This is a genomic window from Bacillus sp. FSL K6-1005 (assembly GCF_038000225.1).
Lineage (GTDB): Bacteria > Bacillota > Bacilli > Bacillales > Bacillaceae > Bacillus > Bacillus mojavensis.
The window spans coordinates 403,700-1,326,445 of the sequence record NZ_JBBOBP010000001.1; the positions used below are offsets into that span (position 1 = coordinate 403,700).

Annotated in this window: 934 protein-coding genes, 24 tRNA genes, 3 rRNA genes, 2 other RNA genes, 31 pseudogenes, 7 riboswitches and 8 other annotated features (2 of these 1009 only partly in view); of the genes and pseudogenes, 769 read left to right on the forward strand and 225 right to left on the reverse strand. The window is 43.6% G+C overall.

Annotation, left to right across the window (positions count from 1 at the left end):
• The 3 genes from thrC to NST16_RS02005 all read left to right on the forward strand — a co-directional run.
• Window positions 1-493, forward strand: the final stretch of a protein-coding gene (thrC, locus tag NST16_RS01995; protein WP_106019930.1) for a threonine synthase. The gene continues 566 nt to the left of window position 1, outside the view; the window shows 493 of its 1,059 coding nt (coding positions 567-1,059); its start codon lies beyond the left edge, outside the window; it ends in the stop codon at window positions 491-493.
• The gene (gene thrB / locus NST16_RS02000) at window positions 490-1,419 is read left to right on the forward strand and encodes a homoserine kinase (protein ID WP_268448406.1); all 930 of its coding nucleotides are present in this window, start codon (window positions 490-492) and stop codon (window positions 1,417-1,419) included. The genes thrC and thrB overlap by 4 nt, the downstream gene beginning before the upstream one ends.
• 110 nt (window positions 1,420-1,529) lie before the next feature.
• Window positions 1,530-3,506, forward strand: a complete 1,977-nt coding sequence (locus tag NST16_RS02005; protein WP_340883711.1) for a S9 family peptidase — start codon at window positions 1,530-1,532, stop codon at window positions 3,504-3,506.
• Between the two features lie 39 nt (window positions 3,507-3,545).
• Here the strand turns inward: NST16_RS02005 and NST16_RS02010 are convergent, their stop codons facing one another.
• The gene (locus tag NST16_RS02010; protein WP_173400510.1) at window positions 3,546-3,881 is read right to left on the reverse strand and encodes a NifU family protein; all 336 of its coding nucleotides are present in this window, start codon (window positions 3,879-3,881) and stop codon (window positions 3,546-3,548) included.
• 101 nt (window positions 3,882-3,982) lie between these two features.
• On the opposite strand from NST16_RS02010, the gene NST16_RS02015 reads away from it, so the two are divergent.
• Window positions 3,983-4,309 (forward strand): YuzD family protein, encoded by a 327-nt coding sequence (locus tag NST16_RS02015; RefSeq protein WP_010331738.1) that lies wholly within the window; start codon window positions 3,983-3,985, stop codon window positions 4,307-4,309.
• A gap of 20 nt (window positions 4,310-4,329) precedes the next feature.
• On the opposite strand, the gene NST16_RS02020 is transcribed toward NST16_RS02015, so the two are convergent.
• Window positions 4,330-5,397 (reverse strand): NAD(P)/FAD-dependent oxidoreductase, encoded by a 1,068-nt coding sequence (locus NST16_RS02020; protein WP_010331737.1) that lies wholly within the window; start codon window positions 5,395-5,397, stop codon window positions 4,330-4,332.
• A 263-nt stretch (window positions 5,398-5,660) separates the two neighbouring features.
• On the opposite strand from NST16_RS02020, the gene NST16_RS02025 reads away from it, so the two are divergent.
• From NST16_RS02025 to NST16_RS02040, 4 genes are all read left to right on the forward strand, one after another.
• Window positions 5,661-5,897, forward strand: a complete 237-nt coding sequence (locus NST16_RS02025) for a YuzB family protein (RefSeq protein ID WP_010331736.1) — start codon at window positions 5,661-5,663, stop codon at window positions 5,895-5,897.
• Between the two features lie 136 nt (window positions 5,898-6,033).
• A complete protein-coding gene (locus NST16_RS02030; protein ID WP_010331735.1) occupies window positions 6,034-7,248 on the forward strand; it encodes a NupC/NupG family nucleoside CNT transporter in 1,215 nt (404 codons plus the stop codon).
• Between the two features lie 123 nt (window positions 7,249-7,371).
• Complete coding sequence (gene dapF, locus NST16_RS02035) at window positions 7,372-8,226, forward strand: diaminopimelate epimerase (RefSeq protein ID WP_010331734.1); 855 nt, start codon at window positions 7,372-7,374, stop codon at window positions 8,224-8,226.
• 78 nt (window positions 8,227-8,304) lie between these two features.
• Window positions 8,305-8,667: a HesB/IscA family protein gene (locus NST16_RS02040; RefSeq protein WP_010331733.1), complete on the forward strand. Its 363-nt coding sequence runs from the start codon at window positions 8,305-8,307 to the stop codon at window positions 8,665-8,667.
• Between the two features lie 52 nt (window positions 8,668-8,719).
• Here the strand turns inward: NST16_RS02040 and guaC are convergent, their stop codons facing one another.
• On the reverse strand, window positions 8,720-9,700 hold the full coding sequence (gene guaC / locus NST16_RS02045; protein WP_010331732.1) for a GMP reductase: 981 nt from the start codon (window positions 9,698-9,700) through the stop codon (window positions 8,720-8,722).
• A gap of 277 nt (window positions 9,701-9,977) precedes the next feature.
• On the opposite strand from guaC, the gene NST16_RS02050 reads away from it, so the two are divergent.
• The gene (locus NST16_RS02050; protein ID WP_010331731.1) at window positions 9,978-10,118 is read left to right on the forward strand and encodes a hypothetical protein; all 141 of its coding nucleotides are present in this window, start codon (window positions 9,978-9,980) and stop codon (window positions 10,116-10,118) included.
• 40 nt (window positions 10,119-10,158) lie between these two features.
• Here NST16_RS02050 and yumC read toward each other — a convergent pair whose 3' ends face one another.
• The gene (yumC, locus tag NST16_RS02055) at window positions 10,159-11,157 is read right to left on the reverse strand and encodes a ferredoxin--NADP reductase 2 (RefSeq protein ID WP_010331730.1); all 999 of its coding nucleotides are present in this window, start codon (window positions 11,155-11,157) and stop codon (window positions 10,159-10,161) included.
• A 330-nt stretch (window positions 11,158-11,487) separates the two neighbouring features.
• On the opposite strand from yumC, the gene NST16_RS02060 reads away from it, so the two are divergent.
• From NST16_RS02060 to NST16_RS02075, 4 genes are all read left to right on the forward strand, one after another.
• Window positions 11,488-12,708 (forward strand): NAD(P)/FAD-dependent oxidoreductase, encoded by a 1,221-nt coding sequence (locus NST16_RS02060; protein ID WP_029441137.1) that lies wholly within the window; start codon window positions 11,488-11,490, stop codon window positions 12,706-12,708.
• A gap of 174 nt (window positions 12,709-12,882) precedes the next feature.
• A complete protein-coding gene (locus NST16_RS02065; protein ID WP_024122716.1) occupies window positions 12,883-13,026 on the forward strand; it encodes a YuiA family protein in 144 nt (47 codons plus the stop codon).
• Window positions 13,027-13,076: 50 nt separating this feature from the next.
• Entirely contained in the window at window positions 13,077-13,397 is a 321-nt protein-coding gene (locus NST16_RS02070) for a YuiB family protein (RefSeq protein ID WP_010331727.1), read from the forward strand.
• A 103-nt stretch (window positions 13,398-13,500) separates the two neighbouring features.
• Window positions 13,501-14,160 (forward strand): 3D domain-containing protein, encoded by a 660-nt coding sequence (locus NST16_RS02075; protein ID WP_340888256.1) that lies wholly within the window; start codon window positions 13,501-13,503, stop codon window positions 14,158-14,160.
• Window positions 14,161-14,193: 33 nt separating this feature from the next.
• Here NST16_RS02075 and NST16_RS02080 read toward each other — a convergent pair whose 3' ends face one another.
• Window positions 14,194-14,670 carry a divergent PAP2 family protein gene (locus NST16_RS02080; RefSeq protein WP_044158979.1) on the reverse strand — a complete coding sequence of 159 codons (477 nt, stop codon included), beginning with the start codon at window positions 14,668-14,670 and terminating at the stop codon, window positions 14,194-14,196.
• Window positions 14,671-14,825: 155 nt separating this feature from the next.
• On the opposite strand from NST16_RS02080, the gene NST16_RS02085 reads away from it, so the two are divergent.
• Entirely contained in the window at window positions 14,826-16,328 is a 1,503-nt protein-coding gene (locus NST16_RS02085) for a leucyl aminopeptidase (protein ID WP_268448417.1), read from the forward strand.
• Between the two features lie 144 nt (window positions 16,329-16,472).
• Entirely contained in the window at window positions 16,473-17,801 is a 1,329-nt protein-coding gene (locus NST16_RS02090; RefSeq protein WP_010331723.1) for a Na+/H+ antiporter family protein, read from the forward strand.
• A gap of 71 nt (window positions 17,802-17,872) precedes the next feature.
• Here the strand turns inward: NST16_RS02090 and NST16_RS02095 are convergent, their stop codons facing one another.
• A complete protein-coding gene (locus tag NST16_RS02095) occupies window positions 17,873-18,475 on the reverse strand; it encodes a biotin transporter BioY (protein WP_168748657.1) in 603 nt (200 codons plus the stop codon).
• Window positions 18,476-18,575: 100 nt separating this feature from the next.
• Between NST16_RS02095 and NST16_RS02100 the strand changes: the two genes are divergently transcribed.
• The 8 genes from NST16_RS02100 to NST16_RS02135 all read left to right on the forward strand — a co-directional run bounded on the left by NST16_RS02100 (window position 18,576) and on the right by NST16_RS02135 (window position 32,439).
• Window positions 18,576-19,172, forward strand: a complete 597-nt coding sequence (locus tag NST16_RS02100) for a sulfite oxidase-like oxidoreductase (RefSeq protein WP_268447257.1) — start codon at window positions 18,576-18,578, stop codon at window positions 19,170-19,172.
• A gap of 212 nt (window positions 19,173-19,384) precedes the next feature.
• Window positions 19,385-20,254: a ferri-bacillibactin esterase BesA gene (gene besA / locus NST16_RS02105; protein ID WP_340883715.1), complete on the forward strand. Its 870-nt coding sequence runs from the start codon at window positions 19,385-19,387 to the stop codon at window positions 20,252-20,254.
• Window positions 20,255-20,441: 187 nt separating this feature from the next.
• Window positions 20,442-21,227: a 2,3-dihydro-2,3-dihydroxybenzoate dehydrogenase gene (locus NST16_RS02110; protein WP_229149108.1), complete on the forward strand. Its 786-nt coding sequence runs from the start codon at window positions 20,442-20,444 to the stop codon at window positions 21,225-21,227.
• 25 nt (window positions 21,228-21,252) lie between these two features.
• Complete coding sequence (dhbC, locus tag NST16_RS02115; protein WP_268504707.1) at window positions 21,253-22,449, forward strand: isochorismate synthase DhbC; 1,197 nt, start codon at window positions 21,253-21,255, stop codon at window positions 22,447-22,449.
• A gap of 28 nt (window positions 22,450-22,477) precedes the next feature.
• Complete coding sequence (locus NST16_RS02120) at window positions 22,478-24,097, forward strand: (2,3-dihydroxybenzoyl)adenylate synthase (RefSeq protein WP_168748652.1); 1,620 nt, start codon at window positions 22,478-22,480, stop codon at window positions 24,095-24,097.
• Window positions 24,098-24,122: 25 nt separating this feature from the next.
• The gene (locus NST16_RS02125; protein WP_168748651.1) at window positions 24,123-25,058 is read left to right on the forward strand and encodes an isochorismatase; all 936 of its coding nucleotides are present in this window, start codon (window positions 24,123-24,125) and stop codon (window positions 25,056-25,058) included.
• 18 nt (window positions 25,059-25,076) lie between these two features.
• Window positions 25,077-32,216: an amino acid adenylation domain-containing protein gene (locus tag NST16_RS02130; RefSeq protein ID WP_340883718.1), complete on the forward strand. Its 7,140-nt coding sequence runs from the start codon at window positions 25,077-25,079 to the stop codon at window positions 32,214-32,216.
• 13 nt (window positions 32,217-32,229) lie between these two features.
• A complete protein-coding gene (locus NST16_RS02135; protein ID WP_010331714.1) occupies window positions 32,230-32,439 on the forward strand; it encodes an MbtH family protein in 210 nt (69 codons plus the stop codon).
• Window positions 32,440-32,491: 52 nt separating this feature from the next.
• On the opposite strand, the gene NST16_RS02140 is transcribed toward NST16_RS02135, so the two are convergent.
• The 3 genes from NST16_RS02140 to NST16_RS02150 all read right to left on the reverse strand — a co-directional run bounded on the left by NST16_RS02140 (window position 32,492) and on the right by NST16_RS02150 (window position 35,744).
• The gene (locus NST16_RS02140) at window positions 32,492-33,169 is read right to left on the reverse strand and encodes a YukJ family protein (RefSeq protein WP_340883719.1); all 678 of its coding nucleotides are present in this window, start codon (window positions 33,167-33,169) and stop codon (window positions 32,492-32,494) included.
• 113 nt (window positions 33,170-33,282) lie between these two features.
• On the reverse strand, window positions 33,283-34,419 hold the full coding sequence (gene ald / locus NST16_RS02145; RefSeq protein ID WP_010331712.1) for an alanine dehydrogenase: 1,137 nt from the start codon (window positions 34,417-34,419) through the stop codon (window positions 33,283-33,285).
• A gap of 101 nt (window positions 34,420-34,520) precedes the next feature.
• Complete coding sequence (locus NST16_RS02150; RefSeq protein WP_168749498.1) at window positions 34,521-35,744, reverse strand: PucR family transcriptional regulator; 1,224 nt, start codon at window positions 35,742-35,744, stop codon at window positions 34,521-34,523.
• Window positions 35,745-36,242: 498 nt separating this feature from the next.
• On the opposite strand from NST16_RS02150, the gene NST16_RS02155 reads away from it, so the two are divergent.
• The 16 genes from NST16_RS02155 (at window position 36,243) to NST16_RS02230 (ending at window position 54,354) form a co-directional block, all read left to right on the forward strand.
• On the forward strand, window positions 36,243-36,536 hold the full coding sequence (locus NST16_RS02155; protein ID WP_003220661.1) for a WXG100 family type VII secretion target: 294 nt from the start codon (window positions 36,243-36,245) through the stop codon (window positions 36,534-36,536).
• Between the two features lie 69 nt (window positions 36,537-36,605).
• Entirely contained in the window at window positions 36,606-36,845 is a 240-nt protein-coding gene (gene yukD, locus NST16_RS02160) for an ESX secretion system protein YukD (RefSeq protein WP_010331710.1), read from the forward strand.
• A gap of 14 nt (window positions 36,846-36,859) precedes the next feature.
• Entirely contained in the window at window positions 36,860-38,215 is a 1,356-nt protein-coding gene (gene essB / locus NST16_RS02165; protein WP_340883721.1) for a type VII secretion protein EssB, read from the forward strand.
• 60 nt (window positions 38,216-38,275) lie between these two features.
• Entirely contained in the window at window positions 38,276-42,763 is a 4,488-nt protein-coding gene (gene essC / locus NST16_RS02170) for a type VII secretion protein EssC (protein ID WP_340883724.1), read from the forward strand.
• Complete coding sequence (gene esaA, locus NST16_RS02175; RefSeq protein WP_340883725.1) at window positions 42,760-45,987, forward strand: type VII secretion protein EsaA; 3,228 nt, start codon at window positions 42,760-42,762, stop codon at window positions 45,985-45,987. The genes essC and esaA overlap by 4 nt, the downstream gene beginning before the upstream one ends.
• Before the next feature lie 31 nt (window positions 45,988-46,018).
• On the forward strand, window positions 46,019-46,471 hold the full coding sequence (essA, locus tag NST16_RS02180) for a type VII secretion protein EssA (RefSeq protein ID WP_340888258.1): 453 nt from the start codon (window positions 46,019-46,021) through the stop codon (window positions 46,469-46,471).
• Window positions 46,472-46,534: 63 nt separating this feature from the next.
• Window positions 46,535-47,266: a (S)-benzoin forming benzil reductase gene (locus NST16_RS02185; RefSeq protein ID WP_286058041.1), complete on the forward strand. Its 732-nt coding sequence runs from the start codon at window positions 46,535-46,537 to the stop codon at window positions 47,264-47,266.
• Between the two features lie 197 nt (window positions 47,267-47,463).
• The gene (locus NST16_RS02190) at window positions 47,464-47,994 is read left to right on the forward strand and encodes an HD domain-containing protein (RefSeq protein WP_010331704.1); all 531 of its coding nucleotides are present in this window, start codon (window positions 47,464-47,466) and stop codon (window positions 47,992-47,994) included.
• A gap of 184 nt (window positions 47,995-48,178) precedes the next feature.
• The gene (locus NST16_RS02195) at window positions 48,179-48,415 is read left to right on the forward strand and encodes a YuzF family protein (RefSeq protein ID WP_010331703.1); all 237 of its coding nucleotides are present in this window, start codon (window positions 48,179-48,181) and stop codon (window positions 48,413-48,415) included.
• A gap of 259 nt (window positions 48,416-48,674) precedes the next feature.
• On the forward strand, window positions 48,675-49,784 hold the full coding sequence (locus NST16_RS02200; protein WP_229149095.1) for an AI-2E family transporter: 1,110 nt from the start codon (window positions 48,675-48,677) through the stop codon (window positions 49,782-49,784).
• A 59-nt stretch (window positions 49,785-49,843) separates the two neighbouring features.
• Window positions 49,844-50,065 (forward strand): spore germination protein, encoded by a 222-nt coding sequence (locus NST16_RS02205; RefSeq protein ID WP_010331701.1) that lies wholly within the window; start codon window positions 49,844-49,846, stop codon window positions 50,063-50,065.
• A gap of 73 nt (window positions 50,066-50,138) precedes the next feature.
• Entirely contained in the window at window positions 50,139-50,387 is a 249-nt protein-coding gene (locus tag NST16_RS02210) for a YueH family protein (protein ID WP_010331700.1), read from the forward strand.
• Window positions 50,388-50,457: 70 nt separating this feature from the next.
• On the forward strand, window positions 50,458-50,856 hold the full coding sequence (locus tag NST16_RS02215) for a YueI family protein (protein WP_168748645.1): 399 nt from the start codon (window positions 50,458-50,460) through the stop codon (window positions 50,854-50,856).
• Between the two features lie 96 nt (window positions 50,857-50,952).
• Window positions 50,953-51,504 carry a cysteine hydrolase family protein gene (locus NST16_RS02220; protein WP_268447268.1) on the forward strand — a complete coding sequence of 184 codons (552 nt, stop codon included), beginning with the start codon at window positions 50,953-50,955 and terminating at the stop codon, window positions 51,502-51,504.
• Window positions 51,505-51,519: 15 nt separating this feature from the next.
• Window positions 51,520-52,989 carry a nicotinate phosphoribosyltransferase gene (locus NST16_RS02225; protein ID WP_010331697.1) on the forward strand — a complete coding sequence of 490 codons (1,470 nt, stop codon included), beginning with the start codon at window positions 51,520-51,522 and terminating at the stop codon, window positions 52,987-52,989.
• 135 nt (window positions 52,990-53,124) lie between these two features.
• Window positions 53,125-54,354 (forward strand): EAL and HDOD domain-containing protein, encoded by a 1,230-nt coding sequence (locus NST16_RS02230; RefSeq protein ID WP_010331696.1) that lies wholly within the window; start codon window positions 53,125-53,127, stop codon window positions 54,352-54,354.
• Here NST16_RS02230 and NST16_RS02235 read toward each other — a convergent pair.
• A complete protein-coding gene (locus tag NST16_RS02235) occupies window positions 54,330-54,698 on the reverse strand; it encodes a hypothetical protein (protein WP_010331695.1) in 369 nt (122 codons plus the stop codon). The two genes, NST16_RS02230 and NST16_RS02235, sit on opposite strands and share 25 nt — an antisense overlap.
• Before the next feature lie 460 nt (window positions 54,699-55,158).
• Between NST16_RS02235 and degQ the strand changes: the two genes are divergently transcribed.
• From degQ to NST16_RS02265, 6 genes and pseudogenes are all read left to right on the forward strand, one after another.
• Entirely contained in the window at window positions 55,159-55,299 is a 141-nt protein-coding gene (gene degQ / locus NST16_RS02240) for a degradation enzyme regulation protein DegQ (RefSeq protein ID WP_010331694.1), read from the forward strand.
• Window positions 55,300-55,506: 207 nt separating this feature from the next.
• Window positions 55,507-56,364 carry a polyprenyl synthetase family protein gene (locus tag NST16_RS02245; protein WP_340883728.1) on the forward strand — a complete coding sequence of 286 codons (858 nt, stop codon included), beginning with the start codon at window positions 55,507-55,509 and terminating at the stop codon, window positions 56,362-56,364.
• On the forward strand, window positions 56,333-56,506 hold the full coding sequence (comX, locus tag NST16_RS02250) for a competence pheromone ComX (protein WP_326130752.1): 174 nt from the start codon (window positions 56,333-56,335) through the stop codon (window positions 56,504-56,506). The genes NST16_RS02245 and comX overlap by 32 nt, the downstream gene beginning before the upstream one ends.
• Before the next feature lie 13 nt (window positions 56,507-56,519).
• Window positions 56,520-58,823, forward strand: a complete 2,304-nt coding sequence (locus tag NST16_RS02255; protein WP_340883729.1) for a histidine kinase — start codon at window positions 56,520-56,522, stop codon at window positions 58,821-58,823.
• Between the two features lie 80 nt (window positions 58,824-58,903).
• A pseudogene (comA, locus tag NST16_RS02260) lies at window positions 58,904-59,549 on the forward strand (two-component system response regulator ComA).
• 17 nt (window positions 59,550-59,566) lie between these two features.
• Window positions 59,567-59,947 (forward strand): hotdog fold thioesterase, encoded by a 381-nt coding sequence (locus NST16_RS02265; RefSeq protein WP_339177933.1) that lies wholly within the window; start codon window positions 59,567-59,569, stop codon window positions 59,945-59,947.
• Window positions 59,948-59,985: 38 nt separating this feature from the next.
• On the opposite strand, the gene mnhG is transcribed toward NST16_RS02265, so the two are convergent.
• The 7 genes from mnhG to NST16_RS02300 are packed head-to-tail and all read right to left on the reverse strand — an operon-like array spanning window position 59,986 to window position 65,754.
• Window positions 59,986-60,360 carry a monovalent cation/H(+) antiporter subunit G gene (mnhG, locus tag NST16_RS02270; RefSeq protein ID WP_010331688.1) on the reverse strand — a complete coding sequence of 125 codons (375 nt, stop codon included), beginning with the start codon at window positions 60,358-60,360 and terminating at the stop codon, window positions 59,986-59,988.
• The gene (locus NST16_RS02275; RefSeq protein WP_024122677.1) at window positions 60,344-60,628 is read right to left on the reverse strand and encodes a Na(+)/H(+) antiporter subunit F1; all 285 of its coding nucleotides are present in this window, start codon (window positions 60,626-60,628) and stop codon (window positions 60,344-60,346) included. The genes mnhG and NST16_RS02275 overlap by 17 nt, the downstream gene beginning before the upstream one ends.
• Window positions 60,628-61,104 (reverse strand): Na+/H+ antiporter subunit E, encoded by a 477-nt coding sequence (locus tag NST16_RS02280; RefSeq protein ID WP_010331686.1) that lies wholly within the window; start codon window positions 61,102-61,104, stop codon window positions 60,628-60,630. Before NST16_RS02280 ends, NST16_RS02275 begins: the two co-directional genes overlap by 1 nt.
• A gap of 5 nt (window positions 61,105-61,109) precedes the next feature.
• On the reverse strand, window positions 61,110-62,591 hold the full coding sequence (locus NST16_RS02285) for a Na+/H+ antiporter subunit D (RefSeq protein WP_340883732.1): 1,482 nt from the start codon (window positions 62,589-62,591) through the stop codon (window positions 61,110-61,112).
• Entirely contained in the window at window positions 62,584-62,925 is a 342-nt protein-coding gene (locus tag NST16_RS02290; protein WP_010331684.1) for a Na(+)/H(+) antiporter subunit C, read from the reverse strand. The genes NST16_RS02285 and NST16_RS02290 overlap by 8 nt, the downstream gene beginning before the upstream one ends.
• Window positions 62,925-63,356 carry a Na(+)/H(+) antiporter subunit B gene (locus NST16_RS02295; RefSeq protein ID WP_024122673.1) on the reverse strand — a complete coding sequence of 144 codons (432 nt, stop codon included), beginning with the start codon at window positions 63,354-63,356 and terminating at the stop codon, window positions 62,925-62,927. Before NST16_RS02295 ends, NST16_RS02290 begins: the two co-directional genes overlap by 1 nt.
• Window positions 63,349-65,754, reverse strand: a complete 2,406-nt coding sequence (locus NST16_RS02300; protein ID WP_340883734.1) for a Na+/H+ antiporter subunit A — start codon at window positions 65,752-65,754, stop codon at window positions 63,349-63,351. Before NST16_RS02300 ends, NST16_RS02295 begins: the two co-directional genes overlap by 8 nt.
• A gap of 233 nt (window positions 65,755-65,987) precedes the next feature.
• Between NST16_RS02300 and NST16_RS02305 the strand changes: the two genes are divergently transcribed.
• The gene (locus NST16_RS02305) at window positions 65,988-66,203 is read left to right on the forward strand and encodes a hypothetical protein (protein WP_229149084.1); all 216 of its coding nucleotides are present in this window, start codon (window positions 65,988-65,990) and stop codon (window positions 66,201-66,203) included.
• Window positions 66,204-66,239: 36 nt separating this feature from the next.
• Here the strand turns inward: NST16_RS02305 and maeN are convergent, their stop codons facing one another.
• The 7 genes and pseudogenes from maeN to maeL all read right to left on the reverse strand — a co-directional run bounded on the left by maeN (window position 66,240) and on the right by maeL (window position 75,252).
• Window positions 66,240-67,586, reverse strand: coding sequence for a sodium/malate symporter MaeN (gene maeN / locus NST16_RS02310; RefSeq protein ID WP_340883736.1), 1,347 nt, complete (start codon window positions 67,584-67,586; stop codon window positions 66,240-66,242).
• A 153-nt stretch (window positions 67,587-67,739) separates the two neighbouring features.
• Window positions 67,740-68,699: pseudogene (gene nupQ / locus NST16_RS02315) on the reverse strand (guanosine ABC transporter permease NupQ).
• Window positions 68,700-69,746 (reverse strand): ABC transporter permease, encoded by a 1,047-nt coding sequence (locus NST16_RS02320; RefSeq protein WP_340883738.1) that lies wholly within the window; start codon window positions 69,744-69,746, stop codon window positions 68,700-68,702.
• On the reverse strand, window positions 69,739-71,271 hold the full coding sequence (locus NST16_RS02325; RefSeq protein WP_340883739.1) for an ABC transporter ATP-binding protein: 1,533 nt from the start codon (window positions 71,269-71,271) through the stop codon (window positions 69,739-69,741). The genes NST16_RS02320 and NST16_RS02325 overlap by 8 nt, the downstream gene beginning before the upstream one ends.
• 130 nt (window positions 71,272-71,401) lie before the next feature.
• The gene (gene nupN, locus NST16_RS02330) at window positions 71,402-72,481 is read right to left on the reverse strand and encodes a guanosine ABC transporter substrate-binding protein NupN (protein WP_168748636.1); all 1,080 of its coding nucleotides are present in this window, start codon (window positions 72,479-72,481) and stop codon (window positions 71,402-71,404) included.
• Between the two features lie 469 nt (window positions 72,482-72,950).
• A complete protein-coding gene (gene maeM, locus NST16_RS02335; protein ID WP_024122665.1) occupies window positions 72,951-73,658 on the reverse strand; it encodes a two-component system response regulator MaeM in 708 nt (235 codons plus the stop codon).
• Window positions 73,651-75,252: a two-component system sensor histidine kinase MaeL gene (maeL, locus tag NST16_RS02340; protein WP_029441167.1), complete on the reverse strand. Its 1,602-nt coding sequence runs from the start codon at window positions 75,250-75,252 to the stop codon at window positions 73,651-73,653. The genes maeM and maeL overlap by 8 nt, the downstream gene beginning before the upstream one ends.
• A 177-nt stretch (window positions 75,253-75,429) precedes the next feature.
• Here maeL and NST16_RS02345 point away from each other — a divergent pair, with 177 nt between their 5' ends.
• Window positions 75,430-75,987 carry a YufK family protein gene (locus NST16_RS02345; RefSeq protein WP_010331673.1) on the forward strand — a complete coding sequence of 186 codons (558 nt, stop codon included), beginning with the start codon at window positions 75,430-75,432 and terminating at the stop codon, window positions 75,985-75,987.
• Between the two features lie 17 nt (window positions 75,988-76,004).
• Here NST16_RS02345 and NST16_RS02350 read toward each other — a convergent pair whose 3' ends face one another.
• The 3 genes from NST16_RS02350 to NST16_RS02360 all read right to left on the reverse strand — a co-directional run bounded on the left by NST16_RS02350 (window position 76,005) and on the right by NST16_RS02360 (window position 79,612).
• On the reverse strand, window positions 76,005-76,418 hold the full coding sequence (locus tag NST16_RS02350; protein ID WP_268448452.1) for a thiol-disulfide oxidoreductase DCC family protein: 414 nt from the start codon (window positions 76,416-76,418) through the stop codon (window positions 76,005-76,007).
• An 18-nt stretch (window positions 76,419-76,436) separates the two neighbouring features.
• Entirely contained in the window at window positions 76,437-78,311 is a 1,875-nt protein-coding gene (locus tag NST16_RS02355; protein ID WP_168748634.1) for a transglycosylase domain-containing protein, read from the reverse strand.
• A gap of 92 nt (window positions 78,312-78,403) precedes the next feature.
• On the reverse strand, window positions 78,404-79,612 hold the full coding sequence (locus NST16_RS02360) for a multidrug efflux MFS transporter (RefSeq protein ID WP_411809969.1): 1,209 nt from the start codon (window positions 79,610-79,612) through the stop codon (window positions 78,404-78,406).
• Here NST16_RS02360 and NST16_RS02365 point away from each other — a divergent pair.
• Together NST16_RS02365 and kapD are read left to right on the forward strand one after the other, a co-directional pair.
• Complete coding sequence (locus NST16_RS02365) at window positions 79,515-79,718, forward strand: hypothetical protein (RefSeq protein ID WP_026014598.1); 204 nt, start codon at window positions 79,515-79,517, stop codon at window positions 79,716-79,718. The two genes, NST16_RS02360 and NST16_RS02365, sit on opposite strands and share 98 nt — an antisense overlap.
• A 77-nt stretch (window positions 79,719-79,795) precedes the next feature.
• Window positions 79,796-80,413, forward strand: coding sequence for a 3'-5' exonuclease KapD (kapD, locus tag NST16_RS02370; RefSeq protein WP_010331666.1), 618 nt, complete (start codon window positions 79,796-79,798; stop codon window positions 80,411-80,413).
• Window positions 80,414-80,439: 26 nt separating this feature from the next.
• On the opposite strand, the gene NST16_RS02375 is transcribed toward kapD, so the two are convergent.
• The 3 genes from NST16_RS02375 to NST16_RS02385 all read right to left on the reverse strand — a co-directional run bounded on the left by NST16_RS02375 (window position 80,440) and on the right by NST16_RS02385 (window position 83,447).
• Complete coding sequence (locus NST16_RS02375; protein ID WP_268448457.1) at window positions 80,440-80,826, reverse strand: kinase-associated lipoprotein B; 387 nt, start codon at window positions 80,824-80,826, stop codon at window positions 80,440-80,442.
• A gap of 45 nt (window positions 80,827-80,871) precedes the next feature.
• Complete coding sequence (locus NST16_RS02380) at window positions 80,872-82,158, reverse strand: sensor histidine kinase (protein ID WP_010331664.1); 1,287 nt, start codon at window positions 82,156-82,158, stop codon at window positions 80,872-80,874.
• A 125-nt stretch (window positions 82,159-82,283) separates the two neighbouring features.
• The gene (locus NST16_RS02385; protein WP_340883744.1) at window positions 82,284-83,447 is read right to left on the reverse strand and encodes a MalY/PatB family protein; all 1,164 of its coding nucleotides are present in this window, start codon (window positions 83,445-83,447) and stop codon (window positions 82,284-82,286) included.
• 88 nt (window positions 83,448-83,535) lie between these two features.
• Here NST16_RS02385 and NST16_RS02390 point away from each other — a divergent pair, with 88 nt between their 5' ends.
• Window positions 83,536-83,796 (forward strand): YugE family protein, encoded by a 261-nt coding sequence (locus tag NST16_RS02390; protein WP_010331662.1) that lies wholly within the window; start codon window positions 83,536-83,538, stop codon window positions 83,794-83,796.
• A gap of 25 nt (window positions 83,797-83,821) precedes the next feature.
• On the opposite strand, the gene NST16_RS02395 is transcribed toward NST16_RS02390, so the two are convergent.
• Complete coding sequence (locus NST16_RS02395; protein ID WP_268448463.1) at window positions 83,822-84,646, reverse strand: alpha/beta fold hydrolase; 825 nt, start codon at window positions 84,644-84,646, stop codon at window positions 83,822-83,824.
• Between the two features lie 150 nt (window positions 84,647-84,796).
• On the opposite strand from NST16_RS02395, the gene NST16_RS02400 reads away from it, so the two are divergent.
• The 3 genes from NST16_RS02400 to yugI all read left to right on the forward strand — a co-directional run bounded on the left by NST16_RS02400 (window position 84,797) and on the right by yugI (window position 87,051).
• Window positions 84,797-85,297 carry an Lrp/AsnC family transcriptional regulator gene (locus NST16_RS02400; protein WP_010331660.1) on the forward strand — a complete coding sequence of 167 codons (501 nt, stop codon included), beginning with the start codon at window positions 84,797-84,799 and terminating at the stop codon, window positions 85,295-85,297.
• On the forward strand, window positions 85,298-86,458 hold the full coding sequence (locus NST16_RS02405; protein WP_340883748.1) for an aminotransferase: 1,161 nt from the start codon (window positions 85,298-85,300) through the stop codon (window positions 86,456-86,458). It abuts the gene before it with no gap.
• A gap of 200 nt (window positions 86,459-86,658) precedes the next feature.
• On the forward strand, window positions 86,659-87,051 hold the full coding sequence (yugI, locus tag NST16_RS02410; protein ID WP_010331658.1) for a S1 domain-containing post-transcriptional regulator GSP13: 393 nt from the start codon (window positions 86,659-86,661) through the stop codon (window positions 87,049-87,051).
• A gap of 45 nt (window positions 87,052-87,096) precedes the next feature.
• On the opposite strand, the gene NST16_RS02415 is transcribed toward yugI, so the two are convergent.
• Window positions 87,097-87,333: a DUF378 domain-containing protein gene (locus tag NST16_RS02415; protein ID WP_010331657.1), complete on the reverse strand. Its 237-nt coding sequence runs from the start codon at window positions 87,331-87,333 to the stop codon at window positions 87,097-87,099.
• A 240-nt stretch (window positions 87,334-87,573) separates the two neighbouring features.
• Between NST16_RS02415 and NST16_RS02420 the strand changes: the two genes are divergently transcribed.
• From NST16_RS02420 to NST16_RS02440, 5 genes are all read left to right on the forward strand, one after another.
• A complete protein-coding gene (locus NST16_RS02420) occupies window positions 87,574-88,737 on the forward strand; it encodes an iron-containing alcohol dehydrogenase (RefSeq protein ID WP_010331656.1) in 1,164 nt (387 codons plus the stop codon).
• 101 nt (window positions 88,738-88,838) lie between these two features.
• Window positions 88,839-90,011, forward strand: coding sequence for an iron-containing alcohol dehydrogenase (locus tag NST16_RS02425; protein ID WP_268471502.1), 1,173 nt, complete (start codon window positions 88,839-88,841; stop codon window positions 90,009-90,011).
• Window positions 90,012-90,122: 111 nt separating this feature from the next.
• Window positions 90,123-91,475, forward strand: a complete 1,353-nt coding sequence (locus tag NST16_RS02430) for a glucose-6-phosphate isomerase (protein ID WP_010331654.1) — start codon at window positions 90,123-90,125, stop codon at window positions 91,473-91,475.
• Between the two features lie 58 nt (window positions 91,476-91,533).
• Window positions 91,534-91,905, forward strand: a complete 372-nt coding sequence (locus NST16_RS02435) for a hypothetical protein (RefSeq protein ID WP_340888259.1) — start codon at window positions 91,534-91,536, stop codon at window positions 91,903-91,905.
• Between the two features lie 60 nt (window positions 91,906-91,965).
• Entirely contained in the window at window positions 91,966-92,370 is a 405-nt protein-coding gene (locus tag NST16_RS02440; protein ID WP_268448467.1) for a YugN-like family protein, read from the forward strand.
• Here NST16_RS02440 and NST16_RS02445 read toward each other — a convergent pair.
• Together NST16_RS02445 and NST16_RS02450 are read right to left on the reverse strand one after the other, a co-directional pair.
• Window positions 92,367-93,353, reverse strand: a complete 987-nt coding sequence (locus NST16_RS02445; RefSeq protein WP_010331651.1) for a potassium channel family protein — start codon at window positions 93,351-93,353, stop codon at window positions 92,367-92,369. The two genes, NST16_RS02440 and NST16_RS02445, sit on opposite strands and share 4 nt — an antisense overlap.
• Entirely contained in the window at window positions 93,350-93,604 is a 255-nt protein-coding gene (locus tag NST16_RS02450; RefSeq protein WP_024122645.1) for a protein mistic, read from the reverse strand. The genes NST16_RS02445 and NST16_RS02450 overlap by 4 nt, the downstream gene beginning before the upstream one ends.
• A gap of 132 nt (window positions 93,605-93,736) precedes the next feature.
• Between NST16_RS02450 and NST16_RS02455 the strand changes: the two genes are divergently transcribed.
• The 7 genes from NST16_RS02455 (at window position 93,737) to NST16_RS02485 (ending at window position 99,740) form a co-directional block, all read left to right on the forward strand.
• Window positions 93,737-94,000, forward strand: a complete 264-nt coding sequence (locus NST16_RS02455; protein WP_123373899.1) for a hypothetical protein — start codon at window positions 93,737-93,739, stop codon at window positions 93,998-94,000.
• Between the two features lie 44 nt (window positions 94,001-94,044).
• The gene (locus tag NST16_RS02460; protein WP_010331648.1) at window positions 94,045-94,722 is read left to right on the forward strand and encodes a zinc metallopeptidase; all 678 of its coding nucleotides are present in this window, start codon (window positions 94,045-94,047) and stop codon (window positions 94,720-94,722) included.
• A gap of 43 nt (window positions 94,723-94,765) precedes the next feature.
• Window positions 94,766-96,055: a hemolysin family protein gene (locus NST16_RS02465; protein ID WP_168748626.1), complete on the forward strand. Its 1,290-nt coding sequence runs from the start codon at window positions 94,766-94,768 to the stop codon at window positions 96,053-96,055.
• A gap of 179 nt (window positions 96,056-96,234) precedes the next feature.
• Entirely contained in the window at window positions 96,235-97,899 is a 1,665-nt protein-coding gene (locus NST16_RS02470; RefSeq protein ID WP_340883758.1) for a glycoside hydrolase family 13 protein, read from the forward strand.
• Between the two features lie 117 nt (window positions 97,900-98,016).
• Complete coding sequence (locus NST16_RS02475; protein ID WP_340883759.1) at window positions 98,017-98,415, forward strand: secondary thiamine-phosphate synthase enzyme YjbQ; 399 nt, start codon at window positions 98,017-98,019, stop codon at window positions 98,413-98,415.
• 14 nt (window positions 98,416-98,429) lie between these two features.
• On the forward strand, window positions 98,430-99,461 hold the full coding sequence (locus tag NST16_RS02480; protein ID WP_268471497.1) for a nitronate monooxygenase: 1,032 nt from the start codon (window positions 98,430-98,432) through the stop codon (window positions 99,459-99,461).
• Between the two features lie 24 nt (window positions 99,462-99,485).
• A complete protein-coding gene (locus NST16_RS02485) occupies window positions 99,486-99,740 on the forward strand; it encodes a hypothetical protein (protein ID WP_168748622.1) in 255 nt (84 codons plus the stop codon).
• Window positions 99,741-99,752: 12 nt separating this feature from the next.
• Here NST16_RS02485 and NST16_RS02490 read toward each other — a convergent pair whose 3' ends face one another.
• Window positions 99,753-100,490: a protein-glutamine gamma-glutamyltransferase gene (locus tag NST16_RS02490; protein ID WP_010331642.1), complete on the reverse strand. Its 738-nt coding sequence runs from the start codon at window positions 100,488-100,490 to the stop codon at window positions 99,753-99,755.
• Between the two features lie 159 nt (window positions 100,491-100,649).
• On the opposite strand from NST16_RS02490, the gene tlpB (NST16_RS02495) reads away from it, so the two are divergent.
• The 9 genes from tlpB (NST16_RS02495) (at window position 100,650) to rhaA (ending at window position 115,142) form a co-directional block, all read left to right on the forward strand.
• Window positions 100,650-102,638, forward strand: coding sequence for a methyl-accepting chemotaxis protein TlpB (gene tlpB, locus NST16_RS02495; protein ID WP_268448473.1), 1,989 nt, complete (start codon window positions 100,650-100,652; stop codon window positions 102,636-102,638).
• A 173-nt stretch (window positions 102,639-102,811) separates the two neighbouring features.
• On the forward strand, window positions 102,812-104,800 hold the full coding sequence (tlpB, locus tag NST16_RS02500; protein ID WP_340883762.1) for a methyl-accepting chemotaxis protein TlpB: 1,989 nt from the start codon (window positions 102,812-102,814) through the stop codon (window positions 104,798-104,800).
• Window positions 104,801-104,926: 126 nt separating this feature from the next.
• Window positions 104,927-106,912, forward strand: a complete 1,986-nt coding sequence (gene mcpA, locus NST16_RS02505) for a methyl-accepting chemotaxis protein (protein WP_340883763.1) — start codon at window positions 104,927-104,929, stop codon at window positions 106,910-106,912.
• Between the two features lie 112 nt (window positions 106,913-107,024).
• Window positions 107,025-109,013, forward strand: coding sequence for a methyl-accepting chemotaxis protein TlpB (gene tlpB / locus NST16_RS02510; protein ID WP_326192704.1), 1,989 nt, complete (start codon window positions 107,025-107,027; stop codon window positions 109,011-109,013).
• 142 nt (window positions 109,014-109,155) lie between these two features.
• Window positions 109,156-111,225 (forward strand): bifunctional aldolase/short-chain dehydrogenase, encoded by a 2,070-nt coding sequence (locus tag NST16_RS02515; protein WP_340883766.1) that lies wholly within the window; start codon window positions 109,156-109,158, stop codon window positions 111,223-111,225.
• Window positions 111,226-111,282: 57 nt separating this feature from the next.
• On the forward strand, window positions 111,283-112,068 hold the full coding sequence (locus NST16_RS02520; RefSeq protein ID WP_340883768.1) for a DeoR/GlpR family DNA-binding transcription regulator: 786 nt from the start codon (window positions 111,283-111,285) through the stop codon (window positions 112,066-112,068).
• Window positions 112,065-113,522 carry a rhamnulokinase gene (gene rhaB, locus NST16_RS02525; RefSeq protein ID WP_340883770.1) on the forward strand — a complete coding sequence of 486 codons (1,458 nt, stop codon included), beginning with the start codon at window positions 112,065-112,067 and terminating at the stop codon, window positions 113,520-113,522. The genes NST16_RS02520 and rhaB overlap by 4 nt, the downstream gene beginning before the upstream one ends.
• A 15-nt stretch (window positions 113,523-113,537) precedes the next feature.
• Window positions 113,538-113,852: an L-rhamnose mutarotase gene (gene rhaM / locus NST16_RS02530; RefSeq protein ID WP_268447298.1), complete on the forward strand. Its 315-nt coding sequence runs from the start codon at window positions 113,538-113,540 to the stop codon at window positions 113,850-113,852.
• Between the two features lie 15 nt (window positions 113,853-113,867).
• Complete coding sequence (gene rhaA / locus NST16_RS02535) at window positions 113,868-115,142, forward strand: L-rhamnose isomerase (RefSeq protein WP_286058061.1); 1,275 nt, start codon at window positions 113,868-113,870, stop codon at window positions 115,140-115,142.
• Between the two features lie 37 nt (window positions 115,143-115,179).
• On the opposite strand, the gene NST16_RS02540 is transcribed toward rhaA, so the two are convergent.
• The gene (locus NST16_RS02540; RefSeq protein ID WP_268448483.1) at window positions 115,180-116,166 is read right to left on the reverse strand and encodes a Gfo/Idh/MocA family protein; all 987 of its coding nucleotides are present in this window, start codon (window positions 116,164-116,166) and stop codon (window positions 115,180-115,182) included.
• A gap of 181 nt (window positions 116,167-116,347) precedes the next feature.
• Between NST16_RS02540 and NST16_RS02545 the strand changes: the two genes are divergently transcribed.
• The 3 genes from NST16_RS02545 to NST16_RS02555 all read left to right on the forward strand — a co-directional run bounded on the left by NST16_RS02545 (window position 116,348) and on the right by NST16_RS02555 (window position 118,616).
• On the forward strand, window positions 116,348-117,514 hold the full coding sequence (locus NST16_RS02545) for an AI-2E family transporter (protein ID WP_010331631.1): 1,167 nt from the start codon (window positions 116,348-116,350) through the stop codon (window positions 117,512-117,514).
• A 91-nt stretch (window positions 117,515-117,605) separates the two neighbouring features.
• The gene (locus NST16_RS02550) at window positions 117,606-118,436 is read left to right on the forward strand and encodes an undecaprenyl-diphosphate phosphatase (protein WP_010331630.1); all 831 of its coding nucleotides are present in this window, start codon (window positions 117,606-117,608) and stop codon (window positions 118,434-118,436) included.
• 107 nt (window positions 118,437-118,543) lie between these two features.
• Window positions 118,544-118,616: transfer RNA gene (locus NST16_RS02555), tRNA-Ala, on the forward strand.
• 231 nt (window positions 118,617-118,847) lie between these two features.
• Here NST16_RS02555 and NST16_RS02560 read toward each other — a convergent pair.
• On the reverse strand, window positions 118,848-119,333 hold the full coding sequence (locus NST16_RS02560; protein ID WP_268504732.1) for a cysteine dioxygenase: 486 nt from the start codon (window positions 119,331-119,333) through the stop codon (window positions 118,848-118,850).
• 531 nt (window positions 119,334-119,864) lie between these two features.
• On the opposite strand from NST16_RS02560, the gene NST16_RS02565 reads away from it, so the two are divergent.
• The 3 genes from NST16_RS02565 to NST16_RS02575 all read left to right on the forward strand — a co-directional run bounded on the left by NST16_RS02565 (window position 119,865) and on the right by NST16_RS02575 (window position 122,781).
• On the forward strand, window positions 119,865-121,412 hold the full coding sequence (locus tag NST16_RS02565) for an MFS transporter (protein WP_340883771.1): 1,548 nt from the start codon (window positions 119,865-119,867) through the stop codon (window positions 121,410-121,412).
• A gap of 149 nt (window positions 121,413-121,561) precedes the next feature.
• On the forward strand, window positions 121,562-122,410 hold the full coding sequence (locus NST16_RS02570) for a glucosaminidase domain-containing protein (RefSeq protein ID WP_010331627.1): 849 nt from the start codon (window positions 121,562-121,564) through the stop codon (window positions 122,408-122,410).
• A 107-nt stretch (window positions 122,411-122,517) separates the two neighbouring features.
• Complete coding sequence (locus NST16_RS02575; RefSeq protein ID WP_010331626.1) at window positions 122,518-122,781, forward strand: YiaA/YiaB family inner membrane protein; 264 nt, start codon at window positions 122,518-122,520, stop codon at window positions 122,779-122,781.
• Window positions 122,782-122,815: 34 nt separating this feature from the next.
• On the opposite strand, the gene NST16_RS02580 is transcribed toward NST16_RS02575, so the two are convergent.
• The 4 genes from NST16_RS02580 to cudC all read right to left on the reverse strand — a co-directional run bounded on the left by NST16_RS02580 (window position 122,816) and on the right by cudC (window position 126,502).
• A complete protein-coding gene (locus tag NST16_RS02580) occupies window positions 122,816-124,153 on the reverse strand; it encodes a TrkH family potassium uptake protein (RefSeq protein ID WP_340883773.1) in 1,338 nt (445 codons plus the stop codon).
• Window positions 124,154-124,159: 6 nt separating this feature from the next.
• Window positions 124,160-124,828 (reverse strand): potassium channel family protein, encoded by a 669-nt coding sequence (locus NST16_RS02585; protein ID WP_340883775.1) that lies wholly within the window; start codon window positions 124,826-124,828, stop codon window positions 124,160-124,162.
• Between the two features lie 71 nt (window positions 124,829-124,899).
• A riboswitch (cyclic di-AMP (ydaO/yuaA leader) is annotated at window positions 124,900-125,049 on the reverse strand.
• Window positions 125,050-125,205: 156 nt separating this feature from the next.
• Window positions 125,206-125,751 carry a biofilm surface layer hydrophobin BslA gene (gene bslA / locus NST16_RS02590; RefSeq protein ID WP_268447305.1) on the reverse strand — a complete coding sequence of 182 codons (546 nt, stop codon included), beginning with the start codon at window positions 125,749-125,751 and terminating at the stop codon, window positions 125,206-125,208.
• Between the two features lie 208 nt (window positions 125,752-125,959).
• Window positions 125,960-126,502, reverse strand: a complete 543-nt coding sequence (gene cudC, locus NST16_RS02595; protein ID WP_010331622.1) for a choline uptake/conversion transcriptional regulator CudC — start codon at window positions 126,500-126,502, stop codon at window positions 125,960-125,962.
• Window positions 126,503-126,702: 200 nt separating this feature from the next.
• On the opposite strand from cudC, the gene betB reads away from it, so the two are divergent.
• From betB to NST16_RS02610, 3 genes are all read left to right on the forward strand, one after another.
• Complete coding sequence (betB, locus tag NST16_RS02600; RefSeq protein ID WP_340883777.1) at window positions 126,703-128,175, forward strand: betaine-aldehyde dehydrogenase; 1,473 nt, start codon at window positions 126,703-126,705, stop codon at window positions 128,173-128,175.
• 16 nt (window positions 128,176-128,191) lie between these two features.
• Complete coding sequence (gene gbsB / locus NST16_RS02605) at window positions 128,192-129,400, forward strand: choline dehydrogenase (protein ID WP_340883778.1); 1,209 nt, start codon at window positions 128,192-128,194, stop codon at window positions 129,398-129,400.
• 89 nt (window positions 129,401-129,489) lie between these two features.
• Window positions 129,490-130,068, forward strand: coding sequence for an MOSC domain-containing protein (locus NST16_RS02610; RefSeq protein ID WP_268448493.1), 579 nt, complete (start codon window positions 129,490-129,492; stop codon window positions 130,066-130,068).
• Between the two features lie 5 nt (window positions 130,069-130,073).
• On the opposite strand, the gene NST16_RS02615 is transcribed toward NST16_RS02610, so the two are convergent.
• Window positions 130,074-130,562 carry a DinB family protein gene (locus tag NST16_RS02615; protein ID WP_268448494.1) on the reverse strand — a complete coding sequence of 163 codons (489 nt, stop codon included), beginning with the start codon at window positions 130,560-130,562 and terminating at the stop codon, window positions 130,074-130,076.
• A 167-nt stretch (window positions 130,563-130,729) separates the two neighbouring features.
• Here NST16_RS02615 and NST16_RS02620 point away from each other — a divergent pair, with 167 nt between their 5' ends.
• From NST16_RS02620 to NST16_RS02630, 3 genes are read left to right on the forward strand one after another with little or no spacing between them, the layout of a single operon-like run.
• Window positions 130,730-131,254: a hypothetical protein gene (locus NST16_RS02620; protein ID WP_268448496.1), complete on the forward strand. Its 525-nt coding sequence runs from the start codon at window positions 130,730-130,732 to the stop codon at window positions 131,252-131,254.
• An 18-nt stretch (window positions 131,255-131,272) separates the two neighbouring features.
• The gene (gene floT, locus NST16_RS02625) at window positions 131,273-132,802 is read left to right on the forward strand and encodes a flotillin lipid rafts scaffold protein FloT (protein ID WP_010331616.1); all 1,530 of its coding nucleotides are present in this window, start codon (window positions 131,273-131,275) and stop codon (window positions 132,800-132,802) included.
• A 26-nt stretch (window positions 132,803-132,828) separates the two neighbouring features.
• Entirely contained in the window at window positions 132,829-133,353 is a 525-nt protein-coding gene (locus NST16_RS02630; RefSeq protein WP_268447311.1) for a GNAT family N-acetyltransferase, read from the forward strand.
• A 40-nt stretch (window positions 133,354-133,393) separates the two neighbouring features.
• Here the strand turns inward: NST16_RS02630 and thiT are convergent, their stop codons facing one another.
• A complete protein-coding gene (thiT, locus tag NST16_RS02635) occupies window positions 133,394-133,972 on the reverse strand; it encodes an energy-coupled thiamine transporter ThiT (protein ID WP_010331614.1) in 579 nt (192 codons plus the stop codon).
• A 99-nt stretch (window positions 133,973-134,071) separates the two neighbouring features.
• Window positions 134,072-134,173, reverse strand: a riboswitch (TPP riboswitch).
• A gap of 470 nt (window positions 134,174-134,643) precedes the next feature.
• On the opposite strand from thiT, the gene NST16_RS02640 reads away from it, so the two are divergent.
• From NST16_RS02640 to glgP, 29 genes are all read left to right on the forward strand, one after another.
• Window positions 134,644-136,193 (forward strand): 16S ribosomal RNA (locus NST16_RS02640).
• Window positions 136,194-136,362: 169 nt separating this feature from the next.
• Window positions 136,363-139,290 (forward strand): 23S ribosomal RNA (locus NST16_RS02645).
• Between the two features lie 53 nt (window positions 139,291-139,343).
• A 5S ribosomal RNA gene (rrf, locus tag NST16_RS02650) occupies window positions 139,344-139,459 on the forward strand.
• Together the 16S, 23S and 5S rRNA genes with 21 tRNA genes alongside form the textbook arrangement of a ribosomal RNA operon.
• A gap of 22 nt (window positions 139,460-139,481) precedes the next feature.
• Window positions 139,482-139,557: transfer RNA gene (locus NST16_RS02655), tRNA-Val, on the forward strand.
• 31 nt (window positions 139,558-139,588) lie between these two features.
• Window positions 139,589-139,664: transfer RNA gene (locus NST16_RS02660), tRNA-Thr, on the forward strand.
• A 37-nt stretch (window positions 139,665-139,701) separates the two neighbouring features.
• Window positions 139,702-139,777: transfer RNA gene (locus NST16_RS02665), tRNA-Lys, on the forward strand.
• Between the two features lie 10 nt (window positions 139,778-139,787).
• Window positions 139,788-139,874, forward strand: a tRNA-Leu gene (locus NST16_RS02670).
• Between the two features lie 5 nt (window positions 139,875-139,879).
• Window positions 139,880-139,954 (forward strand) — tRNA-Gly (locus NST16_RS02675).
• Between the two features lie 14 nt (window positions 139,955-139,968).
• A tRNA-Leu gene (locus NST16_RS02680) sits at window positions 139,969-140,054 on the forward strand.
• Between the two features lie 9 nt (window positions 140,055-140,063).
• Window positions 140,064-140,140, forward strand: a tRNA-Arg gene (locus NST16_RS02685).
• Between the two features lie 15 nt (window positions 140,141-140,155).
• Window positions 140,156-140,232, forward strand: a tRNA-Pro gene (locus tag NST16_RS02690).
• A 5-nt stretch (window positions 140,233-140,237) separates the two neighbouring features.
• A tRNA-Ala gene (locus NST16_RS02695) sits at window positions 140,238-140,310 on the forward strand.
• A 21-nt stretch (window positions 140,311-140,331) separates the two neighbouring features.
• Window positions 140,332-140,408, forward strand: a tRNA-Met gene (locus NST16_RS02700).
• A gap of 2 nt (window positions 140,409-140,410) precedes the next feature.
• Window positions 140,411-140,487, forward strand: a tRNA-Ile gene (locus tag NST16_RS02705).
• A gap of 6 nt (window positions 140,488-140,493) precedes the next feature.
• Window positions 140,494-140,586, forward strand: a tRNA-Ser gene (locus NST16_RS02710).
• Between the two features lie 23 nt (window positions 140,587-140,609).
• A tRNA-Met gene (locus NST16_RS02715) sits at window positions 140,610-140,686 on the forward strand.
• A gap of 59 nt (window positions 140,687-140,745) precedes the next feature.
• A tRNA-Asp gene (locus tag NST16_RS02720) sits at window positions 140,746-140,822 on the forward strand.
• Between the two features lie 12 nt (window positions 140,823-140,834).
• Window positions 140,835-140,910: transfer RNA gene (locus NST16_RS02725), tRNA-Phe, on the forward strand.
• Window positions 140,911-140,929: 19 nt separating this feature from the next.
• Window positions 140,930-141,005 (forward strand) — tRNA-His (locus NST16_RS02730).
• Window positions 141,006-141,014: 9 nt separating this feature from the next.
• Window positions 141,015-141,088 (forward strand) — tRNA-Gly (locus NST16_RS02735).
• Between the two features lie 15 nt (window positions 141,089-141,103).
• A tRNA-Ile gene (locus tag NST16_RS02740) sits at window positions 141,104-141,180 on the forward strand.
• 17 nt (window positions 141,181-141,197) lie between these two features.
• A tRNA-Asn gene (locus NST16_RS02745) sits at window positions 141,198-141,272 on the forward strand.
• Between the two features lie 3 nt (window positions 141,273-141,275).
• Window positions 141,276-141,366 (forward strand) — tRNA-Ser (locus NST16_RS02750).
• A 4-nt stretch (window positions 141,367-141,370) separates the two neighbouring features.
• Window positions 141,371-141,442 (forward strand) — tRNA-Glu (locus NST16_RS02755).
• A 239-nt stretch (window positions 141,443-141,681) separates the two neighbouring features.
• Window positions 141,682-143,562 (forward strand): 1,4-alpha-glucan branching enzyme, encoded by a 1,881-nt coding sequence (gene glgB / locus NST16_RS02760; protein ID WP_340883786.1) that lies wholly within the window; start codon window positions 141,682-141,684, stop codon window positions 143,560-143,562.
• Window positions 143,562-144,704, forward strand: coding sequence for a glucose-1-phosphate adenylyltransferase (locus NST16_RS02765; protein WP_326196386.1), 1,143 nt, complete (start codon window positions 143,562-143,564; stop codon window positions 144,702-144,704). The genes glgB and NST16_RS02765 overlap by 1 nt, the downstream gene beginning before the upstream one ends.
• 24 nt (window positions 144,705-144,728) lie before the next feature.
• Complete coding sequence (gene glgD, locus NST16_RS02770; protein WP_010331611.1) at window positions 144,729-145,760, forward strand: glucose-1-phosphate adenylyltransferase subunit GlgD; 1,032 nt, start codon at window positions 144,729-144,731, stop codon at window positions 145,758-145,760.
• Window positions 145,757-147,211, forward strand: a complete 1,455-nt coding sequence (gene glgA, locus NST16_RS02775; RefSeq protein WP_340883788.1) for a glycogen synthase GlgA — start codon at window positions 145,757-145,759, stop codon at window positions 147,209-147,211. Before glgD ends, glgA begins: the two co-directional genes overlap by 4 nt.
• On the forward strand, window positions 147,198-149,594 hold the full coding sequence (gene glgP / locus NST16_RS02780) for a glycogen phosphorylase GlgP (RefSeq protein WP_340883789.1): 2,397 nt from the start codon (window positions 147,198-147,200) through the stop codon (window positions 149,592-149,594). Before glgA ends, glgP begins: the two co-directional genes overlap by 14 nt.
• A 30-nt stretch (window positions 149,595-149,624) precedes the next feature.
• Here glgP and NST16_RS02785 read toward each other — a convergent pair.
• Window positions 149,625-150,091: pseudogene (locus NST16_RS02785) on the reverse strand (TspO/MBR family protein).
• Window positions 150,092-150,239: 148 nt separating this feature from the next.
• Window positions 150,240-150,959, reverse strand: a complete 720-nt coding sequence (locus NST16_RS02790) for a yteA family sporulation protein (RefSeq protein WP_340883790.1) — start codon at window positions 150,957-150,959, stop codon at window positions 150,240-150,242.
• A gap of 291 nt (window positions 150,960-151,250) precedes the next feature.
• Between NST16_RS02790 and NST16_RS02795 the strand changes: the two genes are divergently transcribed.
• The 10 genes from NST16_RS02795 to NST16_RS02840 all read left to right on the forward strand — a co-directional run bounded on the left by NST16_RS02795 (window position 151,251) and on the right by NST16_RS02840 (window position 162,896).
• Window positions 151,251-152,666, forward strand: a complete 1,416-nt coding sequence (locus NST16_RS02795) for an isochorismate synthase (RefSeq protein WP_340883792.1) — start codon at window positions 151,251-151,253, stop codon at window positions 152,664-152,666.
• Complete coding sequence (gene menD / locus NST16_RS02800; RefSeq protein ID WP_229146395.1) at window positions 152,663-154,405, forward strand: 2-succinyl-5-enolpyruvyl-6-hydroxy-3-cyclohexene-1-carboxylic-acid synthase; 1,743 nt, start codon at window positions 152,663-152,665, stop codon at window positions 154,403-154,405. The genes NST16_RS02795 and menD overlap by 4 nt, the downstream gene beginning before the upstream one ends.
• Window positions 154,393-155,217 (forward strand): 2-succinyl-6-hydroxy-2,4-cyclohexadiene-1-carboxylate synthase, encoded by an 825-nt coding sequence (gene menH, locus NST16_RS02805; protein WP_229146396.1) that lies wholly within the window; start codon window positions 154,393-154,395, stop codon window positions 155,215-155,217. Before menD ends, menH begins: the two co-directional genes overlap by 13 nt.
• Before the next feature lie 33 nt (window positions 155,218-155,250).
• A complete protein-coding gene (gene menB / locus NST16_RS02810; protein ID WP_010331603.1) occupies window positions 155,251-156,069 on the forward strand; it encodes a 1,4-dihydroxy-2-naphthoyl-CoA synthase in 819 nt (272 codons plus the stop codon).
• A gap of 93 nt (window positions 156,070-156,162) precedes the next feature.
• Window positions 156,163-157,623 (forward strand): o-succinylbenzoate--CoA ligase, encoded by a 1,461-nt coding sequence (locus tag NST16_RS02815; protein ID WP_340883798.1) that lies wholly within the window; start codon window positions 156,163-156,165, stop codon window positions 157,621-157,623.
• The gene (gene menC / locus NST16_RS02820; protein ID WP_326218200.1) at window positions 157,620-158,735 is read left to right on the forward strand and encodes an o-succinylbenzoate synthase; all 1,116 of its coding nucleotides are present in this window, start codon (window positions 157,620-157,622) and stop codon (window positions 158,733-158,735) included. The genes NST16_RS02815 and menC overlap by 4 nt, the downstream gene beginning before the upstream one ends.
• A 276-nt stretch (window positions 158,736-159,011) precedes the next feature.
• Window positions 159,012-159,935, forward strand: coding sequence for a metal ABC transporter solute-binding protein, Zn/Mn family (locus NST16_RS02825; RefSeq protein ID WP_229146398.1), 924 nt, complete (start codon window positions 159,012-159,014; stop codon window positions 159,933-159,935).
• An 18-nt stretch (window positions 159,936-159,953) separates the two neighbouring features.
• A complete protein-coding gene (locus NST16_RS02830; protein WP_010331599.1) occupies window positions 159,954-160,706 on the forward strand; it encodes a metal ABC transporter ATP-binding protein in 753 nt (250 codons plus the stop codon).
• Between the two features lie 5 nt (window positions 160,707-160,711).
• Complete coding sequence (locus NST16_RS02835; RefSeq protein ID WP_340883801.1) at window positions 160,712-162,019, forward strand: metal ABC transporter permease; 1,308 nt, start codon at window positions 160,712-160,714, stop codon at window positions 162,017-162,019.
• Complete coding sequence (locus NST16_RS02840; RefSeq protein ID WP_340883802.1) at window positions 162,009-162,896, forward strand: metal ABC transporter permease; 888 nt, start codon at window positions 162,009-162,011, stop codon at window positions 162,894-162,896. The genes NST16_RS02835 and NST16_RS02840 overlap by 11 nt, the downstream gene beginning before the upstream one ends.
• Window positions 162,897-162,917: 21 nt before the next feature.
• On the opposite strand, the gene NST16_RS02845 is transcribed toward NST16_RS02840, so the two are convergent.
• The 3 genes from NST16_RS02845 to NST16_RS02855 are packed head-to-tail and all read right to left on the reverse strand — an operon-like array spanning window position 162,918 to window position 165,547.
• Window positions 162,918-163,076, reverse strand: coding sequence for a DUF1540 domain-containing protein (locus NST16_RS02845; protein WP_010331596.1), 159 nt, complete (start codon window positions 163,074-163,076; stop codon window positions 162,918-162,920).
• A 53-nt stretch (window positions 163,077-163,129) separates the two neighbouring features.
• A complete protein-coding gene (locus NST16_RS02850) occupies window positions 163,130-164,173 on the reverse strand; it encodes a cytochrome d ubiquinol oxidase subunit II (protein ID WP_340883803.1) in 1,044 nt (347 codons plus the stop codon).
• 42 nt (window positions 164,174-164,215) lie between these two features.
• Entirely contained in the window at window positions 164,216-165,547 is a 1,332-nt protein-coding gene (locus NST16_RS02855) for a cytochrome ubiquinol oxidase subunit I (protein ID WP_010331594.1), read from the reverse strand.
• 201 nt (window positions 165,548-165,748) lie between these two features.
• Here NST16_RS02855 and NST16_RS02860 point away from each other — a divergent pair, with 201 nt between their 5' ends.
• Window positions 165,749-165,997: a type B 50S ribosomal protein L31 gene (locus NST16_RS02860; protein ID WP_010331593.1), complete on the forward strand. Its 249-nt coding sequence runs from the start codon at window positions 165,749-165,751 to the stop codon at window positions 165,995-165,997.
• Window positions 165,998-166,107: 110 nt separating this feature from the next.
• Window positions 166,108-166,671, forward strand: a complete 564-nt coding sequence (locus NST16_RS02865) for a beta-class carbonic anhydrase (protein WP_010331592.1) — start codon at window positions 166,108-166,110, stop codon at window positions 166,669-166,671.
• Here the strand turns inward: NST16_RS02865 and yidD are convergent.
• On the reverse strand, window positions 166,668-166,895 hold the full coding sequence (gene yidD / locus NST16_RS02870; RefSeq protein WP_010331591.1) for a membrane protein insertion efficiency factor YidD: 228 nt from the start codon (window positions 166,893-166,895) through the stop codon (window positions 166,668-166,670). The two genes, NST16_RS02865 and yidD, sit on opposite strands and share 4 nt — an antisense overlap.
• A 127-nt stretch (window positions 166,896-167,022) precedes the next feature.
• Here yidD and NST16_RS02875 point away from each other — a divergent pair, with 127 nt between their 5' ends.
• Entirely contained in the window at window positions 167,023-167,496 is a 474-nt protein-coding gene (locus NST16_RS02875) for an S-ribosylhomocysteine lyase (RefSeq protein WP_010331590.1), read from the forward strand.
• A 120-nt stretch (window positions 167,497-167,616) separates the two neighbouring features.
• Complete coding sequence (locus NST16_RS02880; RefSeq protein ID WP_340883806.1) at window positions 167,617-168,060, forward strand: FixH family protein; 444 nt, start codon at window positions 167,617-167,619, stop codon at window positions 168,058-168,060.
• On the opposite strand, the gene ytzI is transcribed toward NST16_RS02880, so the two are convergent.
• Window positions 168,054-168,203: a YtzI protein gene (gene ytzI / locus NST16_RS02885; protein ID WP_044153683.1), complete on the reverse strand. Its 150-nt coding sequence runs from the start codon at window positions 168,201-168,203 to the stop codon at window positions 168,054-168,056. The genes NST16_RS02880 and ytzI overlap by 7 nt on opposite strands.
• Before the next feature lie 124 nt (window positions 168,204-168,327).
• On the opposite strand from ytzI, the gene NST16_RS02890 reads away from it, so the two are divergent.
• The 3 genes from NST16_RS02890 (at window position 168,328) to ytkD (ending at window position 170,019) form a co-directional block, all read left to right on the forward strand.
• Complete coding sequence (locus tag NST16_RS02890) at window positions 168,328-168,765, forward strand: Dps family protein (protein ID WP_010331587.1); 438 nt, start codon at window positions 168,328-168,330, stop codon at window positions 168,763-168,765.
• 158 nt (window positions 168,766-168,923) lie between these two features.
• The gene (locus NST16_RS02895; RefSeq protein WP_010331586.1) at window positions 168,924-169,328 is read left to right on the forward strand and encodes a phage holin family protein; all 405 of its coding nucleotides are present in this window, start codon (window positions 168,924-168,926) and stop codon (window positions 169,326-169,328) included.
• A 214-nt stretch (window positions 169,329-169,542) separates the two neighbouring features.
• On the forward strand, window positions 169,543-170,019 hold the full coding sequence (gene ytkD, locus NST16_RS02900) for an RNA deprotection pyrophosphohydrolase (protein ID WP_340883811.1): 477 nt from the start codon (window positions 169,543-169,545) through the stop codon (window positions 170,017-170,019).
• A gap of 24 nt (window positions 170,020-170,043) precedes the next feature.
• Here the strand turns inward: ytkD and NST16_RS02905 are convergent, their stop codons facing one another.
• The 3 genes from NST16_RS02905 to NST16_RS02915 are packed head-to-tail and all read right to left on the reverse strand — an operon-like array spanning window position 170,044 to window position 172,630.
• Window positions 170,044-170,856: an ABC transporter permease gene (locus NST16_RS02905; protein WP_010331584.1), complete on the reverse strand. Its 813-nt coding sequence runs from the start codon at window positions 170,854-170,856 to the stop codon at window positions 170,044-170,046.
• Window positions 170,831-171,613, reverse strand: a complete 783-nt coding sequence (locus NST16_RS02910; RefSeq protein WP_010331583.1) for an ABC transporter ATP-binding protein — start codon at window positions 171,611-171,613, stop codon at window positions 170,831-170,833. Before NST16_RS02910 ends, NST16_RS02905 begins: the two co-directional genes overlap by 26 nt.
• Window positions 171,614-171,625: 12 nt before the next feature.
• A complete protein-coding gene (locus tag NST16_RS02915) occupies window positions 171,626-172,630 on the reverse strand; it encodes an ABC transporter substrate-binding protein (RefSeq protein ID WP_010331582.1) in 1,005 nt (334 codons plus the stop codon).
• A 149-nt stretch (window positions 172,631-172,779) separates the two neighbouring features.
• Here NST16_RS02915 and NST16_RS02920 point away from each other — a divergent pair, with 149 nt between their 5' ends.
• Together NST16_RS02920 and NST16_RS02925 are read left to right on the forward strand one after the other, a co-directional pair.
• On the forward strand, window positions 172,780-173,553 hold the full coding sequence (locus tag NST16_RS02920; RefSeq protein WP_340883817.1) for an alpha/beta hydrolase family protein: 774 nt from the start codon (window positions 172,780-172,782) through the stop codon (window positions 173,551-173,553).
• A 51-nt stretch (window positions 173,554-173,604) separates the two neighbouring features.
• Window positions 173,605-173,847 carry a DUF2584 domain-containing protein gene (locus NST16_RS02925; RefSeq protein ID WP_024122585.1) on the forward strand — a complete coding sequence of 81 codons (243 nt, stop codon included), beginning with the start codon at window positions 173,605-173,607 and terminating at the stop codon, window positions 173,845-173,847.
• A 38-nt stretch (window positions 173,848-173,885) separates the two neighbouring features.
• On the opposite strand, the gene pckA is transcribed toward NST16_RS02925, so the two are convergent.
• Entirely contained in the window at window positions 173,886-175,469 is a 1,584-nt protein-coding gene (gene pckA, locus NST16_RS02930; RefSeq protein WP_340883819.1) for a phosphoenolpyruvate carboxykinase (ATP), read from the reverse strand.
• A gap of 197 nt (window positions 175,470-175,666) precedes the next feature.
• Window positions 175,667-175,806, forward strand: a riboswitch (SAM riboswitch).
• 168 nt (window positions 175,807-175,974) lie between these two features.
• On the opposite strand from pckA, the gene metK reads away from it, so the two are divergent.
• The 3 genes from metK to alaP all read left to right on the forward strand — a co-directional run bounded on the left by metK (window position 175,975) and on the right by alaP (window position 180,753).
• Window positions 175,975-177,177, forward strand: coding sequence for a methionine adenosyltransferase (gene metK / locus NST16_RS02935; protein WP_010331578.1), 1,203 nt, complete (start codon window positions 175,975-175,977; stop codon window positions 177,175-177,177).
• A 149-nt stretch (window positions 177,178-177,326) separates the two neighbouring features.
• Complete coding sequence (asnB, locus tag NST16_RS02940; RefSeq protein WP_168748586.1) at window positions 177,327-179,225, forward strand: asparagine synthase (glutamine-hydrolyzing); 1,899 nt, start codon at window positions 177,327-177,329, stop codon at window positions 179,223-179,225.
• Between the two features lie 136 nt (window positions 179,226-179,361).
• Window positions 179,362-180,753 (forward strand): alanine permease AlaP, encoded by a 1,392-nt coding sequence (gene alaP / locus NST16_RS02945; RefSeq protein ID WP_339177787.1) that lies wholly within the window; start codon window positions 179,362-179,364, stop codon window positions 180,751-180,753.
• A 255-nt stretch (window positions 180,754-181,008) separates the two neighbouring features.
• Here the strand turns inward: alaP and NST16_RS02950 are convergent, their stop codons facing one another.
• On the reverse strand, window positions 181,009-181,524 hold the full coding sequence (locus NST16_RS02950) for a gamma carbonic anhydrase (protein WP_168748585.1): 516 nt from the start codon (window positions 181,522-181,524) through the stop codon (window positions 181,009-181,011).
• A 50-nt stretch (window positions 181,525-181,574) separates the two neighbouring features.
• Between NST16_RS02950 and NST16_RS02955 the strand changes: the two genes are divergently transcribed.
• Together NST16_RS02955 and tbcS are read left to right on the forward strand one after the other, a co-directional pair.
• On the forward strand, window positions 181,575-182,354 hold the full coding sequence (locus tag NST16_RS02955) for an alpha/beta hydrolase (RefSeq protein ID WP_168748584.1): 780 nt from the start codon (window positions 181,575-181,577) through the stop codon (window positions 182,352-182,354).
• Window positions 182,355-182,371: 17 nt separating this feature from the next.
• A complete protein-coding gene (gene tbcS, locus NST16_RS02960; RefSeq protein WP_340883824.1) occupies window positions 182,372-183,475 on the forward strand; it encodes a tetraprenyl-beta-curcumene synthase in 1,104 nt (367 codons plus the stop codon).
• Here tbcS and NST16_RS02965 read toward each other — a convergent pair.
• A complete protein-coding gene (locus tag NST16_RS02965) occupies window positions 183,465-184,049 on the reverse strand; it encodes a class I SAM-dependent methyltransferase (protein ID WP_010331572.1) in 585 nt (194 codons plus the stop codon). The two genes, tbcS and NST16_RS02965, sit on opposite strands and share 11 nt — an antisense overlap.
• The gene (locus NST16_RS02970; RefSeq protein WP_340883828.1) at window positions 184,046-185,014 is read right to left on the reverse strand and encodes a TIGR01212 family radical SAM protein; all 969 of its coding nucleotides are present in this window, start codon (window positions 185,012-185,014) and stop codon (window positions 184,046-184,048) included. The genes NST16_RS02965 and NST16_RS02970 overlap by 4 nt, the downstream gene beginning before the upstream one ends.
• A gap of 161 nt (window positions 185,015-185,175) precedes the next feature.
• Here NST16_RS02970 and NST16_RS02975 point away from each other — a divergent pair, with 161 nt between their 5' ends.
• The 12 genes from NST16_RS02975 (at window position 185,176) to NST16_RS03030 (ending at window position 195,624) form a co-directional block, all read left to right on the forward strand.
• The gene (locus NST16_RS02975; protein ID WP_010331570.1) at window positions 185,176-185,448 is read left to right on the forward strand and encodes a YtzC family protein; all 273 of its coding nucleotides are present in this window, start codon (window positions 185,176-185,178) and stop codon (window positions 185,446-185,448) included.
• Between the two features lie 152 nt (window positions 185,449-185,600).
• Entirely contained in the window at window positions 185,601-185,738 is a 138-nt protein-coding gene (locus NST16_RS02980) for a hypothetical protein (RefSeq protein ID WP_010331569.1), read from the forward strand.
• 33 nt (window positions 185,739-185,771) lie between these two features.
• Window positions 185,772-186,164 carry a GntR family transcriptional regulator YtrA gene (gene ytrA, locus NST16_RS02985; RefSeq protein ID WP_168748581.1) on the forward strand — a complete coding sequence of 131 codons (393 nt, stop codon included), beginning with the start codon at window positions 185,772-185,774 and terminating at the stop codon, window positions 186,162-186,164.
• Complete coding sequence (ytrB, locus tag NST16_RS02990) at window positions 186,157-187,035, forward strand: ABC transporter ATP-binding protein YtrB (protein ID WP_326218193.1); 879 nt, start codon at window positions 186,157-186,159, stop codon at window positions 187,033-187,035. The genes ytrA and ytrB overlap by 8 nt, the downstream gene beginning before the upstream one ends.
• Complete coding sequence (locus NST16_RS02995) at window positions 187,029-188,015, forward strand: ABC transporter permease subunit (RefSeq protein ID WP_340883832.1); 987 nt, start codon at window positions 187,029-187,031, stop codon at window positions 188,013-188,015. The genes ytrB and NST16_RS02995 overlap by 7 nt, the downstream gene beginning before the upstream one ends.
• Before the next feature lie 31 nt (window positions 188,016-188,046).
• Window positions 188,047-189,027: an ABC transporter permease YtrD gene (gene ytrD, locus NST16_RS03000; protein WP_340883834.1), complete on the forward strand. Its 981-nt coding sequence runs from the start codon at window positions 188,047-188,049 to the stop codon at window positions 189,025-189,027.
• Between the two features lie 14 nt (window positions 189,028-189,041).
• Window positions 189,042-189,737: an ABC transporter ATP-binding protein YtrE gene (ytrE, locus tag NST16_RS03005; RefSeq protein WP_340883836.1), complete on the forward strand. Its 696-nt coding sequence runs from the start codon at window positions 189,042-189,044 to the stop codon at window positions 189,735-189,737.
• Window positions 189,727-191,037, forward strand: a complete 1,311-nt coding sequence (gene ytrF, locus NST16_RS03010) for an ABC transporter permease YtrF (RefSeq protein ID WP_339177771.1) — start codon at window positions 189,727-189,729, stop codon at window positions 191,035-191,037. Before ytrE ends, ytrF begins: the two co-directional genes overlap by 11 nt.
• A 101-nt stretch (window positions 191,038-191,138) precedes the next feature.
• Entirely contained in the window at window positions 191,139-191,834 is a 696-nt protein-coding gene (locus tag NST16_RS03015; RefSeq protein WP_010331562.1) for a response regulator transcription factor, read from the forward strand.
• Window positions 191,827-192,831 (forward strand): sensor histidine kinase, encoded by a 1,005-nt coding sequence (locus NST16_RS03020; RefSeq protein ID WP_010331561.1) that lies wholly within the window; start codon window positions 191,827-191,829, stop codon window positions 192,829-192,831. The genes NST16_RS03015 and NST16_RS03020 overlap by 8 nt, the downstream gene beginning before the upstream one ends.
• 101 nt (window positions 192,832-192,932) lie before the next feature.
• Entirely contained in the window at window positions 192,933-193,694 is a 762-nt protein-coding gene (gene bceA / locus NST16_RS03025) for a bacitracin ABC transporter ATP-binding protein BceA (RefSeq protein ID WP_168748575.1), read from the forward strand.
• Window positions 193,684-195,624 (forward strand): FtsX-like permease family protein, encoded by a 1,941-nt coding sequence (locus NST16_RS03030; RefSeq protein ID WP_340883837.1) that lies wholly within the window; start codon window positions 193,684-193,686, stop codon window positions 195,622-195,624. The genes bceA and NST16_RS03030 overlap by 11 nt, the downstream gene beginning before the upstream one ends.
• A gap of 38 nt (window positions 195,625-195,662) precedes the next feature.
• Here NST16_RS03030 and NST16_RS03035 read toward each other — a convergent pair whose 3' ends face one another.
• Window positions 195,663-196,409, reverse strand: a complete 747-nt coding sequence (locus NST16_RS03035; RefSeq protein ID WP_340883838.1) for an LMBR1 domain-containing protein — start codon at window positions 196,407-196,409, stop codon at window positions 195,663-195,665.
• Between the two features lie 189 nt (window positions 196,410-196,598).
• Between NST16_RS03035 and NST16_RS03040 the strand changes: the two genes are divergently transcribed.
• A complete protein-coding gene (locus tag NST16_RS03040; protein ID WP_340883839.1) occupies window positions 196,599-197,792 on the forward strand; it encodes an MDR family MFS transporter in 1,194 nt (397 codons plus the stop codon).
• 30 nt (window positions 197,793-197,822) lie between these two features.
• On the opposite strand, the gene NST16_RS03045 is transcribed toward NST16_RS03040, so the two are convergent.
• Window positions 197,823-198,608 carry a blue-light photoreceptor gene (locus NST16_RS03045; RefSeq protein ID WP_010331556.1) on the reverse strand — a complete coding sequence of 262 codons (786 nt, stop codon included), beginning with the start codon at window positions 198,606-198,608 and terminating at the stop codon, window positions 197,823-197,825.
• A gap of 402 nt (window positions 198,609-199,010) precedes the next feature.
• On the opposite strand from NST16_RS03045, the gene NST16_RS03050 reads away from it, so the two are divergent.
• From NST16_RS03050 to NST16_RS03060, 3 genes are all read left to right on the forward strand, one after another.
• The gene (locus tag NST16_RS03050) at window positions 199,011-199,346 is read left to right on the forward strand and encodes a DUF4257 domain-containing protein (protein WP_003223352.1); all 336 of its coding nucleotides are present in this window, start codon (window positions 199,011-199,013) and stop codon (window positions 199,344-199,346) included.
• A 103-nt stretch (window positions 199,347-199,449) separates the two neighbouring features.
• Window positions 199,450-199,664, forward strand: a binding site (T-box leader).
• A gap of 108 nt (window positions 199,665-199,772) precedes the next feature.
• Window positions 199,773-202,187, forward strand: coding sequence for a leucine--tRNA ligase (gene leuS / locus NST16_RS03055; RefSeq protein WP_340883840.1), 2,415 nt, complete (start codon window positions 199,773-199,775; stop codon window positions 202,185-202,187).
• A gap of 116 nt (window positions 202,188-202,303) precedes the next feature.
• On the forward strand, window positions 202,304-202,615 hold the full coding sequence (locus NST16_RS03060) for a rhodanese-like domain-containing protein (protein ID WP_229146448.1): 312 nt from the start codon (window positions 202,304-202,306) through the stop codon (window positions 202,613-202,615).
• Window positions 202,616-202,638: 23 nt separating this feature from the next.
• Here the strand turns inward: NST16_RS03060 and melA are convergent, their stop codons facing one another.
• Genes melA through NST16_RS03085 form a run of 5 tightly spaced genes read right to left on the reverse strand, consistent with a single transcriptional unit; the run spans window position 202,639 to window position 208,036 of the window.
• Window positions 202,639-203,937, reverse strand: coding sequence for an alpha-galactosidase MelA (gene melA, locus NST16_RS03065; RefSeq protein WP_339177757.1), 1,299 nt, complete (start codon window positions 203,935-203,937; stop codon window positions 202,639-202,641).
• A 21-nt stretch (window positions 203,938-203,958) separates the two neighbouring features.
• On the reverse strand, window positions 203,959-204,789 hold the full coding sequence (locus tag NST16_RS03070; RefSeq protein WP_268472169.1) for a carbohydrate ABC transporter permease: 831 nt from the start codon (window positions 204,787-204,789) through the stop codon (window positions 203,959-203,961).
• Window positions 204,786-205,697, reverse strand: a complete 912-nt coding sequence (locus NST16_RS03075; RefSeq protein ID WP_010331551.1) for a carbohydrate ABC transporter permease — start codon at window positions 205,695-205,697, stop codon at window positions 204,786-204,788. Before NST16_RS03075 ends, NST16_RS03070 begins: the two co-directional genes overlap by 4 nt.
• Window positions 205,690-206,967: an ABC transporter substrate-binding protein gene (locus NST16_RS03080; RefSeq protein ID WP_340883843.1), complete on the reverse strand. Its 1,278-nt coding sequence runs from the start codon at window positions 206,965-206,967 to the stop codon at window positions 205,690-205,692. The genes NST16_RS03075 and NST16_RS03080 overlap by 8 nt, the downstream gene beginning before the upstream one ends.
• Before the next feature lie 10 nt (window positions 206,968-206,977).
• The gene (locus NST16_RS03085) at window positions 206,978-208,036 is read right to left on the reverse strand and encodes a LacI family DNA-binding transcriptional regulator (RefSeq protein ID WP_340883845.1); all 1,059 of its coding nucleotides are present in this window, start codon (window positions 208,034-208,036) and stop codon (window positions 206,978-206,980) included.
• Window positions 208,037-208,281: 245 nt separating this feature from the next.
• On the opposite strand from NST16_RS03085, the gene NST16_RS03090 reads away from it, so the two are divergent.
• From NST16_RS03090 to NST16_RS03135, 10 genes are all read left to right on the forward strand, one after another.
• On the forward strand, window positions 208,282-209,181 hold the full coding sequence (locus NST16_RS03090) for a dienelactone hydrolase family protein (protein WP_340883847.1): 900 nt from the start codon (window positions 208,282-208,284) through the stop codon (window positions 209,179-209,181).
• A gap of 259 nt (window positions 209,182-209,440) precedes the next feature.
• Entirely contained in the window at window positions 209,441-210,235 is a 795-nt protein-coding gene (bioW, locus tag NST16_RS03095) for a 6-carboxyhexanoate--CoA ligase (protein WP_340883848.1), read from the forward strand.
• Window positions 210,207-211,553: an adenosylmethionine--8-amino-7-oxononanoate transaminase gene (gene bioA, locus NST16_RS03100; RefSeq protein WP_268505320.1), complete on the forward strand. Its 1,347-nt coding sequence runs from the start codon at window positions 210,207-210,209 to the stop codon at window positions 211,551-211,553. Before bioW ends, bioA begins: the two co-directional genes overlap by 29 nt.
• Window positions 211,543-212,715 carry an 8-amino-7-oxononanoate synthase gene (gene bioF, locus NST16_RS03105; RefSeq protein ID WP_340883850.1) on the forward strand — a complete coding sequence of 391 codons (1,173 nt, stop codon included), beginning with the start codon at window positions 211,543-211,545 and terminating at the stop codon, window positions 212,713-212,715. The genes bioA and bioF overlap by 11 nt, the downstream gene beginning before the upstream one ends.
• Complete coding sequence (gene bioD, locus NST16_RS03110; protein WP_340883853.1) at window positions 212,712-213,413, forward strand: dethiobiotin synthase; 702 nt, start codon at window positions 212,712-212,714, stop codon at window positions 213,411-213,413. Before bioF ends, bioD begins: the two co-directional genes overlap by 4 nt.
• Window positions 213,410-214,417: a biotin synthase BioB gene (bioB, locus tag NST16_RS03115; RefSeq protein WP_268447714.1), complete on the forward strand. Its 1,008-nt coding sequence runs from the start codon at window positions 213,410-213,412 to the stop codon at window positions 214,415-214,417. Before bioD ends, bioB begins: the two co-directional genes overlap by 4 nt.
• Window positions 214,418-214,506: 89 nt before the next feature.
• Entirely contained in the window at window positions 214,507-215,691 is a 1,185-nt protein-coding gene (locus NST16_RS03120) for a cytochrome P450 (RefSeq protein ID WP_340883857.1), read from the forward strand.
• An 83-nt stretch (window positions 215,692-215,774) separates the two neighbouring features.
• Window positions 215,775-216,548, forward strand: coding sequence for an NAD-dependent epimerase/dehydratase family protein (locus NST16_RS03125; RefSeq protein WP_340883859.1), 774 nt, complete (start codon window positions 215,775-215,777; stop codon window positions 216,546-216,548).
• A 204-nt stretch (window positions 216,549-216,752) separates the two neighbouring features.
• Complete coding sequence (locus NST16_RS03130) at window positions 216,753-217,613, forward strand: carbohydrate ABC transporter permease (protein ID WP_026014595.1); 861 nt, start codon at window positions 216,753-216,755, stop codon at window positions 217,611-217,613.
• Window positions 217,614-217,635: 22 nt separating this feature from the next.
• Window positions 217,636-219,132, forward strand: coding sequence for an extracellular solute-binding protein (locus NST16_RS03135; protein WP_340883860.1), 1,497 nt, complete (start codon window positions 217,636-217,638; stop codon window positions 219,130-219,132).
• Between the two features lie 38 nt (window positions 219,133-219,170).
• On the opposite strand, the gene NST16_RS03140 is transcribed toward NST16_RS03135, so the two are convergent.
• The gene (locus tag NST16_RS03140; protein WP_340883862.1) at window positions 219,171-221,486 is read right to left on the reverse strand and encodes a helix-turn-helix domain-containing protein; all 2,316 of its coding nucleotides are present in this window, start codon (window positions 221,484-221,486) and stop codon (window positions 219,171-219,173) included.
• Between the two features lie 206 nt (window positions 221,487-221,692).
• Between NST16_RS03140 and rmgP the strand changes: the two genes are divergently transcribed.
• From rmgP to NST16_RS03170, 6 genes are all read left to right on the forward strand, one after another.
• The gene (rmgP, locus tag NST16_RS03145) at window positions 221,693-222,658 is read left to right on the forward strand and encodes a polygalacturonan/rhamnogalacturonan ABC transporter permease (protein WP_168748557.1); all 966 of its coding nucleotides are present in this window, start codon (window positions 221,693-221,695) and stop codon (window positions 222,656-222,658) included.
• Window positions 222,659-222,665: 7 nt separating this feature from the next.
• Entirely contained in the window at window positions 222,666-223,787 is a 1,122-nt protein-coding gene (rmgQ, locus tag NST16_RS03150; RefSeq protein WP_168748556.1) for an unsaturated rhamnogalacturonyl hydrolase, read from the forward strand.
• On the forward strand, window positions 223,784-224,287 hold the full coding sequence (locus NST16_RS03155; protein WP_340883867.1) for a lipoprotein YteS: 504 nt from the start codon (window positions 223,784-223,786) through the stop codon (window positions 224,285-224,287). The genes rmgQ and NST16_RS03155 overlap by 4 nt, the downstream gene beginning before the upstream one ends.
• 12 nt (window positions 224,288-224,299) lie before the next feature.
• Window positions 224,300-225,589, forward strand: coding sequence for a Gfo/Idh/MocA family protein (locus NST16_RS03160; protein ID WP_010331534.1), 1,290 nt, complete (start codon window positions 224,300-224,302; stop codon window positions 225,587-225,589).
• 21 nt (window positions 225,590-225,610) lie between these two features.
• Complete coding sequence (locus tag NST16_RS03165) at window positions 225,611-226,279, forward strand: YesL family protein (protein ID WP_340883870.1); 669 nt, start codon at window positions 225,611-225,613, stop codon at window positions 226,277-226,279.
• Window positions 226,280-226,342: 63 nt separating this feature from the next.
• The gene (locus tag NST16_RS03170; RefSeq protein ID WP_003325003.1) at window positions 226,343-226,525 is read left to right on the forward strand and encodes a sporulation protein Cse60; all 183 of its coding nucleotides are present in this window, start codon (window positions 226,343-226,345) and stop codon (window positions 226,523-226,525) included.
• Window positions 226,526-226,566: 41 nt separating this feature from the next.
• Here the strand turns inward: NST16_RS03170 and opuD are convergent, their stop codons facing one another.
• Both opuD and NST16_RS03180 read right to left on the reverse strand, forming a co-directional pair.
• Entirely contained in the window at window positions 226,567-228,099 is a 1,533-nt protein-coding gene (opuD, locus tag NST16_RS03175; RefSeq protein WP_229146468.1) for a glycine betaine transporter OpuD, read from the reverse strand.
• Between the two features lie 193 nt (window positions 228,100-228,292).
• Window positions 228,293-229,555 carry a BaiN/RdsA family NAD(P)/FAD-dependent oxidoreductase gene (locus tag NST16_RS03180; RefSeq protein ID WP_010331531.1) on the reverse strand — a complete coding sequence of 421 codons (1,263 nt, stop codon included), beginning with the start codon at window positions 229,553-229,555 and terminating at the stop codon, window positions 228,293-228,295.
• Window positions 229,556-229,760: 205 nt separating this feature from the next.
• Here NST16_RS03180 and NST16_RS03185 point away from each other — a divergent pair, with 205 nt between their 5' ends.
• Both NST16_RS03185 and NST16_RS03190 read left to right on the forward strand, forming a co-directional pair.
• Window positions 229,761-231,398 (forward strand): putative polysaccharide biosynthesis protein, encoded by a 1,638-nt coding sequence (locus NST16_RS03185; protein WP_340883874.1) that lies wholly within the window; start codon window positions 229,761-229,763, stop codon window positions 231,396-231,398.
• 68 nt (window positions 231,399-231,466) lie between these two features.
• On the forward strand, window positions 231,467-232,186 hold the full coding sequence (locus tag NST16_RS03190; protein ID WP_268445368.1) for a pseudouridine synthase: 720 nt from the start codon (window positions 231,467-231,469) through the stop codon (window positions 232,184-232,186).
• A 122-nt stretch (window positions 232,187-232,308) separates the two neighbouring features.
• On the opposite strand, the gene NST16_RS03195 is transcribed toward NST16_RS03190, so the two are convergent.
• Window positions 232,309-232,530, reverse strand: coding sequence for a DeoR family transcriptional regulator (locus tag NST16_RS03195; protein WP_003152337.1), 222 nt, complete (start codon window positions 232,528-232,530; stop codon window positions 232,309-232,311).
• Between the two features lie 285 nt (window positions 232,531-232,815).
• Between NST16_RS03195 and NST16_RS03200 the strand changes: the two genes are divergently transcribed.
• Window positions 232,816-233,526 carry an ABC transporter ATP-binding protein gene (locus NST16_RS03200; RefSeq protein ID WP_168748550.1) on the forward strand — a complete coding sequence of 237 codons (711 nt, stop codon included), beginning with the start codon at window positions 232,816-232,818 and terminating at the stop codon, window positions 233,524-233,526.
• On the forward strand, window positions 233,523-234,680 hold the full coding sequence (locus NST16_RS03205) for an ABC transporter permease (protein WP_340883878.1): 1,158 nt from the start codon (window positions 233,523-233,525) through the stop codon (window positions 234,678-234,680). The genes NST16_RS03200 and NST16_RS03205 overlap by 4 nt, the downstream gene beginning before the upstream one ends.
• Window positions 234,681-234,715: 35 nt before the next feature.
• On the opposite strand, the gene pbuO is transcribed toward NST16_RS03205, so the two are convergent.
• Window positions 234,716-236,014, reverse strand: coding sequence for a hypoxanthine/guanine permease PbuO (pbuO, locus tag NST16_RS03210; RefSeq protein ID WP_268445377.1), 1,299 nt, complete (start codon window positions 236,012-236,014; stop codon window positions 234,716-234,718).
• A gap of 96 nt (window positions 236,015-236,110) precedes the next feature.
• Here pbuO and pepV point away from each other — a divergent pair, with 96 nt between their 5' ends.
• Complete coding sequence (gene pepV, locus NST16_RS03215) at window positions 236,111-237,502, forward strand: dipeptidase PepV (protein ID WP_340883881.1); 1,392 nt, start codon at window positions 236,111-236,113, stop codon at window positions 237,500-237,502.
• A gap of 33 nt (window positions 237,503-237,535) precedes the next feature.
• Here pepV and cysK read toward each other — a convergent pair whose 3' ends face one another.
• Window positions 237,536-238,471: a cysteine synthase A gene (gene cysK, locus NST16_RS03220; protein ID WP_029441392.1), complete on the reverse strand. Its 936-nt coding sequence runs from the start codon at window positions 238,469-238,471 to the stop codon at window positions 237,536-237,538.
• A 148-nt stretch (window positions 238,472-238,619) separates the two neighbouring features.
• On the opposite strand from cysK, the gene thpR reads away from it, so the two are divergent.
• The 5 genes from thpR (at window position 238,620) to NST16_RS03245 (ending at window position 244,247) form a co-directional block, all read left to right on the forward strand.
• A complete protein-coding gene (gene thpR / locus NST16_RS03225; RefSeq protein ID WP_340883884.1) occupies window positions 238,620-239,171 on the forward strand; it encodes an RNA 2',3'-cyclic phosphodiesterase in 552 nt (183 codons plus the stop codon).
• 23 nt (window positions 239,172-239,194) lie between these two features.
• A complete protein-coding gene (locus NST16_RS03230) occupies window positions 239,195-240,109 on the forward strand; it encodes a hypothetical protein (protein ID WP_229146475.1) in 915 nt (304 codons plus the stop codon).
• Window positions 240,110-240,157: 48 nt separating this feature from the next.
• Window positions 240,158-241,087, forward strand: a complete 930-nt coding sequence (locus tag NST16_RS03235) for a YegS/Rv2252/BmrU family lipid kinase (RefSeq protein WP_268450742.1) — start codon at window positions 240,158-240,160, stop codon at window positions 241,085-241,087.
• Window positions 241,088-241,112: 25 nt separating this feature from the next.
• A complete protein-coding gene (gene pulA, locus NST16_RS03240; protein ID WP_268472207.1) occupies window positions 241,113-243,248 on the forward strand; it encodes a type I pullulanase in 2,136 nt (711 codons plus the stop codon).
• A gap of 201 nt (window positions 243,249-243,449) precedes the next feature.
• Window positions 243,450-244,247: a phosphotransferase family protein gene (locus NST16_RS03245; protein WP_010331521.1), complete on the forward strand. Its 798-nt coding sequence runs from the start codon at window positions 243,450-243,452 to the stop codon at window positions 244,245-244,247.
• On the opposite strand, the gene NST16_RS03250 is transcribed toward NST16_RS03245, so the two are convergent.
• On the reverse strand, window positions 244,248-244,526 hold the full coding sequence (locus NST16_RS03250) for a YtzH-like family protein (protein WP_010331520.1): 279 nt from the start codon (window positions 244,524-244,526) through the stop codon (window positions 244,248-244,250).
• A 196-nt stretch (window positions 244,527-244,722) separates the two neighbouring features.
• On the opposite strand from NST16_RS03250, the gene trmB reads away from it, so the two are divergent.
• The 3 genes from trmB (at window position 244,723) to NST16_RS03265 (ending at window position 248,063) form a co-directional block, all read left to right on the forward strand.
• The gene (gene trmB, locus NST16_RS03255) at window positions 244,723-245,364 is read left to right on the forward strand and encodes a tRNA (guanosine(46)-N7)-methyltransferase TrmB (RefSeq protein WP_032731296.1); all 642 of its coding nucleotides are present in this window, start codon (window positions 244,723-244,725) and stop codon (window positions 245,362-245,364) included.
• 70 nt (window positions 245,365-245,434) lie between these two features.
• Window positions 245,435-246,280 (forward strand): YtnP family quorum-quenching lactonase, encoded by an 846-nt coding sequence (locus tag NST16_RS03260; RefSeq protein ID WP_268445393.1) that lies wholly within the window; start codon window positions 245,435-245,437, stop codon window positions 246,278-246,280.
• A gap of 82 nt (window positions 246,281-246,362) precedes the next feature.
• Window positions 246,363-248,063, forward strand: coding sequence for an NAD-dependent malic enzyme (locus NST16_RS03265; protein ID WP_268450736.1), 1,701 nt, complete (start codon window positions 246,363-246,365; stop codon window positions 248,061-248,063).
• Window positions 248,064-248,116: 53 nt separating this feature from the next.
• On the opposite strand, the gene NST16_RS03270 is transcribed toward NST16_RS03265, so the two are convergent.
• Window positions 248,117-248,434: a PepSY domain-containing protein gene (locus NST16_RS03270; RefSeq protein WP_010331516.1), complete on the reverse strand. Its 318-nt coding sequence runs from the start codon at window positions 248,432-248,434 to the stop codon at window positions 248,117-248,119.
• A 157-nt stretch (window positions 248,435-248,591) separates the two neighbouring features.
• Here NST16_RS03270 and NST16_RS03275 point away from each other — a divergent pair, with 157 nt between their 5' ends.
• A complete protein-coding gene (locus tag NST16_RS03275; RefSeq protein ID WP_168748539.1) occupies window positions 248,592-249,665 on the forward strand; it encodes a M42 family metallopeptidase in 1,074 nt (357 codons plus the stop codon).
• A gap of 58 nt (window positions 249,666-249,723) precedes the next feature.
• Here NST16_RS03275 and NST16_RS03280 read toward each other — a convergent pair whose 3' ends face one another.
• Window positions 249,724-250,140, reverse strand: coding sequence for a YtoQ family protein (locus NST16_RS03280; RefSeq protein WP_340888262.1), 417 nt, complete (start codon window positions 250,138-250,140; stop codon window positions 249,724-249,726).
• A gap of 107 nt (window positions 250,141-250,247) precedes the next feature.
• Between NST16_RS03280 and NST16_RS03285 the strand changes: the two genes are divergently transcribed.
• From NST16_RS03285 to motS, 13 genes are all read left to right on the forward strand, one after another.
• Complete coding sequence (locus NST16_RS03285) at window positions 250,248-250,364, forward strand: hypothetical protein (RefSeq protein WP_125825412.1); 117 nt, start codon at window positions 250,248-250,250, stop codon at window positions 250,362-250,364.
• Between the two features lie 39 nt (window positions 250,365-250,403).
• Window positions 250,404-250,727 carry a thioredoxin family protein gene (locus tag NST16_RS03290; protein WP_010331513.1) on the forward strand — a complete coding sequence of 108 codons (324 nt, stop codon included), beginning with the start codon at window positions 250,404-250,406 and terminating at the stop codon, window positions 250,725-250,727.
• 15 nt (window positions 250,728-250,742) lie between these two features.
• On the forward strand, window positions 250,743-251,552 hold the full coding sequence (locus NST16_RS03295) for a DUF1444 domain-containing protein (RefSeq protein ID WP_026014592.1): 810 nt from the start codon (window positions 250,743-250,745) through the stop codon (window positions 251,550-251,552).
• A 16-nt stretch (window positions 251,553-251,568) separates the two neighbouring features.
• Window positions 251,569-252,174, forward strand: a complete 606-nt coding sequence (gene ytpR, locus NST16_RS03300; RefSeq protein ID WP_268450729.1) for a YtpR family tRNA-binding protein — start codon at window positions 251,569-251,571, stop codon at window positions 252,172-252,174.
• A 160-nt stretch (window positions 252,175-252,334) separates the two neighbouring features.
• Window positions 252,335-255,214, forward strand: a complete 2,880-nt coding sequence (locus tag NST16_RS03305; protein WP_340883896.1) for a DNA translocase FtsK — start codon at window positions 252,335-252,337, stop codon at window positions 255,212-255,214.
• 245 nt (window positions 255,215-255,459) lie between these two features.
• Window positions 255,460-256,758 carry a UDP-N-acetylmuramate--L-alanine ligase gene (gene murC, locus NST16_RS03310; RefSeq protein ID WP_010331509.1) on the forward strand — a complete coding sequence of 433 codons (1,299 nt, stop codon included), beginning with the start codon at window positions 255,460-255,462 and terminating at the stop codon, window positions 256,756-256,758.
• 161 nt (window positions 256,759-256,919) lie between these two features.
• The gene (locus NST16_RS03315; protein WP_148962358.1) at window positions 256,920-257,342 is read left to right on the forward strand and encodes a DUF948 domain-containing protein; all 423 of its coding nucleotides are present in this window, start codon (window positions 256,920-256,922) and stop codon (window positions 257,340-257,342) included.
• Between the two features lie 30 nt (window positions 257,343-257,372).
• Window positions 257,373-257,828 carry a YtxH domain-containing protein gene (locus NST16_RS03320; protein WP_010331507.1) on the forward strand — a complete coding sequence of 152 codons (456 nt, stop codon included), beginning with the start codon at window positions 257,373-257,375 and terminating at the stop codon, window positions 257,826-257,828.
• A gap of 24 nt (window positions 257,829-257,852) precedes the next feature.
• Window positions 257,853-258,179, forward strand: coding sequence for a bacillithiol system redox-active protein YtxJ (gene ytxJ, locus NST16_RS03325; protein WP_010331506.1), 327 nt, complete (start codon window positions 257,853-257,855; stop codon window positions 258,177-258,179).
• 235 nt (window positions 258,180-258,414) lie between these two features.
• Window positions 258,415-259,491 carry a bifunctional 3-deoxy-7-phosphoheptulonate synthase/chorismate mutase gene (locus tag NST16_RS03330; protein ID WP_024122514.1) on the forward strand — a complete coding sequence of 359 codons (1,077 nt, stop codon included), beginning with the start codon at window positions 258,415-258,417 and terminating at the stop codon, window positions 259,489-259,491.
• Between the two features lie 281 nt (window positions 259,492-259,772).
• A complete protein-coding gene (gene ccpA, locus NST16_RS03335) occupies window positions 259,773-260,777 on the forward strand; it encodes a catabolite control protein A (protein WP_024122513.1) in 1,005 nt (334 codons plus the stop codon).
• A gap of 69 nt (window positions 260,778-260,846) precedes the next feature.
• Window positions 260,847-261,665 (forward strand): flagellar motor protein MotP, encoded by an 819-nt coding sequence (gene motP, locus NST16_RS03340; protein WP_168748534.1) that lies wholly within the window; start codon window positions 260,847-260,849, stop codon window positions 261,663-261,665.
• Window positions 261,655-262,365 carry a flagellar motor protein MotS gene (motS, locus tag NST16_RS03345; RefSeq protein ID WP_268448342.1) on the forward strand — a complete coding sequence of 237 codons (711 nt, stop codon included), beginning with the start codon at window positions 261,655-261,657 and terminating at the stop codon, window positions 262,363-262,365. Before motP ends, motS begins: the two co-directional genes overlap by 11 nt.
• 29 nt (window positions 262,366-262,394) lie before the next feature.
• On the opposite strand, the gene NST16_RS03350 is transcribed toward motS, so the two are convergent.
• From NST16_RS03350 to acuA, 3 genes and pseudogenes are all read right to left on the reverse strand, one after another.
• A complete protein-coding gene (locus tag NST16_RS03350; protein WP_268448341.1) occupies window positions 262,395-263,561 on the reverse strand; it encodes an acetoin utilization protein AcuC in 1,167 nt (388 codons plus the stop codon).
• Window positions 263,558-264,201, reverse strand: a pseudogene (locus NST16_RS03355) (acetoin utilization AcuB family protein). The gene NST16_RS03350 and the pseudogene NST16_RS03355 overlap by 4 nt, the downstream one beginning before the upstream one ends.
• 26 nt (window positions 264,202-264,227) lie before the next feature.
• The gene (acuA, locus tag NST16_RS03360) at window positions 264,228-264,860 is read right to left on the reverse strand and encodes an acetoin utilization protein acetyltransferase AcuA (protein ID WP_340883905.1); all 633 of its coding nucleotides are present in this window, start codon (window positions 264,858-264,860) and stop codon (window positions 264,228-264,230) included.
• 160 nt (window positions 264,861-265,020) lie between these two features.
• Here acuA and acsA point away from each other — a divergent pair, with 160 nt between their 5' ends.
• The 3 genes from acsA to sr7p all read left to right on the forward strand — a co-directional run bounded on the left by acsA (window position 265,021) and on the right by sr7p (window position 268,615).
• The gene (gene acsA / locus NST16_RS03365; RefSeq protein WP_268448338.1) at window positions 265,021-266,742 is read left to right on the forward strand and encodes an acetate--CoA ligase; all 1,722 of its coding nucleotides are present in this window, start codon (window positions 265,021-265,023) and stop codon (window positions 266,740-266,742) included.
• Between the two features lie 54 nt (window positions 266,743-266,796).
• Window positions 266,797-267,038 (forward strand) — a binding site (T-box leader).
• Between the two features lie 48 nt (window positions 267,039-267,086).
• Entirely contained in the window at window positions 267,087-268,355 is a 1,269-nt protein-coding gene (tyrS, locus tag NST16_RS03370; protein WP_340883908.1) for a tyrosine--tRNA ligase, read from the forward strand.
• Window positions 268,356-268,486: 131 nt separating this feature from the next.
• Complete coding sequence (gene sr7p, locus NST16_RS03375) at window positions 268,487-268,615, forward strand: small protein SR7P (protein ID WP_268448336.1); 129 nt, start codon at window positions 268,487-268,489, stop codon at window positions 268,613-268,615.
• 21 nt (window positions 268,616-268,636) lie between these two features.
• Here sr7p and rpsD read toward each other — a convergent pair whose 3' ends face one another.
• Window positions 268,637-269,239, reverse strand: a complete 603-nt coding sequence (gene rpsD, locus NST16_RS03380; RefSeq protein WP_010335313.1) for a 30S ribosomal protein S4 — start codon at window positions 269,237-269,239, stop codon at window positions 268,637-268,639.
• 292 nt (window positions 269,240-269,531) lie between these two features.
• Between rpsD and NST16_RS03385 the strand changes: the two genes are divergently transcribed.
• Window positions 269,532-271,277: a diguanylate cyclase domain-containing protein gene (locus tag NST16_RS03385; protein ID WP_340883914.1), complete on the forward strand. Its 1,746-nt coding sequence runs from the start codon at window positions 269,532-269,534 to the stop codon at window positions 271,275-271,277.
• Window positions 271,278-271,321: 44 nt separating this feature from the next.
• Here NST16_RS03385 and NST16_RS03390 read toward each other — a convergent pair whose 3' ends face one another.
• Window positions 271,322-271,810, reverse strand: coding sequence for a GAF domain-containing protein (locus NST16_RS03390; RefSeq protein ID WP_168748526.1), 489 nt, complete (start codon window positions 271,808-271,810; stop codon window positions 271,322-271,324).
• 129 nt (window positions 271,811-271,939) lie between these two features.
• On the opposite strand from NST16_RS03390, the gene refZ reads away from it, so the two are divergent.
• Window positions 271,940-272,575 carry a transcriptional regulator RefZ gene (gene refZ / locus NST16_RS03395; RefSeq protein WP_010335311.1) on the forward strand — a complete coding sequence of 212 codons (636 nt, stop codon included), beginning with the start codon at window positions 271,940-271,942 and terminating at the stop codon, window positions 272,573-272,575.
• On the opposite strand, the gene hisJ is transcribed toward refZ, so the two are convergent.
• The gene (hisJ, locus tag NST16_RS03400) at window positions 272,559-273,365 is read right to left on the reverse strand and encodes a histidinol-phosphatase HisJ (RefSeq protein ID WP_229146489.1); all 807 of its coding nucleotides are present in this window, start codon (window positions 273,363-273,365) and stop codon (window positions 272,559-272,561) included. The two genes, refZ and hisJ, sit on opposite strands and share 17 nt — an antisense overlap.
• Window positions 273,366-273,561: 196 nt before the next feature.
• On the opposite strand from hisJ, the gene ezrA reads away from it, so the two are divergent.
• Window positions 273,562-275,250: a septation ring formation regulator EzrA gene (ezrA, locus tag NST16_RS03405; RefSeq protein ID WP_010335309.1), complete on the forward strand. Its 1,689-nt coding sequence runs from the start codon at window positions 273,562-273,564 to the stop codon at window positions 275,248-275,250.
• 89 nt (window positions 275,251-275,339) lie between these two features.
• Here the strand turns inward: ezrA and brnQ are convergent, their stop codons facing one another.
• Window positions 275,340-276,680: a branched-chain amino acid transport system II carrier protein gene (gene brnQ / locus NST16_RS03410; RefSeq protein WP_010335308.1), complete on the reverse strand. Its 1,341-nt coding sequence runs from the start codon at window positions 276,678-276,680 to the stop codon at window positions 275,340-275,342.
• A gap of 192 nt (window positions 276,681-276,872) precedes the next feature.
• Here brnQ and NST16_RS03415 point away from each other — a divergent pair, with 192 nt between their 5' ends.
• From NST16_RS03415 to NST16_RS03435, 5 genes are all read left to right on the forward strand, one after another.
• On the forward strand, window positions 276,873-278,018 hold the full coding sequence (locus NST16_RS03415) for a cysteine desulfurase family protein (protein ID WP_268472230.1): 1,146 nt from the start codon (window positions 276,873-276,875) through the stop codon (window positions 278,016-278,018).
• A gap of 3 nt (window positions 278,019-278,021) precedes the next feature.
• Window positions 278,022-279,227 (forward strand): tRNA uracil 4-sulfurtransferase ThiI, encoded by a 1,206-nt coding sequence (gene thiI / locus NST16_RS03420; RefSeq protein WP_010335307.1) that lies wholly within the window; start codon window positions 278,022-278,024, stop codon window positions 279,225-279,227.
• Between the two features lie 92 nt (window positions 279,228-279,319).
• Entirely contained in the window at window positions 279,320-279,535 is a 216-nt protein-coding gene (locus NST16_RS03425) for an alpha/beta-type small acid-soluble spore protein (protein WP_010335306.1), read from the forward strand.
• Between the two features lie 177 nt (window positions 279,536-279,712).
• Window positions 279,713-281,302 carry an acyl-CoA synthetase MbcS gene (gene mbcS / locus NST16_RS03430; RefSeq protein WP_168748520.1) on the forward strand — a complete coding sequence of 530 codons (1,590 nt, stop codon included), beginning with the start codon at window positions 279,713-279,715 and terminating at the stop codon, window positions 281,300-281,302.
• Window positions 281,303-281,321: 19 nt separating this feature from the next.
• The gene (locus NST16_RS03435; RefSeq protein ID WP_340883925.1) at window positions 281,322-282,914 is read left to right on the forward strand and encodes an amidohydrolase; all 1,593 of its coding nucleotides are present in this window, start codon (window positions 281,322-281,324) and stop codon (window positions 282,912-282,914) included.
• A 35-nt stretch (window positions 282,915-282,949) separates the two neighbouring features.
• Here NST16_RS03435 and NST16_RS03440 read toward each other — a convergent pair whose 3' ends face one another.
• Window positions 282,950-283,753, reverse strand: a complete 804-nt coding sequence (locus NST16_RS03440; RefSeq protein WP_010335303.1) for an NAD kinase — start codon at window positions 283,751-283,753, stop codon at window positions 282,950-282,952.
• A 184-nt stretch (window positions 283,754-283,937) separates the two neighbouring features.
• Here NST16_RS03440 and sppA point away from each other — a divergent pair, with 184 nt between their 5' ends.
• The 14 genes from sppA (at window position 283,938) to NST16_RS03510 (ending at window position 296,502) form a co-directional block, all read left to right on the forward strand.
• Window positions 283,938-284,945 (forward strand): signal peptide peptidase SppA, encoded by a 1,008-nt coding sequence (gene sppA / locus NST16_RS03445; RefSeq protein WP_268448330.1) that lies wholly within the window; start codon window positions 283,938-283,940, stop codon window positions 284,943-284,945.
• Between the two features lie 12 nt (window positions 284,946-284,957).
• Window positions 284,958-285,452 (forward strand): RDD family protein, encoded by a 495-nt coding sequence (locus NST16_RS03450; RefSeq protein WP_340883928.1) that lies wholly within the window; start codon window positions 284,958-284,960, stop codon window positions 285,450-285,452.
• A gap of 75 nt (window positions 285,453-285,527) precedes the next feature.
• Entirely contained in the window at window positions 285,528-286,208 is a 681-nt protein-coding gene (locus tag NST16_RS03455) for a DUF2953 domain-containing protein (RefSeq protein WP_268505258.1), read from the forward strand.
• Window positions 286,209-286,221: 13 nt separating this feature from the next.
• Window positions 286,222-286,677 carry a GerW family sporulation protein gene (gene ytfJ, locus NST16_RS03460; protein ID WP_168748516.1) on the forward strand — a complete coding sequence of 152 codons (456 nt, stop codon included), beginning with the start codon at window positions 286,222-286,224 and terminating at the stop codon, window positions 286,675-286,677.
• Between the two features lie 109 nt (window positions 286,678-286,786).
• Complete coding sequence (gene tpx / locus NST16_RS03465) at window positions 286,787-287,290, forward strand: thiol peroxidase (protein WP_229146499.1); 504 nt, start codon at window positions 286,787-286,789, stop codon at window positions 287,288-287,290.
• A 61-nt stretch (window positions 287,291-287,351) separates the two neighbouring features.
• Complete coding sequence (locus NST16_RS03470; protein WP_029441388.1) at window positions 287,352-288,338, forward strand: class I SAM-dependent methyltransferase; 987 nt, start codon at window positions 287,352-287,354, stop codon at window positions 288,336-288,338.
• 345 nt (window positions 288,339-288,683) lie between these two features.
• Window positions 288,684-289,871: an acetate kinase gene (locus tag NST16_RS03475; RefSeq protein ID WP_010335295.1), complete on the forward strand. Its 1,188-nt coding sequence runs from the start codon at window positions 288,684-288,686 to the stop codon at window positions 289,869-289,871.
• 81 nt (window positions 289,872-289,952) lie between these two features.
• Window positions 289,953-290,465, forward strand: coding sequence for a MogA/MoaB family molybdenum cofactor biosynthesis protein (locus tag NST16_RS03480; protein ID WP_340883932.1), 513 nt, complete (start codon window positions 289,953-289,955; stop codon window positions 290,463-290,465).
• 167 nt (window positions 290,466-290,632) lie between these two features.
• A complete protein-coding gene (locus NST16_RS03485; protein WP_333512101.1) occupies window positions 290,633-291,844 on the forward strand; it encodes an argininosuccinate synthase in 1,212 nt (403 codons plus the stop codon).
• A complete protein-coding gene (argH, locus tag NST16_RS03490; protein ID WP_340883936.1) occupies window positions 291,841-293,226 on the forward strand; it encodes an argininosuccinate lyase in 1,386 nt (461 codons plus the stop codon). The genes NST16_RS03485 and argH overlap by 4 nt, the downstream gene beginning before the upstream one ends.
• Before the next feature lie 64 nt (window positions 293,227-293,290).
• Complete coding sequence (locus NST16_RS03495) at window positions 293,291-293,422, forward strand: hypothetical protein (protein WP_010335290.1); 132 nt, start codon at window positions 293,291-293,293, stop codon at window positions 293,420-293,422.
• A 128-nt stretch (window positions 293,423-293,550) separates the two neighbouring features.
• Window positions 293,551-294,318 (forward strand): SDR family oxidoreductase, encoded by a 768-nt coding sequence (locus NST16_RS03500; RefSeq protein ID WP_010335289.1) that lies wholly within the window; start codon window positions 293,551-293,553, stop codon window positions 294,316-294,318.
• 63 nt (window positions 294,319-294,381) lie between these two features.
• Window positions 294,382-295,065: a metal-dependent hydrolase gene (locus tag NST16_RS03505; RefSeq protein WP_010335288.1), complete on the forward strand. Its 684-nt coding sequence runs from the start codon at window positions 294,382-294,384 to the stop codon at window positions 295,063-295,065.
• Between the two features lie 117 nt (window positions 295,066-295,182).
• Window positions 295,183-296,502: a CBS domain-containing protein gene (locus NST16_RS03510; protein WP_168748513.1), complete on the forward strand. Its 1,320-nt coding sequence runs from the start codon at window positions 295,183-295,185 to the stop codon at window positions 296,500-296,502.
• A gap of 19 nt (window positions 296,503-296,521) precedes the next feature.
• Here the strand turns inward: NST16_RS03510 and NST16_RS03515 are convergent, their stop codons facing one another.
• The gene (locus tag NST16_RS03515) at window positions 296,522-296,824 is read right to left on the reverse strand and encodes a YtpI family protein (protein ID WP_010335286.1); all 303 of its coding nucleotides are present in this window, start codon (window positions 296,822-296,824) and stop codon (window positions 296,522-296,524) included.
• 130 nt (window positions 296,825-296,954) lie between these two features.
• Here NST16_RS03515 and nrnA point away from each other — a divergent pair, with 130 nt between their 5' ends.
• The gene (nrnA, locus tag NST16_RS03520; RefSeq protein ID WP_340883944.1) at window positions 296,955-297,896 is read left to right on the forward strand and encodes a bifunctional oligoribonuclease/PAP phosphatase NrnA; all 942 of its coding nucleotides are present in this window, start codon (window positions 296,955-296,957) and stop codon (window positions 297,894-297,896) included.
• 17 nt (window positions 297,897-297,913) lie between these two features.
• Here the strand turns inward: nrnA and NST16_RS03525 are convergent, their stop codons facing one another.
• The 3 genes from NST16_RS03525 to ytrH form a co-directional block, all read right to left on the reverse strand.
• Window positions 297,914-298,105 (reverse strand): hypothetical protein, encoded by a 192-nt coding sequence (locus tag NST16_RS03525; RefSeq protein ID WP_010335284.1) that lies wholly within the window; start codon window positions 298,103-298,105, stop codon window positions 297,914-297,916.
• Window positions 298,106-298,205: 100 nt separating this feature from the next.
• Window positions 298,206-298,709 (reverse strand): sporulation membrane protein YtrI, encoded by a 504-nt coding sequence (ytrI, locus tag NST16_RS03530; RefSeq protein WP_010335283.1) that lies wholly within the window; start codon window positions 298,707-298,709, stop codon window positions 298,206-298,208.
• Entirely contained in the window at window positions 298,706-299,047 is a 342-nt protein-coding gene (ytrH, locus tag NST16_RS03535) for a sporulation membrane protein YtrH (protein WP_010335282.1), read from the reverse strand. Before ytrH ends, ytrI begins: the two co-directional genes overlap by 4 nt.
• Window positions 299,048-299,187: 140 nt before the next feature.
• Between ytrH and dnaE the strand changes: the two genes are divergently transcribed.
• The 7 genes from dnaE (at window position 299,188) to NST16_RS03570 (ending at window position 309,498) form a co-directional block, all read left to right on the forward strand.
• Window positions 299,188-302,535 (forward strand): DNA polymerase III subunit alpha, encoded by a 3,348-nt coding sequence (gene dnaE, locus NST16_RS03540; RefSeq protein ID WP_340883951.1) that lies wholly within the window; start codon window positions 299,188-299,190, stop codon window positions 302,533-302,535.
• A 136-nt stretch (window positions 302,536-302,671) separates the two neighbouring features.
• Window positions 302,672-303,904: an NADP-dependent malic enzyme gene (gene maeB / locus NST16_RS03545; RefSeq protein ID WP_168748510.1), complete on the forward strand. Its 1,233-nt coding sequence runs from the start codon at window positions 302,672-302,674 to the stop codon at window positions 303,902-303,904.
• A gap of 333 nt (window positions 303,905-304,237) precedes the next feature.
• Window positions 304,238-305,110, forward strand: a complete 873-nt coding sequence (gene accD, locus NST16_RS03550; RefSeq protein WP_010335280.1) for an acetyl-CoA carboxylase, carboxyltransferase subunit beta — start codon at window positions 304,238-304,240, stop codon at window positions 305,108-305,110.
• Window positions 305,095-306,072 (forward strand): acetyl-CoA carboxylase carboxyl transferase subunit alpha, encoded by a 978-nt coding sequence (gene accA, locus NST16_RS03555; RefSeq protein WP_010335279.1) that lies wholly within the window; start codon window positions 305,095-305,097, stop codon window positions 306,070-306,072. Before accD ends, accA begins: the two co-directional genes overlap by 16 nt.
• A 185-nt stretch (window positions 306,073-306,257) precedes the next feature.
• Window positions 306,258-307,217, forward strand: coding sequence for a 6-phosphofructokinase (gene pfkA, locus NST16_RS03560; protein ID WP_010335278.1), 960 nt, complete (start codon window positions 306,258-306,260; stop codon window positions 307,215-307,217).
• 43 nt (window positions 307,218-307,260) lie between these two features.
• Window positions 307,261-309,018 carry a pyruvate kinase gene (gene pyk, locus NST16_RS03565; RefSeq protein ID WP_010335277.1) on the forward strand — a complete coding sequence of 586 codons (1,758 nt, stop codon included), beginning with the start codon at window positions 307,261-307,263 and terminating at the stop codon, window positions 309,016-309,018.
• Window positions 309,019-309,114: 96 nt separating this feature from the next.
• Window positions 309,115-309,498 carry an FxsA family protein gene (locus tag NST16_RS03570; RefSeq protein WP_024122457.1) on the forward strand — a complete coding sequence of 128 codons (384 nt, stop codon included), beginning with the start codon at window positions 309,115-309,117 and terminating at the stop codon, window positions 309,496-309,498.
• 31 nt (window positions 309,499-309,529) lie between these two features.
• Here the strand turns inward: NST16_RS03570 and ytvI are convergent, their stop codons facing one another.
• Window positions 309,530-310,645: a sporulation integral membrane protein YtvI gene (gene ytvI / locus NST16_RS03575; RefSeq protein WP_340883960.1), complete on the reverse strand. Its 1,116-nt coding sequence runs from the start codon at window positions 310,643-310,645 to the stop codon at window positions 309,530-309,532.
• A 95-nt stretch (window positions 310,646-310,740) separates the two neighbouring features.
• On the opposite strand from ytvI, the gene NST16_RS03580 reads away from it, so the two are divergent.
• The 10 genes and pseudogenes from NST16_RS03580 to coaE all read left to right on the forward strand — a co-directional run bounded on the left by NST16_RS03580 (window position 310,741) and on the right by coaE (window position 322,905).
• The gene (locus tag NST16_RS03580) at window positions 310,741-311,205 is read left to right on the forward strand and encodes a DUF441 domain-containing protein (protein ID WP_010335274.1); all 465 of its coding nucleotides are present in this window, start codon (window positions 310,741-310,743) and stop codon (window positions 311,203-311,205) included.
• Between the two features lie 330 nt (window positions 311,206-311,535).
• Window positions 311,536-312,654: a citrate synthase gene (gene citZ, locus NST16_RS03585; RefSeq protein ID WP_010335272.1), complete on the forward strand. Its 1,119-nt coding sequence runs from the start codon at window positions 311,536-311,538 to the stop codon at window positions 312,652-312,654.
• Window positions 312,655-312,814: 160 nt separating this feature from the next.
• The gene (gene icd, locus NST16_RS03590; protein WP_340883965.1) at window positions 312,815-314,086 is read left to right on the forward strand and encodes an NADP-dependent isocitrate dehydrogenase; all 1,272 of its coding nucleotides are present in this window, start codon (window positions 312,815-312,817) and stop codon (window positions 314,084-314,086) included.
• 43 nt (window positions 314,087-314,129) lie between these two features.
• The gene (gene mdh, locus NST16_RS03595) at window positions 314,130-315,068 is read left to right on the forward strand and encodes a malate dehydrogenase (protein WP_010335270.1); all 939 of its coding nucleotides are present in this window, start codon (window positions 314,130-314,132) and stop codon (window positions 315,066-315,068) included.
• Window positions 315,069-315,293: 225 nt separating this feature from the next.
• A complete protein-coding gene (gene phoP, locus NST16_RS03600; RefSeq protein ID WP_010335269.1) occupies window positions 315,294-316,016 on the forward strand; it encodes a two-component system response regulator PhoP in 723 nt (240 codons plus the stop codon).
• On the forward strand, window positions 316,009-317,748 hold the full coding sequence (gene pnpS, locus NST16_RS03605; RefSeq protein WP_229146509.1) for a two-component system histidine kinase PnpS: 1,740 nt from the start codon (window positions 316,009-316,011) through the stop codon (window positions 317,746-317,748). The genes phoP and pnpS overlap by 8 nt, the downstream gene beginning before the upstream one ends.
• Window positions 317,749-317,997: 249 nt before the next feature.
• Window positions 317,998-320,640 (forward strand): DNA polymerase I, encoded by a 2,643-nt coding sequence (polA, locus tag NST16_RS03610; RefSeq protein ID WP_277852269.1) that lies wholly within the window; start codon window positions 317,998-318,000, stop codon window positions 320,638-320,640.
• 24 nt (window positions 320,641-320,664) lie between these two features.
• On the forward strand, window positions 320,665-321,492 hold the full coding sequence (mutM, locus tag NST16_RS03615; protein ID WP_340883976.1) for a DNA-formamidopyrimidine glycosylase: 828 nt from the start codon (window positions 320,665-320,667) through the stop codon (window positions 321,490-321,492).
• Window positions 321,493-321,645: 153 nt separating this feature from the next.
• Window positions 321,646-322,296: pseudogene (ytaF, locus tag NST16_RS03620) on the forward strand (sporulation membrane protein YtaF); the annotation flags it as partial.
• A 15-nt stretch (window positions 322,297-322,311) separates the two neighbouring features.
• Window positions 322,312-322,905, forward strand: a complete 594-nt coding sequence (gene coaE, locus NST16_RS03625; protein ID WP_268505236.1) for a dephospho-CoA kinase — start codon at window positions 322,312-322,314, stop codon at window positions 322,903-322,905.
• Between the two features lie 36 nt (window positions 322,906-322,941).
• On the opposite strand, the gene NST16_RS03630 is transcribed toward coaE, so the two are convergent.
• Window positions 322,942-323,784, reverse strand: coding sequence for an aldo/keto reductase (locus NST16_RS03630; RefSeq protein ID WP_326203220.1), 843 nt, complete (start codon window positions 323,782-323,784; stop codon window positions 322,942-322,944).
• Window positions 323,785-323,808: 24 nt separating this feature from the next.
• Window positions 323,809-324,999 (reverse strand): MFS transporter, encoded by a 1,191-nt coding sequence (locus tag NST16_RS03635; RefSeq protein ID WP_340883987.1) that lies wholly within the window; start codon window positions 324,997-324,999, stop codon window positions 323,809-323,811.
• Window positions 325,000-325,182: 183 nt separating this feature from the next.
• Here NST16_RS03635 and NST16_RS03640 point away from each other — a divergent pair, with 183 nt between their 5' ends.
• The 9 genes from NST16_RS03640 to thrS all read left to right on the forward strand — a co-directional run bounded on the left by NST16_RS03640 (window position 325,183) and on the right by thrS (window position 334,568).
• Window positions 325,183-325,563, forward strand: coding sequence for a winged helix-turn-helix transcriptional regulator (locus NST16_RS03640; RefSeq protein WP_029441386.1), 381 nt, complete (start codon window positions 325,183-325,185; stop codon window positions 325,561-325,563).
• 206 nt (window positions 325,564-325,769) lie between these two features.
• Window positions 325,770-326,792 (forward strand): glyceraldehyde-3-phosphate dehydrogenase, encoded by a 1,023-nt coding sequence (locus tag NST16_RS03645; RefSeq protein WP_010335261.1) that lies wholly within the window; start codon window positions 325,770-325,772, stop codon window positions 326,790-326,792.
• 237 nt (window positions 326,793-327,029) lie between these two features.
• On the forward strand, window positions 327,030-327,410 hold the full coding sequence (gene speD, locus NST16_RS03650) for an adenosylmethionine decarboxylase (protein ID WP_003223584.1): 381 nt from the start codon (window positions 327,030-327,032) through the stop codon (window positions 327,408-327,410).
• 275 nt (window positions 327,411-327,685) lie between these two features.
• The gene (gene nrdR / locus NST16_RS03655; protein ID WP_010335260.1) at window positions 327,686-328,144 is read left to right on the forward strand and encodes a transcriptional regulator NrdR; all 459 of its coding nucleotides are present in this window, start codon (window positions 327,686-327,688) and stop codon (window positions 328,142-328,144) included.
• Between the two features lie 112 nt (window positions 328,145-328,256).
• Window positions 328,257-329,678 (forward strand): replication initiation membrane attachment protein DnaB, encoded by a 1,422-nt coding sequence (gene dnaB / locus NST16_RS03660; RefSeq protein WP_340883992.1) that lies wholly within the window; start codon window positions 328,257-328,259, stop codon window positions 329,676-329,678.
• Window positions 329,679-329,705: 27 nt separating this feature from the next.
• Window positions 329,706-330,638, forward strand: a complete 933-nt coding sequence (dnaI, locus tag NST16_RS03665) for a primosomal protein DnaI (RefSeq protein WP_024122442.1) — start codon at window positions 329,706-329,708, stop codon at window positions 330,636-330,638.
• 38 nt (window positions 330,639-330,676) lie between these two features.
• On the forward strand, window positions 330,677-331,318 hold the full coding sequence (locus tag NST16_RS03670; RefSeq protein WP_168748501.1) for a TVP38/TMEM64 family protein: 642 nt from the start codon (window positions 330,677-330,679) through the stop codon (window positions 331,316-331,318).
• 78 nt (window positions 331,319-331,396) lie between these two features.
• Entirely contained in the window at window positions 331,397-332,242 is an 846-nt protein-coding gene (gene ytxC, locus NST16_RS03675; protein ID WP_340884000.1) for a putative sporulation protein YtxC, read from the forward strand.
• Between the two features lie 394 nt (window positions 332,243-332,636).
• Complete coding sequence (gene thrS / locus NST16_RS03680; protein ID WP_010335257.1) at window positions 332,637-334,568, forward strand: threonine--tRNA ligase; 1,932 nt, start codon at window positions 332,637-332,639, stop codon at window positions 334,566-334,568.
• A 38-nt stretch (window positions 334,569-334,606) separates the two neighbouring features.
• Here the strand turns inward: thrS and NST16_RS03685 are convergent, their stop codons facing one another.
• Window positions 334,607-335,392, reverse strand: a complete 786-nt coding sequence (locus tag NST16_RS03685) for an HAD family hydrolase (protein WP_010335256.1) — start codon at window positions 335,390-335,392, stop codon at window positions 334,607-334,609.
• A 172-nt stretch (window positions 335,393-335,564) separates the two neighbouring features.
• Here NST16_RS03685 and lytS point away from each other — a divergent pair, with 172 nt between their 5' ends.
• The 4 genes from lytS (at window position 335,565) to lrgB (ending at window position 339,341) form a co-directional block, all read left to right on the forward strand.
• A complete protein-coding gene (gene lytS, locus NST16_RS03690; RefSeq protein WP_010335255.1) occupies window positions 335,565-337,346 on the forward strand; it encodes a two-component system sensor histidine kinase LytS in 1,782 nt (593 codons plus the stop codon).
• Window positions 337,324-338,049, forward strand: coding sequence for a LytR/AlgR family response regulator transcription factor (locus tag NST16_RS03695; protein ID WP_340884005.1), 726 nt, complete (start codon window positions 337,324-337,326; stop codon window positions 338,047-338,049). Before lytS ends, NST16_RS03695 begins: the two co-directional genes overlap by 23 nt.
• 134 nt (window positions 338,050-338,183) lie before the next feature.
• Window positions 338,184-338,624 carry an antiholin-like murein hydrolase modulator LrgA gene (lrgA, locus tag NST16_RS03700; RefSeq protein WP_010335253.1) on the forward strand — a complete coding sequence of 147 codons (441 nt, stop codon included), beginning with the start codon at window positions 338,184-338,186 and terminating at the stop codon, window positions 338,622-338,624.
• A 21-nt stretch (window positions 338,625-338,645) separates the two neighbouring features.
• Complete coding sequence (gene lrgB / locus NST16_RS03705) at window positions 338,646-339,341, forward strand: antiholin-like protein LrgB (protein WP_010335252.1); 696 nt, start codon at window positions 338,646-338,648, stop codon at window positions 339,339-339,341.
• Between the two features lie 31 nt (window positions 339,342-339,372).
• On the opposite strand, the gene NST16_RS03710 is transcribed toward lrgB, so the two are convergent.
• Window positions 339,373-340,005, reverse strand: a complete 633-nt coding sequence (locus NST16_RS03710) for a hypothetical protein (protein ID WP_229146527.1) — start codon at window positions 340,003-340,005, stop codon at window positions 339,373-339,375.
• A 124-nt stretch (window positions 340,006-340,129) separates the two neighbouring features.
• Here NST16_RS03710 and NST16_RS03715 point away from each other — a divergent pair, with 124 nt between their 5' ends.
• From NST16_RS03715 to NST16_RS03735, 5 genes are all read left to right on the forward strand, one after another.
• On the forward strand, window positions 340,130-340,288 hold the full coding sequence (locus NST16_RS03715; RefSeq protein WP_326218140.1) for a hypothetical protein: 159 nt from the start codon (window positions 340,130-340,132) through the stop codon (window positions 340,286-340,288).
• Between the two features lie 181 nt (window positions 340,289-340,469).
• Window positions 340,470-340,600, forward strand: a sequence feature (ribosomal protein L20 leader region).
• A 56-nt stretch (window positions 340,601-340,656) separates the two neighbouring features.
• Window positions 340,657-341,178, forward strand: coding sequence for a translation initiation factor IF-3 (infC, locus tag NST16_RS03720; RefSeq protein ID WP_071543361.1), 522 nt, complete (start codon window positions 340,657-340,659; stop codon window positions 341,176-341,178).
• 12 nt (window positions 341,179-341,190) lie between these two features.
• Window positions 341,191-341,391: a 50S ribosomal protein L35 gene (gene rpmI, locus NST16_RS03725; RefSeq protein ID WP_003222418.1), complete on the forward strand. Its 201-nt coding sequence runs from the start codon at window positions 341,191-341,193 to the stop codon at window positions 341,389-341,391.
• Window positions 341,392-341,422: 31 nt separating this feature from the next.
• A complete protein-coding gene (rplT, locus tag NST16_RS03730; protein WP_003222420.1) occupies window positions 341,423-341,782 on the forward strand; it encodes a 50S ribosomal protein L20 in 360 nt (119 codons plus the stop codon).
• Window positions 341,783-341,835: 53 nt separating this feature from the next.
• Complete coding sequence (locus NST16_RS03735; protein WP_168748495.1) at window positions 341,836-342,105, forward strand: DUF1294 domain-containing protein; 270 nt, start codon at window positions 341,836-341,838, stop codon at window positions 342,103-342,105.
• 16 nt (window positions 342,106-342,121) lie between these two features.
• Here NST16_RS03735 and ysdB read toward each other — a convergent pair whose 3' ends face one another.
• On the reverse strand, window positions 342,122-342,514 hold the full coding sequence (gene ysdB, locus NST16_RS03740) for a sigma W pathway protein YsdB (RefSeq protein ID WP_168748494.1): 393 nt from the start codon (window positions 342,512-342,514) through the stop codon (window positions 342,122-342,124).
• A gap of 187 nt (window positions 342,515-342,701) precedes the next feature.
• Here ysdB and NST16_RS03745 point away from each other — a divergent pair, with 187 nt between their 5' ends.
• From NST16_RS03745 to NST16_RS03820, 16 genes are all read left to right on the forward strand, one after another.
• On the forward strand, window positions 342,702-343,787 hold the full coding sequence (locus tag NST16_RS03745) for a M42 family metallopeptidase (protein WP_340884016.1): 1,086 nt from the start codon (window positions 342,702-342,704) through the stop codon (window positions 343,785-343,787).
• Window positions 343,788-343,942: 155 nt separating this feature from the next.
• Window positions 343,943-344,911 (forward strand): glycoside hydrolase family 43 protein, encoded by a 969-nt coding sequence (locus tag NST16_RS03750; RefSeq protein WP_340888267.1) that lies wholly within the window; start codon window positions 343,943-343,945, stop codon window positions 344,909-344,911.
• A 326-nt stretch (window positions 344,912-345,237) separates the two neighbouring features.
• Window positions 345,238-346,728: an L-arabinose isomerase gene (araA, locus tag NST16_RS03755; RefSeq protein ID WP_340884019.1), complete on the forward strand. Its 1,491-nt coding sequence runs from the start codon at window positions 345,238-345,240 to the stop codon at window positions 346,726-346,728.
• 15 nt (window positions 346,729-346,743) lie between these two features.
• The gene (gene araB, locus NST16_RS03760) at window positions 346,744-348,429 is read left to right on the forward strand and encodes a ribulokinase (protein WP_010335244.1); all 1,686 of its coding nucleotides are present in this window, start codon (window positions 346,744-346,746) and stop codon (window positions 348,427-348,429) included.
• A 12-nt stretch (window positions 348,430-348,441) separates the two neighbouring features.
• Window positions 348,442-349,131: an L-ribulose-5-phosphate 4-epimerase gene (gene araD, locus NST16_RS03765; protein ID WP_326128780.1), complete on the forward strand. Its 690-nt coding sequence runs from the start codon at window positions 348,442-348,444 to the stop codon at window positions 349,129-349,131.
• Window positions 349,109-349,927, forward strand: a complete 819-nt coding sequence (locus NST16_RS03770; protein WP_340884027.1) for an HAD-IIA family hydrolase — start codon at window positions 349,109-349,111, stop codon at window positions 349,925-349,927. Before araD ends, NST16_RS03770 begins: the two co-directional genes overlap by 23 nt.
• Window positions 349,924-351,108, forward strand: a complete 1,185-nt coding sequence (gene egsA / locus NST16_RS03775) for a sn-glycerol-1-phosphate dehydrogenase (RefSeq protein ID WP_340884031.1) — start codon at window positions 349,924-349,926, stop codon at window positions 351,106-351,108. The genes NST16_RS03770 and egsA overlap by 4 nt, the downstream gene beginning before the upstream one ends.
• Window positions 351,109-351,138: 30 nt before the next feature.
• Window positions 351,139-352,440 carry an ABC transporter substrate-binding protein gene (locus NST16_RS03780; protein WP_168748489.1) on the forward strand — a complete coding sequence of 434 codons (1,302 nt, stop codon included), beginning with the start codon at window positions 351,139-351,141 and terminating at the stop codon, window positions 352,438-352,440.
• A 35-nt stretch (window positions 352,441-352,475) separates the two neighbouring features.
• On the forward strand, window positions 352,476-353,417 hold the full coding sequence (locus tag NST16_RS03785; RefSeq protein ID WP_010335239.1) for a carbohydrate ABC transporter permease: 942 nt from the start codon (window positions 352,476-352,478) through the stop codon (window positions 353,415-353,417).
• Window positions 353,418-354,263 (forward strand): arabinose ABC transporter permease AraQ, encoded by an 846-nt coding sequence (gene araQ / locus NST16_RS03790; RefSeq protein WP_026014752.1) that lies wholly within the window; start codon window positions 353,418-353,420, stop codon window positions 354,261-354,263.
• A gap of 18 nt (window positions 354,264-354,281) precedes the next feature.
• Window positions 354,282-355,784, forward strand: a complete 1,503-nt coding sequence (gene abfA, locus NST16_RS03795; RefSeq protein ID WP_340884038.1) for an alpha-L-arabinofuranosidase AbfA — start codon at window positions 354,282-354,284, stop codon at window positions 355,782-355,784.
• Window positions 355,785-355,936: 152 nt separating this feature from the next.
• Complete coding sequence (locus NST16_RS03800) at window positions 355,937-356,263, forward strand: PadR family transcriptional regulator (protein ID WP_003222447.1); 327 nt, start codon at window positions 355,937-355,939, stop codon at window positions 356,261-356,263.
• Complete coding sequence (locus NST16_RS03805) at window positions 356,260-356,814, forward strand: HAAS signaling domain-containing protein (protein WP_010335236.1); 555 nt, start codon at window positions 356,260-356,262, stop codon at window positions 356,812-356,814. Before NST16_RS03800 ends, NST16_RS03805 begins: the two co-directional genes overlap by 4 nt.
• Window positions 356,811-357,704, forward strand: a complete 894-nt coding sequence (locus NST16_RS03810; protein ID WP_340884041.1) for a DUF4097 family beta strand repeat-containing protein — start codon at window positions 356,811-356,813, stop codon at window positions 357,702-357,704. The genes NST16_RS03805 and NST16_RS03810 overlap by 4 nt, the downstream gene beginning before the upstream one ends.
• A gap of 109 nt (window positions 357,705-357,813) precedes the next feature.
• Window positions 357,814-359,610: a carbon starvation protein CstA gene (gene cstA / locus NST16_RS03815; protein WP_168748487.1), complete on the forward strand. Its 1,797-nt coding sequence runs from the start codon at window positions 357,814-357,816 to the stop codon at window positions 359,608-359,610.
• 33 nt (window positions 359,611-359,643) lie between these two features.
• Window positions 359,644-360,027 (forward strand): VOC family protein, encoded by a 384-nt coding sequence (locus tag NST16_RS03820; protein ID WP_340884044.1) that lies wholly within the window; start codon window positions 359,644-359,646, stop codon window positions 360,025-360,027.
• 37 nt (window positions 360,028-360,064) lie between these two features.
• On the opposite strand, the gene NST16_RS03825 is transcribed toward NST16_RS03820, so the two are convergent.
• The 4 genes from NST16_RS03825 to sspI form a co-directional block, all read right to left on the reverse strand.
• Window positions 360,065-361,399, reverse strand: coding sequence for a (Fe-S)-binding protein (locus tag NST16_RS03825; protein ID WP_340884047.1), 1,335 nt, complete (start codon window positions 361,397-361,399; stop codon window positions 360,065-360,067).
• Window positions 361,396-362,808: a glycolate oxidase subunit GlcD gene (gene glcD / locus NST16_RS03830; protein WP_340884050.1), complete on the reverse strand. Its 1,413-nt coding sequence runs from the start codon at window positions 362,806-362,808 to the stop codon at window positions 361,396-361,398. The genes NST16_RS03825 and glcD overlap by 4 nt, the downstream gene beginning before the upstream one ends.
• A gap of 104 nt (window positions 362,809-362,912) precedes the next feature.
• The gene (locus NST16_RS03835) at window positions 362,913-364,019 is read right to left on the reverse strand and encodes a CdaR family transcriptional regulator (RefSeq protein WP_340884054.1); all 1,107 of its coding nucleotides are present in this window, start codon (window positions 364,017-364,019) and stop codon (window positions 362,913-362,915) included.
• A gap of 68 nt (window positions 364,020-364,087) precedes the next feature.
• Complete coding sequence (gene sspI, locus NST16_RS03840; RefSeq protein WP_010335228.1) at window positions 364,088-364,303, reverse strand: small acid-soluble spore protein SspI; 216 nt, start codon at window positions 364,301-364,303, stop codon at window positions 364,088-364,090.
• Between the two features lie 120 nt (window positions 364,304-364,423).
• Here sspI and NST16_RS03845 point away from each other — a divergent pair, with 120 nt between their 5' ends.
• Window positions 364,424-365,170 carry a TrmH family RNA methyltransferase gene (locus tag NST16_RS03845; RefSeq protein ID WP_326227470.1) on the forward strand — a complete coding sequence of 249 codons (747 nt, stop codon included), beginning with the start codon at window positions 364,424-364,426 and terminating at the stop codon, window positions 365,168-365,170.
• Between the two features lie 24 nt (window positions 365,171-365,194).
• On the opposite strand, the gene NST16_RS03850 is transcribed toward NST16_RS03845, so the two are convergent.
• Complete coding sequence (locus tag NST16_RS03850; RefSeq protein WP_081720845.1) at window positions 365,195-365,443, reverse strand: hypothetical protein; 249 nt, start codon at window positions 365,441-365,443, stop codon at window positions 365,195-365,197.
• An 83-nt stretch (window positions 365,444-365,526) separates the two neighbouring features.
• Between NST16_RS03850 and pheS the strand changes: the two genes are divergently transcribed.
• Window positions 365,527-366,561, forward strand: a complete 1,035-nt coding sequence (pheS, locus tag NST16_RS03855) for a phenylalanine--tRNA ligase subunit alpha (protein ID WP_326203201.1) — start codon at window positions 365,527-365,529, stop codon at window positions 366,559-366,561.
• A 15-nt stretch (window positions 366,562-366,576) separates the two neighbouring features.
• The gene (pheT, locus tag NST16_RS03860) at window positions 366,577-368,991 is read left to right on the forward strand and encodes a phenylalanine--tRNA ligase subunit beta (RefSeq protein WP_340884071.1); all 2,415 of its coding nucleotides are present in this window, start codon (window positions 366,577-366,579) and stop codon (window positions 368,989-368,991) included.
• 36 nt (window positions 368,992-369,027) lie between these two features.
• Here the strand turns inward: pheT and rnhC are convergent, their stop codons facing one another.
• Window positions 369,028-369,969 carry a ribonuclease HIII gene (rnhC, locus tag NST16_RS03865; protein WP_340884074.1) on the reverse strand — a complete coding sequence of 314 codons (942 nt, stop codon included), beginning with the start codon at window positions 369,967-369,969 and terminating at the stop codon, window positions 369,028-369,030.
• 133 nt (window positions 369,970-370,102) lie between these two features.
• Here rnhC and zapA point away from each other — a divergent pair, with 133 nt between their 5' ends.
• The 14 genes from zapA to NST16_RS03935 all read left to right on the forward strand — a co-directional run bounded on the left by zapA (window position 370,103) and on the right by NST16_RS03935 (window position 386,477).
• On the forward strand, window positions 370,103-370,360 hold the full coding sequence (gene zapA / locus NST16_RS03870; protein ID WP_010335221.1) for a cell division protein ZapA: 258 nt from the start codon (window positions 370,103-370,105) through the stop codon (window positions 370,358-370,360).
• A 6-nt stretch (window positions 370,361-370,366) separates the two neighbouring features.
• A complete protein-coding gene (locus NST16_RS03875; protein ID WP_010335220.1) occupies window positions 370,367-370,900 on the forward strand; it encodes a CvpA family protein in 534 nt (177 codons plus the stop codon).
• 72 nt (window positions 370,901-370,972) lie between these two features.
• Window positions 370,973-372,685 (forward strand): DNA polymerase/3'-5' exonuclease PolX, encoded by a 1,713-nt coding sequence (gene polX, locus NST16_RS03880; RefSeq protein WP_340884079.1) that lies wholly within the window; start codon window positions 370,973-370,975, stop codon window positions 372,683-372,685.
• A gap of 20 nt (window positions 372,686-372,705) precedes the next feature.
• Window positions 372,706-375,063 (forward strand): endonuclease MutS2, encoded by a 2,358-nt coding sequence (locus NST16_RS03885; protein ID WP_340884082.1) that lies wholly within the window; start codon window positions 372,706-372,708, stop codon window positions 375,061-375,063.
• A gap of 14 nt (window positions 375,064-375,077) precedes the next feature.
• Window positions 375,078-375,482, forward strand: a complete 405-nt coding sequence (locus NST16_RS03890; protein ID WP_010335217.1) for a DUF350 domain-containing protein — start codon at window positions 375,078-375,080, stop codon at window positions 375,480-375,482.
• A gap of 187 nt (window positions 375,483-375,669) precedes the next feature.
• Complete coding sequence (locus NST16_RS03895) at window positions 375,670-377,352, forward strand: AMP-binding protein (protein ID WP_340884085.1); 1,683 nt, start codon at window positions 375,670-375,672, stop codon at window positions 377,350-377,352.
• Window positions 377,353-377,470: 118 nt separating this feature from the next.
• Window positions 377,471-378,055, forward strand: a complete 585-nt coding sequence (gene fadR, locus NST16_RS03900) for a fatty acid metabolism transcriptional regulator FadR (protein ID WP_010335215.1) — start codon at window positions 377,471-377,473, stop codon at window positions 378,053-378,055.
• A 14-nt stretch (window positions 378,056-378,069) separates the two neighbouring features.
• Window positions 378,070-378,846 carry an enoyl-CoA hydratase gene (locus NST16_RS03905; protein WP_340884090.1) on the forward strand — a complete coding sequence of 259 codons (777 nt, stop codon included), beginning with the start codon at window positions 378,070-378,072 and terminating at the stop codon, window positions 378,844-378,846.
• 14 nt (window positions 378,847-378,860) lie between these two features.
• Complete coding sequence (gene etfB / locus NST16_RS03910; RefSeq protein WP_168748476.1) at window positions 378,861-379,634, forward strand: electron transfer flavoprotein subunit beta; 774 nt, start codon at window positions 378,861-378,863, stop codon at window positions 379,632-379,634.
• 35 nt (window positions 379,635-379,669) lie between these two features.
• Entirely contained in the window at window positions 379,670-380,647 is a 978-nt protein-coding gene (locus tag NST16_RS03915; protein WP_340884094.1) for an electron transfer flavoprotein subunit alpha/FixB family protein, read from the forward strand.
• Between the two features lie 205 nt (window positions 380,648-380,852).
• A complete protein-coding gene (locus tag NST16_RS03920; protein ID WP_168748474.1) occupies window positions 380,853-382,340 on the forward strand; it encodes an alpha-N-arabinofuranosidase in 1,488 nt (495 codons plus the stop codon).
• 313 nt (window positions 382,341-382,653) lie between these two features.
• Window positions 382,654-382,968, forward strand: a complete 315-nt coding sequence (gene trxA / locus NST16_RS03925; RefSeq protein ID WP_003222500.1) for a thioredoxin — start codon at window positions 382,654-382,656, stop codon at window positions 382,966-382,968.
• A 135-nt stretch (window positions 382,969-383,103) separates the two neighbouring features.
• Window positions 383,104-384,876, forward strand: coding sequence for an excinuclease ABC subunit UvrC (gene uvrC, locus NST16_RS03930; protein ID WP_326190975.1), 1,773 nt, complete (start codon window positions 383,104-383,106; stop codon window positions 384,874-384,876).
• A 64-nt stretch (window positions 384,877-384,940) separates the two neighbouring features.
• A riboswitch (Lysine riboswitch) is annotated at window positions 384,941-385,120 on the forward strand.
• A gap of 124 nt (window positions 385,121-385,244) precedes the next feature.
• The gene (locus NST16_RS03935; protein WP_010335209.1) at window positions 385,245-386,477 is read left to right on the forward strand and encodes an aspartate kinase; all 1,233 of its coding nucleotides are present in this window, start codon (window positions 385,245-385,247) and stop codon (window positions 386,475-386,477) included.
• A gap of 41 nt (window positions 386,478-386,518) precedes the next feature.
• On the opposite strand, the gene NST16_RS03940 is transcribed toward NST16_RS03935, so the two are convergent.
• Window positions 386,519-386,965, reverse strand: a complete 447-nt coding sequence (locus tag NST16_RS03940; protein ID WP_010335208.1) for a YslB family protein — start codon at window positions 386,963-386,965, stop codon at window positions 386,519-386,521.
• Between the two features lie 292 nt (window positions 386,966-387,257).
• On the opposite strand from NST16_RS03940, the gene sdhC reads away from it, so the two are divergent.
• The 12 genes from sdhC (at window position 387,258) to NST16_RS04000 (ending at window position 396,175) form a co-directional block, all read left to right on the forward strand.
• Window positions 387,258-387,866, forward strand: a complete 609-nt coding sequence (gene sdhC / locus NST16_RS03945; RefSeq protein ID WP_029441380.1) for a succinate dehydrogenase cytochrome B558 — start codon at window positions 387,258-387,260, stop codon at window positions 387,864-387,866.
• Between the two features lie 35 nt (window positions 387,867-387,901).
• Window positions 387,902-389,662 (forward strand): succinate dehydrogenase flavoprotein subunit, encoded by a 1,761-nt coding sequence (gene sdhA / locus NST16_RS03950; RefSeq protein WP_010335204.1) that lies wholly within the window; start codon window positions 387,902-387,904, stop codon window positions 389,660-389,662.
• A 2-nt stretch (window positions 389,663-389,664) separates the two neighbouring features.
• Window positions 389,665-390,426: a succinate dehydrogenase iron-sulfur subunit gene (sdhB, locus tag NST16_RS03955; RefSeq protein ID WP_010335203.1), complete on the forward strand. Its 762-nt coding sequence runs from the start codon at window positions 389,665-389,667 to the stop codon at window positions 390,424-390,426.
• Window positions 390,427-390,484: 58 nt separating this feature from the next.
• Window positions 390,485-390,928: an acyl-CoA thioesterase gene (locus NST16_RS03960; protein ID WP_340884106.1), complete on the forward strand. Its 444-nt coding sequence runs from the start codon at window positions 390,485-390,487 to the stop codon at window positions 390,926-390,928.
• Between the two features lie 115 nt (window positions 390,929-391,043).
• On the forward strand, window positions 391,044-391,268 hold the full coding sequence (gene gerE / locus NST16_RS03965) for a spore germination transcription factor GerE (RefSeq protein ID WP_003184172.1): 225 nt from the start codon (window positions 391,044-391,046) through the stop codon (window positions 391,266-391,268).
• A gap of 238 nt (window positions 391,269-391,506) precedes the next feature.
• Window positions 391,507-391,947 (forward strand): MarR family winged helix-turn-helix transcriptional regulator, encoded by a 441-nt coding sequence (locus tag NST16_RS03970; protein WP_010335201.1) that lies wholly within the window; start codon window positions 391,507-391,509, stop codon window positions 391,945-391,947.
• A gap of 7 nt (window positions 391,948-391,954) precedes the next feature.
• Window positions 391,955-392,773 (forward strand): glutamate racemase, encoded by an 819-nt coding sequence (gene racE / locus NST16_RS03975; RefSeq protein ID WP_268505200.1) that lies wholly within the window; start codon window positions 391,955-391,957, stop codon window positions 392,771-392,773.
• 116 nt (window positions 392,774-392,889) lie between these two features.
• A complete protein-coding gene (gene gerM, locus NST16_RS03980; RefSeq protein ID WP_029441379.1) occupies window positions 392,890-393,990 on the forward strand; it encodes a spore germination protein GerM in 1,101 nt (366 codons plus the stop codon).
• Between the two features lie 110 nt (window positions 393,991-394,100).
• Window positions 394,101-394,838, forward strand: coding sequence for a ribonuclease PH (gene rph / locus NST16_RS03985; protein ID WP_010335199.1), 738 nt, complete (start codon window positions 394,101-394,103; stop codon window positions 394,836-394,838).
• Between the two features lie 12 nt (window positions 394,839-394,850).
• A complete protein-coding gene (locus NST16_RS03990) occupies window positions 394,851-395,447 on the forward strand; it encodes an XTP/dITP diphosphatase (RefSeq protein ID WP_168748466.1) in 597 nt (198 codons plus the stop codon).
• A gap of 14 nt (window positions 395,448-395,461) precedes the next feature.
• A complete protein-coding gene (locus NST16_RS03995; RefSeq protein ID WP_340884116.1) occupies window positions 395,462-395,971 on the forward strand; it encodes a YfcE family phosphodiesterase in 510 nt (169 codons plus the stop codon).
• A gap of 130 nt (window positions 395,972-396,101) precedes the next feature.
• Window positions 396,102-396,175: transfer RNA gene (locus NST16_RS04000), tRNA-Arg, on the forward strand.
• Between the two features lie 53 nt (window positions 396,176-396,228).
• Here NST16_RS04000 and NST16_RS04005 read toward each other — a convergent pair.
• The gene (locus NST16_RS04005; protein ID WP_340884117.1) at window positions 396,229-397,059 is read right to left on the reverse strand and encodes a YsnF/AvaK domain-containing protein; all 831 of its coding nucleotides are present in this window, start codon (window positions 397,057-397,059) and stop codon (window positions 396,229-396,231) included.
• Between the two features lie 217 nt (window positions 397,060-397,276).
• Between NST16_RS04005 and NST16_RS04010 the strand changes: the two genes are divergently transcribed.
• The gene (locus tag NST16_RS04010) at window positions 397,277-398,533 is read left to right on the forward strand and encodes a Kelch repeat-containing protein (protein ID WP_340884119.1); all 1,257 of its coding nucleotides are present in this window, start codon (window positions 397,277-397,279) and stop codon (window positions 398,531-398,533) included.
• Window positions 398,534-398,724: 191 nt separating this feature from the next.
• Here the strand turns inward: NST16_RS04010 and NST16_RS04015 are convergent, their stop codons facing one another.
• Together NST16_RS04015 and cotQ are read right to left on the reverse strand one after the other, a co-directional pair.
• Window positions 398,725-399,180 carry a GNAT family N-acetyltransferase gene (locus NST16_RS04015; protein ID WP_268505195.1) on the reverse strand — a complete coding sequence of 152 codons (456 nt, stop codon included), beginning with the start codon at window positions 399,178-399,180 and terminating at the stop codon, window positions 398,725-398,727.
• Window positions 399,181-399,350: 170 nt separating this feature from the next.
• The gene (gene cotQ / locus NST16_RS04020; protein ID WP_326190983.1) at window positions 399,351-399,677 is read right to left on the reverse strand and encodes an inner spore coat protein CotQ; all 327 of its coding nucleotides are present in this window, start codon (window positions 399,675-399,677) and stop codon (window positions 399,351-399,353) included.
• A gap of 447 nt (window positions 399,678-400,124) precedes the next feature.
• Window positions 400,125-400,374, forward strand: a binding site (T-box leader).
• A 121-nt stretch (window positions 400,375-400,495) separates the two neighbouring features.
• Here cotQ and ilvB point away from each other — a divergent pair.
• From ilvB to yihA, 13 genes are all read left to right on the forward strand, one after another.
• Window positions 400,496-402,220 (forward strand): acetolactate synthase large subunit, encoded by a 1,725-nt coding sequence (ilvB, locus tag NST16_RS04025; protein WP_340884124.1) that lies wholly within the window; start codon window positions 400,496-400,498, stop codon window positions 402,218-402,220.
• Window positions 402,217-402,735 carry an acetolactate synthase small subunit gene (gene ilvN / locus NST16_RS04030; RefSeq protein WP_010335192.1) on the forward strand — a complete coding sequence of 173 codons (519 nt, stop codon included), beginning with the start codon at window positions 402,217-402,219 and terminating at the stop codon, window positions 402,733-402,735. The genes ilvB and ilvN overlap by 4 nt, the downstream gene beginning before the upstream one ends.
• A 23-nt stretch (window positions 402,736-402,758) precedes the next feature.
• Window positions 402,759-403,787: a ketol-acid reductoisomerase gene (gene ilvC, locus NST16_RS04035; protein ID WP_010335191.1), complete on the forward strand. Its 1,029-nt coding sequence runs from the start codon at window positions 402,759-402,761 to the stop codon at window positions 403,785-403,787.
• Window positions 403,774-405,330, forward strand: a complete 1,557-nt coding sequence (locus NST16_RS04040) for a 2-isopropylmalate synthase (RefSeq protein WP_168748383.1) — start codon at window positions 403,774-403,776, stop codon at window positions 405,328-405,330. The genes ilvC and NST16_RS04040 overlap by 14 nt, the downstream gene beginning before the upstream one ends.
• 20 nt (window positions 405,331-405,350) lie before the next feature.
• Window positions 405,351-406,448, forward strand: coding sequence for a 3-isopropylmalate dehydrogenase (leuB, locus tag NST16_RS04045; protein ID WP_340884132.1), 1,098 nt, complete (start codon window positions 405,351-405,353; stop codon window positions 406,446-406,448).
• Between the two features lie 51 nt (window positions 406,449-406,499).
• The gene (gene leuC / locus NST16_RS04050; protein ID WP_340884136.1) at window positions 406,500-407,918 is read left to right on the forward strand and encodes a 3-isopropylmalate dehydratase large subunit; all 1,419 of its coding nucleotides are present in this window, start codon (window positions 406,500-406,502) and stop codon (window positions 407,916-407,918) included.
• 12 nt (window positions 407,919-407,930) lie between these two features.
• Window positions 407,931-408,530: a 3-isopropylmalate dehydratase small subunit gene (gene leuD / locus NST16_RS04055; RefSeq protein WP_010335187.1), complete on the forward strand. Its 600-nt coding sequence runs from the start codon at window positions 407,931-407,933 to the stop codon at window positions 408,528-408,530.
• 122 nt (window positions 408,531-408,652) lie between these two features.
• Entirely contained in the window at window positions 408,653-409,657 is a 1,005-nt protein-coding gene (gene ddcA, locus NST16_RS04060) for a DNA damage checkpoint antagonist DdcA (RefSeq protein ID WP_268445589.1), read from the forward strand.
• Window positions 409,658-409,884: 227 nt separating this feature from the next.
• Window positions 409,885-411,159, forward strand: a complete 1,275-nt coding sequence (tig, locus tag NST16_RS04065) for a trigger factor (protein ID WP_340884143.1) — start codon at window positions 409,885-409,887, stop codon at window positions 411,157-411,159.
• A gap of 271 nt (window positions 411,160-411,430) precedes the next feature.
• Complete coding sequence (gene clpX / locus NST16_RS04070) at window positions 411,431-412,693, forward strand: ATP-dependent protease ATP-binding subunit ClpX (RefSeq protein WP_010335184.1); 1,263 nt, start codon at window positions 411,431-411,433, stop codon at window positions 412,691-412,693.
• 152 nt (window positions 412,694-412,845) lie between these two features.
• Complete coding sequence (lonB, locus tag NST16_RS04075; RefSeq protein WP_340884146.1) at window positions 412,846-414,504, forward strand: ATP-dependent protease LonB; 1,659 nt, start codon at window positions 412,846-412,848, stop codon at window positions 414,502-414,504.
• Window positions 414,505-414,684: 180 nt separating this feature from the next.
• The gene (gene lon / locus NST16_RS04080) at window positions 414,685-417,009 is read left to right on the forward strand and encodes an endopeptidase La (protein ID WP_340884148.1); all 2,325 of its coding nucleotides are present in this window, start codon (window positions 414,685-414,687) and stop codon (window positions 417,007-417,009) included.
• Window positions 417,006-417,593, forward strand: a complete 588-nt coding sequence (gene yihA, locus NST16_RS04085) for a ribosome biogenesis GTP-binding protein YihA/YsxC (protein ID WP_010335181.1) — start codon at window positions 417,006-417,008, stop codon at window positions 417,591-417,593. Before lon ends, yihA begins: the two co-directional genes overlap by 4 nt.
• A 25-nt stretch (window positions 417,594-417,618) precedes the next feature.
• Here the strand turns inward: yihA and NST16_RS04090 are convergent, their stop codons facing one another.
• On the reverse strand, window positions 417,619-418,116 hold the full coding sequence (locus NST16_RS04090; RefSeq protein ID WP_229146585.1) for a hypothetical protein: 498 nt from the start codon (window positions 418,114-418,116) through the stop codon (window positions 417,619-417,621).
• A 229-nt stretch (window positions 418,117-418,345) separates the two neighbouring features.
• On the opposite strand from NST16_RS04090, the gene hemA reads away from it, so the two are divergent.
• The 8 genes from hemA (at window position 418,346) to cotN (ending at window position 427,857) form a co-directional block, all read left to right on the forward strand.
• Window positions 418,346-419,713 (forward strand): glutamyl-tRNA reductase, encoded by a 1,368-nt coding sequence (hemA, locus tag NST16_RS04095; RefSeq protein WP_010335179.1) that lies wholly within the window; start codon window positions 418,346-418,348, stop codon window positions 419,711-419,713.
• Window positions 419,714-419,720: 7 nt separating this feature from the next.
• Window positions 419,721-420,551 (forward strand): cytochrome c biogenesis protein, encoded by an 831-nt coding sequence (locus NST16_RS04100; protein WP_340884157.1) that lies wholly within the window; start codon window positions 419,721-419,723, stop codon window positions 420,549-420,551.
• A gap of 36 nt (window positions 420,552-420,587) precedes the next feature.
• Window positions 420,588-421,529, forward strand: coding sequence for a hydroxymethylbilane synthase (gene hemC, locus NST16_RS04105; RefSeq protein ID WP_010335177.1), 942 nt, complete (start codon window positions 420,588-420,590; stop codon window positions 421,527-421,529).
• Window positions 421,519-422,307 (forward strand): uroporphyrinogen-III synthase, encoded by a 789-nt coding sequence (gene hemD, locus NST16_RS04110; protein WP_340884161.1) that lies wholly within the window; start codon window positions 421,519-421,521, stop codon window positions 422,305-422,307. The genes hemC and hemD overlap by 11 nt, the downstream gene beginning before the upstream one ends.
• On the forward strand, window positions 422,304-423,278 hold the full coding sequence (gene hemB, locus NST16_RS04115) for a porphobilinogen synthase (RefSeq protein ID WP_010335175.1): 975 nt from the start codon (window positions 422,304-422,306) through the stop codon (window positions 423,276-423,278). The genes hemD and hemB overlap by 4 nt, the downstream gene beginning before the upstream one ends.
• A 29-nt stretch (window positions 423,279-423,307) precedes the next feature.
• Window positions 423,308-424,600, forward strand: coding sequence for a glutamate-1-semialdehyde 2,1-aminomutase (gene hemL / locus NST16_RS04120; protein WP_340884164.1), 1,293 nt, complete (start codon window positions 423,308-423,310; stop codon window positions 424,598-424,600).
• A 135-nt stretch (window positions 424,601-424,735) separates the two neighbouring features.
• Complete coding sequence (locus NST16_RS04125) at window positions 424,736-426,799, forward strand: LysM peptidoglycan-binding domain-containing protein (protein ID WP_340884166.1); 2,064 nt, start codon at window positions 424,736-424,738, stop codon at window positions 426,797-426,799.
• A gap of 32 nt (window positions 426,800-426,831) precedes the next feature.
• Window positions 426,832-427,857, forward strand: coding sequence for a spore coat protein CotN (gene cotN / locus NST16_RS04130; RefSeq protein WP_340884170.1), 1,026 nt, complete (start codon window positions 426,832-426,834; stop codon window positions 427,855-427,857).
• Window positions 427,858-427,876: 19 nt separating this feature from the next.
• On the opposite strand, the gene NST16_RS04135 is transcribed toward cotN, so the two are convergent.
• Complete coding sequence (locus tag NST16_RS04135) at window positions 427,877-428,068, reverse strand: hypothetical protein (protein WP_010335171.1); 192 nt, start codon at window positions 428,066-428,068, stop codon at window positions 427,877-427,879.
• Window positions 428,069-428,234: 166 nt separating this feature from the next.
• Window positions 428,235-428,456: a binding site (T-box leader), on the forward strand.
• A 59-nt stretch (window positions 428,457-428,515) separates the two neighbouring features.
• Here NST16_RS04135 and valS point away from each other — a divergent pair.
• From valS to rpmA, 16 genes are all read left to right on the forward strand, one after another.
• Entirely contained in the window at window positions 428,516-431,158 is a 2,643-nt protein-coding gene (valS, locus tag NST16_RS04140) for a valine--tRNA ligase (protein ID WP_010335170.1), read from the forward strand.
• Between the two features lie 59 nt (window positions 431,159-431,217).
• Entirely contained in the window at window positions 431,218-432,510 is a 1,293-nt protein-coding gene (locus tag NST16_RS04145; protein ID WP_340884174.1) for a bifunctional folylpolyglutamate synthase/dihydrofolate synthase, read from the forward strand.
• Window positions 432,511-432,650: 140 nt separating this feature from the next.
• On the forward strand, window positions 432,651-433,397 hold the full coding sequence (locus tag NST16_RS04150; protein ID WP_286058229.1) for a prepilin peptidase: 747 nt from the start codon (window positions 432,651-432,653) through the stop codon (window positions 433,395-433,397).
• Between the two features lie 132 nt (window positions 433,398-433,529).
• Window positions 433,530-434,528, forward strand: a complete 999-nt coding sequence (locus tag NST16_RS04155; RefSeq protein WP_340884182.1) for an SPOR domain-containing protein — start codon at window positions 433,530-433,532, stop codon at window positions 434,526-434,528.
• Window positions 434,529-434,678: 150 nt separating this feature from the next.
• Entirely contained in the window at window positions 434,679-435,248 is a 570-nt protein-coding gene (locus NST16_RS04160; protein WP_340884185.1) for a Maf family nucleotide pyrophosphatase, read from the forward strand.
• A gap of 36 nt (window positions 435,249-435,284) precedes the next feature.
• Window positions 435,285-435,980, forward strand: a complete 696-nt coding sequence (radC, locus tag NST16_RS04165; protein WP_168748368.1) for a RadC family protein — start codon at window positions 435,285-435,287, stop codon at window positions 435,978-435,980.
• Between the two features lie 91 nt (window positions 435,981-436,071).
• Complete coding sequence (gene mreB / locus NST16_RS04170; protein ID WP_010335164.1) at window positions 436,072-437,085, forward strand: cell shape-determining protein MreB; 1,014 nt, start codon at window positions 436,072-436,074, stop codon at window positions 437,083-437,085.
• A gap of 30 nt (window positions 437,086-437,115) precedes the next feature.
• Window positions 437,116-437,988: a rod shape-determining protein MreC gene (mreC, locus tag NST16_RS04175; protein WP_010335163.1), complete on the forward strand. Its 873-nt coding sequence runs from the start codon at window positions 437,116-437,118 to the stop codon at window positions 437,986-437,988.
• Complete coding sequence (gene mreD, locus NST16_RS04180) at window positions 437,985-438,503, forward strand: rod shape-determining protein MreD (protein WP_340884194.1); 519 nt, start codon at window positions 437,985-437,987, stop codon at window positions 438,501-438,503. Before mreC ends, mreD begins: the two co-directional genes overlap by 4 nt.
• A 52-nt stretch (window positions 438,504-438,555) precedes the next feature.
• Window positions 438,556-439,236 (forward strand): septum site-determining protein MinC, encoded by a 681-nt coding sequence (gene minC, locus NST16_RS04185; RefSeq protein ID WP_168748367.1) that lies wholly within the window; start codon window positions 438,556-438,558, stop codon window positions 439,234-439,236.
• 1 nt (window position 439,237) lies between these two features.
• Complete coding sequence (minD, locus tag NST16_RS04190) at window positions 439,238-440,044, forward strand: septum site-determining protein MinD (RefSeq protein WP_010335160.1); 807 nt, start codon at window positions 439,238-439,240, stop codon at window positions 440,042-440,044.
• A gap of 149 nt (window positions 440,045-440,193) precedes the next feature.
• The gene (locus NST16_RS04195; protein WP_168748366.1) at window positions 440,194-440,988 is read left to right on the forward strand and encodes a M23 family metallopeptidase; all 795 of its coding nucleotides are present in this window, start codon (window positions 440,194-440,196) and stop codon (window positions 440,986-440,988) included.
• Window positions 440,981-441,847 (forward strand): M50 family metallopeptidase, encoded by an 867-nt coding sequence (locus NST16_RS04200; protein WP_010335158.1) that lies wholly within the window; start codon window positions 440,981-440,983, stop codon window positions 441,845-441,847. The genes NST16_RS04195 and NST16_RS04200 overlap by 8 nt, the downstream gene beginning before the upstream one ends.
• Before the next feature lie 57 nt (window positions 441,848-441,904).
• Window positions 441,905-441,982, forward strand: a sequence feature (ribosomal protein L21 leader region).
• Window positions 441,983-441,995: 13 nt separating this feature from the next.
• Complete coding sequence (gene rplU, locus NST16_RS04205) at window positions 441,996-442,304, forward strand: 50S ribosomal protein L21 (RefSeq protein WP_003222620.1); 309 nt, start codon at window positions 441,996-441,998, stop codon at window positions 442,302-442,304.
• Between the two features lie 3 nt (window positions 442,305-442,307).
• Window positions 442,308-442,649 carry a ribosomal-processing cysteine protease Prp gene (locus NST16_RS04210; RefSeq protein WP_026014751.1) on the forward strand — a complete coding sequence of 114 codons (342 nt, stop codon included), beginning with the start codon at window positions 442,308-442,310 and terminating at the stop codon, window positions 442,647-442,649.
• A 12-nt stretch (window positions 442,650-442,661) separates the two neighbouring features.
• Window positions 442,662-442,946, forward strand: coding sequence for a 50S ribosomal protein L27 (gene rpmA / locus NST16_RS04215; protein ID WP_003222623.1), 285 nt, complete (start codon window positions 442,662-442,664; stop codon window positions 442,944-442,946).
• A gap of 119 nt (window positions 442,947-443,065) precedes the next feature.
• Here rpmA and NST16_RS04220 read toward each other — a convergent pair.
• Window positions 443,066-443,188 (reverse strand): annotated as a pseudogene (locus NST16_RS04220) (hypothetical protein).
• Window positions 443,189-443,265: 77 nt separating this feature from the next.
• Between NST16_RS04220 and NST16_RS04225 the strand changes: the two are divergent.
• From NST16_RS04225 to pheA, 4 genes are read left to right on the forward strand one after another with little or no spacing between them, the layout of a single operon-like run.
• Window positions 443,266-443,844, forward strand: a complete 579-nt coding sequence (locus tag NST16_RS04225) for a sporulation initiation phosphotransferase B (protein ID WP_168748364.1) — start codon at window positions 443,266-443,268, stop codon at window positions 443,842-443,844.
• Between the two features lie 34 nt (window positions 443,845-443,878).
• A complete protein-coding gene (gene obgE, locus NST16_RS04230; RefSeq protein ID WP_010335154.1) occupies window positions 443,879-445,165 on the forward strand; it encodes a GTPase ObgE in 1,287 nt (428 codons plus the stop codon).
• Window positions 445,166-445,219: 54 nt separating this feature from the next.
• A complete protein-coding gene (gene thrR / locus NST16_RS04235; RefSeq protein WP_010335153.1) occupies window positions 445,220-445,663 on the forward strand; it encodes a transcriptional regulator ThrR in 444 nt (147 codons plus the stop codon).
• A 17-nt stretch (window positions 445,664-445,680) separates the two neighbouring features.
• Window positions 445,681-446,538 carry a prephenate dehydratase gene (gene pheA, locus NST16_RS04240; RefSeq protein ID WP_010335152.1) on the forward strand — a complete coding sequence of 286 codons (858 nt, stop codon included), beginning with the start codon at window positions 445,681-445,683 and terminating at the stop codon, window positions 446,536-446,538.
• Between the two features lie 21 nt (window positions 446,539-446,559).
• On the opposite strand, the gene NST16_RS04245 is transcribed toward pheA, so the two are convergent.
• Window positions 446,560-447,102, reverse strand: a complete 543-nt coding sequence (locus NST16_RS04245) for a transcription repressor NadR (protein ID WP_340884210.1) — start codon at window positions 447,100-447,102, stop codon at window positions 446,560-446,562.
• The gene (locus NST16_RS04250) at window positions 447,068-448,249 is read right to left on the reverse strand and encodes an IscS subfamily cysteine desulfurase (RefSeq protein WP_168748362.1); all 1,182 of its coding nucleotides are present in this window, start codon (window positions 448,247-448,249) and stop codon (window positions 447,068-447,070) included. The genes NST16_RS04245 and NST16_RS04250 overlap by 35 nt, the downstream gene beginning before the upstream one ends.
• 102 nt (window positions 448,250-448,351) lie before the next feature.
• Here NST16_RS04250 and nadB point away from each other — a divergent pair, with 102 nt between their 5' ends.
• The 6 genes from nadB to NST16_RS04280 all read left to right on the forward strand — a co-directional run bounded on the left by nadB (window position 448,352) and on the right by NST16_RS04280 (window position 454,724).
• Entirely contained in the window at window positions 448,352-449,947 is a 1,596-nt protein-coding gene (nadB, locus tag NST16_RS04255) for an L-aspartate oxidase (RefSeq protein ID WP_340884215.1), read from the forward strand.
• Window positions 449,901-450,770: a carboxylating nicotinate-nucleotide diphosphorylase gene (nadC, locus tag NST16_RS04260; protein WP_268445638.1), complete on the forward strand. Its 870-nt coding sequence runs from the start codon at window positions 449,901-449,903 to the stop codon at window positions 450,768-450,770. Before nadB ends, nadC begins: the two co-directional genes overlap by 47 nt.
• On the forward strand, window positions 450,757-451,860 hold the full coding sequence (gene nadA, locus NST16_RS04265; protein ID WP_340884220.1) for a quinolinate synthase NadA: 1,104 nt from the start codon (window positions 450,757-450,759) through the stop codon (window positions 451,858-451,860). Before nadC ends, nadA begins: the two co-directional genes overlap by 14 nt.
• Before the next feature lie 117 nt (window positions 451,861-451,977).
• Window positions 451,978-453,141, forward strand: a complete 1,164-nt coding sequence (safA, locus tag NST16_RS04270) for a spore coat assembly protein SafA (protein WP_010335146.1) — start codon at window positions 451,978-451,980, stop codon at window positions 453,139-453,141.
• A gap of 148 nt (window positions 453,142-453,289) precedes the next feature.
• Window positions 453,290-453,901: a YhcN/YlaJ family sporulation lipoprotein gene (locus NST16_RS04275; RefSeq protein WP_010335145.1), complete on the forward strand. Its 612-nt coding sequence runs from the start codon at window positions 453,290-453,292 to the stop codon at window positions 453,899-453,901.
• 103 nt (window positions 453,902-454,004) lie between these two features.
• On the forward strand, window positions 454,005-454,724 hold the full coding sequence (locus NST16_RS04280) for a YebC/PmpR family DNA-binding transcriptional regulator (RefSeq protein WP_340884225.1): 720 nt from the start codon (window positions 454,005-454,007) through the stop codon (window positions 454,722-454,724).
• Window positions 454,725-454,770: 46 nt separating this feature from the next.
• Here NST16_RS04280 and NST16_RS04285 read toward each other — a convergent pair whose 3' ends face one another.
• Both NST16_RS04285 and NST16_RS04290 read right to left on the reverse strand, forming a co-directional pair.
• Window positions 454,771-456,225 carry an alanine/glycine:cation symporter family protein gene (locus NST16_RS04285; protein ID WP_340884228.1) on the reverse strand — a complete coding sequence of 485 codons (1,455 nt, stop codon included), beginning with the start codon at window positions 456,223-456,225 and terminating at the stop codon, window positions 454,771-454,773.
• 266 nt (window positions 456,226-456,491) lie between these two features.
• Window positions 456,492-456,915: pseudogene (locus NST16_RS04290) on the reverse strand (DUF5412 family protein).
• A 105-nt stretch (window positions 456,916-457,020) separates the two neighbouring features.
• Between NST16_RS04290 and NST16_RS04295 the strand changes: the two are divergent.
• Window positions 457,021-457,143, forward strand: coding sequence for a hypothetical protein (locus NST16_RS04295; RefSeq protein WP_339177470.1), 123 nt, complete (start codon window positions 457,021-457,023; stop codon window positions 457,141-457,143).
• A gap of 41 nt (window positions 457,144-457,184) precedes the next feature.
• Here NST16_RS04295 and NST16_RS04300 read toward each other — a convergent pair whose 3' ends face one another.
• Entirely contained in the window at window positions 457,185-457,835 is a 651-nt protein-coding gene (locus NST16_RS04300; RefSeq protein ID WP_268544363.1) for a phosphotransferase, read from the reverse strand.
• A 237-nt stretch (window positions 457,836-458,072) separates the two neighbouring features.
• Between NST16_RS04300 and iolG the strand changes: the two genes are divergently transcribed.
• The 9 genes from iolG (at window position 458,073) to yajC (ending at window position 465,540) form a co-directional block, all read left to right on the forward strand.
• On the forward strand, window positions 458,073-459,098 hold the full coding sequence (gene iolG / locus NST16_RS04305; RefSeq protein WP_010335139.1) for an inositol 2-dehydrogenase: 1,026 nt from the start codon (window positions 458,073-458,075) through the stop codon (window positions 459,096-459,098).
• Between the two features lie 84 nt (window positions 459,099-459,182).
• Complete coding sequence (locus NST16_RS04310; RefSeq protein ID WP_340884236.1) at window positions 459,183-460,490, forward strand: MFS transporter; 1,308 nt, start codon at window positions 459,183-459,185, stop codon at window positions 460,488-460,490.
• Between the two features lie 47 nt (window positions 460,491-460,537).
• The gene (locus NST16_RS04315; RefSeq protein ID WP_340884239.1) at window positions 460,538-461,047 is read left to right on the forward strand and encodes an intercompartmental signaling factor BofC; all 510 of its coding nucleotides are present in this window, start codon (window positions 460,538-460,540) and stop codon (window positions 461,045-461,047) included.
• Between the two features lie 138 nt (window positions 461,048-461,185).
• Window positions 461,186-461,791, forward strand: a complete 606-nt coding sequence (ruvA, locus tag NST16_RS04320; protein ID WP_010335136.1) for a Holliday junction branch migration protein RuvA — start codon at window positions 461,186-461,188, stop codon at window positions 461,789-461,791.
• 10 nt (window positions 461,792-461,801) lie between these two features.
• On the forward strand, window positions 461,802-462,806 hold the full coding sequence (gene ruvB / locus NST16_RS04325) for a Holliday junction branch migration DNA helicase RuvB (protein ID WP_010335135.1): 1,005 nt from the start codon (window positions 461,802-461,804) through the stop codon (window positions 462,804-462,806).
• Window positions 462,799-462,999, forward strand: coding sequence for a DUF2905 domain-containing protein (locus NST16_RS04330; protein WP_010335134.1), 201 nt, complete (start codon window positions 462,799-462,801; stop codon window positions 462,997-462,999). Before ruvB ends, NST16_RS04330 begins: the two co-directional genes overlap by 8 nt.
• Before the next feature lie 26 nt (window positions 463,000-463,025).
• Window positions 463,026-464,054, forward strand: a complete 1,029-nt coding sequence (gene queA / locus NST16_RS04335; protein ID WP_010335133.1) for a tRNA preQ1(34) S-adenosylmethionine ribosyltransferase-isomerase QueA — start codon at window positions 463,026-463,028, stop codon at window positions 464,052-464,054.
• A gap of 26 nt (window positions 464,055-464,080) precedes the next feature.
• Window positions 464,081-465,226, forward strand: coding sequence for a tRNA guanosine(34) transglycosylase Tgt (gene tgt / locus NST16_RS04340; protein ID WP_168748352.1), 1,146 nt, complete (start codon window positions 464,081-464,083; stop codon window positions 465,224-465,226).
• A gap of 47 nt (window positions 465,227-465,273) precedes the next feature.
• Window positions 465,274-465,540, forward strand: a complete 267-nt coding sequence (gene yajC / locus NST16_RS04345) for a preprotein translocase subunit YajC (RefSeq protein WP_010335130.1) — start codon at window positions 465,274-465,276, stop codon at window positions 465,538-465,540.
• Window positions 465,541-465,595: 55 nt separating this feature from the next.
• Here the strand turns inward: yajC and NST16_RS04350 are convergent, their stop codons facing one another.
• Window positions 465,596-465,985, reverse strand: a complete 390-nt coding sequence (locus tag NST16_RS04350; protein WP_229146619.1) for a TIGR04086 family membrane protein — start codon at window positions 465,983-465,985, stop codon at window positions 465,596-465,598.
• A 196-nt stretch (window positions 465,986-466,181) separates the two neighbouring features.
• Between NST16_RS04350 and NST16_RS04355 the strand changes: the two genes are divergently transcribed.
• Window positions 466,182-466,838 carry a DUF421 domain-containing protein gene (locus tag NST16_RS04355; protein WP_010335128.1) on the forward strand — a complete coding sequence of 219 codons (657 nt, stop codon included), beginning with the start codon at window positions 466,182-466,184 and terminating at the stop codon, window positions 466,836-466,838.
• Window positions 466,839-466,841: 3 nt separating this feature from the next.
• Here the strand turns inward: NST16_RS04355 and spoVB are convergent, their stop codons facing one another.
• Window positions 466,842-468,398 carry a stage V sporulation protein B gene (spoVB, locus tag NST16_RS04360; RefSeq protein WP_268445671.1) on the reverse strand — a complete coding sequence of 519 codons (1,557 nt, stop codon included), beginning with the start codon at window positions 468,396-468,398 and terminating at the stop codon, window positions 466,842-466,844.
• 115 nt (window positions 468,399-468,513) lie between these two features.
• On the opposite strand from spoVB, the gene NST16_RS04365 reads away from it, so the two are divergent.
• The 8 genes from NST16_RS04365 to dtd all read left to right on the forward strand — a co-directional run bounded on the left by NST16_RS04365 (window position 468,514) and on the right by dtd (window position 477,902).
• Window positions 468,514-468,810, forward strand: a complete 297-nt coding sequence (locus NST16_RS04365) for a post-transcriptional regulator (protein WP_010335127.1) — start codon at window positions 468,514-468,516, stop codon at window positions 468,808-468,810.
• Window positions 468,811-468,847: 37 nt separating this feature from the next.
• Entirely contained in the window at window positions 468,848-471,061 is a 2,214-nt protein-coding gene (secDF, locus tag NST16_RS04370) for a protein translocase subunit SecDF (RefSeq protein WP_340884253.1), read from the forward strand.
• Window positions 471,062-471,221: 160 nt separating this feature from the next.
• Entirely contained in the window at window positions 471,222-471,719 is a 498-nt protein-coding gene (locus NST16_RS04375; RefSeq protein ID WP_229146630.1) for a cation:proton antiporter regulatory subunit, read from the forward strand.
• Between the two features lie 77 nt (window positions 471,720-471,796).
• Window positions 471,797-472,132 (forward strand): LapA family protein, encoded by a 336-nt coding sequence (locus NST16_RS04380; protein ID WP_010335125.1) that lies wholly within the window; start codon window positions 471,797-471,799, stop codon window positions 472,130-472,132.
• A gap of 66 nt (window positions 472,133-472,198) precedes the next feature.
• On the forward strand, window positions 472,199-474,559 hold the full coding sequence (recJ, locus tag NST16_RS04385; RefSeq protein ID WP_340884259.1) for a single-stranded-DNA-specific exonuclease RecJ: 2,361 nt from the start codon (window positions 472,199-472,201) through the stop codon (window positions 474,557-474,559).
• Window positions 474,560-474,564: 5 nt separating this feature from the next.
• Complete coding sequence (locus tag NST16_RS04390) at window positions 474,565-475,077, forward strand: adenine phosphoribosyltransferase (RefSeq protein ID WP_010335123.1); 513 nt, start codon at window positions 474,565-474,567, stop codon at window positions 475,075-475,077.
• A 167-nt stretch (window positions 475,078-475,244) separates the two neighbouring features.
• A complete protein-coding gene (gene relA, locus NST16_RS04395) occupies window positions 475,245-477,449 on the forward strand; it encodes a GTP diphosphokinase (RefSeq protein ID WP_010335122.1) in 2,205 nt (734 codons plus the stop codon).
• A 12-nt stretch (window positions 477,450-477,461) separates the two neighbouring features.
• Entirely contained in the window at window positions 477,462-477,902 is a 441-nt protein-coding gene (gene dtd / locus NST16_RS04400) for a D-aminoacyl-tRNA deacylase (RefSeq protein WP_229146639.1), read from the forward strand.
• Window positions 477,903-477,928: 26 nt separating this feature from the next.
• Here dtd and NST16_RS04405 read toward each other — a convergent pair whose 3' ends face one another.
• Entirely contained in the window at window positions 477,929-479,482 is a 1,554-nt protein-coding gene (locus NST16_RS04405) for an SH3 domain-containing protein (RefSeq protein ID WP_340884270.1), read from the reverse strand.
• Window positions 479,483-479,614: 132 nt separating this feature from the next.
• On the opposite strand from NST16_RS04405, the gene NST16_RS04410 reads away from it, so the two are divergent.
• The 5 genes from NST16_RS04410 (at window position 479,615) to NST16_RS04430 (ending at window position 484,329) form a co-directional block, all read left to right on the forward strand.
• Window positions 479,615-479,785, forward strand: coding sequence for a YrzK family protein (locus NST16_RS04410; protein WP_340884273.1), 171 nt, complete (start codon window positions 479,615-479,617; stop codon window positions 479,783-479,785).
• Window positions 479,786-479,841: 56 nt separating this feature from the next.
• Window positions 479,842-480,072, forward strand: a binding site (T-box leader).
• Window positions 480,073-480,161: 89 nt separating this feature from the next.
• Entirely contained in the window at window positions 480,162-481,436 is a 1,275-nt protein-coding gene (gene hisS, locus NST16_RS04415) for a histidine--tRNA ligase (protein WP_326191013.1), read from the forward strand.
• 13 nt (window positions 481,437-481,449) lie between these two features.
• Window positions 481,450-483,228: an aspartate--tRNA ligase gene (gene aspS / locus NST16_RS04420; RefSeq protein WP_340884276.1), complete on the forward strand. Its 1,779-nt coding sequence runs from the start codon at window positions 481,450-481,452 to the stop codon at window positions 483,226-483,228.
• 60 nt (window positions 483,229-483,288) lie between these two features.
• Window positions 483,289-483,481, forward strand: a non-coding RNA gene (gene ssrS, locus NST16_RS04425) — 6S RNA.
• An 83-nt stretch (window positions 483,482-483,564) separates the two neighbouring features.
• A complete protein-coding gene (locus NST16_RS04430) occupies window positions 483,565-484,329 on the forward strand; it encodes a tRNA threonylcarbamoyladenosine dehydratase (RefSeq protein WP_340884279.1) in 765 nt (254 codons plus the stop codon).
• 42 nt (window positions 484,330-484,371) lie between these two features.
• Here the strand turns inward: NST16_RS04430 and NST16_RS04435 are convergent, their stop codons facing one another.
• On the reverse strand, window positions 484,372-485,637 hold the full coding sequence (locus NST16_RS04435) for a replication-associated recombination protein A (protein ID WP_010335115.1): 1,266 nt from the start codon (window positions 485,635-485,637) through the stop codon (window positions 484,372-484,374).
• 201 nt (window positions 485,638-485,838) lie between these two features.
• On the opposite strand from NST16_RS04435, the gene cymR reads away from it, so the two are divergent.
• From cymR to NST16_RS04540, 21 genes are all read left to right on the forward strand, one after another.
• Window positions 485,839-486,255, forward strand: a complete 417-nt coding sequence (gene cymR / locus NST16_RS04440; protein ID WP_003225879.1) for a cysteine metabolism transcriptional regulator CymR — start codon at window positions 485,839-485,841, stop codon at window positions 486,253-486,255.
• 19 nt (window positions 486,256-486,274) lie between these two features.
• The gene (locus NST16_RS04445) at window positions 486,275-487,417 is read left to right on the forward strand and encodes a cysteine desulfurase family protein (RefSeq protein ID WP_168748342.1); all 1,143 of its coding nucleotides are present in this window, start codon (window positions 486,275-486,277) and stop codon (window positions 487,415-487,417) included.
• Window positions 487,418-487,445: 28 nt separating this feature from the next.
• Window positions 487,446-488,561, forward strand: coding sequence for a tRNA 2-thiouridine(34) synthase MnmA (mnmA, locus tag NST16_RS04450; RefSeq protein WP_340884282.1), 1,116 nt, complete (start codon window positions 487,446-487,448; stop codon window positions 488,559-488,561).
• A gap of 84 nt (window positions 488,562-488,645) precedes the next feature.
• The gene (locus NST16_RS04455) at window positions 488,646-489,266 is read left to right on the forward strand and encodes a tetratricopeptide repeat protein (protein ID WP_238933066.1); all 621 of its coding nucleotides are present in this window, start codon (window positions 488,646-488,648) and stop codon (window positions 489,264-489,266) included.
• A gap of 24 nt (window positions 489,267-489,290) precedes the next feature.
• Complete coding sequence (recD2, locus tag NST16_RS04460; RefSeq protein ID WP_326333910.1) at window positions 489,291-491,687, forward strand: SF1B family DNA helicase RecD2; 2,397 nt, start codon at window positions 489,291-489,293, stop codon at window positions 491,685-491,687.
• 118 nt (window positions 491,688-491,805) lie between these two features.
• Window positions 491,806-492,270: a PRC-barrel domain-containing protein gene (locus tag NST16_RS04465; RefSeq protein WP_010335111.1), complete on the forward strand. Its 465-nt coding sequence runs from the start codon at window positions 491,806-491,808 to the stop codon at window positions 492,268-492,270.
• Between the two features lie 10 nt (window positions 492,271-492,280).
• Entirely contained in the window at window positions 492,281-492,472 is a 192-nt protein-coding gene (locus NST16_RS04470; RefSeq protein WP_010335110.1) for a hypothetical protein, read from the forward strand.
• A gap of 21 nt (window positions 492,473-492,493) precedes the next feature.
• Window positions 492,494-492,628, forward strand: a complete 135-nt coding sequence (locus NST16_RS04475; protein ID WP_010335109.1) for a YrzQ family protein — start codon at window positions 492,494-492,496, stop codon at window positions 492,626-492,628.
• 113 nt (window positions 492,629-492,741) lie between these two features.
• A complete protein-coding gene (locus NST16_RS04480; protein WP_024122303.1) occupies window positions 492,742-493,803 on the forward strand; it encodes an AI-2E family transporter in 1,062 nt (353 codons plus the stop codon).
• Between the two features lie 333 nt (window positions 493,804-494,136).
• Window positions 494,137-496,773 (forward strand): alanine--tRNA ligase, encoded by a 2,637-nt coding sequence (gene alaS / locus NST16_RS04485; protein ID WP_268451151.1) that lies wholly within the window; start codon window positions 494,137-494,139, stop codon window positions 496,771-496,773.
• An 84-nt stretch (window positions 496,774-496,857) separates the two neighbouring features.
• Entirely contained in the window at window positions 496,858-497,124 is a 267-nt protein-coding gene (locus NST16_RS04490) for an IreB family regulatory phosphoprotein (RefSeq protein ID WP_003225903.1), read from the forward strand.
• A gap of 7 nt (window positions 497,125-497,131) precedes the next feature.
• Window positions 497,132-497,548: a Holliday junction resolvase RuvX gene (gene ruvX / locus NST16_RS04495; protein WP_229146671.1), complete on the forward strand. Its 417-nt coding sequence runs from the start codon at window positions 497,132-497,134 to the stop codon at window positions 497,546-497,548.
• Window positions 497,549-497,565: 17 nt separating this feature from the next.
• Complete coding sequence (locus NST16_RS04500) at window positions 497,566-497,847, forward strand: DUF1292 domain-containing protein (RefSeq protein ID WP_010335105.1); 282 nt, start codon at window positions 497,566-497,568, stop codon at window positions 497,845-497,847.
• A gap of 126 nt (window positions 497,848-497,973) precedes the next feature.
• Window positions 497,974-499,056, forward strand: coding sequence for an endolytic transglycosylase MltG (mltG, locus tag NST16_RS04505; RefSeq protein ID WP_340884294.1), 1,083 nt, complete (start codon window positions 497,974-497,976; stop codon window positions 499,054-499,056).
• Window positions 499,057-499,207: 151 nt separating this feature from the next.
• The gene (locus NST16_RS04510) at window positions 499,208-499,861 is read left to right on the forward strand and encodes an O-methyltransferase (protein ID WP_168748337.1); all 654 of its coding nucleotides are present in this window, start codon (window positions 499,208-499,210) and stop codon (window positions 499,859-499,861) included.
• A 5-nt stretch (window positions 499,862-499,866) separates the two neighbouring features.
• Window positions 499,867-500,796: a peptidase U32 family protein gene (locus NST16_RS04515; RefSeq protein ID WP_268451153.1), complete on the forward strand. Its 930-nt coding sequence runs from the start codon at window positions 499,867-499,869 to the stop codon at window positions 500,794-500,796.
• Window positions 500,797-500,814: 18 nt separating this feature from the next.
• Window positions 500,815-502,083 (forward strand): peptidase U32 family protein, encoded by a 1,269-nt coding sequence (locus NST16_RS04520; protein ID WP_326191020.1) that lies wholly within the window; start codon window positions 500,815-500,817, stop codon window positions 502,081-502,083.
• 6 nt (window positions 502,084-502,089) lie between these two features.
• A complete protein-coding gene (gene udk / locus NST16_RS04525; protein WP_010335100.1) occupies window positions 502,090-502,725 on the forward strand; it encodes a uridine kinase in 636 nt (211 codons plus the stop codon).
• Window positions 502,726-502,973: 248 nt separating this feature from the next.
• Window positions 502,974-503,447 carry a transcription elongation factor GreA gene (gene greA / locus NST16_RS04530; protein ID WP_010335099.1) on the forward strand — a complete coding sequence of 158 codons (474 nt, stop codon included), beginning with the start codon at window positions 502,974-502,976 and terminating at the stop codon, window positions 503,445-503,447.
• Between the two features lie 53 nt (window positions 503,448-503,500).
• Window positions 503,501-505,255, forward strand: a complete 1,755-nt coding sequence (locus NST16_RS04535) for a peptidoglycan D,D-transpeptidase FtsI family protein (protein WP_340884301.1) — start codon at window positions 503,501-503,503, stop codon at window positions 505,253-505,255.
• Window positions 505,256-505,319: 64 nt separating this feature from the next.
• Complete coding sequence (locus NST16_RS04540; RefSeq protein ID WP_340884305.1) at window positions 505,320-506,024, forward strand: YrrS family protein; 705 nt, start codon at window positions 505,320-505,322, stop codon at window positions 506,022-506,024.
• Between the two features lie 34 nt (window positions 506,025-506,058).
• Here NST16_RS04540 and NST16_RS04545 read toward each other — a convergent pair whose 3' ends face one another.
• The gene (locus tag NST16_RS04545; RefSeq protein ID WP_010335096.1) at window positions 506,059-506,262 is read right to left on the reverse strand and encodes a YrzA family protein; all 204 of its coding nucleotides are present in this window, start codon (window positions 506,260-506,262) and stop codon (window positions 506,059-506,061) included.
• 192 nt (window positions 506,263-506,454) lie between these two features.
• On the opposite strand from NST16_RS04545, the gene NST16_RS04550 reads away from it, so the two are divergent.
• The 5 genes from NST16_RS04550 (at window position 506,455) to NST16_RS04570 (ending at window position 510,254) form a co-directional block, all read left to right on the forward strand.
• Window positions 506,455-507,096, forward strand: a complete 642-nt coding sequence (locus tag NST16_RS04550; RefSeq protein WP_340884308.1) for a class I SAM-dependent methyltransferase — start codon at window positions 506,455-506,457, stop codon at window positions 507,094-507,096.
• Window positions 507,097-507,116: 20 nt separating this feature from the next.
• Window positions 507,117-507,812 (forward strand): 5'-methylthioadenosine/S-adenosylhomocysteine nucleosidase, encoded by a 696-nt coding sequence (gene mtnN, locus NST16_RS04555; protein ID WP_168748332.1) that lies wholly within the window; start codon window positions 507,117-507,119, stop codon window positions 507,810-507,812.
• Between the two features lie 62 nt (window positions 507,813-507,874).
• Window positions 507,875-508,798 (forward strand): O-acetylserine dependent cystathionine beta-synthase, encoded by a 924-nt coding sequence (locus NST16_RS04560; protein ID WP_168748331.1) that lies wholly within the window; start codon window positions 507,875-507,877, stop codon window positions 508,796-508,798.
• A gap of 1 nt (window position 508,799) precedes the next feature.
• Window positions 508,800-509,939 (forward strand): bifunctional cystathionine gamma-lyase/homocysteine desulfhydrase, encoded by a 1,140-nt coding sequence (locus tag NST16_RS04565; RefSeq protein ID WP_340884311.1) that lies wholly within the window; start codon window positions 508,800-508,802, stop codon window positions 509,937-509,939.
• 84 nt (window positions 509,940-510,023) lie between these two features.
• The gene (locus NST16_RS04570) at window positions 510,024-510,254 is read left to right on the forward strand and encodes a YrhC family protein (RefSeq protein ID WP_010335091.1); all 231 of its coding nucleotides are present in this window, start codon (window positions 510,024-510,026) and stop codon (window positions 510,252-510,254) included.
• A 32-nt stretch (window positions 510,255-510,286) separates the two neighbouring features.
• Here NST16_RS04570 and NST16_RS04575 read toward each other — a convergent pair whose 3' ends face one another.
• Both NST16_RS04575 and fdhF read right to left on the reverse strand, forming a co-directional pair.
• Window positions 510,287-510,769 carry a DUF1641 domain-containing protein gene (locus NST16_RS04575; RefSeq protein WP_010335090.1) on the reverse strand — a complete coding sequence of 161 codons (483 nt, stop codon included), beginning with the start codon at window positions 510,767-510,769 and terminating at the stop codon, window positions 510,287-510,289.
• Window positions 510,770-510,788: 19 nt separating this feature from the next.
• Complete coding sequence (gene fdhF, locus NST16_RS04580; RefSeq protein WP_340884316.1) at window positions 510,789-513,731, reverse strand: formate dehydrogenase subunit alpha; 2,943 nt, start codon at window positions 513,729-513,731, stop codon at window positions 510,789-510,791.
• 317 nt (window positions 513,732-514,048) lie between these two features.
• Here fdhF and NST16_RS04585 point away from each other — a divergent pair, with 317 nt between their 5' ends.
• The 7 genes from NST16_RS04585 (at window position 514,049) to cypB (ending at window position 521,080) form a co-directional block, all read left to right on the forward strand.
• A complete protein-coding gene (locus NST16_RS04585) occupies window positions 514,049-514,417 on the forward strand; it encodes a DUF2294 domain-containing protein (RefSeq protein ID WP_010335088.1) in 369 nt (122 codons plus the stop codon).
• 263 nt (window positions 514,418-514,680) lie between these two features.
• Window positions 514,681-515,481: a formate/nitrite transporter family protein gene (locus NST16_RS04590; RefSeq protein ID WP_010335087.1), complete on the forward strand. Its 801-nt coding sequence runs from the start codon at window positions 514,681-514,683 to the stop codon at window positions 515,479-515,481.
• A 396-nt stretch (window positions 515,482-515,877) separates the two neighbouring features.
• Window positions 515,878-516,027, forward strand: a complete 150-nt coding sequence (locus NST16_RS04595; protein WP_003237348.1) for a YrzI family small protein — start codon at window positions 515,878-515,880, stop codon at window positions 516,025-516,027.
• A gap of 166 nt (window positions 516,028-516,193) precedes the next feature.
• Complete coding sequence (locus NST16_RS04600) at window positions 516,194-516,352, forward strand: hypothetical protein (RefSeq protein ID WP_229146692.1); 159 nt, start codon at window positions 516,194-516,196, stop codon at window positions 516,350-516,352.
• A gap of 176 nt (window positions 516,353-516,528) precedes the next feature.
• Entirely contained in the window at window positions 516,529-517,086 is a 558-nt protein-coding gene (locus NST16_RS04605) for a class I SAM-dependent methyltransferase (RefSeq protein WP_326196267.1), read from the forward strand.
• Between the two features lie 222 nt (window positions 517,087-517,308).
• Entirely contained in the window at window positions 517,309-517,899 is a 591-nt protein-coding gene (locus tag NST16_RS04610) for a TetR/AcrR family transcriptional regulator (protein WP_168748327.1), read from the forward strand.
• A gap of 16 nt (window positions 517,900-517,915) precedes the next feature.
• Window positions 517,916-521,080: a bifunctional cytochrome P450/NADPH--P450 reductase CypB gene (cypB, locus tag NST16_RS04615; RefSeq protein WP_340884324.1), complete on the forward strand. Its 3,165-nt coding sequence runs from the start codon at window positions 517,916-517,918 to the stop codon at window positions 521,078-521,080.
• 325 nt (window positions 521,081-521,405) lie between these two features.
• On the opposite strand, the gene NST16_RS04620 is transcribed toward cypB, so the two are convergent.
• The 5 genes from NST16_RS04620 to NST16_RS04640 all read right to left on the reverse strand — a co-directional run bounded on the left by NST16_RS04620 (window position 521,406) and on the right by NST16_RS04640 (window position 526,614).
• Complete coding sequence (locus NST16_RS04620) at window positions 521,406-521,669, reverse strand: YrhK family protein (protein ID WP_445684605.1); 264 nt, start codon at window positions 521,667-521,669, stop codon at window positions 521,406-521,408.
• Window positions 521,670-522,143: 474 nt separating this feature from the next.
• Window positions 522,144-524,051, reverse strand: coding sequence for an acyltransferase family protein (locus tag NST16_RS04625; protein WP_340884329.1), 1,908 nt, complete (start codon window positions 524,049-524,051; stop codon window positions 522,144-522,146).
• A gap of 129 nt (window positions 524,052-524,180) precedes the next feature.
• Complete coding sequence (gene rsiV / locus NST16_RS04630; RefSeq protein ID WP_168748324.1) at window positions 524,181-525,038, reverse strand: anti-sigma-V factor RsiV; 858 nt, start codon at window positions 525,036-525,038, stop codon at window positions 524,181-524,183.
• The gene (sigV, locus tag NST16_RS04635; RefSeq protein ID WP_340884334.1) at window positions 525,038-525,538 is read right to left on the reverse strand and encodes an RNA polymerase sigma factor SigV; all 501 of its coding nucleotides are present in this window, start codon (window positions 525,536-525,538) and stop codon (window positions 525,038-525,040) included. Before sigV ends, rsiV begins: the two co-directional genes overlap by 1 nt.
• A 248-nt stretch (window positions 525,539-525,786) precedes the next feature.
• Complete coding sequence (locus tag NST16_RS04640; RefSeq protein WP_010335078.1) at window positions 525,787-526,614, reverse strand: TrmB family transcriptional regulator; 828 nt, start codon at window positions 526,612-526,614, stop codon at window positions 525,787-525,789.
• A 152-nt stretch (window positions 526,615-526,766) separates the two neighbouring features.
• Here NST16_RS04640 and NST16_RS04645 point away from each other — a divergent pair, with 152 nt between their 5' ends.
• Window positions 526,767-527,399, forward strand: coding sequence for a LysE family transporter (locus tag NST16_RS04645; RefSeq protein ID WP_010335077.1), 633 nt, complete (start codon window positions 526,767-526,769; stop codon window positions 527,397-527,399).
• Between the two features lie 280 nt (window positions 527,400-527,679).
• Here the strand turns inward: NST16_RS04645 and NST16_RS04650 are convergent, their stop codons facing one another.
• Entirely contained in the window at window positions 527,680-529,053 is a 1,374-nt protein-coding gene (locus NST16_RS04650) for an amino acid permease (protein WP_340884339.1), read from the reverse strand.
• Window positions 529,054-529,733: 680 nt separating this feature from the next.
• Here NST16_RS04650 and NST16_RS04655 point away from each other — a divergent pair.
• From NST16_RS04655 to NST16_RS04680, 6 genes are all read left to right on the forward strand, one after another.
• A complete protein-coding gene (locus NST16_RS04655; protein WP_340884342.1) occupies window positions 529,734-532,544 on the forward strand; it encodes a sigma 54-interacting transcriptional regulator in 2,811 nt (936 codons plus the stop codon).
• A 191-nt stretch (window positions 532,545-532,735) separates the two neighbouring features.
• A complete protein-coding gene (gene levD / locus NST16_RS04660; protein WP_010335074.1) occupies window positions 532,736-533,176 on the forward strand; it encodes a PTS fructose transporter subunit IIA in 441 nt (146 codons plus the stop codon).
• Window positions 533,176-533,676 (forward strand): mannose/fructose/sorbose PTS transporter subunit IIB, encoded by a 501-nt coding sequence (locus tag NST16_RS04665; RefSeq protein WP_326191030.1) that lies wholly within the window; start codon window positions 533,176-533,178, stop codon window positions 533,674-533,676. Before levD ends, NST16_RS04665 begins: the two co-directional genes overlap by 1 nt.
• A 4-nt stretch (window positions 533,677-533,680) precedes the next feature.
• Window positions 533,681-534,484 carry a PTS fructose transporter subunit IIC gene (levF, locus tag NST16_RS04670; protein ID WP_229146705.1) on the forward strand — a complete coding sequence of 268 codons (804 nt, stop codon included), beginning with the start codon at window positions 533,681-533,683 and terminating at the stop codon, window positions 534,482-534,484.
• 20 nt (window positions 534,485-534,504) lie between these two features.
• Window positions 534,505-535,332 (forward strand): PTS fructose transporter subunit IID, encoded by an 828-nt coding sequence (levG, locus tag NST16_RS04675; RefSeq protein WP_326218063.1) that lies wholly within the window; start codon window positions 534,505-534,507, stop codon window positions 535,330-535,332.
• Between the two features lie 140 nt (window positions 535,333-535,472).
• Window positions 535,473-537,521 (forward strand): glycoside hydrolase family 32 protein, encoded by a 2,049-nt coding sequence (locus NST16_RS04680; RefSeq protein WP_340884351.1) that lies wholly within the window; start codon window positions 535,473-535,475, stop codon window positions 537,519-537,521.
• A 105-nt stretch (window positions 537,522-537,626) separates the two neighbouring features.
• On the opposite strand, the gene yraA is transcribed toward NST16_RS04680, so the two are convergent.
• Together yraA and NST16_RS04690 are read right to left on the reverse strand one after the other, a co-directional pair.
• Entirely contained in the window at window positions 537,627-538,136 is a 510-nt protein-coding gene (gene yraA, locus NST16_RS04685) for a cysteine protease YraA (RefSeq protein WP_010335069.1), read from the reverse strand.
• A gap of 291 nt (window positions 538,137-538,427) precedes the next feature.
• Window positions 538,428-539,477: pseudogene (locus NST16_RS04690) on the reverse strand (NAD(P)-dependent alcohol dehydrogenase).
• Window positions 539,478-539,866: 389 nt separating this feature from the next.
• Between NST16_RS04690 and NST16_RS04695 the strand changes: the two are divergent.
• The 3 genes and pseudogenes from NST16_RS04695 to NST16_RS04705 all read left to right on the forward strand — a co-directional run bounded on the left by NST16_RS04695 (window position 539,867) and on the right by NST16_RS04705 (window position 540,950).
• Window positions 539,867-540,272, forward strand: a pseudogene (locus NST16_RS04695) (MerR family transcriptional regulator).
• 55 nt (window positions 540,273-540,327) lie between these two features.
• Window positions 540,328-540,536 (forward strand): annotated as a pseudogene (locus NST16_RS04700) (aldo/keto reductase); the annotation flags it as partial.
• Window positions 540,537-540,671: 135 nt separating this feature from the next.
• Window positions 540,672-540,950, forward strand: coding sequence for an HPr family phosphocarrier protein (locus NST16_RS04705; RefSeq protein ID WP_340884356.1), 279 nt, complete (start codon window positions 540,672-540,674; stop codon window positions 540,948-540,950).
• 198 nt (window positions 540,951-541,148) lie between these two features.
• Here NST16_RS04705 and NST16_RS04710 read toward each other — a convergent pair whose 3' ends face one another.
• Window positions 541,149-541,478, reverse strand: coding sequence for a CotD family spore coat protein (locus tag NST16_RS04710; protein WP_340884359.1), 330 nt, complete (start codon window positions 541,476-541,478; stop codon window positions 541,149-541,151).
• Window positions 541,479-541,798: 320 nt separating this feature from the next.
• Here NST16_RS04710 and NST16_RS04715 point away from each other — a divergent pair, with 320 nt between their 5' ends.
• The 4 genes from NST16_RS04715 (at window position 541,799) to NST16_RS04730 (ending at window position 544,691) form a co-directional block, all read left to right on the forward strand.
• Complete coding sequence (locus tag NST16_RS04715) at window positions 541,799-542,497, forward strand: aspartate/glutamate racemase family protein (RefSeq protein ID WP_095713405.1); 699 nt, start codon at window positions 541,799-541,801, stop codon at window positions 542,495-542,497.
• 525 nt (window positions 542,498-543,022) lie between these two features.
• On the forward strand, window positions 543,023-543,676 hold the full coding sequence (locus tag NST16_RS04720) for a VOC family protein (protein ID WP_010335062.1): 654 nt from the start codon (window positions 543,023-543,025) through the stop codon (window positions 543,674-543,676).
• Window positions 543,677-543,926: 250 nt separating this feature from the next.
• Window positions 543,927-544,286 carry an SH3 domain-containing protein gene (locus tag NST16_RS04725; protein WP_268450277.1) on the forward strand — a complete coding sequence of 120 codons (360 nt, stop codon included), beginning with the start codon at window positions 543,927-543,929 and terminating at the stop codon, window positions 544,284-544,286.
• 48 nt (window positions 544,287-544,334) lie between these two features.
• On the forward strand, window positions 544,335-544,691 hold the full coding sequence (locus tag NST16_RS04730) for an SH3 domain-containing protein (RefSeq protein WP_340884375.1): 357 nt from the start codon (window positions 544,335-544,337) through the stop codon (window positions 544,689-544,691).
• 99 nt (window positions 544,692-544,790) lie between these two features.
• Here NST16_RS04730 and NST16_RS04735 read toward each other — a convergent pair.
• A pseudogene (locus NST16_RS04735) lies at window positions 544,791-544,909 on the reverse strand (aldo/keto reductase); the annotation flags it as partial.
• A gap of 201 nt (window positions 544,910-545,110) precedes the next feature.
• Here NST16_RS04735 and NST16_RS04740 point away from each other — a divergent pair.
• The gene (locus tag NST16_RS04740) at window positions 545,111-545,875 is read left to right on the forward strand and encodes a metal-binding protein ZinT (RefSeq protein WP_340884377.1); all 765 of its coding nucleotides are present in this window, start codon (window positions 545,111-545,113) and stop codon (window positions 545,873-545,875) included.
• A gap of 642 nt (window positions 545,876-546,517) precedes the next feature.
• On the opposite strand, the gene nikE is transcribed toward NST16_RS04740, so the two are convergent.
• The 7 genes from nikE to NST16_RS04775 all read right to left on the reverse strand — a co-directional run bounded on the left by nikE (window position 546,518) and on the right by NST16_RS04775 (window position 552,843).
• The gene (gene nikE / locus NST16_RS04745) at window positions 546,518-547,354 is read right to left on the reverse strand and encodes a nickel import ATP-binding protein NikE (protein WP_340884380.1); all 837 of its coding nucleotides are present in this window, start codon (window positions 547,352-547,354) and stop codon (window positions 546,518-546,520) included.
• Window positions 547,355-547,385: 31 nt separating this feature from the next.
• A complete protein-coding gene (gene nikD, locus NST16_RS04750) occupies window positions 547,386-548,213 on the reverse strand; it encodes a nickel import ATP-binding protein NikD (RefSeq protein WP_340884384.1) in 828 nt (275 codons plus the stop codon).
• A gap of 18 nt (window positions 548,214-548,231) precedes the next feature.
• A complete protein-coding gene (gene nikC, locus NST16_RS04755) occupies window positions 548,232-549,062 on the reverse strand; it encodes a nickel ABC transporter permease subunit NikC (RefSeq protein ID WP_340884387.1) in 831 nt (276 codons plus the stop codon).
• Complete coding sequence (gene nikB, locus NST16_RS04760; protein WP_340884389.1) at window positions 549,059-550,003, reverse strand: nickel ABC transporter permease subunit NikB; 945 nt, start codon at window positions 550,001-550,003, stop codon at window positions 549,059-549,061. Before nikB ends, nikC begins: the two co-directional genes overlap by 4 nt.
• A gap of 9 nt (window positions 550,004-550,012) precedes the next feature.
• A complete protein-coding gene (nikA, locus tag NST16_RS04765) occupies window positions 550,013-551,629 on the reverse strand; it encodes a nickel ABC transporter substrate-binding protein (protein WP_340884391.1) in 1,617 nt (538 codons plus the stop codon).
• Between the two features lie 837 nt (window positions 551,630-552,466).
• On the reverse strand, window positions 552,467-552,556 hold the full coding sequence (locus NST16_RS04770) for a YjcZ family sporulation protein (protein WP_024122253.1): 90 nt from the start codon (window positions 552,554-552,556) through the stop codon (window positions 552,467-552,469).
• A 170-nt stretch (window positions 552,557-552,726) separates the two neighbouring features.
• Window positions 552,727-552,843 carry a YjcZ family sporulation protein gene (locus tag NST16_RS04775; RefSeq protein ID WP_010335054.1) on the reverse strand — a complete coding sequence of 39 codons (117 nt, stop codon included), beginning with the start codon at window positions 552,841-552,843 and terminating at the stop codon, window positions 552,727-552,729.
• A 797-nt stretch (window positions 552,844-553,640) separates the two neighbouring features.
• Here NST16_RS04775 and NST16_RS04780 point away from each other — a divergent pair.
• From NST16_RS04780 to NST16_RS04790, 3 genes are read left to right on the forward strand one after another with little or no spacing between them, the layout of a single operon-like run.
• A complete protein-coding gene (locus tag NST16_RS04780; protein WP_010335052.1) occupies window positions 553,641-554,018 on the forward strand; it encodes a GntR family transcriptional regulator in 378 nt (125 codons plus the stop codon).
• Window positions 554,018-554,878: an ABC transporter ATP-binding protein gene (locus tag NST16_RS04785; RefSeq protein WP_286058278.1), complete on the forward strand. Its 861-nt coding sequence runs from the start codon at window positions 554,018-554,020 to the stop codon at window positions 554,876-554,878. The genes NST16_RS04780 and NST16_RS04785 overlap by 1 nt, the downstream gene beginning before the upstream one ends.
• A gap of 1 nt (window position 554,879) precedes the next feature.
• Window positions 554,880-555,488, forward strand: coding sequence for an ABC-2 transporter permease (locus tag NST16_RS04790; RefSeq protein WP_326227305.1), 609 nt, complete (start codon window positions 554,880-554,882; stop codon window positions 555,486-555,488).
• A 142-nt stretch (window positions 555,489-555,630) separates the two neighbouring features.
• On the opposite strand, the pseudogene NST16_RS04795 reads toward NST16_RS04790, so the two are convergent.
• Window positions 555,631-555,723 (reverse strand): annotated as a pseudogene (locus tag NST16_RS04795) (ImmA/IrrE family metallo-endopeptidase); the annotation flags it as partial.
• Here NST16_RS04795 and NST16_RS04800 point away from each other — a divergent pair.
• A pseudogene (locus tag NST16_RS04800) lies at window positions 555,713-555,850 on the forward strand (XtrA/YqaO family protein); the annotation flags it as partial. The pseudogenes NST16_RS04795 and NST16_RS04800 sit on opposite strands and share 11 nt — an antisense overlap.
• Window positions 555,851-555,861: 11 nt before the next feature.
• On the opposite strand, the gene NST16_RS04805 reads toward NST16_RS04800, so the two are convergent.
• Window positions 555,862-556,128: a hypothetical protein gene (locus tag NST16_RS04805; RefSeq protein WP_168748304.1), complete on the reverse strand. Its 267-nt coding sequence runs from the start codon at window positions 556,126-556,128 to the stop codon at window positions 555,862-555,864.
• A 263-nt stretch (window positions 556,129-556,391) separates the two neighbouring features.
• Between NST16_RS04805 and NST16_RS04810 the strand changes: the two genes are divergently transcribed.
• Window positions 556,392-556,628, forward strand: coding sequence for a ribonuclease domain-containing protein (locus NST16_RS04810; RefSeq protein WP_445684606.1), 237 nt, complete (start codon window positions 556,392-556,394; stop codon window positions 556,626-556,628).
• The gene (locus tag NST16_RS04815) at window positions 556,594-556,869 is read left to right on the forward strand and encodes a barstar family protein (RefSeq protein ID WP_340884405.1); all 276 of its coding nucleotides are present in this window, start codon (window positions 556,594-556,596) and stop codon (window positions 556,867-556,869) included. Before NST16_RS04810 ends, NST16_RS04815 begins: the two co-directional genes overlap by 35 nt.
• A 46-nt stretch (window positions 556,870-556,915) precedes the next feature.
• On the opposite strand, the pseudogene NST16_RS04820 reads toward NST16_RS04815, so the two are convergent.
• Window positions 556,916-557,174, reverse strand: a pseudogene (locus NST16_RS04820) (ImmA/IrrE family metallo-endopeptidase); the annotation flags it as partial.
• 239 nt (window positions 557,175-557,413) lie between these two features.
• Here NST16_RS04820 and ant(6) point away from each other — a divergent pair.
• Window positions 557,414-558,268, forward strand: a complete 855-nt coding sequence (gene ant(6), locus NST16_RS04825; RefSeq protein WP_340884408.1) for an aminoglycoside 6-adenylyltransferase — start codon at window positions 557,414-557,416, stop codon at window positions 558,266-558,268.
• A 94-nt stretch (window positions 558,269-558,362) separates the two neighbouring features.
• Here the strand turns inward: ant(6) and NST16_RS04830 are convergent, their stop codons facing one another.
• From NST16_RS04830 to NST16_RS04840, 3 genes are all read right to left on the reverse strand, one after another.
• Window positions 558,363-558,677, reverse strand: coding sequence for a hypothetical protein (locus NST16_RS04830; RefSeq protein WP_326227301.1), 315 nt, complete (start codon window positions 558,675-558,677; stop codon window positions 558,363-558,365).
• A 338-nt stretch (window positions 558,678-559,015) separates the two neighbouring features.
• Window positions 559,016-559,543 (reverse strand): PadR family transcriptional regulator, encoded by a 528-nt coding sequence (locus NST16_RS04835; protein ID WP_003237203.1) that lies wholly within the window; start codon window positions 559,541-559,543, stop codon window positions 559,016-559,018.
• Window positions 559,540-560,382, reverse strand: a complete 843-nt coding sequence (locus tag NST16_RS04840) for a sialate O-acetylesterase (RefSeq protein WP_340888274.1) — start codon at window positions 560,380-560,382, stop codon at window positions 559,540-559,542. The genes NST16_RS04835 and NST16_RS04840 overlap by 4 nt, the downstream gene beginning before the upstream one ends.
• A 456-nt stretch (window positions 560,383-560,838) precedes the next feature.
• On the opposite strand from NST16_RS04840, the gene NST16_RS04845 reads away from it, so the two are divergent.
• On the forward strand, window positions 560,839-561,240 hold the full coding sequence (locus NST16_RS04845; RefSeq protein WP_340884412.1) for a hypothetical protein: 402 nt from the start codon (window positions 560,839-560,841) through the stop codon (window positions 561,238-561,240).
• Window positions 561,241-561,307: 67 nt separating this feature from the next.
• Here NST16_RS04845 and NST16_RS04850 read toward each other — a convergent pair whose 3' ends face one another.
• Window positions 561,308-561,667: a hypothetical protein gene (locus tag NST16_RS04850; protein ID WP_340884415.1), complete on the reverse strand. Its 360-nt coding sequence runs from the start codon at window positions 561,665-561,667 to the stop codon at window positions 561,308-561,310.
• A 59-nt stretch (window positions 561,668-561,726) separates the two neighbouring features.
• On the opposite strand from NST16_RS04850, the pseudogene NST16_RS04855 reads away from it, so the two are divergent.
• Window positions 561,727-561,944: pseudogene (locus tag NST16_RS04855) on the forward strand (hypothetical protein); the annotation flags it as partial.
• Between the two features lie 144 nt (window positions 561,945-562,088).
• On the opposite strand, the gene NST16_RS04860 reads toward NST16_RS04855, so the two are convergent.
• The 3 genes from NST16_RS04860 to NST16_RS04870 form a co-directional block, all read right to left on the reverse strand.
• Entirely contained in the window at window positions 562,089-562,541 is a 453-nt protein-coding gene (locus tag NST16_RS04860; RefSeq protein ID WP_340884418.1) for an SMI1/KNR4 family protein, read from the reverse strand.
• A gap of 11 nt (window positions 562,542-562,552) precedes the next feature.
• Complete coding sequence (locus NST16_RS04865) at window positions 562,553-562,753, reverse strand: HNH endonuclease (RefSeq protein WP_326326536.1); 201 nt, start codon at window positions 562,751-562,753, stop codon at window positions 562,553-562,555.
• Window positions 562,754-562,820: 67 nt separating this feature from the next.
• A complete protein-coding gene (locus NST16_RS04870; protein WP_340884420.1) occupies window positions 562,821-564,407 on the reverse strand; it encodes a ribonuclease YeeF family protein in 1,587 nt (528 codons plus the stop codon).
• A 185-nt stretch (window positions 564,408-564,592) separates the two neighbouring features.
• On the opposite strand from NST16_RS04870, the gene NST16_RS04875 reads away from it, so the two are divergent.
• Complete coding sequence (locus NST16_RS04875; protein WP_010335040.1) at window positions 564,593-565,720, forward strand: response regulator aspartate phosphatase; 1,128 nt, start codon at window positions 564,593-564,595, stop codon at window positions 565,718-565,720.
• Window positions 565,721-566,453: 733 nt separating this feature from the next.
• Here the strand turns inward: NST16_RS04875 and NST16_RS04880 are convergent.
• Window positions 566,454-566,849, reverse strand: a complete 396-nt coding sequence (locus NST16_RS04880) for a VOC family protein (RefSeq protein WP_340884423.1) — start codon at window positions 566,847-566,849, stop codon at window positions 566,454-566,456.
• 711 nt (window positions 566,850-567,560) lie between these two features.
• On the opposite strand from NST16_RS04880, the gene NST16_RS04885 reads away from it, so the two are divergent.
• Window positions 567,561-567,986, forward strand: coding sequence for a MarR family winged helix-turn-helix transcriptional regulator (locus tag NST16_RS04885; protein WP_268377226.1), 426 nt, complete (start codon window positions 567,561-567,563; stop codon window positions 567,984-567,986).
• Window positions 567,987-568,157: 171 nt separating this feature from the next.
• Complete coding sequence (locus NST16_RS04890; protein ID WP_010335037.1) at window positions 568,158-569,117, forward strand: NAD(P)H-dependent flavin oxidoreductase; 960 nt, start codon at window positions 568,158-568,160, stop codon at window positions 569,115-569,117.
• Window positions 569,118-569,793: 676 nt separating this feature from the next.
• Here the strand turns inward: NST16_RS04890 and NST16_RS04895 are convergent.
• Window positions 569,794-570,684 (reverse strand): LysR family transcriptional regulator, encoded by an 891-nt coding sequence (locus tag NST16_RS04895; RefSeq protein WP_326333940.1) that lies wholly within the window; start codon window positions 570,682-570,684, stop codon window positions 569,794-569,796.
• A 166-nt stretch (window positions 570,685-570,850) separates the two neighbouring features.
• Here NST16_RS04895 and fumC point away from each other — a divergent pair, with 166 nt between their 5' ends.
• Window positions 570,851-572,239, forward strand: a complete 1,389-nt coding sequence (fumC, locus tag NST16_RS04900) for a class II fumarate hydratase (protein ID WP_326330887.1) — start codon at window positions 570,851-570,853, stop codon at window positions 572,237-572,239.
• A gap of 25 nt (window positions 572,240-572,264) precedes the next feature.
• On the opposite strand, the pseudogene NST16_RS04905 reads toward fumC, so the two are convergent.
• A pseudogene (locus tag NST16_RS04905) lies at window positions 572,265-572,774 on the reverse strand (ImmA/IrrE family metallo-endopeptidase).
• 170 nt (window positions 572,775-572,944) lie between these two features.
• Here NST16_RS04905 and NST16_RS04910 point away from each other — a divergent pair.
• Both NST16_RS04910 and NST16_RS04915 read left to right on the forward strand, forming a co-directional pair.
• Window positions 572,945-573,433: a GNAT family N-acetyltransferase gene (locus NST16_RS04910; protein ID WP_445684607.1), complete on the forward strand. Its 489-nt coding sequence runs from the start codon at window positions 572,945-572,947 to the stop codon at window positions 573,431-573,433.
• Between the two features lie 529 nt (window positions 573,434-573,962).
• A pseudogene (locus NST16_RS04915) lies at window positions 573,963-574,148 on the forward strand (peptidoglycan-binding domain-containing protein); the annotation flags it as partial.
• A gap of 45 nt (window positions 574,149-574,193) precedes the next feature.
• Here NST16_RS04915 and NST16_RS04920 read toward each other — a convergent pair.
• The 8 genes and pseudogenes from NST16_RS04920 to rapE all read right to left on the reverse strand — a co-directional run.
• On the reverse strand, window positions 574,194-574,484 hold the full coding sequence (locus tag NST16_RS04920; protein WP_042976553.1) for a contact-dependent growth inhibition system immunity protein: 291 nt from the start codon (window positions 574,482-574,484) through the stop codon (window positions 574,194-574,196).
• Between the two features lie 109 nt (window positions 574,485-574,593).
• Window positions 574,594-575,171, reverse strand: a pseudogene (locus NST16_RS04925) (suppressor of fused domain protein).
• A 349-nt stretch (window positions 575,172-575,520) separates the two neighbouring features.
• Window positions 575,521-575,880 carry a ribonuclease toxin immunity protein CdiI gene (cdiI, locus tag NST16_RS04930; RefSeq protein ID WP_326333936.1) on the reverse strand — a complete coding sequence of 120 codons (360 nt, stop codon included), beginning with the start codon at window positions 575,878-575,880 and terminating at the stop codon, window positions 575,521-575,523.
• 21 nt (window positions 575,881-575,901) lie between these two features.
• Window positions 575,902-577,743: a T7SS effector LXG polymorphic toxin gene (locus tag NST16_RS04935; protein ID WP_340884445.1), complete on the reverse strand. Its 1,842-nt coding sequence runs from the start codon at window positions 577,741-577,743 to the stop codon at window positions 575,902-575,904.
• A gap of 114 nt (window positions 577,744-577,857) precedes the next feature.
• Window positions 577,858-578,148 (reverse strand): CDI toxin immunity protein, encoded by a 291-nt coding sequence (locus NST16_RS20795; RefSeq protein ID WP_445684608.1) that lies wholly within the window; start codon window positions 578,146-578,148, stop codon window positions 577,858-577,860.
• Window positions 578,112-578,270 (reverse strand): annotated as a pseudogene (locus tag NST16_RS04940) (hypothetical protein). The gene NST16_RS20795 and the pseudogene NST16_RS04940 overlap by 37 nt, the downstream one beginning before the upstream one ends.
• Before the next feature lie 109 nt (window positions 578,271-578,379).
• The gene (phrE, locus tag NST16_RS04945; protein WP_014114495.1) at window positions 578,380-578,514 is read right to left on the reverse strand and encodes a phosphatase RapE inhibitor PhrE; all 135 of its coding nucleotides are present in this window, start codon (window positions 578,512-578,514) and stop codon (window positions 578,380-578,382) included.
• Window positions 578,504-579,269 (reverse strand): annotated as a pseudogene (rapE, locus tag NST16_RS04950) (response regulator aspartate phosphatase RapE); the annotation flags it as partial. The gene phrE and the pseudogene rapE, both read right to left, overlap by 11 nt.
• Here rapE and NST16_RS04955 point away from each other — a divergent pair.
• Window positions 579,270-579,653: pseudogene (locus NST16_RS04955) on the forward strand (aminomethyltransferase beta-barrel domain-containing protein); the annotation flags it as partial.
• A gap of 529 nt (window positions 579,654-580,182) precedes the next feature.
• Here NST16_RS04955 and NST16_RS04960 read toward each other — a convergent pair.
• Complete coding sequence (locus NST16_RS04960; protein ID WP_340884449.1) at window positions 580,183-580,749, reverse strand: cysteine hydrolase family protein; 567 nt, start codon at window positions 580,747-580,749, stop codon at window positions 580,183-580,185.
• A 119-nt stretch (window positions 580,750-580,868) separates the two neighbouring features.
• Between NST16_RS04960 and NST16_RS04965 the strand changes: the two genes are divergently transcribed.
• From NST16_RS04965 to NST16_RS05005, 10 genes and pseudogenes are all read left to right on the forward strand, one after another.
• On the forward strand, window positions 580,869-581,312 hold the full coding sequence (locus NST16_RS04965) for an Lrp/AsnC family transcriptional regulator (RefSeq protein ID WP_340884451.1): 444 nt from the start codon (window positions 580,869-580,871) through the stop codon (window positions 581,310-581,312).
• 257 nt (window positions 581,313-581,569) lie between these two features.
• Window positions 581,570-581,872: pseudogene (locus NST16_RS20800) on the forward strand (sulfurtransferase).
• A 28-nt stretch (window positions 581,873-581,900) separates the two neighbouring features.
• The gene (locus tag NST16_RS04970; RefSeq protein ID WP_340884454.1) at window positions 581,901-582,161 is read left to right on the forward strand and encodes a metal-sensitive transcriptional regulator; all 261 of its coding nucleotides are present in this window, start codon (window positions 581,901-581,903) and stop codon (window positions 582,159-582,161) included.
• A 166-nt stretch (window positions 582,162-582,327) separates the two neighbouring features.
• Window positions 582,328-582,810, forward strand: coding sequence for a DsrE/DsrF/DrsH-like family protein (locus NST16_RS04975; protein WP_340884457.1), 483 nt, complete (start codon window positions 582,328-582,330; stop codon window positions 582,808-582,810).
• Between the two features lie 43 nt (window positions 582,811-582,853).
• Window positions 582,854-583,222: a rhodanese-like domain-containing protein gene (locus tag NST16_RS04980; protein WP_268506338.1), complete on the forward strand. Its 369-nt coding sequence runs from the start codon at window positions 582,854-582,856 to the stop codon at window positions 583,220-583,222.
• A 64-nt stretch (window positions 583,223-583,286) separates the two neighbouring features.
• Window positions 583,287-583,844: a sulfurtransferase TusA family protein gene (locus tag NST16_RS04985; protein ID WP_168748292.1), complete on the forward strand. Its 558-nt coding sequence runs from the start codon at window positions 583,287-583,289 to the stop codon at window positions 583,842-583,844.
• 21 nt (window positions 583,845-583,865) lie between these two features.
• Window positions 583,866-584,261: a DsrE/DsrF/DrsH-like family protein gene (locus tag NST16_RS04990; RefSeq protein WP_014114508.1), complete on the forward strand. Its 396-nt coding sequence runs from the start codon at window positions 583,866-583,868 to the stop codon at window positions 584,259-584,261.
• Window positions 584,262-584,293: 32 nt separating this feature from the next.
• A pseudogene (locus NST16_RS04995) lies at window positions 584,294-585,428 on the forward strand (MBL fold metallo-hydrolase).
• Between the two features lie 34 nt (window positions 585,429-585,462).
• Window positions 585,463-585,690: a sulfurtransferase TusA family protein gene (locus NST16_RS05000; RefSeq protein WP_340884467.1), complete on the forward strand. Its 228-nt coding sequence runs from the start codon at window positions 585,463-585,465 to the stop codon at window positions 585,688-585,690.
• 61 nt (window positions 585,691-585,751) lie between these two features.
• A complete protein-coding gene (locus NST16_RS05005; RefSeq protein WP_340884468.1) occupies window positions 585,752-586,528 on the forward strand; it encodes a sulfite exporter TauE/SafE family protein in 777 nt (258 codons plus the stop codon).
• 270 nt (window positions 586,529-586,798) lie between these two features.
• Here NST16_RS05005 and NST16_RS05010 read toward each other — a convergent pair whose 3' ends face one another.
• The 4 genes from NST16_RS05010 to NST16_RS05025 are packed head-to-tail and all read right to left on the reverse strand — an operon-like array spanning window position 586,799 to window position 588,615.
• Complete coding sequence (locus NST16_RS05010) at window positions 586,799-587,365, reverse strand: OsmC family protein (RefSeq protein ID WP_268506329.1); 567 nt, start codon at window positions 587,363-587,365, stop codon at window positions 586,799-586,801.
• 29 nt (window positions 587,366-587,394) lie between these two features.
• Window positions 587,395-587,616: an ester cyclase gene (locus tag NST16_RS05015; protein WP_340884471.1), complete on the reverse strand. Its 222-nt coding sequence runs from the start codon at window positions 587,614-587,616 to the stop codon at window positions 587,395-587,397.
• Complete coding sequence (locus NST16_RS05020; RefSeq protein ID WP_340884474.1) at window positions 587,595-587,807, reverse strand: hypothetical protein; 213 nt, start codon at window positions 587,805-587,807, stop codon at window positions 587,595-587,597. The genes NST16_RS05015 and NST16_RS05020 overlap by 22 nt, the downstream gene beginning before the upstream one ends.
• Before the next feature lie 46 nt (window positions 587,808-587,853).
• Complete coding sequence (locus NST16_RS05025) at window positions 587,854-588,615, reverse strand: MBL fold metallo-hydrolase (RefSeq protein ID WP_286058292.1); 762 nt, start codon at window positions 588,613-588,615, stop codon at window positions 587,854-587,856.
• Window positions 588,616-589,212: 597 nt separating this feature from the next.
• Between NST16_RS05025 and NST16_RS05030 the strand changes: the two are divergent.
• Window positions 589,213-589,349: pseudogene (locus NST16_RS05030) on the forward strand (hypothetical protein).
• Window positions 589,350-589,471: 122 nt separating this feature from the next.
• On the opposite strand, the pseudogene NST16_RS20805 reads toward NST16_RS05030, so the two are convergent.
• Window positions 589,472-589,538 (reverse strand): annotated as a pseudogene (locus NST16_RS20805) (hypothetical protein); the annotation flags it as partial.
• A 65-nt stretch (window positions 589,539-589,603) separates the two neighbouring features.
• Window positions 589,604-590,332, reverse strand: coding sequence for an RNA polymerase sporulation sigma factor SigK (sigK, locus tag NST16_RS05040; RefSeq protein ID WP_174754429.1), 729 nt, complete (start codon window positions 590,330-590,332; stop codon window positions 589,604-589,606).
• A 176-nt stretch (window positions 590,333-590,508) separates the two neighbouring features.
• Here sigK and NST16_RS05045 point away from each other — a divergent pair, with 176 nt between their 5' ends.
• Window positions 590,509-590,934, forward strand: a complete 426-nt coding sequence (locus NST16_RS05045; protein ID WP_268445810.1) for a NucA/NucB deoxyribonuclease domain-containing protein — start codon at window positions 590,509-590,511, stop codon at window positions 590,932-590,934.
• Between the two features lie 33 nt (window positions 590,935-590,967).
• On the opposite strand, the gene NST16_RS05050 is transcribed toward NST16_RS05045, so the two are convergent.
• On the reverse strand, window positions 590,968-591,696 hold the full coding sequence (locus NST16_RS05050; protein ID WP_340884490.1) for a YqeB family protein: 729 nt from the start codon (window positions 591,694-591,696) through the stop codon (window positions 590,968-590,970).
• A 297-nt stretch (window positions 591,697-591,993) separates the two neighbouring features.
• Between NST16_RS05050 and gnd the strand changes: the two genes are divergently transcribed.
• Window positions 591,994-592,887 (forward strand): phosphogluconate dehydrogenase (NAD(+)-dependent, decarboxylating), encoded by an 894-nt coding sequence (gene gnd / locus NST16_RS05055; protein WP_340884492.1) that lies wholly within the window; start codon window positions 591,994-591,996, stop codon window positions 592,885-592,887.
• Window positions 592,888-592,907: 20 nt separating this feature from the next.
• On the opposite strand, the gene NST16_RS05060 is transcribed toward gnd, so the two are convergent.
• Window positions 592,908-593,534 (reverse strand): TVP38/TMEM64 family protein, encoded by a 627-nt coding sequence (locus NST16_RS05060; RefSeq protein ID WP_340884494.1) that lies wholly within the window; start codon window positions 593,532-593,534, stop codon window positions 592,908-592,910.
• Window positions 593,535-593,728: 194 nt separating this feature from the next.
• Here NST16_RS05060 and NST16_RS05065 point away from each other — a divergent pair, with 194 nt between their 5' ends.
• The 3 genes from NST16_RS05065 (at window position 593,729) to NST16_RS05075 (ending at window position 595,668) form a co-directional block, all read left to right on the forward strand.
• Window positions 593,729-594,481 carry a peptidoglycan recognition protein family protein gene (locus NST16_RS05065; RefSeq protein WP_168748283.1) on the forward strand — a complete coding sequence of 251 codons (753 nt, stop codon included), beginning with the start codon at window positions 593,729-593,731 and terminating at the stop codon, window positions 594,479-594,481.
• 246 nt (window positions 594,482-594,727) lie between these two features.
• Entirely contained in the window at window positions 594,728-595,456 is a 729-nt protein-coding gene (locus NST16_RS05070) for an SGNH/GDSL hydrolase family protein (protein WP_010335020.1), read from the forward strand.
• A 77-nt stretch (window positions 595,457-595,533) separates the two neighbouring features.
• Entirely contained in the window at window positions 595,534-595,668 is a 135-nt protein-coding gene (locus NST16_RS05075; RefSeq protein ID WP_340884499.1) for a hypothetical protein, read from the forward strand.
• Window positions 595,669-595,805: 137 nt separating this feature from the next.
• On the opposite strand, the gene NST16_RS05080 is transcribed toward NST16_RS05075, so the two are convergent.
• Window positions 595,806-595,946: a sporulation histidine kinase inhibitor Sda gene (locus NST16_RS05080; RefSeq protein WP_003226124.1), complete on the reverse strand. Its 141-nt coding sequence runs from the start codon at window positions 595,944-595,946 to the stop codon at window positions 595,806-595,808.
• 361 nt (window positions 595,947-596,307) lie between these two features.
• Here NST16_RS05080 and NST16_RS05085 point away from each other — a divergent pair, with 361 nt between their 5' ends.
• Genes NST16_RS05085 through NST16_RS05120 form a run of 8 tightly spaced genes read left to right on the forward strand, consistent with a single transcriptional unit; the run spans window position 596,308 to window position 601,318 of the window.
• Window positions 596,308-596,826 carry a YqeG family HAD IIIA-type phosphatase gene (locus tag NST16_RS05085; RefSeq protein ID WP_010335018.1) on the forward strand — a complete coding sequence of 173 codons (519 nt, stop codon included), beginning with the start codon at window positions 596,308-596,310 and terminating at the stop codon, window positions 596,824-596,826.
• Between the two features lie 2 nt (window positions 596,827-596,828).
• Window positions 596,829-597,929 carry a ribosome biogenesis GTPase YqeH gene (yqeH, locus tag NST16_RS05090; RefSeq protein WP_010335017.1) on the forward strand — a complete coding sequence of 367 codons (1,101 nt, stop codon included), beginning with the start codon at window positions 596,829-596,831 and terminating at the stop codon, window positions 597,927-597,929.
• Window positions 597,930-597,947: 18 nt separating this feature from the next.
• A complete protein-coding gene (gene aroE, locus NST16_RS05095) occupies window positions 597,948-598,784 on the forward strand; it encodes a shikimate dehydrogenase (protein ID WP_340884503.1) in 837 nt (278 codons plus the stop codon).
• Complete coding sequence (gene yhbY, locus NST16_RS05100; RefSeq protein WP_340884506.1) at window positions 598,784-599,074, forward strand: ribosome assembly RNA-binding protein YhbY; 291 nt, start codon at window positions 598,784-598,786, stop codon at window positions 599,072-599,074. Before aroE ends, yhbY begins: the two co-directional genes overlap by 1 nt.
• A gap of 10 nt (window positions 599,075-599,084) precedes the next feature.
• Window positions 599,085-599,654 carry a nicotinate-nucleotide adenylyltransferase gene (locus NST16_RS05105; protein ID WP_010335014.1) on the forward strand — a complete coding sequence of 190 codons (570 nt, stop codon included), beginning with the start codon at window positions 599,085-599,087 and terminating at the stop codon, window positions 599,652-599,654.
• Window positions 599,644-600,204, forward strand: a complete 561-nt coding sequence (gene yqeK, locus NST16_RS05110) for a bis(5'-nucleosyl)-tetraphosphatase (symmetrical) YqeK (protein ID WP_340884510.1) — start codon at window positions 599,644-599,646, stop codon at window positions 600,202-600,204. Before NST16_RS05105 ends, yqeK begins: the two co-directional genes overlap by 11 nt.
• Window positions 600,205-600,221: 17 nt before the next feature.
• Window positions 600,222-600,578 (forward strand): ribosome silencing factor, encoded by a 357-nt coding sequence (gene rsfS / locus NST16_RS05115; RefSeq protein ID WP_010335011.1) that lies wholly within the window; start codon window positions 600,222-600,224, stop codon window positions 600,576-600,578.
• Window positions 600,575-601,318 carry a class I SAM-dependent DNA methyltransferase gene (locus NST16_RS05120; RefSeq protein WP_010335010.1) on the forward strand — a complete coding sequence of 248 codons (744 nt, stop codon included), beginning with the start codon at window positions 600,575-600,577 and terminating at the stop codon, window positions 601,316-601,318. Before rsfS ends, NST16_RS05120 begins: the two co-directional genes overlap by 4 nt.
• 64 nt (window positions 601,319-601,382) lie before the next feature.
• Here the strand turns inward: NST16_RS05120 and comER are convergent, their stop codons facing one another.
• The gene (gene comER, locus NST16_RS05125; protein WP_326331607.1) at window positions 601,383-602,204 is read right to left on the reverse strand and encodes a late competence protein ComER; all 822 of its coding nucleotides are present in this window, start codon (window positions 602,202-602,204) and stop codon (window positions 601,383-601,385) included.
• An 83-nt stretch (window positions 602,205-602,287) separates the two neighbouring features.
• Between comER and NST16_RS05130 the strand changes: the two are divergent.
• From NST16_RS05130 to NST16_RS05140, 3 genes and pseudogenes are all read left to right on the forward strand, one after another.
• Window positions 602,288-602,904 (forward strand): annotated as a pseudogene (locus NST16_RS05130) (helix-hairpin-helix domain-containing protein).
• Between the two features lie 66 nt (window positions 602,905-602,970).
• On the forward strand, window positions 602,971-603,540 hold the full coding sequence (locus NST16_RS05135) for a ComE operon protein 2 (RefSeq protein ID WP_010335007.1): 570 nt from the start codon (window positions 602,971-602,973) through the stop codon (window positions 603,538-603,540).
• A gap of 3 nt (window positions 603,541-603,543) precedes the next feature.
• Window positions 603,544-605,874 (forward strand): DNA internalization-related competence protein ComEC/Rec2, encoded by a 2,331-nt coding sequence (locus tag NST16_RS05140; RefSeq protein ID WP_340888282.1) that lies wholly within the window; start codon window positions 603,544-603,546, stop codon window positions 605,872-605,874.
• 38 nt (window positions 605,875-605,912) lie between these two features.
• Here NST16_RS05140 and NST16_RS05145 read toward each other — a convergent pair whose 3' ends face one another.
• Window positions 605,913-606,047, reverse strand: coding sequence for a YqzM family protein (locus NST16_RS05145; RefSeq protein WP_010335005.1), 135 nt, complete (start codon window positions 606,045-606,047; stop codon window positions 605,913-605,915).
• Window positions 606,048-606,087: 40 nt separating this feature from the next.
• Between NST16_RS05145 and NST16_RS05150 the strand changes: the two genes are divergently transcribed.
• Entirely contained in the window at window positions 606,088-606,237 is a 150-nt protein-coding gene (locus NST16_RS05150; protein WP_003229985.1) for a hypothetical protein, read from the forward strand.
• A 39-nt stretch (window positions 606,238-606,276) separates the two neighbouring features.
• Window positions 606,277-607,320 carry a DNA polymerase III subunit delta gene (gene holA, locus NST16_RS05155; protein ID WP_168748275.1) on the forward strand — a complete coding sequence of 348 codons (1,044 nt, stop codon included), beginning with the start codon at window positions 606,277-606,279 and terminating at the stop codon, window positions 607,318-607,320.
• A 14-nt stretch (window positions 607,321-607,334) separates the two neighbouring features.
• On the opposite strand, the gene rpsT is transcribed toward holA, so the two are convergent.
• Window positions 607,335-607,601: a 30S ribosomal protein S20 gene (gene rpsT / locus NST16_RS05160; RefSeq protein WP_010335003.1), complete on the reverse strand. Its 267-nt coding sequence runs from the start codon at window positions 607,599-607,601 to the stop codon at window positions 607,335-607,337.
• Window positions 607,602-607,805: 204 nt separating this feature from the next.
• Between rpsT and gpr the strand changes: the two genes are divergently transcribed.
• The 12 genes from gpr to mtaB all read left to right on the forward strand — a co-directional run bounded on the left by gpr (window position 607,806) and on the right by mtaB (window position 621,739).
• Window positions 607,806-608,912: a GPR endopeptidase gene (gene gpr, locus NST16_RS05165; protein ID WP_010335002.1), complete on the forward strand. Its 1,107-nt coding sequence runs from the start codon at window positions 607,806-607,808 to the stop codon at window positions 608,910-608,912.
• A 62-nt stretch (window positions 608,913-608,974) separates the two neighbouring features.
• Window positions 608,975-610,180 (forward strand): spore autolysin SpoIIP, encoded by a 1,206-nt coding sequence (gene spoIIP, locus NST16_RS05170; protein WP_340884524.1) that lies wholly within the window; start codon window positions 608,975-608,977, stop codon window positions 610,178-610,180.
• A 16-nt stretch (window positions 610,181-610,196) separates the two neighbouring features.
• Window positions 610,197-610,535 carry a YqxA family protein gene (locus NST16_RS05175; protein ID WP_029441371.1) on the forward strand — a complete coding sequence of 113 codons (339 nt, stop codon included), beginning with the start codon at window positions 610,197-610,199 and terminating at the stop codon, window positions 610,533-610,535.
• A gap of 133 nt (window positions 610,536-610,668) precedes the next feature.
• Entirely contained in the window at window positions 610,669-612,504 is a 1,836-nt protein-coding gene (gene lepA / locus NST16_RS05180) for a translation elongation factor 4 (RefSeq protein ID WP_010334999.1), read from the forward strand.
• A gap of 55 nt (window positions 612,505-612,559) precedes the next feature.
• On the forward strand, window positions 612,560-613,699 hold the full coding sequence (hemW, locus tag NST16_RS05185) for a radical SAM family heme chaperone HemW (protein ID WP_340884530.1): 1,140 nt from the start codon (window positions 612,560-612,562) through the stop codon (window positions 613,697-613,699).
• Window positions 613,700-613,779: 80 nt separating this feature from the next.
• Window positions 613,780-614,811 (forward strand): heat-inducible transcriptional repressor HrcA, encoded by a 1,032-nt coding sequence (gene hrcA / locus NST16_RS05190; RefSeq protein ID WP_010334997.1) that lies wholly within the window; start codon window positions 613,780-613,782, stop codon window positions 614,809-614,811.
• 72 nt (window positions 614,812-614,883) lie between these two features.
• Window positions 614,884-615,447: a nucleotide exchange factor GrpE gene (gene grpE, locus NST16_RS05195; RefSeq protein WP_010334996.1), complete on the forward strand. Its 564-nt coding sequence runs from the start codon at window positions 614,884-614,886 to the stop codon at window positions 615,445-615,447.
• A 23-nt stretch (window positions 615,448-615,470) separates the two neighbouring features.
• The gene (gene dnaK / locus NST16_RS05200) at window positions 615,471-617,306 is read left to right on the forward strand and encodes a molecular chaperone DnaK (RefSeq protein ID WP_010334995.1); all 1,836 of its coding nucleotides are present in this window, start codon (window positions 615,471-615,473) and stop codon (window positions 617,304-617,306) included.
• 197 nt (window positions 617,307-617,503) lie between these two features.
• Window positions 617,504-618,631: a molecular chaperone DnaJ gene (gene dnaJ, locus NST16_RS05205; protein ID WP_010334994.1), complete on the forward strand. Its 1,128-nt coding sequence runs from the start codon at window positions 617,504-617,506 to the stop codon at window positions 618,629-618,631.
• A gap of 24 nt (window positions 618,632-618,655) precedes the next feature.
• A complete protein-coding gene (prmA, locus tag NST16_RS05210) occupies window positions 618,656-619,591 on the forward strand; it encodes a 50S ribosomal protein L11 methyltransferase (protein ID WP_168748270.1) in 936 nt (311 codons plus the stop codon).
• Window positions 619,592-619,613: 22 nt separating this feature from the next.
• Complete coding sequence (locus NST16_RS05215; RefSeq protein WP_010334992.1) at window positions 619,614-620,384, forward strand: 16S rRNA (uracil(1498)-N(3))-methyltransferase; 771 nt, start codon at window positions 619,614-619,616, stop codon at window positions 620,382-620,384.
• Entirely contained in the window at window positions 620,384-621,739 is a 1,356-nt protein-coding gene (mtaB, locus tag NST16_RS05220) for a tRNA (N(6)-L-threonylcarbamoyladenosine(37)-C(2))-methylthiotransferase MtaB (protein WP_010334991.1), read from the forward strand. Before NST16_RS05215 ends, mtaB begins: the two co-directional genes overlap by 1 nt.
• Window positions 621,740-621,781: 42 nt before the next feature.
• Here mtaB and NST16_RS05225 read toward each other — a convergent pair whose 3' ends face one another.
• Window positions 621,782-622,708 carry a Na/Pi symporter gene (locus NST16_RS05225; RefSeq protein WP_340888285.1) on the reverse strand — a complete coding sequence of 309 codons (927 nt, stop codon included), beginning with the start codon at window positions 622,706-622,708 and terminating at the stop codon, window positions 621,782-621,784.
• Between the two features lie 172 nt (window positions 622,709-622,880).
• Here NST16_RS05225 and rpsU point away from each other — a divergent pair, with 172 nt between their 5' ends.
• From rpsU to NST16_RS05350, 25 genes are all read left to right on the forward strand, one after another.
• Window positions 622,881-623,054 carry a 30S ribosomal protein S21 gene (rpsU, locus tag NST16_RS05230; protein ID WP_003152957.1) on the forward strand — a complete coding sequence of 58 codons (174 nt, stop codon included), beginning with the start codon at window positions 622,881-622,883 and terminating at the stop codon, window positions 623,052-623,054.
• A gap of 14 nt (window positions 623,055-623,068) precedes the next feature.
• Window positions 623,069-623,515 carry a GatB/YqeY domain-containing protein gene (locus NST16_RS05235; protein WP_010334989.1) on the forward strand — a complete coding sequence of 149 codons (447 nt, stop codon included), beginning with the start codon at window positions 623,069-623,071 and terminating at the stop codon, window positions 623,513-623,515.
• 130 nt (window positions 623,516-623,645) lie between these two features.
• On the forward strand, window positions 623,646-624,959 hold the full coding sequence (locus NST16_RS05240; protein ID WP_340884544.1) for an NfeD family protein: 1,314 nt from the start codon (window positions 623,646-623,648) through the stop codon (window positions 624,957-624,959).
• Between the two features lie 21 nt (window positions 624,960-624,980).
• Window positions 624,981-625,976 (forward strand): flotillin-like protein FloA, encoded by a 996-nt coding sequence (gene floA, locus NST16_RS05245; RefSeq protein WP_268445838.1) that lies wholly within the window; start codon window positions 624,981-624,983, stop codon window positions 625,974-625,976.
• Between the two features lie 27 nt (window positions 625,977-626,003).
• Window positions 626,004-626,429 carry a hypothetical protein gene (locus tag NST16_RS05250; RefSeq protein ID WP_340884548.1) on the forward strand — a complete coding sequence of 142 codons (426 nt, stop codon included), beginning with the start codon at window positions 626,004-626,006 and terminating at the stop codon, window positions 626,427-626,429.
• Window positions 626,430-626,484: 55 nt separating this feature from the next.
• The gene (yqfC, locus tag NST16_RS05255; RefSeq protein WP_010334985.1) at window positions 626,485-626,766 is read left to right on the forward strand and encodes a sporulation protein YqfC; all 282 of its coding nucleotides are present in this window, start codon (window positions 626,485-626,487) and stop codon (window positions 626,764-626,766) included.
• 18 nt (window positions 626,767-626,784) lie between these two features.
• On the forward strand, window positions 626,785-627,981 hold the full coding sequence (gene yqfD / locus NST16_RS05260) for a sporulation protein YqfD (protein ID WP_029441370.1): 1,197 nt from the start codon (window positions 626,785-626,787) through the stop codon (window positions 627,979-627,981).
• Window positions 627,978-628,937: a PhoH family protein gene (locus tag NST16_RS05265; protein WP_268445842.1), complete on the forward strand. Its 960-nt coding sequence runs from the start codon at window positions 627,978-627,980 to the stop codon at window positions 628,935-628,937. The genes yqfD and NST16_RS05265 overlap by 4 nt, the downstream gene beginning before the upstream one ends.
• A 71-nt stretch (window positions 628,938-629,008) precedes the next feature.
• Window positions 629,009-631,144, forward strand: coding sequence for a cyclic-di-AMP phosphodiesterase PgpH (gene pgpH, locus NST16_RS05270; protein WP_081720840.1), 2,136 nt, complete (start codon window positions 629,009-629,011; stop codon window positions 631,142-631,144).
• The gene (gene ybeY / locus NST16_RS05275; protein ID WP_010334982.1) at window positions 631,145-631,618 is read left to right on the forward strand and encodes an rRNA maturation RNase YbeY; all 474 of its coding nucleotides are present in this window, start codon (window positions 631,145-631,147) and stop codon (window positions 631,616-631,618) included.
• Window positions 631,599-631,970 (forward strand): diacylglycerol kinase family protein, encoded by a 372-nt coding sequence (locus NST16_RS05280; RefSeq protein WP_229146823.1) that lies wholly within the window; start codon window positions 631,599-631,601, stop codon window positions 631,968-631,970. The genes ybeY and NST16_RS05280 overlap by 20 nt, the downstream gene beginning before the upstream one ends.
• Window positions 631,971-632,090: 120 nt before the next feature.
• A complete protein-coding gene (locus NST16_RS05285) occupies window positions 632,091-632,501 on the forward strand; it encodes a cytidine deaminase (RefSeq protein ID WP_010334980.1) in 411 nt (136 codons plus the stop codon).
• Window positions 632,482-633,387: a GTPase Era gene (gene era, locus NST16_RS05290; protein ID WP_010334979.1), complete on the forward strand. Its 906-nt coding sequence runs from the start codon at window positions 632,482-632,484 to the stop codon at window positions 633,385-633,387. Before NST16_RS05285 ends, era begins: the two co-directional genes overlap by 20 nt.
• Window positions 633,388-633,530: 143 nt before the next feature.
• Window positions 633,531-633,674 carry a YqzL family protein gene (locus NST16_RS05295; protein WP_024122087.1) on the forward strand — a complete coding sequence of 48 codons (144 nt, stop codon included), beginning with the start codon at window positions 633,531-633,533 and terminating at the stop codon, window positions 633,672-633,674.
• A gap of 36 nt (window positions 633,675-633,710) precedes the next feature.
• Window positions 633,711-634,478 (forward strand): DNA repair protein RecO, encoded by a 768-nt coding sequence (recO, locus tag NST16_RS05300; RefSeq protein ID WP_010334977.1) that lies wholly within the window; start codon window positions 633,711-633,713, stop codon window positions 634,476-634,478.
• A gap of 39 nt (window positions 634,479-634,517) precedes the next feature.
• Window positions 634,518-634,692, forward strand: a binding site (T-box leader).
• 82 nt (window positions 634,693-634,774) lie between these two features.
• Window positions 634,775-635,662 carry a glycine--tRNA ligase subunit alpha gene (gene glyQ, locus NST16_RS05305; protein WP_010334976.1) on the forward strand — a complete coding sequence of 296 codons (888 nt, stop codon included), beginning with the start codon at window positions 634,775-634,777 and terminating at the stop codon, window positions 635,660-635,662.
• On the forward strand, window positions 635,655-637,694 hold the full coding sequence (glyS, locus tag NST16_RS05310) for a glycine--tRNA ligase subunit beta (RefSeq protein ID WP_340884568.1): 2,040 nt from the start codon (window positions 635,655-635,657) through the stop codon (window positions 637,692-637,694). Before glyQ ends, glyS begins: the two co-directional genes overlap by 8 nt.
• 134 nt (window positions 637,695-637,828) lie before the next feature.
• Complete coding sequence (gene ccpN / locus NST16_RS05315) at window positions 637,829-638,467, forward strand: transcriptional regulator CcpN (protein WP_024122084.1); 639 nt, start codon at window positions 637,829-637,831, stop codon at window positions 638,465-638,467.
• 25 nt (window positions 638,468-638,492) lie between these two features.
• Window positions 638,493-639,305 (forward strand): pyruvate, water dikinase regulatory protein, encoded by an 813-nt coding sequence (locus NST16_RS05320; protein ID WP_003237056.1) that lies wholly within the window; start codon window positions 638,493-638,495, stop codon window positions 639,303-639,305.
• Between the two features lie 253 nt (window positions 639,306-639,558).
• Entirely contained in the window at window positions 639,559-640,053 is a 495-nt protein-coding gene (locus NST16_RS05325; RefSeq protein ID WP_168748261.1) for a YaiI/YqxD family protein, read from the forward strand.
• Between the two features lie 33 nt (window positions 640,054-640,086).
• On the forward strand, window positions 640,087-641,898 hold the full coding sequence (gene dnaG / locus NST16_RS05330; protein ID WP_340884575.1) for a DNA primase: 1,812 nt from the start codon (window positions 640,087-640,089) through the stop codon (window positions 641,896-641,898).
• 199 nt (window positions 641,899-642,097) lie between these two features.
• Window positions 642,098-643,213, forward strand: coding sequence for an RNA polymerase sigma factor RpoD (gene rpoD, locus NST16_RS05335; protein ID WP_003226225.1), 1,116 nt, complete (start codon window positions 642,098-642,100; stop codon window positions 643,211-643,213).
• A 328-nt stretch (window positions 643,214-643,541) separates the two neighbouring features.
• Window positions 643,542-643,904 (forward strand): cytochrome c550, encoded by a 363-nt coding sequence (cccA, locus tag NST16_RS05340; RefSeq protein ID WP_010334972.1) that lies wholly within the window; start codon window positions 643,542-643,544, stop codon window positions 643,902-643,904.
• A gap of 241 nt (window positions 643,905-644,145) precedes the next feature.
• Complete coding sequence (gene trmK / locus NST16_RS05345; protein ID WP_026014744.1) at window positions 644,146-644,814, forward strand: tRNA (adenine(22)-N(1))-methyltransferase TrmK; 669 nt, start codon at window positions 644,146-644,148, stop codon at window positions 644,812-644,814.
• Complete coding sequence (locus NST16_RS05350) at window positions 644,807-645,928, forward strand: Nif3-like dinuclear metal center hexameric protein (protein WP_168748258.1); 1,122 nt, start codon at window positions 644,807-644,809, stop codon at window positions 645,926-645,928. Before trmK ends, NST16_RS05350 begins: the two co-directional genes overlap by 8 nt.
• Window positions 645,929-645,950: 22 nt before the next feature.
• Here the strand turns inward: NST16_RS05350 and NST16_RS05355 are convergent, their stop codons facing one another.
• Window positions 645,951-646,895, reverse strand: a complete 945-nt coding sequence (locus NST16_RS05355) for a 4-hydroxy-3-methylbut-2-enyl diphosphate reductase (RefSeq protein WP_010334969.1) — start codon at window positions 646,893-646,895, stop codon at window positions 645,951-645,953.
• Between the two features lie 123 nt (window positions 646,896-647,018).
• Entirely contained in the window at window positions 647,019-647,726 is a 708-nt protein-coding gene (vrrA, locus tag NST16_RS05360) for a VrrA/YqfQ family protein (protein WP_168748257.1), read from the reverse strand.
• Window positions 647,727-647,894: 168 nt separating this feature from the next.
• On the opposite strand from vrrA, the gene cshB reads away from it, so the two are divergent.
• Window positions 647,895-649,211: a DEAD-box ATP-dependent RNA helicase CshB gene (gene cshB, locus NST16_RS05365; protein ID WP_010334967.1), complete on the forward strand. Its 1,317-nt coding sequence runs from the start codon at window positions 647,895-647,897 to the stop codon at window positions 649,209-649,211.
• A gap of 9 nt (window positions 649,212-649,220) precedes the next feature.
• Window positions 649,221-650,114 (forward strand): deoxyribonuclease IV, encoded by an 894-nt coding sequence (locus tag NST16_RS05370; RefSeq protein WP_024122077.1) that lies wholly within the window; start codon window positions 649,221-649,223, stop codon window positions 650,112-650,114.
• 31 nt (window positions 650,115-650,145) lie between these two features.
• Here NST16_RS05370 and NST16_RS05375 read toward each other — a convergent pair whose 3' ends face one another.
• Window positions 650,146-650,400: a DUF2624 domain-containing protein gene (locus tag NST16_RS05375; RefSeq protein ID WP_168748255.1), complete on the reverse strand. Its 255-nt coding sequence runs from the start codon at window positions 650,398-650,400 to the stop codon at window positions 650,146-650,148.
• A 116-nt stretch (window positions 650,401-650,516) separates the two neighbouring features.
• Between NST16_RS05375 and NST16_RS05380 the strand changes: the two genes are divergently transcribed.
• Together NST16_RS05380 and NST16_RS05385 are read left to right on the forward strand one after the other, a co-directional pair.
• Window positions 650,517-651,398, forward strand: coding sequence for a YitT family protein (locus NST16_RS05380; protein ID WP_010334965.1), 882 nt, complete (start codon window positions 650,517-650,519; stop codon window positions 651,396-651,398).
• Between the two features lie 141 nt (window positions 651,399-651,539).
• Entirely contained in the window at window positions 651,540-651,977 is a 438-nt protein-coding gene (locus NST16_RS05385; RefSeq protein ID WP_010334964.1) for a Fur family transcriptional regulator, read from the forward strand.
• A 43-nt stretch (window positions 651,978-652,020) separates the two neighbouring features.
• On the opposite strand, the gene NST16_RS05390 is transcribed toward NST16_RS05385, so the two are convergent.
• Window positions 652,021-652,602 (reverse strand): nucleotidase, encoded by a 582-nt coding sequence (locus NST16_RS05390; RefSeq protein ID WP_010334963.1) that lies wholly within the window; start codon window positions 652,600-652,602, stop codon window positions 652,021-652,023.
• 131 nt (window positions 652,603-652,733) lie between these two features.
• On the opposite strand from NST16_RS05390, the gene NST16_RS05395 reads away from it, so the two are divergent.
• Window positions 652,734-653,123 (forward strand): DUF308 domain-containing protein, encoded by a 390-nt coding sequence (locus tag NST16_RS05395; protein WP_081720839.1) that lies wholly within the window; start codon window positions 652,734-652,736, stop codon window positions 653,121-653,123.
• Window positions 653,124-653,148: 25 nt separating this feature from the next.
• On the opposite strand, the gene ispG is transcribed toward NST16_RS05395, so the two are convergent.
• Both ispG and NST16_RS05405 read right to left on the reverse strand, forming a co-directional pair.
• A complete protein-coding gene (gene ispG, locus NST16_RS05400; protein WP_340888286.1) occupies window positions 653,149-654,267 on the reverse strand; it encodes a flavodoxin-dependent (E)-4-hydroxy-3-methylbut-2-enyl-diphosphate synthase in 1,119 nt (372 codons plus the stop codon).
• A 137-nt stretch (window positions 654,268-654,404) separates the two neighbouring features.
• On the reverse strand, window positions 654,405-654,704 hold the full coding sequence (locus NST16_RS05405) for a LysM peptidoglycan-binding domain-containing protein (protein ID WP_010334960.1): 300 nt from the start codon (window positions 654,702-654,704) through the stop codon (window positions 654,405-654,407).
• A 189-nt stretch (window positions 654,705-654,893) separates the two neighbouring features.
• Here NST16_RS05405 and NST16_RS05410 point away from each other — a divergent pair.
• The 3 genes and pseudogenes from NST16_RS05410 to NST16_RS05420 form a co-directional block, all read left to right on the forward strand.
• Window positions 654,894-655,035 (forward strand): annotated as a pseudogene (locus tag NST16_RS05410) (IS200/IS605 family transposase); the annotation flags it as partial.
• A gap of 625 nt (window positions 655,036-655,660) precedes the next feature.
• Entirely contained in the window at window positions 655,661-656,089 is a 429-nt protein-coding gene (yqgA, locus tag NST16_RS05415) for a cell wall-binding protein YqgA (protein WP_010334959.1), read from the forward strand.
• Window positions 656,090-656,307: 218 nt separating this feature from the next.
• Window positions 656,308-657,254 (forward strand): annotated as a pseudogene (locus NST16_RS05420) (IS3 family transposase); the annotation flags it as partial.
• A gap of 495 nt (window positions 657,255-657,749) precedes the next feature.
• Here NST16_RS05420 and NST16_RS05425 read toward each other — a convergent pair.
• Window positions 657,750-658,517, reverse strand: a complete 768-nt coding sequence (locus tag NST16_RS05425) for a DUF1189 domain-containing protein (RefSeq protein WP_340884586.1) — start codon at window positions 658,515-658,517, stop codon at window positions 657,750-657,752.
• Between the two features lie 129 nt (window positions 658,518-658,646).
• Between NST16_RS05425 and NST16_RS05430 the strand changes: the two genes are divergently transcribed.
• The 9 genes from NST16_RS05430 to pstB (NST16_RS05470) all read left to right on the forward strand — a co-directional run bounded on the left by NST16_RS05430 (window position 658,647) and on the right by pstB (NST16_RS05470) (window position 668,140).
• Window positions 658,647-659,129 carry a DUF456 domain-containing protein gene (locus NST16_RS05430; RefSeq protein WP_010334953.1) on the forward strand — a complete coding sequence of 161 codons (483 nt, stop codon included), beginning with the start codon at window positions 658,647-658,649 and terminating at the stop codon, window positions 659,127-659,129.
• 177 nt (window positions 659,130-659,306) lie between these two features.
• Entirely contained in the window at window positions 659,307-659,915 is a 609-nt protein-coding gene (sodA, locus tag NST16_RS05435; RefSeq protein ID WP_010334952.1) for a superoxide dismutase SodA, read from the forward strand.
• 107 nt (window positions 659,916-660,022) lie between these two features.
• The gene (locus tag NST16_RS05440) at window positions 660,023-661,315 is read left to right on the forward strand and encodes an MFS transporter (protein ID WP_340884591.1); all 1,293 of its coding nucleotides are present in this window, start codon (window positions 660,023-660,025) and stop codon (window positions 661,313-661,315) included.
• Window positions 661,316-661,427: 112 nt separating this feature from the next.
• The gene (pbpA, locus tag NST16_RS05445) at window positions 661,428-663,578 is read left to right on the forward strand and encodes a penicillin-binding protein 2A (RefSeq protein WP_010334950.1); all 2,151 of its coding nucleotides are present in this window, start codon (window positions 661,428-661,430) and stop codon (window positions 663,576-663,578) included.
• 154 nt (window positions 663,579-663,732) lie between these two features.
• Complete coding sequence (locus tag NST16_RS05450) at window positions 663,733-664,635, forward strand: phosphate ABC transporter substrate-binding protein (protein WP_010334949.1); 903 nt, start codon at window positions 663,733-663,735, stop codon at window positions 664,633-664,635.
• A 68-nt stretch (window positions 664,636-664,703) separates the two neighbouring features.
• Window positions 664,704-665,633 carry a phosphate ABC transporter permease subunit PstC gene (gene pstC, locus NST16_RS05455; protein ID WP_010334948.1) on the forward strand — a complete coding sequence of 310 codons (930 nt, stop codon included), beginning with the start codon at window positions 664,704-664,706 and terminating at the stop codon, window positions 665,631-665,633.
• Window positions 665,633-666,517 carry a phosphate ABC transporter permease PstA gene (gene pstA / locus NST16_RS05460; protein WP_168748249.1) on the forward strand — a complete coding sequence of 295 codons (885 nt, stop codon included), beginning with the start codon at window positions 665,633-665,635 and terminating at the stop codon, window positions 666,515-666,517. The genes pstC and pstA overlap by 1 nt, the downstream gene beginning before the upstream one ends.
• A gap of 20 nt (window positions 666,518-666,537) precedes the next feature.
• The gene (gene pstB, locus NST16_RS05465; protein WP_340884601.1) at window positions 666,538-667,347 is read left to right on the forward strand and encodes a phosphate ABC transporter ATP-binding protein PstB; all 810 of its coding nucleotides are present in this window, start codon (window positions 666,538-666,540) and stop codon (window positions 667,345-667,347) included.
• A gap of 10 nt (window positions 667,348-667,357) precedes the next feature.
• Window positions 667,358-668,140 (forward strand): phosphate ABC transporter ATP-binding protein PstB, encoded by a 783-nt coding sequence (gene pstB / locus NST16_RS05470; protein WP_229146846.1) that lies wholly within the window; start codon window positions 667,358-667,360, stop codon window positions 668,138-668,140.
• A 31-nt stretch (window positions 668,141-668,171) separates the two neighbouring features.
• Here pstB (NST16_RS05470) and NST16_RS05475 read toward each other — a convergent pair whose 3' ends face one another.
• Window positions 668,172-668,636, reverse strand: a complete 465-nt coding sequence (locus NST16_RS05475) for an endolytic transglycosylase MltG (RefSeq protein WP_010334944.1) — start codon at window positions 668,634-668,636, stop codon at window positions 668,172-668,174.
• On the reverse strand, window positions 668,633-668,986 hold the full coding sequence (locus NST16_RS05480; RefSeq protein ID WP_010334943.1) for a hypothetical protein: 354 nt from the start codon (window positions 668,984-668,986) through the stop codon (window positions 668,633-668,635). Before NST16_RS05480 ends, NST16_RS05475 begins: the two co-directional genes overlap by 4 nt.
• 179 nt (window positions 668,987-669,165) lie before the next feature.
• On the opposite strand from NST16_RS05480, the gene NST16_RS05485 reads away from it, so the two are divergent.
• The 12 genes and pseudogenes from NST16_RS05485 (at window position 669,166) to NST16_RS05540 (ending at window position 679,455) form a co-directional block, all read left to right on the forward strand.
• The gene (locus tag NST16_RS05485) at window positions 669,166-669,636 is read left to right on the forward strand and encodes a hypothetical protein (protein WP_340884607.1); all 471 of its coding nucleotides are present in this window, start codon (window positions 669,166-669,168) and stop codon (window positions 669,634-669,636) included.
• Complete coding sequence (locus tag NST16_RS05490; RefSeq protein WP_340884609.1) at window positions 669,633-670,709, forward strand: glycosyltransferase family 4 protein; 1,077 nt, start codon at window positions 669,633-669,635, stop codon at window positions 670,707-670,709. Before NST16_RS05485 ends, NST16_RS05490 begins: the two co-directional genes overlap by 4 nt.
• 93 nt (window positions 670,710-670,802) lie before the next feature.
• Window positions 670,803-670,952, forward strand: coding sequence for a 50S ribosomal protein L33 (gene rpmG, locus NST16_RS05495; protein ID WP_003153056.1), 150 nt, complete (start codon window positions 670,803-670,805; stop codon window positions 670,950-670,952).
• An 82-nt stretch (window positions 670,953-671,034) separates the two neighbouring features.
• Entirely contained in the window at window positions 671,035-671,598 is a 564-nt protein-coding gene (locus tag NST16_RS05500) for a 5-formyltetrahydrofolate cyclo-ligase (RefSeq protein ID WP_340884612.1), read from the forward strand.
• A gap of 62 nt (window positions 671,599-671,660) precedes the next feature.
• Window positions 671,661-671,834: a hypothetical protein gene (locus NST16_RS05505; RefSeq protein WP_032731265.1), complete on the forward strand. Its 174-nt coding sequence runs from the start codon at window positions 671,661-671,663 to the stop codon at window positions 671,832-671,834.
• Window positions 671,835-671,922: 88 nt separating this feature from the next.
• A complete protein-coding gene (gene yqgP / locus NST16_RS05510; protein ID WP_340884615.1) occupies window positions 671,923-673,443 on the forward strand; it encodes a rhomboid protease YqgP in 1,521 nt (506 codons plus the stop codon).
• Window positions 673,444-673,573: 130 nt separating this feature from the next.
• Window positions 673,574-673,790, forward strand: a pseudogene (locus tag NST16_RS05515) (YqgQ family protein).
• Between the two features lie 10 nt (window positions 673,791-673,800).
• A complete protein-coding gene (gene glcK, locus NST16_RS05520) occupies window positions 673,801-674,766 on the forward strand; it encodes a glucose kinase GlcK (RefSeq protein WP_340884622.1) in 966 nt (321 codons plus the stop codon).
• A gap of 116 nt (window positions 674,767-674,882) precedes the next feature.
• Window positions 674,883-676,799: an LTA synthase family protein gene (locus tag NST16_RS05525; RefSeq protein ID WP_010334938.1), complete on the forward strand. Its 1,917-nt coding sequence runs from the start codon at window positions 674,883-674,885 to the stop codon at window positions 676,797-676,799.
• An 81-nt stretch (window positions 676,800-676,880) separates the two neighbouring features.
• Window positions 676,881-678,011: a M14 family metallopeptidase gene (locus tag NST16_RS05530; RefSeq protein ID WP_326332546.1), complete on the forward strand. Its 1,131-nt coding sequence runs from the start codon at window positions 676,881-676,883 to the stop codon at window positions 678,009-678,011.
• A gap of 67 nt (window positions 678,012-678,078) precedes the next feature.
• A complete protein-coding gene (locus NST16_RS05535) occupies window positions 678,079-679,137 on the forward strand; it encodes a YqgU-like beta propeller domain-containing protein (protein ID WP_340884625.1) in 1,059 nt (352 codons plus the stop codon).
• A 3-nt stretch (window positions 679,138-679,140) separates the two neighbouring features.
• Entirely contained in the window at window positions 679,141-679,455 is a 315-nt protein-coding gene (locus NST16_RS05540) for an MTH1187 family thiamine-binding protein (protein ID WP_340884628.1), read from the forward strand.
• 32 nt (window positions 679,456-679,487) lie between these two features.
• Here the strand turns inward: NST16_RS05540 and NST16_RS05545 are convergent, their stop codons facing one another.
• Complete coding sequence (locus tag NST16_RS05545) at window positions 679,488-679,661, reverse strand: DUF2759 domain-containing protein (RefSeq protein ID WP_010334935.1); 174 nt, start codon at window positions 679,659-679,661, stop codon at window positions 679,488-679,490.
• Window positions 679,662-679,817: 156 nt separating this feature from the next.
• Between NST16_RS05545 and NST16_RS05550 the strand changes: the two genes are divergently transcribed.
• Window positions 679,818-680,453, forward strand: coding sequence for an MBL fold metallo-hydrolase (locus tag NST16_RS05550; RefSeq protein ID WP_326227265.1), 636 nt, complete (start codon window positions 679,818-679,820; stop codon window positions 680,451-680,453).
• A gap of 39 nt (window positions 680,454-680,492) precedes the next feature.
• Here NST16_RS05550 and NST16_RS05555 read toward each other — a convergent pair whose 3' ends face one another.
• A complete protein-coding gene (locus tag NST16_RS05555; RefSeq protein ID WP_003226300.1) occupies window positions 680,493-680,738 on the reverse strand; it encodes a DUF2626 domain-containing protein in 246 nt (81 codons plus the stop codon).
• Between the two features lie 232 nt (window positions 680,739-680,970).
• On the opposite strand from NST16_RS05555, the gene mgsR reads away from it, so the two are divergent.
• Window positions 680,971-681,351, forward strand: a complete 381-nt coding sequence (gene mgsR, locus NST16_RS05560) for a transcriptional regulator MgsR (RefSeq protein ID WP_026014741.1) — start codon at window positions 680,971-680,973, stop codon at window positions 681,349-681,351.
• Between the two features lie 65 nt (window positions 681,352-681,416).
• Here the strand turns inward: mgsR and NST16_RS05565 are convergent.
• Window positions 681,417-681,487: transfer RNA gene (locus tag NST16_RS05565), tRNA-Gln, on the reverse strand.
• 96 nt (window positions 681,488-681,583) lie between these two features.
• Between NST16_RS05565 and NST16_RS05570 the strand changes: the two genes are divergently transcribed.
• Entirely contained in the window at window positions 681,584-682,423 is an 840-nt protein-coding gene (locus tag NST16_RS05570) for an STAS domain-containing protein (protein WP_340884636.1), read from the forward strand.
• A 79-nt stretch (window positions 682,424-682,502) separates the two neighbouring features.
• Here NST16_RS05570 and NST16_RS05575 read toward each other — a convergent pair.
• Window positions 682,503-683,832 (reverse strand): annotated as a pseudogene (locus tag NST16_RS05575) (hemolysin family protein).
• Between the two features lie 143 nt (window positions 683,833-683,975).
• Between NST16_RS05575 and NST16_RS05580 the strand changes: the two are divergent.
• The 10 genes from NST16_RS05580 to NST16_RS05625 all read left to right on the forward strand — a co-directional run bounded on the left by NST16_RS05580 (window position 683,976) and on the right by NST16_RS05625 (window position 689,871).
• Window positions 683,976-684,926: a magnesium transporter CorA family protein gene (locus tag NST16_RS05580; protein WP_340884639.1), complete on the forward strand. Its 951-nt coding sequence runs from the start codon at window positions 683,976-683,978 to the stop codon at window positions 684,924-684,926.
• A gap of 230 nt (window positions 684,927-685,156) precedes the next feature.
• A complete protein-coding gene (locus NST16_RS05585) occupies window positions 685,157-685,327 on the forward strand; it encodes a CBS domain-containing protein (protein ID WP_340884642.1) in 171 nt (56 codons plus the stop codon).
• A gap of 352 nt (window positions 685,328-685,679) precedes the next feature.
• Window positions 685,680-686,750: a competence protein ComGA gene (comGA, locus tag NST16_RS05590; protein WP_168748237.1), complete on the forward strand. Its 1,071-nt coding sequence runs from the start codon at window positions 685,680-685,682 to the stop codon at window positions 686,748-686,750.
• Window positions 686,737-687,774 (forward strand): competence type IV pilus assembly protein ComGB, encoded by a 1,038-nt coding sequence (gene comGB / locus NST16_RS05595; protein ID WP_340884646.1) that lies wholly within the window; start codon window positions 686,737-686,739, stop codon window positions 687,772-687,774. The genes comGA and comGB overlap by 14 nt, the downstream gene beginning before the upstream one ends.
• 13 nt (window positions 687,775-687,787) lie before the next feature.
• Window positions 687,788-688,084 carry a competence type IV pilus major pilin ComGC gene (gene comGC, locus NST16_RS05600; protein ID WP_168748235.1) on the forward strand — a complete coding sequence of 99 codons (297 nt, stop codon included), beginning with the start codon at window positions 687,788-687,790 and terminating at the stop codon, window positions 688,082-688,084.
• Window positions 688,074-688,505, forward strand: a complete 432-nt coding sequence (gene comGD / locus NST16_RS05605) for a competence type IV pilus minor pilin ComGD (protein ID WP_168748234.1) — start codon at window positions 688,074-688,076, stop codon at window positions 688,503-688,505. The genes comGC and comGD overlap by 11 nt, the downstream gene beginning before the upstream one ends.
• Window positions 688,489-688,836, forward strand: coding sequence for a competence type IV pilus minor pilin ComGE (gene comGE / locus NST16_RS05610; RefSeq protein ID WP_168748233.1), 348 nt, complete (start codon window positions 688,489-688,491; stop codon window positions 688,834-688,836). The genes comGD and comGE overlap by 17 nt, the downstream gene beginning before the upstream one ends.
• A gap of 25 nt (window positions 688,837-688,861) precedes the next feature.
• On the forward strand, window positions 688,862-689,245 hold the full coding sequence (gene comGF, locus NST16_RS05615; RefSeq protein ID WP_026014740.1) for a competence type IV pilus minor pilin ComGF: 384 nt from the start codon (window positions 688,862-688,864) through the stop codon (window positions 689,243-689,245).
• A complete protein-coding gene (comGG, locus tag NST16_RS05620; RefSeq protein ID WP_268451135.1) occupies window positions 689,246-689,620 on the forward strand; it encodes a competence type IV pilus minor pilin ComGG in 375 nt (124 codons plus the stop codon).
• 71 nt (window positions 689,621-689,691) lie between these two features.
• Window positions 689,692-689,871 (forward strand): YqzE family protein, encoded by a 180-nt coding sequence (locus NST16_RS05625; RefSeq protein WP_003236949.1) that lies wholly within the window; start codon window positions 689,692-689,694, stop codon window positions 689,869-689,871.
• A gap of 42 nt (window positions 689,872-689,913) precedes the next feature.
• Here NST16_RS05625 and NST16_RS05630 read toward each other — a convergent pair whose 3' ends face one another.
• Window positions 689,914-690,237, reverse strand: a complete 324-nt coding sequence (locus NST16_RS05630) for a YqzG/YhdC family protein (RefSeq protein WP_340884656.1) — start codon at window positions 690,235-690,237, stop codon at window positions 689,914-689,916.
• Between the two features lie 276 nt (window positions 690,238-690,513).
• Between NST16_RS05630 and tapA the strand changes: the two genes are divergently transcribed.
• From tapA to tasA, 3 genes are all read left to right on the forward strand, one after another.
• Window positions 690,514-691,275, forward strand: coding sequence for an amyloid fiber anchoring/assembly protein TapA (gene tapA / locus NST16_RS05635; protein WP_340884659.1), 762 nt, complete (start codon window positions 690,514-690,516; stop codon window positions 691,273-691,275).
• On the forward strand, window positions 691,247-691,831 hold the full coding sequence (gene sipW / locus NST16_RS05640; RefSeq protein ID WP_340884661.1) for a signal peptidase I SipW: 585 nt from the start codon (window positions 691,247-691,249) through the stop codon (window positions 691,829-691,831). Before tapA ends, sipW begins: the two co-directional genes overlap by 29 nt.
• 64 nt (window positions 691,832-691,895) lie before the next feature.
• Window positions 691,896-692,681 carry a biofilm matrix protein TasA gene (tasA, locus tag NST16_RS05645; protein WP_340884662.1) on the forward strand — a complete coding sequence of 262 codons (786 nt, stop codon included), beginning with the start codon at window positions 691,896-691,898 and terminating at the stop codon, window positions 692,679-692,681.
• Window positions 692,682-692,768: 87 nt separating this feature from the next.
• Here the strand turns inward: tasA and sinR are convergent, their stop codons facing one another.
• The 4 genes from sinR to NST16_RS05665 all read right to left on the reverse strand — a co-directional run bounded on the left by sinR (window position 692,769) and on the right by NST16_RS05665 (window position 695,979).
• The gene (sinR, locus tag NST16_RS05650) at window positions 692,769-693,104 is read right to left on the reverse strand and encodes a transcriptional regulator SinR (RefSeq protein ID WP_003226345.1); all 336 of its coding nucleotides are present in this window, start codon (window positions 693,102-693,104) and stop codon (window positions 692,769-692,771) included.
• Window positions 693,105-693,137: 33 nt separating this feature from the next.
• Window positions 693,138-693,311, reverse strand: coding sequence for an anti-repressor SinI (gene sinI / locus NST16_RS05655; protein WP_339190978.1), 174 nt, complete (start codon window positions 693,309-693,311; stop codon window positions 693,138-693,140).
• 179 nt (window positions 693,312-693,490) lie between these two features.
• Entirely contained in the window at window positions 693,491-694,285 is a 795-nt protein-coding gene (locus NST16_RS05660; protein WP_168748226.1) for a YqhG family protein, read from the reverse strand.
• 20 nt (window positions 694,286-694,305) lie between these two features.
• Window positions 694,306-695,979: a DEAD/DEAH box helicase gene (locus NST16_RS05665; protein ID WP_340884668.1), complete on the reverse strand. Its 1,674-nt coding sequence runs from the start codon at window positions 695,977-695,979 to the stop codon at window positions 694,306-694,308.
• A gap of 168 nt (window positions 695,980-696,147) precedes the next feature.
• A riboswitch (glycine riboswitch) is annotated at window positions 696,148-696,249 on the forward strand.
• Between the two features lie 174 nt (window positions 696,250-696,423).
• On the opposite strand from NST16_RS05665, the gene gcvT reads away from it, so the two are divergent.
• From gcvT to gcvPB, 3 genes are read left to right on the forward strand one after another with little or no spacing between them, the layout of a single operon-like run.
• A complete protein-coding gene (gene gcvT / locus NST16_RS05670; protein ID WP_340884671.1) occupies window positions 696,424-697,512 on the forward strand; it encodes a glycine cleavage system aminomethyltransferase GcvT in 1,089 nt (362 codons plus the stop codon).
• Between the two features lie 27 nt (window positions 697,513-697,539).
• On the forward strand, window positions 697,540-698,886 hold the full coding sequence (gene gcvPA / locus NST16_RS05675) for an aminomethyl-transferring glycine dehydrogenase subunit GcvPA (RefSeq protein ID WP_340884673.1): 1,347 nt from the start codon (window positions 697,540-697,542) through the stop codon (window positions 698,884-698,886).
• Window positions 698,879-700,360, forward strand: coding sequence for an aminomethyl-transferring glycine dehydrogenase subunit GcvPB (gcvPB, locus tag NST16_RS05680; protein WP_326332407.1), 1,482 nt, complete (start codon window positions 698,879-698,881; stop codon window positions 700,358-700,360). Before gcvPA ends, gcvPB begins: the two co-directional genes overlap by 8 nt.
• A gap of 32 nt (window positions 700,361-700,392) precedes the next feature.
• On the opposite strand, the gene NST16_RS05685 is transcribed toward gcvPB, so the two are convergent.
• Window positions 700,393-700,773: a rhodanese-like domain-containing protein gene (locus NST16_RS05685; RefSeq protein WP_010334910.1), complete on the reverse strand. Its 381-nt coding sequence runs from the start codon at window positions 700,771-700,773 to the stop codon at window positions 700,393-700,395.
• Between the two features lie 188 nt (window positions 700,774-700,961).
• On the opposite strand from NST16_RS05685, the gene lipM reads away from it, so the two are divergent.
• The 3 genes from lipM to NST16_RS05700 all read left to right on the forward strand — a co-directional run bounded on the left by lipM (window position 700,962) and on the right by NST16_RS05700 (window position 703,329).
• Window positions 700,962-701,798 carry a lipoate--protein ligase family protein gene (lipM, locus tag NST16_RS05690; protein ID WP_229146878.1) on the forward strand — a complete coding sequence of 279 codons (837 nt, stop codon included), beginning with the start codon at window positions 700,962-700,964 and terminating at the stop codon, window positions 701,796-701,798.
• A gap of 100 nt (window positions 701,799-701,898) precedes the next feature.
• Complete coding sequence (mntR, locus tag NST16_RS05695; RefSeq protein WP_010334908.1) at window positions 701,899-702,327, forward strand: transcriptional regulator MntR; 429 nt, start codon at window positions 701,899-701,901, stop codon at window positions 702,325-702,327.
• Window positions 702,328-702,453: 126 nt separating this feature from the next.
• Window positions 702,454-703,329 (forward strand): patatin-like phospholipase family protein, encoded by an 876-nt coding sequence (locus NST16_RS05700; RefSeq protein WP_268445903.1) that lies wholly within the window; start codon window positions 702,454-702,456, stop codon window positions 703,327-703,329.
• Here NST16_RS05700 and NST16_RS05705 read toward each other — a convergent pair.
• The gene (locus NST16_RS05705; protein WP_326191111.1) at window positions 703,326-703,721 is read right to left on the reverse strand and encodes an SA1362 family protein; all 396 of its coding nucleotides are present in this window, start codon (window positions 703,719-703,721) and stop codon (window positions 703,326-703,328) included. The two genes, NST16_RS05700 and NST16_RS05705, sit on opposite strands and share 4 nt — an antisense overlap.
• A 39-nt stretch (window positions 703,722-703,760) precedes the next feature.
• Window positions 703,761-704,714, reverse strand: coding sequence for a DUF1385 domain-containing protein (locus NST16_RS05710; protein WP_340884692.1), 954 nt, complete (start codon window positions 704,712-704,714; stop codon window positions 703,761-703,763).
• Window positions 704,715-704,944: 230 nt separating this feature from the next.
• On the opposite strand from NST16_RS05710, the gene NST16_RS05715 reads away from it, so the two are divergent.
• From NST16_RS05715 to spo0A, 27 genes are all read left to right on the forward strand, one after another.
• The gene (locus NST16_RS05715) at window positions 704,945-705,478 is read left to right on the forward strand and encodes a YqhR family membrane protein (protein ID WP_168748219.1); all 534 of its coding nucleotides are present in this window, start codon (window positions 704,945-704,947) and stop codon (window positions 705,476-705,478) included.
• Between the two features lie 87 nt (window positions 705,479-705,565).
• Complete coding sequence (gene aroQ / locus NST16_RS05720) at window positions 705,566-706,006, forward strand: type II 3-dehydroquinate dehydratase (protein ID WP_010334903.1); 441 nt, start codon at window positions 705,566-705,568, stop codon at window positions 706,004-706,006.
• 2 nt (window positions 706,007-706,008) lie between these two features.
• A complete protein-coding gene (gene papA, locus NST16_RS05725) occupies window positions 706,009-707,070 on the forward strand; it encodes an aminopeptidase PapA (protein ID WP_340884696.1) in 1,062 nt (353 codons plus the stop codon).
• Window positions 707,071-707,094: 24 nt separating this feature from the next.
• Window positions 707,095-707,652 carry an elongation factor P gene (gene efp / locus NST16_RS05730; RefSeq protein ID WP_024122022.1) on the forward strand — a complete coding sequence of 186 codons (558 nt, stop codon included), beginning with the start codon at window positions 707,095-707,097 and terminating at the stop codon, window positions 707,650-707,652.
• Between the two features lie 143 nt (window positions 707,653-707,795).
• A complete protein-coding gene (locus tag NST16_RS05735) occupies window positions 707,796-708,077 on the forward strand; it encodes a YqhV family protein (protein WP_340884704.1) in 282 nt (93 codons plus the stop codon).
• Between the two features lie 75 nt (window positions 708,078-708,152).
• On the forward strand, window positions 708,153-709,076 hold the full coding sequence (gene spoIIIAA, locus NST16_RS05740) for a stage III sporulation protein AA (protein WP_340884706.1): 924 nt from the start codon (window positions 708,153-708,155) through the stop codon (window positions 709,074-709,076).
• Window positions 709,070-709,585 carry a stage III sporulation protein SpoIIIAB gene (spoIIIAB, locus tag NST16_RS05745; RefSeq protein ID WP_340884709.1) on the forward strand — a complete coding sequence of 172 codons (516 nt, stop codon included), beginning with the start codon at window positions 709,070-709,072 and terminating at the stop codon, window positions 709,583-709,585. The genes spoIIIAA and spoIIIAB overlap by 7 nt, the downstream gene beginning before the upstream one ends.
• A gap of 22 nt (window positions 709,586-709,607) precedes the next feature.
• On the forward strand, window positions 709,608-709,814 hold the full coding sequence (spoIIIAC, locus tag NST16_RS05750; protein WP_003153142.1) for a stage III sporulation protein AC: 207 nt from the start codon (window positions 709,608-709,610) through the stop codon (window positions 709,812-709,814).
• A 6-nt stretch (window positions 709,815-709,820) separates the two neighbouring features.
• On the forward strand, window positions 709,821-710,222 hold the full coding sequence (gene spoIIIAD / locus NST16_RS05755) for a stage III sporulation protein AD (RefSeq protein ID WP_010334898.1): 402 nt from the start codon (window positions 709,821-709,823) through the stop codon (window positions 710,220-710,222).
• Window positions 710,223-710,240: 18 nt separating this feature from the next.
• Window positions 710,241-711,440, forward strand: coding sequence for a stage III sporulation protein AE (gene spoIIIAE, locus NST16_RS05760; RefSeq protein WP_010334897.1), 1,200 nt, complete (start codon window positions 710,241-710,243; stop codon window positions 711,438-711,440).
• Between the two features lie 13 nt (window positions 711,441-711,453).
• Window positions 711,454-712,074 (forward strand): stage III sporulation protein AF, encoded by a 621-nt coding sequence (spoIIIAF, locus tag NST16_RS05765; RefSeq protein ID WP_010334896.1) that lies wholly within the window; start codon window positions 711,454-711,456, stop codon window positions 712,072-712,074.
• A complete protein-coding gene (gene spoIIIAG / locus NST16_RS05770; protein ID WP_010334895.1) occupies window positions 712,067-712,756 on the forward strand; it encodes a stage III sporulation protein AG in 690 nt (229 codons plus the stop codon). Before spoIIIAF ends, spoIIIAG begins: the two co-directional genes overlap by 8 nt.
• Window positions 712,757-713,407 carry a stage III sporulation ratchet engulfment protein SpoIIIAH gene (gene spoIIIAH, locus NST16_RS05775; RefSeq protein ID WP_268449561.1) on the forward strand — a complete coding sequence of 217 codons (651 nt, stop codon included), beginning with the start codon at window positions 712,757-712,759 and terminating at the stop codon, window positions 713,405-713,407.
• 151 nt (window positions 713,408-713,558) lie between these two features.
• Entirely contained in the window at window positions 713,559-714,026 is a 468-nt protein-coding gene (gene accB / locus NST16_RS05780) for an acetyl-CoA carboxylase biotin carboxyl carrier protein (protein ID WP_268445911.1), read from the forward strand.
• An 11-nt stretch (window positions 714,027-714,037) separates the two neighbouring features.
• On the forward strand, window positions 714,038-715,390 hold the full coding sequence (gene accC / locus NST16_RS05785; RefSeq protein ID WP_340884721.1) for an acetyl-CoA carboxylase biotin carboxylase subunit: 1,353 nt from the start codon (window positions 714,038-714,040) through the stop codon (window positions 715,388-715,390).
• A gap of 20 nt (window positions 715,391-715,410) precedes the next feature.
• Window positions 715,411-715,818, forward strand: a complete 408-nt coding sequence (yqhY, locus tag NST16_RS05790) for a fatty acid biosynthesis protein YqhY (RefSeq protein ID WP_010334891.1) — start codon at window positions 715,411-715,413, stop codon at window positions 715,816-715,818.
• Window positions 715,819-716,083: 265 nt separating this feature from the next.
• On the forward strand, window positions 716,084-716,479 hold the full coding sequence (nusB, locus tag NST16_RS05795) for a transcription antitermination factor NusB (protein WP_010334890.1): 396 nt from the start codon (window positions 716,084-716,086) through the stop codon (window positions 716,477-716,479).
• An 11-nt stretch (window positions 716,480-716,490) separates the two neighbouring features.
• Window positions 716,491-717,342, forward strand: coding sequence for a bifunctional methylenetetrahydrofolate dehydrogenase/methenyltetrahydrofolate cyclohydrolase FolD (folD, locus tag NST16_RS05800; protein ID WP_010334889.1), 852 nt, complete (start codon window positions 716,491-716,493; stop codon window positions 717,340-717,342).
• Window positions 717,343-717,480: 138 nt separating this feature from the next.
• Window positions 717,481-718,824 (forward strand): exodeoxyribonuclease VII large subunit, encoded by a 1,344-nt coding sequence (gene xseA / locus NST16_RS05805; RefSeq protein ID WP_268504998.1) that lies wholly within the window; start codon window positions 717,481-717,483, stop codon window positions 718,822-718,824.
• A complete protein-coding gene (locus tag NST16_RS05810) occupies window positions 718,824-719,078 on the forward strand; it encodes an exodeoxyribonuclease VII small subunit (protein WP_340884730.1) in 255 nt (84 codons plus the stop codon). Before xseA ends, NST16_RS05810 begins: the two co-directional genes overlap by 1 nt.
• On the forward strand, window positions 719,068-719,958 hold the full coding sequence (locus tag NST16_RS05815) for a polyprenyl synthetase family protein (protein ID WP_010334886.1): 891 nt from the start codon (window positions 719,068-719,070) through the stop codon (window positions 719,956-719,958). Before NST16_RS05810 ends, NST16_RS05815 begins: the two co-directional genes overlap by 11 nt.
• Before the next feature lie 178 nt (window positions 719,959-720,136).
• Window positions 720,137-722,038, forward strand: coding sequence for a 1-deoxy-D-xylulose-5-phosphate synthase (dxs, locus tag NST16_RS05820; protein WP_010334885.1), 1,902 nt, complete (start codon window positions 720,137-720,139; stop codon window positions 722,036-722,038).
• Entirely contained in the window at window positions 722,035-722,880 is an 846-nt protein-coding gene (locus NST16_RS05825; protein WP_168748214.1) for a TlyA family RNA methyltransferase, read from the forward strand. Before dxs ends, NST16_RS05825 begins: the two co-directional genes overlap by 4 nt.
• A gap of 96 nt (window positions 722,881-722,976) precedes the next feature.
• Window positions 722,977-723,426 (forward strand): arginine repressor ArgR, encoded by a 450-nt coding sequence (gene argR / locus NST16_RS05830; protein ID WP_010334883.1) that lies wholly within the window; start codon window positions 722,977-722,979, stop codon window positions 723,424-723,426.
• 35 nt (window positions 723,427-723,461) lie between these two features.
• Window positions 723,462-725,192: a DNA repair protein RecN gene (recN, locus tag NST16_RS05835; RefSeq protein ID WP_340884735.1), complete on the forward strand. Its 1,731-nt coding sequence runs from the start codon at window positions 723,462-723,464 to the stop codon at window positions 725,190-725,192.
• Window positions 725,193-725,552: 360 nt separating this feature from the next.
• Entirely contained in the window at window positions 725,553-726,830 is a 1,278-nt protein-coding gene (gene spoIVB / locus NST16_RS05840; protein WP_340884736.1) for a SpoIVB peptidase, read from the forward strand.
• A gap of 275 nt (window positions 726,831-727,105) precedes the next feature.
• On the forward strand, window positions 727,106-727,909 hold the full coding sequence (spo0A, locus tag NST16_RS05845; RefSeq protein WP_010334880.1) for a sporulation transcription factor Spo0A: 804 nt from the start codon (window positions 727,106-727,108) through the stop codon (window positions 727,907-727,909).
• A gap of 566 nt (window positions 727,910-728,475) precedes the next feature.
• On the opposite strand, the gene NST16_RS05850 is transcribed toward spo0A, so the two are convergent.
• Together NST16_RS05850 and NST16_RS05855 are read right to left on the reverse strand one after the other, a co-directional pair.
• Complete coding sequence (locus tag NST16_RS05850) at window positions 728,476-729,594, reverse strand: NADH-dependent flavin oxidoreductase (protein WP_340884739.1); 1,119 nt, start codon at window positions 729,592-729,594, stop codon at window positions 728,476-728,478.
• Window positions 729,595-729,666: 72 nt separating this feature from the next.
• Window positions 729,667-729,801 (reverse strand): hypothetical protein, encoded by a 135-nt coding sequence (locus tag NST16_RS05855; RefSeq protein ID WP_168748207.1) that lies wholly within the window; start codon window positions 729,799-729,801, stop codon window positions 729,667-729,669.
• 326 nt (window positions 729,802-730,127) lie between these two features.
• Here NST16_RS05855 and NST16_RS05860 point away from each other — a divergent pair, with 326 nt between their 5' ends.
• The 9 genes from NST16_RS05860 (at window position 730,128) to prpB (ending at window position 738,772) form a co-directional block, all read left to right on the forward strand.
• Entirely contained in the window at window positions 730,128-730,421 is a 294-nt protein-coding gene (locus NST16_RS05860) for a hypothetical protein (RefSeq protein WP_032731307.1), read from the forward strand.
• A 22-nt stretch (window positions 730,422-730,443) separates the two neighbouring features.
• Entirely contained in the window at window positions 730,444-731,064 is a 621-nt protein-coding gene (locus tag NST16_RS05865) for an N-acetylmuramoyl-L-alanine amidase family protein (RefSeq protein WP_168748206.1), read from the forward strand.
• 89 nt (window positions 731,065-731,153) lie between these two features.
• Window positions 731,154-731,897: a glycerophosphodiester phosphodiesterase gene (locus tag NST16_RS05870; protein WP_340884748.1), complete on the forward strand. Its 744-nt coding sequence runs from the start codon at window positions 731,154-731,156 to the stop codon at window positions 731,895-731,897.
• A 122-nt stretch (window positions 731,898-732,019) separates the two neighbouring features.
• The gene (locus NST16_RS05875) at window positions 732,020-733,201 is read left to right on the forward strand and encodes an acetyl-CoA C-acetyltransferase (protein WP_340884751.1); all 1,182 of its coding nucleotides are present in this window, start codon (window positions 732,020-732,022) and stop codon (window positions 733,199-733,201) included.
• A 25-nt stretch (window positions 733,202-733,226) separates the two neighbouring features.
• A complete protein-coding gene (locus tag NST16_RS05880; protein ID WP_340884754.1) occupies window positions 733,227-734,093 on the forward strand; it encodes a 3-hydroxybutyryl-CoA dehydrogenase in 867 nt (288 codons plus the stop codon).
• A gap of 28 nt (window positions 734,094-734,121) precedes the next feature.
• Window positions 734,122-735,261 (forward strand): acyl-CoA dehydrogenase, encoded by a 1,140-nt coding sequence (locus tag NST16_RS05885; RefSeq protein ID WP_010334872.1) that lies wholly within the window; start codon window positions 734,122-734,124, stop codon window positions 735,259-735,261.
• A 31-nt stretch (window positions 735,262-735,292) separates the two neighbouring features.
• Window positions 735,293-736,417, forward strand: coding sequence for a citrate synthase (mmgD, locus tag NST16_RS05890; RefSeq protein WP_340884758.1), 1,125 nt, complete (start codon window positions 735,293-735,295; stop codon window positions 736,415-736,417).
• Between the two features lie 14 nt (window positions 736,418-736,431).
• Window positions 736,432-737,850 carry a bifunctional 2-methylcitrate dehydratase/aconitate hydratase gene (locus NST16_RS05895; RefSeq protein ID WP_340884763.1) on the forward strand — a complete coding sequence of 473 codons (1,419 nt, stop codon included), beginning with the start codon at window positions 736,432-736,434 and terminating at the stop codon, window positions 737,848-737,850.
• A 16-nt stretch (window positions 737,851-737,866) separates the two neighbouring features.
• Complete coding sequence (gene prpB / locus NST16_RS05900; RefSeq protein ID WP_340884765.1) at window positions 737,867-738,772, forward strand: methylisocitrate lyase; 906 nt, start codon at window positions 737,867-737,869, stop codon at window positions 738,770-738,772.
• A 35-nt stretch (window positions 738,773-738,807) separates the two neighbouring features.
• Here the strand turns inward: prpB and NST16_RS05905 are convergent, their stop codons facing one another.
• The gene (locus NST16_RS05905) at window positions 738,808-739,050 is read right to left on the reverse strand and encodes a DUF2627 domain-containing protein (RefSeq protein WP_010334868.1); all 243 of its coding nucleotides are present in this window, start codon (window positions 739,048-739,050) and stop codon (window positions 738,808-738,810) included.
• Between the two features lie 151 nt (window positions 739,051-739,201).
• Between NST16_RS05905 and NST16_RS05910 the strand changes: the two genes are divergently transcribed.
• The 8 genes from NST16_RS05910 (at window position 739,202) to NST16_RS05945 (ending at window position 749,257) form a co-directional block, all read left to right on the forward strand.
• Complete coding sequence (locus NST16_RS05910; RefSeq protein ID WP_229146919.1) at window positions 739,202-741,280, forward strand: sigma-54 interaction domain-containing protein; 2,079 nt, start codon at window positions 739,202-739,204, stop codon at window positions 741,278-741,280.
• A 124-nt stretch (window positions 741,281-741,404) separates the two neighbouring features.
• On the forward strand, window positions 741,405-742,304 hold the full coding sequence (yqiS, locus tag NST16_RS05915) for a phosphate butyryltransferase (RefSeq protein WP_229146920.1): 900 nt from the start codon (window positions 741,405-741,407) through the stop codon (window positions 742,302-742,304).
• A gap of 11 nt (window positions 742,305-742,315) precedes the next feature.
• Window positions 742,316-743,410, forward strand: coding sequence for a branched-chain amino acid dehydrogenase (gene bcd, locus NST16_RS05920; RefSeq protein WP_010334865.1), 1,095 nt, complete (start codon window positions 742,316-742,318; stop codon window positions 743,408-743,410).
• 23 nt (window positions 743,411-743,433) lie between these two features.
• Complete coding sequence (gene buk, locus NST16_RS05925; RefSeq protein ID WP_340884773.1) at window positions 743,434-744,519, forward strand: butyrate kinase; 1,086 nt, start codon at window positions 743,434-743,436, stop codon at window positions 744,517-744,519.
• 15 nt (window positions 744,520-744,534) lie between these two features.
• Complete coding sequence (gene lpdA / locus NST16_RS05930) at window positions 744,535-745,959, forward strand: dihydrolipoyl dehydrogenase (protein WP_229146923.1); 1,425 nt, start codon at window positions 744,535-744,537, stop codon at window positions 745,957-745,959.
• Window positions 745,960-745,980: 21 nt separating this feature from the next.
• On the forward strand, window positions 745,981-746,973 hold the full coding sequence (gene bfmBAA, locus NST16_RS05935) for a 3-methyl-2-oxobutanoate dehydrogenase subunit alpha (RefSeq protein WP_340884778.1): 993 nt from the start codon (window positions 745,981-745,983) through the stop codon (window positions 746,971-746,973).
• A gap of 13 nt (window positions 746,974-746,986) precedes the next feature.
• Entirely contained in the window at window positions 746,987-747,970 is a 984-nt protein-coding gene (gene bfmBAB / locus NST16_RS05940) for a 3-methyl-2-oxobutanoate dehydrogenase subunit beta (protein ID WP_326195959.1), read from the forward strand.
• A 21-nt stretch (window positions 747,971-747,991) separates the two neighbouring features.
• On the forward strand, window positions 747,992-749,257 hold the full coding sequence (locus NST16_RS05945) for a dihydrolipoamide acetyltransferase family protein (protein ID WP_340884784.1): 1,266 nt from the start codon (window positions 747,992-747,994) through the stop codon (window positions 749,255-749,257).
• Window positions 749,258-749,318: 61 nt separating this feature from the next.
• Here NST16_RS05945 and NST16_RS05950 read toward each other — a convergent pair whose 3' ends face one another.
• The 3 genes from NST16_RS05950 to NST16_RS05960 all read right to left on the reverse strand — a co-directional run bounded on the left by NST16_RS05950 (window position 749,319) and on the right by NST16_RS05960 (window position 752,410).
• Complete coding sequence (locus tag NST16_RS05950) at window positions 749,319-750,155, reverse strand: MerR family transcriptional regulator (RefSeq protein ID WP_029441362.1); 837 nt, start codon at window positions 750,153-750,155, stop codon at window positions 749,319-749,321.
• A 69-nt stretch (window positions 750,156-750,224) separates the two neighbouring features.
• Window positions 750,225-751,394, reverse strand: a complete 1,170-nt coding sequence (bmr, locus tag NST16_RS05955; RefSeq protein ID WP_010334860.1) for a multidrug efflux MFS transporter Bmr — start codon at window positions 751,392-751,394, stop codon at window positions 750,225-750,227.
• Window positions 751,395-751,516: 122 nt separating this feature from the next.
• Window positions 751,517-752,410 (reverse strand): YegS/Rv2252/BmrU family lipid kinase, encoded by an 894-nt coding sequence (locus NST16_RS05960; RefSeq protein ID WP_340884788.1) that lies wholly within the window; start codon window positions 752,408-752,410, stop codon window positions 751,517-751,519.
• Between the two features lie 161 nt (window positions 752,411-752,571).
• Between NST16_RS05960 and brxB the strand changes: the two genes are divergently transcribed.
• The 6 genes from brxB (at window position 752,572) to NST16_RS05990 (ending at window position 757,119) form a co-directional block, all read left to right on the forward strand.
• Complete coding sequence (gene brxB / locus NST16_RS05965) at window positions 752,572-753,009, forward strand: bacilliredoxin BrxB (RefSeq protein WP_340884791.1); 438 nt, start codon at window positions 752,572-752,574, stop codon at window positions 753,007-753,009.
• A gap of 265 nt (window positions 753,010-753,274) precedes the next feature.
• Complete coding sequence (gene artP / locus NST16_RS05970) at window positions 753,275-754,042, forward strand: arginine ABC transporter substrate-binding protein ArtP (protein ID WP_010334857.1); 768 nt, start codon at window positions 753,275-753,277, stop codon at window positions 754,040-754,042.
• 80 nt (window positions 754,043-754,122) lie between these two features.
• Window positions 754,123-754,782 carry an arginine ABC transporter permease ArtQ gene (gene artQ / locus NST16_RS05975; protein ID WP_010334856.1) on the forward strand — a complete coding sequence of 220 codons (660 nt, stop codon included), beginning with the start codon at window positions 754,123-754,125 and terminating at the stop codon, window positions 754,780-754,782.
• Window positions 754,775-755,497 (forward strand): arginine ABC transporter ATP-binding protein ArtR, encoded by a 723-nt coding sequence (gene artR, locus NST16_RS05980; protein WP_268445937.1) that lies wholly within the window; start codon window positions 754,775-754,777, stop codon window positions 755,495-755,497. Before artQ ends, artR begins: the two co-directional genes overlap by 8 nt.
• A gap of 71 nt (window positions 755,498-755,568) precedes the next feature.
• Window positions 755,569-756,537, forward strand: coding sequence for an aromatic acid exporter family protein (locus NST16_RS05985; protein ID WP_010334854.1), 969 nt, complete (start codon window positions 755,569-755,571; stop codon window positions 756,535-756,537).
• Between the two features lie 51 nt (window positions 756,538-756,588).
• Window positions 756,589-757,119, forward strand: coding sequence for a L,D-transpeptidase (locus tag NST16_RS05990; RefSeq protein WP_340884801.1), 531 nt, complete (start codon window positions 756,589-756,591; stop codon window positions 757,117-757,119).
• Between the two features lie 19 nt (window positions 757,120-757,138).
• Here NST16_RS05990 and prli42 read toward each other — a convergent pair whose 3' ends face one another.
• On the reverse strand, window positions 757,139-757,231 hold the full coding sequence (prli42, locus tag NST16_RS05995) for a stressosome-associated protein Prli42 (RefSeq protein ID WP_003226489.1): 93 nt from the start codon (window positions 757,229-757,231) through the stop codon (window positions 757,139-757,141).
• Between the two features lie 89 nt (window positions 757,232-757,320).
• Here prli42 and mce point away from each other — a divergent pair, with 89 nt between their 5' ends.
• The 3 genes from mce to NST16_RS06010 are packed head-to-tail and all read left to right on the forward strand — an operon-like array spanning window position 757,321 to window position 760,394.
• Window positions 757,321-757,743: a methylmalonyl-CoA epimerase gene (gene mce, locus NST16_RS06000; protein WP_339177066.1), complete on the forward strand. Its 423-nt coding sequence runs from the start codon at window positions 757,321-757,323 to the stop codon at window positions 757,741-757,743.
• Window positions 757,736-759,259 (forward strand): acyl-CoA carboxylase subunit beta, encoded by a 1,524-nt coding sequence (locus tag NST16_RS06005; protein ID WP_340888290.1) that lies wholly within the window; start codon window positions 757,736-757,738, stop codon window positions 759,257-759,259. Before mce ends, NST16_RS06005 begins: the two co-directional genes overlap by 8 nt.
• Window positions 759,260-759,278: 19 nt before the next feature.
• Complete coding sequence (locus tag NST16_RS06010) at window positions 759,279-760,394, forward strand: tripeptidase T (RefSeq protein ID WP_268449527.1); 1,116 nt, start codon at window positions 759,279-759,281, stop codon at window positions 760,392-760,394.
• A 49-nt stretch (window positions 760,395-760,443) separates the two neighbouring features.
• Here the strand turns inward: NST16_RS06010 and NST16_RS06015 are convergent, their stop codons facing one another.
• The 3 genes from NST16_RS06015 to mifM all read right to left on the reverse strand — a co-directional run bounded on the left by NST16_RS06015 (window position 760,444) and on the right by mifM (window position 762,443).
• Window positions 760,444-761,172: a YqjF family protein gene (locus NST16_RS06015; protein ID WP_268449526.1), complete on the reverse strand. Its 729-nt coding sequence runs from the start codon at window positions 761,170-761,172 to the stop codon at window positions 760,444-760,446.
• 126 nt (window positions 761,173-761,298) lie between these two features.
• A complete protein-coding gene (locus NST16_RS06020) occupies window positions 761,299-762,126 on the reverse strand; it encodes a membrane protein insertase YidC (protein WP_268449525.1) in 828 nt (275 codons plus the stop codon).
• Between the two features lie 29 nt (window positions 762,127-762,155).
• Window positions 762,156-762,443, reverse strand: a complete 288-nt coding sequence (gene mifM / locus NST16_RS06025; RefSeq protein WP_081638334.1) for a membrane protein insertion/folding monitor MifM — start codon at window positions 762,441-762,443, stop codon at window positions 762,156-762,158.
• A gap of 72 nt (window positions 762,444-762,515) precedes the next feature.
• On the opposite strand from mifM, the gene NST16_RS06030 reads away from it, so the two are divergent.
• From NST16_RS06030 to NST16_RS06040, 3 genes are all read left to right on the forward strand, one after another.
• On the forward strand, window positions 762,516-763,760 hold the full coding sequence (locus NST16_RS06030; RefSeq protein WP_168748184.1) for a DNA polymerase IV: 1,245 nt from the start codon (window positions 762,516-762,518) through the stop codon (window positions 763,758-763,760).
• Between the two features lie 109 nt (window positions 763,761-763,869).
• A complete protein-coding gene (gene gndA, locus NST16_RS06035; protein WP_268449524.1) occupies window positions 763,870-765,279 on the forward strand; it encodes an NADP-dependent phosphogluconate dehydrogenase in 1,410 nt (469 codons plus the stop codon).
• Window positions 765,280-765,347: 68 nt separating this feature from the next.
• Window positions 765,348-766,022: a DUF3885 domain-containing protein gene (locus NST16_RS06040; protein ID WP_340884815.1), complete on the forward strand. Its 675-nt coding sequence runs from the start codon at window positions 765,348-765,350 to the stop codon at window positions 766,020-766,022.
• A 32-nt stretch (window positions 766,023-766,054) separates the two neighbouring features.
• Here the strand turns inward: NST16_RS06040 and zwf are convergent, their stop codons facing one another.
• Window positions 766,055-767,524 (reverse strand): glucose-6-phosphate dehydrogenase, encoded by a 1,470-nt coding sequence (zwf, locus tag NST16_RS06045; RefSeq protein ID WP_340884818.1) that lies wholly within the window; start codon window positions 767,522-767,524, stop codon window positions 766,055-766,057.
• A gap of 224 nt (window positions 767,525-767,748) precedes the next feature.
• On the opposite strand from zwf, the gene rnz reads away from it, so the two are divergent.
• Window positions 767,749-768,672, forward strand: a complete 924-nt coding sequence (gene rnz, locus NST16_RS06050; RefSeq protein ID WP_095713232.1) for a ribonuclease Z — start codon at window positions 767,749-767,751, stop codon at window positions 768,670-768,672.
• A 74-nt stretch (window positions 768,673-768,746) separates the two neighbouring features.
• The gene (rpmG, locus tag NST16_RS06055) at window positions 768,747-768,896 is read left to right on the forward strand and encodes a 50S ribosomal protein L33 (protein ID WP_229146950.1); all 150 of its coding nucleotides are present in this window, start codon (window positions 768,747-768,749) and stop codon (window positions 768,894-768,896) included.
• Window positions 768,897-768,930: 34 nt separating this feature from the next.
• Here rpmG (NST16_RS06055) and NST16_RS06060 read toward each other — a convergent pair whose 3' ends face one another.
• Together NST16_RS06060 and namA are read right to left on the reverse strand one after the other, a co-directional pair.
• Window positions 768,931-769,701, reverse strand: coding sequence for an alpha/beta fold hydrolase (locus NST16_RS06060; RefSeq protein ID WP_340884832.1), 771 nt, complete (start codon window positions 769,699-769,701; stop codon window positions 768,931-768,933).
• A gap of 119 nt (window positions 769,702-769,820) precedes the next feature.
• Window positions 769,821-770,837 carry an NADPH dehydrogenase NamA gene (gene namA, locus NST16_RS06065; protein WP_168748180.1) on the reverse strand — a complete coding sequence of 339 codons (1,017 nt, stop codon included), beginning with the start codon at window positions 770,835-770,837 and terminating at the stop codon, window positions 769,821-769,823.
• A 170-nt stretch (window positions 770,838-771,007) separates the two neighbouring features.
• Between namA and NST16_RS06070 the strand changes: the two genes are divergently transcribed.
• Entirely contained in the window at window positions 771,008-772,639 is a 1,632-nt protein-coding gene (locus tag NST16_RS06070; RefSeq protein ID WP_340888292.1) for a M20/M25/M40 family metallo-hydrolase, read from the forward strand.
• Window positions 772,640-772,685: 46 nt separating this feature from the next.
• On the opposite strand, the gene proC is transcribed toward NST16_RS06070, so the two are convergent.
• Window positions 772,686-773,522 carry a pyrroline-5-carboxylate reductase gene (gene proC / locus NST16_RS06075; RefSeq protein WP_340884835.1) on the reverse strand — a complete coding sequence of 279 codons (837 nt, stop codon included), beginning with the start codon at window positions 773,520-773,522 and terminating at the stop codon, window positions 772,686-772,688.
• A gap of 402 nt (window positions 773,523-773,924) precedes the next feature.
• Between proC and NST16_RS06080 the strand changes: the two genes are divergently transcribed.
• From NST16_RS06080 to NST16_RS06100, 5 genes are all read left to right on the forward strand, one after another.
• Window positions 773,925-774,884, forward strand: a complete 960-nt coding sequence (locus tag NST16_RS06080; RefSeq protein WP_340884837.1) for an MBL fold metallo-hydrolase — start codon at window positions 773,925-773,927, stop codon at window positions 774,882-774,884.
• Between the two features lie 5 nt (window positions 774,885-774,889).
• Window positions 774,890-775,669: an SDR family NAD(P)-dependent oxidoreductase gene (locus tag NST16_RS06085; protein ID WP_010334830.1), complete on the forward strand. Its 780-nt coding sequence runs from the start codon at window positions 774,890-774,892 to the stop codon at window positions 775,667-775,669.
• Window positions 775,670-775,761: 92 nt separating this feature from the next.
• The gene (gene dsdA / locus NST16_RS06090; RefSeq protein ID WP_340884841.1) at window positions 775,762-777,114 is read left to right on the forward strand and encodes a D-serine ammonia-lyase; all 1,353 of its coding nucleotides are present in this window, start codon (window positions 775,762-775,764) and stop codon (window positions 777,112-777,114) included.
• 83 nt (window positions 777,115-777,197) lie between these two features.
• On the forward strand, window positions 777,198-778,157 hold the full coding sequence (gene coaA, locus NST16_RS06095) for a type I pantothenate kinase (protein ID WP_024121956.1): 960 nt from the start codon (window positions 777,198-777,200) through the stop codon (window positions 778,155-778,157).
• A 5-nt stretch (window positions 778,158-778,162) separates the two neighbouring features.
• Window positions 778,163-778,549 (forward strand): VOC family protein, encoded by a 387-nt coding sequence (locus NST16_RS06100; RefSeq protein ID WP_340888293.1) that lies wholly within the window; start codon window positions 778,163-778,165, stop codon window positions 778,547-778,549.
• Here the strand turns inward: NST16_RS06100 and NST16_RS06105 are convergent.
• The 3 genes from NST16_RS06105 to NST16_RS06115 form a co-directional block, all read right to left on the reverse strand.
• Complete coding sequence (locus NST16_RS06105; protein ID WP_340884848.1) at window positions 778,546-778,707, reverse strand: hypothetical protein; 162 nt, start codon at window positions 778,705-778,707, stop codon at window positions 778,546-778,548. The two genes, NST16_RS06100 and NST16_RS06105, sit on opposite strands and share 4 nt — an antisense overlap.
• Window positions 778,708-778,760: 53 nt before the next feature.
• The gene (locus NST16_RS06110) at window positions 778,761-779,990 is read right to left on the reverse strand and encodes an MDR family MFS transporter (protein ID WP_340884851.1); all 1,230 of its coding nucleotides are present in this window, start codon (window positions 779,988-779,990) and stop codon (window positions 778,761-778,763) included.
• Between the two features lie 516 nt (window positions 779,991-780,506).
• A complete protein-coding gene (locus NST16_RS06115; protein WP_010334838.1) occupies window positions 780,507-780,713 on the reverse strand; it encodes a YqzH family protein in 207 nt (68 codons plus the stop codon).
• Between the two features lie 167 nt (window positions 780,714-780,880).
• Here NST16_RS06115 and NST16_RS06120 point away from each other — a divergent pair, with 167 nt between their 5' ends.
• From NST16_RS06120 to NST16_RS06150, 7 genes and pseudogenes are all read left to right on the forward strand, one after another.
• Entirely contained in the window at window positions 780,881-782,119 is a 1,239-nt protein-coding gene (locus NST16_RS06120) for a DNA polymerase IV (protein ID WP_229146973.1), read from the forward strand.
• Window positions 782,116-782,454 (forward strand): YolD-like family protein, encoded by a 339-nt coding sequence (locus NST16_RS06125; RefSeq protein WP_340884855.1) that lies wholly within the window; start codon window positions 782,116-782,118, stop codon window positions 782,452-782,454. Before NST16_RS06120 ends, NST16_RS06125 begins: the two co-directional genes overlap by 4 nt.
• A 187-nt stretch (window positions 782,455-782,641) precedes the next feature.
• Entirely contained in the window at window positions 782,642-783,112 is a 471-nt protein-coding gene (locus tag NST16_RS06130; RefSeq protein WP_010334826.1) for a GNAT family N-acetyltransferase, read from the forward strand.
• Between the two features lie 12 nt (window positions 783,113-783,124).
• Window positions 783,125-783,482 (forward strand): annotated as a pseudogene (locus tag NST16_RS06135) (antibiotic biosynthesis monooxygenase family protein).
• On the forward strand, window positions 783,460-784,491 hold the full coding sequence (locus NST16_RS06140) for a bifunctional GNAT family N-acetyltransferase/GrpB family protein (RefSeq protein WP_340884862.1): 1,032 nt from the start codon (window positions 783,460-783,462) through the stop codon (window positions 784,489-784,491). The pseudogene NST16_RS06135 and the gene NST16_RS06140 overlap by 23 nt, the downstream one beginning before the upstream one ends.
• A complete protein-coding gene (locus NST16_RS06145) occupies window positions 784,488-784,811 on the forward strand; it encodes an iron-sulfur cluster biosynthesis family protein (RefSeq protein WP_010334823.1) in 324 nt (107 codons plus the stop codon). The genes NST16_RS06140 and NST16_RS06145 overlap by 4 nt, the downstream gene beginning before the upstream one ends.
• A gap of 13 nt (window positions 784,812-784,824) precedes the next feature.
• On the forward strand, window positions 784,825-785,064 hold the full coding sequence (locus tag NST16_RS06150; protein ID WP_010334822.1) for a YqkC family protein: 240 nt from the start codon (window positions 784,825-784,827) through the stop codon (window positions 785,062-785,064).
• A 33-nt stretch (window positions 785,065-785,097) separates the two neighbouring features.
• On the opposite strand, the gene NST16_RS06155 is transcribed toward NST16_RS06150, so the two are convergent.
• Entirely contained in the window at window positions 785,098-786,003 is a 906-nt protein-coding gene (locus NST16_RS06155; RefSeq protein ID WP_268445955.1) for an alpha/beta hydrolase, read from the reverse strand.
• 171 nt (window positions 786,004-786,174) lie between these two features.
• Here NST16_RS06155 and NST16_RS06160 point away from each other — a divergent pair, with 171 nt between their 5' ends.
• Window positions 786,175-786,399 (forward strand): YqkE family protein, encoded by a 225-nt coding sequence (locus tag NST16_RS06160; RefSeq protein ID WP_010334821.1) that lies wholly within the window; start codon window positions 786,175-786,177, stop codon window positions 786,397-786,399.
• Between the two features lie 29 nt (window positions 786,400-786,428).
• Here NST16_RS06160 and NST16_RS06165 read toward each other — a convergent pair whose 3' ends face one another.
• Entirely contained in the window at window positions 786,429-787,349 is a 921-nt protein-coding gene (locus tag NST16_RS06165) for an aldo/keto reductase (protein WP_340884867.1), read from the reverse strand.
• A 62-nt stretch (window positions 787,350-787,411) separates the two neighbouring features.
• A complete protein-coding gene (gene mciZ / locus NST16_RS06170; RefSeq protein WP_168748167.1) occupies window positions 787,412-787,534 on the reverse strand; it encodes a Z-ring formation inhibitor MciZ in 123 nt (40 codons plus the stop codon).
• A 73-nt stretch (window positions 787,535-787,607) separates the two neighbouring features.
• On the opposite strand from mciZ, the gene nudF reads away from it, so the two are divergent.
• Window positions 787,608-788,159, forward strand: coding sequence for an ADP-ribose pyrophosphatase (gene nudF, locus NST16_RS06175; protein ID WP_340884871.1), 552 nt, complete (start codon window positions 787,608-787,610; stop codon window positions 788,157-788,159).
• 2 nt (window positions 788,160-788,161) lie between these two features.
• Window positions 788,162-789,325: a TIGR00375 family protein gene (locus NST16_RS06180; RefSeq protein WP_340884873.1), complete on the forward strand. Its 1,164-nt coding sequence runs from the start codon at window positions 788,162-788,164 to the stop codon at window positions 789,323-789,325.
• Window positions 789,326-789,332: 7 nt separating this feature from the next.
• Here the strand turns inward: NST16_RS06180 and NST16_RS06185 are convergent, their stop codons facing one another.
• Window positions 789,333-789,677, reverse strand: coding sequence for a helix-turn-helix domain-containing protein (locus NST16_RS06185; RefSeq protein ID WP_229146985.1), 345 nt, complete (start codon window positions 789,675-789,677; stop codon window positions 789,333-789,335).
• Window positions 789,678-789,859: 182 nt separating this feature from the next.
• On the opposite strand from NST16_RS06185, the gene ansA reads away from it, so the two are divergent.
• The 23 genes from ansA (at window position 789,860) to lysA (ending at window position 809,752) form a co-directional block, all read left to right on the forward strand.
• Window positions 789,860-790,849 carry an asparaginase gene (gene ansA / locus NST16_RS06190; protein ID WP_229146986.1) on the forward strand — a complete coding sequence of 330 codons (990 nt, stop codon included), beginning with the start codon at window positions 789,860-789,862 and terminating at the stop codon, window positions 790,847-790,849.
• 46 nt (window positions 790,850-790,895) lie between these two features.
• On the forward strand, window positions 790,896-792,323 hold the full coding sequence (aspA, locus tag NST16_RS06195) for an aspartate ammonia-lyase (protein WP_010334814.1): 1,428 nt from the start codon (window positions 790,896-790,898) through the stop codon (window positions 792,321-792,323).
• A gap of 141 nt (window positions 792,324-792,464) precedes the next feature.
• Complete coding sequence (gene mleN, locus NST16_RS06200; protein ID WP_340884880.1) at window positions 792,465-793,871, forward strand: malate-H+/Na+-lactate antiporter MleN; 1,407 nt, start codon at window positions 792,465-792,467, stop codon at window positions 793,869-793,871.
• A gap of 15 nt (window positions 793,872-793,886) precedes the next feature.
• Window positions 793,887-795,209, forward strand: coding sequence for an NAD-dependent malic enzyme (locus NST16_RS06205; protein ID WP_229146989.1), 1,323 nt, complete (start codon window positions 793,887-793,889; stop codon window positions 795,207-795,209).
• Window positions 795,210-795,321: 112 nt separating this feature from the next.
• On the forward strand, window positions 795,322-795,543 hold the full coding sequence (locus NST16_RS06210) for a hypothetical protein (RefSeq protein WP_168748162.1): 222 nt from the start codon (window positions 795,322-795,324) through the stop codon (window positions 795,541-795,543).
• Between the two features lie 97 nt (window positions 795,544-795,640).
• Window positions 795,641-796,285: a stage II sporulation protein M gene (gene spoIIM, locus NST16_RS06215; RefSeq protein ID WP_010334810.1), complete on the forward strand. Its 645-nt coding sequence runs from the start codon at window positions 795,641-795,643 to the stop codon at window positions 796,283-796,285.
• Window positions 796,286-796,397: 112 nt separating this feature from the next.
• Complete coding sequence (gene fur / locus NST16_RS06220) at window positions 796,398-796,847, forward strand: ferric iron uptake transcriptional regulator (RefSeq protein WP_010334809.1); 450 nt, start codon at window positions 796,398-796,400, stop codon at window positions 796,845-796,847.
• Window positions 796,848-796,971: 124 nt separating this feature from the next.
• Window positions 796,972-797,199 carry a YqzK family protein gene (locus NST16_RS06225; protein WP_010334808.1) on the forward strand — a complete coding sequence of 76 codons (228 nt, stop codon included), beginning with the start codon at window positions 796,972-796,974 and terminating at the stop codon, window positions 797,197-797,199.
• Between the two features lie 7 nt (window positions 797,200-797,206).
• The gene (xerD, locus tag NST16_RS06230) at window positions 797,207-798,097 is read left to right on the forward strand and encodes a site-specific tyrosine recombinase XerD (protein WP_340884890.1); all 891 of its coding nucleotides are present in this window, start codon (window positions 797,207-797,209) and stop codon (window positions 798,095-798,097) included.
• A 160-nt stretch (window positions 798,098-798,257) separates the two neighbouring features.
• Window positions 798,258-799,442, forward strand: a complete 1,185-nt coding sequence (gene deoB / locus NST16_RS06235) for a phosphopentomutase (RefSeq protein ID WP_340884894.1) — start codon at window positions 798,258-798,260, stop codon at window positions 799,440-799,442.
• A gap of 12 nt (window positions 799,443-799,454) precedes the next feature.
• Window positions 799,455-800,270, forward strand: a complete 816-nt coding sequence (locus NST16_RS06240) for a purine nucleoside phosphorylase I, inosine and guanosine-specific (RefSeq protein ID WP_229146999.1) — start codon at window positions 799,455-799,457, stop codon at window positions 800,268-800,270.
• A 156-nt stretch (window positions 800,271-800,426) separates the two neighbouring features.
• Window positions 800,427-801,596 carry a D-alanyl-D-alanine carboxypeptidase family protein gene (locus tag NST16_RS06245; RefSeq protein WP_010334805.1) on the forward strand — a complete coding sequence of 390 codons (1,170 nt, stop codon included), beginning with the start codon at window positions 800,427-800,429 and terminating at the stop codon, window positions 801,594-801,596.
• A gap of 95 nt (window positions 801,597-801,691) precedes the next feature.
• Window positions 801,692-802,045, forward strand: a complete 354-nt coding sequence (spoIIAA, locus tag NST16_RS06250; RefSeq protein ID WP_010334804.1) for an anti-sigma F factor antagonist — start codon at window positions 801,692-801,694, stop codon at window positions 802,043-802,045.
• Window positions 802,042-802,482 carry an anti-sigma F factor gene (gene spoIIAB, locus NST16_RS06255; RefSeq protein WP_010334803.1) on the forward strand — a complete coding sequence of 147 codons (441 nt, stop codon included), beginning with the start codon at window positions 802,042-802,044 and terminating at the stop codon, window positions 802,480-802,482. The genes spoIIAA and spoIIAB overlap by 4 nt, the downstream gene beginning before the upstream one ends.
• 11 nt (window positions 802,483-802,493) lie before the next feature.
• Window positions 802,494-803,261, forward strand: coding sequence for an RNA polymerase sporulation sigma factor SigF (sigF, locus tag NST16_RS06260; RefSeq protein ID WP_010334802.1), 768 nt, complete (start codon window positions 802,494-802,496; stop codon window positions 803,259-803,261).
• A 127-nt stretch (window positions 803,262-803,388) separates the two neighbouring features.
• A complete protein-coding gene (gene spoVAA, locus NST16_RS06265; RefSeq protein WP_229147001.1) occupies window positions 803,389-804,009 on the forward strand; it encodes a stage V sporulation protein SpoVAA in 621 nt (206 codons plus the stop codon).
• Window positions 803,999-804,424 (forward strand): stage V sporulation protein SpoVAB, encoded by a 426-nt coding sequence (gene spoVAB, locus NST16_RS06270; RefSeq protein ID WP_010334800.1) that lies wholly within the window; start codon window positions 803,999-804,001, stop codon window positions 804,422-804,424. The genes spoVAA and spoVAB overlap by 11 nt, the downstream gene beginning before the upstream one ends.
• Before the next feature lie 12 nt (window positions 804,425-804,436).
• Window positions 804,437-804,889, forward strand: coding sequence for a stage V sporulation protein AC (spoVAC, locus tag NST16_RS06275; protein ID WP_010334799.1), 453 nt, complete (start codon window positions 804,437-804,439; stop codon window positions 804,887-804,889).
• Between the two features lie 12 nt (window positions 804,890-804,901).
• Window positions 804,902-805,918: a stage V sporulation protein AD gene (spoVAD, locus tag NST16_RS06280; RefSeq protein ID WP_010334798.1), complete on the forward strand. Its 1,017-nt coding sequence runs from the start codon at window positions 804,902-804,904 to the stop codon at window positions 805,916-805,918.
• Complete coding sequence (gene spoVAE / locus NST16_RS06285) at window positions 805,919-806,269, forward strand: stage V sporulation protein AE (RefSeq protein ID WP_003230467.1); 351 nt, start codon at window positions 805,919-805,921, stop codon at window positions 806,267-806,269.
• Window positions 806,270-806,276: 7 nt separating this feature from the next.
• Entirely contained in the window at window positions 806,277-806,894 is a 618-nt protein-coding gene (spoVAEA, locus tag NST16_RS06290; protein ID WP_010334797.1) for a stage V sporulation protein SpoVABEA, read from the forward strand.
• Window positions 806,839-808,326: a spore germination protein SpoVAF gene (spoVAF, locus tag NST16_RS06295; protein WP_340884905.1), complete on the forward strand. Its 1,488-nt coding sequence runs from the start codon at window positions 806,839-806,841 to the stop codon at window positions 808,324-808,326. Before spoVAEA ends, spoVAF begins: the two co-directional genes overlap by 56 nt.
• 106 nt (window positions 808,327-808,432) lie before the next feature.
• Window positions 808,433-809,752 carry a diaminopimelate decarboxylase gene (gene lysA, locus NST16_RS06300; protein ID WP_340888295.1) on the forward strand — a complete coding sequence of 440 codons (1,320 nt, stop codon included), beginning with the start codon at window positions 808,433-808,435 and terminating at the stop codon, window positions 809,750-809,752.
• 28 nt (window positions 809,753-809,780) lie between these two features.
• On the opposite strand, the gene NST16_RS06305 is transcribed toward lysA, so the two are convergent.
• Complete coding sequence (locus NST16_RS06305) at window positions 809,781-810,653, reverse strand: DUF1002 domain-containing protein (protein WP_059336647.1); 873 nt, start codon at window positions 810,651-810,653, stop codon at window positions 809,781-809,783.
• A gap of 259 nt (window positions 810,654-810,912) precedes the next feature.
• On the opposite strand from NST16_RS06305, the gene NST16_RS06310 reads away from it, so the two are divergent.
• The 9 genes from NST16_RS06310 to ribT all read left to right on the forward strand — a co-directional run bounded on the left by NST16_RS06310 (window position 810,913) and on the right by ribT (window position 817,481).
• Window positions 810,913-811,344 (forward strand): peptidylprolyl isomerase, encoded by a 432-nt coding sequence (locus NST16_RS06310; RefSeq protein ID WP_003223931.1) that lies wholly within the window; start codon window positions 810,913-810,915, stop codon window positions 811,342-811,344.
• Window positions 811,345-811,650: 306 nt separating this feature from the next.
• Window positions 811,651-811,857, forward strand: a complete 207-nt coding sequence (locus tag NST16_RS06315; RefSeq protein ID WP_010334793.1) for a zinc ribbon domain-containing protein — start codon at window positions 811,651-811,653, stop codon at window positions 811,855-811,857.
• Window positions 811,858-812,012: 155 nt separating this feature from the next.
• Window positions 812,013-812,567, forward strand: a complete 555-nt coding sequence (gene sipS, locus NST16_RS06320; RefSeq protein WP_268505030.1) for a signal peptidase I sipS — start codon at window positions 812,013-812,015, stop codon at window positions 812,565-812,567.
• Between the two features lie 237 nt (window positions 812,568-812,804).
• Window positions 812,805-813,149: a hypothetical protein gene (locus tag NST16_RS06325; RefSeq protein ID WP_168748154.1), complete on the forward strand. Its 345-nt coding sequence runs from the start codon at window positions 812,805-812,807 to the stop codon at window positions 813,147-813,149.
• A 120-nt stretch (window positions 813,150-813,269) separates the two neighbouring features.
• A riboswitch (FMN riboswitch) is annotated at window positions 813,270-813,415 on the forward strand.
• A 129-nt stretch (window positions 813,416-813,544) separates the two neighbouring features.
• Window positions 813,545-814,630 (forward strand): bifunctional diaminohydroxyphosphoribosylaminopyrimidine deaminase/5-amino-6-(5-phosphoribosylamino)uracil reductase RibD, encoded by a 1,086-nt coding sequence (ribD, locus tag NST16_RS06330; protein ID WP_339177014.1) that lies wholly within the window; start codon window positions 813,545-813,547, stop codon window positions 814,628-814,630.
• 10 nt (window positions 814,631-814,640) lie between these two features.
• Window positions 814,641-815,288 carry a riboflavin synthase subunit alpha gene (gene ribE, locus NST16_RS06335; RefSeq protein ID WP_339177013.1) on the forward strand — a complete coding sequence of 216 codons (648 nt, stop codon included), beginning with the start codon at window positions 814,641-814,643 and terminating at the stop codon, window positions 815,286-815,288.
• 14 nt (window positions 815,289-815,302) lie between these two features.
• Window positions 815,303-816,499, forward strand: a complete 1,197-nt coding sequence (locus NST16_RS06340; protein WP_339177011.1) for a bifunctional 3,4-dihydroxy-2-butanone-4-phosphate synthase/GTP cyclohydrolase II — start codon at window positions 815,303-815,305, stop codon at window positions 816,497-816,499.
• A gap of 32 nt (window positions 816,500-816,531) precedes the next feature.
• Complete coding sequence (gene ribH / locus NST16_RS06345; protein WP_003223915.1) at window positions 816,532-816,996, forward strand: 6,7-dimethyl-8-ribityllumazine synthase; 465 nt, start codon at window positions 816,532-816,534, stop codon at window positions 816,994-816,996.
• Between the two features lie 110 nt (window positions 816,997-817,106).
• A complete protein-coding gene (gene ribT, locus NST16_RS06350) occupies window positions 817,107-817,481 on the forward strand; it encodes a GNAT family N-acetyltransferase RibT (protein ID WP_003223910.1) in 375 nt (124 codons plus the stop codon).
• 13 nt (window positions 817,482-817,494) lie between these two features.
• Here the strand turns inward: ribT and NST16_RS06355 are convergent, their stop codons facing one another.
• Window positions 817,495-818,019: a DUF309 domain-containing protein gene (locus tag NST16_RS06355; RefSeq protein WP_286058363.1), complete on the reverse strand. Its 525-nt coding sequence runs from the start codon at window positions 818,017-818,019 to the stop codon at window positions 817,495-817,497.
• Between the two features lie 87 nt (window positions 818,020-818,106).
• A complete protein-coding gene (locus NST16_RS06360; RefSeq protein ID WP_032731254.1) occupies window positions 818,107-818,196 on the reverse strand; it encodes a YjcZ family sporulation protein in 90 nt (29 codons plus the stop codon).
• A 216-nt stretch (window positions 818,197-818,412) separates the two neighbouring features.
• On the opposite strand from NST16_RS06360, the gene scpA reads away from it, so the two are divergent.
• The 15 genes from scpA to aroD all read left to right on the forward strand — a co-directional run bounded on the left by scpA (window position 818,413) and on the right by aroD (window position 832,255).
• On the forward strand, window positions 818,413-819,168 hold the full coding sequence (gene scpA / locus NST16_RS06365; RefSeq protein ID WP_010334786.1) for a segregation/condensation protein A: 756 nt from the start codon (window positions 818,413-818,415) through the stop codon (window positions 819,166-819,168).
• The gene (scpB, locus tag NST16_RS06370; RefSeq protein ID WP_010334785.1) at window positions 819,158-819,751 is read left to right on the forward strand and encodes an SMC-Scp complex subunit ScpB; all 594 of its coding nucleotides are present in this window, start codon (window positions 819,158-819,160) and stop codon (window positions 819,749-819,751) included. The genes scpA and scpB overlap by 11 nt, the downstream gene beginning before the upstream one ends.
• A gap of 57 nt (window positions 819,752-819,808) precedes the next feature.
• Window positions 819,809-820,348: a YpuI family protein gene (locus tag NST16_RS06375; RefSeq protein WP_010334784.1), complete on the forward strand. Its 540-nt coding sequence runs from the start codon at window positions 819,809-819,811 to the stop codon at window positions 820,346-820,348.
• A 120-nt stretch (window positions 820,349-820,468) separates the two neighbouring features.
• Window positions 820,469-821,617: a D-alanyl-D-alanine carboxypeptidase family protein gene (locus tag NST16_RS06380; protein WP_010334783.1), complete on the forward strand. Its 1,149-nt coding sequence runs from the start codon at window positions 820,469-820,471 to the stop codon at window positions 821,615-821,617.
• Window positions 821,605-822,195 (forward strand): spore maturation protein SpmA, encoded by a 591-nt coding sequence (gene spmA / locus NST16_RS06385; protein WP_024121904.1) that lies wholly within the window; start codon window positions 821,605-821,607, stop codon window positions 822,193-822,195. The genes NST16_RS06380 and spmA overlap by 13 nt, the downstream gene beginning before the upstream one ends.
• Before the next feature lie 4 nt (window positions 822,196-822,199).
• Window positions 822,200-822,736 carry a spore maturation protein SpmB gene (gene spmB, locus NST16_RS06390; RefSeq protein ID WP_010334782.1) on the forward strand — a complete coding sequence of 179 codons (537 nt, stop codon included), beginning with the start codon at window positions 822,200-822,202 and terminating at the stop codon, window positions 822,734-822,736.
• Between the two features lie 91 nt (window positions 822,737-822,827).
• Window positions 822,828-823,562: a 23S rRNA pseudouridine(2605) synthase RluB gene (rluB, locus tag NST16_RS06395; protein ID WP_010334781.1), complete on the forward strand. Its 735-nt coding sequence runs from the start codon at window positions 822,828-822,830 to the stop codon at window positions 823,560-823,562.
• Between the two features lie 93 nt (window positions 823,563-823,655).
• Window positions 823,656-824,195, forward strand: coding sequence for a thiol-disulfide oxidoreductase ResA (gene resA, locus NST16_RS06400; protein ID WP_010334780.1), 540 nt, complete (start codon window positions 823,656-823,658; stop codon window positions 824,193-824,195).
• Complete coding sequence (resB, locus tag NST16_RS06405) at window positions 824,192-825,820, forward strand: cytochrome c biogenesis protein ResB (protein WP_168748148.1); 1,629 nt, start codon at window positions 824,192-824,194, stop codon at window positions 825,818-825,820. Before resA ends, resB begins: the two co-directional genes overlap by 4 nt.
• Window positions 825,821-825,839: 19 nt before the next feature.
• Window positions 825,840-827,015, forward strand: a complete 1,176-nt coding sequence (gene ccsB / locus NST16_RS06410) for a c-type cytochrome biogenesis protein CcsB (protein WP_010334778.1) — start codon at window positions 825,840-825,842, stop codon at window positions 827,013-827,015.
• An 82-nt stretch (window positions 827,016-827,097) separates the two neighbouring features.
• Window positions 827,098-827,820: a DNA-binding response regulator ResD gene (gene resD / locus NST16_RS06415; protein ID WP_010334777.1), complete on the forward strand. Its 723-nt coding sequence runs from the start codon at window positions 827,098-827,100 to the stop codon at window positions 827,818-827,820.
• Window positions 827,817-829,583: a sensor histidine kinase ResE gene (gene resE / locus NST16_RS06420; protein WP_010334776.1), complete on the forward strand. Its 1,767-nt coding sequence runs from the start codon at window positions 827,817-827,819 to the stop codon at window positions 829,581-829,583. Before resD ends, resE begins: the two co-directional genes overlap by 4 nt.
• Window positions 829,584-829,773: 190 nt before the next feature.
• Complete coding sequence (gene sigX / locus NST16_RS06425; protein ID WP_340884939.1) at window positions 829,774-830,358, forward strand: RNA polymerase sigma factor SigX; 585 nt, start codon at window positions 829,774-829,776, stop codon at window positions 830,356-830,358.
• Complete coding sequence (locus NST16_RS06430) at window positions 830,294-831,391, forward strand: sigma-X negative effector (RefSeq protein ID WP_326217950.1); 1,098 nt, start codon at window positions 830,294-830,296, stop codon at window positions 831,389-831,391. The genes sigX and NST16_RS06430 overlap by 65 nt, the downstream gene beginning before the upstream one ends.
• Window positions 831,392-831,493: 102 nt before the next feature.
• Entirely contained in the window at window positions 831,494-832,255 is a 762-nt protein-coding gene (gene aroD / locus NST16_RS06435; RefSeq protein ID WP_340884946.1) for a type I 3-dehydroquinate dehydratase, read from the forward strand.
• Between the two features lie 54 nt (window positions 832,256-832,309).
• Here aroD and serA read toward each other — a convergent pair whose 3' ends face one another.
• Window positions 832,310-833,887 carry a phosphoglycerate dehydrogenase gene (serA, locus tag NST16_RS06440; protein WP_010334772.1) on the reverse strand — a complete coding sequence of 526 codons (1,578 nt, stop codon included), beginning with the start codon at window positions 833,885-833,887 and terminating at the stop codon, window positions 832,310-832,312.
• Between the two features lie 206 nt (window positions 833,888-834,093).
• Window positions 834,094-834,229, forward strand: a riboswitch (FMN riboswitch).
• A 155-nt stretch (window positions 834,230-834,384) separates the two neighbouring features.
• Between serA and fmnP the strand changes: the two genes are divergently transcribed.
• A complete protein-coding gene (gene fmnP, locus NST16_RS06445) occupies window positions 834,385-834,957 on the forward strand; it encodes a riboflavin transporter FmnP (protein WP_340884951.1) in 573 nt (190 codons plus the stop codon).
• Window positions 834,958-834,996: 39 nt separating this feature from the next.
• Here fmnP and NST16_RS06450 read toward each other — a convergent pair whose 3' ends face one another.
• Entirely contained in the window at window positions 834,997-835,245 is a 249-nt protein-coding gene (locus NST16_RS06450) for a ferredoxin (RefSeq protein ID WP_003225461.1), read from the reverse strand.
• A gap of 266 nt (window positions 835,246-835,511) precedes the next feature.
• Between NST16_RS06450 and NST16_RS06455 the strand changes: the two genes are divergently transcribed.
• From NST16_RS06455 to fni, 17 genes are all read left to right on the forward strand, one after another.
• Window positions 835,512-836,570 carry a helix-turn-helix domain-containing protein gene (locus NST16_RS06455; protein WP_340888297.1) on the forward strand — a complete coding sequence of 353 codons (1,059 nt, stop codon included), beginning with the start codon at window positions 835,512-835,514 and terminating at the stop codon, window positions 836,568-836,570.
• Entirely contained in the window at window positions 836,563-838,053 is a 1,491-nt protein-coding gene (locus NST16_RS06460; protein WP_340884954.1) for a RecQ family ATP-dependent DNA helicase, read from the forward strand. Before NST16_RS06455 ends, NST16_RS06460 begins: the two co-directional genes overlap by 8 nt.
• Before the next feature lie 14 nt (window positions 838,054-838,067).
• Window positions 838,068-838,649, forward strand: a complete 582-nt coding sequence (locus tag NST16_RS06465) for a CPBP family intramembrane glutamic endopeptidase (RefSeq protein ID WP_326192673.1) — start codon at window positions 838,068-838,070, stop codon at window positions 838,647-838,649.
• Entirely contained in the window at window positions 838,633-839,373 is a 741-nt protein-coding gene (locus tag NST16_RS06470) for a LysM peptidoglycan-binding domain-containing protein (RefSeq protein ID WP_340884960.1), read from the forward strand. The genes NST16_RS06465 and NST16_RS06470 overlap by 17 nt, the downstream gene beginning before the upstream one ends.
• Before the next feature lie 64 nt (window positions 839,374-839,437).
• A complete protein-coding gene (locus tag NST16_RS06475) occupies window positions 839,438-839,881 on the forward strand; it encodes a YpbF family protein (protein WP_340884963.1) in 444 nt (147 codons plus the stop codon).
• An 85-nt stretch (window positions 839,882-839,966) separates the two neighbouring features.
• Complete coding sequence (locus NST16_RS06480; protein ID WP_229147041.1) at window positions 839,967-840,746, forward strand: metallophosphoesterase; 780 nt, start codon at window positions 839,967-839,969, stop codon at window positions 840,744-840,746.
• A gap of 151 nt (window positions 840,747-840,897) precedes the next feature.
• The gene (locus NST16_RS06485; RefSeq protein WP_010334765.1) at window positions 840,898-841,482 is read left to right on the forward strand and encodes a genetic competence negative regulator; all 585 of its coding nucleotides are present in this window, start codon (window positions 840,898-840,900) and stop codon (window positions 841,480-841,482) included.
• Window positions 841,483-841,638: 156 nt separating this feature from the next.
• Window positions 841,639-842,913, forward strand: coding sequence for an NAD-specific glutamate dehydrogenase (gene gudB, locus NST16_RS06490; protein ID WP_010334764.1), 1,275 nt, complete (start codon window positions 841,639-841,641; stop codon window positions 842,911-842,913).
• Between the two features lie 109 nt (window positions 842,914-843,022).
• On the forward strand, window positions 843,023-843,997 hold the full coding sequence (locus NST16_RS06495; RefSeq protein WP_340888298.1) for a YpdA family putative bacillithiol disulfide reductase: 975 nt from the start codon (window positions 843,023-843,025) through the stop codon (window positions 843,995-843,997).
• Between the two features lie 120 nt (window positions 843,998-844,117).
• Entirely contained in the window at window positions 844,118-844,774 is a 657-nt protein-coding gene (gene prsW / locus NST16_RS06500; protein ID WP_339176986.1) for a glutamic-type intramembrane protease PrsW, read from the forward strand.
• Window positions 844,775-844,917: 143 nt separating this feature from the next.
• Window positions 844,918-845,829 (forward strand): spore cortex-lytic enzyme, encoded by a 912-nt coding sequence (gene sleB / locus NST16_RS06505; protein WP_268449440.1) that lies wholly within the window; start codon window positions 844,918-844,920, stop codon window positions 845,827-845,829.
• Between the two features lie 36 nt (window positions 845,830-845,865).
• Entirely contained in the window at window positions 845,866-847,218 is a 1,353-nt protein-coding gene (gene ypeB / locus NST16_RS06510; RefSeq protein ID WP_029441349.1) for a germination protein YpeB, read from the forward strand.
• A 93-nt stretch (window positions 847,219-847,311) separates the two neighbouring features.
• Complete coding sequence (locus NST16_RS06515; RefSeq protein WP_229147046.1) at window positions 847,312-847,968, forward strand: flagellar brake protein; 657 nt, start codon at window positions 847,312-847,314, stop codon at window positions 847,966-847,968.
• 46 nt (window positions 847,969-848,014) lie between these two features.
• Window positions 848,015-848,191: a YpfB family protein gene (locus tag NST16_RS06520; RefSeq protein WP_010334758.1), complete on the forward strand. Its 177-nt coding sequence runs from the start codon at window positions 848,015-848,017 to the stop codon at window positions 848,189-848,191.
• Window positions 848,192-848,269: 78 nt separating this feature from the next.
• Window positions 848,270-848,944, forward strand: coding sequence for a (d)CMP kinase (gene cmk, locus NST16_RS06525; RefSeq protein ID WP_340884977.1), 675 nt, complete (start codon window positions 848,270-848,272; stop codon window positions 848,942-848,944).
• Between the two features lie 235 nt (window positions 848,945-849,179).
• Window positions 849,180-850,328 (forward strand): 30S ribosomal protein S1, encoded by a 1,149-nt coding sequence (gene rpsA, locus NST16_RS06530; RefSeq protein WP_010334756.1) that lies wholly within the window; start codon window positions 849,180-849,182, stop codon window positions 850,326-850,328.
• A gap of 12 nt (window positions 850,329-850,340) precedes the next feature.
• Window positions 850,341-851,390, forward strand: coding sequence for a type 2 isopentenyl-diphosphate Delta-isomerase (fni, locus tag NST16_RS06535; protein ID WP_340884980.1), 1,050 nt, complete (start codon window positions 850,341-850,343; stop codon window positions 851,388-851,390).
• 49 nt (window positions 851,391-851,439) lie between these two features.
• Here fni and NST16_RS06540 read toward each other — a convergent pair whose 3' ends face one another.
• A complete protein-coding gene (locus NST16_RS06540) occupies window positions 851,440-851,571 on the reverse strand; it encodes a YpzI family protein (RefSeq protein ID WP_010334754.1) in 132 nt (43 codons plus the stop codon).
• Between the two features lie 77 nt (window positions 851,572-851,648).
• Between NST16_RS06540 and NST16_RS06545 the strand changes: the two genes are divergently transcribed.
• The 36 genes from NST16_RS06545 (at window position 851,649) to ypjB (ending at window position 883,458) form a co-directional block, all read left to right on the forward strand.
• On the forward strand, window positions 851,649-852,251 hold the full coding sequence (locus NST16_RS06545) for a YphA family membrane protein (RefSeq protein WP_229147050.1): 603 nt from the start codon (window positions 851,649-851,651) through the stop codon (window positions 852,249-852,251).
• Window positions 852,248-853,141: a YIEGIA family protein gene (locus tag NST16_RS06550; RefSeq protein ID WP_010334752.1), complete on the forward strand. Its 894-nt coding sequence runs from the start codon at window positions 852,248-852,250 to the stop codon at window positions 853,139-853,141. The genes NST16_RS06545 and NST16_RS06550 overlap by 4 nt, the downstream gene beginning before the upstream one ends.
• Entirely contained in the window at window positions 853,138-853,332 is a 195-nt protein-coding gene (locus NST16_RS06555) for a capping complex subunit for YIEGIA (protein ID WP_010334751.1), read from the forward strand. Before NST16_RS06550 ends, NST16_RS06555 begins: the two co-directional genes overlap by 4 nt.
• Window positions 853,333-853,485: 153 nt before the next feature.
• Window positions 853,486-854,796, forward strand: a complete 1,311-nt coding sequence (der, locus tag NST16_RS06560) for a ribosome biogenesis GTPase Der (protein ID WP_010334750.1) — start codon at window positions 853,486-853,488, stop codon at window positions 854,794-854,796.
• 16 nt (window positions 854,797-854,812) lie between these two features.
• Complete coding sequence (locus NST16_RS06565) at window positions 854,813-855,850, forward strand: NAD(P)H-dependent glycerol-3-phosphate dehydrogenase (RefSeq protein ID WP_326202857.1); 1,038 nt, start codon at window positions 854,813-854,815, stop codon at window positions 855,848-855,850.
• A 336-nt stretch (window positions 855,851-856,186) separates the two neighbouring features.
• The gene (locus NST16_RS06570) at window positions 856,187-856,390 is read left to right on the forward strand and encodes a DUF2768 domain-containing protein (RefSeq protein WP_024121873.1); all 204 of its coding nucleotides are present in this window, start codon (window positions 856,187-856,189) and stop codon (window positions 856,388-856,390) included.
• 21 nt (window positions 856,391-856,411) lie between these two features.
• Window positions 856,412-857,146 (forward strand): hypothetical protein, encoded by a 735-nt coding sequence (locus NST16_RS06575; protein ID WP_168748136.1) that lies wholly within the window; start codon window positions 856,412-856,414, stop codon window positions 857,144-857,146.
• A 182-nt stretch (window positions 857,147-857,328) separates the two neighbouring features.
• Window positions 857,329-858,807 carry a stage IV sporulation protein A gene (gene spoIVA, locus NST16_RS06580; protein WP_010334746.1) on the forward strand — a complete coding sequence of 493 codons (1,479 nt, stop codon included), beginning with the start codon at window positions 857,329-857,331 and terminating at the stop codon, window positions 858,805-858,807.
• Window positions 858,808-859,177: 370 nt separating this feature from the next.
• Window positions 859,178-859,456, forward strand: coding sequence for a non-specific DNA-binding protein Hbs (gene hbs / locus NST16_RS06585; RefSeq protein WP_003153447.1), 279 nt, complete (start codon window positions 859,178-859,180; stop codon window positions 859,454-859,456).
• 174 nt (window positions 859,457-859,630) lie between these two features.
• Window positions 859,631-860,203, forward strand: a complete 573-nt coding sequence (folE, locus tag NST16_RS06590; RefSeq protein WP_010334745.1) for a GTP cyclohydrolase I FolE — start codon at window positions 859,631-859,633, stop codon at window positions 860,201-860,203.
• Between the two features lie 21 nt (window positions 860,204-860,224).
• The gene (gene mtrB, locus NST16_RS06595) at window positions 860,225-860,452 is read left to right on the forward strand and encodes a trp RNA-binding attenuation protein MtrB (RefSeq protein ID WP_024121871.1); all 228 of its coding nucleotides are present in this window, start codon (window positions 860,225-860,227) and stop codon (window positions 860,450-860,452) included.
• 164 nt (window positions 860,453-860,616) lie between these two features.
• Complete coding sequence (gene hepS, locus NST16_RS06600; protein WP_010334743.1) at window positions 860,617-861,372, forward strand: heptaprenyl diphosphate synthase component 1; 756 nt, start codon at window positions 860,617-860,619, stop codon at window positions 861,370-861,372.
• Between the two features lie 5 nt (window positions 861,373-861,377).
• A complete protein-coding gene (gene menG / locus NST16_RS06605; protein ID WP_029441346.1) occupies window positions 861,378-862,079 on the forward strand; it encodes a demethylmenaquinone methyltransferase in 702 nt (233 codons plus the stop codon).
• A 24-nt stretch (window positions 862,080-862,103) separates the two neighbouring features.
• Entirely contained in the window at window positions 862,104-863,066 is a 963-nt protein-coding gene (gene hepT, locus NST16_RS06610; RefSeq protein WP_024121868.1) for a heptaprenyl diphosphate synthase component II, read from the forward strand.
• Window positions 863,067-863,181: 115 nt separating this feature from the next.
• On the forward strand, window positions 863,182-863,631 hold the full coding sequence (gene ndk / locus NST16_RS06615; RefSeq protein WP_340885002.1) for a nucleoside-diphosphate kinase: 450 nt from the start codon (window positions 863,182-863,184) through the stop codon (window positions 863,629-863,631).
• Between the two features lie 227 nt (window positions 863,632-863,858).
• The gene (gene cheR, locus NST16_RS06620) at window positions 863,859-864,629 is read left to right on the forward strand and encodes a protein-glutamate O-methyltransferase CheR (RefSeq protein ID WP_340885006.1); all 771 of its coding nucleotides are present in this window, start codon (window positions 863,859-863,861) and stop codon (window positions 864,627-864,629) included.
• A gap of 74 nt (window positions 864,630-864,703) precedes the next feature.
• Complete coding sequence (gene aroC, locus NST16_RS06625; RefSeq protein WP_268449433.1) at window positions 864,704-865,876, forward strand: chorismate synthase; 1,173 nt, start codon at window positions 864,704-864,706, stop codon at window positions 865,874-865,876.
• A complete protein-coding gene (gene aroB, locus NST16_RS06630; RefSeq protein ID WP_340885010.1) occupies window positions 865,876-866,964 on the forward strand; it encodes a 3-dehydroquinate synthase in 1,089 nt (362 codons plus the stop codon). Before aroC ends, aroB begins: the two co-directional genes overlap by 1 nt.
• Window positions 866,961-867,344, forward strand: a complete 384-nt coding sequence (gene aroH / locus NST16_RS06635) for a chorismate mutase (RefSeq protein WP_029441343.1) — start codon at window positions 866,961-866,963, stop codon at window positions 867,342-867,344. The genes aroB and aroH overlap by 4 nt, the downstream gene beginning before the upstream one ends.
• 216 nt (window positions 867,345-867,560) lie before the next feature.
• The gene (gene trpE / locus NST16_RS06640; RefSeq protein WP_340885015.1) at window positions 867,561-869,108 is read left to right on the forward strand and encodes an anthranilate synthase component I; all 1,548 of its coding nucleotides are present in this window, start codon (window positions 867,561-867,563) and stop codon (window positions 869,106-869,108) included.
• Window positions 869,080-870,096 carry an anthranilate phosphoribosyltransferase gene (gene trpD, locus NST16_RS06645; protein ID WP_268449427.1) on the forward strand — a complete coding sequence of 339 codons (1,017 nt, stop codon included), beginning with the start codon at window positions 869,080-869,082 and terminating at the stop codon, window positions 870,094-870,096. Before trpE ends, trpD begins: the two co-directional genes overlap by 29 nt.
• Window positions 870,089-870,841, forward strand: coding sequence for an indole-3-glycerol phosphate synthase TrpC (trpC, locus tag NST16_RS06650; RefSeq protein ID WP_268449425.1), 753 nt, complete (start codon window positions 870,089-870,091; stop codon window positions 870,839-870,841). The genes trpD and trpC overlap by 8 nt, the downstream gene beginning before the upstream one ends.
• Before the next feature lie 4 nt (window positions 870,842-870,845).
• Window positions 870,846-871,499, forward strand: a complete 654-nt coding sequence (locus tag NST16_RS06655) for a phosphoribosylanthranilate isomerase (RefSeq protein WP_340885020.1) — start codon at window positions 870,846-870,848, stop codon at window positions 871,497-871,499.
• The gene (gene trpB / locus NST16_RS06660) at window positions 871,480-872,682 is read left to right on the forward strand and encodes a tryptophan synthase subunit beta (RefSeq protein ID WP_340885024.1); all 1,203 of its coding nucleotides are present in this window, start codon (window positions 871,480-871,482) and stop codon (window positions 872,680-872,682) included. Before NST16_RS06655 ends, trpB begins: the two co-directional genes overlap by 20 nt.
• Window positions 872,675-873,478, forward strand: coding sequence for a tryptophan synthase subunit alpha (gene trpA / locus NST16_RS06665; protein WP_168748126.1), 804 nt, complete (start codon window positions 872,675-872,677; stop codon window positions 873,476-873,478). Before trpB ends, trpA begins: the two co-directional genes overlap by 8 nt.
• A gap of 11 nt (window positions 873,479-873,489) precedes the next feature.
• Window positions 873,490-874,572: a histidinol-phosphate transaminase gene (gene hisC, locus NST16_RS06670; RefSeq protein WP_340885027.1), complete on the forward strand. Its 1,083-nt coding sequence runs from the start codon at window positions 873,490-873,492 to the stop codon at window positions 874,570-874,572.
• Between the two features lie 47 nt (window positions 874,573-874,619).
• Window positions 874,620-875,735 carry a prephenate dehydrogenase gene (locus NST16_RS06675; protein ID WP_029441341.1) on the forward strand — a complete coding sequence of 372 codons (1,116 nt, stop codon included), beginning with the start codon at window positions 874,620-874,622 and terminating at the stop codon, window positions 875,733-875,735.
• Window positions 875,736-875,746: 11 nt separating this feature from the next.
• Window positions 875,747-877,033 carry a 3-phosphoshikimate 1-carboxyvinyltransferase gene (gene aroA / locus NST16_RS06680; protein WP_326330196.1) on the forward strand — a complete coding sequence of 429 codons (1,287 nt, stop codon included), beginning with the start codon at window positions 875,747-875,749 and terminating at the stop codon, window positions 877,031-877,033.
• Window positions 877,034-877,384: 351 nt separating this feature from the next.
• Window positions 877,385-878,656, forward strand: a complete 1,272-nt coding sequence (locus tag NST16_RS06685; RefSeq protein ID WP_340885037.1) for a tetratricopeptide repeat protein — start codon at window positions 877,385-877,387, stop codon at window positions 878,654-878,656.
• 69 nt (window positions 878,657-878,725) lie between these two features.
• Window positions 878,726-879,265 carry a ReoY family proteolytic degradation factor gene (locus NST16_RS06690; protein ID WP_003225551.1) on the forward strand — a complete coding sequence of 180 codons (540 nt, stop codon included), beginning with the start codon at window positions 878,726-878,728 and terminating at the stop codon, window positions 879,263-879,265.
• 58 nt (window positions 879,266-879,323) lie between these two features.
• Window positions 879,324-879,770, forward strand: a complete 447-nt coding sequence (locus tag NST16_RS06695; protein ID WP_010334726.1) for a YpiF family protein — start codon at window positions 879,324-879,326, stop codon at window positions 879,768-879,770.
• Window positions 879,771-879,911: 141 nt separating this feature from the next.
• The gene (locus tag NST16_RS06700) at window positions 879,912-880,415 is read left to right on the forward strand and encodes a ubiquinol-cytochrome c reductase iron-sulfur subunit (RefSeq protein WP_010334725.1); all 504 of its coding nucleotides are present in this window, start codon (window positions 879,912-879,914) and stop codon (window positions 880,413-880,415) included.
• Window position 880,416: 1 nt separating this feature from the next.
• The gene (gene qcrB / locus NST16_RS06705) at window positions 880,417-881,091 is read left to right on the forward strand and encodes a menaquinol-cytochrome c reductase cytochrome b subunit (protein ID WP_003225560.1); all 675 of its coding nucleotides are present in this window, start codon (window positions 880,417-880,419) and stop codon (window positions 881,089-881,091) included.
• Between the two features lie 32 nt (window positions 881,092-881,123).
• Window positions 881,124-881,891, forward strand: coding sequence for a menaquinol-cytochrome c reductase cytochrome b/c subunit (locus NST16_RS06710; RefSeq protein ID WP_010334724.1), 768 nt, complete (start codon window positions 881,124-881,126; stop codon window positions 881,889-881,891).
• Between the two features lie 110 nt (window positions 881,892-882,001).
• Entirely contained in the window at window positions 882,002-882,595 is a 594-nt protein-coding gene (locus NST16_RS06715; protein WP_010334723.1) for a DUF1405 domain-containing protein, read from the forward strand.
• Between the two features lie 68 nt (window positions 882,596-882,663).
• On the forward strand, window positions 882,664-883,458 hold the full coding sequence (gene ypjB, locus NST16_RS06720) for a sporulation protein YpjB (protein ID WP_340885044.1): 795 nt from the start codon (window positions 882,664-882,666) through the stop codon (window positions 883,456-883,458).
• Between the two features lie 43 nt (window positions 883,459-883,501).
• Here the strand turns inward: ypjB and NST16_RS06725 are convergent, their stop codons facing one another.
• Window positions 883,502-884,371: a YitT family protein gene (locus tag NST16_RS06725; RefSeq protein ID WP_340885047.1), complete on the reverse strand. Its 870-nt coding sequence runs from the start codon at window positions 884,369-884,371 to the stop codon at window positions 883,502-883,504.
• Window positions 884,372-884,510: 139 nt separating this feature from the next.
• Between NST16_RS06725 and NST16_RS06730 the strand changes: the two genes are divergently transcribed.
• From NST16_RS06730 to NST16_RS06815, 18 genes are all read left to right on the forward strand, one after another.
• Window positions 884,511-884,846, forward strand: coding sequence for a nucleotide pyrophosphohydrolase (locus NST16_RS06730; protein WP_004398044.1), 336 nt, complete (start codon window positions 884,511-884,513; stop codon window positions 884,844-884,846).
• Between the two features lie 11 nt (window positions 884,847-884,857).
• The gene (gene dapB, locus NST16_RS06735) at window positions 884,858-885,661 is read left to right on the forward strand and encodes a 4-hydroxy-tetrahydrodipicolinate reductase (protein ID WP_168748117.1); all 804 of its coding nucleotides are present in this window, start codon (window positions 884,858-884,860) and stop codon (window positions 885,659-885,661) included.
• Window positions 885,662-885,676: 15 nt separating this feature from the next.
• Window positions 885,677-886,090 carry a methylglyoxal synthase gene (gene mgsA / locus NST16_RS06740; RefSeq protein WP_010334719.1) on the forward strand — a complete coding sequence of 138 codons (414 nt, stop codon included), beginning with the start codon at window positions 885,677-885,679 and terminating at the stop codon, window positions 886,088-886,090.
• Entirely contained in the window at window positions 886,083-886,793 is a 711-nt protein-coding gene (gene bshB1, locus NST16_RS06745; RefSeq protein WP_168748116.1) for a bacillithiol biosynthesis deacetylase BshB1, read from the forward strand. The genes mgsA and bshB1 overlap by 8 nt, the downstream gene beginning before the upstream one ends.
• Entirely contained in the window at window positions 886,790-887,923 is a 1,134-nt protein-coding gene (gene bshA, locus NST16_RS06750; protein WP_340885052.1) for an N-acetyl-alpha-D-glucosaminyl L-malate synthase BshA, read from the forward strand. The genes bshB1 and bshA overlap by 4 nt, the downstream gene beginning before the upstream one ends.
• A gap of 4 nt (window positions 887,924-887,927) precedes the next feature.
• Complete coding sequence (locus tag NST16_RS06755) at window positions 887,928-889,121, forward strand: CCA tRNA nucleotidyltransferase (RefSeq protein WP_268449413.1); 1,194 nt, start codon at window positions 887,928-887,930, stop codon at window positions 889,119-889,121.
• The gene (locus NST16_RS06760; protein ID WP_029441338.1) at window positions 889,106-890,089 is read left to right on the forward strand and encodes a bifunctional biotin--[acetyl-CoA-carboxylase] synthetase/biotin operon repressor; all 984 of its coding nucleotides are present in this window, start codon (window positions 889,106-889,108) and stop codon (window positions 890,087-890,089) included. The genes NST16_RS06755 and NST16_RS06760 overlap by 16 nt, the downstream gene beginning before the upstream one ends.
• A gap of 240 nt (window positions 890,090-890,329) precedes the next feature.
• A complete protein-coding gene (gene panB / locus NST16_RS06765) occupies window positions 890,330-891,163 on the forward strand; it encodes a 3-methyl-2-oxobutanoate hydroxymethyltransferase (protein ID WP_010334716.1) in 834 nt (277 codons plus the stop codon).
• 1 nt (window position 891,164) lies between these two features.
• Window positions 891,165-892,025 carry a pantoate--beta-alanine ligase gene (gene panC / locus NST16_RS06770; protein ID WP_268445997.1) on the forward strand — a complete coding sequence of 287 codons (861 nt, stop codon included), beginning with the start codon at window positions 891,165-891,167 and terminating at the stop codon, window positions 892,023-892,025.
• 2 nt (window positions 892,026-892,027) lie between these two features.
• Entirely contained in the window at window positions 892,028-892,411 is a 384-nt protein-coding gene (panD, locus tag NST16_RS06775) for an aspartate 1-decarboxylase (protein ID WP_168749453.1), read from the forward strand.
• Window positions 892,412-892,536: 125 nt separating this feature from the next.
• Window positions 892,537-895,332: an ATP-dependent DNA helicase DinG gene (gene dinG, locus NST16_RS06780; protein WP_340885061.1), complete on the forward strand. Its 2,796-nt coding sequence runs from the start codon at window positions 892,537-892,539 to the stop codon at window positions 895,330-895,332.
• A gap of 141 nt (window positions 895,333-895,473) precedes the next feature.
• Entirely contained in the window at window positions 895,474-895,644 is a 171-nt protein-coding gene (locus tag NST16_RS06785; RefSeq protein WP_003225588.1) for a YpmA family protein, read from the forward strand.
• An 8-nt stretch (window positions 895,645-895,652) separates the two neighbouring features.
• The gene (tseB, locus tag NST16_RS06790) at window positions 895,653-896,138 is read left to right on the forward strand and encodes a cell wall elongation/penicillin-binding protein regulator TseB (RefSeq protein ID WP_010334712.1); all 486 of its coding nucleotides are present in this window, start codon (window positions 895,653-895,655) and stop codon (window positions 896,136-896,138) included.
• A gap of 22 nt (window positions 896,139-896,160) precedes the next feature.
• Window positions 896,161-897,342 (forward strand): aspartate transaminase AspB, encoded by a 1,182-nt coding sequence (gene aspB / locus NST16_RS06795; RefSeq protein ID WP_010334711.1) that lies wholly within the window; start codon window positions 896,161-896,163, stop codon window positions 897,340-897,342.
• 140 nt (window positions 897,343-897,482) lie between these two features.
• Window positions 897,483-898,775, forward strand: coding sequence for an asparagine--tRNA ligase (asnS, locus tag NST16_RS06800; RefSeq protein WP_229147101.1), 1,293 nt, complete (start codon window positions 897,483-897,485; stop codon window positions 898,773-898,775).
• 96 nt (window positions 898,776-898,871) lie between these two features.
• On the forward strand, window positions 898,872-899,570 hold the full coding sequence (dnaD, locus tag NST16_RS06805; RefSeq protein ID WP_168748110.1) for a DNA replication protein DnaD: 699 nt from the start codon (window positions 898,872-898,874) through the stop codon (window positions 899,568-899,570).
• 18 nt (window positions 899,571-899,588) lie between these two features.
• Window positions 899,589-900,248 (forward strand): endonuclease III, encoded by a 660-nt coding sequence (gene nth, locus NST16_RS06810; protein ID WP_010334708.1) that lies wholly within the window; start codon window positions 899,589-899,591, stop codon window positions 900,246-900,248.
• Complete coding sequence (locus NST16_RS06815) at window positions 900,245-900,739, forward strand: YpoC family protein (protein WP_340885073.1); 495 nt, start codon at window positions 900,245-900,247, stop codon at window positions 900,737-900,739. The genes nth and NST16_RS06815 overlap by 4 nt, the downstream gene beginning before the upstream one ends.
• 72 nt (window positions 900,740-900,811) lie before the next feature.
• Here NST16_RS06815 and NST16_RS06820 read toward each other — a convergent pair whose 3' ends face one another.
• Together NST16_RS06820 and recU are read right to left on the reverse strand one after the other, a co-directional pair.
• Window positions 900,812-903,559 carry a PBP1A family penicillin-binding protein gene (locus NST16_RS06820; RefSeq protein ID WP_340885075.1) on the reverse strand — a complete coding sequence of 916 codons (2,748 nt, stop codon included), beginning with the start codon at window positions 903,557-903,559 and terminating at the stop codon, window positions 900,812-900,814.
• Window positions 903,560-903,580: 21 nt separating this feature from the next.
• A complete protein-coding gene (recU, locus tag NST16_RS06825) occupies window positions 903,581-904,201 on the reverse strand; it encodes a Holliday junction resolvase RecU (RefSeq protein WP_010334705.1) in 621 nt (206 codons plus the stop codon).
• Window positions 904,202-904,241: 40 nt separating this feature from the next.
• Here recU and NST16_RS06830 point away from each other — a divergent pair, with 40 nt between their 5' ends.
• Entirely contained in the window at window positions 904,242-905,204 is a 963-nt protein-coding gene (locus NST16_RS06830) for a DUF2515 domain-containing protein (RefSeq protein WP_340885078.1), read from the forward strand.
• A 25-nt stretch (window positions 905,205-905,229) separates the two neighbouring features.
• Here NST16_RS06830 and sspM read toward each other — a convergent pair whose 3' ends face one another.
• On the reverse strand, window positions 905,230-905,334 hold the full coding sequence (gene sspM, locus NST16_RS06835) for an acid-soluble spore protein SspM (protein ID WP_340885081.1): 105 nt from the start codon (window positions 905,332-905,334) through the stop codon (window positions 905,230-905,232).
• A gap of 197 nt (window positions 905,335-905,531) precedes the next feature.
• Here sspM and NST16_RS06840 point away from each other — a divergent pair, with 197 nt between their 5' ends.
• Together NST16_RS06840 and NST16_RS06845 are read left to right on the forward strand one after the other, a co-directional pair.
• Window positions 905,532-905,777: a DUF5446 family protein gene (locus NST16_RS06840; protein WP_268449406.1), complete on the forward strand. Its 246-nt coding sequence runs from the start codon at window positions 905,532-905,534 to the stop codon at window positions 905,775-905,777.
• A 45-nt stretch (window positions 905,778-905,822) separates the two neighbouring features.
• Window positions 905,823-906,194 carry a YppE family protein gene (locus NST16_RS06845; protein ID WP_340888302.1) on the forward strand — a complete coding sequence of 124 codons (372 nt, stop codon included), beginning with the start codon at window positions 905,823-905,825 and terminating at the stop codon, window positions 906,192-906,194.
• A 35-nt stretch (window positions 906,195-906,229) separates the two neighbouring features.
• Here NST16_RS06845 and NST16_RS06850 read toward each other — a convergent pair whose 3' ends face one another.
• Window positions 906,230-906,418 (reverse strand): YppF family protein, encoded by a 189-nt coding sequence (locus tag NST16_RS06850; protein WP_010334700.1) that lies wholly within the window; start codon window positions 906,416-906,418, stop codon window positions 906,230-906,232.
• Between the two features lie 187 nt (window positions 906,419-906,605).
• Between NST16_RS06850 and NST16_RS06855 the strand changes: the two genes are divergently transcribed.
• The gene (locus tag NST16_RS06855) at window positions 906,606-906,980 is read left to right on the forward strand and encodes a YppG family protein (protein WP_268449402.1); all 375 of its coding nucleotides are present in this window, start codon (window positions 906,606-906,608) and stop codon (window positions 906,978-906,980) included.
• Window positions 906,981-907,001: 21 nt separating this feature from the next.
• Here NST16_RS06855 and NST16_RS06860 read toward each other — a convergent pair whose 3' ends face one another.
• A complete protein-coding gene (locus NST16_RS06860) occupies window positions 907,002-907,421 on the reverse strand; it encodes an Hsp20/alpha crystallin family protein (protein ID WP_340885092.1) in 420 nt (139 codons plus the stop codon).
• Window positions 907,422-907,557: 136 nt separating this feature from the next.
• On the opposite strand from NST16_RS06860, the gene NST16_RS06865 reads away from it, so the two are divergent.
• The 10 genes from NST16_RS06865 (at window position 907,558) to NST16_RS06910 (ending at window position 915,705) form a co-directional block, all read left to right on the forward strand.
• Complete coding sequence (locus NST16_RS06865; RefSeq protein ID WP_029441333.1) at window positions 907,558-908,064, forward strand: PTS sugar transporter subunit IIA; 507 nt, start codon at window positions 907,558-907,560, stop codon at window positions 908,062-908,064.
• A gap of 104 nt (window positions 908,065-908,168) precedes the next feature.
• On the forward strand, window positions 908,169-910,418 hold the full coding sequence (gene mrfA / locus NST16_RS06870) for an ATP-dependent helicase MrfA (protein WP_340885095.1): 2,250 nt from the start codon (window positions 908,169-908,171) through the stop codon (window positions 910,416-910,418).
• Window positions 910,419-910,434: 16 nt separating this feature from the next.
• Window positions 910,435-911,676, forward strand: a complete 1,242-nt coding sequence (locus tag NST16_RS06875) for a ribonuclease H-like domain-containing protein (RefSeq protein WP_340885097.1) — start codon at window positions 910,435-910,437, stop codon at window positions 911,674-911,676.
• Between the two features lie 100 nt (window positions 911,677-911,776).
• Window positions 911,777-911,905, forward strand: coding sequence for a hypothetical protein (locus tag NST16_RS06880; RefSeq protein WP_003230707.1), 129 nt, complete (start codon window positions 911,777-911,779; stop codon window positions 911,903-911,905).
• A gap of 84 nt (window positions 911,906-911,989) precedes the next feature.
• The gene (gene cotD / locus NST16_RS06885) at window positions 911,990-912,217 is read left to right on the forward strand and encodes a spore coat protein CotD (protein WP_010334694.1); all 228 of its coding nucleotides are present in this window, start codon (window positions 911,990-911,992) and stop codon (window positions 912,215-912,217) included.
• An 87-nt stretch (window positions 912,218-912,304) separates the two neighbouring features.
• Complete coding sequence (locus tag NST16_RS06890) at window positions 912,305-912,850, forward strand: DUF1273 domain-containing protein (RefSeq protein ID WP_010334693.1); 546 nt, start codon at window positions 912,305-912,307, stop codon at window positions 912,848-912,850.
• Between the two features lie 78 nt (window positions 912,851-912,928).
• A complete protein-coding gene (gene gpsB, locus NST16_RS06895) occupies window positions 912,929-913,225 on the forward strand; it encodes a cell division regulator GpsB (protein ID WP_010334692.1) in 297 nt (98 codons plus the stop codon).
• Between the two features lie 66 nt (window positions 913,226-913,291).
• Window positions 913,292-913,673: RNase P RNA component class B (gene rnpB / locus NST16_RS06900), an RNA gene on the forward strand.
• Window positions 913,674-913,769: 96 nt separating this feature from the next.
• Window positions 913,770-914,918: a THUMP domain-containing class I SAM-dependent RNA methyltransferase gene (locus NST16_RS06905; RefSeq protein ID WP_340885103.1), complete on the forward strand. Its 1,149-nt coding sequence runs from the start codon at window positions 913,770-913,772 to the stop codon at window positions 914,916-914,918.
• A 340-nt stretch (window positions 914,919-915,258) separates the two neighbouring features.
• Window positions 915,259-915,705, forward strand: coding sequence for a hypothetical protein (locus tag NST16_RS06910; protein ID WP_340885106.1), 447 nt, complete (start codon window positions 915,259-915,261; stop codon window positions 915,703-915,705).
• An 82-nt stretch (window positions 915,706-915,787) separates the two neighbouring features.
• Here the strand turns inward: NST16_RS06910 and NST16_RS06915 are convergent, their stop codons facing one another.
• Window positions 915,788-915,940, reverse strand: coding sequence for a YpzG family protein (locus tag NST16_RS06915; protein WP_003153548.1), 153 nt, complete (start codon window positions 915,938-915,940; stop codon window positions 915,788-915,790).
• Window positions 915,941-916,106: 166 nt separating this feature from the next.
• Between NST16_RS06915 and NST16_RS06920 the strand changes: the two genes are divergently transcribed.
• Both NST16_RS06920 and NST16_RS06925 read left to right on the forward strand, forming a co-directional pair.
• On the forward strand, window positions 916,107-916,295 hold the full coding sequence (locus NST16_RS06920; RefSeq protein ID WP_229042794.1) for a hypothetical protein: 189 nt from the start codon (window positions 916,107-916,109) through the stop codon (window positions 916,293-916,295).
• A 102-nt stretch (window positions 916,296-916,397) separates the two neighbouring features.
• Entirely contained in the window at window positions 916,398-918,323 is a 1,926-nt protein-coding gene (locus tag NST16_RS06925; RefSeq protein WP_340885117.1) for an ATP-dependent DNA helicase, read from the forward strand.
• Between the two features lie 45 nt (window positions 918,324-918,368).
• On the opposite strand, the gene kduD is transcribed toward NST16_RS06925, so the two are convergent.
• Window positions 918,369-919,133, reverse strand: a complete 765-nt coding sequence (kduD, locus tag NST16_RS06930) for a 2-dehydro-3-deoxy-D-gluconate 5-dehydrogenase KduD (protein WP_340885120.1) — start codon at window positions 919,131-919,133, stop codon at window positions 918,369-918,371.
• Window position 919,134: 1 nt separating this feature from the next.
• On the reverse strand, window positions 919,135-919,962 hold the full coding sequence (kduI, locus tag NST16_RS06935; protein ID WP_340885123.1) for a 5-dehydro-4-deoxy-D-glucuronate isomerase: 828 nt from the start codon (window positions 919,960-919,962) through the stop codon (window positions 919,135-919,137).
• 223 nt (window positions 919,963-920,185) lie between these two features.
• Between kduI and NST16_RS06940 the strand changes: the two genes are divergently transcribed.
• The 3 genes in view from NST16_RS06940 to eda are tightly spaced (at most 34 nt apart) and all read left to right on the forward strand, a layout consistent with a single transcriptional unit that may run on beyond the window.
• Window positions 920,186-921,205 (forward strand): LacI family DNA-binding transcriptional regulator, encoded by a 1,020-nt coding sequence (locus tag NST16_RS06940; protein WP_340885126.1) that lies wholly within the window; start codon window positions 920,186-920,188, stop codon window positions 921,203-921,205.
• 34 nt (window positions 921,206-921,239) lie between these two features.
• Window positions 921,240-922,214 (forward strand): 2-dehydro-3-deoxygluconokinase, encoded by a 975-nt coding sequence (gene kdgK / locus NST16_RS06945; RefSeq protein WP_340885129.1) that lies wholly within the window; start codon window positions 921,240-921,242, stop codon window positions 922,212-922,214.
• Window positions 922,215-922,216: 2 nt separating this feature from the next.
• Window positions 922,217-922,746, forward strand: partial view of a bifunctional 4-hydroxy-2-oxoglutarate aldolase/2-dehydro-3-deoxy-phosphogluconate aldolase gene (gene eda, locus NST16_RS06950; protein ID WP_340885132.1) — the 5' portion only. Its footprint extends 61 nt past the window's final position; 530 of the gene's 591 nt are visible here — the first part of the coding sequence; the start codon lies at window positions 922,217-922,219; its stop codon lies beyond the right edge, outside the window.

Below are 922,746 nucleotides of genomic sequence, written 5' to 3' on the forward strand. Positions count from 1 at the left end.
CATCACAGCGTACTGGAAGGGCTTCAAAGAATATCATGAGAAAAACGGCACTGGCCTTCCGAAAATGCGCGGTTTTGAAGCGGAAGGGGCAGCTGCGATCGTCCGCAACGAAGTCATTGAAAATCCGGAAACCGTGGCAACAGCGATTCGTATCGGAAACCCAGCAAGCTGGGATAAAGCTGTAAAAGCGGCTGAGGAGTCCAATGGAAAAATTGACGAAGTCACTGACGATGAAATTCTTCATGCGTATCAGCTGATTGCCCGTGAAGAAGGCGTGTTTGCAGAACCGGGCTCCTGCGCATCTATTGCAGGTGTGCTGAAACAAGTAAAATCCGGAGAAATTCCGAAAGGCAGCAAGGTTGTGGCTGTGTTAACAGGAAACGGGCTGAAAGACCCGAACACAGCGGTCGACATTTCTGAAATGAAGCCGGTCACCCTGCCGACTGATGAAGACAGCATCCTCGAATACTTAAAAGGAGCGGCTCGTGTATGAATGATGCCGACATGCTGTTCTCTGTCACTGTTCCCGGAAGCACAGCTAACCTAGGCCCCGGCTTTGATTCAGTCGGAATGGCGCTCAGCAGATATTTAAAGCTGACCGTCTATGAAAGCGATCAATGGTCTTTTGAAGCTGAAACAGAAACAGTCGCCGGAATACCGGCGGGTACAGATAATATGATCTATCAAGTGGCTAAACGGACGGCAGATATGTACGGAAAAGAAATGCCACCTGTACATGTGAAAGTGTGGAGCGACATCCCGCTTGCACGTGGTCTTGGCAGCAGTGCTGCGGCCATAGTGGCGGCTATAGAACTGGCTGACGAATTATGCGGGTTAAAGCTCTCCGAAGAGGACAAGCTGCATTTAGCCAGCCTTGAAGAAGGACATCCGGACAATGCAGGCGCTTCTCTCGTCGGCGGGCTTGTGATCGGGCTGCATGAAGACGACGAGACACAAATGATCCGCGTGCCGGATGCCGACATTGATGTTGTGGTTGTCATTCCTTTTTACGAGGTGCTGACAAGAGACGCGCGAGACGTGCTTCCTACAGAGTTTCTCTATGCGGACGCTGTAAAAGCCAGTGCTGTCAGCAACATTCTCATCGCGGCGATCATGTCAAAGGATTGGCCGCTCGTCGGAAAAATCATGAAGAAGGATATGTTCCATCAGCCGTACCGGGCAATGCTTGTCCCTGAGTTGTCAAAAGTAGAACACGTCGCCGAGATGAAAGGCGCTTATGGAACTGCTCTCAGCGGAGCGGGCCCGACGATTCTCGTCATGACCGAAAAAGGAAAAGGGGACGCGCTGAAAGAGCAGCTCGCACTTCACTTCCCGCATTGTGAAGTCGACGCTTTGACCGTTCCGAAAGAGGGAAGTATAATAGAGCGAAATCCTTTCTATCAAATGAAAAGTGTATAGAGCATTCTAAGCGTTCCTCAGCGTCAGCAGAGGAACGCTTTTTTTCTTCATGATATAAAAGGGATTTTTATTTAGAAAAACGAAATACATGTAAAAAGGAGGAGATTGATATGAAAAAGCTGATGACCGCCGAAGATATGATAGCTATTGTCTCGGTGACGGACCCTCAATACGCCCCGGACGGCAAGCGTGTGGCTTATGTGAAGTCACAAGCAAACAAAGAGAAAGATTCATATACTTCAAATATATGGGTATATGATGCGGATAGCGGGACGTCCGCCCCTTGGACATACGGAGAAAAGCGGAGCGCTGATCCTAGATGGTCTCCAGACGGACGCCAGATTGCATTTGTTTCTGACCGTGATGGCGATGTGTCTCAGCTTTATATAATGAGCGCTGAAGGCGGTGAGGCAAAAAAACTGACTGATATTCCGTATGGCGTCTCTCAGCCGGTATGGTCTCCGGATGGCGAGTCAGTGCTTGTCACGGTCAGTCTTGGAGATGGTGAAAGTGTTTATGATCAAGAGAAAACGGAACCCGACAGCTTTGAACCGGTTGAAGTGCATGGTTTAGCCTATAAACGGGACGGAAAAGGGCTGACGAGAGGCGCGTATGCACAGCTTGTGCTTGTCAGCGTGAAGTCTGGAGAGGTCAAACAGCTGACTAACGAAAAAGCTGACCACTTCGACCCGGCTTTTTCTCCTGACGGCAAATCTCTCGTTTTTTCGGCTAATATGACTGAAACGGATGATGCCAGAAAACCTCATGATGTTTGCATGTTGTCGCTGGAGACTGAAGATCTCAAGCTGATTACCTCTCATCGCGGCTCATTCGGACCAAGCTCATTTTCACCGGACGGAAGGTATCTTGCTTTGCTTGGACATGAACAGGAATATCGGAATGCAACGCTCGAAAAGGCGTGGCTTTATGATCTAGAACAAGACCGCCTGTCGTGTCTCACTGATATGCTGGACGTTCACTTAGCCGATGCGCTGATTGGGGATTCATTGATCGGAGGTGCTGAACAGCGTCCGGTTTGGACGAAAGACAGCCAAGGGTTTTATGTCATCGGTACAGAACAAGGCAGCACGGGAATCTATTATGTTTCTATAGAAGGACTCGTATACCCGATTCGGTTAGAAAAAGAATATATCAACAGCTTTTCCATGCATCCTGACGAACAAAGCTTTATTGCCAGTGTGACAAAGCCCGACAGACCTAGTGAGCTATACAGCATTCCTCTTGGACAGGAAGAAAAACGGCTGACTGATGCGAATGACAAGTTTGTTGACGAGCACCTCATTTCGTTACCTGAAGACATTCAATATGTGACAGAAGACGGGATGACGGTGAACGGCTGGCTGATGAAACCTGCTCAGGCTGCAGAGGGCAAACAATATCCGCTTATTCTCAATATACATGGCGGTCCGCATATGATGTACGGGCATACATATTTTCACGAATTACAGGTGCTGGCGGCGAAAGGATATGCAGTGGTTTATGTAAATCCAAGAGGAAGTCATGGCTACGGACAGGAATTTGTGAATGCAGTCAGAGGGGATTACGGAGGAAAAGACTATCTGGATGTGATGCAGGCAGTGGATGAGGCGATTAAAAGAGACCCGCAGATTGATGCCGAGCGGATAGGCGTCACAGGCGGAAGCTACGGAGGCTTTATGACCAACTGGATCGTGGGGCATACAAATCGTTTTAAAGCAGCTGTCACCCAGCGTTCGATTTCAAACTGGCTCAGCTTTCACGGCGTTAGTGATATCGGCTATTTTTTCACGGACTGGCAGCTTGAGCATGACATGTTTACCGATACAGAAAAGCTGTGGGACCGATCCCCTTTAAAATATGCGGCAAACGTGGAGACGCCTCTTTTAATTCTTCATGGCGAACGTGATGACCGGTGTCCGATTGAACAGGCTGAACAGCTTTTTATTGCCTTGAAAAAAATGGACAAGGAAACTGTGCTGGTTCGTTTTCCGAAAGCGACGCATAATCTGTCACGCAGCGGACACCCGGGACAGCGGATCAAGCGCCTGACCTATATAAGCTCATGGTTTGACCAATATCTCTCATAAAAAAAGCCAGGCTGATCAAATATCAGCCTGGCTGCTTTATTAAAAGACTTGTTCTACTTCAATTACACCCGGCACTTCTTCAAGAAGAGCGCGTTCAATTCCGGCTTTTAGCGTAATTGTTGAACTTGGGCAGCTGCCGCACGCGCCTAGAAGACGAAGCTTAACAATACCTTCATCAACGTCTACAAGCTCACAGTCACCGCCGTCACGAAGTAAAAACGGACGAAGTTTGTCCAGTACTTCCTGCACCTGTTCTTTCATTTCAACTTCAGTCATGACATTCGCTCCTTTCATCGTCATAAAACCATTATATTCAGTGTAACAATAAAAATCTATTGTTTGGTTTGCAGAATTGCTCCCATTATTATAGCACATTCAGACTTGAACACAAAAACGGTTTTTTTCTATAAAAACGTCTTTTGTCTCTGTATACTTAATAGAAAGAATGTAACACAGAGAAATGGGGGCACTTATCAATGACAAAAACAGTCATGCTCAGCGTATACGGGGCAGAAACCGTTTGTGCAAGCTGTGTCAATATGCCGACAGCTAAAGATACATATGAATGGCTTGAGGCTGCGCTGAAAAGAAAATATCCGAATCAGCCTTTTGAAATGCAATACATCGACATTTACGAGCCGCCAGATGTCGAAAACGTAAAACAGCTTGCGGAAAAAATCAGAAATGACGAATATTTTTATCCGCTCGTCCTCGTAGAGAATAAAATTGTTGGAGAAGGCAACCCAAAGTTGAAGGATGTATATGAGGAAATGGAGAGATACGGTTACACAGAAAACCGCTGACTTCATCAGCGGTTCTGCTATTATCCGTTATGGTGTTTGTACATCCACAGCAAGCCGGATTTCAGCAAACGCGGAACACGGCCGATCAGCGGACGGTCAGCAACAAGTCCGAAGCCGGCTTTTTTCCCGAGTGAACCTAAAACGCCTTTCAGCTTAAATTGAGGCATCGATTCAGGAAGGGCTTCACCATTCCAGCGTTTTTGCAATATTTGGACAATCTGTTCTGCTTGAGCTTCTGCCAGCTGGGCACTCGGTGCGTGAGGAAGGCTGGCACAATCTCCGACAACATACAGATGTTCATCACCCGGGACATTGTGATGAGGCGTTAACACGACACGGCCTTGTGCGTCCTTTTCCACATCCAAGTCTCTGACGACTTTATTCGGCTGTATGCCGGCTGTCCATACGATGGCGTCTGCGGAAATTGCGTCATCGTGGTTATATACAACGCCTTCTTCTACTCTTGTGATATTTGCCCTGTTAATAATGCGGACACCGTGCTCTTCGAACCATTTTTGCACATATTTGCTCAAACGCTCGGGAAAGCTTGATAAAATGAGATCTCCGCGGTCAAACAAAATAATGTTCAGATCGTCACGGCTTTCTCTTAACTCACTTGCAAGTTCAACGCCGCTTAGGCCTGCTCCGACAATGGCAACAGTCGCTTCGGCGCTTAAGTTGTTCAGCTTTTGATAGGTTTCGCGGGACTGATCGATGGTTTGAATGCTGTAGGTGAATTCAGGCGCTCCCGGCACGTTATGATATTTATCCTCGCAGCCGAGCCCGATCACTGCGTCATCGTAAGAAATCGGTTCGCGGTCATGGAACAGCACTTGTTTTTGTGCAATATCAATTGAAGAAATATCGCCGTACTCGACATCCAGGCGAGGGTGCTCTGGGAACGTCACTCTGATATGGTGGTCAGAAATTGTGCCTGCGGCAAGGGCATAATATTCTGTTTTTAAGCAGTGATAAGGATTTCTGTCAATTAACGTGATTGAAACATCATGAGGCAGCTGGTTGGGCAATAAGCGATGAAGAACACGCATGTTTCCGTAACCTCCGCCGATCAAGACCAATTTTTTCATTTGAATTCCCCTTTAACCCGAAGAGTATGATAGATACATTGATGGAAAATACGAACTTTGTAAAATAACATCTAGAATTATATCGAATTTGATCTAAAATCACAATATTAGTTTCAAAATAACCTACAAATTGGCCTTAAAACGCAAATTAGTAAAACGTTATTGAAGGAATGATATGTTACGATAATAAATTTTGAAGTGTTCGTTGTCTTTGACGAATAGTGAAAAATTCGCGATAATGTTCATATGTGAGGTGAAATCGCATGAATCCAATGATTGAATTTTGTGTCAGCAATCTGGCTCACGGCTCTCAGGAAGCCCGAGCGATTTTAGAGAAAGATCCGAATCTGGATGTTCTTGAATACGGCTGTTTAAGCTATTGCGGGAAATGTATGGAATCACTATTCGCTTTAGTAAACGGAGAAGTCGTTACGGGTGAAACACCTGCTGAGCTTGTTGAGAATATATATACATTTATTGAAGAAAACCCAATGTTTTGAAGAAAAGGGCCTGAGACAGGCCCTTTTTTATTTTGCTGTACAAAAGGACTGAAAAAATGTGTAGACATCAAAAAATATTATTGTTATCGTATAAAAGATTTGTTTTAAATAAATTTTAAGAGGTGTAGGTGTATTCATGAATGTTCTGTGGGGACTGCTTGGCGCAGTTGGAATAATCGCCATCGCGTTTTTATTTTCAGAAAAGAAAAGCAATATTAGAATAAGAACCGTCATCGTTGGTTTATGTATACAGGTGGCGTTTGGATACATCGTGTTGAAATGGGAAGCGGGACGCGCTGTTTTTTTATGGTTTTCAAGCCGTGTACAGCTTCTGATTGATTATGCGAATGAAGGCATCAGTTTCATATTTGGGCCGCTTTTAAAAGTCGGCGACAGCCCGGCGTTTGCTTTAAGTGTACTGCCTGTCATCATCTTTTTCTCAGCATTGATCGCAGTTTTATATCATTTAAAAATCATGCAGCTCATTTTCCGTGTGATCGGCGGCGGATTGTCGAAGCTTCTTGGGACAAGCAAGACGGAATCTCTTGCGGCTGCTGCTAATATTTTTGTAGGGCAATCGGAATCTCCTTTGGTGATCAGGCCCCTCATTGCAGGGCTGACGCGCTCTGAACTGTTTACAATTATGACGAGCGGTCTATCGGCTGTTGCGGGTTCAACTTTGTTTGGCTACGCCCTTCTCGGTATTCCGATTGAATACTTGCTTGCGGCGAGCTTCATGGCTGCTCCCGCGGGTCTGGTTTTCGGGAAATTAATCATTCCTGAAACGGAAACGCCGCAAACAGTAAAAGGCGATTTCAAAATGGATGAAGGCGAAGGAGCGGCCAATGTAATTGACGCGGCTGCAAAGGGTGCGTCAACAGGTCTGCAAATTGCGCTGAACGTTGGTGCGATGTTGCTAGCATTTGTCGCATTAATCGCCGTGGTCAACGGTATTCTCGGCGGTGTTTTCGGCTTGTTCGGTTTAAAAGATGTCACATTAGAATCTCTTCTCGGCTATGTGTTTTCTCCAATCGCCTTTTTGATTGGTGTGCCATGGCATGAAGCGTTGCATGCTGGAAGCTTTATCGGCCAGAAATTGGTGCTGAATGAGTTTGTCGCTTATTCTAACTTCGGTCCGCACATCGGCGAGTTTTCTAAAAAAACAGCTACGATTATCAGCTTTGCGTTATGCGGATTCGCAAATTTCTCCTCGATTGCGATTATGCTCGGTACGCTTGGCGGTTTAGCGCCAAGCCGCCGCTCAGATATCGCACGCCTTGGGTTGAAGGCGGTTCTAGCGGGAACATTAGCCAATCTGCTGAGCGCGGCTATTGCCGGCATGTTCATATAAAAGATAAAAGCTCCTTGCGTCAATTGCAAGGAGCTTTTATGTATGAAAAACGGGGGATAATTGTATTGTGTCCGTTTATAATAGCTTTTATACTAAGAAAAAGAGAAAAAGTTGGAGGCATCTATGAACTCATTTCGATTTACCAAAATGCACGGTCTTGGAAACAGCTATATATACGTGAATCAATTTGAAGAACAACTGCCGGAAGAACAACTGTCTGAAATAGCGATTCAGGTGTCTTCCGTTTATACAGGGATCGGCTCCGACGGAATGATCCTCATATGCCCTTCAGATCAAGCGCCTGTCAAAATGCGGATTTTTAATAATGACGGATCTGAAGGGAAAAACTGCGGCAACGGCCTGCGCTGCGTTGCAAAATACGCGTATGAGCATAAGCTGGTTGAGGAAACATCATTTCTGATTGAAACCCTCTCCGGACTTGTGAAAGCGGAGGTTCAAGTTGAAAACGGAAAGGTGAATGTTGTCACTGTCGATATGGGTGAACCTCGTCTGACAAAAGCCGATCTTCCGATGCTTGGCGGCGGTGAGGAGCAAACCATTAATGAAGCAATGACATTTGGCGAAGCTGAACTAAAAGGCACCGCGGTTTCAATGGGCAATCCGCATATCGTTTTTCCGATTGCCGATATTGAACAGGCACCGCTGACGACACTGGGGCCGGTGATTGAGAAAGATCCTAGATTTCCGGAAGGTGTGAATGTCGAGTTTGTGGAAACCGTGAATGAACATGAACTGCACTTCCGCGTGTGGGAACGGGGATCAGGCATCACACAGGCATGCGGTACAGGCGCATGTGCAGCAGCTGTCGCATCTGTTTTAAACGGTGTATCAAAACAAAATGAAGACATTACGGTTCATTTGGCGGGCGGAGATCTGGTCATTAACTGGAAAGAGAATGGCCATGTGATGATGACAGGTCCGGCGGAGACTGTTTGTGAGGGCGTCTATTTTTTATAAAACAGCTAGTTTGAGAAATGAGCCCATCAAGTTTATAATATAAGACAACATCCGGTTTTTAAAAGGAGGTTCACCATAATGAGCAACCCTGTAACAATTACAGAAGCAGCAGCTTTGCATATAAAAGATATGATGAAAGAGCATGAAGAAGAAAACGCGTTTCTGCGCGTTGGCGTTAAAGGCGGCGGCTGCAGCGGCCTTTCATACGGAATGGGCTTTGAGCATGAAAAAAGCGAAGCAGACAGTATGTTTGAGGAGCACGGCATTACTGTTCTCGTTGACAAAGAAAGCCTTGATATCATGAACGGCACTATTATAGACTTTAAGCAATCCATGCTTGGCGGCGGCTTTACCATCGATAATCCAAACGCCATCGCCTCATGCGGCTGCGGTTCTTCTTTCAGAACAGCGACGAATGCAGGTAAACCAGAAGAGTGCTAATAATAGAAAAAAGCCAAGTCAAGCGGCGAACCGCTGACTTGGCTTTTTTGTTTTAATACTTATCTCCATTAAAAATCGAATTCTTCACAATGACATAATCCACATTGCGGATAGCCTCCAGCTTAGTTCCGCCAGCATAAGAAATAGAAGATTGAAGATCCTGTTCCATTTCAGTCAGCGTATCCATGATTGCGCCTTTATGCTCCACATGCATTTTTTTGCCTTCGACATTTTTCTTTTCGCCTTTTTGATATTCAGAGGCTGAGCCAAAGTATTCTTTGTAGAGCTTTCCGTCTTTTTCAATGGTTTGTCCCGGTGATTCCTCGTGTCCGGCAAATAGTGAGCCGATCATGACCATGGTGGCGCCGAATCGGATTGATTTTGCGATGTCGCCATGGGTGCGGATTCCGCCATCAGCAATAATTGGTTTGCTGGCGGCTTTTGCGCACCAGCGCAGCGCGGCTAATTGCCATCCGCCTGTGCCGAAGCCGGTTTTAATTTTCGTTATACATACTTTTCCCGGTCCGATACCGACTTTTGTGGCATCCGCTCCGGCATTTTCGAGCTCTCTTACCGCTTCCGGTGTTCCGACATTTCCCGCGATGACAAAGCTGTCCGGAAGATGCTTTTTAAGGTGCTGAATCATCTCAATGACGGCATTGGAATGTCCGTGAGCGATGTCGATGGTCACGTATTCAGGTACCAGATTTTCTTCTGCCAGGTGACGGACAAATTCATACTCCTCATCTTTGACCCCAACACTGATAGAAGAGAATAGTCCACGTGCGTTCATGTCCTTTATAAAGTCAATCCGTTTTTCAGGTTCAAAGCGGTGCATCACATAAAAGTAGCCGTTTTCGGCTAATGAAACCGCAAGTTTCTCATCTATAATCGTCTGCATATTGGCAGGAACGACGGGCAATTTAAATGTACGTCCGCCTAACCGTACGGATGTGTCACACTCAGAACGGCTGTTCACAATGCATTTTGCAGGAATTAGCTGAATATCTTCGTAATCAAACACGTTTTCCATAGAATCCACTCCTAAATACGAATATTTATAATAAAAATATATCAAATGTTCGCCTTGTATAATGTACTCTGTTTTATTTAGGATGTCAAACGTTTTATTCGCTTACAGGTGAGTGCAAGTGCCGAAGCTTGTCATGCACTGTGAGTTTGGGTATGATAGTTTTAATTGAATGGACTTAGAATGCGGATAAAAACGAAATTATATACGTTCAGCAAAGCTTGGTCCTTCAGCACCAGGCTTTCTTTATGACATGGACATGTGAAAGGAGCGAATGGAGATGACTCAAAGTGAAGAAAAACCACCGAAGTCCCAAAAGATCCAAGACCGCATTATCATGACTACGATCTGGATTGTAGCAGCTCTTGTGATTGCGCTGGTTATTGGAACTGCGATGAATTATATCAATATCTTCAAATAAAAAAGGAGCTGTGTCACCTTGACACAAACTCCTTTTTTTATTACTTATTTTCAAAAAGACTTGTAGAGTGCAGCGGCTGTACGCGAGCTTTTGGATCCATATAAGCTTTCGCGTTGTTAACAGCTGTCGGTGCTTCGCCGAAGCCGCTTGCGATCAGATTGACTTTTCCTTCGTATGTGCAAATGTCACCTGCGGCGAAGAAGCCTTCGATGTTTGTTTCCATTGTAGATTTGACAACAATGGAGTTTTTCTCAATTTCAAGTCCCCAGTTTTTGATCGGTCCAAGAGATGATACGAAGCCGTAGTTGACGATTAAGTCGTCAATTTCTAAAATCTCTTTGCGCTCGCCTTTCACTTCCTCAAGCACAAGCTGCTCGATTTTGTCTTCTCCGATGAGCTCCGCCGGAACAAATGGAGTCAGGACATTCACCTTAGATGCGTGAAGGTTTTCCACACTGTGCTCATGCGCGCGGAATTTATCGCGGCGGTGAACGATGGAAACTTCTTTTGCAATTGGCTCAAGCATAAGTGCCCAGTCAACCGCTGAATCTCCTCCGCCCAGAATCGCAACGCGTCGGCCGGCGAATTTTTGTAAATCATCAACGAAGTAGTGAAGGTTTTTGCCTTCGTATTGTTCAGCTGTTTCAAGCTCGAGCTTTCTTGGTTTGAATGCGCCGTTTCCTGCAGTGATGATGACCGTTTTAGAGTAATGGGTTTCTTCGTTTGTCACAAGCTTAAACACGCCGTCTGCTTGTTTTTCAACAGATTCAACCGCCTGCTCTAAACAAATGGTTTGGTCGAATTTCGCCATTTGCTCTTTTAAGTTGTTCACTAGCTCTTGGGCGCGGATTTTCGGGAATCCTGCTACGTCATATATATATTTCTCAGGGTACAGGGCGCTAAGCTGTCCGCCAAGCTGAGGCAGGCTTTCGATAATTTTGACGCTTGCCTGTCTCATGCCTCCGTAAAAAGCGGTGAATAAGCCGACCGGTCCCCCGCCTATAATGGTAATATCATAAACCTTTGTATCCTCTCGCATACGAAAATTGCCTCCTAAATGAAAATTGTTATTAATTATACCATATTGCTCTTAAAATTGACGAGTCAGCAGAAAAATTCGCGGTACATTGTATGCGCATTCATTCTTGATCATATGCCCGCAGGCCGATACGATAAGAAAAAAATGAATTCATCTTTTTTCTGAATGTTTCATGAACCAGCCGGATAAACATGATAGTAGTGCTATGGGTGTGGACTTCACAAAAAAACTTTTCAATATATTTCATAAAATCCTGCCAATAAGCTGAAGATAACACAAATGATGATTTTTATATGCGTCTAACAGCAAAAAAAAGAGAAGGTGGATGTGATGGCATTGAATAAGCCCAAAATCGTGATTTTAGGTGCAGGTTATGGCGGATTGATGACAGTGACAAGGCTAACGAAGCATGTCGGTCCGAATGATGCTGATATTACGCTTGTGAATAAACACAATTATCATTATGAAACAACATGGATGCACGAAGCGAGCGCCGGCACGCTCCATCATGACCGTTGCCGTTATCAGATAAAAGATGTAATTAACCAGTCACGTGTCAATTTTGTACAGGATACCGTGAAGGCAATCAAAATAGACGAGAAGAAAGTGGTGCTTGCCAATGGAGAGCTGCAGTACGATTATTTAGTTATCGGCCTCGGAGCGGTACCTGAAACGTTCGGCATTAAAGGCTTAAAAGAATTTGCGTTTCCGATCGCCAATATCAATACATCTCGTGTGCTTCGGGAACATATTGAGCTGCAATTTGCGACTTACAACATTGAAGCTGAAAAACGGCCGGACAGGTTAACAATCGTTGTCGGAGGAGCCGGATTTACGGGTATTGAATTCCTTGGCGAACTGGCTGCCCGTGTGCCGGAGCTCTGCAAGGAGTATGACGTTGACAGAAGTCTTGTACGCATTATTTGTGTAGAAGCAGCGCCGACCGTATTGCCGGGCTTTGATCCCGAGCTTGTCGATTATGCTGTTCACTATCTTGAGGAGAATGGCGTTGAGTTTAAAATCGGCACGGCGGTTCAAGAGTGTACTGCAGAAGGAGTCACAGTCGGCAAAAAAGATGAGGAGCCAGAGCAAATCAAATCGCAAACAGTGGTGTGGGCAGCAGGTGTCCGCGGACATCCGATTGTTGAAGAAGCCGGCTTTGAAAATATGCGCGGCCGGGTGAAAGTCAATCCTGATCTTCGCGCGCCCGGACATGACAACGTGTTTATTCTCGGCGACAGCTCGCTGTTTATCAATGAAGACACTGACCGTCCTTATCCGCCGACCGCCCAAATCGCGATGCAGCAGGGAACTACGGTCGCTAAAAACATTGCAAAACTCATTAAGGGCGGCGAGCTTGAAGAATTCAAACCTGACATAAAAGGAACGGTGGCTTCTCTCGGCGAGCATAATGCGGTCGGAGTCGTGTACGGAAGAAAACTGAAAGGCACCCCGGCTTCTTTTATGAAAAAAGTCATCGATAACCGTTCGCTGTTTTTAATCGGCGGACTCGGACTCACACTGAAAAAAGGCAAATTTAAGTTTTTCTAAAAACCCGCGCTCCGCGGGTTTTGTTTTATTAAAAAACGCCAAAATAAAAAGAGAACAAGAGCAAAATAAAAATGTTTCCGCTTACATCAAAAGATTTGTCACATGATCTGACTTTATCATTGACAGCTTGATATGGTATTATTATCTGAAAATTAAGAAAAAGGTGATGCTAAGATGAAAACCGCAACGACAACCGCTTCACAGGCATGCCCGTTTTGCTCAGGGAAAGGGTATTTTCAATTAATCCTCGGCGGTTCAGAAACTTGTCCGTCATGTCAGGGGACAGGTAAAGACAGTCATTCATTTTCCAGCCGTTGACTTTTTAAAAGCCCCCGCGGTACACTAAAAGTAACGCAGGGGGTGGGGTTTTGATTAGTCTGCCAGTCGTTATCATCTCAATTGTTTTATTTTTTGTTTTGTTTTTTGGAATCGGTTTCTTATTAAACATGCTGCTGAGAATGTCCTGGATTATGGCTGTGATTTATCCGATTGTATGCCTTTTCATTATCAGTAAGGAAAAGCTGATCAGCTATATTCAATCACCAGGCGAATCTTTTGCCGGCCTGTTTCAGAGAGTCGTATCGTTAGCTGCTGCAGATGTATTGATTTTAGCCAGCGGTCTGGCCGGCGCGATTGTATCAGGCATAGCGATCAACATGCTCAGAAAAAGAGGATATCAGATGTTTTAATGCCGCTTTCTTTCTAAAGAAAGCTTTTTTTGTGCCTTCAGCACATTCACCATTTTGAATATTGTTCCTGCTATGTGGGAACAATGATTCGGAGGAGAGGTGAATAATGTTGAAAATGATCAGACGTTTGCTGATGACCTGTTTATTTCTGCTCGCGTTTGCCACGACATATTTAGCCGTATCAGGAGTAGAGGCGAAGGACTTATCAAAATGGGTGCAAGAAAATAATGAGAAGCACTCGAAGAATACTGGACTGACGTTAAAAGCATTGCAGCAGAAACACGAAAAAACGATGTCCACTGCAGACAAAGCAAAAGACAAACCATTGGAAGAAGCCTTTGACTGGGACGAGTATCCGGCACGGAAAGTAACGGCTACAGGCTACACAGCGGGAGTCGAATCGACGGGTAAAAAGCCTGGAGATCCATTATATGGGCTTACATATTCAGGTGTTAAAGTGAAAAGAGATTTATACTCTACGGTTGCCGCCGATCCATCCGTTTTTCCGATCGGCACCATTTTATTCATCCCGAACTACGGTTTGGGCGTCGTTGCGGACACAGGATCGGCCATCAAGGGAAATCGCATTGATTTGTACTTTGAAACCGTTCATGATGTCTACAATGAATGGGGCAAAAAAACCCTAGATGTGTATGTAATTAAGAAGGGCACCGGAAAAGTCACTGAGGATGAACTGGTAAAGCTTAATGAAACAAAATCATTGCAGGTGTTCAGAAATCAATACAAAACAGTGAAAGAATAAAACGCTCCAGCAGCTGCTGAAGCGTTGTTTTTTTTACAGAAAAAAATATGCCAGTGCCAGTGTTAATAAAATTCCTGTCAATCCGCCAAAAAAGACCTCGATTGGCTGATGGCCGAGAAGCTCTTTCAGCTTTTTTTGTTTTTCCTTCTCTTCAGCTTTCGGGAAATCTTTTGCTTCATTCACAAAACGGTTAAAATCAATCACAAGCTTATTAATGACTGTTGCCTGCTCGCCGGCATGACGTCTGACGCCGGTTGCGTCAAACATGGTAATGACGGCAAAAATGGCTGAAACCGCAAAGAGAGAGGAACCTAATCCATGCTCTAAGGCTACGCCTGTAGAAAGCGCCGTCACAGCCGCGGAATGGGAACTCGGCATGCCGCCTGTACTTGTCACCAGCGACCAGTCCAGTTTTCTGGATACGATAAATTGTATCGGCACTTTAATGACTTGTGCAAAGATGATGGCAGCAAGGCTTGATAATAAAGGAAAATTCATAAAAAGTTCCATAGGCGACATCCTTTCTATATGAAAATCTTTCGTGTTACAAAAGAAAAAAGCAGGTCTTCGTCTGTTGTTTGATAAAATAAATGTAAGGAAAGAATGTATTTCCTATTATACCATTGTTCATTACAAATACCCATTACGTTAGGAGTGTAAGCCTTATGTTTTATGCGGTTCAACAATTAGAGCATACTGAAACCCTAGTGGTCGGACTTTTTCAAAAAAGCCAGCTGACAGGCAAAGCAAAGGAAATTGATGAAAAACTGGAAGGCCATCTGACTCAGCTTCTGAAAGACGGTGATGTCTCTGCCAAACGGAATCAAGTATCAAAAGTATTCCCTCCGTCCTCCGCTGGTATGAAACGTATTTATTTTGTCGGTTTGGGAAGGGAGGCGAATTATTCATTTGAAGAGGCGAAGGAAAGCTTTGCCCATGTTTTTCAAGCCATTCATAAAGACAGGAAACAAGAGGCTGCCGTACTGCTTGACACATTTATTTGTGAAGAAGTGCCCGCAGCGGATGCCGCTCACGCATTAGCTGAGAGCTGCCTGCTTGCTTCTTATGAGGTGCAGGATTATAAGCACAAATCAAATGAGCCGGATAAACAGCTTGAATCCATCTATGCCGTCACAGATGAAGATACACAAGAAGTGCAGGCCGGGCTTCTTGTCGGCCAGGCATACGGGCAGGGCACAAATTCGGCAAGAACGCTTGTGAATATGCCGGGAAATATGCTGACAGCAACTGACCTGGCTTCATATGCGTCCGAGCTTGCGGCGAAATATGATTTTGAGTGTGAAATATTGGAGAAATCGGATATGGAAGAGCTCGGTATGGGCGGAATCCTTGCGGTAAACCAAGGCTCTGCCGAACCGCCCAAAATGATTGTCTTGAAGTATCAGGGCAAAAAGGAATGGGAAAATGTTATCGGACTTGTCGGAAAAGGAATTACCTTTGACACAGGCGGTTACTCTATTAAAACCAAAACAGGAATTGTCGGCATGAAATCCGATATGGGAGGAGCGGCAGCGGTCCTTGGTGCTATGGAAACGATCGGCGAACTTCGTCCAGAGCAAAATGTGCTGGCTGTCATTCCGTCAACCGACAACATGATTTCAGGCGGGGCGATGAAGCCTGACGATGTCATCGTGTCATTAAGCGGAAAAACGATTGAAATCCTTAATACGGATGCAGAAGGAAGGCTTGTGCTTGCAGACGGCCTTACATATGCGAAACAGCATGGCGCGTCTGTTCTTGTTGATGTGGCAACACTCACTGGCGGCGTTGTTGTGGCATTGGGCACAGAAACAACTGGCGCCATGACAAATAACGAGAGCTTTTATCAGCAGGTGGCTGAAGCTGCGGAAGAGTGCGGTGAGGCCATCTGGCAGCTGCCGATTACAGAAAAGGATAAAAAACGTGTGAAAAACAGCCAAATGGCGGATTTAAACAATTCACCGGGACGGGAAGGCCATGCGATTATGGCAGGAACGTTTCTTGGTGAGTTTGCTGAAACGACACCTTGGGTTCATCTTGATATTGCAGGCACAGCAACTTCAAGTAAAACAAGCTGCTTCGGTCCGTCCGGTGCAACCGGCGTCATGGCAAGGACACTGGCTACGCTGGCAGAGAGATTTACAGCGGAAGAACACACAAAAGCATAACAAATACAGCCCTGCTGCGATTTCGCGGCAGGGTTTTTCTCCTCCAAAATCTTTAGTTGACTAAAGTGTTATGATATGATACGATACGTTCGTACTTTATTTATCTACTACATTAGCAAACTAAAGGATTTTTGGAGGGGTATCATGAATGCAGTCGTCATCGCAGTACTGCTTATGCTTGTCTTAAGCCTTCTGCGTGTCAATATAGTTATTGCTTTAATCATAGGTGCCTTGGCCGGCGGCTTAACAGGAGGACTCGGCCTTGGTGAAACGGTTAAAGCCTTTACAGAGGGGCTCGGCGGAAATGCCACCGTTGCAGTCAGCTACGCTATGCTAGGTGCGTTTGCTGCGGCTTTAACGAAAACAGGTCTTCCGGATGCTATGGTGGAAGCTTCTGTGAAATTAATTGGAAATAAAGAAGACACACGAAAAAAGGCACTGTCTAAAGTGCTCATTGTACTGATTATTTTAATCGTAGCTTGTTTTTCGCAAAACGTGGTACCGGTTCACATCGCATTTATTCCTGTGCTGATACCGCCGCTTTTGAAAATTTTTAATGAGCTTGAAATGGACCGCAGGCTGATTGCATGTGTGATTACGTTCGGCTTAACGGCTCCTTATATTTTGCTGCCTGTCGGCTTCGGCCAGATTTTCCAAGGCATGCTGAAGGACAACATGGCTGATGCGGGTTTAAACGTTCCGCTTGGCGATATTCCGTACGCGCTGATCATACCGGTTGCAGGCATGGTTGTCGGTTTGATTTTATCAGTAATCGTTTATCGCAAACCAAAAGTGTATGAAACAAAAGAAATCTCAGGTGTGAAACCATCTCCATATACGAAAAAAAGTCTGGGAATCGCGGTTCTCGCCATTGTAGTGTCACTCGGCGTCCAGCTTTATTTATCGCAGACCTTGGGAGTAGAAGGGATGATTATGGGGGCGCTGGCCGGCCTGATTATCCTGTTTGTCAGCGGTGTAATGAAACGTGACGAGGCGGATTCATTGATTACTGACGGTATGGTATTAATGGCCTTTATCGGATTTGTTATGCTTGTTGCAGCCGGATTCTCAAATGTCTTGACAAAAACCGGAGATGTCGAGTCATTGGTCAAAACATCAGCTGGTATTATTGGGCACAGCCAGTCAATGGGCGCATTGCTGATGCTGATTGTCGGATTGCTGATTACTATGGGAATCGGCTCATCTTTTGCAACGATTCCGGTGATCACAACGATCTTTGTGCCTCTATGTATGCAGCTCGGATTCAGCCCGATGGCAACGATTGCGATTATCGGAGCGGCTGCCGCGCTTGGTGATGCCGGTTCACCTGCCAGCGACAGTACACTTGGGCCGACTTCAGGTCTGAGTGCGGACGGACAGCATCACCACATTTGGGACACTTGTGTGCCGACATTTATCTTTTATAACATTCCGCTTGTTATTTTTGGCTGGATTGCGGCGCTTGTCTTATAGAAAAAAGGCTCTCCTTAACGGGAGAGCCTTTTTCGTTTATCATTTTAAAAAACCGCTCATTGGAACGGTTTTTAAGTGGACGATATTTGATGTCTGTTAAAGCCGGTTGCTTTATGTATAGAGCGGTAGATCGCAGGTGCGATAAACGTCAGCAGCACAGCCAGTACCGTGTCTTTTACCATAAACCAAGTCATAAAGCCCCAAACCGTGCTGTAGCTCACCGGTGTATGAATCCACAGCTTCAGCGCAAGATACATATAGGTGGTGCCGATGATATACATAATGGCCGTTCCGGTAAGAGAAGCAATCAGAAAACGGATCTTACTTGGCTGGATTTTGCGTTCTACTAACCATCCAGCTGCAAATGCTGCCGGAATGTATGAGATAATGAAGCCGCCGCTTTTACCTGCAAATGGTGCGAAGCCCGCGGAAAACTGAGCGAACACTGGTGCCCCGGCCAATCCGACAAGCGCATATACAAGCATTGCGATAGCAGCGCGTTTGCTGCCGAGAAGCAGAGCCGCCAAGAGGCAGAAAAACGGCTGCATCGACAGCGGAATGCCGGCAACTTGCAAAAAGGGCGCGACTGATGTAATGTTGGCGCCGACAGCCATAAGTGCGGCGAACATGCCGATCAGCGCCATATCACCCGCACGAAGTTTATGTTGTTTCATCGTTGTTCCCCCTTAGGTTTACATACACAATCATAGAGTAATAAAGATCCGAACGATTGTCAACATGAATATCATTTAGGTTAACAAAAGGAGGGTTTACGTGTATTTCGGAAGAATAAAACAGGCCGATCAGTCAGGAAGAGTGCCGCCCAATCAAAATGTGACGACTTCGTTTCCTGTGCTTCATACGGGAAACGTTCCGTATTATGAGGATATGACGAAGTGGAATTTGCAAGTATACGGATTGGTTGATCATCCGATGCTTTTAAGCTTTGAAGATATAAAAGCCTTTCCTCAGTGCGAATCGGAAAATGACATCCATTGCGTAACAGGCTGGTCACGGCTTGATAACGTTTGGCAGGGTGTGCGGGCACGGGATATCGCGGAGAAAGCCGGAGTAAAAGAAGAGGCGGGCTATGTCATTTTACACGCGGAAGAGGGCTGGACGACAAATCTGCCGCTCGATGACTTTTTGGCTGAAACATCACTGCTCGCTTATGCGCATAACGGCGAACCTTTAACGCCTGAACACGGCTTCCCGCTGCGGGGAGTGTTTCCTCATTTGTATTTTTGGAAAAGCGCTAAGTGGCTGCGCGGCATCCAATTTACGAAAGAAAATCATCCCGGTTTTTGGGAGCAGAACGGCTATCATATGAGAGGCGACCCTTGGCAGAATCAGAGATTTACATGGGATTAAGGTTCTAGTGAACGTAGGATAATCAGCACCTTTTTCAGGTTTTTATTTCCATATTGCTAGTCATCAGGTACCTTATTTAGAGAAGGTGCCTTTTTTATTAAGGAAAAAGTTGACTTTGTTTGCCAGAAAACCTATTATTTGAGTTGTCTAGTTGATAGTGAAAATCATTATCATAAATGCAGCCAGTTTTAAAGAGAGGAATGTCATACTGCATGATTGAGAAAAATACAGATGGGGCTAAAGACGGGACCTACAACGCATTTACCATTCCGGGAACGGAAGTGCGTAAAATGTCTTCACGCAATGGCAGCCGCGGCTATCAAATCTTTATCTTAAAACCGAGCACGGAGCCGCCGCCTTCCGGTTATCCGGTTATTTATCTGCTCGACGCCAATTCTATCTTCGGTACAATGTCGGAAGCTGTTCGGGTACAGGGGCGCCGTCCTGAGAAAACAGGGGTAATTCCCGCTGTGATTGTCGGTATTGGCTATGACACAACAGAACCGTTTTCTTCTGCGCGCCACCGGGATTTTACAATGCCTACGTCTTACACGGAGCTGCCGGTAAGGCCTGACGGCAAAGAATGGCCGGAGCATGGAGGAGCGGGGGACTTTTTAAGATTTATTGAAGAGGACCTCAAACCAGAGATTGAACAAGATTATGAGATTGACAGAAACAGACAAACAATCTTTGGCCACTCTCTTGGCGGGCTCTTCGTTTTGCAGGTGCTCTTAACGAAACCGGATGCATTTCAAACGTATATCGCAGGCAGTCCGTCCATTCATTGGAACAAACCATTTATTGAAAAGGAAGCTGAGCGTTTCGCTTCCTGTTTAAAGAAAAACGAGCAGCCTGTCAATATTCTGCTAGCGGCAGGAGAATTGGAAAAGCATCATAAATGCCGAATGAACGATAACGCGAAGGAGCTTTACAAGCGGCTGTCCGCTTTGGCTGAAAAAGGCGTACGGACAGAATTTTGCGAGTTTTCAGGAGAAGGACATATTTCGGTTCTTCCTGTTTTGGTCAGCAGGGCTTTACGTTTCGCGCTTCACCCTGACGGCCCGCACATTTCAATGAGCTGAGAATTGCCTCAGCTCCCATATTTGTCACAAAAATTATATTTGACTGTCGGATGACATTTGGATATGATTATTTTTATAATTGATAATGATAATCATTATCAATAAATTGCGTTTAATAGTAAGGTGAAGCAGTCTTTTTCGCAACATGCCCTTTTTGGCGTTAAAAGCGAAGAAAGGAAATGATGAAATGAAGGTAAGAGGTATAGAAGGCAAGATCGCATTGATTACAGGGGCCGCCCAAGGAATAGGTGAAGCTGTAGCGCGGACGCTTGCCGGTCAAGGGGCACACATCGCTGCGGTTGATTACAATCCAGAAAAGCTTGAAAAAGTCGTGAACAGCCTCAAAGCGGAGGGATGCCGTGCCGAAGCCTTTCCGGCGGATGTGAGAGACAGTGCGGCAATTGACGATATCACGGCTCGAATCGAACGTGACATGGGCCCGATTGACATATTGGTGAACGTAGCGGGCGTGCTTCGGCCCGGGCTGATTCATTCTCTCAGTGATGAGGAATGGGAGGCCACTTTCTCAGTGAATTCGACTGGTGTTTTTAACGCGTCACGCTCAGTCAGCAAATATATGATGAACCGCAGATCCGGTTCAATTGTTACGGTAGGATCAAATGCAGCCGGTGTGCCAAGGACATCTATGGCGGCATACGCCTCATCAAAGGCAGCGGCCGTGATGTTTACAAAGTGCCTTGGCCTTGAGCTTGCAGAATACAACATTCGCTGCAATATTGTTTCTCCCGGATCAACGGAAACAGACATGCAGTGGTCTTTATGGGCTGATGAAAATGGAGCAGAACAAGTCATCAAAGGATCGCTTGATACATTTAAAACGGGAATTCCGCTCAAAAAACTGGCCCAGCCTTCGGATATTGCGGATGCCGTGCTCTTTTTGGTTTCTGAGCAGGCAGGCCATATTACGATGCATAATTTATGTGTAGATGGCGGCGCGACCTTAGGCGTATAAGTTAACTCAAAGGAGGTTTATGAAGATGTTGGAACAAAACGTTATATCTGAAACGAAGGCGGAGCATTTGCTTCATGAGTATCAGCCGGGCGCTTTTTTCTTGGCTTCCCCTCATCGTGTGCTGCTTGGAAAAGGAATAAGTGAAGCCGTGCCGGATGCAGACGGACAAAACCAATTAGAAACCTTACCCGGCCGCATTGCTGAGGCGCTAAACAAAGCAAAGCAATTGGGGCAAAGCCGTCCGGTTGTTGTGGGAGCTGTTCCATTTGATTATTTAAAACCGCCCCGGCTCGTCGTTCCGGAGGAGGTACGGTGGTCGGGACCGCTTCAATTCGGTGATGCCAAGATTGAACAGCAGCCGGAACATACATATCACATACAGCCTGTTCCTGCACCGGAGGACTATAAAAAAGGTGTAGAACAAGGATTGGCAAGCATTGCTGACGGCACACTCAGCAAAATCGTCCTGTCCAGATCGCTGCATCTGACATCACCTGAAGCGATACAAACGGGTGAACTGCTTCACCATCTGGCGCGGCATAATACACATGGTTATACTTTTGCAGCCGAGGTATCAGGCCCAGATGACTCATCTTCCCATCGGACATTACTCGGAGCAAGTCCCGAGCTTCTCGTTTCAAGAATGGGAACTCAGGTGGTATCCAATCCGTTAGCGGGATCTAGACCTCGCAGTGATGATCCTGTTGAGGACCAGCGCCGGGCCGATGAATTGCTTTCTTCCGCAAAGGATCTTCATGAGCATGCTGTTGTGGCTGATGCGGTTGCCGCCGGGCTGCGGCCTTTTTGCCGGTCGCTGGACGTTCCGGAAAAGCCTTCGCTGATCCAAACGGAGACGATGTGGCATTTGTCCAGTGTCATTAAAGGAGAGCTTTCTGATCCGACTGTAACCTCGCTGGAACTAGCCGCCGCGCTTCATCCTACGCCGGCAGTCTGCGGAACACCGACTGACCTTGCAAGAGAAGCCATCCGTGAAATTGAACCTTTTGACCGCGGTTTCTTCACCGGCATGGTAGGCTGGTGTGACGATGCAGGCGATGGCGAATGGATCGTTACGATTCGGTGTGCAGAGGCTGAAGAACGCTCACTTCGTCTTTTTGCAGGGGCCGGTGTTGTAGCCGGATCAAAAGCAGAGGACGAGCTTCAGGAGACATCCGCAAAGTTTCGGACGATGCTTCGCGCAATGGGTGTCAATCACATATGATCAGAAATAATTGCAGGAGGGAAACAGCATGCTGAATGGATTTACGCCGTGGCCTAAGGAGTTTGCGGAAAAGTACCGGGAGAACGGTTGCTGGGCCGGTGAGACTTTTGGAGACATGTTAAGAGACCGGGCTGCCAAACATGGCGATCGAATCGCGATTACATGCGGGGACACCCATTGGAGCTATCAAGAGCTTGACACAAGGGCTGACCGTCTGGCAGCCGGATTGCAAAAGCTCGGTATTAAACCAATGGATCGTGTAGTCGTGCAGCTGCCGAATATCGCGGAGTTTTTTGAAGTCATCTTTGCACTTTTTCGGCTGGGAGCGCTCCCGGTCTTTGCACTGCCTTCTCATCGAAGCAGTGAGATTACATATTTTTGCGAGTTTGCTGAAGCGGAGGCTTATATTATCCCCGATTCCCATTCGGGATTTGACTACCGTACACTTGCCAGACAGGTTCGAAGCAAGCTGCCGTCCTTGAAACACGTCATTGTCGCAGGTGAGGCGGAGGAATTCCAGCCGCTTGAGGCACTGCATACAGAACCTGGCGAGCTGCCTGAAGTAAAATCTTCGGATGTGGCGTTCCTACAGCTTTCTGGCGGAAGCACCGGCTTATCGAAACTGATACCGCGAACCCACGATGATTACATATACAGCCTGCGGATGAGCGCGGAGGTTTGCTGGCTTGATCACAGCACTGTGTACTTGGCCGCATTGCCGATGGCGCACAATTACCCGCTGAGCTCACCCGGGGTGCTAGGCGTATTATACGCTGGAGGAAAAGTGGTTTTATCTCCTTCTCCGAGTCCGGACGACTCGTTCCCTTTGATTGAACGGGAACAGGTGACAATCACAGCTCTTGTCCCGCCGCTTGCAATGGTATGGATGGACGCTGCTGCCTCACGAGATGACGATTTATCAAGCCTTCAAGTGCTGCAGGTAGGCGGCGCGAAATTCAGCGCTGAAGCCGCGCGCAAAGTGAAATCTGTATTCGGCTGCACCTTGCAGCAGGTCTTCGGAATGGCAGAAGGGCTCGTTAATTATACAAGGCTTGATGACCCCGAGGAAGTTATTGTCAATACCCAAGGTAAGCCGATGTCTTCTTACGATGAAATACGTGTGTGGGATGATCAGGACCATGACGTGAAACCTGGTGAAACGGGGCACCTGCTGACACGGGGACCGTATACGATCCGGGGATACTATAAGGCTGATGAGCACAATGCGGCTTCGTTTACCGAGGACGGGTTTTACCGCACTGGCGATCTAGTGAGACTGACATCCGACGGTTATGTTGTCGTGGAAGGACGGGCAAAGGATCAAATCAACCGCGGCGGGGAAAAAGTGGCGGCTGAAGAGGTTGAAAATCATCTTCTGGCACATCCGGCTGTGCATGATGCGGCAATGGTCTCAATGCCAGACCAATTTCTTGGTGAAAGATCATGTGTTTTCATTATTCCCCGGGATCAAGCGCCGAAAGCCGCAGAGCTCAAAGCTTTTCTAAGAGAACGCGGGCTTGCAGCGTATAAAATTCCAGACCGGATCGAATTTGTTGAGTCCTTCCCGCAGACAGGGGTAGGAAAGGTAAGCAAAAAGGCGCTTCGCGAAGCGATCGCCGAAAAACTTCTTGCAGGTTCAAAAAAATAGAAACGATTTGAAAGGGAGTGTTCAAATGGCTATTCCTGCCATTCAGCCGTATCAAATGCCGACAGCGTCTGATATGCCAACAAACAAAGTATCATGGGTGCCTGATCCAAATCGGGCAGTCTTCTTAATACACGATATGCAGAACTATTTTGTCGACGCGTTTACAGCTGGAGCGTCTCCGGTAATAGAGCTTTCAGCAAATATACGCAAACTGAAGGATCAATGTGTTCAGCTCGGGATACCTGTTGTCTACACAGCGCAGCCCGGCAGTCAAAACCCGGAGGACCGGGCATTGCTGACTGATTTTTGGGGACCTGGATTAAGCAGCGGCCCTTATGAGGAAAAAATTGTGGCCGAGCTTGCACCGGTAGACAATGATCTCGTATTGACAAAATGGAGATACAGCGCATTTAAGAGAACGAATCTGCTTGAGATCATGCGTGAACAGGGGCGTGATCAGCTGATCATCTCCGGGATTTATGCTCATATTGGCTGTCTCGTTACAGCATGTGAAGCGTTTATGGAGGATATAGAAGCATTTTTTGTTGCTGATGCAGTTGCTGACTTTTCTCGGGACAAGCATAAAATGGCGCTTGATTATGCGGCTGGGCGCTGTGCGTTTACGCTGATGACCGACAGCTTGCTTGATCAGCTGAAACATACGCCTTCTGCGGCTCAAAAGCCATCAGAAAAAGCTGAAAAACATATATTTACCTGCGAGAGTATCCGCACACAAATTGCTGAGCTTCTCCAAGAATCTCCTGATGACATTGCAGATAATGAGGACTTACTGAATAGGGGACTTGATTCTGTAAGGATCATGACATTAGTGGAACAATGGCGCCGTGAAGGAGCCGAGGTGACATTCGTCGAACTGGCTGAACGGCCGACGATAGAAGAATGGCAGAAATTGCTTTCAATCCGCATTGAGAGAGTGTTGCCAAACGCGGACTATTTATAAAAGGAGGTAAAAAGACGGATGCCTGATACAAAAGATCTTCAATATTCTTTAACCGGAGCGCAAAGCGGTATTTGGTTTGCTCAGCAGCTTGATCCGGACAATCCAATCTACAATACAGCCGAATATATAGAAATCAACGGCCCAATCGATATTTCTCTTTTTGAAGAAGCTTTACGGCACGTAATAAAACAAGCGGAATCACTTCATGTCCGCTTTGGTGAAGATATGGACGGGCCTTGGCAGATGATGAATCCATCACCGGATGTACAGCTCCAAGTCATTGACGTCAGCTCTGAACCTAATCCGGAAAAGACCGCTTTAAACTGGATGAAAGCTGACTTGGCAAAGCCGGTCGATTTACAGCATGACCCGTTGTTCCGCGAAGCTTTGTTTAAAGCCGGGCCTCAGCGTTTCTTTTGGTATCAGCGCATTCACCATATTGCGATCGACGGCTTTGGATTTTCTCTGATCGCCCAGCGGGTTGCACAGGCCTATACTGCACTTGCAGGAGGGCGGTCCGCTGATGATCGTTCCTTCGGCTCTTTGCAGGATATTTTGGCGGAGGACGCAGAGTACCGCTCGTCTGATACATATGAAGAGGATCGTCAATTCTGGCTGAATCGTTTTGCGGACAGGCCTGAAGTTGTCAGTTTGGCAGAACGGGCGCCGAGAACCTCAAAAAGCTTTCTGCGCCAGACTGTTTATTTGCCGCCATCAGATGTAAACGCATTGAAAGAAGCGGCGCGCTATTATGCCGGAAGCTGGCATGAAGTCGTGATTGCGGTATCAGCTGCTTATGTACACCGCATGACCGGCTCTGAGGATGTTGTGCTCGGACTGCCCATGATGGGACGGATGGGATCGGCATCCTTGAATGTTCCGGCTATGGTGATGAATCTTCTCCCGCTGAGGCTGTCTGTGAGTCCTTCGATGAGCTTTTCGGAGCTTGTGCTGCAGATTTCCCGGGAAATCCGCAGTATCCGGCAGCATCATAAATACCGCCATGAGGAACTGCGGCGGGATCTGAAACTAATAGGAGAAAATCATAGATTATTTGGCCCGCAAATTAATTTGATGCCTTTTGATTACGGTCTCGACTTTGCCGGAGCCCGTGGGACCACGCACAATCTTTCAGCCGGTCCTGTTGATGATTTGTCGATAAATGTCTATGACAGAACAGACGGAAGCGGGCTGCGAATTGATGTGGATGCCAATCCTGAAGTGTACAGCGAGTCAGAAATAAAGGTGCATCAGCAGCGGATCTTACAGCTTTTACAAACGGCATCAGCCGGTGAGGACATGCTGATTGGGCAAATGGAATTTCTTTTGCCGGCAGAAAAAGCACGGGTCATAAGCGAATGGAATGAGACAGCAAAACCCGAGCAGCTGCTCAGCCTTCCGGATATGTTTGAGGAGCAGGCAAAACGTTCGCCTGAACGTATCGCCCTGATTTGCGATCACATTCAATTAAGCTATCAAGAGCTGAATGAACAAGCAAACCGCCTTGCGCATCTTTTGATAGAAAAAGGTCTTGGCCCGGAGCAGTTTGTCGCCTTGGCTCTGCCGCGGTCTTCCGAGATGGTAGCTGCAATGCTTGCCGTACTAAAGACTGGCGCTGCTTATCTTCCGCTTGATCCGGAGTTTCCAGCCGACAGAATTTCATACATGCTGAAGGATGCGAAGCCATCATGCATGATAACGACTGAGGAAATTGCAGCCACTTTGCCTGATGATATAACGGCACCGCAGCTTGTGCTGGATCAGCCTGTGACAAAAGAAATTGTGAAGCGTTATTCTGCCGACAATCCAAATGTACATGTATCTCTTGTTTATCCGGCGTATATCATCTATACATCAGGATCAACAGGAAGGCCAAAGGGTGTTGTTGCCACGCTGAAAAGTTTAAGTAATTTTCTGCTGTCTATGCAGGAGACATTTTCTCTCAATGAACAAGACAGGCTGCTGGCTGTGACGACCGTCGCTTTTGATATTTCTGCTTTGGAATTGTTCCTCCCGCTTATCAGCGGAGCGAGTATTGTTGTTGCTCAAAAAGAAACAATCCGTGAGCCGCAGGCATTAGCTAAAATGATTGAATATTTTGATATAACGATTATGCAGGCCACGCCGACCCTGTGGCATGCGTTGGTCACAAACGAACCTGAGAAACTTCGGGAGCTCAGGGTGCTTGTCGGGGGAGAGGCCCTGCCGAGCGGACTTTTGCAGGCCTTGCAGGCACTTGATTGTCCAGTAACTAATTTATACGGCCCTACTGAAACAACCATTTGGTCTGCGGCAGCTTTTCTCGAAAAAGGTGTGCAGGGTGTGCCTCCGATCGGAAAGCCGATTTGGAATACGCAGGTATATGTGCTCGATAATAGTTTGCAGCCCGTTCCGCCAGGCATTGTTGGGGAGCTCTATATTGCCGGAACCGGCTTGGCCCGCGGATATTTAGGACGCCCTGATTTAACGGCGGAGCGCTTTGTTGCTGATCCGTACGGACCGCCGGGCACACGGATGTACCGGACCGGAGATCAGGCCCGCTGGCGTGCGGATGGGTCTCTGGATTACATTGGGCGGGCCGATCATCAAATCAAGATTCGCGGTTTCCGCATTGAGCTTGGAGAAATTGATGCCGTGCTTGCTAAACATCCGCAAATTGAACAGGCTGCGGTTGTCGTTCGAGAGGATCAGCCGGGAGATAGACGATTAGTGGCGTATCTGGTTGTTTCTTCAGCTCTAGATATTGCTGAGCTTCGCCGTTATGTTGGTGCCAGTCTGCCTGATTATATGGTGCCTGCGGCATTTGTGGAGATCGATGAACTGCCATTAACACCTAATGGAAAGCTAGACCGGAAGGCATTGCCGGCACCCGATTTTAGCGCATCTGTCACTGACCGGGGACCTCGAACGCCTCAAGAAGAGATACTGTGTGATCTGTTTGCAGAGGTTCTAGGTCTTGCACGCGTAGGTATTGATGACAGTTTCTTCGAGCTGGGCGGCCATTCTCTCCTTGCCGCCCGTTTGATGAGCCGAATTCGTGAGACGATGGGAGCTGAGCTGGGCATCGCCAAGCTCTTTGACGAACCGACAGTTGCCGGACTTGCTGCACATCTTGACCAGGCGCAGAGTGTCCGTCCCGCTTTGCAAAGAGCTGAACGTCCCGAGAACATTCCGCTTTCTTTTGCACAGCGCCGACTATGGTTCCTACATTGTCTGGAAGGGCCAAGTCCTACTTATAATATCCCGGTTGCCGTCCGTCTTTCAGGTGAACTGAACCAAGGAGCGCTGCAAGCGGCACTGTATGATCTCATCAGCCGCCATGAAAGCCTTCGGACCATTTTCCCTGAATCACAGGGGACATCTTATCAGCATATTTTAGACGCCGATCAAGCCCGTCCTGTTTTATATGTTACAGAAGTGAAGAAGGAGGAGCTTTCTAAGAGGCTTGCCGATGCTGCTCGCTACAGCTTTGACCTTGCAGCTGAGCCTGCTTTCCGTGCCGAGCTTTTTGTTATCGGTCCCGATGAGTACGTGCTGCTGCTGCTCGTGCACCATATTGTCGGAGACGGATGGTCATTGACCCCTCTGACTCGTGATCTGGCTGCTGCTTATACCGCCCGTTGTCACGGGAGAGCCCCCGAATGGACACCGCTTGCTGTGCAGTATGCGGATTATGCGCTCTGGCAGCAAAGTCTGCTCGGAAGCGAGCATGATCCAGACAGTTTGATTGCCGGTCAGCTAGCTTTCTGGAAAGAAAGACTGGAAGACCTGCCCGATCAGCTCGAACTGCCAACTGATTATTCACGTCCGGCTGAGCCGAGTCATCAGGGAGATACAATCCATTTCCGTATAGACTCAGAGCTTCACAGCCGCTTGCTGGAGCTGGCGCGTGCCAATAGAGTAAGTCTGTTTATGGTGCTTCAATCAGGGCTTGCCGCCTTGCTGACGAGGCTCGGAGCTGGAACGGATATTCCGATTGGAAGCCCGATCGCGGGGCGGAATGACGATGCGCTTGGTGATCTTGTGGGACTGTTTATCAATACATTGGTGCTCAGAACAGACACCGCTGGTGATCCGAGTTTCCGTGAGCTTCTGGACAGAGTGCGGGAAGTGAATCTGGCAGCCTATGAAAATCAGGATCTGCCGTTTGAGAGACTTGTAGAGGTGCTCAATCCTGTTCGCTCCCGGGCGACGCATCCATTATTCCAAGTCATGCTCGCGTTCCAGAATACGCCTGACGCAGAACTGAACCTGCCTGGTACAGAAAGCAGCCTGCACATTCATAGCGTAGGATCTGCCAAATTTGATGTAACGTTAGAAATCAGTGAAAGCCGTCTTGATGACGGGACACCAAATGGACTGGAAGGATTGCTTGAGTACAGCACCGATCTTTTTAAACGTGAGACTGTTCAAGCTCTTGCTGATCGCCTTCTGCGGCTGCTTGAGGCTGCCGAGGCTGCTCCTGACCAGAAAATCGGAAGCCTGGATATTCTAGCACCAGAGGAGCGCAGCATCACGGCGACGGATTGGCAAAGTGTTTCTGAAAAGATTCCGCAAGCGTGTCTCCCGGAGCTGTTTGAGAAACAAGCTGCGTTGAGCCCTGATTCCATTGCTGTCGTGTATAAAGATAAGGCGATGAGCTATACGGAGCTGAATGAGAGGGCGAACCGGCTTGCCCGGCTGCTGATTAGCAAAGGCGTCGGATCGGAGCAATTTGTGGCATTAGCATTGCCTCGCTCTTTGGATATGACTGTCGGACTGTTAGCGGTACTGAAAGCGGGAGCTGCATACCTGCCGCTTGATCCGGACTATCCGGCCGACCGAATCGCTTTTATGCTGAACGATGCCCGGCCTGCGATTATCATCACGAGCTCACAGGTGGAAAATCAAATCCCGCCTGCAGAAAATGTGCCGAAAATTGTACTGGATGATCCGAAATTATGCGAGAAACTAAAAACATATAGTCCTTTGAATCCTGATCATTCGGACAGGATTCGCCCGCTGTCACCTTTCAACACGGCTTATGTTATTTATACATCCGGTTCAACAGGCGTTCCAAAAGGCGTCATGATTCCTCACCAAAATGTGACGAGGTTGTTTGGAGCGACCGATCACTGGTTCCGTTTCGGTTCAGACGATGTGTGGACAATGTTCCATTCCTACGCGTTTGACTTCTCTGTTTGGGAGATTTGGGGACCTTTGCTGCACGGCGGACGGCTTGTTATCGTGCCTCATGACATCAGCAGATCTCCGGAAGCGTTTCTGCGTCTGCTGGTAAAAGAGGGTGTGACCATTTTGAACCAGACACCATCAGCGTTCTATCAGTTTATGCAGGCGGAAAGGGAGCAGCCTGATCTCGGACAGGCGCTCAGCCTTCGATATGTTGTTTTTGGCGGAGAAGCGCTTGAACTCAGCCGTTTAGAGGATTGGTATCATCGCCATCCTGAACAGATGCCAAAACTGATCAATATGTATGGTATTACTGAAACAACAGTGCATGTCAGCTATATCGAATTAGACCGGAATATTGCAGCTATAAGAGCAAACAGCCTGATCGGCTGCGGAATTCCCGATCTAGGCGTGTATGTGCTGGATGAGCGTTTACAGCCCGTTCCGCCGGGTGTGGCTGGAGAACTGTATGTGTCAGGAGCCGGATTGGCCCGAGGCTATTTAGGACGGCCCGGTTTAACGGCGGAACGCTTCATCGCTGACCCATTCGGACCACCGGGCACACGGATGTACCGCACGGGAGATGTAGCCCGCAGGCGTGCTGACGGCTCTCTCGATTATGTCGGCCGTGCCGATCATCAAGTGAAAATTCGGGGCTTCCGAATTGAACTGGGAGAAATTGAAGCCGCGCTTGTTCAGCATCCACAGCTGGAAGATGCGGCAGTGATCGTTCGTGAGGATCAGCCGGGAGATAAACGGTTGGCAGCTTATGTCATACCTTCCTCGGAAGAAACGTTTGATACGGCGGAACTGCGGAGGTATGCTGCCGAGAGACTGCCGGATTACATGGTGCCTTCAGCCTTTATGACGATGAAAGAATTGCCGCTGACGCCGAATGGAAAGCTTGACCGTAAAGCGCTGCCTGCTCCAGATTTTGCTGCTGCGGTGACAGGTCGCGGGCCGAGAACCCCGCAGGAAGAAATCCTTTGTGACTTGTTTATGGAAGTGCTTCATTTGCCGCGTGTCGGTATTGATGACCGTTTCTTCGATTTGGGCGGACATTCCCTGCTCGCAGTTCAGCTGATGAGCCGCATACGTGAAGCACTCGGGGTTGAACTCAGCATTGGCAATCTATTTGAAGCGCCGACTGTGGCAGGGCTTGCCGAAAGACTGGAGATGGGTTCAAGCCAAAGCGCTCTTGATGTTTTGCTGCCGCTCCGAACAAGCGGAGACCGGCTTCCGTTGTTTTGCGTACATCCGGCGGGGGGACTTAGCTGGTGTTATGCAGGATTGATGACATCATTAGGAACGGATTACCCCATCTATGGACTGCAAGCGCGGGGAATTGGACAGCAGGAGGCGCTTCCGAAAACGCTCGATGACATGGCTGCCGACTATATAGAACAGATTCGGACGATCCAGCCGAAAGGGCCGTACCATTTGCTTGGCTGGTCCTTAGGCGGAAATGTCGTTCAAGCAATGGCAACACAGCTGCAAAAGCAAGGGGAAGACGTTTCTCTATTGGTTATGCTGGACGCCTATCCAAACCACTTCCTTCCTATAAAAGAGGCACCGGATGATGAAGAAGCGCTTATTGCCCTTCTCGCGTTAGGCGGGTATGACCCAGACAGCTTAGGAGACAAGCCGCTTGATTTTGAAACAGCTATTGAGATTCTGCGGCGAGATGGCAGCGCGCTTGCGAGCCTGGATGAATCGGTCATTTTAAACCTAAAGAATACGTACGTTAATTCTGTCGGCATTTTAGGCTCATATAAGCCGAAAACCTTCCGCGGAAATGTTCTGTTTTTCAGATCAACTATCATTCCTGAATGGTTTGACCCGATTGAACCTGATTCGTGGAAGCCTTATATTGATGGACAAATTGAACAAATCGACATTGACTGCCGCCATAAAGATCTCTGTCAGCCGGAACCGCTCGCAGTCATTGGCCGGGTTCTGGCAGCTAAATTGGAAGAAATGAATCAATGAAGGAGGAAAAGCAATGGCAAATCCTTTTGAAAATGCGGATGGCGTATACCTTGTTCTCATCAATGAAGAGGGCCAATATTCCTTGTGGCCCGGCTTTATCGATGTGCCGAGCGGCTGGACAGTCGTTCATGAACAAAAAGGGCGTGAGGCTTGTCTGGACTACATCCAATCGCATTGGAGCGATATGAGGCCGAACAGCTTAAAGCCTGTCGAAAATGTCTAAATGCATTGACGGTAAAAAAAAGAGACTGCAGCAGGCAGTCTCTTTTTCTATCTTACGCAGACGTTTGGGTATGATCGCAATCTCTGACAGGGTTCCCGTTTTCATCCGTACACCATGACTGGGATAAAAACGCTAAAAACACAGCGGCCCACTGATCGGCAAATTGAATCAGAATGCCTCCGTCATGCCAAGAGCCGTTGTCTTTTTTCCAGCGGGTATCCAGCGCATTGCCTTGATTCATGTGGATGTTGTGCATACCGTTTGTCGGGGTAAAGCCGAATATTTTATCTGCCGCCTGTTCAGGTCCAAATTTTGACCCGAATATATAAACCGGCGCTTTCTCTTCTTTCGCTTTCTTCATATACGTTTCAATAAAGTCATTTAAATCATTATCAGGCCCCGTGATTTCATGAGGCAAAGGCTTCATTTCCCGTGAATCAAAAAGATTGCCCTGCACATAATCCAGTGCTACTTCACGGTTTTCGTCATTGATCTTCGTATATCCATACGGCATGTTCGGAAGGATGGTAATGGAGCTCGAATCAAACTGATCGTCTGCCAAATACAATACTTCAGATTCCTCGGAACTGGACATGACATTGATGGCGCACCTGTAATACGTATTCTCTTCACCGAGCATCTTGACTTGGAAATGAGGACTGTCATCATCTGTTTCCCGCTTCATATCTAAGACAACGCCTTTTAACACGCCATATTGCTGAACAGCCATATGAATCCTCCTTTATGATCAAGTTCTTCGTTTTAATTCGAGACATCATTTCCTTTTTCCTTTTTAAAAGATAAAAAAAGCCTGCAGAAATTTTTCTGCAAGCTCAATATGAATTAAGCGCCGGCCACAGATGATTCATCCTGTAAGGCTTTCTCGGCAGGGACATATTCGTATCCTAAATCTTTGGCAACAGCCTCATAAGTCACGTGGCCGTTTGCTGTGTTTAATCCCGCTCTTAGTGCCGCATTGTCTTCGAGTGCTTTTGCTGCCCCTTTGTTTGCGATTTGCAGTGCATATGGAACCGTAACGTTCGTTAACGCAATTGTTGAAGTGCGAGGCACAGCGCCCGGCATGTTCGCAACAGCATAGTGAACGACGCCGTGTTTTTCATATGTCGGCTGATCGTGTGTCGTAATGTGGTCTACAGTTTCAACGATGCCGCCTTGGTCAATTGCAACATCCACAATCACTGAACCAGGCTTCATTTGTTTCACCATTTCCTCTGTGACAAGCGTCGGCGCTTTAGCACCAGGAATTAACACGGCGCATATGAGAAGGTCCGCTTCGGCTACCGAATCGGCGATATTGACAGGGTTAGAAATTAACGTTTTAATTTGATGGCCGAATATATCATCAAGCTGACGCAGGCGATCCGCGTTTAAGTCGATGATCGTCACATCTGCACCTAGGCCGACAGCCATTTTTGCCGCATTGGTTCCGACTACGCCCCCACCGATAATGGTTACTTTTCCTCGGGCAACGCCAGGCACTCCGGCAAGGAGGATTCCTTTTCCGCCTTTAGGTTTCTCTAGGAACTGGGCTCCGATCTGCGCTGCCATTCTGCCTGCAACCTCGGACATCGGTGTAAGCAGAGGCAATGCCCGTCCCTCACTTACCGTTTCATACGCGATCGCTGTGACGCCTTTATCCTTCAGTGCCTGTGCAAGCTCCGGTTCAGCCGCTAAGTGGAGGTAAGTAAACAGTACAAGCCCTTTTCGGAAGTATGCATATTCTTCCGGAAGCGGTTCTTTGACCTTCATGACCATTTCAGCGTCCCAGACCTGTTTCGGATCAGCAATGATTTCCGCTCCTGCTGACTCATAGGCTTCATTTTCAAAGCCGCTTCCAAGGCCTGCGCCTGATTCAACTAGCACGCGGTGACCGTTTGAAACGAGCTGTGAAACGCCCCCAGGCGTCAATGCGACACGGTTTTCATTGTTTTTTATCTCTTTAGGAACCCCAATGATCATATCTATTTCCTCCCGTATATGTGATATGTTTAGTGTAGCTTGATTTTTTGGAAAATTCTTTGTTTGAAACAGAAAATAAAAAAACATGGGTTTGTGAAATTTCACAAACCCATGTTTCGAAGTTTGATATCCAAATATATAGTAAACTTTTGATTCACATTTTTTAAATCGATCTCAGCGATCTGGCTGATTCGCTTCAGCCGGTAATTCAATGTATTAACGTGAATATTCAAGATCTTAGAGGCGGTATTCACATTGCTGTCGGCTTCAATAAAACGTTCGAGCGTTTCGACCATATTGGACTGGTGATCCCGGTCGTACTGCTCGAGTTTTGAAAGGGAGTAGTTGAAATATCCCGTTTGCTTCCGTTTCTCATCTAACACGTCCAAGTATTGATAAATGCCTAATTCTGAAAAACTGAAGAGATGCTTGGTTTCTTCAGCAAACCGTTCCTTTGCTTTCAATACGGACAGTGCTTCCTGATATGAACGGCAGACAAACGAAATCGAGTTGTATATTCCGCCAAATGCAATAGAAGCATCTTCTATTTTATAACGTTCCCTCAGCTGTCTTTGCGTGCTGAAAGCGAACTGTTTTAAATCTTGAAAAGGACGATCCGTTTTTGGCGCGGTTAAAATGATAAGTTCATTGGAATCAACGGTCGTCAGCAGAGCATGAACCTGCTGGGTCGTTTCCTGCAGATAATGAAGCTGCTGTTCTGTTTTTTCGGTCAGCTCGCCGTTTACCCGGATGATCATCACGGAAAATTCAGAGGGAACGACCATTCCAAGCTTGTTAAACCCATCCGTCATGTCCTGTTCTTGATAGATGTGTCCAGTCAGCATTTTCCAGAAAAACTCTTGGCTGCGTTCCTCATTTTTCGTTTTTCTGATTTGGAGCTTAAGCAGCTTATTTCTTACTGCATTAGCCGCCATTTTTAATGTCAGCAAATCATCATCCGACAATGTTTTTTGAATTTCAAGCGCCCAAATAAACCCCAGCACTTGGTTGTTCTTCCAAATCGAAATCGCGACGCGGTTGCTTAGTCCGACTTCGTCAATTTCCTTCACTCTGATCGGCTGGTCTGTTTTTAGCAGCGCGGGAATCGTCCCGTCTTTCCACAATTTATTAATAACCTTCTCCGGCACTCTTCTGCCAATGATCGTAGACGTCCGGGCAGGGTCAGTACAATCGCTGTGGGTGCTGTAGGCTAGCAGTTTGTGGTTCACATCTTCAATGGTGATCGGACATTGCAGCACTTCACTGATATGATCAGCCACATCTTCCAGTCTGTCAAAACTGTATTTAAACGGATCCTTTGGCATAGTCATCATTATCCCTACTTTTCCATCCTTGTATTCTTTGTTCTCTTTGACATCAAATCGTCTTGCTTTTATTATGATTGTTCTTGTTTGTGAAAATCAACAACAAAGAATACAGTTTAATAGAAGTGTACAAAGCCAAAAAACACTTTTTAAATATAATGAGATACATGTTCTGTGATGAGTGTTTCAGAAAAACTGAACCTTTTCAGAGATGGTGCTGTAGCATCAAATTTTCTGAAAGGTTTTTTTTGGGAGTTAGAGAATCATTTGGGTCTTTTGGATTATTCCAAGAAGGCGACGTGGATTGAGAAAATAAACCTATTTGTTTAACAAAATATGTAATTTTTAAGAGGTGAGAGGTAAACCATTGGACTCATTTTGTAAAATTAAAACATATTTGTTTGACTGTACCGAAAAACTGTTTTTATAATAATTACGTTCTAAAAATAAGTGAATTAGCCCATATTTAGGCTGATGGCACAGGAGGTAATGAGGAATATGGCAGGATTAATTCGTGTCACACCCGAAGAGCTAAGAGCGATGGCGAAGCAATATGGCGTTGAAAGCCAAGAAGTATTAAATCAGGTTGATCGTTTAAACCGAATGATTTCTGATTTAAAAAGCATGTGGGAAGGTGCTTCTAGCGAAGCGTTCGCAGATCAATACGAGCAGCTCAAACCTTCATTTATCAAAATGTCAGATTTGCTTCAAGATGTTAACCAGCAGCTTGATCAAACAGCAAATACTCTTGAGTCTACTGACCAAGACATCGCAAATCAAATCCGCGGATAACAGTATGAAAGGGAAGGAGCGCCTGATTCACCAGAAGACGGCGCTCTTTCTATGTAAGGGTGAATAAACATGTATATTGATATTACGATAGATTTGAAACATTATAACGGAAGTGTCTTCGATCTCAGATTGTCAGATTACCACCCGGTGAAAAAAGTCATTGACATCGCTTGGCAGGCCCAAAGCGTTTCCATACCTCCGCGCGAAGGGCACTGGATCAGAGTGGTCAATAAGGATACGGTGTTTTCCGGAGAATGCAAGCTATCTGATTGCGGCATTACAAGCGGAGACCGGCTTGAAATATTATGAAAGGATCTGGTTGAATGTCAGGTGAACAAACATCATATTTAGAAAACCAATTAGAAGCTGCTGCTAAGAAAACGGAAGACGGCTTTACATTTACCTTTCAACGGGAAAAAATAAAGCTTCTGGACGGTCTCGAAGCGAACGTGATCAAGGATGTAAATCCATTTTTTCATAAAGAGATCGATGTGACGGAAGACGAAGTGATCATCACAATCCAACCTCCTCCCTCCTATAAAGAATTTCGCTTGATAAAAGCTAAAGATAAAAAAAGCAAATGGCAGTTTGCCTATCAGCTTGTTCAGGCTGTACAGCAGCACAAGTTATCAAGGCTGCATTTGATTGTGGCCCCGGAAAACATTGTATTCGATAAAGGGCTGACCCCATATTTTCTTCATTACGGCGTAAAAGAAAGCATTCCTCCTTACGAGCATGATGAGGAGAGAGTCTGGCAGGAACTGAAAGCTGCAGCGGCTTTGGCAGTTGACGGCGCTTTTGCATTTGAGGACTACTTGAAATTCAATGAAACGCTGACATTCTCTCCGGAGACAAAAGCGATATTGCATGCAAAGTCCTATGATGAACTGCTCGAGCTGATTCAGACACATATCGATGAGCTCGAAGCCAAAGCCAAAACATACATACATATCCCGAAAAAGAAATGGAACATCCAAAGATATATTGGCCTGGGACTCATTGTGTTGCTTGTGCCGGCTCTGATTTATTCGATGTATGCTTTATTTTTCGCGCAGCCAAAGCATCAGGCGATTGTGGAAAGCAACCGTGCTTTCTTAAACAAGCAGTACAGTGAGGTTATCAGCACGCTGGCTAAATATGATGCGGAAAGCCTGCCTGATTCAGTGCAGTATCAGCTTGCAATGTCTTATGTTGAGGTTGAAAAATTAGGCGACACTCAAAAGAAACAAATTGAAAATAATTTGGTCACGCTCCAATCAGACCCACAGCACTTTCTTTATTGGATAGATATAGGGAGAGGCGAGAATAAAGAAGCCGTTAGTATCGGAAGAAAGCTGGAGTATAACCCGTACATAGGGCTGGGGCTGATTCGATATAAGGCTGAAATATTAGCAGATGACAGTATGAAAGATGATGAAAAGCAAAAAGAACTGGATACGGTACAAAGCGAGATCGATCAAATTACCAAACAAATGAAAGAACAAAAAGAAGAAGCGATAACAGACACGGCAGAAACTGATACAGCCAGCCAAGCCACTGAAGAACAATCAGACAAAGAAAAGCAGCAAGCTGAAGAGAAAGCGGCAGAAGAAAAGGCTGCAGCCGAGGAAAAAGCGAAAAAAGAAGAACAAGAGAAAAAAGAGAAAGAAAAGAAAGATGAGAAAAAAGATGACAAATAAAGTGAAACATGAAGTTCAGGTCATCGCACGCCGTATTTCGGCCGTTAGGGGGTTCGCCATTTGAGTCTATTATGGGTTTTCTACCAGCAAAACGTCCAAAAACTAAAACTGTCTGACCTCCCTGCGTCCCAGCCGGTGACCATAGGGCCAGATGTGAAGGATTCCATTACCATCGGCACCATTCCGTTTGAGAACGGAGTAATTTCTCTTCAGAGGAAGGAATCCGGCAGCCAGTACGATGTTTTCCTGGGAAATGATTGCCTAGGCAGTCTTGAAACTGATGCATCATTTTCTCTTCAAACGGACAAGCAGGATATCCGTCTGTTTTTAATTGCCGGCAAGCCTGAAAAATCCGTTTATTTTACAGGAAACAGAGACGAGATGACATGTTCCTCAGAAAAGACAGCAGCAGATATCTACTTGAACGCGAATGATTTTGCTTTTGCGGAGCAAAGCACATTTTCGTTACTGCATATCGGCAAGAAATGGTCGATTCTCCCAGAAAGCGGGAATGTGTTCTTGAACGGAGAGAAGGTAATAAGTGCTGCACCGCTCAAACCGGGAGATGAAATATTCTGGAATTTTACGCTAATGAGAGTAACTGAACAAGACCTCTTAGAAATCGTTCATTACACACCGCTTGAAACAGTGTTAACCAAAACGGTCAAACCAAGCACAGAAATGCAGAAAAAATATCCGCAGTACAGAAGAACGCCGCGGATGGTGTACGATTTGCCAGATGACCGTGTGTCCTTCAGTTTTCCCTCTCAGGAGAGCGATCAAACCAATAGAGGGCTGTGGCTCGTCATCCTGCCTCCGCTTGTGATGCTGATTGTGATGGGCGTTGTCGCCATCATCCAGCCGCGCGGCATATTTATACTCGTTTCTTTGGCGATGTTTATGATGACCCTTATTACCTCGACCGTTCAATATTTCCGGGATAAAAACCAGCGGAAAAAACGCGAGGAAAAGCGGGAACGCGTGTATAAGCTTTACTTAGATAATAAGAGAAAAGAGCTTCAGGCACTTGCTGAAAAGCAAAAGCAGGTTCTTGACTTTCATTTTCCTTCTTTTGAACAAATGAAATACTTAACAAGTGAAATCAGTGACCGAATTTGGGAAAAATCACTCGAAAGCAAGGATTATCTCCAGATTCGGCTCGGGACCGGAACAGTTCCTGCAAGCTATGAAATCAATATGAGCGGCGGAGACCTGGCGAACCGTGATATTGATGACCTTATGGAGAAATCGCAGCACATGCAGCGTGTCTATAAGGACATCCGCAATGCGCCGGTTACGGTGGATTTGGCGGAGGGGCCGATGGGCCTTGTCGGGAAATCTCAGATTGTTAAGAATGAGATTCACCAGCTGATCGGCCAGCTGTCGTTCTTTAACAGCTATCACGATTTGCGTTTCGTTTTTATTTTTCATGAAGAAGAGTATAAAGACTGGGAGTGGATGAAGTGGCTTCCGCAATTTCAAATGACCCATATTTATGCAAAAGGCTTTATTTATAATGAACAGACCCGTGACCAGCTCCTGTCTTCTCTTTACGAATTGATAAGAGAACGTGACTTGGAAGAGGACAAAGAAAAAGTGCAGTTTAAACCGCATTTTGTTTTTGTCATTACAAATCAGCAGCTGATTTCAGAGCACGTCATTCTTGAATATCTGGAAGGACAGCATGAGCATCTGGGTATCTCTACCATTGTCGCTGCGGACACAAAGGAAAGTTTATCAGAAAACATTACGACCCTTGTCCGCTATATCAACGAAAATGAAGGCGACATTTTAATACAAAAGAAAAAAGCGGTAAGAATCCCGTTCAGGCTCGATCAACATCAGCGCGAGGACAACGAACGGTTTTCACGCACGCTTCGCACGCTGAACCACCAGGTGGGCATTACGAACTCCATTCCGGAAATGGTCTCGTTCCTAGAGCTTTTCCATGCGAAGGAAGTAAAAGAAATCGGAATCCAGCAAAGATGGCTGACGAGTGAATCGTCGAAGTCGCTGTCGGTGCCGATCGGCTATAAAGGGAAGGATGACATTGTACATCTGAACCTTCACGAAAAAGCCCACGGGCCGCACGGTTTGCTCGCGGGGACAACAGGTTCGGGGAAAAGTGAATTTCTCCAGACCTATATCTTGTCACTTGCTGTGCACTTTCACCCGCATGAGGCGGCTTTCTTATTAATTGACTATAAAGGCGGAGGAATGGCGCAGCCGTTCCGCAATATTCCCCACCTGCTCGGCACAATCACCAATATTGAAGGCAGCCAAAACTTCAGTATGCGTGCGCTTGCTTCGATTAAAAGCGAGCTGAAAAAAAGGCAGCGTCTGTTTGATCAATATCAAGTCAATCACATCAATGACTATACAAAGCTGTACAAGCAGGGGAAAGCAGAAGTAGCAATGCCGCACTTATTCTTAATTTCCGATGAGTTTGCAGAGCTGAAAAGCGAAGAGCCTGATTTTATCAGAGAGCTTGTCAGTGCCGCACGTATCGGCCGAAGCCTCGGTGTACATTTGATTTTGGCTACACAGAAGCCGGGCGGTATCATAGACGACCAAATCTGGAGTAACTCGCGCTTTAAAGTAGCGCTTAAAGTTCAGGATGCTACTGATAGTAAAGAGATTTTGAAAAACAGCGATGCCGCGAACATCACTGTTACCGGACGCGGTTATTTGCAGGTCGGAAACAATGAAGTGTACGAGCTGTTCCAATCCGCCTGGAGCGGGGCCCCTTACTTAGAGGAAGTTTACGGAACAGAGGATGAAATCGCAATTGTCACCGATACCGGCCTGATCCCGCTTTCTGAGGTCGACACCGAAGAAATGGCGAAAAAAGAAGTTCAATCAGAAATCGAAGCAGTGGTTGACGAAATCGAACGCATTCAAGAGGAAATGGGAATCGAGAAGCTGCCGAGTCCTTGGCTGCCGCCGCTTGCGGAACGTATCCCGCGCACCCTTTTCCCATCAGAAGAAAAGGACCATTTCCACTTTGCTTATGTTGATGAACCTGATCTGCAAAGACAGGCACCGATTGCTTATAAAATGATGGAAGACGGAAATATCGGCATTTTCGGCTCCTCAGGCTATGGAAAATCGATTGCAGCGGCAACATTCCTGATGAGTTTTGCAGACGTCTACACGCCTGAAGAGCTTCATGTCTATATCTTTGATTTCGGGAACGGAACGCTTCTGCCATTAGCGAAGCTGCCGCACACGGCGGATTACTTCCTGATGGATCAGTCGAGAAAAATTGAAAAGTTCATGATCCGGATCAAAGAGGAAATTGACCGCCGAAAACGTCTGTTCCGTGAAAAAGAAATCAGCCATATCAAAATGTACAATGCGCTGAGCGAAGAAGAGCTTCCATTCATTTTCATCACAATCGACAACTTTGATATCGTCAAGGATGAGATGCATGAGCTTGAATCGGAATTTGTCCAGCTTTCCAGAGACGGACAAAGCTTGGGGATTTACTTCATGCTGACGGCGACGCGCGTAAATGCTGTCCGCCAGTCGCTCTTGAACAACCTGAAAACAAAGGTTGTCCATTACCTGATGGATCAATCCGAGGGATATTCCATTTACGGACGGCCGAAGTTCAGCCTTGAGCCGATCCCGGGGCGCGTGATCATTCAAAAAGAAGAGCTTTATTTCGCCCAAATGTTCCTGCCTGTTGAAGCAGAGGATGATATTGGCATGTTCAACGAGCTGAAAGCAGAAGTGCAGGTTCTTCAGGATCGCTACGCTTCACTTCAACAGCCGGCTCCGATTCCGATGCTGCCGGAAAGCCTGTCGACGAGAGAGTTTTCTCTCCGCTTCAAGCTGGAACGCAAGCCTTTATCTGTGCCGATCGGGCTTCATGAAGAAACCGTCAGCCCGGTGTACTTTGACTTGGCTAAGCACAAGCATTGCCTGATATTAGGGCAGACACAGCGAGGAAAAACAAACGTCTTAAAAGTGATGCTCGAGCATCTGCTTGATGATGAAACGGAAATGATCGGTTTGTTTGACTCGATCGACCGCGGTTTATCCAAATATGCAAAAGAAACAGATGTCGCATATCTGGAAACAAAAGATGATATTGAGCAGTGGATTGAAACAGCAGAAGACATTTTTAAAACAAGAGAAGCAATGTATGTAGAAGCCGTTCGCCAGGGAGACGCACAAAGCTTGCGATTCTCTCAAGTGGTTCTAATGATTGACGGAATTACGAGATTCCAGCAGACGATTGATACGAGAATTCAAGACCGTTTGGCGAACTTTATGAAATCTTACGCGCATCTTGGCTTCAGCTTTATTCCGGCAGGCAATCACAGTGAGTTCTCCAAAGGCTATGATTCCCTGACGACTGAGATGAAGCAAATCAGACACGCTATCCTGCTGATGAAAAAATCTGAACAAAATGTCATTCCTCTTCCGTACCAAAGACAGGAGCCGGAGATTCAGCCGGGCTTCGGATATGTTGTGGAAAACGGGAAGGAGCAAAAAGTTCAAATTCCTTTATGTTCTGCTGAAAGGGAGAGTGCTAGATGACAGAACAACGAAAAAACTTAATCAAGTTAATATCCGCCGTCATCATTATTTTGCTGCTGCCGGTTTTGTTTTTCCGATTTATCGGGGAAGATCCGACGAAAAAAGCAGCCAATTCCACGCGGCAAATCGCAGTGGTGAATGAAGACACAGGCGTATTGAGTGATGAGGTGAAAGCGGACGATGAAGATGATCAATCCGCCCAGTTCGGTAAGGAAGTAGCTGCCGTTCTGGGGGAACGTCCTGATTATTCTTGGACGGTCGTGAACCGAAGTGCAGCGGAAACAGGCCTGAAATCGAAAAAATACGATGCGATCGTCTACATTCCCTCAGATTTCTCAAAAAATATTTTGAGCTACGACAAAGAGCGTCCTCAAAAAGCCACGCTTGAGTTCAGCATTCAAGATAACCTGAATGCGGTCAACAAAGAAAAAGTGCAGCGTGAGCTTGAAGATGCCCAAAAAACAATGAACAAAAAAATGTCGGCCTTATATTGGAACTTTGTCTCACAAAAAGTGGACAATATCAGAGGAGAGTTTGACAAAATCGTCAATAAAGAATCTGAATTCCAAAATGTCATGTACAATTTCTACAAACCAAGCTCTAACGATTTAGCAGGTGAAATCAAACGCCAGAAAGACCTAATCGATGAGCTGAAGAAATCAATGAATGAAGCCCAAGGCACGACAAAAGAAAAAGCTTCGACAGCGGAGGAAGCAAAAAACACCCTGAAAGACTTCGTTGATACTGTGGAACGATACAAAGAATATCAAGAAAATCAAAAGAAGCTGCTATTGGCAGCCCAGGATTCAACTCAGCAGCAAATCCAGACAGGATTGGATGCCATTTCAGCACAGCAAAAGGCCAATCAGTTCAGCGAGCAGATGAGCGGCCTGTCAACAGGTATCAGCCAAGTGAAAACAAAGCTTGGACAAACCAGCACAGTTCTGGCAGCCGCCCAGCAAATCAGGGAAGGCCAAGTGCCTCAGCAGGAACTTGGTATGGCGAAGATACAAAGCGATTTAATTAACCAATACCAGACCGCTTCAAGACAGGCAGCTTTAAACCAAGTATACGGACTGCTTGTTGAAGCGCGCGAGGCGCTCACTGTTGCGAAAGCTGACCCGCAGCCTGATGGAGATGATGGTTCAGATGATGAAGATAAAGACCCGAACGAAGAAAATCCTGAAGAACTGAAAATCGATCTTGAAAAACAGCGTGAAGAATTGAAAAACATTGCCGCTGACATTCAAGATATTTCAGACAATCTGAAGGAGCCTGAAAAAGAGGATCCGACACCGGAGGACCCGGGAACTGAAAAACCGGGAACAGACGAGCCGTCCACTGACAAGCCGGATCATCCAGATGACGGAGGCAGCACCATTCCCGATGATACACAGGGAGACACCGGAAACGATGATAACAGCAGTGATACCGGGAATGACGGGCAAACGGACGGCAATACTCAGGATCAAGACCAGCAGCAGGGAACAGACGGTCAGGAGCAGAACGGAGATGCCTCCAATGGTAAGTCAGACAGCGGACAAACCGAAACGGGCACATCTGCCGAACAGACTGCTTCATCTGACTCAGCCCTTCAATTTATCCAGCTGGCAAATGAAGACGGAACCGGAAGCGACGGAGACACAACAGAGCCCGGAAATGAAGATCAACCAGGAAATGACGACATTTCTGATATCGCAAAAGCAAAAGAACAGCTCAGCAAAGCGTCTGAGCGAATCAAGCAAATTGAAGAAGAGCTCAAAGAAAAAGAAACTGCCCATAATGAAGAGCTGAAAAAGAAATTAGAAGAACTAAAAGAGCAAATGGATGGTCTTAATGATGAAATTGATGACTTGAAAGACCAAGTAAAAAAGCTAGAAGGTAAACTTGAAAATCTTGAAGCGAAACGGAAGAGGGAGTTCGAAGGGATTTACAGAGCGATTCGCGAGCTGGAGAATAAAGATCAGCTTCAATTCCCGGGGGAAATCAACACAGAAAGCATCTCCGATTTAATGAGATACTATAAATATTTATCTGTGTATGACTCTGTATTATCCGGAACGATAGACAGCACTGCAAAAAACTATGCCATTGACGGCCAGCAGGGCAACGTCAAATCAGTCCTAGCCATCAAACCGGAAGAATCAGCAAGCTGGGAAGATCTCAAAAACAACACGATGCAAACCGATGAAGACATCGACAATTTCATCAATGGCATGACCGAGTTTGCAGACAACTACGGCAGCTATATCCGTGATTCTCAAGCCGGTGTTCTCGATGAACTGACGAAAATCTCTGAAAGTGCGTCTAAAGCGTCAGAACAGCTTGTAACCGGTGCAGCGCAGGAATCTGCAACGTTCAATAATGATGGTCTGTCAGGCACAATGGCACTGAGCGTGCAAGATACGGTCGGCCAGGAAGTGCTGCAAATGTCAGACGTGATGGGCTCATTATCTGAACGCCAGTCAGGCATTATTGATTACACAACCAACATGCAGCAAAGCGTAAATGATGTACAGACGAAAGCTGACACATTAAATAACAACTGGGGTAAAAATGTTGCCTCCACGAAGCTTGTACGCAGTGACGTATACGGCATTCTGGGCAATACATTAGTAGATGGCCAAAACAACGGCTATGTATATGATTACTTGGCAAACCCGCTTAAAATCAGCGGTCAGGTTCCGGAAGAAAAAATTCAGACGGTGCCGCCGGTTGTCATCCTGGTTATTATTTTGATCAGCAGTCTGTTAATCGGATATTTCAGCTCGTATTACCAGAATGCGCCGCTGCTCGTCAAAGGAGCGCTCTTCGGAATTCTGAATATCCTTGTCGGATTGATGATCAGCTTGTTCGGTTTGAATATTTATTCACTGCCGGACGATCAGACGATTAAGTGGTCTGTGTTTACGATTTTATTGCTGGTCGCGAGCTCTGCCTTTATTCGGGCGGCATTCCGATTCGGATCAATTCCTGGATGGGTTGCTTCAGCGGCAATGATTTTATTCTATGTTGCGCCGCTTATTGACTTGATTATGCCCAACTTCACATTTGAGGATCCGGTGTCGAAGGTATATATCGACATCCAGTACGGAACAGGGCATTTGTTTACAATGGGAATATCGGTTCTGCTGATCATTACGTTGATTGCAGCGGCTCTGCCGCTTGTCATTCGCTTGATAGCAGAAAAAACAGCGGAAAGCGATGAAACGTATGAAGCGTAATCGCAGCTTGGAAAAGGGGATCATGATATGTATGCTCTCCTTTTCCCTTTTCATACCCTCTGCCGCTGCTGCCGAAACCGAAGAAAATACGGATGTCGCGCCAAACCAATATGAGAAGAAAGACATTGAAATCGATACAAATTATTTGCATGAAGATTCTTCCTATGAGGAGAAAACAGAACTGCCTGAGGAACAAAAGGATATCACCTTTGAAAAACCGAAGGATCGGGACGCCGAGCTGATAAAGGATTTGTTTACAACAACAGATGCCGAGGGCTCCAACACCATCGCGGCTCAATCTAAACAGCTGGGGATTACATTTTCCGAGAAACCGATCACAAAAGCGTCATCAACGGAAATGGAAGAAAAAGAATCATCTTCACTCGTGCTTCCGATCATCTATATTGTGCTGATTCTGCTGGGAATCGCAGGCATTGTTTTTCTCATACCAAAGGTTATCGTGCAGGATAATAAAAAGGCGTAAGCGCCCGCGCTTGTTTTGCTTAAAAGCGGTCCGTACAATAAGAATGGAAGGAGGAGGTTTCCAATGGAACTTTATATCATCACCGGGGCGTCAAAAGGACTGGGGAAAGCCATTGCATTACAGGCTTTAGAAAAAGGCCATGAAGTCCATGCCCTGTCCAGAACAACAACAGATGTTTCGCATGAGAAACTGACACAGCATCAGATTGACCTGATCAATCTCACAGAGGCTGAACAGCAATTCAAAACATTGCTTTCATCCATCAATCCAGCTGATTATTCAGCCATCACACTGATCAATAACGCCGGAATGGTAACGCCGATCAAACGCGCCGGAGAAGCGTCTCTAGAAGAGCTGCAGCACCATTATCAGCTTAATCTGACCGCGCCCGTGCTCCTAAGCCAGCTGTTTACAAAACAGTTTGCTCTGTACAGCGGCAGAAAAACAATCGTCAATATTACCTCTGGCGCGGCCAAAAACCCATACAAGGGGTGGAGCGCGTATTGCAGCTCAAAAGCCGGACTTGATATGTTTACGAGAACGTTCGGATTTGAACAGGAGGACGAAGAACGGCCGATGAACATGATTTCTTTCTCACCGGGTGTCATGGACACTGACATGCAGGCCGTCATCCGTGCATCATCGAAAAAGGATTTTCACGACATCGAGCGGTTCCGGAAATTGAATGAAACAGGAAGCCTTCGCAGTCCGGCCTTTATTGCCAGCACGCTGCTTTCTTTATTAGAGACAGGCGCGGAAAACGGGCGCATATATGATATAAAAGAGTTTTTATAGAGCAGAGTGAATCTGCTCTTTTTTTATATAGAAAGGCGATAGCTTAAGCGTTCTGGAGTCCGGCTGCATATACTGACTGAAACTCTGCTTTTAGGGTATAACAAACATGAAAACGAAACGAAAATGATATGACATAAGAATTGAGTTTCTCCTCAAATTATGTTAGGATTCTAAAAATATCTAAAGGAGGGGTTTCCATGAGAAAGGTTACATTAATGGATGTCTTCACCCATCCAATTGCACAAAAATATTTACAGCGTTCAGGCGTGGCTCATGCGATTGCCTGCGCCTATCATGCATACAGGCTGTCTGTAAAGGCTGATATCAGCCCTGATTTAGCCACAAAAGCGGCATTGCTGCATGACATCGGCCATTATGAATGGTATACAGACGGAAAGTGGGATTATGAAAAATACAGAAGAAATGACATCCATGCCATTAAAGGGGCGGAACGGGCGCATAAGCTCTTGATTCGTCTTGGTGAAGAACCGAAAGCAGCAAAAGAGATTGCCCTTGCCATTTTGCTTCATACCGATTCCTATCTGCCTGAAGGTGAACTCGATAAAAATACGCTGCAGCAGATTGTCAAAAAAGCGGACGAACTTGATGAAGAACCTGGCGGCCATCACCATTACCGACAAATTGACGAAGCAATCGCACTAAAAAAAATAGAAAAGCTGGACCGCTTAATCGACCAAGCCCAGTCTTCTATCAAAAAGCCTGTATAGATCCCGCCTGTATTCGGAACAGCGTCTGTTTTCTTCGCTGTCTCCGTTTCATTACCTTTCCTTACACCCGCGTGAATCACACTCCCCAATCGTCTCCGCATCCCCTGGTGTTATCCGGTAAGCCTGTGTCATTATCCTTACCCGTGGCATAAGCTGAGATAAAACATATAAAGGGGATTGAAGTATGGCCAACCAAGGTAGTCCGCAACTGGTCTCATTAGTCGATCCTTATGTCTATCAGACCATTAAAAAGCTCATCGGCTCAAAATTCATTATTCAAACAGTACGAGACACGGTCAGAGGCAGACTGATTGATGTAAAACCGGACCATATCATCATTGAAGCAGCCCGAAATTCGGTTTTTTTAATCAGTATCCAGCACATGGTTTCCGTCACGCCAGATTACAGTGAACGGGTGTAACAGTGCTTGCGTTTGAAAAATAGGCGTACACCGGGACGTCCTATTTTTCAGTTAAGCGCTGTAAAAACGCCCCGTCATAGTTGAAAACAGAGACACCTTATGTACATAAGTCAGTCCGGCGTCCCTGCCGTATGTCACAGTCTGCATAATCAACAGTCCATTCACTGATTAAAAGTTCTGATATCAGTTCATTTTTGTTACAATAATGGGGTGCAAGTTCTTTTATCTGTAAGACAAAGAAAAACTAGGAGGAACAAGCTTGTTGAAATCAAAAGTCCATTTTTGGACATTGCAAATTTTATTTGTTTTGCTGATTATTTTCGTAGCAACAAAAGTTTCATTTGTGTTTCAGCCGTTTATCGTGTTTATCACGACATTGTTTTTCCCGATGCTGATCGCAGGAATTCTGTATTTTATTTTTAATCCGGTCGTCCGCCTGCTTGAGAAAAAAATGCCGCGGACATTATCGATTCTGCTCATCTATTTAGTATTTATCGGTTTGCTTGCCTTTGTTTCTGCGGCAGTCGGGCCTGTCATTACATCGCAGGTGACTGGGCTGTTTAACAATCTTCCTGAATATATAAAACAGATTCAGGCATTGACAAAGGATTTATCTCACTCTCAATGGTTTACCTGGATGATGACACAGGATTATGTATCCATATCAAAAATTGAACAGTCTCTGACAAGCTTTCTCCAAAACCTGCCGCAAAATATTACATCCAGTTTATCCGCGGTGTTTGGTGTCGTGACTAATATCACACTTGTCATTATCACTGTTCCGTTTATCCTCTTTTATATGCTGAAGGATGGACACCGCTTTCCGCACCTGGCAGTCAAAATACTTCCGGCTTCATACCGGACAGAAGGTCTAAAAATCTTTAAAGATTTAACCGACACACTTGCTGCATATTTTCAGGGACAGCTGTTAATCTGTCTTTTTGTAGGGACAGCGTGCTTTATCGGATACTTGATAACAGGGCTGCCATATGCGCTGATTCTTGGAATTGTCATGGCCATTACAAATATCATTCCATATGTCGGACCTTTTCTCGGCGCTGCGCCGGCTGTCATTATCGGCTTTATGGATTCACCGGCCAAAGCGCTTTTTGCGATCATCGTGGTTGTGATCGTTCAGCAGCTCGACGGAAATCTGCTTTCTCCGCTCGTTATCGGAAAACGTTTGAATACGCACCCGCTTACCATCATTTTGCTGTTGATCGGAGCCGGAAGCTTCGGCGGCATTCTCGGCATGATTTTAGCTGTGCCGGTGTATGCGGTAGTCAAGGCGTTTTTCTTGAATATCGTGCGGCTAATCAAGCTGCGCCAGCGGTCACGCCTTGAAGAAAACGAACGTCCCGCTGAATAGGCGGGCACCATTGGCTCCTTTCCGCATATGATGCTGTAAATCAGTGCGGAGGTGGGGAAATGCCTGCGATTGTAGGGCCAATATATATTATGTCTATATCAGGTGATGCTGCAGCCAGCTTTGGAGATGTGTTTGCGATTGCGCCGAAAAGCGTTGATCACACAGGTGCTGGGTCTGGCACATTTCAGCTTGGGGATTTTGTGAAGATCAATAACGAATATAGTAAAACAAATTTTAACGATGCCGATATCATTGATGATACCGTTTCGTTTAACGGGTAACAGCCTTTTCTAGAGAGGCTGTTGCTTTTTTATTGTATAATATGGATAGTCTTTTAAATAGCGAGGTCATGTTATGAAAATCAGAAAAGCAAATATCAGCACACAAACAGGAATGATCACTGATGTATATCTGCATGAAAACAGAAAAGAGCTGCATACGCTCGTAGCCGTTCCGCAGCTGGAGTGGAGCACGATAATTTCATACGAGGAAGAAAAATCATCGCTGCCAGAACGGCTGGAGGCTTCTTTGCGCCGGCATACAGAGGAAGAGCCTGCTGGTGAGCTGGCAAAAAAAATCATTCACTGGGTAACGGAAATGTAACAGCCCTTGAAAGTTTAGCCCCCGCAGGATCAGGCGATAATGAAGACAAACAAGACGGGAGGACGAGCTTTTGAGTGATGAAACGCTGGATCTCTATTTACAGCAAGGAATGTACGGGCCGCTGGAAACAAAACCTGACGAGCGCCACTTGTTTTTAGGCTCATTGCGGGAAAGAGTGCTTTTGGCACTGACAAAAGGGCAGGTGCTCAGAAGCAAACCATATGACGAAGCGGAGCAGGCGTTTAAACGTAATAAACATATATCTCTTCTGATCAATGGAGAGCTTCAGTATCAGTCTTATTCCCCTTATGTAAAAATGGCGAACCGAAATGGAGTGCCTTTTAAGGTCGTATCTGATCTTCAGTTTCAGACGCCTTTAGGCCTTGTCATTGCGGCGGACAGTGCGGTAAATCATGAATCTATATATATTCAGGACGACATTTTTAATCGGTCGGTGCTGAAATCTTAAGAGACAAACGGACCGTTTGTCTTTTTATTCATGGCAATTCCCTTACAACGGGAGATAAGATATAATGTTCTCATACTGATGGCGGGGAGGCCGGCTATGAAAAAAGCACTTATTTGTATTGATTATACAAATGATTTTGTGGCGAGTGACGGAAAATTGACCTGCGGGGAGCCCGGCAGAATGATTGAAGAGGCGATCGTCAATTTGACAGAACACTTTATCACAAACGGTGATTACGTCGTATTTGCAGTAGATTCTCACAATGAAGGGGATCAATATCACCCTGAAACCCGTCTGTTTCCACCGCATAATATCAAGGGTACGGAAGGAAAAGACCTGTACGGAAAGCTTTTGCCTCTATATCAGAAACATGCACATGATCATAATGTATATTACATGGAAAAAACGAGATATTCTGCTTTTGCGGGTACTGATTTAGAGCTGAAACTCAGAGAGCGGCAGATTGACGAGCTGCATTTAGCCGGCGTCTGCACAGATATCTGTGTCTTGCATACAGCAGTTGATGCATACAACAAAGGTTTCCGGATTGTTGTGCATAAACAGACTGTTGCCAGCTTTAATCAGGAGGGGCATACGTGGGCTCTTTCCCATTTTGCAAACAGCATCGGAGCGCAAGTGGCAGAGTAAGGAAGGGGAAAAACAGTGTTAGAGTACGGTTTTAAAGATGACAGCCTGTCATTACATACAGACCTTTATCAAATCAATATGGCGGAAACTTACTGGAGAGACGGCATTCATGAAAAGAAAGCGATTTTTGAGCTTTTTTTCAGAAAGCTTCCGTTTGAGAATGGCTATGCGGTTTTTGCGGGCTTGGAAAAAGCCATTGAATATCTGGAAAACTTCAAGTTTACCGATAGTGACCTGACTTATTTACGAGATGAGCTTGGTTATCATGAAGATTTTATTGATTATTTGAGCGGTTTATCTTTTACAGGTTCTCTTTATTCCATGAAAGAAGGAGAGCTGGTTTTTAACAATGAGCCGATTATGAGGGTGGAAGCTCCCCTTGTAGAAGCGCAGCTTATTGAAACAGCTTTGCTTAACATTGTGAATTACCAAACATTAATCGCGACAAAAGCGGCGCGCATCAAGGGCGTCATTGGCGACGAAATTGCACTTGAATTCGGAACAAGACGGGCGCATGAAATGGATGCGGCTATGTGGGGAGCGAGAGCAGCCTTAATCGGCGGCTTCAGCGCGACAAGCAATGTAAGAGCCGGAAAGCGCTTTAATATCCCGGTATCAGGCACACATGCACATGCGCTTGTGCAGGCCTACCGCGATGAATATACAGCGTTCAAAAAATACGCGGAAACGCATAAGGATTGCGTCTTCTTAGTCGACACGTATGATACGCTCCGTTCAGGCATGCCGAATGCGATTAAAGTGGCCAAGGAATTCGGAGACCGGATCAACTTCATTGGCATCCGCCTGGATAGCGGCGATTTGGCGTACCTGTCAAAAAAAGCCCGGAAAATGCTTGATGAAGCAGGGTTTACAGACGCGAAAGTCATTGCATCGAGTGACTTGGATGAGCATACCATTATGAATTTAAAGGCTCAGGGAGCACGCATAGATGTCTGGGGTGTCGGCACGAAGTTGATTACAGCCTATGACCAGCCTGCTCTCGGTGCAGTTTATAAGCTCGTCGCCATTGAAGAAGACGGAGAAATGGTCGACACGATCAAAATTTCATCCAACCCTGACAAAGTGACGACACCTGGCAGAAAGAAAGTGTATCGAATTATTAATCAGTTAAATCATCATTCTGAAGGTGATTACATTGCGCTTTATGACGAGCAGGTGAATGACCAGAAGCGGCTGAGAATGTTCCACCCGGTTCATACCTTCATCAGCAAATTCGTCACGAATTTCTATGCGAAGGATCTTCACGAGCTGATTTTTGAAAAAGGCATCCTATGCTACCAGAACCCTGAGATTTCTGACATTCAGCAATACGTACAAGACAACCTCAGCCTTCTGTGGGAGGAATATAAGAGAATCAGCAAACCTGAAGAATACCCGGTTGATTTAAGCGAGGACTGCTGGAGCAACAAAATGCAGCGGATCCATGAAGTGAAAAGCAGACTTGAAGAAGAGCTCGAAGAATAAAGCAAACTGGCCTTTCGTTCGCGAAGAGGCCAGTTTTTTTGTGGGAATAATATTTTTCATGTTTAGACAAATTTCGTCAAATTATTTGATATACTTAGGGTGGAAAGCCGCGTGTTTTGTAAGGAGGATAAATCAATGAGGGTGTTTGTTGCAAGACAGCCTATATTTAATCGAAAAGAACAGGTTGTCGCTTATGAACTTTTATATAGAGAGAGCGAAGAGAATGTGTATTCCGCTGCAGACGGCGATCAGGCTACAACAGATTTGGTGATTAACAGCTTTTTAAACATCGGAATCGAGAAGCTGACGGAAGGAAAACGCTGTTTTGTCAATTTCACTGAAAGCCTGATGTTTTCGGATCTCCCCACCTCCTTCAATCCAAAACAGCTTGTGATTGAAATCCTTGAAGATATACCGATCACTCCGGCTCTCGTCTCAAGGTGCAGAGAGCTGAAAAAAATGGGGTATACGCTGGCACTCGATGATTTTTACGCGATAAACCCGAAAAATGAAAAATTATTGGAAAAGCTCATGAGCTATATTGATATATTGAAAATTGATTTTCTTAAAACCACCCGAATGGAACGCCGAAACATTTTGCAAACCTACAGCAGTTGCGGCCTGATTTTTTTAGCTGAGAAAGTAGAAACACGCAAAGAATATGAACAGGCGGTGCAAGATGGCTTTCAGTTATTTCAAGGCTACTTTTTCAGCGAACCGCGTATCATCAGCGGCCATGATCTGTCGACCCATTTTTATTCTTACTATGAATTGCTCAACGAATTAAGCAAAGAGCAGCCTAACATCCAGCGTGTAACTGAGTACATAGAACGTGATTTATCACTGTCATATCAAATTTTAAAATTCTTAAACTCTTCTCATAACCGCTTAACCCAAAAGATCGACAGCATTAAGCAGGCTATCATGCTTCTTGGGTTTAACGAAATCAAACGGTGGATATACATCTTATCCTTTAAGGATTTAAGCAGAAAAGGGAATTCCAGCAAACACGAAATCATAAAAATTTCTTTAATGAGAGCAAAACTATGTGAACTGTTGGCAAGAAAAACAGCGCGCCCGCAGCCGGCCTCGTATATGCTGATCGGGATGTTTTCTCTCATAGACACCCTTTTGCACAGAGAAATAGAAGAGATTATTCAAGAATTGCCTTTAATAGATGAAGTAGGTCAAGCATTATTAGGTCATCAAAATGACTATTACCAAATGCTTGAGCTTGTGAAGTTAATCGAAACCAACAATTGGGACACTTGCGGAGAATTAGCAAAAGAATTGGACAAGGAAGAAGCGTACGACTGTTATTTGGAAGCCTTGGAGTGGTGTCATAAGCTCATGGGCGAAAAGTAATTGCGGTCTTCTGACCACCGCAACGCCACGATGATTCGGCTTTGCGTGCTGATTAGGCTGATGTATATGCCATCGGGATTAAAGACCGAATCCACATCATGCCGGACGCCTGTCTGTTTGATCAGACGTTTTACTGTCTGTTTATCTGACTGCTCCGCTGCGGTCATGATGCGGCGCGAAAGCTCCTGTGACCCCGCAATGCGCCTAAGTACAAGCTGAGCATCAGCAAGCAGCCCGGCGGCATCCTGTGCGGAACGGATAAAGGTCGCTGTATTGGCGGCAGGAGCGGGCGGGCGGCGTATGTCGTACGGATAGACGTAGAGCCAAGGATAAGGATATCTCATGGAAGCACCTCGCAAAAAGGGGATATGTCTATATGTATAGATCACTCAGGTGCCGAATATGACAAAGCGAAAAGGCCACAACTTTGCGTTGCGGTCTTTTCGGTGTTTGTCGGTCACGATACGCCAAGAATCGCGTATTAAACTTTGAAAAAGCAGCAAGGGGGACTATAGTCTTACTTGGTGAAACAGTTAAATACAATAAAATCAAAGGAATTAAGAATCTTTCTCAATTCCATCCGAAATCACCGTTTTCACACGTAGAAAAATAGTCCTGTTCTCATTGTGATTCCTTTAAGCACAAAGACCTATTGATATTTGCGGTGTCACGCAGGATCTTTTTGTATACTTTTCGGTGAAAAATAACTCGAAACCAGATACACTATTAGTAACAGATCAAATACCTAGGACTCGTTCACCATACACAATTCATTGATCTTTCAAAAAAAGGAGTGTGGAAACGATGGAAAAGAAACTTGAAGAAGTAAAACAATTGTTATTCCGACTCGAACTTGATATTAAAGAAACGACAGATTCATTACGAAACATTAACAAAAGCATTGATCAGCTCGATAAATTCACATACGCAATGAAAATTTCGTAAAAAAGACTTGGAAACAAGTCTTTTTTTTCGTTCTACCCATACAATAAATGGATAAAGTATTATATGATTGTTAAAAAACGAAAAACCTGCTGTCCTTGAACAAAAGGGTTTAGTAAAATAAAGTGAGGGATTCATATAGCTAAGAAAATAACTCTAAAAGCAGAAAATGTAAAGGTTACAATAAACCATATTCTTAAAAAAAATGGTGTGAATAAAGAATTAAGTAAATATGTTTTAAATTTTGCTGATACAAAAAATAACTTTCCATTCGCCGAGCTAGCTTTAGATCATTACTTGGCTTTTGGAGGGAATGATTTTGAAGAAATATTAGATTTAGGAACAGGGATTGAACTCCTTATCTTAGCGGCAGATATTTTTGATGATATACAAGATAAGGATCGCCCAAATGCAGAATGGATGAAGGTTGATCATGCTGTATCTTTAAATATTGCAACCTTGATTTATACGTTAGCTCTCCAAGTCATATCCTCTAGAGATACGGAAGGGTTACTACTCAAGACAGCTCTAAAATATATCGTCCAAGCCATGGAAGGTCAACACATTGATTTGCTGGATAATACACTAACTGAAAAACAATGTATTGCAATGATAAAGAAAAAATCAGGAGCGTTGACTGCTTTAGCGAGTATGCTGGGTGCTGTACTCGCAACTAAACATCATCAGCCAGATGTAGAACAGTATGCTTTCTATATAGGCATTGCGGCACAATTAAAAAATGATTTATTTGAAATAATGTATATGAATAATATAGATACTCTTTTCAAAAAGACAAACTTGGCAATTCAATTCTTAGAGAAAAAGTTCAATACAGCATCAGTTGAATTGTTAAGAAATAACTTTCGGCAGTCGGAATTAAAACAACTTCTCTTGGAATCTGGAGTTATACATTATATGTCAGTAATGATTAATATATATAATTTGAAAGTTGAAAATGGACTCAAAAAGTCAAATTTAACTTTAGAAAACAAAAACTATTTAATTAACAAAATTTGTGATAAGAGGGTGGATGAAAATGCAGGAAATAGTAAATTATTTAGTTCGTAATCCCGAAATTGTTCAAAAATTGATGAGAGAAGAAGTCAGTATTATAGGTTTAGATAAAGAAGAGGTGAAAGGAGTACTGCTTGGATTTGATCAATTGATCTCAATGAGTTCTAAAGACGAAATATACTGGAAACCGTATTGAAACAGGAGAGAATATGAAATTATCTAAAAATACGTATTCCATTATATTAATTTTACTCAGCATGTCTTATATTTTCTATTTAACTTATATTAATGTAAATAATCTATTTGTAGGAGCCACCGCAAATGTTAATAACAAAGGTCAAATAGAAATTACCAGAGTGTCAGATTACACAATGGCTTATTATGCAGGTGTCAAAAAAGGCGACATTGTAATTAAAATTAATCAGAATCAGAATGTTGAACCAAAAGATTTAAAACAGAATACATTAAAAAACGTTAGATCTATGACAGTTATAAGATCTGGTGAAATAGTTGAAATCAAAAACTTAAGTTTAATAAGTGAAGACAACTTATTTGTTTATTTAATACCTGTTATTTTCTTCTTCGTATGCCTTAGTTGTATTATCCTTATTTTAAAAATTAATAAGGAAAAAAATTTAGTTTCAGCTTTTATATTGAACATCTTTTTACTCACTACTGGTATGGCATATGTAAGTGCGGGAGGTTCGTCAAAAGGAGATCTAATAAGTCGATATGTAAATGTTATAACTTTAATATCCGTACCTGTAAATTATCTCTTGTTTATCTACCAATATATTAAGGAATTTGGATACAAGATTTTTAATGGGAAAATTTTTGTTGTTTTATATACAGTCCCTGTTATTAATATAATATTAGAGTTGTTTAGAAATTGCTTTGATAGAGGAGTTTTGGGAAAGGTTAATTTAGTTTCAATATCTCTTCTTTATTTAATAGCTTTATTTTTCATTGCTGTAGGCTTAATAAAGCACAAAAAAACAGAGCAAGCAAATATTCTTAAGACTTTTCTTTTGATTAATATTTTTGCTTTCTCACCATTTGTATTCTTGTTTGTGGCACCTTACATTATTTTTGATGACTATTATGTTTCTTCTTTTTTGGTTGCGCCTTTTCTTTTATTAATTCCGTTTTCTTTAGTTTATCAATTTATGACTAATAAAATCTATGAAATTGATTTTATCATCGGGCGGTTGAAATATTATAGTCTTTTAGCTGTCACTCCTACTCTGCTTATTATTACAATTTATGACCTTGTACAAGAGCCAAATTCAGAATTTTATACGTTTAAACTAACTTTGCTTACGTATATTATTATGCTGGCTGTGTTTTATTCCAAAGAGCTCTTAGATTTTCGTTTCCGTTTAAAGCGTTTTTCTGAAAAACATAATTATCAGGATAGTATATTCAAGTTTACTCAAATAATTAAAGGAGCTTCATCGTTAAAACAAGTATTCACTGAACTTGAATCTACTCTTCTTGAAGTTTTGATGATTAGTAAAGTATGTGTTTTAGAAGTCGAAGGAGACTTAAATGTAAGATACTTTTTTAATGATAATGAGAAAAAATTATGGGAGCCGTATTCTCATCAATTAGCCGAAACGACCAGAGAAATCGGCAAAATAGTTCAGGTGGATAAAGGTTTTTTTATGAAAATAGGGGAACGGGGCAGTAAATCATACATTGTTTTATGTTTATCATTCATGAATACTCCCAAGCTGACTTGGGATGAGATTTCTTGGTTAAAAACCTTATCATTCTACACAAGCATTACGATGGAGAACGTGCTTAAAATCGAAGAACTTATGAATCATCTCGAAGATTTAAAGAAACAGGAGACAAACCCGGTCTGGCTCAAAAAGCTGATGTTTACCATCGAAGAAAAACAACGTTCCGATCTCGCCCGCGATCTCCACGATTCAGTTCTTCAGGATTTGATTTCATTAAAGCGGCAGTGTGAGCTGTTTTTGGCTGATTTTAAGAAGGATGATGATCCATGCCGTGAAGAGGTGCAGGACAAGCTCGTGCAGATGAATGAGCAGATGTCTGATGTAATTTCGATGACGAGGGAGACGTGTCATGAATTGCGGCCGCAGCTTTTGTATGATTTGGGACTGGTGAAGGCGCTGTCCAAGCTGGTGGCGCAGCAGCAGGAGCGGGTTCCGTTTCATATTCGCTTAAATACCGGCAGATTTACGGCGTCGCTTGATTTGGATTCGCAGCTGAATTTGTACCGGATCATTCAAGAGTTTTTATCGAATGCAGTGAAACACTCTCAGGCGACGGAAGTGCTTATTATGCTGATCAGCATTCAAAACAAAATTGTTCTTCATTATGAGGACGATGGTGTGGGATTTGATCAAGAGAAAACCAACGAACATTCCATGAGTATGGGTCTTTCTGGCATTAAGGAGCGAGTCAGGGCTTTAGATGGACGCCTCCGAATCGAAACAAGTGAAGGAAAGGGCTTTAAGGCCGATATTGAAATGGAATTGTAATGGTTTTATAACGGAAACGACTTGGCATAAGCCAAGTCTTTTTTATAAAATGGAAATGAGTGAGTAAAAGGGAGGAAAACATGAAAAAGATACTAGTGATTGATGACCATCCGGCTGTCATGGAAGGCACCAAGACAATTTTGGAAACGGATTCGAATTTGTCTGTTGATTGTCTCAGTCCTGAACCCAGCGAACAGTTCATACGCCAGCATGATTTCTCATCATATGATCTCATTTTAATGGATTTGAACTTAGGCGGCGATGTCAATGGGATGGAGCTTTCTAAACAGATTTTACAAGAGAATCCTCATTGTAAAATTATCGTATATACCGGTTATGAGGTCGAGGATTATTTTGAGGAAGCGATTCGTGCGGGTCTGCACGGCGCCATCAGCAAAACCGAATCAAAGGAAAAGATCACCCAATACATATATCACGTGCTCAACGGAGAAATTTTAGTCGATTTCACTTACTTTAAACAGCTGATGACTCAGCAAAAAACAAAGCCGGCCCCCTTCCTCTCAAAAAGAACAAGATGTGCTCACACCAAGAGAATGCCTGATTCTTCAAGAAGTTGAAAAAGGTTTTACCAACCAAGAAATTGCAGATGCGCTTCATTTAAGCAAGCGGTCCATTGAATACAGCCTGACGTCGATTTTCAACAAGCTTAATGTCGGTTCCCGGACGGAAGCGGTGTTGATTGCAAAATCAGACGGTGTGCTTTAAATAAGGGAGTGTAAACTATGGATATGAAACATACATTGCTTGGCGCGCTGGGAATAGAAATTGTAGAAAGCACAGCGGAACGCTGCGTGGCAGTGATGCCGGTGGATCACCGGACAGTCCAGCCCTTTGGTTATTTGCATGGAGGCGCTTCAGTGGCTCTTGCGGAAACTGCGGCGAGCGTGGGTGCGCAGCATCTAATCGATTCTAGTACACAAGTATGTGTCGGTTTGGAGATCAACGCCAATCATCTGAAATCTGTCAAGGAAGGAACGGTAAAGGCCGTAGCCGAGCCCGTTCATAAAGGCAGAACGACCATTGTGTATCAGGTTCACATTTATGACGAGCAAGAAAGGCTGATCTGTATATCCAGATGCACGCTGGCTGTCATCACAAAATAAAAAAACAGCCGGAACTCTGCCTGTCCGGCTGCTCATTTTTATAGGTAAGAATCCTCTTTTCGTTTAATCACAAAGTTTCTGATTCCGTTATAGTCATCCTGTACACTTCTTTCATCCAGCTTGACGCCAGAGTTGTACGCAGCTCGGCAGATCAAGTGTCCCCCGACCGGCGACGTAATAAAGATAAAGAAAATCCCGAGCAGAATTTTTGCCGATATCTCTCCTGTTATAAACCACAAAAAGAAGAAGACACCGAGCAGAATCATATTGACGCCTAACGTTGAGCCTTTAGAAGCAGCGTGAGAGCGTGTGTACATATCGGGAAGGCGAAGCGTCCCGAAGGAAGCCACAAGACAAATTAGCGCCCCCATTAGGATCAATATTGCCACTGCTATTTTAGCGATCACGATCATTTTCGATAATCTCTCCTTTCTCTAAGAATTTAGAAAACGCAATGGTTCCGATAAAAGACAAAATACCCAGCAATAATATGATATCAAGAAAAATACTCGTATTCAGCAGGATGGAGACAAGCGCTGTCATCGCTATCAGATTAATGCCGATTGCATCCAGAGCCACAACGCGGTCAGGAACAGTCGGCCCTTTGATGACGCGAACGACATACAACAGGGTGGACACCGCCATAATGCCGAGCGCGATTTGAAGGATTAACGTAAACATCAGCGGCTCACCTCCTGTATGGCTTTTTCAAATGACTCACGAATATCAAAAATCGCTTTTTCCGCATCCTCAATATCCATCGCGTGAATATAGAGAATGGTCCGGTCATCGGAAATATCCATTACCAATGTTCCCGGTGTTAATGTAATAAGAAGTGAAAGCAGGGTAATTTCCCAATCCGTTGTCAGTTCTGTTTTAAATGCGAATATGCCTGGTTTGATATCCAGTTTTGGCGATAGGACTGTTTTCAGCACACTGACGTTGGCAAGGTATAATTCCCTTATAAAGATCAAAAAAAGTTTGATAATCGAAAACATTTTCCAGAGATAAAACGGATGAGCAAGGAAGCGCCGGAAGAAAAAGAGGGAGATCATTCCCAGGATAAAGCCTGTAATGAATCCGGCGGCGCTTCCATCATTGCTCAGGAACATCCAGCAAAAAGCAAGAAACACATTTAATAAAATTTGAAATGCCATGCGATCTACTCCTTCAAAACAGCTTCAATATATTTTTCCGGATTCAGCAAAGTCTCGGCCGCTTGATCAACGTACGGTGACACCCATCCTGTACCCAATCCGAAGAGAAGAGACAGGAAGAGAAAAATAGCTGCCGGATATAGAAGTCCTTTAGCTGTTCTAAGATTTTGCTTTGGTGTTTCTTTTTCTTCGCCCCAAAACGCATGAATAAAGATCCTCAACACGGAATACAGGACGAGCAGGCTTGAAAGCAGGATCAGCATGGAAATCGTAAATTCACCCTCAGCGAAGCCGCCTTCCGCAATTTTAAATTTGCCTACAAATCCGCTGAGAGGCGGGATGCCGGCAAGAGATATAGCCGAAATGAAGAACATCCATCCAAGAATGGGGTATCGCTTGATCAGCCCGCCCATTCGTTGAAGGCTTGCTGTTCCAGTCAAAGCAATCAGCGTGCCTGCCAGCATAAATAATGCGCCTTTAATCAGCATGTCGTGAATCAGATAGTAAATCGCACCTTGAATGGATGCAGGCGTATGAACTGCAACACCGAACAAAATAACGCCGACAGCGGTAATAATGTTATAGATCACGATTTTCATGACATTTTGATAGGCAAGTGAACCGATGACACCGAAGATGACAGTGAGAGCCGCGAGCCATATCATCAGCTGGTGGGTAAACGCTGTATCGTGAATGAAAATCAGTGTGAACACTCTTGTGATCGCATATAATCCGACCTTTGTCAGCAATGCGCCGAACAATGCGGAGATGGCTGCCGGAGGAGCGTAATAAGAGCCGGGAAGCCAAAAGTAGAGAGGGAAGATCCCGCCCTTCATACCAAACACGATGAGTAACAGGACGCCGATTACAGTAATCAGCCCAGTTTGGCCGGATTCGCTGATTCTCACACTTAAATCCGCCATGTTTAAGGTACCGGTCACAGCGTATAAAAAGCCTACGCCGATGACAAACAATGCTGATGACACGATATTAAACACAATGTATTTAATCGATTCCCGCAGCTGAATTTTTGTGCCGCCTAATACAATCAGCATATAAGAAGCGATAAGCAGAAGCTCGAAAAATACGTACATATTAAATAAATCGCCTGTTAAAAACGCTCCGCTTACCCCGGCCAGCAAAAACTGCACGCCGGAGTAATAAAAGGCTTTTTCCCGTTTCTCACCGATAGAACGGAAGGAATAAAGCACAACCAATAAGCCGATAACTGCCGTTGTGAGAACGAGCAGGCTGGCAAATTGATCTGCAACAAGCACAATTCCGTAGGGGGCTTTCCAGCCGCCCAAATTCAGTGTCTGAATGCCGTTTGTAAAAATGGTCTGTACGAGTAAAACGCTGATCATAATCCCGAGTGCGGATGCAGCAGTGCTGAAGATCCGCATGAGCATGATGTGTTTGTTCATGAAAATCAGCAGAATGGCCGACAAGAGCGGGATCAGGATTGGCAATATAACAAAATTATTCATGTTGATCATTTCCCCTCATTTGATCCATATTGTCCGATTTCAATTCCTGATAGGCCCGAAACGCCATGACGAGGATGAAGGATGTAACCCCAAAAGAAATGACAATAGCGGTCAAAATCAGGGCTTGCGGAAGCGGATCGACAAATGACTTGGCATGCTCGCTCAAAATCGGAGCGGCGCCTTTTTTTAATCCTCCCATAGTTAAAAGCATTAAATGAACGCCGTGGCTTAACAGCGCTGTTCCGATAATGACCCGAAGCAGGCTTTTAGACAGCAGCAAATAGGTAGCAGCCATAAATATAATACCGGCCGTAACAGCCATTAAGATTTCCATTATTCTTCCTCTCCAATCGTTTGAATAATGGTCATCGTAATGCCTACGACTACTAGATAAACGCCTAGATCAAAAAGCGTCGCCGTGGCAAGCTCCGTTTTCCCTAAAATCGGCAGATGAAAGTAACCGAATGTGTGGGTTAAGAAGGGCGCCCCGAAGACAAAGGAGCCAACTCCTGTTAAGACAGCGAGCAGAAGACCGGCTCCCGCGACGTAAATGAAATTAACGGGCAAAATGGAACGCACGGTTTTTAAATCATAAGCCAGCAGCAGCAAAACAATGGAAGAGGATGTGATCAGCCCGCCGACAAACCCTCCTCCAGGCGCGTTATGGCCTGATAAAAATAAATAGAAAGAGAAAAGCAAAATGATAAAGGATACAAGCTTTGTAACGGTCTGCAAAATAAGGTCATTTGTTTTTTGTTCATTCACCGCTTTTCCCCTCCTCTTTTACTTTTGTTTTAATCATGCTGAAGATGCCGAGAGCGGCAATCGTTAATACCGTAATTTCAAACATTGTATCAAAACCCCTGAAATCAACGAGAATGACATTGACGACATTATCTCCTCCGCCTAGATCATGGCTGTGCTTTGTAAAGTAGGAGGCGATACTGTCTTTTGTCCGCTGGCTTGAGGATGCGATACCGAGCAGGGTGACAATCATGCCGACTCCTAAAGCGATGATAAAGTTTGTCATTCGGAACGTTCTCGTTTTCTTTTTCAGCCGCAGTTTCGGCAAATGATAGAAACAAAGCAGAAACAGGGCGACGGAAATCGTCTCAATGACCAGCTGGGTCAAAGCCAAATCGGGCGCTCTGAAAATAACAAAAAACAATGCAAGTGTATAACCGACAACACCAAGTGAAATAATCGCCGTCAGTCTGGATCTGGCAAATACAGTCGCCGCTGTCGCGCTGATCATCACAAGTGTCAGAATCATTTCGAATATGCCGATTTTCGCCATACCCTCAGTTGTAAAGGAAAATCCGCCTTTCAAAACGAGAGCCCCGCTCATCAGAATGATAAATCCAGCGAAGATATACAGAAGATAATCCCGTAAAAATCCGGTCATATATTGTTTTGTCACTCGATAAGAGCCTTTTTCCATGATGGTCAGGAGCTTCTCATATAACCGATTGAGCGTGAGTTTCGATGGAAATAGCTTATAGATCGCTTTCCACCTATTCATCGTCAAGTAACCGATCGTACCGACAACGATAATGCCCAGTGTCATCAGGACTTCGGCTGTAAACCCATGCCACTGCGAAATATGAACATGAAACTTCTCATGGCTGTCCAGCAGTGTCGGATAGATCGAATTCATCGCAGGCTCTATCAAGCTGTAGGACAATATATTCGGGAAAAAGAAGAGACTGACAGCGAGCGCAACAAGAATGACAGGTGATACGAGCATTCCAATCGGCGCTTCATGAGCCTGTTTTTCGAGTTTTTCAGGCTGGTAATTGCCTTTAAATGTTTTAAACAGCAGTTTCATGCTGTAGATAAATGTAAACACACTTCCTGCCCAAGCGAGGACAGGGAACAGCGCTCCCCACGTCTGGACGTTGAACAAATCGACATGTGTCACACGAAGCATGCTGGTGAAAAACATTTCTTTACTCAAAAATCCGTTAAACGGCGGGAGACCAGCCATTGAGAATGTGCCGATCAAGGAGATCGTAAATGTAATCGGCATAATCGCCATCAGTCCGCCGAGTTTTCTGACATCCCGCGTGCCTGTTTCATGATCAATGATGCCGACTGCCATAAACAAGCTTCCTTTAAAGGTAGCATGATTGATGAGATGGAAAATGGCAGCCATGGCGGCAACTGTGTAATACTCTGTATGGCCGTAATGCAGGGCTGCAGCACTGACACCAAGCATCGAGATGATCATGCCGAGCTGGCTGACCGTTGAAAACGCCAAAATGGATTTTAAGTCGGTTTGTTTGACGGCATGGAATGAACCCCAAACCATGGTAAAAATCCCGACGAGAGAAACAATCCAAAACCACTGAGCTGAAAAGGCGAAAATCGGACTGAATCGTGCAATCACATAAATTCCCGCTTTGACCATCGTGGCTGAATGGAGATACGCGCTGACAGGCGTCGGCGCTTCCATGGCATCAGGCAGCCAAATGTAAAAAGGAAACTGGGCGGACTTTGTAAATGCGCCTAGTAAAATCAAAATCATCGCCGGAATAAATAAATCATGGCCGGCAATCAACTGAACCTGATTGATCATTTCTCTGATACTGAATGAATCTGTGATCAGATAAAGGAGAATGAATCCTCCCAGCATACACAGTCCGCCGCTTACCGTAATCAAGAGCGATTTTGCTGCGCCGTAGCGAGATTTTTCACGCTTGTACCAATATCCAATCAGCAAAAAGGACGAAAGGCTGGTAAGCTCCCAAAACATGTAGAGAACCATGATGTTGTCAACAAGAACAACACCGAGCATGGCGCCCATGAACATTAATAAATAGACATAAAAAGGCCCAAGCTGTTCTTTTTCTTTCGATAAATAAAAGATACTGTAAAGAGTGACCAACGAGCCGATCCCTGTTATCAATAAGGCGAATAGCAGTCCGAGACCGTCTACATAAACGGTAAAGTTAATGCCTAATGAAGGAATCCACTCCAATACCGATCGTAATGTTTCTCCCGATTGAGTCATTCTGATCATTGGAAGAAAGTATATAAACAGCAAGACGGGCAGGATTAGAACAAACCAGCCCGTATGCACTCTTTTTGCGTATTTTGCCAGAAAGGGAATGATAAAAGCAAATACAAAAGGCGATAAAATAGCAAAATGTAAGAGCTGCAAAGACAAGACCTCCTTTTCTCTAATTGAAACCTGTTCTATGTATAAATAATTAGAATATACGGTCAAACGACCCAGTCCAAATTATATCGCACTTTTTTGGAAGCCGCCATGCTTCAACCTTCCGCGATTGAATTTTACGAGTTCTTTTGACCTCGAAATAAGTTTAACAAAAATCAGATCATTTGTATATTTAAAATTGCTCCTGATCAAGCTGTATGTAAGGAGCTGATCATGTGAAGAGAAAGGTCCTTATGTGCTCAGGTTTATTCTGCTCGATATTTGCAGGGGCATTCATGCTGAATCAGTATGACGGCCGTGCCCGTGTGGCAGACAATGAGGATTGGGAACTGTATTTATTGGAGCACCACCTGTCAACTAACATGAGTGAGGCGGAATCTAAGGATAGGCCGTTTGGGTCCAGAGAGTATATGCGGATTGTGAACAAATAAAAAAGAGTTCCGTCTAAAACGGAACTCTTTTTCTGATTATGAAGTGAAAAAGCGAAGTAAAATTGTCGCGCAAATGACAGTTCCTGCTCCGCCGAGGCGGGTAGAAATTTGGGCGAATGGCATAAGGTCCATTCTTCCTGAAGCGGACAAAATGGCGACATCTCCCGTTCCGCCGAGACCGCTGTGACAGCAGGTCACGATTGCGGATTCAACAGGGTACATGTTCATCAGTTTGCCTACAAAATATCCGGAAGAAATCATGGCAACGACAACTGAAATACAAATGATGACAAACGGTATAGAAATCACAGATGCCACGTCATCTAAAGGGATAAAGAGAATCCCGAGGCCTACCATAAGCGGCCATGTAAAGCTTGATGAAATAAACTTATAAAGCTGATACGCGCCTTCCTCCATTTTTTTCGGAAGGATATTTGCATATTTGATTGCGGCTGCTGAAATAATCATTAAAATAGCGCCTGGGATGAAGATAAATTTCTCCAGTAAACCGCCGAAAATAAAGAACGTACAGGCGAGCAGTACTCCGGCTCCCATCAGTTTAAAGTCAATTTTAGCTTCAGCCTCTTTTTGATTGAAAATATCGTTTGCTTTCTTAGATTTAACGAGACGCCCATTGCCGTTTAGATCAGGACGTTTTTCGCCCAGTTTTTTCATTAAAGCGGCACAGATAATAGCGAAAACGTTTCCAATGATAGCGGCAGGAACCAGCTGCGACACATACACATCAGCGGAAGACCCCAATATTTGCGAATAAGCAATGGAGAGAGGCAAAATTCCTTCACCTATTCCCCCGGCAATAATCGGCACAACAACAAAGAAAAAGGAATCATAGGCACTGTAGCCGAAGATGAATCCGACGAGCACGCCAGCCGCAACCGCCGCAATTGTGCCCGCTACTAAAGGAACGAACATTCTGATGAATCCCTGTATTAAAACAGTTCTGTTCATTCCAAGAATGCTTCCTACAACAAGACAAGCGATATAGAAATAAAGAAAGTTAGATGTTTTCATTAAATTGGTAACAGCATCTATTGATGATGGATTCAACACATTATAAAAAACTAAAAAAGATGGCACAAACAAAGATAGAATAGCAGGACCGCCAATATCCTTCAAAATCGGGATCCGCTGGCCGATATCGCCAAGAAAGACACCTAAAATCATAATGATGGCAAACCCGCCCAGCATGTTTGCGGGCAGCTCGTTGTAATAAGCCGAAAGAATAATAATGACAGCTAATGCTGTATATAATGGGAGAGGAATCACGCCGATTTCCCAGGTCCATATTTTTTTAAACAGGCTTTTCTCCTGTGTGTCTTTGTGCTCAGGTAAAACTTCCTCTGTTTTGTGAATTGCTCCCATTGTCGTACACCCCCATGTATTGTTTGTTACAGTCTACAAGAAAGCGCTAACAAAGGATATTTTTTTAAGTTAAATAATTAATAAACAATTAAATTAAGAGGGTATTTTGGATCAGAAAAAATCCCTGAGAAGCCGCTTCCCAGGGAGATATGCTTACCGTTTTCCTTTGATATAAGGCACACCGTTTGCTTTTGGCGCATCTGCGCGTCCGATAAAGCCGGTTAAGGCCAGAATGGTTAATACGTAAGGGGCAATCAGCATATATACATTCGGTATGTCCTTAAAAAGAGGGAGCAGAGAGCCGATGATGCTTAAGCTTTGGGCGAATCCGAAAAACAGGGCGGCGCCGAGTGCGCCGATCGGATGCCATTTTCCGAATACAAGTGCCGCGAGTGCGATAAACCCTTGCCCGGAAATGGTAGAATGCGTAAAGTCGAGCGCAATGGTTGACGCATATACGCCGCCCCCGAGGCCGCCGAACAATCCGCTGATCATCACGCCGATATAGCGCATTTTGTAGACATTGATCCCCATAGTATCGGCCGCCATCGGATGTTCTCCGACGGAACGAATACGGAGGCCGAACGGCGTTTTAAACAAGATAAACCACGAAATAAAGGCCAGGACAATTGCGAGAATAGACGTATAATAGACATCTGAAAAGAAGATTTTTCCCAATACAGGGATGTCGCTCAAGCCGGGAATACTCGTTTTATAAAAAGGCTCGGGAATTTTGTCTGTTTGCGCTTTTCCGTAAATCAGCTTTACGATAAATAAAGTAGCCCCAAGCGCCAGCATATTAATGGCGACGCCGCTGACTGTCTGATCTGCGCGAAACGATATCGCCGCTGCCGCGTGAATCAGTGAAAACAGCGCGCCGGCTGCCATGGCGGCAACGAGTGAGAGCTATGGCGCCGCGGCTCCCAATTCAGGGCCTAAAAATAAATTGAATAAAACACTGGTGAATGCTCCGATAATCATGAGGCCTTCGAGACCGATATTGACAACGCCTGATCTCTCGGAAAATACGCCGCCGAGAGCAGTTAAAATAAGCGGGGCAGCGTATACGAGTGTGGCCGGGACAATGATTGATAAAATCTGCAGAACGTCCACTTAGTTCGCCCCCTTTTTCTTCAACTTATTCGCGACAAAACGAATGGCATAGCTTGAAGCAACAAACAGAATGATAATGGCAATCACAATATCGACAACCTCAGAAGGTACGCCTGATTCAATTGGCATATTTAACGCTCCGATTTTGAGGCCGCCAAGCAAAGCTGCCGCAAGCACAACACCGGCTGCAGTGTTCCCACCCAGGAGAGCGACAGCAATACCGTCAAAGCCGACGCCGGTAAATGCGCCTTTGACAGCTGCGTATTCAAACGTTCCCAGACCTTCCATGGCACCTGCAAGGCCTGCAAAAGCTCCTGAAATGAGCATGGAGGTCATAATATTCTTCCGCACGCTCATACCGGCGTACTGAGACGCGTGCTGATTGAATCCGACTGCCCGAAGCTCAAAGCCTTTCGTTGTTTTGGTAATCATAAACCACATAACAACAGCTGCGAGAAGGGCGATGACGATCCCCCAGTGAAGCCTTGAATAATCCGTAATCTGCTCAAGAAACGGCGAGCGAAGTGAGGCGGATTCGTGAATTTTTTCCGTCTTATCCTGATTGTCTGTCATGACTTTTGAAATCAAATAATTGGTCATATGCAGTGCGATATAATTCATCATAATAGTGACAATGACCTCGTGAACATAGAACCGTGCTTTTAAAAAGCCGGGAATAAATCCCCATAAACCGCCTGCTGCAGCCGCTGTGAGCAGTGCAAGCGGCATATGAATATAAGCAGGTCCGTCAAACGCCGTTCCGACCCAAACGGCAGCTGTCCAGCCCACTAGCAGCTGTCCCTCTACCCCGATATTGAACAGTCCGGTTCGGAATGCGAAAGCAACAGCTAATCCGGATAAAATATAAGGTGTAATCTGCCGGACGGTTTCCCCGATGTAATAGATTTCTCCAAATATCCCATTCCATAAAGCGGAATAGCCGCTGATCACACTGTATCCGCTCGCAAGCATAATAAGTGCGCCGGCCAGCAAGCCGAGCATGATCGCAATGAGCGGCACGAGTAAATGAGAGAGTCGTTTAGCCATTTGCTTTCCCCGCTTCCCTTTGCGTGCTTCCCGCCATCAAGAGGCCGAGCTCTTGCTCAGTTGTATCCAGCGGATTAACGCTGGATATAATGCTGCCTTCAAAAATGACGGCGATTCTGTCACTGAGATTCATGATTTCATCAAGCTCAAACGATAAAAGAAGAACGGCTTTTCCGGCATCACGCTGTTCAATGAGTTTTTTATGGACAAATTCAATCGCTCCAACATCAAGGCCGCGAGTCGGCTGGGCTGCGATTAACAAGTCAGGATTTCGGTCAATTTCCCTTCCGATAATTGCTTTTTGCTGGTTTCCGCCTGACAATGCCCGCGCGTGAGTATATTCATCTGGGGTTCTGACATCGTACTCGCTGATCACGCTGCGGGCTTTCTTATACATTTCGCCTTTATGTAAAACACCGAATGCTGAATAAGGCTTTTTGTAATAGCTTTGGAGCACGATATTTTCACCGATTGGAAAATCCAGGACGAGACCGTGTTTGTGGCGGTCCTGCGGAATATGCCCGATTCCTGACTCCGTTACGTTTCTCGGCGTCAGGTTTTGTATCTGTTTTCCGTTTAGGGAAATGGTTCCAGACTCCGTTTTTCGGAGTCCTGTAATCGCTTCAATCAGCTCTGACTGTCCGTTTCCGTCAACGCCGGCTATGCCGACAATTTCTCCGGCATTGACAGAGAGCGACAAATCCTTTACAGCTTCTACTCCGCGAGTATCTTTTACGGTGATTCTGTCAATCGACAGCACTGCTGATCCCGGCTGAGCCGCTTTTTTTTCTGTTTTGAACGATACCTCGCGGCCGACCATCAGACTGGCGAGCTCGTCTTGATGTGTATCCCGGACATCCAGTGTTTTGATGCCTTTTCCTTTGCGGATAATGGTAACGCGGTCACAAACCTCCATGATTTCTTTCAGTTTATGGGTGATTAAAATAATTGATTTTCCCTCATTGACGAGGTTCTTCATGATTTGAATGAGCTCTTTGATTTCATGAGGCGTCAACACAGCTGTCGGTTCATCAAAAATCAGGATGTCAGCCCCGCGGTAGAGGGTTTTTAATATTTCTGCACGCTGCTGCATGCCGACGGATATGTCTGCTACCTTTGCCTCGGGATTAATTTGAAGTCCGTATCGGTCGGAAATGTCCTGAACCTCTCGGACAGCCCGTTTTCGGTCAATCCGCCCGAGCTTGTTCGGCTCCTTCCCGAGAATAATATTTTCAGCAACTGTAAATGTATCGACAAGCATAAAATGCTGATGCACCATGCCGATTCCGAGATCATTCGCTTTGTTCGGGCTGTTGATGTGCACCTTCTCACCGCGGACCCGAATTTCTCCCTTTTCTGGCTGATACAGCCCGAACAGGACGTTCATCAAAGTTGATTTGCCCGCTCCGTTTTCACCGAGCAGCGCGTGGATTTCGCCTTTTTTGACCTGAAGATTAATGTTGTCATTTGCGACGATACCGGGAAACTCCTTGCGTATATTGAGCATTTCAATGACATATTCCACAGAATTGACCGCTCCTTTTTTTCATGCTATTAAATTAGAGACTGGCAATAGAAAAGCCGCAAGGAAATGTGCAGCTTTGCTCTGAAAGAAAAACAAGGGATAAGGGCTCTTCTCCTTATCCCCGCGATTCTTATTCAGCTTTGAAATTTTTCAGCTCTTTCTCTGTTCCCGGCACTTCTAGTCCGTCGATAATTTTTTTCTTCCAATCATCAACCGCTTTGATTACATCATCCGATAGGTTTTGTTTAGAGGAAGAAATGCCGACTCCGTCTTGATCAAGCCCGTATGTAAGCGTTTCTCCGCCGGGGAATTTGCCTTCGCTTGCTTTCTTCGTTAAATCTTCAACTGCTGTATCAACCTTTTTGACCATGGAAGTAAGGGTGACGTTATCGTCTGTTCCTTCTACTTGGCCTTCTGCGTATTGATCTTTATCGACTCCTATCACCCAAACATCACGCTTCGGGTCTTCTTTTTTCAGGTTCTTGGCTTCTGTAAAGACACCTGTGCCGGTGGCGCCTGCGGAGTGGTAAATCACATCAACGCCTGACTTATACATGCTCTCGGCGGTTGCTTTTCCAACGTCCGCTTTATCGAATCCGCCCGCATACTTCACCTGGACAGTTGCGTCAGGTTTTACGGCCTGAACCCCTGCACGGAAGCCGACTTCGAATTTTTTGATTAACTCGGATTCCATGCCGCCCACAAATCCGATTTTTCCTGATTTGCTTGTTAAGGCTGCGGCTACTCCGACAAGAAATGACCCTTCCTGCTCTTTAAACGTAATGCTTGCGACGTTGTCTTTATCGACGACTGCGTCAATAATCGCAAAGTTTGTATTTTTGCGCTGATCGGCGATTTCACTGATTGAATCTTCCATCAAATAGCCGACGCCATAGATCAAGTCAAAATGCTCACGCGCTAATTTATTTAAGTTTGTTGTATAATCTGCATCTGATTTAGATTGCAGGTAGTCGTATCCGTTTTTCCCTTTTTCCAGACCATTATCTTTACCGAAGGCTTGGATGCCTTCCCATGCTGATTGGTTAAAAGATTTGTCATCCACCCCGCCAATGTCGGTAACCATCGCCACACTGAATTTGTTTTTGCCCTCACTGTTACCGCTGCTTTTTTCGCTGTTTCCGCACGCTCCTAAAATGGTGCCCGCTGCGATGACAAGTGACATCGCCAATCCGATTTTGCGTTTCTTCAAGATATAACCCCCCAGAAAAATTTGGCCTGAGCTGATCCGGTCAGTCATGGGATGGATGCCTCACTCAATTCTTAGAATCGATAAAATTTTCAGATAATAACAATTAGAATGAGCTGAGACAGTTCTGATCTTCCCTTAGTAAGTGTGATGTGGGTGTTTCCTTCGAAAGGCGGGGAAGAGAAGGATGCGGAAGGTGTTCCGGGCGGAAAACCGTGACATCTCTTTCTGAAGTGTGACTTATGACTTAGTCTAGGGATCAACTAACCAATCATAATTTATCATTTTACATACAAGAAATAAATAGAATTACGCATAATTTTTTAAAATATATGTATTTTTAGAATTGTATTTCAAATATGCCGAAAAGCCCTTTATTATTTTTGTATAGCTTATTGGCGAAAGGTTCAAGCAGCTTGGCAAAAGATGTGACAGAGAAAAACGCACTGCTCGATATGAACAGTGCGTTTTTTTATAAATATTGCTTAATTCCGTTAAGGTTGCCTGTATTGACATTGTACTGAAACACCGGTCTCCCGATCGTTCCGTACGCCATTTCGACATTCAGAACCTGTATATCCTCAAGAAATTTTAAGTATTTTCGGATGGATACTTGAGATATTTCAGTATGATTCGCCAGGTCTTCTGTCGTAAAGGATTCGTTTTCAAAGGATTGTATGCTGGACCAAATCAGCTTCAGCGTGCTTTTTGTCAGCCCTTTTGGCAGATGCACTTTTTCTGTCGCTTCCTTCTTATGAAACAGTTCCGCGTCCAATTCTTTTTGGCTCATGTTTCGGTGGGTGGAATAGACTTTTTGTTTTCGTCTGTAATCAGAAAGGGCAGTCTGAAAACGTTCAAATTCAAACGGTTTGATTAAGTAATCCACAGCTCCGTAACGAAGTGTTTTTTTGATGACGTCCAGCTCGCTTGCCGCAGAGATGACAATCACGTCAACCGCTTCATTTTGCGCTCTTAATTCCGTCAGCAGCTCAAGCCCGTTTTTACCCGGCATGTAAATATCAAGCAAAATGAGGTCGATGTGATGCTCGCCTAAAATATGCAGAGCGCTTTGAAAGGAAGAGGCGATTCCTTTCAGCTGAAAGCCTTCTATTTGGCTTAAATATCGTTTATTTAATTCACCCACCATGGGGTCATCTTCAACTATTAGTACATTAATCATGGTTTTCCTCCTTCGGTTCGTACGGGATTCGAAGACTGAATGTGGTTCCTTCATTTTTTTCGCTGGTGATAATCATTTGACCCTTCAAATTCTCCATGCTTTGCTGGGTGAAATAAAGGCCGAATCCCCGGTTTTTGCCCTTTGTTGAATAGCCTTGTTCGAATACCTTGACTTGGTCTTCTTCAGACATGCCGGCTCCTGTATCGGTAATTTCGATGTCCAATATTTTGTCATGAAATCGCATGGACATCGTGATTTGTTTTTTCGGCATATTGGCAACAGCATCTAAGGCATTGTTGATCAGATTTCCGATAATCGTAATCAGTTCATGAATGACTGAAGGATCTGCTGCATTTGGAATAACCCCGCTGCATTCAATATCGAGATTTGCGCCTTGCTCTCGTATGTAACTCTGTTTTCCCAACAGAAAACCGGCCAGTACGGAGCTTTTGACATCATTTATGATTTCACTTGTTTCTGATTTTTGCTGAATGGCAATATCTTTAATATAATCTCCAAGATCGTCATACTCTTTCAGCTGGACGAGACCTAATATCACATGCAGTTTGTTCATAAATTCATGAGACTGCGCTCTCAGTGCGTTTGCATACATTTTAACACCGGAAAGCTGTTCAGCTAAATGTTTTACCTCGGTTTTGTCCCGGAATGTCGCAATCGCTCCGACGGTTTGTCCTTTCAGCTGGATGGGCACTTCATTAAATACAAGCTCTAATCCGTTAATGCGCACATCTCTGTCTTGAAGTGGTTTTCTGGTCTCAATGACATTTTTCAGGCGGCTTTTTGGCAGGATGTCATTGACATCCTGATCGACGGGATTTGTTTCTATGCCCATTTTAATGAAAAGACGCTTCGCTTCCGCATTGGCAAGCTTGATTTTGCCGTGCTCATCGACAGCGAGTATGCCTTCTTTCGTTGATTCAAGCATAGCGCTCCGTTCTTGAAGAAGTGTCGCGATTTCATATGGTTCAAGTCCGTACATGATATTTTTCACCGTACGTGCGACGATAACAGCCCCGATGACGCCGACGAATATACTGACACAAATAATAAAATAGAGCGGCCGTAAGCTGTGGCTGATGACTTCGTCAATTTCATTCACTGTAATGCCGACCGCAACGGCTCCGACTTGTTTTCCATTCTTGGCGTAGACAGGCACAAACGCTCTCTGCGATTTCCCAAGCGTGCCTGAGGCGGTGCTGATATGGACATGTCCTTTTAATACTTCGGCTTCATCCCCGCCGCTGAACTTTTTTCCGATTTTGCTGCGGTCCGGATGGGTTCTGCGAATGCCGTTCATATCCATAACGACGACAAATTCTGTGCCGGTAATTTTCTGGACGTCCAGCGTATAGCTGAGCAGTTCCTTCTGTTTTTTTCCGCTCTCCAAAGCGGAAGCAGTGATCGGTGCGTCGGCAACCATTTCAGCAGTTTGGAGCGCTGTGTCTCTTTCCTGATCACGTATCCTTTTGGAGGTTTGGGCACCAACGGTAAAAAAGGTGATGAGCAGTGCGATTAACACAACGATACAGACAAATATGGTGAGTCTGGTTTGCAGTTTTAATGTTTTTTTCATATAAAACTTCCTTACGTTTTATGATTCCTGCGTACTACTTTACTCTCAAAATGGTGCTTTGTGAAGATTTGGGACCGTAATTCGTAAAAAGGAGAAAAAATGGAATAATTTATCTTGTCAATGTGTTTTAAGTCCTCCATAATAAATGAGGTAGATTATAGAAAGGGACTTTTTTATATGAAAAATACTTATTTGACAGGATACTTTCCGCTGATTGCGATCCTGCTTTTTAGTTCGTCTTTATCCATTTCAACCTCACTCTATGCATTGAAGATGCTTTCTTCATTTGGAATGTACGATGGAATGCTCGATTACTTCTCAGAGAAAGGAATCAGACTAGCGTTATTTGCGGCTTTTGCGCTTTTATATTTTATGGTTCTGTCCGCTCTGAAATTAATTGCGAATACCGTGACTGAGCTGTCACTGCTGTTTTTCGCAAATGATCCTGAAGGAAACAACCTGAAAACAATCAGAATGGGCTCTATCATTTATTTAGGCGGCGGGATCGTATCCTTTGTGCTATTGCAAAATGTCTTCTGGATTGTGATCTGGTTTGCAGTTGTTACACTTGCTTACTTTGTGTTCGTTGTTTACAGGATTTATTCAACACTTTCTATCATGTCATTGGTCGGATTCATTCTAATGGAACTGCTGTTTTGGTTTACCTTTGTTATCGGTATTCTGTTCATATTTATCAAGCTTTATAATAGCATAATGGCTAGCTTACCTGTGTAAGCTAGCCATTTTTTCGTTTATGGTAAAAATCTATTTTTTATAGAAGGGGAGGGGAGCATACATTCATTTTTTTTGCCGAACCACTTATAGCGGTTTTTGGCGATAAAAGAATAGAGCATATCTCTGACAGGTTTCGGCACTGCAAGAAACAGGACAAAGAGCCGCCATGGGCCCCGCAGATGCCTGAAAACCTTTATGGCTGCAGTTGACTTAGTGTAAACCTGGCCGTCTTCAATAAAGACAAAGCTGTCAAAATGCTCAGTCGGAAGCCCGCTTTTTTTCAGCAGGCTCTGTCCTGTTTCCGATTGAAGCGATGCAAATGAAATTAAACCGTTTGGATCACGTTTTATGATAAATTGAACGGCCCCGTTGCATAAATTGCACACACCGTCAAACAGTAATACGCGATTTGGAATTTGTTCTGATGTCACTGCAGATCCCCTCCGATTTTAATAAGCCGCTTGCAGCGTTCCTTTCCAGATGGAAAGCTGAGGGCTGATACTGTGAAGGTATTCAACGCTGCTCGGTGTATCTTTTCCAACCCAGACACCCATTGTGTACGTATCTGTCAGGCCGACGAACCACATATCATGATAATCATTTGAGGTTCCCGTTTTTCCGCCGATATAAGGCGCATTAAAATATGCTTTTTTCCCTGTCCCGCTTTTGACAACGGAAGACATCAGTTTTTTCAGCTGCATGTTTGTGCGGACGCTGAATATTTGTGTCGCTTTGTCATTCCATTTATAAATCGTTTTTCCTTTTAAATCCGTCACTTTTGTAATCGCGTGGCTCGGCGTGTAGCTGCCGCTGTTGCCGAATGTTGTATACGCCTTTGTCATCTCGAGAGGCGTCATGCCGTGTGTAAATCCGCCAAGCGCCGCCGGCAGCAGATAGTCGCTGTTGACAAGCTTTGAAAAATGATACGGTTCAATATAGCTGAAAGCTTTTTGGATGCCTACACGGTCCAGCATTCTGATGGCCGGTGTATTATACGAGTTTTTAAACGCTGTATCAAGCGTCACTGTGCCGTATGTGCGGTTATTGTAGTTTTGCGGACAGTAATCCCTGCTGCAAAATTTGCCGGCATCAATTGTGCTGCTTGCTGTCGCACCTGTCTGTTCAATATAAGGTCCGTAATCGAGAAGCGGTTTAATGGATGACCCCGGCTGTCTGTATGCTTGGTAGGCACGGTTAAAATCATACTTATGATAGTTTTTTCCGCCGGATAGAGCGACAACTTGATGCGTCTGGTGATTAATAACAGCCGCTCCGCCCTGTACGCCCGCATACGGCAGCTTCGAATTCATCTGTGCAACGACTTGATTTTGCATGTACGGATCAAGTGCGGTATAAATTTTTACGCCGTCTTTCAGAAGTGTGCTGACTCTAGCGGACAGCTCGTTTTCTATTTTGTCTTTTTGTTTTCCTGATGCTTTTTGAAGACGCTTATCATAACCTTCAGATTCAGACACGAGTTGAGTGAATTCATCATTTACGTAGGAAACGTAGTCCGGAAATTTGTCTTCTTTCTCCTCGACATCCAGTTTGATTTTTTGTTTTACGGCTTTCTTCAGCTCTTTGTCCGTTATAACCCCGGCATTTTTTAACCCTTTAAGCAAGCGTTCTTGACGGCTTTTCGTGTAGTCAAAATGCTTGAGAGGATCATATAATGTAGGGTTATTAGGTATAGCGCAAATAAAAGCCATTTCTCCCAGTGTGAGAGATTTCAGCGGTTTGCTGAAATAAAATTCAGCAGCTGATCCGACGCCATAAACGCCGTTATTAAAATAAATCGTATTTAAGTAGGCTTCAAGAATCTCATTTTTTGTATACTTTTTCTCAAGCTGATAGGAGTACGCGAGCTCAGTCAGTTTGCGGCTGAAAGAGCGCTCGTGGCTCAAATACAAGTTTCTTGTAAGCTGCTGTGTGATGGTGCTGGCCCCTTGGTCAATCTTTTTGTCCTTCACGTTGGAAGCGGCCGCCCGCACCATCCCCATAAAGTCAAAGCCTTTATGTTCGTAAAAATGGCGGTCCTCGGAAGTTAAAAATATCTGTTTGACTTCTTCGGGAATCTTGTTGAAGGGAACCAGCACCCGGTTCTCATCATCGCTGACGATTTCCGAGACCAGAGACCCGTCCCTGTCGTACATGTAGCTGTTTTGAACAAGGCTGATCTCTTTCAAATCAATATTCTTATCAAGCACCTGATCCAGGGACTTCATTTGTTTTACTTCTTTTCCGGAAGCGATAACTGTAAATGCAAACAATGGGATTATGCAAAGGAGCAAAATCCATCCGATAATTTTTCGTAACATGGTCACTCTCTTTTCTCCTAAATTCTAGCCATATCGTACCATTCTTTTGAGTTTACGAGAAGGTTAAATTTAGAAGACTCTTCAATTTTTGCTGAAAATCAGCTTGCTTTGGCATACGATTCTTTTTGGAATTTCTTCATGATCCAAAGCAGGCAGGCACCCGCGAAAAAGAGAAATGCTGTGACATAAAAGGCTGCAGAGATATTGAAGTGACTCGATATAATACCGCCGAGAAGAGGTCCGAGAACGTTTCCTAAAAAGCGAAAGCTGACATTGTAGCCGAGGACTTCTCCTTGGATGGAGCCGGGAGCCTGAACGCGGATTGCCGCTGTGATGCATGGAAGAAGGCCGCCCATCGCCATCCCGAATAAAAACCTGAAAACAAGAAGCACACTGAATGAAGACGCGAGTGCCTGCGGAATAAAAAATAAAGAGGCGGCGATTAAAAGCCCGATTAGAATGCGGCGGTGGCCGTAGCGGTCTCCTAAATCTCCCCATTTTCTTGCCAGTAGCAAACTGCCGAGTCCGGTTGCCGAAAATGCCATGCCGGAGAAAAAGGCCAGATTGGCAGGTCCGTGCAGCTCGTTTACATATAAAGCGAGCAACGGCTGGATACTGAAATTTCCTGTTTGAATCAGCATGGTTAACAGCATCATGACCCAAAGCGCGGGCTGGTGAAAAATATAGGAGAGCACTTCTTTTCTCGTATAAGACTGACGTTTATTCATCTTCTCTGTGAGCGGCTGTTCTTTGACCCCGAATAACACGAGAAGAACGGCCAAGAAAATCACAAAGGATGTGATAAAAAAGGTATACGTAAAGCCGAAGTGGTCAGCAAGCACGCCTCCCAAAAGCGGGCCGAACAAGCTTCCGGACACTTGCCCCATTTGGAGCGTGCCAAGCGTTTTGCCGGCTGAGCTTTTAGGCGTCTGCGCGGAAATCATTGCAAGGGATGTCGGAATAAATCCGGTTACAAGCCCCATAGCCATACGCAGAAAAAACAATTGATAAACCGATGTGACAAAGCCCATTAATAAAATGCTGACGGCAATGCCGATTCCGGTTGTCAAAAGGATTTTCTTGTAACCGCGTTTGTCTCCGAACCGCCCCCAGAACGGGGATACCAAAAAAGCCATTAAAAATGTAATGCCGAACACATAACCGCTCCACCTTTGCACAAAGCCGTTGGAAAAGGTGCTGAGCGTCTCAATATACAAGGAGAGAAAAGGAATGATCATTGTGGTGCTGGCTGATACAAAGAAATTCGCCAGCCACACAATGACAAAGTTTTTCTTGCGGATAGAAATAACATCACCTTCTTATTATTTCGGGTTCCTTACTAATTATAAAGAAACAGTGCACCATTTAAAAGAAACAATGCGGCTGGGAAATTTCATTATTTTTAGAAAATGAAGAAATGAAGAGAAGGAGAATCGATATACTATAAAGATAGCATTCTTCTGATCGGAGGAAAGGTAGGTGTAAAAATAGTGGAGGCAGGCAACTTACTCATTATTGATTTCGAATTTACGATGCCCGAAGGAAAATACAGTCCGCAAAATTTTTTTCCGGAAATCATAGAAGCAGGAATTGTAAAGTCGGTTAATGGTGAAGTAGTTGAGACGTTTTCGAGTTATATTAGGCCGAAAAAATTCCCCAAGCTGACGAAGCGCTGCAAATCATTTTTAAACATTACGCAAAACCAAGTAGATGAGGGGATGAGGTTCGAGGACTTTATCCGTAAACTAAATGAGCTTGACCCTGAAAAAAATTGCACGATCATCACGTGGGGAAACATGGATATGAAAGTGCTGAAGCAAAATTGTATGTTTAACCATATTCCTTTCCCGTTTAAAGGGGAGATGAGAGATTTATCGCTTGAATATAAAAACTTTTTTGGAGACCGGACACTGACTGGCTTGTGGAAGGCTGCGGAAGAGTACGGAGATAAGGGAACCGGCACCCATCATAAGGCGCTTGACGATGCTCTTACAGCCTATAAGCTTTTTAAGCTTGTCGAGCAGGATAAGCAGTACCTCGAAAAACCAAAACCGCCGACAATCGGCGAGAGGATTGATTTATCTGAACTATTCCGGCGCGCAACATAAAAAACCCAATCTTTCGTCAGACTGGGTTATGGCCGGGTAAAGTATTCTTTTTCTAAAACGTCCAGATTGTTCAGGGATCGCTTTGCCCATTGTGAATCATCTCCGGCCAGTTTGGCTCTCAGCTGTGCAACCGCTTCCCGCAAAGACTCGTTATAATCCGGCACTTCACTGTCATAGGGCTTCACCATGTGATGGGGGATATTAGTCTGTTCGCCGAAAGCAAGCGCTCTTCTTTCATGGAAAAACGGCACATCTGCCTGTTTTGGATGGTGAAGGTCTCCTTGAGCGGGATGGGTGAGAACCGCCTTAATTTTGACTAAATAATGCTGCGGTCTGCAATCTGTAATTTCTCCTATGTATACACCTGTTTTGTAAAATCCTTTTACGATAGAGCCTTTCTCAAATGTACTCATCTGTTATCACCTCGCATTCATTCTATAAAAGTTCCAATTGATTTGCTAGTGAGGAAGGTCGGCGGGGAGCTTGATCGTCACAATGGTTCCTCTTTGAAAGCTGCTGCTGAACGAAATGGTTCCGTGGTGATGTTCAATGATGGAAAACGTCACAGTCAGGCCAAGTCCCGTTCCATTCGTTTTTAAAGAATAATAAGGTTCACCCAGCTTCTGCATTTGGTGATCCGTCATGCCCACACCGTTATCTGAGATTTTGATTACAATTATATGGCCGATTTTTTTCGCTGAAACTTGGATGACCCCTTTACCCGTAGGAACGGCTTCAATGCTGTTTTTCATGAGGTTGATCACAGCCTGCTTCAGCTTTGTTGCATCCCCGTATACCAAAAGGTCCGGCTCGGCGTCCGCCTCTACTGTCACAGATTTATAATTGGCATACGAAATCATAAGGGAGCTCGTCTCTTTGATAAGAGAAGATAGATCAAAAATCTCTTTTTCGTACAATTGCTGTTTGGCGATATCAAGATAATTTGTAATAATTCCCTGAGCCCGGTCAAGCTCTGACAGCACAAGCTTTTGATAATCCGCACTGGATTTGTTTTGAAGGGATTCATCATTAAAAAGCAGCTGGACAAATCCCCGGACAACTGTCAGCGGATTTCTTACTTCATGAGCCACACTTGCCGCAAGTTCACTCACAATTTCCATTTTTTCCGAATGGATTAGCTGGGAACGCAGGGCGATATTTTCTGCGATGCTTTCTATCAGATAAATGCTTAAAAGAAGAACGGTGCAGCGGAACAGACCTGAGACAGCTGCCTCATAATATATCATTTCTGAATTTTGAAAATTTAAAATATTCACGGCAGAAAAAACCAAGATGGAGGCGAAAAATAAGAAGATCTCCAAGCAACCGATGAATAAAGACAGCAGCAGTTTTCTCGCTTTGGACATGAATGGCCACTTTTTTTGAAGTAGAGTTGGAATGATGATATGAAAAGGCAGCAAAGCGTATACAAAAATGGCGGAAGGCTCAAAAAACAGCAGTTCAAAACATAAGACGGATGCGGCGACTGTTAGCCCGGAAGCAGTGTTTATATACAATAAACAAATGATGACAGGAATGATTTGAAGGCCATATTGGATGTAGTCCATTTCCTGTATAGGGAATATAATGCATAAAACTGAGGCGCCGCATGCAAATATCGTGACTAATACGTTGTTGATTTTTGGTACAATGATCGACGGTTTTCCAAGCCAAAACACTTGGTAAAGAAGAATAGGAAACAAAATAAAGCAGATATGTAGGAGATAGTCTTTTAGAATTTCCATTCGAGTGAAATCCTTTCGTATAAAATATGAATCTATTATAACACTTATCATTAGAAGTAAAATACAAAATTTCTTAATAAAGAACGCCTTTACGATTGATACGTAAAGGCGTTTGTGACGAATATTTACTCTAACGCTGTTTTTATTCGGCGCAGTCCGTCCTGCAAGGTTGCCAGAGGGCATCCTGCATTCAAACGCATAAATCCTTCTCCGCCAGGGCCGTATTTCGTGCCGGGCTCCAAAATAATTTTCCCTTTGTGCAGCATCTTTTGCTGCAGCTCTGCATCAGACAAGCCATATGCGCGGAAATCGAGCCAGATCAGGTAAGACGCATCAGGCTTCATCATCTTGACATTCGGGAGCTCGCTGGTCAAAAAGGCTGCAGCCTCGTCCATGTTTTTCTCAAGATAAGAAATCAGTTCATCGAGCCACGGCCCGCCTTTTGAGTAAGCGGCTTCGATTGCGCTCACGGCAAACGCGTTTAATCCGCCTAAACCGTTCCGCTGCAGGCTGGCTGAAAATTTGGCGCGCTTCAGCCGGTCTGGAATAATGATTGCAGACGCCTGCAAACCCGCGATATTAAACGTTTTGCTAGGTGCCGCGCAAGTCACAGAAATCTCAGCGAATTCATCAGAAAGAGAGGCAAACGGCGTATGGTCATTTCCGTACAGCATCAAATCGGAATGAATTTCATCTGACACGACTGTAACGCCGTGTTCAAGGCATAATTCGCCGAGCTTCAATAAATCTTCCCGGCCCCATGCCCGCCCTGAAGGATTATGCGGATTGCATAAAATAAACAATTTTACGCTCGGATCACTGATTTTTGTTTTCAAATCTTCAAAATCCATTACATAAGTTCCGTCTTTTTCTTTAAGCGGATTATGTAAAATACGCCGGCCGTTTTTCTCAATCATATGGTAAAAAGGCGTGTAAACAGGGGATTGGACAATCACTTGATCCTTTGGTTCTGTAAAAGCCTGAACCGCCATGCTTAAAGCTGTGACCACCCCGGGACTGAATGTAATGCTTTCCGGGTTCACCTTCCAGCTGTGCCGGTTATGCATCCATGCACACACTGCATCTTTTGTTCTCTGATCTGGCGCTGTATATCCGAAAATCCCTTGTTCTAGGCGCTGTTTTAATGCTTCTGTTATGGCTTCAGGCGCACGAAAATCCATATCCGCCACCCACATCGGGAGTGCGTCTGTCACACCGAATAATTCGCCTGTCTTGTCCCATTTGAGGGATTGGGTGCCGAGGCGCTGTTCTTGTTTATCAAAGTTCATTCTGTTTCCACCTCTTATGTATGTTTATTTTTCTTAGCGTAACTATGATAAAATAGATCTGCAAATTTTATTATAAGCGGTGATGAAAATGGAAGAAAGTCAAGCGGTCAGGGAAATGATCAATGTCATTGCCAAATGGGACCCGTTTAAATATGGTGAAGATTTTTATGAAACGGAGGCTGTTGATGTCGTTCAGGCCGTCTATGATGAAGACGATCCTAAAGTGTTAGCGAAAAGCATACAGCATATTTTCGAAGCTTCTTTTGAACAAACACTTCCGATCGACAGCTGCCTGAATGTGGCTGGACAGCTGCTGTTCATTAAAGACAGCAGCTCTTGCACGCCTTGAAAAACCGGTATACAAACCGGTTTTTTTATTCTGTGATAAACTCTGCAATTCGTTCGGAAACGAATTCTGGGCGTTCCTCCGGCACCAAATGGCCTGTTTCCCGCAATGAATACAGTTTGGAATCCGGCAGGTCATGGTGCAGACGTTCGCCGATTTTCACCGGAACCACCTTGTCTTCTTCGCCCCAAATCAATAAGGCGGGTTTGTTCATTTTTTTCAATTCCTCAGACTGTAAATCTCCTTCCCTGTGCCGGATGAACTTTGTCATAGCTTTGAAAATCTGTTCATCTTGAAAAGGTTTGCCGTAGCCGTCAATCATCTCCTCGTCAATCAGCGATTTGTTGTGGACGACATTTAATAAGTTTTTCATCACGCCTTCTTTGGAAAGCCAGCGTTTGATATAAAGATGAAAATATGGGAGGTGAGTCCCGAAGATAATCGTCGGGTGTGAGCGTTTTAAATAACCTGAACTGCAAAGAAGCACAATCTTCGAGAAGAGCTCAGGCTTTAATAGAGCAGCCGACAGCGATATCTGCCCTCCCATCGAATGCCCGACAAGCGCCGCCTGTTTGACTTGCAAGTGCTCCAGGAGTCCGATGATAAGCATAGCGAGGTTTTGATAGGTATATCTAAATGTCCTTGATTTTTCTGATTGGCCGAAAGGAGGCAAATCGAGCGCGATGATGTCATACTGGTCCCGAAGCAATGGGATTAATTTTCTGAAGCTGAAAGCAGAAGATAAAAAACCGTGTACGCAGACAATTGTTTGTTTGCCCGGGTTTTGATAGTGCTCATAATATACATTTACGCCTCCGACTTTAATACGCCTTATTGGTGTAACCGCCTCCATTTTGCCGTCACTCCCTTCATAGGATGTACTGTATTATGCCCTGAAATTGTCAGTTCTAGCGGAAGTTTCTCCTCGTTTTTTCTTAGCATTCGTCAAAAAACGTGATATAATGTCATGAAGATTTCTTGACATTGCAAAGGTGTGAAATGAATGAAATTGACCGATAAAGAAACAGAAATATTAGAAATTTTAGACGAAAACAGCCGCGCCGACCTGGAAACAATCGCAAAAATGGCCGGTATCCCTGTAAATGAAGTAAAAGCGATCATTGACAAATTGGAAAAAGAAAAGGTTATTATTGATTATTCCGCTATGATCGACTGGCGGAAAGTGGACGGCCATGAAGGCGTGACTGCCATGATTGATGTTAAAGTCACTCCAAAGCGCGGAGTCGGTTTTGACGAAGTGGCGGAGCGGATTTACCGATTCCAAGAGGTAGAATCAGTCTACCTGATGTCAGGCGTATACGACCTGTCTGTCGTGATTCGCGGCAATTCAATGTCTGACGTTGCGCGTTTTGTATCTGATAAACTGTCAACTCTTGATTCAGTTGTGTCTACGACAACACATTTTATCCTGAAAAAATACAAGCACGACGGCAAAGTATTTGAAACGGGAGACGACGACAAAAGAATCGTGGTGTCACCGTAAATGACTTCTTATTTATCCGATTATGTACAACAAATAAAACCATCCGGCATCCGCAGATTCTTTGATTTGGCGGCAACGATGGAAGGGGTTATTTCTTTAGGAGTCGGAGAACCTGACTTTGTAACGGCTTGGAATGTTCGTGAAGCAAGCATTCTTTCCCTTGAACAAGGGTATACGTCATATACCGCTAATGCCGGTTTATACTCATTGCGAGAGGAAATCAGCCGTTATGTAAGCAGCCGGTTTGGTCTTACATACTCACCTGACGATGAATTGATTGTGACGGTAGGGGCGAGCCAGGCTTTGGATATTGCAATCCGCGCCATTGTAAATCCGAGTGAGGAACTGATTATTCCAGAACCGTGTTTTGTGGCGTATGAATCGCTTGTCTCTTTGACAGGCGGCGTTCCGGTTCATGTCCATACGACGGCTGATAAAGGATTTAAAGCGACGGCTGAGGATTTTGAAGCGGCAGTGACCGAAAAGACAAAGGCTATTCTCATTTGTTCGCCTTCGAATCCGACCGGCTCGGTTTACTCAAAGAAAGAGTTGCATGAAATTGCTGAGTTTGCCAAAAAACATGATTTAATCGTACTGGCCGACGAGATTTATGCGGAACTGACATACGATGAGGAATTCACGAGCATAGCAGCATTACCGGGGATGAAAGAGCGGACGGTTGTCATTTCAGGATTTTCAAAGGCGTTTGCCATGACAGGCTGGAGACTCGGTTTTGCCGCGGCGCCTTCAGAAATTCGCAACGCGATGCTTAAAATCCATCAGTATGCGATGATGTGCGCGCCTGCAATGGCGCAATACGCAGCGCTTGAAGGGTTAAAAAACGGAATAGAAGATGTAGAAAAGATGAAAAAGAGCTACCGAAGAAGACGTAATTTGTTTGTCGAAACGCTTAATGAAATCGGTCTCAGCTGCCACCATCCGAGCGGTGCTTTTTATGCTTTCCCATCCATCAAAAGCACTGGGATGAGCTCAGAACAGTTTGCCGAGGAGCTCTTGCTGCAGGAAAAAGTAGCCGTTGTTCCGGGTAATGTATTTGGGCCGAGCGGAGAAGGATATATCCGCTGTTCATATGCGACATCAATTGAACAGCTGCAAGAAGCATTGGTTAGAATGAAACGCTTCTTACACAAAACAACATAAAAAAAGATACGAACTTTTTGTTCGCATCCAATAAAAGGGGGAATACTAGAAAGCCTTTGGTATTTGCAGTATACCCTCTTTTTGATATGCTTAAACCTGATATCATATAAAAAAGTTTTCTTTGCGGAAATGAGACATGTATGATATAATTTTAAATTGCGTATAAACTGATATTTAATTTAACTTAGGAGTTGTTATGAATGGCAGCAAAATTTGAAGTGGGCAGTGTTTACACTGGCAAAGTTACAGGATTACAAGCGTATGGTGCGTTTGTTGCATTAGATGAAGAGACTCAAGGTCTGGTACACATTTCTGAAGTAACTCATGGTTTCGTAAAAGACATCAACGAGCACCTTTCTGTTGGTGACGAAGTACAAGTAAAAGTACTAGCTGTTGACGAAGAAAAAGGAAAAATCAGCCTTTCTATTCGTGCGACACAAGCTGCGCCTGAGAAAAAAGAAAGCAAACCAAGAAAACCTAAATCAGCACAAGTGAGCGAAGAAGCTTCTGCACCACAAGGTTTCAACACATTAAAAGATAAGCTTGAAGAGTGGATCGAAATGTCCAACCGCAAAGATCTTATCAAAAAGTAAGCATGAAAAAGCACCGGACAGGAATGTTCGGTGCTTTTTTTTATCCTATCGCATTTCAGGCTTCGCTGCTTCTTCTCGTGAAGCTTCTTCGTTTGGCTTAAACAGCAGACCGAGGTTGATTAAGCCGGCGATTCCGACAAGTCCGTAAATGATACGGGAAAGGGCTGACCCTTGGCCGCCAAAGATGGCTGCTACTAAATCAAATTGGAAAAATCCGATCAGTCCCCAGTTAATAGCGCCAATGATCGTTAATACAAGACAAATTCTCTGAATAGTACTCATGTTTACAACCTCCTCCATGAATTATTAAAACAGTTATAGATTGTGACATATTGGAGAATCTATACATGCATTCTCCATATTGTGAGAAGCCGGACGAAACGGCTCAAACTCAGCTTGTATCTGTTCCATTCCCAGCATCTTGCAAATGAAAACTGTCTGATACGCTGAAAACAGAACGAGCTGATTGCTTTACATGGAGCGCAGGCATTCTGCATAATAAAAATCTAAGGAGGAGATGTCATGCAAAACTTTACATATTGGAACCCGACGAAATTAATTTTCGGCCGCGGCGAAGTTGAAAAACTCCCGGAGGAACTGAAACCTTACGGAAAAAATGTATTGTTAGTCTACGGAGGCGGAAGCATTAAACGCAGCGGCCTTTATGACCAAGTGATGGAACAGCTGAATAAAGCCGGTGTCACGGTACATGAATTAGCAGGCGTAGAGCCGAACCCGCGTGTGTCGACTGTTAATAAAGGTGTTGCGATCTGCAAAGAAAACAACATTGATTTCTTATTGGCTGTCGGCGGCGGCAGTGTCATCGACTGTGCAAAGGCGATTGCTGCAGGGGCAAAGTATGATGGTGACGCGTGGGATATCGTAACGAAAAAACACCAGCCGAAGGAAGCTTTACCGTTTGGAACTGTTTTGACTCTCGCCGCAACTGGCTCTGAAATGAACTCAGGTTCAGTTATCACAAACTGGGAAACAAAAGAGAAATATGGCTGGGGAAGCCCGCTCGTGTTCCCTAAGTTCTCCATTTTGGATCCAGTGAACACGTTTACTGTTCCTAAAAATCACACGATCTACGGAATGGTTGATATGATGAGCCACGTGTTTGAGCAATACTTCCACCATGTATCAAACACACCTTACCAGGATCGCATGTGCGAATCGCTCTTACGCACAGTCATCGAAACAGCGCCTAAGCTGATCAATGATCTTGAAAATTATGAACTGCGTGAAACGATTCTTTACACAGGGACAATCGCTTTAAACGGCATGCTGTCAATGGGTGCAAGAGGGGATTGGGCAACTCATAATATAGAACATGCGGTTTCAGCCGTTTACGATATTCCGCATGCCGGCGGACTCGCAATACTCTTCCCGAACTGGATGAGACATACATTGTCAGAAAACCCGGCTCGCATGAAGCAGCTGGCGGTTCGTGTGTTTGGTGTGGAGGAAGCTGGAAAATCAGATGAGGAAATCGCGCTGGAAGGTATCGACAAGCTGTCTGCTTTCTGGACAAGCCTAGGCGCTCCGAATCGACTGGCTGATTACGATATCAATGACGAACAGCTCGACACAATTGCAGACAAGGCAATGGCCAACGGTACGTTCGGCCAGTTTAAATCACTACACAAAGAAGATGTGCTTGCTATCTTAAAAGCATCTCTATAACAAAAGGGGAAACAGCCGATCAGGCTGCTTCCCTTTTTCTTTGAACTTATGTTACAATTGTTAACCTGTTTTTTGATACAACAATATATGGAGGTTTTACAATGGAGAATTTCACTTATTATAACCCGACGAAACTGATCTTCGGAAAAGGTCAGCTTGAACAATTAAGAAAAGAATTAAAGCAATACGGTAAAAATGTTCTGCTTGTCTACGGAGGCGGAAGCATTAAACGTAATGGCCTTTATGACCAAGTAACAGACATATTAAAAGAAGAAGGCGCGGCTGTCCATGAACTGTCAGGGGTCGAGCCGAACCCGCGTCTTGCGACTGTGGAAAAAGGCATTGACCTATGCAGACAGCATGATATTGATTTTCTGCTTGCTGTGGGTGGCGGAAGTGTCATTGACTGCACAAAAGCGATCGCTGCGGGAGTGAAATACGACGGAGACGCTTGGGACATTTTCAGCAAGAAAGTAACAGCCGAGGATGCACTGCCGTTTGGTACAGTTCTAACCCTTGCTGCCACAGGTTCTGAAATGAACCCTGACTCTGTGATTACAAACTGGGAAACAAATGAGAAATTTGTATGGGGAAGCAATGTAACTCATCCGCGGTTCTCGATTTTAGACCCTGAAAATACGTTCACAGTGCCTGAAAATCAAACGGTTTACGGCATGGTTGACATGATGAGCCACGTGTTTGAACAATACTTCCATAATGTCGAAAACACACCGCTGCAAGACAGAATGTGCTTTGCCGTTCTGCAGACGGTAATCGAAACAGCTCCAAAACTATTGGAGGATCTGGAAAATTATAAACATCGTGAGACGATTCTATATGCAGGCACTATCGCTCTGAATGGCACGCTTCAAATGGGCTACTTCGGCGACTGGGCTTCTCACACAATGGAGCATGCCGTATCAGCTGTATATGATATTCCGCATGCCGGCGGACTTGCGATCCTGTTCCCGAACTGGATGAGATACACGCTTGATACGAATGTCGGCCGCTTTAAAAACCTCATGCTCAATATGTTTGACATTGATACTGAGGGCAAAACGGATAAAGAAATTGCGCTTGAAGGTATCGACAAGCTGTCTGCGTTCTGGACAAGTCTGGGTGCGCCTTCCCGTCTATCCGACTATGAGATCGGAGAAGAAAAACTGGAACTGATTGCTGATATCGCAGCCAAAGAAATGGAGCACGGCGGCTTCGGCAACTTCCAAAAACTGAACAAAGATGACGTGCTTGCCATCCTTCGCGCGTCACTCTAATGTCAAAGGACGGAATGCAGTCATTCCGTCCTTTCTTCTTGACTTGATTTCACAGATAAGTTCATATAAAGTGAAAGATGAAAACATTATACCGTTATGGAGGGACAAGCAATGACGCATGTACGCTTTGACTACTCAAAAGCGTTGACTTTTTTCAACGAACATGAACTTACATATTTGCGCGACTTTGTAAAAACAGCACACCATAATATTCATGAAAAAACAGGCGCGGGCAGCGATTTTCTAGGCTGGGTGGACCTCCCTGAACATTATGATAAAGAAGAATTTGCGCGTATTAAAAAAAGCGCGGAAAAAATCAAATCTGACTCTGATGTATTGCTTGTTGTCGGTATCGGCGGTTCTTACCTCGGCGCGCGGGCAGCGATTGAAGCACTTAATCACGCGTTTTACAATACACTGCCAAAAGCAAAACGAGGCAATCCGCAAGTCATTTTCATCGGAAACAACATCAGTTCATCATATATGAGAGATGTCATGGATCTTCTCGAAGATGTTGACTTCTCCATTAACGTCATCTCTAAATCAGGTACAACAACTGAGCCTGCAATCGCTTTCCGTATTTTCCGCAAGCTTCTGGAAGAAAAATACGGCAAGGAAGAAGCGAAAGCGCGGATTTACGCGACAACTGATAAAGAGCGCGGCGCGTTAAAAACACTTTCTAACGAAGAAGGCTTCGAATCATTTGTCATTCCTGATGATGTCGGCGGACGATATTCTGTCTTAACAGCTGTTGGTCTCCTTCCGATTGCTGTCAGCGGCGTCAACATTGACGACATGATGAAAGGCGCATTTGATGCGAGCAAGGATTTTGCCACATCAGAATTGGAAGAAAACCCTGCATACCAGTATGCGGTCGTTCGCAATGTGCTTTACAATAAAGGCAAAACGATTGAAATGCTTATCAACTATGAGCCGGCGCTTCAATATTTTGCGGAGTGGTGGAAGCAGCTGTTCGGCGAAAGTGAAGGCAAAGACGAGAAGGGCATTTATCCTTCTTCTGCCAACTATTCAACAGACCTTCACTCATTAGGACAGTACGTACAGGAAGGCCGCAGAGACTTGTTCGAAACGGTGCTGAATGTCGAAAAACCTAAACACGAGCTGACAATCGAAGAAGCGGATAGCGATCTTGACGGCTTAAACTATTTAGCCGGAAAAACGGTAGACTTCGTTAACAAAAAAGCATTCCAAGGTACAATGCTGGCTCATACAGACGGAAACGTTCCAAACTTAATCGTCAACATTCCTGAGCTGAATGCATATACTTTTGGATATCTTGTTTATTTCTTCGAAAAAGCCTGTGCGATGAGCGGATATCTCCTCGGCGTCAATCCTTTTGACCAGCCTGGAGTAGAAGCATATAAAGTCAATATGTTTGCATTGCTTGGCAAACCTGGCTTTGAAGAGAAAAAAGCTGAGCTTGAAAAACGTCTCGAAGATTAATGTAAGAAAGCTGACTGGCATTAGCCGGTCGGCTTTTTATCAAATCAGAAAGGTGCTGATGTTCATGAAACAAATGGTCAAACATCTCATCATTGCGGGCTTATCGGCAGCTGTTTTCGTTATCCTCATATCCTTTGATGCCGTGAATACAGAGTTTTCTTCCCACCTTGGCGGCACACTCTCACACTTTTTTATCCACACCTTTCTTCTGATCGGGCTTCCGCTTGCCATTTTTACTGATGCAGTGCATCAGATTTTGCAATTGAAGCAATCTCACACCCTTTTAACAAAGTTAGGACTCTATGCGGCTGTTGTATATGTTTCATGGGAATCTGCGACGGGGATTGCTGCAGCGATAACTGTTTACTTCTTAATTGAATGCGCTTTCTTTTCGGTTGGTTGGGCAAAGGAAAAAACAATTTCCATGTAATCAGCCTCTGAATGAAGTCTTGTTCGGCAGGACAGGATAAATGAAAAAAGGGGCAGTTTGATGATTACAATACCTTCCGCGATAGATGGGCAGCCTTTTTTGCTTCAGGAGCTGGAACAAGTCATGAAGCCGCTCGGTTATGTGATAAACGGCGGCTGGGAGTACGATCACGGCTATTTTGATTATAAAATTGATGATAAAGACGGATATTTGTTTTTAAGAATTCCCGTCAATGCCATACAAGGCAGTCTCGATGAACGCGGGGCAGCTGTCCGTATCGGAACTCCGTTTATGCTGAGGCAGGTGTTCCAGGCAGGCCTTGATGATCATGCTGAAGGAGGGCCGTTTCAATCGCTGTTTAATCAATTTTCTGAACCCGAAAGACGGGACGCGGAAATTGATCCGGCGTATTTGGATATCGGCGCCTCCCTTGTCAAAGAGCTGGAGGATGTTCTGCTGGGTTAAAGCGCAAGGAACTGATCTGTTTCAAGCACTTTATATGAAAGAGGAGGGGTAATCATAGGCCCTTCCTCTTTTTGTATGCCGATAATGGTGGTGTTGTGATCTAGAAAATAGAGGACGCATGTTTTATAAGCGGCGCCCTGCAGCTCAGAAGGAACCGAAATCAGCCGCACTTTTTTATCGAGTGTCAGCTCAATTAAGCTTTGCGGTTTAGACAGCTGCAATTTGACTCGGTAATGTTCCAGCATCACGCGGCTTAAGAGCTGAGATGTCCCGATAATTTTATTAGCGCCTGCCCGTTCTGCATTGGTGACAAAGCGGTCAGTCAGAATTTCGACAATACAGTAAGCCAGCGGATTCAATCCTTTGACTGATAAAAGAATCAGCACCGACAGCATGTCCGCCTCTGCTTCACTTTTATATTGGTCGGCGGTGACCATAACTGTGTCCGCCTCAGTAATATTGGCTCGTTTCAGCGTTTCATCATCTGCGGCGTGTCCGCGTATGAAATGGACATTTTCAATGAGCGGCCCTTCTTTTAACGTTTCATCAATCAGAACAACTGTCTTGGAGGGCGCCGCCAGCTGAAGCTCTCTCAAAAGGCGATTTGATTTTTCATTCCAGCCGATAATAATGACATGACCCCGTCCTTTGTAAGCGACCTTACCCTCTATGTAGCGGTGCTGTTTACTGAAAGCGGCAGCGGATAAGGTGGCAAAGTAAGCAGTGACAAAGCTTGCTCCGATTAATATCAGCAGCATTCCGGCTACTTGACCAAGCGGCGTGTGCGGCACATAATCCCCGTAGCCTACTGTTGAGACGGTAACCACGGCCCACCAAATACCTTCGAAGACAGAAGTAAACTGCTTGGGCTCAAGTAAGTAAATGATTTGCCCGAACAAAAGAACTAGAAAAAGAATGATCAGCCCGATTCGTATAAATAACGGCCACCTCAGCCATGAGATAAAGATCCGATTTGACTTCATTCTTTTTCTCCTTCTTCAGATAATGAAATAGATAAAATCTGTTTGATAATTGTGTTCAGCTTCTCATTTAGCTTTTCCTGGCCGTACAGGTCGCGGGCCTGCTTCATGAGATCAGCTGTATCGTCTTCCAGCTGAATAAGGGGTTCATCGATTTCAGATTCATTATAAAACTGGATAAATACGTCCAGTCCTTCATTCATTCGGTCAATCGCTGTACTCAGCTGTTCCTTTTCCTCACTCGTCACTTTCATGTTCATCACACCCGTGCTCTTTTTATAACAGTATGTCCTACTTCCGGCGTTGTTTTTCAAAAAATGAACTAAAACATATAAAACCGGTTTTCTCCATAAACTAAAACAAATCAGCGAAAAAAGGTGAAACAGATGACGATCATTCAGAGAACCGTTGTGGTTTTGATCGGTACGCAGCTTGCGGCATCCGCAGTGATTTTGTTTATTTTCGACTTGAATTCTTATAATCACTTTTCCGATAGCTTCTCATGGCATCATTTTTTGAATAAGCTGATTGGAGGCTTTTCTTTTTATTTGTTTTCGGCCGGCTTGTTCCTTTTGCTTATCGGAATGTGTGCACCGAGACGGAAGAAAAAGCGCATTTCTGTACACGAGAAAGAAAACTCATTAAAATAATCGTAATAAAGAAACATACGATCTTTAAAAAAGGATGATGGAACATGCTGTTTATATTTTTAACAATAGCCGCATTGGGATTGTCGTTTTGGGCACAATTTAAAGTAAAGAGCAACTTTGAAAAATATTCAAAAGTGGAAGCCTCAAGCGGTCGAACAGGGGCAGAAACCGCAAGACGGATTTTAGATATAAACGGTCTTTACGACGTGCCGGTTGAACCGGTAAGAGGCGCTTTAACAGACCATTACGACCCGACAAGACGGGTGGTGCGTTTATCTGAGCCGGTTTATTACGGCCGCTCAATTTCCGCCATATCCGTTGCTTCCCATGAAGTCGGACATGCCTTGCAGCATCAGGAATCATATGGTGCGCTTGTGCTGAGACATAAAATGTTCCCCGTTGTGAATTTTGCATCCGGAGTGGCTCCTTTGCTTTTCTTGGGGGGCATGCTTCTTGGCAGTCTGAACCTCATCGGGCTCGGCATCATTCTGTTTTCAGCCGCTGTCTTTTTCCAGCTGATCACACTGCCTGTTGAATTCAATGCAAGTTCACGCGCGAAGCAAATTATTGTGTCTGAAGGATTCATTCGAAACAACGAAGAACACGGTGTAAATAAAGTGCTGAGTGCCGCTGCATTGACGTATGTGGCCGCCGCGCTGGTTTCCCTGTTTGAACTTCTTCGGTTTGTGATGATCTTCTTAAACGGTCGTAATGAGAATTAACGTTAAGGAGGTGGCCCCTTACCATTTACGGTAAGGGCTTTTTTTGCTTATTCTACAATTGGTAGCCATTTTTGTTTTGATTGGCATTACGGCTGTTTTTGTTGCAGCGGAATTTGCGATTGTTAAGATTCGGGGTTCGAAAATCAATCAGCTCATGGAAAGCGGTGACAGCCGTGCGCTTGCCGTACACAAAATCATTTCTAATCTAGACGAGTATTTATCAGCCTGCCAGCTCGGGATTACGATCACGGCGCTCGGCCTCGGGTGGCTCGGTGAACCAACATTGGAGCACATCCTTCATCCCTTATTTACAATGACGGGTATGCCGGAACCCATCAATCACATCGTCACCTTTATTGTTGCATTTATTATCGTCACTTTTTTGCATGTGGTGATGGGAGAGCTTGCGCCGAAGACGGTTTCGATTCAAAAGGCGGAGGCCGTCAGTTTATGGATCGCAAAGCCGCTGATCTGGTTTTATAAAATCATGTATCCGTTTATCAAAGCTTTGAACGGCTCTGCGAGTTTTCTTGTGAAGCTGTTTGGGTTTCATTCAGTAAAGGAGCATGAGGTTGTCATCAGTGAGGAAGAACTGAGGCTGATCCTGTCAGAAAGCTATGAAAAAGGGGAAATCAACCAGTCCGAATTTCGTTATGTGAATAAGATTTTTGAATTCGACAACCGCGTGGCGAGAGAAATTATGATTCCGCGAACAGAAATCGCTGTCATTTCTCTGGAGCAGTCGCTTGAAGAGGCGATTCATCTCATCATTAACGAACGGTATACACGGTATCCTGTCATCAAAGAAGATAAGGATCATATTTTAGGGATTATCAACAGCAAAGATATGTTTAAAGCGTATTTTCTAGGCCAGCCGATTAAACTGAAGCAAATTATGAGACCTGTCATCAGGGTCATTGAAAGCATTCCTGTTCAGGAGCTTTTAATCCGCATGCAGAAGGAACGGATTCATATGGCCATTCTCGTAGATGAATACGGGGGTACGGCGGGGCTTGTCACTGTCGAGGATATTATCGAAGAAATCGTCGGGGAAATCCGTGATGAATATGACCAGGATGAAACGCCGCATATTTTGAAAAAAGGCGAGCACCATTATGTGATGGATGGAAAAGCGCTAATAGATGAAGTGAATGACCTGCTCGACATTGCCATTGAGAATGAAGAAATTGATACGATTGCAGGCTGGCTTCTGACGCAAAAAATGGAGCTGAAAGCAGGAGATGTGATACAGGCGGAGGGCTGCGAGTTTAAAATCCTCGATGCTGAAGACCATCATATTCGATTTGTCGAAATCAAAAAAACAGAGTTTTAATCAAAAACAGCCGGCTAGACGCGGCTGTTTTTTTGAGCATTCAAAGAAAAACCGGACCAAAGGCTTCTGAAACATTGATCAGTCTTTTGTCATCGGCAAGAGGTTTTTTTCTGAAAAAATGAATGCTTCAATGGCCTTTTTCTACATAAGATATAAAACACACAGGAAGGAGTGGCTGTATGAAAAAGGCTTGGTGGAAGGAAGCGGTGGTCTACCAAATTTATCCCCGAAGCTTCAAAGATTCAAACAGCGATGGAATCGGGGATATACAAGGAATCAGGTCCAAGCTTCCGTACATAAAAGAACTAGGCGCCAATGTGATTTGGATTTGCCCCTTGTACGACTCACCCAATGCGGATAACGGGTATGATATTAGAGATTACAAAAACATATTGAGCGATTTCGGCACAATGGCAGATTTTGATCAGCTGCTTCATGATACTCATGAGCTTGGCATGAAGCTCATTATGGATCTTGTCGTGAATCATACAAGTGATGAACATCCATGGTTCATTGAATCACGTGCCTCTTTACAATCCCAAAAACGCGACTGGTATATTTGGAAGGATGGGAAAGACGGGAAAGAGCCGAACAATTGGGAAAGCATTTTCGGCGGATCGGCTTGGGAGTTTGATCAACAGACAAGCCAGTACTATCTCCATCTTTTTGATAAAAAGCAGCCTGATCTGAACTGGGAAAATGTAGAGGTAAGAAACACCGTTTATGACATGATCAATTGGTGGCTTGATAAAGGCATAGACGGATTTCGGGTGGATGCCATTTCTCATATTAAGAAAAAAGAAGGGCTGCCTGATCTGCCGAATCTGAAAGGGCTGTCCTATGTTCCATCCTTTCCTTATCATATGAATGCAGAGGGTATTTTAGATTTTTTAACAGAGCTGAAGGAAAACACATTTTCCCGCTATCCGATCATGACGGTCGGAGAGGCAAACGGTGTCGCGGCAAAGGAGGCGGCTGAGTGGGTGGGAGAGGAATCCGGCATTTTCAGCATGATTTTTCAATTTGAACATCTCGGTCTGTGGGATATAGAGATAAATGAAACCATCGATATCGCTGCTTTCAAACGAATTTTAACAGAGTGGCAGAACAGTTTGGAGGGAATCGGCTGGAACGCTTTGTTCATGGAAAACCATGATCAGCCTCGTTCTGTTTCTGTATGGGGAAACGACGGGAATTTCTTAAAGGAAAGTGCAAAAGCGCTCGCCGCTGTTTATTTTCTGATGAAAGGCACGCCGTTTATTTATCAGGGACAGGAAATCGGCATGACCAATGTGGCGTTTCCTTCCATTGAGGATTATGATGATGTCGCGATGAAGCGGCTGTATGACATTGAGACTGCAAAAGGCGCTTCTCATGAGGAAGTAATGAAGATTGTCTGGAAAAAGGGAAGAGATAATTCACGAACCCCCATGCAATGGAATGCTTCTCCTCACGCTGGGTTTTCTGATGCCAAGCCATGGCTTGGGGTAAATGACAATTACACATGGCTGAACGCCGAGGCGCAACTAAACGATAACACATCTGTCTATCACTTTTACAAAAGCTTGATCAAACTCCGCCAAACATATGATGTATTTATTTATGGCCAATACGAGCTGATTCTGCCGGAAGATCAGCAAATCTTTGCATACCTTCGCAAAAACGAGAGCCAAACGGCACTGATTGCGGCAAATCTGACGGGTTCGCCGGCGTTCTGCAGATATCCCGCATTGCCGTTATCCACTGACAAACTCCTCCTGTCAAATGTGGAAACAGAACCGCACAAGCATACGACATCACTGCTGTTAAAACCTTATGAAGCCAGAGTATACCTATGGCAATAAAACTCCGGCAAAAAGCTGGAGTTTTTGTTTTCTTCAGGTTTATGAGCCTGATGTAACAGGAAAAAAAGAAAACAGAACGAATATGCAAAGAGAAGGGGAATTGAAAGGAGAAACGATATGCTGAAAACACTGCAAATCAAAACAAGCAAAAGAGATGAAATGATTGAAATCACTCACGAGGTGGAAGCGTTTCTCCAAGAAACAGGGGTGGCAAACGGGGCAGCGCTGATTTACTGTCCGCATACGACGGCAGGCATTACAATTAATGAAAATGCCGATCCCGATGTGAAAAGAGATATGCTCCGAAGATTTGATGAGATTTATCCATGGGACCATGAGCTGGACCGCCATATAGAAGGCAATACAGCTGCACATATGAAGTCCAGTACGGTAGGCGCTTCACAGCATGTCATAATTGAAAATGGGCGGCTCATTCTCGGGACGTGGCAAGGTATTTATTTCTGCGAATTTGACGGCCCGCGTCACCGAACATGCCATATCAAAATGATGGATTAACAGGAGGTGCTTCTATGACTCAATGGATGAAAGCATTATCATTATCAAAGCCTGTCATTCAGGCGCCGATGGCAGGCGGCCTGGTCACACCCCGGCTGGCAGCCGCTGTGTCGAATGAAGGCGCACTCGGAAGTCTCGCTTCCGGATATCTCAGTCCGGGTACGCTTGAAAAACAAATCATCGAGATGCAGGAATTGACCAGCAGCGCTTTTCAGGTAAATGTGTTCGTGCCGGAAAAAAGGAAGGCACCGGACGATAAAACGGTTCACACATGGAAAAAGAACATTCCGTTTGCCGAACAGGCGGCTGCTTTTCCTTCAGAAGAGGAAGAGTGGGAGGATTTTCATCAAAAAATAAATCTGATTCTTACATACAATGTAAGAGCCTGTTCATTTACGTTCGGCATCCCGCCTGATGAAAGCATTCATGTATTAAAGGAAAATGGGTGCTGTCTTATCGGAACGGCTACTTCGCCGCAAGAAGCCGTCCTGCTGGAAGAGCGCGGAATGGATATCATCGTGCTGCAAGGCAGTGAAGCAGGCGGCCACCGCGGTTCTTTTCTGCCGGTCAGCGGAGAGTCTTCTATTGGCTTAATGTCACTGGTTCCCCAAGCTGCAGACGCTGTTTCAGTACCCGTGATTGCGGCAGGCGGAATTGCAGACCGCCGCGGCGTCCGAGCAGCTCACTGTCTCGGAGCCCAAGGTGTACAGGTCGGAACTCCATTTCTTATGTGTGAGGAAAGCGAAGCCTCTGAAGCGTACAGACAGGAATTAAAAGAAGCACATGGAACAGACACACGCCTTACCGCATTGTTTTCGGGAAAGCCTGCAAGGGGTATAGTCAACCAATGGATGAAAGAGCAACAAGCTGAAGAGGCAAATACACTTCCTTATCCATTGCAAAACACGTTAACAAAACCAATGAGAAAACATGCCGCCGCAGCCAAAGATTCCGGTCACATGTCTCTGTGGGCGGGGCAATCAGTCGGAATGCTCAATAGATCCGCTGACGTGAGAACGCTGATAGCTGAGCTTTGCCAATCGTAACGTAACCAACAGAGGTGACAGACGATGAACATTCTTCAATACTCTTATAAAAAGAAAGGGAAAATTGAGTTTGTATTTGAAGACTGGCCTCATTCAAAAGTTACAATGGCTCCCATCCAAGGGTATTATTTTGTCCGATGTATCAAGTGGAGCAGCCAAGATCCCATCGTGACGAGAACTGACCTTGAAAAAATGGAATGGGCTGCGAACCAGTATGTCGGCACAGCCCCTTTCTATCGAAAGCGAAAAGCATTTGAAACCCCATCGTCCCCAAAATAGACGGTGGGGTTTTTAGCGGGTGATGGGATAGAGAGACGGAATATCAAGCCTGGTCGCTTGTGAAAGGAGATAAGCGGACTGTACGGCTCCTTTTCTTCTGAAGGAATTCAGCTTATCAATAATTTGCTGAGCGTTTAAAATCCCCAAGCCGTGAGCGAAATATTTGTCCTTTTCTAATAAAATCACATTTTCGCCTCTCCACTGCGCTTTCTGCGGATCAAATTCAGGATTTTTAAAATACAAACAGTCTCCAAGAAAAAAGTGATGTCCCGTTTCTGTATATATCGGCAATTTCTCATAATGCCAGTCATACAAAATAATTCTGTCAAAGGCTGCGTCGAATTTTTCTTCTCCGATGGTTTTAAGCAAAGCCAAGTAATAAATCACAACAATTGCCGTCGCGCATTCAAACGCGTAAAACGGGCCGTTTTCTACAATATCCCGAATCGCCTTTGAAGGCGGCATTTTATACTTAAGCTCCAGAGCCCCTTCCGGTGAAACCCGCCAATACGCTGTATTCCCGTATGTTTTTACAAAGGTGGCGAACTTCGCTCCGCTTTTATGCAGCGCTTTTGCCGATTCAACGATATTCATGCGCAAATGAAGCTCAAACATCAGTTCAGCGATCGAATGATAATCAAACTGAACGGGTGTTTCAATCAATTCTTTTAGCAGCGGGTTCAGGTTCTTGTCAATTTGCCAGTTTTCAATGTCTTGGGGACGGAGCCATTGTCCGGATATAATAATCATCTGAAGCCCCCCTTGTTTTTTATAAACTATGCACAAGGCTCGGGCAATGAAAGTTAAAAAACAGAGAAAAAGCCGGAAAGGAAATTTCTTGCGTCTGATTTTAAAAACTTTTTAAAGCAGCCGATATATAGTGTATCAAACCTGAAGGAGAAACTGGATATGAAGACTTTTATCAATTGGCTCACAAAACCGTCAATTTCTAGAAAGCTAATGATTTCATTTGTTGTGATTTTAATTATTCCGATTCTTATATTGGAGTTCAGTTCTTACCGCTCAGCAAGCGGAAAACTGGATCAGGAAATCATGGGAAATGCGAAAAATAGTGTCGATTCATTTAATACAACAGTTACAAATGATTTAGGAGCAAAAGCGAAAGGCATCAGCTTTTTCAGTGAATCACTGAAAAGCTCTGCGTTTAAAGGAAAATCCAAACAGGAAGAGCTTAAAGCCAAGTTTTCGCAATATGTTTCTATTAACCAAGACGTAGCCAGAATCTACGCTGGGGCAGAAAACGGCACATATGTACAGGCACCGAAAGAAAAATTGCCGGATGGCTACGATCCGAGAAAACGAGCTTGGTACCAGGATGCTATGAAAGCCGGCGGTGACATCATAGTGACCGATCCTTATGTGGCAGCCAATGACGGAAGCATGGTCATAACGATTGCTCAGGAATTGAAGGATGGTTCAGGTGTCGTTGCCATGGATATCACAATTGATAAGCTGTTGGAACAGATGAAACAGATTAAAGTCGGAAAAGAGGGCTATGTTTTCATCGCCACGAAAAACAAAACATATGTCGCCCATCAAAACCATAAGGCTGGTGAAAAGCTGTCAGGCGACTGGGTTGCCAAAATGTATGACAAGGACAGCGGCGAGCTGCAGTATACCCTGAATCATGAAGATAAAAAGATGACGTATACGACAAATCAGCTGACTGGCTGGAAAATTGCCGGCACCATGTATATGAGTGAAATCAAAGATGCCTCAAAATCTGTTCTCACAACAGGCATGATTGTGCTGATTGCTTCAATACTTATAGGCGGAATATTAATCCTGTTTATCGTTGGTTCGATCACAAAACCGTTAAAACGTCTGGTTCAGTCATCAAAAATGATTAGCAGCGGGGATTTGACAGAAACCATCGAAATCCGGTCGAAAGATGAACTGGGAGAGCTTGGCGAAAGCTTCAACGAAATGGGACAATCCTTGCGTTCGCTTATCAGCGCCATTCAAGACTCGGTTAATAATGTTGCCGCATCATCCGAACAGCTGACTGCATCCGCCGGACAAACGAGCAAGGCGACGGAGCATATCACAATGGCAATTGAGCAGTTCTCAAACGGAAACGAAGAGCAAAGCGAAAAAGTGGAATCCAGCTCTCATCAGCTGAACATGATGAATGAAGGGCTCCAGCAAGTCTCACAAACATCATCAGACATTACGAAGGCATCTATTCAATCAACGGAAATCGCGGGTACAGGCGAGAAGTTTGTCCAGCAGACAGTCGGGCAGATGAATTCAATTAATGAGTCTGTTCAGCAGGCTGAAGCAGTGGTGAAAGGCTTAGAAGGAAAATCAAAAGATATCACGAGTATTTTACGAGTCATCAACGGGATTGCTGACCAAACAAACCTGCTGGCATTAAATGCAGCCATTGAAGCGGCGCGGGCCGGGGAATCAGGGAGAGGCTTCTCTGTTGTAGCGGAGGAAGTGCGTAAACTGGCCGTTCAATCTGCAGACTCATCTAAAGAAATCGAGAAACTAATCCAGGAGATCGTAGCAGAAATCGAAACTTCTCTTCACATGTTTAAAGCCGTTAATCAAGAAGTGCAATCGGGACTGGTTGTCACAGACAATACAAAGGAAAGCTTCCAAAGTATTTTCACCATGACAAATGAGATTGCAGACAAATTGCAGACGATGAATACAACCGTAGAACAGCTGTCAGGCCGATCAGAGCATGTATCGGCAGCGGTGAGCGGAATTGCCGATGTTTCAAGAGAAAGCTCGGCAAGCATTCAAGACATTGCCGCATCGGCCGAGGAGCAGCTTGCTTCTATGGAAGAAATCAGTTCATCAGCCACGACCCTGGCGCAGATGGCAGAAGAGCTTCGTGATCTGACAAAAAAATTTAAAATTGAATAAGAGCAAAAAACAGCGCGTATGAAGCGCTGTTTTTTGTATAAGAAATAATAAAAAAGACCTGTCTAAAACGGTGAGTTTAGAACTATTTTTCATTTTTTCCTTCATTTTCAATGTAAGATAAAGGAATATCAGCCGATATAATTTGTAAATTATTGAAAGAAGGTTCAAGAGGAATGAAAAAAACACTCACCACCATTCGCAGATCATCAATTGCCAGGAGACTCATTATTTCTTTCCTGCTGATCTTAATTGTCCCCATTGCGGCACTATCGGTAAGCGCTTATCAATCAGCCGTTGCATCTCTTGACATACAGATGACGCAAAGCGCAAAGGAAAACGTTCAAATATTAGATAACATTATTGACGGTAAGATCAAAACGACTGAAAAAAGCCTCGCGTTTTTCAGCGACTGGGCGACAGCAGACAAGTTGAAAGACAAGAAAAAAACGGAACTCAAACAAGAATTTAAACAATTTATTCAAATGAATGACAATGTCGCTGCGGTGTTTTCAAGCAGTAAAGACGGGACATTCACACGCTATCCCCACGCAGACATGCCGAGTGACTTTAATGCTTTAGAACGTGACTGGTACACAGAAGCCATGGCTAATAAAGGAAAGACAATTGTGACCGAACCTTACGAATCCATTTCATCAGGAAAAATGGTTGTCACCATTGCACGCCAGACAAAGGACGGATCAGGCGTTGTCGCCATGGATATGAAAATCGATGACCTTGTGGAAACCGCAAAAGAAATCAGTATTGGCAAAGAAGGCTATGCCTTTATCCTCAGCCAAAATAAAGAAGTCATCGCCTACTCCGGTGAAAAAGCGGGAACGCAGTTAGAAGGGGAGTGGATAGACAAACTTTACAAAGACAAAAGTGGTGACTTTGAATATACGCACAAAGGAAAGAAGAAGAAAATGGCGTTCGCCACAAGCGAAACAACAGGCTGGAAAATTAGCGGCACGATGTTTGCTGACGAGATCCATGATGCCGCAAGCAAGGTTCTTGTTATGGCATCAGTTGTTCTGGCCATTGCCATTGCAGCCGGAATCACGGCGACCTATTTTGTCATTCGGTCGATTACAAGGCCTTTGAAACGCATCGTTGCGTCAGCTGAAAAAATCAGTAAAGGCGATTTAACAGAAACGATAGAAATCACATCAAAAGACGAACTCGGGGTTCTGAGCCAAAGCTTCAACAATATGGCGCACTCTCTCCGTTCGCTGATCTACGGCATCAAAGATTCTGTAGAACATGTCGCCTCATCGTCAGAAGAGCTGACAGCTTCCGCAGATCAGACAAGCAAGGCCACTGAACACATTACAAAGGCAATCGAACAATTTTCAAACGGAAGCGAAAACCAGAGCGACAGAATCGAGACAACAACAGAACAAATTAACGAAATGAACGACGGACTGGCAGAGCTGGCTCGGGCGGCGGCAGTCATTACAGAAACCTCTGCAGATTCCACCGAAGTGTCAAGCGCAGGGGAAACACTCGTTCAGAGAACAGCCGGCCAAATGAATACGATTGATCATTCTGTGAAAGAAGCGGAGCAAGTGGTCAAAGGCCTGGAAATTAAATCAAAGGATATCACAAATATTTTACGTGTTATCAACGGCATCGCAGATCAAACCAATCTTTTAGCATTAAATGCCGCCATTGAAGCGGCAAGAGCAGGCGAGTACGGACGAGGCTTTTCTGTGGTCGCTGAAGAAGTGAGAAAACTTGCGGTACAGTCGGCAGATTCAGCTAAGGAAATTGAATCGCTGATCAGCGAAATCGTAAAAGAGATCCATACATCATTAAACGTGCTTCAATCTGTGAATAAAGAAGTGGAAACAGGCCTGGTCATGACAGACGAAACAAAACAAAGCTTTAACCATATATCAAAAATGACGAATCAAATTGCCGCAGAACTGCAAAACATGAATGCGACGGTTGAACAGCTGTCGGCGGGTTCTCAGGAAATATCCGCTGCTTCTATAGATATCGCCGCTATCTCTAAAGCAAGTTCGGACGGCATTCAAGATATCGCCGCTTCAGCCGAGGAGCAACTTGCCTCCATGGAAGAAATCAGCTCATCGGCACAGACGCTTGAAAAAATGTCTGAAGAGCTGCGAGATTTGACAAAACGATTTAAATTGGATGATTAATAGGTCTAAATTACTATTTTTTAATAGGGATTTAGTTAGTTTTCTTGAATTTCTCCTTTTTTAATGTATATATTTACCCATTTTCAGCCGATATGAAGGGTAGCATAAAAAAGGAGAAATGAACTGATGAAAAAAATACTCCAACTTATCAAACAGAGATCTATTACACGGAAGCTTCTTGTTTCCTTTCTATCGATTCTCATCATACCGGTTGCCATATTAGCGGCGATTGCTTATGGATCTGCCAGCAGCTCGCTCGACAGACAAATGATGGGAAGCGCATTAGAAAATGTACAGCAACTAAACGAAATCATTAACACCAGCATCGGAGAAAAAGAAAACAGCGCCGAATACTTCAGCGAATGGCTGACACAAAAGAAATATAAAGCAAAGAGCAATGCCAGCATTGAAGAGAAATTCTCACAATATATTAAAATTAATAAAGACGTAGAATCTATTTACACAAGTGACAAAGACGGGCGCTTTACCCGTTACCCAGATCTGCCGATGCCAAGCGATTATAATCCCGTTGAACGGGACTGGTACAAAAAAGCGGTTGCCAATAATGGCAAAGTCGTCATAACAGATCCATACAAAACAGCATCTACGAACACAATGGTTGTGACAATTGCCCAGCAGACAAAAGACGGATCAGGCGTTATCGCAATCAACATGACGATTGATAACCTGCTGAAAACGACGAAACAAGTGAACATCGGCAAAGAAGGCTATGCTTTTATTATGACGAAAGACAAAAAGGTCGTTGCGCATCCTAATGAGACTTCAGGAACCGAATTGAAAGGCGACTGGCTTGAACAGATGCTGTCTGCCGATAAAGGCGATTTTCAATACAGCATGAACGGCGATAAGAAAAAAATGGCCTTTGATACGAACAAGCTAACGGGATGGAAGATAGGCGGAACGATGTATCTGGACGAGATTCATGATGCGGCTAAGCCTGTACTTCACCTCGCAACAATTGTCCTGATTGCAGCCATTCTCGTCGGTATCATCATAATGACATTGGTTATTCGATCGATCACGACGCCGCTGAAACAGCTTGTTGGATCTTCAAAACGGATCAGTGAAGGAGATTTAACGGAAACGATTGATATCCGTTCAAAAGATGAACTGGGCGAACTGGGCAAAAGCTTTAACAATATGGCGTCTTCACTTCGCTCTCTCATACACGCCATTCAGGATTCGGTAGACAATGTTGCCGCTTCCTCTGAGGAATTGACGGCATCAGCCGCGCAAACAAGCAAGGCGACCGAGCATATCACATTGGCGATTGAACAATTTTCAAATGGCAATGAAAAACAAAATGAAAACATCGAAACAGCGGCAGAGCATATTTATCAGATGAATGACGGATTGACGAATATGGCTCAAGCCTCTGAAGTCATTACAGATTCATCTGTTCAATCGACAGAAATCGCGAGTGCGGGCGGACAGCTTGTTCATCAGACTGTCGGCCAAATGAACGTGATAGACAAGTCCGTAAAAGAGGCGGAACAAGTTGTTCGCGGATTGGAAACCAAATCAAAAGACATCACAAACATTCTGCGCGTGATTAACGGTATTGCTGACCAGACGAACCTGCTTGCATTAAACGCTGCCATTGAAGCGGCGCGCGCAGGCGAATACGGGCGCGGCTTCTCCGTCGTAGCGGAAGAAGTCAGAAAACTGGCTGTACAGTCCGCTGATTCAGCTAAAGAAATTGAAGCACTCATCATTGAAATTGTGAAAGAAATCAACACATCTCTCGGCATGTTCCAGTCTGTAAACCAAGAGGTGCAAACAGGCCTTGACATCACAGATCAAACAGAGACAAGCTTTAAACGAATCTCTGAAATGACAAACCAGATAGCCGGAGAACTGCAAAACATGAGTGCCACGGTGCAGCAGCTTTCTGCCAGCTCTGAAGAGGTATCGGGAGCGTCTGAGCATATTGCATCGATTTCAAAAGAGAGCTCAGCCCACATTCAAGATATCGCGGCATCAGCCGAAGAGCAGCTTGCTTCTATGGAAGAAATCAGCTCATCAGCAGAAACACTTTCAAGCATGGCTGAAGAGCTTCGCGATATGACAAAACGATTCAAAATCGAATAATTAGTCGAAACACCCAGGCTTCTGCACCTGGGTGTTTTTTTTAGTTTTTTTATTAAAGCTTTTGTCCTAGCTTGACGATATTATTTTTAGCTTAAAGGAGGAATTATCGAGAATGGGAAAATTCATACATTGGATCAAACAGCCATCAATCAGCAAACCGCTTATCGCTGCGTTTCTGACAGTGCTTATTTTGCCGATTGGGGTATTAGCATATTTCAGTTATCAATCAGCTTGGAACGCGCTGGACAGGGAACTTACGAATAGTGCAATAGGAAACGTTGAAGAACTCAACAGCACACTTGAAAACAAATTGAATCATAAAGTAAAAGCTATTGATTATTACAGTGAGACGATTGATAAAGACATATTGCAAGGCAAAAACAAAACCTTACTGAATGAAAAATTTAAGCAGTACACGACACTAAATGCCGATGTAGGAGCAATCTATGCGGCTTCAGAAAATAAAAAGCTCTACAAATATCCGGAAAGCGGCGTTCCTAAAGGTTTCGATCCGACAGAACGTGATTGGTACAAACAAGCCGTTGCGAAAAAAGGACAGGCTGTTTTTTCAGACCCGTATACTGACGAAGCGACAGGAGATATCGTGGTTACGATTTCCAAACAATTAAAAGATGGATCAGGGGTCATAGCGCTTGATTTAAATCTGGATGAAGTGCTGGCAGCTTCACAGAGAATAAAAATCGGTACAAACGGCTTTGCATTTATTACATCAGGCGATAAAAAATATATCGCCCATCCGACGATTAAGCCTGGAACAACTGGATCCGGCGACTGGACAAAAGAGGTATATTCCAAAGCAGACGGCTCATTTGAATATACCTTCGAAGGCAAAGAAAAGAAAATGGCATTTACGACAAATAAACTGACGGGATGGAAAATTGCGGGTACGTACTTTGTCAGTGAATTGCAAGATGCTTCAAGTCCGGTACTGAACACTGCCGTTATCATTCTATGTGTGTCCATTGTTATCGGCGGCATACTCATTCTCTTTATTATACGCGCCATCACCAAACCGTTAAGAAAATTGGTTTCAACCTCTGCGAAAATCAGCAGCGGAGATTTAACGGAAGTGATTGATATTCAGTCGAAAAATGAGTTTGGCCAGCTAGGAGAAAGCTTTAACGAAATGTCTGAATCATTGCGTTCTGTCATCGGTGTTATTCAAACGTCTGTAGAAAATGTGGCATCATCTTCCGAAGAACTGACGGCAAGTGCAGCCCAAACGAGTAAGGCGACTGAACACATTACGCTGGCAATCGAACAGTTTTCAAATGGCAACGAGGCGCAAAGTGAGAAATTGGAAACAAGCTCAGATCATCTTTCTCAAATGAACCATGGCATATCAAAAGTGGCTCAGGCTTCATCAACCATTACGAAGTCTTCGATCCAGTCCTCTGAGGCAGCCGGAAGCGGAGAAAAACTGGTAGAGCACACAGTCGGTCAAATGAAGACAATCGATGAATCCGTACAAAAAGCGGAAGCGGTTGTCAAAGGGCTTGAAACAAAATCTCAGGACATTACCAGCATCTTAAATGTCATTAACGGCATTGCAGATCAAACGAACTTGTTGGCTCTAAATGCAGCAATTGAGGCAGCCAGAGCCGGAGAATACGGCAGAGGTTTCTCTGTTGTAGCAGAAGAGGTCAGAAAACTTGCTGTGCAATCAGCACATTCTGCGAAGGAAATTGAAGGATTAATTCAAGAGATTGTCAGAGAAATCAGCACATCACTCTCTATGTTCCAATCCGTGAATCATGAAGTTAAAGAAGGCTTGCAAATTACAGACCAAACAGCTGAAAGCTTTAAGCAAATCTACGAGATGACATCGCAAATATCCGGTGAATTGCAAAATCTGAATGCAACGGTTGAACAGCTGTCAGTCGGATCACAGGAAGTATCAAGTGCGGTTGAGGAAATTTCCGAAGTAGCGAAAGAAAGCTCAGCGGGTATTCAAGATATCGCGGCTTCGGCGGAAGAACAGCTTGCGTCTATGGAGGAAATCAGCTCTTCAGCTGAAACATTGGCGAACATGGCGGAAGAACTTCAAGACATTACGAAAAAATTTAAAATTGAATCTTAATAGAAAAAGAAAGCGGCATATCTTTGCTGCTTTCTTTTTTGTTTCTTAATAAAAACAAAAATAAACAAAAGGTATTCAAAAACAAACAAACATGATATATAATGAAAGCGGATACAAGTAAAAGGGACGGAGGAAGATGAAAATGGTGAAACATGTATGGGATTCAGAACATGCCGCCCAGCTATCAAAGGGTGTTGAAGAATTGGTGTATCGGTCCAATTTAATCGGAGCAGACCGCACTGTATGCAACTGGGGCGGCGGCAATACGTCGATGAAAACAACGGAGAAGGATTTCAGAGGCCGCGAAATAGAAGTGATGTGGGTAAAAGGAAGCGGCTCAGACTTGGCAACAATGAAAGCGCATAACTTTACCGGTCTGAGATTAGATGACATCCGTCCCCTGATCGAAAGAGATCAGATGTCTGATGAAGAAATGGTAGATTACTTGTCTCATTGTATGATAGACAGCAAACATCCCCGCCCTTCCATTGAAACACTCTTACACGCATTTTTGCCATACAATCATGTTGACCATACCCATCCGGATGCGATTATCAGCATTTGCTGCGCTGATAATGGAAAACAAATTGCCGAAGACATTTACGGCAGCCGGTTTGTGTGGGTGCCATACGTTCGCCCGGGATTTACTCTGTCTAAAATGATCGCAGACGGCGTGGCAAACAATCCAAATGCTGAGCTTGTCTTAATGGAAAAACACGGCTTAGTCACTTGGGGAGATACGTCAGAGAAGTGTTATGAGAAAACGATCTCCATTATTCAAGAAGCCGAGCAGTACATTCATGAACGCATCAACCAAAAACAGCGATTCGGCGGAAGGCGATACGAGTCACTGCCAGCATATAAGCGGAAACAAATTCTGGCGGGTATCATGCCAGTTATCCGAGGAGCTGTAAGCGATGAAAAGCAAATGATCCTCTCCTATGACGATCATGAAGAGGTATTAGAATTTGTAAACAGCGTGCAAGCGCCGGAGCTTTCTCAAATCGGCGCTGCGTGTCCGGATCACCTCGTTCATACAAAGCGTGTCCCGCTGTACATTGAATGGAATCCGGAAACGCAAGATGCACAGGAGCTGGAGGATCTGCTGAAGTCAGGGATCGAGCGCTTCAAAGCAGAGTATCAAGCTTACTTTGCACGCAATCAGCAGGAAGGCGATCAAATCTTTGAATCAGCGCCGCGTGTCATCTTGATTCCTGGCATTGGAATGGTCAATACGGGAAAAAGCCTTGCCATGTCAAAAGTAAGCGGTGCTTTATATCAGAGAGCTATTGCTGTAATGAAAGGCTCTACCTCACTCGGACAATTTGTTTCACTAAACGAAAATGAATCCTATCATGTTGAATACTGGCCGCTGGAATTATATAAACTCACGCTGGCCCCGCCGGAAGCAGAATTTTCTCGAAAAGTAGCATTGGTAACAGGTGGAGCCGGCGGAATCGGAAGTGCAGCCTGCCGACGCTTTGCCGCTGAAGGCGGACACGTAATTGCGGCTGACTTGAATATAGAAGGCGCACAAAAAATTGCCGAGGAAATAAACGAAACGTACGGAGAAGGACGCGCAATGGCTGTCAAAATGGATGTGACAAACGAAGAAGAGGTACAGTCTGCCTTTGAACAAGCAGCGCTTACCTACGGCGGAATTGACATTGTCGTTAATAATGCCGGGCTGGCAACATCAAGCCCTTTTGACGAAACTAGTCTAAAAGAATGGAATCTCAATATCAATGTATTGGGAACAGGCTATTTCCTCGTGGCCCGCGAAGCGTTTAAGCAAATGAAACAGCAAAACATAGGCGGAAGCATGGTGTTTGTAGGATCAAAAAACGCAGTCTATGCGGGAAAAAACGCTTCAGCCTACAGTTCGGTAAAAGCGCTTGAAACCCATCTGGCACGATGTATTGCGGCAGAAGGAGGAGAATACGGCATTCGAGTAAACTCAGTTTTGCCTGACGCGGTTCTCCAAGGCTCAGCCATTTGGGGATCAAGCTGGCGGGAGGAACGGGCTGCGGCATATGGAATAGAGCCAGATCAGCTAGAGGAACATTATCGGAAACGCACGACGCTTTTGGTTAATATTTACCCGCAGGATATTGCCGAATCAATCGCGTTCCTGGCTTCTTCTAAAGCCGAAAAGACGACAGGATGTATGGTTACAGTAGACGGCGGCGTCCCGGCAGCTTTTACGCGTTAGAAGTATGCTATGATATGGGAACCACAAGACGGATATTATTGAGGAAGGACGTTACCGATGTTAGTAGCAGAACGGCAGAAAAAAATAGTTGAACTAGTGAATAAGCGTTTAAGCATCCGCGTATCCGAACTGAGTGACATATTTTCTGTCACAGAAGAAACGATTCGGCGTGATCTTGAGAAGCTTGAGAAAGAGCATAAGCTGAGCCGCAGCCATGGGGGTGCGGTCAGCATTCAGCAGCAGGAGTCAGAAATTCATTTTTCTGAACGTGAAATTACAAATGTAAAAGAGAAAAAAGCCATTGCTCATGAAGCGGCCAAATATGTAAAAAGCGGTGACCGAATCATTCTCGATGCAAGCACCACTGCATGGTACATGGCGAAAATACTCCCTGATATTGAGCTCACCGTCATTACAAACTCAATGAAGGCAGCCATTGAACTGAGCAAAAAACAAAAGATATCAGTTATTTCAACCGGCGGTATCTTGCTGACAAAATCATTATCATTTGCGGGACCGTTAGCTGAGCGTTCACTTGAAACCTATCATGTAAATAAAACCTTTCTGTCCTGCCAAGGGTTTGATATGGAACATGGAATGAGCGACTCAAATGAGTGGCAGGCACTGCTCAAAATACGGATGATTGAAAGGTCTGACCAGACCATTCTGATGGCCGATTCAAGCAAATGGGGGAACCGCGAGTTTTCACATATCGCCTCTTTGCGAGATGTCAGCTGCATCATTACTGATTCTGGACTTGATCCGGTATCGGTAAAAGCCCTTGAAGAAAAGAATGTGAAAGTGACAGCCGTCCCCCTTCCTAAAGAAAGGGTGAAAGGATGATATATGCTGCTGTTGATATAGGGGCATCAAGCGGGAGAGTCATCATAGGCGAACTCCAGGAAGGAAAGCTTGCGGTACAAGAGATTCACCGATTCGCAAACGGCTTCATGCAAAGAAACGGACATTGCTATTGGGATATTGATCACTTGTTAGAGCAAATCCTGCAAGGGCTGCAAAAGGTGAAAGCCCTTGGCTATGACTGCTGCACCGTCGGCATTGATACATGGGCCGTTGATTACGTCTTGCTGGATGAGAAAGGCAGCCGCTTACGAGAAGTCATATCATACCGGGATAAAAGAACAGAGAACACAATGGAAAAGCTTACGCAAACGGTATCAAAAGAAACAATCTATCAAAAAACAGGCATTCAATTTCTGCCTTTTAACACGATCTATCAATTATATGAAGAAGACCAAGAGCTGCTGAGAAAAACAGCGCAGATTTTAATGGTGCCGGATTATTTAGGCTATTGCTTAACCGGCAAAGCAGCAGCAGAAATCACAAATGTGTCCACGACACAGCTCTTAAACCCCTCAACAGGAAAGTTTGATCCCGAATTGCTCAAAGCCGTGTCTGTTAAGGCACAGCAATTTCCGCCGCTGACTGAACCGGGACAGGAGCTCGGCATGATAAGAAATGAATGGTTTCCAGCCTATGATCTGCCGGCTTGCAGGGTGATTACCGTCGCAACGCATGATACTGCTTCAGCTGTCCTCGCCGCACCAGGTATAAACAATGATTGGGCGTATATCAGCAGCGGAACATGGTCGCTAATCGGAATGGAGAACGAAACGCCGATTATAAATAAACTCGCATTAAAAAACAATTATACAAATGAACGCGGCGCAAACAACACCATTCGTTTCTTGAAAAACATCATTGGCATGTGGGTGATACAAGAAATTCGAAGACAATTACGAGAAGATTACAATTTTCAGCAACTGGCAGAAGAAGCCGGAAAAACAAAACCGTTTCAGCAGTTTATCAACTTAAATGATGATCGTTTTCTGAATCCGGATGACATGATAAAGGAAATACAACATTATTGCAGAGAAACCTTCCAACAGATTCCTCACACAGCAGGCGAGCTTGCCTGCTGTATCTACAGCAATTTAGCCATCATCTATGCGATAGCCATCTCAGAACTAGAAACCATTACAGGGAAAAACATTCAACAGCTTCATATTATCGGAGGAGGCGCCCAAAACGACTTCTTAAATCAATTAACCGCTGATATGAGCGGAAAAACGGTATACGCCGGACCTGCTGAGGCGACAGCCATCGGAAATCTGCTGATGCAAATGATTGCCGCCAAAGAAATAAAGGACGTAAACCAGGCCCGCAAGATCGTCAGGAACTCCTTTCCCATTAAAGTGTTTCTGCCTAAAGATACTGACAGAAGCGCCATCATTCAGTCCTATCATCAAACTGTTTTGAAAGCGCTATCTAAATGAAAAGAGGTGATCAGCTTGAAAAGAAAAGCGAGTATCATGTTCGTTCATAAAGATAAATTCAAGGAATACAAACAGCGGCATGATGACATTTGGCCAGAAATGGCAGAAGTGCTTAAAGCCCATGGGGCGCATCACTATTCTATTTTTTTAGACGAAGAGACAGGCCGGTTATTTGCTTATTTAGAGATAGAGGATGAGGAAAAGTGGAAGAAGATGGCGGACACAGAGGTGTGCCGCAGATGGTGGAAATCAATGGCGCCATTAATGAAAACAAACGCCGATGACAGTCCCGTTTCAATCGATCTGAAGGAAGTCTTTTATTTCGAATAAAAGGGAGAGAGCCGTATGACGATAAAAGCGAATTATGACAGCGCAAAACAAGAATATGAAAAATGGGGAATTGATGTTGAAGCTGTGTTCAGGCAATTGCAGCAAGTTCCGATCTCAATCCACTGCTGGCAAGGTGACGACATTGAAGGGTTTGAAGTTAATAAGGGTGAGCTTTCCGGCGGAATTGACGTGACAGGCAATTATCCCGGAAAAGCGCAAACCCCGGAAGAACTAAGAAGAGATCTGGAGAAAGCGCTATCTCTCATCCCGGGAAAGCATCGGGTCAACCTGCACGCAATATACGCAGAAACAAACGGAGAAGTTGTAGAACGTGATCAGCTGAAGCCGCATCACTTTGAAAATTGGGTGAAGTGGGCGAAGGGTCTTGGTATCGGATTAGATTTCAATCCGACACTGTTTTCACATGAGAAAGCGGATGACGGGCTTACACTCGCACACCCTGATCCCTCCATCCGGGAGTTTTGGATTCATCACTGCATCGCGTGCCGCCGCATCGGAGCGTATTTCGGCAAAGAATTAGGCACGCCTTGCTTGACGAATATTTGGATTCCGGACGGCTATAAGGATATTCCGAGTGACAGGCTGACGCCGCGCAAAAGATTAAAAGAATCATTGGATCGGATATTCCGCGAGGAAATCAGTGAAGATTACAATGTTGATTCGGTCGAGAGCAAGCTGTTCGGACTTGGATCAGAATCATATGTCGTCGGGTCTCATGAGTTTTATTTAGCCTATGCTTTAACGAACCATAAGTTATGCTTGCTCGATACGGGACATTTCCACCCGACAGAAACGGTATCAAACAAGATCTCGGCGATGCTGCTTTACACAGACAAACTTGCCTTGCACGTATCCCGGCCCGTTCGCTGGGACAGTGACCATGTCGTGATGTTAGACGATGAATTGAGAGAAATCGCCCTTGAAATCGTCCGTAATCAGGCATTAGAGAAAGTCGCCATCGGTCTGGACTTTTTCGATGCCAGCATTAACCGTGTCGCTGCCTGGACTATTGGAACGAGAAATATGATAAAAGCTTTAATGTACGCTTTGCTTCTCCCGAATGACCATTTAAAACAATTGCAAGAAGAGGGGCGCTTTACAGAAAGGCTGGCGCTGATGGAGGAATTTAAAACCTATCCTTTCGGTGCCATCTGGGATTATTACTGTGAGCAAATGGGAGTGCCGGTAAAAGAGGCTTGGCTCAATGATATCAAAGAATATGAACAAAACGTGCTTTTCAAAAGGCAGGCATCCTCACCGATTATTTAAAAAAACCGCCCGCGTGCAACATGCCGCGGGCGGTTTTTTAGGCTTGATCAGCAGGGTAGACAATCCCCATTTGTTTTCTTGCTTCTTCCATGATTTTCGCAGTGATCAAGGAGCGTTCATATGTATTTTCTTCAGATTCCTGCTTCTTCTCTTTCACGAGTGAAACAAATTCAGCCGCTTCGTAAAACATTGCCGGTTTAGGATCAGAGAGCGAAATGTTTTCCAGACGGCCGTCGCGATAGCGAATTTCCACTCGTTCAGGACGATGGATCGTATCCAACACAATTGTCCCGTCCTCTCCTTGGATTTCAGCAGGCGCGTAGGAAGTTGAGATTTTAGAATGCATCAGTACGGCCTCAAACCCGTCATATGAGAGAATGACGGTGCCTTCTCCATCAACGCCGGAAGATAAAGTGTAGCCGTTCGCTTTCACGGCTTTCGGCTCTCCAAACAGCACAACGGCAGGGTAAATACAATAGATGCCGATATCCATCAATGAGCCGTTAGACAGCTCAGGCTGAAACGCGTTCAAAACAGTTCCGTTTCTATACGCATCATATCTTGAAGAGTACTGACAGTAGCTTGCGGTAAATCTGCGGATTGAGCCGATTTTATGGAAGTGTTTTTTCAGCTCTTTAAAATTAGGCAGGAATGTGGTCTTCATTGCTTCCATGAGGACAACTCCATTCGCTTTAGCGGCTGAAATCATCTCTTCTGTTTCTCTGGCATTTGAAGCAAGCGGTTTCTCGCATAGCACATGTTTGCCATGATTCATAAAGAGGATCGCCTGCTCCTTGTGAAGAGCATTCGGGCTGGCGAGATATACAGCATCAAAGTCATCGCTTGCCGCCATTTTCTGGAGATCTGAGAAGGCATGTGCAGCCCCATGCCGAGCAGCAAACTCAGCAGCGCGCTCAGGCGTTCTTGAATAAACGGCTGTAAGATGAAAATCTTCAATTTCTGAAGCTGCTTCTAGAAAGCGGTCTGTAATCCAGTTGGTTCCTACTATTGCAAATCGTATCACGCATATCGCTCCTTTTGTATGATATAGCTAAATTATAGCTTAAAAAGGAGTAACCCACATGATAGATTACATCATATTTTTTTAGATAAGGAAGTTTTTCCAGCAATTAGCGGTTTTTATTTTTCATTATAGGTACGATAGTGTACAATTTACTTAAACTATGTATGACGGAGGAACGATAGTGGAGACGTTGCAAACATGGAGCGGCAGATTCAAGCGATTCTTCTTGGACAACAAGTTTGTTCTATTTCTGCTTGTGCTGCTGCTGATTGGTTTAAATATTCTCGTATTTACAAAAACATCATTTATTTTCACCCCGATCATTGTTCTGCTCAAAACGATATCGCTTCCGATTATTTTAACAGGCATTGTTTTCTATCTGTTAAACCCTGTCGTTGATTTCCTTGAGAGAAGAAGAATCAGAAGAGTCTATTCCATTGTGCTGTTATATCTGTTGATTATCGGGCTGATCACGATTACGATTGTATCCATCATCCCCTTTTTAAAAGAACAAATTATGAGCTTGATTGACAACATCCCGAGATATGTGGATGTTGTTGAGAATCAGACAAAAGAGCTGATCGGAAGTAACTTTGTGAATCAGGCGCAGCAAACGATGAACATTAATATATCTGATCTCGCGACAAAGGTGTCAGATCAGGCAGCGACGATTGTAAACAGCACCTTTACCGGCGTTGGGAATTTTATCGGCGCCCTAACTGAGATTATCATTTCGATCGTGACAGTTCCATTTATTCTTTTCTATCTGTTAAAGGACGGAAAGAAATTGCCGATCTACATACTGAAGTTTGTACCGACACAATTAAAAGAACAAACATACACGGTATTAAGCGAAATGAATCATCGGCTGAGTTCTTATATCAGAGGACAGGTCATTGTCAGCTTCTGCATTGGATTTTTGCTGTTTATCGGCTATTTGATCATCGGACTGGATTACGCTTCATTACTTGCCGTTATTGCGGCTTGTACAAGCATCGTGCCGTATTTAGGACCGACAATCGCCATTACGCCTGCGATTATTATCGCTATTGTGACATCGCCTCTGATGCTGCTCAAGCTCGTGATCGTTTGGACGATTGTTCAGCTTATTGAAGGGAAACTGATCTCCCCGCAAATTATGGGGAAAAACCTTCATATCCACCCAATCACCATTATTTTTCTGCTGTTAACTGCCGGCAAGCTGTTTGGTGTTATTGGAATTATTCTTGCCATTCCGGGTTATGCGGTTACCAAAGTCATTACGACACATTTATTTGACTGGTTTAAAATGCAGTCGCATCTATACGATGAAGAAAAAAATGAAAATGCAAAGAGTCATAAAGCATAAATTTCATTTATAGTTATATAAGACGGGCTTTCCATTTATGGAAGGCTCCCGTTATGTAAAAAATAAATGTCTAATGGGGAGAATTAAAATCATGACTCTATGGGAATTGTTTGTAGCTGCCATTTTAGGAATCGTAGAAGGATTAACAGAGTACGCGCCGGTTTCTTCGACAGGACATATGATTATAGTGGACGATATCTGGCTTAAATCAGGCAGTCTCATGTCTGAGGAAGCTGCCAACTCATTTAAAGTTGTCATTCAGCTTGGCTCTATTTTAGCGGTTGCTATCGTGTTTAAAGACAGGATTTTAAATTTGCTTGGCTTGAAAAAAAATATCACGAGTGACCAAGAGCATGGTCACAAATTAAGCATTGCCCAAATCGCAGTAGGGCTTGTGCCTGCCGCGGTTCTCGGCTTTTTGTTTGAGGATTATATTGATGAATATTTATTTTCAGTCCGCACCGTGGCCATCGGCCTCATTGCCGGGGCAGTTTTAATGCTTGCGGCCGATTGGATTAATAAACGGAAAGAAACGACAGACACCCTAGACCGTATTTCATATAAGCAGGCCATCGGCGTCGGTTTATTCCAATGTCTTGCCCTTTGGCCGGGTTTCTCACGCTCCGGCTCAACCATTTCCGGCGGCGTTATTCTCGGATTGAATCACCGTGCGGCAGCCGATTTCACATTTATTATGGCAATGCCGATTATGATGGGAGCCAGCACCTTAAGCCTAGTGAAGCATTGGGACAGCTTAAGCTCAGATTTGATGCCATTTTTTATCGTCGGCTTTATCTGTGCCTTTGTTGTCGCGCTGTTTGTGGTCCGTTTCTTCCTAAGACTGATTAACAAAATCAAACTTGTTCCGTTTGCAATCTACCGAATCATTCTCGGCGTCATTTTGCTTTTGTTTATGATGTGAATCGAAAAATAAGGCTCTGGAAAGGGCCTTATTTTTTTCTGTTAATTAGAAAGGAACAGCTTGTTTTTCAAAAAAAAATCATCTATAATAAACATGACGTTACATACGGGGCCATAGCTCAGCTGGGAGAGCGCTACGCTGGCAGCGTAGAGGTCAGGGGTTCGAGCCCCCTTGGCTCCATACCTGTAAACCCTTATTCTATAGGGGTTTTTTTGTTTTTAATGGAAAGGTTTCATTCTGAACTCTTCTGTTGATCCAAATTCAAATATCCCCAGAAGCATTTCATTTTTAGTATATAAGGGGCGTATACATCTCTAACGATAAAGTCAGGTATTTCCTTCGTTAGGCTCCTGGGTTTGTTTTGAAAAATGACTGATAACAACTAATCAAGTAAAGCAGTTCACCTGTAAATCATGAATTTTCCAATACACCACTTTGTTCTTTAAAGACCGTCATGTCTTCCAAAGGGGGTGAGTACACATGAAGAGACACCATCCGTTCGGAAGTAGGATTGGACATTTTGTGAATTAACCCTTTCGTTGAAATAAGACATTCTCCTTTGTGGACAAAATATGAATTGGAGAGTTCTGCATGATCGCCGGTTGAGCGATAAATAGAATTGAGAAGTTTTCCCTCTAACACCATTGCACAACCAATGGATTGGCCATGATCGTGGACTGCTGTCTCCTTGTTTGGGGGAATGTGAATCAAGATCATTTCCAATTCATTGTTTCTATAAATGGCATTTCGGCCGTAAGCGTACTGGTCTGGCTCCTTTATATATCGTTGACTCAATTCTGCCGCGTTTGGAATTTGTTTTAAAGAAGCTGCCAAATCTTTAACCGACGGATTTTTCAAGCCGCTAAACATTTCTTCGATATACTCATACAGTTCCATTCGTTTTTACCTCCCGGATCATTTAGAATTGACTAGCATTGGTATTTCGCAGATTAGTTCATGGTATTTACCCATATGCAATTTAGAGGCGGCAAACGCCTAGTGAACAAAGAAAATTGTGCGGTCCATCTTATTCGAGTTTATTAGTTGGAATTTTGATAAAAACAGTGAATTGAAAGGTGCCGTCATGACCTAAGACGCAGACTGGAAGGGTTTTCTGGTGAGCTTTTAAAACGGCCTACTTTGAATCGCTTGAGGGAGCAAGCAGGGACTCATAAGTCACGATACCGTGCAAAAGGTGTTCAGGCTTTTGTTTTGTGCTTGAAATATGCGCCATTGACAAAACACAATCGATTTGGAATAATGTTTGAGTATATGCTCATTTTTTCACATATTATCATAAAATCATATCTTTTCCCGTGATAGGGAGAGAACCAGAATAAAAGCTAATGGCATTCCAAAATCTATTAGCTTCTTTTGTATTCAAAAAAAGAAGTGTTCTTATGTATTCATACAGGAAGGAATGACAACATGAAGACAAAACACTATTGGGTGATTTCTTTGCTCGCTGTTTTAGCGGTCGGGCCGGGATTGATGTCTAACACGGCATTGTCGTCAGTTCAAGGCCTTGTTCAGAAGACGGTTGGAACAAGTGCCTTCACATCTGTAAATCCAATATTGATCGGCAATATGGCCTTCGCTTTATTAGTTCCGGCAGGGCCGCTGCTAAGGAAAAAATTCGGCGCCCGTCCGATCTATCTGGCTTCATTACCCGTTTTTATACTTGGCTCACTGCTCTTCGCATTTTCAAGCGATATTGCATGGATGGCGGCAGGACGCTTTTTACAGGGAGCGGCTACAGGTGTCATGCTGATGATTATGATTCCGATGCTTGTTCTGTCATTTCCGATTGAACGGCGGAATTACGCATTACTGGTGCTTATCGGCGGGTTCTATGGCTCTGTTATTATCGGTTCGATTTTAGGAACGATCGCGTTGAGCTACGGCCACTGGAGATGGCTGTTTTTTACCTTTGGCACACTGTCTTTGATCGGCATCGCAGTGAGTTATTTCTTTCTCTATGATGAGCATCATGGGGTAGTAGAAAAGGAACAGTCATCACTCGACAGAGCAGGAATCATTTTATCTGTATGTGTGGCTGCAGCTTCAGCGTTTACATTCATATTTCTGCAAAAATGGGGCTTGTCATCAGGTTATGTGCGGGCTGGTTTTGGGGTTGCTTTATGTTTGCTCATCATTCTGTTCATTGTAGAATATAAGGTGAAAAACCCTTTCATCTCTATTAAACAGATGCTGCTGCCTAAACCTGTGCTCGGTTTATTTATCATAGCGGCAGGAACGATTACGGTAGCTGTCAGCCTGGCAGCTTTTCAAGGCTTGCTTCGTCAAATGTATGATATTTCCCGAGATCATCTCATTCTTTTAAACATGACTCTATTGATCGGAGTGGCCATCGCGGCTATTGCGAGTGCTCTGTTATATGATAAAGTCGGACCAGGGATACTGGGGATTATAGGTTCTCTCATTCTCGTTTTTGTGAATGTTCAATGGCTTCATATGCAGTATCAATCATCTCTCTATGTGTTTGCGGCGCTGTTCATTATGCTGGCAGCAGGAACCGGTCTGACGGTCGCAGCAGGACTAATGGGAGCCGCAATGGGCGGCCCGCTTCCTGATTTGGTCAAAAGAATGACAGCTGTTCAGTTTTTAAGATTGTTTATCTATATGGGTGTGCCTATCCTGATCGGCTATTTCACGAAAAAAGATGCTGCCAGACAAAATGGATCCATGCAGGATGCGATGATGACTGCCTATCATGATCTCTTTTTGATTTCTTTTATCCTGAGCGTACTGCTCGTTTGTTTATCGTTTTGTATGAACGCCACAGGGATGGGACACAAGCTGGCTCATAAGCCCCATGATAAAGGAAAACCAGCTGTTTCCGCACATGGATTGACAAAGGCTGCCGTAAAATCTCCTAAAGTCATACATGATCAAGAATATCGTGATGCGCTCAGACATTTTAAACAGCACGGTCTTACAAAAATAGATTCTTAATCACTGCCTTTCCCTTGATGGGGAAGGCTTTTTGTGTATTCTCTCTCAAACTTTATCCCTAAAGAATTGAAAAATATTAGAAGTACAAGTAAAATTCTTAAAGGTAGATACTTTATACTCGTAATCTTTTAAATCGAAGGAAGGTTTTCATGGCCCGTAAAAAACTGAAAAAACGTAGACTCTTGATCTCTCTATTTTTCGTTGTATCGATTCCGCTAGCCTTGTTTGTTTTAGCGACAACTCTTTCAAAGCCAATTGAAACAGCCAAAGAACCGGAAGAAATTGATGAACAGCAAGTATTTATTGACAGCCTTTCCGGACATGCTCAAATTTTATATGAAAAATATCATGTTCTTCCCAGCATAACGATTGCTCAGGCCATACTCGAATCTGACTGGGGAAACAGCGAGCTTGCCTCTAAAGCCAACAACCTGTTTGGTGTAAAAGGAAATTATAAAGGACATCACGTCACCATGGAAACAGATGAATTTGAAAAAGGGGAAAGAAAAACGATCCGCGCGAAATTCCGCAAATACAGCACGTTTTTTGAATCAATGGATGATCACGCCAAATTATTTGTCCAAGGCACATCGTGGAATAAAAAGAAGTATAAGCCGGTGCTTGAAGCTGAGGATTATAAAGAAGCGGCAGGCGCTCTTCAAACATCAGGTTATGCCACAGACCCGGACTATGCTGGCAAAATCAGTGCCATTGTGGAAAAGTATGATTTAGATAAATACGATGAGGTGAATCCATCTCTGAAAGCTGTGGATTTAAAAGGGGCCATCAAAGACAGCGCCGTTCAAGATGTATGGTCTAAGCCTTCTACTGATGAACAATCCATTAAGCTGACCTCTGCGCAATCTTACGTTGGTAAAGATATAAAAGTTGTATCTAAAAAACAGAAAGGCCAGTCCGTATGGTACCAATTCCAAGTCAATAATAAACTGGTCGGCTGGATTGATGACTCAGCTGTTGAAATAAAGGAAGCAACCTGAGCCGTTTTTCCTGGTATTTTTATTTTTTTGTTCCATTCAGGGGAATTTGAGGTATAATATTCCACGGAAGTTATCACTTAATAACTATGCTTCAGGAGGGAACAAAGGTGCAGAAATATAGACGGAGAAACACGGTTGCCTTTACTGTATTAGCTTATTTCACTTTTTTTGCGGGAGTATTTTTGTTTTGTATCGGACTCTATAACGCTGATAATCTCGAACTCAATGAAAAAGGCTACTACATTGCAGTGATGATCCTTGTTGCGGTCGGCGCGATCCTTACGCAAAAAGTGACGCGTGATAACGCGGAAGATAATGATATCATCGCGGAGCAGGAAAAAAGACAAAATCAATCTCATATTGAATCATAAAAAATCCGGCATGTAATATGCCGGATTTTTTACATTACCCAGTAAACACCTCGCCGTCAGGGTAACGAATATTTGATTTTTCTGTTTTCGCAAATGAAAAAACAAACGTCAACGGACCGATTCTTCCGATGAACATAATCGCAATAATGATGCATTTCCCCGCTGTTGTCAGTTCGGGAGTCAGCCCCATTGTCAGTCCGACCGTTCCGAAGGCGGAAAAGGTTTCAAAAACAATCTGGATAAACGGCGCTTGTTCTGTAATGGTCAGGACAAAAATGCCTATAAAGACGATGAACAAGCTGATAACACTGACTGCTAAGGCCTTAATGATGATCGGATATTTTATGGTCCGGCGGAAAATAACAGTTTCTTTCTGCCCTCTTAAATAAGCGATGACAGACATTAAAATCACAATGAAAGTAGTGAGCTTAATACCGCTCGCCGTTGAGGCGCTTCCTGCTCCAATAAACATCAACAACAGGACAAATACAATGGTGCCTTCTCTCATGCTGCCAAAGTCCACAGAGTTGAAGCCCGCGGTTCTCGGCGTCACTGCCTGAAAATACGAAGCCCACAGTTTATCTGGTAAATGCAAGGAACCAAGCGTGCCGGGGTTGCTGTACTCTAAAATAAAGATGATCAGCGTAGCAGCAATATTTAAAATGAACGTTCCCGCAAGCATCAGTTTCGTATGTAATGAAAAGGCTTTGAAACGCCGATTTTTCAGGATGTCAAAAAGCACCGTAAACCCGATTCCCCCTGTGATAAATAAGAAAGTAATGACAAGATTGACTGTAGGATCACCAACGTAGCTCATTAAATTATCCGGCCACAAAGAAAAACCGGCATTGTTAAAAGCGGATATCGCGTGAAACAGACTGGCAAACAATCCCGACGCCCAGCCATACTGGGGCACAAGCCGGATGGATAAGATCAGTGCGGCGATCAATTCGATACTGATTGAAAACAGAAACAGGACTTTGACAAGGCCTATCACGCCGCCGATTGTCGGCTGGTTTAAGGCCTCCCGGATCAGCATTCGTTCTTTCAATCCGATTTTTTTTCCTAAAATCATGACGATCAGAACAGCAAATGTCATAAAGCCAAGCCCGCCGACTTGAATCAGACCCATGATGACAGTTTGCCCGAACACCGTAAATTCTGTCCCAGTGTCAACAACTGCAAGCCCGGTAACAGTTGTGGCAGAAGCCGCTGTAAAAAGAGCATCTATCCATGACAACGGCTTCGCAGTAGAAATCGGGAGCTTTAACAAAAGAGAGCCGATAATAATAGTAAGAAAAAAACCAATCGCAAGCACTTGCGGGGGAGAAAAACGAACCCACTTGATTACAGTTTCCTTATGAAGTCTCACCTTTGTCTACATCCCTTCGTTTTCGAAGCGTTTAATATCCAGTTTATGACCCATCATCACCAGGCAGTCTTGTTCGTAAATCATCTCTTCCGGTGCAGGAGAAAGGCGAACATCTCCATTATGTTTAATTGCCAGGATGGTACATCCGTATTTCGCTCTAACATTCAGATCATGAATGGATTTGGAATTCAGTTTTCGTGTTGCCAGCAGCTCAACAATACTGTAATCATCGGATAAGTCGATATAATTCAAGACATTTTCATCAGAGAGACTTTGTGCGATTTTAACGCCCATATCCTTTTCCGGATGAATAATGCGGTCGGCGCCGATTTTTTCCAGCACCTTATGGTGATAATAATTTTGAGCCTTCACCCAAATATTTGGAATGTGAAGCTCTTTCAATAGCAAAGTGGTCAGCGTGCTCGCTTGAATATTCGCCCCAATAGCAACAACGACATATTCGAAATTACGAATTCCCAGTGAAAGCAATTCGTTTTCTTCAGTGGCATTGGCAATGACCGCATGGGTTGCGTAGGAAGCGAAGGCATTGACCTTTTCTTCATTAATATCAATGGCAAGGACCTCATGGCCCATTCTGTGAAGCTCTTTGCAAATGCTTCCCCCGAACCGTCCAAGCCCGATTACAGCAAATTGCTTGTTTTTTATTCTTCCCAATGTTCAAGACTCCCTTAATAAAATTAGCGTTTTGAAGTAAAAAAGACCATTACAAAGAATGGTCACAATAGACCTCCTCTCTGTATACGCCTACGAGGTTAGCTGTCGGATTAGGGATTCAGAGTACCCCTTCTTACTACGTAAGATTCACCCCAAGGCCGTTTTGTGAAACAGCCAATCATTGGTTTCCCCGTTCGTTTTTGATTAAGCGGTAAAAGAGACTTTATGAAATTGAACACTCAAGAATTTACTCCTGTTTCTAGTGTTTGTCAATTTAAATTTAAAACAAGTGAAAAGATAGCTGGAAATAGAGGGAAAAGCGGGAGAAAGAAGTCAATAAACGTAAAAAAGACCGGCACAAAGCCGGCCCTCTGGGATTACTTACAGCCGCATGGCTGAGTCGGAGGTGTGCTGCGCTTAGCCACATCGATGCTGGCTTCCGCGTAAAATTTATTTCCGATGCTCAGTGATTTGTTTTCTGCACGGAAAGTATATGTACCAGCGGCAGGAAGTGTTTTGTTATTCAGTTTTAACTTAAATTCACCAGCGCCTAATAAATCAAGAGCCAGAGGTACTCTTACTGTTTTACCGTTATTGAGGATTTGTGTTTCGCGCAATGCATTTCCGTTCATCGTATCTTTTGTATTAGCTGTAAATCCGCTTGGTAATGTAAATTCCATTACGCCAAGGCTGAGAAGCGTGTTTGGACGGTATGTCAATTCGATATCAGAGAAAGACCATTCTGTTTTGCTCGTTCCTGTAATTGTTGCAAACAATGAAGCTGTTGATTGAGTTCTCATCGTAGACTCAGTATGAGCAGAAGATGACTTAGATTCAGCTGCAAATGAAGCTGAAGGTGCAGAAACGAGTAAACCGAGACTTAATACACTGATAGCTAAAGAAGATAATAACTTGCGTTTCATAACAAAAATTCCCCCTAATAAGTGATAAAGATTAAAGGCCTGCCTCTGCTTTCCACCTCCTCTTAAAAGGCCAAATACAAATTTTACCTACATAAAATTACCATCAAATAAAATGGAAGTAAATGGGGTGTTTTTCCCGTATTTTTAAAATTTGTAGTAATTAAAGTGAAAAAACAAAAAAACGTCCGGTTTTCCAGACGTTTCTTGATTATTTTGTTTCAATTGGTATAAATTTAAAAATCTCTCCGCTCTGCACTGATTCAGCAAGACGTTTCAGCCAATCGTAGTAGGCTTTAGAACTTTCCAGCTGCTCGTATAAACGCTGCGCTTCATTCTTCATTTCCTCACTGAGCGTTTCCTTTTGCAATACCTCTTGTAAATCAGCCTGAGCCTCTTCAATTGCTGATACATTCACCTGAACTTCCCGTTCCCATTTTGGCGGAAAGAAATTTGTGAAAAATTTAAAGAAATCTTTTTCGGCTACAAAAGTGTGCTTGCGGATGCCTCGGTGAAATGTCTTTTTCACGACATTTAAATCCTGCAGCTTTTTGACACCTGTACTCATGCTGGGCTTGCTCATTTGCAGCTCCTCCCGCATTTCGTCAAGCGTCATCTCGTCCCGCATGTACATCGTTCCATATAATATCCCGACACTTCGGGTAATTCCGTAAAGATCCATTGTTTCAGCAATGGAGTCAATAACAAGATCCCGTGCCTGTTCTATAGCTGCAAATTCTGGATTTTCATCCATACTGACCCTCTTTTCCTTTAGAAAATTAAATTTGTTAAGTCATTTCTTTATGTTCTTTATCTTATCGAAACCTAGAGAAAAGTCAAAACGAAAAATCACAATGAGGGCTTTGACAGTTTAAAAACCATATGTTAGATTAAGGTTGTTAAAAACATTAAATTTTTATTTAACAAACTTTATTTTCGTCAAGGAGGACTTAGATGAGTCAAACATTATACATTGACGGTGAATGGATCAGTGCCGAAAAAGGGCAGGTCCGCAGTATTATTAATCCATTTAATCAAGAAGAAATTGCAACAGTTAGCGAGGGCGGACGTGAGGATGCCGTGAAAGCAATTGCTGCCGCACGAAAAGCTTTTGACGCAGGAGAATGGCCTTCTCTTTCAGGGCTTGAACGCGGAAAAACAGTTCTGAAAATTGCGGAATTAATCAGGCGCGATCTAGACGAGCTGGCCGAGCTCGAATCCCTTGATACGGGAAAAACACTTGAGGAAAGCAAAGCCGATATGGACGATATCGCCAATGTTTTTCAGTATTATGCTGGTCTGGCAGATAAAGATGGAGGAGAGATCATCTCATCTCCAATCCCTGATTCAGAAAGCAAAATCATCAGGGAGCCAATTGGCGTATGCGGACAAATCACGCCGTGGAATTATCCGCTTCTGCAAGCAAGCTGGAAAATCGCCCCGGCTTTAGCGGCAGGCAATACAATTGTCATGAAGCCGAGTGAGATCACACCGCTGACGACAATGAAAGTCTTTAAGCTGATGGAGGAAGCCGGAGTTCCAAAAGGTGTCGCAAACCTTGTGTTGGGACCGGGCGCCACAGTGGGTGATGAGCTTGCTGTAAACAAAGACGTTGACTTAATTTCGTTTACAGGCGGAATTGAAACAGGCAAAAAAATCATGCGGGCGGCAAGCGGCAACGTCAAAAAAATCGCGCTTGAGCTTGGAGGGAAAAATCCAAATATCGTTTTCAAAGACGCAGACCTGGAAGTCGCGGTTGATCAGGCGCTAAACGCTGTATTTTTCCACGCCGGCCAAGTATGCTCCGCCGGGTCCCGATTGCTTGTAGAAGAAGACATTCATGATCAATTTTTAGCAGAGCTTGTCAAACGGGCGAAACGCATTAAACTCGGAAACGGTTTTCACGAAGAGACAGAAAGCGGTCCGCTCATTTCCGCGGAGCACAGAGCAAAGGTTGAAAAATATGTAGAGATCGGACTGCAAGAAGGTGCAAAATTGGAGACTGGCGGCAAACGTCCGGAAGATCCAGCACTTCAAAATGGTTTTTTCTATGAACCTACCATTTTCTCAAACTGTACATCTGACATGAGAATTGTTCAGGAAGAAGTATTCGGGCCAGTATTAACAGTCGAGAGATTCAGTTCTGAAGAAGCAGTAATCTCACTGGCGAATGATACGATTTACGGATTGGCCGGAGCTGTATGGTCGAAAGATATTGAAAAGTGCGAACGTGTAGCAGCCCGTTTGAGAATGGGGACGGTTTGGATTAATGATTTCCATCCGTACTTTGCACAGGCGCCATGGGGCGGCTATAAGCAATCCGGATTCGGACGGGAACTTGGAAAAATAGGGCTTGAAGAGTATACAGAAGTCAAACATGTATATCGCAACACAAAACCGGCAGCGGTTAATTGGTTCAATTCATAAAAGGGGGAGATTGATTATGACATTAAATATGAAAGTAGAAAGCATGCATAAATTTCACACATTTGAAATTCCGACTGTGATTAAGCACGGAATTGGCGCCATCAATCACGCAGGAAAAGAAGTAGCTGGACTGGGGGTTTCAAAAGCATTGCTTGTTACAGACCCGGGAATTTATAAAGCGGGCGTTGTAGATCCTGTGATCGAGTCATTAAAAGAGGCAGGCATTGAAGTGGTGCTCTTTAATAAAGTTGAGCCAAACCCTCCTGTACGGCTTGTAAATGAAGGTTCCGAGCTTTACAAAAAAGAGAACTGCAACGGCTTGGTGGCAGTCGGAGGCGGGAGCTCCATGGACACAGCGAAGGCCATTGGAGTAGAAGCGACTCACGAGGGAAGCGTACTTGATTATGAAGCAGCTGAAGGAAAGAAACCGCTGGAAAACCGCATTCCTCCGCTAACGACAATTCCGACAACCGCTGGAACAGGCTCAGAGGTAACGCAATGGGCGGTTATTACAGATGAAGAAAGAGAATTCAAATTTAACACAGGCGGTCCGCTGATTGCCGCGCATTTGACTGTGATTGACCCAGAGCTTCACGTCTCAATGCCGCCGCACGTAACAGCGATGACGGGGATTGATGCTCTTGCTCACGCCATTGAGTGCTACACAATGAAATTTGCGCAGCCGATTACAGACGCAGTGGCTTTGATGGCGATTGAATATGCCGCTCACTACATTAAGAGAGCATTTGCTGACGGAGAAGATCTCGAAGCTAGATACGGAATGGCGCAGGCTGCTATGCTTGCCGGTCTTTCTTACGGCAGTGAATCAGCGGGTGCTGCCCACGCCATGAGCCAAACACTCGGCGGTATTATCCCGGTCGCTCACGGCCAATGTGTGGCGGCAATGATGGGCCCTGTTATGGAATACAACTGGAAGGGCTATCCAGAGAAATTCGCCCGCATCGCAAAAGCGTTCGGTATTGATACAAGCCAGATGACAACAGAAGAAGCTGCAAAAGCATCTGTCAACTGGATGTACGATATTGTGAAAGAGTTAGAAGTACCGACTTTAGAAGAACAAGGGGTATCACCTGACATGATCGAGCGCTTGTCAAAAGAAGCGATGAAAGATCCGCAAACCTTCGGAAATCCTAGAGATTTAAATGAGAAAGCATATAACTGGATCTACAAACGCTGCTTTAATCTTACGCCAAAAACTGTATAATGCGTTAATCCCGCTCCTTTACAGAGCGGGATTTTTTTGGATAATTGAACATAAGTGACAATCCTAAAGACAAAGGACGGTGCAAGCTTATGTGGAAACGCATGACTGCAAAAACGGAAGGCTTATATGTTGCAGATACAGAAAGCTTTGTAACAAAACAAATGGACAAGCTCGATTTTGATTATGGCGGCATTCCCGGTGACTTGCATTTCGGCCTGACAAAAAAAGCTGGGGCCCGAGAGCCGATGTTTTCAAGAGGAACAGAGATTTTTAATCGCAGGCAAATCTCAATTGTTTCAACAGAAGAATGTGACGAAATTGCTTTGAAAATGGGCGTCCCGAGTATTTTTCCAGAATGGCTCGGTGCGAATGTTGCAATCAGCGGTATACCTGATTTCACAACATTAAAAGAAGGAAGCCGGCTTATATTTCCGAGCGGCGCCGCTTTACTGTGTGAGGGAGAAAATGATCCGTGTATCCAGCCGGGTGAAGTCATCCAGTCTTATTATCCGGACAAGCCAAAGCTTGCACCGGCTTTTGTCCGCCATGCGTTGGGGATAAGAGGTATTGTATGTATTGTCGAGAGACCCGGTACCGTGTATGCAGGTGACGAAATAATCGTTCATTCCTATCAGCGGAACATTAAACAAAAAGCAGAAAGAGTCTGATTAAATCAGACTCTTTCTATTTTCTCTTTAATTTCTTTGATCTGGCTAAGGTGGCGTTTTTCATGATGGCCGATAAAATCGATCCATTGTCTGACGGTCAGCTCTTGAAACAAGGGATGCGGCAATACTCTTTCGAAATCTTCTTCTTTAAGAGATGCAATAACAGCTGTTAACTGCTCCCTTACAACATCAAGCTCCCGTTTCATTTGGCTGCCTGAAATAAAATCATGATCTGGTTCAAGATGGGCGGGCGCTTTCCGTTTATTGCTTCTATCCTGTGCAGCCGTAAGCGGTTTTTCCCCAATTTCCTTAATAGGCGCTTCCTTTACTCGTTCTTTCAGCATGTTTTGGGCGGTCATATCAATTTTCTTCAAATGATCAAGAACTTCCCGTATACTCCATTCATCAGAAGAAGGCTTTTGATTCAGCTTTTCATCGGAAAGTCCTTTGACTTCATTCCATGTTTCTAATCTGGCTTCATTAAAGATACTCATCATATCTCCTCCTGAAAAAACATTACCATATATAAGGGCATTTATCATGTATAAAGCACTGTGTCGGGAGCATTTATCAAAAAATTTTGAAACCTTTCCTTGTGTGTCTCGTATAAAAGGTAACGACGGCCGTCGGTTAAAGTAGCAGCTTAGAAAGGATGAGAAAATTGGAGTTATACGGTGTTCCTGTCCAAACGATTTACCTTTACACCCTTATCATAGCCGGAAGCCTTACGCTGCTATTTTTATTTTTCGGAGATGTGTTTGAAGGGCTGTTAGAAGGTATTCCATTTTTAAACCCGACATTGGTGCTCTCATTTTTCACATTTTTCTCCGCATCTGGATGTATAGGCGAAACAGTTTTCCCCCTCTCCAGCCTGATTATTGCTCTATTATCCTGTCTTCTTTCAGTGTTGCTGGTGATAATGCTCCATTTATTTGTGCTTGTCCCTTTATCATCGGCAGAAGAATCATTGACTTATCGGGAAGATGATCTTAGAGGAAGACTCGGAAAAGTCATAACCGCTGTACCGGTTGATGGATTTGGAGAAGTGCTGATTGAAGGGATAGGCGGTACGATCTCAAAATCGGCGATCAGCTTTGAAAATGAACAGATCAGTTACGGAACAGTCGTCTTAGTTGTGGATGTCAAAAACGGAGTTCTTTCAGTCACTCCGCATGAACCTTTATAAAACAAGGAGGAATGTCATATGACAATGCCGATTATCATCGTCATCGGAGTTGTATTTTTTTTACTCATTGCACTTATAGCGGTATTTATTACAAAATATCGTACGGCAGGGCCTGATGAAGCGTTAATTGTTACAGGAAGCTATCTTGGAAATAAAAATGTTCATGTTGATGAGGGAGGCAACCGCCTGAAGATTGTTCGCGGAGGAGGAACCTTTGTTCTTCCGGTTTTTCAGCAGGCTGAGCCGTTAAGTCTGTTATCAAGCAAACTCGATGTATCGACTCCTGAAGTTTATACAGAGCAAGGTGTGCCTGTAATGGCGGACGGAACTGCAATTATTAAAATCGGCGGATCGATCGGAGAAATCGCCACAGCAGCCGAACAATTTTTAGGAAAGTCAAAAGAAGACCGAGAGCAGGAGGCGCGTGAAGTACTGGAGGGCCACCTTCGCTCCATTCTCGGGTCTATGACAGTAGAAGAAATTTATAAAAACCGCGAAAAATTCTCCCAAGAAGTGCAGCGTGTCGCTTCACAGGATCTCGCTAAGATGGGTCTTGTGATTGTCTCCTTTACCATTAAAGATGTCCGTGATAAAAACGGCTATCTTGAATCACTAGGTAAACCTAGAATTGCGCAGGTAAAACGTGATGCTGACATTGCAACCGCAGAGGCTGATAAAGAAACAAGAATTAAGCGGGCGGAAGCCGATAAAGAAGCCAAAAAATCAGAGCTTGAACGAGCGACGGAAATTGCGGAAGCTGAAAAAATCAATCAGCTTAAAATGGCTGAATACCGGCGAGATCAAGATACAGCAAAAGCCAACGCTGACCAGGCATACGATTTGGAAACAGCTAAAGCACGCCAGCAGGTCACAGAGCAGGAAATGCAGGTCAAGATTATAGAACGGCAAAAACAAATTGAATTAGAAGAAAAAGAAATACTTCGCCGTGAACGCCAGTATGATTCTGAAGTGAAGAAAAAAGCCGATGCAGACCGCTATTCAGTTGAGCAATCTGCCGCTGCTGAAAAAGCCAAACAGCTCGCCCAAGCCGATGCCAAGAAATACAGCATAGAAGCGATGGCGAAGGCTGAAGCTGAAAGGGTCAGAATTGACGGTCTTGCAAAAGCTGAAGCGGAAAAAGCAAAAGGTGAGACAGAGGCCGAGGTTATTCGCTTAAAAGGTCTTGCTGAAGCGGAAGCGAAAGAAAAAATTGCCGCTGCCTTTGAGCAGTACGGTCAGGCTGCAATTTTCGATATGATTGTCAAAATGCTTCCGGAATACGCGAAACAGGTATCAGCACCGCTTTCAAATATTGATAAGATCACCGTCGTTGATACAGGAGGCAGCGGTGATTCAAGCGGCGCCAACAAAGTCACAAGCTATGCGACAAACTTAATGTCCAGCTTACAAGAAAGCTTAAAAGCGTCTTCGGGAATCGACGTAAAGGAAATGATTGAGAACTTTTCAGGAAAAGGCAACATCAAACAGAGCATCAACGAACTGACAAATGAATTAAAAGAAACAAAACCTGTTCAAAAATCTGAATAACCATTGCGGAAAGGAATAGAGAATGAATGGTGACTATAAGAGAAGCACGAATAGATGATATAAAGGCCATCGCAAAAGTGCACGTTGACAGCTGGATGACAACATACAGCGGCATTGTCTCGGCTGAATACTTAAATGGTTTAAACTACAACGATTTTGAAGCCAAATGGAAAACCCGTTCATTAAAGGGGGTTTTTGTGGCAGAAGATGATAAAGGTTCAGTATTCGGCTTTGCATCTTTTGGTCCTATTCGTACAGAGCAGAAAGGCTATGACGGTGAGTTATATGCCATTTACCTTTTAGAAGAAAAACAGCGGCAAGGTGCAGGCAGAGCACTTTTGACAAAGGGAGCAGATTTTTTGCTTGATCATGGCTTTACGAGCATGTTTGTTTGGGTCGTAGAAGAGAATCCTTCGATTACATTTTATCAGTCGTTTTCACCTGAAAGAGCAGCCGAGGATAGTTTTGAAATCGCAGGAGAAAGCTTGAAAGAAATAGGATTCGGATGGCCAGATCTTGCTTCATTAAAAAATCAGCTTAACAGGATATAGAAAACAACCCCCAGCGGAATGGCCGCTGGGGGTTGTTAGATTAAGCTTTTTCAGTTTTCAGCAAGCGCGGAGCTGTCATGAACAATAAACAAAGGACAATCGCACAGATGATGAATGATGGAATCATATAAGTAGCATTATAAGTTAATGAGTAAATCCATACCGGCGTTCCTTTTGGTGCAAAGCTGCCGAAAAATACCGCCCCTGAAATCACATGTGCAGCATAACGCAGAAAACTGCCGATAAAAACTGCGCAAATCACTGATACAATCAATTTTCCTTTTGCTTTTGATAAAGCTGATTTGCGGACAGCGGAAGCGAAAAAGCCGCTTATTCCAACAGCGGCGAACGCTGCAATGTAATCAAGCAATAGCTGGACAGGGTGCTGAAGAAATAGATTTCCAATCGCAATTTGAACAAGACCTGTCAATAGACCGGTGGTAAGACCTGCTTTAACTCCCCAGCGAAATGAAATCAAAAAAATCGGAATCATCATGATGGATACCGATCCTCCTTGAGGCATACGGAGGAACATTCCGGAAACGATGTCTAAAATGACAGCAGCAGCAGTCATGATTGCAATTTCAATAAGACGAACCAGTTGTCTTGGTTGAGCCATAAAAATCCCCTTCCATTGATAGACAATCCAAAAGGACAACAAAAAAGCAGCACGCGGAAGGATAGGAAAGTTCCACGCACTGCTTTACAATCTGCAATTCATTTGACTTTGCCACATCCCTACGCCAGCGTTAACTAACAGGTTCAAAGGGTCAGAACGGAACCGCTCACTCTCAGCTTTTATGCTCCCCTTGTGGTTATCGGATATTTAGTTCGTTTCTACTATACAAGAAAAAGGTTAAAACAACAAGATGATATTGCCTGTGGCAAATGTTCATTAATAGATATGTTTTAAAAAGCATTACAAGTTAGATAGAATTAAAAAAGATTACAGTTTTATTGTTTTATAGATTTTTATAAAAAAACTATTGCAATAAATGATTATAGGTGTTATATTATTAAACGTCGCTGATGAACAGCAGACAAAACAAGAAGCCTCAAAACACTTTGAAAAAAAGTTGTTGACAATCAGAGAGCTGAATGTTATATTAGTAAAGCTGCTTCATCGAGAGCGGTGATGATCTTTGAAAACTAAACAAGACAAAACGTACCTGTTAATTCAAGTTTTAAATAAATCGCACAGCAATGTGCGTAGTCAGTCAAACTAAGGCCTGCACGATGCAGGTCACGCAGATGTTGCCACAGGATGTGGCGAACTTAATCTGTGATCCATTATCGGAGAGTTTGATCCTGGCTCAGGACGAACGCTGGCGGCGTGCCTAATACATGCAAGTCGAGCGGACATCAGGGAGCTTGCTCCCTGATGTTAGCGGCGGACGGGTGAGTAACACGTGGGTAACCTGCCTGTAAGACTGGGATAACTCCGGGAAACCGGGGCTAATACCGGATGCTTGTTTGAACCGCATGGTTCAAACATAAAAGGTGGCTTCGGCTACCACTTACAGATGGACCCGCGGCGCATTAGCTAGTTGGTGAGGTAACGGCTCACCAAGGCAACGATGCGTAGCCGACCTGAGAGGGTGATCGGCCACACTGGGACTGAGACACGGCCCAGACTCCTACGGGAGGCAGCAGTAGGGAATCTTCCGCAATGGACGAAAGTCTGACGGAGCAACGCCGCGTGAGTGATGAAGGTTTTCGGATCGTAAAGCTCTGTTGTTAGGGAAGAACAAGTACCGTTCGAATAGGGCGGTACCTTGACGGTACCTAACCAGAAAGCCACGGCTAACTACGTGCCAGCAGCCGCGGTAATACGTAGGTGGCAAGCGTTGTCCGGAATTATTGGGCGTAAAGGGCTCGCAGGCGGTTCCTTAAGTCTGATGTGAAAGCCCCCGGCTCAACCGGGGAGGGTCATTGGAAACTGGGGAACTTGAGTGCAGAAGAGGAGAGTGGAATTCCACGTGTAGCGGTGAAATGCGTAGAGATGTGGAGGAACACCAGTGGCGAAGGCGACTCTCTGGTCTGTAACTGACGCTGAGGAGCGAAAGCGTGGGGAGCGAACAGGATTAGATACCCTGGTAGTCCACGCCGTAAACGATGAGTGCTAAGTGTTAGGGGGTTTCCGCCCCTTAGTGCTGCAGCTAACGCATTAAGCACTCCGCCTGGGGAGTACGGTCGCAAGACTGAAACTCAAAGGAATTGACGGGGGCCCGCACAAGCGGTGGAGCATGTGGTTTAATTCGAAGCAACGCGAAGAACCTTACCAGGTCTTGACATCCTCTGACAATCCTAGAGATAGGACGTCCCCTTCGGGGGCAGAGTGACAGGTGGTGCATGGTTGTCGTCAGCTCGTGTCGTGAGATGTTGGGTTAAGTCCCGCAACGAGCGCAACCCTTGATCTTAGTTGCCAGCATTCAGTTGGGCACTCTAAGGTGACTGCCGGTGACAAACCGGAGGAAGGTGGGGATGACGTCAAATCATCATGCCCCTTATGACCTGGGCTACACACGTGCTACAATGGACAGAACAAAGGGCAGCAAAACCGCGAGGTTAAGCCAATCCCACAAATCTGTTCTCAGTTCGGATCGCAGTCTGCAACTCGACTGCGTGAAGCTGGAATCGCTAGTAATCGCGGATCAGCATGCCGCGGTGAATACGTTCCCGGGCCTTGTACACACCGCCCGTCACACCACGAGAGTTTGTAACACCCGAAGTCGGTGAGGTAACCTTTATGGAGCCAGCCGCCGAAGGTGGGACAGATGATTGGGGTGAAGTCGTAACAAGGTAGCCGTATCGGAAGGTGCGGCTGGATCACCTCCTTTCTAAGGATATTTACGGAATATAAGACCTTGGGTCTTATAAACAGAACGTTCCCTGTCTTGTTTAGTTTTGAAGGATCATTCCTTCGAAACGTGTTCTTTGAAAACTAGATAACAGTAGACATCACATTCAATTAGTAACACAAGATATCACATAGTGATTCTTTTTAACGGTTAAGTTAGAAAGGGCGCACGGTGGATGCCTTGGCACTAGGAGCCGATGAAGGACGGGACGAACACCGATATGCTTCGGGGAGCTGTAAGCAAGCTTTGATCCGGAGATTTCCGAATGGGGAAACCCACCACTCGTAATGGAGTGGTATCCATATCTGAATTCATAGGATATGAGAAGGCAGACCCGGGGAACTGAAACATCTAAGTACCCGGAGGAAGAGAAAGCAAATGCGATTCCCTGAGTAGCGGCGAGCGAAACGGGATTAGCCCAAACCAAGAGGCTTGCCTCTTGGGGTTGTAGGACACTCTATACGGAGTTACAAAGGAACGAGGTAGATGAAGAGGTCTGGAAAGGCCCGCCATAGAAGGTAACAGCCCTGTAGTCAAAACTTCGTTCTCTCCAGAGTGGATCCTGAGTACGGCGGAACACGTGAAATTCCGTCGGAATCCGGGAGGACCATCTCCCAAGGCTAAATACTCCCTAGTGACCGATAGTGAACCAGTACCGTGAGGGAAAGGTGAAAAGCACCCCGGAAGGGGAGTGAAAGAGATCCTGAAACCGTGTGCCTACAAGTAGTCAGAGCCCGTTAACGGGTGATGGCGTGCCTTTTGTAGAATGAACCGGCGAGTTACGATCCCGTGCAAGGTTAAGCAGAAGATGCGGAGCCGCAGCGAAAGCGAGTCTGAATAGGGCGCATGAGTACGTGGTCGTAGACCCGAAACCAGGTGATCTACCCATGTCCAGGGTGAAGTTCAGGTAACACTGAATGGAGGCCCGAACCCACGCACGTTGAAAAGTGCGGGGATGAGGTGTGGGTAGGGGTGAAATGCCAATCGAACCTGGAGATAGCTGGTTCTCTCCGAAATAGCTTTAGGGCTAGCCTCAAGGTAAGAGTCTTGGAGGTAGAGCACTGATTGGACTAGGGGCCCCTACCGGGTTACCGAATTCAGTCAAACTCCGAATGCCAATGACTTATCCTTGGGAGTCAGACTGCGAGTGATAAGATCCGTAGTCGAAAGGGAAACAGCCCAGACCGCCAGCTAAGGTCCCAAAGTATACGTTAAGTGGAAAAGGATGTGGAGTTGCTTAGACAACCAGGATGTTGGCTTAGAAGCAGCCACCATTTAAAGAGTGCGTAATAGCTCACTGGTCGAGTGACTCTGCGCCGAAAATGTACCGGGGCTAAACGTATCACCGAAGCTGCGGACTGTTCTTCGAACAGTGGTAGGAGAGCGTTCTAAGGGCTGTGAAGCCAGACCGGAAGGACTGGTGGAGCGCTTAGAAGTGAGAATGCCGGTATGAGTAGCGAAAGAGGGGTGAGAATCCCCTCCACCGAATGCCTAAGGTTTCCTGAGGAAGGCTCGTCCGCTCAGGGTTAGTCGGGACCTAAGCCGAGGCCGAAAGGCGTAGGCGATGGACAACAGGTTGATATTCCTGTACCACCTCCTCACCATTTGAGCAATGGGGGGACGCAGGAGGATAGGGTAAGCGCGGTATTGGATATCCGCGTCCAAGCAGTTAGGCTGGGAAATAGGCAAATCCGTTTCCCATAAGGCTGAGCTGTGATGGCGAGCGAAATTTAGTAGCGAAGTTCCTGATTCCACACTGCCAAGAAAAGCCTCTAGCGAGGTGAGAGGTGCCCGTACCGCAAACCGACACAGGTAGGCGAGGAGAGAATCCTAAGGTGATCGAGAGAACTCTCGTTAAGGAACTCGGCAAAATGACCCCGTAACTTCGGGAGAAGGGGTGCTCTGTTAGGGTGCAAGCCCGAGAGAGCCGCAGTGAATAGGCCCAGGCGACTGTTTAGCAAAAACACAGGTCTCTGCGAAGCCGTAAGGCGAAGTATAGGGGCTGACGCCTGCCCGGTGCTGGAAGGTTAAGAGGAGCGCTTAGCGTAAGCGAAGGTGCGAATTGAAGCCCCAGTAAACGGCGGCCGTAACTATAACGGTCCTAAGGTAGCGAAATTCCTTGTCGGGTAAGTTCCGACCCGCACGAAAGGCGCAACGATCTGGGCACTGTCTCAACGAGAGACTCGGTGAAATTATAGTACCTGTGAAGATGCAGGTTACCCGCGACAGGACGGAAAGACCCCGTGGAGCTTTACTGCAGCCTGATATTGAATGTTGGTACAGCTTGTACAGGATAGGTAGGAGCCTTGGAAACCGGAGCGCCAGCTTCGGTGGAGGCATCGGTGGGATACTACCCTGGCTGTATTGACCTTCTAACCCGCCGCCCTTATCGGGCGGGGAGACAGTGTCAGGTGGGCAGTTTGACTGGGGCGGTCGCCTCCTAAAAGGTAACGGAGGCGCCCAAAGGTTCCCTCAGAATGGTTGGAAATCATTCGCAGAGTGTAAAGGCACAAGGGAGCTTGACTGCGAGACCTACAAGTCGAGCAGGGACGAAAGTCGGGCTTAGTGATCCGGTGGTTCCGCATGGAAGGGCCATCGCTCAACGGATAAAAGCTACCCCGGGGATAACAGGCTTATCTCCCCCAAGAGTCCACATCGACGGGGAGGTTTGGCACCTCGATGTCGGCTCATCGCATCCTGGGGCTGTAGTCGGTCCCAAGGGTTGGGCTGTTCGCCCATTAAAGCGGTACGCGAGCTGGGTTCAGAACGTCGTGAGACAGTTCGGTCCCTATCCGTCGCGGGCGCAGGAAATTTGAGAGGAGCTGTCCTTAGTACGAGAGGACCGGGATGGACGCACCGCTGGTGTACCAGTTGTTCTGCCAAGGGCATCGCTGGGTAGCTATGTGCGGACGGGATAAGTGCTGAAAGCATCTAAGCATGAAGCCCCCCTCAAGATGAGATTTCCCATTCCGCAAGGAAGTAAGATCCCTGAAAGATGATCAGGTTGATAGGTCTGAGGTGGAAGTGTGGCGACACATGGAGCTGACAGATACTAATCGATCGAGGACTTAACCTAATTTCTAATGATGTCACACCTGTTATCTAGTTTTGAGAGAACACTCTCAATTGTTTGGTGGCGATAGCGAAGAGGTCACACCCGTTCCCATGCCGAACACGGAAGTTAAGCTCTTCAGCGCCGATGGTAGTCGGGGGTTTCCCCCTGTGAGAGTAGGACGCCGCCAAGCAATTGCACGTTAGTGCAATTATGGAGGATTAGCTCAGCTGGGAGAGCATCTGCCTTACAAGCAGAGGGTCGGCGGTTCGAGCCCGTCATCCTCCACCATTCTTACTATACATAATATGTTTACATATGAGCCGGTGTAGCTCAATTGGTAGAGCAACTGACTTGTAATCAGTAGGTTGGGGGTTCAAGTCCTCTTGCCGGCACCACTTTTATATGATATAATATTCAAGTCTCTTGTAAGAAGAGCCATTAGCTCAGTTGGTAGAGCATCTGACTTTTAATCAGAGGGTCGAAGGTTCGAGTCCTTCATGGCTCACCATTTATATGTTGCGGATGTGGCGGAATTGGCAGACGCGCTAGAATCAGGCTCTAGTGTCTTTACAGACGTGGGGGTTCAAGTCCCTTCATCCGCACCATTTCTGCGGAAGTAGTTCAGTGGTAGAACACCACCTTGCCAAGGTGGGGGTCGCGGGTTCGAATCCCGTCTTCCGCTCCAACTATACCATCCACGCCGGGGTGGTGGAATTGGCAGACACACAGGACTTAAAATCCTGCGGTAGGTGACTACCGTGCCGGTTCAAGTCCGGCCCTCGGCATTATCATTTGCGCCCGTAGCTCAATTGGATAGAGCGTTTGACTACGGATCAAAAGGTTAGGGGTTCGACTCCTCTCGGGCGCGCCATGATTTACATGAAATCGGGAAGTAGCTCAGCTTGGTAGAGCACATGGTTTGGGACCATGGGGTCGCAGGTTCGAATCCTGTCTTCCCGACCATTCTTGGGGCCTTAGCTCAGCTGGGAGAGCGCCTGCTTTGCACGCAGGAGGTCAGCGGTTCGATCCCGCTAGGCTCCACTTGGTTTCAATATATGATTTGGCGGTGTAGCTCAGCTGGCTAGAGCGTACGGTTCATACCCGTGAGGTCGGGGGTTCGATCCCCTCCGCCGCTACCAAAGGACCTTTAGCTCAGTTGGTTAGAGCAGACGGCTCATAACCGTCCGGTCGTAGGTTCGAGTCCTACAAGGTCCACCACAATACGGAGGAATACCCAAGTCTGGCTGAAGGGATCGGTCTTGAAAACCGACAGGGGTGTCAAAGCCCGCGGGGGTTCGAATCCCTCTTCCTCCGCCATATATATCCTTACATTTTATCATCGCGGGGTGGAGCAGTTCGGTAGCTCGTCGGGCTCATAACCCGAAGGTCGCAGGTTCAAATCCTGCCCCCGCAACCAAAAAATATATTCTTTTAAATAAGGAGCGCCCGAAGGGTGCAACCAATTAAAATCAAAATGGTCCGGTAGTTCAGTTGGTTAGAATGCCTGCCTGTCACGCAGGAGGTCGCGGGTTCGAGTCCCGTCCGGACCGCCATTTAAATCATAAGGCTCGGTAGCTCAGTTGGTAGAGCAACGGACTGAAAATCCGTGTGTCGGCGGTTCGATTCCGTCCCGAGCCACCATTTACAAATATATATTTTGGCGGTTGTGGCGAAGTGGTTAACGCACCAGATTGTGGCTCTGGCATTCGTGGGTTCGATTCCCATCAATCGCCCCAAATAAAATCGCGGGTGTAGTTTAGTGGTAAAACCTCAGCCTTCCAAGCTGATGTCGTGGGTTCGATTCCCATCACCCGCTCCATTTCTATATCGTCATGGGCCTGTAGCTCAGCTGGTTAGAGCGCACGCCTGATAAGCGTGAGGTCGATGGTTCGAGTCCATTCAGGCCCACCATACCATGACATTTACATTCCACAGTAGCTCAGTGGTAGAGCTATCGGCTGTTAACCGATCGGTCGCAGGTTCGAATCCTGCCTGTGGAGCCATATGGAGAAGTACTCAAGTGGCTGAAGAGGCGCCCCTGCTAAGGGTGTAGGTCGTGTAAGCGGCGCGAGGGTTCAAATCCCTCCTTCTCCGCCATGACGGCCCGTTGGTCAAGCGGTTAAGACACCGCCCTTTCACGGCGGTAACACGGGTTCGAATCCCGTACGGGTCATCCTGAAACCTTGCATATCCTGCAAGGTTTTTTTATTTTCCTAAAACGATATAATATACATCTGATTTTGTTTTTTATTTTTATATCAGATTTACAACAAAAAACTCCATATCTCTTGTTTTTCTTCAGAAAATGAAGTTTTATGTCAATAAATATAAGCGCTTTCTAGAAAGGGCTTTTTTTTATTTCTCCGAATAAATAATATAAATGAAAACTATGATGTCAGAAAGGATGATTACATGGCCGCTGCCAGCCCAACAGCACATGATGTTTATCTTTTTCACGAAGGCAGTCTGTTTAAAAGCTATCAGCTGTTTGGCTCGCATTATCGCGAGCTGAATGGCCAAACCGGGTATGAGTTTTGTGTGTGGGCGCCTCATGCGTCAGAAGTTCGAGTGGCTGGGGATTTTAACAGTTGGTCAGGTGAGCTTCATGTGATGCAAAAAGTTAATGATAACGGCATTTGGACATTATTTGTTCCAGGTCTGAAAGAAAAGGAACGATATAAGTATGAAATCGTGACAAATAGCGGGGAGACTATGCTGAAGGCAGACCCGTATGCTTTTTATTCAGAAGTAAGACCGAATACGGCGTCTCTTACTTACGATCTTGCAGGGTACAGCTGGCATGATCAAAAGTGGCAAAAGAAGCAGAAAGATAAAACGATATATGAAAAGCCGGTTTTTATTTATGAGCTTCACCTTGGTTCATGGAAGAAGCATTCCGATGGCACGCTTTACTCCTATGAAGAATTAGGCCAGTCTCTTATTCCTTATATCAAAGAGCAGGGGTTTACCCATATCGAGCTGCTGCCCGTTTATGAACATCCTTATGATCGCTCTTGGGGTTATCAAGCAACGGGGTATTACAGCCCGACAAGCCGATTTGGCACGCCTCATGATTTGATGAGGTTTGTGGATGAATGCCATCAGGCAAACATCGGCGTCATACTTGATTGGGTCCCCGGACATTTTTGTAAAGATTCGCATGGGCTTTATATGTTTGATGGAGCGCCTCTTTACGAATATCAAGAAGAGCGTGACCGGGAGAACTGGCTGTGGGGCACCGCTAACTTTGATTTAGGAAAACCGGAAGTTCAAAGTTTTTTAATTTCTAATGCGTTGTACTGGGCGGAATTCTATCATATAGATGGTTTTAGGGTCGATGCCGTGGCCAATATGCTGTATTGGCCAAATCAGGCTGAACGCCATATGAATCCATATGCAGTTGCATTTTTAAAGAAGCTGAATCAAACAATGCGGGAGGCATATCCGCATGTCATGATGATAGCGGAAGATTCCACCGAATGGCCTCAAGTAACAGGTTCTGTTGAGGAAGGGGGACTTGGCTTTCATTTTAAATGGAACATGGGCTGGATGAATGATGTGCTGAGATACATGGAGACGCCTTTTGAACAAAGGCGGCACTGCCATCAGCTCGTGTCTTTTTCCTTGCTTTATGCGTTTAGTGAACATTTTGTATTGCCATTTTCTCATGATGAAGTCGTGTATGGGAAAAAATCACTTCTTCATAAAATGCCTGGCGACTATTGGCAGAAATTTGCCCAATATCGGCTTTTACTCGGTTATATGACCGCTCATCCCGGTAAAAAACTCATTTTTATGGGTTCGGAATTTGCTCAATTCGATGAATGGAAAGATACAGAACAGCTTGATTGGTTTTTGAACACCTTCCCCATGCATCAGAAAGCAAGTGTTTTTACTCAAGATCTTCTCCGCTTTTATCAAAAAAGCAAAATCCTTTATGAAAATGACCATCGTGCTCAATCATTCGAATGGATTGATGTCCACAATGAGGAGCAATCAATTTTCTCTTTTATTCGGTACGGCAGACGGCACGGTGAGGCGCTTATCATCTTATGTAATTTTACACCCTCGGTCTATCATCAATACGATGTAGGCGTTCCCTTTCTTACCCAATATATCGAAGTGTTGAACAGTGACAATGAAAAATATGGGGGCTCAGGTCAATTGAATAAAAAGCCGTTAGCAGCCAAATCTGGAGCTGTTCATCAAAAACCGTACTATATCACGATGACAATCCCCCCTTATGGCATTTCGATAATGCGGGCGGTGAAAAAAAGAGGAGAGATAAAATAATGAAAAAACAATGTGTGGCTATGCTCCTTGCCGGCGGGAAGGGCAGCCGTCTCAGCGGATTAACAAAAAACATGGCAAAACCGGCCGTATCTTTTGGAGGAAAATACCGGATTATTGATTTTACGCTCAGCAACTGCTCGAATTCAGGCATAGACACAGTAGGCATCTTAACACAATATCAGCCATTGGAGCTGAATTCCTATATTGGCATTGGCAGTGCATGGGACCTTGACAGGCATAATGGCGGAGTTACAGTATTGCCTCCTTATGCTGAGTCATCCGAAGTGAAATGGTATAAAGGGACGGCAAGCGCAATTTATGAAAATCTCAATTACCTGAACCAATATGATCCCGAGTATGTGCTGATCTTATCAGGCGATCACATTTATAAAATGGACTACGGCAAAATGCTTGATTTTCATATTGAAAAGAAAGCGGATGTGACCATCTCCGTGATTGAAGTGGGATGGGAAGAAGCAAGCCGATTCGGCATCATGAAAGCAAATGAAGACGGGGTCATCACACATTTTGATGAAAAGCCTAAATTCCCAAAGAGCAATTTGGCATCCATGGGTATTTATATTTTCAATTGGCCGCTCTTGAAGCAATATCTTGAGATAGATGACCGGAATCCGTATTCAAGCCATGACTTCGGCAAAGATATCATTCCTCTGCTTTTGGAGGAGAAAAAGAAGCTTTCCGCTTATCCGTTTAAAGGATATTGGAAGGATGTCGGAACGGTGCAGAGCTTATGGGAGGCTAATATGGATTTGCTGAAAGACCAGTCTGAGCTGGGGCTGTTTGAACGCAATTGGAAGATTTACTCTGTCAATCCGAATCAGCCTCCGCAATTTATTTCGCCTGAGGCGCAGGTTCATGACTCACTTGTGAATGAGGGGTGTGTTGTTTATGGGAATGTGTCTCACTCCGTTCTTTTTCAAGGGGTCACCGTCGGTAAGCACGCAACGGTCAAGCGTTCAGTGATTATGCCGGATGTGACAATCGGTGAGCATGTCGTGATTGAGAATGCCATCGTGCCTAAGGGATTGGTGCTTCCAGATGGCGCTGTGATTAAATCTGAAACAGACATTCAGGAGGTGCTGCTTGTATCGGAGGAATTTGTAGAGAAAGAATTGATTTAATGACTGAAGAGGAGGCAGAATCAGTTGATCAATAATCAAATGTTAGGTGTTATAGATGAAACCACATATAAGCATTCTCTTCAGGATTTAACCGCACAGCGGTCACTTGGTGCGATTCCTTTTGCTGGCAGGTACCGTTTGATAGATTTTATGCTGTCCAATATGGTGAATGCGAATATTAGGAGTGTAGCGATTTTTCCGAAGTATCGCTACCGGTCTCTTATGGATCATCTTGGAGCAGGGAAGGAATGGGATTTGCACCGAAAAAAGGACGGTCTCTTTTTTTTCCCGTCACCGCATTTGCATGATGAGTATGATGAATTCGGTTCATTCCGCCAGTTTTCTGATCATCTCGATTACTTTCATAGAAGTACACAGCAATATGCCATCATCACCAACAGCCATACTGTATGCAACATTCAATTTCAATATGTGTTAAAAAGACATCAGGAGGTGGGCTGTGACATTACCGAGGTCTTTCAGGACGGTCAGTCGCTCCAAATCTATATCATGTCTTCTAAACTCTTGAAAGAATTGATCTACGGACATGTTGAAAAAGGATATAGAACCATTCAAGAAGTTGTTGAAAAAGAAGCTTCCGCATTGACCATTTGCCCATACGAATATTCGGGGTATGCGGCCGTTATTGATTCTGTAGAAAAGTATTATACCCATAGCATGGAGCTTATTCAGCCGCGTTTTTGGCAGCAGGTGTTTTTGCCACAGCAGCCGATTTATACAAAAGTGAAGGATGAGCCCCCAACAAAATACGGGAAGTACAATACCGTTAGAAATTCTTTAGTGGCAAACGGCTGTGTGCTTGAGGGAGAGGTCGAAAACTGCATCTTGTTCAGGGCGGTGCATGTCGGGAAAGGCACGAAGCTGAAAAATTGCATTATTATGCAAAAAACGCAGATTGGTGAGAATTGTTTGCTGGAGCAGGTGATTGCTGATAAGGATGTCAAAATCGGCAATGCAACTGAAGTCTCGGGAACGGAGGAGCAGCCGCTCGTATTAAAAAAAGGATTGGTGCAAGGAGAGCTGATGAATTCTTGAAGGTGTTATTTGCTGTCTCAGAATGTACCCCGTTTGTAAAATCAGGAGGCTTGGCCGATGTGGCCGGCGCGCTGCCCAAAGTGCTTTCTCGTCTTGGGAACGACGTAGCGGTGATCATGCCGAAATACAGTCAAATCCCTGAAGCCTGGCAAAAACGTATGAAGAAAACAGCTGAATGTACAGTTGCTGTTGGCTGGCGTCAGCAATATTGCGGAATTGAACATTTGGCTGAAGATGGTGTGAATTATTATTTTATCGACAATAAATATTATTTTTCAAGGGATTCCCTGTACGGGCATTTTGACGACGGAGAGCGGTTTGCTTATTTTTCAAGAGCTGTGCTGGAAGCGGCAGAAGCAGTAAATTTTCAAGCTCATATCGTTCATACTCATGACTGGCATACAGCTATGGTCAATTACTTGTTGAAAGAGGAATACAGCAAGCACCCCTTTTATGAGCAGATGAAAAGTGTGCTCACGATCCATAACTTGCAGTTTCAAGGTGTTTTCCCGCCAGAGGTGACACATGACTTGCTCGGGCTGGACATGAGTCATTTTCATTATGAAAGATTAGAATGCAATGGATTTGTTAATTTTATGAAAGCGGGGATTATTGCTGCTGATCATGTAACAACGGTGAGCCCGACTTATAGAAATGAAATCTTAACGCCTTATTACGGCGAGCAGCTTGAGCCAGTTTTGCAGTATAGGGAAAAGGATTTAACAGGGATCTTAAACGGTATTGACGACTCTTTCTATCAGACAGAGAGCAATCCGTATATTGAAGTGCATTACGATCCTGAACATCTTGATTTAAAGGAAGAAAATAAAACGAAGCTCCAGCAGCGGATGGGCCTTCCGGTACGGGAAGATATTCCGCTGATCAGTATGGTAACAAGGCTGACCAAACAGAAGGGGCTTGATCTTGTTAAGAGAATGATGCACGAGCTGCTGGAGGAGAGAGATATACAGCTGATTGTGCTCGGTACAGGGGAACGGGAATTTGAGGACTACTTCCGGTACATTGAATTTGCATTTCACGATAAATGCAGGGCGTATATTGGGTTTGATGAGCCGCTCGCCCATCAGATTTATGCGGGCTCAGATTTGTTTTTGATGCCCTCGAAATTTGAGCCGTGCGGTCTGGGGCAGATGATTGCGCTTCAATATGGCACTATTCCGATTGTCAGAGAAACGGGCGGGCTTTATGATACAGTCCGTTCCTACCGGGAGGAAGAGGGAACAGGCAACGGTTTTACGTTCTCAGCCTTTAATGCTCATGATCTGAAATTTACGATCGAGAGGGCGCTGTCGTTTTATCGCCAAAAGGATGTATGGAAGAGCATCATGAAAACTGCAATGAATACAGATTACAGCTGGAAACAATCAGCAAAACAATATCAGCGCATTTTCGAGCATGTGACAAGGAGTGGACGGGATGTTCTCGAGTAAAGAACGCTTTGCAGCCTTATTTTTAAAGCGTCTAGAAATGACGTGCGGGAAAAGCTTTCAAGAATCTTCCAAGCTTGATCAATATAAAACCTTAGGCAATATGATCAGAGAGTACATCAGCGCTGATTGGATTCAGACAAATGAAAGAAGCAGGTCCAATTCCGGAAAGCAGACATATTATTTGTCGATTGAATTTCTTCTCGGGCAGCTCCTTGAACAGAATTTAATGAATCTCGGTATTCGGGATGTAGTGGAAGCGGGTCTGAAAGAGATCGGCATCAGTCTAGACGAGATCCTTTATATGGAGAGCGATGCGGGGTTGGGGAATGGCGGTCTCGGGCGATTGGCTGCTTGCTTCTTAGATTCTCTGGCTTCGTTAAATTTGCCTGGGCATGGGATGGGTATTCGGTATAAGCATGGCTTATTTGAACAAAAGATTGTTGACGGGCATCAAGTTGAGCTGCCTGAGCAATGGCTGAAAAACGGAAATGTATGGGAAGTAAGAAATGCTGATCAGGCGGTTGACGTGCCGTTTTGGGGCGAGGTGCATATGACTGAAAAAAACGGCTGTCTGCATTTTCGTCATGAACAAGCAACAATCATTACCGCCGTTCCTTACGATATCCCGATCATCGGATATGATACGGGCACAGTCAACACGTTAAGACTTTGGAACGCCGAGCCTTATGCGCATTATCACGGCGGCAATATTTTGTCTTATAAACGGGAAACAGAAGCTGTATCTGAATTTTTGTACCCTGATGACACGCATGACGAGGGTAAGATATTACGGCTGAAGCAGCAGTACTTTCTAGTGTGTGCAAGTTTAAAAAGCATAGTGAACAATTACCGTAAAACGAATCAATCATTATATAGCCTGCATAAAAAAGTAAGCATTCATATTAATGACACCCATCCTGCACTTGCTGTGCCAGAGCTGATGCGGATTTTGCTTGATGAAGAGAACATGAGCTGGGAAGATGCCTGGCATATCACGGTACATACAATTTCCTATACGAATCATACGACACTGTCAGAAGCGCTTGAAAAATGGCCGATTCATTTATTTAAGCCGTTACTCCCGCGAATGTATATGATTATTGAAGAGATTAATGAGAGGTTTTGCAGAGCGGTTTGGGAGAAGTATCCCGGTGACTGGAAAAGGATAGAGGATATGGCGATTACGGCGCACGGAGTTGTCAAAATGGCTCACCTCGCAATAGTGGGAAGCTACAGTGTCAACGGAGTTGCCAAAATTCATTCCGACATATTAAAGGAACGGGAAATGCGTAATTTTCATTTGATGTTTCCGAATCGGTTTAACAATAAAACAAATGGAATTGCCCATAGACGCTGGCTGTTAAAAGCCAACCCCGGCTTGTCCGCCATGATAACAGATGCGATAGGCAATGAATGGATAAAACATCCGGAATCCCTGATTCAGCTCGAACCGTACGCTACTGACCCCGCTTTTATTGAGCAGTTCCAAAATAACAAAAGCAGAAAAAAGCAAGAGCTTGCTGATCTGATTTTTTGCACTGCCGGAGTGGCAGTGAATCCGGACAGCATATTTGACGTGCAGGTGAAACGGCTTCATGCGTATAAACGGCAGCTGCTGAATGTTCTTCATATTATGTATTTGTATAACCGCCTGAAGGAGGATTCGGGATTTTCAATTTATCCGCAAACCTTTATTTTCGGAGCAAAGGCTTCACCAAGCTATCATTACGCGAAGAAAATCATTAAACTGATTCATTCCGTTGCGGAGAAGGTAAATTATGATCCGGCGGTGAGGCAGCTGCTCAAGGTCGTTTTTTTAGAAAATTACAGGGTTTCTATGGCGGAGCAGATTTTTCCGGCATCAGATGTAAGTGAACAAATCTCGACTGCAAGCAAGGAAGCGTCCGGTACAGGAAATATGAAGTTTATGATGAATGGCGCGCTGACAATCGGCACGCATGACGGGGCAAATATTGAAATTCTGCAACGCGTCGGAGCTGATTGTGTTTACACATTTGGTTTGAAGGCGGATGACGTCCTTTCCTACCAGGAAAACGGAGGCTACAGATCAAGGGAATATTATCAGCATGACCGCAGAATCAGGCAGGTTGCCGATCAGCTGATCAACGGCTTTTTTGAAGGTGAACCTGATGAATTTGAATCCATCTATGATTCGCTGCTGCCGCATAATGACGAGTATTTTGTGTTGAAGGATTTCAGCTCATACGCGGATGCTCAGGAGCGTGTTCAAGCTGATTATCAAGATCGGCGAAAATGGTCAGAGCGTTCAATCTTAAACATTGCCCATTCAGGCTATTTTTCAAGCGACCGGACAATTCATGAATATGCGAAACACATTTGGAAAATTAACCCGATGGTGTAAAAAAGCCGCTGTTTGAGCGGCTTTTTTTGTTCAAAGATTCATTGAATAGATCGTAAAGGATAAGACTGTTGCAAAGGCACTCCATAAAAAATAAGGCACAAGAAGCCAGCTTGAGGCCCTGCTGTATTTTTTTGCAATGATGATCACAACCAGCGCTGTTATGGTGACAAGCAGGCAGTCAATGGATGCGGCAAGGAGATTCTTTTGCGTAAACTGAAAATAACTGAATGCCTGATTCAGCACAAATTGATCAAAAACGCCAGCCAAAAGCTTTTCGCTTGTCTAAATGACCTTTTGGCATAAACAATGGCAGCTGAAAGAGAAATCAGTGCAAACAGGATGGCCCAGATGATGCCGATCGTTGGCCCGCTTGGCGTCCAGTCTGGCTTTTTCAGTGAATGATACCAATTTTTGTCGATCGGAAATAGATAGTCTGCGGCTGAAAACAGCGCGTATGTAAGGATAAAAACCACGATTGCGCCGATCATCTTTTTCATGTGTTTCCTCCGGTATGTATTTATTTTACATGTACTTTCCCTTTATCTTGGATAGATCACCCCCGCGGTATGCGGGGGTGATGATGTAGATGAGCTGCAGTTATACGGTTTGTATACAAATGCAGACATTAACTTTTTCCCGGGGGTGTCAATCTGCATGGAGGTCGCCAAAAGTCGTCATGATGCCTTCTTCATCCAGCTCTTCCTCATAACGTTCATGTGCCCTGCTTGGATACACCGTAATTTCTTTGCCTGTAATATCTGTGGCAATGAAATTCTCATATGATTCTGTATTGCCGATATTTTCTTCGGCATTCATTGTCATATCATCATAGCTGAGCGGTGGATTTTCCATGTCCTGCGGTGTTTCTGAGTTTCCGTATTTTTCAACGTCCTGGTAGGAGTCTTCACTGTCATAAGGCGCTCTGATTTCTTCATCATCGTCAAATTCAAATTGACCGAAGGGTGTTTCTTCCTCAATCGGACGGTCTTTGGAAACGACATCCTGTGATGAATACTCTGCGAGCGTCGTGGCAGTCGGAAGCGCTTCAAGACGTTCATAAGGGATTTCTTTTCCGCTGACCTCACAAATCCCGTACGTGCCGTTTTCTATCGCCTTCAATGAATGCTCAATGTCCCGGAGATGCTCCCGTTCATGCAAATCAAGAGCAATGTCTTTTTCACGCTCATAAAGCTCTGTCGCCTGATCGCCTGGGTGGTTGTCATAAGCAGAAAGCTCACCCCATGAATCATACGGAAAGGCGGAATTGAGCTGAAAGTGGTCATTGTCTTTGAAGCGGTTCAATATATCTTCCTTCGTTTCTTCAAGTTCTTTTTTAAAATGCTGAAGCTGTTCGTTTGTAAGCAATATAATCGCCTCGTTTCTCTGTAATGCATACCTTTAGTATGGACAGATCGCCTGAGAACTTTCATAAATCCCTTGTGGAGGAATATAGGAGATTTTCCTTATATGGTAAGCGGATACAACCTTTGCTATCAGTGGAGAAAGAAATTTAAGGTTTGTTTCTTTTTCATTTCTGGAATTAGGTTTATAATAGGTAAGGCGGGCCATTTGGACTGCATGATCTGTGTATTTGACACAATGTAGACACAGGTGTATGGTATTAAAAGCATTTTAAGAATTATGGAGGAATGTCTCATGGTGACAACGGTGCAGCGTACGTTCCGAAAGGAAGTTCTACATGCATTATATAAAGCCAAAGAAGTCAACCATGCTGTCTTAATAAGCTATTCGAGACAAATTGAGTCTCTTGACCCTCTATCATTTTTCAATTACGGAGCAAAAAAATATACAGGCAATCGATTTTTTTGGTCAGAACCTGAAAGTGAATTGACAATAGTCGGTCTTGGCAAAGAAGCTGTTTTCCATACGAATCAAAAAAACGACGAGCGGTATCGTGAGGTTTTTGAACAATGGGAGCGCTTTAAAAAGACGGCTTTTCATATTTATGAAGAAGAAAAGCTGCAGCACTCTGCAGTGGGACCTGTTTTATTCGGAGGCTTTTCCTTCGACCCTTACGAAGAAAGAGGTACTGAATGGGACCATTTCTCGGAAGGGGATTTCTTTGTGCCTTCGCTTATGCTGACGATAACTGCTGAAGGCCCATTCCTGACAGTTAACAGATGGGTAAGCGGAGAAGATGATGCAGAAGCTGTTTTGGAAGGCTTAAAATCTTTTGCAGCGGAATTTATGATCCCTGATTTCAATCAAGAAGATCAGGCTGTGATGACAGCATCTCAGGAGCTGGATAAGTCTGATTGGCTGAAAGCAATCGAAACGGCAACAAGCCAAATTAAAGAGAAACAATATGATAAAGTGGTTCTTGCCAGAGAGCTGCTGCTCACGTTTGATGGTCCGGTCAAAATTGAACCGGTGCTTGAAACGCTATTGACCGATCAGCAGACAAGCTATGTTTTTGCAATCGAACAAGAAGGCAAAACCTTTGTCGGCGCTTCTCCGGAAAGACTGATTAAAAGAGACGGGAACACTGTCATGTCTACTTGTCTGGCAGGTTCTATAAAGCGCGGCTCCGATGAAGAAGAAGACCGCCGCATCGGCCTTGAATTATTAAACGATGAGAAAAATCTGCTGGAGCATGATATTGTTGTAGGCATGATTCATAACGCTTTTGTATCAAGCTGTTCGGACGTTGAAAAGCCTGACAAACCTGTATTGTACAAAACGAAAAGCGTCCAGCACTTATTTACGCCGATTGTCGGGCAGCTTCGTGATTCAGCTTCGCTATTTGACTTAATAGAGAAATTGCATCCTACTCCGGCGCTTGGGGGAGCACCTCAGAAAAAAGCGGTAGAAGTGATTAGAGAGATCGAACCGATGTCCCGCGGCTGGTATGCGGCTCCTGTCGGCTGGATTGACAGTCAGGATAACGGAGAATTTGCTGTTGCCATCCGTTCAGGGCTGATTGAAGGCAGCACAGCACGCCTGTTTGCCGGGTGCGGCATTGTGGAAGACTCTGAACCGCAATCGGAATACGAAGAAACACAGATGAAATTAAAGCCGATGATCTCTGCACTGGGAGGTGAGAGACGTTGACAGTGAACCCGATTACTCATTACATCGGAAGTTTTATTGATGAATTCGCCCTTTCCGGAATTACGGACGCTGTCGTTTGTCCAGGCTCAAGATCCACACCGCTGGCAATTCTTGCAGCCGCGCATCCGGATATCAACGTCCATATCCAAATTGATGAAAGATCTGCCGGGTTCTTTGCATTGGGGCTGGCAAAAGCACAGCAGCGTCCCGTGCTTCTGATTTGCACATCAGGAACGGCCGCGGCCAACTTTTATCCGGCTGTGATTGAAGCCCATTATTCAAGAGTACCGATTATAGTGTTAACTGCTGATCGGCCGCACGAGCTGCGTGAAGTAGGCGCACCGCAGGCCATTAATCAGCACTTCTTATTCGGTAACTTTGTTAAGTTTTTCACAGACTCTGCTCTTCCCGAAGAGTCGCCGCATATGCTGAGATATATCCGAACGCTGGCAGGACGTGCCGCCGGGGAAGCACAAAAGCGTCCAATGGGTCCTGTGCACGTGAATGTACCGCTTCGTGAGCCGCTGATGCCTGATCTTTCTGATCAGCCGTTTGAAAGAATGAGAACTGGGCGTCACGTGTCAGTGAAAACGGGTACGCAATCGGTGGACCGGAACTCTCTGTCTGACGTGGCTGCAATGCTGAAAGAGGCCGAAAAAGGCATGATCGTCTGCGGAGAACTTCACAGTGATGCTGATAAACAAAACATTGTGAAGCTGTCAAAAGCGCTGCATTATCCAATTTTAGCTGACCCGCTGTCTAACCTGCGGAACGGCGTCCATGATAAAAGCACCGTTATTGATGCGTATGACTCATTTTTAAAAGATGATGAGCTGAAGTCAGCACTGCGGCCTGATGTCGTGATCCGTTTCGGACCGATGCCTGTTTCAAAGCCGGTTTTCTTGTGGCTGAAGGATGACCCAGCCATTCAGCAGATTGTGATTGATGAGGATGGCGGCTGGAGAGACCCGACACAGGCAAGCGCACATATGATTCACTGCAGCCCGTCTAGTTTTGCCGAGGCGATCATGGCTGAACAGACTGGAGTGGACCGAACTTTGGAATGGCTGGAAAAATGGCAGATTGTGAACCAGCGTTTCCGTGAGCATTTGCAAACGGTCAGCAATGAAGAGGTTTCATTTGAGGGCAACCTCTACCGAATCCTCCAGCATCTTGTGCCCGAAAATAGCTCGCTCTTTGTCGGAAACAGCATGCCAATCAGGGATGTTGATACGTTTTTCGAAAATCAGGACCGCAATTTCCGTATCTATTCAAACCGTGGCGCAAATGGGATTGATGGTGTCGTCTCTTCTGCCATGGGTGTTTGTGAAGGAACAAAAGCGCCTGTGACACTCGTGATCGGGGATTTGTCTTTTTATCATGATTTAAACGGGCTGCTGGCGGCTAAAAAATTGGACATTCCGCTTACTGTGATCCTCGTGAACAATGACGGCGGAGGGATTTTTTCATTTTTACCGCAAGCATCTGAAAAGACACACTTTGAAGATTTGTTCGGCACGCCGACCGGGCTCGATTTCAAGCATGCTGCTGAGCTTTACGGAGGCACGTATTCATGCCCGGCTTCGTGGGATGAATTTAGAGCATCATACGCACCGCAGGCTGACAAGCCCGGCCTTCACATTATAGAAATCAAAACGGATCGCCAATCAAGAGTTCAGCTTCATCGTAATATGCTGAATGAGGCTGTGCGGGAAGTGAAAAAACAATGGGAACTGTAAACATAACTGTTGCAGACGGCGTCCGATATGCTGTGACAGACGATCGGCCCAGTGCTTCTGATGCCGTCGTCTGTCTGCACGGGTTTACCGGCAGCAAAGAATCCTGGGCCTTTCTCGACCAGTTGCTGCCTAATTCTCGTGTCATCAAAATTGATTGCTTAGGGCACGGAGAAAGTGATGCCCCGCTGAATGGAAAAAGATATAGCACGAGCCGGCAAGTTTCAGACCTTGCCGAGATATTTGATCATTTAAAACTTCACAAAGTGAAACTTATTGGTTATTCTATGGGGGGAAGGCTTGCTTATTCCTTTGCCGTGACATACCCCGAACGGATATCAGCGCTTGTGCTCGAAAGCACGACGCCCGGCCTTAAAACCCTCGGGGAACGGAAAGAACGAATCTTGCGGGATCGGAAGCTTGCGGATTTTATTTTGCGTGACGGGATCAAAGCCTTTGTGGACTATTGGGAAGGCATCCCTTTGTTTTCGACGCAGCAGCGGCTTGCTGATGAGGTTCGGCAAAGGATACGATTGGGCCGTCTGAGAAACAATAACATTGGGCTGGCCAACAGTTTAATCGGTATGGGCACCGGTTCACAGCCTTCCTGGTGGGGCCGGTTAAAAGATGTTGCGGCGCCTGTGCTTCTCATCTGCGGAGAATGGGACAAAAAGTTTTGCGCCATTAATCAAGAGGTGCATAAGAAGCTTCCATCTAGTAGAATAGAGATTGTTCCTGAAGCAGGCCATACAGTGCATGTGGAACAGCCGCATTTTTTTGGTAAAATAGTGAGTGAGTTTTTAACAAATGTATAACTCGGTACATGGAAAAATAGAGGAGGTCATATCATGGCTGTAGAATGGAAAACTGAACGTACATATGATGAAATATTGTATGAAACGTATAATGGTATTGCAAAAATAACAATCAACCGCCCTGAGGTACATAACGCCTTTACACCTAAAACGGTTGCTGAAATGATTGATGCATTTGCTCGCGCGAGAGATGATCAAAACATCGGCGTTATCGTGCTTGCCGGTGCCGGAGACAAAGCGTTTTGTTCTGGCGGAGACCAAAAAGTGCGCGGACACGGCGGTTATGTAGGCGACGACCAAATTCCGCGTTTAAACGTACTGGATCTTCAGCGTTTAATTCGTGTCATTCCGAAACCTGTTGTTGCGATGGTATCCGGATATGCGATTGGCGGAGGACACGTGCTTCACATCGTATGTGACTTGACAATCGCTGCCGACAATGCGATTTTCGGACAAACCGGCCCTAAAGTGGGAAGCTTTGACGCAGGTTACGGTTCAGGCTACCTGGCTCGCATCGTAGGACATAAAAAAGCCCGTGAAATCTGGTACCTTTGCCGTCAGTACAACGCGCAGGAAGCGCTGGATATGGGACTTGTCAACACAGTTGTTCCTTTGGAACAGCTTGAAGAAGAAACGATTAAATGGTGTGAAGAAATGCTTGAGAAAAGCCCGACCGCACTTCGTTTTCTTAAAGCTGCGTTTAACGCGGACACAGACGGACTTGCTGGAATTCAGCAGTTTGCAGGGGATGCAACCCTTCTTTACTACACTACTGATGAAGCGAAAGAAGGCCGTGATTCCTTTAAGGAGAAACGCAAACCGGATTTCGGCCAATTCCCGCGTTTTCCGTGATCAGCAGATACGTATGAAACTAACAGCTTGAGCCATTGCGGTCCAAGCTGTTTTCTCTTTTAAATCAAGTAATTTCACCTCGGAGATGATGACATGCTGACAGAACAGCCCAACTGGCTCCTGCAACGGGCACAGCTAACACCTGATAGAATCGCTCTCATTTATGGAGATCAAACCGTGACATTTGCTGAATTATTTGCCGCATCCAAACGAATGGCGTCACAGCTTTCAGCTCATTCTTTTCGAAAAGGGGACACCGCAGCTCTTCTGCTCGGAAACCGGGCGGAGATGGTATATGCTGTTCACGCTTGCTTTTTGCTCGGCGTAAAAGCGGTCTTGCTGAATACAAAGCTGTCTAAACATGAAAGGCTGTTCCAGCTGGAGGATTCCGGCGCCCGCTTTTTACTGACGGACGAAAGTTTTGACATGCAGGATTATGAGCAAATGGCTGAAACCATTAATGTCGATGAACTGGTAAAAGAAGAGGCACAGGATATTGAAATTGAGCCATATATGCAAATGGACGCAACGGCGACGCTCATGTATACCTCCGGGACAACCGGCAAGCCCAAGGGAGTTCAGCAAACGTTTGGAAATCATTATTTCAGTGCGGTGTCTTCTGCTCTTAATTTGGGTATAACAGAAAAAGACCGCTGGCTTATCGCGCTGCCGCTCTTTCATATCAGCGGACTGTCAGCGTTATTTAAATCTGTGATTTACGGAATGACGGTCGTGCTTCACCAGCGTTTTTCAGTAAGTGATGTATTGGATTCTATCGACAGGCATCAAGTTACGATTATTTCTGCGGTGCAGACAATGCTGGCAAGTCTTTTGGCAGAAACAAACCGCTGCCCGTCATCCATCAGATGCATCCTGCTCGGCGGAGGTCCTGCGCCGCTTCCTTTGCTAGAAGAATGCCGAGAGAAAGACTTCCCCGTTTTTCAATCATATGGAATGACGGAGACATGCTCACAAATCGTTACTCTCTCGCCGGAATTCAGTATGGAAAAGCTCGGATCAGCAGGAAAACCGCTGTTTTCATGCGAAATCAAAATTGAGCGGGACGGAAAAGCGTGTGAGCCGTTTGAACACGGTGAAATTATGGTGAAAGGCCCGAATGTCATGAAGAGCTATTTCAACCGGGAAAGCGCAAATAAAGCATCCTTTCAAAATGGCTGGCTGAAAACAGGCGATCTCGGTTATTTGGACGGTGAAGGATTTTTATATGTATTGGACAGGCGATCAGATCTTATCATTTCAGGCGGAGAAAATATTTATCCCGCTGAAGTGGAGTCTGTGCTGCTTTCTCATCCGGCTGTTGCAGAAGCCGGCGTTGCAGGCGCGGAGGACATAAAATGGGGAAAAGTGCCTCATGCTTATCTTGTGCTCCAGCAGCCTGTCAGAGCTGAAGAACTGACCGCATTTTGCAAAGAACGATTGGCGAAATATAAAGTTCCGGCAAAATTCTTTGTATTAGGCCGCCTGCCGCGCAATGCGTCGAATAAGCTATTGCGAAATCAGCTGAAGGATGCGCGTAAAGGAGAACTGTTATGATCGAAATAGAAAAAATTACGCTTTATCATTTGAGCATGAATCTAAAAAAACCGTTTAAAAACAGTATTGAGACACTTCAGGAGCGCAAATTTTTGATCGTGGAAGCCATCGATATATCCGGAGTTACAGGATGGGGGGAAGTATCTGCGTTCTCCTCACCGTGGTACACCGAGGAAACGATTGGTACTTGTCTGCATATGCTGAAGGATTTTTTTATTCCTAATGTCGTCGGACGTGAATTTAGCCACCCATCTGAAGTGCCGGACAGCTTGGCGCGCTACAAAGGTAATAGGATGGCAAAAGCGGGGCTTGAATCAGCTGTTTGGGATATTTATGCAAAAAAGAAGGGAATTCCTCTTGCGGAGGCATTAGGTGGGACAAGAGACAAAGTCCCTGCCGGGGTTGTTGTCAGCTTAGCGCCTCTTGAGGATATGCTGAAAGAAATTGAGGCTTATCAAAAAGAAGGCTATCAAAGAATTAAAATTAAAATTCAGCCAGGACAAGATGTGGAACTGGTAAAAGCCATCCGCTGCCGCTTCCCTGGCATCCCGCTGATGGCTGATGCGAATTCCTCTTATGAACTCAAGGATATCAGCCGCTTAAAGGAGCTTGATGAATATCATTTAATGATGATTGAACAGCCGCTCCAAGCTGACGATATTGTTGATCACCGCCACTTGCAGAAGCATATGAAAACGGCGATTTGCCTTGATGAAAGCATTTGCTCAGCTGATGACGCGAGACGGGCGATTGAGCTGGGAAGCTGTAAAGTAATTAATATCAAGCCTTCTCGCGTCGGCGGATTGACGGAAGCTCTAAAAATCCATGATCTGTGCAAAGAGCACAATATGCCGGTTTGGTGCGGAGGAATGCTGGAGACTGGCATTTCAAGAGCGCAAAACGTGGCGCTGGCTTCCTTGCCTCAATTTACAATACCGGGCGATATTTCGTCATCTTCAAGGTATTGGGATGAGGATATTGTGACCCCTGATATCCGTATCGATAACGGATTTATTTCTGTGTCGAAACAGCCTGGTTTAGGGGTTGAAGTAAATCAGGAAATAATGAGAAAATATGTGACCAAAATGGATGTTTTCACACAGCATGGATGAGAAAAAGACATTTTATCAATTTGAGAGAATGTGAGTGTGCTGTTATAGTAAAAGCGTTGAATACATCCCTTCTCGTTTGGACCGGCTGCTGAACCAGCCGGTTTTTTTATGTGAAAATGTCTTGACAGAAATGGACAAACGCGATAATTTTGCGCTAAGGAAACTTTTTGTCCTATATAAACAAAACATGCTTATGTCTAATTAAATGTCACATGTCTAAGAAAACACATCATATGATAAAACAACAGGACATCGATGGCAAAGAGGAGGGAACAAATGAAAAAACGAGGGCTGATAGCGGCATTGATCCTTGCATGCCTTGCGTTATCGGGCTGTGGATCAGAGTCTTCCGGTAAAAGCTTTGATCAGGGACTGCAAGTGACGGCAACGACATCTCAGATTGCGGACGCTGCTGAAAAAATCGGCGGAACGCATGTTAAGGTCACTTCTTTAATGGGACCGGGAGTAGACCCCCATCTTTACAAAGCGTCACAAGGTGATACGAGAAAATTAACATCAGCAGACGTTGTGCTTTACAGCGGCTTGCATCTCGAAGGGAAGATGGAAGACATTCTCCGTAAAATCGGTGAACAAAAACAAGCTGCAGCGGTCGCCGAAGCGATTCCGAAAAGCAAGCTTATTTCTGCGGGGAAAGGGAAGATGTATGACCCTCACGTCTGGTTCAGCATCCCATTATGGATTTACGCAATTGATGAAATCGAAAAGCAATTCAGCAAAGCGATGCCTGAGCATGCAGATGACTTTAAGAAGAACGCAAAAGAGTACAAAGATAATTTGCAAAATTTAGATAAATGGGCGCGTCAGGAGATTGCGAATATTCCGGAGAAAAGCCGTGTCCTTGTAACCGCCCACGATGCGTTTGCGTATTTTGGGAAAGAGTATGGATTTAAAGTAGAAGGCCTGCAGGGACTCAGCACAGATTCAGATTATGGCTTAAAGGATGTACAGGACCTGGTTGAGCTTTTGGCAGAAAAACAAATTAAGGCTGTTTTTGTAGAGAGCAGCGTGTCTGAAAAATCAATTAATGCTGTGGTGGAAGGAGCTAAAGAAAAAGGCCATTCGGTGTCAATCGGCGGTCAGCTCTATTCAGATGCAATGGGTGAAAAGGGGACAAAAGAAGGCACATACGAAGGCATGTTCCGCCATAATATCAACACGATTACGGAAGCGCTTAAATAAGGAATAGAGGTGAAAAAAATGTTTCCTGTTGAGCTGGAAAATGTAACAGTCGCTTATGATAAAAAGCCCGTTCTGCAAGAGATCTCGCTACAGGTGCCGGAGGGGAAATTAATCGGTATTATCGGCCCAAACGGCGCTGGAAAGTCCACCTTGATCAAAACGATTCTTGGTCTTGTGCCCCGTGCCTCAGGAGACATCTCCATTTACGGCGAAACTTATAAACAACAGCGGACAAGAATCGGATATGTGCCGCAGCGAGGTTCGGTTGATTGGGATTTTCCTACCAGCGCTCTCGATGTCGTGCTGATGGGAAGGTACGGACGAATCGGCCTGCTGAAAAGACCGAAAAAGGCAGATGTGGAAATGGCTGAATCGGCTTTAGAAAAAGTCGGCATGCTCGATTATGCGAAAAGGCAGATCAGCCAGCTGTCAGGGGGGCAGCAGCAGCGGGTATTTCTTGCCCGGGCACTTTGTCAGGACGCCGACATTTACTTTATGGATGAACCGTTTGCCGGCGTGGATGCAGCGACGGAGCGGGCAATTATGACTCTTTTGGCGGAGCTTAAGGATAAAGGCAAAACCGTACTTGTCGTCCACCACGACCTGCAAACCGCCGAAGACTATTTCGATTGGATATTGCTGCTTCATTTAAGGAAAATCGCCTTTGGACCGGCAGAGGACGTGTTTTCGATTGAAAACCTTCAAAAAACGTATGGAGGAAGGCTGACATTTCTAAAAGATAAAGTGCTGGCAGAAGGTAATAAGGGGTGAGCGCATTGATAGAAAGTTTGTGGCTGCAGCTCCAGCATCCGAATACACAGTGGGTGTTGGCTGGGACGCTTTTGCTCGGCGCAGCAAGCGGCGTGTTGGGGAGCTTTGTGCTGCTTAGAAAACAAAGTTTAATCGGAGATGCGATGGCCCATTCTGCCCTGCCGGGTGTGTGTCTCGCTTTTCTGTTCACCGGAGAAAAATCGCTCCCTTTCTTTTTGCTCGGTGCGGCGCTTGCAGGGCTTCTCGGAACGTGGATGATTCAGCTGATACCGCGGCTTTCAAAAACAAAAGAGGACTCGGCAATCGGGATCGTTCTCTCTGTGTTCTTTGGCGTCGGCATTATACTGCTGACATATATTCAGCAGCTGGGCTCGGGAAGCCAAAGCGGACTTGATTCCTTTCTGTTCGGCCAGGCTGCTTCATTAGTCAGACAGGATATCATTCTTATTGCGGGAGTATCCGCCGTTTTATTGCTGCTTTGTACGGTCTTTTTTAAGGAATTTAAAATCATTACCTTTGATATCGCATTTGCAAAGGGATTGGGATTGCCGGTGCGTTTTTTAAACGGACTATTGGCCTGTCTTATTGTCTGCGCTGTTGTGATAGGGCTTCAAACTGTAGGTGTCATCTTAATGGCAGCTATGCTCATTACTCCTGCGATTGCCGCAAGATATTGGACCGAGCGTTTAACGGGCATGATCATAATTGCCGGGATGGCAGGCGGGATGAGCGGCATGTCCGGAACGTTGCTGAGCACAACAATGGAGGGCATGGCGACAGGGCCTTTGATGATTTTATCGGCGACGATCATTTTTCTTTTTTCAATGATTTGCGCACCTAAGCGGGGATTGGCTGCTAAAGGGATAAGGTTAATAAGGCTGCGAAGAAAAACAAACCGGGAGCAGGTGCTTCTGACGATTTTTGAGCAGTATGAACATAGTGAAATATATGTAAAAGAGGAAAGTGTACGAAAGAAGAGGCGGCTTTCACCTTCATTATGTCATAAAGTTTTGGAAGATTTGGAAAAAGAGAGGTGCGTCGTGCGGATTGGAAACGGGATTTGGCAAGTGACACAGGCTGGGATAGAAAAAGGTTATCTTACAGCTTTAAAATATCGGATGTATGAAATGTACCTCATGCATGAAATGGATATGGAAAATGCAGATGCGGATCAGGATGATTTTGTGCCGGACCGGTTGCCGGAGGCCACAAGAGATAGACTTCTTTCACTTTTGAAGCTGCATGGCAGGATGCCTGAGCTCCGTCAGCCATACCCTGAAATCGAAAAGGGGAAGATTGCCAATGAGCTTTGAAGCGTGGATTATAGCGACGGGCATACTAGTCGGTGTCAGCTGTGCGTTGATCGGAACTTTTCTTGTATTAAGGAGAATGGCAATGCTGGCCGATGCCATCAGCCATACTGTTTTGCTTGGAATTGTTGGTGCTTTTCTTGTGACAAAAAGCCTGGACGGGATTCCTATGTTCATCGGTGCAGCCGTGTCGGGACTGTTAACAGCATTTTTGGTACAGCTTCTTCACAGCAAAGGGGTTCAATCAGATGCCGCCATAGGAGTTGTTTTTACCTCCTTATTTGCAGTTGGTGTCATTTTGTTATCAGTATATGGAGCGAATGTCCATCTCGATATTGAACATTCGCTAATGGGAGAAATCGCTTTTGTGCCATGGAATACGGTCACGATATTCGGAGTGGACATCGGGCCAAAAGCGTTTTGGATGCTGGTTGCTGTGCTGCTTATCAACATAACGATGGTCAGTGTGTGTTATAAGGAGTTTAAAATTGCTTCGTTTGATCCGCAAATGGCTTTGGCCATCGGGATACCGGTTATGCTGATTCATTACCTCCAGATGGGTATGCTGTCGCTAACGACCGTTGCCTCCTTTGATTCGGTCGGCGCCATATTGGTTGTGGCGATGCTGATTGTACCGCCTGCTGCTGCCCATCTATTAACGGACCGGCTGCTTTATATGCTGATTATCAGCGCGGTCATCGGAGGGCTGTCAGCTCTATTGGGCTATATCTGCGCAACATGGCTCAATGTTTCCATTTCCGGAGCGATGGCGTCAATGACAGGGGTTTTTTATGCTGGTGCCTTTTTATTTTCGCCATCAAACGGAGTGATGACGAAAAAGATGAGAACGCTCAAAACACAAAAAGAAAGAGCTGTCTGATGCCAGCTCTTTCTTTTATTTTTACAAATCTTGTGGTTTAAACGTTTTGCAGTCTGTTTCCCGGCTGTTTTCGGCAGTCTCGCCAGTATGGCTGACAACATAAATGGCATCGGCTGTGCATCTGTTGCCTTTGTCCCAATAAGAACAGTTGTTGACCTCGCATAGGATTTTCTGGTCCATGCCATCCCCTCCTTATAAAGGTTCAAGCTTAGTATAGCCGGTGGGCTTGGGCCCTATTCCTCCTGCTGGCGGATATACCGTTTATCCTTCATAAACAGCTTCCAGAAGAAATAGAAGCCCGGGAAGAGGATAATGAATGCAACGATATATGTCATAAACAGCGCTCTGAACGTGGCGGGCTCGGTGAAACCGGACATGATCGTCACGTCAGGATAAATCATATAAGGGAGGTGGGCGCGGCCGTACGCGTAGCTTGCCAGAAAATACTGTATCGCAATCGCGACAAGCGCCAGTCTGGGTTTCCCAATCTTTTTGCCGAAGCTTTTGTTAGGCAGAAAAAGAGCTATGCCTGCGATGATGAATGTAATAAACGAAGCAATAATCCAGGAAAAATCATTCATCATTCCAGTATAAAGCCAGTTTGCTTCATTCCGCATCGTTAGCATAATGCATATGGCAGATAGGAGCGAAATCGGACCGGTGATTAAGGCGCTTTTTCTGTATGCCGTGTAGGCGTCCTGTTCCTCAGCCACATTCGAAACATCCGCCAGCAGCAGAGAGGATAAAAATAAAGTGCTTAAAATCGCAAACCCTATGAATGAATAGGCGTTTGGGCTTGTCAAAATGGTAGACATATTCAAGCTGTATACCCCGTCTGTGCTTTCGATAAATCCACCATGTGTCACCGGAAGAACCAAAATCAGAACAGCGGGAATAATAAAACCCGAGATGCCGGAAATATATCTGAGCAATTTCCTTTCCTTCGCTGTGTTTGAAAAAACGAGAAAACCGCTTCGGATTGCTAAAAGCAATAAAATAATGCTGCCGGGAATTAATAAAACAGTTCCGAGCACAAACGTTGCACCTGGAAAAAAGCTGAAAAGCGCAACGACGATGGCCACGATAAAGACGTTAGTGACCTCCCAAGTCGGCGACAGAAAGCGATTCGCGATATCAGTCGCCTTCATATGCTCCTTGTTTAAGTAGATCATAGACCAAAATCCTGCTCCAAAATCCATTGTGGCCATGACGGCATAAATAAACACAAAACCCCAAATAATTGAGATGGCGATCAGAGCGTCCGTTGAAATGTCCATTTGTCGATCTTCCTTCCATTTAGTTTCCTGCTTGCGAAGCTATTAAGACTCCGCCGTATTTAAATCCTCATCCACAGGGTGCTTTTTGAAATAGTAAAGCAGTACATAAACGACAGCTGCGCCCAACACGGCGTAAACGAAGGTGAAAAACAGGAAAAGCACTCCGATCGAGCCTGTCGTCGTGACAACATCTGATGTCTTCAGCAGATGATAGATCACCCACGGCTGTCTCCCTGTACAAGCGAAAATCCAGCCGAATTCAATTCCAATCATGCTGAGAGGACCGGCTGTCATGAATATCACCAGCAGCCAGGTCGGAAAACGATCTTTCTTTAATACTTTTCTCCAGACGACACCGATAATGGAATAAAGAATAAGCAGCATTCCGACACCGACCATCGCATTAAATAACGTGTGGATAAAAAGCGGCGGCCATTCGTCTCTCGGAAACGCATTTAATCCTTTTACAACAGTGTCAAAACTGTTGGCTGCCAAAAAGCTTAATGCCCACGGAATCTCGATTGCCCATTTCACTTTTTCCTCCTCCGGATCGGTAAATCCTCCGATTGCAAGCGGGGCATGGGATCTTGTTTCAAAAAGGCCCTCTGCTCCGGCGAGCTTTTCCGGCTGATATTCATGCAGCATTTGTGCTGATTCGTGCCCGTTTAAGGCAGTTATCAATGAAAAGATACCGCCGACCGTCAGCGCGAGCAGCAGGGCTTTCCGGTGAAAGCGATAGACGTTTTCTTTTTTTCTGGACCGGATCATTTTGTATGCGGCAACAGAAGCAACGATAAAGGCTCCTGTCATGAACGCAGACAGAACGACATGGCCGGCGGTTACAAAAAAGCTTGGGTTAAAAAACGCGGCCCACGGATCAACATCAGTTATCTTTCCGTTTGTCATTTTAAATCCGGCTGGTGTTCCTTCAAAGGCATGGACATTCGTGATCAGAATGGCGGACGCCGCGGCTCCGATCAGCACAAAAACAACAGCGATAATCCTCATGACCGGCGATAAACGGTCTGCGGCATATACATAAATCGACATAAAAAGGGCTTCGATAAAAAAAGCGTAGATTTCAATTTGGAATGGCAGGGACATGACCCGGCCGACGACTTCCATAAAACCCGGCCATAAAAGCGCGAGCTGAGTACCGGCAATGGTTCCGGTCGGAATGGCGACCCCCAGCAAAACAGCCTGTGCTTTCGTCCATCTCTTCGCCATGATGGCATAATGGTCATCCTTCGTTTTTTGATAGATCAATTCAGCTATTAAAATCATGAGCGGCAGACCGACTCCCAAGGTTGCGAAAATGATATGAAAGCCCATTGTCGTACCAAAAAGACTCCTAGCCAAAACTAAATCATCCACAATAATAAACCACCTTTCACAAAACGATCTGTATGTAATATGGGTTTATTATTTGCTTCCTCGGTTAGATTATTCTTCCTGTTCTTAAAAGCTTGAGGTTTATGAAGCGAAAGATCGGGAAACATGTAAGGAGATTAACAAAATGTTTGTTAGGTTATAAAATAAAACGTAATTATTACGATTTATTAAGGAGAGATAGACATGAAGGAAGGAATTCATCCAAAGAATCACAAAGTAATATTTCAGGATGTAAACAGCGGATACCGCTTTTTGAGCAGGTCTACCAAAACATCGGAAGAAACAGCGGAGTGGGAAGATGGAAACACATATCCGGTTATTAAAGTAGAGGTAAGCTCAGATACTCATCCGTTTTATACAGGCCGCCAGAAATTCAATGAAAAAGGCGGAAGAGTCGAGCAGTTCAACAAAAGATACAACATGGGAAAATGAGGCAGCCGCAGGGCATGCCTTTTTTTCTGGTCTCAACATCATGCCGGTAGGATGACGAAAGGCAGTGGCTGTGATATATTGGAGAAAAAAGACCGGAAAGGAATACCGCTATGAGTCTTCTCAATGATATTCTTGAATTTAATAAAACTTTTATTGAACATAAAGATTATGAAAAGTATCAAACATCAAAATTCCCAGATAAAAAAATGGCGATTCTTTCTTGCATGGACACTCGTTTGGTTGAATTGCTGCCGCATGCGATGAATATGCGAAATGGTGACATCAAAATTATAAAAAGTGCCGGTGCGCTTGTCACTCACCCGTTCGGAAGCATTATGAGAAGTTTACTGGTAGCAGTGTACGAACTGAACGCCGATGAAGTCTGTGTAATCGGACACCATGATTGCGGCATGAGCAAAATCAGCAGCGAAAGCATGCTCAATAAAATAAAGGAAAGAGGAATACCGGAAGAACGCATCGAAACACTGAAGTACTCCGGAGTCGACTTTGATCAATGGTTTAAAAGCTTCGATTCAGTAGAAGCGAGCGTAAAAGACAGTGTGGACGTCATCAAACATCATCCGCTGTTCCCGGAAACTGTGCCTGTCCATGGTTTAGTCATTAATCCTGAGACAGGAAAACTGGATGTTGTCGTAAATGGCTATAACGATTAATCTTTGCGCTTTTTTTCTGGGACGGGGTCGACACCGCCCGGATGAAATGGATGGCATTTTAAAATCCGTATGAGAGTCAGCCATCCGCCTTTAAGGGCGCCGTGCGTTTTAATGGCTTCGATTCCATATTGTGAACAAGTCGGATAAAAGCGGCATGTTGGCGGCGTCAGCGGCGAGATGAATTTTTGGTACCCTCTGATCAAAGCAATAAATATGGTTTTCATGGGTCTTCAGCAACCTTTCTGATCCAAGTATAAAAAAAATAACGCGGTTTGAAAAGTTATTCGATAATTCTTATCGGAAAGGTATGTTATAATAAATATACATTTTTAAAAAAGGGAGAGTGCCATTATGCCTTCAGTAGAAAGTTTTGAACTTGATCATAATGCTGTTGTTGCCCCATACGTAAGACATTGCGGTGTGCATAAAGTAGGAACAGACGGCGTTGTAAATAAATTTGATATTCGTTTTTGCCAGCCGAATAAACAGGCAATGAAGCCTGATACAATCCATACCCTCGAGCATTTGCTTGCGTTTACGATTCGCACTCATGCTGAGAAATATGATCATTTTGATATTATTGATATTTCACCAATGGGCTGCCAAACCGGATACTATCTTGTTGTCAGCGGAGAGCCGACTCCTGCGGAAATCGTTGATCTGCTTGAAGACACAATGAAGGAAGCGGTAGAAATTACCGAAATCCCGGCTGCCAATGAAAAGCAGTGCGGTCAGGCGAAGCTTCATGACCTGGAAGGCGCAAAACGTTTGATGCGTTTCTGGCTGTCACAGGATAAAGAAGAATTGCTAAAAGTATTTGGCTAAATAGAAAAAAGACCTTTTTGCTTTCGGGCAAAAAGGTCTTTTTTGTGACGGTGCAGATTTTGTATACCATTTGCTGTAAGCGTTTGCTACTATTGAGGTAAACACGAAAAGGGTGATGGAATGAAAAAGATGGTCGCTGCAGTACTTTTTTCTGCTGTTTTTTTATTGAATGGGTGCGGATCAGAGGAGAACAAAGCACATACAGCAGCTGAGACGCCTAAGGTATTAGATGTAAAACTCACCGGACCGGAAAAAGTGAAGCCGGGAGAGAATGCTGCTTATGAAGCGGCGGTTTCTTACGGAGATGAAGCGGTGACAGATGCTGATGAAGTGGAATTTGAGGTATGGAAAGACGGAGAAAAAAATGACAGCAAGATGTTTAAAGCCAAACAGGAAGAGGGCGTATACCGATTTGAGACGGAGTTTAAGGAAGATGGCGTATACACTGTACAATCTCATGTAACTGCAAAAAAACAGCACAGCATGCCGACCTTAAAAGTTGAAGTCGGAGACGCCGATGCTGCCATCAAGAAACCTGAAGAAAATCAATCACACCATCATTGACCTTTTGGATCTGAACCGGGAGCATTTCCTTCTTGAGGAGGGTCAATCGTGTGCTTTACATTATAGGCTTTTACAGTCGTCCAAACGCTTACGAGCAAAACAGCTAGCACAATCAGAATACTTATCGTGATGAGAAGCGTCATGATTCCACCTCCCGTTTTCAATAATTGTAACATAGTGGAAGACATTGTGTCAGACGGGTAAAATAAAGGTTTTAGCGTACGATATGAAGGGTATACACTTAATATAAACAAGGAGGACGATAATATGTCAGAACAATTAATTCAAGCCGTGAACAAACAAGTAGCCAACTGGACAGTCATGTATGTGAAACTACATAATTATCACTGGTATGTAAAAGGAAAAGATTTCTTTACACTTCATGAAAAATTTGAGGAGCTTTATAACGAGACTGCAACTTATATTGATGATTTGGCAGAGCGTCTTTTGGCTTTGAACGGAAAACCGATCGCGACAATGAAAGAATCTTTGGAAACAGCTTCAGTAAAAGAAGCGAACGGAAACGAAACAGCAGAACAAATGGTTCAGAGTGTGTATGATGATTTTACAGTTATCGCGGAAGAACTGAAAAGCGGCATGGACTTAGCCGACGAGGTCGGAGACGAAACAACAGGGGACATGCTTCTTGCAATTCATCAAAATATTGAAAAACATAACTGGATGCTGAAAGCTTACCTTGGATAATAGAAAAGAAAGGCCGGATATCTTGTGAAGATGTCCGGTTTTTGTTTTGCTCGCAAAAATAGGCGACAACTAGTCCATTTTTCTGAAAAATCCAATCCGTTCGGCATGCTTTCCATAGAATATGGTAAGGCCGTTTCTGTGAAAGGATGTTGGGATAAATGGATAGAGACTTTGGCATCTTTTCGTTAATTGCAGTCAGCGTTTCAGCAGCGGGGTTTTTCTTCGGAGGTTTTCAGTACTCATTCCTCATATTGCTGTCTCTTATGGCAATTGAATTTATCAGTACGACCTTGAAGGAAACAATTATTCACAAACTGGTGTTAAAGAAGGTTTTTGCCCGTTTTGTCAAAAAATTAGTTACGTTGGCTCTGATCTCTGTCTGCCACTTTTTTGACCAGCTGCTAAATACACAGGGATCGATACGTGACTTGGCCATTATGTTTTATATTCTTTATGAATCTGTGCAAATTGTTGTGACAGCCAGCTCTCTCGGTATACCCGTTCCGGAAATGCTTGTGGATCTATTAGAAACGCTAAAAAATAAATTCAGACGCAAACCGTAACTTTTAACTGTTCGCGGGTCATAATAAAGCCCAGAGTGTCAATCATTTACACATTTTAACAAGAGATGGGGCCGAAAGCTGTACGAGCTGGTCTAACGTTTCAGATCCGGATGGCGCGCTGGGTTTCCCTTATTTTTTGATAAAAAGCTACCGAAGAAACGTAACTGTGGTATGATGTATGGAAGATAGCTAGGAACGGATTTGAGGGATAAAAATGTACGAGTTTAAAGATTATTATCAGAATACTGTTCAGCTCTCCTTTGACAATCAGCCCTTTTCGGACAGCCCGAAGCATGTCTGGGTCATCTGCCGTTTTGGTGACAAATGGCTTTTGACAGAACATGAGGACAGAGGCTTTGAGTTTCCGGGCGGGAAAGTGGAACCGATGGAGTGCGCGGAAGAGGCGGCGCTTCGAGAAGTAAAGGAAGAAACAGGGGCAAGAGTGAAAAGCCTCAAGTATCTCGGACAGTATAAAGTTCTCGGAAAAGAAAAGGTTATTGTGAAAAATATATATTTTGCAGATATAGAGAGGCTTGAAAAGCAAACCGATTACTTTGAAACGAAAGGACCGGTTCTGTTTCAAGAACTTCCGGAAAACCTGCCCCGTAATAAAAAATTCAGCTTTATTATGAAGGATTCTGTGCTTCCCATCAGTTTGAAAAAGCTGAAAGAAGCGGGATGGATCAACTAAAAACCCGGCTATCTGCCGGGCTTTTTATGTTCTGCCCTTCGTCCATTTCTTCTCTAACAGTTCTACGCCCTGATACATCAGAGTGGCAAATATAGCAATAATCAACAAGCTTAAGAAGACGAGTGTAAAATTGAAGACTTGGAATCCGTAAATAATCATGTATCCTAATCCGACCTTTGAAACAAGAAATTCGCCTACGATGACACCGACCCACGATAAACCGACGTTTACCTTCAGTGTTGAAATAATAGCGGGCGAAGATGCGGGAAGAATCGCTTCTTTAAAAATAACCCACTTGTTTGCGCCGAATGTTCTCATTACTTTAATATAGTTCTCATCCACCTCTTGAAAGGCGGTATAAACGACGATGGTTGTAATAATGACGCTAATGACCGCTCCCATCGCGATAATGCTGACAAAGCCGGGACCGAGCGCGACAATCAGGATAGGCCCGAGCGCCACTTTCGGCATAGCATTTAAAATGACCAGATATGGATCTAATATTCTGGCAAGCCGATTGGACCACCATAACAACGCGGCAAGACACGTGCCCAGGAAAGTCCCCAGTAAAAAGCCAAGCACCGTTTCAAATAAAGTAACGCCGATATGCGACAGCAATGAGCCGTCAGCAAGCTTTTCAATCAGTAATCGCCATACGGCTGACGGCGAGCTGAAGATCAGAGGATCAATCCAGCCCTGTCTGCTTGCGATCTCCCATCCGGAGAAAAAGAGGATAAATATCGCAAGCTGAAAAGAATGCACATTCCATTTCTCTTTTTTCTGTTTGAATTGAAATTGCTCATGAAGCAGATCAATTGTTTCTTTGCTGTTTCTCAAGAGAATTCAGCTCCTTCCATATCGTTTGAAACAGCGTTTGGAAGGATGGCTCCTGACGGGCGTCAAAAGGCATCATCGCAGCCAATTCTCTAGGGATTGTAAAAATTTGATGAATGGTGCCCGGTTGATTAGAAAATAAAAAGATGGTATCACTCATCGCAATCGCTTCCCCTATATCATGAGTGACAAGCACCGCTGTTTTTTGATACTCCTTTAATGTGCGGAAAACGAGGTTTTCCAAAGACAGCTTCGTCTGAAAATCAAGCGCGGAAAATGGCTCATCAAGCAAAAGCAGACTTGGGTTTGGGGCAAGAGTTCTTGCTAGAGCGGCCCGCTGCCTCATCCCGCCTGACAGCTCCTTAGGGTATTTCTTTTCAACATCAACGAGACCCAGCTCCGGCAAAAGACCGAGTGCCGCGGCCTTGTTTTCTTCAGTAAGTGTGTCGGCGATTTTCAAACCGAGGAGCACATTTTCCTCAATGGATTTCCAGGGAAATAAGTAATCCTGCTGAAGCATGTAGCCAATGTTATGTTCTTTTTGATTCGGCTCACGGCCTTCAATCAGAACTCTGCCTTCCGAAGGTTCGATCAGGCCTGCAATTATGGAAAGCAGTGTTGTTTTTCCGCAGCCGCTCGGACCGAGAAAGGAGATGAAATCGCCTTTATCGGCATCGAAATGAATGTCTTGTACGGCCGTCGTTTTTTCTTTCATAGAAAAATAAGTATGGGTTACATGGTCGACATGTAAAAAAGACATAGATGGCGCCTCCTATTTTTCTGAGGTGACTTTTTCGGCGATTTGTTTGTTCACAAGTTCACTGTATGGAATATGCTTTGGCAGTTCACCTGACTGATCCATAATTGTTTGGAGCAGTTCCCATTCTTTTTCGTTGAGAAGTGGGTCTGGAGAATAAGAATGTTGTTTTTTGTAGCGTTCGATGGACATTTCGATGACATCTGGATCTGTATCGTCAAATTCATTTTTAATCGCTTCTGTAATGTCCTTTGCTGAGTGTTTACCTATCCACTGCTGGGCTTTATAAATAGCTCTCGTAAATTTGACGGCTGTATCTTCGTTTTTCTTTAAATAGCTTTGTTTTGCCATAAATGTCGTATAAGGAACCTGGCCTGATTCTTCTCCGAACGAAGCAACGATGTGACCGATGCCTTCTTTCTCAAAGAGTGAAGCAGTTGGCTCAAAAAGCTGGACATAATCACCGGTTCCAGAAGCAAAGGCATTGGATATATTGGCGAAGTCTATGTTTTGGATAAGGTCAATATCCTTATGCGGGTCAATGTGATGTTGATTCAGCACATACTCGCCGACCATTTGCGGCATACCGCCTTTCCTCTGGCCGAGAAACGTCTTCCCTTTCAGCTGGTCCCAGTTGAAATTTTCGGCATCTTCCCTTGCGACAAGGAACGTTCCGTCTGTCTGTGTCAGCTGTGCGAAGTTAATGACAGGGTCTTTAGCTCCTTGCGCTTTGACATAAATGGATGTTTCTGATCCGACAAGCGCAATGTCCGAGCCGTTTGAAAGAAGCGAAGTCATCGTTTTGTCGCCGCCCCAGGTCGTATTGACGTCAACATCAAGGCCTTCATCCTTGAAAAAGCCTTTAGATTCTGCAACATATAAAGGTGCATAAAAAATGGAATGGGTCACTTCGGCTACTTTTACTTTCGTGAGTGTTTCTTCCTGCTTGCAAGCACTCAGGGCAATGATGAGAAACACACTGCAAACGCAGAAACAGCCCAGCCTTAACCATTTGTTCACATGACAACCTCCTTATTTAGCATCAAGTTAATATCCTATTTTGCTTTACATATCGTATGATGGGTATAAAAATGTGTGAATGCCTAATCCGGCGTTACAGGATTTATTTTTAAAGACAGGAAAGAATAAAGAAAAAGGAGGCGGGAGCATTGATTGTTGAGAAAAGAAGATTTCCGTCGCCGAGCAAGCATGTGCGCTTGTATTCCATCTGCTACCTTTCAAATGGCTTAAAAGTGAAAGGGCTGCTGGCGGAGCCGGCGGCACCTGGGCGATATGACGGATTTTTATATCTGCGCGGCGGCATCAAGAGCGTTGGAATGGTCAGACCGGGCCGAATTATCCAGTTTGCGTCCCAAGGATTTGTTGTATTTGCCCCCTATTACAGGGGGAACCAGGGAGGAGAAGGCAACGAGGATTTTGCAGGAGAAGACAGAGAGGATGCTTTTTCTGCTTTTCGCCTGCTTCAGCAGCATCCTCAAGTAAAAAAGGGCAGAATTCATATCTTCGGTTTCTCCCGAGGCGGCATAATGGGAATGCTTACTGCGATTGAAATGGGACGGCATGCGGCTTCATTCGTTTCGTGGGGAGGCGTCAGTGATATGAATCTTACATATGAGGAGCGGCAGGATTTGCGCAGAATGATGAAAAGAGTAATTGGGGGAACGCCGAAAAAGGTGCCTGACGAATACAAATGGCGAACACCCTTTGACCAAGTGAACAAAATTGAAGCACCCGTTTTATTAATTCACGGAGAAAAAGATCAAAACGTTTCCATTCAGCATTCGTATTTATTTGAGGAGAAATTAAAACAGCTGCACAAGCCTGTAGAGACGTGGTATTACAGTACATTCACACATTATTTTCCGCCGAAGGAAAACCGGCGTATTGTGCGGCAGCTCACGCAGTGGATGAAAAACCGCTGACGGTGAAATATGTTATGATATAGAAAAAAGAGAACGAAAGGGGATTTCAATTTGGGAATGCCTGTGGAATTTAATACATTAATTGTGACAAAAGGAAAAGAAGTGCGCATAGATGAAAATATATTCAGATTAGAGAAAGACGGGTATCGCATTTATCCGATGGAGATTCCGATGGATGTGAGCAAAACAAAGTTTGGTGAAAAGTCAGGTACAGCTGAAGTGCAGAAGCTTGAATGGACAGACGGGCGGACAATCATTACGTACAAGCTGACTTCCTTGCATACAGTCAATTAAAACAAGCCAAGAGCTGAATTGCTCTTGGCTTTTGCTTTTTAAACGAGTGGCCCGCCTGCTTGCGCAATGGCATCTGTATTTGTGAACTTTTTGAAGTTTTCTTTGAATTCGTTTGCCAGATACGCAGCCTTTTCTCTGTATTCCTCTTTGTTATTCCACGTGTTTTCCGGCTGAAGGATGTGATCGGGAACACCTGGAACATGAACCGGGATGTGCAGGCCGAAAATATCATCAGTGGTCATTTGTACATTTTCTAATTTGCCTTCAATCGCTGCTTTTACCATCGCCCGTGTGTATGAAAGCTTCATGCGTTCCCCTGTGCCATAGCCGCCGCCGGTCCAGCCTGTGTTGACAAGGTAAACGTCTGCGCCGTGTTCGTCGATCTTTTTGCCGAGCATTTCCGCATATACATGGGCCGGGAGCGGAAGGAACGGTGAACCGAAGCATGTGGAGAATGTCGTCTCAGGAGACGTGACGCCGCGTTCGGTTCCAGCTAGTTTACTCGTATAACCGCTTAAGAAGTGGTACATAGCCTGCTCCTTCGTCAGCTTGCTGATTGGCGGCAGAACGCCGAATGCATCAGCCGTCAAAAATACAATCGCTGACGGGTGGCCCGCAATGCTTGGAGACACAATGTTGTCGATCATATGAATCGGGTAAGCGGCACGTGTGTTTTCTGTATAGAAGGAATCATCGTAATTGGCTACACGCGTATCTTCATCTACAACAACATTTTCGAGAACGGATCCAAACCGAATTGCTTTAAAAATCTGAGGTTCTTTTTCTTCGCTTAAATGAATGCACTTGGCATAGCACCCGCCTTCGATATTGAAGACACCAGTGTCCGACCAGCCGTGTTCATCATCACCGACCAGTTTCCGGTCAGCATCCGCCGAAAGGGTGGTCTTTCCTGTTCCCGACAGTCCGAAGAAAAGCGCGACATCGCCTTTTTCACCGACATTGGCGGAGCAATGCATGGATAAAATATCTCGTTCAGGCAGCAGGAAATTCATGATGGAGAAAATCGATTTTTTCATTTCTCCGGCATACTCCGTTCCGCCGATTAAAATCGTCCGCTTTTCGAAAGAAACAATAATAAAGGTTTCTGAATGTGTGCCGTCTGTTTTTGGGTCCGCTTTGAAATGCGGAGCGGAAAGAATGGTAAACGGCTGTTCGACTGTTTTTTTATCATTGTCTTCAGGACGGATAAACAGCTGTCTGGCAAATAAATTGTGCCATGCAAATTCATTAACGACCGTGATCGGCAGTCTGTATTTTTCATCAGCACCGGCAAATCCTTCGAAAACAAACAGCTCATCTCGTTGTTTCAGATAGCTGACAACTTTCGTGTACAGCCGGTCAAATGCTTCCTCGGAAATAGGCTGATTCACCGGACCCCAATCGATCTTACTCTGTGTGCTTGCTTCTTCTACAATGAATTTATCTTTCGGCGAACGTCCAGTGTAAGCGCCTGTGGTCGCTCGGACAGCACCCGTGGATGTCAAAATGCCTTCGTTACGGGAAAGTACTTTTTCTGTAAGCTGAGCTGCAGATAAATTATGCTGCACATTAGGACTTGTTAATAAGGCTTGCAAATCAGCGGTTAAATCAACTGAGTTCATAAGAAACCTTCCTTTATCATTTTATTTGTGTTTTGCTAATTGTGAATTAGTATAACATATATTTTCAAATAGTCTATACTATTTATCGTTTTTTGTGTGTGCACTTCCATTGTTTTCCGCAATAAAGGCGTCTATTTCTCCTGATTCATATTGACATTGCAAACCCTTTTACGATAAGATATTTCATTGAGCGGATACTCTTATCCCGAGCTGGCGGAGGGACAGGCCCTATGAAGCCCAGCAACCGGTTTCTCTATTATTCATTATGTTCAAACTGCGTGAGACAACCAAGGTGCTAACCTGATGCAAGGTTGAATGATTCCTTGAGCGATAAGAGTGAAAGGCACAAAGACCAAACCCTTTCCTCGAACGGAAAAGGTTTTTTTATTTCATAAATATGCCAATTAACATCTCTAATATAAACGTAACATTGTATAAGAGGGAGCGAGTTCCGTATCATATATATAAGGTCTTTCGGGAGGCCTTGTGCAGGAGGAAGCAAATCATGAGTAAAAATCGTCGTTTATTTACATCAGAATCTGTTACGGAGGGGCATCCGGATAAAATCTGTGACCAGATTTCTGACAGCATCTTAGATGAAATTTTAAAGAAAGACCCTAACGCGCGTGTTGCTTGTGAAACGTCTGTGACAACTGGGCTGGTTCTTGTCAGCGGAGAAATCACAACTTCTACGTATGTTGACATTCCAAAAACAGTTCGTGAAACGATTAAAGAAATCGGATACACACGTGCAAAATACGGATTTGATGCGGAAACATGTGCGGTCCTGACATCAATTGACGAGCAGTCTGCTGATATTGCAATGGGTGTAGACCAAGCGCTTGAAGCCCGTGAAGGCACAATGAGCGACGAAGAAATCGAAGCAATCGGAGCGGGTGACCAAGGTTTAATGTTCGGTTATGCGTGCAACGAAACGAAAGAGCTTATGCCTCTTCCGATTTCACTTGCTCATAAACTAGCCCGCCGCTTGAGTGAAGTGCGTAAAGAAGATGTTCTTCCTTACCTTCGCCCTGACGGCAAAACACAGGTAACGGTTGAGTATGATGAAAATAACAAACCTGTCCGCATTGACGCGATTGTTATTTCAACTCAGCACCATCCTGAAATTACGCTTGAGCAAATTCAGCGCAACATTAAAGAACATGTCATCAATCCGGTTGTTCCTGAAGAATTAATTGATGAAGAAACAAAATACTTCATTAACCCTACAGGCCGTTTCGTCATCGGAGGACCTCAAGGGGATGCAGGGCTTACAGGACGTAAAATTATCGTTGATACGTACGGCGGCTACGCACGTCACGGCGGCGGCGCGTTCTCTGGTAAAGATGCGACGAAAGTAGACCGTTCAGCTGCTTATGCTGCAAGATACGTTGCGAAAAACATCGTTGCGGCTGAGCTTGCAGATTCATGCGAAGTGCAGCTTGCTTACGCGATCGGTGTTGCACAGCCTGTGTCCATCTCTATCAATACATTTGGTTCCGGAAAAGCTTCAGAGGAAAAACTGATTGAAGTTGTTCGCAATAACTTTGATTTACGACCTGCCGGCATTATCAAAATGCTTGATTTACGCCGTCCGATCTACAAACAGACTGCTGCGTACGGCCACTTTGGACGCCACGATGTTGACCTTCCGTGGGAGCGTACAGACAAAGCGGAACAGCTGCGTAAAGAAGCGTTAGGAGAATAATTTTATAGCCGCTTACTGGTTAAGCGGCTTTCCCTTTTTTATCGATGTATCCATGTTTATTTTTTTACATAACTGTGAAACCAAATACTGTTCACAGCGTCTATAAATAGGGGTTCAATGATGACAATTTTAAATATGGAGGCAATACTATGTGTGGATTTGTCGGGGTTTTTAACAAGCATCCGTTAACTCAAACCGCTGATCAAGAAGAACTAATCAAACAAATGAACCAAATGATCGTTCACCGCGGTCCTGACAGTGATGGATATTACCATGATGAGCACGTTGGATTCGGATTCAGACGGCTCAGCATTATTGATGTGGAAAATGGCGGACAGCCTTTATCATATGAAGATGAGAAATATTGGATTATTTTTAACGGGGAAATCTATAACTATATCGAACTGAGAGAAGAGCTTGAAGCAAAGGGATATACTTTCAACACAGATTCGGACACAGAGGTTCTTCTTGCGACTTACCGTCACTATAAAGAAGAAGCGGCTTCCAAGCTCCGCGGCATGTTTGCCTTTCTGATTTGGAATAAAAACGATCATGTGCTTTATGGAGCAAGAGATCCATTCGGCATTAAGCCGTTGTATTACACAACGATCAATGATCAGGTTTATTTTGCCTCAGAGAGAAAAAGTTTAATGGCAGCTCAAAATGATATTGAAATAGATAAAGAAGCATTACAGCAGTATATGTCTTTCCAATTCGTTCCTGAGCCAAGCACGCTTGATATTGATGTGAAAAAAGTAGAGCCGGGTTCTCAGTTTACAATCCGCCCTGACGGCGATATCACATTCAAAACGTATTTCAAGGCGCGTTTCCAGCCTGTTCAGACGGAAGAAGATAAACTTGTCAAAGAAGTCAGAGACGCTATCTATGACTCTGTAAAAGTTCATATGAGAAGTGATGTGCCTGTCGGTTCATTCCTTTCAGGCGGAATTGATTCTTCGTTTATTGTATCCGTTGCGAAAGAATTTCATCCAAGCTTAAAAACATTTTCAGTCGGATTTGAACAGCAGGGCTTCAGTGAAGTTGATGTAGCGAAAGAAACTGCCGCTGCACTGGGCATTGAAAATATCAGCAAAGTCATTTCTCCGGAAGAATATATGAACGAGCTTCCTAAAATCGTATGGCACTTTGATGATCCGCTTGCAGACCCGGCTGCGATTCCATTGTATTTCGTGGCGAAAGAAGCGAAAAAACACGTAACAGTTGCGTTATCTGGCGAAGGTGCGGACGAGCTGTTTGGCGGATACAACATCTACCGTGAACCGCTTTCTCTTAAACCGTTTGAACGCATTCCGTCCGGCTTGAAAAAGATGCTTCTGCACGTAGCGGCGGTTATGCCTGAGGGAATGAGAGGAAAGAGCCTGCTTGAGCGCGGCTGCACTCCGCTTCCGGAGCGTTATATCGGCAACGCGAAGATCTTTGAAGAATCCGTGAAGGAACAGCTGCTGAAGCACTATGATTCTAGCCTTTCGTATCGCGATGTGACGAAGCCTTACTTTACAGAAAGCAGCTCATACAGCGATATTAACAAAATGCAGTATGTCGATATCCACACTTGGATGCGAGGCGACATCTTGCTAAAAGCGGATAAAATGACAATGGCGAATTCATTGGAATTGCGTGTGCCGTTCCTTGATAAAGTCGTATTTGACGTTGCTTCTAAAATTCCTGATGAATTGAAAACAAAGAATGGTACGACGAAGTATCTCCTTCGCAAAGCTGCTGAAGGAATTGTGCCGGATCACGTATTGAACCGTAAAAAGCTCGGTTTCCCTGTACCGATCCGTCATTGGCTGAAAAACGAAATGAACGAATGGGTGCGCAGCATTATTCAAGATAGCCAAACGGACGCTTATATCCATAAGGATTACGTTCTTCAGCTTCTTGAAGACCATTGTGCCGACAAGGCTGATAACAGCCGTAAAATTTGGACAGTGCTCATCTTTATGATCTGGCACAGCATCAATATCGAAAAACGGTATATGCCTGAAGAGCTGAGCCATCAGCCTAAAGAAGTCATCTTTGTTTAACAGATAAGGCTTTCGATTCGTCGAAAGCCTTGTTATTATACCAGTATTTCTCCATCATCATTGATTACCCTGCACATTCGTGCGAAATATTCAGAAGAATGATTTAATGATATTTTTTTCTAGGGGAGAAGGGAACATGCAAAAACAAAAACAAGAATTGCATCGCGGTCTTGAAGAAAGGCATATTTCTTTAATGTCTTTAGGGGCTGCCATAGGAGTGGGACTCTTCCTTGGCTCCGCATCAGCTATTCAATTAGCAGGGCCAGGTATTTTGGTGGCATATGCCTGCAGCGGTCTGGTTATGTTTTTTATTATGAGGGCGCTTGGAGAGATGGCCATTCAAAAGCCGGTCGCGGGCTCCTTCAGCAGGTACGCACGTGACTACTTAGGTCCGCTCGCAGGCTACTTAACCGGGTGGAATTACTGGTTCTTATGGGTTGTAACCTGTATGGCGGAAATCACCGCTGTCGGAATTTATATGGGATACTGGTTTCCGGATGTGCCAAATTGGATTTGGGCATTGTCGGCGCTGGTGATTATGACTGGTGTCAATTTCCTGGCCGTGAAGGCGTATGGAGAGCTGGAGTTTTGGTTCGCTTTGATTAAAATTGTCGCGATCCTTTCTATGATTGCTGTCGGTTTATTAATGATCATTGCAGGCGTCGGCAATGGAGGCATTGCTACAGGCATCAGTAATTTATGGAGCAACGGAGGATTTTTTCCTCATGGAATAAAAGGGGTTTTATTGTCACTTCAAATGGTGATGTTCGCGTATTTAGGCATTGAGATGATAGGGGTGACGGCCGGCGAAGTCAAAAACCCGCAAAAGTCATTAGCGAAAGCGATTGATACGGTATTTTGGCGTATCCTGATTTTTTACGTCGGTGCTTTATTTGTGATCATGTCCATTTATCCGTGGCAGGAAATCGGCTCACAAGGAAGCCCTTTTGTACTCACGTTTGAAAAAGTGGGGATTCCATATGCGGCAGGCATCATTAACTTTGTCGTTCTGACGGCAGCGCTGTCTTCTTGTAACAGCGGCATATTCAGCACCGGACGCATGCTCTTTAACTTAGCGGAGCAGAGCGAGGCGCCAAAAGCATACGGTAAGCTGACCAAAGGCGGCATTCCGGGTAAGGCCGTACTGGCTTCTGCGGGTGCGTTATTAGTCGGTGTGCTGTTAAACTATATTGTGCCTGCGAAGGTATTTACTTGGGTCACAAGCATTGCCACGTTCGGGGCGATTTGGACATGGGCGATCATCTTGCTTTCTCAGATCAAATACCGTAAAGGCATGCAGCCAAAGGATCAAAAGCAATTAAAATATAAAATGCCTTTTTACCCATTCACGTCATATTTATCATTGGCCTTTTTAGCATTTGTCATTATCCTGATGGCTTATAGTCCGGAAACAAGAGTCGCCGTTATTATCGGTCCGATTTGGTTTCTGATTTTGATAGCCGTTTATTATGGCAAAGGCTTTCATAAGAAAAACGCAGCTGTGTCAACTGAACAACAGATCAGCTGACAAAGAGAGCTCCCGGCGGGCTCTTTTTTGTTTAAGTAAAGCTACTCATAGAGAGCAGAGAATAGGAATAAGTTTTTTGCAGAGACTGCTTACAGTGGCGTCTCATTTTTTATGATAAGATAAAAGTCACACGTTTGTTTTGATATGTGAACGTTTTATGGAAAATTAAAACCCGAACTGCTATTTGGTTCGGGTCAGCGATGGTTATCGCTTAAATAATATTTTGAAAAATGGTAAAGTAAAACGAAGCTGGTCTTACATTTGCTGAAGTGATTTATAATATTGACCTTTTGTTACATATTCAGACCGTATTCTTTGCATGTCTTTTCGGTCTTCATCCGTCAAAGGGCGGATGACTTTTGCCGGGCGGCCGAAGGCAAGATGGCCTGGCGGAATGATTTTTCCCGGCGGAACAAGACTGCCGGCACCAATAAAGGCGCCTTCACCGATTTCGGCTCCATCTAAGATGATTGAACCCATGCCGATTAAGGCGTTCTTGCGGATCACGGCGCTATGGAGTGTAACCTGATGGCCTATCGTGGCGTCATCTTCAATGAGAAGCGTCCGGTTCGGGCTTTGATGGAGGCAGCTTAAATCTTGGATATTGACTCTGTTACCGATTCTGGTCGGGGCTACATCTCCTCTTATGACCACTGAGAACCAAATGCTGGATTGTTCTCCGATGACCACATCACCGGTAATTGTTGCATTATCGGCTACAAAAGCCGTTGGGTGGATTTTTGGCGTGTATTCCTTATAAGGGTAAATCATATATCTTTCATCCTTCTTTCTCTATTTAATTTTTGTATGAGGTGAACCGCATGTGGACCTGGAAAGCAGACAGACCTGTGGCAGTGATTGTTATAATCCACGGGGCAAGTGAACATCATGGACGGTATAAATGGCTGAGTGAAATGTGGAGATCTTCGGGTTATCACGTTGTAATGGGTGATCTGCCGGGACAAGGGACAACCACCCGGGCCAGGGGTCATATTCACTCATTTCAAGAATACATTGATGAAGTAGATACTTGGATCGATAAAGCGCGAACCTTTGAACTGCCTGTTTTTCTTCTCGGCCACAGCATGGGCGGCCTGATCGCGATTGAATGGTTTAAACAGCAGAGAAACCCCCGCATTACGGGAATTATTTTATCATCACCGTGTCTCGGGCTGCAAATTAAAGTCAATAAAGTGCTTGACCTTGCATCAAAGGGGCTGAATGTCATCGCTCCGTCGCTTAAAGTTGATTCAGGATTATCGATTGATATGGCGACACGGAATGAAGATGTCATCGAAGCAGGCCAGAACGATCCCCTTTTTGTCACGAAGGTTTCTGTCAGATGGTACAGAGAGCTGTTAAAAACTATCGAGTCTGCCATGGTGCCGACAGAGGCTTTTCTAAGGGTGCCGCTTCTAGTCATGCAGGCCGGAGATGACAAGCTGGTCGACAAAACGAAGGTCATCAAGTGGTTTTCAGGGGTTGCTTCCCACAATAAGTCATATAGAGAATGGGAAGGGCTTTATCATGAAATATTTAATGAACCGGAAAGAGAAGACGTTTTTAAAGCCGCAAGAGCATTTACTGATCAATATATTTGAACTGGGGGGTGCGTGTGTTGACAGTACCGGAACATCCTTTTGGACTGATGGCCAAAGTATATCGTGAAATTTTTCCGCTCGTTCATCAAGAGCTGAACATATGGAAGCAAAAATCAGAAGCAATTAAAAACAGTGAATTAAAAGCACAGGCAACCGCAAGTATTCGAGATAAAACGTTTCACTGTGAAGGCGGCGGCATATTGGCCTTATTGTCAGGGAGTCATAAGCAGAAATGTGTTGAGTTCATCATCGCATATCAAACAATCAGCGACTACCTGGACAATTTGTGCGACCGCAGCACCTCACTTGACCCGGAAGATTTTCGAATGCTTCACACCTCTATGCAGGACGCGTTGACAGTGGGAGCTGAACCGCAAAATTATTATCAATTCAGGGACGAGCAGGATGACGGCGGATATTTGCAGGAATTGGTGAAAACGTGCCAGCGTGTCCTTGGGTCTATTGAACACTACGACATGATTAAACCTTATCTGCTTGAGCTTTGCGGCTATTATTGCGATTTGCAGGTGCATAAGCACGTTGTAGAGCATGAGCGCGTCCCGCGCCTTGAAAAGTGGTTTACCCAATATGAATCAGAGCTTCCTGAGATGGAATGGTATGAATTCTCAGCTTGTGCAGGCTCCACGCTGGGCATTTTCTGTCTTGTCGCATATTCGTTTCAGCCTGATTTTACTGAAAGCACCGCAAAAAAAATCCGCAACAGTTATTTTCCTTACATACAAGGTCTTCATATTCTGCTTGATTATTTGATTGACCAGGAGGAGGACTTGCTTGAAGGGGACTTGAATTTCTGCTCGTATTATCAGTCGCATGAAGAAATGATGAATCGGCTGCAGCATTTTATTCAGAAAGCCGATGAACATCTGCACGGCATTCCGCACGAAAACTTCCACCGCTTAATCAACCGCGGCTTGCTGGGTGTCTATTTGTCTGATGATAAAGTGGCGGGCCAAAAGGAAATGGGCCGGCTCGCGAAGAAGCTGATCAAAGCAAGCGGAAAAACCTCCTTTTTCTTTTATATCAACGGCAGAGCCTACAGAAAGTTTCAAAAGATAGCCTGGATGAAAAACTCAAAGAAAAAAGCTCAAATCATTTGCTGATTTGAGCTTTTTTTTCGATCGCAATAATAAACGGCGGGTCATTTTGCTGATTGATAAATCCGTATGTTAAGACACGGGCTGCTTGCTGATCCAAGTCCCGGCAAAAGTCGAGCACGTCGTTTTTTTCAGTTTTGCCTTCCGGATGGCCGTGATAGACGACCAAAACAATCAGGCCTTCATCTTTCATGATGCTGAGAAGCTGTTCAATTGCTTGAATCGTTGAATTGCCGTTTGTCGTAATCGATTTGTCCCCGCCTGGCAGATAGCCGAGGTTAAACACAGCGGCCGCTACTTTCCCGTGTGTTTCCTGCGGTAGTGATTCAGCAATTTTGTCATGGCTTTTATGAAATAAAGTTGTCCGGTTTTGATAGGTGTCACCGAGCCGCTCCTTCGTATTGGCCACTGCTGATTCTTGTATATCAAATGCGTATACATGGCCGTTTTCACCGACAAGTTCAGCTAAAAACAGGGTGTCGTGCCCGTTCCCCATTGTGGCGTCAACAACAATGTCTCCGTCCCCTGCGGCCATTTTCAGCAGCTCTTTACTGTAGGGAAGAATCTTTTTCAGAATCATAAGGCTGATTCCTCCTGAAGACGCTGAAAGAACTTACCTTGGTAGCTGCCGCGGTTTTCAAGTTCTTTATTGATAGCGCCGAGCACTTCCCATTTGTTCACACTCCACATTGGCCCAATCATCAATTCAATCGGCCCGTCACCAGTGATACGGTGTACGATCATTTCTGGCGGGATGACCTCAAGCTGGTCACAGACGAGCTGCACATATTCGTCTTGAGAGAGGAATTCCAGCTTTCCCTTTTCGTATTGTTTCACCATCGGCGTGCCCTTCAGCAGGTGCAGCAAATGGATTTTAATACCCTGTACGTCCAAATTTGCCACTGCTTTTGCCGTTTCCATCATCATGTTCCGGTCTTCCAAAGGAAGTCCATTGATAATATGCGAGCAGACGCGTATGCCGTGTTTTCTTAGCTTGTTCACACCTTCAACGTAGCAGTCAAAGTCATGTGCCCGGTTAATCAGAAGAGCTGTGCGTTCGTGAACTGTCTGAAGCCCGAGCTCCACCCAGAGATACGTGCGTTCATTGAGTTCTGCCAAATACTCAACAACGTCATCCGGCAGGCAGTCCGGCCGTGTGGCGATTGAAATGCCGACCACATCGTCGAGCGCGAGAACAGACTCGAATTTCTCTCGAAGCACGTCAACTGGCGCATGTGTATTGGTGAAAGCCTGGAAATAAGCGATATATTTCCCGTCCTTCCATTTTTCATGCATGCGGTTTTTAATGTCGTGGAATTGCGTCATTAAATCATCGGCCCGGTTTCCTGCAAAATCACCGGAGCCCGCAGCGCTGCAAAAGGTACAGCCGCCGTGAGCGACAGTGCCGTCACGGTTCGGGCAGTCAAAGCCGCCGTCAAGCGCTACTTTAAATACCTTATGCCCGAAATGATCTCTGAGATGATAATTTAATGTATGATAGCGTTTTTCCGTATTTGAATAAGGAAAAGGATTGTTCTGAATCACGATTAATGTGCCTCCTTGCGTACAATTGCATCCTAAAATTGTAGCACGCATTTCATATGAGAACAAATGAATATCGACCATAAATTTCTTTATTGAATCATGTCTGATGAGGCTACACTATGGATGATGGATTGTTTCCATTACCAAGAGGAGGGGTTACTGTGGCAACTAGACAATCAGTAGATGAACATCTCCAACAATGTATGCAGGCGTATGATTATGCTGAAGAACAGCTGAAAATCGCTTCTAAACAAGAGCATTATAACGACCAAGAATACAGTGATGCGCAAATGCAGATTGAAAATGCGGTAAATGCCTTGAATAAACTATGGCTGTCATCAAATGATCAGCAGAGAGAACAGCTGTACAGAATGAGACTTCAGCTTCAAGCTTTGCAAAATAATATGATCTTGCAGCACCCTCTTGATGTGTAAGAAACGGACCCTTTTGATAAGGGTCCGTTTTTTTGTAAAAAAGGATTGACTTTGCACTGCAAAGTATTTATTGTGTTAAGTGTACTAATTGAAGTAATACACTATAGACACTAATGAAAATCATTTATATATTGAATTTAAGGGAGGCAGTTATGAAACATAAAAAACAAAACAAACGTAACGTGCCAATGCTGATCGCGGCATCTATGATCGCTTGTTCTTTTTTTCTTGTCCTTGTGATGATCGGTTTTGAATGGCAAAAAAGTATAATTGATTCGTTTTATTTATGAAAGGTTCAGATCGTATAGAAAGTAGGGAAGTAAATGATTCAAATCGATCCAAGAAGCTCAACGCCCATTTACGAACAAATTATTCAGCAAATGAAAGAGCTTTGTTTGAAAGGGATCATGAAGCCTGGTGATAAGCTTCCTTCTGTCAGAGAATTGGCGACGATCATTATTGCGAATCCGAATACTGTCAGCAAAGCGTACAAAGAGCTTGAGCGAGAGGGTATTATTGAAACGCTGCGGGGCAGAGGGACCTATATATCGGAAAATGCAAAAACGACACTGGTTGAAGGGAAGATGACGATGATTAAAGAGCAACTCAAACAGCTCATCATCGATGCACATTATGCGGGGGTTGAGCTGGAGAAACTGCAAGAATGGATAAAGGAAATCAGCGCTGATGTGAAAGGGGGTAAGAGTGATGATTGAATTAAGACAGCTGTCAAAGACGATTGACGGCAATCAAGTATTAAAAGACGTTTCTTTAACAATTGAAAAAGGGGAAATTTTCGGGCTGCTCGGCCGGAACGGATCGGGTAAAACGACGATGCTCCGTTTAATCCAGCAAATTATTTTCGCGGACAGCGGAACGATTCTGTTTGACGGCGTAGAAATCAAAAAGCATCCGAAGGTGAAACAGAATATCATCTACATGCCTGTTCAGAATCCTTTTTATGACAAGTATACATACAAGCAGCTTGTTGACATCCTGAGAAGGATTTATCCGAAGTTTGATGTCACCTACGCGAATGAGCTGATGAACAGATACGAAATTCCGGAAACGAAAAAGTACCGTGAGCTGTCGACGGGCTTGAAAAAACAGCTGTCGCTCGTTCTGTCGTTTGCAGCGAGACCGGCACTGATTCTTCTTGATGAGCCGACGGACGGAATAGATGCAGTGACAAGGCATGATGTACTGCAGCTGATGGTCGATGAAGTGGCTGAGCGTGATACGAGCATCCTGATCACCTCCCATCGCCTTGAGGATATTGAACGGATGTGCAACCGAATTGGTTTTCTCGAAGATAACAGACTGACCAACGTCATGGATATTGATGAGTTAAAAGAAGAATACATTAAAATTCAAATGGCCTTCGATACAGATGTCAATTTGGCCATCAGAGAGCAAAACATTCCGATGCTTGATCAGGCCGGTGTGTTCTATACGGTGCTGATCCCGAAAAGCGATGAGGAGAAAAAGAGCTTTTTGAGAGAGCTGAAGCCAAAAGTGTGGAATGAGCTTCCTGTCAACTTGGAAGAAGTATTCATCGCGAAGTTTGGAGGGAAGCGGAGATGGTAGACCGAGGTCTCCTCTATCGAGAGTGGAAGCAGAATCAAGTGGTGCTTTTGTTAAGTATTGTGTTTTTAGTGCTGGCAAATCCTTTAACGATTTATCACTCATATTCTTTAAACGAGTCATGCCTAGCACATTCAGATCCAAAACTATGTGCATTTTTTGTAGATTACCACATAGACAGCATGATTCAAATCAATTGGGTGATAGGGATTATACTGGCAGTATGTTTGGTTGGGCTTGAACGTTCGAGAGGTACGATGGACTTTTTGTTAGGTCTTCCATATAAAAGAAGCCAAATTTTTCAAACGAAATTTTGGCTAGGCGCAGTTGTCCTTGTGCTTTCGCAATTAGTCGGATTTTTATTAGCATGGCTGCTTATTCTTTTCTTAAAACCTGAACAAGTAAACTTTTTTGAACATGGAAGCATTGGTGTTATGATCACTAGCATTATGTTTTACTCATTAGTAATGGCCGCTGGGACGTTAACTGGAAACGCTTTTGCTCAGTTGTTGACAGCTTTTGCAACTTCTGTATTGCCATATTTGATTATCGTTTTGCCATTTTCTAATATTGAGATTATCTCAGGGGTTCAAATTTGGAAAATATTACCTAATGTTGAATATTACTTCGATTTTGAAAATAATTTGATGGACTTTTCCCCAATTGCTTATGTGGATTCAAGTTGGGTGGCGGAAAGTAAATACTTATTACTAATCCCTGCAGTAATGAGTATTCTCTTTTATTTCATTGGTTATAAAAGTTTTATAAAACATCATAATGAGCGTAATGGATACTTTTTCTTATGGAAAACATTAGATCGACCTATCCAAATCCTTGTCATCGTGTTAGGAATCCTGGGTTTTGGTATAGTGGGGCATTCTGCTGGTGAATCCATAGCGGGTTACATTATCGGAATGATTATCGGAGGAATTGTAGGATTTTTGATCAGTTATTTTTCCATCTTTAAAAAAGTAAGACATTAAGATAACGGCTTAAAGTTTGGAGGGAAGTAAAATGCCGGATTCCGGTCTGCTTTATAAGGAGTGGAAACAAAATAAAGTCGCCTTAGTTATCACCATTTTGGTTTTTATACTAGGTAATCCCTTATCGATTTTAAATATGTATCTCATCTATCAAGGCTGTGTCACTGGAAAAGAAAATTGGGTCGGCCCCTGCGTATTCAGCGTTGATTATTTAAACAGCACATTTATCTCAGTATTTTGGATTTGGGGAGTCGTTTTGGCGGTCAGCCAGCTGGGGATTGAACGAAGCAAGGGCTTGTTTGATTTTACTTTAAGTCTTCCATATACACGCGGGCAGATATTTATCGCAAAGTTTGTGCTCGGCGGAATGATGATTGTGGTTCCGCAATTCATAGGATATGTTTTATCCGTTCTGCTGCTATTGCTTTTGAAACCTGATCAGGCCGTTTATTTTCACAACTACAGCTTGGGAATGATCATTGTCAGCATGCTGGCTTATTCTTTGGTTATGGCTGGCGGAGCTCTGACGGGCAATACTTTTGCACAGCTTTTGGTTTCAGCTACTGTTACGATTTTGCCTTTTTTGCTCATGACTCTTCCTGCTATCAACCTGGAAATCCTTCTTGGCGGAACAGTAGAGTTTATACATGGTCCTGTGCCCGAATGGGTGCAGTATCTATTCCCGGTTACTTACGTTGTGCCGAACTGGGTTGAGGATTCTCCATATTATTTAGTGATTCCAGCCATCATGACGATCATCTTTTACATTATCGGCTACATCAGTTTTGTCAAACTGTCTAATGAACGGAACGGATATTTCTTTTTATGGAAACCGCTTGACCGCCCGGTACAGGTCATTGTCATTATCATTGGAATCATGGGCTTCGGGTATTTTGGATTTGCCGCAACGGAAAGCTTCGCCGGCTACATATTTGGCATGGCTGCTGGCGCCGTGATTGGTTTTCTTATCAGCTATTTTGCGATTTATAAAAAAAACAAAAAACATTTATAAGGGAGAGAGAAAAGATGATTGATGTTCAGCATATTAACCATTCTTTCACGATCGGAAAAAAGGGCCGTGAGAATGAAGTGCCTGTCTTAAAAGATGTCTCGTTGACTGTGGCGAAAGGAGAAATCGCCTGTATCGTCGGACGAAGCGGGTCAGGGAAATCAACGCTTCTGAATTTAATATCAGGCTACATCTCACCGACTAAGGGGCGGATTGTGATTAACGGAAATGATGTCACGGGCTTTAATGAAAAGGAATGGGCTACGTTCCGCCTTGAACACTTTGGGTTTATATTTCAAAGCTTTCAGCTCATCCCGGGCTTAACGACGTATGAAAATGTGGAAATGCCGCTGGCGTTAAAAGGGATCAAGCCGTCAGAGCGCAAGAAAAAGGTACAGGATATGCTGAAACGCGTCGGTCTTGAAAACCATGCCGCTCACTATCCTAATGAACTGTCGGGCGGACAGCAGCAGCGTGTCAGCATTGCGAGAGCGCTGATTTTAAATCCGTCGATTATTTTAGCGGATGAGCCGACGGGAAGCCTTGATTCAGAAACGGAACAGGAAGTGCTTGAATTGATTCAGCAGCTGAACCGTGAGCGGGGCATTACATTTGTGATTATTACCCATGACGATGAAGTGGCTTCAATCGGACACTCAAAATTCCAGCTGCATGACGGTGTGTTAAAAGGGGGTATTACCGTTGAGATTTAAGGATCAGGTTCATTTTATCAGAAGAAATATGAAGAAAAACAGGCTCCGCGTCTTTATGACCATTCTTGCGACAACAATGGCGTGTGCGTTTTTAGTTGTGCTGTCGTCGGTTGGATTCGGGATTCAAAAGACAATCACAGATATGACAATGAGCCAGCAAATTGTGACTAAAGTCAGTGTAATGGGCAAGGAAGGGGATAAGCCTATTAATAAAGCTGATTTAGAGAAGTATGATCATGTAAGGTCAGTTGTAGAACGAACGCAAGTGTATGAACCAAACAAAGCAACTTTAGGAAATCGCACAAATGAAAGCTCTAATCTCATCTTTACCAATATGAACGATGAATTAAAAGCAAATATGGAATTAGAAAAAGGAAGAGTCGCAAAGTCGGAAAATGAAATCGTAGTAGGATACGACTTTGCAAAGAGATTATTGACGAAAAAAGAATCTGAAGAATATAACAAAAAAATCGAGGAAGCAAATGGAAACCCCGAGGATATAGAAGAACCAAAGGGTTATACGAAAGACATCCTGAACAAAACGATTGAATTAAGTGTATCAAAAACAGACCCTAAAACAGGGGATGTTACGAAAACAAAAACATATGACTTTAAAATTGTCGGTATTACAAAAAAACCATCTCAAGATTGGATGGAGGATTCAAACATCTTCCTTAGTGACCAGTTCAAGAAGGACTTTTCGGAATTTTTGGACTTCAAGGGCGGGAATGTTGAAAAAAATGTTGGCGTTTATGCTGATAAATTTGAGAATGTGGAACAGCTGACAAATGATCTAACAGATGACGGATACTATGTCACATCAGTTACTACCGAGCTTGAAGGAGCCAACACGTTCTTCATGGTCTTTAAAATCGGCCTGATCTTTGTCGGATGTATCGCGGTTATCATTTCAGCCATTGGAATATTTAACACGATGACGATGGCGGTTACAGAAAGAACGCAGGAGATCGGCATTATGAAAGCCATTGGGGCAAGTCCGTCTATCATTCGCCGAATGTTCTTGATGGAAAGTGCGTATATCGGAATTTTAGGCTGTGTGATCGGGATTATCATTTCTTACGGCGTGAGTTACCTTGTCAATCTGGCCGTTCCGATGATTCTCGCGGCGACAAGCGGAGGCGAAGCGGGCGATCTGAATTATACGTTTTCTTATATTCCGCTCAGCCTTGTCATCATTGCGGTTGTGATTTGCGGCGGTGTCGCTGTGATCTCGGGTATGAACCCAGCCCGAAAAGCAACAAAAACCAACGTGCTGACAGCATTAAGAAGAGAGTTGTAATCAAGAAAAGCCGGCTGAACCAGCCGGCTTTTCTGTATAGCGCATCAACAAGATTTGCTATACACTTGACATAAAAAAAAGGAAAAAGTGCGGTGAGTCCATTGTTTAAACTTTTGCTGATAGAAGATGATAAATCGCTGTTTCATGAAATCAAGGAGCGTTTAACGGGATGGTCCTATGATGTATACGGCATTCAGGATTTCAGCCAAGTGATGCAGGAATTTGCGTCAATCAAACCCGATTGCGTCATTATTGATGTTCAGCTCCCTAAATTTGACGGGTTTCATTGGTGCCGGCTGATCCGTTCCCGGTCAAATGTTCCGATTCTCTTTTTATCCTCCCGTGACCACCCTGCTGATATGGTCATGTCGATGCAGCTGGGAGCGGATGACTTTATTCAAAAGCCGTTTCATTTTGATGTGCTGATTGCGAAAATCCAAGCCATTTTCCGGCGTGTATACCACTATAATACGGAGCCCGGCACGCTGAAAACATGGTGCGGGGCTGCTGTAGACGCGGAGCAGAACCTCGTCAGCAATGACAAAGGCTCTATTGAACTGACTAAAAATGAAATGTTTATTTTAAAACACTTAATTGAACAAAAAAACAAGATTGTCAGCCGCGATGAGTTAATCAGAAGCCTGTGGAACGATGAGCGCTTTGTCAGCGATAATACGCTGACCGTCAATGTCAACCGCCTGCGGAAAAAATTGGACGAATTGCAGCTTGGAACATATATCGAGACGAAGGTCGGCCAAGGCTACATGGCGAAGGAAGAGGATCATTTCTATGATTAAAGCATTCCTGATCGAAAGACGAAGCTGGATTGCCGCATTTTTGCTGCAGCAAATTCTGATTTTGTTGATTGCCTTTGTCGATCCGTCTATTCCATTTAAAAATGTTCTTTATATTGTTTATTTGTGTGTCCTGATCTTTGTTGTGTTTGTTATCATCCGTTTTCGGAAAGAAACCGCATTCTTTAAAAGCCTCGAAGAATGGGAAAATAATCTTGATGTCACAGCCATAAGTGAACCGGAGACGCCGTTTGAAGAGTTGATTGAAAAAAGCATCTCCGGACAAACAGAACATTTGAAGCACTCTGCATTGCGGAATCGCATGGCATTAGAAAACGAAAAAGATGAACTGATGGCGTGGATACATGAGGTCAAAACACCATTAACAGCGCTGCATTTAATCATCGATCGGATGGAAGACCCTTCATTAAAAGCCCAGCTATCGTATGAGTGGCTGCGCATCCATCTGCTTCTTGATCAGCAGCTTCATCAAAAGCGCATGTCCTTTATCGAAAATGATCTGTCTTTAGAGATGATCAAGCTTAAGCCCTTGATTATCAAAGAGATCAGAGACTTGCAATCGTGGTGTATACAGAAAGGAATCGGGTTTGATATTCAGCTGGAGGCAGAGAAAGTCTTGAGCGATGCGAAATGGCTGGCTTTTATCATCAGGCAGCTGCTGACCAACGCCGTAAAATACAGTGAAGCAGCTGATATTGTGATCAACAGCTATGAGAAAGACGAGCGGAAGGTTCTTGAGGTAAAAGATTTTGGAAGGGGCATTGACAGGAAAGACGTCTCACGAATTTTTGAAAAAGGGTTTACATCTACAACCGATCATCATAATCAGTCTTCTACGGGCATGGGGCTGTATCTGGCAAAGAGAGCCGCAGAACCGTTGCTGATCGATATCGATGTGCATTCAGAGCTTGGAGCTGGAACAACCTTTACCTTAACCTTTCCGAAACGAAATCAATTCGAACGTGTCATTAGCGTGTGACGAAAATGTCACATGCTTTTCTTTTTTATTCGCCTAATCGAAGGAAAAGCCCGTCGATCCTTTTTATAATAACAGTATCCAATATAAAGGAGACTACGGACATGATGATTTTAGAAGCAAATAAAATTCGAAAAAGCTATGGTAACAAGCTGAATAAACAGGAAGTGCTGAAGGGCATCGATATTCACATTGAAAAGGGCGAATTCGTCAGCATTATGGGTGCCTCAGGGTCGGGCAAAACCACTTTGCTTAACGTTCTGTCCTCGATAGATAAGGTCAGTCACGGAACGATCAACATTAACGGAAACGAAATGACGTCCTTGAAGGAAAAGCAGCTGGCTGAATTTAGAAAACAGCACTTAGGCTTTATCTTTCAGGATTACAATTTGTTAGACACATTAACAGTGAAAGAAAATATCCTTCTGCCGTTATCGATCACGAAAATATCAAAAAAGGAAGCACACCGCAAGTTTGAGGAAGTGGCGAAGGAATTGGGAATTTATGAATTGCGGGATAAGTACCCGAATGAAATTTCCGGCGGCCAGAAGCAGAGAACATCCGCCGCAAGAGCGTTTATTCATGACCCGAGCATTATTTTCGCTGATGAGCCGACTGGCGCGCTCGATTCGAAATCAGCCTCTGATCTATTAAATAAACTGAGCCAGCTCAATCAAAAACGCAGCGCCACAATTATTATGGTTACCCATGATCCCGTTGCAGCGAGCTACTGCGGCAGAGTCATTTTTATTAAGGATGGTTTGATGTATACGCAGCTGAATAAAGGGGGCCAAGACAGGCAGACGTTTTTCCAGGATATCATGAAAACACAAGGCGTGTTAGGCGGGGTGCAGCATGAACATTAATCAGCTCATTCTGCGAAATCTGAAAAAGAATATCAGGAATTATTACCTCTATGTGTTTGCCTTAATCTTTAGTGTGGCGCTTTATTTCGCATTTGTCACACTCCAATATGACCCGTCCATTAATGAAGTAAAAGCTTCTATTAAAGGCGCCGCGGCTATTAAAACCGCTTCAATTTTGCTTGTGGCTGTTGTATCAATCTTTATTTTGTATGCCAATACCATTTTTATTAAAAGACGGAGTAAAGAGATCGGGCTGTTTCAACTAATCGGAATGACAAAGCACAAGATCTTTCGTATCTTAAGTGCGGAAAATATCATGCTGTATTTCGGCTCGTTAGCCATCGGGGTTTTTGCCGGATTTTCAATATCAAAGCTTGTGCTCATGATCTTGTTCAAAATCGTAGATGTCAAAGCTGATGCGAAACTGCATTTTTCTGGGCAAGCCTTGGTGCAAACAATCATTGTGTTCTGCGGCATTTATCTTTTGATTATGATCATGAATTATACGTTTATCAAAAAACAAAGCATTTTATCTTTGTTTAACGTAACGTCTTCCACTGAGGATAAAGTGAAGAGAATCTCTTTTTTCCAGATGCTGATTGGTGCGCTAGGCATCGTGTTGATTTTAACGGGATACTACGTGTCTTCTGAGCTGTTTAGCGGAAAATTCAAGACCATAAACGAATTGTTTTTCGCAATGAGTCTTATCTTAGGTTCCGTCATTATCGGGACGTTTCTCTTTTATAAAGGATCGGTTACGTTTATCTCGAACATCATTCGGAAAAGCAAGGGCGGCTACTTGAATATCTCAGAGGTTCTGTCACTGTCATCAATTATGTTCAGAATGAAATCGAACGCGTTGCTGCTGACGATTATCACAACCGTTTCAGCGCTCGCCATCGGGCTGTTATCCCTTGCTTATATTTCGTATTACTCGGCAGAAAAAACTGCTGAACAAAATGTAGCGGCGGATTTTTCATTCATGAATGAGAAAGATGCCAAACGATTTGAAAGCAGTTTGAGTGAAAATGACATGTCGTACGTCAAAAAAGAAATGCCTGTCCTGCAATCGTCTTTTGATCTCACAAATATCATGGATGGAACTTCGAAAGAAATGCAGGGCGATCCCGGCAACACACAACTCGCTGTTGTTAGCGATAAAGATGTAAAAGGCGTGGATGTGGCGGCTGGGGAAGCGGTTTTCTCAGGCTACACCGACTTGCTGCAAAGAATAATGGTTTTAAAAGACTCCGGCAGCATTAAAGTCAAAAGCAAGCATGAGACACAATCATTACACTATAAAGGATTAAGAGAAGAGTTTCTTGTATCCTACACGTTTACAAGCGGGGGAATGCCTGCAGTCATAGTAGATGACAACCTGTTTAAACAGCTGAACAAAGATAAAGACCCTCGCATTCAGCTGGCGCAATCTGAATTTATCGGCATCAATATGAAACATGGAGATCAGCTTGAAAAAGCAAATGAGCTTTTTCAAAAGGTGAACAAGAAAGATCTACATTTATCAAGGCTGGATACAAGTATTGCGCAAAAATCTCTTTTTGGTATGGTCATGTTCATCGTTGGTTTCTTAGGTTTAACATTTCTCATCACCTCGGGGTGTATCCTTTACTTTAAACAAATGGGTGAAAGTGAAGAAGAAAAACCGAACTATACCATCCTAAGAAAACTCGGTTTTACACAGGGTGACCTGCTGAAGGGGATACGCATCAAACAAATGTATAACTTCGGCATTCCATTGGTGATCGGCCTCTTTCACAGTTACTTTGCCGTTCAATCCGGCTGGTTCTTATTCGGATCAGAGGTATGGTCGCCGATGATTATGGTGATGGTGTTATATACTGCACTCTATTCTATTTTCGGTATTCTGTCGGTTCTTTATTATAAAAAGGTGATTAAGTCGGCATTGTAAAACAGTAAAAGCTCCAGAGAAACTGGAGCTTTTACTGTTTATCGTTTCGGCGCCCGATACCCGGCTGCCTCAGCCTCTTCCACTGAACAAAACATGTCAGCAGGGTCTGTCGTCCGGTCATAGTATGTACTGCCCGGCGTATGATAGATGCCGTTTTTGCTGCCTTTGATAAGACAGCCTTCTGCTGTATCAGCTGAACTGGTTTCGTTGCTTTTATTCGTGCTGGTTGAAGATTGTTCGCTGTTTTCTTTCGTGCTGGCTGTTCGGTTTTGCGCCTCTGCTAATTGCTTTTCAAGCTTTGTTTTATCTTGTTGAAGGGCTTCATTTTCAGCCTTTGCTGTTTTGGTATCTTCTTTGAGCTGTTTTTGTTTTTCTTGAAGTTCTTTATTTTCTGCTTTTAATGATTTCTGAGTCTTTTTTAATTCACTATTTTCTTTCTCCAGCTGCTTGAGCTTGTCTTGATCTTTTGTATTGTCTTTCAGTTTCTTTGCTTCAGAGCTGATGGCTTCATACTCTTTCTCAAGTGCTTCATGCTCTTTTTTAAGACTTTTATATTCAGTGTTTAGAGCTGAATATTTTTTATCAGCATTTGCTGCGGCAGCGTCAGGTTCTGACAAAGCTGCTCCGGTGAAGAGCAGAATGAGGCCTCCAATAAAAAGCGGCCAAAAGAGTTTTTTAGAGAATCGTTTTTCCTTTTTCAGCACATATCTGACGAGATGGTATACTCCATAGCCAAGTGAAAAGAGAAATGCAAAAAAACCGAGGAATGCGAATGCCATTTCCATGAAATTTACCCCTTTTTCTATTTATTTTACAATTTTTGAGTAATATTTGTTAGATTTTTTCACACTCATCTGTTGAAAAATATGAGATAGACAGATAGAATGAATGTGCTATGATAACTGGATTCGTACGGAGCCTTTTGAGGTTTCCGTTTTTTCATGAGCTTTTATAGATAAGAAAGGGGGATCAGTATGCCGCGCGCATTGAAAATTTTAGTGATAGGGATGTTTATTAATGTGACGGGGGCATCCTTTTTATGGCCGCTTAACACGATCTATATTCATAATCATTTAGGAAAGTCGTTAACGGTCGCGGGGATTGTCCTTATGCTGAATTCCGGCGCCAGTGTGGCAGGGAATTTATGCGGCGGGTTTTTGTTTGATAAAATCGGCGGGTTTAAATCCATCATGCTCGGAATTGCGATTACGTTAGCAAGTCTGGTGGGTCTCGTCTTTTTTCATGATTGGCCGTTTTATATTGTGCTGCTTACAATTGTCGGGTTTGGTTCGGGTGTTGTTTTTCCGGCCAGTTACGCAATGGCTGGATCAGTGTGGCCTGAAGGGGGAAGAAGGGCATTTAATGCGATTTATGTCGCGCAAAACGCAGGCGTTGCCGTCGGTTCTGCGCTTGGCGGCGTAGTGGCGTCTTTCTCGTTTTCATACGTATTTTTGGCGAATGCCGCGTTGTATGTGGTTTTTTTCTTTATCGTATATTTCGGATTTCGAAATATTCAGACGAAGGATGTGTCTCAAACGTCTGTGCTTGATTATGATGCTGTAAGCAGCAAAGCGAAATTTACGGCTCTGGTCATATTGAGCAGCGGGTATGTGCTCGGATGGCTGGCATATTCTCAATGGTCTACCACCATTGCCTCGTACACGCAAAGTATCGGAATGTCTCTTTCTTTATATAGTGTGCTGTGGACGATTAACGGAATTTTAATTGTGGTTGGACAGCCGCTTGTCAGCTTTTTTGTGAAAAAATGGGCTGAGTCGCTAAAAGCGCAAATGATCATTGGTTTTGTCATTTTTATTGTGTCTTACAGCATGCTGCTGACTGCGAAGCAATTTCCAATGTTTTTGGCTGCCATGGTGATCTTGACCACCGGGGAAATGCTTGTTTGGCCTGCGGTGCCAACGATTGCCAACAAGCTTGCGCCTAAAGGGAAAGAAGGGTTTTATCAAGGGTTTGTGAACAGCGCTGCGACAGGTGGCAGAATGATAGGGCCTTTGTTCGGAGGCGTGCTCGTCGATCATTCCGGCATTCACGCTCTCGTTTTATCTCTTTTGGTTTTACTTATGATCAGCATAGTCACGACGATTTTATACGACAAACGATTAAAATCAGCTGATAAAGCGAATAAGCAGGCTTCAGTTTCTTCATAAAAAAGATCCCGCCGGATGAGCGGGATCTTTTTACATAATCGGAAGCACGTTCACGGCATCCTTTACATTAGAATATGTTTTCAGCGATGAGAAATTAGCATCCAGTTTATTCATCTTCATGGCCAATTCGGGCTTAATGCCGGTAATGATTAATTCTGTTCCGGTCAATTTCAGCAAATGGCTCAGCTTGAAAATCTGGTCGGCGGTTTGTTCATTTACTTGGGCCAATCCTGATAAATCAATAATCAAATAATCATCTTTGGATGTTGATAAAATATTCGTCAATGTGCTGACGATGGAATTAAATCGCTCCTCTGTCAGGTTGCCGACTAGCGGAAGAGCCGAAATGCCGTTGCGAATCGGCACAATAGGAGTTGAAAGTGCAGTAATTTCTGTGAGGGAATCCTCGAGAAGCTGTTCATACTCTTTTTGCTTGGTGATGTCTTTTTGGATTCCGACAAAATAGGTTTTGTCTTCTATTTCCAGCGGATCAATATTTAACTCATTCCAGAACATCGTTCCGTCTTTTTTATAGTTTTGAATCTGAACTGTAACGGGCTCTTTATTTTGTAAACCGGCTCTGATGTTGTCCACTTCACCAGCGTCTGTATCTTTCCCCTGTAAGAAGCGGCAGTTCTTTCCTAAAATTTCCTCGGCCTCATAACCGGTCATTTGAACAAAGCCTTGGTTTACGTAGACAATCGGATTATCTTCAAGTGCAGGATCTGTAATCACTACACCGACTCGCGCGTGATCAAGCGCTTTTTTGATGACGTCCAGCTGTCCTTTTATTCCGAATGATTGAAAACTACCCATATAATTCCCCCTTAGGCCGCCAGCTTGCTGTGCGAAAGCCTGATATTCCCCTTTTTTTAATGAATTCTACAGTAACCGTAGCACAACACATGTTCTGATTCAAGCAAGCGCAGTTTGTTGTTTGTCATTCGGGCTTGTCCTCGTATACACTAAAAATAAGAACAGAGTTTGAACATATGAACGGAAAGGTTTCTACATGCTAAATAAGTGACTAGGTAAATGTCACTGGGTGAAAAATGAATCTAATGCATCAAGCTTACCGATCATGTGTTCACATATAATGGAAGAAACAAGCTTTTTTCAGATTTGCCAGTATGTAGATATCGAAAATCATCGGAATCGTTTAAGGGGGCTGGATGGCCTGAAGTCGCTTTACGAAATAAGGGCTTTAGGAAGGTGATGATGAAGATGCTGCATCAGGTATTAATTGCTTGTGTAATTGGAGGAATCATGGGGATTCTCGGTCATGTGAAAAAGAGAGGCAGACTGGAGAAACCCAGGATGACAAAGCGGTTTATCTATCTTGGATTTTTGGAAGATTGGTTTATCGGCATGACGGCTTCCATTTTACTTGTACTATCCGCTGACCCCGATTCAGGAATTCAACTTGTCATCTTATCCATAATCTCAGGCTACGGCGGTGAAGCTGTTCTCAGAAGCTTTGATTTTGTAAGAGAAATGAACAGCGGCGGCGAACCGGCCGAGTCGAAACGTCAAACCAAAACTCCACCAGAATAATTGTCCTCAATCTTCGCCCGTTCAGGGTACATTCCCATTGTATACAAACCTGCTTGCACTTATGAACAGAATTCTATAAAATACAGTTAAGATTACGGTTGCGAAAAGAACAATGAAGAGGAGCAGTAAGAAGCAGATATTGTTTCAGAGAGTTGACGGCTGGTGAAAGTCAATCAAGTTTGTTTCCGAACTCACCTCAGAGTTGCAGCGGTGAAAAGCCGCTGACGCATAACTGCGTTAAAAGTATCAAGTGAGTGCGGCGTCTGCCGCGCTAACGAGGGTGGTACCGCGGGAAAACGAAAGTCTCTCGTCCCTTTTAGGGATGAGGGAGTTTTTTTTAGTTTGGGAATATTCTGAATATAATCCTCCCTGTCCCGTCAATACTTGAACATAAACGCCGTATTCAATCAGAAGGAGGTTTTTACTTTGAGTTTTCAGCACAAAGAGATAGAAAAGAAATGGCAAAATTATTGGCTGGAAAACAAAACATTTGCCACTCTTGATCATAATGAGAAACAAAAATTTTACGCACTGGACATGTTTCCTTATCCGTCTGGAGCGGGTCTTCACGTCGGACACCCTGAGGGCTATACAGCGACGGATATCCTCTCCCGCATGAAGCGCATGCAGGGCTATGACGTCCTTCATCCGATGGGCTGGGACGCATTCGGTCTGCCGGCTGAGCAATACGCCCTCGACACCGGGAATGATCCGGCAGTGTTTACGAAGCAGAATATCGATAATTTCCGCCGCCAAATCCAGGCGCTCGGTTTTTCATATGATTGGGATCGTGAAATCAACACGACAGATCCTGAATACTATAAATGGACACAATGGATTTTCTTAAAACTATACGAAAAGGGTCTTGCTTACGTTGATGAGGTGCCGGTTAACTGGTGCCCCGCACTCGGTACGGTTCTAGCCAACGAAGAAGTCATTGACGGAAAGAGTGAACGCGGCGGCCACCCGGTCGAAAGACGCCCGATGAAGCAGTGGATGCTGAAAATCACAGCTTATGCGGACAGGCTTCTTGATGACTTGGAAGAGCTTGATTGGCCGGAAAGCATTAAAGACATGCAGCGCAACTGGATCGGCCGTTCTGAAGGTGCGCACGTTCATTTTGGCATAGATGGACATGATGAATCATTTACGGTGTTTACAACAAGACCTGATACATTGTTCGGCGCTACATACACTGTCCTTGCTCCGGAGCATGCTTTGGTAGAAAAAATCACAGCTGCTGAGCAAAAAGAAGCTGTCGAAGCTTATATCAAAGAAATTCAATCAAAGAGTGACCTTGAGCGCACGGATCTCGCGAAAACAAAGACAGGCGTCTTCACTGGAGCTTATGCGATCAATCCTGTAAATGGTGAAAAACTGCCGATCTGGATCGCAGATTACGTTCTTGCTTCATACGGAACTGGTGCAGTCATGGCTGTTCCCGGTCACGATGAGCGTGATTTTGAATTCGCCAACACATTCGGCCTTCCAGTCAAGGAAGTCGTGAAAGGCGGAAATGTTGAAGAAGAAGCGTACACAGGCGACGGCGAGCATGTGAACTCTGATTTTCTGAATGGACTTAATAAACAGGAAGCGATTGAAAAAATGATCGCTTGGCTGGAAGAAACGAAAAACGGCGAAAAGAAAGTCACTTACCGTCTGCGCGACTGGCTCTTCAGTCGCCAGCGCTACTGGGGCGAGCCGATTCCGATCATTCATTGGGAGGACGGAACGTCAACAGCTGTGCCGGAGGAAGAACTGCCGCTGATTCTGCCGAAAACAAACGAAATCAAACCGAGCGGCACCGGCGAATCACCGCTTGCGAACATTAAAGAGTGGGTTGAAGTCACAGACCCTGAAACAGGGAAAAAAGGAAGAAGAGAAACGAATACAATGCCGCAATGGGCGGGAAGCTGCTGGTATTTCTTGCGCTACATTGATCCGCACAATCCGGATCAGCTGGCATCACCTGAGAAAATGGAAAAATGGCTTCCGGTTGATATGTATATCGGCGGCGCGGAGCATGCTGTGCTTCACCTTCTGTATGCCCGTTTCTGGCACAAGTTCCTTTACGACATCGGTGTAGTGCCGACGAAAGAACCGTTCCAAAAGCTGTATAACCAAGGAATGATTCTCGGTGAAAACAACGAGAAAATGAGTAAATCAAAAGGGAACGTTGTCAACCCTGATGAAATCGTTGCATCTCACGGCGCTGATACGCTGAGATTGTACGAAATGTTCATGGGACCGCTTGATGCTTCAATTGCCTGGTCTGAATCAGGCTTAGACGGCGCACGCCGCTTCCTTGACCGCGTATGGCGTCTGTTTGTTGAAGACAGCGGAGAGCTAAATGGCAAAATCGTTGAAGGCGCCGGTGAAACATTGGAGCGCGTCTATCATGAAACAGTCATGAAAGTGACAGATCACTATGAGGGCCTGCGTTTTAACACAGGTATTTCTCAGCTGATGGTCTTTATCAACGAGGCCTATAAAGCGTCAGAGCTGCCGAAGGAATATATGGAAGGCTTTGTGAAGCTCCTATCTCCAATCGCGCCTCATCTCGCGGAAGAGCTGTGGGAGAAATTGGGCCATAGCGGTACGATTGCATATGAGGCTTGGCCTGTATATGATGAAGCTAAACTTGTTGACAATGAAGTTGAAATTGTTGTTCAGCTGAACGGAAAAGTGAAAGCGAAACTACAGGTTCCTGCAGATGCGACGAAGGAACAGCTGGAACAGCTTGCTCAAGCAGATGAAAAGGTCAAAGAGCAGCTTGAAGGCAAAACCATTCGAAAAATTATCGCAGTGCCTGGCAAGCTTGTCAATATTGTGGCAAACTAATCTTGGAAAAATCCCCTTTGTCAAAAAGGGGATTTTTTCATCAGTTCTCTGAATAGCAATCGTCCGGCTGAGTTTGATATACTGAACATGATTATTGGTGAATAGGAGTGTTTTCTTTGGAAATAAAAGAAATCAGCACAGCTGCTTTGAAAGAAAAAATCGAGGCGGATGAAGAATTGTATTTGATTGATGTCAGAGAAGATGAAGAGGTTGCGGAAGGCATGATCCCGCAAGCGGTTCATATTCGCATGGGAGATATTCCTGAAAAAATGGACACCCTCGATAAAGACAAAGAGTACACTTTTATCTGCCGCTCAGGAATGCGCAGCATGAATGTCTGCAAGTATTTGGATGAGCAAGGCTTTAAAACAGTCAACGTAGAAGGCGGCATGATGGCCTGGGAAGGCGAAACGAAACCGAAAAACTAGGGGAGAGATCACCCCTAGTTTTTTTATTTGTATGCTGGAAGCCAATCGCCGTGCGCTTCAAATAAATCATCACACATCGAAATAATGTCATTGATGGACAGCTCTGCACTTGTATGCGGGTCAAGCATAGCTGCCTGGTAGACAGCTTCTTTTTTCCGTGTAACAGCAGCTTCAATGGTCATCAGCTGTGTGTTGATATTCGTTCTGTTTAACGCTGCGAGCTGCTCAGGCAGTTCTCCTGCAAAGCATGGGGTTATCTTTTTTCTGTCGGCAACGCATGTCACTTCGACGACCGCTTTGGAAGGAAGGTTTGTGATAAGCCCGGTATTTAACACGTTTCCTCCGAAGGTGAATGGCTGATTCGTTTCCATCGCTTCTATTATTCTTGAGCCATATTCTTTTGAACGTTTATGGGTGAGGTTTTTATTGTTAACAATGTCATCCCTCATTTTCTCCCAATCTTCTATCTGTTTCACGCATCTTCTTGGATATTCGTCTAGCGGGATCTGCAGCTCGTTGATTAATTCAGGATAGTTTCGTTTAATAAAATAAGGATGGTATTCTGCGTTGTGCTCTGATGATTCCGTGACGTAATAACCGAACTTATCCATCAATTCAAACCGCACCATATCTTGATGCTTTGTTTTTTGCTTTTCTCTCGCTCTCTTTTTGATTTCGGGATATAAATCAGCGCCGTCCTTTTTCACTTCCAACAGCCATGCCATATGATTGATGCCTGCGATTCGTTCTTCAATCCCAGCGTGCTCCATACCGAGAGATTTAAATAAATCTCTTGTACACACTTGGACGCTGTGGCACAGCCCGATCGTTTTCACATCCGTATAGCGAAGCATAGCGCCAGTCAGGGAGGCCATTGGGTTTGTATAGTTTAAAAACCAGGCGTCGGGGCACATTTCCTCAATATCTCTTGCGATATCAAATAACACAGGGATAGTCCTGAGTGATCTGAATATCCCGCCGATGCCCACCGTGTCGGCAATTGTCTGCCGTAATCCGTATCGTTTAGGAATCTCAAAATCGATGACTGTGCTTGGTTTATAGCCTCCGACCTGTATGGCATTAATCACATAGCCCGCATGCTGCAAAGCCAGTTTTCTGTCATCATAGCTGTTGATAACGACGCTCGGATTATAGCGGTCTCTCAAATTTTCGAGCATAAGCTGAGATTCCTGCAAGCGTTTTGCATCAATGTCGTAAAGCGCAAATTCAAACCCATTTAACGCCTCCGTTAACAAGCAGTCTCCTAAAACATTTTTTGCGAAAATTGTGCTCCCTGCACCGATAAATGTGATTTTTTTCATGTCGCTTCCTCCTTTAATTCATTATCCTTTTACCGCTCCTGATGACAGTCCGGCAATAAAGTATTTTTGCAGCGCCAGAAACAGAATGACCATCGGCAGCATCGCCATGATGGCAGCTGCGGCGACCAAATGCAGATTGTTGGCGTTTTCTCCGAAAAACCCGGCCATTGCGACGGTGAGTGTCTGCACCTTCTGATCCTGTAAAAAGAAAATAGCAAATTGATAGTCATTCCATATAAAGACACAAGAAATAATACAGATGGTGGCAGTGATCGGCTTCAGCAAAGGAAACACGATCATAAAAAAGATTTTCAGCATTCCCGCTCCATCCATTCTTGCCGCTTCTTCAAGCTCTTTTGGAATGGTTGAACGGATAAAGCCGGAATACAAAAACACGGTTAACGGCATATACGCCGCTGTATTGATCAAAATGGCGACTGCGTGTGTATTGACCATACCGGCGTCCACGACCATTCTGTATAAAGGCACCATGGACGTTAACGGAGGGATGATCATAATTGAAATCAGCAGCGCGAAAACGGCTTTATTCAGCTTGGTTTCCCGCCTGGCAAGAGGGTAGGCGGCCAGTGAGCCGAATATGATTAACAACAATGCCGAAACGCCTGTGATGATGATTGTGTTGATAAACGAGTTGCCAAGTGAAGCGCGCTCCCATGCCTCAGAAAAATTTTGGAAGGAAATATCAGCTGGAAACAACCATTTGGAACTGTAGTCTCCTTTTGCTTTTAATGAAGTGGTCAGCAGAATGTAAAAAGGAATGAAATGCGCACAGGCTACAATGGCAGCGAGAAGGGTAATCAACCGCAGTTTGTTTGAGCGGGCGGCTCTCATGACATTTCCGTCTCCTTTCTTTTAAAGTACGCAAGCGCGCAAAAGCTGATGATCAAAATGACAAATGCCATAAATATGCCTTGTGTCGCAGCATATCCGGCATCCTGCCGTTTAAAATACAGGTCATACATAAACGTTGACATCGATTGCGACGCGTTTCCGGGTCCGCCTGCAGTGAGCGCAATGATCACGTCAAACAGCTTTAAGCCTCCGATAATGTTGATGACCATATTGATCGTGATCGAGGGCATTAACAGCGGCAGGGTGATGCCGAAAAACTGCTGGCCCCGTGTTGCGCCATCCATTTCCGCTGCTTCGTAGTAATCTTTCGGAATGCTTTGCAGGCCTGCCAAATAGACAATCATGGCGATGCCGACATATTGGTACGTGTTAATCATGACGATGATCCATGGGTTCGAAGACGGACTGGCAAGCGCGTTGATCGGGCTGATGCCGAAAACGCCAAGCAGGTCATTAAGCGCGCCTCCGTCATAAGAAAAGAAGAAGTACCAAATGTAGCCCATAATGAGCGGACTGATCATAACCGGCAAATACACAATTGTTCTTGTTATCGCTTTCATTTTTATGCTTTGATTCAATAGCAGAGCGTACAGGAGCCCAATGACGTTTTGAAAAAAGGTGCTGCCGAGTCCGTATAGCAGCGTGTTTTTTAAGATATGCCATGTGTCCGGATCAGCAAACAGCCTTTCATACTGAGCGAAACCGACCCACTGATAAACCTGAGAAAATCCGTTCCAGTTTGTGAAGGTGATAAAAGCGCCTTTTATAAACGGATAAATCATGAAGATCAAAACGGAGAGCAGAGCCGGAATATACATCCACCAAAGTGAGGACTGTTTATTCGGCTTGACCTGTTTCACATGTGCGTCTCTGGCGATCTCACTCATTGTTTTCAGCTCCCTGTGTTTCAGATTGCTCCCGGAGTCGTTTATATTCTCTTCCCAGCTTTTTAGAAATCTCGTTGGGTGTCAAAATGTCTGCCGCAAGCTCCTGGCCGACCGTTCCCATCACATCCCACATCCCGTTCGGCAAGTACAATCGGTCGAAGTAAGGTTCGACTTTCATATTCTGATAATGCTGATAGTCTTTGGCATAGAAAATGTCAGCTTTTACATTGGTCAGCCCTGAAGGAAGCGAGGTGGCTTCAGCCATTTCTTTCGCATGGGCGGGACGAGCCATAAAGGCGATAAATTGCTTTGCTTCCTTTAAATGAGGCGAGTCTTTCCATGCTGCCAGTGTATAGCGCTCGCCGCCAATCCATATCGGGTCATCACCGGGGTGTATAGCTGGTGTCGGGATAATCCCAACCTTTACATTCGGGTTAATTTGGGCGACGTCTTGACCGAGGGTGCCGCCCTGCATGGTAAAAGCGATTTTATTTTGAGCCATCAACTCAATGAGCTGTGATTTTTTTGCTGTTACGGCATCGATATTGATGAGTTTTTCTTTCTGCATTTGTTTGAGGGTATCTGATAGATAAGTAAATTTGCTCCAATTGAAGGTGCCGTCAATGAGCTGTTTCTTTTCATTATGGGCAGGGTCTGTGATGAGAAGGGGTGTTGCGAATTGGTCATAATATTGGGCGAAAGAGCTTTTGTCATATCCGGCGAACCAGAAAGGAACGATTTCTCCATTGCTTTTTTCTTTAATCGTTCTCAATGCTTTTATAAAATCATCCATCGTTTCGGGCGGATCGATGCCGAAGCGGTCTAATATATTGCGGTTGTATGCTAGGCCGTCCTTTGCCTGATTGATCGGATATGCGTATACCTTTCCGCTCTTGTTTTTAAGGATGCTGTTTAAATTCGGGTCAAGTTTCTGAGTCCAGTCCATATCCCGGAGATCGGCTGTATACTCCCCGTACCTGATTTTCCCCCAGCCATGAGTATCAAAGAGGTCTGGCAGATCATTGGCGGCCATTCTGACACGCATCATATTTTCATAGTCATTGCCTGGGAAATGAATGCTGACGCGAATGCCGCTTTCCTTTTCGAACGCTGCGGCTAGTTTTCTGAATGTGTTTCTTTCACTGTCCGTTGACATCGTAGAATAAATGGTTAACGTCTTTTTGCCCGTATCTGCAGTGCTTTCTTCAGATGAGCAGCCCGGCAAAATCAGCAGAATAAGAGAGAGAAATAAAACAAATATGTGTTTCATCTTTTCCTCCTTATGATCTTGATGAACGTTTTTCTTGCGTCACTTCCTTAGCTGTGTATCCGCAGCTTTGCCTGATGATCAGTGTTGTCGGCAGGGTGACTTGATGAGGAATTGTTCGGCCGTTAAAGCGGTCGAGAAGCTGTTTTACGCCTGTTCGGCCCATTTCCTCTGTATACACTTTCACCGTGGTTAAAGGTGTGCTGGCAAACTCGGCTTCTTCAATGCCGTTAAAGCTGACAATGGCTGTGTCCCGCGGCACATGCAGATCGGCTTCCCGAAGTGCTTTTAATGCCCCGATAGCCATAGAATCACTTGTGATAAAAAAGGCTTCCGGCAGATTGCCTTGATTGATGGCTTTTTTCATCAGACGATAGCCCTCGCGCATGCTGTAATCGCCGACCAAGACGTGTTCAGGCTGAGGATGGGCGGACTGCAAAAAGGCAGTCTGGCGTTTGTCTTCAATTGTTCTGCGAATGCTTTGGCCGTCCCTCAGTGTATGCTCCTTCTCCTGCCCGCCGATATAGCCTAGTCGTTTGTAACCTAAATCGAAAAGGTGATCAATTGCCTGGTGTGCGGCGGCTTCAAAATCAATCCCAATCGAGTCGTATATCTGCGGATCTGGAGAATGATTGATAAACACGGCATGCTCCAATCGGCCGCTGATATGTTGAACGGCTTCGTTATGGACACGGCCGATCACAATGATACCGTCTAATTCCCGAAACATATGCTCCTGGAAGGAACCGAGATGGATGGAGTTTGTAATGAAAATTTCCTGTTCAAAGCATTCTTTTTCAATCCCTTTGCGAATAGAAGAAAAATAAGGATCCTGCCGTTCTTCATCGGGAGATAAGCAGCTCAACACCCCGATAAGCGGCTGGGCGCGCTGTTTTTGTCCGCGGGCTTTTCGGCGTTTAGCGACAGTTTGATAGCCTAGCTCTTCAGCGATACTGATTACTCTTTGCCTCGTTTCACCCGCAACAGAAAGCGAATGATCTTCATTTAAAATTCTCGAAACAGTAGCACTTGAAACGTTGGCTTTTAAGGCGATATCTTTTATCCGAACCATGGTTCCTCCCTTTCATGTGATGAGATTTACTAAAACGAAAGACATATTTTACTCATGCGTTTTTGATAAATTGATACTATCATATGAAAGTAAGCGGTTACAATAATTAATTTCAGAATATTTCGTTATATTTAGTAAAAGTTTAGTAAACTACCATTTTTGTTTCTATATGCTGTGTGAAAAAATAAAGGGAAAAACAAATCTGTCTCGTACATTGAAGATAAGCGAAGAGGGAGGGTGATGGGATGAGTAACGAAAAAAGAGAGCTGCTGTTTCGTTTGCTTGGTGTTTTGCCTGATTGGAAGGATACGGGTGCGGAAACGCTGCGTATTGAGGAAAAAGAGGGATATTTGATGGAAACGCTGTTGCTTGATATAAATGGGCTTGAAAAGGTGCCTGCATATTTTGTGAAGCCGAAAGCGGCAAAAGGACGGTGCCCGGTTATATTCTTTCAGCATTCACATGGAGGGCAGTATGACCGGGGAAAAAGTGAACTGCTTGAGGGAGCAGATTATTTGAAGGCGCCCTCGTTTGCTCGGGAGCTGACTTCTCTCGGGTATGCGGTATTGGCAATCGACCATTGGGGATTTGGAGACAGACGGGGAAAAACAGAAAGCGAGATTTTTAAAGAGATGCTTCTCACAGGCAGGGTGATGTGGGGCATGATGATTTACGACAGTATAAGAGCCATTGATTATGTGCAGAGCCGTCCTGATATTCAGCCTGACAGAATCGGAACGATCGGCATGTCTATGGGGGGCTTGATGGCTTGGTGGACAGCGGCGCTTGATGAACGGGTTAAGGCATGTGTGGATTTATGCAGTCAGGTTGACCATCATGTACTGATTGAAACACAGAACCTTGACCGGCATGGCTTTTATTATTACGTTCCGGCGCTTGCCAAGCACTTTTCTGCATCAGATATCCAAAGCCTGATCGCACCACGCCCGCACCTTAGTCTTGTCGGCATACATGATCGGTTAACACCGGTTGAGGGTGTGAACAAAATCGAAATTGAATTAACAGCTTTGTATGCTGAGAAAGGGGCTTCTGATCGTTACCGTATGGTGCGCTCCGCTTCAGGGCATTTTGAGACAGCTATGATGAGACATGAAGCCCTTCGGTTTTTGAAAAAGTGGCTGTGACAGTGAAAAAGGGCAGGCTTTGAGTGTTTGTCTGAAATGATTCTATACAGGTGAGGAGGCGAGCGTCTGCCCGTCTCTTCTTTTTCTAGTGGATTAATACAGGTATCAGGAATATACATGATAAATAGATTTTTAATGGCGTTCTGATATTGACAGAATTGTATATACATAATAGTATTCTATTTGTTAACCTTAATTTATAAATGGTTAACAAATAGTCTGCTTTCTTCTGTAATCAAAGCTGAAAGGGCGAGAAGGTATGCAAGAAGAAACATTTTACAGTGTCAGAATGAGAGCTTCTATGAATGGGTCTCACGAAGATGGTGGAAAGCATATATCCGGCGGAGAACGGCTTATCACGTTCGATAATATGAAACGTACGGTGAATGCCTTACTAGAAAAAGGCTTATCCCACTCAAGAGGAAAACCGGATTTCATGCAAATTCAATTTGAAGAGGTTCATGAGCCGGTAAAGACGATTCACCCATTACCAATCAAGACAAATGAAGTGGAATCCCCAGAAGAGGGACAAAGTCTTGCCCGATTCTTATTGGAGAGAGCGGGTGTTTCAAAAAAAGTGATTGAAAAAGCATATAAACACATTCCTGAATGGCGGGGTATCAGGGGAGCGGTGGTGGTTGATATTCACTCTGGCAACCGAATTGATCAAACACTAGAAAAAGGTGTACGGGTGTCCAGAATGGATTGGCCGGACGCCAATTTTGAAAATTGGGCGCTCCGCAATAACATGCCTTCCAATTCAAGAATAAAAGAGGCCCTTGCACTTGCTTCAAAGGTGAGTGATCATCCGGCCGCTGTTGCAGAATTATGCTGGTCGGATGACCCTGATTACATAACAGGCTATGTTGCAAGTCATAAACTGGGCTATCAGCGTATTACAGCAATGAAAGAATACGGAAATGAAGAGGGCTGCCGCATCTTTTTTGCTGACGGCTCAGAAGATGTAAATAGTTACATAAACTATCTGGTAAAGCAGCCTATTTTCATTGATTGGGAGGAAGATGATGACTCAAGAGTTGATAGAAAAAAGTAAAAAGCATCTTTGGCTGCCTTTTACTCAAATGAAAGACTATGATGAACATCCCTTGATCATAGAGAGCGGCAACGGAATCAAAGTAAAAGACATAAACGGCAAGGAATATTATGACGGCTTTTCTTCCGTTTGGCTTAATGTGCACGGGCACCGCAAAAAGGAATTAGATGAGGCCATCATAAAACAGCTTGGAAAAATTGCTCACTCCACATTATTGGGCATGACCAACGTTCCGGCGACCGAACTTGCCGAGACATTAATTGAGATCAGTCCGGAGAAGCTGACGCGTGTTTTTTATTCAGACAGCGGTGCAGAAGCGATGGAAATTGCTCTTAAAATGGCGTTTCAATATTGGAAGAACATCGGGAAGCCTGAAAAACAAAAATTTATCGCAATGAAAAATGGATATCACGGCGATACGATTGGTGCCGTCAGTGTCGGTTCTATTGAACTGTTCCACCACGTCTATGGCCCATTAATGTTTGACAGTTATAAAGCTCCGATCCCTTATGTATACCGCTCTGAAAGCGGTGATCCTGTGCAGAGTCGTGATGAGTGTCTCTATGCGCTTGAACAGCTGCTAAAGGAACACCATCGCGAAATTGCAGCGCTTTCTATTGAATCAATGGTTCAAGGAGCATCCGGAATGATTGTGATGCCGGAAGGATACTTGTCAGGGGTGCGCCAGCTTTGTACAGCTTACGATGTCTTAATGATTGTTGATGAAGTTGCCACTGGTTTTGGCCGGACGGGGAAAATGTTTGCATGTGAGCACGAAAATGTTCAGCCTGATCTAATGGCTGCCGGAAAAGGCATTACTGGAGGCTATTTGCCGATAGCTGTCACCTTTGCCACCGAAGACATCTACCATGCATTCTACGATGACTACAAAGAACAAAAAACCTTTTTCCACGGTCACTCCTATACAGGAAATCAGCTTGGCTGTGCGGTTGCTCTTGAAAACCTAAGATTATTTGAATCTGAAAACATCGTTGAACAAGTCGCGCTAAAAAGTGAAAAGCTCCATTTGCTTCTTCAAGACCTGCATGCTCTTCCTCACGTTGGGGATATTCGCCAGCTCGGCTTTATGTGCGGTGCAGAGCTTGTTCAATCAAAGGAAACTAAACAGCCTTATCCTGCTGATCGGCGTGTGGGGTACAAAGTTTCTTTAAAAATGAGAGAGCTGGGGATGCTGACGAGACCGCTCGGCGATGTGATTGCATTTCTGCCTCCGCTTGCCAGTACAGCTGAAGAGCTAGAAGCAATGGTGTCTATTATGAAAGAAGCGATCCAAGAGGTAACCAGCCTTGAGCATTGACAGCTGGTTAAGCAGCCGGTTAGACAAAGCGAAGGGAGCCGGCGTATACCGTACACTCAGAACAATGAACGGGCCTCCAATTCCAGAGGGAACGATGAATGGCAAAAATCAAACGGTCTGGTCGTCAAACAATTATTTAGGTCTCGCAAACCATAACCGTTTGATCTCTGCAGCCCAAGCAGCACTGCAGCAATTTGGAGCAGGAAGCAGCGGCTCGCGTTTAACGACAGGCAATTCGATCTGGCATGAAAAACTCGAAAAAAAGATTGCCGGTTTTAAACGGACAGAAGCGGCTTTACTGTTTTCAAGCGGCTATTTAGCCAATGTCGGTGTTCTTTCTTCGTTACCTGAAAAAGGCGATGTCATTTTAAGTGATCAGTTAAATCATGCAAGTATTATCGATGGCTGCCGCCTGTCTAAGGCTGATACGGGTATTTATCGTCATATCGATATGGCAGATCTTGAAGAAAAGCTGAAAGAAACACAGCGGTACCAGCGCCGTTTTATCGTCACAGACGGGGTATTCAGCATGGATGGCACGATTGCCCCTCTTCGTCAGATCATCGCCCTTGCTAAACGCTATCATGCTTATGTCATTGTTGATGATGCGCATGCAACAGGTGTTTTGGGTGAATCAGGAGGAGGGACGAGTGACCATTTCGGTGTGTGTCCTGACATTGTCATCGGCACGCTAAGCAAAGCTGCCGGAGTGGAAGGAGGTTTTGCTGCCGGTTCAGCTGTAATCATCGACTTTCTGCTGAACCATGCCAGAACGTTTATCTTTCAAACCGCTATTCCGCCGGCAAGCTGTGCAGCTGCCCATGAGGCGTTAGACATCATTGAAGCCAGCAAGGATAAACGGGAGCTTTTATTTTCTTATATCCAGATGATCAAAATGAATCTGAAGCACATGGGCTATACGGTGAAGGGGCATCATACACCGATTATTCCGGTGGTCATCGGCGATACCCGAAAAACGGTCACATTTGCTGAAAAATTGCAGGACAAGGGAATCTACGCCCCTGCCATTCGGCCGCCGACCGTAGCGCCAGGAGAGAGCCGTATCCGCTTAACCATCACAGCTGGGCACAGTATAAGGGATATTGACCATTTGCTGGAAGCATTTCGTTCAATTGGAAAGGAGCTGAACATCATTCCATGAGAGGTTTTTTTGTAACAGGAACAGATACAGAAGTGGGGAAAACGGTGATATCCAGCGGTCTTGCAGCTTTATTGCGAGAAAATAAGATGGATGTCGGAGTATTTAAACCATTTTTAAGCGGGATTTCTCGTCATCATCCGAATAGTGACACAAGCCTGCTGAAAGAGATGTCGCAAACGAGTCTCTCACATGAAGAGATTACGCCTTTTGCATTCAAAGAGCCGCTAGCTCCATACGTTGCAGGAAAGATGGAGGGAAAGGCTGTCAAAATGCAAGAAGTCTTACGCCATTGGGAGCGGATAAAAGAAAAACATGAATGCTTCATCGTAGAAGGTGCGGGCGGAATCTCTGTGCCATTGGGAGAGGATTTTTTAGTCAGTCATGTCATTAAAGCGTTGCAGCTTCCTCTGATCATTGTGGCGCGTCCTCATCTCGGAACAATTAATCATACCTTTTTAACTGTCCAATATGCGAAAAGGATGAGTCTTCCAATTGCCGGAATTGTCATCAATGGGATCAGTGATTCTCCTGATCATGATGAAAAAACCAATCCTGAGATGATTGAGCGCTTATGCGGTGTGCCGATTTTAGGGGTAACGCCTAAGCTTGCCAACGTGACGAAAGAAACGGTTCTTCATATGGTAAAAGACCATATCGATCTATCATTACTGATGAATCAAGTGGGGGTAGGAGAATGAATCAATGGATGGAACTCGCAAACAGGGTGCTGGGCGGAGCAGAGGTGACCAACGAAGAGGCGCTTTCTATTTTAAACTGTCCAGATGAAGACATCTTGCTTTTGATGCATGGAGCTTTTCACATCAGAAAACGATTTTATGGAAAAAAAGTGAAGCTCAATATGATTATGAATGCAAAATCAGGGCTCTGTCCGGAGAATTGCGGCTATTGTTCCCAGTCTGCGATTTCGAAAGCGCCGATTGAGACTTACCGGATGGTGAAAAAGGAAACCCTTCTGGAAGGCGCAAAGCGGGCGCATGATTTGAACATAGGTACATACTGTATCGTGGCAAGCGGCAGGGGGCCGTCCAACAGAGAGGTCGATCAGGTCGTAGAAGCAGTACAGGAAATAAAAGAGACGTATGGGCTGAAAGTTTGTGCGTGTCTCGGGCTGTTAAAGCCGGAGCAGGCGAAACGGCTGAAAGCAGCCGGAGTAGACCGCTATAATCATAATGTCAATACATCTCAGAGAAATCATTCAAACATTACCACGTCACATACGTACGAGGACAGGGTCAATACGGTTGAGATTGCAAAAACCTCCGGCATGTCTCCATGTTCAGGCGCCATTATTGGGATGAAGGAAACGAAGCAGGATGTCATCGATATCGCACAAAGCTTGAAGGTCCTTGACGCCGATTCCATTCCAGTGAATTTTTTGCATGCGATTGACGGCACACCATTAGAAGGCGTAAATGAATTAAACCCGCTGTATTGTTTAAAAGTACTGGCGCTGTTCCGTTATATTAATCCGTCAAAAGAAATCCGCATTTCTGGTGGAAGAGAGGTCAATCTCCGCTCATTGCAGCCATTGGGGCTGTACGCCGCCAACTCCATCTTTGTCGGAGATTATTTAACGACTTCTGGACAGGAGGAGACGGAGGATCATAAAATGCTGAGTGATTTAGGATTTGAAGTAGAATCGGTCGAAGAAATGAAAGCCAGTTTAAGTGCAAATAGCTGAAAGCAAGAATAGAAGCAATCGGTGTCATGTCGATTGCTTTTATTTTTATAGAGTCAAAATGATGATGTCAGAATCATGAAAGGGAGCATATGACAATTCCAATTTCACTTACACCTTCTGCGTTTTTTAAAAACCCTTATCCTTATTACGACACATTACGTTCTGCACACCCTTTATATAAAGGGAATGTTTTAAAGTATCCAGGCTGGTATGTCACGGGATATGAGGAAGCGGCAGCAATTCTGAAAGATACCAGATTCAAAACACGTGTCCCGCTGCCCGAGACGTCTATGAAATATAAAGATCTAAATCATGTCCAGAAGCAGATGATGCTGTTTCAGAATCAGCCTGATCATAGGCGTCTGCGTCTACCGGTCAGCGGGGTATTTACTCCGAGAATGACAGAGTGCTATCGCCCATTTATAAATGAAACTGTCCATCATTTGCTTGATCAAGTGCAAGGTGAAAAAAAGATGGAGCTGATTTCTGACTTTGCTTTTCCTTTGGCAAGCTGCATTATTGCTAAGATCATAGGTGTGCCGGCAGAAGAAAGGGATCAATGTAAAGAGTGGGCGTCAAGCCTCGTTCAAACAATTGATTTAACCCGATCAAGAAAGGTGTTAACAGACGGCAATCAGATCACAGTAAAGATGAAGGAGTATTTTAGAGAGCTCATTCAAAAACGGAAACAAAATCCGCAGCATGATGTGATCAGCATGTTGCTGAAGGAAGAACAGGCTGATAAGCTGCCGGAAGAGGAAGTGGCATCAACGTGTATATTGCTGGCGATCGCCGGACATGAAACAACAGTGAATCTCATCAGCAACTCAATTCTTTGTCTGCTGCAGCATCGAGAACAGCTTTTGCAGCTCAAAGAAAACCCAGCTCTGATTCATACCGCAGTTGAGGAATGCTTACGCTATGAAAGCCCCACACAAATGACAGCCCGTGTTGCGTCAGAAGAGATTGATATGAATGGCGTAACGATTCGTCAAGGGGAGCAAGTCTATGTTCTGCTGGGGGCTGCCAATCGAGATCCAAAAGTATTCGCGCATGCCAATGAGTTCGATATCACCAGAAGCCCTAATCCCCATCTTTCATTCGGGCAGGGCCACCATATTTGTATAGGTTCTTCGCTGGCACGGTTAGAAGCACAAATTGCAATCAACACTCTTCTGCAGCGCATGCCAAGCCTGCAGCTCGCTGTTTCTGAAGTGCGGTACCGGAAGCTAATTGGTTTTAGAGCGCTTATGGAGCTGCCAGTTACTTTTTAATGAAGGCTAAAGGAAGCCATGAATGCTGAAAAAGTGTCATCCCCTGGGAAAATGGGCAATCTATAAAAAAGGGGAGTGAACATATGAGAAAAGTGCTGATCGCTGGCGGAAATGGTGTGATTGGGCGGATATTGGCTGAAGGGCTTATGTCTGAGTACGAGGTGACGGTGCTGGATAAAGACCGTTACGATGGCATAACACACGCTATTCAGGCAGACGCATCAAACTATGAAGATCTATTAAAGAAGATTCCGAGAGATACAGATGTGATCGTGAATTTACTCGCTGTCAAAATCAAATATGATGTCATGGATGTAGCTGAATTTGAAAAAATGACGGATATTTTTTATAGAGCAACCTACTATTTGTGCCGAGCGGCAGCAGAGCTTGGCATTCCAAAGGTTGTTTTCGCCAGCAGCAATCATGTGACAGATGTGTACGAAAAGGACGGGCATTCACTCTTAGGGCGGGAAATCACAACCGACGACTATCCGCTGTCAAAGAATCTCTACGGCGTCCTAAAGCTGACCTCGGAACATATCGGCCACCTGTTTTATCTGGAAAATAAGCTTTCTGTTATCAACCTTCGAATCGGAACTGTCGTTACAGATGAAATGGATACACTGCATGAGAAAGACCGGACGAAAAAAACGCTTCTTTCCCATCCAGACCTGCTGTCGATTTTTAAAGCAGCCATTGAGACGAATATCCGTTACGGCACTTATTACGCCGTCTCTGACAATCCCGGCAAGCCGTGGTCAATAGAATCCGCGGTTCAGGAGCTTGGGTTTACACCTCAAATCAATACGGCCGAGCTTCTGAAAGAGGAAGAAGAGAACGGCAATAACAGAGCATAATCATTTTCTAAGATTATGCTCTTTTTCTTTTATAATCGGTTACAAGCCAATTCTGATGCCGCTGGGCAAGGGACAGTGTTCAAATGATTATAGACATGGCAATCACACATTTGCTACATTTTAGACACGATATCGTCACATGCTGCAGCTCGTTTTAACAAAATGACAACGCTTACAAAGGAGGTGGGAACGATCGCACATTCACTGAAAAATCGCCTGTTTGATATTTTGATTTACGGATTTTTGCTGATGTTCGCTTTAATATGCGTACTTCCGTTTATTCATGTCATTGCGGCATCCTTTGCCACAGTAGAGGAAGTGGTTTCAAAAAAGTTCATTTTAATACCGACCACTTTTTCGCTCGATGCCTATCGTTACATTTTTTCGACAGATATCATTTATAAAAGCTTGCTCGTTTCTGTGTTTGTGACAGTTGTAGGCACGGCGGTCAGCATGTTTCTTTCTTCACTGATGGCTTACGGTTTATCCCGCCGCGACTTAATTGGGCGGCAGCCGCTCATGTTTCTCGTCGTATTTACGATGCTCTTCAGCGGCGGAATGATTCCGACTTTCCTGGTGGTCAAATCGCTTGGATTGCTTGATTCTTACTGGGCCCTTATTTTGCCGACAGCAATTAATGCCTTTAACTTGATCATTCTGAAAAACTTCTTTCAAAACATCCCGGAGAGCCTGGAAGAGTCCGCAAAAATTGACGGCTGCAATGACTTGGGCATTTTCTTCAAAATTGTGCTGCCGCTGTCTCTTCCAGCGATCGCAACGATTTCACTGTTTTATGCGGTGACGTACTGGAATACGTATATGACGGCGATCTTGTATTTAAATGATTCAGCTAAGTGGCCGATTCAGGTGCTTTTGCGCCAAATCGTTATTGTATCAAGCGGGGTACAAGGGGATATGTCGGAAATGGGCTCGGGCAGCCCGCCGCCTGAGCAAACGATCAAAATGGCAGTGATAGTGGTAGCGACCATTCCGGTTCTGCTGGTCTATCCATTCATTCAAAAGCATTTTGCAAAAGGCGCTTTACTGGGTTCTGTCAAAGGATAAAAATATGAAACGGAGGGGTATGATGGGAAACAAATGGAGGGTGCTTTTGTTTGTACTTGTGTTTGCTTTTGGAGGAGCGCTGGCGGGCTGTAAAGGGGCTGATCAATCATCAGCTGAAGGCAAGGCGGACTCGGATTCAAAGGTCAAGCTGTCTATGATGGCGATTTTGTATCACCAGCAGCCGCCGAAAGACAGGGCCATTAAAGAAATTGAGAAGCTGACAAATACGGAACTGGACATCACGTGGGTTCCTGATGCGGTGAAAGAAGACAGACTGAATGCGGCGCTTGCAGCAGGCAATCTCCCGCAAATCGTGACAATTCAAGACATTAAAAATTCGTCTGTCATGAATGCCTTCAGATCGGGAATGTTCTGGGAAATAGGCGATTATATCAAAGATTATCCGAATTTAAACAAGATGAATAAACTCATTAATAAAAATGTCACAATCGATGGCAAGCTTTACGGGATATACAGAGAGCGTCCCCTCTCGAGACAAGGCATCGTCATACGGAAGGACTGGCTGGACAATTTGAATTTGAAAACGCCGGAAACGCTGGATGATCTTTATGAGGTTGCCAAAGCGTTTACAGAGAAAGACCCGGACAAGGATGGAAAAGATGATACATTCGGATTGACTGACCGAAATGATCTAATTTACGGCGCTTTTAAGACGCTTGGCTCATATGAAGGCATGCCGACAGACTGGAAGGAATCAAATGGAAAATTTACGCCTGATTTCATGACGAAAGAATACAAAGACACAATGGATTACATGAAAAAACTGCGTGATAACGGCTACATGAATAAAGACTTTCCAGTCACAAGCAAAACCCAGCAGCAGGAGCTGTTTTCTCAGGGAAAGGCCGGCATCTATATCGGGAATATGGTGGACGCTGTTAATTTGCGTGACAATGCCTCTGATAAATCAATGGAGCTGGAGATCATTAACCGCATAAAAGGCCCTGACGGAAAAGAGCGTGTATGGGCGTCAGGAGGGCATAACGGTGTATTTGCTTTCCCGAAAACGAGTGTGAAATCAGAAGCCGAGCTGAAACGGATTTTAGCGTTCTTCGACCGAATAGCCGAAGAGGATGTCTACAGTCTGATGACTTACGGCATTGACGGGGTCCATTACAATAAAGGAAAAGGCAAAACATTCACAAGAAAAGAAAGCCAGGTAAAAGATTGGCAGACTGATATTCAGCCGCTGTCCGCCTTAATCGCCATTGATAAAGCTTACTTAAAAAACACCGGTGATCCGCTGCGGACAGCGTACGAGGAGCTGACGGAAGACAATGAAAACATCATTGTCTCCAATCCGGCAGAGAGCTTGTATTCCGCCGCGGAGTCTGAACGCGGAGATGAACTGAAAAAAATGATAGACGATGCCACCTATAAATATATGATTGGAGAAATCACAGAAAGCCAGTTTGATAAAGAAGTTGAAAAATGGGAATCAAGCGGAGGAAAGCAGATTATTCAGGAATACGAGGAAGCGTTTAAAAAAACAAAGTAATAGTGAAAAACCCAAAACGTGCAAGTGGTTTTGGGTTTTTATATGCTTCTTTTTTGCTGGCGATAATTGCCGGGTGTGATGCCTTCCAGCTTCTTAAAGGATCTGATAAAGTTTTGCGAGTTTTTGTATTTGAGCTTTTCCGCTATGTCTTTCACCGCCATGTCGGATTCAGCCAGCCAGCTTTTTGCCATATGGTGGCGGTAATTCGAGACATACTCGCTGAATGAAATGCCCATTTCTTTTTTGAAAATACTGCTTAAGTAGTTTGGGTTGTAATGCAGCCTGCGGGCAATTTCGTCCAGCGTTAAATCGGATTCAAACTCATGGTGGATGATATGGATTATGTTGTCGGAAATATTCTTGTACTGTGCATCGGCCCGGGCATTTACTTTGTCTGTCATCGGATCAATGAATTCTTGCTTCAGCCAGTTTTCAGTATCCTCGAATGTCTTCAGCTCAAAAATTTGGTCATACAGCATTTTGTTTTCTTCAAGCTCAAATAGTTCAATTCCGAGTACATGCATCAGTTCAATGACATGATTCAGAAAACGGGCGATTGCAATCTGAAATTGGTACGGGTTGGTGTTGTGTGTAAAAATCGACTGTAAAATCGCGTGCAGGCATTTGTCTGCTTTCTCCTTGTCACCGGCTTTTACAGCATCGAACAGCTCATGCTGAAGCTGCTTCGGAAAATGGGTTTTGAACGTTTTTTTCTGATCCAGGTCTTCATAAAAGATTATCGATTTGTTTTCTGCTTTCAGCCGGTATTTTAACGCTTCTAAGCCTTCCGCATAAGCGTTTTTCGCCATTGCTAATGCATCAAACGGCTGGCTGACGCCGATGCTGACAGACAGGTGCAGCTCAGCTTCAACTGTATCCTGAATCATCCGGGCGATATCATTCAGCTCGGCCATAAATGCCTCTTTTGTCCCGCTTTCATTCATCAATATGGTTGCCTGCTGTTTATCAACTACCGCTGGTGCGAGACGTTTTTCCGCCGGGATGTTCCGCTCAATCAGGCTGTTGACGGCAAACAACAGAAGATCCATATCTTTTTTCTCATACGGTGTCTGATTCAGCGTGTCAATTTGGAGCACCAGCAAGGCGAGGTGACGCCAATTTTGTTTTAAGCCGAGGCTTTCAAAGCGGTTATTGACCTCCTCATCCGTCAGCTTTCCAAGCATAAGCCTGACCATAAAATATTGCTGAAGATGAGTGGCCTGCTGTCTCATTGTTTCTTCAAGGTCGTCATTTCTGTTTTTGAGCTGCTTGAAGCTTTGCTCGATTAATTCAAACTCATTTTGATGAACCTGTTTTTCTGGGAAGGCGCCGTGCCGCGCAAATGAGTCATAAAGCAGCCGGATCGGCTTATAAAAATGCCGGGAGCCCAGCCAAGAAAACAACAATGAAAGCGCTAACAAAATAGAGCATACCGTAAAGGTGATCCAGCCGATTGACTTGGCTTCTTTTTTTAGTTCGGGCAGAGAAACGAGAGAAAAATAAGTCCATGTGTTATAGTCTGATTTTTGATAGGTCACTTTATATTGAATGCGGTCAATGACTGTTTCAAACTGTCCGCTTTTAGAGTTTTCCGCCAGCATTTTTTTGACAAAGTCGTCGTTCTGAAGAGAATCGCCTATATCAGACATGTTGTTGTGAAGAATGATACGGCCTTTTTCATCAATGATAAACACGCTGTTTGCGCTTGAATAATCAGGCATATTTTTAACGAGTGAACAGCTTGGGATGCTTGCGGCTGCCAGTCCCTTTGTGTTTGTGCTGTTCAGCGGGAGCTGCTTAATCAAATTGATATTATACCGGCAGCTTTCTGAAGCGCCTTCCTTTGTGGAGATCAAACGGTTGTTTTTTTCCAGCGTCCAATAGGACCGGCTCGCTTTGTTTTTTGAATACGCTTCGGCTGCTTCATGAAGGGAGTCCGTATTCATGCGGTATAAACCGGAATTGTTCATGTACCAGTTTTTCATATAGCTGACAAGCGTCATGTTGGACAAATCGGTATCAAAGCTTTGCAAATAGTTGAGCTCTTGGTTCACTTGGTCATAGATTTGAAATTGGTCAGAGTGCAAAGGCTCGGACAGTGTGCGGAGGAGAGGCGGCGAACTCACATAGTGGGTTAAAGAATGATCGACGGTTTTTAGGATGTGCTCGATGCTTAGCTGGGTCTGCTGGAGTGTGTCGAGTTTTTCCTCCGAAACGTTGGAGATGGCCGTTTTCTGATAGTGCTCGTACGAAAACAAACCGACCAAAATGACGGGAATGGTGCTGAGTAAACAAAAAAACGTGATGAGTTTGTAATAAAACTTGTATTGACTTCTTTTCATAAAACCCCCCATTTCATAACACCTTAATACAATTAATCCAAAGATTGATAGATATTGTCAATAATCATTTTCTAATATCGGTGTCTTTTCTTCAGGTAGAGAGGCGGAACCCTTGATGACAAAGGGCTCAGGCAGAATGTGATCATATGATTGTAGACGGACTTTTGCAGGCTGCGCTACAGTGAAAACAAGAACCCGTGAAAGGAGGATTTGAAACGATGAAAACAGCAGAAGCGCAAGCACCGGCTGTTGACGCAGTCATTTTAAAAAAAGAAAAAAGAAAGCGCTTACTAAACAAGCTGATGCAGCAGAAGTATTTGTACTTTATGATTTTGCCGGGATGTATTTATTTTTTGCTTTTTAAGTATGTTCCAATGTGGGGAATCGTGATTGCGTTTCAGGATTACCAGCCGTTTCTCGGCATTTGGGGCAGTGAGTGGGTCGGGCTGAAGCATTTTATCAGGCTGTTTACTGAGCCTACCTTTTTTGTCCTGTTAAAAAATACGCTCGTGCTCTTTGCCTTGAACCTGGTCATCTTTTTTCCGGTGCCGATTTTATTAGCGCTTCTTCTAAACGAAGTGCGGATCGCACTCTTTAAAAAATTCGTTCAGACGCTGATTTATATTCCGCACTTTATGTCCTGGGTCATTGTTGTATCGCTGTCATTTGTGCTTTTGACAGTAGACGGAGGCCTGATTAATGAACTGATTACGTTTTTTGGCGGCGAAAAAATCAATTTTCTGCTGAATGAAGAATGGTTCCGTCCGCTGTATATTCTGCAGGTCATCTGGAGAGAAGCGGGCTGGTCAACAATCATCTACTTGGCTGCAATGACAGCGGTTGATCCCCAGCTTTATGAAGCGGCAAAAATGGACGGAGCGGGACGGCTGCGGCAAATGTGGCATATTACGCTGCCGGCTATCAAAAGCGTCATTGTCGTTTTACTGATTTTGAAAATCGGGGACACGCTGGAGCTTGGCTTTGAGCATGTATATTTGCTGTTAAACGCCACAAACAGAGAAGTTGCGGAAATTTTTGATACGTACGTTTATACAGCAGGGCTGAAACAGGGCCAATTCAGCTACAGTACAGCGGTCGGCGTATTTAAAGCGGCGGTCGGGCTGATTTTGGTCATGCTTGCGAATCGTTTGGCAAAGAAATTCGGCGAGGAAGGAATCTATTAAGAAGGGGATGGGATCAATGGATCGATCAATCGCTGTAAAATCGCCTCTTACGTACGCGGAGGCATTGGCAAAAACCATTATGAACACGTACACAGTGGAGGAGCTGCCGCCTGCAAACCGCTGGCACTACCATCAAGGTGTTTTCTTATGCGGTGTATTGCGGCTGTGGGAAGCAACCGGACAAAAGCGATATTTTGAGTATGCGAAAGCTTATGCAGATCTCTTAATTGATGATTATGGCAATCTATTATTCAGAAGAGATGAGCTGGACGCCATTCAAGCTGGTCTTATTCTTTTTCCATTATACGAACATACGAGTGATGAGCGGTATGTAAATGCCGCAAAAAGGCTGCGAGGACTATATGGAACGCTGAACCGGACGTCTGAGCAGGGGTTCTGGCATAAAGACGGCTATCCTTATCAGATGTGGCTTGACGGCTTATATATGGGCGGGCCGTTTGCGCTGAAATATGCCAATCTGAAGCAGGAGCCAGAGCTGTTTGATCAGGTCGTGCTGCAGGAATCACTGATGAGGAAGCATACGAAGGACTCAAAAACAGGACTCTATTATCACGCCTGGGATGAAGCGAAAAAAATGCCTTGGGCGAATGAAGAAACAGGCTGTTCGCCAGAATTCTGGGCGCGTTCTATCGGCTGGTACGTCATGTCTCTCGCTGACATGATTGAAGAGCTGCCGAAGAAGCATCCAAACCGTCGCGTATGGGAAAAAACGCTTCAGGACATGATTGAAAGCATTTGCCGCTATCAAGACAAGGAGACGGGGTTATGGTACCAAATCGTTGATAAGGGCGACAGGTCCGATAACTGGCTGGAAAGCTCAGGATCCTGCCTGTACATGTACGCAATCGCAAAAGGAATCAATAAAGGATATCTTGACAGAGCTTACGAAACAACACTGTTAAAGGCGTATCAAGGCTTGATTCAGCATAAAACCGAAACAACAGAAGACGGTGCGTTTCTCGTCAAAGATATTTGTGTCGGAACGTCTGCCGGTTTCTATGACTATTATGTCAGCCGCGAAAGAAGCACAAACGATCTGCACGGGGCCGGTGCGTTTATTTTGGCCATGACAGAGACGGAGACTCTTTTTAGGACAGTAGAAAAATGACGACAGGTTTACGTACGGCTTTCTGTGTGATCGTCTTAGTGCACTTTTTGGCATCATGCTCAAGCAGGCCGGACGAATTGCATGTCATCCTCTTTTCTGATCTCCAGGCAGGCGTACAAGAAAAAATAAAAGAGGCAGCTGGACAGGGGACCGGGAAGGTGGATATCTTTCCCGCTTTGCCGGAAAAGCTGCTGACTGAAGTTACGGCTCACGAGGGTGACGTCTTTATCGTGCCTGAAGACTTGTTTGCAGCATACGATGATCCGGAAAATTTTCAGCCGTTAGACGAATTGCCAGCGGGAAAAACATCTCCTTATACAGCCGTAAATCAAAAAACGGGAGAAAAAACAGTCTATGCCGTTCGGATTGAGAAAGGGGAAAAACAGCTGAACGGCTATACTTTTCGGCTGAATCGAAATATGGCGGCGTTTATCCCTGTATACTCCGAAAAAACAGAGGAAGCGCTGCAGCTGATTTCCCAATTAACAGAAGTCCGATAGGGGTGGGGACCATTGAAAAGCATCGTCATTTGCGGAGTAAGCAGCAGAGCCCTCAGCATGTTTATCAAACCGCTGCTCAAACAGTTTTCAACCATTTATGAAATTACGGGATTACTGGATGCCGATCCGAAACGATTCGCCGTCTGCAAAGAGGCATTTCCGGAGCTTGCACACGTACCGGAGTATAAAGAAGAAGATTTTGACAGTATGATGAGCGTTTCGAAGCCAGACATTGTTATTGTGACAGGAAGGGATGACACCCATGTCACCTATATATTGAGAAGCCTTCAGTGGGATACGGATGTCATAACGGAAAAACCGATGGTAACGACGGTGCAGGATGCAAAGCGGGTGCTTGAGGCAGAAGCGAAAAGCAAAGGGAAGGTTACTGTCGCGTTTAATTATCGCTACAGCCCGTATCACCGGAAAATCAAAGAGATGATTTTAGAAGGAAAAATAGGAAGGGTCACCTCTGTGGATTTGAATTGGTATATTGATACCTATCACGGCGCCAGCTATTTTAAACGCTGGAACCGATCCAGGCAATTTTCCGGCGGTCTTTCTGTCCATAAATCCACTCATCATTTCGATCTGGTGAATTGGTGGCTCGGCCAAAACCCGGCGGAGGTATTTGCCTACGGCGAGTTAAATTACTACGGGCCGGACAGTGAGTGGAATCCGCTGCCGGAAGAAGATGGGCGTTTTTGCGGCACATGCCGGGTCAAAGAGAAATGTCATTACTATGCAAGATGGCATCCCCGTGCTTCTAAAGCTTCTGTAAAGGATGATCATCTCAAGGCGGATGCAGACCAATCAAGCTTATATACCGCATATCGCCCTGACGCGTGCATTTTTGACGATGAGATCGACATTGAGGATACGTATGTGGCGGCTGTCAAATATGACGGCGGTGCGCTGTTAAGCTACTCGATCATATTTTCCGCTCCATACGAAGGCTATCGCCTTACGATAAACGGCACAAAAGGACGTATTGAATCAAATGAATTCCATGAGCCTTCCAGAATCCCGTTTGCTTTTCCCGAGCAGACAATTGAGTATTATCCGCTTTTTGAATCGAAGCAAACCATTCAAGTCGTCAAAAATGAGGGAGGGCACGGCGGAGGAGATCCGCTTTTACTTGCTGATCTATTTATAGGCAAAGATCCGCTGCGCCAGTATGACATTTTGGCCGGAGCCGAAGCCGGAGCCTATTCTATCGCGGTCGGTGAGGGAATATGGCGCTCCGTTGTTGAAAAGAAACCAATTGATATTAAACAGCTTTTCCACATGCAAAATGTATAAAAGCGAAAAGGAGGGGCTTTCGTGGAGCATGACGGATCAATGGCACGGGTGCTGCGTTTTTGTGAATGGATCATGAGGTTTGCGTATACCAATTTGCTTTGGCTGCTTTTTACCATCATCGGTCTCGGAGTGTTCGGTGTCATGCCCGCGACTGCTGCTTTGTTCGCTGTCATGCGAAAATGGATTCAGAATCAGGATCACATTCCGGTGCTGCCGACATTTTGGCGGGAATACAAAGCTGAGTTTCTCCGTTCCAATTTGATCGGTGCTGTATTGGTATTAATCGGTTTGATCATTTATATCGATTTGGCCTTTATTTACCCGAGCCACTTCTTATTGCATATCCTGCGCTTTGCCATTATGATATTTGGCTTTCTGTTTGTATCAATGCTTTTTTATGTGTTTCCGCTGCTCGTCCACTTTGAATGGAAGAAGCGCCTGTATTTTAAGTTTTCCCTCTTGCTGAGTGTGGCGTACTTACAATATACGCTCGTCATGCTTGCGCTGACTGTTGCGCTCTTTTTCCTGCTTGCTTATCTGCCGGGAATTGTCCCTTTTTTCAGCGTCAGTCTCATCAGCTACTGCCACATGAGGATTGCTTATGCCGTCTTGGTGAAGCTGGAGCAGCAGGACCATGAGCCGGCAAAGAAACATCCTACACCAGAAGCTTTGCATCCGGAGACGAGATAAACATTTCTCTATCATATATTGATTCCAAACGGAATAGAGTGATAGAGAAAGGAGAGCGGATAAATGCTGAAGGTGGCAGTGTTTGATGAAGAGCATGAAAAAGATTTACAAACGGAGATCAATTCGTTTTTAAAAGGAATATCGGAAGAGCAGCTGGTTGATATCAAATATACGGTTTCAGCGGCGTGCGACCCTGAAGGCGAGCAGCTCTACTGTTTTTCCGCACTCATTCTATATCGAAAATAAAAAAGATCTTTCCGCGTACTGCGGGAAGATCTTTTTTATGGTTAAGCCTTTTTCACTCTTGGGCTTCTCGGTTTCTGGAATTTCTCTGCTGCTCTGATTTCTCTTCGTTCTCTTGCCAATGCTTTATAAAGAGCAGCAATCATGAGCAGGATAACAATTGAAAACGGCAGTGCCGCCAAAATCGCTGTGTTTTGCAAAGCAGCAAGTCCACCGGAATACAAGAGCGCAGCTGCCATAGCAGACTGAATGATACCCCAGCTGAATTTGACTGAGTTAGCCGGGTTTAATGAACCGTATGTCGTCTGCATACCCAGCACAAATGTCGCTGAATCAGCTGATGTGATAAAGAACACGGCGATCAGGATCAATGCCAGGATAGACGTGATCATTGTCAGCGGATAGTGATCCAGTGTTCCGAACAGCATCGTTTCAGAAGACAGCTTCGCCACATTAAAAATACCTTTTTGCTGAAGGTCCATCGCGGAAACACCGAAAATGGAGAACCATAGGAAAGCCAAAATACATGGTGCCACCAGGACGCCGATCAAAAATTCACGGATTGTCCGGCCTCGGGATACACGAGCGATGAAAATGCCGACAAATGGAGACCAGGAAATCCACCATGCCCAATAGAAAATCGTCCAGCCGTTGATCCATTCACGTTTGCCGGGATCGTTCGGCGCCAGTCTGAAGCTCATTTGAACAATGTTTTGAATATACTGTCCAATTGAATCTGTAAGTGAGTTCATGATCAAAACGGTAGGTCCGACAACCAGCATAAACAGCATCAGCAATCCGGCTAGCACCATATTGGTGTTGCTTAAATACTTAATGCCTTTTCCGAGCCCGCTCCAAGCCGATAGTAAAAAGAGCACTGTTACAATAACAATCAAAATCAATTGAACGATAAAATGATTCGGAATTCCGAATAGGTAATTCAATCCGCCGTTAATTTGAGTTGCGCCGATCCCCAGACTCGTTGCAACGCCGACAACTGTAGCGAAAACAGCGATACAGTCAATCAGTTTACCGATCGGGCCGTTTACTTTATCGCCGAGAATCGGAGTCAGTGTGCTGCTGATTAATCCAGGCGCGTCTTTGCGGAATTGAAAATATGCGATACATAATGCCACGACGGCATAAATGGCCCAAGCGTGCAGTCCCCAGTGGAAAAACGTGTACCGGAGCGCATCTCTAAAGGCTTGGGGGGTTTCTGTTTCACCTGATGGAGAGCTAATTGCGTAATGGCTGATCGGTTCAGCCGCACCATAGAACACTAAGCCGATTCCCATGCCTGCACTGAACAGCATGGCAAACCAAGATAATAACCCGAATTCCGGTTTTTCATCCGGTTTCCCCAGTTTAATTTTTCCAATCGGGCTGACAATTAAAAACAGACAGAACCCGACAAACAAAGAGACAACTAATAGATAATACCAACCAAATGAATCTGTTATAAACGATTGTGCCGATTGAGACACGTTTTGCAGGCTGTCCGGAGAAATAACGCCCCACAAAACGGCAGCGGCTGTGATGACAATCACAATCCAAAATACACTAGAAATATTCTTCAAACATTCTCACCCTCTGACTTTTTTGTGTACGCCTATATCTTCCTCGCAGGCTTAGTATGGTCGTACGATGGCAGATCATTCCTTCCTGTAAATTACCCCGCAATCAGGTGAAACAAAACAAATCTCACCCTATCATTTTTGCGGGAAATTTTCAAATGTCCGGCATGCTGTAAGTGTTTGGAAAATCTCGTGTTTAAGTAAGGGAAAATCGTCCGGCATTCAGTCCGGCAAGTCTGCCCGTGACGAGCGCAGATGTAATATTGTATCCGCCTGTATAACCGTGAATATCTAAGATTTCGCCGCAAAAATACAGGCCGTCCATTTTTTTAGACGCCATCTTTTTCGGGTCAATCTCCTTCACCGATACACCGCCTCCTGTGACAAACGCTTTGTCAAGTGACAGCGTGCCGTTTGCGAGAACGGTAAATTGCTTGCAGTCTTTGACAAATTGTCTGAAAGGCTCCTTCGGCAGCTCAGAAAATGATATGTTTGGCGAAATGCCGTTTTTTTCGAGCAGGAAAAGGAGGTAGCGCTCCTGCATCCAAGGCTTCAGCACATTTTTTAACGCTTTTTTCGGCGCATCCTTCAGCTCCTTGTGCATCTTTTGGAATAACGTTTCTTCATTGATATCCGGAAACAAATCAATTCTGACGGGCACTTCAGGCTGTTTTTTCAGCTCTTTCACGATAAACTGGCTGCACCTGAGTATGGCGGGGCCTGAGAGGCCGAAATGAGTAAACAGCATGTCCATCTTATGTGTGACAATGGCTTTGCCCTTTTTGTTTAACACACTGACGGCGACATCTCTGAGCGATAAACCCTGCAATGTTTTTTTCTTAATAAACGGCTCGGCAGATGTGACGGGCACCTCTGTCGGGAACAGCTCTGTTATTGTGTGGCCTGCGGCTTCGGCCCATTCATAGCCGTCACCCGTGCTGCCGGTATGGGGAACGCTTTTTCCGCCAACCGCGATAATGACTGCCTGACTATGAATCACTTCGCCATTATTCGTTACAATGCCTGCCGCATGTCCATCTTCATATGTAACAGATTTGATTTTTTCGTTCGTTCTAATCGTCACACGCAGCTGTTTCAGCCTGTTTAACAGCGCGTCGACAACACTTTGCGCTTTGTCTGTCACCGGAAACATCCGGCCGTGATCCTCTTCCTTCAGTTTGATCCCGAGATTTTCAAAAAACTTGATAATATCTTCATTATTAAATTCGGAAAACGCACTGTATAAAAAACGGCCGTTGCCGGGGATGTGCTTAATAATTTCTTCGACAGGAAGGCGGTTCGTCACATTGCAGCGGCCGCCACCGGATATGGCAAGTTTGCGGCCTAACTTGTTTCCTTTATCTATTAACAAAACGTCAGCGCCCTGTTCCCCGGCTGCAATGGCAGCCATCAGACCTGAAGGGCCTCCGCCGATTACAATTACGTCATACTGCTTCATTTTTATCATCAACTTTCTTTTTACATTTCGTGTGCGGAACGCTGTCCGCAGTACTATTATAGCGAAAGACAGGTTCTGCTTAAACGTATTTTGCCGCAAACTTGTATTCTTCCCTGAGATTGCTTTTGTATTTATTACCGTCTATATGCCCATTTGTGGTAAAATAGAAAAGTTGAATCTTCGTAGAAAATGGTGATGAGGAAACATGTCAAGCAAACTGTTAAGAGGCACGTTTGTGTTAACGCTCGGTACATATATTTCACGGATACTGGGAATGGTTTATTTAATTCCTTTCAGCATCATGGTCGGAGCGACAGGCGGTGCGTTATTTCAATACGGATACAATCAATACACTTTATTTTTGAACATTGCCACAATGGGCTTTCCAGCCGCCGTTTCTAAATTTGTTTCCAAATATAATTCCAAAGGGGATTATGAAACAAGCAGAAAAATGCTGAAGGCGGGCATGTCGGTTATGCTTGTAACGGGAATGATTGCCTTTTTCATATTATATTTATCTGCTCCGTTTTTTGCGGAAATATCGCTCGGGGGCAAAGATAATAACGGTTTGACGATTGATCATGTCGTATATGTCATCCGCATGGTCAGCTTAGCGCTTTTAGTTGTGCCGATTATGAGTCTTGTGCGTGGATTTTTCCAAGGTCATCAAATGATGGGGCCGACGGCTGTCTCTCAAGTTGTTGAGCAGATTGTCCGTATTATCTTCCTATTGAGTGCTACCTTCTTGATTTTGAAAGTCTTAAACGGCGGCCTTGTGATCGCTGTCGGTTATGCAACCTTCGCAGCGCTGATCGGTGCCTTCGGCGGGCTGATCGTATTGTATATTTATTGGAACAAGCGAAAAGGCAATCTGCTGGCGATGATGCCGAATACGGGGCCTACAGCAGATTTAAGCTACAAGAAAATGTTTTTCGAGCTCTTCAGCTATGCCGCTCCCTACGTGTTTGTCGGACTAGCCATCCCTTTGTATAACTATATTGATACAAATACGTTTAACAAAGCGATGATTGAAGCGGGACATCAAGCGATCAGTCAGGACATGATGGCCATTCTGACACTTTACGTGCAGAAGCTCGTGATGATCCCGGTTTCTCTAGCGACGGCATTCGGACTGACCTTAATTCCGACGATCACAGAATCGTTTACAAGCAGAAACTACAAGCTGTTAAATCAGCAGATCAACCAGTCGATGCAGACGATCCTGTTTTTAATTATTCCTGCTGTTGTCGGTATATCGGTATTAGCAGGTCCTGTGTATACGTTCTTTTACGGATCAGAGAGCCTTCATCCTGAATTGGGGAAAGACATCCTGTTTTGGTATTCGCCGGTTGCGATCTTGTTCTCTTTGTTTACTGTCAACGCCGCCATTTTGCAAGGCATCAATAAGCAAAAATTTGCGGTTGTCAGTCTGGTGATTGGTGTCGTGATCAAACTTGTGCTGAATGTCCCGCTGATTAAGCTGATGCAGGCTGACGGTGCTATTTTAGCTACGGCACTCGGGTATACTGCCTCACTGATATACGGATTTACCATGATCAAACGGCATGCCGGCTATTCGTACAAAATATTAGTAAAACGGGGCGTTCTGATGCTGCTCTTGTCAGCAGTGATGGGGATAGCCGTTAAAGTCGTCCAGTGGGTGTTAAGCTTTTTCATCTCCTTCGAGGATGGCCAGCTGCACGCTGCGATCGTCGTGCTGATTGCGGCTGTGATCGGCGGAGCTGTCTACCTGTATTGCGCTTATCGTTTAGGTTTTTTACAGAAAATATTCGGCCGCCGTTTACCGGGGTTCTTAAAGAAAGGCAGACATGCCTCTGAGTAACAGAATATGTTGAAACGAGAGGGCTCGCTTGATGCGGGCTTTCTTTTATAGAAAGGAGAGAGATTGGCATGAGACTAGATAAGCTGCTTGCCAACAGCGGGTATGGCTCGAGAAAAGAGGTCAAATTGATTGTAAAAGCGGGAGCCGTCATGGTCGACGGAAAGCCGGCAAAAGATGTCAAGGCACACGTGGACCCTGATGCACAGGAGGTGACCGTTTATGGCGAGCCGATTGATTACCGCGAGTTTATTTATATCATGATGAATAAACCGCAGGGCGTGCTGTCAGCGACTGAGGACAGCCGGCAAAAGACAGTGGTCGATTTGCTGACGCCGGATGAACTTAGATTTGAGCCGTTTCCTGCCGGCCGGCTTGATAAGGATACAGAAGGATTTCTTTTGCTGACAAATGACGGTCAGCTCGCTCACAGGCTGCTATCGCCGAAAAAGCATGTTCCGAAAACGTATGAAGTCCACTTAAAGTCGCAAATTTCGCCAGAAGATATCACCAGCTTAGAGAATGGGGTATTTATTGAAGGCGGCTACAAAACAAAACCGGCACAAGCAGAAATAAAGGCAAACGACAAAGAGCATACCGTGATATATCTGACGATAACTGAAGGAAAATTTCATCAAGTCAAACAGATGGCAAATGCTGTCGGCAATGAAGTCATTTATCTAAAGCGGCTCTCAATGGGACGCGTATCCTTGGATCCTGCTCTGGCGCCGGGAGAATATCGTGAGCTTTCAGAAGAAGAACTTGAAAGGCTGAACGAGCCGCAAGCATGAAAAAATCCCGCATTTCACATGCGGGATTTTTATTATATATAAGCATACAAAAACAAGGCTGAGAACGTCCTCGCCCTGTATTATCAGGCCGCTCACAGGGCGGCCCTATGTAATTTTTAATGTTATGAGGTAATCTTTACTTTCTTTCTCGTTGTCTCCCATTTGCCACGGCTTGGACTATGAACAAGATCATTATATGCTAACACATTTAAGTCTCTTTGAATCGTTCTAGGTGTAATGCCGAATTCGTCAACCAGTTCCTGTGTTGTCACAAGACCTTTTTCTTGGATAAACATGTAAACTGATTTAATTCGAGTTAGCATACGGTTTGTTGAAGGTTTCAAAAAACCACTCCCTATCATAAGATCGGATGGACTTGACTAACCACAACTCACGAAATCAACTGCGTACGAATAGCAACTAAGGCAGACATCTGTAATGTTTAAATAATTCGCCTTCATTATACACGATTTCGCCGCAGTGAATCTAGGAATAAGTATGATAAATTTTTTCCAATTTGAGTTTGGCCGCCATCCTTGTTGGATTACTATGTACTGCAGCACAATATTATTATGGTTAAAGAAACTTTTTTTATTCTGTTTCGTATGTGACTTAGGGGGTGAGTGAGAGTGAGAATGTTGTTGGAAGCATCGATAGAGCAAGCAGGGTATACAAGCCGAAAAAAAGTGCTCACCGATGTTTTATTGGAAGTCAGAGAAGGGGAGCTTGTCGGATTAATTGGAGCGAACGGAGCTGGGAAAAGTACAGCCATCAAGGCGATACTCGGACTCTCGCAAGACTTTAAAGGGACTATCGCTTGGAATGATTGCTCGTTTGCTTATATTCCGGAGCACCCGTCCTTTTATGAGGAATTAACGCTGTGGGAGCATCTCGATCTGATCAGTACTTTGCACGGCATTGATCAGAGTGAATTCGAATATCGGTCTCAAAGTCTTCTTGAAACCTTTTCGCTTGATCATGTCAAGCATGAGCTGCCGGTGACATTTTCAAAGGGCATGCAGCAAAAGCTGATGCTGATTCAGGCCTTTCTTTCTAAGCCTGATATGTATGTGATTGATGAACCGTTTATCGGCCTTGACCCGATTTCGACAAAACGCTTTGTGGACATGCTGAAGGCTGAGAAAGAAAGGGGAGCTGGCATTCTCATGTGCACACACGTACTTGATACCGCTGAAAAAATCTGCGACAGGTTTTACATGATTGATAAAGGTTCTTTGTTTCTTCATGGAACTTTAAAGGATATTCAAGCGCAGACAGGGTTAGACGGGCAGTCATTGCTTGACTGTTTTTATACGGCGATTCAAGGAGGAAAGGCATGAAGGGGCGGTCTCTCTTTATTCGAAGATGGCTGGATTTTTATCGATATCAGTTTAAGGTGCTGCATGCTGTCATTGATTGGACGGTTGCGCTCTACATTGTCCTGCCGGCGCTTGCTTTTGTGATTTATCAGTATGTGGAGTGGGCGAACGGAAGCGGCCTTCTTTACGAGTGGTCTGAGAGGGTCGAATGGAGATGGTTATACGCTGTCGGTATACTGATTGTTTGTACAGGCTCCATACATACGTTTTTACTGGAAGCGGACCAAGTGTTTTTACTGCAAAAGAAAGCGATCATACGCCAGATGAAACAATACGCATTGGTGTATTCCTTATTGTTTACGCTCGCCAAATGGCTCCTGCTCTTTTTTCTTTTACTTCCCTTTATCATTGATTCTGTTCGCGTCACGATTTCAGAAAGCGCTTCTCTATTGATCTATACATTCGGTCTTCATACGGTCTTTTTATCTTTGAAGCAGGAAAGGATCAGAAAACCAAGATCTATTTGGAGGCAGATCACGGATTTTATTCTCAAGGCTGTGCTCTTTGCGTGTTCGTTTCTCATGATTACCTTTACTGAGTGGCACTTGCTTTCGCTTGTCGGTGTTATGTTTTTTATTTTTGCTTACATACGTAGTTTGAAAAAGACGGCTTCGTTTTTGGCTTTTGAGGCTGAGGTGCTTGAGGAGAGAAAAATCAGGCTCACTCTTGCAGGTCTTGTAATGATGACAAGCCAGGATGTGAGAATGCCGAGAGTAAAGGACAGGATGAGGAGAAAACCACTATTATTCCGGAATTCAAAAAGGATATTTAAGAAACGGACAACGTATACAATCTATAAAGAACTGTTTTTTAAAGTCATGCTGAGGAATGGGGAGTATGCGAGGCATCTGTATATGCTTTTGTCGGCTTTTACAATTTTAACAGTCGTTTCCCCCATCTTTCTTAAGGTGATGGCGCTGCTGGTTTATACAGGTGTTTGCCGTTACGTGCTTTCGCTAATTTTTGACAAAGTGATGGATGCGCCGATCTTAATTGGAGCTGATAAGGAAAGTGACGAATATTACCGGGCCAGAAAAAGCTGTGTGAACACGCTGCACTATGCTTGTGTTTCCTGCTGCTTTTTAGCGGCCATTATCTCTTTTTTGATGAAATAAAAACCCAAACGGATGCCGTTTGGGTTTTCTGTATGTTATAGAATAAATAGCTGGATGAAAAACAGAACGGCAAAAACAAGGACGAGCGGATGAATGTCTCTCCATTTTCCCCGTGCTGCTTTCACAATCGGATACGAAATAAAGCCAAGGGCAATTCCTGTGGAAATGCTTGATGTAAGAGGCATGGTCAGAACAACGAGAAATGCCGGAAATGCCTCGTCCATCTCCTTCCAGTTAATATTCGACACCGAACCCATCATCAGGCTGCCGACAATAATCAAAGCCGGTGAGGTGATGGCGGATATGCCGGATAAGGCGCTGACAAGCGGACTGAAAAACATCGAAGCTGCAAACAATACCGCGACAGTGAAAGACGTAAGACCTGTTCTTCCCCCGGCTGCGACGCCAGCTGAAGATTCGATAAACGCGGTTGTCGGACTTGTGCCGAAAACAGCACCGACTGTGGTCGCCGTTGAATCAGCCAGCAGCGCTTTGCGCGCGTTCGGGAGCTTGTTGTTTTTCATCAATCCGGCCTGCTCGGCCACACCGATCATTGTACCGGTCGTATCAAAAATCGTTACCAGCAGAAATGAAAACACGACAGCGTACAGGCCGTGATGGATCACATCGCCAAAAGCGGAGAACGGATTTGAAATAATCAATCCCTCAGGCAAATGCGGAAAAGACATAAAGCCTTTAGGAAAATGCAGCTGGCCGGTAAAAAACGCAATCAAAGCGGTAGCCGCCATTCCGATAAATAACGCTCCGCTTACATTCAGCACCATCAAGATCACACTGATCAATAAGCCGATCAGCGTTAAGATAACCGCTGGCGAATGAAGGTTGCCGAGTGTGACCAGATTTGATTTATCAGCGGTAATAATTCCCGCCTGCCGTAAACCGATAAACGCAATAAAAAGCCCGATCCCTGTTGTGATGCCGTATTTTAAATTGTTTGGAATCGCTTCTATCAGTTGTTTTCTTAAAGGCGTTAACGATAGAATAATGAAGAGAACCCCTGCTGTGAATACTGCGCTGAAAGCTGTTGCGTACGTGATGCCGCCGCCGCTTGCGCCTACAACGTGATAGGCTAAGTAAGCGTTTAAGCCCATGCCGGGCGCAATGGCAATTGGATAATTTGCAGCCAGGGCCATCCACAGCGTTCCGACAATGGAGGCGATAATCGTTGCGGTAAAGACCTGGTCAAAAGGAACTCCGGCATTAGCTAAAATAACCGGATTCACCACTACAATATAGACCATCGTGAAAAAGGTCGTCAGTCCAGCTATGATTTCTTGTTTAATCGATGTTTGCTGCTCTTTTAGATGAAACATAGTATCCTCCAATTACGAACGTTTTAACAAAACACCATTAATATTATTCGTTTTATTTAGTTTTTGCAAGTGATTTATTGCAGAAAGGGGATCGTTATGAACTGGGAAGTCGAAGTGATCAGAAAAAAAGATGATTTGATTCGCGATACGCAGGAATTCTTGAGAATCAACAGTGTAATGGACGAGTCAACAGCCGGGCCCGGCAAACCATTTGGAGAAGGGGTAAATGCCAGCTTGACCTCTTTGCTTGAGCTTGGAGAAAAAGAAGGATTTACCACAAAAAATCTTGACGGGTTCGCCGGTCATATCGAATGGGGTGAGGGTGAAGACATTGTCGGCGTTCTATGCCATGTTGATGTTGTACCGCCCGGAGACGGATGGACAAGCGAACCGTTTTCAGCGGAGATCCGCAACGGACGGATTTATGCAAGGGGCGCCATTGACGACAAAGGTCCGACGATGGCTGCGTTCTACGCGCTGAAAATCGTCAAAGACATGAATCTGCCGCTGTCCAAACGTGTCAGAATCATTATCGGAACAGATGAAGAAAGTGATTGGAGATGTGTGGAGCATTATTTCAAGCACGAAGAAATGCCGACTCTCGGTTTTGCGCCAGATGCTGACTTCCCGATTATTAACGCGGAAAAAGGGATTATTGATGCTTCACTGTTCATCCCGCACCATACAAATAAAGCCGCTTCAGAAATAGTTCTTGCCTCGTTTACATCAGGTCTTCGCTTAAACATGGTGCCAGACGCTGCGGAAGCCGTTCTCGAAGGATCAAATATAGAAGAGGTTCTTGCCTCATTTCAAGACATGCTCCGCGCGACGGATCAAAAAGGTGCAGCTGAGATTGAGAACGGTCAGCTGATATTGCGCATGCACGGACTTTCCTGCCATGCGATGGAACCAAACAATGGAGTGAATGCCGGCATCAAACTGGCAGAATTTTTAAGCCAAACTGAGCTGGATGAAGCAGGACAGCGTTTTGTTCAAGTTGTGACAGATAAATTCACAGATGATACAAGAGGAAAGAAACTGAATATCGCCTGTGAGGATGACATTAGCGGAGAGCTGACATTAAATGTCGGAACACTGCGCTATACAGAAGGGCAAGGAGGCGAGCTCGGAATCAATATCCGCTATCCTGTAACAGCAGAAAGCAAAATGATCCGCGATGCATTTGAAAGCGCAAGTGAATTTGAGCTTGGAGAATTTAAAGACAGCAAGCCCCATCATGTATCAGCAGACCATCCGCTAGTCAAAACGCTGCAAAAGGTATATGAAGGCCAATTGGGCAAAAAAGCTGATTTAATTTCAATCGGCGGGGGAACTTACGCGAGATCTTTGGAGGCCGGCGTTGCATTCGGACCGCTGTTCCCCGGACGTCCCGACAGTGCGCATCAAAAGGACGAATATATTGAAATTGATGACCTCCTCAGAGCGACTGCTTTATATGCGCAGGCCATCTACGAACTTGCAAAATAAAAGGACCGGCTTCTTCTGAAGCCAGTCCTTTTTTTACACAAATGACCATAAATCAGTTGATAAATAGCGTTCTCCGGTATCAGCTGTCATACAGACAACAACTTGATCAGGAGAGAGACGTTTGGCTGCTTCAATCGCCGCGAAGCAGGCAGCGCCTGAAGAAGGCCCGACGAGAATTCCTTCCTCCGCAGCAAGGCGTCTGGTTGTCGTATACGCATCCTCATCAGTGATTTTGATAATTTCATCATACACATCTTGATTTAAAACGGGAGGAATGAAGCCTGGGCTTGTCCCAACCAGCTTATGCGCACCCGGTTTTCCGCCTGATAATACCGGGGACCCCGCAGGCTCGACAACATGAACCAAAATATCCGGAAACAGTTCTTTTAACGCTTCACCGGTTCCTGTAATGGTTCCGCCAGTACCTGAAGAAGCTACAAAAGCGCCTAGCGGTTTTCCGATTTCTTTTATTGCCCGGGCAATTTCAAGAGCAGTTGTTTTTCGATGCGCGTCAGGATTAGCAGTATTATCAAACTGCATTGGAATGAAGCTGTTCGGAATTTGTTCGGCGAGCTCTTTCGCTTTTTTTATGCTGCCGGGCATTCGTTCCGATCCGGGAGTTAACACAACCTCTGCACCATAGGCTTTGAGGAGGTTGATCCGCTCCTTCGTCATTGTATCCGGCATTACTAAAATCGCTTTATAGCCGCGGGCCGCCGCATTCATGGCGAGTCCGATTCCGGTATTTCCGCTGGTCGGCTCAATGATAACTGAGCCAGGCTTGAGTAAGCCGTTTTGTTCTGCTTCTATGATCATATTGTAAGCGGCTCTGTCTTTCACACTGCCGCTTGGATTGAAAAATTCAAGTTTTAAATAGACTTGTGCTGCGTTTTCCGGCTGAAGCCGATTCAATCTCACAAGCGGAGTATCTCCTATAAGATCAGAAGTGTTTTCAACGATTTTCAACATTGTCATTCCTTTCTGAATAAAACAAGTGTCATATAATATCCTAACATAATAAACGTTTGCGCGAGAGTGTTTTCATATGCGGTTCCTCTATTCGCGCAGCCTCTTTATTGATAAAATAATAGCAGTCAAAGAAGGGAGTGTCAGACGGATGTCAGATATCCGGCCTCATTATTTCATCGGCGTGCCCATTCCGCCGGAAATTGCAAATCCGATTTACCAGGCTGCAAAAAACGAGCCAGCGCTCACATTTCAAAAATGGGTGCACCCGCTTGACTACCATATCACGTTACTTTTTCTCGGTGCGGCGGATGAAGCGCAAATCAATCAGCTTGAAGGCTCGCTTGCCGAGATCGCTTTAGATGCCAATCCGTTTACAATTGAATTTGACAAAATAGATGTGTTCGGAGACCGAAGGCAGCCGCGCGTATTGCATTTGGAGCCGAAGAAGAATACAGCGCTCGAAACACTGAGGGAGCATACAAAACAAGCTGTTCTTCAAGCAGGCTTTAAAGTGGAAAAGAGAGCGTATCATCCCCATATGACGCTGGCAAGAAAATGGACAGGCCACGGGGGATTTCCGGCGCATATCCCGTTTAAAAGCGGTGAAGTTTCAACGGCTATTGAACGATTTTCACTATTTCAGATACACTTAAATCAATCACCAAAATATGAGGAAAAATTCAAATTTCCTTTAACTTAATTCATGCGGAGTGGAGAAACAAAATGGCACAAATCATCAAAATATATGATTATATATCGAGATACGAACTTGATCCGTACCATTATATGAATCAGTTTATACGGCTGAAAAAAGAGCGCTGGCTTTCACTATTAGAAGCAGCGGAGCGCCAGCATGAAGAAAGACAAGCCAATGCTGAACAGCCGGAACCGGTGCAGAAACGTAAGAAATTTTCATTGAAAAGAAAAAAAGAAGAGATAGAAGCCGATATACAAGAAGAGAGACACCAATGGTTTGAGGAAGAAGACGATCTAAATGTAAGGCTGCCGAAAAGCAGGATGGCACTTGCTTCCTTTTATAAAAGACATTTATATGAATTTCAGCTCAAATGGGCAAGCTCTACGCTTTCCGAGATGTCAAATCTGTCAAACCAGGTGAAGCAGGACCGCATTTTGCTTTTTCTGGCCCAGCAGCTTCCAGATTCTTATTTTATTATGTATAAGCCTGTGCTCAAAATTCAGCAGGCGGCAGTAGAATTAAGCATAGTGATCATTTCACCTCTTGACATTTACTGCGTTTCTTTTATAGATGCAGAGGAAGACAGTGTGTACATAGGATCTAAACATCGTTTTTGGGAGAAGAAAACAGGCTCTCAGACTGAATCGGTATTAAATCCGGCGTTGAGTCTGTTTCGGACGGGATCTGTTGTGTCGAAGATCGTAAAGGAAAAAGGCGCTGATATTCCGGTATCGAAATTACTCCTGAGCAGAACGTCATACATCGATTACCCCGAACCGCCGTACGGTCTGGAAATAGTGGACAAACGGGGCTTGGCGGAATGGATGGAGAAACAGAAGAAAAACACTGCTCCGATAAAACATCATCAATTAAAGGCTGCAAAGGCTTTGTTGTCTTATTGCCTGTCAGACTCCTATCGCAGACAAGAGTGGCTGGAGTAAAGCAGAACGATTTGAGCGGTTTTCTCATAACATAAGCAGGTGAGAAAGATGAGCCAATGGTTTTTTATTATTAATCCGGCAGCAGGGCACCGAAAAGGCCTGCGTGTTTGGAAGTCGATACAAAAGGAATTACTGAAACGAAAGATTGAGCACCGCTCATTTTTAACTGAGCATCCGGGACACGCCGAGGTTCTCGCCCGGCAAATTTCAACGATGCAGGAATATAAGCTGAAACGCCTGATTGTTATTGGCGGAGACGGAACGATGCACGAAGTCGTCAACGGACTGAAAGATGTTGATGATATCGAACTGAGTTTTGTGCCGGCTGGCGCGTACAATGATTTTTCCAGAGGATTCTCGATTAAGAAAATAGACCTGATTCAGGAAATCAGACAGCTGAAGCGTCCGTTAACGCGAACGTTTCATTTAGGAAGCGTTAATTTGCTTCAGGATAAATCGCAGGTTCTTTATTTTTTGAATCATATCGGAATCGGCTTTGACGCATACGTCAATAAAAAGGCATTAGAATTTCCATTCAAACGGGCGATCCATTTTCTGCGCCTCCGCTTTCTTGTCTATCCGCTATCCCATTTGTACGCGTCGGCTACCTTTAAGCCGTTTTCGTTGGCTTGTACAATTGAAGGAGAGACACAGGAATTTCATCATGTCTGGTTTGCGGTCGTCTCCAATCATCCGTTTTACGGAGGCGGCATGAAGGCGGCCCCGCTTGCGAATCCTCGCGAACAGGCATTTGATATCATCATTGTTGAGAATCTGCCGTTTTTGAAAAAGTATTGGTTTTTATGCTTGATGACATTTGGAAAACACACCAAAATGGACGGCGTGACGATGTTTAAAGCGAAAGACATTATGTTTTACACGAAGGACAAAATTCCGTTCCATGCTGACGGAGAAATCATGGGTACAACCCCATTCCGTCTGGCATCGAGTCCCTCACCGTTACGGATCAAAACATAAACGTTTTTGGAGGAGAGAGATTCTGATGGTCAGTATCCAACGTCGCTTTGAAGCTTATGCCGATGAAATGAATATCATTACGGTTCTGATCCCTGCTGATCAAAAAGATACCTTTACGCCGCCTTTTCAGTTAGAGACAGATACAGGGGAAATTCCTCTGACAGTCAGTCAGGAATGGAAAATAGAAGGGAAATACAAGTATGTATGTGTAGCTGAGCAGCCGGTCACTTTCGGGAAAACGCATTATGTCAAAGCATCCGGTGGCGGAGTAACGGATCTCCAAATCGGGGCAGTGATCAGGACGGACCCGTTTGATGCTGCATTTTATTATGACGGAGAGCTCGGAGCTGTTTACACTTCGGATTATACTGAATTTAAGGTATGGGCGCCTGCTGCGACGTCAGCTGCCGTCAAGCTGTCACATCCCGAAAAAAGCGGGCATACGTTCCAAATGACAAGAATGGAAAATGGAGTATACGCCGTTACAGTGGTTGGAGATCTGCACGGCTATGAGTATGTGTACCGGATCTGCAACAATTTAGAATGGACAGAAACGGTGGATCCGTATGCAAAGGCTGTGACGGTCAACGGAGAGAAGGGGGTCGTGCTGCGCCCAGATCAAGCAAACTCGGCTCCTTCGCTTACACCATTTTCAGACCCCGTTGATGCCATTATTTATGAGATGCACGTCCGTGACTTCTCCATTCATGAAAATAGCGGTATGAAGAACAAGGGGAAGTATGCGGCGCTTGCTGAAACTGGCACTCAAACGAAAAATGGCAGTTCTACAGGACTTTCTTATTTAAAAGAGCTTGGCGTTACGCATATCGAGCTTTTGCCGGTAAACGATTATGCCGGAGTTAATGAAGAAACTCCGCTTGCCGCCTACAATTGGGGCTATAATCCGCTTCATTTTTTCGCCCCGGAGGGAAGCTATGCCTCCAATCCTCACGACCCTCAGACAAGAAACAAAGAAGTAAAACAAATGATTCACACCCTGCATCGGCATGGCCTGCGTGTCATCCTGGATGTTGTTTATAACCATGTATATCAAAGAGAGCACTCGCCCTTTGAAAAAACGGTGCCCGGTTATTTCTTCCGGCATGATCAATTCGGGATGCCTTCAAATGGCACCGGCGTCGGGAATGACATCGCCTCAGAAAGGCGGATGGCGAGAAAATTCATTACGGATTGCGTCCTGTATTGGCTCAAGGAATACGATGTCGACGGCTTCCGCTTTGATCTGCTCGGCATCTTAGATATCGAAACGGTTCTTCATATAAAAGAAAAAGCATTTGAGGTAAAGCCCGGAATCCTTCTCTTTGGGGAAGGCTGGGATTTGGCAACACCGCTGCCGCCTGATCAGAAAGCGACATTGGCGAATGCCTCAAAAATGCCGGGCGTCGGTTTTTTCAATGATTCGTTTCGTGACGCTGTTAAAGGGAATACCTTTCAAGTCGCGGCAGCGGGTTTTGCCCTTGGGAACGGCGAAAAAGCGGAAACAGTCATGCATGGGATTGCCGGATCTTCCGGATGGAAAGAGACAGCTCCGCTTGTGTCTGCGCCGAGCCAATCTATCAATTATGTCGAGTCGCATGACAACCACACATTTTGGGATAAAATGAGCCTCGCGCTTCCACAAGAAAGTGACATCCGAAAGAGAAGCCGGCAAAAGCTGGCGACTGCAATCATTTTGCTGGCCCAGGGAGTTCCGTTTATTCACAGCGGACAGGAATTTTTCCGGACGAAGCAGGGGGTGGAAAACAGCTATCAATCCAGTGACAGCATCAACCAGCTGGACTGGTCGCGGCGTGAAACATTCATGCAAGATGCTGATTATGTCCGCAAGCTGATTTCGCTCAGAAAAGCGCATCCGGCATTCCGGCTTACGTCATCAGCGGATATTCACCGCAGCCTTGAATGCCTGGCTCTCAAAGAGCACCTTATTGTATACCGGCTGTTTGGCCTCGGCGCAATCGACGAATGGGAAGAAATCATTGTCATCCATCATGCCAGCCCTGATTCTGTTACATGGCAGCTGCCGAAAGATAAGGCTTACCGGCTTCTATGTGATACTGACGGGTTTTGCGCTGATCCGGGAGAAATCAAGAAAGCGGTTGCTGTAAACGGCATCGGAACGGTTATCTTATATTTAGCATGAGATCTTACGAGTTTTGCTTGACGAAGTTTGTGCTATAGCGCTAAAATTTAAAAGACGGCTATTGATTAGCATATGAGACTCTCAATAGCTGTCTTTTTTATTTTTCATACGATTCGTACGAAAAAGGCATTCGCTGGATACACTGAAGACGAATAGGCCTTATTCTAAAATATTTTAAGAAATGATGGGTTGAACATTGATATGAACTGGTTGGGACAATTACTAGGTAGCGATTGGGAGATCTTCCCCGCCGGAGGAGCTACAGGAGATGCATATTATGCGAAACATAACGGGCAGCAGCTTTTTTTAAAACGTAATAGCTCACCTTTTTTAGCTGTTTTATCCGCCGAAGGCATTGTTCCTAAGCTGGTTTGGACAAAACGGATGGAGAATGGGGACGTCATTACGGCCCAGCACTGGATGACCGGCAGAGAGCTGAAGCCGAAAGACATGAGCGGACGGTCCGTTGCTGAATTGCTTCGTAAAATACACACATCAAAGGCCTTGCTGGACATGCTGAAGAGACTTGGAAAGGAACCGCTGAATCCAGGGGCTCTGCTGTCTCAGCTTAAACAGGCTGTATTTGCTGTGCAGCAAACTTCGCCGCTGATTCAAGAAGGGATTACGTATTTAGAAGATCATCTGCATGAAGTGCATTTCGGTGAGAAAGTCGTTTGCCATTGTGATGTCAATCATAATAACTGGCTATTGTCTGAAGACAACCAGCTGTATTTAATTGACTGGGACGGCGCCATGATCGCTGACCCGGCGATGGATCTAGGGCCATTGCTGTACCACTACGTTGAAAAGCCAGCTTGGGAGAGCTGGCTGGGCATGTACGGCATCGAGTTAACGGAAGGCCTTCGGTTAAGAATGGCATGGTATGTGCTATCTGAAACAATCACTTACATTGCCTGGCATAAATCCAAAGGAAACGATAAAGAATTCCATGATGCAATGGAAGAACTGCATATGCTGATGAAGCGAATTGTTCAATAATCAGGAATATGAATCCATTTCCTCTACCCATTGAGACAAGCTGTTCTGATGCTCTTGTATGTGTGAGTCGATGGATTTGGACGATATTCCTGATTGGCTGTATCGGTACACATCTTCCAGCACGTTTTTTAAGTGTGAATCGATCTCGGTGTTTGCCATCAGAGATTTAATCACACGTTCAAGCTGTTCGTACTCTGCGACGGTTCCGCAGCAGTCTAATTGATGGTCAGTCAAAATGTCCTTCAATAGATCAACTTGATTCTCGTAATTTAAACCCATAAAACGGTACACATCCCTTCAGTATCTTATGGGTTAAATTGTTCAAAACAGGATGGTTTTATGCATGAGACACGAGTGTTCCGACAGACGGGAACCTCTTTTTTTATGTGAAGGCACACCTTTAAAAACAAGCTTGCGGGTCTTTTTAATTCATGGTATGTTGTTAGTCGAAATAATAGATAGAGGTGTCAATCATATGAGAATGCGACACAAGCCTTGGGCTGATGACTTTTTGGCTGAAAACGCAGATATTGCCATCAGCAATCCTGCTGATTATAAAGGAAAATGGAATACAGTGTTTGGCAACGACAATCCGATCCATATCGAGGTCGGTACAGGAAAAGGGCAATTTATTTCCGGAATGGCCAAACAAAATCCCGACATTAATTATATTGGCATTGAGTTATTTAAAAGCGTCATTGTAACTGCTGTCCAGAAAGTAAAAGATAGCGAAGCGCCGAATGTGAAGCTTTTGAATATAGATGCGGACACGCTGACAGACGTGTTTGAGCCGGGTGAAGTCAAACGGGTGTACTTGAACTTTTCTGATCCTTGGCCGAAAAAACGCCACGAAAAACGCCGTCTCACGTATTCCCATTTTATCAAGAAATATGAAGAAGTGATGGGGAAAGGCGGAGCAATTCATTTTAAAACAGACAACCGCGGTCTGTTTGAGTACTCGCTGAAAAGCTTCTCGGAATACGGATTGCTGCTGACATATGTCAGTCTTGATCTGCATAACAGCGATATGGAAGATAACATCATGACAGAATATGAAGAAAAATTCTCAGCACTCGGCCAGCCGATTTATCGGGCTGAAGTTGAATGGAGAGCGTAAAACAGACTCTGACGCAGGAGTCTGTTTTTTTTATGCGCTGTTTGCTACGATGATGACAGGGGGGATGAAAATGGAAACGATGAAAATTGGAAACACGACGTTAACCTGGCTTGACGGAGGGGTGACTCACATGGACGGAGGAGCCATGTTCGGTGTTGTTCCAAAGCCGTTATGGTCAAAAAAATATCCAGTCAATGAAAAAAACCAGATTGAACTAAGGACAGATCCGATTCTTATTCAAAAGGACGGGAAAAACGTGATCGTCGATGCCGGTATCGGGTCCGGCAAGCTGACTGAAAAACAAAAAAGAAACTACGGTGTGACTCAAGAATCCAATGTGAAAACATCATTAGCAGCGCTCGGATTAACAGTTGAAGATATTCACGTGATCGCCATGACACACCTTCATTTTGATCATGCGTGCGGATTGACGGAATACGAAGGCGATAAACTGGTTCCGGTTTTTCCAAATGCCGTTATTTATGCTTCATCTGTTGAATGGTATGAAATGCGCCATCCGAATATCAGATCGAAAAATACCTACTGGAAAGAAAACTGGGAGGCTGTTGCCGCCCAAGTGAAAACCTTTGAAAACACCTGCACCATAACAGAGGGGGTTACACTGCATCATACCGGGGGCCACAGTGACGGCCACTGTGTTCTTGTATGTGAGGATGCGGGTGAAACCGCGGTACATATGGCGGATTTGATGCCGACACACGCCCACCGCAATCCATTATGGGTGCTGGCTTATGATGATTATCCGATGACCTCTATACCGCAAAAGCAAAAGTGGCAGGCGTATGCAGCGGAAAAAGACGCATGGTTTATTTTTTATCATGATGCCGAATATCGCGCACTGAAATGGGATGGGGACGAAAGGATTACAGAATCACTCAAACGAAAGAAACAATAGCATATTTTCATGTTTACCCTGCATGATTTCCGGCTAATAAAGCAAACCTAGTACTAATTATGCTCAGAAAGGAAGAGGCAGGGTGAAACAATTCGAAGTAACGAACGAAGGAGAAATTCAGACAACATTAAGAGGCCTTGAAGTACTCTCTGTTCCTTTTTTGAACAAAGGAGTAGCTTTTACAAAGGAGGAAAGAAAAGCGCTCGGATTGAATGGCTTTTTGCCGCCGAAGGTATTAACCATTGATGAACAGGCAAAAAGAGCGTACGAACAGTTTTCCTCACAGCCGGATGATTTAAGTAAAAATGTTTATTTGACAGCACTGCACGATCGAAATGAAACGCTGTTTTACCGTTTGTTAAATGACCACTTAGGGGAAATGCTCCCGATTGTATACACGCCGACAGTAGGTACGGCCATTCAGAGATACAGCCATGAATACAGGAAGCCGAGAGGGCTCTATCTGTCAATTGATGACCCGGAAGGAATGAAAGAGGCCTTTAAACAGTTTAAAGACAAAAGTGATGCCATTGATTTAATTGTGGCAACCGATGCGGAAGGGATTTTAGGAATCGGAGACTGGGGAGTAGGCGGTATCGCGATATCAATTGGCAAGCTTGCAGTATACACGGCAGCTGCGGGAATTGATCCAAGCAGAGTGCTGGCTGTCGTTTTGGATGCGGGCACAAATCAAGAGAGCCTCCTGAACGACCCGCTTTATGTCGGCAACCAGCATTCCAGAGTGCGCGGTGAACGCTATGACAAATTTATTGATGAATATGTCTCACTTGCGAGAGAGACATTCCCGAATGCATTGCTTCACTGGGAGGATTTCGGAGCGAAAAATGCGCGCAGCATCCTGAAACGCTATAAAGATAAAGTGTGTACGTTTAATGATGATATCCAAGGGACAGGCGCTGTCTCACTTGCGGCAGTTTTATCCTGTGCAAAAGCATCAAAAGTGCCGCTGAAGGAGCACAGAGTCGTGATATTCGGAGCGGGTACGGCCGGAATCGGAATTGCTGAACAGCTGCGTGAAGCATTGGTGCGAGAGGGGCTTAGTGAGGAAGAATCGTACCAGCGCTTTTGGTGCATAGACCGGAACGGGCTGTTAACAGATGATATGGATCAGCTTCTTGATTTTCAAAAGTCTTATGCCCGTCAGGCTGATGAGGTGAAAGATTATCAGCGCAACGGCGAAGGCGGAGGTATTGATCTCCTTGAGGTGGTCCGTCAGGCGAAACCGACGATTCTCATCGGTACATCAACAGTTTCCGGTGCATTTACTGAAGAAATTGTAAAAGAAATGGCTTCACACGTAAAACGGCCGGCGATTTTGCCAATGTCGAATCCGACGACTCTTTCTGAAGCAAAACCGCAAGATTTAATTGAATGGACGGAAGGCCGTGCGCTTATCACGACAGGCAGTCCGTTCCCGCCTGTGGATTATAACGGCGTGACGTATCATATCGGACAGGCCAACAACGCACTTGTCTTCCCGGGGCTTGGGCTTGGTACAATTGTCACCAAATCAAAATTGATTACAGACAGCATGTTTGAAGCGTGTGCCCGTGCGATCGCAAGTATGGTCAATGTTGGAGTGCCTGGCGCACCGATGCTTCCGAAGGTGGAAGATTTACGGACTGTATCGGCAACGGTTGCAGTTGAAGTTGCTAAAACCGCCATTAAGGAAGGCGTGGCCACTGAAGAGCCTGAGGACATCATTCAGGCTGTGCAGGACGCGATGTGGTATCCGGTATACAAACCGATTCGAGCGATATAATATAAAGAGCCGCTGCATGGGCAGCGGCTCCTCTCTTTTACGCTTGTCCGGTGTTAAGACGCGATTGTATCAATGACATCTACAATTCTCCCCGTTTTCGCATCCACCATCACTTCATATTGCTCTAGTTCTCCAAAAGCTGACCGTGTTACACCGGTCTTGTACACCTGCACGGTTTCCCCATTCACATTGTAGGGCTCCGGCTGGGTGTAGATCCATGATCCATCAATCGGCCCACGCTGTTTAAAAGCGGATTTTACGATACGAAGCGCTCTTTCTGAAGAAATATAAGGCTTCATCACATATTGTTTCACAACAACAGCCGTACAAATGCCAAGTCCTGCTCCTAAAAGAAGATGACGCAATTTCAAAATAAAGCACCTCCTGATTGATCGTACTTTCATTATACAGAAACCGCCAAATCCTGTTAAGCGATACGCGGCTCATTGAGCAGATTCAATCAGAGTGCTTGGAAAACAGAATTTTTTCTAATAAAATAAAAGAACTACATAGAAATGAGGGGAAAACATGAATCAAGAAACGAAAGCGCTTTTCCAAACACTGACGCAGCTTCCCGGAGCGCCGGGCAATGAGCATCAGGTCCGTGCGTTTATGAAGCAGGAGCTTGCCAAATATGCCGATGATATCGTTCAGGACAGACTGGGAAGTGTTTTCGGAGTCAGAAAAGGCGGAGAGGACGCGCCGAAAATCATGGTGGCTGGACATATGGATGAAGTCGGATTTATGGTGACATCCATTACAGATAACGGATTACTGAGGTTCCAAACGCTCGGCGGCTGGTGGAGTCAGGTACTGCTGGCGCAAAGAGTGGAAATACAAACAGATAATGGCCCGGTTCCGGGGGTTATTTCAAGCATACCGCCGCATCTGTTAACAGATGCTCAGCGAAACCGTCCGATGGATATCAAAAATATGATGATTGATATCGGAGCAGATGATAAGGAAGACGCCATCAAAATCGGTATTAAACCGGGCCAGCAGGTAGTCCCTGTATGCCCGTTTACCATTATGGCCAATGAAAAGAAAATATTATCAAAAGCGTGGGATAACCGGTACGGCTGCGGATTGAGCATTGAATTGCTGAAGGAATTGCAAGGAAAAGAACTGCCGAATACGCTTTACGCTGGCGCAACCGTTCAGGAAGAAGTCGGCTTAAGAGGCGCGCAAACAGCGTCTCATATGATCAAACCGGATTTGTTCTTCGCGCTTGACGCCAGTCCGGCAAACGACATGAGCGGCGATAAACAGCAGTTTGGGCAGCTTGGGAAGGGCTTTTTGCTGCGCATCCTTGACAGAACAACCGTTATGCACCGAGGAATGAGAGAATTTGTTTTGGATATGGCTGAAACGCATCAGATTCCATATCAATACTTTGTTTCCGGCGGCGGAACAGATGCAGGCAGAGTGCATATTTCAAACAGCGGCGTTCCGTCGGCAGTTATCGGAGTCTGCTCCCGCTACATTCATACAAATGCGTCTATTATCCATATTGATGATTACGCCGCGGCAAAAGAAATGCTGATAAAGCTCGTAACTGCCTGTGACAAGCAGACGGTTGAAGCGATTAAAGAAAATATGTAAAACCTGAAGAAAAAGCTTGTTGAGCAAGGCTTGTAAGCCATGTCGACAAGCTTTTTTCTTATTTTGTTTCAAATACATACGAAAGTGCTTTAATCGCTTGGTTCACCGTTTCAACGGTAATATTCGCTTTGTTTGAAAGCTCTTTTAATGGGTGATGGAGCGATTCAGGACGAATAATGATCAGGGGTTTACCTTTTGCGATAGCATAGGAAGCATCCATTGCTGTGTTCCATTGTTTGTACTTTTCGCCAAACAAGGCAATCACAAAGTCTGCTTTATTCATCAAGACAGCCGTTCTGAAGTTATTGATATCAGAAGCCTTGTCGTCCTTATAGACTGCGTTTGGCTGAGCGCCCATAATTTCTTCTCCGATATTGTCCGAACGGTCGTGGTGCTCCATCGGGCCGACAAACGTAATCGGAAGCTTCAGTGATTTTGTTTTCTCCTTGATTTCCTCACGCCAATTGCTATGGATTTATCCGGCTAAATAGACGATAAACTCCAAACGGGATCCCTCCTTATGTATGTCCATTTGTCAATTTTACCCTCATGTACAAAATGTTAAACGAAACGTGCTTGATAATGCAAATAAAATATGATAATGATAATGGGAAAGCTTATCTTACATATTCATTCGTTGCATATAAGTGGTTTTGCCGCAAGCAGTTTGGTATGATCCAAATGGACGAGTATCGATAAATTAACATGTAAGAACATAATCAACTGGAGGGATATGTGATGAAAAAAATCGAGACAACGCAAGAACTGGAAAAAGCGGTAAAGGATGATTGGGCAGTATTTATGTTTTCTGCCGACTGGTGCCCGGACTGCCGTTTTGTAGAGCCTTTTCTACCGGAATTGGAAGCAGATTTTCCTGAATTCACTTACTACTATGTAGACCGCGACAAATTTATTGATACATGCGCAGAGTGGGAGATTTACGGCATTCCAAGCTTTGTTGTGTTTAATGAAGGAAAAGAAGTGAATCGTTTTGTGAGCAAAGACCGTAAAACAAAAGAAGAAATTGAACAATTTTTAACTGACTCTCTCGCAAAAGCGTAAAGGAGGATATCCGGTTTGAAAATGACCTCAAGGAAGCTGTCAGACATATTGAAACAGCGCCTTCAGCACGAGAATCGCTCCTTTTTATTTGACAGAGAAAAAGACACCCTCCGTGTTGAGGATGAAACAACTAAAAAAGGAATTACGCTTGACCTGCCGCCGATTATTGCAAAATGGGAACTGAAAAAAGACGAAGCCATTGACGAGATCGTTTATTATGTATCAGAAGCCATGGCAGCTATGGAAGGAAAGTCGCAGGAAATAACCGGGAAGGAAAGCCGTATTTATCCGGTCATCCGCTCAACCTCTTTTCCGGACAAGTCCAGCGAAGAGATTCCGCTTATTTATGACGAGCATACCGCAGAAACAAGAATTTATTACGCGCTTGATCTGGGCAAAACCTATCGTTTAATTGATCAGCGTATGCTGGAGAAAGAAAACTGGACGAAGGAGCGTATCAGAGAAACGGCTGCGTTTAACCTCCGCTCCCTGCCGACGGTTGTCAAAGAGGATACTGTTGCCGGCAATCTCTTTTACTTCTTTAGAGCAAACGACGGTTACGACGCCAGCCGGATTCTGAACGAAGCGATTTTAAATGAGTATAAACAAAATGCTAAAGGTGAGCTAGCGATCTCTGTTCCGCATCAGGACGTTCTGATACTTGCTGACATTCGGAATGAATCAGGGTATGATATTTTAGGACAAATGTCGATGAGCTTCTTTGCAGGCGGCACCGTTCCGATTACGGCGCTTTCTTTCCTATACAATGAAGGAAAGCTGGAGCCGGTGTTTATCTTGGCAAAAAGCCGTCCGAAAAAGGATTAGAAAGGATTTTTTACTTATGAACGCTTTTTATAATAAAGAAGGTGTGGGAGATACACTTCTGATCTCTCTAAAAGACGTAACGCGCGAGCAAGTAGGCTATGAAAAATACGGCGGCGTCGTCAAAATTTTCAATAGCGAAACAAATGAAACGACGGGTTTTAACATCTTTAACGCGTCTTCATACTTAACCATTGATGAAAACGGCCCTGTTGCCCTTTCAGAAACATTCGTTCAAGATGTGAATGAAACGTTAAACAGAAACGGCATTGAAGAAACATTAGTCGTTGATTTATCGCCAAAGTTTGTCGTCGGATATGTTGAATCAAAAGAAAAACATCCGAATGCTGATAAACTAAGCGTTTGTAAAGTCAATGTAGGGGACGAAATGCTTCAGATCGTATGCGGCGCGCCTAATGTTGACCAAGGCCAAAAAGTTGTTGTTGCCAAAGTCGGCGCTGTGATGCCGAGCGGGCTTGTCATCAAGGATGCTGAGCTTCGAGGCGTACCGTCCAGCGGAATGATCTGCTCCGCAAAAGAGCTTGCATTGCCTGACGCTCCTGCTGAAAAAGGAATCCTTGTATTAGAAGGAGACCATGAGGCTGGAGACGCATTTCAGTTTTAGACTCCCATAAATACGCCGAAAAAATCGAATCATGTAAAAAAAGCCGCTAAGCTCTTGTTTAGCGGCTTTGTTTTGCTGAAAGCTTAATCTTTTCTGGGCCGACAAGCAGTGGTATACTAAAAATCGTCCCAGAAAACTATAAGGGAGTTAGAGATGACTTATGAGTTGGCTTCATAAATTTTTTGATTTGTTTTTAGGAGAGAGTGAAGAGGATGCTGAACGGGATACAAAACCTGCTCAAGTTCCGAAACAGCAAGAATCGCATCACTCCGAAGGACAATTAAAACGATTGGAAGATCCTAAAATATATTACGAATATCCTAAAGGCAAGTTCCGTTTTCCGGTTGTGCCTGACGGATACCAAAAAAATGATTTGAGAAGGCGCCGCCCGCCATCGGAGGAACCGCAAACCGCGCCTCGTTCGGGAGCTGCTCAGCACAGAGACCGCACAAATAATGAAAAAGAGCACCGTACATATGAAAAATCAGAGCCAGCCAAGAAACCGTTTAAACCGACAAATATCCCTTCGCCTGTATATGGATTTAATCAAAAACCATCTGTGAAAAAGGACATGCCGAAACAATCTGCGGAAAAAAAAGGTGAGCAAAAAAAGCCGGAACCTGTAGAAGAGAAGGTAACACTGCTTTCAGAAGAAATCGAACGCGAACGCAGTTATTCGATGCCGGACCGGCAACCGCAGCAACAGAAGGAACCCCTCTTTTCACATGTCCGATTGGATGAAGAGCCTTCTGGCGTCCAAAAAAGTACGAATGAAACAATGGCAAAGCACTCAGCAGAGGAGCTGTCAGACAAAAAAGTAACCGCTGGAGAAAAAATGGCTCCAAAAGCTGCTGAGATGCCGTCAGAAGAAACAGAGCAAATGAATGATCAGCAGGAAGAATCTTTCTTGCACGAAGAAACATCTTGGGAAGAGACTGTGACAGGTGCCGGAATGGAAGCAGAAACGCTGTCAGCCAATGGTGTAAATGCCAATGAAGAAGCTGTGCTAGAAACTGCTGAGACCGTCTCAACTAAACAAACAGAGATCCAAGAGCCTGAGGAGGAAGAGCATTTATTACCCGATGAGCGGTATGGGGAAGAGACTGTGACAGGTGCTGGAACTGAGGCAGAAGAGCCGTCAGCCAACGAAGGAAACGTTCATCCAGAAACTGCTGAAACCTTCTCAGCTCCAGCAGAACAAATGGAAATCCATGAGCATGAAAAGCCTCTCGTGCATAATGAACGATACGAGGAAGAGGCTGTGCCAGAAGCCCTGCAAGAAGCAGAGGAACAGTCAGACAGCGATACAGCTGTTCACGAAGAAAGCATTCAGGAAGCTGCATCAGCTCAAATGATAGAGGAAAACAACCAGCCTGAAGCATCCGTGGCCCAGATAGAAGGTGATTCACAACTGGAACATAGCACAGAAGAGGGTTCTTCATCCTATTCTGCGGCGGATGAAAGCCTTGGGGCAGAAAGACGCACGGCTACAGCAGAACAGCAGAACAGAGCAAAGAAGTCTGGTGACAATCCTAAACGAAGTCCGGCACTTCAGAAGGGACCGTCTGTTCCTTTTAATGTTATGATGCTGAAAAGCGATACGCATAAACAGCAAAAAGCAGGGGAGCGCCGCGGAAGCTATGTGTTCCCGAATGTCTCACTGCTTGATGTGCCGCCAGCACAAGTTCAGGACGATGCTGCGTGGATAGAAGAGCAGCGTCAGCTCCTTGATTTAACTTTGAAAAACTTTAACGTTCGGGCCAATGTGGTTCATGTAACGCAAGGGCCGTCAGTCACAAGATTTGAAGTACACCCTGAACCGGGTGTAAAGGTAAATAAAATCACCAATCTGTCTGATGACATTAAACTCAGCCTGTCCGCAAAAGATATTCGAATTGAGGCGCCGATTCCGGGGAAAAACACGATCGGAATTGAAGTGCCGAACCGTACGAGCAAGGTGGTTGATTTGCGCCAGATGATTCGCAGTTCCGCTTTCAGGACGAGCACATCACCGCTTACGTCAGCACTCGGATTGGATATTTCGGGGAATCCTGTTGTCATTGATCTGAAAAAAATGCCGCACGGTCTTATCGCCGGAGCTACAGGATCGGGAAAAAGCGTGTGCATCAATACCATTTTAGTGAGTCTGCTTTATAAAGCTGATCCGAGTGAAGTGAAGGTGCTGCTGATTGATCCGAAAATGGTGGAGCTTGCGCCTTACAACAAGATTCCTCACCTCGTCAGCCCTGTCATTACAGACGCCAAAGCGGCCACAGCTGCTTTAAAATGGGTTGTTGAGGAAATGGAGCGGCGCTATGAACTGTTTGCCCATTCCGGTGTTCGCGATATTGACCGTTTTAATCAATTAACCTCCGATCACCAAACGGGCGAAAAACTGCCGTATTTAGTTGTGGTTATTGACGAGCTTGCGGATTTGATGATGGTAGCTCCAAATGATGTAGAAGAAAGCATTGCCCGGATTGCTCAAAAAGCAAGAGCCTGCGGAATTCATTTGCTTGTCGCGACTCAGCGCCCGTCAGTCGATGTCATTACCGGTCTGATAAAAGCGAATATCCCGACGAGAATTGCGTTTTCTGTCTCCAGCCAGGTTGATTCCCGAACAATCATTGACATGGCTGGTGCGGAAAAACTTCTCGGTAAAGGAGACATGCTCTTTTTAGAGAACGGTTCTGGAAAACCGGTCCGTCTTCAAGGCAACTTTGTATCGGACCGAGAAATTGACCGTGTTGTTTCCCATGTCAGAAACCAGCTGCCGCCAGCTTATTTGTTTGAACAAGAAGAATTGGTCAGACAAGGCTCTGCCTTAAAGGAAGAGGATGAACTGTTTTATGAGGCGTGTGAATTTGTTGTTGAGCAAAACAGTGCAAGCACGTCAAGCCTGCAAAGAAGATTCAGAATCGGATATAATCGGGCTGCAAGGCTGATTGACATGATGGAAGCAGAAGGTATGATCTCTGAAGCGAAAGGAAGCAAGCCTCGAGAGGTGCTGATCACTGCAAGTGATTTAATAAACGAATAATATAGGTTCATTTTCACAGCAAACATGGTATGATAATGGATAGATCATTAAACACCTATGCCGCTTTACAGCAGATGGGCATAGAAATTGTGATATTCAGGTTTAATCGGAAAGAAATAACCGGATACTGAACATAACAAAAAATATAAGGATACGCCGCAGGCGGCTTTTCAGCCGCCGCGGTCGCAAATTGAAATGAACGTCATATACTGGGGAACAGATAGACGTTTGTTGGAGGTACAATTATGACTGTTTATCATTTTGTTGGAATAAAAGGGACGGGTATGAGTCCGCTTGCCCAAATACTTCATGATAATGGATATACTGTCCAAGGATCGGATATCGAAAAATTCATTTTCACACAAACGGCGCTTGAAAAGAGAAACATCACCGTCCTTCCTTTTAGCGCGGATAACATCAAACCCGGCATGACAGTTATCGCTGGAAACGCATTCCCAGACACGCATCCTGAGATTGAAAAAGCGCTGTCTGACGGAATTCCGGTGATTCGTTATCATAAGTTTTTAGGTGACTATATGAAAAAGTTCACCAGTGTCGCGGTTACTGGTGCGCACGGCAAAACGTCAACTACGGGGCTGCTGGCTCACGTCATCCAAAACGCAAAGCCAACGTCTTTCTTAATCGGGGACGGAACAGGCGCAGGAAATGAAAACAGCGAATACTTCGTATTTGAAGCGTGTGAATACCGCCGTCATTTCTTAAGCTATCAGCCTGACTACGCAATTATGACGAATATTGATTTTGATCATCCTGATTACTTCTCAAATATTGACGATGTGTTTGACGCTTTTCAGGAGATGGCTCTTCAAGTTAACAAAGGCATTATTGCCTGCGGTGACGATGAGTATCTGCCGAAAATCCATGCGAACGTGCCTGTCGTTTATTACGGCACGGGAGAAGAAAATGATTTTCAAGCGAGAAACATTGTAAAAAGTACAGAAGGGACAACTTTCGATGTCTTTGTCCGCAATACATTCTATGACACATTTTATATTCCTGCGTACGGCCATCATAATGTATTGAACTCATTGGCGGTCATCGCGTTGTGCCATTATGAAGAAATTGACGCCAGTGTTATTAAGCATGGCCTCAAATCATTTGGCGGCGTGAAACGCAGATTCAATGAGAAACAGCTCGGAAACCAAGTGTTAATTGATGACTACGCTCACCATCCGACAGAAATAAAAGTGACGATTGAGGCTGCAAGACAGAAATATCCTGATCGTGAAATTGTTGCGGTATTCCAGCCTCATACATTTACGCGGACACAGCAATTCCTTGATGAATTTGCAGATAGCCTGAGTGCGGCAGACTGTGTGTATTTATGCGATATCTTCGGGTCAGCCCGGGAAAACGCAGGGAAGCTGACGATCGGCGACCTGCAGGGAAAAATTAATAATGCCAAGCTGATTGAAGAAGATGATACATCTGTTTTAAAAGCTCATGATAAAGCCGTTCTTATCTTTATGGGAGCAGGAGATATTCAAAAATATATGAGAGCCTACGAAAACGTCATGGCATAATAAAAAGCAGTGATCTCACTGCTTTTTATTTATCTGAAGAGAAATCCTCTTAAAGGATTTTCAACTGGAATGGAGAATAATATGTATACAGCCCAACACATATGTTTATGATTTTACATAACGGGTAAACAGCAGTATATCCTGCAGCAAGGAGGCCTAAGATGATAATCATTCTTTATTTAAGCGTTGCATTAATCGCTGTAGCATTTCTTGTCTTAGTGATCTATTTGTCTAAAACATTAAAGTCACTGCAGCTGACATTAAAACATGTCGCATCCACGCTAGAAGGGCTGGAGGGACAAATGAAAGGCATTACCACTGAAACTGCCGAGCTTTTACATAAGACCAACCGCTTGGCTGAAGACATTCAGGAAAAGTCAGAAAAGCTGAACACGGTCGTTCATGCTGTTCAAGGGGTGGGAACCTCTGTACAGCAGTTCAATACATCAATGAAGCAGGCGGCAGGTTCTGTATCGGCATCAGTGAGAGAAAACCAAGATAAAATCAATCAGGTTGTTACCTGGAGCCAAGCAGCGATGGAAATTTGGGAGAAGTGGAAGCAAAAGAAAAAATCAGCTCTTTAAGAGAGAAAAACACTTTGAGGAGGAATAATGATGAGCAAAGATGGAATTAATAGTAAAGATTTTTTAATCGGTACTTTAATCGGAGGAATCATCGGAGCCACCACTGCGCTTTTCCTAGCACCTAAATCTGGGAAAGAACTTCGCGACGATCTCGGAAATCAAGCTGTCGCTCTGCGGGATAAAACAGATAAAATGACGGCAGACGCAAAAGAAAAAGGCACTCAATATGTCAGCATTGCAAAAGACAAAACATCTAACATCACGCAGCTTGTTGCAGATCAGTCAGGACAAATCATGAACAAGGTCAAAGATTTAAGAGACCGTTCAAATTCTGCCAATACCGAGTCATCAGCTGCTATGCAAGATATGAAAAACGAAGCGAAGCAGGCGGCTGACGAAGCAAAAGATCAAGTCCTCCAAACGAAAGAAGACGTAAAAGACGAGCTGAAAGATGCACAAAAACAGGCCGAGCACATCAACCGCTGAGCCCGGAAGGAGCAGACTTGACTAATGGCAAAACAGCTTATCCAATCTGAGGAAGAGTTTAAACGTATTGCAGAAAAGGAAGGCACTTTCTTGTTTTTTAAGCACAGCTTAACATGCCCGATCAGCCAAGCCGCATTTCACGAATTTGATGCCTTTGCAAATCAGCATGAAGAAGTGCCGGCTTACTATCTGCAAGTACAAGAGGCACGGCCTCTGTCAAATTTCATCGCAGAAACATACGGAGTCAAGCACGAAAGCCCTCAAGTTTTCGTGATCCAAAACGGTGAAGTAAAGTGGCATACCTCACATTCACAAATTACAGAAGCGGCGATTGAGCAGCATCTGTCCTAGAAAAAAAGCGTCCAGATATGATCTGGCGCTTTTTTTTTTGAAAAAACTATTGATCATTTTCGTCACATCATGTACGATAGCATCATACATTACTTTATCACTTAAAAGCGTTTGGGTAATAAAGTAGACTTTTTTAAAAATTTTGTATTTCAGTATTTCCATTTGGTTTTACTTATAGTAAGATGCATGTTAACTACAAAATAAAAAATGAATGTGCAGGGAAAGGATGAAAAAAATGAGCAACACAGAGTTAGAGCTTCTAAGGCAGCAGGCAGACGAATTAAACTTGCAAATTTTAAAATTAATCAACCAGCGCGGAAATGTTGTGAAAGAGATCGGTAAAGCGAAAGAAGCGCAGGGTGTTAATCGCTTTGATCCTGTCAGAGAACGTACAATGTTAAATAAAATCATTGAAAACAATGACGGACCGTTCGAAAATTCTACGATCCAGCACATTTTTAAAGAAATCTTTAAAGCAGGTTTAGAGCTTCAGGAGGAAGACCACAGCAAAGCGTTGCTTGTTTCCCGCAAGAAAAAACCTGAAGATACAATTGTTGATATCAAAGGTGAAAAAGTCGGAGATGGCCAGCAAAGATTTATCGTCGGACCATGTGCGGTTGAGAGCTATGAGCAGGTGGCAGAAGTGGCTGCGGCTGCTAAAAAACAAGGGATTAAAATTCTTCGCGGAGGAGCTTTTAAGCCTCGTACGAGCCCATACGATTTCCAGGGCCTCGGTGTAGAAGGACTTCAAATCTTAAAACGTGTAGCGGACGAATTTGATCTGGCTGTTATCAGCGAAATCGTAACTCCGGCTCATATTGAAGAAGCGCTTGATTATATTGATGTAATTCAGATCGGTGCGCGTAATATGCAGAACTTTGAATTGCTCAAAGCTGCAGGTTCCGTGAAAAAACCTGTCCTGCTGAAACGCGGACTTGCTGCAACGATCTCGGAATTCATCAATGCAGCTGAATACATTATGGCACAAGGCAATGATCAAATTATTCTTTGTGAGCGCGGTATCAGAACATACGAAACAGCGACGAGAAATACGCTCGATATTTCAGCTGTGCCAATTCTGAAACAGGAAACACATTTGCCGGTCTTTGTTGATGTGACACATTCAACAGGACGCCGTGACCTCCTTCTTCCGACAGCTAAAGCCGCTTTAGCGATCGGTGCTGACGGCGTTATGGCAGAGGTTCACCCTGATCCATCAGTCGCACTTTCTGACTCTGCTCAGCAAATGGCAATCCCTGAATTTGAAAAATGGCTGAATGAACTGAAACCAATGGTGAAAGTCAACGCCTAATGGAATGAGATCAATACAAAAGGCCGCATATGCGGCCTTTTTTTGCGCTTTCTCGTTTATTTAATTATAAAACTCAAGTATACGTTTTCATCATCTATAAAAACGTGTATAATTTCATGAGAAGTAATTAAATTTGATGAATAATGAAAAATAATGTAGACTACTGACTTACGCTTACAAATCATAAACGACATAAATTCGGACATTATGACATTTCTCTACATAAAGTGTTTATGCTATAGATAAGGATAAGTGTATCCAGTAAAAGGAGTGGTTTTAGGATGAGCAATATTACGATCTACGATGTAGCGAGAGAAGCTAATGTAAGCATGGCGACCGTTTCCCGTGTCGTGAACGGTAACCCGAATGTAAAACCGACAACGAGAAAAAAAGTCTTGGAAGCCATTGACCGTCTCGGCTACCGTCCAAACGCGGTGGCAAGAGGGCTTGCAAGCAAAAAAACAACAACTGTAGGTGTCATCATTCCTGATATCTCAAGCATTTTCTATTCAGAGCTTGCGCGAGGAATTGAAGATATCGCGACAATGTATAAATATAATATCATTTTGAGCAACTCTGACCAAAACTTGGAGAAAGAGCTGCACTTATTAAACACAATGCTCGGCAAACAGGTCGACGGCATCGTATTTATGGGCGGAAACATTACGGACGAGCATGTAGCGGAATTTAAGCGTTCCCCAGTGCCGATTGTGCTTGCCGCTTCTGTTGAGGAGCAAGGTGAAACACCATCAGTCGCCATTGATTACGAGCAGGCGATTTATGACGCGGTGAAGCTTTTGGTTGATAAGGGGCACACTGATATTGCATTTGTTTCTGGCCCGATGACAGAACCGATCAACCGCTCAAAGAAACTGCAAGGCTACAAACGGGCGCTTGAAGAGGCGAATCTTCCGTTTAATGAACAATTTGTCGCTGAAGGTGATTACACGTATGATTCCGGACTTGAGGCGCTTCAGCATCTCATGAGCCTGGACAAAAAGCCGACAGCGATTCTTTCTGCAACTGATGAAATGGCGCTCGGCATTATACATGCCGCACAGGATCAAGGCTTGTCCATTCCTGAGGATCTCGACATTATCGGCTTTGATAATACGAGATTAAGCTTGATGGTTCGACCGCAGCTTTCAACAGTAGTTCAGCCGACATATGATATTGGCGCGGTTGCGATGAGACTGCTGACAAAGCTCATGAATAAAGAGCCGGTGGAAGAGCATATTGTCGAATTGCCGCATCGTATAGAGTTAAGACAGTCAACCAAGTCATAAGAAAAACAAGAAAGCAAGCTTCACCTCTAAGGTGAATTCTTGCTTTTTTCGTATGAGTGAGGAGAAATGATGAAACGTTTTGATTATCTTACACCTGTTGGTTTTGTGTTAGGAACGATTATTATTGTAATTGGAATTATTTCCGGATCGGGAGTAAGCGGTTTCCGCTCTTTTCTAGATCTGACTTCTTTCTTTATCGTAACAGGAGGGCTTTGCGCCGCGGTTTTTATCAGTTTTCCGCCGAGGGAGCTGAAAAAAACGCCAACTGTGTTAAAGCAGGCATTTATCCGCCAGGAAGACAATGTAAAGGACCTTGTGAAAACCTTCGTTTCCCTTTCCGACCATGCGCGAAAACATGGGCTTTTATCATTGGATGACCAGACTAGAGAAATCAGAGACCCATTCTTGAAAAAAGGGCTGCTTCTGGCGGTTGACGGCTGGGATGAAGAAACGATTCGGCTTGTCATGGATTCAGAAATTGCAGCAATGGAGGAACGGCACCGCAAAGGGCGCCGCGTTTTTGAAAAAGCGGGAGAATTCGCTCCGGCATGGGGCATGATCGGGACACTAGTCGGGCTGGTGCTGATGCTCAAAAATTTAAATGACCCTGATATGCTTGGACCCAATATGGCCGTTGCACTTTTGACGACCTTATACGGTTCATTGCTGGCAAACATGGTATTTAATCCGATTGCGGCCAAGCTTGAAGAAAAAACAGAAAGTGAAATCTTCATCAAACAGGTAATGGTGGAAGGCATTATCGGGATACAATCCGGAAAAAATCCGCGCAATCTGGAAAGCCAGCTCGTCGTTTTCAGCTCTCGGGAAGAATGGCGGAAGCAGCCTAATCAAGTCAAGACAAAAAAGGGATCTGTACATGAAGCTTAGAAGAGAGCGCTTTGAACGAAGGAATGGAAACAGGAAAAACAATCAGTCATCCTCCGGCTGGATGGTAACCTTTACAGATTTGATTACGCTGATTCTTGTGTTCTTTATTTTACTTTTTTCGATGTCGCAGATTGATCTGCAAAAATTTAAAGCAGCGGTGAACTCGATCCAAAAGGATGGCAGCGGGCTTCAGCCAGACCAAACAGCCATCGATCAAAAAGAAACGCCGTCAGCCGATGCGAAAAAGCAAGAGAATCAGCAGGATCAACTGCTGCAAAAAGTAAATGCATACATTCAAAAGCATCAGCTAAAGTCAAAAATGACAGCAAAGCGGGATGAACGCGGGGTCGTGCTCGTTCTTCAGGAAGCGGTGCTATTTGATTCGGGTGAGGCTGACGTGTTGAATAATGCCGAAACGCTTCTTCACCAAATTGCAGTTCTTCTTCAGACTATTCCAAATGATATTCAGGTGGAGGGCCATACAGACAGCCGAAATATCTCAACGTACAGGTATCCGTCCAACTGGGAGCTATCCGCAGCACGGGCAAGCGGGGTCATTCAATACTTCACATCAAAAGAGGAACTCCCGTCGAAACGGTTTATCGCTGTTGGATATGCGGATACAAAGCCTGTAAAAGATAACAAAACAAATGAGCATATGAAGGAAAACCGGCGTGTGGAAATCGTCATCAAAAAATAAAAAACGACCTCTTCGTGAAGGTCGTTTTTTTATTTTGTTTTTTCCTGGCGCTCTGATCGTATCGAATATAACGCTTTGCTGACTGTTTGGGCATTTTTTTCTGTAATTTCTGGCTTGCGTGGAATCGGCGGATATAAATCGGCGGGATCGCTCCAGCTGGACGGAAGGGTGACTGGGCATTGCTTTTGCCATTTTGCGATCCATTCAGGTGGTATGTCATGTCCCGGATCGATTCCTTTCATTTCAAGCCATACTCGGGCCCAGGCACGGGGCACCACTCGCCAAATATCATATCCGCCTCCTCCGACGGCGATCCATCTTCCGCCGCAATATTGATGCGCTAGTGCGTGAGCAAGCCGCGGAATTTCATTGTAAATGGAAATCGTTGCCGACAAATGAGTCAGCGGATCGTAGTAATGGGCATCAGCGCCATTTTGGCTGATAATCACATCCGGCTGAAAATAAGCGGCGATTTCTGAAGCTGCTGTCTGGTAGGCTTCAATAAATGAATCATCCTCCGTAAAAGCATCAAGCGGGATATTAAAGGAATATCCGTAGCCTTTTCCGCTGCCTTTTTCCTGAATCTGACCGGTTCCGGGGAATAAATACCGTCCCGTTTCATGAATAGACAGGGTGCATACGTTGGGGTTATCATAAAATGCAAATTGCACACCGTCTCCGTGATGGGCGTCCGTATCAATATACAGCACCCTGGCTTGATATTTTTTCTGAATATATTGAATCGCTACAGCGCTGTCGTTGTATATGCAAAATCCTGAAGCCCTTCCACGAAACCCATGGTGCAAGCCTCCCCCAAGGTTGGCAGCATGCAGTGCTTGCCCTGACATGACATAATCCGCAGCCGTTAAGGTGCCGCCGACTAATAGTGAGGCCGCTTCATGCATGCCTGCAAAGACAGGTGTATCTTCCGTACCGAGCCCATAGCTTTCCCCTTCTTCGGCTGGAAGTTTTCCGGCGCCGGCAAGCTTTACTGCCTGGATATAATCGTCCGTATGAACGAGAGCCAGCTCATCTTCCGCCGCAAGCCGCGGACTGACGATATCTCCCTCGTCAAAGGCATCCATTAATTTGAGCAAATCATATGTCAGGAGAACACGCTGCTGGTTAAAGGGGTGCTCCTGGTGAAACATATAGGTCTGATAAGAGGGAGAATAAATGAACACACTATCCCTCATAGCTGATCCCTATGCTCTGACGGCCATACGATGAGATGCCCGTTTTTTTGCAATTCCTGCAAAAACGGCAGCGGATTCATCGTCTTGACACGGAATACAAGCACCTTTGCGCCGGAATCGTCATGAGGATAGACAAGAACGCTCAGTATTTTTACCTGAAGTCTTTGGCAGAGGCTGCTGATATCGGCGAGGCTTTTTGTGATGTCATTTACTTTTATCTCAATCTGCGATCCGGGCTGGTCAGCGCCTGTCAGCTTTACAAAAGTCCGCAGCAAATCGGTTTTTGTCAGAATGCCGATTAATTTTTGATGGTGCACGACAGGAAGGCAGCCAATGCCATGCTCGTAGAAGACTGCTGATATTTCTTCAACAAAATCAAGCGGATGGGCGCATACTACGTCTTTTTTCATAATTGATTCAACGCTTCGTGTGAGAAAACGGCTGCGTTTGCTTTCTTCAAAAATGCTGGGCTGGCCTGTTTCATATCTCTGTCTGTAATCATCCCAATTACATGGCGGTCTTCGTTAATAACAGGCAAATGCCTGATATGAAATTCTTTCAGCTTGTGTATTGCCGTTTCAAGCGTATCCGTTTTCGTTAATGTGATGACATCCTTTTTCATGATTTGCTCAACAATCATTATCTTTTCCCCTTTGTCTGTGTCAGTTAATACATATAACGATGATAAAAACGGAGCCTGTCAAATTGTTCAATTGATTCCTGGCTGACGTTTTTTCCGATGCGCGCCATCAGGCAGTTCGCAGGATGGGAGCTGATTTCGGGCTCGTCGGTTGCAAACCAGACCAATCCGCCTGCGTTCATCATTTTCTCCATGATCTTTCTGTACTCCCACACATCTTTTTTCATCCCTTTTAAATCCCAATGCCAGTAGTACTCTGTCGTCATCACAATGTAGTTCTCCATTTGTTCGTCCATCATGCTGACGGTCAGAAGCGTTTTTCCGACAGAACATCCCCGGTATGCCGGCGCCACCTCAATGGCTCCGAGCTCAAGCAAATCCTCCATATTTCCTTCTGACCACCTTTCGAGCGGATCAGGGTATAAATACGTCACATAGCCGACAATGGTTTGGCCGTCTCTGGCAATGATAATGCGTCCCTCAGGAAGGCCAGCAATATCGACTAATGCTTCATGCTGTTCCCGGGGCGGCCGAAATGCGGTCAAATCCTTATGAAACTCATAACCTGCCAATTCCTCTGGAGAGACAGGGCCTTCTATCAGTAAGGAGCCGGTTGCTGTTTTGATGTTTGCAGAGTAATATGTTTTATGATGTTCCACTGATTCACCGTCCCATCAATTTCTATAAAAAATACATGCCTCCTTTAAGAATAACAAAATATAAAGCGTTTTCAACATGGTTTATATTTTAAAAATTGAGAAGAATATGAATATATACTATAATAAATGTGACAACTTCAGCAAAGGGGGATGTTTGGACATGAATTTGAAAGCGTTGCCAGCGATAGAGGGGGATCATAATTTAAAAAACTATGAAGAAACGTATCGGCAATTTGATTGGTCCGAAGCAGAGAAACATTTCTCTTGGCATAAGACAGGGAAATTGAATGCGGCTTATGAAACGATAGACCGTCATGCCGAATCTTTTCGAAAAAACAAAGTTGCGCTTTATTATAAGGACGCAAAACGGGATGAAAAATACACATTTAAAGAAATGAAAGAAGAAACAAACAGAGCCGGGAATGTGCTGAGACGGTATGGAAATGTGGAAAAAGGGGACCGCGTTTTTATTTTTATGCCGAGATCACCCGAGCTTTATTTTATTATGCTAGGTGCCATCAAAATCGGCGCAATCGCCGGGCCGTTATTTGAAGCGTTTATGGAGGGGGCTGTTAAGGACCGGCTTCAAAACAGCGAGGCAAAGGTTGTTGTCACGACGCCTGAGCTTTTGGAAAGGATTCCGGTTGAAAAGCTCCCTGATTTACAGCGTATATTCATAGTCGGCGGCCAGGCTGAAAAGAGCGGAGCAAACATCATTCATTATGATGAAGTGGCTAAGCATGAGAGCACAAGACTGGACATTGAATGGATGGACAAAAAAGACGGCTATTTGCTTCACTATACATCAGGATCTACGGGTACGCCAAAGGGTGTGCTTCATGTCCATGAGGCAATGGTTCAGCAGTATCAGACAGGAAAATGGGTCCTTGATTTAAAGGAAGAGGACATTTATTGGTGCACGGCCGACCCAGGCTGGGTGACTGGAACGGTGTACGGGATTTTTGCGCCGTGGCTGAACGGAGCGACAAATGTGATTGTCGGCGGACGATTCAGCCCGGAAAGCTGGTATGGCACGATTGAGCAGCTTGGCGTAAACGTCTGGTACAGCGCGCCGACTGCCTTTCGAATGCTGATGGGAGCCGGAGATGATATGGCTGCCAAATATGATCTGACTTCACTCCGCCATGTGCTGAGTGTCGGTGAACCTTTAAATCCGGAAGTGATCAGATGGGGGCATAAAGTCTTTAACCAACGGATTCATGATACATGGTGGATGACAGAAACGGGCGGACAGCTGATCTGCAACTATCCTTGCATGAATATAAAACCAGGCTCGATGGGAAAACCGATTCCCGGTGTAGAAGCAGCAATCGTTGACAATCAGGGGAACGAGCTTCCGCCGTATCGAATGGGGAACCTCGCCATCAAAAAGGGCTGGCCATCTATGATGCACACGATTTGGAACAACCCTGAAAAATACGAATCTTATTTTATGCCGGGCGGATGGTATGTGTCGGGCGATTCTGCCTACATGGATGATGAAGGGTACTTTTGGTTCCAAGGCAGAGTGGACGATGTCATCATGACCTCCGGTGAGCGCGTCGGGCCATTTGAAGTGGAAAGCAAGCTTGTCGAACATCCGGCAATTGCGGAGGCGGGGGTCATTGGTAAACCTGATCCGGTGCGCGGGGAGATCATTAAAGCCTTTATCGCTCTCAGAGAAGGGTTTGAGCCGTCTGATAAACTGAAGGAAGAAATCCGTCAATTTGTCAAACAAGGTCTTGCAGCCCATGCTGCTCCGCGTGAAATTGAATTTAAGGATAAGCTTCCAAAAACACGGAGCGGTAAGATCATGAGACGTGTGCTGAAGGCGTGGGAACTGAATCTTCCGGCCGGAGACCTGTCAACGATGGAGGATTAAAAGGCGCCGTTGACACGGGATTTTATTTATGTTAAAAATGATATAGCTTCATATGAAAAGGTAAAGATTGAGACAAGTAGAATATCCTTACGTTCCAGAGAGCTGATGGCCGGTGAAAATCAGCACAGACGGATATATCGAATACACTCATGAACCGCTTTTGCAAACAAAGCCGCTCAGGCTTTCAGTAGTGAAAGAACGGACCTGATCCGTTATCAGGCAAAGTGATAAGAGCAAAAAGCTGTATGTATGCTCTTATTAGTAGGGTGGTACCGCGATAATCAATCGTCCCTTCGTTTACACGAAGGGGCGTTTTTATTTTATTAAAAAAGGAGCCTTATCTCATGACAAACTTACTTGAAGACTTATCCTTCCGCGGATTGATTCAGCAAATGACGGATGAAGAAGGACTGAACAAACAGCTGAACGAAGAAAAAATCCGCCTGTACTCAGGCTTTGATCCGACAGCGGACAGCTTGCATATCGGGCACCTGCTGCCAATTTTAACACTCCGCCGTTTTCAGCTTGCGGGGCACCATCCGATTGCGCTTGTGGGCGGCGCGACGGGTTTAATCGGCGATCCGAGCGGAAAAAAAGCAGAGCGTACGTTAAACACGGCTGATATCGTTGTCGAATGGTCGCAAAAAATCAAACATCAGCTTTCAAGATTTCTTGATTTTGATTCAGCAGAAAACCCGGCTGTTATGGCAAACAACTACGACTGGATCGGAAACATGAATGTGATCGACTTCCTTCGTGACGTCGGCAAAAACTTCGGCATCAATTACATGCTGGCAAAAGATACAGTCAGCTCCAGAATCGAATCCGGCATCTCTTACACAGAATTCAGCTACATGATTCTTCAATCTTATGATTTCTTAAACCTGTACAGAGAGAAAAACTGTAAGCTGCAAATCGGCGGAAGCGATCAATGGGGCAACATCACAGCTGGCCTTGAGCTGATCAGAAAATCTGAAGAAGAAGGAGCAAAAGCGTTTGGTCTTACCATTCCGCTTGTAACGAAAGCGGACGGCACAAAATTCGGAAAAACCGAAGGCGGCGCAATTTGGCTAGATAAAGAAAAAACGTCTCCATATGAATTCTACCAATTCTGGATCAATACAGATGACCGTGATGTTGTGAAATACTTAAAATATTTTACGTTCCTTTCAAAAGAAGAAATCGAAGAATACGCTGAAAAAACTGAAACAGCGCCTGAAAAGCGTGAAGCGCAAAAACGCCTAGCAGAAGAAGTGACAGCGCTCGTTCACGGACGCGAGGCACTGGAGCAAGCGATTAATATTTCCCAAGCATTGTTCAGCGGCAATATTAAAGAGCTTTCTGCCCAAGACGTAAAAATCGGTTTTAAAGATGTGCCTTCTCTCGAAAAAGACAGCGCTGAAGAACTGTCACTCGTAGATGTGCTGGTTGAATCGAAACTGTCACCGTCTAAACGACAAGCCCGTGAAGATATTAAAAACGGAGCCGTTTACATTAACGGTGAACGCCAGATAGAAATTGACTATATCTTATCTGCTGAAGACCGCATTGAAGATCAGTTTACTGTGCTTCGCCGCGGAAAGAAAAAATACTTCCTTGTCACGTATAAATAAGAAAAAAACATCCTTTGCTTAATTGGCAAAGGATGTTTTTGGTTTAGTGCATAGGAATTTGAGGGAAAGAGTATATTAGATAGGGCAAACACGACCATTCACCACCTTTTCAATAGGAGGGAAAGCTCACCGTGAATCTCATGTGTACGATCGCCAAAGAAAGAATGCAGCGGGATTATTGGGAGCAGCAGGCCAAAGAAAGTGTTGTCCAGCAGGAAACGGTAGAAGAAGCAGACGAAAAAAACCCCCCGACCGCATAGCGGCAGGGGGTTTTTAAACGATTAACGAGAGTAGAACTCAACGATAAGCGCTTCGTTAATTTCCGGAGCAAGTTCAGAACGCTCTGGAAGACGAGTGAATGTACCTTCAAGCTTTTCAGCATCGAAAGTAAGGTATTCAGGAACGAAGTTGTTTACTTCAACTGATTCTTTGATGATTGAAAGGTTTCTTGATTTTTCGCGAACACCGATTGTTTGACCAGCTTTTACTTGGTAAGACGGGATGTCAACGCGGCTTCCGTCTACAGTAATGTGACCGTGGTTAACCAATTGGCGAGCTTGACGGCGAGTACGCGCTAAACCTAGCTTGTACACAACGTTATCAAGACGGGAATCTAAAAGAATCATGAAGTTTTCACCGTGTTTACCAGCTAGTTTGCCAGCTTTGTCAAACAGTGTGCGGAATTGACGTTCGTTTACACCGTACATGTGACGAAGCTTTTGCTTTTCTTGCAATTGCAAACCGTATTCTGATAATTTTTTACGTTGTCCTGGGCCGTGTGGACCTGGAGCGTAAGGGCGTTTTTCTAATTCTTTTCCTGTTCCGCTAAGAGAGATTCCTAGACGGCGGGACAGTTTCCAAGATGGACCTGTATAGCGAGCCATAATGTGACTCCTCCTTTGGTTTTATTTTGTGGAAAATAAAAACCGTCTGTTCTATTCGACCATGCACATTTTGTTTTCATGTATCCTCGCTCCAGCAGCAGAGAGTTACACGATACACCTTATTGATAAGGAACAAAATGAAAACATAGAAGCTGAACAAAAAGGCTGCAATATTTCACACAAAGGTCATTATATAATTTATTTGTTTTGAAGTCAACCATTCGTTCATTATTGCTTCGCTGTTGTGATATAATAAACAAAAATTAGTGGTAAACTTTTTAGGTGATAAAACATGATAGAAGAAACAAAAGATCAATTACCCGCCTTTCGTTATCATATGCTCGATTTTTTATTAGCCAAATCTGAAAAGGTCTCATTCACCGACTCTCTTTTATGGCTGACTTCGGCTATTCAAACATATTTTCCATCACTTTGCGTATCCCTTTTACCTTCTCCATCTGATCACATGGCACAAATGGCACAGGAGGAAGTGCATTTTTCCGCATTGAAAATAAATGCCTCATTTTTTGTTATTGAAGATCATGTCTCCGGCAGGAGCTTTCATTTAACATGCAGGCAGGACGGAGTGTTTCCGGAAGAGCTTCCGGATTTGATTTCTTCTTTTTTGAATCAGTCAATGAAACAGGAAAGACTTTATATCAAAACAGTCTATCAAAAAAAGATATACAAGATGACCGAACTGTTCCATTCGCTGCTCGATCAGACGGAAGTGCTGAAGAAGCTTCTTGAAAGCTTACACACCACGTTTCCTCTGTTTCAATTTTCTCTGTTTATTTCCCATGATCAGGACCAATGTTTAGGTGTTCCTGCAACAGAGCTGTATATGGAAGGGGAGGATGCCGATTCCTTTGCGCTTAAAGTCTATCTATCCGGGGACATTTTGCGGAAAAATGAAACGACCGCTTACATTCCAATTAAAGGGCAGCAGGGAACGTACGGCGTTCTGATGGCAGATGGGGCGGGAGACAGCCCCCTTACCGACGCGTACCTTGATGAAATGTCACTGATAGCAAATGCGGCGGGAAAGGCGTTTGAAAATGCCCAGCTCTATGAACAATCCAAAACAAGTATTGCAAACTTGGAATTAATTAATGAAACAACGCGCCGTCTTAACCAGCGGCTGACGCTGACGGATACGATGAACGATCTTGCTGTGAGAATGGCTGAATCATTTCATGCTGAAGAAGTGGGTTTTTTCCATATTGACCATTTTGAACAGCAGACACTGCTTCCCGGGAGCACAGCATTTTTTAAAGAAACGAAGTCGTCTGATATATATAATGAAATAAAGGAAAAACTGTACGAAGGAGAAAAGGGTGTTTTTATCGGAAATGGACAGTCTGTTTTCGGAAAAGCCGGATACGGTTCGCTTATGGCTGTTCCGATGATTGAGAATGACCGGCTCCTGGGATTTGCCGTTTTGCTGAAAAAGGAAATGTACGCTTTTACCTTTGAAATGTACAAGCTGTTCCAAGCGCTGATTCATCACGCCACGCTGGCTGTGACCAATTCGATGCTTCGCGACCGCCTTGAGCATCTTGTGAAAACGGATCAGCTGACAGAGCTGTATTCAAGAGTCTATTTAGATGAAAAAATCCAATACAGCATGAAAATTCATCAAAAAGGCGTGTTTATTCTTGTTGATATTGATAATTTTAAAAATGTAAATGATACGTACGGACATCAGACAGGGGACGAGATTTTAATACAGGTCGCTTCTGTCATCAAAAGCAATATCCGAAAACATGATGTTGGCGCACGCTGGGGGGGCGAGGAGCTGGCGGTTTACCTTCCGAATGTGACAGTAGCCGTCGGGAAACGGATTACCGAAAGGCTTGTTTGTGCAGTGAGAAAAAGCACAAAGCCTGAGGTGACGATTTCATGCGGGATCTCTTGCTGGGATTCAGCATCGAAAAAGTCCTTGAAGGAACTTGTTCACGAGGCCGACGAAGCGCTTTACACCGCAAAACGCAGCGGGAAAAACCGTTTGATGATTCACGAGTCGATAAAAAAATGAAAAAAGCCCAAAGCGCTACATGTTTTGGGCTTTTGTTGTATGCATTACACTAAAGCTTTTTCAAGGGTTTTTACAAATTGTGAAAGATACTTTTCATCGATCTCATCAAATCGGTTCTTGACAGGGCTGTCAATGTCCAAGACGCCGACTAGGTTCCCGTCTACATGAATCGGAAGCACAATTTCTGATTGAGATGCTGCATCACAGGCAATATGTCCCGGAAATGCGTTTACATCTGCAACTCGCTCCACTTTTCCGTTTGCGTATGCTGTTCCGCAAACGCCTTTACCGAAAGGAATACGGACACATGCCGGCAGACCTTGAAACGGCCCTAACACAAGCTGTCCTTCCCCTTCCTTAGCAAAATAGAAACCGGCCCAGTTGACCTCAGGCAATGAATGATAAAGCAGTGCTGACGCATTTGCGTAGTTTGCAATTTGATCTGTTTCATCTTCTGTTATGGCTTCGAGCTGTTTTAGAAGAAGCTGATAGTCTTTTTCTTTATCTCCGGATTGTTGTTCGACATGAAACATGGAAAACCCTCACTTTTTCTATAATATAAAACAAAATCCCGGCTTTTCTGCCGGCATTTGTCGATAAGTTCTTACAGGAACAGCCGGTCTTCTCCTTGAATTTGTAACAAGAGGAAGGAGTGAGCCGGTATGAAAGTAAGCACCAAAGACAAAATTATTGAATCTGCTGTCATGCTCTTTAACCAAAAAGGATTTTCTGGCACATCTGTCCGTGAAATCGCAAAGTCAGCTGATGTAAATGTTGCGCACATCTCCTACTATTTTAAAGGCAAAGGAGGCTTGATGGAACACTTAGTTTCAGAGTTTTACGAAGGCTACAATAAAACACTTGAAACAGCGGCAGGCAACATTTCTTTTCAAAGCACGCAGGAACAGCTTCTCCAATTGGTTTTCGATATTTTATCCTATCAGCATAACAATCGTCAATTAACTCGGTTTGTCTACCGGGAAGTCACCATTGATTCGACTTTAATAAGAGAGATTATGTCGACGTACCTGATGAAGGAAAAGTATATCTTCCAGCTGATTATTGAGGAAGGAGAAAAACAGCGAGAACATTTAACGCTGCCGCTGCCTCATTTTATTCTTCAATTAAAATCTCTCTTGATGATGCCCTATCTCCAGCCTCAATACATTTCAGAAGTGCTCTATATGCAGCCGCACGAGCCGTACTTTTATAAAATGTATTTTGAAGAAATCAAGATTTGGATCAGAAGCGTATTCCGGACAGGAGACATGCGGTCACAAATTAGCGCAGTTCAGTAAACTTCACATACGCGTATCCGACATCACCCGCTTGATGGGCATCAGACCCGAACACAAGCGGGATATTTTTTTGCTTCGCCGCCTCAATCATCCAGTCCTCCAGATAAATATCCCCCGCGTATGTTTTTCTTAGACCTGATGTATTAAAGTCAAGTTCCATGCCATTTTCCTCGACAGCGTTCAGGCACTCAGAAACAAGTCTGCGAATATGATCGGACATTTTATAAGGAAACAGCCTGATGAATTTTTTGACGAGTGTGATGTGACCGACTCTTTTTGGCTTATAGGTGCCGAGAGATGCTACAATAGAAGAATAAATGCTGCGGTAATACAGTTCATATACAGCTTCGATGCTTCCGCACTCTGAGATCAGCTCTTTAAATGTATGCTCATCATAGTCGAGGCACAGATAGGACGAGCCCGTGCGCAAAAAATGAACGGATAAGATGCTGTCATCTAAAAATGGGCCGTATGCATCCAGAAACGATTTGATTTCACCTTCGTATTCAGCGATATAGTCGACCTCGAGCCCGGTCCGTATGTCAAGCTGTCCGCGATATTCTCTTTTTAAACCGGAAATTTCATTAATATAGTGTTCCAAAGAGGCTTGCGCCATCGCGCTGTCTTTTTGCGGTGTCGGGTCGGTAAAAGAGGGAGGCAAAGGAGCGTGCTCTGTAAACGTAATCGATTGAAAGCCTTTTTTTATCGCTTCCTCCGCATATTGCCTGAGTGTGTCTGTTGTTCCGTGAGGGCAAAATGGTGTGTGAATATGTCCGTCTCGCTTTAGCATTGGTGTCACCCCGTGAAAAAATAGTCAAATCCTGCCGATTTTGCACAAAAAGTTTTTGATTTCTGCTCAAAAAATGTTGGTTACATGGTATCATAATAACAATGAAAACGACAGTTTTTCTCAATACATATCCTGAAATCTTTCTGAATAAATAAAACACCCTGACAGATTAAGGTTAACAGCAAGGGGGCTCATTATGGAGTTTGTCATTGGATTATTAATTGTACTGCTCGCGCTGTTTGCAGCGGGCTACTTTTTCAGGAAAAAAATCTACACGGAAATTGATCGTTTGGAATCTTGGAAGATTGAAATTCTCAATCGATCGATAGTGGAAGAAATGTCCAAAATTAAACATCTGAAAATGACGGGGCAGACAGAAGAGTTCTTTGAGAAATGGCGTGAAGAATGGGATGAGATTGTCACTGCCCATATGCCGAAAGTTGAAGAGCTCCTTTATGATGCCGAAGAATGCGCGGACAAATACCGGTTTAAAAAAGCCAATCAAGTGCTCGTTCATATCGACGATCTCCTGACAGCGGCGGAATCGAACATTGAAAAGATACTCCGGGAAATTAGCAATCTCGTCACAAGTGAAGAAAAGAGCCGCGAAGAGATTGAACAAGTAAGAGAACGCTACTCAAAGTCCCGAAAAAACCTGCTGGCATACAGCCACCTTTACGGAGAGCTTTATGACAGCCTTGAAGCAGATCTTGACGAGATCTGGAGCGGGATCAAACAGTTTGAAGAAGAGACAGAGGGCGGGAACTACATTACTGCAAGAAAAGTTCTCCTTGAGCAGGATCGCAATCTTGAAAGGCTTCAGTCGTACATAGATGATGTGCCGAAACTGTTAGCCGACTGCAAGCAGACGTTGCCGGGCCAGATTGCAAAGCTCAAAGACGGATATCGCGAAATGAAAGAGAAAGGGTATAAGCTTGAGCATATCCAGATTGATAAGGAACTGGAAAACCTGTCAAATCAGCTGAAACGGGCAGAACATGTTTTGATGACTGAGCTGGATATTGATGAAGCCTCTGCCATACTGCAGCTCATAGACGAAAATATTCAATCTGTTTACCAGCAGCTCGAGGGTGAAGTTGAAGCAGGCCAATCTGTGTTAAGCAAAATGCCTGAGCTGATCATTGCTTACGATAAGCTGAAAGAAGAGAAGGAGCAGACAAAGGCGGAAACTGAACTGGTGAAGGAAAGCTATAGACTGACAGCAGGTGAGCTAGGCAAACAGCAGGCCTTTGAAAAGCGCATTGATGAAGTCGGTAAGCTGCTTGCGTCAGTAAAAGATAAGCTGGATGCAGAGCATGTCGCCTACTCTCTTTTAGTTGAAGAGGTCGCATCAATTGAGAAGCAAATTGAAGAAGTGAAAAAAGACCATGCGGATTATCGTGAAAAGCTGCAGGCTCTTAGAAAAGAAGAACTGCAGGCGAGAGAGACGCTCAGCAATCTGAAAAAAACCATTTCTGAAACTGCAAGACTGCTGAAGATAAGCAACATCCCGGGCATCCCGAGCCATATTCAAGAGATGCTGGAAAACGCGCATCATCACATTCAAGAGACGGTCAATCAATTAAACGAAATTCCTTTAAATATGGAAGAAGCCGGAGCCCATCTGCAAGAAGCGGAAGATATCGTGAACAGGGCAAGCCGGGAATCAGAGGAATTGGTAGAGCAGGTTATGCTGATTGAAAAAATCATTCAGTTCGGAAACCGATTCAGAAGCCAGAACCATATTTTATCTGAACAGCTGAAAGAAGCGGAAAGACGGTTTTACGCTTATGATTATGAACAGTCCTATGAAATTGCGGCTGCAGCTGTAGAGAAAGCTGCGCCAGGCGCTGTAAAAAAAATAAAAGCTGATTTATCCGCTTAACATTCAGATCGTAAAAAGAGCCCGCAGTTGATGAGCGGGCTCTTTTTTATTAAAAAAACGCCTGCGCAGTAACGCAGGCGACCATGATATTAACTTATTTCTTTAAGCTGTTGTTTGGGTGTACCGATGAAAAAGGTAAGAATATAGCCGATAATTGCTCCGATAATTCCAGGAATTACCCACCCAATACCAAGGCTGTATAGCGGGAGATTCTCATTTAAAAACGTATTTAGAGCTCCGAGCGAAAAACCGGCTGCTTTAATACCGTCTAAAATACTGAATAATCCTGTGCCGATTAAACATGCAATGTAAACTTCACGTCTTTCTTTAAAGAGCTTATCAATAAATGAAAGAACGATAATGACAATGGCAAGCGGATAAATAGCTGATAAAATAGGAACTGAAAAAGCGATAATTTGAGCAAGCCCGAAATTAGAGATAATCAGGCTGAATAAAGTGACAATGGTAACGACAACTTTATATGATAGTGCAGGGATGAGCTTTGAAAAATACGTGCCGCAGGAAGTGACAAGCCCAACGCTTGTAGTTAAACACGCGACTGTGATAGCTGACCCAAGTACGATATTTCCCAATGAACCGAATAAATAATGGGACGACGCTGATAGTATTTTAGCTCCTTCACCAACAGGTCCGATTGCGTTCGTGCTTGTTGCACCTAGGTAAGCCAGAGAAACATAAATGAATGTCAGCCCTAATGCAGCAATTATTCCGGCTTTAATACAGGCTGCGGCAAGAGCTTTTGATTGTGTAACGCCTCTGCTTTTCACAGCATTTACAACGACAACACCAAATACGATGGAAGCAAGCGCGTCCATTGTTTTGTAGCCTTCCAAAAATCCTTTAAATACCGGTGTACCTGTATATGCTTCTGTAACTGCGCCCAAACCGCCCATTGGCGTGATAATCGCTTTGAGAACAATCACTAAGATAATTGTAAATTTAATAGGCGTGAGAATTTTTCCAATTCGATCCACGACTTTGGTTGGGTTTAGCGCTAAATAGTAAGTAATGCCGAAAAAGATAATTGTAAAAATTAATAAAGACAGTCTTTCAGGAACGCCAGTCAGAAACGGAACTGCACCAATTTCATAAGAAACGGTTCCTGTTCTTGGGATGGCGAATAATGGTCCGATTGATAAATAAAGTACAACGGTAAATACTGTACCGAATGCAGGGTGAGCTTTATCAGCAAGTCCTTTAGCATCCTTACCGGTTAATGCAATAGCAATAATTCCGAGAAGAGGCAGGCCTACCCCGGTCAGTAAAAATCCGCCGATGGCTTTCCAGACATTATGTCCGGCTGCTTGTCCAAGTTCCGGCGGATAAATCATATTTCCTGCTCCAAAGAATAGCGCAAATAGCATGAAACCAATAATAATGGTATCTTTGACAGGCAGTGAGTGTTTCATGAAAATCCTCCTAATAATTATGTTAAAATATTCTGTCAATTAATTGTCAGATAATATGACGAAACGAACAAATCTTATTATATGGTAAAAAATTTAGAAGTCAATACTAGCTTTTTGTAATTTTCTATTAAATTTTGTTATGGTAACATAAATATCATACCTTGTACCGCTTTCATAAAGGAGTAAAAAAAGATGATATATTTAGATAATAGTTCAACGACCAAACCTAATCATGAAGTCTTGAACGTTTATGAACAGACTAGCAGCCGATATTTTGGCAATCCTTCATCTTTGCACCGATATGGAGCCGAAACAGAACAGCTGCTTCAGGCAGCCAAAAATCAAATAAAAAGAGCCTTGGGCCTAAAGAATTATGATATTGTATTTACGTCAGGTGCTACAGAAGCTAATAATGTGGCTTTAAAAGGAGCCGCTTTGTCAAAGATAAAAACAGGCAAACATATCATTGCCACTTCTATTGAACATCCGTCCGTTACTGAATCTTTGGAGCAGCTGACAGAGCTATTCGGGTTTGAAGTAACTTATCTTTCAGTAAATGAAGATGGATTTGTTTCCATTAAGGAGCTGAAAGATGCGATTCGGCCGGATACCGTGCTTGTCAGCATGATGCATGTAAACAATGAAGTTGGCTCCGTGCAGCCGATTGAAGAGGCCGGGGAAGTGCTGAAGCAGTATCCGAACATTCTGTTTCACGTTGATTATGTGCAAGGCATCTTTAAAGTTCCTTTGGCGATTGAGAATGCCGGCATTGATCTTTGTTCAATATCCGGCCATAAATTCCACGGACTGAAGGGGACAGGTGCACTTTTTGTAAAGGAAGGAACGCGTCTTATCCCGCTGATAACAGGCGGCACTCAGCAAAAAGGCATACGTGCAGGAACCGAGCATACAGCAGGTGCGGTTTCACTAGCCAAAGCCATCAATCTTGCGGCTGATGATTATCATCATCACCTTGAAAGAATGGTGGCCGCAAAGGAATTGTTTATGAAAAAGCTGAGTGATTCAGACGGTGTTGTCTTAAATACTCCTCAAAGCAATAGCGCCCCGCATATCATTAATTTTTCTGTGCCGGGCATAAAAGCGGAGGTGCTTTTGCACATGCTGGAGGAAAAGGATATATTCGTTTCAACGACATCAGCCTGCTCGGCAAAGGAACATAAACCGAGCAAAGTCCTGTTACAGATGGGCAAGGGAGAGCAGATCGCCGGAAGCAGCATCAGAATCAGCTTAAACTACAGCCAGACAAGCGATGTGACAGAGCCATTTATGAACGCGCTTGTGCCTGGCATCAAAAAACTAAAAAAAATGATGAGGTAGAACATGAATTACGATCATATATTAATTCGTTTTGGGGAGATATCAACCAAAGGAAAAAACAGAAAAAGTTTTATTGAACGCTTAAAGCAAAACGTCAGGCTTGTCCTAAAAGACTATCCAACATTAAAATACTTTTCTAATCGGGATCGTATGACAATTACATTAAATGGAGTGGACCCTGAGGCTCTTTTTCCTCACTTGAAACAAGTGTTTGGCATTCAAAGCTTCAGCCTGGCTATTAAGTGTGAGAGCCGTCTTGATGATATTAAGACAACTGCCCTGCAGGCGATCAAGGATCAATATCAGCCTGGAGATACATTTAAAGTCGCGACAAAGAGAGCGCATAAACAGTTTGAATTAGATACAAATGAAATGAACGCTGAAATCGGCGGCCATATTTTGCGAAATACAGAAGGGCTGACAGTTGATGTCCGCAATCCAGACATTCCGCTCAGAATTGAAATCAGGGAGGAAGCAACCTTTTTGACGATTCGCAATGAAAAAGGCGCCGGCGGTCTTCCGGTCGGTTCGGCGGGGAAAGCAATGCTGATGCTTTCCGGCGGCTTTGACAGCCCGGTAGCCGGTTTTTACGCTATGAAAAGAGGACTCTCAGTAGAAGCTGTCCATTTCTTCAGCCCGCCATACACAAGCGAACGTGCGAAACAAAAAGTGATGGACTTAGCGAAGTGTCTTTCTCGCTTCGGGGGAAGCATGACGCTTCATATCGTCCCGTTTACAAAGACGCAAGAGCTGATCCAAAAACAAATTCCTGAAAACTATACGATGACGGCAACCCGCCGCTTAATGCTTCAAATTGCCGACAGAATCAGAGAAAAAAGAAACGGGCTCGCGATTATTACGGGGGAAAGCCTCGGGCAGGTAGCGAGCCAGACGCTTGAAAGCATGTACGCGATTAATGCGGTTACGTCTACACCGATTCTGCGTCCGTTAATCGCCATGGATAAAACAGAAATCATCGAAAAATCACGGGAAATCGGCACATACGAAACAAGCATCCAGCCATTTGAAGATTGCTGCACGATCTTTACGCCGCCAAGCCCGAAAACACGCCCGAAAAAAGAAAAAATCGAACACTTTGAGAGCTTTGTGGATTTTGAACCGCTGATTCAAGAGGCGGTTGATCACATTGAAACGATGACATTATATAGCGAACAAGAAGCAAACGATAAATTCGCAGAACTCTTTTAACTAAGAGCCGGCTCCTGTATACAATTACCAAAGATTTTCTGTATGAAGCCATGTGTTTTGACACATTCTATACTCACAAGGAGGTGAGACACATGGCACAAAACAGTCAAAACGGTAACAGCAGTAACCAACTCCTAGTACCAGGAGCTGCTCAAGCCATCGACCAAATGAAATTAGAAATCGCTTCTGAATTCGGTGTAAACCTTGGAGCAGAAACAACTTCTCGCGCTAACGGTTCTGTTGGAGGAGAGATCACAAAACGTCTTGTATCTTTTGCTCAACAAAACATGGGCGGAGGACAATTCTAATTGACAATTTCACATAATGGCTTAAGAGTGGGGCTTTTCCCCACTCTTTTTCGTTTTTTTATAAAAAAGGACCAGCGGCCTATAAAAACCTATGTTTATAGAGCTTGTTTTTAGGCATATCCTTACGGAAACGGCATGTATTTATGTATAATGGGTGGAGAAAGTGAGGAGTTGTTCGTGTTGAAACGAGAAGATTTAATTGCCCCAATGGAATACAATTTAGTTAATGAAATCGAAAAGTTCAGTGCAACTGGACAAAAAACCGCCCTATTATGGGAGGATGAATCAGGCAAACAAAACGCATGGTCGTATGAAAAGCTTATGGAAGAAACAAATAAAATCGGTGCGGCTCTGGCGGATCTTGGATTTAAAAAAGGAGACAAGCTGATTGTAATGGTGCCGCGTGTGCTCGAAGCCTATGCCGTTTATCTGGCTATCCTGAAATCGGGGATGGTCGTTATTCCTTGTTCAGAAATGCTTCGCGCGAAAGATCTTGAGTATCGGATTGAACACGCTGAGGTAAAAGGTGCAATCGTGTATTCAGAATTTATTGGCGCTTTTCGTGATGTCAGTACTGCAGACCGCCTGATTAAGCTGTCTATTGGCGAAAATGATGCCGGATGGAAAAATCTATTAACGATTGATGCGGATGGAAGCCGTTTTCAAACTGCTGATACAACAAGAGAAGATATGGCGTTCTTGTCTTATACTTCCGGAACAACGGGACAGCCGAAAGGTGTTGTACATACACATGGATGGGCATTTGCTCATTTAAAAACATCAGCCGGCGCTTGGCTTGATATTTCTGAACAGGATACCGTATGGGCGACTGCTGCGCCAGGCTGGCAAAAATGGGTGTGGAGTCCGTTGTTGGCGGTACTCGGAAGCGGAGCAACAGGTTTTGTGTATCAAGGCAGATTCAAAGCCGAAAAATATTTAGAACTTTTAAACCGCTACAAAATCAATGTCTTCTGCTGTACGCCGACGGAATACCGCTTAATGGCGAAGGTTGAAGGCTTGGACCGCTATGATCTTTCTGCCCTGCACAGTGCCGTTTCCGCAGGCGAGCCGCTCAACCGTGAAGTCATTGATGTGTTTCAAAAGCACTTCGGCATTAAGGTGCGGGACGGATACGGCCAAACAGAAAGCACGCTTTTAGTCGGTGTCTTAAAGGATATGGATATTAAACCGGGAAGCATGGGAAAACCGACACCGGGAAATCAGGTGGAGATCATCAATGAAGACGGTGAAATCTGCAAAACGGGTGAGGTTGGCGATATCGCTGTTCACCTCAGCACCCCGGCGCTCTTTAAAGAATATTTTAAAGATCCGGAAAGAATGAAAACACAAATTCGCGGCGATTATTTCCTAACAGGAGACAGAGCAAGAAAAGATGAGGATGGTTACTTCTGGTTTGAAAGCCGAAATGACGATATCATTATCAGCTCTGGCTACACGATCGGGCCATTCGAAGTGGAAGACGCGCTCGTGAAGCACCCTGAAGTCAAAGAATGCGCTGTTGTCGCAAGTCCGGATGAAATCAGGGGCTCCATCGTTAAAGCATACGTTGTCCTCCAAGATCACGGAAAACGCAGTGATGAGCTTGTCAAAGTTCTGCAAAACCATGTGAAGACCATTACTGCTCCATACAAATATCCAAGAGAGATTGAATTTGTGGAAAGCCTGCCGAAAACGGCTTCTGCAAAAATCAGACGAGTGGAATTAAGAAAACGTGAAGAACAGCTCAAAGCCAATAAAAAGGCGTAAAGAAAGAGAGTGAACGTGAATGAAGGCGATATGGCACGGCGGTTTCATTTATACGATGCTCGAAGAAGGCCACCAAACGGAGGCTGTTTATGTAGAGGAAGGTGTTATAAAAGGCACCGGCAGCTATGAGAGTCTGAAGAAGAAATACAATTCGCCGGAAACACAAGACATCAGTTTGAATGGAGCAGTCATGTTTCCGGGGTTTGTGGACAGCCATTTGCATCTGATCGGGCATGGAGAAAAACAGCTCCAGCTTGATTTATCTTCCTATACATCTAAAGAAGCTGTGCTGCAGGCTGCGAAGGCAAGAGAAGAGAGCCTGTCTAAAGACGATTGGCTCATTGGAGAGGGCTGGAATGAAAATCGATTCGAGAAGCCGGCTTATTTGACGAAGCATGACCTTGATCCTTTATTCCCAGACAGGCCTGTCTTGCTCAAGCGGGTATGCAGGCATGCAATAGCGGTTAATTCTGCGGCGCTGCAAGCCGCAGGGATTTCAAAAGCCACTCCTGATCCCGATGGCGGCGTGATTGAAAGAGATGCAGACGGCGAGCCGACGGGGCTTCTGTTTGATAAGGCACAGGATCTGATCCTGCAAGCCGTTCCGCCTGTATCTCAGCACTATGTTGATCAGGCGCTTACAGCGGCCATTCAGGATTGCTGGACAAAAGGCCTGACAGGCGGCCATTCGGAAGATTTGTCCTATTACGGCGATGTGTCCGTTCCGATGAAAGCTTATGAGACGGCCGCGGCAAGCGGGAAGTATCCGTTTCGCTGTCATTTGCTCGTTCATCATGAAGCGGTTGATCGGTGGGAGCAAATGAAGAAGCCGTCTGGCCCGTACGTTGAATTCGGTGCCATGAAAATATTTTCTGATGGAGCGCTTGGCGGGAGAACAGCTTTGTTAAAAGAGCCGTATCATGACGATCCTTCCACAAACGGTGTTCAAGTTCATGATGATGAAACACTCAGCCGCCTCGTTCAAAAAGCGAGAGAGAAAGGAATGGAGGTTGCCGTTCATGCCATCGGCGACCTTGCCTTTGAAAAAGTGCTGCAGGCTGTCGAGCAGCATCCGCCAAAAAGAGGCCGGCTTGATCGTCTGATTCATGCTCAGGTGCTGAATGATGAGTTGATTGAAAAAGCAGCAAGGATGCCGATCGCTCTTGATCTTCAGCCTCATTTCGTCGCCAGTGATTTTCCGTGGGTGATTGACCGTCTTGGAGAAGCCCGGATGAAAACAGCCTTCGCTTGGAAAACACTGATCTCTAAAGGCATTTTATGTGCGGGGGGTTCTGATGCTCCGATTGAGCCTGTTGAGCCGCTTCTCGGCATTCAGTCTGCGGTGCTCCGGACAAGCAGCCGCGAACAAAACGGCCCGACCTATAACGAAAGCGAGTGTTTAACAGTATATGAAGCTATCAGGCTTTATACAGCAGGAAGTGCTGAGATCATATGCAAAGAGCAGACACGGGGGAAAATAGCTGAAGGGTATGACGCGGATTTTACCATTCTCAGCGAAGATCCGTTTACCACTGACCCGAAACAGCTTCATCTTTTAAAGATAGAAAAAACCGTTATCAACGGTCAGATTGTATATGAGAATCACCAATAAAAAAGGACAGGGGAATAGCCTGTCCTTTTCATTTTCTATAAAAATGTCCGTTTTACTTTCTCCCAAAAAGAATTGTCCTTTAGTTTCACTGTTTTTATTTTTTTATCAGACAGCTTGATTTCAATCGTTTTCACGTTTCTTGTGCTGAGTGCTTCATTGTCCAAACCGATAATCGGGTGTTCATTTCCGGCTTGCACCACACGAAGCGTCAGCTTTCGCTCAGAGCTGAGGACAAACGGAGAGCCTAGAGTGCGGTAGGTATTATTGTTCAGTGAAGCAAGCTCCGTCACCTGCATGCAGGGAAGTAGCGGATCAACGACGGCTCCGGCCACAGACTTATTATAAGCTGTACTGCCTGTAGGCGTGGAAATAATCATTCCGTCTCCTCTGAACGTTTCGAAGTGCAGATCGTCAATCAGCACATCCATCACAAAGGTTTTAATAATGCTCGATCGAATGGAAACTTCGTTTAAACAATGAAAAGGACTGGTGTGATCTACTGTCACTTCAATCAGCGGGTATTTTCTGACCTCAATTTGTTCAAATGTCATCGCATCCACCATTTTTTCATGCTCATCACTGTTAAAATCACAGTATAAATGAGCTTTCCCCTTTTTGGTGATGCCGACGTATAAGCAGTCGTCACGGAAATTCGTCTTTCTGACCGCCTGCAAAAATGTACCGTCTCCGCCTACACTGGCAATAATATTGGCGTCAGAAGGCTGATTGACAACAGTAAATCCGTTCTCTTCAGCCAATTGTGTTAAGGAACTGACTTGTTTGTTTGTTTCCTGGTCCTGTTTGTGAAAAAAATAAACATTACGGCGATGATCGGTCATATCCCATTTCCCCTTTGCTGTCATATTTAAGTTTTTCTGCCATCCAGTATTTGTGATAAAATACCTTTGGTCATAAGTGTACCATGTTTGCCGGCAGCCCGTTAAGCCGGAGCTTTCTCATTAATGAAACATTTTTTCATTTCAATCGTATAATGAGAGAGTTTGGGGAAAAGGAGGAGAAAAAATGAATGCAAAAAGATGGATCGCATTAGTGATCGCCCTTGGAATTTTTGGCGTGTCCATCATCGTCAGTATCTCAATGAGTTTCTTTGAAAGTGTTAAGGGTGCTCAAACAGACCTTACGTCACTGACAGATGAATCCCAGGAAGTAACGCTTGAAAACGGAAGCCTTTCCAGCAAAATCGCTGTTTTGGAGGTCAGCGGCACCATTCAGGATAATGGTGATTCAAGCAGTCTGCTCGGTTCAGAAGGGTATAACCACCGAACATTCTTGAAAAACCTTGAGCAGGCAAAAGAAGATGATGCGGTTAAAGGGATCGTACTCAAGGTAAACTCTCCGGGAGGCGGAGTGTATGAAAGTGCCGAAATACATAAAAAACTGGAAGAAGTAAAAAAAGAAACAAAAAAACCAATCTATGTGTCAATGGGATCGATGGCAGCTTCCGGCGGGTATTATATCTCAACAGCTGCGGATAAAATTTTTGCGACACCGGAAACCCTGACAGGATCTCTTGGGGTTATCATGGAAAGCGTGAATTACTCAAAGCTGGCTGATAAGCTCGGCATCTCTTTTGAGACCATTAAAAGCGGGGCTCACAAGGATATTATGTCTCCTTCCCGTGAGATGACAAAAGAAGAAAAAAATATCATGCAATCTATGGTTGACAGCTCTTATGAAGGCTTTGTCGATGTCATTTCAGAAGGCCGCGGCCTATCGAAAGCACAGGTAAAGAAAATCGCGGACGGACGCGTGTATGACGGGCGCCAGGCGAAAAAACTGAACCTTGTCGATGAACTTGGATTTTATGATGATACAATTGCGGCCATGAAAAAGGACCATAAAAACTTGAAAAACGCTTCTGTCGTCTCTTACGAGGAAAGCTTCGGATTAGGCTCTCTGTTTTCCATGGGAGCGAACAAGATGTTTAAAAGTGAAATTGATTTTCTGAATATGAGAGAAGTTCTTTCACAATCCGGTTCGCCGAGAATGATGTATCTCTATGCGAAGTAGGAGGGATCAATAATGGATGCGACATATGAAGAGTTAGAGCGCAGCGACCTTGCAGGCCCGGATCAAGCGGAACAGCTCACACACGCATATGCGGGCTTTTGGGTCCGTTTTTGGGCTTTCCTGCTTGATTGGCTCGTTGTGTGGGGATTAAACCATTTAATCGTTTCTCCCATCTTTACTTTACTGGATCTGCCGAAAACATCCGGCATGTTTACCATCTCAGCGTACAGTATTACAACGCTTTTCGTTTATCTGGCATATTTTGCGCTGATGACCAAATACTTCAGGCAAACGCTCGGAAAAATGGTGTTCGGCCTCAAAGTAATTTCTGTCAAGCAGGGCCATAAGCTGACATGGAGCACTGTGATTTTTCGTGAAGTGGTCGGGCGGTATATTGATAAAATTTGGATCTTGTATATCGTCATCGCTTTTTCTCCTAAAAAACAGGGGATTCATGATTATATTGCTGATACAACTGTGGTGCACGAAAAATTATATCGTAAATAACAGATAAACCCGGACCCCGTCCGGGTTTATTTTTTGCTGAATGGGCGATAATGCTTCCTAGAGGAAGTGAAGAATATGGTATATGTGCTGTCAGCCATTCTTATTCTTATAGGTATCGTGCTGCTTCTCAGAATGAAAATTTATGTTGCCGCGGAGTATCTTCATGCTGATGATAATGACAAACTGACCTTGAAAATTACTGCGCTGTTTGGCCTGGTTCGGATTAAAAAAACAATTCCGGCGATTAAGGTGAACAAAGATGACGGAACAGTCGATATCAGACAGAACACAAAATCGAAAGTGAAAAAAAGCAGCAGTAAGAAAAAAATCACGTTTGATGATGTGCAGCAGAGCATCAATAAAATTGAAATGTTTCTGCATCATGTCACTAAGTTAAAAAAAATCAGCGCTTCTTTTATGGCGCATTTGCATATCACAAAACTCGAATGGGTCACAGTCGTCGGGGTTCATGACGCCGCGGTGACAGGTGTGTTAACAGGTGCCGTATGGGGAGTCAAAGGCGGTATTGCAGCTATGCTTCATAACCATTTAGACTTTGTGAATAAGCCTGTTTATGACGTGATTCCATCGTTTCAAGTCCCTGTTTCCAAGACCCATTTTCAGTGTATATTCTTTTTTCGCTTTGGACATGCTATGCTTGCAGCTTTCAAATTCGTTAAGTACGGACGGGAGCTTTCTGTATTAAAGAAGAATCCGTCAGCTCGAATGACTTCAAAGAAAGATTCATCAGTTTAAGGAGGAAGCGTATATGGCAGACCATCCCATCCAAGGTTTAATGAAAACAGCAATGGAAAACCTGAAGGAAATGATTGATGTTAACACAATCATCGGAGATCCGGTTGAAACACCGGATGGAAGCGTGATTTTAACCGTTTCTAAAGTTGGATTCGGATTCGCCGCAGGCGGCAGTGAGTTTGGCGGCAAACCGGCTGTGAAAAAATCGGAAGACGATGAAACAAGAGAGCAGAAACTACCCTTCGGAGGCGGAAGCGGTGGCGGTGTGTCTATTACGCCGATCGCGTTTTTAATTGTCGGTTCAACTGGCATCAGAATGCTTCATTTAGATGAAAATACTCATTTGATTGAGAAAATTCTGGACGCAGCCCCTCAAACACTGGAGCGCATACAGCAAATGTTTAAGAAAAATAACAAGAATCAAAACCAAGGCCAAAATCAAAACCAAATGAACAATATGAATTATTAAAGAAGGGTTAACTGCGGCGGCCGCAGTTAACTTTTTTTTGGCATAAACTTTGCAGTTTGCAAGAAACTTTACTATGATAGAGACATACATATAAAAGGGAGGAATTATAATGGCTGAAATTACATTCAAAGGCGGTCCGGTTACGCTTGTCGGACAAGAAGTGAAAGTAGGAGATCAAGCCCCTGATTTCACAGTGCTGACTAACAGCCTTGAAGAAAAATCGTTAGCTGACATGAAAGGAAAAGTAACGATTATTTCTGTTATCCCTTCAATTGACACAGGCGTTTGCGATGCGCAAACCCGCCGCTTTAACGAAGAGGCTGCAAAGCTTGGGGAAGTCAATGTTTATACAATCAGTGCAGACCTTCCATTTGCACAGGCGCGCTGGTGCGGAGCAAACGGAATTGACAAAGTGGAAACTCTGTCAGACCACAAAGACATGTCATTTGGCGAAGCGTTCGGTGTGTATATAAAAGAACTTCGTCTGCTTGCGCGTTCCGTATTTGTGCTTGATGAGAACGGAAAAGTCGTTTACGCTGAATATGTAAGCGAAGCAACGAACCACCCGAATTATGAAGAGCCGATTGAGGCTGCCAAGGCATTATTGAAGTAAGCAGGTGAAAAAAGCTCCAGGCTGCCGCCGGAGCTTTTTTCATGGCAAGGAGGAACACATTATGCAAAACGATCATGTAGGTGCGGTATACGAGCTGCTGGATGATGCCGCGATTATCATAAAAAATGAATTGCAGATTTCATATATAGAAGCGCTTGCCGAAGCGGGAGAAATGTATTTTCTTCAAAAAACGGATCAGCTGAAGCTGCCGAATGAGAAGGCTGAAAAGCTTAAAGCGCTGCTTGAAAAAGCCAAATTTGACACATATGAGCACGAGTGGGTGCGAAAAGCATTCCAGCTTGCCGTCTTAAAGGGATTAAAGGATATATCCCATCCAAACAGACAAATGACGCCGGACACTATCGGACTGTTTATCAGTTACTTGGTAAATAAGTTTATGGCAGGGAAAAAGGATGTAACACTTCTTGATCCGGCTGTTGGAACGGGAAATCTTCTGTTCACCGTGTTAAACCAGCTGTCAGAGAATACGGCGAAAAGCTATGGCGTAGAAATAGATGACGTGCTTTTGAAAATTGCCTATGACCAGGCGAACCTTCTGAAAAAAGAGCTGGAACTGTTCCATCAGGACAGCCTCGAGCCGCTGTTTATCGATCCGGTTGACACAGTGATATGCGATCTGCCAGTTGGCTATTATCCGAATGACGAGGGGGCAAAAGCCTTTGAACTGAAAGCGGATGAAGGCCATTCCTTCGCTCATCATTTGTTTATTGAGCAAAGCGTCAAGCATACAAAACCCGGCGGCTACCTGTTCTTTATGATCCCGAATCATTTGTTTGAAAGCTCTCAAAGCGACAAGCTGAAGCAGTTTTTCAAGGACAAGGTTCATATTAATGCACTATTGCAGCTGCCAAAATCGATTTTTAAAGACGAAGCCCATGCCAAAAGTATTCTTGTGCTTCAGAAAACAGGTGAAGAGACGAAAGCGCCGAACCAAATTCTGCTTGCGAATCTGCCGTCCTTCTCCAACCAGAAGGCGATGCTCGACATGATGGCACAAATAGATGCGTGGTTTACAAAGGAAAAATAGAAAAATGAAAACAGTTTGAGCTCCGGTCTGAGGAAGCTTAAGCTGTTTTTTTTTGTATGAACATCAGGGGAAAGATAGACGAATTGAATAAGGTTTCAACACACAAAATACGAAAGGAGAAACTGCAGGATGAAAGCGTTAATCAATGTTTAGCGCATAGGTAATGTGTCTGAAAATAACGACTTCTTTTTGTAAGCGTTATCAATACGGAAGTTGACTTGAAAAGCCGACATGACAATGTTTAAATGGAAAAGTCAGATATTTTTCGGGAGAAATTGATGATTTCACCGGGAAAAAAGTACGAAAAACGAAGATGTTGATACAGAGTAAAAAGGAGCGTCAATCATGTCCAAAATTATTGCAATTAACGCAGGAAGCTCGTCTTTGAAATTTCAGCTTTTCGAAATGCCTTCAGAAAAAGTTTTAACGAAGGGCTTAGTTGAACGAATCGGTATCGCCGACAGTGTGTTCACGATTTCTGTAAACGGCGAAAAAAATACAGAAGTAACTGATATACCTGATCATGCGGTAGCGGTTAAAATGCTGCTGAATAAGCTGACAGAATTCGGCATTATCAAAGATTTAAATGAAATTGACGGAATTGGACACCGCGTGGTACACGGCGGAGAAAAATTCAGCGATTCCGTTTTATTAACGGACGAAACAATTCAGGAGATCGAAGATATTTCTGAATTGGCGCCGCTGCACAACCCGGCAAATATCGTTGGAATTAAAGCCTTCAAAGAAGTGCTTCCAAATGTTCCTGCGGTTGCTGTTTTTGATACGGCATTCCACCAAACAATGCCTGAACAGTCTTACCTGTACAGCCTGCCATACGAATACTATGAAAAATTCGGTATCCGTAAATACGGCTTCCACGGCACTTCACATAAATATGTGACGGAGCGTGCGGCAGAGCTTCTCGGCCGTCCGTTAAAAGATTTACGCCTGATTTCCTGCCACCTTGGAAACGGTGCAAGTATTGCGGCTGTTGAAGGCGGAAAATCAATTGATACATCTATGGGCTTCACGCCGCTTGCGGGTGTGGCAATGGGTACACGCTCTGGAAACATCGACCCTGCCCTGATCCCATACATTATGGAGAAAACGGGCCAAACCGCTGACGAAGTACTGAATACATTAAACAAAAAAAGCGGACTGCTTGGCATCTCCGGTTTCTCAAGCGATCTTCGTGACATCGTTGAAGCAACGAAACAAGGAAATGAGCGCGCGGAAACTGCGCTTGAAGTCTTCGCGAGCCGTATCCACAAATACATCGGTTCTTACGCTGCCAGAATGAGCGGTGTTGATGCGATCATCTTTACTGCCGGTATCGGTGAAAACAGCGTAGAAGTCAGAGAACGCGTTCTTCGCGGTCTGGAATTTATGGGCGTATACTGGGATCCTGCGCTTAATAACGTACGCGGTGAGGAAGCGTTCATCAGCTACCCTCATTCTCCAGTAAAAGTTATGATCATTCCGACTGATGAAGAAGTCATGATTGCACGTGACGTTGTTCGTTTAGCTAAATAATGCAAAAAAAGCACATTCTCTTGAATGTGCTTTTTTGTTGAAGCATGATAAAGGTAGACAAAAATACAAAGAGGTGAGCCAATGAGTGTTCAAGAACATAAACAAGAGGCACCCGATATTGTCCGGTGCAAAGTGATTACGGTCAGTGATACGAGAACGGAAGAAACGGATAAAAGCGGCAGGCTGATGATCTCATTTTTAGAAGAAGCCGGCCATCAGATTGCTGCATATGAAATTGTAAAAGACGAAAAGGATGCCCTGCAGCGGGCTGTGCTCGCGGGCTGCATGGATGAGCAAACGGACGCGGTTCTCTTAAACGGAGGGACAGGCATAGCAAATCGGGACGTCACCATTGAAGCCATTACGCCGCTGTTTTCGAAAGAGCTGCCCGGCTTTGGAGAAATATTCAGGATGCTCAGTTATACAGAAGACATCGGCTCCAGTGCAATCATGTCGAGAGCCACAGCCGGCGTTATCCAACATACAGCCGTTTTTTCAACGCCAGGCTCCAGCGGTGCGGTAAAGCTGGCAATGAATAAGCTGATTATTCCGGAGCTCGCCCATGTGGTCAGAGAAATCAGAAAAGACAAGTAAATGAATAAATACTACGAAACTTCACCTGAAAAATGGGTGAAGTTTTTTTAATAAAAGGCTTGAAAAAAAGGAACTTACTTGTTAAAGTGTATACATATATAATGTATTTTTATTAAATATAATTTATTTTTATACAAAAGAAACAGGGTTGAGAGGAGATTTTTATGATGGCAGAACAGAAAAAAGTCGTATTAGCATACTCAGGGGGTCTCGATACCTCCGTCGCGATAAAATGGCTCCAAGAGCAAGGGTATAATGTTATCGCCTGCTGCCTGGACGTCGGCGAAGGCAAGGATTTGGCGTTTGTTCAGCAAAAAGCGTTGGAAGTCGGCGCAACAAATTCTTACGTGATTGATGCAAAAGAAGAATTCGCCCAGGATTACGCGCTGTTATCTTTGCAGGCTCACACGATGTATGAAGGAAAATATCCGCTCGTGTCCGCATTGTCTCGTCCGCTTATTGCAAAAAAATTAGTCGAGATCGCAGAAAAAGAAGAGGCACAGGCGATTGCGCACGGATGCACAGGAAAAGGAAATGACCAGGTGCGTTTTGAGGTATCAATTAAATCTTTGAATCCTGACCTTGAAGTCATCGCCCCAGTTCGGGAATGGCAATGGTCTCGTGAAGAAGAAATCGAATATGCGGCAAGCCGCGGCATTCCGATTCCGATCAATCTTGACAGCCCGTATTCCATTGACCAAAATCTTTGGGGACGCGCAAATGAGTGCGGCATTTTAGAAGATCCTTGGGCCGCTCCGCCAGAAGGAGCATACGACCTTACAGCGCCGCTGGAAAAAACACCGGATACACCGGAAATCATTGAAATCGCATTTGAACAAGGTGTGCCTGTATCCATCGACGGCGTCTCTTACTCCCTTTCTGAATTAATTTTAAAACTGAACGAAATTGCAGGCGCGCATGGGGTCGGACGTATCGATCACGTGGAAAACCGCCTTGTCGGCATTAAATCCCGGGAAGTATATGAATGTCCGGGTGCGATAACACTTATCAAAGCACACAAGGAACTGGAAGATTTGACATTAGTGAAAGAGGTCGCGCACTTTAAACCGGCCATCGAACAAAAGCTGTCAGAAATCATTTACAACGGCTTATGGTTCTCGCCTTTAAAAGACGCGCTCCACGCTTTCTTAAAAGAAACGCAAAAACACGTTACAGGCATCGTTCGCGTGAAGCTGTTTAAAGGCCATGCCATTGTAGAGGGGCGTAAATCAGAATACTCTCTATATGATGAAAAGCTTGCAACATATACAAAAGACGATGCGTTTGACCACCATGCGGCAATCGGATTTATCGAGCTTTGGGGACTTCCGACAAAAGTGAACAGCATCGTGAAAAAGAAGGAGCAGATTAAAGCATGAAGAAGCTTTGGGGAGGCCGATTCCAAAAAACACCTGAAAAATGGGTCGACGAATTCGGCGCGTCCATATCATTTGACCAACATTTAGTCACTGAAGACATTACAGGGTCTCTCGCACATGCTGCCATGCTGAAAAAATGCGGTATCCTGACAGAAGAAGAAGAGATGAAAATCCGTGAGGGACTGAAAACCCTTTTGCAAAAAGCAGAAGACGGGGCATTAGAGTTCTCAGTTGATTATGAAGATATTCATTTAAACATTGAGAAAATGCTTATTGACGAAATCGGCCCTCTCGGCGGCAAGCTGCATACCGGAAGAAGCCGGAATGACCAGGTGGCAACTGACATGCATTTGTACCTGAAAAACCAAGTCGCCCATATTATCGAGCTGATAGAGGCATTCCAAGGTGCGCTCATTGATAAAGCAGAAGTAAATGTTGAAACCATTTTGCCGGGCTACACTCATCTTCAGCGCGCCCAGCCGATTTCATTCGCTCACCATCTGCTTGCGTATTTCTGGATGCTGGAGCGCGACAAGGAACGTTTTCAGGATTCAATGAAGCGGATCAACAAATCTCCGCTCGGCTGCGGAGCGCTCGCGGGTACCACCTTCCCGATCGATCGTGAGTATTCAGCAGAGCTGCTCGGCTTTGATTCCATTTATGAAAACAGCCTCGACGGCGTCAGCGACAGAGATTTCATTTTGGAATTTTTAAGCAACAGCAGCATGCTGATGATGCACCTTTCCCGTTTCTCTGAAGAAATCATTCTGTGGTGCTCCCAGGAGTTTAAATTCATCGAGCTAGACGATACGTATGCAACAGGAAGCAGCATGATGCCGCAGAAGAAAAACCCGGATATGGCTGAGCTGATTCGGGGCAAAACGGGGCGCGTATACGGTGACATGATGGGGCTGCTTACGATCATGAAAGGCCTTCCGCTCGCTTATAACAAAGACCTGCAGGAAGATAAAGAAGGCATGTTTGACACGGTGAAAACGGTCGAAGGCAGCCTGCAAATCTTCACAGGTATGATTCAAACAATGACTGTTAACAAAGACGTCATGAAGCAAGCGACAAAACAAGACTTTTCAAATGCGACCGAACTGGCTGATTATTTAGCGAAGAAAGGAATGCCATTCAGAGAAGCGCACGAAGTGGTCGGAAAGCTTGTGTACACATGCATCGAAAAAGGAATCTTTTTAAGTGACTTGCCGTTTGACGATTTTCAGAAGGCGAGCGATCTCTTCGAGGATGATATATACACTGTTTTGGACCCTTATCATGCGGTCGAAAAAAGAATGAGCGCAGGAGGCACGGGCTTCAAACAAGTAGAGCAGGCACTTGTAAAAGCGAAAGCTTGCGTGGCAGCCGGAGTTTGTTAAAATTTCCTTCATAAAATCCCGTCATAACAGCCAACCTACCTCTATAATGATGGGAGGCAGAAGGATGAAAAAAGAACCGGAACGCTATATTTATGATGAACAAGAAAGCCAGGAGACAACAAGGCTCATTTCCGAAGCATATCAAAGCGGTTATGTGGATATCCCGGATCAAGAGCCTTCATCTTCTGCGGAATAAGCTGTCTGTTAAAGACAGCTTTTTTTGTATGGCAAAGTGTAAAAAGTGATATTGACGGCCTTTTATAGTAAAGTAGAAGAAGAAACACTTTATTGAAAAGCGGCGACGTTGCTTTGGGAGGTATTGATGTGCGACATGCTTTAATTACTGCCGGTTCGAAGGGATTAGGCCGCAAAGTGACTGAAACATTGCTTGCAAAGGGGTATTCAGTAACAGTGAATTACAGGCAGGATGAAGAGGCTGTCAGCCGCCTGAAGGAAGCCTGTCCTGACTATCTTGACCGGCTGCAATTTGTAAAAGGTGATGTCACCAAAAAAGAGGATTTGCTGCGCATAGCAGACGCTGCCTTGGACCGTTTCGGGAGAATCGACTTTTTGATTAACAACGCGGGGCCATACATATTTGAACGAAAAAAGTTAGCCGATTATACCGATGACGAATGGTACGGTATGCTGGAAGGAAATTTAAGCGCTGTCTTTCATTTATTCAAAGCAGTTATTCCGGTCATGAGAAAACAGCAATTCGGGCGTATCATCACGTACGGATTTCAAGGCGCGGCACACGCACCGGGCTGGCTTCACCGCTCCGCGTTCGGCGCCGCAAAAGTGGGGTTGGCTTCTTTAACAAAAACAATTGCGATAGAAGAAGCTGAATCGGGAATAACCGCTAATATGGTTTGCCCGGGCGACATTGTCGGCGACATGAAGGAAGCGTCAATAGAGGAAGCCAGACAGCGTATCGGCAAAGAAAAAACGCCGATAGGAAGATCAGGCACCGGTGAAGATATCGCCAGAATCATTGCCTTTTTGTGCGAAGAGAACTCAGACCTGGTGACAGGAACTGTGATTGAAGCAACCGGGGGCCTCAATGTCATTAACAAGAATCAATCCACATAAGTTTTTCAGCATCTTAAAAAGGGAAAATGAAATCACCAAATACAAAGTGACGAGGTGAAGGAAATGAAAGTAACGTATCACGGACATTCTGTAGTTGCAGTAGAAACGAATAATCATCATATTTTATTTGACCCGTTTTTGACAGGAAATTCGTTAACCGATTTAAAACCTGAGGATGCAAAAGCGGACGCTATCTTATTGACTCACGGCCACAATGACCACGTGGGCGACACTGAGCAAATCGCAAAGCAAAATAACGCACTGGTTGTGGCACCGAATGAGCTGGCCGTATATTTGGGATGGAAAGGGTTAAATGTTCACCCCATGCACATCGGCGGCTCCCATCAATTTGATTTTGGGAAAGTGAAGCTTACACAGGCCTTTCATGGATCTGCCATCACTGACGAAGAAAATAAAACGATCACCTACACAGGCATGCCATCCGGTATTCTGCTGACTGTTGAGGGCAAAACGATCTTCCACGCCGGCGATACGGCTCTTTTCTCTGACATGAAGCTGATCGGGGAACTGAACCATATTGATCTTGCCTTCTTGCCGATTGGCGACAACTTTACGATGGGGCCTGAAGACGCCAAGCTAGCTGCAGAATGGCTGCGTGCAAAACAAGTTGTACCGGTTCATTACAATACATTCCCGGTCATCGAGCAAGACCCGGAAGCATTTGCAGACAGCCTGCCGGGCGGAGTCGGAAAAGTCATGGCCGTCGGTGAAACGATTGAGCTTTAAACGCTGAAAGCATCTCCTGAAAATCAGGAGATGCTTTTTATTTTCCTGCCTCATTGCGAATCAATCATCCGAGCCCTTATAATAAAAGCAGAAGACTGTCCCTTAGAGGTGAAAGGTTTGGCAACTAAGCATGAACAAATTTTAACATATATTGATTCGCTGCCCGTAGGTGAAAAAATCTCTGTGCGGAGAATCGCAAAGGAAATGAAAGTAAGCGAAGGCACGGCGTACAGAGCGATCAAGGAAGCAGAGAATAAAGGCTTTGTCAGTACGATTGAACGTGTCGGAACAATCAGAATTGAACAAAAGAAAAAAGAAAATATCGAAAAGCTTACATATGCTGAGGTTGTAAACGTCATAGACGGACAAGTGCTCGGAGGCCGGGCGGGGCTCCATAAGACATTGAATAAATTTGTCATCGGCGCAATGGAGCTGGACGCGATGATGCGGTATACGGCAGCCGGGAATCTTTTGATTGTCGGAAATCGAATCAATGCACACAGACAGGCACTTGAGGCAGGCGCCGCTGTACTCGTAACGGGCGGATTTAACACAGATGACAGCATCGTGCAGCTGGCAGATGAGCTTGAGCTGCCGATTTTATCCACGAGCTATGACACCTTTACAGTCGCCGCTATGATTAACCGGGCGATTTATGACCAGCTGATCAAAAAAGAAATCGTTCTGGTGGAGGACATTTTAACGCCCGCTGACCGTACGATATATCTTTCACCTAAGGATAAACTTGAAAAATGGTACGAGAAAAATTTTGAAACGGGCCATGGGCGGTTCCCGGTTGTCGACGAACAAATGAAAATCCACGGGATCTTGACTTCGAAAGATATCGCAGGTCACGACCGGAATGCACCCATTGAAAAAGTCATGACAAAAAATCCGGTTACGGTTATTGGAAAAACGTCTGTCGCCTCAGCGGCGCAAATGATGGTATGGGAAGGGATCGAAGTGCTCCCCGTCACTGACGGACACCAAAAGCTGATTGGCATGATCAGCCGCCAAGACGTGCTGAAAGCTCTTCAAATGATTCAAAAGCAGCCTCAAGTCGGGGAAAAGCTTGATGATATTGTCTCAAGAGGATTTAAAGATGAGGATGATGATAAACAGGATCAGATTGTTTATCAGTATGAAGTAACACCGCAAATGACAAATCAGCTGGGGACGATTTCTTATGGCGTGTTTACGACCATTTTGACGCAAGCGGCCAATCGGTTTTTGCGCTCGAAAAAACGCGGCGAACTAGTGATAGAAAGCATCACCATTTTCTTTTTGAAGCCTGTGCAGATGGAGTCGGTCATCGAAGTCAAGCCGCGCATTTTAGAGGCTGGAAGAAAGTTCGGAAAAATGGAAGTTGAAGTGCACAGCCAAGGCCATATCGTGTCTAAAGCAATGCTGATGGTTCAGCTGATGGAAAGAAGCTAAGGGACGTCTGAGGCGCCCCTTACGCGTGATCTCTTTCAGCTTCTTTGGCGTGAAGGGGATTGTAATGGCTGTAGGCTTTATAACCTGCCCATGCGCTTCCGGCTCCGATGACGATAAAGATCCCGCCGATTACTAACGTTAAAACTGAATGGAATAATATCATTTGATTGAGTCCGTAAAACAGCACCAGCGATCCTAATGCCATGCTGGATTTTGCTGAAAAGATTTCTTTTTCCAAAGATTGCTTTGTCCGTACGCCTTTTACTTTATAGTACACATAAAAGCAGGCTGAAAGCCCAATCAAAAAAACAAGAACCAGCATAAATGAAATCCTCCATCGTAAAAGTTTACAAACCCATTCTATACAAAAACGGGCTTGGTTTTGATGTTATTTTTCTTTTCCGTCGGCAGAGAATGTGATTTAATGAAAAAAAACAATAAAGGAGTATCAAATGAAAACAGAATTGATCAGAACCATATCATTATATGACACGATTATCTTACATAGACATGTGCGCCCTGACCCGGATGCCTACGGATCTCAGTGCGGACTTACGGAAATCCTGCGTGAAACGTATCCTGAAAAAAATATTTTTGCGGTCGGCACGCCAGAACCGTCCCTTTCTTTCTTATATACCCTCGATGAGGTGGACGATGAAACATATAAAGGCGCCCTTGTGATCGTCTGCGATACGGCAAATCAGGAAAGAGTCGACGATCAGCGTTATTTATCAGGCGCCAAACTAATGAAAATCGACCACCATCCGAACGAAGATCCTTACGGCGATCTTCTGTGGGTCGATACGAAAGCAAGCTCAGTAAGTGAAATGATTTACGAGCTGTATTTAGAAGGAAAAGAGCACGGCTGGAAGCTGAATACAAAAGCCGCAAAGCTGATCTATGCCGGCATTGTCAGTGATACCGGACGCTTCTTATTTCCCAATACAACGGAAAAAACATTACAATATGCAGGCGAGCTTATTAAGTATCCGTTCTCTTCTTCAGAGCTGTTTAATCAATTGTATGAAACAAAACTGAATGTGGTGAAGCTTAACGGCTATATCTTTCAAAATGTGTCTTTGTCTGAAAATGGCGCTGCTTCTGTTTTCATCAAAAAGGACACTCTGGAAATGTTCAACACAACAGCTTCTGAAGCGTCGCAGCTTGTCGGGACGCTTGGAAATATCTCAGGCATTCGCGCATGGGTGTTTTTCATAGAAGAAGACGATCAAATCAGAGTCAGATTCCGTTCAAAGGGGCCTGTTATTAACGGACTCGCCCGGAAATATAACGGCGGAGGGCATCCTCTGGCTTCAGGCGCCTCCATTTACAGCTGGGATGAAGCGGAACAGATTTTAGCTGATCTGGAGACGTTATGTAAAGAACACAAGTAGAGGGGAGACCCTCTCTCTTAGTGTTCATCTGTGACGGGGATGAACCAGCAGCCGAACTCAGTAAGGTCCTCGTAGACTTGGAGATTATGAGATTGAAGTTCTTTTTTGATGAGGGAAGCGAGTGAGTTTGTTTCGGCATATGCAGAAAAACCTTGTCTGAGTCGGGCTGCTTGATCTTTTGCTAATTGACGGTCACTGTAAACCTCCATTTCCCTTCCTCCTCCTTTCGCTATTAAGCCTCATTTATAGTTTATAAAAAAGAATGGGAAAAAGCGACAGGAGTTTGAAAAATTTAAGAAAATTCCATATTTACGTCGCGAATGATATTTCAATTTCTACAGAAAGCCTTGTGTAAATAATTAATTCCTTGACAGCTGCCTCATATTTTTTTTCATTGATCGTATAGACTTTATTTTCAATTGTCCGTTTTAAAAGCTCCTTCGTTTTATAGACGCTTTCTATATCCTTTGTAATGACCTCTGAAATATCATCCTTCACATGCTCCTCGAATTTTGTTTTATCCGGCTGCGAGATTTTGTATTTTTCTCCATTTAATAATTTTACATCGACGCTTTGAATAAGCAGTTTTCTTTTATTATCTTCATTTAGTTTGTGGAGGTCTTCCTGATAGATGGAAATTTGGTTGTTCAAGTCTTTGACGTGCTCTTTTTGTTTTTCGATGAGGGAAACCTGCTCCTCTTGGAATGTTCCGTATGTAAACAGGAAAAAAAACCAGCTGATCACGGCTCCGCACATCATACCAGCAAAAAAACGCTGCCATCCCGGTTTTTTGTAATGCTGCGGCACCCTCATGAAGAAATATGCTCCTGCGTCAGCCATGAAATAATAAGCCAGCCGCTTTGCGCCCCGCCCATGGCCGAGATAATGAGAAGAATCTGCTTGAATAAATCTCTCGTATTGCCTTCAAGAATACCCCGTTCAAAGCTGTATACCGCATCAAATGTACCTCCGATTGCGGCGACCAGCGCCCAAATTTTTAATCTGTTCGCAAGCTTTGAAATAACCGTAAGCGGGGCTTCGCCTGCCAAATATGCTCCAAGGCCTCCGATGAGTGCACCTCCGATCAGCACCCCTAATGCGATAAAATAACTGTTGATAAAATTTACCATAAAGCCAGCTTCCTGATCCATCTTAATCACCTCACCTTTTATATCATATTGAGCTTTCGGGACAAGTATGATGAGGACTCGAAAAAGAACATTTGTTTCTTTTGAAAACCCGACTTATAATGAAGAAAGAAATGGATCGTAATGGAGAAAGAGGTGATAGCATGTCTTTTGTTCACCTGCAAGTGCATAGCGGGTACAGCCTGCTAAACAGCGCCGCGTCTGTGGAAGAGCTCGTCAGTGAAGCTGACAGGCTCGGATATGGGTCTTTGGCGCTGACAGATGATCATGTCATGTACGGAGCTATTCAATTTTATAAAGCATGCAAGGCGAGGGGGATTAACCCGATTATCGGCTTGACGGCTTCTGTTTTCACAGATGATGACGAGCTCGAAGCCTACCCGCTCGTCCTGCTGGCAAAATCAAATACAGGCTATCAAAACCTGCTGAAGATCAGCAGCGTCCTGCAATCGAAATCAAAAAACGGCCTGAAGCCAAAATGGCTTAACAGCTATCGCGAAGGTATTATCGCAATTACCCCTGGCGAGAAGGGCTATATTGAAATGCTGCTTGAAGGAGGTCTGTTTGACCAAGCCGCTCAAGCAGCACTTCATTTTCAGTCTATATTCGGAAAAGGCGCTTTTTATTTATCCTTTCAGCAGTTTAAAGAAAATAAATTCTTATCTGAGCAAATTCTCCGGCTGTCTGAAGAAACGGGAATTCCGGTCACGGCGACAGGCGATGTTCATTACATTAGGAAAGAAGATCAGGCTGCCTATCGCTGTTTGAAAGCGATAAAGTCAGGTGAAAAGCTTACTGAGGCGTCAAACGAAGAGATGCCGGATCTCGATTTGAAATCCATTGATGAAATGCGTGTTCTATATCAAGAGCATCCTGAGGCATTGCAAGCATCTGTTGAGATTGCAGAACAATGCCGGGTTGACGTCAGCCTCGGACAGACCCGCCTGCCGTCATTTCCGACTCCAGACGGTACATCCGCGGATGATTATTTGACGGATGTTTGTATGGCAGGGCTCCGCAGCCGCTTTGATACACCTGATGAACGGTATATTCGACGTCTTCAATATGAGCTTGATGTCATCAAGCGAATGAAGTTCAGCGATTATTTTCTGATCGTATGGGATTTTATGAAGCACGCCCACGAAAAAGGGATTGTGACAGGACCGGGAAGGGGCTCTGCGGCGGGATCGCTCGTGGCTTATGTTCTCTATATCACGGACGTTGACCCGATCAAGCATCACCTGTTATTTGAGAGGTTTTTAAACCCGGAGCGAATCAGTATGCCGGATATTGATATCGACTTTCCGGATACGAGAAGGGACGAGGTCATTCAGTACGTTCAGCAGAAATATGGCGCCATGCATGTCGCCCAGATTATTACCTTCGGGACGCTGGCGGCAAAAGCAGCGCTTCGGGACGTCGGAAGGGTATTCGGTGTAAGCCCGAAGGAAGCGGATCAGCTTGCGAAGCTCATTCCTTCAAGGCCGGGCATGACCTTGGATGATGCGAGAAAACAATCACCGGAGCTGAATAAGCGGCTCAGTGAGTCAAGTCTGCTTCAGCAAGTCTTTACGATTGCCAGAAAAATAGAAGGTCTTCCAAGGCATACGTCAACCCACGCGGCCGGCGTTGTCTTGAGTGAGGAACCGTTAACAGATGTTGTCCCGCTTCAGGAAGGACATGAAGGGATCTATTTAACGCAATACGCGATGGATCACCTCGAAGATCTGGGCCTTTTGAAAATGGATTTCTTAGGCTTGCGCAACCTGACACTCATCGAGTCCATCACTTCAATGATTGAAAAAGAAAAAAATATGAAAATAGATCTTTCGAGTATTTCTTATCAAGACGAAAAAACATTCTCTCTGCTGTCAAAAGGGGATACGACAGGGATTTTTCAGCTTGAATCCTCAGGAATGAGAAGCGTTCTGAAAAGGCTTAAGCCCTCAGGATTAGAAGATATTGTCGCGGTAAACGCGCTGTACCGGCCCGGCCCGATGGAGAACATTCCGTTATTTATCGACCGTAAGCATGGGCGGGTGCCGGTCCATTATCCCCATGAAGATTTAAGAGAGATATTGGAAGATACGTATGGCGTCATCGTTTATCAAGAGCAAATTATGGTGATTGCGTCACGTATGGCAGGATTTTCTTTAGGAGAGGCGGACCTGCTCAGACGTGCAGTCAGCAAAAAAAAGAAAGACATTCTTGACCGAGAGCGAAGCCATTTTGTTGAAGGGTGCTTAAAAAAGGAGTATTCTGTAGACACTGCAAATGAAGTCTACGATTTAATCGTCAAATTCGCAAACTATGGCTTCAACAGAAGCCATGCGGTGGCATACAGCATGATCGGCTGCCAGCTTGCTTATTTGAAGGCTCATTATCCTTTATATTTTATGTGCGGATTGCTTACAAGCGTCATTGGCAATGAGGATAAAATAGCTCAATATCTATACGAAGCGAAGGGGAGCGGGATTCGTATCCTTCCTCCGTCAGTGAACAAAAGCAGTTATCCGTTTACAGTTGAAGGCGGAGCTGTCAGGTACAGCCTCCGTGCGATAAAAAGTGTAGGCGTCTCAGCAGTCAAAGATATATATAAAGCCAGAAAAGAGAAACCATTCGAAGATCTTTTCGATTTCTGCTTTCGTGTGCCGTCAAAAAGCGTAAACCGCAAAACGCTTGAAGCACTCATATTTTCTGGTGCAATGGATGAATTCGCTCAAAACCGGGCCACACTGCTCGCATCGATTGACGTTGCGTTAGAGCATGCCGAGCTTTTCGCCGCGGACGATGACCAAATGGGATTGTTTTTAGATGAATCGTTTTCCATTAAACCGAAGTATGTGGAGACCGAGGAGCTCCCGCTTGTGGATATTCTTGCATTTGAAAAAGAAACGCTCGGTATTTATTTTTCAAATCATCCGCTCTCTGCCTTCCGAAACCAGCTGACAGCGCGCGGAGCGGTATCCATTCAGCAGGCTCAGCAGACTGTTAAAAAGCAGGTTTCACTCGGTGTCCTGCTGACGAAAATCAAAACGATTCGGACAAAAACAGGTCAAAACATGGCGTTTTTAACGTTAAGCGATGAGACCGGTGAGATGGAAGCCGTTGTGTTCCCTGAACAATTCAGACAGCTTTCTCCCGTTTTAAGAGAGGGCGCTCTATTGTTCACAGCAGGGAAATGTGAAATCAGGCAGGAAAAAGCCCAGTTTATTATGTCCAGAGCGGAATTGCTGGAAAATATGAATGCTGAAAAAGCGCCATCGGTTTATATGAAAATAGAAAGCAGTCAGCACAGTCAGGAGATCCTGACAAAGATAAAGCGCATTTTGCTGGAGCATAAGGGGGAAACCGGCGTTTATCTCTATTATGAAAGGCAAAAACAGACGATAAAGCTTCCTGAGGAGTTCCATATCGAGGCGGATCACCAGGTGTTATACCGCTTAAAAGAGCTGTTAGGTCAAAAAAACGTCGTTTTAAAACAGTGGTAACCATTCTCTTTTTGTTATACAATTGGAGCAATTATGTTACTCTGTTTAAATATTCTGATAGATCAACTCCGCAGAATGCAGCAATCAATGCAGCAGCATACGAATCAAAAAATTTCATTAAGGAGTGTTTTGGAGAATGTCATTAAGAGAAGAAGCATTACATCTGCATAAAGTGAACCAGGGAAAACTCGAATCCAAATCTAAAGTAGAGGTTAAAAATGCGAAAGATTTAAGTCTTGCTTATTCCCCGGGCGTAGCAGAACCATGTAAGGATATTCATGAAGACATTAACAAAGTATATGATTATACAATGAAGGGGAACATGGTAGCAGTTGTGACAGACGGTACAGCTGTGCTCGGCCTTGGAAATATCGGCCCTGAAGCCGCACTCCCTGTAATGGAAGGTAAAGCCGTTCTTTTCAAAAGCTTTGCCGGCGTAGACGCGTTCCCAATTGCTTTGGGCACAAATGATGTTGATAAAATCGTTGAAACCGTTAAATTGCTTGAACCGACATTTGGCGGTGTCAACCTTGAAGATATTGCGGCGCCAAACTGCTTTATCATTGAAGAGCGTTTGAAAAAAGAAACGAACATCCCGGTTTTCCATGATGATCAGCACGGCACAGCGATTGTCACAGTAGCGGGCCTTGTAAACGCGCTGAAATTGTCTGGAAAATCCATGTCTTCCATTAAAGTTGTAGCTAACGGAGCCGGTGCTGCAGGTATTGCAATCATCAAGCTTCTTTACCATTTCGGCGTGCGCGACATCGTGATGTGCGATTCAAAAGGAGCCATTTATGAAGGGCGTCCGAACGGTATGAACGATGTTAAAAACGAAGTGGCGAAATTCACAAACCAAGACCGTAAAGACGGCTCTTTGAAAGATGTGATCGCTGGTGCTGACGTATTTATCGGTGTGTCTGTCGAAGGCGCGCTAACAAAAGAAATGGTACAAAGCATGGCGAAAGATCCGATCATTTTCGCAATGGCAAACCCGAATCCGGAAATTATGCCGGAAGATGCGCGTGAAGCTGGTGCGAGCGTTATCGGAACAGGCCGTTCAGATTTCCCGAACCAAGTAAACAATGTGCTTGCCTTCCCGGGCATTTTCCGCGGAGCGCTTGACGTACGTGCCACTCACATTAACGAAGAAATGAAGATTGCAGCGGTTGAAGCCATTGCTTCACTCGTATCAGAAGATGAGCTTAGCCCTGAGTACGTCATCCCTGCACCGTTTGATAAACGTGTTGCGCCTGCTGTGGCTAAGGCTGTGGCAAAAGCGGCGATGGAAACAGGAGTGGCAAGAATTACTGTAGATCCTGAAGAAGTTGCAGAAAAAACCAGGAAACTTACGATTATTGGCGAATAATTTTAATTCATTCCAAAAATGGCAGCGCGTTGGCGGAGACCGGCGCGCTGTTCTCAAGTTAAACTTGCGGCTGAAATTTTTTTGGGGTCAGGTCTTAAAAAAATTTCAGCCGAGTTTAACATGAATTTTGAATACGTTACCAACCTTGCTGTTTCAACGACTTCTTAGGTTTATCATGAGCTGTTCGCATACCTCTGCGGATAGAAAGTTGTCGAATTGAGGATGACAGCGTTTGACAAAAAAAGTACAATAGTTTCGGTAAAGTTATTAGCAAGTCTATCTGTCTGGATGGCATGCGGTGAAGAGAACCCTTCACAAAAGGGAGGTAATCATTTGTTAAAGGATATATTCACTAAAAAGAAAAAGTATGCTTCCGTACCGTCAGAACAAGCGAAGCACGATGTTCCGGAAGGCATTATGACAAAATGTCCTAAGTGTAAAAAAATCATGCTCACTAAAGAGTTGGATAAAAATATGCGGGTATGCATGAACTGCGATTATCATTTTCCGATGAACGCAAAACAGCGTATCGAAAGCTTGATGGATGAAAAGTCCTTTGAAGAATTCAATCAGGGGATGTTATCGGAAAACCCGCTCGGTTTCCCGGGATATCTGGAAAAGCTTGAAAAGGATCGCGAGAAAACATCCTTAAACGAGGCTGTTGTGACAGGCAAGGGCACGATCGGGGGATTTCCTGCTGTTGTCGCGGTAATGGATTCTACATTCCGAATGGGCAGCATGGGCTCTGTCGTTGGCGAAAAAATTACGCTTGCGATTGAAAAAGCAAAAGCGGATAAAGTTCCGTTTATTATTTTTACTGCTTCCGGCGGTGCAAGGATGCAGGAAGGCATATTAAGCCTTATGCAAATGGCAAAGACAAGCTCTGCCTTAAAATTATTCAGTGAGGAACAGGGGCTCATTATCTCAGTCATGACGCACCCGACTACCGGCGGGGTATCTGCAAGCTTTGCTTCTCTTGGCGATTACAATTTCGCGGAGCCTGGCGCGCTGATCGGTTTTGCCGGAAGAAGGATTATCGAACAGACAATAGGCGAAAAACTGCCGGAGGACTTCCAAACAGCGGAATTCTTATTAAAACATGGACAGCTTGATGCGGTTATTCACCGCGACGACATGAAAAAAACGTTAGAAAATCTGCTGGATATGCATCAAACAGGAGGTGACATTGAGTGGCTGCAAGATTAGAATTTGAAAAACCGGTGATTGAATTGCAAACCAAAATTGCCGAATTGAAGAAATTCACCCAGGATTCAGAAATGGATCTGAGTGCAGAAATCGAACGGCTTGAAGACCGTCTAGCTAAGCTTCAGGATGATATTTATAAAAATCTGAAGCCTTGGGACCGGGTTCAAATCGCACGTCTGCCGGATCGTCCGACAACACTTGATTATATTCAATACCTGTTTACAGACTTTTTTGAATGTCACGGAGACAGAGCGTACGGAGACGATGAAGCCATTGTCGGCGGTATTGCCAAGTTTCACGGCCTGCCTGTGACAGTTATCGGTCATCAGCGCGGGAAAGACACGAAGGAAAACCTTGTCCGCAACTTTGGAATGCCTCATCCTGAGGGCTATCGTAAAGCACTTCGTCTGATGAAACAGGCTGATAAATTTAACAGACCGATTATCTGTTTTATTGACACGAAAGGGGCATACCCTGGACGAGCAGCTGAAGAAAGAGGACAAAGCGAAGCAATTGCCAAAAACCTCTTTGAAATGGCCGGCCTTAGAGTGCCTGTTATTTGTATCGTCATCGGTGAAGGCGGAAGCGGCGGAGCTCTGGGTTTAGGTGTGGGCAACCACTTGCATATGCTAGAAAACTCTACTTATTCTGTTATTTCTCCTGAAGGTGCTGCGGCACTCTTATGGAAGGACTCCAGTCTTGCCAAAAAAGCAGCGGAAACCATGAAAATCACTGCGCCAGACTTAAAGGAATTAGGAATTATAGATCATATGATAAAAGAAGTAAAAGGCGGAGCGCACCACGATATTAAGCTGCAGGCAAGTTACATGGATGAAACCCTTACACAATCGTTAAAGACTTTGCTGAAGCTGAATGAAGAAGAATTAATTCAGCAGCGCTATGAAAAATACAAAGCAATTGGGAAAGTATCGATTGAAGATCAATATATCGGGGTAAACTAAATAAACGTGAAGCCTTTGGCTCACGTTTATTTTTTGTGACATTCCTTAAATTTTATTTAAAAACAATTTATTTAATTGTATAATAGGTAAGGTTTCATAGGGAGGATGGAGATCCCTTTTCATTGTTTTTAGGGCAATGATCATGTTATGTTTTAATCATATATGTTTGCTGAGGTGAATGGAGAATGAAACGTATAGGGGTATTAACGAGCGGCGGGGATTCCCCGGGAATGAATGCAGCAGTTCGCGCAGTTGTCAGAAAAGCGATTTATCATGACGTTGAAGTTTACGGCATTTATAACGGATACTCAGGATTGATCAACGGAAAGATTGAAAAGCTAGAGCTCGGTTCTGTAGGTGATATTATTCATCGCGGAGGAACAAAGCTTTATACAGCAAGATGTCCTGAATTCAAAACGGTTGAAGGCCGTGAAAAAGGGATAGAAAACTTGAAGAAGCTTGGTATCGAAGGGCTTGTCGTTATCGGCGGAGACGGCTCATACATGGGTGCGAAAAAATTAACGGAGCATGGGTTTCCATGTGTAGGTGTACCGGGTACAATTGATAATGACATTCCGGGTACTGATTTTACAATCGGTTTCGACACAGCTTTAAATACAGTAATTGACGCAATTGATAAGATTCGCGATACAGCGACTTCTCATGAACGTACATATGTGATCGAAGTAATGGGCCGCCACGCCGGAGATATTGCATTATGGGCCGGACTTGCAGGCGGTGCGGAATCAATCTTGATTCCTGAGGCTGATTACGACATGCACGAAATCATTGCCCGACTAAAACGCGGTCATGAGCGCGGGAAGAAACACAGTATTATTATCGTTGCCGAAGGGGTAGGCAGCGGTGTTGAATTCGGGAAACGCATTGAAGAAGAAACAAATCTTGAAACTAGGGTATCGGTATTAGGCCATATCCAGCGCGGCGGTTCTCCAAGTGCTGCTGACCGTGTTCTGGCAAGCCGACTTGGCGCGTATGCGGTTGAACTGCTGCTTGAAGGAAAAGGCGGACGCTGTGTAGGTATACAAAACAATAAGCTTGTAGACCATGATATTATAGAAATACTGGATAAAAAACACACAGTTGAGCAAAACATGTATCAGCTTTCAAAAGAACTGTCTATTTAAGACTGCAGCAGAAGGCTGAAGATTTTAGAAGGAAGTGAACGAATTGAGAAAAACAAAAATTGTTTGTACCATCGGTCCGGCAAGTGAAAGTATTGAAATGCTTACGAAATTAATGGAGTCAGGAATGAATGTGGCTCGTTTGAATTTTTCTCACGGAGATTTTGAGGAGCACGGAGCACGTATTAAAAATATCCGCGAAGCGAGCAAAAAGCTCGGCAAAAACGTTGGAATCCTGCTTGATACAAAAGGCCCTGAAATCCGTACACATACAATGGAAAACGGTGCTATTGAGCTTGAAACAGGCAAAGAGCTTATCGTTTCAATGGACGAGGTAATTGGAACAACTGATAAAATTTCAGTGACGTATGAAGGTTTAGTAGAGGACGTTGAAAAAGGCTCAACGATTCTTTTAGATGACGGACTTATCGGTCTTGAGGTACTTGAAGTGAATGCCGCTAAACGCGAAATCAAAACAAAAGTACTAAACAACGGAACACTGAAAAACAAAAAAGGCGTTAACGTACCGGGTGTCAGCGTCAATCTTCCTGGTATTACTGAGAAAGACGCGAGAGACATCGTTTTCGGTATTGAGCAAGGGGTAGATTTCATCGCTGCGTCTTTTGTACGCCGTTCTACTGACGTGCTTGAAATCCGTGAACTTCTTGAGGAGCATAACGCTCAGGATATTCAAATTATCCCTAAAATTGAAAACCAAGAGGGCGTAGACAACATCGATTCTATTCTCGAAGTGTCTGACGGCTTAATGGTTGCGCGCGGAGACTTAGGTGTGGAGATTCCAGCTGAAGAAGTGCCGCTTGTGCAAAAAGAACTGATCAAAAAATGCAACGCACTGGGCAAACCGGTTATTACAGCCACACAAATGCTTGATAGCATGCAGCGCAACCCGCGTCCGACTCGTGCGGAAGCGAGTGACGTCGCAAACGCAATTTTCGACGGCACAGATGCAATCATGCTTTCTGGTGAAACAGCTGCCGGAAACTATCCGGTTGAAGCGGTTCAAACGATGCACAATATCGCATCACGTTCTGAAGAGGCGCTGAATTACAAAGAGATTCTTTCAAAACGCAGAGACCAAGTAGGCATGACGATTACTGATGCAATTGGCCAATCTGTTGCACATACAGCCATTAACTTGAATGCTACTGCGATTGTGACTCCGACTGAAAGCGGCCATACAGCGCGTATGATTGCTAAATACCGCCCGCAGGCACCGATTGTCGCTGTGACTGTAAATGAGTCTGTTTCCAGAAAGCTCGCTCTTGTATCCGGCGTTTTCGCAGAAAGCGGTCAAAATGCAAGCTCAACTGATGAGATGCTGGAAGATGCTGTGCAAAAATCATTACACAGCGGAATTGTGAAAAATGGTGATCTGATCGTCATTACAGCAGGCACTGTCGGTGAGTCAGGAACAACGAATTTGATGAAAGTTCATACTGTCGGCAATATCATCGCTAAAGGCCAAGGTATCGGACGCAAATCAGCTTACGGTCCGGTTGTCATTGCGCAAAACGCGAAAGAAGCCGAACAAAAAATGACTGACGGCGCGGTTTTGGTTACAACTAGCACTGACCGTGACATGATCGCGTCTCTTGAAAAAGCGTCTGCTCTAATTACAGAAGAGGGCGGCTTGACAAGCCATGCTGCAGTAGTCGGATTAAGCCTCGGCATTCCGGTTATTGTTGGTTTGGAAAATGCGACATCCATTTTGACAGAAGGCCAGGATATTACGGTTGATGCTTCTAGAGGAGCGGTCTACCAAGGCCGTGCGAGTGTACTTTAATCACATCTGAAAAGGGAAGGGAGCGTATTCCCTTCCTTTTTCTCTATTTGGCACTATTTTTGAACGAAGGCGTTTTACACATGTGGGGGGCTGGAGATGAGGTTTTTATTTTTGCTTTTTATTGTGTTTCCGGCAATTGAAATCGGCATATTTCTATTTTCGGGCAAGCTGATCGGCATTCTTCCGACAGTCCTTTTGATGATTCTGACCGGGATCATTGGGGCAGCAGCTGCCAAAAAACAAGGAACTGAAGTTTACTTCAAGGTTCAGCGTGACCTTCAATATGGCAAGATGCCTGGTGAAGCGATTGCTGACGGCCTGTGCATCTTTATTGGCGGCCTTTTGCTGATGCTTCCAGGCTTTTTATCAGACCTGGCCGGCGCATGCCTGCTTATCCCGTTCACCCGCAGCTGGTGTAAGCCGATCCTGTTCAAATGGCTGAGAGGCATGTCGAAGAATAAGCGGATCATTATAAAATGAAAAACGGCAGCCTGCATCATGGGCTGCTGTTTTATTTTTGCTGGATCGTGATGTAGGACCATATTTCTTTTAAGGCACCTGTTGTAATAAAAGCCTGGATGACAACGAGAATAGCAGGACCGACAATCAGCCCTAAAAATCCGAACAATTTAAATCCGGCGAAGAGGGCAATGAGTGTTGCCAACGGGTCTATTCCGATTGATTTGCTTAATATTTTCGGCTCTGTCAGCTGACGCTGAACAAGTACAACAAGGTACAGAACACCAATTCCAATTGCTTGGGGAAGCTGGCCTGTAATTGATAAATACAAAATCCACGGCACAAAAACGGATCCTGCTCCTAAATACGGGAGAAGATCGACTAGTCCGATTAAAAAAGCAATTGTTGCTGCATGTTCAACCTTTAAGAGAGAAAGACCAAAGAATACAATAATCATTGTAAGGAGTACAAGAACAGCCTGCGCTTTAATAAAACCGGTCATTGCTTTTTTTAACTCGCTGCTGATCGCCTTTCCGTTTTCTGTTATTCGATCGGGCAGCACTGAAACGAGCATCGCTTTCAGTTTGTGCCAATCCTTTGTCATGAAAAATGTAGCAAGAAGTGAAAATATCAAAACAGCCGCGGTATTCGGAAGCAGCGCGAAAAATTTCGGAATCATTTCCAGAATGTGAGACAGCAGCAGTCCAGCATTTTTGGCAGCGGAGTCTCCAAGTGCCTGAATGTGAGTGACAATGGAAGCCTGCTGGTTGGTCTCCAATTCATGAAATAAAACTGTCAGTTCGTGATAGAGCGGCTGGATATGAGTGGTAAACAGCTTTTCACAATAAGAGATAAATGTGCTGATATGAGGCGGAAGGGTTTTTGCAAGATACGCGGTTCCTGTTACAATTTCTGCTACCACAATGGTCAGCACACTGAACGCTGCCAGCAGAAAAAAGGCAAGCACGCCGATGACATTTAAAGTTCGCGGGAATCCGGTCACCTTGTCCAGGTAGTCTACAACAGGGTGAATCGCTGTTGAAAGAATAAGGGCAATGAGGAACGGATATGTTAACGGAAATGAATAATAAACAGCAGCTGCCGATCCTGCGGTAAGCGACACGACAAAGAGGGTTCGGAAAAAAATAGTGATATAGGATTGATTCACAAAAACGATCCTCCTCTCGTCAGCATGTCCTATTGTTATGTTTATTCACGGTCCGGCTGAATATGAATACATTCATTTTAAAGGAGGGATGACGCATGTTTACACAAGCGAATTTATTTTTAATATTACTCTTGGCTATTGCACTTATCGCAAAAAATCAATCGCTGCTTTTTGCTGTATCCGTCCTTTTGATCATCAAAATCGTGGGACTTGACCAAAAATTTTTTCCGACTATCCAGTCAAAAGGCATCAACTGGGGCGTGACCGTTATCACAATAGCTGTTCTTGTACCAATCGCCACAGGAGAGATCGGATTTAAACAGCTTGGTGAGGCAATGCGTTCTTCTTATGCATGGATTGCATTGGGGGCGGGAATTGCCGTTGCGCTGATTGCCAAAAATGGCTTGACCCTGCTGGAAAATGACCCTCACATCACCACTGCTCTTGTTATCGGAACCATACTTGCAGTCGCGCTTTTTGGCGGAGTCGCAGTGGGTCCGCTGATCGGAGCGGGGATTGCTTATATTGCGATGCAGCTCGTAAAACTGTTCACTTCATAAAAAAAAGCGGCTTGCTGCCGCTTTTTTTTATGCCGAAAACCCGCAAATAAAGGCGTTTTTTCGGGAAAATCATAAAATGAAAAAAAAAATTATAGGTAAACATTTAACAAATGTCTGATTATTGTTTATAATAGGAATAGGCACAAACTTAAAAAAGCTTATAAGAATTTGTTATGTTCTTTCATAAGCAAAGGGTTTCAGCACCAGCAGGCTGTAAAATGTAAGCATTTTCTTTTGGGGGGAGAAATACTTACAACATGCTTTTTAAGTTAGCCTCATGTTTTTACAACACTCTTAAAGGGGAAATTTATTGAAAAGGAGATGTTATATATGACAGCGACACGCGGTCTTGAAGGGGTTGTAGCAACAACATCATCTGTTAGTTCGATTATTGATGATACCCTTACATATGTGGGGTATGATATCGATGATTTGACAGAGAATGCGAGCTTTGAAGAAATCATTTACTTACTTTGGCACTTAAGGCTGCCAAACAAAAAAGAGCTTGATGAGTTAAAACAGCAGTTAGCAAAAGAAGCTGCCGTTCCGCAAGAAATTATTGAGCACTTCAAATCTTATTCCCTCGAAAATGTTCATCCCATGGCTGCTCTTCGGACAGCGATTTCTTTACTAGGCCTGCTTGACAGCGAGGCTGATACCATGAACCCGGAAGCCAACTACAGAAAGGCGATCCGCCTTCAGGCAAAGGTGCCTGGTCTGGTTGCAGCGTTTTCCAGAATCCGCAAAGGTCTTGAGCCTGTTGAACCAAGAGAAGACTACGGCATTGCCGAGAATTTTCTCTACACATTAAACGGTGAAGAGCCTTCGCCAATTGAGGTTGAGGCTTTCAACAAAGCGCTGATTTTACATGCCGATCACGAGCTGAACGCGTCAACGTTCACAGCAAGGGTCTGCGTCGCAACACTTTCTGATATCTATTCAGGCATTACTGCCGCAATCGGCGCACTGAAGGGCCCGCTTCACGGCGGAGCAAACGAAGGCGTCATGAAAATGCTGACAGAGATTGGCGAAGTGGAGAATGTCGAGCCTTTCGTTCGCGCCAAGATGGAAAAGAAAGAAAAAATAATGGGCTTCGGACATCGCGTTTATAAGCATGGCGATCCACGCGCCAAACATTTAAAAGAAATGAGTAAACGCCTGACCAACCTGACCGGCGAAAGCAAATGGTATGACATGTCGATTCGCATCGAAGAAATCGTGACATCAGAAAAAAAGCTTCCGCCTAACGTTGATTTTTATTCCGCTTCTGTTTATCACAGCCTTGGAATTGACCATGACTTGTTTACACCGATTTTTGCTGTGAGCAGAATGTCCGGCTGGCTCGCTCATATCCTTGAGCAGTATGACAATAACCGCCTGATCCGCCCGCGTGCAGATTACACAGGCCCTGACAAACAAACTTTTGTTCCGATTGAAGAAAGAGCCTAAAGAACCATGGGAGGCTGGCTTATGGTAATGAAGTTAGCCTCTTGTTCAGAACATCAAAGATGGTTTACACTTTAGAATGTTAAGAAAAATCATTTTGTTTTCTATATAAGAAAAATAAAATGTTTTCTAAATATGAATTACATACTGGGAGGTTTTTATTGTGGCACAAGGTGAAAAAATTACAGTCTCTAATGGAGTATTAAACGTACCAAACAACCCGATTATCCCGTTTATTGAAGGAGACGGAACCGGTCCTGATATTTGGAATGCGGCTTCAAAAGTTTTGGAAGCCGCAGTAGAAAAAGCATATAAAGGTGAAAAGAAAATCACGTGGAAAGAAGTTTATGCCGGAGAAAAGGCTTATAATAAAACAGGTGAGTGGCTTCCTGCTGAAACATTAGATGTCATCCGCGAATATTTCATCGCGATTAAAGGCCCGTTAACGACACCTGTCGGCGGCGGTATCCGTTCATTGAACGTAGCGCTAAGACAAGAGCTTGACCTATTCGTTTGCCTGAGACCTGTAAGATATTTTACTGGAGTCCCGTCCCCGGTAAAACGCCCTGAAGATACTGACATGGTCATCTTCCGTGAAAATACAGAAGATATTTACGCAGGCATCGAGTACGCAAAAGGCTCTGAAGAAGTGCAAAAGCTCATCAGCTTCCTGCAAAATGAATTGAATGTCAACAAAATTCGTTTCCCTGAAACGTCAGGTATCGGTATTAAGCCTGTTTCTGAAGAAGGAACAAGCCGTCTGGTCAGAGCGGCAATTGATTATGCGATTGAGCACGGCCGCAAGTCTGTAACGCTTGTACACAAAGGAAACATCATGAAGTTCACGGAAGGCGCCTTCAAAAACTGGGGCTATGAGCTTGCAGAGAGAGAATACGGCGAAAAAGTCTTCACATGGGCTGAATATGACCGCATTGCTGAAAAAGACGGAAAAGACGCCGCTAATAAAGCGCAAAGCGAAGCAGAAGCAGCAGGCAAAATCATTATCAAAGACAGCATTGCTGATATTTTCCTTCAGCAGATCCTGACACGTCCAAGCGAATTTGATGTTGTTGCAACAATGAACCTTAACGGAGACTATATTTCTGACGCTCTTGCGGCGCAAGTAGGCGGAATCGGTATTGCTCCTGGTGCGAACATCAACTACGAAACAGGACATGCGATTTTCGAGGCGACACATGGAACGGCTCCTAAATACGCCGGACTTGATAAGGTAAACCCATCTTCAGTTATTCTTTCAGGTGTGCTGCTTCTTGAGCATTTAGGATGGAATGAAGCGGCTGATTTAATCATTACATCTATGGAAAAAACAATCGCTTCTAAAGTCGTAACTTACGATTTTGCCAGATTAATGGACGGCGCGACTGAAGTTAAATGTTCAGAGTTCGGAGAAGAATTAATTAAAAACATGGCCTAAGCTAGGAAAAAGCCTAAAATTAGCCATAAAGGAGAAGAGAGACATGGGAAATACTCGTAAAAAAGTTTCTGTTATCGGAGCAGGTTTTACCGGAGCGACAACAGCTTTCTTAACCGCTCAAAAAGAGCTGGCGGACGTTGTTCTCGTTGATATCCCGCAATTGGAGAACCCGACGAAAGGAAAAGCCCTTGATATGCTGGAAGCCAGCCCGGTTCAAGGCTTTGACGCGAAAATTACGGGTACATCTAATTATGAGGATACCGCGGGTTCTGACATTGTTGTCATTACAGCCGGTATCGCAAGAAAACCTGGTATGAGCAGGGATGATTTAGTCTCTACAAACGAAAAAATTATGAGAAGCGTAACACGAGAAATCGTGAAATATTCTCCTGACTCTATCATTGTGGTTTTGACAAACCCTGTTGATGCAATGACATACGCAGTATATAAAGAGTCTGGCTTCCCGAAAGAGCGCGTGATCGGCCAATCTGGTGTGCTTGATACGGCAAGATTCAGAACGTTTGTGGCTGAGGAATTAAACTTGTCAGTGAAAGATGTGACTGGTTTTGTTCTCGGCGGACACGGTGACGATATGGTGCCGCTTGTACGTTATTCTTATGCTGGCGGTATCCCGCTTGAAACCCTCATTCCAAAAGACCGGATTGACGCCATTGTGGAGCGCACAAGAAAAGGCGGCGGCGAGATCGTGAACCTTTTAGGAAACGGAAGCGCGTATTATGCGCCTGCGGCTTCTCTGACAGAAATGATCGAAGCGATCTTAAAAGATCAGCGCCGCGTCCTTCCTACAATTGCTTACCTTGAAGGGGAATACGGCTATGAAGGCATTTACCTTGGTGTTCCGACAATTGTCGGCGGAAACGGACTTGAACAAATCATTGAGCTTGAATTGACAGAGTACGAAAAAGAACAGCTGAATAAATCAGTTGAATCTGTCAAAAATGTGATGAAAGTATTATCCTAAAATAAAAAGAGAAAGGCTGATTTAATCGAAGCCTTTCTCTTTTTATTACAAATGAAAGCGCTTCCCTTTATTCCTCAGCTGCCTCTTGTATTTTTCTTTTAAAATGATGTAAAAGGCGAATTGTCGGAATGTCCGGCTTTCGATAAAATAAAATCATGAAACATGGTAAGATGACATAAAATAGAGAAATAGGATGTCGGGGAATTAAGATACTGGAGGCACAGCATGAACAAGAAAATTTTAGTTGTGGATGATGAAGAATCTATCGTTACACTTTTGCAGTACAATTTGGAGCGGTCAGGCTATGAGGTTATTACTGCTTCGGATGGAGAAGAAGCACTCAAAAGGGCGGAAACAGAAAATCCTGATTTGATTGTGCTAGATGTGATGCTTCCAAAGCTGGATGGAATTGAAGTATGCAAGCAGCTGAGACAGCAAAAACTCATGTTTCCTATTTTAATGCTGACAGCGAAGGATGAAGAATTTGACAAAGTATTAGGGCTTGAGCTTGGTGCTGATGATTATATGACCAAGCCTTTCAGCCCTCGAGAAGTCAATGCAAGAGTAAAAGCTATTTTAAGGCGTTCTGAAATGGCTGCACCCTCTAATGACATGAAAAACGAGGAAACCGAAGGACAAATTGTTATCGGCGATTTGAAGATCCTGCCCGATCATTATGAAGCTTATTTTAAAGAAAATCAGCTTGAGCTGACACCGAAAGAATTTGAGCTGCTTTTGTATTTAGGCAGACATAAAGGCAGAGTGCTGACGAGAGATCTGCTTTTGAGCGCTGTCTGGAATTACGATTTTGCTGGAGATACGAGAATTGTTGATGTGCATATCAGCCATCTTCGAGACAAAATTGAAACGAATACAAAAAAACCGATCTATATTAAAACTATTAGGGGATTGGGGTATAAATTGGAGGAGCCAAAAATGAATGATTAAATATCGTGTGCGCCTTTTTTCTGTGCTCGTTGTCTGTATGATTGTAGTGTTTAGTGTACTCGGGCTGTTTTTACAGCAGCTCTTTGAATCTTCTGATCAAAAAAAATCGGAGGAACACATTGAAAAGGAAGCCAAATACATGGCTTCGCTGCTTGATGCCGGCAATCTGAATGACCAGGCAAATGAGAAAGTCATTAAAGATGCAGGCAGTGCGCTTGATGTAGAAGCCTCCGTAATCGATACAGAAGGAAAGGTGCTGTACGGGTCTGACGGCAGCGCGGCGGATTCTTCACAGGTGCAGGCGCTTGTCTCCGGTCATGAGGGAGTTCTCGCAAAAGAGGAGAACATGCTTTATTATGGGCTTTCGCTTAGGAGCAAAGGCGAAAAAACGGGGTATGTGCTGCTTACTTCCCGTGAAGAAAGCTCAGGTCTGAATGGCGAGATGTGGGGCATGCTGACAGCCAGTCTTTGTACCGCTTTTATAATTATTGTTTTCTTTTATTCTAATATGACCTCTCGCTACAAAAGATCTATTGAAGCAGCCACAAACATGGCAACAGAGCTGTCCAAGGGGAATTACGATGCCCGTACATACGGCGGTTATATCAGGCGTTCTGACAAGCTTGGCCGTGCCATGAACAGCCTTGCCGTTGATCTGATGGAAATGACGAGGACGCAGGAAATGCAGCGCGACCGTCTGCTGACTGTGATTGAAAACATCGGCTCCGGGCTGATTATGATTGATGGAAGAGGTTTTATCAATCTCGTCAACAGGTCTTACGCGAAGCAGTTTCATGTCAATCCGAATCAGATGCTGCGCCGTCTTTATCATGATGCATTTGAACATGAAGAAGTGATCCAGCTTGTCGAAGACATTTTTATGACTGAGACGAAGAAATGCAAGCTATTAAGACTTCCGATCAAAATTGAAAGGCGTTATTTTGAAGTGGATGGCGTTCCTATTATGGGGCCGGATGATGAATGGAAAGGGATCGTGCTCGTTTTTCATGACATGACGGAAACGAAAAAATTAGAGCAGATGAGAAAAGATTTTGTGGCCAACGTTTCTCATGAGCTGAAAACACCGATTACATCGATCAAAGGGTTTACGGAAACGCTATTAGACGGGGCGATGGAGGATAAAGAGGCGCTTTCAGAATTTCTATCGATTATTTTAAAGGAAAGCAAAAGGCTTCAATCATTGGTGCAGGATTTGCTAGATCTTTCTAAGATTGAGCAGCAAAACTTTACGCTCAGCATCGAAACGTTCGATGCAGCGAAAATGCTGGCTGATATTGAGACGCTGCTTAAGCATAAAGCGACGGAGAAAGGTATCTCTTTACAGCTGAACGTTCCGAAAGACCCTCTCTATGTAGCGGGCGACCCGTACCGGCTAAAACAGGTGTTTTTGAATCTCGTAAACAATGCATTAACCTATACACCGGAGAAGGGATCGGTAGCTATCAATGTCAAGCCGGGTGAAACAGAGATTCAGATTGAAGTTTCCGATACCGGGATCGGCATCCAGAAAGAAGAAATCCCCCGCATCTTTGAACGGTTTTACCGCGTTGATAAAGACAGAAGCAGAAACTCAGGAGGGACCGGTCTAGGTCTTGCAATTGTAAAGCATTTAATAGAGGCTCATGAAGGGAAAATCGATGTGACTAGTGAGCCGGGCCGCGGTACTGTGTTTACTGTGACGCTGAAGCGGGCTGCTGAAAAGCCTGTCTAATGTTTACAAAGCTTTAACAATATCTTCATGCACTGTTAAACCTATGCTGGTAGGATGTAGTAGAACCCCTTCATCCAAGGAGCCAATTTTGACGGCGGGAACCTTTTTGTGTTCCCGTCCTTTTTTGTGTGTTCTCATCGGTTCGCGTATTTTCCTTTCAAATTGAACTTTGTTAAAATAAGAGAAGCTATAGACTATTATTATGAGATGAATGGAAGCAGGAGCTGTTGCTTCTTAGGAGGATATTGAATGACGGAACGAAAAAAATTAGTGCTTGTAGACGGAAACAGTCTGGCTTACCGGGCGTTTTTTGCATTGCCGCTGTTAAGCAATGATAAAGGAATTCATACAAATGCGGTTTACGGTTTTGCGATGATTTTGATGAAAATGCTTGAGGATGAAAAGCCGACGCATATGCTGGTTGCGTTTGATGCCGGGAAAACGACGTTTCGCCACGGCACATTTAAAGAGTATAAAGGCGGAAGACAGAAAACCCCGCCTGAGCTTTCAGAACAAATGCCGTTTATCCGCGAGCTGCTTGATGCCTATCAAATCAGCCGCTACGAACTGGAACAATACGAAGCTGACGACATTATCGGCACACTCGCGAAATCGGCTGAAAAGGAAGGCTTTGAGGTAAAGGTTTTCTCGGGAGATAAGGATTTAACACAGCTGGCAACAGATCAGACGACGGTTGCCATTACGAGAAAAGGAATTACCGATGTTGAGTTTTACACACCAGAGCACGTCCAGGAGAAATACGGACTCACGCCTGACCAAATTATTGATATGAAGGGTTTAATGGGGGATTCCTCTGACAACATCCCGGGTGTGCCGGGTGTCGGGGAGAAAACCGCGATTAAGCTGTTAAAGCAATTCCATTCTGTTGAAAAGCTGCTCGAATCAATTGATGAGGTAAGCGGAAAAAAACTCAAGGAAAAGCTTGAAGAATTTAAGGATCAGGCCTTGATGAGCAAGGAATTGGCGACGATTATGACCGATGCGCCGATTGAGGTATCCGTTTCCGGCCTGGAATATCAAGGCTTTAATCGTGAACAGGTCATTGCCATCTTTAAGGACCTTGGGTTCAATACGCTTCTTGAACGGCTCGGGGAAGACGGTGTAGAGGCGGAGCAGGATCAGTCCTTAGAAGAAATTGATGTTAAAACAGTCACCGACGTGACTAGCGATATATTGGTTTCTCCATCTTCATTTGTCGTTGAACAGATTGGCGATAATTATCATGAAGTGCCAATTCTCGGATTTTCGATAGTGAACGAAACGGGAGCCTACTTTATTCCAAAAGACGTTGCTGTCGAGTCTGATGTGTTTAAAGAATGGGTGGAAAATGACGATCAGAAAAAATGGGTCTTTGACAGCAAGCGTGCTGTCGTGGCTTTGCGCTGGCAGGGCATTGAGCTGAAAGGTGCGGAGTTTGATACGGTTCTTGCCGCTTATATCATTAATCCGGGCAATTCGTATGACGACGTTGCCAGTGTGGCTAAGGATTACGGCTTACATATCGTTTCAAGCGATGAATCAGTTTACGGCAAGGGAGCAAAACGCGCCGTGCCGGCAGAAGGCGAACTGTCTGAGCATCTCGTCAGAAAGGCTTTAGCCATTCAAAGCCTCCGGGAAAAGCTCGTTCAGGAGCTGGAGAACAACGATCAGCTTGAGCTGTTTGAGGAGCTGGAAATGCCGCTGGCGCTTATTCTCGGAGAAATGGAATCAACAGGCGTTAAGGTTGATGTTGACCGCTTAAAACGAATGGGAGAAGAACTGAGCGCCAAGCTGAAGGAATATGAAGAAAAAATTCATGAGATTGCGGGCGAACCGTTTAATATCAATTCTCCTAAACAGCTCGGTGTCATATTGTTTGAAAAGATTGGCCTGCCAGTTGTGAAGAAAACGAAAACAGGCTATTCAACATCTGCTGATGTGCTTGAAAAGCTGGCTGACAAACATGATATTGTCGACTATATTTTGCAGTACAGACAAATAGGCAAGCTGCAATCGACATACATCGAAGGGCTTTTAAAGGTGACAAAAAAAGATACACACAAGGTGCATACACGCTTTAACCAAGCCTTAACGCAAACAGGGCGCCTCAGCTCGACTGATCCAAACCTGCAAAACATACCGATCAGGCTTGAGGAAGGGCGCAAGATCCGCCAGGCCTTTGTTCCGTCTGAAAAAGACTGGCTCATTTTTGCGGCTGATTACTCGCAAATCGAGCTGCGGGTGCTTGCCCACATTTCAAAGGATGAAAATTTGATCGAAGCCTTTACAAACGATATGGATATTCACACAAAAACAGCAATGGATGTGTTCCATGTCGCTGAGGATGAAGTGACATCGGCGATGAGACGCCAGGCGAAAGCGGTCAACTTCGGGATCGTATACGGCATCAGTGATTACGGGCTTTCACAGAATCTCGGCATTACGAGGAAAGAAGCCGGGGCATTCATCGACCGATATTTGGAAAGCTTCAAGGGTGTCAAAGCGTATATGGAGGACTCGGTGCAGGACGCGAAGCAAAAAGGCTACGTAACCACGCTGCTGCATCGCCGCCGCTATATCCCTGAACTGACGAGCCGAAACTTTAATATCCGCAGCTTTGCGGAGCGGACGGCAATGAATACACCAATTCAAGGAAGTGCCGCGGATATTATTAAAAAAGCCATGATTGATATGGCAGCCAAGCTGAAAGAAAAGCAGCTGAAGACAAGGTTGCTGCTTCAAGTGCACGATGAACTGATTTTTGAAGCGCCGAAGGAAGAAATTGAAATACTTGAAAAGCTTGTTCCAGAAGTGATGGAGCATGCGCTTGCATTAGATGTGCCGTTAAAGGTGGACTTTGCTTCAGGCCCATCCTGGTACGATGCGAAATAAACAGAGATAAAGGAAGTGATGGATGTGCCGGAATTACCAGAGGTTGAAACCGTCCGGCGCACTCTGACCGGGCTTGTAAGAGGAAAAACAATCAAATCGGTAGAGATCAGATGGCCGAATATCATCAAACGGCCTGCCGAACCGGAGGAATTTGCGCGAAACTTAGCAGGAGAAACCATCCAGTCCATCGGAAGACGGGGAAAGTTTTTACTGTTTAACTTGGATCATTATGTCATGGTCTCCCACCTTCGTATGGAAGGAAAGTACGGCCTTCACCAAGAGGAGGAGCCGGACGATAAACACGTGCATGTCATTTTTACGATGACGGACGGAACCCAGCTGCGTTACAGGGATGTTCGGAAATTCGGAACCATGCATTTATTTAAACCGGGAGAGGAAGCAGGGGAGCTGCCGCTTTCTCAGCTCGGACCCGAACCGGATGCAGAAGAATTTACGAGTGCGTATTTGAAAGCGCGGCTGGAGAAAACAAACCGAGCTATCAAAACTGCTCTTCTGGATCAGAAAACGGTCGTCGGACTCGGAAACATTTATGTGGACGAGGCTCTGTTCAGAGCGGGCGTTCATCCCGAGACAAAAGCAAATCAGCTGTCAGATCAAAAAATCAAAAAACTTCATGCTGAAATTAAAAATACCCTTCAGGAAGCGATTGATGCCGGCGGAAGCACTGTCCGGTCGTATATCAATTCCCAAGGAGAAATCGGAATGTTTCAGCTGCAGCATTTTGTGTACGGAAAAAAAGATGAGCCCTGCAAAAATTGCGGAACAATGATTACAAAAATTGTCGTCGGAGGCAGAGGCACGCATTTTTGCGCCAAGTGCCAGAAAAAATAGAATAATGCTTCATCGTCCAAGCTGTCGGTGCATATATCAGTAGCTCTGTTATAGAGGAAGTGCCGTTTTTCGGAAACACGGATTTATCACTTTTCCATATACATGATTGTGATGAATCTCCGGGCATTTAACATCTGATACAAGAGCACCAACAGAAAGGAAGAAACGAATATGCAAATGGTTTCTATACTGCTGCTGGCGTTAGCTGTCAGCTTGGACAGTTTTTCAGTCGGATTTACGTATGGATTGCGAAAAATGAAGATACCGCTAAAGGCCATTATCGTCATTGCCTTCTGTTCCGGCACTGTTATGTTTATTTCCATGCTGATCGGAAGCTTTCTCACCAAGTTTTTTCCCGTATATGTGACTGAGAAGCTTGGCGGGTTAATATTGGTTGGAATTGGCGTATGGGTTTTATACCAATTTTTCAGGCCGGCAAAAGACAAAGACTACCTATTGCATGAAAAAACACTGCTTAATTTAGAGGTTCGGTCATTGGGCATTGTGATCCATATTTTGAGAAAACCGATGAGTGCGGATATCGACAAATCTGGTGTGATTACTGGAATTGAAGCGGTGTTATTGGGATTCGCCCTGTCGATTGATGCCTTCGGAGCGGGAATGGGAGCGGCCATTCTCGGTTTTTCTCCCATTGCGATGAGCATAACCGTCGCGATTATGAGTTCGCTGTTTGTGTCAGTCGGCATCAATGCCGGACATATTCTGTCTAAATGGAGATGGATTGATAAAATGGCATTTTTGCCGGGCCTTCTGCTGATCACGATCGGGCTCTGGAAATTGTAAAAAGGAGTGGATCTCTTGACCTTAGTCATTGGTTTAACGGGAGGAATAGCAAGCGGCAAAAGTACGGTTGCAAATATGCTGATAGATAAAGGAATCACTGTCATAGATGCGGATATTATTGCAAAACAAGCGGTAGAAAAAGGGATGCCGGCCTACCGGCAGATCATTGACGAATTTGGTGAAGACATTCTGCTCGAAAATGGTGATATAGACAGAAGAAAGCTTGGAGCGCTGGTCTTTACAAATGAACAGAAGCGTCTTGCTTTAAATTCAATTGTTCATCCTGCGGTCAGAGAGGAAATGCTCAAGCGGCGTGATGAGTCCATTGCAAATCAGGAGACATTTGTGGTATTAGATATCCCGCTATTGTTCGAAAGCAAATTGGAGTCTTTAGTTGATAAAATTATTGTGGTCAGTGTGACAAAAGAGCTTCAGCTTGAGCGTCTGATCAAGCGCAACCAATTGACGGAAGAAGAAGCGCTTAGCCGGATCCGCTCCCAAATGCCATTAGAGGAAAAAGTGTCAAGAGCGGATAACGTAATAGACAACAGCGGCACACTCGAAGAGACAAAACAGCAGCTTGAGGAAATTCTCAGCTGCTGGGCATAACAAAACACCGTTCAGTGATGAACGGTGTTTTTGTGATTAAAAATCGAAATTGTCCGGATCAGGACCGACACGCAGATTTTCATTCAACGCATCAATTCGGTTCATGTCTTCCTGTGATAATTCAAAATCAAATATGTTCGCGTTCGCTTTAATTCGATGTTCCTTTGTTGATTTAGGAATGGTGATGACGCCGTGCTGTAAATCCCAGCGTAAAATGATTTGCGCGACGGATTTGTCATAAGCTTGCGCGATGTCTGTCAGTTCGGGATGATCAAGCAATTGCCCCTGCATTAAAGGTGACCATGCTTCCATTTGTATGCCTTGCTTCTTGCAATAAGCCATCAGCTCTTTTTGCGTGAGACGCGGGTGGAATTCCACTTGGTTGATCATAGGCTTCATTTCAGCATCCTTCAGCAGATCCTCCAGGTGATGGATTTGGAAATTGCTCACACCGATCGCTTTGACACGGCCTTCTTTATACAAGGTTTCAAGCGCTCTCCAAGCTTCTTTGTATTTGCCTTCCACAGGCCAGTGAATGAGGTATAGATCTAAATAGTCCAAACCGAGTTTTGACAAGCTTGTTTCAAATGCAGCCAATGTTTCCTCATACCCTAAATCTGCATTCCACACTTTTGATGTGACAAATAAATCCTCTCTGGTGATGCCGGCTGCTTCAATTCCTTGACGGAGACCTTCCCCGACTCCCGCTTCATTTCCATAGATAGCGGCAGTATCAATACTGCGGTAACCGTGAACAATGGCGGTTTTCACGGCATTGACGAGTTCTGACCCTTCTTCCACTTGGAATACACCGAGGCCGAACCACGGCATTTTCACCCCGTTATGAAGTGTTGCTGTTGCTTGTAAATGTGTTGTCATGTTTGTTTCCTCCTTATTGAAATGTTAGGCTGCCTGCCGATCCTGTTTTTCCAGAAGGCGGCTCCAGCCTGTTAAGATAACGGCTCCTGCTACCATTAAAGCTCCAATCCATGCGGTATGAATCAGTCCGATGGAATCAGTAATCAAGCCTCCCAAAAATGATCCTAGGGCAATTCCTGCGTTAAATGCTGCAATATTAATCGCGGATGCTACGTCTACTGCGCTCGGTACAAAACGTTCAGCCAGCATGACGACATATACTTGAAGGCCGGGCACATTCATAAAGGCCAATAAGCCCATAAAGAGAATCGTAATGAGGCCAGCAATTTTATAAGGAGCCGTAAATGTTAACGTAAACAGGACGAGCGCCTGAATGATAAACATATAAAACAGCGCGCCGATCGGATTTCGATTGGACAGCTTTCCGCCGATCATATTGCCGATGGCAATGGCAATTCCGTATACGAGCAGGATAATGGCTACCGTGCCGGCCTTAAAGCCTGTCACTTCCTGAAGCAAGGGAGACAGATAAGTGAACACAACAAATGTCCCTCCGTATCCTAATGCTGTTATGACAAATAAAAGCAGTAAACGGCCATTTGTCACAAGCTTGAATTGATCCCGCATCGTTGTTTTCGTCCCTTTTCGTAAATTGGAAGGGACAAGAATGCCATTTGCAATGACAGCGATAATGCCGACGGCAATAATAACCATAAAGGCGAACCGCCAGCCGAGCTGCTGGCCGATAAACGTGCCGAAAGGAACGCCGGTTACGGTTGCGACGGTAAGTCCTGTAAACATAATGGAAATCGCACTCGCCCTTTTATTTTCAGGGACAAGATCGGCTGCGATTGTCGAGCCGATCGACATAAACACACCGTGTGAAAAAGCGGATATCACACGTGCTGCTAATAGAACTCCGATGCTGGAGGCTGACGCGGCCATCGTATTTCCGGCGATAAATATGATCATGATCCAAAGCAATAGCGTCTTTCGTGACATGCTTGAGGTCAATGAAGTTAAAATAGGCGCGCCGAACGTAACGCCAAGTGCGTATAGGGAGACGGTCAATCCTGCTGTTGTTACAGGAATGTGTAAATCATCAGAAATTAACGGCAAAAGGCCGACGCTGATAAATTCGGTTGTCCCTATCGCGAATGCACTAATGGCGAGAGCCAGAAGTGCAGGAATGCTGCTTTTATTGGCTGAAGTCATTCATGTTCCTCCTTGCTGTTATGTGTTGTATGATTGAAATTCTGCCGAGCAAGCTATATAAATATAAAGAGCAGATTCAAATCAGCCGGCAAATGTGATTATGAAAGATATCATCAAAAAAGAAAAGTACGTACTTTTAAGTGCTATAGTCACTTTTTGGTGCCTGTAAGGAGAGTGAACCGCATGGAGAGGAAAAAATATAACATTTCAGTTGAAGCGACTCTTGAAGTAATCGGCGGGAAATGGAAATGCGTGATTTTATGCCACCTGACGCACGGAAAAAAAAGAACAAGTGAGTTAAAACGGTTAATGCCGAATATTACTCAAAAAATGCTGACCCAGCAGCTGCGTGAGCTGGAAGCGGACGGTGTCATTAACCGGATCGTGTACAATCAGGTTCCTCCTAAAGTGGAATACGAACTGAGCGAATACGGCCGCAGCTTAGAAGGCATATTAGATATGCTCTGTGCTTGGGGAGCGAATCATATAAACAAGGTATACGGCGATACTTTCTCTGTATTAGAAGAAAGTGTGCTCAATGATAAATTGAAACAGGAATCATAAGAAAATAAAGCAGGCAGTGCGCAGCGCTGGCTGCTTTTTTTATTCTTCAACCTCATATTTTGTGCAAGAAAACGCACGATACATCATAAATTAGCGTTATAATCGTTGATTTTTATCAATATGTACTGGCGAATTCTTTTTAATGTGTTATACTAATTTTAGATGACAACAAATTAGAGTGACATAATTGATGAGGGGTGACCAACATGAAGGTAAAAGTAGCGATAAACGGGTTTGGAAGAATCGGAAGAATGGTCTTTAGAAAAGCAATGTTAGACGATCAAATTCAAGTAGTGGCTATTAACGCCAGCTATTCGGCTGAAACGCTGGCTCATTTAATAAAGTATGACACAAATCACGGACGGTACGAAAAAGAAGTTGAGGCTGGAGAAGACAGTCTGATTGTGAATGGAAAAAAAGTACTCTTGTTAAACAGCCGTGATCCGAAACAGCTGCCTTGGCGGGAATATGATATTGACATTGTCGTTGAAGCAACAGGGAAGTTTAATTCAAAAGAAAAAGCGATGGGACATATTGACGCGGGCGCGAAAAAAGTCATTCTGACAGCTCCGGGGAAAAATGAAGACGTTACCATTGTGATGGGTGTTAATGAAGACCAATTTGATGCTGAACGCCACGTGATTATTTCAAACGCGTCATGCACGACAAATTGCCTTGCACCGGTTGTAAAAGTGCTTGATGATGAATTTGGCATTGAGAGCGGTCTAATGACGACAGTACACGCTTATACGAACGATCAAAAAAATATTGATAATCCGCACAAAGATTTGCGCCGCGCCCGGGCATGCGGTGAATCCATCATCCCGACGACAACAGGCGCGGCAAAGGCGCTTTCGCTTGTTCTGCCTCACCTGAAAGGAAAGCTTCACGGTCTCGCTTTGCGTGTGCCTGTTCCGAACGTTTCATTAGTTGATCTTGTTGTCGACTTGAAAACGGATGTAACGGCAGAAAAGGTAAACGAAGCATTCAGGCAGGCTGCCAAAACGTCAATGTACGGAGTGCTTGATTATTCGGATGAACCGCTCGTGTCGACAGATTATAATACGAATCCGCATTCGGCGGTTATTGACGGGCTTACGACAATGGTGATGGAAGACAGGAAAGTAAAGGTTCTCGCATGGTATGACAATGAATGGGGCTACTCATGCAGAGTAGTTGATCTCATCCGCCATGTGGCGGCACGAATGAAACATCCATCTGTTGTATAGAATAAGGTCATGGACACAATTTAAGAAAAAACCCTTAACAGCAAATTTCTGAAAAAACGCTTCTTGCAAATTAGACTTAAACACAGTATACTATTTTTCGTGAACTTCTTGCTTGAGACTGTTTCGGGATTACTTAAAGGGTTAGGACCTCTCCGGACTAACTTTCCCCCGTGGTAAATAGCCGACCCAGTTGTTGGAACTTCACTTTTTAATTCTTGTTAAGGGGGGTCCATGACTATGGAAACAATGGGGCGTCACGTTATCTCCGAGCTATGGGGATGCGATTTTGATAAGCTGAATGACATGGATTTTATTGAAAAAACGTTTGTAAATGCTGCTTTAAAATCAGGAGCTGAGGTGCGCGAGGTTGCATTTCACAAATTTGCACCGCAAGGCGTAAGCGGAGTCGTTATCATTTCTGAATCACATTTAACGATTCACAGTTTTCCTGAGCACGGATATGCAAGCATTGATGTTTATACTTGTGGAGACTTAGATCCTAATGTCGCTGCTGACTACATTGCAGAAGCATTACATGCTGATACAAGAGAAAACATTGAAATACCAAGAGGAATGGGGCCTGTGCAGATTAAACAGGCGCAAGCGAAAGTACTATAAAGTAAACACGAACACAAAGGGAGCTGGAGCTAGAAAGCCGTTACGCGCTTTTTAGCTTATGCTCCTTTTATTTTTATGAACAAACAGGGGCGGCCAGCTTTTTCTTTTTTCGTTTTTTTTGTAAAATAAGAAAGAGATATGTCATAAACCGCCTGATGCTGTTAGATACAGCCTAAACAACGGCTCTCCCGACAGATGCCTGTCACATCACTTTTTATAGCCGGAGGCTGCCGAATATACATTGCAGGGAACGAAATAGTTGGGAGCTGATTTTATTGAAATGTCCTTCATGCCAGCATAACGGAACACGAGTCCTCGATTCACGGCCTGTGGATGACGGAAAATCCATTCGCAGAAGACGTGAATGCGAAGCCTGCCATTACCGCTTTACTACCTTTGAGAAAGTGGAGGAAACCCCGCTTATCGTTGTGAAAAAAGAAGGCGTGCGAGAGGAATTCAGCAGGGAAAAAATGCTGCGCGGCCTTATTAAAGCATGTGAAAAAAGGCCTGTTTCACTCAAGACGCTGGAAGATATGTGTTTTGACATTGAAAAAGAACTGCGCAACCAAGGCTGTTCCGAAGTGAAAAGCGAGTTCGTCGGAGAGATGGTCATGGACCGCCTGGCTAAGGTTGATGAAGTCGCATACGTGCGGTTCGCGTCCGTCTATCGGCAGTTTAAAGATATTAATGTCTTTATCGATGAATTAAAAGATTTAATAAAGAAAGAGCGTTAAAGAGCTAAAAGGATTCTTCTAGCTCTTTTCTCATGTGCAAAATTGGCATTTGATAGATATTCGAAACGGTGTAAAATGAGGGTAGAAACATAATCGGAAGGTTTGAGAATGTATGGCTGACTATTGGAAAGATGTACTGCCTGTAGACCCTTATGTGGTAAAAAGCAAATCAATGCTGCAGGATATTGACAGACAAATTATTACACAACTGTACCAGCCCTTAATCGGCCCTGTTGCATTCTCTCTTTATATGACATTGTGGGGAGAACTTGAACAAAACCGACTGTGGGGCGGAGAATCCACACATAGACAGCTGATGGGAATGACTCAGTCCAATTTGAAAACGATCCATCAGGAACAGGGAAAGCTAGAGGGCATCGGATTGCTGAAAGTATATATGAAAGAATCCGAGCGGCAGGAGCGCCTCTTTATATATGAACTGCTGCCGCCGCTGCGGCCGAATGAATTTTTCGAAGACGGCATGCTGAACGTTTTTTTATATAACAGAGTTGGAAAAACAAAATATCAGCAGTTAAAACAATTTTTTACGCATCCGGCGATTTCAGAAGACGCCAAAGAAATTACAAGGCCGTTTAACCATGCGTTTGAATCGCTGCAGCCGAGTGAATGGAAGCTTACATCCGATATGGAGGAAACGGTGAGACTGGCGACGGGAAGAGAGTATACAACTGTCGGACAGGCTCCGTCCTACACCGTTACAGAGGATGTGTTCGATTTTGATTTGTTTTTAGCGGGGCTTTCGGAGACGATGATTCCGAGAAAAGCAATGACACAGCAGGTGCGGGAAACGATTAAAAAGCTTTCTTATTTGTACGGCATTGATCCTTTGCAGATGCAAAACGTCGTCATGAGCGCGATCGATGAGCATGAAGTGATTACCACCGAAGCTTTAAGAAAAGCGGCAAGCGACTGGTACCAAATCGAGAGGAACGGACAGCTGCCGGACTTAGTGGAGAAAACACAGCCGGTACATCTGCGTGAAGGCGCAAAACCGGCAGAAGAGGATTCGCTGGATAGTGAGCTGATCGCATTGCTCGAGGTCATCTCACCGAAAAAGCTTCTTCAGGATATCGCGGACGGAACCGAACCGTCAAAAGCAGATTTGAAAATTATAGAAGAGATTATGTTTGAACAGAAGCTGGAGCCAGGCGTCACAAATGTGTTAATTTATTATGTCATGCTGAAAACCGACATGAAGCTGTCGAAAAACTATATACAAAAAATTGCCTCCCATTGGGCGCGCAAAAAAGTCAAAACGGTCAGAGAAGCGATGAAGCTTGCCATAGAAGAAAACCGCCAGTATCTTGAATGGGCTGAAGGTAAAACGAGCCAACCTTCTAAACGAAATCAAAAAGTGATTCGCGAAGAAAAACTTCCTGACTGGATGAAAGAAAAGAAATCGGCGTCCGATTCTGAAGCCGGACAGCAGATGCTGAATGAACAGGACTTGGAAGAACAGAAGAAAAAGATGATGGAAGAAATGAAAAAACTGAAAAAATACTCTGCCTATTAAGAGCAGAGATGCGGGGTGAAGTAATACATGGAACCAATCAGCCGTTCCCTGCAGGGCGTAACCGGCAGACCGGATTTTCAAAAGCGTCTTGAACAAATGAAGGAAAAAGTGATGAAGGATCAAGACGTTCAGGCATTTTTGAAGGAAAATGAAGACGTCATCGATCAAAAAATGATTGAAAGAAGCTTAAATAAGCTTTATGAATATATTGGACAGAGCAAGCACTGCTCTTATTGTTCAGAAGACGAAAACAGCAATAATCTGTTGGAGGGCTACCATCCGAAGCTTGTGATGACCGGCCGCTCTATTGATATCGAGTATTACGAATGTCCAGTCAAACGAAAACTCGATCAGCAGAAAAAACAGAAGTCTCTCATGAAAAGCATGTATATTCAGCAGGATCTTCTCGGAGCGACGTTCCAGCAGGTCGATATTAATGACCCGAGCAGACTTGCAATGTTCCAGCATGTCACGGATTTTCTGAAAAGCTATAATGAGACGGGAAAAGGGAAAGGATTGTATTTGTACGGCAAGTTTGGCGTAGGAAAAACCTTTATGCTCGCCGCTATTGCCAATGAGCTGGCGGAAAAAGAGTATTCCTCCATGATCGTCTATGTGCCCGAATTTGTCAGAGAGCTGAAAAACTCGCTTCAAGATCATTCATTGGAAGAAAAGCTGAACATGGTAAAAACAACGCCTGTACTGATGCTCGACGACATCGGAGCGGAATCGATGACGAGCTGGGTCAGGGATGAAGTCATCGGGACAGTGCTTCAGCACAGAATGTCTCAGCAACTGCCGACTTTCTTCTCTTCTAATTTCTCGCCTGATGAGCTGAAACATCATTTTACGTATTCGCAAAGGGGAGAAAAGGAAGAAGTAAAAGCGGCTAGATTAATGGAGCGGATTTTATATCTGGCTGCTCCGATCCGTCTTGACGGAGAAAACCGCCGCCATTAATAACCGCTGCGGTTCAAAGGGGAAGGAACTGAGAGGGTATGAAACTTAAAACGGCTGTTAAATGGCTGGCAGTGCTTGCGGGAGCAGGCTTGATTTTTTGGGCCAATAAAAGGTATTTAAATCTATCTCCGAAGGAAATCCGAATATGGGTTTTATCGTTTGGCATCTTTGCACCGCTTATCTTTATCGGGATATCGATCGTCAGGCCGCTTGTATTATTTCCGGTATCAGTTATTTCTATTGCGGGCGGTCTCGCCTTTGGCCCGATTCTCGGCACGCTTTACACACTATTCGGGTCGATGTGCGCTTCGGCTGTCTCATTTTTTGCAGCCAGTCTGTTTGCTGCAAAAACGAACAGCCATCATGAAAGGCTGGAAAACATCCAGAAACAGATGGAGGAAAACGGTTTTTTCTATATCTTTCTTCTGCGGATCCTTCCGATTAATTTTGACTTCGTCAGCTATGCGGCAGGGCTTTCTAATGTCAAGGCGCTGCCCTATTTTGCGGCGACGGCTGCGGGAATCATCCCTGGGACCGTTGCGCTGAACGTGCTGGGAGCAAGCTTTTTCACGGGCAATTTGCCCGCCTTCTTTCTCGTCCTCGGATTTTATATCATTTTTATGGCGCTGCCACTTATCTTCAGAAAGAAAATGCAAAACTTGTTTCAAGAATCAAATTAAGATTTGCCTGTGACCTTTACGTCTATTTTAAAAACATCCCCCATATACTTGTAACAGATGCCGTAAGGGGGGACAAACATGCTTGAAATAATCTTTGAAGATGACCAAGATACAGCCGCTTTTTTACATCTCATTCAGCATTCGGACGATCGGGAAAACATCATTGTCCGTGAAAGTATACGAAAAATCGAGATTGAAAAAGCTGAGCCGGCTTTCTCTATTCAGCGTTTTATGGAACCGATTCTGGTCAAGTTTTTTTTAGAATGCAAAGAAGACGAGCATATGCTGTCGATGATTGAAGAGACGTATTGTTTCACGGACCAGGATGAGCAGCAGCAAATCCTTCAGCTCGCACACAGTATTATAGAGGGGGAAGCTGATGTTCTTCCGTTTGAACCGATGAAGCCGCCGCGCAAGCAGTATATTTTAGATGAGCTCCGAACGATTTGTTTAGAGGACGAAGTATTTTCAATTCGTTCCTTTCAAATCTTTCGCCTCGGAAAGTACTACGAACAGCTTAGAGAAACTGTGGAAGCGGCAATAGACGAATATAAGATGGAGCAGGAGTACCAAAACTTTATTCAGACACTCAGAGACTACGTAATGGCTAAGCCTCCGCGAATCAAAAAGGTGCACATTGTCCATGACGGTTCGTTTACACTGTGGGAGATGCGCTATGTGCCGGAACGGGAAAAAATGAAATACATAGACAGGCGATTTGTCCGGGATCACCCCATGTACATTGACTCCCATTTGCTTGCGCCGCTGATCTCCATCGCACCTGATGAGGTGGTTCTCTATACAGACCAGCCGGAGCATATGATGGTAAGGACGATTCAAAACGTATTTCAAGAACGTGTGCAAATGCTTCCGCTTCAGGCGTTTTCAAACGCTGAAACACCGGTCAAGCACTCGGAGGGATAAGTGCCGGCAGCCTGTAAACATAAGGCTGCCGCTTAAAAAAGGAAATACAATCGTGTTGATTTTTTAGAACGAACAATTTATAATACATAGGAGATTAAGATTGACACACGTACTGATAAGGACATGAAGGAATGATACCGGCTTGAAGAGAGGGAAGTCACGGCTGCAAGCTTCCCAGCTAAGGACCATTCGCTTTACCGCCTTTGAACTTCAGCTGTGAACACCTTTAGCAGGAACAGTAATGGCTGACGGGAACTCCCGTTACAGAGTTTAGAGCCGCAGGTGCCGATGTATGGGCTTGCGGAAAAAAGGGTGGAACCACGATTCCGTTTATTCAACCTCGTCCCTTTCATAGGGGGCGGGGTTTTTATATGCAAAAAAAGGAGTGACAAAGATGTCAGATATGGTAAAAATCACATTTCCTGATGGAGCAGTCAAGGAGTTTGCGAAAGGAACAACAACAGAAGATATCGCGGCATCCATCAGTCCGGGATTAAAAAAGAAATCATTAGCCGGAAAACTGAACGGAAAAGAAATCGATTTGAAAACGCCGATCAACGAAGACGGCACTGTGGAAATCATTACTGAAGGATCAGAAGAGGGTCTTGAGATTATGCGCCACAGTACGGCTCACTTGCTGGCGCAAGCGATTAAACGCATTTACAAAGATGTGAAATTCGGTGTCGGTCCTGTTATCGAAAACGGTTTTTACTATGATGTAGAAATGGAAGAAGCGATTACACCGGAGGATCTGCCGAAAATCGAGAAAGAAATGAAAAAAATCGTCAATGCGAACCTTCCGATCGTTCGAAAAGAAGTCAGCCGTGAAGAAGCGAAAGCCCGCTTTGCGGAAATCGGCGATGATCTGAAGCTTGAACTGCTGGATGCGATTCCTGAGGGAGAAACCGTATCGATTTATGAGCAGGGCGAATTCTTTGACCTGTGCCGCGGCGTACACGTTCCGTCAACAGGAAAAATCAAAGAATTTAAGCTGTTAAGCCTTGCAGGTGCATATTGGCGCGGTGACAGCAATAATCAAATGCTTCAGCGTGTATACGGAACAGCTTTCTTCAAAAAAGCTGATCTTGACGAGCATCTTCGCATGCTTGAAGAAGCAAAAGAGCGAGACCACAGAAAGCTCGGCAAAGAATTAAAGCTGTTTGCGAATTCTCAAAAAGTCGGACAAGGTCTGCCGCTTTGGCTGCCAAAAGGCGCGACAATCCGCCGCACGATTGAGCGCTATATTGTCGATAAAGAAATCAGCCTCGGCTATGAACACGTTTATACACCAGTGCTTGGAAGCAAAGAGCTGTATGAAACATCAGGACACTGGGATCATTATCAAGAAGGCATGTTCCCTCCGATGGAAATGGACAATGAAACACTTGTGCTCCGTCCGATGAACTGCCCGCACCATATGATGATTTATAAAAACGATATTCACAGCTACCGTGAGCTTCCGATTCGTATCGCTGAACTTGGCACAATGCACCGCTACGAAATGTCAGGTGCGCTGTCAGGTCTTCAGCGGGTGCGCGGCATGACACTGAATGATGCTCACATCTTTGTCCGTCCGGATCAGATTAAGGATGAGTTTATCCGAACTGTTCGTTTGATTCAGGACGTATATGAAGATTTCGGCTTGCACGATTACACTTTCCGTCTGTCTTATCGTGACCCGGAAGACACAGAAAAATATTTTGATGACGATGAAATGTGGAACAAAGCGCAATCTATGCTGAAAGCGGCAATGGACGAAATTGGCCATGACTATTACGAAGCAGAAGGCGAAGCTGCATTCTACGGCCCTAAACTTGATGTTCAGGTGAAAACAGCGATTGGCAAGGAAGAAACATTGTCTACTGTTCAGTTGGACTTCTTGCTGCCTGAACGCTTCGATCTGACATATATCGGAGAAGACGGCAAGCAGCATCGACCGGTTGTTATTCACAGAGGTGTAGTATCAACAATGGAACGATTTGTTGCATTCCTTATCGAAGAGCATAAAGGCGCACTTCCAACATGGCTTGCACCGGTTCAGTTCCAGGTCATCCCGGTTTCTCCGGCTGTGCATTTGGATTATGCGAAGCAAGTACAAGAGCGCCTGCAGCGTGAAGGCCTGCGTGTAGAAGTCGACAGCCGTGATGAAAAAATCGGCTACAAAATCCGCGAAGCGCAAATGCAAAAAATTCCGTACATGCTTGTGGTCGGTGACCAAGAAGCAGAAAACGGAGCGGTAAACGTCCGTAAATACGGAGAGCAGAAGTCTGAAACCATTTCACTTGATGATTTTGTGAAAAAGGCTGTAGCTGAAGCGAAGAAATGATAAAAAAAGCATGATCTCATGAAAGAGATCATGCTTTTTTATTTATGTTCTAAAATAGGAAACAAATCATGAAGGCTGCTGATGATGTAATCAGGCGTCACTTCTGTTTCATTTTTCTTATCCGTCCGATTGATCCATACGGTTTTGATACCGGCTCTGGAAGCGCCTAAAATGTCTGTATTCAGGTTATCGCCGACCATGACGGCATCCTCCTTTTGGATATTCATCAGCTGAAGGCAATGCTCGAAAATAGAAGCGTCGGGTTTCCCTTTGCCAAAAGCGCCTGAGATGACAATTTCATTGAAATAAGGGGCGAGCTCAGGCACGCCGGCGAGCTTCTCCTTTTGCAGACTCGGATCGCCGTTAGTCAAAAGCAGCAACTCATATTTTCCTTTTAATTGATCAAGCACATCGAATGTTTCATCGTATACAAACGGGCGTTTTCGGCGCTCCGCTGCAAAAAACTCTCCCAAATATTCACCATATGCCGGATCGTCGACACCCAGCGCTTTCAGACCGTTTGTCCATGCGTTTCGTCTGTACTCCGGCACAATCTTATTCAGCTTCTGAAACCCTTCACTGATAGGCTCAGAGAAATTCGACCAGAGCCCTTCAAATGGGTTAATGCCGATCATCACCGTATAAGGATATGTCTCGTAAGACATGTACAATTCTCTCGCCGCTTCCCGAACAGCTTCTTCAAATTCCTGCGGGTCAAGACCATATTTTTTCTCGGCCTGTAAACATGTTTCTGCAAATGTTGTTCTGACGCTTTTCTCATCCCAAAGTAGTGTATCATCTAAATCAAAAAATACGGCTTTCATGATCTTCTCCTCTGCTTCAGATTCAATTCTTTCTGCCAAAATGCTCATGTTTATTCTACAATAGATAAAAGCCTTGTGAAATATGTTTTCAGACGATTTTAAAAAAACAGTCAGCCATGAAATGATTTGCCGAAAAATGATAAAATGAAATGGGAAAGAACAGGTGACATAAATGATTCAATTAATGATTATGATGCTGGAAAGGGTAGGAATTATTGTTATATTGGGATTTATTCTGGCTCACACTAAACTTTTCAGACAGGCTCTTCAAAATCCGGAGGGCTACAAAGGAAAGGCTGCACTGATTTCTATTTTTTCTCTTTTCAGCATCATCAGCAATTACACCGGCATCGAAATTCAAAAACATATGATTGTGAACAATGATTGGGTGTTTACAATAGATCCGTCTGGCTCTATTGCGAATACCCGTATTTTAGGCGTTGAAATAGGAGGGCTTTTGGGCGGGCCGTTTGTTGGAGCGGGAATCGGGTTATTAGCAGGCCTTCATCGGTTTTCGCTCGGCGGCAGCACGGCTTTAAGCTGTGCGGTCTCATCTGTTTTAGCCGGAATTCTAGCGGGATGGATCGGCCGGTATTTTACGAAGCGTTATCGAATGCCGACACCGCGTATCGCAGCTCTCGTCGGAATCGGTATGGAGTCCTTGCAAATGGTCATTATTTTGCTGATGGCAAAGCCGTTCAATGATGCTTGGGAGCTTGTCAGCATGATCGGGATCCCGATGATCCTCATTAACGGAACAGGCAGCTTTATTTTCCTGTCGATTATTCAAGCCATTATTCGCAAGGAAGAACAGGCGAGAGCGCTTGAAACGCACAGGGTGCTGACCATTGCCGATCAGACGCTTCCTTTTTTCCGTCAAGGGTTAAATGAAAGCTCTTGTAAAAGTGTAGCGTCCATCATCCATAAGATGACCGGAACGGATGCGGTATCTCTGACGGATAATGAGAAAATACTTGCGCATGTCGGAGCGGGAATGGACCATCATATCCCATCTAAAAGCTTGATCACAGGTCTGTCTAAAAAGGTAATTAAAACAGGGCGCATCATGAAGGCTACTTCACAGGAAGAGATTGAATGCACCCATCCGGAATGCCCTTTGCACGCGGCGATTGTACTGCCTTTGACATCAAACGGGAACACAATCGGAACGTTAAAAATGTATTTTAAAAGCCCGGCCGGTCTCAGTCAGGTAGAGGAGGAGCTTGCCGAGGGGCTTGCCATGCTGTTTTCGACACAACTTGAGCTCGGTGAGGCTGAGCTGCAAAGCAAGCTTCTGAAGGATGCGGAAATCAAAGCGCTTCAAGCACAGGTTAACCCGCATTTTTTATTTAATGCCATCAATACGATTTCTGCTTTATGCCGGACAGATGTTGAAAAAACCCGTAAGCTTTTGCTGCAGCTTAGTGTGTACTTTCGTTCTAATCTCCAAGGAGCAAGACAGCTGCTGATCCCGCTTTCAAAGGAGCTGAATCATCTTCAAGCCTATCTGTCATTAGAACAGGCGCGTTTTCCCGGGAAATATGAGATTGAGCTTGATATTGACAGCAGACTGGAGCCAATTGAGATTCCTCCGTTTGTCTTACAGGTGCTTGTTGAAAACGCATTGCGGCATGCATTTCCCAAAAAACAAGACATGTGCAAGGTAACGGTTTGTGTCTTATCTGATGAGTCATCCGTCTATATGAAGGTCACGGATAATGGTCGTGGAATTCCGCCGGACGTCTTGCCGGAACTGGGGAATAAACCGCTGCCTTCTAAGGAAGGAACAGGGACTGCGCTTTATAATCTGAATCAGCGGCTGATTGGTTTATTCGGCCAGCAGGCTGCATTACATATCAAGAGTGAGGTACATAAAGGGACAGAGGTTTCCTTTCAAGTGCCTATGCAACAAATGAAAGAGGGAGAAGAACATGCTCAGGGTGTTAATAGTTGATGATGAGATTCTGGCAAGAGATGAACTGGCCTATTTACTCAAAAGGACAAATGAGGAATTAGAAATCAATGAAGCAGAAAATATTGAATCAGCGTTTGACCAAATGATGGATCAAAAGCCTGATTTGCTGTTTTTAGACGTTGATTTATCCGGTGAGAATGGCTTTGATATCGCAAAACGATTGAAGAATATGAAGCATCCTCCGGCGGTTGTGTTCGCGACGGCCTATGACCAGTATGCACTTAAAGCTTTTGAAGTGGACGCTCTCGATTACTTAACCAAACCTTTCGATGAAGAAAGGGTTCGGCAAACAATGAAAAAGTATAAAAAGGTAAAGCGGGAGATTGCTGAACCAGAACAGACCGGCCATGCCAGCCAGCATAAATTAGCCTTATCTGTCGGTGAATCGATTGTGATTGTGGATACGAAGGATATAATCTTTGCGGGAACCGAAGATGGCCATGTCAATGTAAAAACCTTTGATGCTTCTTATGCAGTCAATGATACGCTCGTTGTCATTGAAAAAAAGCTTCCGGAACCTGATTTTCTCCGCGTCCATCGAAGCTTTGTCGTTAATACTGAGTACATCAAAGAGATACAGCCTTGGTTTAATTCCACCTATAACCTGATCATGAAAGACGGATCGAAAATACCGGTCAGCCGGACATATGCCAAGGAATTAAAAAAGCTGCTCCATATTTGACGGGGCGGCTTTTTGTATTTCATCCTTTTTATGCTGCAACTCACCTTAAATATTCGGCAAGTTATCATGTAAGCGCTTAATAGATAGAAATTCTTATTTATAATGAGGGTACAAAAGAGAAAGAGGTGAAGAAAATGAGTGCTAAAAAAGTGTACGGATTTTTAACACAAGCATTTATTTTTGCCGTCATTATGATGGTTTCCAATATGATTGCCGCTTTTGTCCCAATTCCTATACCGGCGTCAGTTGTAGGATTGGTCTTATTATTTCTCCTATTATGCTTGAAAGTAATTAAACTGGAACAAGTAGAAACGCTCGGAACGTCTTTAACCTCATTGATCGGATTTTTATTTGTTCCATCAGGTATATCTGTTATGAATTCTCTTGGTGTGATGCAGCAATACGGCCTGCAAATCGTCCTTGTCATTCTTCTCGCAACAATTATTTTATTGGGGGCAACAGGATTGTTTTCTCAGCTTATTCTTACATTGAGCGGAAAACGCAAGACTGCCGATGACATAAAAGCAAAAACAGTGCAGCCGCCGCAGAAGAAAAACGAACTTGTTCATCATTAAAAGAAACAGGAGGTTCATGAAATGGAAAGCACAATGAGTCCTTATTTCGGAATTGTCGTATCACTGGCCGCTTTCGGCATCGGCACCTTTTTATTTAAAAAAACAAAAGGGTTCTTCCTTTTCACTCCATTGTTTGTTGCGATGGTGCTTGGAATTGCATTCTTGAAAATCGGCGGTTTCTCTTACGCTGACTATAATAACGGAGGAGAAATCATTAAGTTTTTCCTGGAACCTGCGACGATTGCCTTTGCCATTCCATTGTACAAACAAAGAGATAAACTGAAAAAATACTGGTGGCAAATTATGTCCTCCATTATCGCAGGCTCTATCTGCTCTGTCACGATTGTCTATTTGCTTGCAAAAGGGATTCACCTTGATGAGGCTGTTATGAAAAGTATGCTTCCGCAGGCGGCAACAACGGCGATTGCGCTTCCTTTATCAAAAGATATTGGCGGCATCAGCGATATCACAGCTTTTGCGGTCATCTTTAACGCCGTCATTGTGTATGCGCTCGGCGCTTTGTTTTTAAAGGTATTTAAAGTGAAGAATCCCATTTCAAAAGGGTTGGCTCTCGGAACGTCCGGACACGCACTCGGTGTAGCCGTCGGGATCGAGATGGGTGAAGTCGAAGCCGCGATGGCAAGTATTGCTGTTGTCGTTGTCGGGGTCGTAACGGTTCTGGTCATTCCTGTGTTTATACAGCTGATCGGAGGTTAAGCCAAGGCTGACAGCCTTGGCTTTTTCTATTTTATGGTGCGTCTTCCGGATCGATATATCCTTGTTTAATGCCCCATTCCACTTGATCGTCATGCCACTTTTTTCGTTCTTCATAACCATAGCCGTCGTCATCAGGGAGCTCAGAAGCCGGCTGTTGAATGGCATCATCTGTCTGGCTCGGGGAAGATGGCGCATTTTGGCTGTTAGATGAGGATGCCTCATTCTGCTGACGCTGTTCCTGCGCTTGCCGTTCTTTTTCGGCATTTGCTTCCTGCTGTTTTTGGATTGCTGCCTGACGCTGCCTTTCAAGCTCAGCTTGTCTTTCTGCTGCTGCCTGTGCCAATCGTTGCCTTTCCGCTTCTTCCTCCTGTTGTTTTTTTCGTTTCGCTCGCTGCTCTTTTTCGCGTTTTTTCGCTGCAGTGATTTGTCTTTGTTTCTCGGCTTCTTGCTTCGCCTTCAGCTTTCCTAATTCAGTTGCGAGCGGATTCACCATTTTCAATGAAACGGGTTTTAGGTTTTTCAGCTCTTTCTCCAGCTTGTTTTCATGAAACGCTGCGGCTGTGATAACAGTCTCTTCTTTTGGCTCTGAAGATATGCTGTTGCTATTGGAGCAGCCGGTTACTATCAATGTCAAAAATAGAGTAAGCTGTATCGGTTTGTTCATGTGTCGGACTCCCTTCTGGTTCTTATATCGGCTTTTTTAGTATGAGGTTCACTTTGTTTAGCATTTTTTCCTATATGTGGTTTTTTGATAAACTGCGCAATAAGGAGAAGGATGGGGGAGTATATTGGATCTTCGTATAACAGAATCTGGTGCGGAGCATCCGCAGCTACTGATCTTTATTCATGGCGGGGGTGTCAGCGGCTGGATGTGGGAAGAGCAAATCAGCGATTTTCAGCGTTTTCATTACCCATGGATCGCCGCTGGCTCAGCCAATGCTTTTTAACAAAATCCTTCATGATTGTCTGGAGGGTTCAGAACACATGCATGCTGGATAAGAATAAAAGATTTTCTTTTTCTCTCTTGCACTCATAAATAACCCGTGTTACAATGAGAAAGTTGTTCCGGGTAAGTCATCCTTGACTAAACATCCGGCATTGTGTAGAATAGTTATTGAATTGAATATAAATCACAAGCAGAAGCACCCGCTTCTCACCTGATTGACACATTCATGTAGTTGGCAGGTTGACCGTACATTTTTATTGATACAGATGTTCGTAGTGTGGGTGTTTTATAATGCCCGCACTTTTTGTTTGCCTGCAGAATGCAGTCAAAAGAGTGTGAATCAATTCGAAGAAACTATGGAGGTGGCTCATTATTAGCAAAGATCAATTGGTTAATGAGGGTATCCGTGCACGTGAGGTCCGCTTAATCGGACAAAATGGCGACCAGCTTGGAATCAAGTCCCGTCAGGAAGCACTTGAAATAGCCGGCCGCGCAAATCTTGACCTTGTGTTAGTTGCAGCAAATGCAAAACCGCCTGTCTGCCGCATCATGGACTACGGAAAGTTCAGATTCGAGCAGCAGAAAAAGGACAAAGAAGCACGCAAAAATCAAAAAATCATTAACTTAAAAGAAGTTAGATTAAGTCCGACAATCGATGAGCACGACTTTAACACGAAGTTGCGCAATGCGATTAAATTCCTTGAAAAAGGCGATAAAGTGAAAGCTTCTATCCGCTTTAAAGGACGCGCAATTACTCATAAAGAAATCGGCCAACGTGTACTAGACCGTTTTTCTGAAGCATGTGCTGAGGTTGCGACAGTCGAAACAAAACCAAAAATGGACGGCCGCAGCATGTTCCTCATGCTCGCGCCGAAAAACGAAAAGCAATAAGGAGGAAATCCCATGCCAAAAATGAAAACTCACCGCGGATCTGCTAAACGTTTTAAAAAGACAGGTTCTGGGAAGTTAAAACGTTCTCATGCATACACAAGTCACTTATTCGCCAACAAATCTCAAAAGCAAAAGCGTAAGCTTCGCAAGAGTGCTGTTGTAAGCGCAGGAGACTTCAAACGTATCAAACAAATGCTTGCTAACATCAAGTAATCGGACAAGGAACAATTAGGAGGGAAATTTAATGCCAAGAGTAAAAGGCGGAACTGTTACACGTAAGCGTCGTAAAAAGGTTCTTAAATTAGCAAAAGGTTATTTCGGTTCAAAACATACATTATACAAAGTAGCTAACCAGCAGGTCATGAAATCTGGAAACTATGCTTTCCGTGACCGTCGTCAGAAAAAACGTGATTTCCGTAAGCTTTGGATCACTCGTATCAACGCAGCTGCTCGCATGAACGGTCTTTCTTACAGCCGTTTAATGCACGGTCTTAAGCTTTCTGGTATCGAAGTAAACCGTAAAATGCTTGCTGATCTTGCTGTAAACGATCTTACTGCATTCAATCAGCTTGCTGATGCTGCTAAAGCTCAATTAAACAAATAATGATATAGAGCCGCTCTCTAAGAGCGGCTTTTTTATATAAAGGATGAGGGAACATGATGATTGCTGTATATCTAGTTCTGATCAATCTGTGCGGTTTTTGGGTGATGGGCGCAGATAAACGAAGAGCGCAGCACCACAAATGGAGAATTTCTGAAGATCGGCTGTGGCTGATTGCCATTGTGTTTGGAGCGCTTGGTGTCTGGCTCGGCATGCAGACCTTCAGACATAAAACGAAGCACACATCATTTCAATACGGTGTGCCGTTTCTTTTGGTAATTGAAGCGGTGTTGATCGGTATCTATTACAGTCCGTTTGATTTATAAAAAAGCAGAAAAGCGTTTAGCGCTCTTCTGCTTTTTTTGCAAGTTTTATGGGCTGATCCCAGTCAATTTTGCAATCCGGATATCGTTCCAGTACTTTTTCTTCAATGTTCTTAAAATCTTTTGCAGAGAAGTTTTTCAGCTTTTCAGGAGACTCTGTCCATACGAAGATGGTGTGGATGAACAGCGGATGATCCTTGGAAGGAATATGCTTTTCTCCTTCAAAAAGCACGCCTTTATACGTCAATTGAAAGTTCTTTCGGGTATTGTTCTGTTCATCGATAATATAAAAAAGTTCTTTTGATTGGGCCAGCTTCAGTCTTCTCTTTGGATTGGCGACATATTTGACCAAGGCATAAATACAGTAAGCAAATAAAGCAAGCAATAGTATCCGGAGAACCATGATAAACATTGTGTGAAGGCACCTCCCTCATTGTGATGATCTGATGTAATACGAAGTGCATAGAAAAAGGTTTCACTTTTTCTAAAAGAAGTTTGTTAAAAAAGATATACCCGCTTTTTAAGTGAAATAGTCGTATGGTTACCGTCAGGTTTTGTATAATAATAATGCAGGACATATGAGGGAGGTTTTTGGAATCATGGCTAAATTGGATGAAACATTAACCATGCTGAAGGAATTAACTGATGCAAAAGGTATTCCGGGAAATGAAAGAGAAGTAAGGCAAGTGATGAAATCATACATAGAACCATTTGCTGATGAAGTGACAACTGACCGGCTTGGCAGTTTAATTGCGAAAAAAACAGGCGCGGAAAACGGTCCGAAAATTATGATTGCCGGGCATTTGGATGAAGTCGGTTTTATGGTGACACAAATCACCGATAAAGGCTTTATCCGTTTTCAAACTGTCGGCGGCTGGTGGTCTCAAGTCATGCTGGCTCAGCGTGTCACCATCGTGACGAAAAAGGGAGAGGTCACAGGGGTTATCGGATCTAAGCCTCCGCACATTTTATCTGCTGAGGCGAGAAAAAAACCGGTAGACATCAAAGAGATGTTCGTTGATATCGGGGCTTCAAGCCGTGAGGAAGCATTGGAATGGGGCGTACTCCCAGGCGATATGATCGTTCCGCATTTTGAATTTACGGTTATGAACAATGAAAAACATTTATTAGCCAAGGCATGGGACAACCGTATAGGCTGTGCAATTGCAATTGACGTGTTAAGAAATCTAAAAGATACTGATCATCCAAATGTTGTGTATGGTGTGGGAACAGTGCAAGAAGAAGTCGGCTTACGAGGGGCGAAAACGGCTGCACACACGATTCAGCCTGATATCGCGTTTGGCGTTGATGTAGGCATAGCTGGAGACACACCAGGCATTTCAGAGAAAGAAGCGCAAAGTAAAATGGGAGAAGGGCCGCAAATTATATTGTATGATGCCTCAATGGTCTCTCACAAAGGGCTGCGTGATGTAGTTGTTGAAACGGCCGAGGAAGCGGGCATTCCGTATCAATTTGATTCGATTGCCGGCGGCGGTACTGATTCCGGTTCTATTCATTTAACGGCAAATGGAGTGCCGGCACTCTCTATCACAATCGCCAGCCGCTATATTCATACGCATGCGGCAATGCTTCATCGGGATGACTATGAAAACGCTGTGAAATTAATCACAGAAGTCATTAAGAAATTAGACCGAAAGACAGTTAACCAAATCACATATGAATAAAAATCATCAGAATCCGCTATAAAAGGCGGATTCTATTTTTTTGTCTGTACAAATACAATAGGCAACTCTACAATGAGGATATATATAGAAAATATGTGTTAGTCTGGATGATAGACAAGTTTTCTATATCTCAAAAAAAGGAGGATTTAATGAATATGAAAAAGAAAGCGTTTTCTGGTTTGTTGCGTTTTTCTTGCGCAGCTTTAACAGCTGGTGCTGTGATGTTGTCCGCTTTACCAGCATCAGCCGCTTTTTGGGGAGCATCGAACGAGCTTCTGCATGATCCGACGATGGCAAAGGAAGGAAATACTTGGTATGCTTTCGGGACAGGGCTTGAAAAGGAAAACGGACTTCGTGTACTGAAAGCGGACAGCAACGGGGTATGGAGAGTTCAAAAATCTATTTTCACCAGTCCTTTATCTTGGTGGAGCCAATATGTGCCTAATTTCGAACGAAACCAATGGGCTCCGGATGTGACATACTACAACGGAAAGTACTGGCTTTACTATTCGGTTTCTTCGTTTGGAAGCAACACCTCTTTAATTGGTCTTGCTTCAGCAACTAATCTCAGTTCGGGCAGCTGGAAGGACGAAGGGCTAGTTACTCGGACAACAAGTGCAAATAATTATAATGCCATTGATCCTGAATTAACAATTGACAAGGATGGAAATCCTTGGCTTGCGTTTGGTTCATTTTGGGGCGGAATTAAATTAACAAAATTAAATAAATCTACGATGAAACCAACCGGTTCATTATATTCAATAGCAGCCAGACCAAATAACGGCGGTGCTCTGGAAGCCCCTACTTTAACATACAATAATGGCTACTATTATTTAATGGTTTCATTCGATAAATGCTGTCAAGGGGTAAATAGTACGTACAAAATTGCTTACGGCAGGTCTAAAAATATTACAGGTCCTTATGTAGACAGAAACGCTAAAAGTATGATGGATGGGGGCGGTACAATTCTTGATGCCGGCAATGAACAGTGGAAAGGGCCGGGCGGACAGGATATCGTAAACGGGAACATACTCGTGCGTCACGCTTATGATGCAAAAGACAACGGCACTCCAAAGCTTTTAATCAATGATTTGAATTGGAGCTCAGGCTGGCCATCGTATTAAGAGAAAGGTCAATCATTCATATCTATAATCTTTGTTTAGCCCTGATATATCAGGGCTTTTTCTAATGGAAAAACGAGACGGAAGATTGATTTGCAGACAAAATCGTAGAATTAGATATTCTTAAGAACATGTTTTTTACCTGAAAACCTAGTAACCTTTCATTTCTTTTTATAAAAGAATATAAAAATGATTGACAGTAAATAAACCTACTAATATAATGAAGTTGTTCGTACAAATTAAATGAAAGTAGTTTATTTTTTATTATTAGTACGTATCTGTTTAGGTAATTGAAAGCGTTTTATTATAGGTAGAAAGGGGCAGTTAACATGCTTCAGACAAGAGATTATGAATTCTGGTTTGTAACAGGAAGCCAGCATCTATATGGAGAAGAAACGTTGCAGCTGGTCGACCAGCATGCAAAAAGCATTTGTGAGGGGCTTAGCGGCATTTCTTCCAGATATAAAATTAAGCATAAACCTGTTGTCACTTCCTCGGAAACCATCAGACAGCTGTTAAGAGAAGCGGAGTACAGTGAAACATGCGCCGGAATCATTACATGGATGCACACATTTTCTCCCGCAAAAATGTGGATAGAAGGCCTTTCCTCTTACCAAAAACCGCTTATGCATCTGCACACTCAATACAATCGGGATATTCCATGGAATACGATTGACATGGATTTTATGAACAGCAACCAATCCGCACATGGCGACCGCGAGTACGGGTACATCAATTCTCGTATGGGACTGAGCCGTAAAGTTGTCGCAGGCTATTGGGATGATGAAGAGGTGAAGAAAGAAATTTCTCAGTGGATGAATACGGCGGCTGCGCTAAATGAAAGCAGACATATCAAGGTTGCCAGATTCGGAGATAACATGCGTCACGTTGCAGTAACGGACGGCGACAAGGTGGGAGCGCATATTCAATTCGGCTGGCAGGTTGACGGCTATGGCATCGGGGATCTTGTCGAAGTGATGAATGGAATTACGGACGATGAGGTCGAAACACTCTATGCAGAGTATGACAAGCTTTATGTCATCAGCGAGGAAACGAAACGAGACGAAGCAAAGGTAGCGTCCATTAAAGAACAGGCGAAAATTGAACTTGGCCTAACCGCTTTTCTTGAACAAGGCGGATACACGGCTTTTACGACTTCATTTGAAGTGCTGCACGGAATGAAACAGCTGCCTGGGCTGGCTGTTCAGAGGCTTATGGAAAAAGGCTACGGGTTCGCCGGAGAAGGTGATTGGAAGACGGCTGCACTCGTCCGGATGATGAAAATCATGGCTGAAGGTAAAAGAACGTCCTTCATGGAGGACTATACGTACCATTTTGAACCTGGAAATGAAATGATTCTTGGCTCACACATGCTGGAGGTGTGCCCGACAGTTGCTTTGGATCAGCCGAAAATTGAAGTTCATCCGCTGTCTATCGGAGGCAAGGATGACCCGGCGCGGTTTGTATTCAATGGCATTAGCGGATCAGCCATTCAAGCGAGTCTGGTTGATATCGGAGGGCGTTTCCGTCTCGTGCTCAATGAGGTAAACGGACAGGAAATTGAGAAAGATATGCCGAATCTGCCTGTCGCCCGTGTTCTCTGGAAGCCTGAGCCTTCATTAAAAACAGCGGCGGAGGCATGGATTTTAGCCGGCGGCGCACACCATACCTGCTTGTCTTACGAATTGACAGCGGAGCAATTGATGGATTGGGCGGAAATGGCGGGGGTTGAAAGTATCTTAATTTCTCATGATACATCGATTCACAAGCTGAAACATGAATTGAAATGGAACGAGGCGCTTTACAGGCTTCAAAAGTAGAGAGGGGGATGTCACTTGGCTTACACAATAGGTGTTGATTTCGGAACATTATCAGGAAGAGCGGTTCTCGTTCACGTCAAAACTGGAGAAGAGCTGGCCGCTGCTGTCAAAGAATATCCACATGCTGTCATTGATACCGTTCTTCCCAAAACGGGTCAAAAGCTGCCGCGGGACTGGGCGCTTCAGCATCCGGCAGATTACCTGGAAGTCTTGGAAACAACGATTCCGTCATTACTTGAACAGACTGGTGTTGATCCACAAGAGATCATCGGGGTCGGAATTGATTTTACGGCATGTACGATCTTGCCTGTCGACAGTGAAGGGCAGCCATTATGTATGCTGCCGGAATTTGAAGAGGAGCCGCACAGCTATGTGAAGCTTTGGAAGCATCATGCCGCCCAAAAGCATGCTGATCGGCTCAACCAAATCGCCGAAGAAGAAGGAGAAGCTTTTTTACAGCGCTACGGAGGAAAGATTTCATCAGAATGGATGATTCCGAAGGTGATGCAGATTGCCGAAGAAGCGCCGCACATTTATGAAGCAGCTGATCGGATGATCGAAGCAGCTGACTGGATCGTGTATCAGCTGTGCGGCTCGCTGAAGCGAAGCAACTGCACAGCCGGTTATAAAGCGATTTGGAGTGAAGAAGCGGGATATCCTTCAGAGGATTTCTTTGAAAAACTTCACCCTGCAATGAAAACGATTACAAAAGACAAGTTAGCGGGATCGATTCACTCAGTGGGGGAAAAAGCAGGCGGGCTTACGGAAAAAATGGCACAGCTGACTGGTCTTCTTCCGGGAACAGCGGTTGCTGTTGCGAATGTTGACGCTCATGTGTCTGTTCCTGCTGTCGGTATCACAGAACCAGGAAAAATGCTGATGATTATGGGAACCTCAACATGCCACGTTCTCTTAGGAGACGAGGTAAACATTGTGCCCGGCATGTGCGGGGTCGTGGACAACGGCATTCTGCCGGGATTTGCGGGGTATGAAGCCGGACAGTCCTGTGTGGGCGATCATTTTGACTGGTTTGTAAAAACGTGTGTCCCGCAAGCATATAAAGACGAAGCTGAGAAAAAAAACATCAGTATTCACGAGCTGCTGAGCGAGAAAGCAAATCTGCAAGCGCCGGGTGAAAGCGGCCTGCTTGCCCTGGATTGGTGGAATGGAAACCGTTCAACTCTAGTTGATGCTGATCTAACAGGGATGCTGCTTGGCATGACGCTGCTGACAAAACCTGAAGAGCTTTACCGAGCGTTAGTTGAAGGAACAGCATACGGCACAAGGATGATTATTGAAACATTTAGAGAAAGCGGTGTGCCAATTGAAGAGCTGTACGCAGCTGGCGGTATTGCTGAGAAAAACCCGTTTGTCATGCAGATTTATGCGGATGTCACAAACATGGATATTAAAATCTCAGGTTCACCGCAAGCCCCAGCCTTAGGCTCTGCCATTTTCGGCGCGCTTGCGGCCGGTAAAGAAAACGGCGGCTATGATGATGTCACAGAGGCAGCGGCGCACATGGGGAAACTGAAAGATATATCCTATACGCCAAATGCTGAACATGCCGCCGTATATGAAAAGCTATACGCTGAATATAAAGAGCTGGTTCAATATTTCGGAAAAGAGAATCATGTCATGAAGCGTCTGAAAACGATAAAAAATCTTCAATTTTCATCTGCCGCACAAAAGAATTCATAAAGGGTGATGAGCATGCTTGAAACGTTAAAAAAAGAGGTGCTGGCTGCCAACCTGAAGCTTCAAGAGCATCAGCTGGTGACCTTTACGTGGGGAAATGTAAGCGGTATTGACCGTGAAAAAGAGTTAATCGTCATTAAACCGAGCGGAGTCGAATACAGCGAGCTGACAGCCGATGACTTGGTTGTTTTGAATTTGGAAGGTGAGGTCGTAGAAGGCTCGCTCAAACCTTCTTCTGATACACCCACTCATGTTTATTTGTATCACGCGTTTCCGAATATCGGCGGGATTGTTCATACCCATTCTCAATGGGCGACAAGCTGGGCGCAAGCCGGAAGGGACATACCCCCTTTAGGCACGACACATGCCGATTATTTCGACAGTGCAATTCCGTGTACAAGAGAAATGTACGATGAAGAAATTATCCATGACTATGAACTGAATACAGGCAAAGTGATCGCGGAGACCTTTCAGCATCATAAATACGAGCAGGTGCCGGGTGTGCTCGTTAATAACCACGGCCCGTTCTGCTGGGGCACAGACGCCTTAAACGCCATTCATAACGCGGTGGTGTTAGAAACGGTTGCGGAAATGGCGTATCACTCTATGATGCTGAACAAGAATGTCAGCCCGATCAATACTGTTCTCCACGAAAAGCACTTTTATCGAAAACACGGAGCAAATGCGTATTATGGCCAGTCATAATCCCGCAGTGTCACCGGCCGGTTTTCTGATTGACTTGGACGGTACCGTATTTAGAGGAAACGAACTGATCGATGGAGCAAGAGAAGCCATCAGTACACTTCGAAATATGGGAAGGAAAATCGTCTTTTTGAGCAACCGGGGAAATATCTCCCGTGCCATGTGCAGAAAAAAACTGCTTGGTGCCGGTATAGATGCAGATATAAGCGAAATTGTCTTGTCATCAAGTGTGACAGCAGCCTTTTTAAAAAGAAACTATCGTTTTTCAAAGGTATGGGTGCTTGGAGAACAGGGCTTGATAGACGAACTGAGGCTGGCGGGTGTCCAGACAGCGGATGAACCGAAGGGAGCGGATTGGCTTGTCATCTCGCTTCATGAAACACTCACCTACGAAGACTTGAATCAAGCCTTTAAAGCGGCCGCCGCAGGCGCTCGTATAATTGCCACGAACAAAGATCGCTATTTTCCAAATGAGGACGGAAATGCCATCGACGTTGCGGGAATGATCGGGGCGATAGAAGCTTCTGCTCAGGCGAAGACGGAGCTTGTCGTCGGAAAGCCATCATGGCTGATGGCAGAGGCTGCCTGTACTGCGCTGGGACTTTCCGCGCTTGAATGTATGATTATAGGAGACAGCATTGAATCTGATATCGCAATGGGAAAGCTGTATGGCATGAAGAGCGCTTTAGTGCTGACTGGTTCTGCGAAACCGGGAGAACAGCGTTTATATACGCCGGATTATGTACTGGAGTCCATTAAGGATATAACCAAACTGGCTGAGGAGGGGATTCTGCTATGAATCATATCGCAGCTAACGTTCAGCGTGCTTTTGAACACGCGGGGGAGATGACATGTCCTCTAGGAGTAGACGAAATTGTTCTTGAAAAACAAGCAGCCGATCGGTTGTTGGATTATGTAAAAAGAAGGAATGATCAGCGTATCGTCCTTGTCTGTGATCGGAATACGCACCGCATAGCGGGGATCGAGTTAGAAGACCGCTTGATAAAGGAAGGGCTTCAGGCGGAGTGCCTGATTATTCCAGAAAATGAAGCAGGAGATGTGACGGCAGATGAACAATCACTCATTCATGTGCTGGTCCACACAAAAAAATCAACAGATATCATGATTGCAGTCGGTTCGGGGACTATCCATGATATCGTGCGTTTTGCCGCCTTCCAGAGGGGGCTGCCGTTTATTTCTTATCCAACCGCCCCATCCGTTGACGGATTTACATCAGCTGGTGCGCCCATTATTTTATACGGTACGAAAACAACCATTCAAACGAAGGCCCCGTCCGCGCTGTTCGCTGATCTTGATATCTTAAAAGCGGCGCCGCAGCCTATGGTGGCGGCCGGATTTGGGGATATGCTAGGCAAAATGACGTCTTTGGCTGATTGGAACATTTCTCATCAGCTCGCTGGTGAGCCTTATTCACCAATAGGCGCAAAGCTCGTACAAGAAGCACTTGATGCCTGTATCGAACACGCTGAAGACATTGCAATGAAAACGGAAACTGGCATCCGGGTTCTGATGGAGTCCTTAATTGTATCGGGACTTGTCATGCTGGCTTTGGACCATTCCCGTCCTGCATCAGGAGGGGAGCATCATATTTCCCATTGGATTGAGATGGAATTAATGGAGAAAAAACGGCCTCAGATTCTCCATGGGGCAAAAGTGGGCTGTGCGGCCGTTTTATTGACTGACACGTACAGAAAGCTGATCCAGGCTGAAGGGCTGAATGAATTTTCTCCACGTCAAAGGGAAGTCATTCAATCGGCTTATGAAACGCTGCCGGAAGGAAAAAAGCTGGCCGGCTGGCTGAAATCTGCCGGAGGTCCTGCGTATTTTGACGAAATCGGTGTCGGGCAGGATTCCGTCAAGAATGCCTTCAGACACGCGCACACCTTAAGAGACCGCTGCACCGGATTAAGACTCATCAATGAAAACAAAACGCTTGTCAATCATGGTCTTTATGAATAGCCCGCACCTCGAATGGAAGGGGTAACGTAGATGAAAAAGATGACTGCCTGTTTTCTTGCGCTCATGATGGTTTTGACATTATTCATCGCTGGGTGTTCAGCGGAACGGTCATCCGGTAAACCGGGTGAAACGGAGCTGACTTTTTGGACATTTAACGGACTTCATGAGCAGTTTTATGTGGAAATGGTGAAAGAGTGGAATAAGAAATATCCTGACCGTCAAATCAAACTGAATACGGTCGTTTATCCGTATGGCCAAATGCACGATAATCTGTCGATTTCCTTAATCGCCGGGGAAGGCGTGCCTGACATTGCAGATGTCGAATTGGCCCGGTTTTCAAACTTTCTGAAGGGCTCCGATGTCCCGCTTGCCGATTTGTCCCCGCTTATTGAAAAGGACAGGGATAAATTCGTAGAGGCGCGTCTTACGCTGTACAGCAAAAACGGCAAGCTATATGGGCTGGATACTCATGTAGGGACGACGGTGATGTTCTATAACATGGATATTATGAAAAAGGCCGGCATCAACCCGGATGATATTAAAACATGGGATGATTACCGCAAAGCCGGACAGAAAGTGCGCAAAGCGACCGGAAAGCCGATGGGAACGGTGGAAACAAATGATTCAGCTACGTTTTTATCAATGATTTCACAGCAAAACTCAGGGTATTTTGATAAAAACGGAAAGCTGATCCTGAATAATGACACCAATGTAAAAACGCTTCAGTATTTAAAAGACATGATTAATGATAAAACAATGATCGCCGCACCGGGCGGCGGGCATCACAGTGAAGAATATTACGGTTTTATGAACCAAGGCGGAGCGGCTTCTGTTCTGATGCCGATTTGGTATATGGGAAGATTCATAGATTATATGCCTGATCTGAAAGGGAAGATTGCCATTCGGCCGCTTCCGGCATGGGAAGAAGGAGGCGATCGTTCAGCAGGTTTGGGCGGCACAGCCACCGTTGTGCCAAAGCAGGCCAAACATGTCGAATTAGCGAAAGAGTTTCTCGCCTTTGCGAAGGGTTCTGAAGAAGGAAACAAAAAGCTTTGGAGTGTGCTCGGGTTCGATCCGCTGCGTTGGGATGTCTGGAGCTCCAAGGAATTAAAAGAGAAAAACAAATACACGGATTACTTCCAAAACGGAACAGGCATTTTTTCTGTGCTGCTCGATATCAAGGATGAAATCAATCCGATTTATTTACATGAGGATTTTGCCAAGGCTTCAGACCTTGTCAACAGAAGCGTATTATTCGACGCGCTCAAATCTCAGCAAAAGACGCCAAAACAAGCCTTGGACAGAGCGGCAGGTGAACTGAAACAGAAATAGAATCCCATTCAAAAAGTGAAAGCGGGGAGGTTCTCATGAAACCTGTGAAAACGGGAACGGCTCATCCCGTTCCTTCGGCTGCGAAAGAATCAGGCTGGCGAGGTATTTTTTATTCAAAAAAAGCGGCGCCTTATCTGTTTACAGCGCCATTTGTATTATCCTTTCTTGTTTTTTTTCTATACCCCATCATTAGTGTCTTCATCATGAGCTTTCAAAGAATATTGCCTGGAGAGGTGACGTTTGTCGGGTTATCCAATTACACCGCGCTTAACAACCCGACGTTTTATACCGCCCTTTTTAATACGCTGGAGTATACATTTTGGACGCTGATTGTGCTGATTCCAGTTCCATTGCTTCTGGCCATATTCCTGAATTCAAAGCTGGTCAAGTTTAGAAATATATTCAAATCAGCACTATTCATTCCGGCATTGACTTCCACCATTGTGGCAGGGATTATTTTTCGTCTGATCTTCGGAGAAATGGAAACGTCTCTGGCCAATTCCATCTTACTCAAACTCGGCTTTTCACCGCAGAACTGGATGAACAATGAACATACCGGCATGTTTTTGATGGTGCTGCTTGCTTCGTGGAGATGGATGGGTATCAACATCCTTTACTTTTTGGCCGGACTGCAAAATGTGCCGAAAGAGCTGTACGAAGCCGCTGATATTGACGGAGCAAATACGATGAAAAAATTTATGCACATTACGCTGCCGTTTCTGAAGCCTGTATCCGTCTATGTTTTAACCATCAGCATCATTGGCGGGTTCAGGATGTTTGAGGAAAGCTACGTCCTTTGGCAAAATAATTCCCCGGGTAATATCGGACTGACGCTTGTCGGATATTTGTATCAGCAGGGCCTTGCTTACAATGAAATGGGATACGGGGCGGCCATTGGCATTGTGCTTTTGATTGTCATACTTGTTGTCAGCCTGATTTCATTAAAACTGTCAGGCTCGTTTAAGGGGGAGGGGTAAATGTTGCGGCACAGTCCTCAGTTTCGGGTGTACAGAATCGCGCTTACTCTATTTTTTATCATGCTGAGCCTGTTGTATATTTTCCCGATTTTCTGTCTGCTTTTAGGATCATTAAAGCCATCATCTGAGCTTTTACGGGTGGGGCTGAATGTTGACATTGATCCAAAAGTGATGAGTCTTGATAACTATACATTTTTGTTTAACGGCGGCAGTATTTATTTTAAATGGTTTTTTAACAGCCTTGTGCTTGGTCTATTAACGACAGTGCTAACCTTGTTTTTCTCTTCGATGATCGGATACGGGCTGGCGGTTTATGAATTTAAAGGCAGAAATATCATTTTTGTTCTTGTGCTGATTATTATGATGGTCCCGCTTGAGGTGATGATGCTCCCGTTGTTTAAGCTTACAGTCGGACTGCATTTGATCGATTCGTATACGGGTGTCATTTTGCCGTTTATCGTTTCGCCGGTAGCTGTTTTCTTTTTCCGGCAATATGCACTCGGCCTTCCAAAAGACCTGCTGGATTCAGCAAGGATGGACGGATGCACGGAATTCGGCATCTTTTTCAGGATTATGGCGCCTCTGATGAAACCGGCATTCGGAGCGATGATCATTCTCCAGTCTTTAAACAGCTGGAACAACTTCTTATGGCCTTTGATTGTGCTTCGGTCGAAAGAAATGTTTACGCTTCCAATCGGGCTTTCCAGCTTGCTTAGCCCTTACGGAAACAACTACGACATGCTCATATCCGGCTCAGTATTTGCCATCTTGCCGGTGATTATCATTTTCTTGTTTTTCCAAAAGTACTTTATCTCCGGCCTGACAGTAGGCGGAGTCAAAGGATAATGAAGGAGGAAACGTGTAATGAAAAAAGCGAGAGTGATTGTGGACAAAGAATATAAAATTGGTGAAGTCGACAAACGGATTTACGGGTCGTTCATCGAGCACATGGGGCGTGCTGTATACGAAGGTATATATGAACCTGATCATCCTCAGGCTGATGAAAACGGGTTTCGTAAGGATGTTCAGGCGTTGATCAAGGAATTGCAGGTTCCGATCATCCGCTATCCGGGCGGAAACTTTTTATCAGGGTATAATTGGGAGGATGGCGTCGGACCTGTCGAGAAACGCCCGAGACGCCTTGACTTGGCATGGCAAACGACAGAAACCAATGAAGTGGGAACGAATGAATTTTTAACTTGGGCAAAAAAGGTGAACACAGAAGTCAATATGGCTGTTAACCTCGGCACGCGAGGGATAGATGCTGCCCGCAATCTCGTAGAATACTGCAACCATCCGAAAGGCTCTTACTGGAGTGATTTGAGAAGATCGCATGGCTATGAACAGCCGTACGGCATCAAAACGTGGTGCTTGGGCAACGAAATGGACGGCCCGTGGCAGATCGGGCATAAAACCGCTGACGAATACGGACGGCTAGCCGCGGAGACTGCCAAGGTCATGAAATGGGTTGACCCATCAATTGAACTCGTTGCCTGCGGCAGCTCAAACAGCGGCATGCCGACGTTTATCGATTGGGAAGCGAAGGTGCTGGAGCATACGTATGAGCATGTAGACTATATCTCTCTCCATACGTATTACGGAAACCGGGATAACAATCTGCCAAACTATCTGGCCCGTTCTATGGATCTTGATCATTTTATTAAATCTGTCGCTGCAACTTGTGACTATGTAAAAGCAAAAACACGTAGCAAGAAAACAATCAATCTCTCTCTGGACGAATGGAACGTATGGTATCACTCAAATGAAGCTGATAAAAAAGTGGAGCCGTGGATTACTGCGCGTCCGATTTTAGAGGACATTTATAATTTTGAAGATGCCTTATTGGTGGGCTCATTGCTCATTACGATGCTGCAGCACGCAGACCGTGTGAAAATCGCGTGTCTTGCACAGCTTGTGAATGTCATCGCGCCGATCATGACGGAAAAAGGCGGAGAAGCATGGAGACAGCCGATTTTTTATCCGTACATGCATGCTTCTGTCTACGGCCGAGGAGAGTCACTGAAACCGCTTATTTCTTCACCGAAGTATGACTGCGCTGATTTTACTGATGTGCCGTATGTTGACGCCGCTGTTGTGTACTCCGAAGAGGAAGAAACACTCACCATTTTTGCGGTAAACAAAGCTGAGGATCAGATGGAGACGGAGATTTCGCTCAGAGGCTTTGAATCGTATCAAATCGCAGAGCACATCGTACTCGAGCATCAGGATATTAAAGCGACAAACCAGCATAACAGAAAAAATGTCGTCCCGCATTCCAACGGAACGTCTTCCGTCAGCGAGAACGGCTTAACTGCACATTTCACGCCGCTTTCATGGAATGTGATCCGTCTGAAAAAACAGTCATAAGAGAAACAAAAACCGGAGATCATTCTCCGGTTTTTGTTTTTTTTACAGTGGATATGATTCAGTACCTTGTAATGTTCAATAGTAGGTGTTACGATATGGTTAACCGGTGGAAAAAATAAACAAAATGAATAAGCCTCAAGGAGGATCTTATGATGAATGCTCAATTTAAAAAGGGAGCATTGGAGCTATGTGTGCTCGTATTAATATCTGAAAAAGACCAATACGGATATGAGCTTTCTCAAAACATTTCCAGGCACATGGCGATTGCAGAAGGCACCTTATATCCTCTACTCAGAAGACTGACGAAAGAAGAGTATTTAGAAACATATATGGCGCCGTCTTCCGAAGGGCCTGCCAGAAAATATTACACGATGTCAAAGCTTGGTTTCATGCGAATGAAATTGCTGCTGGCAGAATGGGATCAGTTCACAGCATCTGTCAATCAAATCATTGATGCGGCAAGGGGAGGAGAACGATGAATCAAGAATTGTTTTTACAGGAGTTAAGTAAAGCGTTACAGCCGCTTTCTGAAGAAGAGCGGAGTGAGATCTTATTTGATTTTGAAGAACATATTACCGAAGGGATGAAAGAAGGCAGGCTAGAAGCTGATATCATCAGGGAACTCGGCTCTCCAAAACAAATTGCAAAGGAATTGGTTCCAGATGTCACGGAAACTGCTCCAGCAGTGCAGCGCCCTAAGAAGAACCTCTTTCACATGGTGTGTTCAGCAGCAGCGATAAGCATGTTAAATTTGATTTTCGTGCTGGGACCGGCTATTGGCATTTTTGGAGTGTACGTGGGTCTATGCGGGGCGGCGCTTGCACTTTCTGTGTCACCGATTATGTTTATCGGTATGGTAATGTTTCATACGAATACGCACATGATGCTGGAGTTCTTTTTATCGCTCGCATTTGGCAGTCTGGGACTGCTATCTTGTATAGGGCTTTGGTATTTAGGCAAGCTGCTGTATAGCATGAGTTTACGATATATCAGATACAACTTAAAGCTAGTGACGGGGGCGCAGGCATGAAAAAGATCATAATTGGATTGATCGCAGTATTTGCAGTTGGGGTAATCGGAGCTGTCATCTCTGCAGCTGCTTCGGATTTTACAAATGAAGAGGTGAAAGCTGCAGAAACCTATGATGCTGCAGATATTAAAAAAATTAAGGTAACAACGAGCTCGATGAATGCAGAGGTCAAAAGCGGACAAACAGATGATATTCAGGTAGCTGCTCAAGGAAAAATCAGTGATAAAAGTAAAAAGCTGTTCGATGTGAGCCAAGATGGCAAATCGTTAACGATTAACCAAAAAGAGCACAGGAATAGCATCTCCTTTATACCGTGGAGCAACGAAAAGGATATGAAAATCACAATCATTATTCCGGAAAAGAAGTATGATGAGATAACCGTAACGACAACCTCTGGCGATATTCTGATTGAAAATGTGCAAACGGATCAATCAGCGGCTGACTCTACATCAGGAGATATTGAGCTGAAGGACTCACGCATCAAAAACGAGATGACGGTAAAAACAACGAGCGGAGATGTTCAAGCAGACCAAAATTCATTGGGGCAAGGTGAGGTAAAGACAACAAGCGGATCAATAGAAAGCAGCCGCGCAACATCTAAAAAGATGAGCTATAAGACAACCTCCGGGGATATTGATCTTCTTCAGGGGCAAAAGAACGAAGACATCAGCATCAATACAACGAGTGGAGATGTGTCCGTAGAGTATCAGAAAGAACCGGCATCTTTGGCAGTAGATTTTCAGACTGACTCAGGTGATTCGTCAGTTAATTTAGATCAAATCATGTATCAAGAAAAATCAGATCGTCGTATTACAGGCTATATGGGTGAAAGCGGAACCTCTAATCTTTTAAACGTTCGTACAACATCAGGAGACTTTGAATTAAACTAACAGCCTCAAGCCGGCCCATTCAAGCCGGCTTTTTTGAATAGGAAAAAATGACCGCTTTTCACCATGAAATATGATATATTTATGAAAACAGCAAAGGGGTTGGGGAGAAATGAATGCGGTTACAATTGTGATAGCGTCAATGTGTATATTGGCTATCGCCTATCGTTTATACGGAACATTTATGATGGTGAAGGTTCTCAAAGTGAATGATGAAAAGCCAACGCCTGCACATGCGCTTGAGGATGGAAAAGACTATGTGCCTACGAATAAATGGGTTTCATTCGGTCATCATTTCGCTGCCATTGCGGCGGCCGGGCCGTTGGTCGGACCGATTCTCGCGGCGCAGTTCGGTTATTTGCCGGGATTATTATGGTTGTTAATCGGGGCGGTGATAGGGGGAGCCGTTCATGATATTGTTGTGCTGTTCGCGTCAATGCGTAAAAACGGAAAGTCACTGTCAGAAGTGGCGAAGGATGAGCTTGGTCCTGTTGCCGGTTTTTGTACGGGCCTGTCTATGCTGTTTATTATTACCATTACGATGGCCGGCCTGTCGATGGTTGTGCTGCATGCGCTTGAACGGAATCCGTGGGGGACTTTTGCTGTAGGGATTACGATACCGATTGCGATGGGCGTCGGCTTGTTGTATAAGAAAACAGGGAATTTAAAGCTGGCGTCTTCTATTGGTTTTGTATTTTTAATGGCTGGAGTGTTTATCGGCCCTTGGGTGCAGACTACCGCATTTGGTGATCTGTTAACCCTTGATACGAAAACGCTCGCAATTGCGTTGCCGATTTACGCATTTTTTGCAGCGGCGCTGCCGGTCTGGCTGCTGCTCGCACCGCGCGATTATTTAAGCAGTTTTATGAAAATCGGTGTGTTTATCGCTTTAATTGCGGGTGTATTTGTCGTAAATCCGTCCATTCCTTTTCCGGCTTTTACGGAATTTGTAAAAGGAGGCGGGCCGGTGCTTGCGGGTCCTGTCTGGCCATTCATCTCGATTACGATAGCCTGCGGCGCGATCTCGGGGTTTCATGCCTTTGTCGGTTCCGGCACCACGCCGAAAATGCTTAATAAATGGAGTGATATGAAGCCGGTTGCTTTCGGTGCAATGCTTGTTGAGTGCCTTGTCGGCATTATGGCGCTGATTGCGGCGACTGCTTTGCAGCCTGCAGATTACTTTGCGATCAACAGCACGCCTGAGGTTTTCCGTACGCTCGGCATGGATGTTGTGCATTTGCCTGAACTGAGCAGGGACATCGGTTTGGACTTAGAGGGAAGAACAGGGGGAGCCGTCACGCTTGCGGTAGGGATGACTTATATTTTTACCGGAATTCCGTTTTTCAGCCATCTGGCCTCATACTTTTTCCAATTTGTCATTATGTTTGAAGCAGTGTTTATTTTAACGGCGATCGACGCCGGCACGCGTGTGGCACGCTATTTGATTCAGGACTTCTTCGGAGAGGTGTATAAGCCGCTGAAGAAAACGGACTGGATTCCCGGAGCTGTATTTGCCAGTGCGCTTGCCTGCTTTATGTGGGGCTATTTGCTTTACTCAGGAGATATCGGATCCATTTGGGCGCTGTTTGGCGTCTCCAATCAGCTGATGGCTTCAGTGGGTCTGATTATCGGTGCAACCATTGTGCTGAAAATCGCCGACAAACGCCGTTATATCCTAACCTGCCTCATTCCGCTCGCCTATTTATATGTGACTGTGAATTACGCTGGCTATTGGATGGTGCGCTATGTGTATCTTAATCCAGACGCTGCGGGGTACAGTGTCCTGAATGGCGTTTTATCTATCATCATGCTGCTGTTAGGCTTCATCATTATCGTGGCGGCAGTGAAAAAATGGGCGCAGATGTGGAGAGATCCTAGCTTAAGAATGGAAGCCTCTATACCGGGATAGAAGGAAAAATGGAAACCTTAAGGGGGAAAAGATATGAATTTATCAATGAAGTATATCATCCTGTATGTATCGGACAGCCAGCGCTCGATTCATTTTTATCAGCATATTTTGGGGCTGCCGATCCGCGCAGAACACGGCACATATGTAGAGTTTGATACCGGCTCGACCATTTTGGCGCTCAATACACGAGAAAGTGTCAAGGAAATGACGCAGTTAGAGATACCGGAAACACCCGTTTCTTCACAAACATTTGAAATCGGGTTTGTCACTGAAAATGTCGAAGCGGTCATCAAAAAAGTAAGAGAACACGGTGTAACCATTATCGGGGAGCCTAAAGTGAAGCCATGGGGACAGACGGTCGCTTATATCGCCGATCCCGACGGACATTATATTGAAATTTGCAGTCCGATGGAATAAAGCACAAAGCCCAAAACAGACACTGTTTTGGGCTTTCTTATGATGTTAGCGGCCCGGCGGCTTCCAATAGCAAATCCGCAAGGTGAACAACTCGAACCCTGCCGCTTAATCCCTCTCGTTCAATGCCGAGCTTCATCTGTAAAAGACAGCCTGGATTGGCGGTTACAATGACCGCTGCTTCTGTTGCTTTGACAGCAGCCATTTTACTATCCAGTATTTTCATTGACATGTCTGCTTCGACAATATTGTAAATTCCCGCTGATCCGCAGCAGCTGTCCGCTTTATCCATTTCTCTGAATTCAGCTCCCTTGATGCTTTGAAGAAGCTTTCGGGGCTCCAAAGATGTATGCATTACATTTCTCAAGTGGCACGAATCTTGATAGGTAATCAGCTTCGGTGTCTCAAACTGCAAGTCTTTTTGGTGAAAATCAAGCTCAATCAAAACGGATGAAAAATCTTTTAGCTTCTTAACAAATGAAACAGCCCGCTCCGCCCATTCGGGGTCATCCTTCAGCAAATGGCCGTATTCGGTGAGAAAGGCTCCGCAACCGCCCGCGTTTGTAATGACAGCATCTACGTCTAGCGCTTCAAACGCGGCTATGTTTTGTTTCGCAAGCTCCTGTCCTGCATTTTTTTCACCGCTGTGACCATGCAGCGCGCCGCAGCATGCCTGCTCAGGCGGGATGACAATTTCACAGCCTGCCAGCTGCAGCAGTTTCAGCGTGGCATTGTTTGTCGGCAAAAACATCGTATCCATTAAACAGCCTGAAAAAAAGGCAACCCTTTTTTTAGCTGGGCCGGCCGCCGGCAATAAGTGCGGCCGTTGCTTCATTTCTTCACGTTTAGGCACATCCGGAAGAACGGCTTCCATCGTGCGCAAATGCTCAGGCAGAATGCGGAGCATGCCGGTTTTTCGCACAGCTGTCTGCAGCCCTGACCGCTGGTATAAACCGATGAGACTCACAGCCGAACGCATCCGGTTTTGATGCGGAAAGAGCTCCTGAAAAGCCGCTTTTCTCATAAAACGTGTGCTGAGCGAGTGTTTTTTATTTTGGTGGATAATATCTCTTGCTTCCTCCAGCAGCTGTCCGTATCTAACGCCTGATGGGCATACCGGTTCACATGCGCGGCAGCCGAGGCAAAGAGACAGTGAACGCTCGACATCTTCATCGGGTTCAATCACACCGTCGGCGACTGCTTTCATTAAGGCGATTCGCCCGCGCGGCGAGTGAGATTCCTGAAAACCGGATTCGATATAGGTCGGGCAAGAAGGCAGGCAGAATCCGCAGCGCATACAATTCAAAAGTTCGCTCTCATCCATACGCTCTTTAAACTCACGTTGGATCTGTTTCATTTCTTTTTCTGTTGTCATCTTTCCGTCATCACCCGTTTTCTGGCATCTTTCGCAAACACTTTGCCAGGGTTTAAGATGTTTTTTGGATCAAAAGCCGCTTTTATTGCTTTCATCGCGGCGATGCCTTCTTTTTTCAGCTTCATTTCCAAGTAAGGCGCTTTCATGGCCCCGACCCCGTGCTCCCCGGTAATCGTGCCGCCAAGCTCAATCGCTTTTTCAAAAATCTCGGCAAAAGCCTGTTCGACTCGCTCCATTTCATCCTTATTTCTTATGTCTGTCGTGCATGTCGGATGAAGGTTTCCATCCCCGGCATGGCCAAAGGTACAGATCGAAATATCGTATTTTGCGGCAATGTCATTAATGGCTTTCACCATATTCGCGATTTCTGAACGCGGTACAGTGGCATCCTCCAAAATGGTGGTCGGCTTTAAGCGGGCAAGTGCAGAAAGCGCTGAACGCCGGGCTTCAGTGAGGGCGAATGCTTCCTCATCTGTCTGTGCAGTTTGAACGGAGACGGCAGCGCCTTTTTTGCAAATTGCCTCGATGTTTTCCATATCACGAGCCACGGTTTCAGCTGTCCCGTCTTGTTCGATTAAAAGAACCGCCTTCGCATTTGTCGGCAGGCCGATCTTGGCATAATCCTCAATCACCAAAAGGGTAGGCTGATCGAGAAACTCAAGCGTAGCCGGTATGATTTTTTCGGCAATAATGGCTGACACCGTTTGAGCAGCGGCATCAATATTTTCATAAAGGGCGAGCAGCGTCTTCTTTGTTTCTGGCTTTGGCACGAGTTTGAGAATCGCTTCTGTCACAATGCCGAGTGTCCCTTCTGAGCCGACAAAAAGGCGCGTGAGATCATACCCGGCTACATCCTTTGCAAGCTTTCCGCCGGTGCGGATCATATCTCCGTTTGCCAAAACAACCTCCAGCCCCATGACGTAGTCGCGGGTGACGCCGTATTTTAAGCCGCGAAGACCGCCGGAATTTTCATTGATATTTCCTCCGATGGTTGATATTTTCATAGAACTCGGATCAGGCGGATAGAACAATCCCTTGCTTTCAACCGCACGGATCATATCCAAGGTAATCACGCCAGGCTGGACTGTGGCCGTCAAATTTTCTTCATCAATCTCAAGAATCTGATTCATATGCTTAAAGAGAAGAACAAGCCCGCCTTCAGTGGGGCACGTGCCCCCGCACAGGTTTGTCCCCGATCCTCTTGGAACAATCGGCACACGATGCTCACTGCAAATGTTCAAAATACGTGATACTTCATGTGTATCTCTCGGCGCAATCACAGCATCCGGCATAGACTGAAATTGCGGTGTCGCGTCATATGAATACACGAGACGGCCGGCTTTCGAGTCATCGTAGTTTTCCGGTCCGACGATTTGGATCAGCTGTTCTTTTACGTCTTTGGTGATCATGTTCACCCATCCCCCTGTCAAAAAAACGCTTTCAATCTATTGTAAAAGAAAAAAAGAGAAGCCTTCTATGGAGAAATATACAAAATATGAAACTGAAACTCTCTCTATTTTGTATCTTGATCTAAAAAATAAAGCGCGACGTACATCGTGACGATGTCCTCTGTACGCTGAAAGCTTAAACCCGTCAGCTGTTCAGCCTTTGACATGCGATAGCGGAGCGTGTTGATATGTATATGCATCTCTTCAGCCGTTTTTTTCAGGGACAAATCGTGATGGAAGAGCGTTCGTATCGTATTCATAAGCTCTTCGTTTCGGAGCGCTTCCTGGAGCACTCTTTGCGGAAATTCATGTCGTGTGCCCGGGCTGATCTCAGTCAGGCACATGTCAAGCTTAAGATCTTCCTCACATACGGCTGTTTTGCGTTTAAGGCTGACGGCCAGCGCTTTTTCAGCCTGTTCATATGACTGCGGCAGGCCGGAGCCGCTGACAGCCCTCCCAACGCCGGAAGCTGCTCGGCTGTTTCCGAGGCGTTCAGCCAATGAACAAATAAGCTGAATTTGCCGCAAAAGCTGCTCCTTTTGTTCATGGTTCGGCACTTCGTGATTAATCAGAATACGTTCATTTCCCCATCTGATGAATAGATCGGATGGAAACACTGATTTCCAGGCGCGTGCCATTTGATCAATATCGCCGGGAGACCATTCGTGCCCTTGAATGAGGATCATCTGGCGGAGGGAGGTAAGGTCAACGCCAAGAATCTGCGCCTTTTCGAGAAAACCCGGAGACCATTCTTTTAATTGCAGCCAGTCGATCATAAAGGATTCCAGCATTCTCTCGCGCCACTGGGTCTGCTCCAAATGCCACGATTCTTTAATGAACAGCTCTGTCATTTTCCTGAGCAGCTCTCCATACGGCTGAATCTCAGCAGGCTCTCCCGTCAGTCCAAACACGGCGATGACATCACGTTCAGAAAATACGGGGAGGTTCAACCCCGCCTTTACCCCTTTGAGTCTCTTTTCATCTTCTTTTGTAATGATCACATTGCGTTTCTCTTTCGCGCAGATGAGCGCTCCTTCATGAAATAGCCCGACTCGCTCATCATTTGTGCTTGCCATAATGAGGCCGTCTGTGCTGACAATAATGACTTCACGTTTGTACATTTTTTTCACTTCGGCAATGATTTTTTTCGCTAACAGCGGTTGTAAAAACATGGCGGCGATCCCCCTCATGTTTTTATTATATAAGAAAAAAACCGGGCGCTGTCACCCGGTTTTGATGGCTATTGGGCAGGTTTTAATCCGCCTTCCAGCGTCTTTAACATTTCTTGTTTCTCACTCTCGGATGCGTGCTGCCAAATGACTTCAAACAAAACGCCGAGTCCCGGAAGCATTTTTTCTTCACCACTTTGAATCGCGTCCACTATTGTGTGCTCAAGCTGCTCCTGATCATTGCCCGTTACATTGGCAATGACGGCATGACGTAAATTAAGATCCATATGAAGCGCTCCTTTTTTTCTAAAATGTAATACGTATATTCTAACCCCGCACCCGGTTTATTATGTGCTGTTCTTGCGATATAATAACATCATGTTAAAAAAAGGAGAGCCACACAGACAGTGAAACAAATAGAATCGGCAAAAAACCAAAAAGTGAAGGATTGGAAAAAACTTCATACAAAAAAAGAACGAACAAAAACGAATACCTATTTGATTGAAGGAGAACATCTTGTTGAAGAAGCCTTAAAGAGCCCGGGTGCGGTGAAAGAAATTCTTGTCAAGGATGAAGCGGACATCCCGCCGAACCTTGATATAGGCATCCAGTGCTACGTGCTGAGCGAAGACGCGTTTTCAGCTGTAACAGAAACGGAAACACCGCAGCGGATCGCCGCTGTTTGCCATATGCCGGAAGAAAAGCTCGCGTCGCCTAAACGTGTGCTGCTGATTGACGCTGTTCAAGATCCGGGGAATCTCGGCACGATGATTCGCACGGCGGACGCAGCCGGTTTGGATGCGGTCGTGCTCGGTGACGGCACGGCGGATGCGTTTAACGGAAAAACACTGCGGTCCGCGCAAGGCTCCCATTTTCACATTCCTGTTGTGAGAAGAAATTTACAATCATACGTGGATGAATTAAAAGCAGAGGGCGTAAAAGTGTACGGCACAGCACTGCAAAACGGGGCGCCTTACCAGGACATTTCACCAGCCAGTTCATTTGCTTTAATCGTCGGCAATGAAGGGGCGGGGGTGGATGCAGGGTTGCTGGAAAAAACAGATTTGAACCTGTACGTCCCGCTGTACGGGCAGGCTGAATCACTGAACGTTGCAATTGCGGCGGCTATCCTGGTGTACCATTTGCGAGGATAGTGTTGCGCCGAGCGGAGTATTTCACTATAATAGAACATAATATTTGAAAAACCGTGACAGAGGATCTCGATTTCTGATTAACTGCCTTCCAGGGAGAAAATGCCGCAGACTGAGAGCATTTTTAATGCAGCCGGAAATTGGTTTCGCCTCTCGAGTTGTCACCGGGACCGCGCAGCTTGCGCGTAAAGGTGAACCGGAATCTGATTCCGTTATGTCAATGAAGCTGACGACAGCATCAGTCTGTCTGAAATAAGGGTGGTACCGCGGCCACAACTCGTCCCTTGTCCTACAAGGGGCGGGTTTTTTTGTTTTCCAAAGACATATAACGGTTTGTTTACATAAAAGGAGGATGCAAAATGGAAGAAAAGCTAAAACAGCTGGAACAAGAAGCTTTAGATCAAGTAGAAGCGGCAAGCTCATTGAAGGTTGTCAATGATATTCGGGTTCAATATCTCGGAAAAAAAGGGCCGATCACAGAAGTGCTGCGCGGAATGGGCAAGCTTTCTGCGGAGGAGCGTCCGAAAATGGGCGCTCTTGCCAATGAGGTAAGAGAACGAATCGCCAATGCGATTGCAGCTAAAAACGAAAAGCTTGAGGAAGAAGAAATGAAACAGAAGCTAGCGGGACAGACAATTGACGTCACACTCCCGGGTAATCCTGTCGCAATCGGCGGACGCCATCCGCTCACTGTTGTCATTGAAGAAATTGAAGATCTATTTATCGGAATGGGCTATACCGTTGAAGAAGGCCCTGAGGTCGAGACGGATTACTACAACTTCGAAGCGCTTAACCTGCCGAAAGAACACCCTGCCCGCGATATGCAGGACAGCTTTTACATCACAGAGGAAATGTTGATGAGAACGCAAACCTCTCCTGTTCAGACACGGACGATGGAAAAGCACAAAGGCAAAGGGCCTGTTAAAATCATTTGCCCTGGAAAAGTATACCGCCGCGATAACGATGACGCGACGCACTCTCACCAATTTATGCAGATTGAAGGGCTTGTTGTTGATAAAAACATCAGCATGAGTGATTTAAAAGGAACCCTTGAACTCGTTGCGAAAAAAATGTTCGGGCAAGACCGTGAAATCAGACTGCGCCCAAGCTTCTTCCCATTTACCGAGCCTTCAGTAGAAGTAGACGTAACGTGCTTTAAGTGCGGAGGAAACGGCTGCTCTGTATGTAAAAAAACAGGCTGGATTGAGATCCTCGGCGCCGGCATGGTTCACCCGAATGTGCTGGAAATGGCCGGCTTTGATCCGAAGGAATATCAGGGCTTTGCGTTCGGAATGGGTGTTGAGCGCATCGCGATGCTGAAATACGGCATCGATGATATCCGCCACTTCTACACAAACGATGTCAGATTTATTTCGCAGTTTAAACAGGCGTAAGAGGAGGATGCTAGAATGTTTGTTTCTTATAAATGGTTAGAGAATTATGTTGATTTAAAAGGCATGGATCCGGCTGTTCTTGCTGAGAAAATAACAAGAGCCGGTATTGAAGTTGAAGGAATTGAGTATAAAGGGGAAGGCATTAAAAGCGTTGTCATCGGCCATGTGCTGGAGCGCGAGCAGCATCCAAACGCCGATAAGCTGAATAAGTGCCTTGTAGATATTGGAGCGGAGGCACCCGTACAGATCATTTGCGGCGCGCCAAACGTGGATAAAGGGCAAAAAGTTGCAGTCGCTACAGTCGGTGCGGTGCTTCCGGGCAATTTCAAAATCAAAAAAGCCAAGCTTCGCGGCGAAGAATCAAACGGCATGATCTGTTCCTTACAAGAGCTCGGTATTGAGAGCAAGCTTGTGGCGAAGGAATATGCGGAAGGCATTTTCGTTTTCCCAAATGATGTTGAAACAGGAAGTGATGCGTTAGCGGCTTTACAGCTCGACGATGCTGTCTTAGAGCTCGGTTTAACACCGAACCGCGCTGATGCGATGAACATGCTTGGAGTTGCTTATGAGGTTGCGGCGATTTTAGACACAGAGGTAAAGCTTCCGCAAACGGATTACCCAGTCGCTTCAGAACAAGCGTCAGACTACATTTCTGTCAAAGTTGAAGACCGGGAAGCAAATCCGCTGTATGCAGCAAAAATCATTAAAAACGTAAAAATAGCTCCGTCACCGCTTTGGATGCAGACAAAGCTGATGAATGCAGGCATTCGCCCGCATAACAACGTCGTTGATATCACAAATTTTGTTTTATTGGAGTATGGACAGCCGCTTCACGCGTTTGATTATGACAGATTCGGCTCTAAGGAAGTCGTCGTCAGAAAAGCTGTTGAAAATGAAACGATTTTAACACTTGACGATCAAGAACGAAAACTGTCTGCCGATCACCTTGTCATTACAAACGGGTCTAAAGCACAAGCTGTTGCTGGTGTCATGGGAGGAGCAGAATCAGAAGTTCGGGAAGACACAACAACGATTTTGCTTGAAGCTGCGTTCTTCAACGGGCAGACGGTTCGCAAGGCTTCAAAAGATCTTGGTTTGAGAAGTGAATCGAGTGCAAGATTCGAAAAAGGCATTGATCCTGCGCGTGTGCGTCTTGCGGCAGAACGCGCGGCACAGCTGATCCACCTGTATGCCGGCGGTGAAGTGCTTGCCGGAACCGTTGAAGAAGACCATCTCACAATCGAAGCAAACAACATTCATGTATCGGCTGACAAGGTGAACAGCGTTCTCGGCATGACGATCAGCAAAGAAGAACTGATCAGCATTTATAAGCGTCTTGGCTTTACTGTCGGAGAAGCAAATGACTTGCTCGTTGTGACTGTTCCGTCACGCCGAGGTGACATTCGAATCGAAGAGGATTTGGTTGAAGAAGCGGCAAGATTGTACGGCTACGACAACATTCCGTCCACACTTCCTGAAACAGCTGGAACTACAGGCGGATTGACGCCTTACCAGGCAAAACGCCGTAAAGTCAGACGTTTCCTAGAAGGGGCCGGCTTATCACAAGCGATTACCTACTCATTAACAAACGAGAAAAAAGCGGCGGCATTTGCGATTGAAAAATCGTTTAACACTGTCCTTGCGCTTCCAATGAGTGAAGAAAGAAGCATTCTCAGACACAGCCTTGTTCCGAATCTGCTTGAATCCGTTTCTTACAACCTGGCAAGACAAACTGATTCGGTTGCATTGTACGAAGTCGGTTCCGTTTTCCTGACGAAGGAAGAGGATACGAAACCTGTTGAAACGGAGCGCGTGGCAGGTGCGGTAACCGGTTTATGGCGCAAGCATCTGTGGCAGGGCGAGAAAAAACCAGTCGATTTCTTTGTCGCAAAAGGAATTGTAGAAGGACTGTTAGATAAACTGAACGTCCTAGACAGCATAGAATTTGTGCAATCAGAAAGAAAACAGCTGCACCCGGGCAGAACTGCGAATATTCTTTTAAACGGTTCTCTTATCGGCTTTATTGGCCAAGTCCATCCTTCACTGGAAAAAGAACTGGATATTAAAGAAACGTACGTGTTCGAACTTGATCTTCACACGCTGCTTACAGCAGACACGGCGCCGCTCGTGTACACGGCGATTCCGAAATATCCGTCTGTGACACGTGATATCGCGCTTGTGACAGATCAATCAGTGACAAGCGGCCAGCTCGAGAGCGTCATCAAAGAGGCGGGCGGGAAGCTTCTGAAAGAAGTAACCGTCTTTGACGTCTACGAAGGCGAGCATATGGAGGAAGGCAAAAAGTCAGTCGCTTTCTCACTCCAATATGTAAATCCAGAGCAAACGCTGACTGAAGAAGAAGTGACAAAAGCGCACGACAAAGTCCTGAAAGCGTTGGAAAACACTTATCAGGCCGTATTGAGAGGCTAATAAAAAAGCTTGCAGAGAACATCTGCAAGCTTTTTTCTATGAACGTTTTTTATCTGCCAGGCGCTGCGCTTTCTGGGTATTGGCAAAATGAAGCTTTGTAAAGGTTCGGAGAGCGGGTACCCCTTTTTTGATGATCAGTTTGGCGGCCGCTTCATCTACATGAGGGCCAGCCCCTTTCGGCAGTGTCATTCCCGCCTCGCGCGAAAGCTTATCCATTTCCATTAAAAAGGAATATCTCGCAATAATCGATGCAGCAGCCACTGACAGGTGAATGCCTTCGGCTTTTGTGCTGAAATAGGTGCGCTCCTGTACAATGTCTCTTTCCTTTAAATGGTTGTAGTAGACGCCGGGCTCGGCGAATTGGTCGATCAGAATCGCCTCAGGCTTTACTCCGTCCATTTTTCGTAAAAGATGGGTAATGGCTTGATTATGCAAGAGAGCTTTCATTTTTCCCTGACTCATGCCTCTTTCCTGCATGCTGTTGTACTTTTCGTTTTTTAAAACGAGCAGGCTGTACGGAATGGTTTTGATCAGGCTTCGGGCGATCTCAATGATTTGCGGATCCTTTAAGTGTTTAGAATCCTTTACACCGAGTTCCTTCATTAAAGGAAGCTTTGTTTTGTCAACGTATGCGCACACAACTGTCATTGGTCCAAAGTAATCTCCGGTTCCGACCTCGTCAGAACCGATGACAGACATGCCTGCGATGTCTGTGGGAGGGGCGTAGCGTGAATCAGCCGGCTTTTTTGCTGTTTTCTTCTTTTCCTGCGGCTCAGCAGTTCCCCAGCGGGCAGATTCTGTCTCTGCGTTTTTTCCCTGAAACAATACCTTACCTGACTTATAGGCTGTAATGGTACAGCCTGCCGGTTTTGCCTGAAAAATGGCACCCTGCGGCACAGATGCAGTAAGTGAACTGTTATACGCTGTTTTCATTTGGTCAATAGCAGACATTGGTACTTTTATCACAGAATGGGACACGTAATAATCTCCTTTTTTTACACGTTTCGCTGTATCTACCAGTGTATCATAACAGCGGGAGGCTCGTCTTTCCATTCAATTAATAAACGTGTTATGATAGGAACTAGGATTCTCACGGAATGGAGGAGAAACGTTGTCTGACGGCGAAAAAACGAAAACAACCGTTGACATTTACGGCCAGCACTTCACTATTATCGGTGAAGAAAGCAGAGCCCATATGAGATATGTGGCCGGAATTGTTGATGATAAAATGAGAGAAATCAATCAAAAAAATCCATATCTTGATATAAATAAACTTGCAGTGCTGACAGCGGTAAATGTGGTGCATGACTATGTGAAATTAAAAGAGGAATATGAAAAACTGGAGCGTCAGCTTAAAGAAAAGGATTGAACAACTATGCTAGATATCATCATCTTAATCTTGCTCCTGATGGGGACTTTACTGGGATTAAAACGCGGTTTTATCCTCCAGTTTATCCGCTTGACGAGCTTTATTCTTTCGATTGCGTTTGCGTCTTTATTCTATAAGAATGTCGCGCCGCATTTGAAGTGGATTCCCGCGCCCGATTTTTCAGCGGGACAGCCAGCGTTTTCTTTTTTCTCGGGAAATTTGGAAGCAGCCTATTATAATGCGATTGCATTTGTCGTTCTGTTTATGATCGCTAAAATCTTACTGAGAATCATCGGCTCATTCCTAAGTATTATAGCGAGCATTCCTGTGATTAAACAAATCAACCAAATGCTCGGCGCTGTTCTCGGTTTTCTGGAAGTCTATTTATTTACATTTGTGCTTCTGTATGTTGCTTCCGTACTTCCGATAGACGGCTTACAGCAAATGATGGGGCAATCGTCTCTCGCAAATGTCATGATTAACCATACACCGTATTTGTCTGGGCTTTTACAGGAGCTCTGGACGCAATACGGAGGATAAAAAACTTCTCTTGTCCGGAGAAGTTTTTTTCAAGTATGATGGAAACATATGTGAAGGTCTGGGGGTTATTCTATGCATAAAAAAGATATTATCCGGCTGCTGGAAACCATTGCAGTCTACATGGAACTGAAAGGGGACAACCCGTTTAAAGTTTCGGCATTCCGAAAAGCAGCGGCAGCCCTGGAACAGGACGACCGCAGTTTATCAGAAATGGACGACATGATGTCGCTGTCCGGTATCGGGAAAGGCACGTACAGCGTCATAAAAGAATATATAGATGAAGGAAAGTCAAGTACGCTTGAATCTCTGCAGCAGGAGGTGCCGGAAGGACTGGTGCCTTTATTGAAGCTGCCGGGGCTCGGCGGCAAAAAAATCGCAAAGCTGTATAAAGAGCTCGGCGTACATGATGCAGAATCATTGAAGGAAGCCTGCGAGCAGCAGAAAGTCCAAGGGCTTGCGGGATTCGGCAAGAAATCAGAAGAAAAAATATTGCAGGCGCTCGGGGAAGCCGGAAAACAGCCTGAACGTTTTCCGATTGGCTATGCGCTCCGGGTCGCGCGGGAAATTGAAGAGCATCTTTCTCAATTGACAGACATCATCAAATATTCCCGTGCCGGAAGTCTCCGCAGAGCACGCGAAACCGTCAAAGATCTGGATTATATTATTGCGACGGATCATCCCGCTGAAGTAAGAGAGCAGCTGCTTGCGCTGCCAAACATCAAAAGCGTCATTGCCAGCGGGGACACGAAGGTATCCGTCATTCTTTCCTTTGAATATGAAACCAGTGTCGATTTCCGTCTCGTGACGGAAGAACAATTCCCGACAACTCTTCATCATTTTACGGGATCGAAGGACCATAATATCAAAATGCGGCAAATTGCAAAAGAACGCGGCGAACGGATCAGTGAGTACGGTGTCGAGACGGTTGAAACAGGAGAAATCAAAACCTTCCCGAGCGAACGGGAATTTTACGCACACTTCGGCTTGCCCCTGATTCCGCCGGAACTCCGTGAAAGCGGACAAGAGGTGGAATCCTACAATGACAGCATTGTACTCTTAGAGCACGATCAAATTAAAGGCGATCTCCACATGCACTCCACATGGAGCGATGGTGCCTTTTCGATCAGGGAAATGGCTGAAGCATGCATGAAAAAAGGCTATCAGTACATGGCCATCACTGATCACTCCCAATATTTAAAGGTCGCCAACGGGCTGACTGCTGAAAGGCTCAAGCAGCAGGCGAAAGAAATTGACGCGCTGAATGCTGAGTTTGAGAACTTCCGTATTTTTAAAGGCGTTGAGATGGATATTCTTCCTGACGGCACACTTGATTATGATGACGATGTGCTGGCGGAAATGGATCTTGTCATTGCATCAATCCATTCAAGCTTTAATCAGCCGGAGCACGTCATTATGAAGCGGCTTGAGTCGGCACTGACCAACAAGCATGTCGACATTATCGCACATCCGACCGGACGCCTCATCGGCAGACGTGCCGGTTACGAAATCGATATCGACAAACTGATTGAGCTCGCGAAGAAAACAAATACGGCGCTTGAACTCAACTCTAACCCTGCGCGTCTTGACCTGCGGACAGAGCATTTAATCAAAGCAAATGAACAAGGGGTTACATTGGTCATTAATACCGATGCCCATAACATCGAGATGTTAAACGATATGAAAACCGGCGTCACTGCCGCGCGCAAAGGCTGGACGGAAACGAAAAACGTCCTGAATGCCCGGTCGCTTGAAGACGTACAGGCATTCCTGAAGCGCAACGATTAAGTAAGGAGGCTCACACAACCGTGCAGCAAAAAGTATTATCATCTCTTGAATTCCATAAAGTGAAAGAACAGGTAATCGAGCACGCCGCTTCTTCGCTCGGAAAAGAAATGCTTCTCCAGCTAAAGCCTTCTGCTTCGATTGACGAAATCAAAAAACAGCTGGATGAGGTAGATGAAGCCTCTGCGATCATCCGGCTGCGAGGCCAGGCGCCGTTTGGCGGCCTTACCGATATCAGAGGGGCATTAAGACGGGCAGAAATCGGCAGCGTTCTCAGTCCCTCGGAATTCACTGAAATATCAGGGCTGCTTTACGCAGTCAAACAAATGAAACATTTTCTCGGACAAATGGCTGAAGACGGAGTCGACATTCCGCTGATGCAGCAATATACTGAACAGCTCATTACACTGCCCGATTTAGAACGAGAAATCAATTCCTGCATAGATGATCACGGCGAAGTGCTTGACCACGCGTCAGAAACGTTAAGAGGTATCCGCACGCAGCTCAGAACGCTCGAATCGAGAATCAGAGACCGTTTAGAATCCATTCTGCGTTCCTCTTCCGCTTCGAAAATGCTGTCTGATACGATTGTTACCATCCGAAATGACCGCTTTGTTATCCCGGTCAAACAAGAGTACAGATCGAGCTACGGAGGTATTGTGCATGACACCTCTTCTTCTGGCGCAACCCTGTTCATTGAACCGCAGGCGATTGTAGATATGAACAACTCGCTTCAGCAGGCGAAAGTGAAAGAAAAACAAGAAATTGAACGGATTTTACGCGTGCTGACAGAGCATACGGCAGAGCACACAGAGGAGCTTTTTCAAGATTTGCAAGTCCTGCAGACGCTAGACTTCATTTTTGCAAAAGCGAGATACGCAAAAGCGGTCAAAGCAACAAAACCGACCATGAATGACAGTGGCTTTGTCCGTCTGAAAAAAGCGCGCCATCCGTTGCTTCCGCCTGATCAAGTGGTCGCCAATGATATCGAGCTGGGCGGCGATTTTTCAACGATCGTGATTACAGGGCCGAATACCGGGGGGAAAACAGTTACCTTAAAAACACTGGGGCTGTTGACCTTAATGGCGCAATCGGGCCTTCATATTCCGGCAGATGAAGGATCGGAAGCCGCTGTATTTGAGCATGTGTTCGCTGATATCGGCGATGAACAGTCGATCGAGCAAAGCTTAAGTACATTTTCTTCCCATATGGTGAACATTGTCGGCATTTTAGAGCAAGTCAACGAAAACAGCCTTGTGCTCTTTGATGAACTGGGCGCGGGTACAGACCCGCAAGAAGGCGCGGCACTCGCCATGAGCATCTTGGATGAAGTCCACCGCACCAATGCCAGAGTATTAGCGACGACGCATTATCCGGAGCTAAAGGCGTATGGCTATAACAGAGAAGGCGTCATGAACGCCAGTGTCGAATTTGACATTGAGACCCTTTCACCAACCTATAAGCTCTTAATCGGTGTACCGGGACGAAGCAACGCCTTTGAAATTTCTAAACGGCTCGGGCTTCCGGACCATATTATCGGGCAGGCGAAATCAGAAATGACGGCCGAGCATAATGAGGTCGATACGATGATTGCGTCTCTTGAACAAAGCAAAAAACGGGCGGAAGAAGAGCTTTCTGAAACAGAGTCGATCAGAAAAGAGGCCGAAAAGCTGCATAAAGAGCTGCAGCAGCAAATCATCGAACTCAACAGCAAAAAAGACAAATTGATGGAAGAGGCCGAACTGCAAGCGGCTGAAAAAGTTAAAGCGGCCACAAAAGAAGCTGAAGACATCATTCACGAATTACGCTCGATTAAAGAAGAACACAAATCCTTCAAGGACCACGAACTAATCAACGCGAAGAAACGATTAGAAGACGCTATGCCGACCTTTGAAAAGTCCAAAAAACCGGAAAAACCGAAAACGCAGAAACGCGTCTTGAAGCCTGGGGATGAAGTAAAAGTCCTTACTTTCGGGCAGAAAGGTACATTGCTTGAAAAAACCGGCGGCAATGAATGGAATGTTCAAATCGGCATTTTGAAAATGAAAGTGAAAGAAAAAGACCTGGAATTTATCAAATCGGCTCCGGAACCAAAAAAAGAAAAACACATTACAGCGGTTAAGGGCAAAGATTACCACGTATCGCTTGAACTTGATCTTCGCGGCGAGCGCTATGAAAATGCACTCAGCCGTGTTGAAAAATACTTGGATGACGCAGTGTTAGCGGGATATCCAAGAGTGTCCATTATCCATGGCAAAGGTACCGGTGCTTTAAGAAAAGGCGTGCAGGATCTCCTGAAAAATCATCGCAGCGTTAAAAGCTCCCGTTTCGGTGAAGCTGGTGAGGGAGGATCAGGCGTTACAATTGTTGAACTAAAATAAAAGGGAGTATGGCCATGAGTGATTTTTGGGAAAACGAGCTTGTGGAAATCGCGGCGTATTACAGTGTCGCGGTTCTCTGCCTCGTCCTCTTTTTGACTGTGTTTGAGCTGGTGACAGCTTATAAAAACTGGGAAGAGATTCAAAATGGTAATCTCGCTGTGGCAATGGCGACCGGCGGGAAAATTTTAGGGATAGCAAATGTGTTCCAGCACTCCATCTCTCAGCACAATTCTCTGCTGCAAATGATCGGCTGGGGTGTGTACGGGTTTGTTATGCTTTTGATCAGCTACTTCATTTTTGAGTTTTTGACACCGCGGTTTAAAATTGATCAAGAAATTGAAAACGATAACCGGGCTGTCGGCTTTATCTCATTTGTCATTTCTGTCGGGCTTTCATTTGTTGTGGCAGCCGGAATATAAGGGGACGGAGAATAGATGGAAAAGCTTGCAAAAATACTGCTCGCCGCGGCGGGAATCTTTTTGTTGATTGGTCTTATATATCTGTTCATATTTTGAGAAAAAGAAAGATTTTCCTTTCTTTTTCTTTTTTTTGCCGTCCATCTGCTATAATAATAGGGTGAACTCTAAAACCGAAAGGGGAGGTTTTATGCAGTCTCAAAAGCCGTGGCTAGCCGAGTATCCCGAAGATATCCCGCATGAGCTTCCGTTGCCGACCCAAACCCTGCAATCCATCCTGACAGACTCCGCCGCACGATTTCCTGACAAAACAGCCGTATCTTTTTTCGGAAAAAAACTCACCTTTCATGACATTTTGACGGATGCTCTTAAACTCGCAGCTTTTCTGCAGCAAAATGGCCTGCAAAAAGGAGACAGAGTGGCTGTCATGCTGCCTAACTGTCCGCAATCCATCATTTCCTATTATGGGGTGCTGTTTGCCGGCGGTATCGTAGTGCAGACAAACCCGCTCTACACCGAGCATGAGCTCGAATATCAGCTGAGAGACGCAGAGGCCAGCGTGATCATCACCTTAGATTTGCTCTTCCCGAAGGCAATAAAAATGAAAACGTTATCAATTGTAGATCAGATTTTGGTGACGAGTATAAAAGACTATTTGCCGTTTCCAAAAAATATTCTCTATCCGCTTACGCAAAAACAAAAAGTGCACATTGACTTTGATGAAAACGACAATATTCATACCTTTGCTTCAAGCATGAAGCGGGAAAAAACAGAGCTAATCACAATTCCGGACATTGACCCCGAGCATGATATCGCTGTTCTGCAATACACCGGAGGAACGACGGGAGCGCCAAAAGGAGTCATGCTTACGCACAGAAATATTTTAGCCAATACCGAAATGTGTGCGGCATGGATGTACAACGTAAAGGAAGGCGATGAAAAAGTGCTTGGCATAGTCCCGTTTTTTCATGTCTATGGGCTGACAGCCGTGATGAATTATTCGATTAAACAAGGATTTGAAATGATCCTGCTTCCCAAGTTTGATCCGCTGCACACGCTCAAAATTATCGATAAACAAAAACCGACACTGTTCCCAGGCGCGCCGACGATTTATATTGGCCTCTTGCATCATCCTCAATTACAGCAATACGATCTGTCATCTATTAAAAGCTGCCTCAGCGGATCAGCCGCTCTCCCTGTTGAGGTGAAGCAGCAATTTGAAAAGGTGACTGGCGGAAATCTTGTGGAGGGATATGGTTTATCCGAGGCATCTCCGGTGACACACGCTAATTTTATCTGGGGGAAAAACAAACCCGGCAGTATCGGCTGTCCCTGGCCGAATACAGACGCAGCCATTTACTCTGAGGAGACTGGCCATTTTGCCGCTCCGTATGAGCATGGTGAGATCATCGTAAAAGGCCCGCAGGTCATGAAGGGATACTGGAACAAGCCGGAGGAAACGACTGCAGTCTTAAGGGACGGATGGCTCTTCACTGGGGACATGGGCTATATGGATGAAGAAGGATTTTTCTATATAGCCGACCGGAAGAAGGACATTATTATCGCAGGCGGCTACAATATTTACCCGCGTGAAGTAGAAGAAGCGCTGTACGAACATGAAGCGATCCAGGAAATTGTCGTTGCAGGCGTGCCTGATTCGTACAGAGGGGAAACGGTAAAAGCGTTTGTCGTGTTAAAGAAAGGCGCACAAGCCGATGCAGCAGAGCTGGACGCTTTCGCCAGAGCCCGTCTTGCACCATATAAAGTGCCGAAAGCCTATGAATTCAGAAAAGAGCTCCCGAAAACAGCGGTTGGGAAAATTTTAAGAAGGCGTTTACTTGAAGAAGAAACCGAAAATCATCATATCAAGTAATAAATAGAGCCATGAAAAAGAGAACATTAATGAATAAACTTGACAAAGCGGAAAATCCTTCTTATCATAAAATTATGAATGAATAGTCATTCATTTATATAGGAAGGAACGATGAAAATTGAAGCAAAAACGGCCAAAGTATATGCAGATTATTGATGCAGCAGTTGAAGTCATTGCGGAAAACGGCTACCACCAGTCACAGGTATCTAAAATCGCCAAACAAGCCGGAGTGGCGGACGGCACCATCTATCTTTATTTTAAAAATAAAGAAGACATTTTAATTTCTCTGTTTAAAGAAAAAATGGGCCAATTCATTGAGCGGATGGAAGAGGACATAAAAGAAAAGGCAACAGCAAAAGAGAAATTGGCGCTCGTGATTTCAAAACACTTCTCACTTTTGGCGGGCGACCATAACCTCGCTATTGTCACTCAGCTGGAGCTCCGCCAATCCAATTTGGAGCTCCGGCAGAAAATTAATGAAATATTAAAAGGCTACTTAAATATTTTAGACAGCATTCTGACGGAAGGAATAAAATCAGGCGAGTTAAAAGAAGGCCTTGATGTCCGTCTCGCCCGGCAGATGATTTTTGGAACGATTGACGAAACCGTGACGACCTGGGTGATGAATGATCAAAAGTATGATCTGGCTGCTTTGTCAGACAGTGTTTTAGAATTACTGGTATCCGGAATTCACAATAAGTAAAGGAGTTCTGTCCTATGAATGCAATATCACTCGCAGTTGATCAATTTGTTGCAGTTATGACGATTCACAATCCGCCGGCAAACGCGCTTTCCAGCCGTATATTAGAAGAACTGTCCTCCTGTCTAGATCAGTGTGAAACAGATGCCGGCGTGCGATGCATTGTTATTCACGGCGAGGGAAGGTTTTTCTCCGCCGGCGCTGATATCAAAGAATTTACATCACTGAGAAACAGTGAGGATTCCTCACTGCTGGCTGAACGAGGGCAGCAGCTGATGGAGAGGGTTGAGAGCTTTCCCAAACCAATTATCGCGGCGATTCACGGAGCTGCCCTCGGCGGCGGGCTGGAACTTGCAATGTCCTGCCATATCAGAATCGCGGCAGAAGATGCCAAGCTGGGGCTTCCGGAGCTTAACCTCAGCATTATTCCCGGTTTTGCCGGAACACAGCGGCTCCCGCGATACATTGGTACAGCAAAAGCATTGGAACTCATTGGATCAGGAGAACCGATATCTGGAAAAGAAGCGCTTGACCTCGGACTTGTGACAATTGGAGCAAAAGATGAAGCAGAAGTGCTTGAAAAAGCGAAAACGCTTGCCGCCAAATTTGCAGAAAAAAGCCCGCAAACGATGGCGTCTCTGCTTGAGCTTCTCTATACAAACAAGGTGTATTCCTATGAAGGCAGCTTAAAGCTTGAAGCAAAGCGGTTTGGAGAAGCGTTTGAGTCGGAGGACGCCAAGGAAGGCATTCAGGCATTTCTCGAAAAAAGAAAGCCTCAGTTCAAAGGCGAATAAAAGGGGATATGATCATGAATCTATTTGTACTGATGAAACGGACGTTTGACACAGAAGAAAAAATCGTCATTGACGCGGGAAAGATTCAAGATGACGGAGCTGAATGGATTATCAATCCGTACGATGAGTACGCGATTGAAGAAGCTATTCAGCTGAAGGAAAAACACGGCGGCACCATCACTGTTGTTACTGTTGGCGGCGAAGAAGCGGAAAAGGAGCTGCGTACAGCGCTTGCCATGGGATGTGACCAAGCCGTTTTAATCAACATAGAAGATGATCTCGAAGAACCCGACCAGTATTCCATCTCTCAAGTTTTATACCACTATATGAAGGATCAGGAGTTTGACCTCATTCTCGGCGGAAATGTCGCGATCGATGGAGGCTCAGGACAAGTGGCGCCACGTCTGGCTGAGCTTCTAGACATTCCGTGCATCACGACGATTACTAAACTCGATATCAATGGAAGTGACGTAGAAGCAGAAAGGGACGTTGAAGGGGATGTTGAAAAAATCAAAACGACTCTCCCTTTGCTTGTCACAGCTCAGCAAGGCTTAAATGAACCTCGCTACCCATCGCTTCCGGGAATTATGAAAGCCAAGAAAAAACCGCTTGAAGAGCTTGAGTTGGATGATCTGGACTTGGATGAAGAAGATGCTGAACCAAAAATGAAAACAATTGAACGTTTTCTGCCGCCGAAAAAAGAAGCCGGGAAGCTTCTGCAGGGTGAGCCTGCCGAACAGGCAAAAGAGCTCGTATCATTGCTCCGCAGCGAGGCGAAAGTCATTTAGCGCTTGCACATTCAAAGAAACAGGGGGATGTTAGAATGGGAAAAAAAGTGATCGTACTCGGAGAACTGCGTGACGGAGAACTGCGAAATGTCACCTTTGAAGCAATCTCCGCTGGAAGAACCATTTCAGATGATGGAGAAGTAATCGGTGTTCTTATAGGAGAAAACGTATCACAGCATGCAGAGGAGCTTATCCACTACGGTGCAGACAAAGTTCTCACAGCTGAGGACCCAAAGCTTAAGGCATATACGGCAGACGGATACAGCCAGGTGATGCGAACCATTATTGAAAAGGAAACACCTAATGCGGTCGTATGCGGACACACTGCAATGGGGAAGGATCTGTCGCCGAAGCTTGCAGCCCGGCTCCAAACAGGATTGATTTCTGACGCTACAGATGTAAGCGTTACCGGAGATAACGTCGTTTTTACAAGACCGATTTACTCAGGGAAGGCATTTGAACGCGTCATTTCAACGGATCCGATGACGCTTGTGACGATTCGCCCCAACAACATTCAAGCGTTAGAAAAAGACACCAGCCGGGCAGGCAGCATGGAAAGCATCGAAGTTTCCCTTACAGATCTCCGTACCGTCATACAAGAGATCGTCAAAAAAACAGCGGACGGCGTTGATCTCTCTGAAGCGAAAATCATTGTGGCGGGCGGCCGCGGAGTAAAAAGCAAGGAAGGCTTTCAGCCGCTGCAGGAGCTTGCCGAGGTGCTGGGCGCAGCAGTCGGCGCTTCACGCGGGGCGTGTGACGCTGATTATTGCGACTATGCTCTCCAAATCGGACAGACCGGAAAAGTTGTTACTCCCGATTTGTATATCGCCTGCGGAATTTCAGGCGCTATCCAGCATTTGGCAGGTATGTCCAACAGCAAGGTGATTGTCGCCATCAATAAAGATCCAGAAGCCGATATTTTTAAAATAGCTGATTACGGTATCGTAGGCGATTTATTTGAAGTCGTCCCATTACTGACGGAAGAATTCAAACAGCTGAATATTCACTCATAAAGGGAAGCCCCGGACTGCAGAAGTTCGGGGTTTTTGAATACATACGTACAAATCATTATTAATAAAAAAAGTCGTTGACATGTACGGACATATATAATAAGGTTACTTTAAAAGCGCTTACATTCATGCTGACTCCTCAGTCCAAACACAAATCCTATATTTGACTGTGGTGCTTTTCATATTTGTATGAAAGGAATGATCAAGCATGTCTGAACATACAGCAGTGATTCAAACGGATATTGTAAAAGGAACGATCAACAAAAATATATACGGTCATTTTGCTGAGCATTTAGGAAGAGGGATTTATGAAGGGATTTGGGTCGGAACGGAATCAAGCATTCCTCATATAAACGGTATAAGAAAAGATGTGTTAGAAGCGCTGAAACAGCTGCGTATTCCTGTCCTCCGATGGCCGGGCGGCTGCTTTGCAGATGAATATCATTGGGCCAACGGTGTGGGCGACCGCAAGACGATGCTCAACACTCACTGGGGCGGCACAGTTGAATCAAATGAATTCGGGACACATGAATTTATGATGCTGTGCGAGCTGCTTGAATGCGAACCTTACATTTGCGGCAATGTAGGGAGCGGAACAGTTCAGGAAATGGCGGAATGGATCGAATATATGACCTTTAAAGAAGGCACGCCAATGTCAGATTGGAGAAAACAAAACGGAAAAGAAGAGCCTTGGAAGCTGAAATATTTTGGAGTGGGCAATGAAAATTGGGGCTGCGGCGGCAACATGCACCCAGAGTACTATGCCGATCTATACCGCCGTTTTCAAACGTATGTCCGCAATTACAGCGGCAATGAAATTTATAAAATTGCCGGCGGTGCAAACGTTGATGATTTTAATTGGACGGACGTGCTCATGAAAAAAGCAGCTGGCCTGATGGACGGGCTAAGTCTTCACTATTACACGATTCCGGGAGATTTCTGGAAGGGCAAAGGATCGGCCACAGAATTTACAGAGGACGAATGGTTCATCACAATGAAAAAGGCCAAATACATTGATGAGTTGATTCAAAAACACGGCACAATTATGGATCGGTACGATCCGGAGCAGCGGGTCGGACTGATTATTGACGAATGGGGCACATGGTTTGATCCTGAGCCAGGCACGAACCCAGGCTTTTTATATCAGCAAAACACGATTCGTGACGCGCTTGTCGCAGCTTCTCACTTTCACATTTTCCATCAGCATTGCCGCCGGGTGCAAATGACCAACATCGCGCAGACGGTAAATGTTCTTCAAGCTATGATTCTGACTGAGGGGGAACGAATGCTATTAACCCCGACATACCATGTGTTTGATATGTTTAAGGTACATCAGGATGCCTCTCTTTTAGATACTGAAACAACGTCCGCTGACTATGAATGGAAGGGAGAAACGCTGCCTCAAATCAGTGTGTCGGCATCAAGAAATGCGGAAGGCGATATAAACGTCAGCATCTGTAACATTGATCATCAAAATAAAGCAGAGGTGGAGATTGAGCTGAGAGGTCTTCACAAGACTGTGGATCATTCCGGCGTTATCCTGACTGCGGAGAAGATGAACGCCCATAACACGTTTGATGACCCGGAGCACGTAAAACCTGAATCGTTCAGCCGTTATTCTGTAAATAAAAACAAATTGAAAGCAAAGCTGCCGCCAATGGCAGTTGTCTTACTCACATTACGGACTGATTCTTAACCAAAAAAAGGAGCGCCGATCCATTAGAGGACAGCGCTCTTTTTTGTTTTGAAACAGCTCCGAAAGGGCATGGTAAAGTATATGACGGTTATAGAAGGGATGTTGTCCTATGCTTCGTACAATTTTAATGATCATCGGCGCAATTGTGGTGATCGGAGCGATTATCAGGTTCGTGTTTTAATTTCGAAATGCCCCATTCTATGAGTAAACCGATTGTGATCAGGAAAAAATAATTTATAAGCATTTAAATAGCGTGAACGAATGGGAGATGCTATACTAAAAATCATCATTTCACAATTGGAGGAATTCAATAATGGCTATCGTAAAAGCAACTGATCAATCTTTCTCAGCTGAAACAAGCGAAGGCGTCGTACTGGCTGATTTCTGGGCCCCTTGGTGCGGACCTTGTAAAATGATTGCACCTGTTCTTGAAGAATTGGATCAAGAAATGGGCGACAAACTAAAAATCGTGAAAATCGATGTAGATGAGAACCAAGAAACAGCCGGCAAATACGGCGTTATGAGCATCCCGACACTTCTTGTCTTAAAAGACGGAGAAGTTGTTGAAACATCTGTCGGCTTCAAACCGAAAGAAGCGCTTCAAGAGCTTGTAAACAAACATCTTTAATTTTCGGCTGCTTACATGCCAGAGCGATTCCAATTGAGGGATCGCTTTTTTTATTCGCCAATCGTGAATCATGGAGAAAAACACCTGTTCGTGTTAAACTGGAAGCAAAGGACTAAATATAAGGAAGGGTAACATATGAACAAACAACTGAAAGAAAAACTCGCCCTCCTTCCCGATCAGCCAGGGTGTTACTTAATGAAGGACCGTCAGCAGACAGTGATCTACGTAGGAAAAGCAAAAGTGCTGAAAAACAGAGTGCGCTCCTACTTTACCGGCTCTCATGACGCAAAAACACAGAGGCTTGTGACGGAAATTGAGGATTTTGAATATATCGTGACGTCCTCCAATCTTGAAGCGCTTATTTTAGAAATGAACTTGATTAAAAAGCATGATCCGAAATATAACGTCATGCTGAAAGACGATAAAACCTATCCTTTTATAAAACTCACCCATGAACGCCACCCAAGGCTGATTGTCACCCGCAACGTCAAAAAAGACAAAGGGCGCTATTTCGGACCGTATCCGAATGTGCAGGCCGCAAGGGAGACAAAAAAGCTGCTCGACCGTCTCTACCCTCTCAGAAAATGCTCCAAGCTTCCGGACAGAGTGTGCCTTTATTATCACCTCGGACAATGTCTCGCTCCGTGTGTAAAGGACATTTCAGAAGAGACAAACAGAGAACTGGTAGAGAGCATTACCCGTTTCTTAAGGGGCGGCTATAACGACGTCAAAAAAGAGCTAGAAGAGAAAATGCTTGAGGCGGCTGAGAACCTTGAGTTTGAACGGGCAAAGGAACTTCGTGACCAAATCGCTCATATCGATTCAACGATGGAAAAACAAAAAATGACCATGAACGACTTAGTCGATCGTGACGTATTCGCTTACGCTTATGATAAAGGCTGGATGTGCGTACAGGTCTTTTTCGTACGGCAAGGAAAGCTTATTGAACGTGACGTCAGCATGTTTCCGCTTTATCAGGAAGCAGATGAAGAGTTCCTTACCTTCATCGGGCAGTTCTATTCAAAAAACAACCATTTTCTGCCGAAGGAAATTTTAGTGCCGGACAGCGTTGATCAATCGATGATTGAGCAGCTGTTGGAAACAAACGTCCATCAGCCGAAAAAAGGGGCGAAGAAAGAATTGCTTATGCTGGCACATAAAAACGCAAAAATCGCGCTTAAAGAAAAATTCTCTTTAATCGAACGTGACGAGGAGCGTTCATTCGGTGCTGTGCAGAAACTCGGAGACGCCTTAAATATTTATACCCCGCACAGAATCGAAGCGTTCGATAACTCGAATATACAAGGGACTAACCCGGTTTCGGCGATGATTGTGTTCATCGATGGCAAACCATACAAAAAGGAATACCGCAAGTACAAAATCAAAACTGTCACAGGGCCAGATGATTACGGCTCAATGAGAGAGGTTGTCAGACGAAGATATACGAGAGTGCTTCGTGAAAACCTGCCGCTGCCTGATCTGATCATTATAGACGGAGGGAAAGGCCAGATCAACGCGGCCCGTGACGTCGTTGAAAACGAACTCGGCCTGGACATCCCGATTGCCGGCTTGGCAAAGGATGATAAACACAGAACCTCCAATTTATTAATCGGTGATCCGCTTGAGGCGGTTTACCTTGAACGAAACAGCCAGGAATTTTACCTGCTTCAGCGCATTCAGGATGAGGTGCACCGGTTTGCGATCAGCTTCCACAGACAGATCCGCGGGAAAAGCGCATTTCAATCTGTTTTGGACGACATACCGGGTATCGGAGAAAAAAGAAAGAAAATGCTGTTAAAGCATTTCGGTTCCGTCAAAAAAATGAAGGAAGCAAGCCTTGAGGACATCAAAAAAGCAGGGGTTCCCGAAGTGCCGGCACAGCTGCTTTATGACAAATTGCAAAAATAATGTTGTCCTTTTGAAAAAGTTCTGATAAAATGTGAACTAATTTCATAATTAGATCGTGTAATATGGTGAAGATAGAGGTGCGAACTTCAAGAGTAAGCCTTTGGAGAAAGATGGATTCTGAGAAAAAGGCTGAAAGGGGAGCGTCGCCGAAGCAAATAAAACCCCATCGGTATTATTTGCTGGCCGTGCATTGAATAAATGTAAGGCTGTCAAGAAATCATTTTCTTGGAGGGCTATCTCGTTGTTCATAATCATCTTGATGATTAATTGATAAGCAATGAGAGCAATTCCTCTCATTGCTTTTTTTATTGTGGACAAAGCGCTCTTTCTCCTCACCCGCACGAACCAAAATGTAAAGGGTGGTTAACATGGGTCTCATTGTACAAAAATTCGGAGGTACTTCCGTCGGCTCAGTCGAAAAAATTCAAAATGCAGCAAATCGCGTCATTGCGGAAAAACAGAAAGGCCATCAAGTCGTCGTTGTCGTATCAGCTATGGGGAAATCCACTGACGCATTGGTCAGCCTTGCAAAAGACATCACTGATCAGCCGAGCAAACGTGAAATGGATATGCTGCTGGCAACAGGCGAGCAGGTCACCATTTCCCTGCTTTCCATGGCGCTGCAGGAAAAAGGCTATGACGCCGTTTCCTATACAGGATGGCAGGCGGGAATCCGCACCGAGGACGTCCATGGCAATGCCAGAATTACGGATATAAACACGTCTGCCTTAGAAAACCAGCTTCAAAAGGGAAAAGTAGTTGTTGTGGCAGGATTTCAAGGCATGACAGACGACAGTGAAATCACGACATTGGGCAGGGGCGGTTCAGACACAACAGCAGTGGCTTTGGCTGCCGCATTAAAAGCGGACAAATGTGATATTTATACGGACGTGCCCGGCGTGTTTACAACCGATCCGCGCTACGTGAAATCAGCGAGAAAGCTTGCCGGCATCTCTTACGATGAAATGCTGGAGCTTGCCAATTTAGGCGCCGGTGTTCTTCATCCGAGAGCCGTTGAATTCGCGAAAAATTACCAAGTGCCGTTAGAAGTGCGTTCAAGTACAGAAACAGAAGCGGGAACATTAATTGAGGAGGAATCATCCATGGAGCAGAACCTTATCGTCAGAGGCATCGCGTTCGAAGATCAAATCACAAGGGTAACCATCTACGGGCTGACAAGCGGGCTGACCACTTTGTCTACTATTTTTACAACTCTTGCAAAACGAAACATTAATGTGGATATCATTATCCAAACGCAGGCGGGAGACCATGAGACCGGTATTTCCTTCTCTGTTAAATCAGAAGACGCGGATCAGGCTGTTGCCGTACTTGAAGAGTACAAAGACGCGCTTGAATTCGAAAAAATTGAGACAGAAAGCAAATTGGCGAAAGTATCCATTGTTGGATCAGGCATGGTATCAAATCCCGGTGTAGCGGCTGAAATGTTTGCAGTACTGGCGGAAAAAAACATATTAATCAAAATGGTCAGCACATCTGAAATCAAAGTTTCAACAGTAGTGAGCGAAAATGACATGGTAAAAGCGGTGGAAGCACTGCACGATGCGTTTGAACTCTCGAAACACCCTTCAGCTGTGTCATGACAACCAAAAAGGCGGGACTCATGCAGTCACCGCCTTTTTCATTAAACAGGGTCTTTCATATCCCATTTAACAGTCAGAACCACTTTATCGGCTCTCTTTTTTACTTGTTCGTATGATTCGGCAATCTGATCATTCATCAATTGAATTTGCTCGGCGATGAAGCCAGCTTCCAGCTGAAAGCAAGGTTCTTTCTGATATTTGAGCCGATTGGAAATGATCTGTCCTTCAAGCTCGAATTCTAGCTCCTGTTTCTTTGCGCTAACGTTTGTGAGGGTTCCCCAGCCTGCTTCTTCAAAGAAAGCCGGAAATTCCTCCCATGATTCAAGAGGAAACTTTCGGGCGAGATGTTTCCCTGCCCAATACATCATGGAAGAGTAATCTTGGCCAAGCATGTCTGGGAGAACAATCTCTCGTATCAGTTCATAGGCATAGGCGTTCATTTCAATTTCTTTTAGATTATGTATTGATGCTTCATATTTAGACTTCATATCTGTCTCCCCTCTCTCCTTCGTATATTATAGCCCAAACCGGGGGGAGGATTACAGAATGATCCTGTAATTCTCATGAAAAATTAAGAAAGAATTATATATTGATAAAATAAAATTTTTGAATCAACTAATCAATTCGGAAAATTAGAATTTATGTACGCGTTTTCTTGACGCCCTTTTGTGGTAGGAGTAAAATGAAATTGTCAATAAATCTTAATAAAGTGCTTACAATTGAAAGAAGTGGGGGAAGAGATTTAGCACATTTCGCACTTATCAAACAGGGGGTAAAGTAATGTCTGGGAACAGAGAGTTTTATTTTCGAAGAATGCATTCCTTGCTTGGCGTCATACCGGTCGGCATCTTTTTGATTCAGCATTTGGTCGTCAACCAGTTTGCCGCAAGGGGCGCGGAAGCATTCAATAATGCTGCTCATTTTATGGATAGTCTGCCTTTCAGGTATGCTCTGGAAATCTTTATTATCTTCTTACCTTTAATTTATCATGCAGTTTATGGTGTGTACATAGCGTTTACTGCGAAAAATAACGCAGGCCAATATAGCTATATGCGAAACTGGCTCTTTGTCCTGCAGCGTGTAACGGGTATCATCACCCTCATTTTTGTGAGCTGGCATGTGTGGGAAACACGCATTGCTGCACAGATGGGCGCTGAGGTTAATTTTGACATGATGGCGAATATCTTGAGCTCACCGGCTATGCTGGGCTTTTACATTGTAGGTGTTTTATCCACCATTTTCCACTTCTCGAACGGTTTATGGTCTTTCGCTGTTACATGGGGCATCACGGTAACGCCTCGTTCTCAAAGAATTTCGACATACGTTACGCTGATTATTTTTGTTGCACTGTCTTACGTAGGCTTAAAAGCGATTTTTGCATTTGTATAAGAGAGTACTAGATTACTAGAGGGAGAGGGGCTATCATGAGTCAATCAAGCATTATCGTAGTCGGCGGGGGTCTTGCCGGCCTCATGGCGACAATTAAAGCAGCGGAATCTGGAATGGCGGTTAAGCTGTTTTCCATCGTTCCTGTGAAACGTTCTCATTCGGTTTGTGCCCAAGGCGGCATCAACGGAGCGGTCAATACAAAAGGGGAAGGTGACTCTCCGTGGGAACATTTTGACGATACTGTATACGGGGGAGACTTTCTTGCCAATCAGCCGCCGGTTAAGGCGATGTGTGAAGCGGCGCCGTCAATCATCCACTTATTAGACCGGATGGGCGTCATGTTTAACCGGACGCCTGAGGGGCTGCTTGATTTCCGCCGATTTGGGGGTACACAGCATCACAGAACAGCTTATGCAGGGGCGACGACTGGCCAGCAGCTGCTTTATGCTCTGGACGAGCAAGTGCGCAGATACGAGGTTGCAGGTCTGGTCACAAAATACGAAGGCTGGGAATTCCTTGGCGCTGTATTAGATGATGACAGAACATGCCGCGGAATTGTCGCGCAAAACCTGACAAACATGCAAATTGAATCCTTCCGTTCAGACGCTGTGATTATGGCGACGGGCGGACCGGGAATCATTTTCGGTAAATCCACAAACTCCATGATTAATACAGGGTCTGCTGCATCGATCGTTTATCAGCAGGGAGCGTATTATGCAAATGGAGAATTCATTCAGATCCACCCGACAGCCATACCGGGGGATGATAAATTAAGGCTGATGAGTGAATCTGCACGCGGTGAAGGCGGACGTGTATGGACATACAAAGACGGTAAACCGTGGTATTTCCTTGAGGAGAAATATCCTGCATATGGAAACTTGGTGCCGCGTGATATTGCGACACGCGAAATATTTGATGTGTGTGTGAATCAGAAACTCGGCATCAACGGCGAGAACATGGTATATCTCGATTTGTCTCATAAAGATCCAAAAGAGCTTGACATTAAGCTCGGCGGCATCATTGAAATTTATGAGAAGTTTATGGGAGACGATCCGCGCAAACTTCCGATGAAAATCTTCCCTGCGGTTCATTATTCAATGGGCGGCTTATGGGTTGATTACGATCAAATGACAAATATTCCGGGACTGTTTGCCGCTGGAGAATGTGATTACTCCATGCACGGCGGCAACCGCTTGGGAGCAAACTCCCTGCTCTCCGCGATTTACGGAGGAATGGTAGCCGGGCCGAATGCTGTTAAATATGTAAACGGCTTAGAATCTTCCGCAGAGGATATGTCTTCATCGATATTCGATGCCCATGTGAAAAAAGAAGAAGATAAATGGGCTGAGATTATGAATATGGATGGAAACGAAAATGCGTACGTCCTCCATAGAGAGCTCGGGGAATGGATGACGGCGAATGTGACGGTTGTCCGCCATAACGACAAGCTGTTGAAAACAGATGACAAAATTCAGGAGCTAATGGAGCGGTATAAAAAGATTAACATCAATGACACGACAAAATGGAGCAACCAGGGAGCTATGTTTACACGCCAGCTTTCAAACATGCTTCAGCTTGCCAGGGTGATTACACTGGGTGCTTACAACCGTAATGAAAGCAGGGGCGCCCATTATAAACCGGATTTCCCTGAGCGTAATGACGATGAATGGCTCAAAACAACAATGGCTAAACATGTAAGCCCGTATGAAGCGCCGGAGTTTGAGTATCAGGATGTCGATGTATCACTGATAACGCCTCGGAAACGGGATTACTCGAAGAAGAAGGTGGCGAAATAATCATGAGTGAGAAAAAGACCATACGATTTATTATCACACGTCAAGATACACCCGACAGCACGCCTTACGATGAAGAATTTGAGATTCCATACCGCCCGAATCTGAATGTTATTTCCGCTCTAATGGAAATCCGCCGGAATCCGGTTAATGTAAAAGGTGAAAAGACGACTCCTGTTACTTGGGATATGAACTGTCTTGAAGAAGTATGCGGCGCATGTTCAATGGTCATAAACGGAAAGCCCCGCCAGTCGTGTACGGCGCTTGTTGACCAGCTTGAACAGCCGATCCGCTTAAAACCGATGAAAACATTCCCGGTCGTGCGTGATTTGCAGGTTGACCGCAGCAGAATGTTTAATTCGCTGAAAAAAGTAAAAGCGTGGATACCGATCGACGGCACGTACGATTTAGGACCGGGACCGAGAATGCCGGAAAAACGCCGCCAGTGGGCATATGAATTATCAAAATGCATGACGTGCGGTGTCTGCCTGGAAGCCTGCCCGAATGTAAACAGCAAATCGAAATTCATGGGGCCTGCTCCGATGTCTCAGGTTCGTTTGTTTAACGCCCATCCGACAGGTGCCATGAACAAATCTGACCGGCTGGAAGCACTGATGGAAGAAGGGGGCCTTGCAGATTGCGGCAACTCGCAAAACTGCGTTCAATCCTGCCCGAAAGGCATTCCGCTGACCACTTCTATCGCTGCCTTAAACAGGGATACAAACTTACAAGCATTCCGCAATTTCTTCGGAAGCGACAGAGTATAAGAAGAAAAAACCTCTTCCGCATGGGAGAGGTTTTTTTAACAATAAGGAGATGAGTAAAATGAAGCTTCCTGCTTACATTGACATGCCGTTTCAAAAATGGAAAGAATCCTTTTCTTTTTTTAATGAAGTTTCTGTACGATTTTCTGAGACAGATATGTTTGGACATATGAATAATGTAATCCCTTTCATCTATTTTGAAGAAGCGAGGATATCTTATTTTAAACATTTGAATATCATGAAACAAAATAAGCAAACCATGACCGTCGTCGCCAGTCAGCAATGTGATTATCTGCGCCAAGTCATGCCTTATGAAGACTTGCGTATTTATGTGAAAACAAGCGCTGTCGGCAGTTCATCCCTCACCCTGCATTACCTCGGAGAAAATAGCGTAGGGGAGCCCTGCTTCACCGGAGCTGTTGTCATGGTTCAAGTGTCAAAGGAAAGCGGAAAGGCTGTCAGCTGGACGGATGAGGAGAAAGAAAAGCTTCTCCATACACCATAAACTAATTCTTCTGTAAACGTCACCTCCTGAGCCCTCCTGACATATGATATCTTGACTATATCAAAACCCATTCGTTTCAGATTCGCTCTCACCTTAGCAAGGAGGGTTACAATACTTGAAGGAGAAAGAATTTCAATCGAAGCCGCTGCTAACGAAAAGAGAAAGAGAAGTGTTCGAATTGCTCGTTCAAGATAAGACAACAAAGGAGATTGCAAGCGAGCTATTTATCAGTGAGAAAACCGTTCGAAACCATATTTCAAATGCCATGCAGAAATTGGGTGTGAAAGGGCGTTCGCAAGCCGTTGTTGAGCTTCTTAGAATGGGTGAGCTAGAGCTTTAATCCTTGCCGGTATTCCTTCTTTTCAGGAGGGAGCCGGTTATTGCTGTTTGTCTGAAAAGTTCCGAATTCCTATTTTAAACCAGGATGATACGATATAAAACAAGATTTCAATTTGCTTTCATTTGCCTAATGTCCCTCTATTTCTCGTCCCGCGAGTCTTGCATTTTCTATAGAAAAGAAGGAAAATAGACACGGAACGCTTTTGTGCGTAAGAGATCCTTGAGTGAGGGATGGACAAATGACATCAAAACCTTTGGAGCATGTTGCGGACATTGAAAAGTCGCTCCGCCACATTGCCGCGATCATTAAACAAAAAGGAAGAGAAATCCTAAACCAATACGCAATTACGCCGCCGCAATTTGTCGGTCTGCAATGGCTTTATGAGTTAGGAGACATGACAATCGGCGAACTATCGGGGAAAATGTATCTGGCATGCAGCACGACAACGGACTTAATCGACCGCATGCAAAAAAATGAGCTTGTCGAGCGGGTAAAGGACCCGGCGGACAGACGTGTCGTCAGGATACACCTTCTGCCAGAAGGAGAACGCATTATCCAAGAAGTCATTACAAAAAGGCAGGAATACCTGCGTGATATGTTCGAAACGTTTACAGATGAAGAAATAGCCATCTTCGAAAAATCATTGATGAAACTGCAGCAAGAAATGAAGAGAAAATGAGGCGATTTTGTTGGAACAACCAATAGGAGTCATTGATTCCGGGGTTGGCGGGTTAACCGTTGCAAAGGAAATCATGAGACAGCTACCAAAAGAAAATATAATCTACGTAGGGGATACGAAACGGTGTCCATACGGGCCGCGTCCTAAAGAAGAAGTGCTTCAATACACGTGGGAGCTGACAAATTATTTGTTGAAAAACCACCACATTAAGATGCTGGTGATCGCCTGCAACACCGCGACAGCAATTGCACTGGAAGACATCCAGCGCGACGTCGATATTCCGGTGGTCGGGGTGATCCAGCCTGGTGCGCGGGCAGCGATAAAAGTGACGGGAAATCAGCATATCGGTGTGATCGGCACAGAAAATACCATTAAGAGCAATGCTTATGAAGAAGCCCTTCTGGCATTAAATGCCGAACTGAAGGTTGAAAATCTTGCCTGTCCGCTGCTTGTGCCGTTTGTGGAAAGCGGAAAGTTTCTGGACAAAACAGCAGACGAGATTGTCAAAACATCACTATCTCCGTTAAAAGATACATCGATTGACTCGCTGATTTTAGGCTGCACCCATTACCCTATTTTAAAAGACGCGATTCAAAGATATATGGGAGAGCATGTGAATATTATTTCGTCAGGCGATGAAACAGCCCGGGAAGTAAGTACGATTCTATCGTATAAAGGACTGCTGAATCAATCTTCGTTTACCCCGAATCATCAATTCCTGACTACAGGAGAACGGGATCAGTTTGCGAAAATAGCAGATGACTGGTTTGGCCATGAAGTAGGTCACGTAGAATGCATCTCTTTGCGAGAACCAATTAGAAGATAGTTTTGCCCCCGCAACGGCGTGTTGCGGGTTTTTTGTGTTTTTAATGGAATTCATCGGTCTATTTCCCGCTGAGGCTCGTATACATAGTAGTACAAACAGCCTTAGGAGGGAAAAGTATGCTGAAAAAAGGACCTGCAGTCATTGGTGCCACTTGTCTCACCTCTGCCTTGCTTTTATCCGGGTGCGGTTTATTTCAATCCGATAAGACAGCCGAGGAAATCGATCCGCCTCAAGACGTTACATACGTAAATGATGAAGCGGGGACCGATTCAAATACAACAGCAGCCGAAAAAACAAAAAATGAAAAAAGTGATACCGAAAAAGCGAATCAGGACTCTTCTACAGTGATGAGGGAGCTTTATCTCATTGATAAAAACGGTTATGTCGTTGCGCAAACGATGCCTCTTCCGAAAAGTGAAGGAACGGCTAAGCAGGCGCTTGAATACCTTGTGCAGGGCGGGCCTGTGTCAGAGATTCTGCCGAATGGCTTCAGAGCCGTTTTGCCGGCTGACACAACTGTTAACGTAGACATCAAAAAAGATGGCACTGCTATAGCGGACTTCTCGAAAGAATTTAAAAACTATAAGAAGGAAGATGAACAGAAAATCGTCCAATCGGTGACGTGGACGCTGACTCAATTCAGTTCAATTGATAAAGTGAAGCTGAGAATCAACGGCCATGAACTGAAGGAGATGCCTGTAGGCGGCACGCCGATCTCAGACGATTTAAGCCGTAAGGACGGGATTAATTTGGAAACTGCCGGCGTCAATGATCTCACAGCTACACATCCGCTGACAGTCTATTATTTAGCGGAAAACGATGACAGTGAATATTACGTGCCGGTAACAAAACGAATTGACAATTCCAAAACAGACGACATTACAGCGGCTATTAATGAACTGGCTGAGGGCCCGAGCAAGGCGAGCGGCCTGTTGACGGATTTCAGCGAAGATGTGAAGCTGGTCAGTAAGCCGAAAATCAAAGATGGACGTGTAACGCTAGATTTTAATCAATCCATTTTTGGAAGCGCCGATGAAAAGACGAAAATGATTTCTTCAGAAGTGCTTAACAGCATTGTGCTGACTTTAACAGAGCAGCCGGATGTAAAAAGCGTATCCGTTAAAGTGAACGGGAAAGCCGAACTCGTGAACGAAAAAGGCGAAAAACTTTCAGAAGCGGTATCCAGACCGTCTCAAGTGAATACGGGTAGTTTTTAAATTGGGATTTTTGATATACTAGAAAGAAAGAGGTTAGCGTTCCGGCTGCCTCTTTCTTTATTCAATTCCGGGACAAAAATGGTTTATGTACATACAATCGGAGGTAAAACATGAGACATGACGGAAGACAACATGATGAGCTGCGTCCAATTACATTTGATTTGGACTTTATCAGCCATCCGGAAGGGTCTGTTCTAATAACAGCGGGAAATACAAAAGTAATCTGCAACGCATCTGTAGAGGACCGGGTACCACCGTTTTTGCGGGGCGGAGGCAAAGGGTGGATTACAGCTGAGTACAGCATGCTGCCGCGGGCTACAAATCAAAGAACGATCAGAGAATCTTCCAAAGGGAAAATTTCCGGCAGAACGATGGAAATTCAGCGTTTGATCGGCCGCGCGCTTCGGGCAGTCGTTGATTTAGAGAAACTGGGTGAACGTACGATTTGGATTGACTGTGATGTCATTCAAGCGGACGGAGGAACAAGAACGGCTTCCATTACCGGAGCATATCTTGCCATGGCGATCGCAATTGGCAAGCTGCTCAAAGCGGGAACGATTAAAACAAACCCGCTCACTGATTTCCTGGCAGCGATTTCTGTCGGAATTGATAAAGAGCAGGGAATTTTGTTAGATTTAAATTATGAAGAAGATTCTGCTGCTGAAGTTGATATGAATGTCATCATGACAGGCAGCGGCCGCTTTGTGGAGCTTCAGGGAACAGGGGAAGAGGCAACCTTTTCACGTGAGGATCTGAATGGCCTTCTCAGTCTTGCAGAAAAAGGCATTCAGGAACTGATTGACAAGCAAAAAGAAGTACTGGGCGATTCTCTTCCAGAACTGAAATAATGACAGAAAGGCTTGATCATCATGAAAGAAGCAATTATTGCGACTCACAATCCGGGAAAAGTGAAGGAATTTAAAGAAATCCTTGAGCCGAGAGGGTACGAGGTAAAATCATTAGCTGAAATCGGATTTACAGAAGAGATAGAAGAAACAGGCCATACGTTTGAAGAAAATGCGATTCTAAAAGCGGAAGCGGTAGCAAAAGCAGTGAACAAAATGGTCATTGCAGACGACTCGGGTTTGTCCGTTGATAATTTAGGAGGCCGCCCCGGCGTCTATTCAGCACGCTATGCAGGGGAACAGAAAGATGACCAGGCGAATATCGATAAAGTGCTGAGCGAGCTGAAAGGCATCGAAAAAGAGCAGCGTACGGCCCGTTTTCGCTGCGCGCTTGCCGTGAGTATTCCGGGAGAGGAAACAAAAACTGTTGAGGGGCATGTTGAAGGGTATATTGCCGAGGAGCCGAAAGGAGAATACGGCTTTGGCTATGACCCCATCTTTATCGTCAAAGATAAAGATAAGACAATGGCAGAGCTGACAAGTGATGAAAAAAATAAAATCAGCCACAGGGCTGACGCACTTAAAAAGCTGTCGAAGCTCTTGGAGGCATAAGGGGGAGCGTATATATGAACGTGCTGATTATCAGTGACAGCCATGGACTTGAAGAAGAACTCCAAACCATCGCGAAACGTCATGAAGCGGATGTTGATCTCATGATTCATTGCGGAGACTCTGAGCTTGAAACCGGCCATCCGTCGTTAGAGCCTTATTCCGTTGTAAAAGGCAATTGTGATTTTATCGGCGATTTTAAGGACGAGCTCCTGCTGACGGCCGGTTCCAAAAAAATATTGGTTACGCATGGACACCTTCATGGTATTAAACAGACCTTGCTAAACGTATACTATCGTGCAGAGGAGCTTGGAGCGGAAATCATTTGCTTCGGGCATTCACACATCGCAGGAAGCGAAATGCTGCGCGGAAAACTGATGATTAATCCAGGCAGCATCCGCCTTCCAAGGGTGCGCAGCACAGAAAGCTATGCTATACTGTCTTTAGAAAATGATACAGCAACAGTGCGTTTTTATAACCAAGCAGGCGATGAAATCATTGATTTGCAACACCGTGTAACCCTATGAAATATCACATGAGGAAGAAAATTTTCTTCCTCATGAAAAAAATTCTAAAAAACCGTTGACTTATCATTGCAACCCATATATAATAAATCTTGTCGCTGATAGTTAAAGCGAAAACGAAAAAACAAAACGTGTCCCAGTAGCTCAGCTGGATAGAGCAACGGCCTTCTAAGCCGTCGGTCGGGAGTTCGAATCTCTCCTGGGACGTACCAAGAAAAAACCTCAAATCCTTTAAGGATTTGAGGTTTTTGTTATGATGCTTATTTGTTATTTAACGTATCATCATCATCCAGGTCGCGGACATTTCCTTCTTTATTCAGACGAGGTTCTTCTTTTTTTACAGTTTCAGAAATATGCTCATTTTCTTCGACAGTCCGTTTCCCGATAACCACTTCATCCGTAACAACGGGTTTTTTGGTCACTTCAAGCTTTTCCTCAACGATAGGAACTCTGACCGTTTCTGAGTCATTTACGGGAGAAGCGTCTGCCGTGTTTTCATCCACCGGACGGCGTTCAACGTAAATTTCATCATGTCTTACCGGAACGTCTATATCTCTTTGTTCTGTTTTGACTTCTTTTCCGATTTCCACTTCACCGGTTTGGATATCTTCTTTATCCACTTTCAGCTGTTCTTCTCGAAGCGGCAGGGTCTTTTCTTCTTTTGTTGTATAATCCACTGTCTCATTTGCATTTGCAAAGCCGCCTGAAAGGGCATTGCCGTTATCAATAGGCGTATCTAAGTCTGCGTCTGTATCAACGGCTACGAGAAGCTTTCCGTCATCCAGGTCCTCTTGGTACTTGTCTATTTCGTCATTTGAGATATCCAGGTCTGATAATACTTTGCTGTGTGCGCCTGTATCATCCATTGTGAAATAATCTTTCAGTTTATCGAAAAAGGATTCAGAATCACTATCATTTGCTTCAAGGGCTTGATTTACTTCTGTCCCTGTACGAGATTCGAGATAATCGGTATCCCGGCGATTTGTGACAACAGAAATATCGTCAGAATCATACCCCTTCGTTAGTAAGCCTTCAATCACTGCAATGGTCTCTTGCGGAGTTTCGTATACACCAACTACACTTTTTGTCATATTAATCTCCTCCTTTATGATTTTGCATTATATCGTTCATGTCGTTTGTAATTCCCGCTGCTCTTTAAAATAAACAAGATTGAAAACATCCGAGTTTTTTAGAGAAAACTCGTATTAGAATTTCCTGAAAAATGAATATACAGGAAAAGATATGAAAAAAATCATAGTCTTGCCGATATTTGTTATGTGAAACAATTAAATAAAGGAGTGTTTTCTTTTGAAAAAATGGTTCGTTGTTTGTTTCTTATTCGTGATTACGCTGTTTCAATCGCTCCAAACAGTTAGCGCGGAAACAGTTGAATGGAAAGAAAGAGCAGATTTGCCTGAGCCGCGTGTCGGCGCAAGCAGCGGTGTAGTAGATGGAAAGATATATGTGATAGGTGGCGGAACAGTAAAATCAGGTACTTATGGAAATCAAACGTTTGTCTATGATCCTAAAACAAATGAATGGACAAGAAAAGCCGACATGCCCACAGCGAGGGGGGGAGCTGCATCAGTTACTGTAGATGGGAAAATTTATGTCTTGGGCGGAATGTCAAACGATGGAGCTGTCAACACAATAGAAGTATATGATCCAAAAAAAGACACGTGGGAAAAATTAGATGATCTTCCTTTTGAAAGAAAGGTTCCAGCCTATCAAATATACGCTGAAGTTATAGGAAAGAAAATTTACGTGGTAGGCTTCGAAAATAGGTTTGATGGAACCACTTACAGTTATGATCTCGAAACGAAGAAATGGGAGAAAAAACAGATATTGAAAAATTATGAGGTAACTGGAGCTTCTACAGCAGTAATTGATAATAAACTATATTTACTTGGCGGAACGCATTATACTCCCCAAATCGTTTATGTTTATGATCCAGAAAAAGATACGTGGGTAAAAAATGGTACCGGATTCACAGCAGGGTATTATTCTGCTCTTGCTTACAAAGGAAAAATTCTGATGACTGGAGGTGTAAACCGAATTAAGGTGTACGATCCTAAAAGTCAATCAGTTACAGCCGTGACAAATCCGAAAGCTTTATACAGAATGGTGCATTCTTCTGTCATTATTGATGATACACTTTACGTAATTGGTGGAAGAGAAGAAAATTCCAGTTTTGGTGGATATGCAAATTCTAAAATTAAATCGGTTATATCTATTTCGTTAAAAGATTTAAATATACCATCCGATTCAGAGGAAACTCCGGGAGATAAGGATAAAGAATCAACAACACCTTCTGAGGATAATTCAGCAGAAGACGGAGACGCCCTCCTTGTTATTACAATGGTAAACGGTTTGCAAAAAGAATATCAGCTGTCCATGAAAGAAGTGAACGGTTTCCTCAAATGGTATAAGCAGCGTGATGCTGGAGAGGGACCGGGATTTTATGAAATTGATGAGCATGACAACAACAAAGGGCCTTTTGAAAGTAAAAAGGATTATGTTGTGTTTAAAAATATTTTGATGTACGAAGTGAATAAATATAAATAATAATTCAATCATCCAGTACAATGCTGGATGTTTTTTTTGTGTGATAAGCAATCGAGAAAGTTGTCTAGAAGGAAAAAACGTAGCAGATTGCTAATGTAGAATGCTGCCTAGATAGCAGAAGATGAATTGTAACCACAAAAAAAGACAGATAAGACAGAAACATAGTCCCGCACTTATCTATCCTTTATATTTCACAATTCCTTTGTCATAAACACGCTGTTCGGATCTTCCGTATAGTCTGCAAACGGCTGGCAATACCGGAAACCGAAGCTTTCATAAAGTTTTCTTGCCGGCTCGAAAGAAGCCATCGACCCCGTTTCCAAACTCAAGCGCTGATAGCCGCGCCGCTTGGCTTCTTCTATAATGTGCTGAAGAACCTTGCTGGCGACGCCCTTTCTTAAATGGGAAGAAGAGGTTCGCATCGACTTAATTTCTCCATGCCGGCGGTCCAGTTCTTTTAGTGCTCCGCAGCCGGCCAATTCATTGTCGTCCCATGCGCTCCAAAATGTAATCTCAGGTTTTTTCAGCCTTTCTATGTCCAGGGCATGAATACTTTCAGCCGGAGACATGAGAGTCATGCTATGTAAATGCTCACTTACTAATTCGATCACTTGATGTCCGGTCAAATCATCTACTTTAATATGCAAAATGAATTCCTCCTCAAAAACCGTCACTCTGAACATACTTATCCTTTATCTTAAAATATATCCTTTTTGCTTCCAAATAGTAAGATAGGAAACCGAACATTCTATTAGCTTTATGTAAAGATGAATAAATTAATAAGTGCCGAACATAGATGTTCGGCACCTGATGATATTTAATATCGAAATCCTCCGTGTACACCAGATGCTCCGCTGAACCCTCCGGCGTGCGTCGCCGGGATACTAAAACCGCCGCCATGGCCGCTATAGCCGGCACCTGAAAATTGCTGCCCGTAAAATCCTGAAGCATATGGAAATGAAGAGTACATAGCAGATGGGGTGCTTAGCGGGCTGTATGTCTGACTGAACGGCTGTCCGTATCCAAAGCCTCCAAATGGCTGGTGGCCTTGCTGATAAAAGCCAGGGGCTGCCGGATAAAATGGCTGGGGAAAGCTTGGAAAACCCCCGGGAAATCCTTGGATGTCTGCAAATGATTTATTCATCGTATCACCTTTTCTTTGCAAGATACCACCAGTGTATGACGAAAAATAATGAAAGAGCCTATCCGAACTGAAATTGTTTTTTGCGAGAAGATCTTTCATATAGACGTCTCATTGAAACAATAACACGTCATATTATGTGACATATTTATATGAAATTGAAAAATTTGAGTGTAAACTTGATAGATTAATAAAAAAATTACAAAAACTTTTATCTTTTGAAATGCCTTATATACCAATAATGAAAGCGTATACAGTATAGTTTGATTAATCTAAATTGTCTAATAATTTTAAAAAAGGCTGTTGACACTGCGTCCAAAGCGGCGTAATATGAGTTCAACAAAAGATAAACGCAAGTTTCACAAGCGCAAATGATTGCAGTAGGATACTAAAAAAATGAAAAAAAACGATCTTCTTGGACGGCAGAATAGATGTTCAAGAGACTCAATATGAAAAGCGCAGATGAGGATAAGTAGCCTTGAAAAAGCTTTCCACAGAGAACCGGATTAGCTGAGAACCGGCGAAGCTTTACAAGGTGAACTCGCCTCAGAGTGCCAGTCTGAAATCACAGTAGGACTTGGCCGGGTGAACGATGATGTTTACTCGTTATTAAAACGGATAGGAATATCCATGAGACGGCCGTATCAAAGGCCGTAAACAAGGGTGGTACCGCGGAAAGAAGAGCCTTTTCGCCCCTTTTGGCTATCGCATTCACTGCGCGGCTGATTGTGGGCGGAAGGGCTTTTTTTATTGAATAATCAGCTATAAAGCTAATAATTGATGATCTTTAGAGGATGAAAATCCAAAAGGAGGAACTAAAAATGGGGACTAATGTACAGGTGGATTCAGCATCTGCCAAATGTACACAGACGATGAGCGGAGCGTTAATGCTGATTGAATCATTAAAGAAAGAAAAAGTAGAAATGATATTCGGCTATCCGGGTGGAGCTGTACTTCCGATCTACGATAAGCTGTACAATTCGGGAATGGTACATATCCTACCCCGACACGAGCAAGGCGCTATTCATGCAGCGGAAGGATACGCGAGAGTTTCTGGAAAACCAGGGGTCGTTATTGCGACATCAGGTCCGGGAGCGACAAACCTTGTTACTGGACTTGCGGATGCTATGATTGATTCACTGCCTTTAGTCGTCTTTACAGGACAGGTGGCAACCTCCGTTATCGGCACCGACGCTTTTCAGGAAGCGGACATCTTAGGAATTACAATGCCGGTTACAAAACACAGCTATCAGGTCCGCCAGCCGGAAGACCTGCCGCGCATCATTAAAGAAGCATTCCATATTGCAAAAACGGGAAGACCGGGACCTGTACTAATCGATATTCCGAAAGATGTTGCAACAATTGAAGGGGAATTCAGCTATGATCACGAGATGAATCTCCCGGGATATCAGCCGACAACGGAGCCGAATTATTTGCAGATCCGCAAGCTTGTGGAAGCCGTAAGCAGCGCAAAGAAACCGGTTATCCTAGCGGGCGCGGGCGTATTGCACGGAAAAGCGTCAGAAGAATTAAAAAATTATGCCGAGCAGCAGCAAATTCCGGTCGTACACACGCTTTTAGGGCTCGGGGGATTCCCGGCAGACCATCCGCTTTTCTTAGGAATGGCGGGTATGCACGGCACTTATACAGCGAACATGGCCCTTCATGACTGTGATCTATTAATCAGTATCGGCGCCCGTTTTGATGACCGCGTCACCGGAAACCTGAAGCATTTTGCGAGAAACGCAAAGATTGCCCACATTGATATTGATCCGGCTGAAATCGGAAAAATCATGAAAACACAGATTCCGGTTGTCGGCGACAGCAAAGTTGTCCTGCAAGAGCTGATCAAACAAAACGGCAAACAAGGCGATTCAAGCGAATGGAAAAAACAGCTTGCCGAGTGGAAGGAAGAGTATCCGCTCTGGTATGTAGACAATGAAGAAGAAGGCTTTAAGCCTCAGAAACTGATTGAGTACATTCATCAATTTACAAAGGGCGAAGCCATTGTCGCAACGGATGTCGGCCAGCATCAAATGTGGTCAGCACAATTTTATCCGTTCAAAAAGGCAGATAAATGGGTGACATCAGGCGGTCTTGGAACGATGGGTTTCGGCCTTCCGGCAGCGATTGGCGCACAGCTGGCCGATAAAGATGCAACCGTGGTGGCGGTGCTTGGAGATGGCGGTTTTCAAATGACGCTTCAGGAACTTGATGTTATTCGCGAATTGAATCTGCCGGTTAAAGTTGTGATCTTGAATAATGCTTGTCTCGGAATGGTAAGACAGTGGCAGGAAATTTTCTATGAAGAGCGTTATTCAGAATCTAAATTCGCTTCACAGCCTGACTTTGTCAAATTGTCAGAAGCATACGGCATTAAAGGCATCAGAATCTCCTCTGATGCAGAAGCGAAGGAAAAGCTGGAAGAGGCATTAACATCGAAAGAACCGGTTGTCATTGACGTTCGGGTTGCCAGTGAAGAAAAAGTATTCCCGATGGTGGCTCCGGGGAAAGGGCTGCATGAAATGGTGGGGGTGAAACCTTGAAAAGAATTATCACATTGACTGTGGTGAACCGCTCCGGCGTGTTAAACCGGATCACCGGTCTATTTACAAAAAGACACTACAACATTGAAAGCATTACAGTTGGACACACAGAAACAACAGGCGTTTCCAGAATCACCTTTGTCGTTCACGTTGAAGGAGAAAATGATGTTGAACAGCTGACAAAACAGCTTAACAAACAAATTGATGTGCTGAAAGTCACTGACATCACAAATCAATCAATTGTCCAAAGGGAGCTGGCCTTAATCAAGGTCGTTTCCGCACCGTCAACGAGGACAGAGATTAACGGAATGATAGAGCCGTTCAGAGCTTCTGTCGTTGACGTCAGCAGAGACAGCATCGTTGTACAGGTGACTGGCGAATCAAACAAAATTGAAGCGCTGATTGAATTACTAAAGCCTTATGGAATTAAAGAAATTGCGAGAACAGGTACAACGGCTTTTGCGAGGGGCACTCAGCAAAAGGCGTCATCCAATAAAACAATATCTATTGTATAAAACATAACAAGGGAGAGATTGAAATGGTAAAAGTATATTATAACGGTGATATCAAAGAGAACGTATTGGCTGGGAAAACAGTAGCGATTATCGGCTATGGCTCACAAGGGCATGCACATGCGCTGAACCTGAAAGAAAGCGGAATTGACGTGATTGTCGGTGTCAGACAAGGAAAATCTTTCACTCAGGCGCAAGAAGACGGACATCGAGTATTTACAGTAAAAGAAGCTGCGGCTCAAGCTGAAATCATTATGGTTCTTCTTCCGGATGAACAGCAGCAAAAAGTATATGAAGCTGAAATCAAAGATGAGCTGACTGCAGGCAAGTCATTGGTCTTCGCTCACGGATTTAACGTTCATTTCCACCAAATTGTTCCTCCGGCAGATGTTGACGTATTCTTGGTAGCGCCTAAAGGTCCTGGACATTTGGTTAGAAGAACATATGAGCAGGGAGCAGGCGTACCGGCGTTGTTCGCGATCTATCAGGATGTGACAGGTGAAGCGAAAGATAAAGCTTTGGCATATGCAAAAGGAATCGGCGGAGCAAGAGCAGGCGTTTTGGAAACGACATTTAAAGAAGAAACAGAAACGGATCTGTTCGGTGAGCAAGCTGTACTTTGCGGAGGATTAACGTCCCTAGTAAAAGCTGGTTTTGAAACATTAACTGAAGCTGGTTATCAGCCGGAACTTGCATATTTTGAATGTCTTCATGAGCTGAAATTGATCGTTGACCTGATGTATGAAGAAGGATTGGCAGGCATGAGATACTCTATTTCTGATACTGCTCAATGGGGAGACTTCGTATCCGGGCCGCGTGTTGTAGACGCAAAAGTAAAAGAATCAATGAAAGAAGTCTTAAAAGACATCCAAGACGGAACATTTGCAAAAGAGTGGATCGTAGAAAACCAAGTAAACCGTCCTCGTTTCAACGCAATCAATACGAGCGAAAACGAACATCAAATCGAAGTGGTGGGAAGAAAGCTTCGTGAAATGATGCCGTTTGTCAAACAAGGCAAGAAGAAGGAAGCGGTGGTCTCCGTTGCGCAAAATTAATTTTTTCGATACGACGCTTCGTGATGGTGAACAGTCCCCTGGAGTAAACTTAAATACACAGGAGAAACTTGCCATAGCAAAGCAGCTCGAAAGACTCGGGGCAGATATCATTGAAGCGGGATTTCCCGCTTCGTCCCGAGGTGACTTTTTAGCTGTGCAGGAAATCGCAAAAACCATTAAAAATTGTTCTGTCACAGGTCTTGCCCGCTGTGTAAAAGGTGATATTGATGCTGCATGGGAAGCGTTAAAAGACGGTGCTCAGCCAAGAATTCACGTCTTCATTGCCACATCGGACATTCATTTAAAACACAAGCTGAAAATGACGCGTGAACAGGTCATTGAAAGAGCGGTTGAAATGGTGAAATACGCAAAAGAGCGTTTCCCGATTGTTCAATGGTCTGCTGAGGATGCCTGCCGAACTGAACTGCCGTTTTTAGCAGAAATCGTAGAAAAAGTGATTGACGCAGGGGCTAGTGTCATCAACCTTCCGGATACAGTCGGCTATTTGGCTCCGGCTGAATACGGGAATATCTTTAAATATATGAAAGAGAACGTTCCAAACATACATCAAGCAAAGCTGTCAGCTCACTGCCACGATGATTTGGGAATGGCAGTCGCCAATTCTCTCTCAGCGATCGAAAATGGCGCTGATCAAATTGAATGTGCGATTAACGGAATTGGTGAAAGAGCCGGAAACGCTGCCTTAGAGGAAATCGCAGTTGCCCTTCATACCAGAAAAGATTTCTATCAAGTCGAAACAGGCATTACGCTAAATGAAATAAAACGCACTAGTGATTTAGTAAGTAAGTTCACAGGTATGGTTGTTCCGCGAAATAAAGCGGTAGTGGGCGACAATGCATTTGCTCATGAATCAGGCATCCACCAGGACGGCTTCTTAAAAGAAAAATCAACATACGAAATTATTTCACCAGAGCTTGTCGGTGTAACGGCAGATGCGCTTGTCCTAGGCAAGCATTCAGGACGCCATGCATTTAAAGACCGGCTGACAGCATTGGGATTCCAATTTGATAGTGAAGAGATTAATAAGTTCTTTACGATGTTTAAAGAGTTGACTGAGAAGAAAAAAGAAATCACTGATGAGGATCTTGTCTCTCTTATTTTAGAAGAAAAAGTAACAGACCGCAAGATTGGGTATGAATTTCTTTCTCTGCAAGTCCATTATGGAACATCTCAGGTCCCTACAGCTACGGTTTCTTTGAAAAATCAAGAAAACGCCCAGCTTATTCAGGAAGCGGCTACAGGAGCCGGTAGCGTGGAAGCGATATACAATACCCTTGAACGCTGTATCGATAAAGATGTGGAGCTCTTAGACTACCGCATTCAGTCTAATAGAAAGGGCGAAGACGCATTTGCCCAGGTTTATGTAAGAGTAGTAGTAAACGGAAAAGAATCCGCAGGGCGGGGCATAGCGCAAGACGTATTAGAAGCTTCGGCGAAAGCCTATCTGAACGCAGTCAACCGTCAATTGGTTTTCCAGTCTAATATGAACGGACTGCAAAACCATACAGCTGTCGGATCATAATAGAAAGGAGAACGGTTAACTTGAAGAAACGGATTGCTCTATTGCCCGGAGACGGGATCGGCCCTGAAGTATTAGAATCAGCGACAGACGTGCTGAAAAGTGTTGCCGAACGCTTCAGCCATGAATTTGAATTTGAATACGGCCTTATTGGAGGAGCGGCAATTGATGAACACAACAACCCTCTCCCAGAGGAAACCATTGCGATTTGTAAAAAGGCTGATGCTATTTTGCTTGGTGCTGTCGGCGGCCCGAAATGGGATCAAAACCCTTCGGAACTGAGGCCAGAAAAAGGGCTGCTCGGCATTAGAAAACAGCTTGACCTGTTTGCGAATTTGCGGCCTGTGAAAGTGTTTGAAAGCCTTTCTGACGCTTCGCCTTTGAAAAAAGAATATATTGATAACGTTGATTTCGTTATCGTTCGTGAACTGACAGGCGGTTTGTATTTCGGCCAGCCGAGCAAACGCTATGTAAACGTTGAAGGTGAGCAAGAAGCGGTAGACACACTGTTTTATAAGAGGGAAGAAATTGAACGCGTGATCAGAGAGGGCTTTAAAATGGCGGCTGCCAGAAAAGGCAAGGTTACCTCTGTTGATAAAGCGAACGTTCTTGAATCAAGCAGGCTGTGGCGCGAAGTGGCTGAAGACGTCGCAAAAGACTATCCTGATGTGAAACTTGAGCATATGCTCGTTGATAACGCGGCAATGCAGCTAATTTATGCACCGAATCAATTTGATGTCGTGGTGACTGAAAATATGTTTGGTGACATTTTAAGCGACGAAGCGTCCATGCTAACAGGTTCTCTCGGAATGCTTCCGTCAGCGAGCCTATCAAGCTCAGGACTCCATTTGTTCGAGCCTGTACATGGCTCTGCACCTGACATAGCAGGGAAAGGAATGGCAAATCCATTTGCGGCTATATTGTCAGCGGCAATGCTTTTGAGAACATCTTTCGGGCTTGAAGAAGAAGCGAAAGCTGTAGAAGATGCGGTCAACCAGGTTCTTACCTCTGGAAAAAGAACAAGAGACTTGGCAAGAGGTGAGGAATACAGCAGCACTCAGGCCATTACAGAGGAAGTTAAGACAGCATTGATGAGTGAAAATACAATTTCTAACGTGTGACAGCTTATGGTGTAAGCGGTCTTAGTTCATAGGTAGAGGGAGGAAATAAAGATGATGCCTCGAACGATCATCGAAAAGATTTGGGATCAGCATATTGTAAAACATGGTGAGGGAAAACCGGATCTTCTCTATATTGATTTGCATCTCATCCATGAGGTCACATCCCCTCAGGCATTTGAAGGGTTGAGACAAAAGGGAAGAAAGGTCAGAAAACCGCAAAATACTTTCGCGACGATGGACCACAACATTCCAACCGTCAATCGCTTTGAGATAACGGATGAAGTTGCGAAACGACAAGTGACAGCGCTTGAGCGGAACTGCGCAGAGTTTGGCGTACGCCTTGCCGATCTTCACAGTGTAGATCAGGGGATTGTCCATGTAGTCGGGCCTGAGCTTGGCTTAACGCTTCCGGGAAAAACGATCGTATGCGGCGACAGTCATACTTCGACTCACGGTGCATTTGGCGCCCTGGCATTTGGAATCGGAACGAGTGAGGTTGAACATGTTCTTTCTACACAGACACTGTGGCAGCAGCGTCCGAAAACGCTTGAGGTGCGTGTAGACGGGACACTGCAAAAAGGGGTAACCGCAAAGGATGTCATTCTTGCTGTTATCGGTAAATACGGCGTGAAATTCGGCACCGGTTACGTCATTGAATACACTGGGGAAGTATTCAGAAACATGACGATGGATGAGCGGATGACCGTTTGCAACATGTCAATTGAAGCCGGAGCAAGAGCAGGTTTGATTGCGCCTGACGAAGTGACATTTGAATATTGCAAAAATCGCAAGTACACGCCAAAAGGAGAAGAATTTGATAAAGCCGTAGAAGAATGGAAAGCGCTGCGCACTGATCCAGGCGCTGTTTACGATAAATCAATAGTGCTTGACGGCAATGACATTTCTCCTATGGTGACATGGGGTATCAACCCGGGAATGGTTCTTCCTGTCGATTCTGAAGTTCCGGCACCGGAAAGCTTTTCAGCGGAAGATGACAAAAAAGAAGCGATTCGCGCTTATGAATATATGGGGCTGACACCTCATCAGAAAATTGAAGATATCAAAGTGGAGCACGTATTTATCGGTTCCTGTACTAATTCACGCATGACTGACCTCCGCCAGGCTGCCGATATGATCAAAGGAAAAAAGGTAGCTGAAAGTGTTAGAGCAATCGTCGTGCCTGGATCTCAGAGCATAAAACTACAGGCTGAAAAGGAAGGGCTTCATCAGATCTTCTTAGACGCTGGATTTGAATGGAGAGAATCAGGCTGCAGCATGTGTTTGAGCATGAATAATGACGTGGTTCCTGAAGGAGAGCGCTGTGCGTCAACCTCTAACCGCAACTTTGAGGGCAGACAAGGAAAAGGCGCGAAAACACATCTCGTCAGCCCTGCGATGGCTGCGATGGCCGCCATTCACGGCCATTTCGTGGATGTCAGGAAGTTTTATCAGGAAAAAACAGTTGTGTAAGGAGTGCACGAGATGGAACCTTTGAAAACACATACGGGGAAAGCGGCCGTATTAAATCGTATTAATGTTGATACAGATCAGATCATTCCGAAACAATTTCTGAAGAGAATTGAAAGAACGGGCTACGGCCGTTTTGCATTCTTTGACTGGAGATATGATGCGAATGGTGAACCGAACCCGGAATTTGAACTGAACCAGCCGGCTTATGAAGGGGCATCCATTTTAATAGCGGGAGAAAACTTCGGCTGCGGGTCATCGCGTGAACACGCTCCGTGGGCGCTTGATGATTATGGCTTTAAAATCATTATTGCACCGTCATTTGCTGATATTTTCCACCAAAACTGCTTTAAAAACGGTATGCTGCCGATTCGCATGCCATATGACAATTGGAAAAAGCTTGTCGGACAATACGAAAATCAGTCACTGCAAATGACAGTCGATCTTGAGAATCAGCTTATTCACGACAGTGAAGGCAACCAGATCTCATTCGAAGTCGATCCGCATTGGAAAGAAATGCTAATTAACGGCTATGATGAAATTTCATTAACGCTTTTACTTGAAGATGAAATCAAGCAATTTGAGTCGCAGAGAAGCTCTTGGCTTCAAGCTTAAAAAAGCTGCCCGGCAATTTGTCCGGCAGTTTTTTTTTTGCCTGGCAGAACCTTTCCTTTCTTGTTTTTGTGTAAATGTGTTGATACACTTGAACAAAATAAATGCCTGAAAGGAATATAGGTATGACGCATGACAAGAAAAACGCAAAAATTATTCCTTTTCCTCATCTGAAAGACCGTCTGGTGGAAAAAGGAATGTCCTCGCTGAAGGAGAAAAAGTATCAAGAGGCGCTGGAACTGTTTTCAGAAGCAATGAAATATGATGATACTGAATCAGATCTTCACTTGGGCATGGCCATTTGCTTTTTGGAGCTGGGCGAATTGGAAGAGGCAAAACGTGTATGCGAAAAGATGCTGAAAGAAGGATATGGCCAGTATTTTACGGTCTTACAAGTGTACATGACGATCTTAATACAGCTTAAGAAATACGAAGAAGTAAAACGCACGATTGAAGCTGTCCTTGAGGAAAATCAGCTGCCTGCGGAAAGCGCCGAGCAATTTTATAAACTGCTTGATTTCAGCCGTAAAATGACCGATCCAGAGCGAGAGGACGAGGCTTGGGCCGAAGAGTATGAAGATGTGATTGACACGGAGAAAGTGTTAGCCAGCCCAGAGGAACAAATGAATTTGATCCATTCATTGAAAGACCGCAATGTAGCGAAGTATACGGGGCTGTTAAAAACAATTCTTGAAGATCCCGCTGCTCACCCGATTATCAAGACGATGATCGTGATGTTAATGGCGGAACACGACTACAGCAAACCGGTCCACATTACAAAATTCGGAGACTCTATGACAATCGAGCCGAGCGAGACTGTCCCGCCTGATGCCTCCCCGATTTTGCACCGCGTTCTCCGGGTGCTGGATGAAACGCTTGGGAATGAAAATCCAACCCTGTATGCAGCGGTAGAAGAACTGTGGAGAAGACATTTGTACGTTTTATATCCATTTCAGCCTAAATTGCTGTCTGCTGATCTTTGGGCGGCGGCCCTGCATAAAGTCGGCTATGAAATGCATGGGATTGAGATTGAAAGCGAAGAGCTGCATATGATGTATGAGTTTACCGACAGAGAACTTGATGAAGCGTGCACAATGATTAAAGATATTGAAGAAATTTCTTATTTGTAAATCACGCCATATAGTTGAAAGCGGTATGTGTTATGTTATAATATAATGGTTGTATTTGTGTATAACGGGTTATCAGAAATACGGTTGGACAGGCTTTACAGTTCATTATTAAAATGGATACATAATGATTCTGATCTTTGGCAGCTTCGTTTTTGTTGGACGAAGCCGAATGATTGCTTTAGAATGGAAGACCGACACAACCTGAATAGATTTTTGGAGGGAAACACATGTCTGTAAAATGGGAAAAACAAGAAGGCAACGAAGGCGTTTTAACTGTTGAAGTTGATGCTGAAACATTTAAAACGGCACTTGATGATGCATTTAAAAAAGTAGTTAAGCAAGTTTCAATTCCTGGATTCCGTAAAGGGAAAATTCCTCGCGGTTTATTCGAACAGCGCTTTGGCGTAGAAGCTCTTTACCAAGATGCTTTGGATATTCTTCTTCCTGTAGAATACCCTAAAGCGGTTGAAGAAGCTGGAATCGAGCCTGTAGACCGTCCTGAAATCGATGTTGAAAAAATCGAAAAAGGCGAAAGCTTAATCTTCACTGCAAAAGTAACAGTGAAACCTGAAGTGAAGCTTGGCGAATACAAAGGCTTAGGCATCGAAAAAGACGACACAGCTGTAACTGACGAAGATGTTCAAAACGAACTAAAAGCGCTTCAAGAGCGTCAAGCTGAGCTAGTTGTAAAAGAAGAAGGCGCTGTTGAAGAAGGAAACACTGTTGTTCTTGACTTCGAAGGATTCGTTGACGGCGAAGCATTCGAAGGCGGAAAAGCTGAAAACTATTCACTTGAAGTGGGTTCTGGTTCATTCATTCCTGGCTTCGAAGATCAGTTAGTCGGCCTTGAAGCAGGTGCTGAGAAGGATGTTGAAGTAACATTCCCTGAAGAGTACCACGCTGAAGATCTTGCCGGCAAACCAGCTGTCTTCAAAGTGAAAATTCACGAAATCAAAGCGAAAGAGCTTCCTGAACTTGACGATGAATTCGCAAAAGATATCGATGAAGAAGTGGAAACACTTGCTGAATTGACTGAAAAAACGAAGAAACGTTTAGAAGAAGCAAAAGAAAACGAAGCTGACGCTAAATTGCGTGAAGAACTTGTTCTGAAAGCCTCTGAAAACGCTGAAATCGATGTTCCTCAAGCGATGATCGATACTGAGCTTGACCGCATGCTGAAAGAATTCGAACAGCGTCTTCAAATGCAAGGCATGAACCTTGAGCTTTACACTCAATTCTCAGGCCAAGATGAAGCTGCGTTAAAAGAGCAAATGAAAGAAGATGCTGCAAAACGCGTTAAATCTAACCTGACTCTTGAGGCAATTGCGAAAGCGGAAAACCTTGAAGTAACAGGTGAGGAAGTTGATGCTGAGCTTTCTAAAATGGCTGAAGCATACAACATGCCTGTTGAAAATATCAAACAAGCCATCGGTTCTACTGACGCGATGAAAGAAGATTTAAAAGTTCGCAAAGCAATTGATTTTCTTGTAGAAAACCGTTAATATGGTGCATAATAATAGTAATAATAAAACAGGGCGCGAATCATTCGTGCCTTGTTTTGTACAATTATGATATATCTCTTTTTCTTGGGGCAAGATAGTTAATGCAGGGCTGTTTTTTGTCATACATATAGAATGTGCAAGTCAGAAACACAATGTTACCGTCTTTTTGGAAAGTATGGTAAAATGCAATACATACTCGTTCGTTTCAAGAATCATTTTCTTTTGCTCTGCCGGTAAAAGAAAAAGTGAGACAAGATTAAGGGGTGAAAGAATGTTTAAATTCAACGAGGAAAAAGGACAATTAAAATGCTCGTTCTGTGGAAAAACACAAGATCAGGTTCGTAAGCTTGTAGCTGGACCTGGTGTATATATATGTGACGAATGTATCGAACTCTGCACTGAAATTGTGGAGGAAGAACTCGGAACAGAAGAAGAAGTAGAATTTAAAGATGTGCCGAAGCCGCAGGAAATCCGTGAAATTCTGAATGAATATGTCATCGGTCAGGATCAAGCGAAGAAATCACTCGCTGTTGCTGTGTATAACCACTATAAGCGCATTAACTCAAACAGCAAAGTGGACGATGTCGAGCTTTCGAAAAGTAACATTTCATTAATCGGCCCGACAGGAAGCGGTAAAACCCTTCTTGCGCAAACGTTAGCCCGTATTTTAAATGTGCCGTTTGCGATTGCTGACGCTACGTCCCTGACAGAAGCTGGATATGTGGGTGAAGATGTAGAGAATATTCTCTTGAAACTCATCCAAGCTGCTGACTACGACGTGGAAAAAGCGGAAAAAGGCATTATTTATATTGATGAAATCGATAAAGTGGCAAGAAAGTCTGAAAACCCGTCTATCACACGTGATGTGTCAGGTGAAGGTGTGCAGCAGGCGTTGCTGAAAATTCTTGAAGGAACTGTGGCGAGTGTGCCGCCTCAAGGCGGACGTAAGCACCCTCATCAAGAGTTTATTCAAATTGACACAACAAACATTTTGTTCATTTGCGGCGGTGCCTTCGATGGTATCGAACAAATCATCAAACGCCGTTTAGGACAAAAAGTGATTGGCTTTGGTTCTGATAATAAGGTTGCAGATCTGGAGAAAGAAGACCTTCTTTCAAAAGTGCTTCCAGAAGACTTGCTCCGTTTCGGATTAATTCCGGAGTTCATTGGACGTCTTCCTGTTATTGCAAGCCTTGAAAAGCTTGATGAAGAAGCATTGGTTGCGATCTTAACAAAACCGAAAAACGCTCTTGTGAAGCAGTTTAAGAAAATGCTTGAGCTGGATAATGTTGAGCTTGAGTTTGAAGAAGAAGCGCTGTCTGAAATTGCCAAAAAAGCAATTGAGCGTAAGACTGGAGCACGCGGACTCCGTTCTATCATTGAAGGCATTATGCTTGATGTGATGTTTGACCTGCCTTCCCGTGATGACATTGAAAAATGTGTGATTACTGGAGCGACTGTAACGCATGGAGAGCCGCCTCGCCTTTTGTTAAAGGACGGTACTGAGGTTAGCCAAGATAAAACGTCTGCTTAAAAATGAAAAAAAACCTCCTGAGTGGTAACATTCAGGAGGTTTTTTTGTTGTGTAAACTCTTCCGGAAAACGTTTATTCCCCTCTTCTGTGGGAGATACTAGCAATCAGAGGAATGAATTGGATACATAAATTGTTTTTCAGGAGGGACCACCATGAGTTGGACAGGGATCGCATTATTTATTCAGCTGTTTTTTGGGATCATCATTGGTTTGTATTTTTGGAATTTGCTTAAAAATCAGAGGACACAAAAAGTCACGATAGATAAGGAATCAAAGAAGGAAATGGAGCAGCTTCGCAAAATGAGGGCTATCAGCTTGTCCGAACCGTTATCTGAAAAGGTGCGCCCTAAAAGCTTTCAAGATATCGTCGGTCAGGAAGACGGGATTAAAGCGTTAAAAGCGGCGTTGTGCGGACCGAACCCCCAGCACGTCATTGTCTATGGACCGCCGGGAGTCGGAAAAACAGCTGCTGCACGGCTTGTGTTAGAGGAAGCCAAAAAACATAAGCAATCACCTTTTAAAGAGCAGGCTGTTTTTGTGGAACTCGATGCGACAACGGCTCGATTTGATGAAAGAGGAATTGCGGATCCGCTTATTGGATCTGTACATGATCCGATATACCAAGGGGCCGGAGCGATGGGACAGGCGGGTATTCCGCAGCCGAAGCAGGGGGCTGTCACGCATGCCCACGGCGGTGTATTGTTTATTGATGAAATTGGGGAGCTGCACCCTATTCAAATGAATAAAATGCTGAAGGTGCTTGAGGACCGGAAAGTCTTTTTAGACAGTGCTTATTACAGCGAAGAAAATACACAAATACCGAACCATATTCACGATATTTTTCAAAATGGGCTTCCAGCCGATTTTCGTTTGATCGGTGCGACAACTAGAATGCCAAATGAAATCCCTCCGGCAATCCGATCCCGCTGTCTAGAAGTGTTTTTCCGCGAGCTTGAGAAAGATGAGCTGAAATCAGTTGCCAAAACAGCCGTGGATAAGATTGAAAAGAATATTTCTGAAGAGGGACTTGATTTGTTGACCAGCTATACACGGAACGGCCGGGAAGCAGTCAATATGATTCAAATCGCGGCGGGAATGGCGGTGACCGAGGACCGGAAGGACATCACCATTGAGGATATAGAATGGGTGATTCATTCCAGTCAGCTTACCCCTAAGCACGAGCAGAAAATCGGCTCTGCACCGCAAATCGGCATTGTAAATGGACTCGCAGTGTATGGCCCTAACAGCGGTTCGCTGCTGGAAATCGAAGTGAACGTAACACCGGCTCAGGATAAAGGGTCAATTAACATTACCGGAATAGCAGAAGAAGAAAGCATCGGCAGCCAATCAAAATCAATTCGCCGGAAAAGCATGGCAAAGGGCTCGGTTGAAAATGTGCTAACCGTATTGCGTACAATGGGAATGAAGCCTTCTGACTACGATATCCACATTAATTTTCCGGGCGGCATTCCGATTGACGGGCCGTCAGCAGGTATTGCCATGGCGGCGGGAATTTTTTCAGCCGTTCATAAAGTTCCGATTGACAACAAGGTAGCTATGACAGGCGAGATCAGTCTAAACGGACTTGTAAAACCGATTGGGGGCGTGATCCCGAAAATTAAAGCCGCAAAACAATCCGGTGCCAAAAAAGTCATTATCCCATATGAAAATCAGCAATCAATTTTAAAACAGATTGAAGGAATCAAAATTGTGGCGGTGAAAACGTTCCAGGAAGTGCTTGATGAAATTTTAGTGAATCCGCCTACTGAACAAAAACCGTTAAACATGCAAATGAATAAAGAATCAGTCTGACCCTATTTTTAAAATAGGGTTTTTTTTATGAAGGACATCTTTTCCTTTTTCAGATGAGAAAGAAAGGGTATACTACGAGGAGACTGTGTTATAGAAAAGCTGAACCATGCCGTTTATTGTACAAGGATGAAAAAGTTGTATTATAATGGTTCATACTAAAGTCACGGAGGTGTCAGTCACATGGCAGAAGAATTAAAACGCAGCATCCCGCTCCTCCCTTTAAGAGGTTTATTAGTGTACCCGACAATGGTTTTGCACTTAGATGTAGGACGTGACAAGTCGGTTCAGGCCCTTGAACAGGCAATGATGCATGATCATATGATATTTTTAGCTACTCAGCAGGATATTTCGATAGACGAACCGGGTGAAGATGAAATTTTTACTGTCGGCACCTATACGAAAATTAAACAAATGCTGAAGCTTCCAAACGGTACAATCCGTGTGCTGGTGGAAGGTATACAGCGCGCCCAGATCATTGATTACAATGAGCATGAGGATTATACGTCGGTAGACATTCAGCTGATCCAAGAAGATGATTCAAAAGATACAGAAGACGAAGCGCTGATGCGGACTTTGTTGGACCACTTTGATCAGTACATAAAAATTTCGAAAAAAATCTCAGCCGAAACGTACGCCGCGGTTACTGATATCGAAGAGCCGGGCAGAATGGCAGACATTGTTGCTTCTCACCTGCCTCTTAAACTAAAGGATAAGCAGGATATTTTAGAAACGGCCGATGTCAAAGACAGACTGAATAAGGTCATTGATTTTATCAACAATGAAAAAGAAGTGCTTGAGATCGAGAAAAAAATTGGCCAGCGTGTCAAACGTTCAATGGAGCGTACGCAAAAGGAATATTATTTGCGCGAACAGATGAAGGCGATTCAAAAAGAGCTAGGCGATAAAGAAGGCAAAACAGGTGAAGTTCAATCGCTGACCGAAAAAATCGAAGAAGCGGGTATGCCTGAACATGTGAAGGAAACGGCTCTTAAAGAATTAAACAGATATGAAAAAATTCCGTCCAGTTCTGCCGAAAGTTCTGTTATCCGCAATTATATTGACTGGCTGGTCGCTCTCCCATGGACGGATGAGACAGAAGATAAGCTTGATTTAAAAGAGGCTGAACATCTTTTGGACAAAGAACATCATGGACTTGAAAAAGTGAAAGAGCGTATTTTAGAATATTTGGCGGTTCAGAAGCTGACAAAATCCTTAAAAGGTCCGATTCTCTGTTTGGCAGGACCACCGGGGGTCGGAAAAACGTCCTTAGCCAAATCGATTGCTAAAAGTATGGATCGGAAATTTGTCAGAATTTCACTTGGCGGGGTGCGCGACGAATCAGAAATTCGCGGGCACAGACGGACATATGTCGGGGCAATGCCGGGACGTATTATTCAAGGCATGAAAAAAGCCGGCAAGCTGAATCCGGTATTCTTACTGGATGAAATTGATAAAATGTCTTCTGATTTCAGAGGCGATCCGTCATCCGCAATGCTTGAAGTGCTTGATCCAGAGCAAAACAGCACCTTCAGCGACCACTACATTGAGGAGACCTTTGATCTGTCAAAAGTGCTCTTTATCGCTACGGCTAACAATTTGGCGACAATCCCGGGACCGCTTAGAGACAGAATGGAAATCATTAATATTGCGGGCTACACGGAAGTGGAAAAACTTGAAATTGTGAAAGATCACCTTCTTCCGAAGCAGATCAAGGAGCATGGGCTCAAAAAGAGCAACCTGCAGCTGCGTGATCAGGCCATTCTTGATATTATCCGTTATTATACGAGAGAAGCAGGTGTGAGAAATCTCGAGCGCCAGCTTGCTGCCATCTGCCGCAAGGCTGCAAAAGCCATTGTTTCTGAAGATAGAAAACGGATTACAGTTACGGAGAAAAATCTTCAAGACTTTATCGGAAAACGAATGTTCAGATATGGACAAGCAGAAACGGAAGATCAGGTGGGCGTAGTCACGGGGCTGGCTTATACAACTGTCGGCGGAGATACGCTGTCGATCGAAGTATCGCTTTCTCCAGGGAAAGGCAAACTGATCCTGACGGGTAAGCTTGGCGATGTCATGAGAGAGTCTGCTCAGGCGGCTTTCAGCTACGTGCGTTCAAAAACAGAAGAACTTGGCATTGAACCTGACTTTCATGAGAAGTATGATATTCATATACATGTTCCTGAGGGTGCGGTGCCTAAAGATGGTCCGTCTGCCGGTATAACAATGGCGACTGCGCTTGTTTCTGCTTTAACAGGACGGGCGGTATCGCGTAAAGTCGGAATGACTGGCGAAATTACACTTCGCGGGCGCGTGCTGCCGATCGGCGGACTGAAAGAAAAAGCGCTCGGGGCACATAGAGCGGGATTGACGACGATTATTGCACCAAAAGATAATGAAAAAGATATAGAGGATATTCCAGAAAGCGTCAGAGAGGGGCTCACATTTATATTGGCATCCCACTTAGACGAAGTTCTGGAACATGCCCTAGTAGGAGAGAAGAAATGAAAGTCACAAAGTCAGAAATCGTAATCAGTGCAGTTAAACCTGAACAGTACCCTGAAGGGGGGCTTCCGGAGATTGCATTGGCCGGAAGATCGAACGTAGGAAAGTCATCTTTTATCAATTCATTGATTAATCGTAAAAATCTTGCGAGAACATCATCGAAACCAGGAAAAACACAAACATTAAATTTCTACATTATTAATGACGAATTGCATTTTGTTGATGTACCGGGTTACGGTTTTGCCAAAGTGTCAAAATCCGAGCGTGAAGCTTGGGGCAGAATGATTGAAACCTACATCACGACACGCGAGGAATTGAAAGCAGTTGTGCAGATTGTTGATTTGCGGCATGCACCGTCTAATGATGATGTGCAGATGTATGAATTCTTAAAGTATTACGGCATTCCTGTTATTATTATCGCTACAAAAGCGGACAAGATTCCGAAAGGAAAATGGGACAAACACGCGAAGGTTGTCCGACAGACATTAAATATTGATCCGGAAGACGAGCTGATTCTCTACTCCTCAGAAACGAAAAAGGGGAAAGACGAAGCTTGGGGAGTGATCAAAAAAATGATAAACCGGTAGAGATTGATCTCTGCCGGTTTTTTATTTATCGTATAGATTTTTTTCGTTTTATCAATAATAACAATAAACTGATTCCGATAAACACAAACGGCCAATACTCTTTCAGCAGGGCCGTGGGAATATGCGCAGACTCAAGCCAAGCCATAATCTGTTTGAAAAAGTAAAGAAATAGGGAAAAACAAATCATCGAAACAGCTTCATATACATATTCTGTTTTCTGAACGGTTGAAACGAGCAGCGAGAAGCCGACCATGAAGAGAAGCATTTCAAAATCATCCGGCCACCATGTCCACTTTGGCTTAACGAAAAAGTGCAAACCGATTCCGAAGAGAAGCAAGCCGATAAAGAAATGCGGGGAAACTGCTTCTTTTTTTCCTTGGTATATAAAGGCTGCGCCTAACAGCATAAGAAGAACAGGCCATTGATCCTGTCCTGAAAACAGTTCGGCTTGGCCGCTTTCAAGCCATGCGTATACGGAAGCGGCGAGCAGCAGACAAGGAAATAAAATTGATTTTTGTTTCATGCATATCACCTTCTTGTTATCTAGAGCTGATTTTTAGTAAATTTCTGCTGTTTTTGTTATTGTCAATAGGAACATATTTTGTTCGTGAAGCTTTTTCTAATATAGCACAAGATTTTTGAAATCTGTTCACATTTTGCGAAAGAAACTATGTTATAATTATTATAAATAATGAATTCTATGTTAGAATGATTATAAATAAAGTTTGGGTGTTGGGGGTGTAATAAAAGCTATGCATATACTTGTTGTGGGAGTAGATTATAAATCCGCCCCTATTGAGATACGTGAAAAAGTAAGTTTTCAGCCGAATGAGCTTGCAGAAGCGATGGTGCAGCTAAAAGCAGAGAAAAGCATTCTCGAAAATATCATCGTATCAACCTGCAACCGCACCGAAATTTATGCGGTAGTCGACCAGCTCCATACCGGCCGTTATTATATAAAGAAATTTTTAGCTGACTGGTTTCACTTAAGCAAAGAAGACCTGTCTCCGTTTTTAAGATTTTATGAAAGCGATGCGGCTGTTGAGCATTTGTTCCGTGTAGCCTGCGGATTGGATTCTATGGTGATCGGTGAAACGCAAATTCTCGGCCAGGTGCGCGATAGCTTCAAAACAGCTCAGCAAGAAAAAACGATTGGCACGATTTTTAATGAGTTGTTTAAGCAGGCAGTTACAGTGGGTAAACGGACTCACGCCGAAACAGACATTGGCTCTAATGCAGTGTCTGTTAGCTATGCGGCCGTTGAGCTTGCGAAAAAAATCTTCGGAAACCTTTCAAGTAAGCATATATTAATCCTTGGTGCGGGAAAGATGGGCGAGCTTGCAGCCGAAAATCTGCACGGACAGGGGATCGGAAAAGTGACCGTCATTAACAGAACATACTTGAAAGCGAAAGAACTTGCAGACCGTTTCTCCGGTGAAGCGCGAAGCTTAAATCAGCTTGAAAGCGCGCTTGCAGAAGCCGATATTTTAATCAGCTCTACCGGTGCGAGTGATTTTGTTGTGTCTAAAGATATGATGGAAAACGCGAATAAGCTTCGCAAGGGCCGTCCTTTATTTATGGTGGACATCGCCGTGCCAAGAGACTTGGATCCCGCTTTGAACGATCTTGAGGGCGTCTTCCTTTATGATATAGACGATCTTGAAGGGATCGTAGAAGCGAACTTGAAAGAGCGGAGAGAAACCGCTGAGAAGGTGGAACTGTTAATCGAAGAAACCATTGTGGAATTTAAACAATGGCTGAACACACTCGGTGTAGTGCCTGTGATTTCCGCATTGCGTGAAAAGGCGCTGGCAATCCAGTCTGAAACGATGGACAGCATCGAACGGAAGCTACCACATTTGACGACAAGAGAGAAAAAACTTTTGAATAAACATACGAAAAGTATCATTAACCAAATGCTGCGCGACCCAATATTAAAGGTGAAAGAACTTGCGGCAGAGGCTGATTCTGAAGAAAAGCTGGCTTTATTTATGCAGATTTTTGATATTGAAGAAGCTGCGGGCCGGCAAATGATCAAAAGCGTTGAAGGCAGCCAAGAGGTCCATTCTTATAAGAAGGCTGAATCAAGAGCGGGGTTTGCCCCACTTGTAAGTGAGTGAAAGCTGAATGATTGATACTGCAATGGCAAGGCTTAATGAAGGGACAATCGTCATTTACGCATTAAGTGTACTCTTTTATTTTATAGATTTTCTTCAACACAACCGGAAGGCTGGGAAAATGGCCTTCTGGTTGCTTTCTATTGTCTGGACTCTGCAAACCGTGTATTTAGCCTATTTTATGTGGGTGACGGGGAGGTTTCCGGTATTAAATGTGACGGAGGCGCTTTATTTTTATGCTTGGGTGCTTGTCACACTGTCACTTGTGCTGACAAAGCTGCTGCGTGTTGATTTTATTGTGTTTTTTACAAATGTAATAGGGTTTGCTATGATCGCCATTCATACATTTTCACCGACGGAGCAGCAGTCAGCGGCTTTTTCGGGTCAGCTCGTATCAGAGCTATTAGTGATTCATATTACAATGGCAATTCTTTCTTACGGCGCTTTTTCCCTTTCCTTTGTATTTTCTGTGCTCTATTTGTTTCAATATCATTTGTTAAAAAAGAAAAAATGGGGAAAGTGGCTGTTGAGAATAGAAGATTTGTCTAAGCTTGATTATATGGCGTACGTACTGAATGTCATTGGCGTCCCGATGCTCTTGCTGAGTTTGATTCTCGGCATCATTTGGGCGTATGTGTCACTAGAAACGCTGTATTGGTTCGACGCCAAAGTGCTTGGTTCGTTTGTCGTCCTGCTTCTGTACAGCTACTATCTCTATATCAGGCTGATTAAAGAGCTTCAGGGGAAGGTCGCCGCACTGTGGAATACGGCTTGTTTTCTCGTGCTGATGATCAATTATTTCCTGCTCGGAAGCCTGTCTCAATTCCATTGGTTCAGTTAAATAATGTGCCCAAGCAGATTCGGGAGGAAAGAAAATATGAGAACGATAAAAGTAGGTTCCAGACGGAGCAAACTCGCTATGACCCAAACAAAATGGGTGATCCGCAAACTGAAGGAAATCAATCCTTCTTTTGCTTTTGACATAAAAGAAATCGTCACAAAGGGTGACCGGATTGTCGATGTTACCCTGTCAAAAGTGGGAGGAAAAGGGCTGTTTGTTAAAGAAATCGAACAAGCGCTTTTAAACGAAGACATTGATATGGCGGTTCACAGCATGAAGGATATGCCTGCCGTTTTGCCTGAAGGCCTTGTGATCGGCTGTATTCCTGAACGGGAAGATCCTCGTGACGCTCTTATTTCAAAGAATCGTGTAAAGCTTTCTGAATTGAAGGAAGGTGCTGTCATCGGCACAAGCAGTTTAAGAAGAAGCGCACAGCTTTTGATTGAGCGCCCTGACATTACAATTAAATGGATTAGAGGTAATATAGATACGAGACTTCAAAAGCTGGAAAACGAAGATTACGATGCAATTATTTTAGCTGCGGCAGGGCTTTCCAGAATGGGCTGGAAGCAGGATGTCGTAACTGAATTTCTTGAGCCTGAGCGCTGTCTTCCAGCTGTTGGCCAGGGCGCTCTTGCAATTGAGTGCCGAGAATCAGATCAAGAGCTTTTAGCGTTATTTTCTCAGTTTACGGATGAGTACACAAAACGGACTGTACTGGCAGAGCGTGCCTACTTAAACGCAATGGAGGGCGGCTGTCAGGTGCCGATCGCCGGCTACTCGGTGATAAACGGCCAGGATGAAATTGAACTGACAGGGCTTGTGGCTTCACCAGATGGAAAAATGACTTTCAAAGAAACCGTCACCGGAAACGACCCGGTGGAAGTCGGTAAGCGCTGTGCGGCTCTCATGACTGATAAAGGCGCTAAAGCTTTAATCGATCGCGTAAAACGGGAGCTTGATGAGGATGGTAAATGATGTTCCTTTGAAAGGAAAAACAGTGCTTGTCACCCGCAATAAGACGCAGGCAAAATCGTTTCAGCAGAAAGTGGAGAAGCTTGGCGGAAAAGCGGTACTGACCTCGTTGATCACGTTTCGCCGAGCTCTGCCGAATGATCTGGCGGAACAGGTGCGAATTGATCTTGCCGTACCCGGCTGGCTTGTGTTTACGAGTGTTAATGGAGCGGATTTCTTTTTTTCTTATCTAAAAGAAAATCAGCTAATTGTTCCCGGTCATAAAAAAATTGCGGCTGTTGGTGAAAAAACCGCACGCCGTTTGGAATCGTATGACGTATCGGTTGATGTAATGCCTCATGACTATATTGCAGAACGATTGGCTGACGCTCTTAAGCAGCATGCCGAACCGTCAGAACGGATTACGGTCATAAAAGGCAATTTATCTCGCGATGTGATAAAAAAAGAGCTTACGCCTCTTGGCTTTGTTGTGAAGGAATGGGTCGTATATGAGACCGTTCCTGATGAAGATGGCATCAAGGAATTAAAGAATGCCGCGAATCAGCATTTATTTGATTTTGTGACATTTACAAGCTCATCAACCGTACATACATTTATGCATGTTCTGGGAGAAGGATTAAAAAAATGGCAGGCGCACCAAACGGCCTACATCAGCATCGGACCATTAACGAGGGACGCTCTGCTGTCGTACGGAATCACGTCGTATATGCCTGATACATTTACAATTGACGGTATGCTTGATTTAATGTGCCGCATGTCTAGAAAGGAAGATAGAATATGAGTCAATCATTTAACAGACACCGCCGTTTGCGGTCATCAAAAGCAATGAGAGAGATGGTAAAAGAAACTCGTCTGCATCCATCTGATTTTATTTACCCGATCTTTGTCGTTGAAGGTTTAGAAGGAAAAAAAGCTGTTCCTTCAATGCCTGATGTTTATCATGTATCTTTAGATCTATTAAAGGATGAAGTGGCTGAGCTGGTCAGTCTCGGAATTCAATCCGTCATTGTTTTCGGCATACCTGAAGAAAAAGATGATTGCGGAACGCAAGCTTACCATGATCATGGGATTGTGCAAGAAGCAATTGCGGAAATTAAAAAGCATTTCCCTGAGCTGGTTGTCGTCGCTGATACATGCCTATGTGAATATACAGATCACGGACATTGCGGTCTCGTCAAAGACGGACAGATCTTGAATGATGAATCCTTGGAGCTATTGGCGCAGACAGCTGTCAGCCAAGCAAAAGCCGGAGCGGATATCATTGCGCCTTCTAACATGATGGACGGATTTGTGACGGTTATCAGAGAAGCGTTAGATAAAGAAGGATTCATCAATATTCCGATCATGTCTTACGCTGTGAAATATTCAAGTGAGTTTTACGGTCCGTTCCGTGATGCAGCAAACAGCACGCCTCAATTTGGCGACCGCAAAACGTATCAAATGGATCCTGCCAACCGTCTGGAAGCACTCCGTGAAGCACAATCAGATGTTGAGGAAGGTGCGGACTTCCTGATTGTGAAACCTTCACTTTCTTATATGGATATCATGCGGGATGTAAAAAATGAGTTCACATTGCCGCTTGTGGCTTATAATGTAAGCGGAGAGTACTCTATGGTGAAGGCTGCAGCTCAGAACGGCTGGATCAAGGAAAAAGAGATTGTCTTAGAAATTTTGACAAGTATGAAGCGTGCGGGTGCCGACCTGATTATCACGTATCATGCAAAAGACGCAGCAAAATGGCTTGCGGAGTAATCTTATTCAGTTGACAGGAGTTGAGGCAGATGAGAAGCTATGAAAAATCAAAAACGGCTTTTAAAGAAGCGCAAAAACTCATGCCGGGCGGTGTAAACAGCCCCGTTCGCGCCTTTAAATCGGTAGACATGGACCCAATTTTTATGGAGCGCGGAAAAGGCTCTAAAATCTATGATATTGATGGAAATGAGTATATTGATTACGTCTTGTCATGGGGGCCTTTAATTTTAGGACACACAAATGACCGTGTTGTAGAGAGCCTTAAAAAAGTGGCTGAATACGGGACAAGCTTCGGGGCCCCGACTGAGGTGGAAACTGAATTGGCGAAGCTCGTCATTGATCGAGTGCCGTCAATAGAAATTGTACGGATGGTCAGCTCGGGAACCGAGGCGACCATGAGCGCGCTTCGTTTGGCAAGAGGATATACAGGCCGCAATAAGATTTTGAAATTTGAGGGCTGCTACCATGGACACGGAGATTCTCTGCTGATTAAAGCGGGTTCAGGAGTGGCAACACTCGGTCTGCCTGACAGCCCGGGCGTACCTGAAGGCATTGCGAAAAACACCATCACTGTTCCGTACAATGATTTAGAAAGTGTAAAGCTTGCATTCCAACAGTTTGGTGAAGATATTGCAGGCGTCATCGTAGAACCGGTTGCCGGAAACATGGGTGTGGTTCCGCCGCAAGAAGGCTTCCTGCAAGGGCTGCGGGATATTACTGAACAGTACGGCACGCTGCTGATTTTTGATGAAGTCATGACTGGCTTCCGGGTCGATTACAGCTGCGCACAAGGTTATTTCGGTGTAACGCCTGATCTGACTTGCTTAGGGAAAGTGATCGGGGGCGGACTTCCTGTCGGCGCTTATGGCGGTAAAGCCGAAATTATGGAGCAAATCGCTCCAAGCGGTCCGATTTACCAGGCTGGTACGCTGTCAGGCAACCCGCTTGCAATGACGGCTGGACTCGAAACATTAAAGCAGCTCACGCCTGAATCATACAAGACCTTTATGAAAAAAGGCGACAGACTGGAAGAAGGCATTTCAAAAGCGGCAGAGGCGCACGGTATTCCGCATACCTTTAACCGCGCAGGTTCAATGATTGGTTTCTTCTTTACAAATGAACCTGTCATCAATTATGAAACAGCCAAAGCATCAGATTTGAAGCTGTTTGCCAAGTATTATAAAGGAATGGCAAATGAAGGTGTGTTCCTTCCGCCATCTCAATTCGAAGGACTCTTCCTCTCGACGGCGCATACTGATGAGGATATTGAAAAAACAATTCAGGCAGCTGAGAACGTATTCGCTGAGATCAGCCGCGGATAAGTACTATCAAAACCGGTATCAAGGATTTCCTTGTACCGGTTTTTTCTGTGCATCCTCATTCATATTTTCCCCAATTCATACATACACCTTTAGTGACATCTAATTTTAAGGATTAGATGAAAGGAGGATATGAACTTGCCGCAAAATCATCGATTGCAATTTTCTGTAGAAGAAACGATCTGTTTCCAAAAAGGACAGGAAGTTTCTGAACTGCTTTCCATTTCATTAGATCCTGATATTAGGGTTCAGGAAGTGAATGATTACGTTTCAATCAGAGGATCGCTTGAACTTACAGGTGAGTACAACATAGATCAAAGCAAAAATTCTGAGGAGTTTTATACTGATAAGCGGTTTGTCGAGGAGGTCAGAACGAGAGAGGATGGAACAGCGGAACTGACTCATTGTTTCCCTGTCGATATTACCATCCCGAAAAACAAAGTCAGTCATTTACATGAAGTTTTTGTGTTTATTGATGCATTTGACTATCAACTAACAGACTCGCGCATCCTTACGATCCAAGCTGATCTAGCAATAGAAGGCCTTCTTGATGACACAGCGGACAGGGAGCAGGACACTCCTCTCTATGAAGCTCCTAGTGAAGGTTTTTCTGAGCCGCCAGAGTTTCTAGTCTCAGAAGCCGAGCCATTTGCTTTAGAAGTAGAGAACAGCGAAGATAGTAAGACGGGAGAAACGCCAGCCGAGGCACCAGAGCTTCATGTCTCGGAAGCGGGGATTCGTGAAGAGCAGGAAAGTGAAGAGGAAGAAGCTGAGCAATCAAAGCCATCTGCTTTGGAGGACAGCGAAGAAATAAAAGCGAATGAAGCGCCAGCCGGGGCGCCAGAGCTTCATGTCTCGGAAGCGAGGCTTCGTGAAGAGCAGGAAAATGAAGAAGAAGAAGCTGAGCGGTCAGAGCCATTTGCTTTAGAGGCGGACAGCGAAGATATAAAGACGGAAGAAGCGCCAGCCGAGGCTCCAGAGCTTCATGTTTCGGAAGCGGGGTTTCGTGAAGAGCAGGAAAATGAAGAGGAAGAAGCTGAGCGGTCAGAGCCATTTGCTTTGGAGGACAGCGAAGAAATAAAAGCGAATGAAGCGCCAGCCGGGGCGCCAGAGCTTCATGTCTCGGAAGCGGGGCTTCGTGAAGAGCAGGCGAATGAAGAGAAAGAAACTGTACGATCAGAATCACCTGCTTTAGAAGCAGAGGGCAGCGAAGATATAAATGCGGCAGAAGCGAAGCAGCCGGAGCTCATTCTTTCAGAGGCAGGGCTTCGTGAGGAAGTGGAGACAATAGAAGCAGCAAAGGCTGCTTCAGGAAGAGAGATCCGCAAAAAAGCAGAGACGGAAGAAGAGCAGGCTGAACTGTCAGAACCGCTTGTTTTAGAGACGGAAAAATCACCTGCTGCAGAGGCTGAGCGTGGAGAAGAAAAAATAGAACAGCGAGATTCTCCTATTCTTGAGCATGCTCGGCGTCAAGAATCACAAGAAACAGAATCGGAGCTATCGGATCACATCGAGCCTGCACTCCGACAGGATGCAGAACAACTGGAGGAAGTCCGGGAAACTGTACCTGAAAACGTTGTTTCTTTAGAAGAAGAAAGCAGAGAGCAGGAGAAAGTGCCAGCTGCACTTTTAAAGGAAGAAGCAGCAGCTCCAACCCTGCATTTTAATCAAAAGATAAGTGCTGAAGAGGAATCTCAGGAAGAAGAGATCACTCCGGCCTATCGTACCTTCCTGCCGGAACAAGATTCAGAAGAGCATTCCTTCTATTCAGCGCCTAAGCTGCTGGAGGAAGAAGAGCAGAAGGAAGAAAGCTTTGAAATTGAAGTGAGAAAAACACCTTCACCTGAAGAACCTGAGGAAGAGACGTCTTTTCATTCTTACCAGCTGCCTGACACTTCCGACCCTGAAAGGAAGGAAACAGATGCTGTTGCTAGGGATGTTCCTGCTGCTCAAACGAAGGAACCTGAAACAAAGGAAAATCATAATTCTCTTTATTTAACAAAACTCTTTACGAGAGAAGAGGATGAGTTTTCTAGAATGAAAATCTGTATTGTTCAGCAGGAAGATACCATTGAACGTTTATGCGAACGGTACGACATTACCTCCCAGCAGCTGATCAGGATGAATTCTTTGGCGCTGGATGATGAATTGAAAGCAGGGCAGATTCTTTATATCCCTCAATACAAAAGCAGCCATGTGTAAGCCGTAAGCGATCGGAAAATGTGGTGAATGGAATGGAAGATGTCCAATCGGTTCTTCAGGAATACGGACTGACGGCTCAATTTATTGAGCCAGTCAGTCCTCGTGTGTGGAAAGTGTATTCAGACTATGGGGTATTTGCGCTGAAAAAAATGAAATCGGTTCGCGGCAGACATTTTACAGATCGAATGGTGGCAATTGAGGAAAAAGGCTTTCATTCATTTGTTCCTATTTACAGAACAAATGGGGGGGAGTTTTTCTCCGGGGGCGTACAAACGGGAGACTCCTATTACTTAATGCCTTGGCTCCAATTTGACCAAGAGGAAGAGCGGGATCAGAAACATGGCTATCTATTTAGAGAAACAGCCCGCCTCCACGAAAGAACTGCGCAAGAAATCAAGGTCAGGCGTGAAGACATTGAACGCCACTATGAACAAACGAGAAAAAAGTGGGAAAATGAAAAGATCATTTATGAACAGTTTGTAGATAGAGCGGAGAAAGAATGGTACCTTTCTCCCTTTGAATTGCAGGCTGTAACCTATTTTTCAGAAACCATTTCCGCTGTAAACTTTGCGCTTGATCGGATTAAGGACTGGTATGAAGCGGCAAAAGAAAAAGGCACCTCAAGGGTTGTCATTAACCATGGCAGCCTGTCTATTCACCATTTTCTGTACAATGATGCAGGAACCGGATATTTTACGAATTTTGAGAGAGCGTCTGTGGGGCCGCCGCAAAACGACTTGCTCGGCTTTTATACACGAATGTTCAGCGGTTTTCCAAAAGCTTGTCCTGAGTGTGTCGATTGGTTTTATGCATATACGAAAGCATTTCCTCTGCATGAGGCTGAAATCAGTCTTTTTCTTAGTTACATGGCTTATCCGGCAGCGGTGTACAAAGTGCTGAACCGCTATCAGACCGGGAAAAGGCGCCGTGAAAAAGATGAATGTACACACTTATTAAAGGCATACTGGCAAATGAAAAATATAGAGCCGTTTGTGATGAAAATTCATCAAATTGAACAAGAGAAAAAATTTCAGGCGGAAAACGAGTCCACGTCTTAATTGGCGCGGACTTGTTTGTTTATATCCATTCCAAATGAAGCGCACAGGCTAAAAAAATCAATAGTGCGAGCAGCAAAACATCAAAGGTTGTCGGAAAGAAAATGGTTCTGATACCCTGGAAAATCGTTATCGGAATAATCACTTGCGCGGATACAAGCCGAATTTGCCTGACCCACGGCGGCAGGGAATAAGAGCTGAAACGTTTCTTCACGGTGCATCCTCCTCTACGCATTTACAAGCATCATATGTATACTTGGTCAATAGGTGCCTGCCCATCTTGTATAAGAAGCAGTATTTTTGGAAAAGATGATTGACGAATCAAAAACACTTTTACTATAATAAAGAACATAAATAAAGAATATAATGAGCTGATAGATACACCTGCTTAGAACGGGAAGAGTACAAGAAAGACGCATGCAGAGAGAGAAGCCGCTTGCTGAAAGGCTTCTTATGTTGTTTGATTGGAAGGTCGCCCGGGAGCACAATTTCTTGAAAGAAGAGTAGAGAAATTCGGGAGACCCCCGTTATCCGTTGAAGCGCATGAACTGACAAGGTTCATGAAAAAAGGTGGTACCGCGAAAGAGCTTTTCGTCCTTTTCCCAAGGATGAAGGGCTCTTTTTTCGTTCTCAGCCATTTTACACATGCTGGAGGGTTATGATGGAAACGAATGAACAAACAATGCCGACAAAATATGATCCGGCTGCGGTTGAAAAAGACCGATATGATTTTTGGCTAAAAGGTAAGTTTTTTGAAGCAGGCAGTGACCAGACAAAAGAGCCATATTCTGTTGTCATTCCGCCGCCAAACGTAACAGGAAGACTTCACCTTGGACACGCGTGGGATACAACGCTGCAAGACATTGTAACAAGAATGAAACGCATGCAGGGCTATGATGTGCTGTGGCTTCCGGGAATGGACCACGCCGGTATCGCGACACAGGCTAAAGTTGAAGCGAAACTTCGTGAAGAAGGCACAAGCCGCTACGATTTAGGCCGTGAGAAATTCCTTGAAGAAACGTGGAAGTGGAAGGAAGAATATGCTGACTTCATTCGCAGCCAGTGGGCGAAATTAGGGCTTGGCCTAGATTATTCCCGTGAGCGCTTTACGCTTGATGAAGGCTTAAACCGAGCGGTTCGCGAAGTATTCGTTAAACTTTATGAAAAAGGCTTGATCTACAGAGGCGAATACATTATAAACTGGGACCCTGCAACAAAAACAGCTTTATCCGACATTGAGGTCATTTACAAGGACGTTCAAGGCGCATTCTATCACATGAGTTATCCGCTTGCTGACGGATCAGGTTCAATTGAAATCGCCACGACACGTCCAGAAACGATGCTTGGTGATTCAGCCGTTGCGGTACACCCTGAGGATGAGCGCTACAAGCACCTGATCGGGAAAACGGTTATTCTGCCTATCACAAATCGTGAAATCCCGATTGTCGGCGATGACTACGTTGATATGGAATTTGGTTCAGGTGCAGTGAAAATTACGCCTGCCCATGATCCGAACGACTTCGAGCTTGGCAACCGCCATAACTTAGAGCGCATTCTTGTCATGAATGAAGACGGCACGATGAATGAAAATGCGCTGCAATATCAAGGCATGGATCGCTTCGAATGCCGCAAAAAGCTCGTTAAAGATTTACAGGAGGCAGGCGTTCTCTTCAAAATCGAGGATCATCTGCACTCTGTCGGGCATAGTGAACGAAGCGGAGCAGTTGTTGAACCTTACCTTTCTACCCAATGGTTTGTGCGCATGCAGCCGCTTGCTGATGCAGCAATAGAATTGCAAGAGAAAGAAGAAAAAGTCAACTTTGTTCCTGACCGCTTCGAAAAAACGTATTTGCATTGGATGGAAAATATCCGCGACTGGTGTATTTCCCGTCAATTATGGTGGGGCCACCGCATTCCTGCCTGGTATCATAAAGAAACCGGCGAGTTATATGTCGGTCTTGAAGCGCCAGATGACAGCGAAAATTGGGAGCAGGATACAGACGTGCTGGATACTTGGTTCAGTTCTGCGCTCTGGCCGTTCTCCACTATGGGCTGGCCTGATCTGACAGCTGAAGATTTTAAACGCTATTATCCGACTGACGTTCTTGTTACAGGCTACGACATCATTTTCTTCTGGGTGTCACGCATGATTTTCCAAGGAATTGAATTTACTGGAGAACGTCCGTTTAAAGATGTTTTAATCCATGGTTTAATCCGTGATGAGCAGGGCAGAAAAATGAGTAAATCTCTTGGCAACGGTGTCGATCCAATGGACGTGATTGACAAGTACGGAGCCGATTCCCTTCGCTATTTCCTGGCGACTGGAAGCTCTCCTGGCCAAGATCTTCGCTTCAGCTATGAAAAAGTGGAATCAACTTGGAATTTCGCCAATAAAATTTGGAACGCTTCTCGATTTGCGTTAATGAACATGGACGGCATGACATATGATGAGCTTGATCTTTCAGGTGAGAAATCAGTAGCTGACAAGTGGATTTTAACGCGTTTAAATGAAACGATCGAAAGTGTGACACAGCTAGCTGATAAATATGAATTTGGTGAAGTCGGCCGCCATTTATATAACTTTATTTGGGACGATTTCTGTGATTGGTATATTGAAATGGCGAAGCTTCCTCTATACGGAGAAGATGAAGCGGCTAAGAAAACAACCCGTTCCATCCTTGCTTATGTTCTGGATCAAACGATGCGCCTGCTTCATCCGTTTATGCCATTCTTAACGGAGGAAATTTGGCAGCACCTGCCTCACCAAGGAGAATCCATTACTGTGAGCACATGGCCTGTTGTTGTGCCTGAGCATACAGACACTGAAGCTGCTGCTGACATGAAGCTTCTCGTTGAGCTGATCCGTTCAGTGCGTAATATCCGCAGCGAAGTAAACACACCGATGAGCAAGCAAGTTGAACTGTACATTAAAGCGAGCACGGACGAGGTCGCAGCCCGTCTCGAAGCAAACCGTTCATATGTTGAACGCTTTACAAATCCGAGCGTGCTGAAAATCGGTACAGATATCGAGGCAGTTGATAAAGCAATGACGGCAGTTGTCACAGGTGCAGAGGTTATACTTCCGCTTGAAGGTTTAATTAATATCGATGAAGAAATCGCCCGATTGCAAAAAGAATTCGATAAGCTGACGAAAGAAGTCGAACGTGTTCAAAAGAAACTTGGAAACGAAGGATTTATAAAAAAAGCGCCTGCGCACGTAATTGATGAAGAGCGTGAGAAAGAGAAAGATTACGTGGCGAAGCGTGACGCTGTTCAAAAACGAATGGCTGAGCTTAAGGGCTAATGAAAAGCCGAGGCGGTTTCTTGAGAAACCGCCTTGTCTTATAAAAGAGGGGATTATCATTGTTTACTGCATATGAAGAAGCGCGCAGCTGGATTCACAGCCGTCTAAAATTCGGAGTGAAGCCCGGTCTTGATCGAATGAAGCAGCTGATGGAGCGATTGGACCATCCTGAAAAGAAAATTCGCGCGCTCCACGTGGCGGGAACAAACGGCAAAGGATCAACTGTTGCTTTTATCCGTTCTATGCTGCAAGAAGCGGGATACACTGTCGGTACGTTTACGTCGCCTTATATCATTACATTTAATGAGCGCATCAGCGTAAACGGCACACCTATTACAGACGAGGAGTGGGTCACACTCGTCAATCAGGTGAAACCGATCGTTGAAGAGCTTGACCAAACTGAACACGGTCAGCCGACAGAATTTGAAATTATGACGGCTTGTGCATTTTTATATTTTGCTGCGTATCATCAGGTCGATTTTGTTATTTTTGAAACAGGTCTCGGCGGAAGGTACGATTCTACTAATGTTGTCGAACCGCTTTTAACTGCCATCACAAGCATCGGTCACGACCATATGAACATTTTAGGAAACACCATTGCAGAAATCGCAGGAGAAAAAGCCGGGATTATTAAAGATGGCATTCCGATGGTGACAGCCGTTACCCAGCCGGAAGCCTTACAGGTAATCCGACATGAAGCTGAACGAAAATCTGCTCCTTTTCAGTCATTGCATGATACATGCAGGATTTATAATGAAGAGGCTCTTCCAGCGGGAGAACAATTTTCTTTTAAAACAGGAGAAAAGTGTTATGCAGATATTCGAACATCTCTCATCGGCACGCATCAAAGACAAAATGCGGCTTTGTCCATTTTGGCTGCCGAGTGGCTTAACAGGGAAAACATTGCTGAAATTAGTGATGCTGCTATAAGAACCGGGCTCGTTAAGGCTGCTTGGCCGGGCAGATTAGAGTTGGTTCAGGAACATCCGCCGGTATACTTAGACGGCGCCCATAATGAAGAAGGGATCGATAAGCTGACTGAAACAATGAAGCAGCGTTTCCCGGATTCCGACATTTGTGTGGTGTTCAGCGCGTTAAAGGACAAGCCGTATCATGACATGATTAAGAAACTGGAAACCATCGCGCACTCGATTCATTTTGCTTCTTTTGATTTTCCGCGTGCTTCACTTGCGAAAGACCTGTATGATGCTAGTGAAATCGGCAGCAAAAGCTGGAGTGAAGATCCGGAGCAAGTGATCAAATTAATAGAAAGCAAAAAAGGCTCAAATGATATCGTGCTCATTACGGGATCACTATATTTTATTTCTGACATTCGAAAAAGAATGCTGTAATGACTTTGTCCCGGCAGAATCAATAATGATATTCTGCCGGGATTTTTTCTGTCAAAATCTAAAATTGCTTATTATAGTTCAATATGCTAACCGTGCTACAATCCATAGCATAATCTAATGAGAGTAAAGGTGTGTTGTCTATGATTCCGATTCTTTTTGTCCTCGGCCTTATCCTCGGTTCATTTTATTACACGGCAGGATGCCGTATCCCCTTACACATGTCCATCATAAACCCTCGTTCGGCATGTTCTTTTTGCCGGAGAACCTTAACTCCGGCAGAATTAATCCCTGTTTTATCTTTTGCTCTGCTAAAAGGCAAATGCAAAAGCTGCGGCCAAAAGCTCTCTCTTATGTATCCAGCGGCAGAGCTCTCGACAGCGTGTTTATTTGCAGCCGCGGGATTTCGTTTTGGTTTGTCTTGGGAACTGATTGTTGCGTTGCTGTTTCTTTCTCTTCTTATCATTGTTTCTGTGACAGATATTCACTTTATGCTGATTCCAAATCGCATATTGCTATTCTTTCTTCCCTTTCTGGCGGCTGGCAGAATCATTTCTCCGCTTTATTCATGGTATGAAGGCTTCATAGGTGCGGCTGCCGGTTTTCTTTTGCTGGCCTTTATTGCCGTCATCACTCATGGAGGAATAGGGGGAGGGGATATTAAATTACTTGCCGTCATCGGCCTTGTGCTTGGTGTGAAAATGCTTGCTGCCGCGTTTTTCTTTTCCGTACTTATAGGAGCATTGTACGGAACTGCCGCTGTACTGTTCGGAAGGCTGGGCAGAAAACAGCCGATTCCCTTTGCACCGGCAATTGCGGCAGGAAGCATTTTCGCTTATTTATACGGTGACTCTATCATTTCCTTTTATGTCAAAATGGCGTTAGGGTGACCGATGAAAAATTTGACGAACGTTTTTTGGACAAGACGACAAAAGTCTTGTTCTTTTTTTTTTCGCCTGTGCTAAAGTGTGTAGCATGAAAAGCCACAAGAACGGTCACACAAATGAAGGGAGGAAGCAGAATTGAAAAAAAGGAAGCAAAAAAAAATCAGTAAAGCGGAAGAAAAAGCCCTTAAGGTGACGATTAATGGAAAAGAAGAAACAGTTTACGAGCAGGAGACACCGAAGACAGAGCAAGAAAAAAACATGACGTTTTCAAATTGGGAGGAAAAGAGAAAGGCGGAGCAGGAGGTTGCAGCCTCCCATGAACATCCTGATGAAGATGAATTTAACTGGGATTCAGAGGAGGATAAGGTGTTTAAAGATGATCCCAAAGTTGTTCCGCCCTATCAAAAGAAAAAATCGAAGCTCTATTCAAAAGGAAAGACAGGGACGGCCAAGCCGGTAAAAAGAGTGGCGGCAACGATTGCCTTTGCAGCGGTTTTAGGCACCGGCTTAGGGTTATTTGCATTAAATATATCAGGCAATAAAGAAGCGTCGGCGCCAGCCTCTTTAGATGCCTCTTTAGGCAGCCAGACGGCAAAAGCAGGAGATACAGCTGCGGAGAAACAAAGCACCGCCGGAGAAAAACAAGCGGCACAAACGGAAGGTACATATAAAACATATGCAGTGCAAGCAGGAAAGTTTTCAAATGAAAAGGGTGCAGAGACGTTAACTGAACAGCTGACTGAAAAAGGATATTCCGCCGTTTCCCTGTCAAAGGATGACGGGTACACGTATGTCATCGCGGGCCTGGCAAGTGATAAGGCTGTATCACAGCAGGTAGGGCAGCTTTTAATCGACAGCGATTTTGAAGCCTGGGGGGGCAAGGAACTATCTTTATCAATAGAGTCGGATATGACAGATCCTTTCAAGAAAACAGCGGAGCTCTCAGCGAAGGCGATCCTCGGAGAAGATATTACAAACGCGAGTGTTGAAAAAATAAAAAATTCGCTTGGTAAAACAGAAGCAGCTGAAACGGGAGAGAAAAAAGCAATTTTGCAGGCGTTAAAGGAATTAGAGGACCCAAGTGCTGAAGCCGGATGGAAGGCTCAGCAGCAGCTTTTAGCCGTAATTAAATAATAGAAAGTGCCTGAGCCTTCGTCCTTAGTGACAGGCTTTTTTTATTTTGTCATGAAAAAGTTATTTTTCTGAAATTGTGGCGAGCCTCGTGATTTGGTAGGATAAATGAGTATCTTTTTTTCTTAAGCAAACCCTGAAAGGATGACGAACATGGCTAAGCCGCTTATACTTGCATCACAATCTCCGCGAAGAAAAGAACTCCTCGATCTGCTTCAGATTCCCTACACCATTATTGTCAGTGAAGTAGAGGAAAAATTAAATCGAAACTTTTCACCTGAAGAAAACGTCCAATGGTTGGCAAAACAAAAAGCTAAGGCTGTGGCCGATCTCAATCCGGGCTCAATCGTAATCGGTGCTGATACAATGGTATGTCTTGACGGTGAGTGCCTCGGCAAACCGCAAGATCAAGAAGAAGCCGCTGCTATGCTCCGCAGGCTTTCCGGCCGGAGTCATACCGTGATAACCGCTGTCAGTATTCAAACCGCAAATCACAGCGAAACGTTCTATGACAAGACAGAAGTTGTGTTTTGGCCCCTCAGTGAAGAAGATATTTGGACTTATATTGAAACAAAAGAGCCGATGGATAAAGCAGGTGCTTACGGCATCCAAGGAAAAGGCGCACTTTTTGTAAAGAAAATAGACGGAGATTATTATTCAGTCGTAGGGCTCCCTATATCAAAAACAATGAGAGTTCTGAAGGATTTTGATGTAGAAGCCTGACGGTTTTATAAACGGGAAGGGAAAGAAAAGGAGGGCTTGATCATACACGATCTGCCATTTAAACTCAAAGATTTCCCAAAGAAAGAAAAGCCTAGAGAACGGCTGCTGAAAGTCGGAGCCGAGAACTTAGCAAACAACGAACTTTTGGCTATTTTATTGCGGACAGGCACAAAGAACGAATCTGTTATGAACCTTTCAAACCGGCTTCTGCGCTCGTTTGACGGGCTGCGCCTGCTGAAAGAAGCTTCAGTTGAGGAACTGTCCAGCATCCCGGGAATCGGTCTGGTGAAGGCTGTGCAAATACTGGCAGCAGTTGAACTGGGAAGCCGTATTCATAAATTAGCCAATGAAGAACATTTTGTAATCCGCTCCCCGGAAGACGGCGCAAATCTGGTCATGGAGGATATGCGCTTTTTAACCCAGGAGCATTTTGTCTGTTTATATTTAAATACAAAAAACCAAGTCATCCATAAACGCACTGTTTTTATCGGAAGTCTGAATTCATCTATTGTCCACCCTCGGGAGGTATTTAAAGAAGCGTTCAAACGATCTGCCGCTTCCTTTATTTGTATCCATAATCATCCTTCGGGGGATCCGACGCCGAGCAGGGAAGATATTGAAGTGACAAGACGGCTGTTTGAATGCGGAAACCTGATTGGCATCGAGCTGCTTGACCATTTGGTGATTGGCGACAAAAAATTTGTGAGTTTAAAGGAAAAAGGATATTTGTAACACTTTTTTTTTCGTCGAATTAAGCTATAATAGAGTTTATGAGTTTTTCCCTTTAGGGTATTTTTGCTTTAAGAAAGGAAGATACATACATATGTTTGGAATTGGTACAAGAGACCTTGGTATAGATCTTGGAACTGCGAATACGCTTGTTTTTGTAAAAGGTAAAGGAATTGTTGTGAGGGAGCCGTCAGTCGTCGCGCTGCAAACGGATACGAAATCGATTGTTGCTGTCGGAAATGATGCGAAAAATATGATCGGACGGACGCCTGGAAACGTAGTGGCTCTTCGCCCGATGAAAGACGGCGTTATCGCTGATTATGAAACAACGGCTACCATGATGAAATATTACATTAATCAGGCCATTAAAAATAAAGGCATGTTTGCCAGAAAACCTTATGTGATGGTTTGTGTGCCATCTGGCATTACTGCGGTTGAAGAGCGTGCGGTTATCGATGCGACAAGACAAGCCGGAGCGCGTGACGCGTATCCGATCGAAGAGCCGTTTGCTGCGGCTATCGGCGCCAATCTCCCGGTTTGGGAACCGACTGGAAGCATGGTTGTTGATATCGGGGGCGGAACGACAGAAGTTGCAATTATTTCCCTCGGAGGTATTGTAACATCTCAATCCATCCGCGTTGCCGGTGATGAAATGGACGATGCGATTATCAACTACATCAGAAAAACATACAACCTGATGATCGGGGACCGCACTGCTGAAGCGATTAAAATGGATATCGGCTCTGCTGAATCCGCAGAAGAATCCGATAAAATGGAAATCCGCGGCCGTGACTTGCTGACAGGTCTGCCGAAAACGATCGAAATTACCGGGAAAGAAATTTCTAATGCTTTGCGTGACACGGTGTCAACCATTGTAGAGGCAGTGAAAAGCACACTTGAAAAAACACCGCCTGAGCTTGCCGCAGATATCATGGACAGAGGTATTGTGTTAACCGGCGGCGGAGCGCTTCTTCGTAATTTGGACAAAGTCATCAGCGAAGAAACAAAAATGCCGGTCCTTATCGCTGAAGACCCGCTTGATTGTGTAGCGATCGGGACAGGAAAAGCACTGGAGCACATCCATCTTTTCAAAGGAAAAACAAGATAATCGGGAGTTCAATAGAAGAGGTGTAACACGATGCCGAATAAACGGTTAATGCTATTACTTCTGTGTATTATCATATTGGTGGCTATGATTGGATTTTCGCTGAAGGACGGCCGTAATACCACCTGGCCTGAGAAACTGATCGGTGATACGACGGGAGTATTTCAAAACATTTTTCATACGCCTGCCGAATTTTTTGCAGGGATATTTGAGAACATTAGTGATTTAAAAAACACATACGAAGAAAACGAGCGTCTGAGAGAAAAGCTTGACGGGCAAACAAAATATGAAGCCAAGCTTCAAGAACTTGAGGACGAAAACAAATCCCTGCGTGACGAACTCGGCCATGTGAAATCAATAAAAGATTACAAGCCGATTTTGGCGACAGTCATTGCCAGAAGCCCTGATAATTGGGCGAAACAAGTGACCATTAACAAAGGGACACAGCAAAACGTAGCGAAAGATATGGCGGTAACGAACGAAAAAGGCGCATTAATCGGGAAGATTAAAAGCTCAGGCCTTAATAACTTTACGTCTACGGTCCAGCTTTTAAGCGATACTGACCGTAATAACAGAGTCGCAACAACCATTTCCGGGAAAAAAGGCAGCAAAGGCTACGGTTTAATCGAAGGCTATGATAAAGACAAAAAACGGCTTAAGATGACCATAATCGAACGCAAGGATAAACAAGACGTGAAAAAAGGCGATCTGATTGAAACGTCAGGCACAGGAGGCGTATTTCCAGAAGGGCTGACAATCGGTGAAGTGACTGAGATCGAGTCTGACTCTTATGGATTAACGAAAGTTGCCTATGTAAAACCTGCGGCTGATCTTTCAGATTTAAATAATGTGATCGTTGTTAATCGTGATGTACCGACTGTCGATACAGAGGAGGAAGGATCGTGAAACGTTTCCTTCTCCCTTTCGTTATGATGTTGGTTTTTTCGGCGGAAAGCATTTTTACTGATCTGGTGCATTTCCCGTTTGTTACGGATGACCAGGTGCTCGTCCCGCGTTTTCTGATGCTTGTGCTGATTTTTATGTCGGCTTTTATCAATCAAAAACACGCAGTGATCTACGGTTTTATTTTCGGCTTTCTATATGATATGAATTATACAAGTCTATTAGGTGTTTATATGTTTGGCGTTGCGGGGCTAAGCTATTTGGCGTCAAAAGCGTTTAAAGTGCTGCACACAAACGCTTTTGTCGTCATCCTGATTGCTGTTCTCGCTGTTTGTCTGCTAGAATTTTATGTGTTCGGTATTCAGTCGCTGATTCACAAAGACATTATGACGTTTAATGGCTTTGTGCTAGACCGGTTTATACCGACAGTTTTATTAAATATGATAAGCGCACTCATCCTGGTTCTCCCATTTAGATTATTTTTTATGAGTCTAAAGAAAGAATTGAGAGATGAGTAAAAAGGATTTTATCTTTTTTTGACGAAATGAGTATGTTGTTGAGGTGAATATTGTGAAGACCAAAAAGCAGCAATATGTAACGATAAAAGGAACAAAGAATGGTTTGACATTGCATCTTGACGATGCATGTTCTTTTGATGAGCTTCTCGATGGTCTTCAGAATATGCTGTCAATTGAACAATATACAGATGGAAAAGGCCAGAAAATCAGCGTTCACATTAAGCTGGGCAATCGATGCTTATATCAGGAGCAAGAGGAACAGCTGACCGAAATAATTGCGTCAAAAAAAGATTTGTTTGTTCATTCTATTGAGAGTGAAGTCATTACTAAAAAAGAAGCACAGCGTATGAAAGAGGAAGCGGAAATTATTTCTGTCTCAAAAATTGTCCGTTCAGGCCAAGTGCTCGAGGTGAAGGGCGATTTGCTTCTGATCGGAGATGTGAATCCGGGCGGGACAGTCAGAGCCGGCGGAAACATTTTTGTTCTGGGTTCGCTAAAAGGAATTGCCCACGCCGGATTTAACGGAAATAATCATGCGGTTATTGCTGCCTCTGAAATGCTGCCGACACAGTTAAGAATCAATCACGTGTTAAATCGCTCCCCAGACCACATTCAAAAAGGGAACGAAATGGAATGTGCTTATTTAGATACAGACGGAAATATGGTCATTGAACGCCTTCAACATTTGGCTCATTTAAGACCTGATCTAACAAGGCTTGAGGGAGGAATGTGAATTGGGTGAGGCTATCGTAATAACTTCGGGAAAAGGCGGAGTAGGTAAAACAACAACATCTGCTAACCTCGGTACCGCCTTAGCCATTTTAGGGAAGCGTGTATGTTTAGTAGATACTGATATAGGACTGCGCAACCTGGATGTAGTAATGGGTCTTGAAAATAGAATTATTTATGATCTCGTCGACGTTGTAGAGGGCAGATGTAAAATGCATCAGGCGCTCGTAAAGGATAAACGTTTTGATGATTTGCTCTATTTAATGCCCGCTGCTCAAACGAGCGATAAAACGGCTGTTGCTCCTGAACAAATCAAAACTATGGTCCAAGAGCTCAAGCAGGAATTTGATTATGTCATCATAGACTGCCCCGCAGGAATTGAGCAAGGATACAAAAACGCCGTTTCTGGGGCTGACAAGGCGGTAGTGGTCACAACGCCTGAGATTTCAGCTGTGCGAGATGCTGATCGCATTATAGGGCTATTGGAAAAAGAAGAAAATATTGAACCGCCGCGGCTCGTTGTAAACAGAATCAGAAATCACCTGATGAAAAACGGTGACACGATGGATATCGATGAAATCGTTCAGCATTTGTCGATTGATTTGCTCGGTATCGTTGCCGATGATGATGAAGTGATTAAGGCATCTAACCATGGCGAACCAATTGCAATGGATCCGAAAAACCGCGCTTCCATCGCATATCGAAATATTGCCCGCCGCATTTTAGGCGAATCTGTTCCTTTGCAGGTGCTTGAAGAGCAAAACAAGGGAATGATGGCTAAGATTAAGTCATTTTTCGGAGTAAGATCTTAATTTCATAGAATAAAAGAGAAGAATCTGACAAAGCAAATGCTGTGTCAGGTTTTTTTGTTTCTGACTGCTCTGTGCTGAAGGTAAATCGAATAATTGCCGTGGACAAGACATATGATGTACAAACCCAACGAATGCAAAGGATGATGGCAATGAGTCACAGAGCAGATGAAATCAGAAAACGATTAGAGAAAAGAAGGAAACAGGTTTCCGGCTCAAAACGTTTCCCTACTCAGACAGGTTCCGAAAAGCAAAAACCGCCGTCTTGGGTCATGGTATCTGATCAGGAAAAACATGGGGCTATCCCGGTATATGAAGATGGCAATTCGAACTTCAGCGGAAGACACCCTTTGGTGAAAACAGACTCAATGATTCTGAAATGCCTTCTATCGGCCTGCCTTGTTCTGGTTTCTGCCATAGCCTATAAAACAAACATTGGACCCATCAGCCAGATCAAGCCGGTCGTTGCACAAACCTTCGAAACAGAATTTCAATTTGCTTCAGCAAGCCATTGGTTTGAAACGAAATTTGGCAGCCCTCTTGCATTTCTCGCTCCTGAAAAGAAAAATAAGGAACAGCAGGTTGAAGTGAGTCAAGATCTTGTTGCACCCGCATCTGGTAAAGTTCAGCAGGATTTTCAGGACAACGGGGAAGGCATTAAAGTCGAAACAAGCAGTGATACAATCGATTGTATAAAAGAAGGCTATGTTGTTGAAGTCAGTAAAGACGGTGAGACGGGGCTTACAGTAAAAGTGCAGCATGCTGACAATACCTACAGCATTTATGGTGAACTGAAAGACGTGGATGTCGCTTTATATGATTTTGTAGATAAAGGCAAAAAGCTCGGTACGATTAAACTTGATGATCATAACAAAGGGCTCTATTATTTTGCCATGAAAGACGGCGACAAATTTATTGATCCGATTCAGGTGATCTCATTTGAATAAATGGCTTGACCTCATCTTGAAAATTCATGTTCATCCTTTTCTTTGGATTATCATGGCGCTGGGGCTGGTTACAGGGCATATGAAAGCATTGCTATGTTTGCTTGTGATTGTCCTGATCCATGAGCTGGGGCATGCCGCTCTGGCCGTGTTTTTTTCTTGGAGAATCAAGCGTGTTTTTTTGCTGCCATTTGGAGGAACGGTTGAAGTGGAAGAGCACGGAAATCGGCCGTTAAAGGAAGAGTTTGCGGTTATTATTGCCGGACCTCTTCAGCACATTTGGCTCCAGCTTGCGGCTTGGATGCTTGCAGGCCTCTCAATAATTAATCACGAGACCTTTGAACTGTTTACATTTTATAATCTATCTATTTTATTTGTGAATCTGCTGCCGATTTGGCCGCTTGACGGCGGCAAGCTGTTATTTTTATTTTTTTCAAAGCATCTGGCTTTTCAAAAAGCGCACCGGCTGAATCTAAAGACTTCACTTGTGTGCTGCCTGCTTCTCGCATGCTGGGTTTTATTTGCGGTTCCTCTGCAAATCAGCGCATGGGTTTTGTTTGTCTTTCTTGCTGTTTCTTTGTTTGAGGAGTACAGGCAAAGACACTACATCCATGTGAGGTTTCTCTTGGAAAGATACTATGGGAAAAACCGCGAGCTTGAAAAATTGCTTCCGCTTACCGTTAATGCTGAGGATAAAGTCTATCATGTCATGGCGGAATTCAAACGAGGCTGTAAGCATCCCATTATTATAGAGAAGTCAGGAGAGAAGTTAAGCCAGCTGGATGAGAATGAAGTGCTGCATGCCTACTTTGCTGATAAACGGACAAATTCCTCCATGGAGGAACTGCTGCTGCCTTATTAAAATCGATTGACAAACGCCTTGTATTTTGATATATTTTTTAATGTTATGGATGTAGCACCAATGCTACAACCGCTCAGTACAGGTGTTAAGAGTTGTTTTACAGCCCCCTGGTATCTGGCGAGTCTTAGTCTAATAGGAGGTGCAGAGAATGTACGCAATCATTAAAACAGGCGGTAAACAAATTAAAGTTGAAGAAGGCCAAACTGTTTACATCGAGAAACTTGCTGCTGAAGCAGGTGAAACAGTTACTTTTGAAGACGTTTTGTTTGTTGGCGGAGACAATGTGAAAGTCGGCAACCCTACAGTTGAAGGCGCAACAGTAACGGCTAAAGTTGAAAAACAAGGCCGCGCGAAAAAAATCACTGTTTTCAGATACAAAGCAAAGAAAAACGTTCATAAAAAACAAGGTCATCGTCAGCCTTACACTAAAGTGACGATCGAAAAAATCAACGCGTAAGCCATGATCCAGGCAACAATCAGAAGGTCCCGTGCTGACAAAAGCGTATTGTCTTTTGAAATGACGGGCCACGCGAATTTTGCTGAACATGGACAAGATCTCGTCTGTGCCGGAGTGACAGCTGTTGTGTTTGGATCCGTTAACGCGGTCATCGCGTTGGCGGGCTTCGAGCCGCTTCTAGATATAGGAGAAGATGGGGGTTATTTTTACTTTGAATTCCCTGAATCTCTCGATCCGGAGGCGCGCCAAAAAGCTCAGCTGCTGATTGAAGGCATGATTGTTTCGTTAGAGACAATCGAACGGGATTACAAAGATCACTTGCGTGTGACCACAAACATAATATAGGAGGTGAGCTACATGCTTAGATTAGATCTTCAGTTTTTCGCTTCTAAAAAAGGAGTAGGTTCTACAAAGAACGGACGTGACTCTGAGGCTAAACGTTTAGGTGCTAAACGTGCTGACGGTCAATTCGTAACAGGCGGTTCTATCCTTTACCGTCAACGCGGAACAAAAATTTACCCAGGTGAAAACGTGGGCCGCGGCGGAGATGACACTCTTTTTGCGAAAATCGACGGAACTGTTAAATTCGAACGTTTCGGACGTGACCGCAAAAAAGTGAGCGTATATCCTGTAGCTCAATAATGATTCAAAAACTCCGGTCGATAATGACTGGAGTTTTTTTTGCAATATGCGGAGTAAGCATCAAGAATGTTATGCAGAGTATGTGCGAGCAGACCCCGCCAAGAATGAGAACGAATGTCTCAAACCCACTGGATATGTTCCCCAAGCAGTAATACATAAAATGTTCTGCCTGGCTGAAAATCAACCTAAGCCAGAAAAAAGGAACATGATATTTCTGGGAAAAACAATTGTTTTTCTATCAAAGCCTTCTCTGTTATAATTCATAATACACACTTATACAGACTCCTAAATAAGAAATCAAATGATTGGGAGTGCGAAAATGAAGGATGTTTCAAAAAATCAAGAAGAAAATATAAGCGATACAGCTTTAACAAATGAACTGATTCATCTTCTCAGCCATTCCCGGCATGATTGGATGAATAAGCTGCAGCTTATTAAAGGAAACTTAAGCTTGCAGAAGTATGACCGCGTCTTTGAAATCATTGAAGAAATGGTGATAGACGCTAAACACGAATCAAAGCTCTCAAACCTGAAAACACCGCATTTAGCGTTTGATTTTCTTACGTTTAATTGGAAAGCCCAATGTATGACGCTTGAATATGAAGTTCTCGGGGAAATTAAGGATTTGTCAGCTTATGATCAAAAATTGGCGAAACTGATGAGAAAGCTGTTTCATCTGTTTGAACAAGCAGTTACTAGAGGCAGTGAAAATCATTTAACCGTTTCGCTTCAAACCGATCATCCTGACAGACAGCTGATACTGTACCTTGATTTTCACGGAACTTTTGCCAATATATCTGCCTTTGATGATTTTCGGCAAAATGGATATGAGGACTTTGATATCATGCGTTTTGGGATCACAAGCCACGAATGTCTAATTGAAATTGGGTTGAACTAGCGGTGTTTTTTAACGGTTTAGAACGGAGGACATTATGTTTGTAGATCAGGTGAAAGTGTATGTAAAAGGCGGCGACGGAGGCAACGGGATGGTTGCGTTTCGCCGTGAAAAATATGTGCCGAAAGGCGGCCCTGCCGGCGGAGATGGCGGAAAGGGAGGAGACGTCGTTTTTGAAGTGGACGAAGGTCTCCGTACTCTTATGGATTTTAGATATAAAAAACACTTTAAAGCGATTCGCGGCGAGCATGGCATGTCAAAAAACCAGCATGGACGAAATGCGGAGGATATGGTCATTAAAGTTCCGCCCGGCACAGTTGTGACAGACGATGATACAAAGCAGGTTATTGCCGATTTAACCGAGCATGGACAGCAGGCAGTCATCGCAATGGGCGGAAGAGGCGGAAGAGGAAACTCACGCTTTGCCACACCGGCAAACCCTGCACCTCAGCTCTCAGAAAACGGTGAACCGGGAAAAGAACGCTATGTTGTTCTTGAATTAAAAGTGCTTGCAGATGTCGGGCTTGTCGGGTTTCCAAGTGTAGGGAAATCGACTTTATTGTCCGTCGTTTCATCTGCCAAACCGAAAATTGCGGATTATCACTTTACGACACTTGTTCCGAATCTTGGCATGGTCGAAACAGATGACGGACGGAGCTTCGTTATGGCCGATTTGCCTGGCCTGATTGAAGGGGCTCATCAAGGCGTCGGGCTCGGCCACCAATTTTTGCGCCATATTGAGCGGACCCGCGTTATCGTTCATGTCATTGATATGTCCGGTTTGGAAGGCCGCGATCCGTATGAGGATTATGTGACGATTAATCAGGAATTGAGCGAGTACAATTTGCGTCTCACGGAGCGCCCGCAAATTATTGTCGCGAATAAAATGGACATGCCGCAGGCGGCGGAAAATCTTGAAGGCTTCAAAGAAAAGCTGAAGGATGATTATCCGGTGTTCCCAGTCAGTGCAGTGACAAGAGAAGGTCTTCGCGAGCTTTTGTACGAAGTCGCCAATCAGCTGGAAAACACTCCGGAATTCCCGCTGTATGACGAGGAAGAGCTTACGCAAAACCGTGTCATGTACACGATGGAGAATGAAGAAGTGCCATTCAACATTACGCGAGAACCTGACGGAGTCTTTGTGCTTTCAGGAGACAGTCTTGAGCGGTTATTCAAGATGACTGATTTCTCACGTGATGAATCTGTTAAACGATTTGCAAGACAGATGCGGGGGATGGGTGTTGATGAAGCACTCAGAGAACGCGGGGCCAAAGACGGAGACATTATCAGACTTCTTGAATTTGAATTTGAATTTATTGATTAATGATGGGTGAGAGCCTGGATATCAGGCTCTCTATTTTCAAAAGGGGGGATGCAAGTGAAAGAGGAGACGTTTTATCTTGTCCGTGAAGATGTGTTGCCTGATGCGATGAGAAAAACATTGGAAGTCAAAAAACTGCTGGATCGAAAAAAAGCAGAATCAGTGGCAGACGCCGTTCAAAAGGTAGATTTAAGCAGAAGCGCATTTTATAAATACAGAGATGCCGTTTTTCCTTTTTATACAATGGTTAAAGAACAAATTATCACACTTTTCTTTCATTTAGAGGATCGCTCAGGCGCGTTATCTCAGCTCCTTCAGGCGGTGGCTGACTCTGGAAGCAACGTTCTTTCCATTCACCAGACCATTCCGCTTCAAGGGAGAGCAAACGTAACGCTGTCTATCAGTACATCCGCAATGGAAGAGGACATTCATACATTAATGAACAAGATGAGAAAGTTTGACTTTGTAGAAAAGGTTGAAATATTAGGTTCAGGAGCGTAAGGGGAGAGAATATCGTCATGAAAGTCGGTTACTTAGGTCCAGCAGCTACATTCACACATCTAGCAGTCAGTTCTTGTTTTCTAAATGGCGCCGAGCATGTTGCTTACCGCACGATACCGGAATGTATAGATGCGGCAGTTGCGGGTGAGGTTGATTTCGCTTTTGTGCCTTTAGAGAACGCATTAGAAGGATCAGTAAACTTAACAATAGACTATTTAATACATGAACAGCCTCTGCCTATCGTAGGTGAAATGACATTGCCGATACATCAGCATTTACTCGTTCATCCTTCCAGAGAGAATGCGTGGAAAGACCTGAACAAAATTTATTCGCACTCACATGCGATTGCGCAGTGCCATAAGTTTCTCCATCGGCATTTTTCTTCCGTCCCGTATGAATACGCCAATTCAACTGGAGCGGCGGCAAAGTTTGTCAGTGACCATCCCGAGCTGAATATCGGGGTGATTGCCAATGAAATGGCGGCTTCTACATACGGATTAAAAATCGTAAAACGGGATATCCAGGACTATAGAGACAATCATACGCGATTTGTCATTCTGTCTCCTGATGAAAATATAACCTTTGAAGTGAATTCAAAATTGAATTCAAGACCAAAAACAACACTGATGGTGATGCTTCCCCAGGATGATCAATCCGGAGCGCTGCATAGAGTGCTGTCTGCTTTTTCTTGGAGAAACTTAAACCTGTCAAAAATCGAATCCCGTCCGACCAAAACCGGGTTAGGGAATTATTTCTTTATTATTGATATTGAACAGGCGTTTGATGAAGTATTAATCCCTGGAGCTATGCAGGAGCTTGAAGCGCTCGGGTGCAAAGTAAAGCTGCTTGGTACATATCAATCTTATCAATTATAAAAAGCCCTAATAGGGCTTTTTTTAGTCTTTAATCAAAATGCCGGCTTCCTCGAGCGCTTGACAGGCTTGATCGATGCGATGTTCATCCGGCGCTGTCAGTGTATGGAGATGCACACCATCTGTCAGCTGTGATAAGTAGGCGGCATTTGTGGAATTAATCTTTTTGATGAAATATTTGACTTCTTTTCGCGTGCCGACTTGGATCGCTGCAGTTAAATCGCCGTATACAGGGTGCTCAATTTTTACGTCTTTTACAGTTACCCCTTCATCCACGATGAGCTGCAATTCTTCTTCTGTCCGTTCAGGTCCGTGCAAACACGCTATGATTCTTTCTGCCTGCTGATGCTTTTGAGCGGCGGCGTCCAGATAGACATACCCTTGGCTTGTGGCGATAATCGGCTCATTTTTCGCTTTTAAAAGCGAGATATCCTGAACGATCACCTGTCTTGAAACATTTGCTTTTTTGGCGAGCTCTCCTCCTGTCAGCGGCGATTGGGATTCCTTCAGCCACAAAAGAAGCTGCTCACGCCTATTGGCGCCCATGAGCTTTAATTCTTCGGTCAATATGATATTCTCCTTTCCTTTGTTCCAAAAGCGCTGTAAACGTATGTAATAACATATCCAGCTGTTCAGTGGTTGTGTTTCTTCCGAAAGAGATCCGGATAAATTGCAAGGCTTCCTGTTCTGTTTTTCTTAACGCTTTCATCGTTTCAGACGGCCCGTGATAACCTGCAGAACAAGCGCTGCCCGTTGAAATGCAAATATTATTCCGATTACATTCTAACATAACATATTGTCCTTCAAATGAGCCAAAAAAACACCCGATAATATGGGGCAGACATTCTGTGTTTGCACCATCTGCCGCAAGGGTTACAGGGAGAGACCGAATACGGATTTGTTCTAAAAAGTATTGTCTCAGCATTTGATTGTGGGATATCTGTTTTTCCATTTCACTTGCGATCAGCTCCGCTGCCGCTGTAAAGGCTCCGATACCCGGTACGTTTACCGTGCCTGCTCGAAACCCATTCTCGTGAGCGGTGTCAGGGTATACCGGTTTCCAATTAACGTCCGGTCGAATATAGACAGCTCCGACTCCTTTAGGGCCGTGGATTTTGTGACTGGAGACAGAGAGAGCATCAACCCCCATTTCCTCAGTATTGATGGGCAGTTTGCCGAATGTTTGAACCGCATCACAATGAAGAAGAATTTTCCTGTTGTGAAGAAACGATGACAGGTGTTTAATGGGCTGAATGATTCCTGTTTCTGAATTGGCATGCTGAATAGAAACCAGGCCTGTGTCCGGTCGAATATGGGCTGCCAATATTTCCTCGGTAATAAGCCCATACTCATTAGGCTTAATGATTGTCACGTCAAAGCCATGATTATGCAGAAAAGCAGCACAGTTATGGATTGATTGATGTTCCATGGCCGTCGTAATAAAATGTCTTTTTGTTTTTGGCAGGCCGTTTAACAATGATTGAATGCCAAGAAAATTGGATTCAGTACCGCCGCTTGTAAAATATATCCCATCTGTTTCTCCGCCGATTATGGCAGCTATTTTCCCCCGGCAGTACTCCAGTATATGCTTTGCTTTTCCCCCAGCATCATGCAAACTGCTGGCATTTCCGTACATTTCAATGCTGAGCTTCTGAAATACGTCCAGAGCTTCCTCGCAAATTGGCGTGGTTGCTGCATAATCTAAATAAATCATCCGGTCTTTCCTCCATATGTTCTTCATAAAAAACTCTTGAGTTTATTTTATCCTTGTGTAAATATAGGTGTCAAGACAGGTGTAAATAACAGGAGGTGGCATATGTCTATAAAGACGATTGCGGTCATTGGTTCAGGAGCGGCAGCACTTGCCCTGGCTTCTGCACTTCCGCCATCATACCAGGTGACTGTCATCACGAAAAAAGGCATAAAAAACAGCAATTCAAGACATGCACAGGGAGGAATTGCTGCGGCTTATGCAAAAAATGACTCGATTGCGTCTCATATAGAGGATACGCTATATGCAGGCTGCGGACATAACGATCTAAACATCGTATCAGACGTTTTACTTGAAGGAAAAACCATTATCGAGAACTTTCTGGAGAATGACTTTCCATTTGACCGGAATGAACAAGGCCACGTCAGCCTCGGCAGGGAAGGAGCCCATACGAACAACCGCATTTTTCATGCAGGCGGAGACGCTACAGGCAGCATGCTCATTGATTATTTGCTGAAACAAATCAAAAGCCAAATCGAAGTAATCGAGAATGAAACAGCGGTTGATATGCTGATGAAGGATGGGCGCTGTGTTGGTGTCGTGACGAAAGACAGCCGCGGTCGGATCAATTTGCGGCATGCAGATGAGGTTGTGCTGGCAGCTGGCGGATGCGGAAGCTTGTTTCAGCACCATACGAACGATCCATCTGTCACTGGTGACGGTCTTTCCCTTGCTTATCGGGCCGGAGCGGAATTAACTGATTTAGAGTTTGCCCAGTTTCACCCTACACTGCTTGTCAAAAATGGCGTCTCGTGTGGGCTTGTTTCTGAGGCAGTCAGAGGTGAGGGCGGTTGTTTAACAGACCAAAACGGCCGCCGCATTATGGCCGGACGGCACCCACTGGAGGATTTAGCACCACGGGACGTCGTCTCGCGGATCATTCATGAAGAAATAGCAAAAGGAAAACGTGTGTATATCGATTGCAGTGCTATTTCTGACTTCGAAGTGCGTTTTCCCACAATCACCTCTATTTGCGAAAAGGCAGGAGTCGATATTCGTAAAAGAAAAATACCTGTTGCGCCGGGAATGCATTTTTTAATGGGTGGCGTTTCAGTCAATCGGTGGGGAGAAACAACTGTGCCCGGGCTTTACGCGATAGGGGAAACAGCATGCACCGGCTTACACGGAGCCAATCGTCTTGCGAGCAATTCCTTGCTGGAGGCACTTGTGTTTGGGAAACGAGCAGCAGAACACATCATGAGAAAACCGGTTGATAACAGGTATAGTCAATTCACCAGTGAAGCCAGAGGAGTTTATGAGGTGCCGAATATTGAGCTTTCTGAACTGCAAAACAGAATGACAAGCGATATGTCCATAATAAGAGAAAAAGACAGACTGATTGAGATGAGCAATTGGCTATATGGGCTCCCTTCTCAGAACTTAAATGTGAAGGATATCACAATTCCGCAGCTGGAGCTTTCTCACTTGTGGCAGGTTGCAAAGCTGATGACCTCGTCGGCTCTATTGCGGGAAGAAAGCAGGGGGGCGCATTTTCGAATTGATATCCCTCAGGCTGATGCAGGCTGGCAAGGACTCCAAATTGTTCATACAAAAAAGGGAACAAGAATGAGAAAAAACGAAGGGATCTGGAAAAATGAATCTTTTACAGCTGAAAAAATTGCTGAATCACTTTTTTCATGAGGATATAGGGACGGGAGATCTTACATCACAGTCCATCTTTGAAGGACAGAACTGTGAGGCCTCAATTGTTGCAAAGTCAGACGGCATTTTCGCGGGAGCTGCGGTGATCAAAGAAGGATTTGCTTTATTAGATGAAAAGGTTCAGACGTGTTTGCACAAAAAAGATGGAGATCATTTGCAAAAGGGTGATGTGATTGCCGTCTTACGCGGGCCGGCGGCTGCTCTTCTTTCTGGAGAGAGGGTAGTATTAAATCTTATTCAAAGGCTGTCGGGTATTGCCACGATGACAAGACAGGCTGTTGCACGGCTTGATGATGATCAGATTAAGATTTGTGACACAAGGAAAACGACGCCGGGGTTAAGAATGCTTGAAAAATATGCGGTCAGGGTCGGAGGAGGATATAACCATCGATTCGGCCTATACGACGGAATCATGATCAAAGATAATCACATTGCAGCTTGCGGTTCCATTGTAAAGGCGTGTGAAAAAGCGCGACAGGCGGCAGGGCACATGGTGAATATTGAAGTGGAAATTGAATCTGAGGAGCAGCTCAGAGAAGCCATTCTTGCTGAAGCTGATGTCATTATGTTTGACAATTGTCCGCCTGATACTGTCCGCCATTTTGCAAATATCACACCGGATCACATTAAAACCGAAGCTTCCGGAGGCATTACATTAGAATCTCTGCCCGCTTTTAGAGGAACGGGTGTGAATTATATTTCTTTAGGGTTTCTGACTCATTCGGTCAAAAGCTTAGATATCAGCATGGATGTGGCGTTAACAAATCAGCCAGTGGAGGAGTGCGATTATGTCAATTCTTGATGCAATGAAGCAATTTGAAATGATGCCTGATCATTATAAAGGTCTGTCAATGGGGGAGATGGAGAGACGTGTTGCCGCCATCAAAGAAAAGTTCGGGAGCAGGTTGCTTATTCCAGGCCATCATTATCAAAAGGATGAAGTGATTCAATTTGCTGACCAAACGGGCGATTCTCTCCAGCTTGCCCAAATGGCGGAAAAAAATAAGGATGCGGAATATATTGTATTTTGCGGCGTACATTTTATGGCAGAGACCGCTGATATGCTGACGGGTGCGGACCAAACGGTCATCCTGCCAGATATGAGAGCGGGCTGTTCCATGGCTGATATGGCTGATATGCAGCAGACGAACAGGGCGTGGGAGAAACTTCAGCATATATTCGGCGACACGATCATACCATTAACTTATGTGAATTCCACAGCGGAGATCAAGGCATTTGTCGGAAAGCACGGGGGAGCGACTGTAACCTCATCCAATGCAAAAAAAGTGCTTGAATGGGCGTTTACACAGAAAAAACGCATTTTATTTCTGCCTGATCAGCACTTGGGGAGAAACACCGCTTATGAACTGGGTATCCAGCTTGAAGACATGGCTGTCTGGGACCCGATTCAAGATCAATTGGAGAACGAAGCAGAACATAACGATATCAAGGTTATTCTTTGGAAAGGCCACTGCTCTGTTCATGAAAAATTCACTGTGAAAAATATAAATGATTTGAGAGAACGAGATTCTGACATCCGGATTATTGTTCATCCCGAATGCTCTCATGAAGTTGTAATGCAAAGTGACGACAGCGGGTCAACGAAATATATTATTGATACCATCAGCCACGCTCAGCCGGGAAGCAAGTGGGCAATCGGTACAGAAATGAATCTTGTTCAGCGACTGATTCAAGAGTATCCCGACAAACAGATCGAATCATTGAATCCGGATATGTGTCCGTGTCTGACGATGAATCGAATTGACCTCCCGCATTTGCTCTGGTCTTTAGAACAAATCGAAAAAGGAGAACCAGCAGGCGTGATCAAAGTGCCGAATGTCATTCAGGACGATGCCCTTCTTGCACTGAATCGAATGCTTTCCATTACGTAAATCAGAAATATTTCCCCTCCTGTACTCATAACTTCTTTTGAGCAGGCATATGTTGTGAAGAAACATATTGTAATCACACAACTGAACTGTTCACGTTTTGCATAGGAGGGGAAAACGTTGAAAATCCATATCGTTCAAAAAGGCGATTCACTCTGGAAAATAGCTGAAAAATACGGAGTTGATGTTGAGGAAGTGAAAAAACTCAATACGCAGCTCAGCAATCCAGATTTAATCATGCCTGGGATGAAAATAAAAGTGCCGTCTGGAGGTGTTCCGGTCAGAAAAGAGATAAAAGCTGGCAAAAGTCCGGCGGCATCCGGGAATGAGAAGAAAGAACACCCATATTCCAAGGAGAAGCCTAAATCCGTTGTCGACGTAGAAGACACAAAACCGAAAGAAAAGCAGTCAGTTCCTTTTGTCCCGCCGATGCCGAATTTGCATGATAATGTGTATCCTGAAGCTGATGTAAACGATTATTATGATATGAATCAGCTTTTTCAGCCTTGGTCACCTCCTAAACCGGAGGAGCCTAAAAAGCATCATGACGGAAATATAGATCATATGTATCACATGCAAGATCAATTTCCACAACAGGAGGCAATGAGTAATATGGAAAATGCAAATTATCCGAATATGCCTAATACGCCTAAAGCGCCAGATGTAGGCGGTCTGGAAGAAGAAAACATCCACCACACTGTTCCGAATATGCCGGCAGTTCAGCCATATTATCCGTATCCAACCCATTTTGTACCATGTCCGGTTCCTGTCTCACCGGTTCTGCCTGGATCCGGCCTGTGCTACCCATACTATCCTGCACATGCATTTCCGATGCATCAGCCTTATGGCTATCAGCCAGGTTTTGCTTCTCCTTCGCAATATGATCCGGGTAAATATGATAACCAGCATCATGAAAACAGCCATCACGGGCATTACGGATATCAGCCTTCGCACGGCGCGCCTCAATATGCATCGCCGGCTTATGGATCTCCTTATGGGCATATGCCATATGGTCCTTATTATGGCGCTCCTCAAGTGATGGGTGCTTATCAGCCAAATATGGCGCATGGTTATATGCCGCCATTTAAGGATCATGATGATTGCGGGTGTGACGATGATCAGCAGCCATACTTCTCAGCACCTGGTTATCAGGGAGGCGCATATGGAACTCCTTATATGCCTTACGGAGGAGCAAATCCGAATCCGTATGGAGCCGGAACATCCATGCCAAATCAGCCTTCAACAAATCAGATGTTTGGACGGCCGGAAGAAGAAAGTGAATGATTGCTCGGGACGATGTAAATCGTTCCTTTTTTTAGTTATTGTTTTGTACAAGACGAATGGTCATAACTGACACGCTTAACATATCTCCCTGATGCGCATGATAAAAAAGAGCACAACATGCTCAATCAGTCCTCGGGGGGTTTTTCCATTGGGTAGAAAGTTAACAATTGCAGGTCTCATTTTGATGACAGCCGGATTAACAGCATGCGGCGCAAATAATGATGCCCTTAATGATACGCGTAATAACGGTAATAACGGTAATACCCGTCCAATCGGATATTATACAAATGAGAACGACGCTGACAGACAGGGAGACGGGATGGATCACGACGGCCCGGTCTCTGAATTGATGGAAGACCAGAACGGCCAGAACGGCCGTGACCGAAACACAACCAATGTAAACGACCGTGTTACTGCCGATGATCGCGTCCCATTGACAACAGACGGAACATATAACAACACTAATAACAGAAACATGAACAGAAATGGGACGAATAACAACGGGTATGACAACCAAGAGAACAGAAGACTTGCCGCAAAAATCGCCAATCGTGTGAAACAAGTCAAAAACGTCAATGACACACAAGTCATGGTTACGGATGACAAAGTCGTGATCGCAGTCAGAAGCCACGCTGATTTCACAAAGTCTGACAGGCAAAATGTCACAAAAGCCGCACGAAACTATGCGGATGGCCGTGACATTCAAGTATCTACAGATAAAGGACTGTTCACAAGACTTCATAAAATGAACAGACGCTAGGACTAAGAAGGCTGCCGGAGAGTGATTCCCGGCGGTCTTTTTCTTTACAACGGATTGCAATACCCATTAAAGTGTACATAGAAATATCAAGGAAGGTGAAAGCGTGGCTGGCCATTCTAAATGGAAAAACATACAAAAAAGAAAAAATGCGCAAGATGCAAAGCGCGGTAAAATATTTATGAAGCTTGCTAAAGAAATCTATGTGGCTGCGAAGCAAGGCGGAGCCGATCCTGAAGCAAATTCAGCATTGCGGCTTGTAATTGAAAAAGCAAAAGGCGCCAATATGCCAAATGAAAATATAGACCGTGCCCTTAAAAAAGCCGCAGGAAGCCAGGACGATAGCAGCTATGAGGAAATCACCTATGAAGGCTACGGCCCATCAGGGGTTGCCGTCATGGTGGAGTGCTTAACTGATAATAAAAACCGTACGGCGACAAATGTGCGGACAGCTTTCAATAAAAACGGCGGAAGTCTCGGAGAAAGCGGATGTGTAGCATTTTTATTTGAACGGAAGGGATACATTGCAATTGACCGTACAGAGCGGCAAATAGAAGAGGATGAACTGATGCTTGATGTCATAGAAGCGGGCGGCGAAGAGCTGCGGACAGAGGAAGAATACTTTGAAGTATTATCAGCGCCTGAACGTTTTGAAAAGGTAAAAGCAGCACTTGAAGCGGATTATCCAGTCGATTCAGCTGAGGTGACCATGATACCGAAAACATATGCAGACGCTGATGACGAGGCTGTTGAAAAACTGGAAAAATTGATCGATACGCTTGAAGCCGATGATGATGTTCAGGCAGTGTATATTAATTACCAGTAATATGAAAAGACCGGCGCAAAGTGCTCTCAGGCCGGTCTTTTTTATCTTAGGAGAAGTGCTCTTTTTCGTATGTGTATTCTTTCTCCCAGAAATCAGCGTTTTTGATGCCGAGTGTTTTAGGATCAAAGACTGGGTCTAACCCTTGTTTCTTCTGTTGCTCATAATCCTTTAACGCAATAAGCGCTGGCTTGGCGAGCAAAACAATGGCAATGACGTTCAGCCAAACCATAATGCCAAGTCCCGCGTCACCTAGAGCCCAAGCGAGTGTAGCGGTTTTGACCGCACCGTAGAATGTCGCGGCTAAAATGATCAGTTTTAAGCCAAGCATAGCCCACTTGCTTTCTCTGCCTCTCGCTAAATACGCGATATTTGTTTCAGCGATGTAGTAATAAGCCATAATGGTTGTAAAAGCGAAGAAGAACAAAGCAATAGCGACAAAGCCTGCACCAAAGCCGGGCAGCACACTGTCAATGGCGGCCTGAGTGAAGCCCGGTCCAGCTTCTACGCCTTTCAGGTGATTGACAATAAATGATCCGTCGGCAGCCTGTGTATTGTACATACCGGTAAATAAAATCATGAATGCAGTAGCGGAACATACAAATAAAGTGTCGATATAAACAGAAAATGCCTGAACCAATCCCTGCTTTACTGGATGGGACACCTCTGCAGCGGCAGCGGGATGAGGGCCTGTTCCTTGGCCGGCTTCGTTTGAATAAACGCCTCGTTTGACGCCCCATGAAATGGCCATGCCGATGAGACCGCCGAATGCGGAATCTAACGCAAATGCACTTCTGAAAATCAAAGAAATCACAGCAGGCAGTTCAGAAATATTCATCACAATGATGATCAGGGAGAGCAGAATGTATCCGACTGCCATAAACGGGACAATCATTTGTGCTGCACTGGCAATACGTTTTACACCTCCGAAAATGATAAAACCTAATAAGAGAACAAGAAAACAGCCAGTAATGGCAGGAGATATGCCGAATGCATTTTGGACGCCCGCTGCAATGGAGTTGGACTGGACCCCAGGCATAAGGAGAGCCATTGCAATCAGTGCCGCAGCCGCAAATAAAACAGCAAACCACTTAATGCCTAATCCTTTTTCTATATAATAAGCGGGTCCGCCTCGATATTGGCCTCCTTGTTTCACTTTATAAATTTGGGCAAGAGTAGATTCAACAAAGGCGCTCGAAGCACCGATAAAAGCAATGGCCCACATCCAGAACACCGCGCCGGGTCCGCCGAAGGCAATTGCTGTTGCCACACCTGCAATGTTTCCGGTTCCCACCCTGCCGGACAGCGCGATTGATAATGCTTGAAAAGAAGATACCCCTGCCTCTGAGCTCTTTCCTTGAAACATCAGCACAATCATTTCTTTGATGTGTCTGACTTGTAAAAAACGGGTCACAATAGAAAAGATCAAACCAATTCCTAATAAAGTATAAATGACGGGTGTACTCCATAAGACCGCGTTTAAACTAGCAACAAAATCTGCCATCAAGCTTCCTCCTCATGTCGTTTCGATTTCATTTTATAAAGAGGATTTTGGGTTAATTGAACTATTTTTACAATCAATCTGTCACATTATATAACGTGTAATGATCATAAGAGGGGTGAATGGGGTGAAAAAAAGCGCAGCGTATGAAGTACGCCGCGCTTCTGTTTAAAAGGCATGTCACCAATGGTAAACAGTCCTAGAGAAATAAATAGCCAAGCTCTGCCGTTGCGCAATAAAAGGCGAGGCGATAAGGATCTTTCATCATCTTACCTCACTGATGCTTGCGGCGGTTCCTCACGAATCCAATGATCATCCTTTCGCCAATCATAAGTTTCATCGATATCAAGATGTAGTCTGGCCGCCGATTTTTACTGTATTGTTGTTCAACCATTTAACAGCTGGTCTGCTGTCAGGATAATTCCAGTAGATTGTTTTTTTGACAAGTGTTTTTTCATTCACGAGTTCGCCTCTGGCGGCATCTAAGCCTAAGGTATTTTTGGATACATAAGTGTTTAGCGTATAGCTTCCGTCCGGCGATTCCACTGATTGTACGAGGCTGCCTTTCGGAACGTTTTTGAGTGAAAAAAACATCCAATAAACGGCACCGCCGAAGAACAGAAGACATGAGAATATAATAAGAGGGACTTTACTGCGTGTTTTGATGTGACTCTCTCCCTTTTTTTCTCTCATTTTACCATATCAAGGATTTTATACGATCTTTACATTTCTTTAAAATTTCCTCAATAAAGTGCAGGTATGATAAAGGAAAATAGATAAAGGGTGGGGGAGACAGAAATGGAAAACACATATTGTCATTCCAGCGAAAAGAACTCAGACGCAGTTTATTTGAGTGTGAGAGGATATCGCATCAAGCTGTCGCCTGAACAAATGAAATTGATTTCTGCTCTCAGAAAGTAAAAATAAAATGATAAAGGCAGCCGCATAAGCGGCTGCCTTTTCTATGAAGAATATTTTCTTTTCCGTTGTGCTACGTGCTTCTGAAACCAATCTTTTTTATATAAAAAAGCGATAAGCTCAAGCCAAAAGCCCGGGATTTTTTTCGGGAAAATCGGCTTTTTATAAAGCGTATGATACGCCGTTTTTAAATCGTCCCACTGTGTGCACGTTTTTGTCTGTTCAAATCTCGCGACATCAATGACCCGCACTGCTCCGGATTCTGTCAGAATCAGATTGCGCAAATGAATGTCTGACGGGTTGAGACCGGCTGCACGGGCGTCAGAAAGTGCGTCCTCTACCTGCTGAATCATATCGTCGCTGATCGCGATGCCTTTTTTCAGGCAGTTGTAAAAAGTATCGCCTTTAATATATTCCATTAAAATAAATGAATCACCAGTTTCATAAATGTCAGGGTAGAATGCGGATCCGGCTAATTTTTCATAAATCGCTGCTTCTTTGACGGCTGTCGCTTGATACTCCGGAAAGAATACCTTCAGCGCCATTTTTCGGTCACCTTCTGTTATGGCAAACACATAGGCGCTTCGTCCCTTGCCGATTAATGTCAATTCCTCGGGTTTCTCTTTGACTTTATCAAATCTGCTGTTTTGGCGGTATATGACTGAATGGGCCAGTGCCTCTGCTTTTGTCAGCATTTCATTCACCTTCTTTGCTCTATTTTATGCAGTTATTTATAGGAAAATCCAAAACTGTTCAGGAAAAAGAGCCTAAATATAGTGTATCTGGTCTTGGGAAAGAAGGCTACCTATAAGCTTTGATTGTGATAAAAGAGACATGAAAACGTTTATGCCACTCCTTGAAAAGCGCTTACAAATGGGATACTATTAATTTGAAATAAAGCGCTTTCGTAAACTTTCAAGGGGGAACACGCTATGACGAAACAGATGGTGACAGGAATTATCGGTGCAGGGCGCATCGGCAAACTTCATGTTCAAAATATACATCGGATTCCTCATATGAAAATAAAAGCGGTTTCTGATATTTCTGCAAGCTGTTTACAGGATTGGGCCGCCAGTCACCACATTGAATACATAACCGCTGACTATAGAGATTTATTACTTGATCCTGATATTGACGCTGTTTTTATCTGTTCGCCAACAAACACACATACGCAAATCATCAGAGAAGCAGCTGAGGCGAAAAAACATATTTTTTGTGAAAAACCAATTAGTTTTTCTCCCGATGAAACGAAGGAGGCACTTGCGGCTGTCCGGAAACATGGGGTTAAGCTGCAAGTCGGGTTTAACCGCCGGTTCGACCCTCATTTTAGGAAAATCAAAACCATTGTCTCAAATGGTGAAATTGGCACGCCTCATTTATTAAAAATTACGTCACGGGACCCTGAACCGCCGAATGTTGATTATGTCCGCACATCAGGCGGCTTCTTTATCGATATGTCGATTCATGATTTTGATATGGCCAGATACATCATGGGAAGTGAAGTGACGGAAGTGTATGCAAAAGGAGCGGCTTTGGTGAATCCGTCCTTTGCAGAGCTGGGGGACATTGATACGGCTGTCATTACCCTGACATTTGCAAACGGTGCCATGGGTGTGATAGACAACAGCCGTCAAGCTGTGTACGGATATGACCAGCGTGTCGAGGTTTTCGGCACGAAAGGCTCGGCAGCAGCGGACAATAGCAGGCCGACGACGGTAGAAGTGTCGACCGCTGACGTTGTCATGAAGGATAAACCGCATTTCTTTTTCCCTGAACGCTATAAGGAAGCCTATGTAGAGGAGATTCTTCAGTTTGCAGAAGCCATCCAAACAAATCGAGAGACTGCCTGCACTGGCGATGACGGCTTTCAGGCGGAACGAATAGCAAGGGCGGCTCAGCAGTCGCTCGCTTTAGGCATGCCTGTCACCATTGAACATACTGAAAAAATTGTTTTTTAATATTCAGAAAGAAAGGATTACAATACAGCAAGCTTGGGTATATACATTCCATTGATACTTTAGAAAAAGTAGGCGGTGGAAATCATGAATACAGCACATGCTAAAGGAAATGCTCTGAACAAAATTGGGATTCCTTCTCACATGATTTGGGGTTATATTGGTGTGGTCATCTTTATGGTTGGAGACGGACTTGAGCAAGGATGGCTGTCTCCTTTTCTTGTTGATCACGGTCTCAGTATGCAGCAATCTGCTTCTCTATTTACGGTGTATGGCATTGCGGTCACGATTTCGGCTTGGCTATCAGGAACCTTTGTCCAGACTTGGGGGCCAAGGAAAACGATGACGGTCGGTTTACTAGCTTTTATCCTCGGTTCAGTTGCTTTTATCGGCTGGGCGATTCCTCATATGTACTATCCGGTTCTCTTGGGCAGCTACGCGCTTAGGGGCTTGGGATACCCGCTGTTTGCATACTCGTTTCTAGTATGGGTATCATACAGCACCTCTCAGCAAATCCTTGGTAAAGCCGTCGGATGGTTTTGGTTTATGTTCACGTGCGGCCTGAACGTGCTTGGGCCGTTTTATTCGAGCTATGCGGTTCCGGCGATTGGAGAAATCAATACGCTTTGGAGCGCTCTCTTATTTGTGGCAGCAGGCGGAGTTCTCGCATTGTTTTTTAATAAAGATAAATTTATGCCTGTACAGAAACAAGATCAGCCGAAATGGAAAGAGCTGTCGAAGGCATTTACAATTATGTTTGAAAATCCTAAAGTCGGCATCGGCGGCGTGGTCAAGACAATTAATGCTCTCGGACAATTCGGATTTGCGATATTTCTTCCGACATATTTAGCGCGTTACGGCTATTCTGTTTCAGAGTGGCTGCAAATTTGGGGAACGCTGTTTTTTGTCAACATTGTATTTAACATCATTTTCGGCGCAGTCGGAGACAAACTGGGCTGGCGAAATACAGTCATGTGGTTCGGCGGTGTCGGCTGCGGTATTTTTACACTGGCGCTTTATTACACGCCGCAATTGATCGGCCATCAGTACTGGGTGCTGATGATCATTGCCTGCTGCTACGGTGCGGCACTGGCCGGATATGTTCCGTTAAGCGCGCTTTTGCCGACGCTTGCGCCTGATAACAAAGGTGCTGCCATGTCCGTGTTAAATCTGGGATCGGGTCTATGCGCCTTTATTGCTCCCGGCATCGTGAGCCTTTTTATCGGTCCGCTTGGCGCAGGCGGCGTGATATGGATTTTTGCGGCATTATATTTTCTCAGTGCTTTCCTGACACAGTTTCTGACGATTTCGGAACGAAACGCCGATATGTATCCAGAAGAACGGCTTGTCAGGAAAAATGTGCAAACAAATTTTGAGAAAACGGTTAAGCAGTAGCCTCTTTGGTCAGACTAGTCATAAACATGTGCAAAGAGGTGTAAAAGGTGAAACGGTTTAGCACTGCGTATCTGTTGCTGGGTTTATTTTGCTCAGCCGCAGCTTTTGTAATGGGTGCTCCCAGCGCGTTAGGGGCAGAAGTGGAGCACTATGAACCGCTGCAGGTACATGTGCAGCTTGAAAAAGTGTATTTGGATGGAGAGGTCAGCATCGAGCATAAGCGTGAAAAGGTGCTCTCCATGGATGACTTTTGGGCGGATTATGCGGGATGGACGCTGGTCGAACAGAAAAATGGGTACGTTCTATTTCGGAAGCAGGTGGACGATATTTCTCCGCTCAGCAAGGTGAATGGGTATATCGGCGTTTCTGACAGCGGAGTGATTTCCACCTTTCATGGACGGCCGGAGTCGGATGCTGAACCCATTCAATCTTTTTTTCAAATTGACTTAGAAAGACTGGAGAGCCATATGCAAAAAAATCTCGAAAAAGGCATTCCGTTTCGGACGAAAGCGGAGTTTCAAGATGTCATAGAACATATCAAGACGTACAGCGGGTGACCACTGCTGATTGAAGACATGTGCTCATGTCTTTTTTTTCGTGGAACAATGAAAGACAAGCGAACATATGTTAACTTTTCATTAAGCCTTTGGCTGTTTTTATGGTACAATGAAGAACAGTCAAAGAGGTGAATGTTCGTGATCGAATTTGTTAAAGGGACGATTGATTATGTTTCTCCCCAATATATCGTGATAGAAAACGGCGGCATCGGCTATCAGATTTTTACGCCAAATCCGTTTATATATAAGGAGAGAAGTCAAGAAACCATTTTTACGTACCATCATGTAAGAGAGGATGCGTTTTTACTATACGGCTTTTCAACAAGGGAGGAAAAAGCGCTCTTTACAAAGCTGTTAAATGTGACCGGTATCGGTCCAAAAGGGGCACTCGCCATTCTGGGTTCAGGTGACCCGGGAGCGGTCATTCAAGCAATTGAAAATGAAGATGAAGCCTTTTTAGTCAAGTTCCCAGGCGTCGGCAAAAAAACTGCGCGCCAGATTATCCTTGATTTAAAAGGAAAGCTGGCTGACGTCGTGCCTGAAATGATTGAGAACCTGTTCAATCATGAAGAAAGACTTGATAAACAAACGGCAGAAACGGCGCTTGAAGAAGCACTCGAGGCCCTCAGGGTACTCGGTTATGCCGAAAAAGAAATCAAAAAGGTACTTCCTCACTTAAAAGAGGATATTGGTCTGACAACAGACCAATACGTAAAAAAAGCATTACAAAAACTATTGAAGTAAGGTGATGTTCATGGATGAACGGCTCGTCTCAAGTGAAGCAGACAACCATGAATCAGTGATAGAGCAAAGCCTGAGGCCTCAGCGCCTGGTTCAATATATCGGGCAGCATAAGGTAAAAGAGAATTTGCGTGTTTTTATAGATGCCGCAAAAATGAGACAGGAAACGCTTGATCATGTTCTTTTGTACGGTCCGCCTGGGCTCGGAAAAACGACGCTTGCTTCCATCGTTGCCAACGAAATGGGAGTGGAGTTGCGGACCACTTCGGGCCCTGCGATTGAAAGACCGGGTGATTTGGCTGCGATATTAACGGCGCTCGAGCCGGGGGATGTATTATTTATCGATGAGATACATAGGCTGCACAGATCGATTGAAGAAGTGCTTTATCCGGCAATGGAAGATTTTTGTCTTGATATTGTCATTGGAAAAGGGCCTTCTGCCCGTTCAGTCCGTCTTGATCTTCCGCCTTTTACATTGATCGGCGCCACGACAAGAGTAGGGCTTTTGACTGCGCCGTTAAGAGATCGATTCGGCGTTATGTCGCGGCTTGAGTATTATACACAAGAAGAGCTGGCTGATATTGTTACGAGAACGGCTGATGTGTTTGAGGTTGAAATTGATCAGCCGTCAGCGCTTGAGATTGCCAGAAGATCAAGAGGAACGCCGCGGGTGGCGAACCGCCTGCTGAGAAGGGTCCGGGATTTTGCACAGGTGTTAGGCGACAGCCGGATTACAGAAGAGATTTCTCAGGACGCTTTGGAGCGGCTTCAAGTTGACCGTCTCGGCTTGGATCACATTGATCACAAGCTGCTGATGGGAATGATCGAAAAATTTAACGGCGGTCCAGTGGGGCTAGATACGATTTCAGCCACGATTGGCGAAGAACCGCATACGATTGAAGATGTGTACGAACCGTATCTTCTGCAAATCGGTTTTATCCAGAGAACGCCGCGGGGAAGGATCGTCACACCGGCCGTTTATCATCATTTTCAAATGGAGGCCCCCCGATATGACTGAATTTCCTAAGATCATTATGATTCTTGGTGCTGTTTTGCTTATCATCGGAGCAATTTTGCATTTTGTTGGCAAGATGCCGGGAGATATTTTTGTGAAAAAAGGAAATGTCACGTTTTTCTTCCCGGTTGTCACTTGTATTATCATAAGTGTGGTATTATCAATCTTGCTTAATCTTTTCGGCAGAATGAAATAACAAAAGACTAGAATAAAGGTGAAATTATGAAAGTTGATTTATTTGATTTTGAACTTCCGGAACGTTTAATTGCACAGGTGCCATTGGAACAGCGTGACGCTTCAAGGCTGATGGTGCTTGATAAACATACAGGAGAGCTGACAGACAGCTCGTTTAAACAGATTATCAGTTTCTTTAAAGAAGGGGATTGTCTTGTCCTGAACAATACCCGCGTTTTGCCTGCCCGGTTATTCGGAACAAAAGAGGATACAGGGGCAAAAGTAGAACTGCTTTTGCTGAAACAGGAAGCCGGTGACAGGTGGGAAACACTCGTCAAACCGGCAAAACGGGTAAAAAAAGGAACCGTTGTAACATTTGGAGACGGTAGATTAAAAGCTGTCTGCACGGAAGAGCTGGAGCATGGCGGCAGAAAAGTTGAGTTCCATTATGACGGTATTTTTTATGAGGTGCTGGAATCACTCGGAGAAATGCCGCTTCCGCCATATATTAAGGAACAGCTTGATGACAGAGAACGCTACCAAACGGTGTTTTCAAAAGAAATTGGATCTGCCGCTGCTCCTACAGCCGGCCTTCATTTCACGGAAGACATTTTACAGCAGCTAAAGGACAAAGGCGTTCAAATTGAGTTCATCACACTGCATGTCGGACTCGGAACGTTTCGTCCGGTCAGTGCCGATGAAGTGGAAGAGCATAATATGCATGCAGAGTTCTATCAAATGTCAGAAGAAACGGCCGCGGCTTTAAACAGCGTAAGGGAAAAGGGCGGACGGATTATTTCTGTCGGCACGACCTCAACCCGCACGCTTGAAACGATTGCCGGTGAACATGATGGGCGATTTAAAGCATCAAGCGGATGGACATCTATTTTTATTTATCCAGGCTATGAATTCAAAGGCATTGACGGAATGATTACAAACTTTCATTTGCCGAAATCGTCATTGATTATGCTGGTCAGTGCGCTTGCAGGCAGAGAAAACGTCCTGCGTGCGTATAACCATGCGGTTGAAGAAGAATACCGTTTCTTCAGCTTCGGCGACGCAATGCTGATTATATAACTTGAGAACAGGAGGCCTCATAAAAAGTGGCTGAACAACCAATACGCTATGAATTTATAAAAGAATGCAAACAAACAGGGGCGCGCCTGGGCAGAGTGCATACTCCCCATGGCTCCTTTGAAACGCCTGTTTTTATGCCGGTCGGCACACTGGCGACAGTTAAAACAATGGCGCCTGAAGAGCTAAAGGCAATGGACGCTGGCATCATTTTAAGCAACACATATCACTTATGGCTCCGGCCGGGGCACGATATTGTAAAAGAAGCTGGCGGACTCCATAAATTTATGAACTGGGACCGCGCAATTTTAACAGATTCAGGCGGTTTTCAGGTCTTTTCATTAAGCAAGTTTCGTAATATAGAGGAAGAGGGGGTTCACTTTCGCAATCACCTAAATGGAGATAAGCTGTTTTTATCCCCGGAAAAAGCGATGGAGATCCAAAACGCACTCGGCTCTGATATTATGATGGCATTTGATGAATGCCCTCCATATCCGGCAGAATACGATTACATGAAACGGTCAGTTGAGCGGACAAGCCGCTGGGCCGAACGTTGTCTGAATGCCCATGCCCGTCAGGACGAGCAAGGCCTGTTTGGTATTGTTCAAGGGGGAGAATACGAAGATTTGCGTACACAAAGCGCGAAAGACTTGATTTCCCTTGATTTTCCGGGATATGCTATAGGTGGATTGTCCGTGGGTGAACCGAAAGACGTTATGAACCGGGTGCTTGAATTTACGACTCCGCTTTTACCGAAGGATAAGCCGAGGTATCTGATGGGAGTTGGTTCTCCAGATGCTCTGATTGACGGAGCGATCCGCGGAGTAGACATGTTTGACTGTGTGCTGCCTACCCGTATTGCACGGAACGGCACGGTGTTTACTGCTGAAGGCCGGCTCAATATGAAAAACGCAAAATTTGAGCGAGACTTCCGTCCGATTGATGAAGAATGTGATTGCTACACATGCAAAAATTACACACGGGCGTATATCAGACACTTGATTCGCTGCAATGAAACGTTTGGACTCCGATTAACAACTTACCATAACCTTCATTTTCTGTTACACTTAATGGAGCAGGTAAGACAGGCTATTCGCGAGGATCGTCTGGGTGATTTCAGAGAAGAGTTCTTTGAGCGTTACGGCTATAATAAGCCAAATGCGAAAAGCTTCTAATATAAAAAGCCATAATGGCAAGTTTGTTTCAGAAAGGGGGGAAAAAGATGACAGGTACTTTAGGTACAATCGTTCCTATTATTTTAATGTTTGCGGTTCTTTATTTCTTGCTGATCCGTCCACAGCAGAAGCAGCAAAAAGCTGTGCGTCAAATGCAGGAGGAACTGAAAAAAGGCGATTCAGTCGTGACAATCGGTGGATTGCACGGTACAGTTGACTCTATCGACGAAAGCAAAGTCGTCATTAAGACTGGTGATAACACACGTCTTACTTTCGACCGCCGCGCGATCAGAGAAACTTCTGCTGCTGAATAACAGCAGGAGTTCATACATAGCAAACAAAAAAGAGCGGGTAGCCCCCGCTCTTTTTTTATGAGGAAGATCTGCTTCCTCTCAAATTCACTCCGAAAATACCGCCAAGCATACATACGCCTAAAAAGCCAAGATGGAAGAGCAATTGTTCTACTGTAAATGTTTTTCCGAATCCTAAATATTGAAACAGTAAAATAATCAAGGAAAAGCTCAAAGCAGTCAATGCCCCAATCAGCCAGCCTCTTTCCTTCCCTTTCCCGCCAGATATGAATCCGCCGATAAACAAAGAAAGGAATGATACGGCGGTGATCAGCCAGTTGAATGATGATTCTTCAAGCGAGGTTGCTGTCAGTAAAAGTGAAACGGCTAAACTCGTTAGGAGCATGGCTGAAAATATGGCGATTAAGCCGTAGAGTATGCCTTTTCCAACTTGTTTCGTTTCCTCCATGAATTTCTCCTCCCTGCCTATCTATAAAGGCTTCTGTTCTTATTAAACAAAGCTTCAGACATGCTGATGGCTCGTCTTTGTAAAAATGTATTCCCTAGATCCGTGAATTAGACGTAAAAGCTTTATGAAATACGATCACTTTTTCTTACATAAATCGTTTGTTTTGTTGCATGCTATGATGAGTTGGAGGTGCATCATGGAAGAGCTTCTTACTATAACGTTTCGCACAGTCATATTATATTTTGTGATCCTGATTATTTTTCGTCTCATGGGCAAGCGGGAAATCGGAGAGCTTAGTATATTAGATCTCGTTGTCTTTATCATGATGGCTGAAATTGCCGTCCTGGCCATAGAAAACGTAGATGACCATCTGTTTCATACCATTTTGCCAATGCTTGTGCTAATGATGATCCAAGTGACGTTTGCATACCTATCCTTAAAAAACCGGCGTATTCGTCAGCTGCTTGACGGCAAGCCGACCATTATCATTAAATACGGAAAAATTGACGAAGACGCTATGAAATCACAGCGTTATAATTTTGATGATTTGATGGTTCAGCTTAGAGAAAATAATGTCGAAAGAGTAGCTGATGTATCATTTGCTATATTAGAGCCGTCAGGCAAATTGACTGTCGTAAAAAAACAGAAAGATGATGAACATAGACAGCTGGAGATGCCGCTTATCATTGACGGTGACATTCAAACTGAGAACCTGGCTAGGATCGGCAAAGATAGCAAGTGGCTTGAGGAGAATTTATTGAAACAGGGATACACGAGTCCTTCAGGTATATCATTTTGTTCGTTTACTGACGGTGAATTTTTTATTGATGAAAAAGATGGGCACCGCCCCTGATCTTCATCGGACAATCAGGCGTCCGATAACAGGGATGCGGCGAAGCTCATCTTTTTTGATTAAACGGAAAACGAGCAGCAAGATGATATAGAAAACAGCACTGATCGCAATCCATCCGGCAACATTCACAGCCTCTGACTCTCCGAAGCGCACATATTGTTTGACAGCAGAGCTGAGGAACCCGCATATAAAAATAACCGCGAAGCAGAGCACGTACTCTTTTATTTTGATGCTGATTGGCAGCACCTTGCTCACTGTCGCTGCATGCAAAAGGGTGACGAGCACCATGCCCGTTACAATCGCTAATGCGGCACCCATGATGCCGAGAGACGGTCTCGTGGCAAGGACGAAAATGAGGCCTGTTTTCACAAGAGCTCCGATCAAGCTGTTCATCATTGCGGCCCCTGCTAAATTGAGCGCCTGCAGCACAGCCTGAAGCGGACCCTGGAAATAATAAAGTAGAAAAAACGGAGCCATGACTTTTATAAACACGGCTGCGCCTGAGGACCCATACATCACGCTCATCAGCTCATCCGCAAACACATATAAAATCACAACTGAAATGCCCCCGCTAAGCAGGCACAGCCGCATGGCCTGCTCCAATCGGTATTCAACCACCTGAAGTTTTTTCTGTTCCATTCCTTCACTTATCGCAGGAACAAGCGCGGTCGACAAAGAATATGTAATAAAGCTGGGCAGAGTCAGCAGCGTCATGGCAAAGCCGGTCAGTTCCCCGTATTGCTTTGTTGCCGCAACTGTCGCCACTCCGGCAATTGCAAGGCTTTGTGCTACAACAATGGGTTCAAAAAACCATGAAAGGTTGCCGATAAAACGGCTGCCGGTTGTAGGAAGGGAGACACTCATTAATTGGGAAAAAGTTTCTTTTCCATTTTTAATCGATTGAAAAAAATGTTTTCTGATTTTAATTGTCTTTTTAAATTTAAAACAAATGAATAAATAAACGAGTGACGCCAGCTCTCCTGCAACTGAAGAAAGCATGGCTCCCGCTGCGGCATATTCAATTCCGTAAGGGAGAAAAATCGTCGTGCATACAGCCACGAGAGAAATACGGATGACTTGTTCTAGGACTTGTGAAACGGCAAGCGGGTTCATATTTTGTTTTCCTTGAAAATACCCTCTCAGCACACTGGATATGGCGATAATCGGCACGACCGGAGTAATGGCCAAGAGGGGGTACAGCGTCCTCTGATCTGTCAGCATGGTTTCCGCCATGACCGGGGCGAAAAATAAAAACAACGGTGTGAAAATTAGGCTGAGAATCCCAGTGATGGTAAGAGACATGACTAAAATATTTTTCGTTTTTTGATGATCTCCGCGTGCGCTGGCTTCAGCGACTAGCTTACTGATTGCGACGGGAAGACCGAATTGAGTTAATGTAGTGGCTAAGAAAAAGGTAGGAGCTGCCATCATATAGAGCCCGACCCCTTCTTCGCCTATGAAACGGGCGATGACCACCCGGTTGACAAAGCCGAGCATTCTTGTGACCATCCCTGCTGCGATAAGGATAAGAGTGCCCTTTAAAAACGTCTGTTTCGCCATTTTTACCCCCTGCCTTCTCAAACTACCTGGAATCATATACAATAAAGATATGCGTATATATCGTCCAAGCATGACAAGTCTTCTTGAAAAACAATAAAAAAGGAGCGTGGAATTCGTGGATAAGCATCCAGCCGATCTATATAAAGACCACGTAAGGCCGTTTCTTTACAGCAAACTGGAAGAGTTTAAGATTCTGGGATATGATGATGTTGAACTCGATAGTTTGTGGTCATACTTAAAAAACAAGAAGTGGAAAAAGAAATCGGAATTGCACATCTATGAACTGACAAGAGATATTTTATCAGTGAAAATTGGAGAATTTATGAACTATGCAACTGTTGAGTCATTTAAAACGTCTAATTGGCTGGGCAGTGAAGAAGGTCAGGAAGCATTGGAAGAACTACTGAGGTAGCAGTTGATCTGCATAGGTTTAAGGGAGGATATACATAATGAAAAAAGGACGCTTGATTGCGTTTTTCCTTTTCGTTCTATTGATTGGCACGGGGCTGGGCTACTTTACAAAGCCTGCTGCAAACAATATTACGTTAGGATTGGATTTGCAAGGCGGATTTGAGGTGCTGTATGACGTACAGCCTGTAAAAAAAGGTGACAAAATCACAAAAGACGTTCTGGTCAGCACAGTAGAGGCTTTGAACCGCAGGGCGAATGTCCTCGGTGTCAGTGAACCGAACATCCAAATTGAAGGAAATAACCGGATTCGTGTTCAGCTCGCTGGTGTGACAAACCAAAACAGAGCGCGGGAAATTCTTGCGACTGAGGCTCAGCTTTCTTTCAGAGATGCAAATGATAAAGAATTGCTGAATGGTGCGGATCTCGTCGAAAACGGCGCACAACAAACTTATGATAGTACAACAAATGAACCGATTGTCACTATCAAATTGAAAGATGCTGATAAATTCGGAGAAGTGACGAAAAAGGTCATGAACATGGCGCCGAACAACCAGCTTGTTATTTGGCTGGATTACGAAAAAGGTGACTCCTTTAAAAAAGAAGTTCAGAAAGAGAACCCTAAATATGTTTCCGCTCCGAATGTAAGCCAGGAATTAAACACAAAAGATGTAAAAATCGAAGGACATTTTAAAGTCCAGGAAGCGAAAGATTTAGCCAGCATTTTAAATGCCGGGGCGCTGCCTGTGAAACTGACTGAAAAATACTCAACATCAGTAGGCGCACAATTCGGACAGCAGGCGCTGCATGATACGGTATTTGCAGGTATTATCGGAATCGCTATTATTTTCCTATTTATGCTTTTCTATTACCGCCTGCCAGGATTGATTGCGGTGATTACGCTATCAGTTTATGTATACATTACACTCCAGATTTTTGACTGGATGAACGCTGTTCTCACTCTTCCGGGAATAGCCGCACTCATTTTAGGCGTTGGGATGGCTGTAGATGCCAACATCATCACCTATGAGCGGATTAAGGAAGAGCTCAAACTAGGAAAGTCAGTCCGTTCTGCCTTCCGCTCAGGAAACAGACGGTCATTTGCGACGATTTTTGACGCGAATATTACAACCATTATTGCAGCGGTTGTGCTCTTTGCCTTTGGGACAAGCTCTGTTAAAGGGTTTGCGACAATGCTGATACTGTCGATACTGACAAGCTTTATTACCGCAGTCTTCTTATCAAGATTTCTGCTCTCGCTTCTTGTGGAAAGCAGATGGTTAGACCGCAAAAAAGGCTGGTTTGGCGTCAAAAAGAAACATATTGTGGACATCCAGGACACAGATGAAAATACAGAACCGTATACGCCGTTCCAAAAATGGGATTTTACGAGCAAACGAAAAATTTTCTTTATTTTCTCAAGTGCAGTTACCGTTGCCGGGATTATTATTCTGCTTGTATTTAAGCTGAATTTGGGCATTGACTTTGCGAGCGGCGCACGGATTGAAGTGCAAAGTGACCATAAGCTGACGACAGAGCAGGTGGAGAAGGACTTTGCATCACTTGGCATGGAACCTGACACGGTTGTCTTGTCAGGCGAAAAGAGCAATATTGGTGTTGCCCGCTTTGTAGGAGTGCCTGATAAAGAAACCATTGCAAAAGTGAAAGATTACTTTAAAGACAAGTACGGAGCCGAGCCGAATGTCAGCACGGTGTCACCTACTGTTGGTAAAGAGCTGGCGAGAAACGCATTGTACGCAGTAGCCATTGCTTCAATCGGAATCATTATTTACGTTTCCATCCGATTCGAGTACAAAATGGCAATTGCTGCAATTGTTTCACTGCTTTATGATGCTTTCTTTATCATCACATTTTTCAGCATTTCAAGGCTGGAGGTAGATGTTACCTTTATTGCAGCCGTTCTGACGATTGTCGGTTATTCAATTAACGATACAATCGTTACATTTGACAGGGTTCGCGAGCATATGAAAAAGCGCAAGCCGAAAACGTTTGCCGATTTGAGCCATATCGTAAACCTCAGCTTGCAGCAAACCTTTACAAGATCCGTTAATACTGTATTAACTGTAGTAATTGTAGTCATAACACTGCTGATCTTTGGGGCATCTTCTATTACAAACTTCTCAATCGCTCTATTGGTTGGGCTGTTAACAGGTGTTTATTCATCCCTCTACATTGCCGCGCAAATTTGGCTTGTTTGGAAAGGGAAAGAATTAAAAAAAGGTACGGAACAATAGAGTAAATGGTCAGGCTGTCCTTTATGGGCAGCCTGATTTTTTGGCGTTTGATTGATCTTAAAATAGACATTTGCTATAATGACATACGCTTACAATTAAACATATAAATGGTGTGAAGAGGATTTGTGACAGGTTTTCATATATGTGGGAGGGTTTGGCTATGAAGGTTCGCGAGTCGGAGCTGCCGGGTATCGGGCAAAAAGTTGAGATTGTCACCAGAAACCAAGATAAAATATCAATTATTATTCATGACGACGGCAGAAGAGAGCTGTATTATTTTGACGAAAATGATCATGAAGAATGTGTGACATCCGTACAGTTTGATGATGCGGAAGCGAGGCAGATTTCTGCGATTCTGGGCGGGATGGCATATAAACCGAAAGCGTTAGAAACCGTGGAAGTAGCTCTTGACGATTTGATCATAGAATGGTTTAAAGCAGAAGCTGGAGCACCAGCCGTTCACAAGACCATCGGTGATTTGGACGTGCGGCAGGAATATCAAGCGACTGTCATTGCTATATTAAAGAAGAATCAGAAAAAGCAATTGAATCCTGGATCTGAAACAGTGATAGAAGAAGGAGATACACTCGTCATCTCTGGAGAGAGAGAAGGACTGAAGAGGCTGATTCGTGAAAAATTAACTGCATTGGGGGCTTGACCTCGCGTCAAGCTATGTTTAAAACCAAGGTGAATAGGGAAACTAACCTCAATAAATGAGGTTTGGGGGGGAATCGAATGAACAAACAATGGACGATTATATTTGCACTTATTTTTACATTGCTTGTCGCTGTTTTCGCAGTCATTAATGTAAGATCCGTAGAAGTTGATTACCTGTTTGGCAGATCAGAGTGGCCGCTTATTCTCGTCATTTTAGGTTCAGTACTGATGGGGGCGCTGATCGTTTTTTCTGCCGGGATTTTTCAAGTCATGAAGTTAAAGAGAGAAATAAAAGCGCTGCGGAAAGAAAACAAAACCGCACAGGACGTGATACATAACAAAGAGGATGCTCATTTGAATGATGTCCAAGCCGACACACAGGATGCATCCGCCATTATTGAGAAAAAAGACTAGTTTTCGAATTATATTTGAAACCCCTCAGCCTGCTCTAGTATAATAGGGTGGTTGAGGGGTGAATTTATGTTAGCGTCAAAAATGCGATGGGAAATCCAGAGACCAGATCAGGAAAAGGTCAAATCACTCACAGAACAATTGGACATAACACCTCTTGTTGCGTCGCTGCTTGTAAAAAGAGGCTTTGATACGGCAGAAAGCGCGAGACTGTTTTTACATACAAAGGATGCCGAATTCTATGATCCCTATGAGATGAAGGGGATGAAAGAAGCGGTTGAACGAATAAAACAGGCGATTTCACAACAAGAACAGATTATGATATATGGCGATTATGATGCCGATGGAGTTACCAGTACGTCAGTGATGCTGCACACTTTGCAAAAGCTTTCAGCGCAAGTTGATTTTTATATACCTGACCGGTTTAAAGAAGGCTACGGCCCCAATGAACAGGCGTTTCGTTCGATTAAAGAACGGGGCTTCTCACTCATTATTACGGTTGATACGGGGATTGCCGCTGTCCATGAAGCGAAGGTAGCAAAGGAACTTGGCTTAGATGTCATCATTACCGACCACCATGAGCCTGGACCAGAGGTTCCGGATGTTCATGCGATCGTTCACCCGAAGCAGCCTGGCTGCACCTATCCTTTTAAGGAGCTTGCAGGAGTGGGAGTAGCGTTTAAGCTTGCCCACGCATTATTGGGCGAATGGCCAGATGAACTTCTTGACCTGGCGGCAATTGGCACCATTGCCGATCTAGTTCCGCTGCATGATGAAAACAGATTAATTGCAACATTAGGTCTCGAAAAGCTCCGGCGGACGAACCGGCTTGGCTTAAAAGAGCTGATTAAGCTCTCAGGCGGAGACATCGGAGAAGCGAACGAAGAAACCGTCGGATTTCAGCTCGCACCGAGACTGAATGCAGTCGGAAGAATTGAACAGGCCGATCCTGCTGTTCATCTGTTGATGTCAGAGGACCCGTTTGAAGCGGAAGAGCTTGCCGCTGAAATCGATCAGCTTAATAAAGAACGGCAAAAGATGGTCAGTAAAATGACGGATGAAGCGATTGAAATGGTTGAACAAGAAGGGCTTAATCAAACTGCGATTGTCGTGGCAAAAGCAGGGTGGAATCCCGGAGTCGTCGGAATTGTAGCTTCAAAGCTTGTAGACCGTTTTTACCGCCCGGCCATTGTGCTTGGAATTGATGATGAAAAAGGGATCGCCAAAGGTTCGGCACGAAGCATTAGGGGATTTAATTTGTTTGAAAGCCTTTCTGAATGCAAAGATATTCTTCCGCACTTTGGAGGCCATCCAATGGCGGCTGGCATGACGCTGAATGCCGAGGATGTGCCGGAATTGCGGAACAGGCTGAATGAGATAGCTGACCAAACGCTTACGGAAGAAGATTTTATTCCTGTACAGGAAGTAGACCTCGTATGCAGCGTGGAGGACATTACGGTTGAAAGCATCACAGAGATGAATCTGCTTTCTCCCTTCGGCATGCTGAACCCGAAACCGCATGTGATGGTAGAAAACGCAGTGCTGGAAGATGTCCGCAAAATCGGGGCGAATAAAAATCATGTCAAAATGACGATTAGAAACGATTCCTCCCAGCTTGACTGCGTCGGTTTCAATAAAGGCGAGCTTGAGGAAAATATTGTGCCCGGCTCAAAAATTTCGATTGTTGGCGAAATGTCGATCAACGAATGGAATAATAGAAAAAAACCTCAGCTGATGATCAAGGATGCGGCTGTTGCTGAATGGCAGTTGTTTGACTTAAGAGGAAAACGCACGTGGAAAGATACGGTTTCCGCCCTTCCGTCTGATAAACGAGTCATTGTCTCCTTCAAAGAAGAAACCAAAGCGCTTCTTCAGTCTGAAGATTTTCGCCATGACGTGCACGTTATCAGTTCTGAAGACCAAGCGAAGGCATGTGAACTTGACAATGCATATATTGTATTACTGGATTCTCCGCCTTCGCTGGACATGCTCGCACGTTTGCTGGAAGGCAAAGCGCCTGAGCGGATTTATTTCATCTTTCTCAATCATGAGGAACACTTTTTATCATCTTTTCCGGCAAGAGACCACTTTAAATGGTATTATGCATTCTTGCTGAAAAGAGGCACTTTTGACTTGAATAAACACGGCTCAGAGCTTGCGAGGCATAAAGGCTGGTCGGTTGAAACAATCAATTTCATGACAAAGGTGTTTTTTGATCTCGGTTTTGTTAAAATAGAGAATGGTGTGCTGTCTGTAATAAGCGGAGCGAAAAAACGCGATTTAACAGACTCGCAAACATATCAAGCAAAACAGCAGCTGATGGAGCTGGATCAAAAGCTGAATTATTCTGCGGCTGAAGAGCTGAAGGAATGGCTGAATAAGCTGATGAAACAAGATTCAGAGGCTTATGAAAGTACGAGGAGGACATAAAACAGATGGATTTAAAACAATACGTAACAATTGTACCGGATTACCCGAAAGAGGGCGTGCAATTTAAAGATATTACGACACTGATGGATAAAGGCGATGTCTATCGCTATGCAACAGATCAAATTGTTGAATATGCGAAAGAAAAACAAATTGATTTGGTTGTCGGTCCAGAGGCACGCGGCTTTATTATCGGCTGTCCGGTTGCCTACGCGCTTGGCGTCGGTTTTGCACCGGTGCGCAAAGAAGGCAAATTGCCGCGTGAGGTCATCAAAGTGGATTACGGTTTGGAGTATGGCAAAGACGTATTAACGATCCACAAAGATGCGATCTTACCGGGCCAGCGTGTGCTTATTACAGATGACCTGCTTGCAACAGGCGGCACAATTGAAGCAACAATCAAACTTGTCGAGGAGCTTGGCGGCATTGTAGCTGGTATCGCTTTCTTAATCGAGCTTTCTTACCTTGATGGCAGAAATAAACTTGATAATTATGACATCTTAACATTAATGAAATACTAAAGATAACCTCATAAAGGAAAAAGCACTCGATACAGGGTGCTTTTTTCCTATTGTTTTGCATTTATTTGATATATTATTTGGTGATTTGAACTTCTGCTCTTTACATCTATCGTTTTTTTCTTGATAATAAACTACAATACAGTTTACATTTTAAAAAAGGTGATTCCATGGCGAACGAACAAGTATTGACTGCCGAGCAAGTTATTGATAAAGCGCGCAGTTATCTATCCGATGAGCATATCGCATTTGTCGAAAAAGCATACCTGTACGCTGAAGATGCTCATCGCGAGCAATACCGCAAATCAGGTGAGCCTTACATTATTCATCCGATTCAGGTTGCGGGAATTCTCGTTGATCTTGAAATGGATCCATCCACAATCGCGGGCGGATTTCTGCATGATGTAGTGGAGGATACTGATGTGACGCTTGATGACCTGAAGGAAGCATTCTCCGAGGAAGTGGCAATGCTTGTGGACGGTGTAACGAAGCTCGGTAAAATTAAATATAAATCTCAAGAGGAACAGCAGGCGGAAAATCATCGCAAAATGTTTGTCGCTATGGCTCAAGATATCCGGGTCATACTGATCAAGCTGGCGGATCGTCTTCACAATATGCGGACACTGAAACATCTTCCCCAAGAAAAACAGCGGAGAATTTCTAATGAAACGCTGGAAATCTTTGCTCCTTTGGCTCATCGCCTCGGGATTTCAAAGATTAAATGGGAACTGGAAGATACGGCGCTCCGTTATTTGAATCCTCAGCAATATTACAGAATTGTCAACCTCATGAAGAAAAAACGCGCAGAACGCGAGCTTTATGTCGACGAGGTTGTCAATGAGGTGAAAAAACGTGTCGAAGAAGTCAACATTAAGGCTGACTTCTCAGGCCGGCCGAAGCATATTTACAGTATCTATAGAAAAATGGTGCTGCAAAATAAGCAATTCAACGAAATTTATGATCTGCTTGCTGTCCGGATTCTCGTGAACAGCATAAAGGACTGCTACGCGGTGCTCGGCATTATTCATACATGCTGGAAGCCGATGCCCGGCAGGTTCAAAGATTATATCGCAATGCCGAAGCCGAACATGTATCAATCGCTTCATACAACAGTTATAGGGCCTAAAGGCGACCCGCTGGAAGTGCAGATCCGCACCTTTGAAATGCATGAAATCGCGGAATACGGGGTTGCGGCTCACTGGGCTTATAAAGAAGGAAAAGCAGCGAGTGAAAGCGCAACATTTGAGAAAAAGCTTTCATGGTTCCGCGAAATCTTGGAATTCCAAAATGAATCAACAGATGCCGAAGAATTTATGGAATCGCTCAAAATCGATTTGTTCTCGGATATGGTGTACGTCTTTACGCCAAAAGGAGATGTCATCGAGCTTCCGTCCGGTTCTGTCCCAATTGATTTCTCTTACCGGATTCACTCTGAAATCGGCAATAAAACAATCGGTGCGAAGGTCAACGGAAAAATGGTGACCCTTGACCATAAGCTCCGGACAGGTGATATCGTTGAAATTCTCACCTCCAAGCATTCCTATGGTCCGAGCCAGGATTGGGTGAAACTTGCTCAAACCTCACAGGCGAAGCATAAGATCCGTCAATTCTTTAAGAAACAGCGGCGCGAAGAAAATGTCGAAAAAGGCCGGGAATTGGTTGAAAAAGAAATTAAAAATCTGGACTTTGAAGTGAAGGACGTCCTGACACCGGAGAACATCCAAAAAGTTGCAGATAAATTTAATTTCTCAAATGAAGAAGACATGTATGCAGCGGTCGGCTACAATGGCATCACAGCCCTGCAGGTGGCGAACCGGCTGACGGAAAAAGAAAGAAAACAGCGTGATCAGGAAGAACAAGAAAAAATTGTTCAGGATGTCACTGCTGAGCCTAAACCGTATCCGCAAGGAAGAAAGCGTGAAGCTGGCGTTCGCGTCAAGGGGATCGACAATCTTCTTGTGCGTTTATCGAAATGCTGCAATCCTGTGCCTGGTGACCATATTGTCGGTTTTATTACAAAAGGCAGAGGGGTTTCCGTCCATCGCGACGACTGCCCGAATGTCAAAACGAATGAAGCGCAGGAGCGGCTGATCCCCGTAGAGTGGGAACATGAGTCACAGGTGCAAAAACGCAAGGAATACAATGTTGAGATCGAGATTCTTGGGTATGATCGCCGCGGATTGCTTAACGAGGTGCTTCAGGCAGTGAATGAAACGAAAACAAATATTTCTTCTGTCTCTGGCAAATCGGACCGAAACAAAGTGGCAACCATTCATATGGCTATTTTTATCCAGAACATCAATCATCTGCATAAAGTCGTCGAGCGCATTAAGCAAATAAGGGATATCTATTCTGTGCGCCGCGTCATGAATTAAAGGAGTCAGAAAATGAAATTAGTCGTTCAGCGAGTAACAGAAGCAAGCGTAACCGTTGATGGAGATGTGATCGGCCAAATTGGACAAGGCATTATGGTCCTGGTTGGCATTACTCACGATGATACAGAAGAGGATGCTGCTTACTTAGCGGAAAAAATGGTGAATCTTCGCATTTTCGATGACAATGATGGAAAAATGAATTTGTCGCTTCTGGATACAGGCGGAGAGGTTTTGTCTGTTTCACAGTTTACGCTTTACGGAGATACGAGAAAAGGACGGCGCCCGAACTACATGAACGCCGCAAAACCTGATAAGGCTTTGGGCCTTTATGAAAAATGGAATGACTTGCTTCGTGAAAAAGGAATCAAAGTAGAAACCGGAAAATTCGGCGCTATGATGGATGTAAAGCTCACAAACTCCGGACCGGTTACATTGATTATGGATTCAAAATAAAAAAAGCTGCCTTTTGGCAGCTTTTTTTATTGAAAATATTTCTCCAATCCGCTCTCAATTCCGTCTGTTACTTTTTCTTGGTATGAATTGCTATGTACAATGGCTTCTTCCTGCGGATGGCTTACATATCCTAGCTCGTACAACATAGCGGGCTGTTTGTTTTCGCGGAGCACATAATAATCTCCGAATAGTACCCCGCGGTCAGGAATTGAAGATCGCTTAACCACTTCAGAGTGTACATCTGCTGCCAGATTTTGATCCTTTGCAGGACTGTAGTAATAAGCTGTGCTGCCCCTTGTAGAAGTATCCGCAAAGCTGTCGTAATGAATGCTGATGAAGGCGTCTGCGTTGCGGTAATGAGACGTCGAGACTCGTGACTGTAAGCTGACAAATGTATCATCCTGCCGTGTCACATACACGTCTGCTCCTGCTGATCTAAGTTTGCTGGCCAGCAGTTGCGCCGTTTTGATCGTCAGTTTTTTCTCGAATTGGCCTGAATAACCGATTGTTCCGCTGTCTTTTCCTCCATGCCCCGGATCGACAACAATCGCTTTATTTTTCAGCGACCCGCTTCCGGAAGCGGAATCAGCGACAGGCGGCTCCCCGGATTCTTCAGCGCTTTTAGACGTCTGCACAACCCAGTTGGCGACATAAGCGGTCTGCCCATTGTCAAGTCTTACTTCATACCAGCTGCCCTTTGATCCGGTAATGGTGTACGCATCGCCTTTGGCTGTGCGTTTAACGATAGAAGCTGACGTTGAGGCATCGCTTCTTAAATTCGTACCTTCGTATACGATATAGGCTTTTTTGGTACTGTCTGAACTGCTGATATCAGCTGAATTTTCATCCGGGTGAGAACTGGTCACAATGTAATGGCTTGCGACCCAGCCTTTTAGCCCATTCACTTCAATATGGAGCCAGCCGTTTTTCTCTTCGAGGATTGTAAGTTTCGTTCCTCGTGATAGTTTTGTTATAATCGCTGCATCATGTGAATCGGAGCCTCTGACATTCAGTGAAGAAACGCCAACCGTTCCCGTTGTTGAACCAGATGATTCTGTCTGATCACTTTCCTCAGACGCTGAACTGCCGCTGCCTGATGTGACGTATTCGGATGATACCCATCCGGTGGAATTTCGATATGAAATCTTGACCCAGCCGGAATCCTTTTCAATCACTGAGGCTTGGCTGCCCTGCGGGAATTTGCCGATGACTTCGTATGAAGTACCAGGGCCTGTTCTCATCCGTAAATCGGGATCTGTTGATGTAACAGTTTTACTGCTGTCAGTGGAGCTTGTGCCTGCCTGTTTTTCCTTAGTAATAAGCCAGGAGACAACCCACCCTTTTTCTCCGGAACCAAGCTGTATTTGCACCCAGTCTCCGTCTTCCTTCAAGATGGGGTAGCGTTCCCCTTTTTTCACCTCCGCCATGATGCCGTAGCTAAGTCCCGGGCCGCTTCTGACGTTCATTTCATCTGTTGCGATGACCGCTTCTCCCTGAGCGGCTGTAACGGCAGAAAATGGCGGGAAAAGCGCCCCGGCGACGATAATACATACAATAAGAACAAAGTGTTTCTTGCTCATTGTGTCCTCCTTTCTAATGATCTAAAAAAAAGCATTCTTTCTTAATATCGTAAAGTCCTTTCTGATTTTTAAATAAAAATAAAATGATTTGTTTATACTAGGCATAAATACAATGAAAAAGGTGTGCAAATCATGAAATATCATCCAAAAATGGGGCGTGCATTTCACGACGGCGAAGGAAACCTGCATTTCAGTGATCATGCCGATCCAGATACAATTGGTTATCTCACTGAAACGGCAACTGAATTTGGTCTTATGTCCAAAGAAGCATCACAGCAGAAAAACAACCAGAATAAAGCTTGACAGAGTACAGCAATGCCATTATTATAATAGAAATCGAGTACATAATAAATTAAATTGTTGAACCAATAATGGAGAAGAGTAGGTCAGATTGCATGGCTAGAGAGGAACCGCCCCAGGCTGAAAGCGGCTCCCATTGCGTCTTTCTCGAAACAACACTCCGGAGGTTTCCTGCTGAACGCGTGATACCGTCATTAGGCAGTGAACGTGAACCTGCGTTAAAGGATCGAGCGGGAATACGAAAATATTCCAACTAGGGTGGCACCACGGGTATAACTCTCGTCCCTACTATAAGTGTATAGTAGGGGCGGGAGTTTTTTTCATTTTCATCATTGACGATAAATGTATATTTTATAAGGAATACATAGGAGGTCTACACATGGGATATAACATTCCAAGAGGAACACAAGATATTCTGCCTGGAGAATCAGAGCGCTGGCAGTATGTTGAACAAATCATGAGAGACACTTGCCGAACTTATCAATATAAAGAAATCCGCACGCCGATTTTTGAGCATACAGAACTGTTCGCCAGAGGCGTCGGGGAGTCTACGGATATTGTGCAAAAAGAAATGTACACCTTCCAGGACCGCAAAGGCAGAAGCCTGACGCTTCGCCCCGAGGGAACTGCTGCAACAGTTCGCGCTTTTAATGAAAATAAATTATTTGCAAATCCTGTTCAGCCGACAAAGCTGTATTATGTCGGGCCGATGTTCCGTTACGAACGTCCGCAGACGGGCCGTTACCGCCAGTTTTATCAGTTTGGCATCGAAGCGATCGGTTCGAAAGACCCTGCAATAGATGCTGAAGTAATGGCGCTGGCGATGGGTATTTACCAGAAGGCCGGCTTGAAAAACGTCAAGCTTGTGATAAACAGTCTTGGCGATCGGGACAGCCGCAAAAGCTACAGAGAAGCGCTCGTGAAACACTTTGAGCCGCGCATCGAGGAATTTTGTTCAGACTGTCAGTCACGCCTGCACACCAACCCGCTCAGAATTTTGGATTGCAAAAAGGACCGGGATCATGAGCTGATGAAATCGGCACCTTCTATTCTTACTTACTTAAATGAAGAATCAGCCGCTTATTTTGAAAAAGTGAAGCAATATTTAAACGATCTCGGCATTTCTTATGAAATTGATCCTAACCTTGTGAGAGGGCTGGATTATTATAACCATACCGCATTTGAAATCATGAGCAATGCGGAGGGCTTTGGCGCGATTACAACGCTTGCCGGCGGCGGACGCTATGACGGATTGGTCGAACAAATCGGCGGACCAGAGGCGCCCGGCATCGGATTTGCGATGAGCATTGAACGCCTGCTTGCCGCAATTGATGCTGAAAAAAGAGAACTGCCGGTTGACCAGGGAATTGACTGCTATATCGTGACGCTTGGCGAAAAAGCGAAGGATTATTCCGTTTCGCTGGTGTACAAACTGAGAGAAGCCGGCATTTCCAGTGAGATTGATTACGAAAATAAAAAAATGAAAGGCCAGTTTAAAACAGCTGACCGCCTCAACGCCAGATTTATTGCGATTTTGGGAGAGGATGAGCTTGCTCAAAACAAAATCAATGTAAAGGATGCAAAAACAGGCGAACAGATTGAAGTGGCTCTTGATGAATTTATACATGTGATGAAAGCAAACCAAAAGGGATAAGGAGTGGAACGCATTGTTTGGAAGAACATATTATTGCGGTGAAATGACTGAAAAAGCAATTGGCGAATCTGTAACGCTGAAAGGCTGGGTCCAAAAAAGACGGGACCTCGGCGGATTGATTTTTATTGACTTGCGTGACCGTACGGGTATTGTTCAAGTCGTTTTTAACCCCGATGTATCAAAAGAAGCACTTGCTATTGCGGAAGGCATCAGAAACGAATACGTTCTAGATATTCAAGGAAAAGTGGTTGCGCGCGAAGAAGGCACAGTGAATCAGAATTTGAAAACAGGCGCGATTGAAATTCACGCTGATGCAGTGACTGTATTGAGTGCTGCGAAGACGCCTCCGTTTGCCATTTCTGATCAAGCGGATGATGTATCAGAGGACGTGCGTTTAAAACACCGTTACTTAGATTTGCGCAGACCGGCTATGTTTCAAACGATCCAGCTGCGCCATAACGTGACGAGAGCTGCTCGGGGCTTTTTAGATGAAAAAGGGTTTCTTGATATTGAAACGCCGATTTTAACAGGAAGCACACCTGAGGGGGCACGTGACTATTTGGTGCCGAGCCGTGTGCACGAAGGTGAATTCTATGCGCTGCCTCAATCTCCGCAGCTATTTAAACAGCTTCTGATGGTCTCAGGCGTTGAACGCTATTATCAGATTGCCCGCTGTTTCCGTGATGAGGACTTGCGTGCGGACCGCCAGCCTGAGTTTACGCAAATCGATATTGAAATGTCCTTTATGAGCCAGGAAGACATTATGTCATTGGCTGAGGATATGATGGCAAAGATTATGCGTGAAACGAAAGGTGTGGAACTCAAGCTTCCTCTGCCTCGAATGACGTATGACGAGGCGATGAACAAATACGGTTCTGATAAACCGGATACTCGCTTTGACATGCTTTTGACAGATGTATCTGACATTGTAAAAGATACTGAATTTAAGGTGTTCTCATCAGCTGTGGCAAACGGCGGTGTAGTCAAAGCCATCAACGTAAAAGGCGGAGCCGGCGATTACTCAAGAAAAGACATTGATGCTCTAGGTGCGTTTGCCGCAAATTACGGAGCGAAAGGACTTGCTTGGGTGAAGGTCGAAGCAGACGGAGTGAAAGGCCCAATCGCCAAATTCTTTGATGATGAAAAGCAGTCTAAGTTAATTGAAGCGCTTGAAGCCGCTGAGGGTGACTTGCTGCTGTTCGGAGCGGATAAATTCGAAGTTGTTGCCGCATCACTCGGCGCCCTGCGCTTAAAGCTTGGGAAAGAACGCGGACTCATTGACGAAAACCTCTTCAATTTCTTATGGGTGATTGACTGGCCGCTTTTAGAGCATGATGCCGAGGAAGGCCGTTTTTACGCAGCGCACCATCCGTTTACAATGCCTGTCCGTGAAGACCTTGAGCTGATTGAAACAGCGCCTGAGGACATGAAAGCGCAAGCCTATGACCTCGTCTTAAACGGCTATGAGCTTGGCGGCGGATCGATCCGTATTTTTGAAAAGGATATTCAGGAAAAAATGTTTACACTGCTTGGCTTCACAAAAGAAGAAGCAGCCGAACAGTTTGGGTTCCTTCTTGAGGCATTTGAATACGGCGCTCCTCCGCACGGCGGAATCGCGCTTGGCTTAGACCGTCTCGTCATGCTTCTTGCCGGACGGACGAATTTGAGAGATACCATCGCCTTCCCGAAAACGGCAAGTGCAAGCTGTCTGATGACAGATGCGCCGGGAGAAGTAAGCGATGCACAGCTTGATGAGCTTCATCTTTCCATCAAATCAAAAGTAAAGAACTGAATGTGCAGTTCCATTCTTGAAAATCAAAATCGTCTGTGATATGATTTTGACAAGTTAAATAAAGTCCTGATGTGTTAGTTGTACACCTAGTTTTGACCGAACATTTTTTTGATTTGGGAGCCCGCATTTTTAAATGGCGTACATGCCTCTTTTCATTCGGTAAAGAGGACTTACAAGATTTAAAAGAGGGCACCCACCTGCTGAGAGCGGGTTCAAAACAAAGGAAAGCTGCAACGGCACAATTGGGACTTTATTTTTTATGCGCAGAAAAAACGGCTGTTTGTGTAACAGCCATTTATCATATGAAAACCAGATTACGAATGTGGAGTGAGGTTCTTGTTACACCAGTTTTCACGCAATGAATTAGCTATTGGAAAAGAAGGCCTTGAAACGCTGAAAAACAGCACAGTTGCTGTGCTCGGAGTTGGGGGCGTCGGATCGTTCGCAGCGGAGGCGCTTGCACGTTCAGGCGTCGGGCGCATCCTGCTTGTTGATAAGGATGATGTGGACATTACAAACGTAAACCGTCAGCTTCATGCTCTTCTTTCTACTGTCGGTCAGCCGAAAGTGGATTTAATGAAAGCACGGATTGCGGACATTAACCCTGAGTGTGAAGTGATTTCCTTAAAAATGTTCTATACGGAAGAAACGTATGAGCAATTCTTTGAGTATAACCTTGACTATGTGATTGATGCGTCAGACACCATTCATTACAAAATCCATTTAATGAAAGAATCTCTGAAACGTGATATTCCGCTGATCTCCAGCATGGGTGCTGCGAACAAGACAGACCCGACACGTTTCCAAATCGCTGATATTTCTAAAACGCATACTGACCCGATCGCAAAGGTGGTTCGTACGAGACTCCGTAAAGAAGGCATCAAAAAGGGCGTTAAAGTCATTTTCTCCGATGAAAGCCCGATTGTGATCCGGGAAGACGTCAGAAAAGAAGTCGGAAATGACGATGCGAAAATTCGCAAAGCCAAAATGCCGCCGTCCTCTAATGCTTTTGTGCCGTCTGTTGCAGGATTGATTATGGGCGGTCATGTTGTCATGGATCTTTTGAAAGAGATTGAAATCAAACGCGTGAAGGATAAATAATGGAATAAAAAACAGCCTTGAAGCATATTCAAGGCTGTTTTTTTATTTTCTTTTTACTAATTTATCGTACACCTGCTTTAACGCAGATTCAAATTTACCAGTCTGCTTCGGTTTGTAATATTGCTTGTTCTTTAAAGGATCAGGGAGGTACTGCTGTTCAACCCATCCATTTTCATAATTATGAGGGTATTTATAGTCGATGCCTCTTCCTAGTTCCTGTGCCCCTTTATAATGCGCGTCTTTTAAATGTTTTGGGACATCGCCGATTTTTCCTGCTCTGATGTCCGCGAGCGCTTCATCGATAGCTAGAATAGCTGAATTGGATTTCGGCGAGAGGCAGAGCTCAATGACCGCATTGGCCAGCGGTATGCGCGCTTCAGGAAACCCAATCCGTTCGGCGGTCTGAACTGCGTGCAGCACCCTCGGCCCTGCTTGCGGGCTGGCTAAGCCGATATCTTCATAGGCGATAACCAACAGTCTTCTCGCGATGCTTTCCAAGTCACCCGCTTCAATTAATCTAGCCAAATAATGAAGAGCGGCGTTGGCATCAGAGCCTCGGATCGATTTTTGAAAGGCGGACAATACGTCATAATGCGCATCACCGTCTTTATCGTGAGAAAAACTCTTTTTCTGCAGGCATTCTTCCGCAGTCTCTAATGTAATGTGAATCACGCCGTCCGCAGACTCCTTTGTTGACAATACAGCAAGCTCAAGCGCATTTAAAGCGGAACGGACATCTCCCCCGCATCCTTGGGCAAAATGCTCCATCGCCTGATCATCAATAGAAACGGAGTATGTGCCAAGCCCCCGGTGCTCATCATGAAGAGCCCGCTCCAAAGCCTGTTTAATCAATTCAGGTGTTAATGGCTCAAGCTCAAAAATCTGCGTGCGGCTTCTGATGGCCGGATTTATGGCGTGATATGGGTTAGCTGTAGTGGCGCCGATTAAAATAATCATGCCATTTTCTAAATAAGGCAATAGAAAATCCTGTTTTCCTTTATCAAGTCTGTGGACTTCATCCAAAATCAAAATGACCTGGCCAGACATTTTGGCTTCTTGAGCTACGATCTCCATATCCTTTTTATTGTTAATAACGGCATTCAGCTTGCGGAAAGCAATACTTGTTGAACCGGCGATTGCTGTTGCGATTGAGGTTTTTCCAATTCCGGGCGGCCCGTACAAAATCATCGATGACAAATGTTTTGCCTGAACCATTCTGCCGATAATTTTATCTTCAGCCACCAGATGCTGCTGGCCGATAATATCCTCTATTTTCGTCGGACGCATCCGATATGCCAATGGCTTCATCATCATCTCTCCTTACTTAATTACAGGGTAACGGAAATCCGGAAATTAGAAAAGGGGGAAGCCGCGTTTCCGCCGGCTTCCATGAAAATTCGAACAAGGTATGCTATAATAGCAGTTGGTCTATTATTTAATAAACGGACGAATTATATAGAAATTACCATTATATATGTGGAAAATCATGAAATAACAGAGGTGTTCATGTTGAAAATATCAACTAAAGGAAGATACGGTCTCACCATTATGATCGAGCTCGCGAAAAAGCATGGTGAAGGCCCGACTTCATTAAAAAGCATCGCACAGACGAATAATCTGTCAGAGCATTATTTAGAGCAGCTGGTATCACCGCTCCGAAATGCGGGCTTAGTCAAAAGCATCAGAGGCGCTTATGGTGGATACGTATTAGGAAGTGAGCCGGATGCCATTACAGCTGGAGACATCATCCGCGTGCTTGAAGGCCCGATCAGCCCTGTGGAAGTGCTCGAAGACGAGGAGCCTGCCAAACGGGAGCTGTGGATCCGCATACGGGACGCTGTCAAAGAAGTGTTAGACAGCACAACATTAGAGGACCTTGCCAGCTACACAGATGGAGAGCAAGAAGCTTATATGTTCTATATTTAGATCAGAGGTGTAAAACAAAATGGAACGGATTTATTTGGATCACGCCGCAACGTCTCCGATGGATGATCGCGTGTTGGAGAAAATGATACCGCATTTCTCCGGAAATTTCGGCAATCCATCCAGCATTCATTCATTTGGAAGGGAATCACGGAAATGGGTGGACGAAGCAAGAGCGCACATTGCAGCTGAAATTGGTGCGGCAGAACAGGAAATTATTTTCACTAGCGGGGGAACGGAAGCTGACAACTTAGCGATAATGGGAACTGCGCTTGCCAGAAAAAATCAGGGAAAACATATCATCACGACAAAAATTGAGCATCACGCCGTGCTTCACACATGTGAAAAACTGGAGGAAGACGGATTTGAAGTGACATATCTGGATGTTGATCAAAACGGCAGAGTCAGTGCAAATCAGGTGAAAGAAGCACTCCGTGATGATACAATCCTTGTGACGGTGATGTATGGAAATAACGAAGTCGGAACTGTGCAGCCGATCGATGAAATCGGCCAGCTGCTGAAGGAACACACGGCTTATTTTCATACCGATGCTGTTCAGGCATTCGGGTTTTTTTCAATTGATGTGAAAAGCAGCCATATTGACCTTCTGTCTGTTTCTGGGCACAAGCTCAACGGGCCAAAAGGGACAGGCTTTTTATATGCAAGTAAGGATGTAAAGCTTTCTCCGTTGTTATTCGGAGGAGAGCAAGAAAGAAAACGCCGTGCCGGAACAGAAAATGTTCCTGGAATTGTCGGGCTGAAAGAAGCGGTCAAGCTGTCGGGCGAAGATCGGGACGAAAAAAACGAGAAGTATCAATCGTTTAAAACAATCATAGCCGGCACGCTTAAGGATGCCGGTGTGGCATTCGAGATCAATGGAGATCAAGAGCATAGCCTTCCGCATGTCATGAACCTTTATTTTCCCGGTGTATCTGTGGAGGCACTGCTGGTAAATCTTGATATGGCGGGAGTCGCGGTCTCCAGCGGATCAGCGTGCACTGCTGGTTCAGTCCTGCCGTCACATGTTCTGACTGCCATGTTCGGTGAAGAGAGCGACCGGCTGACGTCCTCAATTCGAATCAGCTTCGGTCTCGGCAATACGGCTGAGCAAGTGAAAACCGCTGCCAAACATGTGGCTGCTGTTGTAAAGCGGCTAACACAATAAGGCGGACTTAATTATTGGAGTGAATGAAATGGAAAAACGGCCGGAGGATACAAGAGTCGTTGTCGGCATGTCCGGCGGAGTAGACTCATCTGTGGCGGCTCTGCTGTTAAAAGAACAGGGCTATGACGTAATCGGAATCTTTATGAAAAACTGGGATGATACGGACGAAAATGGTTTCTGCACGGCGACAGAGGATTATGAAGATGTGATCCGCGTCTGCAATCAAATCGGAATTCCGTACTATGCCGTTAATTTTGAAAAGCAATATTACGAGAAGGTATTTCAATACTTCCTCGATGAATATAAAGCAGGCAGAACACCAAACCCGGATGTGCTGTGCAACAAAGAAATTAAATTCAAGGCATTTTTGGAGCATGCACTGTCACTTGGCGCCGACTATTTAGCGACTGGCCACTATGCAAGGGTCGACAGAAGCGGCGGCAAAGTCAGAATGCTGCGCGGCATTGATGAAAACAAAGATCAAACGTACTTCTTGAATCAGCTGACAGAAGATACGCTAAGCAAAGTGATGTTCCCGATCGGCGAGCTTCAAAAGAGCCGTGTGCGTGAAATTGCCAAAGAAGCAGATCTGGCAACGGCGGCGAAAAAAGACAGTACAGGCATCTGTTTTATCGGCGAACGCAATTTCAAAACATTCCTCAGTCAATATCTCCCTGCGCAGCCGGGTGATATGATGACGATGGACGGTGAAGTAAAAGGACGCCACGACGGATTAATGTACTACACGATCGGTCAGCGTCACGGCCTTGGAATCGGCGGAAGCGGCGAGCCTTGGTTTGCGGTCGGTAAAGATCTTGAAAAGAACATCCTTTACGTCGACCAAGGGTTCCACAACCCGCTCCTCTACTCCGATAAAATCACAGCGACTAATATCAGCTGGGTTCGTTCGGATATAATGGATGGCAAAGAAATTTCCTGCACAGCCAAATTCCGTTACCGTCAAGAAGACCATAAAGTTACGGTTCGAATGACTGGGGAAGGCGAAGCGGAGGTTATTTTCGACGAGCAGGTTCGTGCTGTCACTCCGGGACAAGCCGTTGTCTTCTATGATGGCGATGAATGCCTTGGCGGCGGAACCATTGATGACGTATATAAAGATGGCACAAAATTGTGGTATGTATAAAATGAAAAAAACCTCAACAGCGAGTTGGGGTTTTTTAATGAAAGGAAGATGACTGTGGATTACAATGAAGCCGGTATAGCGGCAATGCAGGAAGGCGATTACGAAAAAGCGGCAGAGGCTTTTACAAAAGCGATTGAAGAAAACAAAGAAGACGCAATTCCGTATATTAACTTTGCGAACCTGCTTTCATCCGTAAATGAACTGGAACGGGCTCTAGCGTTTTATGATAAAGCACTTGAATTAGACAGTAGCGCCGCCACTGCTTATTATGGAGCAGGAAATGTCTATGTGGTAAAAGAAATGTACAAAGAAGCGAAAGACATGTTTGAAAAAGCGCTGCGTGCCGGAATGGAGAACGGTGATCTTTTCTACATGCTCGGAACGGTTCTCGTAAAGCTTGAGCAGCCTAAGCTCGCTCTGCCATATTTACAAAGAGCGGTCGAGCTGAATGAAGACGATACAGAAGCCCGTTTCCAATTCGGGATGTGCTTGGCGAACGAAGGCATGCTGGACGAAGCACTCAGCCAATTCGAAGCTGTAACAGAGCAAGACCCGGGGCACGCGGATGCGTTTTATAATTCCGGTGTCGCTTATGCTTATAAAGAAAATCGTGAAAAAGCGCTTGAAATGCTGGACAAGGCAATCGAAATCCAGCCGGATCATATGCTGGCGCTTCATGCAAAAAAACTAATCGACCCATCATAAAAAGCTCAGGAGGAGGGACGGCTCGTGCAGCAGCACCCGGATCAGCTGAAAATGGAGGAGGAGCCCTTTTTAAAAGGGACAGTAAACACCGTCATTTATCACAATGACGCCAATTTATATACGGTTCTGAAAGTGAAAGTCACAGAGACCTCCGAAGCTATTGAAGATAAAGTCGTATCCGTGACGGGCTACTTCCCTGCGCTTCAAGAAGAAGAGACCTACACGTTTTACGGAAAAACCGTTACTCACCCAAAGTTCGGACTGCAATTTCAAGCTGAGCACTTCAAAAAGGAGATCCCGACAACAAAAGAAGGCGTCATTCAGTATTTGTCGAGCGATCTGTTTGAAGGAATCGGTAAAAAAACCGCTGAAGAGATTGTGAAAAAGCTGGGTGACAGAGCGATTAATAAAATTTTGGCTGATTCTTCAGTCCTTTATGATGTTCCGAGACTGTCAAAAAAGAAAGCTGACACCCTTGCCGGTGCTTTGCAGCGGCATCAGGGACTGGAGCAAATTATGATTTCGCTGAATCAATTTGGCTTCGGCCCTCAGCTGTCTATGAAAATCTATCAGGCCTATGAATCCGAGACGCTGGAAAAAATTCAGGAGAACCCTTATCAGCTTGTGAGAGACGTGGAAGGCATCGGGTTTGGAAAAGCAGATGAGCTCGGCGGAAGAATGGGGCTCTCAGGGAATCATCCTGAGCGGGTAAAAGCGGCTATTTTATACACGCTAGAAACGACATGCCTGTCAGAAGGGCATACGTACATAGAAACGAAACAGCTGATTATCGAAACCCAAACGCTGTTAAACCAGTCAGCGGCAGATGGGCAGCGCATTGCAGAAATGGATGCCGCTAACGCGATTATTGCGCTTGGAGAAAATAAGGATATTGTTATAGAAGATGAACGATGTTACTTTCCGTCGCTTTTTTTCGCTGAACAAAATGTGGCAAAGCGTGTGAAACAGATCGCAAGCCAAACTGAATATGACGACCAGTTTCCTGAATCAGAATTTCTGATGGCTTTGGGGGAATTGGAAGAGCGTATGAATGTTCAGTACGCGCCGAGTCAGAAGGAAGCGATACAAAAAGCGCTGTCGTCACCGATGCTTCTTTTAACGGGAGGACCGGGTACAGGAAAAACAACGGTCATCAGAGGCATTGTGGAATTGTATGGAGAACTTCACGGTGTTTCACTTGATCCGTCGGATTATAAAAAAGATGAAGCCTTTCCGATTGTGCTGGCCGCGCCTACAGGCAGAGCGGCGAAACGAATGAGTGAGTCAACTGGTCTTCCGGCTGTTACGATACACCGGCTGCTCGGCTGGAACGGTGCGGAAGGATTTACTCATACAGAGGACCAGCCAATTGAAGGGAAGCTTTTGATTATCGATGAAGCGAGTATGCTCGATATATGGCTTGCGAATCATTTGTTTAAAGCGATCCCTGATCATATTCAAATTATCATTGTCGGAGACGAAGACCAGCTGCCTTCTGTCGGACCCGGTCAAGTGCTCAGAGACCTTTTGGCATCCCAGGTGATTCCGACTGTAAGACTGACAGACATTTATCGACAAGCGGAAGGATCGTCCATTGTCGAGCTTGCCCACGAGATGAAAAACGGGCTGCTTCCAAATAACCTGACTGCCCCGACAAAGGATCGCTCCTTTATTCGCTGCGGTGGTTCGCAAATTAAAGAAGTGGTTGAGAAGGTTGTCGCGAATGCATTGAAAAAAGGATATACGGCAAAAGATATTCAGGTCCTCGCCCCGATGTACAGAGGGAAAGCTGGAATCAATGAGCTGAATGTGATGCTGCAGGATATTTTAAACCCTCCAAAAGAAAAGCGGAGGGAAATTAAGTTCGGCGACGTTGTCTATAGAACCGGGGATAAAATTTTGCAACTTGTCAATCAGCCGGAAAACAATGTGTTTAACGGCGACATTGGAGAAATCACTTCCATTTTCTATGCGAAGGAAAACACAGAAAAAGAAGACATGGCTGTTGTCTCTTTTGACGGCAATGAAATGACGTTTACGAAAAAAGACTTCAGTCAGTTTACTCATGCGTATTGCTGCTCTATTCATAAATCGCAGGGCAGTGAATTTCCGATCGTGGTTCTTCCTGTAGTGAAGGGCTACTATAGAATGCTCAGAAGAAACCTTCTATATACCGCTATCACGAGGGCGAAGAAATTTCTCATTTTATGCGGGGAAGAGGAAGCGCTGGAGTGGGGCGTGAAAAATAATGACGCGACTGTCAGACAGACCTCACTAAAAAACAGGCTGTCAGCGCAGGTGGCTGAAATGGATGCTGAGCTTGCAGCTTTGCAAAAAGAGCTCCCGTTCAGCGTGCACGACGCAAATATCGGAATGGAAGGCATTACGCCATTCGATTTTATGAAAGAAGAACAGCTGTAAAAGGGGCTCCCGTGTTTGCGGGGGCTTTTTTCATTGGCGGTGGAAGTGATTTCATCGTATGTGTCAAAGGTGAAAAGCAAAACCTAAGCCTGTTCAACAAAAGGTGGTTGATCACACTTTGAGAACATGCCATGAGGTAGAAGGATTTCCTGTATATTCAGAACAAACTTCTGTTTATCTTGGGACGATTTCTGATATTTGTTTTTCTCTTGAAGGAAATTGTCTCGGATTTATTCTTGAACAAAAACGTCTTTTTCATAACCATCATGCGCTTTTACGTGCATGTGATATCAGTTGCATTCTTCATGACCGGATATTGGCTGCAGTCAATGCAGAGCAGCTTCTGCCTCTTCCGAAATCATGCTTCACATATGAGCAGATGAAAATGAAGCTCGTGAAATCGCAAGAGGGTGATATTTTGGGGATGCTGGAAGATGTATACTTTTGTTTGGACAGGGGCATAATCGTAGCATATGAACTCTCGGACGGTTTCTTTTCTGACTTGGCGGGATGTAAACGCCACATCCAAAGAGCAGATTCGCTTGTAGAGGTGCGGAAAGACGAGATCGTTCTGAACGGATAGAGGTGTGAATATGCTTATATGCCCGAACTGCAAAAGTAAGGACATCGGGAAAATCGGCGTGAACCAATATTATTGCTGGGGCTGTTTCATTGAGCTGACAGTGGTCAAAGGGAAGATTGAAACTCATCAAGTGGAAGAAGACGGAACGCTAAGCAGCCTGGATGATTTGTTTTCTGAGGATGAACGCAGCATCAATTTTTAATATCGAAAGGAGATGCGCAGGATGAATCGGACAATGACTTCTCTTTTGGCGATGGGAGCTGGGGCTCTCGTGTACCGAATGGCGACTCAATCTGACATGCTGAATAATAATCGAAGCATGAAGCGGATGAGAAAAAAAATGATGAAAATGTTTTAAGGAATGAAGGATACTCTCTTTAGAGTATCCTTTTTATGTAAGCCGTCGTGAAGGGGAAACATAAAAGAATAATTCCTTATAATCCTCAAAAGATATAGGAGAGGTGAAAGCAGATGCTCCAGAAACCGGTGCAGCTTTTGTTATGGGTGGCCATTTGTTTATTGGTCCTGTTAACAGTCTATGTCTTTTGTATGCTTGATATGTTATGGTCTCCCCTGTGGCTCGTCATAAAATCAATCTTTATTCCCTTGATCATTTCTATTTTTATTTCTTATTTATTACTGCCGGTCACTGAGTGGCTTCATGACAAAGGTCTGCCAAGGACTTTAAGCATTTTGGTGATTTACGTCCTTTTTTTTGGCGGACTGGGCTGGGCATTATATAAAGGTGTGCCTGTTCTAATCGTGCAGCTGACGGATCTGTCAGAAAATATACCTATGTTTGCCGAGACGTACAATGGGCTCCTTCTCCATGTGCATAACCATACAGATGACTGGCCGGACGGCATGCATCAGCGCATAGACAAAATGATTAGGCAGACAGAGGCGTTTTTCGCCGGCACAATCGAAGGGGCAATCAGCGGAATCCGTAAAGTGCTCGACTATTTCTTAATTGCGGCAACGATTCCTTTTCTCGTGTTTTATATGGTCAAGGACATCGAATTGATGAAAAAAACGGTGTGGTATTTGACGCCGAAGTCGTGGAGGAAGCGGGGCAGCGCTTTTTTGCTAGATGTAGATGATTCTCTCGGTGATTACATTCGCGGCCAGCTGCTCGTCTGCTTGATTCTCGGAGCCGTAGCCGGTATCACATTTTGGATATTTGGCCTTCCATATCCGCTGATACTGGGTCTTATCTCGGGTATTACGAATGTCATCCCGTACTTCGGGCCCTTTATCGGCGCTGTTCCTGCGCTTTTAATTGCGATGACGATTTCTGTGAAGGCCGTCCTTGTCGTTGTCATTACGGTGTTCGTGCTTCAATTTTTGGAAGGGAATGTCCTCAGTCCGTTCATTGTCGGCAGAAGCCTCAAGATGCACCCTGTAGTGATTATGCTTGCGCTTCTTGCCGGAGGAGAGCTGGCGGGGATTGTCGGCATGATTCTGGCAGTGCCTGCTGCGGCTGTTTTAAAGGTGATGATGATCCATTTTCTGCGGATGCGGACGGAGCATTGACATTGGCGTGCCGCTTGTCTATAATTTCTCGTAGAATACATACGAATCTCGAGTGACGGATCTGAGTACGCCGAAGCCCTGTTAAAGAGAGAAGCTCCGTAAGCTGAAAGGAGCTTTATCAGAAGATCGGAGGAAGCTAATCCTGAGTGCAGTTAATCGCTGCCGCACATCCTGCGTTATGGGATGAAAGGTGACGGGCGAATCATAAGGCCCGTAATCAGGGTGGTACCGCGAGACAGCTCTCGTCCCTGTGTAAACGTGTGGTTTGCATAGGGGGAGGGCTTTTTTGCTGTCACTGAAGAGAATTTCGATTTTTATAGAGGAGGAAATACAATGAAACACTTAACTTCTGCTGAAGTGCGTCAAATGTTTTTGGATTTCTTTAAAGAAAAAGGACATGCTGTAGAGCCGAGCGCGTCATTAGTGCCGCATGAAGATCCTTCACTGCTTTGGATCAACAGTGGTGTTGCGACGCTGAAAAAATATTTTGACGGCCGCGTTGTGCCGGAAAATCCGAGAATCGTAAACGCTCAAAAAGCAATCAGAACAAACGATATTGAAAATGTGGGTAAAACCGCGCGCCATCACACATTCTTTGAAATGCTCGGAAACTTTTCCATTGGCGATTATTTTAAAGAAGAAGCGATCACATGGGCTTGGGAGTTTTTAACGAGTGACAAGTGGATTGGTTTTGATGAAGAGCTTCTTTCTGTTACGGTTCATCCGGAAGATGAAGAAGCATATGAATTTTGGGCGAAAAAAATTGGTATTCCGGAAGAAAGAATTATTCGCCTGGAAGGGAACTTCTGGGACATCGGCGAAGGGCCGAGCGGACCGAACACAGAAATTTTCTACGACCGCGGTGAAGCGTACGGGAACGATCCAGATGATCCAGAGCTTTATCCTGGGGGAGAAAATGACCGTTACCTTGAAGTATGGAACCTTGTATTCTCTGAGTTCAACCATAACCCGGACGGCACCTATACGCCGCTTCCAAAGAAAAACATTGATACAGGCATGGGACTTGAAAGAATGGTATCTGTCATCCAGAATGTCCCGACAAACTTCGATACTGATTTGTTTGTCCCAATCATCAAAGCGACAGAAACGATTTCTGGTGAAGCATACGGCCAAGACAATGTAAAAGACACTGCATTTAAAGTTATCGCCGACCACATCAGAACGGTTGCTTTTGCTGTCAGTGACGGGGCGCTTCCGTCTAATGAAGGACGCGGCTATGTATTAAGACGTTTATTGCGCCGCGCTGTGCGTTATGCCAAAACGATCAATATCAACCGTCCGTTCATGTACGATCTTGTTCCGGTTGTTGCTGAGATCATGGCTGCTTTCTACCCTGAAGTCAAAGAGAAGGAAGAATTCATTTCAAAAGTCATTAAAACAGAGGAAGAACGCTTCCACGAAACACTGAATGAAGGGCTTGCCATCTTGTCAGAAATGATCAAAAAGGAAAAAGATAAGGGCAGCAGCGTCATTTCAGGTGCGGATGTGTTTAAACTTTACGACACGTACGGATTCCCAGTTGAACTGACTGAAGAATATGCGGAAGACGAGAACATGACAGTTGACCATAAAGGCTTTGAAGAAGAAATGAACCAGCAGCGCGAGCGGGCCAGAAATGCTCGTCAGGATGTCGGCAGCATGCAGGTGCAGGGCGGCGCATTACGCGACATAACAGAAGAAAGCACATTTGTCGGCTACTCCCAAACAAAGGCTGATGCCAATGTGATTGTGCTTCTGCGGGACGGCCAGTTAATTGACGAAGCGCATGAAGGCGAAACTGTACAGATCATTCTTGACGAAACACCTTTCTATGCGGAAAGCGGCGGTCAAATCGGCGACAAAGGCTTGTTACGCAGCGAGCTGGCAGTGGTAAAAGTGAAAGATGTGCAAAAAGCGCCGAACGGCCAGCATGTGCATGAAGGTGTTGTCGAGAGCGGAACCGTTCAAAAAGGCATGCATGTAACAGCTGAGGTTGAAGATCATATGAGAAGCGGCGTCATTAAAAATCATACGGCAACGCACTTATTGCACCAGGCATTGAAAGATGTTCTCGGAACGCATGTCAATCAGGCGGGCTCTCTTGTAACTGAAAACCGCCTTCGTTTCGACTTCTCACACTTCGGGCAAGTGACAAAAGAAGAGCTCGAACGAATTGAAGTTATTGTAAACGAAAAGATTTGGGCAAGCATCCCGGTCAGCATTGATTTGAAACCGATTGCTGAAGCAAAAGAAATGGGAGCTATGGCTCTGTTCGGAGAAAAATACGGTGATATTGTAAGGGTTGTTCAAGTTGGAGATTACAGCCTTGAGCTTTGCGGCGGATGCCATGTCAGCAACACAGCGGAAATCGGCTTATTTAAAATCGTATCTGAGTCTGGAATCGGAGCTGGCACTAGACGGATTGAAGCTGTAACAGGACAAGGCGCTTACGTAGAAATGAACAGCCAGATCTCCGTTTTGAAGCAGACTGCCGACGAACTGAAAACAAATATCAAAGAAGTGCCGAAACGCGTTGCTGCGCTGCAGGCTGAGCTGAAGGAAGCGCAAAGAGAAAATGAATCTCTTCTGGCGAAACTCGGCAACGTTGAAGCAGGCGCCATACTATCAAAAGTAAAAGAAGTTGATGGTGTCAGCGTGCTTGCGGAAAAGGTAAACGCCAAAGATATGAACCATCTCCGTACAATGGTTGATGAACTGAAAGCAAAAATCGGCTCTGCGGTCATCGTGCTTGGCGCTGTGCAAAATGATAAAGTCAATATTTCTGCCGGTGTTACTAAGGATCTGATTGAGAAAGGCCTTCATGCCGGCAAGCTTGTTAAACAAGCCGCGGAAGTTTGCGGCGGAGGCGGCGGAGGCCGTCCGGACATGGCACAGGCAGGCGGAAAGCAGCCGGAAAAATTAGAAGAAGCCTTGGCTTCTGTAGAAGATTGGGTGAAATCCGTTTTATAATTTGCCCATGTAGTGTAGAATGATGGTAAGATAAGGACCCCAGGCTGAACTTTGCCTGCGAATTTGGGAAAGAGGTGCAAAACGGTGAGCTCGTTTGATAAAACGATGAAATTTAATTTCTCCGATGATTCTGCCGAAACTAACGTAAATGAGGTGCTGATTACAGTGTATGACGCGCTTCAGGAAAAGGGCTACAATCCAATCAATCAGATTGTCGGATACTTGCTGTCAGGTGATCCCGCTTATATTCCTAGGCATCGTGACGCTCGCAATTTAATTCGCAAACTTGAAAGAGACGAATTAATCGAGGAATTGGTGAAGTCTTATTTAGAACAGCATAAAGAGGCGTAAATAAACAATGAGAATATTAGGGCTCGATTTAGGAACCAAAACACTCGGTGTTGCTCTGAGCGACGAAATGGGCTGGACTGCTCAAGGCATTGAGACCATAAAGATAAATGAAGCAGAGGGCGATTACGGATTAACTCGTTTATCTGAACTGACAAAAGACTATACTATAGATAAGATCGTGCTCGGCTTTCCTAAAAACATGAATGGAACTGTCGGCCCGAGAGGCGAAGCCAGCCAAGCATTTGCGAAAGTGCTTGAAACCACGTACAATGTACCTGTTGTGCTGTGGGACGAGCGTCTTACCACAATGGCGGCTGAAAAAATGCTGATTGCCGCTGATGTCAGCAGGCAGAAACGAAAAAAAGTCATTGATAAAATGGCGGCTGTTATGATTCTGCAAGGATATCTTGACAGTTTAAATTAAAGCCAGAGGTGAATATAATGGAACACGGCGAAAAAAATATTACAATTGTTGACGATCAAGGAAATGAACAGCTTTGCGAAGTGCTGTTTACATTTGAAAACGAAGAGTTTGGCAAATCTTATGTTTTGTACTACCCAATTGAAACAAAGAATGACGAAGAAGTAGAAATTCTTGCTTCCAGCTTTACGCCAAACGAAGATGGTGAAGACGGCGAACTATTCCCGATCGAAACCGATGAAGAATGGGATATGATCGAAGAGACATTAAACACGTTTTTAGCGGAAGAAGACGAAGAGTAAAACCGCGCAAAAGCCGGAGCCTATACTGCTCCGGCTTTTTTTCTGCTTATCAAGAGACGTTTTTTTGTAATAAATTGCCGAAACAGCATGAATCATGTAGTATAAAAGCTGATGGGAGGAGACCTTATGTATATTAATCAGCAAAAAAAATCATTTCTAAATAAAAAAAGAATTGTACTGTCTTCCGTTATTGTGCTGCTTCTCATCATAGGCGGAGCATTTTTATATGGGAAATCACTTCTGGAACCTGTTGAAAAAAACAATAAAACGACAGTTAATATTAACATTCCGAGCGGATCATCTGTATCTGCGATCGCATCGATTTTGAAGGAAAACAATGTCATAAAAAGTGAAAAGGCATTTCAGTACTATGTGAAATATAAAAAAGCTTCGGGATTCCAAGCCGGGTACTATCATCTGAACAAAGGAATGGATCTGGATGCCATTATCAAGAAGCTGACAAACGGGGCTACAAGCTACGCCTTTCAAATTACAGTGCCTGAGGGGAAACAGCTGACACAAATCGCCACAGCCATTGCTGAGGAAACGAAATACTCAACAAAACAGGTCATGGCAAAGCTGGACGATAGAACGTTTATCAATCAGCTGAAAAAGGAATTTCCGGACACCGTTACAAACGATGTTTTTCAGAAAAATATAAAGCATCCGCTGGAAGGATACCTATTCCCGGCTACATATCCATTCCACGATCCGGATACGTCGCTTGAGGACATCATAACTGAGATGATGAAACAGACAGATTCTTATGTGAAGACATACAAAACAGAAATGAAGAAAGAAAAGCTTTCTGTGCATAAGCTGCTAACGATGGCTTCTTTGATCGAAGAGGAAGCGACTGAAAAAGCCGATCGCCATAAAATATCCAGCGTCTTTTATAACAGGCTGAAAAAGAAGATGCCGCTTCAGACAGATCCGACCGTCTTGTATGCGGCTGGCAAACATAAAGACCGGGTGCTTTATAAGGACCTTGAAATCGATTCGCCGTACAATACGTACAAAAACATCGGTCTGCCGCCAGGTCCGATTGCCAATGCCGGAATGTCTTCTTGGGAAGCGGCGCTTCATCCGGATAAAACGGACTATCTGTACTTTTTAGCAAAATCAAACGGTGAGGTCGTATTTACGAAAACATTAAAAGAACATAATAAAGCAAAAGAAAAATATATTTCGGCAAAAAATCAGAAATAAAAGGAGAGCAAAAGCTCTCCTTTTATTCGCATTTCGTAAGGTTTTATGATAAAATATATCGGGTTGTTTACTAACGTATACAAGTTGTGCTCAGAGAGTGTCCTGTGTCAAAGACTGGGGCACTCCTTTTTAGAACGGGAGGCTGTTTGTTGTGACAGACCGCTATGAACAAATAAATGACTATATAGAAGCATTATTGAAGCCTCAGCCGGATAACGTGAGGAAGCTGGAAGCATATGCGGAAGAACATCATGTTCCGATTATGGAAAAAGCGGGCATAGAAGTGCTGCTCCAAATCTTGTCAGTCAAACAGGCGAAGAAAATACTGGAGATCGGAACGGCTATCGGTTACTCGGCCATTCGAATGGCGCTAGCACTGCCGTCTGCAGAAATATATACGATTGAACGCAATGAGACACGCCATGAGGAAGCTGTTCACAACATAAAGGATTTTCAGCTTGATGACCGAATCCATGTGTTTTACGGGGACGCGCTTGAATTAGCAGAAGCCGTTCATGTCACAGCGCCATATGATGTGATTTTCATTGATGCTGCTAAAGGTCAATATCAAAACTTTTTTCACTTATATGAACCGATGCTTTCGCCAGACGGGGTGATTTTAACAGACAACGTGCTGTTTAAAGGTCTGGTGGCAGAGGATTACAGCAAAATAGAATCAAAAAGAAGGCGCAGGCTGGTATCGAAAATCGATGAGTATAATCATTGGCTGATGAATCATCCGGATTATCAAACTGCGATTATCCCTGTTGGGGACGGGCTTGCGATTAGTAAAAAGAAGAGGTGAACGTCATGAAAAAACCAGAGCTCTTAGTCACACCGACAAGTACGGCAGACATTTTGCCGTTGATTCAGGCGGGGGCAACTGCGTTTTTAGTTGGGGAACAGAGATACGGTCTGAGATTAGCTGGGGAATTTTCACGTGAAGAGGTAAGGAAAGCCGTAGACATTGCCCATAATGAAGGAGCTAAAGTATACGTTGCCGTAAACGGAATTTTTCATAACGATAAAGTGGGAGAACTAGGCGATTATCTTGCTTTCTTAGCGGAAACGGGCGTTGATGCAGCTGTATTCGGCGATCCTGCCGTTCTTATGGCTGCGCGTGAATCAGCGCCGGATCTGAAGCTTCATTGGAGCACAGAAACGACAGGAACCAACTATTACACATGCAACTACTGGGGACGTAAAGGCGCGGCTCGATCTGTGCTTGCCAGAGAATTAAATATGGACAGCATTGTCGAGATCAAAGAAAACGCAGAAGTTGAAATTGAAGTTCAGGTGCATGGAATGACCTGCATGTTCCAATCGAAACGTTCCTTGATCGGGAACTATTTCGAATACCAGGGCAAAGTCATGGACATTGAAAGAAAGAAAAAAGAATCCGGCATGTTCCTGCATGATAAGGAACGCCATAACAAATATCCGATTTTCGAAGATGAGAACGGCACACATATCATGAGCCCGAACGATGTGTGTATCATTGATGAACTTGAAGATCTAATAGATGCAGGAGTCGATTCGTTCAAAATCGACGGTGTTCTGAAATCATCTGAATACTTAGTGGAAGTCACCAGCATGTACAGAGAAGCGATTGATCTGTGTGTGGAAAACCGTGACGAATATGAAGCGAAAAAAGAAGACTGGATCGAACGCATTGAAAACATTCAGCCAGTAAACAGAAAAATAGATACCGGCTTCTTCTTTAAAGAAACGGTTTATTAATGAAAAGGAGGTTACGCTATGACTGCCGTAAATGATAAGATTTCTAAAATAGTTGATGGTAAGCGTGTGATTACGAAAAAGCCAGAGCTTCTCGCGCCTGCGGGGAATCTTGAAAAACTGAAAATTGCTGTACATTACGGAGCGGACGCCGTCTTTATCGGAGGGCAGGAATACGGGCTTCGTTCGAATGCGGATAACTTTACGATTGAAGAAATCGCAGAGGGCGTGGAATTTGCGAAAAAATACGGCGCGAAAATTTACGTCACAACAAATATTTTTGCTCATAACGAGAATATTGATGGGCTTGAAGAATATTTAAAAGCTCTCGGCGACGCCAACGTTGCCGGCATCATTGTGGCCGATCCGCTTATTATCGAAACCTGCCGCAGAGTAGCGCCTCACGTTGAGGTTCATTTGAGCACGCAGCAATCTCTCTCCAACTGGAAGGCTGTTCAGTTCTGGAAGGAAGAAGGGCTTGACCGTGTGGTGCTGGCCCGTGAGACAAGCGCGCTCGAAATCAGAGAAATGAAAGAAAAAGTAGATATCGAAATTGAATCCTTTATCCACGGTGCGATGTGTATTGCATACTCCGGCCGCTGTGTCCTGAGCAATCACATGACAGCCCGCGATTCCAACCGCGGAGGCTGCTGTCAGTCATGCCGCTGGGATTATGATTTATATCAAACCGACGGGGCCAATGCCGTTGCTTTATACAGTGAAGAAGATGCTCCGTTTGCAATGAGTCCGAAAGACTTGAAGCTGATTGAGTCGATTCCGAAAATGATTGAAATGGGCATCGACAGCTTAAAGATTGAAGGACGGATGAAATCCATTCACTACGTAGCGACAGTTGTCAGCGTATATCGTAAAGTAATTGACGCTTATTGCGCTGATCCCGATAACTTTGTGATTCAAAAAGAATGGCTGGAAGAGCTTGATAAATGCGCCAACCGTGACACTGCGACAGCCTTCTTCGAAGGAACGCCAGGCTATGAAGAGCAAATGTTCGGCGAGCACGGCAAAAAAACAACATTTGATTTTGTCGGCTTAGTGCTGAATTATGATGAGGATACACAAATGGTCACTCTTCAGCAGCGCAATTTCTTCAAAAAAGGTGACGAAGTGGAATTTTTTGGTCCGGAAATCGAAAACTTTACACATACAATTGATACCATTTGGGACGAAGACGGAAATGAGCTAGACGCTGCCCGCCATCCCCTGCAAATTGTCAAATTCAAATTAGACAAAAAGATTTATCCGAGCAACATGATGAGAAAGGGGAAGTAATCACCCATGGGTAAGAGTCCAGTAGTCATTGGAATCGCAGGAGGTTCCGGTTCAGGAAAAACGAGTGTCACACGTTCAATTTATGAACAATTCAAAGGACACTCGATTTTAATGATCCAGCAAGACCTCTATTATAAAGACCAAAGCCACCTTCCATTTGAAGAAAGGCTGAATACAAACTATGATCATCCGCTTGCGTTTGATAATGACTATTTAATCGAGCATATTCAAGATCTATTGAATTACCGTCCGATTGAAAAGCCGATTTACGATTATAAGCTCCACACACGGTCGGAAGAAACGGTTCACGTAGAGCCGAAAGACGTGATTATTCTTGAAGGCATTCTTGTTCTTGAAGATAAAAGGCTGCGCGACCTGATGGATATCAAGCTTTATGTAGACACAGACGCTGACTTGCGCATCATCAGACGGATTATGAGAGATATTAATGAGCGCGGGCGCTCTATTGATTCTGTCATTGAACAATATGTGTCTGTTGTCCGCCCGATGCACAATCAATTCGTTGAGCCGACAAAGCGGTACGCTGATATTATTATCCCGGAAGGCGGACAAAATCACGTTGCAATTGATCTGATGGTCACAAAAATTCAAACCATTCTTGAACAAAACGCGATTTTGTAATACCATAGCATAGACATAAATAACTCTGACCATATTATGTATAGGCAGGAAGGGGATGTAAAATTCCCTTCTTTCCCTGTTTATAAACGCGAAATATTTGCAGAACCACAAGATTCAGTTTAAGATAAACAGTACCAATATGGGAGAGAAGAACGAGGACTGCCCTGTGTTCTCATTCTTGTATTTTTAGTTTATGCTCTCATACATAATCGAAGATGTTGAGGGACAACCAGAAGGAGTGAAGGGACATGGCACAAGAGAAAGTTTTTCCTATGACTGTAGAAGGAAAGCAAAAACTTGAACAAGAATTAGAATATTTGAAAACGGTTAAACGAAAAGAAGTAGTAGAGCGCATCAAAATCGCGAGAAGTTTCGGGGATCTTTCCGAAAACTCTGAATACGACTCAGCGAAAGAAGAGCAGGCATTCGTAGAGGGCCGTGTAACGACTCTTGAGAATATGATCCGCAATGCGAAAATCATTGAAGATGACGGCGGCTCTAACGTTGTCGGTTTAGGGAAAACCGTCACTTTCGTCGAACTGCCTGATGGCGATGAAGAATCTTATACAATCGTCGGAAGCGCAGAAGCTGATCCGTTTGAAGGGAAAATATCAAACGATTCGCCGATTGCTAAAAGCCTGCTTGGCAAAAAAGTAGATGATGAAGTCACAGTTCAGACACCGGGCGGAGAAATGCTCGTGAAAATTGTGAAAATTTCATAATATCCGTTTAACAAAGAAACACCTCGTCCACAATGTGGGTGAGGTGTTTTTTTATGAAGATATCGAAACGAATGAAGCTGGCTGTTCTGGCTTTTTTAATCGTGTTTTTTCTGCTTCTGCTGAGGCTGGCGGAAATTCAGCTTTTTTTCACAGAATCATTTTCTAAAAAGAAAATTAATTTAATACAGGAAAGTGTCAATCAGCGAACGGAGGAAGTGCTCATTTCTGATGGCAGAGGATCGTTTTTAGATCGAAACGGCCAGGCACTGACTGGCACAAGCGAGCCTGCGGTTGTCTTGTTCCCTTTTCTGTTAACACAGGACTGGCCGATTAAAAAAGTCGCAGAGATTCTCGGCATGTCTGAAGATGATTTGCATCAGACTCTTGCCAAATCGAAAAAACCAGTCATTTTACATCAAAAGAAAATCAAAACACTTTCGAAGGAATCTATTACAAAAATCAATTCTTTGAAATATCCTGGCATTTACGGCGTATATATGGAGAATGAAGACAAGCCCAGTCTTGCCTCGCATACGATAGGCACAACCAATCAAGATCCGGCGCTTCTCCGCAGTAAGTATCCTGATAAGGAAAACCTGCCGATTAAAACGAAAATCGGCACAACTGGTTTAGAGCGGACATTTGATGAGTTTTTGCTTCCGGAACAGGACACGAAGCTTTTGTATCATGTGGACGGAAAAGGAAACCCTTTGTTCGGCATGGACGTCAAATATACAGCTGAGGCCAACTCATTTTATCCGCTGCAAGTCAAAACAACAATTGATCACAGCATTCAAAAAGCGATAGAAGGCATACTAGATGATCAGGGGCTGAAAAAAGGAGGAGCGGTGCTGCTGGACATCGAAAAGAGCAGTGTATTGGGCATCGTAAGCAAACCGGATGCCGATGTGTCCAGGCAAAACACGCTTCAAAATTACATGCTGACGCCAATCTATCCCGGCTCCGTTTTTAAAACTGTGATAGCGGCAGCTGCGATTGAGCATAACGCGGTAAAGCCGAGTCAAACCTTTAATTGTAATTTAAACCTGTACGGCGAACCGGGAGACGACAAAGGAACCCTGTCCTTTGAAGAAAGTTTCGCACAAAGCTGCAATTACACGTTTACAAGTCTTGCCGAACAATTAATGAAGAAAGACCATTCCGTCATTGAAGACATGTCAGAAAAGCTGTCCCTTACAGATCGGGCAGGCTGGGAAGGAAAACTGTACCACGAGTCAGATTTCCGCCAATTCTATAATGAAAAAAGCGGTGTGATTTGGGGGGATGAAAAAGACAAATCAGTCAAAAAAGCAATTGCGCAAACAGCGATCGGGCAGAAAAATGTAAAGGTAACGCCGCTCGAGGTAGCTAATATGATGGCGACAATCGCCCGCGGCGGAGAAAAGCGGCAGATCAAAATCGCAGAGCAGATTGAATACAAAAATGGTACAACGCTTGTGAAGTTTAAAGATCAGAAGCTCAAAGGAGAAACGATAGACAAATATACGGCGCAGCAGCTTCAAAAAATGCTGCGGCGGGTGGTGGAATCTCCTGCCGGAACGGGCAGAAGGTTTCAGGATCTTTCGTATACTGTAGCAGGGAAGTCAGGCACCGCCCAGACAGGCAAGCTTTCTAAAGAAAAAGAAACGCTTTATGAAAAATGGTTTGCCGGGTATTTTCCCGCGGATAAGCCGAAATACGCGCTTGTCGTTTTACACATGGATACGCCGGGGGATAAGGCTCTGACAAATTCGGTGTTTTATGATATTGTTAAAAAAGTACACGAAATTGAAATCAATCAGAAATAGAACAACTTCTCAGCACATGATAAAATATATGCTGAGCCAAGAGGGATAAAGGAGTGCAGAATTATTGAGCAATAATCAATCTCGTTATGAAAACCGTGATAAGCGCAGGAAAGCTAATTTAGTGCTTAACATCTTAATCGCAATCGTATCTATTCTAATTGTTGTAGTAGCAGCCAATCTGTTCATTAACAGTCCTTCTAGCAAAGATGTCAGCAAGGATTCTGAAACGGCGCAAAAACAGAAATCTCCGGCTTCAGGAAAGACGGAAAAGAAATCGGATGAGGATATAAAAGACAGTAAGAAAGATACATCTGACAAAAGCGAAAAGGATTCTGAGAAATCTTCTGACTCTGATTCAGATTCCAAAAAAGATGATTCTACTAAAAGTGATGACTCTGATTCAGACTCAAGCTCAGATTCAGATGACCCGCTTAAAGACGCAAAAGTCACAGAAGGCGGCTCATCAAGTGATGTGGAAAAGACATATGAAAATCCTGACTGGAAAGCAGTCGGAACTGAGCAAAAGGGTGAGCATGCCGCCACTTATGATTCAAGCTCACAAGACTGGGCCGAAATGCTGAAAGCCATATCATATGCAACTGGTGTTTCAACAGATAACATGACCGTACTCTGGCTCGGAAATAACGGCAGCCCTCAGGATGCCAAAGGTAAGATTTTAGATAAAACGAGCGGAGAGAAATACCAGGTAACGATTACATGGGTTGACGGAAAAGGCTGGAAGCCCACGAAAGTAGAAAAATTAAAATAAACAAAAGCAGCCGAATCTTTCGGCTGCTTTTGTTTTACACCTCAGCTGCGAAATGAACAACGGCGCTGTAAAAAAATTTTCCGTCTGCTACAGCAGTTTGATGCGAGACAGATTTCACACGCAGCATGATTGCTTTATTGTTTTCAATTTGTGTGTTGATTTTCTTTTCAAGCTCCTGCAGGGATGCCGCTTCGAAAAATTCTACTTTGTCTTTAATCAGTTCCAATTGAAAATTCATCTTTTGACCCCTCCGCCTTTACAAGTCATATGAAGTATAAGCCTTTTTATGCTATACACGCAATATATGACTGGATAAAAAACACAAAGTGTTTTAGTACCTACTTTCAAAAAGATGTGGTAAGATAGGAACTGTTCCATCATTAATTCATAGTATACTTATAGGAATTATAAAATATGGAGTGTGACAACTATGGGGCGTGAATTTATCCCTCTCTTTGAGGATTGGGCCGCAACTTACGATCAAACAGTTCAAGGTTTAGATATTCAATATAAAGAGGCGTTCAGAGGCTATGATGACATTTTGGATGCCATTGTCAGCCGGTCAGGAATGCGTGTGTTAGAATTTGGACCAGGGACCGGCAACTTGACAGCGAAACTGCTTGAAGCGGAAAAATCTGTATTTGGTGTCGAGCCATCTCCGGCGATGCGCAAGTTAGCATCTGACAAGCTCCGCGGCAGGGCAGAAATTGTCGACGGAGACTTCCTGACATTCCCTGAACCGCCATTTCAGGCTGACACGATTGTCAGTTCATATGCTTTTCATCATTTAACTGACGAAGAAAAACGAGCTGCAATAAAGCAATATGGCAAATACCTTCACATGCATGATAAAATAGTGTTTGCCGATACTGTCTTTGAACATGACGAAGCATATAATCAAGCTATTGATAAAGCACGTTCTAAGGGCTTTTATCAGCTGGCGAATGATTTAAAGACGGAGCATTATCCCACATTGGAAACGATGAAAGAGATGTTTACAGCTGAAGGTTTTGCAGTCCAATTCATTCAGCAAAACGATTTCGTGTGGATAATGGAGGCGATCAAACGGTAAAGTGAAGGGAATGTGTATAGATGAAACTAGCAGTCATCGGAGCAATGGAAGAGGAAGTAACCATCCTAAGAAACAAACTGGAAAATGCCAAAACAGAAACGATCGCGCACTGTGAATTTACAACAGGCCAATATGAAGGAACTGAAGTCATTTTATTAAAATCAGGAATCGGAAAAGTGAATGCTGCGATCAGCACGACACTTCTGCTTGATCGCTACAAGCCTGATTATGTGATTAACACAGGCTCAGCTGGCGGATTTCATCATACACTGAATGTGGGAGACGTCGTCATTTCTACTGACGTTCGCCATCATGATGTAGATGTAACGGCCTTTGACTATGAATACGGACAGGTGCCAGGCCTTCCGGCTGCTTACGCCGCAGATGAAAAGCTGATCAGCATTACTGAAGAAGCGATTTCTGAGCTTGATGGCATTCAAGTTGCAAAGGGAACAATCGCAACAGGCGATTCCTTTATGAATGATCCGAAGCGGGTCGAAGAGGTCCGTGCGAGATTTTCTGATCTGTATGCGGTTGAAATGGAGGCAGCGGCAGTCGCTCAAGTGTGCCACCAGTTTCAAACGCCATTTGTTGTGATCAGAGCATTATCTGATATCGCAGGAAAAGAATCACATGTTTCATTTGACCAATTTTTAGAGCAGGCCGCTGTTAACTCAACAGAGCTTGTGTTAAAAGTGATCAAACGAATTCATTAAAACGGGGGGAGTGTTCTCCTCCGTTTTCTCTAAAACAACCTCTATCAAGGAGGAGGACATATATGACAGTTATTACGGACATTACTGAGCTGATTGGGAATACACCGCTTCTCCGCTTGAAGAATTTTGATATTCCTGAAGGAGTGGCTGTATATGCCAAGCTGGAAATGATGAACCCTGGCGGCAGCATAAAAGACAGACTGGGAGACATGCTGATCCGTGACGCCCTAGAATCAGGCAAAGTAAAGCCTGGGGGAGTTATTATAGAGGCAACGGCCGGCAATACAGGTATCGGACTTGCCCTTAACGCCAGAAAACATGGCTTAAAGGCCATTTTCTGTGTCCCAGAACATTTCAGCAAAGAAAAGCAGCAGATTATGCAGGCGCTGGGAGCGTCAATCGTCCATACGCCGCGTAAAGACGGAATGCAGGGAGCAATTCAAAAAGCGATACAGCTGGAGACAGAAATTGAAAATTCCTATTGTGTTTTGCAATTTAAAAACCAAGTAAATCCATCGACTTACTATAAGACGCTTGGTCCTGAAATATGGAAAGCGCTTGACGGCAATATTCATACGTTTGTCGCAGGTGCAGGATCAGGAGGCACATTCGCGGGAACAGCATCCTTCTTAAAAGAAAAACATCCCGCAGTCAAAACAGTGATTGTCGAACCGGAAGGCTCCATATTAAACGGCGGAGAGCCTCATGCTCATAAAACAGAAGGGATCGGCATGGAGTTTATTCCTGACTATATGGATGAAAGCCATTTTGATGCAATATATACGGTAACAGATAAGAATGCCTTTAGGCTTGTAAAAGAAGCGGCTGAAAAAGAAGGCCTGCTGATTGGAAGCTCTTCAGGTGCAGCGCTTTATGCGGCATTGGAGGAAGCGAAAAAATCGTCTGCCGGAACAAATATTGTCACAGTATTCCCAGACAGCAGTGATCGGTATATCAGCAAACATATATACGAAGGAGGCATCTGATATGAAGAAAAAAACAATGATGGTACATGGCGGGATTACAGGTGATGAGAAAACAGGAGCTGTTTCCGTACCGATATATCAAGTGAGCACGTACAAGCAGCCGAAAGCAGGCCAGCATACCGGCTATGAATATTCAAGAACGGCCAACCCGACAAGAACTGCGCTGGAAACGCTTGTGACAGAGCTCGAAGCCGGGGAAGCAGGCTATGCGTTCAGCTCTGGAATGGCTGCAATCACAGCTGTTATGATGCTGTTTAACAGCGGAGACCATGTTGTATTGACTGATGACGTGTACGGCGGCACATATCGTGTAATGACAAAGGTGCTTAACCGTCTCGGCATTGAATCAACTTTTGTGGATACAAGCAGCAGAGAAGAAGTGGAAAAAGCGATTCGTCCCAACACAAAGGCCATTTATATTGAGACACCGACAAATCCGCTTCTCAAAATCACCGATTTATCACTGATGGCAGGTATTGCGAAAAAAGCGGGTGTTCTTCTAATCGTAGACAACACCTTTAACACCCCGTATTTTCAGCAGCCGCTTACTTTAGGCGCTGATATCGTGCTTCACAGTGCGACTAAATACCTCGGTGGACACAGTGATGTTGTCGGCGGTTTAGTTATTACAGCTTCGAAAGAGCTAGGAGAAGAGCTGCATTTTGTGCAAAATTCAACAGGCGGCGTGCTTGGCCCTCAGGATTCTTGGCTGTTAATGAGAGGAATCAAAACACTGGGGCTCAGAATGGAAGCAATTGATCAAAACGCCCGGAAAATTGCAAGCTTTCTTGAGCAACATCCTGCTGTTCAAACGTTATATTACCCTGGTTCTCCAAACCATCCGGGGCATGAGCTTGCGACATCTCAAGGATCAGGCTTTGGAGGCATGATCTCCTTTGATATTGGCAGTGAAGAGCGAGTGGATGCCTTTTTAGGCAAACTTAAGCTGTTTACAATTGCGGAAAGCCTAGGCGCTGTAGAAAGCTTAATTTCTGTTCCGGCTAGGATGACACATGCCTCTATTCCGAGAGAGCGCCGGCTTGAACTCGGCATTACGGACGGCTTGATCAGAATCTCTGTGGGAATAGAAGATGGAGAGGATTTGCTGGAAGATATCGAGCAGGCTCTTAACATTTTATAGCAAATGGATAGATTTACTTTCTCTGTAAGCTGCCAGATTATATTATAATAGTCGTATACTATGAATCTGGCAGGTGATTCTTTTATGAAGAAGAATAGAATGAAATCATTAAAAGAAGACTACAAGCATTTCGCTTTTACCTTGCTTGCAGTCAGCACTTTTTTATATATAGGCGCGGTTCTTCCTGATCAGGGCTTAACGTTAGGCCAGAAATCGGTTATGTTTATGACGGATTGCGTGTTTTTAGCCGGCGCTTTCTTTTGCGCCGACCGTTCACTCGTATATAAGAAGCGCTTGGAAGAAGCCGACGAGTAAAAAAACAGCCATCAACTGATGGCTGTTTTTTGTTATTCTTCCCGCAGCTCTTTTCCCATGCCTTTTAAAAACTGAAGTCCGAAGCCGACTGCTCTGTTGATATCGGGATCGTTCATCGCTTTTAAGAGATCGAGAATGCCGACCTTCTTGTCTTCTTTTAAAAAGCTTTGCGCCTGTTCGGTTCCCGCCATCACGCTTTCTAATAGCTTGCCTGTAAACGCAGGATCAGCCTTTGTCAAAGCGCCTCCAGCCGCCATCATCGTGTTGATGAGGTTTGTGACCGGCTCGCGAGATACCTGGCCAAGCGCGATTTTGGCGATGTCTTCTTTCGCCCTCAGCATGCTTGCCGCTGCATCAAAGATGCCAAGCTCATTAAGTTCACTCATTAACGTCATCGTTTTCGAGACGGCATCCTCGTTTTCCGTCAGCAGCTCCTTCAGCTCCTCAATTTTCTCAAGCTTGATTTGCTCCGCTGTTTTTGTTTCTTTTTTGATCGTTGTAATCGGAGTGGCCATTTTCGTTTCCCCCTTTCAATTAATCAGTCAAATGGACATAACCAGGACGGTTCCATTTTCTTTCTGCCTCGACGCCGTTTTGCGGATTCCGTTTCTTGTTGCGCGGGTTTGTTTTAGGAAGCGGTGCGCTTTCACAGCCTCCAAGCACCTCCATGCGAACCTTCGTCTGTTTGTAAGCAGGCGTGTTCGTGCGTTTATCTGCCGCAGGCCCAGTCAGGAAGTTAATCGCTGAATCCTTGTCTGTCGAGTTCATCGGCAGGTAGAGTTCATTTTTTCGCACACGGTCAGTAATGAGCGCATTTAATTTAACAGCTCCGAACGGAGAAACAAGGCGAACCAGTGAACCGTCACAAATGCCGCGCTCCTGTGCAAGCTCCGGCGATACTTCGATGAATACATTCGGCACTTTGGATTGAATGCCTTTCGATTTATTTGTCATATTTCCTTCATGGAAATGCTCAAGCATCCGGCCGTTATTGATGTGAAGATCATATTCTTCAGGGAAAGCGGCAGGTTCAGTCCAATCAGACAGTGCAAAACGGGCTTTTTTGTCTGGGAAATTAAATCCGTCTTCATACAGAAGCGGCGTGCTTTCACCTGTGAAGCTGCCCCATAGGAAGCTGTTCCAGCCTTCAAGCACCTCATAGCTGGCTTTTCCAAACAGAGGAGAAAGGCTGGCCATTTCAGAGAAAATGTCGCTTGGATGGCTGTAGTTCCAGCCGGCTCCTAAGCGGTTTGCCACTTCTTGAATAATCCACCAGTCCGGTTTCGCGTCTCCAAGTGTCGGAAGTGCTTGATACAATCGCTGCACACGGCGCTCTGTATTGGTAAACGTTCCATCCTTCTCAAGAGATGGAGCGGCAGGCAAGACGACATCGGCATATTGCGCCGTTCTCGACAGGAAAATATCCTGAACCACGAAGAAATCAAGGCTTGATAAAATATCATGCACATGGTTCGCATTCGAATCGACCAGTGCCATATCTTCCCCAACAAGGTACATGGCCTTCATCTTACCTTCTTCAATGGAATGAAGCATTTGGATATTGTCTAAACCTGGTTTTCCGTCAATCGCCACACCATAAGCCTTCTCAAATTTGGCACGTGCTTCGTCATCCGTAATATGCTGATATCCCGGAAGCCAGCCTGGCAATGTTCCCATGTCGCAAGCGCCTTGAACATTATTGTGGCCGCGCAGAGGATAAGCGCCGGCACCCGGACGGCGGTAGTTGCCTGTTGCCAGAAGCAAGTTCGAAATCGCTGCTGACGTATCGGAGCCGCCTGTATTTTGAGTAACACCCATTCCCCAAAGAACACAAGTGCCGTCAGCATCACGAATCATCTCGGCAATTTGAATGATGTACTCTTTTGAGAGGCCTGTGATGCGTTCTGCATAATCAAGGGTATAGGTTTTAAGTGTTTCTTTATAGTCTTCAAAGTAGTTCACGTTCTCATCAATAAACGCTTGATCATGCCAGCCTTGGTCGATCATATATTTTGTAACGGCCATCAGCCATACTTGGTCTGTACCTTGTTTAGGGCTAATGAACAGATCAGACCGCTCAGCCATCTCATTTTTCCGCAGGTCGGCAACGATCAATTTTTGTCCGTGAAGTTTGTGTGCACGTTTTACTCGTGTAGCAAGCACCGGATGTCCTTCAGCCGGATTGGCGCCGACAATGATGACGAGACCGGCCTTGGCAATGTCTTTAATCGTGCCTGCGTCACCGCCCATACCGACAGTACGGAACAACCCGTCTGTTGCAGGAGACTGACAGTAGCGAGAGCAGTTATCGACGTTATTTGTTTCAAATACCTGACGCGCTAATTTTTGGATGACATAGTTTTCTTCATTCGTAATTTTAGAAGAAGAAATGAATCCGACAGAGCCTTTGCCGTATGTCTCTTTTATTGCACCTAATCTGCTTGCGACTAAATCGAGGGCTTCTTCCCAAGAAGATTCAACAAAAGCCCCGTTTTTACGAATTAAAGGCTTTGTAATCCGTTCTTCAGAATTGACGAAATCCCAGCCGAATTTTCCTTTGACACATGTAGAAATCGCGTTAACCGGAGCGTCGGAAACAGGCTGGACCTTTAAGATATCCCGTCCTTTTGTCCATACTTCAAAGGAGCAGCCGACGCCGCAGAATGTACATACCGTTTTCGTTTTTTTCGTTCTTGTTTCACGCATAGCCGCTTCAACTTCAGAAATAGCGAAAATGCTGCCGTACCCCGGTTCAACATTTTTGACAAGGTCAATCATTGGTTCCATGACATCCTGTTTGATACCTGTCATAAAGCCAGCCTGGCCAAGCATTGATTTTTCCATCAGTGCATTACACGGACAAACCGTGACACATTGGCCGCAGCTGACACAAGATGATTCATTGATGGGAACTCCTTCATCCCAAATAACCCGCGGACGATCGCGTTCCCAGTCGATAGAGAGCGTTTCATTGACTTGAAGGTTCTGACACACCTCAACACACTGGCCGCAGGCGATGCATTGGTTTGGATCATAGCGGTAAAACGGGTGAGACATATCAACCGCACAAGACGGATCTTCTTTTGGCGTATAAGGGTATTTTTGATGCTCGATCCCCATCATTTCCGCTGTATTATGCAGCGTGCAGTTCCCATTGTTATTATCGCATACCGTACAATACAGCAAATGGTTTTCAAGCAGCCGGTCCATTGCTTCGGTTTGCGCCTCTTTCACACGATTTCCCGAAAGATCAATTGACATTCCGTTTTCAGCGACCGTAGAGCATGAACGAACCAGCTTGCCGTCTGCCTCTACAATGCATGTATCGCATGTTTGAATCGGGTCAACCTCTGGGACATGGCAGATTTGCGGATACTCAATCCCATTTTCATTTAAAATATCTAAAATTGTGGCCCCTGCTCGTGCTTGAATTTCTGTTCCGTCAACGCGGACACTGATCGACTTATCGTCCATCATATTCATATTCCCCTCCATCTTTCTATCAAGAAGTCAAAAAAAGCCATGTATAGATACACCTGTCTTTCATTCACAGAAGGTGTAAACACACATGGCGGAATAGTTCACTAGCAAGTCTTACTAACAGACCAATCCTTGATTTTTATAAACCGATAGACTCATAACAAGATCCTATTACAAATCCATCAACACTGCTTTTATTATAAAGTGATATTTATTATAATACAATATGACAGGAAAATTTTAACCAAGTGAAATGTCCTGAGGGGAACCGGGAACGGCCTTTTATGAAGGCAAAATCGGAAGGGGTAATGAACATGTCAAAGAAAATTCATGAGTTCAATGATATTATTCGAAAACTTCGCAAAGAATTGTTCGGAAAAGGACCTGAACGGATTCACACGGTATTTGTAGATAATATGGCTGTGTCAACGCTCTACGGCAATTTAAGCGCGAGCGAGCAGTTTATCGCCCGCACGCCTGAGGGAAGAGAGATGGTGCATGCGGCCCGGACAAGCCTGATTCAAGACCTTTACTCTAAAAAAACGCCGGAAGGAATGGAGGAACTGATCGGGGCTAAGCTTGTTCATTTGTTTTCTGACATCAAAATTGAAGAAAATATCGCCGTATCTGTATTTGTCTTTGATCGAAAAATTGATGACCAAAAAGAAGTCCTTTATAACTAGCATATTTGCCGTTGACACAAAATTGTCACATTTGTTATGATGTATTTACTGCAGTTATAGAAGGACAAAAGCAATGGAATATATGCACGAACTGTATATATTCTCTACCAACATCTTAATTCTGCTTGATGTTGTTGTATGGGTATGCAACAAGTTAGGCAGCATTCAAACACCTGAGTGATACAGGTTATTTGAGTGCTGCCTTTTTTGTTGCTTTTCTTTTATAACTGTAAAAATGAAGAAACAATGGAGGCGTATGTAGTATGGGTTTTCGGAAACCGGATGAAATAGCAGAAGCAGCAATTGAAGCAGGGATGAAAAAGGTAAAGCTTCCGTTGCTGTCTCTCTTGGTGCTAGGGTTTTTAGGCGGTGCCTTTATCGCATTCGGCTATTTGCTTGATATCAGGGTGATCGGCGATCTTCCAAAAGAATGGGGAAGCCTGTCCAGTTTTATCGGTGCTGCGGTATTTCCTGTAGGACTGATACTTGTGGTTCTTGCAGGGGCTGAACTGATTACAGGAAATATGATGTCAGTGGCAATGGCGTTATTTTCCAGAAAAATATCACTAAAGGATTTGGCGGTTAATTGGGTGATCGTCACCATTATGAATCTGATCGGCGCTTTGTTTGTTGCTTACTTTTTCGGTCATCTTGTCGGGTTAACCGAAACGGGGCCATATTTGGAAAAGACGATTGCTGTCGCGCAAGGAAAGCTTGATATGAGCTTTGGCAAGGTTCTCGTTTCCGGCATCGGCTGTAACTGGCTGGTCTGTCTTGCAGTTTGGCTTTCCTTCGGTGCTCAAGATGGGGCAGGGAAAATTTTTGGCATCTGGTTCCCTGTCATGGCCTTTGTGGCAATCGGATTTCAGCACGTTGTCGCCAACATGTTTGTGATTCCGGCTGCCATTTTTGCCGGCTCGTTTACGTGGGGGCAGTTTATCGGTAACCTCATACCGGCTTTTATCGGCAATGTTATTGGAGGAGCCGTGTTTGTCGGATTCATCTATTTTATTGCATATCATAAGAAAGACCGCTTAAGAAAAGAAATGAAGCAGGTCTCATAAACAAGGGACAAAGACAATCGATAAATCACACAATTTACGTCCATTTTTAGAAAAAGATGTTTACAAAATGGAATTTGGTGGATATACTTACAAAGTAAGAAAAAAAGCAAAGGAGGCTGAATCAAAATGACAATGCGACAACGACGCAGACCAGTTAGTGGCTCACGTAATGTACAAGGAATGTATAATGGTTTATTCAGCCTGTGGAAGAGTTCGTGTCCTTCCTTAACCGATGCTTATCGCACGCATTAAAATCGGAATCGTCGGACATACGCAACTCCCCGCAGGCAGTAGAGGATGGGTGTCTTCTTTTGTCTGCGGTTTTTTATGTGCCCGCAGCAGGGAGATGCCGCGGGTTATTTCGCTTGGAGCGGACTTTGAAAGGGGGTGAGCGATATGACGATTAACCTATTCTTTTTGACTTTAACGATCAACAAACGGTTTAAAAGCCCGGAAGAGTTCGAACGAGAACAGCAGATCGAGCAGATTTATGACGAAATGAAAGAATCTCAGCTGAAACATCTTTATTTGACAAACTGGCGCTAAGAGCAAATAAAAAACAGGAAGGGAGAGATGACATATGCTTAAAATGGAACTATTGATGCATTATACGATGGAGAAGGACCAAGTGTAGCGAATGAAGCTGTCAAGGAAATGCTGTCCCGCATATCATAAAAAAGCAGCAGCACTTTATGTAAGGGCAGGTGATGGCATCATGAACTTTCAACAAAAAAGGCTGCCGTCGATAGGCCATGGTTATGCATCCATGCCGCATTCCTTCAAACACGGCTATGGCAATCCATTCCGTCAGCAGAGACTGGCTGCGACCCAGCAGCAAAGGCTGTATATGTTCCCATATCATTGGCATTAAAAAGCGGGCAGAAAACAATTTGTTTTCTGCCTTTTTTGCGGGAAAAAATGAAAATGTTCAGTTCTGTTGAAACATTTCTAAACACATTGCCGTCTAGTTGATATCCATTCTGTATAAGAAATGAAGCGATGTTTATTTTTTCAATATAATAAATAAACACAGGAAACCAAAAGCAGGTGTTTAAGATGCTAGAAAACAAACTTTATAAACGATCCAACCTATTGAAATTATTTTCTAGGAAATATAAGCAAACGAAAACAATTGAGCATATGATGATTGATTCTATAGACATACAAGAAAATGACAGAATTTTAGAAATTGGAACCGGAAACGGCTCTGCCTTTAAGAAAATAACGGAAAAACTTGAAAAGGGAAGCATCAAAAGCATCGATTCTTCTAAGCGAAAAGTAAGACAGATGTCCCGTGCAATCCGAAAGCAAAAGAAAACAGGTCAGGGGGACATTCTCTATGGCCATCCGGAAAGGATACCCTTTGAAGACCGTACCTTCAATAAAGTGTTTTCGTTACATACGGTTCAGACTTGTACTGATGTCAGGCTTGCATTAAGAGAGATTTATCGAGTGCTTCAAATTGACGGCCGATTTTACATCAGTATTGATAACAATGCAGAAAAAAGCGAGAAAAAATATATTCAATTGCTGCAAGATCAGCATTTTAGGGACATTTCTGTCATCGAACGCGATTCGTGTCTTTGTATAATTGCTGTTAAATAAAAAATTTCTCGGGAAATATATCCAGACTTCTGACATCTAGAGAATTGGGTATATTTTCTTAATTTTATATATTTTGCATAGCATTTATATTAAAAAAAGTTTTTTTCATATAAACTATAAACATAAGTATGGGTAAGAGGTGATTCGTAGCAGAGTGGATATCATTTATGAACAAGCGGAATGAATATTCATTCCTAAAAGAAACGGAGGTTTTAAGTTTACATGGCATCCGCACTTATCAGTAAATACGATTTGATCATGAAGGCATCGCTATCGCTTTTTACGGAAAGAGGATTTGATGCCACCACCATCCCAATGATAGCAAAAAGAGCTGAAGTTGGTACAGGCACGATTTACCGCTACTTTGACAGCAAAGAAACACTCGTCAATGTTTTGTTTCAAGAAAGCATTCAGCGCTTTTCAGAAAAGGTAAAGCGGAATTATTCAGAAATGCCTGTCAGGGAGGGCTTTCGCCACATATTTTGCTGTCTCGTTCAATTTACGAAGGAGAGCGACTACGCGCTTTTTTTCCTTGAGACGAAGAAGGATGCTCACTATTTAAATGAAACAAGCAAAAAAATGATAGAAAACCTGACTCAAATGCTTGACGATTTCTTTAACAAGGGAAAAACAGAAGGAGTGATCCGCTCCTTGCCCTCCAATGTATTAATTGCGATTGTATTAGGCGCATTTCTCAAGCTGTACCAGCTAATGCAACAAGGTGATATAGAGATGAATGCTGATTTGATTTCTGAATTGGAGCAGTGCTGCTGGGACGCGATTAAACTTCATTCATTGACTTCAGAAGAATAAAGAAAGGAAGATGTTTATGAAACAGGCAAGTGCAATACCTCAGCCGAAAACATACGGACCTTTAAAAAATCTCCCGCATTTGGAAAAGGAACAGCTTTCTCAATCCTTATGGCGGATTGCTGATGAGTTAGGGCCGATTTTCCGTTTTGATTTTCCAGGTGTATCCGGCGTTTTCGTATCAGGCCATGAACTCGTTGCTGAAGTGTGTGACGAGAGCCGCTTTGATAAAAACCTTGGAAAAGGCTTGCTGAAAGTGCGTGAGTTCGGAGGAGACGGATTGTTTACAAGCTGGACGCACGAGCCGAATTGGCAGAAAGCCCATCGTATTCTACTGCCGAGCTTCAGTCAAAAAGCAATGAAAGGCTATCATTCTATGATGCTGGATATCGCGACACAGCTGATTCAAAAATGGAGCCGGCTGAATCCGAATGAAGAAATTGACGTGGCGGACGATATGACCCGCTTGACGCTTGATACCATCGGGTTATGCGGATTTAACTATCGGTTTAACAGCTTTTACCGTGATACGCAGCATCCGTTTATCACCAGCATGCTCCGGGCTTTAAAAGAGGGAATGAATCAAACAAAGAGACTGGGCCTGCAGGATAAGATGATGGTCAAAACGAGACAGCAGTTCCAAAAGGATATCGAAGTGATGAATTCGCTGGTCGACAGAATAATAGCAGAGCGAAAAGCATATCCGGATCAAAATATTAAGGATCTGTTATCGCTCATGCTTTATGCAAAAGATCCTGTAACGGGTGAGACACTGGATGATGAAAACATCAGATATCAAATCATCACATTTTTAATTGCAGGCCATGAAACAACGAGCGGCTTGCTCTCCTTTGCGATTTACTGCCTGCTTAAACATCCAGAAAAACTTAAGAAAGCTCAGGAGGAAGCCGATCGCGTATTAACGGAAGACACGCCAGAATATAAACACATTCAGCAGCTGAAATATGTCCGGATGGTACTCAATGAAACACTTAGGCTGTATCCGACAGCGCCCGCTTTTTCTCTTTATGCCAAGGAGGATACAGTTTTAGGCGGTGAATATCCTATCAGTAAAGGACAGCCCGTCTCCGTCTTGATCCCAAAACTTCACAGAGACCAAAACGCTTGGGGTGAAGATGCAGAAGATTTTCGTCCGGAACGGTTTGAGAACCCTGAGAATATTCCTCACCATGCGTATAAACCGTTTGGAAACGGCCAGCGCGCGTGTATCGGGATGCAGTTTGCGCTTCAAGAAGCGACAATGGTTCTCGGTCTTGTGTTAAAGCACTTTGAATTGATAAATCACACCGGTTATGAGCTCAAAATCAAAGAGGCATTAACAATTAAACCGGATAATTTTAAAATTACAGTGAAACCAAGGAAAACGGTCCAAATGAATGTTCAGAAAAAAGAACAGACTGGCACCGCGCACGAAACGAAGGAAAACGAGACAAAACCTAAACACGGCACACCTTTACTCGTTCTTTACGGTTCAAATCTCGGCACCGCAGAAGGCATGGCGGGTGAATTGGCTGCTTACGGGCGCCGGCTCGGCTTTACAGCGGAAACTGCATCTCTTGATGATTACATCGGAAAACTCCCTGACCAAGGTGCTGTTGTCATTGTGACTGCCTCATATAATGGAGCGCCGCCTGATAATGCTGCTGGCTTTGTCGAGTGGCTGGGAGAGTTGGAGGAAGGTCAATTAAAGGATGTTTCCTATGCGGTATTCGGCTGCGGAAACCGAAGCTGGGCCAGCACGTATCAGCGAATTCCTCGCCTTATCGATGACATGATGGCATCAAAAGGAGCATCACGTTTGACATCCATTGGGGAAGGAGATGCGGCTGACGACTTTGAAAGCCATCGCGAGTCTTGGGAGAACCGCTTTTGGAAGGAAACAATGGAAGCCTTTCATGTGAACGAAATAACCGAGAAAGAAACGAAGCCTTCACTATCCATTACATTCCTCAGTGAAGCAACAGAGACACCGCTTGCTAAAGCGTATGGCGCGTTTGAAGGTATCGTTCTTGAAAACCGTGAGCTTCAGGCAGAAAGTAGTTTGCGTTCAACTCGTCATATAGAATTGGAGCTCCCTGACTCAAAAACGTATAAAGAAGGCGACCACATCGGAATATTGCCGAAAAACAGCCAAGAGCTGGTTCAACGGGTTCTCAATCGATTCGATTTGCAGCCGCACGCCGTGATAAAAATGAACGGCAGCCCGCATATGGCTCACCTTCCGCTGGATCGGCCAATCAGAGTGACGGAGTTATTATCATCCTACGTAGAGCTGCAGGATTCTGCTTCAAGGCTTCAGCTTCGTGAGCTGGCTTCATATACAGTATGCCCGCCTCATAAAAAAGAGCTGGAATTGCTTGTTTCAAGTGATGAAATGTACAAGGAACAGGTTCTGACAAAACGTGTGACCATGCTGGATCTGTTAGAGGACTATCCGGCCTGTGAAATGCCGTTTGAACGATTTTTAGAGCTTTTGCCATCACTAAAGCCGAGATATTATTCAATTTCAAGCTCACCGAAGGTCAAAGCAAATAAGATCAGTATGACGGTAGGAGTTGTAAAGACGACAGCTTGGAGTGGACGCGGAGAATACAAGGGCGTTGCATCCAATTATTTAGCCGGACTCCGTCAAGGTGATACGGTTGCCTGTTTCATTCGGACGCCGCAATCTGGATTCCAGCTGCCTGATGATCCCGAAACCCCTCTTATTATGGTGGGACCAGGCACAGGAATTGCGCCATTCAGAGGTTTCATCCAGGCCAGGTCCGTTCTGAAGAAGGAAGGAAGTGCGCTTGGCGAAGCTCATTTATACTTTGGGTGCCGCCGTCCTGATCATGACGATCTTTATAAAGAAGAGCTTGACCAGGCGGAAAACGACGGTTTGGTAACAGTCCATCGATGCTATTCACGAATGGAAGACGAGCCAAAAGTATATGTTCAGCACTTGCTAAAACAAGATGCACAGAAATTAATTTCACTGATCGAAAAAGGTGCGCACGTTTATGTATGCGGCGATGGTGCGCATATGGCTCCTGAAGTAGAGAACACACTGCGTGCGGCTTACGAAGGTGACAAAGGAGCAAGTCAGGAAGCGTCAGCAGAATGGCTGAAGACGCTGCAAGATCAAAAACGTTATGTAAAAGATGTATGGACAGGAATGTAGGTAAAAATAAATCCCGCCAGAGATGGCGGGATTACTTTAGCATGTGAAAAAAACCGGCACGATATTGAAATCTACTGAAAAGGATGTTATAGGGAGTATCGCGCCGGCCTTACTATTATTATCGTCCGAAAGATATAAAACTTTAGGTTTTTTTCTATTATTTTATATATAAATAGTTATAAAGTTATATATTTGTGTATTGGAGTTCGATTTTTTATTGACTTAATCAAGCGTTTTGCCTTCATCCTGCCGTTTGAGTTAGACTGTCCGATTGAGACCCGGCACTTGAATGCCCCACAGGTTTCAGACTGTTCGCTTCTTCAAACTAGTCAGAGGACACTCCTTGTTGATATTGACGCTCGAGATGTTTTCTGTAATGAAAATCATGAACCAGTCGAATCGTCGGTCTGATTAAAAGCAGGAAGCTGCCAACTGCAAACAGCCATATTCCTGCAGACATTAATTCATCGTAAAAAAAGAGAAAGCTGCCGATGAAAAATAAAGCGCCAATGATAAAATCGTTTACTGTATAGAGAACTTTATATCGTTTTTTGAAAAATGGCTCATACCGATTTATTTGCTTTTTCATTTCATTTTCTGCATTAGCTGCCACTATGATCCCCCCATTCTATATTTGCTTACCCTCACGGAAACGATAGGTAAACATAAGGTCTTCACAGCTAGAAATAAAGATTATTAGGACCATAAATAAGTCAGCCATTTCTCAAGTTAGGAAGGGAGATTGCGAAGTTTTTTAGAGCTAATTATTTACATAAAGTGAAAAATATTGTAATATTAATGAATTATAAACGAAAGGGGTGACAGTATGACTAACGGATCGAATATTATTCTCGTATTAAGTGAATTTGAGAACGAAACGGAAGGAATAATTTTAGAATGCAGAATATAAATTTCCAATAGATTAGGTTTTATGCCTGGTCCATGTCATCAATGTGACAGGCAATCCTTTTTTAAAAGCAATTTGTGCATGCGATGGGCCTGTAACTGGAATTGATCTATCGCAAAAAAAAGAGGTCCTCAGCAGGACCTCTTTTTTGCAAATCTATTTTATTGCCTGAACGATAAGAGCGGTTAAAGCTTTAGCCCCCTGAGGAACCAAGTGTACGCCGTCAGGGGTGAAATACTCCGGATGCTGGAGAGCTTCTGCATGCCAGTCAACCAACGTAATATTGTCATGCGCGTCAGCCTGCCGCCGTAAAGATTCATTCACTTTGCTTTCCCATTGCCGGGGCACACGTGTATTGACAAGGTAGATATGAGCTTTTGAGAAAGATGTAAGCAATTGATCGATTTGGCTGTTTGTAAAGTAGCCGTTGGTTCCCAGCTCAATGATGACAGCTTTATTCGGCTGATTAAAAGACTTGTATTCCCGTGTCAATTCTAAAGCCTGAGACATTTGTCTTCCCACCTTCCCATCAATTGTGACATGTGAAAGTGACTGGCGAAGGCTGGAGGCGATATCAAGCATGACGGAATCCCCTATAGCTAATACTTCTTTATCAGTAGCTGCCGGCTCTTTCTGCTGCTGAGATTGCTTGTGTTTATTTTTACTAGTCTCTTGTTCATTATCTTTGTTTTCCTTTTGATCTTGATTGGAGTCTGTTGTCTTTTGTTCGGGATTGTTTTCACTGTCTTCATTGGCTTCAGCTTTCTTTCTATCCTCAGAAGCCTGGCTGGTATCACCGTTTGTTTCTTGTGAGCTATACGTCCATTTGGTGGGGTGCTTTTGCTCCCCGGCTAGCCCAGACAGCCCTCCCGCAAAAATAAGTGTAGCGAGAATGATGAGACCAATTGACATTTTGCTGACGACAGATGTCGTTTTCCATTCTCTGATTCTATGGATAAAAATACGGCCAAAAAATGATCTAAATCCCTGTGTCCGTATAGGCTCCTCGATAAAATGATAGGAAAGCTCGGCGAGTATAAATGTAGCGATGATCTTTAGCACGATATGCCATAAAACAGGGTTTCCGATTTCTTGAACTGGCGTGCTTAACACAATAACAGGGTAGTGCCAAAGGTAAATACCGTAAGACCTTGTTCCAAGCCAACGAAGAGGCCTCCATGAAAGCAGAATGCCCAAAAAGCTGCTCGGGTGGGATACACATGCAATAAGGACCGCTGCGGTAGTGCTTATTAAAAACATTCCGCCTCTGTAAAGAAAAGGTTCGTATTCATCTGTAAAATAGACACACAATACTAAAACACAAAACGCCGAAAGTTCAGTGACATGCAAAAGGCGCTTCAGTTTGTTTGACAGCCTGTTTGAAGACAGTCTTTTCATCGGCCATATTAGAGCCATAGCACATCCTATGAGAAGTTCAAACGAACGAGTATCTGTGCCGTAGTACACGCGACTCGGATCTCCGCCGGGTTCATACAGTACGCTCATCATCACGGCTGAACAGAGCGCAAGCAATGACACCGCCGCCGCCAGTTTAGCACGGTTTTTAAATATATACATCCCAGCAACCAAGAACATCGGCCATACCATATAAAATTGCTCTTCAATGGCCAACGACCAAAGATTTTTAAGCGGTGACGGGGAGCCGAAGCTATCAAAATACGAGAGTTTATGAAAAATAAACCACCAATTACTCATGTAAAAGAGAGAAGAGATGGCATCTCCGCGTACAGTGTGCAATAGTTCCCGGTTGCACACGACGACCCAAATAACAGCAGAAATGATCATAAAATATGCCGCTGGCAGAAGCCGCCGCATTCGGCGCACCCAAAAGTCCCGAAAATCAAGGCTGATATCATTTCCATGTGCCGGTAATATGATAGAAGTAATTAAATAGCCTGATAATACAAAAAAGATATCAACTCCAATGAAGCCTCCGTTAGCCCAATTGAAGTTTAGATGATAAGCGATAACTGCCAGGACGGCAAAGGCCCGAAGGCCATCGAGTCCAGTGATGTAGCGGTGATGTTGTGTCTTGTGATACATGGTATTCCTCCAATAATGTGCAGATATTCTTGTTGCTTTGGCTGCGAGATTACGCCTTCTTGATAGTTGTCAGGTCCCTTTGCGAAAGGGAAAACTCCCATGCCAGAGGATGACATGGATGTTTTTCTGTTATCGAACATAACGTTCTCCCATGAGCAGATTTGAGATGACACTGGTCGGAATTTTAAACTCTGTAACGCCCATATAGCCGGGTGCAACTTCATATTCATCAAATGAAATCACAAGTTTATGGTCTTCTGTAATATAAAACGTTTGATCAGGCTGAATGTGTTTGAATGGTTCTGCAATCTCGTCAGTGACCCAATAGATTTTATTTGGATCTTCCTTCATTTGCTGTTTCATTTGTTCTTTGATGTTTTGGCTGATGACTTTGATATAGCGGTCATCTTTAAATAAGCTTTTTAAGGTAAGTAAGATATCGTTCTTTTTGTCAATTGTGATATAACGGCTTTGTGTGTAAGATGATGCTTGTGTTTTTTCAATATCACGCCGAATAGAAATTAAATCTGGCGTATCTGTTACTGTCTCGTAATCACTGTAGATGCTGAGATGTCCTTTTTTGTTTTTGGATGTGGACTGTATAAATTCTTTGTATAGCTTCTTGCTTTCTTTCAAATATTTCTGGTTGATGCTGTTTTCAAGCTCTTTATTAGAAAGTCCCGACAGAGCAGGCGTTTTGACATCGATGCTTGATTCATCTTTCTCTTCTTTGATCTCAATAAAAGTGATGGCTTTGACGATCTTGCCGATGACAGGGATTTTTGACATAGCTTGAGCTGCATCTGGGTTGATGTTGACAAGTGCAGTGAATAAAATAGCTGCCGCGACAGCTGCTGATGTCGGCCACATGACGATTCTTTTCTTTTTTGGTTTTTGCTGAAGGGCTTTTTCGACAATGATATCCAGTTCTTTAGGAATCTGAACATTTTTATATTCTTCTTTTAATTGCTGTAATCTCTTATCCATTAAGAAAGATCCTCCTTCGTCAACTGAATGCGCATCAGCTTCAATGCTCTGTAAAGGCGCGTTTTGACGGTATTCAAGTTTTCCCCTGTAATTTCCGCAATTTCTTCTAGTTTGAGGTCTTCAAAAAAACGCAAAATAATAATTGTTTTATAGTGGGACGGCAATTCGTCGAGCGCTTCATGAAGATCAGTGTCCTTATAGTGATCTTTCTTTCCTGAGCTTAAAAACTCTATCGTTTCGTCATCCATCACCTTTACCTTTTTTTGTTTTCGCAAAAAATCAATAGCTGTACGAACTAAAATTTTATAAAACCAGCTTTTTATCGTCTCAGGGTTTCTGACCGTTTCAACTGAGCCGAGCGCTTTTTTTATAGATTCCTGAATAATATCTAACGCGTCATCTTGATTTTTCACATAACTGAAGGCTAACCTGTAGAAATCTTGCTTATGGTCAGTTATACACGTGACAAGCAACGCTTTTGTTGTTTGTTTTTTCTTCATTGCAATAAAGGGCTCCTTTTCGAATATACGTATATCGTTGGATGTTACCTAGGATAGACGAGGCAGTTTAAAAAATAGTTTGCGCAGATATCATTTTTTTAAAAAATGATCAGGAGCGGGAGGGGGGGATCAATTGCTTAAAAATAAACGGAAAAGATCCTTTTAATTGGGGAGTGCATAAAAAAACATGGCTTGTGGAGACAAGCCATGTTTTTTGGTTACATAATATACAGGAAGCATCATGTGTTCTATTCCAAGTAATGTTTTTTAAAATCTGAGTGGATTGAAAATTTGCGGCGTAACTGGATGAGGTTTTTTCCAAAACTATCTTCTAAAAGCCCTCTATGCTTCTTCATAATTTCCATGAGATACAGATCATGAATGATTACTTCTGTAATAGGCATGACTAACCCTACATGCATTGTCCATGCAGCGCGGCTATCGTTCCCCAGAGAGACAATACCTGCTACAACTTCTGAATCATCTCCGCTATATACAAGCCACCGTCCGTCATACTCTTCTGTAATTTCACTGCTCATATCATGAAGATAAACATTAGCAAAATCAGATGCGATCTCTCCGTACGCAATAATGGTGACGATGACACCTTTATTTGCCGCCTGTTTAAGCTCTGATTCCACTTCTTTAAAATCCTCTTTCCATATTTCTAAGAGGATTCTTTTTTTTGCTGATGATATACAGGCCTTCACTTTTTCAAGAATTTCATTGCGGCCGGTGATATTCCAGATATTTTCCCGGTCATTTGCGGTCTGCTCAAATTTTTCAAAGTATTTTTCAGCCTGGTCAAAATTCTCTTCCGCTTTAAGCCGGCGGTTTTTAACCAGTTCTTTAGCGGGTACGGGGACATACTGGGGCGTATTTCCGTGACTTACAAAAATATCTCCCCTTAAGACAAGGCTTTCCAAGACTTCATATATTTTTGAACGAGGCACGCCCGAATTTTTGGCTACCGCATAGCCTGTTAAAGGCGATTCTTGCAATAAGGCCAGATAAGCTTTTGATTCATATTCGGTAAAATTGAGGTTTTTTAAAATGTCTAATATATTCTCCTTCATACATCCTCCAATATAAAAAGCAGTCGCTGCCTTTGTAATCGCTATTTTAACAAACCATATTGATTTTTTCCAAACGTATTGATACACTTTTTATAAGGAGTTACTTTTGTAGTCACTATATATGAGGGGATTCATTTAAAGGGGGAAAGAACATGCACAGCTTACTCGCATACATACCAATAGCTGCTATGATGGTTATCATTCCAGGAGCAGATACGATGCTTGTTATGAAAAATACCCTTAGGTATGGCGCAAAGGCTGGCCGTTATAATATTCTCGGATTGGCAACGGGACTTTCTTTTTGGACGGTTATTGCCATTCTAGGTTTATCAATGGTTATAGCCAAGTCGGTGATTCTTTTCACAACGATCAAATATTTGGGAGCAGCATACTTAATTTATTTAGGGATAAAAAGTTTTTTTGCAAAGAATATGTTCTCTTTAGACGACATGCAAGCCCAAGCAAAAACCGCAGCAATTTCTCCGAAACGATACTATAAATCTTCCTTTATGCAAGGGTCTCTTAGCAACATTCTCAATCCCAAAACGGTTTTGGTCTATGTCACGATCATGCCCCAGTTCATCAATCTGAAGGGAAATGTAAACCAGCAGCTTATTATATTAGCTTCGATTCTCACCCTTTTAGCGGTGTTATGGTTCCTCTTTCTCGTTTATATAATTGATTACGCAAAAAAATGGATGAAAAACCCCAAGTTCCAGAAAGCTTTTCAAAAAATAACGGGGATCATGCTAGTGGGGTTTGGTATCAAAACTGGTTTGAGTTGATGAGCGGCCATTTATACGGAGTCTATGGATAAATAAGAATTCTTTATTTTCCTCATAAGTGTATTGGTAGATATCCGTATGGAAAAACATCATGTCACTAACTGAGCGGGATCATAAAACAAGCAATATCTTATTGTTAGCAGAAAATATATAGAAGGCCCTTTAGTTTCTGCAGTTTACCTGATACATTGATTTCTATAAGGACAATAAGATTTATTAGTGCCTCGAAGTACACAAAAAAGACAAGGGATCATAACTCCCTTGTCTTTTTTTGTGATTTTCACTTAGTATTACGAACTTTATACGCAATCATCAATAAGAGAAACCAAACTGGAGTGACAAATAGAGAAACACGCGTATCTTTCGCGAGTGCCAGCACCACCAGTATGAACACTAGAAAAGCCAGTGTTACGTAATTGGATAATGGAAAAAGCGGCATTTTAAATGTATTCACCTTTGCGACATCTGGTCTTGTTTTCCGATATTTCAAATGGCAAATCACAATAATGCCCCAAATAAAGATGAAGCAGATAGTAGAAACACTTGTGATAAGCGTAAAAACTTGCTCTGGCATTATATAGTTCAGAATAACACCAATCAGAATGGCAATGGCTGAAAAGAATAAGGCATTGCTTGGTACATTTGAGGCAGTCAGCTTTTGCAATGGTTCAGGTGCATGATGATCCTTGGCAAGCGAGTATACCATCCGGCTTGTACTAAATAGAGCACTATTGCCAGCTGAAGCAGCAGATGTCAGTACAACAAAATTAATGATGCTGGCGGCTGCTATGATACCGACCGCTGAGAATACTTGAACAAATGGGCTTTCAGCAGGATTGATGATATTCCATGGATAAATACTCATAATCACAAGAAGAGCGCCAATATAAAAAAGTAAAATCCGAATAGGGATATTGTTAATGGCTTTAGGAATTACTTTTTCTGGGTTTTCTGCTTCGCCTGCAGTAAGCCCCACAAGTTCAATGCCCGTAAACGCAAACATGACCATCTGGAATGAGAGAATAAATCCATGTAAACCATTTGGAAACATGCCGCCGTGACTCCAAAGATTCGTGAAGGCGGCTGTGCTTGACTGTGTGGAAAATCCTTTTATGATCAAGACAATACCGATAACAATCAGTGCCAGTATTGCGATGATTTTGATTAACGCGAACCAGAACTCCAATTCTCCAAAAAGTTTGACAGTCGCGAGATTCATAATGAGCAACATCACAAGCGCAATGAACCCTGGCATCCATTGGGGTACATCAGGAAACCAATATTGGGTATAAAGTCCGACAGCTGTTAAATCAGCCATAGCAAGTGAGATCCAGCAAAACCAGTATGTCCAGCCAGTAATAAATGCTGCCATATTTCCTAAATAATCTCTTACAAAATCAACAAAAGAGTGATATCCCGCGTTAGATAGGAGCAGCTCTCCCAGTGAACGCATAATGAAAAAGAGAAATACACCCGTAATCATGTAAGCAAATAAAATAGAGGGGCCTGAAAAATGTATTGATTTCCCTGATCCTAGGAATAAACCAGTTCCGATTGCCCCCCCAATCGCTATGAGTTGTATGTGCCTGTTTTTAAGGCCTCTGGACAATTTTCGTTTGTGCAGAGAATGGTCCATAGTGGAATCGTCCGTCACTTTATGTTTTCCTCCAATAAAAAATATAAGTTATCTTGGTTGTTTAGGTACATAGCTTCCTAAATTTTTTATCTATCATTATAACAGGAAAACTTAAATTATATTAAATTTTATTGATTTTTTTAATTAAATGTAACTAATTTATTATCTTTCTCTCTATTTTTATAAGGTGTCATATCCATCAGGAGGTGTAAAGGGTTTCTTTTCTATCGCTCTTCTACCGCTCTCATATATATTCCACTATTTTTATTAAAATAATAATGTGAGAAGAAGATAACTAGTTAACATTCAGACATGATAAGAGATTGAGATCTTGGGTTGTTTGTCTTGATCTATAAGATGCATTTTCCGCAGTATCGGAATTTTGTCATCAATATGTTCCTGAAGAGTGATAAACTGTTTACGAATTATTACTTTTGAAGGGGGACAACCTGAGTAAATCATAGATCAAAAACACCAAAAATAGAAAGGGCGTCTGTTCGTAATTATTTTTAATTGGTGCAATCTGGTGAGACAGGATGCTGATTGTTTCCTGCATATAAAAACATTTAACAGAATATTCAAAAAGAAAGGATCCATGTGAATGCAAGGTCTTAAATGAGATAAGATCCTCAGTACAAGGCATAAAAACTGATGTCCGTTTTTTCAATTTTGACTAATAAGGACAAAGGATGATATAGATGAAAAGGATTGAAAAAATATACCGCCAGCTGCTGCAAAATTTTCTTAAGACTGACGTACATCATCTTCTAAACGTGCAGGGAAATTCAGCAAAGGAAATTGCTCAGCAATTAAAGATAGACCGGTCCAATGTCAGTTTTGAATTAAACAATCTCGTGCGGTCCAAAAAGGTGATAAAGATTAAAACGTTTCCCGTGCGCTATATTCCGGTGGAAGTAGTGGAGAAAGCATTCAACAAAAAATGGGATACAGAGATAATGGAAGTTAAAGAGCTGAAGCAGTTTTCTGAAAACCCAAAAAAGATACATCAAAACATTTCTATGAATCCACTAGAACTTATGATTGGAGCAAAAGGGAGTTTGAAGAAAGCAATTTCTCAAGCAAAAGCAGCTGTCTTTTATCCTCCACACGGTCTGCACATGCTCCTCTTAGGGCCAACAGGCTCCGGTAAATCCCTTTTTGCGAACCGAATTTATCAGTTTGCGACTTATTCTGACATTTTGAAGCCTGGTTCTCCGTTCATCACATTTAATTGTGCAGATTACTATAACAATCCTCAATTATTACTCTCTCAATTATTTGGCCATAAGAAAGGAGCATATACTGGCGCTAGCGAAGATAAAGCCGGTTTAGTTGAGCAGGCCGACGGGGGCATACTGTTTATGGATGAAATCCATCGTCTTCCGCCTGAGGGACAAGAAATGCTGTTTTATTTCATTGACAGCGGTTCTTATAACCGCCTTGGAGAAACTGAGCATAAACGAACATCGAAAGTATTATTTATTTGTGCAACTACCGAAAATCCTAATTCTGCCTTATTAAAAACATTTTTGCGAAGAATTCCAATGACGATTCATATTCCGTCGCTGGAAGAACGGTCTCTTAAAGAGAGAGTTGACCTGACAACGTTTTTATTGGGAAAAGAAGCAGAGCGTATTAAGAAGAATCTAAGTGTGCATATCGATGTATATAATGCATTGATTCATTCTGCGAAATTTGGGAATGTGGGACAGCTGAAATCAAATGTACAATTAGTTTGTGCACATGGATTTTTACATAATCTTGACAGAGATGAAGTTGTTGAACTGACCGTCCGGGATCTCCCGGATGAAATCAAGCAAGATTGGATGTCAAGCAGCAAAAACATGAAAAGAAGCAGAACGATTTCTGAATATGTCAATATCACTACCATCATATCCCCGATAGTAGAAGATGAAACAACAAAAATTGATGATGATCTATCATTTAATTTGTATCATTTGATAGAAAAAAAGGTCGAAGTGTTAAACAAAGAAGGTTTGTCCAAAAAGGAAATAAACCAATATATTTTAACGGATATTCATTTGCATGTCAGAAGCTTTTTTAACCAAAGGGCTTTTCGAAATGACAATCTGCTGACATTTGTTGAGGACGACGTGATTCAAATGACGAAGCAATTAAAAGAAGTAGCAGAAGATGAATTAAATTGCACATTTGACCGTAAATTTATTTATTTCTTAAGTATGCATATCGATTCATTTTTAAAACGCGGTAAGCAAATTGATGTTTTAAATGCGCAGGAAACAGATGAAATCCGTGATACACATGTGAAAGAGTATGAGGTGGCGCTCATATTTAAAGACAAAATTCAGGAACACTTCAGAGTAACCGTCCCGGAAATAGAAGTCATCTACTTAACGATGCTGATTCATTCCATCAAAACGTTAAAAGAAAACAAAAGAGTGGGAATAGTGGTTGCCGCACATGGAAATAGCATGGCGAGTTCAATGGTTGAAGTAGCGACGGAGCTTTTAGGGAGCACCCCAATTGCGGCCGTCGATATGCCTCTTTCTGTTTCACCTGCGGAAATCATGGAACGCTTAGCGGAGAAAATGAAGCAGGTAGATGAAGGTGAAGGTGTTTTAATGCTTGTTGACATGGGGTCACTTGCAATGCTGGAAAGCAAGCTTGAAGAAAAAACAGGCATCAAAATCAAAACAATCAGCAATGTCACGACCTCAATGGTGCTGGACGCCGTCAGAAAGGTGAACTATCTGAATTTACATTTACATGCCATATATGATTCGGTCACAAAGGATTTTATTGAGTTATGGGATCGTCAGCCTGCCGCCTCATCAGGCAAAAAGAGGGCGTTGGTTTCGATCTGCACAACAGGCAGCGGAACGGCGAAAAAGCTGGAAGACATCTTAACAACAATCGTAAACAAGGCCTCTGATGCACCTATCCACATATTGACCGTATCATCGATTAAATTGGCAAACAGCATTAAAGAAATCGAAAAAGAGTATGAGATCCTTGCGACAGTAGGAACGAAAGATCCTAAAATCAATGCTCCGCATGTATCCTTGGAGGTCTTAATTGAAGGTGAAGGAGAGAAGATGATCCAACAGGCGATCACAAAAGGCACCATCCCGATGAGTAATGGATTATCGGGCACAAACATCATTGTACGGGAGCTTTGCGAGGATAGTTTGAAAAAGTATCTGGTTTTTTTGAACCCCCATCACATTATAGATATCTTATTAGAGTGGCTTCAAACCATCCAAGACGAGCTAGGCATCATTTTTAATAACACAGTGATGATCAAAGTGATTATGCATACGGCTTTTGCCTTTGAAAGGGTGATTAAACAGAATCCGATTGCCTTTTCCGAAGAAGACGAAATAACCGATCAGCTGAAAGAGATTTTTGAGGTGACAGAGCGAACATTAATCCCTTATGAAGAAAAATTAGGGCTGAACATAAGCGATGATGAAAAATTATATATAGCTGCCATTTTTGCTGAAGAAGTATATGGCCACATGTGTTAAAAGCGGTTTTTTTACGTAAACCTGTATTAAATGGAACGCCATTTTAATACAGGTTTATTTTTGGATCCACAAGTGTTTCAATCAGCTTTCATTATGTGCTGTAAAACAAATGAAAACGCTTAACACATCTTCTTTGGCACGATACTTGCATTATAAATGGGTGTAGGAAAAAGGAAAGGAGCAAACGAGTTATGATTTCAGTCATTATTAGCGGACATGGGGACTTTCCCATAGCATTAAAAGAGTCTTCAGGCATGATATTCGGGGAAGAAAATCATTTGATAGCGGTGCCGTTTTTTAAAGGAGAGGGCATCCAAACGCTGCAAGAAAAATATCATCAGACGCTTCAGGATATTCCGAAAGAAAATGAGGTGCTGTTTTTAGTTGATATTTTTGGAGGTACACCGTATAACGCAGCGGCTTCCTTTATCGCTAAGGATCAAAGGATGGATATGGCTGCCGGCATAAACCTGCCGATCGTACTGGAGGTATTAAGCCTAAGAGAACACATGAAACTCAAAGAATTGCTGAATCACTTAAAAAAAATGAGCCAGCAAAGCTTCCAAGTTTGCAGTGAACATTTAGAAAAAGTGAAAACAGTTAGCGAAGAAAAAAGAGAGGATGAACTATGATGAACATTACATTGGCAAGAATTGATGACCGCTTTATTCACGGACAAATCCTGACAAGATGGATTAAAGTCCATGCAGCAGACCGAATCATCGTGGTGTCAGATGACGTTGCGCAGGATGAAATGAGAAAAACCCTGATCCTTTCGGTTGCTCCTTCCAATGTAAAGGCGAGTGCCGTGTCAGTTTCTAAAATGGCAAAGGCGTTTCATAGTCCGCGCTACGAAGGGGTAACGGCGATGCTCTTGTTTGAAAAACCATCCGATGTTGTATCTCTTATAGAAGCAGGCGTCCCTATCAAAACCGTAAATGTCGGAGGTATGCGTTTTGAGAATAATCGCCGGCAAATCACCAAATCAGTCAGCGTAACGGAAAAGGATATAGAGGCGTTTGAATTATTAAATGAATTAGGCGTCACACTGGAATTGAGGCAGCTGCCTTCTGATGCCAGCGAAGACTTTTTGGAGATTTTAAGAAATGTAACAAAATCATCAAGGGGATGAGATGATGACGTCAATACAAATTATTTTGTTGTTAATCATTGCAGCCATTACAGGTATAGCAAGTGTATTGGATGAAGGACAAACACACCGTCCGCTGATTGCCTGCACGTTGGTTGGCCTGGTGCTGGGTGATCTGAAAACAGGAATTATCTTAGGAGGAACGCTGGAGCTGATGGCGCTGGGCTGGATGAATGTCGGCCTTGCCATGGCACCGGATACAGCTATTGCCTCTGTGATTTCAACCATTTTGGTGATTACCGCTGATCAAGGCATTGGTGAAGGCATTGCCGTCGCTGTTGCTTTGGCAGCTGCAGGTCAAGCGCTTACTATTTTTGTCCGAACAATTACTGTCTTTTTCATTCACCGTGCTGATAAATACGCGAGGGAGGGAAATATCAAAGGAATTGAAATTATGCATATTACCGCTATGGTGTTTCAAGCGCTGCGTGTCATGATACCGACTTTGATTGTGGCCTTAATCAGTGTGAGCGCTGTTCAGGCGTTCTTGGGAAATATTCCGGAAGTCATTACCAAAGGGTTGCAAATAGGCGGAGGCATCATTGTTGTTGTGGGGTATGCCATGGTAATCAATATGATGAATATCCCTTATCTGAAGCCGTTTTTCTATATTGGTTTTTTGTTGGCAGCGTTTACCGATTTCAATTTAGTAGGGTTTGGCGCTCTCGGCCTTTGTCTGGCACTTTTATATCAGCAGGTTATGCAAAAACATAGCGCACACGGAGCAGTCGCCGCAGCCACAGACGGCAGCAATGCCGCTGTCTATGATGATGATGATCTTGATGCATAAAGAACGAGGGGGGATGAAAAATGGAGAAAGAAAAAAGATTAACGAAAAAAGACATTTTCAGTATGTTTATCCGTTCGAATTTCTTGCTCGGCTCATTTAACTTTGAACGTGTGCAGGCAATGGGATATTGCTATGTGATGATACCGGCGATCAAAAAATTGTACGGTCCGGGAGCGAAAAGAAACGCAGCATTGCAGCGGCACTTGGAATGGTTTAATACACATCCGTGGCTGTCCGCACCCATATTTGGGGTGACAGCTGCCATGGAAGAAGAAATGGCGAACAATAAAGGAATTGACGGGAAAGCAATAAGCGGGATGAAAATCGGTTTAATGGGTCCGATAGCGGGTGTGGGTGACCCTATTTTCTGGGGAACCGTACGTCCCGTATTGGCTGCTTTAGGGGCTTCTCTTGCTTTAGGCGGAAACATTGCCGGTCCTCTGCTGTTCTTTTTCCTGCTGAATGCCATCAGATTCACCACAAAATATTACGGTTTAAAGTACGGCTATGTAAAAGGGATGGAGATTTTGCAGGATTTAGCAGGGAATCGTATTCAAAAACTGACAGAAGGTGCATCCATCCTCGGGTTATTTGTGATGGGGGCTTTGGTCTCCAAGTGGACCACCATCAACATCCCAATCGTTGTTTCAAGAATTAAAGATGATAACGGAAAAGTTGACGTTCAAACCGTGCAAAATATTTTAGACAGCATTATGCCGGGGGTGCTGCCTTTAGGATTGACTTTATTAGTGGCATGGATGCTGCGAAAAGGAGTAAATCCGCTCCTTATTATTGTTGGCATATTTGTGATCGGTATTCTTGGCTATTGGGCTGGATTTCTGGCATAAGCGCTAACAGGTAAAAAGGGGAGAACCTGCAGCAGTCTTTCTCATAACCTCTTCATCATTCAATACAGCTTTTATCACGGATCCACTCGTGCAGTTGTCTCTCTTGAATGTGTTCAAATGTTAGAGAGGAGAGAATCAGAATGAAAAAGAAGCTTATTCAAGTTGTGATCCTGTTCACCATGCTGTTTACTATTACACTACCAGTAAGTGCAGCCGATTCAAGCTACTATAATGAGGATTACCGTCCTCAATATCACTTTACACCAGAGGCAAACTGGATGAATGATCCAAACGGAATGGTTTATTATGCAGGGGAGTATCATTTGTTTTATCAGCATCATCCATATGGTCTGCAATGGGGGCCGATGCATTGGGGTCATGCAGTAAGCAAGGATTTAGTTCATTGGAAGCATCTCCCTATAGCGCTGTCACCAGATGAAAAAGGCACGATTTTTTCCGGAAGCGCAGTGGTCGATTGGAATAATACAAGCGGTTTTCAAACCGGAAAGGAGAAGCCGCTTGTCTCTATATATACGCAGGACCATAAAGACGGTCAAGTGCAAAGCATCGCCTATAGTAATGATAAAGGAAGAACGTGGACGAAATACTCAGGTAATCCGGTCATTCCTAACCCGGGAAAAAAAGACTTTCGCGATCCGAAAGTGTTTTGGTACGAAAAAGATAAAAAGTGGGTGATGGTGCTGGCAGCTGGTGACCGAATTCTCATTTATACATCGAAAAACTTGAAGCAGTGGACATATGCAAGTGAGTTTGGGCAAGGACAAGGTAGTCATGGAGGCGTATGGGAATGCCCGGATCTATTTGAGCTTCCTGTAGACGGCAATCCGAAACAAAAGAAATGGGTGATGCAAGTCAGTGTCGGAAACGGTGCGGTTTCAGGAGGATCAGGCATGCAATATTTTGTAGGGAGTTTCGATGGAACAACTTTTAAGAACGAAAACCCGCCAGACAAAGTATTATGGACCGACTACGGGAAAGACTTTTATGCAGCTGTTTCTTGGTCTGATACACCATCTTCAGACGGACGGCGGCTTTGGCTAGGGTGGATGAGCAATTGGCAATATGCCAACGATGTTCCTACATCTCCATGGAGAAGTGCAATGACTATTCCAAGAGAAGTGAAATTGAAAGCGTTCTCTAAAGGGGTCAGAGTCATTCAAACACCAGTAACAGAGCTGCAATCCATCCGCGGAGCCTCACATGAGTGGAAAAATAAGAGCATATCGCCAGAGAGCAGTAATGTATTGGCGGGCCTATCTGGAGATGCTTATGAAATGAATGCAGAGTTTCAAGTGAACCCAGGTTCGGCTTCTGAATTTGGTTTTAAGGTTCGAACAGGGAGACATCAATATACAAAAGTCGGCTACCATCAAAAGAGCGGCAAACTGTTCGTTGACCGAAGCCAATCCGGAAACGTCACCTTCAATCCAACCTTTAACACTGGGAAACAAGCAGCTCCGCTGAAGCTGGTAAATGGAAAGATAAAAATGCGTATTTTTGTTGACCGCTCTTCAGTCGAAGTATTTGGCAATGACGGGCAGCAGGTGTTGACTGACATCATTCTTCCGGATCGATCAAGCAAAGGTCTTGAATTATATGCTGTTAATGGCAGTGTTAAGGTAAACTCCCTAACGATTCATCCTTTAAATAAAGTATGGGGAGCGTCACCGTTTATATCTAATTTGACTGGCTGGACAACTGTAAACGGTACGTGGGCTGACACAATTGATGGAAAACAAGGACGATCAGACGGCGATTCCTTCATTATGTCTTCAGCATCCGGAGCAGATTCCACCTATGAATCTGACATTACAATTAAAGATGGGAACGGAAAAGGGGCAGGAGCTCTTGTGTTTCGTTCAGACAAAGATGCACAAAATGGTTATGTAGCCAATGTGGATGCGAAACATGATCTGGTGAAATTTTTTAAATTTGAGGATGGTGTTGCCTCTGTTATTGCTGAATATAAAACACCGATAGATATAAATAAAAAGTATCATCTGAAAACTGTGGCTCAAGGCACTCACTTTAAAATATATTTGGATGACCGTCTGGTGATAGATGCTGAGGATTCTGCATTCTCAGAAGGCCAATTTGGCTTGAACGTTTGGGATGCAACAGCAGCCTTCCAGAATGTCAACGCGGGAAGCTTGGATGTCAGAAGATAAAGAATTGAAAAGATGATACTTGAATCAAAGGACTTGTGATTAGAGAAGACCTAATACATCTTCTCTATAAAAAAGGCACAGACTCAAACCGTCTGTGCCTTTGTGTTATTTCAACAGTTTCAATGATTCGCGGTTAAATGCTTCCAAATCATCAGGTGTTCTGCTTGTTACAATGTTGTGGCTAACGACTACTTCTTCGTCTTTGTAGTTTGCACCAGCATTGATCAAGTCTTTGCGGATGCTGCGGTAGCCAGTGATGTCTTTGCCTTTCAGAAGATCCGTATCAATGAGTACCTGAGGGCCGTGGCAAATAGCGAAAACAGGTTTCTCATTTTCTACGAATGCTTTCGCAAACTCACCTGGGCGGTCATCTCCGCGAAGCAAATCTGGGGAAAATCCTCCAGGAATCAATAGGGCATCGAATTCACTAGCATCTACATCGGAGATCGCTTTGTCGATCTTCACTCTCTCGCCATGTTTACCGGTAACTTCCTTGCCCGCTTCCAAATCAATGGCTACGACGCTATGCCCAGCTTCTTCGTATGCCTTTACCGGACTTGTATATTCAATATCTTCGAATTGGTCTGTAACGAGAACAGCGATTTTTTTGCTCATATTTATACCTCCTATGAATTCTATATACCATAGGATAACAGGCACGTTCATCGTCCTTCAAAATATTTGCTTGAGATGTTTTTCGCAAGAGTCCTGCGAAGGGGTTGTTTTATAGATTTTATGGTTTTCATAGGGTAAAAGCCAGCCCAAACGGGGCAGAAGGATAGCGCTCTTCTCAACTTGTTTCTTTTTTAAAAAATAGATTTTTTAAATGACTTTCACGTCCTGTGGAGCGGAGTGCAATAAACAAAAAATAATATGGCTACCCCCACTTTTTACAACTATTCCGATTTATAATGTAGACATATCAATAACGAATCGGTAGCGTACATCACTGCGAAGAACACGCTCATATGCTTCATCCACTTGATAGGCACGAATCACCTCAATTTTAGGTGCAATGCCATGCTGAGCAGCGAAATCAAGCATCTCTTGTGTTTCTGGAATTCCGCCGACAAGAGAACCCGCTAGGCTGCGGCGGCCCATGATTAAGGAGAATACACTATATTTGTCCGGCTAGGCCGGTGCCCCTACATTCACAAGGGTTCGGTCTATTCGAAGCAATGATAAATAGGCATCTACATCAAGGTTCGCGGATACTGTATTTAAGATTACGTCAAAACGCCCGGCCAATTCAGTAAATGTAGCTTGATTACTGGTTGCATAGTAATGGTCTGCCCCTAGTTCAAGAGCTTCCTCTTTCTTATTCATAGAGCGGCTCAGGACGGTTACCTCTGCACCCAAAGCATGCGCAAATTGAATCGCCAAATGACCAAGCCCGCCAACTCCTACAATCGCAACCTTTTTCCCTGGGCCGACGTTCCAGTGTTTTAGAGGGGAGTATGTTGTAATCCCTGCACACAATAGAGGGCTGGCGACATCCAGCTCCAAACTGTCCGGTATCCGAACAACGAACCTGTCAGTGACAACGATTTTTTGGCTGTACCCGCCATACGTCGGATTTCCATCATAGTCCAGTGAATTATAAGTTTGGACAACACCTTTAGTGCAGAACTGTTCCTCACCACTGAGGCAGTATTCGCATTCTCCGCAGGAATCAACAAAACAGCCGACGCCAACGCGATCTCCGACAGCGAATTTTGTGACTTCTGCTCCCACAGCCACCACAACTCCGGCGATTTCGTGACCGGGAACCATCGGAAAAATTCCTCCGCCCCATTCATCGAACGCACTGTGGATATCGGAATGGCAAATACCGCTGAATTTAATGTCGATTAAGACGTCGTGCGCCCGTAATTCTCTTCTTTCAATTGTAGTCTGTTCAAATTTCGCTTTAGCATTTGGTACGCTTAATACACGAGTTTTATGATGATTACACATACAGACCTTCCTTTCATATAGTCAGTTTCCAGATAAGAACATGTCACTTGATGTTTGTCAGGTGTGTTCAACATCACTTTAAACCTTGAAGTCCACTTTAAGGCAAGAGTTTTTTAAGAAACATATTTTTATAAAAGTATAAGAGTAAACAATTAAGTATTAAATTCTGTTTTATCCTGTATCATACCATTCATCATGAACAGTTCCGTCTCCAGGAGTAATGTCTACATGCAACCCACTGTCTTTTGTTGCATCATGCCAAGTATTACGTGCGGTTCCCTGAAGAAAGAGATTGAGAAATACGTCAGCAGTTTCAATTTGTTTCTTCTTGACTTAAAGTGAACTTTAAGTGTTATCTTCAAAAACAGCAGGATAAAGAGGTGAAAAATATGAATATTACGCAAGTGGCAAAGCAGTTTGGCCTAACAGCCGCAACGCTCCGCTATTATGAACGTGTTGGATTGATCCCGCCGGTAAAACGAAAAGAAAGCGGCATCCGCGATTATGGTGAAGAAGATATCAAATGGGTAGAATTCATCAAATGCATGCGAAATGCTGGACTAACGATAGACGCGTTAATTGAATATACAACGTTATTTACTGAAGGAGACCGAACAGTAGAAGCACGCAAAAATATCCTGGCGGACGAAAGACAGCGGTTGATAGAAAAGCGGAGAGAAATTGATGAAACAATAAAAAGATTAAATAAAAAAATTGAGGATTATGATGGGAAACTGCGCGAAAATGAGGACAAACTCAAAAGCAGACCCCAAAATGGAAAGTTTTCATGGATAAGTGCAAGTAAGGCTAGAATGAATGAAACAATTCCTTCTTTGTTAACATTTATCATAAAAGAGCAGGGGAAATCGCGGAAAAACGCGGTGTTCCCCGTATCCATATCGCGTTTGCCTGGCTGCTGCAGAAAGAGCCTGTAACGGTGCTACGAAAATGTCACACCTTGAAGATGCCGTAGATGCTCTTGCAGTTAAATTGACGACTCAAGAAGTTAGGTTTCTAGAAGAACCATATGTACCTCACCGAATAGTTGGTCATCATTAATTGTGCTCGAAAACGATATTGCTGGAAATCAACAAGATACTATGTTTCGGATTGAGAGAAAGAATAGAGGGCGTATGATAAAAACTGGCCTATTCCAATTCTTCAAGGAATTCTCAGGCCTAAGGAGCAGGGAGAATGATAGAAAAACAGTATACAATGATCGCGAGTACAGGCTTCGCACGTGCAGCGGCCTTGTTAGTACGTGCGGCTTGTCAATTTAGCTCCAGTATATATCTTGAATATCAAGGGCAAGCTGTCGATCTGAAAAATACACCCAAGTCCCTCATTGATGTGATGTCACTAGGAATTAAACCTAATACCCACATTAGGATAAGAGCTAATGGCGTTGACGAGAAACAGGCTTTACAAGTGATAGAAGATCATTTGCAAATAAACAAGTTCACAAAGAAATGATTGAAGAAAACCACTCTTTCATTTTCAGGGACTCGCTCCAAGTCCCCCTTTTTTATACGAGCGTTTTGTTAAATGTCTATCTTTAAAGAAACCAACTTATTTCTCTTCATTTTAAAGCCCAAAATCTTATAATTGGAAAGGATAGGGTAATAAAAAAGGCATCCATAAGGATGCCTAAAATGAATCTTTACTGAATGATTACCTATTGCATCTTTTTACTGGTTTACAGCATGGATTTCTTAAGTCACTTCCACAATCATATTCCTCAACGATATTTTCATTCTCTACAGATTGTGTCACTGGATAATAATTTTCTACTCTTGTAACATTTCTATTAACATTAACAATATGAGTAGGCTGAACACGTCTAACAGTACGTTCATTGGTTGTCGTATTTACAACATTTCTTGTGGGAGAAACAATTGTTTCTACATTGTTGCCTCCGTTACCTCCGTTACCCCCATTAAAACCATTGAAGCTATTGGTACCGTTGTTCCCGCGACGAGAGCCGAACATGAATTCGTCCACACTTCTAAACCCACCGTTGTTGCAGCTCATCAAAATCACCCTCTCAAAAAATCTTGTCTTACAATATAAGTTATGATGAAGAAAAAAGGTTGTCCTAGACAAGAAACTCATATTATAAAAAATCCGCTCTTATTTTAGGATTTCGATACACATGACAAGAAAGGGGCATAGTTTTCTATCATTTTAATTATATTTCCACCGTAGCTACGGGCCTGGAAGACCAATCAATCATTTTATACTTGATAATAGCAGTCCTGGTATTAAAATGACTTATATATTAAAATACTAATAATATTTCGAATTTTAAATCGAGGTGGGCTATGAAAACGATTGGTCTTATTGGCGGAATGAGTTGGGAGTCGTCGGCTGAGTACTATCGAATTATCAATGAGGAAATAAAAAAGAAGTTAGGGGGGTTACATTCGGCAAAGTGTCTTTTGTACAGTGTTAATTTTAAAGAGATTGAACACTTTCAATCAGAAGGAGCTTGGAATAAAGCTGGTAAAACCTTGGGGGAAGCAGCAAGATCATTAGAAAAAGCCGGAGCAGATTTTATTGTAATATGCACAAACACTATGCACAAAGTAATTAGTGATATCCAAGCAATGATCACAATACCTATTTTACATATTGCCGATGCAACTGCTGATCAAATGAACAGACAAGATATTCGTTCAGCAGGATTACTAGGTACCAAATATACAATGGAGCAAAATTTTTATAAAACTCGTATTGAGACTCATGGCATTAATATTATTGTGCCTAATGATAATGAAAGAGAATTAATAAATAATATTATCTATCAAGAACTATGTTTGGGTGAAATTAAACAGTCATCGAAAAACATTTATCACACCATCATAAATAATTTGATGAATAGAGGAGCGGAGGGAATAATTCTCGGATGTACTGAAATTGGATTACTAGTAAAAGCTGAAGATTTTAAAGTGCCAATATTTGATACAACCTTAATCCATGCTCGAGAAGCAGTGAATAAATCTCTTTCGATTTCATCTTAGAATCAGTTCCTTCCTATACTCTAAAACCGTTTTTTAAGAGCGGTTTTTTTATTATGTTTATACAAGTCATAAAATAGGAGGCTCTTTATAGGGGTGATAATATTATGATCCTTTCCACTGAAAATTGTGTTTGAAGATATTGAAGACGCAGCAAGGTCTCACTAACACAATAGATAGACTTTGAAAACAATTGCGTAGTGAGGTGAGTATATCTGTTCTTATATACTAAACGGTATACCTATCCAGTTTTAGACATGACACGGGTGACGAGTTCAGGAATCAGATGACAATCCTGAAGCCTATGCCTAGGCATAGATTGATGATGACCTTACTTCAGCTGTTACAGATTTTTGAAATAAAAAACCAAGGTGATTCATTTCATCCATCCTTAAAGCTAATGAATAATAATGAAAAACAAATTTATGTAGTTCTTTATTTTTCAGTCTAATGATGTAGATTAAATAAGCTAAATGTAGAAAGAATTTGTTTCTCATTTTAGATATATTAAGAGAGGGGGTGTGAATAATGAAAATAAAAAATCTTGAAATATTTGTTTCTCATTTTAATCAAACTGTAAGCTTTTATAAAGATATCCTTCAATTTAAAAGGCTGGCGTTAACTGATACATTAGCCACATTTCAAGTGGGAGAAAGCATTTTAACCTTGCATCAAGACGAAGTGAATCGCTATTACTATCATTTTGCGTTTAATATCCATTCGAATATTTTCGCAGAAGCTAAAGAATGGCTGAAAAAGAAGGTTAATTTACTTGAAGAAAATGGTGATGATGAAGTATATTTTGCAAATGCAAAGGCAAGATCGATATATTTTGAAGATCCAGCAGGTAATATTGTTGAGTTTATTTCTCGATTAGAAACCTCTCCGGAAACGAGGTCAAAAGAATTCACGCCCGACAATGTAATAGGGATAAGCGAGATTGGTTTATCTACGAATCATGTTAAAGAATGTTTTGACTACCTTTTAAAGTTGGGAATCCGGCAAAGAAATGATGAACCTTTCTCAAAAAAACATTTACATTTCATGGGGGAGTATGAAGAAGGAGTCTATATTTTATTAGGTCCTGTCGGAAGAAGGTGGATATTCTCGGATAAATACAGTATAGATGCACCACTTATGATTGAAACTGACCGAGGGATCATTAAAAATTTTGATGAGTAATCAAGCTTTTAATTGGTGTGTGACATATCTTTCATGCATTATTTTTGCTCGCATTGTCATCCCTATATTCCCAAATTTTATCCTCTCTTCTATCGGAAAATTCAGTAATAATGGCACTTCTCATATACCTGTTTGATGGTAATATGATCAATATATATAAACGAAAGGAGCGAAAATGGTCTGCCGAATCATTCCTGAACTGAATGTTAGAAAACCAGACGCAGGACATTTATTGTGAGGAGGATATAAGTTGAGAAAGTTAAAAATGGCAAGTTTATTAACCGTTATGATGGCGTCATTCTTCATTTTTTCTAGTCATGCACAAGCAGTTCAGTATTACACTGTCTCAACAAGCAGCGGTGCTCCCGTAAATATGCGCAGCGGCCCAGGTACAAGTTGGGGGATTGTAACGACTATTCCGAGCGGAACCCGCATCCCGATCTACTGCTACAAAACCGGTACAACTGTAACTGGAAAGTATGGAACGAGTAATATTTGGAACTACACAGAACGGACGCTTGCCAGCGGGGAGGTCGTTTATGGGTTTGTCTCTGATACATATATGTATACAGGCTCAGACGGCCCGGTAGTTCCTAAATGCAGCTGGTAGCATATGTATCGTTCTTAAAATGAAGAAATTGAAGAAAGAGGGATAACATTGACTAAACTGAAAATGCTGAGTATGTTAACCGTGATGATCGCATCATTATTCATTTTTTCCAATCAAGCACTTGCCGTTCAGTACTTTACTGTCTCAACAAGCAGCGGTGCGCCTGTAAATATGCGCAGCGGTCCAGGTACAAACTATCCTATTATGCTTTCCATTCCTAGCGGTTCACGTGTTCCTTACTATTGTTACGCTTATGGGACGACTGTTACCGGAAAGTATGGAACGAGTAATATTTGGGATCAAATCCAGTGGAAAGATTCACGTGGTGTCGTGAACATTGGATATGTTTCTGACACATATGTCTACACAGGTTCAGACGGCCCTGTCGGTTACAAATGCAACTAGCTATATAATTCGTACAATAGAGTCTCTTCGAGAGAAACCATACCAACAATATTGGTATGGTTTTTGCTATTATTATGTCTTACGCACCTGCATTTGTGAAATGCCGCTATCGAGCGCTTCATCCATAATACGGAACGCGGTCTTTTCATCTGTATCGACCCACCTAAACATAAACGGCTGACCCGCAATCCTGTTCTTCCTAAAAAGGTATACTTCACAACAAATCTCTCCTCATGGACTCTCATAGATTTTCGTATTTTAAAAGAATATCTGATTAACGAAGTAGGATTCTAATGAAATCGCCATCTGCTCCCGGCAACATTCAAGCGAGATTAGGAGCATTTTCCCTTTGATTTTTGAACAAGATAATTGTATAATACAAATCGTAATTATTTCGTTTTGGGAAAAGGAGTGTTGTAATGAAAATTTTATTTGCAAAGAGATTAGGGATATTTATGATTGGTTTATTACTAATATTGGCAGGATGTCAGACTTCAGGTTCATCTAAAGGTGAGTCTAATAAAACAACAACATCACCCTCAGCAGGTGAAGAAAACTCTTCTAACACGCAAGAGCAAACATCAGAATCTCATGATCACGATCATAATCATAGCCATAGTCATAGTCATGCACATGATGAAGAGACAGAAAAAATTCATGAAGGCTATTTTAAAAACAGCCAAGTAAAGGATCGTTCACTTTCTGATTGGGAAGGAGACTGGCAATCTGTATATCCATTCCTGCAAGATGGCACTCTGGACGAAGTATTTTCATATAAATCAAAACATGAAGGTGACAAGACAGCTGAAGAATATAAAGAGTATTATAAAAAAGGGTATAAAACAGATGTTGACCGTATTGTAATCCAAAAAGATACTGTAACGTTCTTCAAAAATGGAAAAGAATATTCAGGTAAGTATACGTATGACGGGTACGAAATTCTAACATATGATGCGGGCAATAGAGGGGTAAGATACATATTCAAACTAGCTAAAAAAGCTGAAGGACTTCCTCAGTATATTCAGTTTAGCGATCATAGTATCTACCCGACTAAAGCTAGCCATTACCATCTGTATTGGGGTGAGGACCGTGAAGCTTTACTTGATGAAGTGAAAAACTGGCCTACCTACTACCCGTCAGAAATGGACGGACACGATATTGCTCATGATATGATGGCGCATTAAATGAAGAGGAACATACCGTGAATTATGGCATTTCTTCTACACAAACGGTTTTTTTCACTATGGAAAATTGATAGAATGGGGAAAAATAAGCTTAGTCTAGTCCCTTATGGAGTTTGAATGTTTAAATACTTTTAGCTGCTGACTCCTCATCAGCAGCTTTTTTGCCCTCTTTCGTTTTTATCCGTTTCTTTCTCTTCGCAACGGGATTGACGGCTCATTAACAAAGTTAAGATACGTAATAACTTAACGGTTGGGTAAAAGCTTTTTGGAGATAGGGTGAAGAGTAGGGGAGAGTATGAGGAAAAAATGAAATGACTAAAGATGAAGAAGCACTTGGTAGTGGCTTTATTTTCTCTGGTATTATTTCAAAGTTCTGTGAGTGTATGTTATGAGAGCACAACAACGAAAGCAAAAACAGTAAGAAAAAGAACCAATGATTTAAAGTCAACGGTTCTTTTTCAATGTCATATTTGAAGCAGGAAAATTGATTGAAATGTGGCATGTGTAGCCGTGAGTTGAAAGCAGTTAACGGTGCAACCGTTCTATTGATATCAGCACTCCATGCTTTGAACAACAAGAGACATGCCGTGCTCGTTAAAGCAAATATCATGAAAAAACGATGTAACCGGAAATGCTATATATCTACACGCGCCTTTCTTCTTGTAGCGTCGTTCCTCTTCCTATCGAACGAAAGCGCGGGTGTTCTGCAAGTATGGAGCTTCTCATTTCTTTTACTGCTGGATGGTCTGATGCAAAGAACTGAAGTTTGGACTCGTATAGCTCAACTAATTTTCCGTTATCTAGAACACCTAATGTGTCACTCAATTGATAAGCGGCTTTCAAATCATGCGTAATAAAAAAATACGATAACCCAAACTCGTCTTTGAGCTCTTTTAACAAATCGAGTATAAGCGTTTGGGTAACCATGTCCAGACTGCTGACTGATTCGTCTAAAACGATCAGTTTCGGTTTGAGCGAAATTGCTCTGGCGATATTGATCCGCTGCAATTGCCCGCCGCTGAATTGGTGCGGATATTTTGTTAAATCATTTTCACTTAGGCCTACTCTTTCCAACAACTCGATAATGGTTCGTCTTTGTTCCGCCGCAGTGAGGGTTTCATAGTTTTCTAATGGTTCTGCAATAATCTGCTCCGCCGTCATTCGCGGGTTGACGGACGAGTATGAATCTTGAAAGACAGCTTGAAGGTCACGGCGGATTTTTCGCCGGATCGATTTATCTACGCTATACATATCATGGCCTTGAAAAAGGATTTGACCTGATTGCGGCCGTTCTAAACCAAGCAACACTTTTCCCAATGTACTCTTACCGGCTCCACTTGGCCCAATCAAGCCTAAGCATGTACCCTTCTCAATCGAAAAGCTGACATCGGATAGGACTTGTTTAGATTGAAATTTCCATTTGAATAATGAACGCTCCGCATAACGATGAGAGACTTCTTTCACTTGTAATAAACTCACTTGTTCACCTCATTAAAATGCCGCTCTTTCGTCAAATTGACCCAATGGCACGTTTATCAATTGGCAATGTCAAACGTGCCCCTAATAGCTTCTTTGTATATTCATGCTTTGGTGCATCAAACAGCTGAAACACATCTGCTTTTTCTGCGATTCTTCCTTTCTGCATCACAGCGACTTCATCCGCCATTTCAGCAATGACGCCCAGATCATGAGATATAAGCAAAATCGCCGTTCCACATTCAGAGCGCATGGCGTCTAAATGTTTCAGCACGGTCTTCTGATTATTTACGTCTAGTGCGGTTGTTGGCTCATCCGCAATGAGAATGCTTGGATGTAAGCATACCGCGGTTGCAATCATCACCCGTTGAAGCATTCCGCCGCTTAATTGAAAAGGGTAAGATTTTAAAAGTTTAATAGGATTGGATAAGCTCACATTATGCAACGCTTCGATTGCAAGCTCCTTTGCCTGCTTTTTGTTAAAAGACGTATGAGAGCGAATCGTTTCAATCATTTGATGACCAATCGTAAAAACGGGGGTAAAAGCGTTCATCGGATTTTGCATAATATAGGCAATTTCTTTGCCGCGTATTTTGCGCATTTCTTTATCTGCCAATCCGTTTAATTCTCGGCCTAGTAGTGAAATGCTTCCTTTCACCTTGGTTGTTTTCTGATCAAGCATCTGAAGAATGGACATGCCTGTTACTGTTTTTCCACATCCGCTTTCACCAATCAGGCCGAGGACTTGACCGCGCTTCAGTTCGAAATTGACGTTTTGCACTAGAGTAGAAACTCCTTTGTGCGTTTTGGCCTGTACATGCAAATCTCTAACTTGCAGCACCGGTGATTGTTCTGTTCCCAACTTCCTCATTCCTTTTTATCATCGACGTTTGACTCCGTATTTTTCTGATAAGCTTTCGCCCAATAAATTGAACGTTACAACCACAATCATGATCATCATCCCTGGATAAATCATCAACTCAGGGTTCGTCCGGATATACGATTTACCTTCATGAATCATCGCTCCCCATTCCGCAGCCGGTGGCTGGACGCCTAATCCAAGAAACGACATAGCGGATATGTCCATAATGGCCCAGCCCATTTCCAATGTACCCATGACAACGAGGGGAGGGAGCACATTAGGTATGATATGTTTTTTCAGAATCTTCCATTGTGATGACCCATTGATTTGTGCGGCTTTTATAAAGTTCTTCTCTTTCAGACTAAGCACCATTCCTCTAAAGATTCTCGCATAATAGACCCATTGCACAAGCATCAGGGCAAGAATGACTTGAGGAAGTCCAGGTCCGAATATGCCCACTAGACCAAGAACTAAAATTAAGTTCGGAAAGGCCATCACACCATCACAACATCTCATTAACAGATGATCAATCCATCCGCCTTTATATCCCGAAATCGTACCGACGATGAGACCGATCACAAGTGAGGAAATAAAAATGAGCACTGCAAATCCCAAAGAAATTCGTGTTCCGTACAAAAGGCGGGATAAGTTGCATCTTCCTAAATGATCAGTTCCTAAAGGGAACTCCAAGGATGGAGGGTGCAGCTTATATGCCAAATGAACAGCAACAGGGTTATTCGGCGCAATCCAAGGGGCAAATACAGCGATGAGAAATAGAATTGATAATATGATAATACATGCCGTTATCACTTTTTGACTTTTACATATCATGCGTATGCTTGTGATCATCGATACTGCCCTTCTTTCCTGGAAATGCGCGGATCAATATACATTTGAATGAGATCAACGATTAAGCTACTCAATATAAAAAATGTGGCGGCTATGAACACATAGCATTGAATGACAGGGATGTCACGATTGAAAATGGCTTCAATAAAATAACGGCCAAAGCCAGGCCAAGAAAAAACCACTTCAACAATAATGGTTCCGGTGAGAAGTTTGCCAAGATTCATTCCTAGGCCTGTAATCATCGGAGAAATGGCCATTTTCAATACATGCTTAGCCATAATGCTTTTATTCTTCAAGCCTCTGATTTTTGCGTATTGTACATATGGTTCTTGCAGGTTTTCTATAACACTGGCGCGCAAAAGTCTTGTATACATTGCAATTAAAGGAAGCGCCAGCGTCAATGACGGCAGTACGAGGTGCTGCCATGTCCCAAATCCTTCTACTGGAAAAAGATCTAATTGAACTGAAAAGAAAAAAACCAACATATATCCTAACCAAAAAGTCGGAATGGATGCCCCGAAAAAGGAAATGAAGCGACTGATATGATCAATTGCGCGATTTCTTTTCATTCCCGCAAAGAAGCCGAGAGGCACACTGACAACCACCGCGATCAATAAACTACCAAGCGCAAGTTCGATCGTTGCTGGCATTCGGAGTGTAACCTCGTCCCAAACCGGCTTATTCGAAACATAAGAAATGCCGAAATCGAATTGGCATTTCTTCAAAATAGAGTTTACATATTGATTAAAGAATGGTTGATCTAAGCCAAACTCATGTCTTTTTTGCTCTAGGATGTCATCGGTTGGCTGGATATGCGCTGCGGCTACATACGCTTCAGCCGGGTCAACCGGTGAGAGTTGAATCATTCCAGTTGTCAGAAGTGTAGCTAAAAGAAACACTGGTATGATGGACATGATTCGTTTCAATATATAGATGCCCATAAAAGCCTCCTACTGCTTAATGCGAATACCTGTAAATGGATGTTCATCACGGTTGGCAGGGAAAGTAAAGTCTGTAATATTCTTTTGGTAGATCGCTGTCTTTTTTATATAAGAGATCGGAACGATGGCTCCCTGATCTTGAAGGGAAGTTAAAATAGATGAGTAAAGATGTTGACGCTCTTTTTTATCAGTTGTTTCAGGAACTTTTGCCATCTGCTTCAATAGCTCATCCTTGTTTGGATATGCCGAAATCGCTTCATTAAATCCAAATCCTTTTGACGCGACAATGTTTACAAATGTATACGGATCATAAGGTGCGCCATAGTTGCTAAAGAAGTTCATATCAAATTCATTCGCTTTGAACCGTTTAACCTGAGTCGCCAATTCTACTCCTTCAAGATTCAACTTCACCCCGATCGCTGCCCACTCTGCTTGCAGCGTTTCTGCCATTGCTTTTTGAATGGATTCCGCTGAATCATACATTAAACTAAATTCAAGAGGCTTTCCGTCTTTCTCTCGCACCGTCTTGCCATTCGGAAGCTTCCAGCCTGCTGCATCTAATAACGCTCCCGCTTTTTCCGCATCATATTTCACTGGCTTTACATCAATATCAGACGTGTATGGTAAGGTTGTCGGCAAAATATAATCTGCTTTTTCTTCTAATCCGGAGGTAATGCCTTCCACCATGGCGTCTTTATTAAAACCATAGTGCAGGGCTTGGCGAACACGTTCATCAGAAAGCTGTTCTTTTTTTGTATTCATGACAAGCTGTCTCGTCGCCACCGGTTCGGAAAGGCTTGTTTCATATTGACCTGTCGATTGCAGCTGCTTATATGCATCCAAACTGATGACGCCTTCACCGTAAATTAAGTCCAGTTCACCTTTTTCAAATGCAAGTACTCTTGTTTCTGCATCTGGGATGACTTTCACCTTGATTTTCTCGACTTTAGGCTTTTCACCCCAATAATTTTCATTGCGTTTAAAAATCGCATATTCATCGGTTTTATGCTCTTCCAATACCCATGGGCCCGTCCCGACCGGTTTTGCTACACCTTTTGATGTATCGCCATCCTTAGGGAACCCAGCCTCACCTAAAAACCGAACAGGCCGTACAACTGCAAGCTCCTGAATGGTTGGATAATATGATTCATTCAGTGTCAATTGAAATGTATGATTATCGATCACTTTTGTTTGAGCTATTTTTGTAATAAATCCTAACCAGCTATGTAACTCAGGATGTTTTAAAATGGAGTCAAAATTCTTTTTCACGATTTTTGCATTAAATGTTGTCCCATCAGAAAATGTTACATTCTTACGCAAATGAAACGTATACACTTTGCCGTCATGAGATATATCCCAAGACTCAGCTAAATGCGGTTTAAGCTTTCCGCCCGCTTCATAAGAGACCAAAGGCTCGTACACCATTGACTGCGTAAACAATTGGGAAGGATTATAGACATGTGGGTTTATTTCTCCTATATCTCTAGGCCAAGCAATTGTGACCATATTGTGAGGAGCTTTCTTCTCTGTTTGTCCTGCATTTGTACATCCTGCTAATAAAATAGAAAAGATGAGTATCGATATGAAAGTAAATTTAATTTTCAAACGAATCTTCCCGCTAAGCATCTGTATTTCCCCCTAATTGATGTTGATAATCATTTTCATTTTAAGGAGGCAGCATACCCTTGTCAATGTAAGAATATAGGTATTGTTTTGGAACCTGATGTTCTGCCAACGGCAGTGGGCAGTAATCGCAACAAAAACAAGTAATTGATTTCGAAAAGGGTAACAAGTAATCCTTCGAATAATTAAGATGCAACCGACTTAACATAACCAGAACAGGAAAAATTGTCATATTTTACTATCTTTTGATAGTGGAGAAGATCTCTCCGAAAACTCCAATAGAATTGAAAGAGAAAGAACAGAAAACTATTATACGCTGAAATAAAGTAGAGAAAGGACATCTCCTGCGGGGAGCTTTTTAATACAGAGGAGTTGAAAGAACTGAGTCAAATTAATGTACTTCTAAGATTTTCACAGGGAGGGGTGCTTAGTGTATTCTTTAACTTTAGTTTGACCAATTGTAGTGATTTATTATCTGGGCCATATTTGCAGGCAATGATCCTAGTCGAAGCGGTCAAACTGTAATAGCCGTAAACAAGATTATTTATTGAATTATTGATCTTTGTAACTTTTTTTGTTTTATATTGCTACACTATATAACTTCAGCTGAGCGTATAAAAGGGCTCTGGATCAATATGAATGATGTAAGGTAAAACTGTGGACGTTTTAAAAAAGCTCATAGAGTTTCAGAAAGATGAAGATTTGTAATTTATATTTCCCTGGTACAGAAACTTTGTCAGCATAAGGTGAGGTAATCACATTACAAAACGCCATAAAGATTTCTTATGGCGTTTAGCCGAACAGGGAGTGCTGCTACGGAGGAGTTAGTCTAGATTTAACTTAATATCTAAAGAAAGCTGCTCCGACAATGATTAACAAGATGAATAACACCACGATTAACGCGAAGGAACTACCGTAACCATTAGACATATTGCCACCTCCTTTAGTGAGGATAGTATAAGATATGCCAAACGATAGTTTTCGACATAGATTTACGTCTAAATAAGAAGAAATGAATTTTTTGTCTAAAAAACAAATTTAAACGCCATAAAAGTTTCTTATGGCGTCAAACAGAACAGGGTGGTACTCCTGCATATCGGTTAAATAGGAACGCCTTCTGGATAGCCTCCGAAGAAAGCTGCTCCAACAATAATTAGTAAGATGAATAGCACCACGATTAATGCGAAGGAGCTACCACAACCATTTGAGTATCCCATATGTCCACCTCCAGTAAAAAAGGATAGTACATGATATGCGGGTCGAGTTCCTTTGAAAGGGATGCTAGTTGAAATGAAATTTAAAATGATACTTTAGTCTAAATTGAAATAGAGATCATTATTAGGCAAGTATTGTCCACATCGGATCTTGCCAGAGTTAAGGCTGCCATAGAAGCAGAATGGAAGGCGCCGGGCGGGAAATCAGGCTCAAGCCAAACAAGTGCGGCCAAGAAAAAAGACCATTAAGCCCAAGCAGCAAACAAGATAAAGGAGCGAACAATACCGATATAGACGGCATTTATGGAACGAAAACGAAATCGGAAATTGAGTCTCTCTTGAAATAACCAGGAGAAAATACGTCGGCACACAATTATATACCTGCTCATTTTTATATGCACCTCTACTTGGATATTATGTTCTAGGTAGGGGGCTTATTTTTGTTTGTATATCTCAGGCTATTACACTCCTTAAAGAAAACTTTTGCTCATGGAAACTACATTAATGTTGCACATTATTAAAAATTTTATCCTAATTCTTATGTAATAAGTGATTCTTTCTGATTTGGAGTGTATGCATAATTAGCAATTTAATTATAAATTGTGAAGAAATAAACCTTCTAAACTATCTCTCGTTGTCTTGGCAATGATTCCTGCACCTTACAAGTGATGAAGCATTATAGCCCTACACTTAACCAAAGGATAAACTCGAAGGATTGGATTAAAAAAGAGTTGTAATCTGATATTAATTTGGGTATATTGTATATAAAGTATATATACAATATGATAGCGGGGTTTTATATGCAAATTATCATTTCCAATCATTCAAAAGAACCTATTTATGAGCAAATTTATACTCAAATTAAAAAACATATTTTGACCAATGAATTACAAGCAGGGCAATCCTTACCTTCAATGCGACAGTTAGCGAAGGATTTGGATATAAGTGTTATTACAACAAAACGTGCCTATGAGGAACTGGAGAAGAACGGATTCATATATTCGGTTGTTGGGAAAGGTTCTTTTGTATCGGAGCAGGACAGTGAGATGATGAAAGAGAGAAAAATGAAGGTAATTGAAGAGCAATTGTTGACGGCAATTCAAAACAGTAAAGAAATTGGCATCTCACTTACAGAATTAAAGGACATACTTACACTATTATATAGGGAGGAAGAATAGTGGAAAATGTTATTGAATTAAAACATGTGTATAAATCATTTGGTGATTTTCAACTAAAAGATATTTCAATGACAGTTAAAAAAGGATTTATAACTGGGTTTATTGGTGGTAATGGTGTTGGAAAATCTACAACGATTAAACTTATGATGAACTTATTGCAACCAGATAGCGGGTCAATATCAATATTTGGGCTAGATCATAAAAAACATGAAAAAGAGATTAAGCGACGGATTGGCTTTGTCTTTGATGAAAATATGTTCTACTCACACTTAACATTTGCGGAAATGAAGAAGATGATAAGGCCCTGCTATATGAATTGGGATGATAGCCTATTTAATTACTATGTTGAAAAATTTGAACTGCCGTTAAATAAAAAGATTAAATTATTTTCTAAAGGAATGATGATGAAAGCTTCTTTATCAATAGCCTTATCACATCATGCAGAGTTAATTATTATGGATGAACCTACATCGGGGTTAGACCCAATATTTCGCAGGGAGTTTCTAGATATACTACATAATATAATGCAAGATGGAAAGAAAACGATCTTCTTTTCTACTCATATAACAACAGATTTAGACCGTATTGCAGATTATATTACTTTTATTCATAATGGCGAGCATATTTTCACAAAGAAATCGTATCAAATTCAAGAAGAGTACGCCATTGTAAAAGGAGGCATGGAGCTATTAGACCGAGATACAGAACAGGAGTTCATCTCCATTCGGAAATCTAATGCTGGTTTTGAGGCATTAGCAGCCAATAAAGCACGTATAGAAGATGTGTTTGGTGACTTAGTTTTGATCGAAAAACCAACGATTGAAGAGCTGATGTTCTATACAAAGAAAGGGGCTAAGTAAGGTGTTTCACTTAATAAGAAAAGATATCATTTTACAAAAGAAATCTCTTATGATATTACTGCCTGCTTTATTTGTTTATTTAACGTTAAATATATCATATATCTGGTCAGGTTTTTTATTTAGTATTGTCATAATAATGAACGCTTTTTCAATGGATGAAAAAGCCCGAATAAATACTCTGCTGAATTCATTGCCTTATACACGAAGGGAAATTGTTAGTTCAAAGTACATTGGGGTACTTATTTTTACTTTGATTATAGTTTTTACAATTTTCATAGGGAACTTGATCATTCATAGAGAACTAACAACATGGATAGATCTAATGTTTATCGTATGCCTTGTGATGGTATCTGCTTCATTTATCTTTCCATTTAGTTATCAGTTTAACAGCCAATATTTGTTCAAAGGCTCACTTATCTTACTTGGTATTTATATGGTATTAGTTAATACCTTGTTCCGAAATTTGAATGATATAATCAGAGAATGTGTTCGAATATTATTATCATTACAAAATCTTAATATTTATTTCTTAATTCTGTTTTCGGTTATGATTTTATATGTTTGTTCTTGGCTTCTATCGATACGTATTTATAAAAATAAAGTATTTTAAAGGAAGGGTGTAGAATTCTACAGAAAGAGTTTTTTACTGATTGGTTTAACCATCCCTATTCTCATATGTTGCAAAAGGAACGGTATCTTAAATCAATGTTTTTTCATTTCGCGTAGATGCATGATGAGGATTTCATTATTAATTACAAAAGGGGGGAGCATAGATTTTCTCTCACTGATTGATTAAATAAATGCTGGGTCAGCTTCCTGTAATATATGTTCAAACGGGGTACTGCGCATGTCTTAGAAGCTCCTGAGCATGGCAGAACAGTGAACCAAACTGTAAAGGGCAGCTTTGCGCGGATTAATCATCAGATAGATTTGAAAAAACCCACTAAAATGTGGGTTCTTTGTATGCGCTAACGGGGGAATAACTATTCTTCATCTTCAAAAAAACCGAATAGTTTTTCTTCATCATATTCATATTTACGTCCTGGATTATCTGTATCTCTTTCGTGCTGTAAAAGAACTTTATAGTTTTTTCCCTTTGAAGATTCGTTTTCAGTAACACTTAGCACGGTTACTTTATCGTTCTCATATGTCTTTGCAAAAAGTCTAATCTCCTCAATTGTATCCTTTAAATCTGTTTCATCACCATTAAAAAAGTCTAAAGAAACTTCAGTTGTGTATTTTTCAATCATGGCTAGCTCCCTGCAAAAAATGTATTAGTTCTTAAAGAATAACGGAAAATCTAGTCAACAGCTATCACTGGATGGTGAAAGAGGTTCAACAGTTGGGGAGTACTCTATGGTTCAGCAACTCTAATGTAAAATCGGGGTGTTGCTCAGTATGGATGAGATGGCGATCAATGGCCGGTGCCGGAAAATTACATAAATAAAGGAGAAGCAAGAAAATTAGGAAAGCAAAAAAGGTAAATTTATCAAAAGTAGCACCGGGGAAAAGTATCGGGGGAGATATTTACAAAAACAGAGAAAAACGTCTTCCTGAAGCTAAAAATACAGTGTTGCGTGAAGCTGATATAAACTATATCACAGGTTACAGAGGGAATGTCAGATTACTCTATTCGAATGATGGATTAATATATAAAACAACAGATCATTCTAAAACGTTAGTTAAAAATATAATAATGGAGGACATAGTTTTTAATGAAAAAAATAATTGTAGATGGAAAAGATTTTGAAAATAAAGAAGGGTTACATAATGCATTAAAAGATAAATTAGACTTACCAGACTACTATGGGGAAAATTTAGATGCTTTATGGGATTGCCTTACAGGGTGGATAGAGTTGCCGCAAACTTTAGTTTGGAGATATTTTGAGTTTAGTAAAAAGTTTTTAGGTTCATACGCTGATGATACATTAGAAGTTTTACACGAGGCTCAAGAGGAATTAGAGGATGAGTTTAAAATAATAATAGAGTAGACTTTCTTTTTTGATTTTGTGAATTTGAAAAGAGTTGCTGGCATTGTTTTTTATCGCCTTCATGTCTATATATGGAAAAATCGCGCGAAATCATAGCATTGTTCAACTCGGCTTTTTCGGTTGTACAAGCATATATTATAAATTCTACTGTATTTTAGCGCGAAGCTTGTAACAGGTTTAAATGAGAGCCTGATATCTAAAGACTCGGAAATCCGTTCAAAATTAATTCGTTCAGGCTCTGTCATATCAATCTTCCTGTATAAGTTTTCAATCCAAACCTCTAAATGACTGTTTGTATACATCAAGATGAAAAACCTCCTTAAAGACGACAATCTAAAAATTGGATTCGTGAAATATTATAGGGAAAACTAAGACTTTTTTCACGGGGAAATGCATCTAAGAGTTTCTTGAAGAGCTGCTAAGTAATTAATGACAATAATCGATAATGAAAAGTGTTTGTTTCATAATTAGAGCCATATTCGGTTTTAGAGTTAGAGGTATTTAGGCTGCAAAAAGAAAAAGTTGAAACGGAGGAATACATGCAATGCGGAGTGAACAGATAATGATGGACATTTTTTTAGACTTTGCTTTGAATGATGAAAGAATCCGATTGGTAACTTTGGAAGGATCACGTACAAACAGAAATATTCTCCCCAACAACTTCCAAGACTATGACATTTCTTATTTTGTAACTGATATGGAATCTTTTAAAGAAAATGATCGGTGGCTTGAATTCTTTGGTACTCGGATTATGATGCAAAAACCCGAAGATATGGAACTTTTTCCTCCCGAATTAGGTAACTGGTTTTCATACATCATTCTTTTTGAGGATGGTAACAAATTAGATCTAACCCTTATTCCAATCAGTGAAGTAGAAGATTATTTTGCTAAGAACGATGGTTTGGTTGAGGTCTTGCTTGATAAGGATAATTTCATCAAAAATAAAGTAATCCCAAATGATCGTCAATATTGGATTAAAGAGCCTTCTGCAAGGGAATTTGATGATTGCTGTAATGAGTTCTGGATGGTTTCGACATACGTAGTAAAAGGATTAGCAAGAAAAGAAATACTTTTTGCAATTGACCATTTAAATGAGATTGTACGTCCTAATTTATTGAGAATGTTGGCATGGCATATTGCATCCCAGCAAGGGTATACATTTAGTATGGGGAAGAACTATAAATTTATTAACCGTTACCTTTCAAATAAAGAATGGGAAGAGCTAATGTCTACATATTCTATGAATGGGTATCAAGAAATGTGGAAGTCGTTATTTACTTGCTATGAATTATTTGGCAAATATTCAAAAGTTGTATCAAAAAGTCTTAGATATAAGTATCCAGATTATGAAAAAGTTATCACGAAGTATACGGAAAGTATTTATAACTCATTAAAATGAATGCATAAACCCGCCTCCTTAGCGGGAGGTTTTCTTGTGTACAAAGAAGAAATTAAACTAATGAAAAAAGAAGAGTCTATCATAATACTCTTCTCTAAATTGTTTCAGTCTTCATTTTTCCTTTCCTTACAAATACCATGATTCCAGGGATGATCATAAGTATAGCTGGTATTAAGTAAAACCAATCAATACATATAAGTCCTCCAACTCCTGAGATAAAAAGTAAAACACTGCTCAACTTTGGTTTGAATAAGACAACAATTGAAGCGGTAAACCCAACGCATGAAAAGATCAAAGATACCCATGCACCAACAAGGAGGTCGCTTGTCATTTCAAAGTATCTGATCAAATGAAAAAATAAATCAAGGTAGGCGATACCTAAAGCTAGAATAGATGCTACACCACCCAAAAGGCTCCCTATCAAACTTAAAAAAACTCAATGGTTCTCTTCACAATAAACGCTCCTTATGTAATCAGCAACTTCATTTTTATATATTAGAATATATAAGAAACATAAATGAGAAAGATAACGGTGTAAATCGTGGTTATTAATACGAAGGATTGAAAAAGAAGAACACGCAGCAGATTCACTTGCTCTTGTTGGGGGCAAGTGTTGACAATCCTATTACTGGTTTAATTAAAGAAGGAGTATAAAACCTGTATCAATGATGTTACTAGATATCTACGACACAGGTTTTATATTTAGGTAACTACATTTAACATTGCATTTTTTTATTATGCAATCGTTCACTCTATTTCTGCTTTCAATTTTTCGAACCACTCTAAATTAACCAAGTGATGTGAACGGGAATTTTCGTTCATACGGCGAAAGTAATTGATTGTGCCGGGAATTTCTTGAGTGATGGACAGGTATTCATCAAGGAGCTCGATTCGAGTTTTAGTCTGGTCGATTTGTGATTGAATCAGATCCAGTAATTTATTTTTGTCGAATTCATCGGCAAAGAGTAACGCCCCATAAAATTGCAGGTTCACATATTCCGATTTGGTGCCGTATTTGATCATTAATTTCTCGAATTCTGCCCTTCCCGATTCTGTGACTTTAAAGTTACGGATTTCACGCCCACTGGTTGAGGGTTTCTGCTGAATCTGTTCAATAAAACACTTTTCTTCAAGCTGCTGCAGATTGTAATAAAATGAACCTTTCGTGAAGTTAACAATGTATTTGTAATGACGTTTTTCCATTAAGGCCAGAAGTTCATAGCCGTGAGCTCCGGGATTTTGGATAAGCAAGCCAAGGATAAGTAAGGGAATTATGGTTTCATCACCTCCACCATCCGCGCCTCAAATTCCGCGTACGTGATTTTACCCGAAGCCAAATCCATACTATGAAGGTAAATCTGTTCTGTTTTAGAATAGTCACCATTCACTTTTAGTGATTGCTCCTCTCCCGAAATGGGTTTCAGGATATGGTGCTTTTTCGAAAAAGCCTCGAAATAGCGGTAACCGAATTTGCGTTGTGAAACTGCGTCTAAATGAATGCCATCAGGATTCGCAGTCAAACCTGCTGCAGTAACAAAATAACAATTCTGTTGTTCATTAGCAAAACGCAGTAATTGTTCATTAACCTGTCGAAACTCAGTCGCGTGCTGCCCAAAACCGGTCTTCCCAAGAAAGTCACCAAGCCCTCCAATAATTAACGGTACCTCATCAAGTTTCAACTCGTTTCTTAGCGTCTCGATGATAAAAGTTAATTTCTCGTAATACGTTTCATGTAGCGAACGATAACTGTCACTCTCACCTTGGTGCCAAAGGATTCCACAAATTTGACTGGACCGCAGGGCGAAGCGGGCTTCGGACAAAGCATGCTGAAAAAGGACGCCTTCCGGATGCCAGTCATTCAATGAACTGCCACCTTCCGCACAAGGGATCAAGCCAATTTCTTCATCGGGATGAGCTTTCGACCATGCATCTGCAAAAGATGCCGCCAGGCCAACGCCGGAAACCGGACGGTCGTAATTAATCGGCTCTGTCATCATCTGCCACTGTCCATTGCGCAGCATTTTTATTTTTTCATTATAGATAGGGTCTACTTCATTCAAAAATCCACGGCCCGCCATATTCGACTGCCCCAACATTAAAAAAGACTTTATCATCTCATTTTTCACTTCTTTACATCAATATTTTAGTCTAATTAGACTATAGCCAATTCAGTTTGTCTTGTAAAGTTTTAATAAGGTTTTACTTTTATTATTAGTGTGTATGAAAAACAAACTAACATTGAAAATTTGGTGGATGTATTTGAGAAATAGCAAGTTCTTTTGCTTTTTCTTATCCAACTATCGGGGGCTTTAGTTCAATAACGTTCTTCCACAATCGGGCACGATTATTGAACAAGAACTAAAGGAGTGATACATATTGGTTATGTATAATATGTATTACTCCTTATTTTTTATGGCTTTTTTTGATTTAGGTCTTGATAAACAATGAAAAAACAACAAAAACCCTGTCATGTAAGGGTTTCTATGAGGTTCAAAATCATTTTTCATAGGAAATACGTTCAATGATGGGGGTATACCCCAAATGAAATGGATTGTTAAAAAGGGAGGGCTATGTTGAAGGGGTTAAATATCAATAAAAAATTTTTAAAAAGGTTAATGATTGTACCAATTCTATTCATTTGTTATGTTTTATTTTTAAATCCTGAAGTTATACTTGAAGAGCAATGTCCTAATAAGCCTTATAGTGTAACAATCGTAAAGCACGGGACAGGTATATTTGACAAGAAAATTGTTCTAATATATTACAAGATCAACGGAAAAACAGTAGCTGTTGGGGGTTTGGCGTTTTTTGAGAGTTTGGGCAGAAATATAGATGTTACTTGGGATACGAACACTGATGATGGAACTTGGTGGATAGATAAAAGTGTACATTTAACCATGACCTATGCTAAAAATTTTAAGGGGGATTTAGACAAGAAAGATATTGATTTTGATTTTGGTATTGTCCAATAATAATGAAGCAGTTTATTTAAAATAGGAATTAAAAGAACCGCAAGTCGCGGTTCTTTTGTGTTCAGATTTAAACTGACTTAGGAGCGGTTTTTTCTTTCCTTACAAATACCATGATTCCAGAAATGATCATAAGTACTGCTGGTATTAAGTAGAACCAATCAATACAGATAAGTCCTCCAATCCCTGAGATAAAAAGTAAAACACTGCTCAACCTTGGTTTGAATAAGACAACAATTGAAGCGGTAAACCCAACGCATGAAAAGATCAAAGATCCCCATGCCCCTACAAGGAGGTCGCTTGTCATTTCAAAGTATCTGATCAAATGAAAAAATAAATCAAGGTAAGCGATACCTAAAGCTAGGATGGATGCTACAACACCGAATAGGCTCCCTGTCAAACTTAAAAAAAACTCAATGGTTCTCTTCACAATAAACGCTCCTAATGTAAGTATTTACTTTCTTAGCTCTTTAATTTATGTGAATTGAATTGGTAACAATAGAAGAAAGGCTTGACAACTTAGAGGAAAAGTCCAAAAATAGGTATTTCAACTGAAATTAGTTCAACAATTAGCAGCTGATTATAATCGGTTTTGCTTATTTGATCAAATTTCGGCCTATGATTTAAGTGAAAAACAATGTCATGGATTAAGAAAGTTAACAAGCAAGTACACTGATAAACTTAAAAATGGTGAAGAGGTCTCTCTTCCATAACCTTAAAGAAATAATTAATTAATTCTTTATATTTATTATCCTTTCATTTTTACACCGATTTAAAGCCCTCTCATAACGAGAAGGGCTTTCCATCTTTTGATACTCTCTACTCAAAAAGAAGGGAAAGGCTTTATCCGTTTATCCCTCGTATAGTTTATTAATCAACTCTGTAAATGAATCACAAACATAGCTAATGGAACTTTCCTTATCTTCATAAGCGATCTCATGATCCCAAAAAACAATTACGGGTTTTTGAGGAGACATTCTGTAATCAAAACAAAAGAGGTTTCCCCCTGCATCTGTAGCAAAAGGTATGATCTTATCAACTAACCGGTCTTTAACATTATCAATTGTACTAAGGAGATCAATTGGCCGAGTAGGATCTCCTATGCTCAGTAAATTGTTGATTGATTCTCGAGAATCTTGGAATAAAACAACTTTTTTATCTATAGGGGAACATCCATTATGGTCTTTAATGAATTCTTTGTAATCTGTCGGGAACTTGATTTTTAATTTCTCTTCTACCTCTTTGATCTGACTGTTTGTCGCCTCTTGAAAGGTGCTTCGTTTCCTCCATTTAATACTTTGCATTGGTTAACCTCCTATTTCTCATCTTTCCCCCAAATTTTATATCCGCCAGTGTGACCTGTTTTAGCATGAATTACTCGGTCCACTAGCTCCATTTTTCCAGGAGTTTGATGGTGGTGCCATGTGTATTTCTCTGGTGTTATTCCATCTTGAAGATCAAGTAAATCATCTTCGTTCAAATCAAGCTTTTTAATCAATGATGGGTCTTCTTCAATCTGCTTATATAATTTTTTATTTAATTTGTCAAAATGCTGGTCTCTACTTTTTTAAAAGTCGTCTTTATCAAGTGTGAGTGTATGCTTTGATTCGAAATATTGGAAATCCATCTTTATCATAGGGAACTTTTGTTACTGGGTGGACATCATTTTTCAAGTGACCCATTCTTAAGTTAACAGTCGTTGGTTTACCCGCACTGTTTTCGTACGTGTATGGTGCAGCTTTAACAAATTGATCATGTTTGGATTGTATTGCTTTTTTTAATATAGACGTATTCTTTACATTATGAGTATTCTCAATATCTTCTACAATTCCTACAAGTGCAGGTTCATATCTGTTTTTAAAAAAGGGATTAGTCAGGTTGGTTCCTTTTGTAATTCCTTTATTCACATGAGAAGTTGCTGCTCCACCTTCAACCACTTTACCTACTTTAGAAAGCTTGGTAGTGGTTTGCACTGCGGCACCCGCACCTTTTGGACCAACGATATTACCGACCGCATAACTGATATAATGTGCTCTTGTGTATGCATCGCCATTTATCATTTTATCATTCCATGAATCGGCGATGTTTGTCCAGATTATTTTTGGATAAGAGGGAACGCTTAAGACTGTTGTAATTGTTTTTGTAAGTTTTAATTCCATAGGAAGCTGTGAATATTCCCAGGCTCCTACAACCAAGTCTTTGATGCCATATATCGTATCGTCAATCGTATCGTTAATCCCATCATTAACACCATCGATGATATCAAATGCTGTCTTACCGACATTGATGACACTTTCACCGACGGCCTCCAGCTGTTTTGCTTGTTCAAGCTGTACCACATACTGTAACTGTGCAGGTTCAAGGTTCTCATACCCGATCTTCTTCGCAATTTCTAAATACTCATCTGGATCTGAGATACCATTCGCAAGCTTTTTCTTTAAGTCTTTTATCTCGCGTTCTTTTTCTTCTTTCTTTTTAATCGTCAAATAAGCCTCTGTACGCTTCTCAATATCACCTTTTTTCTTATGTATATCACTCTCACGATATGCCTTAGCGTTGTAGTGAATGGGTGTAGCGTTTTTGCCTTTGCCCGTTGCTTCTTGGAGCTTTTGGAAATCTGACTTGATGAATTGTTCATTTGGTTCTGAGAGACCATATTCTGTCAGTAAATCTTCGTCAAGGTCACCTAGTTTTTCAATTGTTTTTTTGCGTTTGTCATTGGCATCCGCAAGCTCATTCTTGAAGGTTTCTGTTGAAAACAGGTCGAGCGGGAGGATGTCGTCAATGTCGTTTAGGATATCTTTCATGGCTTTTTTCTGTTCAGACATAATCGACTTTGATTTTTTATGAGCGTTAGCCAGCTCATGTTCTAGAAAAGATTCTTCAATATAAGCATCAGAGAGACCTTTGTCCTCGACAGCGCCAGCCATGCTGTTAAAGAATGCGATTTTCATGTCAATGTAGTCGATCCATTGATCAGTGACACCAACATGATCGTGATAGAATGCTTTAATGTTATTAGCGCCTTTACCAGAGAATTCGCTGTCATCCAGTTCAGCGACGCTTTGTAAAGCTTTTCTCAAGTTGACCATTAGCGTCCTTAAATCTTTATATTCTTTGGCGCGGTCTGTAGCTTCAGACATAAGGGTTTTAGCTTCAAAGACTTTCATAATCATACCCTCTCATTTAATTGTATAACAAAATATTACCATGGAAGAAAGAAGAAGCGGACTTAAAATTATCTTGATTGACCATATCAAAGATACCGAATAAAAAGTTTGCGGTTTTTTTGCGGTCTAAACACTTTTTGGAAATGTTAGAATATTACATAAAAAGACATAAAAGGAGGGGTCCTGTGAATCCGGTTTTATCATCGTCAGAAGTTGGCGTAAAGATCAATGAATGGTATAAAATGATACGTCAATTTAGTGTCCCGGATGCAGAGATTTTAAAGGCAGAGGTGGAGCAAGAAATCCAACGGATGGAGGAAGATGAGTATTTACTCATTTACTTCTCCCTAATGAAATTCCGTCATCAGCTCATGTTAGATTATTTGGAACCCGTAACAACACGTATAAGACCAACTATTGACGAACTTCTTGAAAAAATTGAGACTTCAAATAAAGGCATATCTGGCCTGTTGTCGTATTATTCTCTGTTTTTCAGAGGGATGTACGAGTTTGATAAGAAGCAATACATGAAAGCTATCTACTATTATAGAGAAGCTGAAAAGCAGCTTATACATGTCCCTGATGAGATCGAAAGGGCAGAGTTTCATTTTAAGTTAGCTGAAGCATATTATGGTATGAAGCAAAGTCATGTGTCTATGCATCACGTTAAACAAGCATTGGATATTTATAATCAATATGAACTTTATAAGGTGCGAAAAGTTCAATGTATGTTTGTTATCTCAGGGAATTATACTGATTTTAAACATTACGAAAAAAGTCAGCCGCATCTTGAAAAGGCATTAGCGTTATCTAGGGAATTGAATAACAAAAGGTTGATTAGTTCTGCACTATATAATTTAGGCACTAATTTTGCTGACAGTGGTGATTACGAGCAGGCGGAAGTATACATAAAGCAATCAGTGGAGATTACAGAAAAAGAAAAACTCACAAACTTGCCACATTCTTTATTTTCTTATGCAAAAATCCTTTTTAAACAAGGAAAAATGAATGAGGCTATCCAAGTAAGTAAGAAAGGTTTGTCAGCAGCTCTTTATCAAGGTGATGAACTTTTCGCAAAATTACAGGGATATTTAAATGCTCTTTATGTCGATGCAGTGGATCAACAAGGTGTTAATAAAACCATAGAATACTTAGAAAGGAATAAAAACTATTCATATATTGAAGACATTGCCTGTGAGACCGCAGCTGCTTACGCAAACTCAAAAGAATTTGAAACATCCTATGTATATCATCAGAAAATGCTTGAGACTCAAACACAAATTCAAAGGGGAGAATGCCTGTATGATTTTTAAAAAGAAGGTATGCCTAATCCTGGGTTTGTCACTTGTTTTAGTGTGTGGTTTCGGATCTTTAACAGAAAATCAAACTCAAAACACATTTCATATTGCCTCTGATCGTTTTCAAACTTGATAATACTACCCTAAACCTCCTTCATAAATGGAGGTTTTTTTATTTGATATTAACAGAAACAATGGAATCAAATGCGATATAATTAGTCCCCCCTTTAAATCCTTGAGGCATAACCTTACTTTTGGGGAGAGAAAAAGCAATAGGGCACGCAATAACTTTTTGGTTCTCCAGGAAATCTCTCAGATGGGAATTAAGTGGTTTCAGGATCCCAATCATGCAAAAAGACGCCATCTTATAAAAGAATAACGCCCGATTGTTGAATATCTTATCTTTCTAACTCAATGAAATACATTTAAAGTAATTTTGAGGCATGGCTGACCAATAACACTAGCTGCCCGGAATTAAACGAATCCCCTTCACGGAGCTTCAGTGTTTTTCTTTCTGATAGACCATCGAATATGTCTTCAGGGAGTTCCAGTTGTAAAGCGAACAGCATTTGTCGATGTCGTGATGACAGCAGCATATTTTTGTTATTCGAAAAATGGGGCTTCTTATACTGAATACATTCATGGTCATCCGTTATATCCTTATGGACGTCTTACATAAATTTGTAGAGAGTTTCTTTGCCATGGTTCTTTTAACGCTTCAATAAAATCCTGATTCATTTTGCATAGTTTACGGTTTAGTAATCATCCATGTAACACCAAATTTATCTATCACTTCTCCATAGTGTGCGCCCCATGGCTGCAAAGCAAAGGGATATTTGTTTTCTCCACCCTCACCAAGCTTGGTATATGCCTCTCTTGCTTCGCTCTCATTATCATAGGTTAAAGCAAGACTGATGCTACGATTACCGACCACTTGTTCAAAGGAATCAGAAAGCATCAGAATATTGTTTCCAGCTATCTTCAAAGACAGATGCATAACTTTCTCCTTCATATCTTCTGGAGTTTCTGGTACCTCACCGAATGTTTTAAGTGATACAATTTCTCCACCGAGTGATTCTAAGTAAAAATCCGCCTGGCTTCTTGCGTCCTCTGACATTAGATAAGAGTTTAATTGTGCTCCCATGATTTCAACAACCTTTCCATTTTTAATTGTCTTTCTACGAATACAACGAATACGACTTAATGAAATCGGAAAAGGAAAAAACTTTTTTGTAATCTTTTTAACATGTGGAGTTGCTCCATTAAATTGGTTTCCATCATCAGAATATTTGAGTCCCTTAAGAACCCCCCTATCCTCCTAGATTACTTTTCGACAATTACTTTCGACGGCAAGTAGAAAATTCCTGCCGCTGTCATAAAAGGGTAGTACGGACGTTTAGTGTTTGTGCTCACCATTTTTTAACCATAATTCATATAAACGTATGGGTATGAGAGCAAATGAATATAAGGAATGTAATGAAAATAAGCTTCCATAACCAATGATATGGATTTACTATGTTGAGGGACTCGATTTAATGAAGGTACAAAACCATATTGAAATCTTTTAATTTTTGCCTTATCATTATTCGTTTCTTTGTTTATCAAGACCTAAATTGTAAAAAGTCATATAAAATAAGGAGTGAAATATGTTATATATGAATAATATGTTTCACTCCTTATATTTTTTGTTCAACAATCGCATTGTTTTAATTCTAAAAGAAAGATATACCGTTCTTATGTCACAAACGGAGCAGGTTAGCTGAAGAAGAGCAATCAATGTAGAAACGTTGACAACTAAAACACAACCATGATATATTTAGCCCGCTAAATATTTTTCGGCAGAGGAGGTTCATCTTTGAAGGTTAGTGTGGACTGTGATATTCGTATGTCCTTGGATAAAGTTTCTTCCCAAATGCGTCGGAATTATAGTGAAAGCCTTAGAGAACTCAATCTTTATGTCGGCCAAGATAATTTACTCTCGCGTTTGTGGTTGGGTGATGGAATAACACAAATGCAGCTATGTGAACATTTAAAATGCGAACCGCCTACAGTAACAAATATGGTTAAATCGCTAGAGCAGAATGGTTTCATATACCGTAAACGTGATAAAGAAGATGCAAGGGTTATGCGAATTTATCTAACGGACAAAGGCAAAGATTTAGAAGAACCTGTTAGAATTAAATGGAATGAACATCAAGAAAAATTACTACAGTCAATTTCAGCCGAAGAACGCTTAATATTAAGGGATTTAATAAAGCGTATGGAGAAAAACTTATCCTAAGTTTTCTCTCAAATATATATTTAGCACCCTAAACAAATATTCAGTAACCTGGAAGATACTCTACCCAAAATATTGTACTAATAAGTAAGCCAAACTGAAATTATTTAGCAAACTAAGTATTTCTTTAAATCAACTGAAGGTTGAAAATAATCTGAGCAGGAGGATTCAATAATGAATAATAGAATATGCAAAATATTAAATATAGAAAAGCCGATTATACAGGGCCCGATGTCTTGGGTTACTAATGCCGAATTTGTTGCGGCGGTAAGCAATGCTGGTGGATTAGGATTTCTAGGTCCAAATGCCGGTCAGGTTGAGATAACTCGTTCACCCGAAATAAGTGCGGAAAGAATGAGAACTGAAATACAAAAAACAAAATCATTAACGAATAAGCCATTTGGAGTACCTGTAATCGTAAATCGTGATTTAGCTTACACATGGCCAATTTTAGAAACGATTATTGACGAGAAAGTTCCTGTGGTTCTTGTGAACGATATACTGGATGAAAGAATCTTTAAACCATTAAAAGAAAACGATATTAAAATTGTATATAGACCACTTACTCCTACTATTGAAAATGCAAAAGCTGCAGAAGAATTTGGAATAGATGTTTATGTAGCGACTGGATTTGATGAAGGTGGTACGGTTCCTGAACGAGTTATTGGAACATTTTCGATTGTTCCAATGATTGTAGATGCTATAAATACCCCTGTAATGGCAGCTGGTGGTATTGGAGATGTTAGAGGAGTGCGTGCTGCATTTGCTTTAGGCGCTGAAGGTGTGTTTGCTGGTAGTGTCTTTATTCCAACAAAAGAAAATCCAGCAGCAGAAAACGTGAAACAAATGATTGTAGATGCTACAGCAGAAGATTTACTAATGTTCCGTACTTTACCAGCATACTATCGTTCTTTACCTACTAAATTTGCGAATAAACTAGTAGAAATGGATAAACAAGGTGTTAGTCGTGAAGAAATAGCAAAAATGATGCGTGGATCAATTGGAATGCGTATCGGCATGCTAGAAGGCAATACAGACGATGGCTATATTTCTATAGGTACTGGAATTACGCCAATTAAAGAAATCAGAACTGTAAAAGAAGTGGTTGATACGTTAATGCAAGACTTTAATTAAATATTAGGGCCTTCGGAATATTTAGTGTAATTCACTTTTCAATAGTTGAAACATTTACTTATAACTAGGACTATTTGGCGAGTTCAAACACTAGAGGGTGTTTTTTGCTCACGATATGGATTTACTATGTTGAGGGCCTACTGGTTATATAAAATTCATGGTTTTTAAACTATCGGTTTTTTCATACTCCCGGAAAATCTCCTCATTAGGATAATCAGTTATTACATAGCATTACCTACGGGATGATGCTGCTTGAACGTCTGGCTAAATCTTAATGGTGGGTGAAAACAAATAAGTAAATAACCTGCAATGACTGAACTTTTCATTGGCAGTATGGATTAAATAGCATCTTAAATATTTACTCACTTTGTAAATACAAACAGAGCTTCAAATATTGGTTTCATAATAGTTGGAGATCAAGTTAGGGACTAAAGGAAGGAAAAAATCGTGCCCATTTTGTGCCCAAAATAGATATAAAATGATGCAATGAGTATGTATTGGATAACTTCAGATGCTTGAAAGCTTCTGTAACTGACAATATAATTCCACTTTATGGAAGGTAACGAATTAATAAAGAGATACCAAAAAGCCATTTTGGTATCTTCTTTGTTTGTTTTTAGAGCTATTAAATCCATCTAGGAGCACCATGACTTGGCCTCAACAACAGTAACTTATACTATATCGAATCTATTTGAGGAAACTGATTGATGATATATTGCTTGAAGTTTTCAGCGACAGGTGATAGATACTTCCCTTCAATCCAGGAAATACCAACTGTGCGCTCGAACCTTGGCCAACTAATGTGAACCTTTGCGATATTTGTTTGGTCTAAGCCTTTAAAATCAGGAAGAATTGAAACGCCCAGACCTGCTGCAACAAAACCTGCGATTGTAGCAGCTTCTTCGCCTTCAAATACAATGTTTGGGGTAATATTAACCTGTTCAAATATATGATCTATGGTTACTCGAAGAGCAAAACCTTCTTTCATTAAAACAAAAGGCTCATGAGCAATGTCGTTTAAGGTAATCTCCTGACGAGTAGCTAACACATGATGTTTGGGCAAAAATAAAAAGAGCTCCTCCTTCCATAAGGGTTTCCACATTATATTTGATTCGACTGGAAAAGAAGCAAGCAGGCAGAGATCTAGTTCACCTGATTTTAGTTTATCTAAAAGCTGATTAGAGTGAGACTGGTTTAGTTGGAAATGAACATTTGGGTATTGATCTTTAAATGCTCCAATTAAATTTGGAACGATGGTTGTACCCAGTGTGTGTAAAAAGCCTAAAGACACTTCACCTTGATCTGGTTGTAAAAGGGATTGAATTTCTTCCCTTCCTTCTGTAAATTCTTTCATGATGGAATCGACCCTCTTGAGGAATCTTTCCCCATATTTATTTAATGTAATGGACCGGCCTTGTCTATCAAAAAGCGGAACCCCTAAGTAATTTTCTAATCTAACAATAGACCGAGAAAGTGCTGGCTGTGTTATTGATAACGTTTCAGCAGCTTTAGTTACATGCTGTATACGAGCAAGAGTTTGAAAGTACTCTAATTGTTCCCATTCCATTAAAACATCCACCTTTTTATAAATCATTACATAAAAGAATTAAAATCATATTTATTATGCATTATACATCATAATTTATTAGTGTTATGATCAATTTATCGAAAAAATATATGAATTTTTATATGAATTTTAAACTAATTGTGTATTCAGAAGGAGGATTATTGTAATGAACTATCGAATTGAAAAAGATACTTTTGGAGAAATAAAGGTGCCTGCTGATAAGTTTTGGGGAGCGCAAACACAACGGAGTAAAGAGAACTTCAAAATAGGTTCTGAAAAAATGCCAAAAAGTATTGTTAAGGCTTTTGCTATATTGAAGCGCAGTACAGCTATTGCTAATAATCGTTTAGGGAATTTGGATAGTGAAAAAACAGAGGTTATTACCGCAGTTTGTGATGAAATTCTTGAAGGCAAATATGATGACAATTTTCCACTCGTTGTTTGGCAGACGGGAAGCGGTACACAAAGCAATATGAATGTTAACGAAGTGATAGCAAACCTTGCAACAGCTTTATTAAAAGAGAAAGGCTCTATACAAACCATACATCCAAATGATGATGTCAACCGCAGTCAAAGTTCGAATGACACTTTCCCAACAGCGATGCATGTTGCAGGTGTATTAGCCATCTATGAACAATTAGTTCCTGCACTTGATCAACTTCGGAACACATTAGACGAAAAAGCAAAAAAATTCAATGACATTGTAAAAATAGGTCGTACACATCTTCAAGATGCTACACCTTTAACCCTTGGACAAGAAATTAGCGGTTGGGTGTATATGATTGATCGCTCGAAAGAAATGATATTGGAAGCAACTGAAAAAATGCGTGAACTTGCTATCGGGGGTACGGCAGTAGGGACAGGCATTAATGCACATCCACAGTTTGGAGAAGTTGTCTCAGAGGAAATCTCGAAGTTTACAGGCCAACAGTTTAAAAGTTCACCGAATAAGTTTCATGCCTTAACCAGTCATGATGAAATAACGTATGTACATGGTGCTATGAAGGCATTAGCTGCTGACTTAATGAAAATTGCGAACGATGTTAGATGGCTTGCAAGCGGTCCTCGCTGTGGTATCGGGGAAATTTCAATCCCGGAAAATGAGCCTGGCAGCTCCATTATGCCCGGCAAAGTCAACCCTACTCAATGTGAAGCCCTAACCATGATTGCGGCTCAAATTATGGGGAATGACGCAACTATTGGTTTTGCTTCAAGTCAGGGCAACTTTGAACTAAATGTATTTAAACCGGTTATTATCTATAACTTCCTACAATCCGTGCAGTTACTGAGTGATGGAATAAAATCCTTTCATGATCATTGCGCGGTTGGTATTGAACCTAATACGAAAACCATTAAAGAAAATCTTTCCGGATCTTTGATGCTTGTCACAGCATTGAATCCTTATATCGGATATGAAAAAGCTGCGAAAATTGCTAAGTTTGCTCATAAAGAAGGCTTAACGTTAAAAGAGGCTGCTGTCCAACTCGAACTATTAACGGAAGAACAATTTGATGAAATGGTTAAGCCAGAAGATATGGTGAAACCAAACATTTAAAACGTTTTAAGAAAAAAACTAGTTATTAACCAATAACTAGTTTTTCCTTATTCAAAAGGGGGGTGCACAGATTTTCCGTCACTGATTGATTAAATAAATGTTGGGTCAGCTTCCTGTAATATATGTTCAAACTAAATAGCCAAGCCACATTTTCAATTGCATGTGATTGTATGTACGAAAGATTAATATTACGCAACATGAAAGTTGGAATGCAAAAGTGATATGTAAAATAATTGGACTGCCACTCTAAATAATCAGTCCAAGTTGCAGGCATTGTTTTTTTATCGCCTTCATGTCTATATATATGGCAAAATTCATGAGCGAAATCATACCATTGTTCAACTCGGCTTTTTCGGCTGTCCAAGCATATATTATAAATTCCACTGAGTTTAAGCGCGAAGCTTGTAACAGGTTTAAAGCCTGATATCTAAAGCCTCGGCAATCCGTTCAAAATTAATTTGTTCAGGCTCTGTAATATCAATCTTCCTGTATAAGTTTTCAATCCATCCTCTAAATGACTGTTTGTATACCTCAAGATGAAAACCTCCTTAAAGACGACAATCAAAAAATTGAATTCGTTGAATATTATAGGGGAATCTAAGACTTTTTTTCATAGGAAAATGCATCTAAATAGAATTGACTTCACAAGGAAAAAGGAATGTTTATGAACAAGATTGTATTTAGTACTTGTAAGGAGGGCTTATGATGATACATATTTGCAAGGCGAATTTAACCCATGTGCAAGGGATTTCAAAAGTTTGCTCGGATGCCAATTGGGCAACATATCGAGATATCTATCCAAAAGATTACTTAGAATCGATTATAAGAGAGTTTTATAATCCAGATAGAATATTAAAAGAAGTGTCGAGTTCAACCAAAGGATGGGGCGGTTATTTTGTTGCTTTGGAAAATGACACAGTTATTGGAGCAGGAGCGGGTGGAATGATTAGTGATACATCCGGAGAAATATATGTTTTATATTTAAGTCCCGACAGGAGGAATGAGGGAATTGGCAGTCTATTGCTCGATGCGATAACCAAACAGCAAAAAGAATTTCATGCTACTGAACAATGGATTTCTGTACAGAAAGGAAATCAAAAAGGGATACCTTTTTATGAAGCAAAAGGTTTCACGTTACAATATGAGGAGAATACAGATGGTTATATCTCTTTAAGGTATAAAAGGCAAATATAAACGAAGTCAATTGAAGCTTCATAAAGTTATAAAAAGAAGAGTCTCTTAGAAGGCTCTTCTTGAATTTATTTTATCTTTTCTAATGAACACCATGATTCCAGGAATGATCATAAGTATTGCTGGTATTAAGTAGAACCAATCAACACATATAAGTCCTCCAATCCCTGAGACAAAAAGTAGAATACTGCTCAACTTTGGTTTGAATAAGACAAAAATTGAAGCAGTAAACCCAATACATGAAGAGATCAAAGACCCCCATGCTCCAACAAGAAGGTCGCTTGTCATATCAAAGTATCTGATCAAATGAAAAAATAAATCTAAATAAGCGATACCTAGAGCTAGAATAGATGCTACAACACCCAGTAGGCTCCCTGTCAAACTTAAAAAAATTCAATGGTTCTCTTCACAATAAACGCTCCTTATGTAATCAGGCCACTTCATTTTATATATGAAAATGTAAAAGAAACATAAATGAAAATATAAATGAGAAAAACAACTAAAACCCTTGCCACGTAAGGGTTTGTAAGGGATTCAAAAATCACTTGCTGCTCTTTATTTCTACCCGGACAAAGGTGCGAAGAATAACGGTATTGACGGTGTGTATGGACCGAAAACAGCAAATGCAGTCGAACGGTTTCAGTCTATGTACGGATTAAAAACTGACGGCATTTACGGTCCGAAAACTAAGGCGAAAATTGAAGCGAAATTGAAGTAATATAAAAAGGCCCTCATATAAAATGGGGGCCTTTCAGTGTTTCTTTTAAATAGCTTCTTTTAGTTGTTCTATTACACTTTTCAACCATTCTATAGGCGGTAATCCAATTGTCGGGAAATATATTTCTGCATTACACTTTATAATGTCTTCCTTTTCTTCTTTAGTTAGATTGCTATTTAGAAACTCTTCGCAATACTTTACTGTAAATAGCAAACCTTCTTTACTAATTTCCTCAATAAATTCGTCTAATGCGTGTTCAGGCGATTGGATATCTTGATGAAATGTTCCACCTAAAAAATTTTCTAATTCGTCTAAGAAATCATAACTTTCATCCATGGTACTTCCTCTCTTTTTTATATGGTTGGTTGGAATAAGCCCCCATTAAGAGGGACTTGTAAAGTACTCTTCTTTATTAAATAAAACATCAATTTTGAATGAATGTTATTTAAGCAACAGATTCTCTCTTTATATCAAAAATATCAGTCTGCTTTGATTCCAAAAGATCTTGTAAATAATCTGGACCGTGTTTCTCAGCTACTTGTAACTCTCCTTCTGAAATAGGTAAAGCCATTAGCCAGGTAACACTCTTGTTGTTAAATTCAAGTAGCTCTAAATCTTCCTCCCACAGAAATGGGGGAACGAACATAATATGTTTCATATCGGTTTCCTGATCATACATACTAATCACATCTTTAAAAATAACACCTGATGCACAAGAGAAATTGAGTTGATTATATTAAAGGCATATGGTGATAAAACATTAGCATATATGTCTGAAGCTGACTCCATTGCAGCTACGATTTCTATCCGTAACGGAGTGCCATTCACCTCATAATTAATAGAATGATCCGACAAGCCTAGAGTTGCATATGACGTGATACCTTCCTGAGGTTGGTCACTAACCGATAAAATATCTATGCTGCTATTCTCGTTATCATCCCAATATTTCGTCACTTTCGGTTTACCTCCAAAAGCTCCTAAAACTGTTCTAGCAATTACTTTATTTTCTTGTGTAACGCCCATTAGACAATCTCTCCTAATCACCAAAGTATACTCCTTTAGGACAAAGGTAGTTCAGGTTGATAAAGCTCTGGATTTTTGCTGTTAGTTTAGGATTCGTTAACTTGAAAACCTGACCTGGAGTTAAGCTTTTGTTGATTGTGCTAACACCAAAAGGAACCAACTTTTGCGCTACTGAGGCTCTGTTCTTGCCTTTCTTTGAAGACTTTATTCCCGAATAAATTATGTCCAGTTATAACCCTTACCATTTGCTGAAGCAGAACCTTCTTGAAATAGAACAAAGCCCCTTAGAAATTTCATGGGGCTTCAAAATAACATAACAATGTACAACATAGAAATATTCAGCTTTTTCTTATAGTTTAATATTATACTTCTCTTTAATGGTTCCCATGTATTTTTCTACTTCTAATTTATTGTCTGGGTGTCGTTTTACATATTGACCAACAATTTCATTTAAATATTTATAGAAATTTTCGTAATCTAATATGACTTCTTCATCTTCCTCGACTGCTGGGTAATCGAAATAAAAAGCTATACCCTCATCTCCAAAATAATCTTCTTCCCACTCTTCGTAGTCATCAGCAAATACACACCAGACATTCTCTATTCCATAACCCTCTCCGTTGGAGAATTTCTCTAAAATGCGTAAAAAACGTTCATCACCCATAACTTGAAAAAAATAGTTGATTAAGTCTTTGTTTTTATTATCCATTTCACTTTCACTCCGAATTATTTAATCATTTAAGGTAGGGAAAAAATTTGTTATTTCTCCAGTAGCTTCATCAATATAACCTTCAAACTTGAGACCATTTTTAGCGTATCCAGTTACTTTTCTCCCGACTACTTCTCCATTTTTCATTGCTTCTTCTCCCCACTGCAACATTTGTTCGTTTGAGATCTTCTCGGGATCATAAACTGTCTTTGGAGTACGGACTTTTTTTAGTTCTCCAGGTTTGATATTTCCTTCTCTATCTAATGCAGGTAAACCATATTCAATTTCATAGATACCATCAATTGTGGGGTGTTCTCTTTTTGAAATTATACAACTCTCTAAATCCCAACCTTTATCAATAAATGCCTTTTCAAAATTCTGTAGATTGTGACCGCCGACAATTCCTTTATTTTTCTTTCTAACTATATCTTCTACCTCAACTAAATGGGTATCATATCCTTGCCTAAAAGTAACATTTATTTTGTGAAAAGCATTATTTTTTTCTTCTTCAATTATACTTTTTAACAGTGGTGTGTTTTTAACGTTATGAGTATTCTCAATATCTTGTGCAATTCCTACAAGTGCAGGTTCATATCTGTTTTTAAAAAAGGGATTAATAAGGTTGTTTCCTTTTGTAATTCCTTTATTCACATGAGAAGCGGCTGTTCCACCTTCAACCACTTTACCCACTTTTGAGAGCTTAGTAGTGGTTTGCACTGCAGCACCTGCACCTTTTGGACCAACAATATTGCCGATTGCATAACTGATATAATGTGCTCTTGTGTATGCATCACCATTTATCATTTTATCATTCCATGAATCGACGATGTTTGTCCAGATTATTTTTGGATAGGAGGGAACGCTTAAGACTGTTATAATCGTTTTTGTAAGTTTTAGTTCCATAGGAAGCTGTGAATATTCCCAGGCTCCTACAACCAAGTCTTTGATGCCATATATCGTATCGTCAATCGTATCGTTAATCCCATCATTAACACCATCGATGATATCAAATGCTGTCTTACCAGCATTGATTACACTTTCACCGACGGCCTCCAGCTGTTTTGCTTGTTCAAGCTGGACCACATAGTGGAGCTGTTCAGGGGTGAGATTCTCATAGCCGACCTTCTTGGCAATTTCTAAGTATTCATCCGGATCCGTCACTCCGTCAGCTAGCTTCTTCTTCAGCTCTTTGATATCTCGCTCTTTAGCTTCCTCTTTCTTAATCGTCAAATAAGCATCAGTACGCTTTTCGATATCGCCTTTTTTCTTATGTATATCACTCTCACGGTACGCCTGGAGCTTTTGGAAATCTGACTTGATGAATTGTTCATTTGGTTCTGACATAGCATATTCTGTCAGTAAATCTTCGTCAAGATCACCTAGTTTTTCAATTGTTTTTTTGCGTTTATCATTGGCATCCGCAAGCTCATCCTTGAAGGTTTCTGTTGAAAACAAGTCGAGCGGAAGGATGGCGTCAATGTCGTTTAGGATATCTTTCATGGCTTTTTTCTGTTCAGACATGATGGACTTTGATTTTTTATGGGCGTTAGCCAGTTCGTGTTCTAAAAAGGATTCTTCAATATAAGCATCAGAGAAACCTTTGTCCTCGACAGCTCCAGCAATGCTGTTAAAAAATGCGATTTTCATGTCAATGTAATCGATCCATTGATCAGTGACACCAACATGATCGTGATAGAATGCTTTAATGTTATTAGCGCCTTTACCTGAGAATTCGCTGTCGTCCAGTTCAGCGACGCTTTGAAAAGCTTTTCTCAAGTTGACCATTTGCGTCCTTAGTTCTTTATATTCTTTGGCGCGGTCTGTAGCTTCAGACATAAGTGTTTTAGCTTCAAAGACTTTCATAATCATACCCTCTCATTTAATCATATAACAAAATATTACCATGGAAGAATGATGAAACTAACTGTTATGTGGATCAAAGGGTGGAAATGAATCATTCGATCTGTGTCATTTTACCTATTTGCTAATCCTTTCAATGAAAGGGGACTTTCCAATTGTAACATCGCCATCATGAAAAAATTCGATAACGTAGCCAGATTCACTAAACATAAAAGTATCTGATCCAACGGCAGTTACATCATCAATTACGTTTAATGCATGCTCAAGACTAGTTTTTAATGCTGGCTGTTCTCCGTAACCCCAAAGAATAATAATGTTCCTATCTTTAAAATGGTGTTTAGCTAGCCAATCGTAAATCTCTTCCTCGTAAACTATAGATTGATGACAACAAACTTCTTCCCACTTGATTCGTCCCCAAAATGTAAAGGGAAAACTGTTTGAAAGCAGTTCATAATATTTTGCCGTTAATTTTCTGATAAGATTTCTTTGTTTTTCCCTAGAGCTTCTAAGCATTCATCAAATAAGTCCAAAATGTTCACCTCAAAAGCTTTATGTATGATGGATTTTTTCAGTATTAGAAATAAGAAAAAGCCGTTATGAAACGGCTAAAGGGAATTAGAACTAATGTTATTTATCGAATCAAACAAGGAATTCATGAGTAGGTGCGAGAGTTACATTCCGGGATGCTTCCTTCATTTCGCCATTAGACATAGATCCGAAAAAGGCAAGTCCAATTAAAACGGCGGATAAACTGATAAACAATTTAGATTTCATACATGCATTCCCCTTTCAATATTTGCTTTTGAGCATATACCATCTTCTTGAAACAGATGATACTATCCTATATTTTTCCATTATAATCGAAAAGGTTGCCTCCTAACAATGCCAGCTCTTCCAGATAAGGGTATCCTTTGCCGTTCTCTAAACGAGAAAAAATGTTGAGGAGTTTAGGTGTATCGCCATTTCTTATATAAAGAACGTCTAATGCTTCAAATAAGTTCATAAAAAGTTCGTCTTTAAAATCTACAGCACTTCTGATTCCTTTGCGGAAGCAATCCATTGCTTGTTCTTTTTTGCCTTGTTTAAAATAAATCAACGCTAGGTCATGATAAGCTTGCGGAAGTACGTCAGAGTTTATTTTTCTGTATTGAACCAAGGCTTGTTCGATGTAACGTGCAGCCTTATTTAAGTTGTCCATTTTGTGATAGTAGTTGCCGAGATTGAAAAATGTAGTGGCATAGATGTGAGTATTTTTACTTTTAAGCAGCTCGGCACCTTTTAAAGCTTCTTGAAGGTGGGGGGAGAGCTTTTTCATGGTTTTCAAGGTCATCGTAGTTACCGGCAATGACAAAATGGCACTGAATACGCCGAACAGAATAAAGTTCATGTTTTTTATAGATGTTGTATGAAAGTTCAGCGTAGTGCATTGAGATGTGAGTCATTTTCATATGATAATAGACTTCGGATAACTTAAAATAAAATTTAGCTTTTTCAATCTTGTCGGAGATCGTTGGAATTTTACGTTCAGCTATGGATTGGGAATTAGTGGGGATGGCGATCCTTGGTCTTGTAATTGGAAAGGATATTGAAAGAAATGTATTATATGTTGGACAAGGATTCCATCATGAAATGCTATATTCAGACAGTATCATTACTGATAATGTAAGTTGGATTTCAAAAGGTGCTAAACCTGATAGATTTGAATGTACTGCAAAATTCCGTTATCGCCAACAAGATAATGAAGTAACGGTAGAACAGTTGGATGATTCCAAAGTTAAAGTTACTTTTGGCGAGCCAATTCGTGCCGTAACGCCTGACAAGCAGTTGTCTTCTATCAAGAAGAAGAATGCCTCGGGGGAGGAATTATTAACCAAGTGTATCGTGATAATAAAAAATCAACTTATGTTCGGTAAAAAAAGGGAAGTTTCCTGTTAGGTGCGTCTCTTTCTAAAGTAGTAGTTAACAAAATAATTAAAAATCCATCAGCTGTTACTAGAGTGATAAATCCTCTCTTTACGGTGCAAAGTGGAGATGGTTTTAATCAAATATAAATTTAGTTATATTAACGAGTTGTTTCTTTAGTGATGCATGGAGGCTTTTAACATGATAATTATTAAAAGGGAAGATTGGCATGAATCATCTCGAAATAACTAAGCACTTTCTAAGGAAGAGAAAAAAAGATTACATCTTTACTTGAGAAGTATACTAGAGAAGAAATAGAAATGGCGTTACGTCAGCTGAACAATAGCAAGATAATTAATAAATATAGCATTGATGACTTTTTTATGGCGTTTGAAGCAGAGTCAAATGAACTGAATTAATAAGAAGTATTTGAGCGATTGAAATTACTATTAATAAGGAGTGAAACAGATACTAAAAAAGAGCAGGATTGATGCCTGCTCTTAAACTGTTTTTTAAACACTCTTCTATGTTATTAATTTGCTATTTAGATGGGTTAACGTCTTTTTGCAGAAAATCTTCGATCGATATTACAGTGGCATACATGCTTTCAAGTGCACTGACAAATGCATAATGAACCTGTTCTGCTGGAACGACTTTATCTTGATAAGATAAGTCCCTCGTCGCACATGCATCTTCAATAAGTGTAGTTTCAAAGCCTAGATCCACTGCAGCTCTAACTGTGGCATCAATACACATATGCGTCATCATCCCAACAACAACTAGCTTAGTTACTCCTTTTTCTTTTAATTTGCTTTCTAATTCAGTCTTTAAAAAGCTGTTAGGGAATTGTTTTATGATAATGGTTTCGTGTTCTAATGGTAGAACAGCTTTATGAAGTTTAACACCCTCCGTATTTGGAAGAAAGAAGCCTAATTGTGGATCACTGGCGATATGCTGGACATGAAAGATATTTTCTTTGTTATTTTGTCTAAACCATTCAAGAATTTTAGTGGCATTAGTTGCTGCTATCTCTGGGTTACTTAATTCCATCTTACCATTTGGAAAATAGTCATTTTGAATATCTACAATGATTAACGCTGTGCTCATTTTTTCCACCTCATTTGAAAAAATTATTACAATATAATAATAAATAATATCTTGATTTCTATCGATACTTTGATGAAACACTTTTAGATCAAATCATTTCAAGGTGAAAGGAGTTAATTATGGAACTTGATAATATTGATTTTCAGATCCTTCAATTACTAACCCAAAATTCACGTATTCAATGGAAAGACTTAGGCAAGCAAATTCATATGACAGGACAAGCAGTAGGGAATCGTATAAAAAAACTTGAGGAAAGTGGTGTAATTAAAGCCTACTCTCTAATAGTCGATGAAATGAAATTAGGGCTGACTTTTACAGCGTTTGTGATTGTTTATATGGAAACAGCTAATCATAATTCGTTTATTCATTTTATTAATGATCGAAATGAAGTTGTTGAAGCCTACAGAATATCTGGAGAAGGGTGTTACCATTTAAAAATAAAAGTTAAAACCAAAGAGCAATTGAATCTATTTCTCAATAAAGTTCTCGAATATGGGAATTATAGTATAAATTTATCTATACAAGAGATTAAACAAAATAATGTATTGAATGCTTCATTATAAAAAACCTCTGGTTTTTCTAGAATATTCATAAATTGATGGGCTAAAATTGAAGTATAGTTGATTTAGGGTTACGAAATTCCGTAGATTATTTACAGTCTTGCTTTTCCTAAGTCACAAGGATTGATTTATCAATCCAACGGAATAAACTTGAACAGTTGACTTTATACCCCTATAGGTATATTGTTAATTCGAAAACAACGAATAGTTAAAAAGGTGGTGTGGAAAGAATTAATGATTTGGTGATTTTATTCCTGCTTATGCTTGTTATTATCATTGCAACGTACAGACGTTACTATCCTTTAACAGGAATCTCTTGTATGAATTAGAGACCAAAGACATGACAATATTAGATATTCGCCATTATACGATGTAGCCAATTTCACCAATGATATTACTTTAAACATTCCGTATGCGAATCTAAACGTTTTTATTTAGAGATTCCACGTGATAAAATACACATAATAGCTCGTGATAGGGTAGAATTAAATTTAGGAGTGCGTTTTCTAAAGCGCAAAGGTATCAATGTGATCAGTTATGAATTGACGACATGTAAATGTTAAAATAAATCAAAGAAAGGATTTCCTCGATATGGAGTATGATCAAAAGATTAAAAACCGCTTACGTCGGATAGAAGGACAAATTAAAGGTGTATTGACTATGATGGAGCAAGGAAAAGACTGTAGAGAAGTTGTGACTCAATTGTCAGCATCACGCAATGCAATCGACCGAGCATTGGGTGTTATAGTTAGCACAAATCTTGAACATTGTGTTCGCGAAAGCATAGAACAGGGAGAAGACACAGCAAACTTGGTAAAAGAGGCAGTAGACTTATTAGTAAAGAGTCGATAAAAAAATTCATCAACCTATAATCTTTAAGGTTGACGAATTTTTACTTGTGTTATATTATACCCCTACCTGTATATGTATTTGGCGAATTGTACAAACGTCCATCTTTCACTTAAGTATTTTTGGAATTCTATATACCCCTATGGGTAATCCGATTTGGAGGATAAACATGACAGAACAAACAAAACGCACAACAATTGTTTTATTTAGTGGAGATTATGATAAAGCAATGGCAGCTTATATTATTGCAAATGGTGCTGCTGCCTACGATCATGAAGTGACGATCTTCCATACTTTTTGGGGTTTAAACGCTTTACGTAAAGAAGAACTGATTCCAATAAAAAAAGGATTTCTTGAAAAAATGTTTGGAAAGATGATGCCTCGTGGTGCTGATAAGATGGGTTTATCTAAAATGAACTTTGCAGGTATGGGCCCGAAAATGATTAAAAATGTGATGAAAAAGCATAATGCACTTACGTTGCCTCAGTTGATTGAGATGGCTCAAGAACAGGGTGTAAAGCTTGTAGCTTGTACGATGACAATGGATCTTCTTGGTTTACAGGAAAAAGAACTATTAGATGATATCGATTATGCTGGTGTAGCAGCTTATTTGGCAGATGCTGAAGAAGGCAGTGTCAACTTATTTATCTAATGTTACCCATTGTAAATTAAATAAATAAAGGAGGTGAAACACAATGGATAGTGGGGTAATCATCAATACCTTACTTATTTTATTTTTACTTTGGATTGTATTTCGACGATTTTTACCAGTGCAAGGTGTTAAACAGATAACAACTGCTGATTTAAAGTCAGAGCTGAAAAATAAAGGAAAACAGTTTATCGATGTACGAACACCTCATGAATTTCGTACAAGGCATATTAAAGAGTTCAAAAATATTCCCTTGTCAAAATTGGCTCATCAAACAAGTCAACTTTCGAAAGACCAAGAAGTTTTTGTTATTTGTCAAAGTGGAATGAGAAGTCTAAAGGCGAGCAAGGTATTGAAAAAACAAGGATTTAAAAACATCACAAATATTAAAGGTGGTATGAATACATGGTCATAAAACCTTAGATAGTATTTTTTTGTATATTTATATACCCCCACCCCTATTTAAAAAGGAGGAAAAAATGGTGAAGGCAAATATTGTGTTAGACGCTAAAGGTTTGACGTGTCCAATGCCCATTGTAAAAACGAAGAAGAAAATGAAGGATTTAAAAGCTGGTGAGATACTAGAAATTGAAGCAACAGATAAAGGCTCTACGGCAGATTTGCAAGCATGGGCAAATAGCACAGGTCATGAATATCTAGGTACTGAATCAGAGGGAGAAATACTTCATCATTTTCTTCGTAAAGGAGGAGAACATTCATCAGAAAGCACACCTTCTATTCCTGAGGTTTCACTAGAAGCTTTCAAACAGAAAGTTGAAAGTGAGGAGTCTCTTAACATTTTAGATGTCCGGGAGCTAGATGAGTATGAAGAAGCTCATATCCCGGGAGTTGTGCATATCCCTCTTGGGGAGGTGGAAAAGCGCTCTAACGAGTTAAACAAAGATGCTGAAATTTATATCATTTGCCATTCTGGAAGAAGAAGTGAAATGGCAGCCCAAACGATGAAAAAACAAGGTTTTAAAAAGGTGATTAATGTTGTCCCTGGTATGCGTGATTGGACAGGTAAAACAGAATAAATAAGAAAAGGATGATAACAAATGAGTACAAGAGTAGCGATTATTGCGGCAAATGGTGGTCTATTTGATGCCTATAAAGTTTTTAATATTGCGACTGCCGCAGCAGCAAGTGATCAAGAAGTATCTATCTTCTTTACATTCGAGGGATTAAATCTAATTCATAAGCAAGCACATCAAGAATTAGAAATGCCGAAAGGAAAAGAACACTTTGCGGAAGGATTTAAGAAAGCAAACGTGCCGTCTATTCCTGAACTGATTGAAATGGCACAAGAGATGGGTGTTACATTTATTGGTTGTCAAATGACGATGGACGTTATGGGTTTAACAAAAGATGATTTTGTAGAAGGAATTGAAGTAGGCGGGGCTGTTACCTTTTTAGATTTTGCAAAAGATGCGGATGTATCTTTAACATTTTAGTCCTGCTTAAAAAGATTTTGATATAGGAGGGAATTAAACATGACCGTGCAAGCACTTACCGCAAAAGAAGTCACACAAAAAATCTTTAACAAAGAACCTCTATTTATTCTAGATGTACGTAATGAAAATGATTTTAGCGATTGGAAGATTGAAGGGCATGATTTTGACCATTTAAATGTACCGTATTTTGATCTTTTAGATGGCGTAGAAGATATCTTGGAGAAAATTCCTTCTGATAAAGAAGTGCTAGTCGTTTGCGCAAAAGAAGGTTCATCCGTAATGGTATCCGAAATGCTTTCTGAAGCAGGTCTTTCTGTATCCTATCTTAAGGGTGGGATGAAAGCATGGAGCGAACATTTAGAGCCGGTAAAAATCGGGGATTTAAAAGATGGCGGTGAGATGTATCAGTTTGTTCGAATCGGTAAAGGCTGCCTGTCATACATGGTCATTTCCAATGGTGAAGCAGCGATTATTGATGCGACACGTATGGTAGATATCTTTATAGATTTTGCGAAGGAGAAGGGTGCGAGGATTACTCACGTATTTGATACACATCTTCACGCAGACCATATTTCAGGCGGCAGAGTCATTGCTGAAAGAACAAAAGCAACCTACTGGTTACCGCCTAAAGATGCTGAAGAAGTGGTATTCGATTATCAGCCGTTGGAAGAAGGAAATGATATTATCATTGGAAATACAAAGATTAGAATTCAACCGATTTATTCTCCCGGGCATACCATTGGCTCCACTTCTTTCATTGTCGATGATCAGTATCTTCTTTCAGGTGATATCTTGTTTATTGATTCAATCGGCAGACCAGACTTAGCCGGTATGGCAGAAGATTGGGTAGGAGATATAAGAAAAACTCTTTATAGCCGTTACAAAGCGTTATCAAAGGATTTAATTGTATTACCGGCACACTTTATGATCATTGATGAGCTAAATGAGGATGGTAGTGTGGGTAAAAAACTTAGTGCATTATTTAGCGAGAACCATGGTTTGAACATTGAGGATGAAACAGAATTTAGACACCTAGTGACAGACAGTCTGCCTCCACAACCCAATGCATATCAAGAGATTCGAGAAACAAATATGGGAAAAATCAACCCAGATGAAGAAAAACAGCGTGAAATGGAGATTGGGCCAAATCGTTGTGCAATTCGATAAAAGATGATTATTACCAAACAGAGGAGAGATGAACATGAAATCAGATAAAGTATTAGATGCTAAAGGGCTGGCATGTCCAATGCCAATCGTCAAAACAAAGAAAGCTATAAATGAAATAGAATCAGGTCAAATATTAGAAGTACATGCAACCGATGAAGGATTCAAAAGTGACCTAGCGGCTTGGTCTAAATCAGGTGGGCATGACATCTTAGAGCAAGCTCAAGAAGGAGATGTACTGAAATTCTGGATTAAAAAAGGCTAATAAATGTGAAAGGGTATCGAATAAAAAGATACCCTTTTCCTTTGAAAAGGAGGAAACCAAATTGGATATTGCCTTTATCACAACTCTTTTCATTATAGGGTTTATTGGTGCCTTGCTTTCCGGATTGATTGGTATTGGCGGTTCAGTAATTAATTATCCAATGTTATTGTACATTCCTTCTTTAGTAGGGGTGATGTCATTAACTGCCCATGAAGTTTCAGGGATAGGGGCTATTCAAGTTTTCTTTGCGACACTTGGCGGTGTTTGGGCTTATCGTAAGAGTGGGTTTTTAAATAAAAATTTAATCATCTACATGGGAAGCAGTATTCTTATAGGGAGTGTTTTGGGGAGTTATTTTTCTCATCTCATATCTGAAAAAGGAATTAACTTTATATACGGAATTCTGGCCATTATAGCTGTTATTTTAATGTTGATACCTAAAAGAGGACAAGCACATAAAGAAGGCGAAGAAGTGATATTTAATAAATGGTTAGCTTCGTCCATAGCCTTTATCATTGGTGGAGTATCAGGTATTTTAGGAGCTGGCGGAGCCTTTATTCTCGTTCCCATTATGTTATCGATATTAAATATTCCTGTAAGAATCACTGTTGCTTCATCTCTAGCGATTACATTTCTTTCATCTATTGGAGCAACAGTTGGAAAAGTGATCACAGGTCAGGTGCTTTTTGTACCAGCTCTGGTTCTTATTATTGCTAGTTTAATTGCTTCTCCTATAGGTGCAATAGTTGGACAAAAGGTAGAGACTAAGTTTCTGCAATGGATTTTAGCTCTTTTGATTTTAGTGACTACCGTTAAAATTTGGTTAGATATTCTATGAAAATAGATTGACTTTCTTAAGGGTGAGATAAAAAGAAAGACCAACAGACAGTTTCAAACGTTGGCCTTTCTTTTTTATGTTAAGACGCTAAGGATGTGAGTATTTTGAATGAGGGATTAATGGTGTCATAATAATATGTAGAAAAGAAGAGAATACATAAAACAGGCTGGATAGAAAAGAGACCAAGCAATTGCTTGATCTAAAAACAAAATAAAAAAATAGTATTACTTTTCATCAAAATGTTTTTTGCCTTTTAGTTATCACTTCAAACTAGTTAGTAGAAGAAATATTTCCTTGTATCTCAATCTTGATACCAGCTTTTTTTAATAAGTTTCCTACAGTGCATCCTTTATCTGCAAGTGAAAATATTCTATTGGCTGCTTGAATTTGTTTTTCTGTTGCTTTTCCGGATAAAACAATATGAGGATAGTGGATGATTTTAAATTCATCATCAGAATTAATTCCTTCAGAATTTACAGTCAAATCCACAACAGGAAGATACCTTGATTCAATCATTGATACAAGAACTGAGGTATAACAAGCTGCTGCAGATGCTACAAGAATCTCTTTTGGAGAGGCTCCATTTCCACTTCCGCCAAATTCAGCAGGAATAGCAATCTTTGTATCTAGAAACTCTGTTTCAAGAAATCCGTTCCCTTTTAAACCACTCTTCCAAACGATATTAACATTTGATTTCAAAATAAACACTTCCTTAAGTAATTTTTGGATTTTTTCCTTTGCTTTATTGAACTCCGAGAAATTTGAACTTATTGAGATCGTTTTAGATGAAAGAAGACCCTCAAAAGAAGGGTCTTCTAACATATATTGATAAATCAAAACTAGACACACTTCAAGCTTTTAAAGCTTTAGGCATCACTGTTTAGCTGACGGAGAATATCATGCACATCTACATGAGATCTATGCTCAATAATTTTACCGTCAGCAATACGTAACAACATCATAAGAGAGAATTTAACGGTTTTTCCCGTTGCAGAAACTCCAGCAAATGGAATACCTGTATGCCTGCCTTCAAATATAAAATATACTGCAACAAGGTCACCTTCAGCTACCATTGCTTTAATTGGCATTTTGAAACCTGGGAAAGCATCAAAGTTTTCTTTTCTGATTCAATTAAACCCTCTACACCTGGATACGGTTTATCTAATTGTGGATAGAATACAAAGTCTTTATGGCAAAAGTCTTTTAAGTCATCGTATTTTTCTTGTTCAATCGTTTCAAAGTAATGACGCACTAATTCTTTATTGTTTTCAACGGACATAATGAACGCTCCCTCCCTTAGTTAAAACTTCATCTCATGTTATAGATTAAAATGAATATGATTCGCCATCTTCAGGCACTAAAACATCAGAAGCGATTCCTTTTTCCTTAATAAAGGATTTTAATTCTTCTTTTGATAATCCCCAATGGTTGACAGCTTCCATGTGGCTCACGATAATTTTTGCATTTTGAGCAGCTTTATATGTTTCATAGATATCTTCTTTACCCATGATGAGAGAACCGCCTTCGTAGAATTGATTATCTCCGCCATTTACGACAATAATTTCTGGTTGATGTGTATCAATTTCTTCTTGAACGGCTTCATACCATACTGTATCTCCGGCTACATATAATGTTTTCTCGCTTTGGTGTTTGAAGACAACACCGCAAACAAGACCTGCAAGTTTTAAAATTTCTCCTCTTCCGTGTTCGCCTTTTGTTTTAATCAATTGAATGCCTTCAAAGACTGTATCTTTTGTTAAAACCTCTACATTTTTGAATCCGGCATTTCGTATTTCTGTTGCATCTTCTTCATTTTGGGAGAACAACTTGATATCTTTTGGCAACAACTCTTTAGCAGCCTCATCCCAATGGTCGTAATGTAAATGAGTAACAATAACAGCATCAATATCTTTAATAATATTTTCAACAGATGTTGGCAATTCAACCAAAGGGTTGTTTTGATCTTGTCTTGGCGCATTTGGGAATGGAGGGTAAGCCCCCTTCTCAGCTAACATGGGATCTATTAAAAACTTTTTGCCTGCATATTCGACTACAAGTGTGGCATTACGAATTTGTTGAATATTCATGTGTAAAACTCCTTTTTTTAGTATATGTATAGTTTAACTACAGCAACTAAATAAATACATGGAACAAATCAAGTCTTTTTGCAATTTAACTTGATTTTTGAAAGTCCTTAATAAAAGGAAACGGAACAAAGAAGAAAGTATGTAGGGACATTAAGTATTAATTTTGGTTTACTCTAACCGACATGTCTCAAGTGCATGTCGATATACTAACTTGGTAGTATTTATTTTGAAATGACTATTTCAGACACCAGTGACATGTGCATACTACAACAATTATTCAGTGGTTGTTTATTGCCTAAAAACAGTGCCCATTTTGTGTCCGAAATGAATATAAAATGATATAAATGAGTGAAATGAATGAATTCAAATGCTTGAAATAACAGGATTTTGTAATCGATGATAAGCTTCCACTTTATTGAGTGCCTAGTGGGTTTATTGTTGTAAAAGCAAACACCGAAAGTTTCAAACTAGCATTATTTTTACCATACCTAAAGAAAATCACCTCATTAGGATAAACATTTATTACATAGCATTATTCAAGTGGTGATGCATTTTATGAAGGTGATAATCATCGAGTGACCGCAAGCTGACAAATGCATTAACGATTGCTATCATTATTTAATAAAACGTTATAGGAAGGAGATACAGGGTGATCGCAATATATGTAAGGGTATCAACCGAGGAACAAGCGATCAAGGGATCGAGCATCGACAGCCAGATCGAGGCCTGTATAAATAGGTGTGTTGAAGCATGCTATGAAGGGGTTTCTAGCGCGAGCTTTTATAACGTCCGGCTTTGGATTGCTTGAGAGAGGATGCAAGTAAGCAAGTAAAGGGCTTTTAAGTAATGTCATCTGTTTCTCGGAGAGCTTATCAGCGATGACAAAAAATGATTTTCATAACTCTTTCATATATTCTTTCTCTATTTTTTTAAAAAGAAACTTTAATGAAATAGAGAAAGCCGGAATATTAGATCCGGCCTTTCTAAATCATTTCCCCTTCGCTTTCTTCCGCTTTTCCTTCTCCGCCCGATAGAACTCATGAAACATCTTCATCAGCGCCCGCTTTTCAATCCGCGATACATAGCTACGCGAAATACCGAGTTCTTTGGCAATCTCACGCTGCGTTTTTTCCTTCTTCAAATCAAGCCCAAACCGCCCGACAATTACTTCCTTTTCACGGTCATCTAAAATGTCAATGTATTGCTTCACTTTTTCAAGCTCCATATTGAGCTGGATTGTATCAATCACGTCTTCATTTTCTGATTTCAGGACATCGATCAGGCTTATTTCATTCCCTTCTTTATCCTGCCCGATCGGATCATGAAGGGACACGTCTTTTTTTGTTTTTTTTAGTGCTCGCAAATGCATGAGGATTTCATTTTCAATACACCGCGCAGCATACGTCGCCAGTTTTGTCCCTTTGCCGGCGGAATAGCTTTCAATTCCTTTGATCAGCCCGATTGTTCCGATGGAGATTAAGTCCTCTGCGTCTTCACCTGTATTTTCAAACTTTTTTACAATATGGGCGACCAAGCGAAGATTATGCTCAATCAGCATGTTTCTGGCATGTTCATCCCCTTTAGCCATGAGTTCTAAGTATTTTTTTTCGTCGCTGCTTGAGAGCGGTTGTGGAAAGGCATTGTTTTTCACGTAAGATACTAAAAAGACAAGCTCTTTAACTACAAAACCGAGCGCTGCGAAAACACCTGTCACCATCGTCACCTCCACATGATTATGTAGGCAAAAGCCTATATGTCAATGTATGTGATCGGAAGGCTGTCTGTGTCTGTACCGGGAAATTTCTCAATGGGGAGCTTAGGTTTTGTTTTTTAAAATAATCTTTAGGCTGCCCCCATACATTTAAATGAACGAAACTGTATGGGGGGATGAGGATGAAAAAATGGCTGGCAATGCTTCTTCTGGCGGCAGCAGTTTTTCTTTGTTTATTGGGAAAGGATATGACGGCTCCGCAACAGGTCAAGGGGGCTGCTTTATATGACAAAGTTTTATACTTTCCGTTGTCTCGTTATCCGGAAACCGGGGATCATATAAGAGATGCGATTGCCGAAGGACATTCTGATATTTGTACAATTGATCGTGATGGAGCGGACAAAAGGCGGGAGGAATCATTAAAAGGAATTCCGACGAAGCCTGGTTTTGATCGAGATGAATGGCCGATGGCAGTTTGTGAAGAAGGAGGCGCCGGAGCCGATGTCCGCTATGTAACGCCTTCTGATAATCGCGGCGCCGGTTCATGGGTAGGAAATCAAATGAGCGGTTATCCAGATGGCACCAAAGTGTTGTTTATTGTTCAGTAATAAAAGAAGAGGCTCAGAATTGAGCCTCTTTTGCTATGATCCTATGTTGCCGCTAGGCTGATTCTCCTGAGGAGGATACGTTTCTGCTTCTCGCCAATACTGGCGTGGGCCTTCTTCACGTACAACGATCCCGATCTTTGCAAGTTCAAGACGAAAATCTTCAATGTCGTCTGTTTCCTCTTTTTTCAGTGCTTTCTGACGAGCCTTCAATATAGCATGAGCGCTTGGAGAGAGATCGGGTGATTCAGGTACCCATCGTCGAAATTTATCTTTAAACGGGTCACCTTCTGCCGACCATATGTAATGGTGTTTTTTAAAGGCCTGCTCAATGATTTTAGGTTTTTCATCTATTTCTTCACGTGCCAGTTCATATCCGTCTGTTCCTAAGAGGACAAGCCGTTTATGATCAATAAATACCAGAGCAATGTCTTCCGAGTTGATCGTTTGAACATGCTTGCCTTTCATTAATTTCACGGAGTCGTCTGTAATGTGTACAGTTAATAGCAATTTGATGATTGAATGAGCGAACCATATACCGGCAATCAGGCCAAGCAGCGCGGTGATAAACTTCACCGGTGATACGTGAAAAGAGGCAACAAGCCGAAGAGGGCCTTCTAATGGAATCCACGGCAGGGATAATGCCCATTTCGCAAGCTGATGAAAGAAATAACCAATGAGAAGACCGATCATTGCAAGTGTAACGTATAATAAACATTTCGCGGTTTTCTTAATTCCAATGATTGTTTGTGTTTGATCCTGCAAGTTGTCACCTTCTTAGCTAGAAATAAATTGAATTCTCTTCCCATATTTTAACTTAAATAGAGAGGAAATCAAGGATGTTTCCACGATTTCTGCTGTAATTCATGAAGGCGCCAAATGATTATCACACCCTCTTTCTGATAAAGATCATACAGAAACGATATGACACGGGAAAAGAAATCACTCTGGCTGATCACGGTCCGCTTTTGTTTTTTTGTTTGAGAAAACAGGATGTATCACAATACAGTTCACAGGGAACATAAAGAGTAAAGGCTTTTTAGACAACCAGGAGGATCTCACATGAAACTAGGATTGATCGGCTTAGGGAAAATGGGCATAAATATAGGAAAGCAATTGATCGACCGCAATCATCAAGCAATCGGTTATGACGTGAACCAAGCCGCTGTTGATGAACTGATATCTTATGGGGCTGAGGGGACAACGAGTATAAAAGAGTTGATTTCTTCATTAGACATGCCGCGAATACTATGGGTTATGGTGCCCCATGGCGTGGTCGATACTGTTTTGCGTGATGTGACACCTTTATTAAGCACAGGTGATATTATCATCGAAGCCGGAAATTCTCATTATAAAGAATCGATTCGTCGCTATAATCAAATGAAAGAAGCGGGTATCTATTATCTCGATGCGGGGACGTCGGGCGGAATGGAAGGTGCACGGCACGGAGCCTGTTTTATGGTGGGGGGAGACCCGGAAGCATGGGAAATTGCCGAGCCGCTGTTTCGGGATACTGCTGTTGAAAATGGATATTTATATGCCGGAGAAGCGGGCAGCGGGCACTTTTTGAAAATGATTCATAATGGCATTGAGTACGGAATGATGGCTGCTATTGGCGAAGGATTTGAAGTGCTGGAAAAAAGCCCGTTTGAGTTTGACTACGAGAAAGTTGCAAGGGTATGGAATCATGGATCTGTCATAAGGTCGTGGCTTATGGGGCTGACTGAGCGAGCTTTTTCTAAAGACGCGAAGCTGGAACAGATCAAAGGCGTCATGCATTCCTCAGGGGAAGGGAAATGGACAGTGGAAACGGCACTAGATTTGCAGACAGCCACCCCGGTGATCGCGATGTCGCTCTTGATGAGATACCGTTCGTTAACAGACGATACGTTTACAGGAAAGGTCGTTGCTGCGCTCCATAATGAATTTGGAGGACATGCAACAGAAAAAAAGTAAGGGGGCAAAGCGGGCCGCCCTTATTTTTTTGACACTTTCACAAGATGAGGAAACTTTTTATATATGATCAGCATCAGGATCAGAATGTAGGCCCCGTAAATACTGAAGGATAGAAATTTGTTGCTGGAGAAATTGGCGCCGGCAATGGTAACAACTAAAATATTTGGGATTTTTCCTATTAAAGAGGCGACGAAAAAAACATGCCACCGAACACTGCTTAGTCCGCATACAACATTCATGACAAGAGAAGGAATAACAGGGATAAGTCTTCCCAATAAAACAGCGGTAAACGCATTTTTATCGAAGGAAGCCTCGTATCCTTTTATAGCAGGGTAAGCTTTTATTTTTTTCCTAGCCCAATCACGAAAGCTGTACCTCGCGAGAAAAAATAGCAATATTGTACCGAGCATTGAACCGGCCAGTGTAATCCAAACGCCATTTGCAATTCCGAACACAGCGCCATTTAAAGCTGCAATAATTGCAAACGGCACAATCGGAAAAAAGACGTCGGCTGCAATCAGAAGCATACTACATAAAACGGAAATCAAGCCGCCTGCTTTTATAGCATCAAGCCAAGCCTCTTTCTGATAAAACCCGACTGCAATAACGGCGATGATCAAGATTATACCTAAAGTCTTTTTTAACATATCAATTATCCACTCCCAACACTTGTGGCGATGTCAGGAGGCAGAATCTCCGGCATCTACGTTAGTATAACTTGTACCATTTCGGAGGTTCAACTGTCATACGAGTGGGGGGAAATACAATTCTTTTTTAGCTAGTAAAATAGGCTGTCCATTTCACTCGTTGCTGCATTCTTTAATAGTAGGGAGGGATAGAAATGGTAGCGATAAAAAAAGATTTTATACCAAAATCAAACGATAACCGTCCCGGCTATGCGATGACACCTGCCTACATTACGGTGCACAATACAGCAAATACCGCCAAAGGTGCCGATGCAAAAATGCACGCTGATTATGTAAAAAACCCAAGTACATCTGTCAGCTGGCATTTTACAGTAGACGATTCAGACATCTATCAGCATCTGCCTCTTACTGAAAACGGGTGGCATGCTGGCGACGGCACCGATGGGACAGGGAATCGCAAATCAATCGGGATTGAAATCTGCGAAAATGCAGACGGCGATTTTGACAAAGCAGTAGCTAATGCGCAGTGGCTGATCAAAAAATTGATGAAGGATCACAATATTTCGCTGGATCGTGTTGTTCCCCACAAAAAATGGTCCGGAAAAGAATGTCCCCGCAAACTCTTAAATCAATGGAGTGCATTCAAAAACGGAATTTCTTCCTCTGATACGCCATCTAAAGAATCACCCAAATCTTATCCTCTGCCTTCAGGAGTAATAAAACTTACTGCGCCTTATAGAAAAGGCACAAAAGTTCTTCAGCTGCAAAAGGCTTTAGCAGCACTTCATTTTTACCCCGATAAAGGTGCGAAGAATAACGGTATTGACGGCATTTATGGACCGAAAACAGCAAATGCCGTGAAACGTTTTCAGCTGATGAATGGATTAAAAGCTGATGGTATCTACGGACCGAAAACAAAGGCCAAGCTTAAAGCGAAATTAAAATAAATGCAGAGGTAATCAGTAGCCTGTTTCCTCTGGCGGAAGCAGGTTATTGCAATCAACTCTCTGAAGTGTTTTTTCGCAGGAAAAGACGGGAACTGAAATAGATATATCACCCCTTAATGGAAACAGAATGATTTTAGTCGAGAGGGACACGTTAACAATAGAGAGAACGCTATAACGAAAAAACTCTGCGTTGAATGAAACAGAGCAGAGGTATAACATAAAGGTGAAGCTTTTGGGGGTGTAAAGATGAAGTATATGTTCATCCTTTTCCTAGTGCTGTTCGTTACAGCAGGATGCGGAAGGGGATACGAAGACGTGGTAGCATTTGGTGACAGCAATACACGCGGCTCTAATTGGGATTATCGTGACTATCCAAAAGCGCAGCAGTGGGTCAATATATTAAAAACGGCTGAACGCGGGAATCTTGATATCCTCAATGCAGGAATTGGAGGACAAACGACAGAAGATGCCCGTTTACGGTTTCAAACAGATGTACTCGATCAAAAACCTAAGCATCTTTTTATTATGTTTGGCACTAATGACGCCGCGATTCTGGCTGAAGGAAAGCCGAGAGTGTCAAAGCTGCGTTTCAGAGAGAATCTGGTTTACTTTATAAAAGAAAGCAGAAAACACGGCATCAAGCCTGTTTTAATGACGTGTATTCCTATTATTGAAGGAAACGGAAAGCATCACCTCTTTTACTATTCCAGGTATAAAGCGGCTGCTTTTGAATCAAAAGGCGGGGCGAGAAAGTGGCATAACTCATACAATGATATTACAAGAGATGTCGCGAAACATATGAATGTGCCTCTCGTAGACAACTGGAAGCACTTTATAGAAGCAGACGGTGGAGAAGCTACTGATGAAGCGCTTATCCAATCCGGCTTGATAGATCCTTCAGGCAATCATATGACACCAAAAGGGGCAAGGGTTGTTTATGAAGGGATACAAGATGGGCAGGTCCTGAAGCGCTGATCCGGACAAAGGCCTAAGCCGTTTTATTTCTCCTACATAGGCTGTTATAGAAACATTTTTAAGGAGGCGCGCTTCACATGTACAGCGGGTATTTATACACGTATCCATTCGGCGGCTGGCCATATGGAGCAAGCAGAGCATACGGATACGCTTTTATCGTTGTTTTGATTGTTGTTCTCCTGATTGTGGGCGGAGTGTATTGGCTCACATGAAATCCAGCCCTGAAAACACCTCTTTTTAGGGGTGTTTTTTGCTGAAAACAGTAGTAAAGCGCGTAACTGAAGTGATATAATATCAGTCATCTGAGTAAAAAAAGGAAATACGCCCGGAAAAAATAGACAAATTCCTATTAAGAAGATACGGAAATAATATGTCCGAGCGATCTTCTTTTTATTTCGTTTTCGATTAACTCGATAAAGTCGCGGTTTAAATTCATTTCGGTGGCTTTGAAATAGGATTCTATTAATAGTTCATCAGACAATTTTCTCATGCTAGGAACCCAATTAATGGGAGAGACACCTCCTTCATAGTTGGAATCATTCATGACTTTGTGACATACATTTATAGGTTGCGTTCATCTGAAGCTGAAGATTATCTTTAATCTACCATGAATTGCATATAAGAACAATCGTTCTGTTATCCACACCAAAAAGTGGATAACTTGTGAGTATCATGTTTATAATTTGTCTAAAGAGTGATGTAATAAGAGTGGATAGTGTGTGTAAATTTATCCACACCTGGTGAAGAAACCCAATTTTTGTCGAAATTTTTTTGCTCAGTTTTTCTTTAAGCGCAAGTTCGATTTTTTTCGACATAAATTTTAAGAGAAAGAAAAGGGAAGGGTGCGGGTTTTGTTAAAAAAGTTTTTTTTACCTGACGAGTTTGTAAAAAATATTTTTCATATTACACCTGAAAAATTAAAGGAACGAAATGTAAAAGGAATTATCACTGATCTGGACAATACGCTTGTTGAATGGGACAGACCAAACGCGACGCCGCGATTGATCGAGTGGTTTGAAGAAATGAGAGAGCACGGCATTAAAGTGACGATTGTCTCTAATAATAATGAGCGAAGAGTAAAACTTTTCTCGGAACCGCTCGGTATACCATTCATCTATAAAGCAAGAAAACCGATGGGCAAAGCCTTTAATAGAGCAGTGCGCAATATGGAGCTGAAAAAAGAGGACTGTGTTGTCATCGGAGATCAGCTGCTGACTGATGTACTCGGCGGGAACCGTAACGGCTACCATACGATCCTGGTCGTGCCTGTCGCTTCCTCAGACGGCTTTATTACGCGTTTTAACCGCCAGGTAGAACGCAGAATACTGAGTGCTCTCAAACGAAAAGGGCACATTCAGTGGGAGGAATAAGAATGGAAAAGGTTGTTTGTATCGGCTGCGGAGTTTCAATCCAAACCGAGGACAAAAACGGTCTGGGATACGCGCCGCCGGCTTCGCTTTCTAAAGAAAGTGTGATTTGCCAGCGCTGCTTCAGACTGAAAAACTACAATGAAATACAAGACGTTTCCTTAACGGATGATGACTTTTTAAACATCCTTCATGGAATTGGAGAAACCGATTCTCTCGTCGTTAAAATTGTTGATATTTTCGATTTTAACGGCAGCTGGATTAATGGATTGCAGCGCTTAGTCGGAGGAAATCCTATATTGTTAGTCGGAAACAAGGCGGATATTCTGCCTAAATCGCTCAAAAGAGAACGGCTGATCCAGTGGATGAAGCGCGAAGCGAAAGAGCTTGGCTTAAAACCGATTGACGTATTTTTGGTCAGTGCGGGACGCGGCCAGGGAATCAGAGAAGTCATTGATGCGATTGAACATTACCGTAACGGCAAGGATGTTTACGTTGTCGGCTGTACCAATGTAGGGAAATCAACGTTCATTAACCGGATTATCAAAGAAGTGTCCGGTGAAGACAATATCATCACAACATCGCAATTCCCGGGCACAACTCTTGATGCGATTGAAATTCCGTTAGATGACGGCTCAGCGCTTTATGATACACCTGGAATCATCAATCACCATCAAATGGCGCACTATGTAAACAAAAAGGATTTAAAAGTGCTTTCGCCCAAAAAGGAACTGAAGCCGCGCACATTCCAGCTAAACGATCAGCAAACGCTGTATTTCGGCGGACTGGCAAGGTTTGATTATGTTTCAGGTGAAAGAGCTGCCTTTGTCTGCTATATGCCGAATGAATTAATGATTCACAGAACGAAACTGGAAAATGCTGACGCGCTATATGAAAAGCACGCAGGAGAATTGCTCACACCGCCGGGAAAAGATGATATGGATGAGTTTCCAGAACTGGTTGCCCATACGTTTACGATGAAAGAGCAAAAGACAGATATCGTTTTTTCTGGGTTAGGCTGGGTAACGGTGCATGACGCGGATAAAAAGATAACGGCTTATGCGCCAAAAGGCGTTCACGTATTTGTTCGGCGCTCATTAATTTAACAAAAAGGGGAGAGGGGTATGAAGAAGCTGTACGGGGTTATCGGAAATCCGATTGCGCATTCCATGTCGCCGGATATCCATAACGCGGCGTTGAAGGATCTTGGCTTGGACGGACACTACCATGCATTTAAGGTGGAAGAGGATAGTCTTGAAGATGCGGTAAAAGGAATAAGAGCTCTTGGCGTACAAGGCATCAATGTGACTGTTCCGCACAAGGTTTCCATCATGGATCATCTCGATCATATTGATGAGAGCGCAAAAGTGCTTGGTGCCGTTAACACTGTCAGAAGAGAAGGAGACAAACTTGTCGGATATAATACAGACGGAGAAGGCTTTGTGAAATCTTTAATGAGAATTTTGGACAAACCAATCTCCGAGCTGTCTTTCTTAATGATCGGCGCGGGCGGGGCAGCGAGAGCGATTTTTACGACGATCGTCCGCGACAATCCGGAAAAGTTTGATATTTGCAATCGAACGATAGAAAAAGCCAAACAGCTCACAGAATCTGCTCCCTCGTTCCGCAATGTAGAAGTGTTAAGCATAAAAGAAGCAGAAGAACGGCTTGAGCAGTATGATGTAATTATCCATACAACATCTGTAGGCATGTATCCAAACGTGGAAGATATTCCGCTTTCGCTGCAGCGTGCTGAAAGCAGTGCGGTTGTTTGCGATATCGTGTATAATCCGATTCAGACTTCACTATTAAAAGAAGCAAAGCAAAAAGGTCTGAAAACACTGGATGGAGTCGGCATGTTTGTTGAGCAGGCGGCATTGTCTTTCCGCTTGTGGACAGGACATGAACCTGATGTTGAAAAAATGAGATCTATTGTAGTAGGGAAATTAGGAGGAAAATAATGCTAACAGGAAAACAAAAACGTTTCTTGCGTTCAAAAGCGCACCATTTAAGCCCGATTTTTCAAGTAGGAAAGGGCGGAGTCAATGACAACATGATTAAACAAATTTCTGAAGCGCTTGAAGCGAGAGAGCTGATTAAAATCAGCGTTCTTCAAAACTGTGAAGACGATAAAAACGATGTTGCGGAAGCTCTTGAAAAAGGAAGCCACGCAGAGTTGGTTCAGACGATCGGCAATACGATTGTTTTATATAAGGAATCAAAGGAAAATAAACAGATCGAGCTTCCTTAAGGTGGTTGAAATGAAGAAAATCGGAATTTTTGGAGGCACGTTTGATCCTCCGCATAACGGTCACCTTTTAATGGCGAATGAGGTGCTGTATCAGGCGGAGCTCGACGAAATTTGGTTTATGCCCAATCAAATACCTCCGCATAAACAGGATGAAGACTATACAGACAGCACTCATCGGGTGGAAATGCTGAAGCTTGCGATCCAGTCTAATCCATCCTTTAAGCTGCAGCTGGCTGAAATGGAAAGAGAAGGCCCGTCATATACCTTTGATACCGTTTCTCTACTAAAGCAGCGATATCCGAATGATCAGCTATTCTTTATCATCGGTGCTGACATGATTGAATACCTGCCGAAATGGTATAAGCTGGACGAGCTGCTGAACCTTATTCAATTTATCGGAGTAAAGCGCCCCGGTTTTCATGTTGAAACCCCTTATCCGCTTCTCTTTGCAGACGTTCCGGAGTTTGAGGTATCATCGACTATGATAAGGGAACGGTTTAAAAGCAAGAAGCCCACTGACTACTTAATCCCTGATAAAGTGAAGAAGTATGTAGAGGAGAATGGTTTATATGAATCGTGAGGAGGCACTTGCCTGCGTCAAGCAGCAATTGACCGAGCACCGATATATCCATACAATTGGCGTAATGAACACGGCGATTGAACTTGCGGAGCGCTTTGGCGCCGACTCCAAAAAAGCGGAAACGGCGGCTATCTTTCATGATTACGCCAAATTCCGCCCGAAAGAAGAAATGAAACAAATTATAGCCAGAGAAAAAATGCCCGCGCATCTGTTGGATCACAACCCGGAACTGTGGCATGCTCCGGTCGGCGCTTACCTAGTCCAGAGGGAAGCGGGAATTCATGACGAAGATGTTCTTGACGCGATCAGATACCATACCTCTGGGCGTCCGGGCATGACGCTTTTGGAAAAAGTCATTTACGTTGCCGATTATATTGAACCAGGCCGTAAATTTCCCGGTGTTGATGAGGTGCGCGAACTAGCAGAAACGGATTTGAATCAAGCGTTGATTCAGTCGATCAAAAATACAATGATTTTTCTAATGAAAAAAAATCAACAGGTTTTTCCAGATACATGTTTAACCTATAACTGGCTTGTGTCTGGCAAATGAACAGGAGGAATATGTGAATGAATCAAAAGTCCATTTTAAAGATTGCAGCTGCGGCTTGCGACGATAAGCGGGCAGAGGATATTTTAGCACTGGATATGGAAGGAATTTCTCTGGTTGCTGATTATTTTCTGATCTGCCACGGTAATTCAGACAAACAAGTTCAGGCCATTGCGCGTGAAATCAAGGACCAGGCAGAAGAAAACGGCATTGAAGTCAAAAAGATGGAAGGCTTCGATGAGGCAAGATGGGTATTAGTTGACCTTGGGGATGTGATTGCCCATGTGTTTCACAAGGACGAAAGAAGCTATTACAACCTAGAAAAACTGTGGGGAGACGCTCCGCTCGCAGACCTGGAACTTGGAATGAACCAATGATTTACCAAGGCTTTGCAAGCGTGTATGACGAGTTAATGTCTCACGCACCTTACGACAAATGGACAGAGTGGATTGAAGCATCTCTGCCGGAAAAAGGCCGTATTCTCGATTTGGCATGCGGCACCGGAGAAATTTCAATCCGGCTTGCCGAAAAAGGCTTTGAAGTCACTGGGATTGATCTCAGTGAGGAAATGCTCTCATACGCCCAGCAAAAAGTACCAGCTAAACAGCCGATTCTTTTCCTTCAGCAGGACATGAGAGAGATTACCGGCTTTGAAGGCCAGTTTGATGCTGTTGCGATCTGCTGTGACTCCTTGAATTATTTAAAAACGAAAAATGACGTGATGAATACCTTTAAAAGTGTATTTCAGGTGCTGAAGCCGGACGGCATATTGCTGTTTGATGTTCATTCACCGTATAAAATAACCGAGGTTTTTCCTGGCAGCACGTTTGCTGATCAAGACGAAGATATCAGCTATATTTGGCAAAGCTTTGCCGGTAGTGAAGAGCTTTCCGCCATTCATGATATGACGTTTTTTGTTTGGAACGGAGAGGCGTACGACCGCTTCGACGAAACACATGAGCAAAGAACGTTCCGAGTGGATGAATACGAAGAAATGCTGGCAGGCTGCGGTTTTCAGCTTCATAAGGTCACCGCTGATTTTACCGATTCAGCCCCGTCACCACACTCTGAACGCCTGTTCTTTAAAGCACAGAAATCAAAAACCATCGTTTACTAAGACGATGGTTTTTAAAATGCTTTTTTAACCTTTTGCATACAACAAAAGACTATGGCATACTCGTTTACACATGAAACTGCTTCTTCACCGCGGAAATATCCTCTTCATACTTCAAATGCGTATTTTGAAACACCCGATGAAACATATCCTGTACACCGCTTTCGAGGGCTTTTATGCCTTCTCCTGTCACACCGCCTTTTACGCAAACCTTTTCCTGTAATGCAGGAAGGGTATACAATTCGGTTTCTAACAGTTTTCCCAGCCCGACAAGCATCTCTTTACACATGTGAATAGCGTCCTGTTTAGACACTGACGTTTCCGTAACGGCTGCATCTATAAACCGCTGTACCAGATAGCTCATAAAAGCGGGTCCGCAGCTTACGATATCTGACGCTACTCTTGTGATGTCACTTTCAATTTGCAGCGGATTCGAAATGTGCTTCATCAGCTCGTTTATTTTTGTTTTTGCTGCCTCCCCGCAGCTTTTGCCAAAGGTGACGAGAGAAACGCCAGCAAGCGCCCGGTTTGTAATACTCGGGATTACTCGTGCCACCTGACATGGCACATACTGTTCCAGCTGATCAGTCTGAAGCGGGCTTGTAATTGAAATGAGAATGTGATCCTTTCTTAGATAAGGAACTGCCCTTGACAATAATGGATATATATCAAGCGGCTTTACACAGATGAAAATCATCTCATTTTCTGCAACAAGCTTTTCAAGGCTCTCTGTTACGTTTATGCTGTTGTAGCGGTTTTTTATCTTCAACGCTTTCTCAATTGTGCGGTTTGTGATTGTGATGTTTGAGGGATCGGCTGCTTGTGATTCAATAAATGATTCAATAAGGATCGTACCCATATTTCCAGTGCCGATAAAGCCTATCTTCAATGATTTCCCCTCCTTTGAGCTATTATCCTCTAAACCATATGTGATAAAGAAACAAAATATGACGAAAGCGGGGCGCATGCCAGTTGAATTGGTTGAATCAACATAAAACGATTATCATGTCAGCGGCCTCTGCTGCTGTTCTCATAGCAGTTCTTTGCCTCTTTTTTTCAGCGGACATAACAAAGAGCCTGTAAAACAAGTTGTATCTAGTGAAAAGGGAAATGCGGAGGTCAAGCAGGAAGTGACAAAAGACAAAGCGGAAGAAAATATTGTAATTGATATAAAAGGTGCTGTTAAGCATCCCGGCGTTTATGAAATGCATGCAGGGGACAGAGTGTCGGAGGCTATTGAGAAAGCAGGCGGCATCGGTGAAAAAGCAGATGAAACGCAAGTGAATTTGGCGGAACTTTTGCAGGACGGTACAGTGGTGTATATACCGAGTGAGGGAGAAGAGGAGCCGCAGCAAGCAGCCGGAGGCGCTGTACAAAGCAGTACGGGGAAAGAGGCCTTGGTCAATATCAATACAGCAACATTAGAGGATTTACAAAACATTTCAGGAGTAGGGCCTTCAAAAGCCGAAGCGATTATTGCATATCGGGAAGAGAACGGGCGTTTTCAGGCAATTGAAGATATCACAAAGGTTTCGGGAATTGGCGAAAAATCATTTGAAAAAATAAAGTCTTCCATTACAGTAAAGTGAATTGACGGTCATGTATGATGATAGGTAAACTAAAGAACAGGCAACACAACATTTGGAGGGAACAACGTGGAACGAATTTCATGGAATCAATATTTTATGGCGCAAAGCCATTTACTGGCACTGCGCAGCACCTGCCCGAGATTGTCTGTCGGCGCTACCATTGTCAGAGATAAACGTATGATTGCAGGAGGATATAACGGATCAATCGCAGGCGGCGTACATTGCGCGGACGAAGGATGCTTAATGATAGACGATCATTGCGCGAGAACGATTCACGCGGAAATGAATGCGATTCTTCAATGCTCTAAATTTGGAGTGCCGACAGATGGAGCGGAGATATATGTTACGCACTATCCGTGTATTCAGTGCTGTAAGTCTATCATTCAAGCCGGTATCAAAACAGTATATTACGCTGAGGATTATAAAACACATCCGTATGCCCAGGAGCTATTTGAGCAGTCTGGCGTTACGGTTGAACAGGTTGAACTAGATGAGATGATCGTTGATCTGAAAAACAGAGAAAAGCTTTCATTTGTAGCGGGGCTTTTAGAAAAATTAGCGGATGCCGGTCTCGCAGAGGAAGATTTGAAGAAAATACATGAACAGGCCAATAAACTTTTTACGAGTTATGTGTGATTGATGCGACATTCGCGTCTATTATTGCCTTTGGCGGCAGCTTCAGCAACGGCTGGAATTGCTGCCGCCTCTTATTTCTCCGCTGTCTTTCTCTTCTTCCTCTTTCTTCTTATTGTGTCAGTCAAAACAAGACACGCTCCACTCATTTTTGTATGTTTATTCTCTTTTGTGCTCAATTTTGCCCTGTTTAAGATTACAGATTTTCAAAATACTTCTTCGTACAAGCAGGGCAGCTATCACTTCAAGGCGGTCGTTCATAGTATTCCTAAAATTGACGGAGATCGGATGTCTTTGCTGATCAAGACGCCTGATGGCGAAAAATGGGCTGCCTCTTATCGGATTCAGTCTTTAGCTGAAAAAGACAAACTGTCACATCTAGAGCCGGGTATGGCATGCGAATTGACTGGTAAGTTGGAGAAGCCCAAACAAGCAACAGTGCCGGGAACATTTGATTATCACCAGTATCTTTACCGGCAGCATATTCATTGGAGCTATTCTGTCACATCTATTAGAAATTGCAGTGAGTCTTCAGGTGTCCGGTATAAGCTTCTCAGTTTGAGAAAATACATCGTATCATTCACGAACACCAAGCTTCCGTCAGATTCAGCAGGAATCGTACAGGCGCTTACAGTAGGTGAGAGGTCTTATTTGGATGACGATGTGCTTAACGCTTACCAAAATCTAGGTGTTGTCCATCTATTAGCCATCTCAGGCCTCCATGTCGGGATTTTGACAGCTGGCCTATTTTACGCAATGATCCGTCTGGGTATAACAAGAGAAAATGCGTCAATCCTACTCCTTTTGTTTCTGCCGATCTATGTTATTTTGACAGGCGCAGCGCCTTCTGTTCTCCGAGCCGCTCTGATGTCGGGCATCTACTTAGCGGGAAGCCTTTTTCAGCAGCGAGTGAATTCTGCAGGGGTAATCTGTCTTTCTTATATCCTCCTCTTGCTTTTTAATCCCTACTACCTTTTTGAAGCTGGATTTCAGCTTTCATTTGCGGTCAGTTTTTCTTTAATTCTCTCATCATCTATTTTTCAGCATAGCAAAACGGGTCTGGGACAGCTGACGATGGTATCTGTTATTGCCCAGCTAGGCTCACTACCCATTCTTCTGTATCATTTTCAGCAGTTTTCTATTATGAGCATTCCGATGAATATGGTGTTGGTGCCTTTTTATACATTCTGTATTTTACCGGCTGCTGTTATAGGAGTTATTCTATTATTTTTTTCAGCATCCGTCGGTCAATTTCTGTTCTATTGGTTTGATGTAATGATGACCTGGACCAACAGACTGATCACTAAAATCGCAGATATAGAAATATTCACAATCATCATCTCACGTCCTGCACCCGCACTTCTTCTCTTATTCACGCTCACTGTCATCATATTGCTTATGAGTATCGAGAAACGCTCATATCTCCGGCTGACCGTATCCGCAGGCCTTTTTTGTGCAACGCTTACCCTGCTCTTTATTTTCCCTTATGTTAGTTCCGATGGAGAAGTAGATATGATTGATATCGGACAAGGTGACAGTATGTTTGTCAGTGCACCCTATCAGAAAGGCCGTGTTTTAATTGATACAGGAGGCACTTTGTCTTATTCGTCAGAGCCTTGGCTGGAAAAACAGCATCCTTTTTCACTGGGGGAAAAGGTGCTGATCCCTTTTTTAACGGCAAAGGGCATCAAGCAGCTTGATGCGCTGATACTGACGCACGCAGATCAAGATCATATCGGAGAGGCAGAGGTTTTGCTAAAGCATCATAAAGTAAAGCGTCTCGTCATTCCGAAAGGGTTTGTTTCTGAACCTCATGATGAGAAAGTGCTGCGGACTGCCAGACAGGAGGGTGTGGCAATTGAAGAGGTGAAACGGGGTGATGTATTGCAAATAAAGGACTTGCAGTTTCATGTGCTGTCACCGGAAACGCCTGATCCGGCAAGTAAAAATAATTCTTCTCTCGTTCTATGGATGAAAACAGGCAGTATCAGCTGGCTCCTGACGGGTGATCTGGAAAAAGAGGGGGAACAGGAGATTATTAGTGTCTTCCCAAATATAAGAGCGGATGTGTTAAAGGTGGGGCATCATGGAAGCAAGGGCTCTACCGGTGAAGAGTTCATCAAACAGCTTCAGCCGAAAACGGCGATCATCTCAGCGGGAGAAAACAATAGGTACCATCATCCGCATCAAGAAGTTCTTCAATTGTTAAAGAGCCGATCCATCCGTGTGCTGCGCACTGATCAAAGCGGCACGATCCAATACACGTACAAAAACGGATCAGGAACCTTTTCTGTCTATCCTCCATATGATACATCAGATATGACAGAGGAGAATTAAAAAAGACTGCCGAGAAATCAGCAGCCCGGGCAGTCGTGTTATGAACCAACCAGGTGAATAACCGTTGCCATGACAAACAATAAGGCGAAAAATCCGAAGGACACAACAAAACCAACCGCTGAATCTACAGCATCATTTCGTTTGCTTTGAACGTTTTTTTCAAAATCATTCAATTTCATCCCCCCTGACTGACTTAAGTATAATGGAATCGATTTGAAAAATCTAGAAGCTAAGGTAACGTTTTCTGTTCTGGTGATTATCGCCTTTTTACAAGCTGTCCCGGGGGCTTGCGAACAGGCGTTTAATATAAATGGGGAAGCCGCTGTCAGGCTTCCTCTTTACTATTTTGCAAACTCAATTTAGGATAGAAGAGGATGATGAAAGAGAGGAAGTCGTACAACAATGGTATTTGATGTGTGGAAAAGCCTGAAAAAAGGTGATGTCCATCCGGTTTATTGTTTATACGGAAAAGAGACGTATCTGCTCCAAGAAACCGTCAGCAGGATCAGACAGACGGTGATTGATCAAGAGACGAAAGATTTCAACCTGTCTGTTTTTGATTTGGAGGAAGACCCGCTGGATCAGGCGATTGCCGACGCTGAAACGTTCCCGTTTATGGGGGAGCGGCGCCTTGTCATTGTGAAAAATCCATATTTTTTAACGGGTGAAAAAAAGAAAGAAAAAGTTGAGCACAACATCAGCGCGCTTGAATCGTATATACAATCACCGGCGCCATACACGGTCTTTGTTCTGCTTGCGCCTTATGAAAAACTGGATGAGCGGAAAAAACTGACCAAAGCGCTAAAAAAGCAGGCGTTCATGATGGAGGCAAAGGAATTAAACGCGAAGGAAACGACAGACTTTACGATCAATCTGGCGAGAACCGAGCAGAAAACAATCAGCACCGAGGCGGCAGAGCATTTGGTTTTGCTTGTAAACGGGCATCTGTCATCTCTTTTTCAGGAGATTCAGAAACTCTGCACGTTTATTGGAGACCGTGAAGAAATCACACTGGATGATGTAAAGACGCTTGTGGCGAGAAGCCTGGAACAAAATATCTTTGAACTCATTAATAAAATCGTCAACCGAAAACGGACTGAGAGTCTGCAAATTTTTTATGATTTGCTCAAACAAAATGAAGAGCCGATTAAAATTATGGCTCTCATATCGAACCAGTTCCGGCTTATCCTGCAGACGAAATATTTCGCGGAACAAGGGTACGGCCAAAAACAGATTGCTTCTAACTTAAAGGTGCATCCATTCCGGGTAAAGCTGGCAATGGATCAAGCGAGGCTTTTTTCAGAAGCTGAGCTCCGGTCTATTATTGAACAGCTTGCCGTGATGGACTATGAGATGAAAACCGGGAAAAAGGACAAGCAGCTTTTACTAGAGCTTTTTCTCTTGCAGCTGTTAAAAAGAAATGAAAAAAACGATCCTCAATTATGAGGATCGTTTTTGTTTTATGCAGAAAGTCCGTTCACTTTTTTCGCTAGTCTTGATTTGTATCGAGCTGCGGCATTTTTGTGTACAAGACCTGTTTTCACTGCTTTATCAATACGTTTAGCTGCTTCAGTAAGAGCAGTTTTCGCTTTGTCAGCTTCGTTGTTTGCAACAGAAGCTTCAACTTGTTTGATTGCAGTACGCATAGCAGATTTGATTGTCGCGTTATGAGCGCGGCGTTCGTTATTAGTTTTTGTACGTTTAATCGCTGATTTAATGTTTGGCATGTGTTTCACCTCCTAAGATACAACCTGTAGCACAGTGTCTTAAGGTTAAATCTTCTTCACAATAGAACAAATTGTATTCTATCAAACACACCTTTAGATTGCAATATAAATGTAAAGTATTTTTCATTGAAGGAATGCTTTTAAGCATGATTCATTTTATAAATGGAAACAATATGGATAGTGAATATTCGAAGGAGGCCCTGTATGAAAAAGAGTGAGCTGGATGTAAATCAGTATTTGATACGTACGGATTTAGCAGTTGAAACGAAGGAAGCCATGGCTAATCGTCAGGCTGTGCCTGCAAAAGAGATAAAAGGTTTTATTGAAAAAGAACGCGATCATGGCGGAATAAAAATCCGCACTGTTGATATCACGAAGGAAGGCGCAGAGCTTTCCGGAAAAAAAGAAGGACGTTATTTAACGATTGAGGCCCAGGGGATCAGAGAAAATGATTCGGAAATGCAAGAGAAAGTTTCTGCTGTATTTGCGGAAGAATTCTCAGCCTTTCTGGAAAGCCTTAAGATCTCAAAGGATGCGAGCTGTTTAATTGTCGGCCTCGGCAACTGGAACGTGACACCTGATGCGCTCGGTCCGATGGCTGTAGAAAATCTATTAGTGACAAGACATTTATTTAAACTCCAGCCTGAAAATGTGCAGGAGGGCTACAGGCCTGTCAGCGCATTTGCTCCTGGTGTCATGGGAATTACAGGCATCGAAACAAGCGATATTATTAAAGGAGTCATCGAGCAGTCGAAACCCGATTTCGTGATTGCCATTGATGCACTTGCGGCGCGGGCGGTAGAAAGGGTCAACACAACCATTCAAATATCAGATACAGGAATACACCCGGGATCAGGCGTCGGAAATAAACGTAAAGACTTGAGCAAGGACACCCTAGGCGTACCTGTCATTGCAATTGGTGTACCGACGGTCGTTGACGCGGTAACAATTGCCAGCGACACGGTTGACTACATATTAAAGCATTTTGGCAGAGAAATGAGAGATAACAGTCCGTCGAGATCGCTTGTTCCGGCGGGGATGACGTTTGGGAAAAAGAAAGTGCTTACTGAAGAGGACCTTCCCGACCCAAAACAGCGTCAATCGTTTCTCGGCATAGTGGGGACTCTTGAAGACAACGAAAAGCGGCAGCTCATTCATGAGGTGCTGGCACCTCTGGGCCATAATTTGATGGTCACGCCGAAGGAAGTCGATTCATTTATTGACGATATGGCAAATGTGCTGGCAAACGGATTAAATACAGCGCTTCATGAAAAGGTGTCTCAGGAAAACAAAGGCTCCTATAATCACTAAACGGTTCTACTTCCTCTAGCTTGTTCATAGAGTAATTACTAGACAAGCGCTGGAGGGATTCAATGAGAAATAAACGCAGAAACAGACAAATTGTTGTTGCGGTGAATGGCGGGAAAGCGATAAAGGCGATCTTTCTATTTACCGCAAGCCTATTAGTGATTTTTGTTTTATCCGGTGTGCTGACGTCTCTCCGGCCGGAACTCAGGCCATCGTCTGACTCTTTTTACGGGATTGCCGACGAACTGCCGGGTGACGTATTTGCACACTTGCTGCGGATGGAAAACCATTATTTCGCTTCTGACCTTTCTCAAACCGACAGCTCATTTCATCTATCACGTCTTTCTTTAAAGCTGGCGACAAGTATTAATCTCGAGGATCCGCGAAGTTTTCTTGGACGCGAGCTGCCTGGGTTTGCGCAATTTGACACAGAAATCCTTTTAGCGGGACAAGGCACCGATTATACAAACATGCCGTCGGAATCCCCGCCGCCTTCAAAGGTGATGCAGGAAGAAAGAGAAGCGAATTTGGCAGAGATTGAAAAACAGCAGACGCAAACAGACAATACGCAAAAAGACCCGCCAAAACAAACAACCGGCGATAAGAAAGTTGTCTTTATCTATCACACGCATAATACGGAATCTTATCTCCCGCTATTAAAAGGTGAGACCGATCCCGATATGGCGCGTCATTCTAAAGCAAACGTCACCCTCGTGGGAGACATGTTCGGGAAAGCGCTAGAATCTCAAGGTATCGGAGCCACAGTTAATAAAACGGATATACAGGCAAAACTGAGCAAAAAAGGGTTGAATTATGCCAGATCCTACGATGAATCAAGGCCGGTCGTACAAGAAGCACTTGCTTCAAACAAAAATCTGCAATATATCATTGACATCCATAGAGACTCCAGGCGCAAGAAAAATACGACGGCAACCATTAAAGGGAAAAGCTATGCCCGGGTCGCATTTGTGGTCGGCAAAAAAAGCAAAAATTTCGAAGAAAACTACAAAATTGCAAGCGAGCTTCACAAGCTGATGGAGAAAAAATACCCGGGACTCAGCACAGGGGTCTTTTCTAAAGGTTCACCAGGAGATAACGGCGTTTACAACCAAGACTTAAACGACAGAGCGCTTTTGCTTGAATTCGGCGGAGTGGATAACAATCTCGAAGAGCTGCAGCGGGCGGCTAACGCAACTGCTGACGTATTCAGCGAAATGTACTGGGATGCTGAAAAAGTTAACGCCGAAAGCGGCGAGACGAAAAAACAATAAGAAATAGGTGGTCGAGTTGATTGCATATCTTGGCAAATGCTTGCTTCTTGTGACGATGATGTTTATAGGCGTCCTGTTCGGCATGCAGCAGGCAAATAACGGCATGCTGAGCATGAAAGGCTATCATGATCCTTCACTGAAAGGCGCGTTTACGCTCACAGACGGAGAAAATAATGAGAAAGAAGCGACCGTTTTAGGGGAAACAGTAACCTCGAAAGATTTAGAAGAGAAACAAAAAGAGCTTGAACAGGTGGAAACGTTTAACCTTTTCTCTAAAGCAGGAAAAACGCTTTCTGACACAGTGACCAACTCAGCTCAATCGATGTATGAATGGATACGGGATATGAGAAAATAAGTGCTTGAAAGAGAAAAGCAGCCCCAGTATGAGAGGGAACTTTTCTCTTTCTTGTTTTACATTGAATCTTTACAATCCTATTGATATAATCTAAGCTAGTGTATTTTGCGTTTAATAGTAGGAGTGATAGATTGTGACAGATAAAGAAAAGCGTTTAGAGAGGCAGTCGAGAATTCGGAATTTCTCCATTATCGCCCATATTGACCACGGAAAATCGACCTTAGCGGATCGTATTTTAGAAAAAACGTCGGCAATCACTCAACGAGAAATGAAAGAACAATTGCTTGATTCTATGGATCTTGAACGCGAACGGGGCATTACCATTAAATTAAACTCTGTTCAGCTTAAATACAAAGCAAAAGACGGTGAGGAATATATTTTCCACCTGATTGACACACCGGGACACGTCGATTTCACATATGAAGTATCCCGAAGCCTTGCTGCCTGCGAAGGAGCGATACTTGTCGTGGACGCGGCGCAAGGAATTGAAGCGCAGACGCTTGCGAACGTTTACCTGGCGCTTGATAATGACCTTGAAATTCTTCCAGTCATTAATAAAATTGATCTGCCAAGCGCAGAGCCGGAACGTGTTCGCCAAGAGGTGGAGGACGTCATCGGCCTTGACGCATCGGAAGCCGTGCTCGCTTCAGCAAAAGCCGGGATCGGGATTGAGGAGATTTTAGAGCAGATCGTGGAAAAGGTGCCTGCTCCGACCGGAGATCCAGAGGCGCCGCTTAAAGCGCTGATCTTTGACTCGCTTTATGACGCTTACCGCGGTGTCGTGGCTTATATCAGAGTCGTTGAAGGAACGGTAAAGCCGGGGCAAAAAATCAAAATGATGGCAACCGGCAAAGAGTTTGAAGTGACAGAAGTCGGTGTGTTCACGCCGAAAGCAACTCCGACAGATGAACTGACGGTCGGCGATGTAGGCTTTTTAACTGCTGCGATCAAAAATGTCGGTGACACACGCGTCGGTGACACGATCACAAGCGCGGCCAATCAAGCAGCCGAAGCATTGCCTGGATATCGCAAGCTGAACCCGATGGTATACTGCGGTTTATATCCGATCGATACGGCCAAATACAACGATTTAAGGGAAGCTCTTGAAAAGCTTGAGCTGAATGACTCATCGCTTCAATATGAAGCAGAGACATCCCAAGCGCTCGGATTCGGTTTCCGCTGTGGATTTTTAGGTATGCTTCACATGGAAATCATTCAGGAGCGGATTGAGCGGGAGTTTAAAATCGACCTGATCACTACAGCGCCGAGTGTTATATATGATGTGTATATGACAGACGGGGAAAAGGTTGTTGTCGACAACCCGTCCAACATGCCTGACCCACAAAAGATCGAAAGGATCGAGGAGCCGTATGTTAAAGCGACTATGATGGTGCCGAACGATTATGTCGGTGCGGTGATGGAGCTTTGCCAAGGGAAACGCGGCAATTTTATCGACATGCAATATTTAGATGCAAATCGCGTCAGCATTGTCTATGACATGCCGTTAGCGGAAATCGTCTATGAGTTTTTTGATCAGCTGAAATCAAGCACAAAAGGCTACGCTTCCTTTGATTACGAACTGATCGGCTACAAACCGTCTAAACTTGTCAAGATGGACATTATGCTGAACGGAGAAAAAATCGACGCCCTTTCATTTATCGTGCATCGCGATTACGCGTACGAACGCGGAAAAGTAATTGTAGAAAAACTGAAAGAGCTCATTCCGCGCCAGCACTTTGAAGTACCGATTCAAGCGGCGATCGGCCAGAAAATCGTGGCCCGCTCTACCATTAAAGCGATGCGTAAAAACGTATTGGCTAAATGTTACGGCGGAGACATCTCGCGGAAACGGAAGCTTCTTGAAAAACAAAAAGAAGGAAAACGCCGAATGAAGCAGGTCGGCTCAGTTGAAGTGCCGCAAGAAGCATTTATGGCGGTCCTGAAAATGGACGACAATCCGAAAAAATAATAGAAGCCGCCGCAGTCCTGTACTGCGGCTTCTTTCTTTAAAGAAGGTGAATACATTGAAATCAGCTTATATCCATATTCCATTTTGTGAGCATATTTGCCACTACTGCGATTTCAATAAATATTTTATTCAAAGCCAGCCTGTCGGCGAGTATTTAAACGCACTCGAGAAGGAAATGATAAATACGATAGAAAAAACGGGGCAGCCTGATCTGCATACGATTTTTATCGGAGGAGGCACGCCGACATCCCTCTCTGAAGACCAGCTTGAAAAATTAATGGACATGGTCAGCCGTGTGCTGAAGCCTTCAGGCGCCTTAATAGAGTTCGCTGTTGAAGCGAACCCGGACGACCTATCGGCAGAAAAACTGAAAATACTCAAGGAAGCGGGCGTTAATCGTTTAAGCTTCGGTGTGCAAACATTCGAAGACGACCTTCTAGAAAAAATCGGACGGGTCCATAAACAAAAAGACGTATTTGTCTCTTTTGAACGTGCACGGGAGATTGGTTTTGAAAATATCAGTCTCGATTTGATGTTCGGTCTCCCCGGACAAACGCTTAAACACCTTGACCACTCTTTAAAAACTGCTTTATCCCTGAACGCAGAGCATTATTCCGTTTACTCTCTCATTGTAGAACCGAAAACGGTATTTTATAATTTGATGCAAAAAGGGCGGCTTCATCTGCCGGCGCAGGAACAGGAAGCCGAAATGTACGAAACGGTGATGAGCCGGATGGAAACGGCCGGTATTCACCAATATGAAATCAGCAATTTTGCGAAACAAGGCTTGGAATCTAAGCACAACCTGACGTACTGGAGCAACGAGGAATATTTCGGCTTCGGAGCAGGAGCCCACGGGTATATCGGGGGAATTCGAACAGTAAACGTCGGACCTGTCAAACATTACATTGACCTGATAGCTGAAAAAGGTTTTCCTTATCGGGATACACATGAAGTGACGATGGAAGAACAAATTGAAGAAGAGATGTTTTTAGGGTTAAGAAAAACATCCGGAGTCAGCAAAAAACGGTTTGCGGAGAAATACGGCCGTTCTCTTGATAAACTTTTTCCCGGCATTTTAAAAGAGCTTTCTAAAAAGGGACTGATTCTCAACACGGAGTCTGCCGTTTGTTTGACTCATCAGGGAAAATTATTGGGTAATGAAGTTTTTGGCGCTTTTTTGGGTGAGTTATAATTGACATTTTTCTTGTGGTTTGATACTTTTGTTATAGATTTAGCACTCGCTTGTTGAGAGTGCTAACAGAGGTGATGATGATGTTAACCAATCGTCAGCTGCTGATCCTTCAGGTCATAATCAACGATTTTATTAAATCGGCGCAGCCCGTCGGATCAAGAACTCTTTCGAAAAAAGATGAAATCACATTTAGCTCTGCAACAATAAGAAACGAGATGGCTGACTTGGAAGAACTGGGCTTCATTGAGAAAACCCACTCTTCCTCAGGACGTGTTCCGTCGGAAAAAGGGTACCGGTACTATGTTGATCATTTGCTGTCGCCCGTCAAACTGACAAAAACCGACCTAGACCAAATCCACTCGATCTTCAAAGAAAAAATATTCGAGCTGGAAAAGACAGTTCAAAAATCAGCACAAATTTTGTCCGATCTTACGAATTATACGTCTATCGTGCTCGGGCCGACCCTGAGCGAGAATTATCTTAAACAGATTCAAATCATACCGATTCAGCCCGATAAAGCGGTAGCCATTCTCGTTACCAATACGGGGCATGTGGAAAACAAAACGATTAATTTTCCAACCAAAATGGATCTGTCTGATATTGAAAAGCTGGTAAATATACTGAACGACCGTTTAACCGGTGTTCCGATGGATGAACTGAATGAACGCATTTTTAAAGAAGTTGTCATGTACTTAAGGCAGCACATTAAGAACTATGACAACATACTTGAAGCGCTGCGTTCAACATTTCATTCGACAAGTCACGTTGAAAAATTGTTTTTCGGCGGGAAAATTAATATGCTGAACCAGCCGGAGTTCCATGATATCGGGAGAGTGCGGTCGTTGCTTTCTCTGATTGAAAAGGAGCAGGACGTGTTGAAGCTTGTCCAATCTTCAGATACGGGCATTTCGATTAAGATCGGAAAAGAAAACGACTATGAAGAGATGGAAAACTGCAGCCTGATTACTGCCTCATATTCAGTAGATAAGAAGCAAATAGGCTCAATTGCGATCATTGGACCAACCCGCATGAATTATTCAAGGGTCGTCAGTCTGCTTCAGCATGTGACTTCAGACTTGTCAAAAGCATTAACAAGTTTGTATGATGAATAAGGGAAAATTGGCAAATTTTATCGAAGGGCATCACCCGCCCTTCTCCTTACACTTTTGAGGGAGGTGAACACAATGTCAGAAGAAAAACAAACCGCGGAACAAAACGAAACAGAAGAACAAGAAGTAATCGAAGAACAAGCTGCTGCTGAAGAACAGCAGGAAGAAACAAACGAAAGCGAACTTCTTCAAAATCAAATTAACGAATTGCAAGGTTTGCTTGAGGAAAAGGAAAACAAACTTTTGCGTGTTCAAGCAGACTTTGAAAACTATAAACGACGCAGCCGTTTAGAAATGGAAGCGTCCCAGAAATACCGTTCTCAAAACATCGTTACTGAATTGCTGCCGGCTCTTGACAGCTTTGAAAGAGCGCTTCATGTTGAAGCCGACAATGAACAGACGAAAAGTTTGCTCCAAGGAATGGAAATGGTCCACCGCCAGCTCGTAGAAGCCTTGAAAAAAGAAGGTGTAGAAGCAATCGAAGCTGTAGGACAGGAATTTGATCCGAACCTTCACCAAGCCGTTATGCAGGCTGAGGATGAAAACTATGGCTCCAACATTGTCGTTGAGGAAATGCAAAAAGGCTACAAGCTGAAGGATCGCGTCATTCGCCCTTCCATGGTAAAAGTGAATCAATAATTACATAGCAGGAGGTTATTCAAGTGAGTAAAGTTATCGGAATCGACTTAGGTACAACAAACTCATGTGTGGCAGTGCTTGAAGGCGGCGAGCCTAAAGTCATTGCTAACGCTGAAGGGAACCGCACAACTCCATCTGTTGTTGCGTTCAAAAACGGCGAACGCCAAGTAGGGGAAGTGGCTAAACGCCAATCTATTACAAACCCTAACACAATTATGTCTGTTAAACGCCATATGGGTACAGATTATAAAGTTGAAATTGAAGGAAAAGATTACACTCCTCAAGAAGTGTCTGCTATCATCCTTCAACACCTTAAATCATACGCTGAAAGCTATCTTGGCGAAACAGTATCAAAAGCAGTTATCACAGTTCCTGCATACTTTAACGATGCGGAGCGTCAAGCGACAAAAGACGCTGGTAAAATCGCAGGTCTTGAAGTAGAACGTATCATCAACGAGCCGACTGCAGCAGCGCTTGCATACGGACTTGATAAAACAGATGAAGATCAAACAATCCTAGTATACGACCTTGGCGGCGGTACATTCGACGTTTCCATCCTTGAGCTGGGCGACGGTGTGTTTGAAGTTCGTTCAACTGCCGGCGACAATCGTCTAGGCGGGGACGATTTTGACCAAGTCATCATCGATCACCTTGTATCTGAATTTAAAAAAGAAAACGGTATTGATCTGTCTAAAGATAAAATGGCGCTACAGCGTTTGAAAGACGCAGCTGAAAAAGCGAAAAAAGATCTTTCCGGCGTATCTTCTACGCAAATTTCTTTACCGTTTATCACAGCTGGAGAAGCAGGACCGCTTCACCTTGAACTGACATTAACTCGCGCTAAATTCGAAGAGCTTTCTTCTCATTTAGTAGAGCGTACAATGGGCCCTGTCCGTCAAGCGCTTCAAGATGCAGGACTTTCTGCAAGCGAAATCGACAAAGTCATCCTTGTCGGCGGATCAACTCGTATCCCTGCCGTACAAGAAGCAATCAAAAAAGAAACTGGAAAAGAAGCACATAAAGGCGTAAACCCGGATGAAGTTGTAGCGCTTGGTGCTGCAATTCAGGGCGGCGTTATCACTGGTGACGTAAAAGACGTAGTTCTTCTTGACGTTACACCGCTTTCTCTCGGTATTGAAACAATGGGCGGTGTATTCACAAAACTGATCGACCGCAACACAACAATTCCGACAAGCAAATCACAAGTGTTCTCAACTGCTGCTGATAACCAAACAGCTGTTGATATCCATGTTCTTCAAGGTGAGCGCCCGATGTCTGCCGACAACAAAACACTCGGCCGCTTCCAGCTTACTGATATCCCGCCAGCACCGCGCGGCGTGCCTCAAATCGAAGTTTCCTTCGATATTGACAAAAACGGTATCGTAAACGTAAGAGCAAAAGACTTAGGCACAGGAAAAGAACAAAATATCACAATCAAATCTTCTTCAGGTCTTTCTGATGATGAGATCGAACGCATGGTAAAAGAGGCGGAAGAAAATGCTGACGCTGATGCGAAGAAAAAAGAAGAAATCGAAGTCCGCAACGAAGCAGATCAGCTTGTTTTCCAAACTGAGAAAACATTAAAAGATCTAGAAGGCAAAGTGGACGAAGAACAAGTGAAAAAAGCCAACGATGCCAAAGACGCTTTAAAAGCAGCAATTGAGAAAAACGAATTTGAAGAGATCAAAGCGAAAAAAGATGAGCTTCAAACAATCGTTCAAGAGCTTTCTATGAAGCTTTATGAAGAAGCTGCTAAAGCACAGCAAGCTCAAGGCGGAGAAAACGCTGAAGGCAAAGCGGATGACAACGTTGTCGACGCTGAATACGAAGAAGTAAACGACGATCAAAACAAAAAATAAGTTCTTTTTAGAGTCAGTCCCGCTTCTGGGACTGACAAAAAGAACACATTTCATAATCTGATTCAATGGTTAGAAAGTCAAAGTCAGGCATCTCTTGGCTTTGACTTTTTTTCTTGCCCGGGATAAAAGGAATTGAAAAATCATAATTCAAAATGATACAATCTAATTTATGTGAGAAATTCGGGAGAGTGAAGTAGATGAGTAAGCGTGATTACTATGAAGTGCTGGGTGTAAGTAAGAGCGCTTCAAAGGATGAAATAAAAAAGGCTTATCGAAAGCTGTCGAAAAAATATCATCCTGACATTAACAAAGAAGCCGGATCAGATGAAAAGTTTAAAGAAGTCAAAGAAGCATACGAAACGCTGTCTGATGATCAAAAACGGTCTCATTACGACCAATTTGGCCATACTGATCCTAACCAAGGCTTCGGCGGCGGCGGTTTTGGCGGCGGCGACTTCGGCGGTTTTGGTTTCGATGATATTTTCTCAAGTATTTTCGGCGGCGGCACTAGACGAAGAGATCCAAATGCACCGCGTCAAGGGGCGGATTTGCAATATACGATGACTCTGTCATTTGAGGACGCCGTTTTCGGAAAAGAAACGACCATCGAGATTCCGCGTGAGGAAACGTGCGATACATGTAAAGGCTCAGGGGCAAAACCTGGTACAAAACCAGAAACGTGCTCGCACTGCGGAGGCTCCGGCCAGCTAAATGTGGAGCAAAACACGCCGTTTGGAAAAGTTGTCAACAGACGAGTGTGCCACCACTGCGAAGGTACGGGTAAAATCATTAAAAACAAATGTGCGGATTGCGGCGGCAAAGGAAAAATCAAAAAACGCAAAAAAATCAACGTCACAATTCCTGCCGGTGTAGATGACGGGCAGCAGCTGCGTCTCTCAGGACAGGGTGAACCAGGCGTAAACGGCGGCCCTGCAGGGGATTTATTTGTCGTATTCCACGTGCGCGCCCACGAATTCTTTGAGCGCGACGGAGATGATATTTACTGTGAAATGCCGTTAACGTTTGCTCAAGCCGCTCTTGGAGATGAAGTGGAAGTTCCGACGCTTCACGGGAAAGTGAAATTGAAAATTCCTGCCGGTACACAAACAGGAACAAAGTTCAGATTAAGAGGCAAAGGCGTTCAAAATGTCAGAGGCTATGGACAGGGTGACCAGCATATCGTCGTCCGCGTTGTCACGCCGACAAACTTGACAGATAAACAAAAAGATATTATCCGTGAATTTGCCGAAGTCAGCGGAAACCTGCCTGATGAACAGGAAATGAGTTTCTTTGATAAGGTAAAACGCGCGTTTAAAGGCGATTAATTATTGGATGAGGAGTTGGTAGTTTTGAAATGGTCCGAATTAAGCATTCACACAACACATGAAGCGGTCGAACCTATCTCAAATATTTTGCATGAAGCTGGTGCGAGTGGGGTTGTGATAGAGGACCCGCTTGATTTAATTAAAGAACGTGAGAATGTATACGGGGAAATCTACCAGCTCGACCCCAATGATTATCCGAACGAGGGTGTCATTGTTAAAGCGTATCTGCCGGTCAACAGCTTTCTTGGAGAAACGGTAGATGGCATTAAAGAAACAATTAATAATCTGCTTCTTTATGATATTGATTTGGGCAGAAACCATATCACCATTTCCGAAGTGAACGAAGAGGAATGGGCGACTGCCTGGAAAAAGTATTACCATCCTGTGAAAATTTCTGAAAAGTTTACGATTGTACCAACGTGGGAGGAATATACGCCGGTACACACGGATGAGCTGATTATTGAAATGGACCCGGGAATGGCATTCGGAACAGGCACACACCCGACAACCGTACTTTGTATTCAGGCGCTTGAACGCTTTGTGCAAAAGGGTGATAAGGTGATTGATGTAGGCACAGGCTCCGGAATTTTAAGTATTGCGGCTGCAATGCTTGAGGCTGAATCGGTTCATGCCTATGATCTTGATCCCGTTGCTGTAGAAAGCGCACGTCTCAATTTGAAGTTAAACAAGGTTAGCGATATAGCTCAAGTCAAACAAAATAATTTGTTAGACGGGATTTCAGGAGAACATGATGTGATCGTTGCCAACATTTTGGCTGAAGTTATCCTTCGTTTTACTTCACAGGCATATCATCTGCTGAAAGACGGCGGGCACTTTATTACTTCAGGAATTATCGGCCAAAAAAAGCAAGAGGTAAAAGAAGCATTGGAACAGGCTGGTTTTACCATTGTGGAAATCCTCTCAATGGAAGATTGGGTCAGCATTATTGCGAAAAAATAACAGTTAGTAGGTGTCACAGCGTATGCAACGATATTTTATCGAGCTCACGAAGCAGCAAATGGAGGAAGCGCCGGCTATTTCAATTACCGGAGAAGATGTTCATCATATTGTCAATGTCATGAGAATGAACGAGGGAGACCAAATTATCTGCTGCTCTCAGGACGGCTTCGAAGCAAAATGTGAACTTCAATCTGTTTCCAAAGAAAAAGTGTCCTGTCTTATGATAGAATGGACGAATGAAAACAGAGAGCTTCCGATAAAGGTTTATATTGCAAGCGGCCTCCCGAAAGGGGATAAACTGGAATGGATTATCCAAAAGGGGACTGAGCTGGGAGCTCATGCCTTTATTCCTCTGCAAGCCGCACGTTCTGTTGTCAAGCTGGATGACAAGAAAGCGAAGAAAAAGCGGGAAAGATGGACAAAAATTGCGAAGGAAGCGGCGGAGCAATCGTACCGAAACGAAGTGCCGCAAGTGCTGGATATCCATTCCTTTCAGCAGCTTCTTGACAAGGTGCAGAATTTCGATAAATGTGTCGTTGCATACGAAGAGTCATCGAAGCAAGGAGAAACAAGCTCGTTCAGCGCAGTTGTAAGCAGCCTTCCGAAAGGATCATCCCTTTTGATCGTATTCGGTCCCGAAGGCGGTTTAACAGAAGCGGAGGTTGAGCGGCTCACGGCGAAAAACGCTGTTCCGTGCGGCCTCGGACCGAGAATTTTAAGAACAGAAACCGCTCCGCTATACGCGCTGAGCGCGATTTCTTATCATACAGAGTTATTAAGAGGTGATCAATAATGGCAACTGTTGCGTTCCATACGCTTGGCTGCAAAGTCAATCATTATGAGACAGAAGCAATCTGGCAGCTTTTCAAAGATGCGGGCTATGAAAGAAGAGACTTTGAACAAACAGCTGACGTATATGTCATTAATACATGTACAGTAACAAATACGGGAGATAAAAAAAGCCGCCAAGTGATCAGACGCGCCATTCGTCAAAATCCTGACGGCGTCATCTGCGTCACAGGCTGTTATGCGCAAACCTCGCCAGCGGAGATTATGGCAATCCCGGGCGTTGACATTGTAGTCGGAACTCAGGATCGTGAAAAAATGCTCGGCTACATCGATCAATATCGTGAAGAGCGTCAGCCGATCAATGGCGTCAGCAACATTATGAAAGCTAGAGTATATGAAGAGCTTGATGTACCTGCTTTCACAGACCGGACAAGAGCGTCATTAAAAATACAGGAAGGCTGCAATAACTTCTGCACGTTCTGTATCATTCCGTGGGCGCGCGGACTTCTCCGTTCACGTGACCCGGAGGAAGTCATTAAACAAGCACAGCAGCTTGTTGATGCGGGTTATAAAGAAATCGTACTTACTGGTATTCATACAGGCGGCTACGGTGAAGATATGAAAGATTACAACTTTGCCAAGCTTTTGAGAGAACTTGACGCCCGTGTTCAAGGCGTAAAACGGATCAGAATTTCGTCCATCGAGGCAAGCCAGATCACAGACGAAGTGATTGAAGTTTTAGACCGTTCAGATAAGATTGTGCGCCATTTGCACATTCCGATTCAATCCGGGTCAAACACAGTGCTTAAACGGATGAGACGCAAATACACGATGGAATTTTTCGCTGACCGTTTAAATAAACTGAAAAAAGCACTTCCGGGCTTAGCCGTAACATCCGATGTCATTGTAGGCTTCCCTGGCGAAACAGAAGAAGAGTTTATGGAAACCTATAACTTTATTAAAGAAAACAGATTCTCTGAACTTCATGTGTTTCCTTACAGCAAACGTACGGGAACGCCAGCTGCGCGGATGGAAGACCAAGTGGATGAAAACGTCAAAAATGAACGTGTACACCGCTTGATTGCACTTTCTGACCAGCTTGCGAAGGAATATGCCTCTGATTATGAAAATGAAGTCCTTGAAATTATCCCTGAGGAAGCATTTAAAGAATCAGATGAAGAAAACATGTATGTCGGCTACACAGACAACTACATGAAAGTTGTTTTCAAGGGCACGGAAGACATGATCGGCAAAATCGTGAAAGTAAAAATACTAAAAGCAGGCTATCCATACAACGAAGGACAGTTTGTCCGTGTTGTTGAGGATGACATAACAGAACAAATGCGTATGTCTTCTTAACCTGAAAAAACCGGTGCATCTAAATGTGCCGGTTTTTTATATTCAGTTTTTAACTGGGATAAGCCATTTGATAAGGCTGTAAAACAAGTTGGTAAGCGGCAAAAATAAGAGAGCTGATACAACATTAAATAGCAGACTGAAATGGGCGATTCTTTGGGCAGGGTCAGCCGAGAGCTGTTCAACAAAGCCGGTCGCTGCCGCCAAAAACGGGAATACAATCGCTACGCCGATCACGTTAAACAAAACATGGGCGCACGCTGTCTGTTTTGCCGCATATCCGCCGGATACAGCAGCCATGACAGCTGTAATGCATGTCCCGATGTTTGACCCAAGCACAACGCTCATTGCCTGTGTCAGTCCGATAACGCCTTCATTCATAAAGCTCATCAAAATGCCGATGCAGACAGAACTTGAGTGAATGATTGCAGTTAACACCATGCCGATAAACAAAGCAGACCAGTTTGAGTCGTTCACATGATGAAGTATGCCTGCTCCCGTTTTCAGCTGAGTAAGCGGTTCTGCAAGGCGGCTGAAGCCTGTGATGCAAAAAAAGATAATCCCCAGTCCGAGGAAGCTTGTCCCCAGCTGTTTGAACGGATACCTGCCAGTTAGAAAAAACAGCAAACCGCCAATCAAAAGAATCCAAATCAACACATCCATTTTGATTGCAAGAAATTCGGTTGTAAAGGTAGACCCGATATTTGTTCCAAGAATCATCGGTATTGTCCGTTTGAAAGAAAGGGCGCCCGCACTCACAAATCCGATGACAATTACCATAAAGGCGGAGCTGCTTTGGAGAAATCCTGTAAAAACAATACTGATAAGAAATGCCTTTAACGGATGATCCGTAAAAATCAGCAGCTGCTCTTCAATTTTTGAATACGTCATCGAAATTAAACCTTTCCGAAGCATGTTCATCCCTGCGAGAAAGAATAAGATAAGAGCAGTAAAACTAATCAGAAGCAACATTTTATTCACCAACCCCTTTCTATCATTATATAGACAGGCAGTCCCGCTCATGACGGAAAAGTGAACGCACTTAGTTGACCTGACTGAAGGCTTATATTATAATGTCAAAGTACATGTTTATATGTGTAACTTAAAGGTAGTCGATTGGTGTATTCGGAGGGAGGGAAAGAGAATGTCAAAAACGGTCGTTAGAAAAAACGAATCGCTTGAAGATGCTCTTCGTCGCTTCAAACGCAGTGTATCAAAGACAGGTACTTTGCAAGAAGCAAGAAAGCGTGAATTTTATGAAAAACCTAGCGTAAAGCGCAAGAAAAAGTCTGAAGCTGCTAGAAAACGCAAATTCTAAAAGAGGGTGGATTTATGAGTCTTCTTGAGCGACTTAACCAAGATATGAAGCTATATATGAAAAGCCGTGAGAAAGACAAACTGACTGTCGTTCGAATGGTTAAGGCTTCACTTCAAAACGAAGCAATTAAGCTTAAGAAAGACAGTTTGACCGAGGATGAGGAACTCACTGTCCTTTCTCGTGAACTTAAGCAACGTAAAGACTCCCTCCAGGAATTTTCAAACGCTAATCGTTTAGATTTAGTAGATAAAGTTCAAAAAGAGCTGGACATTTTAGAAGTTTATTTACCACAGCAGCTATCAGAAGAAGAGCTGCGTACAATCGTAAATGAAACCATCGCTGAGGTCGGTGCGAGCTCAAAAGCGGACATGGGCAAAGTGATGGGGGCAATTATGCCTAAAGTAAAAGGTAAAGCTGACGGAAGTTTAATTAATAAACTTGTTAGCAGTCAACTGTCTTAAATGGCGAAGAAAAGGACATCTTTCTAAGAGAGATGTCTTTTTTTATACATAAAAAAATGAAACCTTTGATACATTTGTTACGTATGAAGAGAAGGCACTTACTATACGAGGAAGGAGGGATACATCGCCCTTGCTTCAAACAAAAGGATTCCGAGCGGCTCTTTTGAGCATATTTCTACTATCATTATTAGGAGTTCAGCTGCACACAAAAGCAGAAAAACAAACCGTCTACGTCATTCCCGTTGAAAAAAATGTCGAACAGGGTCTCGCCTCCTTTTTGTCGCGTTCGCTACAAGATGCAGAGGCTCAGCATGCAAACCATATTATTCTTGATATTAACACGCCGGGAGGACTGGTGAAATCAGCTATTGATATAGCGGACACGATCACCGAAACGGATATCCCGATAACTGCTTATGTAAACAAACGGGCATTGTCTGCTGGTGCATATATCGCGTTACAGGCTGACGCCATTTATATGGCACCAGGAGGAAAAATGGGAGCCGCGGCGATCATTGACGGTAAAGGTAATGCTGCTGACAAAAAAGCTGAATCATTTTGGCTTGCGGAGCTGGAAGATGCCGCAGCAAAAAACAACCGTGATCCAAAATATGCGCGTGCCATGGCAGACCCTGATGTAGATGCAAAAGAAGCGGGCGCGCCGAAGGGAGATCTGCTTACGCTGAATGCAGAAAAAGCTGTTGACGTAGGCTATTCGGAAGGAACTGTTAACAATCTTTCCGCGCTTGTGAAGAAGCTTGGATACGAAAATGCACATATCAGCTATGCCGAGGAAAGCTTTGCAGAGAAGGCAGCGAGGTGGCTGACCAGTCCGATTGTTGTTCCTATTTTATTGACAATTGCCTTCTTAGGCCTTACTGTTGAGCTTTTTTCTCCGGGTGTCGGTCTGCCTGGAACAGCCGGATTTATTGCTTTGATCCTGTTTTTTTACGGACATCTTGCAGTGGGTCTTGCCGGATATGAAACGGTTCTCCTCTTTATAGCAGGGGTGATTCTGATCCTGATGGAGATATTCCTCCCCGGAGGAATTATTGGTTTACTTGGCTTGGGAGCAATTGTTGCGAGCTTATTTTTGGCCGCGGGAAGCTTCACAGTCATGGCGGTTTCTCTCTTGATCGCCTCAGCTGTTTCCATTACAGCTTTCATTTTACTGACAAGGGTGTTGGGAAAGCGTATGAAATTCTTTAAGAAACTTATATTAAATGATTCTACAAATACAGAGAGCGGTTATGTATCAAATCAAACGCGCACGGACTTAATCGGCAAGGAGGGCGTGACCTTTACGCCGTTGCGTCCCGCGGGAACCGTCATTATTGATGACGAACGTCTTGATGTGGTATCAGAAGGATCATTTACAGCGAAAGATAAAAAAGTAAAAGTAATCAAAGTGGAAGGCTCGCGCATTGTCGTGAGAGAAATTTAAACAGAAACGAGGAGAAGTAGCATGGACCCATCAACATTAATGATACTGGCTATTGTTGTAGTAGGGATCATTGTTTTAGCTGTATTTTTTACATTTGTACCAGTTATGCTCTGGATTTCAGCTTTAGCAGCCGGAGTTAAAATCAGCATTTTCACTTTAGTAGGGATGAGGCTTCGCCGCGTCATACCGAACCGGGTGGTTAATCCGTTAATTAAAGCGCATAAAGCGGGACTCGACGTTGGAACAAACCAGCTTGAAAGCCACTATCTTGCCGGAGGGAATGTAGATAGAGTCGTTAACGCACTTATCGCAGCACAGCGCGCCAATATTGAGCTTACATTTGCACGCTGTGCTGCCATCGACCTTGCCGGCCGTGATGTATTGGAAGCCGTGCAAATGAGCGTTAATCCGAAGGTCATTGAAACACCATTTATTGCAGGTGTTGCCATGGACGGAATTGAAGTGAAGGCGAAAGCGAGAATTACAGTAAGAGCCAATATCGATCGCCTCGTAGGGGGTGCGGGTGAGGAAACGATTGTAGCCCGTGTAGGCGAAGGGATCGTCTCTACAATCGGTTCATCCGAAAACCACAAAAAAGTGCTGGAGAACCCTGATATGATTTCTCAAACGGTTCTCGGTAAAGGCCTGGATTCAGGAACAGCCTTTGAAATTCTTTCGATTGATATTGCTGATGTTGACATTGGTAAAAACATCGGGGCGATCTTGCAGACGGATCAGGCAGAGGCCGATAAAAATATAGCGCAGGCCAAAGCCGAAGAACGTCGTGCAATGGCTGTTGCTCAAGAACAGGAAATGCGCGCACGTGTAGAAGAAATGCGAGCTAAAGTGGTTGAAGCCGAAGCGGAAGTGCCGCTTGCGATGGCCGAAGCGCTTCGCGAAGGAAATATCGGCGTCATGGACTACATGAATATTAAAAACATTGATGCAGACACAGATATGCGTGATTCATTCGGTAAATTAACGAAAGACCAATCGGATGAAGACCGCAAATCATAATCTCTCTATGCAGAAGGGAGAATATTGATGGAAGATATACTGACGAATCCGCTTGTTATTGCAGTGATTATCGGAATTATTTCCACGATTTTCGGCAAAGTGAAAAAAGAAGAAGAAAAAAACAATCAAAATCAAAAAAGAAAAAAGCCGCAGACCATGAAACCAGCTTCTGTTCAGAATAAACAATCAGCTAAAGAAACGCCTGCTCCTATTCCAAACCGCATGGAACAGATGAGACAAGAAGCTGAAGAAAGACGGAAGGAAACAGAAAGAAACCTGAAAGGGCTTGAGCGGGATCTTACTGCCGCCCAAAATAAAGCGGTGTACACCAAGCAAAAACTGCTACAGGTCAATAAAGACACTGTGGTGCAAGGCATTGTCTTAGGCGAAGTATTCGGTCCGCCAAGGGCAAAAAAACCTCATCACACAATGCGTGCAGCCCGCAAAAATTAAGTGTTAGAACCCTCTTTCAAATCATACATATGAGATGAAAGGGGGTTCTTTTTGTATGGGGCATAGAAAGAATCGTTTAAAAGCTTGGCTGACAAGAGCATTGGAAATTCCCCCGGACGTTATGATGGATCTGCCGCGGATAACAATGGTCGGCAGACTTCATATCTACATAGAAAACCACAGAGGCCTTCTGCTGTTCAGTGAGAATGAAGTGAGGCTGATGCTGAAGCAGGGCCAGTGCATCATATCAGGAGAAAACTTTGTGATCAAAGCGATTCTTCCGGAAGAAATACTTTTGGAGGGTACGATTGATGTCGTTCGATATGTTGAGTCATAAAGCCGAGGGGGAAATGTTGTGAAAAATAAATGGCTGTCTTTTTTTGAGGGTAAGGTCCAGCTTGAAGTGACGGGACGAGGCATTGAACGGCTCCTTAATGAATGCACAAGAAGAGGGATTCCGATCTTTCATCTGAAAAAAAAGAAAGAAGCCGTCTTGTTATATATACAGCTTCAGGATGTACATGCCTTTCGGCGTGTCAGGAGAGAATTTGACTGTAAAGCCCGTTTTATCAATCGAAAAGGGTTCCCGTTCTTATTGCTGAAATCCAAGCTGAATTTAGGTTTTACCATTGGTTTTGCGCTTTTTTTTATCCTTTTATTTTTGCTCTCCAATATGGTGTGGAAAATTGAAGTGACTGGCGCAAAGCCTGAAACGGAGCACCAAATGATGCAGCATCTGAAGGGAATAGGCGTCCAAAAAGGGCGATTGCAGTTTTTAATGCAGTCTCCCGAAAAAATACAAAAATCGTTAACCAACGGAATAGACAATATCACTTGGGTCGGAGTCGATTTGAAAGGCACGACCATCCGTATGAAAGTTGTGGAGAAAAATGAGCCGGAAAAAGAAAAGTATGCCAGTCCGCGCCACATTGTCGCCAAAAAGAAAGCAACCATTACAAGAATGTTTGTGCAGAAAGGACAGCCCATGGCCGCAATTCATGATCATGTGGAAAAGGGACAAATGCTTGTCTCCGGCTTAATTGGAAGCGAAGATGAGCAGCAGGAAGTCGCCTCTAAAGCTGAAATTTACGGTGAGACCTGGTACAGATCTGAAGTAACAGTGCCACTTGAAACATTATTTAACGTCTATACGGGCAAAGTAAGGACAAAGCACAAGCTTTCTTTTGGCTCATGGGCTTTCCCGATCTGGGGAATGACGTTTAAAAAAGAGGAATTAAAACATCCAAAAACAGAACAAGAGAAGCATTCGCTTCATTTTCTCGGTTTGGAGCTCCCTGTTTCTTATATCAAAGAGCAAACGAGAGAAAGTGAAGAGGCTTTGCGAAAATATACCGAAGAAGAAGCAGTTCAAGAAGGAATCAAAATGGGTAAACGGGATGTAGAGAATAAAATAGGCGAGGACGGTGAGGTGAAAAGTGAAAAAGTTTTGCACCAGACAGTCGAGAATGGTAAAGTAAAGTTGATTATTCTCTACCAAGTTATAGAAGATATCGTTCAAACCACACCTATTGTCAGGGAGACTGAAGAATGACAGAACATTTACTTGCGATTAATCAAAAACTGAAAAGCCCGGACGAGGCGCTTTCACTGTTCGGGAATCAAGATTCTTTTTTGACACTGATGGAGAAAGATCTGGATGTAAATATCATTACGCGAGGCGAAACGATTTATATTTCAGGCGGTGAAGAATCGTTTCAGATTGCCGACAGGCTGCTGGGATCACTTCTCGCATTAATTCGCAAGGGGATAGAGATCTCTGAACGTGATGTGATTTACGCCATCAAGATGGCAAAAAAGAATGAGCTTGAATATTTTGAAAGCATGTATGAAGAAGAAATTACAAAAAACGCAAAAGGCAAATCGATCCGTGTGAAAACCATGGGACAGCGGGAATACGTAGCAGCCATGAAACGAAATGATCTTGTATTCGGTATTGGCCCGGCTGGAACCGGAAAAACGTATCTTGCTGTCGTAAAAGCAGTCCACGCATTGAAAAACGGACATATTAAAAAAATCATTTTAACAAGACCTGCCGTAGAAGCCGGTGAAAGCCTCGGTTTTTTACCAGGTGACCTGAAAGAGAAAGTAGATCCTTATTTGCGCCCGCTGTATGACGCTCTTCATGATGTGCTTGGAACAGATCATACAGAACGTCTGCTGGAAAGAGGAGTTATTGAAATCGCTCCGCTCGCTTATATGAGAGGCCGGACGCTTGATGATGCCTATGTTATACTTGATGAAGCACAGAACACTACGCCTGCCCAAATGAAAATGTTTTTGACGAGACTGGGTTTTGGCTCTAAAATGATCATTACAGGTGACGTTAGCCAAATTGATCTGCCGAAAGGCGTCAAATCGGGACTTGCAGTAGCGAGAGAGATGCTGAAAGAAATCGACGGCATTTCTGTGATTGAACTGGACCAGACAGACGTGGTCAGACATCCGCTTGTTGCGAAAATTATTGAAGCATACGATAAGCAAAATTAATCCTGAATGACCCGATCGCGCGTTATCGGGTCATTTTTGCTTATCAGCTTGATTTTCTAGAGGAGGTTCTTGTGTTGAAAAAGAAGGGGAAGACCAAAAGCGGCTCAACAAAGTGGCGCGGCTTTAAAAATGCACGCTCCATGCATGTACTGCTGTATCTTCTGCTGGCTGCGATTATGTTCGCATTGCTTTTTGTACATGTGAAGCCGGAATCGCTTGATTTAGACCTGTTTTCAGTCAGCGACAAGACCATTTATGCTCCGGCAACCGTGGAAGATCAAAAAGCGACAGAGGAAAAAAAGCAAGCTGCTGAGGATGCGGTCGAAGATCAATATACCTTAAAGAAGGATTATACAGACAATCGAATTGATCTTGTGTCATCGATATTTGACAGTATTAGTGAAGTGAAAAACTCAGCAGAAGAAGACAGCAGTTCACCATCAGAAAAATCAATGATTAAGTCGGTGAAGAATAAGCTGACGTCAGATGTGAATGATTCTATATCAGAGGAAGCCATCAAGACTTTGCTGAAGGCGGACCATGAAGATTTTTCATTTGTCAGAGATACTGTCATAACAGCAGTAAACTCAGTGATGAGCAGTGAAATCCCGTCGGATAAATTATCTGAAGCAAAAGATAAAGTGGAAAAAGAACTGAAGAGTAATTCTATTCCGTCCAAATATTTGGGAGCCGCCACGGAAATCGGGCGTTACGCCATCATTCCGAATTACGTCTTCGATCCGAAAGCAACAGAGGCAAAGCGCCAGGAAGCGTCAGACAATGTTCAGCAGGTTCAGATCAAACAGGGGCAGGTGCTCGTGGAAGAAAATGACCTCATTGATCGGGAAGTATACAGAAAACTTGAGCTGACCGGATTATTAAATAACTCCAATTTGTTCAAGCCGATCAGCGGTCTATTGATTATGATTGGGCTTTTCATAGCTACACTTGTTTACTATTTCGAAAAACAGAATCAAAATCTGAAATTCAAACAAAAGTCGATCTTATTATTCTCCATTATTACAACGCTTTTACTTGTTATTATGGAGGTTGTCAGTTTATTTCAAAAGATGGAATATAACAATATTGGCTATCTTGTCCCCATTGCGGCCGGCGCGATCTTAATTAAGCTGCTGATGAATGAACGAATCGCCATTTTAGGAAGTATCATTCTTGCGATTTGCGGAAGTATGATGTTTAATCAAGGTGTGACAGGAACATTTAATTATGTCATTGGTATTTATTATTTGATCAGCGGTATTTCTGGTGTTTTGTTTTTAGGAAAACACAATGGCAGATCAAAAATATTGCAGACCGGACTTTTTGTGGCGTTTATCAATATGATTGTGGTTCTATCTCTATTATTGATTCAAAACACCGCGCTGTCAGGTCTGGAAATCGGGACGCTCATGCTGATGGGAGTTGTGTCGGGCTTTGCTTCCTCTGTATTAATTATCGGGCTTATGCCGTTTTTTGAGACAGGCTTCGGCATTTTGTCCACAATGAGGCTGATTGAGCTGTCCAACCCTAACCATCCGCTGCTTCGAAAAATACTGACAGAAACACCAGGTACATATCACCACAGCGTCATGGTTGCAAATTTGTCAGAGGCCGCCTGTGAGGCGGTAGGGGCAAATGGTTTGCTTGCAAGAGTCGGTGCGTATTACCACGACCTTGGGAAAACAAAGCGGCCGCAGTATTTTATTGAAAATCAAATGAATATTGACAATCCGCATGATAAGCTTTCTCCACAGCTCAGTAAAAATATCATTATTTCGCATACCACTGACGGGGCGAATATGCTGAGGAGCTATAAATTTCCAAAGGAGCTTGTGGATATTGCTGAGCAGCACCACGGGACTTCTCTTTTGAAATTCTTTTATTATAAAGCGAAGGAAAAAGGCGATCAGATTACAGAGGAAGAATTCCGTTACCCGGGGCCGAAGCCGCAGTCAAAAGAAGCCGCGATAATCTCAGTGGCAGACAGTGTCGAAGCGGCTGTCAGATCGATGCATAATCCAAATCCTGAACGAATTGAAAAGCTTGTCCGGGGCATTATATCCGATAAGCTTCAGGACGGACAGTTTAGTGAATGCGATTTGACATTTAAAGAGCTTGATACAATTGCAAAAACGCTTTGTGCAACATTAAAAGGAATTTTCCACTCCCGGATTGAATATCCGGAGGCTACTAAGAAGGTGAAATAGATGAGTTTACTGATTGATATCGTAGATGAAACCGGAAGTGTCTCTGAAGAGATGCTTAAAGAAGTAGAAAATCTGCTTCAATTTGCCGCTGAGCGCGAAGGAGTTCAGGATCAGGCTGAGGTTTCTGTCACGATCGTTACCAATGAAGACATTCAGCAGATCAATAAAGAGTATCGGGGAAAGGATACGCCGACAGACGTCATCTCATTTGCTCTTGAAGAAGAAGGAGAAGATGAAGTTGAAATTGTCGGTGCTGAAATGCCGCCGGTTTTAGGTGACATTATCATCAGTGCAGATCGTACAAGAGAGCAGGCTGAAGAATATAACCATTCTTTCAAGAGAGAGCTTGGCTTTCTAGCGGTACATGGATTCCTACATCTTTTAGGATATGACCATATGACGAAAGAGGAAGAAGAGGAGATGTTTACTAAGCAAAAGGATTTGCTGGACGCCTATGGACTCAAGAGATCATAGAAATGAGCTGAAGCGATTCCTAATGAGCTTCGTGCACGCAGGGCGGGGCATATGGAAAACGGCGCGGACGGAGCGGAATTTTCAATTTCATGCCGCGGCTGCCTGCGCCGTTATCATTTGCGGTTTTCTCGTTAATCTCAGCTTGACAGAGTGGGCTATTATTTTTCTTTTGATCGGCGGAATGCTTTCGCTAGAGCTTTTAAATACAGCTATTGAACACACGGTTGATTTAGTAACAGATAAACATCACCCGCTTGCGAAGGCGGCTAAGGACGCTGCTGCCGGGGCTGTTTGCGTTTTTGCCGTGATTTCGTGTATTATTGGTTTACTTATTTTTTTGCCAAAGCTGTAATGGCTGAAAATTCTTACATTTATTTTACATTTTTAGAAATGGGCGTGAAAAAAGGAGCGCTATTATGTAAAATATAAAGTGATAGCGGTACCATTATAGGTAAGAGAGGAACATGTACACATGAACAGACAGGAATTGATAACAGAAGCTTTAAAAGCGCGTGACATGGCATATGCACCGTATTCCAAGTTTAAAGTAGGAGCCGCTCTTCTTACCAAAGATGGAAAAGTGTACAGAGGCTGCAATATAGAGAATGCGGCATACAGCATGTGCAACTGCGCTGAGCGTACCGCTTTGTTTAAAGCTGTTTCTGAAGGCGATACTGAGTTTCAGATGCTGGCAGTAGCTGCTGACACCCCGGGACCAGTATCACCGTGCGGAGCCTGCAGACAGGTGATTTCTGAGCTCTGCACAAAGGACGTTGTTGTCGTGCTGACCAATTTACAAGGACAAATAAAAGAAATGACTGCAGAAGAATTATTGCCAGGCGCATTTTCATCGGAGGATTTACATGACGAACGAAAGCTTTAAATCAGGATTTGTATCCATTATCGGAAGACCAAATGTAGGTAAGTCTACTTTTTTGAACAGAGTGATCGGCCAAAAAATCGCCATCATGAGTGATAAACCCCAAACAACGAGAAATAAGGTGCAAGGGGTTTTAACGACAGGCACATCGCAAACAATTTTTATTGACACACCAGGAATTCATAAGCCTAAGCATAAGCTTGGGGACTTTATGATGAAAGTGGCGCAAAATACATTGAAAGAAGTCGATTTGATCTTATTTATGATCAATGCTGAGGAAGGTTACGGCAAGGGCGACGAGTTCATTATTGAGAAATTGCAGAATACCTCGACACCTGTTTTCTTAATCGTAAACAAAATTGACAAAATCCATCCTGATCAATTGCTTCTGCTAATTGACGAATACCGCGGGCGATATCCTTTTAAGGAAATTGTTCCGATCTCTGCATTAGAGGGAAATAATATTGAAACTTTGCTGGCGCAGATTGAAGCTTATTTGCCTGAAGGACCTCAGTTTTATCCAAGTGATCAGGTGACCGATCATCCGGAGCGCTTTATTATTTCTGAGTTGATCAGGGAAAAGGTGCTGCATCTGACAAGGGAAGAAATCCCGCACAGCATTGCGGTAAGCATCGAATCGATTAAAGGACAGGACAACGGATCCGTGCACGTTGCTGCAACAATTGTAGTCGAACGGGATTCTCAAAAAGGCATTGTCATCGGTAAAAAAGGAAGCCTGCTGAAAGAAGTCGGAAAAAGAGCGAGAGCGGATATTGAGGCCCTCTTAGGTTCTCGCGTCTATCTTGAATTATGGGTAAAGGTGCAGAAAGACTGGCGTAACAAAATGTCCCAGCTTCGCGACTTCGGCTTTAAAGAGGATGAATATTAATCTCTTGCTGTGTCATTATCTCACATGAACAGGGATAACTTAGCAAATTTTGTTTAACATGAAATGGAGGACATCTGGTCAAGATAAAGGTAAGAATTTGGAGTTTAGGTAAGCTAGTTTAACTACAGAAAGGTGGGTTTCTTGTGTTGAATTTTACCTGGAACGTATTTTCTCAAACAGGAAATGTTGATACGTATCTTCTTTTTAAAGAACTGGAAAAAGAGAACATGGAAAGACCCGAAGAACTAGAAGATGAGCTAGCCCGATTTGATTTTCCAATTTTATAGACCTCTTGACCGCTCCTGTTTTAGGAAGGTGCGGAAATGCTGACAAAATGTGAAGGAATCGTTCTTCGTACCAATGATTACGGAGAGACGAATAAAATTGTTACTTTACTGACAAGAGAACACGGAAAAATAGGTGTTATGGCCAGAGGAGCCAAAAAACCGAACAGCCGTTTATCAGCAGTCAGCCAGCCCTTTTTGTATGGTTCATTCTTAATGCAGAAAACAACAGGCCTCGGAACCCTTCAGCAGGGTGAAATGATCCTCAGCATGAGAGGCATCAGAGAGGATTTGTTTTTAACTGCATATGCAGCTTTTATTGCCGAGCTCGTTGACAAAGGCACAGAAGAAAAAAAACCAAATCCCTATTTGTTTGAATTTATTTTAGAATCCTTTAAACAGCTTGATGAAGGAACTGACCCGGATGTTATCACCTTCATTGTTCAAATGAAGATGCTTGCTGTGATGGGACTGTATCCTGAGCTTAATCACTGTGTGCATTGTAAAAGCCAGGATGGGACATTCCATTTTTCTGTTCGCGATAACGGTTTTATTTGCCACCGCTGCTTTGACAAAGACCCTTACAAGGTGCCGATTAAACCGCAAACGGCAAGGCTATTGAGATTGTTTTATTACTTTGATCTTTCAAGGATTGGCAATGTGTCCTTAAAGCAGGAAACGAAAGATGAAGTAAAGCAAGTTATTGACTTGTACTACGAAGAATATTCAGGAGTTTATCTGAAATCGAAGCGCTTTTTAGATCAAATGGAGAGCATGAAACATCTTATGGGTGAAAACAAAAGTTGACATCTGGCCCATCTTTTTATATGATCATTTATTATAAAATATGTTGCAGTGAGAGAAAGAAGTACTTGCGTATACCTCATAAAAGCGACCTTAGGACGGTGTAAGCTAAGGATGAGCACGCAACGAAAGGCATTCTTGAGCAATTTTAAAAAAGAGGCTGGGATTTGGTTCTCAGCAACTAGGGTGGAACCGCGGGAGAACTCTCGTCCCTATGTTTGCGGCTGGCAAGCATAGAGACGGGAGTTTTTTGGTTGCTGCCGCAGCAATTTTATGAAAGAAAAGTGGAGGTGCTTGAAATGAATATTCAAGACATGATTCTAACCCTGCAGAAGCATTGGTCCAATGAAGGCTGTGTGCTCATGCAGGCATACGATGTAGAAAAAGGGGCCGGCACGATGAGCCCGTATACATTTTTGCGCAGTATCGGTCCTGAGCCGTGGAAAGTGGCTTACGTTGAGCCGTCAAGACGCCCAGCTGACGGCCGATATGGAGAAAACCCGAACAGACTTTATCAGCATCATCAATTTCAGGTCATCATTAAACCGTCACCTGATAACATTCAAGAGCTGTATTTAGACTCTTTGCGCGCTCTCGGAATTGATCCGCTTGAGCATGACATCCGTTTCGTTGAAGACAACTGGGAAAATCCGTCTTTAGGCTGTGCGGGTCTTGGCTGGGAAGTATGGCTTGACGGAATGGAAATTACACAATTCACGTATTTCCAGCAGGTTGGAGGACTCGAGTGTAAACCTGTTTCCGTTGAAATTACATACGGAATTGAGCGTCTGGCCTCTTATATTCAAGATAAAGAAAATGTATTTGATCTTGAGTGGACGTCAGGGTTTACCGTGAAAGATTTATTCATGATGGCTGAGTACGAGCATTCCGTTTATACATTTGAAACATCTGATGTTGATATGCTGTTCCAATTATTCAGCACGTATGAAAAAGAAGCGATCAAGCAAATGGATAACGGTCTTGTGCATCCTGCATATGACTACGTGCTTAAATGCTCGCACACATTCAACCTTCTTGATGCCAAAGGGGCAATCTCTGTTACAGAGCGGACAGGCTATATCGGAAGAGTGCGGAATTTAGCAAGAAAAGTCGCAAAAACCTATTATGAGGAACGAGAAAAACTAGGGTTCCCAATGCTTAAAGGGGAGGGTTCTTCTCATGAGTAAACAGGATTTACTTTTAGAGATCGGATTAGAGGAAATGCCGGCGCGCTTTTTGAATGAAAGCATGGTTCAGCTTGGCGAAAAGCTGACAGGCTGGCTTGCAGAAAAAAATATCGCACACGGTGAAGTGAAGCTTTTTAATACACCGAGACGCCTTGCTGTTTTCGTAAAGGGTGTAGCAGAAAAGCAGGATGATATAAAAGAAGAAGCAAAAGGGCCTGCAAAAAAAATCGCCCTTGATGCTGACGGCAACTGGACAAAAGCGGCGATTGGGTTTTCAAAAGGGCAAGGTGCCAGCGTGGAAGACTTGTACATGAAAGAAATAAAAGGCACAGAATATGTTTTTGTGCAAAAATTCCAAGCAGGCCAAGAAACCAAAACACTTCTGCCTGAACTGAACAGCTTAATTACAAGCCTTCATTTCCCGAAAAACATGAGATGGGGAAATGAAGATCTGCGTTATATCCGTCCGATTAAATGGATTGTCGCTTTATTTGGCCAGGATGTCATTCCGTTTGCAATCACAAATGTTGAGTCAGGCCGGACGACACAGGGGCACCGTTTCCTGGGTCATGAAGTGTCTATTGAATCGCCTTCAAGTTATGAAGAACAGCTGAAAGAGCAACATGTGATTGCTGATCCAAATGTTCGCAAACACATGATTCAATCGCAGCTGGAAGCAATGGCCGAAGAAAACAAATGGAGTATTCAGGTTGACGAGGACCTCCTTGATGAAGTCAATCATTTAGTAGAGTATCCGACGGCTCTTTACGGCTCATTTGAATCTGAGTTTCTGTCCATTCCTGAGGAAGTGCTTGTAACGACAATGAAAGAGCATCAGCGCTATTTCCCTGTTAAAGACAAGAACGGAGATTTGCTTCCTTACTTTATCACAGTCCGTAACGGAAACAGCCACGCGATCGAAAATGTCGCGCGAGGCAATGAGAAAGTGCTGCGTGCACGTTTATCCGATGCTTCCTTCTTCTACAAGGAAGATCAGAAGCTGAACATTGATGAAAATGTGAAGAAGCTTGAAAACATTGTGTTCCATGAAGAGCTTGGCTCTCTCGCTGATAAGGTAAGAAGAGTAACAGCGATCGCAGAGAAGCTTGCTGTCCGTCTTCAAGCTGATGAAGATACATTAAAACACGTGAAACGTGCTGCTGAAATTTCTAAGTTCGACCTTGTGACACATATGATATATGAGTTCCCTGAGCTTCAAGGAATTATGGGTGAAAAGTATGCGAGAATGCTTGGCGAACATGATGCTGTAGCTGCGGCTGTCAACGAACACTATATGCCTAGATCCGCAGGCGGAGAAACACCTTCCACTTTCACTGGGGCAGTCGTGGCAATGGCGGATAAGCTGGATACAATCGCATCCTTCTTCTCTATTGGCGTCATTCCGACTGGTTCACAGGATCCTTACGGCTTGCGCCGCCAAGCGAGCGGTATTGTTGCGATTCTGCTTGACCGGAACTGGGGCATTTCGTTTGAAGAGCTGCTGACTTTCGTACAAACGGAAAAAGAAACCGAACTGTTAGATTTCTTCACTCAGCGTCTAAAATACGTCTTAAATGCGGAGCAGATCAGACATGATGTAATAGATGCCGTGCTGGAAAGCTCTGAGCTTGAGCCGTATTCAGCGCTCCACAAAGCGCAAGTGCTGGAACAAAAACTGGGTGCCCCGGGCTTTAAAGAAACAGCTGAAGCTTTAGGCCGAGTGATCTCTATCAGCAAAAAAGGAGTTCGCGGGGATATTCAGCCTGAATTGTTCGAAAATGAATACGAAGCGAAGCTGTACGAAGCTTATCAAACTGCTAAACAAAATCTGCAGGAAAGCTTCAGCAAAAAAGATTATGAGGCGGCACATTCTTCACTTGCAGCCTTGAAGGAACCGATCGATGCTTATTTCGACCATACGATGGTTATTGCTGATAACGAGGCATTAAAGGCAAACCGATTAGCGCAAATGGTAAACTTGGCGGATCAGATCAAGTCCTTTGCTAATATGAATGCCCTTATTGTAAAATAAAGAGAGAAAAGGCGGTTGCTGTGTGATCGGTAATCGTCTTTTCCCCATTTGAACGTTTTTTTGTTTGATTACAGAGCATTTACGTTATAATATGGTTTATTATTCTCTTTACATAGATATGAAGTGAAAAGGTGGTGAGTACGATCGAACTAAATAAACGGCAAGAACATATTTTGCAGATTGTAAAAGAAAACGGACCGATTACAGGGGAGCATATTGCCGAACAGCTGAATTTAACGAGAGCAACACTGCGTCCTGATTTAGCCATACTCACCATGTCAGGTTTCCTTGAGGCGCGCCCGAGAGTCGGTTATTTCTATACTGGAAAAACCGGTACGCAGCTGCTGGCAGATAAACTGAAAAAGCTTCAGGTGAAAGACTTTCAATCTATTCCCGTCGTTATTCACGAAAACGTTTCTGTATATGATGCGATTTGCACCATGTTTTTAGAAGATGTAGGTACTCTGTTTGTAGTGGACCGTGATGCTGTTTTAGTCGGAGTGCTTTCACGAAAGGATTTACTACGAGCCAGCATCGGCCAGCAGGAGCTTACTTCTGTCCCTGTGCACATTATTATGACTAGAATGCCGAATATTACCGTGTGCAGACGCGAGGATTATGTGATGGACATTGCAAAGCACTTAATTGAAAAACAAATCGATGCGCTGCCTGTCATCAAAGATACCGATAAAGGATATGAAGTGATCGGCAGAGTGACGAAAACGAATATGACCAAAATACTTGTCAGTTTATCAGAAAATGAAATCCTATAAGAGCGCAGACTAACGGGGGGATAATATGAATAACCGCATCATCTATGTCGTATCGGATTCCGTCGGTGAAACGGCTGAATTGGTAGTCAAAGCTGCATTAAGCCAATTTAACGGATCAGCAGACGATACACATGTAAGAAGAATTCCTTATGTTGAAGACATTGGCACTATCAATGAAGTGATTTCGCTTGCAAAAGCAGATGGAGGCATTATCTGTTTTACACTTGTGGTGCCGGAAATAAGAGAATATTTGATTGCCGAAGCGGAAAAAGCAAATGTCTTATATTATGATATTATCGGCCCGTTAATTGATAAAATGGAAACAGCCTACGGTTTAACGGCGAAGTATGAACCGGGACGGGTCCGCCAGCTTGATGAAGATTATTTCAAAAAGGTCGAAGCCATTGAGTTTGCTGTTAAATACGATGATGGGCGTGACCCACGAGGCATTTTAAAAGCTGATATCGTTTTGATCGGTGTATCGAGAACCTCTAAAACACCGTTATCTCAATATCTTGCCCACAAGCGGCTGAAGGTTGCCAATGTCCCGATTGTTCCGGAGGTTGACCCGCCAGAAGAGCTCTTTAATGTTGACCCGAAAAAATGCATCGGCCTGAAGATCAGTCCGGATAAACTAAATCATATCAGAAAAGAACGGTTAAAATCACTTGGCCTCAATGACAAGGCCATTTATGCAAATATCAACAGAATTAAAGAGGAACTGGAATATTTCGAAAAGATCGTGGATCGAATCGGCTGCCAGGTTGTAGATGTTTCAAATAAAGCAGTAGAAGAAACAGCAAATATTATCCATCATCTCAAAACGAAAAACATGTAACTCAGGACGCTCTATCCTGGGTTTTTGACTTTGCCAAAAGGGAATAATGAAAAACAATAGCATCTTTGTGAAGTTTGTATTATAATAAAAAATTGTGATAAAATGATTAATTTTAGGTTTAAGGTTCGTGTGATACGAATAAACTATTATGGGTAAGATGTCAAGAATTTCTCCCGGAAATTTTTCGACAAATTCAAATACACCCGCATTTTTGCAGGGTGTGCGATTTTGCTTGCTTTTATGCAGGAGTTTAATGGAGGGATGGAGAATTACTCTTCTTAATGAAAAAGAAAAGACGATTTTTGTCGATGCTGATGCTTGTCCTGTAAAAGACGAAATTTTACAAACAGCATCCGATTATGAAGTTCAAGTTCTTTTTGTCGCTTCATTTGAACATTACCAGCTTTCCAGAAGTCAGGAAGAAAAATGGAAGTATGTTGATCCTCATAAAGAAGCTGCTGATTTATATATCGCAAATCATGTAAAACCGGGAGATGTCGTGGTGACGCAGGATATTGGTTTAGCGTCCCTGCTTCTGAACAGGAACGTCACTGTCATGTCGGAGAGAGGACGTCTTTACAAGGAAGATACGATTGATTTTGCCCTTGAAGGCCGTCATGTTTCCGGCAAACAAAGGAGAAAAGGCATTTATGCCAAAGGGCCTAAAAAATTGAATCATGAAGATCGAGAACGATTTGTTACGCTGCTGCAAAAAATCCTGTCGAACGATGAAGGGATTTTGCACTAAAACATCGAATAATGTACGACGGAGTGTTATAAGATGGGAAATCGGATACCAGATGAAATTGTAGACAAGGTGCAAAAGTCGGCAGATATCGTTGAAGTCATAGGTGATTATGTTCAATTAAAGAAGCAAGGCCGAAACTACTTTGGACTCTGTCCTTTTCATGGAGAAAGCACACCTTCGTTTTCCGTATCGCCAGACAAACAGATTTTTCATTGCTTCGGCTGCGGAGCGGGTGGCAATGTCTTCTCCTTTTTGAGGCAGATGGAGGGTTATTCGTTTGCTGAATCGGTTTCCCACCTTGCGGACAAATACCACATTGATTTTCCAGATGATATAACGGTTCACACCGCAGTCCGGCCAGAATCCACCGGAGAACAAAAAATGGCGGAGGCTCATGAGCTTCTGAAGAAATTTTACCATCATTTGTTAATAAATACAAAAGAAGGCCAGGATGCGCTTGATTATTTGCTTGCAAGAGGGTTTACGAAAGAGCTGATTGATGAATTTCAGATTGGCTATGCACTTGATTCTTGGGACTTCATAACGAAATTTCTCGCCAAGAGAGGCTTCAGTGAAAATCAAATGGAAAAAGCGGGGCTGCTCATTAGACGCGAAGACGGAAGCGGATATTTTGACCGTTTCAGAAACCGGATCATGTTTCCGATCCATGACCATCATGGAGCTGTTGTGGCTTTCTCAGGCCGAGCGCTTGGCAGCCAGCAGCCAAAATATATGAACAGCCCGGAAACGCCGCTTTTTCATAAAAGCAAGCTGCTTTATCATTTTCACAAGGCCCGCCTTCATATCAGAAAGCAGGAAAGAGCTGTCTTATTCGAGGGATTCGCCGATGTCATATCAGCGGTAAACTCAGGCGTAAAAGAGAGTGTAGCGACGATGGGTACGTCTCTAACAGATGATCATGTAAAGATTCTGAGAAGAAACGTGGAGGAGATCATTCTTTGCTATGACTCTGATAAAGCCGGATATGAAGCCACCTTGAAAGCTGCAGAGCTTCTTCAGAAAAAAGATTGTAAAGTCAGAGTCGCTATGATCCCTGACGGATTGGACCCTGACGATTACATTAAACAGTACGGCGGAGAAAAATTCAAAAACGACATTGTCGATGCAAGCGTTACGGTGATGGCGTTTAAAATGCAATATTTCCGGAAAGGAAAGAACCTGTCCGATGAAGGCGATCGATTAGCCTACATTAAAGAAGTGCTTAAAGAAATCAGCGCGCTGTCAGGATCACTTGAACAGGAAGTCTACGTGAAACAGCTTGCTTTCGAATTTTCGATTTCCCAGGAGTCATTAACTGAGCAGCTGACTGTATTTGGCAGGCAAAACAAACCTGCTGACAGCAGCGGTGAAACGAAAACAAGAAGAGCGCATTTGACAACTAAGGCAAGGCAAAAACGGCTGCGCCCGGCGTATGAAAATGCAGAAAGGCTTTTACTGGCGCATATGCTTCGTGACAGGGGCGTCATAAAAAAAGTCATTGACCGGGTCGGGTTTGAATTTAATATTGATGAACACCGCGCTTTGGCCGCCTATCTGTACGCTTTATATGAAGAGGGTGCCGAGCTGACGCCTCAGCATCTTATGGCCAGGGTGACGGATGATCATATAAGCCAGGTATTGTCTGATATTTTAATGCTTCAGATTAATCAAGAACTCAGCGAGGCCGAGTTATCAGATTATGTGAAAAAAGTGTTGAATCACAGAAAATGGTCAATGATAAAAGAAAAAGAGGCGGAAAGAGCCGAAGCCGAAAGGCAAAAAGATTTTTTGAGAGCCGCATCTCTGGCTCAAGAAATCGTTACATTGAACCGATCTTTAAAATAACAGGGACAACTGATGAGGAGTTTTTATTGGCAATGATTCCTTGCGGAGGAGCAAATAGATCGCTTGACCTCATCATGAATTGTCATTTCATTATTCGCACATTGTTAAAGGCAGTTCACATAGAAAACGCCTGAATGGACCGAATAAGAATCATACCGCTTTTAGAATTCGTTGCAAGCTTTGGAAGGAGGGATCCATAATGGCTGATAAACAAACCCACGAAACAGAATTAACATTCGACCAAGTGAAAGAACAATTAACTGAGTCTGGTAAAAAACGTGGCGTTTTGACATATGAAGAAATTGCTGAGCGTATGTCCAGCTTTGAGATTGAGTCAGACCAAATGGATGAGTATTATGAATTTTTAGGTGAACAAGGTGTTGAATTAATTAGTGAGAATGAAGAAACAGAAGATCCTAATATTCAGCAGCTTGCCAAAGCCGAAGAAGAATTTGACCTTAATGACCTAAGTGTACCGCCTGGTGTCAAAATCAACGACCCAGTACGTATGTATTTAAAGGAAATCGGCCGGGTTAACCTTCTTTCTGCAAAGGAAGAAATCGCCTATGCGCAAAAAATTGAAGAAGGTGATGAAGAATCCAAACGCAGATTGGCCGAAGCGAACCTGCGGCTTGTTGTCAGCATCGCCAAACGGTACGTCGGACGCGGAATGCTGTTCCTTGATCTGATCCAAGAAGGTAACATGGGTCTGATGAAAGCCGTTGAGAAATTTGATTATCGTAAGGGTTATAAATTCAGTACGTATGCTACGTGGTGGATCAGACAGGCGATTACACGCGCCATTGCCGATCAGGCGAGAACGATCCGGATCCCCGTTCATATGGTTGAAACCATTAATAAATTAATCCGCGTACAGCGTCAGCTATTGCAAGACTTAGGCAGAGAGCCAACACCTGAAGAAATTGCGGAAGACATGGATCTAACACCTGAAAAAGTACGTGAAATCTTAAAAATAGCACAAGAGCCAGTGTCTCTTGAAACACCGATCGGTGAAGAGGATGATTCCCATCTTGGTGATTTCATCGAAGATCAAGAGGCTACTTCACCTTCAGATCATGCGGCATACGAGCTATTGAAAGAGCAGCTTGAAGACGTGCTTGATACGTTAACAGATCGTGAAGAAAATGTATTGCGGCTTCGATTCGGTCTTGATGACGGACGTACAAGAACATTGGAAGAGGTCGGCAAGGTATTTGGAGTTACGAGAGAGCGTATTCGACAAATCGAAGCGAAAGCGCTGCGGAAACTAAGACATCCTAGCAGAAGTAAACGTTTGAAAGATTTTCTAGAATAAGATGGAACGGGTCTTGCAGATCCGTTCTTCTTTTTTAAAAAAGATATATGGATAATATGTCTTTATTTTACTGAAAAATGATGTCATTTGCAAATGAACATTGCGATGAAAAATTTCAATATACCAATCCATATTTTCTATTGTAAGCGTATACAATACATTATACAATAGAATAAAAGGAATGTTAGAGAAATAGGCATGTTTTGATTTAATTTTGTATAAAGTGTGAATAAAAAACTTTTGTATGCCAATCCATTTACTTTTTGTAAAAATAAGTTAGAATTAGAAGTGTTTACATAGGGGGAAGGATCATAAAGGGGGAAGGGAAATGAAATGGAATCCGCTTATTCCATTTTTACTGATCGCTGTTTTAGGTATTGGTCTGACTTTCTTTTTATCAGTAAAGGGGCTTGATGACTCTCGCGAGATTGCGAGCGGAGGAGAAAGCAAGTCTGCTGAAAAAGATGATGCAAACGCTTCACCGGAAGACATTTACAAGGCAAATTGCATTACCTGTCATGGGGAAAATTATGAAGGAGTTTCTGGTCCGAGTTTAAAAGGTGTAGGGGATAAGAAGGATGTCGCTGAAATCAAAACAAAGATTGAAAAGGGCGGTAATGGAATGCCTTCCGGTCTTGTTCCGGCTGATAAGCTTGATGACATGGCAGAATGGGTGTCTAAAATTAAATAAAGGATGTATCTTTCTCCTTATACGTTCTCAGGCCGCCGAGATGTTCTCGACAGCCTTTTATTTTTGTCCCATTCCATACTGATTTTGTTCCTGCAAAGAAATAAAATGAAAATCATTCGCTCAGCTTGGATTCCGGGCTGATTTTTTATATGATAGAAAAGGAAAAAATGATTGAGAAAAGTTGTGATGACAAGTGAACGAATTAAAATTATCAAAGCGATTACAAACAGTAGCGGAGTACATACCGGATGGAGCGGTAGTAGCGGATATTGGTTCTGACCATGCTTACCTTCCTTGTTATGCAGTGCTGAATCATAAAGCGAGCAAAGCTATTGCTGGAGAAATAACAGACGGTCCATTCTTGTCTGCCAAACGGCAGGTCGACAAATCGGGCTTAAGCGCACACATAACGGTAAGACAAGGAGACGGCCTTGAAGTGCTTCAGAAAGGTGAGGCTGACGCCATAACAATTGCCGGAATGGGCGGGTCACTGATCGCTCATATTTTAGAAGCAGGCAAAGAAAAATTGACAGGTAAAGAACGGCTTATTTTACAGCCGAATATTCATGCCGTTCATATTAGAGAATGGCTGTATAAAGAAGGGTACGCACTTATTGATGAAGTGATTCTTGAGGAGGACGGGAAGTGCTATGAGGTGCTTGTCGCCGAAGCGGGAGACAGAGATGCAGCTTATGCAGGAATTTCTTTGCCGGCAGGAATGCTCGTAGGCCCATTTTTGGCAAAAGAAAAGAATGCTGTATTTTTGAAAAAATGGACACAAGAGCTCCAGCATACTCAAAACATATATGAACAGATCAGCCGTGCTGCGACATCTGAAGATAACAAAAAGAAATTGAACGAACTAACCGATCGAATGGAGCTATTAAAGGAGGTTATCGATCATGGCTAAAACGGTAAACGGACAGCAAGTCATTCAGCTGTTTGAACAATTTTCTCCAAAAGCCTATGCAGTTGAGGGCGATAAAATCGGTCTGCAAATCGGCAGTTTAAATAAACCAGTTAAAAATGTGATGGTTACGCTGGATGTATTGGAAAGCGTCGTCGATGAAGCGATTGAAAAGGATGTTGATTTAATCATTGCACACCATCCTCCTATATTCCGGCCGCTAAAGCATATTTCAACTGATCAGCCCGGCGGAAGGCTGATTGAAAAGTGTTTGAAACATGACATCGCCGTGTATGCGGCTCATACTAACCTAGATGTTGCGGACGGGGGTGTAAACGATTTGCTTGCTGAGGCCTTGGAGCTGAGTGGAACTGAAGTATTGGTGCCTACTTATACTGACCCTCTCAAAAAACTCGTCGTATACGTGCCGAAAGAATATGAAGAACAGGTCAGAGGCGCTCTGGGAAATGCGGGGGCAGGCCATATCGGTGAGTACAGCCATTGTGCGTTTTCATCTGAGGGCATTGGCAGCTTTAAGCCATTGGACGGCGCACAGCCTTTTATCGGAGAGGTTGGAGAGCTTGAGCTCGTACATGAAGTCAGACTGGAGACTGTGTTTCCTCAAAGCATAGAAAAAGCCGTTATAAACGCAATGATAAAAAGCCATCCGTATGAAGAAGTCGCTTATGATATTTATCCTGTCGAGCAGTCACCAGCCGAAAAAGGGCTAGGCCGTGTCGGAACACTTAAAAATGAAATGACGCTTCAGGAATTTGCTTTGTTTGTAAAAGACAAGCTTCAAGTGAACGGCGTCAGAATGGTGGGACAGGCTGACAGCATGGTGAAGAAAGTAGCTGTTCTCGGAGGAGACGGGAACAAGTATATCCATCAGGCAAAACGGAAAGGCGCAGATGTTTACGTCACGGGCGATCTATATTTCCATGTTGCCCATGATGCGATGATGCTTGGTCTGAATGTTATTGATCCAGGCCATTACGCTGAAAAAATCATGAAAGAAGGCGTCGTAAAAAAACTGACGTCAATGTGTAAGGATAAAAAAGCAGACGTCAATATCTTTATTTCCGAAACGGATACAAATCCATTTACTTTTCTATAAAAAAACTGAGGCTGTGAGGGCCTCAGTTTTTTGCTTTCACTTTTGGAAGGATTTTTTTGAGCGGAACATTGTGTTCGATTGTCCAAGTTGATGGGTCTTCATGATCGAATTGTTCTAAAAAGCGAATCACTTCTTTGGTGATCGGCGTCGGTGTTGAAGCTCCGGCAGTAACGGCGACGGTATTTACGCCTTTAAGCCATTCCAGTTTTAATTCGCTGAGATCGCCGATTCGGTACGCTTTTGTCCCGGCTATTTCCTCAGACACTTGGGCGAGCCGGTTTGAATTATTGCTTTTTGGGTCGCCGACAACGATCGTTAGGTCCGCTTTTTTCGCCTGTTCCGATACTGCTTCCTGCCGCACCTGAGTAGCCAGGCAAATCTCTTGGTGATATTCAACGTGAGGATATTTTTCCTTCACGAGCTCCATAATATCGTGAACATCCCATTGAGACATTGTCGTTTGGTTTGTTACGATCAATTTTTCAGCTTGGATATCGAGATTTTTGACATCTTCCGGTGTTTCAACCAAGTGAACGATATCAGGCGCTACGCCAACCGCTCCTTCCGGCTCCGGATGGCCTTTTTTGCCGACATAGATCACGTGGTATCCTTTTTCTTTCATTTCTAAGATTAAGTTGTGGGTTTTCGTAACATCCGGACATGTAGCGTCTATAGCGACTAATCCTTTTTCTTCAGCGATTCTTCTAACCTCGGGAGAAACGCCGTGCGCTGTGAAAATGACAGTTCCTTTTTCAACCTGCTTCAGGATGTCCAGTCGATTAGCGCCGTCCAATGTATAAATGCCATCTTCCTCAAACGCATCAGTGACGTGTTTATTATGAACAATCATCCCGAGTATATAAATGGGTCTTGGCAAGCTTTTATCCAGTGCCGCGTTTTTAGCGATTACCATAGCGTCAACAACACCATAGCAATAGCCGCGCGGCGAAATTTTAATTACGTCCATTTTCGGTTGTCCTCCAATACAGAAGTGAGTAAAGGCAATATAAAAAGCCGTAATCAAACGGCTCTAATCTTGCAATCTTCTGATCTCCATTATAGCCAATCTCACTCCAGATATCAAAGAATGTTAAATATATAATCTCGGCTTAGAACTGCCGGATGTTTTTTTCGAGGAAGGAGAGGGCGTTTCCTTTTTCTGTGAGACAGATGTTTTTGATTTTTGTTCCTTTAAGTCCGGTGCTGCTGTTTTTTTTGCAGATGATGGTCTGCTTGCTTTTGATTTTTCTTTTTCACCAGATTCGTTTGACGCAGCTTTCTTTTCTGTTTCTGTATTATCTTCTGATTCTGTCTTCGTTTCTTCTTCAGTGCCCTCTGTATCATCGTTTTTGCTTAATTGACTGTAAAGCTTTATCATTGCCGGCAGGTTGCGGACTAAGGGTCCGTACTGCTGAATCATAGGGGTGACTTGCTGCGCCATGCCGAGCACTTTTTGCACATTGCCGAGCATACTGGATAACGATGCCGGATTGGCGAGATTTTGAATGCCCTGCAGACCTGCTCCTCCGCCTGCGGCTGCTCCGGGCGCCCCTGTGCCTCCTGTGCCGGGTAAAAATTTGGACAGCATCCCTTTTAAGCCTGTGCCCGCCCCATTTCTTGCTCCGGCGTTTGGCTGTGGAAGAAATTGCTGCCCTGATTGCTGGAAACTTTGCTGAGGCGGACCAAATGAAGGTCTTCGCATTTCAGGCGCTGTTCTTCCCATCATGCGCTGGTTTTGCATAGGGCGGGGCGGACCGGGCTGCGGATAGTTTCTCATTGGCTGCTGCTGTGAAAACATACTTGTACCTCCTTTCAGCTCTCTCTGCTATTACAATATGCATGGGTTTCGATATTTGCTTTCCTTATCTGAATAAAACAAACGCCTTCCAAACGTGGTGTTTTTAAGGGAAATCGGGTATAATGTGATGATGGACACATAATGTGCCGCTTTAAGGAGCTGGGAAAAATGAAAGAAACTAAATTTGATGTGTATGAATTGAAACCGTTTATTATAGATGCAGTACATCGCCTTGGTTTTTATGAACCGACTGATATTCAAAAAAGGCTGATTCCTGCTGTATTAAAAAAAGAAAGCGTCATCGGACAGTCTCAGACTGGAACCGGAAAGACTCACGCTTACTTACTTCCTTTGTTAAATAAAATTGATCCTGCTAAGGATGTCGTTCAGGTGGTTATTACGGCTCCGACGCGCGAGCTTGCCAACCAGATTCATCAGGAAGCGCTGAAAATCACTCAGGGTGCTGAAGGTGATTCGATCCGTTCCAAATGTTTTATCGGAGGCACAGATAAGCAGAAAGCCATTGATAAACTGAAAACGCAGCCGCATCTGGTCGTCGGAACGCCGGGACGGATTGCGGATTTAATCAAAGAACAGGCATTAAGTGTTCATAAAGCTGAGTCTCTTGTTATTGATGAAGCGGATTTAATGCTGGATATGGGCTTCCTTGCAGACGTTGATTACATTGGTTCACGTATGCCAGAGGATCTGCAGATGCTTGTGTTCTCTGCAACGATTCCGGAAAAGCTGAAACCGTTTTTGAAAAAATACATGGAAAACCCGAAATACGCCCACGTGGAGCCTAAACAGGTCACTGCTGCGAAAATTGAGCATATTCTTATTCCTTCAAAGCACCGTGATAAGGACAAGCTTCTTTTTGATATCATGTCTAATCTGACCCCTTACTTAGGCATTGTGTTTGCTAATACGAAAAACAATGCCGACCATATCGCCAAATATTTGATGGACAAAGGGATGAAAATCGGACTTCTGCACGGCGGCTTAACGCCTCGTGAGCGTAAAAAAGTCATGAAGCAGATTAATGATTTGGAATTCACTTATGTAATTGCAACTGACCTCGCCGCAAGAGGCATTGATATTAAAGGTGTCAGCCATGTCATCAACTATGAGCTGCCGGATGATCTTGATTTTTATGTTCACCGTGTGGGCAGAACAGCGCGCGCGGGTTCTTCAGGACAGGCCATGACAATTTATGAGCTTTCTGATGAGGATGCATTGGTGAAGCTTGAGAAAATGGGCATTGAGTTTGATTACCTGGAGATTGAAAAAGGCGAATGGAAAAAAGGCGATGACCGCCAGCGCCGCCAAAAGCGTAAAAAGACGCCGAACGAAGCAGATGAAATCGCCCATCGTCTCGTGAAAAAGCCGAAGAAGGTTAAGCCCGGATATAAAAAGAAAATGAGCTACGAGATGGAGAAAATTAAGAAAAAACAGCGAAGAAATCAATCTAAAAAAAGAAAGTAGGGGAACCGGTTGTTGAGAATAGGTTCACACGTCTCTATGAGCGGAAAACATATGCTTCTGGCTGCGAGTCAGGAAGCAGTCTCTTACGGGGCGAACACGTTTATGATTTATACAGGCGCGCCGCAAAATACGCGCCGAAAAAAAATTGAAGACTTAAATATAGAAGCCGGCCGCGCTCACATGCAGGAAAACGGCATCGACGAGATTATCGTACACGCGCCTTATATTATTAATATTGGCAATACGGTCAATCCGGCTACTTTTGAGCTTGGTGTTGATTTTCTCCGCTCTGAAATTGAGCGGACAGCTGCTATCGGCGCAAAGCAAATCGTCCTTCACCCGGGTGCTCATGTTGGCGCGGGAGCCGAAGAAGGCATTAAGAAAATTATTGAAGGCTTAAATGAAGTCATTGATCCGAATCAAAATGTGCAGATTGCATTAGAAACAATGGCAGGCAAAGGGTCTGAATGCGGCAGAAGCTTTGAAGAGCTTGCGCAAATTATTGATGGCGTTACACACAATGAGCATTTGTCTGTATGCTTTGACACATGCCATACACATGATGCCGGCTACAATATTGTCGAAGATTTTGACGGAGTGCTGAATGAGTTCGATAAAATTGTTGGTATTGACAGAATCAAAGTGCTCCATATCAATGACAGCAAAAATATTAAAGGCGCGAGAAAAGACCGTCATGAAAATATTGGCTTCGGGGAAATTGGGTTTGACGCATTGCAATATGTCGTTCATCATGAGCAGTTAAAAGACATTCCGAAAATCCTTGAAACGCCGTATGTCGGTGAAGATAAAAAGAACAAAAAACCGCCGTACCGTTTTGAGATTCAAATGCTGAAAGAAAAGCAATTTGACAACACATTACTCGAAAAGATTTTACAGCAATAAAAAAGCGGGGGATTGAATCCCCCGCTTTTTTTCAGCTTGAGAATTGCTTGAAAAGTTCATGAACGGTTTGGGCTGTTTCTTTTGAAGTAATGGATTCTACTTGTTTCAGCAGCCGCGTACGTTCCTGCTCATTAAAAATATTCACATTTTTCCCGTATAACAGGTTTGCTACTTCAATTGCTTGCGGTTTTGTCAGACTGATTCCGTATTGCTTGGAGTACTTCAATAAATCTTCAGCAGTGGCTTGATTGAGCCTCTGCAAAATAATTCTTTGAAATAATATCATCGAACATTCCACCTCTCAGACATAATGTATGGGCAAATCAATAAAATGTGTCAGCATTTCATGGTAAAATAGAGTCATAGTCTATTTAAAATAGTTATTGCAGGAAAGGAGATTTTATGACCCCAACAAAACAACACAAAAGAGAATCATTTACCCACTTTATATTCAGGGTCATCATGATTCTGATCGGAGCTGCGTCTGCGGCGGTGAGTATTGAATTATTTTTAGTCCCCAATGATTTTATTGATGGCGGCATTATCGGTGTATCACTTATTTTAGACCACCTCTTTATGTCAAACCCCTTTCTGAATTTCGCTGTTTTTGTTGTCATCTTAAACATTCCTTTTATGATCTTCGGATATAAATATATCGGTAAGACCTTCCTCGTTTCTACTGTTATCGGGATCGTCGGCCTTGCCTTAATCGAATCCTCGCTTCACCACGTAGAAGCCATTACGACACAGCCTATTCTGGCTACAGTATTCGGAGGTCTATTGCTCGGCTTTGGCGTGGGTCTGGTGATTCGTAACGGAGGTTCAATGGACGGCACAGAAATTCTCGGTATACTGTTAACGAAAAAATTGCCGTTTTCAGTTGGTGAATTTGTGATGCTTATCAATGTATTTATCTTTATTTGGGCCGGTTTTGTGTTCGGTCCTGAGCAAGCTATGTATTCTTTCATGACTTACTACATTGCCATGAAAACCATTGATGCGGTCATCCAAGGGCTTGATGAAACAAAAGCTGTGATTATTGTCTCGGACCAGTATGATGAGATTTCCGACGCAATATTACACCGTCTCGGACGCGGAACAACGAAGCTGAAGGGAAAAGGCGGCTATACAGACGAGGAAAAAGATGTGATTTATGCAGTTGTCACAAGGCTGGAAGTGACTAAGCTCAAATCCATTGTGTTTGAAGTCGATGATAATGCCTTTATTACAATTATGAATACTCATGAAACAAGGGGCGGCAAATTCAAAACCGCAATCCACTAGGCTTTCATTTACTTTTATTCATTTTATGGGTATAATTTTATCAGTAGTTAAGAAAATGGCTTGCTGGTCAGACAGCTGCCATTTTCTTTTTGATATTTAAGATACGTTCGTTCTTAAGCAAAGCGAAAAGGGGGGCCCTTCATGAACGTACAAGAAGCGCTGAACTTACTGAAAGAAAACGGATATAAATATACAAGCAAACGGGAAGATATGCTTCAGCTTTTTGCTGATTCGGACAGGTATCTGACCGCTAAAAATGTACTTTCTGCACTAAATGATGATTATCCCGGGTTAAGCTTTGATACGATTTACAGAAACCTATCTTTGTATGAAGAGCTAGGTATTTTGGAAACGACTGAACTTTCCGGTGAAAAGCTGTTCCGATTTAAATGCTCATTTACTCATCATCACCATCATTTTATTTGCCTGGCTTGCGGCAAAACAAAGGAGATTGAGTCTTGTCCGATGGATAAGCTCTATGATGACTTAGATGGCTATCAAATCAGCGGGCATAAATTTGAGATTTACGGGACATGCCCAAGCTGTGAACAGGAAAAGCAAGATCAACCCTCTGCATGAGAGTGAAAGGATAGAGAAAAAGGAGCCTAATCAGGCTCCTTTTTTAATTTTTCACACGTATGAAAGAATGTTTATTTTCATTTATCCATTGAACCGCTTCGAGCCAGTTGTTAACTCTAATGATGTTTGAATCAATCGGAAGCTGGTTATAAGGCGAATTGAATAAAATCACCGGTATACCAGCTTCTTTTGCAATCATCATTGCGTTTCCATGATGATCCTCAAAAAACAAGTCGATGTCATGTTTTTTGACCGCTTCGACTTTATGATGCCCGCCCACAAGCTCTATGTGGTCATAATGGATGTTTTGTCTGTCAAACCATTCGTACGTAATATCGCTTAAATGAGTCCTTCTCGCCGTAATATAAATCAGCCGGTGCTCCTCTTTGAGGAGGTCAAGGGACTGTTTTGCATGCTGCGCAAGAAGTGCTTCTTTATATATCGTCGCTTCATTTTGATTCATCCAATCCCAAAATTCGTCCTGTGTAATACGTAACAGTTTTGTTAAATCATAATCCGTCATATCGTTTAATGAAATGGAAAGATTAAACGAGCGGTTTAAATAAGGGACGAATGTATCCTGAGCCGTGATTGTGCCGTCAATATCTATTCCTAAACGTAACATGCCCACACTCCTTCAGTTTCATCCTTTCAAGTGTAACATAAACAATTAGCATTACCAGAAAAGTTTAGCAAACATGAATCGGGAAAAATGGATCAAACTATAAAAGCTCCTTTATAAAACAGAAGGGGGAATTGAAGGTGGCAAACGATTACGAAAAACGTGATAACAACAGTTACTATGTAGATCATGGTTCTGAAGGAACAAATATTACCCGCGACAATGATGGTTTTTTTGAGGAAACAGCTGCTGAAATTGCAGAGCCTTTCCGTGCTTCTGACCGAAGCGATGACCAAGGGAATGACCGCAGCGGCAGCAATGTCAATGAAGGACGGGGAATAGGGTATATCGCTTTAGCCTTGTCCATTATTTCATTGTTTGTTCTTCCTGTTTTGTTGGGAGCTGCCGGTATTATTGTCGGCTATATCGCAAGAAGAAGAGGAGCCCAAAGTCTGGGCGCATGGGCTATGGGGATTGGTGTTGTCTCATTAGTGCTTGGAATATTTATTATTCCATTTTTCTAATACAAAAAAGCTTGACGGGTTCCCGTCAAGCTTTTTGTGTTTCTTCATCTAATTTCGCTTTTTCAGCCTCAAGCTTTGCGTAGTGCTCTTCAGCAAGGATGTCGATTTCTTTTTTCAGTTCTTCAACCATTGTTTCTTCTGGAACCTTACGGACAATTTTACCTTTTCGGAACAGAAGGCCTTCGCCGCGTGCTCCAGCGATGCCGATATCAGCTTCTCTTGCTTCACCTGGGCCGTTTACCGCACATCCGAGAACGGCAACTTTAATCGGCGCTTTCACTTTAGAAATGTATTCTTCCACTTCGTTGGCGATACTGATCAAATCAATCTCAATACGGCCGCAAGTCGGGCATGAGATGAGAGTTGCAGCATTAGAGGCCAAACCAAAGGATTTCAATAGCTCTCTCGCTACTTTAACCTCTTCTACCGGGTCTGCGCTTAATGAGATACGCAGGGTGTTACCGATGCCCTTGCTTAAAATTGAGCCAAGTCCTGCTGCGCTTTTTACTGTACCGGCAAACAGCGTACCTGACTCGGTGATGCCGAGGTGAAGCGGGTAATCAAATGCTTTTGACGCTTTTTCATAAGCTTCGATGGCAAGGTTTACGTCAGAAGCCTTCATGCTGACGATAATATCGTGAAAATCAAGATCTTCAAGAATCTTAATGTGATGAAGAGCACTTTCTACCATGCCGTCTGCTGTCGGATATCCGTATTTTTCTAAAATCCGTTTTTCCAATGAACCTGCGTTTACACCGATTCGGATCGGAATCCCTTTTTCTTTTGCCGCTTTAACGACCGCTTCGACTTTTTCACGGCGCCCGATGTTGCCTGGGTTGATTCGTATTTTATCTGCGCCGCCTTCAATGGCTTTTAACGCAAGTTTATAATCAAAATGAATGTCAACGACGAGCGGAATAGAAATCCGTTTTTTAATATCCGCAATGGCGTTTGCCGCCCGTTCATCCGGACAAGCCACCCGCACGATTTGGCATCCGGCTTCAGCCAGCCGGTTAATTTCCGCAACTGTTGCTTCTACATCATGTGTTTTGGTTGTTGTCATGCTTTGGATAACGACTTCATTGTTACCGCCTATTGTTAAAGGTCCCACTTTAACGGGACGCGTTTTTGTACGATGGGTGATTTCACTCACTTGTCAATCGCTCCTTAATTGTAGTTGCCGCTTCTAGATAGAATAAACCTAGTATGGTGTATGTCAATGTATTTTACAAATTATATTGTAACAGTGTATTCGCCGAACTGACAAGAAATTAACGTTAATTATGGGTAGACCGGGAATTTGTATGCTGTTCCTGCCTGAATCGTATTGGCTTTTACATTTGGGTTGAGCGCTTCAAAATCCTTTACAATATCGTCAGGGGAACTTGCAGTTCCGACAATTGACATGACCGTGTCACCCGGTTTTACCGTTACCGTTTTATATGCTGTTTCCTGTACAGCTGTTTTTGCCGATGCTTTATAGACAGGGAGGTTCTGAATGGGGATCGTTCCAATTTTAAGATCATAAAAAAGGATAAAAAGGATAAAGAGAATGCCGAATACAAAAGTGAGACGTTTCATTGACTTTGCCTCCCGCATACAACATTTTGATAACATTGTATGCTTGTCCGTGTTGATTCATGACAAAAGAAAACCCTAGGCTAGGCCTAGGGTTCCAAGAAGCTTCCACTGTGGCATGAAAGCTCTCTTCCAAAGGTGCTAAAATATTTTTGGTTCGGCAACTAAAATAGAGCATACGGAGGAGTTATGATGTCAAAAGACAGTAATAGTGCAGCACACATAACTTTGAATTATAAGTATCATATCGTAATTACCCCGAAGTATAGAGGACTTATGTGAAAGAAAAGGCAGCGAGATTATCAAAGCAACAGCGTGCAAAGATCACATCAATTATGTTTATGACAAGGAGTATAACTGTTCATCGCTGAGAAGTTTTCTTCATAATGGCTTTGAGTGGCGTCTTGTCGACGGTGGATATACAAGGGTGAGATCCATACCATACCTTCCGGTCTACGACATTGGTTTTATTGTGACCGATGGTCTCGCGAATGGAATGATGTACAAATTCAAATTCATATAGGATGAATACTTTCATATCAACAATAGACAGTCCATTATGGGAAATTAAGGAGTGGAACGACTACCATAAAATACAATAAAAGTAAAAGTGTTATAATTCTCGCGCTTTCCTAATGATCAGCCAAACCAGTTCACTCCCTGCACAACGATTTATTCATGCTGTTTTTCACTCTATATATTGTAACAAAAAAGTTTATCGTTAGGACTTTGTTGACAAATTGAAGAGACTGCTAAGGAAGTCTCTTTTTTATGTAGTTGTGTGGTTGAATTTTGAGAGAATCTCTTTGACTTAAATATAATGCAGTCAAAAAGGTGAGCGAGCTGTCTTATTAATAAAATGATGATGTTTGATAATAAAAACACATATACCATTATTTACAAAAGCTGAAGGATTTGTTAGGATTACATAGTAATATTTTTAAAGGAGGAACCTAGTAATGAAGCAAGGAAAGTTTTCAGTGTTTTTAATTTTGCTACTAATGGCAACGCTTGTAGCACTACCTAAAGAAAAAGCAGAGGCAGCAAGCAGTGGTTGGCAATCAGTAAGTGGTATCTCTGGTTGTAAGATAAGAGTTATTACTGACGCGTATACATATACTAAAAGTGCTACGTCTATTGACGCTTATGCAGAGACAAACGGAAAATGTGGTAAGTTAAATTATAAGAGTTTTGGTGTTTCTATTGTCGAAGGTGGGGATATTGGTCCTCAATACTCAGGGTATTTTTCGAGTAGAACACCAACTAAAAAGTTTTACTTCAGTAAATTACCAAAACCGACAGGTGTACCTTGGGCAGTAGGTTTATCTGTGTACAAGGGGAAAGCTAAGGGAGCAGCATTTGTTTATATAAATCCTCAGAAAAGATAATAATAATATATTACTACTAAAACTCATGAGGATTGAAAGAGATAATTCTAGTTTTTTTTGGTACTAAATTTTATATCGAATTAAAAAGCTGGGTGTCGGGGGACTGACCCCATTAGATGAGACAAATAAAAAACACCTTCAAGTTTGAAAACGGATCGTTGTTATCCGAAATAAGACTTGGAGGTGTTTTTTGTATGTATGGGAACAAGAGTGAGTTATACACTTACGGAAAAGGTCCGGAGTATGCTTCCGAATTAGAGAAACTGCAGGCAGAGAACCGTTATCGGAGACAACAGAATGAAGTTTTAAAAAAGTACAACGAATTGGAAAGGAAGTTGATAGCCAAACGTCAGTCGAACTTGTAGAAGCCGTACAGAATATCTGTGTTCATTTAGGTATCTCACGAGCATCTTATTATCGTTGGAAGAAGAACCTGACGAAAGATCATCCCAAGTGCCATTTGGAAAAATAAATCGGCATGTTGTGCCGAGAGCACAAGTATCGATATGGATATCGAAAAATTACAGCTATATTAAAAAAAGAAATGCGTATTAATCATAAAACGGTTCACCGTATCAGGCAGAACAATCAGTGGCAGTGCCGGGTTAAGGTGAAAAAGCGCAAGAAGAATGGACAGCCATATGCCGTGGTCGATAACATAATGAATCGGAATTTTCAGTCTGATCGTCCTCTTGAGAAACTAGTAACGGACATCACATATTTGCCTTATGGACAGAAACAATTGTACCTTTCTAGTATATTGGATGTATACAATGGAGAAGTGATTGCTTTCACGATTGGAGATAAGCAGGACACAGACTTTGTCTTAAACACACTTGATCAACTGCCAACACTGCCTCAGAACTGCGTGTTACATAGTGACCAAGGGTCTGTGTATACATCTTATGAGTATCAGAAAGCTGTTAAAACAAAAGGCATTACCATGAGCATGTTCCGCAAAGGGACGCCCGCTGATAATGCCTCCATCGAATCGTTTCATTCCTCACTAAAGTCTGAAACGTTCTATCTTAACAGCATTGTTCGAACCACGAACGCCATCGTAGAACGCACTGTCAAAGAATACATTTATTATTATAACAACATTCGTATTCAAACGAAACGAAACAGCCAATCACCGATAAACTATCGGCAATTGGCTGTATAAAAGGTGTTTTGATCCCTGTCTCAAAAACGGGGGACAGTCCCGTCCCCGGTACCTGGCTTTTTATTATATATTTTCAGAAAATTATTCATGGCACTTTTATTAATGATGCGCACATAAATTTATGTTCTGTTGGGGCTAAAAAAGAAAAAAGTTTTATATATCTTTTACTATGCTACGCCTCAATTTATGACAAAGGGTTTGTTTCTGAAGGATAGATTCTTGAAATTCAACAGTAATCATTATTGTTTTTTTAGACATTGTTTTAATTGGCTGAGATTAAAAAATATTATTTCTTCACAATTGAATTTTCTGGATTCAGTGTTTGCTAAAAAAGCTATCTGTTTAGAACGAAATTCTTTCACTTTCATATTGAAGAAACCCTTCAAGAAAAGAAACTGTAGCATCCAAGTTGGAAGATTGGCCTTTTTATACGTTTGCTTAAAGAGAAAGTTAACATGTTCCATTCTTCATTTGGAAAATTCCTGAAATTATCGGCTATTTTTTTAAGATTTCTTTTTTAGCCGGGAGCTCTTTTAAAACGAGAAACAGGATGACAAAGTTAACAAACCAGTTGACTAAAAATTCACTTTGCACCGTTGTTTCTAACGCACGCATAATCGTAAAAAATATCGTTGAAAGGGTGATGGAGTAAGCAGAAAGCTTCCATAGCTGCTGGTAGGACAGCTGCTTTTGCTGAGCGTTCTTTATGATTAGCCCGATAAGCGCCAAGAAAGATACCTCAATAAATTTTCCCGCCGCTGTCACGAGAAAAATGAGTACTGAAAGAACAGTCACAATCATCGCTTTATTTTGGTTTAACCCTGCAGTGATATCTTTTTTTGTTAAATCTGACGGCATCATTGAGTAAGCCATCTCTTGGGCCTGTCCGTCAATGGCCAAAACAAACTTATCCTGAAGTATACCTATTGCGTTTTGCTTTGCTTCGATTTGTTCTGTGCCATATGCATCCGTCGGATCAAACACGATGACAAAGCCGTTTGCCTTTGATTCTGTGGCTTTTTTTTCATCTGTTTGAAGTTTGCCGTTTGAAATTGTGAAATCAGGGAAATCTTTGTTTAAAACGGATTTAAAGCCGTTCATAGATTGGACGGTCCCTGAGCTTACATAATAAGCAGTGGGGATCGCAAAAAGGACAGAGAGCAAAAATACATAAAGAATCGCTTTTCCGATTCCTTGAAATCTTGTTTTTGCAATATCCCGTGGAGAGTATGTACTTTTGATGAAAAGCTGAAATACATTCACTGTCTTCACTTCCTAGCTATACAATATATGTTGCTTATTGTATCGCTGCCTGCGTTTGAATACAAGGAAGACCTGCATTGGCAGAAGTGTAAGATCAGAGATGTAAGCATATTGAGGAGGATGGATACTATGGATATTTTGTATTGGCTGTTGATCGCGGCACTATTTATCATTGCTTTTATCGGGCTTGTGTACCCTGTTATTCCAAGTGTTGTATTTATTGTAGCCGGTTTTGTATTATACGGATTTTTGTTTTCTTTCAGTCCGTATTCCTATATGTTCTGGCTGGTTGAAGCTGTATTCGCCGCAGTATTATTCGCTGCAGATTATGTTTCCAACCTGCTTGGTGTAAAAAGGTTCGGCGGAAGCAAAGCTGCTATTTGGGGAAGTACGATCGGTTTGTTAATCGGACCATTTGTGATTCCGGTTGCAGGAATCATACTAGGGCCGTTTATCGGGGCTGTTTGTGCAGAGCTTATCGTACATCAAAAAGATGTAAAATCAGCGTTTAAAATTGGGCTAGGCTCATTGATCGGCTTTTTAACGGGTGTCATTGCAAAGGGAATTATTCAGCTTCTAATGATCGGATATTTTTTATGGACTGTTCTTTAAAGATGCCATTCAGGAGGTTTAAGGTGACAAAGTAACGGTTAAAGTGAAATATGTCTGCTGAAATAGCCAAATTGTGAGCTTTTTCATTGATTACATGGCGTTCTTTTGTTACATTGAATGAAGAAAGGCTCGCTGTAAAGCGGCATTTCAGTACATATATATTAAGGAGGAATTATCATGGCTTACGAACTTCCAGAACTACCTTATGCGTACGATGCTTTAGAACCGCATATCGACAAGGAAACTATGAATATTCACCATACGAAGCACCATAACACATACGTTACAAATTTAAACAAAGCGGTTGAAGGAAACACTGCTCTTGCAAACAAATCAGTTGAAGAGCTTGTTGCAGATTTAGATTCTGTTCCTGAAAACATCCGCACAGCAGTCCGCAACAATGGCGGCGGACATGCGAACCACAAATTATTCTGGACACTTTTATCTCCAAACGGCGGTGGCGAGCCAACTGGCGAGCTTGCTGAAGAGATCAACAGTGTATTTGGAAGCTTTGACAAATTCAAAGAACAATTCGCTGCAGCAGCAGCTGGACGTTTCGGTTCAGGCTGGGCATGGCTTGTTGTAAACAACGGCAAACTTGAAATCACAAGCACGCCAAACCAAGATTCTCCGCTTTCTGAAGGCAAAACGCCTATCCTAGGTCTTGATGTTTGGGAGCATGCTTACTACCTGAACTATCAAAACCGCCGTCCTGATTACATTTCAGCTTTCTGGAATGTGGTAAACTGGGACGAAGTTGCTCGTCTTTACAGCGAAGCAAAATAATAACGCAAAACAAGGTCCTCATAAAAGGGCCTTGTTTTTTTATGTCTTCTCTTTACATATCTCCGTTTCAGTGAGACAGACTAAGGGGTAGTAAAGGGGAGTCAGTAATGAGCAAACTAAAAAAGGTAATTGGCGATGTAGATGTAAATAAAGGATTACTCCTTCTGCTGACCGTTGGCGGTCTTTACTCGTTAGGAATTGCGCTGTCCAATACATTTGTGAATGTGTATCTCTGGAAGCAGTCAGGGAAATTTATTGACTTGGCGATATACAACTTATCGATTGTGACGATGCAGCCGATAACATTTTATTTAGCTGGCCGGTTAGCCAAAAAAATAGACAGGGTTTTCATTCTCAGATTCGGAGTGATTTTTTTAGCAGCATTTTATTTAAGTGTGCTGCTGGCTGGGGAAACGGCTGCATCACGTCTTGTTCTCATCGGAGCGGTGCTCGGAGTAGGCTATGGATTTTACTGGCTCGCGTTTAATGTGCTCACCTTTGAAATAACAGAGCCTGATACGCGGGATTTTTTCAACGGCTTTATGGGCATCCTGTCCTCATCCGCAGGAATGATTGGTCCGATTGTTGCAGGATTTGTCATCTCAAGACTTGAAAATAATACGGGTTACACTGTCATTTTCAGTCTCTCCCTCAGTTTATTTGCACTGGCTGTCGTGATGAGCTTCTTCCTAAAACGGAGAGAATCAAAGGGCCATTTTATGCTGAGTAAGGTATTTGGAGAACGCCACACGAATATGAATTGGCGGCGAATTACAAATGCGCATTTTTTTCAGGGCTTGAGAGAAGGGATTTTCGTCTTTCTAATCAGTGTTTTTGTGTTTATTGAGACAAACAGCGAACTGGCTCTCGGAACCTTTGGTCTCGTCAACTCAGCTGTTTCCTTTTTTGCCTATTATTTTGCATCAAGGCTAATCAAGAAAAAGGCCCGTAAAAAATCAATTTTGCTTGGCGGTCTTATTCTGTATGGTGCGTTGTTTCTGATACTCTTTCATATGAGTTTTACGACATTATTGACGTACGGTGTGTTTATAGCGATCGGCTATCCTCTCCTGCTCGTGCCTTATGTATCGCTTACATATGATGTCATAGGCCGGGCCAGACATGCCAGAAAAGCGAGAATTGAATATATCGTGCTGAGAGAACTTTTTCTAAACGCCGGCAGAATTGTTTCGATTTTATGCTTTCTTCTTATCGTGGCCCTTTTAAAAGAAGATATAGGTATACCGTTGTCGCTTGCTATCTTGGGCATCGGACATCCGCTGATTTATTACTTTGTCAAGGATATTCGTTTTAAAGAGAAAGATGAGGAACATGAAACTATGGAAGAAGACGGCCAGGGCCGGGTGACTGAACCGAACCTTTTAAAGGGCCAAAGATAATTTTTTGGCAAAAAGGGGTTATCTGTAGAAAAAAGTCGAAAAAACCTTTAAAATGAAAAATGGCACTCTTACTTGAGTGTCTTTTCTTTCTGTAAATAGAAAAGGTGATGTTATGAGGAGAAATAAACAAAAAAAGCAAAATCATAAAGAGAAAAAGAAGTCGCTTCCGATCCGGCTGAATATTTTATTTTTGGCCGCTTTTGTCATTTTCACCTGGATTATTGTGGAGCTTGGCATTAAACAGATCGTTCAAGGCGATGATTACAAAAATCAAGCCAATCAGCAGGAACAAAGTGAAGTCAGCTCGGCGGTGCCGCGCGGGAAAATCTATGATCGAAATTTCAATGCCATTGTGACAAATAAGGCTTTAAATGCGATTACATACACGAGATCTAAATCTACAACGCAAGAACAGCGTTTGAAAATCGCAAAGAAGCTGGCGGATATGATTAAAGTCGATACAAAAAAAGTAACAGAACGGGATAAAAAAGATTATTGGATTTTGACAAGGCCAAAAGAAGCGAAAAAGCTGATTACTTCTAAGGAAAGACAGCAGGTAGAAAATAAAAAATTATCAGATGATGATTTATATCAGCTCCAGCTGAAACGGATTACCGATAAGCAGCTGAATGAATTGACTGATAAAGACATGCAGATTCTCGCCATTAAAAGACAGATGGACTCCGGATATGCGTTAACACCGCAATACATCAAAAATGAAGATGTATCAGCGAAAGAAATGGCAGTTGTGAGTGAACATTTAGATGAACTGCCGGGTGTTGATGTCACGTCAGACTGGGAACGTGAATATCCGTACAAAAATCTTCTCCGCTCAGTGCTCGGAAGTGTTTCCAGCTCTGATGAAGGATTACCGTCCAACTTGCTCGACCATTATCTGTCGCTTGGCTATAGTCGAAATGACAGGGTCGGAAAAAGTTATCTGGAATACCAATACGAAAGCCTTTTGCAGGGACAAAAAGCAAAAGTCGAAAACATCACAGATTCAAAGGGCAATGTCACGGGAACGAAAACCGTTTCTGAAGGCAAACCCGGTAAAGATCTTGTGCTTACAATTGACATTGATTTGCAAAAATCAGTCGAAAAAATTATTGAAAAGAAACTTAAAGCTGCTAAAGCAAGACCAAGCACCGAATTGTTAGACCGTGCATTCGTTGTCATGATGGATCCAAGAAACGGTGAAGTGCTGACAATGGCAGGTAAGCAGATTAAACGAGAAAATGGAGCCTATAAGTTTGATGATTATGCATTAGGAAATATGACTTCATCCTACGCTATGGGATCAGCTGTTAAAGGTGCAACTGTTTTGACCGGTCTTCAAACTGGAGCCATTAATTTGAATACGATATTTAAGGACGAACCATTATATATCGGTCAAGACAAAAGGGGAAAAAAGTCTTGGCAAAACTTAGGTCCGGTTGGTATTCAAACTGCTTTGGAGAAGTCTTCTAACGTGTTTATGTTTAAGACAGCGATAGCAGTTGGTAAAGGTGAATATAAACCTCACCAATCCTTGCCTCTTGATACTTCTGCGTTTGACACGTTCAGAAATTATTTCAGCCAATTTGGTTTAGGGGTAAAAACAGGAATTGATCTACCAAATGAAATGACGGGATATAAAGGTACAGACAGATTATCAGGTTTCTTGCTTGATTACGCGATTGGGCAGTATGATACGTATACACCGCTTGAATTGGCCCAATATGTCTCAACCATAGCAAATGGCGGCTACCGCTTAAAGCCTCAGCTTGTAAAAGAAGTCAGAAAGTCAGATGCGAAAAAAGGGATCGGTGCTGTCGTTGAAGCTGTTCAGCCTGAAGTATTGAATAAAGTCGATATGAAGAGTAGCTATATTAAAGAGGTTCAGGCTGGCTTTAGAAGGGTCGCTACTAAAGGGACAGCCGCAGGCCAACTTGCTTCAGCATCATATAAACCGGCTGCTAAAACAGGGACAGCGCAGTCTTTCTATGATGGACCAGATAAATCAAAAACAGGAACAGCAACTTATAATACGACACTTGTCGCTTATGCACCTGCTGATAATCCTGAGATCGCCATTTCCGTGGTGGTCCCTTGGACCTACATTGATTATAATGACAGATATTCAATTACGAACGAAATCGGCAGAGAAGTATTGGATAAATATTTTGAGCTGAAATCGAAGCAGGACAAAGAAGATACTCAGCAAAAGAATAAAGACAAAATCGAAGAAAAAGCAGAAAACACCTCGTCTTCTGCTAACTAAACAGAAACGTCCACATCATGTGGGCGTTTTTTTTATACAAAAAAATGCACGGATTTACAAAACCTTAACATTCGATTTAAACCTATTTTACATAGAACCTTTACTCTAAACGTGTAGGACAAATTACACATTATACGCAGGGGGAATTCAGGAAATGAAAAAAAACAAATTGGTGCTTATGCTTCTAATGGCTGCTTTTATGATGGTTGCAGCTGCATGCGGAAACGCAGGAGATAGTGAAAAATCAAATAGCGGCTCTGCAAAAGGAGAAGAAAAGGCATCAGGTTCTTTAACCATTTCTGGTTCATCGGCCATGCAGCCATTAGTACTTGCAGCTGCAGAAAAATTTATGGAAGAAAACCCTGATGCTGATATACAGGTACAAGCAGGGGGTTCTGGAACAGGGCTTTCTCAGGTCTCTGAAGGGGCTGTGCAAATCGGAAATTCAGATGTTTTTGCTGAAGAAAAAGAAGGCATCGACGCAAAAGCGCTTGTCGATCATCAAGTTGCAGTAGTCGGTATGGCAGCGGCTGTAAACCCTGATACAGGTGTAAAAGATATCTCAAAAGATGAATTGAAAAAAATCTTCACTGGCAAAATCAAAAACTGGAAAGAGCTTGGCGGCAAGGACCAAAAAATTACGCTTGTAAACCGTCCTGATTCTTCAGGTACACGTGCGACATTTGTAAAATACGCGCTTGACGGAGAAGAACCGGCAGAAGGCATTACTGAGGATTCTTCCAACACTGTGAAAAAAATCATTGCTGACACTCCGGGAGCGATTGGATATCTTGCATTCTCATATTTAACAGATGACAAAGTAACAGCTTTATCCATTGACGGAGTGAAGCCAGAAGCGAAAAACGTTACAACTGGCGAGTATCCGATCTGGGCTTATCAGCATTCTTATACAAAAGGCGAAGCGAAAGATCTAGCGAAAGAATTTCTTGATTATCTAAAAAGTGAAGACATTCAAAAAAGTATTGTAACTGACCAAGGGTACATTCCGGTTACTGACATGAAAGTGACTCGCGATGCCAAAGGGAAGCAAAGCTGATCTAAATAAAAAGAGGAGTGCGGAGACTTCCGTTTCTCCTCTTAACACATTCATAGGAGTGTAAAACGATGATAAACAATAGAGAAAATATGTCTGTGAGCGAACGTTTAATCAGCTCAAGGCAAAACCGGCAATTGGATGAAATTCGGGGAAGAATGATCGTGACAGCCTGCGCGCTTATAATGATAGCGGCATCTGTGGCAATCACCATTTTCCTCGGTATTAAGGGGCTGCAATCTTTTCTAGTAAATGGTGTAAGCCCAATTGAATTCTTAACCAGTCTGAATTGGAACCCTACAGATTCTGATCCGAAATACGGAGTGCTGCCATTTATCTTTGGCTCATTTGCAGTAACGATTCTCTCCGCTCTCATTGCTGCCCCACTCGGCATAGCAGGTGCGATCTTTATGACGGAAATTGCGCCGAATTGGGGAAAGAAAGTGCTGCAGCCGGTGATCGAATTATTGGTCGGCATCCCATCTGTTGTTTATGGATTCATAGGTCTTACAGTTTTGGTGCCTTTTATTGCTCAGTTCAAAACGAGCGGAACAGGACACAGTTTATTGGCGGGAACGATTGTACTTTCCATTATGATTCTGCCGACGATCACATCTATCTCAGCTGATGCGATGGCATCACTTCCGAAAAGCTTAAGAGAAGGTTCTTACGCTCTCGGTGCGACAAGATGGCAGACCATTAGAAAAGTACTCATCCCTGCAGCTTTTCCGACATTAATGACTGCCGTTGTCCTAGGTATGGCGCGTGCGTTTGGTGAAGCTCTGGCTGTTCAAATGGTGATTGGAAATACAAGAGTTTTGCCTGAAAGTCTGCTTGACACCGCAGGAACATTGACAACCATTATTACGCTGAATATGGGCCATACCACATACGGAAGCGTTGAAAATAATACGCTGTGGTCAATGGGACTTGTGTTGCTGGTGATGTCATTCTTGTTCATCCTGCTTATTCGCTACTTGTCATCTAGGAGGAAAGTGTAATGAACCGCAAATTAACTAATAAACTGGCGACTGGAATGTTCGGTTTATGCGCAGCCATTATCGCCGCGATTCTAGTCGGTTTGTTTTCCTATATTATTATTAACGGTGTTTCTCAGCTCAGCTTAGACTTTATTACGACAAAATCCAGCGCCATCGCCGCAGGAGGCGGAATACGAGACCAGCTGTTTAACTCCTTCTATATTTTGTTTATCACGATGCTGATTACCATCCCGCTCGGAGTGGGCGGCGGCGTGTTCATGGCGGAATACGCGCCTAACAACAAAGTGACAGATTTTATCAGAACATGTATTGAGGTCCTTTCATCTCTTCCGTCCATTGTCATTGGAATGTTCGGATTACTGATGTTTGTTAACCTGACAGGCTGGGGATATACGATCATAGGCGGGGCGCTGGCATTAACAGTATTTAACCTTCCAGTTATGGTACGTGTGACAGAAGACGCGGTCCGTTCAGTCCCTACAGATTTGAAGGAAGCATCGCTCGCTCTAGGTGTTTCTCGCTGGCATACCGTAAAAACCGTATTAATACCAAGCGCAATCCCTTCCATCATCACAGGTGCCATTTTAGCGTCAGGGAGGGTGTTCGGAGAAGCAGCGGCTTTATTATTTACAGCAGGACTTACAACGCCGCGCCTCAATTTTGCAGAGTGGAATCCGTTTTCTGAAACATCGCCGCTTAATATTTTCAGACCCGCTGAAACACTTGCGGTCCACATTTGGAACGTAAATACGCAAGGGATGATTCCGGATGCTGAAGCGATTGCCAACGGCGGTTCTGCAGTGCTGGTGATTTCAGTTCTTGTCTTCAATCTCGCGGCGAGATGGCTTGGAACAATAATCTATAAAAAGCTTACGGCAAATTAGACCGGAAAGAGGCGAAAACAATGTCTGAACAAATGGTAAAAGAAAAGCCTGAGAGAGTGGGAATGATTCCTCAGCAGCAAAATGTGCTCGAGGTGAAGGATCTGTCTATTTTCTACGGAAACAAACAGGCTGTTCGTGATGTGAATATGAAGATTGAAAAAAATGCGGTAACCGCTTTGATCGGGCCGTCAGGATGCGGCAAATCTACTTTTTTAAGAAATATTAACCGAATGAATGACTTAATTCCTTCTGCAAGAAGCGATGGTGAAATTTTGTATGAAGGATTAAATATACTGGGAAGCAATATAAACGTTGTCAGCTTAAGAAGAGAAATTGGCATGGTCTTCCAAAAGCCGAATCCATTTCCGAAATCGATCTACCATAATATCACGCATGCATTAAAATATGCCGGTGAGCGGAACAAAGCAGTGCTAGACGACATCGTGGAAGAAAGCTTAACAAAAGCGGCGCTCTGGGATGAAGTAAAGGACCGTTTGCATTCATCCGCGCTTTCGTTATCAGGCGGTCAGCAGCAGCGTTTATGTATTGCCAGAACGCTTGCAATGAAGCCGGCCGTTCTTCTTCTTGATGAACCTGCTTCAGCGCTTGATCCGATTTCAAATGCGAAAATAGAAGAATTGATTACGGAATTGAAAAGCGAATACTCAATTATCATTGTCACTCATAATATGCAGCAGGCTCTGCGGGTGTCTGACCGGACGGCTTTCTTTTTAAACGGCGAAATCGTTGAATACGGACAGACCGAACAAATTTTTACAAGTCCGAAGCAGCAAAAAACAGAGGATTACATTAACGGGAAATTCGGATAGGAGGGCGGCAATGAGTATTGCTACCGAAGCTGTAAAGAAACAGGAAGTTTATCAAGTCAACGGAATGAATTTATGGTATGGAGAAAACCATGCCTTAAAAAATATCAATTTGAGCATTAATCAAAACGAAGTTACGGCGATTATCGGGCCGTCAGGATGCGGCAAATCAACATTTATTAAAACATTGAATTTAATGATTCAAATGACGCCGAATGTAAAGCTTGCAGGTGAGCTGAACTATAAGGGCAGCAACATTTTAAAAGATAAAGTCGATATCGTAGATTTGAGAAAAAACATCGGCATGGTATTTCAGAAAGGAAACCCGTTTCCGCAATCAATTTTTGATAATGTCGCTTACGGACCGAGAGTCCACGGCATCAAAAATAAAAAGAAGCTGCAAGACATTGTAGAAAAGTCATTAAAAGACGTGGCGCTGTGGGATGAGGTGAAGGATCGTTTGCATTCATCTGCACTCTCATTATCAGGCGGTCAGCAGCAGCGTCTCTGTATCGCCAGAGCTCTTGCGACAAACCCTGATATTTTGCTGATGGATGAGCCGACATCTGCGTTAGATCCAATTTCGACGAGAAAAATTGAAGAGCTCATTCTTCAGCTGAAAAATAAATACACCATCGTTATCGTGACGCACAACATGCAGCAGGCAGCGAGGGTTTCTGATCAAACTGCATTTTTCTACATGGGTGAGCTTGTTGAATGCGACAATACAAATAAAATGTTCTCTCAGCCGAGAGATCAAAGAACACTCGATTATATTACAGGGAAATTCGGATAAAAAAAACAGGCTGTTAACATAGCCTGTTTTTTTATCGTGTTAATGTTTTAACGATTTTTTTGAAGCTCATATCTGATTTTACTTTAAATTCACCGGCACGGATCTCCTTGTGATACCCCGCGTCTATCACATAGTCATTAAAGTCTTCAGCTGAAGCAATAATGCCTTCTTTTTCAAGAATAGCTGATACATCTGCGGTGCTCATGCCGTCTTTAATGATGAGCTTGTACGTTTTTACTTTGCCTGTTTTCGAGTCTGAGCTGCTGTCATCGCTCAGAGATTTCTCTTTTGAGTCGAGAAGCTTTTGATATTCATCACGGTTAACAGAAACCATTTTTTTAGAATCGAGATAATTGTTTACGTCTTGCTCGGTTACTGTTTTTTGTTCTTTTACAGCAGCTGCTTGATCTTCATCTGTCAGATAAAAAACACTTGCGAGAACGGCTGTCGCTAATATGATACCGCCGGCAAATGCCTGAATGCCTCGTTTTGTCATACGAGCACCTTCTCATTATCTTTTATAATCGTATTCACGTCTTCTACTGATACATGCTCAGCTTTAGCAATTGCTTCAGCTGACATGCCATTATTATATTTAGAAAGTATTTGCTTGGCGATCTTTTGATTGATGCCGCTGTTCTTTGCTTTGCGGATCACAAGGTTTGTTTCAAGTAATTCTTCCTCAAGCACCGTCATTTTCTTTTTGAGCTTATAAATTTCCTGCATAGCAGAAAGCTGCAATGTTTCAAGCTCCTGCTCGACATCTTTCATCGGATCTCGTTGAGAATATGAGAATGCAATTAGCGCTATACTGACGATAAACAACGCAATAATAGCAATTTCCACGTTTCATCACCTTCTATTCTTTTTTTATCCTTCTTTTTTATACCATAAAACAAGTGGATTCTAAAGGAATTCGCGAAAAAAACGAGTTTTTGTCGAGAAATCTTTCTTTTCTTCCTTTATGTGTAATGGTTTAATAGGATCACCGAGCCAATGGAAGGAAAGGAGATTGTGAGAAGCCTATGGACCAACACTCATTTCCTTATAACATTCGAAGGGGGATTCCTTTTTTTAGGGACGTATTCGACATGAATATCCAAAACTCTCACACATTGACAGTCCGATGGAATCTGTCAGTTCAGACGATGAAACTGGCAGAAACCGTACTTTTCGAAAAAACGCCCGACATGATAAAAGAAATCCGTATTTTTATGAAAAGAAACGGTATAGAAGCTGTCAGGACGAAACGCATAAAACGGGATAAAGGGAAATGGCTCATTGTTCAGGTGCCTGGTCATGCTTTGTATCGTGCTGAATACAGAATACTGAATTCAATGAATGTTTCTCTCAAACTAGCTGAAACAGAGGACACCTTACTTGCAGAAAACGGTGTCAGCGACATAAACAGTTTTCGCAATGCAGAAGCACATACCAGGTGGGAGGAGCAATTTTCTGCCTACACCTGCTATCGCAGTGAGGGAAGAGAGAAATGAACATCCTTATGCTTTCATTCGAACATCCTTATAAACCGAAAAGCGGGCTTGGTGTTCATTTAAGCCGTCTTATATCCTATTTAAATCCGCATATCAACATAACAGTCTGCGCTCCAAGCAGGAAGCTATCTTCCTATGCGAATGTTGAAGACTTTATAGCTGATGTCAATGTTAGAATGGTTCAGCAAGTGTTGTCATGCAATAAACGCTTTGATCTGATTCATGCCCATGATGACATGACGGCCCCTGCCGCTCATTATTTGAAAAAGCAGCTCAGCATTCCGCTTGCTGCAACGATCCACGGGCTTGAAAGCGGAAGGAAGCAGGTGTGCAAAGAAATACCTCATCCGTACAGGCTGCTGACGGAGCGGCTCCTCATCGACATTTCCGACGAATTGATTGTGTTAAGCACTTTTATGAAGAGATCGATTAGTAAGGCGTATCCGTTTCGTGAAAAAATAACCGTCATCCCAAGCCCTCTGTCACTGGAGGCGAAAATAGGTCTAGCCGAAAGGTTGATATATAAAAGATACTTGTTTTCGTTTGGAAGGTTTGTTCCGGAAAAAGGGTTTTCACAGCTGTTGAAGGTATTTTCTATTCTGAACAAATGCCGGCCTGACCTTCAGTTGGTGCTAGCCGGACAAGGGCCGTTATTGGCATCCTATAAGAAACTGGCTGAGCAGTTGAGCATAAAGCAAAGTGTAATGTTTTATCCTTTTTTAAATAGAAGAGAGATCGTGACGTTTCTGTCTCAATGTGAAATGGCTGTTTTCCCAAGCATTTATGAACCCTTTGGGCTCGCTGCACAAGAAAGCATGGAACAAGGCGTGCTGACAGCCGTATCGCAGTCGGGCGGTTTTTGTGACTTTGCCGTTCATAACAAAACTGCAATTGCAGCTGATTTCTCGCAAGAACGGGAAGCGGCGGATAGGCTTCACAACGTATTAATAGATGAAGAAAACGCCTGCCGGATAAAAGAAGCGGGCCGAGAACGGGTGATGAAACTGCATTATCCACAGATCATCACAGCATCCTATTTACAGCTTTATCAGCGTCTATCCAATAATTCATGATTTCATTGAAAAACATCCTAGCATTCCGTCCATTATAGTGGTATTATATATAAGTCTGAATAAGTAAATGATATTTAGTTTGGAGGGAAAACAATGCGCGTTAATATTACTTTGGCTTGCACAGAATGTGGTGAGCGTAACTATATTTCTAAAAAGAACAAACGCAACAATCCAGACCGCGTTGAATTTAAAAAATATTGCCCACGTGATAAAAAATCTACGTTACACCGTGAAACAAAATAACAGCATAGCTGTTTGAGGTGTAAGAAAAAAGCCAGAGCTTTGAAAAAGGTTCTGGCTTTTTTCTATTCCGAGGGGGATAAAAATGAAATCACAATTAAGAAAAAAGACAATGGAAAAAGTATCAGCGATAACAAGTAAAGAATGGTCTAAGAAAACTGCGTGTATCAACGAGCGTTTATTTTCTCTCCAAGAATGGCAGAATGCCCGCACCATAGCCGTCACCATTTCAAGAGGGCTGGAGGTACCGACACGGCCGATCATCGAAAAAGCCTGGGGGGAAGGGAAAGAAGTTTGTATTCCAAAGTGTGATCCTGATACGAAAAGGATGCAGTTCCGCACATTTCAAGCGGATGATCAGCTTGAAACGGTTTACGCCGGACTTCAGGAGCCGATCATTGAGAAAACGCATGAAGTGGTCCAATCACAGATTGATTTGATAATCGTGCCTGGCGTATGTTTTGATCCTGACGGCTATAGGATTGGCTTTGGCGGCGGTTATTATGATCGTTATTTAAGTGATTATAAAGGGAACACAGTTTCTTTGCTTTTAGAATGCCAGCTGTATGATCACGTGCCGCATCTGTCACATGATATCCCGGTTCAAATGCTGGTTACTGAGGGTCGAATCATTTCTTGTTTTTCATAGCTCGTCCCTTCATCAAGAATAAATCAGAAAGAATAACAAACCCTAATGGCAGGAGGGATATAATGAAAAAATTTATGATCTATGCCATTTGCGCTGTTTCTGCCGTGATGTTTTACCAAAACCGTTACCGTCTCATGAATACCGTACTCAGCCAGCCTGGGATCAGACGGTCCTTTATTCATCTTTTTTTAAAAATTCCATTTATCCGCAATAAGTTTATACAGCAAGCTTTTTAAAAATCCCGTTTTCACGGGATTTTTTGCTTTTAGTAGGCGTCAAGAGCACCAGCTGTTATAATGAAAAAAAACCATTGGAGCGGTAAACATGTATTTGTTGGAGTATACATATTGGAATGTCGCGGCGCATTTAGTAAGGAGAGGGTATGGCGTCATACAATCGGGTGAATCTGATGAAATATGGCTGGAAGCACCGGACAAATCCTCTCATGATCTGGTTCGCCTCTTTAAACAGAATATTGATTTTCGCCAAGAAATTGCAAGGGACATAGAAGTGCAGGCGGAGCGAATAGAGCATGTCAGGAAGTCTATCGGCAAGCGGCATTTGAAGCTGCTGAATGTGCTGATCTCAGCGGAAGCACCTGTCGATGACTGGCAGGAAATCGCCGACAAGCCTTTTGAAAAAGGACAGGTATCCGTTGAAACTGCACTTGTGACTGGTACGTCACTTCATGAAGATCTGCAAGCCATTTTTCCATCATTTGAAGCTGTTGAATGGACAGAAGACCGAGACTCATTGGAACACGCCCAAATGGCAAAAGAACGCTTTTTTTCACTAGTGCAGAAACAAGAAGAACAGCGGAAAAAAGAAGAGGCGTTTTTCCAGAACGGAAAGCCGATCTTTACATATTTGTTCATCGCGCTGCAGCTCGTGATGTTTTTCCTGCTCGAAATAAACGGCGGAAGCACCAATACGGAAACGCTTGTTGCTTTCGGCGCTAAGGAAAACGGCCTGATTGCAGACGGAGAATGGTGGCGCCTGCTGACGCCGATTGTGCTTCACATCGGCCTTGCGCATTTAGCCTTTAACACGCTGGCTTTATGGTCGGTCGGAACCGCTGTTGAGCGCATGTATGGATCAGGAAGATTCTTGCTGATTTATTTGGCGGCGGGTATCACAGGATCGATCGCCAGCTTCGTGTTCAGTCCTTATCCTTCAGCCGGTGCTTCAGGCGCCATATTCGGCTGCTTAGGCGCATTGCTGTATGTAGCTGTGTCAAATCGAAAAATGTTTCTAAAAACAATAGGCACAAATATTATTGTTATTATCCTGATAAACCTGGGTTTTGGCTTTGCGGTTTCGCATATTGATAATTCAGGGCATATTGGCGGCTTGGTCGGCGGTTTTCTTGCTGCGGCAGCACTTGGTTTGCCAAAAACAAAAGCCTTGGGCAAAAAATTGGTGTCAGCGATTCTGCTGGTTGCCCTGGCCGGCGGGTTTCTCTATTACGGATTACATTCACCGTCCCATCAGGAGACAGCGCTGATTCAGCAGGCAGGTGAGCTTTACCAGGAAGGAAAATATAAAGAAGTAACCGAACTGCTGAACGGTGAAGCTGAGCAGAAAGACGCTTCAGCTGATCTTCTGAAAATCCTGGCCGTTTCTGATATTCAAATCGGCGAATATGATCAGGCGATTTCTCTTTTAGAAAGAGCTGTGCAAAAAGAGCCTAAAAACCATACGTCCTATTACTATTTAGCATTGCTGTATGCGGAAAAAAATGAACTTGGTCAAGCTGACAAGGCAATCAGGACCGCTGTAAAGCTGGAGCCGAAGGAAGAGCATTACAAAAAACTGCAGCAGGAAATTGAAAATAAACAAGAATAAATGACTAGATGAGAAAGCGTTGAATTTGCCAAGGAATGAATTCCGGGTATTTTTGTCAGCGTTTTCTTCTTGACTGGCGGGTTCTTTATGACTACGCTATTGATAGTTAAGATCAAGATTGGTGAGGAATATGAATACATTTTATGATGTACAGCAGCTATTAAAAACATTTGGACACATTGTTTACTTTGGTGACAGGGAGCTTGAAATTGAGTTTATGCTCGATGAATTAAAGGAACTATATATAAATCATATGATTGAGAAGGAGCAGTGGGCTAAAGCCGCAGCTGTCCTTCATAAAGAGCTGGAACAAACAAAGAAACGAAAGAGATTTACGTAAAGGTTAAGGTGATAAAAATGGACGAGATATGGTTTGCGGGCATTGATCTTGGAGGAACGACGATAAAACTCGCATTTATTAATCAATATGGAGAGATTCAGCATAAATGGGAAGTGCCGACCGATAAGTCCGGTGATACCATTACCGTGACAATAGCAAAAGCGATTGACAGCAAGCTGGATGAGCTTCATAAACCAAAGCACATCGTCAAATATATAGGAATGGGCGCACCAGGGCCAGTAGATATGGCAACTGGGGTCGTTTATGAAACAGTGAATCTTGGCTGGAAAAACTATGCTTTAAAAAATCATCTGGAAACGGAAACAGGCATCCCAGCGGTTATAGAAAATGATGCGAATATTGCCGCGCTCGGAGAAATGTGGAAGGGGGCGGGTGACGGAGCAAAAGACGTCATTCTCGTTACACTAGGTACAGGAGTTGGCGGCGGTATTATTGTGAATGGGGAGATTGTGCACGGAATAAATGGCGCTGGCGGAGAAATCGGCCATATTTGCAGCATCCCTGAAGGCGGGGCGCCGTGCAACTGCGGTAAAACAGGCTGTATTGAAACCATCGCGTCGGCAACTGGCATTGTTAGAATTGCAAAAGAGAAAATTGCAGAAGCTAAAAAGCCGACACAATTAAAAGCATCTGAGCATTTAACGGCTCGAGATGTATTTGAAGCTGCAAATGAAAATGATGAATTAGCTCTCGAAGTTGTCGATTATGTAGCAAAGCATCTCGGCTTGGTGCTTGGCAATCTGGCCAGCTCGCTTAATCCGTCAAAAATTGTTCTCGGCGGCGGCGTTTCAAAAGCCGGAGAATTGCTGAGATCCAAAGTCGAAAAAACATTCCGTATATGTGCCTTTCCGCGCGCTGCGGAAGCGGCTGATCTATCTATTGCGGCGCTTGGAAATAATGCGGGCGTTATCGGAGGAGCTTGGATCGCTAAAAATGAATGGCTGAAACACCAAAATTGTTAAATTTGTGAAAATGAAATTGATTTTTTGTTATGTTCAGGTTAAGATTTAATTTGATGTGTTAATGAGAATGTTGAGAATAGACTGATTTTTTTGAGCGTGCTGCATAGGAGGTTGAAATGCGAAAAACGTTTTTTTCGATGATTTCATTTATGCTGATTGCCATTTTAATGATGTGGCTGAAAACGTATGTTGTTTACAAAACCAGTTTCCATATTAAAATTGACAATCTTACGCAGGAATTTATTCTGTTTATCAACCCATTGAGCTTTTTGCTGCTTATTTTTGGCTTCAGCCTGTTTTTAAAGGGAAGAAACAGAAATCGTTACATTATTGCCATGAGTTGTATTGTCACGTTTGTTTTGCTGGCGAATATGGTTTTTTATCGTTTTTACAATGATTTCCTAACGATTCCGGTTCTTTTTCAAACGAGCAATATGGGTGATCTGGGAAGCAGCATCGGAACGCTTCTTGAGCCGACAGACCTCCTTTTGGCTGTAGATATCGTGATTTTAATATGGCTACATATGCGTCAAAAAGCCTTTCAATCAGATATCCCCTCCACGAAAAATGAACGGGCGGCATATTTTTTGTTTGTGGCTTCCGTTTATTTCTTCAACTTAGGTCTGTCTGAGGCAGAACGGCCGCAGCTATTGACACGCTCATTTGACAGAGAAATGCTCGTTAAAAATATCAGCCTGTTTAATTTTCATATTTATGACGGAGTACTTCAGTCGAAGCAATCCGCGCAAAGAGCGCTGGCTGACAGCAACAGCCTGACGGAAATCGAAAACTATGTCACAGCCAATGCGAAAGATGCCAATAAGAACTTATTTGGCGCCGCAAAAGGCAGAAACGTCATACTTGTATCTCTAGAGTCGACGCAAAGCTTTGTGATCAATGAAAAGGTGAACGGAAAAGAAATCACCCCGTTTTTGAATGATTTTATAAAAGAAAGCTATCACTTTAGTAATGTTTACCACCAAACCGGGCAGGGGAAAACCTCTGATTCTGAATTTATCGTGGACAATTCACTTTATCCGCTTGGGCGAGGCGCTGTGTTCTTTACAAATGCGGGCAATCAATACATGGCCGCGCCTGAGATTCTCAAAAATAACGGGTATTATTCAGCGGTGCTCCATGCCAATAATAAAAGCTTTTGGAATCGCGATTTAATGTACGATTCATTTGGGTATGATTCATTTTTTGATATTGAATCGTATGATGTTACTGACGATAATTCAGTCGGCTGGGGGCTGAAGGATAAAGAATTTTTTGAACAGTCTTCAGAGCTGATGAAAAACCTGCCTCAGCCGTTTTACTCTAGGCTGATCACACTCACGAACCACTTTCCGTTTGATCTTGATGAAGAGGACAAATTGATTGAGGAATATGATTCAAGCAGCCAAACGTTAAACAAGTATTTCCCGACTGTGCGTTATCAGGATGAGGCGCTGAAACGGTTTATCGAAAAGCTGAAGGAAGACGGCTTATATGATAACTCCATTATTGTTTTATACGGTGACCATTACGGGATATCGGAAAACCATAATGAAGCGATGGGGCAATTCTTAGGGAAAGAAATTACACCATTTGAAGAAGTGCAGCTCCAAAAAGTGCCGTTTGTCGTTCATATTCCTGGAATTACAGACAAGAAGCCGAAAACGATTGACAAGGTAGGCGGACAAATCGATATCCGGCCGACGCTGATGAATCTGTTAGGTATTGATACAAAGAACCTCATTCAATTCGGCAACGATCTGCTTTCTGACGATAAACTGGACTTTACAGTGCTGCGTGATGGCAGCTTTATCACAGACCAGATCGTGTATACTGACGGTCTATGTTATGACAAAGCGACAGGAAAGCCTTTGAAAGAGGCAAAGCAATGTGAAACATTTGCAGATAAAGCGAAGCAGGAGCTTTCACTTTCCGATGAAATCATTTACGGAGATTTGTTGCGATTTTATGATCAGGAAAGGCTGGACAATTCGTCAAAAAGAAAAGAAAAACAAATTCTTGATCAGGCTTCATGATCATAAAGTCTCCCGTATCAAAAAACGCGGGAGGCTTTCTTTTTTAAAAAACGCCGTCATATAGTAACAAAAAGGGGGATGATGATGGCGTTTATTACGATAAAACCTGAGATTAAACACAATTTGGCTTTAGTGGCAAGAGAACTGAAGATAGATGAGACATTGCTTAGAAGTGCCAATCAAACAGCACAAAAACATCAATTGTACTGTCCTGGTTATAAGATTGAAGAAGGCAATGATAAGGAGCTTCAATCCATTCAGGAAGTAAAGCGCTTTTTACACCCGCTGCAGCTGCAGCCAGCTGATAACTGGCTGGAGCAGGAAAAAATTTATGACTCTCTTGCTGTCGAAGAGGAAATAAAAAAAATAGTCAATGTGTTTCCGTTTGTTTCATGCCGGGAAATCGGACGTTCCGTTTTGGGCAGGCCGATCTGGGAGCTGACAGTTGGGGGCGAGCATACCTCCAAAAAAGTTCACATGAATGCATCGTTTCATGCGAATGAGTGGATTACCACGTCTGTACTGCTGAAATGGCTGAAGGAATATTGCCTCTCTTTATGTCATAATACTAATTTTTTTGGCTTTACTCCTTTGGAGCTGTTCAGCCGAACCTCTCTGTCTCTCGTTCCTCTTGTGAATCCGGATGGTGTTGATCTTGTCTTACACGGGTCAGCGGGCATGGGAGACAGGAGAGATGAACTTGAAAGACTAAACTGCCATCGTCCGGATTTTAATGAATGGAAGGCAAATATTAACGGCGTTGATTTAAATAAACAATTCCCGTCTTTATGGGAAATTGAAAAGTACCGCAAACCGAAAATGCCCAGCTACCGAGATTTTCCTGGAATTTCTCCGCTCACGGAGCCGGAATCCATTGCGATGCAGCAGCTGATAACGGCGGATCCGCCTGACAGGCTGCTGGCCCTTCACACTCAGGGAGAAGAAATCTATTGGGGATATAAAGGCCTTGAGCCCGAAGAATCGGCTTCTGTAATAAAGGATTTTGAGACGATAAGCGGAAACATTTATAAAGGTGTCAAGGATATTGACAGCTATGCGGGATTCCGCGACTGGTTTATTCATCACTATTTTAAAGAAGGTTATACGGTGGAACTCGGAAAAGGTCAAAATCCCTTGCCGTTTGAGCAGTTTACACAGATTTATCAGGCGACAAGCGGGATCTTATGGAGGTCGTTATTTTTTCTTGACTAACTGAAACTTTTTCTTTTTCGTGCCGTATCAAATATGGGACAATAAATATGATCGGAGGGGGAGGCTGATGAGATCAGTTTGTTTGATTCTGCTGTCAGCATTGTTAGTTTGTTTATCGGCATGCGAACCGTCTCATCAGCAGCAAAAACAGGCAGCGACGGCAAAAATTGAGGAAAAAGAGATTGTTCCGCTGCCAGCAGGAAAAGCGGACGGAGCGGAAGGCTGGCTCAATAACAACACAATTCTGTATACAGCCTCAAATCCGACAAAAACAGAGCTTCTTGCATATCAAATCTTTAATGGCAAAACGGAAAAGCTCTATCAGACGGATGGTCAAATCGTTGATGTTCAAATCAATCCCAAAGAACAGATGATTCTGCTGCAGATCACGCATAGCCAACAGACAGCAGTAGTTTTGCTGAATCAGAAAGGGGAGACGCTGTACCAGAAAGAATACGAAACGTATGAGCTGGAGGCAGCATGGAATCAGTATGATCCGTATCAAATGATGGTTACGGTATTCACTGAAAACTGGAACTTCAATACATATTACGTGGATGCAAAAAAAGACAAGTCTGCTTTAAGTCCAATACAGGTTCCGTTTGTCCATTGGACCTCAAAAAACACATTTGACTATCTAAAAGAGGGAAGAAACGATAAAGAAGGCCCTTTGTATACGTATGATATTGCTTCTGAAAAGGAGAAAAGGCTCGAGGAGGGTGTCCTTTACTTTGATTCTTTTCATGATATGAGCTTTACCGTCAAAGCAGGTTCCGGAGAGAACGGCTTGTATGAGTTTACATCACCGCAATCGAATGGTGAAGCAGTTACAGCGGAATGGCCGCTCCAAACCAAATATACAAGCCTGGCTCCGATGGAGTATGATTATGATGAGGCTGGCGGACTGTTTTATACGTTTAAAGAAAGCGGGGATGCATATAAGCTGTCAGCGATTGATATGAAATCGGGAAAGGTGCAGGATCTTTTTACTTTGCCTGAAATGGAGCCGATACAAGTATCCCCGAACGGAAAATATGCGTTGTACGGGTTTCATTTTGAGCGCATGATATCATTGAAATCACATGAAATAAAGCCAATCATCATTGATAAAAAGGAGATGGAATAATTAATGGCTATCGCAGATGTAACCATTATCCCAATCGGAACAGAAACACCTAGTGTAAGCGCCTATGTGGCGGATGTGCAGAAAATTTTAGATGGCTATAAAGCCGAAGGGAAAATCAAATATCAGCTGACACCGATGAACACATTGATTGAAGGCGAGCTCAGCGACCTTTTCACTGTGATTCAGGCGATTCACGAAGCGCCGTTTCAAAAAGGGCTTCACAGAGTGGCGACCAACATTCGCATCGATGACAGACGGGACAAAAAAACGACGCTTGAAAGTAAAATAGAAAGCGTGAATAAACATTTACAGCAATAAAAAATAAACCTGTATCCCACTGGATACAGGTTTTAATGTGCAGTAGGATAACCGCTGTTTATCACCGTCATCACTGTAAACCAGCCAAACACACACAAGGTGGCTCCGGCTAATAAAAATCCAAGTATATTTTTGTTTTTCACAGAACGCAAGACTCCCCATAAAGCGAAAAGAGCGACAAGGCCGAAAATCACGACAAGTAACATTACGCAGCCCCCTTTACATTGAAAAACCTGCAATTCTTTCCATTTTTATTCTACCTGTTTTCAGTGTGTTTGTCGATAGCGTTTTCATAGCGATTGTTTGAATCTTTTTTCAAAAACCTTCATAATAGGAGCATAAAAAGGAAAGAGGTGAGAAAAGTGAAATGGAGAAGAATGCCTGTAGGGCCGATTCAAGCGAATGCATATTTTTTAATCAGTGATGATCAATGCCTGATTTTTGATCCGGGCGGCGAAGGAGATAAAATCAATCAATACATAAAAGAAAAAGGATTAACGCCTTTAGCCATTTTACTGACACACGCCCATTTTGACCATATTGGGGCGCTGGATAACGTGAGAGACAGATGGGATATTCCTGTCTATCTGCATCAAAATGAAAAGAATTGGCTTACAGATGCCTCATTGAATGGCTCAGGAATGCTGAGAGGGATAGAAGTGACAGCTAAGCCGGCAGATCATTTAATTGAAGGGGACGGTGAGCTGAATATCGGGCCTTTCTATCTGGAGACGCTATTTACACCGGGACATTCCCCAGGAAGCGTTTCATACTACGTGAAGGATGCCGACCTGGTGATTTCCGGTGATGTCCTGTTTCAAGGCGGGATAGGCCGTACAGATTTACATGGAGGCGACCAAGAAACGCTGCTTACGTCTATCCATGAAAAATTGCTTACGCTGCCTGAGCACACATTGGTGTTAAGCGGACATGGCCCTGAAACTGACGTGCAGACTGAGCAGGATCAAAATCCGTTTTTAAATGGATTTTCATTATAGAAAAAGAGACAAACCGGTGAGGTTTGTCTCTTTTTGCATTTAATGTCCTCCGCCGCCTGGTACCATAATAAAAATGGAATAGTATGTGAAGCCGGCAAAGAAGATGGTTAAATAAGCGCCAAAGATATAAATGTACATCCGTTCTGTTAAATTCAAATACGATAGAAACACAAATAAGATCGTCTGTCCAAAAAATAAAAGGGAAGCATCTTTCATATCACCTAAATAAAACATGACTGCAAATATTCCCGTCCAAAATCCTAACACCCGGAACATGCGATTCATTTTTATCCCCTCCCGAGAGTCCCTCTGACTGTTATTATAATAGATCACGGACAAAAATGTAAACATTTTCATTATTAATATCAAAAATGGTATTTAACCCTTTGATTGCGTTTTCTATTATATGTACGGTTTTTTAGAAATAACCCGAAAAAAAGTTCAATAAATGGTTTAAAGAAAAATTGATACGGGTAGTTATTCTACAAAGAGATGGTTAACTGGAGGAGGAAAAAACATAATGGAACAATTAACATTTTACTCATACCCAAGCTGCACGTCATGCCGAAAAACAAAACATTGGCTCAAAGCGCACCAGATTGAATTTAACGAACGGCACTTATTCAGAGAAACTCCAACGATGGATGAATTAAAGTATATTTTATCTTTAACGACAGAAGGAATTGACGAAATTTTAGCAACAAGAAGCCAAACCTTCAAAAATTTAAATTTAAACATTGAAGATATGACTGTAAACGAAGTGCTTGAACTTTTAATTGAGAAACCGAAGCTTTTGCGCCGTCCGATTCTCGTGGACAACAGGAAGCTTGTTATCGGATACAATCCGGGAGAACTGTTAAAGTTATCGAAGAAGAAAACGGTTCATCAATCTGCATGATGAAAAACCGAAGATCCGCTGATTTGCTTGAATCAGCTTATCTTCGGTTTTTCACGGTTCAGAAACTGGGCTAGCTGGATTCGAACCAACGATCACGGAGTCAAAGTCCATTGCCTTACCGCTTGGCTATAGCCCACTGTATGTAAAAATAGTATGTGTAACGTGAGACAAGTTATACAAATCAATCATATATTTTTTGAAAGATAAACATCACAGGAGGTAACCGATTGAAATGAAAGCTCTAGATCAGTATTTAACAGAGCACAAAGAAGATATTACACTTCAATGGCTGGAAACATGCACGTTAAAAGGAACTTTACTGTATTCTGCTAAAGATCAGCAAAAATTAGAACAAAAGTTAAAAGAGCAGCATGAATCATTGGTAGCGATTGTAGCAAAATCCATTAGAAAAGAAGATGTGAAGGATGAGCTTAAGCAATGGTCACTTCAATGTGCCCGAGACCGTGCTGTTCATGAGGTGACTGTGACGGAAAGTGTCGGTCAGTTTAACGCGTTTAGACACATTATGTGGCAATGGATTCAGGACTACAGTGAAGCTGCTTCTTCCCAAAAAATCGGCATTCAGGATGTATGTGAGTGGAGCAAGATTTTGAATCAAACGATTGATGAGATTATCGAAGTATTTACAGAAGAATATCACCAGGTCACGGTGATCCAATTAAATGCGCAAAAAGAAATGATCAATGAATTGAGCGCACCGATTATGCCGATTTCTAAAGAGATTGGAATTCTTCCCCTTGTCGGTGAAATTGACACGTACAGAGCGAGAACCATTTTGGAATCCGTTTTGGCCCAATGCTCGGCGTTAAAGATTTCATATTTATTTTTAGATATATCCGGTGTTCCCATCGTTGATACGATGGTTGCCTTTCAAATCTTTAAAGTGATTGACAGCACTAAACTGCTGGGCATTGAGACGATTATTTCAGGAATCAGGCCTGAAATCGCCCAGACTGTTGTGAAGCTCGGATTAGATTTTTCGAAGGTGAAAACAGAGCAAAGTCTTGCTAAAGCTTTAGCCAACAAAGGATTTAAGATACAAGAATCTTAAGATGTTTCTTGCTTGATGTGTTTTTTTGAAGCGCGTTCAACACGCAAGAGAAGCAACAGCTGAACAGCCTGTGCTAGGGCTATTCAGCTTTTTTTACTTCGATAAACAAAATATGGTGACTGTCAATTTCTTTAACCTTGAATGAGTAGCCATCATATTCAATGACACTTTCGGGCTCGGCGTCTATGTTCTGTGTGAGAAACCAGCCTCCGAGCGTATCAACTTCAGCATCTGATAAATCAGTTCCAAGCAGGTTATTTACGTCACTGATTAATAATTTCGCATTTAATAAATAATGATCTTTTCCCAGTTCACGAACATGAGGCACTTCATCTGAATCGAATTCATCTCGTATTTCTCCTACAATTTCTTCGATAATATCCTCGACGGTGATCAAACCTGAAGTTCCGCCATATTCATCAATGAGAATCGCCATATGGGTGCGTTCCTTTTGCATTTTGATGAGTAATTTGTAAATCGGAATGGTCTCAATGACATGAATGACAGGCTGTATGAAGGGTTCAATTTTGTGCTTCTGAAAAGAAAAGTCTTTCGTCAGCAATGAAAACAGCACTTCTTTCATATTGATCACACCGATAACGTTATCTTTATCTTCCTTAACAATCGGGTACCGGGTATATTTGGTCTGCTTAACCGTTTCCCGCATGCTTGGGATCGAGTCATCCTCAATTGACAAACTGACCATTTCGTTTCGCGGCACCATAATTTCCTTTGCCATTCGTTTATCAAATGTAAATATATTATTCATATATTTTAATTCGCTTTTTCTGATTTCTCCGCTTTTATAGCTTTCGGTCAACAGTACTCTAAGCTCTTCCTCCGTATAAGCCAGTTCATGCTCTGATGCCGGCTTCAGCCCAAAAAGCCCCGTGATTAATCGGGCAGACTGGTTAAGGAGCCAAATGAACGGAAACATGATTTTATAAAACCAGATTAATGGTTTCGCGAGCATCAGCGTAATGCTTTCTGCTTTTTGAATCGCGAAGCTCTTCGGTGCCAGCTCCCCAATGACGACATTTAAATACGTTACCACTAAAAAGGCGATAATAAGAGAAAGAAGATGGGTAAGCGACTCGTTTAAGCCTGCTTTATGAAAGAGCGGCCGAAGCAGAGTCTGTACGGTCGGTTCACCCAGCCAGCCGAGTCCTAAAGCTGCGACCGTGATGCCCAGCTGGCAGGCTGATAAATATTCGTCAAGATGAGTGACCACATGTTTTGCCGCTTTAGCCCCTTTTCTTCCTTTTGCAACAAGCTGATCAATCCTGGATCGTCTTACTTTTACAATCGAGAATTCTACGGCGACAAAAAATCCCGTCAACAAAATTAAAAACGCGACTGCTAATAAATTGATAAATTCCAAAATAAACTGCCTTCTCCAAGGAAGGCATGCACCTCCCTTTACGATGTCTTTCTACATTCCATACCACCAGGAAAAGCTCACAAAACATGTGATAAAGTGCCTAAATGGTTTAGGAATGCTTTTCATTGGGCAATTAAAGAACAAATGAATAAAAGTCTGGAGGATCGTAACATGAAGGTACATACAGGTGAAGATTGGTTTTGGTACCAAATGGGGCCTCAGGAAAGAGATAAGGCAAGAGATCTGATCCATTTTTCTCATTGGCCGCAATGTGAAAAATGGTTTGAAAATAATCATCATATTAACTTTTTGCGCGTGGATACAACAGAAGCGGAGAATGAAGCGGTATTCGGCTCGATCGTATATGATCAAGGGCTGAACGAAGAAAAGGATCACACCGTATTTCACTTTTATATCACACGGCAATATTTTTTCACCATCAATTTTGATTTTTCTATATTAGAAGGGATTAAGGGGAAACAAGTTGTCCAGCAAATGAAAAGAGCGAACAATGCCATAGAGGGGTTCTTAATACTTCTAGGGGAATTAATGAATGCTTATTTAATCGGTGTCGACAAATTTGAAGTGAGATTGAGAGAGCTTAGGTGGCAAATCAAGGATGATAACAGCAAAAGTATTTTAAACCGCGTTCATTTACTGCGCCATGAGCTGATGATTTGGAAAAACTTGATCTTAAGCGCCAAAAAACTTGAGATGGCGTTAAAAGAAACCTTCTTGCCTCAAAATGAAGGGAAAAAGGATTATCAGCGCACGCATCTGAAAATTGACAGAGGTTTCATATACATCAGTGAATTTGAGGGGGAGCTTAACAACCTTTTGCATTCAGAAGAGGTCATTACTTCTCATAGGGGAAATGAAATCGTAAAAGCCCTTACTATTTTCACGACGCTTTTTACGCCGATTACAGCACTTGGCGCCCTTTGGGGAATGAACTTTTCGGTGATGCCGGAGCTGAATTGGAAATACGGATATCTTTTTTCTCTATTTTTAATTTTCAGTTCAACAATTCTGATTTACCTGTATCTGAAGAAAAAAGGCTGGACGGGAGATATGCTGCAAGAAAGGAAGAGAAAAAATTCACGAAAAAGGCACAGGCAGTAGATGTTTCATTTTTTGTGCACGGTTAAAGAATAAATAGCACTCGGGAAAAGAGCTTTGACTGCTGCGAACAGACCGCAGCAGTCACTGACCTAGCCAAAAAGATGAAAGACTCCAACCTTGGTCCTATTCCAATTTGTGGAATCATCAGACTTCAAGGCTCGTTTCTGATCGGGACATTGTCACCAGAACATTAGCTGAAGATCAAATAGAAGCGTCAAGCTAATGACATCATGAGCACAGAAATCGTTTCCGGTCATCCGGATAGGTCTGACGATGGAGCGAGTCAGCTTATGGCAGAGCATCAAATCCCCCGTTTACCGATTCTTGAAAATGAACGTTTAACGGGTATTGTTGCGTTAGGCGATCTTACCGTTAAGAAAGACACAGACCAGAAAGCCTAAACATTAAGTGACATTTCTAAATCAGCATAACAAACAGTCGGGAAGAGGTAGCTGCCTCTTCCTTTTTATTTTGTATACGCTAAACTGATCCGCCGTTTTTAATAAGCATCAAACTCCGATTTTATCATTTCCTCTTTAGATGCCAGAGCCGGACTGCGTACACTGTCCATTTAATCTCTTTTCATATCCTTATTAAAATCGAAAATCATGTGTTAAATAAAGCTGAATTTCTATTTTGATAGGGATAAATGATTTTTTTAGGTTGTAAATAGATCAGAAAATCACATTTTCTTTGTTTGATTACTATGTCTTCTTTTTTCTACAATACGCTTTGAAAGGAGAGGGAATCAAATTGGATTCGATAGAAAACATAAGTAGAACCTTAATTGAAGAGGCATATAAGACGAAGGCCTCTGACATTCACATTGTGCCAAGGGAACGGGACGCGATCATCCATTTTCGGGTTGACAATGCATTGCTGAAAAAGCGAAACATGAAAAAAGAAGAGTGTGTAAGGCTCATTTCTCATTTTAAGTTTCTCTCAGCTATGGACATTGGGGAGAGAAGAAAGCCGCAAAGTGGATCGCTTACTCTAAAATTAAAAGAGGGTGACGTTCACTTAAGGATGTCAACGCTCCCGACAATTAACGAAGAAAGCCTCGTCATCAGAGTGATGCCTCAGTATAATATCCCTTCGATTGACAAACTGTCTTTATTCCCACAGACAGGAGCCACCTTGCTTTCATTTTTAAAACACTCCCACGGCATGCTGATTTTTACCGGACCAACAGGCTCTGGGAAAACAACAACGTTATATTCTCTGATTCAATATGCAAAAAAACATTTTAATCGAAACATTGTCACACTTGAAGATCCAGTGGAAACGAGGGATGAAGATGTTCTTCAGGTGCAGGTGAATGAAAAAGCCGGGGTCACATATTCCACAGGGCTGAAGGCTATTTTGCGCCATGACCCCGATATGATCATTTTAGGTGAGATTAGAGATGCTGAAACAGCCCAAATCGCGGTGCGGGCAGCGATGACTGGTCATTTAGTGCTGACGAGCCTTCATACGAGAGATGCCAAGGGCGCGATTTACAGGCTGCTAGAATTTGGCATTAATATGAATGAAATCGAGCAAACGGTTATTGCGATAGCGGCTCAGCGTTTAGTTGATTTGGCTTGCCCGTATTGTGAAAACGGATGTTCTTCAGTGTATTGCCGACTGTCACGAAACATAAGGAGAGCAAGCGTATACGAGCTGCTATACGGGAAAAACCTTCAGCAGTGTATTCAGGAAGCGAAAGGGGACAATGCAAATTACCAATATCAAACGTTGCGTCAAATTATAAGAAAAGGGATTGCGCTCGGCTATTTAACGACAAATAACTATGACCGGTGGGTTTATCATGAAACAGATTAGAAAAGTTTGGCCGTTAAAGGATCAAGCCTATTTACTGAAAAGGCTGGGGGAAATGACAGCGGGCGGATACAGTCTTTTAGACGGGTTGCGCCTAATGCAGCTGCAAATGAATAAAAGGCAGCTGGCGGACTTGGCTGCCGCAATAAGACGGTTGAGAGAAGGGGAATCATTTTACTCTGTATTAAAGAGCTTGTCATTTCATAAAGAAGCCATTGGTATTTGTTATTTTGCTGAAACACATGGAGAATTGCCGGCTTCCATGATTCAGAGCGGAGAGCTGCTGGAACGAAAAACAGCGCAGGCAGAGCATATTAAAAGGGTGCTGAGATATCCTCTTTTTCTCATCTTTACCGTTGGTGTCATGCTCTATATGCTGCAAAACATCATCATCCCTCAGTTTTCCGGTATTTATCAATCGATGAATGTAGAAACTTCACGCACAACAGGCATCATTTTTGCGTTTTTTCAGCACCTTGATGCCGTCTTCATATTAATGGCCATTTTGGCCGCAGGGATAGGTCTTTATTATTGGTTTGTGTTTAAGAAAAAATCCCCTGACCGCCAAATGCACATTTGCGTAAGTATTCCTCTGTTTGGAAAGCTGGTCAGGCTGTTTAACAGCTACTTTTTTTCTTTACAGCTGAGCAGTCTTCTGGCATCAGGACTTTCTATTTATGACAGTTTGAAAGCATTTAGACATCAAACGTTTCTTCCTTTCTACCGCCACGAAGCTGAACAAATGATTGAACAGTTAAAAGCCGGTGAAACCATTGAAACTGCTTTAGACAAACACCCTTTTTACGAAAGTGATTTTTCAAAAGTAATATCTCATGGCCAGCTAAGCAGCCGTTTGGACCGGGAACTCTTCACGTACAGTCAGTTTATATTGCAGCGGCTTGAGGACAAGTCACAAAAATGGACAGGCATTCTTCAGCCCATTATTTATGGATTTGTAGCAGCGATGATTTTAATTGTGTATTTATCGATGCTCCTGCCTATGTATCAGATGATGAATCAAATGTGAAAGGAAGAGGCTGATGAATGAGAAAGGGTTTACACTTGTGGAGATGCTAATCGTGCTCTTTATTATTTCTATTTTGCTATTGATCACCATACCGAATGTAACAAAACATAATCAAACCATTCAGAAAAAAGGCTGTGAAGGCCTGCAAAACATGATGAAGGCGCAGGTAACAGCATATGAACTCGATCATGACGGGAAGACACCAAGCCTCGGCGATTTACAGGCAGAAGGCTATGTGAAAAAGGATGCGGTTTGTCCAAATGGAAAGCAAATTATCATTACCGGCGGGGAGGTTAAGGTTGAACATTAAATTAAAAGGAGAAGCTGGCTTCACCCTTTTAGAAAGCCTGCTTGTTTTAAGTCTCGCCTCTATTATGCTGATTGCGGTGTTTACCACGCTTCCTCCTGTTTATGAAAATACAGCTTTACGGCAGACAGTATCACAGTTGAAAAACGATATTTTACTTGCGCAGCAGACTGCAATTTCCAATCATCAAAGAACAAAAATTCTTTTTCAAGAGAAAAAATATCAAGTAATCATAGGTGACACTGTTATAGACCGTATTTATGATAATGGTCTTTTAGCAGAATCACTGACTTTAAAAGACCGATTGGAATTTAATGAGAAAGGGCACCCGAATATAGGCGGAAAAATACGTATAAAAGGGCATGCCGCCTATGACATAACAGTTTATTTAGGGAGCGGAAGAGTCAATGTGGAGAGAAAATAAAGGCTTTTCTACAATTGAAACAATGTCTGCCCTTAGCATATGGCTGTTTATGCTTCTGACAATTGTGCCGATGTGGGATAAGCTGATAGCTGATGAACATATAGCGGACTCCAGAGAAATTGGTTATCAGCTTGTTAATGAAAGCATAGGCCAATATATGCTGACAGGGGCAGGAAATTCATCAAAGACTGTTTCAATGAACAATAACAAATACTCGATGACATGGGAGGAGGAGGGAGAATATCAAAACGTATGTATCTCATCAGACGCCTATAAAGACAAGCCATTTTGCCTCAGCATTTTGCGGACAGACTGGCTATACGCTTCTTAATGTACTATTTTCGCTTTCTGCTTATTTGCTCATATCAGGATCGTTAGCGATGTTCTTTCATCTATTTTTGGCACGTCAACAGGAGAATGAGGGCTTCATGCAGCGAGAATGGATCATTTCGGTAGAGCAGATCATGAATGAGTGCAAGCAGTCGCAGACTGTGCAGACAGCTGAGCATGGCAGCGTCTTAATCTGCAGAAATCTGTCTGGGCAAGAGGTCCGTTTTGAAATCTACCATTCAATGATCAGGAAAAGAGTAGACGGGAAAGGGCATGTTCCGATTCTTGGCCATATTAAAACAATGAAAGCAGAGGTTAGAAAAGGGATGCTTTGGCTGAAAGTCAAGAGTGAGAATGATAAAGAGTATCAAACCGCTGTTCCGGTATATACGTCATTAGGTGGTGGGTGAATGCACTGCTCAAAAGGGTTTATCTATCCAGCCGTTCTTTTTACATTTGCCCTTGTGATGCTGGTTGTGAATTTCACCGCCTCTCAATTTGTTTCACGCCATATGTTTGAGAAGGAAACAAAAGAGTATTATACAGGAGAAAATCTGCTGCAAAATGGTGCGCTTCTATCCATCAGGCATATTCTTGAGCACAGACAAGGCCAAAAGGGTTCACAGCAGCTTCCATATGGACAGGTTTCTTATGACATTCGCGAAACAACCATAAAAGAACAGCAAGAAATCACCCTCAAAGCCATCACAGAGTCGGGAACAGAAAAAAGCGCCAAGCTGCTGTTCGATCAAAATCAGAAAAAACTGCTGAGCTGGACAGAATAAACCAGGGGGATGTGTATAAAAAAAGTCGTGTGAGCCAACACTTCATAATAACTGAATGATGAGGTGATCACGTGAAAACGAATGATTATGTCAAATATATGACTCAGCAATTTGTAAAATATATAGACACTCCGAAAGATGAGCGAAAAGAACGAAAAGAGGTTCGAAAAGAAACAAAAACGCCAGCTTCTCAGCATTGGTTTGGTATTTTACCTTATGGTTTTAGGCTATGGCTGAAAAGAAAAAAATAAATTGCACCAATATAACGAACAAGGTCCTTCACATGGAGGACCTTATTGATATTCTTCTAAAATTGCAATTTTATTCACCTTTTGACTATAAGGATCGAATGAAATCGTGACAAACACGCCGAATTCCTTTGAGCCTTCTCTCAGGGTTAAATGATATTGCTTCACAGCTTCGTCTTTTCTTTTGCGGTCCCAAACTTTTTGTTTAACCAGTACCTGTGCGAGCGGGTACCTTTTTTTTGCTTCTTTTACAGCAAGCTCTTCCCATTTTGACATGTGGCGGGCGGTTATAAGCGGCCCTTCTTCTGCTTGAGCGGCAGCGGTGCTGAAACCTAGAAGAGACAGACAAATTACACATTGTTTGATCATAAGCCGTCACCCTTTCTTTGTTGTTTATTATTGCCAAATGTTAACCTGGTATGCGTTTAATTTCTCACATAACAATCCCAAAAAATTCAAAAAACTTAAAAATGTGAGCAATATTGAGTAAGGCTATGCAATATAATGAAAACATTCTCTTAAACGAACGAAATGGCGGATTTTGGTGTTTTTCAATCTATAAATCGTTGATTATACTCAATTTGTGCAGTTCTTAAAAGAGAACTATTGTCACATCTAGTTACAGTGTTTTACAGGAGGTAAGGTATGTTTCGATTGTTCCGCAATCAGCATAAGGCTAAGACGAAACTGAGATTGCTGCTTGTTTTTCAGCTTTCAGCGATATTCAGTCTGACAGCCGCGATATGCTTACAATTTACCGGAGATACAAGCGCTGCTTTTCATGATATTGAAAACTTGGTTGTCTCGCTTCAAACGTGTGAGAACTTTCAACATACAGATAAAAACTGTCATTATGATAAACGGTGGGACCAAAGTGATTTACACGTGGTGAATCAAACAGATACAAAAGGTACTGTCTGTTCACCTGTCAGTCTATTTGCCGAGCTGGAAAACAGAGGCGAGAAACTTAAGAAATCGAAATGGAAGTGGGAGCTTCATAAACTGGCAAACACCAGCAAACCGCTAAAAGACGGGAACGTAATAGATAAAGGATACGTTTCCAACCAAATAAGCGAATCACTTTACAACATTGAAACAAAGAAAAAAGTGAAACCTGGCATTTATGCGTTTAAAGTATATAAACCGGCCGGCTATCTGGCGGACGGCAGCAGGTCTGAGTGGTCTGAACCAATGACAATTGGGAAGTGTGACGAAAAACCGACGGCACCGAAAAAGAAAAGTCAGCAGGCTGCGAAAAATCAGCACAATCAAGCAGAAAGTGACAGAAAAGAAGAAGCAGATAGAGAAAAAACAGCTGACAAAGACGTAACTGAAGACAAAGAAAATCAACAAGTTCAGAAGGAAAGCGGGGAAGAGGATGAAAAAAGCATTAAAGCTGATCAGTAATATCCTTTACGTTATCATCTTTACTCTGATTATTGTGCTAACGCTTGTTGTGATATCAACACGTTCATCCGGGGGAGAGCCGGCAGTATTCGGATACACGCTGAAATCAGTACTGTCTGGCTCAATGGACCCTGAATTTAAAACGGGCTCATTAATTCTCGTGAAAGAAATCACAGATGTGAAAAAGCTCCAAAAGGGAGACGTAATCACATTTATGCAGGATGCAGACACTGCGGTAACCCATAGAATTATTGATATTACAAAGCAAGGCGATCATTTGTTATTCCAAACAAAAGGGGATAATAATGCTGCAGCGGATTCTGCGCCTGTGTCGGATGAGAATGTCCGCGCGCAATATACAGGTTTTCAGATTCCTTATGCCGGCTACATGCTTCATTTTGCCAGTCAGCCGATCGGCACTGCTATTTTACTGATTGTTCCAGGCGTTATGCTGCTGATCTACTCCTTTGTGACAATCAGCAGTGCGATCAGAGAGATTGAAAGAAAGACGAAAGCCTTGGAAACAGAGACAAAGGACAATACGATGTCCACTTAACATCAGTTGCAAACCTGGCAACAGGTTTCGATAATATAATCATTCAATAAAAGGGGAGTTTACCATGGGTATGAAAAAGAAATTAAGTTTAGGAGTTGCATCAGCAGCACTAGGATTAGCATTAGTAGGAGGAGGAACATGGGCAGCATTTAACGATATTAAATCAACAGATGCTACTTTTGCATCTGGTACGCTTGACTTAGCAGCTAAAGAAAATTCTGCAAGTGTCAACTTATCAAATCTAAAGCCGGGAGACAAATTGACGAAAGATTTCCAATTTGAAAATAACGGCTCACTTGCGATCAAAGAGGTATTAATGGCCCTGAATTATGGGGAATTTAAAGCAAACGGCGGAAGTAATACATCTCCAGAAGATTTTCTCAGCCAGTTTGAGGTTACATTATTGACAGTCGGCAAAGAGGGAGGCAACGGCTATCCGAAAAACATCATTTTGGATGATGCCAACCTCAAAGACTTATATTTAATGTCCTCTAAGAATGATGCTACGGCGACTGAAAAAATTAAAAAACAAATTGATCCTAAATTCTTAAACGCAAGCGGAAAAGTCAATATAGCGACAATTGACGGTAAAAACGCTCCTGAATATGATGGTGTTCCAAAAACACCAACCGATTTTGACCAGGTTAAAATGGAAATTCAATTTAAAGACGATAAAACAAAAGATGAAAAGGGACAAATGGTTCAAAATAAATATCAAGGCAACTCTTTACAGCTTCAATTCTCATTCGAAGCTACACAGTGGAATGGCTTGACAATCAAAAAGGAACATACTGATAAAGACGGTTACATTAAAGAAAATGAAAAAGCGCATAGCGAGGATAAACATTAATAGAAAAAAGAGGTGGCTCAGTACATGCGTACTGAGCCATTCCTTATGTTCATTGACAAAAGAGGAGTAAGTGCCTCTGCTCAGACACTACTCCTCTTTTTGAGATTTTCTCCATTTTTGATAATCTAAAAATTCACGAAATTGTTTTTTCGATACCCCAGATGTCATTGCATCGCGAACCAATTTCTCCCATTCACTATCTAATTGACCATCGTATTCGGTTTCATGTTTTTCATCGAGCAAAGTATGAACCGAGACGTCCAGAACAGCGGAGACTTTTTCGAGAAATTGAATGGAGGGGTTCGTTTGTAGATTTCGTTCTATTGAGCTTAAATAAGACTTCGCTACCCCAGCTTTTTCTGCTAGTTCTGATAGTGAGTAGCCTTTTTCTTTACGGTATTGTTTAATACGCTGGCCAATCAATGTCATCACCTTCCTTGTGATATTATAGCACATTCAGAAAGGATTTACGGTATGACTTCTGGCTGCCGGACCAGGATAAGCAGACTTTTTGTTTAAAAGTAAATATTTGCGTATTTCCTCAGGGCTGATATTTGCTTCTCTGGCTTCCAGCATTAATTCAACCCATTCTTGATCCAATTCGAAGTGCTCTTGTTTTGCATTTTTCATGCAGTTTCTCCTCCTAAAATACTTGTTTATGTATTTCAGCCAGTCCGGCCATGATGTACGCCTTCTGTGATCTCTGGAAGTCATTTGCCAATTGTATAGCCAGAATTTTTTTCCAATATACCTTTATTATAATAGCATTTTTCCAAAAAAAACGAGAACGATGTCGAATATGAAAAAAGTTAGCTCGAAATATTATTTTGCAGAAAAAATAATCCGCCATTCTCGATCTGAACTGATATCTTTGGTTGATACAAGGCTTTTAACGCCTGTTTTTCAAGGTGGTACTCTTCTGGTTTTTCTTCTGTATGCTCATAAAACTGATCAAGCAATTTCATATCGTTTTGCCACCTGTTTACCGCCTGCTCTGCCCAGTCTGACGGTTCTTGCATAGCGGCCTGGGTAATATAGCTCTCCATCCGCTTAAGACCGCTTTCAGGTTTAATCATAGGCGATATGGTGAAACAATAGTCACATATTTGTGATGTCAATGAAAGCTGTATGAGCTTGCTTTGAAAATCTTCAATCATGGTTCCAGAGACAAGGTGAAGACCTAGTGACAATAGCTTATCCTTTTTCATGTCGGACTGGTATGAAATCATGACATTTATACCAAGCCAAGGCTGAAGCGGAATTTTCGCTCCGGCTGATTCAATTTTCTCATACATTCTGGTAAATCTCCCATTTTGTTTAACAGCTTTAAATATTTGAAATAGACGTGGCGCCCCGAAATAAATAAATTCGCCCTCTAGGTCTTTTGGAGCAGTCTCTTTATCTGTAATGAACGTTATTTTCATCGGATTCGGGTCACCCCCGGTCTTCTCGCGCCAGTGCCAGTAAAAAGGCCGATTCATGATCTGTTTGTCCATTTCAACGGTAAGCTGCACCGTCATGTAACCGGGGCCTTGGTCGATGATCGGACAGCTGTTTGCCTGGAAAAAACGAAGCAGAAATTGATGAACCTCTTGCTGTCTCACTTGTAAAACCTCCTTTTCGGCTAAGATCCTCTTTTTTCAGCGGGCTGCTGTTTTTTATATGACAAAAATGAGGTTAAGTTGTCCATTTTAATTTTCATTTCTTCTTCGGTTGCCGAATGGTACAAAATATCATGCAGGTGCTCTTCAAAATTGTTGACTTGAATTTTTGTTAAAATGTCATCAAGCTCGCCGACCACTTTTTCAAATAAATGAATTTTTTCATATAAAAGCTTTAAAATATGCTCTTCCACTGTATGTTTGGTAGCCATGTTATAAATATGAACATCACGCTCCTGCCCGAGCCTGTGGATTCTTCCGATTCTTTGTTCAAGCCGCATCGGATTCCATGGCAGGTCATAGTTAATCATGTGATTGCAAAACTGCAGGTTGATCCCTTCGCCGCCTGCTTCAGTTGCAATCAGCACTTGAATCTTCCCGCGGAAAAGATCCTTCATCCAGTCTTTTTTTCCGCGTTTAAATCCGCCTCTGAACGGCACAGAGCTGATGCCGTGTTGCTGAAGAAACCACTGCAGATAAATTTGAGTGGCACGGTATTCTGTAAAAATAATGACTTTATCGTCTATCTTTTTAATCAGATCAACGACTTGATTGGCTTTAGAATTTTGCGTCACTTGATTGATGCGGTCCATTAATATAGAAATGGTGTGTTCATCAATGGCTGGTGCCTGTTTTTCTTTTTGGTCGAGCATTTTTTTCAGTGTCATGTACACAGCTTCCCTGCTTGAACAGCATTCTCTTTGGAGTGTCATAATGGAGAACATGCTGGCCGGTTTGTTAATGCTTTCTTTCAGACGGGAAATTTCATCGTAAAGCGCCTGCTCTGATGGAGAAAATTCAATCGGTACTGTTTCGACGCGGCGCTGCTTCCAATTCAGCCCGGTGTCATGCCGCCTGTTGCGAATCATGACTTTATTCACTAGATCTTTTAAGTGATCATGCGCTTCTAAGCTGGATTTCTTTTTAGAAAACATTTCTTGAAAGTGATTCTGATTGCCTAAATGACCAGGCTTTAATAAGGAAACCAAATTGAAAATTTCTTCAACACGGTTTTGGATTGGCGTCGCGGTCAGCAGCAGGCAGTATTTTTTTACAAGATTCCGGACAAATTCATAGTTCTTTGTTTTGCTATTTTTCAGCTTGTGGGCCTCATCAATAATGACGAGATCATATGGGATTGACAGCACAATTTCCCGGTGGGGCGAGCGCTTTGCGGTATCGATGGAGGACACGACGATATCGCACTGCTCCCACACATAGCTTTTCTTTTGCTCAACAGCCGGAATCAAAAATTTTTCCTGAAGCTCATTCACCCACTGCGAAACAAGAGAAGCTGGCACAAGGATCAGAATTTTTTTGGCTAACCCGCGAATCATATATTCTTTTAGAATCAGTCCAGCCTCAACAGTTTTGCCGAGCCCCACTTCATCTGCTAAAATCGCTTTTCCGTTCATTTTTTCAACGACCTGTTGCGCAACCTCAAGCTGATGGGGAAGCGGCGTAAAGGAAGGGAGATATAATGGGGCCCGCAAGCCTTCAAATTCAGGAATCGCCAATGTTTCCTGAATTTCTGATGAAAGCTTGTATAGCTCCCAGTTTGACCACGGACCGTCGTTATTCAGTCTATCGGCAAATTCTTCAGGCCATTTTGTATCATATGTTATTTCTGCATTCATTGCTGTGAAACCGCCTTTCATATTCTTCAATTTTTAAAATGTACAATATAAGAAAAATCCGCCCAAATTGCTGTTGCCCCGCATATAGTGATGATGGTAGGATATGAGTATGTATTTGATGTAAGATATTGCTATAGTATGTCCATAACAGCATGAAAATATGAGCGAATGACAGCAAGGGGAGAGACCTGACCGAGAAAACCGGGATACAGGCGCCGAAGGAGCAAGCTGCGGAGTGAATCTCTCAGGCAAAAGAACTCTTGCTCGACGCAACTCTGGAGAGTGTTTGTGTGAAATGCGCAAGCCACCAAAGGGGACGTCTTTGCTATTTGCAAAGTAAACTTTCAGGTGCCAGGACAGAGAACCTTCATTTAATATGAGGTGTTTCTCTGTCCTTTTTTGTATGTGCTTTTAGCTGCGCCGTTGAAAAAGGGGAGGAATTTGATGCTGAAAAGAACGCCGTTATTTGAATTGTATAAGGAATATGGAGGGAAGACGATTGATTTCGGAGGCTGGGAGCTTCCCGTTCAATTTTCTTCTATCAAAAAAGAGCACGAGGCTGTCCGAACAGCAGCCGGGCTGTTTGATGTATCTCATATGGGTGAAGTTGAAATCAAGGGGAATGACAGTCTGTCTTTTTTACAAAAGCTGATGACAAATGATGTATCCGCGTTAAAAACCGGCCGTGCGCAATATACCGCGATGTGCTACCCGGATGGCGGCACCGTTGATGATTTACTCATCTATCAAAAATCTGAAAACCGCTATTTGCTTGTCATAAATGCTTCTAATATAGATAAAGATCTTGCTTGGCTCAAAGAACACGCAGCAGGAGATGTCCAGATTGACAATTTGTCAGATCAGATCGCGCTTCTGGCCGTGCAGGGTCCGAAAGCAGAAACAATCTTGAAACATATGACAGCTGCAGATGTGTCTGCTTTAAAACCATTTGCATTTATTGATGAAGCTGATATCAGCGGCTGCAAAGCACTCATTTCGCGCACCGGCTATACGGGTGAAGACGGATTTGAAATTTACTGCCGTGCTGAGGACGCCGTCCGAATTTGGAAACAAATCATTGAAGCAGGTGAAGAACACGGGCTTGTGCCATGCGGGTTAGGCGCACGTGATACACTCAGATTTGAAGCGAAGCTCCCGCTCTATGGCCAGGAGCTGACTCGGGACATCACGCCGGTTGAAGCAGGTATAGGCTTTGCCGTAAAACACAAAAAAGAGTCTGATTTTTTTGGTAAGTCTGTATTGAGTGAACAGAAAGAAAATGGAGCGAAACGAAAGCTCGTCGGTCTTGAAATGATTGAAAAAGGAATACCGAGACACGGATATGAAGTGTTTCAAAGCGGCAAGTCCGTCGGAAAGGTAACCACAGGCACCCAGTCACCGACATTGGGGAAAAACGTCGGCCTTGCCTTGGTGGATGCTGAAGCGAGTGAGATCGGAACTGTTGTAGAAGTGGAGATTCGCAAAAAATTAGTAAAAGCAAAGGTAGTTAAAACACCTTTTTATAAACGCTAAAATTTTTCTTTGGAGAGGGGTCAACACATGAAGCACCGCTATTTGCCCGCGACAGAAAAAGATAAACAGGAAATGCTTGATGCCATCGGCGCAAACACGATCGATGATTTATTCGCTGATATACCCGAGGACGTCAGATTTAAAAAAGAGTATCAAATCAAAAAGGCAAAATCAGAAACGGAATTAACAAAAGAACTGACAAAGCTGGCATCTAAAAACTGTGATACCGTTCAATACGCATCTTTCTTAGGCGCCGGTGTATATGATCATTATCAGCCGATTATTGTGGATCATGTCATTTCAAGGTCTGAGTTTTATACAGCATATACGCCATATCAGCCGGAAATTTCTCAAGGGGAGCTTCAGGCAATTTTCGAGTTTCAAACGATGATTTGTGAATTAACAGGAATGGATATCAGCAACTCTTCTATGTATGATGGCGGAACAGCCTTGGCGGAAGCTGCGATGCTTGCCTCCGGACATACGAAAAAGAAAAAAATCGTGGTGTCCACAACCGTGCACCCTGAATCGAGAGAAGTGCTGAAAACCTATGCAAAAGGACAATATATTGAAGTTGTTGAAGTCCCTGCTGCCAATGGAGTGACTGATCTTGATGCTTTACGTGAAACTGTTTGTGACGATACGGCAGCAGTCATTGTGCAGTACCCAAACTTTTTTGGGCGGGTTGAGCCGTTGAAGGATATTGAGCCGATCGCTCATCAGGGGAAATCCATGTTTATTGTCTCAGCCAATCCGCTTGCATTGGGACTTCTGACCCCGCCGGGCGCTTTTCAGGCTGATATTGTGGTTGGCGACGCACAGCCATTTGGGATTCCTTCAGCATACGGCGGACCCCATTGTGGATTTTTTGCCGTCACGAAAAAATTAATGAGAAAGGTGCCGGGCCGCCTCGTCGGACAAACGGAGGATGAAAACGGAAAAAGAGGTTTTGTGCTTACCTTGCAAGCCAGAGAGCAGCATATTCGCAGGGATAAGGCGACCTCAAACATCTGCTCGAACCAGGCATTAAACGCACTGGCCGCTTCCGTCGCCATGACGGCTCTCGGGAAAAACGGCGTAAAAGAAATCGCCCGCCAAAATCTCTTCAAAGCCAATTATGCTAAGGAAGAAGCGAAAAAATCAGGGCTCACCGTAATGTTTGACGGGCCGATGTTTAACGAATTCGTCATCAAACTTGATGAACCTGTGAAATCGGTAAACCAAAGATTGCTGACAAATGGGATCATCGGCGGCTACGATTTGGGTCCGACGTATCCGGAGCTTGACCGCCATATGCTTATTGCCGTAACAGAGCTGAGAACAAAAGAAGAAATTGACGCACTCATTCAGGAATTGGGGGATCGCCATGAATAATCAGGATCAGGCACTTATTTTTGAGCTTTCAAGAGAAGGCCGTGTCGGCTACAGTCTGCCGGAGCTTGACGTACCGGAAATGGAAGTGGAGGACCTCTTGTCAGACAGCTATATCCGTGATGAGGACGCAGAGCTGCCGGAGGTTTCTGAGCTGGATATTATGCGGCATTACACAGCGTTGTCCAGACGGAACCACGGGGTTGATTCGGGCTTTTATCCGCTCGGTTCCTGTACAATGAAATACAATCCGAAATTGAATGAGAAAATCGCGCGGATTCCCGGTTTTGCCGCGATTCATCCTCTTCAGGACGAAGACACAGTGCAAGGCGCTTTGGAGCTTTTATATGACTTAAGCAAGCACCTCGAAGAAATTACGGGAATGGATGAGGTCACGCTTCAGCCCGCGGCGGGTGCGCATGGCGAATGGACGGGACTGATGATGATCCGCGCTTATCATGAGGCGCGCGGAGATATGAAACGGACAAAGGTCATTGTTCCCGATTCAGCTCATGGGACAAATCCTGCTTCTGCAACAGTTGCCGGTTTTGAAACGGTTACGGTGAAATCGAATGAAAACGGACTTGTTGATTTAGAGGATTTAAAAAGAGCGGTGAATGAAGAAACCGCAGCTCTTATGCTGACGAATCCGAATACACTCGGATTATTTGAGGAGCAGATCACTGAGATGGCGGAGATCGTTCACCAAGCCGGAGGAAAGCTGTATTATGACGGTGCTAATTTAAATGCCGTGTTAAGTAAAGCGAGACCCGGTGATATGGGATTTGATGTGGTGCATCTTAATTTGCATAAAACCTTCACAGGGCCTCACGGCGGAGGCGGTCCGGGTTCAGGTCCGGTTGGCGTAAAAGAAGATCTGATTCCTTATCTGCCAAAACCCGTTTTAATCAAAAAAGAAGGCCGCTTTACTTTTGATTATGACCGCCCTCATGCGATCGGCCGTGTTAAGCCTTACTACGGCAACTTCGGCATCAATGTCAGAGCGTATACGTATATCCGTTCTATGGGCCCAGACGGGTTAAAGGCCGTTACTGAAAACGCGGTGCTGAACGCCAACTATATGATGAGAAAGCTTGCCCCTTATTACGATCTGCCGTTTGACTGCCATTGTAAGCACGAATTTGTTTTGTCAGGGAAACGCCAGAAAAAGCTTGGGGTGCGCACGCTGGATATTGCAAAACGGCTGCTCGATTTTGGGTATCATCCGCCTACGATTTATTTCCCGCTTAATGTTGAGGAATGCATCATGATTGAGCCGACAGAGACAGAATCCAAGGAAACGCTGGATGCGTTTATTGATGCTATGATCCAAATTGCGAAAGAAGCAGAGGAAACTCCGGAGCTCGTACAGGAGGCACCGCATACAACAATCGTCAAAAGAATGGATGAAACGAAAGCAGCCAGGCAGCCTGTACTCAGATATGAGAAAAACGTAAGCAGTGAACTTGTAAATTAAAAAACAGCTGTCTGATATCAGACAGCTGTTTTTTAATTTTTGGCTTTAATTTTTCCGCCCCATTTTTTAAAGCCGCCCTTAAGATTATAAATCTCAGTGCAGCCGTTTTTGCGCAGGGTTTGTGCCGCGCGTCCGCTGCGGACACTGTTCTGGCAGTACAGATAGACAGGCTTGTCCGGACGGATTTCATTTTTTCTCTGTTTCAGCTGAGAAAGCGGGATGTTACGGGCGCCTAAAATATGTCCGCCATCAAATTCATTCGGTTCACGAACGTCGATAAGCTGCGCTTTGCGGTAACCTGCGCGGAATTCTTCTTCCGTAAGTGTTTTCATAATTCGCTGCTGATAGACATATGAAGCAATCATATAGACGATAAACGCAGCAAAAATAATTAAAACGATCATATTAGACAATGTGATTCTACTCCTTTAACGTATAAAATCAAAACCCTGCTTCTTTAAACAAGGCATAGAGACGTTTTCGACAAATACTATTATAGTAAAGCACGGCGCGATTGTCATCCATAATGGAATTAAAATATTTTCATTTTCCCGGCAGTTTGTTAAACTGATTCTATTAAAACGGTAAGGAAGGTCTCAAAATGGAAAAAGAAACTTGGCGGTTTATAGACTCAGGAAATGCAAGCCCGGCTTTCAATATGGCGCTTGATGAAGCGCTTTTATATTGGCACAGTGAGAAGAAAATTCCCCCGGTCATCCGTTTTTACGGCTGGAATCCGGCGACACTTTCTGTGGGATATTTTCAAAATATTAAAAAGGAAATCAATTTTGAAGCAGTACATAAGTATAATCTTGGATTTGTCAGACGCCCGACCGGAGGAAGAGGGGTGCTCCACGATCAGGAATTGACATACAGTGTAATCGTTTCTGAGGATCATCCGGAAATGCCGGCGACTGTAACCGAGGCATATCGGGTTATTTCGGAAGGCATACTTCAAGGCTTTAGAAATCTTGGTCTGGACGCTTATTTTGCCATTCCGAGAACCGAAAAAGAAAAAGAAAGCTTAAAGAACCCGCGGTCATCCGTTTGTTTTGATGCGCCGTCCTGGTATGAGCTCGTTGTCGAGGGACGTAAGGTGGCCGGAAGCGCGCAAACGAGACAAAAAGGCGTCATCCTTCAGCACGGATCCATTCTGCTTGATTTGGATGAGGATAAGCTGTTCGATCTATTTTTGTATCCGAGTGAAAGAGTCAGAGAGCGGATGCAGCGAAATTTTAAAAATAAAGCGGTTGCGATTAATGAACTCACCGATCACCCGGTGACGATGGACGATGCACGCAAGGCTTTTAAATCCGGATTTGAAAAAGGTTTGAATATTCACTTGGAGCCATACGAACTATCTCAGGAAGAACTTGATTTTGTTCAGGACTTGGCAGAAACAAAATATGCTTCTGATGAATGGAATTATAAGCGGTAAAAAGGGCTTTTGGGCCTGCAGAGCATCCTTGTTTTTTCAAGTTCATTAGTGTAAACTTGTAATGATTTATAAAGTTAAGGTGCTTTTTGGGAGGGTTTCGATGACGACACCAAGTATGGAAGATTACATTGAACAGATTTATATGCTGATTGAAGAAAAAGGATATGCAAGGGTTTCTGATATCGCGGAAGCATTGGCAGTCCATCCCTCCTCTGTAACAAAAATGGTTCAAAAACTAGATAAAGACGAATATTTAATTTATGAAAAATATCGCGGTCTCGTGCTAACGTCTAAAGGAAAGAAAATAGGCAAACGGCTAGTATACAGACATGAATTGCTTGAGCAGTTTTTAAGAATCATTGGTGTTGATGAAGAGAAAATATATAACGATGTTGAAGGAATTGAGCATCATTTAAGCTGGAACAGCATTGATCGCATCGGTGATCTTGTTCAATATTTTGAAGAAGACGATGCGCGTAAAAAAGAGCTAAAATCAATTCAAAAGAAAACAGAACATCATAATCAGTAAAAAGGCGGGTCTCAAAGGAGGCCGCCTTTTTTTGATGAAATGCGCCCTGCTTCATTCATTGGTCTATTTCTTCGTGTTTTTTCTTAAAATGATAGTAAACCATCGGATGGAGGGGGAGGGTATGGGATGTATATTGACGGTGTGTTTTCTGGCGGAGGGGTAAAAGGCGTGGCGCTTGCCGGCGCGTATGAAGCGCTTGAAGAAAAAGGCTTCCGCTTTGCACGGCTTGCCGGCACAAGCGCCGGCGCCGTTATTGCCGCTTTTATTGCATCAGGTTATTCAAGTAAGGAAATTCACGCTTTGATTGAAGAAGCGGACGGAGAGAGCCTGCTGGACCAGCGATACTCATTTCTCCCCTTAAAAATGCTTCAATGGGTGTCCATTTATTGGCGTCTGGGCTTGTTTAAAGGAGACATGTTAGAAAAGTGGATTGCTGACCTTTTAAGAGTGAAAGGCGTGCGGGTTTTTGGCGATTTGAAAAAAGGCTCTTTGCGTCTCATCGCTTCGGATCTGACTAACGGCACAATGATCGTGCTGCCCGACGACTTGGTCCGCTACGGGTTAAACCCGGATATGTTTCCGGTTGCCAGAGCGGTAAGAATGAGCTGCAGCATTCCCTATTTTTTTGAACCAATAAAATTAAAAACAGATACAGGAATCGCCACAGTTGTGGATGGGGGCGTTTTAAGCAATTTTCCCATATGGCTGTTTTCCAAAGAAAGAAAACGACCTGTCATCGGGGTGACGCTAGCGCCGAATGAAAGGGAACGGCCGAAAAAAAATATCCGGAACGCTTTTGAACTGTTTGGCGCTCTGTTTGAAACGATGAAGGATGCGCATGACGCAAGACATATCGCGTCACGCTATGAGCAAAATATCATTTTTCTTCCGGTTGACAACGTGATGGCAACCGAATTTCATTTAACACAACAAAAAAAACTAGCCCTGATTGAGCTAGGTAAAAGTCGGACAGAGCAGTTTTTAAAGCATTGGACCTATTAAAAAAGCGCTCTGTTTTTCTTTTTATTTTTTTTCCCTTCTATGACAGTCAGCTGCGTCTGGCTTTTTTTCTTGAGAATCATCGGCTTAGGCTTGCTGGCGCTTGGAACGCTTCGCAGGTGGCTCACCCGTCCCTTATGCCCGGCGCGGTGCTTTGCTTTTTGTTCTTTCAGCCGGCGTCGCGATTGTTTGGCCGCTTTTTTAAAAGCCGCTCCTTCACTGCCAGTATTTCGATTCATTACATATTTCACAATAAAATAAATAATGATACCTGCCAGGATGACGGTTATCGCCATTTTGGCCATTTCTTCGGGATTGGTTACCAGCACATAGAGAAAACCGAACGCTCCCAGCGCAATTAATACAGCAATAATAGGTTGTACACGATGATTCATAACTGTCCACCTCCGAAAGTAATAGCAGGGCAACGGATATTAGATGACGTTGTGAGAAGGCTGCTTTTTTTGTTCAGATCTTTCTTCGAGTCTGAGAAGCTCGTTAAAGCTTTCGATTGCAACTTCAACTTGGTCATCCTTAGGTTCTTTAGTCGTTAACAGCTGAAGCCAGAGGCCCGGGTATCCGAGACATTTCAAACCGGGAATATCACGCACTTTATTTGTCAGCTGCAGAACTTCAAAGGAAATCCCAAGGACAACCGGTATGAGCGCGACGCGATCTATAACACGCAACCAAAGCGGATCTGTCGGAACAAGCAAGTATACAAACATACCGACAATAATGGTAAATAAAATAAAGCTGGACCCGCAGCGGTAATGAAGCCGTGATTGATTTTGAACGTTCTCTACAGTAATTGGCAAATTCTGTTCATAACAGTTTATGACCTTATGTTCGGCTCCATGATATTGAAACACTCTTTTAATCAGCGGTGTCATGGATAAAAAATAAATATAACCGAGCAGCAAAATCAATTTGAACAGACTTTCAACTGCGATTTGCGCTGTATCCGATGGGAAAACCGGTCTTGTCAGTTCAGCTAAGAAAACAGGAACCAATGTAAATACGAATTTACTGAACAAAAAGGATAAGACGCCGATCACTGCGAAGCTGAGATACATTGACAGTCCCGAGGATTTTTTTTCTTCCTTAAGCGTCTCGTCCTCAGACGGATCAAGTCCGTAGCGTTCACTCGAAAAATTCAAATGCTTTGTGCCGTTAGCGCTCGCTTCAATAATAGCTGCGATCCCTCTTATAAATGGTATTTTTTTTACCATGTTCAGCTTCGGATTGTGTTTCCGGGGAAGCTTGAAGAAATCAATGCTTCCGTCTGTTCTTCTGATGGCCGTAACGTAATGGTGTTTTCCGCCAAACATAACGCCTTCCACAACCGCCTGCCCGCCGTAAGCGGGCGGGATTTTATGTTTTGACATATTCATCAACCTGCCTATTTCTTTAGGATTGCTAACCATTTCCTTTCACTCTATTGTACAGGAAACAGCGCTAAACCTCTAGATTGACAGGCTCAAAATTTGCCAGCGCCTAGCTTTTTCTACATGCAGTATACCCGTTATTTTCAAATTTTACTCGCTTCTGTCAAAATGTGTGAGCTTTTTTATTGACATTTCATTTTTTGGGCACACTTTAACAAGGAGGTGCCGTAATGACAAGTGAAAAAAATACAGATCAAAACGAACAAACAATAGAAGATCAGGGACCGCCTGTGCCAATGGGCGGCAGGGTAGCGGCGACGGGTTTTTGCGGAGGCGTATTATGGAGTTTCGTCGGTTATATCGCCTACTTATTTCATTTTTCCGAAATCAGCCCTAATATGATATTGCAGCCGTTCGTGCTCGGAGAGTGGAAAAAACATGGTTTAGGAACGATTATCAGCATCATTGTGATTGGCATCATTTCGATTGGCGGGGCGTTTCTTTATTATCTTCTCTTGAAACGCTTGAAAACGATGTGGCCTGGTATTTTATACGGCTTGCTGCTTTGGCTGCTCGTGTTTTTTGTGTTTAACCCGATTTTCCAAGATGTGCGTGCCGTAACTGAATTGAAATCAGATACGATTATTACAACGATTTGCATCTATCTGCTTTACGGGCTGTTTGTCGGCTATTCCATTTCATTTGAATACAATGAGCTGAACTCGGAAAAGCTGGCACGTGCGCTGGGAACACAGAGAGAATAGTGTATTATCCTTTTCTGTTATGATAAAATGTTCACGAGAAGTGAACATTTTTTACATGAGAAACCCTAGCGAAAAGGAGAGAGCCGTGTGCCTCATTTTTTGATTTTGAACGGCCCGAATGTCAATCGGCTGGGGAAGCGTGAGCCGGATGTATTTGGGCGTCACACCCTGACAGATATTGAAACAGATCTTTTTCAATTTGCTGAAGCCTTACATATTCAGCTTACTTTCTTCCAGTCTAATCATGAAGGCGATTTGATAGACGCCATACACGAGGCTGAGGAACAATATGACGGAATTGTTTTGAACCCGGGCGCGCTGAGCCATTACAGCTATGCAATCAGGGATGCTGTTTCAAGCATCAGTCTTCCTGTGGTAGAGGTGCATTTATCAAACTTATACGCCAGAGAAGAATTCAGGCATCAGTCAGTGATCGCTCCTGTTGCGAAAGGGCAGATTGTCGGCCTTGGATCTGAAGGCTACAAGCTTGCTGTTCGCTATTTATTAAGCCAGCAAGGGGGAGAATAAAGATGAAACTTGAGAAATTAAGAAACTTGTTCGAACAGCTGGGGATAGACGGAATGCTGATTACAAGCAGCATCAATTTACGCTATATGACCGGTTTTACAGGGTCAGCGGGCTTAGCTGTCATATCCGGGGACAGGGCTGCGTTTATTACGGATTTCCGTTATACGGAGCAGGCGAAGGTTCAGGTAAAGGGCTTTGAAATCATCGAGCACGGCGGCAGCCTGATTCAAACAACTGCCGACACAATTGAAAAATTCGGCATCAAACGCCTCGGTTTTGAACAAAACAGTATGACCTACGGTACATACGCGTCATACAACGCGGTTATCAGTGAGGCTGAATTAGTGCCTGTGGCTGAATCCGTGGAAAAGTTGCGCTTGATTAAGTCTAATGAAGAGATTAAGATATTAGAGGAAGCTGCGAAGATTGCAGATGATGCTTTCAGCCATATCTTGACGTTTATGAAACCCGGCATTTCTGAAATAGCTGTTGCCAATGAATTGGAATTTTATATGAGAAGCCAAGGAGCGGACAGCTCTTCTTTTGATATGATTGTCGCCTCAGGCCTTCGGTCAAGCCTTCCCCATGGGGTGGCGAGTGACAAACTGATTGAAAGCGGGGATCTTGTTACGCTGGATTTTGGCGCTTACTATAAAGGATATTGTTCTGACATTACCCGTACGGTCGCTGTAGGCCAGCCAAGTAATCAATTGAAAGAAATTTATCAGGTCGTATTTGATGCTCAGGCACGTGGCGTCGAACATATTAAGCCGGGCATGACAGGCAAAGAGGCTGATGCCCTGACAAGGGATCATATCGCTGCAAAAGGCTACGGTGAGTACTTCGGCCATTCAACCGGGCATGGGCTCGGCATGGAAGTTCATGAGTCGCCGGGGCTGTCCGTCAGATCTTCAGCTATCCTTGAACCGGGCATGGTGGTTACAGTGGAGCCGGGCATTTACATACCAGAAACAGGCGGTGTCCGAATTGAAGATGACATCGTGATTACACAAAACGGCAACCGGACAATTACCCATTCCCCAAAAGAACTCATTATTTTGTGATTGGAATATAGGAGGACATTAAACATGATTTCAGTAAACGATTTCCGTACAGGATTAACAATTGAAGTGGATGGCGGCATTTGGCGCGTTGTTGACTTCCAGCACGTAAAACCGGGTAAAGGCGCGGCATTTGTTCGTTCTAAACTTCGCAACCTGCGTACCGGCGCGATTCAGGAAAAAACATTCCGTGCTGGTGAAAAAGTGGCAAAAGCGCAAATCGAAACAAAAACAATGCAATACTTATATGCGAACGGAGACCAGCACGTATTCATGGATACAAGTTCTTATGAACAGCTTGAATTGAGTGAAACTCAAATTGAAGAAGAATTAAAATATCTGCTTGAAAATATGTCTGTACACATCATGATGTACCAAGATGAAACACTCGGTATCGAACTACCGAACACGGTTGAGCTGAAAGTGGTAGAGACTGAACCTGGCATTAAAGGTGATACGGCATCAGGCGGTACAAAACCTGCGAAAACCGAAACTGGTCTTGTTGTAAACGTGCCGTTCTTTGTCAATGAAGGCGACACACTTGTAGTCAACACATCAGATGGTTCTTACGTTTCAAGAGCGTAAGGAGAAAAAAGAGGCCTGTTCCCAATTGGGAGCAGGCTTTTTTTGTACGCAAAAACAGAATCTTTCTTTTATACGAAAATGGCAAGACTACTTCCGCAAGCTAGAGCATATCATATAAAAAAATGGGAGGTTGGGAGAGTGCTATGAAATTTTTTCTTGGAAATATCAATTCTACTGTTTTGACGATGGCCGGATTGCGAGTTTTATCCTCCATGATTGAGCTGACGGCCGCGATTGTGATGCTTGTGACAAATGATGTCCGCAAAGCGGTTGTGGTCAACAGCATTCTTGCTATTGTCGGTCCGCTGATTTTTATCATTACCATGACTGTGGGAATCTACCAAATTGCCGGGCAGCTGTCATACGCAAAGCTGATCTTGATTTTTACGGGTGTCATGTTGATTTTAGCGGGTGTCCATAAATAAAGAGAGGCTTGTCATAAAGTCTGCCTCACATCATACATTTTAAAGAAGCCGATCGGTAGAAAGGAGGAGACTCTGTTGAATGAAATTGCTGACGTTCTCCCTGAATCCATGAAAAACGCCCTTTCTGAAATACCGGAACATCAATGGCTGGAAATCGAAGAAATCAGAATTCGGGTTAACCGCCCTGTTGAACTGATACGAAAAGGACAACCTCTTTTTTTGTCCTATGCGAGTACGGCCGAGGATGCCCATCTGATCCTTAGCCGGCTGAGCAATTATAGTATGTATACGCTCGAAGAAGAGCTGAAGAAAGGGTATGTCACCATTAGGGGCGGTCACAGAGTCGGACTTGCAGGCAGAGTCATTACAGAAAACGGAGGGGTGAAGGGTCTCCGTGACATTGCGTCTTTTAATATACGAATTGCCCGGCAAAAGCTCGGAATCGCAGAGCCACTGCTTACTTATCTGCATCAAAACGGCTGGTTGAATACATTGATTATCGGTCCGCCGCAAACCGGTAAAACAACGCTGCTTCGGGATCTTGCCAGACTTGCGAGCAGCGGCAAGAACCGCATTGCGCCCGTAAAGACTGGCATCGTCGATGAACGCTCAGAAATTGCCGGATGCCTGCGCGGCATTCCGCAGCATCAATTCGGACAGAGAATTGACGTGTTAGATGCCTGTCCGAAGGCAGAGGGGCTGATGATGATGATCCGGTCCATGAGTCCCGAGGTGATAATTGTCGATGAAATCGGAAGAGCGGAGGATACAGACGCACTTCTCGAGGCGCTGCATGCCGGTGTCTCGGTCATCGTATCCGCGCATGGCTGGAGTATTTCTGATCTAATGAAGCGGCCTTCATTAAAGCGTCTGTGGGAAGAAAAAGCCTTTGACCGCTATTTGGAATTATCCAGAACGAAGGGGCCGGGCACGATAAGCCGTATTTATGACAAAGACGGAAACGTGCTTTCGGGAACGAGGGACGTGAAGACATGCTGAAGCTGTTAGGCGCAGTATTCATAGTAGCTGCGACAACATGGACAGGTTTCGAGACGGCGAAAATTTATACAGAACGGCCGAGGCAAATCCGTCAGCTGCGTGCGGCGCTCCAATCCCTTGAGGCAGAAATCATGTACGGCCATACACCGCTTCATACTGCTTCGCAGCAGATCGCAAAACAGCTTGCGCAGCCAGTTTCGGTTCTATTTCTCAGTTTTAGCGAACAGCTGGAAAAAGGCAGTGATTCCGCTAAAACGGCATGGGAGCAAAGCTTAAAGAAAGTGTGGGACAACATGTCACTGAAAAAAGCTGAATATGATGTGCTGAAACAATTCGGCGAGACGCTTGGGATTCACGATCGAATCTCACAGCAAAAACATATCAAGCTGGCACTTACACACTTAGAGGCATCGGAAGCGGATGCTGAGCAGGCACAAGCGAAAAATGAAAAGATGATAAAAAGTTTAGGCTTTTTAGCGGGCTTGTTACTCATTCTTCTATTGATGTAAACATGAGGGGAGCAAAAATAAAATGGGAGTAGACGTGAATGTCATTTTTCAAATCGCCGGAGTGGGAATCGTGGTCGCGTTTTTACACACGATTTTGGATCAGATGGGAAAAAAAGAGTACGCCCAGTGGGTGACGCTGTTAGGTTTTATCTATATTTTATTTATGGTCGCCACCATTGTGGATGACCTCTTTAAAAAGATAAAAGCTGTGTTTTTATTTCAAGGATAGGGGGGCTTGCAGATTGACATTGTTCAAATTGTAGGTTTAGGGCTGATCGCCACCTTCCTTTCTTTGATCGTGAAAGAACAAAAGCCGACATTTGCCTTTTTAATTATCGTATTTGCCGGATGTGTTATTTTTCTTTATCTGGTAGATCAAATCTACGACATTATCAGAATGATTGAAAAAATAGCCGTCAACGCCAATGTCAACATGGTATATGTTGAAACGATTTTAAAGATTATCGGAATCGCCTATATTGCTGAATTCGGGGCGCAGCTCACCAAGGATGCCGGTCAAGGAGCCATTGCCTCGAAAATAGAATTGGCGGGGAAAATTTTGATTCTCGTTATGGCTGTTCCTATTTTAACCGTGATTATTGAAACGATTCTCGGACTTATACCTTCCATGTCATAACCGAAAGGAGGCGGCAGATTGAAGCGTTTTCAATGGGCGTTGGTTCTTGCGGTGCTGCTCGTATTAGGCTGCGCAGAAACTGTACAAGCTGCAGACGATTCGGTCCAAACAGAAGAACATACCGAAACGCCGAAGCAATTGGCTGAAAAAACGGCAGAGTCGCTTGAAACAGACAAGATCGGTGAATTTTGGAATGACATAATGACGGAGTACGGCGGCCTGCTGCCGGAAAGTCAAAAAGGAAGTTTGCTTGAGTTTATAAACGGCGATAAATCCTTTTCACCGCAAGAATGGCTGAAGGCTCTCTTTTCTTATTTGTTTCATGAAGTGCTTGCCAATGGAAAGCTTCTCGGCACGTTGATTTTGCTGACGATTTTCTGCGTCATTCTTCAACTGCTGCAAAATGCATTTCAGCAAAGCACAGTCAGCAAGGTTGCCTACGCAATTGTCTATATGGTGCTGATTATCCTCGCGCTGAACAGCTTTCATGTAGCGATCAATTATGCGACAGAGGCGATTCAGACGATGACCAGTTTTATTTTGGCTCTCATTCCTCTCCTGCTGGCGCTTTTGGCTTCCTCTGGAGGAGCTGTATCTGCGGCCTTCTTTCATCCTGTTATACTCTTTCTTATGAATACGAGCGGTCTGCTGATTCAAAACATCGTCATGCCGCTGATTTTCTTATCAGCGATTCTGAGCATTGTCAGTACAATGACAGAACAGTACAAAGTAACTCAGTTGGCCAACCTTCTCAGGAATATCGCCATCGGAGCGCTGGCAGTCTTTCTCACTGTGTTTCTCGGCGTCATTTCTGTGCAGGGGGCCTCGGCGGCAGTGACAGACGGCATTACGCTCAGGACGGCTAAGTTTATTACCGGCAACTTCATCCCTGTTCTTGGAAGAATGTTTACTGACGCAACGGATACAGTGATCAGCGCTTCCTTATTGCTGAAAAATACGGTAGGAATTCTAGGTGTCGCCATTTTGATTTGTATTGCGGCTTTCCCGGCAATCAAAGTGCTTTCTCTCGCTTTTATTTACAAGCTGGCAGCCGCGATTCTCCAGCCGCTCGGCGGTGGTCCGGTCATTACCTGTCTCGATGTCATCAGCAAAAGCGTCATTTATATTTTTGCGGCTCTCGCCATTGTGTCTCTCATGTTTTTTTTAAGCCTTACCGTCATTATTACAGCCGGAAACCTCACGATGATGATGAAGTAAAGGAGGCTGACGGATGAGTTTTCTAACTGAATGGCTTACCAGCATCGTCTTATTTATCCTATTTGCAATCGTCATTGATATGCTGCTGCCGAGCTCCAGCATGCAAAAGTACGCAAAAATGGTCATCAGCCTGCTGCTGATCGTCGTCATGCTTACTCCAATTTTTAAGCTTTTCAAAACAGACCCCGAAGTCATCTTTGAATACCTCACAAAAAACGGGCAATCGGAATCTGCCGAAATAAAAAATCAGATCAATTCAAAAAAAATAGAAATACAAGCTTCCCAGCGCGCATATATTTTAGAAGAAATGGCTGTCCAACTAAAAAAGAAAGCGGAGGAGATGTTCAGTCATGACGAATATAAAGTAGACCAAATCAAGATCACGGCAGGAGAAAAAGTAGATTCAGAAGAGGATATCAAAACAATCAGCGTGTATATGGCCCCGTCTTCTGAAAAAACGGTCCAAACGGTCGCGCCGGTCGACATTAATACGGATCATGCATACGTCACAAAAGATACAGCGGAACAAAAAGAAGCTAAACAGATTCAGGGAAAGCTTGCAGACATCTGGGAAATCGGCAGTGAGAAAATTACGGTTCATATGGAAGGCGGGGAGAGGATCGGCAATGAATAAAAACGGATTATGGAACGTATTGAAAAAGCAGTTTCTTCCGGGGCAATCGAAGGACGGCGAAAAACCGAAGCTGACCAAATATCATTACTTTCTGTTCGTTTTTGTTCTCGGCGTCTCCTTTATGCTTGTCAGCCAGCTCTTTTCTTCACCGGAGAAAACGGAAAACGCCCAGACCATAACAGCACCGGCATCAGCTGATTCGGCGGACAGCAAAGAGAAAACAGCTGAAGTGTTTAAGGCCTCAAAATCTGATGATCCTAAAAACTCTATTGGCGATTATGAAAAAGAATATGAAAATCAGCTGAAGGAAATTCTTGAAACCATTATCGGCGTGGAGGATGTCTCGGTTGTGGTTAATGTGGACGCAACGTCACTGAAGGTGTATGAAAAAAACAAATCAAGCAAAAATACAACAACTGAAGAAACAGACAAAGAAGGCGGAACTAGAAGCGTGACGGATCAAACATCAGAGGAAGAAATCGTTATGATCAGGAATGGGGATAAAGAAACACCTGTTGTCGTTCAAACGAAAAAACCGGATATACGCGGTGTACTCGTTGTTGCTCAAGGAGTGGACAACGTTCAAATAAAACAAACCATTATTGAAGCGGTGACACGGGTCCTGGATGTTCCAAGCCACCGGGTTGCGGTTGCCCCTAAAAAAATAAAGGAGGATTCATAAATGCTCAAAAAACAAACTGTTTGGCTGTTAACAATGCTCAGTCTTGTTGTGGTGTTAAGTGTTTATTATATCATGTCGCCTGAAAGTAAAAACGCGGTGCAGATGCAAAGTGAAAAAAGCCCGTCAGACAGCGGTGAAGTAGCAACTGAAAAAACACCTGCCAAGGAAGACGTAAAGGAGAAAAACGGTACTGAAACAGAAAAAGAAGACGGAACTAAGGGTACGAAAGATTCTTCTTCAGACAAAGAAACTTCCGCTGAAGCGAGTGAAAAAGGAACGGTTGTGACCGAAACCGCCGACGATGATCTTTTCACAACATACCGCCTTGATTTGGAAGATGCCAGAAGCAAAGAACGGGAAGAACTGAATGCGATCGTATCCAGCGACGATGCAACAGCAAAGGAAAAGAGCGAAGCATATGATAAAATGACAGCCCTCAGTGAAGCGGAAGGAACAGAAAAACAGCTTGAAACACTAATTAAAACACAAGGCTATGAAGATGCCCTCGTAAATGCGGAAGGAGACAAAATCAACATCACGGTCAAATCTGACAAACACTCTAAATCTAAAGCTACAGCCATCATAGACCTTGTTGCCAAAGAAATTAAAACGATGAAAGACGTTGCGGTCACATTTGAGCCTTCCAAATAGTTAATGAACAACCGCCCGCCGAAACGCGGGCTTTTTGCATGCCAGTCATATTAGAGTTGAATTCAAAAGTCCGCTCCTGTAAGATAAACATAGTATGTACTTTTAGTAGTAACCTATAAAAAAGAAATTTCATACATAGGAGTGCGATTGAATGTTAAATATTAAAGAAATCCACGAACTGATTAAAACAATTGACGAATCTTCAATTGATGAATTCGTATATGAAAATGAAGGTGTTTCCCTAAAACTGAAAAAACACGAAGCGGGCACTGTTCAAGTGATGCAGCAAGCGCCGGCAGCACCTGTACAAGCAGCAGCTCCGCAAGCGCAGCAAGCAGCGCCGGCACCTGCACAAGAGGCGCCGAAACAAGATGAAAACCTGCACCAAATCAAATCACCGATGGTGGGAACATTTTATGCTTCTTCATCACCGGAAGCCGGTCCTTATGTAACAGCAGGCTCTAAAGTAAATGAAAACACTGTTGTCTGCATTGTAGAAGCAATGAAGCTATTTAACGAAATCGAAGCGGAAGTAAAAGGCGAAATCGTTGAAGTGTTAGTTGAAAACGGCCAGCTGGTTGAGTATGGACAACCTCTATTTCTTGTAAAAGCAGAGTAAGGAGACTTAACATGATAAAAAAGCTATTGATCGCCAACAGAGGAGAAATTGCTGTCAGAATCATCAGAGCCTGTAAAGAGCTCGGTATTGAGACTGTCGCCGTTTATTCAGAAGCTGATAAAGATGCCCTGCATGTACAAATGGCTGATGATGCTTTTTGTATCGGACCGAAAGCATCAAAAGACAGCTATCTAAACGTTACAAATATCGTAAGTGTCGCCAAGCTGACCGGTACAGACGCTATTCACCCGGGTTACGGATTTCTAGCGGAAAACGCCGACTTTGCGGAATTATGTGAAGAAGTGAATGTCACGTTTGTCGGACCTAGCGCTGAGGCCATTTCAAAAATGGGAACAAAAGACGTTGCGCGGGAGACGATGAAACAGGCGGGCGTGCCGATTGTTCCAGGTTCACAAGGAATTATAGAAAATGTGGAAGAAGCGGTTTCACTAGCTAATGAAATTGGGTATCCTGTAATTATAAAAGCCACCGCAGGCGGAGGCGGAAAAGGAATCAGGGTTGCGCGCACCGAAGAGGAACTGATTAACGGCATTAAGATTACTCAGCAGGAAGCTGCAACTGCATTTGGAAATCCTGGTGTTTACATCGAAAAATACATAGAGGATTTTCGTCATGTTGAGATCCAAGTGCTTGCCGATAATTATGGAAATACCATTCATTTGGGCGAACGTGACTGCTCGATTCAAAGACGCCTTCAAAAGCTTTTGGAAGAATCACCATCTCCTGCGCTTGATTCAGAAATCAGAGAGCAGATGGGTGAAGCGGCGGTTAAGGCTGCAAAAGCAGTTGGCTACACAGGCGCGGGAACAGTTGAATTTATTTATGACTACAGAGAACAGCGCTACTACTTCATGGAAATGAACACAAGAATTCAAGTAGAGCACCCAGTTACAGAAATGGTGACAGGAACAGACCTGATTAAGGAACAAATCAGAGTCGCATCAGGAATGGAACTCAGCCTCAAGCAAGAAGATGTTGTATTTGAAGGCTGGGCCATCGAATGCCGAATTAATGCGGAAAACCCAAGCAAAAACTTCATGCCGTCACCTGGTGAAATTAAAATGTATCTGCCGCCGGGCGGTTTAGGTGTCCGTGTAGATTCAGCCGCGTATCCGGGCTATACCATCCCTCCGTACTACGACAGCATGATTGCGAAAGTAATCACATACGGAAAAACGAGAGATGAAGCGGTTGCCCGCATGAAGCGCGCGCTAAGCGAATTCGTCATCGAAGGCATAGAAACAACAATCCCGTTCCACATCAAACTGCTTGAACACGAAACATTTGTTAGCGGAGAGTTTAATACGAAATTTTTAGAAACATATGATGTAATGGGCTCATAATTTTTACGGAGGTGAATTGAATGAAAGACAACAGCTTGCTTAAGATGGATCATGAAGACACGCATTTAGGTAAGGTTGAGATCGCGCCGGAAGTCATTGAGGTGATTGCCGGTATTGCGGCTTCTGAAGTTGACGGCGTTGCTGAAATGCGCGGAAACTTTGCGACAGGCGTCGTCGAGCGCTTCGGCAAAGTAAACCATGGCAAAGGTGTAAAAGTCGACTTGGCGGATGACGGAATTACGATTGATGTCTACTGTGTTGTCGCATTCGGCGTTTCTATTCCGAAAGTCGCAGCGGCCGTTCAGGAAAACATTCGTCAAACCTTATTAAATATGACGTCTCTTTCAATTAACGAGATCAATATTCACATCGTCGGCATTCAATTTGACACAAAAGCCCAGGAAGTCGAAATCGACGAAGAAATGTAAAATGGCTTAATAGGAAACCAAGGGGAGGGCGGCCCTTTGGTTTTTTTACACGTTACCCTTTATTTCAAAGCATGAAGAAAGCCGGCTCAAGTCAGCCGAGTTTCTTCATGATCGTGAAATCCGAATGATCATATAAAGGTTTGTAAAAATATTCGGTAATAGGGTCAAAAAACCTTGATTTCAATATGCGGATACGAAAAAAATATGTTATGATCTCTTTATGGCTTAACGACAAGCAGATAAAGAGGATCAAAGGAGAAAGAAAATGAAAAGAAGAACAGCAAGAGAAAAAGCTTTGCAGGCACTATTTCAAATTGATGTCAGCGATATTGCAGTGAATGAAGCCATTGAACACGCATTAGATGAAGAAAAGACAGATCCTTTCTTTGAACAGCTTGTACACGGGGTATTGGAACACCAGATTCAGCTGGATGAAATGATTTCGAAACATCTGGTGAATTGGAAGCTTGATCGGATTGCCAATGTTGACCGTGCGATTTTGCGTCTGGCAGCATACGAAATGGCATATGCCGAAGACATTCCGGTAAATGTCTCCATGAACGAAGCGATTGAGCTGGCGAAACGGTTTGGTGATGACAAAGCGACAAAATTTGTAAACGGGGTTCTTTCTAACATTAAATCTGATATTGAACAATCATAGGAGGAAAGAAAATGACTGCAACAATCATCGACGGAAAAGAAACGGCAAAAGAAAAACGCGAACAATTGGCAAAAGAGGTAGAAGAGCTTAAAAAGCAAGGCGTCACTCCCGGCCTGGCGGTTATTCTGATTGGAGATGACCCAGCTTCTCATTCTTACGTGCGGGGAAAGAAAAAAGCGGCAGAAACAATGGGCATGAATTTTAAGCTTGATCAATTCGACAGCAGCCTCACAGAAGCTGAACTGCTTTCGATTATTGACAAATACAATGAAGACCCTGAGTTTCACGGAATTCTCGTTCAGCTTCCGCTTCCAGACCATATTTCTGAAAAAGCGGTGATTGAACGTATTTCTCCTGATAAGGATGTAGACGGTTTTCATCCGTTAAATGTAGGGAAAATGCTATTAGGCGAAGATACATTTCTTCCTTGCACGCCGCACGGAATTGTTGAGCTTTTGAAGAAAACCAATATTGACCTTTCCGGTAAAGAGGTTGTTGTAGTCGGCCGAAGCAATATTGTCGGTAAACCTGTCGGCCAGCTTTTATTAAATGAAAACGCGACAGTGACATACTGTCATTCAAGAACAAAAGATATATCTGAACATACGAAAAAAGCGGACATCCTGGTGGTGGCGGTCGGTAAAGCCAACTTTATCACTGCTGACCAGATAAAAGAAGGCGCCATCGTAATTGACGTCGGCGTTAACCGTTTGGAAAGCGGAAAGCTTTGCGGAGACGTAGAGTTTGAAGGAGCGAAGGAAAAAGCATCCTTTATTACACCTGTTCCAGGCGGAGTCGGTCCTATGACCATCACGATGCTTGCGCATAATACTGTTAAATCTGCGAAACGTACGTTATTATAGATCTTTGGAGATATTCAGAGATGGAACAAAGCACTGCCTCTGGATAATGAGCACGATACCCGCTTCTTCAGGCTCCTTAAGCCAGGGCGGGTTTTCTTTAGTTATGGTGCAGGAATGCTTACGAGAGGAGTTTGAGACATGGGTGAAACAGCGTATGTTACTGTCTCAGCGCTGACAAAGTATATAAAACGAAAATTCGATGTAGATCCTCACCTTGAAAATATTTGGATTAAAGGCGAATTATCGAATGTAAAAATACACACGAGAGGCCATATTTATTTCACATTAAAAGATGAAAACGCCCGGATGCAGTCGGTCATGTTCGCCAGACAGAGCGAGCGTCTTCCTTTTAAACCGGAAAACGGGATGAAAGTGCTGGTGAGAGGCGGAATTTCCGTATACGAACCGAGCGGAAACTATCAATTATATGCAAAAGAAATGCAGCCTGACGGGGTCGGAGCGCTTTATTTAGCGTATGAAGAATTAAAAAAGAAGCTAGCCGGAGAAGGTTTATTTGACGAACGCTACAAAAAACAAATCCCCGCATTTCCAGCCACAATCGGGATTGTGACATCACCCACAGGTGCTGCTGTCAGAGATGTCATTACAACTCTAAAAAGAAGATATCCCCTTGTAAAAGTCATTGTACTTCCAGCGCTCGTTCAGGGCGAACATGCGAGCAGATCCATCGTTAGGCGCATTGAAGAGGCGAATGAAAAACAGATGTGCGACGTATTAATTGTCGGAAGAGGCGGCGGATCAATTGAAGAATTGTGGGCGTTTAATGAAGAAATCGTAGCGCGTGCGATCTTTGCTTCCAACATACCGATCATATCCGCTGTCGGCCATGAGACTGATTTTACCATCAGTGATTTTGTTGCGGATATCAGAGCGGCGACACCTACAGGGGCAGCTGAGATTGCAGTGCCGCATACCACTGATTTAATGGAACGGACGAAAACGGCGGAAGTCAGGATGTCAAGAGCGATGCAGCAGCATCTCAACCAAAAAAAAGAACGGGTTCAAACACTTCAATCCTCATATGCATTTCGCTTTCCTAAGCGGTTGTTTGAGCAAAAAGAGCAGCAGTTTGACCTTGCTTACCAGCAGTTTCAAGCTCAGCTTACCGCTCTTTTGGACCGGAAAAGCAGACAGCTTGAGCGCGAAACTTACAGATTAGAGGCGCTGCATCCCCATGAACAGCTGAAGCAGGCCAGAAAACGGTATGAGGATCAAACGAATCAGCTTAAAAAAAATATGAATATCCAAATGAAGCAGCTGCATTCTCAGTTTCAAACCGTTCTGGGCAAGCTGAATGCGTTAAGTCCCCTTCAAATTATGGAAAGAGGATACAGCTTGGCTTATAAGGAAGATGAACTCATAAAAAGCGTCAGTCAGGTAGAAGAGAAAGACCAGCTGGAGGTAAAGCTGAAGGATGGCGTGCTGACCTGTGAAGTATTAAATAAGAGAGGGGAAGAATAATGACAGACATGAAAAAAAATGAAAACATAACGTTTGAAGAAGCGATGAAAGGCTTAGAAAGCATTGTATCAAAGCTTGAAGAAGGCGATGTGCCTCTGGAGCAAGCAATTAACTACTTTCAAGAAGGAATGGCCCTTTCAAAAATGTGCCATGAAAAGCTTCAAAAAGTAGAGAAGCAAATGGACTTCATTTTAAAAGAAGACGGCGAACTGGCACCTTTTAGTGTTCAGGAGGAAGACGAAGGTGACAAATAAATTAGCTAGTTTTCTGGCGGAGCGTAAAAAAGCGGTTGAAGAACAGCTCTTTGTATATACAGAAAACCTTAATATCCCGGATTCATTAAAGAAATCTATGCTGTATTCCCTTGAGGCCGGAGGAAAGCGGCTGCGGCCTCTCATCGTGCTGGCGGTTTTGAATGCATACGGAAAAAGTGAAAAAGACGGTATCCCAGTCGGGTGCGCTGTTGAAATGATTCACACGTATTCCTTAATTCATGATGATCTGCCTTGCATGGACGATGATGATCTGCGCCGCGGAAAACCGACAAACCATAAAGTATTTGGTGAAGCCACGGCTGTTTTAGCGGGAGACGGGCTGCTTACGGAAAGCTTTAAGCTGATTACGTCCCATGTGTCAGACGAGGTATCTGCTGAGAAGCGACTTCGTCTTGTGAATGAACTGATTTCAGCGGCGGGAACCGAGGGCATGGTCGGGGGGCAGATCGCCGATATGGAAGCAGAAAATCGTCAGGTCACGCTTGAAGAACTTGAATCCATTCATGAACGGAAAACAGCCAAACTGCTCGGTTTTGGCGTCATCGCCGGCGCTATTTTGGCGGATGCACCTGAGGAAGAAATTGAAACATTGCGCGCCTTCAGCAGCCACATTGGAATCGGTTTTCAAATCAGAGACGACATTTTAGATGTAGAAGGCAGTGAAGAGAAAATCGGCAAACGTGTCGGCTCGGATACAACGAACGAAAAATCAACGTATCCGTCACTTCTGTCACTGGAAGGGGCCAAAAAGAAATTGGACGGTCACATAGAAGAAGCAAAGCGCTTGATTGGCGGTCTCTCCCTTCAAAAAGACCTTTTGTATGAGCTTTGTGATTTAATTGCGGCAAGAGACCACTAAAACGATCCTTATTTGAAGCGGCTGCACGACATATGGTAAAATGTAAGCAGTTTCGATGAAAAAACAAAAGGAAGAGCGCGTTTGTCTTTTTTTATGCCTGAGAAATGATCTGAGTTCAGCTCGGCATTTAAGACATATATCAATGCAGAAATTCATGCTGAAAGTGAGTTGATCCGCTTTGGATCTTTTATCAATACAGGACCCGTCGTTTTTAAAAAACATGTCCATTGATGAATTAGAGAAATTAAGTGATGAAATCCGTCAGTTTCTGATTACGACTTTATCGGCTTCTGGCGGACACATTGGCCCTAATTTGGGTGTTGTTGAGCTTACCGTTGCATTGCATAAGGAATTTAACAGCCCGAAAGACAAGTTTTTGTGGGATGTAGGTCATCAGTCTTACGTCCATAAGCTGCTGACGGGCCGGGGAAGAGAATTTGAGACCCTTCGACAATATAAAGGGCTTTGCGGATTCCCGAAGCGGAGCGAAAGCGAACATGACGTATGGGAAACCGGGCATAGCTCAACTTCCTTGTCAGGTGCGATGGGAATGGCGGCGGCTCGCGATATTAAAGGAACGGATGAGTTTATCATTCCGATTATCGGTGACGGTGCGCTGACCGGCGGAATGGCGCTTGAAGCGCTGAACCATATCGGTGACGAGAAAAAAGACATGATTGTTATCCTCAACGATAATGAAATGAGTATCGCTCCGAACGTCGGCGCTATTCATTCCATGCTCGGACGTCTGCGAACAGCCGGGAAATACCAATGGGTGAAAGATGAGCTTGAATACCTGTTTAAGAAGATTCCGGCTGTTGGGGGCAAGCTTGCCGCCACGGCAGAACGTGTCAAAGACAGCCTGAAGTATATGCTTGTCTCAGGCATGTTTTTCGAGGAACTCGGATTTACTTATTTAGGCCCGGTGGACGGACATTCTTATCATGAGCTGATTGAGAATCTTCAATACGCTAAAAAAACCAAAGGCCCTGTCCTGCTGCATGTGATCACCAAAAAAGGAAAAGGGTACAAACCTGCCGAAACCGATACGACCGGTACGTGGCATGGAACCGGCCCATATAAAATTAATACAGGTGACTTTGTAAAACCAAAAGCCGCAGCGCCTGCATGGAGCAGCCTTGTCAGCGGCACAGTACAGCGAATGGCACGTGAGGACGGGCGAATCGTGGCGATAACACCGGCAATGCCTGTGGGTTCGAAGCTTGAAGGCTTTGCGCAGGAATTCCCTGACCGGATGTTCGACGTCGGCATTGCAGAGCAGCATGCGGCTACGATGGCAGCCGCTATGGCATTACAAGGCATGAAGCCGTTTCTGGCTATCTATTCAACCTTCCTGCAGCGTGCATATGACCAGGTTGTTCATGACATCTGCCGTCAAAACGCCAATGTGTTTATCGGAATCGACCGCGCCGGATTAGTCGGTGCAGACGGAGAGACGCATCAAGGCGTATTTGATATCGCGTTTATGCGCCACATTCCAAATGTGGTCTTAATGATGCCAAAGGATGAAAATGAAGGGCAGCATATGGTTCATACAGCGCTGAGCTATGACGGCGGTCCGATCGCCATGCGTTTTCCGCGCGGAAACGGCCTCGGCGTCAAAATGGATGAACAGCTTAAAACGATTCCAATCGGCACGTGGGAGGTGCTGCGTCCGGGTAACGACGCGGTCATCTTAACATTTGGAACAACAATTGAAATGGCGCTTGAAGCTGCTGAAGAGCTGCAAAAAGAAGGCCTTTCCGTACGCGTCGTCAACGCGCGATTCATTAAGCCGATTGATGAAAAGATGATGAAGGACATACTAAATGAAGGATTACCGATTCTAACGATAGAAGAAGCGGTCTTAGAAGGCGGATTTGGAAGCGCGGTTTTAGAATTCGCTCATGACCAGGGGATGTACCATACGCCGATCGACAGAATGGGCATACCGGATCGATTTATAGAACATGGAAGCGTAACGGCGCTTCTTGAAGAAATCGGATTAACGAAACAGCAGGTGGCAGACCGAATTCGATTGCTGGCACCGCCCAAGACACATAAAGGAATTGGATCATGACGGCTAAGAAAGAACGATTAGATGTATTACTAGTGGAAAGAGGGCTTGCGGAAACGCGGGAAAAAGCGAAACGGGCCATTATGGCAGGAATCGTGTATTCGAATGAAAACCGCTTGGACAAGCCTGGTGAAAAAATTGACCGCGAGCTTCCGTTGACCATCAAAGGAAACCCGCTGAAATATGTGAGCAGAGGCGGTTTAAAGCTTGAAAAAGCATTGAAAGAATTTCCTGTCTCTGTTCAGGAGAAAATTATGATTGATATCGGTTCCTCCACCGGCGGCTTTACGGATTGTGCTCTGCAAAACGGCGCAAAACAGTCGTACGCGGTGGATGTGGGCTACAACCAGCTTGCATGGAAACTAAGACAGGACGAACGCGTCGTTGTGATGGAACGCACGAATTTTCGTTATGCGACTCCGGCAGACTTCACAAAGGGCATGCCGGAGTTTGCTACGATTGATGTATCCTTTATTTCACTTCGGCTGATCCTGCCTGTTTTAAAAACATTGCTTGTACCAGGCAGCGATTGTATTGCGCTTGTCAAGCCTCAGTTTGAAGCAGGCCGGGAATCCGTCGGCAAAAAAGGCATTGTCAGAGATCCGAAGGTGCATGAAGATGTCCTGCGGCGTATGGTCAGTTTTTCGGCTAGCGAGGGCTATCTCTGCAAAGGCCTGTCATTTTCTCCAATTACGGGAGGAGACGGAAATATTGAATTTCTCCTTCATTTGCAGTGGCCGGGTGAAGGTCAAGAAGGCGCAGGCTTGCCTGAAGAGGAAATCAGCCGCATAGTGGAAGAAGCACATAGGACGTTAAAAGAAAAAAAAGCAGATGTACCGGAATAATAGGGCGCTATTATTCCTTTTTTCTGCATTCATGTACTTTTTGCGGAGAATCATATACCATATAAGAACAGATAAGCTGGAAATAGAGGTGCTTACATGAACAAAGGCCAGAGGCATATCAAAATCAGAGAAATCATTACAAGCAATGAAATCGAAACCCAAGATGAATTGGTTGACATGCTGAAGCAGGATGGATACAAGGTCACACAAGCCACGGTTTCACGCGATATTAAAGAGCTTCACCTTGTGAAGGTGCCGACAAATAATGGCTCATATAAATACAGCCTACCGGCGGACCAGCGTTTCAATCCGCTGTCTAAGCTGAAACGGTCACTGATGGATGCTTTTGTGAAAATAGATTCAGCAAGCCATATGATTGTGCTGAAAACCATGCCGGGCAATGCCCAGGCAATCGGAGCGCTGATGGACAATCTGGACTGGGACGAAATTATGGGGACCATTTGCGGAGATGACACCATCTTAATTATTTGCCGGACTCCTGAAGATACCGACGGCGTAAAAAGCAGGCTCCTAGAGCTGCTGTAAAGGAAATCTAACAAAGATAAGAGGTGTAATGCTGTTTGTTAGCTGAATTATCGATTAAAAACTTTGCCATTATTGAGGAACTGACGGTTTCTTTTGAACGCGGGCTTACGGTTTTAACAGGAGAAACCGGAGCCGGCAAATCCATCATCATAGATGCCATTTCACTTTTAGTCGGTGGCCGCGGCTCATCTGAATTTGTCAGGTATGGAGAAACAAAAGCCGAGCTTGAAGGGCTGTTTCAGTTAGACAGCGGCCATCCCGTTTTTGACGTTTGTGCTGAACAGGGGATTGACGTTTCAGATGAAATGATCGTCATGAGAAGGGATATCAGCACGAACGGAAAAAGCGTATGCCGGGTAAATGGCAAACTTGTAACGATTGCGTCGCTAAGAGAAATCGGCAGGCTTTTATTAGATATTCACGGGCAGCACGATAACCAGCTGTTAATGGAGGACGAAAATCATCTTCAGCTATTGGACAAGTTTGCGGGAGCCGAAGTGGAAAGCGCACTTCAAGCATATCAGGAAGGTTATCAGCGCTACATGAAGCTGCTTAAAAAGTTGAAGCAGCTTTCTGAAAGTGAGCAGGAAATGGCGCACCGGCTTGATCTGATTCAATTTCAGCTGGAAGAAATTGAATCAGCAAAACTCGAACTGAACGAAGATGAGCAGTTGCAAGAAGATCGTCAGCAAATTTCAAATTTTGAGAAAATATTTGAATCACTGCAAAATGCTTATAATGCGCTGCGCAGCGAGCAGGGCGGTCTGGACTGGGTCGGAATGGCGTCGTCTCAGCTTGAAGATTTATCCGATATTAACGAACCGCTGCAAAAACTGTCTGAGAGTGTTTCGAACTCCTACTATCTTTTGGAGGACGCTACATTTCAGATGAGAAATATGCTGGATGAGCTTGAATATGACCCGGAACGATTGAATTTCATTGAGGCGCGTCTTAATGAGATTAAGCAGCTAAAGCGGAAATACGGGGCAACCGTTGAGGATATTTTAGAATATGCTTCTAAAATTGAAGAAGAGATTGATCAAATTGAAAACAGAGACAGCCATCTTCAGAGCCTGATGCAGGAGCTGGATTCGGTTGGTAAAGATGTTGCAGTAGAAGCGGCAAACGTTTCCCGAATCCGAAAAACATGGGCGAAAAAGCTGGCTGACGAAATCCATCGTGAACTGAAAAGCTTATATATGGAAAAGTCGACTTTCGATACGGAGTTTAAGGTCAGAACAGCAACCCGCGGTGAGGAAGCGCCGGTTGTAAACGGGCAGCCTGTTCAGCTCACTGAACAAGGGATTGATCTGGTGAAGTTTTTGATTTCTACCAATACGGGGGAGCCGCTGAAATCTCTTTCTAAAGTTGCTTCCGGCGGAGAGCTGTCAAGGGTCATGCTTGCCATTAAAAGCATTTTCTCCTCACAGCAGGACGTTACCTCGATTATATTTGACGAGGTAGATACAGGCGTAAGCGGCAGGGTCGCTCAGGCTATTGCTGAAAAGATTCACAAAGTATCAATGGGATCACAAGTGCTTTGCATTACGCACCTGCCTCAGGTGGCAGCCATGGCCGATACCCATCTTTACATTGCGAAAGAATTAAAAGACGGAAGAACGACGACGCGTGTAAAGCCGCTGACTAAACAAGAGAAGGTAGCGGAAATCGGGCGCATGATAGCAGGAGTCGAAGTCACAGATTTAACAAAACGCCATGCGAAAGAGCTGTTAAAACAAGCGGATCAAGTCAAAACAACTGGATAAGCTGCGCAATATACGCAGCAGCTTCAGGGTGCTGACAAACCCTCGCAATCGTTGTCAAGTCTAAGCGACGGTGCTCACGAATGACAGCACCCGCCCTTTCTAGACTTCAAGGGTTTTCAATCACGCTGAAAGGATGACAAAAGTTTAAAACTTTATTCGATTTTAAACTTTTGTCCACAGTCTAAAGCTGCGCATATGCGCAGCTTATTTTTTTTGTATACTCATCCATTCGTTCATCAGTATATCCAATGTTTTTCTTTATATGACAGTTATAAATAAGGGCTGAGAAGGCAAAAGTAATGATGTAGCAGCAATTCATAAAGAAGGTGTGGGGTAGGAGCGAGGAGAGTGAAGTAGTGAATGCCGGATAACATTAGAAAAGCAATAGGTTTAATTCTCCTTGTTTCGTTATTAAGTGTAGGTTTATGCAAACCATTAAAAGAGTATTTACTGATTCCAACGCAAATGAGAGTATTTGAAACCCAAACACAAGCGATTGAAACGAGTTTATCTGTAAACGCCCAGGAAAAATCATCAGAAGCGTTTACAGTTGAGAAAGACCCGCATGAAATCAAAGTCACAGGCCAAAAATCAGGCCAGTCAGAATTAGTATATGATCTTGCCGGATTTCCAATCAAAAAAACAAAAGTGCAAGTTCTACCGGATTTAAAAGTCATACCGGGCGGGCAATCGATCGGTGTCAAACTTCATTCCGTGGGAGTGCTTGTCGTCGGATTTCATCAAATTAACACAAGCGAAGGGAAAAAATCCCCTGGTGAATCGGCAGGTATTACAGCAGGCGACATTATTATTGAGATGAATGGACAGAAAATTGAAAGAATGAATGATGTTGCCCCGTTTATTCAAAAAGCGGGAAAAACCGGAGAGTCTCTTGATTTGCTGATCAAACGTGATAAACAGAAGATCAAAACAAAGCTGATTCCTCAAAAGGATGAAGCTGAAGGCAAATACCGAATCGGTTTATATATCAGGGATTCTGCCGCAGGCATCGGCACAATGACCTTTTATGAGCCGAAAACAAAAAAATACGGAGCGCTTGGCCACGTGATCTCCGATATGGATACGAAAAAACCAATTGTCGTGGAAGATGGAGAAATCGTCAAATCGACTGTAACATCAATTGAAAAAGGGACAGGCGGAAATCCTGGAGAAAAACTGGCGCGATTTTCCTCTGAACGCAAAACGATCGGGGACATTAACAGAAACAGCCCATTTGGAATCTTCGGCACGCTGCATCAGCCGATTAAAAACAAAATCTCAGACAAGGCGCTGCCGGTTGCCTTTTCAAATGAAGTGAAAAAAGGGCCTGCTGAAATCTTAACGGTCATTGATGATGATAAGGTAGAAAAATTTGATATCGAAATCGTCAGCACGACACCTCAAAAGTTTCCGGCTACAAAAGGAATGGTCTTAAAAATTACCGATCCAAGACTGCTGAAGGAAACAGGCGGCATTGTACAAGGCATGAGCGGAAGTCCAATCATTCAAAATGGAAAGGTCGTCGGCGCCGTTACCCATGTGTTTGTCAATGACCCGACAAGCGGCTACGGCGTGCATATTGAATGGATGCTGTCTGAAGCAGGAATCGATATTTACGGAAAAGAAAAAGCAAGCTAACTGCCGGAATTCCGGCAGTTTTTTTGCTTTTCTCCCTCTTCACTTCTCATCATACATACGTTAAAATGAACAAAAGAAGATTTTTCGACAAATTCACGTTTCCTTATTTGTCAAATTTCATTTTTAGTCGAAAAACAGAGAAAAACATAGAATAACGAAGATATGCCACTATTATTGTTAGTTATGATTTTTTTTAGAGGGTATATAGCGGTTTTGTCGAATGTAAACATGTAGCAAGGTGGAATCCTGTTAACTACATTTGGGGAGGAAGAAACGTGGAGAAAATTAAAGTTTGTGTTGCTGACGATAATCGAGAGCTGGTAAGCCTGTTGAGTGAATATATAGAAGGACAGGAAGACATGGAAGTCATCGGAGTTGCTTATAACGGACAGGAATGTCTGTCGCTATTTAAAGAAAAAGATCCTGATGTGCTCGTCTTGGACATTATTATGCCGCATTTGGACGGACTTGCTGTTTTAGAGCGACTGAGAGAATCAGATCTGAAAAAACAGCCAAACGTCATCATGCTGACAGCCTTCGGACAGGAAGATGTCACGAAAAAGGCCGTCGATTTAGGAGCGTCCTACTTTATTCTCAAACCGTTTGATATGGAAAACCTTGTCGGCCATATTCGCCAGGTCAGCGGAAATGCCAGCAGTGTGACGCATCGCGCGCCGTCATCACAAAGCAGCATTATACGCAGCAGCCAGCCTGAACCAAAAAGGAAAAATCTCGACGCGAGCATCACAAGCATTATCCATGAAATCGGCGTCCCTGCACATATTAAAGGCTATCTCTATCTGCGTGAAGCGATCTCAATGGTGTATAACGACATCGAACTGCTCGGCAGTATTACAAAAGTCCTCTATCCGGACATCGCCAAAAAATTCAATACAACCGCTAGCCGTGTAGAGAGAGCGATCCGCCACGCAATTGAAGTGGCATGGAGCAGAGGGAATATTGATTCCATATCCTCATTGTTCGGTTATACAGTCAGCATGACGAAGGCAAAACCTACAAATTCAGAGTTCATTGCGATGGTTGCGGATAAGCTGAGATTAGAACATAAGGCTTCTTAAGCATGATCAGCAAAAGCACTTAAATCAAACGTCTTTTATTTATTGGTTTCCACTGATAAATAGGAGGCGTTTTATTTTTGGATAAATCTGTTATAATAAATGCGGAAGATTGATGACTATTTGGTTTATACGCTTGGAGTGATCGAAAATGTGTGAAACGTACGGGCTGCTAATCGCTATATTTATTCTTTCGCTTTGTGTCAATTCAAACATCGTTGTGGAGTCACACAAAATAGGCATGCTGATTGACTTCATTTCTTTTGCTGCAATGGTCGTATGTATATTCGTTGGTTGGACCATAAGAAACAGAAAGGCAAAAACGGATTGAAACCCTTTACGCTGGATGTTCGTAGGATAAAGAGCAATTAAAGTATATAGGAGACATACGCAGAAAAAAACAGAAAACGTGACGGACTGCTGTTCGATTTTCTAACCGAAGGAATTGGTCAGCTTCTCATTTTGTAGTTTGAATATTTGCACAAATTATTCGATTAACGAAAAGGACCCTTTCCTAAGGGTCTTTTTTTATAAAAAAGACTGCCGAATATTCCGGCAGTCACATCAAATTAATCTTTATAAGGAACCCATCCACGTGTGTTCACAATCGCTTGCCATAGCGGCTCAGGCAAGTGATATTTTTCTTTGTCTGTGCCTTTTATCACAGTTTCAATTTGTTTTTCGCGTCCTTCTTTTACTTTTACAGCCCAATCAGGATCCACTAAAATTTCACGCCCCATCGCCACCAGCGGGATATCGTTTTCAATCACAGCAAGCGCGTCATCAGCAGAATGGATGGAACCAACAGCAATCAGCGGCACCTTGTGTCCGACACGTTCATTCAATAAGTCCATACGTGTACGTGTTGGGTCTGCGCCGCGGCGCGCTTTGGAGTTGACGTCCATCAATGAAATATGGAGGTAATCCAGTTCTTTTTCTACTAAGGCATCAACAAGCGTGAAGGTTTCTGTCATTGTCAGTCCCGGTGTATCTGGCTCTTCCGGAGACAGACGGTAGCCGACTAAAAATGCACCCTTCGCGTGATCAGCAATTGCTTGTTTCACCTCATCCACAATAGCAAGCGGGAAGGCTAATCGTTTCTCGTCGCTTCCTCCCCAGCGGTCTGTGCGCTGATTTGTTTTTGGAGAATAAAACTGCTGAATCAAGTAGCCGTTTGCACCGTGAATTTCGACACCGTCAAATCCGGCTTCAATGGCACGTCTTGTCGCTTCTCCAAAAGCCTTCACAATGTTTTCAACCTCTGCCTCTGTCAATGCACGGGCAATTTGTTTACCGTTATCAAACACGTCACTTGGCGCAACGACATCCTGATTCGGAACAAGCTCAGGAGGACATTCAATTCCGCCGTGATGAATTTGCACAATCGCTTTTGACCCTTGTGCTTGAATGGCTTGCGCTAATCTTTTTAGCCCGGCAATATTTGAGTCGTCATGGATGGCTGGCTGTCCGGGAAATGCTTTTCCATCAGGCGTAACGTTTGCGCATGCTGTAATCACCATTCCCATTTCTTTTGAACGGGGGATGATGTAGTCCAGCTCCGCTTCAGAAATCGTGCCGTCCTCGTTGGAAGAATAATGGGTCATTGGAGCAACCGTGATCCGGTTGTCAATCGTAACGCCGCTTCGAAATGTAAATGGTTCAAAGAGCGGTTTGTACTTTGGATTCATAAGATCATCTTCTTTCGTTTGGATTCGCACATATTCTAGCCTATATGTAAAATTTGATGCAATCAATCTGCTTCACCGGCTGAATATCTTGAGTGCCGAATGTGGTTTTCTGCGCTCTTTTTCGGGGCTCTTGTAGCCGTCTTTGATTTGATGGCGAATGGAGCAAGTGATGACCTCCGCGGCTAGCATCAAAACGAATTTTTTCATGAGCTGTATCTTCTTTCTGTAAAGTAAATATTCTTTAAAAGCTTACGCCTGTCCAACCCTTCCGTCAAACCATCTGCTCACTCTATTCATCAATTTTTTTAAAATGAATAAAAAGTTGCTTCTTTCCGCTAATTTTTTCTAAAATGCAGCTCTTTTAGAGACATCTTCATAGACAGATCCGCTTGCTTTCTTTCTAACAACAGGAAATCAGCAGGTCAGATAGCCCTTTTGAAAATCATGGAAACGTCGTGCCGGCTTTCGTGCCAGCTTTACAAATCCGCCATTCTGGTCAAAGATAAAGCCAAACATCAGGAAGAGGTGATCATGTGAAACAAACTGGTCTATTTCTGTTAACTGTGCTGCTGCTTTCCGGATGCAGTATTGCAAGCGCAGATGATTCAGTCCCAAAGTTTACAGAAGAGGGAAAATACATTGGTTCGGCTGATCCTCATACAATCGCCGTTTCCCTTAACGGAGAAGAAACCATGATACAAGTTCCAAGGGACAAACGCGACGATTGTGAGGACCTGCCAGATCACACAAAAGTCCAGGTGAAATATACAAAAAAAGAAAACGGAACCTTACAGCTGGAAGATATTCAGCTGCAAAAGAACTCGTAATGACAGACCGGAGGGAGAAACGTTGAAAATGTTATGGAGGAGTTTAGCGATATGCGGATTGGCTTTTATGCTCGCGCCCTGTGCACAAGCGGCAGAGCCGATAGCAGGGAAAACGGTATATATTGATGCCGGTCATGGTGGCAAAGACAGCGGGGCAGTCGGAAACGGGCTGTTAGAGAAAAATATTAATTTGGCTGTCTCCGGTTATGTTGTGGACAAGCTGAAAGCGGAAGGAGCAATTCCTGTTGCTACAAGGATGGATGATCATTTTCTGACCTTGGAGGAAAGAGTGGCAAAAGCAAGTGCAAACCATGCTGATCTTTTTGTCAGTATTCATGTGAATTCGGGCGTTTCCTCTGCTTCAGGCACGGAAACGTACTTTCAGTCTGATTATGAAGCGGAAAACAGTCAGCGGCTGGCATCAGATATTCAGTCAGAGCTGGTATCATCCTTGCAAACAAGAGACAGGGGCGTGAAAGAATCGGATTTTTATGTCATTACATATTCAAAAATGCCGAGTGTGCTGGCTGAGCTTGGATTTATAACAAACAGCTCTGATGCGGACAAGCTTGGGAGTGAAGAATATCAAAAAAAAGCTGCTGACGCGATTGTCGCCGGAATTGACTCTTATTACGCACAGTAGTCAGAGTACAAAAACACTTCATTCTAGAGTGACAAGGCCTAAATCAGTATAATAGAGAAAACGGGCAACTTTAGGCTTGAGGTGAAACAATGACAAAGATTTTTGCCCATCGGGGGGCATCAGGTCATTATCCCGAAAATACAATGATTGCATTTGAAAAAGGGATTGAAAACGGCGCGGATGGAATCGAGCTTGATGTTCAGCTGACAAAAGACGGACATATTGTTGTTATTCATGATGAAAGGCTTGACCGGACGACATCCTTAAAAGGTTTCGTAAAGGACACGAGGTACGATGTTTTGAAAACCACTGATGCGGCTGCCGGTCATCAACAAACAGTCGGCGATGTAAGGGTGCCGCTGCTTGAAGACGTGCTCTCGTGGGCGGAAAAAAAGGATTTTCTGATTAACATTGAATTAAAAAATAGCGTGATCCGCTATGAAGGAATGGAAGAAAAAGTGCTTGAGACAGTAAAGCGATTTAAAATAGAAGAAAGAACGATTCTGTCCGCATTTAACCATGAAAGCTTAGCGTTATGCGGCCGGCTGGCACCCCATATTGAACGGGCGGTGCTGACCTCAGATGTGCTATATCAGGCTGATCAATATGTAAAATCCATTCCGGCAGCCGGCTACCACCCAAAGCTGCATAGCCCGGCGGTAACGGATGAAGTGCTGCAGCAAATGCGGAACAGCTCGATTAAGGTAAGGCCTTATACAGTCAATCGGCCAGACGATATGGAGTATTTGATGAAAATGAGAGTAGACGGCATTTTCACAGATTTTCCTGAGCGGGCTGCTGCCATCGCTAAGAAATTGAATAGAACAAATTAGTTTTCAAGAAGGCTGCCGGTGCAGCCTTCTTTTTCATTCATTCATACCTGTTTCAAAGCATACATTCATAGAAGACACCCAGAAATGTAAGCGCTGTCTATCTTTTGATTTGAGGTGAAACCATGAGGAAAACAGTCATTGTAAGTGCCGCAAGAACCCCGTTTGGCAAATTTGGAGGTGCGTTAAAAGAAGTAAAAGCTGCTGAACTCGGGGGCGCTGCTATGAAAGAGGCGTTAAAGCGTGCCGAAGTCTCTGGAGATCAGGCAGAAGGCGCCATCATGGGTATGGTTGTCCAAGCCGGTGCGGGCCAGATACCTTCCCGGCAAGCTGCCCGTATAGCCGGAATGCCTTGGAGTGTGCCATCGGAAACACTAAATAAAGTTTGCGCCTCTGGCCTTCGCGCTGTCACTCTATGTGACCAAATAATTCGGGCGCGTGATGCGGACATTCTTGTTGCCGGAGGCATGGAGAGCATGAGCAATATTCCGTATGCTGTTCCCGCTGGCCGCTGGGGGGCACGGATGGGTAACGGGGAGCTGAGGGATTTAATGGTTTACGACGGATTAATGTGCGCTTTTGATGAAGTGCACATGGCAGTTCACGGAAATACGGCAGCCAAGGAATATGGCATTTCACGTAAAGAGCAGGATGAATGGGCCCTTCGAAGTCATAAGCGGTCGGCTGCTGCGATCGATGAAGGAAAGTTTGATGATGAAATTGTTCCTGTCAGCTGGCTTGGCCGGAAAGGAAAAACAAACATTGTTGACAAAGATGAAGCGATTCGCCGCGATACCACTCTCGATCAGCTTGCGAAGCTTTCTCCGATTTATTCGAGTGACGGATCCATTACAGCCGGCAATGCGCCGGGAGTCAACGACGGAGCGGGAGCATTTGTATTAATGTCTGAGGAAAAAGCCGCTGAACTTGGAAAGCGTCCTCTTGCAACCATTCTTGGTTTTTCAACAGCCGGAATGCAAGCGCATGAGCTTGCGGCGGCCCCGGGATACGCAATAAACAAGCTACTGAAAAAGACCGGCTTTACATTACAGGATATTGACCTTTTTGAAGTCAATGAAGCATTTGCTTCTGTTGTATTAACATGTGAAAAAATCGTTGGGTTTGATCTTGAACAAGTAAACGTCAATGGCGGAGCAATTGCACTGGGCCACCCGATCGGTGCTAGCGGTGCGAGAATTTTGATGACACTTGTGTACGAATTAAAGCGCCGGGGAGGTGGACTGGGGATTGCTGCTATTTGCAGCGGAGCGGCTCAGGGAGACGCTGTCTTGGTTCAAGTTCATTAAAACATTGACGGAGAAGGGGATTTGAATGGAAATCAAACATATCATGGTAGCCGGCGCCGGACAAATGGGAAGCGGAATTGCCCAAACAGCGGCTGAAGCCGGCTTTTATGTGCGGCTGTATGATTTAAATCCTGAGGCAGCGGAAACGGGATTTCAGCACATAAAAAAGCATTTGACCCGCGATGCTGAAAAAGGAAGAAAGACGGAAGCAGAAGTGAAGGCTGTTATCAGCCGTATTTCGCTTTCCCCGGCGCTGGAGGAGGCGCAGCATGCGGATGTTGTGATTGAAGCAATTGCAGAAAGCATGACGGCAAAAACTAAATTGTTCAAAAACCTTGATCATATTTGCCCGGCTCATACGCTTTTGGCCAGCAATACATCCTCCTTGCCGATAACAGAAATTGCAGCTGTCACAAACCGACCTGAACATGTCATTGGCATGCATTTTATGAACCCCGTTCCTGTGATGAAACTGGTTGAAGTCATTCGCGGCCTGGCGACATCAGATGAAACTGCGTTAGCCATTATTGCATTAGCGGAAAAAATGGGGAAGACGCCGGTCGAAGTCAATGATTTTCCCGGATTTGTCTCCAACCGTGTGCTTTTGCCAATGATCAATGAAGCCATCTATTGCCTTTATGAGGGGGTAGCTGAGCCAGACGCAATAGACCAGGTTATGAAACTTGGTATGAATCACCCGATGGGACCCCTTAAGTTAGCTGATTTTATCGGGCTGGATACATGTTTGTCGATTATGGAAGTCCTTCACTCCGGGCTTGGTGACTCCAAGTACCGCCCTTGCCCGCTGCTTCGTAAGTACGTCAAAGCAGGGTGGCTCGGCAAAAAGAGCGGACGCGGTTTTTATCATTACGGCGAGGAGAAGAATACCTGAAGTCAATTCCAATCCGGGGGTGGCCAAGTTGCATTTAACCCAAGAGCAAGTCATGATGCGAAAGATGGTTCGTGATTTTGCCCGAAAAGAAATTGCTCCTGCTGCGGAGGTCATGGAGAAAACAGATGAATTTCCATTTCAGCTAATGAAGAAAATGGGTGAACACGGCTTGATGGGAATACCAGTGCCGGAACAATATGGCGGCGCTGGAGCGGACGTTGTTTCTTATATTTTGGCCATTCATGAGATTTCTAAAATCAGCGCGGCGGTCGGTGTCATTCTTTCGGTTCATTCCTCAGTGGGCACAAATCCGATTTTGTACTTCGGAAACGAAGAGCAAAAAGTGAAATATATACCGAAACTCGCCTCAGGAAACTATTTGGGTGCATTTGCGCTGACTGAGCCTTACTCTGGATCGGATGCCGGGAGCCTTCGCACCACAGCAATCAAAAAGAACGGCAAATATATTTTAAACGGATCGAAAATCTTCATAACGAACGGGGGTGCCGCTGACCTCTATATTACGTTTGCTTTAACTGCCCCAGGCCAAAACAGGAACGGGATTTCGGCTTTTATCGTTGAAAAGAACACACCTGGTTTTACAGTCGGCAAAAAAGAAAGAAAGCTGGGGCTTCACGGTTCCAACACAACAGAGCTGATATTTGAAAATGCGGAAGTGCCGGAAGAGAATTTACTGGGCCAAGAGGGGGATGGATTTAAAATCGCGATGGCGAACCTGAATGTGGGGCGCATCGGCATTGCGGCACAAGCGCTGGGAATCGCAGAGGCTGCCCTGGAATATGCGGTTGCTTATGCGAAACAGCGTGTCCAATTCAACAGGCCTATCGCAGCCAATCAAGGCATATCGTTTAAGCTCGCCGATATGGCGACAAGAGCAGAGGCGGCAAGGCATCTTGTCTATCATGCGGCAGATCTCCATACCCGCGGTCTGGCCTGCGGAAAGGAAGCGTCCATGGCTAAACAATTTGCTTCCGATTCAGCGGTGAAAGCTGCACTTGAGGCAGTCCAGATTTATGGAGGATATGGTTATATGAAGGATTATCCGGTCGAACGGCTGCTTAGGGACGCAAAGGTAACACAAATTTATGAAGGCACAAATGAAATTCAAAGACTCATTATTTCCAAGCACCTGCTTGGCACAATCTGACAGATAATAACGCAAAGCGGAGGTTGAGGATATGGATGGTAAACAGCATTTTTCTCCAGGTCTTGACGGGGTCGTCGCAGCAGAAACGAATATTTCTTATCTTGACACACAGTATAGTCAGATATTGATTCGAGGCTATGAGTTAATAGATCTTTCAAAAACCAAAAGCTATCTTGAACTGGTGCATCTATTGCTGGAGGGGAGGCTGCCGGCTGACAATGATACGGAAACGGTCAAAAGGAAGGTCAACAGCGCTTCAAACCTGCCGGCTGACATTGTCCGTCTGCTTGAGCTGCTGCCTGAACATACTCATCCGATGGATAGTCTGCGAACCGGGATGTCAGCTCTTGCCGGCTACGACAGCCAAATTGACGATCGATCGCCTTCTGCAAACAAGGAGCGCGCCTATCAGCTTTTAGGAAAAATGCCTGCTCTCACAGCAAGCAGCTATAGAATGATAAATAAAGGAAAACCGGTACCCCCGCTTCAGCACCTATCCTACAGCGCGAATTTCTTATACATGATGACGGGAAAAATACCATCCGCATTGGAAGAGCGGATCTTTGACCGTTCACTTATCCTGTACAGCGAGCATGAGATGCCAAATTCAACCTTTACAGCCAGGGTGATCGCCTCAACACAATCGGATCTTTATGGCGCATTGACAGGAGCTGTAGCATCTTTGAAGGGAAATCTACATGGCGGCGCAAACGAAGCGGTCATGTATATGCTCTTAGAAGCAAAAACAACGCCTGATTTTGAACAAATCCTGTTATCAAAACTGAGAAAAAAAGAAAAAATTATGGGCTTCGGCCACCGGGTGTACATGAAAAAAATGGACCCGAGAGCGCTTATGATGAAAGAAGCGCTTCAGCAACTATGCGATCAAGCCGGCGATCATCGCTTATACGAAATGTGTGAAGCGGGGGAGCAGCTGATGGAGCGGGAAAAAGGGCTTTATCCGAATTTGGATTATTATGCCGCCCCGGTGTATTGGATGCTTGGTATACCAATTCCATTGTATACGCCTGTTTTTTTCAGTGCGAGAACGGCAGGCTTATGTGCACATGTGATGGAACAGCATTCCAATAACCGCTTGTTCCGCCCTCGTGTCCGCTATACCGGCCCGCGATATGAGAACAAATCCAAATCATGAAAGGAATTGGTCGAATGTTGAAAACGGATCATGTCATGGAAGAAATAACAGACTATGTGCTTGAGAAAGAGATTACGAGTTCAGAAGCGTTTACAACGGCAGGTCACGTTTTGCTTGATACACTCGGCTGCGGGATTTTAGCGCTCCGTTATCCCGAATGCACCAAGCTGCTCGGCCCGATTGTCCCCGGAACCCATGTGCCAAACGGAAGCAGAGTGCCGGGAACGTCATATGTTCTTGATCCTGTACGGGCAGCATTTAACATAGGGTGTATGATCCGCTGGCTTGATTACAACGATACGTGGCTTGCTGCGGAGTGGGGGCATCCGTCAGATAATTTGGGCGGCATTCTTGCGACGGCTGATTATGTATCAAGAGTGAGGCTGTCTGAAGGAAAAGAGCCATTAACGGTCCGTGACATCCTTGAAGCGATGATTAAGGCTCACGAAATTCAAGGTGTGCTGGCGTTAGAAAACAGCTTAAACCGAGTCGGTCTTGATCATGTGTTGTTTGTCAAGGTGGCAACGACGGCTGTAGCCGCAAAGCTGCTGGGCGGTGGTAGGGAAGAAATCAATCATGCGCTTTCGAATGCTTGGATTGACAATGCAGCCTTGAGGACATACCGGCATGCACCTAATACAGGCTCGCGCAAATCGTGGGCCGCAGGAGATGCGACCAGCAGGGGCGTTCATCTCGCACTGATGGCGTTAAAAGGCGAAATGGGTTATCCGACAGCTTTGACCGCTCCGGGATGGGGATTTCAAGACGTATTATTCAATAAGAAAGAGATCAAGCTTGCCCGCCCGCTTGACGCTTATGTCATGGAAAATGTGTTGTTCAAAGTCTCTTATCCTGCGGAATTCCACGCCCAGACAGCGGCAGAGTGTGCCGTCATTCTTCATTCGCAGGTCAAAGACCGTATCGATGAAATTGACCGTGTTGTCATCAGAACGCATGAATCAGCTATTCGCATCATTGATAAAAAAGGCCCTCTGCATAATCCGGCGGATCGCGATCATTGTCTGCAATACATCACAGCGATTGGTTTAATATTCGGTGATATCACTGCACAGCATTATGAGGCAGATACGGCAAGTGATCCAAGAATAGATAAGCTTCGAGAAAAAATGGAAGTAACTGAAAACAAAGCATATACTGAAGATTACCTTAAACCAGATAAACGCTCCATTTCAAATGCCGTTCAGATTCATTTTAAAGACGGAACGAGTACAGAGATGGTTGAATGTGAATTTCCGCTGGGGCACCGTTTTCGAAGAGACGAGGCTGTGCCAAAATTGTTAGAAAAGTTTTCTGCGAATCTCAAAACCCATTTTTCTGAGAAACAGCAAAACCATATTTACAAGAACTGCACCAGTTATGAAACATTGCAAACCATGCGTGTAAACGATTTTGTCGATATGTTCTGTATGTAGAAGGAGGACTCGTATCATGTCTTGGATCGTCAATAAGCAATCGTCACAAGAAGAGCTTGCTGAACGCTTCCGCAAGCTGATGTGTGCGCCGGAAATATTGCAAATTCCCGGCGCTCATGACGGGATGGCCGCCTTGCTTGCGAAGGAGGCCGGTTTTTCTGCTTTATACTTATCGGGTGCGGCTTATACGGCCAGCAGGGGGCTGCCTGATCTCGGAATTGTTACGTCGGCAGAAATGGCCGAACGGGCAAAAGATCTTGTCCGTGCAGCAGACCTACCTTTGCTCGTTGATATTGATACGGGCTTTGGCGGGGTATTAAACGCTGCCCGCACCGCCCGCGAGATGCTGGAGGCAAGAGTGGCAGCTGTGCAAATAGAGGACCAGCAGCTTCCGAAAAAATGCGGGCATTTGAATGGCAAACAGCTTGTCACGGCTCAGGAATTGGCGCAAAAAATAAAAGCCATCAAACAAGCGGCGCCATCACTTGTCATTGTCGCCCGTACAGATGCAAGGGCGCAGGAAGGACTTGCATCCGCCATAAAACGCGCTTCGGCTTACATTGAGGCGGGAGCGGACGCAATTTTCCCGGAAGCGCTTCAAACGGAAAACGAATTTCGCGAGTTTGCTAAACAGATCCCTGTCCCGCTTCTTGCCAATATGACGGAGTTTGGGCAAACGCCCTATTATCATGCTGATGAATTTGCTGCTATGGGGTTTCAGATGGTGATCTATCCTGTCACCACGCTCAGAGCTGCGGCAAAGGCTTATGAACGGATGTTTAGCCTGATAAGGGAGCGCGGGTCGCAAAAAGACGGGCTTGATGATATGCAGACGCGAAAGGAACTGTATGAAACGATTTCTTATTATGATTATGAAGCGCTGGACAAAACGATTGCCAAGACTGTCTTGCCTGATGAATAGTGCGAACAAAAAAGCCGGAGCGCGCTCCGGCTTTTTTACATCTTTTGTTTTCTGAATCGCGGACTGACTTGATTGCGTTTTCTGTCTCTGTACAAGATGAACCCGGCCAGCACATACAGGCCGAAAACAAAAAAGATAAATCCTGATAAACCTTGGAGCCAAAGAGAAGAAAACGGCTTTACCGTATGGCCGAAAAGCATATCTCTCATCAGTTTAATGCCCATAGCAGAAATGGCGCCGGGGAGCACTAAAATCAAAAGCGCAAAAAGTCGGCTCATGTTCAGAAAACCCCTTTATTTTTCATTTCCTTTATTGTCCAGCGGAAAAAATATTTTGTCAAGAGAAGAAAACGTGGTAACATAGGGTTGTGCAAATTATTGCAACGGAAAAAACAGGTATGCAAATTTTTTCATACAAAGGGGTATCGGGATGCAGAAGGTACTGATCGTAGGTGCCGGTAAAAGGGGAACGGCGTTATTACAAATTCTCATTAAAACAGCCATCATAGACATTATTGCCGTGGTTGACAAAAACCCCGAAGCGCCGGGATTAAAAGAAGCAAAACATTATGGAATTGCCGTTTCATCAGATTGGAAACCATACATACAACAAAAGCCGGATATCGTCATTCATACAACGGGTGATCAAGCTGTACTTGACGAACTCCTTCAGGAAAAGCATGAGCAGACCATTGTTATGCCGGGAAAGATGGCTTATATTGTGTTTCAGCTCATGGAAGAAAAACAGCAGCTGATTCAAATGTTAAAAGAACAAACCTACAAACATGACCGGATCTTTAATTCCACCCATGACGGGATGATTTTTATTGATATCAATGAAGAGATCATTCTGTTTAATCATATGGCTGAAAAAATGGTGGGAAAAAAACGCGAGGAAGTCATTGGGCGCCCGATCAAAGAAGTCATCCCGAGCACTAAGATGCCTCGGATTTTAAAAACAAGAGAGCCTGAATACAATCAAAAGCAGCTTTTGGGTGAAAATTTGCAAATTGTAACAACCAGGCTGCCGATCATTGATGAAGGTGGACGTCTGCTCGGAGCACTCTGTGTATTTAAGGATATTACAGATGCGGTCGAGCTGGCGGAGGAAGTGACAAATCTAAAACAGGTGCGCACGATGCTGGAGGCGATTATACAATCCTCTGATGAGGCGATTTCTGTCGTTGATGAAAATGGCATTGGCCTGTTGATCAATAAAGCATACACAAAAATGACGGGACTTTCTGAAAAAGAAGTCATCGGCAAGCCGGCGAGCACTGATATTTCTGAAGGAGAAAGCATGCATTTAAAGGTGCTTGAGACAAGACGCCCAGTGCGCGGCGTCAGAATGAAGGTCGGCCCGAATGAAAAAGAGGTCATCGTCAATGTAGCGCCGGTGATTGTGGATGGCATTTTAAAAGGAAGTGTCGGCGTGATCCATGACGTGTCAGAAATTAAAATGCTGACCGCAGAGCTTAACAGGGCCAGACAGATTATCCGCACGCTCGAAGCGAAATATACCTTCGACGACATTATCGGAAAAAGTGAGCAAATGCTGGTTGCCCTTGAGCAGGCGAAGCTCGGAGCGAAAACACCGGCAACGATTTTGCTGCGCGGAGAATCGGGCACTGGAAAAGAGCTGTTTGCCCATGCCATCCATAACGAAAGCGACAGGAAATACAATAAATTCATCCGCGTAAACTGCGCCGCTCTTTCAGAGAATCTTCTGGAATCGGAACTGTTTGGCTACGAGGAAGGCGCGTTTTCGGGAGCAAAGCGCGGCGGCAAGAAGGGCTTATTTGAAGAAGCCAATAACGGCAGTATTTTCTTAGACGAAATCGGCGAGCTGACGCAAAATATGCAGGCGAAGCTGCTGCGCGTTCTTCAAGAAAAAGAGATCGTCAGAGTGGGAGGCACGAAAGCAATCCCTGTTAATGTGAGAATTATTGCAGCCACAAATGTAAATATCGAAAAAGCAATGGCGGATGGAACGTTCCGTGAAGATCTGTATTACCGTATTAATCGTTATCCCATCTCTATTCCCCCATTGCGTCAGCGGATTGAAGACATTGAAGCACTCAGTGAAAGGCTCATTCAAAAAATTAACCGGGATTATGGCCGGAATGTAAAGGGACTGACGCAGCAGGCTTTGCGGGCATTGTCGGCTTACCATTGGCCGGGGAATGTCCGCGAGCTGGAAAATGTCCTTGGACGAGCAATGATTTTTCTGAAGCCGCACATGGAATGGATTGAAAAAGAGCATTTGCCTGTATTTGAAATAGAACAAAAAGAAAACAGCGCAGAACAGGGAGCCGGTTTTGATTTTCCTGACATCGAAGGCGAAAAGCTGTCTAAGGCCGTTGAAAAATTTGAGGCTCACTTGATTCAGCAAACGCTGGAAAAGCATCATTTTAACCGTACGAAAACAGCGAAAGCTCTCGGCGTCAGCATTCGAAATTTATATTACAAAATGGATAAATACGGCCTTGCAAATGAAGGCATGCAATAATTTGCAGAATAAGCGCAAACGTCTGCACGAATCTTTCTTTGCATCCATCATGACAGCATCGCACCGAGCTGGCATAGAACTTGCATAATAAAAAGCGGAGTCGAGACAAGAAAGGTGGTAACTGATGAAGCTGAAAGATTTGATCGGCAAAGCGTCGATGCACAAAAACAAGACCATTGCGGTTGCTCATGCTGAGGATGAGGAAGTGATCCGGGCTGTGAAACTGGCAGCCGAGCATTTGTCCGTCCGTTTTTTATTAGTGGGCGACAGCAAAAAACTGAACGACTTGACATCATCCATGCAAGGGCATCAAGTGGAAATCATTCATGCCAATACGCCGGAGGAATCAGCGAAACTAGCGGTTCGGGCTGTTCATCAAAAAACAGCGGATGTCTTAATGAAAGGGAATGTGCCGACGTCTGTTTTGCTTAAAGCGGTATTAAACAAACAGGAAGGCCTGCGGAAATCCCGTGTCCTTTCTCATGTGGCCGTATTTGATATTCCCGGTTTTGAGAGGCTGATGTTTGTGACAGATTCGGCTATGAACATCGCCCCTTCGCTGGAGGAGCTTCAGCAGATTCTTCAAAATGCTGTTCATGTCGCGCGTGCAGTAGGGAACAATATGCCAAAAGCGGCTGCCCTTGCAGCGGTAGAAACGGTAAATCCGAAGATGGAAGCGACGGTCAATGCAGCTGCTCTCGCCCAAATGTACAAAAGAGGGCAGATTAAAGGGTGCATTGTAGATGGTCCGCTTGCCTTAGATAATGCAGTATCGCAAATCGCTGCGGCTCAGAAAAAGATTTCGGGAGACGTAGCGGGCAGCGCCGATATTCTTCTCGTTCCTTCGATTGAAGCGGGAAATATTTTATATAAATCACTGATTTATTTTGCAAAAGCACACGTTGCGGCTGTCATTACGGGAGCCAAAGCGCCGATTGCATTAACGAGCAGAGCGGATTCCGCTGAAAACAAACTGTATTCGATCGCGCTGGCATTATGCGCATCTGAAGAATACACACTTTAGGAGGAACTGATATGGAACTGTTTAAATATATGGAGAAATACGATTATGAGCAATTGGTTTTCTGCCAAGACGAACAATCAGGATTAAAAGCAATTATCGCAATTCATGATACGACGCTGGGACCTGCACTTGGCGGAACGAGAATGTGGACATATGAAAATGAAGAGGCTGCAATTGAGGACGCACTCAGACTTGCAAGAGGCATGACCTATAAAAACGCGGCGGCAGGCTTAAACCTGGGAGGCGGAAAAACGGTCATCATCGGCGATCCGCGCAAGGATAAAAATGAAGAAATGTTCCGCGCGTTTGGCCGCTATATTCAAGGGCTTAACGGCAGATATATTACGGCTGAGGATGTCGGCACAACGGTTGAGGATATGGATATCATTCATGATGAAACAGATTTTGTCACAGGTATTTCCCCTGCATTCGGCTCTTCAGGAAATCCGTCGCCTGTTACGGCTTACGGAGTGTATAAAGGCATGAAGGCTGCCGCTAAAGCTGCATTCGGCACAGACTCTCTTGAAGGAAAAACCATCGCTGTACAGGGTGTTGGCAACGTGGCTTACAATCTATGCCGCCACCTTCATGAAGAAGGAGCAAGCTTAATCGTTACGGATATCAACAAGCAATCAGTTGAACGTGCGGTACAAGATTTTGGTGCACGTGCAGTTGATCCAGAAGATATTTATTCACAAAACTGCGATATTTATGCGCCGTGTGCTCTTGGTGCAACCATCAATGACGATACTATTAAGCAGCTGAAAGCAAAAGTGATTGCAGGCGCGGCTAACAATCAGCTGAAAGAAACTCGTCACGGCGATCAAATTCACGAAATGGGCATTGTTTACGCACCGGACTACGTCATCAACGCGGGCGGCGTTATCAATGTGGCGGATGAGCTTTACGGCTATAATGCGGAACGTGCACTGAAAAAGGTTGAGGGCATTTACGCTAATATTGAACGGGTCCTTGACATTTCCCAGCGTGACGGCATTCCGACGTATTTAGCGGCTGACCGCTTGGCTGAAGAGCGAATTGAACGCAATCGCCGCTCAAGAAGCCAGTTTTTGCAGAACGGCCACCATATATTAAGCAGACGCTAAGAAATTGATCTGGAGGTTTTGAAATGCTACATGATGAAAAACGCATTCTCACCATTAATCCAGGCTCAACTTCGACGAAAATCGGTGTTTTTCATAATGAACGCAGTATTTTTGAAAAAACACTGAGACACAACATAGAAGAGCTGCAGCAGTTCGACCATATTATTGACCAGTATGAGTTTCGAAAAAAGCATATCCTCGAAACGCTTCATGAACAAGGCATTAATATCTCGAAATTTGATGCTGTCTGTGCCAGAGGCGGTCTTCTCCGCCCGATAGAAGGCGGGACATATGAAGTGAATGACGGCATGATTGAGGACTTGAAAAGCGGTTATGCCGGACAGCATGCCTCCAATTTAGGAGGCATTATCGCAAGAGAAATTGCTGACGGTCTCAACATTCCATCTTATATTGTGGATCCTGTTGTAGTTGACGAAATGTCAGAGCTCGCTAAAATGTCAGGCATGCCTGAAATTGAAAGGAAAAGCATTTTTCATGCTTTAAATCAAAAAGCTGTCGCCCGTAAGGCGGCAGCCTCTCTTGGCAAACGATATGAGCATATGAAAATGATTATTACTCACATGGGCGGCGGCATTACAATAGGGGTGCATGATCGGGGCCGGGTGGTGGATGTCAACAACGGCCTTCACGGAGAGGGACCGTTTAGTCCTGAACGCGCAGGAACAGTGCCTGCGGGGGATCTCGTTAATTTATGCTTTTCAGGAAAATATACAAAAGAAGAAATGATGAAAAAACTGGTCGGAACCGGCGGGCTCTCCGGTTATCTCGGTACAAATGACGCTGTGAAAGTTGAACAAATGATTCAGGGGGGCGATGAAAAAGCCCGCTTAATTTTTGATGCCATGGCGTATCAGGTAGCGAAGGAAATCGGAGCAGCAAGCGCCGTATTAAAAGGCGAAGTCGAGGCTATTGTTCTGACAGGAGGTCTGGCTTACGGCAAAAGCTTTGTTTCCAGCATCAGCTCATACATAGATTGGATTTCGGACGTTTTAGTTTATCCGGGAGAAAACGAACTGCAATCTCTGGCCCAAGGGGCGCTCAGGGTATTGCAGGGCGAAGAGCAATCCAAACAATATCGCATTGAATAGACAGGAGTGAGTCAGATGGCAACTGAGTATGATGTAGTCATTCTGGGCGGCGGTACAGGCGGTTATGTCGCGGCGATCAGAGCGGCGCAGCTCGGCTTGAAAACAGCCGTTGTAGAAAAAGAAAAGCTTGGCGGAACATGCCTGCATAAAGGCTGTATTCCGAGTAAAGCGCTGCTTAGAAGCGCAGAAGTGTACCGGACAGCCCGTGAAGCCGATCAATTCGGAGTCGAAACGTCCGGCGTGTCCCTCAACTTTGAAAAGGTGCAGCACCGTAAGCAGGCGGTTGTTGATAAGCTTGCAGCGGGCGTCAATCATTTAATGAAAAAAGGAAAAATCGACGTGTACGACGGATATGGGCGCATCCTTGGACCGTCTATTTTCTCTCCGCTGCCGGGAACAATTTCTGTTGAACGGGGAAATGGCGAAGAAAATGACATGCTGATCCCGAAGCAGGTCATTATTGCTACAGGCTCAAGGCCGAGAATGCTGCCGGGTCTGGAAGCGGACGGAGAGTTTGTTTTAACCTCGGATGAAGCGCTCCAAATGGAGGAGCTTCCAAAATCGATGATCATCGTCGGCGGAGGAGTTATTGGAATCGAATGGGCATCCATGCTTCATGACTTTGGCGTAAATGTAACGGTTGTCGAATATGCGGACCGGATATTGCCGACTGAAGACCAGGACATTTCAAAAGAAATGCAAAGCCTTCTTAAGAAAAAAGGAATTCAATTTGTCACAGGAGCTAAAGTGCTGCCTGATACGTTGAAAAAATCATCAGGTGAAATCAGCATACAGGCGGAAAAAGGCGGAGAAACCGTCACTTATACAGCGGAAAAAATGCTTGTTTCCATTGGCAGACAGGCAAATATCGAAGGCATCGGTTTGGAAAACACCGAAGTTGTCACTGAAAATGGCGTCATCTCTGTTAACGGCAGCTGCCAGACGAAAGAATCCCATATTTATGCGATCGGGGATGTCATCGGGGGCCTTCAGCTTGCCCACGTGGCGTCACATGAAGGAATTCTTGCAGTGGAGCATATCGCAGGCCTTAATCCGCACCCGCTTGACCCGGCACTTGTACCGAAGTGCATCTATTCCAGCCCGGAAGCAGCTAGTGTGGGTTTAACGGAAGAAGAGGCAAAGGCGAAGGGATTCGATGTCAAAATAGGAAAGTTCCCATTTATGGCGATCGGAAAAGCACTTGTGTACGGGGAAAGCGATGGTTTCGTAAAAATCATAGCTGATCGTGCCACAGATGATATTCTCGGGGTGCATATGATAGGCCCGCATGTCACTGACATGATATCAGAGGCAGGTCTTGCAAAAGTGCTGGATGCGACGCCATGGGAGGTCGGGCAAACGATCCACCCGCACCCGACGCTGTCTGAAGCGATTGGAGAAGCAGCGCTTGCTGCAGATGGCAAAGCCATTCATTTTTAAAAGCATAAAGGAGGCGCTTGAATGAGTACAAACCGACATCAAGCATTAGGGCTGACTGATCAGGAAGCCGTTGATATGTATAGAACCATGCTGTTAGCAAGAAAAATCGATGAAAGAATGTGGCTGTTAAACCGCTCTGGTAAAATCCCGTTTGTTATCTCTTGTCAAGGACAGGAAGCAGCACAAGTAGGAGCAGCTTTCGCCCTTGACCGTGAAACGGATTATGTGCTGCCTTACTATAGAGACATGGGTGTCGTGCTCGCGTTTGGCATGACTGCGAAGGACTTAATGATGTCCGGGTTTGCCAAAGCAGCAGATCCAAACTCAGGAGGCCGCCAAATGCCGGGGCATTTCGGTCAAAAGGAAAACCGGATCGTGACGGGGTCTTCTCCGGTAACAACGCAAGTGCCGCATGCGGTCGGCATTGCGCTGGCTGGACGCATGGAGAAAAAAGACATTGCGGCTTTTGTCACATTTGGAGAAGGATCTTCAAACCAAGGCGATTTCCATGAAGGGGCAAACTTTGCCGCTGTTCAAAAGCTTCCGGTTATTTTTATGTGCGAAAACAACAAATACGCGATTTCGGTCCCTTACGATAAGCAAGTGGCCTGTGAAAATATTTCAGATCGTGCCGTAGGCTATGGAATGCCTGGTGTAACGGTGAATGGAAACGATCCGCTCGAAGTTTATCAAGCGGTGAAAGAAGCGCGTGAGCGGGCGCGCAGAGGAGAAGGCCCTACCTTAATTGAGACGATTTCTTACCGCCTGACACCGCATTCCAGCGATGACGACGACAGCAGCTACAGAGGCCGTGAAGAAGTAGAGGAAGCGAAAAAAAGTGATCCCCTGTTTACTTATCAAGCTTACTTAAAGGAAATAGGCCTGCTGACCGAAGAGATAGAACAAACCATGCTGGACGAAATCATGGCAATCATAAACGAGGCGACAGATGAAGCGGAGAACGCTCCTTATGCAGCTCCTGATTCAGCGCTCGATTATGTGTATGCGAAGTAGGGAGGAAGTACAAATGTCAGTAATGTCATATATTGATGCGATCAATTTGGCGATGAAAGAAGAAATGGAACGAGATTCACGTGTCTTCGTTCTTGGGGAAGATGTAGGAAAAAAAGGTGGTGTATTTAAAGCCACTGCCGGCCTGTACGAACAATTTGGAGAAGAACGTGTCATGGATACGCCACTTGCTGAATCAGCGATCGCCGGAGTCGGTATCGGAGCGGCTATGTACGGCATGAGACCGATTGCTGAAATGCAGTTTGCTGACTTTATTATGCCGGCGGTAAACCAGATTATCTCCGAGGCAGCTAAAGTCCGCTACCGCAGCAACAATGACTGGAGCTGCCCGATTGTTGTCAGAGCGCCGTACGGTGGCGGCGTGCACGGAGCGCTTTATCATTCTCAATCAGTCGAAGCAATTTTTGCCAATCAGCCCGGACTGAAAATTGTGATGCCTTCAACGCCATATGACGCGAAAGGACTGTTAAAAGCCGCAGTTCGTGATGAAGATCCGGTGCTGTTTTTTGAGCATAAACGCGCGTACCGTCTGATCAAAGGAGAGGTACCGGCAGATGATTATGTACTTCCTATCGGCAAGGCTGATGTAAAAAGGGAAGGCGACGACATCACGGTGATCACATACGGGCTTTGTGTCCACTTTGCTTTACAGGCTGCAGAACGCCTCGAAAAAGACGGCATTTCTGTACATGTGGTGGATTTAAGAACGGTATACCCGCTTGATCAAGAAGCGATCATCGAAGCCGCATCCAAAACCGGAAAGGTTCTTTTGGTCACAGAAGATACAAAAGAGGGCAGTATCATGAGTGAGGTGGCTGCCATTATATCCGAGCATTGTCTGTTCGACTTAGACGCGCCGATCAAACGGCTTGCAGGTCCTGATATTCCGGCTATGCCTTATGCGCCGACAATGGAAAAATACTTTATGGTCAACCCTGATAAAGTAGAAGCGGCGATGAGAGAATTAGCGGAGTTTTAAAGACGTAAGGAGGATACGATCATGGCAATAGAACAAATGACGATGCCGCAGCTTGGCGAAAGCGTAACGGAGGGTACGATCAGCAAATGGCTCGTCGCCCCTGGAGATAAAGTGAACAAATACGATCCGATTGCAGAAGTCATGACAGATAAGGTAAACGCGGAGGTTCCGTCCTCTTTTACCGGTACAATAACAGAGCTTGTGGGAGAAGAAGGCCAGACCCTGCAAGTCGGAGAAATTATTTGCAAAATCGAAACAGAAGGCGCAAAGCCGGCTGAACAAAAACAAGATCAGACCGAAGCGCCAACTGCCGGGCAAGCAGCTCCTGAAAGCCGCACCGAAGCAGGCAGTCAGGCCAATAAGAGACGTTTGTCTCCAGCCGTACTTCGTTTGGCCGGAGAGCATGGCATTGACCTTGAGCAAGTGACAGGAACGGGAGCCGGCGGAAGGATCACGAGAAAAGATATTCAGCGGATCATTGATTCAGGCGGCGTTTCAGAACAGACTGAAGAGCCAAAAGCAGCAGCTCCTGCACCAGCGCAAAAACAGGAGACGAAAGAAGACGTTTCTCATCCTGTTTCAGCAGCCGGAGATAAAGAAATTCCTGTCACAGCTGTTAGAAAAGCGATCGCTTCAAATATGAAACGAAGCAAAACAGAAATTCCTCACGCTTGGACGATGATGGAAGTCGATGTCACAAACATGGTGGCATACCGAAACAGTATAAAAGATTCCTTCAAGAAAACAGAAGGCTTTAATTTAACTTTTTTCGCCTTTTTCGTAAAAGCGGTCGCTCAGGCGTTAAAAGAATTCCCGCAAATGAACAGCATGTGGGCGGGGGACAAAATCATTCAGAAAAAAGATATCAACATTTCAATCGCGGTTGCCACGGAAGATTCTTTATTTGTTCCGGTGATCAAAAACGCTGATGAAAAAACGATCAAAGGCATTGCGAGAGAAATTACCGACCTTGCCAAAAAGGTAAGAGACGGAAAACTGTCAGCAGACGATATGCAGGGAGGAACGTTTACCGTCAACAATACAGGTTCGTTCGGATCTGTTCAGTCGATGGGAATCATCAATTATCCTCAGGCTGCGATTCTTCAAGTGGAATCGATCGTCAAACGCCCGGTTGTCATGGATCATGGCATGATTGCTGTCAGAGATATGGTCAATCTGTGCCTGTCTTTAGATCACAGAGTGCTTGATGGCCTCGTGTGTGGAAGGTTCCTGGCACGTGTCAAAGAAATTTTAGAATCGATAGATGAGAAAACATCTGTCTACTAAACAAACAGAAAGAGCATTTTTTGAACGATACCTTCAAAAAATGCTCTTTTTCTATGTACCATTATTCTGCGATTCGGATTTTCATTTCAACCCGATATTCTTCTTGTTTTTTCGGAGAATAATGAATCGGTATGATTAACTCGTAAACATCACTGATAACCGTTAATTGACGGTCCGTGATATACTTGATCAGCTTTTGTAAATTGAGAAAATAATGCTCTGGCGAGAAATTATAAGCGATACAAACATATTTGCCTTTTGGTATTGTTGTGATTTCCATATCCGGCGTAATCGCAGAAATTTGTTTATTCGTTAAGACAGGCGTGAAAATATGACGGTAAGTCATTTCATCAATGTTGTTGTACGGCTGAAACGAGAAAGTAGCACCGTAGCTATTGTTCGAAAAACCATCGGCTGATTCGATAAATGTTTTTAGTTTGCTGTATGAGGCGTTGAGCACGTTTTCAGGCCCGATTCCCTCTGCCTCTGTCTGTATAATCCGTGTTTCTTCCTCATCTAGAACAAACACCTCACCGAGCGCAGGATATTCCATCTGCCGTTTCATTCGCTTTTTCACCAGAGAAATGGTCTGCTCCAATGTTGATAAAAAATCTAATTTCTCTCTGATTTGCTTTTCCTGCTCTGTATAAAAAGCAAACAGTTCCTCCATCTCTAATTCCTGTGCCTTTTTCATCTCTTCTAAAGGTGTGCCAATATATTTTAATGATTTGATCAAATCAAGATGATAGAGCTGGGAGTCAGTATAATAGCGGTAGTTCGTATCCGGGTCGACGTAGGCGGGTTTGAATAAATCAATCTTATCGTAGTAACGAAGCGCTTTGATCGACACATTTGCCAGTTTTGAAACTTCTCCAATTGAGTAAAACGAGTCCTTCATGCCATCCCCCCTTATGATCAGTATAATGAAAAAGCGCATCCTTTGCAGTACACAAAGAATACGCTACTTTTACATGCTGGCTTTTATATGGGCAGGGGCTTTCCAGACAATGGTCAGCGCAATGCCTATGGCTAAAGCTCCTGTTGCAAAATAGAATGGATAGTTTAAGTCAATATCGAATAGCATTCCCCCGATGATGGGGCCGAACACATTGCCGATGCTGGTAAACATTGAATTCATTCCGCCGGCAAATCCCTGTTCATTTCCCGCAATTTTTGACAGATAGGTTGTTACCGCCGGGCGCATAAGATCAAATCCGACAAATACGGTGAAGGTAACTAATAAAATCGCAGCATATGAATTTACGATGGTCAGCAAAAACACAAGACTTGTTGAGAGAATTAAGCTGTAGCGGATTAAACGGATTTCCCCAAACCACCTTGTGAAGCGGTCGAATAAGACGACTTGCGTGATGGCTCCGACAATTGCTCCCCCAGTAATCAAAATGGCAATGTCACTGGCCGTAAATCCGAATTTATGATCAACGAATAACGCAAATAAAGATTCAAACGATGCTAACCCAAAAGACGATATTAAAATGATGAGAAAAGCAATGAAATACATAGGTGCAAAAATCCGTTTGAATCCTGTTTTTTGGCCCTCTATTTTCTCATTCTCAGGATTTCGCTCCGGTTCCCGTAGCGTTAGCATCGATAAAATTGCTGCTATTAACGCAAAGGCTGCCGCAAAGTAGAAAGGCAGACGGGAATGGATTTCCGCTAAAAATCCGCCTATACCGGGGCCGATAATAAAACCTGTCGAAATAGCGGCTGACATATAGCCGAGCGCTTTCGGCCGTGTTTTAACAGTAGTGATATCGGCGATAAAAGCCGTGACTCCGGGCATAATGAAGGCAGCACTGATTCCGCCAAGCATACGGGATATAAATAAAATGTCAACTGTTTTTCCGATGCCGAATAAAAACTCCGAAACACTAAAAAACAATAGACCAATCACGATCATAATTTTACGTCCAAAGCGGTCAACCCAGCGTCCGGCGATTGGTGAAACAATAAGCTGTGTAACAGCGAAACATGCAACCATATAGCCGACTGCGGTACCGGATAAATGCAATTCATTCATAATCGCGGGCGTTACCGGAATCACAAGCCCGATCCCTAAAAAAGCAATGAATAAATTGGTTAATAATATAGCTAATGTGATGTTCTGTTTCTTCATGTAACTTCCCCTTTTTACGAAAGTGTATCCTTTATACTGTAAGACCTCCTCTTAGGGGAGAGTCAACGGATTTCTTTCTATGAAGCTTTTCGCTCTTTATAAAGTCCTTTACCAGCGGACAGTTATTCATTGCGGGGAATAAGCATGTCAATGTGCTGCGGAAGGACTTGAATCACAGCGGGTGTATGTGTATACACTTCTCCATCTGTATCAGCCTTTTTGACGGTGTCTGTTTCAATTTCGACGCGAGAGGCCTGAACATAGGACAGCTCTCCGGTGAGCTGCTCTATTGAACCCTGTTCCATATTCATTAGCTCGCGCAAAGCGGAGAGGTTGGTGCTGCGGCAAATGAGGATATCGAGTAATCCGTCACTTATACTGGCATCCGGCAGGGGAATTCGATTCGTTCCAATGTATTGTCCGTTCATGACAAGCAGCATAACGGCTTCATCTTTTATCTCTTGCCCATCGATTGTCAATGAAATAGGAAAGGACTCAGCTGATGAGACGGTACGTAACGTGCTTGTAAAATAGCTGATTTTTCCTAATAACGCTTTTTCCGTTTCGTTGATTTGATTCGATGTTTCTGCGATCAGGCCGATCCCCCAGAAATTTAAAAAATAACGATCGTTCATCTGGCATACATCAACCTTGGATTTTTTTCCTGAGACGAGTGCTTCGGCTGCCTTTGCAAGATGTTGAGGAATGCCCAGCACTCTTGAAAAGTCATTGCACGTTCCGCCGGGCAAAATACCGATAGACGGCTTTCTTTCTAAAGAACTGATGCCATTGATGCATTGATGAACTGTACCGTCGCCGCCGAGAATAAAGACAGTCTCGACAGAATCATCTATCGAACGGCAAAAATGATAAGCATCGTCTTTTTTCTTTGTCTGTTTAATGATGACCTCATCTAACGATTGTGATAAAACTGGCACAACAGCTCCTAATGCTTTTTCTATATTTTTGTTGCCGGCGTTTCCGTTATGAATAAGTAAAGCTTTCCGGTGGCTCATACAAAACTGCTCCTTTATTTATACATCTGATTATATAATTCCCTTATCTTGTAAGGAGTAAACGAAAAGCAAAAAATCCTCCGATATAAGCGGTGGCATTTGCCGATAAGGCGGTTTCCTTGCTATCATAAGAACAGATGATGAAAAAGGAGAGGTCTTCATTGAACATGGACTTTAATTTATTTATGAATGATGTTGTCCGCCAAGCGAGACAAGAAATTACGGCTGCAGGATATACCGAACTGAAAACAGCTGAAGAGGTGGACGAGGCACTTACGAAAAAAGGAACGACGCTTGTCATGGTCAACTCTGTCTGCGGATGCGCGGGCGGGATTGCAAGACCGGCTGCATACCATTCCGTTCATTATGACAAAAGACCTGACCAGCTCGTGACTGTGTTTGCGGGACAGGATAAAGAAGCGACGGCAAGAGCACGCGAATATTTCGAAGGATACCCGCCATCTTCTCCGTCATTTGCTATTCTAAAAGACGGAAAGATTATGAAAATGCTCGAGCGTCATGAAATTGAAGGCCATGAGCCGATGGCAGTTGTCTCAAAACTGCAGGAAGCCTTCGAGGAATATTGCGAAGAAGTATAAGATAAAACCCCGGATGCCCGAGTGGCACGGGGTTTTTTGTGCATAAAATTCCAAGTCATGATGAATAAATATTAGAGTTTATTCAATGGATGCGCTATAAAAGATGTCCTTTTACCTAGTGATAGGAGAAGAGATTGCTGGAAAAATAAGCTTCGAGATAATTTTTAAAAATAGTATTGCATAAAAATAAGAAAGTGTTTAAAATACAAATTAACGAATAAATATTCAAATATGATAAAAGTAATGAATATGGGGGAAATGGATCATGAAAAAATGGCTCTTATTACTGGTAGCTGCGTGCATCACCTTTGCATTATCTGCTTGCGGCTCAAGCAATTCAGGTTCAGAAAGCGGAAAGAAAAAGATAATTATGGGAACTTCGGCGGATTACAAACCGTTTGAATATAAAGATGGCGATAACATTGTCGGTTTTGATGTAGATTTGGCAAAGGCCCTTGCAAAGAAAACCGGCTACGAAATTGAAGTGCAGGATATGGACTTCAACAGCTTAATTACAGCACTGAAATCAAAACAGGTTGATTTGGTTTTGTCAGGAATGACACCGACGCCTGATCGTAAAAAACAAGTTGATTTTTCTGATGTATATTACACAGCGAATCATATGATTGTCAGCAAAAAAGACAGCGGCATTAAGTCTTTAAAAGATCTGAAAGGAAAAACAGTCGGCGTTCAGCTTGGCTCCATTCAAGAAGAGAAGGGGAAAGAGCTTTCACCGGAATATAATTTTAAAACTGAAGACCGCAACAGAATTTCTGATTTGGTGCAGGAAATCAAATCTGACCGTTTTGACGCTGCGATTATCGAAGATATGGTGGCAGAAGGGTATTTCAAATCAAATGATGACCTGCAGGGCTTCGTAATTCCTGATGCGAAAGCGGAGGAAGCCGGTTCAGCGATTGCTTTCAGAAAAGACAGTGAACTGACGGACAAATTCAATAAAGCCCTCAAAGAAATGCAAGATAATGGAGAGCTCGATAAATTGAAGAAAAAGTGGTTCACTGGCGAGAAGTAAAAAAAGCGGCTCAACTTTTTCGTTGAGCCTTTTTATTGAATAGGAAATTTTTTTTCCTGTAAGAAAAGGAGACAAAGGCTATGAATTTGGATTTTTCAGCAACGATCCCCCAAATTCCTTTTATATTAGAAGGCTTAGCAATTACATTAAAAATTGTTGTGGTATCTGCTATTATCGGACTTATATTAGGGATTGTGCTAAGCTTATGCAAGATCAGCACGTTCCGCCCGCTGATCTGGCTTGCTGATTTTTACACATCAGTTTTTCGCGGCACGCCTTTAGTGCTGCAGCTTATGATTGTTTATTTCGGGCTCCCGCAGCTGCTCGGCTTTCAAATTGACCAGTTTTGGGCGGCGGTTGTCGCATTGTCACTGAATTCCGCTGCTTATGTATCGGAAATTATCAGAGCGGGAATCAATGCCATTGATAAAGGGCAAAAAGAGGCTGCTGTCGCACTGGGTGTTCCGTACGGCAAAATGATGAAGGATCTGCTTTTGCCGCAGGCCTTCAAAAATATATCACCTGCCATTGTAAATGAATTAATTACGTTAACAAAAGAATCGGCGATTGTTACCGTTATTGGTCTTGGCGATGTCATGAGACGCGCGTATCAAGCGGGCGCCGCCACGTACAATTACCTTGAGCCGCTGATTATCGCCGGATTGATTTATTATGTGCTTGTCCTTATTTTAACGTTTATCGGCAAGGCTGTAGAAAGGAAGCTGAAATCCAATGATTAAGGTTGAAAAGCTGTCAAAATCATTTGGGAAACAAGAAGTATTAAAAAACATTTCAACAAACATCGCTGAAGGTGAGGTTGTTGCCGTCATCGGCCCTTCAGGCTCAGGCAAATCCACATTTCTTCGCTGTTTGAATCTTTTGGAGAAGCCTAACGGCGGAACCATCACAATAAAAGATAAAGAGATTACGCAGCCGAAAACCAATACATTAAAGGTGCGGGAAAACATCGGAATGGTATTTCAGCATTTTCATCTTTTTCCGCACAAAACGGTTCTCGAAAATATCATGTACGCGCCTGTAAATGTCAAGAAAGAATCAAAGCAGACTGCACAGGAAAAAGCCGAGGAACTGCTGCGTAAAGTCGGGTTGTTTGAAAAGCGAAATGACTATCCAAACCGTTTATCAGGCGGACAAAAGCAGCGTGTTGCCATCGCCCGTGCTTTGGCAATGAATCCGGAAATCATGCTGTTCGACGAGCCGACATCCGCGCTTGACCCTGAAATGGTCAAAGAAGTGCTCCAGGTCATGAAAGAACTGGTTAAAACCGGGATGACTATGGTGATCGTTACTCACGAAATGGGCTTTGCAAAAGAAGTGGCCGACCGCGTGTTATTTATGGATGAAGGGATGATTGTCGAGGACGGCAATCCGAAAGAATTTTTTCTTTCGCCAAAATCCAAAAGAGCGCAGGACTTTTTAGAAAAAATATTATAGAATATAGGGAAAAAGAAGAAGGCTTGTGCTTCTTCTTTTTTGTTGAAGAAACAAATAGAATGGAGTCCGACATGTTTAAAATTGGTTACCGCACAATAAAGACCGCACTTGGGACAGCTTTGGCCATTTATATAAGCCAGCTTTTACATCTGCAAAACTTTGCATCAGCAGGAATCATCACCATTTTGTGCATACAAATCACACAAAAACGGTCGCTTCAAGCGTCATGGGCCCGATTTGCAGCATGCTGTCTGGCAATTCTCTTTTCCTATCTCTTTTTCGAACTGATTGGCTATGATCCGTTTGTCATTGGATTGCTTTTGCTGATTTTCATCCCGACAACAGTTGTTTTAAAAATAAACGAAGGGATCGTCACCAGCTCAGTTATTATCCTTCATCTGTATATGTCCGGCGGCATTACGCCCCAATTCATCTGGAATGAAGTCCAGTTAATTACGGTCGGAATCGGCGTTGCTCTTTTAATGAATCTGTATATGCCGAGCCTTGACCGGAAGCTTATCGCCTATCGAAAAAAGATAGAGGACAATTTTGCTGTCATTTTCGCAGAAATCGAACGGTATTTGTTAACTGGTGAGCAAGATTGGACAGGAAAAGAAATTCCGGAAACACACCAGTTAATCACTGAAGCCAAAAACCTGGCGTATCGAGATGTACAAAACCACATTCTGCGCCACGAAAATCAGCACTATCATTATTTTAAAATGAGAGAAAAACAATTTGAAATCATCGAGCGCCTTCTCCCTAAAGTGACATCGATTTCCATTACGGTGGATCAGGGAAAAATGATTGCCGAATTTCTTTGTGATCTGCGGGAAGCAATCCACCCGGGAAATACAGCCTACAAGTTTTTGAAAAGACTTGCTGACATGAGAAAAGAATTCGAGGAGATGCCGCTTCCTGCGACGAGAGAAGAATTTGAAGCAAGAGCCGCACTTTTTCATCTTCTGGGGGAAATGGAGCAATATTTGGTAATTAAAAGTTATTTCAAAGGAATCAAAGCAGAAAAATCGCTCGCTTAACTCGCATGAGCTCATCCTACATTGGTCAACCTAATGGAAAAGGAGGAGCTTATGCGTTTTTTCTTATGTTCAATAATGATGATTATTTCTCCGATATGGCCTCTTGGCCAAAATCCGCTTCCAGGTGACCCGTATGTCATCGTCAACAAGAAAACAAATGAGCTTGCTCTCATCATCGACAACAAAATTGAAGGCGTTTATCGTGTGGCAACCGGAAAGTCGGATGATTTGACGCCTGAGGGAGAATTTTCGATTACAGTAAAAGCGGTGAATCCTTATTACAGAAAGAAAAATATTGAAGGCGGAGCTTCTGAGAACCCGCTTGGGGCAAGGTGGATTGGGTTTGATGCGAGAGGGACAGACGGCCGGATCTACGGAATTCATGGGACAAACCGGGAAGAATCTATCGGTCAATTTGTATCTAACGGCTGTATACGTATGCATAACAATGACGTTGTTCATCTGTTTCAAGAGATACCGGTGGGGACGAGAGTGCTGATCACGAAAGACTCCCGGTCTTTTGAGGAGATAGCCATTGAGCATAAAGCCCTGATAAAAAAGCAGGTTGTTCCTGTTCAATAGGCCGCCTGCTTTTTTATCATTATAAAAACATAACGATTCCTGAGAGCACTGTTGAAAGAATAAAAACTCCCAAAATCACGATTAAAACGCTTTTCATCAGTTTTTGAGACATGGTTTCACTCCTTAGACAATCTGATTTTATTTTAACGTGTTTTGTATGGGCGGACAAGCGATATCTATTGCCGGAAAGCAGGGATGAAAATGACCGGACTTGACCATATTGGAATTGCCGTTTATTCCATAAACAAGGCCAGAGCTTTTTATGAAGGTGTATTGGGATTAACGTTTCTTCATCAAGAAACGGTTGAAGAGCAAAAGGTGACCATTGCTCTTTTCCAAGCGGGAGGCGTCTATTTGGAGCTGATTGAGCCGTTAACGCCTGACAGCCCTGTCCGTACATTCTTAGATAAAAAAGGAGAGGGGCTGCACCATGTTGCGTTTCTATGTAGCGGCTTAACAGATCAGCTTCAAGCATTATCAAACCGGAAAATTGATGTAATAGACAGGCAGCCGAGACAGGGCGCAAACGGGAAACAGATCGCGTTTATTTCTCCGCGGGAAACAAATGGCGTGCTTGTCGAGCTCTGTGAACCGAAAGGAGATCAAGACATTGAATATGAATGAGCATATCGGTCATCTATACAACAGGCGCAGGCAGGCGGAAGAAGGCGGGGGACATGCAAAGCAAGCTGAACAGCGGAAAAAGGGAAAGCTCACAGCGCGGGAAAGGATCGCCTATCTCTTGGATGAGGATAGTTTTATCGAATTATATCCCTTCATGGAGAGCCGAAGCTTAACAAGGGAGCAGCGTATATTGGGAGATGGAGTCGTGACGGGCTACGGTACGATTGACGGCCGCTCAGTATATGTGTTTGCGCAGGATTTTACCGTATTCGGCGGGGCGCTTGGCGAAACCCATGCGAAAAAGATTACCTCTCTTATGGATCTTGCAGCAAAAAATAAAGCCCCGATTATCGGGCTGAACGACTCAGGTGGTGCGAGAATTCAAGAGGGTGTGGTATCATTAGATGGATACGGTCACATATTTTACCGAAACGTCTTATATTCCGGAGTCATTCCGCAAATCTCGGTTATATTAGGGCCGTGTGCTGGAGGCGCTGTGTACTCTCCGGCACTTACTGATTTTATTTTTATGGCAGAACAGACGGGCCGAATGTTTATTACCGGTCCAAAGGTCATTGAAAAAGTAACAGGAGAACAGGTTGACGCGGAGAGCTTAGGAGGAGCGGGAATACATAATGCCGTCAGCGGAAATGCTCACTTTTCCGGAAAAACGGAAGAGGAGGTTCTGGCAGGAGTGAAAAAGCTGCTGTCTTATTTGCCGCTCGACAAACAGATATCACCGCCTTCATCTGTGGATGAGGCCTCCAGCTCGTTAATAAACCGCCTCGTGCCGGCTGACAGCACAAAGCCATATGATGTTCGGGCGGTGATTCAGGAATTGGCTGATCCACAGTCTTTTTTTGAGATTCAGCCGTATTTTGCGAAAAATATCGTCATCGGATTTGCAAAGCTCGGCAAAAAAACGATCGGAATTGTGGCAAACCAGCCGAAACATTTAGCAGGGAGCCTGACGATTGACGCGGCTGATAAAGCAGCGAGATTTATCCGGTTTTGTGACGCCTTTGAGATCCCGCTGTTAACTGTCGAAGATGTACCGGGGTTTTTGCCCGGCATTCAGCAGGAGCATAACGGCATTATCAGGCACGGAGCCAAATTGCTGTTTGCTTATGCAGAAGCGACGGTTCCCAAAGTAACGCTCATCATCAGAAAAGCGTATGGCGGGTCGTATGTCGCCATGAACAGCAAATCCATCGGAGCGGATCTCGTGTTTGCTTGGCCAAATGCCGAAATCGCAGTGATGGGTGCTGAGGGGGCGGCATCTATTTTGTATGATAACAATATTGAAGCGTCAGCTGACCCGCAAAAGACAAAACGCGAAAAAACAGCTGAATACAAAAAACAAAACGCCAGCCCTTACAAAGCGGCGGCATGCGGAATGGTCGATGACATCATTTTGCCGGAAGAATCAAGGAAAAGACTCATCCAAGCTTTTCACATGCTTGCACATAAGACAGAAGAGAGACCGAAAAAAAAGCACGGTAACATACCGCTTTAAACATGGAGGGGACTTACAAATGGTGAATGAAAAACGCCTGCTGGAAGAATTTTTAGAGCTTGTTCAAATCGATTCAGAAACGAAGCACGAAGCTGAAATCTGCAAAGTGCTGAAACAAAAATTTTCTGATTTAGGTGTAGACGTCAAAGAAGACGATACAATGGGTATCACTGGCCACGGAGCAGGAAACCTGATCTGCACATTAAAAGGAACGAAAAAGACAGATACAATTTATTTTACATCTCATATGGACACAGTCGTACCCGGAAACGGCGTAAAACCGGTTGTTGAGGACGGGTATGTTAAAACAGACGGCACAACAATTTTAGGCGCCGATGACAAAGCGGGATTGGCTGCCATGTTTGAAGCAATTAAAGTGCTCAAAGAAGAAAACATTGAGCACGGCACGATTGAATTCATCATCACAGTAGGTGAAGAATCAGGTCTTATCGGGGCAAAGGCGCTTGACCGTTCCATGATAACAGCATCCTACGGTTATGCTCTTGATTCAGACGGAAAAGTCGGCAATATCATTGTTGCGGCACCGACTCAGGCGAAGGTAAGAGCGGCGATTTACGGTAAAACTGCACACGCTGGAGTTGAACCAGAAAAAGGGATATCAGCGATTACAATCGCAAGCAAGGCCATTTCAAAAATGCCTTTGGGCCGCATCGATGAAGAAACAACAGCAAACATCGGCCGGTTTGAAGGCGGCACACAAACAAACATTGTGTGCGACGAAGTTCACATTCTCGCTGAAGCGCGTTCTTTAGTTCCTGAAAAAATGGAAGCGCAGGTTCAAAAAATGAAAGTTGCTTTTGAAGAGGCGGCGGCTGATATGGGCGGACGTGCAGAAGTTGAAATCGAAGTCATGTATCCAGGGTTTAAATATCAAGATGGCGACCAAGTCGTTGAGATCGCGAAAAAAGCGGCAGCGAAAATCGGACGCACGAGCGAGCTGCAAACGAGCGGCGGCGGAAGCGACGCAAACGTAATTGCAGGCCACGGCATCCCAACAGTCAATCTTGCTGTCGGGTATGAACAAATTCATACGAAGAACGAAAAAATGCCGATTGAAGAGCTGGTGAAAACAGCAGAAATGGTTGTTGCGATTATTGAAGAAGCAGCAAAATAATGAAGAAAAACCCGAGTGCGGATCTGGCATTCGGGTTTTTTCCTAACAGTCAGCGCCATTGTCGAAGCGGCCAAAATAATACGTCTTGTTTTTTGGCATAATGAAGCAGCGGTTCTGAGTCTGGTAAAGTGATTTCGTGAGCATCAGCCACTGTATTGGTTGAAAACTGGGCCTCGGCTCTTTGAAGAAGCCAAGGGTGATGGTGAATGTCCTCATAATAGAGCTTGTCACGATGAGTGGTGTAAAGTCTGTATCGCTCCGTCAGCCAGTAATCAAGCGAATCCTCTTGCGCTGTAAAAGGCGCAGAGAGTGGCCGGTATGTGGCACCGAATGCTGCTTTTCCAGCGTCTCTCCGTTTGCTTCTATATTCCATAGCATCCCCATTTTTTTCGGCTTTCATATCGGCGTAAAAATAAGGCAAATGAAAGAAAGTCCGTGCACCTTGAACTGCCAGCCGATGATCAGCATCTAAGCTAAAGAAATAAATGCCCGGCCTGCCTTTATAGGAGACATAAGTGCGCAGGTTAAGCTCTGGAAAGGACTGGGCTCCGGGAATAGGAGGGAGAAAACGCGCGCGAAGGTTTGTGAGCATAAAGGGAAGCATGCTTACCCAAGCTTGTCCGTGATATGTATCTATGTCCAATATGGACGGAATCTTAGCTCGAAGGGTAGAGTCATCAACAGGCCAATGAGCAAATAAGACATCATTCCATGTTTGTTTCATGATCCAAATTCCCTCAGGCACAGCAATATTTTTTTGTTGAGAGCGTTCCGTCACGACACCAGCTCCTTTCATTTGGATGTGAGTAAAGGTATTCCCGATTTTCTTCTTTTTAAACGAATGCAGGTTCTAAAAAGTGATGGAAATAAAAAAACAACTCCGAACAAAAGTCGGAGTTGTTTTTTATTTCACCGGTTCTGTAAGAGCGGCTGTTTTTTTCTGTTTATGGTGTGTCATCTGAAGTACGACATTTTGCACTGTCAAGAACAGTCCGCTGGTGAACCAGTACAGCGGAAGGGCCGCAGGAACATTAAGCGAGAAAATCGTCATCATCACAGGGAAGATAAACACCATTAGTTTTGCAGATTGCTGCGCTGCAGGATTTTGCGGGACAGCGGAATATTTCGCGCTCAGCTTTTGTGCGACATAGGCTTGGACAAAATACATAATCCCTGCACTAAGGGACACGAGAATATCAGATTGCCCTAAACTGAACCATAGAAACGAGTGTGACGCAATTTCAGGTGTTGAGCGAATCGCGTAATAAAACCCAATCATAATCGGAAACTGAATCAGCATTGGAAGACAGCCCATCGCAAGCGGGTTGATTTTATGCTCCTGATACAGCTTCATCATTTCCATTTGCAGTTCTTTCTGCTTTTCCGGGTCCTTTGTCTTTTTAATTTTGGCTTGAATGCTGTCTACTTGCGGTTTAATGACTGCCATTTTTTCTTGGAACACACGCTGTTTTTTAAACTGATTGACAAACAAAGGAAGTACCACAACGCGCACAATAATGGTTACAAGAATGATAGACAACCCGTATTCTCCGTGAAACAGTCCGGCAACGCCTTTCAGCAGCGAGGAAAACGGCTCGATTAAATAGTCGTGGAAAAAACCGACGTTACCGAGACCTCCCACCTGATTTGTTGCAGCAAAAGCTGCGTTTCCAGAGCATAATACGATCAAAAAGGCCCCTACAGCCAAAAGTTTCTGATATGTTTTTAACAATTTGTTCTCCTCCTTTTTATAAATGCGGTTTATAAAAGAAGGGAACTGACGTCTTCATCATCATTTACAGGTGAATTCATGCGGAAGACTTTACGTATCCAAGTTGTAATGCGATGATATATAATAATAAGAAAGTCTGTTCGGTTTATTCGAAAGACCGTCTGATGTTCATCTGTTCGTTTTGATTTCCACTGCTCGCCGGCACGGCACTCTCGCAAGAGAAAAGCGATCCCGATGGCGGTCAGAGCCGGAAGAATAATTGTGAAAAAATCGACTAAAAATAAAACGTCATTTATCGACTCCACAAACATTGTCATCACATCCATTCAATACCTTCATTTTACTATATGTACAAGCCGTTGTCTAATGAACAGAAAGGAGATATGTTTATGCCGGGGAAGGGCCGAATTATTTTCCATATTGATATGAACAGTTTCTATGCATCGGTGGAAATGGCATATGACCCGGCTCTCCGAGGAAAGCCGGTTGCAGTTGCCGGAAACGTCAAAGAACGAAAAGGCATCGTCGTTACATGCAGCTACGAAGCAAGGGCGCACGGCGTGAAAACAACCATGCCGGTTTGGGAAGCAAAGCGCAACTGTCCTGATCTCATCGTCCTTCCGCCGAACTTTGACCGCTACAGAAGCTCTTCAAGAGCGATGTTTAGCATCCTTCGTGAATATACAGATCTGGTGGAGCCTGTCTCCATCGACGAAGGCTATATGGATATGACGGATACACCATACAGCCGCAATGCCTATGAGACGGCAAAAGAAATACAAAGCAGACTGCAGAAAGAGCTGCTGCTTCCGTCAAGCATCGGAATTGCCCCGAATAAATTTCTCGCTAAAATGGCATCCGATATGAAAAAACCGCTTGGGATCACCATCCTGAGAAAAAGAGAAGTGCCTGATATCCTTTGGCCGCTCCCAGTTGGAGAAATGCATGGCGTAGGCAAAAAGACGGCGGAAAAACTGAACGGGCTTAGTATTGATACGATTGGAGATTTAGCAGCCGCTGACGAACACTCGCTAAAACGGCTGCTCGGCATCAACGGGCCCCGTCTCAAAAATAAAGCGAACGGCATTCACCATGCCCCTGTTGATCCGGAGCGCATTTATGAATTTAAAAGCGTAGGCAATTCATCCACACTTTCTCATGATTCTGCCGATGAGGATGAGCTGTTAGCTGTTTTTCGAAAACTGTCCGCATCCGTTAGCGACCGTTTGCAGCGTAAGGAAGTAATGGCTTCAAAGCTGTTTATTATGATCAGATACGCGGACTGGAAAACCATTACAAGAAGCATCACACTGAAGAATCCGATAGATCAAAAAAACGAGATATATAATGAAGCAGAACATCTCTTCTTTAAGCATTGGAACAAAAATCCGATCAGGCTGCTCGGCATTACCGGAACGGATTTGGTAGAAAAAGAGCAGGCCTATAAGCAACTCGATTTGTTCAGCTTTACAGAGGATGCGAAGGATGAACCGATTCAGCAGATGATGGAAAAACTGAATGAAAAGTACGGCTCCAAGCTGATCAGAAAAGGTGCAAAGGTTAAAAAAGACGAGAGCAAAACAAGCGGGACAAGCTTTAATAAAGATTTTTTTCAAGATGAAAAGAAAAGCTGAATGTCTTGAAATAAGGGGGTGAAGTATGGTAATTTCAATAGTATAAATATCATTTTATTTTAATGTAAATTTTAAAATGGTTAAACGTTTTCAGAAGGGACGTTAGAATATGTCAAAACAACAAATCGGAGTTATCGGACTTGCGGTAATGGGTAAAAATCTGGCTTTAAATATTGAAAGCCGAGGATTTTCTGTTTCTGTTTACAACAGATCAAGCAGCAAAACCGAGGAATTTTTGCAGGAGGCTGAAGGCAAAAACGTTGTCGGCACCTACAGCATTGAAGAATTTGTTCAATCCTTGGAAACACCGCGCAAAATTTTGTTAATGGTTAAAGCGGGAACTGCTACAGATGCGACAATTCAATCTCTTCTTCCTCACTTAGAGAAGGACGATATTTTAATTGACGGCGGAAATACATACTATAAAGATACACAGCGCCGAAACAAAGAGCTTGCTGAAAGCGGCATTCATTTTATCGGCACAGGCGTTTCAGGCGGAGAAGAAGGAGCGCTTAAAGGGCCTTCTATCATGCCCGGCGGACAAAAAGAAGCTCATGAACTTGTGAAGCCGATTCTTGAAGCAATTTCTGCAAAAGTTGACGGTGAAGCGTGTACGACATATATCGGTCCGGACGGTGCCGGCCATTATGTAAAAATGGTGCATAACGGTATTGAATACGGGGATATGCAGCTGATCTCTGAATCTTATTTCATCCTGAAACAAGTACTTGGCCTTTCAGCTGATGAGCTTCATGAAGTATTTGCTGAATGGAATAAAGGCGAGCTTGACAGCTACCTGATCGAGATTACTGCTGATATCTTCACCAAAAAAGATGAAGAAACAGGCAAACCGCTTGTTGACGTGATTCTTGATAAAGCGGGTCAAAAAGGAACAGGAAAATGGACAAGCCAAAGTGCACTTGACTTAGGGGTTCCGCTTCCAATTATCACTGAATCTGTATTCGCACGTTTTATTTCAGCGATGAAGGATGAGCGTGTGAAAGCAAGCAACCTTCTTTCAGGACCTGAAGTGAAGCCTGTTACAGAAAATAAAGAAGAGTTGATCGAAGCCGTCAGAAAAGCGCTGTTCATGAGCAAAATCTGCTCTTACGCCCAAGGATTTGCCCAAATGAAAGCTGCTTCTGAAGAATACAACTGGGATCTCAATTACGGTGAAATCGCTATGATCTTCCGCGGCGGCTGCATCATCCGTGCGGCATTCCTGCAGAAAATCAAAGAAGCTTACGACCGTGATCCTGAGCTTGACAACCTGCTGCTTGACAGCCACTTCAAGAACATTGCAGAAAGCTACCAAGGAGCGCTTCGCCAAGTGATTTCACTTGCAGTTGCCCAAGGTGTGCCGGTACCTTCATTCTCAAGCGCACTAGCTTATTATGACAGCTATCGCACAGCCGTGCTGCCTGCAAACTTGATCCAAGCGCAGCGTGACTACTTCGGCGCCCATACTTATGAGCGCACAGACAAAGACGGTGTCTTCCATACGGAGTGGATGAAATAATAATGTGAAAAATCCCGCAGCCTGACAGCTGCGGGATTTTTTTGAAATAGAGTGCGGGGAACGAAAGGATGTATGTTTTGCCTGTAAATGAGTATGTACTTGAAAATTTTCCTGGTTTACGACTTACACCTCCTTTGTTTTATAACTGGCAGATCGGCATCCGGTTTGAAATAGGCGTAGGATATAATGTGAATGCTGTTTATCTACACAACCCTTATATAGATAACGCATACAAGAGAGCTGTCACTTTATTTAAGTCTCTACATGCCGATGATGATGATATATTTGTTATAGCTGATGCTGTTGGTTTTGGAGGGGGAAGGAGATATAAGAGCAAATTACATATTTTCTCACGGTACATTCAAGAAAAAGCTGTGTTGAAAAAACTGCAGCACATTGCTGTCTCTTATACTTGTTCTGATGATGATAAAACGCATAGATTTTTTCTGAGGTGTAAAGCTGGTGATGTAAGATATATTCCAATGCTGAGAGCGATATGTAATCAAGATATGGGGATAAAACCAAGCATTTCTCAAGATATTTACTTTATCAATATAAAAAAGAGAACCATTTTTCATCTTTATGATGATCGAGGCTGCGATATTTTAGCTGCTACAGCTGAAACAATACGGGATATGTATGAAACATATAACAGTTGGATATTAGATTACAACAGAGAGAAAATCAATTGTCTTTTTGAGCCGCTTAGAAGCAGAGAGCTTGGTACATCAATAAAAGGCTGAAAATGCTTTACAAGCACTTTCAGCCTTTTTCTTTATATATTCCACCAATGCAAGCCGTCTTTCACCAAAAGATCATCTGATTCTTTTGGACCCATAGAACCTGCTTCGTAGTTTGGCGATAGGGTTTTGTTGGCTGCCCATGTTTCAGAAATGGAATCGACAAAGCTCCAAGAAAGGGCCACTTCATCCCAGTGTGCGAAGTTCGTCGCATCGCCAAGAAGACAGTCGTGAATCAATTTTTCATATGCTTCAGGAGTGTTCAGTTCATCATTGCAATTGCTGCAGTAATCCAATTTGATTGGCTGCGCGTGTGCTGCTCCTCCGAGTTTTTTAGCGTTTAAGTACAGTGTAATGCCTTCGTCAGGCTGAATATGAATGACGAGTAAGTTCGGATTCATGTTGTTTTCATTGCCGTAGTACAGGTTCATCGGAATGTCCTTAAATTGAACGACAATTTTTGTAGACTTTTCTTTCATTCGTTTTCCGGTACGAATGTAGAATGGAACACCAGCCCATCTGAAGTTGTCGATCAGAAGCTTTCCAGAAACAAAGGTTTCTGTATTTGAGTCAGGAGCGACGTTATCTTCATCTGTATAAGCAGGGACTGGCAGACCGTCAATTTCACCGGCTTGATATTGTCCGCGCACAAAATACTCGTCCACTTCGTCTTTTGCAATAGGGCGGAGGGCTCTCAGCACCTTCACTTTTTCGCTGCGAATTTCTTCTGTGTTCAGTTTAATCGGCGGCTCCATTGCGAGAAGCGCAACCATTTGCATAATATGGTTTTGGACCATGTCGCGAAGGGCGCCTGATTTTTCGTAATATCTAGCACGGTCTTCAACACCAAGTGATTCGCTTGATGTGATTTGAATATTTGAGATGTAGCGATTTGTCCATAGCGGTTCGAAAATCGCATTGGCAAATCGAATAACCTCAATATTCTGCACCATTTGTTTTCCTAAATAGTGATCGATTCTGTAAATTTGATCTTCTGTAAATGCTTCACGAATTTCTTGATTTAATGCTTGCGCGCTTGGCAAGTCATGGCCAAACGGCTTTTCAATCACAAGGCGGGACCAGCCTGTAGTTGCTGTAACACCTTCTGATTTTAATGTCTTTGCAATTGTTCCAAAGAATTCTGGAGCCATTGCCAAGTAGAACATTCTGTTGTTCGGGATTTGATATGTATCTTCCAGCTGGTTGAGCAGTACGTTAAGCTCTTGATAAGAACCAGGGTTTGTCACGTCAAACGGGTGATAATAGAAATGAGACGTGAAGTCATCTATATGTTTATCAGCAGCTGAGGAAATAGATGTTTTGACGGTTTGGCGAAGATCCTCATTGGACCAAGGTCTTCTTCCGACTCCTACAACTGCAAACTCTTCTCCGATTTGTCCATTTTTATATAAACGGTGAATGGACGGATAGAGTTTTCGTTTTGCCAAATCTCCCGTTGCACCGAATATGACAATTACTGCTTTTGGTTGTTGGTTTGTTTTCACTAAAAGTACCTCACTTTATTCGAAGCTTTATTTTAGTACCCCGTATATTTCCTTCATTTTAAATCTAAAATTCAACGAAAGCAAACATTTAAGCCCCTTTTTTTGCAGAATGGCGCAAAAATATTTCTAGAACGAAAGGTTTGCCCGAATCAGAGGCAAGATTCACATTTTACGCCTGATCCTGTATTCTTGTAGGTAACTAGTTCTAGTAGGAGGAAGGAAATGTGGAATTACTTTTTTTAGGGACGGGAGCCGGAATTCCCGCTAAGTCGAGAAACGTGACGTCGATCGCATTAAAGCTGCTTGAAGAAAGGCGATCTGTATGGCTGTTTGACTGCGGGGAAGCCACACAGCATCAAATTTTACATACATCAATTAAACCTCGAAAAATAGAAAAAATCTTCATTACTCACATGCACGGCGATCATGTATACGGTCTTCCGGGGCTTCTTGGCAGCCGTTCTTTTCAGGGCGGTGAGGACGAGCTGACGGTTTACGGACCGAAAGGCATCAAGGCGTTTATTGAAACAAGTCTTGCCGTCACGAAAACTCACCTAACATATCCGCTTGTGATACAAGAGATTGAAGAGGGAGCCGTATTTGAGGACGACCAGTTTATCGTCACAGCTGCATCCGCGATTCATGGTGTAGAGGCCTTTGGGTACCGCGTACAAGAAAAAGATGTGCCTGGTTCTTTAAAGGCGGCGTTATTAAAGGAAATGAATATTCCGCCTGGACCTGTATATTCGAAAATAAAAAAAGGTGAAATCGTGACGCTTGAAGACGGACGCACCATAAATGGGGAGGATTTTTTGGAGCCTCCTAAAAAGGGGAGAGCTGTCGTGTTTTCCGGGGATACGAGAGTGAGCGATAAGATAAAAGAGCTTGCGCGGGACTGTGATGTGCTTGTGCATGAAGCCACCTTTGCTAAGGATGATGTGAAGCTTGCTTTTGATTATTTTCACAGTACAACAGAACAAGCAGCTGTAACAGCAAAAGAAGCTGGGGCGAAGCAGCTCATCTTAACTCATATCAGCGCAAGATATCAGGGAGAGGCCTCTCTGGAGCTTCAGAAAGAAGCGGCAGCCGTTTTTCCGAACAGCATCACGGCTTATGATTTCTTAGAGGTACAAGTTCCAAGAGGCTGAGAAGGTGTTTGACAATCTGTTATTAAGCTGTATAATAAAACGTAATCATTACGCTTTATAAGGAGATGTTAAACATGAGAGTAAATGTTACTTTGGCTTGCACTGAAACAGGGGACAGAAACTACATCACAACCAAAAATAAACGTACAAATCCTGATCGTTTAGAGCTGAAAAAATACTCACCGCGGTTAAAAAAACATACCCTTCATCGCGAAACAAAGTAATAAAAGACCCGGCTGCTTTAGCCGGGTTTTTTGTTTAATTGACTGCCTGGTACAGCGGGGCGGCCTGCTGGCAGGCTGCACACCATACATCATAAATCGCCAGATGGACGATATGAGGTTCATCATGATGAATGTTATGTGAGCTGTTTTTTGCTTGTATCCAGCCGCTTTGATCGGATAGGGACAAAATGCTGCTATGCAGGTTTCTCCAGTCCGCTTCAGCAGAGGCGAATTTCTCAGTGCGTTCACCTGATGACAGGACAATAAGGGGCATGTTTCCTAAATGGACTTGCTGCTGTTTGACCTGCTGCAGGCTTTTCAAAAATTCAGCATATGTCTCCTCGAGCATCATCTGCTTTTTGTATGCTGTATGCATTTCTTCAGGAATAAATGTAAAGCCGCCTGTGCCGTCATCTCCTAAAGCGGGATCAAGGAGCACCATGCCGATAATATCCTCTCGGTTTTTACAGGCCCATAAACTGCTGATAACCGATCCATATGAATGTGAAACAACCAGATAAGGCGGTCTTATACCTGCTGCCTTAAGCAAGCTTTCTAATTCTCTCACCTTTTGGTCGGCTGTTCGTTCAGCCTTGCTTTGTCCGCTTTTCCCAATGCCCGCTCTATCATATGTGAATATGCCAAATTCGCCATCAATGTCCGCTGTTAATGGTTTCCACGTCTCTGAAGAAGTGCCGTAGCCGGCTTCAAAAACAATGGTTACACCGCTAAATCCTTTTCGGTGTTTTGTATGAAATTCACAACCGTCAACCATATAGGTCCTTTCGATCCATGCTGCATTCAATGGAGTCATCTCCTCTAATTGGTTCTACTAGGGAGACGGAGAACGTCAGCTGATCGTTTCTCCAAAAATAAAAAAAGAGATATCCGGCGGCGGAGCCGCGGATATCTCGAATCTCAAGATTACCAGCCTCTTTCGTATTGAACAGGGGCTTGAATATCTGTATTGAGCTGTTTTGCGGCAGTTCTTGCAAAGTAAGGATCGCGTAATAGCTCTCTGCCGATAAAGATGAGGTCTGCACGGTTATTTTGAAGAATTTCTTCAGCCATTGAACCATTTGTAATCATTCCGACAGCACCAGTCGCCATATCAGCCTGTTCGCGGATTTTCTCGGCAAAGCTGACCTGATAGCCAGGGAATACGTTAATGTCTGCATGAACAAGGGCACCTGAGCTGCAGTCAATTAAGTCAACGCCCTGCTCCTTCATCCATTTTGCAAAACCGATATGATCAGCGATGTCTAAGCCTTTGTCTGTATAGTCAGAAGCCGATACACGGACAAATAAAGGACCATCCCACACTTGATTGACTTCATCAATGATTTCTCTTAAGAAACGGTACCGGTTTTCTGGTGAGCCACCGTATTCATCTGTGCGATGGTTAGAAAGCGGAGATAAAAATTCATGAATTAAGTATCCGTGTGCCGCATGAATCTCAATCACATCAAAGCCTGCTTCTTTTGCACGGGCTGCTGCTTGTTTGAACTCCTGCACGGTCTCTTTCACTTTTTCAGTTGTCATTTCAACCGGTGTGCTGGATTGCTCGTCAAACGCAATCGCAGACGGAGCGAAAATATCGCCTTCAAGCTCTGCTTTACGTCCTGCGTGGGCAAGCTGAATTCCGATTTTTGAGCCTTGCGCTTTTACCTGCTCAGTCAGCTTTGCAAAACCTTCGATATGTTCGTCGCTCCATATCCCTAAATCTTGGTCTGTGATGCGTCCTTGAGGATTAACCGCTGATGCTTCCACAATAATTAACCCGACCTGGCCGACTGCGCGTGTTATGTAGTGAGCCATGTGGAACGGCTGTAACTTTCCGTCCTTTTCGTGAGAAGAGTACATGCACATTGGTGACATCACAATGCGGTTTTTTAACGTTACATCTTTAATCGTCATAGGTGTGAATAATTTTCTGGCCATTTCTTTCGCCTCCCGTAAGGTTTTTAGAGGTTGATTATAACAAGTCATTTCTTTCCCGTCATATAAACTGCTCAAACGATCCGATTTTGTCAAACATTTCTGTATAATAGAAAGGGAGTCATGTTATTTTTTAGAATCGAAGCGTTTTTATACATAGGAGGGCGGAAATGATGAATTGGCAGACTAAGGATAATTTGCTTACCCTTTTAACTTCGCTTGTCCAGTACGAAAGTGTCACTGGTTCGAAAGGGGAAGCCGCACTTGCGGAATATCTTTATTATCTTTTAAAGGACAAGCCTTATTTTCAAAATAACCCTGCTCATGTCACACTCCATCCAATGGAAGACGGCAGAACGTTTCTGACGGCGCTTGTCAAAAAGAAAGATGTCAAACAGACAGTGCTATTGTTGAGCCATTTTGATGTCGTGGACATAGAGGACTACGGCGAATTCAAGCATATGGCCTGTAAGCCGGCTGAGCTTTTAAACTCCTTTTTGGAGAAAAAAGAGTTGCTTCCTGAACGCGTGAGAACAGACGCGGAAAGCGGCGACTGGCTGTTTGGAAGAGGCACGATGGATATGAAAGCGGGGCTTACTGTTCAGCTGTCGATGCTTGAGCGGGCAATGAATGGTCATTTTGATGGGAATGTCCTTTTGATTACGGTTCCTGACGAGGAAGTGAATTCAAGAGGAATGATCGAAGCCGTTCCTGCACTGAAAGAAATCAAGCATAAATATCATCTTACATACACTGCTTGTTTGAATAGCGAACCGATGTTTGAAAAATTTCCGGGCGACCAGCGGCAATATGTGTATACAGGCAGCATTGGCAAGGTTCTCGCAGGATTTTTCTGCAAAGGGATAGAAACGCATGTCGGAGAGCCGTTTTCCGGTTTAAATGCAAATTTAATGGTTTCTGAGATCAATCGTCTGCTGGAGCTGAACGTGAATTACTGCGAAATGGCTGACGGGGAAGTCACCCCGCCGCCGGTAAACTTAATGCAAAAGGACTTGAAAGAGGCATATTCCGTCCAAACCCCGCATACAGCCGTTACGTTATTTAATGTGCTGACAATGCAGCGCTCCGCGAGTGAGCTGCATGACATGCTAAAAAAAACCGCAGAGCAGGCGGCAGAGGAGATTACAAATCATATTCAGCAGAAAACACGTGACTTCCAGAAGTTTGAGCCATTTCATCCAATTGAACGAACTGTCTCTGTTTTTACGTTTGATGAGCTTCTTGCACGTGCGAAAAGTCGTGTCGGAAGCCCGGAAACAGAACGGGTGCTGAATTTCACCTATGCAAACAGGGGAGACCTTGGAGACAGAGACTTTTCGACTAAAATTGTATCAGAGCTCGCTGCGCTGTGTAAGGAAGATACGCCGCTCATTGTTCTCTTTTATAGCCCTCCGTTTTATCCGGCGGTGTCATCAAAAAACGATCAGGTAATCATGAATACTGCCGGCAAGCTCATTCAATATGCAGCTGATAGGTACGGCATTGCTTTACGGGAGGTTCAGTATTTCCCAGGGCTCTCGGATTTGAGCTATCTTCAGCTGGAAAAACAGGATGTTGGTGCATACACAAGCAATATGCCGCTCTTTAACAGAGGATATTCACTTCCAAGCAGGGAAGGCGAGGCGCTGTATGTTCCGGTATTAAATGTCGGCCCGTCTGGAAAAGACCCGCATAAATGGACGGAACGACTGTATGTGCCTTATTCCTTTGAGGTGCTTCCCGACTTGCTTTCCTTTACAATCTCTGCATTATTAAAACAATCAGAAGCTGCCAGCCAGTCTTAGGATAAAGAAGACAGAAAGCGCATTGTCTTCTGTCTTATGTTTTTCTCTAAAAATGCTTTTCTAAAGCGGCTCCGGCAAATTGCTCTTTGATTTCAGCGCTTCGTTTGGCCGTTTCTTCAATACAATGAATGATTGCTTCTTCAAAGCGGGCCTCCGTTAAAGCGCGAAGGCCTGCCTCTGTTGTTCCCCCAGGGCTCGTAATCTCCTTGCGCAGCTGCGCCGGCTGTTTTCTGCTTTGGCGAAGCATATCTGTCGCGCCTGCCATTGTCTGCAGGATCAGTTTTTTTGCCGTTTCCTCATCTAAACCGACCTTTTGCGCCGCTTTTTCCATCGCTTCAATATAGCGATACAGGTAAGCGGGGCCGCTGCCTGCTATCGCGGTAACGGCATCAAGGTGCTGCTCCTCAACCAATGTGGCCTCACCGATTGTTTCTAGCAATGCTTTAGCCGCTGTGATATCGTCTTGGCTTGCTTCAGCGCTTACGGAAAATCCGGTTGCTGATTTTCTGATGGCAGCTGAAGTATTCGGCATCACCCGTATGACAGCAAGCTTTCTGCCGAAATAATGCTGAATGGTTTCGATGGTAAGGCCTGCAAGCACAGAAATGACAAGCTGATCCTTCATATAAGGACGAATGCTGTCAATGCTCTCTGCCGCATCCTTAGGCTTAAAAGCAAGAACGACGATATCAGTTTGTGTGAAAAACTTGCTCTTATCCCTGCATGGTCGCACGCCGTACATTTCCTTTAATTCATTGAGTCTCTCTTCATTTGACCTGTTTGTGATATAAATATTTTCAGGTTTTGTAATGCCGCTTTGCAAAAAACCGTTGATCATAGCTTCAGCCATGGACCCGGCGCCGACAAATCCTATCTTTTTCATGGATATCCTCCTTCTATTAGAACAACAAAAAACCTTTTCATCACGTAAAGGACGAAAAGGTTCGCGGTACCACCCTCATTAGCACAACTTGTGCTCAGCTCAAATCCCGTAACGCGGGAAACGTTTAGGTTTTCCTAACCGCTCTGAGGGCAGGTTCTACAAACAAGCGGGCCGCGATACCTTTCAGCCTGGGGATATCGCTCTCTCTGGCCATTGCCTGTATACTATTCCTCTCGTCATAGCGTTCCAATGGTTCTCATTTTAGTTGTTGTTCATTATGCAATGGGGGACAAGCTAATGTCAATAGCTTTTTCAAAAAGGGCCGTTCTCATACGGCAATAATGACACAAGACCGAGAAAAAGCTAAAATATGAGTAATGAATGAAGACAAGGAGCAAAAGAATGACAACTGCAGATATCATTCCGATTCGCGTCCCGACACCGTTTGCCGTCGGTGATGTCATCGTTTACTTAGTAAAAGGTGATGCGCTGACACTAATCGATTGTGGACCGAAAACCAAAGAGGCGGCTGCAGCCCTAAAAGAGCAGCTTGCCGCTGTACATATAGAAATGTCAGATATTGAGCAGATCGTGCTGACTCACCATCACGCGGATCATGCAGGGTTGCTTGATGTTTTTTCTGATGACATTAAAGTGATTGGACATTTGTTTAACGAACCATATATCAGCAGAGACAAGGCATTTATGGAGTGGCAAAAACATTTTTTTCAAAAGCTGCTGCCTGAGTTAGGCGTTCCATTTGATGATGTGAAAGCAGAAAGGCTTATCCGGTCGGCCTACGCATTTTCCTGTACAAGATCCTTGACCCAAACGGTGACGGAAGGGATGAAAATTGACGGGATGGATGACTGGACTGTTCTGGAGATGCCCGGACATGCAGAGTCGCATATTGTTCTCTTTCATGAAAAGACCGGAAGAATGCTTGGCGGTGATTTGCTGCTGGCGAACAGCTCGTCTAACCCGATTCTAGAAGCGCCAAAAACGGGAGAAAAAAGAACGGAGCCTTTACTGGATTATCAGCGGTCGCTGCGGAGGCTGTCTGAACTTGCCCCGAACACAGTGTTTCCCGGTCATGGCGATACGATTAGCAATGTACCAGCGCTGATCAAGAAGCGGTTAGACAAGCAGAGCAGCCGGACCAAGGATGTGCGTCACATGCTGTCGGAAAAACCGCTTACCGCTTTTCAGGTTTGTCAGCAGCTCTTTCCTGCTGTTTATGAAAAAGAGTTGTTTTTAACGATGTCAGAAACGGTTGGGCATCTTGATATATTGGCGGCCGAAGCAGGCATCACGTCATATTGGGATGGAAATACCGCATACTTTAGAGCAATAGAGAGGTGAACAGGGTGAAAAATATAGCTGGCAAGCGTATTTGGATTACAGGTGCTTCAGGAGGGCTTGGAGAAAGAATCGCTTATTTATGTGCGGCTGAAGGAGCCCATGTTTTGCTGTCGGCAAGACGTGAGGATCGTTTGAAGGAAATCAAAAGAAAAATGACCGAGGAATGGAGCGGACAGTGTGATATTTTTCCTCTGGATGTCTCCCGTCTTGAAGATATCACCCTCGTCCGTGATCAGATCGGTCCGGTTGATGTGCTGATCAATAATGCTGGCTTTGGTATTTTTGAAACGGTTTTAGATTCGACCCTAGATGAAATGAAATCAATGTTTGATGTCAATGTTTTCGGTCTGATTGCCTGTACAAAAGCTGTTCTTCCGCATATGCTTGAGCAAAAAAGCGGACATATCATTAATATTGCCTCTCAAGCAGGGAAAATTGCTACGCCGAAATCCAGCCTTTATTCAGCGACAAAACATGCTGTGCTCGGCTATTCAAACGCTTTGCGTATGGAACTGGCGGGCACGGGCGTCTATGTGACGACAGTCAATCCAGGGCCGATTCAGACTGACTTTTTTTCTATCGCTGATAAAAGCGGAGACTATGTCAAAAATGTCGGACGCTGGATGCTTGACCCAGATGATGTGGCGGCACAAATCACGTCTGCCATTATGACGAACAAACGTGAAATCAATCTTCCTCGTTTGATGAATGCCGGAACAAAGCTATATCAGATGTTTCCAGCACTTGTGGAAAAGCTGGCTGGACGGGTGCTCATGAAAAAATAAGCATGGAACTGCCTGTGTGAGACGCCTTTTGGTGTGTTTGCAGGCAGTTTTTTATAAAGAGATATAGTTGTTAAAGGAAGGAGAAATCGCTGATGTCAATAAATCAAGAAACTCTGCGTGACCTGATAAAAGATCCATTTATTCAGAAACTGATTGATGCCCGACCGGTATTCTGGGCTAATCCCGGCAAGAAAGAGGGGGTGGCATTACAAGCGGCTGAGTGGAAATGTGAGATAGACGAGGCGGACAAAAGACTTCGGCGCTTTGCTCCTTATATTGCAGAGGCATTTCCGGAAACAAAAGCCGCCGAAGGGATGATTGAATCGCCGCTTATTGAAATAAGCCATATGAAAAAGAAGCTGGAGGAAGTGTATGGCGAAACGTTTCCGGGGAGATGGCTTTTAAAGTGCGATCATGAGCTTCCGATTTCTGGATCGATTAAAGCCCGTGGCGGTATTTATGAAGTGCTGAAGCATGCGGAGGAGCTGGCGCTTCAAGAAGGAATGCTTAAGGAAACAGACGATTATCGCGTCTTGCACGAAGAGCGGTTCACTTCATTTTTCTCCCGCTATTCCATTGCTGTCGGCTCAACAGGAAATCTTGGTTTAAGCATCGGCATCATTGGCGCCAAACTAGGCTTTCGCGTGACGGTGCATATGTCCTCCGACGCTAAACAGTGGAAGAAGGATTTACTTCGCAAAAAGGGTGTCACTGTCATTGAGTACGAATCAGATTACAGTGAAGCGGTTAAAGAAGGACGGCGGCAGGCGGAACAAGACCCATTCTGTTATTTTATTGATGATGAACATTCCCGTCATCTGTTCCTAGGATATGCGGCAGCGGCCAGTCGTTTAAAAACGCAGCTCAGCTTTATGAATATCGAGCCTGGTCCTGAAACACCGCTGTTTGTGTATTTGCCTTGCGGAGTCGGCGGAGGGCCGGGCGGTGTGGCATTTGGACTGAAGCTCCTGTACGGAAACCATGTCCATGTATTTTTCGGGGAGCCAACCCATTCACCGTCTATGCTCTTAGGTCTATATTCAGGCCTGCATGATCGGATCTCTGTACAGGATATCGGCTTGGATAATGTAACGGCTGCTGACGGGCTTGCCGTTGGGCGCCCGTCAGGATTTGTCGGCAATCTGATAGAACCTTTGCTGAGCGGCTGTTATACTATCGAAGACGAAACGCTGTATGCCTTGCTTCATTTGCTGGCTTTATCTGAAAATAAGCATTTAGAGCCGTCTGCGCTTGCCGGCATGTTCGGACCTGTTCAGCTGTTTCTAGCGGAAACCGGGAAACACTACATGTCTGAAAATGATCTGCGGCACAGCATGAAAAATGCCGTACATGTCGTCTGGGGAACGGGAGGCAGTATGGTTCCGAAAGAAGAAATGGCTGCATATAACCGAATCGGTGCTGACTTGTTAAAAAAGATAAATTGAAAAAATAAGCAGACAGTAGGAATGTTTTCCGTTACAATCTTTGTAAGCGTTTGTTTAAAGCTACAGAGAGTCAGGTGTAAACAGTGAAAAATAAAGAGCTTAATTTACATACTTTATATACACAGCACAGCCGGCAGTCTTGGTCAGGATTTGGAGGCCATTTGTCGATTGCTGTTTCTGAAGAAGAGGCAAAAGCTGTTGAAGGGCTGAATGATCATTTATCCGTAGAAGAAGTGGAGACGATCTATATTCCGCTTGTTCGTCTGCTTCATTTGCATGTCAAGTCCGCTGCCGAGCGAAATAAGCATGTGAATGTTTTCTTGAAGCACCCTCATTCAGCCAAAATTCCGTTTATCATTGGTATTGCCGGCAGTGTCGCTGTCGGGAAAAGCACGACAGCGCGGATTTTGCAGAAGCTGCTTTCACGTTTGCCGGATCGGCCCAAGGTCAGCCTGATCACGACAGACGGCTTTTTATTTCCTACAGCTGAGCTGAAGAAGAAAAACTTGCTGTCAAGAAAAGGATTTCCTGAAAGCTATGATGTGAAAGCGCTCCTCGAATTTTTGAATGACGTAAAGTCAGGAAAAGAAAGAGTAAAGGCCCCGGTCTATTCTCATTTAACCTATGACCGTGAGGAAGGTGTGTTTGAGGTTGTAGAACAGGCTGATATCGTGATCATCGAAGGAATTAATGTACTTCAATCGCCGACCTTGGAGGATGACCGGGAAAATCCCCGCATCTTTGTTTCCGATTTCTTTGATTTTTCAATTTACGTAGATGCGGACGAAAGCCGGATTCTTACCTGGTATTTAGAGCGTTTCCGCCTTCTCCGGGAAACGGCCTTTCAAAATCCGGACTCGTATTTTCATAAATTTAAAGACCTGTCCGACCAGGAGGCTGACGAGATGGCAACCTCGATTTGGGAGAGTGTCAACCGCCCTAATTTATATGAAAATATTTTGCCGACTAAATTCAGGTCAGATTTAATATTGCGAAAGGGAGACCGGCATAAGGTAGAAGAAGTGTTAGTGAGAAGGGTGTGATCATGATGCACCATATTGAGCTGTATGTCTCCGACTTGGAAGCGTCTAAGCGGTTTTGGGGATGGTTTTTAGCAGAGCTTGGCTATAAAGAGTTTCAAAAATGGAGTTCCGGCATCAGCTGGAAGAAGGATCACTTTTACCTTGTGATTGTTCAGGTAAAAGAAGAATATCTAGAGCCGGAATATCACAGGTGCCGTGTCGGGCTGAACCATCTCGCGTTTCATGCTGAATCCAGGCTTCAAGTCGACCTGATGACTGAAAAATTGATAGCAAAAGGCTATCGTGTGCTGTACCGAGACCGGCATCCTTTTGCCGGGGGAGACGGGCATTATGCAGTCTATTGTGAGGACCCTGACCGGATTAAGGTAGAGCTCGTTGCCCCAAGCGGTTAATCGTTTTGGTCTTCGGACATGCTGTTAAGCTTTTTTTCAATTCGGTCCAGTTGTGCTTTGCGGTTTTTCGCATATTTAGAGCCGATGACAGCCGCCGAGATAACAGCGGCAATCATGAAAAACACGATCAGCTGAAAGATGATATCACCTATATTCATATTTCATCACCTCGTTTTTGCGGGAGAGAGCGATTCTCTCCCGTCTTCTTGTGTTAAAGCGGCTTCCCCAGTCCGGGTTGCTGCTCAGTGATTCCCGCTTTCATCCTCCGATAGGCAAACGCTAAAAACGGCAGGCCAAGCAGGGTAGTGCCGCTAAGGACAGAAAAAATGGAACTTGGATGCCCGGCGCCAAATATATCGATACATAAGCCGCCTGCCCAAGGGCCAATCACATTCCCAAACTGCGAAAAGCCGATCGCTCCGAAATACGTTCCTTTTAATCCGGGTTTTGCAATCTGGTCTACAAACAAATCCATCATACAGAATAAGAGCACTTCTCCAACTGTAAATGCAACCACAATGATAACAAGTGAAGAAACGCCGTGTGACATGGTAAGGATCATCATGCTGGCGCTGATCATGATATTGCCGAGCATCAGGGAGCAAAGCGGCGAAAACCGTTTACCAAGGTAGACGATGGGAAACTGTGTTGCCAAAACAACAATTGCGTTTAATGTCAGCATGAAGCCGTACAATTTTGTCCCATCTTCGATAAAAGGATTTTGTGCCATATATTGCGGAAATGTAGAGCTGAACTGCGAAAAGCCGAAGATGGATAGTGTAATGCCGATAAGAGCAACTGTAAAAAGACGATCCTTTTGCGTTACCATAAACGCTTCCCGAACGTTCATATTTCTGGATTGTTCTAATGTCGCGGGTGGATGCTTTTTAAATTGGATGGCAAGGATCAAACCGTACATCCCATAAATTACCGCGGGCACCAAAAAAGGAGCGGTAGATTGTGATGAACCAAAGTACAGACCCAGCACAGGGCCGAAGACAACGCCGATATTAATGGCTGCATACCGCAGATTAAAAACCAGCAATCTTGTTTTTTCTTCTGTCATATCTGACAGCAAAGCTTTTGATGCAGGTTCAAACAGTGATTTACAAAGCCCGTTTAACGCATTTACCACAAAAAATACCCAGAGGTGAGAAGTAGCCGCAAACCCTGCAAACACCAGCATCCAGCCGAAAATGGATACAAGCATCATGTTCTTTCTGCCGAATTTGTCCGAGATATATCCGCCATAAAAGCTTGCAATGATGCCGACTGATGAGCTCGCCGCAATGACAAGCCCCGCATAGGATGCTGATGCGCCTTGGACAGCTGTTAAATAAATCGCTAAAAACGGAATGCTCATCGATGTTGCCATTCTGCCGAAAATGGTTCCGATAATAATTGTCCAGCTGATTGGGTGGATATCTTTCCATGTCTTCATGTTTATTGTTCTCTCCTGTTAGTAAGATCTTTTTCTATCATACATGAAAAAATTTCCTTATCCAACGGAGGATTAAATATTTTTACTTACCGGTTTATATGGGTTTGTTATGTGCGCGCAGGATGACCTTTGTTTTTGATGGTTCAAGTTTCACGTTGACGATGGCGTTTAGCCGTTGAAGTGGAGGTTGAAATACTCGGATTTTTTTGTCTGGCGCTTATATCTGACCATGAAAGTGTAATTCTCATTGAGCAGAAATGCCTGTCCAGTTTAAAGGCATGAGGAATGCGGGAGAGCAATCGGATTTCGTTTAAAGACGTTGACTCATCAGGCTGTAGCTCATATGGAAGGGTTCCTGAAATGCTGAGTGAGACCGGGCATCAGATTAAAGTTTATGCTGATGGGCTTGAGCGTCCGTATATGAGAAGGGGCGCTTCCACTTGATATCAGCCGCGTCCCTTCTGGCCATACTAAAACAAATATACGAAAATTCTCCAACAATGAAGGTGCATGACACTAAGAAAACAGCCCTTGGTTTGTGACGTAGTCATAAATGATATCCTCTATATGCGCATGCAGGTCCTCGTCTGGATCTTCATTTTGTCTTTCCTCTAAGGCAGCTTTCAGGCTTTGTTTTTCATACGGGCTTAACGGATCAATGGCAACATTTCGGCCGTATTGGCGCAATGCCTGTCCCAACATTTTTTCGACAAATTTCTCCATTTTGATTCTCCTATCTTTATGGTTCGCTTTCATTCTACTAAATGTTTTCCTTCTCTCAAACCCTTGCATCATATTTTCTGTCAGACAAGAATCATTTACCAGTATAAACCGAACGTATTTTCGCATATAATAGCAGAAGCGAACATAAGTTCTTTTTAGAGGTGTGTATGATGAAAGAAAAAGTGATTTTTCTCGTTGACATGCAATCGTTTTATGCATCTGTAGAGAAAGCGGAAAATCCACATTTGAAAAATCAGCCGGTGATTGTTTCGGGTGATCCGGAAAGGAGGGGCGGAGTTGTATTGGCTGCATGCCCGCTGGCGAAACAAAAAGGGGTAGCCAATGCCTCACGCCTGTGGGAAGCGCAGGAAAAATGCCCTGAAGCGATTGTGCTTCGGCCTCGGATGCAGCGGTATATTGATGTATCACTGCAAATCACCGCCATTTTAGAGGAATATACAGATCTTGTGGAGCCCTATTCCATTGACGAGCAATTCATGGATATCACAGGCAGCCAGAAGCTGTTTGGGGCGCCCGAGGAAATTGCCAAAAGCATTCAAGACAGAATCATGCGGGAGGTCGGCATTTATGCCCGGGTCGGAATCGGCCCTAATAAAGCGCTCGCCAAGATCGCGTGTGACAATTTTGCCAAAAAGAATAAGAACGGTATTTTTACGTTAACGAAAGAAAATATGAAAACCGAGATGTGGCCGCTTCCGGTAGGGAGTATGTTTGGCGTTGGGAGCCGGATGAAACATCATTTAAATCGAATGGGCATTAGCACAATCGGCGGGCTTGCGGTTTTTCCACTCGAGCTTTTAAAAAAGAAATGGGGCATTAACGGACACGTGCTGTGGATGACGGCGAACGGAATCGACTATTCTCCTGTGTCAACGGCATCGCTGGACGGACAAAAAGCAATTGGCCACGGAATGACACTCCCGAGAGACTATGAACACTTTGACAAAGAAATAAAAGTCGTTCTGCTGGAGCTAAGTGAAGAGGTGTGCAGGCGAAGCCGAAACGCCGGGATGATGGGGCAGACGGTTTCGGTGAGCTGCAGGGGGGCTGACTTTGATTTGCCGACCGGCTTCAACCGGCAAGTGAAGCTGGCAGAACCGACCAATTCTACGCAGGATGTGTACCAGGCTGTATGCAGACTGTTTCTCAAGTTTTGGGATGGGAAGCCTGTCCGCCGCCTCGGGGTCAACCTCTCTCAGCTTTCATCTGATGAAGTATGGCAGCTCAATTTATTTCAGGATTATGCAAAGAAGATGAGCCTCGGCTATGTGATGGACGGGATTAAAAGCCGGTTCGGCGACACGGCGATCATCAGGGCGGCCTCACTGACAGCTGCAGGCCAGGCGTTTGAACGCGCGGCTAAAATTGGAGGGCATTATAAATGAATGAGCATTTACAAAGAGGCAATCTGCTGTGGGAAGGAAGCCGGATGTTTCTGCCTGAACATAAACAAAGCCTGCTTGAGAGAAAACGCCATAAACAGAAGCTGCAAAAGCCGATCCTTGATTCGGATCAGCTGGAGGAGATGAACCAAACGCTTTGCACTGCGATGGAATTTGCTCAGGATATCACTGTCAGCTGCTTTCAGGATGGCGAAATTGTCACCTGCAGCGGGAAAATCTGCCGCTATGAGGAGTTTGAAAAGACAGTGTGGATCAAAGGAGACGCCGGCAAGCTCTGTAAGCTAAGACTTGATCAGGTGCTTGATATTTTTCTGTAAATGTTCTCCCTCCCGGCGGCTGGAGGGGGAGAACTAGGTATGAAAAATAGCAAACATGTTCCCTCAGCAGTCTGAAAACGTATGATACAGAAAAGAAGGCATTTACAATTCCAGTCAGGCAAAATATAATTTTTATATTGTGAGAAAAAAGAGACATTCGTTTTGCCAGACGGAGGGAGAAATCGTAATGGATATTCGAACAATCACGTCTTCAGATTATGAAATGGTAACGTCTGTGATGAATGAATGGTGGGGCGGCAGGCAGCTGAAAGAAAAACTCCCGCGATTATTTTTTGAACATTTTCAGGACACCAGCTTTATTACACATGAACAAAATAGCATGACTGGATTTTTAATCGGATTTCAATCGCAATCAGATCCTGTAACGGCATACATCCATTTTTCCGGTGTGCATCCGGATTTCAGAAAAATGCAAATTGGAAAACAATTATACGATGTGTTTATTGAAACGGTTAAGCAGAGGGGATGCACCCGGGTAAAGTGCGTCACATCCCCGGTAAATAAGGTGTCAATCGCGTATCATACAAGACTTGGGTTTGAGATTGAAAAAGGCAGCAAAACAGTAAATGGCATCTCAGTATTTGCAAATTACGATGGACCGGGCCAAGACAGGGTTCTTTTTGTGAAAAACATATGAGGAGGAACCGCTATGGATTTTTTGTCAAAAACACCTGAGCCTCCTTATTATGCTGTTATCTTTTCTTCTGTCAAAAGTGAAAAAGACGAAGCATATGGAGAAACAGCAGAGCGGATGGCTTCGCTTGCGGCGAGCCAGCCCGGATTTTTAGGTGTGGAAAGCGTTCGCGAAGCGGATGGAACCGGCATTACAGTTTCCTATTGGGAGAGTATGGACGCAATCAATCATTGGAGGCATCACACCGAACACCAAGCAGCGAAAGAAAAAGGAAAAAGCGTGTGGTATGAATCGTATGCGGTCCGCGTCGCCAAAGTCGAAAAGCAGCGGCTGTTTTCGGGAGAAAACAAATGATTGCATTTCTTCAGCATAAGGAAGAGGTTGTATCACGTGAGATTATTGACGTTCAAAATCCAGCTTATGTAAAAGAAGCGGAGCTTATCGGTTTTGACGGAATCCCTGCTTTACACGAAAAAGCTGAGGATATCAGAGCCTCTCAGGAGCGATTTGCGGGATTTCGGGAAAACGGGAAACTGCTCGGCGTCATTTCATACGAGAAGTTTATGCATGAGCTGACCATTTGCAGGCTTGTTGTGCATCCCGACGGTTTCAGAAAAGGCATCGGACGAGCACTCGTGCAATTTGTTATTGATCAGAACGAAGACGCTGAGAAAATCGAGGTAGTAACAGCCGAGAAAAACAGCCCGGCCGTGTCGCTGTATACGCAGGCAGGATTTGAAAAGACGAAAACCGTCAAAGCGTCAGAGGGGCTTTTTCTGTCAGTCTTTCATCTCTATCCGAAAAGAAAGGTTGAAGTCGCTCACTACAATGAAGAATGGGCAAGACTGTTCAGTGAGGAAAAAGATCGTCTGAAGCTTGTGCTCGGCCCGGAGATCATTGACGTGTATCATGTCGGAAGCACATCGATACCAAATATGGCGGCAAAGCCGGTCATTGATATTCTGATTGCAGTAAAGGATATCGCGGCCGTAAACCAATATGATTCGAAAATGACGGAGCTCGGCTATGCGCCAAAAGGAGAAAACGGCATTATTGGCAGACGCTATTTCCAAAAGGGCGGAAATAAGCGTACCCATCATGTCCATATCTATGAGGGAGGGCATCCTGCTATTGAAAGGCATTTGGTGTTCAGAGATTATCTCACAGCTCATCCGGAAACAGCGAAGGAATACGCCGCGCTCAAAATACAGCTGGCGGCCCAGTATCCGGACAATATCAAGCGGTATATACAGGGAAAAACTGATTGGATCAAGGCTGCAGAAGAAAAAGCGAAGCGGTGGAAAAAAGGCAGAAACAATGCGAACGGACGCGTGGTGTGCTACAATAGCGAAAATGAAAAAAACGGGGGTTTCACCTTATGAACATTCATGTGACAGATGCAGCAGCACAGGCACTGCAGCAAGCGCTTGACGCCAATCCGGGAAAAAAGGCGCAGCTCCGTTATGACGCTGAAGGATGCGGCTGCGCAGTAAGCGGTGTACCGACCATTTGGGTGACAGAGGAATTAACGGGACAGTGTGAGCAGCTGGAAACGAACGGCATCCCGCTATATATCCAGTCGTCGCAAAAAGTGTTTTTTGACGATCAAATGACAATCGATTACAATGAGAAAGCCAAAACGCTGGCGCTGAAAAGTCCGGCTCAAATGCTCAGTCCAAGAATGAGCATATTAGTAAAGTAGGGAGACACGAAACGTGGAACAAAAGCTGAAGTCAATTAAGAATACAGCACAGAATAAAACGTGGGTATCCTTTCTGAACAAAAACCATCCCTACACCCTGCTGCACTGGTCAATCGGAGGAGCGGAATCCGTCAAGAAGGATGTTTGGCTTTTGCAGGATGAAATGACATTTGAAGCGCAGGAGTTTACTACGATAGACCTTGCGATTGAATGGATCAGTGAACATATGGATGGCATCACCGACGTTTTATGATGGAAAAGCGAAAGGCTAGGGGCCTTTCGCTTTTTACGTTATTTTGTCTAAAAAGGCTTGCACGGTTTTTCTATACGTGTCCCGATTTTTTGTATATGACATGGCGTGTTCTCCAGCTTCAGCAATATAGAGTTCCTTTGGACCGGGCTTTTTTTTAAAAAGCCGCTCGGTTGCAGAAACAGGAATATAATCATCGTGCCTGCTGTGAATAAAGAGAACCGGCTTTTCGATGGTATTGATGACAGCAAGCGGGGATACATCGCGTGCGCGGTAGCCGTCCCTGAACCGCAAAAAGGAGTCGGCAATGGGGAGGATCGGCCAGGAAGGCAGCCGGTATTCCACTTTTAGACGATACGCAAGCTGTTCCTCAAAGCTTGCAAACGGGCAATCGGCAATATAAAAATCAGCGCCATCGTCAGGATGTGCCCCTGCATACAGCAGGGCAGTCACTGCTCCCATTGATTCACCGTGGATTCCGACCAATCCGCGTTTACCGATTTTGTCTTTGACCCATTTGACGACCTCGTTTAAATCATCCTTTTCATAAAAACCATAGCTTGTAGTCTTTCCGCCGCTTTGTCCGTGCCGGCGATGATCGTAAATCACCACATTCCAGCCGAGATCAAGAAATAAATCCATATATTTGAGAGAGTTCAATATATTCACGGTCACGCCGTGGCAGATGATCATTGTTTTTGAGGTATCGTGTGGTGCAACATAGTAGCCTTTTATGTCATATCCGTATGCCGATGGAATCACAAAAGCCGTTTTCTCCATGCGTTCAAACGATTCAAATACATCATGCCCGTCATCTGTTTCTCTTTTCATAATCTCTTCGTCGGTTTTTTTCTTTATGAACATAATGATATTTGTAAAACAAATACCGATAGCAGCTACAGCTGCCAAGACAGCGCCGACAGCTAAAAGGAATCTTTTCAAAAGACACAGCACCTTTCAACTCTATTATAAATAACCTTCTAGCACCATTATACCTAAACGCTGCTGAGCCGTCAGAAAAATATGACAGCGTTTTTATGAAGAGAGTCTTCTTGTTCAGCCTGAATCTCCATGATAAACTGGCTTCAAAACAAAAACACGGGGGAAGCGAGCATGAAAAAACAAAAATCTGCTGACAAACACCAGTTAAAGGACGATCTTCAATCCGATATAAAAGAAAAGCTGATGCAGATGAAAAGCCAATTGAAGGATGAGGATGAGAAGAGACAGGAAAGAAAGAAAGCGGAACAGATCAGAAAGAAAAAGGAGATCGAAAAAAACAAAAGCTTTGAACAGCTCCTCAATGAAAGCCAGCTCGATTGGCATCAATACAAATAAACCAGCACCCGGTCAGGTGCTGGTTTTCTTTATGAACGGTGCGCTTGGTAAACGTCTTGTTTCGTATAGAATTGAAGCGCTTTGATTTCCTGCTCGCTTAAGCGCCGCGCGTTTGCAGCCTGAACATTTTCCTTCAGTTGCTCTAACTTGCTGGCACCGGTGATTACTGAGGCCACTGCCGGCTGCGCTAAAAGATACTGCAGCGACATTTCCGTCATGGTGAGGTCTGGAGCAACGCCGGCCATTGACTTACGGGCCTCTGCCAATTCTTCATAGGAATATGATAAGTACCCGTTTTGTTTCATGGTCTCCGAAGCTTGTTCAAGCGGTTTCTCAGTCAGCAGCCCTTTAGCGACCGGCCCCCTTGCCACGACACTGATCTGATGTTCCTCTAAAAGCGGGAGCCATTCCTCCGGCCGTCTGTCAAACAGGCTGAATTGCATCATAATGCTGACGATATTTGATTTTTTCACATATTCTTTAATGACGTTCGGGCGAATAGAAGAAATTCCATAATAACGAATGACACCTTCTTGTTTTAATTCTTCAAATGCCTCAATCGTTTCGTCAATGTTGTCTTCTATTGTGCCACCGTGAAGCTGATACAGATCGATATAATCCGTTTTCAGACGTGCTAAGCTCTTTTTCACTGCCTCTTTTATGTAAGCTTTTGAAGGGTCCCAATACCAGCCGTCATTTTTGTCACTCCACCGGTTTCCGGCTTTTGTGGCCAAAATGATGTCCTGGCGTCTGTTTTGAATTGCTTTGCCGACGATTTCTTCATTGCGGCCGCGATCATACAAATCAGCTGTGTCTAAATAGTTGATGCCAAGCTCAATGGCTTCATCAAGGATCGACAGCGCTCTATTTGTTTCTGTTCCAAGGGACATACAGCCAAGTCCGACTTCGCTTATTTCTAAATCAGATGAACCTAGTTTGCGCTTTCTCATGTGCACACTCCTTTTTTAGGCTTTGTAATGACCGTAATATAAAGGAGCGGAGTTTTCAACTTTTACGGCTCGGAAATCCAATCTTTCACATACCGGAATGTGCGCCCGTATTCCTTGAGCTTCGCCCGCACCTCCCAGGATTTCCCCACTAAAACGACGCCCTTTTGCATACGGTATACTTTCATAAAGGAGCCCCCTTTTCTCTAGTATGATAAAATGTATGGGGCATGATATAGAGACAGAACGGGAGATGAAGAAATGAAACACTTAGAAGAGAAAACAATTGCTAAAGAACAGATCTTTTCGGGTAAAGTTATTGATCTTTATGTAGAGGACGTCGAGCTCCCTAACGGAAAAACGAGTAAACGCGAAATTGTAAAACACCCTGGTGCGGTAGCGGTGCTGGCTGTCACAGACGAAGGGAAAATCATAATGGTGAAACAATTCCGGAAGCCCCTGGAACGGACGATCGTTGAAATACCGGCCGGAAAGCTGGAAAAAGGAGAAGAGCCGGAGTATACGGCGCTTCGGGAGCTGGAAGAAGAAACAGGATACACAGCGAAAAAGCTGACTAAAATGACAGCATTCTATACATCGCCCGGTTTTGCCGATGAAATTGTCCACGTTTTTCTTGCGGAAGAGCTGACTGTGCTTGAAGAAAAACGGGAACTAGATGAGGACGAGTTTGTTGAAGTGATGGAGGTGACGCTTGAAGACGCACTAAAGCTGGTTGAGTCGCGCGAGGTTTACGATGCGAAGACAGCCTATGCGATTCAATATCTTCAGCTGAAAGAAGCGCTGCAAGCATAAAAATGAAAAAGATTTACGCGGATTTACACATCCATATCGGTCGGACCTATACAGGAAGGGCTGTCAAAATAACAGGTGCAAAAACGCTGACGCTGGACCGGATTTTGGTTGAGGCCAGTGAATATAAAGGGATTGAACTTCTCGGAATTATTGACTGCCATTCTCCGGAAGTCATAATAGAGCTTGAGGAAGGCATTGCTTCAGGCAGGTATCACGAGCTTGAGGGCGGCGGAGTCCGTTATCACAGCACAACTCTTTTATTGGGAAGCGAGCTGGAGATTTACGATGAAGCATGCAGCGGGCCAATTCATGTGCTTGCTTTTATGCCGACACTTGCTGATATGAAACAATTTTCAGCCTGGCTTTCAGCACGGATGAAAAATATTCACTTAAGTTCACAGCGGATATACGAAACAGGCTTGAATCTTCAAAAAAAAGTTAAAGAAATGGGCGGATTGTTTATCCCCGCCCATATTTTCACGCCCCACAAAAGCTTGTACGGAAAAGGCGTTAAGTCAACTTTAACTGAGGTTTTTGATTCTTCTATGATAGATGCTGTCGAGCTTGGTTTAAGCTGTGACACACCTATGGCTTCACGGGTATCTGAATTGAATAAATATTCATTTTTAACAAATTCTGATGCGCATTCCTTAGGGAAGATCGGCAGAGAATATAATGAACTATATGTGGCCTCAGCTGATTTTTCTGAGTTCGCTCTCGCATTAAAGGGGCAGGATAACAGGAAAATTACCGCAAATTACGGATTAGATCCGCTGTTGGGAAAGTATTATCAAACGGCTTGTGAAGTATGTGGAGAGCGTACTGAGAGCGGGGCAACGGCGTGCGCGGAATGCGGAAGTGCCAGATTGACAAAGGGTGTCAGCGAAAGGCTGTGCGAACTGAGTGATCAGTCTGGAAAGGGCATAGCGCGTCCTAGGTATGTCCACCAAATTCCGCTGCAATTTGTGCCGGGTGTCGGACCGAAAACCCTGGACAAGCTAAAAACGGCCTTTGGTACAGAAATGGCTGTTCTTCATGAGACTTCAGAGGAGGATCTGGCTCGGGTTGTTCCGCCGAAAACCGCCGCTCTTATTGTGAAAGCGAGGTCAGGAAAGCTTGAACTGAAAGCCGGAGGAGGAGGAACCTACGGGAAAGTTAAGTCGTGAGTGAAAATTAACTCAGTTCCTCCTGAACTTTTCTCTTTGTCCGGATAAAGGTGATCAGCTGTATTATTTCGTCTTCAGACAGCGGCTTGCCGTCAACAGCAATGTCAAGGCTGCTCCACGTGGTCAATTCAATGGTCTGAGGAGCAGTCTGCTTTTGTTTTGTGCGGCCTAAGAGATCATCGCAGGTTGTATCAAAAAGGTCTGCCAGCATTGCCAGGGCCTCAAGCGAAGGGCGGCGGTAGCCTGACTCGTATCCCGCGTATGTGCTTTTTGCGATACCCAGGAGGTCAGCCGTATATTGAAGCGACCAATTTTTCTTTTTTCTCAATTCAGTTAAACGATCTAAATTCATGGACTTCCGCTCCTTTTTCAACTTGAGCTGATTATATCATATAGGTATTCGGAAGTGTACGCGAATTGAATAATAATGTCTTGCGTATTTTATTTTCCGTGTCTATAATTGCATTAAAAGTATGCGAAAAGCGAATGCCTTCTCGCAAACCCATCTTTAGATATAGTGAAGAGGTGTATGGTATGAAAAAATTATTGATGTTGACAACTGGGGGAACGATCGCTTCAGTTGAAGGGGAAAACGGACTTGCCCCGGGGGTGAAGGCTGACGAGTTGTTAAGTTACGTATCAAAACTTGATAACGATTACACGATGGAAACCCAATCGCTTATGAATATAGACAGCACCAATATGCAGCCTGAATACTGGGTGGAGATAGCGGAAGCTGTTAAGCAAAATTATGATGCCTATGACGGGTTTGTTATTACTCATGGTACAGATACAATGGCCTATACATCTGCCGCATTATCTTATATGCTGCAGCATGCTAAAAAGCCGATTGTAATTACAGGCTCGCAAATTCCAATTACCTTTCAAAAAACAGACGCCAAAAAAAATATTACAGATGCCATTCGCTTTGCCTGTGAAGGCGTAGGTGGGGTTTACGTTGTGTTTGACGGCAGAGTCATCCAGGGAACACGTGCGATCAAGTTAAGAACGAAAAGCTATGACGCGTTTGAAAGCATCAATTATCCATATATCGCTTTTATTACAGAAGACGGGATTGAATACAACAAACAAGTAACGGAACCTGAGAACGACGCCTTCACAGTTGACACTTCACTATGCACCGATGTTTGTCTGCTCAAACTGCATCCGGGCTTAAAGCCGGAAATGCTGGACGCTCTGAAAAGCATGTACAAAGGAATTGTCATCGAAAGTTATGGCAGTGGAGGCGTTCCGTTTGAAGGCAGAGACATTTTGTCCAAAGTGAATGAACTGATTGACAGCGGCATTGTTGTCGTCATTACGACTCAATGCTTGGAAGAAGGCGAAGATATGAGCATTTACGAAGTCGGCCGCAGAGTCAATCAGGACTTAATTATCCGCTCTAGAAACATGAATACAGAAGCAATCGTTCCGAAATTAATGTGGGCACTGGGCCAATCCTCAGATTTGCCGATCGTGAAGAGAATTATGGAAACACCGATTGCCGATGACGTTGTCCTGTAAATTTCGTTAAAACCATAACCATTATAGAGAAAGTAGGTTAAAGATTATGTTAAACGGCCAAAAAGAATACCGGGTGGAAAAAGATTTCCTTGGAGAAAAACAAATTGAAGCAGATGTCTATTACGGCATCCAAACGTTGCGTGCTTCAGAAAACTTTCCGATTACGGGATATAAAATCCATGAAGAAATGATTAACGCACTGGCGATTGTAAAAAAAGCTGCCGCACTTGCAAACATGGATGTAAAACGGCTGTATGAAGGAATTGGCCAAGCTATCGTACAAGCCGCTGACGAGATTCTGGAAGGCAAGTGGCACGACCAGTTTATCGTCGATCCGATTCAAGGCGGCGCTGGTACATCCATGAACATGAATGCGAACGAGGTCATCGGAAATCGCGCGCTTGAAATCATGGGTCATAAAAAGGGAGAATACATCCACTTAAGCCCAAACACACACGTTAATATGTCACAATCAACAAACGATGTATTTCCGACAGCCATTCATATTTCCACACTGAATCTGCTGGAAAAACTGCTGAAGACGATGGAAGACATGCATGGTGTGTTTAAACAAAAAGCCCAGGAATTTGATTCTGTTATTAAGATGGGACGGACTCACCTTCAAGATGCTGTTCCGATTCGCCTTGGCCAGGAATTTGAAGCATACAGCCGTGTTCTTGAGCGTGATATTAAACGTATTAAACAATCCCGGCAGCACCTGTATGAAGTCAACATGGGCGCTACTGCAGTCGGCACAGGACTGAACGCCGATCCTGAATATATCAAACAAGTTGTTAAACATCTTGCTGATATTAGCGGACTGCCTCTTGTCGGCGCTGACCATCTTGTCGATGCAACACAAAATACAGACGCTTACACAGAGGTTTCTGCATCATTAAAAGTCTGCATGATGAACATGTCGAAGATCGCAAACGACCTTCGTTTAATGGCATCGGGACCGCGCGCCGGACTTGCGGAAATTTCTCTGCCTGCCCGCCAGCCGGGATCATCCATCATGCCGGGTAAAGTCAATCCGGTTATGGCGGAGCTCATTAACCAAATTGCGTTCCAGGTGATTGGAAACGATAATACCATCTGCCTAGCTTCAGAAGCAGGTCAGCTTGAATTAAACGTTATGGAGCCAGTGCTTGTCTTTAATCTGCTGCAATCGATCAGCATCATGAACAATGGGTTCCGTTCCTTCACTGACTATTGCTTGAAAGGCATTGAAGCTAATGAAAAACGCTTGAAGCAATACGTAGAAAAAAGCGCTGGAGTTATTACCGCTGTGAATCCGCATCTTGGTTATGAAGCGGCTGCCCGAATCGCCAGGGAAGCGATTATGACAGGCCAATCCGTCCGTGATCTTTGCCTTCAGCATGATGTGCTGACAGAAGAAGAATTGGATATCATTTTAAATCCATACGAGATGACAAAGCCAGGAATTGCTGGAAAAGAGCTATTAGAAAAATAAAATTTAAACAAAATGCAGCTTATTCATCTGTGAATAGCCGGGTGAATAAGCTGTTTACAAGCATAGGGATGAGGAAGTATAGTATACGTGTTGCACTATTTATTGAAAGCGTTTTAGCTTTTTTATTAAGGGGGACTTCTTTTGAAGGATGTAAGATTGCCAACACTATTTGAAATTATTATCGTACTAGGAGCATTTTTAGCACTTGTTCTGTCGTTTACAGTCTTTTTAGACTTGCCAATACAGCTAGCGCTTTTTGTTTCTTGGTTTATTGCAATGATTCTCGGAATCAGACTCGGTTATTCATATAAAGATCTGCAAAACGCGATTGTTCATGGAATATCTAATGGTCTCGAAGCCGTTCTGATTCTCGTTTCAGTCGGAGCACTCATCGGAACATGGATCGCCGGAGGCGTCGTGCCGACCTTAATTTATTATGGATTAGAATTTATTCATCCTAGTATCTTTTTACTCGCAACATTAATTATTTGTTCTATTATGTCTGTGGCGACAGGAACGTCATGGGGAACAGTAGGAACAGCCGGCATCGCCATGATCGCAATTGGTGAAGGCCTCGGAATTCCGCTTCCTCTTGTAGCTGGAGCCATTCTTTCCGGAGCTTACTTCGGGGACAAGCTGTCTCCTCTGTCTGACAGTACAGTTCTGGCTTCTTCATTATCAAAAGTAGATGTATTGGCTCACGTCAGAGCGATGCTTTATTTATCAATACCAGCATATGTGATTACGGCTATTCTCTTTACAGCTGTTGGATTTATGTACGGCGGGAAAAATATTGACCTCGACAAAGTTGAATTTTTGAAATCTTCTTTGCAGAATACATTTGACATTCATATTTGGATGCTGATTCCGGCTGTTGTTGTTATTGTCTTATTAGCGATGAAAAAGCCGTCTATGCCGGTTATCGTAATTGGTGCATTGCTTGGCGCTGTCTGGGCTGCTGTTTTCCAAGACATGAATTTCGCGGATGCGATTGCAACAGCGTACAACGGCTTCTCTATTAAAACAGATGTTGAATTTTTAAACGGCCTCTTAAACCGCGGAGGCATCGTAGGCATGCTCGGTTCTCTCGTCGTGATTATTTTTGGCCTAGGCTTTGGCGGGTTGCTTGAGAAGCTAGGTGTGTTAAAAGTCATTGTTTCATTGTTTGAAAAAAAATTAACATCAGCAGGCAATGTGACATTATCTACGCTGATTGTAGCATTTTTGGCGAACATCTTCGGGTGTGCCATGTATGTATCTCTTATTTTGACACCGAAGATCATGGAAGACAGCTATGACCGTTTGCATCTGGACAGAAGAGTTCTATCCCGTAATTCAGAGGTCGGAGGAACTTTGACTTCAGGTATGGTGCCTTGGTCTGATAACGGCATTTACATGGCCGGGATTTTAGGAGTTTCTACCTTCTCTTATCTGCCGTTTATGTGGCTCAGTTTTGTCGCAATAGGTCTTGCCATTATCTACGGTTATACAGGAAAATGTATATGGTATACGAAAAACGATACAGCTCAAGCTGAAAAACTTGGCTAAGGGGAGGATCACTGAATGATAGCGAAACACATGATTCGGACACTGATGATAGAAACGCCTTCGGTTCCCGGAAATCTCGGAAGAGTGGCAACAGCAATCGGCCTTCTGGGCGGAGACATTGGTGATGTGGAGACGGTTAAAGTCGGACCCAATTACACGATGCGCAATATTACTGTGCAAGTGGAAAACGAAGAACAGCTTCAGGAAGTGATCATGGCTGTTCAGGCTCTTGGCGAAGGGATCAGGCTTCACACGGTATCTGATGAAGTCCTGTCTGCCCATGAAGGCGGAAAAATTCAAATGAAAAGCAAAATGCCAATCCGTTCGCTGGCAGAGCTCGGGCGCGTCTATACTCCTGGGGTAGCAGACGTCTGCAGACTGATCGAGAAAGAACCTGAAAAGGCTGATATCTACACGACAATCAGCAACTCGGTCGCAATTGTAACCGATGGAACAGCGATTCTCGGCCTTGGAAACATCGGCGCTGTGGCGGGAATGCCTGTTATGGAAGGAAAGGCAGCGTTGTTTGATCAGCTGGCAGGGATCAGCGGTATCCCGATTTTGCTGGATACAAGTGATCCTGAAGAAATCATCAATACGGTAAAACATATTTCACCAGGATTTAACGGCATCCTGCTTGAGGATATCGGGTCACCGCATTGCTTCGAAATTGAAGATCGCCTAAAAGAGGAACTCAGTATCCCTGTCATGCACGATGATCAGCATGGAACAGCTGTCGTTACGCTGGCAGCTGCCATTTCGGCATGTAAAAGCGCGGGTGTTGACTTGAAAGAAGCAAAAGTGGGGCAGATCGGCCTCGGCGCAGCGGGCGTAGCCATCTGCCGGATGTTTATGGCTTACGGCGTCAAAGCTGTATGCGGTACAGACAAATCAGAGTCGGCGATGAGTCGTCTTGAGCAATACGGCGGACAGACAGCTGCAAGTATCGAAGAGTTAATGGAAACATGTGATATTGTCATTGCCACAACAGGAGTTCCTGGGTTAATTAAACCTGAATTCGTACGATCTGGCCAGGTCATCTTGGCATTATCCAATCCGAAGCCGGAAATAGAGCCTGAGGCTGCTTTGCAGGCCGGCGCAGCGTATGCAGCTGACGGGCGTTCTGTGAATAATGTGCTTGGCTTCCCGGGTATATTCAGAGGCGCACTGAATGCCAAAAGCAAGGAGATCAATCACGATATGCTTGTGGCGGCAGCAGAGGCCATTGCAGCCTGCACAAAGCCAGGCGATGTGGTTCCGCAGCCGCTGGATTCAAAGGTTCATCACGAAGTGACTGCCGCCGTTGAACGCGCCGCTCTTACAGCGGTCAAACATTAAAATGAAACAGCACCTGGCATGACAGGTGCTGTTTTTACTTACTGGTTCAATACATTTTAATAACAGGTTGCATTTGCTATAATGAATCAAAATGAAATAGGGAGTGATCAACATGGCAAAAAGCCGAGCGAAAAGAAAACGGGAGCATCTGCTTAGAAACAGTGGACGGGACGCCTTATTATCAAGAGGCAGTTCTCCATCCTTCAGCACTCATGAAAGAATGACAAAAAGCAAACAAGACATATTGAATAAAAGAAAGCATAAACACAAAAATCCTTATGATCAAAATGCATTTGATGATAGGGATTTTTTTATGTCCGAAACAGCCGCCTAGCAATCTCTATCGTTTCTTTTTGAAAAAGAGCATGTTTTTCCGTTTCTTTCATACAATCTATTAAATCAAATCAATAGAGCGGGCGGGAGGAAACGATATGCGGAAAATTTCTTATAAGGACATGTTTCTCGGACATGTAAAGGATCATCTCTCACTTTATATATTTGTGTCTGTCCTGTTTTTCATGGGTGTGATTTTTGGCGCTATCATTGTCAACAGCATGACGATCAGCCAGAAAGAAGATTTATATTATTATTTAAGCCAATTTTTTGGACAGCTATCAGACGGAAAACAGGCTAGCTCATCCGATATGTTTTGGCAAAGTATTTTTCATAATGTAAAGTATTTAGGGCTAATGTGGATTTTAGGAATTTCTGTGATTGGCATGCCTATCATTTTCATTATGATTTTTCTAAAAGGAATTGTCGTCGGATTTACTGTAGGGTTTCTCGTCAACCAGATGGGAATCAGCGGTTTTTTCTTATCCTTTGTCTCGGTTTTGCCGCAAAATGTGCTGCTTATTCCGGCTTACCTCATTATGGGCACGTGTGCGATTGCCTTTTCTTTAAAGCTGATCAGGCAGCTGTTTGTCAAACGAAGTCTGCATGATGCGCCGATCCAGTGGTTCGGGCGATATGCCATTGTTCTCCTGATCATTTTATTTTTAGCGCTGATCTCGTCTCTCTTTGAAGCATACATGTCGCCAGTTTTGATGGAAAAGCTGACATCGCGACTTTTTTAAAAACATTATTAAAAGAAAATCATTTTATTTATCAGTTTATAATAATTATAGTTGGAACTCCGCGCTTATTTTGTTATAATGAGTCATGGAATGCGGCGTAGGAGGGAAAGACATGGAAAACCGTATTGATCGAATTAAGAAACAGTTGCACTCATCCAGCTACAAACTTACGCCTCAGCGTGAAGCGACAGTAAGAGTGCTGCTTGAAAACGAAGAAGACCATTTAAGCGCAGAAGATGTATACCTCCTCGTAAAAGAGAAATCTCCTGAGATCGGTCTCGCAACAGTATACCGTACGCTTGAATTACTAACTGAATTAAAAGTCGTTGATAAAATTAACTTTGGAGACGGCGTGTCCCGTTACGATCTTCGTAAGGAGGGTGCAGCTCACTTTCATCACCACTTGGTGTGCATGGAGTGCGGAGCCGTTGATGAAATTGAAGAAGATTTGCTTGAAGACGTAGAAGAAGTCATTGAACGTGATTGGAAATTTAAGATTAAAGATCATAGATTGACGTTTCACGGCATTTGCCACCGCTGCAACGGAAACGATACGGAATAGTCGATGCCGGGCTCGAACCTTTTCTCTTGGGGAAAGGGTTTTTTGCTGTTTCGACGTATAAATCCTTTCTGGTTTGGCATATGGTTTAAATAACAGGAACCATAGAGAAAGGATCGATTGGGACATGGGAAGATTCCTAAAAACGGCTGTTGACACATTGAAGGTTTTTATACTGTTCACAGGTTTTACCGCTCTCTTCTATTATGCTATGATATGGGTAAATCAAGAGTATGAAAACTATCATCGGTACGATAAACCGGAAGGCTCCGCCGTAAAAGTTGTTGAAATGGATGCGGAAGAAAAAGGCGGATGGTTTGACCGGTTAATCTTTTTTTACCAAAACGGGGAGTAGATCTAGAGTGAAAGATCAAATAAAGGATTTCATCCACTACGTCATGGTAGAGAGAGGGCTTTCTCATAATACGGTCGTATCCTATGAGCGTGACTTGAAAAGCTATTCTCTTTACTTAAAAGAAACCCTTCATGCCAACAATTGGAACGATGTGACCCGTATACATATTATCCAATATTTGAAGCACTTGAAGGAGTCGGGGAAATCCGGAAAGACTTCAGCGCGGCATTTGGCATCGATTCGCTCTTTTCATCAATTTTTGCTTAGGGAAAAGGTGACGGACAAAGACCCTTCCGTACATATCGAAACACAAAAAACGGAACGGGTGCTTCCAAAGGTGCTGGCGCTGAACGAGGTTGAACGGCTGTTGGACACGCCTAAGCTTACGAGCCCTTTTGGCTATCGGGATAAAGCGATGCTGGAGCTGCTTTATGCCACAGGTATCCGGGTCAGTGAAATGATCGAATTGAAAACGACGGATGTCCATTTGTCAATGGGATTTGTCCGCTGCTTCGGAAAAGGGAGGAAAGAGCGGATTGTGCCGATCGGTGAAACCGCTGCTTCTGCTATTGAAGAATATATAACGAAAGCCCGCGGGAAACTGCTAAAGAACAAAGTGTCTGACGCTCTCTTTTTAAATCATCACGGAAAGCAGATCAGCCGCCAAGGTTTTTGGAAAAATCTGAAGAAAATTGCGCTCGAAGCCGGAATCAAAAAAGAGCTCACCCCGCATACACTCAGGCATTCCTTTGCAACGCATTTGCTTGAAAACGGGGCTGATTTAAGAGCGGTGCAGGAAATGCTGGGCCATGCGGATATATCTACGACGCAAATCTATACGCATGTGACGAAAACAAGGCTGAAGGATGTGTACAAGCAGTACCATCCGCGCGCCTAGCCGCAGCGGGCTGCGGCTTTTTTCTTTAGGACCGACAGAAAATAATGAAGTTTCTCATTATTTTCAAATGCATTGTCAACGGGAATGAAAACGGTTTATACTTGAGTTGTCAGACCTCTAGGAGATACAATAGACGTATAGAAAAAAGGAGGCTTTTAGGATGCCTGCATACAAATATAATCGTGTGTTTTTAATCGTAATGGATTCAGTTGGAATTGGCGAAGCGCCAGATGCCGCCGACTTTAATGACGTAGGCGCCAATACGCTCGGGCATATTGCTGAGCACATGAACGGACTACATATGCCGAATATGGCAAAACTCGGCCTTGGTCTTATTGGTGATATCAAGGGCGTTGAAAAAACAGAACAGCCACTCGCGTACTATGGAAAAATGCAAGAAGCGTCAAACGGCAAAGATACAATGACAGGCCATTGGGAGATCATGGGCTTATACATTGATAAACCGTTTAAAGTGTTCCCGGAAGGCTTTCCTGATGAGCTGCTTCAGGAGCTGGAAAAAAGATCGGGCCGCAAAATTATCGGAAACAAGCCGGCTTCTGGCACAGCTATTTTGGATGAACTCGGTGAAGAGCATATGGAGACAGGCGCTTTAATTGTGTACACTTCAGCTGACTCTGTACTGCAAATTGCCGCTCACGAAGAAGTCGTTCCGCTTGAAGAACTGTACAGCATTTGTGAAACGGCGAGAGAACTGACGCTTGAACCGAAATATATGGTAGGCCGCATAATCGCACGGCCGTTTGTCGGCGAGCCGGGACATTTCAAACGGACGCCAAACCGCCACGACTATGCGCTTAAGCCGTTTGACCGCACTGTGATGAATGAATTGAAAGACAGCGGCTTAGATGTCATTTCAATCGGAAAAATCTCTGATATTTATGATGGTGAAGGAATTACGTCTTCCCGCAGAACGGTATCCAATATGGACGGAATGGACAAAGTGGTTGACACGCTCGGAGAAAACTTTACGGGTCTGAGCTTTGCAAACCTTGTTGATTTTGATGCCTTATACGGCCATCGCCGTGATCCGGAAGGCTACGGACGCGCACTTGAAGAATTTGATGCTCGTCTTTCGGAAGTATTCGAAAAAATGAAAGATGATGATCTGTTAATCATTACAGCCGACCACGGCAATGATCCGATTCATCATGGAACAGACCATACACGCGAGTATGTGCCGATTCTTGCATACAGCAAAAAACATAAGAAAGCGCAAATGCTGCCGCTTGCAGATACATTTGCTGATATCGGTGCAACCATCGCGGATAATTTTCAAACAAAAAAACCGAAATATGGCAAAAGCTTTTTATCTTTATTACAATAGGGGGACTGTTTCTTGAAAGACAGAATCGAACGCGCAGCCGCTTTTATTAAGCAAAACTTGCCTGAATCACCAAAGATCGGCCTTATTCTAGGCTCAGGTCTTGGTATTTTGGCTGATGAAATCGAAAATCCTGTTAAGTTAAAATATGAGGATATCCCGGAATTCCCGGTATCAACGGTTGAGGGACACGCCGGACAGCTTGTGCTTGGCACACTTGAGGGAGTTAGTGTCATCGCCATGCAGGGCCGCTTTCATTTCTATGAAGGCTATTCAATGGAAAAAGTCACTTTTCCTGTTCGCGTCATGAAAGCGCTTGGTGTCGAGGCTTTGATCGTGACAAATGCGGCAGGGGGCGTAAACACTGAGTTCCGTGCGGGAGACTTAATGATCATTACAGACCACATCAACTTTATGGGGACAAACCCATTAATCGGGCCAAACGAAGCAGATTTCGGCGCCAGATTTCCTGATATGTCGTCAGCCTATGATAAAGATCTTTCCAGCCTGGCTGAAAAAATGGCGAAAGACCTTAACATTCCAATTCAAAAAGGTGTGTATACTGCTGTGACAGGTCCTTCCTACGAAACACCGGCAGAAGTGCGCTTTTTAAGAACGATGGGCTCAGATGCAGTCGGCATGTCTACCGTACCGGAAGTAATTGTGGCAAACCATGCGGGTCTCCGTGTACTCGGCATTTCCTGCATTTCGAACGCAGCAGCCGGAATTTTGGATCAGCCTTTATCTCACGACGAAGTCATGGAAGTGACAGAAAAGGTGAAAGCCGGATTCTTGCAGCTTGTGAAGGCGGTAATTGCTAAGTACGAATAAAAATGGAATCCAGAAAAGATAAGAAGACAGCTGTTTCTAATTGAAACAGCTGTTTTTTTTATGTCGAAAAAGTCCCGAAACATTTTCCAACAGTGGTGTATAAAACCATTCAGCTTGGAAAAAATAAAAAGGATTATGAAATGGAGGGCTTTTGAGATGAAACGTCTTTTATCCACTTTGTTGATTGGTATGATGCTGCTTACATTTGCACCGTCCGCATTTGCAAAACAAGACGGAAAACATACATCGGAGCTTGCTCATGAAGCCAAGTCTGCGGTGCTGATAGAACGTGATACTGGTAAAGTGCTTTACAACAAGAACAGCCGCGAGAGACTGGCGCCTGCAAGTATGACAAAAATTATGACGATGCTTTTAATCATGGAAGCCTTAGACGAAGGAAAAATCAAAATGAGTGATAAGGTCCGTACGAGCGAACATGCGGCTTCAATGGGCGGATCACAGATTTTTCTTGAACCCGGGGAAGAAATGACCGTTAAAGAAATGCTTAAGGGAATTGCGATCGCATCTGGAAATGACGCATCTGTAGCGATGGCAGAATTTATTTCAGGCTCCGAGGATGAATTTGTGAAAAAAATGAACAAAAAAGCGAAAGAGCTGGAATTAAAAGATACATCCTTTAAAAACCCGACCGGCTTGACCGAGGAAGGACATTACAGCTCGGCTTATGACATGGCAATTATGGCTAAGGAATTATTGAAATATGAATCAATCACCAAGTTTACAGGTACGTATGAGGATTATTTACGTGAAAACACAGATAAAAAGTTTTGGTTAGTGAATACTAATCGGCTTATCAAATTTTATCCTGGTGTAGACGGCGTAAAAACCGGCTATACAGGAGAAGCGAAATACTGCCTGACTGCTTCGGCTAAAAAAGGGAACATGCGGGCGATTGCCGTTGTATTCGGGGCAAGCACGCCTAAGGAAAGAAATGCGCAAGTCACAAAGATGCTTGATTATGCTTTTAGCCAATATGAGACACATCCTTTATACAAGCGAAATGAAACGGTAGCAAAAGCAAAGGTCAAAAAAGGGAAACAAAAAGTGATAGAACTCACCACTTCTGAGCCGATTTCCGTATTGACGAAAAAAGGCGAGGATATGAAACATGTGAAAAAAGAAATTAAAATGAACAACAATGTAAGCGCTCCGGTTCAAAAAGGCCAAGAGCTTGGCACGCTGGTGCTGAAAAAGGACGGAAAAGTGCTTGCAGAAAGTCCTGTCGTTGCTAAAGATGATATGGAAAAAGCCGGATACTTAACGTTTTTAAAAAGGGCGATGGGAGATTGGACAAAATTTAAGTAATTATGCCGAATGATCACTAGTTTTGTCACGGTGAAGGAATTCATTCCCCCGAAATCGAAACACTCATTATCCGATCATATCAAGGAGGAATGAGCATGAGCCTTGGAATTGACATGCATGTCAAAGAATCAGTGCTTTGTATTCGATTAACAGGCGAACTCGATCACCATACGGCTGAAACGCTGAAACAAAAAGTAACGGAATCATTGGAAAAGGATGATATTCGTCATATCGTGCTGAATCTGGAGGACCTTTCCTTTATGGACAGTTCGGGGCTTGGCGTTATTTTAGGCAGATACAAACAAATTAAGCAAATTGGCGGGGAAATGGTCGTTTGCGCCATCTCTCCGGCAGTGAAACGGCTGTTTGATATGTCTGGCCTGTTTAAAATTATTCGCTTTGAACAATCTGAGCAGCAGGCACTGCTCACACTGGGGGTGGCATCATGAAAAATGAAATGCACCTTGAATTTTCCGCCCTCAGCCAAAATGAATCGTTTGCGCGTGTCACAGTTGCTTCATTTATTGCACAGCTTGACCCGACCATGGATGAACTCACCGAGATCAAAACTGTGGTGTCAGAAGCGGTGACGAACGCCATCATCCATGGCTATGAAGAGAATGGCGATGGAAAAGTATATATTTCGGTGACGCTGGAAGATCATGTCGTATATATGACCATCCGTGATGAAGGGCTCGGCATTACAGATCTGGAAGAAGCCCGCCAGCCTTTATTCACGACAAAGCCTGAGCTGGAGCGTTCTGGAATGGGCTTTACCATTATGGAAAACTTCATGGATGATGTCAGTATCGATTCATCACCCGAAATGGGGACGACGATTCGCTTAACAAAGCACTTATCAAAAAGCAAAGCGCTTTGTAATTAAGGAGATTTGTTATGGATGTGGAGGTTAAGAAAAACGGTAAGAACGCTCAGCTGAAGGACCATGAAGTAAAAGAATTAATCAAACAGAGCCAAGATGGCGACCAGCAGGCAAGAGACCTCCTCATAGAAAAAAACATGCGTCTTGTTTGGTCTGTCGTACAGCGGTTTTTAAACAGAGGATATGAGCCTGATGACCTCTTTCAGATTGGCTGCATCGGGCTGTTAAAATCTGTTGATAAATTTGATTTAACCTATGATGTGCGGTTCTCGACATATGCAGTGCCGATGATTATCGGCGAAATCCAGCGTTTTATCCGTGATGACGGAACTGTCAAGGTATCAAGATCATTAAAAGAGCTTGGCAACAAAATCCGCCGAGCGAAAGACGAACTTTCAAAAACACTGGGCAGGGTGCCGACCGTACAGGAAATCGCCGAACATTTGGAAATTGAAGCTGAAGATGTCGTGCTTGCCCAAGAGGCAGTAAGAGCTCCGTCTTCAATTCATGAGACAGTTTATGAAAATGACGGAGATCCAATTACCCTTCTTGACCAAATCGCTGATCACTCAGAAGAGAAATGGTTTGACAAAATTGCGCTGAAAGAGGCCATAAGCGATTTAGAAGAAAGAGAAAAATTAATCGTCTATCTTCGGTATTATAAAGATCAGACGCAGTCAGAAGTTGCTGAGCGGCTGGGGATATCCCAGGTGCAGGTATCCAGGCTTGAAAAGAAAATATTAAAGCAGATCAAGGTTCAAATGGATCATACGGAAAGCTAGTCTGTCACTGCAGGCTGGCTTTTTGTTTTGCAAAAGCGTGGTAATTTATGGTCTTTTCAAGCGGATGAATGAGAACAAAATCGAACCACATACTACATATATAACCACCGAAAGATGGTGATCAATGATGGAACGACGACTATTTATCAGGCTTCGCCACCGAGTTTTGGCACATCCGGGGGATATCATAACGGTCGGGGATGCCGCGCAAATAGAAGGGCAGCATCAGCTGAAAAAGAAACTCTCGGCTATGCCGCTTTATCAGGTGAGCGAAAAAGATAAAAATATCGTAATTCTGGATATCATAAAAGTACTCAAAGCCATTCATCAGCAGGATCCCACTCTTGATGTTCAAACTGTGGGCGGAGCTGAAACCATTGTTGAAATTCAATATCAGAAACGGCACATATCAACTGTTCTTTTTATTGGTGTCTGGCTGCTGCTGTTTATCGGATCGTGCCTTGCCATCATGAATTTCCATGAGGATGTCAGCATGGGGGATGTTCATATTGCACTATATGAAATCATAACCGGAGAGCGGAATGACTATCCATATTTACTTCAAATCCCTTACAGCATCGGTTTGGGACTGGGGATGATTGTGTTTTTTAACCACATTTTTAAAAAGCGCCTTAATGAAGAGCCTAGCCCGCTAGAGGTTGAAATGTTTAACTATCAGCTTGATCTCGATCAATATGTGGCCATGCATGAAAATGAAGAAACAATAAAGGACCTGCATGATCGTTAGTGTATTGTTCATCATTTTTGTCGGGCTCGGCGGGGGCATCACGGTCGGGGCTGGTTTCGTGGCTTTTTTAACCGTGATGGGAATCATTCCGCGTCTGATGCAGCTCACCAAAACGATGAGATTTGTTCAAGCTTATGAAGCGGCTGTTATTCTCGGTGCGGTTTGCGGGGGATGGGAAACACTGCATATGCACCATCTCTTTTTATCAAAATGGCTTGCCGTACCGGTCGGGCTGTTGGCCGGAGTATTTGTCGGGATGCTTGCAGCCGCGCTGACAGAAGTGTTAAATGTCCTGCCGATCTTGGCTAAACGAATCGGCCTCAGAAGTAAAATCATTATTCTATTAATGGCCATTGTCATTGGGAAAATCGCGGGATCTTTATTTCATTGGCTGTATTTTATTCATCATCCATAAGGAGGTTTCAATATGACAAACATAAAAGAAAACTACAAATCAAAAGTAAAAACATATCAGCCAAAGCCGCCTTACGTATGGAACTGTGTAAAAGCCTTTCTTGTAGGCGGTTTGATCTGCATGATCGGGCAAGGTCTGCAGAATTTTTATATCCATTTTTTTAATTTTAACGAAAAAACGGCAGGAAACCCTACAGCAGCGACGCTGATTTTATTGTCAGCATTGCTTACCGGCTTGGGTATTTATGACAGAATTGGCCAGTTTGCAGGCGCAGGATCAGCTGTACCTGTCACCGGCTTTGCCAACAGTATGGCAAGCGCGGCTCTTGAGTATAAAAGCGAAGGTTTAGTATTGGGAGTAGCGACAAACATGTTTAAACTGGCGGGAAACGTCATCGTATTCGGTGTTGTGGCTGCTTACATCGTCGGAATGATTCGGTTTGCTTTTGAGAAACTGATGTCATAGGAGGAGAAAGAAATGAAATTAACAGGAAAGCAAACCTGGGTGTTTGAGCATCCCTTATTTGTCAATGCAGCGGGAACAGCAGTAGGGCCTAAGGAAAAAGACGGTCCGCTCGGGTCTTTATATGATAAAACCTATGACGACATGCACTGTAATCAAAAAAGCTGGGAAATGGCTGAAAGACAGCTAATGGAGGACGCCATTAATACGGCGCTGCAAAAAAACAATTTGAAAAAAGATGATATTGATCTTTTGCTTGCAGGCGATCTGTTGAATCAAAATGTAACAGCCAACTATGTGGCAAGGCATCTGAAAATCCCGTTTCTTTGCATGTTTGGCGCATGCTCAACATCAATGGAAACAGTTGCTGTTGCATCTGCCTTAGTCGACGGCGGATTTGCAAATCGGGCGATTGCTGCTACAAGCAGTCACAATGCCACGGCCGAAAGACAGTTCCGCTATCCGACGGAATACGGCGGGCAAAAACCGGATACTGCGACATCTACTGTAACTGGAAGCGGTGCGGTTGTCATCAGTCAAACACCAAGTGATATTCAAATTACAAGTGCAACTGTAGGGAAGGTGGCTGACTTAGGAATTACCGACCCGTTTGATATGGGATCAGCCATGGCTCCTGCTGCTGCTGATACCATTAAACAGCACTTTCAAGACATGAACCGCACAGCAGACGACTACGATCTTATCCTGACAGGAGACCTTTCCGGCGTCGGATCTCCTATTGTGAAAGATATCTTGAAAGAAGAGGGATATCCGGTCGGCACTAAACATGATGATTGCGGGCTTCTAATTTATACACCTGACCAGCAGGTGTTTGCCGGAGGAAGCGGCTGCGCTTGTTCCGCGGTTGTAACCTACTCACATATTTTCAAGCAGCTGCAAGAAGGAAAATTAAACCGTGTTTTCGTAGTAGCAACCGGGGCGCTGTTAAGTCCGACCATGATCCAGCAAAAACAAACCATTCCGACCATCGCACACGGGGTTGTATTTGAACGTGCAGGAGGTGCATCTTAAGTGGACTATCTTTTGGCTTTTGTTTGCGGAGGCGCTATTTGTATTGTCGGGCAGCTGTTGCTGGACATATTTAAATTGACGCCTGCCCATGTTATGACATCCTTTGTCGTCATCGGGGCGATTTTAGATGGTTTTGGCATTTACGATAAATTTATTGAGTTTGCTGGAGGAGGCGCCACGGTTCCGATTGTCAGCTTTGGCCACAGCCTTCTGCACGGTGCCATGCACCAGGCACATATACACGGATTTATCGGAATCGGTATGGGGATATTCGAGCTGACATCTGCCGGTATCTCAGCAGCCATTCTATTCGCCTTTATCGTTGCTGTTATTTTTAAACCGAAAGGATAATGCCGAGATGACGACAAAACGCAAGGTCATTCTGGTAACAGACGGAGATGTGTATGCCGCTAAAACAATTGAATACGCCGCAAGACGAGTTGGAGGGAGATGTATTTCTCAATCAAAAGGCAATCCCTCCACCCGCAGCGGTGCCGAGCTTGTCAGGCTGATTACATCAGCGCCGTATGACCCTGTATTTGTCATGTTTGACGACTCCGGCCTTCAAGGAGAGGGACCGGGAGAAACCGCTCTGACCTATGTGGCCACCCATCCGGCAATTGAAGTGCTCGGTGTAATTGCGGTAGCGTCTAAAACCCATCAAGCTGAGTGGACTAGGGTTGACGTAAGCATTGACCGCAATGGAGAGATAACAGAATACGGCGTGGATAAAATCGGAGAGAGGGAATTTGATGAACACAGAATGAACGGAGATACGGTTTATTGCCTTGATAAACTTGATCTGCCGCTTATCGTCGGTATCGGGGATATTGGCAAAATGGGCAGGAAAGACGATATCTCGAAAGGTTCGCCAATCACCATGAAAGCGGTCGAGTTTATTTTAGAAAGGAGCGGGTATCATGCCGGACAAAAAGGAAGAGAAAATCCGGGTTTATCGGAATCCGGACAAAAATGAAGCTTATTTTAAAAATCGCGTCGGAATGGGGATCAGCTATGATGTAGGTGTACGCAAGCTTACCATTTTAGACAGAGAAGTTCAGTTGTACTATTTGAATGGACTATGTGACACTGCCTTTATCATTCACTTAATGAGAGAGCTTGTTGCGATTAACAACCGGACAGGAAAAGAGGACCCTGAAGAGCTGGTCGATATCGTTGAAAACAGGCTGCTCAACGCTCAGGTCGAAAAAGTAAAAACGCTGGATGAAACCACCGACCAAGTGCTGTCCGGGTTAGTCGCAGTCATTGTCGAAGATGCAGGATTTGCTTTTATCATCGATGTCAGAAGCTATCCCGGAAGAAATCCGGAAGAACCGGATACGGAAAAGGTCGTCAGGGGGGCCAGAGACGGATTTGTTGAAAACATCGTCGTCAATACATCGCTTCTCAGAAGACGGATCAGGGACGAACGCCTTCGTGTCAAAATGACAAAGGTTGGCGAGCGTTCAAAAACGGATCTGAGCATTTGTTATATAGAAGACATTGCAGATCCGGATCTGGTTGATATCGTGGAAAAAGAAATTGCCGCCATTGATGTAGACGGATTAACAATGGCAGACAAAACAGTCGAAGAGTTTATTATCAAACAAAGCTACAACCCGTTTCCGCTCGTCCGTTATACAGAAAGGCCCGATGTGGCGGCCAATCATGTACTTGAAGGCCATGTCGTGATTATAGTAGATACATCGCCGAGTGTGATTATAACGCCGACAACCTTATTCCATCATGTTCAGCATGCTGAAGAATACAGACAGGCTCCTTCTGTGGGAACCTTCTTAAGATGGGTGCGATTTTTCGGCATTCTTGCTTCTACTTTATTTCTTCCCATCTGGTTCCTCTTTGTTCTTCAACCGGATCTGCTGCCAGAGAATCTAAAATTTATCGGGTTGAATAAAGATATGCACATCCCGATCATTCTGCAGATTTTCTTAGCTGATTTAGGAATTGAGTTTCTCAGAATGGCGGCTATTCACACACCGACCGCTTTATCTACCGCAATGGGATTAATTGCCGCGGTTCTAATTGGGCAAATTGCCATTGATGTGGGGCTGTTCTCTCCTGAAGTCATACTGTATGTCTCTCTTGCCGCTATCGGAACCTTTACAACGCCAAGCTATGAATTAAGCCTGGCAAATAAAATGGCCCGTCTTACACTTATGATATTAGTGGCGCTCTTTCATGTAAAAGGGCTCGTTATAGGTTTTACTGTGCTAATTATTGCCATGGCCAGCATAAAATCCCTTCAAACTCCATACTTATGGCCGCTCATTCCGTTTAACGGAAAGGCGCTGTGGCAGGTGCTGATTCGCACGGCGAAACCTGGTGCGAATGTAAGACCAAGCATTGTTCACCCAAGAAATCGCTTAAGGCAGCCTACTAATTCATAATCGCATTGAAACTGACTGAAGAGTATGATAATGTATGTCTTAATTATGAAAGGACAGTCCATAAAACTGTCCTTTTCACCCATAAGCGGAGAAAGAGGGAATGACATTGTTCTTACACGGCACTAGCAGACAAAATCAACATGGGCATTTGGAAATTGGAGGTGTGGACGCTCTCTATTTAGCTGAAACATACGGCACGCCTCTTTACGTGTATGATGTGGCTTTAATACGTGAGCGTGCTAAAAGCTTTAAGCAGGCATTTACAACTGCAGGGCTGACAGCGCAGGTCGCGTATGCGAGCAAGGCATTCTCTTCTGTTGCGATGATTCAGCTTGCTGAGGAAGAAGGGCTTTCCTTAGATGTCGTGTCTGGAGGAGAACTTTACACAGCTGTTGCAGCGGGATTCCCGGCGGAGCGCATCCACTTTCACGGAAATAACAAAAGCAGGGAAGAACTGAGAATGGCACTTGAACACCGTATTGGCTGCATTGTGGTTGATAATTTCTATGAAATCTCCCTTCTTGAAGATTTGTGCAAAGAAACTGGCTACTCAATTGATGTTCTCCTGCGGATCACCCCCGGGGTAGAGGCACATACGCATGACTACATTACAACGGGACAGGAAGATTCAAAGTTTGGTTTTGACCTTCATAACGGACAAACTGAACAGGCGATTGAACAGGTTTTACAGTCAGAACACATTCAGCTGCTGGGGGTTCATTGCCATATCGGTTCACAAATTTTTGATACAGCCGGTTTCGTGCTAGCGGCAGAAAAAATCTTCAAAAAACTTGATGAATGGAGAGAAACTTACTCATTTGTTTCAAAGGTACTGAACCTTGGGGGCGGTTTTGGCATTCGTTACACGGAAGAAGATGAACCGCTTCATGCCACTGAATATGTAGAGAAGATTATCGATGCTGTCAAAACTAATGCAGCCCGCTATGGATTTGACATACCAGAAATTTGGATCGAACCGGGCCGCTCACTTGTAGGAGACGCAGGGACAACACTTTATACAGTCGGTTCCCAAAAAGAAGTGCCTGGTGTCCGGCAGTATGTGGCTGTTGACGGAGGAATGAACGACAATATCCGTCCGGCTCTTTATCAGGCAAAATATGAAGCCGTTACAGCTAACCGCATCGGAGAAGCGCACGATAAAACGGTATCGATTGCCGGCAAATGCTGTGAAAGCGGAGATATGCTCATTTGGGATATAGACCTGCCGGAAATAAAAGAAGGAGATCTGCTGGCTGTTTTTTGTACAGGTGCGTATGGCTACAGCATGGCCAATAATTATAATAGAATTCCAAGGCCGGCCGTTGTATTTGTAGAAAACGGAGAGGCACATTTAGTCGTAAAACGAGAAACGTACGAGGATGTTGTGAAACTGGATCTGCCATTTAAAACGAGTGTGAAGCAATAAAAAAAGCGCCGGAAATTCGGCGCTTTTTTTATTTGAATATAGAAACAATCGCATTCCAGATGGAAACGAAGAAATCAATGACTTTCTGGATAAAGTTCTTGCCTTCATCCGAGTCTAAAAATTTACTAATTTTATCTTTCGCTTTATCAAGCTGGTCACCGACCTGTCCCCAGTCGATATCAACATTTTTCATTTTATTGAACAAGGATACAAGCTGATCCTTTTGGCTGTCTGTCAGTGTGACGTTTAAATCGGAAGCCGCATCATCTACTTTTTTCTCAATATCGGCTTTATTGTCAGGCACACCATTTTTAGCAAACTCTTCTTTTATTTTTGCAATTAGCGCAGCCGCATTTTCGTCACCAATCTTGTCACCAAGCTCTGAGGTCGTCACAAGCTCTTGGTTGGCGACTTGCTTAACGTCTTCAGAAATCGCTTCGTCAGAAGAAACTTCATATGCTTTAATCAAGCCTGTCAAAGCCGCAGTACCGGACACTTCAAACGGAGCGGTAACATAAACCTTCGCGTCCTTAACGCCGGCTGTCATCAAGGCATTGAGGTACATTTCATCCGTAATGCCGCTGATATTATGTGTCTCAACATTCAATCCAGAGCCTTTTTTGGCAATGGTAATAGACGATGACGAAATCGCTCTTGAGCCAATTTGCGCGCTCGGTATATATTTTCCTAAATACTCGTGTTCTTCCTTATTGGTCACGGTTACGGTTGTGGCATTATCAGGGACATTCATTTCATCAAGCACTTTTTGCTTATCTGATTCTGACAAATTTGCGCCAAGTGTCACGATGACATCTCCGACTGCGGCATCCGCGAGACTGACTTTCGGAATCGTCAGCAGCAAAACGGCCGCTGCCAGCATTCCAATCCATATTTTTTTCAAAGCAGTTGACCTCCTTCATTTCACAAGCAACAGTTAAAAGCTGCTTTGCGAGGACCTGAATCATGATGAAAAATACAGTTCCGATAGGTTAGACGGAAATAGAGAGGTTCAGGTTTCATTTTTATTTTGGAGAAAAGCCGGGAGAGTCGTTTTCCCAAAAAAGGTGTGGTATAATAGCCGCGACAAGGAGAGACAAGCCATAATAGATGATACATAAATCTCTCCTTTGAAAATTAAAATAAAGAAAGTGGGCATACAATTGAAAACAGGTTACTTTTTATTAGAAGATGGCAACAAAATTGAATTTGAACTTTATCCGGAAGCAGCACCGGGTACAGTTGCAAACTTTGAAAAGCTTGCAAACGAAGGATTTTACGACGGCCTTACATTCCACCGAGTCATTCCAGGCTTCGTCAGCCAAGGCGGATGCCCGCACGGTACTGGCACAGGCGGTCCCGGATACACAATCAAATGTGAAACAGAAGGAAACCCGCACACACATGAAGCGGGCGCACTCTCTATGGCACACGCAGGAAAAGATACTGGCGGCAGCCAATTTTTCATCGTCCATGAGCCGCAGCCTCATTTAAACGGTGTTCACACTGTATTCGGCAAAGTAACAAGCGGTTTAGAATTCGCGAAAAACATGTCTAACGGTGACGTGATGAAAGAAGTTCGTGTAGAAGGCTAATAGGCAGACAGCAAGCTCCCCGATATGAGGGAGCTTTTTCTTTTCGTTTACAGCCTGATCTGGTTGTGACAGGAAACAAACAGACGTTTTCATGGATTCCGGGATTACCAGGTAGATATAGAAGGCATTGAGAGATTCGAGTTGAATCCTATAGCTATGTTTCGATTGATTGTAAATCCTAACTGTGTTCAATCACCATGGGGAAAATTTAAACAAATTTTAAAGTTGACATGTTTCATCCCAAAAGGCACTTGTAGTAAAATGAAATAATATCAATGTTATTTTTTTGAAAAGGGGCTACGTCTGATGAACAACAAGGGCTGTATAAAATGCGGAAGCACTGAAGCTGGCCAAAAAGAAATTGCCACAACCGGAACCGGATTGTCAAAGTTGTTTGATGTGCAGCATAACCGTTTTCTCGTCGTCTACTGCAAGAAATGCGGATATTCGGAGTTTTATAATAAAGAAACTTCAACTGCCGGCAATATATTGGATTTGTTCTTTGGAGGCTGATTGATTCTTCTTCCGATTTCATTAGGAAATGGGAACAAATTGATTCTGGCAGGAGAATGAATAGATGTGAAAATTCGCTTCAATGGTCCTAATGGGATTTCTTATCGATTCGTGATAACATAAATTGAAGACCGTTGTTTATTGGAGGAAATCAGTTGAAATCGGAAAACGTTTCTAGGAAAAAATCAATATTTGAATGGGCCAAAGCGATTATTATCGCAGTTGTTCTGGCATTACTCATCCGCAATTTTATTTTTGCACCGTATGTCGTTGATGGTGAGTCCATGGAGCCTACCCTTCATGACCATGAAAGAGTATTTGTCAATATGACAGTTAAGTACATAGGCGAGTTTAAGAGAGGGGATATCATCGTACTAAACGGGGATGATGTCCACTATGTCAAGCGGTTGATCGGCCTGCCCGGAGACACAGTCGAAATGAAAAACGACCAGCTTTTTATCAATGGGAAAAAAGTGGCTGAGCCTTATTTGAAGGCAAATAAAAAGCAAGCAAAAGAAAATGGTTATGACCACCTAACTGATGATTTCGGCCCAATCAAAGTGCCTGATAACAAGTATTTTGTTATGGGGGATAACCGCCGAAATTCAATGGACAGCCGAAACGGGCTTGGACTCTTTACGAAAAAACAAATTGCGGGTACGTCAAAGTTTGTTTTCTTCCCATTTAACGACATTCGTAAAACCAACTAAGTATAAGCAGTTTCCTGAAAAGGAACTGCTTTTTTATTCTTTTTCTCATGCATCCCCTAAAACCAGAACATAAATTCGTATATCTATAGAAAAGAAATTTTTGAAGAAATGTGAAACATATTCCCGTTATGCATCGTTATATTAATAATTTACGAGAATTTACGGTTTTTTATTCATGAAAAAAAGGAATAACTCATATGAATGAATAGATTCATATTGGCTGGAGGTTTTTTAAAAATGGGAAGAATAAAAACCAAGATTACCATTCTGTTAGTACTTCTGGTTTTACTTGCAGGGGGTTATATGTACATAAATGGTGTGGAACTGAAGGACGTTCCGACAGCGATTGGACAAACCTTGTCCTCCGAAGAAGAAGAGTATACAATCCAAGAATATAAAGTGACAAAAATTGACGGAACAGAATATCATGGAGAAGCAGATAACGGCACGAAGATCATCTTTAACGGAAAAAAATTAAATCAAGATTTGTCTGATATAAAAGAAGGCGATAAGATCAAGGCGTACTTCAGCAAATCAAAGCGGATCGACGGTTTAATCAAGGTTGCAAAAATAAATGATTAACTAAAAAAAACACCTTTCGAACGATGGGTGTTTTTTCGATTTCTCAAATTGTAAGTTTATTTCATTGCGTACTTAAGAAAGGACCGCTATAATAGCCATTAAGGACAAATGAATAAAGATTGTATCCTTCGGGGCAGGGTGGAAATCCCGACCGGCGGTAGTAAAGCGACATGCGCTTTAGAGCCCGTGACCCGTGTGCATATGTACACGGTGGATTCAGTTTAAGCTGAAGCCGACAGTGAAAGTCTGGATGGGAGAAGGATGAAGAACCGCTATGCGAAATGTATCAACATGCATAGTGTTATTTCCTATTGCGTAAAATACCTAAAGCCCCGAATTTTTCTTACATTCGGGGCTTTTTTGACGGTAAATGAATAAAGAAGGGAGGGAAACAGATGGAAGAGTTTTATATGAAACTGGCGTTAGATCTAGCGAAGCAGGGTGAAGGACAGACCGAATCGAATCCGCTCGTGGGCGCTGTTGTGGTGAAAGACGGACAGATTGTCGGGATGGGCGCCCATTTAAAATACGGCGAAGCTCACGCGGAAGTCCATGCTATCCATATGGCAGGCGCACATGCAAAAGGCGCTGATATTTATGTCACCCTTGAACCATGCAGCCATTACGGAAAAACACCGCCTTGTGCCGAACTGATTATCAAGTCCGGGATAAAGAGAGTATTTGTCGCAATGAGAGATCCTAATCCGCTTGTGGCCGGACGGGGAATCAGCATGATAGAAGAAGCCGGCATCGAAGTAAAGGAAGGCATTCTGGCAGATCAGGCGGAACAGCTGAATGAAAAATTTCTGCATTTTATGAGGACAGGCCTCCCTTACGTTACATTAAAAGCTGCCGCAAGCCTAGACGGAAAGACAGCGACCAGTACGGGTGACAGCAAATGGATCACATCAGAAGCTGCAAGACAGGATGCTCAGCAATACAGGAAATCACATCAAAGCATTTTGGTCGGAGCAGGCACTGTGAAAGCTGACAATCCAAGCTTAACCTGCAGGCTGCCGGATGTTTCAAAACAGCCGGTCAGGGTGATACTTGATAACGAACTTTCGATTCCCGATGACGCCAATGTGATTTGCGATCAGGCAGCGCCGACTTGGATTTTCACAACAACACATGCTGATGACGACAAGAAAAAACGGTTTTCCGCTTGTGGAGTGAAAATATTTACTCTGGAAACAGATCGTATACAAATTCCCGATGTGCTGAAAATCCTTGCAGAAGAAGGCATCATGTCGGTGTATGTGGAAGGCGGGTCAGCTGTTCACGGAAGCTTCGTCAAAGCAGGCTGTTTTCAAGAAATCATCTTCTATTTTGCCCCTAAATTAATCGGAGGAACGCTTGCTCCCAGCTTAATCTCCGGTGAAGGTTTTCAATCAATGAAAGATGTCCCCTTATTACAATTCACAGATATAACCCAAATTGGCCGTGATATCAAACTGACGGCAAAACCGAAAAACGAGTAGGATGGTGACCATGTTTACAGGAATTATAGAAGAAACAGGCACAATCGAATCCATGAAAAAAGCAGGCTCTTCTATGGCCTTAACAATTAAATGCTCAAAAATATTAGAGGATGTTCACTTGGGCGACAGCATTGCAGTGAATGGCATTTGTCTGACTGTTACTGATTTCACGAAAAGCCAATTCACAGTTGATGTCATGCCTGAAACAGTCAAAGCAACGTCGCTGAACGATTTATCAAAAGGCAGCAAAGTGAATTTGGAAAGAGCGATGGCGGCAAACGGGCGATTCGGAGGCCATTTTGTTTCAGGACATGTTGACGGTACCGCAGAAATCACACGTATTGAAGAAAAAAGCAACGCAGTTTACTATGATTTGAAAATGGATCCGTCATTAACAAAAACGTTGGTTCTAAAGGGATCTATTACAGTTGACGGCGTGAGCTTAACCATTTTCGGGCTGACAGATGATACGGTGACTATTTCTTTAATACCGCACACCATCAGCGAAACGATTTTTTCCGAAAAAACGATCGGCTCCAAAGTGAATATCGAATGCGATATGATCGGAAAATATATGTATCGATTTTTGCATAAAGCCAATGACAATAAGAACCAACAAACCATAACAAAAGCCTTCTTAAGCGAAAACGGCTTTTAGAGAGGAAGATTAGCATGTTTCATCCGATAGAAGAGGCATTAGACGCTTTAAAAAAAGGCGAAGTCATCATTGTTGTTGATGATGAAGACAGAGAAAATGAAGGAGACTTTGTGGCTCTTGCGGAGCATGCGACTCCTGAAGTGATTAACTTTATGGCGACGCACGGAAGAGGGCTGATTTGCACGCCTCTCAGTGAGGAAATCGCTGACAGGCTCGATCTTCATCCTATGGTTGAGCACAATACAGATTCCCACCACACTGCTTTTACAGTAAGCATTGACCACCGTAAGACAAAAACGGGAATCAGCGCACAGGAAAGATCATTTACTGTCAAAGCTTTGCTGGACAGCAGTTCAGTGCCGGCAGATTTTCAGCGTCCGGGGCACATTTTTCCCCTGATTGCGAAAAAGGGAGGTGTTCTGAAAAGAGCGGGCCATACAGAAGCGGCAGTCGATCTTGCTGAAGCTTGCGGTTCTCAGGGAGCAGGCGTCATTTGCGAAATTATGAATGAAGACGGAACGATGGCAAGAGTACCCGAGCTGATAGAAATTGCGAAAAAGCATCAATTAAAAATGATCACCATTAAAGATTTAATTGAGTACCGCTACAACTTGACAACACTTGTAGAGCGGGAAGTCGATATTACCTTGCCGACTGATTTTGGCACATTTAAAGTGTACGGATACACAAATGAGATCGACGGAAAAGAGCATGTCGCATTTGTGATGGGAGATGTGCCGTTTAGTGAAGAACCAGTATTGGTCCGGGTTCATTCAGAGTGTCTCACAGGTGATGTGTTTGGGTCTCATCGCTGTGACTGCGGCCCGCAGCTTCACGCCGCGCTGACGCAAATTGCCGCAGAAGGCCGGGGAGTGCTTTTGTATCTCCGCCAAGAAGGCCGGGGCATCGGTCTGATCAATAAGTTAAAAGCCTATAAGCTTCAGGAAGAAGGATATGACACTGTAGAAGCTAATGAGGCGCTCGGCTTTTTGCCTGATTTGCGCAATTACGGCATTGGTGCTCAAATTTTACGCGATCTCGGCGTGCGGAATATGAAGCTTTTGACGAATAATCCGCGGAAAATTGCCGGACTTGAAGGCTATGGACTCAGCATTACAGAAAGAGTGCCGCTTCAAATGGAGGCCAAAGAGCATAACAAAAAATATTTGCAAACAAAGATGAACAAACTAGGTCATTTACTTCATTTCTAATAACAAAAATCACAAAAAAGGATGGGAATCATATGAATATCATACAAGGAAATTTAGTTGGTACAGGTCTTAAAATCGGAATCGTCGTAGGTAGATTTAATGATTTTATTACAAGTAAGCTGCTGAGCGGGGCAGAAGATGCATTGCTCAGACACGGCGTGGATACAAACGATATTGATGTGGCTTGGGTTCCGGGCGCATTTGAAATTCCTTTCGCTGCTAAAAAAATGGCGGAAACAAAAAAATATGACGCCATTATTACACTCGGCACTGTCATCAGAGGCGCAACGACTCATTATGATTATGTCTGCAACGAAGCTGCAAAAGGCATCGCGCAAGCAGCGAACACAACAGGCGTACCAGTGATCTTTGGAATTGTCACTACGGAAAACATTGAGCAGGCCATTGAACGGGCTGGAACAAAAGCGGGCAACAAGGGTGTAGATTGTGCTGTTTCTGCCATAGAAATGGCAAATTTAAACCGTTCATTTGAATAATTTGCTGAAAACAGTTTAAAAATATGGCGAAAATGATATAATGTGAGAAAACGGATCACCTATACTTTTCCGTTTGATAGAACTGGACATTAGGATATAGAGGGGTTTTTATGTTAATTCGTTATAAAAAATCGTTTGAAAAGATTGCGATGGGACTTCTTTCATTTATGCCGAATGAAAAAGATCTTAAGCAGCTTCAGCAGACAATTAAGGACTACGAAACGGATACAGACCGCCAGCTCTTTCTGTGGAAAGAGGACGAGGATATCGTCGGAGCAATCGGAGTTGAAAAAAAGGATTCCGAGGTTGAAATCCGGCATATCAGTGTGAATCCTTCTCATCGCCATCAAGGAATCGGAAAACAGATGATGGATGCTTTAAAGCATTTATTCAAAACGCAGGTACTGGTTCCGAATGAATTAACGCAGAGCTTTTTCGAACGCTGTCAAGGTCAGCAGGATCAAGACATTTCATACAATAATTAAGCAGAGGCTGTTATCAGCCTCTGCTTTTTTTTCGTCGCTCAATTTCTTTCTCGCGTTCACGGATGACATCAGTCCGATCCCGCAAACGATGTTTATGAATAAGAAATCTATCGGTGAGTGTGCTGGGCTGCCCCCATCTGTAAGCTTTTCGCTTGCATTCAATGCGGCATGCTTCCTCCAGCCTCTCATCTTTAATTGGCAGCATGATGCTTTTATAGGAAGATCCCAGTTCAATTTGTTCGTAAACCGACTGCATAAGCTCCAGTAAACGGGTATGATCAAGCCCCAAATCTTCCACCGCTTGTTTTTCCGCTTGAAGAATCCGTATGCTGTTTGCCAGCAATTTTTTGGCCCCGGCTGTATTCTGTCTTCTATGATGATACAAAGCAACAGCAAGCTGGATAAAGCCGACCCAATGTATTTTCCGTTTGTTCGGAGGATCTTCCTTCCAATATTCTTCTAGTATTTCATGGCATTCAAAATAATCTCGTGTTGCGTGAAATTCAACGAGATAATCGATATAAGCTTTCGGGTACAAGATGCTTCCTCCTTTTAATCCGCCTTTAGTGTAACACAGGACAGATGAAAGGAAAAAACAGCGCATTGGACCCGCTCTTTTTTAGTTCTAGCAAATCCAAGCAGCACCTACGATAATTAACAGAATAAACAAAACGACAATTAAAGCAAAACTGCCGCTGAAGCACTTTTCTCCCATGAACATTCAGCCTCCTTTGTTATGGTCTACGCGAGCATCCTATGTACACCTGCCCTTTTTGGTGTAGGCGGATATCTTGTTATTTTGAATATTCAGCACAAATTCTCTTGAAATACAGGAAATGAAATAGTATTGGACGAGAGCTTTTTGGTGGCTTATACTAAAGGGTAGCCAGTTTATCCGGCAATGAGAGCGATACTTGAAAATGGTGAGATGATGGAAGAATATCAAGTGAAAATTGATACGTTTGAAGGCCCATTGGACCTGCTGCTTCATTTAATCAATCGTCTTGAAATTGACATATATGATATACCCGTGGCGAAGATTACTGAACAATATTTATTATATGTACATACGATGCGTGTGCTTGAGCTTGATATCGCCAGCGAGTATTTGGTGATGGCTGCAACACTGCTCAGTATTAAAAGCAGAATGCTGCTCCCGAAGCAAGAGGAAGAGCTGTTTGAGGATGAATTTCTTGAGGAAGAAGATCCACGGGAGGAACTGATTGAAAAGCTGATTGAGTATAGAAAATATAAAGACGCGGCGAAGGAATTAAAGGAACGGGAAGAAGAAAGACAAAAATCATTTACGAAACCGCCGAGTGATTTGAGCGAATATGCAAAAGAAGTGAAACAATCGGAGCAAAAGCTGTCAGTCACGGTATACGATATGATTGGCGCTTTTCAAAAAGTGCTGAAGCGAAAAAAAATAACAAGGCCGATGGAAACAACAATTACAAGACAGGAAATACCAATCGAAGACAGAATGAATGAAATCGTCCACAGCCTGAAATCAAAAGGGAAAAGAATTAACTTTATGGATCTTTTTTCATATGAGCAAAAAGAACATTTAGTTGTCACTTTCCTGGCAGTTTTAGAACTGATGAAAAATCAGCTGATTTTGATTGAGCAGGAGCGGAATTTTTCAGATATTTACATTATGGGGAGTGAATCCATTCATGGGGCTTGATATCGTGAATTGGAAAGCTATAGTGGAAGCCCTTCTATATGCGGCAGGCGATGAAGGACTGACCAAAAAACAGCTGTTAACAGTGCTTGAAATAGAAGAGCCTGAACTGAACACCATTATGGCGGATGTGGCAGACGAATACCGACATGATACAAGAGGCATTGAACTTATTGAATATGCAGATACGTACATGCTTTCCACCAAAAAGGACTTTGCGCCGTACTTGAAAAAACTGATCGAAGTACCGTCGAAAGGCCTTTCCCAAGCATCTTTGGAGGTGCTGGCGATTGTTTCATATAAACAGCCGATCACAAGAGCGGAAATTGAAGATATCAGAGGTGTGAAATCAGAAAGAATTTTACACAGCCTTGTCGCCAAGGCGCTGCTGTGTGAAGTCGGGCGCGCTGACGGTCCGGGACGGGCCATTTTATACGGCACGACGCCGACTTTTCTTGAGCAATTCGGCTTAAAAACGCTGGACGAGCTTCCGCCGCTGCCTGAAAATGCGGAAGATGACGTTCTTCAAGAAGAAGCGGATTTATTCTTTGAAAACTTTAACCAAACCTTTGAAGATATAAAATAGAGAAATAATGAATCGCGCTTTTTCATCAACATAAGATATAAGGAAGAAGTAGCTATCATGAAAGAAGCAAAATGTGAGAGACAAAGACATGAGGGGAAGATACCAAACGAAATGGGACATTCGATTGTGCGAGTGCAGACTCAAAAAACAGGCGAATTCTTATCAATGGTTGTCAATACCGTTAATGATTATTTAAATCAAACCACGCTGGCGTCTATGCAGGCTGAATTGCCTGTTGAAGAGGCATACTGCTGTGATGTGCTGAGCACGCTGAGAAGAATGACAGTATTTTGTGAAGGAGGCGCTGAAGCATGCCGCCGCCTCCTTATACAAGAGCCTTTTCAGGAAACCAGAGCGGAAAAAACACTTTACAATGTGTATCATCAATGCATTGAAGAGTTCTTTATGCCAAAGAAAGACACCTGGTGTGAAAACAGCCGGGCGTCATATACCGGAGTCAGCGCAATTGAGTTCTACCATGCTGTTCCGCAGTCTCTGGAGCAATTATTATTGCCGCTGAGCGCAGCGTTTCTGAAGATGAGGGAAGAACTGGCTCATTACGAAGCGTCCGGATCTAGCATGGCATCAATCAGATAACACTTACTCTCCTTTTACGGGAGAGTTTTTTTATGTTTGCAGGCCTAGACACAATTGTTATTCATAACTGATGGACATGCGCATAAACTTGTACAAACCACCACAAGGACGTGAACAAACATGCGCATTTTTAAAAAAGCTGTATTAATAGTCATTATTTCTTTTCTATTTGCAAATGTAAATGTGAACACAGCCCATGCAGCTATAAATGTCAGTGCGAAGAGCGCGATTGTCATTGACGGCACATCAGGAAGAGTGTTATTTGCCAAGGACGAGCATGAAAAAAGGCGAATCGCCAGTATTACAAAGATCATGACCGCTGTTCTCGCCATTGAATCAGGAAAAATGGAAGAAACCGTGACTGTGTCTGCAAATGCGGTCAGAACAGAGGGCTCGGCCATTTATTTAACCGAAGGGCAAAAAGTAAAATTAAAGGATCTTGTGTATGGCCTGATGCTGAGATCCGGGAACGATGCTGCTGTTGCGATCGCTGAGTATGTCGGGGGAAGCCTCGATGGATTTGTCTATATGATGAACCAAAAAGCAGAGCAAATCGGTATGGAGAATACCCGTTTTCAAAACCCGCACGGATTGGACGACCATGAAAATCACTACTCATCAGCTTATGACATGGCCATTTTAACGAAATACGCCATGAAGCTCAAAGACTATCAAACCATCTCCGGCACAAAAGTATACAAAGCAGAAACAATGGAAAGCGTGTGGAAAAACAAAAATAAATTGCTGACGATGCTGTATCCATACAGTACAGGGGGGAAAACAGGCTATACCAAGCTTGCAAAACGCACACTGGTTTCAACCGCTTCAAAGGACGGCGTTGATCTGATAGCCGTGACCATTAATGACCCTGACGATTGGGATGATCATATGAATATGTTTAACTATGTATTTGAGCATTATCAAACATATTTAATCGCAAAAAAAGGAGACATTCCGAAGCTCAAAGGTACATTTTATGAGTCCAAAGCTTTCATCAAACGAGACATCACCTATTTGCTTACCGAAGAAGAAAAAGAAGATGTCAAAATTAACACTACGCTGCTCAAACCGAAAAAAGCCTGGGAAAAAGATGCTTCAAAAATTCCGGATATTGTAGGACATATGAAAGTCATGTTCAACGATGAAACCATCGCAAAAGTGCCGATCTATTACGAAAACGAACGAAATCAAAAACCGAAAAAAAAGTTTTTTGAAACATTTAAATCAATTTTTCTGAATGCGGCTGGCGGGGCAAAATGGTCAATATAATCTGGGTCAGCTTAACTGTGATCGGGCTCGTATTTGCGATGTGCAATGGAACGCTGCAGGATGTAAATGAGGCGGTGTTTAAAGGAGCCAAAGAAGCTGTCACAATCTCATTTGGACTTATGAGCGTGCTTGTTTTTTGGCTGGGTTTAATGAAAATAGCTGAACAGTCAGGATTGCTGGATATTTTCAGCCGTATGTGCAGACCTTTTATTTCTAAGCTGTTCCCTGACATACCGCCGGATCATCCCGCAATGGGCTACATTTTATCAAATCTCATGGCGAATTTCTTCGGCCTGGGGAATGCGGCCACACCTCTTGGCATTAAAGCAATGGAGCAAATGAAAAAGCTGAATGGAAATCGTTCGGAAGCGAGCCGTTCCATGATCACTTTTTTGGCTGTTAATACTTCCTGCATTACTCTCATCCCGACAACGGTTATCGCCGTGAGAATGGCCTATTCCTCCAAAACGCCGACAGATATCGTCGGACCGAGCATTTTGGCGACACTCATTTCTGGAATCGGCGCCATTATTATTGACCGGTATTTTTATTACCGCCGTAAAAAGAAGGGGAGGTAAGCCGATGGAAATTATCAACTGGCTGTCTTTAGCCATGATCCCTATCATTATTGCCGGCATTCTTCTTTATGGAACAATCAAAAAGGTGCCGACATATGAATCCTTTGTTGAAGGCGGAAAAGAAGGAATTGAGATCGCATTTTCGATTATCCCTTACTTAGTCGGGATGCTTGTTGCAATTACCGTTTTCAGATCATCAGGCGCGCTGGACTTTTTTATGGATCTTTTAAAGCCGGCCTTTTCCGCCATCGGCATACCGGCTGAGGTGGTTCCGCTTGCGCTGATCCGTCCGATCTCCGGTACGGCTGCTCTGGGAATGACGACCGATTTAATTGCAGTTTATGGACCGGACTCCTTTATTGGCAGGCTGGCATCGGTGATGCAGGGGTCAACGGATACAACACTTTATGTGCTGACTGTGTATTTTGGAGCGGTCGGCATTAAAAAAATGGGTGATGCGTTAAAGGTAGGACTTCTTGCTGATTTAATCGGTGTAGTTGCATCTATCATCATCGTTACGTTATTATTTGGGAGCGCCTGAAAATGGCGTTTTTTTAGATAAAGCATGCGAAATCTGAAAAAGCTTGTTTGTTTAGGTTGAAAAAAGTAAGATAATACTTGAGGTGAAAGACATGGAAAGACTGCAAAAAGTAATTGCTCACGCCGGAGTTGCATCGCGCAGAAAGGCAGAAGAGCTGATTAAAGAAGGAAAAGTAAAGGTGAACGGCAAAGTAATAACAGAGCTTGGTGTTAAAGTAACCGGTTCTGATCAGATTGAAGTAAACGGTTTGAAGGTGGAACGTGAAGAGCCTGTTTATTTTCTTCTATATAAACCAAGAGGCGTGATTTCCGCAGCGGAAGATGACAAAGGGCGCAAAGTCGTGACTGACTTTTTAAGAGAAGTGCCGCAGCGCATTTATCCGGTCGGACGTCTGGATTACGATACTAGCGGTCTTTTGCTTTTAACCAATGACGGCGAGTTTGCCAACAAGCTGATGCATCCTAAATATGAAATAAACAAAACATATGTAGCAAAGGTAAAAGGCATACCGTCTAAAGAGTTGATCAGAAAGCTGGAGCGCGGCATTATGCTGGAGGAAGGCAAAACAGCGCCTGCCAAAGCGAAGCTGCTTTCATTGGATAAGAGAAAACAAACAAGCATTATACAGCTGACCATCCATGAGGGACGGAACAGGCAAGTGCGCCGCATGTTTGAAGCGATTGGACATGAAGTAATCAAGCTGAAGCGGGAAGAATACGCATTTTTAAATCTGAGAGGCTTAAATACGGGAGACGCAAGAGAGCTCACGCCGCATGAAGTCAAAAGACTCAGAGCGCTAGCGGAACACGGTAAAAACGCTTTCTAAGTTTCACATAACCTTCAAAAAGTTAGAAATGTGAAATGAATGTGCAATGATATAATTGAATGGATCTGCAATAGGGGAAGGGGGCAGTGGACAATGAAGAAAAAAAGGCGTTTATTCATTCGGACCGGCATCCTTCTCATTTTGATTTGCGCGCTGGCCTATACAATATACAATGCTGTATTTGCCGACAAAGAGAGCATATCTGAAGGGTCCGAGGCACCGAATTTTGTCCTTGAAGATACGAATGGGGAACGTATTGAACTGAGTGACTTAAAAGGAAAAGGTGTTTTTTTGAATTTCTGGGGCACCTGGTGTGAGCCATGCAAAAAAGAATTTCCTTATATGGCGAACCAATACAAATATTTTCAAGACCAAGGCGTTGAAATTGTCGCGGTAAATGTTGGGGAGTCAAAGATAGCAGTACATAATTTTATGAAATCCTACGGAGTGAATTTTCCGGTTGTCCTGGATACAGATCGTCAGGTGCTTGATGCCTATGGCGTATCTCCGCTTCCGACAACCTTTTTAATCAATCCGGAAGGAAAAGTTGTCAAGGTGGTGACCGGCACTATGACAGAAAGCATGATCCATGACTATATGAATCTGATAAAACCCGGAGCGACCTCGGGATGAAACAGGTAAAATGTGAATGCGGACATATCAACCCGGTTGGAACCGTTTTATGTGAATCATGCGGCAGGGCGCTTCAGGAAACACAGCCCCCGCTTGCCGATATGAGATATGATGGAAGTGCTAGGCGCTCACAAACCTATAACAAAACGATCATTGATAAAATATGGAACTTCTTTTCTTCGGTTAAGGTCGGAATATGGCTTATCGTCATAACCCTTGCAGCATCAGCATTCGGGACTATTTTTCCTCAAGAAGCCTATTTGCCCCCCGGCGCTCAGGCTGATACATATTATAAAGAACAATACGGCACGTTCGGCCAGCTTTATTATTTACTCGGTCTCCATCATTTATATGGATCTTGGTGGTATTTGCTGCTGATTGCCTCTATCGGCATTTCTCTTGTCATCTGCAGCCTTGACCGCGTGATTCCCCTGTACAGAGCATTGAAAAATCAGGGTGTCAGGAGAAGCCCTGTTTTCTTAAAAAGGCAAAGGCTGTTCAGTAAAACGGAGACCGAGCTCAACAAGGAAGAAAAAGAAAAGATTGTCACTCTCTTAAAGAAAAAGCGTTATAGAATCAGAGAAAAAGAGGGCAGCATTCTGGCGGAAAAAGGACGTTTTTCCCGCTGGGGTCCGTATGTTAATCACATAGGATTAATCATTTTCCTGATTGGCGCAATGCTGAGATTTGTGCCGGGCATGTACATCGATGAAACGCTCTGGGTCAGAGAAGGCGAAACTGCGGCAATTCCAGGCACAGACGGAAGATATTATTTGAAAAACAATCAATTCAGCGTAGAGACTTATAACAGCGAGACAGAAAAAAAGGTGTTCGCTGATGCCATTGACAGAGTCGGAAGCGGAAAGGTCGCCAAAAACTTTCAAACAGACGCAGTTCTCTATAAACGGGAAGGCAAAATTGTCTATGGAGAGAAGCCGAAGCTGAAAAAAGTAAAAGAAGAAGATATTCGTGTGAATCAGCCGCTGCGCTTTGATTCGTTTTCTGTTTATCAGGTGGATTATAAAGAGAATCAGCTCGATCAGATGGTGTTTCAGCTGATTGACAAAAAATCAAAAAAATCCTTTGGGAGCTTAAAGATCAACCTATTGGATCCAGATTCGGTTTATGATCTTGGTAACGGTTACAAAGTTGAGGTCGCCAGCTACCTTCCTGACTTCTATTTTAATCAGGACGGAGAGCCGAGCACAAAAACAAAAATCCCAAACAATCCGGCTTTTGTTTTTAATATCATAACGCCGGATAAGCCAAAAGGCGAAAAAAGCTTTGTTGCCATTCAAGAAACAATTGAAGGGTCGGGCAGCAATAAGTATAAGTTAAAATTTGACCATGTCGAAACGAAGAACATAACCGGTCTGACAGTCAGAAAAGATCTGACGCTTTGGGTGCTTGCTATCGGCGGAGCCATTTTTATGATTGGCGTCATTCAAGGAATGTACTGGCAACACCGCAGAATCTGGCTGCATACACAGGATGGTGCAGTCATGGTTGCCGGCCATACCAATAAAAACTGGTACGGACTGAAGCAGGATTTAACATTTGTTTTAGCCGAAACGGGGCTGACTGAACCAGCAGACCAAAAAGAATTAATGAAAACACAGAAATAGGCGAAAAGGGAGTGGTGTCATGGCGGAGCTGAGCGGAAATTTTCTTTATGCAGCCTTTCTCGTGTATTTAATCGCGGTCCCAATTTTCGGCGGGGCCATACGCGGAAGGAAAAATAAAAAAGACAGGGCAAACCGGTGGGCGACGATCGGGATTACCCTTTCGATTATCGGTTTTCTCTGCCACCTGGGCTATTTTATGACAAGGTGGGCTGCCAGCGGCCATGCGCCTGTCAGCAATATGTTTGAATTTACAACGGCCTTTGGCATGATGCTTGTGCTTGCGTTTATTATCCTTTATTTTATCTATCAATTGCCTTCATTAGGTCTGTTTACACTATCGATTGCTTTATTGCTGATTGCTTACGCCAGCATGTTTCCGACGGACATTTCGCCTTTAATTCCGTCATTGCAGAGCAATTGGCTGTATATCCACGTAACCACGGCCGCGCTGGGGCAAGCGATACTCGCCATCAGTTTTGTCGCAGGTGTCATTTTTCTTTTGAAGCATGTTGACCAGACAAAACCAAGTAAAAAAACCTTTTGGCTTGAAGCTATCATGTTTATTATGGTGACGGCAGTTGCCTTTATTGTGATAACATCTGTGTTTCGTTTTGCCGGCTATGAAGCTGAGTTTAACTGGGTGGATAAGAATAAGGAAAAAAGCGTGATGGTCTATGAAATGCCCGCACTTGTAGGTCCGCATGAGGGTGAGCTTATCACCGAGGGGAAAATGCAGCCTATTGCAGAGCTTCCGGCCCTTTTCTCAGGCAGAAAGGTAAACACGGTGATTTGGTCGTTTGGAGCTGGACTCCTTTTGTATGGGGCGCTTCGCCTGATCGTCAGAAAAAGAATCAGTGCCTGTTTACATCCTCTGGTGAAAAACGTGAATCTTGATCTGGTGGATGAGGTTGGCTACAGGGCCGTTTCCATCGGTTTTCCGATTTTTACACTCGGCGCGCTGATCTTTGCCATGATTTGGGCTCAGCTTGCTTGGACGAGATTTTGGGGCTGGGACCCGAAGGAAGTATGGGCGCTAATCACGTTTTTGTTTTACGCCGCATATTTGCATTTAAGGCTGTCCAGAGGATGGCACGGAGAGAAATCAGCATGGCTGGCCGTCATTGGTTTTGCCATCATTATGTTCAATTTAATATTCGTAAATCTTGTGCTAGCCGGACTTCATTCTTATGCATAGTCGATAACAAAGCGATACAGTTCTCAAACTTTCTCACGATTTGATAAAATGAAAGTAACAGAAGGAAAGCAGGGGGAAAACGATGGACCAAACCAATGAAACCAAAATATTAGTAGTTGATGACGAAGCCAGAATTCGCCGCCTTTTAAAAATGTATCTTGAACGTGAAAATTATGTGATTGAAGAAGCGGAAAATGGTGATGAAGCTATTGCCAAAGGCCTCGAAACCAATTATGACTTAATTTTGCTTGACCTTATGATGCCTGGCACAGACGGAATTGAGGTTTGCCGCCAAATACGCGAAAAAAAAGCTACACCAATTATTATGCTGACCGCAAAAGGAGAAGAAGCAAACCGGGTGCAGGGGTTTGAATCGGGAACAGATGACTACATTGTCAAACCGTTTAGTCCGAGAGAAGTTGTGCTGCGGGTAAAAGCGCTTCTGAGAAGGGCATCTCAAAACTCTTATTTCAATGCGAATACGCCGACGAAAAACGTATTGGTGTTTTCTCATCTGTCAATCGATCATGATGCCCATCGGGTAACTGCAGACGGAACTGAAGTGAGCTTAACACCGAAAGAGTATGAGCTCCTTTACTTCTTAGCGAAAACGCCTGACAAAGTGTATGATCGGGAAAAGCTTCTCAAGGAAGTGTGGCAGTATGAATTTTTTGGCGATCTGCGTACAGTAGACACACACGTCAAACGTCTACGTGAAAAACTCAATAAAGTATCACCGGGAGCTGCCAAAAAAATCGTCACTGTATGGGGCGTCGGTTATAAATTCGAGGTAGGCGCTGAATGAAGTTTTGGAAAAGCGTAGTAGGCAAGCTGTGGGCTACGATCCTTTCGCTTGTCCTGATCGTATTATTTATTTTAACGGTTCTTTTACTCGAATTTATCGAAAATTATCATGTGGAAGAAGCCGAAAATGATTTAACCCAGCTTGCAAATAAAGTCGCAGTCATCTTAGAAAAACACGAGGATCAGGCGCTGGCAAGGTCGATCACTTGGGAGCTTGCTGATAACTTAACAAGCATTGCGATTATACAGGATGAGAAAAAGTACTGGTATTCGCCAAACGATAAAAATCGGCTCTCATCTATCACGCTTGAACAAATACAGCGGGACAAGGATTTACATCAGGCTCTGGACAACCATAAAAAAGTCAGTAAACGAACGGGACTGAGTGGTGGAGACACGGATAATGAACGCCTGATTGTGGGTGTTCCGTATGAAAAAGACGGAAAAAAAGGCATGGTCTTTTTATCTCAGTCTTTGCTTGCCGTCAAAGATACAACAAAACACACGACCCGTTATATATTTCTTGCCGCAGGCATTGCGATTGTGCTGACCACATTTTTTGCTTTCTTTTTATCAAGCAGGGTCACGTATCCGCTTCGAAAAATGAGAGAGGGCGCACAGGATTTGGCAAAGGGCAAGTTTGACACGAAAATCCCGATTTTAACCCAGGATGAAATCGGTGAGCTGGCAACCGCCTTTAATCAAATGGGACGGCAGCTTAACTTTCATATCAATGCGCTCAACCAAGAAAAAGAACAGCTTTCAAACATATTAAGCAGTATGGCTGACGGAGTGATTACCATCAATATCGACGGCACGATTCTCGTGACAAACCCGCCGGCTGAACGTTTTCTGCAGGCTTGGTATTATGAGCAGAATATGAATATTAAAGAAGGCGACAATCTTCCGCCAGAAGCAAAAGAATTATTCCAAAACGCTGTCAGCACTGAAAAAGAACAAATGATTGAAATGACGCTGCAGGGCAGATCATGGGTGCTGCTGATGTCGCCGCTGTATGCGGAATCGCATGTCAGAGGCGCGGTTGCCGTTCTTCGAGATATGACCGAAGAACGCCGCCTTGATAAATTGCGTGAGGACTTTATCGCAAATGTCAGCCATGAATTAAGAACGCCGATCTCCATGCTTCAAGGGTACAGTGAAGCCATTGTCGATGACATTGCGAGCTCCGAAGAAGATCGAAAAGAGATTGCTCAAATTATATATGACGAGTCGCTGCGAATGGGCCGTCTTGTCAACGATTTGCTTGATTTAGCCCGAATGGAATCAGGCCATACTGGATTGCATTATGAACAAATCAATCTTAATGAATTTATAGAAAAGATCATGCGTAAATTTTCCGGCGTTGCCAAAGAAAAAAATATTTCTTTGCATCAGGACATTTCTCTCACTGAAGAGGAATTGATGTTTGATGAAGATAAGATGGAGCAAGTGTTTACTAATTTAATTGATAACGCGCTGCGTCATACTCAATCAGGCGGCAATGTGTCCATCTCCGTTCATACCGTTAAGGATGGAGTAAAAATAGACGTCAAAGATTCCGGCTCGGGGATACCGGAAGAGGATCTGCCATTTATTTTTGAGCGATTCTATAAAGCAGATAAAGCACGGACAAGAGGCAGAGCAGGAACCGGACTGGGACTGGCTATTGTAAAAAATATTGTGGAAGCTCACAACGGTACCATTACAGTGCACAGCCGGATGGACAAAGGAACGACGTTTACGTTTTATATTCCGACAAAATGATAAAGTCGAGTCTGAATTTGCCGAAGAATCTTGTTCCATAAGAAACACCCGCTGACCTAAGCGGGTGTTTTCTTAATAAAATTTAAGGATATGTTAATATAAATTCCCTTCCAAATTCCAGTTTCTCGTAATATAGTTGTAATGTAACTTTTAAGCTATTATTACGACTAAAGAAACGGAGGGGTTTCCTATGGAAGAAACCTTTCAAGTGTTATATAAAACACACCATCAAGATTTATACCAATTTTTATTTTATATGGTAAAGGATAAAAGCCAGGCTGAAGACCTTCTTCAAGAGGTTTATATTCGTGTATTAAATTCATATCATACGTTTGAAGGAAGAAGCAGTGAAAAAACATGGCTATTGTCGATTGCACGCCATGTGGCGATAGACTGGTTCCGTAAGCAGCAGACAATCAGACAGCGTGTACTCGGCACATTTGATTGGGATACACAGGATGTCAGAGATCAGCAATTGCTTCCGGACGAACTCGCGGTTCAACATGAAAATGTCCGGGAAATTTATGCTGCGCTTGATCAATGCACGATCGATCAAAGAGCTGTGATTATCTTACGGTTTATACAAGGATATTCAATACAGGAAACAGCCAATGCTCTGCGCTTCTCGGAAAGCAAAGTAAAAACGACCCAACACAGAGGGCTCAAGGTACTTCGGAAACATATGGAGCTTTTGAGGGAGGAGCTAATGGATGATGAAGTCAGATTGGAACGAAGAACAGATAAAGGAGTTGTTAAGTCAACTGCCGGCAGTTAAAGACCATCGTTCTCCGCAAGACATATACAAGCGGCTTTCGATGGTAAAACGGAAGAAAAAGCCCCCTGTAAAATGGATTGGCCCCGTATGTGCAGCAGCTGCTGCAGTTTATATCGCTTTCATTATTTCTCCTCATTTCTTTGATCAGGCAGAGCCTCAAAAAGAAGCGGTTAAAGAAAACGCTATAACGAAAACTGAGACAGCAGACAGTCAAAAAGCAGCACCGTTGCTGGATCAGACTTCGTTTGTTGTTTCTGAAAAGGAACAGAGCAATTATATAACTGTAGCGTTTGCCGATGCCGATACGTCCACAATCGTACCCATCAGCATCAAAAAAACAAATTCAAACCAAAACATACAGGATGTCCTGTTTGCCAGTGACCAATCAGGCTATCTTGATCACGCCGTCACCATTCCATCCTTTATGGATGAAGTGAAAGTAACGGAGAAACAGAAAGAACTAAGAATACAAGTTAACGAGAACATTGAGGTTGATTCTCTAAAAGACGCTAAACTATTAAAAAAATTGCTGAAAGAAACAATGAAATGGAGCCCTTATGAGAGAGTCAAGTTTTCAACCGATCAAAACGGGGCTGGTGCAAAAGTTGGCTCCTATGGCACTTTGACTGAAATTCCTGTTCACACACAGACGAACAAAGCTTACTATTTGTATCACAATAAAGACGGACAAGACTTTCTTGTTCCCTCTGAAAAAACGTTTCAAACAATAAAAGAAGCGTTTAAGGAAATGGAAACAAACAGTAAACCGGATACAGAACCTGTTATTCACGCAGGTGATATCAAATCAATAACAGAAAAACATAAACATTTATATATTCACTTCTCAAAAAACTCGGCAGTCGAGGATTCAATCACCGGTATTTTAATGCTTGAGGGACTTCTTTTAACAGCAAAGGAATTTGGATTTACAGAAGTGACTTTTACAGAAACTAGATCAAATAAAATTGGAAAATATGATGTTTCAGATCCAATACCGGTACCCGCTGCCCCCAATCCGATTTCTTTAAACTGAAAAAGCCTTTGGGCTTTTTTGTTTTTTAATATAATAGGAATTTTCACAAAATAAGTGTAAGTGTATAATAGAACAAGTGAGGATTGAAAGGATTTGAGATAAGTGAACACGCTAACAATCAAAGGAGTTTCCATTGGAGAAGGGATGCCAAAAATCATCGTTCCGCTGATGGGTAAAACAGAAAAGCAAATTTTAAAAGAAGCAGAAGCTGTAAAATTACTGGATCCGGATATTGTAGAGTGGAGAGTCGATGGATTTGAAAAAGCAGACGACAGTGAAGCAGTCATAAAGATGATCTCAAAGCTGCGAGAGTCTTTGAGAGACAAGCTGTTTCTATTTACATTCAGATCGCATAAAGAAGGCGGGAGCAAAGAAATGGATGTAAGTTCCTATATCGCTTTGCTTGAAACGGCTATCCGCACAAAAGACATAGACTTTATTGATATTGAACTATTTTCAGGAGAGGCGAACGTGAAAGCGCTAGTATCTTTAGCGGGAGAAAACGGTGTCCATGTGATTATGTCTAATCATGACTTTCAGAATACACCTGCAAAGGAAGAGATCATTTCTCGGCTTCGAAAAATGCAGGAGTTAGGAGCGCATATTCCGAAAATAGCTGTAATGCCGAAGGATACAGGTGATCTTTTAACCTTGCTTGATGCAACATATACCATGAAAACAAAATATGCGGACCGCCCGATGATCACAATGTCAATGGCGGGAACAGGATTGGTCAGCAGGCTGAGCGGTGAAATATTTGGATCAGCTTGCACATTCGGCGCAGGAGAAGAGGCTTCAGCACCTGGGCAAATACCAGTATCCGAGCTGAGAAACGTGTTAGAAGTACTGCACAAACATACATAAACAGAAAACCGTTAAAAGCAAAAAAACTCAAGCTGCAAAGCTTGAGTTTTTTCATCATGGAAGATCAATAAGTTTTACAGACACGATATCAGGAACATCTGTTAGTTCTTTCACAATTTTATCTTCTAAATGTCTGTCAAAAGAAAGCATCATGATGGCTTCTCCGCCTTTTTCTTTACGGCCAACCTGCATGGTTGCAATATTAATATCGTTATCTCCGAGAATACGTCCCACTCGGCCGATGACCCCCGTCGTATCCTGATGCTGAATGTAAACCAGGTGGCCTGTTGGATAAAAGTCGATATTAAACCCGTTGATTTCGACAATGCGTTCTCCGAAATGAGGGATATACGTAGCTGTAACTGTAAAGGTGCTGCGGTCTCCTGTTACTTTTACGCTAATGCAATTATCGTATCCAGATTCAGAAGTGGAAATCTTTTCACTAAAGCTAATGCCGCGTTCTTTTGCGACACCGCCCGCATTTACTTCGTTAACTGTTGAGTCAACGCGTGGTTTTAAGAAGCCTGACAGAAGGCTTTTTGTAATAAACGATGTTTCAAGTTTAGCAATTGTGCCTTCATATTGAATCGCGACATCCTGTACCGGCTCTTTCATGCATTGTGATACGAGGCTGCCGATTTTCCCTGCAATTTGGTGGTACGGCTTAATTTTAGCGAATTCATCCTTTGTCATGGCAGGCAGGTTAATGGCTGACATAACAGGAAGACCTTTTGCGAACTGCAGCACTTCTTCTGATACTTGCGCTGCAACATTCAGCTGTGCTTCTTTTGTCGATGCCCCTAGGTGAGGAGTGGCAATCACCAACGGGTGGTCAACGAGCTTATTATCAACCGGCGGTTCAACTTCAAAAACGTCAAGCGCCGCACCGGCAACATGGCCGCTTTCTAAAGCTTCAAGAAGAGCTGCCTCATCGATAATGCCGCCTCGTGCACAGTTAATTAAGCGAACACCCTTTTTCGTTTTTGCAATCGTTTCTTTGTTTAATAAGCCTTTTGTTTCTTTTGTTAATGGCGTATGCACAGTGATGATATCTGCGCTTTCCAAGACTTCTTCGAACGTACGGCTGTTTACACCGATTTTTTTCGCTCTTTCTTCTGTTAAGAAAGGATCAAAAACGTGCACAGTCATACCGAAGGCTCTCGCACGCTGTGCAATTTCGCTTCCGATTCTGCCTAATCCTACAATTCCAAGTGTTTTGCCGTAAAGTTCCGAACCGACATATGCTGTGCGGTTCCATTCTCTGGATTTTACAGAGATATTGGCCTGAGGGATGTGTCTCATTAAAGATGAGATCATCGCAAATGTGTGCTCAGCTGTGGAAATTGTGTTTCCGTTTGGCGCATTAATAACAATAACCCCATGTTTCGTCGCTTCGTCAATATCGATATTATCCACACCGACACCGGCTCTTCCGACGATTTTTAAAGAAGTCATTTTTTGAAAAAGGTCTTCTGTTACTTTTGTCGCGCTTCGCACCAATAGAGCATCAAAGGTATGTAATTCATCCTCTGCATCTGCTACGTTTTTTTGGACGATTTCAATAAAGTCTGATTCAATAAGTGGCTGTAAGCCGTCGTTGCTCATTTTGTCTGAGACCAATACTCGAAACATCGTAAGATTTCCTCCTAAATTGACAAACTAAATATCTGATAATTTAACATATTCTCAATAGAGTGTCAATGTGTATTGACGCAGTAAAGGATAAAAGGAAAGTGAGGATTTGACCAGTTTTAGAGACTTTTGGCGATATTTTTAATTTGAAGCAATTATCTATACAACCAATCATTTATCGTTTATAATGGAACCAAATTCATATGATCAATCTTCGGGGCAGGGTGAAATTCCCTACCGGCGGTGATGAGCAACTGGCTCTAAGCCCGCGAGCTGTTTTTGACAGCAGGATTCGGTGTGATTCCGAAGCCGACAGTATAGTCTGGATGGGAGAAGATGGAGGTTCAGCAGCGTTTTGAAAAAAGGTTTTCAAACGTTTCTTTACCAAGCCAAATTTTTGAAACCCCGCTTTTATATCATAGAGCGGTTTTTTTATTGGCTGGAAAAAGAACCTTTCCGCTTTTCGAGTAAGATGTGATCGAAAAGGAGAGAGCAACTTGAAAGTAAAAAAATTAGTCGTGATCAGCATGCTGAGCAGCATTGCATTTGTATTGATGCTGTTAAATTTTCCGTTTCCGGGGCTTCCTGATTATTTAAAAATTGATTTCAGTGATGTCCCTGCCATTATTGCGATTCTTATATACGGACCTTTAGCGGGTATTGCCGTTGAAGCGATAAAAAATGTTCTTCAATATATCATTCAGGGGAGCATGGCTGGAGTGCCTGTAGGACAAATTGCAAATTTCATTGCTGGAACACTCTTTATATTGCCGACTGCTTTCTTATTTAAAAAGCTGAATTCAGCAAAAGGCCTGACAGTGAGTCTTCTGATTGGAACTGCAGCTATGACGGTGCTGATGAGCATTCTGAATTATGTTCTGATTCTTCCGGCCTACACATGGTTTTTACACTCCCCGGCATTATCCGACAGTGCGCTGAAAACAGCGGTAGTCGCTGGTATCCTGCCGTTTAACCTCATAAAAGGCATTGTCATTACGATTGTGTTCGCACTCATCTTTATCAAGCTTAAACCGTGGATTGAACAGCAAAGAAGCGCGCATATTCATTAAATAAAAAAAGCTCCCGCAGGGGAGCTTTTTCGATTACTTCTATTCAAATTTAAGCGGGTCGCCCTCAAATGGCTCATCCGCCACTTTGATGGAATCAGTAGGGCATCCTTCAAAAGCGTCAATCATATCTTCTTCCAGTACTTCAGGAACTTCGACAACGCCTTTATTTTCGTCAAGCGTTACGAACGCGATGCCTTCATCATCGTAATCGTAAATGTCTGGTGCAGCCGCTCCGCAAGCGCCGCATGCAATGCATGTATCTTTGTCTACGATTGTGTACTTTGCCATGAATAAAACCTCCCAGATTGTTCTTGGTGGAACAAATGGATCAATCTTTTATATTTAATCAATTTAACACCTATTCCTCTTACTTATTGTAATGATGTTGATGCCACATTTCAACAGAAAAATGATTGAGAATGCTTATCACATAAGGGGTCATCTACATAACATCCCCCCTAATGATGACTTTAAACGTCGATTTATGTTTAAAATCTGTTAAAATAAAAAGAGCAAACCAACGATTTTTGTCAGGAAGAATGTGGGTGGATAGGTTGTCATTACATTACTTTGATATTATGGTTCTCGATTGCCTTTCTAAAATAAACGGGGAACGGACAGGAAGTGCCGTTTTTCACCTATTTAAAGGAAAAAGATCGTCACAAACCATTCAAGATGCCGGCTTATTTCAGACTGCAAGATATTTTGGAATGGCTCCGCAATGTTCAAGAAGCGACATATCAGGATCACTTCGCAAGCTTGAACAGCAGTCATTTCTGGAACCAATGTCAGAAACAGATACATACAGAGTGACTATAAGAGGCGAAAGCATGTTGAGGCAGGCGCTGAGTGAACGGCCTTGGCCAGCCCATTGCCACGGCGCTTATTTTCAGCAGGCCGCAAGCGTGCTCTGGAAAAGACTTTCCCTTCTCGTACAGGTATTGTCAAATAAGCAGCGCAGCAGCAGACAGTATATTCCCGTCACAAAAGATTATAAGACGCTTCACTGGGTCAAGCGATACATGCACATGCAGAAGGATCATGAAAAACTGGCAAGGGGCTTGCAGGAAATGCTGGAGGATCATTTGCAAAGGCTTGACGAGAAAGCAGCTCTTATCTTTGTCTACTCATTAACTTCATATAATAGGATCGGTTATACGAGCAGGCAGCTTGCTGACAATCTGAAAGAAGACGAGTGGTACGTTTATGTCTTGTTTTGGGCTGCGGTACATTATTTTATTCATTCCTTGCCGCAATGTGAAGATTCTATACTAAAGGATCTTCTTTCCGATGTGCATCTGGAGAATGCGCTGACTGAGTCTACGAGAAAAACATGGCAGATGGTCAGACAAGGGATTCCGATTCAGCGAATTGCTGAAATCAGAAAGCTGAAAACTGCCACAATTGAAGACCATATCGTCGAAATTTCTCTTCATGAGCCGGCTTTTGTGATTGATGAATATATTTCGGCTGAGGATCAGCTCCAAATTGCTGAGTTCGCCAAAAGCATGCGGACAAACAAGATCAAACAAATTCGAGAAGGCCTAGAGCAGCGGTTCAGCTACTTTCAAATCAGGCTGGCATTGGCAAAGCAGGTGAAACAGTATGACTAAATTACAGCAAGTGTTATATCAGTTTTTTGGTTTTCATTCCTTTAAAAAAGGACAGGAGGACATCATCAGAAGCGTTCTCAGCGGAAAGGATACCATTGCAATGCTTCCGACAGGGGGAGGGAAGTCTCTTTGCTACCAGTTGCCCGGTTACATGCTTGACGGTATGATATTAATCGTTTCTCCTTTGCTTTCTTTGATGGAGGATCAGGTGCAGCAGCTGAAAGCGCGGGGAGAAAAACGGGCTGCCGCTTTGAATAGTATGCTCGGCAGGCAGGAAAGACAATTCGTTTTAGAGCATATCCATCGGTACAAATTTTTGTATCTGTCGCCCGAAGCTTTGCAGTCGTCATATGTTTTGGAAAAATTAAAGAGCGTTCCGATCAGTCTCTTCGTTATTGATGAAGCGCATTGTATATCGGAGTGGGGACATGATTTTAGGCCGGATTATTCAAAGCTTGGACAGCTGAGAAAAACACTTGGGCATCCGCCGGTGCTTGCTCTGACGGCTACGGCGACGAAGGATACGCTGCATGATGTCATGAATTTGCTTGAACTGCATCATGCCGAACGGCATCTTAACTCGGTTAACCGGCCGAATATTGCACTCAAAGTTGAAAATACTGCGGATACTGCCGAAAAAATAGATAGGGTCATTCAGCTGGTTGAAAACCTGCAAGGATCGGGAATTGTCTATTGTCCGACAAGGAAATGGGCAGAGGAATTAGCGGAGGAAATAAAAAACAAAACAAGCAGCAGGGTTGATTATTACCATGGCGGCATGGATTCTGGCGACAGAATGTTAATTCAGCAGCAATTTATTAATAACCAGCTTGATGTCATTTGCTGTACAAATGCGTTTGGAATGGGTGTTGATAAATCTGATATCAAATATGTCATACATTTTTATCTCCCGCAGACGGCTGAAGCTTTTATGCAGGAAATCGGCAGAGCAGGGCGTGACGGAAAACCGAGTGTCAGCATTTTGCTCAGAGCGCCTGGAGATTTCGAATTGCAAGAGCAGATTATCCAAATGGAGAGTCTTGCGGATGGAGAAATCGCCAATGTTATTCGCGTGCTGGAAGAAACGGAAGAACGGGACGAAAGAAAACTGCGCGAATTATTCATGCAATATGGTATCACAGAGACGCAGTCGCGCATGATCATCCATCTCTTTATGCAGGGGAAAACATCTATTGATCTGATCAAGCGGGAAATCACGTATCGCATGGAGCTGAAACTTGAAAAAATGCGTCACGTGGCAGCTTTGCTTCATCGCGATGGCTGCTTAAGACAATCGTTGTTAGCCTATTTTGATGAAACATACGAGCCCGATAAAGGAAGCATGCCATGCTGTTCACATTGCGGTTTTGATCTTTCGCTGTATGAACAAAAAGAGGAGCGCGTCCAAATAGCACCATTAGACGGCTGGAGATCGGAATTGCACCGTATATTCAGTCTAAAGACTGTAGGTGAGCCGAACTGAAACAGCAAAGGGATTTGATCCAACATCTGTCTGACCGTGATATACTGAAGCAGCTATACATGACACAGCTTCTGGTCATCATGTTGTCCGCTGCTGCCGTTTTGTTCTTTTTTCAGGATATAAGTGATTTTTTCAGCCTCTGGCATATTAGAGATACAAGAATCATTTGGTATGGTGTTTCTCTTGCAGTTATTGTCGTTTTAGCCGACATGGCAATCATGAAATGGTGTCCGTCTCATTTATATGATGACGGCGGAATCAATAAAAAATTATTCAGTAAAAGGCCAATCCCTCATATTATATTTTTAACGCTTCTAATTTCTTTCGCTGAAGAAATGTTATTTAGGGGAGTGCTGCAGACCCATATTGGTTTATGGGCGGCCAGTCTTGTTTTTGCTGTTCTTCATTTTCGGTATTTGACAAAATGGCTGCTATTTATCATGGTGACGGCAATCAGCTTTTTGCTTGGACTGATTTATGAATGGACCGGTAATTTATTTGTTCCGGTAACGGCGCATTTTATTATTGATGCCGTGTTTGCCTGTCAGATTCGTTTTGAACATGTTAGGAGGGATACACATGACGAACATGTCTAGAGTTGAGAGAAGAAAAGCTCAGAATCTTTATGAAGACCATAATGCCGCATTGGCGGACGACCTTTTCGAAGAGGATGAAGAAAGCCTTCCGACAAGACAATCTGTAAAAAATCAAAGAGAGAAGAAAAAAAAGCAAGGCAAAACAAGAACGCCATTATTTACCACTCTCGCGGTACTGTTTGTATTTGTGCCGGTTATCGTCTTTGTCGCCTTATTTTATCTAATGAAAAGCCATCCGGGAAATCCCGATGATTATGAAGATGTATTTATAGACAGCAGCCAGAGTAAATACGAGGTGGTCCAAAAACCAGAGGCCAAAAAAGAAATGCAAGAGACAGTTCTGCGCGAAGAGTCAAAAAAAAAATCTGAAGACAAAAAGACAGAGAAACAAACAGAAACAACAACTGATAAGAAGCAGCCTGCTGTAGCGGAAAAAGAGGACACAGCGAACAAACAGGAAGCAAAAAGCGCGGCTGCTTCCCCTTCCCCAGAAAAAACAGTCCAAAAAGAGCAGGAACAAATACCGCAGCAACCTGAACCAGTTCAAGAAACCGAGGCGGAACATATCGTGAAGCACACCGTTCAAAAGAAAGAAACGCTGTACCGCATTTCCATGAAATATTATAAAAGCAGATCAGGAGAAGAAAAGATCCGTGCCTATAATCATTTGAACGGAAATGACGTTTATACCGGGCAAATTTTGGACATCCCTTTGACTTATTAGCGGGCATCTTTTTGATCGCAGGCTCATATATTGTAGCAATGAAAAGGGACAAGGTGTGAAGCGTATGGAATCCTTATGGAACCAGCTGGACCGATTTACGGACGCGCCGACCAAACAGATGCTACAGGCGTTGGTGAAACGAAAACAAAAATACGAAAACTATGCTGCGCAATGCCGCAGGTGGCGGTGGACCTCACTCATTTGCCTAGGCTTATTATGTCTTTTAATGATGATCAAAAGCCCGGCGCCTCAGCTCATTCTTCAAGAAATGCTAAGCCATACCTTTTATTTATTTTGGATGATGGCAACTGCTTTTGCATACTGCACTTCATATTATTTTAAGAAAAAAGAAGAAAAAGCCGAGGGAGATTTCCATAAACTGAGATGTGAAATTATTCAGAAAAGCACTGATCTCTGGCCGCAGCCTGATAAATGGAAGGTGCGAGAATCTGTTTTTCAATTGATGAAGCACCAATATGATATTAATCTATATTTTGAAAGTAAATAAAATGGGGCGTTTTCTCAAACGATAGAAACGTCTTTTTTTTATTGTCCGTCTTATTGATAAGTTCTAAAAGAATGGAGAGTTTTTTATGAAGCGATCAATGAAAATTGCGGGTGCATTAGCGATTGCGGCAGCGGCAATGACGGCAAAAATGTATTCAGTGGCAAAAGGCAATCATCTAAAAAACCATACATTTACGTTATCAAAAATGAAGGGGAAGCCGCCTCTAACGATTTTTTTTATATCTGACATTCACAAACGTATTGTTGATCACGGTCTTTTAGAGGAAGCGCAGGGCCATGAGCCGGATCTGGTGATAATCGGCGGTGATTTAGCTGAAGGTGGAGTGTCCTGCTCAAGAATTGAGGAAAACGTCAGAAGGCTTGCGGGTTTGGGTGTCCCTGTCATGTTTGTATGGGGAAACAATGATTATGAGGTCAGTCAGCGTGAACTGTATACTATTTTTAAGGCGTATCGTATTATTACACTTCGAAATGAATCGGTTCCTTTTACCTATAACGGACATACCATCACCATAGCCGGAGTGGATGACATCAGGATGGAGATGGATGATTATGAAGAAGCAATTAAAGAAATTGACGGGAACCAGTTGAACGTTCTGGTTTGTCATAACCCTGAGATTCATCAGCAAATCAATGAAAATGATGGTATTGATGTGATATTCAGCGGACATACCCATGGCGGGCAGATTCGATTTGGAAAATTCGGCCCTTATGAGCTTGGTACAACCGGTTTTGTTAAAAATGCTGCATACCTCATCAGCAACGGGTACGGCACAACAAAAGTGCCCCTTCGTTTAGGGGCGGAGCCTGAGGCACACATCGTGACACTTGCAGCACCTGAATGACTTCTCTAAAGAGTGTGTCTATAAAAAACTGCATTGTGCTTGTCTTACTAGTGAACTCAGTGTAAACTGATAACAATTAAGAACCTATGACTCATCATCTCATATAATGTGTTATATGATTTGTGTGCAAGTAGAGGCAGGAGGGAACGTTATGCGGCTTGAGCGTCTGAATTACAATAAGATTAAAATCTTTTTGACCCTCGATGATTTGACTGATCGTGGATTAACAAAAGAAGACCTCTGGAAGGACTCATTTAAAGTCCACCAGTTATTTAAAGATATGATGAATGAAGCAAATACAGAGCTCGGCTTTGAAGCGAATGGACCGATTGCAGTGGAAGTGTATTCTCTCCAAGCACAAGGGATGGTTGTGATCGTAACAAAGAACCAAGAAGCGGATTCAGAAGAAGATGAGTATGATGATGATTACATCGAAATGCAAGTCAAGCTTGACGAAAGCGCGGACATCATATATCAATTCCATTCCTTTGAAGATATCATTCAGCTTTCTGAAAGCTTACAGCGGATCGGTATCACGGGAGGGACTGTCTATCACTATGAAGGACAGTACTTTCTAAGCCTAGAAGACTTGGGATCACAGACTGCCGAGGGTGTTGTGGCGGTCCTGGCTGAATACGGCAATCCAACAACATTAACGATTTATCGCTTACAAGAGTATGGTAAGCTCATTATGGACGGAAATGCTGTAGAGACAATCCAAACTCATTTTTCATAAGAATGGAAGAAAAACTGCTGTTTTTTACAGCGGTTTTTTTTGTTAAAAAACATGGAAAAACATAACGTTTATCCTATGCATAGATCATATGAAGGTGTATACTATTCTCTGAAAGGGAGCATGTGAGAAACAGAAGATTCTAGGAGGTTAACTCAAATGGCAGCCGATCGAAACACCGGTCATACAGAAGAGGACAAACTTGATGTTTTAAAATCAACTCAAACCGTAATACATAAGGCTCTGGAAAAATTGGGATATCCTGAAGAAGTATACGAATTGTTAAAAGAGCCGATGAGATTATTAACGGTAAAAATACCAGTTCGTATGGACGACGGTTCAGTCAAGATTTTTACGGGTTATCGTGCCCAGCACAATGACTCCGTCGGTCCGACAAAAGGCGGGATACGTTTTCACCCCAACGTAACTGAAAAAGAGGTGAAGGCACTTTCCATTTGGATGAGTTTAAAATGCGGTATCATTGATCTTCCATATGGCGGTGGTAAAGGCGGAATTGTTTGTGATCCAAGGGATATGTCGTTTAGAGAGCTGGAGCGTCTAAGCAGGGGTTATGTCAGAGCTATCAGCCAAATTGTCGGTCCGACGAAAGACGTGCCGGCACCGGATGTATTTACAAACTCACAAATCATGGCTTGGATGATGGATGAGTATTCAAGAATTGATGAATTTAATTCGCCTGGGTTCATTACAGGCAAACCGCTTGTGCTTGGCGGATCTCACGGGAGAGAATCAGCGACAGCAAAAGGTGTAACCATCTGCATAAAAGAAGCGGCGAAGAAAAAAGGCATCGATATTGAAGGTGCGCGAGTCGTCGTTCAAGGATTCGGAAACGCCGGAAGCTATCTGGCGAAATTTATGCATGATGCAGGGGCAAAGGTTGTCGGCATATCCGATGCATACGGCGGACTGTATGACCCTGAAGGCCTGGATATTGATTACTTACTCGACCGCCGTGACAGTTTTGGCACAGTGACGAAGCTTTTCAACGATACCATTACGAACCAAGAGCTGCTGGAACTGGATTGTGATATTTTAGTTCCTGCCGCGATTGAAAACCAAATTACAGAAGAAAATGCCCATAATATACAGGCGAAAATCGTCGTTGAAGCAGCTAACGGGCCAACTACGCTTGAAGGAACAAAAATTCTATCAGACCGTGACATTCTGCTTGTTCCTGATGTACTGGCAAGCGCGGGAGGCGTAACGGTTTCTTATTTTGAATGGGTTCAGAATAACCAGGGCTTCTACTGGAGCGAGGAAGAAGTAGAAGAGAAATTAGAAAAAATGATGGTAAAATCATTCAACAATATATATGAAATGGCCAACAACCGAAGAATCGACATGAGACTTGCCGCTTATATGGTAGGCGTGCGTAAAATGGCGGAAGCTTCGCGCTTTAGAGGCTGGATATAAGTTGATGATTTGCATAAAAAATAAAAATCTCCTATGATAAAATAGGAGATTTTTTTATTTGGAAATAGAAAAATGTGAATTGAATGCCCAATCGCAGGAGTTGACGGAAATGATTGAAGAAAAAGCAATAATTATTGGCGGAGGTCCTTGCGGATTATCTGCGGCCATTCACCTAAAACAAATTGGCATAGATGCCCTTGTCATTGAAAAAGGCAATGTCGTTAACAGTATTTACAATTATCCGACGCATCAAACCTTTTTCAGCTCAAGTGAAAAGCTTGAAATCGGTGACGTGGCATTTATTACCGAAAACAGAAAGCCTGTCAGAATTCAGGCTTTGTCGTACTATAGGGAAGTCGTGAAGCGAAAAAAGATCCGTGTGAATGCATTTGAAATGGTGCAAAAAGTGACAAAAGCAGAAAACAATACATTTGTTATCGAAACGTCAAAAGAGACGTATTCAACGCCATACTGCATCATTGCCACAGGCTATTATGATCATCCAAACTATATGAACGTACCCGGTGAGGATTTGCCGAAAGTATTCCATTATTTTAAAGAAGGACATCCGTATTTCGATAAAGACGTCGTCGTTATCGGCGGGAAAAATTCAAGTGTAGATGCTGCGCTTGAACTCGTAAAATCAGGAGCGCGTGTCACCGTTTTATATAGGGGCAATGAATACTCTTCAAGCATTAAGCCATGGATTCTGCCAGAATTCGAATCCTTAGTAAGAAACGGTACAATCCGAATGGAATTTGGCGCTTGTGTAGAAAAAATCACTGATGATGAAGTCGTTTTCCGCTCCGGCCAGCAGGAGCTGATTACCATTAAAAACGACTTCGTATTTGCCATGACGGGATATCATCCTGACCATCAATTTTTGAAAAAAATCGGTGTGAAAATCGATGAGGAATCAGGGCGTCCGTTTTTTAATGAAGAAACAATGGAAACCAATGTAGAGGGCGTTTTTATTGCCGGGGTCATCGCTGCCGGAAACAACGCAAATGAAATATTCATTGAAAACGGAAGATTTCACGGCGGCCACATCGCAAACGAAATTGCAAAAAGAGAAGATCAGTGAAAAGAGGAGAGCATATGAAGGATTCGTATGCTCTTTTTGTTTTTTTAAAGTCAGACAGATGTAAATTCATACACAACATGGTAGGATAGACATAGGAATATAAAGGAAAGAGGTTGCCTGATGTTTGCAATCATCTCTGCAGGAATTGCTCCCGGCATCGCGCTGTTAAGTTATTTTTATTTAAAAGATCAGTATGATAATGAACCTGTACATATGGTGCTTCGCTCATTTTTTCTTGGGGTTGTTCTTGTATTTCCCACTATGTTTATCCAGTATGTACTTCAAAAAGAGAATGTGGGAGGCGGAAGCTTTTTTGTTTCTTTTTTGTCTTCTGGCTTTTTGGAGGAATCATTGAAATGGTTTATTTTAATGATCAGTGTTTATCCGCACGCCCACTTTGATGAGCATTATGACGGAATTGTATACGGTGCAAGTGTATCGCTCGGTTTTGCGACACTCGAAAATATTCTTTATTTAATCGGTCATGGTGTGGAGCATGCGTTTGTCAGAGCGCTGCTGCCCGTTTCATGCCATGCCTTAATTGGAGTGATTATGGGGTTTTACCTCGGGAAAGCGCGTTTCTCAGCTGATAAAGCACGTATGAAATGGCTTCTCCTTTCGTTGGTCCTGCCATCACTTTTACATGGGTCGTATGACTTTATCCTGACAGCCCTCAGCAACTGGGTCTACTACATGCTTCCATTTATGTTATTTTTATGGTGGTTTGGTTTACGAAAAGCAAAAAAAGCCCGTTCTGTCAATATGATGCAGATATAGAAAAGCCGCACAGCCATAGTGCGGCTTTTTGATTTGTTGAAATTTTTAAGCTGTGAGGGATAAGAAGGAAAGAGTGTATAAAAATAACCTCGTTACAGAAAATACGTTTACACTCAAAAATTTGCTGTAGGAGGCTTGAAAAGATGAAGTCCAAAGGATCGATTATGGCATGTCTCATCTTATTTTCCTTTATAATTACGACGTTTATCAATACTGAAACAATTTCAGCCTTTTCTAATCAAGTCATTCAAAGAGGGGCAACAGGGGACGATGTGATTGAGCTGCAGGCGCGTCTTCAATATAACGGATATTATAATGGGAAAATTGACGGGGTTTATGGATGGGGGACATACTGGGCAGTACGGAACTTTCAGGATCAATTCGGCTTAAAAGAGATAGACGGTCTGGTCGGAGCCCAAACCAAACAGACCTTGATATCTAAGTCTAAATATTACCGTGAATATGTCATGGAGCAGCTTCAAAAAGGCAATACATTCACGCATTACGGAAAAATACCGCTGAAATACCAAACGAAACCGTCAAAAACAGCGACTCAAAAAGCAAGGCAGCAAGCAGAGACGCGGCAGAAACAGCCTGCTGAAAAAATAACACAGCAACAGCAAGCAAATAAACAGCAAAACAACACGCCTGCAAAAACAAAAAAACAGGATGCGGTTGCAGCTAACATGCCGGGCGGTTTTTCCAATAATGATATTCGGCTGCTTTCTCAAGCGGTTTACGGGGAAGCGCGTGGCGAGCCGTACGAGGGACAGGTTGCGATTGCAGCAGTTATCTTGAACCGTTTAAACAGTCCGTTATTTCCAAATTCAGTAGCGGGTGTTATTTTTGAACCGCTTGCCTTTACAGCGGTGGCTGACGGACAAATTTATATGCAGCCGAACGAAACAGCAAAAGAAGCAGTATTAGACGCCATCAATGGCTGGGACCCGTCCGAGGAAGCGCTATATTATTTTAATCCGGATACAGCTACCAGCGCGTGGATTTGGGGACGCCCGCAGATTAAGAGAATCGGTAAACACATTTTCTGTGAGTAGCAGGACATAAGAAAGCATAAAAATGAGGTGTGATAAATGATCAGAGGTATTTTAATCGCAGTGCTCGGTATTGCAATTGTCGGTACTAGTTACTGGGGATACAAAGAGCACCAGGAAAAAGACGCTGTCCTTCTTCATGCTGAAAATAACTATCAGCGGGCGTTTCATGAGCTCACCTATCAGGTAGACCAGCTGCATGATAAAATTGGCGCAACGCTTGCCATGAACAGCAAAAAATCACTGTCCCCCGCATTGATAGATGTTTGGAGAATTACATCAGAAGCCCATAACAGTGTCAGTCAGCTGCCGCTTACATTAATGCCGTTTAACAAAACGGAAGAGCTGTTATCCAAGATCGGCGATTTCAGCTACAAAACGTCAATCAGAGATTTGGATCAAAAACCGCTTGATGAAAAAGAGTATACTTCGCTAAATAAGCTTTATCAGCAGTCAGAAGATATCCAAAATGAATTGCGCCACGTTCAGCACCTTGTCATGAGCAAGAACTTGCGCTGGATGGATGTAGAGATGGCGCTGGCCTCTGACGAAAAACAGAGTGATAACACGATCATCAACAGCTTTAAAACGGTTGAAAAAAATGTCGGGTCCTTCTCCTCCGGAACAGATCTTGGCCCTAGTTTCACCAGCACCAAAAAAGAAGAGAAAGGTTTTGCCCATCTGAAGGGGAAAGAAATTTCTGCACAGGAAGCCAAACAAATTGCCCAACGCTTTGCACCGGATGACAATTATGCAATCAAAGTGATAAAGAGCGGGAAAAAAACAAACCGTGACGTCTACAGTATCAGTATGAAAGATCCTGATCATAAAGCAGCGATATATATGGATATTACAAAAAAAGGCGGACACCCGGTTTATTTAATCCAGAACAGAGAAGTGAAAGATCAAAAAATCAGCTTGAATGATGGTTCGAATCGAGCCCTTGCTTTTCTAAAGAAAAACGGATATGAAACAAAAGATCTGGAAATCGATGAAAGCGCGCAATACGATAAAATCGGTGTATTCTCATATGTTCCAATAGAAAATAATATCAGGATGTATCCAGAAGCCATCCGTATGAAAGTTGCCTTGGATGACGGCGAGGTTGTCGGTTTTTCAGCACGCGATTTCTTAACATCCCACAGAAAAAGAGACATACCAAAGCCGGTTATTTCTGAACAAGATGCAAAAGCAAAATTAAACAAAAATGTAGAAGTGAGAGAAACAAGGCTTGCTGTGATCACAAATGAATTAGGCCAGGAAGTATTGTGCTATGAAATGCTGGGTACGATTGAAAATGATACATTCAGAATGTATATAAATGCTAATGACGGAACTGAAGAGAAGGTCGAAAAACTAAAAAATGCCGAACCTATATATAAAGACCTATAAAAACTAGGAGGAAAGGACTAAAAGTCTTTTCCTTTTTTCCATTACATGATTTAATAAAAAAGTGAATATATTGAATGCGAAAGAGTGAAGTCAATGATAGAAATTGGGGATACTGTACACTTAGAATACATAGAAGAAAATCAATTAAAAATAGCAAAGAGCAAAGCTGTGAGCATTGAAAACGGAGAGCTCCTGATCGCATATCCAGTTGATGTACACACAGGAAGAACCGTGATATTACATCACGATACTGAAGTAACGGTAGAGTTTGTCGGTAAAGACGAAGTGCCTTACCGCTTCTCAAGCCGCATGAAGGGAAAAGTGAAGGACAAGCTTCAAATGATTCGCCTTGAAGTGCCTCCCCGTGAAAAAATGAAACGAATTCAGCGCCGGCAATATGTAAGAATTGACGCGGTATTGGATGTGCTGGTCGAGCCGGCAGATGAAAAAGACAAGTTTCATACACTCTCGTACAATATCAGCGCTGGCGGTATCGCTTTGATTTTGACAGGCGGCTATTCTTTTCAGCACGGGGATACGCTGCGCCTTTTCATCAGCCTTCAGGAAGAGGAGAAAACGCATCAAGTAGAGGCTGCCGCGGTTGTCAGACGCGTTTATGATGATTCAAAAACCGGCAAACGTAAAATGACCTTGGAGTATTCGGAGATTTCAGCAGGTGACCAGCAGCTCCTTCTTCAGTATTGCATCCGCCGCCAGTTAAACAAGAGAAGGAAAGCACGGTTGGAATAAACATCGGCAAACACTTCCATACTATATTTGTAATGGAGGTGGGCCGATGAAGACCTTTGAACGGCTGCTGCTCAAATTATTGTTCATTCAGGCAGTGATTTTAGTTGGTATCCAGTTTCTTTTTCACTATCAGCATATTGAACCTTATGTCTCAAAAGTGATTCAATATGAAGGGGTTGATAAAATGGAGGTTAATGATTGGGTAGAAACCATTAAACATTAATTATTCAGGAATTTTTCACCCTTTTTCATAAAGTTCATGATACAATCCATAGAGGAGAAAAGAGCAAGGAGAGGAATTATGGAAAAGAAATTATCGATTGCGATCGACGGCCCGGCTGCTGCGGGGAAAAGCACCGTTGCCAAAATTGTGGCTGAGAAAAAATCGTACATATATATTGATACGGGAGCGATGTATCGGGCCATTACGTATGTGGCTTTACAAGAAAAAGTTGATTTGACAGATGAGGCAAAATTGGCTGAGCTGTTAAAGCAAACAGTTATTGAGCTGATCACAACCAAAGAAGGACAAAAGGTGCTTGTCAACGGCACAGATGTGACTGAGGACATCAGAAAAGACGAAGTCAGCAATCAGGTCTCAATTGCTGCCAAGCACAGAAGCGTCAGGGAAGAAATGGTGAAACGCCAGCAGCAGCTCGGCGAAAAAGGCGGCGTTGTCATGGATGGGCGTGATATCGGAACTCACGTACTCCCAAATGCCGAAGTGAAAATCTTTCTTTTGGCGTCTGTTGAAGAGAGAGCGAAACGCCGTTATGAAGAAAATGTAAAAAAAGGCTACGATGTCAACTATGAAACATTAATTGAGGAAATTGCAAGAAGAGATAAACTCGATTCAGAGCGCGAAGTTTCTCCGCTTCGAAAAGCAGATGACGCGCTTGAAATCGACACGACTTCTCTCTCCATTCAGGAAGTTGCTGAAAAAATTCTTGATGTAGTGGAGCAAAAGTCCCGCTGATACCAGCGGAGGCCACTTTTTTTGAATTTTTCAACAAAGAAAGAATGTTATTGCTTGACAAACCTGTCCTTTTATTAGAAGTTAATACTAATAAAACTTTTTATTGATCATTCAAAATCTTTTTGGATGATTCTTTAATACATATTCGGCTAAAAGCGAACATGTATGATACGTGTTCAGCTTTCAAACCGTTTTTAATTAAGCTGTGTAGGTTTGGACCAAGGAGGTTATTCAAATGACAGAGGAAATGAATCAAATTGATGTTCAAGTGCCAGAGGTTGGAGATGTAGTAAAAGGGATTGTGACAAAGGTAGAGGACAAGCATGTCGATGTTGAAATTATCAATGTCAAACAGTCCGGTATTATTCCAATCAGTGAATTATCAAGTCTTCATGTAGAGAAAGCATCGGATGTCGTAAAAGTAGACGATGAGCTTGACCTGAAAGTAACAAAAGTGGAAGACGATGCTTTGATTTTATCTAAACGTGCTGTTGATGCAGACCGCGCTTGGGAAGACCTTGAGAAAAAATTTGAAACAAAAGAAGTGTTTGAAGCTGAAGTAAAAGATGTCGTAAAAGGCGGTCTTGTCGTTGATATCGGCGTTCGAGGCTTTATTCCGGCATCACTTGTAGAAGCGCATTTTGTAGAAGATTTTACTGACTATAAAGGAAAAACACTGTCTCTGCTCGTAGTAGAGCTTGACCGTGATAAAAACCGTGTCATCCTTTCACACCGTGCGGTTGTTGAAAGTGAGCAAGCGAATAAAAAACAAGACCTTCTTCAGTCTCTAGAGGTTGGAAGTGTACTTGATGGTAAAGTGCAGCGCCTGACTGACTTTGGCGCGTTTGTTGATATCGGCGGTATTGACGGACTTGTGCACATTTCACAACTTTCCCACTCCCACGTTGAAAAGCCATCTGACGTTGTGGAAGAAGGACAGGAAGTAAAAGTGAAAGTATTATCGGTTGACCGGGATAATGAGCGTATTTCTCTATCTATTAAAGAAACGCTGCCTGGACCTTGGAGCCAAGTTGGGGAGAAAGTCAAACCGGGTGATGTGCTTGAAGGAAAGGTTCAGCGCCTCGTGAGCTTCGGTGCGTTTGTTGAAATTCTTCCTGGCGTGGAAGGTCTCGTTCATATTTCTCAAATTTCTAATAAACACATCGGCACGCCGCATGAAGTTCTTGAAGAAGGACAGACTGTAAAAGTGAAGGTTCTTGATGTGAATGAAAATGAAGAGCGCATTTCATTAAGCATGCGTGAGCTTGAAGAAACGCCGAAAGCCGATCAAGAGGATTACCGCCAATATCAGGCGAAGGAAGAAACAAGCACTGGCTTCCAGCTTGGAGATCTGATCGGAGATAAGCTTAATAAACTAAAATAATTGGTGATAAACGTGACTCGAGCAGAACGGAAAAGAGAACACATCAATCATGCCCTGTCTACCGGCCAAAAGCGGGAGACGGGCCTTGATGATATTACGTTTGTTCATGTCAGTCTGCCCGATCTTGCATTAGAACAAGTAGATATTTCCACAAAAATCGGCGAACTTTCAAGCAGTTCGCCGATTTTTATCAATGCAATGACTGGCGGCGGCGGAGAACTTACATATGAAATTAATAAGGCGCTTGCTAGAGCAGCTCGAATAGCTGGTATCCCTCTCGCTGTCGGCTCGCAAATGTCGGCGTTAAAAGACCCGTCTGAACGCTATTCGTATGAAATCGCCCGAAAGGAAAATCCGAATGGGCTGATTTTTGCCAATCTCGGAAGCGAGGCGACAGCCCGTCAGGCGAAGGAAGCTGTCGAAATGATTGGGGCGGACGCGCTGCAGATTCACCTGAATGTCATTCAGGAAATTGTCATGCCAGAAGGCGACAGAAGCTTTAGCGGAGCTCTTTCCCGTATTGGACAAATCTGCAGCGAAGTCAAAGTGCCTGTCATAATAAAAGAAGTAGGCTTCGGAATGAGCAAAGAATCAGCAAAAAAGCTGTATGAGGCAGGTGCGGCAGCTGTTGATATCGGCGGTTACGGAGGGACAAATTTCTCGAAAATAGAAAATCTCCGAAGACAGCGGCAGATCACCTTTTTCAACTCATGGGGTATTTCAACAGCAGCGAGCCTGGCGGAAATCCGCTCTGAGTTTCCTGATAAACCAATGATTGCGTCTGGCGGCCTTCAAAATGCGCTTGATGCCGCGAAGGCGATAGCTCTCGGGGCTTCCTGTATAGGAATGGCAGGGCACTTCTTAAAGGCGCTGACTGAAAAAGGCGAAGAAGGGCTGCTAGAAGAGATTCAGCTGATCCTAGAGGAATTAAAAATGATTATGACTGTGCTCGGCACCAGAACAATTTCTGATTTGCAAAAGGCTCCTCTTGTCATAAAAGGTGAGACTCATCACTGGCTGACAGAGAGAGGCATTCATACTTCCAATTACAATGTACGTTGATAGTTGGATAAGGAAAGCCCAAAACCGTGTGAGTTTTGGGCTTTTTGTATTATGATTTACGCTTTTTGAATTTACCGTTTTGTTCAAGGCTGGTGGCTCCGTCATAGTGAATCGATTGGTCTCGGTCTGATTCCACTCTGCCAGAAGCCTTGAGTTTTTTCTCCTGTCTGTCTTTTCCCATGATCATTCTCCTTTACGTGAGGCGGTTTGTTTAAAAAAAGTGTTTAGACTCCATACTGGGAGTATGGAGGAAGCGATATGGAACAATTTTATTATTATTGGTCAATGTGGTTTTTGTGGGTACTGACAACCTTTATTCTTGGAAAGACGAAAAGGCGATTTGCCGTCTCATTATTTATTTTGACTAATATCATCTTAAGCATACATCACTTTACTTTATATTTTTCACTGAATGCGGCATACGTGATGTTTTTCGTTTGCGGGTGCGTCTATGCCGGATATTTCGGGATGTATAAACGATTTCGCTATATCATGGTGCACCTGACGCTTGTGTCCGGGTATGCGTTTGTTTATCTTTTTGCATTATATGATCCAGTTTGGTTCATCATAAAACCTGAGTGGGCCGCTGTTGTATTATGTGTGCTTTTGACTGCTTCTGTTGAAAGGGATTTTCAGAAGCAGCTTGCCTTATATGTCCTTGGAATGTGCCAAGGCGAACTGGTGTATTCTTTTGTCATTCAACAATTGGCAGGGCATACGGCTGTTGGAGGTTTTCAATGGCTAAACGCATGCTCTGCAGGGATGATATTGCTGTTTGGTATATCAAAATATGAACAGCTTGCCAGTCAAATTGGCCATAGAGGCAAAAGATCAAACAAAGGAGCTACTAAAATGTCATGAGCGATTACATCTATCCGATTATTGCGGGGGTCGTAGCAGGAGTCGCCACAAGGCTGTATATGCTGAAAACAGATTACCGCCAGTATCCAACCTATATTCATGGGAAAGTCATTCATATTGCACTTGGGCTTATTGCAGCAGGGTTAGGGGCAATTATTATGCCTGCGCTATTGCAGGAGGAGTTTACGGCTATCACGTTTTTGACTCTTGCAGCCACTCAATTCAGAGATGTCAGAAATATGGAGCGGAATACGCTGACACAAATGGATTCGTACGAACTTGTTTCAAGAGGAAGCACTTATATTGAAGGAATCGCCATTGCATTTGAAAGCAGAAATTATATCGTAATCTTTACTGCTCTATTGACAACATCGGCGTACGTGTTTTTCTCAATCTGGGTTGCGGTTATAACCGCTGTTGTTTGTTTTTTGTTGGCAATGAAATTTATGTCCGGCAGTGTATTGAAAGATATTGTGGATATCGAGTACATAGAGCCTCACTTTGAAGGGCCGGGTCTTTTTGTTGATAATATTTATATGATGAACATTGGACTTCCAGAGAAACAGGAGCTGATTTTAAAGCATGGCATGGGGTTTATTTTAACGCCTAAAAATTTTAATTCAGCTGCAACCATTGCCAACCTGGGTCAGCGTCAGGCCATATTATTTGATGTTTCCAATGTGCTGGGAGTGTATCGGGACTCAGGGGAGCCGTCCCTGACGCCAATTGCGAAACGGGATCTTAATGACGGAAGAGTGGGTGTTTTTGTCCTGCCGCAAATTCATCACCCGGATACAGCTGTTCAGATTATCAGCAATGTTCCGACCTTGGAAAATGCAATCAGAATGCCTACGGAATTTATCAAAAAACAGGATAAGGTGATAGGATGAGTGAATCGCTGACGAAAGTGATTTTGTCTGTCATCACAACAAACCGGAACCGGGCTTCGGGAGGGACACCTATCTTTTTTTGTGATGACCAAAAAGAGATGGAGCTTTTCGCTAAAAACCTTGAGGCGATCCTTGACGGAATTGCCCATAGAATTGGGGAAGATGTCTATTTGATCGTGAAACATTTTTAAGAATAGTTGTGATCCCAGTAAAAACTGATATAATAAATGAGTTAAGCCCTTCCTCTGAAGGGTTTCTTTTCATAAAAGTGAATGAGATGATTTAAATAACCGGTTGAGAATTTATGTAAAAATGAAAGCGGCTGGATCGAAAGGAAGGGTACTATGGGTAAACCTGTCGTAGCCATTGTCGGGAGACCGAATGTAGGAAAATCCACAATCTTTAATCGGATTGCGGGTGAGAGAATTTCAATAGTAGAAGATACCCCTGGAGTGACAAGGGATCGGATATACAGCTCGGCTGAATGGCTGAATTATGATTTTAATTTGATTGATACGGGCGGTATTGATATCGGTGATGAGCCGTTTCTAACACAGATACGCGAGCAGGCTGAAATCGCCATGGATGAAGCGGATGTCATTATTTTTATGGTGAATGGCCGTGAAGGTGTGACAGCTGCTGATGAAGAAGTAGCGAAAATTTTGTACCGCACGAAAAAGCCTGTTGTTTTAGCGGTAAATAAACTGGATAACACAGAAATGAGAGCGAATATTTATGATTTTTATTCGTTGGGCTTTGGTGAACCTTATCCGGTTTCAGGAACACACGGGCTGGGACTCGGTGATTTATTGGATGCCGCAGCAGAGCATTTCAAAAACATCCCTGAAACAAAATACGATGATGAAGTCGTTCAATTTTGCCTAATCGGACGCCCGAATGTAGGGAAGTCTTCTCTGGTAAACGCGATTCTTGGCGAAGACCGTGTCATTGTGAGTAACGTGGCGGGAACGACTAGAGATGCCGTTGATACAACATTTACTTATAACCAGCAAGATTTTGTCATTGTAGACACTGCCGGCATGAGAAAAAAAGGTAAAGTATATGAAACGACTGAAAAGTACAGCGTGCTGCGGGCACTGAAAGCCATCGACCGCTCCGAAGTTGTTGCGGTGGTGCTTGACGGTGAGGAAGGCATTATCGAACAGGACAAGCGCATCGCGGGATACGCACATGAAGCAGGCAAGGCTGTCGTAATCGTAGTGAATAAATGGGATGCTGTTGATAAAGATGAGAGCACGATGAAAGAATTTGAACAAAATATCCGCGATCATTTTCAATTCCTTGACTATGCACCGATTCTGTTCATGTCAGCATTAACGACAAAACGGATTCATACGCTCATGCCTGCAATCATTAAAGCGAGTGAAAATCACTCACTTCGTGTCCAGACGAATGTCTTAAATGACATCATTATGGATGCTGTAGCAATGAACCCGACACCGACTCATAACGGGTCGCGCTTGAAAATTTATTATGCGACTCAAGTTGCGGTGAAGCCGCCGAGTTTTGTTGTGTTTGTAAACGATCCGGAACTGATGCATTTTTCATACGAACGATTTTTAGAAAACCGAATCAGAGACGCGTTCGGTTTTGAGGGAACACCAATCAAAATATTTGCAAGAGCTAGAAAATAAAAAGGTGTGAATCAAAATGAAAAAAGTAACAATGCTTGGAGCAGGGAGCTGGGGAACCGCGCTGGCTTTAGTTTTAACCGATAACGGTAATGAAGTGTGCGTTTGGGCTCACCGTGCAGAGTTAATACATCAAATCAATGAGCTGCATGAGAATAAAGACTATTTGCCTAATGTTAAGCTGCCTACAACTATGAAAGGGACAACTAATATGAAAGAAGCTGTTACAGACGCAGATTTCATCATAGTTGCTGTACCAACCAAAGCGATTCGGGAAGTGTTGAGACAGGCAGTGCCTTTTATGACGAAAAAAGCAGTCTTTGTTCATGTGAGTAAGGGGATAGAGCCGGATTCACTCCTGCGCATTTCTGAAATTATGGAAATTGAGCTCCCGAGTGAAGTCAGAAAGGACATTGTTGTGCTCTCCGGGCCGAGCCATGCTGAAGAAGTAGGACTCCGGCATCCGACAACCGTCACTTCCTCTTCAAAGAGCATGCAGGCTGCAGAAGAGGTGCAGGATCTATTTATAAATCACAATTTTCGGGTGTACACAAATCCTGATATTATCGGTGTAGAAATCGGAGGCGCTCTGAAAAATATTATCGCCCTTGCTGCTGGCATCACAGACGGCTTAGGATACGGCGATAATGCCAAGGCTGCTTTGATTACGCGTGGTCTTGCTGAAATTGCAAGACTCGGCACAAAAATGGGCGGGAATCCGCTAACGTTTTCCGGTTTGACAGGTGTCGGCGACCTGATTGTTACGTGCACAAGTGTTCACTCCAGAAACTGGCGTGCCGGCAATTTACTCGGAAAAGGGTACAAGCTTGAGGACGTTCTTGAAGAAATGGGAATGGTCGTTGAGGGAGTGCGCACGACAAAAGCGGCTTACCAGCTTTCAGAAAAATATCAGGTGCAAATGCCAATTACAGAAGCCCTCCATCAAGTCCTATTTAATGGACAAAAGGTAGAAACCGCTGTTGAATCCTTAATGGCGAGAGGGAAAACCCACGAGATGGAGGACTTGGTGAATACATTTGATAACCAAGTAAAATAAAAGTGGCAACGGAATAAAAGTCCGCATATTCTAATTGCACGAAAGCCCGAAACACAGAAGAATACCCAGACCTTGGGATCTCCTGAAACATTTTGCCGATTTAGGCAAGAGAGGATGCATCTGTATGCAACGTCGCATACTATAGCATCGAAGTCCAAGAGAGTGTTTCTTAAACGTAGGTGAATATAGTCAACTTGACTGAAGCAAAGTCCCCCTCTTTGCTTCAGTTTTTTTATTCTATCAAAGGATGGAAAATCTGGTTGATCTTTTCAAGCCCTGTATATTAAAATAAAATATAACGCTTACAAAACAAATGTCGGAGGGGGCGCGGTTTATTTGAGTCTGGCATTGATCAAAATGTGGTTTGCTCTTGGTTCCATGGGGCTGATGTTTCTGGCCGTAGCGTGCATCTATTTAAGCCGTTTTAAATGCCGAAACCGTTTTCTGAAGATTGCGGTTTCATCGTTTGCTTACATGTGTGTATTGATTTCAGGAATTATTGTATTTGTGGTGGTATTCAGCGGCCCTGTTAATGAATAAAGCTGTAAAAGGAAGTGCTGTATGGTTAAACTGAAGTGCGCTATGATCTTTGTAGCAGTGATTTTCTTATCAGGATGTTTATATCCACATGAGCGGAAAAGCAGTGTACAAGCCACTCCATATCAGGACCAATTAAAGCTGGTTCAATCTGCCGTTGATGAATTTCAAAAGGCAAACGGAGGACTGCTACCGATTCAAACAAAAGATATGTCAACACCGCTTTATCAAAAATATCCGATAGATTTTAACCGTTTAGCGCCGAGATATATGGCCGAACCTCCAAGCACGGCATATGAAAGCGGCGGAGACTATCAATACGTGCTTGTCGATGTAGAGGACAATCCGACTGTTAAACTGATTGATGTAAAGATGGCTGAAAAAATACGAGATATCAAATTGCGCGTTCAAATGTACCGCCAAGAACATAAATATCCGCCATATCAGGATGTATTAGCGCGGGACTTGTTTACACTTGATGGGAAAAAACTAGGGGAGGCTGACTCTCTTTCTGTCACAAGCCCAATCTCAGGAAATTCCCTGCCGCTTATGATTGACGGAGACGGAGAAATTTATGCTGACTATCGGACAGAGCTCGTTTCCTGTCTCAAAAAAAGCAAAAAAACGTTTAAACCCGGCACGGAAATACAGGACATGATATGGGAAGAGACGCCTTTCGTCCCCGCATTTTCAGTGAAATATACCGTTAATGACAAACAAGAACCTGTTTTTTTAGAAAATGATATAAAAAAGGAATGAACCTTTCTCCCTTGCATACAAATAGGGAGAAAGGTTTTCTTATACTTTAATAGATTAAGGATGAAAAATTTTCTAAAGATGTCATATTGAAATAGGACAACGTCATACACATATAGTGTCCTGTGTTTGATTGAAAAAGGTTAATAAAATTGATAAGGATAGGAAGTCCGGGAGGGGATCACTTGGAAAAGGTCGATATTTTCAAGGATATCGCTGAACGAACAGGAGGCGATATATACTTAGGAGTCGTTGGTGCTGTCCGTACAGGGAAATCCACGTTTATTAAGAAATTTATGGAGCTTGTGGTGCTCCCGAATATCAGCAATGAAGCAGACCGGGCACGTGCGCAGGATGAACTGCCGCAAAGCGCAGCCGGAAAAACGATTATGACTACAGAGCCTAAATTTGTTCCGAATCAGGCGATGTCTGTTCATGTATCAGACGGACTCGATGTCAATATAAGATTAGTAGATTGTGTAGGCTACACAGTGCCGGGTGCAAAAGGATACGAGGATGAAAACGGTCCGCGGATGATTAATACGCCTTGGTACGAAGAACCAATCCCGTTCCATGAGGCTGCTGAAATCGGAACGCGGAAGGTGATTCAAGAGCATTCGACCATCGGAGTGGTCATTACGACAGACGGCACGATTGGTGATATCGCCAGAAGTGACTATATAGAGGCAGAAGAAAGAGTCATTGAAGAGCTGAAAGAAGTCGGAAAACCCTTTATTATGGTCATTAACTCAGTAAAACCGTATCACCCGGAAACAGAGGCGATGCGCCAGGATTTAAGCGAGAAATACGATATCCCTGTTTTGGCAATGAGTGTAGAAAGTATGCGTGAAAACGATGTACTCAATGTTCTCAGAGAGGCTCTTTATGAGTTTCCGGTGCTTGAAGTAAATGTAAATCTCCCAAGCTGGGTCATGGTGCTGAAAGAAAACCATTGGCTTCGCGAGAGCTATCAGGAGTCAGTAAAGGAAACTGTTAAGGATATTAAACGGCTCCGTGATGTCGACAGGGTTGTCGGTCAATTCAGCGAGTTTGAGTTTATTGAAAGTGCCGGATTAGCAGGGATTGAGCTCGGCCAAGGGGTTGCAGAAATTGATTTGTATGCGCCGGACCATTTATATGATCAAATCTTAAAAGAAGTGGTAGGCGTTGAAATCAGGGGCAGAGACCACTTGCTAGAGCTGATGCAGGATTTTGCCCATGCGAAAACGGAATATGACCAGGTGTCTGACGCCTTAAAAATGGTCAAACAGACGGGATACGGCATTGCAGCGCCTGCTTTAACTGACATGAGTCTGGATGAGCCGGAAATTATACGGCAAGGCTCCAGGTTTGGCGTGAGATTGAAAGCTGTCGCACCGTCAATCCATATGATCAAAGTGGATGTCGAAAGCGAATTCGCGCCGATTATCGGAACTGAAAAACAAAGCGAGGAACTGGTACGCTACTTAATGCAGGACTTTGAGGATGATCCGCTTTCAATTTGGAACTCTGACATTTTTGGCAGATCACTCAGCTCTATTGTGAGAGAAGGGATTCAGGCAAAGCTGTCACTGATGCCTGAAAACGCACGATATAAATTAAAAGAAACATTAGAAAGAATCATAAACGAAGGATCAGGCGGCTTAATCGCCATTATCCTGTAATGCGGGAAGACCTCTTTATAGAATAGGAGGTCTTTTTTCTTTGCTCTTAATATTGGAAAAGGATCAAGGAATAGGATGAAAAAAGGAAAAAAAGGAATATTTGTTCGGTAAATCACGTTAAATCCTTGACGAGCAAGGGATTGACGCTTTAAAATGCTTGATATGGCTTTTTATATGTGTTACTCTACATACAGAAATTCTTCACTCTGATGGACAAACCTTCCTTGGAGTGCAGTTTTTCTTAAAAGCCGTTTAATTGTCTTTCTCTTGCTTGTCTGATTTTTTTCTCAGGCAGGTTTAGAATCAGACTGAACTGTGAAGAAATGATAATAAACGAACTGAGTATTCCTTTTGGGAGGAGGTGAAAGGCATGAACAAAACAGAACTTATTAATGCGGTTGCGGAAGCAAGCGAATTGTCTAAAAAAGACGCGACAAAAGCAGTTGACTCTGTTTTTGATACGATCTTAGATGCACTTAAAAACGGTGATAAAATCCAACTGATCGGTTTTGGTAACTTCGAGGTGCGTGAACGTTCTGCACGTAAAGGACGCAACCCTCAAACAGGTGAAGAAATCGAAATTCCAGCAAGCAAAGTACCTGCTTTCAAACCAGGTAAAGCGCTTAAAGACGCAGTTGCCGGAAAATAATTGTGAATATAGATCGTGTATGCATCTAGCTTACATACACTATATTTCTTCACAGAAAAGCCCCTTCTTAAGGGGCTTTTCATTTTTTAGGAGCGTGTGCATTCACTTTGCTTTTAGCGGGGCATATGTGCTAGAATCGAAATTAAATGTATTCATTGGTGGAGGACACAGAACATGAAAGAAGTTAATAAAGAACAAATCGAACAAGCTGTTCGTCAAATTTTAGAAGCGATCGGAGAGGACCCAAACAGAGAAGGGCTTCTTGATACTCCGAAACGAGTCGCAAAGATGTATGCCGAAGTATTCTCCGGCTTGAATGAAGATCCTAAAGAACATTTCCAGACTATCTTCGGGGAAGACCATGAAGAGCTTGTTCTTGTAAAAGATATCGCGTTTCATTCTATGTGTGAGCATCACCTTGTTCCTTTTTACGGAAAAGCACATGTTGCCTATATACCGCGGGGCGGAAAAGTCACAGGGCTCAGCAAATTGGCGCGTGCCGTTGAGGCAGTTGCAAAGCGCCCGCAGCTTCAGGAGCGCATCACTTCTACAATTGCAGAAAGCATCGTAGAAACGCTTGATCCGCATGGCGTAATGGTTGTTGTTGAAGCGGAACATATGTGCATGACAATGCGGGGCGTAAGAAAGCCGGGCGCCAAAACAGTCACTTCAGCTGTCAGAGGCATTTTCAAAGATGATGCTGCTGCACGTTCAGAAGTATTGGAACATATTAAACGCCAGGACTAATAAAGATAGAGGGTGCTATAAATGAACGAAAAGCATTCAAGCGATTTTGTCGTCATTAAGGCAATTGAGGATGGAGTGAATGTGATCGGCCTGACAAGGGGAACGGACACTAAGTTTCACCATTCCGAAAAACTCGACAAGGGAGAAGTGATCATTGCTCAGTTTACAGAGCATACTTCTGCCATTAAAGTCAGAGGAGAGGCGCTCATTCAAACCGCATACGGAGAAATGAAAAGCGAAAAAAAATAAGCTGGCTGTCCCCGCTGTTCAAAGCAAATGCTCTCAAACAGCGGGTGGATACAGCCAATTTGTTTTTTTTATGCTATAATGATACCTGCGTAATCTTATGACAAAATAAAACTCATACATATGATTTAGAAATAAATGTGAATTTGGGGACAAGGGTGATATTTTTGCAAGACATCTACGGAACTTTAGCCAATCTAAACACGAAAATAAAACAAAAGCTGTCTCATCCCTATTTAGCGAAGCATATTTCTGCGCCTAAGATTGATGAGGATAAGCTTCTTCTTTTTCATGCATTATTTGAGGAAGCCGACATAAAACACAATGACAGAGAAAACTATATTGTAACAGCGATGCTTGTACAAAGCGCCCTTGATACCCATGATGAAGTAACGACAGCCAGAGTCATAAAACGAGACGAAAACAAGAACCGCCAATTGACTGTTCTTGCGGGCGATTATTTCAGCGGATTGTACTATTCATTACTCTCTGAAATGAAGGATATCTATATGATTAGAACGCTCGCTACAGCAATTAAAGAAATCAATGAACATAAAATTCGTCTGTATGATCGATCGATAAAGGACGAACACCATTTTTTCGAAAGTGTCGGCATCGTTGAATCAGCTTTATTCCATCGGGTGTCTGAACATTTCAATCTCCCGCGCTGGAAGAAACTATCGAGTGATTTTTTTGTATATAAGCGGCTTATGAACGGAAATGATACATTTTTAGATGTGCTCGGCAGTGTTATACAGCTGGGGAAAACAAAAGAAGAGATGTTGGAAGAGTGTTTTAAAAAAGCAAAGAACAGCATTGAGTCACTTCTACCTCTAAGCTCACCTATTCAACATATTTTATTAAACCGCCTGAAAACAATCAGCCAAGATCAAACTTATCATCAGAAAGTGGAAGAAGGGTAACCATTATGCAGGACTCAAAAGAACAGCGGGTACATGGAGTATTTGAAAAAATATATAAAAACTACGACCAAATGAACTCTGTCATCAGTTTTCAGCAGCACAAAAAATGGCGTGATAAAACGATGCGCATTATGGGTGTAAAAGAAGGCGCCAAAGCTCTCGATGTTTGCTGCGGAACAGCCGACTGGACGATTGCTCTTGCAAAAGCAGCCGGTAAAACCGGTGAGATAAAGGGCTTGGATTTCAGCGAAAACATGCTGAGCGTCGGCAAACAGAAAGTAAAAGACGGCGGCTTCAGTCAAATCGAACTGCTGCACGGAAATGCAATGGAGCTCCCTTTTGATGATAATACATTTGATTATGTAACAATTGGTTTCGGACTGCGTAATGTACCTGATTATTTGACTGTACTAAAAGAAATGAGACGTGTGGTGAAGCCTGGCGGACAAGTGGTATGCCTGGAAACCTCACAGCCTGAAATGTTTGGATTTAAACAGGCTTATTTTATGTACTTTAAGTATATTATGCCGTTTTTCGGGAAGCTGTTTGCAAAAAGCTATAAAGAATACTCATGGCTCCAAGAGTCAGCCAGAGAATTCCCTGGTATGAAGGAACTGGCAGGCCTGTTTGAAGAGGCGGGTCTGAAAAATGTCAAATATCATTCGTTTACTGGCGGAGTCGCTGCCACGCATATCGGATGGAAATGAAAACACAGATGTTGGGTGAATGATATGAAATTTAAAATGGCCTACTCTTTTTTAAATGACGATATTGATGTAATTGAAAGGGAGCTTGAACAAACCGTTCGCTCCGATTATCCGCTTTTGAGCGAGGCGGGTCTTCATCTATTGCAGGCAGGAGGCAAACGGATTCGGCCTGTCTTCGTTCTGCTTTCCGGCATGTTTGGCGATTACGATATCAATAAGATTAAATATGTGGCTGTCACTCTGGAAATGATTCATATGGCATCGTTGGTTCATGATGATGTTATTGACGATGCGGAGCTTCGCCGAGGAAAGCCGACGATCAAAGCAAAATGGGATAACCGGATTGCGATGTATACAGGCGATTATATGCTTGCCGGGTCTCTTGAAATGATGACGAGAATTAATGAGCCGAAAGCTCACCGGATTTTGTCGCAGACCATTGTTGAAGTGTGTCTTGGAGAGATTGAACAAATCAAAGACAAATACAACATGGAACAGAATCTCAGAACATACCTGCGGCGCATAAAAAGAAAAACTGCTCTTCTTATCGCTGTCAGCTGCCAACTGGGGGCTATTGCGTCCGGAGCTGAAGAAAAGATTCATAAGGCGCTCTACTGGTTTGGATATTATGTGGGGATGTCTTATCAAATCATTGATGATATTCTTGATTTTACTTCAACTGAAGAAGAACTGGGTAAACCGGTTGGAGGCGATTTGCTTCAAGGAAATGTTACATTGCCTGTCCTATATGCATTAAAAAACCCAGCTTTAAAGAATCAGCTTAAGTTAATTAACAGCGAGACGACACAAGAACAGCTTGCGCCTATTATTGAAGAGATCAAAAAAACAGATGCAATTGAAGCATCAATGGCAGTAAGCGAGATGTATTTGCAAAAAGCTTTCCAAAAGCTAAACACGCTTCCGAGAGGGCGTGCGCGTTCTTCTCTTGCAGCCATCGCAAAATATATCGGCAAAAGAAAATTTTAAATTTTTGTAGATATTAAGAAAATTCTCCGCCCCGGATTGATTAATTATCTGAAAGATGTTACGATTTCGGTGTGCAATGTGAAAGCCTATACATACATATGATGGGGTGGAGAATGTGATGGAAAAGACTTTTATCATGGTGAAACCGGACGGTGTCCAACGGCAGCTGATCGGGGAGATTTTATCTAGATTCGAACGTAAGGGCTTACAATTAGCTGGCGCTAAGCTGATGAGAGTAACTGAACAAATGGCTGAGAAACACTACGCTGAACACCAAGGGAAGCCTTTCTTTGGAGAACTAGTTGAGTTTATTACTTCCGGACCTGTTTTTGCGATGGTGTGGGAAGGCGAAAATGTCGTTGAAGTGACCAGGCAGCTGATTGGAAAAACAAACCCTAAAGAAGCATTGCCAGGCACCATTCGCGGGGATTTCGGCATGTTTGTCGGAAAAAATATTATCCACGGCTCTGATTCTCTTGAAAGCGCTGAGCGTGAGATTCATATTTTCTTTAAGGATGAAGAGTTAGTACCATATCAACAACTTATGACAGGCTGGATCTATTAATCATTGCTGAAAAAGCCGAAACTGGCATATCCATATCGCTGGTTTCGGCTTTTTTGTAAAGGTTTACATTGACTTGAATATATGGCTAAACGGCAGGGCGGCCAACCATGTCTTTACCAATTATCTGAAATCAGCTGAAAAGCTGATTTTTTTTATTTGAAAGAATACAATTTCCTGATAAAACAAGCTATACTAGGACAAAAGACAGCGAGACTAGGAGAGAAGAGATGGATACATACAGCGTATTTACAACCAAATGGAAGCAATTAACCGGAGTTGATTTAACTTTATACAAAGAAGCGCAAATGAAGAGGAGGCTGACATCCCTTTATGAGAAAAAAGGTTTTCAAAGCTTTAAGGATTTTGCAGCGGCATTAGAAAAGGATCAGGTGCTTTTAAATGAAACGTTAGACAGAATGACGATTAATGTTTCAGAATTTTATCGTAATTATAAAAGATGGGAAGTTCTTGAAACGGCAATTTTGCCTTTAATCAAACATTCGAAGCCTTTAAAAATATGGAGCGCGGCATGCTCTACAGGGGAGGAGCCGTATACGCTCGCAATGATTTTAGATCAGCAGAAAGGTCTCCCGGGCTATCAGATTTTGGCCACTGATATAGATGATAAAGCATTGGGAAAAGCGAAAAAAGGCGTGTATCAGGAGCGGTCTTTGCAAGAAGTGCCGTCTTCTGTGAAGGATCGTTATTTTACTCAAAACGCTGATAAGAGCTATGAAGTGAAACATGACATAAAGAAGAACATTAGGTTTCAAAAACATAATTTGCTTGCGGATCGCTACGAGCAAGACTTTGATTTGATTGTGTGCCGCAATGTTTTTATTTATTTTACAGAAAACGCAAAGGAAGAACTGTATTTAAAAATGGCACATAGCTTAAAAAAGAATGGGGTTCTCTTTGTCGGCAGCACAGAGCAGATTTTTAATCCTGAGAAATTCGGCCTTTCTCCCGCGGATACATTCTTTTATCAAAAAAGATAGACTGACTTTTTACCGAAAAATATGTTATAGTAGTTTTACTTAAAAGCGTTAATGCGATGAAGGGAGAAGAAGTCATGAGATATTTAACAGCCGGTGAATCACACGGCCCCCAATTGACAACCATTATTGAAGGTGTGCCTGCGGGGCTTTACATAACTGAGGAAGATATTAACTTTGAGCTTGCCAGACGCCAGAAAGGCCATGGCCGCGGGCGCCGCATGCAGATCGAAAAGGACCAGGCGAAAATTATGAGCGGGGTGCGCCATGCCCGCACACTTGGTTCACCAATTGCTCTTGTGGTAGAAAATAACGATTGGAAACACTGGACTAAAATTATGGGTGCGGCTCCGATTACAGAAGAAGAAGAAAAGGAAATGAAACGCCAAATTTCCAGACCGAGACCGGGACACGCAGATTTAAACGGTGCGATTAAATATAACCACCGTGATATGAGAAATGTGCTTGAGCGCTCTTCAGCACGTGAAACGACCGTAAGAGTGGCGGCAGGCGCTGTCGCTAAAAAGATCCTTTCTGAACTTGGCATTAAGGTAGCGGGCCACGTATTACAGATCGGGGCAGTTAAGGCTGAAAAAACGGATTATACTTCAATTGATGACTTGAAGCGTGTGACTGAAGAGTCTCCTGTCAGATGCTACGATGAAGAAGCAGGCAAAAAAATGATGGATGCTATTGACGAAGCGAAGGCAAACGGAGATTCCATCGGCGGAATTGTGGAAGTGATTGTTGAAGGAATGCCGGTGGGCGTGGGCAGCTATGTTCATTATGACCGTAAACTGGACAGCAAGCTTGCTGCGGCAGTACTATCTATTAATGCATTTAAAGGTGTGGAATTCGGCATCGGTTTTGAAGCGGCCGGGAGAAATGGAAGCGAGGTTCATGACGAGATCATTTGGGACGAAGAAAAAGGATATACTCGTGCTACGAACAGACTTGGCGGATTGGAAGGCGGCATGACGACAGGAATGCCAATCGTTGTCCGCGGAGTCATGAAGCCGATTCCGACATTATATAAACCGCTGAAAAGTGTGGATATTGAAACGAAAGAACCGTTTTCTGCAAGCATTGAACGTTCAGACAGCTGCGCAGTGCCAGCGGCAAGTGTAGTGGCCGAAGCTGCTGTTGCATGGGAAATTGCCAACGCTGTTGTTGAACAATTCGGCTTAGACCAAATTGACCGAATTAGAGAAAACGTGGAGAATATGAGAAAACTGTCGAGGGAATTTTAATGAGAACACTGCATGTTCAAACCGCTTCCTCTTCGTATCCTGTATTTATCGGACAAGGAATCAGAAAAAAGGCTTGCGAACTATTAACCTCGCTAAACAGGCCATTCACACGCATTATGCTTGTTACCGATGAAGAAGTGGATCGCCTGTACGGTGATGAAATGCTTCATCTGCTGGAAGAAAAATGGCCTGTCAAAAAAGTGACAGTGCCGAGCGGAGAGCAGGCGAAATCAATGGATATGTATACGAAACTGCAGAGTGAAGCGATTCGATTTCATATGGATCGCTCCTCATGCATCATCGCTTTTGGAGGCGGTGTTGTAGGAGATCTTGCTGGATTTGTGGCTGCCACTTTTATGCGCGGCATCGATTTCATTCAAATGCCTACAACGCTTTTGGCGCATGACAGCGCGGTCGGAGGAAAAGTAGCGGTAAACCATCCGCTTGGGAAAAATATGATCGGCGCATTTTATCAGCCAAAAGCCGTGCTCTACGATACGGACTTCCTCCGTTCCCTTCCGGAAAAAGAGCTTCGGTCTGGGATGGCTGAAGTGATTAAACATGCTTTTATTTATGACAAAGCATTCCTGAAAGACCTGCTGGATATTCACTCACTGAACGATATTACCAGCGAGCAGCTGAATGATATGATTTTTAAAGGCATTTCGATTAAAGCGTCTGTCGTTCAGCAGGATGAAAAGGAAGAAGGAATCAGAGCCTTTCTTAACTTTGGGCATACGCTTGGCCACGCAGTTGAGGCGGAGTATGGCTACGGACAGATCACCCATGGTGATGCGGTAGCACTCGGTATGCAGTTTGCTTTATATATAAGTGAACAGGAAGCCGGCTGTGAAATGGACAGAAATCGTTTAGTCAGCTGGTTTAAGAACCTGGGCTATCCAAGCCGCATAAAAAAAGAAACGGCAACTTCCGTGCTTTTAGACCGTATGATGAATGATAAAAAAACCCGCGGCGGTATGATTCAATTCATTGTTCTCGAAGAGTTAGGAAAAGTCGCCGACCATACGTTTTCGAGAGATGAACTTGAGAGCTGGCTGAACAAATGGCGAATGGAGGAGACATCATGATGATTCGTGGAATTCGCGGAGCAACTACAGTAGAACAGGACACTGAAGAAGAAATTTTACAAAAAACCAAACAGCTGTTAGAGAAAATGATAGAAGAAAACAAAACAAAGCCGGAAGATGTTGTGCAAATGCTTCTATCGGCGACGCCTGACCTGCACTCTGTTTTTCCGGCAAAAGCTGTGCGCGAGCTTTCTGGCTGGCAGTATGTACCGGTGACATGCATGCAGGAAATGGATGTTACTGGCGGGCTGAAAAAATGTATAAGGGTCATGATGACTGTTCAGACTGATGTTCCTCAGCATCAAATCAGACATGTCTATTTGGAAAAAGCGGTCGTATTAAGACCCGATTTATCATTGACAAAAAATAATGAATTGTAATACGATAAGAACAGCTTAGAAATACACAAGAGTGTGTATAAAGCTTAGTGAATGAGTTGAGTTAGAGAATAGGGTAGCAGAGAATGAGTCTAGTTGAGCTGAGACATGTATGTTTATTCTACCCAAAAGAAGCCTTTCTTTTGGGTTTATTTGTTATATCTTGATTTTCCCTCTCATGCCTACTTCTCATTCTCCTTGCCATAAGGAGTGAGAGCAATGAATTTCCAATCAAACATTTCTGCATTTTTAGAGGACAGCATGTCCTACCGCACCATACCGATTGTGGAGACATTCACAGTTGACACACTGACACCTATCCAAATGATCGAGCAGCTGGACAGGAAGATCACTTACCTTCTAGAAAGCAAGGATGACACATCAAATTGGTCCAGATATTCGTTCATCGGCCTTCAGCCATTTCTCACGATCAAAGAACAGCAAAATGATTTTACTGCTCAAGATGAGAATGGCAGATCCCTTTACACTGGAAAAGAATTGAAAGAGGTTCTGGATTGGATGACTGCAGCATACAAAATCAAAACGCCAGAGCTTGCCATTCCCTTTGTCGGCGGAGCTGTCGGGTATTTAAGCTATGATATGATTCCCATAATTGAACCTTCTGTTCCTCGCCACAGAAAGGAAACGGAATTTGAAAAGTGTATGCTGTTTGTTTGCAGCACATTAATTGCATATGATCATGAAACAAAAAACGTCCACTTTATTCAGTATGCCAGATTGAATGGACAAGAAACTGAAGCTGAAAAAATTGCAGTGTTCAATAAAAATCACCGAGAGCTCCAAGGCCTCATTGATAAGATGATGGATCAAAAAAACATCCAAGAACTGTTTCTTTCATCTGAGTCATATAAGACACCTAGTTTCGATACAGTATCTTCAAACTACGAAAAATCAGCGTTTATGGCAGATGTAGAAAAGATCAAAGAATATATAAAAGCAGGCGACATCTTTCAAGGTGTTCTGTCGCAAAAATTTGAGATTCCGATAACAGTAGATTCCTTCGAATTGTACAGAGTGCTGCGAATCATCAATCCTTCGCCCTATATGTACTATATAAAACTCCCGGACAGAGAGATTGTCGGCAGCTCTCCGGAACGGTTAATCCACGTTCAAGACGGGCATTTGGAAATTCATCCGATTGCCGGGACAAGAAAAAGAGGCGCAGACAAAAAGGAAGATGAAAAACTCAAAATTGAGCTCATGAAAGATGAAAAAGAAAAAGCAGAGCATTATATGCTCGTTGATCTAGCTCGAAACGATATCGGCAGAGTGGCGGAGTATGGATCGGTTGCTGTGCCGGAGTTCACAAAGATTGTTTCATTTTCACATGTCATGCACATCATTTCAGTCGTCACAGGAAGGCTGAAAGAGGGCGTTCACCCTGTCGATGCGCTAATGTCGGCTTTTCCCGCGGGAACTTTAACCGGGGCCCCAAAAATCCGTGCCATGCAGCTTTTAAATGAACTGGAGCCGACACCGAGGGAGACATATGGCGGCTGCATCGCCTACATCGGATTTGACAGGAATATCGACTCCTGTATTACGATCCGCACCATGAGCGTAAAAAACGGTGTGGCATCGATACAGGCTGGAGCAGGTATTGTTGCTGATTCTGTGCCGGAAGCTGAATATGAGGAAAGCTGCAGCAAAGCGGGCGCACTGCTGAAAACAATTCATATTGCTGAAGACATGTTTCGTAGCAAGGGGGATGAAGCGGATGAACCAATTTCTGCAAACGTGCGTTGACGGAAAGACACTTACTGCGGTTGAAGCTGAAGCGCTTATGAATATGATGATGACAGCAGAAATGACTGTTTCTGAAATGGGTGGTATATTGTCAATCCTGGCTCATCGGGGCGAAACTGCAGAGGAGCTGGCGGGCTTTGTGAAGGCCATGCGGACACATGCCCTTACGGTAGACGGACTTCCTGATGTGGTTGACACATGCGGAACAGGCGGTGACGGCATCTCTACCTTTAACATTTCAACGGCATCGGCAATCGTTGCTTCAGCAGCAGGAGCTAAAATTGCTAAGCACGGCAATCGCTCCGTATCTTCTAAAAGTGGAAGCGCCGACGTTCTTGAAGAGCTTGGGATTCCAATCCAAACCACACCTGAAGAAGTCAGAGTCAGCATTGAAACAAATAACATGGGATTTCTCTTTGCGCCGCTTTATCATTCGTCCATGAAACATGTAGCGGGCACAAGAAAAGAGCTCGGATTCAGAACGATTTTTAATCTGCTCGGACCGCTCAGCAATCCTTTGCAGGCGAAGCGTCAGGTGATTGGGGTCTATTCTGCTGAAAAAGCGGGATTGATGGCAAGCGCACTCGAAATGTTTCAGCCAAAGCATGTACTATTCGCAGCAAGCCGTGACGGTCTAGATGAGCTTTCGGTTACATCACCGACCGATGTGATTGAGATCAAGGATGGAGAGCGCCGGGAATATACAGTTTCACCCGAAGACTTTGGCTTCAAAAATGGCAGACTTGAAGATATACAGGTGCAGTCACCGACAGAAAGCGCTCATTTGATTCAGAATATTTTTGAAAATAAAAGCAACCGATCAGCTTTATATATTACAGCCTTTAATGCCGGCGCTGCGATATACACGGCGGGTATTGCCGAAACACTGAAAGAAGGAACGGAGCTTGCGTTAGAAACGATTACAAGCGGAGGTGCCGCAGCGCAGCTCGACAGACTGAAACAGAAAGAGGAAGAGATCTATGCTTGAAAACATAATCAATCAAAAAAAAGAAGAAGTCAAAACTCTTATCCTGCCAGAAGAGCAGCCCTTTGAAAAACGGTCTTTTAAAGAGGCGCTGGCTGACGCAAACCGTTTTATCGGATTGATTGCCGAAGTCAAAAAAGCGTCGCCGTCAAAAGGGCTCATTAAAGAAGATTTTGTTCCGGAGCGGATTGCGAAAGACTATGAAGCTGCGCAGGCAGACGCGCTTTCTGTTTTAACTGACTTTCCGTTTTTTCAAGGGAAAAACAGGTATTTATCAGACGTGAAGCGTGCTGTTTCGATCCCTGTGCTAAGAAAAGATTTTATTATTGATTCTATTCAAGTGGAGGAATCAAAGAGAATCGGAGCAGATGCCATATTGTTAATCGGCGAAGTGCTTGATCCCGTACAGCTTCACGAGTTGTATCTCGAAGCAAAGGAAAAGGAAATGGACGTGTTAGTTGAGATTCATGATCAAACGACACTTGAACAAATAGTAAAGGTATTCACACCTGATATTCTCGGTATTAACAATCGAAACTTAAAAACGTTTGAAACTTCACTCGAACAGACAAAACAGATTGCATCCCTCGTTCCGAAAGAATGCTTGCTTGTCAGTGAAAGCGGCATTGGTACTCTAGAACATTTAACATTTGTTAAGGAACATGGGGCCCAAGCTGTTCTGATCGGTGAGTCATTGATGAGACAACATTCACAGCAAAAAGCAATCCATGCTTTGTATGGGGAGTGAAGAGATGAAAAAACCGGCATTAAAGTATTGCGGTATACGGTCGCTGCAGGATCTGCGGCTTGCAGCGGATTCACAGGCAGATTATCTGGGCTTTATTTTTGCTGACAGTAAACGAAAAGTATCCACTGCAGATGTGAAAAAGTGGCTGAGCCAAGTTCGCACCGGAAAACAGATTGTCGGCGTTTTTGTGAATGAAACGGTGGGAACGATTGCCCGTATAGTGTACGAATTGCAACTAGACGTCATCCAGCTTCACGGTGATGAGACACCGAAGGATGCTGAAGCCCTTCGCCTGCTGACACATTGTGAAATATGGAAGGCGCTCCATCATAACAGCACAGCAATTCAGGAAATGGACCGCTATAACGATTGTGTAGACGGTTTTTTGATTGACTCATCTGTAAAAGGTGCAAGAGGCGGGACTGGAGTGGCTTTTGCTTGGGAGTGTGTGCCGGAATATCAGCAGAAAGCTGAACAAACGGGGAAACGGTGCTTCATCGCAGGCGGTGTGAATCCCGACACAATCGCAGACTTATTGAAATGGAAACCGGGCGGAGTCGATCTTGCCAGCGGAATAGAAAAGAACGGACAAAAAGATGTCAAACTGATTAGGCTCTTAGAAGAAAGGATGAAACAGTATGTATCCATATCCAAATGAAATAGGCAGATACGGCGATTTTGGCGGGAAGTTTGTTCCCGAAACTCTTATGCAGCCGTTAGAAGAAATTGAAAAAGCATTTAAGGAAATAAAGGATGATCCCGCTTTTCAGGAGGAATATCAGAAGCTGTTAGCGGAATATTCCGGCAGACCGACCGCATTAACATATGCCGATCGGGTCACAGAGCATTTAGGCGGCGCTAAAATTTATTTAAAAAGAGAAGATTTAAACCATACAGGCTCTCATAAAATCAACAATGCTTTAGGCCAGGCATTGCTTGCACAAAAAATGGGCAAAACGAAAATCATTGCAGAAACAGGTGCAGGGCAGCACGGGGTAGCCGCCGCGACAGTTGCTGCAAAGTTTGGTTTTTCCTGCATTGTATTTATGGGTGAGGAGGATGTCGCCCGCCAGTCTCTGAACGTATTCCGAATGAAGCTTCTTGGAGCGGAGGTTGTGCCGGTTACAAGCGGAAACGGGACACTGAAGGATGCGACAAATGAGGCCATCCGCTATTGGGTTCAGCATTGTGAGGATCATTTTTACATGATCGGATCGGTTGTCGGGCCACACCCTTACCCGCAAATTGTCCGGGAATTTCAAAAAATGATCGGAGAGGAAGCGAAGGATCAGCTGCAAAATATTGAGGGATCGCTGCCTGATAAAGTCGTTGCCTGCGTAGGCGGCGGAAGTAATGCGATAGGCATGTTTCAGGCATTTTTAGACGAAGATGTTGAACTGATCGGTGCTGAAGCGGCAGGGAAAGGAATTGATACCCCGCTTCATGCCGCTACCATTACGAAAGGAACCATAGGCGTGATTCACGGTTCGCTCACTTACCTCATTCAAGACGGGTACGGTCAAATTATTGAGCCTTATTCAATTTCAGCAGGGCTTGACTATCCGGGAATTGGTCCGGAGCACGCCTATTTGCATAAAAGCGGCCGTGTCACATACGATAGCATAACTGATGAAGAAGCAGTAGATGCGTTAAAACTATTGTCAGAAAAAGAAGGAATCTTACCAGCGATCGAATCTGCTCATGCATTAGCGAAGGCATTCAAAATCGCAAAAGAGATGGACCGTGATCAAACTATCCTCGTCTGTTTATCAGGAAGAGGAGATAAGGATGTCAACACATTAATGAACGTATTGGAAGAAGAGGTGAAAGCGGATGTTTAACATAGACCAGGACCAGTCGGAAAAGCTGTTTATCCCGTTTATTACAGCGGGTGATCCGTTGCCAGAGGTTTCAATCGAACTGGCTAAGTCTCTCCAAAAAGCGGGAGCCACGGCACTTGAGATTGGTGTAGCATACTCAGATCCGCTGGCAGACGGTCCGGTGATTCAGCGGGCTTCAAAACGGGTGCTTGATAATGGGATGAATATTGTAAAGGCGATTGAATTAGGCGGAAAAATGAAAAAAAATGGCGTCAATATTCCTATTATCCTCTTTACGTATTATAATCCTGTGTTACAATTGAACAAAGAATACTTTTTCGCTTTACTGCGGGAAAATCATATAGACGGCCTGCTTGTTCCGGATCTGCCTTTAGAAGAAAGTGCCAGCCTTCAAGCGGAATGCAAAACCCACGAGGTAACGTATATTTCTTTAGTTGCACCGACAAGCGAAAGCCGTTTGAAAACCATTATTGAACAAGCCGAGGGCTTCGTCTACTGTGTATCTTCGTTAGGTGTGACCGGTGTCCGAAATGAGTTCAATTCATCAGCTTATCGATTTATCCGGACAGTGAAGAATCTCAGCTCTGTGCCGGTTGCTGTAGGGTTTGGTATTTCCAGCCGCGAGCAGGTGGTCAAGATGAATGAAATCTGTGACGGTGTCGTAGTGGGAAGTGCGCTCGTCAAAAAGATAGAAGAATTAAAGGATCGGCTCATCAGCATTGAGACGAGAGATCGTGCAGTGCAGGAGTTTGAAGATTACGCGAAGATGTTTGGCGGTTTGTACAGTTTAAAATGAGGTGACTGGATTTGCGTATCAAAGAACATTTAAAACAACTAAAGCCTTATCAGCCGGGTAAACCAATTGAAGCAGTAAAAGCTGAATATGGTTTGGATAAAGTCGTGAAGCTTGCATCAAACGAAAATCCGTATGGCTGTTCGGAAGCTGCAAAAGAGGCGCTTCACCATGAAATTCAACAGCTTGCGTTATATCCCGATGGATATAGCGCCGCTTTGCGGACAAGGCTTAGTGAGCACCTCAATGTCAGCGAAACATCACTTATTTTCGGCAATGGTTCAGATGAAATCATCCAAATTTTATGCCGGGCTTTTTTAAACGACAAAACAAACACGATTGCAGCAGCCCCGACTTTTCCGCAATATAAGCATAATGCGGTGATTGAAGGCGCTGAAGTTCGTGAAATTGCCCTACGTGTTGACGGCTCTCATGATTTAGACGCGATGCTTGAAGCGATTGATGAACAGACTCAAGTTGTTTGGATTTGCAGCCCGAACAACCCGACTGGCACTTATACAGCTGAAGGAGAATTGATTTCTTTTCTGGAGCGTGTTCCTTCTCGTGTCCTCGTTGTTCTTGACGAAGCATATTATGAATATGTAACAGCTGAGGATTACCCGGAAAGCATACCGCTTTTGAATACGTACCCCAATCTTATGATATTGCGCACGTTTTCAAAGGCTTACGGTCTGGCGGCGCTTAGAGTTGGATACGGCATTGCAGACGAAAAATTGATCCGCCAAATAGAGCCGGCCAGAGAGCCGTTTAACACCAGCCGTCTTGGGCAGGCAGCAGCGATTGCAGCGCTTGACGATCAAGAATTTATCGCCTCTTGCATCGAGAAAAATCAAGCAGGCCTTCAGCAGTATTATGATTTTGCGAAAATCCACGGATTAAAGTGCTATCCTTCACAGACAAACTTTGTTTTAATAGACTTTAACCGCCCGTCTGATGAGTTGTTTCAGGCATTGCTGCAAAAAGGTTATATAGTCCGATCAGGAAATGCATTAGGATTCCCGACTTCACTCCGGATTACGATCGGGACGAAAGAGCAAAACGAGGAAATTCTTGCAACTTTAGCTGAAATTTTATAAGAGGTGATCAAGTATCACCTCTTTAGTCTATGAACAGGTGATGACGAATGAATCAAATCAAAGATACAATATTGCTCGCCGGTCTCGGATTGATAGGCGGTTCTATTGCGTTAGCCATAAAAAAAAAACATCCGGAAAAACGCATTATTGGGGTCGACATCTCAGATGAGCAGGTGGTCGCTGCTTTAAAATTAGGTGTGATAGATGAGAGTGCTGATTCGTTTATTGACGGCGCGAAAAAAGCTGCAACCGTTATTATCGCCACACCTGTTGCGCAAACGCTGCTTATGCTTGATGAACTGGCTCATTCAGGAATTAAGCATTCGCTTTTGATTACTGACGTAGGAAGCACAAAGCAAAAAGTGGTTCATTACGCCGATCAAGTGCTGCCTGCCGGCTACCAATTTGTCGGAGGGCATCCAATGGCAGGCTCGCATAAATCAGGAGTTGCTGCCGCAAAGGAATTTTTGTTTGAAAATGCGTTTTATATTTTAACCCCAGGCCATAAAACGGACAGACAAGCCGTTGATCAGTTAAAATATTTGTTGCAAGGGACGAATGCCCAATTTGTAGAAATGTCGCCTGAAGAGCATGATGGCGTAACGAGCGTGATCAGCCATTTTCCGCATATTGTTGCAGCCAGTCTTGTGCATCAGACCCATCACTCGGAAGAGCTTTATCCGCTTGTGAAGCGGTTTGCAGCCGGCGGTTTTCGGGATATTACCCGGATTGCATCAAGCAGTCCTGCAATGTGGCGTGATATTCTTTTACATAATAAAGATAAGATTTTAGATCGTTTTGATGAGTGGACTCGTGAAATTGAAACGATCCGGGCATATGTTGAGCATGGGGATGCCGAAAAACTATTCAATTATTTTAAAACGGCAAAGGACTACCGTGACGGACTGCCTCTCCGGCAGAAGGGCGCTATACCGGCATTTTATGATTTATACGTAGACGTGCCGGATCATCCTGGTGTAATTTCAGAGATAACGGCTATACTTGCTGCGGAACGCATTAGTATAACGAATATCCGCATTATTGAAACGAGAGAAGATATTAACGGGATTTTAAGGATCAGTTTTCAATCCGATGATGACCGCAAACGGGCCGAACAGTGCATAGAAGCCCGGGCGGAATATGAAACTTTTTATGCTGATTGAGGTGGAAAACAATGAAAAGAGAAAAGGTGCAGGCGTTAAACGGAGAAATACATATACCCGGTGATAAATCCATTTCTCACCGCTCTGTTATGTTTGGTGCGCTTGCGAAAGGCACAACAACTGTTAAAAATTTTCTGCCGGGAGCGGACTGTCTGAGCACCATCGATTGCTTTAGGAAGATGGGTGTTCAAATTGAGCGTAACGGCAGTGATGTAGTCATTCACGGGAAAGGGATTGATTCCCTGCGTGAGCCAGAAAGCCTGTTAGACGTCGGTAATTCAGGAACAACGATTCGTCTGATGCTCGGGATCCTTGCGGGTCGTCCTTTTTACAGCGCGGTAGCTGGGGATGAAAGCATTGCGAAGCGTCCAATGAAACGTGTAACAGAGCCCCTGAAACAAATGGGCGCTAAAATTGACGGCAGAGCCGGCGGAGAATTCACACCGCTATCAGTAAGCGGCGGTACATTAAAAGGCATTGACTATGTATCACCTGTGGCAAGCGCGCAAATTAAATCGGCTGTTTTGCTTGCCGGGTTGCAGGCTGAGGGGACTACCACCGTCACCGAGCCTCATAAATCCAGAGACCATACTGAACGAATGCTGTCTGCTTTCGGAGTGAAACTGGCAGAGGACAAGACAAGTGTTTCCATAAAAGGCGGCCAGCAGCTTACGGCTGCAGATATTTTTGTTCCCGGAGATATTTCTTCAGCGGCGTTTTTCCTTGCAGCTGGCGCAATGATTCCAAACAGCAGAATTGTACTGAAAAACGTTGGGTTAAATCAGACTCGGACCGGTATCATCGACGTGCTTCAAAACATGGGGGCAAAGCTTGAAATTATACCGTCTGTTGAGGAAAGCGCAGAGCCCTATGGAGATTTGATCATTGAAACGTCATCTCTTAAAGCGGTTGAAATTGGCGGAGATATTATTCCGCGCTTAATTGATGAGATACCTATCATTGCGCTCCTAGCGACTCAGGCGGAAGGAACAACAGTTATTAAGGATGCCGCAGAGCTTAAAGTGAAAGAAACGAACCGTATCGACACGGTTGTTTCAGAGCTTCGAAAGCTCGGTGCTGAGATTGAACCGACCGAAGATGGAATGAAGGTATACGGCAAACAAACTCTGAAAGGCGGCGCGAAAGTATCCAGTCATGGAGATCATCGGATCGGCATGATGCTGGGTATAGCTTCCTGTTTAACAGAAGAGCCAATTGAGATCGGACAGACCGACGCCATACATGTGTCATATCCAAACTTCTTTGATCATTTAAATAAGCTTTCAAACAAATCCTGAAGTTCATGCTTCAGGATTTGTTGTGCGAGTTGTTTATCAGTCATAAACTGAAGGAAAAAAACATAGCCTGTCTTATAGAGGAATATAAAAATTCAAAAGAGGGAGGGGGCTTTACTTACAAGTCGGCAGGTCAAAGGCTGCTTTACTGTAATAGAGGGCTATCTTCCTTTTTTTATTTGCTATCTCAGGATCTTTTGATAAACTAATAAGACTCAGAAATTCCTTGACGTACAGTGTAAGCATCTTATTTGCCGAGGGCTTTTCACCTGAATTATGATAGGATTAACCCCTGAACAAATAAGACTTTTATGTATGGTTGATGTTGTTAGGAAAAGAAAGGACCGGTCCGATTTGAATACATTAATTCAAGAAGCCATAAAATTAGTTGAAGCAGGAGAAACAGAAAAGGGACTCAACACCCTCTCGAAGGCCGAAACACAGCTTCATGATGAAGATAAAGCCATCGCAGCACAGCTTTATTACGAGTGGGGAAATGTAGAGAAAGCGATCTCACTGATCAGTGATTTGCATGATCTATACCCGAATGAAACAGAACTGACGAATTTTTATGCTGAACTTTTAATAGATATTGACGAAGAAGAAAAAGCGCTGGCTGTGCTGGAAACGATCCCGGAATCAGACCCATCTTATCCGGAAAGCCTGCTGCTCATGGCTGATCTTTATCAGATGCAGGGGCTGTTCGAAGTAAGTGAGCAAAAGCTTTTACAGGCAAAGTCTATTCTTGAAAATGAACCAATCATTGATTTTGCGTTAGGCGAGCTTTACTTTACGCAAGGAGCCCATGCAAAAGCTGTTCAATATTTTAAAAGAACGGCTGGGGAGCAGAGTGAGATCGGTGGCGTTAATGTCCACCAAAGGCTGGCAGAATCGCTAAGTGCATCAGGAGATTTTGAGGAGGCCATTCCGTGGTATGAGAAAGCTGTAGATGAGAATCCTGACCCTAATACAATTTTCGGCTATGGATTTACAGCCTCACAGGCCGGACTGATCAAAACGGCTATTAAACAGCTGTCCGATTTAAAAGAGCTTGATCCATCCTATTCATCACTTTATATGCCGCTTTCAAAAAGCTATGAGGCTGAAGGGATGTATGAAGAGGCATTAAATACGGCAAAAGAGGGTATCAGATATGATGAATACAACAAGGAGCTTTTCCTCTATGCCGCAAAGATGGCGTTAAAAATCGGGAAATCAGAAGACGGGAAACAACTTCTTCAGGAAGCGCTTGCTCTTGATCCTGGCTTCGTCGAAGCACTTCATACTCTCCTTGCTGTGTATCACAAGGAAGAGGATTATGAGCAAATTATTGATCTGATTCAAGAGGTGCGCGGCTACGGGGAAGAAGATCCGAAATACAATTGGTATCTGGCCAGCGCTTACACCGAATTAGAGCAGTACGAAGAAGCAAAACAATCCTTTGAAGCTGCTTTTCTTCACTATCGTGAGGACAGAGATTTCTTATACGAATACGCAACCTTTTTATTAGAAGAAGGCCTTCAACAAGAAGCGCTGCCGCTATTGAAAAAGGTACTCGAAATAGACGGAGCAAATGAAGAGCTGGAAGAAATAATCTTGCGGATCGAGGATGAATTTTCTAGATAAGCAGGAATTTTAACCGCTTATGTGGAACATATAAGTATAGATTATACGATCGATAGAGGAGGGAATTACATGCAGACCCCTGTTTCTGTCAATGAGAAAAAGGATTTTATCCGTTGGTTTTTAAACCATTATCAGCTAAAACGCAGAGAGTGCGTATGGATCTTGAACTACTTAATGAGCCACGATTCTTTAATGGAAAAGGTTCATTTTGTGGAGCAGGCAGAATTTTGCCCGAGAGGCATTATAATGTCAACACATTGTGTTGAAGAAGTTCCGTTTCGGTTTTATAAAGAGAATGTCATGACAACCGACGCGGAAAAATCTTTTCATGATATTAGATTAAATAAACAGCAGGATTTGTTTATCCAGCTTAATTTCCGTTCAGCCTACAGTTCTCCTGAGTATGCGGCGGTGCTGGAGTCCAACCCTCACATTCCGAAAGATCTGTTTGAAAACAAAAAAGATCAGGGGCTGGCTGAACAAATCCTGGAGCACGCCATTTCTACATTCCAAAGAGAAAAATTATTAAAAGACATTGACGATGCGCTTGATCGTCATGATAAAGAAGCATTTGAACAATTATCGCGCCAATTGAATCAGCTCACATAACATGACCAGCCTTGCAGCGTAATGCAAGGCTTGTTGTCGTAAAAAGGGGAGAACGATGATGAGGTGGAAAATGCCTGATGCCAAGGACTACTTACAATCTAAAGATTACATTGATACCGCTGTCATACCATTAATTAACATTAAAATGGGGAGCCAAATAAAAATAGCGGCAGAGAGAGGCGAATTTACGCAGCTTCTTGCGGAAGAATTGGAAAGGCAGTTAAAAGGACGGGTATATTTATTGCCTGCTTATACATATGTTGATAGAAATGAAAATACCGTTCAAGGGCTGAAAGATTTACAGGAGGAGGTCAAATCAGATTTTCAGCATGTTCTACTGCTGACAGCTGATGATCATTGGAGAAGCGAAGAGTCATTAGGGAAAATTATTGTTGCGCCTTCTGTACCGTTAGAGCACTTAAATGACTCCCTAAAAAGAAAAATATTAGATGAACGCACAGCTGAAATTTTGAACGTTTTGTTACAGTTATGGAACGCTTCGTAAAAACACTTACATTTCCTCATAAACAATATTTTGGCTATATTGACCTTGCTGAGAGATTCATATATTATGAGGGTGTCTAGAGTTATGAAATATTTTCTATTTTAGTCAGTTTGCAGGGTTGACCTTGAGGGGGGAGAAGAGATGGGCGGAAGACATGATATATCGAGACGTCAATTTTTAAATTATACGCTAACAGGCGTAGGGGGGTTTATGGCGGCTAGTATGCTCATGCCTATGGTTCGCTTTGCACTCGACCCGGTATTAAAATCGACGGGAAAGCAGGACATGGTTCAGGTTGTCAGCGTAGATGAGCTGACGAAAGAGCCGCAGCGCTTTGATTTCAAAATTAATCAAGTCGATGCCTGGTATGAGTCGGAAGAATCGAGATCAGCTTGGGTTTTCAAAAATGGGGATGAGATTGTAGCACTTTCACCAATTTGCAAGCATTTGGGGTGTACGGTGAACTGGAACAGCGATCCTAAAAACCCGAATAAATTTTTCTGTCCTTGCCACTACGGACTCTATGAAAAAGACGGCACCAATGTCCCGGGCACGCCGCCGCTTGCGCCTCTTGATCATTACGAACAAGAAGTTAAAGACGGCTTCCTGTATCTTGGAAAAGCAAAGCCTAAGGGGGAAGGGTGACATGCTGAACAAAATTTATGACTGGGTAGATGAACGGCTTGATATTACACCGATGTGGAGGGATATTGCCGATCACGAAGTGCCGGAACATGTGAATCCCGCCCATCATTTCTCTGCGTTTGTGTACTGCTTTGGGGGACTGACGTTTTTTGTAACCGTTATCCAAGTGTTGTCCGGGATGTTTTTAACGATGTATTATGTGCCTGATATTAAAAATGCTTGGGAATCGGTATATTATTTGCAAAATGAAGTTGCATTCGGCCAGATTGTCAGGGGGATGCACCATTGGGGCGCCAGCTTGGTCATTGTGATGATGTTTTTACATACGCTAAGGGTCTTTTTCCAAGGGGCGTATAAAAAGCCGCGGGAACTGAACTGGATAGTCGGTGTGTTAATCTTTTTTGTTATGCTCGGGCTTGGGTTTACAGGCTACTTGCTTCCTTGGGATATGAAGGCTCTGTTTGCCACAAAAGTTGGACTGCAGATCGCTGAAGCCACTCCTTTAATCGGGACGCAAGTCAAAACACTCCTGGCAGGGCATCCGGATATTGTAGGCGCCCAAACGCTGACTAGGTTTTTTGCGATCCATGTATTCTTTCTTCCTGCCGCATTGTTTGGATTGATGGCCGCACACTTTATTATGATCCGCAAGCAGGGAATTTCAGGACCGCTTTAAACTTGATCTGCGAATAAAAGGGAGGGGATGACATGCACCGGGGCAAAGGGATGAAATTTGTAGGAGACTCAAGGATACCGGCTGAGAAAAAGCCGAATATACCGAAGGATTACTCAGAGTATCCCGGTAAAACAGAAGCCTTCTGGCCAAATTTCTTATTAAAGGAATGGATGGTCGGAGCTGTCTTTCTGATCGGTTTTCTTGTTTTGACGATTGTACACCAGCCGCCTTTGGAGCGGATGGCGGACCCGACTGATACAGGTTATATTCCGCTGCCGGACTGGTATTTTCTTTTCTTATATCAGCTTTTGAAATATGAATACGCCGCAGGGAGCTTTACGGTGGTCGGCGCTATGATTATGCCGGGGATCGCCTTTGGTGCTCTGCTTTTGGCGCCATTTCTCGACAGGGGAACGGAAAGAAGGCCTTGGAAGCGTCCTGTGGCTGTGGGGATGATGCTCTTAGCTATTTCCGCGGCTGTATTTTTGACTTGGCAGTCTGTAGCCACTCACGATTGGGCAAAGGCGGAGGAGCAGGGGAAAATCACAAAAGAAGCGGATATCGATACCAGTGCCGAAGGATATAAAATTTTTCAGGAGCAGGGCTGTATTTCATGTCACGGGGATAATCTTCAAGGCGGAGCGGCTGGGCCTTCATTGGTAGACACCGGGCTGAAGCCGGAAGAAATCAAAAAGATCGCCGTTGAAGGAAAAGGCCAAATGCCGGCAGGTGTGTTCAAAGGAAATGATAAGCAGCTTGAAGAACTTGCGAAATTTATTTCCGAAACAACCGCAAAATAACGTATTGTGAATTGCGAAATGGAAGGATATACTTTTATTATCAAAAGCTGACCAGGCGTCAGCTTTTTTATATGGACACATTATTTTTACAGACTGAGAGTTGATTTGATGTGAAATGGTTTCAATATGTATTAGGACAGCGAACGATGCTTATTCTTGTCTTAGCCATCAATTTTCTGGGGACGGTTTACGGCTACTATTGGTACTTGCCTCAGCTTTTGGAGACGCCGGCCCGTTTCCTCGTCTTTGTTCCGGACAGTCCGACAGCAACGTTTTTCTTCTTGTTTGTGCTGCTGGCCTTTCTCATGAAGCGGAATGCTCCGCTTTTTGAAGCGCTTGCGTTAGTCACGCTCGTGAAATATGGCTTGTGGGCGGTCGTCATGAATATTCTCGTGCTGGCTGTCACGGGGGATTTGCCATGGGAAGGCTATATGCTGATTGCCTCGCATTTTGCAATGGCTGTCCAAGGAGTGCTGTACAGCCCGTATTTTCGGTTTTCATTATGGCATCTTGTTATTGCTGCGGTTTGGACGCTTCATAATGATGTCATTGATTACCTGTTTGGGATGATGCCTCAATACTCCATGCTTTCTGAATATATGACTGACATAGGATATGGAACGTTTTGGCTGAGCATCTTTTCAATCGGGCTTGCCTTCTATCTTGTCATATCGAAAAAGCAAACAAAGCTTCAACTGACGTAAAGACAATCTTGGTCTATCCTTGTCCTTTCCTTCATATTCTGTAAGGAGAGAGAGTGGGAGGGACCTGCATGAAACGAAAGCTGACGATCTGTTTGTTGATTGCTCTTATTTTTTATAATGGGAATGCCAAGGCTGAAGAGCGGGGAAGCCTCAAGGAATTGAATGATTTATCCGATACGGTTTTTCAAATGACCCGCCAATCGAAATATGAAGAGGCGCTACAAGTCTTATCGTATTTTGAAAAAACATTAAAATCCGCTGAAAAGCATAAGCAAGACAGCATGTTAACCGGAGCCCAAATTCGCCAAATTACTTTGGGCTATAACGATATGGTACGGAGTTTAAAACAGGCTGATGCATCAGACACACAAAAGCTCAGAGCAGCCGCGCAGTTCAGAATGCTGATGGATGCTGTTGACAATCAGTCTGATCCCCTTTGGGGGTCACTGGAGAAGCCGATTATGGAGGTCTTTGCCGCACTTAAGCAGGATGTCCAAAAAAATGAAAGTACGAGCTTTCATGAAAAGTGGAATGAATTTATCAGCTTGTATGATTTGATTTATCCAAGTCTTACAATCGATATATCAGAAGATCAGCTTGATACAGTCGGAAAACATATTGCAGTGATCGAGCAAGAGGGATTTCAGCAAATGACCGAGAGTACGAAGCTTGAACGGCTATCCCTACTCCAGAACGACCTGAAGAGTGTATTTGACAGGGTGGAAGAGGATGATGCAGATCCGTCTTTGTTATGGGTGATGATCACTACAGGAGGTATCATCATTACTGCACTTACTTATGTCGGTTACAGAAAATACAGAGCGGAAAAAAAGAAACTGAAAAAACGGGATTACCCAAAATGAGTAAGAGGGGCGGCGGCAGCCGCCTTTTGTCATCCAAAAAACATTAGCGCGGGAGCGGATTTTTATTTTCATCAAGTGTAAATCCTTCTCCAAGCACATCGTGTACATCGCTGACCGCGACAAAGGCATGAGGATCAATGGAGTTAATCACACTTTTTAGCATGACCAGTTCGTTTTTCGGCACTACACAATACAGTACGTCTAGATCCTCTTTCGTGTAGGATCCCTGTCCTTTCAAAATGGTAACGCCCCGTTCCATTTCCTCAAGAATCTTCTTCTGAATCTGATCGTTTTTCGCAGAGATGATTGTTGCACCTTTAGCTGCATACCCGCCTTCCTGAGTAAAATCAATCAGTCGTGCCGCCACAAATACGGCAACCAATGTGTACATGGCTTCTTTGTAAGAGAGGTAGGTAAGCAATGATAAAATGATCACGCAAGCATCAAAAGCAAACATTGTTCTGCCCATTGGTATCCCAAAATACTTATTGATCAAACGGGCAATGATATCAACCCCGCCCGTCGTCCCGCCGTACTTAAAAATAATGCCTAAGCCGGCTCCAATGAATACGCCGGCAAATAAAGCGGCAAGCGCAAGATCATGCTGAAGGGGCATATGTATTTCATATCGCTGAAAAATGCTGAGGAATAAAGACAGTGCTACAGTACCGACTAGTGTGTATACAAACATCGTCCTGCGCAAACGCCAGCCGATAAAAAAGATCGGGATATTCAAAACCAGGTTTGAAATAGAAGGACTAATATGGAAAAGGGCATAAAGCAATAGTGTAATTCCCGTGAATCCACCCTCTGCCAGATTGTTTTGCATATTAAAATGAACCAGGCCAAATGAAAAAATTGCTGCACCGATTAAAATAAAAATTATGTTTTTTAATCTAATTTCTCCAAGCATCACACAAAACCCCTTTTCCTTCCATTAGATAGCGTTTATATTATAGTGGATGCAAAAGAAAACAGCAAACGTGCTTAAACATTTGTCAAACGTATCCGAATTAGCTAACATGTAAGAGGATGATAGGAGGTTTCGTGCAGTGAGTGATAAAACAATGAAAGATATACAGGCTGAGGTGGACCGCTATATCGGCCAATTTAAAGAAGGGTATTTCAGCCCGCTTGCCATGATGGCAAGATTAACCGAAGAACTGGGCGAGCTAGCAAGAGAAGTCAATCATCGTTATGGAGAAAAACCAAAAAAAGCGACTGAAGATGATAAAAGCATGGAAGAGGAAATGGGCGATGTGCTGTTTGTATTGGTTTGTTTAGCCAATTCTCTTGATATTTCATTGGAGGAAGCCCACGACCGAGTCATGCATAAATTTAATACTAGAGATAAAGACCGCTGGACAAGAAAAGAAGAAGGAAAGTAGAGGAGATCAAGATGTCAAACGAAACAATTAAAGTAGTCATTGCAGGACCGCGGGGAAGAATGGGGCAAGAAGCTGTTAAATTGGCTGAAAAAACACCTCATTTTGACCTGGTCGGAGCAGTAGACCATACATACGATCAGCGCAAATTATCTGATGTGATGGCTGTGGAGTCTGATGCTCTTATTTACACAGATATCCATGCCTGCTTTACAGAAACAACACCAGATGTATTAATTGATTTAACAACACCCGAAATCGGCAAAGTACATACAAAAGTTGCATTAGAACACGGTGTCCGTCCTGTAGTGGGCACTACCGGTTTCTCTGAAGCTGATTTGAAAGAACTTACAACTCTGACAGAAGAAAAAGGGATCGGGGCTATCATCGCTCCAAACTTTGCATTGGGCGCGGTACTCATGATGAAATTCTCAAAAATGGCTGCCAACTACTTCGATGATGTTGAGATTATTGAGCTGCACCATGATCAGAAGCTTGACGCGCCAAGCGGAACGGCTCTCAAAACAGCGGAAATGATTTCTGAAGTTCGAAAAGAAAAACAGCAAGGGCATCCAGATGAAAAAGAAATCCTCCCAGGAGCAAGAGGTGCGGAACTAAACGGAATCCGTCTGCACAGTGTTCGTCTTCCAGGGTTGATCGCCCATCAGGAAGTGATGTTCGGCATGGACGGCCAAACGCTGCAGATCCGTCACGATTCTTATAACCGTGCTTCCTTCATGTCCGGTGTAAAACTGTCTGTAGAACAAGTCATGAAGATTGATCAGCTTGTGTACGGATTGGAAAATATCATTGATTAGACAGGGGGATAAATGATGAAAATTGCTTTGATCGCGCATGACAAGAAAAAACAGGATATGATCCAATTTACAACCGCTTATCAAGAGATTTTGAGTCATCATGATCTATATGCAACGGGAACAACGGGATTGAAAATTCAAGAGGCGACCGGCCTTAAAATTCAGCGTTTTCAATCCGGCCCTTTAGGTGGAGACCAGCAAATCGGCGCGTTAATTGCCGCTAACGCACTTGACCTGGTTATCTTTTTGCGCGACCCGCTGACCGCACAGCCGCATGAACCGGATGTCTCGGCATTAATCCGTTTATGTGATGTTTATTCGATTCCGCTTGCCACCAATATGGGAACTGCAGAAATTCTTGTTCGCACACTAAATGAAGGCGTTTTTGAATTCCGCAATCTTCTTCGGGGAGAAGAACCTCATGTATAATGCTGACGTTCTTGCTTTTGGCGCTCATAGTGATGATGTCGAGATCGGTATGGGCGGTACAATAGCAAAGTTTGTCAAACAGGGAAAAAAAGCTGTGATATGCGATTTGACTGAAGCTGAGTTATCTTCGAACGGAACAGTCAGTTTGCGAAAAGAAGAAGCGGCCGAAGCAGCCCGTATATTAGGTGTGGACAAAAGAATTCAGTTGACGCTCCCTGACCGCGGGCTGATGAAGAGTGATGATGCGATTCGGGCGATTGTCACAATCATTAGAACCTGCCGGCCGAAAGCGGTGTTTATGCCATATAAAAAGGATCGTCATCCGGATCACGGCAATGCTGCCGCACTGGTTGAAGAAGCGATCTTTTCAGCAGGAATTCATAAATATAAGGATGAAAACAGCCTGCCTGCGCATAAAGTAAGTAAGGTCTACTATTATATGATAAATGGTTTTCATCAGCCTGATTTTGTTATTGATATCTCGGATACAATTGAGGATAAAAAGAAAAGCCTCAATGCCTACAAAAGCCAGTTTGTACCGTCACAAAATTCTGTTTCAACACCATTGACGAATGGTTATATCGAGATCGTTGAAGCAAGAGAAAAGCTGTTCGGCAAAGAAGCGGGTGTAGGGTACGCTGAGGGCTTCTTTTCTAATCGAATGCTGATGCTGGATCATGATGTGCTTGGGGGCGAACAATGAAAAAACTAAAAATAGGCATTACATGCTATCCGAGCGTCGGCGGCTCAGGTATCATTGCGACAGAACTCGGGAAACAGCTTGCTGAAAAGGGACATGAAATCCATTTTATAACATCAAGCATCCCGTTTAGATTAAATACATACCATCCTAATATTCACTTTCATGAAGTTGAAGTAAACCAATATGCCGTTTTTAAATATCCTCCGTATGATTTAACATTGGCAAGCAAGATCGCTGAGGTTGCAGAACGGGAGAATTTAGACATCATCCACGCGCACTACGCTCTGCCGCATGCAGTTTGCGCTTATCTCGCAAAGCAAATGCTGAAACGGAATATCGGCATCGTGACAACTTTGCATGGAACGGATATTACAGTATTAGGCTACGACCCCTCTTTAAAAGATCTTATCCGTTTTGCGATAGAGGCTTCAGACAGGGTGACAGCGGTCTCATCAGCCCTTGCTGCTGAAACGTACGATTTAATTAAGCCGGAGAAAAAAATAGAAACGATTTATAATTTCATAGATGAACGCGTCTATCTTAAGAAAAACACAGCGGCCATTAAAGAGAAACATGGCATACTGCCGGATGAAAAAGTCGTGATCCATGTGTCCAACTTCAGAAAGGTCAAACGTGTGCAGGATGTCATCCAGGTGTTTCGCAATATAGCCGGCAAAACAAAAGCAAAACTGCTCTTAGTCGGAGACGGCCCTGAAAAATCAGTCGCCTGTGAGCTTGTCAGAAAATACGGGATGGAAAAACAAGTGCTGATGCTTGGAAATCAAGACCGTGTAGAGGAGCTTTATTCAATCAGTGATTTGAAGCTGCTGCTGTCTGAAAAAGAGAGTTTCGGCCTTGTCCTCCTTGAAGCGATGGCATGCGGAGTACCTTGCATCGGAACGAATATTGGCGGTATCCCTGAAGTGATAAAAAACAATGTGAGCGGGTTTTTGGTGGATGTCGGAGATGTCGAAGCCGCTTCAGCCAAAGCGGTTCGCATTTTAGAAGACGAACAGCTGAGCAAGCAGTTTACCGAAGCGGCCATGGAAATGCTCAATAATGAATTTTCGTCACAAAAGATTGTCAGTAAGTATGAACAGATATATGCCGATTTAGCAGAACCGGAGTGATGACATGGAACAAGATTTTATCAAAGCACTTCCCGTGCTCCGTACATTAATTGAAGCAGGCCACCAAGCTTACTTTGTCGGAGGCGCAGTTCGTGACAGCTATATGAAACGAACAATTGGAGATGTCGATATTGCGACAGATGCGGCACCGGACCAAGTAGAACTGCTTTTTAAGCGGACGGTTGATGTCGGCAAAGAGCATGGGACAATTATCGTGCTCTGGGAAGATGATACCTATGAAGTCACTACATTCCGGACTGAATCAGATTATGAAGATTACAGAAGGCCGTCAGAAGTACACTTTATTACATCATTAGAAGAGGATTTGAAACGCAGGGATTTAACGATTAATGCGATGGCTATGACAGCCGACGGCCAAGTTCTTGATTATTTTGGCGGAAAGAAAGACATAGATCAGCAGCTGATTCGAACGGTTGGAAAACCAGAGGACCGGTTTCAGGAGGATGCGCTTCGCATGCTGAGAGCGGTGCGATTTATGAGCCAGCTCGGATTTACGCTTTCGAAGGAAACAGAAGAAGCGATCATAAAAGAGAAAACACTTCTGTCACATGTATCAGTCGAACGAAAAACAATAGAGTTCGAGAAGCTTTTACTGGGAAAAGCGTCCCGAGAGGCCATTCAAATGCTTGTACATACGGGGCTTTATAAAGAACTGCCCGGTTTTTATCACAAACGCGAGAACCTGCTAACGGCGAGCGAGTTTCCGTTTTCTTTTCTCACTTCTCGTGAGGAACTGTGGGCAGCGCTTTTAATTGATCTTCAGATAGAATTGAAAGATGCGATGCTTTTCCTGAAAGCCTGGAAGCTTCCTGGAAAAGTGATGAAGGAAGCCGCTCACATTGCCGACACGTTTGGCCAGAGCCTTGACGCTATGTCTATGTACAAGGCTGGTGAAAAAGCGCTTTTATCCGCGGTCAAAATATCTATGCTCCGGCAAACCAAGCAGCTGAACGGTGAGAGACTGAAGGAAGTCCGAGAAGCTTATCAAAGCCTGCCCATCAAAAGCTTGAAGGATCTTGCCATCACAGGGCGGGATTTACTTGCACTGCGAAACCAGCCCGCTGGAAAATGGGTGTCTGAAGAATTACAGCGGATAGAGCAGGCTGTTGTAACGGGAAAGCTCTCCAATCAGAAGAAACACATAGAGGAGTGGCTGAAGACATGCGATCAACCTTAAGAAACGATCTTATTGAATTATTTTCTCAGGCCGGAAGCGAGTTTATTTCCGGCCAAAAAATCAGTGATGCTCTCGGATGTTCGAGAACAGCTGTATGGAAGCATATTGAGGAGCTTCGCAAAGAAGGCTATGAAGTGGAAGCTGTCAGAAGAAAAGGGTACCGGCTCATCAAAAAGCCTGGAAAACTCAGTGAAAGTGAAATTCGTTTTGGGCTGAAAACAGAAGTGATGGGGCAGCATCTTTTTTATCATGACGTCCTTTCATCCACTCAAAAAAAGGCTCATGAGCTTGCTAATGATAACGCGCCGGAGGGCACTCTCGTTGTCGCGGATAAACAAACAGCCGGCAGAGGGAGGATGTCAAGGGTGTGGCATTCTCAAGAAGGAACAGGCATCTGGATGAGTCTGATTTTGCGTCCAGACATTCCGCTTCAAAAAACACCGCAGCTTACGCTTCTTGCTGCGGTAGCTGTTGTGCAAGGAATAGAGGAGGCAACAGGCCTTCAAACGGATATTAAATGGCCTAATGATATATTAATTCACGGAAAAAAAGCAGTTGGCATTTTAACTGAAATGCAGGCGGAAGAAGACCGTGTCCGTTCAGTCATTATCGGTACAGGCATAAACGTTAATCAAGAGGCCGACGATTTTCCCGAGGAGCTTAAGGAAATCGCGACGAGCCTTAGCTTGGCAGCCGGGGAAAAAATAGATCGGGCGAGCGTTATGCAGCATATTTTGCTTTCTTTTGAAAAACGGTACCGCGATTATTTGACGCATGGTTTCACGCCAATTAAGCTTCTGTGGGAAAGCTATGCGCTTGGAATCGGCAGTGAATTAAGAGCAAGAACGCTAAACGGAACATTTTATGGGAAAGCCTTAGGAATAGACGAAGAGGGTGTTCTTCTTTTAGAAACGAAGGAAGGCATAAAAAAAATCTATTCGGCAGATATCGAAATGAGATCATTGTAGTTGGTACAACCCTGTTGATTTTGATATACTTCCATTGGGCAGTATCGCCTGCGAACTGCACCTATTCATAAAAAATAGATAGACATTGCAGCAGTCTGCCTTGATCCAAAAAGGACTGGGACAGAGGGATGAAACTCGCCGAACTTTAGAAAGTGAAGAATCCTTCTCGTGTAGCGGAAGGTTTTTTGGCTTGGATAAGAAACGGCAGCTCATCTCCTCTAAAAATGAGGAGGAGAAAAAGTGAAAACAAAACTTGATTTCTTAAAAATGAAAGAGAATGAAGAACCGATTGTCATGCTGACGGCTTACGATTATCCGGCAGCAAAGCTTGCTGAACAAGCGGGAGTGGATATGATTTTAGTCGGCGATTCATTAGGAATGGTCGTGCTAGGCCTTGATTCAACTGTCGGCGTGACAGTTGCGGATATGATCCATCATACGAAAGCGGTCAAAAGAGGTGCGCCAAATACATTTATCGTAACCGACATGCCGTTTATGTCCTACCACTTGTCTAAAGAGGATACGCTGAAAAATGCCGCAGCTATCGTTCAGGAAAGCGGAGCTGACGCGCTGAAGCTGGAGGGCGGTGAAGGGGTGTTTGAATCCATCCGCGCCTTGACGCTCGGTGGCATTCCTGTTGTCAGTCATTTAGGGCTGACACCGCAATCAGTCGGTGTATTAGGCGGATATAAAGTCCAGGGCAAAGATGAACAAAGCGCAAAGAAATTAATAGAAGACAGTATAAAATGTGAGGAAGCGGGAGCCATGATGCTTGTGCTTGAATGTGTGCCTGCAGAACTCACGGCAAAAATCGCAGAGACATTAACCATCCCTGTCATTGGAATCGGAGCTGGTGTAAAAGCGGACGGACAGGTTCTTGTTTATCATGATATTATCGGTCATGGTGTTGTTAGAACACCTAAATTTGTGAAACAATATACGCAAATTGACGGCACTATTGAAACAGCAATCAGTGGATATGTCCATGATGTAAGACGTCGTGCTTTCCCTGAACAAAAGCATTCCTTTCAGATGAATCAGTCAGTCCTGGAAGGCTTGTACGGAGGAAAATAAGATGAAGCAGATTACAGATATCTCACAGCTGAAAGAAATCATTACACAATATCAGTCAGAAGGCAAAACAATCGGATTTGTTCCGACGATGGGATTTCTTCATGAAGGGCATTTAACCTTGGCAGACAAAGCCAGACAAGAAAATGACGCCGTCGTGATGAGTATTTTTGTAAATCCGACGCAATTCGGTCCCGGTGAGGATTTTGAAGCGTATCCGCGCGATCTGGAACGTGATGCCGCCCATGCGGAAAACATCGGCGTGGATATTCTTTTTACCCCTGATGCCAGTGACATGTATCCCGGTGAAAAAAATGTAACGATACATGTTGAGAGACGTACAGATGTTTTATGCGGGCGTTCAAGAGAAGGACATTTTGACGGAGTTGCCATCGTGCTGACGAAGCTGTTCAACCTTGTTAAACCGACACGCGCTTATTTTGGTTTAAAGGATGCACAGCAGGTGGCAGTTGTTGATGGTTTAATCAGTGATTTCTTCATGGATATTGAACTGGTTGCTGTAGATACGGTCAGAGAGAAAGACGGGTTAGCTAAAAGCTCCCGGAATGTGTATTTAACGGCTGAGGAAAGAAGAGAAGCACCTAAGCTTTACCAAGCCCTTCAGACGAGTGCCGAGCTGATCAGAGCAGGTGAGAGAAATCCTGAAGCGGTCATCAAAGCTGCAAAAGACATCATTGAAACGACAAGCGGCAACATTGATTATGTTGAGCTTTATTCCTATCCGGAGCTTGAGCCTGTGAACAAGGTGGAAGGAAAGATTATTCTGGCTGTAGCAGTTGCATTTACAAAAGCGCGTTTAATAGACAATATCATGATTGATATTCGAGAAATGGAGAGAATATAATGATGTATCGCACGATGATGAGCGGAAAGCTTCATAGGGCAACGGTTACAGAAGCAAATCTTAACTATGTGGGCAGCATTACAATAGATGAAGATCTTATTGATGCGGTAGGAATGCTTCCTAATGAAAAAGTGCAAATTGTGAATAATAACAATGGAGCACGCCTGGAAACATACATTATTCCCGGTCAGCGCGGGAGCGGAGTCATCTGTTTAAACGGAGCTGCTGCACGCCTTGTACAGAAAGGCGATAAGGTGATTATTATTTCCTACAAAATGATGTCTGATCAAGAAGCGGCAAAACATCAGCCGAAAGTTGCCGTTTTGAATGACCAAAACAAAATTGAACAAATGCTTGGACAAGAACCTGCCAGCACCATTTTGTAGTTATACCGCCCCCTTTACCGGGGGTTTTCTTTTAAGATTTTCAGCGTAAAACGGTTTTGCCGCTCCATTTCCGTACAAAACGTGTTACACTTTTGTCGTATGCAAGAATTGAGGTGTCCATTTTAATGAAAAAGCAACGGTTCGTTGTTATAGATGTAGAAACAACAGGGAATTCGCCAAAAAAGGGCGATAAAATCATTCAAATTGCAGCGGTTGTAATTGAAAATGGACAAATTACTGAGCGGTTTTCAAAATATATTAATCCAAATAAATCCATTCCGGTTTTTATTGAACAGCTTACGGGAATCACAAATCAAATGGTAGAGGATCAGCCGCCGTTTGAAGCAGTGGCTGAAGAAGTGTTTCATTTGCTTGACGGCGCTTACTTTGTCGCACACAATATCCATTTTGACCTCGGGTTTGTGAAGCATGAGTTGCATAAAGCGGGTTTCCAGCTTCCAGATTGTGAAGTGCTGGATACTGTCGAGCTCTCCCGTATCGCATTTCCGGGATTTGAGGGATATAAGCTGACTGAATTAAGCGAAGAGCTTCAGCTGCGGCATGATCAGCCGCATCGAGCTGACAGCGACGCTGAAGTCACAGGACTTATTTTTTTGGAAATTCTTGAAAAGCTTAGGCGGCTTCCTTATCCGACATTAAAGCAGTTAAGAAGGCTGTCACAGCATTTTATCAGTGATCTGACGCATTTGTTAGATATGTTCATTTATGAAAACAGACATACAGATATGCCAGGCTATACACGTTTTTCCTCTTTTTCTGTCAGAGAACCTGAACCAGAGATTGAACGTCTCAAGGAAGATGAAGCATTTCTATTTGAGATTGAAAATTGGACAGCGGGAAATGAAAAAGCACTCTCTGAGTCCATGCCCCATTACGAAAAAAGGGAAGGCCAGATGCTGATGATGAAAGAAGTGGCTGAGGCCTTTGCCAATCGTGAACATGCACTGATTGAAGCTGCTCCGGGCATCGGAAAAACAATCGGCTACCTGATTCCGGCTGCACTTTTTGCTAAGAAGTCAAAAAAGCCAGTCGTCATCAGCACGTATTCAACTCTTCTTCAGCAACAGATTTTGACGAAGGATTTGCCGATCATCAAAGATATGTTCCCTTTTTCGGTGACTGCGGCTATTTTAAAAGGGCAATCGCATTATTTGTGCCTTTATAAGTTTGAGCAGGTGCTTCATGAAGAAGACGATAACTATGATGCCGTTTTGACAAAAGCCCAGCTTCTTGTTTGGCTGACAGAGACAAACACGGGAGATGTAGCAGAACTGAATTTGCCGTCAGGCGGTAAGCTGCTGTGGGACAGATTGGCATATGATGATCAATCTTATAAACGAAATCAGAGGGATCAAGTGATCGGTTTTTATGAACGGGCCAAACAAAGTGCCATGCGGTCTGATCTGGTGATTACGAATCATTCTCTTCTGCTTACCGATGAGGCAAGCAGAAAAAAAAGACTCCCGGATAGCGGGACTTTTGTTATTGATGAAGCACACCATTTTGAACGTGCCGCAAGCGAACATTTAGGAAAAAGAGCAACTTACATAGAACTGCATACAAAATTGAGCAGAATCGGAACGCTGAAAGAGCAGGGACTGCTGAAAAAAATGAGACAGCTTTTTCAGCGCCACAGCCTGCCGGTGGCTTCATTTTTTGAAATGGAGGAGTGGCTCCAGTATATTCAGGCGGAAAGTGATGCTTTCTTCAGCTCTGTGCATTCTTTTGTCAAACGAAGAAAACCTAAAGAAGACTTAAACCGTCTTGTCTTTAACGTGAACAAAAAAACTCACGATAAAGGATGGCCCGTATTAACAGACGGAGCGGAAAGGCTCTGCTCTATGCTGGCGCATTTGCAGCAGCTTTTTGAGGCCCAAACGGCTCTGATGGAAGAACATCTGACGGCCATGAAAAGCAAAAATGCTTTCTTGGCCGATGAATATAATAGAAGCATGAATGACTTGGGGGAGTACGCACAGACTCTCAATCAGCTGTTCTTTGGCTCAGATGACCATGAAGCGGTTTGGATTGAAATAGATGCTAAAGGTGCGAAAAATGCTGTAGCTATATATGCACAGCCGCTGGAACCGGGCGAGCTTCTTGCTGATCAGTTTTTTGCGCGGAAAAACAGTGTTGTTCTTACATCTGCAACTCTAACGATAGAAAATTCGTTCCAATTTATCATTGAGCGTTTGGGGTTAAGCGACTTTTTCCCCCGCACAATGAGGATCGCGTCTCCTTTTTCTTACGATGAGCGGATGCAGGTAATGATTCCAAAAGAAATAAAATCGATTCAAGATACGGGGCAGACTGAATTTATACAGGATACCGCACGCTATATCGAACTGATGGCAAAAGAACAACAGCCGAAAATCCTTGTGCTGTTTACGTCTCATGACATGCTGAAAAAAGTGCATCAGGAACTAAAGCCCGCCATGAGTGTTTCCGGCATTCAGCTTCTTTCTCAGGGCTTAACCGGCGGCAGTCCGGGAAAACTGATGAAAACGTTCAAAACAGCAAATCAGGCCATCTTGCTTGGAACGAATCACTTTTGGGAAGGCGTTGATTTCCCTGGCGATGAGCTGACGACAGTGATCATTGTAAGACTTCCTTTCCGGGCTCCGGATCATCCGCTGCACGCTGCAAAATGTGAGCTGGCGAGAAAAAAAGGGCGCAATCCGTTTCAAACGGTCTCACTGCCGGAAGCGGTGCTGACGTTCAGACAAGGAGTTGGACGCTTGCTCCGAACAGCTGGAGACAAAGGAACGATTGTCATATTAGACAGACGGGTCAAAACCGCTGGTTACGGGCGCCTGTTTCTTGATGCACTGCCGACATCCGCAATATCTGAAGTGACTGACAGTGAGATTGAAGCTTATGTTGCCGGGAAAAGTGAATAAAAGCCGCATAAAGCGGCTTTCCGGTGTGGGAGTAGGACGTGTTTTATTTGTTAAAGCGGTTTTCCGCTCTGTGGTACTAGTATGGCGCGTCCTGAAAAGGAGTATGACTAACAATATTTGTTCAATTTGGAGGATGAAAAAATGGAAAGCAAAATCGAAATTCTTTCAACAATTAATGTAGAGCATTCGGATGACCTTTATAAAATTGTAGACACGCTGAATCGGACACTGAAAAGAGATAATCTGATGTTCGGTCTTGCACTTGATGAAGAAAACAAAAACCAAGCCGTTTTTACCATTTATCGTACGTAGGTGAGAAGATGAGAAAAAAAGCATTAATATTTACCGCCATATTTGGTATTATTTTTTTAGCAGTACTTCTTGTCTCGGCAAGCATTTATAAATCAGCCATGGCACAAAAGGAAAAGGGGCATGAAGCAGCAGCTGCTGAAGCGAAAAAAGAAACCGACCTCACCAGCGTTGATCAAGTCGAAACATTTGTCGGAAAAGAAAAATATTATATCGTAAAGGGAACCGACAAAAAAGGCATCAAATTATATGTGTGGGTTCCTGCTGATAAAAAAGCAAAAATTCTCTCAAAAGAAGCAAAAGAGGGGATCACCGAGGACAAAGCGGCGAAAATCATACAAGATGAAGGCCTGGTTTCAAAGCAAAAAGAGGTTCACCTGGCAAGAGAAGGGAACGTCCTGCTTTGGGAAGTAACGTACTTAGACAAAGAAGGACAATACAGTTTAAGTTATGTGGACTTTACAACTGGAAAGATTCTCAAAAATATCACGCCTTAAGACGAATTAGGGGGAGTTCAAGTTGAAACTGGCAAAAAGAGTATCCGCATTAACACCGTCTACAACACTGGCAATTACAGCGAAAGCGAAAGAATTGAAAGCGGCAGGCCATGATGTCATCGGCCTCGGAGCGGGTGAACCCGACTTCAATACACCGCAGCACATTATTGATGCAGCTGTACGCTCAATGAACGAAGGACATACGAAATATACGCCTTCAGGCGGCTTGGCTGAATTAAAGAACAGCATTGCAGAGAAATTTAAACGTGACCAGAATATTGAATACAAACCGTCTGAACTGATTGTCTGTACTGGTGCCAAACATGCACTGTATACCCTTTTCCAAGTGATTTTGGATGAAGGAGACGAAGTGATTATTCCAACGCCGTACTGGGTAAGCTATCCGGAACAGGTGAAACTTGCTGGCGGTCAGCCTGTTTATGTAGAAGGACTTGAGGAAAATCACTTTAAGATTTCTCCTGAGCAGCTGAAAAAAGCGATCACAGAAAAAACAAAAGCAATCGTTATTAATTCACCAAGCAATCCGACTGGCGTTATGTATACGGAAGAAGAGCTGGCTGCGCTTGGCGAAGTGTGCCTTGATCATGACATCCTGATCGTATCTGACGAAATTTATGAAAAACTTACATACGGCGGCAAGAAACACGTTTCCATCGCCCAGCTGTCTGACAGATTGAAAGAGCAAACGATCGTCATCAACGGCGTATCAAAATCACACAGCATGACAGGCTGGAGAATCGGTTATGCGGCTGGAGCAGAAGAGATCATCAAAGCGATGACAAACCTTGCAAGCCACAGCACGTCAAATCCGACATCTGTCGCACAATACGGAGCGATTGCCGCATACAACGGACCTTCTGAGCCAATGGAAGAGATGAGAAAAGCATTTGAGCATAGGTTAAATACGATTTATGATCAGCTCGTTGAAATCCCGGGCTTCAGCTGCGTGAAGCCGGAAGGTGCTTTTTACTTATTTCCGAATGCAAAAAAAGCAGCTCAAACATGCGGTTTCAAAGATGTAGATGAATTTGTCAAAGCGCTTCTTGAAGAAGAAAAAGTCGCGATTGTTCCAGGCTCCGGATTCGGCTCTCCTGATAATGTCCGGTTGTCCTACGCAACATCCTTAGACCTTCTTGAAAAAGCGGTGGAACGAATCAAACGTTTTGTAGAAAAACATAGCTAACAGATCAGAAAGCGGCTGACAAAAAGCCGCTTTTTATCTGCATTGACCCGGTCAGTTAAGACCGGGTATAATAAAGTGATGATAAAAGAGTTCGCGGGGCAAAAGCTTCCGAATGTCTTCTTGTTTTGGAGGGAAATATTTTGAAAACAACAATCAACCAAGTGTACAAGCACGTAGGTGAGGAAGTAACGATCGGAGCTTGGGTCGCTAATAAGCGCTCAAGCGGGAAAATCGCGTTTTTACAGCTGAGAGACGGTACTGGTTTTATTCAAGGTGTCGTTGTAAAAGCGGAGGTTGAAGAAAGCATTTTCCAAACGGCTAAATCTGTGACGCAGGAAACGTCACTCTATATAAAAGGAATTGTCAAAGAGGACGAGCGTTCTCCGCTTGGTTATGAATTAGCTGTGACAGATATTGAAGTCATTCACGAAGCGACTGATTATCCAATTACGCCTAAGGAACACGGTACGGAATTTTTGATGGATCACAGACATTTATGGCTTCGTTCAAAGCGCCAGCATGCGATCATGAAAATCCGCAATGAAATCATTCGTGCGACTTACGAATTCTTTAATAACGAAGGCTTCGTAAAAGTAGATCCGCCGATTTTGACTGGAAGCGCGCCTGAAGGAACAACTGAGCTCTTTGCGACAAAATACTTCGATGAAGATGCTTACCTGTCTCAAAGCGGACAGCTGTACATGGAAGCTGCGGCGATGGCATTAGGAAAAGTATTCTCCTTCGGACCGACGTTCAGAGCAGAAAAATCGAAAACAAAACGTCACTTAATCGAATTCTGGATGATCGAACCGGAAATGGCGTTTGTAGAATTTGAAGAAAACCTTCAAGTACAGGAAAATTACGTGTCATTCATCGTGCAATCAGTTCTTAAGAATTGCAAAATTGAATTAAACACGCTAGGAAGAGACACGTCAAAACTTGAGCAAATCAAAGCCCCGTTCCCAAGAATCACGTATGACGAAGCGATTGACTTTCTGAAAGAAAAAGGCTTTGACGATATCGAGTGGGGAGACGATTTTGGAGCGCCTCATGAAACAGCGATTGCAGAGCACTATGACAAGCCTGTTTTCATTACTCGCTATCCGACGTCCTTAAAACCGTTCTATATGCAGCCGGCGTCTGACCGTGAAGATGTAGTGCTTTGCGCAGATCTGATCGCGCCTGAAGGCTACGGAGAAATCATCGGCGGTTCTGAACGGATTCACGATATGGAACTTTTGGAAGCGCGTCTTAAAGAACATGGACTGGATTCTGACGCATATAAATGGTATGCTGAACTTAGAAAATATGGATCAGTTCCACATTCCGGATTCGGCCTTGGATTAGAGCGGACAGTCGCTTGGATCAGCGGAGCGCCTCACGTGCGTGAAACAATTCCGTTCCCAAGACTGTTGAACCGTCTGTATCCGTAATACATGTAAATGAAACAAGAAAAAAGAGTCTCCTGCAAGGGAGACTTTTTACAGTAAAGGGGAAAAACACTAACCTTTACAGTAAGAGGTGTAACGATGAAAAAACAGCAATTTATTGATATGCAGGAGATGGGGATGTCGACGATCCCCAATCTTCTGCTGACCCATTATAAACAGCTTGGACTTAATGAAACAGAACTGATTCTGCTGTTGAAAATCAAAATGCATTTAGAAAAGGGATCTTATTTTCCTACACCGCATGAACTGCAGGAAGGCATGACGATTTCTGTTGAAGAATGCACAAACAGATTGCGTATGTTTATTCAAAAGGGATTTCTGTTTATTGAGGAAGGCGAAGACCAAAACGGAATCAAGTTTGAGAAATATTCACTCCAGCCTTTATGGGGCAAGCTCTATGAGTATATAGAGCTTGCCCAGAATCAAACACAAGAAAGAAGAGCAGAAGGGGAACAAAAAAGCCTTTATACGATTTTTGAAGAAGAGTTTGCTAGACCATTATCTCCTTTAGAGTGTGAAACACTGGCCATTTGGCAGGATCAGGATCAGCATGATGCACAGCTGATTAAGCACGCTTTAAAAGAGGCTGTATTATCAGGAAAACTCAGCTTTCGCTACATTGACCGGATTTTATTTGAATGGAAGAAAAACGGGCTGAAAACAGTGGAGCAGGCCAAAATCCACAGCCAAAAATTCCGGCGTGTTCAAACAAAACAGAATGAGCCGCAAAAAGAGTATAAGAGGCAGGTTCCTTTTTACAATTGGCTTGAACAATAAAGTGAAAAGGTGACAATCGTGTTAAATCTAAAACAAATTGAATTCTGTTTAGAGAAGATAGGCGACATGTTTCCCCACGCGGAGTGTGAACTTGTTCATTCCAATCCTTTTGAATTAGTGGTGGCAGTCGCATTATCTGCGCAATGTACAGACGCACTTGTAAACAGGGTGACCAAAACATTATTTCAAAAATATAAACGGCCGGAAGACTATTTATCTGTTTCTCTGGAAGAGCTCCAGCAGGATATCAAATCAATCGGTTTGTACCGTAATAAAGCAAAAAATATTCAAAAGCTGAGCAAAATGATTATTGAAGATTATGGCGGAGAAGTACCGAAGGACCGTGATGAGCTAGTGAAACTCCCAGGAGTTGGCCGGAAGACTGCCAATGTTGTCGTATCTGTTGCCTTTGGCGTACCAGCCATTGCAGTGGATACACACGTCGAAAGGGTCAGCAAGCGTCTGGGCATCTGCCGGTGGAAGGATTCTGTGCTGGAAGTCGAAAAGACGCTGATGCGCAAGGTTCCTAAAGAAGATTGGTCCGTTACTCATCATCGGCTCATATTCTTCGGAAGATATCATTGTAAGGCACAATCGCCGCGCTGTGCGGAATGTCCATTGCTTTCTCTGTGCAGAGAAGGGCAGAAGAGAGATAAAAAAGGGCTGGTGAAACGATGACGGCAGCGAATGAATTGTTAGCTTCTTATGAGCAATATTTGCGCAGTCTAGGCCACATTGACTTCACCGATATCAAGGAAGCATTAAGGGTCAACCCTTTGTATTTTGACTTCTTTGAGACCACGCAAGATATCATTCCGTGGGAAAACAGCGCCAAGTATGTTCCGTATCTATTTCAAGTGTGGGAAGAAACAAAAGAATCACTTCTCCCTGTATTTCAAACAAGAAAGTCCAGATGCGACCAAAACGACATGCTTAAAGGGATTGTATGTTTACTTGTTTCATTTCACTGGACAGCGGGTGAGCGGGTGATGTCGCTGAATTGGTCAGAACTGACAAAAAAATCATTTCCGGCTAAGCCGATTAATTGGGCTGAACGAGTGGAGTTTATTCTGCTGAAGCCGACCCAATATCATTGCTTTATCCAGCTAGATGAACTTTTTACAGAAATGAAAAAGCATTTTTATAAGCATCACGCGATAAAACGATAAAACCTCCCCTAAAAAGGGAGGTTTTTTGTGCAGAAAAAAGCCATCACCTTTAAAAGGGTGATGGCTTTGTCTTTAATTCGTTTTTTCAGTTGATGATGAATTCGTTTGTGTACTGCCAGATGTATTCGTTTTGTTTTTATCTGTATCCGTTCCTGTTGAATCGTCTGTTGAGTCACCATCTGACGCATCTTCTTCTTTGCGGCCATTGTTATTGCTGCTGTTATCTTTAGATGGGTCTTGGTTGCTGTTGTTGTCAGACGGGTTGGTGTTCGTGTTGTCTTGTTTTTTGTCTTGATCGTTTGTTGAATCATCTGTCTGATCTTGATCTTTCTGACTGTCATCTGTTTGAGAATCATCAGTTTGTGTGTCATCCTGAGTCTTCTCATCATCTTGATTTTCATCATTCGTTTGCTGCTGGTCTTTTTTATCTTCATCCTCTTCGGCTTTTGGCACTTCATAGGATGTCGACGCTGAACTTTTGCCATCATCACTGACGGCTGTCACTTCGAATTTGTATACAGAGCCTGGCTGCACGCCCGAAATGACTGCCTCTTTTGCAGAGCTGTTTTGAATTTCAGAGTAGCTGCCGCCATCAACAGATTGCTTAACAGCAAAGGTCGCATCTCCGTCGTAATTCCAGCTTAATGTCAATGATTGATTGTCTTTATCATATTTCACACTTAAACCAGACAGTTTTGCTGTTTCTTCTTTTTCTTCTTTCTCATATGTTTTAGAAACAGTAGTAGGAGTCGTACCTTTTACAAAATACTCTGTGAGCTTTTTATCGCTTGGCGTATTCGGCCCTGCCAGTTTTGCCGGGTTAGAGCCTTTTTCTACAGTTGCTTCCACTACGCTGTCAGGCTTCTCAAATGATCCGCTTCCGTCATCGACATCGGCAATGAGCTGGGCGAAGATGCGTTTTGCAACTTTTTGCTCTTCAGTTGAAAGAGATTTCTTTCCAGCTTCGTTTTCTCCCATACCCGTCCAGACAGCTGCTGTATATTGCGGTGTGTAGCCGACAAACCAAGAATCTCGGGCACCGTCGCTTGCGATATTGTACCTTTGGATTTCACTTTCTTCAAAGTTGGTCGTCCCTGTTTTTCCTGCTACTTCCACACCGGGTACTTGTGCAAGCTGTCCAGTACCTGTCTTAACAGCTGTTTTCAGCATATCTGTAATCATAAACGCAGTATAATCGCTCATTGCTGACTTTGATTTTGGTGTTAAGTCAAGCTTCGTGCCATCGTTAAATTCAATAGACTTTACAAAATGCGGTTCATTATATGTTCCGTTATTTCCGAAGGCACTGTATGCTCCTGCCATCGTTAGTGAAGAGACACCAACATTGCCTTTTCCGAATCCACCGATAGAATACGATTCATATACTTTATCTTTATCTAATCCTAGTCCCAATCCGTTAGCAAAGTCTACAGCAGCATCTCTACCCACTGCTTGGTATGCTTTTAAAGCAGGAATGTTCCGAGATTGCGCAAGTGCTTCACGCATAGACATTAGTTCTTTATATTTGCGGTCAAAGTTACGGATAGGTGTTCCATCTGAATACGTGTAAGCTGAGTCATCAATTTGCTCGTAAGTGGACCATTTTTTATTTTCAATAACTGGACCGTAGTCGAGAATTGGTTTAATGGTAGAACCAGGCTGTCGCTGAGCTTGAGTCGCGTAATTGTAGCCACCAACCGTAGAATTTCTACCGGCACCAATCGCGCGGACTTCTCCGGTTTTTGTATCGAGAAGCGTTACACCGCTCTGCATGCCTTCAGTAAATCCGACAGTATCTCCGTCCATTAATTCATCAAGTTTGTCTTGTGCTTTTGTATCTAATGTCGTATAAATCTTTAATCCGTCAGTACCTGGATTGACATCGGATTTTTCTTCAATTTCTTTCATGACTTCTTCAACAAACGCACTGTATTTATTTGAATTTGTTTTTTCATATTCTTTCTGTGATACAACGCCTTCATCTTTCACTGCCACTTTTTCCGCTTTGTTATATTGAGAATCTGAAATGAATCCTTGTTTTTTCATGAGACTGAGTACGATGTTCCGTCTTTTTTCCGCTTTATCCGGGTTTTTAACGGGATTGTACGCTGTCGGACTTTGCGGCATACCCGCAAGTGTCGCAGCCTGTTCCACAGTTAATTTGCTTAAATCTGTGACGCCGAAAAATTCTTCCGCTGCTTTTCCGATTCCGTATGCTCTAGGAGAAAAATAAATCCGGTTTAAATACATTTCTAAAATTTCATCTTTAGAGTAATTGCGTTCAAGCTGAATCGATAGCCAGACTTCTTGCACCTTCCGTTTCAGCGTTTTCTGATGTGACAGAAGGGAGTTCTTTACGACCTGCTGGGTGATGGTACTTCCGCCTTCAGCTCCGAAGCCGTCTTTAAAGTTGGCGACTAAGGCGCCTCCGATACGGACAGGATCAATCCCGTGGTGCTCATAAAAACGGGCATCCTCTGTCGCAATAAAGGCTTCTTTTACAACATCGGGAATTTCATCTATCGAGACATAGGACCGCTTTTCGGAGCCGTATTCAGCGATTTCTTTTCCGTTTTTATCATAAATTGTCGATGAATAAGGCGTCTTCAATTTGTTTTCGTCCAGTGATGGCGCATCAGAAACCATGACGGCAAATGTAACGGCACCGCCGACTACGCCTAAAACAAACAGAATGAGTAAAGTGAATAGCGTCTTTTTAAACAATCCGCCTTTTTTGCGTTTCTTGCCTTTTTTCGGTGAAGGGCTCGACTTGCTGTTCGCTTTACGCCGAGCTTCACGACTCGTAAATTGATCTGACATAACATCTCAACCTTTCGTTAATCAACCTTTCGCACTTGATGATGGCGAAAAATAAAGCTGTTCAATAATACTAATATAATCAATTCTTGGCGCGTATCCAAGAGAAATCGGATAAGCTGCTTCCTCTAACTCATCTTTTCGAATGGATTTTCTACCGTTTTTTTCTTTTCTTTCCCAGAAATAAAACAGCCTATCGGCTTCTAAAAAATAAACCTGGCCGAAAGCGGATATAATAACAAAACAAATACCGTCTTGAGCCGTTACCTGTTTCATATGCTCAATTTGATGGTCATGAAAATTCTGCAGGGGGAAAGAGGTTGTGTTTTTTGTCTCTTTCGCCTCAAAGTCAATGTACCGCCCTTTATAAATTCCGTTATAATCTGTTGTCGATGATTGCTTAAAATAGGCTTCTTTTATGACTGCAGCGCTTCTTTTTGGATAATGGACATTTACAATTTGAACAGGTGTCGGCTTTTTGTGTATTACGGCAATTTGGTTTGTCAGATAATACTTATTCGTTTCGTTTAAGTCATCTTCGAGGGTCATTCCGCGATTACTGTAAGATGGCGCTCTTTTATGACTGCTTTGGGATGAAACCGGATGTTTCGGCTGAAACGTTTTTCCGTTAGGATACCGAATCACTTTCTCATCCTCCTTATTAAACTATTAGTGACGGAAGTGAATGAACGTGCAAGAACAACAGGCCATCAGAAAACTTCTTCGCCGGATTGAGCGGCAGACGGCAGTCAAAAACGCCGATAATATTTCAAGAACGAATGCTTATAAGGCATTCTATGACCGTCATCCGGAAATTAAATGGTCGCTCTTAGCTTCCTTCGTTTCACGCAATGCCGGCTGGTCAATGACTGATTTAAAGGGCAGTCTGTTTCAGCTTGGTCTGCGTGAGTCACAGCAAAGGTGGTTCTTTTTGGCCTATGAGAGAGCGAATTGGCTCATCTTTTCAGATGCCTATCCGCAGCTTCTTTTGTACCACTGGTCTGTAAAAATCGGGAAGCCCCTGTTCAGCTATCTGCAATTGTTTGGCGTATCACAATTTATGACAGAAGAGTGGACCCGTTTTTGGCATGAACGAAACACGGAGCGGCTCATGTATGCTCTCATTATAAATGAACAAAACACTATCCAAACACCTATTATACAAAATCCTTCGTTCAAAAAGAACGTTTTTGGCACGATTCCTTTTTATTTAAGTGACTGGTTTCATTTTAACACCGTTATTTTTCCATCTTCAGACGGCATTCTTTACGGTGTTTCGGCCAAGCGTTTTTCTAAAACCGAAGAGAGGATTAAGCTCGGTAAACAGCTGTCACAATTGCTGTTCAGCCCGGAACTGTTTTCTTCTTTTTATGGCTTTTTGCACACAGTGCCGCATACGGGCTCCCGTTTTGATATGGAAAAAATGATCGGAATCACAAAAAGAACATCTCCTATGCTAAGGACATGCTACCCTGAATTAACTCACTCATTAGACGGAAAGAAAACAGATTGGTTTCATGGAAAGATAAAGAAAGGCTTCTTTGCGCGTGAGGCATTACCGCAGCAGATAGAATTGACTGACTGGTATGTAAACAAAAAACGTCAGCTGCATGCGCTTTTTGCAGTGGAGCATTGGCTGAAGAAATAAAAGAAGCAAGGAATTTCCTTGCTTCTTACGTAGAAGGACGGTTCGGGCCGCCTAGTTTTTTATCTAAGGAATCAACTGCTTTTGATTCAGTCTTTTTTTGCTGGCCGGCTTTTTTCGGTCTGGTTTTCATACGGCACCTCCTCACAAGTATCGTGTGCATTAAGCATGAGGATCATACAATTTTTGCGTGTCTTTTTGTCGAAAACTTCAGCTTTTCGTAGAATACCTGTTTGTTTGGCGATTTGCTTCTAGTTTTGTCATGCGGAAGGATTGCGCCGTACGAGCAAAGAATTTAACCGGGAGAGAAGAGTAAAGGGAGGAACACAAATGTCCGGTTACGTAAGCAAGACAGATATTCTCCGAATGCTTTCTGATATAGAAACTGAATTAAACTGTGCTGAACAGAGCCTTAGCCGTTCTATAGATGTATTCGAGGCTGAAATGCGTGAAACGGAGGACGAACGTTTGAGTGTTCTGGAAGAAGAAATCATGGATCTTCATATATGTATAAACGAGCTGTACCGATCTCCTCAAGAGAGGTATGCTGTGGACAAGGTATATCGCATCGGCTGAATTTATGAGAAAAATTTGGTACGATAAGCTTTGAGGTGAAGGATGTTGCAACTACAAACACTGCTGAAACTTACCGAACAGATGATTGAAGCCGCTAAGAAAGGTGCTGCACGTTATCAGGAAGGGAAAGAAAATAACCATTCGTACGATTTTTATGAAACGATTAAGCCTGCTGTCGAGGAAAATGATTCTCTGGCAGCTCACTGGGCGGAAGGGGCGCTTGAATTTATAAAAGCACGCCGCCCGAAATACGTGCATGCTGAGCAAATAGAGACTGCAAAGGATAATTTCCTGGAATTGATTCTTCAGTCATATGTTCATCATATTCATAAAAAGCGATTCAAAGACATCACTGAATCAGTCGTTTACACATTGCAGACAGTGAAGGATGAAATTGCAAGTGAAGACAGCCAATAAAGGCTGTCTTCATTTTTATTATAGGGGGCCGGACGTTAATTCAGCTCATATGCCGGGCTTTCTGCTCCATTTGCTTCCAGAACCTTCATACTGTTACGAAAATCAGTTGCATTGAGGTGTCCTTGAATATAGAGGAACTTGGCAAAGTCCATCAGTTTATTCACACAGTCTGTTTCATATTTCTTCATTTCTGCAAAACGTTTGCTTAAGTATGATACGTTCATTATGGTGCATCCCCTCTCATCTGTATTGAAAATATGGTATCATAATGATTCGACTTTTTTCTGTTTTTAAAAAATTTAAACTTTCGACACAATTTGACAAACACGCTTAATGGCATCAGACACAAACAATAGAAATGATTCATACATATAGAGGAGAGAAATATGTTGAGTCTAGGGGGAATTCGCAATGGAAAGAAGACCTCAAAACAATCCTCGGCAATTGGGTTATTATTATCCTCAGCAAATACAGGGATATTATCAGCAGAATGCGCCTGTTCATTCTGAACCATACGTTCCGCAGCATTACGGACAACAGGAGTTTTATCAGCCGTATATTCCGCCTCAGTCTATGCCTATGCAGCCACCTGTATTTCCTAATCCTTATCCTATCGCAAGACCGAATCAGCAGCAGCCTTCACAGGTTCAAAGTATTATGTCACAATTCAAAAAAGCGAACGGGCAGTTTGACTTTAATAAAATGATGGATACAACAGGCCAAGTCATGAGTGCCATGAATCAAGTTGGCTCATTAATAAAGGGGTTTACCAGCTTTTTTAAATAAGAGAAGCATGAATGAATCAAATCATTCATGCTTATTTTTTGGGAAGAAAAGCGTCATTGTCTGCTCACTCCATGACGTTTCCATTTCTTCCTGATGCACTTTGTAAGGCAGCTGTACGGTTCTTGTCATGCTTGTTAATGTGGAGGCGTTTTGCTCCTTCTGTTTTTCCTGAAGCGTTACATGGAGGTACCGGGACTTAATGTCGATGAGAATCTCGCCGTCTCGAAACGTTGCTGGAATTGTGATATCGACATACAGACCCTCATCACTTTCTCTGACGTCTATCGTTGTCTGTACATCTTTGAAACTAGAGTCGATCAGGTTTTGAAAACCATGTAAAAGATTTCCTAATGCAGAAGATTGAAACAGATGGTCCATTGCTTGATTGATGATCTCTTCTTTCTTAGACAATTCATTCTTTTCGTCATCTTTAAAATCCAAATGAGCCACCGCCTTTTTTAATCAGACTATGCGTTTGTGCCAGATGTTGTTATAAATTGAAGCCAAATTGAAAGTGTGGTTAAATAGGTGGTGAATGAAGGGATAACGGTTGATGAATTGGAAGGGAGATAACACATTGCTGAAAAAATTATTCGGAATGGGAAAATCAGAGGAAAAAAGTACGGAAGAGGTCATCTATTCTCCGGCAGATGGGACGGTAATGGATCTCACAGATGTGCCGGACCCTGTTTTTTCACAAAAAATGATGGGCGAAGGAATTGCAGTTGAACCCTCTAATGGTGAAATTGTTTCACCTGTTGAAGGTGAAGTGATTCAGCTGTTTCATACAAAACACGCTGTGGGCATCCGAGCACGTTCGGGAATCGAGCTGTTAATTCACGTCGGTTTAGAAACCGTAAATATGAACGGAGAAGGATTTACCGCTCATATTAAAGAAGGTGACAAAGTAAAGGTCGGCGACCCGCTCATCACGTGTGATTTGGAGTTAATAAAAGAGAAAGCGAGCAGCGCAGTCATCCCTATCGTTATTATGAATGGGGAAGCTGTGGAAACAATAGAGCCTGCAGGTGAAAAGGCTGCACACAAAGGCGAAACAAAGCTGCTCACAATAAAAGCGAAATAAGCAGGGCGGATGCCTTGCTTTTTTGTTGTCCGATTGTATAAAATTTGCACCTAGCCATGCAAACAAATATTCGGTAAACTGTACTTGACAAAGAGGTGTAAAGAATGAAAAAGAAATCACTGACTGAACTCATTTCTGAATTAAAAGGAAATGAAAACGTTGTGAACTGGCATGAAATTGAGCCTCGTGAAGCAAGGACAAGACCGATGCCTGAACGTATAGATGAGAGAATCAAGACAGCCCTTTCTAAAAGGGGAATTGATGCCCTATATACCCACCAATATTCCGCTTTTCAATATGTGCAAAAAGGTGAAAGTATTGTAACTGTAACGCCTACGGCATCCGGAAAAACATTATGCTACAACCTGCCTGTCCTGCAATCTATTGCCGAGGACGATACAAACCGGGCGTTATATTTATTTCCTACTAAAGCGCTGGCCCAGGATCAAAAAAGTGAGCTCAATGAAATCATTGATGAGATGGGCATTGATATTAAAAGTTTTACATATGACGGAGACACATCTCCAGCGATCAGACAAAAGGTCAGAAAAGCAGGGCACATTGTGATTACAAACCCTGATATGCTCCACTCGGCCATTCTTCCGCATCATACAAAATGGGTGAGTTTGTTTGAAAACCTTAAATATATTGTGATAGACGAGCTGCACACGTATCGCGGTGTATTCGGAAGCCATGTCGCAAATGTAATCCGCCGGCTGAAACGGATCTGCCGGTTTTATGGTAGTGATCCGATCTTTATTTGTACCTCGGCGACGATCGCGAATCCGAAGGAATTGGGAGAGCAGCTGACCGGACACTCAATGAGGCTGGTCGATGACAACGGAGCGCCAAGCGGTCGGAAGCACTTTGTATTTTATAATCCGCCAATTGTTAATCAGCCGCTTAACATCAGAAAAAGCGCAACTGTAGAAGTAAACGAGCTGGCGAAAGAGTTCCTGAAGAACAAAGTGCAGACCATTGTATTTGCCAGAAGCAGAGTGCGGGTGGAAATTATTTTAAGCCATATTCAGGAACTGGTGAAAAAAAAGATCGGGGCAAAGTCAATCAGAGGCTATCGGGGAGGATATCTTCCAAAAGACCGAAGAGAAATCGAAAGAGGGCTGCGAGAAGGCGAAATTCTTGGGGTTGTCAGCACAAATGCGCTGGAGCTCGGGGTTGATATCGGTCAGTTGCAGGTCTGTATCATGACTGGTTATCCCGGAAGTGTGGCAAGTGCGTGGCAGCAGGCGGGAAGAGCCGGCAGAAGACACGGTGAGTCCTTGATTGTCATGGTGGCTAATTCTACGCCGATTGACCAGTATATTGTGCGCCATCCTGAATACTTTTTTGACCGTTCGCCGGAATCGGCAAGAATCAACCCGGAGAATCTAATTATTTTAGTTGATCACTTAAAATGCGCTTCTTATGAGCTTCCTTTCAAAGCTGATGAAGAGTTCGGGCCGCTGGATGTCAGTGATATTCTCGAGTACCTTCAGGAAGAAGGTGTTCTGCACCGCAATGGGGAACGTTATCACTGGGCAAACGAATCGTTTCCTGCTTCAAATATCAGTCTGCGTTCGGCTTCACAAGAAAATGTGGTCATTGTCGATCAGACGGATATTGCGAATGTGAGAATCATCGGTGAAATGGATCGGTTTAGTGCGATGACACTTCTTCATGATGAAGCGATCTATTTGCATGAAGGCGTGCAATTCCAAGTGGAAAAGCTTGATTGGGATCATAAAAAGGCTTATGTCAGAAGAGTTGATGTGGAGTATTACACAGATGCCAATCTGGCAGTCCAGCTGAAAGTGCTGGAAATTGACAAAACAAAAGAGAGAGGCCGTACATCCTTACATTACGGCGATGTTACGGTAAATGCTTTGCCGACTATTTTTAAAAAGATTAAGATGACTACTTTTGAAAATATCGGTTCAGGCCCTATTCATTTACCGGAAGAAGAACTGCACACGAGTGCGGCTTGGCTTGAAATCAAAACCATTGGTGAAGACATTGGAGAAAAGACACTCGAACAGCTGCTTCTCGGCATATCGAATGTTTTGCAGCATATTGTCCCTGTGTATATTATGTGTGACCGAAATGATGTCCATGTCGTTTCGCAAATCAAAGCTGCCCATACCGGTTTGCCAACAGTATTTTTGTATGACCATTATCCGGGCGGAATCGGCTTGGCAGAGGAAGTCTTTAAACGGTTTGCTGACATTAATGAAGCGGCTAAGCGGCTGATAAAACAATGTCCTTGTCATGATGGCTGTCCGTCTTGTATAGGTACTGAAATAGAAGGAATAAAAGCCAAGGAACGAATTTTGCAGCTGTTGGATCAAATGTCATAAGGAAAGGAGGTTAGGCATGTCGTTAAAAGGAAAACTCCAGCGAATGAAAAAGCATATGGTGCTGGAGGAAGCAGAACACAAGATAGAAGAGAATGGGACTTCAGACATTCGCTCTGATATACCGTTTCTTAAAGAGTGGGAGGCTTATGGTGTGAAGCCTTTCTTCTTTGAGGATGAATACTGTCTGATCAGGGAAGTGGAATATCCGCTCTCCCATCGGCACGGACATTACTGTTTTTCCGAGCTGGATGAAGTCATCGCGCTATGGAACAAAAGCAGCCTCTCGCATACATTATCTGCAAAAGGATATGAAAACAATAGCCTCTTTTTCTTTGATACAGAAACAACAGGTCTTGGCGGGGGAGCCGGCAATACGATTTTTTTGCTCGGCCATGCAAGGGTATATAAAGATCGAGTGGCGGTCAAACAGCATCTTCTGCCGAAACCGGGGAATGAAGTCGCCTTGTATCAGAGCTTTTTAAGCGAGGTTGATATTACGTCACTTGTAACCTACAACGGAAAAGCTTTTGATTGGCCGCAGGTAAAAACAAGGCATACGTTGATTCGTGACAGGCTCCCGAAGCTTCCGGAATTCGGGCATTTTGACCTCTTGCATGGGGCAAGGCGTTTGTGGAAGCACAAAATGGAACGCGTGTCGCTTGGCTCAGTTGAAAATGAAGAACTCGGCGTAAGCAGAAAAGAAGACACCCCGGGCTATTTGGCGCCGATGCTGTACTTTCATTTTATTAAGGCACAGGAACCGGATCTTTTAAAGGGTGTGCTGCACCATAATGAAATGGATGTGCTGTCGTTAATTTCACTGTACATTCATATGTCAAAGAAAATTCTTTCCGCTTCTGATGCGCCAAAAGAGCATGATGAAGCTTACGCAATGGCCAAATGGTTTATGGCCCATAAGGAAACAGACCAAGCAGTCAATCAGCTTGAAAGACTTAAAGAGAAGTCATTTGAAAATAAAGACAGAGCCCTTTTGGATTTATCATTGCTGTACAAAAAACAAAACCGCCTAGAAGACGCAGTCCTGCTTTGGGAGAAACTATCCCATTCTCAGCACCAAAAATGCAGGTACACTTCAGCGATAGAGCTTGCGAAATATTTTGAGCATAAGAAAAAGGAATTCGGGAAAGCTTTACATACAGCTGAACTATTACTTGCCGATGAGGCGTTCTTATCAGAAAAAGAAACGGAAAATCTGCGTGTGAGAATTGCCCGTCTGAAGAGGAAATATTCCTCTTAAATATTCCCCGGGAAAGCGCATAAGACGACTTCTTTCGCCATGAAATTTTTTTGCTGGATTCACAACGATTTTGTTGTAGAATACCGGCGAATCCTGTAAAATGACGTTAGTTATTTTTAAAGGGAGAGTTGGTATGTATAAGGGAGTTTTTTATTTGTTCTTCGTCGTTGTTTTTTTGATTGCTTTCGTATTTTCAAACTTTAAAGACAGCTTAATCGCACACTTTTAAAATAGGTCTTTGCATCAGAACATGTACCCCCTATTTTTCATAGCTTAGTATTGTAATAAAGTTTATGGAAAGGGGATTAAAATTATGCATCACTGCAGACCGCACATGATGGCGCCGATTGTCCATCCTACTCATTGCTGTGAACACCATACGTTTTCAAATACAATCGTGCCGCACATTCACCCACAGCACACAACAAACGTAAATCACCAGCATTTCCAGCACGTTCACTACTTTCCACACACTTTCTCAAATGTTGATCCGGCTACGCATCAGCATTTTCAAGCAGGAAAACCTTGCTGCGACTACTAGTATGAAAACGTGCAGCTTGATGGTGTAGCAACGCAGCACATCAAATGGGGCCCAATGGGAGCCCCATTTTTTAAAGCAGGTGAAATGATGAAGGTATTAGCAATAACAGGATATAAACCGTTTGAACTGGGGATATTTAAACAGGATGACAAGGCGCTGTATTACATAAAAAAAGCCATTAAGAACCGGCTGATTGCTTTTTTGGATGAAGGATTAGAATGGATTTTAATTTCAGGGCAGCTCGGAACGGAACTCTGGTCGGCCGAAGCTGCATATGATTTGCAGGAAGAATACCCTGACTTAAAGGTTGCTGTTATCACACCATTTTACGAGCAGGAAAAGAACTGGAAAGAGCCGAATAAGGAACTGTATGAAGCTGTTCTGGCCCAGGCGGACTACGAGGCAAGCCTGACTCACCGTCCTTATGAAAGCCCGCTGCAATTCAAACAAAAAAATCAGTTCTTCATTGATAAGTCTGACGCGCTTATGCTTTTATATGACCCGGAAATGGATGGTTCCCCAAAGTATATGCTTGAGACAGCTGAAAAAAGACACGAACAGGATGGCTATCCGATCTACTTTATCACCATGGATGATCTGAGAGTGACAGTAGAGGAAGACAGCTATTCATAACAAAGAAAGAGAAATTTGACAATCGTACAGATTTCTGAAAAAATATAAGATGATGATTCACGATACGAGGTGAAAAAGATGCTTGCTGATAAAGTAAAGCTTTCTGCGAAAGACATTTTAGAAAAAGAATTTAAAACAGGCGTTAGAGGTTACAAACAAGAAGACGTTGACAAATTTTTAGATATGATCATTAAGGATTATGAAACCTTCCATCAGGAAATTGAAGAACTGCAACAGGAAAATCTGCAGCTGAAAAAACAGCTTGAAGAAGCCAGCAAAAAACAGCCAGTGCAATCAAACACAACGAACTTTGATATCTTAAAACGGCTGTCTAACTTAGAAAAGCATGTTTTTGGCAGCAAGCTTTATGATTGATCTGCGCTAGTAATAAATGGCGCTTGTAAATTCCAATCAATTGTTATATAATAATTCATGTTCTTAACGTTCGGGTAATCGCTGCAGATCTTGAATCTGTAGAGGAAAGTCCATGCTCGCACGGTGCTGAGATGCCCGTAGTGTTCGTGCCTAGCGAAGTCATAAGCTAGGGCAGCCTTGATAGGCTGACGGCAGGAAAAAAGCCTACGTCCTTTGGATATGGCTGAGTATCCTTGAAAGTGCCACAGTGACGAAGTCTCACTAGAAATGGTGAGAGTGGAACGCGGTAAACCCCTCGAGCGAGAAACCCAAATTTTGGTAGGGGAACCTTCTTGACGGAATTCAACGGAGAGAAGGACAGAATGCTTTCTGTAGATAGATGATTGCCGCCTGAGTACGAGGTGATGAGCCGATTGCAGTACGACGGAACAAAACATGGCTTACAGAACGTTAGATCACTTAAATTAAATGATGAAATCAAGCTCTCCCGTCTAAGGAGAGCTTTTATCTTGATGAGAAAAGTTTTAAAAGACAGGGTGATACGATGAAGAAGTATACACTAATTGCAACAGCGCCGATGGGAATTGAAGCTGTAGTTGCAAAAGAAGTTCGTGACTTAGGATATGAATGCAAGGTTGATAACGGAAAAATTATCTTTGAAGGTGATGCGCTTGCGATTTGCCGTGCCAATCTTTGGCTGAGAACGGCAGACCGCGTAAAGGTTCAAGTTGCTACATTTAAAGCAAAAACATTTGATGAGCTGTTTGAAAAAACGAAAGCGGTTAATTGGCGCTCATTTATACCGGAGAACGGGAAATTCCCTGTCATCGGTAAATCCGTTAAATCAACACTTGCAAGCGTTCCCGACTGTCAGCGGATTGTCAAAAAAGCGATTGTTGAAAAGCTCAAGCTGCAGTCCGGCAAAGCCAATGACTGGATCGAAGAAACAGGCGCCGAATATAAGGTGGAAATTTCTTTATTGAAGGATCAGGCGGTTATTACACTTGATACGTCAGGGACAGGCCTCCACAAACGAGGATACCGCGTGGATCAGGGAGGCGCGCCCATTAAAGAAACGCTTGCTGCCGCTTTGGTGCAATTAACAAATTGGACTCCGGACCGTCCATTTGTCGATCCTTTTTGCGGTTCCGGAACGATCGCGATTGAAGCGGCATTAATCGGCCAAAATATTGCCCCAGGATTTAACCGCGATTTTGTCTCAGAGGATTGGGAGTGGATCGGTAAAGATCTGTGGGACAAAGCACGGCTTGAAGTCGAAGAAAAGGCAAACTATGATCAGCCGCTTACGATTTTCGCCAGTGACGTAGATCATCGCATGGTGCAAATTGCAAAAGAAAATGCGGAGGAAGCGGGTTTGGGAGATTTAATTGAATTTAAGCAGATGCAGGTCAAAGACTTCACGACAAGTCTGGAGTTTGGCGTAATTGTCGGCAATCCGCCTTACGGAGAGCGTCTCGGAGAGAAAAAAGCCGTTGAGCAGATGTACAAAGACATGGGACAGGCGTTCGAACCGCTTGATACTTGGTCTGTGTATATGCTGACATCAAATGAGAATTTTGAGGAAGCCTACGGAAGAAAAGCGACAAAAAAACGCAAGCTCTTTAACGGTTTTATCAAAACGGATTATTATCAGTATTGGGCTAAAAAGAAAAAAACAATTTCAAAAATATAGTCCCTTTTATAGGATTTAAAAATAGGTCATAAATGGTACTTTAAGGAAATAGCCGAAAAACAGGGACTTGAGTTCCTGTTTTTCGGCTATTTAGTATAAATTTTAAACATGAATATCTTTGGGATAGTGTTGGGGAATAAAGTTTTTATGAACCAGTTATTATACATACGTAGTAATTTATAATAATTTCTCATAATAAAGGCAAATTCTTAACGAATTTGCCTTTTATATTGTAAGTTGCTATAGTTTAATAATTTCTTAAAATTCACCTACTAGTCTTGATATATATATAATGCTGATTTATAATATTTTATGTAAAAATATGAAGGAGTTGGAATTAGTGAAAAAAACATTGAAAATCTTGATGGGTGCTTCTGCATTACTGATAGCAGGCTCTACCTTTATTTGCAGTCCTAAAGCAGAAGCAGCAATGAGTTCATGGGAAACAGTTCAAGGAATTAAAGGTTGTGAAGCTAGGGTTTGGACTGATGCAACAACATATACAAGAAAAGCTACTTCTATTGATGCATATGCTCAGACAAATGGAAAATGTGGGACATTGAACTATCGAATGAGTGTTGTCACCTTAGATGGGGAATATAACCTCGGTAATTATTTCCATAAGGGTTCATTCTCGAATAAAACACCTGTTAAAAAGTTTTATTTCAGTAAACTACTAAAACCTACATTTAAAGAGAGATGGCAGGTTAATGTTGAGTTATACAAAGGCGGGAAAATGAAAGACGCAGTTCAATCCAAAACTATTTATGTAGAGAAAAGAAAATAGACAGAAAATTTTCTATAGATATAATTTTAACAGGCTGTCGATATTCGACAGCCTGTAAGCATCTTTACAGTTTATCCTGACATTACCAGCGGTGCGCTTTTGCGTTGCTCCGTAAAATAATGTTGGTCTGGGACATTTCGGTGTGGCCGTTCACCTGCGATTTAGAGCGTTTCGGCCGCGTCCAATTGTGATGAAACAATTCAGAATGCTGATCTAATCGATCTTTATAACTCATGTAACCATCACTCCCGGATAGAATAAATTTGTGAAGATGGATATTCGATCGAATATCTGTTGTAGTTTGTGCAGGTCACGTGCTAAACATTCAGGAGGGCATGTATAGAAAGTGAAGTATCGGCATAGAATGATGATTATTTCTTTTGAGAGGTGATCCTTATTTTATGCTGAACAGCGAGCACTTCAGTAAAATACAAAAGGCGTTAGACGCAACTGCCTCCCAGCTACAGGAAGCCGGAGCGGAGTTCGATCCTTCCGCCATGACTTCCGCACAGGAAGCTCTAGAAAATGCGGTAAAACATACACATTCAACAGACCATCCGTTTTTATGTTCACATGTTAATCGGAAATGAAATGAAAAAAACTTGGCCTCGCCAAGTTTTTTTGTTGTATTGTAAAGGGTTAAATGATATTATAGATGGTCTGAATGCCGAATAGTTGGGGGTTGGAGTTGGGTGACAACATCACGTTTGCCTTTTGCTTTAACAAAAGAAAAGAATTTTTACGAAGAATTGAACAATTGGATTGGTGACGTGTTTTACGATATCCTTCCCGAAAAAGGCTTTGACCTTCGGGATGAGCAGGTATTTATGGCGTTTCAGCTTGAACGGGCATTTAAAGAAAAGAAGGTCATGTTCGCTGAGGCAGGAGTCGGTACGGGGAAAACACTAGTGTATCTGCTGTTTGCCATTAGCTATGCCAGATATACGGGGAAACCGGCCATTATTGCATGCGCCGATGAAACGTTAATCGAACAGCTCGTAAAAAAAGAGGGAGACATTTCGAAACTGGCTGAACATTTGGATCTTAAGATTGACACAAGGCTATCGAAATCACATGAGCAGTATCTATGCTTGAAAAAGCTAGAAAAAACAATGCAGCGATCTGATGATGAAAAGTGGCTTGATCTTTATGAAGCTTTACCGTCATTTGTCCATGAGTCACAGGCCATGCAGCGGTTTTATCCGTATGGCGACCGAAAGCAATACGCGAACCTTTCAAATGAAGAATGGTCGCAAGTAAGCTACGACTCGTTTCAAGATTGCCTGACATGTGATATGAGACATAGATGCGGCTTGACGCTATCAAGAGATTATTATCGCAAGTCAACAGACTTGATCATATGTTCCCATGATTTCTATATGGAACACGTATGGACGGAAGAATCGCGCAAGCGGGAGGGACAGCTGCCGCTGCTGCCTGATCATAGTGCGGTTGTATTTGATGAAGGGCATCTGTTAGAGTTTGCCGCGCAAAAAGCGTTAACCTACAGAGTCAAGCAATCAACTCTCGAATTATTTTTAGAACGTTTGCTTCAAAATGATATTAGAGAAGAATTTGCTGAATTGATAGAAGATGCACTTGCTGCAAACGACGAGTTTTTCTATGTTCTTTCTGAAGAATCAAGAGAAGTGGCCGGGTCGCACCGTTTGGAAATAAAGAATGATCAGCGTGTCAAAAAAGCGGCGGACGAGCTGTGCCGTTTGCTTGATAAAATTGGTGAAGCACTCGTATTTGAGTCAGAAATGTACACCATTGATCAATACGAGCTGTCAGTCGTTGAGGAATATGTAGAGCAAATGGCGTATTCACTATCTTTATATCAAAAGGATGCGATCAGCTGGCTGGAGCAAAAGGAAGCGGAATCCACTTTTGTCGTGATGCCGAGAACAGTAGCAGAAGTGCTTGGCGAGAAAGTGTTTTCAAAGAAAATTCCGTATATCTTTTCTTCTGCAACGCTATCAGAAGGCGGTTCGTTTGACTACATTGCGGACAGTCTGGGAATTCACGATTACTTATCGTTAACGGTTGATTCTCCTTATGACTATGACGAACAAATGACCGTTACCCTTTATGGGAAAACAGAAATGAGCACTGAACAAAAAACAGCTCAAACAATAGAGACAATTAAGCACTATAAAGGCAGAACGCTGGTGCTCTTCCCGTCTTTTGAGGAATTAAACGAGTTTAAGGAGCTCGCAGCTGCTTGGGAGCTGCCGTATCCGATTTACTTTGAAGGCGACGAGGAAATCAGCAGCTTAGTAGAAAAATTCCAAGGGGAAGAGGAAACGGTTTTATGTTCAGTTCACCTATGGGAAGGGCTTGATATTCCTGGTGACGCACTGAAGAATGTCACGATCTGGTCATTGCCGTTTCCGCCTCATGACCCTGTATTTACGGCAAAACGCAATAGCGCGAGAAAAGACCCATTTGAAGAGGTTGACCTTCCGTATATGCTGTTGCGCGTGCGACAGGGGATTGGCCGTCTGATTCGCTCAAATCAAGACAGCGGCTCTATTCATATTTATGCGGGCGGAGAAAATGAACGCATCATTGATGAGGTGAAAAAGGTTTTACCTGTTGAACCGAATATGATGTAATCGCGAAAAAGCTGATGATCTATGATCATCAGCTTTTTCTTTTGGTCAGCGGGCAAGCCAGCCGCCGTCTACTGCTAAAATATGTCCATTGATATAATTAGATGCGCGAGACGCCAGAAAAACAGCCGTCCCGCCGATATCATCAGCTTTGCCCCAGCGGCCGGCTGGAATCCTTTTTAAAATGTCTTCATTTCGCTTTTCATCATCCCGGATAGGCTGTGTATTGGCAGTGGATATATAGCCAGGCGCTATCGCGTTAACTTGTACGCCGGATGCGGCCCATTCATTTGCAAACGATTTTGTTAAACCAGCAACGGCATGCTTGCTTGCTGTATAGGCCGGAACAAGAATACCGCCTTGAAAAGAGAGGAGAGAGGCAATATTGATAACCTTTCCATGGCCTCTTTTCAGCATGTGTTTGCCGGCAAGCTGTGTCAGGATAAACAAGCTGTTTAGGTTCACATTCAGCACGTTATGCCAATTCTCTTCAGCGAAAGTGTCCGCTTTTTCCCGGTGAATAATGCCGGCGTTATTGACAAGGATGTCGATTTGCTGTGTTTCAAACAGGTCAGCCGCTGTATCCTTTATTGCATCAGGCTTGCTCATATCCAATGTAAAGGAAGTGAATGTGCGGCCTTCTTGTTCTACAAGCTGCTGTGTTTCTGAGAGGCTGCTTTTATGTGATGTGCCGATAATATCAGCACCGGCGCCTGCCAGCGCTTTGGCGATTCCTTGGCCGATTCCCGTACCCGGTCCTGTCACCAGTGCCGTTTTTCCTTCTAATGAAAATGCCTCTTGCAGATAACTCATCTTATTTCAGCCCATCCATCGGCACAAGATCCATGTCCGTAAATGTGTAGTTTTCACCAGCCATTGCCCACACAAAACTGTAGTTAGATGTTCCTGCGCCAGAATGAATGGACCAGGCAGGAGAAAGGACAGCCTGTTCATTTCCGACAACAAGGTGGCGTGTTTCATCCGGCTGACCCATGAAGTGAAAAACCTTTGAATCCTTCTCAAGATCAAGATAGAGATAAGCCTCCATCCGGCGATCATGAACGTGTGCCGGCATGGTGTTCCAGTTATTGCTTTCGTCTAGCATTGTGATTCCCATCATCAGCTGACAGCTTTGAATGCCATCTTGATGAATGACTTTGTACAGGCTTCTTACATTTGATGCTGCTGCGTCGCCGAGCCGGTCCGGTTTCAGTTCAGAAAGAGCGGCTTTTTGTGTCGGATAGCTTTGATGCGCGCCCGAGGAGACGAAGTAAAACTTTGCTGTTTCTCCCTTCAGGCTTTTAAATGATACATCCCGATTGCCCATCCCGATATATAGAAAATCCTTTGTTTGAAGCACATATTCATCATCGCCGACTTTCACCGCACCAGGCTGGCCGACGTTAATAATACCGATTTCACGCCGTTCCAGAAAAAAGTCAGTTTTAAGAAAGTCTCCGGCATCAAGCTTCAGTTCGCTCTGTCCGGGTGCTGCACCGCCAATCACAACGCGGTCTTCATGGGAGTAATACATGGTCAGCTTATTTTCCGTAAATAATGTGTCCATTAAAAAATGACTGCGAAGCTCCTCAGTTGTAAAGCGTTTTACTTGTTCAGGGTGTACAGAATAACGATTTTCCATTGGATTTCCCCCTAGGTTAGGATTTCGGCATCACTTGAATGAAAATAATTTGGTAACGGTTTCAAAGGAAATTTTAGGATAAATAGAGAAAATAGTCAACGTAAATTTTGTGAATAAGCACATTATTAAAAAAATACTTTTCAATTTTTTAAAATATGGTATTCTTGTGTTGTAACGGTTTTGAAATCGGTTTCAAATTATAAGACGATACAGGAGCACTTGAATGAAAAAGAAAACAACAGGCCATATCACCATCAAAGACGTAGCTGAATTTGCAGGAGTATCAAAATCAACCGTTTCTCGTTATATCAACGGGAAACTCGACGCGATTTCTCCTGAAAAGGTAAAAAACATAAAAAAAGCAATCGCTGAATTGAATTATCGGCCGAGTAAGATGGCACAAGGTTTGAAAATAAAAAAAAGCAAATTAATCGGATTTGTTGTAGCCGACATTACAAATCCCTTTTCAGTCGCAGCATTTAGGGGAGTTGAAGAGGTTTGTGATCAATATGGCTACAGCATAATGGTGTGCAACACTGATAACAGTCCTGAAAAAGAACGGGAAATGCTGCTAAAGCTCGAAGCGCATTCTGTAGAAGGGCTGATTTTAAATGCAACGGGGGAAAACAAGGATATTTTATATTCCTTTGCCGAACATCAGGTTCCGACAGTATTAATTGACCGCAAATTGCCGGAACTAAAATTGGATACGGTAACGACAGACAACAGAAGGATAACTGAAGATATCCTCCAGCAGATTTACCGCAAAGGGTACACAGATGTCGCGCTGTTTACCGAACCGATTGCATCCATCAGCCCCCGGGCGGAGAGAGCAGCTGTTTATCAGGAGATTGCCGCGGTGCGAAATGTGGATGGAATCAAGCGAATGTATGAAATTGATGTCAAAGACAAGAAGCAGCTCGAGAAGGCGCTACGCTCTTTTATCAACGAGATGCCTGAGCAAAGAAAAGCGATTCTTGCTTTAAATGGCTTGATTATGCTGAAGATTATCAGCTGTATGGAAGAAATAGGGCTGCGCATTCCCCAAGATACAGGGATTGCCGGATTCGATGATACGGAATGGTATAAACTCATCGGTCCGGGCATTACAACGATCGCCCAGCCGTCACATGATATGGGCAAGACGGCGATGGAACGCGTTATAAAAAGGATTGAAGGTGACGAGGGAGCGCCTCAAACCATCGAATTAGAGGCAAAAGTCATCATGAGAAAGTCACTTTAATCCAAGGTGCCCTCAACGAAGGGGAGGTTGGGAAATGAAGCTTGATGCAGTTACTTTCGGCGAATCGATGGCCATGTTTTATGCAAATGAGTATGGAGGCCTTCATGAAGCTTCCACATTCTCAAAAGGACTGTCCGGGGCAGAAAGCAATGTGGCTTGCGGTCTGGCCAGACTTGGCTTCCAAATGGGCTGGATGAGCAAAGTCGGCAATGATCAGCTCGGAACATTTATTCTTCAGGAGCTGAAAAAAGAGGGAGTGGATGTGTCTCGCGTGATCCGGTCTCAGGGTGGAAATCCAACGGGGCTGCTGCTGAAGTCCAAAGTGAAAGAAGGCGATCCTGTGGTAACGTATTACAGGAAAAACTCAGCTGCAAGCACTTTAACAGCTGCTGAATACCCAAGAGACTATTTTCAAAGCGCTGGCCATCTGCATGTTACGGGTATTCCCCCGGCTTTGTCTGCCGATATGAAAGACTTCACCTATTATGTGATGAAAGACATGAAACAGGCTGGAAAAACCATCTCATTAGATCCTAACCTAAGACCCGCTCTTTGGCCTGATCAAGCAACAATGGCACATACGATTAATGATTTGGCGGGGCTTTCGGATTGGTTCCTCCCTGGAATCGCAGAGGGAGAGCTATTGACTGGCGAAAAAACGCCTGAAGGCATTGCGGATTTTTATCTTGAAAAAGGTGTAAGCTTTGTCGCTGTTAAACTTGGAAAAGAAGGCGCTTACTTTAGATCAAAGGAAAGTGAAGGATATACAGAGGGCTGCCGGGTTGATCAGGTCGTTGACACAGTCGGTGCCGGAGACGGCTTTGCTGTCGGCGTCATCAGTGGAATTCTTGATGGCTTGCCGTACAAGGATGCAGTGCAAAGGGGGAATGCGATTGGCGCATTGCAAGTTCAGGCACCGGGGGACATGGACGGTTTGCCGACAAGGGAAAAACTAGCCGCATTTTTATCTGCTCAAAGAACGGTTCACCATAAGAAAGGGGATTGTTAAATATGGAGTCCAATGGAGTAGAAAACCGTCTGAAAGAAGCCAGGCTGATTGCAGTCATTCGTTCAAAGGATAAACAGCAGGCCTGTCAGCAGATTGAGAGTTTAATAAATAAAGGGATTCGAGCAATTGAAGTCACTTATACGACACCTGGAGCTTCTGCTATTATTAAGTCCTACAGAAATCGGGAGGATGTCTTAATCGGCGCGGGCACGGTCATCACTGCGCAGCAGGCGGGAGAAGCTGCGGAAGCAGGAGCACAATTTATTGTCAGTCCGGGTTTTTCAACAGATCTTGCTGAACACCTATCGTTTGTGAAGACGCATTATATCCCTGGCGTACTGACACCGAGCGAAATTATGGAAGCGCTGACATGCGGATTTACTACATTAAAGCTGTTTCCAAGCGGTGTATTCGGCATCCCTTTCATGAAAAATTTAGCGGGCCCTTTTCCTCAGGTTACTTTTATACCGACTGGCGGAATCCATCCGTCTGAGGTTCCGGAATGGCTCAAGGCAGGAGCTGGTGCCGTCGG

Bases quoted from the DNA above. Each gene is read 5' to 3' on its own strand.
- thrB (WP_268448406.1), top strand. From the start codon at position 490: ATGAATGATGCCGACATGCTGTTCTCTGTCACTGTTCCCGGAAGCACA.
- NST16_RS02005 (WP_340883711.1), top strand. From the start codon at position 1,530: ATGAAAAAGCTGATGACCGCCGAAGATATGATAGCTATTGTCTCGGTG.
- NST16_RS02010 (WP_173400510.1), bottom strand. From the start codon at position 3,881: ATGTGCTATAATAATGGGAGCAATTCTGCAAACCAAACAATAGATTTT.
- NST16_RS02015 (WP_010331738.1), top strand. From the start codon at position 3,983: ATGACAAAAACAGTCATGCTCAGCGTATACGGGGCAGAAACCGTTTGT.
- NST16_RS02020 (WP_010331737.1), bottom strand. From the start codon at position 5,397: ATGAAAAAATTGGTCTTGATCGGCGGAGGTTACGGAAACATGCGTGTT.
- NST16_RS02025 (WP_010331736.1), top strand. From the start codon at position 5,661: ATGAATCCAATGATTGAATTTTGTGTCAGCAATCTGGCTCACGGCTCT.
- NST16_RS02030 (WP_010331735.1), top strand. From the start codon at position 6,034: ATGAATGTTCTGTGGGGACTGCTTGGCGCAGTTGGAATAATCGCCATC.
- dapF (WP_010331734.1), top strand. From the start codon at position 7,372: ATGAACTCATTTCGATTTACCAAAATGCACGGTCTTGGAAACAGCTAT.
- NST16_RS02040 (WP_010331733.1), top strand. From the start codon at position 8,305: ATGAGCAACCCTGTAACAATTACAGAAGCAGCAGCTTTGCATATAAAA.
- guaC (WP_010331732.1), bottom strand. From the start codon at position 9,700: ATGGAAAACGTGTTTGATTACGAAGATATTCAGCTAATTCCTGCAAAA.
- NST16_RS02050 (WP_010331731.1), top strand. From the start codon at position 9,978: ATGACTCAAAGTGAAGAAAAACCACCGAAGTCCCAAAAGATCCAAGAC.
- yumC (WP_010331730.1), bottom strand. From the start codon at position 11,157: ATGCGAGAGGATACAAAGGTTTATGATATTACCATTATAGGCGGGGGA.
- NST16_RS02060 (WP_029441137.1), top strand. From the start codon at position 11,488: ATGGCATTGAATAAGCCCAAAATCGTGATTTTAGGTGCAGGTTATGGC.
- NST16_RS02065 (WP_024122716.1), top strand. From the start codon at position 12,883: ATGAAAACCGCAACGACAACCGCTTCACAGGCATGCCCGTTTTGCTCA.
- NST16_RS02080 (WP_044158979.1), bottom strand. From the start codon at position 14,670: ATGGAACTTTTTATGAATTTTCCTTTATTATCAAGCCTTGCTGCCATC.
- NST16_RS02085 (WP_268448417.1), top strand. From the start codon at position 14,826: ATGTTTTATGCGGTTCAACAATTAGAGCATACTGAAACCCTAGTGGTC.
- NST16_RS02090 (WP_010331723.1), top strand. From the start codon at position 16,473: ATGAATGCAGTCGTCATCGCAGTACTGCTTATGCTTGTCTTAAGCCTT.
- NST16_RS02095 (WP_168748657.1), bottom strand. From the start codon at position 18,475: ATGAAACAACATAAACTTCGTGCGGGTGATATGGCGCTGATCGGCATG.
- besA (WP_340883715.1), top strand. From the start codon at position 19,385: ATGATTGAGAAAAATACAGATGGGGCTAAAGACGGGACCTACAACGCA.
- NST16_RS02110 (WP_229149108.1), top strand. From the start codon at position 20,442: ATGAAGGTAAGAGGTATAGAAGGCAAGATCGCATTGATTACAGGGGCC.
- dhbC (WP_268504707.1), top strand. From the start codon at position 21,253: ATGTTGGAACAAAACGTTATATCTGAAACGAAGGCGGAGCATTTGCTT.
- NST16_RS02120 (WP_168748652.1), top strand. From the start codon at position 22,478: ATGCTGAATGGATTTACGCCGTGGCCTAAGGAGTTTGCGGAAAAGTAC.
- NST16_RS02125 (WP_168748651.1), top strand. From the start codon at position 24,123: ATGGCTATTCCTGCCATTCAGCCGTATCAAATGCCGACAGCGTCTGAT.
- NST16_RS02130 (WP_340883718.1), top strand. From the start codon at position 25,077: ATGCCTGATACAAAAGATCTTCAATATTCTTTAACCGGAGCGCAAAGC.
- NST16_RS02135 (WP_010331714.1), top strand. From the start codon at position 32,230: ATGGCAAATCCTTTTGAAAATGCGGATGGCGTATACCTTGTTCTCATC.
- NST16_RS02140 (WP_340883719.1), bottom strand. From the start codon at position 33,169: ATGGCTGTTCAGCAATATGGCGTGTTAAAAGGCGTTGTCTTAGATATG.
- ald (WP_010331712.1), bottom strand. From the start codon at position 34,419: ATGATCATTGGGGTTCCTAAAGAGATAAAAAACAATGAAAACCGTGTC.
- NST16_RS02150 (WP_168749498.1), bottom strand. From the start codon at position 35,744: ATGCCAAAGGATCCGTTTAAATACAGTTTTGACAGACTGGAAGATGTG.
- NST16_RS02155 (WP_003220661.1), top strand. From the start codon at position 36,243: ATGGCAGGATTAATTCGTGTCACACCCGAAGAGCTAAGAGCGATGGCG.
- yukD (WP_010331710.1), top strand. From the start codon at position 36,606: ATGTATATTGATATTACGATAGATTTGAAACATTATAACGGAAGTGTC.
- essB (WP_340883721.1), top strand. From the start codon at position 36,860: ATGTCAGGTGAACAAACATCATATTTAGAAAACCAATTAGAAGCTGCT.
- esaA (WP_340883725.1), top strand. From the start codon at position 42,760: ATGACAGAACAACGAAAAAACTTAATCAAGTTAATATCCGCCGTCATC.
- essA (WP_340888258.1), top strand. From the start codon at position 46,019: ATGCTCTCCTTTTCCCTTTTCATACCCTCTGCCGCTGCTGCCGAAACC.
- NST16_RS02185 (WP_286058041.1), top strand. From the start codon at position 46,535: ATGGAACTTTATATCATCACCGGGGCGTCAAAAGGACTGGGGAAAGCC.
- NST16_RS02190 (WP_010331704.1), top strand. From the start codon at position 47,464: ATGAGAAAGGTTACATTAATGGATGTCTTCACCCATCCAATTGCACAA.
- NST16_RS02195 (WP_010331703.1), top strand. From the start codon at position 48,179: ATGGCCAACCAAGGTAGTCCGCAACTGGTCTCATTAGTCGATCCTTAT.
- NST16_RS02205 (WP_010331701.1), top strand. From the start codon at position 49,844: ATGCCTGCGATTGTAGGGCCAATATATATTATGTCTATATCAGGTGAT.
- NST16_RS02210 (WP_010331700.1), top strand. From the start codon at position 50,139: ATGAAAATCAGAAAAGCAAATATCAGCACACAAACAGGAATGATCACT.
- NST16_RS02220 (WP_268447268.1), top strand. From the start codon at position 50,953: ATGAAAAAAGCACTTATTTGTATTGATTATACAAATGATTTTGTGGCG.
- NST16_RS02230 (WP_010331696.1), top strand. From the start codon at position 53,125: ATGAGGGTGTTTGTTGCAAGACAGCCTATATTTAATCGAAAAGAACAG.
- NST16_RS02235 (WP_010331695.1), bottom strand. From the start codon at position 54,698: ATGAGATATCCTTATCCTTGGCTCTACGTCTATCCGTACGACATACGC.
- degQ (WP_010331694.1), top strand. From the start codon at position 55,159: ATGGAAAAGAAACTTGAAGAAGTAAAACAATTGTTATTCCGACTCGAA.
- comX (WP_326130752.1), top strand. From the start codon at position 56,333: ATGCAGGAAATAGTAAATTATTTAGTTCGTAATCCCGAAATTGTTCAA.
- NST16_RS02255 (WP_340883729.1), top strand. From the start codon at position 56,520: ATGAAATTATCTAAAAATACGTATTCCATTATATTAATTTTACTCAGC.
- NST16_RS02265 (WP_339177933.1), top strand. From the start codon at position 59,567: ATGGATATGAAACATACATTGCTTGGCGCGCTGGGAATAGAAATTGTA.
- mnhG (WP_010331688.1), bottom strand. From the start codon at position 60,360: ATGATCGTGATCGCTAAAATAGCAGTGGCAATATTGATCCTAATGGGG.
- NST16_RS02275 (WP_024122677.1), bottom strand. From the start codon at position 60,628: ATGTTTACGTTAATCCTTCAAATCGCGCTCGGCATTATGGCGGTGTCC.
- NST16_RS02280 (WP_010331686.1), bottom strand. From the start codon at position 61,104: ATGGCATTTCAAATTTTATTAAATGTGTTTCTTGCTTTTTGCTGGATG.
- NST16_RS02285 (WP_340883732.1), bottom strand. From the start codon at position 62,591: ATGAATAATTTTGTTATATTGCCAATCCTGATCCCGCTCTTGTCGGCC.
- NST16_RS02290 (WP_010331684.1), bottom strand. From the start codon at position 62,925: ATGGAAATCTTAATGGCTGTTACGGCCGGTATTATATTTATGGCTGCT.
- maeN (WP_340883736.1), bottom strand. From the start codon at position 67,586: ATGGGAGCAATTCACAAAACAGAGGAAGTTTTACCTGAGCACAAAGAC.
- NST16_RS02320 (WP_340883738.1), bottom strand. From the start codon at position 69,746: ATGGCTAAACGACTCTCTCATTTACTCGTGCCGCTCATTGCGATCATG.
- maeM (WP_024122665.1), bottom strand. From the start codon at position 73,658: ATGATTAATGTACTAATAGTTGAAGATGACCCCATGGTGGGTGAATTA.
- maeL (WP_029441167.1), bottom strand. From the start codon at position 75,252: ATGAAAAAAACATTAAAACTGCAAACCAGACTCACCATATTTGTCTGT.
- NST16_RS02345 (WP_010331673.1), top strand. From the start codon at position 75,430: ATGAAAAATACTTATTTGACAGGATACTTTCCGCTGATTGCGATCCTG.
- NST16_RS02375 (WP_268448457.1), bottom strand. From the start codon at position 80,826: ATGAGTACATTTGAGAAAGGCTCTATCGTAAAAGGATTTTACAAAACA.
- NST16_RS02380 (WP_010331664.1), bottom strand. From the start codon at position 82,158: ATGGAAATTCTAAAAGACTATCTCCTACATATCTGCTTTATTTTGTTT.
- NST16_RS02385 (WP_340883744.1), bottom strand. From the start codon at position 83,447: ATGAACTTTGATAAACAAGAACAGCGCCTCGGCACCCAATCCCTCAAA.
- NST16_RS02390 (WP_010331662.1), top strand. From the start codon at position 83,536: ATGGAAGAAAGTCAAGCGGTCAGGGAAATGATCAATGTCATTGCCAAA.
- NST16_RS02395 (WP_268448463.1), bottom strand. From the start codon at position 84,646: ATGGAGGCGGTTACACCAATAAGGCGTATTAAAGTCGGAGGCGTAAAT.
- NST16_RS02400 (WP_010331660.1), top strand. From the start codon at position 84,797: ATGAAATTGACCGATAAAGAAACAGAAATATTAGAAATTTTAGACGAA.
- NST16_RS02405 (WP_340883748.1), top strand. From the start codon at position 85,298: ATGACTTCTTATTTATCCGATTATGTACAACAAATAAAACCATCCGGC.
- yugI (WP_010331658.1), top strand. From the start codon at position 86,659: ATGGCAGCAAAATTTGAAGTGGGCAGTGTTTACACTGGCAAAGTTACA.
- NST16_RS02415 (WP_010331657.1), bottom strand. From the start codon at position 87,333: ATGAGTACTATTCAGAGAATTTGTCTTGTATTAACGATCATTGGCGCT.
- NST16_RS02420 (WP_010331656.1), top strand. From the start codon at position 87,574: ATGCAAAACTTTACATATTGGAACCCGACGAAATTAATTTTCGGCCGC.
- NST16_RS02425 (WP_268471502.1), top strand. From the start codon at position 88,839: ATGGAGAATTTCACTTATTATAACCCGACGAAACTGATCTTCGGAAAA.
- NST16_RS02430 (WP_010331654.1), top strand. From the start codon at position 90,123: ATGACGCATGTACGCTTTGACTACTCAAAAGCGTTGACTTTTTTCAAC.
- NST16_RS02435 (WP_340888259.1), top strand. From the start codon at position 91,534: ATGTTCATGAAACAAATGGTCAAACATCTCATCATTGCGGGCTTATCG.
- NST16_RS02440 (WP_268448467.1), top strand. From the start codon at position 91,966: ATGATTACAATACCTTCCGCGATAGATGGGCAGCCTTTTTTGCTTCAG.
- NST16_RS02445 (WP_010331651.1), bottom strand. From the start codon at position 93,353: ATGAAGTCAAATCGGATCTTTATCTCATGGCTGAGGTGGCCGTTATTT.
- NST16_RS02450 (WP_024122645.1), bottom strand. From the start codon at position 93,604: ATGAAAGTGACGAGTGAGGAAAAGGAACAGCTGAGTACAGCGATTGAC.
- NST16_RS02455 (WP_123373899.1), top strand. From the start codon at position 93,737: ATGACGATCATTCAGAGAACCGTTGTGGTTTTGATCGGTACGCAGCTT.
- NST16_RS02460 (WP_010331648.1), top strand. From the start codon at position 94,045: ATGCTGTTTATATTTTTAACAATAGCCGCATTGGGATTGTCGTTTTGG.
- NST16_RS02470 (WP_340883758.1), top strand. From the start codon at position 96,235: ATGAAAAAGGCTTGGTGGAAGGAAGCGGTGGTCTACCAAATTTATCCC.
- NST16_RS02475 (WP_340883759.1), top strand. From the start codon at position 98,017: ATGCTGAAAACACTGCAAATCAAAACAAGCAAAAGAGATGAAATGATT.
- NST16_RS02480 (WP_268471497.1), top strand. From the start codon at position 98,430: ATGACTCAATGGATGAAAGCATTATCATTATCAAAGCCTGTCATTCAG.
- NST16_RS02485 (WP_168748622.1), top strand. From the start codon at position 99,486: ATGAACATTCTTCAATACTCTTATAAAAAGAAAGGGAAAATTGAGTTT.
- NST16_RS02490 (WP_010331642.1), bottom strand. From the start codon at position 100,490: ATGATTATTATATCCGGACAATGGCTCCGTCCCCAAGACATTGAAAAC.
- tlpB (WP_268448473.1), top strand. From the start codon at position 100,650: ATGAAGACTTTTATCAATTGGCTCACAAAACCGTCAATTTCTAGAAAG.
- tlpB (WP_340883762.1), top strand. From the start codon at position 102,812: ATGAAAAAAACACTCACCACCATTCGCAGATCATCAATTGCCAGGAGA.
- mcpA (WP_340883763.1), top strand. From the start codon at position 104,927: ATGAAAAAAATACTCCAACTTATCAAACAGAGATCTATTACACGGAAG.
- tlpB (WP_326192704.1), top strand. From the start codon at position 107,025: ATGGGAAAATTCATACATTGGATCAAACAGCCATCAATCAGCAAACCG.
- NST16_RS02515 (WP_340883766.1), top strand. From the start codon at position 109,156: ATGGTGAAACATGTATGGGATTCAGAACATGCCGCCCAGCTATCAAAG.
- NST16_RS02520 (WP_340883768.1), top strand. From the start codon at position 111,283: ATGTTAGTAGCAGAACGGCAGAAAAAAATAGTTGAACTAGTGAATAAG.
- rhaB (WP_340883770.1), top strand. From the start codon at position 112,065: ATGATATATGCTGCTGTTGATATAGGGGCATCAAGCGGGAGAGTCATC.
- rhaA (WP_286058061.1), top strand. From the start codon at position 113,868: ATGACGATAAAAGCGAATTATGACAGCGCAAAACAAGAATATGAAAAA.
- NST16_RS02550 (WP_010331630.1), top strand. From the start codon at position 117,606: ATGACTCTATGGGAATTGTTTGTAGCTGCCATTTTAGGAATCGTAGAA.
- NST16_RS02560 (WP_268504732.1), bottom strand. From the start codon at position 119,333: ATGGAACTGTATGAGTATATCGAAGAAATGTTTAGCGGCTTGAAAAAT.
- NST16_RS02565 (WP_340883771.1), top strand. From the start codon at position 119,865: ATGAAGACAAAACACTATTGGGTGATTTCTTTGCTCGCTGTTTTAGCG.
- NST16_RS02570 (WP_010331627.1), top strand. From the start codon at position 121,562: ATGGCCCGTAAAAAACTGAAAAAACGTAGACTCTTGATCTCTCTATTT.
- bslA (WP_268447305.1), bottom strand. From the start codon at position 125,751: ATGAAACGCAAGTTATTATCTTCTTTAGCTATCAGTGTATTAAGTCTC.
- cudC (WP_010331622.1), bottom strand. From the start codon at position 126,502: ATGGATGAAAATCCAGAATTTGCAGCTATAGAACAGGCACGGGATCTT.
- betB (WP_340883777.1), top strand. From the start codon at position 126,703: ATGAGTCAAACATTATACATTGACGGTGAATGGATCAGTGCCGAAAAA.
- gbsB (WP_340883778.1), top strand. From the start codon at position 128,192: ATGACATTAAATATGAAAGTAGAAAGCATGCATAAATTTCACACATTT.
- NST16_RS02610 (WP_268448493.1), top strand. From the start codon at position 129,490: ATGTGGAAACGCATGACTGCAAAAACGGAAGGCTTATATGTTGCAGAT.
- NST16_RS02615 (WP_268448494.1), bottom strand. From the start codon at position 130,562: ATGAGTATCTTTAATGAAGCCAGATTAGAAACATGGAATGAAGTCAAA.
- floT (WP_010331616.1), top strand. From the start codon at position 131,273: ATGACAATGCCGATTATCATCGTCATCGGAGTTGTATTTTTTTTACTC.
- NST16_RS02630 (WP_268447311.1), top strand. From the start codon at position 132,829: ATGGTGACTATAAGAGAAGCACGAATAGATGATATAAAGGCCATCGCA.
- thiT (WP_010331614.1), bottom strand. From the start codon at position 133,972: ATGGCTCAACCAAGACAACTGGTTCGTCTTATTGAAATTGCAATCATG.
- glgB (WP_340883786.1), top strand. From the start codon at position 141,682: ATGGCCGCTGCCAGCCCAACAGCACATGATGTTTATCTTTTTCACGAA.
- NST16_RS02765 (WP_326196386.1), top strand. From the start codon at position 143,562: ATGAAAAAACAATGTGTGGCTATGCTCCTTGCCGGCGGGAAGGGCAGC.
- glgP (WP_340883789.1), top strand. From the start codon at position 147,198: ATGTTCTCGAGTAAAGAACGCTTTGCAGCCTTATTTTTAAAGCGTCTA.
- NST16_RS02795 (WP_340883792.1), top strand. From the start codon at position 151,251: ATGGTGACAACGGTGCAGCGTACGTTCCGAAAGGAAGTTCTACATGCA.
- menH (WP_229146396.1), top strand. From the start codon at position 154,393: ATGGGAACTGTAAACATAACTGTTGCAGACGGCGTCCGATATGCTGTG.
- menB (WP_010331603.1), top strand. From the start codon at position 155,251: ATGGCTGTAGAATGGAAAACTGAACGTACATATGATGAAATATTGTAT.
- NST16_RS02815 (WP_340883798.1), top strand. From the start codon at position 156,163: ATGCTGACAGAACAGCCCAACTGGCTCCTGCAACGGGCACAGCTAACA.
- menC (WP_326218200.1), top strand. From the start codon at position 157,620: ATGATCGAAATAGAAAAAATTACGCTTTATCATTTGAGCATGAATCTA.
- NST16_RS02825 (WP_229146398.1), top strand. From the start codon at position 159,012: ATGAAAAAACGAGGGCTGATAGCGGCATTGATCCTTGCATGCCTTGCG.
- NST16_RS02830 (WP_010331599.1), top strand. From the start codon at position 159,954: ATGTTTCCTGTTGAGCTGGAAAATGTAACAGTCGCTTATGATAAAAAG.
- NST16_RS02840 (WP_340883802.1), top strand. From the start codon at position 162,009: ATGAGCTTTGAAGCGTGGATTATAGCGACGGGCATACTAGTCGGTGTC.
- NST16_RS02845 (WP_010331596.1), bottom strand. From the start codon at position 163,076: ATGGACCAGAAAATCCTATGCGAGGTCAACAACTGTTCTTATTGGGAC.
- NST16_RS02850 (WP_340883803.1), bottom strand. From the start codon at position 164,173: ATGGACATTTCAACGGACGCTCTGATCGCCATCTCAATTATTTGGGGT.
- NST16_RS02860 (WP_010331593.1), top strand. From the start codon at position 165,749: ATGAAGGAAGGAATTCATCCAAAGAATCACAAAGTAATATTTCAGGAT.
- NST16_RS02865 (WP_010331592.1), top strand. From the start codon at position 166,108: ATGAGTCTTCTCAATGATATTCTTGAATTTAATAAAACTTTTATTGAA.
- yidD (WP_010331591.1), bottom strand. From the start codon at position 166,895: ATGAAAACCATATTTATTGCTTTGATCAGAGGGTACCAAAAATTCATC.
- NST16_RS02875 (WP_010331590.1), top strand. From the start codon at position 167,023: ATGCCTTCAGTAGAAAGTTTTGAACTTGATCATAATGCTGTTGTTGCC.
- NST16_RS02880 (WP_340883806.1), top strand. From the start codon at position 167,617: ATGAAAAAGATGGTCGCTGCAGTACTTTTTTCTGCTGTTTTTTTATTG.
- ytzI (WP_044153683.1), bottom strand. From the start codon at position 168,203: ATGACGCTTCTCATCACGATAAGTATTCTGATTGTGCTAGCTGTTTTG.
- NST16_RS02890 (WP_010331587.1), top strand. From the start codon at position 168,328: ATGTCAGAACAATTAATTCAAGCCGTGAACAAACAAGTAGCCAACTGG.
- NST16_RS02895 (WP_010331586.1), top strand. From the start codon at position 168,924: ATGGATAGAGACTTTGGCATCTTTTCGTTAATTGCAGTCAGCGTTTCA.
- ytkD (WP_340883811.1), top strand. From the start codon at position 169,543: ATGTACGAGTTTAAAGATTATTATCAGAATACTGTTCAGCTCTCCTTT.
- NST16_RS02910 (WP_010331583.1), bottom strand. From the start codon at position 171,613: ATGTCTTTTTTACATGTCGACCATGTAACCCATACTTATTTTTCTATG.
- pckA (WP_340883819.1), bottom strand. From the start codon at position 175,469: ATGAACTCAGTTGATTTAACCGCTGATTTGCAAGCCTTATTAACAAGT.
- metK (WP_010331578.1), top strand. From the start codon at position 175,975: ATGAGTAAAAATCGTCGTTTATTTACATCAGAATCTGTTACGGAGGGG.
- asnB (WP_168748586.1), top strand. From the start codon at position 177,327: ATGTGTGGATTTGTCGGGGTTTTTAACAAGCATCCGTTAACTCAAACC.
- alaP (WP_339177787.1), top strand. From the start codon at position 179,362: ATGCAAAAACAAAAACAAGAATTGCATCGCGGTCTTGAAGAAAGGCAT.
- NST16_RS02950 (WP_168748585.1), bottom strand. From the start codon at position 181,524: ATGATTTACCCTTATAAGGAATACACGCCAAAAATCCACCCAACGGCT.
- NST16_RS02955 (WP_168748584.1), top strand. From the start codon at position 181,575: ATGTGGACCTGGAAAGCAGACAGACCTGTGGCAGTGATTGTTATAATC.
- NST16_RS02965 (WP_010331572.1), bottom strand. From the start codon at position 184,049: ATGATTCTGAAAAAGATTCTTCCCTACAGTAAAGAGCTGCTGAAAATG.
- NST16_RS02980 (WP_010331569.1), top strand. From the start codon at position 185,601: ATGAAACATAAAAAACAAAACAAACGTAACGTGCCAATGCTGATCGCG.
- ytrA (WP_168748581.1), top strand. From the start codon at position 185,772: ATGATTCAAATCGATCCAAGAAGCTCAACGCCCATTTACGAACAAATT.
- ytrB (WP_326218193.1), top strand. From the start codon at position 186,157: ATGATTGAATTAAGACAGCTGTCAAAGACGATTGACGGCAATCAAGTA.
- NST16_RS02995 (WP_340883832.1), top strand. From the start codon at position 187,029: ATGGTAGACCGAGGTCTCCTCTATCGAGAGTGGAAGCAGAATCAAGTG.
- ytrD (WP_340883834.1), top strand. From the start codon at position 188,047: ATGCCGGATTCCGGTCTGCTTTATAAGGAGTGGAAACAAAATAAAGTC.
- ytrE (WP_340883836.1), top strand. From the start codon at position 189,042: ATGATTGATGTTCAGCATATTAACCATTCTTTCACGATCGGAAAAAAG.
- NST16_RS03020 (WP_010331561.1), top strand. From the start codon at position 191,827: ATGATTAAAGCATTCCTGATCGAAAGACGAAGCTGGATTGCCGCATTT.
- bceA (WP_168748575.1), top strand. From the start codon at position 192,933: ATGATGATTTTAGAAGCAAATAAAATTCGAAAAAGCTATGGTAACAAG.
- NST16_RS03030 (WP_340883837.1), top strand. From the start codon at position 193,684: ATGAACATTAATCAGCTCATTCTGCGAAATCTGAAAAAGAATATCAGG.
- NST16_RS03035 (WP_340883838.1), bottom strand. From the start codon at position 196,409: ATGGAAATGGCATTCGCATTCCTCGGTTTTTTTGCATTTCTCTTTTCA.
- NST16_RS03040 (WP_340883839.1), top strand. From the start codon at position 196,599: ATGCCGCGCGCATTGAAAATTTTAGTGATAGGGATGTTTATTAATGTG.
- NST16_RS03045 (WP_010331556.1), bottom strand. From the start codon at position 198,608: ATGGGTAGTTTTCAATCATTCGGAATAAAAGGACAGCTGGACGTCATC.
- NST16_RS03050 (WP_003223352.1), top strand. From the start codon at position 199,011: ATGAAGATGCTGCATCAGGTATTAATTGCTTGTGTAATTGGAGGAATC.
- melA (WP_339177757.1), bottom strand. From the start codon at position 203,937: ATGAAAAAAATCACATTTATCGGTGCAGGGAGCACAATTTTCGCAAAA.
- NST16_RS03070 (WP_268472169.1), bottom strand. From the start codon at position 204,789: ATGAGAGCCGCCCGCTCAAACAAACTGCGGTTGATTACCCTTCTCGCT.
- NST16_RS03075 (WP_010331551.1), bottom strand. From the start codon at position 205,697: ATGAGTGAGATCGCCAGAGACGCACATGTGAAACAGGTCAAGCCGAAT.
- NST16_RS03080 (WP_340883843.1), bottom strand. From the start codon at position 206,967: ATGAAACACATATTTGTTTTATTTCTCTCTCTTATTCTGCTGATTTTG.
- NST16_RS03085 (WP_340883845.1), bottom strand. From the start codon at position 208,036: ATGGTTCGGATAAAAGATATCGCCTTAAAAGCCAACGTTTCAAGTGCT.
- NST16_RS03090 (WP_340883847.1), top strand. From the start codon at position 208,282: ATGAGTAACGAAAAAAGAGAGCTGCTGTTTCGTTTGCTTGGTGTTTTG.
- bioW (WP_340883848.1), top strand. From the start codon at position 209,441: ATGCAAGAAGAAACATTTTACAGTGTCAGAATGAGAGCTTCTATGAAT.
- bioA (WP_268505320.1), top strand. From the start codon at position 210,207: ATGACTCAAGAGTTGATAGAAAAAAGTAAAAAGCATCTTTGGCTGCCT.
- bioD (WP_340883853.1), top strand. From the start codon at position 212,712: ATGAGAGGTTTTTTTGTAACAGGAACAGATACAGAAGTGGGGAAAACG.
- bioB (WP_268447714.1), top strand. From the start codon at position 213,410: ATGAATCAATGGATGGAACTCGCAAACAGGGTGCTGGGCGGAGCAGAG.
- NST16_RS03120 (WP_340883857.1), top strand. From the start codon at position 214,507: ATGACAATTCCAATTTCACTTACACCTTCTGCGTTTTTTAAAAACCCT.
- NST16_RS03125 (WP_340883859.1), top strand. From the start codon at position 215,775: ATGAGAAAAGTGCTGATCGCTGGCGGAAATGGTGTGATTGGGCGGATA.
- NST16_RS03135 (WP_340883860.1), top strand. From the start codon at position 217,636: ATGGGAAACAAATGGAGGGTGCTTTTGTTTGTACTTGTGTTTGCTTTT.
- NST16_RS03140 (WP_340883862.1), bottom strand. From the start codon at position 221,486: ATGGGGGGTTTTATGAAAAGAAGTCAATACAAGTTTTATTACAAACTC.
- rmgP (WP_168748557.1), top strand. From the start codon at position 221,693: ATGAAAACAGCAGAAGCGCAAGCACCGGCTGTTGACGCAGTCATTTTA.
- rmgQ (WP_168748556.1), top strand. From the start codon at position 222,666: ATGGGATCAATGGATCGATCAATCGCTGTAAAATCGCCTCTTACGTAC.
- NST16_RS03155 (WP_340883867.1), top strand. From the start codon at position 223,784: ATGACGACAGGTTTACGTACGGCTTTCTGTGTGATCGTCTTAGTGCAC.
- NST16_RS03170 (WP_003325003.1), top strand. From the start codon at position 226,343: ATGCTGAAGGTGGCAGTGTTTGATGAAGAGCATGAAAAAGATTTACAA.
- NST16_RS03180 (WP_010331531.1), bottom strand. From the start codon at position 229,555: ATGAAGCAGTATGACGTAATTGTAATCGGCGGAGGCCCTTCAGGTCTG.
- NST16_RS03185 (WP_340883874.1), top strand. From the start codon at position 229,761: ATGTCAAGCAAACTGTTAAGAGGCACGTTTGTGTTAACGCTCGGTACA.
- NST16_RS03190 (WP_268445368.1), top strand. From the start codon at position 231,467: ATGAGACTAGATAAGCTGCTTGCCAACAGCGGGTATGGCTCGAGAAAA.
- NST16_RS03205 (WP_340883878.1), top strand. From the start codon at position 233,523: ATGAAGGGGCGGTCTCTCTTTATTCGAAGATGGCTGGATTTTTATCGA.
- pbuO (WP_268445377.1), bottom strand. From the start codon at position 236,014: ATGTTTCATCTAAAAGAGCAGCAAACATCGATTAAACAAGAAATCATA.
- pepV (WP_340883881.1), top strand. From the start codon at position 236,111: ATGAACTGGGAAGTCGAAGTGATCAGAAAAAAAGATGATTTGATTCGC.
- cysK (WP_029441392.1), bottom strand. From the start codon at position 238,471: ATGTTGAAAATCGTTGAAAACACTTCTGATCTTATAGGAGATACTCCG.
- thpR (WP_340883884.1), top strand. From the start codon at position 238,620: ATGTCAGATATCCGGCCTCATTATTTCATCGGCGTGCCCATTCCGCCG.
- NST16_RS03230 (WP_229146475.1), top strand. From the start codon at position 239,195: ATGGCACAAATCATCAAAATATATGATTATATATCGAGATACGAACTT.
- NST16_RS03235 (WP_268450742.1), top strand. From the start codon at position 240,158: ATGAGCCAATGGTTTTTTATTATTAATCCGGCAGCAGGGCACCGAAAA.
- pulA (WP_268472207.1), top strand. From the start codon at position 241,113: ATGGTCAGTATCCAACGTCGCTTTGAAGCTTATGCCGATGAAATGAAT.
- NST16_RS03245 (WP_010331521.1), top strand. From the start codon at position 243,450: ATGAACTGGTTGGGACAATTACTAGGTAGCGATTGGGAGATCTTCCCC.
- NST16_RS03250 (WP_010331520.1), bottom strand. From the start codon at position 244,526: ATGGGTTTAAATTACGAGAATCAAGTTGATCTATTGAAGGACATTTTG.
- trmB (WP_032731296.1), top strand. From the start codon at position 244,723: ATGAGAATGCGACACAAGCCTTGGGCTGATGACTTTTTGGCTGAAAAC.
- NST16_RS03260 (WP_268445393.1), top strand. From the start codon at position 245,435: ATGGAAACGATGAAAATTGGAAACACGACGTTAACCTGGCTTGACGGA.
- NST16_RS03275 (WP_168748539.1), top strand. From the start codon at position 248,592: ATGAATCAAGAAACGAAAGCGCTTTTCCAAACACTGACGCAGCTTCCC.
- NST16_RS03285 (WP_125825412.1), top strand. From the start codon at position 250,248: ATGCAAATAAAATATGATAATGATAATGGGAAAGCTTATCTTACATAT.
- NST16_RS03290 (WP_010331513.1), top strand. From the start codon at position 250,404: ATGAAAAAAATCGAGACAACGCAAGAACTGGAAAAAGCGGTAAAGGAT.
- ytpR (WP_268450729.1), top strand. From the start codon at position 251,569: ATGAACGCTTTTTATAATAAAGAAGGTGTGGGAGATACACTTCTGATC.
- NST16_RS03305 (WP_340883896.1), top strand. From the start codon at position 252,335: ATGAGTTGGCTTCATAAATTTTTTGATTTGTTTTTAGGAGAGAGTGAA.
- murC (WP_010331509.1), top strand. From the start codon at position 255,460: ATGACTGTTTATCATTTTGTTGGAATAAAAGGGACGGGTATGAGTCCG.
- NST16_RS03315 (WP_148962358.1), top strand. From the start codon at position 256,920: ATGATAATCATTCTTTATTTAAGCGTTGCATTAATCGCTGTAGCATTT.
- NST16_RS03320 (WP_010331507.1), top strand. From the start codon at position 257,373: ATGAGCAAAGATGGAATTAATAGTAAAGATTTTTTAATCGGTACTTTA.
- ytxJ (WP_010331506.1), top strand. From the start codon at position 257,853: ATGGCAAAACAGCTTATCCAATCTGAGGAAGAGTTTAAACGTATTGCA.
- NST16_RS03330 (WP_024122514.1), top strand. From the start codon at position 258,415: ATGAGCAACACAGAGTTAGAGCTTCTAAGGCAGCAGGCAGACGAATTA.
- ccpA (WP_024122513.1), top strand. From the start codon at position 259,773: ATGAGCAATATTACGATCTACGATGTAGCGAGAGAAGCTAATGTAAGC.
- motP (WP_168748534.1), top strand. From the start codon at position 260,847: ATGAAACGTTTTGATTATCTTACACCTGTTGGTTTTGTGTTAGGAACG.
- motS (WP_268448342.1), top strand. From the start codon at position 261,655: ATGAAGCTTAGAAGAGAGCGCTTTGAACGAAGGAATGGAAACAGGAAA.
- NST16_RS03350 (WP_268448341.1), bottom strand. From the start codon at position 263,561: ATGAGGGATAGTGTGTTCATTTATTCTCCCTCTTATCAGACCTATATG.
- acsA (WP_268448338.1), top strand. From the start codon at position 265,021: ATGAATTTGAAAGCGTTGCCAGCGATAGAGGGGGATCATAATTTAAAA.
- tyrS (WP_340883908.1), top strand. From the start codon at position 267,087: ATGACAAACTTACTTGAAGACTTATCCTTCCGCGGATTGATTCAGCAA.
- rpsD (WP_010335313.1), bottom strand. From the start codon at position 269,239: ATGGCTCGCTATACAGGTCCATCTTGGAAACTGTCCCGCCGTCTAGGA.
- NST16_RS03385 (WP_340883914.1), top strand. From the start codon at position 269,532: ATGATAGAAGAAACAAAAGATCAATTACCCGCCTTTCGTTATCATATG.
- NST16_RS03390 (WP_168748526.1), bottom strand. From the start codon at position 271,810: ATGTTTCATGTCGAACAACAATCCGGAGATAAAGAAAAAGACTATCAG.
- refZ (WP_010335311.1), top strand. From the start codon at position 271,940: ATGAAAGTAAGCACCAAAGACAAAATTATTGAATCTGCTGTCATGCTC.
- hisJ (WP_229146489.1), bottom strand. From the start codon at position 273,365: ATGCTAAAGCGAGACGGACATATTCACACACCATTTTGCCCTCACGGA.
- ezrA (WP_010335309.1), top strand. From the start codon at position 273,562: ATGGAGTTTGTCATTGGATTATTAATTGTACTGCTCGCGCTGTTTGCA.
- brnQ (WP_010335308.1), bottom strand. From the start codon at position 276,680: ATGAAACACTCACTGCCTGTCAAAGATACCATTATTATTGGTTTCATG.
- NST16_RS03415 (WP_268472230.1), top strand. From the start codon at position 276,873: ATGATATATTTAGATAATAGTTCAACGACCAAACCTAATCATGAAGTC.
- thiI (WP_010335307.1), top strand. From the start codon at position 278,022: ATGAATTACGATCATATATTAATTCGTTTTGGGGAGATATCAACCAAA.
- NST16_RS03425 (WP_010335306.1), top strand. From the start codon at position 279,320: ATGGCACAAAACAGTCAAAACGGTAACAGCAGTAACCAACTCCTAGTA.
- NST16_RS03435 (WP_340883925.1), top strand. From the start codon at position 281,322: ATGAAGGCGATATGGCACGGCGGTTTCATTTATACGATGCTCGAAGAA.
- NST16_RS03440 (WP_010335303.1), bottom strand. From the start codon at position 283,753: ATGACCGATCATCGCCGTAATGTTTATTTTTTTCACAAACAGGACCAG.
- sppA (WP_268448330.1), top strand. From the start codon at position 283,938: ATGAATGCAAAAAGATGGATCGCATTAGTGATCGCCCTTGGAATTTTT.
- NST16_RS03450 (WP_340883928.1), top strand. From the start codon at position 284,958: ATGGATGCGACATATGAAGAGTTAGAGCGCAGCGACCTTGCAGGCCCG.
- NST16_RS03455 (WP_268505258.1), top strand. From the start codon at position 285,528: ATGGTATATGTGCTGTCAGCCATTCTTATTCTTATAGGTATCGTGCTG.
- ytfJ (WP_168748516.1), top strand. From the start codon at position 286,222: ATGGCAGACCATCCCATCCAAGGTTTAATGAAAACAGCAATGGAAAAC.
- tpx (WP_229146499.1), top strand. From the start codon at position 286,787: ATGGCTGAAATTACATTCAAAGGCGGTCCGGTTACGCTTGTCGGACAA.
- NST16_RS03470 (WP_029441388.1), top strand. From the start codon at position 287,352: ATGCAAAACGATCATGTAGGTGCGGTATACGAGCTGCTGGATGATGCC.
- NST16_RS03475 (WP_010335295.1), top strand. From the start codon at position 288,684: ATGTCCAAAATTATTGCAATTAACGCAGGAAGCTCGTCTTTGAAATTT.
- NST16_RS03480 (WP_340883932.1), top strand. From the start codon at position 289,953: ATGAGTGTTCAAGAACATAAACAAGAGGCACCCGATATTGTCCGGTGC.
- NST16_RS03485 (WP_333512101.1), top strand. From the start codon at position 290,633: ATGGCAGAACAGAAAAAAGTCGTATTAGCATACTCAGGGGGTCTCGAT.
- argH (WP_340883936.1), top strand. From the start codon at position 291,841: ATGAAGAAGCTTTGGGGAGGCCGATTCCAAAAAACACCTGAAAAATGG.
- NST16_RS03495 (WP_010335290.1), top strand. From the start codon at position 293,291: ATGAAAAAAGAACCGGAACGCTATATTTATGATGAACAAGAAAGCCAG.
- NST16_RS03505 (WP_010335288.1), top strand. From the start codon at position 294,382: ATGAAAGTAACGTATCACGGACATTCTGTAGTTGCAGTAGAAACGAAT.
- NST16_RS03515 (WP_010335286.1), bottom strand. From the start codon at position 296,824: ATGCTGGTTCTTGTTTTTTTGATTGGGCTTTCAGCCTGCTTTTATGTG.
- nrnA (WP_340883944.1), top strand. From the start codon at position 296,955: ATGAAAACAGAATTGATCAGAACCATATCATTATATGACACGATTATC.
- NST16_RS03525 (WP_010335284.1), bottom strand. From the start codon at position 298,105: ATGGAGGTTTACAGTGACCGTCAATTAGCAAAAGATCAAGCAGCCCGA.
- ytrI (WP_010335283.1), bottom strand. From the start codon at position 298,709: ATGAGGGTGCCGCAGCATTACAAAAAACCGGGATGGCAGCGTTTTTTT.
- ytrH (WP_010335282.1), bottom strand. From the start codon at position 299,047: ATGGATCAGGAAGCTGGCTTTATGGTAAATTTTATCAACAGTTATTTT.
- dnaE (WP_340883951.1), top strand. From the start codon at position 299,188: ATGTCTTTTGTTCACCTGCAAGTGCATAGCGGGTACAGCCTGCTAAAC.
- maeB (WP_168748510.1), top strand. From the start codon at position 302,672: ATGTCATTAAGAGAAGAAGCATTACATCTGCATAAAGTGAACCAGGGA.
- pfkA (WP_010335278.1), top strand. From the start codon at position 306,258: ATGAAACGTATAGGGGTATTAACGAGCGGCGGGGATTCCCCGGGAATG.
- NST16_RS03570 (WP_024122457.1), top strand. From the start codon at position 309,115: ATGAGGTTTTTATTTTTGCTTTTTATTGTGTTTCCGGCAATTGAAATC.
- NST16_RS03580 (WP_010335274.1), top strand. From the start codon at position 310,741: ATGTTTACACAAGCGAATTTATTTTTAATATTACTCTTGGCTATTGCA.
- citZ (WP_010335272.1), top strand. From the start codon at position 311,536: ATGACAGCGACACGCGGTCTTGAAGGGGTTGTAGCAACAACATCATCT.
- mdh (WP_010335270.1), top strand. From the start codon at position 314,130: ATGGGAAATACTCGTAAAAAAGTTTCTGTTATCGGAGCAGGTTTTACC.
- phoP (WP_010335269.1), top strand. From the start codon at position 315,294: ATGAACAAGAAAATTTTAGTTGTGGATGATGAAGAATCTATCGTTACA.
- pnpS (WP_229146509.1), top strand. From the start codon at position 316,009: ATGATTAAATATCGTGTGCGCCTTTTTTCTGTGCTCGTTGTCTGTATG.
- polA (WP_277852269.1), top strand. From the start codon at position 317,998: ATGACGGAACGAAAAAAATTAGTGCTTGTAGACGGAAACAGTCTGGCT.
- NST16_RS03630 (WP_326203220.1), bottom strand. From the start codon at position 323,784: ATGACAACACATTTACAAGCAACAGCAACACTTCATAACGGGGTGAAA.
- NST16_RS03635 (WP_340883987.1), bottom strand. From the start codon at position 324,999: ATGACTTCAGCCAATAAAAGCAGCATTCCTGCACTTCTGGCTCTCGCC.
- NST16_RS03640 (WP_029441386.1), top strand. From the start codon at position 325,183: ATGGAGAGGAAAAAATATAACATTTCAGTTGAAGCGACTCTTGAAGTA.
- NST16_RS03645 (WP_010335261.1), top strand. From the start codon at position 325,770: ATGAAGGTAAAAGTAGCGATAAACGGGTTTGGAAGAATCGGAAGAATG.
- speD (WP_003223584.1), top strand. From the start codon at position 327,030: ATGGAAACAATGGGGCGTCACGTTATCTCCGAGCTATGGGGATGCGAT.
- dnaB (WP_340883992.1), top strand. From the start codon at position 328,257: ATGGCTGACTATTGGAAAGATGTACTGCCTGTAGACCCTTATGTGGTA.
- dnaI (WP_024122442.1), top strand. From the start codon at position 329,706: ATGGAACCAATCAGCCGTTCCCTGCAGGGCGTAACCGGCAGACCGGAT.
- NST16_RS03670 (WP_168748501.1), top strand. From the start codon at position 330,677: ATGAAACTTAAAACGGCTGTTAAATGGCTGGCAGTGCTTGCGGGAGCA.
- ytxC (WP_340884000.1), top strand. From the start codon at position 331,397: ATGCTTGAAATAATCTTTGAAGATGACCAAGATACAGCCGCTTTTTTA.
- thrS (WP_010335257.1), top strand. From the start codon at position 332,637: ATGTCAGATATGGTAAAAATCACATTTCCTGATGGAGCAGTCAAGGAG.
- NST16_RS03685 (WP_010335256.1), bottom strand. From the start codon at position 335,392: ATGAAAGCCGTATTTTTTGATTTAGATGATACACTACTTTGGGATGAG.
- lytS (WP_010335255.1), top strand. From the start codon at position 335,565: ATGATTCAATTAATGATTATGATGCTGGAAAGGGTAGGAATTATTGTT.
- NST16_RS03695 (WP_340884005.1), top strand. From the start codon at position 337,324: ATGCTCAGGGTGTTAATAGTTGATGATGAGATTCTGGCAAGAGATGAA.
- lrgA (WP_010335253.1), top strand. From the start codon at position 338,184: ATGAGTGCTAAAAAAGTGTACGGATTTTTAACACAAGCATTTATTTTT.
- lrgB (WP_010335252.1), top strand. From the start codon at position 338,646: ATGGAAAGCACAATGAGTCCTTATTTCGGAATTGTCGTATCACTGGCC.
- NST16_RS03710 (WP_229146527.1), bottom strand. From the start codon at position 340,005: ATGAACAAACCGATACAGCTTACTCTATTTTTGACATTGATAGTAACC.
- rpmI (WP_003222418.1), top strand. From the start codon at position 341,191: ATGCCAAAAATGAAAACTCACCGCGGATCTGCTAAACGTTTTAAAAAG.
- rplT (WP_003222420.1), top strand. From the start codon at position 341,423: ATGCCAAGAGTAAAAGGCGGAACTGTTACACGTAAGCGTCGTAAAAAG.
- NST16_RS03735 (WP_168748495.1), top strand. From the start codon at position 341,836: ATGATGATTGCTGTATATCTAGTTCTGATCAATCTGTGCGGTTTTTGG.
- ysdB (WP_168748494.1), bottom strand. From the start codon at position 342,514: ATGTTTATCATGGTTCTCCGGATACTATTGCTTGCTTTATTTGCTTAC.
- NST16_RS03745 (WP_340884016.1), top strand. From the start codon at position 342,702: ATGGCTAAATTGGATGAAACATTAACCATGCTGAAGGAATTAACTGAT.
- NST16_RS03750 (WP_340888267.1), top strand. From the start codon at position 343,943: ATGAAAAAGAAAGCGTTTTCTGGTTTGTTGCGTTTTTCTTGCGCAGCT.
- araA (WP_340884019.1), top strand. From the start codon at position 345,238: ATGCTTCAGACAAGAGATTATGAATTCTGGTTTGTAACAGGAAGCCAG.
- araD (WP_326128780.1), top strand. From the start codon at position 348,442: ATGCTTGAAACGTTAAAAAAAGAGGTGCTGGCTGCCAACCTGAAGCTT.
- NST16_RS03770 (WP_340884027.1), top strand. From the start codon at position 349,109: ATGCGTATTATGGCCAGTCATAATCCCGCAGTGTCACCGGCCGGTTTT.
- egsA (WP_340884031.1), top strand. From the start codon at position 349,924: ATGAATCATATCGCAGCTAACGTTCAGCGTGCTTTTGAACACGCGGGG.
- NST16_RS03780 (WP_168748489.1), top strand. From the start codon at position 351,139: ATGAAAAAGATGACTGCCTGTTTTCTTGCGCTCATGATGGTTTTGACA.
- NST16_RS03785 (WP_010335239.1), top strand. From the start codon at position 352,476: ATGAAACCTGTGAAAACGGGAACGGCTCATCCCGTTCCTTCGGCTGCG.
- araQ (WP_026014752.1), top strand. From the start codon at position 353,418: ATGTTGCGGCACAGTCCTCAGTTTCGGGTGTACAGAATCGCGCTTACT.
- abfA (WP_340884038.1), top strand. From the start codon at position 354,282: ATGAAAAAAGCGAGAGTGATTGTGGACAAAGAATATAAAATTGGTGAA.
- NST16_RS03800 (WP_003222447.1), top strand. From the start codon at position 355,937: ATGAATGCTCAATTTAAAAAGGGAGCATTGGAGCTATGTGTGCTCGTA.
- NST16_RS03805 (WP_010335236.1), top strand. From the start codon at position 356,260: ATGAATCAAGAATTGTTTTTACAGGAGTTAAGTAAAGCGTTACAGCCG.
- NST16_RS03810 (WP_340884041.1), top strand. From the start codon at position 356,811: ATGAAAAAGATCATAATTGGATTGATCGCAGTATTTGCAGTTGGGGTA.
- cstA (WP_168748487.1), top strand. From the start codon at position 357,814: ATGAATGCGGTTACAATTGTGATAGCGTCAATGTGTATATTGGCTATC.
- NST16_RS03820 (WP_340884044.1), top strand. From the start codon at position 359,644: ATGAATTTATCAATGAAGTATATCATCCTGTATGTATCGGACAGCCAG.
- NST16_RS03825 (WP_340884047.1), bottom strand. From the start codon at position 361,399: ATGACAACAGAAAAAGAAATGAAACAGATCCAACGTGAGTTTAAAGAG.
- glcD (WP_340884050.1), bottom strand. From the start codon at position 362,808: ATGATCACCAAAGACGTAAAAGAACAGCTGATCCAAATCGTCGGACCG.
- NST16_RS03835 (WP_340884054.1), bottom strand. From the start codon at position 364,019: ATGTTTTTACAACCGCTGTTAGCGAAAAAAATCATTGCCGAAGTGAAA.
- sspI (WP_010335228.1), bottom strand. From the start codon at position 364,303: ATGGATCTTAATTTACGTCATGCCGTCATTGCCAATGTAACGGGCAAT.
- pheS (WP_326203201.1), top strand. From the start codon at position 365,527: ATGGAAGAAAAGCTAAAACAGCTGGAACAAGAAGCTTTAGATCAAGTA.
- pheT (WP_340884071.1), top strand. From the start codon at position 366,577: ATGTTTGTTTCTTATAAATGGTTAGAGAATTATGTTGATTTAAAAGGC.
- NST16_RS03875 (WP_010335220.1), top strand. From the start codon at position 370,367: ATGCTAGATATCATCATCTTAATCTTGCTCCTGATGGGGACTTTACTG.
- polX (WP_340884079.1), top strand. From the start codon at position 370,973: ATGCATAAAAAAGATATTATCCGGCTGCTGGAAACCATTGCAGTCTAC.
- NST16_RS03890 (WP_010335217.1), top strand. From the start codon at position 375,078: ATGAGTGATTTTTGGGAAAACGAGCTTGTGGAAATCGCGGCGTATTAC.
- NST16_RS03895 (WP_340884085.1), top strand. From the start codon at position 375,670: ATGCAGTCTCAAAAGCCGTGGCTAGCCGAGTATCCCGAAGATATCCCG.
- NST16_RS03905 (WP_340884090.1), top strand. From the start codon at position 378,070: ATGAATGCAATATCACTCGCAGTTGATCAATTTGTTGCAGTTATGACG.
- etfB (WP_168748476.1), top strand. From the start codon at position 378,861: ATGAATCTATTTGTACTGATGAAACGGACGTTTGACACAGAAGAAAAA.
- NST16_RS03915 (WP_340884094.1), top strand. From the start codon at position 379,670: ATGGGAAAAAAAGTGATCGTACTCGGAGAACTGCGTGACGGAGAACTG.
- NST16_RS03920 (WP_168748474.1), top strand. From the start codon at position 380,853: ATGTCTGAACATACAGCAGTGATTCAAACGGATATTGTAAAAGGAACG.
- trxA (WP_003222500.1), top strand. From the start codon at position 382,654: ATGGCTATCGTAAAAGCAACTGATCAATCTTTCTCAGCTGAAACAAGC.
- uvrC (WP_326190975.1), top strand. From the start codon at position 383,104: ATGAACAAACAACTGAAAGAAAAACTCGCCCTCCTTCCCGATCAGCCA.
- NST16_RS03935 (WP_010335209.1), top strand. From the start codon at position 385,245: ATGGGTCTCATTGTACAAAAATTCGGAGGTACTTCCGTCGGCTCAGTC.
- NST16_RS03940 (WP_010335208.1), bottom strand. From the start codon at position 386,965: ATGAAGTCTAAATATGAAGCATCAATACATAATCTAAAAGAAATTGAA.
- sdhC (WP_029441380.1), top strand. From the start codon at position 387,258: ATGTCTGGGAACAGAGAGTTTTATTTTCGAAGAATGCATTCCTTGCTT.
- sdhA (WP_010335204.1), top strand. From the start codon at position 387,902: ATGAGTCAATCAAGCATTATCGTAGTCGGCGGGGGTCTTGCCGGCCTC.
- sdhB (WP_010335203.1), top strand. From the start codon at position 389,665: ATGAGTGAGAAAAAGACCATACGATTTATTATCACACGTCAAGATACA.
- NST16_RS03960 (WP_340884106.1), top strand. From the start codon at position 390,485: ATGAAGCTTCCTGCTTACATTGACATGCCGTTTCAAAAATGGAAAGAA.
- NST16_RS03970 (WP_010335201.1), top strand. From the start codon at position 391,507: ATGACATCAAAACCTTTGGAGCATGTTGCGGACATTGAAAAGTCGCTC.
- gerM (WP_029441379.1), top strand. From the start codon at position 392,890: ATGCTGAAAAAAGGACCTGCAGTCATTGGTGCCACTTGTCTCACCTCT.
- rph (WP_010335199.1), top strand. From the start codon at position 394,101: ATGAGACATGACGGAAGACAACATGATGAGCTGCGTCCAATTACATTT.
- NST16_RS03995 (WP_340884116.1), top strand. From the start codon at position 395,462: ATGAACGTGCTGATTATCAGTGACAGCCATGGACTTGAAGAAGAACTC.
- NST16_RS04005 (WP_340884117.1), bottom strand. From the start codon at position 397,059: ATGACAAAAAGTGTAGTTGGTGTATACGAAACTCCGCAAGAGACCATT.
- cotQ (WP_326190983.1), bottom strand. From the start codon at position 399,677: ATGAATAAATCATTTGCAGACATCCAAGGATTTCCCGGGGGTTTTCCA.
- ilvB (WP_340884124.1), top strand. From the start codon at position 400,496: ATGGGGACTAATGTACAGGTGGATTCAGCATCTGCCAAATGTACACAG.
- ilvC (WP_010335191.1), top strand. From the start codon at position 402,759: ATGGTAAAAGTATATTATAACGGTGATATCAAAGAGAACGTATTGGCT.
- leuC (WP_340884136.1), top strand. From the start codon at position 406,500: ATGATGCCTCGAACGATCATCGAAAAGATTTGGGATCAGCATATTGTA.
- leuD (WP_010335187.1), top strand. From the start codon at position 407,931: ATGGAACCTTTGAAAACACATACGGGGAAAGCGGCCGTATTAAATCGT.
- ddcA (WP_268445589.1), top strand. From the start codon at position 408,653: ATGACGCATGACAAGAAAAACGCAAAAATTATTCCTTTTCCTCATCTG.
- tig (WP_340884143.1), top strand. From the start codon at position 409,885: ATGTCTGTAAAATGGGAAAAACAAGAAGGCAACGAAGGCGTTTTAACT.
- clpX (WP_010335184.1), top strand. From the start codon at position 411,431: ATGTTTAAATTCAACGAGGAAAAAGGACAATTAAAATGCTCGTTCTGT.
- lonB (WP_340884146.1), top strand. From the start codon at position 412,846: ATGAGTTGGACAGGGATCGCATTATTTATTCAGCTGTTTTTTGGGATC.
- lon (WP_340884148.1), top strand. From the start codon at position 414,685: ATGGCAGAAGAATTAAAACGCAGCATCCCGCTCCTCCCTTTAAGAGGT.
- yihA (WP_010335181.1), top strand. From the start codon at position 417,006: ATGAAAGTCACAAAGTCAGAAATCGTAATCAGTGCAGTTAAACCTGAA.
- NST16_RS04090 (WP_229146585.1), bottom strand. From the start codon at position 418,116: ATGAAACAAAAATCAATTTTATTTCCTTGTCTGCTGCTCGCCGCTTCC.
- hemA (WP_010335179.1), top strand. From the start codon at position 418,346: ATGCATATACTTGTTGTGGGAGTAGATTATAAATCCGCCCCTATTGAG.
- NST16_RS04100 (WP_340884157.1), top strand. From the start codon at position 419,721: ATGATTGATACTGCAATGGCAAGGCTTAATGAAGGGACAATCGTCATT.
- hemC (WP_010335177.1), top strand. From the start codon at position 420,588: ATGAGAACGATAAAAGTAGGTTCCAGACGGAGCAAACTCGCTATGACC.
- hemD (WP_340884161.1), top strand. From the start codon at position 421,519: ATGGTAAATGATGTTCCTTTGAAAGGAAAAACAGTGCTTGTCACCCGC.
- hemB (WP_010335175.1), top strand. From the start codon at position 422,304: ATGAGTCAATCATTTAACAGACACCGCCGTTTGCGGTCATCAAAAGCA.
- hemL (WP_340884164.1), top strand. From the start codon at position 423,308: ATGAGAAGCTATGAAAAATCAAAAACGGCTTTTAAAGAAGCGCAAAAA.
- cotN (WP_340884170.1), top strand. From the start codon at position 426,832: ATGGAAGATGTCCAATCGGTTCTTCAGGAATACGGACTGACGGCTCAA.
- valS (WP_010335170.1), top strand. From the start codon at position 428,516: ATGGAAACGAATGAACAAACAATGCCGACAAAATATGATCCGGCTGCG.
- NST16_RS04150 (WP_286058229.1), top strand. From the start codon at position 432,651: ATGATTCCGATTCTTTTTGTCCTCGGCCTTATCCTCGGTTCATTTTAT.
- NST16_RS04160 (WP_340884185.1), top strand. From the start codon at position 434,679: ATGGCTAAGCCGCTTATACTTGCATCACAATCTCCGCGAAGAAAAGAA.
- mreB (WP_010335164.1), top strand. From the start codon at position 436,072: ATGTTTGGAATTGGTACAAGAGACCTTGGTATAGATCTTGGAACTGCG.
- mreC (WP_010335163.1), top strand. From the start codon at position 437,116: ATGCCGAATAAACGGTTAATGCTATTACTTCTGTGTATTATCATATTG.
- NST16_RS04195 (WP_168748366.1), top strand. From the start codon at position 440,194: ATGAGTCACAGAGCAGATGAAATCAGAAAACGATTAGAGAAAAGAAGG.
- rplU (WP_003222620.1), top strand. From the start codon at position 441,996: ATGTACGCAATCATTAAAACAGGCGGTAAACAAATTAAAGTTGAAGAA.
- NST16_RS04210 (WP_026014751.1), top strand. From the start codon at position 442,308: ATGATCCAGGCAACAATCAGAAGGTCCCGTGCTGACAAAAGCGTATTG.
- rpmA (WP_003222623.1), top strand. From the start codon at position 442,662: ATGCTTAGATTAGATCTTCAGTTTTTCGCTTCTAAAAAAGGAGTAGGT.
- NST16_RS04225 (WP_168748364.1), top strand. From the start codon at position 443,266: ATGAAGGATGTTTCAAAAAATCAAGAAGAAAATATAAGCGATACAGCT.
- obgE (WP_010335154.1), top strand. From the start codon at position 443,879: ATGTTTGTAGATCAGGTGAAAGTGTATGTAAAAGGCGGCGACGGAGGC.
- pheA (WP_010335152.1), top strand. From the start codon at position 445,681: ATGAAAGTCGGTTACTTAGGTCCAGCAGCTACATTCACACATCTAGCA.
- NST16_RS04250 (WP_168748362.1), bottom strand. From the start codon at position 448,249: ATGATTTATTTAGATTATGCAGCAACCACGCCAATTTGCGAGGAAGCT.
- nadB (WP_340884215.1), top strand. From the start codon at position 448,352: ATGTCTATAAAGACGATTGCGGTCATTGGTTCAGGAGCGGCAGCACTT.
- nadC (WP_268445638.1), top strand. From the start codon at position 449,901: ATGAATCTTTTACAGCTGAAAAAATTGCTGAATCACTTTTTTCATGAG.
- nadA (WP_340884220.1), top strand. From the start codon at position 450,757: ATGTCAATTCTTGATGCAATGAAGCAATTTGAAATGATGCCTGATCAT.
- NST16_RS04285 (WP_340884228.1), bottom strand. From the start codon at position 456,225: ATGGCAGATTTTGTTGCTAGTTTAAACGCGGTCTTATGGAGTACACCC.
- NST16_RS04295 (WP_339177470.1), top strand. From the start codon at position 457,021: ATGGAAAACACATATTGTCATTCCAGCGAAAAGAACTCAGACGCAGTT.
- NST16_RS04300 (WP_268544363.1), bottom strand. From the start codon at position 457,835: ATGCTGACAAAAGCAGAGGCACTGGCCCATTCAGTCATATACCGCCAA.
- iolG (WP_010335139.1), top strand. From the start codon at position 458,073: ATGACGAAACAGATGGTGACAGGAATTATCGGTGCAGGGCGCATCGGC.
- NST16_RS04310 (WP_340884236.1), top strand. From the start codon at position 459,183: ATGAATACAGCACATGCTAAAGGAAATGCTCTGAACAAAATTGGGATT.
- ruvB (WP_010335135.1), top strand. From the start codon at position 461,802: ATGGATGAACGGCTCGTCTCAAGTGAAGCAGACAACCATGAATCAGTG.
- NST16_RS04330 (WP_010335134.1), top strand. From the start codon at position 462,799: ATGACTGAATTTCCTAAGATCATTATGATTCTTGGTGCTGTTTTGCTT.
- queA (WP_010335133.1), top strand. From the start codon at position 463,026: ATGAAAGTTGATTTATTTGATTTTGAACTTCCGGAACGTTTAATTGCA.
- yajC (WP_010335130.1), top strand. From the start codon at position 465,274: ATGACAGGTACTTTAGGTACAATCGTTCCTATTATTTTAATGTTTGCG.
- NST16_RS04350 (WP_229146619.1), bottom strand. From the start codon at position 465,985: ATGGAGGAAACGAAACAAGTTGGAAAAGGCATACTCTACGGCTTAATC.
- NST16_RS04355 (WP_010335128.1), top strand. From the start codon at position 466,182: ATGGAAGAGCTTCTTACTATAACGTTTCGCACAGTCATATTATATTTT.
- spoVB (WP_268445671.1), bottom strand. From the start codon at position 468,398: ATGGCGAAACAGACGTTTTTAAAGGGCACTCTTATCCTTATCGCAGCA.
- secDF (WP_340884253.1), top strand. From the start codon at position 468,848: ATGAAAAAAGGACGCTTGATTGCGTTTTTCCTTTTCGTTCTATTGATT.
- NST16_RS04375 (WP_229146630.1), top strand. From the start codon at position 471,222: ATGAAGGTTCGCGAGTCGGAGCTGCCGGGTATCGGGCAAAAAGTTGAG.
- NST16_RS04380 (WP_010335125.1), top strand. From the start codon at position 471,797: ATGAACAAACAATGGACGATTATATTTGCACTTATTTTTACATTGCTT.
- recJ (WP_340884259.1), top strand. From the start codon at position 472,199: ATGTTAGCGTCAAAAATGCGATGGGAAATCCAGAGACCAGATCAGGAA.
- NST16_RS04390 (WP_010335123.1), top strand. From the start codon at position 474,565: ATGGATTTAAAACAATACGTAACAATTGTACCGGATTACCCGAAAGAG.
- relA (WP_010335122.1), top strand. From the start codon at position 475,245: ATGGCGAACGAACAAGTATTGACTGCCGAGCAAGTTATTGATAAAGCG.
- dtd (WP_229146639.1), top strand. From the start codon at position 477,462: ATGAAATTAGTCGTTCAGCGAGTAACAGAAGCAAGCGTAACCGTTGAT.
- NST16_RS04405 (WP_340884270.1), bottom strand. From the start codon at position 479,482: ATGAGCAAGAAACACTTTGTTCTTATTGTATGTATTATCGTCGCCGGG.
- NST16_RS04410 (WP_340884273.1), top strand. From the start codon at position 479,615: ATGAAATATCATCCAAAAATGGGGCGTGCATTTCACGACGGCGAAGGA.
- hisS (WP_326191013.1), top strand. From the start codon at position 480,162: ATGGGATATAACATTCCAAGAGGAACACAAGATATTCTGCCTGGAGAA.
- NST16_RS04435 (WP_010335115.1), bottom strand. From the start codon at position 485,637: ATGAAGCCATTGGCATATCGGATGCGTCCGACGAAAATAGAGGATATT.
- NST16_RS04445 (WP_168748342.1), top strand. From the start codon at position 486,275: ATGGAACGGATTTATTTGGATCACGCCGCAACGTCTCCGATGGATGAT.
- mnmA (WP_340884282.1), top strand. From the start codon at position 487,446: ATGGAAAAACGGCCGGAGGATACAAGAGTCGTTGTCGGCATGTCCGGC.
- NST16_RS04455 (WP_238933066.1), top strand. From the start codon at position 488,646: ATGCAGGAAGGCGATTACGAAAAAGCGGCAGAGGCTTTTACAAAAGCG.
- NST16_RS04470 (WP_010335110.1), top strand. From the start codon at position 492,281: ATGCTTATATGCCCGAACTGCAAAAGTAAGGACATCGGGAAAATCGGC.
- NST16_RS04475 (WP_010335109.1), top strand. From the start codon at position 492,494: ATGAATCGGACAATGACTTCTCTTTTGGCGATGGGAGCTGGGGCTCTC.
- NST16_RS04480 (WP_024122303.1), top strand. From the start codon at position 492,742: ATGCTCCAGAAACCGGTGCAGCTTTTGTTATGGGTGGCCATTTGTTTA.
- alaS (WP_268451151.1), top strand. From the start codon at position 494,137: ATGAAACACTTAACTTCTGCTGAAGTGCGTCAAATGTTTTTGGATTTC.
- ruvX (WP_229146671.1), top strand. From the start codon at position 497,132: ATGAGAATATTAGGGCTCGATTTAGGAACCAAAACACTCGGTGTTGCT.
- NST16_RS04500 (WP_010335105.1), top strand. From the start codon at position 497,566: ATGGAACACGGCGAAAAAAATATTACAATTGTTGACGATCAAGGAAAT.
- mltG (WP_340884294.1), top strand. From the start codon at position 497,974: ATGTATATTAATCAGCAAAAAAAATCATTTCTAAATAAAAAAAGAATT.
- NST16_RS04515 (WP_268451153.1), top strand. From the start codon at position 499,867: ATGAAAAAACCAGAGCTCTTAGTCACACCGACAAGTACGGCAGACATT.
- NST16_RS04520 (WP_326191020.1), top strand. From the start codon at position 500,815: ATGACTGCCGTAAATGATAAGATTTCTAAAATAGTTGATGGTAAGCGT.
- udk (WP_010335100.1), top strand. From the start codon at position 502,090: ATGGGTAAGAGTCCAGTAGTCATTGGAATCGCAGGAGGTTCCGGTTCA.
- greA (WP_010335099.1), top strand. From the start codon at position 502,974: ATGGCACAAGAGAAAGTTTTTCCTATGACTGTAGAAGGAAAGCAAAAA.
- NST16_RS04535 (WP_340884301.1), top strand. From the start codon at position 503,501: ATGAAGATATCGAAACGAATGAAGCTGGCTGTTCTGGCTTTTTTAATC.
- NST16_RS04545 (WP_010335096.1), bottom strand. From the start codon at position 506,262: ATGAATTTTCAATTGGAACTGATTAAAGACAAAGTAGAATTTTTCGAA.
- NST16_RS04550 (WP_340884308.1), top strand. From the start codon at position 506,455: ATGGGGCGTGAATTTATCCCTCTCTTTGAGGATTGGGCCGCAACTTAC.
- mtnN (WP_168748332.1), top strand. From the start codon at position 507,117: ATGAAACTAGCAGTCATCGGAGCAATGGAAGAGGAAGTAACCATCCTA.
- NST16_RS04560 (WP_168748331.1), top strand. From the start codon at position 507,875: ATGACAGTTATTACGGACATTACTGAGCTGATTGGGAATACACCGCTT.
- NST16_RS04565 (WP_340884311.1), top strand. From the start codon at position 508,800: ATGAAGAAAAAAACAATGATGGTACATGGCGGGATTACAGGTGATGAG.
- NST16_RS04570 (WP_010335091.1), top strand. From the start codon at position 510,024: ATGAAGAAGAATAGAATGAAATCATTAAAAGAAGACTACAAGCATTTC.
- NST16_RS04575 (WP_010335090.1), bottom strand. From the start codon at position 510,769: ATGGCCACTCCGATTACAACGATCAAAAAAGAAACAAAAACAGCGGAG.
- fdhF (WP_340884316.1), bottom strand. From the start codon at position 513,731: ATGATGGACGATAAGTCGATCAGTGTCCGCGTTGACGGAACAGAAATT.
- NST16_RS04585 (WP_010335088.1), top strand. From the start codon at position 514,049: ATGTCAAAGAAAATTCATGAGTTCAATGATATTATTCGAAAACTTCGC.
- NST16_RS04590 (WP_010335087.1), top strand. From the start codon at position 514,681: ATGGGTTTTCGGAAACCGGATGAAATAGCAGAAGCAGCAATTGAAGCA.
- NST16_RS04595 (WP_003237348.1), top strand. From the start codon at position 515,878: ATGACGATTAACCTATTCTTTTTGACTTTAACGATCAACAAACGGTTT.
- NST16_RS04610 (WP_168748327.1), top strand. From the start codon at position 517,309: ATGGCATCCGCACTTATCAGTAAATACGATTTGATCATGAAGGCATCG.
- cypB (WP_340884324.1), top strand. From the start codon at position 517,916: ATGAAACAGGCAAGTGCAATACCTCAGCCGAAAACATACGGACCTTTA.
- NST16_RS04620 (WP_445684605.1), bottom strand. From the start codon at position 521,669: ATGAAAAAGCAAATAAATCGGTATGAGCCATTTTTCAAAAAACGATAT.
- NST16_RS04625 (WP_340884329.1), bottom strand. From the start codon at position 524,051: ATGTATCACAAGACACAACATCACCGCTACATCACTGGACTCGATGGC.
- rsiV (WP_168748324.1), bottom strand. From the start codon at position 525,038: ATGGATAAGAGATTACAGCAATTAAAAGAAGAATATAAAAATGTTCAG.
- sigV (WP_340884334.1), bottom strand. From the start codon at position 525,538: ATGAAGAAAAAACAAACAACAAAAGCGTTGCTTGTCACGTGTATAACT.
- NST16_RS04640 (WP_010335078.1), bottom strand. From the start codon at position 526,614: ATGAAGGAGAATATATTAGACATTTTAAAAAACCTCAATTTTACCGAA.
- NST16_RS04645 (WP_010335077.1), top strand. From the start codon at position 526,767: ATGCACAGCTTACTCGCATACATACCAATAGCTGCTATGATGGTTATC.
- NST16_RS04655 (WP_340884342.1), top strand. From the start codon at position 529,734: ATGAAAAGGATTGAAAAAATATACCGCCAGCTGCTGCAAAATTTTCTT.
- levD (WP_010335074.1), top strand. From the start codon at position 532,736: ATGATTTCAGTCATTATTAGCGGACATGGGGACTTTCCCATAGCATTA.
- NST16_RS04665 (WP_326191030.1), top strand. From the start codon at position 533,176: ATGAACATTACATTGGCAAGAATTGATGACCGCTTTATTCACGGACAA.
- levF (WP_229146705.1), top strand. From the start codon at position 533,681: ATGACGTCAATACAAATTATTTTGTTGTTAATCATTGCAGCCATTACA.
- levG (WP_326218063.1), top strand. From the start codon at position 534,505: ATGGAGAAAGAAAAAAGATTAACGAAAAAAGACATTTTCAGTATGTTT.
- NST16_RS04680 (WP_340884351.1), top strand. From the start codon at position 535,473: ATGAAAAAGAAGCTTATTCAAGTTGTGATCCTGTTCACCATGCTGTTT.
- yraA (WP_010335069.1), bottom strand. From the start codon at position 538,136: ATGAGCAAAAAAATCGCTGTTCTCGTTACAGACCAATTCGAAGATATT.
- NST16_RS04705 (WP_340884356.1), top strand. From the start codon at position 540,672: ATGATAGAAAAACAGTATACAATGATCGCGAGTACAGGCTTCGCACGT.
- NST16_RS04715 (WP_095713405.1), top strand. From the start codon at position 541,799: ATGAAAACGATTGGTCTTATTGGCGGAATGAGTTGGGAGTCGTCGGCT.
- NST16_RS04720 (WP_010335062.1), top strand. From the start codon at position 543,023: ATGAAAATAAAAAATCTTGAAATATTTGTTTCTCATTTTAATCAAACT.
- NST16_RS04740 (WP_340884377.1), top strand. From the start codon at position 545,111: ATGAAAATTTTATTTGCAAAGAGATTAGGGATATTTATGATTGGTTTA.
- nikC (WP_340884387.1), bottom strand. From the start codon at position 549,062: ATGATCACAAGCATACGCATGATATGTAAAAGTCAAAAAGTGATAACG.
- nikB (WP_340884389.1), bottom strand. From the start codon at position 550,003: ATGGGCATCTATATATTGAAACGAATCATGTCCATCATACCAGTGTTT.
- nikA (WP_340884391.1), bottom strand. From the start codon at position 551,629: ATGCTTAGCGGGAAGATTCGTTTGAAAATTAAATTTACTTTCATATCG.
- NST16_RS04770 (WP_024122253.1), bottom strand. From the start codon at position 552,556: ATGTCTAATGGTTACGGTAGTTCCTTCGCGTTAATCGTGGTGTTATTC.
- NST16_RS04775 (WP_010335054.1), bottom strand. From the start codon at position 552,843: ATGGGATACTCAAATGGTTGTGGTAGCTCCTTCGCATTAATCGTGGTG.
- NST16_RS04780 (WP_010335052.1), top strand. From the start codon at position 553,641: ATGCAAATTATCATTTCCAATCATTCAAAAGAACCTATTTATGAGCAA.
- NST16_RS04805 (WP_168748304.1), bottom strand. From the start codon at position 556,128: ATGATTGAAAAATACACAACTGAAGTTTCTTTAGACTTTTTTAATGGT.
- NST16_RS04815 (WP_340884405.1), top strand. From the start codon at position 556,594: ATGAAAAAAATAATTGTAGATGGAAAAGATTTTGAAAATAAAGAAGGG.
- NST16_RS04840 (WP_340888274.1), bottom strand. From the start codon at position 560,382: ATGATAAAGTCTTTTTTAATGTTGGGGCAGTCGAATATGGCGGGCCGT.
- NST16_RS04845 (WP_340884412.1), top strand. From the start codon at position 560,839: ATGTTGAAGGGGTTAAATATCAATAAAAAATTTTTAAAAAGGTTAATG.
- NST16_RS04860 (WP_340884418.1), bottom strand. From the start codon at position 562,541: ATGCAAAGTATTAAATGGAGGAAACGAAGCACCTTTCAAGAGGCGACA.
- NST16_RS04870 (WP_340884420.1), bottom strand. From the start codon at position 564,407: ATGAAAGTCTTTGAAGCTAAAACCCTTATGTCTGAAGCTACAGACCGC.
- NST16_RS04880 (WP_340884423.1), bottom strand. From the start codon at position 566,849: ATGGGAGCACAATTAAACTCTTATCTAATGTCAGAGGACGCAAGAAGC.
- NST16_RS04890 (WP_010335037.1), top strand. From the start codon at position 568,158: ATGAATAATAGAATATGCAAAATATTAAATATAGAAAAGCCGATTATA.
- NST16_RS04895 (WP_326333940.1), bottom strand. From the start codon at position 570,684: ATGGAATGGGAACAATTAGAGTACTTTCAAACTCTTGCTCGTATACAG.
- fumC (WP_326330887.1), top strand. From the start codon at position 570,851: ATGAACTATCGAATTGAAAAAGATACTTTTGGAGAAATAAAGGTGCCT.
- NST16_RS04910 (WP_445684607.1), top strand. From the start codon at position 572,945: ATGATACATATTTGCAAGGCGAATTTAACCCATGTGCAAGGGATTTCA.
- NST16_RS04920 (WP_042976553.1), bottom strand. From the start codon at position 574,484: ATGGATGAAAGTTATGATTTCTTAGACGAATTAGAAAATTTTTTAGGT.
- cdiI (WP_326333936.1), bottom strand. From the start codon at position 575,880: ATGGATAATAAAAACAAAGACTTAATCAACTATTTTTTTCAAGTTATG.
- NST16_RS04935 (WP_340884445.1), bottom strand. From the start codon at position 577,743: ATGAAAGTCTTTGAAGCTAAAACACTTATGTCTGAAGCTACAGACCGC.
- phrE (WP_014114495.1), bottom strand. From the start codon at position 578,514: ATGAAATCTAAATTGTTTATCAGTTTATCCGCCGTTTTAATTGGACTT.
- NST16_RS04960 (WP_340884449.1), bottom strand. From the start codon at position 580,749: ATGAGCACAGCGTTAATCATTGTAGATATTCAAAATGACTATTTTCCA.
- NST16_RS04965 (WP_340884451.1), top strand. From the start codon at position 580,869: ATGGAACTTGATAATATTGATTTTCAGATCCTTCAATTACTAACCCAA.
- NST16_RS04970 (WP_340884454.1), top strand. From the start codon at position 581,901: ATGGAGTATGATCAAAAGATTAAAAACCGCTTACGTCGGATAGAAGGA.
- NST16_RS04975 (WP_340884457.1), top strand. From the start codon at position 582,328: ATGACAGAACAAACAAAACGCACAACAATTGTTTTATTTAGTGGAGAT.
- NST16_RS04980 (WP_268506338.1), top strand. From the start codon at position 582,854: ATGGATAGTGGGGTAATCATCAATACCTTACTTATTTTATTTTTACTT.
- NST16_RS04985 (WP_168748292.1), top strand. From the start codon at position 583,287: ATGGTGAAGGCAAATATTGTGTTAGACGCTAAAGGTTTGACGTGTCCA.
- NST16_RS04990 (WP_014114508.1), top strand. From the start codon at position 583,866: ATGAGTACAAGAGTAGCGATTATTGCGGCAAATGGTGGTCTATTTGAT.
- NST16_RS05000 (WP_340884467.1), top strand. From the start codon at position 585,463: ATGAAATCAGATAAAGTATTAGATGCTAAAGGGCTGGCATGTCCAATG.
- NST16_RS05015 (WP_340884471.1), bottom strand. From the start codon at position 587,616: ATGCCAATTAAAGCAATGGTAGCTGAAGGTGACCTTGTTGCAGTATAT.
- NST16_RS05020 (WP_340884474.1), bottom strand. From the start codon at position 587,807: ATGTCCGTTGAAAACAATAAAGAATTAGTGCGTCATTACTTTGAAACG.
- NST16_RS05025 (WP_286058292.1), bottom strand. From the start codon at position 588,615: ATGAATATTCAACAAATTCGTAATGCCACACTTGTAGTCGAATATGCA.
- sigK (WP_174754429.1), bottom strand. From the start codon at position 590,332: ATGGTGACAGGTGTTTTCGCAGCGCTCGGTTTTGTAGTTAAAGAGCTT.
- NST16_RS05045 (WP_268445810.1), top strand. From the start codon at position 590,509: ATGAAAAAATGGCTGGCAATGCTTCTTCTGGCGGCAGCAGTTTTTCTT.
- gnd (WP_340884492.1), top strand. From the start codon at position 591,994: ATGAAACTAGGATTGATCGGCTTAGGGAAAATGGGCATAAATATAGGA.
- NST16_RS05060 (WP_340884494.1), bottom strand. From the start codon at position 593,534: ATGTTAAAAAAGACTTTAGGTATAATCTTGATCATCGCCGTTATTGCA.
- NST16_RS05065 (WP_168748283.1), top strand. From the start codon at position 593,729: ATGGTAGCGATAAAAAAAGATTTTATACCAAAATCAAACGATAACCGT.
- NST16_RS05070 (WP_010335020.1), top strand. From the start codon at position 594,728: ATGAAGTATATGTTCATCCTTTTCCTAGTGCTGTTCGTTACAGCAGGA.
- NST16_RS05075 (WP_340884499.1), top strand. From the start codon at position 595,534: ATGTACAGCGGGTATTTATACACGTATCCATTCGGCGGCTGGCCATAT.
- NST16_RS05080 (WP_003226124.1), bottom strand. From the start codon at position 595,946: ATGAGAAAATTGTCTGATGAACTATTAATAGAATCCTATTTCAAAGCC.
- yqeH (WP_010335017.1), top strand. From the start codon at position 596,829: ATGGAAAAGGTTGTTTGTATCGGCTGCGGAGTTTCAATCCAAACCGAG.
- aroE (WP_340884503.1), top strand. From the start codon at position 597,948: ATGAAGAAGCTGTACGGGGTTATCGGAAATCCGATTGCGCATTCCATG.
- yhbY (WP_340884506.1), top strand. From the start codon at position 598,784: ATGCTAACAGGAAAACAAAAACGTTTCTTGCGTTCAAAAGCGCACCAT.
- NST16_RS05105 (WP_010335014.1), top strand. From the start codon at position 599,085: ATGAAGAAAATCGGAATTTTTGGAGGCACGTTTGATCCTCCGCATAAC.
- yqeK (WP_340884510.1), top strand. From the start codon at position 599,644: ATGAATCGTGAGGAGGCACTTGCCTGCGTCAAGCAGCAATTGACCGAG.
- rsfS (WP_010335011.1), top strand. From the start codon at position 600,222: ATGAATCAAAAGTCCATTTTAAAGATTGCAGCTGCGGCTTGCGACGAT.
- NST16_RS05120 (WP_010335010.1), top strand. From the start codon at position 600,575: ATGATTTACCAAGGCTTTGCAAGCGTGTATGACGAGTTAATGTCTCAC.
- NST16_RS05140 (WP_340888282.1), top strand. From the start codon at position 603,544: ATGCGACATTCGCGTCTATTATTGCCTTTGGCGGCAGCTTCAGCAACG.
- holA (WP_168748275.1), top strand. From the start codon at position 606,277: ATGGTATTTGATGTGTGGAAAAGCCTGAAAAAAGGTGATGTCCATCCG.
- rpsT (WP_010335003.1), bottom strand. From the start codon at position 607,601: ATGCCAAACATTAAATCAGCGATTAAACGTACAAAAACTAATAACGAA.
- gpr (WP_010335002.1), top strand. From the start codon at position 607,806: ATGAAAAAGAGTGAGCTGGATGTAAATCAGTATTTGATACGTACGGAT.
- spoIIP (WP_340884524.1), top strand. From the start codon at position 608,975: ATGAGAAATAAACGCAGAAACAGACAAATTGTTGTTGCGGTGAATGGC.
- hrcA (WP_010334997.1), top strand. From the start codon at position 613,780: ATGTTAACCAATCGTCAGCTGCTGATCCTTCAGGTCATAATCAACGAT.
- grpE (WP_010334996.1), top strand. From the start codon at position 614,884: ATGTCAGAAGAAAAACAAACCGCGGAACAAAACGAAACAGAAGAACAA.
- dnaJ (WP_010334994.1), top strand. From the start codon at position 617,504: ATGAGTAAGCGTGATTACTATGAAGTGCTGGGTGTAAGTAAGAGCGCT.
- NST16_RS05215 (WP_010334992.1), top strand. From the start codon at position 619,614: ATGCAACGATATTTTATCGAGCTCACGAAGCAGCAAATGGAGGAAGCG.
- mtaB (WP_010334991.1), top strand. From the start codon at position 620,384: ATGGCAACTGTTGCGTTCCATACGCTTGGCTGCAAAGTCAATCATTAT.
- NST16_RS05225 (WP_340888285.1), bottom strand. From the start codon at position 622,708: ATGTTGCTTCTGATTAGTTTTACTGCTCTTATCTTATTCTTTCTCGCA.
- rpsU (WP_003152957.1), top strand. From the start codon at position 622,881: ATGTCAAAAACGGTCGTTAGAAAAAACGAATCGCTTGAAGATGCTCTT.
- NST16_RS05235 (WP_010334989.1), top strand. From the start codon at position 623,069: ATGAGTCTTCTTGAGCGACTTAACCAAGATATGAAGCTATATATGAAA.
- floA (WP_268445838.1), top strand. From the start codon at position 624,981: ATGGACCCATCAACATTAATGATACTGGCTATTGTTGTAGTAGGGATC.
- NST16_RS05250 (WP_340884548.1), top strand. From the start codon at position 626,004: ATGGAAGATATACTGACGAATCCGCTTGTTATTGCAGTGATTATCGGA.
- yqfC (WP_010334985.1), top strand. From the start codon at position 626,485: ATGGGGCATAGAAAGAATCGTTTAAAAGCTTGGCTGACAAGAGCATTG.
- NST16_RS05265 (WP_268445842.1), top strand. From the start codon at position 627,978: ATGACAGAACATTTACTTGCGATTAATCAAAAACTGAAAAGCCCGGAC.
- ybeY (WP_010334982.1), top strand. From the start codon at position 631,145: ATGAGTTTACTGATTGATATCGTAGATGAAACCGGAAGTGTCTCTGAA.
- NST16_RS05280 (WP_229146823.1), top strand. From the start codon at position 631,599: ATGGACTCAAGAGATCATAGAAATGAGCTGAAGCGATTCCTAATGAGC.
- NST16_RS05285 (WP_010334980.1), top strand. From the start codon at position 632,091: ATGAACAGACAGGAATTGATAACAGAAGCTTTAAAAGCGCGTGACATG.
- era (WP_010334979.1), top strand. From the start codon at position 632,482: ATGACGAACGAAAGCTTTAAATCAGGATTTGTATCCATTATCGGAAGA.
- recO (WP_010334977.1), top strand. From the start codon at position 633,711: ATGCTGACAAAATGTGAAGGAATCGTTCTTCGTACCAATGATTACGGA.
- glyQ (WP_010334976.1), top strand. From the start codon at position 634,775: ATGAATATTCAAGACATGATTCTAACCCTGCAGAAGCATTGGTCCAAT.
- glyS (WP_340884568.1), top strand. From the start codon at position 635,655: ATGAGTAAACAGGATTTACTTTTAGAGATCGGATTAGAGGAAATGCCG.
- NST16_RS05320 (WP_003237056.1), top strand. From the start codon at position 638,493: ATGAATAACCGCATCATCTATGTCGTATCGGATTCCGTCGGTGAAACG.
- NST16_RS05325 (WP_168748261.1), top strand. From the start codon at position 639,559: ATGGAGGGATGGAGAATTACTCTTCTTAATGAAAAAGAAAAGACGATT.
- dnaG (WP_340884575.1), top strand. From the start codon at position 640,087: ATGGGAAATCGGATACCAGATGAAATTGTAGACAAGGTGCAAAAGTCG.
- rpoD (WP_003226225.1), top strand. From the start codon at position 642,098: ATGGCTGATAAACAAACCCACGAAACAGAATTAACATTCGACCAAGTG.
- cccA (WP_010334972.1), top strand. From the start codon at position 643,542: ATGAAATGGAATCCGCTTATTCCATTTTTACTGATCGCTGTTTTAGGT.
- NST16_RS05350 (WP_168748258.1), top strand. From the start codon at position 644,807: ATGGCTAAAACGGTAAACGGACAGCAAGTCATTCAGCTGTTTGAACAA.
- NST16_RS05355 (WP_010334969.1), bottom strand. From the start codon at position 646,895: ATGGACGTAATTAAAATTTCGCCGCGCGGCTATTGCTATGGTGTTGTT.
- vrrA (WP_168748257.1), bottom strand. From the start codon at position 647,726: ATGTTTTCACAGCAGCAGCCAATGAGAAACTATCCGCAGCCCGGTCCG.
- cshB (WP_010334967.1), top strand. From the start codon at position 647,895: ATGAAAGAAACTAAATTTGATGTGTATGAATTGAAACCGTTTATTATA.
- NST16_RS05375 (WP_168748255.1), bottom strand. From the start codon at position 650,400: ATGATATTATTTCAAAGAATTATTTTGCAGAGGCTCAATCAAGCCACT.
- NST16_RS05380 (WP_010334965.1), top strand. From the start codon at position 650,517: ATGACCCCAACAAAACAACACAAAAGAGAATCATTTACCCACTTTATA.
- NST16_RS05385 (WP_010334964.1), top strand. From the start codon at position 651,540: ATGAACGTACAAGAAGCGCTGAACTTACTGAAAGAAAACGGATATAAA.
- NST16_RS05390 (WP_010334963.1), bottom strand. From the start codon at position 652,602: ATGTTACGTTTAGGAATAGATATTGACGGCACAATCACGGCTCAGGAT.
- NST16_RS05405 (WP_010334960.1), bottom strand. From the start codon at position 654,704: ATGAAACGTCTCACTTTTGTATTCGGCATTCTCTTTATCCTTTTTATC.
- yqgA (WP_010334959.1), top strand. From the start codon at position 655,661: ATGAAGCAAGGAAAGTTTTCAGTGTTTTTAATTTTGCTACTAATGGCA.
- NST16_RS05430 (WP_010334953.1), top strand. From the start codon at position 658,647: ATGGATATTTTGTATTGGCTGTTGATCGCGGCACTATTTATCATTGCT.
- sodA (WP_010334952.1), top strand. From the start codon at position 659,307: ATGGCTTACGAACTTCCAGAACTACCTTATGCGTACGATGCTTTAGAA.
- NST16_RS05440 (WP_340884591.1), top strand. From the start codon at position 660,023: ATGAGCAAACTAAAAAAGGTAATTGGCGATGTAGATGTAAATAAAGGA.
- pbpA (WP_010334950.1), top strand. From the start codon at position 661,428: ATGAGGAGAAATAAACAAAAAAAGCAAAATCATAAAGAGAAAAAGAAG.
- NST16_RS05450 (WP_010334949.1), top strand. From the start codon at position 663,733: ATGAAAAAAAACAAATTGGTGCTTATGCTTCTAATGGCTGCTTTTATG.
- pstC (WP_010334948.1), top strand. From the start codon at position 664,704: ATGATAAACAATAGAGAAAATATGTCTGTGAGCGAACGTTTAATCAGC.
- pstA (WP_168748249.1), top strand. From the start codon at position 665,633: ATGAACCGCAAATTAACTAATAAACTGGCGACTGGAATGTTCGGTTTA.
- pstB (WP_340884601.1), top strand. From the start codon at position 666,538: ATGTCTGAACAAATGGTAAAAGAAAAGCCTGAGAGAGTGGGAATGATT.
- pstB (WP_229146846.1), top strand. From the start codon at position 667,358: ATGAGTATTGCTACCGAAGCTGTAAAGAAACAGGAAGTTTATCAAGTC.
- NST16_RS05475 (WP_010334944.1), bottom strand. From the start codon at position 668,636: ATGACAAAACGAGGCATTCAGGCATTTGCCGGCGGTATCATATTAGCG.
- NST16_RS05485 (WP_340884607.1), top strand. From the start codon at position 669,166: ATGGACCAACACTCATTTCCTTATAACATTCGAAGGGGGATTCCTTTT.
- NST16_RS05490 (WP_340884609.1), top strand. From the start codon at position 669,633: ATGAACATCCTTATGCTTTCATTCGAACATCCTTATAAACCGAAAAGC.
- rpmG (WP_003153056.1), top strand. From the start codon at position 670,803: ATGCGCGTTAATATTACTTTGGCTTGCACAGAATGTGGTGAGCGTAAC.
- NST16_RS05500 (WP_340884612.1), top strand. From the start codon at position 671,035: ATGAAATCACAATTAAGAAAAAAGACAATGGAAAAAGTATCAGCGATA.
- NST16_RS05505 (WP_032731265.1), top strand. From the start codon at position 671,661: ATGAAAAAATTTATGATCTATGCCATTTGCGCTGTTTCTGCCGTGATG.
- yqgP (WP_340884615.1), top strand. From the start codon at position 671,923: ATGTATTTGTTGGAGTATACATATTGGAATGTCGCGGCGCATTTAGTA.
- glcK (WP_340884622.1), top strand. From the start codon at position 673,801: ATGGACGAGATATGGTTTGCGGGCATTGATCTTGGAGGAACGACGATA.
- NST16_RS05525 (WP_010334938.1), top strand. From the start codon at position 674,883: ATGCGAAAAACGTTTTTTTCGATGATTTCATTTATGCTGATTGCCATT.
- NST16_RS05530 (WP_326332546.1), top strand. From the start codon at position 676,881: ATGATGGCGTTTATTACGATAAAACCTGAGATTAAACACAATTTGGCT.
- NST16_RS05535 (WP_340884625.1), top strand. From the start codon at position 678,079: ATGAGATCAGTTTGTTTGATTCTGCTGTCAGCATTGTTAGTTTGTTTA.
- NST16_RS05540 (WP_340884628.1), top strand. From the start codon at position 679,141: ATGGCTATCGCAGATGTAACCATTATCCCAATCGGAACAGAAACACCT.
- NST16_RS05545 (WP_010334935.1), bottom strand. From the start codon at position 679,661: ATGTTACTTGTCGTGATTTTCGGCCTTGTCGCTCTTTTCGCTTTATGG.
- NST16_RS05555 (WP_003226300.1), bottom strand. From the start codon at position 680,738: ATGAATCGCATGTTCCGGGTGTTAGGATTTTGGACGGGAATATTTGCA.
- NST16_RS05570 (WP_340884636.1), top strand. From the start codon at position 681,584: ATGAAAGCTCTAGATCAGTATTTAACAGAGCACAAAGAAGATATTACA.
- NST16_RS05580 (WP_340884639.1), top strand. From the start codon at position 683,976: ATGAAGGTACATACAGGTGAAGATTGGTTTTGGTACCAAATGGGGCCT.
- NST16_RS05585 (WP_340884642.1), top strand. From the start codon at position 685,157: ATGAGCACAGAAATCGTTTCCGGTCATCCGGATAGGTCTGACGATGGA.
- comGB (WP_340884646.1), top strand. From the start codon at position 686,737: ATGAAACAGATTAGAAAAGTTTGGCCGTTAAAGGATCAAGCCTATTTA.
- comGC (WP_168748235.1), top strand. From the start codon at position 687,788: ATGAATGAGAAAGGGTTTACACTTGTGGAGATGCTAATCGTGCTCTTT.
- comGE (WP_168748233.1), top strand. From the start codon at position 688,489: ATGTGGAGAGAAAATAAAGGCTTTTCTACAATTGAAACAATGTCTGCC.
- comGG (WP_268451135.1), top strand. From the start codon at position 689,246: ATGCACTGCTCAAAAGGGTTTATCTATCCAGCCGTTCTTTTTACATTT.
- NST16_RS05630 (WP_340884656.1), bottom strand. From the start codon at position 690,237: ATGATCAAACAATGTGTAATTTGTCTGTCTCTTCTAGGTTTCAGCACC.
- tapA (WP_340884659.1), top strand. From the start codon at position 690,514: ATGTTTCGATTGTTCCGCAATCAGCATAAGGCTAAGACGAAACTGAGA.
- sipW (WP_340884661.1), top strand. From the start codon at position 691,247: ATGAAAAAAGCATTAAAGCTGATCAGTAATATCCTTTACGTTATCATC.
- tasA (WP_340884662.1), top strand. From the start codon at position 691,896: ATGGGTATGAAAAAGAAATTAAGTTTAGGAGTTGCATCAGCAGCACTA.
- sinI (WP_339190978.1), bottom strand. From the start codon at position 693,311: ATGAAAAATGCAAAACAAGAGCACTTCGAATTGGATCAAGAATGGGTT.
- NST16_RS05665 (WP_340884668.1), bottom strand. From the start codon at position 695,979: ATGAATGCAGAAATAACATATGATACAAAATGGCCTGAAGAATTTGCC.
- gcvT (WP_340884671.1), top strand. From the start codon at position 696,424: ATGCTGAAAAGAACGCCGTTATTTGAATTGTATAAGGAATATGGAGGG.
- gcvPA (WP_340884673.1), top strand. From the start codon at position 697,540: ATGAAGCACCGCTATTTGCCCGCGACAGAAAAAGATAAACAGGAAATG.
- gcvPB (WP_326332407.1), top strand. From the start codon at position 698,879: ATGAATAATCAGGATCAGGCACTTATTTTTGAGCTTTCAAGAGAAGGC.
- lipM (WP_229146878.1), top strand. From the start codon at position 700,962: ATGGAAAAAGAAACTTGGCGGTTTATAGACTCAGGAAATGCAAGCCCG.
- mntR (WP_010334908.1), top strand. From the start codon at position 701,899: ATGACGACACCAAGTATGGAAGATTACATTGAACAGATTTATATGCTG.
- NST16_RS05700 (WP_268445903.1), top strand. From the start codon at position 702,454: ATGTATATTGACGGTGTGTTTTCTGGCGGAGGGGTAAAAGGCGTGGCG.
- NST16_RS05705 (WP_326191111.1), bottom strand. From the start codon at position 703,721: ATGAATCATCGTGTACAACCTATTATTGCTGTATTAATTGCGCTGGGA.
- NST16_RS05710 (WP_340884692.1), bottom strand. From the start codon at position 704,714: ATGTCAAAACATAAAATCCCGCCCGCTTACGGCGGGCAGGCGGTTGTG.
- NST16_RS05715 (WP_168748219.1), top strand. From the start codon at position 704,945: ATGACAAGTGAAAAAAATACAGATCAAAACGAACAAACAATAGAAGAT.
- papA (WP_340884696.1), top strand. From the start codon at position 706,009: ATGAAACTTGAGAAATTAAGAAACTTGTTCGAACAGCTGGGGATAGAC.
- efp (WP_024122022.1), top strand. From the start codon at position 707,095: ATGATTTCAGTAAACGATTTCCGTACAGGATTAACAATTGAAGTGGAT.
- NST16_RS05735 (WP_340884704.1), top strand. From the start codon at position 707,796: ATGAAATTTTTTCTTGGAAATATCAATTCTACTGTTTTGACGATGGCC.
- spoIIIAB (WP_340884709.1), top strand. From the start codon at position 709,070: ATGCTGAAGCTGTTAGGCGCAGTATTCATAGTAGCTGCGACAACATGG.
- spoIIIAC (WP_003153142.1), top strand. From the start codon at position 709,608: ATGGGAGTAGACGTGAATGTCATTTTTCAAATCGCCGGAGTGGGAATC.
- spoIIIAF (WP_010334896.1), top strand. From the start codon at position 711,454: ATGAGTTTTCTAACTGAATGGCTTACCAGCATCGTCTTATTTATCCTA.
- spoIIIAG (WP_010334895.1), top strand. From the start codon at position 712,067: ATGAATAAAAACGGATTATGGAACGTATTGAAAAAGCAGTTTCTTCCG.
- spoIIIAH (WP_268449561.1), top strand. From the start codon at position 712,757: ATGCTCAAAAAACAAACTGTTTGGCTGTTAACAATGCTCAGTCTTGTT.
- accB (WP_268445911.1), top strand. From the start codon at position 713,559: ATGTTAAATATTAAAGAAATCCACGAACTGATTAAAACAATTGACGAA.
- accC (WP_340884721.1), top strand. From the start codon at position 714,038: ATGATAAAAAAGCTATTGATCGCCAACAGAGGAGAAATTGCTGTCAGA.
- yqhY (WP_010334891.1), top strand. From the start codon at position 715,411: ATGAAAGACAACAGCTTGCTTAAGATGGATCATGAAGACACGCATTTA.
- nusB (WP_010334890.1), top strand. From the start codon at position 716,084: ATGAAAAGAAGAACAGCAAGAGAAAAAGCTTTGCAGGCACTATTTCAA.
- folD (WP_010334889.1), top strand. From the start codon at position 716,491: ATGACTGCAACAATCATCGACGGAAAAGAAACGGCAAAAGAAAAACGC.
- xseA (WP_268504998.1), top strand. From the start codon at position 717,481: ATGGGTGAAACAGCGTATGTTACTGTCTCAGCGCTGACAAAGTATATA.
- NST16_RS05810 (WP_340884730.1), top strand. From the start codon at position 718,824: ATGACAGACATGAAAAAAAATGAAAACATAACGTTTGAAGAAGCGATG.
- NST16_RS05825 (WP_168748214.1), top strand. From the start codon at position 722,035: ATGACGGCTAAGAAAGAACGATTAGATGTATTACTAGTGGAAAGAGGG.
- argR (WP_010334883.1), top strand. From the start codon at position 722,977: ATGAACAAAGGCCAGAGGCATATCAAAATCAGAGAAATCATTACAAGC.
- spoIVB (WP_340884736.1), top strand. From the start codon at position 725,553: ATGCCGGATAACATTAGAAAAGCAATAGGTTTAATTCTCCTTGTTTCG.
- NST16_RS05850 (WP_340884739.1), bottom strand. From the start codon at position 729,594: ATGAATCCAAAGTACAAACCGCTCTTTGAACCATTTACATTTCGAAGC.
- NST16_RS05855 (WP_168748207.1), bottom strand. From the start codon at position 729,801: ATGAAAAAATTCGTTTTGATGCTAGCCGCGGAGGTCATCACTTGCTCC.
- NST16_RS05870 (WP_340884748.1), top strand. From the start codon at position 731,154: ATGACAAAGATTTTTGCCCATCGGGGGGCATCAGGTCATTATCCCGAA.
- NST16_RS05875 (WP_340884751.1), top strand. From the start codon at position 732,020: ATGAGGAAAACAGTCATTGTAAGTGCCGCAAGAACCCCGTTTGGCAAA.
- NST16_RS05880 (WP_340884754.1), top strand. From the start codon at position 733,227: ATGGAAATCAAACATATCATGGTAGCCGGCGCCGGACAAATGGGAAGC.
- mmgD (WP_340884758.1), top strand. From the start codon at position 735,293: ATGGATGGTAAACAGCATTTTTCTCCAGGTCTTGACGGGGTCGTCGCA.
- NST16_RS05895 (WP_340884763.1), top strand. From the start codon at position 736,432: ATGTTGAAAACGGATCATGTCATGGAAGAAATAACAGACTATGTGCTT.
- prpB (WP_340884765.1), top strand. From the start codon at position 737,867: ATGTCTTGGATCGTCAATAAGCAATCGTCACAAGAAGAGCTTGCTGAA.
- NST16_RS05905 (WP_010334868.1), bottom strand. From the start codon at position 739,050: ATGAGCCGACTTTTTGCGCTTTTGATTTTAGTGCTCCCCGGCGCCATT.
- NST16_RS05910 (WP_229146919.1), top strand. From the start codon at position 739,202: ATGCAGAAGGTACTGATCGTAGGTGCCGGTAAAAGGGGAACGGCGTTA.
- yqiS (WP_229146920.1), top strand. From the start codon at position 741,405: ATGAAGCTGAAAGATTTGATCGGCAAAGCGTCGATGCACAAAAACAAG.
- bcd (WP_010334865.1), top strand. From the start codon at position 742,316: ATGGAACTGTTTAAATATATGGAGAAATACGATTATGAGCAATTGGTT.
- buk (WP_340884773.1), top strand. From the start codon at position 743,434: ATGCTACATGATGAAAAACGCATTCTCACCATTAATCCAGGCTCAACT.
- lpdA (WP_229146923.1), top strand. From the start codon at position 744,535: ATGGCAACTGAGTATGATGTAGTCATTCTGGGCGGCGGTACAGGCGGT.
- bfmBAA (WP_340884778.1), top strand. From the start codon at position 745,981: ATGAGTACAAACCGACATCAAGCATTAGGGCTGACTGATCAGGAAGCC.
- bfmBAB (WP_326195959.1), top strand. From the start codon at position 746,987: ATGTCAGTAATGTCATATATTGATGCGATCAATTTGGCGATGAAAGAA.
- NST16_RS05945 (WP_340884784.1), top strand. From the start codon at position 747,992: ATGGCAATAGAACAAATGACGATGCCGCAGCTTGGCGAAAGCGTAACG.
- NST16_RS05950 (WP_029441362.1), bottom strand. From the start codon at position 750,155: ATGAAGGACTCGTTTTACTCAATTGGAGAAGTTTCAAAACTGGCAAAT.
- bmr (WP_010334860.1), bottom strand. From the start codon at position 751,394: ATGAAGAAACAGAACATCACATTAGCTATATTATTAACCAATTTATTC.
- NST16_RS05960 (WP_340884788.1), bottom strand. From the start codon at position 752,410: ATGAGCCACCGGAAAGCTTTACTTATTCATAACGGAAACGCCGGCAAC.
- artP (WP_010334857.1), top strand. From the start codon at position 753,275: ATGAAAAAATGGCTCTTATTACTGGTAGCTGCGTGCATCACCTTTGCA.
- artQ (WP_010334856.1), top strand. From the start codon at position 754,123: ATGAATTTGGATTTTTCAGCAACGATCCCCCAAATTCCTTTTATATTA.
- artR (WP_268445937.1), top strand. From the start codon at position 754,775: ATGATTAAGGTTGAAAAGCTGTCAAAATCATTTGGGAAACAAGAAGTA.
- NST16_RS05985 (WP_010334854.1), top strand. From the start codon at position 755,569: ATGTTTAAAATTGGTTACCGCACAATAAAGACCGCACTTGGGACAGCT.
- NST16_RS05990 (WP_340884801.1), top strand. From the start codon at position 756,589: ATGCGTTTTTTCTTATGTTCAATAATGATGATTATTTCTCCGATATGG.
- prli42 (WP_003226489.1), bottom strand. From the start codon at position 757,231: ATGTCTCAAAAACTGATGAAAAGCGTTTTAATCGTGATTTTGGGAGTT.
- mce (WP_339177066.1), top strand. From the start codon at position 757,321: ATGACCGGACTTGACCATATTGGAATTGCCGTTTATTCCATAAACAAG.
- NST16_RS06005 (WP_340888290.1), top strand. From the start codon at position 757,736: ATGAATGAGCATATCGGTCATCTATACAACAGGCGCAGGCAGGCGGAA.
- NST16_RS06010 (WP_268449527.1), top strand. From the start codon at position 759,279: ATGGTGAATGAAAAACGCCTGCTGGAAGAATTTTTAGAGCTTGTTCAA.
- mifM (WP_081638334.1), bottom strand. From the start codon at position 762,443: ATGACAATGTTTGTGGAGTCGATAAATGACGTTTTATTTTTAGTCGAT.
- NST16_RS06030 (WP_168748184.1), top strand. From the start codon at position 762,516: ATGCCGGGGAAGGGCCGAATTATTTTCCATATTGATATGAACAGTTTC.
- gndA (WP_268449524.1), top strand. From the start codon at position 763,870: ATGTCAAAACAACAAATCGGAGTTATCGGACTTGCGGTAATGGGTAAA.
- NST16_RS06040 (WP_340884815.1), top strand. From the start codon at position 765,348: ATGTATGTTTTGCCTGTAAATGAGTATGTACTTGAAAATTTTCCTGGT.
- rpmG (WP_229146950.1), top strand. From the start codon at position 768,747: ATGAGAGTAAATGTTACTTTGGCTTGCACTGAAACAGGGGACAGAAAC.
- namA (WP_168748180.1), bottom strand. From the start codon at position 770,837: ATGGCCAGAAAATTATTCACACCTATGACGATTAAAGATGTAACGTTA.
- NST16_RS06070 (WP_340888292.1), top strand. From the start codon at position 771,008: ATGAATTGGCAGACTAAGGATAATTTGCTTACCCTTTTAACTTCGCTT.
- proC (WP_340884835.1), bottom strand. From the start codon at position 773,522: ATGAAAAAGATAGGATTTGTCGGCGCCGGGTCCATGGCTGAAGCTATG.
- NST16_RS06080 (WP_340884837.1), top strand. From the start codon at position 773,925: ATGACAACTGCAGATATCATTCCGATTCGCGTCCCGACACCGTTTGCC.
- dsdA (WP_340884841.1), top strand. From the start codon at position 775,762: ATGTCAATAAATCAAGAAACTCTGCGTGACCTGATAAAAGATCCATTT.
- NST16_RS06100 (WP_340888293.1), top strand. From the start codon at position 778,163: ATGCACCATATTGAGCTGTATGTCTCCGACTTGGAAGCGTCTAAGCGG.
- NST16_RS06105 (WP_340884848.1), bottom strand. From the start codon at position 778,707: ATGAATATAGGTGATATCATCTTTCAGCTGATCGTGTTTTTCATGATT.
- NST16_RS06110 (WP_340884851.1), bottom strand. From the start codon at position 779,990: ATGAAGACATGGAAAGATATCCACCCAATCAGCTGGACAATTATTATC.
- NST16_RS06115 (WP_010334838.1), bottom strand. From the start codon at position 780,713: ATGGAGAAATTTGTCGAAAAAATGTTGGGACAGGCATTGCGCCAATAC.
- NST16_RS06120 (WP_229146973.1), top strand. From the start codon at position 780,881: ATGATGAAAGAAAAAGTGATTTTTCTCGTTGACATGCAATCGTTTTAT.
- NST16_RS06125 (WP_340884855.1), top strand. From the start codon at position 782,116: ATGAATGAGCATTTACAAAGAGGCAATCTGCTGTGGGAAGGAAGCCGG.
- NST16_RS06130 (WP_010334826.1), top strand. From the start codon at position 782,642: ATGGATATTCGAACAATCACGTCTTCAGATTATGAAATGGTAACGTCT.
- NST16_RS06140 (WP_340884862.1), top strand. From the start codon at position 783,460: ATGATTGCATTTCTTCAGCATAAGGAAGAGGTTGTATCACGTGAGATT.
- NST16_RS06145 (WP_010334823.1), top strand. From the start codon at position 784,488: ATGAACATTCATGTGACAGATGCAGCAGCACAGGCACTGCAGCAAGCG.
- NST16_RS06160 (WP_010334821.1), top strand. From the start codon at position 786,175: ATGAAAAAACAAAAATCTGCTGACAAACACCAGTTAAAGGACGATCTT.
- NST16_RS06165 (WP_340884867.1), bottom strand. From the start codon at position 787,349: ATGAGAAAGCGCAAACTAGGTTCATCTGATTTAGAAATAAGCGAAGTC.
- mciZ (WP_168748167.1), bottom strand. From the start codon at position 787,534: ATGAAAGTATACCGTATGCAAAAGGGCGTCGTTTTAGTGGGGAAATCC.
- nudF (WP_340884871.1), top strand. From the start codon at position 787,608: ATGAAACACTTAGAAGAGAAAACAATTGCTAAAGAACAGATCTTTTCG.
- NST16_RS06180 (WP_340884873.1), top strand. From the start codon at position 788,162: ATGAAAAAGATTTACGCGGATTTACACATCCATATCGGTCGGACCTAT.
- NST16_RS06185 (WP_229146985.1), bottom strand. From the start codon at position 789,677: ATGAATTTAGATCGTTTAACTGAATTGAGAAAAAAGAAAAATTGGTCG.
- ansA (WP_229146986.1), top strand. From the start codon at position 789,860: ATGAAAAAATTATTGATGTTGACAACTGGGGGAACGATCGCTTCAGTT.
- aspA (WP_010334814.1), top strand. From the start codon at position 790,896: ATGTTAAACGGCCAAAAAGAATACCGGGTGGAAAAAGATTTCCTTGGA.
- NST16_RS06205 (WP_229146989.1), top strand. From the start codon at position 793,887: ATGATAGCGAAACACATGATTCGGACACTGATGATAGAAACGCCTTCG.
- NST16_RS06210 (WP_168748162.1), top strand. From the start codon at position 795,322: ATGGCAAAAAGCCGAGCGAAAAGAAAACGGGAGCATCTGCTTAGAAAC.
- spoIIM (WP_010334810.1), top strand. From the start codon at position 795,641: ATGCGGAAAATTTCTTATAAGGACATGTTTCTCGGACATGTAAAGGAT.
- fur (WP_010334809.1), top strand. From the start codon at position 796,398: ATGGAAAACCGTATTGATCGAATTAAGAAACAGTTGCACTCATCCAGC.
- NST16_RS06225 (WP_010334808.1), top strand. From the start codon at position 796,972: ATGGGAAGATTCCTAAAAACGGCTGTTGACACATTGAAGGTTTTTATA.
- deoB (WP_340884894.1), top strand. From the start codon at position 798,258: ATGCCTGCATACAAATATAATCGTGTGTTTTTAATCGTAATGGATTCA.
- NST16_RS06245 (WP_010334805.1), top strand. From the start codon at position 800,427: ATGAAACGTCTTTTATCCACTTTGTTGATTGGTATGATGCTGCTTACA.
- spoIIAA (WP_010334804.1), top strand. From the start codon at position 801,692: ATGAGCCTTGGAATTGACATGCATGTCAAAGAATCAGTGCTTTGTATT.
- spoIIAB (WP_010334803.1), top strand. From the start codon at position 802,042: ATGAAAAATGAAATGCACCTTGAATTTTCCGCCCTCAGCCAAAATGAA.
- sigF (WP_010334802.1), top strand. From the start codon at position 802,494: ATGGATGTGGAGGTTAAGAAAAACGGTAAGAACGCTCAGCTGAAGGAC.
- spoVAA (WP_229147001.1), top strand. From the start codon at position 803,389: ATGGAACGACGACTATTTATCAGGCTTCGCCACCGAGTTTTGGCACAT.
- spoVAB (WP_010334800.1), top strand. From the start codon at position 803,999: ATGATCGTTAGTGTATTGTTCATCATTTTTGTCGGGCTCGGCGGGGGC.
- spoVAC (WP_010334799.1), top strand. From the start codon at position 804,437: ATGACAAACATAAAAGAAAACTACAAATCAAAAGTAAAAACATATCAG.
- spoVAD (WP_010334798.1), top strand. From the start codon at position 804,902: ATGAAATTAACAGGAAAGCAAACCTGGGTGTTTGAGCATCCCTTATTT.
- spoVAEA (WP_010334797.1), top strand. From the start codon at position 806,277: ATGACGACAAAACGCAAGGTCATTCTGGTAACAGACGGAGATGTGTAT.
- spoVAF (WP_340884905.1), top strand. From the start codon at position 806,839: ATGCCGGACAAAAAGGAAGAGAAAATCCGGGTTTATCGGAATCCGGAC.
- NST16_RS06315 (WP_010334793.1), top strand. From the start codon at position 811,651: ATGAACAACAAGGGCTGTATAAAATGCGGAAGCACTGAAGCTGGCCAA.
- NST16_RS06325 (WP_168748154.1), top strand. From the start codon at position 812,805: ATGGGAAGAATAAAAACCAAGATTACCATTCTGTTAGTACTTCTGGTT.
- ribD (WP_339177014.1), top strand. From the start codon at position 813,545: ATGGAAGAGTTTTATATGAAACTGGCGTTAGATCTAGCGAAGCAGGGT.
- ribE (WP_339177013.1), top strand. From the start codon at position 814,641: ATGTTTACAGGAATTATAGAAGAAACAGGCACAATCGAATCCATGAAA.
- NST16_RS06340 (WP_339177011.1), top strand. From the start codon at position 815,303: ATGTTTCATCCGATAGAAGAGGCATTAGACGCTTTAAAAAAAGGCGAA.
- ribH (WP_003223915.1), top strand. From the start codon at position 816,532: ATGAATATCATACAAGGAAATTTAGTTGGTACAGGTCTTAAAATCGGA.
- ribT (WP_003223910.1), top strand. From the start codon at position 817,107: ATGTTAATTCGTTATAAAAAATCGTTTGAAAAGATTGCGATGGGACTT.
- NST16_RS06360 (WP_032731254.1), bottom strand. From the start codon at position 818,196: ATGGGAGAAAAGTGCTTCAGCGGCAGTTTTGCTTTAATTGTCGTTTTG.
- scpA (WP_010334786.1), top strand. From the start codon at position 818,413: ATGGAAGAATATCAAGTGAAAATTGATACGTTTGAAGGCCCATTGGAC.
- scpB (WP_010334785.1), top strand. From the start codon at position 819,158: ATGGGGCTTGATATCGTGAATTGGAAAGCTATAGTGGAAGCCCTTCTA.
- NST16_RS06375 (WP_010334784.1), top strand. From the start codon at position 819,809: ATGAAAGAAGCAAAATGTGAGAGACAAAGACATGAGGGGAAGATACCA.
- NST16_RS06380 (WP_010334783.1), top strand. From the start codon at position 820,469: ATGCGCATTTTTAAAAAAGCTGTATTAATAGTCATTATTTCTTTTCTA.
- spmA (WP_024121904.1), top strand. From the start codon at position 821,605: ATGGTCAATATAATCTGGGTCAGCTTAACTGTGATCGGGCTCGTATTT.
- spmB (WP_010334782.1), top strand. From the start codon at position 822,200: ATGGAAATTATCAACTGGCTGTCTTTAGCCATGATCCCTATCATTATT.
- rluB (WP_010334781.1), top strand. From the start codon at position 822,828: ATGGAAAGACTGCAAAAAGTAATTGCTCACGCCGGAGTTGCATCGCGC.
- resA (WP_010334780.1), top strand. From the start codon at position 823,656: ATGAAGAAAAAAAGGCGTTTATTCATTCGGACCGGCATCCTTCTCATT.
- resB (WP_168748148.1), top strand. From the start codon at position 824,192: ATGAAACAGGTAAAATGTGAATGCGGACATATCAACCCGGTTGGAACC.
- ccsB (WP_010334778.1), top strand. From the start codon at position 825,840: ATGGCGGAGCTGAGCGGAAATTTTCTTTATGCAGCCTTTCTCGTGTAT.
- resD (WP_010334777.1), top strand. From the start codon at position 827,098: ATGGACCAAACCAATGAAACCAAAATATTAGTAGTTGATGACGAAGCC.
- resE (WP_010334776.1), top strand. From the start codon at position 827,817: ATGAAGTTTTGGAAAAGCGTAGTAGGCAAGCTGTGGGCTACGATCCTT.
- sigX (WP_340884939.1), top strand. From the start codon at position 829,774: ATGGAAGAAACCTTTCAAGTGTTATATAAAACACACCATCAAGATTTA.
- NST16_RS06430 (WP_326217950.1), top strand. From the start codon at position 830,294: ATGATGAAGTCAGATTGGAACGAAGAACAGATAAAGGAGTTGTTAAGT.
- serA (WP_010334772.1), bottom strand. From the start codon at position 833,887: ATGTTTCGAGTATTGGTCTCAGACAAAATGAGCAACGACGGCTTACAG.
- NST16_RS06450 (WP_003225461.1), bottom strand. From the start codon at position 835,245: ATGGCAAAGTACACAATCGTAGACAAAGATACATGCATTGCATGCGGC.
- NST16_RS06460 (WP_340884954.1), top strand. From the start codon at position 836,563: ATGACTAAATTACAGCAAGTGTTATATCAGTTTTTTGGTTTTCATTCC.
- NST16_RS06470 (WP_340884960.1), top strand. From the start codon at position 838,633: ATGACGAACATGTCTAGAGTTGAGAGAAGAAAAGCTCAGAATCTTTAT.
- NST16_RS06475 (WP_340884963.1), top strand. From the start codon at position 839,438: ATGGAATCCTTATGGAACCAGCTGGACCGATTTACGGACGCGCCGACC.
- NST16_RS06480 (WP_229147041.1), top strand. From the start codon at position 839,967: ATGAAGCGATCAATGAAAATTGCGGGTGCATTAGCGATTGCGGCAGCG.
- NST16_RS06485 (WP_010334765.1), top strand. From the start codon at position 840,898: ATGCGGCTTGAGCGTCTGAATTACAATAAGATTAAAATCTTTTTGACC.
- gudB (WP_010334764.1), top strand. From the start codon at position 841,639: ATGGCAGCCGATCGAAACACCGGTCATACAGAAGAGGACAAACTTGAT.
- NST16_RS06495 (WP_340888298.1), top strand. From the start codon at position 843,023: ATGATTGAAGAAAAAGCAATAATTATTGGCGGAGGTCCTTGCGGATTA.
- prsW (WP_339176986.1), top strand. From the start codon at position 844,118: ATGTTTGCAATCATCTCTGCAGGAATTGCTCCCGGCATCGCGCTGTTA.
- sleB (WP_268449440.1), top strand. From the start codon at position 844,918: ATGAAGTCCAAAGGATCGATTATGGCATGTCTCATCTTATTTTCCTTT.
- ypeB (WP_029441349.1), top strand. From the start codon at position 845,866: ATGATCAGAGGTATTTTAATCGCAGTGCTCGGTATTGCAATTGTCGGT.
- NST16_RS06515 (WP_229147046.1), top strand. From the start codon at position 847,312: ATGATAGAAATTGGGGATACTGTACACTTAGAATACATAGAAGAAAAT.
- NST16_RS06520 (WP_010334758.1), top strand. From the start codon at position 848,015: ATGAAGACCTTTGAACGGCTGCTGCTCAAATTATTGTTCATTCAGGCA.
- cmk (WP_340884977.1), top strand. From the start codon at position 848,270: ATGGAAAAGAAATTATCGATTGCGATCGACGGCCCGGCTGCTGCGGGG.
- rpsA (WP_010334756.1), top strand. From the start codon at position 849,180: ATGACAGAGGAAATGAATCAAATTGATGTTCAAGTGCCAGAGGTTGGA.
- NST16_RS06540 (WP_010334754.1), bottom strand. From the start codon at position 851,571: ATGGGAAAAGACAGACAGGAGAAAAAACTCAAGGCTTCTGGCAGAGTG.
- NST16_RS06545 (WP_229147050.1), top strand. From the start codon at position 851,649: ATGGAACAATTTTATTATTATTGGTCAATGTGGTTTTTGTGGGTACTG.
- NST16_RS06550 (WP_010334752.1), top strand. From the start codon at position 852,248: ATGAGCGATTACATCTATCCGATTATTGCGGGGGTCGTAGCAGGAGTC.
- NST16_RS06555 (WP_010334751.1), top strand. From the start codon at position 853,138: ATGAGTGAATCGCTGACGAAAGTGATTTTGTCTGTCATCACAACAAAC.
- der (WP_010334750.1), top strand. From the start codon at position 853,486: ATGGGTAAACCTGTCGTAGCCATTGTCGGGAGACCGAATGTAGGAAAA.
- NST16_RS06565 (WP_326202857.1), top strand. From the start codon at position 854,813: ATGAAAAAAGTAACAATGCTTGGAGCAGGGAGCTGGGGAACCGCGCTG.
- NST16_RS06575 (WP_168748136.1), top strand. From the start codon at position 856,412: ATGGTTAAACTGAAGTGCGCTATGATCTTTGTAGCAGTGATTTTCTTA.
- hbs (WP_003153447.1), top strand. From the start codon at position 859,178: ATGAACAAAACAGAACTTATTAATGCGGTTGCGGAAGCAAGCGAATTG.
- folE (WP_010334745.1), top strand. From the start codon at position 859,631: ATGAAAGAAGTTAATAAAGAACAAATCGAACAAGCTGTTCGTCAAATT.
- mtrB (WP_024121871.1), top strand. From the start codon at position 860,225: ATGAACGAAAAGCATTCAAGCGATTTTGTCGTCATTAAGGCAATTGAG.
- menG (WP_029441346.1), top strand. From the start codon at position 861,378: ATGCAGGACTCAAAAGAACAGCGGGTACATGGAGTATTTGAAAAAATA.
- hepT (WP_024121868.1), top strand. From the start codon at position 862,104: ATGAAATTTAAAATGGCCTACTCTTTTTTAAATGACGATATTGATGTA.
- cheR (WP_340885006.1), top strand. From the start codon at position 863,859: ATGGATACATACAGCGTATTTACAACCAAATGGAAGCAATTAACCGGA.
- aroC (WP_268449433.1), top strand. From the start codon at position 864,704: ATGAGATATTTAACAGCCGGTGAATCACACGGCCCCCAATTGACAACC.
- aroB (WP_340885010.1), top strand. From the start codon at position 865,876: ATGAGAACACTGCATGTTCAAACCGCTTCCTCTTCGTATCCTGTATTT.
- aroH (WP_029441343.1), top strand. From the start codon at position 866,961: ATGATGATTCGTGGAATTCGCGGAGCAACTACAGTAGAACAGGACACT.
- trpE (WP_340885015.1), top strand. From the start codon at position 867,561: ATGAATTTCCAATCAAACATTTCTGCATTTTTAGAGGACAGCATGTCC.
- trpD (WP_268449427.1), top strand. From the start codon at position 869,080: ATGAACCAATTTCTGCAAACGTGCGTTGACGGAAAGACACTTACTGCG.
- trpC (WP_268449425.1), top strand. From the start codon at position 870,089: ATGCTTGAAAACATAATCAATCAAAAAAAAGAAGAAGTCAAAACTCTT.
- NST16_RS06655 (WP_340885020.1), top strand. From the start codon at position 870,846: ATGAAAAAACCGGCATTAAAGTATTGCGGTATACGGTCGCTGCAGGAT.
- trpB (WP_340885024.1), top strand. From the start codon at position 871,480: ATGTATCCATATCCAAATGAAATAGGCAGATACGGCGATTTTGGCGGG.
- trpA (WP_168748126.1), top strand. From the start codon at position 872,675: ATGTTTAACATAGACCAGGACCAGTCGGAAAAGCTGTTTATCCCGTTT.
- NST16_RS06675 (WP_029441341.1), top strand. From the start codon at position 874,620: ATGAATCAAATCAAAGATACAATATTGCTCGCCGGTCTCGGATTGATA.
- aroA (WP_326330196.1), top strand. From the start codon at position 875,747: ATGAAAAGAGAAAAGGTGCAGGCGTTAAACGGAGAAATACATATACCC.
- NST16_RS06690 (WP_003225551.1), top strand. From the start codon at position 878,726: ATGCAGACCCCTGTTTCTGTCAATGAGAAAAAGGATTTTATCCGTTGG.
- NST16_RS06695 (WP_010334726.1), top strand. From the start codon at position 879,324: ATGAGGTGGAAAATGCCTGATGCCAAGGACTACTTACAATCTAAAGAT.
- NST16_RS06700 (WP_010334725.1), top strand. From the start codon at position 879,912: ATGGGCGGAAGACATGATATATCGAGACGTCAATTTTTAAATTATACG.
- qcrB (WP_003225560.1), top strand. From the start codon at position 880,417: ATGCTGAACAAAATTTATGACTGGGTAGATGAACGGCTTGATATTACA.
- NST16_RS06710 (WP_010334724.1), top strand. From the start codon at position 881,124: ATGCACCGGGGCAAAGGGATGAAATTTGTAGGAGACTCAAGGATACCG.
- ypjB (WP_340885044.1), top strand. From the start codon at position 882,664: ATGAAACGAAAGCTGACGATCTGTTTGTTGATTGCTCTTATTTTTTAT.
- NST16_RS06725 (WP_340885047.1), bottom strand. From the start codon at position 884,371: ATGCTTGGAGAAATTAGATTAAAAAACATAATTTTTATTTTAATCGGT.
- dapB (WP_168748117.1), top strand. From the start codon at position 884,858: ATGTCAAACGAAACAATTAAAGTAGTCATTGCAGGACCGCGGGGAAGA.
- mgsA (WP_010334719.1), top strand. From the start codon at position 885,677: ATGAAAATTGCTTTGATCGCGCATGACAAGAAAAAACAGGATATGATC.
- bshB1 (WP_168748116.1), top strand. From the start codon at position 886,083: ATGTATAATGCTGACGTTCTTGCTTTTGGCGCTCATAGTGATGATGTC.
- bshA (WP_340885052.1), top strand. From the start codon at position 886,790: ATGAAAAAACTAAAAATAGGCATTACATGCTATCCGAGCGTCGGCGGC.
- NST16_RS06755 (WP_268449413.1), top strand. From the start codon at position 887,928: ATGGAACAAGATTTTATCAAAGCACTTCCCGTGCTCCGTACATTAATT.
- NST16_RS06760 (WP_029441338.1), top strand. From the start codon at position 889,106: ATGCGATCAACCTTAAGAAACGATCTTATTGAATTATTTTCTCAGGCC.
- panC (WP_268445997.1), top strand. From the start codon at position 891,165: ATGAAGCAGATTACAGATATCTCACAGCTGAAAGAAATCATTACACAA.
- panD (WP_168749453.1), top strand. From the start codon at position 892,028: ATGTATCGCACGATGATGAGCGGAAAGCTTCATAGGGCAACGGTTACA.
- dinG (WP_340885061.1), top strand. From the start codon at position 892,537: ATGAAAAAGCAACGGTTCGTTGTTATAGATGTAGAAACAACAGGGAAT.
- NST16_RS06785 (WP_003225588.1), top strand. From the start codon at position 895,474: ATGGAAAGCAAAATCGAAATTCTTTCAACAATTAATGTAGAGCATTCG.
- tseB (WP_010334712.1), top strand. From the start codon at position 895,653: ATGAGAAAAAAAGCATTAATATTTACCGCCATATTTGGTATTATTTTT.
- dnaD (WP_168748110.1), top strand. From the start codon at position 898,872: ATGAAAAAACAGCAATTTATTGATATGCAGGAGATGGGGATGTCGACG.
- NST16_RS06815 (WP_340885073.1), top strand. From the start codon at position 900,245: ATGACGGCAGCGAATGAATTGTTAGCTTCTTATGAGCAATATTTGCGC.
- NST16_RS06820 (WP_340885075.1), bottom strand. From the start codon at position 903,559: ATGTCAGATCAATTTACGAGTCGTGAAGCTCGGCGTAAAGCGAACAGC.
- NST16_RS06830 (WP_340885078.1), top strand. From the start codon at position 904,242: ATGAACGTGCAAGAACAACAGGCCATCAGAAAACTTCTTCGCCGGATT.
- sspM (WP_340885081.1), bottom strand. From the start codon at position 905,334: ATGAAAACCAGACCGAAAAAAGCCGGCCAGCAAAAAAAGACTGAATCA.
- NST16_RS06840 (WP_268449406.1), top strand. From the start codon at position 905,532: ATGTCCGGTTACGTAAGCAAGACAGATATTCTCCGAATGCTTTCTGAT.
- NST16_RS06850 (WP_010334700.1), bottom strand. From the start codon at position 906,418: ATGAACGTATCATACTTAAGCAAACGTTTTGCAGAAATGAAGAAATAT.
- NST16_RS06855 (WP_268449402.1), top strand. From the start codon at position 906,606: ATGGAAAGAAGACCTCAAAACAATCCTCGGCAATTGGGTTATTATTAT.
- mrfA (WP_340885095.1), top strand. From the start codon at position 908,169: ATGAAAAAGAAATCACTGACTGAACTCATTTCTGAATTAAAAGGAAAT.
- NST16_RS06875 (WP_340885097.1), top strand. From the start codon at position 910,435: ATGTCGTTAAAAGGAAAACTCCAGCGAATGAAAAAGCATATGGTGCTG.
- NST16_RS06880 (WP_003230707.1), top strand. From the start codon at position 911,777: ATGACGTTAGTTATTTTTAAAGGGAGAGTTGGTATGTATAAGGGAGTT.
- cotD (WP_010334694.1), top strand. From the start codon at position 911,990: ATGCATCACTGCAGACCGCACATGATGGCGCCGATTGTCCATCCTACT.
- NST16_RS06890 (WP_010334693.1), top strand. From the start codon at position 912,305: ATGAAGGTATTAGCAATAACAGGATATAAACCGTTTGAACTGGGGATA.
- gpsB (WP_010334692.1), top strand. From the start codon at position 912,929: ATGCTTGCTGATAAAGTAAAGCTTTCTGCGAAAGACATTTTAGAAAAA.
- NST16_RS06905 (WP_340885103.1), top strand. From the start codon at position 913,770: ATGAAGAAGTATACACTAATTGCAACAGCGCCGATGGGAATTGAAGCT.
- NST16_RS06915 (WP_003153548.1), bottom strand. From the start codon at position 915,940: ATGAGTTATAAAGATCGATTAGATCAGCATTCTGAATTGTTTCATCAC.
- NST16_RS06920 (WP_229042794.1), top strand. From the start codon at position 916,107: ATGCTGAACAGCGAGCACTTCAGTAAAATACAAAAGGCGTTAGACGCA.
- kduD (WP_340885120.1), bottom strand. From the start codon at position 919,133: ATGAGTTATCTGCAAGAGGCATTTTCATTAGAAGGAAAAACGGCACTG.
- kduI (WP_340885123.1), bottom strand. From the start codon at position 919,962: ATGGAAAATCGTTATTCTGTACACCCTGAACAAGTAAAACGCTTTACA.
- NST16_RS06940 (WP_340885126.1), top strand. From the start codon at position 920,186: ATGAAAAAGAAAACAACAGGCCATATCACCATCAAAGACGTAGCTGAA.
- kdgK (WP_340885129.1), top strand. From the start codon at position 921,240: ATGAAGCTTGATGCAGTTACTTTCGGCGAATCGATGGCCATGTTTTAT.